Annotated in this window: 833 protein-coding genes, 15 tRNA genes, 1 other RNA gene and 1 pseudogene (1 of these 850 cut by a window edge); 438 read left to right on the top strand and 412 right to left on the bottom strand. The window is 33.8% G+C overall.

What is annotated here, in order from left to right; genetic code table 11:
• The first annotated feature begins 424 nt into the window (after positions 1-424).
• On the top strand, positions 425-1,603 hold the full coding sequence (locus M0D21_RS04515; protein WP_248327244.1) for a GlmU family protein: 1,179 nt from the start codon (positions 425-427) through the stop codon (positions 1,601-1,603).
• 58 nt (positions 1,604-1,661) lie between these two features.
• On the opposite strand, the gene M0D21_RS04510 is transcribed toward M0D21_RS04515, so the two are convergent.
• Positions 1,662-2,738, bottom strand: a complete 1,077-nt coding sequence (locus tag M0D21_RS04510) for a hypothetical protein (protein WP_248327243.1) — start codon at positions 2,736-2,738, stop codon at positions 1,662-1,664.
• Between the two features lie 121 nt (positions 2,739-2,859).
• Positions 2,860-4,485 carry an ABC transporter substrate-binding protein gene (locus tag M0D21_RS04505; RefSeq protein ID WP_248327242.1) on the bottom strand — a complete coding sequence of 542 codons (1,626 nt, stop codon included), beginning with the start codon at positions 4,483-4,485 and terminating at the stop codon, positions 2,860-2,862.
• A gap of 144 nt (positions 4,486-4,629) precedes the next feature.
• On the opposite strand from M0D21_RS04505, the gene mtaB reads away from it, so the two are divergent.
• A complete protein-coding gene (gene mtaB, locus M0D21_RS04500; protein ID WP_248327241.1) occupies positions 4,630-5,958 on the top strand; it encodes a tRNA (N(6)-L-threonylcarbamoyladenosine(37)-C(2))-methylthiotransferase MtaB in 1,329 nt (442 codons plus the stop codon).
• A 61-nt stretch (positions 5,959-6,019) separates the two neighbouring features.
• Here mtaB and M0D21_RS04495 read toward each other — a convergent pair whose 3' ends face one another.
• Positions 6,020-6,322 (bottom strand): GNAT family N-acetyltransferase, encoded by a 303-nt coding sequence (locus M0D21_RS04495; protein WP_248327240.1) that lies wholly within the window; start codon positions 6,320-6,322, stop codon positions 6,020-6,022.
• A 280-nt stretch (positions 6,323-6,602) separates the two neighbouring features.
• Between M0D21_RS04495 and M0D21_RS04490 the strand changes: the two genes are divergently transcribed.
• From M0D21_RS04490 to M0D21_RS04480, 3 genes are all read left to right on the top strand, one after another.
• Positions 6,603-7,274 carry an alpha/beta hydrolase gene (locus M0D21_RS04490; RefSeq protein ID WP_248327239.1) on the top strand — a complete coding sequence of 224 codons (672 nt, stop codon included), beginning with the start codon at positions 6,603-6,605 and terminating at the stop codon, positions 7,272-7,274.
• A 63-nt stretch (positions 7,275-7,337) separates the two neighbouring features.
• Positions 7,338-8,285, top strand: a complete 948-nt coding sequence (locus tag M0D21_RS04485; protein ID WP_248327238.1) for a lytic transglycosylase domain-containing protein — start codon at positions 7,338-7,340, stop codon at positions 8,283-8,285.
• A 73-nt stretch (positions 8,286-8,358) separates the two neighbouring features.
• Complete coding sequence (locus tag M0D21_RS04480) at positions 8,359-8,727, top strand: sulfite exporter TauE/SafE family protein (RefSeq protein WP_248327237.1); 369 nt, start codon at positions 8,359-8,361, stop codon at positions 8,725-8,727.
• A 54-nt stretch (positions 8,728-8,781) separates the two neighbouring features.
• Here M0D21_RS04480 and M0D21_RS04475 read toward each other — a convergent pair whose 3' ends face one another.
• Both M0D21_RS04475 and M0D21_RS04470 read right to left on the bottom strand, forming a co-directional pair.
• Positions 8,782-9,627, bottom strand: a complete 846-nt coding sequence (locus tag M0D21_RS04475) for a TlpA family protein disulfide reductase (protein WP_248327236.1) — start codon at positions 9,625-9,627, stop codon at positions 8,782-8,784.
• A gap of 147 nt (positions 9,628-9,774) precedes the next feature.
• On the bottom strand, positions 9,775-10,290 hold the full coding sequence (locus M0D21_RS04470; RefSeq protein WP_248327235.1) for a tetratricopeptide repeat protein: 516 nt from the start codon (positions 10,288-10,290) through the stop codon (positions 9,775-9,777).
• A 172-nt stretch (positions 10,291-10,462) separates the two neighbouring features.
• On the opposite strand from M0D21_RS04470, the gene rpmH reads away from it, so the two are divergent.
• The 9 genes from rpmH (at position 10,463) to M0D21_RS04425 (ending at position 27,075) form a co-directional block, all read left to right on the top strand.
• Complete coding sequence (rpmH, locus tag M0D21_RS04465) at positions 10,463-10,621, top strand: 50S ribosomal protein L34 (protein ID WP_073314535.1); 159 nt, start codon at positions 10,463-10,465, stop codon at positions 10,619-10,621.
• 105 nt (positions 10,622-10,726) lie between these two features.
• Complete coding sequence (gene carB / locus M0D21_RS04460; protein WP_248327234.1) at positions 10,727-13,579, top strand: carbamoyl-phosphate synthase large subunit; 2,853 nt, start codon at positions 10,727-10,729, stop codon at positions 13,577-13,579.
• Between the two features lie 181 nt (positions 13,580-13,760).
• Positions 13,761-16,037 (top strand): glycoside hydrolase family 3 N-terminal domain-containing protein, encoded by a 2,277-nt coding sequence (locus M0D21_RS04455; RefSeq protein ID WP_248327233.1) that lies wholly within the window; start codon positions 13,761-13,763, stop codon positions 16,035-16,037.
• 105 nt (positions 16,038-16,142) lie between these two features.
• A complete protein-coding gene (locus M0D21_RS04450) occupies positions 16,143-16,697 on the top strand; it encodes an RNA polymerase sigma factor (RefSeq protein WP_248327232.1) in 555 nt (184 codons plus the stop codon).
• 159 nt (positions 16,698-16,856) lie between these two features.
• A complete protein-coding gene (locus M0D21_RS04445) occupies positions 16,857-17,867 on the top strand; it encodes a FecR family protein (protein WP_248327231.1) in 1,011 nt (336 codons plus the stop codon).
• Between the two features lie 133 nt (positions 17,868-18,000).
• Positions 18,001-21,453 carry a TonB-dependent receptor gene (locus tag M0D21_RS04440; protein ID WP_248327230.1) on the top strand — a complete coding sequence of 1,151 codons (3,453 nt, stop codon included), beginning with the start codon at positions 18,001-18,003 and terminating at the stop codon, positions 21,451-21,453.
• An 11-nt stretch (positions 21,454-21,464) separates the two neighbouring features.
• Positions 21,465-23,231: a RagB/SusD family nutrient uptake outer membrane protein gene (locus M0D21_RS04435; protein ID WP_248327229.1), complete on the top strand. Its 1,767-nt coding sequence runs from the start codon at positions 21,465-21,467 to the stop codon at positions 23,229-23,231.
• 77 nt (positions 23,232-23,308) lie between these two features.
• Positions 23,309-26,608: a VCBS repeat-containing protein gene (locus M0D21_RS04430; protein ID WP_248327228.1), complete on the top strand. Its 3,300-nt coding sequence runs from the start codon at positions 23,309-23,311 to the stop codon at positions 26,606-26,608.
• A gap of 116 nt (positions 26,609-26,724) precedes the next feature.
• Positions 26,725-27,075 (top strand): T9SS type A sorting domain-containing protein, encoded by a 351-nt coding sequence (locus M0D21_RS04425; protein WP_248327227.1) that lies wholly within the window; start codon positions 26,725-26,727, stop codon positions 27,073-27,075.
• Between the two features lie 6 nt (positions 27,076-27,081).
• On the opposite strand, the gene M0D21_RS04420 is transcribed toward M0D21_RS04425, so the two are convergent.
• On the bottom strand, positions 27,082-27,462 hold the full coding sequence (locus M0D21_RS04420; RefSeq protein ID WP_248327226.1) for a hypothetical protein: 381 nt from the start codon (positions 27,460-27,462) through the stop codon (positions 27,082-27,084).
• Positions 27,463-28,003: 541 nt separating this feature from the next.
• Between M0D21_RS04420 and M0D21_RS04415 the strand changes: the two genes are divergently transcribed.
• The 4 genes from M0D21_RS04415 to M0D21_RS04400 all read left to right on the top strand — a co-directional run bounded on the left by M0D21_RS04415 (position 28,004) and on the right by M0D21_RS04400 (position 35,283).
• Positions 28,004-30,349, top strand: coding sequence for a TolC family protein (locus M0D21_RS04415; RefSeq protein ID WP_248327225.1), 2,346 nt, complete (start codon positions 28,004-28,006; stop codon positions 30,347-30,349).
• Positions 30,350-30,361: 12 nt separating this feature from the next.
• A complete protein-coding gene (locus tag M0D21_RS04410) occupies positions 30,362-31,468 on the top strand; it encodes an efflux RND transporter periplasmic adaptor subunit (protein WP_248327224.1) in 1,107 nt (368 codons plus the stop codon).
• Between the two features lie 18 nt (positions 31,469-31,486).
• Positions 31,487-34,603 carry an efflux RND transporter permease subunit gene (locus tag M0D21_RS04405; protein ID WP_248327223.1) on the top strand — a complete coding sequence of 1,039 codons (3,117 nt, stop codon included), beginning with the start codon at positions 31,487-31,489 and terminating at the stop codon, positions 34,601-34,603.
• A 371-nt stretch (positions 34,604-34,974) separates the two neighbouring features.
• Entirely contained in the window at positions 34,975-35,283 is a 309-nt protein-coding gene (locus M0D21_RS04400) for a potassium channel family protein (RefSeq protein WP_248327222.1), read from the top strand.
• A gap of 74 nt (positions 35,284-35,357) precedes the next feature.
• Here M0D21_RS04400 and M0D21_RS04395 read toward each other — a convergent pair whose 3' ends face one another.
• The 10 genes from M0D21_RS04395 to M0D21_RS04350 form a co-directional block, all read right to left on the bottom strand.
• Positions 35,358-35,900 carry an acyl-CoA thioesterase gene (locus tag M0D21_RS04395; RefSeq protein WP_248327221.1) on the bottom strand — a complete coding sequence of 181 codons (543 nt, stop codon included), beginning with the start codon at positions 35,898-35,900 and terminating at the stop codon, positions 35,358-35,360.
• A 10-nt stretch (positions 35,901-35,910) separates the two neighbouring features.
• Positions 35,911-36,279 (bottom strand): 6-phosphogluconate dehydrogenase, encoded by a 369-nt coding sequence (locus tag M0D21_RS04390; RefSeq protein ID WP_248327220.1) that lies wholly within the window; start codon positions 36,277-36,279, stop codon positions 35,911-35,913.
• Positions 36,276-37,418 (bottom strand): serine hydrolase domain-containing protein, encoded by a 1,143-nt coding sequence (locus M0D21_RS04385; protein ID WP_248327219.1) that lies wholly within the window; start codon positions 37,416-37,418, stop codon positions 36,276-36,278. The genes M0D21_RS04390 and M0D21_RS04385 overlap by 4 nt, the downstream gene beginning before the upstream one ends.
• Positions 37,408-37,755 (bottom strand): hypothetical protein, encoded by a 348-nt coding sequence (locus tag M0D21_RS04380; protein ID WP_248327218.1) that lies wholly within the window; start codon positions 37,753-37,755, stop codon positions 37,408-37,410. Before M0D21_RS04380 ends, M0D21_RS04385 begins: the two co-directional genes overlap by 11 nt.
• A gap of 16 nt (positions 37,756-37,771) precedes the next feature.
• Positions 37,772-39,115 (bottom strand): DNA recombination protein RmuC, encoded by a 1,344-nt coding sequence (locus M0D21_RS04375; protein ID WP_248327217.1) that lies wholly within the window; start codon positions 39,113-39,115, stop codon positions 37,772-37,774.
• Positions 39,116-39,182: 67 nt separating this feature from the next.
• Positions 39,183-39,935 carry a DUF2927 domain-containing protein gene (locus tag M0D21_RS04370; protein ID WP_248327216.1) on the bottom strand — a complete coding sequence of 251 codons (753 nt, stop codon included), beginning with the start codon at positions 39,933-39,935 and terminating at the stop codon, positions 39,183-39,185.
• Between the two features lie 49 nt (positions 39,936-39,984).
• Entirely contained in the window at positions 39,985-40,800 is an 816-nt protein-coding gene (locus M0D21_RS04365) for an ABC transporter ATP-binding protein (RefSeq protein WP_248327215.1), read from the bottom strand.
• 32 nt (positions 40,801-40,832) lie between these two features.
• Entirely contained in the window at positions 40,833-43,229 is a 2,397-nt protein-coding gene (gene gldG, locus M0D21_RS04360; protein WP_248327214.1) for a gliding motility-associated ABC transporter substrate-binding protein GldG, read from the bottom strand.
• A gap of 42 nt (positions 43,230-43,271) precedes the next feature.
• A complete protein-coding gene (locus M0D21_RS04355) occupies positions 43,272-43,568 on the bottom strand; it encodes a putative quinol monooxygenase (protein ID WP_248327213.1) in 297 nt (98 codons plus the stop codon).
• Positions 43,569-44,399, bottom strand: a complete 831-nt coding sequence (locus M0D21_RS04350; RefSeq protein WP_248327212.1) for an SAM hydrolase/SAM-dependent halogenase family protein — start codon at positions 44,397-44,399, stop codon at positions 43,569-43,571. It abuts the gene before it with no gap.
• Between the two features lie 251 nt (positions 44,400-44,650).
• Between M0D21_RS04350 and M0D21_RS04345 the strand changes: the two genes are divergently transcribed.
• Both M0D21_RS04345 and M0D21_RS04340 read left to right on the top strand, forming a co-directional pair.
• Positions 44,651-45,607, top strand: coding sequence for a PhoH family protein (locus M0D21_RS04345; protein WP_248327211.1), 957 nt, complete (start codon positions 44,651-44,653; stop codon positions 45,605-45,607).
• A 56-nt stretch (positions 45,608-45,663) separates the two neighbouring features.
• Positions 45,664-46,611, top strand: coding sequence for a phosphoribosylaminoimidazolesuccinocarboxamide synthase (locus tag M0D21_RS04340; RefSeq protein ID WP_248327210.1), 948 nt, complete (start codon positions 45,664-45,666; stop codon positions 46,609-46,611).
• A gap of 18 nt (positions 46,612-46,629) precedes the next feature.
• Here the strand turns inward: M0D21_RS04340 and M0D21_RS04335 are convergent, their stop codons facing one another.
• Complete coding sequence (locus tag M0D21_RS04335; protein WP_248327209.1) at positions 46,630-47,040, bottom strand: glyoxalase; 411 nt, start codon at positions 47,038-47,040, stop codon at positions 46,630-46,632.
• 303 nt (positions 47,041-47,343) lie between these two features.
• Between M0D21_RS04335 and M0D21_RS04330 the strand changes: the two genes are divergently transcribed.
• From M0D21_RS04330 to M0D21_RS04320, 3 genes are all read left to right on the top strand, one after another.
• On the top strand, positions 47,344-48,234 hold the full coding sequence (locus tag M0D21_RS04330) for a DUF72 domain-containing protein (protein ID WP_248327208.1): 891 nt from the start codon (positions 47,344-47,346) through the stop codon (positions 48,232-48,234).
• A 211-nt stretch (positions 48,235-48,445) separates the two neighbouring features.
• Entirely contained in the window at positions 48,446-48,829 is a 384-nt protein-coding gene (locus tag M0D21_RS04325) for a hypothetical protein (RefSeq protein ID WP_248327207.1), read from the top strand.
• A gap of 85 nt (positions 48,830-48,914) precedes the next feature.
• Positions 48,915-50,024: a DEAD/DEAH box helicase gene (locus M0D21_RS04320; protein WP_248327206.1), complete on the top strand. Its 1,110-nt coding sequence runs from the start codon at positions 48,915-48,917 to the stop codon at positions 50,022-50,024.
• A 17-nt stretch (positions 50,025-50,041) separates the two neighbouring features.
• On the opposite strand, the gene M0D21_RS04315 is transcribed toward M0D21_RS04320, so the two are convergent.
• Together M0D21_RS04315 and M0D21_RS04310 are read right to left on the bottom strand one after the other, a co-directional pair.
• The gene (locus M0D21_RS04315) at positions 50,042-50,410 is read right to left on the bottom strand and encodes a response regulator (RefSeq protein ID WP_248327205.1); all 369 of its coding nucleotides are present in this window, start codon (positions 50,408-50,410) and stop codon (positions 50,042-50,044) included.
• Entirely contained in the window at positions 50,407-52,605 is a 2,199-nt protein-coding gene (locus tag M0D21_RS04310; protein ID WP_248327204.1) for a PAS domain-containing sensor histidine kinase, read from the bottom strand. Before M0D21_RS04310 ends, M0D21_RS04315 begins: the two co-directional genes overlap by 4 nt.
• A gap of 215 nt (positions 52,606-52,820) precedes the next feature.
• Between M0D21_RS04310 and M0D21_RS04305 the strand changes: the two genes are divergently transcribed.
• From M0D21_RS04305 to M0D21_RS04275, 8 genes are all read left to right on the top strand, one after another.
• The gene (locus tag M0D21_RS04305) at positions 52,821-53,231 is read left to right on the top strand and encodes a hypothetical protein (RefSeq protein WP_248327203.1); all 411 of its coding nucleotides are present in this window, start codon (positions 52,821-52,823) and stop codon (positions 53,229-53,231) included.
• A 25-nt stretch (positions 53,232-53,256) separates the two neighbouring features.
• Entirely contained in the window at positions 53,257-54,312 is a 1,056-nt protein-coding gene (locus tag M0D21_RS04300) for a S1C family serine protease (RefSeq protein WP_248327202.1), read from the top strand.
• Between the two features lie 150 nt (positions 54,313-54,462).
• Positions 54,463-55,113, top strand: a complete 651-nt coding sequence (locus tag M0D21_RS04295; protein ID WP_248327201.1) for a DUF6515 family protein — start codon at positions 54,463-54,465, stop codon at positions 55,111-55,113.
• 17 nt (positions 55,114-55,130) lie between these two features.
• Entirely contained in the window at positions 55,131-55,871 is a 741-nt protein-coding gene (locus M0D21_RS04290; protein WP_248327200.1) for a hypothetical protein, read from the top strand.
• A 213-nt stretch (positions 55,872-56,084) separates the two neighbouring features.
• Positions 56,085-56,276 carry a hypothetical protein gene (locus M0D21_RS04285; protein WP_248327199.1) on the top strand — a complete coding sequence of 64 codons (192 nt, stop codon included), beginning with the start codon at positions 56,085-56,087 and terminating at the stop codon, positions 56,274-56,276.
• Between the two features lie 269 nt (positions 56,277-56,545).
• Positions 56,546-56,734 (top strand): hypothetical protein, encoded by a 189-nt coding sequence (locus tag M0D21_RS04280; protein WP_248327198.1) that lies wholly within the window; start codon positions 56,546-56,548, stop codon positions 56,732-56,734.
• Positions 56,735-56,750: 16 nt separating this feature from the next.
• Positions 56,751-56,876 (top strand): hypothetical protein, encoded by a 126-nt coding sequence (locus M0D21_RS22990; protein WP_262922056.1) that lies wholly within the window; start codon positions 56,751-56,753, stop codon positions 56,874-56,876.
• Positions 56,877-56,898: 22 nt separating this feature from the next.
• Entirely contained in the window at positions 56,899-57,552 is a 654-nt protein-coding gene (locus M0D21_RS04275) for a hypothetical protein (RefSeq protein ID WP_248327197.1), read from the top strand.
• Positions 57,553-57,618: 66 nt separating this feature from the next.
• Here the strand turns inward: M0D21_RS04275 and M0D21_RS04270 are convergent, their stop codons facing one another.
• Complete coding sequence (locus M0D21_RS04270; protein WP_248327196.1) at positions 57,619-58,614, bottom strand: DUF6588 family protein; 996 nt, start codon at positions 58,612-58,614, stop codon at positions 57,619-57,621.
• Between the two features lie 189 nt (positions 58,615-58,803).
• Between M0D21_RS04270 and M0D21_RS04265 the strand changes: the two genes are divergently transcribed.
• From M0D21_RS04265 to dsrP, 10 genes are all read left to right on the top strand, one after another.
• Complete coding sequence (locus tag M0D21_RS04265) at positions 58,804-59,106, top strand: hypothetical protein (protein ID WP_248327195.1); 303 nt, start codon at positions 58,804-58,806, stop codon at positions 59,104-59,106.
• A 47-nt stretch (positions 59,107-59,153) separates the two neighbouring features.
• Complete coding sequence (locus tag M0D21_RS04260; RefSeq protein ID WP_248327194.1) at positions 59,154-60,269, top strand: sensor histidine kinase; 1,116 nt, start codon at positions 59,154-59,156, stop codon at positions 60,267-60,269.
• Positions 60,266-61,027, top strand: coding sequence for a LytR/AlgR family response regulator transcription factor (locus tag M0D21_RS04255; RefSeq protein ID WP_248327193.1), 762 nt, complete (start codon positions 60,266-60,268; stop codon positions 61,025-61,027). Before M0D21_RS04260 ends, M0D21_RS04255 begins: the two co-directional genes overlap by 4 nt.
• Positions 61,028-61,139: 112 nt before the next feature.
• Entirely contained in the window at positions 61,140-61,556 is a 417-nt protein-coding gene (locus M0D21_RS04250) for a hypothetical protein (RefSeq protein WP_248327192.1), read from the top strand.
• 206 nt (positions 61,557-61,762) lie between these two features.
• Complete coding sequence (locus tag M0D21_RS04245; RefSeq protein ID WP_248327191.1) at positions 61,763-61,996, top strand: hypothetical protein; 234 nt, start codon at positions 61,763-61,765, stop codon at positions 61,994-61,996.
• A 6-nt stretch (positions 61,997-62,002) separates the two neighbouring features.
• Positions 62,003-64,333, top strand: a complete 2,331-nt coding sequence (locus tag M0D21_RS04240) for a molybdopterin-dependent oxidoreductase (protein WP_248327190.1) — start codon at positions 62,003-62,005, stop codon at positions 64,331-64,333.
• A 5-nt stretch (positions 64,334-64,338) separates the two neighbouring features.
• A complete protein-coding gene (locus tag M0D21_RS04235; RefSeq protein WP_248327189.1) occupies positions 64,339-65,031 on the top strand; it encodes a nitrate reductase cytochrome c-type subunit in 693 nt (230 codons plus the stop codon).
• 1 nt (position 65,032) lies between these two features.
• Entirely contained in the window at positions 65,033-65,659 is a 627-nt protein-coding gene (locus tag M0D21_RS04230) for a NapC/NirT family cytochrome c (protein WP_248327188.1), read from the top strand.
• A 30-nt stretch (positions 65,660-65,689) separates the two neighbouring features.
• Positions 65,690-66,775, top strand: a complete 1,086-nt coding sequence (locus M0D21_RS04225; RefSeq protein WP_248327187.1) for a 4Fe-4S dicluster domain-containing protein — start codon at positions 65,690-65,692, stop codon at positions 66,773-66,775.
• A 33-nt stretch (positions 66,776-66,808) separates the two neighbouring features.
• Positions 66,809-68,041: a sulfate reduction electron transfer complex DsrMKJOP subunit DsrP gene (gene dsrP / locus M0D21_RS04220; protein WP_248327186.1), complete on the top strand. Its 1,233-nt coding sequence runs from the start codon at positions 66,809-66,811 to the stop codon at positions 68,039-68,041.
• Between the two features lie 98 nt (positions 68,042-68,139).
• Here dsrP and M0D21_RS04215 read toward each other — a convergent pair.
• A tRNA-Ser gene (locus tag M0D21_RS04215) sits at positions 68,140-68,224 on the bottom strand.
• 143 nt (positions 68,225-68,367) lie between these two features.
• Between M0D21_RS04215 and M0D21_RS04210 the strand changes: the two genes are divergently transcribed.
• Positions 68,368-69,420 (top strand): M28 family metallopeptidase, encoded by a 1,053-nt coding sequence (locus tag M0D21_RS04210; RefSeq protein ID WP_248327185.1) that lies wholly within the window; start codon positions 68,368-68,370, stop codon positions 69,418-69,420.
• Positions 69,421-69,474: 54 nt separating this feature from the next.
• Here M0D21_RS04210 and M0D21_RS04205 read toward each other — a convergent pair.
• The 4 genes from M0D21_RS04205 to M0D21_RS04190 all read right to left on the bottom strand — a co-directional run bounded on the left by M0D21_RS04205 (position 69,475) and on the right by M0D21_RS04190 (position 73,851).
• Positions 69,475-69,550, bottom strand: a tRNA-His gene (locus tag M0D21_RS04205).
• Between the two features lie 59 nt (positions 69,551-69,609).
• A complete protein-coding gene (gene bshB1 / locus M0D21_RS04200) occupies positions 69,610-70,326 on the bottom strand; it encodes a bacillithiol biosynthesis deacetylase BshB1 (protein ID WP_248327184.1) in 717 nt (238 codons plus the stop codon).
• Positions 70,327-70,329: 3 nt separating this feature from the next.
• The gene (locus M0D21_RS04195) at positions 70,330-71,499 is read right to left on the bottom strand and encodes a trans-sulfuration enzyme family protein (RefSeq protein WP_248327256.1); all 1,170 of its coding nucleotides are present in this window, start codon (positions 71,497-71,499) and stop codon (positions 70,330-70,332) included.
• A gap of 117 nt (positions 71,500-71,616) precedes the next feature.
• Positions 71,617-73,851: a response regulator gene (locus M0D21_RS04190; protein ID WP_248327183.1), complete on the bottom strand. Its 2,235-nt coding sequence runs from the start codon at positions 73,849-73,851 to the stop codon at positions 71,617-71,619.
• Between the two features lie 275 nt (positions 73,852-74,126).
• Here M0D21_RS04190 and M0D21_RS04185 point away from each other — a divergent pair, with 275 nt between their 5' ends.
• The 5 genes from M0D21_RS04185 (at position 74,127) to M0D21_RS04165 (ending at position 76,376) form a co-directional block, all read left to right on the top strand.
• Positions 74,127-74,765, top strand: coding sequence for a peroxiredoxin (locus tag M0D21_RS04185; protein ID WP_248327182.1), 639 nt, complete (start codon positions 74,127-74,129; stop codon positions 74,763-74,765).
• A gap of 68 nt (positions 74,766-74,833) precedes the next feature.
• Entirely contained in the window at positions 74,834-75,148 is a 315-nt protein-coding gene (locus M0D21_RS04180) for a thioredoxin family protein (RefSeq protein ID WP_248327181.1), read from the top strand.
• Entirely contained in the window at positions 75,129-75,386 is a 258-nt protein-coding gene (locus M0D21_RS04175) for a DUF6952 family protein (RefSeq protein ID WP_248327180.1), read from the top strand. Before M0D21_RS04180 ends, M0D21_RS04175 begins: the two co-directional genes overlap by 20 nt.
• A 116-nt stretch (positions 75,387-75,502) precedes the next feature.
• Positions 75,503-76,003, top strand: coding sequence for a thiol peroxidase (gene tpx / locus M0D21_RS04170; RefSeq protein ID WP_248327179.1), 501 nt, complete (start codon positions 75,503-75,505; stop codon positions 76,001-76,003).
• 28 nt (positions 76,004-76,031) lie between these two features.
• A complete protein-coding gene (locus M0D21_RS04165) occupies positions 76,032-76,376 on the top strand; it encodes a diacylglycerol kinase family protein (RefSeq protein WP_248327178.1) in 345 nt (114 codons plus the stop codon).
• A gap of 60 nt (positions 76,377-76,436) precedes the next feature.
• Here M0D21_RS04165 and M0D21_RS04160 read toward each other — a convergent pair whose 3' ends face one another.
• Positions 76,437-77,510, bottom strand: coding sequence for a hypothetical protein (locus M0D21_RS04160; RefSeq protein ID WP_248327177.1), 1,074 nt, complete (start codon positions 77,508-77,510; stop codon positions 76,437-76,439).
• A gap of 336 nt (positions 77,511-77,846) precedes the next feature.
• Here M0D21_RS04160 and M0D21_RS04155 point away from each other — a divergent pair, with 336 nt between their 5' ends.
• The 4 genes from M0D21_RS04155 to ribB all read left to right on the top strand — a co-directional run bounded on the left by M0D21_RS04155 (position 77,847) and on the right by ribB (position 83,793).
• Positions 77,847-80,339, top strand: a complete 2,493-nt coding sequence (locus M0D21_RS04155) for an FtsK/SpoIIIE family DNA translocase (RefSeq protein ID WP_248327176.1) — start codon at positions 77,847-77,849, stop codon at positions 80,337-80,339.
• 53 nt (positions 80,340-80,392) lie between these two features.
• Positions 80,393-81,025, top strand: a complete 633-nt coding sequence (locus M0D21_RS04150) for a LolA family protein (protein WP_248327255.1) — start codon at positions 80,393-80,395, stop codon at positions 81,023-81,025.
• 109 nt (positions 81,026-81,134) lie between these two features.
• Positions 81,135-82,595 carry an LptF/LptG family permease gene (locus M0D21_RS04145; RefSeq protein ID WP_248327175.1) on the top strand — a complete coding sequence of 487 codons (1,461 nt, stop codon included), beginning with the start codon at positions 81,135-81,137 and terminating at the stop codon, positions 82,593-82,595.
• A gap of 46 nt (positions 82,596-82,641) precedes the next feature.
• A complete protein-coding gene (gene ribB, locus M0D21_RS04140) occupies positions 82,642-83,793 on the top strand; it encodes a 3,4-dihydroxy-2-butanone-4-phosphate synthase (RefSeq protein ID WP_248327174.1) in 1,152 nt (383 codons plus the stop codon).
• A gap of 9 nt (positions 83,794-83,802) precedes the next feature.
• On the opposite strand, the gene M0D21_RS04135 is transcribed toward ribB, so the two are convergent.
• Complete coding sequence (locus M0D21_RS04135; RefSeq protein ID WP_248327173.1) at positions 83,803-84,993, bottom strand: DegT/DnrJ/EryC1/StrS family aminotransferase; 1,191 nt, start codon at positions 84,991-84,993, stop codon at positions 83,803-83,805.
• A 114-nt stretch (positions 84,994-85,107) separates the two neighbouring features.
• Complete coding sequence (locus tag M0D21_RS04130) at positions 85,108-85,737, bottom strand: NAD(P)H-dependent oxidoreductase (protein WP_248327172.1); 630 nt, start codon at positions 85,735-85,737, stop codon at positions 85,108-85,110.
• A gap of 89 nt (positions 85,738-85,826) precedes the next feature.
• Here M0D21_RS04130 and M0D21_RS04125 point away from each other — a divergent pair, with 89 nt between their 5' ends.
• Positions 85,827-86,213, top strand: coding sequence for an acyl-CoA thioesterase (locus tag M0D21_RS04125; protein ID WP_248327171.1), 387 nt, complete (start codon positions 85,827-85,829; stop codon positions 86,211-86,213).
• A gap of 58 nt (positions 86,214-86,271) precedes the next feature.
• Here the strand turns inward: M0D21_RS04125 and nhaC are convergent, their stop codons facing one another.
• Complete coding sequence (nhaC, locus tag M0D21_RS04120) at positions 86,272-87,753, bottom strand: Na+/H+ antiporter NhaC (RefSeq protein WP_248327170.1); 1,482 nt, start codon at positions 87,751-87,753, stop codon at positions 86,272-86,274.
• A 490-nt stretch (positions 87,754-88,243) separates the two neighbouring features.
• Between nhaC and M0D21_RS04115 the strand changes: the two genes are divergently transcribed.
• Entirely contained in the window at positions 88,244-88,879 is a 636-nt protein-coding gene (locus M0D21_RS04115) for a CPBP family intramembrane glutamic endopeptidase (protein WP_248327169.1), read from the top strand.
• On the opposite strand, the gene M0D21_RS04110 is transcribed toward M0D21_RS04115, so the two are convergent.
• From M0D21_RS04110 to M0D21_RS04100, 3 genes are read right to left on the bottom strand one after another with little or no spacing between them, the layout of a single operon-like run.
• Positions 88,876-89,448, bottom strand: a complete 573-nt coding sequence (locus M0D21_RS04110) for a non-canonical purine NTP diphosphatase (protein ID WP_248327168.1) — start codon at positions 89,446-89,448, stop codon at positions 88,876-88,878. The two genes, M0D21_RS04115 and M0D21_RS04110, sit on opposite strands and share 4 nt — an antisense overlap.
• A 31-nt stretch (positions 89,449-89,479) precedes the next feature.
• Positions 89,480-90,004, bottom strand: coding sequence for a KdsC family phosphatase (locus M0D21_RS04105; RefSeq protein ID WP_248327167.1), 525 nt, complete (start codon positions 90,002-90,004; stop codon positions 89,480-89,482).
• Positions 89,988-90,752 (bottom strand): Rossmann-like and DUF2520 domain-containing protein, encoded by a 765-nt coding sequence (locus M0D21_RS04100; protein WP_248327166.1) that lies wholly within the window; start codon positions 90,750-90,752, stop codon positions 89,988-89,990. The genes M0D21_RS04105 and M0D21_RS04100 overlap by 17 nt, the downstream gene beginning before the upstream one ends.
• A 126-nt stretch (positions 90,753-90,878) precedes the next feature.
• Between M0D21_RS04100 and ccsA the strand changes: the two genes are divergently transcribed.
• The 4 genes from ccsA (at position 90,879) to corA (ending at position 98,212) form a co-directional block, all read left to right on the top strand.
• Entirely contained in the window at positions 90,879-94,061 is a 3,183-nt protein-coding gene (gene ccsA / locus M0D21_RS04095; protein WP_248327165.1) for a cytochrome c biogenesis protein CcsA, read from the top strand.
• A gap of 123 nt (positions 94,062-94,184) precedes the next feature.
• The gene (locus tag M0D21_RS04090) at positions 94,185-95,225 is read left to right on the top strand and encodes a helix-turn-helix domain-containing protein (RefSeq protein WP_248327164.1); all 1,041 of its coding nucleotides are present in this window, start codon (positions 94,185-94,187) and stop codon (positions 95,223-95,225) included.
• A gap of 97 nt (positions 95,226-95,322) precedes the next feature.
• A complete protein-coding gene (locus tag M0D21_RS04085) occupies positions 95,323-97,029 on the top strand; it encodes a serine hydrolase domain-containing protein (protein ID WP_248327163.1) in 1,707 nt (568 codons plus the stop codon).
• Between the two features lie 115 nt (positions 97,030-97,144).
• Positions 97,145-98,212: a magnesium/cobalt transporter CorA gene (gene corA, locus M0D21_RS04080; RefSeq protein ID WP_248327162.1), complete on the top strand. Its 1,068-nt coding sequence runs from the start codon at positions 97,145-97,147 to the stop codon at positions 98,210-98,212.
• Positions 98,213-98,233: 21 nt separating this feature from the next.
• On the opposite strand, the gene M0D21_RS04075 is transcribed toward corA, so the two are convergent.
• The 3 genes from M0D21_RS04075 to galK form a co-directional block, all read right to left on the bottom strand.
• Positions 98,234-98,824 (bottom strand): DUF6134 family protein, encoded by a 591-nt coding sequence (locus M0D21_RS04075; RefSeq protein WP_248327161.1) that lies wholly within the window; start codon positions 98,822-98,824, stop codon positions 98,234-98,236.
• A 94-nt stretch (positions 98,825-98,918) separates the two neighbouring features.
• Positions 98,919-99,959: a UDP-glucose--hexose-1-phosphate uridylyltransferase gene (locus M0D21_RS04070; RefSeq protein WP_248327160.1), complete on the bottom strand. Its 1,041-nt coding sequence runs from the start codon at positions 99,957-99,959 to the stop codon at positions 98,919-98,921.
• 1 nt (position 99,960) lies between these two features.
• A complete protein-coding gene (galK, locus tag M0D21_RS04065; RefSeq protein WP_248327158.1) occupies positions 99,961-101,109 on the bottom strand; it encodes a galactokinase in 1,149 nt (382 codons plus the stop codon).
• A gap of 72 nt (positions 101,110-101,181) precedes the next feature.
• Between galK and M0D21_RS04060 the strand changes: the two genes are divergently transcribed.
• Complete coding sequence (locus M0D21_RS04060) at positions 101,182-101,910, top strand: NUDIX hydrolase (protein WP_248327156.1); 729 nt, start codon at positions 101,182-101,184, stop codon at positions 101,908-101,910.
• Positions 101,911-101,979: 69 nt separating this feature from the next.
• On the opposite strand, the gene M0D21_RS04055 is transcribed toward M0D21_RS04060, so the two are convergent.
• The 3 genes from M0D21_RS04055 to M0D21_RS04045 all read right to left on the bottom strand — a co-directional run bounded on the left by M0D21_RS04055 (position 101,980) and on the right by M0D21_RS04045 (position 102,320).
• Positions 101,980-102,053, bottom strand: a tRNA-Arg gene (locus M0D21_RS04055).
• Between the two features lie 100 nt (positions 102,054-102,153).
• Positions 102,154-102,228: transfer RNA gene (locus tag M0D21_RS04050), tRNA-Pro, on the bottom strand.
• Between the two features lie 8 nt (positions 102,229-102,236).
• Positions 102,237-102,320, bottom strand: a tRNA-Ser gene (locus tag M0D21_RS04045).
• A gap of 232 nt (positions 102,321-102,552) precedes the next feature.
• Here M0D21_RS04045 and M0D21_RS04040 point away from each other — a divergent pair.
• Entirely contained in the window at positions 102,553-104,175 is a 1,623-nt protein-coding gene (locus tag M0D21_RS04040; RefSeq protein WP_248327154.1) for a hypothetical protein, read from the top strand.
• Positions 104,176-104,190: 15 nt separating this feature from the next.
• Entirely contained in the window at positions 104,191-104,667 is a 477-nt protein-coding gene (locus M0D21_RS04035) for a hypothetical protein (protein ID WP_248327152.1), read from the top strand.
• Here the strand turns inward: M0D21_RS04035 and M0D21_RS04030 are convergent.
• The 4 genes from M0D21_RS04030 to M0D21_RS04015 all read right to left on the bottom strand — a co-directional run bounded on the left by M0D21_RS04030 (position 104,664) and on the right by M0D21_RS04015 (position 108,208).
• Complete coding sequence (locus tag M0D21_RS04030) at positions 104,664-105,854, bottom strand: class I SAM-dependent methyltransferase (RefSeq protein ID WP_248327151.1); 1,191 nt, start codon at positions 105,852-105,854, stop codon at positions 104,664-104,666. The genes M0D21_RS04035 and M0D21_RS04030 overlap by 4 nt on opposite strands.
• Positions 105,855-105,885: 31 nt before the next feature.
• Positions 105,886-106,974, bottom strand: a complete 1,089-nt coding sequence (locus tag M0D21_RS04025; RefSeq protein ID WP_248327149.1) for an AI-2E family transporter — start codon at positions 106,972-106,974, stop codon at positions 105,886-105,888.
• A gap of 65 nt (positions 106,975-107,039) precedes the next feature.
• The gene (locus M0D21_RS04020; protein WP_248327147.1) at positions 107,040-107,564 is read right to left on the bottom strand and encodes a TrmH family RNA methyltransferase; all 525 of its coding nucleotides are present in this window, start codon (positions 107,562-107,564) and stop codon (positions 107,040-107,042) included.
• On the bottom strand, positions 107,564-108,208 hold the full coding sequence (locus tag M0D21_RS04015) for a DUF4159 domain-containing protein (RefSeq protein ID WP_248327145.1): 645 nt from the start codon (positions 108,206-108,208) through the stop codon (positions 107,564-107,566). The genes M0D21_RS04020 and M0D21_RS04015 overlap by 1 nt, the downstream gene beginning before the upstream one ends.
• A 44-nt stretch (positions 108,209-108,252) precedes the next feature.
• Here M0D21_RS04015 and M0D21_RS04010 point away from each other — a divergent pair, with 44 nt between their 5' ends.
• Both M0D21_RS04010 and M0D21_RS04005 read left to right on the top strand, forming a co-directional pair.
• Positions 108,253-108,972, top strand: a complete 720-nt coding sequence (locus M0D21_RS04010) for a DUF1223 domain-containing protein (RefSeq protein WP_248327143.1) — start codon at positions 108,253-108,255, stop codon at positions 108,970-108,972.
• A 103-nt stretch (positions 108,973-109,075) separates the two neighbouring features.
• Positions 109,076-109,987, top strand: a complete 912-nt coding sequence (locus M0D21_RS04005) for a TolB-like translocation protein (RefSeq protein WP_248327141.1) — start codon at positions 109,076-109,078, stop codon at positions 109,985-109,987.
• 10 nt (positions 109,988-109,997) lie between these two features.
• Here the strand turns inward: M0D21_RS04005 and M0D21_RS04000 are convergent, their stop codons facing one another.
• The 3 genes from M0D21_RS04000 to tsaD are packed head-to-tail and all read right to left on the bottom strand — an operon-like array spanning position 109,998 to position 112,926.
• Positions 109,998-111,152 (bottom strand): esterase-like activity of phytase family protein, encoded by a 1,155-nt coding sequence (locus tag M0D21_RS04000; protein ID WP_248327139.1) that lies wholly within the window; start codon positions 111,150-111,152, stop codon positions 109,998-110,000.
• Between the two features lie 47 nt (positions 111,153-111,199).
• Positions 111,200-111,904, bottom strand: coding sequence for a 16S rRNA (uracil(1498)-N(3))-methyltransferase (locus M0D21_RS03995; protein ID WP_248327137.1), 705 nt, complete (start codon positions 111,902-111,904; stop codon positions 111,200-111,202).
• Positions 111,904-112,926 carry a tRNA (adenosine(37)-N6)-threonylcarbamoyltransferase complex transferase subunit TsaD gene (gene tsaD / locus M0D21_RS03990; RefSeq protein WP_248327136.1) on the bottom strand — a complete coding sequence of 341 codons (1,023 nt, stop codon included), beginning with the start codon at positions 112,924-112,926 and terminating at the stop codon, positions 111,904-111,906. Before tsaD ends, M0D21_RS03995 begins: the two co-directional genes overlap by 1 nt.
• An 81-nt stretch (positions 112,927-113,007) precedes the next feature.
• Between tsaD and M0D21_RS03985 the strand changes: the two genes are divergently transcribed.
• The 4 genes from M0D21_RS03985 to M0D21_RS03970 are packed head-to-tail and all read left to right on the top strand — an operon-like array spanning position 113,008 to position 119,809.
• Positions 113,008-117,438 carry a translocation/assembly module TamB domain-containing protein gene (locus M0D21_RS03985; protein WP_248327134.1) on the top strand — a complete coding sequence of 1,477 codons (4,431 nt, stop codon included), beginning with the start codon at positions 113,008-113,010 and terminating at the stop codon, positions 117,436-117,438.
• Between the two features lie 25 nt (positions 117,439-117,463).
• Positions 117,464-118,450 (top strand): 6-phosphofructokinase, encoded by a 987-nt coding sequence (gene pfkA, locus M0D21_RS03980; protein ID WP_248327132.1) that lies wholly within the window; start codon positions 117,464-117,466, stop codon positions 118,448-118,450.
• A 17-nt stretch (positions 118,451-118,467) separates the two neighbouring features.
• Positions 118,468-118,830: a methylglyoxal synthase gene (locus M0D21_RS03975; RefSeq protein WP_248327129.1), complete on the top strand. Its 363-nt coding sequence runs from the start codon at positions 118,468-118,470 to the stop codon at positions 118,828-118,830.
• A gap of 7 nt (positions 118,831-118,837) precedes the next feature.
• Positions 118,838-119,809, top strand: a complete 972-nt coding sequence (locus M0D21_RS03970) for a hypothetical protein (protein WP_248327127.1) — start codon at positions 118,838-118,840, stop codon at positions 119,807-119,809.
• Positions 119,810-119,959: 150 nt separating this feature from the next.
• Here M0D21_RS03970 and M0D21_RS03965 read toward each other — a convergent pair whose 3' ends face one another.
• Entirely contained in the window at positions 119,960-120,517 is a 558-nt protein-coding gene (locus M0D21_RS03965) for a hypothetical protein (protein ID WP_248327126.1), read from the bottom strand.
• Between the two features lie 219 nt (positions 120,518-120,736).
• Between M0D21_RS03965 and M0D21_RS03960 the strand changes: the two genes are divergently transcribed.
• Positions 120,737-122,923: an alkaline phosphatase D family protein gene (locus M0D21_RS03960; protein ID WP_248327124.1), complete on the top strand. Its 2,187-nt coding sequence runs from the start codon at positions 120,737-120,739 to the stop codon at positions 122,921-122,923.
• Positions 122,924-122,982: 59 nt separating this feature from the next.
• Here M0D21_RS03960 and M0D21_RS03955 read toward each other — a convergent pair whose 3' ends face one another.
• Positions 122,983-123,363, bottom strand: a complete 381-nt coding sequence (locus tag M0D21_RS03955; RefSeq protein ID WP_248327122.1) for a RidA family protein — start codon at positions 123,361-123,363, stop codon at positions 122,983-122,985.
• 87 nt (positions 123,364-123,450) lie between these two features.
• Positions 123,451-126,231, bottom strand: coding sequence for a putative LPS assembly protein LptD (locus M0D21_RS03950; protein ID WP_248327120.1), 2,781 nt, complete (start codon positions 126,229-126,231; stop codon positions 123,451-123,453).
• A gap of 201 nt (positions 126,232-126,432) precedes the next feature.
• On the opposite strand from M0D21_RS03950, the gene M0D21_RS03945 reads away from it, so the two are divergent.
• From M0D21_RS03945 to M0D21_RS03905, 9 genes are all read left to right on the top strand, one after another.
• On the top strand, positions 126,433-127,560 hold the full coding sequence (locus M0D21_RS03945) for an N-acetylmuramoyl-L-alanine amidase family protein (protein ID WP_248327118.1): 1,128 nt from the start codon (positions 126,433-126,435) through the stop codon (positions 127,558-127,560).
• A gap of 86 nt (positions 127,561-127,646) precedes the next feature.
• Positions 127,647-128,597, top strand: coding sequence for an MlaD family protein (locus M0D21_RS03940; RefSeq protein WP_248327116.1), 951 nt, complete (start codon positions 127,647-127,649; stop codon positions 128,595-128,597).
• A 6-nt stretch (positions 128,598-128,603) separates the two neighbouring features.
• Positions 128,604-129,923, top strand: a complete 1,320-nt coding sequence (locus M0D21_RS03935) for a (Fe-S)-binding protein (RefSeq protein WP_248327115.1) — start codon at positions 128,604-128,606, stop codon at positions 129,921-129,923.
• 59 nt (positions 129,924-129,982) lie between these two features.
• Positions 129,983-130,429 (top strand): LNS2 domain-containing protein, encoded by a 447-nt coding sequence (locus M0D21_RS03930; RefSeq protein ID WP_248327114.1) that lies wholly within the window; start codon positions 129,983-129,985, stop codon positions 130,427-130,429.
• A gap of 58 nt (positions 130,430-130,487) precedes the next feature.
• A complete protein-coding gene (locus M0D21_RS03925) occupies positions 130,488-131,279 on the top strand; it encodes a (Fe-S)-binding protein (protein ID WP_248327112.1) in 792 nt (263 codons plus the stop codon).
• 111 nt (positions 131,280-131,390) lie between these two features.
• Positions 131,391-131,876, top strand: a complete 486-nt coding sequence (locus M0D21_RS03920) for an ABC transporter ATPase (protein ID WP_248327110.1) — start codon at positions 131,391-131,393, stop codon at positions 131,874-131,876.
• Positions 131,877-131,961: 85 nt separating this feature from the next.
• Positions 131,962-134,865, top strand: a complete 2,904-nt coding sequence (locus M0D21_RS03915; RefSeq protein ID WP_248327254.1) for a glycoside hydrolase family 3 N-terminal domain-containing protein — start codon at positions 131,962-131,964, stop codon at positions 134,863-134,865.
• A gap of 32 nt (positions 134,866-134,897) precedes the next feature.
• On the top strand, positions 134,898-135,800 hold the full coding sequence (locus M0D21_RS03910) for an aldo/keto reductase (protein ID WP_248327108.1): 903 nt from the start codon (positions 134,898-134,900) through the stop codon (positions 135,798-135,800).
• 203 nt (positions 135,801-136,003) lie between these two features.
• Entirely contained in the window at positions 136,004-136,471 is a 468-nt protein-coding gene (locus M0D21_RS03905) for a hypothetical protein (RefSeq protein WP_248327107.1), read from the top strand.
• 5 nt (positions 136,472-136,476) lie between these two features.
• Here the strand turns inward: M0D21_RS03905 and M0D21_RS03900 are convergent, their stop codons facing one another.
• From M0D21_RS03900 to M0D21_RS03890, 3 genes are read right to left on the bottom strand one after another with little or no spacing between them, the layout of a single operon-like run.
• Positions 136,477-137,013, bottom strand: a complete 537-nt coding sequence (locus tag M0D21_RS03900) for an RsmD family RNA methyltransferase (RefSeq protein WP_248327105.1) — start codon at positions 137,011-137,013, stop codon at positions 136,477-136,479.
• A gap of 1 nt (position 137,014) precedes the next feature.
• Positions 137,015-137,839, bottom strand: coding sequence for a DUF3822 family protein (locus tag M0D21_RS03895; protein ID WP_248327103.1), 825 nt, complete (start codon positions 137,837-137,839; stop codon positions 137,015-137,017).
• Positions 137,820-138,464, bottom strand: a complete 645-nt coding sequence (locus tag M0D21_RS03890) for a hypothetical protein (protein WP_248327101.1) — start codon at positions 138,462-138,464, stop codon at positions 137,820-137,822. The genes M0D21_RS03895 and M0D21_RS03890 overlap by 20 nt, the downstream gene beginning before the upstream one ends.
• A gap of 134 nt (positions 138,465-138,598) precedes the next feature.
• Between M0D21_RS03890 and M0D21_RS03885 the strand changes: the two genes are divergently transcribed.
• The 3 genes from M0D21_RS03885 (at position 138,599) to M0D21_RS03870 (ending at position 142,612) form a co-directional block, all read left to right on the top strand.
• Positions 138,599-140,026: an ATP-dependent DNA helicase gene (locus M0D21_RS03885; protein ID WP_248327099.1), complete on the top strand. Its 1,428-nt coding sequence runs from the start codon at positions 138,599-138,601 to the stop codon at positions 140,024-140,026.
• Between the two features lie 160 nt (positions 140,027-140,186).
• The gene (gene kdsB / locus M0D21_RS23095; RefSeq protein WP_394802433.1) at positions 140,187-142,034 is read left to right on the top strand and encodes a 3-deoxy-manno-octulosonate cytidylyltransferase; all 1,848 of its coding nucleotides are present in this window, start codon (positions 140,187-140,189) and stop codon (positions 142,032-142,034) included.
• A gap of 23 nt (positions 142,035-142,057) precedes the next feature.
• Positions 142,058-142,612 carry a 1-acyl-sn-glycerol-3-phosphate acyltransferase gene (locus tag M0D21_RS03870; RefSeq protein WP_248327097.1) on the top strand — a complete coding sequence of 185 codons (555 nt, stop codon included), beginning with the start codon at positions 142,058-142,060 and terminating at the stop codon, positions 142,610-142,612.
• Here the strand turns inward: M0D21_RS03870 and M0D21_RS03865 are convergent.
• Entirely contained in the window at positions 142,609-143,112 is a 504-nt protein-coding gene (locus M0D21_RS03865) for a hypothetical protein (protein WP_248327095.1), read from the bottom strand. The genes M0D21_RS03870 and M0D21_RS03865 overlap by 4 nt on opposite strands.
• Positions 143,113-143,263: 151 nt before the next feature.
• Positions 143,264-144,145 carry a helix-turn-helix domain-containing protein gene (locus M0D21_RS03860; protein WP_248327092.1) on the bottom strand — a complete coding sequence of 294 codons (882 nt, stop codon included), beginning with the start codon at positions 144,143-144,145 and terminating at the stop codon, positions 143,264-143,266.
• Between the two features lie 137 nt (positions 144,146-144,282).
• Between M0D21_RS03860 and M0D21_RS03855 the strand changes: the two genes are divergently transcribed.
• The 3 genes from M0D21_RS03855 to M0D21_RS03845 all read left to right on the top strand — a co-directional run bounded on the left by M0D21_RS03855 (position 144,283) and on the right by M0D21_RS03845 (position 146,493).
• Positions 144,283-144,669, top strand: a complete 387-nt coding sequence (locus M0D21_RS03855; protein WP_248327090.1) for a DUF983 domain-containing protein — start codon at positions 144,283-144,285, stop codon at positions 144,667-144,669.
• Positions 144,670-144,722: 53 nt separating this feature from the next.
• A complete protein-coding gene (locus M0D21_RS03850; protein WP_248327088.1) occupies positions 144,723-145,562 on the top strand; it encodes a helix-turn-helix domain-containing protein in 840 nt (279 codons plus the stop codon).
• Between the two features lie 202 nt (positions 145,563-145,764).
• Positions 145,765-146,493 (top strand): cysteine hydrolase, encoded by a 729-nt coding sequence (locus M0D21_RS03845; protein WP_248327086.1) that lies wholly within the window; start codon positions 145,765-145,767, stop codon positions 146,491-146,493.
• Between the two features lie 108 nt (positions 146,494-146,601).
• Here the strand turns inward: M0D21_RS03845 and M0D21_RS03840 are convergent, their stop codons facing one another.
• From M0D21_RS03840 to rlmH, 6 genes are all read right to left on the bottom strand, one after another.
• Positions 146,602-147,324 (bottom strand): YebC/PmpR family DNA-binding transcriptional regulator, encoded by a 723-nt coding sequence (locus tag M0D21_RS03840; RefSeq protein ID WP_248327084.1) that lies wholly within the window; start codon positions 147,322-147,324, stop codon positions 146,602-146,604.
• 109 nt (positions 147,325-147,433) lie between these two features.
• Positions 147,434-147,721 (bottom strand): 4a-hydroxytetrahydrobiopterin dehydratase, encoded by a 288-nt coding sequence (locus M0D21_RS03835; RefSeq protein ID WP_248327082.1) that lies wholly within the window; start codon positions 147,719-147,721, stop codon positions 147,434-147,436.
• Positions 147,722-147,750: 29 nt separating this feature from the next.
• Positions 147,751-148,683 carry a septum formation inhibitor Maf gene (locus tag M0D21_RS03830; protein WP_248327080.1) on the bottom strand — a complete coding sequence of 311 codons (933 nt, stop codon included), beginning with the start codon at positions 148,681-148,683 and terminating at the stop codon, positions 147,751-147,753.
• A 117-nt stretch (positions 148,684-148,800) separates the two neighbouring features.
• Positions 148,801-149,388: a Maf family nucleotide pyrophosphatase gene (locus tag M0D21_RS03825; protein WP_248327078.1), complete on the bottom strand. Its 588-nt coding sequence runs from the start codon at positions 149,386-149,388 to the stop codon at positions 148,801-148,803.
• A gap of 3 nt (positions 149,389-149,391) precedes the next feature.
• A complete protein-coding gene (locus tag M0D21_RS03820) occupies positions 149,392-150,300 on the bottom strand; it encodes a geranylgeranylglycerol-phosphate geranylgeranyltransferase (RefSeq protein WP_248327076.1) in 909 nt (302 codons plus the stop codon).
• Positions 150,301-150,360: 60 nt separating this feature from the next.
• On the bottom strand, positions 150,361-150,834 hold the full coding sequence (gene rlmH / locus M0D21_RS03815) for a 23S rRNA (pseudouridine(1915)-N(3))-methyltransferase RlmH (protein ID WP_248327074.1): 474 nt from the start codon (positions 150,832-150,834) through the stop codon (positions 150,361-150,363).
• A 49-nt stretch (positions 150,835-150,883) separates the two neighbouring features.
• On the opposite strand from rlmH, the gene nadC reads away from it, so the two are divergent.
• From nadC to priA, 7 genes are all read left to right on the top strand, one after another.
• A complete protein-coding gene (nadC, locus tag M0D21_RS03810) occupies positions 150,884-151,741 on the top strand; it encodes a carboxylating nicotinate-nucleotide diphosphorylase (protein WP_248327072.1) in 858 nt (285 codons plus the stop codon).
• A gap of 3 nt (positions 151,742-151,744) precedes the next feature.
• Entirely contained in the window at positions 151,745-152,662 is a 918-nt protein-coding gene (locus M0D21_RS03805) for a YihY/virulence factor BrkB family protein (RefSeq protein WP_248327070.1), read from the top strand.
• Between the two features lie 29 nt (positions 152,663-152,691).
• Complete coding sequence (locus M0D21_RS03800) at positions 152,692-153,252, top strand: chalcone isomerase family protein (protein WP_248327068.1); 561 nt, start codon at positions 152,692-152,694, stop codon at positions 153,250-153,252.
• Between the two features lie 148 nt (positions 153,253-153,400).
• The gene (locus tag M0D21_RS03795) at positions 153,401-153,964 is read left to right on the top strand and encodes a chalcone isomerase family protein (RefSeq protein WP_248327066.1); all 564 of its coding nucleotides are present in this window, start codon (positions 153,401-153,403) and stop codon (positions 153,962-153,964) included.
• 109 nt (positions 153,965-154,073) lie between these two features.
• Positions 154,074-154,502, top strand: coding sequence for a DUF2147 domain-containing protein (locus tag M0D21_RS03790; protein ID WP_248327064.1), 429 nt, complete (start codon positions 154,074-154,076; stop codon positions 154,500-154,502).
• Between the two features lie 115 nt (positions 154,503-154,617).
• The gene (locus M0D21_RS03785) at positions 154,618-155,184 is read left to right on the top strand and encodes a chalcone isomerase family protein (protein WP_248327062.1); all 567 of its coding nucleotides are present in this window, start codon (positions 154,618-154,620) and stop codon (positions 155,182-155,184) included.
• Between the two features lie 123 nt (positions 155,185-155,307).
• Positions 155,308-157,758, top strand: a complete 2,451-nt coding sequence (gene priA, locus M0D21_RS03780; RefSeq protein WP_248327061.1) for a replication restart helicase PriA — start codon at positions 155,308-155,310, stop codon at positions 157,756-157,758.
• Between the two features lie 52 nt (positions 157,759-157,810).
• Here the strand turns inward: priA and M0D21_RS03775 are convergent, their stop codons facing one another.
• Positions 157,811-158,524: a LytR/AlgR family response regulator transcription factor gene (locus M0D21_RS03775; protein ID WP_248327059.1), complete on the bottom strand. Its 714-nt coding sequence runs from the start codon at positions 158,522-158,524 to the stop codon at positions 157,811-157,813.
• A 165-nt stretch (positions 158,525-158,689) separates the two neighbouring features.
• Between M0D21_RS03775 and rpsF the strand changes: the two genes are divergently transcribed.
• The 4 genes from rpsF to M0D21_RS03755 all read left to right on the top strand — a co-directional run bounded on the left by rpsF (position 158,690) and on the right by M0D21_RS03755 (position 163,132).
• On the top strand, positions 158,690-159,028 hold the full coding sequence (rpsF, locus tag M0D21_RS03770; protein ID WP_248327057.1) for a 30S ribosomal protein S6: 339 nt from the start codon (positions 158,690-158,692) through the stop codon (positions 159,026-159,028).
• A complete protein-coding gene (gene rpsR, locus M0D21_RS03765) occupies positions 159,028-159,327 on the top strand; it encodes a 30S ribosomal protein S18 (protein WP_201918229.1) in 300 nt (99 codons plus the stop codon). The genes rpsF and rpsR overlap by 1 nt, the downstream gene beginning before the upstream one ends.
• Before the next feature lie 16 nt (positions 159,328-159,343).
• Positions 159,344-159,796, top strand: a complete 453-nt coding sequence (rplI, locus tag M0D21_RS03760; RefSeq protein WP_248327055.1) for a 50S ribosomal protein L9 — start codon at positions 159,344-159,346, stop codon at positions 159,794-159,796.
• A gap of 108 nt (positions 159,797-159,904) precedes the next feature.
• Complete coding sequence (locus M0D21_RS03755; protein WP_248327053.1) at positions 159,905-163,132, top strand: TonB-dependent receptor; 3,228 nt, start codon at positions 159,905-159,907, stop codon at positions 163,130-163,132.
• 56 nt (positions 163,133-163,188) lie between these two features.
• Here M0D21_RS03755 and M0D21_RS03750 read toward each other — a convergent pair whose 3' ends face one another.
• Positions 163,189-164,493 (bottom strand): M20/M25/M40 family metallo-hydrolase, encoded by a 1,305-nt coding sequence (locus M0D21_RS03750; RefSeq protein ID WP_248327051.1) that lies wholly within the window; start codon positions 164,491-164,493, stop codon positions 163,189-163,191.
• A 130-nt stretch (positions 164,494-164,623) separates the two neighbouring features.
• On the opposite strand from M0D21_RS03750, the gene M0D21_RS03745 reads away from it, so the two are divergent.
• Positions 164,624-165,103: a DUF6495 family protein gene (locus tag M0D21_RS03745; RefSeq protein ID WP_248327049.1), complete on the top strand. Its 480-nt coding sequence runs from the start codon at positions 164,624-164,626 to the stop codon at positions 165,101-165,103.
• Positions 165,104-165,105: 2 nt separating this feature from the next.
• Here the strand turns inward: M0D21_RS03745 and M0D21_RS03740 are convergent, their stop codons facing one another.
• On the bottom strand, positions 165,106-166,341 hold the full coding sequence (locus M0D21_RS03740) for an ABC transporter permease (protein WP_248327047.1): 1,236 nt from the start codon (positions 166,339-166,341) through the stop codon (positions 165,106-165,108).
• Positions 166,342-166,517: 176 nt separating this feature from the next.
• On the opposite strand from M0D21_RS03740, the gene hisS reads away from it, so the two are divergent.
• Entirely contained in the window at positions 166,518-167,888 is a 1,371-nt protein-coding gene (gene hisS / locus M0D21_RS03735) for a histidine--tRNA ligase (RefSeq protein WP_248327045.1), read from the top strand.
• An 88-nt stretch (positions 167,889-167,976) separates the two neighbouring features.
• Positions 167,977-168,453 (top strand): hypothetical protein, encoded by a 477-nt coding sequence (locus tag M0D21_RS03730; protein ID WP_248327043.1) that lies wholly within the window; start codon positions 167,977-167,979, stop codon positions 168,451-168,453.
• A gap of 36 nt (positions 168,454-168,489) precedes the next feature.
• On the opposite strand, the gene M0D21_RS03725 is transcribed toward M0D21_RS03730, so the two are convergent.
• From M0D21_RS03725 to M0D21_RS03700, 6 genes are all read right to left on the bottom strand, one after another.
• Positions 168,490-169,035 carry an AAA family ATPase gene (locus M0D21_RS03725; protein ID WP_248327041.1) on the bottom strand — a complete coding sequence of 182 codons (546 nt, stop codon included), beginning with the start codon at positions 169,033-169,035 and terminating at the stop codon, positions 168,490-168,492.
• A gap of 101 nt (positions 169,036-169,136) precedes the next feature.
• Positions 169,137-169,553: a hypothetical protein gene (locus M0D21_RS03720; protein ID WP_248327039.1), complete on the bottom strand. Its 417-nt coding sequence runs from the start codon at positions 169,551-169,553 to the stop codon at positions 169,137-169,139.
• Between the two features lie 120 nt (positions 169,554-169,673).
• A complete protein-coding gene (locus M0D21_RS03715) occupies positions 169,674-169,985 on the bottom strand; it encodes a hypothetical protein (protein ID WP_248327037.1) in 312 nt (103 codons plus the stop codon).
• Between the two features lie 26 nt (positions 169,986-170,011).
• On the bottom strand, positions 170,012-170,512 hold the full coding sequence (locus M0D21_RS03710; RefSeq protein ID WP_248327034.1) for a hypothetical protein: 501 nt from the start codon (positions 170,510-170,512) through the stop codon (positions 170,012-170,014).
• A gap of 130 nt (positions 170,513-170,642) precedes the next feature.
• The gene (locus tag M0D21_RS03705) at positions 170,643-171,608 is read right to left on the bottom strand and encodes a HEPN domain-containing protein (protein WP_248327032.1); all 966 of its coding nucleotides are present in this window, start codon (positions 171,606-171,608) and stop codon (positions 170,643-170,645) included.
• 378 nt (positions 171,609-171,986) lie between these two features.
• A tRNA-Met gene (locus M0D21_RS03700) sits at positions 171,987-172,060 on the bottom strand.
• A 200-nt stretch (positions 172,061-172,260) separates the two neighbouring features.
• Here M0D21_RS03700 and M0D21_RS03695 point away from each other — a divergent pair.
• Both M0D21_RS03695 and M0D21_RS03690 read left to right on the top strand, forming a co-directional pair.
• Positions 172,261-172,653, top strand: a complete 393-nt coding sequence (locus tag M0D21_RS03695; protein ID WP_248327030.1) for an START-like domain-containing protein — start codon at positions 172,261-172,263, stop codon at positions 172,651-172,653.
• Positions 172,654-172,715: 62 nt separating this feature from the next.
• The gene (locus M0D21_RS03690; RefSeq protein WP_248327028.1) at positions 172,716-173,564 is read left to right on the top strand and encodes an aminotransferase class IV; all 849 of its coding nucleotides are present in this window, start codon (positions 172,716-172,718) and stop codon (positions 173,562-173,564) included.
• Here the strand turns inward: M0D21_RS03690 and M0D21_RS03685 are convergent.
• The 5 genes from M0D21_RS03685 to M0D21_RS03665 form a co-directional block, all read right to left on the bottom strand.
• Positions 173,561-174,121, bottom strand: a complete 561-nt coding sequence (locus M0D21_RS03685; RefSeq protein ID WP_248327026.1) for a YqgE/AlgH family protein — start codon at positions 174,119-174,121, stop codon at positions 173,561-173,563. The two genes, M0D21_RS03690 and M0D21_RS03685, sit on opposite strands and share 4 nt — an antisense overlap.
• A 133-nt stretch (positions 174,122-174,254) precedes the next feature.
• Entirely contained in the window at positions 174,255-174,527 is a 273-nt protein-coding gene (locus M0D21_RS03680) for an HU family DNA-binding protein (protein WP_027413194.1), read from the bottom strand.
• A gap of 186 nt (positions 174,528-174,713) precedes the next feature.
• On the bottom strand, positions 174,714-175,661 hold the full coding sequence (fmt, locus tag M0D21_RS03675; RefSeq protein ID WP_248327024.1) for a methionyl-tRNA formyltransferase: 948 nt from the start codon (positions 175,659-175,661) through the stop codon (positions 174,714-174,716).
• 5 nt (positions 175,662-175,666) lie between these two features.
• The gene (locus tag M0D21_RS03670) at positions 175,667-177,568 is read right to left on the bottom strand and encodes a RecQ family ATP-dependent DNA helicase (protein ID WP_262922054.1); all 1,902 of its coding nucleotides are present in this window, start codon (positions 177,566-177,568) and stop codon (positions 175,667-175,669) included.
• Positions 177,565-178,128 (bottom strand): AAA family ATPase, encoded by a 564-nt coding sequence (locus M0D21_RS03665; RefSeq protein ID WP_248327022.1) that lies wholly within the window; start codon positions 178,126-178,128, stop codon positions 177,565-177,567. The genes M0D21_RS03670 and M0D21_RS03665 overlap by 4 nt, the downstream gene beginning before the upstream one ends.
• A 179-nt stretch (positions 178,129-178,307) precedes the next feature.
• Here M0D21_RS03665 and M0D21_RS03660 point away from each other — a divergent pair, with 179 nt between their 5' ends.
• From M0D21_RS03660 to murA, 7 genes are all read left to right on the top strand, one after another.
• On the top strand, positions 178,308-178,769 hold the full coding sequence (locus M0D21_RS03660) for a (2Fe-2S)-binding protein (protein ID WP_248327020.1): 462 nt from the start codon (positions 178,308-178,310) through the stop codon (positions 178,767-178,769).
• A 19-nt stretch (positions 178,770-178,788) separates the two neighbouring features.
• Positions 178,789-180,942: a xanthine dehydrogenase family protein molybdopterin-binding subunit gene (locus tag M0D21_RS03655; protein ID WP_248327018.1), complete on the top strand. Its 2,154-nt coding sequence runs from the start codon at positions 178,789-178,791 to the stop codon at positions 180,940-180,942.
• Positions 180,943-180,951: 9 nt separating this feature from the next.
• Complete coding sequence (locus M0D21_RS03650) at positions 180,952-182,001, top strand: XdhC family protein (RefSeq protein WP_248327016.1); 1,050 nt, start codon at positions 180,952-180,954, stop codon at positions 181,999-182,001.
• A complete protein-coding gene (locus M0D21_RS03645) occupies positions 181,967-182,611 on the top strand; it encodes a nucleotidyltransferase family protein (RefSeq protein WP_248327014.1) in 645 nt (214 codons plus the stop codon). Before M0D21_RS03650 ends, M0D21_RS03645 begins: the two co-directional genes overlap by 35 nt.
• A 74-nt stretch (positions 182,612-182,685) precedes the next feature.
• The gene (locus M0D21_RS03640) at positions 182,686-182,970 is read left to right on the top strand and encodes a DUF493 family protein (RefSeq protein WP_248327012.1); all 285 of its coding nucleotides are present in this window, start codon (positions 182,686-182,688) and stop codon (positions 182,968-182,970) included.
• 179 nt (positions 182,971-183,149) lie between these two features.
• The gene (locus M0D21_RS03635; RefSeq protein ID WP_248327010.1) at positions 183,150-183,788 is read left to right on the top strand and encodes a DUF4290 domain-containing protein; all 639 of its coding nucleotides are present in this window, start codon (positions 183,150-183,152) and stop codon (positions 183,786-183,788) included.
• 48 nt (positions 183,789-183,836) lie between these two features.
• Positions 183,837-185,150 (top strand): UDP-N-acetylglucosamine 1-carboxyvinyltransferase, encoded by a 1,314-nt coding sequence (gene murA / locus M0D21_RS03630; RefSeq protein ID WP_248327008.1) that lies wholly within the window; start codon positions 183,837-183,839, stop codon positions 185,148-185,150.
• Positions 185,151-185,207: 57 nt separating this feature from the next.
• Here murA and M0D21_RS03625 read toward each other — a convergent pair whose 3' ends face one another.
• Both M0D21_RS03625 and M0D21_RS03620 read right to left on the bottom strand, forming a co-directional pair.
• Positions 185,208-185,687 (bottom strand): SLATT domain-containing protein, encoded by a 480-nt coding sequence (locus M0D21_RS03625; protein ID WP_248327006.1) that lies wholly within the window; start codon positions 185,685-185,687, stop codon positions 185,208-185,210.
• 92 nt (positions 185,688-185,779) lie between these two features.
• A complete protein-coding gene (locus M0D21_RS03620) occupies positions 185,780-187,654 on the bottom strand; it encodes a PAS domain-containing sensor histidine kinase (protein WP_248327004.1) in 1,875 nt (624 codons plus the stop codon).
• 193 nt (positions 187,655-187,847) lie between these two features.
• Here M0D21_RS03620 and M0D21_RS03615 point away from each other — a divergent pair, with 193 nt between their 5' ends.
• From M0D21_RS03615 to M0D21_RS03560, 12 genes are all read left to right on the top strand, one after another.
• On the top strand, positions 187,848-188,489 hold the full coding sequence (locus M0D21_RS03615; protein WP_248327002.1) for a Crp/Fnr family transcriptional regulator: 642 nt from the start codon (positions 187,848-187,850) through the stop codon (positions 188,487-188,489).
• A 159-nt stretch (positions 188,490-188,648) separates the two neighbouring features.
• A complete protein-coding gene (locus M0D21_RS03610; protein WP_248327000.1) occupies positions 188,649-190,466 on the top strand; it encodes an acyl-CoA dehydrogenase in 1,818 nt (605 codons plus the stop codon).
• Between the two features lie 16 nt (positions 190,467-190,482).
• On the top strand, positions 190,483-191,256 hold the full coding sequence (locus M0D21_RS03605; protein WP_248326998.1) for an SDR family NAD(P)-dependent oxidoreductase: 774 nt from the start codon (positions 190,483-190,485) through the stop codon (positions 191,254-191,256).
• Positions 191,257-191,299: 43 nt separating this feature from the next.
• Complete coding sequence (locus tag M0D21_RS03600; protein WP_248326996.1) at positions 191,300-192,514, top strand: acyl-CoA dehydrogenase family protein; 1,215 nt, start codon at positions 191,300-191,302, stop codon at positions 192,512-192,514.
• A gap of 42 nt (positions 192,515-192,556) precedes the next feature.
• Positions 192,557-193,609, top strand: coding sequence for a phosphotransferase family protein (locus M0D21_RS03595; RefSeq protein WP_248326994.1), 1,053 nt, complete (start codon positions 192,557-192,559; stop codon positions 193,607-193,609).
• Positions 193,610-193,614: 5 nt separating this feature from the next.
• Positions 193,615-194,250, top strand: a complete 636-nt coding sequence (locus M0D21_RS03590; RefSeq protein WP_248326992.1) for a transglutaminase-like domain-containing protein — start codon at positions 193,615-193,617, stop codon at positions 194,248-194,250.
• A gap of 27 nt (positions 194,251-194,277) precedes the next feature.
• Entirely contained in the window at positions 194,278-194,661 is a 384-nt protein-coding gene (locus M0D21_RS03585; RefSeq protein WP_248326990.1) for a DUF1330 domain-containing protein, read from the top strand.
• A 12-nt stretch (positions 194,662-194,673) separates the two neighbouring features.
• A complete protein-coding gene (locus M0D21_RS03580) occupies positions 194,674-195,429 on the top strand; it encodes an SDR family NAD(P)-dependent oxidoreductase (RefSeq protein ID WP_248326988.1) in 756 nt (251 codons plus the stop codon).
• Between the two features lie 37 nt (positions 195,430-195,466).
• Positions 195,467-196,474, top strand: a complete 1,008-nt coding sequence (locus M0D21_RS03575) for an NADP-dependent oxidoreductase (RefSeq protein ID WP_248326986.1) — start codon at positions 195,467-195,469, stop codon at positions 196,472-196,474.
• A gap of 3 nt (positions 196,475-196,477) precedes the next feature.
• Positions 196,478-197,455: an NADPH:quinone oxidoreductase family protein gene (locus M0D21_RS03570; protein ID WP_248326985.1), complete on the top strand. Its 978-nt coding sequence runs from the start codon at positions 196,478-196,480 to the stop codon at positions 197,453-197,455.
• Positions 197,456-197,506: 51 nt separating this feature from the next.
• The gene (gene fabG / locus M0D21_RS03565) at positions 197,507-198,244 is read left to right on the top strand and encodes a 3-oxoacyl-ACP reductase FabG (RefSeq protein WP_248326983.1); all 738 of its coding nucleotides are present in this window, start codon (positions 197,507-197,509) and stop codon (positions 198,242-198,244) included.
• Positions 198,245-198,284: 40 nt separating this feature from the next.
• Complete coding sequence (locus M0D21_RS03560) at positions 198,285-198,752, top strand: MaoC family dehydratase (protein WP_248326981.1); 468 nt, start codon at positions 198,285-198,287, stop codon at positions 198,750-198,752.
• 39 nt (positions 198,753-198,791) lie between these two features.
• On the opposite strand, the gene M0D21_RS03555 is transcribed toward M0D21_RS03560, so the two are convergent.
• On the bottom strand, positions 198,792-199,157 hold the full coding sequence (locus M0D21_RS03555; protein ID WP_248326979.1) for a DUF2200 domain-containing protein: 366 nt from the start codon (positions 199,155-199,157) through the stop codon (positions 198,792-198,794).
• A gap of 162 nt (positions 199,158-199,319) precedes the next feature.
• On the opposite strand from M0D21_RS03555, the gene M0D21_RS03550 reads away from it, so the two are divergent.
• From M0D21_RS03550 to M0D21_RS03540, 3 genes are all read left to right on the top strand, one after another.
• Positions 199,320-200,144, top strand: a complete 825-nt coding sequence (locus tag M0D21_RS03550; RefSeq protein ID WP_248326978.1) for an alpha/beta hydrolase — start codon at positions 199,320-199,322, stop codon at positions 200,142-200,144.
• Positions 200,145-200,253: 109 nt separating this feature from the next.
• A complete protein-coding gene (locus tag M0D21_RS03545) occupies positions 200,254-200,571 on the top strand; it encodes a hypothetical protein (RefSeq protein ID WP_248326976.1) in 318 nt (105 codons plus the stop codon).
• Between the two features lie 86 nt (positions 200,572-200,657).
• Positions 200,658-201,164: a ferritin gene (locus tag M0D21_RS03540; RefSeq protein ID WP_248326974.1), complete on the top strand. Its 507-nt coding sequence runs from the start codon at positions 200,658-200,660 to the stop codon at positions 201,162-201,164.
• A gap of 19 nt (positions 201,165-201,183) precedes the next feature.
• On the opposite strand, the gene M0D21_RS03535 is transcribed toward M0D21_RS03540, so the two are convergent.
• The 5 genes from M0D21_RS03535 to hutH all read right to left on the bottom strand — a co-directional run bounded on the left by M0D21_RS03535 (position 201,184) and on the right by hutH (position 208,189).
• The gene (locus M0D21_RS03535) at positions 201,184-201,660 is read right to left on the bottom strand and encodes a hypothetical protein (RefSeq protein ID WP_248326972.1); all 477 of its coding nucleotides are present in this window, start codon (positions 201,658-201,660) and stop codon (positions 201,184-201,186) included.
• A 710-nt stretch (positions 201,661-202,370) separates the two neighbouring features.
• Positions 202,371-203,318: a formimidoylglutamase gene (hutG, locus tag M0D21_RS03530; RefSeq protein WP_248326970.1), complete on the bottom strand. Its 948-nt coding sequence runs from the start codon at positions 203,316-203,318 to the stop codon at positions 202,371-202,373.
• A 4-nt stretch (positions 203,319-203,322) separates the two neighbouring features.
• The gene (locus M0D21_RS03525; RefSeq protein ID WP_248326968.1) at positions 203,323-205,323 is read right to left on the bottom strand and encodes a urocanate hydratase; all 2,001 of its coding nucleotides are present in this window, start codon (positions 205,321-205,323) and stop codon (positions 203,323-203,325) included.
• A gap of 6 nt (positions 205,324-205,329) precedes the next feature.
• A complete protein-coding gene (gene hutI, locus M0D21_RS03520; RefSeq protein WP_248326966.1) occupies positions 205,330-206,583 on the bottom strand; it encodes an imidazolonepropionase in 1,254 nt (417 codons plus the stop codon).
• 28 nt (positions 206,584-206,611) lie between these two features.
• The gene (gene hutH / locus M0D21_RS03515; RefSeq protein WP_248326964.1) at positions 206,612-208,189 is read right to left on the bottom strand and encodes a histidine ammonia-lyase; all 1,578 of its coding nucleotides are present in this window, start codon (positions 208,187-208,189) and stop codon (positions 206,612-206,614) included.
• An 85-nt stretch (positions 208,190-208,274) separates the two neighbouring features.
• Here hutH and M0D21_RS03510 point away from each other — a divergent pair, with 85 nt between their 5' ends.
• Positions 208,275-209,153, top strand: coding sequence for a LysR family transcriptional regulator (locus M0D21_RS03510; protein ID WP_248326962.1), 879 nt, complete (start codon positions 208,275-208,277; stop codon positions 209,151-209,153).
• A gap of 151 nt (positions 209,154-209,304) precedes the next feature.
• A complete protein-coding gene (locus tag M0D21_RS03505) occupies positions 209,305-209,934 on the top strand; it encodes a porin family protein (protein ID WP_248326960.1) in 630 nt (209 codons plus the stop codon).
• 70 nt (positions 209,935-210,004) lie between these two features.
• On the opposite strand, the gene M0D21_RS03500 is transcribed toward M0D21_RS03505, so the two are convergent.
• The 6 genes from M0D21_RS03500 to M0D21_RS03475 form a co-directional block, all read right to left on the bottom strand.
• Positions 210,005-210,370, bottom strand: coding sequence for a nuclear transport factor 2 family protein (locus M0D21_RS03500; RefSeq protein WP_248326958.1), 366 nt, complete (start codon positions 210,368-210,370; stop codon positions 210,005-210,007).
• Positions 210,371-210,463: 93 nt separating this feature from the next.
• Positions 210,464-211,771 carry a cryptochrome/photolyase family protein gene (locus M0D21_RS03495; protein ID WP_248326957.1) on the bottom strand — a complete coding sequence of 436 codons (1,308 nt, stop codon included), beginning with the start codon at positions 211,769-211,771 and terminating at the stop codon, positions 210,464-210,466.
• A 4-nt stretch (positions 211,772-211,775) separates the two neighbouring features.
• Positions 211,776-212,474, bottom strand: a complete 699-nt coding sequence (locus M0D21_RS03490; RefSeq protein WP_248327251.1) for an SDR family NAD(P)-dependent oxidoreductase — start codon at positions 212,472-212,474, stop codon at positions 211,776-211,778.
• A 7-nt stretch (positions 212,475-212,481) separates the two neighbouring features.
• Positions 212,482-212,976 carry an SRPBCC family protein gene (locus M0D21_RS03485; protein ID WP_248326955.1) on the bottom strand — a complete coding sequence of 165 codons (495 nt, stop codon included), beginning with the start codon at positions 212,974-212,976 and terminating at the stop codon, positions 212,482-212,484.
• Between the two features lie 80 nt (positions 212,977-213,056).
• The gene (locus M0D21_RS03480) at positions 213,057-213,416 is read right to left on the bottom strand and encodes a hypothetical protein (protein ID WP_248326953.1); all 360 of its coding nucleotides are present in this window, start codon (positions 213,414-213,416) and stop codon (positions 213,057-213,059) included.
• Between the two features lie 86 nt (positions 213,417-213,502).
• On the bottom strand, positions 213,503-214,162 hold the full coding sequence (locus M0D21_RS03475) for an MIP/aquaporin family protein (protein WP_248326951.1): 660 nt from the start codon (positions 214,160-214,162) through the stop codon (positions 213,503-213,505).
• Between the two features lie 125 nt (positions 214,163-214,287).
• Here M0D21_RS03475 and M0D21_RS03470 point away from each other — a divergent pair, with 125 nt between their 5' ends.
• Positions 214,288-215,130 carry a DUF2911 domain-containing protein gene (locus M0D21_RS03470; RefSeq protein WP_248326949.1) on the top strand — a complete coding sequence of 281 codons (843 nt, stop codon included), beginning with the start codon at positions 214,288-214,290 and terminating at the stop codon, positions 215,128-215,130.
• Between the two features lie 57 nt (positions 215,131-215,187).
• On the opposite strand, the gene M0D21_RS03465 is transcribed toward M0D21_RS03470, so the two are convergent.
• The 3 genes from M0D21_RS03465 to M0D21_RS03455 all read right to left on the bottom strand — a co-directional run bounded on the left by M0D21_RS03465 (position 215,188) and on the right by M0D21_RS03455 (position 216,937).
• Positions 215,188-215,388, bottom strand: coding sequence for a helix-turn-helix transcriptional regulator (locus M0D21_RS03465; RefSeq protein WP_262922052.1), 201 nt, complete (start codon positions 215,386-215,388; stop codon positions 215,188-215,190).
• Positions 215,378-215,845: a hypothetical protein gene (locus M0D21_RS03460; protein WP_248326947.1), complete on the bottom strand. Its 468-nt coding sequence runs from the start codon at positions 215,843-215,845 to the stop codon at positions 215,378-215,380. The genes M0D21_RS03465 and M0D21_RS03460 overlap by 11 nt, the downstream gene beginning before the upstream one ends.
• Before the next feature lie 111 nt (positions 215,846-215,956).
• A complete protein-coding gene (locus M0D21_RS03455; protein WP_248326946.1) occupies positions 215,957-216,937 on the bottom strand; it encodes a Gfo/Idh/MocA family protein in 981 nt (326 codons plus the stop codon).
• Positions 216,938-217,146: 209 nt separating this feature from the next.
• Here M0D21_RS03455 and M0D21_RS03450 point away from each other — a divergent pair, with 209 nt between their 5' ends.
• A complete protein-coding gene (locus M0D21_RS03450) occupies positions 217,147-217,470 on the top strand; it encodes a hypothetical protein (RefSeq protein ID WP_248326944.1) in 324 nt (107 codons plus the stop codon).
• A gap of 29 nt (positions 217,471-217,499) precedes the next feature.
• On the opposite strand, the gene M0D21_RS03445 is transcribed toward M0D21_RS03450, so the two are convergent.
• The 3 genes from M0D21_RS03445 to M0D21_RS03435 form a co-directional block, all read right to left on the bottom strand.
• Positions 217,500-219,311: a sodium:solute symporter gene (locus M0D21_RS03445; RefSeq protein ID WP_248326942.1), complete on the bottom strand. Its 1,812-nt coding sequence runs from the start codon at positions 219,309-219,311 to the stop codon at positions 217,500-217,502.
• Between the two features lie 157 nt (positions 219,312-219,468).
• On the bottom strand, positions 219,469-221,967 hold the full coding sequence (locus M0D21_RS03440; RefSeq protein WP_248326940.1) for a PIG-L family deacetylase: 2,499 nt from the start codon (positions 221,965-221,967) through the stop codon (positions 219,469-219,471).
• Positions 221,968-222,081: 114 nt separating this feature from the next.
• Positions 222,082-224,256: an endonuclease MutS2 gene (locus M0D21_RS03435; protein ID WP_248326938.1), complete on the bottom strand. Its 2,175-nt coding sequence runs from the start codon at positions 224,254-224,256 to the stop codon at positions 222,082-222,084.
• Between the two features lie 85 nt (positions 224,257-224,341).
• Here M0D21_RS03435 and ung point away from each other — a divergent pair, with 85 nt between their 5' ends.
• Complete coding sequence (ung, locus tag M0D21_RS03430; RefSeq protein ID WP_248326936.1) at positions 224,342-225,007, top strand: uracil-DNA glycosylase; 666 nt, start codon at positions 224,342-224,344, stop codon at positions 225,005-225,007.
• Here ung and M0D21_RS03425 read toward each other — a convergent pair whose 3' ends face one another.
• The gene (locus M0D21_RS03425) at positions 225,008-225,187 is read right to left on the bottom strand and encodes a hypothetical protein (RefSeq protein WP_248326934.1); all 180 of its coding nucleotides are present in this window, start codon (positions 225,185-225,187) and stop codon (positions 225,008-225,010) included.
• Between the two features lie 283 nt (positions 225,188-225,470).
• Complete coding sequence (locus M0D21_RS03420; protein WP_248326932.1) at positions 225,471-226,322, bottom strand: substrate-binding domain-containing protein; 852 nt, start codon at positions 226,320-226,322, stop codon at positions 225,471-225,473.
• A gap of 150 nt (positions 226,323-226,472) precedes the next feature.
• Between M0D21_RS03420 and M0D21_RS03415 the strand changes: the two genes are divergently transcribed.
• Positions 226,473-226,619, top strand: coding sequence for a hypothetical protein (locus tag M0D21_RS03415; RefSeq protein WP_248326930.1), 147 nt, complete (start codon positions 226,473-226,475; stop codon positions 226,617-226,619).
• A gap of 99 nt (positions 226,620-226,718) precedes the next feature.
• Here the strand turns inward: M0D21_RS03415 and M0D21_RS03410 are convergent, their stop codons facing one another.
• Genes M0D21_RS03410 through M0D21_RS03395 form a run of 4 tightly spaced genes read right to left on the bottom strand, consistent with a single transcriptional unit; the run spans position 226,719 to position 229,848 of the window.
• Positions 226,719-227,600, bottom strand: a complete 882-nt coding sequence (locus tag M0D21_RS03410; RefSeq protein ID WP_248326929.1) for a nucleoside phosphorylase — start codon at positions 227,598-227,600, stop codon at positions 226,719-226,721.
• A 1-nt stretch (position 227,601) separates the two neighbouring features.
• Complete coding sequence (locus M0D21_RS03405; RefSeq protein ID WP_248326927.1) at positions 227,602-228,540, bottom strand: DUF1835 domain-containing protein; 939 nt, start codon at positions 228,538-228,540, stop codon at positions 227,602-227,604.
• A gap of 15 nt (positions 228,541-228,555) precedes the next feature.
• Positions 228,556-228,888, bottom strand: coding sequence for a translation initiation factor (locus M0D21_RS03400; RefSeq protein WP_248326925.1), 333 nt, complete (start codon positions 228,886-228,888; stop codon positions 228,556-228,558).
• 9 nt (positions 228,889-228,897) lie between these two features.
• Positions 228,898-229,848 (bottom strand): isopenicillin N synthase family dioxygenase, encoded by a 951-nt coding sequence (locus M0D21_RS03395; RefSeq protein WP_248326924.1) that lies wholly within the window; start codon positions 229,846-229,848, stop codon positions 228,898-228,900.
• Positions 229,849-230,103: 255 nt separating this feature from the next.
• Here M0D21_RS03395 and M0D21_RS03390 point away from each other — a divergent pair, with 255 nt between their 5' ends.
• From M0D21_RS03390 to M0D21_RS03270, 25 genes are all read left to right on the top strand, one after another.
• Complete coding sequence (locus M0D21_RS03390; RefSeq protein WP_248326922.1) at positions 230,104-232,110, top strand: alpha-ketoacid dehydrogenase subunit alpha/beta; 2,007 nt, start codon at positions 230,104-230,106, stop codon at positions 232,108-232,110.
• A 254-nt stretch (positions 232,111-232,364) separates the two neighbouring features.
• Complete coding sequence (locus tag M0D21_RS03385) at positions 232,365-233,363, top strand: SDR family oxidoreductase (protein ID WP_248326920.1); 999 nt, start codon at positions 232,365-232,367, stop codon at positions 233,361-233,363.
• A 37-nt stretch (positions 233,364-233,400) separates the two neighbouring features.
• Positions 233,401-234,684: a nucleotide sugar dehydrogenase gene (locus M0D21_RS03380; protein ID WP_262922051.1), complete on the top strand. Its 1,284-nt coding sequence runs from the start codon at positions 233,401-233,403 to the stop codon at positions 234,682-234,684.
• A 43-nt stretch (positions 234,685-234,727) separates the two neighbouring features.
• Entirely contained in the window at positions 234,728-236,266 is a 1,539-nt protein-coding gene (locus tag M0D21_RS03375; RefSeq protein ID WP_248326918.1) for an oligosaccharide flippase family protein, read from the top strand.
• Positions 236,267-236,276: 10 nt separating this feature from the next.
• Positions 236,277-237,557: a hypothetical protein gene (locus M0D21_RS03370; protein ID WP_248326915.1), complete on the top strand. Its 1,281-nt coding sequence runs from the start codon at positions 236,277-236,279 to the stop codon at positions 237,555-237,557.
• Positions 237,558-237,611: 54 nt separating this feature from the next.
• The gene (locus tag M0D21_RS03365; protein ID WP_248326913.1) at positions 237,612-238,583 is read left to right on the top strand and encodes a polysaccharide pyruvyl transferase family protein; all 972 of its coding nucleotides are present in this window, start codon (positions 237,612-237,614) and stop codon (positions 238,581-238,583) included.
• 9 nt (positions 238,584-238,592) lie between these two features.
• Entirely contained in the window at positions 238,593-239,702 is a 1,110-nt protein-coding gene (locus M0D21_RS03360) for a glycosyltransferase family 4 protein (protein ID WP_248326911.1), read from the top strand.
• A complete protein-coding gene (locus tag M0D21_RS03355; RefSeq protein WP_248326909.1) occupies positions 239,699-240,817 on the top strand; it encodes a glycosyltransferase family 4 protein in 1,119 nt (372 codons plus the stop codon). Before M0D21_RS03360 ends, M0D21_RS03355 begins: the two co-directional genes overlap by 4 nt.
• Before the next feature lie 80 nt (positions 240,818-240,897).
• Entirely contained in the window at positions 240,898-242,325 is a 1,428-nt protein-coding gene (locus M0D21_RS03350; RefSeq protein ID WP_248326907.1) for an MBOAT family O-acyltransferase, read from the top strand.
• 5 nt (positions 242,326-242,330) lie between these two features.
• Positions 242,331-243,257 carry an SGNH/GDSL hydrolase family protein gene (locus tag M0D21_RS03345; protein ID WP_248326905.1) on the top strand — a complete coding sequence of 309 codons (927 nt, stop codon included), beginning with the start codon at positions 242,331-242,333 and terminating at the stop codon, positions 243,255-243,257.
• A gap of 25 nt (positions 243,258-243,282) precedes the next feature.
• Positions 243,283-243,858, top strand: a complete 576-nt coding sequence (locus M0D21_RS23045) for an LbetaH domain-containing protein (protein WP_317249608.1) — start codon at positions 243,283-243,285, stop codon at positions 243,856-243,858.
• Positions 243,859-243,906: 48 nt separating this feature from the next.
• Positions 243,907-245,391, top strand: coding sequence for an amino acid adenylation domain-containing protein (locus M0D21_RS03335; RefSeq protein ID WP_248326904.1), 1,485 nt, complete (start codon positions 243,907-243,909; stop codon positions 245,389-245,391).
• Between the two features lie 13 nt (positions 245,392-245,404).
• Positions 245,405-245,644 (top strand): acyl carrier protein, encoded by a 240-nt coding sequence (locus tag M0D21_RS03330; RefSeq protein WP_248326903.1) that lies wholly within the window; start codon positions 245,405-245,407, stop codon positions 245,642-245,644.
• A gap of 112 nt (positions 245,645-245,756) precedes the next feature.
• Complete coding sequence (locus M0D21_RS03325; RefSeq protein WP_248326901.1) at positions 245,757-247,100, top strand: MBOAT family O-acyltransferase; 1,344 nt, start codon at positions 245,757-245,759, stop codon at positions 247,098-247,100.
• Between the two features lie 6 nt (positions 247,101-247,106).
• The gene (locus M0D21_RS03320) at positions 247,107-248,021 is read left to right on the top strand and encodes a hypothetical protein (RefSeq protein ID WP_248326898.1); all 915 of its coding nucleotides are present in this window, start codon (positions 247,107-247,109) and stop codon (positions 248,019-248,021) included.
• A gap of 57 nt (positions 248,022-248,078) precedes the next feature.
• A complete protein-coding gene (locus M0D21_RS03315) occupies positions 248,079-249,176 on the top strand; it encodes an EpsG family protein (protein WP_248326896.1) in 1,098 nt (365 codons plus the stop codon).
• 20 nt (positions 249,177-249,196) lie between these two features.
• The gene (locus tag M0D21_RS03310; protein ID WP_248326894.1) at positions 249,197-250,087 is read left to right on the top strand and encodes a glycosyltransferase family 2 protein; all 891 of its coding nucleotides are present in this window, start codon (positions 249,197-249,199) and stop codon (positions 250,085-250,087) included.
• Positions 250,088-251,230 carry a glycosyltransferase family 1 protein gene (locus tag M0D21_RS03305; protein ID WP_248326892.1) on the top strand — a complete coding sequence of 381 codons (1,143 nt, stop codon included), beginning with the start codon at positions 250,088-250,090 and terminating at the stop codon, positions 251,228-251,230.
• A 1-nt stretch (position 251,231) separates the two neighbouring features.
• A complete protein-coding gene (locus M0D21_RS03300; protein ID WP_248326891.1) occupies positions 251,232-252,620 on the top strand; it encodes a phenylacetate--CoA ligase family protein in 1,389 nt (462 codons plus the stop codon).
• A gap of 9 nt (positions 252,621-252,629) precedes the next feature.
• Entirely contained in the window at positions 252,630-254,042 is a 1,413-nt protein-coding gene (locus M0D21_RS03295; RefSeq protein ID WP_248326889.1) for an MBOAT family O-acyltransferase, read from the top strand.
• A gap of 3 nt (positions 254,043-254,045) precedes the next feature.
• Positions 254,046-254,987, top strand: coding sequence for an SGNH/GDSL hydrolase family protein (locus tag M0D21_RS03290; RefSeq protein WP_248326887.1), 942 nt, complete (start codon positions 254,046-254,048; stop codon positions 254,985-254,987).
• A 112-nt stretch (positions 254,988-255,099) separates the two neighbouring features.
• Positions 255,100-256,443, top strand: coding sequence for an MBOAT family O-acyltransferase (locus tag M0D21_RS03285; RefSeq protein WP_248326885.1), 1,344 nt, complete (start codon positions 255,100-255,102; stop codon positions 256,441-256,443).
• A 6-nt stretch (positions 256,444-256,449) separates the two neighbouring features.
• The gene (locus M0D21_RS03280; RefSeq protein ID WP_248326884.1) at positions 256,450-257,382 is read left to right on the top strand and encodes an SGNH/GDSL hydrolase family protein; all 933 of its coding nucleotides are present in this window, start codon (positions 256,450-256,452) and stop codon (positions 257,380-257,382) included.
• Between the two features lie 26 nt (positions 257,383-257,408).
• Positions 257,409-258,818: an MBOAT family O-acyltransferase gene (locus M0D21_RS03275; RefSeq protein WP_248326883.1), complete on the top strand. Its 1,410-nt coding sequence runs from the start codon at positions 257,409-257,411 to the stop codon at positions 258,816-258,818.
• A 2-nt stretch (positions 258,819-258,820) separates the two neighbouring features.
• Positions 258,821-259,786 (top strand): hypothetical protein, encoded by a 966-nt coding sequence (locus M0D21_RS03270; RefSeq protein WP_248326881.1) that lies wholly within the window; start codon positions 258,821-258,823, stop codon positions 259,784-259,786.
• An 80-nt stretch (positions 259,787-259,866) separates the two neighbouring features.
• Here M0D21_RS03270 and M0D21_RS03265 read toward each other — a convergent pair whose 3' ends face one another.
• Positions 259,867-261,876, bottom strand: coding sequence for a right-handed parallel beta-helix repeat-containing protein (locus tag M0D21_RS03265; protein WP_248326879.1), 2,010 nt, complete (start codon positions 261,874-261,876; stop codon positions 259,867-259,869).
• Positions 261,877-262,257: 381 nt separating this feature from the next.
• Here M0D21_RS03265 and M0D21_RS03260 point away from each other — a divergent pair, with 381 nt between their 5' ends.
• The 12 genes from M0D21_RS03260 to M0D21_RS03205 all read left to right on the top strand — a co-directional run bounded on the left by M0D21_RS03260 (position 262,258) and on the right by M0D21_RS03205 (position 275,484).
• Entirely contained in the window at positions 262,258-263,412 is a 1,155-nt protein-coding gene (locus M0D21_RS03260) for a glycosyltransferase family 4 protein (protein ID WP_248326877.1), read from the top strand.
• Positions 263,413-263,439: 27 nt separating this feature from the next.
• Positions 263,440-264,498: a sugar-transfer associated ATP-grasp domain-containing protein gene (locus M0D21_RS03255; protein WP_248326875.1), complete on the top strand. Its 1,059-nt coding sequence runs from the start codon at positions 263,440-263,442 to the stop codon at positions 264,496-264,498.
• Between the two features lie 7 nt (positions 264,499-264,505).
• Entirely contained in the window at positions 264,506-265,810 is a 1,305-nt protein-coding gene (locus M0D21_RS03250) for a phenylacetate--CoA ligase family protein (RefSeq protein WP_248326873.1), read from the top strand.
• Positions 265,811-265,828: 18 nt separating this feature from the next.
• A complete protein-coding gene (locus M0D21_RS03245) occupies positions 265,829-266,434 on the top strand; it encodes a sugar transferase (protein ID WP_248326871.1) in 606 nt (201 codons plus the stop codon).
• Between the two features lie 20 nt (positions 266,435-266,454).
• The gene (locus M0D21_RS03240; RefSeq protein WP_248326869.1) at positions 266,455-267,549 is read left to right on the top strand and encodes a hypothetical protein; all 1,095 of its coding nucleotides are present in this window, start codon (positions 266,455-266,457) and stop codon (positions 267,547-267,549) included.
• Positions 267,550-267,574: 25 nt separating this feature from the next.
• A complete protein-coding gene (locus tag M0D21_RS03235) occupies positions 267,575-269,071 on the top strand; it encodes an AMP-binding protein (protein WP_248326868.1) in 1,497 nt (498 codons plus the stop codon).
• Between the two features lie 9 nt (positions 269,072-269,080).
• Positions 269,081-269,320, top strand: a complete 240-nt coding sequence (locus tag M0D21_RS03230; protein WP_248326866.1) for an acyl carrier protein — start codon at positions 269,081-269,083, stop codon at positions 269,318-269,320.
• A gap of 165 nt (positions 269,321-269,485) precedes the next feature.
• Complete coding sequence (locus M0D21_RS03225) at positions 269,486-270,190, top strand: acetyltransferase (protein WP_248326864.1); 705 nt, start codon at positions 269,486-269,488, stop codon at positions 270,188-270,190.
• Between the two features lie 52 nt (positions 270,191-270,242).
• On the top strand, positions 270,243-270,848 hold the full coding sequence (locus M0D21_RS03220; RefSeq protein WP_248326862.1) for a sugar transferase: 606 nt from the start codon (positions 270,243-270,245) through the stop codon (positions 270,846-270,848).
• Positions 270,849-270,893: 45 nt separating this feature from the next.
• Positions 270,894-273,128, top strand: a complete 2,235-nt coding sequence (locus tag M0D21_RS03215; RefSeq protein ID WP_248326860.1) for a NeuD/PglB/VioB family sugar acetyltransferase — start codon at positions 270,894-270,896, stop codon at positions 273,126-273,128.
• Between the two features lie 46 nt (positions 273,129-273,174).
• The gene (locus M0D21_RS03210) at positions 273,175-274,263 is read left to right on the top strand and encodes a GNAT family N-acetyltransferase (RefSeq protein ID WP_248326858.1); all 1,089 of its coding nucleotides are present in this window, start codon (positions 273,175-273,177) and stop codon (positions 274,261-274,263) included.
• Positions 274,264-274,320: 57 nt separating this feature from the next.
• Positions 274,321-275,484, top strand: coding sequence for a GNAT family N-acetyltransferase (locus M0D21_RS03205; protein ID WP_248326856.1), 1,164 nt, complete (start codon positions 274,321-274,323; stop codon positions 275,482-275,484).
• Position 275,485: 1 nt separating this feature from the next.
• Here the strand turns inward: M0D21_RS03205 and M0D21_RS03200 are convergent, their stop codons facing one another.
• Both M0D21_RS03200 and M0D21_RS03195 read right to left on the bottom strand, forming a co-directional pair.
• The gene (locus M0D21_RS03200; RefSeq protein ID WP_248326854.1) at positions 275,486-276,451 is read right to left on the bottom strand and encodes a hypothetical protein; all 966 of its coding nucleotides are present in this window, start codon (positions 276,449-276,451) and stop codon (positions 275,486-275,488) included.
• Between the two features lie 4 nt (positions 276,452-276,455).
• Positions 276,456-277,907, bottom strand: coding sequence for an MBOAT family O-acyltransferase (locus M0D21_RS03195; RefSeq protein ID WP_248326852.1), 1,452 nt, complete (start codon positions 277,905-277,907; stop codon positions 276,456-276,458).
• Positions 277,908-278,722: 815 nt separating this feature from the next.
• Here M0D21_RS03195 and M0D21_RS03190 point away from each other — a divergent pair.
• The 4 genes from M0D21_RS03190 (at position 278,723) to M0D21_RS03175 (ending at position 285,051) form a co-directional block, all read left to right on the top strand.
• Positions 278,723-279,856: a DegT/DnrJ/EryC1/StrS family aminotransferase gene (locus M0D21_RS03190; RefSeq protein WP_248326850.1), complete on the top strand. Its 1,134-nt coding sequence runs from the start codon at positions 278,723-278,725 to the stop codon at positions 279,854-279,856.
• Positions 279,853-281,781 carry a polysaccharide biosynthesis protein gene (locus tag M0D21_RS03185; RefSeq protein ID WP_248326848.1) on the top strand — a complete coding sequence of 643 codons (1,929 nt, stop codon included), beginning with the start codon at positions 279,853-279,855 and terminating at the stop codon, positions 281,779-281,781. Before M0D21_RS03190 ends, M0D21_RS03185 begins: the two co-directional genes overlap by 4 nt.
• Before the next feature lie 120 nt (positions 281,782-281,901).
• Complete coding sequence (locus M0D21_RS03180) at positions 281,902-282,693, top strand: polysaccharide biosynthesis/export family protein (RefSeq protein ID WP_248326847.1); 792 nt, start codon at positions 281,902-281,904, stop codon at positions 282,691-282,693.
• 12 nt (positions 282,694-282,705) lie between these two features.
• Positions 282,706-285,051, top strand: coding sequence for a GumC family protein (locus M0D21_RS03175; protein ID WP_248326845.1), 2,346 nt, complete (start codon positions 282,706-282,708; stop codon positions 285,049-285,051).
• Here the strand turns inward: M0D21_RS03175 and M0D21_RS03170 are convergent, their stop codons facing one another.
• The 5 genes from M0D21_RS03170 to M0D21_RS03150 all read right to left on the bottom strand — a co-directional run bounded on the left by M0D21_RS03170 (position 285,052) and on the right by M0D21_RS03150 (position 288,884).
• On the bottom strand, positions 285,052-285,789 hold the full coding sequence (locus tag M0D21_RS03170; RefSeq protein ID WP_248326844.1) for a tyrosine-protein phosphatase: 738 nt from the start codon (positions 285,787-285,789) through the stop codon (positions 285,052-285,054).
• A gap of 152 nt (positions 285,790-285,941) precedes the next feature.
• The gene (locus tag M0D21_RS03165; protein WP_248326842.1) at positions 285,942-286,676 is read right to left on the bottom strand and encodes a head GIN domain-containing protein; all 735 of its coding nucleotides are present in this window, start codon (positions 286,674-286,676) and stop codon (positions 285,942-285,944) included.
• Positions 286,677-286,703: 27 nt separating this feature from the next.
• Entirely contained in the window at positions 286,704-287,795 is a 1,092-nt protein-coding gene (locus M0D21_RS03160; protein WP_248326840.1) for a DUF4097 family beta strand repeat-containing protein, read from the bottom strand.
• Complete coding sequence (locus tag M0D21_RS03155) at positions 287,776-288,339, bottom strand: hypothetical protein (RefSeq protein WP_248326839.1); 564 nt, start codon at positions 288,337-288,339, stop codon at positions 287,776-287,778. Before M0D21_RS03155 ends, M0D21_RS03160 begins: the two co-directional genes overlap by 20 nt.
• On the bottom strand, positions 288,336-288,884 hold the full coding sequence (locus M0D21_RS03150; protein WP_248326838.1) for an RNA polymerase sigma factor: 549 nt from the start codon (positions 288,882-288,884) through the stop codon (positions 288,336-288,338). Before M0D21_RS03150 ends, M0D21_RS03155 begins: the two co-directional genes overlap by 4 nt.
• A gap of 217 nt (positions 288,885-289,101) precedes the next feature.
• Here M0D21_RS03150 and lon point away from each other — a divergent pair, with 217 nt between their 5' ends.
• Positions 289,102-291,552, top strand: a complete 2,451-nt coding sequence (gene lon / locus M0D21_RS03145; RefSeq protein WP_248327248.1) for an endopeptidase La — start codon at positions 289,102-289,104, stop codon at positions 291,550-291,552.
• 55 nt (positions 291,553-291,607) lie between these two features.
• Here the strand turns inward: lon and mreB are convergent, their stop codons facing one another.
• A complete protein-coding gene (mreB, locus tag M0D21_RS03140) occupies positions 291,608-292,645 on the bottom strand; it encodes a rod shape-determining protein (protein ID WP_248326836.1) in 1,038 nt (345 codons plus the stop codon).
• 271 nt (positions 292,646-292,916) lie between these two features.
• Between mreB and cmk the strand changes: the two genes are divergently transcribed.
• On the top strand, positions 292,917-293,615 hold the full coding sequence (cmk, locus tag M0D21_RS03135; protein ID WP_248326834.1) for a (d)CMP kinase: 699 nt from the start codon (positions 292,917-292,919) through the stop codon (positions 293,613-293,615).
• A 4-nt stretch (positions 293,616-293,619) separates the two neighbouring features.
• Here cmk and M0D21_RS03130 read toward each other — a convergent pair whose 3' ends face one another.
• Positions 293,620-293,973, bottom strand: a complete 354-nt coding sequence (locus M0D21_RS03130) for a hypothetical protein (RefSeq protein WP_248326832.1) — start codon at positions 293,971-293,973, stop codon at positions 293,620-293,622.
• 190 nt (positions 293,974-294,163) lie between these two features.
• Complete coding sequence (locus M0D21_RS03125) at positions 294,164-294,541, bottom strand: LysM peptidoglycan-binding domain-containing protein (protein WP_248326830.1); 378 nt, start codon at positions 294,539-294,541, stop codon at positions 294,164-294,166.
• Positions 294,542-294,691: 150 nt separating this feature from the next.
• On the opposite strand from M0D21_RS03125, the gene M0D21_RS03120 reads away from it, so the two are divergent.
• Positions 294,692-295,477 carry a tRNA pseudouridine synthase A gene (locus M0D21_RS03120; RefSeq protein WP_248326828.1) on the top strand — a complete coding sequence of 262 codons (786 nt, stop codon included), beginning with the start codon at positions 294,692-294,694 and terminating at the stop codon, positions 295,475-295,477.
• A gap of 6 nt (positions 295,478-295,483) precedes the next feature.
• Positions 295,484-296,122 (top strand): MOSC domain-containing protein, encoded by a 639-nt coding sequence (locus tag M0D21_RS03115; RefSeq protein WP_248326826.1) that lies wholly within the window; start codon positions 295,484-295,486, stop codon positions 296,120-296,122.
• 4 nt (positions 296,123-296,126) lie between these two features.
• Here M0D21_RS03115 and M0D21_RS03110 read toward each other — a convergent pair whose 3' ends face one another.
• From M0D21_RS03110 to epsC, 4 genes are all read right to left on the bottom strand, one after another.
• Positions 296,127-297,185, bottom strand: coding sequence for a 2-dehydropantoate 2-reductase (locus M0D21_RS03110; protein ID WP_248326825.1), 1,059 nt, complete (start codon positions 297,183-297,185; stop codon positions 296,127-296,129).
• 8 nt (positions 297,186-297,193) lie between these two features.
• On the bottom strand, positions 297,194-299,308 hold the full coding sequence (recQ, locus tag M0D21_RS03105; protein ID WP_248326823.1) for a DNA helicase RecQ: 2,115 nt from the start codon (positions 299,306-299,308) through the stop codon (positions 297,194-297,196).
• A 95-nt stretch (positions 299,309-299,403) separates the two neighbouring features.
• Positions 299,404-300,288, bottom strand: coding sequence for a cysteine synthase CysM (gene cysM / locus M0D21_RS03100; RefSeq protein ID WP_248326821.1), 885 nt, complete (start codon positions 300,286-300,288; stop codon positions 299,404-299,406).
• Complete coding sequence (gene epsC / locus M0D21_RS03095; RefSeq protein WP_248326820.1) at positions 300,288-301,079, bottom strand: serine O-acetyltransferase EpsC; 792 nt, start codon at positions 301,077-301,079, stop codon at positions 300,288-300,290. The genes cysM and epsC overlap by 1 nt, the downstream gene beginning before the upstream one ends.
• A gap of 190 nt (positions 301,080-301,269) precedes the next feature.
• On the opposite strand from epsC, the gene M0D21_RS03090 reads away from it, so the two are divergent.
• On the top strand, positions 301,270-301,950 hold the full coding sequence (locus M0D21_RS03090; RefSeq protein WP_248326817.1) for a DUF2461 domain-containing protein: 681 nt from the start codon (positions 301,270-301,272) through the stop codon (positions 301,948-301,950).
• Between the two features lie 113 nt (positions 301,951-302,063).
• A complete protein-coding gene (gene gap / locus M0D21_RS03085) occupies positions 302,064-303,053 on the top strand; it encodes a type I glyceraldehyde-3-phosphate dehydrogenase (RefSeq protein ID WP_248326815.1) in 990 nt (329 codons plus the stop codon).
• Between the two features lie 58 nt (positions 303,054-303,111).
• On the opposite strand, the gene M0D21_RS03080 is transcribed toward gap, so the two are convergent.
• The 5 genes from M0D21_RS03080 to M0D21_RS03060 all read right to left on the bottom strand — a co-directional run bounded on the left by M0D21_RS03080 (position 303,112) and on the right by M0D21_RS03060 (position 307,071).
• Complete coding sequence (locus M0D21_RS03080; RefSeq protein ID WP_248326813.1) at positions 303,112-303,861, bottom strand: SDR family NAD(P)-dependent oxidoreductase; 750 nt, start codon at positions 303,859-303,861, stop codon at positions 303,112-303,114.
• A gap of 50 nt (positions 303,862-303,911) precedes the next feature.
• Entirely contained in the window at positions 303,912-304,493 is a 582-nt protein-coding gene (locus M0D21_RS03075) for a TetR/AcrR family transcriptional regulator (RefSeq protein ID WP_248326811.1), read from the bottom strand.
• Positions 304,494-304,574: 81 nt separating this feature from the next.
• A complete protein-coding gene (locus M0D21_RS03070) occupies positions 304,575-305,102 on the bottom strand; it encodes a GNAT family N-acetyltransferase (protein ID WP_248326810.1) in 528 nt (175 codons plus the stop codon).
• 8 nt (positions 305,103-305,110) lie between these two features.
• Positions 305,111-305,860 carry a C40 family peptidase gene (locus M0D21_RS03065; RefSeq protein WP_248326809.1) on the bottom strand — a complete coding sequence of 250 codons (750 nt, stop codon included), beginning with the start codon at positions 305,858-305,860 and terminating at the stop codon, positions 305,111-305,113.
• Between the two features lie 32 nt (positions 305,861-305,892).
• Positions 305,893-307,071, bottom strand: a complete 1,179-nt coding sequence (locus M0D21_RS03060; protein WP_248326807.1) for an acetyl-CoA C-acyltransferase — start codon at positions 307,069-307,071, stop codon at positions 305,893-305,895.
• A gap of 178 nt (positions 307,072-307,249) precedes the next feature.
• On the opposite strand from M0D21_RS03060, the gene M0D21_RS03055 reads away from it, so the two are divergent.
• Both M0D21_RS03055 and M0D21_RS03050 read left to right on the top strand, forming a co-directional pair.
• Positions 307,250-309,295 (top strand): HD family phosphohydrolase, encoded by a 2,046-nt coding sequence (locus tag M0D21_RS03055; protein ID WP_248326805.1) that lies wholly within the window; start codon positions 307,250-307,252, stop codon positions 309,293-309,295.
• 70 nt (positions 309,296-309,365) lie between these two features.
• On the top strand, positions 309,366-309,953 hold the full coding sequence (locus tag M0D21_RS03050; protein WP_248326803.1) for a hypothetical protein: 588 nt from the start codon (positions 309,366-309,368) through the stop codon (positions 309,951-309,953).
• Here the strand turns inward: M0D21_RS03050 and M0D21_RS03045 are convergent.
• From M0D21_RS03045 to M0D21_RS03030, 4 genes are all read right to left on the bottom strand, one after another.
• Complete coding sequence (locus tag M0D21_RS03045; protein ID WP_248326788.1) at positions 309,950-310,222, bottom strand: DUF3817 domain-containing protein; 273 nt, start codon at positions 310,220-310,222, stop codon at positions 309,950-309,952. The two genes, M0D21_RS03050 and M0D21_RS03045, sit on opposite strands and share 4 nt — an antisense overlap.
• Before the next feature lie 21 nt (positions 310,223-310,243).
• Entirely contained in the window at positions 310,244-311,482 is a 1,239-nt protein-coding gene (locus tag M0D21_RS03040; RefSeq protein ID WP_248326786.1) for a mechanosensitive ion channel family protein, read from the bottom strand.
• 154 nt (positions 311,483-311,636) lie between these two features.
• Complete coding sequence (locus M0D21_RS03035; RefSeq protein WP_248326784.1) at positions 311,637-314,258, bottom strand: TonB-dependent receptor; 2,622 nt, start codon at positions 314,256-314,258, stop codon at positions 311,637-311,639.
• A 146-nt stretch (positions 314,259-314,404) separates the two neighbouring features.
• Positions 314,405-314,923, bottom strand: a complete 519-nt coding sequence (locus tag M0D21_RS03030) for a hypothetical protein (protein ID WP_248326770.1) — start codon at positions 314,921-314,923, stop codon at positions 314,405-314,407.
• 203 nt (positions 314,924-315,126) lie between these two features.
• Between M0D21_RS03030 and ychF the strand changes: the two genes are divergently transcribed.
• The 3 genes from ychF to M0D21_RS03015 all read left to right on the top strand — a co-directional run bounded on the left by ychF (position 315,127) and on the right by M0D21_RS03015 (position 319,592).
• Positions 315,127-316,221, top strand: a complete 1,095-nt coding sequence (ychF, locus tag M0D21_RS03025) for a redox-regulated ATPase YchF (RefSeq protein ID WP_248326767.1) — start codon at positions 315,127-315,129, stop codon at positions 316,219-316,221.
• Between the two features lie 120 nt (positions 316,222-316,341).
• Positions 316,342-317,253, top strand: a complete 912-nt coding sequence (locus tag M0D21_RS03020) for a DMT family transporter (protein WP_248326750.1) — start codon at positions 316,342-316,344, stop codon at positions 317,251-317,253.
• Between the two features lie 155 nt (positions 317,254-317,408).
• The gene (locus tag M0D21_RS03015; RefSeq protein ID WP_248326749.1) at positions 317,409-319,592 is read left to right on the top strand and encodes a tetratricopeptide repeat-containing hybrid sensor histidine kinase/response regulator; all 2,184 of its coding nucleotides are present in this window, start codon (positions 317,409-317,411) and stop codon (positions 319,590-319,592) included.
• A 39-nt stretch (positions 319,593-319,631) separates the two neighbouring features.
• On the opposite strand, the gene M0D21_RS03010 is transcribed toward M0D21_RS03015, so the two are convergent.
• Positions 319,632-322,070, bottom strand: a complete 2,439-nt coding sequence (locus tag M0D21_RS03010) for an alpha/beta hydrolase family protein (RefSeq protein ID WP_248326748.1) — start codon at positions 322,068-322,070, stop codon at positions 319,632-319,634.
• A 104-nt stretch (positions 322,071-322,174) separates the two neighbouring features.
• Complete coding sequence (locus M0D21_RS03005) at positions 322,175-322,951, bottom strand: alpha/beta fold hydrolase (protein ID WP_248326736.1); 777 nt, start codon at positions 322,949-322,951, stop codon at positions 322,175-322,177.
• A 121-nt stretch (positions 322,952-323,072) separates the two neighbouring features.
• Between M0D21_RS03005 and M0D21_RS03000 the strand changes: the two genes are divergently transcribed.
• Positions 323,073-324,950 carry a M61 family metallopeptidase gene (locus M0D21_RS03000; protein ID WP_248326723.1) on the top strand — a complete coding sequence of 626 codons (1,878 nt, stop codon included), beginning with the start codon at positions 323,073-323,075 and terminating at the stop codon, positions 324,948-324,950.
• A gap of 82 nt (positions 324,951-325,032) precedes the next feature.
• On the opposite strand, the gene M0D21_RS02995 is transcribed toward M0D21_RS03000, so the two are convergent.
• The 5 genes from M0D21_RS02995 to M0D21_RS02975 all read right to left on the bottom strand — a co-directional run bounded on the left by M0D21_RS02995 (position 325,033) and on the right by M0D21_RS02975 (position 328,129).
• The gene (locus tag M0D21_RS02995; protein WP_248326721.1) at positions 325,033-325,443 is read right to left on the bottom strand and encodes a Dabb family protein; all 411 of its coding nucleotides are present in this window, start codon (positions 325,441-325,443) and stop codon (positions 325,033-325,035) included.
• 21 nt (positions 325,444-325,464) lie between these two features.
• Positions 325,465-326,265 carry a polyphosphate kinase 2 gene (ppk2, locus tag M0D21_RS02990; protein ID WP_248326719.1) on the bottom strand — a complete coding sequence of 267 codons (801 nt, stop codon included), beginning with the start codon at positions 326,263-326,265 and terminating at the stop codon, positions 325,465-325,467.
• A 1-nt stretch (position 326,266) separates the two neighbouring features.
• Positions 326,267-327,112: a polyphosphate kinase 2 gene (gene ppk2 / locus M0D21_RS02985; protein WP_248326709.1), complete on the bottom strand. Its 846-nt coding sequence runs from the start codon at positions 327,110-327,112 to the stop codon at positions 326,267-326,269.
• A gap of 169 nt (positions 327,113-327,281) precedes the next feature.
• Positions 327,282-327,725, bottom strand: a complete 444-nt coding sequence (locus M0D21_RS02980) for a GNAT family N-acetyltransferase (protein ID WP_248326707.1) — start codon at positions 327,723-327,725, stop codon at positions 327,282-327,284.
• A gap of 11 nt (positions 327,726-327,736) precedes the next feature.
• Positions 327,737-328,129: a rhodanese-like domain-containing protein gene (locus M0D21_RS02975; RefSeq protein WP_248326705.1), complete on the bottom strand. Its 393-nt coding sequence runs from the start codon at positions 328,127-328,129 to the stop codon at positions 327,737-327,739.
• Between the two features lie 131 nt (positions 328,130-328,260).
• Between M0D21_RS02975 and M0D21_RS02970 the strand changes: the two genes are divergently transcribed.
• On the top strand, positions 328,261-329,169 hold the full coding sequence (locus M0D21_RS02970; RefSeq protein ID WP_248326703.1) for a LysR family transcriptional regulator: 909 nt from the start codon (positions 328,261-328,263) through the stop codon (positions 329,167-329,169).
• Here the strand turns inward: M0D21_RS02970 and M0D21_RS02965 are convergent, their stop codons facing one another.
• From M0D21_RS02965 to M0D21_RS02895, 15 genes are all read right to left on the bottom strand, one after another.
• Positions 329,170-329,625, bottom strand: coding sequence for an SRPBCC family protein (locus tag M0D21_RS02965; RefSeq protein WP_248326693.1), 456 nt, complete (start codon positions 329,623-329,625; stop codon positions 329,170-329,172).
• A complete protein-coding gene (locus tag M0D21_RS02960; protein WP_248326669.1) occupies positions 329,618-329,953 on the bottom strand; it encodes an ArsR/SmtB family transcription factor in 336 nt (111 codons plus the stop codon). Before M0D21_RS02960 ends, M0D21_RS02965 begins: the two co-directional genes overlap by 8 nt.
• Before the next feature lie 80 nt (positions 329,954-330,033).
• The gene (locus M0D21_RS02955) at positions 330,034-330,567 is read right to left on the bottom strand and encodes a hypothetical protein (protein ID WP_248326651.1); all 534 of its coding nucleotides are present in this window, start codon (positions 330,565-330,567) and stop codon (positions 330,034-330,036) included.
• 2 nt (positions 330,568-330,569) lie between these two features.
• Positions 330,570-331,274, bottom strand: a complete 705-nt coding sequence (locus M0D21_RS02950; protein WP_248326648.1) for a cyclase family protein — start codon at positions 331,272-331,274, stop codon at positions 330,570-330,572.
• A 135-nt stretch (positions 331,275-331,409) separates the two neighbouring features.
• Positions 331,410-331,778, bottom strand: coding sequence for a nuclear transport factor 2 family protein (locus M0D21_RS02945; RefSeq protein ID WP_248326645.1), 369 nt, complete (start codon positions 331,776-331,778; stop codon positions 331,410-331,412).
• An 11-nt stretch (positions 331,779-331,789) separates the two neighbouring features.
• Positions 331,790-332,533, bottom strand: a complete 744-nt coding sequence (locus M0D21_RS02940; RefSeq protein ID WP_248326634.1) for an SDR family NAD(P)-dependent oxidoreductase — start codon at positions 332,531-332,533, stop codon at positions 331,790-331,792.
• A complete protein-coding gene (locus M0D21_RS02935) occupies positions 332,523-332,732 on the bottom strand; it encodes a tautomerase family protein (RefSeq protein WP_248326631.1) in 210 nt (69 codons plus the stop codon). The genes M0D21_RS02940 and M0D21_RS02935 overlap by 11 nt, the downstream gene beginning before the upstream one ends.
• Positions 332,733-332,742: 10 nt before the next feature.
• Positions 332,743-333,174, bottom strand: coding sequence for a DoxX family protein (locus tag M0D21_RS02930; RefSeq protein WP_248326628.1), 432 nt, complete (start codon positions 333,172-333,174; stop codon positions 332,743-332,745).
• A gap of 139 nt (positions 333,175-333,313) precedes the next feature.
• Positions 333,314-333,877 (bottom strand): Crp/Fnr family transcriptional regulator, encoded by a 564-nt coding sequence (locus tag M0D21_RS02925; RefSeq protein WP_248326625.1) that lies wholly within the window; start codon positions 333,875-333,877, stop codon positions 333,314-333,316.
• A 315-nt stretch (positions 333,878-334,192) separates the two neighbouring features.
• Positions 334,193-334,741: a YbhB/YbcL family Raf kinase inhibitor-like protein gene (locus M0D21_RS02920; protein WP_248326613.1), complete on the bottom strand. Its 549-nt coding sequence runs from the start codon at positions 334,739-334,741 to the stop codon at positions 334,193-334,195.
• A gap of 88 nt (positions 334,742-334,829) precedes the next feature.
• Positions 334,830-335,669 carry a helix-turn-helix domain-containing protein gene (locus M0D21_RS02915; RefSeq protein ID WP_248326610.1) on the bottom strand — a complete coding sequence of 280 codons (840 nt, stop codon included), beginning with the start codon at positions 335,667-335,669 and terminating at the stop codon, positions 334,830-334,832.
• Positions 335,670-335,782: 113 nt separating this feature from the next.
• On the bottom strand, positions 335,783-336,766 hold the full coding sequence (locus tag M0D21_RS02910; protein WP_248326597.1) for an alpha/beta fold hydrolase: 984 nt from the start codon (positions 336,764-336,766) through the stop codon (positions 335,783-335,785).
• Between the two features lie 11 nt (positions 336,767-336,777).
• A complete protein-coding gene (locus tag M0D21_RS02905) occupies positions 336,778-337,188 on the bottom strand; it encodes a nuclear transport factor 2 family protein (protein WP_248326594.1) in 411 nt (136 codons plus the stop codon).
• Positions 337,189-337,236: 48 nt separating this feature from the next.
• Entirely contained in the window at positions 337,237-337,800 is a 564-nt protein-coding gene (locus M0D21_RS02900) for a TetR/AcrR family transcriptional regulator (RefSeq protein WP_248326591.1), read from the bottom strand.
• An 88-nt stretch (positions 337,801-337,888) separates the two neighbouring features.
• Positions 337,889-338,764, bottom strand: coding sequence for a DUF4437 domain-containing protein (locus M0D21_RS02895; protein ID WP_248326578.1), 876 nt, complete (start codon positions 338,762-338,764; stop codon positions 337,889-337,891).
• Positions 338,765-338,898: 134 nt separating this feature from the next.
• Between M0D21_RS02895 and M0D21_RS02890 the strand changes: the two genes are divergently transcribed.
• Both M0D21_RS02890 and M0D21_RS02885 read left to right on the top strand, forming a co-directional pair.
• On the top strand, positions 338,899-339,237 hold the full coding sequence (locus tag M0D21_RS02890; protein ID WP_394802431.1) for a winged helix-turn-helix transcriptional regulator: 339 nt from the start codon (positions 338,899-338,901) through the stop codon (positions 339,235-339,237).
• 49 nt (positions 339,238-339,286) lie between these two features.
• Positions 339,287-340,249: an ecdysteroid 22-kinase family protein gene (locus M0D21_RS02885; RefSeq protein WP_248326564.1), complete on the top strand. Its 963-nt coding sequence runs from the start codon at positions 339,287-339,289 to the stop codon at positions 340,247-340,249.
• A 19-nt stretch (positions 340,250-340,268) separates the two neighbouring features.
• Here the strand turns inward: M0D21_RS02885 and M0D21_RS02880 are convergent, their stop codons facing one another.
• Complete coding sequence (locus tag M0D21_RS02880) at positions 340,269-341,177, bottom strand: NAD(P)/FAD-dependent oxidoreductase (protein ID WP_248326562.1); 909 nt, start codon at positions 341,175-341,177, stop codon at positions 340,269-340,271.
• 184 nt (positions 341,178-341,361) lie between these two features.
• On the opposite strand from M0D21_RS02880, the gene M0D21_RS02875 reads away from it, so the two are divergent.
• Positions 341,362-341,736: a Fur family transcriptional regulator gene (locus M0D21_RS02875; RefSeq protein WP_248326559.1), complete on the top strand. Its 375-nt coding sequence runs from the start codon at positions 341,362-341,364 to the stop codon at positions 341,734-341,736.
• Between the two features lie 4 nt (positions 341,737-341,740).
• On the opposite strand, the gene M0D21_RS02870 is transcribed toward M0D21_RS02875, so the two are convergent.
• The 58 genes from M0D21_RS02870 to M0D21_RS02585 form a co-directional block, all read right to left on the bottom strand.
• The gene (locus M0D21_RS02870) at positions 341,741-342,253 is read right to left on the bottom strand and encodes a GNAT family N-acetyltransferase (protein ID WP_248326557.1); all 513 of its coding nucleotides are present in this window, start codon (positions 342,251-342,253) and stop codon (positions 341,741-341,743) included.
• Positions 342,254-342,261: 8 nt separating this feature from the next.
• The gene (locus M0D21_RS02865) at positions 342,262-342,804 is read right to left on the bottom strand and encodes a hypothetical protein (RefSeq protein ID WP_248326555.1); all 543 of its coding nucleotides are present in this window, start codon (positions 342,802-342,804) and stop codon (positions 342,262-342,264) included.
• Between the two features lie 140 nt (positions 342,805-342,944).
• Entirely contained in the window at positions 342,945-343,367 is a 423-nt protein-coding gene (locus M0D21_RS02860) for a TlpA family protein disulfide reductase (RefSeq protein WP_317249680.1), read from the bottom strand.
• A gap of 126 nt (positions 343,368-343,493) precedes the next feature.
• Positions 343,494-344,297, bottom strand: a complete 804-nt coding sequence (locus M0D21_RS02855; protein ID WP_248326541.1) for an RNA polymerase sigma factor — start codon at positions 344,295-344,297, stop codon at positions 343,494-343,496.
• Positions 344,298-344,351: 54 nt separating this feature from the next.
• Positions 344,352-344,861: a YybH family protein gene (locus M0D21_RS02850; protein ID WP_248326532.1), complete on the bottom strand. Its 510-nt coding sequence runs from the start codon at positions 344,859-344,861 to the stop codon at positions 344,352-344,354.
• Positions 344,862-345,052: 191 nt separating this feature from the next.
• Positions 345,053-345,355, bottom strand: coding sequence for a DUF1330 domain-containing protein (locus tag M0D21_RS02845; RefSeq protein WP_248326530.1), 303 nt, complete (start codon positions 345,353-345,355; stop codon positions 345,053-345,055).
• Positions 345,356-345,375: 20 nt separating this feature from the next.
• The gene (locus tag M0D21_RS02840; protein WP_248326529.1) at positions 345,376-346,371 is read right to left on the bottom strand and encodes an SMP-30/gluconolactonase/LRE family protein; all 996 of its coding nucleotides are present in this window, start codon (positions 346,369-346,371) and stop codon (positions 345,376-345,378) included.
• A gap of 80 nt (positions 346,372-346,451) precedes the next feature.
• A complete protein-coding gene (locus M0D21_RS02835; RefSeq protein WP_248326520.1) occupies positions 346,452-347,312 on the bottom strand; it encodes a helix-turn-helix transcriptional regulator in 861 nt (286 codons plus the stop codon).
• 174 nt (positions 347,313-347,486) lie between these two features.
• The gene (locus M0D21_RS02830) at positions 347,487-348,260 is read right to left on the bottom strand and encodes a DUF1330 domain-containing protein (protein ID WP_248326518.1); all 774 of its coding nucleotides are present in this window, start codon (positions 348,258-348,260) and stop codon (positions 347,487-347,489) included.
• An 11-nt stretch (positions 348,261-348,271) separates the two neighbouring features.
• Complete coding sequence (locus tag M0D21_RS02825; protein ID WP_248326510.1) at positions 348,272-349,141, bottom strand: SDR family oxidoreductase; 870 nt, start codon at positions 349,139-349,141, stop codon at positions 348,272-348,274.
• A 63-nt stretch (positions 349,142-349,204) separates the two neighbouring features.
• Positions 349,205-350,080, bottom strand: coding sequence for a helix-turn-helix domain-containing protein (locus M0D21_RS02820; protein WP_248326508.1), 876 nt, complete (start codon positions 350,078-350,080; stop codon positions 349,205-349,207).
• 227 nt (positions 350,081-350,307) lie between these two features.
• Positions 350,308-351,894 (bottom strand): serine hydrolase domain-containing protein, encoded by a 1,587-nt coding sequence (locus M0D21_RS02815; protein WP_248326500.1) that lies wholly within the window; start codon positions 351,892-351,894, stop codon positions 350,308-350,310.
• Positions 351,895-352,088: 194 nt separating this feature from the next.
• A complete protein-coding gene (locus M0D21_RS02810) occupies positions 352,089-352,901 on the bottom strand; it encodes a helix-turn-helix domain-containing protein (protein WP_248326491.1) in 813 nt (270 codons plus the stop codon).
• Between the two features lie 151 nt (positions 352,902-353,052).
• Positions 353,053-353,262, bottom strand: coding sequence for a DUF7220 family protein (locus tag M0D21_RS02805; protein ID WP_248326489.1), 210 nt, complete (start codon positions 353,260-353,262; stop codon positions 353,053-353,055).
• On the bottom strand, positions 353,252-353,974 hold the full coding sequence (locus M0D21_RS02800; RefSeq protein WP_248326487.1) for a metallophosphoesterase family protein: 723 nt from the start codon (positions 353,972-353,974) through the stop codon (positions 353,252-353,254). Before M0D21_RS02800 ends, M0D21_RS02805 begins: the two co-directional genes overlap by 11 nt.
• Before the next feature lie 65 nt (positions 353,975-354,039).
• A complete protein-coding gene (locus M0D21_RS02795; RefSeq protein ID WP_248326485.1) occupies positions 354,040-354,894 on the bottom strand; it encodes an AraC family transcriptional regulator in 855 nt (284 codons plus the stop codon).
• 60 nt (positions 354,895-354,954) lie between these two features.
• Positions 354,955-355,515, bottom strand: a complete 561-nt coding sequence (locus M0D21_RS02790) for a nuclear transport factor 2 family protein (RefSeq protein ID WP_248326483.1) — start codon at positions 355,513-355,515, stop codon at positions 354,955-354,957.
• A 71-nt stretch (positions 355,516-355,586) separates the two neighbouring features.
• Entirely contained in the window at positions 355,587-356,186 is a 600-nt protein-coding gene (locus M0D21_RS02785) for a hypothetical protein (RefSeq protein WP_248326481.1), read from the bottom strand.
• 67 nt (positions 356,187-356,253) lie between these two features.
• Positions 356,254-357,126 carry a leucine-rich repeat domain-containing protein gene (locus tag M0D21_RS02780; RefSeq protein ID WP_248326479.1) on the bottom strand — a complete coding sequence of 291 codons (873 nt, stop codon included), beginning with the start codon at positions 357,124-357,126 and terminating at the stop codon, positions 356,254-356,256.
• Positions 357,127-357,237: 111 nt separating this feature from the next.
• Positions 357,238-357,684, bottom strand: a complete 447-nt coding sequence (locus tag M0D21_RS02775; protein ID WP_248326478.1) for a hypothetical protein — start codon at positions 357,682-357,684, stop codon at positions 357,238-357,240.
• Between the two features lie 125 nt (positions 357,685-357,809).
• On the bottom strand, positions 357,810-358,745 hold the full coding sequence (locus M0D21_RS02770) for a proline dehydrogenase family protein (protein WP_248326476.1): 936 nt from the start codon (positions 358,743-358,745) through the stop codon (positions 357,810-357,812).
• Between the two features lie 68 nt (positions 358,746-358,813).
• The gene (locus tag M0D21_RS02765) at positions 358,814-359,116 is read right to left on the bottom strand and encodes an ArsR/SmtB family transcription factor (RefSeq protein WP_248326474.1); all 303 of its coding nucleotides are present in this window, start codon (positions 359,114-359,116) and stop codon (positions 358,814-358,816) included.
• 128 nt (positions 359,117-359,244) lie between these two features.
• Positions 359,245-359,781: a GNAT family N-acetyltransferase gene (locus tag M0D21_RS02760; protein WP_248326472.1), complete on the bottom strand. Its 537-nt coding sequence runs from the start codon at positions 359,779-359,781 to the stop codon at positions 359,245-359,247.
• Between the two features lie 30 nt (positions 359,782-359,811).
• Positions 359,812-360,693: an alpha/beta hydrolase family protein gene (locus M0D21_RS02755; protein ID WP_248326467.1), complete on the bottom strand. Its 882-nt coding sequence runs from the start codon at positions 360,691-360,693 to the stop codon at positions 359,812-359,814.
• Between the two features lie 40 nt (positions 360,694-360,733).
• A complete protein-coding gene (locus M0D21_RS02750; RefSeq protein ID WP_248326465.1) occupies positions 360,734-361,237 on the bottom strand; it encodes a GNAT family N-acetyltransferase in 504 nt (167 codons plus the stop codon).
• Between the two features lie 130 nt (positions 361,238-361,367).
• Positions 361,368-361,634, bottom strand: a complete 267-nt coding sequence (locus M0D21_RS02745; RefSeq protein WP_248326463.1) for a hypothetical protein — start codon at positions 361,632-361,634, stop codon at positions 361,368-361,370.
• Between the two features lie 9 nt (positions 361,635-361,643).
• The gene (locus M0D21_RS02740; RefSeq protein ID WP_248326452.1) at positions 361,644-362,558 is read right to left on the bottom strand and encodes a GTP-binding protein; all 915 of its coding nucleotides are present in this window, start codon (positions 362,556-362,558) and stop codon (positions 361,644-361,646) included.
• A 58-nt stretch (positions 362,559-362,616) separates the two neighbouring features.
• Entirely contained in the window at positions 362,617-362,973 is a 357-nt protein-coding gene (locus tag M0D21_RS02735; RefSeq protein WP_248326443.1) for a hypothetical protein, read from the bottom strand.
• Complete coding sequence (locus M0D21_RS02730) at positions 362,966-365,389, bottom strand: penicillin acylase family protein (RefSeq protein ID WP_248326435.1); 2,424 nt, start codon at positions 365,387-365,389, stop codon at positions 362,966-362,968. Before M0D21_RS02730 ends, M0D21_RS02735 begins: the two co-directional genes overlap by 8 nt.
• Positions 365,390-365,508: 119 nt before the next feature.
• Positions 365,509-366,537, bottom strand: coding sequence for a hypothetical protein (locus M0D21_RS02725; RefSeq protein ID WP_248326433.1), 1,029 nt, complete (start codon positions 366,535-366,537; stop codon positions 365,509-365,511).
• Between the two features lie 84 nt (positions 366,538-366,621).
• Positions 366,622-369,813, bottom strand: a complete 3,192-nt coding sequence (locus M0D21_RS02720) for an AsmA family protein (protein WP_248326431.1) — start codon at positions 369,811-369,813, stop codon at positions 366,622-366,624.
• Between the two features lie 154 nt (positions 369,814-369,967).
• Entirely contained in the window at positions 369,968-371,236 is a 1,269-nt protein-coding gene (locus M0D21_RS02715) for a M1 family aminopeptidase (RefSeq protein ID WP_248326422.1), read from the bottom strand.
• Positions 371,237-371,299: 63 nt separating this feature from the next.
• Positions 371,300-371,743, bottom strand: coding sequence for a GNAT family N-acetyltransferase (locus tag M0D21_RS02710; RefSeq protein ID WP_248326413.1), 444 nt, complete (start codon positions 371,741-371,743; stop codon positions 371,300-371,302).
• A gap of 83 nt (positions 371,744-371,826) precedes the next feature.
• Positions 371,827-372,579 carry a DUF6882 domain-containing protein gene (locus M0D21_RS02705; protein WP_248326411.1) on the bottom strand — a complete coding sequence of 251 codons (753 nt, stop codon included), beginning with the start codon at positions 372,577-372,579 and terminating at the stop codon, positions 371,827-371,829.
• Between the two features lie 76 nt (positions 372,580-372,655).
• Positions 372,656-373,051 (bottom strand): VOC family protein, encoded by a 396-nt coding sequence (locus M0D21_RS02700; protein ID WP_248326409.1) that lies wholly within the window; start codon positions 373,049-373,051, stop codon positions 372,656-372,658.
• A 45-nt stretch (positions 373,052-373,096) separates the two neighbouring features.
• Positions 373,097-373,486, bottom strand: a complete 390-nt coding sequence (locus M0D21_RS02695) for a helix-turn-helix domain-containing protein (protein ID WP_248326407.1) — start codon at positions 373,484-373,486, stop codon at positions 373,097-373,099.
• A 150-nt stretch (positions 373,487-373,636) separates the two neighbouring features.
• Positions 373,637-374,389: a YARHG domain-containing protein gene (locus M0D21_RS02690; protein ID WP_248326405.1), complete on the bottom strand. Its 753-nt coding sequence runs from the start codon at positions 374,387-374,389 to the stop codon at positions 373,637-373,639.
• A gap of 1 nt (position 374,390) precedes the next feature.
• On the bottom strand, positions 374,391-374,891 hold the full coding sequence (locus M0D21_RS02685) for a hypothetical protein (protein ID WP_248326403.1): 501 nt from the start codon (positions 374,889-374,891) through the stop codon (positions 374,391-374,393).
• Between the two features lie 2 nt (positions 374,892-374,893).
• Entirely contained in the window at positions 374,894-375,805 is a 912-nt protein-coding gene (locus M0D21_RS02680; protein WP_248326394.1) for a helix-turn-helix domain-containing protein, read from the bottom strand.
• A gap of 9 nt (positions 375,806-375,814) precedes the next feature.
• Positions 375,815-376,765 carry an SDR family oxidoreductase gene (locus M0D21_RS02675; protein ID WP_248326393.1) on the bottom strand — a complete coding sequence of 317 codons (951 nt, stop codon included), beginning with the start codon at positions 376,763-376,765 and terminating at the stop codon, positions 375,815-375,817.
• 157 nt (positions 376,766-376,922) lie between these two features.
• Positions 376,923-378,665 (bottom strand): CocE/NonD family hydrolase, encoded by a 1,743-nt coding sequence (locus tag M0D21_RS02670; protein ID WP_248326380.1) that lies wholly within the window; start codon positions 378,663-378,665, stop codon positions 376,923-376,925.
• Positions 378,666-378,947: 282 nt separating this feature from the next.
• Complete coding sequence (locus M0D21_RS02665) at positions 378,948-380,087, bottom strand: DUF1624 domain-containing protein (protein ID WP_248326344.1); 1,140 nt, start codon at positions 380,085-380,087, stop codon at positions 378,948-378,950.
• Positions 380,088-380,404: 317 nt separating this feature from the next.
• Positions 380,405-381,118 (bottom strand): hypothetical protein, encoded by a 714-nt coding sequence (locus M0D21_RS02660; RefSeq protein ID WP_248326342.1) that lies wholly within the window; start codon positions 381,116-381,118, stop codon positions 380,405-380,407.
• A 336-nt stretch (positions 381,119-381,454) separates the two neighbouring features.
• On the bottom strand, positions 381,455-384,649 hold the full coding sequence (locus tag M0D21_RS02655; RefSeq protein WP_248326336.1) for a VPS10 domain-containing protein: 3,195 nt from the start codon (positions 384,647-384,649) through the stop codon (positions 381,455-381,457).
• A 178-nt stretch (positions 384,650-384,827) separates the two neighbouring features.
• The gene (locus tag M0D21_RS02650) at positions 384,828-385,313 is read right to left on the bottom strand and encodes a hypothetical protein (RefSeq protein WP_248326326.1); all 486 of its coding nucleotides are present in this window, start codon (positions 385,311-385,313) and stop codon (positions 384,828-384,830) included.
• Positions 385,314-385,398: 85 nt separating this feature from the next.
• Positions 385,399-386,490 (bottom strand): alpha/beta hydrolase family protein, encoded by a 1,092-nt coding sequence (locus tag M0D21_RS02645; RefSeq protein WP_248326324.1) that lies wholly within the window; start codon positions 386,488-386,490, stop codon positions 385,399-385,401.
• A gap of 119 nt (positions 386,491-386,609) precedes the next feature.
• Positions 386,610-387,440 (bottom strand): alpha/beta fold hydrolase, encoded by an 831-nt coding sequence (locus M0D21_RS02640; protein WP_248326314.1) that lies wholly within the window; start codon positions 387,438-387,440, stop codon positions 386,610-386,612.
• 57 nt (positions 387,441-387,497) lie between these two features.
• Positions 387,498-387,719 (bottom strand): phosphate ABC transporter substrate-binding protein, encoded by a 222-nt coding sequence (locus M0D21_RS02635; protein WP_248326304.1) that lies wholly within the window; start codon positions 387,717-387,719, stop codon positions 387,498-387,500.
• Between the two features lie 78 nt (positions 387,720-387,797).
• Entirely contained in the window at positions 387,798-388,454 is a 657-nt protein-coding gene (locus M0D21_RS02630; RefSeq protein WP_248326302.1) for a hypothetical protein, read from the bottom strand.
• A 113-nt stretch (positions 388,455-388,567) separates the two neighbouring features.
• Positions 388,568-389,128: a YIP1 family protein gene (locus M0D21_RS02625; RefSeq protein ID WP_248326294.1), complete on the bottom strand. Its 561-nt coding sequence runs from the start codon at positions 389,126-389,128 to the stop codon at positions 388,568-388,570.
• Positions 389,129-389,283: 155 nt separating this feature from the next.
• On the bottom strand, positions 389,284-389,832 hold the full coding sequence (locus tag M0D21_RS02620; protein ID WP_248326287.1) for a hypothetical protein: 549 nt from the start codon (positions 389,830-389,832) through the stop codon (positions 389,284-389,286).
• A gap of 131 nt (positions 389,833-389,963) precedes the next feature.
• On the bottom strand, positions 389,964-391,205 hold the full coding sequence (locus M0D21_RS02615; RefSeq protein WP_248326286.1) for a S41 family peptidase: 1,242 nt from the start codon (positions 391,203-391,205) through the stop codon (positions 389,964-389,966).
• A gap of 63 nt (positions 391,206-391,268) precedes the next feature.
• Complete coding sequence (locus M0D21_RS02610) at positions 391,269-392,732, bottom strand: protein adenylyltransferase SelO (protein WP_248326278.1); 1,464 nt, start codon at positions 392,730-392,732, stop codon at positions 391,269-391,271.
• Between the two features lie 88 nt (positions 392,733-392,820).
• A complete protein-coding gene (locus tag M0D21_RS02605; protein ID WP_248326276.1) occupies positions 392,821-393,594 on the bottom strand; it encodes a hypothetical protein in 774 nt (257 codons plus the stop codon).
• Positions 393,595-393,646: 52 nt separating this feature from the next.
• The gene (locus M0D21_RS02600) at positions 393,647-394,198 is read right to left on the bottom strand and encodes a hypothetical protein (protein ID WP_248326274.1); all 552 of its coding nucleotides are present in this window, start codon (positions 394,196-394,198) and stop codon (positions 393,647-393,649) included.
• Between the two features lie 126 nt (positions 394,199-394,324).
• Complete coding sequence (locus tag M0D21_RS02595; protein WP_248326272.1) at positions 394,325-394,765, bottom strand: SRPBCC domain-containing protein; 441 nt, start codon at positions 394,763-394,765, stop codon at positions 394,325-394,327.
• A gap of 58 nt (positions 394,766-394,823) precedes the next feature.
• Positions 394,824-395,393, bottom strand: coding sequence for a Crp/Fnr family transcriptional regulator (locus M0D21_RS02590; protein WP_248326258.1), 570 nt, complete (start codon positions 395,391-395,393; stop codon positions 394,824-394,826).
• 164 nt (positions 395,394-395,557) lie between these two features.
• Positions 395,558-396,550: a bifunctional helix-turn-helix transcriptional regulator/GNAT family N-acetyltransferase gene (locus tag M0D21_RS02585; protein ID WP_248326250.1), complete on the bottom strand. Its 993-nt coding sequence runs from the start codon at positions 396,548-396,550 to the stop codon at positions 395,558-395,560.
• 198 nt (positions 396,551-396,748) lie between these two features.
• Between M0D21_RS02585 and M0D21_RS02580 the strand changes: the two genes are divergently transcribed.
• Together M0D21_RS02580 and M0D21_RS02575 are read left to right on the top strand one after the other, a co-directional pair.
• Positions 396,749-397,426 (top strand): DUF4386 domain-containing protein, encoded by a 678-nt coding sequence (locus tag M0D21_RS02580; RefSeq protein WP_248326241.1) that lies wholly within the window; start codon positions 396,749-396,751, stop codon positions 397,424-397,426.
• Positions 397,423-397,863: an MBOAT family protein gene (locus M0D21_RS02575; RefSeq protein WP_248326240.1), complete on the top strand. Its 441-nt coding sequence runs from the start codon at positions 397,423-397,425 to the stop codon at positions 397,861-397,863. Before M0D21_RS02580 ends, M0D21_RS02575 begins: the two co-directional genes overlap by 4 nt.
• 8 nt (positions 397,864-397,871) lie before the next feature.
• On the opposite strand, the gene M0D21_RS02570 is transcribed toward M0D21_RS02575, so the two are convergent.
• The 10 genes from M0D21_RS02570 to M0D21_RS02525 all read right to left on the bottom strand — a co-directional run bounded on the left by M0D21_RS02570 (position 397,872) and on the right by M0D21_RS02525 (position 403,901).
• Positions 397,872-398,447 (bottom strand): Crp/Fnr family transcriptional regulator, encoded by a 576-nt coding sequence (locus M0D21_RS02570; protein ID WP_248326236.1) that lies wholly within the window; start codon positions 398,445-398,447, stop codon positions 397,872-397,874.
• A gap of 15 nt (positions 398,448-398,462) precedes the next feature.
• Positions 398,463-398,987 (bottom strand): DinB family protein, encoded by a 525-nt coding sequence (locus M0D21_RS02565; protein WP_248326228.1) that lies wholly within the window; start codon positions 398,985-398,987, stop codon positions 398,463-398,465.
• A 101-nt stretch (positions 398,988-399,088) separates the two neighbouring features.
• Positions 399,089-399,478: a hypothetical protein gene (locus M0D21_RS02560; protein ID WP_248326219.1), complete on the bottom strand. Its 390-nt coding sequence runs from the start codon at positions 399,476-399,478 to the stop codon at positions 399,089-399,091.
• Positions 399,479-399,491: 13 nt separating this feature from the next.
• Complete coding sequence (locus M0D21_RS02555) at positions 399,492-399,857, bottom strand: DoxX family protein (RefSeq protein ID WP_248326217.1); 366 nt, start codon at positions 399,855-399,857, stop codon at positions 399,492-399,494.
• 3 nt (positions 399,858-399,860) lie between these two features.
• Positions 399,861-400,523: a peroxiredoxin-like family protein gene (locus M0D21_RS02550; protein ID WP_248326208.1), complete on the bottom strand. Its 663-nt coding sequence runs from the start codon at positions 400,521-400,523 to the stop codon at positions 399,861-399,863.
• Between the two features lie 98 nt (positions 400,524-400,621).
• Positions 400,622-401,488 (bottom strand): helix-turn-helix domain-containing protein, encoded by an 867-nt coding sequence (locus M0D21_RS23040; RefSeq protein ID WP_248326207.1) that lies wholly within the window; start codon positions 401,486-401,488, stop codon positions 400,622-400,624.
• Positions 401,489-401,604: 116 nt separating this feature from the next.
• On the bottom strand, positions 401,605-402,141 hold the full coding sequence (locus tag M0D21_RS02540; RefSeq protein WP_248326203.1) for an NADPH-dependent FMN reductase: 537 nt from the start codon (positions 402,139-402,141) through the stop codon (positions 401,605-401,607).
• Position 402,142: 1 nt separating this feature from the next.
• Positions 402,143-402,598 (bottom strand): DoxX family protein, encoded by a 456-nt coding sequence (locus M0D21_RS02535; protein WP_248326201.1) that lies wholly within the window; start codon positions 402,596-402,598, stop codon positions 402,143-402,145.
• Positions 402,599-402,610: 12 nt separating this feature from the next.
• Positions 402,611-403,228 (bottom strand): hypothetical protein, encoded by a 618-nt coding sequence (locus tag M0D21_RS02530; protein WP_248326199.1) that lies wholly within the window; start codon positions 403,226-403,228, stop codon positions 402,611-402,613.
• 91 nt (positions 403,229-403,319) lie between these two features.
• Complete coding sequence (locus M0D21_RS02525) at positions 403,320-403,901, bottom strand: Crp/Fnr family transcriptional regulator (RefSeq protein WP_248326197.1); 582 nt, start codon at positions 403,899-403,901, stop codon at positions 403,320-403,322.
• A gap of 160 nt (positions 403,902-404,061) precedes the next feature.
• Here M0D21_RS02525 and M0D21_RS02520 point away from each other — a divergent pair, with 160 nt between their 5' ends.
• On the top strand, positions 404,062-404,811 hold the full coding sequence (locus M0D21_RS02520) for a CPBP family glutamic-type intramembrane protease (protein ID WP_248326195.1): 750 nt from the start codon (positions 404,062-404,064) through the stop codon (positions 404,809-404,811).
• A 184-nt stretch (positions 404,812-404,995) separates the two neighbouring features.
• Here the strand turns inward: M0D21_RS02520 and M0D21_RS02515 are convergent, their stop codons facing one another.
• The 25 genes from M0D21_RS02515 to M0D21_RS02395 form a co-directional block, all read right to left on the bottom strand.
• Positions 404,996-405,568 carry an RDD family protein gene (locus M0D21_RS02515; protein ID WP_248326181.1) on the bottom strand — a complete coding sequence of 191 codons (573 nt, stop codon included), beginning with the start codon at positions 405,566-405,568 and terminating at the stop codon, positions 404,996-404,998.
• Positions 405,569-405,652: 84 nt separating this feature from the next.
• Complete coding sequence (locus tag M0D21_RS02510; RefSeq protein ID WP_248326179.1) at positions 405,653-406,459, bottom strand: hypothetical protein; 807 nt, start codon at positions 406,457-406,459, stop codon at positions 405,653-405,655.
• 336 nt (positions 406,460-406,795) lie between these two features.
• The gene (locus M0D21_RS02505; RefSeq protein WP_248326177.1) at positions 406,796-407,356 is read right to left on the bottom strand and encodes a tetratricopeptide repeat protein; all 561 of its coding nucleotides are present in this window, start codon (positions 407,354-407,356) and stop codon (positions 406,796-406,798) included.
• Between the two features lie 106 nt (positions 407,357-407,462).
• Positions 407,463-408,140 (bottom strand): hypothetical protein, encoded by a 678-nt coding sequence (locus tag M0D21_RS02500; protein ID WP_248326175.1) that lies wholly within the window; start codon positions 408,138-408,140, stop codon positions 407,463-407,465.
• Between the two features lie 73 nt (positions 408,141-408,213).
• Positions 408,214-408,909: a hypothetical protein gene (locus tag M0D21_RS02495; RefSeq protein WP_248326164.1), complete on the bottom strand. Its 696-nt coding sequence runs from the start codon at positions 408,907-408,909 to the stop codon at positions 408,214-408,216.
• Positions 408,910-409,091: 182 nt separating this feature from the next.
• Entirely contained in the window at positions 409,092-409,658 is a 567-nt protein-coding gene (locus M0D21_RS02490) for a hypothetical protein (RefSeq protein ID WP_248326155.1), read from the bottom strand.
• A gap of 359 nt (positions 409,659-410,017) precedes the next feature.
• The gene (locus tag M0D21_RS02485) at positions 410,018-410,365 is read right to left on the bottom strand and encodes a hypothetical protein (protein WP_248326153.1); all 348 of its coding nucleotides are present in this window, start codon (positions 410,363-410,365) and stop codon (positions 410,018-410,020) included.
• A gap of 72 nt (positions 410,366-410,437) precedes the next feature.
• Entirely contained in the window at positions 410,438-411,220 is a 783-nt protein-coding gene (locus tag M0D21_RS02480; RefSeq protein ID WP_248326144.1) for a CPBP family intramembrane glutamic endopeptidase, read from the bottom strand.
• 312 nt (positions 411,221-411,532) lie between these two features.
• Entirely contained in the window at positions 411,533-412,363 is an 831-nt protein-coding gene (locus M0D21_RS02475) for a hypothetical protein (RefSeq protein WP_248326142.1), read from the bottom strand.
• Positions 412,364-412,408: 45 nt separating this feature from the next.
• Entirely contained in the window at positions 412,409-413,023 is a 615-nt protein-coding gene (locus tag M0D21_RS02470) for a hypothetical protein (RefSeq protein ID WP_248326140.1), read from the bottom strand.
• A 70-nt stretch (positions 413,024-413,093) separates the two neighbouring features.
• The gene (locus M0D21_RS02465) at positions 413,094-413,681 is read right to left on the bottom strand and encodes a hypothetical protein (protein WP_248326138.1); all 588 of its coding nucleotides are present in this window, start codon (positions 413,679-413,681) and stop codon (positions 413,094-413,096) included.
• 29 nt (positions 413,682-413,710) lie between these two features.
• Entirely contained in the window at positions 413,711-414,214 is a 504-nt protein-coding gene (locus M0D21_RS02460; RefSeq protein WP_248326136.1) for a hypothetical protein, read from the bottom strand.
• Between the two features lie 468 nt (positions 414,215-414,682).
• The gene (locus tag M0D21_RS02455) at positions 414,683-415,519 is read right to left on the bottom strand and encodes a VOC family protein (protein WP_248326134.1); all 837 of its coding nucleotides are present in this window, start codon (positions 415,517-415,519) and stop codon (positions 414,683-414,685) included.
• 78 nt (positions 415,520-415,597) lie between these two features.
• A complete protein-coding gene (locus M0D21_RS02450) occupies positions 415,598-416,074 on the bottom strand; it encodes a hypothetical protein (RefSeq protein ID WP_248326132.1) in 477 nt (158 codons plus the stop codon).
• 190 nt (positions 416,075-416,264) lie between these two features.
• Entirely contained in the window at positions 416,265-416,750 is a 486-nt protein-coding gene (locus M0D21_RS02445) for a hypothetical protein (protein ID WP_248326130.1), read from the bottom strand.
• 201 nt (positions 416,751-416,951) lie between these two features.
• Entirely contained in the window at positions 416,952-417,458 is a 507-nt protein-coding gene (locus M0D21_RS02440; protein WP_248326128.1) for a hypothetical protein, read from the bottom strand.
• Between the two features lie 193 nt (positions 417,459-417,651).
• On the bottom strand, positions 417,652-418,380 hold the full coding sequence (locus tag M0D21_RS02435; RefSeq protein ID WP_248326126.1) for a hypothetical protein: 729 nt from the start codon (positions 418,378-418,380) through the stop codon (positions 417,652-417,654).
• A gap of 313 nt (positions 418,381-418,693) precedes the next feature.
• Positions 418,694-418,984 carry a hypothetical protein gene (locus M0D21_RS02430; RefSeq protein WP_248326124.1) on the bottom strand — a complete coding sequence of 97 codons (291 nt, stop codon included), beginning with the start codon at positions 418,982-418,984 and terminating at the stop codon, positions 418,694-418,696.
• Positions 418,985-419,157: 173 nt separating this feature from the next.
• The gene (locus M0D21_RS02425) at positions 419,158-419,640 is read right to left on the bottom strand and encodes an ankyrin repeat domain-containing protein (protein ID WP_248326116.1); all 483 of its coding nucleotides are present in this window, start codon (positions 419,638-419,640) and stop codon (positions 419,158-419,160) included.
• A gap of 1 nt (position 419,641) precedes the next feature.
• Positions 419,642-419,986, bottom strand: a complete 345-nt coding sequence (locus M0D21_RS02420; RefSeq protein ID WP_248326114.1) for an SMI1/KNR4 family protein — start codon at positions 419,984-419,986, stop codon at positions 419,642-419,644.
• Between the two features lie 136 nt (positions 419,987-420,122).
• Positions 420,123-421,586 carry a ligand-binding sensor domain-containing protein gene (locus M0D21_RS02415; RefSeq protein WP_248326112.1) on the bottom strand — a complete coding sequence of 488 codons (1,464 nt, stop codon included), beginning with the start codon at positions 421,584-421,586 and terminating at the stop codon, positions 420,123-420,125.
• Positions 421,587-421,799: 213 nt separating this feature from the next.
• Entirely contained in the window at positions 421,800-422,087 is a 288-nt protein-coding gene (locus M0D21_RS02410) for a DUF3144 domain-containing protein (protein ID WP_248326110.1), read from the bottom strand.
• Between the two features lie 87 nt (positions 422,088-422,174).
• Positions 422,175-422,984, bottom strand: a complete 810-nt coding sequence (locus tag M0D21_RS02405; RefSeq protein WP_248326108.1) for a CPBP family intramembrane glutamic endopeptidase — start codon at positions 422,982-422,984, stop codon at positions 422,175-422,177.
• Positions 422,985-423,157: 173 nt separating this feature from the next.
• Positions 423,158-423,400 carry a hypothetical protein gene (locus M0D21_RS02400; protein WP_248326106.1) on the bottom strand — a complete coding sequence of 81 codons (243 nt, stop codon included), beginning with the start codon at positions 423,398-423,400 and terminating at the stop codon, positions 423,158-423,160.
• A gap of 280 nt (positions 423,401-423,680) precedes the next feature.
• Positions 423,681-424,166 (bottom strand): hypothetical protein, encoded by a 486-nt coding sequence (locus tag M0D21_RS02395; RefSeq protein WP_248326104.1) that lies wholly within the window; start codon positions 424,164-424,166, stop codon positions 423,681-423,683.
• A 365-nt stretch (positions 424,167-424,531) separates the two neighbouring features.
• On the opposite strand from M0D21_RS02395, the gene M0D21_RS02390 reads away from it, so the two are divergent.
• From M0D21_RS02390 to M0D21_RS02380, 3 genes are all read left to right on the top strand, one after another.
• Positions 424,532-426,391 carry a DNA topoisomerase IV subunit B gene (locus M0D21_RS02390; protein WP_248326101.1) on the top strand — a complete coding sequence of 620 codons (1,860 nt, stop codon included), beginning with the start codon at positions 424,532-424,534 and terminating at the stop codon, positions 426,389-426,391.
• A gap of 25 nt (positions 426,392-426,416) precedes the next feature.
• The gene (locus M0D21_RS02385) at positions 426,417-429,053 is read left to right on the top strand and encodes a DNA gyrase/topoisomerase IV subunit A (protein WP_248326099.1); all 2,637 of its coding nucleotides are present in this window, start codon (positions 426,417-426,419) and stop codon (positions 429,051-429,053) included.
• 66 nt (positions 429,054-429,119) lie between these two features.
• Positions 429,120-429,698, top strand: coding sequence for a M23 family metallopeptidase (locus tag M0D21_RS02380; protein ID WP_248326097.1), 579 nt, complete (start codon positions 429,120-429,122; stop codon positions 429,696-429,698).
• Here the strand turns inward: M0D21_RS02380 and M0D21_RS02375 are convergent, their stop codons facing one another.
• The 6 genes from M0D21_RS02375 to M0D21_RS02350 form a co-directional block, all read right to left on the bottom strand.
• Complete coding sequence (locus M0D21_RS02375) at positions 429,699-430,277, bottom strand: PhnA domain-containing protein (RefSeq protein WP_248326095.1); 579 nt, start codon at positions 430,275-430,277, stop codon at positions 429,699-429,701. It lies immediately after the preceding gene.
• A 90-nt stretch (positions 430,278-430,367) separates the two neighbouring features.
• Positions 430,368-430,808 carry an SRPBCC family protein gene (locus tag M0D21_RS02370; protein WP_248326093.1) on the bottom strand — a complete coding sequence of 147 codons (441 nt, stop codon included), beginning with the start codon at positions 430,806-430,808 and terminating at the stop codon, positions 430,368-430,370.
• A gap of 110 nt (positions 430,809-430,918) precedes the next feature.
• On the bottom strand, positions 430,919-431,365 hold the full coding sequence (locus M0D21_RS02365; RefSeq protein ID WP_248326091.1) for a hypothetical protein: 447 nt from the start codon (positions 431,363-431,365) through the stop codon (positions 430,919-430,921).
• A 372-nt stretch (positions 431,366-431,737) separates the two neighbouring features.
• Positions 431,738-432,550: a TerC family protein gene (locus M0D21_RS02360; RefSeq protein WP_248326081.1), complete on the bottom strand. Its 813-nt coding sequence runs from the start codon at positions 432,548-432,550 to the stop codon at positions 431,738-431,740.
• Position 432,551: 1 nt separating this feature from the next.
• The gene (locus M0D21_RS02355; protein ID WP_248326072.1) at positions 432,552-432,926 is read right to left on the bottom strand and encodes a DNA topoisomerase IV; all 375 of its coding nucleotides are present in this window, start codon (positions 432,924-432,926) and stop codon (positions 432,552-432,554) included.
• A 69-nt stretch (positions 432,927-432,995) separates the two neighbouring features.
• Positions 432,996-433,472, bottom strand: a complete 477-nt coding sequence (locus M0D21_RS02350) for a helix-turn-helix domain-containing protein (protein ID WP_248326070.1) — start codon at positions 433,470-433,472, stop codon at positions 432,996-432,998.
• A gap of 381 nt (positions 433,473-433,853) precedes the next feature.
• On the opposite strand from M0D21_RS02350, the gene M0D21_RS02345 reads away from it, so the two are divergent.
• The 5 genes from M0D21_RS02345 (at position 433,854) to M0D21_RS02325 (ending at position 439,266) form a co-directional block, all read left to right on the top strand.
• Positions 433,854-435,011 (top strand): M14 family zinc carboxypeptidase, encoded by a 1,158-nt coding sequence (locus M0D21_RS02345; protein ID WP_248326058.1) that lies wholly within the window; start codon positions 433,854-433,856, stop codon positions 435,009-435,011.
• A gap of 75 nt (positions 435,012-435,086) precedes the next feature.
• A complete protein-coding gene (locus tag M0D21_RS02340) occupies positions 435,087-435,566 on the top strand; it encodes an Lrp/AsnC family transcriptional regulator (RefSeq protein WP_073313016.1) in 480 nt (159 codons plus the stop codon).
• Positions 435,567-435,713: 147 nt separating this feature from the next.
• The gene (locus M0D21_RS02335) at positions 435,714-438,299 is read left to right on the top strand and encodes a phosphoenolpyruvate carboxylase (RefSeq protein ID WP_248326057.1); all 2,586 of its coding nucleotides are present in this window, start codon (positions 435,714-435,716) and stop codon (positions 438,297-438,299) included.
• Positions 438,300-438,376: 77 nt separating this feature from the next.
• The gene (locus M0D21_RS02330) at positions 438,377-438,889 is read left to right on the top strand and encodes a DinB family protein (protein ID WP_248326056.1); all 513 of its coding nucleotides are present in this window, start codon (positions 438,377-438,379) and stop codon (positions 438,887-438,889) included.
• Positions 438,886-439,266, top strand: a complete 381-nt coding sequence (locus M0D21_RS02325) for a nuclear transport factor 2 family protein (RefSeq protein ID WP_248326055.1) — start codon at positions 438,886-438,888, stop codon at positions 439,264-439,266. Before M0D21_RS02330 ends, M0D21_RS02325 begins: the two co-directional genes overlap by 4 nt.
• Before the next feature lie 24 nt (positions 439,267-439,290).
• On the opposite strand, the gene M0D21_RS02320 is transcribed toward M0D21_RS02325, so the two are convergent.
• The 3 genes from M0D21_RS02320 to M0D21_RS02310 all read right to left on the bottom strand — a co-directional run bounded on the left by M0D21_RS02320 (position 439,291) and on the right by M0D21_RS02310 (position 441,410).
• Positions 439,291-439,932, bottom strand: coding sequence for an alpha/beta hydrolase (locus M0D21_RS02320; protein ID WP_248326054.1), 642 nt, complete (start codon positions 439,930-439,932; stop codon positions 439,291-439,293).
• 61 nt (positions 439,933-439,993) lie between these two features.
• Complete coding sequence (locus tag M0D21_RS02315; protein ID WP_248326053.1) at positions 439,994-440,845, bottom strand: alpha/beta hydrolase family protein; 852 nt, start codon at positions 440,843-440,845, stop codon at positions 439,994-439,996.
• A gap of 1 nt (position 440,846) precedes the next feature.
• Positions 440,847-441,410 (bottom strand): TetR/AcrR family transcriptional regulator, encoded by a 564-nt coding sequence (locus tag M0D21_RS02310; RefSeq protein ID WP_248326052.1) that lies wholly within the window; start codon positions 441,408-441,410, stop codon positions 440,847-440,849.
• An 88-nt stretch (positions 441,411-441,498) separates the two neighbouring features.
• Here M0D21_RS02310 and M0D21_RS02305 point away from each other — a divergent pair, with 88 nt between their 5' ends.
• From M0D21_RS02305 to M0D21_RS02285, 5 genes are all read left to right on the top strand, one after another.
• On the top strand, positions 441,499-441,924 hold the full coding sequence (locus M0D21_RS02305; RefSeq protein ID WP_248326051.1) for a PaaI family thioesterase: 426 nt from the start codon (positions 441,499-441,501) through the stop codon (positions 441,922-441,924).
• A 1-nt stretch (position 441,925) separates the two neighbouring features.
• Positions 441,926-443,005 carry an isochorismate synthase gene (locus M0D21_RS02300; protein ID WP_248326050.1) on the top strand — a complete coding sequence of 360 codons (1,080 nt, stop codon included), beginning with the start codon at positions 441,926-441,928 and terminating at the stop codon, positions 443,003-443,005.
• A 55-nt stretch (positions 443,006-443,060) separates the two neighbouring features.
• Positions 443,061-444,785 (top strand): 2-succinyl-5-enolpyruvyl-6-hydroxy-3-cyclohexene-1-carboxylic-acid synthase, encoded by a 1,725-nt coding sequence (menD, locus tag M0D21_RS02295; RefSeq protein ID WP_248326049.1) that lies wholly within the window; start codon positions 443,061-443,063, stop codon positions 444,783-444,785.
• 101 nt (positions 444,786-444,886) lie between these two features.
• A complete protein-coding gene (locus M0D21_RS02290; protein ID WP_248326048.1) occupies positions 444,887-445,228 on the top strand; it encodes a DUF2853 family protein in 342 nt (113 codons plus the stop codon).
• A 111-nt stretch (positions 445,229-445,339) separates the two neighbouring features.
• Positions 445,340-446,173: a CvfB family protein gene (locus tag M0D21_RS02285; protein ID WP_248326047.1), complete on the top strand. Its 834-nt coding sequence runs from the start codon at positions 445,340-445,342 to the stop codon at positions 446,171-446,173.
• Between the two features lie 6 nt (positions 446,174-446,179).
• Here the strand turns inward: M0D21_RS02285 and M0D21_RS02280 are convergent, their stop codons facing one another.
• Entirely contained in the window at positions 446,180-446,590 is a 411-nt protein-coding gene (locus M0D21_RS02280; protein WP_248326046.1) for a hypothetical protein, read from the bottom strand.
• Positions 446,591-446,739: 149 nt separating this feature from the next.
• On the opposite strand from M0D21_RS02280, the gene M0D21_RS02275 reads away from it, so the two are divergent.
• From M0D21_RS02275 to M0D21_RS02265, 3 genes are read left to right on the top strand one after another with little or no spacing between them, the layout of a single operon-like run.
• Entirely contained in the window at positions 446,740-447,582 is an 843-nt protein-coding gene (locus M0D21_RS02275; RefSeq protein WP_248326045.1) for a 1,4-dihydroxy-2-naphthoyl-CoA synthase, read from the top strand.
• 44 nt (positions 447,583-447,626) lie between these two features.
• On the top strand, positions 447,627-448,409 hold the full coding sequence (locus tag M0D21_RS02270; RefSeq protein WP_248326044.1) for a hypothetical protein: 783 nt from the start codon (positions 447,627-447,629) through the stop codon (positions 448,407-448,409).
• A 48-nt stretch (positions 448,410-448,457) separates the two neighbouring features.
• A complete protein-coding gene (locus M0D21_RS02265; RefSeq protein ID WP_248326043.1) occupies positions 448,458-449,081 on the top strand; it encodes a hypothetical protein in 624 nt (207 codons plus the stop codon).
• A 16-nt stretch (positions 449,082-449,097) separates the two neighbouring features.
• Here M0D21_RS02265 and M0D21_RS02260 read toward each other — a convergent pair whose 3' ends face one another.
• The 4 genes from M0D21_RS02260 to uvrA form a co-directional block, all read right to left on the bottom strand.
• Positions 449,098-451,512, bottom strand: a complete 2,415-nt coding sequence (locus tag M0D21_RS02260) for an alpha-ketoacid dehydrogenase subunit alpha/beta (protein WP_248326042.1) — start codon at positions 451,510-451,512, stop codon at positions 449,098-449,100.
• A gap of 201 nt (positions 451,513-451,713) precedes the next feature.
• Complete coding sequence (locus tag M0D21_RS02255; RefSeq protein ID WP_248326041.1) at positions 451,714-454,545, bottom strand: gluzincin family metallopeptidase; 2,832 nt, start codon at positions 454,543-454,545, stop codon at positions 451,714-451,716.
• 103 nt (positions 454,546-454,648) lie between these two features.
• Entirely contained in the window at positions 454,649-455,338 is a 690-nt protein-coding gene (locus M0D21_RS02250) for an LOG family protein (RefSeq protein ID WP_248326040.1), read from the bottom strand.
• Between the two features lie 11 nt (positions 455,339-455,349).
• Positions 455,350-458,184: an excinuclease ABC subunit UvrA gene (gene uvrA / locus M0D21_RS02245; RefSeq protein ID WP_248326039.1), complete on the bottom strand. Its 2,835-nt coding sequence runs from the start codon at positions 458,182-458,184 to the stop codon at positions 455,350-455,352.
• A gap of 305 nt (positions 458,185-458,489) precedes the next feature.
• Here uvrA and M0D21_RS02240 point away from each other — a divergent pair, with 305 nt between their 5' ends.
• Complete coding sequence (locus M0D21_RS02240) at positions 458,490-459,011, top strand: hypothetical protein (RefSeq protein ID WP_248326038.1); 522 nt, start codon at positions 458,490-458,492, stop codon at positions 459,009-459,011.
• Between the two features lies 1 nt (position 459,012).
• Here M0D21_RS02240 and M0D21_RS02235 read toward each other — a convergent pair whose 3' ends face one another.
• Both M0D21_RS02235 and aroB read right to left on the bottom strand, forming a co-directional pair.
• Positions 459,013-459,729, bottom strand: a complete 717-nt coding sequence (locus M0D21_RS02235) for a hypothetical protein (RefSeq protein WP_248326037.1) — start codon at positions 459,727-459,729, stop codon at positions 459,013-459,015.
• Between the two features lie 50 nt (positions 459,730-459,779).
• Complete coding sequence (gene aroB / locus M0D21_RS02230) at positions 459,780-460,850, bottom strand: 3-dehydroquinate synthase (RefSeq protein WP_248326036.1); 1,071 nt, start codon at positions 460,848-460,850, stop codon at positions 459,780-459,782.
• Positions 460,851-461,018: 168 nt separating this feature from the next.
• On the opposite strand from aroB, the gene M0D21_RS02225 reads away from it, so the two are divergent.
• Genes M0D21_RS02225 through M0D21_RS02210 form a run of 4 tightly spaced genes read left to right on the top strand, consistent with a single transcriptional unit; the run spans position 461,019 to position 464,141 of the window.
• Positions 461,019-462,191 carry a proline dehydrogenase family protein gene (locus M0D21_RS02225; RefSeq protein ID WP_248326035.1) on the top strand — a complete coding sequence of 391 codons (1,173 nt, stop codon included), beginning with the start codon at positions 461,019-461,021 and terminating at the stop codon, positions 462,189-462,191.
• Entirely contained in the window at positions 462,191-462,571 is a 381-nt protein-coding gene (locus tag M0D21_RS02220; RefSeq protein WP_248326034.1) for a VOC family protein, read from the top strand. Before M0D21_RS02225 ends, M0D21_RS02220 begins: the two co-directional genes overlap by 1 nt.
• A 13-nt stretch (positions 462,572-462,584) precedes the next feature.
• Positions 462,585-463,154, top strand: a complete 570-nt coding sequence (locus M0D21_RS02215) for a pentapeptide repeat-containing protein (RefSeq protein ID WP_248326033.1) — start codon at positions 462,585-462,587, stop codon at positions 463,152-463,154.
• A 51-nt stretch (positions 463,155-463,205) separates the two neighbouring features.
• A complete protein-coding gene (locus M0D21_RS02210) occupies positions 463,206-464,141 on the top strand; it encodes an alpha/beta fold hydrolase (protein WP_248326032.1) in 936 nt (311 codons plus the stop codon).
• Between the two features lie 14 nt (positions 464,142-464,155).
• On the opposite strand, the gene pdxR is transcribed toward M0D21_RS02210, so the two are convergent.
• Positions 464,156-465,646: a MocR-like pyridoxine biosynthesis transcription factor PdxR gene (gene pdxR, locus M0D21_RS02205; protein ID WP_248326031.1), complete on the bottom strand. Its 1,491-nt coding sequence runs from the start codon at positions 465,644-465,646 to the stop codon at positions 464,156-464,158.
• 112 nt (positions 465,647-465,758) lie between these two features.
• Here pdxR and M0D21_RS02200 point away from each other — a divergent pair, with 112 nt between their 5' ends.
• From M0D21_RS02200 to M0D21_RS02190, 3 genes are read left to right on the top strand one after another with little or no spacing between them, the layout of a single operon-like run.
• Positions 465,759-466,418, top strand: a complete 660-nt coding sequence (locus M0D21_RS02200; protein ID WP_248326030.1) for a pyridoxamine 5'-phosphate oxidase family protein — start codon at positions 465,759-465,761, stop codon at positions 466,416-466,418.
• Between the two features lie 57 nt (positions 466,419-466,475).
• The gene (locus tag M0D21_RS02195; protein ID WP_248326029.1) at positions 466,476-467,060 is read left to right on the top strand and encodes a DJ-1/PfpI family protein; all 585 of its coding nucleotides are present in this window, start codon (positions 466,476-466,478) and stop codon (positions 467,058-467,060) included.
• Positions 467,061-467,064: 4 nt separating this feature from the next.
• Entirely contained in the window at positions 467,065-467,583 is a 519-nt protein-coding gene (locus tag M0D21_RS02190; RefSeq protein WP_248326028.1) for a GNAT family N-acetyltransferase, read from the top strand.
• On the opposite strand, the gene M0D21_RS02185 is transcribed toward M0D21_RS02190, so the two are convergent.
• The 4 genes from M0D21_RS02185 to porX form a co-directional block, all read right to left on the bottom strand.
• Complete coding sequence (locus M0D21_RS02185) at positions 467,584-467,958, bottom strand: DUF4258 domain-containing protein (RefSeq protein WP_248326027.1); 375 nt, start codon at positions 467,956-467,958, stop codon at positions 467,584-467,586.
• Between the two features lie 67 nt (positions 467,959-468,025).
• Positions 468,026-469,228 (bottom strand): alanine dehydrogenase, encoded by a 1,203-nt coding sequence (locus M0D21_RS02180; RefSeq protein ID WP_248326026.1) that lies wholly within the window; start codon positions 469,226-469,228, stop codon positions 468,026-468,028.
• A gap of 77 nt (positions 469,229-469,305) precedes the next feature.
• A complete protein-coding gene (gene tsaE / locus M0D21_RS02175; protein ID WP_248326025.1) occupies positions 469,306-469,719 on the bottom strand; it encodes a tRNA (adenosine(37)-N6)-threonylcarbamoyltransferase complex ATPase subunit type 1 TsaE in 414 nt (137 codons plus the stop codon).
• 23 nt (positions 469,720-469,742) lie between these two features.
• Positions 469,743-471,293 (bottom strand): T9SS response regulator signal transducer PorX, encoded by a 1,551-nt coding sequence (porX, locus tag M0D21_RS02170; RefSeq protein ID WP_248326024.1) that lies wholly within the window; start codon positions 471,291-471,293, stop codon positions 469,743-469,745.
• A gap of 142 nt (positions 471,294-471,435) precedes the next feature.
• Here porX and M0D21_RS02165 point away from each other — a divergent pair, with 142 nt between their 5' ends.
• From M0D21_RS02165 to M0D21_RS02105, 13 genes are all read left to right on the top strand, one after another.
• Entirely contained in the window at positions 471,436-472,665 is a 1,230-nt protein-coding gene (locus M0D21_RS02165; RefSeq protein ID WP_248326023.1) for an HD domain-containing protein, read from the top strand.
• A gap of 24 nt (positions 472,666-472,689) precedes the next feature.
• The gene (gene lpxD / locus M0D21_RS02160; RefSeq protein ID WP_248326022.1) at positions 472,690-473,718 is read left to right on the top strand and encodes a UDP-3-O-(3-hydroxymyristoyl)glucosamine N-acyltransferase; all 1,029 of its coding nucleotides are present in this window, start codon (positions 472,690-472,692) and stop codon (positions 473,716-473,718) included.
• The gene (locus M0D21_RS02155) at positions 473,711-475,114 is read left to right on the top strand and encodes a bifunctional UDP-3-O-[3-hydroxymyristoyl] N-acetylglucosamine deacetylase/3-hydroxyacyl-ACP dehydratase (RefSeq protein ID WP_248326021.1); all 1,404 of its coding nucleotides are present in this window, start codon (positions 473,711-473,713) and stop codon (positions 475,112-475,114) included. The genes lpxD and M0D21_RS02155 overlap by 8 nt, the downstream gene beginning before the upstream one ends.
• Before the next feature lie 72 nt (positions 475,115-475,186).
• Positions 475,187-475,969 (top strand): acyl-ACP--UDP-N-acetylglucosamine O-acyltransferase, encoded by a 783-nt coding sequence (gene lpxA / locus M0D21_RS02150; protein WP_248326020.1) that lies wholly within the window; start codon positions 475,187-475,189, stop codon positions 475,967-475,969.
• A gap of 30 nt (positions 475,970-475,999) precedes the next feature.
• Positions 476,000-476,566, top strand: a complete 567-nt coding sequence (efp, locus tag M0D21_RS02145) for an elongation factor P (protein WP_248326019.1) — start codon at positions 476,000-476,002, stop codon at positions 476,564-476,566.
• Between the two features lie 18 nt (positions 476,567-476,584).
• Positions 476,585-477,520, top strand: coding sequence for a UDP-3-O-(3-hydroxymyristoyl)glucosamine N-acyltransferase (locus M0D21_RS02140; RefSeq protein ID WP_248326018.1), 936 nt, complete (start codon positions 476,585-476,587; stop codon positions 477,518-477,520).
• The gene (locus tag M0D21_RS02135; protein WP_248326017.1) at positions 477,517-477,924 is read left to right on the top strand and encodes a nuclear transport factor 2 family protein; all 408 of its coding nucleotides are present in this window, start codon (positions 477,517-477,519) and stop codon (positions 477,922-477,924) included. Before M0D21_RS02140 ends, M0D21_RS02135 begins: the two co-directional genes overlap by 4 nt.
• 75 nt (positions 477,925-477,999) lie before the next feature.
• Entirely contained in the window at positions 478,000-478,872 is an 873-nt protein-coding gene (sucD, locus tag M0D21_RS02130) for a succinate--CoA ligase subunit alpha (RefSeq protein WP_248326016.1), read from the top strand.
• Positions 478,873-479,003: 131 nt separating this feature from the next.
• Complete coding sequence (locus tag M0D21_RS02125; RefSeq protein WP_248326015.1) at positions 479,004-481,985, top strand: M16 family metallopeptidase; 2,982 nt, start codon at positions 479,004-479,006, stop codon at positions 481,983-481,985.
• Between the two features lie 121 nt (positions 481,986-482,106).
• A complete protein-coding gene (gene fabG, locus M0D21_RS02120; RefSeq protein WP_248326014.1) occupies positions 482,107-482,853 on the top strand; it encodes a 3-oxoacyl-[acyl-carrier-protein] reductase in 747 nt (248 codons plus the stop codon).
• A gap of 69 nt (positions 482,854-482,922) precedes the next feature.
• Positions 482,923-484,956 carry a VWA domain-containing protein gene (locus M0D21_RS02115; protein ID WP_248326013.1) on the top strand — a complete coding sequence of 678 codons (2,034 nt, stop codon included), beginning with the start codon at positions 482,923-482,925 and terminating at the stop codon, positions 484,954-484,956.
• A gap of 20 nt (positions 484,957-484,976) precedes the next feature.
• Positions 484,977-485,795, top strand: a complete 819-nt coding sequence (locus M0D21_RS02110) for a prohibitin family protein (protein WP_248326012.1) — start codon at positions 484,977-484,979, stop codon at positions 485,793-485,795.
• Positions 485,796-485,982: 187 nt separating this feature from the next.
• Complete coding sequence (locus M0D21_RS02105; RefSeq protein ID WP_248326011.1) at positions 485,983-489,789, top strand: fibronectin type III domain-containing protein; 3,807 nt, start codon at positions 485,983-485,985, stop codon at positions 489,787-489,789.
• A 215-nt stretch (positions 489,790-490,004) separates the two neighbouring features.
• Here M0D21_RS02105 and M0D21_RS02100 read toward each other — a convergent pair whose 3' ends face one another.
• Together M0D21_RS02100 and M0D21_RS02095 are read right to left on the bottom strand one after the other, a co-directional pair.
• Positions 490,005-490,535 (bottom strand): hypothetical protein, encoded by a 531-nt coding sequence (locus tag M0D21_RS02100; protein WP_248326010.1) that lies wholly within the window; start codon positions 490,533-490,535, stop codon positions 490,005-490,007.
• 14 nt (positions 490,536-490,549) lie between these two features.
• Positions 490,550-491,479, bottom strand: coding sequence for an OmpA family protein (locus M0D21_RS02095; RefSeq protein WP_248326009.1), 930 nt, complete (start codon positions 491,477-491,479; stop codon positions 490,550-490,552).
• A gap of 342 nt (positions 491,480-491,821) precedes the next feature.
• On the opposite strand from M0D21_RS02095, the gene hisG reads away from it, so the two are divergent.
• From hisG to pdxH, 21 genes are all read left to right on the top strand, one after another.
• Entirely contained in the window at positions 491,822-492,679 is an 858-nt protein-coding gene (gene hisG, locus M0D21_RS02090) for an ATP phosphoribosyltransferase (protein WP_248326008.1), read from the top strand.
• A gap of 10 nt (positions 492,680-492,689) precedes the next feature.
• Positions 492,690-493,109 carry a GNAT family N-acetyltransferase gene (locus tag M0D21_RS02085; RefSeq protein ID WP_248326007.1) on the top strand — a complete coding sequence of 140 codons (420 nt, stop codon included), beginning with the start codon at positions 492,690-492,692 and terminating at the stop codon, positions 493,107-493,109.
• Positions 493,110-493,193: 84 nt separating this feature from the next.
• Positions 493,194-494,489 (top strand): histidinol dehydrogenase, encoded by a 1,296-nt coding sequence (gene hisD, locus M0D21_RS02080; RefSeq protein ID WP_248326006.1) that lies wholly within the window; start codon positions 493,194-493,196, stop codon positions 494,487-494,489.
• Between the two features lie 30 nt (positions 494,490-494,519).
• Positions 494,520-495,575 (top strand): histidinol-phosphate transaminase, encoded by a 1,056-nt coding sequence (gene hisC / locus M0D21_RS02075; protein WP_248326005.1) that lies wholly within the window; start codon positions 494,520-494,522, stop codon positions 495,573-495,575.
• 23 nt (positions 495,576-495,598) lie between these two features.
• Positions 495,599-496,534, top strand: a complete 936-nt coding sequence (locus tag M0D21_RS02070) for a DUF2167 domain-containing protein (RefSeq protein WP_248326004.1) — start codon at positions 495,599-495,601, stop codon at positions 496,532-496,534.
• Positions 496,535-496,561: 27 nt separating this feature from the next.
• Positions 496,562-497,695, top strand: coding sequence for a bifunctional histidinol-phosphatase/imidazoleglycerol-phosphate dehydratase HisB (gene hisB / locus M0D21_RS02065; protein ID WP_248326003.1), 1,134 nt, complete (start codon positions 496,562-496,564; stop codon positions 497,693-497,695).
• A gap of 39 nt (positions 497,696-497,734) precedes the next feature.
• The gene (gene hisH / locus M0D21_RS02060) at positions 497,735-498,316 is read left to right on the top strand and encodes an imidazole glycerol phosphate synthase subunit HisH (RefSeq protein WP_248326002.1); all 582 of its coding nucleotides are present in this window, start codon (positions 497,735-497,737) and stop codon (positions 498,314-498,316) included.
• On the top strand, positions 498,313-499,041 hold the full coding sequence (gene hisA / locus M0D21_RS02055; protein ID WP_248326001.1) for a 1-(5-phosphoribosyl)-5-[(5-phosphoribosylamino)methylideneamino]imidazole-4-carboxamide isomerase: 729 nt from the start codon (positions 498,313-498,315) through the stop codon (positions 499,039-499,041). Before hisH ends, hisA begins: the two co-directional genes overlap by 4 nt.
• 2 nt (positions 499,042-499,043) lie before the next feature.
• Complete coding sequence (locus M0D21_RS02050; RefSeq protein WP_248326000.1) at positions 499,044-499,559, top strand: DinB family protein; 516 nt, start codon at positions 499,044-499,046, stop codon at positions 499,557-499,559.
• A complete protein-coding gene (hisF, locus tag M0D21_RS02045; RefSeq protein ID WP_248325999.1) occupies positions 499,559-500,314 on the top strand; it encodes an imidazole glycerol phosphate synthase subunit HisF in 756 nt (251 codons plus the stop codon). Before M0D21_RS02050 ends, hisF begins: the two co-directional genes overlap by 1 nt.
• 7 nt (positions 500,315-500,321) lie before the next feature.
• Positions 500,322-500,918, top strand: coding sequence for a bifunctional phosphoribosyl-AMP cyclohydrolase/phosphoribosyl-ATP diphosphatase HisIE (gene hisIE / locus M0D21_RS02040; RefSeq protein ID WP_248325998.1), 597 nt, complete (start codon positions 500,322-500,324; stop codon positions 500,916-500,918).
• A 99-nt stretch (positions 500,919-501,017) separates the two neighbouring features.
• Positions 501,018-503,828 (top strand): T9SS type B sorting domain-containing protein, encoded by a 2,811-nt coding sequence (locus M0D21_RS02035; RefSeq protein WP_248325997.1) that lies wholly within the window; start codon positions 501,018-501,020, stop codon positions 503,826-503,828.
• Positions 503,829-503,834: 6 nt separating this feature from the next.
• Positions 503,835-504,752: a PorP/SprF family type IX secretion system membrane protein gene (locus M0D21_RS02030; RefSeq protein WP_248325996.1), complete on the top strand. Its 918-nt coding sequence runs from the start codon at positions 503,835-503,837 to the stop codon at positions 504,750-504,752.
• Position 504,753: 1 nt separating this feature from the next.
• On the top strand, positions 504,754-506,832 hold the full coding sequence (locus tag M0D21_RS02025) for an OmpA family protein (protein WP_248325995.1): 2,079 nt from the start codon (positions 504,754-504,756) through the stop codon (positions 506,830-506,832).
• Positions 506,833-507,064: 232 nt separating this feature from the next.
• On the top strand, positions 507,065-508,861 hold the full coding sequence (rpsA, locus tag M0D21_RS02020) for a 30S ribosomal protein S1 (protein WP_248325994.1): 1,797 nt from the start codon (positions 507,065-507,067) through the stop codon (positions 508,859-508,861).
• 153 nt (positions 508,862-509,014) lie between these two features.
• Positions 509,015-509,554, top strand: coding sequence for a bifunctional pyr operon transcriptional regulator/uracil phosphoribosyltransferase PyrR (gene pyrR / locus M0D21_RS02015; protein ID WP_248325993.1), 540 nt, complete (start codon positions 509,015-509,017; stop codon positions 509,552-509,554).
• 27 nt (positions 509,555-509,581) lie between these two features.
• Positions 509,582-510,511, top strand: a complete 930-nt coding sequence (locus M0D21_RS02010) for an aspartate carbamoyltransferase catalytic subunit (RefSeq protein WP_248325992.1) — start codon at positions 509,582-509,584, stop codon at positions 510,509-510,511.
• 3 nt (positions 510,512-510,514) lie between these two features.
• Positions 510,515-510,847 (top strand): ribonuclease Z, encoded by a 333-nt coding sequence (locus tag M0D21_RS02005; protein ID WP_248325991.1) that lies wholly within the window; start codon positions 510,515-510,517, stop codon positions 510,845-510,847.
• Positions 510,848-510,890: 43 nt separating this feature from the next.
• A complete protein-coding gene (locus M0D21_RS02000; protein WP_248325990.1) occupies positions 510,891-511,349 on the top strand; it encodes a thioredoxin family protein in 459 nt (152 codons plus the stop codon).
• 63 nt (positions 511,350-511,412) lie between these two features.
• On the top strand, positions 511,413-512,318 hold the full coding sequence (locus tag M0D21_RS01995; protein ID WP_248325989.1) for a ribonuclease Z: 906 nt from the start codon (positions 511,413-511,415) through the stop codon (positions 512,316-512,318).
• Positions 512,319-512,386: 68 nt separating this feature from the next.
• A complete protein-coding gene (pdxH, locus tag M0D21_RS01990) occupies positions 512,387-513,031 on the top strand; it encodes a pyridoxamine 5'-phosphate oxidase (protein ID WP_248325988.1) in 645 nt (214 codons plus the stop codon).
• Positions 513,032-513,043: 12 nt separating this feature from the next.
• Here the strand turns inward: pdxH and M0D21_RS23035 are convergent, their stop codons facing one another.
• Positions 513,044-515,248, bottom strand: coding sequence for an OmpA family protein (locus tag M0D21_RS23035; protein WP_248325987.1), 2,205 nt, complete (start codon positions 515,246-515,248; stop codon positions 513,044-513,046).
• Between the two features lie 387 nt (positions 515,249-515,635).
• On the opposite strand from M0D21_RS23035, the gene M0D21_RS01980 reads away from it, so the two are divergent.
• The 4 genes from M0D21_RS01980 (at position 515,636) to M0D21_RS01965 (ending at position 519,750) form a co-directional block, all read left to right on the top strand.
• Positions 515,636-516,121: a SixA phosphatase family protein gene (locus tag M0D21_RS01980; protein WP_248325986.1), complete on the top strand. Its 486-nt coding sequence runs from the start codon at positions 515,636-515,638 to the stop codon at positions 516,119-516,121.
• Entirely contained in the window at positions 516,121-518,226 is a 2,106-nt protein-coding gene (gene ppk1, locus M0D21_RS01975; RefSeq protein WP_248325985.1) for a polyphosphate kinase 1, read from the top strand. Before M0D21_RS01980 ends, ppk1 begins: the two co-directional genes overlap by 1 nt.
• Positions 518,227-518,231: 5 nt before the next feature.
• A complete protein-coding gene (locus M0D21_RS01970) occupies positions 518,232-519,131 on the top strand; it encodes a Ppx/GppA phosphatase family protein (RefSeq protein ID WP_248325984.1) in 900 nt (299 codons plus the stop codon).
• Between the two features lie 61 nt (positions 519,132-519,192).
• Positions 519,193-519,750, top strand: coding sequence for a porin family protein (locus M0D21_RS01965; protein WP_248325983.1), 558 nt, complete (start codon positions 519,193-519,195; stop codon positions 519,748-519,750).
• A 49-nt stretch (positions 519,751-519,799) separates the two neighbouring features.
• Here M0D21_RS01965 and M0D21_RS01960 read toward each other — a convergent pair whose 3' ends face one another.
• Positions 519,800-520,450, bottom strand: a complete 651-nt coding sequence (locus M0D21_RS01960; protein WP_248325982.1) for a Crp/Fnr family transcriptional regulator — start codon at positions 520,448-520,450, stop codon at positions 519,800-519,802.
• A 257-nt stretch (positions 520,451-520,707) separates the two neighbouring features.
• On the opposite strand from M0D21_RS01960, the gene M0D21_RS01955 reads away from it, so the two are divergent.
• The 6 genes from M0D21_RS01955 (at position 520,708) to M0D21_RS01930 (ending at position 526,246) form a co-directional block, all read left to right on the top strand.
• On the top strand, positions 520,708-521,253 hold the full coding sequence (locus tag M0D21_RS01955) for a YybH family protein (protein WP_248325981.1): 546 nt from the start codon (positions 520,708-520,710) through the stop codon (positions 521,251-521,253).
• 145 nt (positions 521,254-521,398) lie between these two features.
• Positions 521,399-522,670, top strand: a complete 1,272-nt coding sequence (locus M0D21_RS01950) for a type III PLP-dependent enzyme domain-containing protein (RefSeq protein ID WP_248325980.1) — start codon at positions 521,399-521,401, stop codon at positions 522,668-522,670.
• Between the two features lie 14 nt (positions 522,671-522,684).
• Positions 522,685-522,969, top strand: a complete 285-nt coding sequence (locus M0D21_RS01945; protein WP_248325979.1) for an acyl carrier protein — start codon at positions 522,685-522,687, stop codon at positions 522,967-522,969.
• A gap of 88 nt (positions 522,970-523,057) precedes the next feature.
• Positions 523,058-524,641 carry a class I adenylate-forming enzyme family protein gene (locus tag M0D21_RS01940; protein ID WP_248325978.1) on the top strand — a complete coding sequence of 528 codons (1,584 nt, stop codon included), beginning with the start codon at positions 523,058-523,060 and terminating at the stop codon, positions 524,639-524,641.
• Positions 524,642-524,643: 2 nt separating this feature from the next.
• Complete coding sequence (locus M0D21_RS01935) at positions 524,644-525,510, top strand: alpha/beta fold hydrolase (RefSeq protein WP_248325977.1); 867 nt, start codon at positions 524,644-524,646, stop codon at positions 525,508-525,510.
• Between the two features lie 10 nt (positions 525,511-525,520).
• Positions 525,521-526,246, top strand: a complete 726-nt coding sequence (locus M0D21_RS01930) for a DUF6733 family protein (RefSeq protein ID WP_248325976.1) — start codon at positions 525,521-525,523, stop codon at positions 526,244-526,246.
• 70 nt (positions 526,247-526,316) lie between these two features.
• On the opposite strand, the gene miaE is transcribed toward M0D21_RS01930, so the two are convergent.
• The 4 genes from miaE to M0D21_RS01910 all read right to left on the bottom strand — a co-directional run bounded on the left by miaE (position 526,317) and on the right by M0D21_RS01910 (position 530,225).
• Complete coding sequence (gene miaE, locus M0D21_RS01925) at positions 526,317-526,898, bottom strand: tRNA-(ms[2]io[6]A)-hydroxylase (protein ID WP_248325975.1); 582 nt, start codon at positions 526,896-526,898, stop codon at positions 526,317-526,319.
• Positions 526,899-527,293: 395 nt separating this feature from the next.
• On the bottom strand, positions 527,294-527,992 hold the full coding sequence (locus M0D21_RS01920) for a hypothetical protein (RefSeq protein WP_248325974.1): 699 nt from the start codon (positions 527,990-527,992) through the stop codon (positions 527,294-527,296).
• Positions 527,993-528,003: 11 nt separating this feature from the next.
• Positions 528,004-528,216, bottom strand: a complete 213-nt coding sequence (locus M0D21_RS01915) for a hypothetical protein (RefSeq protein WP_248325973.1) — start codon at positions 528,214-528,216, stop codon at positions 528,004-528,006.
• A 212-nt stretch (positions 528,217-528,428) separates the two neighbouring features.
• Positions 528,429-530,225, bottom strand: coding sequence for a DNA polymerase III subunit gamma/tau (locus tag M0D21_RS01910; RefSeq protein WP_248325972.1), 1,797 nt, complete (start codon positions 530,223-530,225; stop codon positions 528,429-528,431).
• Between the two features lie 125 nt (positions 530,226-530,350).
• Here M0D21_RS01910 and rnpB point away from each other — a divergent pair.
• Both rnpB and bshA read left to right on the top strand, forming a co-directional pair.
• Positions 530,351-530,653: RNase P RNA component class A (rnpB, locus tag M0D21_RS01905), an RNA gene on the top strand.
• 155 nt (positions 530,654-530,808) lie between these two features.
• Positions 530,809-531,936, top strand: a complete 1,128-nt coding sequence (bshA, locus tag M0D21_RS01900) for an N-acetyl-alpha-D-glucosaminyl L-malate synthase BshA (RefSeq protein ID WP_248325971.1) — start codon at positions 530,809-530,811, stop codon at positions 531,934-531,936.
• 25 nt (positions 531,937-531,961) lie between these two features.
• On the opposite strand, the gene M0D21_RS01895 is transcribed toward bshA, so the two are convergent.
• A complete protein-coding gene (locus M0D21_RS01895; RefSeq protein ID WP_248325970.1) occupies positions 531,962-532,450 on the bottom strand; it encodes a hypothetical protein in 489 nt (162 codons plus the stop codon).
• Positions 532,451-532,540: 90 nt separating this feature from the next.
• Complete coding sequence (locus M0D21_RS01890; RefSeq protein WP_248325969.1) at positions 532,541-533,353, bottom strand: DUF1338 domain-containing protein; 813 nt, start codon at positions 533,351-533,353, stop codon at positions 532,541-532,543.
• A 162-nt stretch (positions 533,354-533,515) separates the two neighbouring features.
• Between M0D21_RS01890 and M0D21_RS01885 the strand changes: the two genes are divergently transcribed.
• A complete protein-coding gene (locus tag M0D21_RS01885) occupies positions 533,516-534,001 on the top strand; it encodes an Lrp/AsnC family transcriptional regulator (protein WP_248325968.1) in 486 nt (161 codons plus the stop codon).
• The gene (locus M0D21_RS01880; RefSeq protein WP_248325967.1) at positions 533,991-536,912 is read left to right on the top strand and encodes an FAD-binding and (Fe-S)-binding domain-containing protein; all 2,922 of its coding nucleotides are present in this window, start codon (positions 533,991-533,993) and stop codon (positions 536,910-536,912) included. Before M0D21_RS01885 ends, M0D21_RS01880 begins: the two co-directional genes overlap by 11 nt.
• A gap of 67 nt (positions 536,913-536,979) precedes the next feature.
• Here M0D21_RS01880 and M0D21_RS01875 read toward each other — a convergent pair whose 3' ends face one another.
• Positions 536,980-537,834 (bottom strand): UDP-2,3-diacylglucosamine diphosphatase, encoded by an 855-nt coding sequence (locus M0D21_RS01875; protein ID WP_248325966.1) that lies wholly within the window; start codon positions 537,832-537,834, stop codon positions 536,980-536,982.
• 262 nt (positions 537,835-538,096) lie between these two features.
• Between M0D21_RS01875 and gndA the strand changes: the two genes are divergently transcribed.
• A complete protein-coding gene (gene gndA, locus M0D21_RS01870) occupies positions 538,097-540,007 on the top strand; it encodes an NADP-dependent phosphogluconate dehydrogenase (RefSeq protein WP_248325965.1) in 1,911 nt (636 codons plus the stop codon).
• Positions 540,008-540,010: 3 nt separating this feature from the next.
• Positions 540,011-541,354 carry a GntP family permease gene (locus M0D21_RS01865; RefSeq protein WP_248325964.1) on the top strand — a complete coding sequence of 448 codons (1,344 nt, stop codon included), beginning with the start codon at positions 540,011-540,013 and terminating at the stop codon, positions 541,352-541,354.
• Positions 541,355-541,370: 16 nt separating this feature from the next.
• Here M0D21_RS01865 and M0D21_RS01860 read toward each other — a convergent pair whose 3' ends face one another.
• Positions 541,371-542,474 (bottom strand): DNA alkylation repair protein, encoded by a 1,104-nt coding sequence (locus M0D21_RS01860; RefSeq protein ID WP_248325963.1) that lies wholly within the window; start codon positions 542,472-542,474, stop codon positions 541,371-541,373.
• A 247-nt stretch (positions 542,475-542,721) separates the two neighbouring features.
• On the opposite strand from M0D21_RS01860, the gene aroC reads away from it, so the two are divergent.
• Both aroC and M0D21_RS01850 read left to right on the top strand, forming a co-directional pair.
• On the top strand, positions 542,722-543,786 hold the full coding sequence (gene aroC / locus M0D21_RS01855; protein ID WP_248325962.1) for a chorismate synthase: 1,065 nt from the start codon (positions 542,722-542,724) through the stop codon (positions 543,784-543,786).
• Positions 543,787-543,882: 96 nt separating this feature from the next.
• Complete coding sequence (locus M0D21_RS01850) at positions 543,883-545,208, top strand: dicarboxylate/amino acid:cation symporter (protein ID WP_248325957.1); 1,326 nt, start codon at positions 543,883-543,885, stop codon at positions 545,206-545,208.
• A gap of 4 nt (positions 545,209-545,212) precedes the next feature.
• Here M0D21_RS01850 and M0D21_RS01845 read toward each other — a convergent pair whose 3' ends face one another.
• Positions 545,213-546,094 (bottom strand): LysR family transcriptional regulator, encoded by an 882-nt coding sequence (locus tag M0D21_RS01845; protein WP_248325955.1) that lies wholly within the window; start codon positions 546,092-546,094, stop codon positions 545,213-545,215.
• A 95-nt stretch (positions 546,095-546,189) separates the two neighbouring features.
• Between M0D21_RS01845 and M0D21_RS01840 the strand changes: the two genes are divergently transcribed.
• A complete protein-coding gene (locus tag M0D21_RS01840) occupies positions 546,190-547,641 on the top strand; it encodes a pyridoxal phosphate-dependent decarboxylase family protein (protein ID WP_248325953.1) in 1,452 nt (483 codons plus the stop codon).
• Positions 547,642-547,735: 94 nt separating this feature from the next.
• Entirely contained in the window at positions 547,736-548,146 is a 411-nt protein-coding gene (locus M0D21_RS01835) for a hypothetical protein (protein WP_248325951.1), read from the top strand.
• Here the strand turns inward: M0D21_RS01835 and M0D21_RS01830 are convergent.
• Positions 548,143-550,026 carry a DUF4139 domain-containing protein gene (locus M0D21_RS01830; protein WP_248325950.1) on the bottom strand — a complete coding sequence of 628 codons (1,884 nt, stop codon included), beginning with the start codon at positions 550,024-550,026 and terminating at the stop codon, positions 548,143-548,145. The two genes, M0D21_RS01835 and M0D21_RS01830, sit on opposite strands and share 4 nt — an antisense overlap.
• A gap of 237 nt (positions 550,027-550,263) precedes the next feature.
• Here M0D21_RS01830 and M0D21_RS01825 point away from each other — a divergent pair, with 237 nt between their 5' ends.
• Positions 550,264-550,452 carry a hypothetical protein gene (locus M0D21_RS01825; RefSeq protein ID WP_248325949.1) on the top strand — a complete coding sequence of 63 codons (189 nt, stop codon included), beginning with the start codon at positions 550,264-550,266 and terminating at the stop codon, positions 550,450-550,452.
• Positions 550,453-550,816: 364 nt separating this feature from the next.
• Here M0D21_RS01825 and M0D21_RS01820 read toward each other — a convergent pair whose 3' ends face one another.
• The 3 genes from M0D21_RS01820 to gcvT form a co-directional block, all read right to left on the bottom strand.
• The gene (locus tag M0D21_RS01820) at positions 550,817-551,239 is read right to left on the bottom strand and encodes a thiol-disulfide oxidoreductase DCC family protein (protein WP_248325948.1); all 423 of its coding nucleotides are present in this window, start codon (positions 551,237-551,239) and stop codon (positions 550,817-550,819) included.
• A gap of 57 nt (positions 551,240-551,296) precedes the next feature.
• The gene (locus M0D21_RS01815; protein ID WP_248325947.1) at positions 551,297-552,112 is read right to left on the bottom strand and encodes a sugar nucleotide-binding protein; all 816 of its coding nucleotides are present in this window, start codon (positions 552,110-552,112) and stop codon (positions 551,297-551,299) included.
• A 78-nt stretch (positions 552,113-552,190) separates the two neighbouring features.
• Positions 552,191-553,273, bottom strand: a complete 1,083-nt coding sequence (gcvT, locus tag M0D21_RS01810; protein WP_248325946.1) for a glycine cleavage system aminomethyltransferase GcvT — start codon at positions 553,271-553,273, stop codon at positions 552,191-552,193.
• Positions 553,274-553,489: 216 nt separating this feature from the next.
• Between gcvT and M0D21_RS01805 the strand changes: the two genes are divergently transcribed.
• The 3 genes from M0D21_RS01805 (at position 553,490) to M0D21_RS01795 (ending at position 555,024) form a co-directional block, all read left to right on the top strand.
• On the top strand, positions 553,490-553,903 hold the full coding sequence (locus M0D21_RS01805) for a DUF3052 domain-containing protein (RefSeq protein WP_248325945.1): 414 nt from the start codon (positions 553,490-553,492) through the stop codon (positions 553,901-553,903).
• 66 nt (positions 553,904-553,969) lie between these two features.
• Positions 553,970-554,368, top strand: coding sequence for a hypothetical protein (locus tag M0D21_RS01800; protein WP_248325944.1), 399 nt, complete (start codon positions 553,970-553,972; stop codon positions 554,366-554,368).
• An 86-nt stretch (positions 554,369-554,454) separates the two neighbouring features.
• A complete protein-coding gene (locus M0D21_RS01795; protein ID WP_248325941.1) occupies positions 554,455-555,024 on the top strand; it encodes an NUDIX domain-containing protein in 570 nt (189 codons plus the stop codon).
• 11 nt (positions 555,025-555,035) lie between these two features.
• On the opposite strand, the gene M0D21_RS01790 is transcribed toward M0D21_RS01795, so the two are convergent.
• The 4 genes from M0D21_RS01790 to M0D21_RS01775 form a co-directional block, all read right to left on the bottom strand.
• On the bottom strand, positions 555,036-556,193 hold the full coding sequence (locus M0D21_RS01790; protein ID WP_248325939.1) for a flavohemoglobin expression-modulating QEGLA motif protein: 1,158 nt from the start codon (positions 556,191-556,193) through the stop codon (positions 555,036-555,038).
• 76 nt (positions 556,194-556,269) lie between these two features.
• The gene (locus tag M0D21_RS01785; RefSeq protein ID WP_248325938.1) at positions 556,270-557,100 is read right to left on the bottom strand and encodes an N-formylglutamate amidohydrolase; all 831 of its coding nucleotides are present in this window, start codon (positions 557,098-557,100) and stop codon (positions 556,270-556,272) included.
• Positions 557,093-558,124, bottom strand: coding sequence for a glutathione synthase (gene gshB / locus M0D21_RS01780; RefSeq protein ID WP_248325937.1), 1,032 nt, complete (start codon positions 558,122-558,124; stop codon positions 557,093-557,095). The genes M0D21_RS01785 and gshB overlap by 8 nt, the downstream gene beginning before the upstream one ends.
• A 92-nt stretch (positions 558,125-558,216) precedes the next feature.
• A complete protein-coding gene (locus M0D21_RS01775; protein ID WP_248325935.1) occupies positions 558,217-558,792 on the bottom strand; it encodes a hypothetical protein in 576 nt (191 codons plus the stop codon).
• Positions 558,793-558,890: 98 nt separating this feature from the next.
• Here M0D21_RS01775 and M0D21_RS01770 point away from each other — a divergent pair, with 98 nt between their 5' ends.
• Positions 558,891-559,778, top strand: a complete 888-nt coding sequence (locus M0D21_RS01770) for a M28 family metallopeptidase (RefSeq protein ID WP_248325934.1) — start codon at positions 558,891-558,893, stop codon at positions 559,776-559,778.
• A gap of 34 nt (positions 559,779-559,812) precedes the next feature.
• Here M0D21_RS01770 and thrC read toward each other — a convergent pair whose 3' ends face one another.
• From thrC to thrA, 4 genes are read right to left on the bottom strand one after another with little or no spacing between them, the layout of a single operon-like run.
• Entirely contained in the window at positions 559,813-561,102 is a 1,290-nt protein-coding gene (gene thrC / locus M0D21_RS01765; RefSeq protein ID WP_248325933.1) for a threonine synthase, read from the bottom strand.
• Between the two features lie 17 nt (positions 561,103-561,119).
• On the bottom strand, positions 561,120-561,482 hold the full coding sequence (locus M0D21_RS01760; protein ID WP_248325932.1) for a RidA family protein: 363 nt from the start codon (positions 561,480-561,482) through the stop codon (positions 561,120-561,122).
• 3 nt (positions 561,483-561,485) lie between these two features.
• Complete coding sequence (locus M0D21_RS01755; protein ID WP_248325930.1) at positions 561,486-562,415, bottom strand: homoserine kinase; 930 nt, start codon at positions 562,413-562,415, stop codon at positions 561,486-561,488.
• 5 nt (positions 562,416-562,420) lie between these two features.
• Positions 562,421-564,865 (bottom strand): bifunctional aspartate kinase/homoserine dehydrogenase I, encoded by a 2,445-nt coding sequence (gene thrA / locus M0D21_RS01750; RefSeq protein WP_248325928.1) that lies wholly within the window; start codon positions 564,863-564,865, stop codon positions 562,421-562,423.
• Between the two features lie 357 nt (positions 564,866-565,222).
• On the opposite strand from thrA, the gene M0D21_RS01745 reads away from it, so the two are divergent.
• Both M0D21_RS01745 and M0D21_RS01740 read left to right on the top strand, forming a co-directional pair.
• A complete protein-coding gene (locus M0D21_RS01745; protein ID WP_248325926.1) occupies positions 565,223-566,764 on the top strand; it encodes an NAD(P)H-hydrate dehydratase in 1,542 nt (513 codons plus the stop codon).
• A gap of 97 nt (positions 566,765-566,861) precedes the next feature.
• A complete protein-coding gene (locus tag M0D21_RS01740; RefSeq protein WP_248325920.1) occupies positions 566,862-567,734 on the top strand; it encodes an anti-sigma factor in 873 nt (290 codons plus the stop codon).
• A 28-nt stretch (positions 567,735-567,762) separates the two neighbouring features.
• Here the strand turns inward: M0D21_RS01740 and M0D21_RS01735 are convergent, their stop codons facing one another.
• The 3 genes from M0D21_RS01735 to xerD are packed head-to-tail and all read right to left on the bottom strand — an operon-like array spanning position 567,763 to position 570,561.
• A complete protein-coding gene (locus M0D21_RS01735; RefSeq protein WP_248325918.1) occupies positions 567,763-568,716 on the bottom strand; it encodes a leucine-rich repeat domain-containing protein in 954 nt (317 codons plus the stop codon).
• Positions 568,709-569,662, bottom strand: a complete 954-nt coding sequence (locus M0D21_RS01730) for a hypothetical protein (protein ID WP_248325917.1) — start codon at positions 569,660-569,662, stop codon at positions 568,709-568,711. Before M0D21_RS01730 ends, M0D21_RS01735 begins: the two co-directional genes overlap by 8 nt.
• Positions 569,663-569,664: 2 nt before the next feature.
• Positions 569,665-570,561: a site-specific tyrosine recombinase XerD gene (gene xerD / locus M0D21_RS01725; RefSeq protein WP_248325915.1), complete on the bottom strand. Its 897-nt coding sequence runs from the start codon at positions 570,559-570,561 to the stop codon at positions 569,665-569,667.
• A gap of 300 nt (positions 570,562-570,861) precedes the next feature.
• Between xerD and M0D21_RS01720 the strand changes: the two genes are divergently transcribed.
• The 4 genes from M0D21_RS01720 to M0D21_RS01705 all read left to right on the top strand — a co-directional run bounded on the left by M0D21_RS01720 (position 570,862) and on the right by M0D21_RS01705 (position 573,338).
• Positions 570,862-571,446, top strand: a complete 585-nt coding sequence (locus M0D21_RS01720; protein WP_248325914.1) for a porin family protein — start codon at positions 570,862-570,864, stop codon at positions 571,444-571,446.
• 118 nt (positions 571,447-571,564) lie between these two features.
• Positions 571,565-572,194, top strand: coding sequence for a porin family protein (locus tag M0D21_RS01715; RefSeq protein ID WP_248325913.1), 630 nt, complete (start codon positions 571,565-571,567; stop codon positions 572,192-572,194).
• Positions 572,191-572,610, top strand: coding sequence for a type II 3-dehydroquinate dehydratase (gene aroQ / locus M0D21_RS01710; RefSeq protein ID WP_248325911.1), 420 nt, complete (start codon positions 572,191-572,193; stop codon positions 572,608-572,610). Before M0D21_RS01715 ends, aroQ begins: the two co-directional genes overlap by 4 nt.
• Complete coding sequence (locus tag M0D21_RS01705; protein ID WP_248325909.1) at positions 572,610-573,338, top strand: Dph6-related ATP pyrophosphatase; 729 nt, start codon at positions 572,610-572,612, stop codon at positions 573,336-573,338. Before aroQ ends, M0D21_RS01705 begins: the two co-directional genes overlap by 1 nt.
• Positions 573,339-573,395: 57 nt before the next feature.
• Here M0D21_RS01705 and lpdA read toward each other — a convergent pair whose 3' ends face one another.
• The 5 genes from lpdA to M0D21_RS01680 form a co-directional block, all read right to left on the bottom strand.
• Positions 573,396-574,787: a dihydrolipoyl dehydrogenase gene (gene lpdA, locus M0D21_RS01700; protein WP_248325907.1), complete on the bottom strand. Its 1,392-nt coding sequence runs from the start codon at positions 574,785-574,787 to the stop codon at positions 573,396-573,398.
• 194 nt (positions 574,788-574,981) lie between these two features.
• Complete coding sequence (locus tag M0D21_RS01695) at positions 574,982-575,482, bottom strand: hypothetical protein (RefSeq protein WP_248325906.1); 501 nt, start codon at positions 575,480-575,482, stop codon at positions 574,982-574,984.
• Positions 575,483-575,510: 28 nt separating this feature from the next.
• The gene (gene msrB, locus M0D21_RS01690) at positions 575,511-575,906 is read right to left on the bottom strand and encodes a peptide-methionine (R)-S-oxide reductase MsrB (protein WP_248325904.1); all 396 of its coding nucleotides are present in this window, start codon (positions 575,904-575,906) and stop codon (positions 575,511-575,513) included.
• Positions 575,903-576,391, bottom strand: a complete 489-nt coding sequence (gene msrB / locus M0D21_RS01685) for a peptide-methionine (R)-S-oxide reductase MsrB (RefSeq protein WP_248325900.1) — start codon at positions 576,389-576,391, stop codon at positions 575,903-575,905. Before msrB (M0D21_RS01685) ends, msrB (M0D21_RS01690) begins: the two co-directional genes overlap by 4 nt.
• A 71-nt stretch (positions 576,392-576,462) precedes the next feature.
• Positions 576,463-577,323, bottom strand: coding sequence for an alpha/beta hydrolase (locus tag M0D21_RS01680; RefSeq protein ID WP_248325897.1), 861 nt, complete (start codon positions 577,321-577,323; stop codon positions 576,463-576,465).
• 176 nt (positions 577,324-577,499) lie between these two features.
• On the opposite strand from M0D21_RS01680, the gene M0D21_RS01675 reads away from it, so the two are divergent.
• Positions 577,500-579,020 (top strand): DEAD/DEAH box helicase, encoded by a 1,521-nt coding sequence (locus M0D21_RS01675; RefSeq protein ID WP_248325895.1) that lies wholly within the window; start codon positions 577,500-577,502, stop codon positions 579,018-579,020.
• On the opposite strand, the gene M0D21_RS01670 is transcribed toward M0D21_RS01675, so the two are convergent.
• From M0D21_RS01670 to M0D21_RS01655, 4 genes are read right to left on the bottom strand one after another with little or no spacing between them, the layout of a single operon-like run.
• Positions 579,007-579,717: an aspartate/glutamate racemase family protein gene (locus tag M0D21_RS01670; RefSeq protein ID WP_248325894.1), complete on the bottom strand. Its 711-nt coding sequence runs from the start codon at positions 579,715-579,717 to the stop codon at positions 579,007-579,009. The genes M0D21_RS01675 and M0D21_RS01670 overlap by 14 nt on opposite strands.
• A 25-nt stretch (positions 579,718-579,742) precedes the next feature.
• Complete coding sequence (locus tag M0D21_RS01665) at positions 579,743-580,528, bottom strand: PhzF family phenazine biosynthesis protein (RefSeq protein WP_248325892.1); 786 nt, start codon at positions 580,526-580,528, stop codon at positions 579,743-579,745.
• A 2-nt stretch (positions 580,529-580,530) separates the two neighbouring features.
• A complete protein-coding gene (locus M0D21_RS01660) occupies positions 580,531-581,130 on the bottom strand; it encodes a short chain dehydrogenase (protein WP_248325891.1) in 600 nt (199 codons plus the stop codon).
• Positions 581,131-581,172: 42 nt separating this feature from the next.
• The gene (locus M0D21_RS01655) at positions 581,173-581,481 is read right to left on the bottom strand and encodes an ArsR/SmtB family transcription factor (protein ID WP_248325890.1); all 309 of its coding nucleotides are present in this window, start codon (positions 581,479-581,481) and stop codon (positions 581,173-581,175) included.
• A gap of 269 nt (positions 581,482-581,750) precedes the next feature.
• Between M0D21_RS01655 and M0D21_RS01650 the strand changes: the two genes are divergently transcribed.
• Positions 581,751-582,965: a class I SAM-dependent rRNA methyltransferase gene (locus tag M0D21_RS01650; RefSeq protein WP_248325888.1), complete on the top strand. Its 1,215-nt coding sequence runs from the start codon at positions 581,751-581,753 to the stop codon at positions 582,963-582,965.
• Between the two features lie 56 nt (positions 582,966-583,021).
• On the opposite strand, the gene M0D21_RS01645 is transcribed toward M0D21_RS01650, so the two are convergent.
• Both M0D21_RS01645 and M0D21_RS01640 read right to left on the bottom strand, forming a co-directional pair.
• Complete coding sequence (locus tag M0D21_RS01645; protein ID WP_248325887.1) at positions 583,022-583,384, bottom strand: DUF2541 family protein; 363 nt, start codon at positions 583,382-583,384, stop codon at positions 583,022-583,024.
• Positions 583,385-583,568: 184 nt separating this feature from the next.
• Positions 583,569-584,405 carry an OmpA/MotB family protein gene (locus M0D21_RS01640; protein ID WP_248325885.1) on the bottom strand — a complete coding sequence of 279 codons (837 nt, stop codon included), beginning with the start codon at positions 584,403-584,405 and terminating at the stop codon, positions 583,569-583,571.
• 417 nt (positions 584,406-584,822) lie between these two features.
• Here M0D21_RS01640 and M0D21_RS01635 point away from each other — a divergent pair, with 417 nt between their 5' ends.
• Positions 584,823-585,719 carry a M23 family metallopeptidase gene (locus tag M0D21_RS01635; RefSeq protein WP_248325884.1) on the top strand — a complete coding sequence of 299 codons (897 nt, stop codon included), beginning with the start codon at positions 584,823-584,825 and terminating at the stop codon, positions 585,717-585,719.
• A gap of 3 nt (positions 585,720-585,722) precedes the next feature.
• Here the strand turns inward: M0D21_RS01635 and M0D21_RS01630 are convergent, their stop codons facing one another.
• Positions 585,723-586,994, bottom strand: a complete 1,272-nt coding sequence (locus M0D21_RS01630) for a response regulator (RefSeq protein WP_248325883.1) — start codon at positions 586,992-586,994, stop codon at positions 585,723-585,725.
• 168 nt (positions 586,995-587,162) lie between these two features.
• Here M0D21_RS01630 and M0D21_RS01625 point away from each other — a divergent pair, with 168 nt between their 5' ends.
• The 3 genes from M0D21_RS01625 (at position 587,163) to M0D21_RS01615 (ending at position 589,125) form a co-directional block, all read left to right on the top strand.
• The gene (locus tag M0D21_RS01625; RefSeq protein ID WP_248325882.1) at positions 587,163-587,807 is read left to right on the top strand and encodes a hypothetical protein; all 645 of its coding nucleotides are present in this window, start codon (positions 587,163-587,165) and stop codon (positions 587,805-587,807) included.
• A gap of 209 nt (positions 587,808-588,016) precedes the next feature.
• Positions 588,017-588,502, top strand: coding sequence for an RNA polymerase sigma factor (locus M0D21_RS01620; RefSeq protein ID WP_248325881.1), 486 nt, complete (start codon positions 588,017-588,019; stop codon positions 588,500-588,502).
• An 8-nt stretch (positions 588,503-588,510) separates the two neighbouring features.
• Positions 588,511-589,125 (top strand): hypothetical protein, encoded by a 615-nt coding sequence (locus M0D21_RS01615; protein ID WP_248325880.1) that lies wholly within the window; start codon positions 588,511-588,513, stop codon positions 589,123-589,125.
• A gap of 75 nt (positions 589,126-589,200) precedes the next feature.
• On the opposite strand, the gene M0D21_RS01610 is transcribed toward M0D21_RS01615, so the two are convergent.
• Both M0D21_RS01610 and M0D21_RS01605 read right to left on the bottom strand, forming a co-directional pair.
• Positions 589,201-589,629, bottom strand: coding sequence for a hypothetical protein (locus tag M0D21_RS01610; protein WP_248325879.1), 429 nt, complete (start codon positions 589,627-589,629; stop codon positions 589,201-589,203).
• Positions 589,630-589,790: 161 nt separating this feature from the next.
• Positions 589,791-590,162, bottom strand: a complete 372-nt coding sequence (locus tag M0D21_RS01605; RefSeq protein WP_248325876.1) for a helix-turn-helix domain-containing protein — start codon at positions 590,160-590,162, stop codon at positions 589,791-589,793.
• Between the two features lie 182 nt (positions 590,163-590,344).
• Between M0D21_RS01605 and M0D21_RS01600 the strand changes: the two genes are divergently transcribed.
• The 8 genes from M0D21_RS01600 to M0D21_RS01565 all read left to right on the top strand — a co-directional run bounded on the left by M0D21_RS01600 (position 590,345) and on the right by M0D21_RS01565 (position 597,259).
• A complete protein-coding gene (locus M0D21_RS01600; RefSeq protein ID WP_248325875.1) occupies positions 590,345-591,058 on the top strand; it encodes a hypothetical protein in 714 nt (237 codons plus the stop codon).
• Between the two features lie 19 nt (positions 591,059-591,077).
• Entirely contained in the window at positions 591,078-591,257 is a 180-nt protein-coding gene (locus tag M0D21_RS01595; RefSeq protein ID WP_248325874.1) for a hypothetical protein, read from the top strand.
• Between the two features lie 118 nt (positions 591,258-591,375).
• Positions 591,376-592,587 (top strand): DUF2586 family protein, encoded by a 1,212-nt coding sequence (locus M0D21_RS01590; protein ID WP_248325873.1) that lies wholly within the window; start codon positions 591,376-591,378, stop codon positions 592,585-592,587.
• Positions 592,588-592,610: 23 nt separating this feature from the next.
• Entirely contained in the window at positions 592,611-593,036 is a 426-nt protein-coding gene (locus M0D21_RS01585) for a hypothetical protein (RefSeq protein ID WP_248325872.1), read from the top strand.
• 66 nt (positions 593,037-593,102) lie between these two features.
• Entirely contained in the window at positions 593,103-593,453 is a 351-nt protein-coding gene (locus M0D21_RS01580) for a hypothetical protein (protein WP_248325871.1), read from the top strand.
• Positions 593,454-593,657: 204 nt separating this feature from the next.
• Positions 593,658-595,151, top strand: a complete 1,494-nt coding sequence (locus tag M0D21_RS01575; protein WP_248325870.1) for a hypothetical protein — start codon at positions 593,658-593,660, stop codon at positions 595,149-595,151.
• An 11-nt stretch (positions 595,152-595,162) separates the two neighbouring features.
• Positions 595,163-595,933, top strand: a complete 771-nt coding sequence (locus tag M0D21_RS01570) for a DUF6046 domain-containing protein (protein WP_248325869.1) — start codon at positions 595,163-595,165, stop codon at positions 595,931-595,933.
• 9 nt (positions 595,934-595,942) lie between these two features.
• Positions 595,943-597,259 carry a hypothetical protein gene (locus M0D21_RS01565; RefSeq protein ID WP_248325868.1) on the top strand — a complete coding sequence of 439 codons (1,317 nt, stop codon included), beginning with the start codon at positions 595,943-595,945 and terminating at the stop codon, positions 597,257-597,259.
• Here M0D21_RS01565 and M0D21_RS01560 read toward each other — a convergent pair whose 3' ends face one another.
• On the bottom strand, positions 597,260-598,018 hold the full coding sequence (locus tag M0D21_RS01560; RefSeq protein WP_248325867.1) for a hypothetical protein: 759 nt from the start codon (positions 598,016-598,018) through the stop codon (positions 597,260-597,262). It abuts the gene before it with no gap.
• A gap of 184 nt (positions 598,019-598,202) precedes the next feature.
• Between M0D21_RS01560 and M0D21_RS01555 the strand changes: the two genes are divergently transcribed.
• The 14 genes from M0D21_RS01555 to M0D21_RS01490 all read left to right on the top strand — a co-directional run bounded on the left by M0D21_RS01555 (position 598,203) and on the right by M0D21_RS01490 (position 609,905).
• Positions 598,203-599,132, top strand: a complete 930-nt coding sequence (locus M0D21_RS01555; protein ID WP_248325866.1) for a hypothetical protein — start codon at positions 598,203-598,205, stop codon at positions 599,130-599,132.
• A 5-nt stretch (positions 599,133-599,137) separates the two neighbouring features.
• Complete coding sequence (locus M0D21_RS01550) at positions 599,138-599,452, top strand: DUF4280 domain-containing protein (RefSeq protein ID WP_248325865.1); 315 nt, start codon at positions 599,138-599,140, stop codon at positions 599,450-599,452.
• A gap of 99 nt (positions 599,453-599,551) precedes the next feature.
• Positions 599,552-599,839, top strand: coding sequence for a hypothetical protein (locus M0D21_RS01545; protein ID WP_248325854.1), 288 nt, complete (start codon positions 599,552-599,554; stop codon positions 599,837-599,839).
• Positions 599,826-600,161, top strand: coding sequence for a hypothetical protein (locus tag M0D21_RS01540; RefSeq protein ID WP_248325852.1), 336 nt, complete (start codon positions 599,826-599,828; stop codon positions 600,159-600,161). Before M0D21_RS01545 ends, M0D21_RS01540 begins: the two co-directional genes overlap by 14 nt.
• A 25-nt stretch (positions 600,162-600,186) precedes the next feature.
• Complete coding sequence (locus M0D21_RS01535; RefSeq protein WP_248325850.1) at positions 600,187-601,164, top strand: hypothetical protein; 978 nt, start codon at positions 600,187-600,189, stop codon at positions 601,162-601,164.
• Between the two features lie 5 nt (positions 601,165-601,169).
• Positions 601,170-601,919, top strand: coding sequence for a hypothetical protein (locus tag M0D21_RS01530; RefSeq protein ID WP_248325848.1), 750 nt, complete (start codon positions 601,170-601,172; stop codon positions 601,917-601,919).
• Entirely contained in the window at positions 601,916-603,406 is a 1,491-nt protein-coding gene (locus M0D21_RS01525; protein ID WP_248325846.1) for a hypothetical protein, read from the top strand. Before M0D21_RS01530 ends, M0D21_RS01525 begins: the two co-directional genes overlap by 4 nt.
• Positions 603,394-604,080 carry a PKD domain-containing protein gene (locus tag M0D21_RS01520; RefSeq protein ID WP_248325837.1) on the top strand — a complete coding sequence of 229 codons (687 nt, stop codon included), beginning with the start codon at positions 603,394-603,396 and terminating at the stop codon, positions 604,078-604,080. Before M0D21_RS01525 ends, M0D21_RS01520 begins: the two co-directional genes overlap by 13 nt.
• A 55-nt stretch (positions 604,081-604,135) precedes the next feature.
• Complete coding sequence (locus M0D21_RS01515; RefSeq protein ID WP_248325835.1) at positions 604,136-604,651, top strand: hypothetical protein; 516 nt, start codon at positions 604,136-604,138, stop codon at positions 604,649-604,651.
• Positions 604,648-606,360, top strand: coding sequence for a hypothetical protein (locus M0D21_RS01510; protein WP_248325826.1), 1,713 nt, complete (start codon positions 604,648-604,650; stop codon positions 606,358-606,360). The genes M0D21_RS01515 and M0D21_RS01510 overlap by 4 nt, the downstream gene beginning before the upstream one ends.
• 2 nt (positions 606,361-606,362) lie before the next feature.
• Positions 606,363-606,755 (top strand): hypothetical protein, encoded by a 393-nt coding sequence (locus M0D21_RS01505; protein ID WP_248325824.1) that lies wholly within the window; start codon positions 606,363-606,365, stop codon positions 606,753-606,755.
• A 2-nt stretch (positions 606,756-606,757) separates the two neighbouring features.
• Positions 606,758-607,417 carry a phage upper tail fiber protein gene (locus tag M0D21_RS01500; protein WP_248325822.1) on the top strand — a complete coding sequence of 220 codons (660 nt, stop codon included), beginning with the start codon at positions 606,758-606,760 and terminating at the stop codon, positions 607,415-607,417.
• On the top strand, positions 607,414-609,342 hold the full coding sequence (locus M0D21_RS01495) for a leucine-rich repeat domain-containing protein (protein ID WP_248325820.1): 1,929 nt from the start codon (positions 607,414-607,416) through the stop codon (positions 609,340-609,342). The genes M0D21_RS01500 and M0D21_RS01495 overlap by 4 nt, the downstream gene beginning before the upstream one ends.
• Before the next feature lie 164 nt (positions 609,343-609,506).
• On the top strand, positions 609,507-609,905 hold the full coding sequence (locus M0D21_RS01490) for a hypothetical protein (protein WP_248325818.1): 399 nt from the start codon (positions 609,507-609,509) through the stop codon (positions 609,903-609,905).
• On the opposite strand, the gene M0D21_RS01485 is transcribed toward M0D21_RS01490, so the two are convergent.
• Positions 609,902-610,225, bottom strand: a complete 324-nt coding sequence (locus M0D21_RS01485; RefSeq protein WP_248325816.1) for an ArsR/SmtB family transcription factor — start codon at positions 610,223-610,225, stop codon at positions 609,902-609,904. The genes M0D21_RS01490 and M0D21_RS01485 overlap by 4 nt on opposite strands.
• Positions 610,215-610,640 carry an SRPBCC family protein gene (locus tag M0D21_RS01480; protein WP_248325814.1) on the bottom strand — a complete coding sequence of 142 codons (426 nt, stop codon included), beginning with the start codon at positions 610,638-610,640 and terminating at the stop codon, positions 610,215-610,217. Before M0D21_RS01480 ends, M0D21_RS01485 begins: the two co-directional genes overlap by 11 nt.
• 154 nt (positions 610,641-610,794) lie before the next feature.
• Here M0D21_RS01480 and M0D21_RS01475 point away from each other — a divergent pair, with 154 nt between their 5' ends.
• Positions 610,795-611,646 (top strand): sterol desaturase family protein, encoded by an 852-nt coding sequence (locus M0D21_RS01475; RefSeq protein ID WP_248325812.1) that lies wholly within the window; start codon positions 610,795-610,797, stop codon positions 611,644-611,646.
• Positions 611,647-611,723: 77 nt separating this feature from the next.
• Here the strand turns inward: M0D21_RS01475 and M0D21_RS22975 are convergent, their stop codons facing one another.
• Positions 611,724-611,855 carry a hypothetical protein gene (locus M0D21_RS22975; protein ID WP_262922045.1) on the bottom strand — a complete coding sequence of 44 codons (132 nt, stop codon included), beginning with the start codon at positions 611,853-611,855 and terminating at the stop codon, positions 611,724-611,726.
• Positions 611,856-612,554: 699 nt separating this feature from the next.
• On the opposite strand from M0D21_RS22975, the gene M0D21_RS01470 reads away from it, so the two are divergent.
• Entirely contained in the window at positions 612,555-613,217 is a 663-nt protein-coding gene (locus M0D21_RS01470) for a class I SAM-dependent methyltransferase (RefSeq protein WP_248325810.1), read from the top strand.
• A 14-nt stretch (positions 613,218-613,231) separates the two neighbouring features.
• Here M0D21_RS01470 and M0D21_RS01465 read toward each other — a convergent pair whose 3' ends face one another.
• Positions 613,232-614,122 carry a winged helix-turn-helix domain-containing protein gene (locus tag M0D21_RS01465; RefSeq protein WP_248325808.1) on the bottom strand — a complete coding sequence of 297 codons (891 nt, stop codon included), beginning with the start codon at positions 614,120-614,122 and terminating at the stop codon, positions 613,232-613,234.
• A gap of 127 nt (positions 614,123-614,249) precedes the next feature.
• On the opposite strand from M0D21_RS01465, the gene M0D21_RS01460 reads away from it, so the two are divergent.
• Positions 614,250-615,215 carry a YceI family protein gene (locus tag M0D21_RS01460; protein WP_248325806.1) on the top strand — a complete coding sequence of 322 codons (966 nt, stop codon included), beginning with the start codon at positions 614,250-614,252 and terminating at the stop codon, positions 615,213-615,215.
• On the opposite strand, the gene M0D21_RS01455 is transcribed toward M0D21_RS01460, so the two are convergent.
• Together M0D21_RS01455 and M0D21_RS01450 are read right to left on the bottom strand one after the other, a co-directional pair.
• Positions 615,212-615,595 carry a DUF779 domain-containing protein gene (locus tag M0D21_RS01455; RefSeq protein WP_248325804.1) on the bottom strand — a complete coding sequence of 128 codons (384 nt, stop codon included), beginning with the start codon at positions 615,593-615,595 and terminating at the stop codon, positions 615,212-615,214. The two genes, M0D21_RS01460 and M0D21_RS01455, sit on opposite strands and share 4 nt — an antisense overlap.
• A gap of 11 nt (positions 615,596-615,606) precedes the next feature.
• Positions 615,607-617,130, bottom strand: coding sequence for an aldehyde dehydrogenase family protein (locus M0D21_RS01450; protein ID WP_248325802.1), 1,524 nt, complete (start codon positions 617,128-617,130; stop codon positions 615,607-615,609).
• 254 nt (positions 617,131-617,384) lie between these two features.
• Here M0D21_RS01450 and M0D21_RS01445 point away from each other — a divergent pair, with 254 nt between their 5' ends.
• From M0D21_RS01445 to M0D21_RS01435, 3 genes are all read left to right on the top strand, one after another.
• A complete protein-coding gene (locus M0D21_RS01445; protein ID WP_248325800.1) occupies positions 617,385-617,828 on the top strand; it encodes a MarR family winged helix-turn-helix transcriptional regulator in 444 nt (147 codons plus the stop codon).
• A 23-nt stretch (positions 617,829-617,851) separates the two neighbouring features.
• Positions 617,852-619,177 (top strand): S41 family peptidase, encoded by a 1,326-nt coding sequence (locus tag M0D21_RS01440; protein WP_248325798.1) that lies wholly within the window; start codon positions 617,852-617,854, stop codon positions 619,175-619,177.
• A gap of 114 nt (positions 619,178-619,291) precedes the next feature.
• Positions 619,292-620,056, top strand: coding sequence for an SDR family NAD(P)-dependent oxidoreductase (locus M0D21_RS01435; protein ID WP_248325796.1), 765 nt, complete (start codon positions 619,292-619,294; stop codon positions 620,054-620,056).
• Here the strand turns inward: M0D21_RS01435 and M0D21_RS01430 are convergent, their stop codons facing one another.
• Entirely contained in the window at positions 620,057-620,785 is a 729-nt protein-coding gene (locus tag M0D21_RS01430; protein ID WP_248325794.1) for a LytR/AlgR family response regulator transcription factor, read from the bottom strand.
• Positions 620,785-621,825 carry a sensor histidine kinase gene (locus M0D21_RS01425; protein ID WP_248325792.1) on the bottom strand — a complete coding sequence of 347 codons (1,041 nt, stop codon included), beginning with the start codon at positions 621,823-621,825 and terminating at the stop codon, positions 620,785-620,787. Before M0D21_RS01425 ends, M0D21_RS01430 begins: the two co-directional genes overlap by 1 nt.
• Positions 621,826-622,040: 215 nt before the next feature.
• Here M0D21_RS01425 and M0D21_RS01420 point away from each other — a divergent pair, with 215 nt between their 5' ends.
• Positions 622,041-622,901: a CPBP family intramembrane glutamic endopeptidase gene (locus M0D21_RS01420; RefSeq protein WP_248325790.1), complete on the top strand. Its 861-nt coding sequence runs from the start codon at positions 622,041-622,043 to the stop codon at positions 622,899-622,901.
• 89 nt (positions 622,902-622,990) lie between these two features.
• Here M0D21_RS01420 and M0D21_RS01415 read toward each other — a convergent pair whose 3' ends face one another.
• Complete coding sequence (locus M0D21_RS01415; RefSeq protein ID WP_248325788.1) at positions 622,991-623,872, bottom strand: hypothetical protein; 882 nt, start codon at positions 623,870-623,872, stop codon at positions 622,991-622,993.
• 317 nt (positions 623,873-624,189) lie between these two features.
• Between M0D21_RS01415 and M0D21_RS01410 the strand changes: the two genes are divergently transcribed.
• On the top strand, positions 624,190-627,423 hold the full coding sequence (locus M0D21_RS01410; protein ID WP_248325786.1) for a M14 family zinc carboxypeptidase: 3,234 nt from the start codon (positions 624,190-624,192) through the stop codon (positions 627,421-627,423).
• A gap of 65 nt (positions 627,424-627,488) precedes the next feature.
• Here the strand turns inward: M0D21_RS01410 and M0D21_RS01405 are convergent, their stop codons facing one another.
• The 6 genes from M0D21_RS01405 to M0D21_RS01380 all read right to left on the bottom strand — a co-directional run bounded on the left by M0D21_RS01405 (position 627,489) and on the right by M0D21_RS01380 (position 632,147).
• Positions 627,489-628,367, bottom strand: coding sequence for a sterol desaturase family protein (locus M0D21_RS01405; RefSeq protein ID WP_248325784.1), 879 nt, complete (start codon positions 628,365-628,367; stop codon positions 627,489-627,491).
• 1 nt (position 628,368) lies between these two features.
• Positions 628,369-628,851: a hypothetical protein gene (locus M0D21_RS01400; RefSeq protein ID WP_248325783.1), complete on the bottom strand. Its 483-nt coding sequence runs from the start codon at positions 628,849-628,851 to the stop codon at positions 628,369-628,371.
• Positions 628,852-628,948: 97 nt separating this feature from the next.
• Positions 628,949-629,512: a Crp/Fnr family transcriptional regulator gene (locus M0D21_RS01395; protein WP_248325781.1), complete on the bottom strand. Its 564-nt coding sequence runs from the start codon at positions 629,510-629,512 to the stop codon at positions 628,949-628,951.
• A 42-nt stretch (positions 629,513-629,554) separates the two neighbouring features.
• The gene (locus M0D21_RS01390; protein ID WP_248325779.1) at positions 629,555-630,577 is read right to left on the bottom strand and encodes a hypothetical protein; all 1,023 of its coding nucleotides are present in this window, start codon (positions 630,575-630,577) and stop codon (positions 629,555-629,557) included.
• A 70-nt stretch (positions 630,578-630,647) separates the two neighbouring features.
• The gene (locus M0D21_RS01385) at positions 630,648-631,760 is read right to left on the bottom strand and encodes a hypothetical protein (RefSeq protein WP_248325777.1); all 1,113 of its coding nucleotides are present in this window, start codon (positions 631,758-631,760) and stop codon (positions 630,648-630,650) included.
• Positions 631,761-631,964: 204 nt separating this feature from the next.
• Positions 631,965-632,147 carry a hypothetical protein gene (locus M0D21_RS01380; protein ID WP_248325776.1) on the bottom strand — a complete coding sequence of 61 codons (183 nt, stop codon included), beginning with the start codon at positions 632,145-632,147 and terminating at the stop codon, positions 631,965-631,967.
• A 131-nt stretch (positions 632,148-632,278) separates the two neighbouring features.
• Here M0D21_RS01380 and M0D21_RS01375 point away from each other — a divergent pair, with 131 nt between their 5' ends.
• The 3 genes from M0D21_RS01375 (at position 632,279) to M0D21_RS01365 (ending at position 633,847) form a co-directional block, all read left to right on the top strand.
• The gene (locus M0D21_RS01375) at positions 632,279-632,632 is read left to right on the top strand and encodes a hypothetical protein (RefSeq protein ID WP_248325774.1); all 354 of its coding nucleotides are present in this window, start codon (positions 632,279-632,281) and stop codon (positions 632,630-632,632) included.
• A 151-nt stretch (positions 632,633-632,783) separates the two neighbouring features.
• Entirely contained in the window at positions 632,784-633,026 is a 243-nt protein-coding gene (locus M0D21_RS01370) for a hypothetical protein (protein ID WP_248325773.1), read from the top strand.
• A 2-nt stretch (positions 633,027-633,028) separates the two neighbouring features.
• A complete protein-coding gene (locus M0D21_RS01365) occupies positions 633,029-633,847 on the top strand; it encodes a hypothetical protein (RefSeq protein ID WP_248325771.1) in 819 nt (272 codons plus the stop codon).
• Positions 633,848-633,849: 2 nt separating this feature from the next.
• Here the strand turns inward: M0D21_RS01365 and M0D21_RS01360 are convergent, their stop codons facing one another.
• Positions 633,850-634,284, bottom strand: coding sequence for a DUF4231 domain-containing protein (locus tag M0D21_RS01360; RefSeq protein WP_248325769.1), 435 nt, complete (start codon positions 634,282-634,284; stop codon positions 633,850-633,852).
• 175 nt (positions 634,285-634,459) lie between these two features.
• Between M0D21_RS01360 and M0D21_RS01355 the strand changes: the two genes are divergently transcribed.
• Positions 634,460-635,206 (top strand): toll/interleukin-1 receptor domain-containing protein, encoded by a 747-nt coding sequence (locus M0D21_RS01355; RefSeq protein WP_248325767.1) that lies wholly within the window; start codon positions 634,460-634,462, stop codon positions 635,204-635,206.
• Between the two features lie 816 nt (positions 635,207-636,022).
• On the opposite strand, the gene M0D21_RS01350 is transcribed toward M0D21_RS01355, so the two are convergent.
• The 7 genes from M0D21_RS01350 to M0D21_RS01320 form a co-directional block, all read right to left on the bottom strand.
• Positions 636,023-636,415: a thioesterase family protein gene (locus M0D21_RS01350; RefSeq protein ID WP_248325765.1), complete on the bottom strand. Its 393-nt coding sequence runs from the start codon at positions 636,413-636,415 to the stop codon at positions 636,023-636,025.
• Positions 636,416-636,424: 9 nt separating this feature from the next.
• Complete coding sequence (locus tag M0D21_RS01345) at positions 636,425-637,339, bottom strand: DUF5777 family beta-barrel protein (protein ID WP_248325763.1); 915 nt, start codon at positions 637,337-637,339, stop codon at positions 636,425-636,427.
• Between the two features lies 1 nt (position 637,340).
• Complete coding sequence (locus M0D21_RS01340; RefSeq protein WP_248325761.1) at positions 637,341-637,883, bottom strand: YceI family protein; 543 nt, start codon at positions 637,881-637,883, stop codon at positions 637,341-637,343.
• 15 nt (positions 637,884-637,898) lie between these two features.
• Positions 637,899-638,318: an OB-fold putative lipoprotein gene (locus M0D21_RS01335; RefSeq protein WP_248325759.1), complete on the bottom strand. Its 420-nt coding sequence runs from the start codon at positions 638,316-638,318 to the stop codon at positions 637,899-637,901.
• A gap of 13 nt (positions 638,319-638,331) precedes the next feature.
• Complete coding sequence (locus tag M0D21_RS01330; RefSeq protein WP_248325757.1) at positions 638,332-638,679, bottom strand: cytochrome c; 348 nt, start codon at positions 638,677-638,679, stop codon at positions 638,332-638,334.
• An 88-nt stretch (positions 638,680-638,767) separates the two neighbouring features.
• The gene (locus M0D21_RS01325; RefSeq protein ID WP_248325755.1) at positions 638,768-639,622 is read right to left on the bottom strand and encodes a hypothetical protein; all 855 of its coding nucleotides are present in this window, start codon (positions 639,620-639,622) and stop codon (positions 638,768-638,770) included.
• 206 nt (positions 639,623-639,828) lie between these two features.
• The gene (locus M0D21_RS01320; RefSeq protein WP_248325754.1) at positions 639,829-640,941 is read right to left on the bottom strand and encodes a LytR/AlgR family response regulator transcription factor; all 1,113 of its coding nucleotides are present in this window, start codon (positions 640,939-640,941) and stop codon (positions 639,829-639,831) included.
• Between the two features lie 374 nt (positions 640,942-641,315).
• Here M0D21_RS01320 and M0D21_RS01315 point away from each other — a divergent pair, with 374 nt between their 5' ends.
• From M0D21_RS01315 to M0D21_RS01290, 6 genes are all read left to right on the top strand, one after another.
• Positions 641,316-641,753 carry an OB-fold putative lipoprotein gene (locus M0D21_RS01315; RefSeq protein ID WP_248325752.1) on the top strand — a complete coding sequence of 146 codons (438 nt, stop codon included), beginning with the start codon at positions 641,316-641,318 and terminating at the stop codon, positions 641,751-641,753.
• Complete coding sequence (locus M0D21_RS01310) at positions 641,746-642,294, top strand: YceI family protein (protein WP_248325750.1); 549 nt, start codon at positions 641,746-641,748, stop codon at positions 642,292-642,294. The genes M0D21_RS01315 and M0D21_RS01310 overlap by 8 nt, the downstream gene beginning before the upstream one ends.
• Positions 642,284-643,192 (top strand): DUF5777 family beta-barrel protein, encoded by a 909-nt coding sequence (locus M0D21_RS01305; protein ID WP_248325747.1) that lies wholly within the window; start codon positions 642,284-642,286, stop codon positions 643,190-643,192. Before M0D21_RS01310 ends, M0D21_RS01305 begins: the two co-directional genes overlap by 11 nt.
• Positions 643,193-643,320: 128 nt before the next feature.
• Complete coding sequence (locus M0D21_RS01300) at positions 643,321-644,358, top strand: helix-turn-helix domain-containing protein (RefSeq protein WP_248325745.1); 1,038 nt, start codon at positions 643,321-643,323, stop codon at positions 644,356-644,358.
• Between the two features lie 117 nt (positions 644,359-644,475).
• Entirely contained in the window at positions 644,476-645,234 is a 759-nt protein-coding gene (locus tag M0D21_RS01295) for a type 1 glutamine amidotransferase domain-containing protein (protein ID WP_248325744.1), read from the top strand.
• Positions 645,235-645,249: 15 nt separating this feature from the next.
• A complete protein-coding gene (locus M0D21_RS01290) occupies positions 645,250-645,666 on the top strand; it encodes a nuclear transport factor 2 family protein (protein WP_248325742.1) in 417 nt (138 codons plus the stop codon).
• 68 nt (positions 645,667-645,734) lie between these two features.
• On the opposite strand, the gene M0D21_RS01285 is transcribed toward M0D21_RS01290, so the two are convergent.
• The gene (locus M0D21_RS01285) at positions 645,735-646,106 is read right to left on the bottom strand and encodes a winged helix-turn-helix transcriptional regulator (protein WP_248325741.1); all 372 of its coding nucleotides are present in this window, start codon (positions 646,104-646,106) and stop codon (positions 645,735-645,737) included.
• 212 nt (positions 646,107-646,318) lie between these two features.
• Between M0D21_RS01285 and M0D21_RS01280 the strand changes: the two genes are divergently transcribed.
• Genes M0D21_RS01280 through M0D21_RS01265 form a run of 4 tightly spaced genes read left to right on the top strand, consistent with a single transcriptional unit; the run spans position 646,319 to position 649,378 of the window.
• The gene (locus tag M0D21_RS01280) at positions 646,319-647,260 is read left to right on the top strand and encodes an NADP-dependent oxidoreductase (protein WP_248325739.1); all 942 of its coding nucleotides are present in this window, start codon (positions 646,319-646,321) and stop codon (positions 647,258-647,260) included.
• A gap of 41 nt (positions 647,261-647,301) precedes the next feature.
• Positions 647,302-647,604: a DUF1330 domain-containing protein gene (locus M0D21_RS01275; protein WP_248325737.1), complete on the top strand. Its 303-nt coding sequence runs from the start codon at positions 647,302-647,304 to the stop codon at positions 647,602-647,604.
• On the top strand, positions 647,601-648,578 hold the full coding sequence (locus M0D21_RS01270; RefSeq protein WP_248325736.1) for an LLM class oxidoreductase: 978 nt from the start codon (positions 647,601-647,603) through the stop codon (positions 648,576-648,578). The genes M0D21_RS01275 and M0D21_RS01270 overlap by 4 nt, the downstream gene beginning before the upstream one ends.
• Positions 648,575-649,378 (top strand): SDR family NAD(P)-dependent oxidoreductase, encoded by an 804-nt coding sequence (locus M0D21_RS01265; RefSeq protein ID WP_248325734.1) that lies wholly within the window; start codon positions 648,575-648,577, stop codon positions 649,376-649,378. Before M0D21_RS01270 ends, M0D21_RS01265 begins: the two co-directional genes overlap by 4 nt.
• Before the next feature lie 34 nt (positions 649,379-649,412).
• Here the strand turns inward: M0D21_RS01265 and M0D21_RS01260 are convergent, their stop codons facing one another.
• Entirely contained in the window at positions 649,413-650,111 is a 699-nt protein-coding gene (locus M0D21_RS01260) for a LytR/AlgR family response regulator transcription factor (RefSeq protein ID WP_248325732.1), read from the bottom strand.
• Positions 650,108-650,899: a sensor histidine kinase gene (locus M0D21_RS01255; RefSeq protein ID WP_248325730.1), complete on the bottom strand. Its 792-nt coding sequence runs from the start codon at positions 650,897-650,899 to the stop codon at positions 650,108-650,110. The genes M0D21_RS01260 and M0D21_RS01255 overlap by 4 nt, the downstream gene beginning before the upstream one ends.
• A gap of 205 nt (positions 650,900-651,104) precedes the next feature.
• Between M0D21_RS01255 and M0D21_RS01250 the strand changes: the two genes are divergently transcribed.
• Entirely contained in the window at positions 651,105-651,977 is an 873-nt protein-coding gene (locus M0D21_RS01250) for an ABC transporter ATP-binding protein (RefSeq protein ID WP_248325728.1), read from the top strand.
• Positions 651,978-651,983: 6 nt separating this feature from the next.
• A complete protein-coding gene (locus tag M0D21_RS01245; RefSeq protein WP_248325727.1) occupies positions 651,984-655,268 on the top strand; it encodes a M1 family aminopeptidase in 3,285 nt (1,094 codons plus the stop codon).
• Between the two features lie 74 nt (positions 655,269-655,342).
• Here the strand turns inward: M0D21_RS01245 and M0D21_RS01240 are convergent, their stop codons facing one another.
• Positions 655,343-655,753, bottom strand: a complete 411-nt coding sequence (locus M0D21_RS01240) for a hypothetical protein (RefSeq protein WP_248325725.1) — start codon at positions 655,751-655,753, stop codon at positions 655,343-655,345.
• 207 nt (positions 655,754-655,960) lie between these two features.
• Between M0D21_RS01240 and M0D21_RS01235 the strand changes: the two genes are divergently transcribed.
• The gene (locus tag M0D21_RS01235; RefSeq protein ID WP_248325723.1) at positions 655,961-657,064 is read left to right on the top strand and encodes a type 1 glutamine amidotransferase domain-containing protein; all 1,104 of its coding nucleotides are present in this window, start codon (positions 655,961-655,963) and stop codon (positions 657,062-657,064) included.
• Between the two features lie 47 nt (positions 657,065-657,111).
• A complete protein-coding gene (locus M0D21_RS23030; RefSeq protein ID WP_248325721.1) occupies positions 657,112-658,218 on the top strand; it encodes a helix-turn-helix domain-containing protein in 1,107 nt (368 codons plus the stop codon).
• Between the two features lie 11 nt (positions 658,219-658,229).
• On the opposite strand, the gene M0D21_RS01225 is transcribed toward M0D21_RS23030, so the two are convergent.
• Positions 658,230-659,258, bottom strand: coding sequence for a helix-turn-helix transcriptional regulator (locus M0D21_RS01225; protein WP_248325719.1), 1,029 nt, complete (start codon positions 659,256-659,258; stop codon positions 658,230-658,232).
• A gap of 139 nt (positions 659,259-659,397) precedes the next feature.
• Between M0D21_RS01225 and M0D21_RS01220 the strand changes: the two genes are divergently transcribed.
• The 12 genes from M0D21_RS01220 to M0D21_RS01165 all read left to right on the top strand — a co-directional run bounded on the left by M0D21_RS01220 (position 659,398) and on the right by M0D21_RS01165 (position 672,122).
• Positions 659,398-660,786 carry an RtcB family protein gene (locus M0D21_RS01220; RefSeq protein WP_248325717.1) on the top strand — a complete coding sequence of 463 codons (1,389 nt, stop codon included), beginning with the start codon at positions 659,398-659,400 and terminating at the stop codon, positions 660,784-660,786.
• A gap of 77 nt (positions 660,787-660,863) precedes the next feature.
• Complete coding sequence (locus tag M0D21_RS01215) at positions 660,864-661,733, top strand: aldose 1-epimerase family protein (RefSeq protein WP_248325716.1); 870 nt, start codon at positions 660,864-660,866, stop codon at positions 661,731-661,733.
• Positions 661,734-662,519: 786 nt separating this feature from the next.
• Positions 662,520-663,911 carry an RtcB family protein gene (locus M0D21_RS01210; RefSeq protein ID WP_248325714.1) on the top strand — a complete coding sequence of 464 codons (1,392 nt, stop codon included), beginning with the start codon at positions 662,520-662,522 and terminating at the stop codon, positions 663,909-663,911.
• Between the two features lie 7 nt (positions 663,912-663,918).
• Positions 663,919-664,614 carry a peptide chain release factor H gene (gene prfH / locus M0D21_RS01205; RefSeq protein WP_248325712.1) on the top strand — a complete coding sequence of 232 codons (696 nt, stop codon included), beginning with the start codon at positions 663,919-663,921 and terminating at the stop codon, positions 664,612-664,614.
• Positions 664,615-664,618: 4 nt separating this feature from the next.
• Positions 664,619-665,158: a tetratricopeptide repeat protein gene (locus M0D21_RS01200; RefSeq protein ID WP_248325710.1), complete on the top strand. Its 540-nt coding sequence runs from the start codon at positions 664,619-664,621 to the stop codon at positions 665,156-665,158.
• A gap of 3 nt (positions 665,159-665,161) precedes the next feature.
• Positions 665,162-665,710, top strand: a complete 549-nt coding sequence (locus M0D21_RS01195; protein WP_248325708.1) for a 3'-5' exonuclease — start codon at positions 665,162-665,164, stop codon at positions 665,708-665,710.
• A 733-nt stretch (positions 665,711-666,443) separates the two neighbouring features.
• Positions 666,444-666,683, top strand: a complete 240-nt coding sequence (locus M0D21_RS01190; RefSeq protein WP_248325706.1) for a hypothetical protein — start codon at positions 666,444-666,446, stop codon at positions 666,681-666,683.
• Between the two features lie 417 nt (positions 666,684-667,100).
• Positions 667,101-667,268 (top strand): hypothetical protein, encoded by a 168-nt coding sequence (locus M0D21_RS01185; RefSeq protein ID WP_248325704.1) that lies wholly within the window; start codon positions 667,101-667,103, stop codon positions 667,266-667,268.
• A 32-nt stretch (positions 667,269-667,300) separates the two neighbouring features.
• Positions 667,301-669,277, top strand: a complete 1,977-nt coding sequence (locus M0D21_RS01180; RefSeq protein ID WP_248325702.1) for a tetratricopeptide repeat-containing sensor histidine kinase — start codon at positions 667,301-667,303, stop codon at positions 669,275-669,277.
• A 14-nt stretch (positions 669,278-669,291) separates the two neighbouring features.
• Positions 669,292-669,960, top strand: a complete 669-nt coding sequence (locus M0D21_RS01175; protein WP_248325701.1) for a DNA-binding response regulator — start codon at positions 669,292-669,294, stop codon at positions 669,958-669,960.
• A gap of 198 nt (positions 669,961-670,158) precedes the next feature.
• Complete coding sequence (locus M0D21_RS01170; protein ID WP_248325699.1) at positions 670,159-670,728, top strand: RNA polymerase sigma factor; 570 nt, start codon at positions 670,159-670,161, stop codon at positions 670,726-670,728.
• Positions 670,729-670,949: 221 nt separating this feature from the next.
• Complete coding sequence (locus tag M0D21_RS01165; protein ID WP_248325697.1) at positions 670,950-672,122, top strand: response regulator; 1,173 nt, start codon at positions 670,950-670,952, stop codon at positions 672,120-672,122.
• 13 nt (positions 672,123-672,135) lie between these two features.
• Here M0D21_RS01165 and M0D21_RS01160 read toward each other — a convergent pair whose 3' ends face one another.
• Entirely contained in the window at positions 672,136-672,453 is a 318-nt protein-coding gene (locus tag M0D21_RS01160; protein WP_248325696.1) for an Hpt domain-containing protein, read from the bottom strand.
• 755 nt (positions 672,454-673,208) lie between these two features.
• Here M0D21_RS01160 and M0D21_RS01155 point away from each other — a divergent pair.
• The 12 genes from M0D21_RS01155 to M0D21_RS01100 all read left to right on the top strand — a co-directional run bounded on the left by M0D21_RS01155 (position 673,209) and on the right by M0D21_RS01100 (position 677,372).
• A tRNA-Lys gene (locus M0D21_RS01155) sits at positions 673,209-673,282 on the top strand.
• A 147-nt stretch (positions 673,283-673,429) separates the two neighbouring features.
• Positions 673,430-673,519: transfer RNA gene (locus tag M0D21_RS01150), tRNA-Ser, on the top strand.
• Between the two features lie 6 nt (positions 673,520-673,525).
• A tRNA-Asn gene (locus M0D21_RS01145) sits at positions 673,526-673,597 on the top strand.
• A gap of 4 nt (positions 673,598-673,601) precedes the next feature.
• Positions 673,602-673,674, top strand: a tRNA-Cys gene (locus M0D21_RS01140).
• A 99-nt stretch (positions 673,675-673,773) separates the two neighbouring features.
• Positions 673,774-673,858: transfer RNA gene (locus M0D21_RS01135), tRNA-Tyr, on the top strand.
• A gap of 30 nt (positions 673,859-673,888) precedes the next feature.
• A tRNA-Asp gene (locus M0D21_RS01130) sits at positions 673,889-673,961 on the top strand.
• Positions 673,962-673,971: 10 nt separating this feature from the next.
• Positions 673,972-674,043, top strand: a tRNA-Pro gene (locus M0D21_RS01125).
• Positions 674,044-674,049: 6 nt separating this feature from the next.
• Positions 674,050-674,122, top strand: a tRNA-Glu gene (locus tag M0D21_RS01120).
• 9 nt (positions 674,123-674,131) lie between these two features.
• Positions 674,132-674,203: transfer RNA gene (locus M0D21_RS01115), tRNA-Arg, on the top strand.
• Between the two features lie 41 nt (positions 674,204-674,244).
• Complete coding sequence (locus M0D21_RS01110) at positions 674,245-674,421, top strand: hypothetical protein (protein ID WP_248325694.1); 177 nt, start codon at positions 674,245-674,247, stop codon at positions 674,419-674,421.
• A 307-nt stretch (positions 674,422-674,728) separates the two neighbouring features.
• Complete coding sequence (locus M0D21_RS01105) at positions 674,729-675,748, top strand: helix-turn-helix domain-containing protein (protein ID WP_248325692.1); 1,020 nt, start codon at positions 674,729-674,731, stop codon at positions 675,746-675,748.
• A 94-nt stretch (positions 675,749-675,842) separates the two neighbouring features.
• A complete protein-coding gene (locus M0D21_RS01100) occupies positions 675,843-677,372 on the top strand; it encodes an amidohydrolase family protein (RefSeq protein WP_248325690.1) in 1,530 nt (509 codons plus the stop codon).
• 26 nt (positions 677,373-677,398) lie between these two features.
• Here the strand turns inward: M0D21_RS01100 and M0D21_RS01095 are convergent, their stop codons facing one another.
• Positions 677,399-677,800, bottom strand: coding sequence for a hypothetical protein (locus M0D21_RS01095; protein WP_248325688.1), 402 nt, complete (start codon positions 677,798-677,800; stop codon positions 677,399-677,401).
• Position 677,801: 1 nt separating this feature from the next.
• Positions 677,802-678,752 (bottom strand): M28 family metallopeptidase, encoded by a 951-nt coding sequence (locus M0D21_RS01090; protein WP_248325686.1) that lies wholly within the window; start codon positions 678,750-678,752, stop codon positions 677,802-677,804.
• A gap of 204 nt (positions 678,753-678,956) precedes the next feature.
• Between M0D21_RS01090 and M0D21_RS01085 the strand changes: the two genes are divergently transcribed.
• Together M0D21_RS01085 and M0D21_RS01080 are read left to right on the top strand one after the other, a co-directional pair.
• Entirely contained in the window at positions 678,957-679,757 is an 801-nt protein-coding gene (locus tag M0D21_RS01085; RefSeq protein WP_248325685.1) for a sensor histidine kinase, read from the top strand.
• On the top strand, positions 679,754-680,443 hold the full coding sequence (locus tag M0D21_RS01080) for a LytR/AlgR family response regulator transcription factor (RefSeq protein WP_248325683.1): 690 nt from the start codon (positions 679,754-679,756) through the stop codon (positions 680,441-680,443). Before M0D21_RS01085 ends, M0D21_RS01080 begins: the two co-directional genes overlap by 4 nt.
• 2 nt (positions 680,444-680,445) lie before the next feature.
• Here M0D21_RS01080 and M0D21_RS01075 read toward each other — a convergent pair whose 3' ends face one another.
• Genes M0D21_RS01075 through M0D21_RS01060 form a run of 4 tightly spaced genes read right to left on the bottom strand, consistent with a single transcriptional unit; the run spans position 680,446 to position 685,451 of the window.
• The gene (locus tag M0D21_RS01075; RefSeq protein WP_248325682.1) at positions 680,446-682,644 is read right to left on the bottom strand and encodes a PepSY domain-containing protein; all 2,199 of its coding nucleotides are present in this window, start codon (positions 682,642-682,644) and stop codon (positions 680,446-680,448) included.
• A 12-nt stretch (positions 682,645-682,656) separates the two neighbouring features.
• Complete coding sequence (locus M0D21_RS01070; RefSeq protein WP_248325680.1) at positions 682,657-683,151, bottom strand: DUF2271 domain-containing protein; 495 nt, start codon at positions 683,149-683,151, stop codon at positions 682,657-682,659.
• 1 nt (position 683,152) lies between these two features.
• Positions 683,153-684,544, bottom strand: coding sequence for an ankyrin repeat domain-containing protein (locus M0D21_RS01065; protein WP_248325678.1), 1,392 nt, complete (start codon positions 684,542-684,544; stop codon positions 683,153-683,155).
• 4 nt (positions 684,545-684,548) lie between these two features.
• Positions 684,549-685,451, bottom strand: a complete 903-nt coding sequence (locus M0D21_RS01060; protein WP_248325676.1) for a DUF6607 family protein — start codon at positions 685,449-685,451, stop codon at positions 684,549-684,551.
• A gap of 110 nt (positions 685,452-685,561) precedes the next feature.
• Here M0D21_RS01060 and M0D21_RS01055 point away from each other — a divergent pair, with 110 nt between their 5' ends.
• Entirely contained in the window at positions 685,562-687,643 is a 2,082-nt protein-coding gene (locus M0D21_RS01055; RefSeq protein ID WP_248325674.1) for a TonB-dependent receptor plug domain-containing protein, read from the top strand.
• A 16-nt stretch (positions 687,644-687,659) separates the two neighbouring features.
• A complete protein-coding gene (locus tag M0D21_RS01050) occupies positions 687,660-688,277 on the top strand; it encodes an HmuY family protein (protein ID WP_248325672.1) in 618 nt (205 codons plus the stop codon).
• Here M0D21_RS01050 and M0D21_RS01045 read toward each other — a convergent pair.
• The gene (locus tag M0D21_RS01045; protein ID WP_248325670.1) at positions 688,231-688,545 is read right to left on the bottom strand and encodes a hypothetical protein; all 315 of its coding nucleotides are present in this window, start codon (positions 688,543-688,545) and stop codon (positions 688,231-688,233) included. The two genes, M0D21_RS01050 and M0D21_RS01045, sit on opposite strands and share 47 nt — an antisense overlap.
• Before the next feature lie 228 nt (positions 688,546-688,773).
• Between M0D21_RS01045 and M0D21_RS01040 the strand changes: the two genes are divergently transcribed.
• The 13 genes from M0D21_RS01040 to M0D21_RS00980 all read left to right on the top strand — a co-directional run bounded on the left by M0D21_RS01040 (position 688,774) and on the right by M0D21_RS00980 (position 700,538).
• Positions 688,774-689,649: an alpha/beta hydrolase gene (locus M0D21_RS01040; protein WP_248325668.1), complete on the top strand. Its 876-nt coding sequence runs from the start codon at positions 688,774-688,776 to the stop codon at positions 689,647-689,649.
• A 42-nt stretch (positions 689,650-689,691) separates the two neighbouring features.
• Positions 689,692-689,892, top strand: coding sequence for a hexameric tyrosine-coordinated heme protein (locus M0D21_RS01035; protein ID WP_317249679.1), 201 nt, complete (start codon positions 689,692-689,694; stop codon positions 689,890-689,892).
• A 42-nt stretch (positions 689,893-689,934) separates the two neighbouring features.
• Positions 689,935-690,426, top strand: coding sequence for an SRPBCC domain-containing protein (locus M0D21_RS01030; protein WP_248325664.1), 492 nt, complete (start codon positions 689,935-689,937; stop codon positions 690,424-690,426).
• A 6-nt stretch (positions 690,427-690,432) separates the two neighbouring features.
• A complete protein-coding gene (locus M0D21_RS01025; RefSeq protein ID WP_248325662.1) occupies positions 690,433-691,341 on the top strand; it encodes a helix-turn-helix domain-containing protein in 909 nt (302 codons plus the stop codon).
• Positions 691,342-691,381: 40 nt separating this feature from the next.
• On the top strand, positions 691,382-692,416 hold the full coding sequence (locus tag M0D21_RS01020) for a bestrophin family protein (protein WP_248325661.1): 1,035 nt from the start codon (positions 691,382-691,384) through the stop codon (positions 692,414-692,416).
• 52 nt (positions 692,417-692,468) lie between these two features.
• Positions 692,469-693,383: a helix-turn-helix domain-containing protein gene (locus M0D21_RS01015; RefSeq protein WP_248325659.1), complete on the top strand. Its 915-nt coding sequence runs from the start codon at positions 692,469-692,471 to the stop codon at positions 693,381-693,383.
• Positions 693,384-693,464: 81 nt separating this feature from the next.
• On the top strand, positions 693,465-693,989 hold the full coding sequence (locus M0D21_RS01010; RefSeq protein WP_248325657.1) for a nuclear transport factor 2 family protein: 525 nt from the start codon (positions 693,465-693,467) through the stop codon (positions 693,987-693,989).
• A 1-nt stretch (position 693,990) separates the two neighbouring features.
• Positions 693,991-694,533, top strand: coding sequence for a nuclear transport factor 2 family protein (locus M0D21_RS01005; protein ID WP_248325656.1), 543 nt, complete (start codon positions 693,991-693,993; stop codon positions 694,531-694,533).
• Between the two features lie 4 nt (positions 694,534-694,537).
• A complete protein-coding gene (locus M0D21_RS01000; protein ID WP_317249430.1) occupies positions 694,538-695,560 on the top strand; it encodes an alpha/beta hydrolase in 1,023 nt (340 codons plus the stop codon).
• A gap of 216 nt (positions 695,561-695,776) precedes the next feature.
• Entirely contained in the window at positions 695,777-698,095 is a 2,319-nt protein-coding gene (locus M0D21_RS00995; protein ID WP_248325652.1) for an outer membrane beta-barrel family protein, read from the top strand.
• A gap of 20 nt (positions 698,096-698,115) precedes the next feature.
• Entirely contained in the window at positions 698,116-698,811 is a 696-nt protein-coding gene (locus M0D21_RS00990; RefSeq protein ID WP_248325650.1) for a family 16 glycoside hydrolase, read from the top strand.
• A 303-nt stretch (positions 698,812-699,114) separates the two neighbouring features.
• Positions 699,115-699,858 (top strand): sensor histidine kinase, encoded by a 744-nt coding sequence (locus tag M0D21_RS00985; RefSeq protein WP_248325648.1) that lies wholly within the window; start codon positions 699,115-699,117, stop codon positions 699,856-699,858.
• Entirely contained in the window at positions 699,855-700,538 is a 684-nt protein-coding gene (locus M0D21_RS00980; RefSeq protein ID WP_248325646.1) for a LytR/AlgR family response regulator transcription factor, read from the top strand. The genes M0D21_RS00985 and M0D21_RS00980 overlap by 4 nt, the downstream gene beginning before the upstream one ends.
• Positions 700,539-700,559: 21 nt before the next feature.
• Here the strand turns inward: M0D21_RS00980 and M0D21_RS00975 are convergent, their stop codons facing one another.
• Genes M0D21_RS00975 through M0D21_RS00960 form a run of 4 tightly spaced genes read right to left on the bottom strand, consistent with a single transcriptional unit; the run spans position 700,560 to position 705,651 of the window.
• Positions 700,560-701,321 carry a LytR/AlgR family response regulator transcription factor gene (locus M0D21_RS00975; protein ID WP_248325644.1) on the bottom strand — a complete coding sequence of 254 codons (762 nt, stop codon included), beginning with the start codon at positions 701,319-701,321 and terminating at the stop codon, positions 700,560-700,562.
• Positions 701,318-702,367, bottom strand: a complete 1,050-nt coding sequence (locus M0D21_RS00970; protein WP_248325642.1) for a sensor histidine kinase — start codon at positions 702,365-702,367, stop codon at positions 701,318-701,320. The genes M0D21_RS00975 and M0D21_RS00970 overlap by 4 nt, the downstream gene beginning before the upstream one ends.
• Before the next feature lie 21 nt (positions 702,368-702,388).
• Entirely contained in the window at positions 702,389-703,243 is an 855-nt protein-coding gene (locus M0D21_RS00965; protein WP_248325640.1) for a DUF4249 domain-containing protein, read from the bottom strand.
• Between the two features lie 23 nt (positions 703,244-703,266).
• Positions 703,267-705,651, bottom strand: coding sequence for a TonB-dependent receptor (locus M0D21_RS00960; protein ID WP_248325638.1), 2,385 nt, complete (start codon positions 705,649-705,651; stop codon positions 703,267-703,269).
• Between the two features lie 242 nt (positions 705,652-705,893).
• On the opposite strand from M0D21_RS00960, the gene M0D21_RS00955 reads away from it, so the two are divergent.
• Complete coding sequence (locus M0D21_RS00955; protein ID WP_248325636.1) at positions 705,894-707,201, top strand: hypothetical protein; 1,308 nt, start codon at positions 705,894-705,896, stop codon at positions 707,199-707,201.
• Positions 707,202-707,349: 148 nt separating this feature from the next.
• On the opposite strand, the gene M0D21_RS00950 is transcribed toward M0D21_RS00955, so the two are convergent.
• On the bottom strand, positions 707,350-708,006 hold the full coding sequence (locus tag M0D21_RS00950; RefSeq protein WP_317249429.1) for an arylesterase: 657 nt from the start codon (positions 708,004-708,006) through the stop codon (positions 707,350-707,352).
• Positions 708,007-708,117: 111 nt separating this feature from the next.
• Between M0D21_RS00950 and M0D21_RS00945 the strand changes: the two genes are divergently transcribed.
• The 11 genes from M0D21_RS00945 (at position 708,118) to ggt (ending at position 724,849) form a co-directional block, all read left to right on the top strand.
• Positions 708,118-708,807, top strand: a complete 690-nt coding sequence (locus tag M0D21_RS00945; RefSeq protein ID WP_248325632.1) for an ABC transporter ATP-binding protein — start codon at positions 708,118-708,120, stop codon at positions 708,805-708,807.
• 44 nt (positions 708,808-708,851) lie between these two features.
• On the top strand, positions 708,852-711,344 hold the full coding sequence (locus tag M0D21_RS00940) for an ABC transporter permease (protein ID WP_394802430.1): 2,493 nt from the start codon (positions 708,852-708,854) through the stop codon (positions 711,342-711,344).
• A 185-nt stretch (positions 711,345-711,529) separates the two neighbouring features.
• Positions 711,530-713,725: a T9SS type A sorting domain-containing protein gene (locus tag M0D21_RS00935; RefSeq protein ID WP_248325628.1), complete on the top strand. Its 2,196-nt coding sequence runs from the start codon at positions 711,530-711,532 to the stop codon at positions 713,723-713,725.
• A 229-nt stretch (positions 713,726-713,954) separates the two neighbouring features.
• Complete coding sequence (locus M0D21_RS00930) at positions 713,955-714,857, top strand: hypothetical protein (protein ID WP_248325627.1); 903 nt, start codon at positions 713,955-713,957, stop codon at positions 714,855-714,857.
• A 30-nt stretch (positions 714,858-714,887) separates the two neighbouring features.
• A complete protein-coding gene (locus M0D21_RS00925) occupies positions 714,888-715,997 on the top strand; it encodes a sensor histidine kinase (RefSeq protein WP_248325625.1) in 1,110 nt (369 codons plus the stop codon).
• Positions 715,994-716,758, top strand: coding sequence for a LytR/AlgR family response regulator transcription factor (locus M0D21_RS00920; protein WP_248325624.1), 765 nt, complete (start codon positions 715,994-715,996; stop codon positions 716,756-716,758). The genes M0D21_RS00925 and M0D21_RS00920 overlap by 4 nt, the downstream gene beginning before the upstream one ends.
• 163 nt (positions 716,759-716,921) lie before the next feature.
• Positions 716,922-717,800: a TolB family protein gene (locus M0D21_RS00915; protein WP_248325622.1), complete on the top strand. Its 879-nt coding sequence runs from the start codon at positions 716,922-716,924 to the stop codon at positions 717,798-717,800.
• 18 nt (positions 717,801-717,818) lie between these two features.
• Entirely contained in the window at positions 717,819-718,748 is a 930-nt protein-coding gene (locus M0D21_RS00910; RefSeq protein WP_248325620.1) for a TolB-like translocation protein, read from the top strand.
• 44 nt (positions 718,749-718,792) lie between these two features.
• Positions 718,793-719,689: a hypothetical protein gene (locus M0D21_RS00905; RefSeq protein ID WP_248325618.1), complete on the top strand. Its 897-nt coding sequence runs from the start codon at positions 718,793-718,795 to the stop codon at positions 719,687-719,689.
• Positions 719,690-719,812: 123 nt separating this feature from the next.
• Positions 719,813-723,103 carry a VPS10 domain-containing protein gene (locus M0D21_RS00900; RefSeq protein WP_248325616.1) on the top strand — a complete coding sequence of 1,097 codons (3,291 nt, stop codon included), beginning with the start codon at positions 719,813-719,815 and terminating at the stop codon, positions 723,101-723,103.
• 54 nt (positions 723,104-723,157) lie between these two features.
• Entirely contained in the window at positions 723,158-724,849 is a 1,692-nt protein-coding gene (gene ggt, locus M0D21_RS00895) for a gamma-glutamyltransferase (RefSeq protein WP_248325615.1), read from the top strand.
• 50 nt (positions 724,850-724,899) lie between these two features.
• On the opposite strand, the gene M0D21_RS00890 is transcribed toward ggt, so the two are convergent.
• On the bottom strand, positions 724,900-726,240 hold the full coding sequence (locus M0D21_RS00890; RefSeq protein ID WP_248325614.1) for an alkaline phosphatase D family protein: 1,341 nt from the start codon (positions 726,238-726,240) through the stop codon (positions 724,900-724,902).
• A gap of 829 nt (positions 726,241-727,069) precedes the next feature.
• Here M0D21_RS00890 and M0D21_RS00885 point away from each other — a divergent pair.
• Positions 727,070-727,501: a 6-pyruvoyl trahydropterin synthase family protein gene (locus M0D21_RS00885; protein WP_248325612.1), complete on the top strand. Its 432-nt coding sequence runs from the start codon at positions 727,070-727,072 to the stop codon at positions 727,499-727,501.
• Positions 727,502-727,510: 9 nt separating this feature from the next.
• Complete coding sequence (locus M0D21_RS00880; RefSeq protein ID WP_248325610.1) at positions 727,511-728,044, top strand: glutathione peroxidase; 534 nt, start codon at positions 727,511-727,513, stop codon at positions 728,042-728,044.
• A gap of 32 nt (positions 728,045-728,076) precedes the next feature.
• Here M0D21_RS00880 and M0D21_RS00875 read toward each other — a convergent pair whose 3' ends face one another.
• From M0D21_RS00875 to M0D21_RS00865, 3 genes are read right to left on the bottom strand one after another with little or no spacing between them, the layout of a single operon-like run.
• Positions 728,077-728,397 (bottom strand): DUF1330 domain-containing protein, encoded by a 321-nt coding sequence (locus M0D21_RS00875; protein ID WP_248325608.1) that lies wholly within the window; start codon positions 728,395-728,397, stop codon positions 728,077-728,079.
• 2 nt (positions 728,398-728,399) lie between these two features.
• Complete coding sequence (locus M0D21_RS00870; protein WP_248325606.1) at positions 728,400-729,446, bottom strand: Leu/Phe/Val dehydrogenase; 1,047 nt, start codon at positions 729,444-729,446, stop codon at positions 728,400-728,402.
• A 10-nt stretch (positions 729,447-729,456) separates the two neighbouring features.
• Positions 729,457-730,431 (bottom strand): quinone oxidoreductase family protein, encoded by a 975-nt coding sequence (locus M0D21_RS00865; protein ID WP_248325604.1) that lies wholly within the window; start codon positions 730,429-730,431, stop codon positions 729,457-729,459.
• A gap of 81 nt (positions 730,432-730,512) precedes the next feature.
• Here M0D21_RS00865 and M0D21_RS00860 point away from each other — a divergent pair, with 81 nt between their 5' ends.
• Positions 730,513-730,935, top strand: a complete 423-nt coding sequence (locus tag M0D21_RS00860) for a MarR family winged helix-turn-helix transcriptional regulator (protein ID WP_248325602.1) — start codon at positions 730,513-730,515, stop codon at positions 730,933-730,935.
• 4 nt (positions 730,936-730,939) lie between these two features.
• On the opposite strand, the gene M0D21_RS00855 is transcribed toward M0D21_RS00860, so the two are convergent.
• Both M0D21_RS00855 and M0D21_RS00850 read right to left on the bottom strand, forming a co-directional pair.
• Positions 730,940-731,986, bottom strand: a complete 1,047-nt coding sequence (locus tag M0D21_RS00855; RefSeq protein ID WP_248325600.1) for an alpha/beta fold hydrolase — start codon at positions 731,984-731,986, stop codon at positions 730,940-730,942.
• Positions 731,986-732,600 (bottom strand): hypothetical protein, encoded by a 615-nt coding sequence (locus M0D21_RS00850; RefSeq protein ID WP_248325598.1) that lies wholly within the window; start codon positions 732,598-732,600, stop codon positions 731,986-731,988. Before M0D21_RS00850 ends, M0D21_RS00855 begins: the two co-directional genes overlap by 1 nt.
• Before the next feature lie 90 nt (positions 732,601-732,690).
• Here M0D21_RS00850 and M0D21_RS00845 point away from each other — a divergent pair, with 90 nt between their 5' ends.
• The 6 genes from M0D21_RS00845 (at position 732,691) to M0D21_RS00820 (ending at position 739,364) form a co-directional block, all read left to right on the top strand.
• On the top strand, positions 732,691-733,758 hold the full coding sequence (locus tag M0D21_RS00845; protein ID WP_248325596.1) for a sensor histidine kinase: 1,068 nt from the start codon (positions 732,691-732,693) through the stop codon (positions 733,756-733,758).
• Positions 733,759-733,766: 8 nt separating this feature from the next.
• Positions 733,767-734,438, top strand: a complete 672-nt coding sequence (locus tag M0D21_RS00840) for a LytR/AlgR family response regulator transcription factor (RefSeq protein WP_248325594.1) — start codon at positions 733,767-733,769, stop codon at positions 734,436-734,438.
• A gap of 186 nt (positions 734,439-734,624) precedes the next feature.
• Complete coding sequence (locus M0D21_RS00835) at positions 734,625-735,551, top strand: helix-turn-helix domain-containing protein (protein ID WP_248325593.1); 927 nt, start codon at positions 734,625-734,627, stop codon at positions 735,549-735,551.
• 154 nt (positions 735,552-735,705) lie between these two features.
• Entirely contained in the window at positions 735,706-736,668 is a 963-nt protein-coding gene (locus tag M0D21_RS00830; protein WP_248325591.1) for an SDR family NAD(P)-dependent oxidoreductase, read from the top strand.
• Between the two features lie 33 nt (positions 736,669-736,701).
• Positions 736,702-737,523, top strand: a complete 822-nt coding sequence (locus M0D21_RS00825) for an SDR family oxidoreductase (RefSeq protein WP_248325590.1) — start codon at positions 736,702-736,704, stop codon at positions 737,521-737,523.
• Positions 737,524-737,768: 245 nt separating this feature from the next.
• On the top strand, positions 737,769-739,364 hold the full coding sequence (locus tag M0D21_RS00820; RefSeq protein ID WP_248325588.1) for an aldehyde dehydrogenase family protein: 1,596 nt from the start codon (positions 737,769-737,771) through the stop codon (positions 739,362-739,364).
• A gap of 73 nt (positions 739,365-739,437) precedes the next feature.
• Here the strand turns inward: M0D21_RS00820 and M0D21_RS00815 are convergent, their stop codons facing one another.
• The 3 genes from M0D21_RS00815 to M0D21_RS00805 all read right to left on the bottom strand — a co-directional run bounded on the left by M0D21_RS00815 (position 739,438) and on the right by M0D21_RS00805 (position 742,175).
• Positions 739,438-740,304 (bottom strand): tetratricopeptide repeat protein, encoded by an 867-nt coding sequence (locus tag M0D21_RS00815; protein ID WP_248325586.1) that lies wholly within the window; start codon positions 740,302-740,304, stop codon positions 739,438-739,440.
• A gap of 132 nt (positions 740,305-740,436) precedes the next feature.
• Positions 740,437-741,144: a LytR/AlgR family response regulator transcription factor gene (locus tag M0D21_RS00810; RefSeq protein ID WP_248325584.1), complete on the bottom strand. Its 708-nt coding sequence runs from the start codon at positions 741,142-741,144 to the stop codon at positions 740,437-740,439.
• Between the two features lie 2 nt (positions 741,145-741,146).
• Positions 741,147-742,175: a sensor histidine kinase gene (locus M0D21_RS00805; RefSeq protein ID WP_248325582.1), complete on the bottom strand. Its 1,029-nt coding sequence runs from the start codon at positions 742,173-742,175 to the stop codon at positions 741,147-741,149.
• Positions 742,176-742,383: 208 nt separating this feature from the next.
• Here M0D21_RS00805 and M0D21_RS00800 point away from each other — a divergent pair, with 208 nt between their 5' ends.
• The 3 genes from M0D21_RS00800 (at position 742,384) to M0D21_RS00790 (ending at position 744,608) form a co-directional block, all read left to right on the top strand.
• Entirely contained in the window at positions 742,384-743,130 is a 747-nt protein-coding gene (locus M0D21_RS00800) for a S1 family peptidase (protein WP_248325580.1), read from the top strand.
• 368 nt (positions 743,131-743,498) lie between these two features.
• The gene (locus M0D21_RS00795; protein ID WP_248325579.1) at positions 743,499-743,723 is read left to right on the top strand and encodes a hypothetical protein; all 225 of its coding nucleotides are present in this window, start codon (positions 743,499-743,501) and stop codon (positions 743,721-743,723) included.
• A 27-nt stretch (positions 743,724-743,750) separates the two neighbouring features.
• Complete coding sequence (locus tag M0D21_RS00790) at positions 743,751-744,608, top strand: hypothetical protein (RefSeq protein ID WP_248325577.1); 858 nt, start codon at positions 743,751-743,753, stop codon at positions 744,606-744,608.
• A gap of 38 nt (positions 744,609-744,646) precedes the next feature.
• On the opposite strand, the gene M0D21_RS00785 is transcribed toward M0D21_RS00790, so the two are convergent.
• Positions 744,647-745,564, bottom strand: a complete 918-nt coding sequence (locus tag M0D21_RS00785) for a LysR family transcriptional regulator (protein WP_248325575.1) — start codon at positions 745,562-745,564, stop codon at positions 744,647-744,649.
• A 121-nt stretch (positions 745,565-745,685) separates the two neighbouring features.
• Here M0D21_RS00785 and M0D21_RS00780 point away from each other — a divergent pair, with 121 nt between their 5' ends.
• Together M0D21_RS00780 and M0D21_RS00775 are read left to right on the top strand one after the other, a co-directional pair.
• Positions 745,686-746,378, top strand: a complete 693-nt coding sequence (locus M0D21_RS00780) for an aspartate/glutamate racemase family protein (RefSeq protein ID WP_248325573.1) — start codon at positions 745,686-745,688, stop codon at positions 746,376-746,378.
• Between the two features lie 199 nt (positions 746,379-746,577).
• Positions 746,578-747,432 (top strand): LamG domain-containing protein, encoded by an 855-nt coding sequence (locus M0D21_RS00775; RefSeq protein WP_248325571.1) that lies wholly within the window; start codon positions 746,578-746,580, stop codon positions 747,430-747,432.
• A gap of 33 nt (positions 747,433-747,465) precedes the next feature.
• Here the strand turns inward: M0D21_RS00775 and M0D21_RS00770 are convergent, their stop codons facing one another.
• Positions 747,466-747,978: a hypothetical protein gene (locus tag M0D21_RS00770; protein ID WP_248325569.1), complete on the bottom strand. Its 513-nt coding sequence runs from the start codon at positions 747,976-747,978 to the stop codon at positions 747,466-747,468.
• Positions 747,979-748,398: 420 nt separating this feature from the next.
• On the opposite strand from M0D21_RS00770, the gene M0D21_RS00765 reads away from it, so the two are divergent.
• Complete coding sequence (locus tag M0D21_RS00765; protein ID WP_248325567.1) at positions 748,399-750,060, top strand: hypothetical protein; 1,662 nt, start codon at positions 748,399-748,401, stop codon at positions 750,058-750,060.
• 5 nt (positions 750,061-750,065) lie between these two features.
• Entirely contained in the window at positions 750,066-751,034 is a 969-nt protein-coding gene (locus tag M0D21_RS00760; RefSeq protein WP_248325565.1) for a M12 family metallopeptidase, read from the top strand.
• A 108-nt stretch (positions 751,035-751,142) separates the two neighbouring features.
• Here the strand turns inward: M0D21_RS00760 and M0D21_RS00755 are convergent, their stop codons facing one another.
• Entirely contained in the window at positions 751,143-752,354 is a 1,212-nt protein-coding gene (locus M0D21_RS00755; protein WP_248325564.1) for an FG-GAP repeat domain-containing protein, read from the bottom strand.
• Between the two features lie 435 nt (positions 752,355-752,789).
• Between M0D21_RS00755 and M0D21_RS00750 the strand changes: the two genes are divergently transcribed.
• The 6 genes from M0D21_RS00750 to M0D21_RS00725 all read left to right on the top strand — a co-directional run bounded on the left by M0D21_RS00750 (position 752,790) and on the right by M0D21_RS00725 (position 761,073).
• On the top strand, positions 752,790-753,884 hold the full coding sequence (locus M0D21_RS00750) for a sensor histidine kinase (protein WP_248325562.1): 1,095 nt from the start codon (positions 752,790-752,792) through the stop codon (positions 753,882-753,884).
• The gene (locus tag M0D21_RS00745) at positions 753,865-754,620 is read left to right on the top strand and encodes a LytR/AlgR family response regulator transcription factor (RefSeq protein WP_248325560.1); all 756 of its coding nucleotides are present in this window, start codon (positions 753,865-753,867) and stop codon (positions 754,618-754,620) included. The genes M0D21_RS00750 and M0D21_RS00745 overlap by 20 nt, the downstream gene beginning before the upstream one ends.
• A 191-nt stretch (positions 754,621-754,811) precedes the next feature.
• Positions 754,812-756,401 (top strand): tetratricopeptide repeat protein, encoded by a 1,590-nt coding sequence (locus M0D21_RS00740; protein ID WP_248325558.1) that lies wholly within the window; start codon positions 754,812-754,814, stop codon positions 756,399-756,401.
• Positions 756,402-756,554: 153 nt separating this feature from the next.
• Complete coding sequence (locus M0D21_RS00735) at positions 756,555-757,958, top strand: YfcC family protein (RefSeq protein ID WP_248325556.1); 1,404 nt, start codon at positions 756,555-756,557, stop codon at positions 757,956-757,958.
• Positions 757,959-757,960: 2 nt separating this feature from the next.
• The gene (gene argE, locus M0D21_RS00730; RefSeq protein WP_248325554.1) at positions 757,961-759,127 is read left to right on the top strand and encodes an acetylornithine deacetylase; all 1,167 of its coding nucleotides are present in this window, start codon (positions 757,961-757,963) and stop codon (positions 759,125-759,127) included.
• A 254-nt stretch (positions 759,128-759,381) separates the two neighbouring features.
• Positions 759,382-761,073 carry a leucine-rich repeat domain-containing protein gene (locus tag M0D21_RS00725; protein ID WP_248325552.1) on the top strand — a complete coding sequence of 564 codons (1,692 nt, stop codon included), beginning with the start codon at positions 759,382-759,384 and terminating at the stop codon, positions 761,071-761,073.
• A gap of 68 nt (positions 761,074-761,141) precedes the next feature.
• On the opposite strand, the gene M0D21_RS00720 is transcribed toward M0D21_RS00725, so the two are convergent.
• Positions 761,142-763,574, bottom strand: a complete 2,433-nt coding sequence (locus M0D21_RS00720; protein ID WP_248325550.1) for a TonB-dependent receptor domain-containing protein — start codon at positions 763,572-763,574, stop codon at positions 761,142-761,144.
• A gap of 531 nt (positions 763,575-764,105) precedes the next feature.
• Between M0D21_RS00720 and M0D21_RS00715 the strand changes: the two genes are divergently transcribed.
• The 3 genes from M0D21_RS00715 to M0D21_RS00705 are packed head-to-tail and all read left to right on the top strand — an operon-like array spanning position 764,106 to position 768,200.
• Positions 764,106-765,344, top strand: coding sequence for an ABC-three component system protein (locus M0D21_RS00715; RefSeq protein ID WP_248325548.1), 1,239 nt, complete (start codon positions 764,106-764,108; stop codon positions 765,342-765,344).
• Positions 765,341-765,856: an ABC-three component system middle component 4 gene (locus M0D21_RS00710; RefSeq protein ID WP_248325546.1), complete on the top strand. Its 516-nt coding sequence runs from the start codon at positions 765,341-765,343 to the stop codon at positions 765,854-765,856. Before M0D21_RS00715 ends, M0D21_RS00710 begins: the two co-directional genes overlap by 4 nt.
• Positions 765,840-768,200 (top strand): AAA family ATPase, encoded by a 2,361-nt coding sequence (locus M0D21_RS00705; RefSeq protein ID WP_248325544.1) that lies wholly within the window; start codon positions 765,840-765,842, stop codon positions 768,198-768,200. The genes M0D21_RS00710 and M0D21_RS00705 overlap by 17 nt, the downstream gene beginning before the upstream one ends.
• A gap of 1,257 nt (positions 768,201-769,457) precedes the next feature.
• Here M0D21_RS00705 and M0D21_RS00700 read toward each other — a convergent pair.
• The 5 genes from M0D21_RS00700 to M0D21_RS00680 all read right to left on the bottom strand — a co-directional run bounded on the left by M0D21_RS00700 (position 769,458) and on the right by M0D21_RS00680 (position 771,881).
• Positions 769,458-769,661 (bottom strand): YgaP family membrane protein, encoded by a 204-nt coding sequence (locus M0D21_RS00700; RefSeq protein ID WP_248325542.1) that lies wholly within the window; start codon positions 769,659-769,661, stop codon positions 769,458-769,460.
• Between the two features lie 207 nt (positions 769,662-769,868).
• Positions 769,869-770,504: a Crp/Fnr family transcriptional regulator gene (locus M0D21_RS00695; protein ID WP_248325540.1), complete on the bottom strand. Its 636-nt coding sequence runs from the start codon at positions 770,502-770,504 to the stop codon at positions 769,869-769,871.
• Between the two features lie 43 nt (positions 770,505-770,547).
• Positions 770,548-771,078: a hypothetical protein gene (locus tag M0D21_RS00690; RefSeq protein ID WP_248325538.1), complete on the bottom strand. Its 531-nt coding sequence runs from the start codon at positions 771,076-771,078 to the stop codon at positions 770,548-770,550.
• Between the two features lie 58 nt (positions 771,079-771,136).
• The gene (locus M0D21_RS00685) at positions 771,137-771,706 is read right to left on the bottom strand and encodes a DUF4251 domain-containing protein (protein WP_248325536.1); all 570 of its coding nucleotides are present in this window, start codon (positions 771,704-771,706) and stop codon (positions 771,137-771,139) included.
• A gap of 1 nt (position 771,707) precedes the next feature.
• The gene (locus M0D21_RS00680; protein ID WP_248325535.1) at positions 771,708-771,881 is read right to left on the bottom strand and encodes a hypothetical protein; all 174 of its coding nucleotides are present in this window, start codon (positions 771,879-771,881) and stop codon (positions 771,708-771,710) included.
• Between the two features lie 299 nt (positions 771,882-772,180).
• On the opposite strand from M0D21_RS00680, the gene M0D21_RS00675 reads away from it, so the two are divergent.
• Complete coding sequence (locus M0D21_RS00675; protein ID WP_248325533.1) at positions 772,181-772,765, top strand: YceI family protein; 585 nt, start codon at positions 772,181-772,183, stop codon at positions 772,763-772,765.
• Positions 772,766-772,797: 32 nt separating this feature from the next.
• On the opposite strand, the gene tnpA is transcribed toward M0D21_RS00675, so the two are convergent.
• The 16 genes from tnpA to M0D21_RS00595 form a co-directional block, all read right to left on the bottom strand.
• On the bottom strand, positions 772,798-773,253 hold the full coding sequence (tnpA, locus tag M0D21_RS00670) for an IS200/IS605 family transposase (RefSeq protein WP_449500934.1): 456 nt from the start codon (positions 773,251-773,253) through the stop codon (positions 772,798-772,800).
• A gap of 116 nt (positions 773,254-773,369) precedes the next feature.
• Positions 773,370-776,219 (bottom strand): M16 family metallopeptidase, encoded by a 2,850-nt coding sequence (locus tag M0D21_RS00665; RefSeq protein WP_248325531.1) that lies wholly within the window; start codon positions 776,217-776,219, stop codon positions 773,370-773,372.
• A gap of 70 nt (positions 776,220-776,289) precedes the next feature.
• Positions 776,290-776,826, bottom strand: a complete 537-nt coding sequence (locus M0D21_RS00660) for a 4'-phosphopantetheinyl transferase family protein (protein WP_248325529.1) — start codon at positions 776,824-776,826, stop codon at positions 776,290-776,292.
• Positions 776,823-777,077 (bottom strand): acyl carrier protein, encoded by a 255-nt coding sequence (locus M0D21_RS00655; protein ID WP_248325528.1) that lies wholly within the window; start codon positions 777,075-777,077, stop codon positions 776,823-776,825. Before M0D21_RS00655 ends, M0D21_RS00660 begins: the two co-directional genes overlap by 4 nt.
• A gap of 7 nt (positions 777,078-777,084) precedes the next feature.
• The gene (locus tag M0D21_RS00650; protein WP_248325527.1) at positions 777,085-778,368 is read right to left on the bottom strand and encodes a beta-ketoacyl-[acyl-carrier-protein] synthase family protein; all 1,284 of its coding nucleotides are present in this window, start codon (positions 778,366-778,368) and stop codon (positions 777,085-777,087) included.
• A complete protein-coding gene (locus M0D21_RS00645) occupies positions 778,361-779,257 on the bottom strand; it encodes an alpha/beta hydrolase fold domain-containing protein (RefSeq protein ID WP_248325526.1) in 897 nt (298 codons plus the stop codon). The genes M0D21_RS00650 and M0D21_RS00645 overlap by 8 nt, the downstream gene beginning before the upstream one ends.
• A 3-nt stretch (positions 779,258-779,260) precedes the next feature.
• Positions 779,261-779,698: a 3-hydroxyacyl-ACP dehydratase FabZ family protein gene (locus M0D21_RS00640; protein ID WP_248325525.1), complete on the bottom strand. Its 438-nt coding sequence runs from the start codon at positions 779,696-779,698 to the stop codon at positions 779,261-779,263.
• Between the two features lie 12 nt (positions 779,699-779,710).
• Positions 779,711-780,193 carry a hypothetical protein gene (locus M0D21_RS00635; protein WP_248325524.1) on the bottom strand — a complete coding sequence of 161 codons (483 nt, stop codon included), beginning with the start codon at positions 780,191-780,193 and terminating at the stop codon, positions 779,711-779,713.
• Between the two features lie 118 nt (positions 780,194-780,311).
• On the bottom strand, positions 780,312-781,103 hold the full coding sequence (locus tag M0D21_RS00630) for an SDR family oxidoreductase (protein ID WP_248325523.1): 792 nt from the start codon (positions 781,101-781,103) through the stop codon (positions 780,312-780,314).
• A 12-nt stretch (positions 781,104-781,115) separates the two neighbouring features.
• Complete coding sequence (locus M0D21_RS00625) at positions 781,116-782,168, bottom strand: type III polyketide synthase (protein ID WP_248325522.1); 1,053 nt, start codon at positions 782,166-782,168, stop codon at positions 781,116-781,118.
• A gap of 13 nt (positions 782,169-782,181) precedes the next feature.
• On the bottom strand, positions 782,182-782,901 hold the full coding sequence (locus M0D21_RS00620) for a methyltransferase domain-containing protein (RefSeq protein ID WP_248325521.1): 720 nt from the start codon (positions 782,899-782,901) through the stop codon (positions 782,182-782,184).
• Complete coding sequence (locus M0D21_RS00615; RefSeq protein WP_248325520.1) at positions 782,895-784,019, bottom strand: NAD(P)/FAD-dependent oxidoreductase; 1,125 nt, start codon at positions 784,017-784,019, stop codon at positions 782,895-782,897. The genes M0D21_RS00620 and M0D21_RS00615 overlap by 7 nt, the downstream gene beginning before the upstream one ends.
• A 77-nt stretch (positions 784,020-784,096) precedes the next feature.
• Positions 784,097-784,789: an OmpA family protein gene (locus tag M0D21_RS00610; protein ID WP_248327246.1), complete on the bottom strand. Its 693-nt coding sequence runs from the start codon at positions 784,787-784,789 to the stop codon at positions 784,097-784,099.
• A 16-nt stretch (positions 784,790-784,805) separates the two neighbouring features.
• Positions 784,806-785,285, bottom strand: a complete 480-nt coding sequence (locus tag M0D21_RS00605) for a lipocalin family protein (protein ID WP_248325519.1) — start codon at positions 785,283-785,285, stop codon at positions 784,806-784,808.
• A gap of 177 nt (positions 785,286-785,462) precedes the next feature.
• Positions 785,463-786,782, bottom strand: coding sequence for an MFS transporter (locus tag M0D21_RS00600; protein ID WP_248325518.1), 1,320 nt, complete (start codon positions 786,780-786,782; stop codon positions 785,463-785,465).
• Between the two features lie 100 nt (positions 786,783-786,882).
• Complete coding sequence (locus M0D21_RS00595) at positions 786,883-787,701, bottom strand: M48 family metallopeptidase (protein WP_248325517.1); 819 nt, start codon at positions 787,699-787,701, stop codon at positions 786,883-786,885.
• A 422-nt stretch (positions 787,702-788,123) separates the two neighbouring features.
• Here M0D21_RS00595 and M0D21_RS00590 point away from each other — a divergent pair, with 422 nt between their 5' ends.
• The 4 genes from M0D21_RS00590 to M0D21_RS00575 are packed head-to-tail and all read left to right on the top strand — an operon-like array spanning position 788,124 to position 796,867.
• Positions 788,124-791,000 carry a caspase family protein gene (locus tag M0D21_RS00590; protein WP_248325516.1) on the top strand — a complete coding sequence of 959 codons (2,877 nt, stop codon included), beginning with the start codon at positions 788,124-788,126 and terminating at the stop codon, positions 790,998-791,000.
• Complete coding sequence (locus M0D21_RS00585) at positions 790,997-791,827, top strand: gasdermin (protein ID WP_248325514.1); 831 nt, start codon at positions 790,997-790,999, stop codon at positions 791,825-791,827. Before M0D21_RS00590 ends, M0D21_RS00585 begins: the two co-directional genes overlap by 4 nt.
• Before the next feature lie 20 nt (positions 791,828-791,847).
• Positions 791,848-793,635 (top strand): hypothetical protein, encoded by a 1,788-nt coding sequence (locus tag M0D21_RS00580; protein ID WP_248325512.1) that lies wholly within the window; start codon positions 791,848-791,850, stop codon positions 793,633-793,635.
• A gap of 1 nt (position 793,636) precedes the next feature.
• Positions 793,637-796,867, top strand: coding sequence for an AAA family ATPase (locus M0D21_RS00575; RefSeq protein WP_248325510.1), 3,231 nt, complete (start codon positions 793,637-793,639; stop codon positions 796,865-796,867).
• Here M0D21_RS00575 and M0D21_RS00570 read toward each other — a convergent pair.
• The 8 genes from M0D21_RS00570 to M0D21_RS00535 form a co-directional block, all read right to left on the bottom strand.
• Positions 796,857-799,259 carry a glycoside hydrolase family 31 protein gene (locus M0D21_RS00570; RefSeq protein WP_248325508.1) on the bottom strand — a complete coding sequence of 801 codons (2,403 nt, stop codon included), beginning with the start codon at positions 799,257-799,259 and terminating at the stop codon, positions 796,857-796,859. The genes M0D21_RS00575 and M0D21_RS00570 overlap by 11 nt on opposite strands.
• 160 nt (positions 799,260-799,419) lie before the next feature.
• Entirely contained in the window at positions 799,420-801,330 is a 1,911-nt protein-coding gene (glgB, locus tag M0D21_RS00565; RefSeq protein WP_248325506.1) for a 1,4-alpha-glucan branching protein GlgB, read from the bottom strand.
• A 46-nt stretch (positions 801,331-801,376) separates the two neighbouring features.
• Entirely contained in the window at positions 801,377-802,651 is a 1,275-nt protein-coding gene (locus M0D21_RS00560; RefSeq protein WP_248325504.1) for a glucose-1-phosphate adenylyltransferase, read from the bottom strand.
• Positions 802,648-804,063 (bottom strand): glycogen synthase, encoded by a 1,416-nt coding sequence (locus tag M0D21_RS00555; RefSeq protein ID WP_248325502.1) that lies wholly within the window; start codon positions 804,061-804,063, stop codon positions 802,648-802,650. Before M0D21_RS00555 ends, M0D21_RS00560 begins: the two co-directional genes overlap by 4 nt.
• Positions 804,064-804,266: 203 nt before the next feature.
• Positions 804,267-805,067, bottom strand: a complete 801-nt coding sequence (locus M0D21_RS00550; RefSeq protein WP_248325500.1) for a DNA alkylation repair protein — start codon at positions 805,065-805,067, stop codon at positions 804,267-804,269.
• Positions 805,068-805,141: 74 nt separating this feature from the next.
• Positions 805,142-805,456 carry a TroA family protein gene (locus M0D21_RS00545; RefSeq protein WP_248325498.1) on the bottom strand — a complete coding sequence of 105 codons (315 nt, stop codon included), beginning with the start codon at positions 805,454-805,456 and terminating at the stop codon, positions 805,142-805,144.
• A 137-nt stretch (positions 805,457-805,593) separates the two neighbouring features.
• Positions 805,594-806,298 (bottom strand): helix-turn-helix transcriptional regulator, encoded by a 705-nt coding sequence (locus tag M0D21_RS00540; RefSeq protein ID WP_248325496.1) that lies wholly within the window; start codon positions 806,296-806,298, stop codon positions 805,594-805,596.
• Positions 806,298-807,623 (bottom strand): cation:proton antiporter domain-containing protein, encoded by a 1,326-nt coding sequence (locus M0D21_RS00535; RefSeq protein WP_248325494.1) that lies wholly within the window; start codon positions 807,621-807,623, stop codon positions 806,298-806,300. Before M0D21_RS00535 ends, M0D21_RS00540 begins: the two co-directional genes overlap by 1 nt.
• A 264-nt stretch (positions 807,624-807,887) precedes the next feature.
• On the opposite strand from M0D21_RS00535, the gene M0D21_RS00530 reads away from it, so the two are divergent.
• Entirely contained in the window at positions 807,888-808,769 is an 882-nt protein-coding gene (locus M0D21_RS00530) for a pirin family protein (protein ID WP_248325492.1), read from the top strand.
• Here the strand turns inward: M0D21_RS00530 and M0D21_RS00525 are convergent.
• The 3 genes from M0D21_RS00525 to M0D21_RS00515 form a co-directional block, all read right to left on the bottom strand.
• Positions 808,766-809,341, bottom strand: a complete 576-nt coding sequence (locus M0D21_RS00525) for a hypothetical protein (RefSeq protein WP_248325491.1) — start codon at positions 809,339-809,341, stop codon at positions 808,766-808,768. The two genes, M0D21_RS00530 and M0D21_RS00525, sit on opposite strands and share 4 nt — an antisense overlap.
• A 274-nt stretch (positions 809,342-809,615) precedes the next feature.
• Positions 809,616-810,092: a hypothetical protein gene (locus M0D21_RS00520; RefSeq protein WP_248325490.1), complete on the bottom strand. Its 477-nt coding sequence runs from the start codon at positions 810,090-810,092 to the stop codon at positions 809,616-809,618.
• 72 nt (positions 810,093-810,164) lie between these two features.
• Complete coding sequence (locus tag M0D21_RS00515; protein ID WP_248325488.1) at positions 810,165-810,476, bottom strand: hypothetical protein; 312 nt, start codon at positions 810,474-810,476, stop codon at positions 810,165-810,167.
• Between the two features lie 318 nt (positions 810,477-810,794).
• Here M0D21_RS00515 and M0D21_RS00510 point away from each other — a divergent pair, with 318 nt between their 5' ends.
• Positions 810,795-814,100, top strand: a complete 3,306-nt coding sequence (locus M0D21_RS00510; RefSeq protein ID WP_248325486.1) for a P-loop NTPase fold protein — start codon at positions 810,795-810,797, stop codon at positions 814,098-814,100.
• A gap of 2 nt (positions 814,101-814,102) precedes the next feature.
• Here the strand turns inward: M0D21_RS00510 and M0D21_RS00505 are convergent, their stop codons facing one another.
• Positions 814,103-814,669: a carboxymuconolactone decarboxylase family protein gene (locus M0D21_RS00505; protein ID WP_248325484.1), complete on the bottom strand. Its 567-nt coding sequence runs from the start codon at positions 814,667-814,669 to the stop codon at positions 814,103-814,105.
• A gap of 155 nt (positions 814,670-814,824) precedes the next feature.
• Here M0D21_RS00505 and M0D21_RS00500 point away from each other — a divergent pair, with 155 nt between their 5' ends.
• From M0D21_RS00500 to M0D21_RS00485, 4 genes and pseudogenes are all read left to right on the top strand, one after another.
• Positions 814,825-815,706 (top strand): LamG domain-containing protein, encoded by an 882-nt coding sequence (locus M0D21_RS00500; protein ID WP_248325482.1) that lies wholly within the window; start codon positions 814,825-814,827, stop codon positions 815,704-815,706.
• A gap of 31 nt (positions 815,707-815,737) precedes the next feature.
• Complete coding sequence (locus tag M0D21_RS00495; RefSeq protein ID WP_248325480.1) at positions 815,738-816,820, top strand: adenylate/guanylate cyclase domain-containing protein; 1,083 nt, start codon at positions 815,738-815,740, stop codon at positions 816,818-816,820.
• A gap of 234 nt (positions 816,821-817,054) precedes the next feature.
• Positions 817,055-817,561 carry a hypothetical protein gene (locus M0D21_RS00490; protein WP_248325478.1) on the top strand — a complete coding sequence of 169 codons (507 nt, stop codon included), beginning with the start codon at positions 817,055-817,057 and terminating at the stop codon, positions 817,559-817,561.
• A 196-nt stretch (positions 817,562-817,757) separates the two neighbouring features.
• Positions 817,758-818,261, top strand: a pseudogene (locus M0D21_RS00485) (DUF4494 domain-containing protein); the annotation flags it as partial.
• Positions 818,262-818,486: 225 nt separating this feature from the next.
• On the opposite strand, the gene M0D21_RS00480 reads toward M0D21_RS00485, so the two are convergent.
• A complete protein-coding gene (locus tag M0D21_RS00480) occupies positions 818,487-818,651 on the bottom strand; it encodes a hypothetical protein (RefSeq protein ID WP_248325476.1) in 165 nt (54 codons plus the stop codon).
• Between the two features lie 143 nt (positions 818,652-818,794).
• On the opposite strand from M0D21_RS00480, the gene M0D21_RS00475 reads away from it, so the two are divergent.
• Positions 818,795-820,150: a glycoside hydrolase family 113 gene (locus tag M0D21_RS00475; protein ID WP_248325474.1), complete on the top strand. Its 1,356-nt coding sequence runs from the start codon at positions 818,795-818,797 to the stop codon at positions 820,148-820,150.
• A gap of 201 nt (positions 820,151-820,351) precedes the next feature.
• Here M0D21_RS00475 and M0D21_RS00470 read toward each other — a convergent pair whose 3' ends face one another.
• The 4 genes from M0D21_RS00470 to M0D21_RS00455 all read right to left on the bottom strand — a co-directional run bounded on the left by M0D21_RS00470 (position 820,352) and on the right by M0D21_RS00455 (position 824,583).
• Entirely contained in the window at positions 820,352-821,338 is a 987-nt protein-coding gene (locus M0D21_RS00470) for a hypothetical protein (RefSeq protein WP_248325472.1), read from the bottom strand.
• Positions 821,339-821,443: 105 nt separating this feature from the next.
• The gene (locus tag M0D21_RS00465) at positions 821,444-822,853 is read right to left on the bottom strand and encodes a glycosyltransferase family 2 protein (protein ID WP_248325470.1); all 1,410 of its coding nucleotides are present in this window, start codon (positions 822,851-822,853) and stop codon (positions 821,444-821,446) included.
• Between the two features lie 1,002 nt (positions 822,854-823,855).
• Complete coding sequence (locus M0D21_RS00460; RefSeq protein WP_248325468.1) at positions 823,856-824,119, bottom strand: Mut7-C RNAse domain-containing protein; 264 nt, start codon at positions 824,117-824,119, stop codon at positions 823,856-823,858.
• A 14-nt stretch (positions 824,120-824,133) separates the two neighbouring features.
• Positions 824,134-824,583, bottom strand: coding sequence for an Lrp/AsnC family transcriptional regulator (locus M0D21_RS00455; protein WP_248325466.1), 450 nt, complete (start codon positions 824,581-824,583; stop codon positions 824,134-824,136).
• Between the two features lie 128 nt (positions 824,584-824,711).
• On the opposite strand from M0D21_RS00455, the gene M0D21_RS00450 reads away from it, so the two are divergent.
• Both M0D21_RS00450 and M0D21_RS00445 read left to right on the top strand, forming a co-directional pair.
• The gene (locus M0D21_RS00450; protein ID WP_248325464.1) at positions 824,712-825,347 is read left to right on the top strand and encodes a LysE family translocator; all 636 of its coding nucleotides are present in this window, start codon (positions 824,712-824,714) and stop codon (positions 825,345-825,347) included.
• Positions 825,348-825,350: 3 nt separating this feature from the next.
• The gene (locus M0D21_RS00445) at positions 825,351-825,863 is read left to right on the top strand and encodes a GNAT family N-acetyltransferase (protein WP_248325462.1); all 513 of its coding nucleotides are present in this window, start codon (positions 825,351-825,353) and stop codon (positions 825,861-825,863) included.
• 78 nt (positions 825,864-825,941) lie between these two features.
• On the opposite strand, the gene M0D21_RS00440 is transcribed toward M0D21_RS00445, so the two are convergent.
• The gene (locus M0D21_RS00440; RefSeq protein ID WP_248325460.1) at positions 825,942-826,223 is read right to left on the bottom strand and encodes a GIY-YIG nuclease family protein; all 282 of its coding nucleotides are present in this window, start codon (positions 826,221-826,223) and stop codon (positions 825,942-825,944) included.
• A 251-nt stretch (positions 826,224-826,474) separates the two neighbouring features.
• Here M0D21_RS00440 and M0D21_RS00435 point away from each other — a divergent pair, with 251 nt between their 5' ends.
• A complete protein-coding gene (locus tag M0D21_RS00435; RefSeq protein WP_248325458.1) occupies positions 826,475-826,900 on the top strand; it encodes a hypothetical protein in 426 nt (141 codons plus the stop codon).
• Positions 826,901-827,189: 289 nt separating this feature from the next.
• On the top strand, positions 827,190-829,034 hold the full coding sequence (locus M0D21_RS00430; protein WP_248325457.1) for a PLP-dependent aminotransferase family protein: 1,845 nt from the start codon (positions 827,190-827,192) through the stop codon (positions 829,032-829,034).
• Positions 829,035-829,080: 46 nt separating this feature from the next.
• Here the strand turns inward: M0D21_RS00430 and M0D21_RS00425 are convergent, their stop codons facing one another.
• The gene (locus M0D21_RS00425; protein WP_248325455.1) at positions 829,081-829,527 is read right to left on the bottom strand and encodes a hypothetical protein; all 447 of its coding nucleotides are present in this window, start codon (positions 829,525-829,527) and stop codon (positions 829,081-829,083) included.
• A 431-nt stretch (positions 829,528-829,958) separates the two neighbouring features.
• On the opposite strand from M0D21_RS00425, the gene M0D21_RS00420 reads away from it, so the two are divergent.
• From M0D21_RS00420 to M0D21_RS00400, 5 genes are all read left to right on the top strand, one after another.
• The gene (locus M0D21_RS00420; protein WP_248325453.1) at positions 829,959-830,267 is read left to right on the top strand and encodes a hypothetical protein; all 309 of its coding nucleotides are present in this window, start codon (positions 829,959-829,961) and stop codon (positions 830,265-830,267) included.
• A gap of 247 nt (positions 830,268-830,514) precedes the next feature.
• The gene (locus M0D21_RS00415; RefSeq protein WP_248325451.1) at positions 830,515-830,832 is read left to right on the top strand and encodes a DUF6660 family protein; all 318 of its coding nucleotides are present in this window, start codon (positions 830,515-830,517) and stop codon (positions 830,830-830,832) included.
• 107 nt (positions 830,833-830,939) lie between these two features.
• Positions 830,940-833,093, top strand: coding sequence for a TonB-dependent receptor (locus M0D21_RS00410; RefSeq protein ID WP_248325449.1), 2,154 nt, complete (start codon positions 830,940-830,942; stop codon positions 833,091-833,093).
• Positions 833,094-833,227: 134 nt separating this feature from the next.
• Positions 833,228-833,629, top strand: a complete 402-nt coding sequence (locus M0D21_RS00405) for an ester cyclase (RefSeq protein WP_248325448.1) — start codon at positions 833,228-833,230, stop codon at positions 833,627-833,629.
• A 111-nt stretch (positions 833,630-833,740) separates the two neighbouring features.
• A complete protein-coding gene (locus tag M0D21_RS00400; RefSeq protein ID WP_248325446.1) occupies positions 833,741-834,883 on the top strand; it encodes a PQQ-dependent sugar dehydrogenase in 1,143 nt (380 codons plus the stop codon).
• A gap of 9 nt (positions 834,884-834,892) precedes the next feature.
• On the opposite strand, the gene M0D21_RS00395 is transcribed toward M0D21_RS00400, so the two are convergent.
• The 6 genes from M0D21_RS00395 to M0D21_RS00370 all read right to left on the bottom strand — a co-directional run bounded on the left by M0D21_RS00395 (position 834,893) and on the right by M0D21_RS00370 (position 840,810).
• On the bottom strand, positions 834,893-835,225 hold the full coding sequence (locus tag M0D21_RS00395; protein ID WP_248325444.1) for a hypothetical protein: 333 nt from the start codon (positions 835,223-835,225) through the stop codon (positions 834,893-834,895).
• 32 nt (positions 835,226-835,257) lie between these two features.
• Positions 835,258-835,833 carry an RNA polymerase sigma factor gene (locus tag M0D21_RS00390; RefSeq protein WP_248325442.1) on the bottom strand — a complete coding sequence of 192 codons (576 nt, stop codon included), beginning with the start codon at positions 835,831-835,833 and terminating at the stop codon, positions 835,258-835,260.
• Entirely contained in the window at positions 835,820-836,152 is a 333-nt protein-coding gene (locus M0D21_RS00385; protein ID WP_248325441.1) for a hypothetical protein, read from the bottom strand. Before M0D21_RS00385 ends, M0D21_RS00390 begins: the two co-directional genes overlap by 14 nt.
• 10 nt (positions 836,153-836,162) lie before the next feature.
• On the bottom strand, positions 836,163-837,290 hold the full coding sequence (locus M0D21_RS00380; protein WP_248325440.1) for a serine hydrolase domain-containing protein: 1,128 nt from the start codon (positions 837,288-837,290) through the stop codon (positions 836,163-836,165).
• 119 nt (positions 837,291-837,409) lie between these two features.
• A complete protein-coding gene (sthA, locus tag M0D21_RS00375) occupies positions 837,410-838,834 on the bottom strand; it encodes a Si-specific NAD(P)(+) transhydrogenase (protein WP_248325438.1) in 1,425 nt (474 codons plus the stop codon).
• A 5-nt stretch (positions 838,835-838,839) separates the two neighbouring features.
• The gene (locus tag M0D21_RS00370) at positions 838,840-840,810 is read right to left on the bottom strand and encodes an adenylate/guanylate cyclase domain-containing protein (RefSeq protein ID WP_248325436.1); all 1,971 of its coding nucleotides are present in this window, start codon (positions 840,808-840,810) and stop codon (positions 838,840-838,842) included.
• Between the two features lie 95 nt (positions 840,811-840,905).
• Between M0D21_RS00370 and M0D21_RS00365 the strand changes: the two genes are divergently transcribed.
• The 3 genes from M0D21_RS00365 (at position 840,906) to M0D21_RS00355 (ending at position 843,213) form a co-directional block, all read left to right on the top strand.
• On the top strand, positions 840,906-841,283 hold the full coding sequence (locus tag M0D21_RS00365; protein ID WP_248325434.1) for a DUF3307 domain-containing protein: 378 nt from the start codon (positions 840,906-840,908) through the stop codon (positions 841,281-841,283).
• Between the two features lie 257 nt (positions 841,284-841,540).
• Complete coding sequence (locus tag M0D21_RS00360; RefSeq protein WP_248325432.1) at positions 841,541-842,494, top strand: sensor histidine kinase; 954 nt, start codon at positions 841,541-841,543, stop codon at positions 842,492-842,494.
• Between the two features lie 2 nt (positions 842,495-842,496).
• Positions 842,497-843,213: a LytR/AlgR family response regulator transcription factor gene (locus tag M0D21_RS00355; RefSeq protein WP_248325430.1), complete on the top strand. Its 717-nt coding sequence runs from the start codon at positions 842,497-842,499 to the stop codon at positions 843,211-843,213.
• Position 843,214: 1 nt separating this feature from the next.
• On the opposite strand, the gene M0D21_RS00350 is transcribed toward M0D21_RS00355, so the two are convergent.
• Together M0D21_RS00350 and M0D21_RS00345 are read right to left on the bottom strand one after the other, a co-directional pair.
• Complete coding sequence (locus tag M0D21_RS00350) at positions 843,215-843,847, bottom strand: DUF6624 domain-containing protein (protein WP_248325428.1); 633 nt, start codon at positions 843,845-843,847, stop codon at positions 843,215-843,217.
• A gap of 14 nt (positions 843,848-843,861) precedes the next feature.
• Complete coding sequence (locus M0D21_RS00345; RefSeq protein WP_248325426.1) at positions 843,862-845,124, bottom strand: nuclear transport factor 2 family protein; 1,263 nt, start codon at positions 845,122-845,124, stop codon at positions 843,862-843,864.
• A 327-nt stretch (positions 845,125-845,451) separates the two neighbouring features.
• On the opposite strand from M0D21_RS00345, the gene M0D21_RS00340 reads away from it, so the two are divergent.
• The gene (locus M0D21_RS00340) at positions 845,452-845,703 is read left to right on the top strand and encodes a hypothetical protein (protein WP_248325424.1); all 252 of its coding nucleotides are present in this window, start codon (positions 845,452-845,454) and stop codon (positions 845,701-845,703) included.
• 10 nt (positions 845,704-845,713) lie between these two features.
• Here the strand turns inward: M0D21_RS00340 and M0D21_RS00335 are convergent, their stop codons facing one another.
• From M0D21_RS00335 to M0D21_RS00325, 3 genes are all read right to left on the bottom strand, one after another.
• Entirely contained in the window at positions 845,714-846,544 is an 831-nt protein-coding gene (locus M0D21_RS00335; protein WP_248325422.1) for a DMT family transporter, read from the bottom strand.
• A gap of 61 nt (positions 846,545-846,605) precedes the next feature.
• Complete coding sequence (locus tag M0D21_RS00330; RefSeq protein ID WP_248325420.1) at positions 846,606-847,892, bottom strand: type II toxin-antitoxin system HipA family toxin; 1,287 nt, start codon at positions 847,890-847,892, stop codon at positions 846,606-846,608.
• On the bottom strand, positions 847,886-848,215 hold the full coding sequence (locus M0D21_RS00325) for a helix-turn-helix transcriptional regulator (RefSeq protein WP_248325419.1): 330 nt from the start codon (positions 848,213-848,215) through the stop codon (positions 847,886-847,888). Before M0D21_RS00325 ends, M0D21_RS00330 begins: the two co-directional genes overlap by 7 nt.
• Positions 848,216-848,607: 392 nt before the next feature.
• On the opposite strand from M0D21_RS00325, the gene M0D21_RS00320 reads away from it, so the two are divergent.
• From M0D21_RS00320 to M0D21_RS00310, 3 genes are all read left to right on the top strand, one after another.
• Entirely contained in the window at positions 848,608-848,862 is a 255-nt protein-coding gene (locus M0D21_RS00320) for a Bor family protein (RefSeq protein WP_248325417.1), read from the top strand.
• A gap of 36 nt (positions 848,863-848,898) precedes the next feature.
• The gene (locus tag M0D21_RS00315; protein WP_248325415.1) at positions 848,899-850,512 is read left to right on the top strand and encodes an FAD-binding protein; all 1,614 of its coding nucleotides are present in this window, start codon (positions 848,899-848,901) and stop codon (positions 850,510-850,512) included.
• 158 nt (positions 850,513-850,670) lie between these two features.
• Positions 850,671-851,633, top strand: coding sequence for a carboxypeptidase-like regulatory domain-containing protein (locus M0D21_RS00310; protein ID WP_248325413.1), 963 nt, complete (start codon positions 850,671-850,673; stop codon positions 851,631-851,633).
• Here M0D21_RS00310 and M0D21_RS00305 read toward each other — a convergent pair.
• Complete coding sequence (locus tag M0D21_RS00305; RefSeq protein WP_248325411.1) at positions 851,630-853,360, bottom strand: SulP family inorganic anion transporter; 1,731 nt, start codon at positions 853,358-853,360, stop codon at positions 851,630-851,632. The genes M0D21_RS00310 and M0D21_RS00305 overlap by 4 nt on opposite strands.
• Before the next feature lie 161 nt (positions 853,361-853,521).
• Here M0D21_RS00305 and M0D21_RS00300 point away from each other — a divergent pair, with 161 nt between their 5' ends.
• The 3 genes from M0D21_RS00300 (at position 853,522) to M0D21_RS00290 (ending at position 855,823) form a co-directional block, all read left to right on the top strand.
• Entirely contained in the window at positions 853,522-854,277 is a 756-nt protein-coding gene (locus M0D21_RS00300) for a sulfite exporter TauE/SafE family protein (RefSeq protein WP_248325409.1), read from the top strand.
• Between the two features lie 103 nt (positions 854,278-854,380).
• Positions 854,381-855,184: an MBL fold metallo-hydrolase gene (locus tag M0D21_RS00295; protein ID WP_248325407.1), complete on the top strand. Its 804-nt coding sequence runs from the start codon at positions 854,381-854,383 to the stop codon at positions 855,182-855,184.
• 48 nt (positions 855,185-855,232) lie between these two features.
• On the top strand, positions 855,233-855,823 hold the full coding sequence (locus tag M0D21_RS00290; RefSeq protein ID WP_248325405.1) for a pseudouridine synthase: 591 nt from the start codon (positions 855,233-855,235) through the stop codon (positions 855,821-855,823).
• Positions 855,824-855,954: 131 nt separating this feature from the next.
• Here the strand turns inward: M0D21_RS00290 and M0D21_RS00285 are convergent, their stop codons facing one another.
• The 3 genes in view from M0D21_RS00285 to M0D21_RS00275 are tightly spaced (at most 6 nt apart) and all read right to left on the bottom strand, a layout consistent with a single transcriptional unit that may run on beyond the window.
• Positions 855,955-856,434 carry a hypothetical protein gene (locus tag M0D21_RS00285; protein WP_248325403.1) on the bottom strand — a complete coding sequence of 160 codons (480 nt, stop codon included), beginning with the start codon at positions 856,432-856,434 and terminating at the stop codon, positions 855,955-855,957.
• A 6-nt stretch (positions 856,435-856,440) separates the two neighbouring features.
• Positions 856,441-857,070 (bottom strand): chloramphenicol acetyltransferase, encoded by a 630-nt coding sequence (locus M0D21_RS00280; protein ID WP_248325401.1) that lies wholly within the window; start codon positions 857,068-857,070, stop codon positions 856,441-856,443.
• 2 nt (positions 857,071-857,072) lie between these two features.
• A protein-coding gene (locus M0D21_RS00275) for an HAD family hydrolase (protein ID WP_248325399.1) crosses the window boundary here: on the bottom strand, positions 857,073-857,178 show its final stretch. The gene runs 581 nt beyond the window's last position; 106 of the gene's 687 nt are visible here — the last part of the coding sequence; its start codon lies off the right edge, out of view; it ends in the stop codon at positions 857,073-857,075.

Below are 857,178 nucleotides of genomic sequence, written 5' to 3'. Positions count from 1 at the left end.
TGGTAATAAATTTAAATTTCATCTGATTTGCTTTAATTGAGCTTCCTTTCTTTTTTTCATCGCCAAAAAAGAAGTAAAAAAGTCTAGGCGTACAAAAGGAACTTAAGAAAATACGACGTCACCCGCAGCCACGGATGAAAAAAAAAACGTGCTATCACTCAAACAGTTTTTCATCCAAATCCCCTTACTGATGACTTGATTTTTAAAGTTCTTTTTGATAGATCATCACTTAAGTTCATTTTAATGGATAAAACGTCGGATAGAATTTTTATGGGATGTCTCAGGCCTAAAAGTGTGGATTTTTTGTTTTTAAAGATTATTTGCGAAAAACATACCAAAAAATTCACCTCTATTTATGTGAAGGTGATTATTTTTGTCTCTAGGAGAGGTATTCTCCTAACACAACAACATTATAATACACAACATGAATTACATTCTTTTTGATGGGCCGGCTCGAAAAGCGTTATTGCCGTTTACCTATACGCGACCTGTAGCCGATATACGCATAGGGATTATTACCATACGCGAAAAATGGGAAAAATATCTGGGGTATACTACCTCTACCGTTACCGAAGATTATTTGAGTGATAAATATCCTATGGTAGAGCTGGAAGATAACATAATGATCTGCGCCTCATACCTGCCTACAGAAAAGCTGGTAAAAGCAATTACTGGGCTCCAAGAAAATCAAGCGATTTTTATAAACGATGAGCCTGTAGCGTTTTATGTAAAAGAAGGTCAGGAGGTAGATTTTGATACCTACACCATACAGGAGTTTGAAGAGGAAGTGCTTACGGTACAACATACCTGGGATATTTTTTCTAAAAATGAACAGGCCATCAATGATGATTTTACATTGCTAACCCAAGGTAGAACCAGTGCACCTATACCTAAAAGTAACCAGGTGATCGCTCCAGAAAATGTATTTATCGAAGAAGGGGCAAAGCTGGAGTTTACTATCCTTAATGCTAGCAATGGACCTATTTATATCGGTAAAAATGCTGAAATTATGGAGGGGAGTATGATAAGAGGTGCGTTTGCGCTTTGTGATCATGCTACCATAAAAATGGGGGCTAAGATTTATAGTGGTACTACAGTGGGGCCATACTCCAAAGTAGGAGGAGAGGTTAATAATTCTGTGATTTTTGGGTATTCAAATAAAGGACATGATGGTTTTATTGGGAACTCAGTGTTAGGGGAGTGGTGTAACCTAGGAGCAGATACCAATACCTCAAATCTTAAAAATAACTATGCACCGGTACGATTGTGGAGTTATGAAACCGAAGGTTTTGCCAAAACAGGACTACAGTTTTGCGGTTTAATGATGGGGGACCACTCTAAATGTGGTATTAATACAATGTTTAATACGGGTACCGTGATTGGAGTGAATGCAAATGTTTTTGGTGGTGGTTTTCCTCGCAATTTTATACCGAGCTATAGCTGGGGAGGAAGTGGAGGTTTTACCACCTATATCACTAAAAAAGCTTTTGAGGTAGCCAAAGTAGTAATGAGCAGAAGAAACCAAGAGTTTAGCGAGGAAGATAAAAAAATCCTGGAGCAGGTATTTGAAGATACACAATCGTGGCGCAAAGGTTACGAATAGTACAAAACAAAAAACACGATCCATAGGATCGTGTTTTTTTATATTCCAATATGTTGTATTATTCTTTGTTTAAAAAGAACTCTACATTAATAACAATATCATCTTCATAAGAGAATTTTACGACCATCTCAGAACCATTGATTACTGCTTCACCATCAAAATCTACATATCCATCTTCTTCAGTACCTTCATAAACCTGGTCACCTGCAGCTTCAACATATTCAAACTCTACCAGAGTAAGTCTACCTTCTTCTTCATCATAGGCCCAGTTTCCTTTAGAGATATAGTATCCTGGTTCTTCAGGACCAAATACAGCTTCACAATTTTCTACACTAGCGTTATAATCAAAATTCTTGCTTGTATCGTCACTTCTGTATTCGTAAGTTCCGTCACTATTGATGGTTAATTTAAAAGCATCTAAAACATAGCAATAGGCATCGTCAACTACCAATTGTTGATTGTTTGCACATTCTAACTCAGCTTCTTCACAGTCACTTTCTTCTCCCGGAAGAATAGTCACCCCGTTTTCAATTTGTTTGGTGTAGTTCCAAACTCCTTCGATTGCTGGGTTTCCTCCCCATGCTTCTACTTCTACACATACTTGTACAGGTTCACTAATATTTCCTTGATCATCATAAATACATAAGAAATAACAGAATTTACCTGGAGGAATAGCATCTCCAAAATCAACATCTATAGAAGCTTCATTGTCGTTTAGCTTTCTAGATTTTGCCAAAATACTTTTACTGTTTTTTACACTTCTGGTAGAATTTGCAGGAATATCTAAATAGTCTGGAGCTACAGTTCCATCATTTTCAACAATTTGAAAATATGCCCCGGCGTAATTTGTTGGTACAGTAAAATCAATGTTGAAACCACTGTTTAAGAAACCAGATTGTTCGGTTTCGCTAACTGTAAATCCGGTAATGTTTCCTGTGGGTTGTGGAGCGTCTCCAGTGTTTCTGGTAGCGCCATCTACTGTAATTCCTTGAGAAACAGTACTTGCGTCGAGCTCTGTTTCTTCTACGGGGTTAGGATCTAGATTGTTTACATCGGTTCCTGAATCATCATCACTGCTACACGATACCACTCCTAAAAAAAGAGAAGCTAATAAAAGTAGGTTGATTTTTTTCATAAGATTTGGTTTAATTAATATGTTAAAATTTTAATTAATGAAGCACGAATATATGAAAATCAACCGATTAAATGCGTATTTAATCGATAAAATGTTAAAAAATACAAAAAGGTAATGTTTTTTAATCTTTCTTCTCTTTCCAAACTCTTTTTAAGATTAAGAAGTTTTGCGGGTTATTGGTAAGTCCTCTCACATCTTTTTGGGTGAAACGAACTACCTCGTCATAATATAGAGGAACGATGGGGGCGTGAGCTACTATAATAGAATCCATCTTTGCATAGTGTAGTTCACGTTTCGCATTATCGGTAATAAAGAAACTCTCTTCATAAAGACGATCAAAGGTTTCGTTTTTAAAATGGGTATAGTTGGGGCCGTTGGGAGTGTGGTTTTTGCTGTAATATGGAGATAAAAAGTTTTCAGCATCAGGGTAATCGGCAATCCAACTAGCTCTAAACGTATCTAGTTTACCCGCCCATTTCTTTTGTCGAATCGTTGACGCGGGCATCACATCTACCATAATAGTAATACCAATTTTTTCTAATTCTCTCTGTATGTATTCGCAAATACTTTGGTAGTTGGCATCCGTAGCAATGCGTACAACAGGTTCGTTATCTCCAGTTTGTTTTTTGTAGAGCTCTACAAGTTTTCGAGCTTTTTCAGGATTGTAGTCGTACCCTTTGATATTGTTAAAACCGGGAATCCCTTTGGGAATAAACCCATTTACAGCGGGTGTGCCAATGCCATTTTTAAGGTATGTAATCATCTTTTCTCTATCGAAACCATGATTCACAGCTTTTCTAAGAACCTCCGATTGAATTTCATCTTTTTCTGTATCCAGATAAAATCCTAAATATTCAGAGTTGAGATATGGGCCTTTGCTAATATTGATGCGTTTTTTGTATTTGTCGCGTAGCTTTCCGGTTGGCGTGAGCAATTCATCTTTGTAAGAAGCGTCAAGGCTATTTAGGAGATCAATCTTTCCTTTCGCAAATTGTAAAAATTCACTTTGTTTATCGGGTAAAAAAGTGATGGCTACTGCCTCTAAGTAGGGTAGAGAATTTCCTTTGGTGTCTCTCTCAAAATACAATTCATTTTTTCTGAAAACGAGTTTCACATTTTCTTCCCAAAGTTTGAATTTAAAAGGACCTGTACCAATGGGGTGAGCTCTAAAATTGCTACCATAAAATTCTACGATTTCTTTTGGGATCACAGAGCAATACCGCATACTCATAAGTCCTAAAAAGGCGGGGAACGATTTTTTTAACTGTATGCGAAAAGTAGTATCGTTTACTGCGGTATATTGTTCTACATGTTTTAATACCCAGTTTCCTGGTGAAGCCACTTTTGGGTCTACCAATCGATCAAAACTATAGGTAAAATCACTAGCGACGACTGTCCTGGTACTATCTTTTGTATTAAATTCTGGATGTTTATGAAATTTTACATCATTTCGTAAGAAAAACGTATACGTAAGTCCGTCTTCAGAAATTTCCCAACGTTTTGCGATATCGGGTACTATATGCAAAGAATCGTCTAATTGTACCAGGCTGTTATACAATTGATTTGTGGCCCAAATAATATCATAGTCTCTTGCAAAAGCTGGGTCTAATGAAGAAATATTGTTGTATGAATTATACCGAAACACCATATGATCTTTATCTTCAGAAGAAGTAGTACTGCAAGATGTGAGGAGAAGAAACAGGTAAACTGTTGTTAAATAATAAATTACAGGATTAAAGTGGTTCAATTTCAATTTTAGTAAACGAATTATTGTTGGTATATTTGCACCCTCAAAAAAATAGTAAAAAGATATTCTTTATAAATGGTGACTAATTTGTAAAGAAGTAAAGATAAAGAGATTTCTTTCTACAAGGAAGCGACAGGAAGTTTTATGAGAAAAAAAGTTGCATTTTATACGTTGGGTTGTAAGCTGAATTTTTCGGAAACCTCGACTATTGCTAGAAATTTCACAGATGAAGGTTTCGATCGTGTAGATTTTTCTGAGCAGGCAGATATTTATGTGATTAATACGTGTTCTGTTACGGAAAATGCAGATAAACGTTTTAAAACCATCGTAAAGCAAGCGCAAAAAGTAAATCCAGAGGCATTTGTAGCCGCTGTTGGATGTTATGCACAGTTGAAACCTGAAGAGCTGGCTGCGGTAGATGGAGTCGATCTGGTATTGGGAGCTACCGAAAAGTTTAAAATTACAGATTATATAAACGATCTTTCTAAAAATGATTTCGGAGAAGTACATTCTTGCGAAATAGAAGAAGCCGATTTTTATGTAGGAAGTTATTCTATTGGGGATAGAACGAGAGCATTTTTGAAAGTGCAGGATGGGTGTGATTATAAATGTACCTATTGTACGATCCCATTGGCGAGAGGTATATCGCGAAGTGATACCTTGTCGAATGTATTGAAAAATGCGAAAGAAATTTCGGAGCAGGGGATTAAAGAAATTGTACTTACCGGAGTGAATATTGGAGACTACGGAAAGGGAGAGTTTGGAAATAAAAAACACGAACATACCTTTTTTGAGTTAGTACAAGCACTTGATAAGGTTGAAGGTATTGAGAGATTGCGTATCTCATCGATAGAGCCTAATTTACTTAAAAACGAAACGATCGATTTTGTATCAGGATCGAGAACATTTGTTCCTCATTTTCATATTCCTTTGCAATCGGGTAGTGATGAGATTTTAAAACTTATGCGTCGTAGATATCTAAGTGATTTATACGTAGATCGAGTGAGTAGAATCAAAGAAGTGATGCCTCATGCTTGTATTGGAGTAGATGTAATTGTTGGTTTTCCTGGAGAGACCGATGACCATTTCTTAGATACCTATAACTTTTTGTCTCAATTGGATATCTCTTATCTTCATGTGTTTACTTATTCTGAAAGAGATAATACGCTGGCAGCAGAACTTGATGGAGTGGTTCCTATGAATGTAAGAAAGAAAAGAAGTAAGATGCTAAGGGGGTTGTCTGTGAAGAAAAGAAGAGCTTTTTATGAAAGTCAATTAGGAACAGAAAGAACAGTGTTGTTTGAGTCGGAAAATAAAGAAGGGTATATTCATGGTTTTACAGAGAACTATGTAAAAGTAAAAATGCCATGGAATCCCGCATATGTCAATACACTTCATAAAGTAGTGTTGACAGAGATTGATGAAGAAGGAATGGTCAGGTTTGACTTTGTAAAAGCAACAACTAAAATATAAGGTATAAAAAAACCGCATTTTTACGATGCGGTTTTTTTATGTTTATGATGTAGTATCACTACTAGATGTTGATTCCTACAGGTAATAAATTTTTATACTTTCTTCGATTCTTTCTCATAAACTTTGCAATGATAGGACTTGTTGGTACCAAGCGTATATTGCGCTCCTCAATTACATTAAATACTGCAACGATAAAATCTTCTCCAAATCCTTTTTCAAGATGTTCTTCACTCATGATAAGTTTGGTTAAGAAAATTTTTCTTTCTTGTAAAGCATATTCAATTTTTGCTTTTTGACCATCAATTGTTGTCTCGAATTGTCTTAGAAATTCATTGTCTATGATTTCTAATCCAACATCACTCATGTTCTCCATATTTTTTTTAAAATTATGAGGTGTTTACATTTAAAACAAAAAAAGAAATTTCACTAACCTGACTTCGGAAGTAAGCAACAAGAAAGAAAATCTAATTTCTATTCTTGCAAAATGTGTAATTATTTGCCTAACTAAGATTTGTTAGTTTAAATTTCCTTTATAAAAATTTAACCTAGTATTTCCTTTTATGTAATACAGGAAAACTATAATTTTGCGATGCAAAGATAAGAAAATTAGCCTTTTAAACGTAAGGTTCACTGTTAAAATACCTATGTCGCAAGAAGTTAGCCATGTTTATTTTGTTCCGGGAATGGCTGCAGACGTTTCTATTTTTGAAAACATAAGGCTTCCCGAGTCACAATTCAGGACATATACCATCCCTTGGAAAATCCCCGAGAAGAAAGAGTCTATAGGTGATTATGCCAAAAGAATGTGTTTAGAAATTAAACATGAAAATGCCGTACTTATAGGGGTTTCATTTGGAGGAGTGATCGTTCAGGAGATGAGCAAATACCTTACGCTTAAAAAGTTGATCATCGTATCTAGTGTAAAAAATAAGTTTGAATTGCCAAAGCGCATGAAAATTGCTCGCAAAACTAAGCTCTACAAACTCTTACCAACCTCTGTAGTTTCAAAAATTGATAATTGGGAAAAATTAGCTTTTGGTGATTTTGCAAAGAAAAGAGCGGCAATGTATCAAAGGTATTTGTCGGTTAATGATAAAACATATTTAGATTGGGCCATCGAAAAAATGGTATGTTGGGATCAGGAACAGTGTCCAGAAGGTTTAGTACATATTCATGGAGATAAAGATATTGTTTTTCCTGTGTCTAATATTGAAAATTGCATCATAGTGGATCAGGGAACGCATGTTATGATTGTAAACCGGGCAAGATGGTTTAATAAACATTTACCTGAAATTATCAATGATAACTTGCATTAATAGAACTTTTTACGTTATATTGTATTCTTAAAATTTTATTCCCCAATAAAATCTACTATTGAAATGAAGATGATTAGAAAAATTTTGGTTTTTTTAGGTGTACTATTTACATTTAGTATCCTAGTAAATGCGACTCAAGAAGCACCGCAAAAACCTGTAGCCCAAGAAAATTTAGAGACGAAATTAATAAACGATTACAACGTTTATGCAATCCCTATGCCTGATAACTTAAATTTTGCAGGTGAACTTGTACCAATCCAAAATCCAGATATTAGAGAACGAATGGATCGCGAGTTATTGGTAAATACCTATTGGCAGTCAAATGGTTTGCTATTATTTAAAAGAGCAAATAAGTATTTCCCTGTGATAGAACCAATACTTAGAGAACATGGTGTTCCAGAAGATTTCAAATATTTGGCAGTTATCGAAAGTAGCTTGACACAAGCGGTTTCTCCGGCAAGGGCAACTGGTTTTTGGCAAATACTTAAAGGTACGGCAAAAGAATATGGCTTAGAAGTAAATCAAAATGTTGATGAACGCTATCATATCGAAAAATCTACAGAGGTAGCGTGTAGATACTTAAAAAGTGCTAAAGAAAAACTCGGTTCCTGGACTTTAGCTGCGGCTGCTTATAATGCCGGTAGAGCAGGTATCCTTAGGCAATTGGATCGTCAAGATGCATCATCTTATTACGATTTATTGCTTGGAGAAGAAACGGGAAGATATGTATTTAGAATTGTAGCGGTTAAAGAGATTTTAAGCAATCCGAAGAAATATGGGTTTAACTTTAAAGACGAGGATCTTTACAAACATATTCCTACATTTAATGTATTGGTAGACGAGCCTATTACAGATTTTAATGAGTTTGTTAAAATACACGATATTAACTACAAAATTCTAAAATTACACAATCCTTGGTTACGAGAAACACATTTAAATAATACCTCTGGGAAGGAATATATTATTAAAATACCAAGAGAAGGTTACTACAACTTAGGTACCGGACAATAGTACTTTCTTTACTGTAGAATCAAAGAAGTTATTTCAAGTTTTTTAAGTAAGTTAGCTGCTTATATATATTATTATGAATATAAGTGTGCTTGTTTCTTTAGTTCTTATTGGGCTTTTAGCTGGTTTTTTTAGTGGAACCTTAGGTGTAGGAGGTAGTGTAGTAATGATCCCTCTTATGATTCTGTGGTTAAACTTTTCTCAACATGAGGCGCAGGGAACAAGTTTAGCAGTACTGGCAGTACCAGTTACTTTATTGGCAGCTTTTAATTATTACCGTGAAGGATATGTAAATTGGAAATATGCCGCAATTATCGCGGTGACCTTTATAATAGGAGGATATTTGGGAAGTAAGTTGGCAATATCGATCAATCAAAATTTAATAAAGAAAATATTTGGTGGAGTATTACTTTTAGTTGCTCTAAAAATGATATTAGGTAAATAAAAAAAGCCAGAACTACTGTTCTGACTTTTATTTATGTTTTTATGCTAAGGAAATCTAAAATCTCCTGTTATTTTTTTTAGCCTTCTTAAGAGAGTCTTTTTCCCGCTTGTATTTTTCATATTCTTCGTCGATTCTTCTTTCTTCAGCAGTACGACCATCTTCACCAACTTCATCATCGGCTTCTTTCTCTTTAAGAGCTTCAGTATCTGTATCCTCAGCAAGTAATCCCTTTCTGTCTAAGTCGGCAATAATTAATGAAACTCCTTTCGACAAAGAATTAAAATGAATGTTATAAGAATTGCTTAAAGTTTCACTAGAGTGATGGGTTTCAATTTTTTGAATGTTTAGTACCTTTTTTTCGTCATCTAAGAAATACATCATAGGGAATCCTAATGCATGTTTTAATTTGTTTACGATATAGGAATCTTGATTTGTTTTTTCATCAACGTAAACCAATTTAATATTTTTACTGTACTCATCACTTTTATCTTTTAGGTTTTCTTTTGTGTCCCAGAAAAGGACAAGAAAATCTATTTGGTCATGAAATCTATCTGCCAGATCATTAAGAGCAGGGATTTCACCAATACCAGGGACACACCATGCTGCATAGGTGATTAGAAACAATGGTTTTTCATATTCTTCAAACGTAATAGGATCTTCTTTTAAGGTATTTACTGTAAAGTTATCCATATAGGTGCCGTTCAGGTGATTGCTTACCAATGAATCAAATAAAAATTTGGCCCTTTCCAGATCACTGCGTCTGTAGGCTTCATCCATTTTTAGATTATACTTTACAATATGGGCAGAAATTGCAGTCGAAAAAGGTATTCGAACTTCTTCTTGAGCAAAAGTGCTGCCGAAAAAAGTGAAGAGTATTCCTAGAACTAATAATTTTCTCATTACAACATAATTACAATAGCTAATGTACTATAAAGTCTTTAAAAAAACCTTTTTTGTGATAAAAACTTGTTTCCATAACCAACATGGAACCACAGTACAAAAATCCAAACTTATAAGATAACGTAAGAATAGGATCAATTAGTGTGCCTAAATTTTCTTCATTTGCTGTTTCATCATGGTAATTTGATCTTTTAGCATACCATGTTTGTCTAATTTCTTAGCTTCGGTGAGTAAGGTTTGAGCTTCACGTTTTCTTCTTTTGGTCATCGCTATTCCGGCTAAGTTTAATTTAGCAACAGCTAAATCCTGATTCATCGATAAACCTAATTTTACAGCTTTTTTAAGATATTTCTCAGCTTGGGTGATATTGGTTTGTGATAGCATGATACCAAAAAGATAGTTGTAGTAACCTTGCTGTTTAATAGTTAGTGCGCTTTCTGGATTTTTGATTTTACTTAACCATTTTTTTGCTCCCTCAAAATCCTGTTTTCTTAGTCTTAAGAATGCGAGAAGAATTAATTCGTTTTTAAAGTATAAAAATACAAAGATTAAAGATAGCAAAATGAACATGATCCCATTACCTATATATCCTTCTATAATTTGCCATACAGCCACTCCTAAAACGGCTGCCGCTAAAACTAATTTTATATTTTTATTGTACATTGAATTGTTTAATTTTTTAAGTCGCGGCAAAGGTAATAAAAACAAATAAAAATATTTTGATATTTCCGTTTGTGAAAGTAAAAACTCTTCGTATATTTGCCCGCAGTTTTGAGATGAGGACTCAAAAAACATAAATAAGATATTTCAAGAGGATTTATAAAGATAGATAACAATGAAAAGAACGTTTCAACCATCGAAGAGAAAGAGAAAAAATAAACACGGTTTCAGAGAGCGTATGGCTTCTGTAAATGGTAGAAAGGTATTAGCTAGAAGAAGAGCTAAAGGAAGAAAGAAGTTATCTGTATCTTCAGAATTAAGACACAAGCACTAATGATAATGTGCGATTTAAAATATTAAAGGTGTTACTTTACGGGTAACGCCTTTTTTTATATCTGGTAGAAAAAGAAATATTTATACAACACACAATTTTAATTACATGCCAAAAAGAGAAGACCTTAAGAGTATATTGATTATTGGATCTGGACCTATTATTATAGGACAAGCTTGCGAATTTGATTATTCAGGATCACAAGCATTACGTTCGCTAAGAGAAGATGGAATTGAAACTATTTTGATCAATTCTAACCCTGCTACTATAATGACCGATCCTTCGATGGCAGATCATGTATATCTTAAACCTTTGAATACAAAATCTATTATTGAGATCTTAAAAGAACACCCACAAATAGATGCAGTACTTCCAACTATGGGAGGGCAAACGGCGTTAAACCTTTGTATTGAGGCAGATGAAAAAGGTATCTGGGAAGATTTTAATGTTGAAATTATCGGTGTTGATATTGATGCGATTAATATTACTGAAGATAGAGAGCAGTTTAGAGAGTTGATGCTTAAGATAGGTATTCCTATGGCGCCACAAGCAACTGCTAATTCTTATTTAAAAGGAAAAGAGATCGCTCAGGAATTTGGTTTTCCTTTGGTAATTAGAGCATCCTATACCTTAGGTGGAGCCGGTGCTTCCTTTGTATATAAAGAAGAAGATTTTGATAAGCTGTTAACCAGAGGTTTAGAGGTTTCTCCAATTCATGAGGTAATGATCGATAAGGCCTTAATCGGTTGGAAAGAATATGAATTAGAATTGCTTAGGGATAATAATGATAATGTAGTTATTATTTGTACCATCGAAAATATGGATCCGATGGGGATTCATACAGGAGATTCGATTACGGTTGCTCCTGCAATGACATTGAGTGACAAGACATTCCAGAGAATGAGAGATATGGCGATTCACATGATGCGCAGTATTGGGGAGTTTGCTGGGGGATGTAACGTACAGTTCGCAGTAAGTCCAGATGATAAAGAGGATATTATTGCGATAGAAATTAATCCGCGTGTATCTCGTTCGTCTGCTCTGGCATCTAAAGCTACGGGGTATCCGATTGCGAAAGTAGCTGCAAAGCTTGCAATAGGATATAACTTAGATGAATTAGATAACCAAATTACAAAATCTACCTCTGCGTTATTCGAGCCAACCTTAGACTATGTTATTGTTAAAATTCCACGTTGGAACTTTGATAAGTTCGAGGGGTCAGATAGAACTTTAGGCCTCCAAATGAAAGCTGTAGGAGAGGTTATGGCAATCGGAAGATCTTTTCAAGAAGCACTACACAAGGCGACACAATCTCTTGAAATTAAAAGAAATGGTCTGGGAGCAGATGGAAAAGGGCATAAAGATTACGACCAAATCATCGAGAAATTAACTTATGCTAGTTGGGATCGTGTCTTCGTAATTTATGATGCTATACAAATGGGAATTCCATTAAGTAGAATTCATGAGATTACTAAAATTGATATGTGGTTCTTAAAGCAATACGAAGAACTTCATAATTTAGAGAAAGAAATTTCTACATATTCTATACAATCACTTACCAAAGAATTAATCTTGGAAGCTAAACAAAAAGGATTTGCTGATAGACAAATCGCACACATGGTTGGTTGCTACGAAAGTGAAGTGTATAAGAAAAGAGAAGAGTTGGGAATAAAAAGAGTATATAAGCTGGTAGATACCTGTGCTGCTGAATTTAAAGCAGAAACTCCGTATTTCTATTCTACATTCGAAGCCGAAATAGAAACAGCCGACGGTACGGTGTCTGTTGCAAATGAAAGTGAGGTAACCGATAAAAAGAAAATTGTAGTATTAGGTTCCGGTCCAAATAGAATTGGTCAAGGAATCGAGTTTGATTATTGCTGTGTACATGGTGTATTGGCATCTGCAGAATGTGGTTATGAAACAATTATGATTAACTGTAATCCTGAAACAGTTTCAACAGACTTCGATACTGCAGACAAATTATATTTTGAACCTGTTTTCTGGGAGCATATTTATGATATTATTCAGCATGAAAAACCTGAAGGGGTGATTGTACAGCTTGGAGGGCAAACAGCTCTTAAGTTAGCTGAGAAGTTAGACCGATATGGAATCAAAATTATAGGAACCAGTTTCCAATCGTTAGATCTTGCAGAAGATAGAGGTAGTTTTTCTAAACTTCTAAAGGAAAATGGGATTCCTTATCCGGAGTTTGATACTGCTGAAACTGCAGATGAAGCTCTTGAAGTTGCAGATCGTTTAGATTTCCCGATACTTGTTAGGCCATCTTATGTACTTGGAGGACAGGGAATGAAAATCGTGATCAATAAGCAGGAGCTAGAAGAGCATGTTGTTGATTTACTGCGTAAAATACCAAATAACAAATTATTGCTAGATCATTATCTTGATGGAGCTATAGAGGCTGAAGCAGATGCAATTTGTGATGGAGAGAATGTATACATTATTGGAATAATGGAGCATATCGAACCTTGCGGAATTCACTCTGGAGATTCAAACGCAACATTACCTCCTTTCAATCTTGGAGAGTTTGTAATGCAGCAGATCAAAGATCATACTCGCAAAATTGCATTGGCTTTAAATACTGTAGGTTTAATCAATATACAGTTTGCAATAAAAGATGATATGGTATATATCATTGAAGCAAATCCTAGAGCGTCTAGAACTGTACCTTTTATAGCTAAAGCTTATGGAGAACCTTATGTGAATTATGCAACCAAAGTGATGCTAGGGGAGAAGAAGGTTACAGATTTCGACTTTAATCCTCATTTAGAAGGATATGCAATCAAACAACCTGTATTCTCTTTCAATAAATTCCCTAATGTGAATAAAAAATTAGGACCAGAAATGAAGAGTACTGGTGAGAGTATTTTGTTTATAGATGATCTTAAAGATGATCAGTTCTATGATTTATATGCAAGAAGAAAAATGTACTTGAGTAAGTAAGAAGTACTTCTAAACTCATAATACGAACCGGGTCATAATGCTATGATCCGGTTTTTTTGTGATTTTGTCAAAATGTTAGCTGTTTTTTTTAGGAGTTAAAAAAATATGCAATGTTTTTGTCTATGTTTCGCAAAGTTGATTCTCTTTCTTTAAAGTATCTGGAAAATAATTTTATATTGATATGAGAACCAATACATTGCTTGTTATGTTGTTAGGGGTGTTATTTTTTTCTTCTTGTTCCTTTAAAGAGAAAGAATCAAAAGCTTCCGATCCTATAGATGAAAAAGTAGCTGAATTATTGTCAAAAATGACCTTAGAAGAAAAAATAGGTCAAATGACTCAAATAACCGTAACAGCTTTAGAAAAAGAAGGTTCGCCAGGTGAATTTGATAAAGAAAAACTTAAAGAAGCAATTCATAAATACAAAATAGGTTCAATCTTAAATGTACCTAATCCAGGTGCGCCAACTCCTAAAAGGTGGAATGAAGTTTTAAACGAGATACTTCAGGAAACCAATGCTACCGATAAGAAAATTCCGATTATTTATGGTATAGATGCAATTCATGGCTCTAGTTATACTGATGGAGCTGTATTGTTTCCGCAACAAATAGGAATGGCGGCTACCTGGGACCCAGAATTAGTCGAAAAATGTACCGCAGTTTCTGCCTATGAAACGAGGGCATCCTCAATCCCCTGGGTTTTTTCTCCCGATCTTGACCTGCCGAGACATCCTGCATGGTCAAGATTATGGGAGTCTTTTGGAGAAGATACTTATTTGTCATCTCAAATGGGAGTGGCAATGGTAAACGGTTTTCAGGGAGAAGATATAGGTAAGTCTGATCGAGTGGCAGCTTGTATTAAGCACTACATAGGATATGGGAGCACAACTACAGGTAAAGATCGTACTCCAAGTATTATTCCGGAGAGAGTATTGAGACAATACGATCTGCCCATTTATCAAAAGAGTATAGAGGCCGGAGCAAAGAGTGTGATGATAAGTTCAGGCGAAGTTAACGGAACTCCTGTACATGCTAGTAAAAAATTGATAACCGATATCTTAAAAGATGAATTAAACTTTAAAGGTATTGTTGTTACCGATTGGCAGGATATTATTTATCTGCATACTCGCCATAAGGTAGCTTCGACAATGAGAGAAGCAGTTAAGAAATCTGTTTTGGCGGGGATAGATATGAGTATGGTGCCCGATAATTACACGTTTTTCGAAGAATTATTTTCTTTGGTGAGTGATGGAGAGGTTCCTATGTCTAGAATAGATGATGCAGTAAGCAGAATATTACGAGTAAAATTTGAGTTAGATCTTTTCAGAACACCAGTAACCAATCCTGAGGATTACCCGGATTTTGGTTCATCTTCTTCAGTAGCTTTATCTTATATAGCAGCATCAGAATCGATAACATTATTAAAGAATACAGATAATATTTTGCCACTATCTAAAGAAAAGAAGGTCTTGGTTACCGGACCTACGGCAAATAGTATGAAGTATCTTAACGGAGGATGGTCTTATACCTGGCAAGGAGAGAAGAGTGATGAGTATGCAAAAGATAAACTTACTATTTTGGAAGCTTTTGAAGCAAAAGTTGGAAAACAAAATGTTTTGTATTCACCTGGGGTTTCAATTTTTGAGGAAATTGACATTGCCAATGCTGTCTCCCAAGCTCGCAATGTAGATTATATTCTATTGTGTTTAGGTGAACATAACTATACAGAAACCCCAGGAGATATTAATAGTTTGATTTTAACCAAACCACAAATTAAGCTAGCAAAGGCTTTGAGTGAACTTAATAAGCCTATAGTCCTAATTTTAAATGAAGGTAGACCAAGAATTATTAGTGGTTTTGAAAAAAACATGAATGCTGTTGTACAGTGTTATTTACCTGGAAACGAAGGGGCAAGAGCTTTGGTCGATATTGTTTACGGAGATGTAAATCCAAGTGGAAAATTACCATACAATTACCCCAGATATGATAATTCTTTACAAAAGTATAATAGAAAATATACAGAAAGCTTAGGTGATGAAGAGCAGAATGATGATGCTGATTATCAAAGAAGTTACAGTCCTCAATACGAGTTTGGGTATGGATTATCCTATACTACTTTTGAATATAAAAATTTAAGTGTAGATAAGGTTTTTATAGATAGAGGAGACGAGGTTAACGTTAGTATTGATGTGCAAAATACAGGCGAAATAACGGGTAAAGAGGTGGTACAATTATATGTGAGAGATCTTTTTGCAAGTATTACTCCAGAGTATAAATCATTAAAAAGATTTAAGAAAATTGAACTTAAACCGGGTGAAGTGAAAACAATTTCATTTACGATTCAAGAGGAAGATCTAAAATTTGTGAATGAAAACAATGAATGGATTGCAGAGAGTGGGGAATTTGAAATAATGATTGGGGAATTGGTTAAAAAAATTGTCCTTGAAAAAGAATTGTAAAGTCGTTTTTAATTATATTTATAAACACAATACTGTTAAATTTATACAAGAACCTTTTTTCTAGGGTGTTTTTTTTAGGAATTTATGAATACACAAAATATTTAAATGCAATCCGTTAAAAATGTAGATGCTATACTATGGGCTAAGATAAAGCTTGGGGATTTAGATGCTTTTAATCAACTTTATGATAAGTATATAGACCCTCTTTATTCATTTGGAATACAATATACGACCGATAAAGATTATGTTATGGATTGTATACATGATCTGTTTTTGGATATTTATAAATACCGCAAAAAACTTTCTGATGTAGATAACGTAAAGTTTTATTTGTTTAAATCTCTTAAAAGAAAAATTAATAGGAAGTTTAAATCAAAGTTAAAATTCTTCTCTACTGAAGAAAAGAAAAATGAAATAAGATCTACACACAGTTCGGTAGAGGAATCTATTATTCAGATAGAAAGCTCCAGAGAAATAAGTGCAAAGCTGTCTAATGCGTTAACATCACTTTCAAATAAGCAACGAAGAGGGTTGTCGTTAAAGTTTGATGAAAAAAAATCCTACGAGGAAATTGCTGCAATTTTGGGTATTTCCATCGAATCTGTAAGAACCCTTATCTACCGCGCAGTAAAAAAACTTCGAAGCGAAATAGAAGTTTAAAATCTTTTTTCATAAAATCGCAATTTTTTGTCTATGTTTTTTTAGTACTTTCCTTTTATATAATGAACAAGATTGGTTTGTTTTTGTTTGGAATTCAGTTGATTAAGTCTTGTTTATTGCACGGAAAAGAAAATAATTAATGTCCTTAATATCCTTACGATGTTAACAAAAGAAGAAAAAGAAAATTTAAAATCAAGAATACATACCTCTATTCATGAATATGAAAAAATGAGGAAGAAGAAACGGCTCTATTATTTTTTGGGTGCCGCAGCAGCTGTAGTATCAGTGTTTTTTACGTCAATGTTTTATTATAATAATTATGATAACTCTTCTAAAATTAAAAATTATGTAGAAGTAAATCAAATTGATATTAGTAAAGAAGGAGATGTAAAGTTGGTGCTTAATGAAAATGAAGAAATTAAAATTAAGGAAAAGGTATCTAGTATTGAGTATTCAAGTTCTGGAAACAAAGTAGATATCAATAACGCTACAAAAGTTGACCAGTCTTCTAAGGATAATTTTAATACTATTATTGTACCTTATGGGAAACGTACAAAAATTACACTTTCAGAAGGAACCAAGGTATGGCTTAACTCTGGATCTAAACTTACATACCCAGTAGTATTTAATGAAGATAAACGGGAGGTGCATTTAGTGGGCGAAGCAATCTTTGATGTTCGTCATGATAAAGAAAAACCGTTTTTTGTGATCACCAATGATTATAATATTAAGGTGTTAGGAACAGTATTTAATGTAAGTTCTTATGAAGATGATTCTTTTACAAGTACAGCTCTGGAAAGAGGAAGTGTGGAGATTAAATATCCTTCAAATTCTATTTTTGGGAAATCTACTTTAAAAATTACACCTGGTACTTTGGCAGTATATAATAGTAGTAGCAAAATTATCAAAAGTAATAAGGTTGATGTTACGAAATACATGTCCTGGAGAGATGGGAAGTTCATTTTTAAGAAACAGCGTCTTAATGATATCGTCAAGAAGTTATCAAGATACTATAATGTTAATATTACAATAGAAAATACAGAACTTAAAGGAGAGACATTCTCTGGTCATTTAGATCTTAAGGATAGTATTGAAAAAGTACTTGAGGTGATTAAGGAAACTACAGATTTAAAATATAAAAAAGAAGCAGGTAAAATTGTAATTAATTAAAACACAAATCATATGAAGTAACAAAAAACCACCTTCTATTTATTCTATAAAAAAGTCAGAAAATGCGGCAACATTTTCTGACTCAAGTCATCGTATTGCATCGTGCAATACTTAACACGTAAAAAGCAAAATTATGAATAAAAAAGCTAACTGTCACTCTTTTTTATACAAAAAGAGGGCATACAATTTTTTATTAACCATTATGAGGGTTTTTATTTTATTCTTGTGTCTGGGGCTATCAAGTGCATATGCATATCATTCTTATTCACAAACAAAACTAGATATCAAAGTAGAAAATGGAACTTTAGAAGAGCTATTTGATCAGATTCACGCGCAAAGTGAATTCATCTTTTTCTATAAAGACGATATCCTTAATACCAATCGAAAGGTTAATCTAAATCTAAAACAATCTACAGTTAACGAGATTTTAGATATAGCTCTTATAAAAACAGATCTGACCTATAAGATTTTGGATAGACAAATTGTAATCTCGAAGTCTAAAAAGCAAAAACAACCACAGACAAAAGCGATATTGTTAAAACCAGTTCAAACTATTATTTCAGGAACGGTTTTAGCCTCAGATGGAGCTCCGTTGCCGGGTACAAGTGTTATTGTAAAAGGAACTTCAAGAGGTACTCAAACAGATTTCGATGGTAAATATTCTTTAGAGATTTCAGATGAAGAAACACTGGTGTTTTCTTATGTAGGATTCGTAAGTAAAGAGGTAGTATATTCTGGTCAGGATAAAATCGACATACAACTTATAGAGGATGCAAGTGAATTAAGTGAGGTAATAGTAACGGGATATACAACACAAAGTACCAGAAACATTACAGGCTCTGTAACCGTTGTTGAGTCTGACGCTATAGCGGCTACTACCCCGGCAAGTTTAGAACAAGCTTTACAGGGACAGGCTGCGGGAGTTACCGTAGGGGTTGAAGGTGGACCTGGAGGAAATTCTGCAGTGCGTATTCGTGGATACGGTACAATTAATGGTAATGACCCTTTATATGTTATTGATGGCGTACAAACAGGACAAGGGCTTAATGATCTCAATCCAAATGATATAAAGTCTATTCAAGTGCTTAAAGATGCAGCTGCGGCTTCTATCTATGGAATTGGAGCGGCAAATGGTGTTATCGTAATTACTACAAAAAACGGGAATAGAAATAACAAAGTATCTTTTAACTACAATGTACTAACTGGAATTGATTTTATACCAAAATCTGTATTTCCCGAATTTGCAACTCCGCAACAAATAGCAGATGCGAGATGGCAGGCGTTAACCAATGATGGGCTAGCTCTTGACCATCCGCAATATGGTTCTGGGGCTTCTCCTGTATTACCAGACTATATATTACCGCAGGGAGTATCAGGAACTATTGATGAAAGTGCATATAGTTTTCCGAATAATAGAATTACAAGAGCAAATAAAGCAGGAACAGATTGGTTCGATGCTTTTTTTGATGCTGCCTTTGTACAACAGCATAATATTTCTGTAAATGGAGGAGGCGAAAATTCTAAATTGTATATCGGCTTAGGACTTTTAGATCAGGAAGGTGTAGGAAGAGCAACTAGTTTTGAGAGATATAATCTTAGGGTAAATTCAGAGTTTGATGTAACTAGTAAATTTAGATTAGGAGAGTCTGTAAATGTTTCATACTCTGAGCGTATAGGAATTCTTGATCCTGTTGGGAGCTCTCGTAATCAGGATAATGAAGGGCAAATAGCTTCTCTTTTCAGAAGTAACCCATTGATTCCAGTTTTTGATATTCGTGGAAATTATGCAGGAACTGCAGGTATTGGTGGGGTTGGTAATGCATCAAATCCTATTGGTCAGGCAGACAGAAATGCCAATAACCCTACAGAGACAATACGTGCTTTGGGATCGGTGTATGCAGAAGTAGATATTACCGAAGATCTATCATTGCGATCAACATTTACTGCAGATATGACAAGCTCTAAGTTTAGGTTCTTTAGACCTGTAGATTTTGAAAATGCAGCAGCAAGACAGGTGAATTTGTTAAGAGAAACTTCTACAGATATTATCAATACAAACTGGTATAATATTCTTCAGTATAAAAAAGTATTTGGTGGAGTACATAATGTAGATGCTTTTGTAGGAACCGAATTTAAAAAGAATAGTTTTAAACAGTTTTTTGCTCAAATTACTGACTTTTTGCAGGATACTACCGATTTTACATTCTTAAGTGCAGGTACAGGAACCCAAACAGTAGGTAGTGGTCAGTCTAAATCTTCGAGTTTTTCGGTTTTTGGAAAAGTTGATTACGCCTACGACGATAAGTATTTGGTAAGCGCTACTGTTAGACAAGATCAATCTTCTTTATTTGAAGGAGGGAACCAAGATGCTATTTTTCCTGCATTTAGTGTGGGATGGAGATTATCTGGAGAGAGCTTTCTTGAAGATTCTGATATAGTAAATAACCTATTGTTTAAGTTTAGCTGGGGACAAGTTGGAAACAACTCTATTCCAGCATTTAGAGGGGTTACCTCGTTTGCTTCCAATTTGAATTTTTACAATTACAATGGAGAAACAGGGTTTTTCTTATCAAACATAGGTGATCCTAATTTAACATGGGAAACCACAACTACTACTAATTTTGGTGTTTCTGCTTCTTTGTTCAATAATGTATTAGGAGTTAATCTAGATGTATATAATGCAGAAACAAAGGATATGTTATTGGCTGTTCCAGTAGATCCTACCGTATTTGGAAATACAATTGGGTCTATATTCAGGAATTTTGGACAAATGACAAATAGAGGGTTCGATTTAGGACTTACCTATTCTAATAATACTGGAGGTGGTTTCGAATACTCGATAGGAGTTAACGTTTCTCATTATAAAAATGAAGTAGATTTCCTAGATGAAAATAATCTGGATCAGGTTATTGCAAATCCGACCCTTGGATCTCAAACGGTATTTGAAACCACCAATACCAGAGCAGGAGAACCCATATCTTCTTTCGTAGGTTTTACCTGGGAAGGAATCGACCCTAATACGGGAAGAGCCATAATTACAGGAGATGCGAGAGATATTATAGGAAATCCTCATCCAGATTTTACTTATGGGATAAATTTTGATGCATCATACAAGAATTTTGATGTTTCTATGCTATTTCAAGGATCTCAAGGAAATGACATCTATAATTTGACCAAGTTTTGGACAGATTTTTCAAATTTTGAAGGCGCTAGAAGTATAGACTATATAGAAAACTCATGGACACCTACCAATACCAATGGAACGCTTCCAGCCTTTACTTTGAGTGGTGATGAATCTGTAGGATCTTCATATTATATAGAAGATGGTTCTTATGTGAGACTAAAAAATATTGTTATCGGGTACACTCTGGGCGAAAAAATTAGTTCCAAGTTGAAACTAGATAAAGTAAGAATCTTTTTGCAAGGAAAAAACCTTTTAACGATTACCGATTATAGTGGTTTAGACCCTGAGATTAATCTATCAAATTACACCAATCAACAACAGGCAAACCTGGAAATAGGTGTAGATAGAGGTGCATACCCGGTTTCACGTTCTGTGAATATGGGAGTAAACGTTTCATTTTAAAAAAAATCGCAATGATCAACATATATAAATTTTTAAGAACCAAAAGGGTATCATTGATTTTTGGTTTTTTCATAATGGCTGGAGTACTATTTCAGTCGTGTAAAGATGAATTAGAAATCCCGTTACAAGGTCAGCTAAGTGAAGATGTTATTGTTTTTGATAGTAGTTGGGTAAGCTCTCAGTTAACCGCAGCCTATGGGATGTTAGATTTGAATGTATCTACATCAGATCCATGGAGATCTGACCCTTCTCATTGGATTTATGGAGAAGTGGCTTCAGATAATGCCTATAAAGGAAGTGACCCAGGAGACCAGGGAAGTATCGATAATGTTGAAATGTATGCTGCCTTAGCTACCGAAAATAGTTACTATGGATTTCTATGGAATGCTATTTTTGAGGGTGTAGCCCGAAGTAATGAGGCCATACGAGGAGCGCAAACTGGATTGGAGTCTGGAGATTTAACAGCTGCAGAAGCTGCTCAGTTTGAAGCGGAAGGTAGGTTTTTGAGAGCCCATTATCATTTTGAAGCAAAGAAGATTTGGGGTAAAATTCCGTATATAGATGAAACGATAACAGAATCACAAACCAATGAAGGAGTAGATTCCTGGAGTTTAATTGAGGCAGATTTTCAATATGCTATCGATAACCTTCCTGAAACGTCTAGGTTTGTGGGAGGAACAAACAGTTGGGTAGCAAAGGCATATTTGGCAAAGGCACATATGTATCAATTGGATTATGCTGCAGCAAGTCCAATTTTGGATGATGTGATTAATGGAGGACCTTATAGTCTTACCCCTAAATACTCTGATAATTTTAATGCAGCCACAAAGAATTCTAGCGAATCCATATTTGCGGTACAACATACAGTAGGTGATGGAGCTTCGCAAGATGATAATGGTAACTGGGGACAAGCGCTGAATTTTCCTCAGGGAGCACCGGTGGGAACAACTGGAGGCGCGTGTTGTGGGTTTTTTCAACCTTCACAAAATTTAGTAAATGCATATAAAACAGATGCTTCTGGGTTACCATTGTTAGATACGTTTAATGATGTAGATGTTACTAATGATGACGGTATTCCGGCAGAAGATCCTTTTACTCCATACACTGGCGAGCTAGACCCAAGATTAGATTGGAAAGTAGGTCGTAGAGGAATCGATTTCAATGGTTGGGGAATTATGCCAGGTCAGTCCTGGATTCGTAATCCGGCCAATGGAGGGCCATACCTGCAAAAGATTTCTGTTTTTAGAGAAAGTCAGTTTAATGATGCTGCAATCGACGCTCCTAGTGCCTGGGCTCCAGCAGTAAGTGCAATCAATACGAATATTATACGATTTGCAGAGATTCTTTTATGGAGAGCCGAAATTATGGCTGTGAATGGAGAAGGAGATTTAGGAGCTTCTCTGGTAGATCAAATAAGAACAAGAGCTTCAAACTCTGAAGATTTTGTGAGAGAACTCGACATGGATGGTGAGCCTACTGCTACACCAGCTGCAAATTATGTAATTGGTACTTATGGTACGTTTACTGGGCAAGACCAAGCAATAAAAGCAGTTGCTCATGAGTATAGAATTGAGACAGCTCTTGAAGGACACAGGTTTTTTGACTTGGTAAGAAGAGGAGAAGCTGTCAATGTATTAAACAATTATCTTACTGTAGAAGGAACCAAAAGAACACACTTGAGCGGAGTAACCTTTCCCCCAAGAAGCGTTGTTTACCCAATCGCTCAAAGTGTAATTGATGTCAGTGGTGGTATAATTAAACAAAACGACGGTTATTAAATTGTTTTAGTTTAAATTGTTTCTTAAAAACAGTATGTTTTACATACTGTTTTTTTGCTTTCTTAACTTTGTTCACAATGGTATATAAAATAACAACTTTTTTAATTATAGTTTCCCTTAGTATTAGTTGCTCTCAAAACAGGGAAGAATCTAAGCAGGAAAATATTTTTAAGGAGCTCTCTCATACAACAACAGGTATAGATTTTAAGAATATACTCACAGAAAATGATTCTCTTAATTATTTTACATATTCTTATTTATACATGGGAGGGGGAGTAGCTGTAGGAGATATCAATAATGATGGGCTTATAGATATTTACTTAACAGGAAACCAGGTGTCTAATAAGTTATATCTCAATAAAGGAGGTCTTACATTTGAAGATATTACCGAAAAAGCTGGTGTTTCAGGAGATAAACGTTGGTACACAGGAGTGACCATGGCAGATGTAAATGCAGATGGTTTTTTGGATATATATTGTTCGGTGGGGGGAAAGTTTGAACCCAAGCAAAATCAGTTGTTTATTAATAATGGGGATAACACCTTTACCGAAAAAGGTAAAGAGTTCGGTATTGATGATATTGGAAATAGCGTACAAGGAACTTTTTTCGATTATGATAAAGATGGAGATCTAGACTTATATGTGGCCAATTACCCTCCAACTAAATTTACAGCTCCTAATTTCTATTATACCTACAAGATGAATAATATTAAAAACCATGAAACCGATCATTTGTTTAAAAATGAAGGAGGAAAGTTCGTTGATGTAACAGAAAAGGCTGGAGTTAAAAGTTTTGGGCTAACACTTAGTGCAACGGTTGGAGATTTAAACAATGATACCTGGCCAGATATTTATATCTCAAATGATTTTAGTACTCCAGATTATTTATATATCAATAATAAGAATGGAACATTTACCGAGGTAGTAAAAAAGGCAACTTCGCATACTGCTTTTTTTGGAATGGGAGCAGATATTGCCGATTATAATAATGACGGATATCTAGACATATTTCAGGTGGATATGGATGCTCAATCCAATCGACGAAAAAAAGCGAATATGGCGAGTATGAACCCAAAACTATTTTGGAGTACAGTTAATTCTGGATTTCATTACCAATACATGCATAACTGTCTTCAAGAAAATTCAGGAATTGTTGAAAATGGAGTCCCTAAATTTTCTAATGTATCGAGAATAACTGGGACCTCTTCTACAGACTGGAGTTGGGGGCCTCTTTTTGCCGATTTCAATAACGATGGGTATAAAGATTTGTTTATATCAAATGGTACAAGAAGAGAAATAAATAACAATGACTATTTTAAGAAACTTGATATTGCAACCGATAGGAATGATAGTTTACTTCAAAAAAGCCTTAAAATACCATCAGAAAAGATTGATAATTTCATGTTTCGAAATGATGGAAATTATAATTTTCAAAAGGTAAATGAAGAATGGGGAATTCAATATCAAGGATTTTCAAACGGAGTGGTATACGCAGATCTGGATAATGATGGTGATTTGGAAATTATTACCAATAATATCGATGATTATGCCTCAATTTTTGAAAACAAGAGTTCCCAAAAAAACAATTTTGTCGCCTTTCAGTTCGAAGGAAGCACCAACAATAAATTCGGTTTGGGTAATAGGGTATATGTCAAGACCGAAAACCAGGAGCAAATGCAAGAGCTTACTCTGTCTAGAGGTTTTCAATCTTCGGTGGCACCAGAGTTACATTTTGGAGTAGGACCAACTCAAACCATTAAAGAAGTGAGAATTGTTTGGCCTGATCATAAATCACAGGTATTAACAAATGTAAAGGCAAACCAGAAATTGGTAATTAATTATGGTGATGCTATTTTGAAGGAAGAAGATGTAGAAATAGCAGAAAAACTATTTACCCCAGAAAATGACGCTCTTTTTCCTAAATATAAACATGATGAAAATCGATATAATGATTTCACAAAACAAGTTTTATTACCTCACAAAATGTCCTCTTTTGGACCATTTTTAGCAACCGGTGATATAAATAATGATCATCTAGATGATTATTTTGTTGGTGGAGCATCTGGACAACCGGGTGGTGTTTTTGTTCAAGATGAAAATGGTTTCAGCAAAATAACAGTTGATGTATTGGAGAACGATAAATCTTTTGAAGACGCTGGAGCTCTTTTTTTTGATGCAGATCAAGACGGGGATTTGGATCTGTATGTGGTGAGTGGAGGAAATGAATTTTCGCAAGATTCTGAAATGTTAAGAGATAGGTTATACATAAATACAGGTAATGGAGATTTTATTAATGCTCCAAAAAATACGCTACCAAGTGTGTTAAGTAGTGGTTCTAGAGTATATTCTCTCGATTTTAATCAAGACGGGAAACAAGATCTGCTAGTACTTGGGCGCCATGTGCCGTGGCAGTATCCCTTGCCTGCCAGTAGCTATATATTGATGAATGAAAGCGAAAAAGGTGTTCCAAGATTCTCCGATGTTACCAAAGATATTGCAGAGGAGTTTGTAAACCTGGGAATGGCAACTAGTGCTGTTATAACTGATTTTAATGCAGATGGGATGGAAGATATCATAGTTGTGGGAGAATGGATGTCAATACGAGTATTCAAGAACGTAAAGGGTGGTTTTGAAGAAGTTTCTGAAGACATGGGTCTTACAGATGGTACAACAGGTTGGTGGTGGAGCATTGCCCAGGGAGATTTTGACAATGATGGAGATACCGATTATTTAATTGGTAATAATGGGTTGAATTACAAATATCAAGCTTCAGAGGAAGAAACTTTTGATATCTATGCCAATGATTTTGATAATAACAATACCCAAGATATTGTATTGAGTTATTACAATGAAGGTAAACAATTTCCAGTGAGAGGGAGACAATGTTCATCTGAACAAATACCAGCTATTGAACGTAAGTTTAAAGATTACAAAAGCTTTTCTGAAGCGACATTGATAGATGTATATACAAGCACTTCATTATCATCTTCGTTACATTACCAAGTAAAATCTTTTGCCAGTGTTTATATGGAAAATAAAGGAGACAAATTTGAAATTCATAATTTACCTGCATCTGCTCAACTTTCTTCAATTAACCAGATCTTGGTAGAAGATTTCGATAGGGATGGTAATTTAGATGCCGTAATTGCTGGAAATTTATATGCTTCAGAAGTTGAGACACCTCGTAATGATGCATCTTATGGATTATTTTTAAAAGGGAGCGGAAGCAATAGTTTTGAACCTATACAAGCAATAGAAAGTGGCTTGTACCTGCCTGGTGATGTTAAAGATGTGAAGTCTATAAAAACAAAAAATGGCTCGTATATCATTTCTGCTCGTAATAATGAACTTCTACAATTTGTGAGAATAAGAGATTAACATAGCATCTTAGCTTTAAAAATTGTTTATTTTCATACTTAAACAATCTTTAAAAAAATGTATTTATAGTTTTGTTAACTATTTGTTTTTGAGATAATTAGTATCTTAATAAGAAAATGAAAAAATTTTTACTTTACTTTTTGTTAATAGGAGCAATTACTTTTACAAATGCCAATCACCCCATTTTATTTAAAACAAATAATACCGCTTCTTTTTCTTTTGAAATAAGTCCGCAAACTACTTCTGGAACAATTTCGATTAAGACCAATCTACCCAATAAAAATGTAATCCTGGTGAAGATCATCGATAAAGCTGGTTATATCAGAATTCAAAAGAAACTTCATCTTGAACGAGAAATAGATGTCTCTGCATTAAAGAAAGGACATTATCTGGTAAAAGTATACCATAGAAACAGTATGGCGATTAACCGGTTTTACAAAGGAAAAGACGCTATAAATAACAGATGATTCTTTTTACCTTTCTAAGAATCCATCAGCTTCCCAGTCTAAAATAATGTCTATGGTTTCTTGCGGAAGTCTTCCCGCAGGAGGCATTACATTGTTAATACTGTTAGAAGTTACCCTTAGTATCATATCTCTATCTACAGCAGTTAAGACTTCCTGATAATTTCTCATTGGGAACGGAGCTCCTTGCGCCAAAGGAATGGTATGGCATTCAATACACTCACGATCAACTATAGCTTTAACATCGGCTTCGTAGGTTGTAGTTTTATTAGGGTTTGGGTTTTGATCTGGATCGGGATCTGGTTCGCCACCACCATCATCGCTGCTACTACAGCCTATGCAGAAAAGTGCAATCATAAATATCCAACATATTTTTTGTAAATCTTTCATAGCATGTTTTTTAAAGAAGTACATTCTTTTAACGCCTTAATATACAAAAGGATTGTATAATATTATCATTTTATTTTGGAAGGATATATGTTCGCAGACCTTTTTGCCCCCGTTAGTAATAGTACATTAAACTTTAATAGTTATATGGTATTCTTCGACCAAAATCTTAAAATTATTGATAACATGGTAGTTAAGGGGGTGTAATAAGCACTTTTTAAATCTTCATGAGAAGAAATAGCAAAATCAAAGTCCTATCAATTATTATTTATAAATAATGATCAATTTGCAATATTTTGATCTAGTTTATGTCAGGAAAGAAATCAAAATTCATGTATAATTGAGTAGTTTGTCTGTAAAAATATTTCAGTCATCGAAAAAAAAAGGATTGACTTCGATTATTAGAAACTTAAAAATACCTTTAAAAGGAATATCCCATTTCGCTTAGTTTAAAAACTTGCTTCGATCATTCGCTAATAAATGTAATGAAATGCCAGTATCATGGAAATCATGATCGCAGGTATACAAATAAACTCACCACACAATGAAAAGATATATAGTAGTACTTTTACTTTTATCTATATTTAATGGACTTTCTCAAGAAAAAAACAACTACAATATTGGGGTTCTTATCGATAGTAGAACTACAGAAGTAGAACCATTATTACAAAAATTACAATCTGAAATCAAAGTTGTAGTTGGTGAAGATGCTGTTATTAGTTTTCCCGATAAAAGTATTTTGGTTAACAATTTTGATTTAGAAAAGGCTCAAGACAATTATGAACAATTGATCACTAATGATACCGACATTATTCTTGCTTTTGGTATTATTAATAATCAAATTATTAGTAAGCAGCAAACACATAAAAAGCCAACCATTCTTTTTGGAGCTGTAAATAGAGATTTGATAAAGGAAATTGATTTATCCAAAAAAGCCTCTGGTATTAAAAACTTCACTTATTTAATAGAGTCTCAATCGTATCAGGATGATTTTAAATTATTCAAGGAATTAACCGGTTTCAAAAAACTAGGTATAGCCATTGAAGCCCCTTTTACAGATATTCTTCCATTGAAAAGTACTTTTGATAAAGAAATGGCAGAATTGGAAGCAGATTATAAGTTAATTCCTTTTAATACTGTTTCTGATATTATCGGTAATCTTGATGATATCGATGCTATTTATATGGCGGGAGGTTTCTTTTTGTCTAAAAAGGATAATCAACAACTGGCCAAGACTTTTGTTCAAAAAAGACTTCCGTCTTTTACTGCCAACGGAACCGATGATGTAGAAATAGGAATGTTGGCTACTAACCAATCTGAAGAAAATATAGAGCAGTTTTTTAGAAGAATTGCTTTAACCATAGAGGCTTATATAAATGGGGATTCCCTATCTGAAATGCCTGTATCTATAGATTATACACCACGTTTAACTATCAATTTTAATACTGCCGAAGCTATTGGTGTTCCGATCAAGTATAGTTTAATTGCTAAAACGGATTTTGTAGGAGAATTCAAAAATGTACTTTCTCAAAAGCAATACAATTTATTAACCGCGATCAATGATGGGTTAGAAAATAACTTACAAATTCAAACCAGTCAAAAAAATGTTGAATTAAGTCAGCAAGATGTAAAATCGGCCAAAAGTAATTACCTGCCATCCTTGACAGCATCAGGAACCGCTACTTATGTAGATCCCGATGCGGCAGCGGTAAGTAATGGGCAAAACCCAGAATTTTCTACTTCGGGCAATGTGACTGTACAGCAAACTATATTTTCTGAAGCGGCAAACGCCAACATAACCATACAAAATAAGTTACAGAAAGCACAGGAAGCTTCCTTTAATGCAGATCAGTTGGATCTTATCTTTACCATTTCTAACCTTTATTTTAATGCATTAATTCTTAAAACTAATGTTCAGATACAAGCACAAAATTTAGATCTTACCAAAAAGAACTTACTCATTGCAGAACAGAATTTTGAAGCAGGAGCCTCGGGAAAATCAGATGTATTACGATTTCGAAGTCAATTGGCTCAAAACACACAATCTCTGGTGGAATCTATCAATCAGCTAGAACAGGGATTTATACAATTAAATCAGGCATTAAACAACCCGGTTAACTTCGAAATAGATATAGAGGAAGCTCTTCTTAATCAAGGGATTTTTAAGTCATACAATTATGATGAATTTGCAGATTTGTTAGATGATCCTTCATTGAGAGAGCCATTTATTGATTTCCTCATTGAAGAGGCAAAAAATAATGCACCCGAATTAGAATCACTTCAATATAATCTGGAAGCTACTACTAGATCTATAAAGTTAAATGGGCCTGGGAGATTTCTTCCAACGGTTGCATTGCAGGGCCAGTATAATAGAACTTTTAATCGAACTGGAGAAGGAAGTACAGCTCCCGTAGGGTTTGAGTTGGTAGATGATAATTACAACGTATCATTAAATGTATCGATTCCTATTTTTAATCAGAATTTAAACAACATCAATAGAGATACTGCTATTATACAAAAAGAGCAATTAGAACTCAATAAAGAAAATACAGAGCTAGGTATAGCCACCAATATTAGATCACAGGTATTGAATATGATCAACCAAATATCAAATATTCAATTATCTATAGTATCTGAAGAAACTGCAGAAGAATCTTTAGAACTTACTCAGACATCGTACTCCTCTGGATCTGTAAATATCGTTCAATTATTAGATGCGCAAAGTAACTTGTTAAACGCACGGTTAGCCAGTGCTAATGCCAACTATAATTACCTGATCAATTCACTACAGTTAGAACGATTTTTAGGATATTATTTTTTATTGAATGATGAGCAAGACAATATTGCTTTCAGACAACGATTTTTTGATTTTTTAAACGGAAGAAACTAACCCACATACATTATGAATACCAAAAGAACAACATATTTGGGAAAACTTGTTTTACTGATGAGCATTTCATTGGTATTGTTTTCTTGTTCGAAAGAAGAAAAAAAGGAAGAAAAGTTAATACGTCCTGTAAAATATCAACAAGTAGGATTCTTAGGTGGGCAAAAAGTAAGAACATTTAGCGGTACAGCCCAGACAGAAAAAATTATTAATCTGAGTTTCAGAAACTCAGGGATCATTACCACATTTGATATAAAATTAGGCCAAAAGGTAAGGAAAGGAGATTTATTGGCTAAATTAGATAATGTGGCCTCTCGTTTATCTTATGAGCAAACAGTAACTCAATTAAATAGTGCTGCTTCACAAATGAATACTGCGAAGTTGAGTTTAAATCGTGTTCGTTCTTTGTATGAAAAAGGAAGTTCTCCTTTAAGTGATTTTGAGGCCGCTAAAAATTCCTTTAAAACTGCTCAAGAAAGCTATGAATCTGCTAAACGAGGTGTAGAAATTCAACAAGAACAAATACAATATGGATATATCTATGCTCCAGAAGATGGAGTTATTGCTGCGGTAACAGCAGAAATAGACGAAAATGTATCTCCAGGTCAAACCGTTGCTACCCTCAATGCCGGATCTGATATGGAAATTAGTCTTGGTATTCCAGAAAGTGTGATCAACGGGGTGAGTGAAGATATGTCTGTAATGGTTAGTTTTAGTTCGCTACAAAACAAGGAGTTTCAAGGAATAGTTACCGAGGTAGCACCTGCTGTTGATGCCAATACATCAACCTATCCTGTACTGGTAACGGTTACAAACCCAAGTAATAAAATCAAAAGTGGTATGGCTGCAAACGTAACCTTCGAATTTGTAGATGGCAAAAAGAACACTAACAGCTCTACCATTGTTGTACCGGCCAATGCGGTAGGAGAGGATAGCAAAGGGAAGTTCGTTTTTTTAATTGACGAATCTGAAAATACAGCAAAGGTGAAAAAGCAACGAATAGATATAGGAAATTTGACAGGTGATGGTTTTGAGATAACAAATGGGCTTTCTGCCGGACAAAAAATCGCTACAGCGGGTTTACAAACGCTATTAGACGGACAAGAAGTAAAACTTCAGTAACTCCTAAACGTAAAAAAGATGAATTTAGCACAGTTTTCTATAGACAAGAATCGAATAACGTTTATGGTTTTAATTACCATTATCCTTATGGGACTTTTTATGTATTCGAGTCTGTCAAGAGATAGTATGCCTCCGTATACTGTTCGTGTAGCGTCTGTAGTTTCACAGTTTCCGGGAGCTAGTCCCGAACGTGTCGAGCAATTGGTTACAGATAAAATCGAAAAAGTAGCACAAGAATTACCGGAGTTAAAGGAGGTTAATAGTACTTCACGTTCAGGATTATCGATTGTGAATGTAACTCTTAAGGATGAGGTGCCTCCAGGAAAAATGCAATCAGTATGGGATCGCCTTCGGAGAAAACTGAATGCTTTGCAAGGGTTACCCGAAGGAGTGCAACCCTCGTTAAACGATGATGGTATTGGTGACGTTTATGGAATCGTAGTAGGACTTACTTCTGATGGTTTTACCTATACCGAAATGAAAGAGTATGCCGACGATATTAAGGATGCATTAATCAAACTACCCGATGCTGCCAAAGTTGAAATTGGTGGTGATCAAGATGAACGAATTTTTGTAGAATTTGATAATACTCGACTTAAAGAGTACGGTTTATCGGCTTCAAAATTACAGCAAACCATATCTGCTACCAATATTCTAAACTCTGGAGGACAAATTAATCTGGGCGATGAACGAATTATTTTAGAACCTACAGGAAACTTTAATTCTGTAGATGATATTAAAAACACTTTGATTGCTATTGGAAACAATAGTGCACAGTTGGTGAAACTGGGAGATATTACGAATATCTCCAAAGGGTATATTGACCCTCCTAGTCAAAAAGTGAGAATTAATGGTAAAAATGCAATTTCACTTCATGTCAACTTAAAGGAAAACGCAAATGTAATTGCGCTTGGAGAAGAAGTAGATAAAGTGGTGAACGAATGGCAGCAAAGACTCCCTATTGGATTAGAATTAACTAGAGTATCTTCCCTGGATAGTTACATAGATTTTAAAGTAAATGATTTCATTGTGAACCTTATGCAATCTATCGGTATTGTACTGGCGGTAATGCTAATTTTTCTTGGTATTAGAACTGGATTTGTAATTGCAAGTCTCATCCCAATTGTAACGATCATGACGTTAATGATTATGGGGGTTATCAATATGGGATTAAACCAGGTTACTTTGGCGGCACTTATTATGGCTCTGGGGATGCTTGTAGATAATGCTATTGTGGTTGCCGAAACTATTATGGTAAAACTGGAGCAGGGGGTAGAAAGAAAACGAGCAGCCGTTGAGGCTTTTAGTGAATTATGGATGCCTTTATTAATTTCTACCTTAACCACTTCAGCGGCATTTTTGGCATTTTATTTATCTCCAACAACAATGGGAGATATAGTAGGGCCAATATTTGTAGTGATTTCTATAGCGCTGTTGTCCTCCTGGATAATTGCGTTGACCGTAATTACTATGTTTTGTTATTTATTCTTAAAAATAACTCCAAAAGGAGAAAAGAAACCAAGTTTTATTGATAGAATAATCAATGCCTTAAAGAGGTATTACAAAAACTTAATCCTTTTTGCTTTGGGGAATAAATGGAAAGTAATTATTGGTATTTTCATAGCGTTTTTTATCTCACTTTATGGGTTTACCAAGATACCTTTCATTTTCTTCCCTGATAGTGATAGGAACATGATCACAATAGATATCAATCTGCCCGAAGGAAATAAGATAGAAAGAACTCAAGACGTTGTACAACAAATTGAAGATTATATAGCGCAAAACCTTCAAGTAAATAACTCTCGCACAACAGGTATAATAGATTGGTCTTCCTATATTGGTGAAGGTCCAGAATCTTATGATCTTGGATATTCGCCAGATGAGGCGAATTCTAATTATGCGCATATCTTGGTAAATACATCTTCATTTAATGAGAATGCAAAGATGATTGCGATCATAGATTCTTTTGGTTTTAATACGTTTCCAAATGCTGATATTAAAGTAGGTGCTTTAGGGTCTGGAGGAAGCGGGACACCAATAGAAATTAAAATATCAGGACCAGATCCCGATAGTTTATCTTCAATAGCAGAAACTGTAAAACTTAAATTATCTAGAATTGCTTATACCAAAAATGTAAAAGACGATTGGGGACCCAAGAGTAAAAAATTCTTGGTTGAAATTGATCAAAACAGAGCACAGTCTGCAGGAATTTCTAGTCAGGATATTGCTACTTCATTACGAACAGTGTTAGACGGTTTTCAAACGGGGGAGTATAGAGAAGATGATAAATCTATACCAATCCTAATGAGAAGTAATGAAAATCAACAGCAAACTTTGGCATCTTTGGAAACCTTGAATATATATGCGCAGAATAGTGGTAGAAGTGTACCTTTATTACAAGTTGCTAGTATTATACCAAAATGGCAGTACTCAAAAATCAAGCGTTTTGATCTTAAAAGAACTATTAATATCAGTTCAGAGTTAAGAGAAGGAGGAAATGCTTCTGCAATCACAGCTGAAATTACACCATGGTTAAATGAACAAAAAGCAAAATGGCCTTTGGGGTATGATTTTGAATTTGGAGGAGATGCAAAACAAACAGCCGAGAATATGGGGCCTATCATTGGGTATCTTCCTATTTCAGGTTTTATTATCGTGCTACTCTTGATTATACAATTTAACTCATTTCGAAAAATGGGAATGGTCGTACTCACGATACCTTTAGGAATTATTGGTGTGGTGATAGGACTATTAACTTTTGGGGAAGCTTTTGGTTTTATGCCGTTTTTGGGAGTGATATCATTGGCAGGAATTGTAATCAATAATGCTATAGTACTTATTGACAGAATGGAGATTGAACAAAGAGATTTAGGTCGCTCTGAGCAAGATGCCGTTATTGCAGCATGTTTACAAAGATTTAGGCCTATTTTATTAGCTACTTTTACTACAGTCTTGGGGTTAATACCGCTATATATCTCTGGAGGTGAAATGTGGGAAGGAATGGCTATAAGTATAATGGTTGGATTACTCTTCGGTACTATTATTACCTTACTGTTCATCCCTTCTTTATATAGTGCATTGTTTAAAGTAAGTTATAAAGATTATGAGTTTAATGATAAACTTCTAGATGAATAATCATGTATTCGCAGTCGTATCATTACAGGTTTGAAATATTTCTGGTTACTCAGTTATTAATACTATTCGGATCTTTATTTTTTCCTCAAGAGTTTTATGAATATGTGTTATTACCGATACTATATCTTTTTAGTATTCTGGCGGGTATTTTGATCATTTCGAAAAACAAGAAACTCTTGTTTTTGTGTGTAGCACTTTTTGTTATAGCTGCATTTATGTTTGGGTCAAGTATGATTTCCAGAAGAGATAACATGGATAATGTGATCATTCGCCTCTTAATCTATTTCATATTTCATTTTATAGTTTCGTGGAATATTATCCTTCAAGTATGGCGTTCATAATTTGTAAACAGAAGTGTTATTATAGGATTGATGAGTGGTTATATTTCTTTAGGGTTTCTTGCTTTCTTTTTGTTTATGACCATTGAATTACTACATCCAGGTTCATTTTCGGGCTCGTTACTAGCTACTAATAATGATGTTGAACGATTCGACAGTATCTTATATTATGCATATATCACTTTGTTAACCATTGGTTATGGAGAGATAGTTCCTGTTACTCCAGTGGCTCAAAAAGCGGCAATTTTGGTAGGACTAATTGGTCAATTCTATTTGGTAATTGTCACTGCAGTTATTGTGGAAAAATATATCGTACATTCAAGGAATCGATCAAAACCTTAAGGTCTTTCAAAATAGTATTCTTTATATTTTTCTATATGAGTATTCGCATGGTTACTGTCGAAATAACAATTGTTTTATAAATCGATTTGTACGTTATATTTTTTCAAAAGCTCTAGGTGAGATTCATATTCAAATTCTGAAGCTTTAAATCGATCTCTTCTTGCCACAGCATCTTCTTTACGAATGATACTTCGCACAAACCGTCGAACATCTGTTTTATTCCCTAATATGAGTCCGGGTACTGAAACACTTTCTCCTTTGTTGTTTTTTGCAACCATGGTAAAATAACTCGAGTTACAATGTTTTATATTACCTGTTTGTATGTTTTCAGATTCTACTCTAACCCCAACAACCATTGATGTATTACCAACATGGTTTACAGAGGCTTTCATGGTAACCAATTCGCCTACTTCTACTGGTTTAAGAAAGTCAACCTTATCGACACTAGCGGTTACACAGTAGGCTTCAGAATGTTTTGAAGCGCAAGCAAAAGCGATTTGATCCATTAATGATAAAATATATCCCCCATGAATTTTTCCACTGAAGTTTGAATGAGACGGTAACATTAATTCAGAAATGATGACTCGTGATTCTTTATTGGTTTTATATTTTTTCATAGCAGCTTTATTATTTATTTCTAAAATGAGGAGAAATTTCTTCAACTACATCGATAATGAAGTATTTTGTATCACCTAACCATGACACTTTTGCAAAACGTTCTTTATACTTCAACTTTACATATCTTCCTTGAAACTTTTCAAGTTTTTTTATGATATCCTTGTTTTTATCTTCGACCGAGAAGCTAAATATTTGTGCGCCAGATATTCCTTGGCTTATTTCACCTTCCCAGGTTTTAAAAACAACACCTTTATTACTAAATTTTATGAGTTCTCCACTTCTGGTTCCTTCACTATAGGTAGTATAATATACAAAGGCATACCAACCAGCGAATAAGGCAAGAATAATTATAATTATTATGGCAAGTACTTTTTTCATAATGCACTATATACTTTTGTCATAAATTCATCGATTTGGTTAGGCTCTAACCATCGGGTCACTACAACGAGATTTTCCTTTTGATCTACAACTATAAAATTACCTCCAAAACCTGCTGCGTAATATAAATGCTCCGGTAATCCTTCCCAATGACGAGCACCTTTCTTGTTTAACCACCACATAAAACCATAATTGGTATTTGCAGTAGAGGGTTTAATAGCTTCAGTGATCCAGGTTTCAGAAATTAATCTTTTACCGTTCCATATACCATTATTCAGAAATAACAGTCCGAAACGTGCATGATCCAAAGTGTTAATGAATAACCCACCACCAGAATGCCCACCTCCACTTACAGACTGCATTTGTAAACCGTCAATAGTGGTCCAGGAATTTTTATAGCCAAACCAACGCCAGGTAGTAGATGCTCCAATGGGATCCATAATTTTTTCTTTTAAAACCTGTGGTAGAGGTTTTCTCCATGTCTGTAATAAGGAGTAGGCCAGTACATTAACCCTTACATCATTATATTCAAACACGGTACCGGGTTCATTTAGTTTTCTAAATTTCCAGTCGTCTATATCTCCTTCACGAGGAGGTCTGTCTGCCCAATCATACCCACCCCATAATTGTCCGGACCAGTCTGAAGATTGGGTTAACAAATGTCTCCACGTTATTTTTTTATTATGTGCACCATCAAAGGTATTATCCCAAACATGTTTATATGAATAGTCGTCGATAGATGGGATGAGTTTAGCATCAAAAGCAAGTCCGGCAATGGTCGATAAATAACTTTTGGTTACGCTAAAAGTCATGTCTACGCGGTCAACATCTCCCCATTTTGCAATAATATATCCGTTTTTAATTACTAAACCCGCTGGTCCACCTCTTTTTTTGGTAGGACCAAGTATTTTATGATATGGTTCTCTTTCAAAACCTTTTAATATGGCTTGTCTTAAATCTTTTGAACCTGAATATTCATGTTCTTTTGCAAATTGAATGGCTTCTTCAAGTTTTTTAGAATCAATGCTGAAAGAAATAGGAGTTTTTTCTTCCCAGTTTCCTCTATCGGGGAAATATGATTCTTGAGCAATAACAGTACACCCAAGGAAAAAGAGAAGAATTAGAGATTTATATTGCATTTTTAGTGTTATTAAGTTTGACTGCTTTTTTTACCAAAAGATATAATCCTATAGCAAATAAAATTGACCCTATAAACGATAATATATTGGTGGCGTAGAGCACATAGGAATATGTTGTTGCTTCCATGTTCTGGTACACAATAAATTGAACGAAAAGAATTTTATTTATAATTATAGATAGAAGGATTACAATGTTTCCAATGAGAAAAAGTAAACCATCTGTTTTAGTTCCAACTTTGGAAATGTAAAAAAGACCTATTCCTATAAAGAATAGTGTTGGGATAGCAAATACTAATCCCATTAGTAATTGTATTATGATTTGTGAAGTGTCGCCCATAAATGTATGTTTAGTTTTATTCGTCTTCGATTGCCCTTTTAATGATAGCTTCCGGTAGAGATTTTTTAGCTTTGGCTCCCATTTTCTTTAGTTTTTCTACACTGGTAATAAGGTTTCCACGTCCTTCAACCAGTTTGTTCATGGCCGCAGAGTAATCTTTTTTAGCATCGTCGATCTTTTTTCCAACACCAGTGAGGTCTTTAACCAACCCCTCAAATTTATCATATAGTGCACCAGCTTGTCTTGCGATCTCTATGGCATTTCGTTGCTGTTTTTCATTGTTCCACATGGTGTCAATAGTTCGCAGTGTTGCCAATAGGGTAGAAGGAGTAACAATGACTATGTTTTTTTCAAAAGCCTGATTATAGAGCTTGTTGTCTTCATTAATAGCAATAGCGAAGGCAGGTTCTATAGGTACAAACATCAAAATAAAATCAGGAGAGTCTATACCGTGTAAATCCTGGTAGTTTTTTGAGGATAGTTGATCAACATGCCTTTTTAATGAAGAAATATGTTCTTTTAAATGGATATTTTTTTGTATTTCATCTTCTTCGTTAATAAACCTTTCATAGGCAGTAAGTGTTACTTTGGAGTCGATAACCATTTTCTTATTATCGGGTAAGTGAATAATCACATCGGGCAATACACGTTGCCCTTCTTCATTAGTAAAACTTTGTTGTACAAAATATTCACGATCTTTTTCTAATCCCGATTTTTCGAGAACTCTTTCTAAAACAAGCTCTCCCCAATTCCCTTGCATTTTACTATCGCCTTTTAGCGCTTTAGTGAGGTTGGTAGCCTCTTTACTCATTTGCTCATTAAGATCTTTAAGTCCTAAGATTTGTTGTCTTAAGGCCGCATGGTAATCGATACTTTCCTTATGAGTTTGTTCTACTTTTTTCTCAAATGTGTTGATTTTATCTTGAAGAGGGGTAAGAATATTTTTAATATTCTCTTTGTTTTGTTCAGTGAATTTATTCGATGTTGAATCCAGAATTTTATGAGCCAGGTTTTCAAAATCTTTGGTGAATTTTTCTTGCAACTTTTCTACTTCCTCTTTTTGTTCATTGTTTTTAAGCTGAAGTGCATCGAATTCTGTATTTCTTCGGGTTAGTTCTGTATTGAGAAAGTCTTTTTCTCGTCTAATTTCTTCGCGTTCTTTGGTTAGATTATCTATTTGATCTTCTGAAGTCTTTTTCAATTGATCATATTGGTTTTGAAGCAGATTTGCTTTTTCGGTAAGGGTACTTTGTTCACTTGTATTTTTGAGCGATGCTACATATTTACCAAGAAAAAAACCTACAATAACAGATAAAATAATAGCTCCTATGGCTATAAGGATCGGGATGTATTCAGACATGTAAACATTTATTTATCCAAAGATAAAAATAAGATGTTAGACACAGCATATTTAAGAAGTATATAACTTATTGATTGGTTAAGATATCTACTAAGACAGGTTCTACAGTAAAACGATTAAGTCCAGAAGTCATATCTGGGTGGTATAAAAGACGTATGAGCTCCTTATCAATCTCTGCATATGATGTTGTTCTGGTCCATGCGGCTTGAAAAATACTTTCCCTATATTTATTAGAGTCGACGGCTAAGCCAAGGGATTGTGTTAGTTCTTCTCGTAATAAATGCTTTTGTTCTACCGCATTAGCTCTTCGGGTGTCTACATACATATGCCCTCTGTTGAGCTGGTTGGCTTCATCCCAATACAATGAAAATAGGCCCCAATTACTCTCAACCAGATTTGCGATTCGTGGGTATAGAGCGGCATAGTTAGTTGAACTACCAAAGAATATGTGATAGTTCGATTCAGTGAAATTATCTACAAATTCTATAGAAAAATCATCTGTAGTGAGTTCATCTAGTTCGGCAATAATCTTATCTAATTCAGCAAGAAGTTCATCACTGGCATTTCCTTCAACATATATTTTCATTGTGACTTCCCATTTTCTGGTAATCCTACTGGCATTACCGAATTCAAACCCAAGAGCGACTTCTTTAAAATAATCTACCACATCTTGTTGATAAGCAGTGAGATTACTTTCTTCTTCTTCTGGAGTCATTATTTCTTCCTCGGGAGAAACCATACTATCATCACTAGAACAAGATGTAAGAGTTAAAAAAAAGATATAAAATAATACTAAGAGAAAGCGAAAAAAAGTTTTCATGATCAGTTTGTTAGTGCCTTAAAGATACTAAAACTTATTATTTATGACTTTAGTTCCGAACCTTATACCTCCCAGATTTGTCATCAAAAAGAATTAGGTCTTCTGGAAATAAACCTGAAAAAGCTCTTGCTTGTACAAGTTCCTTTGGTCTTCCAAACTCAAACCCATCGGTGTTCATAACAATCATTTTGTCGCACAGTTGTATGGCAAAGTCGATTTCGTGAGTTGAGAATAGAATTGTTTTCTTGGTCTCGAATGCAAGACGTTTGAGTAGTTTTAATATATATGCTTTATGATATATATCCAAATGAGTAGTAGGTTCATCTAGCATTATAAAAGGGGTGTCCTGGGCTATAGCTCTGGCAATTAGTACCTTTTGTAGCTGCCCATCACTGAGCTCAAAACATCTTTTTGATACTAAGTCGGAAATATGTGTTACGGCAATAGCTTTTTTTACTTTCTCTATATCTTCTTCTGCTAGTTTACCTACCCAATTGGTGTATGGTTGCCTTCCCAATGCAACTAGTTCCTGAACAGTAAGGTTCTTTGATGCAATTTGCTCTGTAAGAACAATACTTAGTTTTGATGCCAACTCCAAAGGTTTATATGTATGTAATTCTTTCTCGGCCAATGTAACTGTTCCGTGTAGTGAGGGTTGCACTCTAGATAGTGTTCTTAATAATGTAGATTTACCAATACCGTTGGCTCCAACCAGACCTATTAACTCTCCTTCATATAGCTTTAAATTAATGTCTGCCGCTACCACATTTAAATTATTTTTGGTACGGTAACCGATAGAAAGGTCTTCGGTTTTTAAAACAATATTTAGATTTTCCGGATCGATAAGATTTGGTTTTAAGAACAAAGTATGCTATTTCAAATATAGAAATTTGAAATTTAAGCTGCTCTTTTATATTTTTTCTTTCTTATAAACGAAAACGCGATTCCAAATAAAGTTAGTAGCGTCAATGGACCCGCAATTGTAATAAATTGCCATTTTGTTTTTTGTGCTACAACCTTTTCAATATTTAGGAACGGGATTTCTATGTTTTTTCCTCGAACTTCAATTAAACCAGAGTCGTCTAAAAGATAGTTTATACTATTTAATAAGAATTCTTTATTTCCATACTTTAAATTCATGTATGGGTCAAAACCAAGTTCTAGAGGTTGACCTTGTCTAGTTTTGTTTTTAATTAAATCTCCATCTCCAATTACAATCATTTTGGTGGGTTTACCCGTATCTTTATGTGATTGCAGTGTAGTGGGTTTAATTCTATCTTTATAGGTAGATTTAAATTTACCTTCTAATAATACAGCAAGGTTTTGAGCACCTTCAGTATAGCTCTCTAAGTCGGGTTTCTTCCTAATAATATCTAAACGAATTTCTTTGGGTACTCCTTCAAGTCTTGTTTTGTCAGAACTAGATAATAAAATAGTCTTTTTGATATCGTTTTTTAGAGTGTCAATTTGATTAGCAAACTCGAATTTTACCGACTCTGTGTTTTTGACTATTGGGTGATCGCTTTTACTTTTGGTAAGTGACTCATAGAACCATGGATATGGTGTGAATTGAGTATTGTTACCTTCTCCAGAGGCCAATACCAGAGGAGCAGAGTAGAGGTCATTTACCAAAACCGGATTCACCCTAACTCCATAAGAAAAAAGAGCATCTCCCAGTCTAAGGTCCTGCATTACAGCTACAGCCGAACCTTCAGGATTCATTAGACTATCGATCTCCATGGCTACAGATTCTAACAACCATAGAGACTTACCTCCATTCATGATATATTGATCTAATACATATTTTTCTTTTTCTGAAAAAGCCCGAGTTGGTTTTGCATTAATGATCATGTCAAATTTTTGAAGATCATCAAGAGTTTTTTGAGGGTTCCCAGATACAGAATCCAACGTAAAAGCTCCTACGAAGTAGTAATCTTGCAGGGTTTTAATAAAATCGGCAATTTTTACATCAGGAAGTTGGCCATTTCCTTTTAAAACTGCAATTTTCTGTTTTTTGGGATGCAACAATTTGGTAAATCCATCGGCAAATACATATTCTAGTTGTTGAATAGAATTGTTTACTCGTTCTTCGGTTGTGGCACCAATCGTATTTTTGATTAAAGGAATTTTAACGCTTCTATTTTGATAACTGGCTATCGCCCAAGGGACAACAGTTTCTATTTCGGTTTTACCGCTTTCTTGCACACTCACTTCCATAGGAGTGAGTCCAAAGTTTTGCAACTCAGAAATAGTTTCGTTTCGTAACGTTTCTTCCTCCAGGGGATTGGTGAAAATAAATTTGATGTTAGGGTTTAAAGCACTAAACTCTTCTAATAACTGTCTGGTCTCACTTTGCAAACGTCTAAATTCTGAAGGAAAATCTCCTTTTAACAGCACATCTATAAAGACAGGAGCATTGGCCTCGTACATAAGATTTTTTGTCGCTTTAGAAAGCGTGAAGCGTTGGTCTTGAGTAAGGTCAAATCTGCTATAGAACGAATGACTGATTACATTACCAATAACTACTGCTAAAATAGATACTGCAATCCACTTTATTTTTTGGATGTTGGCATGTTTTCTTATCCAAAAAATAGCAATAACAATAAAGAGTATAATAATTCCTAAAAAGTAACCAACATCTCTTGTATCTATAATCCCTTTACTTATTCGTTCATAATGCATTTGCATTCCCAATTGATCGATACTATAACTATCACTATTTAAAATGTTATAATCTGCCAGACCACTAAAACCAAAATACCAGATAAAACATAGGAATAGCGAAACTAGAAATGCTATAATCTGATTTTTGGTGATGGTAGATGAAAAAATACCAATGGCAGTATAGGCCGCACTTAATAACACTAGTGCAATATATGAGCCCATTGTACTCCCTATATCAATATTACCGACTGGGTTACCAAGCCGGGAAATAGCAATAATATATAAAATACTCGGTAGTAGGGTAATAAGAATAAGAGTGAGACTTCCTAAATATTTACCAAGTATAAGTTGCCAATAGGTTATAGGTTTGGTGATGAGTATCTCTAAAGTTCCTTGCCGTTTTTCTTCAGAAATACTTCGCATTGTAACTGCCGGTACTAGAAAAAGTAAAATCCATGGTGCAATCTGAAAAAATGGAGCAAGGTCTGCAAACCCACTATCTGGAATATTATATTGCCCTTTAAATACCCAAAGGAAAAGCCCGTTAAGAATAAAAAAGATACTAACAACTAAGTATCCTGCTGCTGAGGAAAAAAAAGTATTGATCTCTTTTCTTACTAATGCAAACATATAATTTTGATTTCAGGGGTTTATATTAGAGGTGATTTTGACCTAGGGCAATGTACAAATTTCTGTTACACTCCAAGCTTCAGGTTTTTGATTAAACTTATTCTTAGTGTTTGCCCAAACTCCTTTGAATAACGTAGAGTTTCTATAGTTATTGAGATGTTCTTCAGATTCCCAATGACTATAAGTGAAAAATTGGTTGGTTTGATGTATGTCTCGTATCAAACTTAAGTGTTTACAGCCTTCAAAGTTTCGGATTTTATCTTTATTCTGTTCAAAATTTTCTAAAAAGCCTTCTATTTGGTCTGGAATGAACCCTAATTTCACAATTCGTATGATCATCTATTCAAAATTAATACTAACGGTGTCGCGATAATTCAAGCCAAAAAGACTAGATGCTCCACCTACGGTTTTGGGATTACTCTTATAAATAGCCAATTCTAAATACCCCGAAGAGTTAAAAACTGCTAGTTTCTTACCATCTTCTTCTCGCTTACTCTTTTCGATATTAAAATTTATAGCATCGCTATATCTTTTGTATACTTGATCAAAAATTGCATTTCTGGCCGTTATTTTAAATGACCTCCCTTTGCCAACATCGTCAAACATTTTGCGAGTGATATTGGTGACCAAGTTTCCATAGTTGTCAATATAAATAATGCTACCAACTATTTGAGTATTGCCAACATTAACAATTGGAGTGATTCCTTTAATGGTTTTTATTTCTGAAATTGGCTTTCCTATAACCTCCAATGTTCCTCCTCGTGCAATGTGACATGCTACAGCTACAAATACATCTAAAACTGGGAAATTGGTGGCAATGGCATCATGAATATTAATCTCTACAATTTTTTCAGGATTGAATTCAGAAGTTATTAAACAGATTAATCCATTATTTGCGCATATAAAGTAATGATCATCAAGTTTTACTGCAATATGTTTGTTCTCAGGATTTAATTCGCTATCGATCCCCACAATATGAATGCTACCTTTTGGAAAGCTTTTATACGCATTTTGAATGATGTAGGCCGCTTCAGTAATATGAAAGGGAGATATTTCATGCGATATATCAACAACCCTGGCATCAGGTAACTCAGAATAAATTGCTCCTTTAACCGCAGATACAAAGTGATCTTTAATTCCAAAATCTGTAGTTAACGTAATAATCGGCATGAACAATAATTGTTAATATCTTTTAATTGTAAGCGCTTAAAAATATGTAAATTTGTTACAAGTTATTTAAGGATTTTCTGTGAACTTAAAAATGAAAGAAAATACCATAACTTTTTCAGAAGTAACGGTTTTAAGATCATATGTTTGTCTTGTAAGACTTTCAATTTTTATTTTTCCCCAGAACGATCTAAAATAACTTAGCAAACTTAGTCAATCCTAAAAACAATTCATACTAAAAATTCGTATAGCTTTTGAACGAACTTATTATTGAACTTACAGAGATTAATCCGAGAGAGTTTTTCGGACTTCAGAATAGCAATATTCAATTACTAAAGAAATACTTCCCGAAACTAAAAATCGTTGCACGAGGCAGTAAGATGAAGGTGTATGGCGACGAAGATATGTTGGAAGAATTCGATATGCGTCTTAATATGCTTCTGGAACACTTTGGTAAATACAACAAATTAGATGAGAATGTTATAGAACGAGTACTTACCAGCGAAAGTAAATCTGATTATGAAACTTCTGAAGGGAGTGGAGAAATTCTGTTGCATGGTGTAGGAGGAAGACTCATTAAAGCACAAACAGCCAACCAAAGAAAACTGGTAGAATGTTCTTACAAGAACGATATGGTATTTGCCATTGGTCCTGCAGGTACTGGTAAAACCTATACCGGAGTTGCGCTTGCTGTAAAAGCGCTTAAGGAGAAACAGGTAAGACGAATTATTCTTACTAGGCCAGCTGTAGAGGCGGGGGAGAACCTTGGTTTTTTGCCAGGAGATCTTAAAGAAAAATTAGACCCTTACATGCAACCTTTATATGACGCATTACGCGACATGATTCCAAGTGAAAAATTAGATAGTTTCATCGAGAAAGGGGTTATTCAGATTGCACCTATGGCATTTATGAGAGGTAGAACCTTAGATAATGCTTTTGTAATATTAGATGAGGCCCAAAATACTACACATGCCCAGATGAAAATGTTTTTAACTCGTATGGGTAAAAACGCAAAGTTTATCATAACTGGAGATCCGGGACAAATTGATTTACCTCGAAGAGTTACTTCTGGTCTTAAAGAAGCTTTATTGGTGTTAAAGAACATTCCGGGAATAGGAATTATTCATCTAGATGATAAAGATGTCATACGCCATAAATTAGTGAAGAAGGTAATTGCAGCCTACAAAGAAATCGAAAATAGAAATGGATAAGTAATTTCAGTTTTTACTGTACAATATGCTGAAATTATAAGCCTGAAATTCAAGAAATGAATACAATTACAGATACAAATTATAATTTTCCTAATCAAAAATCGGTATATAAAGGAAAGGTAAGAGAAGTTTACAATATTAACGACGAACTTTTGGTGATGATTGCCACCGATCGTCTATCGGCTTTTGATGTAGTAATGCCCAAAGGAATACCTTTTAAAGGACAAATTCTTAATCAAATAGCTACCCAAATGATGCATGACACCGAAGATTTGGTTCCTAATTGGTTAATTGCAACACCAGACCCAAATGTAGCTGTAGGCCACCTTTGTGCGCCTTTTAAAGTAGAAATGGTTATAAGAGGATATTTATCTGGTCATGCAGCTCGTGAATACAAAGCAGGAAAACGATTACTTTGTGGCGTACCTATGCCAGAAGGGATGAAGGAAAATGATAAATTTCCAGAACCTATTATTACACCTTCTACCAAAGCAGATAATGGTGAACATGATGAGGATATATCAAGAGAAGAAATTTTATCTAAAGGTATTGTTTCTGAAGAAGATTACTTAGTATTAGAAGATTATACTAGAAAGCTTTTTAAAAGAGGCACAGAGATAGCCAAAAAGCGAGGATTAATTCTTGTCGACACGAAGTATGAATTTGGAAAAACCAAAGATGGTAAAATTGTTTTAATAGATGAGATTCATACACCAGATTCTTCACGTTACTTTTACGCAGAGGGTTATAAGGAATTACAGGAGAAAGGAGAACCTCAAAAACAATTGTCAAAAGAATTTGTGCGACAATGGCTAATTAGTAATGGATTTCAGGGAAAAGAAGGTCAACAAATCCCAGAAATGACAGAAGAATATATAGGTTCTGTATCTGACAGATACATAGAACTTTTCGAAAACATTACCGGGACCTCATTCGAAAAGGCCGATGTATCTCAGATTTCAAATCGTATTCAGAATAATGTATTGGCGTATCTACAAAAATAAGTAGTTACTACAATAACCTTAATACACATAAGAGCGACTTTCGAGCAATTGTATATTATCTTGTAAGCGCTCTTTTACAATATTCATCATACGTTTGTTTAAAGCAGAAGAGTTTTGAATATAGGTTGAATATTCCTCAACGGTGAACTGACCAATGATCATTCCTTTTAAACTGTTTCTGAACTTCATATCTTTTTGAACCGCGTTCTCTATAAAAGCCATGCGTTTTTCAAGATTGAGTTCGTAAAAAGTATTTTTTCTTTTTTTTATGTAGTTCTTAAAAACTGCTATCAATAAATCTCCCTGCAGTTTAACAATTGGTCTTATAGTACCGTTCTGAAATTGTTCATCACTAGTCATGTTTTCTGACACTCTTGCATTAAGCAATTGAGGTCGCATTGCCAATAAATTTGATTCCCTGTTTTCCATAATAAAGAAGGTTTACTAAAGTTACTTAATTGTTTTATTCAAAAATCATGACCTTTATTTGAGTTTTAAACTACTTATAAACAATATTTGAAGCCCGGTGACATTAAAATCTAACAAACATATGTTTTTTGTTTTGAATCTGTATTAATTTAATTATAAGGTACTTAAAAGTAATTGTAAGGAGTTTCTGCACAGGTAAATAAAAGAGTGTTTCAAAAACATAAATTGAAGATGACGTAATAGTAAGCCGAGAAAACAATTAAATTTTATTTTTGTTTAACTATTCATCTTAAAAATAAGCATATGCAATTTGGTAAAGTAGAGCATCCTGAACTTATAGATTTTGAATTACCAAAAGATCATCCCGACACGTCTAAAATTCTTGATAAGAAAAAGACCAATAACTTATCAGTATACGTAGGTTGTGCAAAATGGAATCGACAAGATTTAAAAGGTTTTTACCCAAGAGGAACCAAAGATGAACTAGAATATTACTCAAGACAGTTTAATAGTATTGAATTGAATGCTACCTTTTATAGGATTTTTCCTGAAGATCAGTTCAAAAAATGGTATCACAAAACTCCTAAAGATTTTAAATTTTTCCCTAAGCTGGTTCAAAACATTTCTCATCTTAAAAGATTGAATGATGATGTACAACCCTATGTAGATGAATATCTGGCTAATGCAATGCACTTAAAAGAAAAATTAGGAACAATTTTTTTGCAAATGCATGGTAATTTTGCACCAAAAAACTTTGATAGAGTTGTGAGATTTATTGAAAAATGGCCCAAAGAAGTTCGATTGTCAGTAGAATTCAGACATACAGATTGGTTTAATGATAGTCAGGTTGCAGATGAATTATATCATCTTTTAGAAGAAAATAACATTGCAAATATTATTACTGATACAGCTGGAAGAAGAGATCTTTTGCATATGCGACTTACCAATGATGAAGCATTTATACGCTATGTGGGAGCCAATCATACTACCGATTATTCCAGGTTAGATGATTGGGTGAAGAGGTTAACAGCATGGAAAAAACAAGGTATTAATCATATACATTTCTTTGTTCATCAAAATATTGAAAAAGAATCACCGCTATTATCGACATATTTTATTCGTCAACTTAATGAAGCGTTAAACATAGAACTTCATCTTCCTGAACACCTTTCTAATGATGGAAAACTCTTCTAGTTAACGTAAATAGCATATTAAATTGTAAACGGTTCTGGTTATTTGCTTGTTAAAAGTGTTAAAAAACAAATTTATGTTGCATTTAAACGATAATATGTGTATTTTGCCGATGATTTTGAAAGTAAGACTGTAAGAAAAAGGTGTTTTTGCCTAGTTTCCTATACTTTCGAAAGGTATTAACGTAAAACTCAACCCCTAATTGCAGAACCGTATGACTAAACTTTTACACTACTCTATTTTACTGGCTGTTTTATCTTTCGCTACTATTGGAAACGCACAATCTCAACAGTTGCCTTCTAACTTTTCGATAGGTGAAGATGCTAAAGTTTTTGGATTACATACCAAGATTTCCAGATCAGATTTATTAAGTAAAAAGAAGGTTTTTTCTCACAATCTCCAATGTGATAGCGAAGAGGGACATGATCATGACCATAGTCATATAGAGAAATTATCTTTTATTGATATCATTTCGGCAGATCAAGAAGCGGACTTCAACTGTTCTGGTGGTTTTTGTATGAATACCAAGCACTACCATAAGAAAGGACTAACATTGAACAAACAATTATTTATTTACTTTTTAAGTATTTCGTGCTAATTCTTTAATTTGTTTTTATACTTCTATAAAGATTACACGAAGTAATTGATTAATTCAATTATTTTTGCACTCTAAATAGGCAACAATGACATTTTTAGAATTAGGAGTGCCCAAAGATTTAAATAAGGGCTTGAAAGAAATGGGGATTATGGTTCCCACAAAAATACAGGAACAAGCTATTCCCATACTGTTAAATGATTCTACAGATTTTATTGGTAAGGCGCAAACAGGAACAGGAAAAACAGCAGCTTTTGGCGTTCCATTGTTGTCGAAGATAGATCCAAATAAAAAACATGTTCAAGCATTAATTCTTGCTCCTACCAGAGAACTTGGACAACAAATTGCGAAACAACTTTTTAAGTTTACCAAGTATACAGATAAGATTTTTACCGAATCTGTCTATGGAGGAGAAAAAATAGAAAGACAGATTTCCAGACTCAAAAGACCAACACATATTATTGTTGCCACACCTGGTCGATTGGTAGATCTCATTAATAGAAAAGTAGTAGATATTTCTAAAATAAAAGTTTTGGTAATGGATGAGGCTGATGAAATGTTAAGTATGGGCTTCAAAAATGACTTACGAACAATTTTAGGAAAAACCAAAGGGCGCAGAAATGTGTGGCTTTTTTCTGCTACAATGCCTCATTCTTTGGATGATATTATTAAAGAATATGTACAGCCTAATGCAATACGAATTACTGTTGATAAGAAAGATGCTGTAAATACTTCCATAGAACACCAGTTTGTAGTAGGAGATGAATCGAGTAAACTAGATACACTTTCCTATTTCTTAAAATCGCAAAAGGATAAACGAGGAATAATTTTTACCAGAACCAAGGTAGCCGCAAGGACACTATCGAAACAATTATTAGCCAAAAATTATGAGGTAGGGTTGTTAGAAGGAGAGATGACACAAAAAGATAGGGATAAGGTGATGCGAGCTTTTAGAAAAGAAACTTTGCAATTATTGGTTTCTACAGATGTCGCCGCTAGAGGTATCGATGTTGCAGGATTAGCTTTTGTTATTCATTATCAACTTCCAGATCAAGTAGAATATTACACCCATCGAAGTGGTAGAACCGCTAGAGCGGGGAAAAAAGGATTGTCCTTGGCACTTATTACTAAACCAGAGATTAAAACCCTTAGAGAGCTAGAAAAACAGTTATCTATCAGATTTCATCAGATTAGATAAATAACAGGTAATAATACTTAGCTTACACCAATAGTAGAAATAGCAGATAATAATTTGTCAAAATTAACTGGTTTAGAAAAATATTTATCAAAACCTATTTTTATAAATCGCTGTTCATCACCAGGCATAGCATAGGCAGTTACCGCAAAAACAGGAATGTTTTCTAGGTAATCTAGCTTTTTGAATCGTTCTAGCAATTCGCAACCATCCATTTGATTTAGCCCTAGGTTGATATCTACTAGAATAAGATCAAGGTTTTTTTCTTTTACAACTTTTAGTGCTTGCGAACCGTTTTCAGCGATAAATACGTTAGAATTATTTTTGGATAACATTTTATCCATAACCATAGCATTTATTTTGTTGTCCTCTACGTAGAGAATATTCATAGGCGATTTGGAATTAAAATTTTGAATTCGGTGCCTTTACCCAATTCACTTTTTACCTTTATTTTGCCGCCCAGTATTTCGATATATCGTTTCGAAAGACTGAGCCCGATACCAGTACCTTCATATTTTCGGCTAAGACCAATACTTTCTTGCACGAAAGGGTCAAAGATTTTTTGAAAGCTTTTTTCATCGATTCCGATTCCGGTATCTATAACATAAATATAGATATTTTTTTTGGACCTTTTAATTTTTACTTGTACGCTGCCTTGATTTGTATATTTAATAGCATTATGTATAATGTTATCTAATGCTGTTTTGAATAAGTTCTTGTCTATGATAGCTTTAGGTATAGATTCATCTAAAACTAATGAGTAATCTAGGTTTTTTGTTGTTGCAATATGCCTATGTTCTCTAAACGATGTTTCTACCAGGTAATTAATGTCAATTAAAGCATAATCTAGGTTCTTTTGGATGCTTTCCAGTTCGCTAAAATTGGAAAGTGTGGTTAGGGTGTCTAATAGTCGATCTTGACTTTCTTGTAAGTAACCAATCAATTTCTCTCGTTCTTCAGGACTTTCTTCAAATTGAAGAAGTTTACTTATCGTCATGATTCCATTAAGCGGTGTTCTTATTTCATGGCTAAGGTTAGAAAGAATATTAGATTTTAAATCACTTAACTCTTGTTCTTTGATATGTGCTTGTCGTATAGCCAATTCGGCATGTTTTTCTTCGGTAATATCTAAAAACGTAATGAGTACAGAGTTTACTTTGGTACCCTCATCAAAAATAGGAATGTACTTGGTCTCAAGCCATTGGTTTGAACCTAGTTGCGTAATTCTTTCAAACTCCCTTTTCATGGTGTTTCCTTTTAATGCCTCATTAAAAGCATGAAGAAAAACTGGTTTAAAGTTCAAAGGGATTACATCTATAAATAAGGTAGTTTCACTGGTAGGATCTCTATCATAATCTTGTTTTATGGTTTCTACAGAAGCTTTGTCTGCCATGAGAATTTCTCCTTTGGTATTCAATAATATGGTGTGATCCATACCATTATTTACCATAGCACGAAGCCTCTTTTTGTTTTCTTGTATTGTTTTTTCGTTTAATTTTCTTTGATGCACATCGATAAGGTTCCCGATGAGTCTTACGGTTTCTCCCTTTTCATTTTTTATTCTAAAACCATGAACTTCATAATATCTGTAATTTCCTTTCTTATCTCGTAGACGATAATGATTATAATAATGTTGTTCCTTGTTTTTAAAATTATCTTCTTTTCTTTTTGTTGCAGCATCTAGGTCGTCTGGATGAATCATTGCTCTAAAGTCCTTTTTAGAAAGATATTCCTGGTCGCTTGGTAAACCAAGCATTCTTTTGTAATCTAAACTATAAAAAACTTTATTTTGCTCTATGTTATAGTCAAATAACCCAGACTGTATTCCCTTTAAAGCCAAGTGCTTTATTCTTTCATTATGTTTCAGTTTTTCAACATAGTTATGTCGTTCTGTTACGTCGGCAATAGTACCATTGACATATACTACTTCATTTCTGAATATTACAGGTTGCGCAACTACTTTTACCCATTTTTCATTTCCCTTATGAGTAATTATTTTTTCGGTATACTCATAGGGTTCTTTTTCTTTGATGAGTGTATTTAAATAATTCTCTACTCTGGCTCTTGATTCTTCCGGGTAAAAACTAGCACCTAAATCTCTTGTCATTGGAGTGTCAGGGTCAAGATCTTTGATCAAGTAACATCCTTTGGTCCAATACATTTCTTTGGTGATTGGGTTAAAATACCATGCGCCAGTTTTGGTAAGTTTTGATATGGTAACTAATGCTCTGTGCTCTTTATACTCTTCGGTAGTGTCTACTCCTGAAACATAAATGAGATCGTTGTGTAAGGTAAAATCAAACTTTAAAGATAAAACCCCCATTCTACTTAACGGAAAGGTAAAAGATTCATTCACAATAGGGTTTTGTTCTGACAATTCAGAAATAGTCCTAGTAAAAATATGTACATCTTCATCAATGATAAAATCTGTGATATATCTGCCTTTTATTTCTTGATTTTCGGATGGAAGTAAAATTTTACATCGTTTATTACTCTCAATGATCTGCCCATCTTTTGTCATGATGAAAAGAAAGAGTAACGTTTTTTCAGTCAAAATTCCGAATTGCTCGAGGGAAAAAGCCATATCTTCAGGGTAAATTTATTTTAAAGTTACAAAATGATTTAGAATATAAAATGAGGTTTACCATAAGATAATGTTTAAGTGATTTTTTATGATTAAACTTGAGTTATCACAGAATTTGGTAAAAAATAGGAGTCTATTTGTAAAATAGAATTCGATTAAAACCACTAACTTTAGTAAAGTTATAAATGAGTCACATATAAATCATCCAACTATAAATGTACTTCAAAGAATGTATAATTGTTTTGATATTATCTACAATCTGGATATCTGCTTTTGGACAAGAGGAACTAGATAAGAAAACCAGCAATTCAGTTATTGAAATCTTTCAAAAAGAAGAAATACATTACATTGAAAATTGGTTCAATGAAATAACCAATGATACTGTTTTGGAACAGAAAACTGTGGATAGGTTTAAAATTATTACATCGTATTATGGTCTAAAAATGAGACAGCTGGGAGAGAATTCAAAACTTACTAAAATTGAAATGATTGATCGATTTAAAGGTTTAGTAGAAAAACAGAACGAAGAATTGGAACAAGTCTTACCTGAAGTGCTGTTTAAAAAGTTTTCGCAGTTTTATGATCGACTTTATTGGTCTATAAGTAAGCGATTAAATCAATTATAAACTAGTAAATACAAACATCTATAATATGAAAATGCATCGATTCTTTTTTTTGAATAATCGAATACTTTATCTGTTGGTATTCTGTTTTTTGTTCAATGATTTATATAGTCAGAACTTGGCAGATCTTTACAAGCAGATCAATTCATCGGTGGTTGTCATAGATGTTGTGAGTATTGGTTCACAAGGCGAAGGTGTAAACCGAAAATTAGCCACTCAGTCTTCTCAAGGATCAGGGTTTTTAATTTCAAAAGAAGGTCTAATCTGGACTGCCGAGCATGTGATTAAGGCTGCAGAAGTAATAACTGTATCTTTTGTTGATGGTGATACATATGAAGCCGAAGTACTATCCTCAAACCCAAGTGCCGATGTTGCACTTTTGAAAATTAAAGAAGAGTTTGAAATCAAGAACAAAAAAATAGCTACTATTGGGAACTCAGATAACGTTCAGATAGGAGAGGATATATTCGTTTTAGGAGCTCCGCATGGTTTTAAACAATCACTTTCCAGAGGGATTTTAAGTGGCAGACATATTCCTGAAAATTTAAGCAATAACTTTGTGAAAGTAGAATTTCTACAAACAGATGCTGCTATCAATCCTGGTAATTCTGGAGGTCCCGTATTTAACATGAAAGGAGAAGTGGTAGGTATAGCTAGTAGGATTTATACGATCTCTGGAGGTTTTGATGGTATTGGCTTTGCGGTGTCGTCGAATGTAGCAAATAAACTATTGATGGAAGATCCAGATACCTGGACTGGTATGGAAGCTAAATTGGTATCGGGAACTTTAGCCAAGGTTTTAAATATTCCGCAAGATACGGGGTTACTGATCTTAAATACATCTACTCAAGGAACGGCAGGTAAACTTGGTCTTAAAGGAGGAAGGATTCCTGCGACTATAGACGGAGAAAAAATTATGTTAGGCGGAGACGTTATTTTGGAAATCGCCGGAATTAAGTTTGAAAATGAAAATTCTGGATATCTGGTAAAGGAAAAAGTCAAAAAAATGAACGTGGGAGATATTATTTCGGTAACTATATTACGAGAAGGCAAAATAGGAACAGTGAAGTTTCCTAAACAATAGTTTTTATAAGAACAGTTCACAAGTAAATAAGGTCGTTTCGATAACATGTGGAGACGCTTCGGTGAAGTTAAAGCGACATAAAATGGTGTTGGCTGGTACTTTTGAATAGAATTAATAGAGATTAATTATTCAAAATATATCTAAAACACTATGAGAACGATCGCCTTCCTAATAAAAGTAGTTTCGATACTTATTATTTTTACCAGTACAGAGTCTGCAGTGGCACAGCGAAAAGGTAATTCTAAAAGTAATAGAGTAGCTACCTCTCGCGACTATACTACTCAAAAAAGATTAAGCACAGAGCATTATAACAGCGGTAGATGTCATACGCAGCCCATACGTCGTAATCCGTATTACAGATATCCCAGACACCATAGAATAGTTAGTACCTTACCTATACACCATGTTAGAGTAGTATATAGAGGTTTACCATATTTCTATTGTGCAGGTATTTATTACACCAGCTACAATAATGGTTATGTGGTAGTGATACCTCCGGTAGGTTTTAGAATAACAGTTTTGCCAGTAGGGTATACGAGAATAGTAATTGGCCCATCCGTTTTCTACTATCACTCAGGAGTATATTATAAAGAAATGACCAATACCACTTCTAAGGAGGAAAAGTATGAAATTACAAAACCTCCTGTAGGTACCACTATTAAAGAAATTCATAAAGATGCTGAAGAAGTAGTTATCGACGGGAGGGTGTATTACCAATATAACGATATCGTCTACAAAAAAATATCGACCTATGATGGTAATACAGCTTTCGAAGTGGTATATCTAGAAAAAGAATCTTAAACGTAAACAAAACATATATGAACAATTTAAAGTATAAACTAATTGCGCTATTCCTGCTGATTGTATGTAGCAGTATGAGCGCACAAAATGTTAGAGAAGCTCTTCATAATTCCAGGCAGTTAGTAGAAGGAAAGAAAAATCTGGAAAGAGACAACAAAGAATTAAAAGATTTTAAGATTAAAATTGAAGCTTTTAACAAAGCCTTTGACAGCCGTAATGCAGAACTTGCCAATAGGTTAAAAACAGAAATGCTCTCCGATATGATTAGAGAGGTTAAACAGAGCGAAGTAAAAGCAAAACAAGCAAGAATAGAAATAGCGCAGAGTTCTGCTGAAATTAGATCAGACCGCAGGGAAATTCGAGATAATAGAGAAGACTCAGATAGAGGTAGATTTGATGGACGAGATGATCAAAGAGATATGGCTCGGGATCAAATTAATAAAAGGGATGATCTCAGAGATCGCAGAGATGATATTAGAGATTTTGAAGCTCAAATTTCAAGGGCAGAGCGACAAGCTAAAATTTTAAAATCTATAACACAGGTTAATTTTTCTTTCGATGCTTCTCAACTAGAAAAAGCGTTAGCTAATAAAACATTAATAAAAAACTTTGAACATACTCTAGTAGAAGATATACAAGCTACTCAAAGAGAATTGGTTGAAGATAATAGGGAACGTATAGAAGATAGAAGAGAGCGTCAAGATGATCGAAATGAGAGAAATGAATATGAATCTAGACATAATCGTCGAAGATGGTGATGAAGTATGGAATGATTACAGTCCGTAAAGACCTACATTTTGTAGGTTTTTTTTATGTACCGACATAGTAAGTTTATACGTCTAACTATTCACTTTAGATTAGATCCATTTTACATTCGATTTACGTTGCTTCACTTTGTTTTTGGTATTTTATAAATAGCTGTTGTAGTAGTTTTGTTTTGAAAATAAGGGTGTTAATTAAATAATAAACATATGAAAACTATAAGTGCATATATCGTAACCGGAATTGTGATGAGTTTCTTTTTGAAAGGGACATTGAAACAAAATGTAGAAGAATATCTAGAGTACAACGTAGAAATAATTGAACAGGTATTAAATGAAGATATTATTGAAATAGAAAAAGAGATCTCATATCACGGTCATACCGAAATAATCTTAGAGTAAACCATTGGTTTTCTTCAAAGAGAGAATTTAAAAACCAAGATAAAGCTTCTGGCAGAAATGTTAGAAGCTTTATTGTTTCTAAAAACTTTGGTATTAAGCTCTTGGTATATACCGAGTATTCTGTGGTTACAGTTCACTTTCAATTTTAGACGTTTCGCTTCTTGATTTGGTTGTTTGATATAGAAAATCAAGATGTTACAAGTGTTTCTGAAATACATTTGTACAAGAAATTAATAGAGAATCATATAGTAATTAAAACAATAGAACTTATGAAAACTAATAATCTAAGAGTAGTATATAATCATAGCACAGGATTTGAAATAAAAGAAGTAGAAACCCAAAAAACTTCAGTATTCCATAACATAGATGTAATTCAATATGTAAAACTTGGATTGACGAAATTTTACAAAGGACTTCAAGAGCTTGGGTCGGGTGCTGGATATTCACTGAGACATTAATTAAAAACGAAATACAATGAAAATGTTGAAATCAATAGTAGAAAATATCTGGAAAGGTATTGTAAGAAAACAAGGCTATAAAGACCATAAAGATTTTTTGAACAACTATAAAAATGATGAAGATACTTTCTTATTCATTTAAAACCATTAAAAACGTAGAAATCATGAAAACCATCATAAAATTAATAGGAGTAATCATAATCACTATAAGTTTTGGAAGCTGTTCTGCTGTAAAAATAACAGATTCCTGGAAAGACGAAAATACCACTAATATTAAAAACAAAAGTATCATGGTGGTTAGCAGAACAAATGATGACGTTATTAGAACTCGATTCGAAAAGGACTTAGTTTCAAACTTGAATGAGAAAGGATATAGATCGGTAGAAAGTTATACGTTGTTTCCTGATTCTGATCCCAATTGTGAGGTAGATAAAGAAGAGTTAAAACAGGTAAAACAGGAAATTCAGAACAATGGAATAGAAGTAATAGTAGTAACCAATCTTAGAGATACTGAAGAGTACACAGAAACTGTTACCAAAGGAACATCGTATTACGTAAATACATTTCCATATTACGGTAGAGGTTTTTACCGAGGGTACTACAGATATTACGGATCATTACATATGGTTTCTGACCCTGTTACACAGGTAACTTCGCATCACAAAAAGTACATTTTAGAAACCTTGGTTTATGATTTAACAAAACCTGAAGAAGAGCAATTGGTGTATGTCATCACCACTAGTGTGGAAAATCCAGAAACATTGGGTAGCGTTTCTAAAGACTATGCGAAGAGCGTAGTAAAAAAGTTACATACGTAGTTTTTTCATAATTGGTTAGTTGGTTGATTCCGCCTGGGAGAAATAAAATGATCCTTGGCGGAATTTTTATTTGATTTTGAAATTCAACCCTAACGAGAGGTTGTTAAAACCCTGTACAGTGTAGTCAAGATTTATCCCAAACCACTTTACCGTAACACTAGCTCCAATATTTGCTCTAAGACCTTCTACCGTATTTCTAACCTCAAATGGATCTGTAAATGATAGGGTTTCGGTATTAGTTTCAATAACATATGTTCCTTCCAATTGTACAGATGATTTCCCTAAAACATATCCTAAGCCACCGTAAATATTAAAAACAGGATTTTTTGTTGAGCCAATTAGTTCAAATAACCAAGAGTCTAGTTTAGCATCTATTTTTTGGTTATTTCCAGTAACGAACCCGTCTGTTACAAAATTGTATTCTCCTAATAAGGTGGTATAAGCAACCGCTCCTGAGATGGCTATTTTTGAATCTTGTAAAGGAGGTATCCAATCTGAGATTTGATGTTGAATTCCTAGACCCCAAATCTCCAAGCCAATATCGTCAATATTCAGTTTGGGGAAGTAACGAACTCCTAATTCTGTACTTTTAGGGAGTCCTATTTTAAGTTGTAAAAATGCATTAGGTAATAAATTGAGATCTATAAGTCCGATTCCTTCTGGAGCTGTAAATTCAAATTGCTCTCCGTCTCTTGTAGCGATGAATTGTAATTCGGTATCACCTCCAAGAATAGTGGGTATTTGCGCTATACCACTATCGTTTTGAGCAATATTTAGGTTAGGGATATCTCTTATATCAATAAGAAATGTTTCTTTTTCACTAGGCACAAAAGATCCATTGGAAACAATCGAAACACGTATGTCCCATGGTTCTAGAACTTTTGCTGAGTTGTACCATCCTCCAGTTAGCCCATATACAATACCCTCTGTCATAGGTTCGGTATATTTACTAGCAACTCGTTCTGTAAACTCTATCCCTACTAATAGAAAACTTCGAAGATTGTCTTGGGAAAACCCTGGAGAGAAAACACCAAAAAGAAGTAACCAAATTACATGTTTCATGGCTAAGAGAATTGTACTTAAAAGTACCATAATTATGTTAGAAAATTATAAAATGCTTAGGTAAATATGTTTGCCTCATATTCGTATTGGTACATTTTACTAATGCAATTTACCGGTTCAGTAAAAAACACAAAGTTTTGAGATGTGTTGAGAAATACATTTGTAGTATAAATTTTTAAAATATAAGTCATGAAGATTTCAAATGTAATTTTTAACATAACACTTTTCGGAAGTCTTATTCTCTTTACGGCAGCAGGATTAATAACTGTCGATCAAAATGGTAAAAAGGAAAATGGTATAATAAATACTTGTCACCAGTATACAAATTTGGAACATGAACTAGATGTTCTCGCTGCAGAGGAGTTAGAGGAACATGCTATTAATTTCGAGTCTGTTTTTGGAGAATGGATAGAGATAAAAATATACCCCGAAGATATTTCTGATGTATCAATGGATGATGAGAGTATTGAATACCCATCAAATAACTATTAGAATTTAGACTATGCCTTAGGTTTGAGAACAACGAAAAACGGTTCGTAATGAGAGAAGTAAAAATAGTTCCCAATATCGCTGTAAATTTGAGTACATTTATAACACGTATCAAACAAAAGATAGTATCCATAAGTATGCAACAAGTTAGATCTTTTATTGTTTTCAAAATTGCAGTACTTATAACGCTATTAATAAACCTGCCCAGAGCACTTTCTCTTTTTCATATTACAGATAAGTTAGTAGACTCGTTTAGCGAAGTCTCGATACATGATATTGTGATTAGAGTCATTTATATGTTTTTCTTTTCTCTTGTGGCGCTTTTATTAAATGCAAACTGGAAAGATCGGTATGCCTTTCTCAATATATATGTAAAAACTTCGATTACTGTTGTTTTAAACACAGGTTTGTATTTAGGTTTTGTCTATTTGTTTATCAACGGTTATACATTTTTTATAGGCAATGCATTTTCCGACTCAGAGGTGGGGCTTCAATACTTTGTGTATTTTGTAATACTTCTCATCTGCATTTTTGTAGCAAGTATTTTAAGATATCAAATTAAGCAACAGAAACAACTGTTGGAGAATGAACGATTGAAACAACAGAATTTACAAAAAGAATTAACCGCTTTAAAGAATCAAATTAACCCTCATTTTTTATTTAATTCTCTAAACTCTTTAAACGCTTTAATTAGAGGTAATAAAGAGGCGACAAAGTTTGTAAATAATCTATCTTTTTTATATCGATATATTCTGCAAAGTGGAGAAAGAGATTTAGTTACCGTAGAAGAGGAACTTAAGTTTTTACAGAGTTATATTTTGCTTATAAAAACCAGGTATCAAGATCGTTTTAATATCGATATAAATATCGATGAAAAACTAAGTGGAGAAGAAATCCCTCCTCTAGCTATGCAGTTGTTGGTAGAAAATGCGGTAAAGCACAATGAAATTTCTCAAGAAAACCCACTACATGTAAGGGTATATAGTCAAGATCAAGCATTATATGTTGAAAATATTATCAAGCCCAGAACCTCATTGGTACAAAGTACTGGTAACGGTTTAGCAAATCTGGATAAAAGATATTACCTCTTGAAGAAGGAACATATTTTAATTGATAAACGCAATGGTGTCTTTGTCGTGAAGTTACCACTAAATAGAAATATATGAAGGTTATTATAGTTGAAGATGAGCTAACAGCAAGTGAGAATTTGAAATATCTTCTTGATGAAGTAGACCCAACAATAGAGGTAGTACAGGTACTCGAATCTGTAAAACAATCTATAGACTATCTTTCGAATGATATTGATGCAGAGTTAATTTTTATGGATATTCATTTGGCAGATGGTATCTCTTTCGAAATTTTTGATCAGGTAACCATAAATACACCTGTAATTTTTACAACGGCTTATGATCAGTATGCTATAAAAGCGTTCAAAGTTAATAGTGTTGATTACTTGCTAAAACCTATTGATCCTGAAGAGTTATCAAAAGCAATTTCAAAGTTTAAGAACCAAAACTTAAATGCAGACCCTATTTCGAATCAGTTAACAGGGATGTTTCAATTACTGCAAAACAGCTCAAAATCATATAAAACCACATATCTGGTGCATCATAAAGATGAGTTAATACCTATTAAAACAGATGATATAGCTTATATTTTTATAGATACAGGAATGGTTAAGGCTATAACGCTAGAAAATAAAATGTATATCATTGATAAAAAAATGGAAGACATAGAGGTAGAGCTTGATCCAAAGGCCTTTTTTAGAGCGAATAGACAATTTATAGTGCAAAAAAAGGCTGTGACGAATATTAAGTATTATTTCAACGGGAAGTTAATAGTAAATACAAACCCAGTTCCTAAAGATAGAATCGTGGTTAGTAAAGCAAAAGCCACTGCATTTAAGAGTTGGATGGATGAATGATTTATTTAGAATCATTCTGATTTGAGTGAATTTGATATGTTCACAACATATGGCGTTTAAAAAAACGCTAAATTTAAAGGAACTAATCATCACACAATCAAATCTTCACATCATGAAAAAGTTTAGTATAGGGCTTTTTATGTTTTGTTGTTGTTTGGTTTCTGGTCAAACCCAAGACGAGAAATTACAGGAACGACAAAACAATAAGGTAGAAATTTTTACTTCTTCAGAAAAAGATAACCTACAGTCTTTTGTAGCAGAGCAAGTTCAGAAAATGAACCTCACCGAAGATTTGCAAGACGATTACTACATGATTATTGGTTACCATAGCAACAAGATGGCTAGGTTAAACGATAAAGACTCCAATCTTACCAAAGAACAAATAATCTCAAAATTTCACAATATGCTTGGCGATATGGATAAAGATGTACAAGAGATTTTATCTGCTGAGCAATTTAAAATTCATAAGCAAAGCTTCGATAAGATAATTACCAGTGTGTATAATAGAAGTGGTTGGGAAAAAGTCTAAAAGAGAGACCTTATACTGGTAAAGTTATACATGCTCTTAAATAAACAATAAAGGTTAATAACTCGTGAATTGACCTTGTAATTGTAATACAATTGATATTATAAAACATGTAGATGTTAGCATACAATTTGTCAAAAATGACATTGATCATTTTTTGCTATTTGTTAATGATGCATCTTTAGTATCAATACTTAAACCGTATTACCATGCCAATCAAAAGTTATCTTGCACATCCTCATTCTGGTATGAAAGAAGAGCTTGTTCTAGCTCTTTCACAGTTCTCTGAGTGCGATATTTTTCCATCAGAAAACAAAGATGTAGTTATTTTGATCACCGAAACAGCAACAACTGATGAAGATGATAAGCTAACCGAAAAAATTCAACGTATTTCTAGCTTAAAATTATTGGCAATGGTATCTGGTTTTAACTCTCCTAATTAATGTACTATGGATCATTTTAAAAACATAAACAGAAGGAAATTTGTAAAACAAATGGCTTTACTGTCAGCAATGAGTGCTGCGGCAACGATGTTTCCGGGGATTATTTTTGCCGAAGAACAAGAGAAAGGTATTCCTGCAGGAGCTAATTTAGATTGGAAAAAAGCCCCTTGTAGATTTTGTGGAGTAGGGTGTGGTGTGTTAATAGGTACCGAAAATGGAAAAGCAGTTGCTGTAAAAGGAGATCCAAAATCTCCTGTTAATAAAGGATTGTGCTGTGTAAAAGGATATCACTCGATTATGGCGCTATATGGTAAAGATCGATTGACCAAGCCTCTGGTAAAAAAGAATGGCACTTATGTGGAAACTTCTATGAAAGAGGCCTTGGATTTGGTTGCTTCAAAAATGAAGGAGACCATAAGTGAAAATGGTAAGGATTCTGTAGCAATTTATGGTTCAGGGCAATGGACCATACCCGATGGGTATGCTGCTTCTAAACTGTTTAAAGGATGTATAGGCACAAATAATGTAGAAGCCAATGCAAGACTGTGCATGGCTACGGCAGTGACTGGTTTTTTATCTTCATTCGGATTAGACGAACCCATGGGGTGTTATGAAGATATAGATTACGCAGATGTATTTGTTTTGTGGGGAAATAATATGGCAGAAATGCATCCAGTATTATTTTCTAGACTTTTAGATCAACGTTTAAAAAGAGGAGTTAAAATTATTGATTTCGCTACTCGTACGACCCGAACCAGCATGGCCTCAGATAAGTCTATTTTATTTAAACCTCAAACAGATTTGGCTGTAGCCAATGCAATTTGTTATGAGATTATTCATAATGGATGGATGAATAAAGCCTTTGTCGAAGAGCATTGTAATTTTAGCAAGGGGTTGACCAATATGGGGTATGGTTTAGAAGATAATTATGCATTTACCGATAAACCCGAAAAAATCTCTTTTGAGGATTACAAAACATTTCTCAATGATTATACACCGGAAAAAGCAGCACAAATTTCTGGAGTTTCGGTTAAAGATATAAAGCTTCTGGCGTCCTATTTTGGTGATCCAAATAAGAAAGTGATGTCATTATGGTGTATGGGGATGAACCAGCATTCTAGAGGGACATGGGTAAATAACCTGGTATACAATATTCATTTACTAACAGGTAAAATTTCTGAACCGGGTAACAGTCCATTTTCTTTAACAGGACAACCTAGTGCTTGTGGTACTGTACGAGAGGTAGGTACTTTAACACACAAATTACCGCATGGCGTAGTAGCCAATAAAAAACATAGGGAGTTTGCTGCCAAAATTTGGGATGTTCCAGTAGAAAATATATCTCCTAAGCCCACATATCATACTGTAGAAATGTTTAGAGCATTAGATCGCGGAGACATTCGTTTTATGTGGATTCAAGTTACCAACCCTTTTGTAAGTATGCCTAAACTGAATAGGTATCGAGCAGGAGCAGAAAAAGATGATCGTTTTATTGTTGTTTCTGATGTGTACCCAACACCAACCACAGATGTGGCCGATGTTATTTTGCCCTCGGCAATGTGGGTAGAAAGAGAAGGTATGTACGGCAATTCTGAAAGACGCACTCAGTATTTTGAACAGATGCTGGAACCGCCAGGAGAAGCAATGAGCGATACTATGCAGCTTATAGAAGTGGCAAAGCGAATGGGATTCGAAAAACAATTCTATTACAAAGACGAAACTCATATAGAAGAGATTTATAACGAATATCGTAAACACCATGAAGGCGATAAACATAATATGGCTCCTCTAGAGGTCTTAAAATCACAACCAGGAGCTTTGTGGCCTTATGTGAACGGAAAGTCTACCAAGTGGCGGTATAATGCAAAATATGACCCGGCTTGTTCCAATGGTAAAGACTTTCACTTTTATGGATTACCCGATGGTAAGGCGGTAATATGGCAACGCCCTTATGAACCAGCTGCCGAAGAACCTGATGAGGAATACCCGTTTTGGTTAGGTACAGGTAGAGTAGTAGAGCACTGGCATACGGGATCTATGACTCGCAGAATTCCAGTATTACATCAAGCAATGCCAAAGGCTTATGTAGAATTGCACCCAGATGATGCTAAAAGAATGCAAATAAAGAATGGAGATAATGTAAAACTTACCACCCGCAGAGGACAAATCATTTTACCTGCCGCGATAGATCAAAGAGGAATTCCTGCTCCAATGCAAGTGTTCGTTCCATTCTTTGATGAAAGTAAATTGATAAATGAACTTACTTTAGACTCATTTTGTCCAATTTCTAAAGAGCCAGATTATAAAAAGTGTGCTGTAAAAGTTGAAAAAGTGTAAATGTTATGAAAAAGAGATTGGGCATTATTATCATATTAACGCTTTTATTTGCCGGCTTTGTAGCAAATTGGGGATATAGTTACAAACAAGGGCTCAAAGAGGCATATACGCCTATAATTAAGGAACAAACTATTCCTACAATTTCTTCAGAGAAAAAGGTTTTTGAGCGATCCAGTTTTGGACTTAAATACTTAGATATGCCTATTGATTCCAATCATCAACGTTCCTTAAGTACTTATTATTCGAATCGGGCATATCCGGGAGCGCCACCATCGATACCACATGCGTTGGTAAAAGGAGAACGCGGAATGGGAGGAAAGGCTTGTTTACAATGTCATCTTAATGGAGGTTTTACCAAGAAGTTTAATGCGTATGCACCAGTAACTCCACACCCCGAAATGATCAATTGTAGGCAATGTCACGTGGCTCAAGTGGTTGGTACTACATTTAAAGAAACCAACTTTTATAAGATGGAAGCAGCGACAGCAGGCAATAATAACGCTTTACCAGAAAGCCCGCCCGTTATGCCACACCCGTTACAAATGAGAGAAAATTGTTTGTCTTGTCATGCTGGTCCGGCAGCTCCAAAAGAGATTAGAGTGACGCATCCAGAACGAATAAATTGTAGGCAATGTCATGTGTCAAATACTAGCGATATGGTTCAGACAGAAGTATTCACCAGAACAAATAACAACTAAGATGAAAAAGGCTACAGTTTATATCGTACTCACAGCAGTTTTATCTATGTTAATGACCATTTCATGTAATCAACATCATGAGGCAGAATACCATAGTTTAAAAGATAAAATAGAAGTGGAAAGCATCGATTTTAATGGGGTTTCTATTACATCAGAACAATACATTGGTGATATTACAACGGTAGAGGTTAAAGAGGGAGTGCATTCATTTTTAATCCCAGAAAGAAAAGGACAAATTACTTCTTTTCCTTGTGTCGAGTGTCATACAGAACCATTACAAGACTTACAGGAAGAAGGGAAAAAGAAAGCGCATTGGGATATTCAGTTAATACATGCAGATGAGGAGATAATGAATTGCGCAACTTGTCATAATGGTTCTAATATGAATTCGTTGCAAAGTTTAGCAAAAGGCGCAATAGATATTAATCATAGTTACAAACTATGTGCTCAATGCCATAGCGATCAATTTAAAGATTGGCAAGGAGGAGCACATGGAAAAAATATTGGAGGATGGACTGAGCCAAGAGTGGTAATGACATGTGTGAATTGCCATAACCCACATCAACCAAAAATTCAATCAAGATGGCCTTCTAGATTCAATACTCAGAAGGTAAAAGAAAGAGAGTAGTATTTTTTATAATGTTACAAAACTAGTTGTATGAATACTGAAAAAAAATGGTTTAAACTCGATTTAGGTGCAAAAAGTAACACAGGTGCTACTTGTGGATGCGGAAAATCATCTGGAGGGTGTAATTCTCACTCATATCAAAATCTACCTAGTACTATGGAAACTGAGGCAAAAGATGGTTTCGATCAGGTGTTTGATGTAAAAATGGATAGGAGAACTGCCTTTAGGAAATTAACTGCCAGTCTTATGATAGGTGCTGGGGCTGTGAGTTCATCATGTAGTCTTACGACCAGTGATGACTCAAAAGAAAAGGCGCAAATTGATTGGGAAGAGCAGTTCAAAGGGAATTATAAGTTAATGTCTGACGAAGAAAAAAAGGCAACCGTAGATCGTTTAGTAAGATCATATCAACTTCGAAAAGGTAAGAATATTAAGATGTCTTCTCAGAATGCATCTGAAGATGTACTATTTGGGTATGCCTTTAATATTTCTAAATGTCAGGGATATATGGATTGTGTAAATGCTTGTGTGCAAGAGAATAATCAAGATAGGAATTCTCAAATGCAATATATCAGGATTCATGAAATTGAAGAAGGCAAGGGATTTCAGTTTAATGAAGCAGATGACAACTATTATCATGAAGTACCGGCCGAAGGTCATTTTTATATGGGAACCCAATGTTTTCATTGTGATAATCCTCCTTGTGTTGAGGTTTGCCCAGTACAGGCTACCTGGCGGGAGGAAGATGGTTTGGTCGTTATAGACTATGACTGGTGCGTTGGGTGTAGATATTGTATGGCGGCTTGCCCGTATGATGGACGAAGATTTAACTGGAGTACCCCAGAGGTTCCGGAAAATGAAGTCAATAAAAATCAACATTATTTAGGAAATCGAATGCGTAAAAAAGGGGTTATGGAAAAGTGTACATTTTGTGTGCAACGCTCCCGATCTGGAAGAGATCCTGCTTGTGTTGAAGCTTGCCCTACTGGAGCTAGAATCTTTGGAAATCTATTAGATCCTAACAGCACGATACGATGGGTGTTGGAAAATAAAAAAGTATTTAGATTAAAAGAAGACTTGGGTACTGAACCAAAGTTTTGGTATTTCATGGATTAGAATCATGGCCATTGTTCCAAAATTTAAAAACATATGCAAACACTTAAAGTATTTAGAAGTTTAGTTTTAGACAGTCTTGATGTTTCTACAAAAGGTTCGTTTAGATATCTGCTATGGATGGCCTTTTTAACTATTGTAATGTTAGTGGGTATGTATTGTTACTCTATCCAATTAGAAGAAGGGTTAGTAGTAACTGGAATGACTGATAGAGTAAGTTGGGGGCTTTATATTTCTAATTTTACATTTCTCGTTGGCGTTGCTGCAGCCGCTGTTATGTTAGTAATGCCTACCTATGTATTACATGATATAGATTTTAAGCAAGCAGTTTTGATAGGCGAAGGTTTGGCGGTAGCTGCGTTAATTATGTGTTTGGCATTCGTGGTGGCAGACATGGGAGGGCCTTCTGTGTTATGGCACATGATACCAGGTATAGGAGTATTTAATTTCCCGAATTCTATGCTTACTTGGGATGTTATTGTACTTAATGGGTATCTGTTTATTAATATCACTATTCCATTATATATACTTTTTAAACACTACCAGGGAAAAGATGCTAATCCAAAGGTTTATGTGCCGGGCGCAATATTATCTGTGTTTTGGGCTGTAGGGATACATCTGGTTACAGCATTTTTATACCAAGGATTGCAAGCACGTCCGTTTTGGAATAATGCTTTATTGGGGCCTCGTTTTTTGGCTTCGGCGTTTGCTGCAGGTCCAGCACTTATTATTTTGGTGTTAGCTGTTATTCGAAAATTTACAGAGTTTAAAATTGAAGACAAGACCATAAAAAAAATAGCAACTATTGTTACCGTTGCGGCACAAATTAACTTAATCATGCTCATTTCTGAGCTTTTTAAAGAATTCTATTTTCCAACACACCATAGCGAAAGTGCATTTTATCTGTTTTTTGGTTTAGAAGGAAAAACAGCGCTCCTGCCCTGGATTTGGACGGCTATTACACTTAATATTGTTGCCACTGTATTACTTACGATAGGAAAGTTTAGAAATAACTTTGGGATGCTTTATATCTGTTGTTTTATGCTTTTTGTTGCTATTTGGATCGAAAAAGGATTTGGGTTGATAGTACCAGGTTTTATTCCTGGACCCTATGGTAAAATTGCCGAATACACTCCTACCGGAATCGAAATTGGAGTAACGTTAGGTATTTGGGCTCTGGGAGCTTTTGTATTTACCATATTAGCAAAAACAGCAATAGGTATTGAAACGGGAAAATTAAGGTTTAAAAAAAATCGTTTAGAAGAGTAAAAGGATATCAAATGTTTAAAACAAAACGATAAAATCATTCTCTTTTAAGTCAAGAAATAAAAAAAGCCTTGTAAACATATAGTTTTCAAGGCTTTTTGCGGAGAAAGAGGGATTCGAACCCCCGGAGGTGTGACCCTCAACAGTTTTCAAGACTGCCGCATTCGACCACTCTGCCATTTCTCCGTTGCGGGTGCAAATATAAAACCTTTTTTAAATCTAAAAAGAATTTTTTAAGAATTATTTTGAGCTTTTTTTGTTGTTTGAAAAGAATCTCATCGAATATGCCTTGAATTAACTATCTTGTGCATTCAAAATTAAATCATTGCATGAAAAACACTTTTATTTTATTAGGTTCATTTATTGTTTGTTGTTGCGGAACCTCTCAAAATTCTCCTGTTGCAGATAAGCAGGTAGATACCAATTTAAGTATTAAAGCAGATCCTATTGTTAGTACATATGCCGAAAGTATTACTGCTAATGAATTGAAAGACTACTTATACACTTTTGCAGGCGATGAATTCGAAGGAAGAGATACTGGAGAACCGGGGCAAAAAAAGGCAGCTGAGTATTTAAAAGAACAGTACAAAAGAATTGGAATTACTTCGCCCTTTGGAGAGGATGATTATTTTCAGGAGATTCCTAAAAGCTATTTCAGAGGAGGAATAAAGGCTTCAGAAAATGTTTTGGCGTTTATTGAAGGTGTAGAAAAACCAGAAGAGATTGTAGTGTTATCTGCGCATTATGACCACGTAGGGGTAGATGCTAGTGGAAATATATACAACGGTGCAGATGATGATGGTTCAGGAACTGTAGCATTGTTGGAGATAGCAGAAGCATTTGCAAAAGCCAAAAAAGATGGTAAAGGTCCTAAAAGATCAATTTTGTTTCTTCATGTAACAGGAGAAGAAAAAGGATTGTATGGTTCAAGATATTATACCGAAAATCCTGTTTTTCCATTAGAAAATACAGTAACCGATTTGAATATCGATATGATAGGTCGAATAGATAAGCATCATACAGAAAAAGAAAAAAATAATTATATTTATTTAATAGGAAGTAATCGCTTGAGTACAGAACTACACGATATTAGCGAAGCCGTAAATAGTACATATACAAAATTAGATTTAGATTATAAATATAATGCCAAGAACGATCCTAACCGTTTTTATTATAGAAGTGATCATTTTAATTTTGCAAAGCATAATATACCTATCATTTTTTATTTTAATGGGGTTCATGAAGACTATCATCAACCAACCGACACTCCAGATAAGATTGAATACGATCTTCTTGCAAAACGTACCCAACTTGTTTTTTACACTGCATGGGAAGTTGCAAACAGAGAAAAACGATTAGTATTAGATAAGGATAAAAAATAAGGAGAAACGATTAGAAAGAAAAAAGCCCTTTTACAAAAGGGCTTTTTTTATTAAGGGTGGAAGATCGGTCTCGAACCGACGACCTCCTGAACCACAATCAGGCGCTCTAACCAACTGAGCTACAACCACCATTTAATTTTGGTTTGCAAAAATAAAGTATTTCTGTATTTATGCAAACATTTTTTTGAATTAAATTAGATCAAAAATGGAATCAACTGCTACATAGCGTTCTACAGTGAAGCCTTCGGCATATTTTACACCAATAATTCTTCCTAAATCTGCCGCTCGATACTCAATACTGTCCAAAAAGTTCTTACTAGATATGGGAGTAGAGGGTTCTTTGCTGGTGGCATCAAAAAATTGAGAACCATATGCTTTTACACTATCCAGTTTTGGTTTCATATGATCACTAATGTCTACCACAAAGTCAGGTTCCAAGTTTTTCCATTGTATATAGTGATATACTTGTTTAGGTCTCCAGGCTTCCTGAGAACCTCCATTATCTACCGTTTCAATTTTCCTTAAACCAGATAAAAAACAAGCGTCACTGGTTAATTTACTCCCCTTACCATGATCAATATGCCTGTCATCAATAGCATTGCATAGCACGATATCGGGGCGGTACTTTCGTATAATCCTAATGATTTCCAGTTGGTGTTTCTCATCATTCACAAAAAAACCATCTCTAAATCCAAGGTTCTCTCTTATCGAAACTCCTAAAATTTCTGCTGCCTTTCTAGCTTCTGCATCTCTTATTTCTGGGGTTCCTCTGGTTCCTAATTCACCGCGTGTAAGATCTAGTATGCCAACTTTTTTTCCTTTGGAAATTTCTTTGGCTATAGTTCCTGAACAGCTTAGTTCGACATCATCTGGATGTGCTCCAATGGCGAGAATATCTAATTTCATATGTTAATCCTGTAGTGCTAACGCTTTGATTTTTTTCAATGCCTGTAAAATATCCTGCATTAAATCTTCTTTATCTTCAATACCAACGCTAAATCTTAATAGCCCGTCTCTAATTCCTTGCGCATTTCTTTCTTCTTCTGTTAATAAAGCATGAGAGGTAAGCGTAGGAGAAAGTATAGTGCTTTCAACACCCGCCAGGCTCATAGAACTTTTAATGAGTTTAAGCTCTTTCTGGAATAAACTAGCGTCTAAGTCTTCTTGTAATTCGAAAGACAGCATTCCTCCAAAACCATTCATTTGTTTCTTTGCTAGTTCATGATCGGGATGTGTTTTTAATCCAGGATAGTATACGGCAGCGATATCATCCATCTTCTCCAGCCATTTGGCAAGTTTTAAAGCATTCTTATTTTGTCTTTTAACTCTTAGACCTAAGGTTTTAATACTTCTTTCAAGCATCCATACGGTAAAATCACTTAGGCTACCTCCAAAGTTTTTGGCTACTTGAAATATTCTATCCATATGTTCTTTAGTAGAAATTACTGCTCCAGCAAGAATATCACTATGCCCACCAAGATATTTTGTGGCTGAATGAATAACTATATCAATTCCCATTTCGATTGGATTTTGATTTACAGGAGAAGCAAATGTATTATCGATCATTGTAATAATTCCTCTTTTTCTCGCCAAAGAAGCTATAGCTTCGATATCAGTAATGGTCAATAAAGGGTTCGATGGTGTTTCAATGTAGATTACTTTTGTATTGGATTTTATTTTTTCTTCAAAACCTTCTGCGGTTTGAGAGTCAACATAAGAATATTCAATGCCGTGTTTTCCAAACTCTTCGTTAACTAAGTTTGCCGTACCACCGTAAAGCGTTCGTTGCAATACAATATGATCTCCTTTCTGCAAAAAAGCAAAAAGAGAAGTGCTTATGGCTGCCATACCGCTTCCAAAAATTAAAGAAGATTCTCCTTTTTCAAGAGCTGCAATTTTTTTACATAAAGCTTCTTGATTTGGAGTATTAAAATATCTGGGATATCTTTTTATGTCTACATCTTCAAAAGCATATGAGGTAGACAAATAAATGGGAGATATAGCTCCTTTGAATTGTTGGTCTTCTATTTCTCCAATATGCGTGCAAATGGTATTAAAACCGCTTTTTTTTGAATCCATAATGGTAAAGGGATCTTGTAATTTTTGCATCTAAATTAAGATATTCAAGAGAAATTGAATAGCATTTAACAATTAAATACAAAATATTAAGAAGTGCCTGGGAGGTTGAATCGAGGGTTAGGCCATTTTAACTTTTGAGATATTTCTCATGATAGTTTGAAAGAACTGTTGCGTATCATAAGGCTTAACAATAACGTCATTCATACCCACAGATAGTGCTTGCTTTCTTATTTCTCCTTCTTCGACAGCGGTAAGGGCTATAATCGGAATACTTGGGTTAAATGTTCGTACAACCTTTGTAGCTTCAAGACCATTCATTTCTGGCATATTTATATCCATAAGTACAAGGTCAAATTGTTCTTCTTTAAGCATTTTGATTGCATCCATACCATTACTTGCAATATTACAAGTATATCCTTTTTTCTTAAGGATATTTTGAGTTACAATTTGATTTATCTTATTATCATCAACAATAAGGACATAGAAATTAGTGGTTCCAATGCTCAGATTCTCTCCAGACTGTAAAGCAGTTTCCCTTTGCTTAACCGCTTTTTCGTAAGATAAATCAAAGTAAAATTCAGATCCCTTTCCTTCCTGACTTTTGATTTTAATCTCACTATTATGTAGATGAATTAATTTTTTTACGATAGCCAATCCTAATCCAGTACCTTCATATTCCTGATTTTCATTTTTTACTTGCGCGAAGTTGTCAAAAATAGATTTTTGTTTACTCTTAGGAATTCCGATCCCGTCATCCTTAACCAAGAATCTAAGATGGTAACTATCATTTTTTTGTTCAAGACATTTAACATTAATCCAAATATTACCGTCTTTGGTAAATTTAAGAGCATTACCTATTAGGTTGATTAAGATTTGTGATAACCTCACTGAATCTCCTAATAATGTTGTGTTTATCTCCTTATCAATATCAATATGTACTGTGTTGTTATTACTTTTTTGTTTTGTGTGAAGAGAATTTACGATTCCTTCGATTAAACTTCTGATATCAAAAGAAACCTTTTCGAGCTTAACCTCATTAGTCTCTATTTTACTTAGTTGCAATACATCATTAATCAATGCCAGTAAGTAATCTCCAGAAAATTTTAAGGACTCTAGATATTCATTCTTTTTCTTTTCTTCAGGATTCTCCATTAACAGAGAGGTAAGCCCTATTACCCCATACAACGGTGTTCTAAGTTCGTGGCTTACTGTCGATATGAATTGTGACTTTAAGGTCGAAACTTGTTCTGCAGTTTCTTTGGCACTTATAAGTTCTTTATTTTTCTCAATTAGATCACTATTCAATCTTTTTTTCTGAATATTGTTTTTATATGAACTTATTAAGAATGCAAGTGATATCAGAATAAGTATAATGCCAAGAATAATACTAATTCGCCATTTCAATACTTCAGATTCACTTTCTTTTTTTTCAGATTCCGCTTTTTTAGCTCTTTTTTCTAAAAGATCCACTTCATATTCTGTAATTGCTTTTCTAAGCTCTTGCAGTTTTTTCTTGTCTTTGGATAAAAGAATATTTTGAAAATGTTTCTTTTGGTAGGTATATGCTCTTTGGTAATCATCCTGTTTTTTGTACAGTTCAGATTTTGTTTGGTAAGCCGATGCTAATTCCTCGTAATAGGTTGAAACTAATTGATCATTATTGTCTTTGTTTTTAGTTTCTCCTTTTGCATATGAAATTGCTTGGTCTATATAATCTTCTGCCTCCTCATATTTTCTGGTATTGAGAAAATACTTACCTAACAGGCCTGTGAGCTTTGTTTTAACAAGATTAGAAGAATTTGATTGAATTAATTCTTGAGCAGGTTCAAGATACTCAAAGGCACTATCAAAATCACTTCTCACGATGTAATATTCTCCCAGATTTAACAAGGGTCTTAACATTCGTGCAGTATCCTTTAAAGTGATAGCATATTCATACGATTTCTTGTAATAGGTAACTCCTTTGGCTCTGGTAAGGTTGTATTTGGTAAAGACTCTAGCCATACTATTATAAAGATCGGTTTCCAATACCCTACTTTTTGAACTTTTGGCATAGACAAGTGCTTTACGGTAATTACCCCGTGCTTTTATAAAATCTTCATTTATTTCATAATTCTTTGCAATAATATTGTAAATGTGACCAAGGCTCTTATCATCATTATTGTAAAGAGCAGTTTGTAGAGCTGCTTTTGCGATCTCCAAGGACTTTTCATACTTATATTCTTCCTGAAGTTTTTCGGCTTTTTCAATGTAGCTTTGAATACTATCTGAAACTATAGAAGTTTGAGATTGTACTAATGAAGTAAAACCTATTAGAAACAAAAGAGTTATATGTCGAATACCAATTTTCAATTGCTATAATATTCTGGGTGTATTTGGGAGACCAAAATACAAAAATAGATTTAACATAGTGTAATTCACCGTAAAAAAAGTGCAATTTATCCGTAATTTTTGTAAGTAAAATTATCTTTATGTAGGAATTTATGAATAAATTATAAGAAAAATAGATTTTAATTGGAAAAAACTATTTGCCTATAAAAATTTAAAATAAATGTCAGTTTATAGTTGTTTATCTAGATGTATATTTGCGCTGTCAAAAAATAATTAACAAATAAAAAAACACGAATATGACATTTGTAGGTAAAAAATTCCCAAGTTTAAACGTAGACGCTATGAACGATATGGGAGATACTTTTAAACTTAACGTTTTGGAAGAAGCACAAAACAATAACAAAAAAGTGCTTTTATTCTGGTATCCTAAAGATTTTACTTTTGTTTGTCCAACAGAATTACACGCGTTTCAAGAAGCTTTAGCCGAATTTGAGAAGCGTAATACAATTGTTATAGGAGCTTCTTGTGATACACCAGAAGTACATTTTGCATGGTTAAATACTTCTAAAGATAACGGAGGTATTGAAGGTGTTACTTACCCAATTTTGGCAGATTCTAATCGTAATTTAGCTGGTACTTTAGGTATTTTAGACATTACCAACGAAAAATACAATGAAGAAACTGGAGTAGTTACTGTTGAGGGAGATAATGTAACTTATAGAGCGACTTACCTTATCGATGAAGAAGGTACAGTATTTCATGAAGGAGTTAATCATATGCCGGTTGGAAGAAATGTTGCTGAGTTTTTGCGTTTAATAGATGCTTATGCACACGTACAGAAAAATGGTGAGGTTTGTCCTGCAAACTGGGAAGAAGGAAAAGATGCAATGAATGCAAATAGAGAAGGAGTGGCTTCTTATTTAGCTTCACACTAAATTATAAATAATACAATCCTTATTTTCCCTTTGTTTAAATAAGGATTGTATACTACAAAAAAAGAATTATGGTTAACGAATTATCTCAAGATAATCTTTCACAGATCGTAGAAGATAACACTACGGTTGTAGTGCAATATTCTGCTTCTTGGTGCGGAAACTGCAGAATTATGAAACCTAAGTTTAAAAAATTAGCTTCAGAAAAAAGTGATACTACTTTTATTGTAGTTGATGCAGAAAAATACCCTGAATCTAGAAAAATGGCAACGGTTGATAATTTGCCTACGTTTGCAACTTTTAAAAACGGAACGTTCCTTAATCAAGTGCAAACTAACAAATTTGAAGTACTTAAAGAACTAGTGGATGAAATTACCAATAATTAAGCACCTTACTGGTTTTATAGAAGAAAATGATGAAGACTTCGTTGTTGAAGCTATAGAAACCCTTGAAGCGCTTACAGAAGTACCTTCATTAAAAGATGAAGAGTTAGATGTAATAGGAGAACTTATTTCAAATATGTATGGCGCTCTCGAAGTTGATAAAATGATCAAAGAAGGTACCTCCAAAAAGGAAGCATTGAATAATTTCATGCAACGGGTACTTGGATCAATAGATACATGAAAAAGGAAAATAAAAACCTTCTTAATTTTAAGAAGGTTTTTTTATACAAAACTTTTAAATAATACCATTTAATCTTACTAATTTAGAGCTCTTAAAAACAACAAAAAACTATTACTATGGCTTCAATAACATTAAAAGGAACAGAAATTCACACCGTGGGTAATTTACCAGCAGTAGGACAAAAAGCTCCAGATTTTGAATTGGTTAATATTGACCTATCGACTTCTAAGTTGTCGGACTATCAAGGATCAAAGGTGGTGTTGAACATTTTTCCTTCTATAGATACTGGAATATGCGCAGCTTCGGTTAGAGAATTCAATAAAAAAGCATCAAATTTATCAAACACAAAAGTGCTTTGTGTATCTAGAGATTTACCTTTTGCGCAGGGACGTTTTTGCGGTGCCGAAGGGTTAGAAAATGTAATTAATCAATCAGATTTCAATACAGGGAAGTTTGGTAAGGACTATGGAGTTGAAATTATAGACGGACCAATGAAAGGTCTTCACTCAAGAGCAGTGGTTATTCTTGATGAAGAAGGAGTTGTCACCTATGCCGAGCAAGTACCTGAAATCGTACAAGAACCAAATTACGATGCGGCTATTAATGCCCTTTCCTAGATAAATGGGTAAGGTTACTAAGTTCATAATGGGTAGATTGCGTGGTTGTGGTTACGCTTTCAAAGGAGCAGTGTTATTATTAAAAACAGAGCCTAGTATACAAGTACAAACAGGAATAGCAATAGTGATGACTGTTCTTGGGTTCTATTTTGATATTTCTTCTACAGAATGGATGTTACAAATTTTCGCGATCGGACTGGTGATGAGCATAGAAGGATTAAATACCACTGCCGAGGCAATAGCAGATTTTATACATCCAGATTTTCATGATAAGATTGGCTTTATAAAAGATGTAGCCGCCGGTGCCGTCTTTATAGCTGCAATTACAGCAATTATTATTGGTGCAATTATTTATATACCTTATATTTTTTAGAAGAGTATAATCGGCTAAAAGAAACTTAAGTGCAGCGTTTTCTTTTAGCCGATATTTTATTTATCTAATATCTAAGTATTCCGTTTTGCATGTTTCTACCCTTATATTACCTCTTCCTAAAGTAGTATATTCTTCCTGGTTGTTTCCGATAGAGTTTTTGATTTTCACAAAGAAAGGATAATCACCTGCCTTTAAATTACTAAAGTATCCTTTGGATCCTTGAGGAATAGCAAGTTCTCTATAATCACTATAATATCCATCTTTTTGTTTTTTTTGGATACTTATTAAAACGTTATTGCGAGTTTTATTGGTAAAGTAAAAATTACCAAACCCTCTCGAGCAATCAAGGTCAGAAGACCTGTTTTTTATAGATCCATAACTGTCAACGTTTGTGAAAATATCTGGATTTGATATAGGTTTCACAGTTTGTGGCACAACCGGATTTAAATTGGTATTAGAAGCATAATAGTTGTTGCGAGATTGAGTTTGAGGAGTTTGAGAAGGGTATCCTTGAAGTTGACTATTATATGGTCTTTGAGATGAAGATTGGTATTGCTCATTTCCTTGATTTCTTGAGAACTGTGTATTTGGGTAATTATTACCCTGACGAATTTGGTTTGCAGTATTACTATATCCCGGAACTTGTCTAGATAATTGGTTTTGTGTGGGGCGCTGAGTTGCATAGTTATTTGTTTGAGGAATACCATTAGGATTATTATATGATGATGTAGCCTGAAGATTTTGTCTTGCCGCATTATTTACGGTATTTCCGGCAAAAGATTGAGAGTTACTAGCAGGAAAATTGTTTCCGTAATTAGGAGTTGTAGTAAAATTGTTTTGAGAAAAACCTTCCTGATTGGGTTGGGGAGTCGTTCTATTTTGTATACTACGATCGGGAGTCACCATTTTGTATTGCTTTTCAATGGGCTCTTTTTTAATATTTTTAACATCTCTTACGTTAAACACGAAGCCATAGCCATCTTTTGTTTGTATAGTTAGATTTTCATTGAAATTAAATTCCGTGATTTTTCCAACGATAACACTTCCATTGTTTAACGTTATGACATCATAAGAATCTTGTGATACCATAGAAAATGACCATGTGAATACCAGTATTAATAATAACTTTTTCATGATTTTTTTAGTTTGTTTTTGAAGAATTTTAATAAGCGATTACGAAATAATAAGGAACCATAGGTTTGGCCAATCTGTTATATTGTCAGACTAGCTAATAAAAGAGCGATGCTTTTGATTGGTAAGTTCGATTGAGCTAGAAATATGATCCTTGCAACGACTTTAAGATAGTGATTTTCAATGTATTAATTAGTTAATCCTTTATTAATAAAATGCAAAAATTTAAAAGGTTTATGCCAAACAATTTCTATGGCATGGGTATTGAATAGAAAATTTTTAAAGCATTTTTACGTTCCAATATAGATATTCGTATTTTTGCGATAAGACAACCAAATAATGGCTAAAAGAAAGGTAAGAACAAAAAGGAAAACAACAAAAAAGACAAAGACTTCTTTGAAGGAAAAATTTACATTATCAAGACAGCAGAAAGTTGTTTTGGGAAGTTTTTTATTTTTTCTAGGGATAGGTTTGTTTTTTGCTTTTATCTCGTTTTTCTTTAATTGGAAAATAGATCAGAGTGAAATTACCCAATTTTATGATAGAGCTTCTTCAACCAAAAATTGGTTGAGTAAGTTTGGAGCTTCAGTGAGTCACTTCTTTATTTTTAAAGGGTTTGGGATTTCGGCCTTAGTTTTACCTGTTTTAACTTCCTTGACAGGGATTTATCTCTTCTTCGATTTAAATAAAAGGAAACTTGCAGGATTCTGGTTTTGGGGAATGTTGGTGATGATATGGATTTCGGTTGTTTTGGGATTTGTAAAGAAGGAAAGTGGTTTATTGGCGGGTATAGTGGGGTATGAAACCAATGATTTTCTTCAAGATTATATTGGGTTTATAGGTACTGTGTTAGTATTGGCATTTTTTGCCATAGTTTATATTGTAGTGAGATTACGCTACACTCCAGAAAAATTAACAGAATCTCTGAAAAATACTCAAAAAGTTATTACCGAAGATTTTGAATCGAAACCAAAAGTAAATGGTAATTCGGTAACCTCTACAAGTACTACTTCTGAAGAAGAATCAAGTTCAAGTATAAAGGAAAGAATTGATGCTCTTATTTCAAAATCTAAGGGTGATTCTACTAAAACCGAGGATAAAAAAGAACCAGTTGTAAAGCAACCAGAATCTACCAACGAGGTTTCCTTAAACCCAACAATTAATGATTTCTATGGCGATCCTAAAAATCGAGATAATGATGTTCCAGAAAAATTAATTATCAAATCTGAAGATAACCCTGAAGATATTGCAATGGAGGTAGAAACCGCTGTAGAAGAAGAGGAAGAGGTTAAGAACTTGAGTGATAAATTGGTTAGAGACTTTGGAGAATTCGACCCTAAATTAGAACTAGGGAATTTTAAATTCCCAACAATAGATCTTTTGAAAGATTATACTGCTCAAACGGGAGGAATTACTATAGACCAGGGAGAACTAGAGGAAAATAAAAACCGTATTGTAGAGACCTTAAAGAATTACAAGATTGAGATTGCCCAGATTAAAGCAACCGTTGGTCCTACAGTAACATTATATGAAATCGTGCCCGAAGCAGGAATACGTATTTCAAAGATCAAAAACTTAGAAGACGATATTGCACTTTCTTTGGCTGCTTTAGGAATACGTATTATTGCTCCTATTCCTGGTAAAGGAACTATTGGTATAGAGGTGCCAAATAAAAAATCGACTATTGTTTCTATGAGATCTGCAATAGCCTCTCAAAAATTCCAAAATGCAGAGATGGAATTACCGCTTTCACTTGGTAAAACCATTTCAAACGAGACGTATGTAGTAGATTTAGCAAAAATGCCACACTTACTTATGGCAGGGGCAACAGGTCAAGGTAAATCGGTAGGACTTAATGCAATACTAACGTCTTTACTGTATAAAAAACATCCGGCAGAAGTCAAGTTTGTTTTGGTTGACCCTAAAAAGGTAGAACTTACATTGTTTAATAAAATAGAACGTCATTATTTAGCCAAACTACCTGATGCAGAAGAAGCGATTATCACAGATAATACAAAGGTGATTAACACGCTCAATTCTTTATGTATTGAAATGGATACACGCTACGATTTGCTTAAACAAGCAATGGTTCGAAATATTAAGGAGTATAATGCGAAGTTTAAAGCAAGAAAGTTAAATCCTGAAAACGGACATAAATTTTTACCCTATATTGTATTGGTGGTAGATGAATTTGCCGATCTTATAATGACTGCAGGAAAAGAGGTAGAGACTCCTATTGCAAGATTAGCGCAGCTGGCTAGAGCAATTGGAATTCACTTGATTATTGCTACACAACGTCCTTCGGTTAATGTAATTACTGGTATGATTAAAGCAAATTTCCCTGCTCGTATTGCTTTTAGAGTGACTTCAAAAATTGATTCTAGAACAATTTTGGATACAGGAGGTGCAGACCAGTTAATTGGTCGTGGAGATATGTTGTATACGCAAGGGAATGATATTATAAGAATACAGTGTGCTTTTGTAGATACTCCAGAGGTAGAAAGAATCACAGAGTATATTGGAAGTCAGAAAGCATATCCAGATGCTCACTTGTTACCAGAGTATGTGGGAGAAGAAAGTGGCACAAGTCTTGATATAGATAAAAGTGACAGAGATAAATTGTTTAAAGAAGCAGCCGAAGTTATTGTAACAGCACAGCAAGGTTCGGCGTCTTTATTACAAAGAAAATTAAAATTAGGGTATAACCGTGCCGGTAGACTTATCGATCAACTAGAAGCTGCAGGGGTGGTAGGACCATTTGAAGGAAGTAAAGCTAGACAGGTATTAGTAACCGATTTGGTAGCGCTCCAGCAATTGTTAGACAACGAATAATAATAGAGTGCAAACTCTAAAGACATTAAACATTAAAGAAGACATATAAAATGATTAAAAAGGTAATATTCTTATTATTTGTTTTAGGTATAACTAGCGTTAATGCCCAAAATGCTAAGACGTTATTAGATCAAGTATCTCAAAAAGTAAAAAGCTATAATAATATAGTACTTGGATTTAAATACGCAATTAACAATCCTGCAGAGAATGTTTCTCAGGAAACAAGAGGCGAAGTTACCTTGCAGGGTAATAAATACCTACTTAACTTAATGGGAACAGAGCAGATGTATGATGGTAAGAAGTTGTATGTCGTTATTCCTGAAGATGAAGAAATTAATATTTCTTCGCAGGATGAAGATGATGAAAATAGTATTACTCCTTCAAAAATGCTTACATTTTATGAAGATGGTTATTCTTATAAAATGGATATTGTACAGGATGTAAATGGTAGAAAAATACAATTTGTTAAGCTTACTCCTATAGATTCTAGAAGTGACTTAAAAGAGGTTTTGTTGGGTATAGACAAGCAAACAAAACATATCTATAAAATGATACAAAAGCAAAATAATGGTTCTAATGTTACTTTTACAGTAACAAGTTTTAAAACAAATCAGCCTCTTTCAGAAACATTATTTACTTTTGACGAATCAAAATATGATAATTATTACATTAATCGATTAGATTAATACTATAAAATATGTGCTAAAATGATTAAAGAACGTGTATTTGCTAATACTCGTTCTTTGATTTTTAATTAACTTATCTTCATTTAGATAATTAAGAAATACCAAATTTGTGAAGATTCTTGATCGATATATTCTAACCTCTTTCTTAAAGACGTTTTTTCCGTTGTTTTTTATTATCATGTTCATTCTGTTATTACAAACCATATGGTTGTTTATTTCAGAACTAGCGGGTAAAGATCTTGACTTCTCAGTAATTTTAAAGTTTTTAACCTTTGCGACGCCTAGGTTAATACCTATGGTATTGCCACTCACTATTTTATTGACTTCGATTATGATTTTCGGAAGTTTTGCCGAGAATTACGAATTCGCTGCCATGAAATCATCGGGGATATCCCTACAGCGTGCAATGCGTACGCTTTCGGTTTTTATATTTTTTGTGGGTATTGGAGCTTTTTTATTCTCCAACACAGTAATTCCTTCTTCTGAAAAAAGATTTATTAATCTGAGGAAAAATATTGTAAAGGTCAAACCTGCTATGGTAATTACTCCAAATCAATTTAATGATTTGGGCGATATTAACATAAAAGTAGCTGAAAAGCATGGCGATAATGATCAGTTCCTTAGGGATGTAATTATTCATAAAAAAGCTGCTAGACCAGGTAATTTTACAGTGATAAAAGCTGTAGAAGGAGAATTACGTGGAAGTGCGGATTCTGATTTAATTACTTTGATACTTAACGATGGTAACTACTACGATGAGATTCAACAAAGATCTCCTAAACGTAGAAATAAACTGCCATTTGCTAAAACTCATTTCGAGAAGTACATTTTAAATATCGATTTATCATCCTTGGGTGAAGTAGATATGGACGCTCAACAATTTAGTAAAGGGTATAATATGCTTAATGTAAATGAGCTAGGTGCTGAGATAGATACTTTGTCTGATAGGGTTACAGGAAACCTTAAATCGGTTAAAGAAGAGGTAGGGAGAAGAAATGGGTTAACTACAATTAACAAAAATCTAATGGCGATAAAGGAAAAGATAACCAAAGATAGTTTGGCTACTTTTAATGACTCTACCGATATCAAAAGTTATTTCGATACCAATCAGAAAATTCAAATTTATAAACTGGCTTCTTCAAATGTAGATGTGGTACTTAGAAAAATTAGTTCTACCAAATCGGGTAACGTAGGACTTCGTAGAGCATTAAATAAATATGAAATGTCTTTGCACGATAAGTATGCATTAGGTATTGCATGTATTTTGCTGTTTTTTGTAGGGGCACCATTAGGAGCAATTATTAGAAAAGGAGGTATGGGACTCCCTATTGTAATCGGTGTAGTATTATTTCTTACTTATCATTTTATAGGAATTTTTGCTAAAAACAGTGCAGAAGAAGGAGGAATTCCTCCAGTTATAGGGTCTTGGTTATCTACCTTTATTATTTTTCCGTTAAGTATTTTTCTTACACATAGAGCTACAACCGATCAAGGGATCTTCAATTTTGATACTTTTGTCCAGCCTATCCGAAATTTCTTTATGAAACGAGTCTCTAAACGCAAGAAATAGATTTCTTTTTAAATATCTTTGCAAAGCAATTTTTATTTAAGATACTATGTCAGATGTTACTCAAACTACAAAACACATAAAGTTGAATACTATTCAAGAAGCGATTGAAGATATTCGACAAGGTAAAGTGATTATTGTGGTTGATGATGAAGACCGTGAGAATGAAGGAGATTTTCTGGCTGCCGCCGAGAAGGTAACACCCGAAATGATAAATTTTATGGCTACCCACGGTAGAGGACTTATTTGTGCTCCTCTTACCGAGCATCGTTGTGATGATCTTAAGCTTAATATGATGGTGGGTAATAATACCGATCCTATGGAAACTGCTTTTACGATTTCTGTAGACCTAAAAGGTAAAGGAGTTACCACAGGAATATCTGCTAGTGATAGAGCTAAAACAATATTAGCATTAACCGATCCCGAAACTAAACCGCATGAATTGGCTCGTCCAGGACATATTTTTCCTTTGAAAGCCAAAGAAGGAGGGGTGTTAAGAAGAACCGGGCATACAGAAGCGGCGATTGATTTCGCAAGACTTGCTGGTTTAAAACCGGCAGGAGTGATTGTCGAAATTATGAATGAAGATGGTAGTATGGCGCGTCTTCCACAATTGGTAGAGGTAGCAAAGAAATTTGATCTTAAATTGGTTTCTATCGAAGATTTGGTGGCATATAGGATGCAACATGATTCTTTGATTCAGAAAAAAGAAGATTTTAATATTGTGACTCGTTTTGGAAAGTATAGATTAAGAGCATATAAGCAAACTACAAATAATCAAATCCATATTGCTCTTACCTTAGGAAGCTGGGATGATCAAGAACCAGTGCTTACAAGGGTAAATTCTACTTTATTTAATAATGATATTCTAGGGACGCTAACCAATAATGCAGATAAGCGTCTTGATGCTATGTTCCAGAGGATAAATACCGAAGGTAAAGGAGCGATAATATTTATCAATCAGGAAAGCCAATCATTAAACCTTTTAGGTCGATTAAGTGCACTTAAAGAAATCCAAAATGGAGAAGAAGTAATGAAAGCGCCTAAAATAGTTATGGATAGCAAGGATTTTGGAATCGGGGCGCAAATCCTACATGACCTTAATATCCATAAACTACGATTGGTATCCAATACCGTTCAACAAAAAAGAGTTGGTATGATCGGGTATGGTTTAGAAATAGTAGACTATGTAAATTACTAAGGCTTTGCTTTAGAGGATGCTTTTTATAGCTTCAGTCATTTTTGATGCTCTCTCATTTACCTCGCTTTCAGACCAGTTTAATTTGATAAGACAGGAAACGGTTCTGCTCATCCATGCGTCACTGGCTTCAAATGTCCTGTTGTTCTTTTGAAGCCCGGTTCTAATTTCCTCAGAGAATTTAGATAATGATTTAGCTTCAAGAAGGTGTTCCCATTTGCGGTAATAATGCCAATTGTTGTCAAACCAGTAGAAACATGCGTCAACACCATGATTTCCAAGAGCTTTGTGTGCTTTTCTGGCCAAATCTTCTGTAGGTAGAAAAATATTTAAAAAAGCATAACTCTCTACTCCAGTTTCTGGTACCTTTCTAAAGGTAACTTCAGGTATTTCAGAAAGCGCATTTCTTAAAATGGTATAATGTTTTTCCTGAACTTCAAGAATGTGATCAAGTTTTCTTAATTGTGCAATACCCACAGCGGCATTTAATTCAGAGATTCTAAAGTTGTATCCTAAAAAAGGATGGCTTTCTGCTCCTCTGTCATTTCCTACATGGTCATGCCCATGATCATGATACATATGTGCTCTATCTGCAAATTTTTCAGAGTTGGTAATAATTCCACCACCTTCTCCGCATGTTACCATTTTTACAAAATCGAAAGAGAAACAGCCTAGATCACCATAGCTACCCAAAGGTTTTCCGTCATAAGTACCACCAATGGCTTGACAAGCGTCTTCTAATAAAATAAGATTATGCTTTTGTGCAATAGCTTTTAATGCTGCAAGGTCTGCCATAGAACCACACATATGAACTGGCATAATTGCTTTGGTCTTGGGAGAAATAGCTTTTTCTACAGCTTCTGGATCCAGCGTTAGGGTATCGTCGATATCGCATAATACAGGAACTGCTCCTACAGATAATATCGCTTCAAAGCTTGCTACAAAAGTAAAAGTAGGCATAATCACTTCGTCTCCAGCTCCAATTTCTGCACATGCTAAAGCAACGGTGAGGGCAGAAGTACCACTAGAAACTACTTGAGCATATTGAGTATTCATACGTTTTGCCAAATTTTGCTCAAGTTCCAAGGCTTTATGATGCCCATTCCTCATTGGGTCAAAACCATATCGCATTAAAACTCCATTGTCTAATACATCCTGTACTTCTTTTCTTTCTTCGGCACCGAATAACTCAAATCCTGGCATAATCGCTATATTAAATTAAAACTCTTTTCGGCAAAAGTACCGAAAAGAGTCTTCATAATCCAGTTGCTATTTTATAATTTTTTAAGTATTACCTAATCAAAGAAGTATAGCTTGCTAAATGGTAATTACTGTATCTTCAATAGGTCTTCTTACCTTTTTAAAGTCAGAAAACATATCATCTTCTGCACGATAACCGACAGGTAAAACCAAGACAGAAGTAAGACCTTTTTCATTGAGCTTTAAGATTTCATCATATTTTTCAGGAATGAAACCTTCCATAGGACAGGCATCTATTTGCTCTAGCGCACAAACGGTAAGTAAATTTCCCATGGCCAGATAAGCTTGTTTTGCCGCCCAAATAGAAATTTCATCTTCAGGTTTGTTTTTGAAGGAATCTACCAATTGTTCTCTGAATGGTTTTAATACTGTATCAGGAGTGTTTCGTATTGCTTTAACTTGGTCAAAATACTTTACGATATAATCTTCACCAATAATATTTTCAATACAAAAAACAAGAACGTGAGAGGCTTCGGCTACTTGCTTTTGATTCCATGAATGTTCAGTAAGTTTTTGTTGCAATTTTTTATCCTTAATAACCAACAATTTTAGGGGCTGCAAGCCATAGGAGGTAGCTGTAAGGTTAAAAGCTTCAGTAAGAGTATTTATCTTTTCTTGTGGTAAAATTCTAGAATTATCAAATTTTTTGGTTGCATATCGCCATTGTAAACTTTCTATGATGTTCATGTCAACTTTTTTTTAATATATCACAAAGATACTGCGATAAGATTTACCTTTGATGTCTATTGCAATAAGAAAAAATTATATACAATTATATGAATACTATTGATGAACTAATAAGTAAATCTGAGACTCGGATTTTTAAAGCGGTTTTTCCCAATACCACAAATCATTACGAGACTCTTTTTGGAGGAACCGCGCTACAGCTCATGGATGAGGTTTCTTTTATATGTGCCACTCGTTTTAGTAGAAAAAAGGTAGTTACCATATCATCTGACAAAGTTGATTTTGAAAAACCAATTCCCGAAGGTACAATAATCGAGTTAATAGCAAAGGTTGTCGAAGTGGGAAGAACAAGTTGTACTGTGAAGGTTGATATTTTTAAAGAAGATATGTATAGTTTTCATCGGGAACTTGCGGTTACTGGGTCGTTTAAATTTGTAGCCATAGATAACAACAAAAAACCAATCCCGATCATTTAATAATAAGAAAAAAGGTGCGTCATAAAGCGCACCTTTTTTTATATTTTAAATATGTCTATTAATTGTTAGCCAACTGTTTTATTTTGATTCTGAATCCTGCAAAAATTAATGTCATAAAAGGGCTTAACCAATTAAAGATGGCGAATGCAAAATAATCTACTACAGGTACTCCTAATACTCCACTTTGATATGCCCCACAGGTATTCCATGGAATTAGCACCGATGTAACCGTTCCAGAATCTTCAAGGGTACGACTAAGGTTTTCTGGCGCCAACCCTTTATCTTTAAAAGCCTTTGCATACATTCTTCCTGGTACTACCAACGCCAAATATTGATCTGATGCAGTTACATTAAGTGCTAGACAGCTTACTACTGTACTGGCAAAAAGCCCAAAAACAGAATCAAAAAGGTTTAGCAGGGCTTTGCTTATTCGAGATAATGCCCCAATGGCATCCATAACCCCTCCAAAGACCATTGCACAAACGATTAACCAAATAGTGCCGAGCATACCAGCCATACCTCCAGAAGAAAATAAGTCATTTAATTGCGCATTTGTGGTTTCTACAGCGGTGTCTACCGTCATCGCTTTCATAACACCCATATATGCACTACCAAAAGTTAATTCTTTGCTTCCTGCAATATTCATTACTATTTCTGGTTGAGCAATTATAGCGGCTATTGCCCCAAGCAACGTTCCTGCTAATAAAGCAATCAAAGGAGGAGTTTTTTTAATAATTAAGGCAATCACAAGAATAGGAACAATGAATAACCAAGGTGAAATATTGAATGCATCATCGATTGCATTAAGTTGTTCTGTAATTTGAGGTGTTCCTGATGTGTCAATAGATAACCCTATAATTATAAACACAATAAGTGTAATGATAACTGTAGGCACTGTAGTATACGTCATATATTTAATATGAGAAAATAACTCTCCTCCAGCCATAGCGGGAGCAAGGTTGGTTGTATCTGATAAAGGAGACATTTTATCTCCAAAATACGCTCCAGAAATTACAGCTCCTGCGGTCATACCCAACGAAATCCCTAAAGTATCTCCAATTCCAATAAGTGCAATACCCACAGTAGCCGATGTAGTCCAGGAACTTCCTGTCGCAATTGAAATAATAGCACAGATAATAACACAAGCGGCTAAAAATATGGTTGGATTCAAAATTTGTAATCCGTAGTAAATCATAGTTGGAATAATCCCACTAACCAACCAGGTTCCAGCTAGTGAACCAACCATAAGTAATATTAACAATGCTCCGGTGGTAGACTTTACATTTTTGGCAACTTCTTCCATCATTTGCTTGTATGATACTTTATTATAAAAACCAACAATAGCTGCAACAGCTGCTCCTAGTAATAGAATAAACTGGTTGCTACCGCTCAAAGCATCATCTCCAAACATGTATACGTTATAAAATAACATACCTACCAAAATCACAACGGGTAACAGGGCTTCCCAAATGTTTAATTCTCTATTTTCTATGATTTCTTCATTTTGTGGGGGAGTTGGAGTGATGTTTTGACTTTCCATGCGATATATTCAAAATTTTATAGGTGTAATGTTACGATATTAATAAAATCTATGCAACGTCTATATCTGGTTTTAATTCCTATTGCGTTGGTTTGTAACAGCATTTTTTTACATGAAATCTCATAAAAATAGAATTAATTGTGTTTTTTAACGAATTTATTTGCTTTTTATCGATAAAAAGTGTTTTATTTGCACAGTATTTATTTATAAGAATAGATACACTTACTATTTTTGAAGTGTAAAAGAAGAAAAGTAAGAGAAAAAGAAAAATTAGAATTGTTTGTTTGATTGTTTTTAGACTTTTTTTGTCCCTGGAAAAAATAATTCCCCCGAATTATTTGCCCCTAAACCTTTTAAAAAGCCTCTTCCCCCAAGAGGCTTTTTTAATTCCTCATTTTTAAATTCTATTAAAGAATACTGTATTTTTATGTAACATCACTATATTGGTAGTAGTATTTCACTTTTTATCCAGAAATAAGTAAAAATCATAATGACAGATACAGCTGCATACCGAGGGGTCGAATTATTTGTATTATTTATTTTATTACCGTTGAGCTTTTTAATTGAGTATCCAATTTTGCTAAAAATGGGTATTACAATAATTGGCTTTGTATATATTTTAATTCTACTCAAGCGCAAAGGGTTGTTAAAACTAAGAACACCAAATAAAGTCTATTGGAAAACCTTTTGGAGGGAAACCCTCATAAAGCTCGCTATTATTATGGTGATTACTGGCTTGTATGTGTTTACCGTTGCCCCCGAAGAATTGTTTTCTGTTGTATTAAAGCGGCCTGGATTATGGGTATTTATATTATTTGTGTATACTTTTCTATCTGTCTGGCCCCAGGAAATAGTGTATAGAACCTTTTTTTATGATCGTTATGAACGGTTTATTAATAATAAATGGTTGTTTATTTTTATTAATGCTATCTTATTCTCGTTGGCTCATCTTTTTTTAAGAAGTTTTTTGGTACAGGTTCTCACATTTTTGGGAGGACTGTTATTTGCATTTACTTACAAAAAGACCAAATCAACAACATTGGTATCTATAGAGCACGCCATATATGGTAACTGGTTATTTACAGTAGGTATGGGAGAGATGTTAGCCTTTCCTACTGCAGATTAAGCATTTAAAAATTCAATTAGTTTTTGTACGGCCTTACCTCTATGTCCTATTTTGTTTTTTTCGGTTAAGGGAATTTCAGCAAATGTTTTGTCATAACCGTTGGGCATGAATATAGGATCATATCCAAAACCACCTTCTCCTTTTTTAGTATGCGTGATACTTCCTGTGCATAAGCCAGTAAAAGTTTCAAGTTTTCCGCCCATCTCAAGTGCAATTACAGTTTTGAACTGAGCATTTCTGTTTTGCTTATTATCTAATGCAGTAAGGAGTTTATCCATATTGGCATTTGCATCTTTTTTTTCGCCTGCATATCGCGCAGAGTATACACCAGGTTCACCATTTAATTCTTCTACCTCAAGTCCTGTATCATCAGCAAAACAATCGTAGCCATAGTGATTTTTAACATATTTAGCTTTTTGCATAGCATTCTCTTCTATAGTGGGTGAAGTTTCAGGAATATCTTCGGTACAGCCAATATCAGATAAGCTTAGTATTTCGATTTGAGAAGAAACCAGCGCCTGAACTTCTTTTAGTTTGTTGGAGTTATTGGTAGCAAATACGAGTTTCATTATACAGTAATTTTATGAAAAGATATTATACTTATGCCTCTGCATCAAAATCTGAAATCCATTTCCCTTGAACCTTTAATACTTGTTCTATAACATCTCTAACACAACCTTTTCCTCCTTTTTTATAAGAAACATATTTAGACGCTTCTTTTACTTCTGCTACTGCGTCTTGTGGGCAGGTGGGCAAACCAACCATTTCCATAACAGGTAAATCGGGAATATCGTCTCCCATATAAAGTACATTCTCAACTTTTATATCATAAATATCAAGATATTCATCAAGTTGTTCAACTTTATGATGAGCTCCGAGATAGATGTCTGTAATTCCTAAACCTCTAAGCCTTTTTCGTACTCCTTCGTTTTTACCTCCAGAAATAATACACACATTAAACCCTTGTTGAACTGCAGTTTTTAAGGCATAGCCATCCTTAATATTCATTGTTCTTAGTAATTGGCCATCGGTATTAATAATAACAGTGCCATCGGTTAATACTCCATCTACGTCAAAAATAAAAGTGGTGATATGTTGTAGATATTCTTTATAACTTTTTTCCATATTGTAATTGAATTGCTTCTGTTAGGATCTTATATATTTCTTTTTGTGAATTGTCTGTAATTAGATTCAAATGTCGTTCTATAGTTTGTTGATCATTTCTTAATGCAGGGCCAGTTTGTGCCTGGTTTGGGGGCATTTCTGTTATTTTCTTTACTGTCTCTTGAATCAATGGGTGTAAAATTTCAAAAGGAACCTTATGCTCTTCGCATATTTCGTTTCCAATCGTAAACAAATGATTGGTGAAATTATTTACAAATACTGCCGATACATGTAAAATATTACGTTGTTTAGATGATACTTCGTAGACTTTTTCAGAAAGTATACTTGCCAAATTTTTCAGTAGACTTAAGTGATTATTGTTTTCCGCTTCAATGCAAAAGGGTACTTCTTTAAAATCTACATCCTTATCTTTACTAAAGGTCTGTAGAGGGTAAAAAACACCTCTGTTATTTTTATCATCGATTTCTAGCATCGGGGTGCTACCCGAGGTGTGCACTACCAAACGATCTGAGAAAGGTAGTTTTTTGGAAACCTCGCTAATAGCATCGTCGCTAATAGCCATAATATAGACATCGGCATCTTTTAGATCGTCTAGATTTGTTGTAACTAAACCTTTATTTTGCTCTTTATCAAAAGATAACCCTTTACGATTGTAACACTGTACAATTTGAATATGCTCTTTTGTGCTAAATGCAGTATATAAGTGCTTTGCTACGTTTCCGTTTCCAAGAATTACTAGGCGAATCATGCCGCAAAAATAAGGAAGTTAGATCAAAAAATTGAACAAGATTAACACTTCTGTTAAAACGATTAAATCTACTCTCAATAATGATACTTAATCCTATCAAAAACATTAAATTTGCGCAGCTAAAAAATGAAAGTAATTATGCAGGATAAGCTCGCAAGCATTTTGTTCTCTACACGGTTAATGGCTGTTTTATTTATTGTTTTTGCAGTATCAATGGGAATAGGTACTTTTTTGGAAGACGCCCACGGTACAACAGCAGCCAGAATTTGGATTTATAATACATGGTGGTTTGAAGCAATTATGGTGTTTTTTGCCATTAATTTTTGTGGGAATATTGTGAGATATCGTTTATATGAAAAGGAAAAATGGGCTACGTTACTACTTCATTTATCCTTTATTTTAATAATTGTAGGAGCTTTTGTAACTCGATATATTAGTTATGAAGGAGTAATGCCTATACGCGAAGGAGAAACCACTTCTAAATTTCTTTCAGAGAAAACGTATTTAACAATATTTCTAGATGGTGAAATAGATGGAGAACCCAGACGTAGAATAATTCATGAGCCTGTAGAGCTAGCTGAAGCAACCAATAATGACTTCGTACTTGAGACAGATTATAATCAACAGCCCGTAATTATTTCATACAAAGATTATATCATGGGTGCAGAAATGGGATTGGTCGAGTCTAAGGACGGTGACAATTTCCTTAAGTTAGTAGAAGCGGGAGGTGGAAATCGCCATGATCATTTTCTAAAAGAAGGTGAGGTTGCAAATATTCATAACATTCTTATAGCATTCAATAAGCCCACCAATGGAGCCATCAATATCACTTATAAAAACGATGATTATTTTATAGAATCTCCTTTTGAAGGTTCTTTCTTAAGAATGGCAGATCAACATCAAGGGCTTGTGTTTAAAGATAGTGTACAACCTTTAATGCTACGATCTCTATATCAAACCGCTGGAATGCAATTTGTAATTCCGGATCCGGTAATGAGAGGGAAATATGATGTAACGCCTATCGAAGTAAAAGAAAAAGGACAACAAGATGCACTAATTTTTGATGTTACCTCTAATGGCGAAACTAAAGAAATGAAGCTGTTGGGTGGTAAAGGGTTTCTTAATGATATGCAACACATATCTTTAGGAGGCTTGGATATGTATTTTCAGTATGGATCTAAACAAATGGAATTACCCTTTTCGCTAAAATTGAATGATTTTATTGCCGAGAAGTATCCAGGGACTCAAAATGTTTACAAGTCGTTTATGAGTAAAGTAGATATTATTGAGGAGAACTCATCTGAACCTTATGAAATTTATATGAACCATATTCTGGATCACAAAGGATATAGGTTTTTTCAAGCTTCTTTTGATCCCGATGAAAAAGGAACGGTACTTTCTGTAAATCATGATCGCTGGGGAACTTTGATAACTTATGTAGGATATATGTTACTGTACTTAGGGTTGATGTTAATATTGTTTACTAGGGGATCTCGTTTTAAAGATTTAGAAAGTATGTTGAGTAAGGTGAAATCGAAAAAGAAACAACTTACACTGTTTTTAATATTAGGAATATCAACATTTTCATTTGCACAACAAGCCCCAAGCCATACAGATCATTTGCCAACTTTGCAACCAAGCAAAGCTCAGTTAGATTCTGTAATTAAAGCAAATGCGGTAAGTAAAGAACATGCCGCAAATTTTGGAAGCATTGTTATTCAGGATGAGAGAGGAAGAATGAAGCCTGTGAATACGTTTTCTTCTGAGTTGTTACGTAAGCTTAGTAAAAAAGATACTTATGAAGGATTAAACGCAGATCAGGTATTTGTATCTATGGTAGAGAATCCGTTTATATGGTATAGTGTTCCTATTATTGAAATTAAAAGAGAAAACGACAGTATTCGAAAAATTCTAGGAGTTCCTTCTTCTGAGAGGAGAGTTTCATTAATTGATCTGGTAGAGCCCGATGGTACCTATAAACTTGATCCGTATCTAGAACGTGCTAGTAGCACAAATACTCCAAGTAGTTTTGAGAAGGATTTCCTAAAAACTCATGAAAAATTTTACTTGTTAAACCAAGCGTTGGGCGGAGGAATTTTACGAATTTTCCCCGTTCAGGGAGACGAAGGTAATAAATGGGTGTCTATGCCAGAACTTAATGAGCATAAGTTCACTGGGATGGATTCTGTATATGCTCGACAAATTATTCCTATTTATCGTCAATCTTTGCAGGAAGCTAGACAATCTGGAGACTACAGTAAGCCAGATCAGTACGTAGAAAGTATTAAAAGTTACCAAAAAAAGTTTGGTAGCAAAGTATTACCTACCGATAAAAAAATTAAGGCCGAAATAGCACTAAATAAGTATGATATCTTCCGAAATCTATATAGATATTATGGTGTTATTGGAGTGCTACTTATGATTTTTGTCATCTTCAGGATTTTTAAAGAATCTAAAATTATACGTGGACTCATAAATGGAACTATAGGTCTGGTAATATTGCTTTTTATACTGCATACCGCTGGATTAATAATTCGTTGGTACGTTTCCGGGCATGCACCTTGGAGTGATGCCTACGAATCTATGATTTATGTCGCCTGGATGACTCTGGCTATTGGTTTGGCTTTTGGGAAAAGAAGTAATCTTACTATTGCAGCAACAACTTTTGTTGCAGCTATAATCCTATTTTTTGCCCATGAAAACTGGACAGATCCGGCTATAGCCAATCTTGTTCCGGTATTAGATTCTTATTGGGTACTTATTCACGTATCTATTATAGTAGGAAGTTATGGTCCATTTTTCGTAGGAGCCATTCTAGGTATATTGGCGCTAATACTAACCATTCTTACTACAGAATCTAATAAAAAAAGAATGGATATTAATATAAAGGAGATCACTATTATTAATGAAATGGCACTTACTATTGGTTTGGTAATGCTCACAATAGGTAATTTCTTAGGTGGTATGTGGGCCAATGAAAGTTGGGGTAGATATTGGGGTTGGGATCCTAAAGAAACGTGGGCTTTAATTAGTATCATGGTTTATGCATTTGTAATACATATGCGTTTGGTACCAGGCTTGAGAGGTAGATGGTGGTTCAACTTGATGTCTGTTATAGCGATCTATAGCGTTTTGATGACATATTTTGGTGTGAATTTTTACTTGAAAGGATTGCACTCTTATGCAAGTGGAGATAAAGTGATTACACCGAATTCGGTTTACTATTCTATTGCATTCATCGCCATTTTAGGAGGGGTTTCTTACTGGAGAAATAAAGTACACTACAAAAAGAAAAAAGTAGTTTCTTAAGAAAGAATTTATAAACATGTTAAGCCTTACATCTGTAAGGCTTTTTTTGTTTTTGTACTATATTCTGTCTCAAACAAATAAATGATATCTTTGGGTAGATACTTTTGGTTTTACCTTTGATAAATGGATTTTAGTAAGGAGCTCTTATTTTCTTTTAGTGCACTTGGAGTTTGTAACGGCCTGGTTTTGGCAATGTATTTTTTCTTTTTTGCCAGGCCAAAACATATATCTCATGTATTTTTGGGAGGATTACTTTTCTTTTTAAGTGTTAGAATAGGTAAATCGGTATTTTACTATTTTAATTATGAGTTAGCAGGAACTTTTGTGCAAATTGGCCTTACAGCATGTTGGTTACTTGGACCATTCTTATATTTTTATGTGAAATACGCTACTTCAAAAGTGACCCTTAAACAACCATTTTGGGTATACCATTTGGTAGGTTTAGCTTTAGTTGCACTATTAGTAAATATAAAGTACCCTTGGGAAGAATTTAGAATGCTATGGCAACACTATTTCATTTTTGCGATTCATATTCAATGGTTTTTATATTTAAGTATTTCGGGTCGTATTCTTTGGAATACATTTAAAGACCCAAATAACAATAGAAATGTGAGCTTTAAATTTTGGGTATTTAGTATTTATTCTGGTAATGTAATTATATGGTTAGCCTATAATTTGTCACCTTATACTTCGTATATCATTGGTGCTTTAACCTTTACCCTCATATTTTATCTTCTATTAGTGCTTATATTGCTTTCTAAAAAACGTAAATCGCTTTTACTATTATATCCTCCTAAATATGGTGATGTTCAAATAGAAGATATAGAGGCCAAAAGAATAATTGATGATTTTACCAACATACTTGAAAAGGATAAGTTTTTTAAAGATCCGACTATTTCGCTACAGTCGATAGCAAAAAAAATAGGGGTACAACCTAGTCGATTATCGCAAGTCTTGAATATGAATATGAATAAAAGTTTTCCCACAATATTGGGTGAGTATCGAATTGAAGAGGCTAAAAAAATGATTAAAAAAAATCCAGAATATTCTATAGAAAGCATAGGTTATGACTGTGGCTATAATTCTAAATCATCCTTCTACAGTGTCTTCAAAAAAAACACAGGTATCACCCCAGCTGGATATAAGAACTCTCTCAATAGATAGAGGTGTCAAGTCTAAAATAATTATTTAGTACTCCTAAAATATATTCTCTTACCTTTTTCTAAAACCGGTATACTATACTTGTTTTAAAATTAATAGTATGAAAAAAATAAAGACGCAATTAGGATTACTTTTCTTAATTTTTACACAAATTTCCATTAGTCAGGTAAATAGTACAAATGGGATTTCTAAATCTCAGGAGCGACAAATAGATAGTTTGTTTATAGGTTTTAACGATACTACCAAACCGGGAGTCGTTATGGCTATCATTCATGATAAAAAGGTAGTTTACAAAAAGTCATTTGGAGCAGCCAATATAACATATAAAACTCCTATAGGAAGTGATACAAAATTTCAAATAGCAGATATGGCGAGGCATTTTACGGCTTTTGGAATTTTACTTTTGGAAAAGCAAAAAAAACTCTCTCTTGAAGACGATGCAAGAAAATATATTTCACAATTGTCTCGGTATGTAAAACCTATAAAAATTGTTGATTTATTACGTAATTCTGATGGTTTATATGATGTCAATGCTTTAAAGACCGTCTCTGGGAGGTCCCACGATTTTGAAATTTCTAATGATCAGGTTTTGGGAATATTACCCAATATTACTTCTTCTAATTTTAGCCCAGGAACCAATTACCAGTATACCGATACTTCTATCATTTTATTGACAGAGATTATCAAAAAAGTGTCAGGGAGTACGTTTTCAGAATTTATGGATAAAGAGGTTTTTGAACCAGTGAGAATGACCAATACTACATTTGTAGAATCGGAGAACGTGGTGTTAACTAACCTTGCGACTCCGTATCGAAACAGAAATGATCAATTTGTTGATGGAGATACTTTTGATGAGGTTTTTGGTATATCAAATCTTTTTTCAACGATTGATGATTTAGTAAAATGGGAACTGAATGTGATGAACCCCAACCCCGAAAACAAATTGATATTTGAAAAATTAAATTCTTTAGTTACCCTGGATAATAAAAAAGAATATAGTACTTCTCTGGGGAAACTAACCTATGGGCAACAATTTACGCATTTAGAAAGAGGATTAAGTTCTACCTATCATACCGGCCAATATGGTGGCTTTGCAAGTTCAATGTTTAGATTTCCAGATCAGAATTATGCTGCAATCGTCTTAAGCAATAATGGTTTAGAATACAATGGCTATTTTGGAGTATTGGCGGCGCACATATTATTAAGAAATAAATTTCCTGAGCCACCTTCAATAGATATTGAATCTTTGGATACCCAACCAATTTCTAGAGGAGAATTACAAAAATATGAAGGAACCTATTGGGACCAGGAAGGAGGATTTTACAGAACGCTAAAAGTAGAAAATGACACCCTCAAATATGCAAGAACCAATGGGTTTGTGTCTCCTTTAATATATCTAGGAAAGGATAAATTTCAAATGGTTTTAGATTGGGATGATAAGATTTTTATCCATTTTGAGAAAGGCAAAAAAACGTTTCGTTTCATAAATGGTGAGGCTGATCCTATTTTGTTTCAAAGATTTATATTAAAAGAAAAGCTATCTCAAAAAGCCCAAGAATATGTAGGTACGTTTTATACCAAAGAATTACAAATAGGTTACGATATTAGGCTTCATGATGGCAAACTTGTGGTTAGTAATGTGTTTACAGAAGATGTGGAGCTGACTCCTATTATGGATGAGTTGTTTCATGGGAATCAATGGTTCATGAGAGCTATTCGATTTCAAAGAAACTCAAAAAATGAAATAACGGGTTTCTCTACGGCTATGAATGACATTATGGGATTATGGTTTGAAAAAATGAAATAATAAAAACCGTCTTCGCAGATCAAATGGGCCATTAGAATTTAAGATGATAGCAGGTATATTGTACTTGTAAGGAAGATACTAAAGTATTACATTGTAGATGAATTATATCTTATTTATGAAAGAGACATCGCATTCATCTATTACCAAAACCATAGGTTTGGTTCCCGGTTCTGTAGTTTATGTAGGTAAAAAAAAATCGACCGATTTATATATAGAAGTTTTTGACTATAACAAGACATTTTTAGAGGAGAAAGAATTAAATGATATTGAGGAAACCTACGCTTATATCGATTCGAAACCTATTACCTGGATTAATATTAATGGGCTTAATCATACTTCGGCAATTGAGAAAATAGGAAATTATTGTAACCTACATCCATTAATTCTGGAAGATATAGCCAATACTCATCAAAGACCAAAGATTGATGAGTATGAGGATTATCTCTTTGTAGTATTGAAGATGTTATATTTTGATCAAGATCAAAAATTAATTATCGAACATATAAGCTTTGTTTTGGGAGATGGGTTTGTATTAACGTTTCAAGAATCTAATGGAGATGTTTTTGATACGATTAGGAACCGTATAAGAAATGATAAAGGACGAATAAGATCTTTAGGAGCCGACTACTTGTTATATGCATTGATGGATGCTGTTGTGGATAATTATTTCAATTTAACAGAGGCTATGGCCGATAAGATAGAAGAGCTTGAAGATGATCTTTTTGAAGAAAAATCTAAGGATGATATTACGCATGATATTCAAAACTTAAAAAGAGAGATTTTAAAAATAAGGAGAGCTGTGTATCCTTTGCGTGAGGTGGTAAACCGATTAGAAAAAAGTGAGCATAAACTGATAAGTAAAAAAACTCAGTTTTATCTGAGAGATCTTTACGATCATATCATCCAAGTTTCAGAAAACGTCGAGATCTATCGCGATATGGTATGGGGATTAATGGATATGTATATGACCACGATTAGTAATAAAATGAACGAGGTTATGAAAGTGCTTACTATTATAGCAACAATATTTATTCCTCTAACATTTTTGGCAGGTATCTATGGGATGAATTTTGAAAATATCCCTGAGCTTAAATACAAATATGGTTACTATATATTTTGGGGAGCTCTTTTGATTATTTTTGCAGGGCTTGTAGCTTATTTTAAAAGAAAAAAGTGGTTATAGATAGACCTGTTTGTGAGATAGCTATTTTCTTAGTATCAAATCAAAATGGATTAAAGAATTATTGATAGTAGCCTTCTCAAGTATATTTTGATGATAATGATATTTATTTTTTTTACCATTGTGAAGAGTAAGTTCATAGCTGTTGGCATTAATTTTTTGAATGTTTCCAAATTGCCCGGTGTATTCAGAAAAGACCTTTTTAATCTCCCTAGGCTCATCAAAGAAAAGTCTAATACCACTATAATTAATTTTTTCTAATACTTTTTGCTGCTTTTTACTTTTTGAAGTAATAGAGTAGTAGGTGTCCTGCCAATTTATTTCATTGGAGTGATAAGGTTTCCCGTTAACCATATTTTGTACACTAGCAGAAAGTAAATACCCTGAAACATAGGTTGCTTTAATCATGTATTTCATGTGCACATTAATTAAAAGCTTCGCTGTCATGTCTACATTGTAATGATAATATGTAATATTTTCTTTGTTCGATTTAGATACCGTTACCATACCAAGAGTATCTTTTTTCGAGATAATATCATAAATCTGCGTTTGCGCAGAAATGGACACACTCAGAATTAAAGAAGTAAAAGTTGATGAAAATAGCCTCAAATTCATACATAAATCTAATGGGGTTAGTATATCTAAAATACAGAATAATGAGCTAAAGATTTAACTTCTTATAGTTTAATTTGAGTTTTGTCGTTAGAAACTACATTAGTGAATAGTGCTTTGTGGGCATGTTTCTTAAGGTGTCTGCAGCTTGTTCTGCTGTAATATCCCTTTGAGGATCTGCAAACATTTCATATCCTACCATGAACTTTTTTACAGTTGCCGATCGTAAAAGTGGAGGATAAAACGACATGTGAAAATGCCATTCATCATGAGAATTACCATCGGTAGGAGCTTGGTGTATTCCTGCAGAGTACGGGAAGCTGGTTTTGAATAAGTTATCGTATCTTGTAGTGACATCTTTAATCATAGCTGAAAAAGATGTTACTTCTTTTGTGGTAAGTTGATCTATACTTTGAATTTTTCTTTTGGGAAGTATCATGACTTCATATGGCCAAATAGCCCAGTAAGGGACAAGAGCAACAAAGGATGCGTTTTCGAAAATAACTCGTTCTTTATGATGTAGCTCTTGCTCAAGATAATCTGTCAGAAGACCTCTACCATTTTTTTGCCAATAGTCAAGTTGGTTTTGAGTCTTTTTGGTAACTTCCATAGGAATAGATTCTTGTGCCCATATTTGACCATGTGGATGAGGATTACTACACCCCATAATATCACCCTTATTCTCAAAAATCTGTATATGATTGATGTAGGGTATGCTGCCTAATTCTTTATACTCTTTGATCCATAGATTAACAACATCTTCGATACCTTTTACTGGCATGATGGGCAAGGTGAGGGAGTGATCTGGAGAAAAACACACTACTTTACAGATCCCTCTCTCTGATTTTGCGCGAAGTAGTCCTTCAGAATAATTTTCTTCAGGAACCGAAGATAATAAAGCTGAATAATCATTTACAAACGAAAATGGGTTAGTGTATTGAGGGTTTACACTTCCGTTGGCCCTTGTATTTCCTGGGCATAGGTAACAGTTTTCATCATAAAACTTTGATTCTTCGAGTTTGACCTGTTCTTGTTTACCTTGCCATGGTCTTTTAGTTCTATGTGGAGAGACTAAGATCCATTCTCCGGTCAAAATATTGTACCGTCTATGTGAGTTATCGTTTAAAACCGTATTCATTTTATTCTTTTTTTGCGTGAACTATTTCTTGGTGAGTACCTTGACTTGGAGTCACCAAAAAAGCATCTAGGGTGATATTGAATTTTGTGTGATATGCTTTGCTAATATCTTTAATGTATTGATCAACATGATCAGATTGAACTATGTTCACTGTACACCCTCCAAATCCTCCTCCCATCATTCTTGATCCGAGTACATATTCTTTATCTTTTGAAAAATCTACTAAATAATCTAATTCTGCACAGCTTATTTCATATTGATATCGTAATCCTTCATGACATTCATAAAGAAGCTTGCCGAAGTTGTTTAGGTCATCTTTTGCTAAAAATTGGGCTGCATTTTGAACCCGTTCGTTTTCCTGAATGATGTATAAACATCTTTGATAAATAAGTTCTGGCAGATCGTTTTTTACATTTTTTAGTGTTTTGAGGTCGACATCTCTCAACGAATTAACCTTTGGATATTTCTGTTTGATGATTTTAACTCCTTGTTCGCATTGTTCTCTTCTTTGATTATAATTACTTGTGGAAAGATTATGTTCTACGTTGGTATTGAGGATTAGAATTTTGTAATCATTTAGATTCATTGGTATAAGCTCGTATTCCAACGATTTACAATCTAGAAAGAGAACTTTATCTTTTTCTCCAAATACCGACGCATACTGATCCATTATACCACATTTGGTACCAACATATTCATGCTCTGCATCTCGGCTTAACTTGGCAATTTCTAGTTTTGAGATATTAAGTTGGAATAGTTCATTAATACCAAATGCAAATCCACATTCAAGTGCAGCAGATGAACTAAGTCCAGATCCAATAGCCAGTTCACTGGTAATTATGCAATCAAACCCCTTGATACGATCAGATCTTTTTAATAACTGGTGTAGAACTCCTAGAATGTAGTTTTCCCAGTTTTCTTTACTTGGTTTTACTTGTTTTAAGTTGACAACAAGAGATTTTCCATAATTCTTGCTGTATATATTACAAATATGATCTGTATTATTTTTACAAAACTCAAACTTAATTTTTTTATCTATAGCCGCGGGAAGAACAAATCCGTTGTTGTAATCTGTATGCCCACCAATAAAATTTATTCTACCTGGTGAAGCTACTATGATGTCAGGCGTAAAATTCCTTTCTTTGTTCATAATCAGTTTGTATTTGATAACAAAAATAATAAATGTATTTATTACATTTAATAAATTTAAAAGAATATTTATATGGAATTTGCCAAAAATCAACAAAACAGTTGGTATGAACATAAAGAAAAGATGTACGTAGCTGTGGATTGTATCATTTTTGGTTTTGATAATGAAACGCTCAAGTTGTTGGTTTTTAAGCGGGAAATAGATCCGTTAAAAGGTGATTGGTCTTTAATAGGCAGCTTTGTACGACCTGAGGAAAGTGCAAATCAAGCGGCGTTACGAACTTTAAAGGACGTCACTGGTCTCGAGAATATATTTTTAGATGAGTTAAAAACCTATACAGAGGTAAATAGAGATCCAGGAGCTAGATGTGTTTGTGTGGCACAATATGCCTTAATAAGAATTGATGATCATGATAAAGAATTGGTGAACAAACATGGTGCTTATTGGTTCTCCTTAGATGATTTACCTAAACTTGTTTTAGATCACGATCAAATGGTCAAAGATGCATTGGAAAAGCTTAGGGATAAAGCCAGGTTTTTTCCTATTGGTTTTGAGTTGCTTCCTGAGCATTTTACCATACCGCAGATGCAAACGTTATATGAACAGATTTTTCAAAAGAAGATTGATACCAGAAACTTCAGAAAGAAAGTGCTCTCTCTAGATTTTTTGAAGAATACAGAAATCAAAGACAAGTCATCTTCAAAAAAAGGAGCTTATTTGTACAAGTTTGATAAGAAAAAATATGATAGTTTGAAACAAACCGGTTTTAACCTTCCTATTATCAAAGAAACAAGATCGTAAGAAATTATTAATTATTAAAGTTCTAAAAGTATACAAAACAAAAAAGCCTTACATAAGTAAGGCTTTTTGTGATCGCGACAGGATTCGAACCTGTGACCGTCTGCTTAGAAGGCAGATGCTCTATCCAGCTGAGCTACGCGACCGAAAATATGTGTGTCGGGGTGGCAGGATTCGAACCTGTGACCGTCTGCTTAGAAGGCAGATGCTCTATCCAGCTGAGCTACGCGACCGAAAATATGTGTGTCGGGGTGGCAGGATTCGAACCAGCGACCTCCAGCTCCCAAAGCAGGCGCGATGACCGGGCTACGCTACACCCCGAAAAAATGCGGAGAGACGGGGACTCGAACCCCGGCAACACTTTCGCGTTGACAGATTAGCAATCTGCTGCATTACCACTCTGCCACCTCTCCTTTAATTTTTTTAAGAACTCCGCATTAGTATTTCAAATGCGGATGCAAATGTAGCTTTTATGTCCCTACAATGCAACATTTTTTTTGCATTATTTTCTTTTTAATTCAACCTTGTTTTTAAAAACTTGAAAATCAGTTTTTTCTTGAGTTTAATTTTGGTCTAAACTTTGTAGAATGCTATCAAAACAACCCTTTTTATATATTTGTAGTGTATAGACCCATATTTTATGTTATGAACGCCTTTAAAAACCTATCAAAAACAAAACTATTCTATCTATTGATATGTAGTTTTTTTATCAGTAACCTTGCCAATGCTCAAAAACCAATACTTCTAGAAGATTTTTCTTTTAAGACTGGTGAAAAGTATAAACGAATAAAGAACCTCAATACCTACTACGTAGCTGCTAATAATAGATTGGTTTCTATTAAAAAAGGACGTAATTCGATGACTATACAGCGATTCAACCTAGAAGATCTTAAGGAAGATATAAAACAACGACAAGTTATTGAGGACAAAGGTGATTTTCAAACGGTGATGAAGCTTAATGATAAAGCGGTGGTTTTTTATACTAAGAGCAATCGTGCTTATGGGCAAAAAGTATCTCTTACAGGAATAGTTGCAGAAAAACCCATTCAACTGGTAAATGATAAAGAAAGCGTAGCAAAAGACTTTGGGTTCAAAAGTACTTATGGTTACGACGCAGGAGGAAGAATAAATCAGTTTGTGTTTAAAAAATCTCCAAACGGAAGAAAATTATTGGTTTTGTTTAGAATAAAAACAGCCGATAATAAACCAGATAAGGTAGGGGTGACCGTTTTTAGTGATGGTCTTAACTTATTGTGGAGAAGGAAAGTAACAATGCCTCATCCTTCAAATCTTATGCAAGGTGAAGATTTTGCAATCGACGATAATGGTAACTTTTATATGACTGCATCTTTTTTTGATGAGGTTTCTGATGATAAAGATAAAATAGAAACATCTTACGTTACCGAGGTGTATAGAATTACTGAAAATAGTGGTCCTGTTGCGGCAAATAAACTAAGCATTTCAGGACATTCTATTACCGATGGGGTTATAGAATTTGACAATAGCGGAAAAGCTCGAGTTTCTGGATTTTATGCGAACAATGCCAATAAAGCAGAAATCTCAGGTGTGTTCTCTGCAACACTTGGAGATGATGGGGCTGTGAGCTCGATAACCAAAGGAGATATTTCTGGGCAAATCAATCAAAAATGGATACTAGAGCGTGAGGCTCGTATCAACGAAGGTACACAGAAGGAAGATGATATAAAAGATCTGGAAAACCTCCGAGTAAATGACGTGATACTCAATGCAGATGGTAGTACTACCATCCTTGGAGAACAACGATATGTAGAAACATTTACAACTTCTAGCTCTTCTGGTTCAAGAACGACTTATAGATATTATTATAGAGATATTTTTGCTTTTAAACTTAAAAGTGATAATTCTTTGGCTTGGGTTCATAAATTACCAAAGAATCAATTAGGAACTGTAAGTAAGCGAAGTATGTCTTATCTTAATTTTATGAACGGAGGTAAACACTACTTATTTTATATTGACGATTTCACCAACCTTAAACGATCTTTTGAGGAAGCACCAACGCGTTATTTTGATGGCAAAAAAGAATTTATTTATATGACTTCTTATGTGATTGATGATAGTACAGGAGAAGTGACCAAAGAGGCTATTTTAACAGGTAGCGATATTAGAAACTCCCGTTTAGATGTGTTAGAGCTTACCAAAGCAGCGACTTTGCCAAATAAGGATATGATTTTTGAGGCATATGATGGTAAAAAGAATAATTTATTACTTAAAGTATCGTTAGCCCAATAAGATTTAATTCGTTTTATGAAAATTGTAATTGCTCTATTTATTCTTTGTGGTTTTAAGCCGTTAACAGATGTTGTATCGGTAGAAGAAATACGAAATTCTTATAAACATTGTAATAGCTCAAAAGAAAAGGCGGATGAGTTCTATGAATTAACTCAAAAAGGACTCAGGAATAAGGGAGCAGTTTACAAAGGTTATCATGGGGCCGCACTGGCATTGAAGGCTTCTTTTGGTTGGAACCCTTTTTCTAAACTATCTCATTTCAACAAAGGAAAAAAAATGATAGAAGAAGCTATTCAAGCCGAGCCAGAAAATATAGAGCTTAGAATGATACGACTTAGTATTCAGGCCAATGCACCCAAAATTGTTGGGTATTATAAAAATATCGATGAGGATAAAGATTTTATGCTCAAAAATGTAGAGGCTATAAAAGAAATAGAGTTAAAGGAGTATATAGAAGGGTATATCGATAATGCACCCGAATTCTCTAACTAAACGATAGTAGCTTTTCTGCAATGTATTACGAGCTTATTCTCCTCCTTATCTGTGGTAAAAAACAAGTAATCATTGCCTCCATCCTTAATTTTAAGCTTTTTTCTTAAGCTAGACACCGTTTCAGGGAAGTTACGTGTAGTTATATTGGCTTTCGTAAACCCTGCTTTAGAGATGTTCTTTTTATGATAGGGCAGTACCGAAATAATTTCAAAACACCTGCCAGGGAAATTGAATAAATTATCTGAAGTGTATAAATGCGAATGTTGATGTAATTTTACTAACTCTAGTTGATGCGCTACACTTTGAAATCCTCCACTTTTTAGAATAGCTGCATTTGGTTCGTACAAAAACTTTTTTGGGAAACCATAATCTATAGAATGAATATGTTCTTCCTCTAAGTAAAAAGAGAACAATTGATCTCCTTTTTTACGGATATTGATAGTCTTAACCAAAATGTTTTTATGGGTTTTTCCATCTAGTAACCAAAGAAGTTCTTTTACTTCATTTTCTACAGCAACCACATGAATTTCTTTTACATATTGCAAAGAGTTTATTCCAGATTGAATATCTAAAAGGGGAGAGGTTTTAATAAGGATATTAGTACTTTTAGAAAATAAGAAATCTAATTGTGCGGGAACATTGGGTAAACAATCTTCTAAGAAAAAAACCTTTCCCTTGTGATCATGACGACGTGAAGGATCTATGTAAATCCAATCCACATGTTCCATATCTTCCAAAACCTTTAAACCGTCATTTGCTATCGTTTTGATATTTTCTGCTTGTAGGATAGCAAAGTTATGTGTTGCGATTTTACTTAATTCTGTATTCAACTCGCAATGGGTTATATGATTTACTTTTTTAGAGAAGAAATAATCATCGATTCCTAGTCCGCCAGTAACATCTATAAGTGTTTCGCCTGATACTAATTGTGATTTATAAATTGCTGTCGCTTCAGAAGAAGTTTGCTCTAAGTTTAGTGTTGGTGGGTAATATATCGATCTCTTAGTAAACCACGAGGGGATTTTGTTTTTGGCCGTTAAGCGCCCTTTAATTTGTTGGGCCAATTCTTTTATATTGATATGCTCAAAAGGACTTCCTTTTAGAATAAGCGCATTCAAATCGATAGGAGCATTTGATTTTTCTACTATAAACTCCTGAACTTCGGTATTTAAAATATCTGGATTCAATCTGTTGTGTTCCCTAGTTGAACTTCTGATCTTATAGGTCTTTGGTTAATGTTTTTACAATCTTATATTCAGATAAAAACTCTTTTGCTATTACTTTTATCGCTGTGTATGATGGTACGGCAACAATAAGACCTCCTATACCAAATAATAAACCAAAAATAAGTATGGCAAGAAATATCTCCAGCGGGTGGGATTTTACACTGGTTCCAAAAATCAATGGTTGATTTATAAAATTATCGATAAGTTGTATAATGAGATACCCAATGAGTATGTACAATAGTTTAGGAAGCATTACTGTTTGAAAATCATATCCAAGGTTACTAGTAGTGGCTAAAAAGATCATAAATATTCCACCAAATAAGGGGCCGATGTAAGGAATAAGATTTAGAATTGCCGCAATCAAGGCTACCGCTATGGCATTGTGTACTCCAAAAATTAATAAAAGAATGGTATATAGCACAAATAAGATAACGACTTGAAGCAACAATCCTACAAAGTATCTTGACAGTAAATCTTTGATTTTTGTAAAGGCCCTCATGAATTTATTTTCATCCTCTTTCTTTGCAAATACCAAAAGGCTATTCTCCAGTAGTAAACTGTCTTTGAGGAGAAAGAAAGAAATGAAAAGTACAGAGAATAAACCAATTAATACGGCTCCAAAACCACTTAAAAATGAATTAATCATATTAGGTACAGCTTTTAAATCAAAAAACTGCATGAGATCGGTTTGTTTAAACAGTTCTACAAAACTTAGCTTTTCAACATTAAAATAATCGCTTACCTCTTGATTTAATCTATCGAGATCATCACCAATTTGATTAATATTAATTTCTCCAATAAGCTGTCCCTGTTCTGTAATTATGGGTACAAACAGCATAAAAATGCTAAAGAATAAGCCTAAGGTGATAAATAGTGTAAAAACAACTGCCAGGGTATTGTTAAATTTCAGTTTTCTTTTCAAAAAAGATACCAATGGTCTCCCCATAAGTGAAATTACTGCAGCAAATGCAATGTAGATTAATACAGACCTAATTTGATATAGAAACCATAATAATCCTAATACACCAACTATAATAGCTACTGCTCTTAGTATCCCGTATGCGATTGTTTTTGAATTCATAGATTACAAAGTTTTGTAAAAATGAGTTTTAAAGTTACAAAGTTTCTCTTTGGTAGAAATATTTTTCAATTATCAGATGAATATTCTAGTTGTTTAACCATTTCATATAGAGCAATACCAGTAGCATTAGCTACATTCATGCTAGTGTTAATACCATACATCTCAATATGAAGGCAGCTATCACAGAGCACAATAATGTCTTCAGAAACGCCAAAATTTTCTTCACCAATAACAAGTACAAGCTTTTGATTAGTAGTAAAGGTATATTCATGTATAGGAATACTGTTTTTTGTGATTTCTAGTGCCAAAATGTGATGCCCCTCAGCCTTAAGTTTTTTAATAACATCTACTGAAGATTCAATTTCCTGGTAGGGGACTACATTATGGGTAGATCTGGATGTACGCTGCATTCGTTTACTTACCACATTAATATCTTCTCCTCCAAAATAAATTTGTGATACACCAAAACTATCAGCAATTCTAAAAATGCTCCCGATATTTGCAGGTGAATTTACTCGGTCACAAACCAGAATAATTGGAAATTGCTTCTTTGTAAATTTTGAATTGTAGTGATGAAGTTGATCTGCCATTAATTTTCAAAAGCATATTTAATGATATTGGCTCCCATTCTTAGAGCCTTAAGTCTCACCTCTTCGGGATCGTTATGCACTTCAGGGTTTTCCCATCCATCTCCCAGATCACTTTCAAAAGTAAATAGTAATACCAATCGATCTTCATGTATAATTCCTAGCGCTTGAGGTCGTTTACCGTCATGTTCATGAATTTTGGGTAACCCTTGAGGAAAATTAAATTTAGATGAAAAAATCGGATGTGAAACAGGTAATTCTATTAATTCTTTGTCAGGAAAAACTTTAAGAAGTTCTTTTTTTAAATAGGGCTCCATACCATAGTTATCATCGATGTGTAAAAAGCCGCCGCTTAGTAAATAATTTCTAAGATTTTCTGCATCCTCCTCAGTGAAAAACACATTACCGTGACCCGTCATATGTAAATAAGGATATTGGAAAATATCTACACTTTCGGGTTTTACCGTCTTTGGTTTGCTATTTATCGAGGTTTTGATATTACGATTACAAAAAGTAATTAAATTAGGTAAAGCGGTTGGATTACTATACCAATCACCTCCGCCTTTATACTGTAGAATGGCTATCTCCTGGCTATAAACTGTCAAGGAAACAAAAATAATAAAGATGAATACAGTAAGTTTTCGCATAAGTGGCGTCTAAATTAGAGTCTAAAAATACTAAAATTACCTCGATGATAAAGAAGCTTATACTTTCGTTAACGATAATTACTTCGTTTGGTCTGGTAGCTCAAGAAAATACCACTGGACCTATAGTGTTTGAATTGTTTACTTCACAAGGATGTAGTAGCTGTCCCGCTGCTGATGAACTTTTGGAACAGATTGATGAAAAATATAAAGATCAAAATGTATTCGTCTTGTCTTATCATGTAGATTATTGGAACCGTTTAGGATGGCGAGACCCTTTTAGCTCAGAATCTTTTAGTGACTATCAAAGGGAATATGCAATAAAATTTAATAGTAGGTCTATATATACACCCCAATTGGTAGTAAATGGTAATGAACACTTTACAGGTTCGAATAGGTATAAAGTAAATAATGCATTGGAAAAGTATGCTAAATCAAAAACAAAACAAACTATTGTTTTAGAAAATGTAAAGCGAGATAATACAGAGCTGCTTTTTTCATATGTGGTAGAAGGTCAAGAATTTAATACGGTAACACTAACATTGGTAGTTTCAGAGAGAATCACAAAAATAGCGAGGGGTGAGAATAGAAACCGAACTCTAAAGAATACAAATATTGTAGCCAATAGAGCAGTGAGTCGGGAAAAATCGGGAAATATAGTGCTTAAAATACCAGAATGGGTTTCTGAAAATGATGAGCTTTCGATTATTGCATATGTTCAAAATGCTTCACTTCAAACTATAGGAGCGACTAAAAAAGAGATTTAAAATAATCGCAATTGGGATAATCTTAACTTGAAAGATTTGATTTTTGATGTATTTTACTCCTGAAGATATTTCTAATTAGGAGAGTGAACCAAAATATGTCAAAATGAAAATAGTTGTAACCTTTGTACTTTTAGGTGTGTTAGTTATTTCATGTCAATCGAGACCTAAACCTCCAGTAACGGCGAGTATTTGGGGAGAAGGTGCGGTCTCTACAAGTGCTCCTGAGTTTGCTGCCACATTAAATTCTGATGAGACCGAAGTCTTTTTTAACCGTACTACGGCAGATCGTTCAAGTATGAAGCTAATGTATTCGGTATATGAAAATAAGAAATGGTCTGAAGCCAAAAACCTTTCATTTTCTACGGGAGAGTATCGAGATGTAGACCCTTTTCTCACTGCAGATGGTAACCGGTTATATTTTACTTCTACTAGGCCAGTTATTGCAAATGACAAAGGAGGAGTTTACAATACTTGGTATGTAGATAGACTAGAGGATAAATGGTCAGAACCCATTCATCTAGACTTTCCCTTTAATTCAGATTCGACAGATATTTTTATAACGATGTCAAAAAACGGAAATGCTTATTTTGTTTCGGAACGATTTCAGGGAAGAGATATTGTAGTTGTTAAGAACACTAAAGATGGATATAAACAAGCGGAAAAAATTGTGCTACAATTAAACGGAGAACCTATTTACGCAAGTAACCCGAGTATATCGTCAAACGAAGATTTTTTAATTGTAGCTGCAAGGGATCCAAAAGGGAAAGGAGATGCCGATTTATTTGTTTCCTGGAATGAGAACGGTGTTTGGACAGAGCTTGAGAATTTAGGTGCCGCAGTGAATTCAGAATATACAGAGTTTGCTCCAGGGCTAAGTAAAAATGATGAGGTGTTATACTTTACCTCGGAAAGACCTGGGGTTGTTGGTAAACGCCCAGAAGGAGAAAGACCACCTGGGGATATTTATTATGTAGATCTGAAATCTGTTTTGCAAAATCTTAAGCAATCAAAGTAAAACAGCACCTTCATGGGATTACTTTAAATAAAATTAATTGATTCTTTTGAGGGATAAAAGAGTTGAAATTATTGTCAGACACCACCACAATTGTTCTACTTCCATCTTCTAATGCAGGGCCAAAACTAATTCCTTCGATATTGTCGACAGAATTATTGATGAGTTGACTTCTGATAGTTTCAAAATCGAATAACAGTGTTTTTTGTGCTTTGGTATAAGAGGCACTGTTTAAAGACTCTGTTGATAGGGTGTTGGTGGCTTCAGTTGCATCAACTTTGTAAATTTTTACGTTGTTACCACCATCGATATATCCCGAAGAGAAGGAACGTTCTAGAGCTAAGAATTTATTTTGATCATATTCTAGAATCTCTACTAGTCCATTTACCTCAAAAGTTGTTCCTAAAGTTGCTGGTCGAGCCACAGGATCTAGTTCATATGTAAATTGTCGTTCTGCTAATCCTGTGTTTTTATTAAAGAAGGTGATTCGAACCGGAGAATCAGTATCAGTAAGAGTGGGTTCTGGTCCATCTTCGATAAGCGGTAGTTCTGTAGAAACCCAATATCCAGTGTTATCTATATTTAATGATAATCCTTCAAAAACCCCATTATGCCTCGGTCCTTTGGTATCATCATTAGCCTGAGCTTTAAAATAATCGGGTAAAGTGAATGTTCTTACCAGATTTCCCAAAGTAGATATTTCAAATAAAGCGGGGTCGATATCATTTACGATAGAACCTTCACTACTATACACCAAATTCTGTGTATTAGGATCAAATCGAATCGATTCAGGGTCAACTGTGCCAGCAGCTAATGCGGCGCCCATATTATCTTTTATTTCGGTCATAGTATTTACTGATACCTCGGTAAATCCAGTTGAAGTATATGATATAGAAGCGTTATAATACCGTATTGGTGGTTCTGAAGTATCACAAATCAGATACCACTTTCCGTCATAATAATCTATACCCGATAGTCCTCCGACAGGAACTCCTGCTAAGTCTTGAACCGGAATTACATATTCATCTATAAACTCAATCTTACTAATTGTATTTTGTGAGTCGGTGGGTGGAGAAACATCAGGATTAGAAGTATTATCATTATTGTTTGAAGAGCATCCCAAACAGCAAAAGATAAGGCAAATGATTATTTGATAAATACGAATCATTATGTGTTGATTTGTTTGATAAAGATATTGATTATAAGTGAGATAGGTTAGTGATTCATAAAAGCAACACTATGAGCGGCTACGATTGCAGCAGTTTCTGTTCTTAATCGGGTTTCACCTAGAGTCACAGGATGGTATCCAGAGGAAAGAGCTTTATGAATTTCATCAGGAGAAAAATCACCTTCTGGACCAATTAAAATAGTAGAGTTCGATTTTAGTTGAAGAATATCTTGTAGCGATTGTTTTTTAGTTTCTTCACAATGAGCAATTAATAATTGATCCTGATTTGGCTTTGCAATGAAATCAGAAAATGTAACTAGGGGGTTTAACTTAGGTAAGTAACATTGCAAAGATTGTTTCATAGCACTCTGAAGAATACGTTCGAATCTTTCCAACTTTATGACTTTACGTTCGCTGTGATCACATAAAATAGGTGTGATCTCATCAATACCTATTTCGGTAGCTTTTTCTAAAAACCATTCATATCGATCGTTCATTTTGGTAGGGGCTACAGCCAAATGTAATCGATAGGGTTTCTTTTTCTGAGTTTCAAACGAGTCAATTACAGCAATACATTGTGAAGGGTTAGAAAAGGTTATTTTAGCTTGAAAAAGATCACCTCTTCCATTGGTGATATGCAAAATATCATCTTCTTTCTTTCGTAGCACTTTGGCAATATGCTTACTTTCCTCGCGCGAGAATTTAATTTCGGTACTCGAGCTGCTTAATGTATCGTTATAAAATAGCTGCATTAGAATTTTATTCGGGCTTTAGCCACCACATTTAAGTCGGTAAAATCTTCTTTTAAAAACTTTAGATATCCTACAATGGCAATCATGGCTGCGTTATCTGTGGTATATTCAAATTTTGGGATAAAAGTCTTCCATCCAAATTTATATTCTCCATCCTTTAAAGCTTTACGAATTCCAGAATTAGCAGAAACGCCACCTCCAATTGCAATGCTTTTTATTCCTGTTTGCTTAGAAGCTTTTTTTAATTTATCTATCAATATGTTAATGATAGTATACTGTAGAGATGCGCAAATGTCGTGTAAGTTTTCCTGAATGAAATCTGGATTTTCTTTTACTTTTTTCTGTATAAAATATAATACTGAAGTTTTAAGTCCACTGAAACTGAAGTTTAAATCACTGACTTTTGGTTTAGGAAACGGAAAAGCCTTTGGATTTCCTAATTGCGCATATTTATCTATTAAAGGACCTCCAGGATAGGATAGCCCCAGGATTTTTGCACTTTTATCAAAAGCTTCACCAACGGCATCATCAATTGTTTCTCCAATTACTTCCATGTCGAAATGGTCGTTTACTCTTACAATCTGAGTATGACCGCCGCTTATAGTCATTGCTAAAAATGGAAATTCAGGTTGATCAAAGTCATCTTCTTCTATAAAGTGAGCAAGGATATGAGCCTGCATATGGTTTACATCGATGAGAGGAATGTCTAATGCCAGGGCTAATGATTTTGCAAAGGAAGTCCCTACTAATAAAGAACCCATTAATCCTGGTCCTCTAGTAAAGGCGATGGCGCTTAAATCTTTTTTAGCAATTCCGGCTTGCTTAATAGCTTGATCAATAACAGGAACAATGTTTTGTTGGTGAGCTCTAGAAGCTAATTCTGGAACAACACCGCCGTACTGTTCATGTATTTTTTGTGATGCCACAACATTTGACAAAACTTTTCCGTTGCATAATATAGCCGCAGACGTGTCATCACATGAAGATTCAATACCGAGAATGTATATTTTTTGTGGATTCATTATGAGGAAAAGGGCATAGAAATTGTTAATATTGTCAACAAAGTTAAAACAATAAAACGTATCAGAAAATTTAGGAAAATATTGTTAAGGGTATTTCTTACCCTTTTATCACTTTTTGCGTTTTTAGTGATCGTATTTTCTATACCTGCAGTTCAAACTTTTTTTGGAAAAAAAATTACTAAACGCTTAAACTCAGATTATGGTGTAGATATTCAAATTGGCAAGATTGGATTAACCTATGCCGGTAATGTGAATCTCAAAGAGGTTTTTGTAAAAGATCATCATCAGGATACATTACTTTATGCTGGGGGTATTGAAACCTCAGTAGGTAGTCTCAGTAAGATATCTAATGGCAATCCTGAGTTAGGAGAGGTCGTTATAAAGAATCTTAGATTTAAGATGAAAATCTATAAAGATGAAAATAGCGATAACTTAATGACTTTTGTAAGAAAGTTTGATAGTGGAAAACCACCTTCTGGTGAAAGGTTTCTGCTAACTACCAAAAATATTACCATTGAAAATGGTATTTATAGTTTTACCGATGAAAATTTAAAGAGTCCTGATGTAATATATTATAAGGATATTACTCTGGATGCAGAAAATCTAATGGTAGATGGTCCTGATGTATATCTAAATATTAATGCATTAGCATTTAATGAACCACAGGGATTACAAATTTCCAAATTGCAAACTTGCTTCGCTGTTAAGCCAAAAGAAATGAGTTTTCAAGAGTTGGTCATAGAAACTCCAGATTCTAATATAGAAGGTGAAGTATTATTTTCTTTTGAAGAAGGTGGACTTTCAGATTTTGAAAACAAAGTAAATATTACTGCAGACTTTAACAAGGCTTCTATTTCAACCAATGATTTGATCCCTTTTTATAAAGGATTCGGGAATAATCATGTTTTGAAATTGAGAAATACATTGGTGCAGGGAACTTTAAATGATTTTAAGGTGATCAATGCCAATATAACCGGATTAGATCGGTCAGTCATACGTGGAGATGTAAGGATTAAAAATGCGGTTTCTGATGCTACAAAATTTGAACTTACCGGTGATTTTACAGATCTAACGACCAATTATTATGATTTGGTAAATTTGATGCCTAGAGTTCTGGGAGAATCACTTCCTCGTCAGCTGTATCAATTTGGAAGCGTTACGGCCAAAGGTAATGCTACTGTAACTACAAAAGCTGTTGATATAGATATGAATCTTTTTTCTCAACTTGGGCAAATAAATGCTTTTGTGCTACTTGAGAAGCTTGATGATATCACCACTTCAACCTATAATGGAAATATTATATCCAATGACTTTAATGTAGGTCAATTATTAGGGGTAAATTCGGTAGGTAGCGCAGCTTTTAATATTAATGTTGATGGAAGTGGCTTTACACTAGAGAGTTTGAACACCAGAATAGAGGGAGATGTTAATAAATTGGTGTTTAATGGGTATAATTATTCGAATTTAAAAGCACTAGGAAACTTAAAAGATAGAGTTTTCGATGGAAATCTCATTTCTCAGGATCCTAATGTAAGATTTGAATTTAATGGAGTAGCAGATTTGTCTCAGGAGATTCATAACTACGATTTCGTTGCAAATGTTGATCATATTGACCTTAAAAGGCTAAATCTCTTTACTAGAGATAGTGAATCTATTTTTAACGGTGATGTATATATGAATATGAAAGGTACTGGTGTAAATGATGCTTTTGGAACCATTTCTTTTAAGAAAACCCTGTATACCAATCAAAATGCTAGCTATTATTTTGAGGATTTTGATATCACTTCTAGCTTTGATGAAAATAATGTAAGAACAATCAAGATCAATAGTCCCGATATTGTCGAAGGAGATGTGAAAGGGATTTTCAGGTTTGAAAATGTGTATGATCTTTTCAGGAATTCGATTGGGAGTTTATACACCAATTTTGAAGCTACAGAGATTACAGATAATGAATTTATGGAATTCAATTTCAGTATCTATAATAAAATTGTTGATGTCTTTTTCCCTGAAGTTCAATTTGCACCAAATACAATCATAAGAGGAAAAGTAGAAAGCAATGAGTCAGAATTTAAACTCACTTTTAAATCTCCTTCTATTAAGGCTTTTGATAATGTCATGCAAAATGTAGATGTTCAAGTAGATAATAAAAACCCATTATTTAATACTTATGTAGCAATTGATAGTATCGATTCTAAATACTATGATGTATCAGAATTTAGTTTGATTAATGTTACACTAAAAGACACGCTATTCATGCACTCCGAATTTAAAGGAGGAAAAAATAATGCAGATGATTTTAGTTTAGAGTTTTATCATACCATCAATGAAGAAAATAATTCCGAAGTTGGTTTCAGGAAGTCAGACCTTACTTATAAAGGATATACCTGGTATGTAAACCGAGATAAAAATAAAGATAACAACAAGATAATATTCGACAACGATTTTAAAAATATCGATATTCAATCACTTATATTTAACTACAAGGATGAAGAAATAAAGGTGGATGGCGTCGTAGAAGGAAAATATTATAAAGATATCAAGGCTACTTTTGAAAATGTTGATCTTAATAAAATCACACCCAGGATAGATAGCTTGAATTTTGCAGGAAAAGTAGACGGGAAGCTAGCAGTATTACAAGAGAACGGGGCCTACTATCCTAGCTCTACGATAAGTGTAAACGATTTAGGGATTAATGAAACATTGTTGGGAGATCTTACTATCGATGTGGTTGGAAATGATGATTTAACCGAATATAGTGTCGATACTAAACTTACTGATGAAGGAAACCATCAAAGCCTTACAGCTTTGGGAACTATTAATGTTTCTAAGAGCAATTCTAAGATGGACGTAGATCTTGAACTTGATCGATTTAATATTGAAGAGTTTAGTGCATTGGGAGGTATAGTAGTTTCTAATATAAGAGGGTATCTCTTTGGAAATGCAAAAATCTCAGGTAGTTTTAAAAAACCTTCAATAGACGGTGCTCTTAGTTTAAGTCAAGCGGGACTTACTGTACCTTACCTTAATGTGGATCTGGATTTTGAAGAAGGTTCAAGAGTTCTATTAGAAAAACAGCGATTTAATTTTGATAATATTGAGGTTACTGATACCAAGTATAATACCAAAGGAATTTTAGGAGGATATATAGCTCATCGTCAATTTTCGAAATGGGAAATGGGCTTAGATCTTATTGCTAATGATAGATTACTAGTTCTTGATACCGAAGAAGATGAAGAATCATTGTATTACGGAACCGCATTTATAAGCGGAGATGCTTCTATAAAAGGCCCTACAGACGAGTTAGTTATTAATGTAAATGCTACTACCGAAGAAGGTACGGTTTTTAAAATTCCACTTAATGAAACAGAGTCTATTGGAGACAATTCATATATTCACTTTTTGAGCCCCGATGAGAAACAAGCCCGTTTAGAAGGTAAAGAAATTGTGTTGGATGAGGTAAAAGGGTTAGAACTACAATTTGATCTGGATGTTAATAATAATGCCGAAGTTGAAATTGTAGTAGATAAACAAAATGGAAGCTCACTTAAAGGTCGCGGAGCTGGGACATTGCTTATCGAGATTAACACCAATGGGAAGTTCAATATGTGGGGAGATTTCGTGGCATATGAAGGAACATATAATTTTAGGTATTTGGTCGTTGAAAAGATATTTAATGTTCGGGACGGAGGTACGATTAATTGGGATGGAAGTCCAACCAGAGCTATTCTAGACCTAAGTGCGGTATATAAAACAGAAGCAAACCCAGCTATTTTATTAGATAATGCTTCGATAAACAGAAAAATACCCGTTGAGGTCGTTGTAGATTTACAAGGAGAATTAATACAACCTAACCTTAATTTTAGTCTGGAGTTTCCGAATCTAAGCTCAGTAGTAAAAAGTGAGTTAGATTATAAGTTAAGAGATCAGTCTAATAGTGAAATACAAGCTTTATCTCTGGTTTCTCAAGGCCAATTTTATAGTAGTGAAACGTTGGATCCAAACACCATTACGGGAGGGTTAGTAGCAGATAGAGCTTCTAGTCTTTTTGATGGATTGTTTTCTGATGAAGATGATAAGTTCCAGGTAGGACTTAATTACGTGCAGGGAGTGCGTACTTTGGATCAGGAAAATGCAGATCAATTTGGATTAACACTATCGACCCAAATTAACAATAAAATACTAATTAATGGTAGGGTTGGAGTTCCTCTGGGAGGAACAGATCAATCTACTGTAGTTGGAGATGTAGAAATAGAATATCTCTTTAATGAGGATGGGTCGCTTAGAGGTAAGGTGTTTAATCGACAAAATGATATTCAATTTATAGGGACTGAAAACCAAGGTTATGAGCAAGGTATTGGACTTTCATACTCGGTAGATTTTGATAATTTCAATGAGCTCGTACAAAAGGTTTTTAAAAACAAGAAAAAGAAAAAAGATTCAATAGCAAAACCGGTGGATACAACTAAGATAGAAGCCCCCGAATTTATTAACTTTACAGATAAAAATAATTAACCAATAACGAACTAAAAGATCTAGAATGGCAAGAGAAATCAGAACCATTGGAGTAATGACCTCAGGAGGAGATGCTCCGGGTATGAATGCAGCTATACGAGCAGTAGCAAGAGCATGCGCATATTATAATGTAGAATGCGTAGGGTTTTATAGGGGATATCAGGGAATGATCGAAGGGGACTATTGTGAAATGAATGCACGAAGTGTTCGAAATATAATTAGTAGCGGGGGGACGATTCTTAAATCTGCTAGATCTGAAGAGTTTAGAACACCTGAAGGAAGGAAAAAAGCAGCAGAGCATCTAAAAAAAATAGGAGTAGATGCCATGGTGCTCATTGGTGGTGATGGTACTTTTAGAGGGGGAGAGATATTTAGTAAAGAATATGATATTCCTGTGATAGGAGTACCAGGAACAATCGATAATGATATTGCTGGCACAAATTATACGATTGGTTATGACACTGCGCTTAATACCGTAATTGACGCAATTGATAAAATTCGAGATACCGCGAGTTCACACGATAGATTATTCTTTATAGAAGTGATGGGACGTGATGCTGGTTTTATTGCACTTAACAGTGGAGTAGGAGCAGGAGCAGAAGAAATTTTAATTCCCGAAGAAGACCTTGGTCTAGATCGTTTATTAGAATCTTTAAAACGTAGTAAGCGTTCTGGGAAATCCTCTAGTATTGTTGTGGTAAGTGAAGGAGATAAGATTGGTAAAAATGTGTATGAACTTGCCGATTATGTTACCGAAAATTTACCAGATTACGATGTAAGGGTGACCGTTTTGGGGCATATGCAACGAGGGGGATCACCTAGTTGTTTTGATAGGACTTTAGCAAGTAGATTATGCGTTAAAGCGGTTGAGTTGTTGTTGGATGGAGAAAAAAATGTAATGGTAGGATTAATTAACAATGAAGTAAAATCCACCAGTTTTGATGAGGGACTATCGGGGGATCATGAAATAAATAAAGAGTTGTTGCGTATCTCTGATATACTATCAACATAAATTTGTTATCAATAGTTATGACCATTGCAATAATAGCTCATGATGGAAAAAAAGCTGAAATGGTTCAGTTTCTTAATGAGCACAAAAGTATATTACTTTCGAAAAAAATAAATCTTGTTTCTACGGGAACGACTGGTCAAAAGGCAAAAAGAGCTGGTTTTGAGGTTGCTCCTTATCTTTCTGGACCATTAGGGGGAGATGCCCAAATTGCTTCAGATGTAGCCGAAGGTAAGATCGATATGGTTATTTTCTTTAGAGATCCATTGGCAAAACACCCTCATGAACCTGATATTTTTATGCTTATGCGCCTTTGTGATGTGTATAATGTTCCTTTAGCCACAAATCCAGCAACTGCCGAGTTGTTATTAAAAGGATTATAGATTAGATATGAAAATATGTAAAGTATTATTGTTGTGTTTAATGTATTGTTATGTTCAGGGACAAGAGCTGCAAAGTACGATTTCCAAGATTACACAGGAACATAAAATTATTCCGGGAACCAAGTTTAGTATAATTCCTCCAGAAGGATTTAGAATGGAACCTATCATTAAAGGTTTAATGATGAATGAAGGGGGAGCTAAAATTACCACAATGACTTTGTCAAAGACCATGTTTTCTAACGTTAAAAATACGATTAGTGAAGAAAAGTTCAACTCCTATGGTATATCTGGTACAAAAATTGAACGTTTCTTATTTAATAATAAAGAAGCAATTTGGGTTAGTTTTTCGGGCAAGGACACACCTAAAATAGAAATGAATAATCATCTACTGTATATTGAACTAGAGCAAGGAAAAGGAGCAGTAATCAATGCAAAATACCAAAGCACATTAAAAAACATTTTAGATAAAGACATTAGAAAATCAATGTTGAGCATTATCCATGATCCTAAACGTAAAATATCTGACTTAGATGAACTTGGAATTACTTTGGATCTGGGTAGTTATGGATTAAAAAAAGAAGGAGGTTTTTGGGGAGGAACCGTAAATTTTAGAGGAGACGGCACAGAAAGGCCATTGTCGAATAAAGACTTCTATTATACCATAACTCATGCTCCTACACGATACAATGTAGAAGATAAAAAACAATTTGTTATTAATTATAACTATAAAGAAACTCATAGTAAGTATGACCTCATTAAGCCTATTGCTATAGATGATTTGGAGGGATATGAACGTTATTTTTCTAGAAAAAATGACAAAGGGCAAATAACAAAATGCTATGCATTGATTCTACTCTTTGATGATCAAAATTATTATGCTTTGCAGGGGATAATAGATTCAAAAACAATTACAAAGCAAGAATTTGATGAAATCAAAAAGCAATTCAGAAATTTGGCCATTAGCTTAAAAAAAATGTAAAAACAGTGATCAAAAAATCGATCTCCTCAGGTAGCAAAAAGATCGATTTAGTAGAATTTTAAACACCAATAATGCTAGTAGGTTTGTGTATTTATAACGGTAAGTATTTGATATTATTGTAGTTAAGTTGTTTTTTTTAGTTCGGCCAAATTATAAAGACAAGTTTTTAATACACTGCTCGCGGATACTCCACACTTCTTCAAAAGTTAAATGGATCCTTTCTTTTACAATCCAGTTCTTGATATATTCTTTATGAAAATTTACCTTATAATCACCTACCTGATCGGGAGCGATAAGTGTTTCAGATAAAATAGTATCTGCAATACGATCAAAATTAGATTCTAACGAAGTAACATCTATAGTGCTGTTTACATGTCTTAGGTAGCAATGCGCTTCCGGAATATACTCCAGGTTATGCCTTGCTATTTCCTGACCAATCTTGGGAGTATTAACCTGGTTCATTTTATATATACCCATAATAAGATCAATCTCAATTTCATTGAGATCAGCTACGGTTTTTAATAAACCATGTTTAGAACTACAGGTGCCTTTATGTTCTGTAATCACCAATGAGACATCTGTTCTATTGGTATTTCTTCCATAGGGGATATGTCGAACAAAATTGGTTAAAGTGTTCCAATTACTAATGCCTTTGGATTTAATTAATTGTGTTAGGAGGTCACTTGATTTTAATGGATAGTCATACATCTTGTAAGAAATAGTGTAAATCTGTAAGTGTCAAATTTAAAATAATAATTGCTTATGAAACAGAGGTGAATTCATAGTTAATTTCTTCCTGTAGTGATAGAAAAAATAGTTAGGGAATTTAAGGATATATTAAATAGAAAGAAGTGGCTATAATTTGTTTTTACATTCCAATACTTTCGCAGAAATCGCCAATTATTAACTAACAAATTAAAACCTAACATGAAAACACAATTACCATTTTTGGTAGTGGCACTGTTTAGTATTCAATTTTTTTGTGCCCAAAATGTAGAAACTCAACTTACAAAAATTGAAAGATCTGTAAACAATAAAAGTATAGACAATTATTTTGACTCTAGTTTGGCTCCATTTTATCACGGAGTAGCTTCTGGTGATCCGTTGGAGGGTGCCATAATCATTTGGACCAGAATCACTACAAATAATACCTCTGCAGTTGTAAACTGGAAAGTAGCGACCGACTCCCAAATGGTCAATGTGGTTAAGCAAGGTCAGGTTGTTACCAATCAAGGTAAAGACTATACCGTGAAGGTAGATGTAACAGGTCTTAGCCCTTTTACCACGTATTTCTATCAGTTTGAATCTTTGGGTTCATTATCTATAATCGGAAAAACAAGAACTGCTCCTTCTCAAACAGAAATGGTAAATAACGTGAGGTTTGCAGTGGTTTCCTGTTCAAACTATCAAAATGGATATTTCAATGCATATAATCAAATTGCAGAGAGAAATGATCTTGATGCAGTAATTCACCTGGGAGATTATATTTATGAATATGAATCTGGAGGATATGGGTATAGCGATACTATTGGTAGAGGACATTTACCTGAAAGTGAAATTATCACTTTAGACGATTATCGAGTTCGTTATTCTTATTACAGCTTAGATCCAATGCTTCGCAATGTACATCAACAACACCCTTTTATTCATATTTGGGATGATCATGAATTTGCCAATGATGCTAATAAATTTGGTGCCGAAAATCATTCTCCAAATACCGAAGGAAGTTGGGAAACCAGAAAAGCAAATGCGCATAAAGCGTATTTTGAATGGATGCCTGTTCGAGCAAATTCTATGGAACAATATCGTTTGTATCGCAAGATTTCCTATGGGAAATTGTTAGATCTTATTATGTTAGATACCCGCATTGAAGGCAGGGATACTCAGGTTTCTACATCCAAAAATTTAATTAGCGCAGCGGGCTCAAACAAAAAGTTTAAGCAATATGCTAAAGAAGTAATAGCTAATAAAGATTTAAATAACCCTGAAAATGTAAAAGAAATTTTAAGAGTGGTTTTGCCTATGCTGTTAGAAGTGTCTGATGCTGAAAAAAAAGTAACTTCAGGATTAACCGCTACAGAATTTGATAGATTAATTGAGTTGTTTGCAAATACGGTGGCTCAAAACAAATCGTTGAATTCAGGAGAGGCTTCAATCAAAGAGTTAAAAAATTTACTTAAGAAAGGGGCAAAGTATTCTGAAAAGGTAAATAATAAAGAAAATAAAGCAATCTATACTTCCATTTTGGGAGAAGAACAATTTAACTGGCTTACCAATCAATTATCTTCTTCTTCAGCCCAATGGAGAGTGATAGGAAACCAGGTCATGATGATGCCTTGGAACGGAGTTCCATCAAATGACGCTTGGGATGGATATAGCGAAGAAAGAGATAGATTGCTAAGTTATGTAAGAGATAATGATATTAATAATATAGTGGTACTTACAGGAGATATTCATAGCACATTTGCTGGAGAAGTGCGATACCGCCGTAGTTGTGAAATGTGCGAGTTTGTTGTGCCCAGTGTGACTTCACAGAATCTTGACTTTGTTGGAGGTATAGCATCTGGAATAGGTGAGTTCTATATAAAATTACTAAACAGGCATATCAAAGATGTTGACTTGGATAATCACGGATACTTTGTTTTGGATGTCACTGAAAATAGAGCACAGGCTGATTGGTATGATATTTCTGATGTTACAAGGCCAGTAGCCGGCGAAAGGAGGTCTAGGGGTTGGTATGTGAATGCAGGAGACTGTAGAATTAGAGAAGCTTCGAATCCAGCAAGAGCCTTATCTAGAGGTATTCAGCTAGGGGATGAATATACCAAAAAGCCAACAGAAATTATGTCAAAAGATGATTTTACCATTATGGGAGTATATCCTAATCCAATGGAAGAAGAAGGGAATATTCATTATTTGGTACATAAAGAAAACAAGATTAAAGTCTCTTTATATGATTTAAATGGGAAGTTGGTGCAGGAACTTCAAAACCAAAATATAGGAAAGGGAATTTATAATTTATCTTTTCATTCAGGTAGCATGAAAAAAGGAAACTACATTGTAGTAATTGAATCAGGAACGACTAAAGTAACTAGAAAAATTATGATTAAGTAATAATATAAATAAAGCCGGAGCATGATCACTCCGGCTTTATTTTATGCTGTTATTGTTATTTACTTTACCGCAATAACTGATATTTCAACATTTACAAATTTTGGTAGTGCAGCTACAGCTACAGTTTCTCTTGCGGGAGCGGTGTCTTCATTAAAATAACTTCCGTAGACCTCATTGACTTGTGCAAAATTATTCATGTCACTTAAGAAAATGGTAGTTTTAATTACGTTTTCAAAAGTCATACCTACTTCGTCCAAAATTGCTTTAAGATTTTGCATTACTTGTTCAGCTTCAGTTTTGATGTCGTCTAAAATCAATTCGCCAGACTCAGGATTAATTGCTATTTGTCCAGAGGTATATAATGTGTTTCCATTCATGATGGCCTGATTATAGGGGCCAATAGGAGCGGGAGCCTTTGATGTAGTAATGATTTTTTTCATAATGCGAAGTTTATATTGTTTATGTGTGATTTAACTTGTATTGTAATTCCTTCTATTAGTAATTTATCATTACTCCATATAGCTGTTTTACAACTGTCTATCGGGCTCTCGACGTTTGTCCCACTTAATGTCACTAAGTACAGAAGATTTAATTCCGATAAAGAAGTTCCATGATGTCCTCTCGCTAAATGGAATCCAGTTAAAGCTCATTCTCCAACTTTCTAGGTCACGTTGAAACCTTAGGTTGGTAAAAGTAAATCCTGGGTTTTTTAAATCGTATCCTGAGGAAACGCCAACAGACCATCGGGGCGCAAGTTCTACATCGCCAGAAAACATTATCGAATGAGCCGATATTTCATTCTGCCTGGCATTATTACTATAATTTACATTGTACGACACCCGTAGGTTCCAAGGGATTTTATAGCCATAATTTTTGGTGTCCTTATCGGTATCTTTCTTTTTATCCTCAACATAAGATCTAGCTTCACCAAAATCTGTCACTCCACCGAATAAATTATCGGGTCGTCCTTCATTCCTGAAATTTTGATTAGTTAAAGGGTCTTCATTTACTTTCCCTTTTTCAAAATCCTGACTTGAGAACGAATATCCAAAGTTAGCACTTGCCCGGGTTAAACGAAACAAACTTCCGCCATTATCAATATTCCAGACGTCTATCTTTCGGTTATTATTGTCTAATGCATATGGGTCTAGTTGCGCATTGAAATTGATATCTAACTTGTTTTGTATAATAGGAACATTACCGCTAATTGATATTGGACTTAATTTTAAAGAATCTCCTGCAATATTATATGCAGTACTAATATTGAAGTTATTAAGAAGTATGACCTTTTTGGGTTCTGTAGCTGTGCTATCCTTACTTTTGACCTTCATCTCAATATTATTGCTTAAAGAAAAACCAATACTACTAGAAAAGACGTTACTCGGTGCACCAAAGAAACCGCCTTCAAACTTAGAGTATTGAACCACTTCTGTTTCATCTACATCTACCGTGTTTGGATTGTCCGTAATGGTATATTCATCATAAAACTGATCGAAAGCAGGATTGATATTATAACTTATTGAAGGTCTCATCGTATGGCGTATAGCTTGTATCTTTTTCCCTTTTTTAAAGTTAAAAGTACCGTAGATGGTGGTCCCCAAACTAGCCGAAAAATTATAAGTTCTAAAACTGTCAAAACCTGAAATAGTATCCCTTACTACGGCTCCTGCACCATCATTGGCATCGGGATCATAATCTTGTTTTATGGTTTCGAAAACCCAATTCTCTTGATAATTGGTCCCCATCGAAGCACTTATATAGTTAAAGATTTTGAAATTGGTGGTTAAAGGTATAGAATGCTGCATTCCCATTACTGCATCATCAAACATTCTGGCAGAGAATAAATCATCGTCTGTGGTCACAATTCTATTTTCTCCTCTAAAATTATATTGTGTATTTATATTCTGTATAATACCTTTTTTAATACCTACTTTAGGTGCAAATGGGAATACTCTTGAAACACTTGCATTTACATTTGGAAGCGATAAATTTACCGTCCCCGTATTGGTGTTGGAGTTATGTGTTGCAGCTACATTAATATTTACCTGTGGATCACCAGGGATGGTTTTTGAATAAGAAATATTCGAACTTATCTGGTTGTTTAAGAAATTACCCGTATTCAGTTGGTTTGTCGATTGTTGAAAGAAATTACTACTTCCAAAGTTTACCGATGCAGAAAATCTCGAATTCGGATTTGCTTTTGCATCCTGGCTATGTGTCCATTGAATATTATAGGTGGTAGTTTTCGAAAAATCTGGGAATCCACGTTCACTTTGTAGGTTGTTTTCGTACCTGAAGCGAAGATTACCTCTAAATTTATATCGCAATGCATAAGCCGATTCTACAGCAAACGTATAACTTCCATTTGTGTAATAGTCACCTAATAACGTTAGGTCTACATAATCACTTATAGCAAAATAATACCCACCATTTTGTAGAAAATAACCACGCCTTCTTTCTTCACCGGGATTTGGTATGATAAAACCAGAAGTTCTATCCTCTGTAAGCGGAAAATACCCAAACGGTAATCCCAGTGGAGTTGGTACATCTGCAATAAACATGTTCACCAGACCTGTAACAATTTTCTTTTTAGGAACAAACTTTATTCTTCGTGCATAAAAATAATATTCAGGGTCTTCAATATTCTCTGATGTTGTAAACTTTACATTTTTCATGTAAATCACCGAATCATTCTCACGTTTTGAAATCTCATTTTTGATTTTAAAACCATTTTGTTCAGTTCGAGAATTATATATAAGTGCTTTCTCTGTATCAAAATTGAAGCGAATAGAATCTGGTTCTACGATGTTTTGACCTTGTTTAAATATTGGTGTTTGAGTGTATTCACCCAGTGAATCTTTTATACCATAGGCATACACCTCATTTTTTTCATTATCAACAATAATATGGCCTGCATTTATTTGCATTTCACCATAAATGATTTCTGCCTGATTGTATAAGTACATTTTATTTTCTCTCCGACTTAGCCTCATATAATCAGTAGCCTTGTAATCTACCTTGTCAGTAAGAAATTGAGGTTCTGCTTGTAACGTGTCTTTTTTGACAGTGTCCTGAGCTTTTTCTGTAATGATTTCTTCGGGATTGAGTCTTATTTCCTTTTCGGGACCAGGAATTGAATCTTCCTTGGCCGGAATAGGTACCTCGGTAGTTTTATTGGTTTCCTGTGCTGTTATTTGACAAATACAAAACAGTGAAAAACTTAGTGAATAAAGTATGTGACGTACCGTTGTTTGCAATGGTTTAAATCCTATTTTTGTAAAACTATGGCTTAGTTTTTGAAGTGCCAAAATTACATATATTTTTTATCCTTAGATTGTAATTGGTAAAAAAATAAAAAATTATGTGATCGAGACATATCTAAAGCCATTTAAAACGAATGGAATAAAGATTAAATTGTACGATCATAATCTTTGTTTTTTTACGATATATATTAAATACGGAAACAAAAAGGGAATGTTTCAAAGTTAGAAGTAAAATTGTTTGATTTAATGAAAAAGGGAACAACATATCATATTTATCTTTTACTAATAGTGTTTGGGCTATTGGTTAATCAATGGTCTGTATCTGCACAGGAAAGCGATAAGTTTGTTGTGGTTTTAGATGCTGGGCATGGTGGACATGATCCGGGGAACAGAGGTAATGGATATAAAGAAAAAGAAATTGCGCTTAAGGTGGTGTTATCGGTAGGTGCTGTTCTTGAGAAAGATCCAAGGTTTAAAGTTGTATATACTCGTAAAACAGATAAGTTTATAGAACTTCATGAAAGGGGAAAAATAGCCAACAAAGCTAATGCAGATCTTTTTGTTTCTATACATTGTAATTCTCATAGATCGCAAGCCTTTGGTACAGAGACGTTTGTTTTGGGGTTACATGCTAATGATGAGAATTTTAGCGTAGCCAAAAATGAGAACTCAGTAATTCTTTTGGAGGACAATTATGAAGCTAATTATGATGGGTTCGATCCAAATTCTCCAGAGTCGATTATAGGCCTAACCTTAATGCAGGAGGAATATCTAGATCAGAGTTTAACCTTGGCAAGTTTTGTGCAAAACAGATTTAAAAAAGCATTGGATCGTAAAAGCAGAGGAGTAAAGCAAGCAGGGTTTGTGGTATTACATCAAACGTATATGCCTAGTGTTCTTATTGAACTAGGTTTTCTAACTAATATTAAAGAAGGAAAGTATCTAAATTCTAAGAAAGGGCAAGACGAAATGGCGAAGTCTATAACAACTTCTATTGTAGATTATAAAGAAAGTTTAGATGCCATTTATTATGTTCCGAAAACAGAAACGCCAAAAGAAGTAACAAGCGTAACGGCAGAGATGGAAGGAGATAAAATATACGATGGTATTACTTTTAAAGTGCAAATAGCCGCAGGTTCTACCGAAATAGAATTAGAACCTTTTAATTTTAATGGTTTAGATCAATTAACTAAAACTAAAGATGGTGATTTGTATAAATATTACTACGGAAGTACTTCAAACTACACACTTATTCAGGAACTTAAAGATATTGCTTTGGGAAAAGGATTCGATTCAAGTTTTGTCGTAGCATTTCGTAATAATGAACGAATTTCTTTAACAGAAGCGCTAAAACCTAACACTTCTTCTAACTAATCTGAATATTTACTGATAATTCATCAAAAAATAATCTACAAAAAAATATTTTTGTTCTAAATTTGTCACCTAAAATTTAATCTATTTTGAAATTTACTCGAGAAGTCAAGACGGGAATACTTGCGATTTGTGCAATTGCACTTCTTATTTTTGGATACAGTTTTTTAAAAGGGCAAAACCTTCTTGAAAATGACAGGACATTCTATGCGGTTTACAAAAATGTCGAAGGATTAATTCCTTCTTCTCCTGTGACCATAAATGGTTTGGTTGTAGGGCAGGTGGTTTCTATCGATTTTGCAGACACTAAAGGGAACTTGGTGGTAGAGTTTAACGTAGATAGTGATTTTTCGTTTTCAAAAAATAGTGAAGCCAAAGTATATGGGGGCGGACTTATAGGAGGAAAGTCCTTGGCTATTATACCAAAATACGAACAAGGATTAGATGCTGAAGATGGTGATACGTTAAAAGGAAGGATAGAAGCGGGCTTGTTAGAGTTGGTTAATGATAGATTAACTCCTTTGCAGGAGAAGTTGGAATCTGCAATTACTGATGCAGATACTTTACTAACTTCTGTCAATGGTATTTTAAATGTAGACAATCAGAATAATTTAAATTCAATTTTCAAGGACCTAAGTATTAGTGTAAAGCAATTTAAGAATACATCTATACGAATAAATAATTTATTGGCTCAGAATGAAGAGAAGTTAAATAAGACTTTTGATAATGCTGATAAAATCTCTTCTAAGCTGAATAAAGTTTCAGATTCTTTGTCACAAATCAATGTTAAGAAAATAGGAAAAGAACTGGAAGTGGTTCTGGCGAATTTTCAAAAAATTTCTAAAGACCTCAATGCAGGGAAAGGAAGTGCAGGTAAGCTGTTGAAAGACGATAAATTATACGACAATCTGGAAAAAACTAGTAAAGAGTTAGAGCTTTTACTGCAGGATTTAAGACTGAACCCAACCAGATACATCAATGTTTCTGTTTTTGGGAAAAAGAATAAACCATACAAAAAACCGACAGACTCAGTAAATTAATATAAAATGCAATATATACCTAACATCTTATTTGTAATTGCCTTGGTAGCAGGAATAGGATATTTTACAAAAAACATCCGAAAAGTAATCCGCAATATCCGATTGGGTAAAGATGTTGATCGATCAGATAATAAAGGAGCAAGATGGAAAAACATGGCTATGATTGCTTTAGGGCAATCTAAGATGGTTCGAAGACCGATAGCAGGAATACTGCATATTGTCGTTTATCTTGGTTTTATTATTATTAATCTTGAGGTCCTAGAAATTATTATTGATGGTATTTTTGGAACACATAGAGTATTTGCTCCTCTAGGAAGCTTTTATGATTTTCTTATAGGGTCTTTTGAAATATTAGCACTATTGGTCTTAGTAAGTGTTGTTCTTTTTTGGATACGAAGAAATGTTATCAATATCAGACGTTTTAAAACATTAAAAGGATGGCCAAAAAATGATGGTAATATTATCCTGTATTTTGAAGTTGTTTTAATGACGCTGTTTCTTACCATGAATGCGGCAGATCTACAACTACAGGCAATTGGAGCAGAGCATTACATCAAAGCAGGTGCATATCCGGTAAGTCAATATATTTCTCCTTTATTTGGAGGTGTGTCTGAAGGAAGCCTTATCATATTAGAACGTACAGCATGGTGGTTGCATATTTTAGGAATATTAGTGTTTTTGAATTACTTATACTTTTCTAAGCACTTACATATTCTTTTAGCATTTCCTAACACCTTTTTTGCAGACTTAAAACCTAAAGGTGAGTTTGATAATTTAGAAGCAGTGACCAAAGAGGTAATGCTTATGATGGATCCAAATGCAGATCCTTTTGCAGCTCCTGCAGAAGATGAAGAAGCAGGAGAACCCGAAAAATTTGGAGCCTCAGATGTAATGGATTTAAACTGGGCGCAATTACTCAATTCATACACTTGTACAGAGTGTGGGCGTTGTACTAGTGAATGTCCTGCAAACCAAACAGGTAAGAAGTTATCACCTCGTAAAATTATGATGGATACCAGAGATCGATTACAAGAGGTAGGGGCAAATATAGATAAAAATGGTAGTTTCGTTGATGACGGGAAGCAGCTGTTAAACGATTATATTACTGCCGAAGAACTTTGGGCATGTACAAGTTGTAACGCCTGCGTTGAAGCTTGTCCTGTAAGCATCAGTCCGTTGTCAATTATTATGGATATGAGGCGTTATTTGGTGATGGAACAAAGCGCGGCTCCTTCAGATCTGAATAATATGATGTCGAATATAGAAAATAATGGAGCTCCATGGCCTTTTAACCAAATGGACAGACTAAACTGGAGCAACGAATAAAAATTAATTAACCAAAAAAATTAACCAATTAACCTTAAAATTAAGAGAAAATAGAAGTTATGAAGAAGGAAGAAGTAGAAAAATTATTGCATGACAAGGTAGAGGCAGGGGAACATGTGAGTCCGGTATTGCCAGAAGGAATTAAGAACTACCTTATCGATATCGATGGAACTATTACAGAAGATGTTCCTAACGAAGAACCAGAGCGTATGGTTACTTGTGAACCTTTTCCGGATGCGCTTGAAACCTTAAATAAATGGTATGACGATGGTCATATGATTTGTTTTTTTACCTCAAGAACAGAAGATCACAGAGAGGTTACCGAACAATGGTTAGAGACTCATGGGTTTAAATACCATAGCCTTTTAATGGGTAAGCCTAGAGGAGGAAACTATCATTGGATAGATAATCACCTAGTTAAGGCGACTAGATATACCGGTAAGTTTACCGAATTGGTAGAGCGAGTGGTTACTATTGAGGTTTTTGATGATGGAAAACATGATTAGTAGTTTTCTATTCAAGAATTAATTGTTAAAAGAAAAGAAATTTAAGTAGTATTATAATATGAGTGAGACAGTAAAGGTGCCTACTATGGCAGAGTATATGGCAGAAGGAAAGCAACCCGAGGTATTGTTTTGGGTAGGCTGTGCCGGTAGCTTTGATGATAGAGCCAAGAAGATTACCAAAGCTTTTGTAAAATTGTTACATAATGCTAATGTAGACTTTGCTGTGTTAGGAACTGAAGAGAGCTGCACAGGAGACCCTGCAAAAAGAGCTGGAAATGAGTTTTTATTTCAAATGCAGGCTGTAACTAATATTGAAGTTATGAATGCCTATGAAATTAAGAAAGTCGTTACCGCATGTCCTCACTGTTTTAATACTATTAAAAATGAATATCCTTCTCTAGGAGGAGAATATGAGGTGATGCACCATACTCAATTTCTAAAATCGCTTTTAGATGAAGGTAGGTTAACCGTCGAAGGAGGTAAATTTAAAGGTAAGAGAATTACTTTTCACGACCCTTGTTATTTAGGTAGAGCCAATAATGTTTACGAAGCTCCTAGAGATCTGCTTAAAAAGTTGGAGGTTGAGCTTATAGAAATGAAACGTTGTAAGCGTAATGGGCTTTGTTGCGGAGCTGGAGGAGCACAGATGTTCAAAGAACCAGAACCAGGTAATAAAGATGTAAATATAGAAAGAACCGAAGATGCGTTAGAAACCAAGCCAGATATAATTGCTGCAGGTTGTCCTTTCTGTAATACCATGATGACAGATGGTGTGAAAAATAAAGAGAAAGAAGACAGTATTGAGGTGCTCGATGTTGCAGAACTTATTGCAAATGCTCAGGACCTATAATTCTTAGGATCTTAGATAATTTATTAAGGGTTAATATGTTTGTGCATATTAACTCTTTTTTATAACGGGAAATAGAAATAGTTTTTAGTACTTTAGTAAAAAAAATAGGCAATGTTGGTGGATTTTAATGAGCTTCCGGAAACATCAAGGGTGTGGATATATCAAGCAAACCGTTCATTTTCTCAAGATGAATTGGAAGAAATCAAACAAAAATTAGATGAATTCATAGCACAATGGACTGCTCATGGCGCAGACCTTAGAGCGGGCTATGATATTAAATATAAAAGATTTATTACCATTGGATTAGATCAAGGAATGAATGCGGCTACAGGTTGTTCAATAGATGCTTCTGTGCATTTTGTCCAGGAGTTAGAGAAAGATTACAAAGTAGATCTTATGGACAAAATGAACGTTTCTTTTAAACAAGGAGAATTTGTAGCATATAAATCATTGACAGATTTTAAGAAAATGGCTAAAAACAGATCGGTATCCCCAAATACTATCGTTTTCAATAACCTGGTAACCAACATAGCTGAGTATCGTACCAATTGGGAAGTGCCAGCAAAAGAGAGTTGGCATAACCGTTTTTTAAATTAAATTTTACGTGTGGCAAATCGTTAGAAAGTATTTTTATTCAATTTTCTTAATAAGCCTCGGTGTTACTGCACAACAATCTGAAGATGTGGTGATACAAGGCGTTCAGGATTCGACTTCTTTACAAGTTGATCAATATATTCATCCTTTAGTTGTAGCCGATGAATTGGAGCAAAAACAATGGGTAGATAGTGTGTATAATACTATGACCCTTAAGGAGAAAGTGGGCCAACTATTTATGGTAGATGTGTTTTCTTCTAAACCGAAAAAAGAAACCGATAAGATTAAGCAGCTCATTAAAGAATATCATATTGGTGGCGTTATATTTTCTAAAGGAGGTCCTGTAAGACAAGCAAAACTTAATAATGAATATCAGGAATTATCCGAAATTCCTTTGTTAATGGCTATGGATGCCGAATGGGGTTTGGCTATGCGGTTAGATTCTACACGGGCGTTTCCCTGGAATATGACATTAGGTGCAATTCAGGACGATAAACTGATTGAAGAAACTGGAAGACAAATCGCTAGACATTGCAAACGTTTAGGAGTACATATCAATTTTGCACCAGTAGTAGATATCAATACCAATCCTAAAAATCCTATAATCGGGAATCGTTCCTTTGGTGAAGATAGAGACTTAGTTACTCAAAAAGCTGCTGCATTTATGAAAGGAATGCAAAAAGAAGGAGTTTTGGCCAGTGCAAAACATTTTCCTGGTCATGGAGATACCGACAGTGATTCGCACAAAACATTACCTACTATTAATTTTGATAAAGAAAGAATAGATAGTGTAGAGCTGTATCCTTATAAAAAACTGATCAATGACGGGTTGTCTAGTGTGATGGTAGCCCATCTAAATATACCTAGTTTAGAACCGAGATCAAATTATCCATCTTCTATTTCTAAGAATGTAGTTACCGATTTACTTAAAGAGCATTTACATTTTAACGGGCTCATTTTTACTGATGCCTTAAATATGAAAGGAGCTTCAGACTTCAGTAGTCCAGGTGATATAGATTTGGCAGCTTTTTTAGCTGGGAACGATGTGCTATTGATTTCTGAAGATGTGCCATTGGCTTCACAAAAAATAGTATCGGCCTATTATTCAGGTTTAATAACAGAAGAACGACTAGCGCATTCGGTAAGAAAAATTCTGATGGCAAAATATAAAGTAGGTCTAAATAAATACAAACCAGTCGATTTATCTTTCATTTATGAGGAGTTAAATAGTGTGAAAAATGATGTGCTACATCATGAATTGGTTGAGAATTCTCTTACCATAGTAAAAAATGATAGAGCTACATTACCTATTAAAAATCTTGATCTCAAGAAAATTGCCTATGTGTCGTTGGGAGATGATTCTGGAGATGCTTTCTTTCAAGAACTTAATAAATATGCTCAGGTAGACCATGTAAAGGCTACTCAGTTGGGAGAAATGATAGAGAAACTGGGTGAGTATAATTATGTTATTGTTGGTTTTCATAAATCTAATGCCAATCCCTGGAAAGACTATAAGTTTAAGAATAAGGAGTTGGTTTGGTTGTATGAAATAGCAAGGCTTAATACCACGGTATTATCCATTTTTGCGAGGCCGTATGCTATGTTAGATATGCTAACTACTACGAACTTCGAAGGGGTTTTAATGGGGTATCAAAATAGTGAGATTGCTCAAGAAAAGGCTGCGCAATTGCTTTTTGGAGCGTTTGAATCCAAAGGAAAGTTGCCGGTAAGTTTAGGAGAGGACTTTCCAGTAGGAACGGGCCATGAAACCAGATCTTTAAAAAGGTTGTCTTATGGTTTGCCAGAAAGTGTGGGTATGAACTCATTTAGGTTAAGCAGAATAGATTCTGTTGTGCAAAGAACGCTTAAAGAAAAGATGGCTCCTGGGTTGCAATTAATTGTAGCTAGAAAAGGAAAAGTGATTTTTAATAAGAATTATGGCTATCATACATATAGTAAATTAAAGAAGGTTAAAGGATCTGATATTTATGATTTAGCATCGCTAACCAAGATACTAGCAACATTACCTCTAATTATTGAGTTAAAGGATAAAGGGGTTATTTCATTAGATTCTAAGATTGGTAGACTTTTGCCGTCTTTTGAAGATTCTAATAAAAAAGATATTACCATCCGTTCTATGCTTTCGCATTATGCCAGATTGAGAGCTTGGATTCCTTTCTACTTGAAAACATTAGATAGTGTAACACAAAAACCTGATAAAAAATATTATAGAAATAGTTATTCTGATGAATTTAATATTAAGGTGACGAATAATTTGTATTTCAGGAGTGATATGAAGGATTCTTTAATGCTTAGGATTAAGGACAGTGAGTTGAGAAAAAGGTTAAGTTATAAGTACAGCGATCTGCCGTATTACTTGCTTAAATCTTATCTTGAAGATCATTACGGAAATACACTTAATAAACTTACACAGCAACATTTTTATAAACCTTTAGGAGCTAACAATACTTCCTATTTACCTTTAACAAAATTCAAAAAGAGAAGAATAGTGCCAACCGAAAATGATCAAGCTTTTAGAAAAGAAGTTATTCATGGCTATGTGCATGATCAAGGAGCTGCTATGTTTGGGGGTATAGGAGGACATGCAGGATTGTTTGCAAACGCAAATGATGTTGCAAAGATTATGCAGATGTATCTTAATGGTGGGTATTATGGAGGAAAACAATATTTCAAGAGTCAGACTTTAGAAGAGTTTAATACCTGTCATTATTGTCATAAGAAAGTTAGAAGAGGAGTGGGGTTTGATAAACCACAACTTGGCGAAGTAGGACCTACTTGTGGGTGTATTTCAATGACTAGTTTTGGGCATAGCGGGTTTACAGGAACATTTACCTGGGCAGATCCAGAAGAAGAAATAGTGTACGTATTTTTAAGCAATCGCACTTTTCCTGATTCTAATAATCGAAAGTTAATTTCTAACGATATTAGATCGGAAATACAGCGAATTATTTACGAAGCGATTGATTATTAGCTTATAGAAAGTATATCGAAAGAAATTAAGATATGAATAAAGAGATTTCAAGAGGAGGGCCGTCGTTTTCAAGAATAGTGGCGGGATGCATGAATTGGGGAGAATGGGGAGTGAATTTATCTTCAAATGAAGCATTGCATTTGATAGAAGGTTGTTTAGAGCATGGTGTAACCACTTTTGATCATGCCGATATATACGGGCATTACACTACCGAAGCTTTATTTGGAAAAGCTATGCAGGGAAAATCTGAACTGCGAGAAAAAATACAGTTAATCACAAAATGTGGTATTAAACTAGTAACTCCTAACCGTCCGGGTAATAGCATTAAATCTTATGATACAAGCACATCCTATATTGTCAATTCGGTAGAACAATCTTTATTGAACTTAAATACAGATTACATAGATTTATTGCTTATTCACAGGCCAAGTCCTTTGATGTATCCTGAAGAAATTGCAGAAGCTTTTAGGAAATTACAGAAAAGTGGAAAAGTGAAGCATTTTGGGGTTTCTAATTTTACCGCTTCTCAATTTGAAATGTTAGATACCTTCTTTCCTTTGGTAACAAATCAAATAGAGATTTCTCCCTTGCATTTGAACCCATATATTGACGGGACATTGGATCAATGTTTAGCTAAGAAAATTGCCCCAATGGGATATTCTACCTTAGCAGGCGGAAGCTTTTTCTCGAAAGAACCTGATGCCAGGGTTAAAAGAATTCTTAGTGTTGTTAATAAGTTGGCAGATCAATATGATGTTACTGTAGATCAGGTTCTAACCTCATGGACCTTGAAACATCCTTCGGGTATTTTTCCGATCATTGGTTCGACAAAAATTAACAGGATTCAGTCGGCAGTAAAAGCTTTAGATGTTCAACTGACTGATGAAGAGTGGTTTATGGTGTGGGAAGCCTCTTTGGGTACAGAGGTGCCTTAAAAGATAGATAAGACTTATTTTTATTGTGGCTTTTCTGTATAATACCAGTGTTAAAATACTTGTAAAATGTATTGTGCATTGGTTTTTTACTTATATTTAGGCTGTCAGACTTAAAACGCAAACACAATTCTAATACATTGTTGAACCGTAAAAAAAACTAACATCCACACAAATATTTTCCCCCTAACCCTAACATCAACTCAATGAACAAGCATAGATTAACACTAATCGGATTGGTATTGTCTATTTTTATTTATTTCAGCTCTATTTTTCTTGAACTCAATCTTTTCGAACAGGTAATTAACTTTTTGTCCAGTTTAAAACAGGTCAAACTTGGTGAGGTAATTATTCCACTTCTAATTTTTGGTGTATTTGTGTTTCTTAATGCAAGACGAAACAGTAAAAATACAGAAATGGAAAAAGCGAAGCGTAACATTTATAAGGCTATGCTTTCTTCAAGTCATCATATTTTAAATAATTTCATCTATCAGATGGATATATTTAAAATAACAGCAGAAGATACCCCAGGTTTTGACGTCAAAGTATTAGCGTTTTATGAAGACATTATTCTTAATGCTTCTGAACAAATTAATTCTTTGAGCAATCTCTCTTCTATAGATGAGTTTTCAATAAGAACTTCTGTAATGAACGAGCAGCAGGAGGTGGTTTAGAACATCTATTTTTGATAAAAACTAAATACAGATCCGCCATATTTTCTTGACTTAATAAAATATGGTGAGTTTTCTATTTTTGTGTATTTAGAATGTTCAATAATTAATACGCCTTCTTCCTTAAGTAAATCCCTTTCAAATACAAGCTCTGGGATTTTTAGGAACTGTTTTTCCTCAAAATCGTATGGAGGGTCTGCAAAAATTATATCTGCCTTTAAATTAGTTTTTTCAAGAAAACTATATACATCACTCTTAATGGTTTCTATGGAAAAATCCAGTTCTTTAGCGATGTTTTTGATATAACCTAAGCAAGCATAATGAGCGTCTACAGCGGTAACCTCCTGGGTCCCACGGGAAGCAAATTCATAACTTATGTTTCCTGTTCCAGAAAAAAGATCTATAACAGAAATCATGGAAAAACTATAGGTGTTATTTAGAATGTTAAATAATCCCTCTTTTGCCATATCTGTCGTCGGGCGAACTGGTAGTTTTTTAGGAGCTGTAAGTCTTTTACCTTTATATTTTCCAGAAATAATTCTCATATCAAAAATGACTCAGTAATACGTAATGTTGATGTGGTGCTATATGTTCAAGTTCTTTAGGTAGCCCTAAATCTTTATTTCGTTTCCCAAAATGTATATTGCGAATATATTTATATGCAATATCGTAATAATCGCTTTGAGTCGAAATATCTCCTAGGAAAACCAATTGGAAATCCTCAGGATTTAAATTGAGTTGTTCGGTTGTGAACAATAGATAATATAAAAAATCCTCCTTAGTTTCATAAAAGTGGGTATTGGCCAATACTAGTTTTCCCTTATTTATTATTACGATATCAAAGAATTTGTGATTCATGTTTACAAATACAGAAACATTTTCATTGTGTTTTTCTTGAGATAATAGAGAATTTGTTAGTATAGTACTTGCGTGCTTGTAAGTGAATGACCCAAAAGAATCAAAGAAGAAATTATTGATGTTGGCATAAGGAATGTATACCGTAATTATATCATGCTGCTCTAATTCGTCATAGGCAATAAAATCATTCTCAAGAACTTTGATGTTGTATTTAAGGTATTCCTTGATTTGATCTGCGTCGAATAAAGGTTTTGGGACATGCGTATAGAGATTATTTAGATAGATAACCTCGACACTTTTAAAGTTCTCTTTTAATTCCAAATGGTGATCAAAAGAATACTTTATTTTATCTAGAACTTGTTCTGGAGATAATTGTATACCAAAATTGTCCTCTACTAATGAAGTTATTTGTTGATCCTGATTTACGGTGCAAAAAGAAAGTCCATTCAAGCTCACTTGAATGGACAATGTATGTAATGTATTATCTTCTGTATTATTGATCGTTTTCACCATAGGTTCTTGGCCAGTTACCAGAAGTATTAACTTCGGTCATGGATCCTACTAATAAATAAGGGCCATCAACACCATCAACAGAAACTACTTCTTTTTCTTGTGCAAGAAGATCCTTGTCTTGATCGTGTAATAGTACATCTTTAGATACTTTTGCTTCAAAAACAGCGATTCTAAGATCGTTTTTGTTGATATAACCAGCGTCTAATTCAAAATTCGCATCAACACCTTCAATCGGCACTTTCATCATTCTTTTGTGACCATCTGTCTTGAATAGTGAATCTCTTACAGATGCATATCCCAATGTGTCGATAACCACTGTATCTCTTGGTTCATCAATTTTAAGTATTTTATTGAAGGCAACATAACTAGAATCTCTTCGTTGAGTTAATGTAAACTTAGCAGTATCAATAAATGCTATTAGTTTTTCGGGATTCTTCTCAAACTTTCCAGTTATGGTTCTATATGCTAATTGAGCTGTGCGGATATCCCTTAGATTTTCAACTGCTTTAGCATATCTTGCTTTTTTTACCTTATTGAATTTCACAGGACCATTGATAGAATTGAATACGAGGTATCCCAAAAATCCTATCACTACCCACAGAACTAATTGAATAACAATTTTCATTTTATGATTTTAGCTTTAACATTAGTGTATACGCAAATCTACAATTTTTTTTTAATCGTAAAAGTTTATTGGGAAAAAATCATTCCTATCTTTGATTTATTAACTAAAGTAGAAAAAAAACAGATTAAAAATAGATGAGGGAAAAGGAGTTCTATGAGTTACTGAAAAAAGACTTTCCTTTTGAGCCAACATTAAAGCAAGATGTCGTTTTACAAAAATTATCACAATTTGTTTTAAAAGGATCAAAAGATTCATTGTTTCTTCTTAAGGGATACGCGGGAACAGGAAAAACGACTTTGATTGGTACTTTGGTGAAAAACCTTTGGAAAGCTAAAATGAGTTCTGTGCTATTAGCTCCAACAGGTAGAGCTGCAAAGGTAATTAGTAACTACTCGGGGCGACAGGCGCAAACTATACATCGAAATATTTATTATCCCAAAAAGGATAAATCTGGTGGGGTGGCCTTTCAGTTAAAACAAAATAAGAGCCGAAATACGATTTTTATTGTTGATGAAGCTTCTATGATTCCTGATACTCCTAGTGATAGTAAATTGTTCGAAAACGGATCATTGTTAGATGATTTAATGATGTACGTATACTCAGGTCACAATTGTAAAATACTTTTTATTGGTGATACGGCGCAATTGCCTCCCGTGAAACTTGAAGTAAGTCCGGCTTTGAATTTTGATAATCTTGAAATAGGATTTAACAAAGATGTAGTACAGGTAGAGCTGGATGAAGTAGTTCGTCAGGCAGAAAACAGTGGTATTTTGATGAATGCTACACAATTACGTGAACTCCTTAACGAGGGATTTTATGATGCTTTTCAGTTTGAAATTTCTGGATATGAGGATATAATAAGGTTTTATGATGGACATGAAATTATGGAAGCTCTTAATGATGCTTATGCTCATTCTGGTCATGAAGAATCAGTAATCATATTACGATCTAATAAAAGAGCAAATTTATACAATCAACAAATACGTTCCAGAATCCTTTTTCAGGAAGAAGAATTATCTTCAGGAGACTATTTGATGGTCGTTAAGAATAATTATTTTTGGTTAGATAATAAAAGCGAAGCGGGATTTATTGCCAACGGAGATATTGTAAAGGTGCTGGAAATTTATGCAATTAAAGAGTTGTATGGGTTTAAATTTGCCGAAGTAAAGGTCAGTATGGTTGATTACCCTAATCAAAAACCTTTTGAAACTGTCTTGCTTTTGGATACATTAACTTCAGAAACCCCTTCTTTGTCTTATGAAGAATCTAATAAATTGTATCAGGAAGTGATGAGAGATTTTGAAGGAGAAAAATCTAAGTATAAAAAGTTTTTAGGAGTTAAAAATAATAAGTACTTCAATAGCTTACAAGTCAAGTTTTCTTATGCAATTACTTGTCATAAATCTCAGGGTGGGCAATGGGATACTGTATTTATAGAACAACCATATTTGCCTGATGGAGTGACCAAAGACTATTTGAGATGGTTATATACGGCTATTACTAGAGCAAAGAAAAAACTATATCTTATAGGGTTTAAAAAAGACTTTTTTATAGAAAACTAGTATATTTAAGTGCTTTGTAATCTTGTATTTAAGATTAATTTAAGATTTCTTGAAGAAACTAAATAAACCTATAATTCAGAAAATTGATTAAAAAAAGTTATTTTTGCAACTTCAGAAAAGCAACAAAATTTTGAACAGAAATACTCTAAAAACTATCGCAATGATTCCTGCGCGGTATGCTGCTACCAGATTTCCTGGTAAGCTTATGCAGGATTTAGGCGGAAAAAGTGTGATACGGAGAACATATGAAGCCACTGTGAATTCAGGACTTTTTGAAGCAGTATATGTTGTTACCGATAGCGAGATAATCTTTAACGAAATATCTACTCATGGCGGTAAAGCTATTATGAGTAAAAAGGAGCATAGTTGTGGAAGTGATAGAATTGCTGAAGCCGTTGAAGACATGGATGTAGATATAGTGGTAAACGTACAAGGAGACGAACCATTTACTGATCGTGAGAGTTTAGAAAAAGTTCTAGACGTATTTTATGAGGACGATTCAGACAAGATTGATCTCGCGAGTTTAATGACTCCTATTGACGATTGGGATGATATTATGAATCCTAATAGTGTTAAGGTTATAGTCGATGAAAATAACTATGCTTTGTATTTTTCACGTGCACCTATACCATACCCTCGAGATAAAGAAATAAACTACACATACCATAAACATAAAGGTGTTTACGCCTTTAGAAAACAAGCCATTTTAGATTTTTATCGTCTACCCATGAAAAAGTTGGAAGCTTCTGAAAAAATAGAATGTATCCGATATTTAGAATATGGTAAAAATATTAAAATGGTTGAGACGCACCATGAAGGTGTCGAAATAGATACCCCTGAAGATTTAGAAAGAGCAAAGAAATTAATTAACAAAGAAGAGATTTTGAGTACTAAGTTTATGGCTGCTGCTTCCGAAGTGTATACTTCAAATCACAGGAACTTTCCAATGGTCCCAAAAGTGGTTTTTGGTAAGGGAGCGTTTAATCAAATAGGTGATATTATATCATGCGAAAGAAAAGGTGTTGCCCCCTTCATATATCTTATCGATGATGTTTTTGAAAGTAATACTGCTTTTATTGAAGAAAGAATACCTCTGGCATCTGCAGATGAAATTGTATATATATCGACCAAAGAAGAACCTAAAACCTCCCAAGTAGATAAGATTGTTGCAGATATAAAAAGTAAGTATGAATATGCCCCAAGTGGAATTATTGGTATTGGAGGTGGATCTATTCTAGATTTATCAAAGGCTGTGGCAATTATGTTTACCAACCCAGGTAGTGCAGAAGATTATCAAGGATGGGACTTGGTTAAAAATAAAGCATTGTTTCATGTTGGGGTTCCAACCATATCAGGTACTGGAGCTGAAGTTTCAAGGACTACTGTTTTAACAGGACCTGAACGTAAACTTGGAATCAATTCAGATTTTACTCCTTTTGATCAAGTAATTCTTGATCCCGAATTAATAAAGGATGTACCTAAAAACCAATGGTTTTATACAGGCATGGATTGTTATATTCACTGTATTGAATCTTTAAAAGGAACATACCTCAATGCTTTCAGTCAGAGTTATGGTGAAAAAGCATTAGATCTTTGTGAAGAAATATTTCTTAAGAATACGTTGAGTAAAGAGGAAGCAGATGCTAAGTTAATGATGGCCTCTTGGCATGGAGGGATGAGTATCGCTTACTCTCAAGTGGGGGTAGCCCATGCAATGAGTTATGGATTGGCGTATGTATTAGGTACTAAGCATGGTGTTGGAAACTGCATTGTTTTTGATAAATTAGGTGAATATTATCCAGATGGCGTCGCTGTATTCAAGAAAATGAAAGAATATCATAATATCGATCTACCTCAAGGTGTTTGTGCAAATGTTACAGAAGAACAACTAGATATAATGACTTCTGTGGCTTTGGGATTAGAGCCTTTATGGGAAAATGCTTTAGGTTCAGATTGGAAATCCAAAATTAATGCTGATAAATTAAAAGAGATTTATCGTTCATTATAGATATTTTTTCAATATCATTGAATATGAAACGTTTTTCTTCTTTTATTTATCATAAAATCTTAGGTTGGAAACTTATAGGAGATTTTAAGGGAGATACTATTAAAAAGTGCTTAATAGTTGTTGTACCACATACTAGTTGGCATGATTTTTATATTGGTCTTCTTATAAGACAATTGGCAAATCTAAAAATAAGTTTTTTGGGCAAAAAAGAGTTATTTAGATGGCCGCAGGGATGGTATTTGAAAAAAGTAGGAGGTATACCTTTAGATAGAACCCCAGGGCAGAATAAGGTAGAGGCAATAGCCGAACTTTTTAAAAAAAGAGATGAACTTCGAGTGGCTATCGCTCCAGAAGGAACCCGAAAAAAGGTAAAAGAATGGAAGACAGGGTTCTATCATATCGCCAAAGCGGCGCAAGTGCCTATTATTATGGTAACTTTTGACTTTGGAAAAAAACAAAATGTAATTTCAGAACCTTTCTATGTTACAGGTGATATAGAAAAAGATATGAAGTTTATGTACAATTTTTTTAAAGGTGTAAAAGGAAAAGTTCCAAAGTATAGTTTTAATGTAGATTAAAATTTGTGAATTTTTTGTTCTTCAATTTTTTCTTTTTGTTTTTCCTTTACATTTCCCCCACCAAAAATTAATTCTGTACTGCTAAAGGTGGTTCCAAATGTTCTTGCAGCAAAATAAACCTGAGTAATAGCATTTTCTAATTGCTCATTAGATAACTCTTTTAAAGGGTGTATGTAGGCTGACCAAAGAATTCCATTAGAGATGGCGTATTTTACATCTAAAGCAGAGTGGAAATTAGCGGTCATTGCATCTAATAATAGATCTTTATCAAGATTTTTTGATTCGGTAATAGGGGAAATAATTCTCATTCTGTTATTTGCCTCATCTGTAACGCACAGCATCGGAATTTCTTTATAAATAAATTTCCAATTACCAGGAATTCCTCCTATAGTATCTGCATTTTTTGTGATTAGCTCCCCAAGAGTTTGGTTATTCATGTTTTGAGAAAAAGAGCAATTCATTCCTGCTAAGATTAGGGCGAGAGTGAGTAATTTTTTCATATTGAAGGTTTTAATAGTAGTCGAATATCATGACTAAACATAACAAAAAATAAAAAATCATCTTAAGTAATTCTTATTTTAATTATAGGATGAGGTGTACAATAGGATAGTGGGTTATGTGTAAAATCTAACAATTTTGGGTAACCAAGTTTTAGTACTTTTTCCTAAAATCAAAAGGAGTACAGCCCGTATTTGCTTTAAAGATCTTTGAAAAATAAGAATACTCTTCAAATCCCAGAAGTTCAGAAATAGAGCTTAAGGAACTAGTACTGTGTACTAACATTCGTTTGGCTTCAAGTAAAACACGTTCTTTAATAACGTCGCTACTGGTTTTACTAATAGTTGTCTTGACAACTCTGTTTAGATGTTTAGAGGTGATATTCAATTTGTCTGAATAAAATTGAACAGATTTTTCCGTTTTAAAATGCTCTTCAACTGCAGTAAGAAAATTTTCTAAGATTTTTAAATATGTTTTTGATGTTTTTTTGATTATTGGTACAGAAGCGGTGTAATAACGCGTTAGATCTATATAAAGATGATCGATTAGACTAGTCAACTTCTGGTATTTATATATTTCATCTCTATGATGCTCTTGATTAATTTGTTGAAATAAATACTTAAAATGAGAAATCTTAGCATCACTAAGGTTTAAAATGGACGGATTTTCGATCGAAAAATAAAATGGGAATTGAGATAAGCTGGAATTGACAAAATTAAACTCGTAAAATTCTTGTGTGTGAAAAAAAATATAGCCTTTAGGAGAGGTGTTAAAATTCCAAAAATGAGTTTGACCAGGTTTTAAAAAAAACACGCTACCGGGTTGAATGTTGTAAGTGTTAAAATCTATCTCGTGCACACCACTACCTTCTATAAAGAATACACAAAGAAAAAAATTATGACTATGTGGTTTGTTGATAATACGACCATTTCTTTCTATATGATTTTCAAAGGTGTTGCTATAAAAATCATGAGTTGATATTTTATGATCGAATTGTTCGATTTTTAGTATAGGAACAGTCTGGTTGGCTTTCATAATGTCCTAAAAGTACAAATTCCTGAGTTAATACTATTATTTTAAAAAAACGATAAATGTTAATTTTATACTCAGATAAACCAACTGATATTCCATTGTTTTTTTGGCTTATGCGATGTTAATTATAAAAATAGAATATGAAAAACTTTTTAAAAGGAACAAAACTGAATAGTATTTTGGGAGGAAGTTGTCCTGTTTGTCAAAATGAAAGCATGTATAAGGAGGTAAATCCTTATGTAATTTCAAAGCTGTTCGAAATGAATGAGCGCTGTCAATCTTGTAATACGAAATACAAGATCGAACCTTCATTTTTTTATGGAGCTATGTATGTGAGTTATCCAGTTGGAATAATTTTTGCCGCAACAGCTTTTTTATTATCACATTTGGTTTTTGGTTTAGATCTTATCACAACTTATGTTATTATTGTGATCGTTATGGTTGTTTCTTTGCCTGTTATTATACGCTTGGCTAGGAATATTTGGATTAATTTTTTTATGAATTACAGAAAAAAAGAGTCTGTTTAATATGACTGCGAATTGCTATATAATCAACTAGGCATGAAAGAAAATTGGGTAGCATGAAGTTCACAGGTATTTCAGAAGAGTTCATTTATTTAGAGACTATAAATATTACCACTTGCGAAGTGCTAAAACAGGTTGAAAAAAGTGCACTTACCGTTCTTTGGTCAAAGTCTGATGAAAATATATTAAATATAGATGGACAAGAAGTGGCTTTCAAAAAAGATCAAATTGTTTTTTTAACAGAGTTTCATCATCTAAAACCTATCAAAATAGATAAGGTTAGAATGTTAAGATTTAATCGTTCTTTTTATTGCATTTTGGATAACGATAGTGATGTTGGCTGCAAAGGAGTTTTGTTTTTTGGAGCAACGCAATTACCTATAGTGTCGATCTCTAGAGAAGAACTTCATAAGTTTGATACGGTATGGGAAATGTTTGTTTTAGAAATTAACTCTAGAGACAAGCTGCAGAAGGAGTCACTTCAGGTAATGCTAAAACGTTTTCTAATCTTATGTGTGAGGTTGTACGCTCAAGAAAAACAGTATCCAAATGAGAAGCAAGAAATCAATTTGATACGTGAGTATAATTTTTTGATAGAACAACATTTTAGAAATAAGCATACTGTAAAAGAATATGCTAGTTTATTAAACAAATCTCCCAAGACCTTATCCAATATTTTTGCAAGATCTGGTTTTAAATCGCCATTATTTTATATACAACAACGAATTTTATTGGAAGCACGTCGACAATTGCTTAATACAGATAAATCTGTTAAGGAAATAGCTTACGAAACCGGTTATGAAGACCTGCAAACTTTTAGCAGGTTTTTTAAAAAGCATGAAGGAGTCTCTCCGTCAGAATATAAAAAAAACCTCCTGACTTCAGCCATAATCTAATATACTTTTGGTTTTGTGTTCTCTCTAAGCGTTGAGAAAAATTGCCAACTATTAGGGAATAGTTGCCTACCTCATCATACGAGCTACTTAGGATCTTTGTAGGGTAATCAATAAATGATTATCAAAATGTATTGCATTGTTTGATTAAATAATGCCGAATGAGAAAAAGTTTCTCTTCATAAAAAAATAAAAACATAGAACTATGAAAAAAATGATAATAATGACCATTATGGTCGTAAATGTATTTACAGCTTATGCACAGTTACCAGATCCTGGTTTTGAGGTTGATTCTAGAACAGCTATTGTGATAACGGATCCACAAAATGATTTTCTAAGTCCAGATGGGGTTACTTGGGGAGTGGTAGGCGAGAGTGTCACAGCTAATCATACGGTAGAGAATTTGGAAAAGCTATTTAAGGTAGCAAAAGAGAAAGGAATGATGGTATTTGTTTCTCCTCATTACTATTATAAGCATGATCATAATTGGAAAATAGAAGGAGCGCTAGAAGCTCTGATGCATAAAATAAATATGTTTGATAGAACCCATACCTTAAGAACAGATGGTTTTGAGGGTTCGGGAGCAGATTGGTTAGATAGATACAAAAAATATATTGAGGAAGATAATGTAATAATTACTAATCCCCATAAAGTATATGGTCCTGAGTCTAATGATCTTGCATTACAGTTACGTAAACATGGTGTTGAAAACATAATTCTTGCAGGAATGTCATCTAACCTGTGTACAGAATCTCATATGAGAGATTTAGTAGAATCTGGATTTAGGGTTGCCGTGGTAAAAGATGCTACCGCAGGAGCTATTTTACCTGGGTTAAATGCTTACGAAGCTTCGGTGGTTAATTTCAAAATGATAGCTAGTCACGTTTATGATACCAAAGAAATTGTAACCAAAATAAAAGCGCACAAAAAATAAGTCTCAAGAGTGATTTTTTGTGAGTATTGGTTGGTTTTTGTGATTAATAGAAAAGGAGCTATATGCAAAATAGCTCCTTTTTGTATTAAATAAAAAACACTGATTGTTTTATTCTGCAGAATCCTCTTGCATGGTATGATATACATTTTGTACATCATCATCTTCTTCAATTTTTTCTAATAGCTTTTCTACATCTGCCGCCTGTTCTGGAGTTAGTTTTTTTGTGACTTGGGGAATACGTTCAAACCCTGAAGATAATATTTCTATCTCACGACTTTCAAGTTCTTTCTGTATGGTTCCAAAACTTCCAAATGGCGCGTATATTAATATTCCATCGTCATCTTGAAAGACTTCTTCGGCTCCGAAATCTATAAATTCCAGTTCCAGTTCTTCGGGATCTATTCCCTCCCCGTTAATTCTAAAATTACAAGTGTGATCAAACATAAACTCTACCGAACCGGAGGTCCCAAGGTTTCCGTCACATTTGTTGAAATATGATCTAATATTGGCTACAGTACGATTGTTATTATCTGTTGCAGTTTCAACTAAAATAGCAATGCCATGAGGAGCATAACCTTCGAAAAGTACTTCTTTATAATCGCCCTGACTTTTGTCTGAAGCTCTTTTGATAGCTCTTTCGATATTATCCTTAGGCATATTAACAGATTTAGCATTCTGTATTACTGCCCTCAAACGAGAATTAGAATCTGGGTCAGGACCACCTTCCTTAACGGCCATGACAATGTCTTTACCTATTCTTGTAAACGCTTTGGCCATTGCAGACCAACGTTTCATTTTACGTGCTTTTCTAAATTCAAAAGCTCTTCCCATATGTAAATATTAAAATCTGTTGATTACAAACATAAGTAGAAACCAAGTTTTTGACAAATGTTTGTGCAATATCAATCTAATAAGTAGTGAATAAATTTGACCTATTTTTCTAATCTCCTTCGATAATTTGGTCAATAGTTTTGGCTAGCTTGAAATCGTTTTCCGTAATTCCACCTGCATCGTGAGTAGAAAGACTTATTTGTAGTTTATTATAGACATTGGACCAGTCTGGATGGTGTTGTTGTATCTCTGCCTCAAATGCAATACGAGTCATAACCGAAAACGCATCTTTAAAATCATTGAATTCGAATGTAGTATGAAGAGCATTCTCATGATATTCCCATCCATCGACAGTTTTTAGTTTTTCTTGTATTTCAGATTCTGAAAGTTTTTTCATGTTGGTTACTATATTGATTTTATAAATTTTTATAATCCGAGTTCTTCTCTAAGAATTTCGTCTTTATTACTGTTTTTACCCCAATAAGCAGATTTGATACTTTTTATTTTTGTTGCCTTGGTAGTCAATTCTTTTGCATTTGGTCCAAAACCGCTTTTAAATGTTTCGGTCCATTCCTCAATTTCATAAGGAAAACTAGTGTTAAAAATGATGCTAAGACTTCTGTTTAATGAAGGGTATGTAATTGTATAGGTGTTGAGATTATCTTTCTTTTCTAATGTCACTTTTGCGTTGTATGCTTTAATTTCCTTATGTCTTAATCTTGTGTATTCAAATGAAGGTATAATTTTAAGGTTCCCGGTAGGTAAATCTTCAGGATGGATCCTAATCTTGGTCCATAATTCGTTCTCGAGTATGTTTTTATCGATACTAAAATTTTGATCTGCTTCTCCCTGAAAATAAGAATGAGACATAATGTCAAAACTTTCCTTATTATTAAGCTGTGCATAAACATGACCACACCATTCCTGCATAGAACTAGAAACTTTGATAGCATGTTTATTGTCGCTTACAGGATAAAAAGTACTTTGCATGATCGAATAAGGGTAAATACCGGTATTAAATTTTTTGGTTGCATTTAACTTGAGTACCGGTATGTTTTTAGCAGATTGTTGATCTGCTTTTACTTGTATTTTAGGAAGGAAATCTTCTGTGACATAAATAAGTACCGCTGTTCCATTTCTCATTTCACCATATCGTGCTTGTTCAAGTTTGTATGAGGTGATTTCTGCTTCACCAGCGTACCAATATTTTTTAAATTCCTCTGTTAATGCTTTTGTTGGTGCATCAACAGTCATGTTTTGATTGGTTTCAGTGTTTGCTGAAGTATCGGTAGCAATATTACTACAAGCAATAATTACCAAAGCGATGAGTATTAAAAATGATACTATTGTTTTCTTCATCTTATCAAGTTTAAAATTATGATAGAATAGTCGTTATATAACCCAATTCTTACGTGGTTTGAAGAAGTGGTTATGAAAGGACTCTTTTGGCCTGTTTCTGTGCAAATTACAATAAAGCTAGGATGTGGCAAGTTCAATTAACGTTTCATAAACAAGATGTGTAGGTAGTCCCATTACGTTGAAGTAACTACCTTCAATATGTAATATTCCAATATGACCAATCCATTCCTGTATACCGTAAGCTCCAGCTTTATCCAAAGGCTTATAAGTGTGAACGTAGTGCTCAATTTCTGCAGTAGAAAGAGGTTTGAAAGTAACTTTGGTTGCATGGTGAACGACTTTAATAGTATCGATAGTTTTAAAGCAAACCGAGGTAATTACTTCATGAGTATCATCAGATAAAGAATGAATGATTTTGGAGGCTTCTTCTAAGTTTTTAGGTTTTCCCAGGGCCTTACCTTTATGCCAAACGATAGTATCGCTGGTAACTAAAATATCATAAGGAGATAGCTCAGTAAAAGCTTGAGCTTTTAACTTTGCCAAGTAATCTGAAATTTCTTCTGCCTTAAGATGTTCGGGATATATTTCTTCTACTTCTTTAAGTTGAATAACAAAATCGAGTTCTAAATCTTTGAAAAATTGTTGCCTTCTGGGTGAGCCAGAGGCTAGTATTAATCGATGTTTTTTAAGAAGATCTTTGAGCATGATTTACATCAAAATATATTGATAAACGAGTAGAGATAAAGAAGAAATTATCAAAACGATTTTTAAAATACCTTTCAATATCTTTAAATCTTTGTCGGTATCAAAAGTAAAACATTTGATGATGAAATAGATAAGAGGAGCTACAATTCCTGTAAGGAATAATAGTACTGCTGTACTGTTTGAGAATAGATAACTATAGATATAATACAAAACAAGTGCTATGGGAATTATAGTCAAAGCACCTACCAATTTAATGGTCCTGTCTTTTCCAAGGGTTATAGGAATCGTATTGATACTTAAATTATGATCTTTATCTATTCGTAAACAATCTTTGATAATTTCTCTTAGTATAATGATGGTAAAAGCAAAAATAGAGTAGTCAAAAATGATAGAAAAAATAACGGTTTGAGACGCTTTGTTTTTTTCGGTAATCGCAGGTAAAAGATCAAACAATCCAACTACCAATATACTCAAGGAAACAAGAAGCGCTATACTAAGATTTTTTACTACCAAAATTTCCTTCAAATACGTTGCGTAAATATAAAACATACCAGAAGTTATAATGAATAGCGCCACAAACCCTGGTCTTCCTATCATATTAGCCAAATAAAATCCAATAAGTACTCCAATACAATTAAAAAGGATAAACCAGATATTGGCTGACTTTTCAGAAATATGGTCATAAAGTAATCTTCCTTTTGTGCTAGAAGTGTCCTGATCGTAAATTTCTAATATGATATTCCCCGCCGCTGCTATTGAAACAGTTGCTAAGGTAAGTAAAGCGATACCTAGACCGTTTAAGGTAATTGCAATACCAAACGGCTCGAAAAGACCATATTTTACGCAAAGTTGGGCCAGAGCAATTACGATAAGATTGTCAAATTTTATAAGCTTCAGAAAGGATAGGATCATTGTAAATGGTTATTTGGTCAGCAAATGTAATAATTAATCCATTATAGTTTTCTGTCAATGTTATCGATGATGATATGGTTCGTTTTTCAAAATAGTGAACCCTCGATATAATTGTTCAACAAAGAACAAACGAATCATTTGGTGCGAAAAAGTCATTTTAGATAGAGATAGTTTACTATTAGATCTTTGATAGATTTCTTGACTAAAACCATACGGACCACCAATAATAAAGACTAATCTTTTAACACCACTATTCATTTGTTTTTGAAGTAATTCTGAAAACCCAACAGAGCTATATTGCTTTCCGTTTTCATCTAATAATATTACAAAATCTGTGGTCTGTAATTTATTGAGTATAAGCTTTCCTTCTTTGTCTTTTTGTTGAGTTTCACTCAGATTTTTAGCATTTTTTATGTCTACGATGATTTCAAAATCGAATTTTACATAATGTTTTAATCTGTTGATATAGATGTTTATAAGCTCGTTAAGTTGTTTGTTGTCAGTTTTGCCAACGGCAAGTAATTTTATGGTCATTTTACAATTATCATTTACTTTGCTACATTAGCAAAAATAACCATATAATATGATTAGCGAAGAGCAGTTCAATAAAGAAGTTGATTTAATAATCTCAAATGCTATTAGAGAAGATGTTGGGGACGGAGACCATAGTTCTTTGGCCTGTATACCCAAAACAGCAACAGGAAAAGCAAAACTATTAGTAAAAGATGAAGGTATTTTGGCTGGTGTGGATTTTGCAAAAAGAGTATTTGCTTATGTCGATCCCGAAATGGAGATTGATGTAAAAATTGAAGATGGTTCCAAAGTGAAGTATGGAGATGAAGCCTTCTATGTTTCCGGAAGCTCTCAATCTATTCTAAAGGCAGAGCGATTAGTGCTTAATGCAATGCAGCGAATGAGTGCAATAGCTACTAAAACCAATTACTTCGTAGAATTACTAGAAGGAACTGGTACACGAATTTTAGACACTCGTAAAACGACTCCGGGAATAAGAGCTTTAGAAAAATGGGCTGTAAAAATAGGAGGAGGAGAGAATCATCGTTTTGCATTATATGATATGGTAATGCTGAAAGATAATCATATTGATTTTGCTGGTGGTATCACCCAGGCAATAGAAATGACTAAAAAATACCTTGACGATCAGGGATTAGACCTTAAAATTATAGTTGAAGCCAGAGATTTGAATGAAATCGAAGAGATTCTTAAAACTCCTGGTGTTTACAGAATTTTGATTGATAACTTTAATTACGAAGATACCAAAAAAGCTGTTAGTCTTATTGGGAATACCTGCTTGACAGAATCTAGTGGAGGTATCAATGAAAAAACCGTTCGTAAATATGCAGAATGTGGTGTGGATTATATAAGTAGTGGGGCTTTGACACACTCGGTATATAATCTTGATTTGAGTTTGAAAGCAATGTAGAATATGTCTAAAAACATTGAAGATAAGCTTAATAAAATTCCTGTAATTAACCTATTGGTTAAATTTGGGAAAAAACTTGTTCTTCCTGGTTTTGAAGGTTTGTCTGTTTATGATTTAATAGAAATATATAGTATAGGGATTATAAAAGGAACTTTTTCGGCTAGGGCTAGTTCTATTTCATGGAGTTTTTTTCTTTCTCTATTTCCCTTTTTGTTATTTCTTTTAAACCTCATACCATATCTACCGATCAATCAAGAGAATTTTTTTGAGTTTATTAATGAAGCTTTGCCTAAACAGTCATCAGATTTTTTTAAAGTCATTTTTGATGATATCGCTTCAAATCCTAGAGGGGGGTTGCTATCTACTGTTTTTTTATTGTCTATTTTTTTGATGACTAATGGAATAAATGCTGTTTTTTCAGGATTTGAATATTCTTATCATGTGACCTTAAATCGCAACTTTATTAAACAATATGTGGTAGCCTTGGGGGTGTCAATAATTGTGGCATCGTTATTGTTAATCACCATTATAGGTACTATTTATTTTACATATTTGGTAGATAATTTGAATAAAATAGGAATGGTTGATGACACTGTTTTTTGGCTTACTGTGGGTAAATATGCATTATTTGTTTTTATGATATTTGTAATCATTGCAACATTGTTTTATTTTGGCACCTCAGAAGGAAAACAAAATAGGTTCTTTTCACCAGGAGCTTTTATGACCACCTTTTTGATCATAATTACTACGTATTTGTTTGGAATTTATATAGATAACTTTTCAAATTATAATCAATTATATGGATCAATAGGTGCCATGCTAATTTTAATGCTGTATATCTGGCTCAATGCTAATTTGTTGCTATTGGGCTTTGAATTGAATGCATCATTAATTCAATTGAAGAAAAATTTTAATACATAAATAATTAACACATAACTCAAATTAATAAAATGAAGAAATTTAGTCTATTGTTTTTAACCTTTTTACTTGTTTTATCGGCAAATGCCCAAATAAAAATAGGGGAATCTTCTCTTCCAGAAAAAGTAACATTTAATGGGGAAAGCCTAGTTTTTAATGGAGGAGGAATTAGAACGAAGTTCTTTTTTGATATCTATGCAGGAGCTTTATACCTTAAAAAGAAAAGCAATAAAGCAAGTGCGATTGCAAATGCAGACGAAACAATGGCAATAGAATTGCATATCGAGTCTAGCATGATGTCTAGAAGTAAAATGGCCGGTGCACTTAGAGATGGTTTTGATAAAGCTACCAATGGTAATGTTGGACCTATAAAAGATAGAGTAGAAAAGTTTATCGGCTTTATTAAAGATGAAATAGAAGTGGGACAGGTTTATGACATTGTCTACGAAAAAGGAAAAGGAAGTGTAATTTATAAGGATGGTAAAGAAAAAGGACATGTTACCGGTCTAGATTTTAAAAAAGCACTTTTTAATATCTGGTTAGGAGATAAACCAGCTGATAAGGGCTTGAAAAAAGGAATGTTAGGTAATTAAAAATCAACGAGATATTATTGTATTTTTTTAGTAATTTTAGGTAAACATTCGTCAAAATATTGTGCGTGCATAATAAATTGTTATATATTAGCCTGCTGGAACAAAGAGAGTTAAATATTAACACACCCCAAATAAACCTTAATTAAAAATGAAGAAAATTACCTTAATACTGGTAGCGTTGTGCTCTATGTCTTCTGCTTTTGCTCAAATAAAAGCAGGAAAGACCATTTTACCTATAGAACAAGAGTTTGGAGGAGTTACTTTGAAGATCAATGGCTATGGTACTAGACAAATGTTATGGGTAGATCTGTATGAAGGAGCTCTTTACTTACAAAAACGCAGCAATGATCCAAAAGAAGTTTTGGATGCTGATGAAACTATGGCTATTAAATTAGATATAGTTTCAGGTTTTGTGACGCAAAAGAAGATGATTAAAGCTGTAAAGGATGGTTTTAATAAAGCAACGTTCGGAAATACTAAAAGTCTCGATGATAGAATTACAAAATTTATCAAGTTTTTTTCAGAACCTATCGTAAAGAAAGACGTTTTTGACCTTGTTTATGTAAAAGGAGTAGGAGTTAAAGCCTACAAAAACAATAAAGAACTTGGTGTTATAGAAGGAAGAGATTTTAAATACGCTTTATTCAAAATATGGTTAGGAGAAGAACCTGCCAGTGAAGCGGTGAAGAAAGGAATGCTCGGTCTTCGATAATAGTAAATTATACTACATAAGATATATGTAAACAAAAAGCTATCTTCCTTAAAGGTAGCTTTTTGTTTACATTAGAATTTATAAATGAACTTAAAAAAAGAAATACACTATGCGGTTAACTAATTTTTTTATTGTTGTCCTAATATTAATATCAGGAACAATCTCTGCCCAAGAACAAATATTGGGTAAATGGAAAACCATTGATGATAATACAGGTAAAGAAAGGTCTATAGTCGAGATATATAAAAAGGGAGATAAGGTTTATGGTAAAATAGATCGAATACTTACCGAATCTGAAAGAGGAAATCTTTGTACAGAATGTAAAGGAGAGGATTATAATAAACCTATTGAAGGGTTGGTGATTATGAAAAACCTTAAAAAAGATGGTGATGAATATGAAGACGGAACCATTTTAGACCCAGAAAATGGAAAAGTATATCGTTGTAAAATTTGGGTTGATGAAGATGATCCAAAAGTTTTAAATGTAAGAGGATATATAGCATTTCTTTATAGAACCCAACAGTGGATACGCATATAGAGTGATCACTAATTAGTATCTTTTTTAGGACGTTTAGTAAAATTTAACATTTTACTTCTGTTAGTTTTTCGAAAATTATAGAACTAAACCTAGGTAATCTATAAATAACAAAACTATGAACAGAATAATTACCCTAACATTTTTGATTGCATTTAGCATATCTGCTATCGGACAAATAAGAATAGATGATATTGTTGTTCCTGAGAAATTAACCTTCGGAGAAGAAGAGTTAACCTTCAATGGTGGAGCAATGAGAAAAGTATTGTCTTTCAAAACATATGCGGGAGCTTTATATACCAAGCAAAAGTATAATGAGGATAAAAAGGTTTTAGATTCAGATGAAACTATGGCTATTAGACTTAATATTGCTTCAAAGAAAGTGACTAATGAAAGAATGATTAAAGTCTTCAGAAAAGGTTTTGATGATGCTATGTATGGTAATACTCAAAGTTTAGATGCAAGAATTGAAGATTTTTTAAAGCTTTTTGATTCTCCTATGAAAATTAATGACTACTATGATTTGGTATATTTAAAAGGAAAAGGAATTAAAACTTTTAAAAATGGTAAAGAGCTTGGTTTTATTAAAGGTAGAGATTTTAAATATGCTTTATTTAAAATCTGGTTAGGACATGAACCGGCTTGTCAAATCATTAAGGGAGGAATGCTAGGAATAAGCGAATAATTTTTACCCCATATATTAAAAGCCCAATACATCATGTATTGGGTTTTTTTATTAGATACTATGCAGTAAACTTGTATTTTTGTTTGATAAACGCAACTTTATAGCATTTCATTAGCAATATTAATGTCATATTTTATAGATGTAATCCTCCCAATCCCGCTCAGTAAAGAGTTTACGTATAGTATAACAGCTAATGAGGCAGGTTTTATAAAACCAGGAATGCGAGTTGCAGTTCAGTTTGGAAAATCTAAGGTATATGCGGCTTTGGTCACTAAAGTACATCAAAATCCACCTGCGGTTTATGAACCAAAAGAAATAGAGCACATTCTTGATGAAACTCCAATAGTAACTATACATCAACTAGAATTTTGGACATGGATTTCTAAATACTATATGTGTGCAAAAGGAGAGGTTATGCGTGCAGCGTTACCCAGTGCCTTTTTGCTAGAAAGTGAAACCATTATTAGTAGGAAAGATAATGTAGTTGTAGATGAAACTATGCTGAAGGATGATGATTTTTTGGTTTATGAAGCACTTCAATATCAAAGCATATTAAGAGTACAAGAGGTTATGAATATTGTGGGGAAGAAAAACGTACTCCCTATTATTAAACGATTAATCGAGAAAAATGTAATAAGTCTTCATGAAGAAATCTATGAGCAATACAAACCAAAGTTGGTGCGATATGTTAAGCTTCATACTTCTTATGCTGGAGAAGAAACGTTGAGAACACTTTTGGATAGTATGACCAGGGCACCAAAACAAAGAGAGGTGCTTATGCATTTATTTACTTTACAAGCTCAAAACACAAAACCTGTAAAGGTAAGTGAACTTGCAAATGCGTCTAATGTGTCTTCGGCTGTTATAAAGTCTTTAATAGGTAAGAATATTTTAGAAGAATATCATCTACAAATAGATCGTGTTAATTATGAAGGAGAAGGTAAAGACGTTAAACAGCTTAATGAATACCAACAAGAAGCTTTACATGGTATAGTAACTAGTTTTAAAGAAAAAGAAGTGTGTTTATTGCATGGCGTGACTTCTTCTGGAAAGACAGAGGTGTATACACAACTTATCAATAAAACACTTGATGAAGGAAAGCAAGTTTTGTATTTACTTCCTGAGATAGCACTTACGACACAACTTATAGGTAGACTGCAAATGTATTTTGGAGAGAAGCTTACAGTATATCACTCAAAATATTCTGTGCACGAGCGTGTAGAAGCCTGGAATAATATCAAGGAGAATAAGTCAAAAGCACAAATTGTAATTGGTGCTAGATCGGCTATTTTTCTTCCGTTTACAGATTTGGGACTAGTAATTGTTGATGAAGAACATGAAAGTAGCTTTAAACAATATGATCCAGCACCTAGATATCATGCAAGAGATGCAGCCATCGTTTTGGCCAGAATGTTCAAAGCAAAGGTCTTACTTGGTTCGGCTACTCCTTCTTTAGAAACCTATTATAATGCCATCCAAAATAAATATGGTTTGGTTAATCTTACCCGACGATATGGTAATGTGCTAATGCCAGAAATTAATCTGGTAGATATTAAGACCAAGTATAAAAAGAAGGAAATGACAGGGCATTTCAGTGATACACTCCTAGAAGCTATTCGAGATGCTTTAAAACAGGAAGAGCAGGTCATTCTTTTTCAAAATAGAAGAGGGTATTCTCCGGTGATAGAGTGTAATACCTGTGGTCATTCTCCCCAATGCCCAAACTGTGATGTGAGTTTGACCTTCCATAGTTATAGAAATCAACTACGTTGTCATTATTGTGGGTATCATATTGCGATGCCACAAAAGTGTATGGCTTGTGAAAGTACCGAACTGTCTACAAAAGGTTTTGGAACCGAACAAATCGAAAAAGAACTTATAGAGTTGTTCCCTGATCATCAAATAGCAAGAATGGATCAGGATACAACGCGTGGTAAGCATGGTTACGAAAAAATAATACATCGATTTGAACAAGGTGAGGTTGATATTATGGTAGGAACCCAAATGTTGTCCAAAGGGCTAGATTTCAGAAAAGTAAGTCTTGTTGGGGTTATGAATGCTGATAATTTGTTGAATTTCCCAGATTTTAGGGCACATGAACGTAGTTTTCAATTAATACAGCAGGTTGCTGGTCGTGCGGGAAGAACAAAAAAGAGAGGTAAAGTACTGGTGCAGACTTATAACCCTTTTCATCAAATCCTTCAACAGGTGTCGGTGAATGATTTTTCGGGAATGTTTAAGGATCAAATAGAAGAAAGGCATCAGTACAAATATCCACCATTTTATAGGTTGATTAAATTAACCGCAAAACATAAGGATTATAATAAGGTTAATAACGCTTCTGGGTGGCTGGCAAAATCTTTGAGGAATGTGTTTAAAGAACATGTTTTGGGGCCAGAGTTTCCGCCTATTTCAAGAATAAGAAACCAGTACCATAAGAATATTCTTATAAAGATCCCTCAAGGTCAATCATTGCAAAAGACAAAAGAAGTAATTCTTAAAATACATACTACTTTTAGTAGTATCAAAGAATTTTCGGGAGTACGAATCATTATCAATGTTGATAATTACTAAAAAATCCTGCGTTAAAGCAGGATTTTTAAAGTATATAGTATGTGTTCTTTTTTTAGCTGTTTAAGGCTTCAATAAGAGAATGCTTTTTATGACGACTAAGCGGGATTTTTTCATCTGCGATTTCAATATTTCTACTGTTGTATCGCTCAACCTTATCAAGATTTACAATATATGATTTATGAATTCTTAAGAATCGATCACTTGGTAATTGTGCTTCAAAAGATTTCATCGTAGCTAATACTACTATAGGATCACCTTCTTCCATGATTAATTTTACATAATCACCTAAGGCTTCAACATATTTTAGCTGATTCAAAAATATTTTACGCTTTTTAAGGTTACTCTTTACAAAAATGTAATCATCATCTTCCACAGCTGCATGTTCAGAATTAAGTCTTGACATGCTTAACGCTTTATCAACGGCGGCATTAAAACGATCTTTTTTGATTGGTTTTCTCAAGTAATCTACTGCATCATAATCGAATGCTTTGAAAGCATATTTGGTTTTACCGGTAACAAAGATGATATGAGGTTTGTTTTCTAAATCATCCAACAAGTCAAAACCGGTAAGAATTGGCATCTCAATATCCAGGAATAATAAATCCACAGGAGTGTCAAGCAAACCATTTTTGGTTTCAATAGCATTGTTCCATTCTGCCACTAGTTCTAGTGAAGAATGTTCGTCTATGAGTTTGACGATGGCTAGTCTTTGGAGGCGGGAATCATCTACTACCGCACATTTTAATTGTGATTGTTCCACTTGCATAGGTTATATATTCCAATACAATATTAATGAATATATATTATTTCCCCAAACATTTTACGCTTTTTATCGATAAAAACAGTGTTTCATCGAAGTGGTATTTTAGTTTGAAAATCGGAAAAATAGTCTTACTTTTGCAGCCAATTTTAATTTTTAACTTAGATTTTTATGAATCAATACGAAACTGTTTTCATCTTGAATCCCGTTTTATCTGATGATCAGATAAAGGAAACAGTTAAGAAATACGAAGACATTCTTGTTTCTAACGGTGCCAAGATGATATCAAAAGAGGATTGGGGGCTTAAGAAGCTTGCCTATGCAATCCAACACAAGAAAAGTGGTTTTTATCACTTATTTGAGTACCAGGTACCAGGTGAAGTAATCAACGCTTTAGAAGTTGAGTTTAGAAGAGACGAGCGAGTAATGCGTTATCTTACTGTAAAGCTAGATAAGCATGCAATTGCTTGGGCAGAGAAGAGAAGAAATAGAAACAAACAAAAAGCTTAATTATGTCATCTATAGAACAACAAGCTAAAGGAAAAAAAGATGGAGAGATCAGATATCTTACTCCACTTAATATAGATACTACAAAAAATAAGAAGTATTGTCGTTTCAAAAAGTCAGGTATCAAATATATCGATTATAAAGATCCTGATTTCTTAATGGCATTCGTAAATGAGCAAGGTAAATTATTACCTCGTCGTTTAACAGGAACTTCATTAAAATATCAACGTAAAGTAAGTGTTGCTGTAAAAAGAGCTAGACACTTAGCATTGATGCCATACGTTGGTGATTTATTAAAATAAAATTCGTCGTAACATCATGGAACTTATATTAAAGAAAGACGTTGAGAATCTAGGATTCGCAGACGATGTAGTAGAAGTGAAGAATGGTTACGGTCGTAACTATTTAATCCCTCAAGGATTAGCTGTTTTAGCAACTCCATCTGCAAAGAAGGTGCTTGCAGAAACTTTAAAGCAAAGATCTTTCAAAGAAAAGAAAGAAATTGAAGATGCTCAAAAATTAGCTAAACAACTTGGTGGTTTAGAAATCAAAATAGCTGCAAAAGTTGGAACTGGAGATAAATTATTCGGTTCTGTCTCTAATGCAGACGTTTCTGAGGCTTTTGCAAAAGAAGGAGTAGAGTTAGAAAAGAAATTTATCACTGTACCTGGAGGAACAATAAAGCGTTTAGGTCAGTATGAAGCTTCTGTTCGTCTTCACAGAGAAGTAATTACACCTGTTGCTTTTGAAATCGTAGCACAGCCTAAGTAATAGAAGTTAATAACTCTTTATAAGTATATAAAAGATCGCTCATTTGAGCGATCTTTTTATTTTAATTTTATGATAAATTAATCATCAATTAAAATTAGATAGCTTTCTATGAGAAAAACTCTATTACTTGTATTCATTGCGATAGTTGGATTTATAGGTAACGCACAGGTAACTACCTCCAATATATCGGGTGTTGTTTATGACAATGCCAATCAACTGTTACCTGGTGCAAACATAACAGCAGTTCATGGACCAACCGGAACTAGTTATGGAGGAGTTACAAATTTTGACGGTAGATTCGACTTGATTAACCTAAGAGTGGGAGGGCCGTACCGAATCACTATTAGTTATGTAGGGTTTAAAAAACAACTAATCGATAACGTGTTTTTACAGCTGGGACAAACCTACAATGCAGACATTGTTATGGTTGAAGATGATAATCAACTAGAAGAGGTAGTAATCACATCTAATAAAAGTAACACGTTTAGTAGTGAGCGAACAGGAGCAGAAACAAGTATTGGGAATAGAGAGTTAAAATCATTGCCAACAATCACGCGTTCTGCTGCAGATTTTTATAGGTTAGAACCAACTGCATCTAGTAACGGTTCTTTTGGGGGAAGAAATGATCAGTTTAATAATTTTAGTTTAGATGGTTCTATTTTTAATAACCCATTCGGATTGGATGCTGCTACACCAGGAGGTCAAACCAATGCTCAACCTATTTCTTTAGACGCAATTGATCAGATTCAAGTGTCTACAGCACCTTATGATGTAACTCAAGCAGGATTTACCGGTGCATCTGTTAATGCTGTAACCAAAAGTGGAACCAACCAATGGAAAGGTACAGTTTACGGTTTTTATCGTAATCAGGATATGACTGGAGATAAGGTAGGAGATGATGATATTATAGTTCCAGATCTTACTCAGGCGCAGTACGGGGTAAGCATTGGTGGGCCAATAATCAAGAATAAATTGTTCATTTTTGGAAATTTTGAAAAAGATGATCGTGAAGACTTGGGCTCAAATTTTTTAGCATCTAGACCAGGAGTGACTGGTGCTAATGTATCTCGTGTTACCGCAGAAGATCTTGATTTTGTTTCTCAGCAACTTGCCACATTAGGGTATCAAACGGGACCTTATGAAGGATATACGCACGATACAGAATCTACCAAAGGAATTTTAAAACTAGATTGGAATATTAATGATAAACATAGATTAGCATTAATTTATAACTTCTTAGATGCATCAAGAGATCTTCCTGCCAACCCAGAAGCTATTGGGCGAAGAGGGCCGGATTTAACAACGTTGCAGTTTAGAAATTCAGGGTATAGAATTAATAATAAAATTAGTTCCTTTTTGCTTGAATTGAACTCTAGTTTTGGATCTAATGGAAATATTTCCAATAAATTTCAAGCAGGGTATACCTTTTTTGATGATAGTAGAGATCCTTTTTCTGCACCAGCACCTCCAATCAATATTCAGCAAGAGGGAGTTCGATATATAGTAGCAGGTCATGAACCGTTTTCAATCAATAACCGTTTAGAGCAAAAGGTCTTTCAGGTTACCAATAATTTAAATATTGTAACTGGGGATCATACCCTTACTTTTGGAGGTACTTTTGAAAGATTTGAATTTGATAATTCTTTTAACCTGGGGGTCTATGATTTTCCTGGAGATACTGATAATGGTCTTGGACCAGTAAGTACATTTTTTGATGCATTCCAAAGTGTTCGTACTGATCCTTTAAACCCAGGAGCTAGTTTTGAAGAAGCTATAAATAATGGAACGATAGCAGCGGCACTTGCCAATGCTCAAAATGTATTTAATGCTAATAATGCTTCAGATAATTGGGCTTTGGCCGAAACAAACGTCGGACAGTTTGCTATATATGCCCAGGATAAGTGGAAAGTGAGTGATAAATTGACTCTTACTTACGGACTTAGAATCGATCAACCGCTATATTTTGATACCGAAGATAAAATTGCAGAAAATATAGAACGTGCTGCAGGAGGAACATTTCCAGATGGTAATTACCAGCCAGGAATAACTTATTTTGATGAAAATGGAACCCCTACCCAGTTAAATAGTTTAGACTTGCCTACAAGAAGACTTTTGGTGTCTCCTAGGTTTGGGTTTAATTATGATGTTAAAGGAGATAATTCGTTTCAGATTCGTGGAGGTACAGGAATTTTTACTGGTCGTCTTCCTTTTGTGTGGATTGGGAACCAGGTGGCTAATCCGAACTTCTTTTTCTATACAACTTCTGCTCCAGATTTTAGATTTCCACAAGTATGGAGAAATAGTTTAGGACTTGATTATCGATTTAAAAATGGAATCGTTGCTACAACTGATTTGATCTATACAGAAGATGTGAATGCGCAAATGGTAAGGAACTATGGTTTAGGTGTACCAACAGGCGCACTTAATGGTGTAGATAATAGACCTGTATATCAGCTTTCTGATAGAGCGTTAAATGAATTTGGTGGTCCTACCAACGCATATGTATTTACCAATACAAACGTTGGATATTCTTTTAACTGGTCATTTAAGCTACAGAAGAATTTTAACAATGGTCTGTTTGTTAGTATTGCTTATAATTTTCTTGAAGCCGAAGACGCAAGTTCTTTAGATGCAGAGATTTCTAGTGATGCTTTCGACAGAAACCCTGCATTGGGTAATGTAAATCAAGCAGTAAGTACAACAGCAAGATATGGTGATAAGCATAGAATTGTAGGGCAAATTAATAAGACGTTTAGTTACGGGCAGAATAAACAATGGAGGACTTCTATAGGTGCTTTTTATGAGTATGCTCAAGGCGGAAGGTTCTCATACACCTATTCTGGAGATATTAATGGAGATGGTTCACCGTTGAATGACTTAATTTATATTCCAACTACAGATGAGTTGGCTACCTACAACTTCACAGGAGCAGATTTCAATGCCAGAGAAGCACAAAGAACAGCACTCGAGGCATATATTCAGCAGGATGATTACTTACGAGAAAGAAGAGGGAGTTATGCTGAGAAATATGCCATACTGAGTCCATGGAGAGGAAGATGGGATGTGAAATTATTACAAGATTATGATATTCAAATAGGAGAGAGAACGAATACGATTCAATTAAGTCTTGATATTTTGAATTTTGGAAACCTATTGAATTCAGACTGGGGGGTTATAGAGATTCCTGTTAACGATCAGCCTATTGGAGTTAGTGTCGATAATACAGGAACACCAGTGTATACTTTTGACACCTCTCAAACCAGAACTTTTGCAAACGATTTCAGTTTAGAATCCAGATGGCAGGCTCAAGTTGGTTTAAGGTATATTTTCAATTAATTTTTATAAATAAGTGTTATGAAAAGGCTTTACTCAAGGTAAAGCCTTTTTTGTTTTTATTGATGAATAAGCCTATAGATTAATAAAGCTGTTCTTTTCGTAAGTGCTTCAAAAGTGGTTAAATCGAGAGACTCTTTTGTGGTATGAGCGCCATTTCCCATAGTTCCGAGTCCATCTAAACAATCGACATAATCTGCAACAAAGGAAGTGTCTGCGGCTCCTCGTTTTCCAGGGTCATAAGCTTCGACCTCCCCTTGTCCAAGGTCTCGACTAACTTCATTTAATAGTTCTAGTAATTTTAGATTACCTTGAGTAGGTTGCATAGCTGGGTAACTATCTGTAAAAGCTATTTTAGCCGAAGTATGAGGTAAGTTTTGAGAAACGATTTCTTTCATTTTTACCCATGCATTTTCTTTTTGTTCTTCTGAAATAAATCGTAATCCTCCTTTCACGAGAACTTCCTGTGCCACAACGTTGCTTTTTCCAAAGGCTTTACCTTCACTTTCCGCTTTGTCAAATTCGATATCTGTTCCGCCAAGTATTACTCCTGGATTAAATGTAAGGTACTGTTCACCTTTTACGTCTTCATAAAAAGAGTTTAAAATTCGAGATGTTTCAAAAATAGCTCCAGCACCTATTTGTTCATTAAAAATTCCTGAAGAATGTGCTCTTTTTCCAGTAACGCGCAGTTCCCAACCAGAAGAACCTCTTCTTGCTACAGTGGCATAGTTAAAGCCGGTAGAAGTTTCAAAGCCTAATCCAATCTCACTTTTTTTTGCCGCGTCAATAAGATCTTTTCGGCTTATACTCAAAGGTTTTCCTGTACTTTCTTCATCTCCAGTGAATGCAACTATAATTTGAGCATCTTCTAGCAGACCATTTTCATAAAGCGCTTTAAGTGCATATAAAACAATAACATTACCTCCTTTCATATCATTTACCCCCGGACCATACGCGATATTACCTTCGACGTTATATTGTTGAAAGGGACTATCCTCTTCAAATACGGTATCTAAATGACCGATGAGTAAAATTTTCTTTCCTTTTTGTCCTTGTTGTTCTGCAAATAGATGTCCGGCTCGATGCATCTCTTTGGGCATTTCAACCCACTTGGTGTCAAATTGGAGAGCTTCAAGCTGTTCTTTAAAAACCATTCCAACAGCTCTTACACCTTCTTGATTCATGGTCCCGCTATTCATATTAACTGTTTTTTCCAGAAACCGTAGTGCTTCCTGATGATTGTTAGTTACGGTTTGAATGATGCTTTGTTCTGTTTTTGATAGTTTTTGTGAACTCATGGTCTGTGGAATAATGAATAAGAATAAGAGAGCGTAAAGAGTAAGAATTAATGAGCTTTTCATAGGGTTAGACATTTGTGTAATGCCATAAAGATAATGACTTTATAGCGTTTTGATTTTTTGTGTAATAAGTAATCCTTCAATGATAATAAATCACCAATAATAGTTATTTTTGCAATCAATTTTTTGAGGCATGAAATACCAAAGACTAAGTAAAGAGCAATTAGAAGAGTTACATGTAGAATTTATCAATTTTTTGGCGACTCAATCTATAACTGCAGAAGAGTGGGGCGATATTAAAGCTAATAAACCTGAAGTGGCTGAAGAAGAAATAGATATTTTTAGTGATTTGGTATGGGAAAAGGTGTTGACCGGTGCACAGTATCTTGAACATTTCTCAAAAAATCAGATTCATTTGTTCGAATTACAAGAAGAGCATATGCGTCTAATAGCTATTAAAATTAATAATGATGCTATAGATGTTACTACTCCAGAAGGGTATAATTGGTTAAGAGAAAACTTATTAAACGATGAGGTGGTTTTTTATAATGCTACAAAAGCCTACGGAGATGATCACAACGTCGACAAATTCAAATTAATCCAACAAGGTTCAGCTATTACCAAAGGTGAATTGTTTCATTTTTTTAAACAATTAATAGAAGCCCAGGGTTAAACTTACTCATATCGGAGTGATTCTATTGGATCTTGATTTGCTGCTTTTACTGCTGGGTATAAGCCTGAAGCCACAGCTGTTAAGAAAGAAGTAATTACAGCCCAAGACATAGCAAGCCACGGTAAAGAAAACTGGAAATCTAATATTTTAGCTGCTATAGTTCCTACAAGAATTCCAAGAATAATACCTAGCACACCTCCAATTTGTCCTATAATTACGGTTTCTAAAAAGAACTGTCCTGAGATGGTGTGTTTTTTTGCTCCTAGGGCTTTTCTAACCCCAATTTCACGAGTACGTTCGGTAACAGATACCAGCATTATGTTCATTAAAGCAATAGAAGACCCAAAAATCGTGATAATACTTATGATTCCGGCAGCTACATATAAGTAGGAAGTAATATTCGAGATACGATTGATGAGATCATCGCTTCGTTCAAGTCCAAAGTTGTTTTCTTGTATTGGACTAAGACCTCTTATATTTCTAAAGGTAATGATAGCTTCATCTTGTGCGCCTTCCAAAAATTGTTTATCGGTTACTTTTACACTAATTCCGTAGTTAATATTAGGTAAGGTATACATAGATCTTGCTGTTTGTAGCGGAATTAATACGCGTAGATCCTGATTGTTTCTAAAAGTTGCTCCTTTACTTTCTAGCAAACCAATAACCTTAAATTTTACTCCTCTAATGCTAATGGTCTGTCCTATGGGGTCGGTGGTGTCAAATAGGTTTTTGGTAAAATCTGAACCTATAAGACAAACATGATTATTGTTTTCAATATCGAAATAAGTGAAATTTCGGCCCTTATCAATTTCGGTACCTGTATTATCAAGATAGTTTTCATTAACTCCCAAAACGGTAACTTCGGGATCTGTTTTTTCGTTTTCAAATTTTACTTCGGCACCACTGGTTCCTGTAAAATACACCGAAGTTTTTGCCCAGGGGTATTGAAATCGCTCTGTGAATTCTTTCACATTACGATAGGTGATTACCGGGTTTACTTTTTCGCGATCCCTGTTATTTCTGGTGTTAAATTCGTATCGTTGCAGGTTAAATGTATTGGCACCCATTGAAGCAAAATCGCCAGCTATTGTTTTTTCTAAAGCCCCAAGAAACGTAAGAATACCTACCAATGCGGTAATACCAATTGCAATAATTAATACCGTAAGCGTGGTCCTTAGAACTTGCCCCTTGATGGAGTCCATAGCAATGCGAACATTCTCTTTGAAAAGTGCAAACATAAAATGATTATTAACCAGGTTGCATTATAAGACTATAAAACCCACGGAAAGTTACTTAAAAAAAGTATTTTTTTATCGACAAGATAAAATGTATTTCTACTTTTTTAGATATTTGCAGCCTCAATGGGTCTAAATTTCCGCAGGGGAATTAAGATCTAAAACTATAAAAACGCATAATGGCACAAAGACCATCAATACCAAAAGGAACACGTGATTTTTCACCCGTAGAGGTTGCAAAGAGATCGTACATCATGGAGATTATCAAAAGACAATTTAAGCTATTTGGTTTTCAGCCTATAGAAACCCCAAGTTTTGAGAATAGCGAGACGTTAATGGGAAAGTATGGAGAAGAAGGAGATCGGTTAATATTTAAGATACTAAATAGTGGTGATTATTTACGCAAAGTAGATGATGCACTATATGAAAGTAAGGACAGTACAAAAATGACTTCTAAGATAAGTGAAAAAGCACTTCGTTATGATCTTACAGTTCCTTTTGCTCGTTATGTAGTACAACATCAAAATGAAATAGACTTTCCGTTCAAAAGATATCAGATACAACCAGTTTGGAGAGCAGATCGTCCTCAAAAAGGAAGGTTTAGGGAGTTTTATCAATGTGATGCCGATGTAGTAGGGAGTAAATCACTATGGCAAGAGGTAGACCTTATTAAACTATATGATCGAGTATTTACAGCTCTTAATTTGAAAGGAGTCACTATTAAATTAAATAACCGAAAGATTTTATCTGGTATCGCCGAGGTTATTGGAGCCAGTGATAAATTGATCGATTTTACAGTAGCCCTTGATAAGTTAGATAAAATTGGTGAAGATGGTGTAAAGAAGGAAATGAAAGAAAAAGGAATTTCTAATGACGCTATAGAAAAAGTAAAACCATTGTTTGATTTTACAGGTACAACTACCGAAAAAATTGATAAGCTTAAAGCACTTCTGTCATCTTCAAAAGAAGGAATGAAAGGAGTAGAAGAATTAGAGTTTATTACAACCACCATAAATGATGTAACTCTTGAAACTGCAGTTCTGGATTTAGATGTTACATTGGCGAGAGGATTGAACTATTATACAGGTGCTATTTTTGAAGTTGCAGCTCCCGAGACTGTAAAAATGGGATCTATTGGTGGTGGAGGTCGCTATGATGATCTTACCGGGATTTTTGGATTAAAAGATGTAAGTGGAGTTGGTATCTCTTTTGGTTTAGATAGAATCTATTTGGTACTTGAAGAATTAGGTTTGTTTCCAGAAACGGTAGCTTTAACTACTAAAGCATTATTTATCAATTTTGGAGAACAGGAAGCACTGTATTGTTTTAAAGCTATACATCAGCTTAGAAAATCTGGGGTGGTTGCAGAGCTATATCCAGATAGTGTCAAAATGAAAAAGCAAATGAACTATGCTAATAAGAGGAATATTCCTTTTGTGATTTTGGCAGGTACTTCAGAGGTAGAGAATAAAGTATTTACTGTAAAGAATATGGAGACAGGTACGCAGTCAGAAATGAACTTTGATGATCTAAATATCCTTTTGCAGTAATTTTTTTAGTAAATTCATAGACTATATCGAAAAGATTTTAGTTATTTAAAATATTCTTTAAACCAATTATTGTCCTAAACATAGTGTTATGAAAAAAAACTTTTTAACCGCTTTTATATGCGTATTGCTTATAGGTGTAACTTCTTGTAAAAAAGATCCAAAAACCGATAAGTTAGAAGTAGTAGAAGAGGTTCAAGATTCTACTCAGGTTGCGGTAGAAGAGGTAGTTGAAGAGAAAAAACCCGTAGTAAAGAAAAAGAAAGCTACTAAAAAGAAGAAAGATAATGTAGATAAACCACTTCGAATTCCAGGTACTTCTGAGAAAACCAATAATTCATATTCAAAAAAGTACATCAAAGACTACGAAAAATATGTAGCGAATTATAAAAAAGCTGTAGAGGCTCATGATATGGATTCGTTTTTAAAACTTAGTAGTGCGAGTAGTGATTTGTCTAGACAATATACCAGGCTTATGAGCATTTTACCGGGTGAAGAAATCGAAAAACTGAGTAAGTATATGGCGGTAAAATCTAAGCAAATAAATGCACTATCAGAACAAATGTAGTGCACAAACTATAACCTATACATTCAACACCAACTGCTATTGTTGGTGTTTTTTTATTTTGGTAATAATCTCATCTATTTTAAACGATAGTTTTGATGCTCCGTCAAGATGCAGTACTTCGCAATCTAGTAGTTTCATCCATTGTGTATGTATCTTAAGTGATCTACCGTCAAAATTAGGGTCTTCATATCGGTTCGCCCATTCTAAAAACGCCTTTGAACTTTGTTGAATGCTTTTATCTGTGGTAAGCAAATCCCCATAGCGTATAGTTTCTCTTTCTTTTAATCTATTCATTCTTAAGGAGTTGTTTAGTCGAATAAAAACGGCCAGATCAAATGCCGTTTTCCATTCTTCTCCCCAGCTTACCAAAGAACCACTTACAATTACATTTTTATGTACAGTAAAATCTTTTTTTAGAGTATGGTTTCTAGCTTTTAAAGCTATTTTTTCTTGATAAGGAGGTTGAGTTTTTTTCCAGTAGTAGTCATCTACATCGAGATGTATAAAACTAGTTTGTTTGGCAATTTCTTTACCCAAAGTGGTAGTTCCAGATCCTGATGCTCCAAATAGTAAGATTTTCATATGAGTATATACAAATGTAGCCCTAGCGATAAAGATAAGAAATCGCTTGAATTACGTTATCTATGATTGGGTAACTTCTAGATCAGGTATAAAGGCAATTACTATGCTTCTTGCGGAATTTCACTGGAGTCTGTGAGATTACCTTTTTTGATATTTTTTGGGTTAATATCTATAGGTTTTACCTGAAAAACAATGATATCTAGATTTGCTTGACCACTAAAAGGGCCTATATGGCAGTCTGAAAAATTGATGTTAAAGTGAGAATAGAATAGATTGTTTTTTTCTTTGACCTCTACAAGTAAAGTTTTAAGATAATACCATAGCTTGTTTTCCTTCACTTCGTAACGTAAAGGTTCGGTGTTATGAATTTTTGCCGTAAAAAGGGGGAATAACTCTACATAGAGAATATTGCCTATGTGTTCGGGGGTAATTGTTTTGGGGTCCGTCTCAGAAGGAAGATAGGCAATTCGATATTCAAATCGGGTTCCTTCGAGAGGTTTTCTCTCGGTGTAATACATTTTGACTTAGGTTTTAATTTAATGTCAAAATACCGAAATAACTATCTTTTATTTTTACGGGTACCCGTAACATTAATATTTAAATCAGAAGAAACTGCTTTAAGATCTGTTTTATCAACCTTAGTTCATCACTTTTACTATATCTAAAGCATTGGCAATAAATACATAGATAAATAAGGAAACAAATGTTACATTAATAATAAGCCCAACGACTTTTTTTAAATTGTTTTCGCTTTTTATTCCTTTTAAACTATGAATAAGCCCTATGATACTCAAAGCTCCAATGATAAATACCAATATTCCTATTAAAAGAGAAATGATCTCCAATTGGGTACAATGCATGACTACACTTAATAATACTATAACCGCCATAAGGGTTAAACTATTTATAGCGTAGCTAAACGCTTTTTGAGTATCGCTTTTATGCGTCATATTATTTAGAATTTTATCGGTAGTTCCTATTTAAAACAAGGAATACTACCATATGGATTTGCATGATGATCTATGGTATAGTTAAACTCTTTGTTGTCTTTTCCTCGCATGTAGGTAACGTAGTCCCAGTTTCCAGAATGAGTTAACTTATACTTGCCATTTACCTTGTTTTGGTATATTTCATCATAATATTTGATGATAGTAGGGTGGGCGCCACCTTCGATATATTCTTCGGTATTGTATTTTAGTGGTAACGATTCTTGTTGTCCTTCATATTTTAGTTCAATTGCCAGATTTTTTTCACTAAAACCTATCCAAATTCTTTTGGTTTTGTTTCTGTCATAAGTATAACATATATAGTGATGAGGTACGACCGAAAGATCTTTCAAAGTTTCTTTATTGATAACAGATGAAATTGTATCCACTTTTTCTTCTACGACTTGTTCTGTAGTAGCGTTTTGATTGGTTTTCTGATCTTTGCAAGAAAATATAATGAGTGCTGTAAGAGTTAATATTATTTTATTCATAGACATCGGGTTATGTATGGGCAATATACGAATTGTGAAATGAGTGAATTTCAATAACTGGTTTTTTTCAAAGTTATACCAAAGGATGTTGTTTAATCTAAAAGTCAATCATGTTTGCGTACTTCGGGGCTTAATCCAGCAACCTTAATAATGCTTTAGAATACACTTTATTGCTAAGTTTATACAGTGTATATCCTTCAGAAATAGTTTTACCGTATCCAAACCCTTTTGAGGTTAAAATAAAATTTAATTCATCCAGACTGGGAATATTATGGCTAATTACTTCAGTAATGATACGTGAAATGAGGCATCTGAGATATGGCAAATATTCTAATACTTTTTCCTCTTCATAACTGCCAGAATGTACAATTGCCGATCTTAGATTATAAATCTTACCAATATTATGATATATGTTCTCTGCAAATTCTACATTAGGGGCCAATAAAACCGCAATATTTCTTCGCATACGATACTTTAGTTCGCTACGGGCTTTTACTAAACTTTCGAGTCCTATACATAGGTCTAGATACTCCATAGTATGAAAGTTTTGAAAAAAACTACTCAAATAAGCATTTAGTGTTGGTTTTACATAGTTTATGGAGTCAAATCGCTCCATAAAAATGGTGATAAAGGCATTGATGCTTTTTATTTCATGATCATATATTGTAAGGTAGTTGTAATACTGATCTTCATAAACAATAGGTTTAATAGAGTAATCGGTTTGCATTTGTAACCTGATGTCTCCATCTTCTAAACTATATTTCTGAAGATAACTTAAAGTAACCCGAGAAGGAAACAGTAAACGCAACATATTTCTTACTTTAAAAAGGATATTCTCTGGTACCACTTTTCTAAAATCTATAGGCGCTAAAACCTGCAGACTATCGGGATTGCTATTATCATTATTTATTTGTTCTCTAAAATCTTCAAAATGTTCTGGGTTGCTAAGTGTATTATGAATAATCTCGGTGAATTCTGGTGAATTGAATTTGATAAACCTCAAATTAAGTTTTGAAAAATCTAATACCGAAACGTCTGACCAAATTCCTGTAAAAACTGCTAAATGTGTCAATTGAGTTCCCTCACTTTTTTTCATAAGTCGTAAAGCGAATAAAGTATATTAATGCGTTTATGTTGTGTCTAAAAATAGGTGTTAAACAGGGTATTTACCAAATAAAATGGGGGCATTTTTCTATCTGTATATTTTTGGAAGGAAAAGGCTTTATAGGGGTCCCTAAAGCCTTTAATTAAGCATGATTACAACGTGTGACTCTTTGTTGCGAGGCATGTATATAGCCTCGGGATTGTAGCTAAATCTTTGTAAACCAAAAAGTTCATAAAGCATAAACTACATTATAAATATACAACAATTTGGGGTACGACCATAGCCAACTTATATTCTTAACATAAAAAAGGCTTTAGAAGGGGTCCCTAAAGCCTTGATAGTTGCAGTTTGTACAATGTATATCGTATGTAGCGAGAGGGGGACTTGAACCCCCGGCCTCCGGGTTATGAATCCGACGCTCTAACCAGCTGAGCTACCTCGCCATTTTCAAAATGTAACGCTTAAAACATTTTGCCTAATCTAGTTTCTCATATCAGAAACTTAGACTAGCGATTCAAACGCGGGTGCAAATATAAAAACAAAATACATTGACGCAAACAATAATGAAGAATTAATTTTTTTTTCATTGTACTTTTAAAGTCGGCAATTAATCTATATATTGGCTTACCAACAATTAATGATTATGTCTGAAAAAACAAAATATGAACTTGAATTTGTGGTACAATCATCGCCGCAACTATTATATCAATATATATCAACCCCTTCTGGTCTTTCAGAATGGTTTGCCGATAATGTGAATTCACGAGGAGAATTATTTACTTTTATCTGGGACGACTCTGAGGAAGAAGCAAAGCTTTTAAGCAGAAAAAGTGGCGAACGTATAAAGTTTAGATGGGTTGAAGATGAAGAAGAAGGGAATGATTACTTTTTTGAAATGCGTATTCAGGTAGATGAAATTACCAAAGATGTATCACTTATGGTGACCGATTATTCTGAAGATGATGAACTAGATGAAAATAAGATGCTGTGGGATAATATGATTAGCAATCTAAAGCACGTATTAGGGTCGGCCTAAATTTTCTTTGTAAATAATAAATTTAATATACCCCATAACATTTGGTTTATGGGTCTTTTTTTATGGTGAATAGTAACGGAAGCCTCGTGACAGAAGAAAAAGCTGTACTGCAGATTACAAACAGAGGTTATGCTTATGGAGATGCTCTTTTTGAAACCATTCGTGTAAATTCTGGAAAAATTCTTTTTTGGGAAGATCATTATTTTAGATTAATGGCATCTATGCGAATATTGCGCATGCAAATACCTATGAAGTTTACCCCAGAAATTCTTGAACAGGAAATTCTTGAACTTATTGAAAGTAATAAGCTGTCGCAAGTATCTGCTCGTGTAAAAATAATGGTGTACAGAAACGCCGAAGGGCTTTACACTCCTCAATCAAATGAGGTAGGGTATCAGATTTTGGCCAGTGCACTTGATAATCCTTTTTATCGTATTGAAGATACTACTTATGAGGTAACACTTTTTAAAGATCATTATCTGGCGGCAGATCTTCTATCCACTTTAAAGTCGAATAACAAAATTATTAATGTTTTAGGAGGAGTTTTTGCAAAAGAAAATAATTTTGACAATTGTTTATTGCTCAATACCAATAAAATGGTAGTTGAGGCTTTAAACGGAAACTTGTTTTTAGTAAAAGGTACTACCATAAAAACACCACCAACTGATGATGGCTGTTTAAAAGGAATTATGAGAACGCAATTACTAAGAATTCTGGAGAAACTAGAAGATTATACCGTAGAAGAAGCATCGATCTCTCCTTTTGAACTGCAAAAGGCAGATGAGTTGTTTATTACCAATGTAATTACAGGGATTTTACCCATTACAAAATTTAGAAAAAAAGAATTTGGCAATACTACCAGTAAGCGACTACTGGGGATATTAAACTCAAGAATACGGTTAGGAAATTAATTGTAAGCGGGGTTTTCTGGTGCATTGGACCATAATACGTATTCGCCTCCTAATTCGATCATTTTTTCTTTCCAGAACGTGTCATACGATTTGCCAAAAATATTCTTTTTGTCATCATTTTTTACAATTACCCATGAATTGGCTTCTAGTTCCTGGTTGAGTTGTTGTGAATCCCATCCCGAATATCCCAGGAAGAATCGAATTTCATTAGAAGTGATATTGTTTTCAGCAATGAGTTCAGACACTACGGTAAAGTCACCACCCCAATAAATGCCTTCAGAAATTTCAACACTATTAGGTATTAAATCGGGTACTTTGTGAATAAAATAAAGGTTGTCTTGTTCTACTGGACCGCCATTATAAATTTTAAATTGTGCTTCAATTTCTGGTACGAGATCAGATAGGTGATAGTCTAGAGGTTTATTCATGATAAAACCAATCGATCCTTGATCACTGTGATCTGCAAGAAGCACGACAGAACGATTAAAAGAGACATCTCCAATGATAGAAGGTTCTGCAATTAATAGATGTCCTTTTGAGGGTTGAAGTGATATCATGCGATGGTTTTCTTTATCTTAAAGCTAGTTAATTATTTGTAATAATCAAAGAGAAGAGTGATTTTTTATGGATTCCCATAATAAAAAAGCTCCCAATTTTGGGAGCTTCTAAATAATATCGAAAACTAACTGATTAGTTTACTGAACTAGATAAGTCAGCACCAGCCTTAAACTTAACAACGTTTTTAGCAGCGATTTTGATAGTTTTTCCAGTTTGTGGATTTCTACCTTCTCTTGCAGCTCTTTTAGAAACTGACCAAGATCCGAATCCAACTAAAGAAACACGTCCTCCTTTTTTAAGAGTTCCTTCAACGTTTCCTAAGAAAGATTCTAAGGCTTTTTTTGCCGCTGCTTTAGTGATTCCAGCGTCAGCTGCCATTGCATCGATTAATTCTGTTTTGTTCATAATTCTGTTTTTAAATTAATTGTTGGTTAAACCAATCTTTATGTTAAACGCTTTACAAATTTAGACGGATTTATGATTCGTGCAAGGATTAGCCCAGTAAATACGGGGTTTTGTTGATAACTCAATGCGATTGTTAATAAACAGCCTTGTTTTTTAAATTTTTTCAACCCCAATAATACCAAGGCTTTACATCATTTTTGCATCCCTGTAGAAATTATAACCATTTAGGAGTGCTTTAGACTCCATTGCTTTTTTTCCTGGCAATTGAATTTTGTCTATTTGCATGTATCCATTTTCCACTGCTACTTTAATGGTGGCATCTTCGACGATAATCTTTCCAATTTCAAAATTATGAGGTTCTTCAATTGGATCTGCTAGGTAAATTTTAATAGTATCTGTCTTTCCGTTATTGTGTAGCTCGCACCAAGCTGCCGGATAAGGGCTTAGTCCTCGTATTAAGTTATGAATAGAACGCATATCCTTACTCCAATCTATTTTTGTATTCTCTTTATTTAATTTATAGGCGGTCTTAAATGTGTCGACTTTAGATTGTGGAGTTACTTCTATAGTATTATTTGCTATACCTTCGATAGTTTTACATACAAGATTAGCTCCTGCAATCATCAACTTGTCGTGTAAAATACCTGCGGTCTCATTTTTGTCAATATCAATTTCTTCCTGAAAGATAATATGACCAGTGTCTATTTTTTCATCTATAAAGAAGGTTGTGATTCCTGTTTTTTCTTCTCCATTAATAATAGCCCAGTTAATTGGGGCTGCACCTCTATAGTCTGGAAGAAGAGAAGCGTGTAGATTAAAGGTGCCGTATTCTGGCATATCCCATACAACTTTCGGAAGCATTCTAAACGCTACTACAATGTGAAGATTAGCATTTAGCGCTTTTAGTTCTTCAAGGAAACCCTCATTTTTCAAGTTGGTGGGTTGTAAAACGGGTAAATGTTTTGATAATGCATATTCTTTTACAGCCGAAGCTTTTAGTTTTCGACCACGTCCTGCAGGACGATCTGGAGCGGTAATCACTCCAACTACTTTATAGTTATGTTCTAATATAGTTTTTAGGGTTTCTACTGCAAAATCTGGAGTACCCATAAAAACAATTCGTAGCTCTCTCATTATTATTATGCTAGTTGATAGTTATTGCTATGATTAATTTTGATAATTTGATGTTTATTCATTTCTCTAAGGACTTCTAGTACGATATGCTCGGGATAATCCAGTTGTTCGATCAGACTTCTTGAAGATAACTGTTTTTCCTGTAAAAGCCTTACAATATTGGTTTGTATTTGGTGTAGGTCATATTTTTTTAAGGCATTCGTTTTTGTCAAACAGTAGCTACAGATGCCACAATCACCCGCATCTTGCTCTCCAAAATAAGAAAGTAGAAGTTTACTCTTGCAGCTGGTATCATTTTCGGTGTAAGAAATAATAGCTTCAACCTTTTTGACTTTGGAATTTTTTTGTTCCTTTAAATGATGTGTTATCCGATTTATTGTACGGTCATCTTCTCTAGGCACTAAAAATATAATCTCTGCATCAGAGTTTTTGTGTTGAAATTCTAATAAATCTGCTTCCATCAATTTTTGGAGTGTAGAAATAATCTCGCTTTCAGCTGTATTTATTTTTGAAGCTATTAAGGGGATGTTTATCGATACCTCTTCATCAAAAATACCACCATACATTCTTAATATGGCTTTAACCACAATTTCGTAGTTCTTGTTTTGATCCAGATAGGAGAGAAGATGATTTCCGGTAGTTGTGATATATAAACTGCTTTTCTTTTTATATTTCTGAATAAACCTAAGTACCCCACATCGATCCAAAAATTGAATGGCGTTATAGGTGACTAGGGTATTGAGTTCATAGGTTCTACAAAAGGTGTTAAAATCAAATTCATGTGAAGTTTGTTCTCCTTCTCCATATGATATCTGAAAATAATTACTCAATTTCCTATAAACAAGTTTTACCTGTTCTATATCTGGCAATACTTTGATAAATTGATTATGTAGTCGTAACGAGTCGTTGGTACTCCTTAGTAAGAAAGCATAGGATTTTTCCCCGTCTCTTCCTGCTCTTCCTGCTTCCTGAAAATAGCTTTCTATACTTTCGGGAATATCATAGTGAATAACAGTTCGCACATTGGGTTTGTCGATGCCCATTCCAAAAGCATTGGTAGCTACCATAACTCTTACCTCTTCATTGAGCCATTGATGAAACCGTTTTGTCTTTTGAGATGCATCTACACCACCATGATAAAAAGTAGAAAGTACATTTCGCTCATTTAAAAAACTGCTAAGCTCAACGGCAGACTTTCTATTACGAACATAGATTATTGAAGTTCCAGGATGTTTATCTAGAATCTGCTGTATGCTATAAATTTTATCTGTCGATTTTAGTACGTTATACGATAAATTAGTTCTGAAAAATGATTTTCTGAAAACTTTGGGCTGAAAAAGATCTAATTCACCTATGATATCTGTTACTACTTCTGGAGTGGCCGAAGCAGTAAGTGCAATAATAGGAACTGTAGGATGAATTTCTCTTAGAACCGCTATTCTTTTGTATGAAGGTCTAAAATCATTACCCCATTGTGAGATACAATGTGCTTCATCTACAGCGATTAAATTTACATTCATTTGTTTTAGTCGTTCCTGAACAATTTCCTGCTGCAAACGTTCTGGCGATATGTACAGAAACTTATAGTTACCGTACAAACAGTTGTCTAATAGCGTATCAAGTTCCGAATATTTAATACCGCTGGGTAAAGCAATAGCCTTGATTCCTTTCGATTGCAGGTTTTTTACTTGATCCTGCATTAAAGCAATAAGAGGTGATATGACTATACAAATCCCTTCTTTAATTAAAGCGGGTATTTGAAAACAAATCGATTTTCCTCCTCCTGTGGGTAATAAAGCAAAGGTGTCATCTCCAGCAAGAACGGCATCGATGATTTCTTTTTGGAGAGGTTTGAAACTCGAATGATTCCAATATTCTCGTAATATTTGAAGAGATGATTTTATCAATCTACTTTTATGGTATTAAGAATAAAATTGTTTCTTTCTTCTACAGTGCCAAAAGGAACAGAGGTACATTGGTATCCTAATCTGGTGTAAGTATTTAATAAATGGTGATGAAGCTCTTCTGCTTGTTCAAAACTTTCGTATCGCTCTTCATCAGATATATAAATCTCTTTCCAGGGTGGTAGAATAAAGACATGATCATACTTATGGTTTTTGCACTCATGTATAAAACTATCTTCATAGGGTTGATCAAAATAATCCATATAGGCTAGAACATCAGGAATACCTCTATCGTAGAAAAGAAGTCTATCCTCCTTTTCATTTGCATCTAGAAACTGTTTAATTCTTGCATTTAAAATGGTGGTGTTAAACTCGTAAGGATCAGATACAGAAATAATAGGATTCGAATTTATACTTAGTTCTCCGTTTGCTTTTTTTGCTTCTTGAGTCATTGCTCTAATCACTTCATGGAAACAAAAGAAATTAGATGCTTCAAGTTTAAGTATAACAGAAGTCTTGCCCGTTCCGGGAGCACCGGTGATTACAATTCTTTTCTTGGTCAACTGAATAATTTTACTACAAATTTCGGAATTATAATATGAAAATGAAAATAGTATTAATATTAGTATAAAGGTCTGTTAAAGTTAGATTTCTCCAGATTAATTTTTACTAACTTCAGTAGCAAATCGCTCTTGATTTGTTTATTTAGACTAGTTAAAAACAAATTCTAAAACTAAAATTCATGCCGGTTTACAATCTAAAAATAAATGGAAAGTCTCATACAGTAGAGGCAGATCAGGATACTCCTTTACTTTGGGTACTAAGAGATCACCTGGATATGGTGGGTACCAAATTTGGCTGTGGTATAGGTCAATGCGGAGCATGTACCATTCATATCGACGGATCAGCAACCAGAAGTTGCCTGCTACAGGTGTCTAATGTGGGAGATATGGAAATCACTACGATAGAAGGTGTCTCAGAAGATGCTTCGCATCCAATACAACAAGCCTGGAAAGAGGTAGATGTGCCGCAATGTGGGTATTGTCAAGCTGGACAAATTATGTCTGCTACTGCTTTTTTAAGCCAAAATTCGAATCCTACAAAGTCTGAAATTAGAGATGCGATGAGCGGTAATATTTGCAGATGTGCGTCTTATAATAGAATTGAAAGAGCTGTAGAGCTTGCAGCAAGTAAAATGAGCTAACTTACCTAAACTTATTAAAATGAAACAAATACAATCACCTTCATTTAGTAGAAGGTCCTTTATAAAAACTTCGGCATTGGCTGGGGGCGGTATGCTAATTAGTTTTAATCTGTTCCAAGCCTGTAAACCTGAAGCTGCTCCACCAGTTGATATTTCTCAATTAAACTTTAATGATTTTAATGCATTCATTAAAATAGCAGATAACGGTATGGTAACTATATTTTCTCCAAACCCAGAAATTGGACAAGGAGTAAAGACTTCTATGCCTATGCTTATTGCCGAAGAACTTGATGTAGCTTGGGATAACGTTCATGTGGTGCAAGGGGCATTAGATACCAAAAACTTTACCAGACAAGTGGCAGGAGGAAGTCAGTCACTGCGTCATGGTTGGGAGCCTCTTCGTCAAACCGGTGCTACTGCAAGACAAATGCTAATCAATGCCGCGGCAGCGAGATGGGGAGTAGATCCTTCTACCTGCACAACCAACAATGGTATTATTAGCAATGCCAACGGAGATAAATTAGGATATGGAGAAGTGGTGAAAGAAGCTGCAAATCTTGATGTTCCCGAAAATATAACTCTTAAAAACCCGAAAGACTTTAAAATTATTGGTTCAGATGCCAATAATGTAGATATCGATAAAATTATTACCGGGAAACCTCTTTTTGGTTTGGATTATAAAGAGGAAGGAATGGTTTATGCCGTCGTGATGAGGCCTCCGGCATTTGGAAATACTTTAAAAGATTTTGATGCTACAGAGGCAAAAGCAATACCTGGAGTTCATGATGTGATAAGATTTGGAGACAAGGTTGCTGTTTTGGCTAAAGATACATGGACTGCCATGAAAGGCAAAAAAGCTTTGAAAGCTAACTGGGAATCTGATGAAGCTTTAGAAAATACCGAAGGGCATGACAAAATACTCACCGATTTGTTAAACGGAACAGAGTTTAATACCATGCGGGCCGATGGAGATGTTAAAAAAGCATTTGCTGAAGCCGATGAAGTGGTGGAGCGCACTTATGAATCTCCGTTTTTACCACATAATTGTATGGAACCCATGAATTTCTTCGCAGATGTTACAGCAGAGAAAGTACGTTTAGTAGGGCCTATACAAACACCTGCTGGAACAGCAAGAAGAGTTGCAGAGTTGTTAGAAAGAGACCCAGAACAAGTATCTGTCGAAATGACAAGAATGGGAGGAGGTTTTGGAAGAAGACTGTATGGTGATTTTGCTTTAGAAGTAGCCGAAATTTCTAAGCTTGCTAAAAAGCCAGTAAAATTGGTGTACTCTCGAGAAGATGATATGGGAGCAGGTATTTATAGACCTTCTATAAAGTATAAAATAAGTGCTTCTATAAAAGATAAAAAGATTACAGGATACCATCTTAAAGAAGCTTCTGTTAATTCTAATATGTACGGATTGATTCCTAATTTTTTCCCGGCGGGAGCTATAGAAAATTATCAGGTAGACGTTGCAAATTATACCAGTAAGATTACTACTGGAGCCTGGAGAGCTCCATATACCAACTTTTTATCTTTTGCAGAGCAAAGTTTCTTCGATGAGTTAGCAGAAATACTCGAAGTAGATAGAATTAAACTTCGATTAGATTTACTACAAAAGGTAAAAGGAAACACAGACGAAAGAATTCAATACTCTCCCGAACGATTGGAGAAGGTTATTAATGTGGCTGTTGAAAAATCTGGATGGGGTAAGACAGAAGAAGGCGTATATCAAGGTTTCAGTGCCTATTATTGTCATAATACTCACGTTGCCGAAGTTGCCGATGTGGTATTGGAGAATGATGTTCCGGTTGTAAAAAAGGTGACATGTATAGTAGACTGCGGAATCGTGGTTAACCCATTGGGAGCAAAAAATCAAATAGAAGGTGGTGTTATCGATGGCATTGGACACGCCATGTATGGTGATTTTTCTTTTAAAAATGGAGAACCTCAGGATAAAAACTTTAATACGTATCGCCTAATACGTATTAACGAAACTCCTGTTGTAGAAACGCATTTTATAGAAAGTGACATAGCTCCTACGGGATTAGGTGAACCAACGTTACCTCCTGCTGGTGCTGCTGTTGCAAATGCCATAAAGGCTGCAAAAGGAATAAGATTATACAAACAGCCTTTTATTAAACATATGAAGGCCAAAGCTCCTTTAGGTTAAAGAAAATATATGACACACGAATTTAAGGAGATTATACAAACATACTGGGTGGCTAAGCAGCAGGGTATTCCTGCTGTAATGGCTACTGTAGTTGATGTAGAAGGGTCATCATATAGAAGACCAGGAGTAGGGATGTTAATTCTGGAAAATGGTAAAGCAGTAGGAGCTGTAAGTGGGGGGTGTGTTGAGAAAGAGGTTCTTAGACAAGCCCAATCTGTTTTTGAATCTGGAATACCAAAAATAATGACCTACGATGGGAAATATCGATTAGGTTGTGAGGGCTTATTATATATATTGATAGAGCGTTTAGATATTGAAAATGTAGTGATAGAACATATACAAGAACATCTCACCTGCAGAGTACCTTTTACCTTAACATCTTTCTATACAAAGAACTCCCAAAAGGATTGTAATATAGGTTCTTTGATTGTTTTTGAGAACGGACAGGAATTTACTTTTAACTATGCTACTGATCTAAAAATTAATGACGATGTGTTATTGAATTTTAGTAGAGAAATGAAACCATGTTTTAGATTGATAATTATTGGCTCAGAACATGATGCAACACAACTTTGTCGATTAGCTTCTTCAACAGGATGGGAGGTAGAGGTAGTATGTTCAGAGAAAAGCACAATGCAATTGGAAGATTTTCCTGGAGCAAATAAACTTATATCAAGTTCCCCTGAAGATCTACAGTTGCCTAATGTGGATGATCAAACCGCGGTTATATTAATGACGCATAATTTTGCTAGAGATTTACTATATCTTCAGTCTATAAGGAATCTTCAACCTATCTACATCGGATTATTAGGTCCGGCCAGAAGAAGAGAAAAGCTACTTTCAGCCTTTATAGAATATCATCCCGATGTAAATGATGAGTTTATAGATTGTATTCATGGTCCAGCAGGTTTAAACCTGGGAGCCGAAACCCCTCAAGAAATAGCTATCTCAATAATTGCAGAAATATTATCGGTGATCCGAAATCAGAATCCTATTCCTCTTCAAGATAAAAAAGGGGCAATTCATGATGATGTTAATAGGAAGAGTATTCATGTCTAACCAATCAACAAATACTATTGCTCATCTTATACTTGCAGCGGGTTCCTCTAGTCGAATGGAAGTTCCAAAGCAATTGCTGCCTTGGGGACAAACTACATTAATTGGCCATGCGATACAACAGTCTTTTTCTTGTAAAAGAGTAGATACTTTTGTTGTATTAGGGGCTAATTTCGATTTAATTTCCGAAGAGGTTAATAGTTTCTCTGTTTCCGTAATTCATAATACAGATTGGCAGAAAGGTATGGGTGGTTCTATAAGTTTGGGAGTAGAAAAGATTTCTGGGTATGATCCTTTGTATGAGGCAGTTCTTATTTCTTTGGTAGATCAACCATTACTAGATGCTTCTCATTTAAGTTTGATAATCGACAAATATTGTGATACCAAAGCGCCAATAGTAGTCTCTGGGTTCGAAGGAAAAAACGGAGTTCCTGCTATTTTTTCTAAGGTGATGTTTGATGAATTAAGAAGTTTACAAGATGATTATGGTGCTCGATATATCATAAAAAATAATCTTCCAAATATTGTTGCTGTTAATGCAGGGGATAAGGCAAAGGACATAGATACTAAGAAAGAATATGAAGAATTGATAAATAAAGAATTTCAAGAGTAAATAATTGTATTTCCCCTCTCGCTTTTGTAAATCAGAACTCTTATCTTTGGCCTAAATTTTGCTTGAATAAGAATATGAGTGAATCAGAAGAGTTTTATAAAAAATTAAGAGCACAATTAGCAGATACTGCACTTTGGCCAACAACTTATTTATATAAATTCATTGTTCCTACAGATCAATCTAAAATCGAACAAATCGAAAATATTTTTGATAATTTAGGGGCAGTAATTACCAAGAAACAGTCTAAAAATGGTAAATATACAAGTGTATCTATCAATGTTAGAATGAAAAATCCTGATCACGTCATCGAAAAATATCAGGAAGTAACAACAAAGGTTGAGGGAGTTATTTCTCTATAGAAATTAATAATATTTTTTTGAGTTTTACATCGATGTATCGCTTTAATTGTAGTTTATACTAAGCGATTTTATTTTACGTTTAAAATTAAGCATACTTATTTTATTTTAGTATTTTGCGAAACGAATTATTTTTTACTTCAAAAGAGAGGGAATAACTTCACTATTATTTTTTACATTTTATGGATATTAACAATTTAGAATATAACACCGAGCGTGAAAAGCTCATTATACCTGAATATGGTCGTCATCTTCAAAAGATGATTAATCATACAGTGACTATTGAAGACAGAGAAGAAAGAAATAAAGTTGCAAAGTCAATTATCGCAGTAATGGGTAATTTACAGCCTCATTTACGAGATGTGCCAGAGTTTCAGCATAAGCTTTGGGATCAACTATTTATAATGAGTGACTTTAAATTAGATGCAGACACGCCGTTTCCCGTACTTACAAAAGAAAAACTTCAGGAGCGACCAGAGCCTCTAGAATATCCACAAAATTTTCCGAAATACCGTTTTTATGGAAATAATATCAAACGAATGATTGATGTAGCCAACGGGTGGGAAGAAGGAGATCTTAAAACAGCACTTACGTATACGATTGCGAATCATATGAAAAAGTGCTATTTAAATTGGAACAAAGATACCGTGGAAGATAGTGTGATTTTTGATCATCTTTTTGAATTAAGTGATGGTAAAATAAACCTCAAAAATGGTTCAGAAGATCTTACAGATTCTTCAAATCTAATTAGAGGTAAGAAGAAAAAACACACCGGAGGTAGCAAAAAGAACTATCGAGGTAGAGGTAAAAAGCGTTACTAAAATTATACCAACCACAGCATTAACTAACCACAAACGATTAATAATTACATGGGTACTTTTCAAATAGAAGGGGGGCATCAGCTCAAAGGGGAAATAACCCCTCAAGGAGCCAAAAATGAAGCTCTTCAGATTCTTTGTGCGGTATTGTTAACACCTGAAAACGTTACAATTTCGAACATTCCTGATATTAGAGATGTAAATAAACTTATCGAAATTTTAAGAAATCTTGGAGTAAAAATCCAAAAGCTAGATAAAGGAACTTATTCTTTTAAAAGTGATGAATTAAACCTAGATTATTTAGAAAGCGAACAGTTTAAGAAGGAAGGAAGTGGTTTAAGAGGTTCCATCATGATTGTGGGGCCCTTATTGGCAAGATTCGGAAAAGGATATATTCCTCGCCCTGGAGGTGATAAAATTGGAAGAAGACGTTTAGATACACACTTCGAAGGTTTTATTAATCTTGGAGCTAAATTTAGATATAATAAAGAAGAAAGGTTTTACGGTGTTGAAGCTCCAGAAGGACTTACTGGAACTTATATGTTACTAGATGAGGCTTCGGTTACAGGAACGGCAAATATAGTTATGGCTGCAGTCCTGGCTAAAGGAACTACTACCATTTATAATGCGGCTTGTGAACCTTATTTACAGCAATTATGCAAGATGCTCAATTCTATGGGAGCGAAAATTGCGGGTGTAGGTTCTAATTTGTTAACAATCGAAGGTGTTGAATCTTTAGGTGGATGTGAACATAGAATTCTTCCTGATATGATTGAAATTGGTTCTTGGATTGGTTTAGCCGCGATGACCAAAAGTGAAATTACTATCAAAAATGTAAGTTGGGAAAATTTAGGGATTATACCGAATACTTTTAGGAAATTAGGAATTACTGTTGAGAAAAAGGGAGATGACATTTATATTCCAGCTCATACCAATGGTTATCAGATAGAAAGTTATATAGATGGCTCTTTTATGACAATTGCTGATGCGCCTTGGCCTGGATTTACACCAGACCTATTGAGTATTGTACTTGTTGTTGCTACTCAGGCAAGAGGTGAAGTAATGGTGCACCAAAAGATGTTTGAGAGTCGCTTGTTCTTTGTAGATAAACTTATTGATATGGGAGCAAAGATTATATTATGCGACCCTCATCGTGCTACGATTATTGGTCACGATTTTAAGTCTACTCTAAAAGCGACCACCATGGTTTCTCCTGATATTAGGGCTGGGATTTCATTGTTAATTGCAGCATTGAGCGCCAAAGGAACATCGACAATACATAATATAGAACAGATCGATAGAGGATATGAAGATATAGATGACCGCCTAAGGGCTATTGGAGCTAAAATTATAAGAACGGCGTAAGAAATCTATTTATATAAAAAATAAAAACCTCTCGTACTGGAGAGGTTTTTTTATGATCTAAGAATTCTTACTTTCTTTGTTGAATTTTTCTATGGTTTTAATAGAAATGGGAATAGAGTTTTTACGAATATCATCCCATTTAATTTTTAATCGTTTAATTTCATTTTCGACCTGTTTATTGTCATCGGTCTTGAATAATAACAAGAACTCAAGTTCTTTGCGAATAGCAGCATAATCATTGCCAGAATTATGGTATTGATTAGCAATTTCAGGAAGTTTTAAGAAAGCAAGAACACTGGTTAGAATAGTTGCGATAAGACTTATTAGTCCTGTTAACACTACCAATGTTCTGTCGGTGTTGTCTTGTCCCAAAGAGGCAAAAATACTGGATCCAACTATCGCCGATAAAACTGCTGATAATATACCAATATTTCTATGTTTTCTACGCGTAGACTCCGCCATAGATAAATGGCAAGTCAATAAAATTTGAGCATCTTCTATCCAATTTGTGATTAACTCTTCCTGTTCGTTGGTCATTAAATTTTATTATTTATTGTAGGTTTTAAAAGTAATCATTTTTGATCTTACCAAATATATCTTAATTGGATTAAAAATGGGTACTCAATTGGTTATTGAATATATGGCATTGTAAAATAGAAGGTAGATCCTTTGTCTTTTTTACTTTCTAGCCATATTTCACCCTGGAGCATTTCTACATAAGCCTTAGCTATAGATAAACCTATACCTGCACCTTCAAGGGCATATCGGTCTTCTAAATCTGCTTGAACAAACCTGTCAAATATCGCTTGTTGTCGGTTTTTAGGAATACCTATACCAGTATCTTTTACATAAAACTTAAGGAAGTCACCTTTCAATTTATACCCAAATTCAATTTTACCTTTATTGGTATATTTAATAGCATTTTTAACTAGGTTGGTAAGTACAGCATTAAATTTCTCTTTGTCAGTTTTAATAATGGCTTCAGAGTTTTTTAATCCGTTGTCCAAAATTAACTTGATATTTTTTTTATCGGTTTCTGGTTTGAAAAAATGTAATAGATATTCGGTTTCTTTATTTATGTCAACTTCATCTTCATAGACTTTAACTTGATTAGCTTCAATACGTGAAATGTCAATTATATCCTTAATTATATTCAACATTCTGGCTCCACTTTCTTTAATAAGATTTAAATATAGTTGTTGTTCATCTCCAGAAAGTTTGGGTTCCTTAAGAAGTTCTGCTAAACCTAGAATTCCATTCATAGGAGTTCGAATTTCGTGACTCATATTAGCCAAAAAGGCAGATTTTAACCGGTCGCTTTCTTCAGCCTTATCTTTAAGTTTATTGAGTTCAATTTCATACAACTTTATTTCAGTAATTTCGGTTATTGTTCCTACATAACCAATTACTTCTTGTTTGTCATTATATTCAGGTATTGCTTGTCCTAATACCCATGTGATCGAACCATCAGTTTTTTGAAATCTATACTCTGCATCAGAGCCTTCGCTGTTCCCTGAAGCGTCATACCACCCTTTTTTTAGTTTTTTTCTATCATCAGGATGCACTGCACTTAACCACCCGTCATTTAAGGCTTCTTCTTGAGATATACCAGATATACGACACCATTGAGGGTTTACAAATGTGGTTTTTCCATTGGCTTTAGTCATAAAAATTCCTACTGGAACCAGATTAGTTAGCGTGTGATATCTGCTTTCAGTAAGTTGGATAGCTTTTTCTGCAACTTCGAACTTTTGTTTATAGGTGAGCGAATGATATATGTCTTTAAAACTATGATGATTCGATTTGAAAGTTTCCTTTTCGAAATATTTTAGATAGATCGTAAAAATAATGGTGTAGAATATGCCCATGAATACCTTTGAAACTAAGCCCGAATACAAGATACGTTCTATATCCTCAAAGAACCAAAAAGATCCAATAGTAAAGAATATTGCATCAAAGCTTAGCACAATGGTCATGGTAATCAATATTCTAAAAAAAAGTTTGGAAATATGTTTCGAAATAAATTCGAAAATAAAAATGATAAGTATAGAATCAATAAACAAAATTCCTGTACCTACAAAAAGTACAAAAACATTAGTGTAAAAGAACTCTGTAGAAACATCGAAAGGATTATAACTATATGCCCCTTCTATATTTAGTCGAAAAGAAAGCAGCAGGAAACATAGAACAAGATTAGCAATTACAAGAGCATAAATTAATCTTCTGGTTGTTACAGCATCTTCTTTAATATAAGTTAGCAATACTGCAAAAAGGGTCCCTGCAAATAGTACCGACGATCCGGGGGATACTACCAAGGTTTCTGAAACTTCGAAGTACAATGTACTGGCAAAGAAAACCTGAATAAATTGGAAAAGCCCCATTGAGGCAAATAGCAACCCCATACCCATGGTTGTCCTAAGCCGAAATAGTAGTAGAATTAACGACGCTACTATAAGACCCTGCAACAGGAAAATTGATATTTGATAAAAGTTTATTGCATCCATAAAACCCAATATTAAATCGGATTGATTATTGGCTCTGTTTGATGAAGCATACACGTAATGTTTTATCTTTTTTTAAGCCCCTTAAAGCTACAAACAATAGTTAAATTATAATTACGGCAAAACCGTAATTATAGCATTACTCAAAAAAGTTGTTTATAAGAATAAGGTCAGATGTGTAAAATGATTATAATGAGTGGATAAGCGATTACTTTTTGTGATTTCCAAAATATTTTGTTCTTTCGTTGAAAACAGTAGTGTTCCTTTGGAAGAATTAAAAAAAACGATAAGATCTTATGCACATGTTAGCGACTCTGATATGGAGTTCGGCATGAAGTTTTATAAAAGGAAAACTTTTAAGAAAGGGGATTTTCTACTGAAACCCGGACAGTATATTGAGTATTTCTATTTTATGAAAAAAGGCTGTGTTTCTTACTACTCTATGGAAGAAGGGAAGGCCCAAGTAATGGAGTTCTTTACTGAAGGATCCTTTTTTACAGATTTATATGCTTACATACAAGAAATACCATCTGAGTCGTATATAGAAGCTCTAGAAGATATTACGGTATATGCTATTTCTAAAACAGATGTTCAAAAAGTGTTTGATCATTCTCACCAATTGGAACGTTTTGGAAGATTATCTATGCAAAGAACATTTGTAATTACTTTTCAGCGTATTAATCAATTAAGAAATCTTTCTAATCAGGAACGATACTTGGAACTACAAAAAAAAAGACCAGAACTGTTCCAACGAGTACCTCAATATCTTATTGCTTCATATTTAGGGTTAACTCCCGTAGGGCTGTCAAAAATACGTAAAAGACTAAGTAAGAGTTAGTTTTTGTAAAAATAGATGAGGGTGCTTTTTATCACTTTCTTTTCTAAAAGTTAAGAGAATCTAAAAAAATATATTTATTAAACTGGTTTAATGAGAATCTGTTAAATATTCACGAAATTTATTGTGTAATTCATACATAATATTGTAAAATAATACATTATGGCTTCACAATATATAGATTTCGATACGCTAAAATATTTTCTATACGACCTACACGAGTTAGACGAAGTAATTAAACAAGAACGTTTTACAGACCATGATAAAGAGTCTTTAGATATGTTCCTAAACTCGGTTAAAGAATTCTCAGATCGAGAGCTGTTTCCCTATTTTAAAGAAATGGATGAACAACCTGCCTATCATAAGGATGGAAAAGTCTTTGTGCATAAGCAGGTCGAAGTTATGATGAAAAAAGGAGGAGAAATGGGGCTGATTTCAGGAACTTTTGACTACGAAGCGGGAGGATTGCAGCTTCCAATGATGGTATATACGGCTTCAGCTTTTATTCAAGATGCGGCAAACAATCATTTACCTGGTTATGTAGGCTTAACTCTTGGTTCCGCAGAATTAATTATTCATTTCGGAAACAAAGAGCTTAACGATACATATGTACCTAATATGTTGTCTGGAGAGTGGGGAGGAACCATGTGTCTTACAGAACCGCAAGCGGGAAGTTCTTTGTCTGATGTAGTTACCAAAGCAGAACCAACCAATGATGGATATTATAAAATAACAGGACAAAAGATTTTTATTTCCGGAGGAGATCATCAGTATGCAGATAATTTTGTGCATCTGGTATTGGCTAGAATTGAGGGAGCTCCTGCAGGTACAAAAGGTATTTCACTATTCGTAGTTCCTAAAAAGAGATATAATGACAATGGTGAACTTATACCAAATGATGTAACTACCGTGGCCGATTTTCAAAAATTAGGACAACGTGGATATTGCACAACACACTTAGGGTTTGGGGATGCAGATGATTGTAGAGGATGGCTCGTAGGAGAAGCACATCAGGGTTTAAAATATATGTTTTTAATGATGAACGGAGCTAGAATAGCAGTAGGAAGAGGTGCTGCTGCAATAGCCACAGCGGCATATCATGCTTCGTTACAATATGCAAAAGAACGTCCACAGGGAAGAAAACTTACCAGTACCGGTAAGAAAGACCTAGATAAGAGCCAGACTTTAATTATTAATCATCCCGATGTACGAAGAATGCTACTTTTACAAAAAGTGGTTTCAGAAGGATCATTGAGTTTAGTACTTTTGGCATCTAAGTATTATGACCTTAAAGAAACGACAAAAGACCCAGCCGAGAAGGAAAAATATAGTCTTCTTTTAGAACTTATTATTCCTATGGTTAAGACATATCCTTCAGATGCAGGTGCATATTCAGTTTCAAATGGATTGCAAGTACTGGGAGGATATGGGTTCTGTGCAGATTATATACTCCAACAGTATTATCGGGATATTAGAATTTTTCCAATTTATGAAGGAACTACAGGAATTCAATCTTTAGATTTATTAGGTCGTAAAGTAGTCATGGAAAATGGAAAAGCTTTAGAATACTTGACCAATGAAGTGATGCAAACTATTCAAAACGCAACCAAATTTGATGATCTCAAGATATATGCAGGTAAATTGGGAGAAAAGCTAAAACTAGCACAAAAAGTTATTGTGTTTTTAACTGGTTTTGCACAAAAGGGCGATTTCGAAAAATTCCTAGCAGATGCTACACCGTTTATGGAGTTCTTGAGTAACATTACTATGGGCTGGATTTGGTTAGATATTGCAGTACATGCAAAGAACAGTTTAGTTACAGGACAGACAACCTACAGTGATACTTTTTACGAAAGTAAAATTCATGCGATGAAATTCTTCTTTAAGTATGAACTACCAAAAGTAAATGGTCTTGCTGAAATTTTATTGGACGAAGAATCCCTAACAACAGCCGGAGAAAAAGAAACATTTAATCTATAACATCAAAATATATTTCATGAGTATTAAACAATCGTTCAATCTTGAAGGAAAAGTTGCTATTGTCACTGGTTCAAGTAAGGGAATTGGTAAATCTATTGCTAAAGGACTTGCAGAACATGGTGCCACGGTGGTTATAAGTAGTAGAAGTCAGGAAGCTGTAGATGAAGTGGTTAAAGAATTTACCTCTGAAAATCTGAAAGCAATAGGTATCGCTTGTCATATTGGTAAAGCAGATCAAAGAGAACATTTAGTGCAGAAGACGATCGAAACCTTGGGAGGAATAGATATACTAATTAATAATGCAGCAATAAACCCCATTTACGGGCCACTTGAAGATGCAGAAGAGGCGGTTTTTGATAAAATTATGGATGTAAATGTAAAAGCCCCATGGATGTTGTCTAATGCGGTGTTGCCATCTATGAAAAATCGTGGAGGAGGAAGTATCATCAACATAGCTTCGGTAGAAGCATTACACCCGGGAGCTGGATTGGGTTTATATAGCACAAGTAAAGCAGCCTTGTTAATGTTGACAAAAAACCAAGCTAAAGAATGGGGGAAACATGGTATTCGTTCAAATGTTCTGTGTCCAGGATTGATTAAAACAAAGTTTAGCGCGGCTTTATGGCAAAATGAGCAGTTATTACAAAAAATTGAAAAAACACTGCCCTCTGCCCGCATGGGAATGCCAGATGAAATGGCAGGTATAGTTTGCTTATTAGCTTCAGATGCTGGTGCATATATGACCGGAGGAGTATATAATGCAGATGGAGGATATATGATTGCAGGATAATCTAATTTTTTTCCTGTAGAAAATTTTTAACAGATAATATATTATGAATTTCAATTACTCTGATAAAGTAATATCACTTCAAAGTAAGTTAAATGCTTTTTTTGAAGAACACATACTTCCTGTAGAAAAAGAGGTCACTTCTCATAATTATAACCCAGATAACCTATGGAAACGTTGGCCCGGTATGGAGGAGCTTAAAGAAAAAGCAAAGAATGCAGGCCTATGGAATTTGTTTTTGCCAAAGAGTTATGGAGATTTAAGTCCGGGACTTACCAATTTAGAATATGCCCCGTTAGCAGAAATTATGGGGAGAGTATTATGGTCGTCTGAGGTATTTAATTGCAACGCTCCCGATACAGGCAATATGGAGGTACTTGCAAAATATGGAACTCCTGAGCAGCAAAAACAATGGTTAGAACCTCTTATGAATGGGGATATTCGTTCTGCTTTTTTAATGACAGAACCTCAGGTAGCTTCTTCTGATGCTACTAATATCGAAACTTCGATTGTAAAAGATGGAGACGAATATGTGATAAATGGGCGTAAATGGTGGTCATCTGGAGGAATGGACCCTAATTGCAAAATCGCAATTGTTATGGGTAAAACCAATCCTGACGCATCGAGGTACCAACAGCAAAGTATGATTTTGGTACCTATGAATACTCCAGGTCTAAAAATCATTCGACCATTATCTGTTTTTGGGTTTTACGATTCACCAGAGGGACATGCAGAAATTGTATTGGATAATGTGCGTGTGCCTAAAGAAAATTTAATTCTAGGTGAAGGAAGAGGCTTCGAAATTGCCCAAGGTAGATTAGGCCCCGGGCGTATACATCATTGTATGCGTTTAATAGGCATGGCGCAACGATCTTTAGAGATAATGTCACAAAGGGCAGCAGAAAGAACAGCTTTCGGTAAAACATTTAAAGACTATAGTAGTATTAGACAAGAAATTGCAATATCGCAATGTGAAATAGAGCAGGCTAGACTACTTACTTTGTCAGCGGCCGATAAAATGGATAAAGAAGGGAATAAAACCTCAAAGGATCTTATCGCAATGATTAAGGTGGTGGCTCCAAATATGGCACTTAGAGTAATAGATAGAGCAATCCAAATTAACGGAGGAAAAGGTGTTGGGCCAGATACTCCCTTACCGCATTTCTTTGTAGCCGCAAGAATGCTTCGTTTGGCAGATGGCCCTGATGAGGTTCATATGTATCAACTTGGTAAGAGTACGATTGCCAAATATTCTAATTAAACTAGAACAGTAAGATAGCTCAAAATAAAATATACCTAAACAATGCAAAACGTTCGTAAAGGGGAAGAATTAGATGAAAAAAAATTAAAAGCCTTTCTTCAAAAAGAAGAGCTTATTGCAAATGCCCAAAGTGATTGGGAGGTAACTCAGTTTACCCATGGGTATTCTAATCTTACTTACCTCATACAAATAGAAAATAGAGAATATGTACTTCGACGCCCGCCTTTTGGTGCTATAAAACGCGGGCATGATATGGGACGCGAGTTTAAAGTGCAGTCTGCTATTCAAAAAGTTTTTCCAAAGGTTCCTATTATGTATGCTTATACAGAGGATCAAGATATTTTAGGATGTTCTTTTTATATTATGGAAAAAGTGAATGGAATAATTCTTAATGTAAAAGAGGCAAAAAGGAGAAATATACCAGCTCATGACTTTGAAACTATTGCAGATTCTTGGCTCGATACTTTTGTGGAACTTCATGACGTCAATTATACTGATGCAGGTTTAGCAGATTTGGGTAGGCCTCAAGGATATGTAGAACGACAGGTTTTAAATTGGGGGAAGCAATACCTAAAAGCTGCTACCGAAGATGTTCCAGCTGCAGAGAAAGTGATGAAATGGATGCAAGAACATCAACCTCAAGAATATAAGTACAGCCTGGTGCATAATGATTTTAAATACGATAATATTGTTTTTGAGGATGATAGTTGGAAAGAAGTAATTGCCGTGCTAGATTGGGAAATGTCTACTTTAGGAGATCCTTTAATGGACTTAGGAACGTCTTTAGGGTATTGGACCATGGCAAGTGATCATGCTTTTGTACAACAAGGAATACCCTCACCAACTATAATGGATGGTAATCCCGGCCGTAGCCGAATAGTGGAAATATATGCACAAAAAAGCGGACGAGAAATTAATCATATTGTGTTTTACTATGTTTTTGGTTTATTCAAGATCGCAGTTATTGCTCAACAGATTTATTATAGATATAACAAAGGATTAACTACAGACCCTCGTTTTGCACAATTGAATCAGGCGGCGGCTTTACTTTGCAATTTGGCCTTAAAAGCTATTCAAACCAATAAAATAGATTAACATAAATGAATTATATAACTACTACATATTTTTTAAACTATGACTCCCCTGAAATTCAGGAGTTGATAGAAGAATTCAAAACCAATAGCTTAACATTACAAGAAAAAGCTGTTGGATTGTATTATAAAGTGCGAGATCAATGGCGATATGATCCATATCAAATACATCTTACCAAAGAAGGATATAAAGCAAGTAACATTGCCAGAAAATCATTTGGCCATTGTGTAGATAAATCTATTCTTTTGATTGCTGGTCTTCGAGGGCTTGGTATACCGGCTAGAATACATTTGGCAAAAGTGAAAAATCACATTGCGGTAGAAAAACTTACAGAGAAATTTGGAACCAATGAGTTAACTCCTCATGGTATGGTGAATATTTATCTCAACGGAAAATGGGTAAAGGCTTCACCTGCTTTCAATAAAACTTTGTGCGAGAAATGTAATGTGGCTCCGTTAGAATTTGATGGAGAAGAAGATTCCATGTTTCAGGAATATGATAGTGCAGGGAATGTATTTATGGAATATCTCGAAGATTATGGGCATTTTGAAGATGTGCCATTTGATTTTATGATAGAGAATATGAAAACTCATTACCCAGAACTGGTAAGTATGTCTGAAGGATTAGATATAGTTAAAATATAATGAAAAGTATACTTTAAAAATCACAACATGAAAGAACAATTTATAGGGGTTACTCCAGAACAATTTCAGGATTTTAATCAATTGCCATTAGAAGGAACTTTCCAAATGGTGAACCTCCTAAAATTTAAAGTCCATGTTGAAGAAACCGGAACTTCTGGTGCAGAAGCATATACCGAATATATGAAAGCGGTTACTCCTTTTTTTCAAGAATCAAAAGCGAAAATTGTTTATATCGGGAAACCATTATTTACACTAATAGGCCCTCAAAATACTAAAGAATGGGATAAAATATTGATTGTTGAATATGCTAGTAAAGAAGCTTTCTTGAAAATGATTTCAAACCAAGGGTATCCCAAAGCGCTTAGAAGTAGAGCACTCGAAGATTCCAGATTAATTTTATGTACATCTTAAACCATCAAAAATATGCAAGTAGAAAATAAAATTGTTATAGTAACTGGGGCAGGCTCAGGAATTGGAGCGGCAACGGCTAAACATTTTGCCAAGCATAAAGCCAAAGTAGTTGTTTCTGATATTAAAGAAGAAAAAGCCCAGAAAACAGTGGATGAAATTGCCAAAGACGGGGGAGAAGCAATAGTTATTACAGCCAATGTTGCTAATTTTGAAGATGTTGAAAATTTAATATCACAAACGGTAGATAAGTTTGGTAGATTAGATGTTATTGTAAATAACGCCGGGATTGGCCCTAAGCATATGGCTCGAACAGGAGAATATACCCTCGAAGACTGGGACAGCGTGATTGCTGTAAATCAAACGGGAGTTTTTTACTGTATGAAAGTGGCACTTCAGCAAATGGAAAAACAAGGAGGCGGTAACATTGTTAATATTGCTTCTTTGGCCGGACTTAAAGCATCGTTGAATAATTTGTCATATTGTGCCAGTAAATTTGCTGTAGTTGGTATGACCAAATCTGCAGCCTTAGAGTATGCTACAAAGAATATTCGAATAAATGCAGTTTGTCCTGGGTATACAGAATCAGCATTACTAGATAAATTGTTATCTGTGAGGCCTGATATGGATAAACGATTGAAAAGTGTTATCCCTATGAAAAGATATGGGCAAGCAGAAGAAATTGCAGATGCTGTCGTGTGGTTGGCATCAGAAAACACAAAGTTTATTACCGGGCAAACAATCACCCTAGATGGAGGAACATCTCTTTAAAAAAACAAGATAAATACTACTTAAGATAAAAGCTGATATGAATAACAAACAAATTATATTTAAGAAAAGACCTGAAGGGCTTCCGGAAGCGGATACTTGGGAATTGCAATCTAACGAAATACCAGAACTTAAAGATGGGGAGGTTCTTATAGAGCAACAGTATATTTCTTTGGATCCTGCAATGCGTGGTTGGATGAATGAGGGGAAATCGTATATAGAACCTGTGCAAATCGATAATGTAATGAGAGCGGGTTCAGTGGGTAAAGTCATAAAATCCAATAATCATCCAAAGTATAAAGAAGGAGATTATCTTACTGGCTGGGGTGGAGTACAGCAATTTACCATTACAGATGGTAATAATTGGTATCAGGTAGACCCTAATTTGGCTCCGTTACCAATGTATATTGGAACATTGGGAATGCCGGGAATGACAGCCTATTTTGGAATTTTGGAAGTAGGAAAGATTAAAGAAGGAGATACAGTTCTCGTTTCTGGTGCAGCCGGTGCGGTTGGAAGTATCGTAGGGCAAATCGCTAAAATAAAAGGTTGTAAAGTTATAGGAATTGCAGGAGGAGCAGAAAAATGTAAATATATTGTTGAAGAGCTTGGTTTTGATGGAGCAATAGATTATAAATCTGAAACAATGAAAGATGCTTTAAAACGAGAATGCCCCAAAGGTATCGATGTGTACTTTGACAATGTTGGAGGTGCGATTCTTGATGCAGCTCTTTCCAGGTTAAGAATGCATGCTCGTATCGTAATTTGTGGTGCAATATCGCAGTACAATAATAAAAACGCAATAAAAGGTCCGAGCAATTATCTTTCTTTATTAGTAAATCGTGCCACTATGCAAGGTATGGTTGTGATGGATTATGCCAAAGATTACAGAAAAGCTGCTATGGAAATGGGTATGTGGATCGCTCAAGGGAAACTTAAAAGCAAAGAAGATATTTATGAAGGTATAGAGAATTTTCATGATACTTTTCTTCGATTATTTTCAGGAAACAAAATGGGTAAATTAGTATTAAAAGTTAGTGAGTCATAAGAAATGAAAGCAATAGTATGTAAACAATTTGGACCACCCTCATCCTTGTCCTTAGAAGATGTAGATAGTCCAAAACCAAATGAAAAGGAAGTAGTTGTAAGAGTAAAAGCTTGTGGCGTAAATTTTCCAGACACTCTTATTGTTCAAGGTCTGTATCAATTTAAACCCGAATTACCCTTTACACCTGGTAGTGATATCGCTGGAGTAGTAAAAGAGGTGGGTTCAAAAATTTCACATGTAAAACCGGGAGATGAAGTTTTTGGTTTTGTAATGCATGGAGGATATGCCGAAGAGGTGGTAGTGCCTGGTCATGCTTGTTTCCCAAAACCACCAGGGATGGAATTTCCCGTTGCAGCTTCTTTTATGATGGCCTATGGAACCTCATATCATGCCCTAAAAGATAGAGGACAACTTAAAGAAGGAGAAACATTATTGGTGCTTGGAGCTTCTGGTGGAGTAGGATTGGCAGCAGTAGAGTTGGGTAAGCTTATGGGAGCTACGGTTATTGCAGCAGCCTCTTCCGATGAGAAACTGGAATTATGTAAGCAGTATGGAGCCGATATGGTCATTAACTATACTGCCGAAAATCTTAAGGATAGAATAAAAGAACTTACCCATGGTAAAGGAGTAGATGTAGTGTATGACCCGGTAGGAGGAGACTATTCTGAACCTGCTATTCGGGGTATGGCTTGGGAAGGTAGATATCTTGTAGTAGGTTTTGCTGCGGGTAATATCCCTAAAATTCCCTTAAATCTGGCACTTCTCAAAGGATGTGCTATTGTTGGAGTGTTTTGGGGCAGTTTTGCGATGAAGACACCAGAGAAGAATTTACAAAATACCATGCAACTGATGCAGTGGTATGGAGCAGGTAAATTAAAACCGCATATTCATAAAATATATCCACTCAAATCGGCAAACGATGCCTTGGAAGATATAATGAATAGAAAGGTTAGAGGAAAAGCAGTTATAGATTGTTCCTAGTACCAGATATTAAAAAGATTATATGAACAAGATTACCTTTAATAACATTTTATGAGATTAGAAAATAAAATCGCGATAGTTACCGGAGGAGCAAGAGGAATTGGTAAGGCTATTTCTGAGCTCTTTGCACAAGAAGGTGCTTCTGTAATTATATGGGATCTACTCCCAGAAGGAGAAGAAACGGCAAAGAACATTGTTAATAATGGAGGCGTTGCCGAATTTGTTAAGATATCGGTAACCGATAAAAAAACTATAGAAGAAGCTGCAGAAAGAATTCGTTCAAAATATGGCAAAATTGATATTTTGATCAATAATGCGGGAATTACCAAAGATCGTACATTACATAAAATGAGTGAAGAAGAATGGGATGCTGTAATCGATGTAAACTTGAAAGGGGTATTTCTTTGTACTCAGGTGGTTTCCAAATATATGAAAGAAGCTGGTTATGGGCGAATAGTTTCTGCAGCTTCAAACGTAGGGTTAAGAGGTAATTTTGGGCAAACCAATTATTCTGCAACCAAAGCCGGAGTGATTGCCATGTCTAAGACTTGGACTATGGAATTGGGAAAATATGGCATTACAGCTAATGCACTAGCTCCAGGGTTTACGTTAACTGAAATGACAGAGCAGATCCCTAAAGAACATATAGATGGGATAAAATCTCAAATACCGTTAAGAAAAGCTGCTACACCCAAAGATATTGCATATGGTTATTTGTATCTGGCATCAGACGAAGCCTCTTACGTTTCAGGAATATGCTTGACCATAGATGGAGGAATCTCTAGATAGAATTTGATTTTATAAAATTGTAAACTAGCTATAACCACATATGAATCAGCTTATTTGTAAAGATTTTAGGGAGTTTAAAACTCATGAAGGAAAATCACTGCCAACTAGCGATTGGCTTGTGGTTACTCAAGATATGATAAATGCTTTTGCCGACGCAACAAAAGATTTTCAATGGATACATGTAGATGTAGAACGTGCAAAAAAGGAGTCCCCGTTTAAAAAGCCAATAGCACATGGCTTTATGTCTGTTTCTTTATTGTCAAAAATGCTTACAGATGTTATTGTTATTGAAAGTATGTCTATGGGTGTTAATTATGGCCTTAATAAAGTACGGTTTCCTCATCCAGTGCCTTCAGAAAGCCGATTGAGATTACATAGTACTTTAACTAAAATAGAAGAGTATACAGAAAAAGGATTAAAAGTCACATGTGAATGTAGTATAGAGATCGAAGGTATAGAAAAGCCAGCCTGCGTTGCAGAGTTTGTATCTCTTATGTTTGAAGTGTAAATCTAGATAGTGCCTTATCGAATTACAACGGTATTGCTATTATTCAACCCTTAGAATTTTTTCCATCTTTCTTCCTTTTGCAAGTTCATCTACCAATTTGTCTAGATATCGGGCTCGTTTTGTCAATGTATTATCGATTTCTTCTATACGATAACCACAAATCACACCTTTTATTAAATGCGCATTGGGATGAATCGTTGCTCTTTGAAAAAAAGTTTCAAAGGTTACTTTTTCCTCAATAAGCTCCTGTATTTTTTTCTCATCGAAACCGGTAAGCCATTCTATGACCTGAAATAATTCTTCTTTTGTTCTGCCTTTCTTTTCCACTTTATTTACATAATGAGGAAAAACCGAAGAAAATGTCATTTTTGCGATGCGTTCATTGTGTTCTGGAGTAGTTTTCATTGAGTAGTGTTTTAGGCATATGATACAAAAAGAATATATTTCCGAATAAACTTATTCACTAAGATAATTATATAACTTAAGTATTAGAATGAGAGTGTTAGGAAGATAGCTCTTTACATCAGACTATAAAAATAATCATTTTAAGTAGTATATTTATAATCTATGCAGCATAGGGAATTTTATTTAGAAACGGGAAAACATCAGATTTTTTATCAGTATTGGGTACCAAACGATTGTAAAGCCATGGTACTACTGGTGCATGGAATGGGAGAGCATTCATCAAGATATAAAGATTATGTTATACCAGAAATGCTTGCTAAGCATATAGGCGTACTTACTTATGATAACTATGGGCACGGGCAGAGTAGTGGTAAAAAAGGCCATTGCCCAAGTTATGAAGCACTTCTTGAGGTTATACATGAAATGCTAACGAAAACTAAAGAACTGTCTGAAGAAAGTCCTCTTTTTCTTTATGGGCATAGCATGGGGGGGAATCTTGTGTTGAATTATATACTTAAGAATAACCCAGAAATTGCTGGAGCAGTTTTAACAAGTCCGTTTTTGAGATTAGCGTTTGCGCCTCCTCGATGGAAAATGATAATGGGAAAACTTTTACAAAAAATAGTTCCTTCTGTTACTTTACCTTCTGGTTTAGATGTGAATGCCATTTCAAGACTTTCGGAGGAAGTCGAAAAATATAAAAATGATCCTTTGATTCATGATAAAATTAGTCCTAATTATTCTTTCCCAATTATAGATGCAGGGGCTTGGGCAATCGAAAATGCCTCAACCTTGAAAAAACCAATTCTGATAGTTCATGGTACCGAAGATAATATTATAGATTATAGAGGTTCTGAGGATTTTTCTAAAAACTCGTCTTTGACAGATTTAATTCTTGTAGAAGGAGGGTATCATGAATTACATAAAGATCTCGAAAAAGACAAAACGATACACCGTATAGTAAAATGGATACTTAATAAAACGTAGTTTGGATGGGCTTTGTTAGACTTTTGATTTAGTTGTTGATGAATAGTTGACAAAAATCCCAATTATATTTGGAATAAATCTAAATAAGAATTAGTTTCGCATCCGGAATATGGAATTGTTATACACCTCAAAATATTACGCTTCGTATCAATCTACTAAGGATAGATGTTTTTATATCGACTTTGGTCATAAAATGGTCAAGGTATCTTTTTGTCAGTTACTTAGTCTACGATATAAAGCAAAACAATTGTCTACTTCTCAGCATTTAGAGTATATGGTCAATCATAGCGATGTTACCTTATTAACTTTCTGTGATAAAGAGCATATGATTGTACTTGATACTTTACAGGTTTTAGATTTTACAGAATTAATTCAGGCCACATTTACCATGCTAGAATTAAATAATGTCCTGTCAACCGCCATATAGCTTAGATTTAGACTGGCTATAAATTACCCTTCACCTTCTTTTTACCGTTCTATTTTCCTTAATTTTATAGTAAATAAAAGATTACTATGGAAAATATTGCACGACAACAGATCAGTATCAATTTAGAAGTTATGGATATGCTAAATCAACAGATAGCTAAAGAGCAACATGCTTCTTCAGTGTATTTGGCAATGGCTTCCTGGTGTGATCAAAAAGGTTTAACAAGAAGTGCTTCCTTTTTCTACAATCAATCGGTTGAAGAAAGAGAACATATGATGAAAATTTTTAAATTTGTTAATGATAGTGGAGGTTCTGCATATTCTCCTGAAGTAGCAAATATTTCACATGAATATGCTTCATTAAAAGAGATTTTTCAATTAGCGCTTCAGCAAGAGATTTCGGTAACCCAATCAATATATAAGATCGTAGCAAAATGTCGGGCAGTAAATGATTTCGGCACAGAAAATTTTCTACAATGGTTCGTTGAAGAACAAATGGAAGAAGAACAAAGTATAAGAGATATTCTGGATATGATTGAGTTAATGGAAGACGCACCACTTAAATTAATAGACGAACGTATCCCAAAAGAGTAATCTTCTTCATCGTTAACTTCTATTGCATTAATGACTCTAATTCTTGGGTGTAGTCATATTGTAAATCTTCATGGAGTGTACTAAGTTTTTTCTGGATAGCTTTACATTCCCGTGACAATATAGTTTGTAAAACAGTATTTCTATTGATATACGGTTGAAAACCGGATAATTTTTGACAGAAGTGGAGTAGTAGCTCTACTTCTGTTTCTTTATTCTTTGAATAACGAATATACTTCTTAATACCTCGTAAAATTTTACGAACACTTTTCTTTATATAATGATACGATGAGGTGTTTATTTCTTCAAACTGCGCATCGACCTCGCTTTTTATACTCTCTATATAGGCTCCTTCATTTGCAGATTCGAATAGAAGGTAAGTTAATAGCTCTTTGTTCTCCTTCTTAAACCTGGAAAGTCGTAAACATAACTCTATAAGTTCTGTTGATGAGAGATGCCCTAATTCTATTTTAAGTTCTCTGGCCGTAGCTGTTTTCATGACTGCAATTTAGATAAAGAAACAGAAATCGTATACGACTCGTTAGTTTATATCTTAGGTTTTTATGGAAGAGGTACATGTGTTAACAATGTGAATTTGGTTATAACGTTTTGATTTTAAGTAGTTTTTCAATTCTTTTTTATGGTTTAAGAACATGAATTATTTTGATAAATAGAGTTATTAACATAGTTATCAACAACAAAAGTAGTATTTTTCGTACTTATATATAAAATTACTGTTGATAATATGAGTTATATCGTTATTATAATTGTTTTCAACAAATTATTAACAAATAATAAACAAATCATTTGGTATATTGTTAATAACTAGCTATTTTAGTATCAAATAACCTTAAATCACACGTCATGAATAATTTATTTTCCATTCTAGGGCTGAATTTTGTGAGCATTGTAAATTTTTTAAGAGAACTCCCTCAAGCTTCAAGCTATGCGATTCGTAAGTAATGATAGATTCCATAATATATGGGTTAGATATGTAATAAGCTTGTTTGCTGGAATTTGCAAGAACTATTAAAGTATTTTCCCCTTTTTGATTTTGCCCTAAAGCCCTTCATGCTCCCATTTGAAGGGTTGTTTTTTGTACAATACTGTAAAGGGTATACTAAGAGTTCATGGTGCGAAGAAGTATTGCCAATAGGGTATAATATAGTACCACATGATTTTGAGGTATGCCAAAGAAGTTAAGTCAATTTAACTTAAGCTATTTATGATATGGTACACAAGGCGTGCTGTAAGGCGTGCCGTACAATTATCAATATCATATGTTGGATTCATCTCTACCAGATCTACACTTACCAGTTTCTTAGACAAACATATTTTTTTTATGGTATCAAAAGCTATGTTTGCAGAAAAACCTAGAGGAGAGGGTGCGCTTACACCAGGAGCAATACTCGAAGTAAAACCATCAATATCTATGGTAAGGTAGATGAGATCTACTTTTTGGATAAAATTTAACACCATATCATAAACCTGTGTTTGATTCTCTTTTTCAAATTCATGGTTTTCAAGATAGGTCACATTAAAGGTTTCGGCAGTTTTGAATAGCTCTCTATTGTTAGACTCTTTTTGAATTCCCAGACATAAATAATTGATATCTCCATTCTCTTTAGCTATTTGGTAAAATGGAGTCCCAGAAGTCCCATTAGATGCTGGAGTTCTAAGGTCAAAATGAGCGTCGAGATTGATAATACCGATAGTTTGACCAGGAGAATAAGCTTTAATGCCATTGTAATGAGCATAGGCAAGATCATGACCACCTCCTAATACTATAGGGAAAAGACCCTGGTGCAATAATGTCGAGACACATTTTGAAGTGTCTTTTTGTGTTTCTTCTAGATTTCCATGTGGACAGGTTATATCACCAACATCATAAATCTTTATGGTGTTATCAAAATGATTAGAAAGTGGAGCAATCATCTTTCTAATGGCTTCAGGGCCTTTCGCGGTGCCTATTCTTCCTTGATTTCGTCTTACTCCTTCATCACAAGCATATCCCAGTAGTGCAAAATTAGTGTTCTCCTGATGTATTGAAAAACTATGGTTTAAATCAATGCATTGTATTTTTTCATGAAGATATAACTGCCGGTCTGATTTGCGACCTGCCCAAATAGTTGGGTTTGATTTATGATAATTTTTCATTTGTTTAAAAAATAGAATCAAGGATTGTATCTTCTACAAAATTGGGTAAAGTGACTTTTAGTTTTGGAGTACGCTCCATTTGTCTTTTGATGGCAAAAATAGCTTCTTTATTTCGTGCCCAACTTCTTCTGGAAATACCATTATTTACATCGTAGAATAACATGTTTTGTAGTTTTTCTGAAGCTTCAAAAGATCCATCGAGTAGCAATCCAAACCCACCATTAATGACTTCACCCCAGCCAACACCTCCTCCATTATGAATAGAAACCCAAGTTGCACCTCTAAAGCTATCACCAATTACATTATGAATAGCCATATCGGCGGTATATTTGCTTCCATCGTATATATTGCTGGTCTCTCTATATGGTGAGTCTGTGCCACTTACATCATGGTGATCCCTGCCTAATACAACGGGGGCAGATATTTTTCCAGATGCAATGGCTTCGTTAAATGCTTGCGCAATTTTAATTCTTCCTTCAGCATCTGCATAAAGAATCCTGGCTTGAGAACCCACAACAAGATTATTCTCTTGCGCATCTTTGATCCAGGAAATATTATCCTGCATTTGCTGTTCAATTTCCTTAGGAGCATCTTTTTTTATGGTTTCCATAATCTGTAAGGCAATCTGATCCGTGGTTTCAAGATCCTTTTTGTCTCCAGAGGTACAAACCCATCTGAAAGGGCCAAAACCATAATCAAAACACATAGGCCCTAAGATATCTTGTACATATGACGGATATTTAAAGTCAATATTATTTGAAGCTATAACATCTGCACCTGCTCTTGATGCTTCTAAAAGAAAAGCATTTCCGTAATCGAAGAAATACGTTCCTCGGGCGGTATGTTTGTTAATGATAGCAGCGTGTTTCCTAAGTGATTCTTGCACTTTGGTTTTGAACAAGTCAGGATTTTGGCTAAGCATGGTATTTGATTCTTCATAGCTTAAGCCTACAGGATAATACCCTCCCGACCACGGATTGTGTAGCGAGGTTTGATCTGAACCTAAAGTTACATGAATATTAGAGTCATAGAATTTTTCCCAAACATCAACAATGTTTCCTTCAAAGGCAATAGATACAACTTCTTTTTGGTCTATTGCTTTTTGCACTCTTAGGACAAGGTTCTCCAGGTTATCTAGTATTTCGTCTACCCATCCTTGTTCATGACGTTTACGAGCTGCATGTGGATTTACCTCGGCGCAAACTGTGATACATCCAGCGATATTTCCGGCTTTGGGTTGAGCACCACTCATGCCTCCCAAACCGGCAGTTAAAAATATCTTTCCTGCTGGAGATTCATCGGGTGGTAATGATTTACGAAATGCATTCATTACAGTGATCGTAGTGCCATGTACGATACCCTGCGGGCCAATATACATGTAACTACCGGCAGTCATTTGTCCATATTGAGTAACGCCCAAAGCATTGTATTTTTCCCAATCATTTGGTGTAGAATGATTAGGAATCATCATACCATTGGTAACGATTACTCTTGGAGCATCTTTAGACGAAGGAAATAGCCCCATAGGATGCCCAGAATACATATGCAATGTTTGTTCCTGGTTCATGGTTGCCAAGTACTGCATAGTAAGTAAATATTGCGCCCAATTTTGAAATACAGCTCCATTACCTCCATAGGTTATCAATTCATACGGATGCTGAGCAACTGAAGGGTCCAAATTGTTTTGAATCATTAGCATGATACCTGCGGCTTGCGTTGTAATGGCTGGATATTCCAGAATAGGTCTAGCATACATTTCATAATCTGGCATAAATCGGTACATATAAATTCTACCGTATTCCTCAAGTTCATGCAAAAATTCAATTGCAAGTTCTTTATGCCATTTTTTTGGGAAGTAACGTAAAGCATTTTTAATAGCTAGTTTCTTTTCTGCAGCAGATAGTATTTGTTTGCGTTTAGGAGCTCTACTGATTTCTGAATTTAGTTTTCTTTTTGCAGGTAGCTCTTTAGGTATTCCTTGTAATATGTTTTCTTGAAATGTCATGATCTTTTAGTTGTGGTCGGTATATACAATATCTCCTCGTTTCCATACTTGAGATGGAACTAATTTTCCTTGATGATAGAAGATTTCATTATAATGATCTGTTTGAAATAGGTTGAAATCTGCTAATGTTTCTGGGATTAACTTTCCTCTATCTTGTAAGTTCAAGGCTGCTGCAGCTCTTGAAGTAATTCCCGCTAAAACCTCGGCATTGCTCAATTTTTCGAATGTTCCTATAATAGTAGCTTGAGTGAGTAAATCTCCCATTGGAGCAGATCCTGGGTTCCAGTCACTAGCAATAGCAAGTGCTCCTCCGGCATCTAATATTTTTCTGGCAGGAGTAAAATCGCAACCAAGTCCAATAGAAGCACCAGGCAACGCAACAGCAATTACATTACTTTTTGCAAGCATTTCAATTTCATTGGCTGTGCTAGCTTCGAGATGATCGGCACTAATGGCACTAACCTGAACTGCAACTTCGCTACCACCAACGCTAAATTGATCGGCATGCACAGTGATGTCAAATCCCATTGCTTTAGCTTTGTTAAAATATGGGTATATATCTTCGGGTGTAAATGCACTCTTTTCTATAAAAGCATCAATTCTATTTGTAAGATTCTCTTCTTTCAAAATAGGAAAAAGTGTATAGCTTATATGATCCAGATACGTTTTATGATCTCCATCAAAATCTTTAGGGAGCATATGACCGGCCAGACATGTGGAAATTAAATCCGCTTCAGTCCTTGGATTAGCATTTTTTATAGCTCTCAGCATTTTTAATTCCTCTTGGACGGATAGACCGTATCCACTTTTAACTTCTATAGTGGTAATCCCTTGTCTAAGGAGTGTGTTAGCTCTTTTAATAACACCGTGGCAAAGCTCGTATTGTTCTGCTTTTCGAGTTTGAGTTACCGTGTCCCATATTCCGCCTCCAGCTTCGGCAATTTCCAAATAAGATCTTCCCGAATTTCTCATCGCATAATCTCTAGCTCTTGTTCCCGAAAAACATAGGTGAGTATGTGCATCAATAAAACCAGGTGTACCTATATAATTGCCTTGTAGTTCTATAATTTGGGCAGATAGTGCTTCAGCTTTTTCTTTTAAATCTGAAAAGCTTCCCACATCAAGTATTCTTTCGTTTTTAATAAGAATTCCCGCTTGCTCAATGATCAACAACTCGTCGTCTTTTATAGCTCCTTTTACCTTAGATTTTTCCATGGTAAGTAGTTGTTTTATAGGACCTATGAGTTTATATTTTTCCATTACATTTTTAATTTTATTCCTATTACTCTTAATATACTTCAAATTCTGCAGAAAACTCTGTGGTCAATGATACATTTTCCCTTTCGCTTGTAGTATTGGAAATTCTAATAATGGTTTGATTTTTAATGATTTCAATTCCTTTTTCAATGTCTTCTGAGAAAACACGATCTTTATCTGCAAAGGATACATATTTGCGTATTTCTTTATGAATTTCGTCAAGAATAATCCCAGATTTAAGAGGTTTTCTAAATTCAAAAGCCTGGGCAGCTGTTAATAATTCTATAGCTAGAATTTTTTCCAGATTTTTAATGACTTTAAGGGCCTTTCGGCCTCCAATAGATCCCATGCTTACGTGATCTTCTTGTCCCAACGAGGTTGGGATGCTATCTGCACTTGAAGGAAAACATAATCCTTTATTCTCGCTTGCAAGAGCTGCGGTGGTATATTGTAAGATCATATATCCAGAATTGATACCGGTATCCTCCATTAAAAGTTTTGGCACCCCGGGTGAATTTCCCTCAAGTGCTAAATAAATACGTCTGTCTGAAATGTTTCCTAACTCTGAAGCGGCAAGACAAGCATAATCAATTGCCATTGCAAGAGGTTGTCCATGAAAGCTGCCTCCACTTATTGTAAGTTTATCATCAATAATTATTGGGTTGTCGGTAACAGAATTGAGTTCTATTTCCAATAACTCTTTGAGATGTAACCAGGCATTTCTGGAAGCCCCATGCACTTGCGGGATACAACGCAACGAATACGGATCTTGAACCCGGTCACAATCAATATGGTCTTCCATGATTTCTGAACCTTTCAGTAATGATTTTACTTTACTAGCCACATGAATATTCCCTTTGAATGGCCTTAATTGATGTAATTCATTGTAAAATGGTTTTATTGAGCCTTGAAGTCCTTCTATCATCATGGCACCAATAATATCTGCTTGTGAAAGACAATTATAGAGTTTAGAGACAATTTGAACAGCATGTGCCGCGATAAATTGCGTTCCATTAATAAGGGCTAAGCCTTCTTTTGGACCTAAGGGTGTAGGTTGTTTATTTGTGATTTTAAATACCTCTTGAGTAGACATAACTTCTCCTTTATATTCAACCTTTCCTAAACCTATGAGCGGCAGGAATAGATGTGATAAAGGAGCCAGATCACCCGAAGCTCCAACAGAACCTTGACTAGGTACGACAGGTATGATATTATTATCGATATGCCATAATATTCTGTCTAAAGTACTTTCAGCAATGCCCGAGAACCCTTTAGATAAAGAATGAACTTTTAAAATTAGCATGAGTTTAGCAATTTCGGTATCAATAGGTTTTCCAACACCCACGCTATGACTCTGTAAGATATTGTCTTGAAGTATACTTGTTTCTTCTTTCGAAATTTTGGTAGTACATAGAGGGCCAAAACCTGTATTAATACCATATACTGGATGTCCTTTTTCGACAATTTTGCTGACAACTTGTTGACTGTTGCGGATATTTTCTCTTGCAGTTTTAGAAATTATCGCTTTTCTCTCCCCTTGAGCAATTTGTAATGAAATTCCTGCAGTGAGATGATCTTCTCCGTATAGAAAGTCTTTGTGTTTAGACATTGATTCATCATTATGATTTGTATTTACTAAAGTAATGGTTATCTTTAATAATTAGAAATACTATTTAAATTAATAATTAATAACTATGAGTTATCAATTAGAACTGAGACATTTTAACTATTTCCTTGCTGTTGCAGAAGAATTACACTTTAGAAAGGCAGCAGATAAGTTGTTTATTTCCCAACCCGGATTGAGTCGTCAAATAAAACAAATGGAAGAAATTATTGGAGCTAAACTTTTTTTGAGAGACAAGAGAAATGTGCAATTAACCACTGCAGGGATGTATCTGAAAAAAGAACTAGAGTTTATTTTCAATCATATTGATTTTACAGTCAAACATACTCGTTTGATCGACCAGGGAAGTAATGGAGAAGTAAGAATAGGGTTTTTAGGCTCTGCCATGCAGACAATTATTCCAGAGGTGCTAATAAAAGCAAATAAAAGGTATCCGAATATACAATTCAGTTTAGAAGAGATGTCTAACTACCTCCAAGTGGAGGCTATTGAGAAAGATCAACTTGATTTGGGGTTTGTTAGAATTGCACGAGTTCCAGAGGGATTAAACATGAAAACTATTGTGACAGACACATTTTCTTTGGTTTTGCCAGAGTCACATTTTTTGGATAAAAACTCTTTTAAGAATATCGCTCAGGTATCTAATGAGAGTTTTATCCTGTTTTCTTCAGACTATAGTTCATTATACTTCGATAAAATTATGAGTATTTGTGAAGACAAAGGGTTTACGCCAAAGGTTTCGCATAAGTCTGTTCATGCGCAAACCATTTTTAAATTGGTTGAAAGCGGTTTAGGAGTTGCTATTGTTCCTACTTCATTACAATATGGCTTTGATTTAGGCGTTAAATTTCTTGAAATCCCCAGAATACCTCAAAGAGCAGAACTTTCTGTTATTTATAAAAAAGATAATAGAAATCCTGCATTACAGCAAATTATTGAGCTAATATAAGTTTGTTTTTGGTTTGTAAAAAGGATTATTTTTTTATTTCTGGGCAGGGTTGTTTACATTTGAGGCTGTGATTTTAAGTTATTCTTAACTTTTTCTTTGTGAAAATATAGGATAATATATAAATGATGACTAGCTCCAAACATACTATACTATGACTAAAAAATTGTTTTTTATCGCGATTCTTATTGGATCGATTTCTCAAAAGATAGAAGCTCAGGTAGAATCTTTTGAAATAGGATTTAAATTTGGATTAAACGTTGCGGACATACTTGGTGATGAAACCGATGAGTTAGATCCACGAACCAGTGTGCATCTTGGACTGGTAGCAGAAATACCTATTATTGAAGTTTTGGCTATTCAGCCAGAGCTTTTTTACTCTTTCCAAGGGTATAAAGGAGAAAGTGCGGAACCAAATTTTGAAGATGAAAATCTTAAATTGGACTATATTTACTTGCCAGTAATGGTAAAATATTATCCGTTTTATACTGCGCCAGGTTTTAGCATAGAAGTTGGACCACAAGTGGGGTATTTAGTATCGGCCACTTTAGAGCGAAAAAATACTGCTAATGGAGGAACGGAGACTTCCGATTTAGATTTTAAGGAATTTATTTCTGATATAGATTATGGATTAAATGCTGGATTAGGGTATCAATTTGAATTTGGTACATTTGTTCAAGCGCGTTACTACTTTGGAATATCTGATATTGTAGATTTAGATATTGAAGATGCTTTTTCTAGACGTAATGGAGTATTTCAATTCTCTGCGGGCTATAAATTTTAACATTACAATAAAAACATAAAAAAGGGCATTAATTTTATAATTAATGCCCTTTTTACATAGTTCTTTGTTATTAAGAAGGCATGCTATAGAAGAACTGCTCTTCAGTTATTTTACCGTCATTCACTTGGTAAACACAAACTTCTTCAACTTGCATGCGTCCTTGACCTTTGAAAGTACAGTCCATTTTCATGGTACAGCTAAAATGATTTTCTGCAACCAAAGGATCAGAAATCTCTGCTCCATGAAATTCTTCAACGGTAGCAAACCATTCTTCACTTTTTTTGGTAACAGCTTCTTTTCCTTCTGTAACAGAATTAGGAACGCCAGGCATTTCTTTACTTACGATATTGGTGTCATACAGTTCTTTTAGTGCCTGCATGTTTTCTCCCATACGACAGAGTTCTACGAGTCGATTAGCAACTTGCTGTGTGTTCATTTTGGATTTTGTTTATAGATTATGCGAAAAATAATATGCTATAAATTACAAAAAACTTTGACCCGTTTTATTAAAGAAAATGTTATTTTTTAACTAACCTACTGCTTTTTTGTACACGTCTAGGCATCGTTCTCTAGCCATTTTATGCTCAACCATAGGTTTTGGATACGTAAATTCATTAAGATCTTCAACCCAAGTATTTATATATTCCAGGTTTTTGTCAAATTTTGTTATTTGAGTAGTAGGATTAAATATCCTGAAATATGGAGCGGCATCAACTCCAGAGCCCGAGGCCCATTGCCAGTTGCCAACATTTGCAGAAAGGTCAAAATCTAATAATTTTTCAGCAAAATAAGCTTCTCCCCATCTCCAGTCAATCAATAAATGTTTACACAAAAAACTTGCTACTACCATTCTCACTCGATTATGCATGTACCCCGTTTTATTTAATTCTCGCATGCCAGCATCTACCAAAGGATAACCAGTTTCTCCCTTTTTCCATTTTTCGAAATCCTCTTTATTATTCCTCCATTCTATACGATCATATTTAGGTTTAAATGCTCGGTTAACGGTATTTGGATAATGCCACAGAATTTGCATAAAAAATTCTCTCCAAATCAACTCAGACCAAAAAACCTCATTTTCCTCGGCAATGGCTTTTTTTATCATAGAGCGTATTCCAACGGTACCAAATCGAAGATGAGGTCCAAGTCTAGAAGTACCTTTTTCTTTTGCAGGAAAATTACGAGTAGCTTCATAATTTTGAATTAGAAAAGGAGATGCATCGAACTGCGGAACTTGTATGGGAGAAGTTGTAAATCCCATTTCCTGAAGCGAAATACTTGGTAGCTTTGAATCTTGAAGACAATTTGAAAGGTATTTTTCTGAAGGAAATATTTTTAACTTGTTAGGAGAGAAGGTTTCTTTCCATTTGTTTTTATACGGTGTATAAACTACATAAGGTGTTCCATCTTTTTTAATGATTTCGTTTTTTTCAAATATCACCTGATCCTTATATGTAATAAATTCTACCTTTTGTTTAGACAAGAGTTGTAAAATATTTTGGTCTCTTTCTTGCGCATAGGGTTCATAGTCATGATTTGCATAGACCTTTTTGAGTTGGTAAGTATTCAGAATTTCCTGAAATACTTTTTCGGGACTATCATGATACATTGCGATCGAACTTTGGTAGTTTTGCTCGAGTTGTAACGATAGCTTTGATAAGGTGTCATGTATAAAGTTTACCCTTGCATCATCCCTAGGTAAATGCTCTAAAATATTTTTGTCAAAAATAAAAATGGGAAGAACAGGATATATATCATTTAAAGCATGGTATAAACCAATGTTATCTTCGAATCTAAGATCTCTTCTAAACCAGAATACAGAAACTTCTTTACTCATAGAATTAATTAACGTTTAAGGTCGACATACCACCATCAACTCCAATAACCTGCCCGGTAATCCAGCTACTATCATCACTTAGAAGAAATTTTGCAATGTTGGCAATATCCTCGGCTTGACCAACGCGTTTCATAGGATGCCTATTATTCATCATTTCTTTCTTTTTTTCATTTCCAAGAAGTCTTTCTGCGAGAGGCGTATCTGTTAAGGAAGGAGCAATCACGTTAACTCTAAATTTTGGGGCATATTCTGCGGCAAGGGCTTTTGCAAACCCTTCAATTGCTCCCTTGGCCGCGGCAATACTGGTATGAAATGGCATTCCTACTTTAACAGCTACAGTGCTGAAGAAGATAAGACTTGCCTGATCAGAGTTTTTTAGTTTTGGTAGTAAGGCATGAATAATTTTTACTAAAAACATAAAATTAATTTGCATATCATCTTCAAAGGCCTTTGGATTTAACATTTTGAAAGGTTTGAGATTGATGCTACCGGGACAGTAAACAAAACCATCTATTCTTTCTGGTAAAATAGAAACATCAATTTCGTCTTTCGAGGCGTCGTAGGGGATATGGGTAACTTCTAGGTTACCTAAGTTTTCTGAGGTTCTGGAAGCAATATAAATATTGTGTTCATTATAAAGTTTTAATGCGATTTCAAATCCGATTCCGTGGCTTCCACCAATGAGTAAAATATTTTTCATAATATAGATCTTAAGCAAATAGCATTTGGTATTCCTTTTCTGTCTCGAATGTACCAAATAGTTCTTCTAGTTTTTCTTTTCTGTAATTAAAAATTTCGGTAAGTTTTGGTTTTACTAGAATGGGATGTAGCAGTTGTCCCAATATTCCGAAAGGAATTTTATAATCGATGATATCTTCCATTTCTACTCCTCCAGGAATTTCTTTCAGGAAATGTTTATGATGCCATAAAGAGTAGGGGCCAAATCGTTGTTCATCAACAAAATAATGTTTGTCGGCTACATGTGTTATTTCTGTAACCCATTTATTCTTAATTCCTGCTACAGGTGTTACGATGTATTGAATTATTTGTCCAGGATACATTTTGCGATCTGCTCCAGAAATAATTTCAAACCCCATATAATCTGGAGTAATCGTTTTAAGATTTTTAGGATCTGATAAGAAATCCCAGGCTTGTTCTAGGGAAATTGGAAGATTTTGCTTTACACTTAAGGTATATACTTTCATACTTCAACTTGATTTGAAGTAAAAATACAATCATTTTGTTTAACTTTTAAATGCTTAATGTTAAACAAAAAATAAATTTATTAATTAAAATATCCTTCAGCCCAAGAAATAGCCTCATCTATACATGTGAAAAAAACAAATGACCTCCCATAGAGTTGTTGTTCAATAAGAGCTTTGTCTCTTTCTTCTTTTTTATCAGAAACGACGGCCAAACCCTTCATGTTAGGTAATTGCCCTTGTTTGTAAACTTCTTCACTAACATTGTGATTAAATTTACGATAGCTTATCATTAAGAAATCTCTTGTTTGATAATGTTCTCGAAGTTTTTCCCTAATTACAGAAGCTTTATCTAGGGTAAAATTTACATTTTCGTTAATAACAAGTATTACGAATTGGTTGTAGAAATCGATTTTGCAAAATTCGTTAGAAAAATGCTGCATTGGGGGAATAGGTTTATTATCCGATAAATATATGCCAAAAAGGTTGAATTTTGCAAATTCTTAGGCAGAGAATTCTTACGTTGGTTTTAACATTCTTCGCAACAGTTATCAGACTTCACTATTTTACAAGTTAAAACTGCTAATAATGCTCCTAGAATCGGTGCTACAAAATATAGCCATTGGTGCTCCCAATGTCCGGAAACGAGCGCAGGCCCAAGTGATCTGGCAGGATTCATAGAAGCTTTGGTTATAGGTCCTGCAAACATTGCTTCTAAAAGCACAACTCCTCCAATAGCAATTCCCGCCATAGTCCCTATTTCTTTAGAACCAGTAGATACATTGATGATTACCAACATTAAAAAATAAGTAAGTAAAGTCTCTAGGATGAAAGCTCGTATACTATCGGTCGAAGGGATAGTACCTCCCAAAAATTCACTTTCCGGAAACAAGTATAATAAAAGGCTGCTGGCTAAAATGGCCCCAAAGCATTGTGCGAGAATATATTTTGGAACTTCTTTCCATTCGAACTTTTTTGCATAGGCAAACGCAATTGTAACCGCAGGGTTAAAATGTGCGCCAGAAATCTCTCCAAACGCGTAAATCATGGCCATAACAATTAACCCCCAAGTTATAGCTATTCCAACGTGGGTAACATCTCCACCGGTAACCTCATTAATGGTCATTGCCCCTGTTCCGCAAAAAATTAGGCTAAAAGTCCCTATACTTTCTGAAATATATGTTCTCATTCTTGATTTAAAATATGGCAAATATACTATTCCTTATTTTAAGTTTTTGTTAACTCATTATGCATGCGTAATCCTTATTTTCGCTACTACAATTCTAAAATTATTCACAAACTAAATTAAACACAATGAAAAAGATTGTCTTATTTATTTCTGCTGCGCTATTATCTTTTGGAATAGAAGCTCAGGTAAAAACCCCTCAGCCTAGCCCTTCTTCTAAGGTAGAACAGGTAATAGGATTGACAGATGTTTCTGTAGAATATTCTAGACCTAGCATGAGAGGAAGAACTATTTTTGGAAACTTGGTACCTTTTGACAAGCTTTGGAGAACAGGTGCAAATAAAAATACTCAAATTACTTTTAGTACCGATGTAAAAGTAGAAGGTAAGGAATTGAAAAAAGGTTCATATGCTATTTTTACTAAGCCGGGTAAAGAAAGTTGGGAAGTTATGTTCTACAGTGATACGAATAATTGGGGTACACCAAGAGAATGGGATGAGTCTAAAGTAGCTGCTAAGGTTTCTGTAAAGACTAACAAGCTTCCTTTCAAAGTAGAAACATTTACAGTGATGTTTAGTGATTTTACTATGGATTCTGCAGTATTTAGTATCTTCTGGGAAGAAACTGAGGCTTCTTTAAAAATTGAAGTACCTACCAATGAAATCGCTACAGCAAGTATCGAAAAGGTAATGGCAGGGCCATCTGCAAATGATCATTACCAAGCGGCAGTATTCTTTAAAGAAACTAGTAATTTTGATAAAGCTAAAGAGCATATTGATAAAGCAATTTCTTTAAGAAAAGAGCCTGCTTTCTGGTATCACAGACAACAATCTTTGATCTACGCAAAAAAAGGAGACAAGGATGGGGCAATAAAAGCAGCAAAAACATCGTTAGAGTTAGCAGAGAAGGCTGGAAATGCCGACTATGTAAAACTTAATAAAGATTCCCTAGCAGAGTGGGGAGCAAAATAATCACTCTTTTTCACACACAAATCAAAAAAGCGTTCCGATTACCTCGGAACGCTTTTTTTAATCATTCTCATCCAAAAAGAATAGTTCTTCTACGGGTTTTTTGAATAAGCGAGCAATTTTAAGCGCTAGTACTGTTGAAGGGACGTATTTGTTTTTTTCCATGGCGTTTATAGTTTGTCTGCTTACGCCAATTTTTTGCGCCAGATCAGCCTGTGTAAGATCATGAATGGCTCTTTCTACTTTTAACTTATTCTTCATGATCTGCTTTTTTGTAAATGAGATAATTGAAACGAATAATGAAGATAATTAGAGGAGTAAACATATTGTAAATCATTATGCTCATAAAATTGGTATGATATAAAAATATAGTTGAAAATAATAGAATCCCATAATTTAATAGAATTGCCCATTTAAGAGAACTTAACCGGACTTTCGAAATAAACTCATCTTCAATTTTCTCCTTAGAAAAACCAACTAACAATCCTCCCACAATAATTAGGACACTTGCTATTTCATCTGCGATACTGTTTTCAATAATACTAATCATATTATTGTTTTCGGTTACTATTATATCATTGTGAAATAATGAAATTACTTTTACGGTGATGAGATTAGATTCGTAATCATTAAAAGCAAGAAAAATTCCAAAAGCAATACCCAGGATGAAAAATATCCATCCTGGTTTTTTGCAACGGTTTGGTAATAGATAATTCATAATATTCGATTTTTGATTAATGAATATCAAATGTAGTGTAAATTTTACATAAAGTAAAGTTTATTTTACATTTTGTGATATGTTTTTGACTTTTCATCCTTTGTTATTCAATTATAAATTGTAAGAAAGATTGATTTTTGAACGTACTGCGTCTAGTAATTTAACCAGTTGTAAACTCTTGTTAAAGCTCATTACAGTACTTTCGGTGCGTTGTTGATATAACATTTCTTGTACGTGTATTGCTTCAAAATTATAACCAAAAGTAGTTGTTTTAAATTCTAAAAGTTCAGAGTATTCATTAGCCGTAATAGTTATCGACGAAGGTTCATGAAATCGACTATTAATAATAACCGTAGCTTTTTCTAATTCAACTACAGCTTGTGTTTTGGTTTTTTTTGTAATTGCACTAAAAAGTGACGCTGTTGCGCCTTCATATTGTAAATCTATGGTACAACTCTCATCAACACCGGTTTTGCCTATTTTGGCCTTGGCTGTAATTTCTTTGGGGTATCCTAATAGGGTTAAAGCAGCAAATAAAGGATAAATACCAACATCTAGTAGACTACCTCCTCCAAGTTCTTTGTTAAATAGCCTCCCATTTGGATCGAATTTGGCAGAAAATCCAAAGTCTGCTTTCAAATTTTTAATTTCTCCATATGCTTTGGATTCAATAATCTCTAAAACATGTCTATAATGTGGTAAAAAGTAGGTCCAAAGCGCTTCCATGAGAAAAACGTTGTTCTTTTGAGCAGTTTCGATCATCTTTTCTACTTGACGATGATTCATAGCAAAAGGTTTTTCGCATAGCACCGCTTTTTTGTTATTTAGACACATGATGGTATGTTCAAAATGAAACATATGCGGTGTAGCTACATAAATAACATCGATTTCTTTGTCTAGAGCTAACTCTTCGTAACTACCATAATAATTTGAGGCATGGTGTTGTTGTGAAAACTTTTTTGCTTTCTCAATCTGTCTGCTAGCTACAGCATATAAATTTGCATTGGGAACAGTTTGTAAATCTTCAGCAAATTTATGGGCAATTTTGCCACAACCTAAAATCCCCCAATTCATTTGTTTTGGTGCTTTCATTGTTTTGATTTGGTAATATATGGAACCGAATCTAAATATAGTTTTAATTATTAATTTTGACTTCGTATTGGTTCTTTTTTATAGATTCATAATAATTCTATTTGTTTTTTGAATTATGTGTAAATGTCTTGGTTATAAGGGGTTAATTTTTGAATGTTAAGACATATTTAGTTATATTTAAGATACTCACACATTAAAACCTAATCATTATGAACAACCAAAATACATTAGTTAGACAACCTGATTTTATGAGGTTAAGTCTAATGGAAAGGGAGCTCTCCAGCATGCTTTCAAAATTACATTCTTATAAATGTGAACCTTGTACTTCAGAAATGTACGATCAGTATATGGATTTGAATAGTAAAGGAAAGACGCTACAACACTCAATCCTTAAAACCAATCAAATCATGAATAGAAATTCTGCTAAGTTTTCTCAAGCTATTTCTGAAGAAATAGACAAAATCACTAAAATATATGATAACTTTCAGAAATCACTTTCTTCTTATTTTATGGAAGCGATAGCTCATCACTGATTCCAGTATTTAACAGAAAACATTAGGTACTATTCTATTTTTACCGTTTCGGGGGTATTTCCCATTATAGATTGAATAATTACAGCAGTGACCATTACCAATGCACATCCAAAAAGATTGAGCCATAGGTAAGGCATCCAATCAAAATACCAACCTATAATCACAATGATTTGGGTGATAATGGCCGCCATAAAAGTAGCGTTGCTGCGCACAAACTTTATAAAGAAAGCTAAAAGAAAAATTCCTAAAACATTTCCGTAAAAAATAGAACCGATAATATTTACCAATTGAATAAGGTTATCAAAGAGATCGGCAACACATGCAACTAGTATTGCTAAAATACCCCAGATGAGTGTGAAAAACTTAGAAGCATTTACGTAATGCTTATCGGTCTTTTCGGTTTTTACATTTCGTTTATAGAGGTCTATAGCTGTGGTAGAGGCAAGGGCATTTAATTCTGAAGCTGTTGAGGACATAGCTGCACATAAAATAACGGCAAGTAACAGTCCTATTAATCCACGTGGGAGGTTATTAAGAATGAAATGGATAAATACATAATCTTTATCATTGGTTTCTTTATCCTTTGCTGATTCTTTGTAGAGCTTTTTGAGCTCTTTTTGCTTAGATAAATACTCAGAAGAGTTTTGGTCTTTATCAAAATTCTTTAGCTCAAGAGCTAGCTGATCATATTTTGCTGCATACCCCGTATCAATAACTCTTTTTATGAGGTATTGAGTTTTTAAACGATTATTTCTGTCTATGCTATCTAAACTAGAGAGTTGTATTTTTAATTTTGAATTCCCAGTTTCGGCCAGTTTGGTACTGATATCCTTTTTGATTAGAAACAACGAATCGTTTTCTTTTTTAATCTCCTTGTAACTTTCTGCATATTCTGACGATAGTAGTTTATCGATAGAGTTTTCATTAAAATTTAAAGGAGAAGCGTTGAATTGATAAAAGACAAATACCATAACTCCTACCAATAAGATAAAGAATTGCATAGGAACTTTCATAAGTCCATTAAACAATAATCCTAATTGACTTTCTTTAACCGATTTCCCTGATAAGTAGCGTTGAACCTGGCTTTGATCTGTTCCAAAGTAGGAGAGTGCAAGAAAAGTACCTCCAATAATTCCGCTCCAGAAGGTGTAACGATTATCAAAATCGAAAGAAAAGTCTAATACATCCATTTTGCCACTAGCTCCAGCAATATCCAGAGCTTTGGAGAAGGTAACGTCTTCAGGGAGGTAGCTAATGATTAAAAAGAAAGCAATGAACATTCCTGTGAAAATCACAGCCATTTGATGCTTTTGTGTAACACTTACTGCTTTGGTTCCTCCAGAAACGGTGTAGAGAATTACCAGAATACCTATAATGATATTTAATATGATGAGATCCCATTCTAAAACAGCTGAGAGAATAATAGCGGGAGCAAAAATTGTAATTCCTGCAGCTAATCCTCTTTGTATTAAAAATAAAATTGCTGTAAGACTTCTTGTTTTTAGATCAAATCGGCTCTCTAGGTATTCATAAGCGGTAAAGACTTTTAATTTATGATACAAAGGGATAAAAACCATGCAAATTATGACCATTGCTATAGGTAGACCAAAGTAGAATTGTACAAATCCCATACCGCTATGAAAAGCTTGACCTGGAGTTGATAAAAAGGTAATTGCACTGGCTTGAGTAGCCATTACTGATAAACCAATGGTCCACCATTTGGCATCATTGCCTCCCTTTATGTATTCCTGTACATTTTTACTTCCTTTTGTTTGCCAAGCACCGTATAATACGATAAACAACAAAGTAATGCTAAGAACGATCCAATCTATGGTTTGCATGTGCGATAGTGATTGTTAATACTAGAATTTATAATTCAGAATTATGAATATAGCCAACTAATTAAATAGAACAATATGATATACACGGCATTTGCTATAAGAATTACTGAGTACCATTTTTTCCATGTAAAGTTTGACTTTTCCATATGAGCGTATATTATTTTCCTAAAGATATCATGTTAGCAAAGAGACGGTAAGCTCCAGAAACACCCGCTGGAAATTCTCTGAAAAAACTTAATCCTGTATAAACATAATATCCTTTACCGTATTTAGCTACCAAAAGAGAGCCTTTTTTTTGAGATTCTCCTACATCATTTGAAGCAAGAATAGCAGTATATTCCTGAGCCCACTCATTTGGGAAGTATAATCCACGTTCTTGTACCCAACCTTTAAAATCTTTTTGAGTAATTTTATTAGGAGAGTTTAATACCTGATGTTCTGGTGCTAAAAAGGTAATCTTAGCATTTTCATCGGTAACACGATCTCTTGATAATTTAATAGGGAAAGGACCTAGGTTTTCTTTTACCTTTAATCTATGGCTTGTATTATATTGAACTATTAGATTTCCACCATTTTTTACATATTCCAGAAGGTATTGCTGCTTGAATTTTAATTCTTCAAGTGTGTTGTAGGCTCTAATTCCAATAACAATAGCATCATAAGACGAAAGATTGGTGGGAGAGATAGCTTCGGGATTAATTAGAGTAACATTATAACCTATTTGCTGTAAACTCTCAGGCACAACATCTCCGGCACCTTCTATGTAGCCTATATTTTGTCCCTTTTTCTGAATGTCTAATTTTACGACCTTAGTTTCTGAGGGCAATACAACAGTTTGAAAAGGGATATGATCATAATCTATAGTGACTACTTCATTTGAAAATGATTCTCCATTTGCAAGAATATTTGGCGAGATATAACCTTCACTTTGATTTTGTGGAGCGGTAAGCTGGAAGGTTACCGTTTTTTCTTCTCCTTTTTGTGAAAGTTCGAAATCTATCTTTGCCGGTTCTACAGTCCAACCGTTTGGATGATTCAGACTAATACTACCTTTACTATTATTTTTCCAAGACTTTATCGTAACCGGAATTTGTTTGGTAGGACCGTTGGCATATATAATTACCTTATCTTTTATGCTTGCAGAAAGTGCCGGAATAATTTCAAAAGGTTTATATACTTCTCCTTTTACTGGATCATTGGTTTTGTAAACTACATCTTTTATGATGGGAATATCAACATCTTCAACAGTAACAATAAAGGTTGCTTTTATTTTATGATTGGTCTCCGGATCTCCGATTTGTGTTCTGTCCTGAACACTATACATTCCTAAAGTCCCTTTTTCATTAAGCCAATACGGGTTTGTAGGATCTATAGTTTTAGGAATGTTCCCTTTAAGTTCTATGTTTAAACGTTCGTTATTTTTTAGAGATTTTATTTGTTTATCCTCTAGACCTAATGCCTTTACTTGTAAAGACTTTAAAGATATTACAGCAGAACTCCTATTTATTGCCTCAATTTTTAGTTGTACTTGATCTCCCTTAGTACTAGTTGGTTCGGCAGTAACTGCTTCTAGATATAAACCAGTGGCTCCTTCAATAATCTCTTTTATTTCTTTGGATTTGATAGTTTTCCAATGAGTATCTTCTAACTGTTGTATTAATTGGTATGCTTCAACTAGTTTCGGAACACTTGAAGCAGGGTTTCTAAAGTCAAAATTTTCTTCAACTCCCTTTAGAATAGTGCCAATCTCTTTTCCTCCTTTTACTCGATTCCATGAGGTATCTATTCCAGCAAATAAATCTTTTTTGTCTTTGGGCAGATCCCCTTTTATGAGTTCAACATATTCATTTTGACTACCTCTTGTTCCAGTGCTTCCAAACCCCTGGGATTTATGCTTACTTCTACTTAATGAAGCAATTTCTGTATTAGAAAGCCCAGTAACGGGGTAATAAACACCACTGTTTACTTTTATAATATTGGTTTTGTCTGCTTTTTCAAAATTTTCACGACTTCCGTAGAACCACCATGAAGTGTTAAAGAATAAACGTTTAGGTTGCCATGGTTTTACATATTGAAGTTGATCTGGGTATATATCCTTATTGTCAGTCATATCAAAAGCTTCAACGCTAAGCATTGCCGATGTAGTATGGTGACCATGTGTGGTTCCAGGAGTTCTGTGATCAAATCTATTGATGATTACATCGGGTTTAAACTTTCGTATCGCCCAAACCACATCACTTAATACTTCCTTTTTATCCCAGATAGAAAGTGTTTCATTGGGATGTTTAGAAAACCCAAAATCATTGGCACGTGTAAACATTTGCATACCTCCATCTGTTCTTCTTGCGGCAAGTAATTCTTGTGTTCTGATTACACCTAGAAGTTCTCTGATTTCTGGACCAATGAGGTTTTGTCCACCATCTCCTCTGGTTAAAGATAGGTAAGCAGTTCTGGCTTTAACGTGGTTGGATAGGTAAGATATTAATCGAGTATTTTCGTCATCCGGATGTGCAGCAACATATAAAACAGATCCTAAGAAGTTTAGCTTTTTTATGGCTTCATGTATTTCTGAAGCATTAGGTTTTTTAGGTTGCTGAGCTTCTACGAATTGAGAAAATAAAAGGATAACTCCAATTACAAGGGTAAACTTTCGCATAACAGTTAAGTTCAATTTTTATAGTAATTGAGCCAAATATAAAAAGATAAAATTCTCAGAATTATGGTTTAAGGATACTTTAACAGGAGCCTAAGCACTAAATTAAACTTTGGATTACTTCTTTTTTCTCTCAACAAACTCCAATTGATCTAGATTTACATTGGTAGTAAAAATGCCGTAATTAACAACTGCCTTTCCTTTTTCTATTGAATCAATGGTTCCGGTAGATTTTCCGTCGATCATTCTAACTTTATCTCCTACTTTTAGAGTGACTTTTGGTTTTTGTTCAATGATCTTTTCTTCCTTCTTTTTTTCTTCTTTTTTCTTTTCGCGAATTACTTTTACTTTTTGCTCAACCTCTTTAACAACTTTCTGTTCTTTTGCTTTGGTTACTTTGCGTTGTTTTGCAGTTTGTTTTATCCTTTTAGAATTTTCTACTTCAATGATTTTCAAAAACTCATTTATAAGTTCGCGTTTTCTTTTATTATTGAAATATTTTTCACTTAAATCATCAATTTTTTGCCCAAGGTAAATCATACGTTGGTTACTATCGTATAATTCCTGATAACTTTCTAATTTACGCTGAACGCGATCGTTTATTTTTTCCAGTTTTTCCTTTTGTTCTGATGCTTTTTGTTCTTTTGTTTTTAATGAAGATGTTGTTTTTTGTAACTTAGATCTTTCTTTTTGAAGATTGGCAATACTTTTGTCGAATCTTATCTTGCCTCGTTCAACTTTTTTCTTCGCCTTGTTAATTATACTATATGGAATTCCATTTTTTTGAGCCACTTCAAAGGTAAAAGAGCTACCAGCTTCTCCTAGATAAAGTTTAAAAAGTGGTTCCAGAGTTTTTGAATCAAAGAGCATATTTGCATTGGTCATGTTTGGTAATTCATTAGCTAACATTTTAAGATTAGCATAATGCGTTGTTATTACTCCAAACGATTCTCTTTCATAAAATATCTCCAGGAAAGCTTCTGCCAGTGCTCCTCCCAATTCAGGGTCACTACCTGTTCCAAATTCGTCAATAAGGAAAAGAGTTCTATTATTACATTTTCGAAGAAAATAATTCATGTTCTTTAAGCGATAACTGTACGTGCTTAAATGGTTTTCTATAGATTGGTTATCACCTATATCGGTTAGAATTACATCAAACAGGCACATACGACTATATTCGTGAACGGGTATGAGCATACCACATTGCAACATAACCTGAAGTAGGCCTATTGTTTTTAAAGTAATACTTTTTCCACCGGCATTAGGCCCTGAGATAACAATAATTCTATTGTTTTGCTGTAGAGTAATGGTCTGGGGATGGGTTTTTTGACCTTTTTCCTGGTTATTTAGAAATAAAAGGGGGTGATAGGCCTCTTTTAGAGTTAATTCTCTTTCTGAGGTTATTTTTGGTAACACCGCATTCAGTTTGTGAGCATATTTTGATTTTGCTGCTACTACATCAACATCACTCAAATATTCTTGAAACTGTTTAAAGAGATCAATAAAAGGCCTTAGTTTATTAGTAAGTTCTTTAAGGATTTTTACTACTTCTTCTCGTTCCTCATATTTCAGATTACTTAGTTCCCTGCTAAATTGAAGCGTAGCTTCGGGTTCAATATATACAATACTTCCTGTTTTAGAATTACCCATTATCGCTCCTTTTACTTTTCTGCGATACATAGATTTAACAGCCAAAACTCGTCGGTTATCTACTACACTTTCTTTAATTTCATCTAGATATCCCAAATTGTTATAATGGGTAAGGTCTTTACCAAAGCTTCCATTTAATTTGCCTTGTATGACATTAATCTGTTTTCTTAAAACCAAAAGGGTAGAAGAAGCGTTGTCCTTTACTTCTCCGAACCTGTCTACAACATTGTTAATGAGATTAATAATTTCTTTGGTAAAAGGAATTTCTGAAGATTCTTTGAATAAGGTAGGGTATAATTCCTGATTACCTTTAAAGAACACTAATAAATCATTACATGTAGCGTTTATGGTAACAATTTTTTTTAGGTTAATGGCTTCAAGAAATGTGTTTTCTATTTGTAATAATTGAAGCTCCTTATTGATACTGTCAAATCCATGATTAGGAATACGAGAATCATTCAGATAGGAAGATTTATATTCGTATACCTGTTGCAATGCATGCAGCACCATTTCTTCTGAAGCAAAAGGAACAATTTGTAATGCTTTGGCTGTTCCATAGTCAGTATTACAAAGCTCAGAAATATGTTGAAGCACCGTATTTAATTCTAGGTCCTTTAGTGTTTTTTCAGAAATGCGAATCATACTTTTTTTACCCGTATTTTTGGGTTATATTCCGTGAAATTTTAGATCAACAAAAGTACATAATTACAGTTATAATTATTACCATATGAACGTAAATATTGAAACCAGCTGGAAAGAGCAATTAGAGGATGAATTCGAAAAGCCCTATTTTTCTAAACTGGTAGATTTTGTAAAAACAGAATACCAAAATAATACTTGTTATCCTCAAGGATCTGAGATTTTTGCCGCTTTTGATCATTGTAGTTTTACAGATGTAAAAGTTGTTATTATTGGTCAAGATCCATATCATGGTGTAGGGCAGGCGAATGGATTGTGTTTTTCAGTTAATGATCATATAGATATTCCTCCTTCTTTAATTAATATTTTTAAAGAAATAGAAACAGATCTGGGGGTGCCTTATCCAACCACTGGGAACTTACAACGATGGGCAGAGCAAGGTGTATTGCTTTTAAATGCTACATTAACAGTAAGGGCACATCAAGCAGGTTCACATCAAAAGAAGGGTTGGGAAGAATTTACGGATGCAGTAATTAAATGTATATCGGATAAAAAGGAGAATGTAGTCTTTTTATTATGGGGTGGTTTTGCTAAGAAGAAAGGGGCTAAAATCGACCGCAACAAACATTATGTTTTGACCAGTGGTCATCCTTCACCATTAAGTGCCAATAGAGGATACTGGTTTGGTAACCGTCATTTTAGTACGACAAATACATACCTTTCTAAGGTCGGTAAAAAGACTGTAGAGTGGTAATTAAGCTGCTGTCGGAATTTTGGAATCTTTAGACTTGTTTGAAGTATGATCGGCAATACGATTGATTTTCTTTCCTGTCTTTGCCTTTTTCTTCTTAGAATCAACAGACTGCATACTAAATTTTAGCAGCATAAAGTTGAAGGCGACAAGACCTAATAGTATAAGCAAAAAAGTAGTCATAATGGATTTGTTAGTTTAATTATTAGATGCATTAAAAACAATATGGTTGCTTCTGCGTTAATAATTAGTTCATTGGGGTAGGCACGGCAAATGTACAAAATATTTTAAAACTAGTGCCTAGTTCCTTAAGAATTAAACGTTTCTTAATATTTTGTTAGGTATAAAGCCCATATTGTTATTGTTCATCTTAATTTTTTAAATATCCTCTATATAAACAACGTTTGACTATTAAAATACCCTACTGTTTATATCCAAAAAAATAAAAAAAGTGAATGAACTTTAGTTATAACTTAAAGATTAGCTCTTTAGGATCGATGGTTTTATCTATAATGTTAAGTTCTAATAATTCTTTTTGAATAGAGTTTAAGGAATTTTCTTCTAATAGAGTTTGACTCCATTCTGTTAATGTTAACCATTTCCGTATGTCTTCAAGATTTTGATCATACCTTAAGGAAAGTGTTTTGTCTATGCTGGGAATACTCTTGAAATCTGAGGTAACAGTATTAATAACATCGACAATTGTCTTTATAGTATCTCCTTTAGAATTTAAAACTTCTTCTCTAACAGCAATTACAAAACAAGGCCATGGAGTGGGGTAATCTGCTACACGTCTAAAAGTGCCGTTGTCTACGAGTGGTTTTGTAGTAAAATGCTCCCACATAAAATAATCTGCAGTTCCATTGGTAAGTGCTTCAATAGCTCCATTAAGATTTTTCACAACTTCAAAATCTAAATTGGCCGTATCCCAATTTTGATTTCTTGCATTGAGATATGCCATTAATTCAGAACCAGAGCCATATCTGCTTATAGCAATTTTAGCATGTTGCAATTGAGATAACTTGGTAAATTTAGATTGTGCGCCTACATGTATACCCCAAATTAAAGGGGTTTGAATATAGTTTTGAACGATTTTGGTAGGGTTACCAGCAATAATATCCTTTATAATACCTTCGGTAAGTATTATTGCCATGTCTATTTCTTTATTTCTTAAGGCTTCACACATAGCTCCAGTGCCACCATAATAGTCTGTCCAATCTAATACTATATCATGTTTTAAAAAGCTATTATCTTCTATAGAAAGGTGCCAGGGTAAATTAAAATGTTCTGGAACACCACCTATTTTTATCGTCTGCATTTCTGTTTTTATTAAAAAATTGTGTATTTCATCGATTTTTTTTGTTTTTTAACGATGAATATAAATTCTTTTATCTATATTTGAGATATAATTCTTCCAAGGAATTATAAATTTGATAACAAGTTCAAACCCAAAATAAAAACAATTGCTATGAAAAAGAATTTTCTTAAAACCAAAAGCGCTTATGTAAAAGTTGCCAAGTTAAAAAATAATCCAATCGAAAATGGAATTGTAGTTTTTATTGGGGTTTTATTAGTAACGAACTTATTGATTAGTCTTAAAATATTATTTGGTTAACAGTTTTAAAAATTTTGCTAAGTATTTTTATAATGATTTAATGTTTGAAAAGGATGAATGTATTCATCCTTTTTTATTTATATCTATGTTTGTTCGGTTTCATCCTTCAAAACTTACAAGTTTGACCAGGGTGTGTTTAATTAATTTATCTACCGTTTGCTTTGGATTTTTGCTAAACTCTCCGGTTGCCCTATTTGCCAAAATAGCATTCATAGAAATAGCTCTATGTCCCAGCAGCTTTGCCATGGCATAAATTCCGGCAGTTTCCATTTCAAGGTTGGTTACTTTTAATTCATTATTGTATCTAAAAGATTCAAGTTTTTTATTCATCTTGTTATCTTGTAGAGGTAGTCTTAATATTCTTCCTTGTGGGCCATAAAACCCGACATTGGTGATCGTATTTCCCTTTATCGTAATTTCAGATTGAAGATGACTTGCAAGATCTTCATCGCAAGCGATACAATAAGGATTAGACTTATTGCGATCCCAATTAAGATGCTGCATTAGTGCTTGAGACAAATCATGTAATTGAATATCTTCATTTTTATAAAAATGGAGAAGACTATCGAAGCCAATCCCAATTTCAGAAATAACAAAGCTATCTATTGGAATATCTTCTTGTATTGCTCCGGAAGTTCCAACCCTTACTATAGTTAATGAAGTATGCTCCTTTTTAATATCTCTGTTTTCAAAATCAATATTTACCAAAGCATCTAATTCATTAAACACAATATCTATATTATCTGTACCAATCCCAGTTGAAATCACCGTCATCCTTTTGCCTTGATAATACCCTGTTTGTGTGTGAAACTCTCTTTTTCTAACCTTATGTTCAATACGGTCGAAATATTGAGTTACTTGCTCAACTCTGTCAGGATCTCCAACGGTGATAATCGTATTCGCAAGATGCTCAGGTTTGAGATTGAGATGATATATGCTACCATCCTCATTAAGGATAAGTTCAGATTCGGCTATTGCCATATTATAATTTTAATAAAGTGTGTGTTTCATCATTATAGAGGTAGTCATATTTTTTAACACCTCCGTAATACCAATCTAATATTTGAGTATTGTAAAAGTTTTTTTTCTGCTGTAGTGCGAGTTTTCCTCTTTCAGATAATTGCAATCTATCTTTTGTTTGATCCAGAAATTGAAAAAGCCTTGCGATTACTCGTTTCATTTGCATGTCTCCATATCCATAGTAACCTTGATATTCTAGAGTATACCCCATGAGTTGTCTTACGTTTTTAATTTCGTAATTGTCAATCATTTCAAGGATATTATGTTCCAAAACATTAAGTCCGGTTAGCATTTTAGGAAAACGTTGTAAATGAGCTCTCAAACAAATCGAAAGATATTCGAAAGCTGAGTTCTTTTTTATTTGCCCTGCTATTTTTTTAGGATTCGACTCACAATATAAAGTCCAAACATGAGAGGCAAGCTCAAGGTCATCTGTAGAGAGTGTTACTTTATTATTGAAGTGCTTTTTAAGTTGATTGTCTGATAACTCACATAGACCCATCAATTTTTTTGTATTTTCCACTCTTCCGCTGCAAACTAGATATATTGGGATATCTTTGACTTGCTTTCGTAATAATAGGCTTATTGCCGCAATCATATTAATATGGCAGAATAGGTCATATTCAAACCATAATATGATTTCGTCATACTCATTAAGGCGGTCTAATTTGGCAAGTTGCGAAACAAATTTTTCTTCATAATCGGAAGGATCAATACGATAGTATTTTTTTAGAAATAGTTTTCGTTTTTGGATAGAACTGTCTTCTTCTAATTTAACTTCAGTAGGCCCTTCACATAGCATTTCTCTCCAGGTAAAGAATTCACCACTAACCAGATTTAATTCCTTTAGTCTATTGGTTAAACTATCTCCATTTGTAATATGTAAAGTATTTGTCCCCAAAATGTAATAAATAATTTAACCGCCTACTCGTTTCACCTTAAAACCTTTTTCCTGTAGAATTTTCATGATTTGATCACGATAGTCACCTTGAATAATAATACTGTCGTTTTTAAAAGACCCTCCAACACTCAAACGTGTTTTTAGTTCCTTTGCCAGTTTTTTAAAATCTTCATCTGCCCCGGTATACCCTTCTAATATGGTAATAGGTTTTCCCTTCCGCTTTTCATATTTACAGAGTATAGGGGTGTCTTGCATCCATAATTGATCTTCAGTATTCTCGTTGGTTTTTTCTTCTTCTTTAAACTGATGATCAGGAAATAGATTTTTTAATTGATCTTGTAAATCCATGTGATCTCATTATTTTTTTATCAAACCGATTTCTACTAATCTTTGGTGCAAGAACTCTCCAGCAGTAATATCATCATAATGTTTCGGATTTTCGTCAGTTATGCATTCCTTTAAGCAATTTAATTTCATATCGCTTCTTGGATGCATGAAAAATGGTATTGAATACCTTGGTTTACCCCATTGTTCTTTAGGCGGATTAACAACACGGTGAATGGTAGAGCGAAGTTTATTATTTGTATGCCTTTCGAGCATATCTCCTACATTGATTACCAATTCATCTTCTTGAGGAATAGCATCAATCCACTCTCCATCTTTTCTTTGTACTTGCAATCCACCGGTAGAAGCTCCCATCAATAGTGTTATTAGATTGATGTCTCCATGTGCTCCCGCTCTAACAGCTCCTTTTGGCTCTTCGGTAATAGGTGGATAGTGAATAGGTCTTAAAATACTATTACCGTTACTAGCCCAATGATCAAAATAATGCTCTTCAAGACCTATGTATAAAGCTAGCGCTCTTAGTACATAAATCCCTGTTTTTTCTAACATTCTGTAAGCCTGCATTCCTGTTTGGTTAAAATGATCAAGCTCTTCTACATCTACATTGGGAGGATATTCTTCAGTTAAATTAGCATCTTTTTCTGGTTCTTGACCAAAGTGCCAAAATTCTTTAAGGTCTCCTTCCTTTTTACCTTTGGCATGTTCTTTACCGAATGACGTGTACCCCCTTTGGCCACCTAGTCCTTCTATTTCATATTTTTCTTTAGTCGCTACAGGAAGAGCAAAAAATGCTTTAACTTCCTTGTATAAATCTTCCACAAGTTCGTCATTTAGGAAATGGTTTTTTAAGGAAACAAAACCTATTTCTTCATACGCTCTTCCTATTTCATTAACAAATTTTTGCTTTCTTGATGGGTCGTCGGCTATAAAATCGGCCAAATCGACGCTGGGTATATTATTCATTGTTGTCTTTTCTTAAAATTGAAAAAATAAAATTAGGTGTATTTTGCTTAAAAACCGCAATTAGTATTCAAAAAAAATCAAAAGATAGTTTAAATATCAAATTGACTTCATATTTATAATTAATATTGATTTTAAAGTAAATTTAATTAATTCATAGATTTATATGAGTTAAATTAACAACTACTTAATAATATTGCGCCTTCGATGAGAATTCTGAGGTAAAATTGGTTACATTTACTTAACTAATTTGCTTTTATGGACTCTATTTCAAAAGAAAAATCTCAGCTTCAATTTGATAGAAAAACATTTGATAATGACCTTTTGTTAAGTCTCTATCTTAAAATGTTGAAGCCTAGGCTTATTGAAGAAAAGATGTTAATTCTACTAAGACAAGGAAAAATATCAAAATGGTTTAGTGGTATAGGTCAGGAAGCTATTGCGACAGGGGTGACAGCGGCTTTAGAACAAGACGAATATATACTTCCAATGCATCGTAATTTAGGGGTCTTTACAGGTAGAGATATACCTTTGTATAGATTATTTGCCCAATGGCAAGGTAAATCTAGTGGGTTTACTAAAGGTAGAGATCGTTCCTTTCATTTTGGTTCGCAAGAATATAAGATTATTGGGATGATATCTCATCTGGGACCCCAGATGGGAGTCGCCTGCGGAATAGCGTTGGGTAATCTTCTGAAAAATAATAACAAAGTTACTGCTGTTTTTACAGGAGAAGGAGGTACCAGTGAAGGAGATTTTCATGAGGCGTTGAATGTTGCCTCGGTTTGGAACTTACCCGTTTTGTTTTGCATAGAGAATAATGGATATGGATTGTCTACACCGACCAGTGAACAGTATAACTGTGATCATTTGGCCGAACGAGGAAAAGGTTATGGATTAGAATCCTATATACTTGATGGAAATAATATTTTAGAAGTTTATGGTAAAGTAAATGAACTGGCCAAAAGCATAAGAGAGAACCCAAGACCAATCCTTTTAGAATTTAAGACATTTAGGATGAGAGGACATGAAGAGGCTAGTGGTACCAAGTATGTGCCCGACGAGTTGATGGAACATTGGAAGCTGAAAGATCCAATAGAAAATTATAAGAGATATTTATTTGATCATGGAGTGTTTTCCCAAATAGAAGAGCAACAGCATAAGTCTATCATTAAAAATGAAATAGATGATCATTGGGAACGGGCAAATGAAGAGGCTTTGGTGACTGTGGAACTTAATCAAGAAATCGATGATGTTTATGCAAAATATCATTTTCAAAAAACAGATGAAATTAAGGAAAGTAATGAGATTAGGCTGATTGATGCTATTTCTGATGGTCTGCAGGAAGCGATGAAGCGATATGACGAATTGGTAATAATGGGGCAAGATATTGCGGAATATGGAGGTGTTTTTAAGATTACAGAGGGATTTGTAGAAGCTTTTGGGAAACAAAGAGTGCGAAACACTCCCATTTGTGAGTCTGTGATCGTGTCTACAGGATATGGTCTTTCTATTAATAACCATAAGGCCGTGGTTGAAATGCAATTTGCAGATTTTGTCTCTTCTGGGTTTAATCCAATAGTAAATTTATTGGCAAAGTCTCACTACCGTTGGGGGCAATCTTCAGATGTCGTTATTCGAATGCCTTGTGGAGCGGGAGTTGGAGCGGGTCCTTTTCATAGTCAAACGAATGAAGCATGGTTTACCAAAGTGCCTGGTTTAAAGGTTGTATATCCAGCATTCCCTTATGATGCAAAGGGGCTATTGATAACAGCAATAGAAGATAATAATCCTGTATTGTTTTTTGAGCATAAAGCTTTATACAGAAGTATTCGACAAGAAGTTCCTTCAGGGTATTACAATCTTCCTTTTGGTAAAGCCGCTTTATTGAAAGAAGGAAAAGATGTTACTATTATTAGTTATGGAGCAGGTATACATTGGGCGCTAGATGTATTAAAGACCAATAAAGAAGTCTCTGCAGATGTGATAGATTTAAGAACTTTACAACCTTTAGATGCTGAAACTATTTATTCTTCAGTTAAAAAAACAGGGAAAGCAATCATACTTCAAGAAGATACGTTATTTGGAGGAATAGCATCTGAAATTTCTTCTGGAATTATGGAGAATTGCTTCGAGTACTTAGATGCACCTGTAAAAAGAGTAGCAAGTATTGAAACACCGATTCCTTTTGATACTAATTTAGAAAATCAATATTTGTCTAAAAATAGATTCGAACAAGAATTGTTAGATTTATTAGCTTACTAATTCTTATTGTATATTAAGAAAACGTTATAGTTAATAAAAAAAGATGCAATATTTATATTGTTGATTTTCAGTTGTTTGGATTTGTTTTTTGGATCAACTGCATCTTTTTAACGATGTTTGTAATGAACGAATTCTAATTAGGGGTAAAATCCCCTTTAAGTTATGTTGTGAGTTCTATTAGTAAATGTTAATTTCGCGCTGTCTATAGAAAATGTAGGCTTTGGGACTAAAAAACAGGGGGTTAAAACATTATCATGAACACTAAACAGATAGAACAGTTACGTTCTTCAAGAATTCTTGTAACAGGTGCAGCAGGTTTTATAGGGTCTAATCTTTGTGAAGCACTTTTGCAATATGGGAGCGAAGTAGTAGGATTAGACAATTTTGCTACGGGACATAAAAAGAATCTTTCTTCTTTATTAGATAACAACAATTTTACTTTTATAGAAGGCGATATTAGAAATTTAAGCGATTGTCATACGGCGTGTGAAAATGTTGATTTTGTATTACATCAAGCAGCTTTAGGTTCTGTGCCAAGATCATTAAACGATCCAATAACCAGTAATGATGTAAATGTTGGAGGTTTTTTAAATATGCTCGTAGCAGCAAGAGATGCCGGGGTAAAACGATTTGTATATGCCGCAAGCTCTTCGACATATGGAGATTCTAAAGCGCTTCCTAAAATAGAAGAAAATATAGGGAAACCTTTATCACCATATGCTATTACCAAATATGTGAATGAGTTATATGCCGATAACTTTAAAAAATCATATGATCTAGATACCGTTGGATTACGTTATTTTAATGTATTTGGTAGAAAGCAAGACCCTAATGGTGCTTACGCTGCTGTGATTCCAAAATTTGTAATGCAATTTATGAAGCACGAATCTCCGGTTGTTAATGGAGATGGATCTTTTTCTAGAGATTTTACATATATAGACAATGTCATTCAAATGAATCTTTGTGCGATTACTTCTGAAAACGAAGCAGCATTAAATAATGTTTATAATACTGCTTTCGGGGAAAGAACGACCTTGAATGAACTCACAACCTTGTTAAAAGAATATTTATCCGAATTTGATAGCGAAATAGCAAATGTTGAAGTGAAATTTGGACCAGAACGTAAAGGTGATGTTCCTCATTCCTTAGCATCAATAGATAAAGCCAAGACACTTTTAAATTATGACCCGAAGTTCGATATGAAGTCAGGACTCAAGGAAGCGGTTAAGTGGTATTGGGAAAATCTGAAATAATTTTCTAGATTACACAGATATAATCAAAATTACAACAATGCAAGATATTAAAATAGCTGTTATAGGATTAGGATATGTCGGACTTCCGCTAGCGAGATTGTTTGCTACAAAGTTTCCTGTGGTTGGTTTCGATATTAATGAAAAGAGAATTACAGAATTACGTTCAGGAACCGACAGTACATTAGAAGTTGAAGACGATTTGTTACAATCTGTACTTAAAGATAAAGTTGATTTAAGTGAAAATGGGTTATTTTGTTCAAATCAGATAGATGATATTAAAGACTGTAATTACTATATTATTACGGTGCCTACACCAGTAGATAAAAACAATAGACCAGATTTAACTCCACTTTACAAGTCTAGTGAAACTGTAGGTAAAGTTTTGAAAAAAGATGATATCGTAATATATGAATCGACAGTATACCCTGGAGTGACTGAGGAAGAATGTATTCCGGTTTTAGAAAAGATTAGTGGATTAAAGTTCAATACTGATTTTTACGCAGGATATTCGCCAGAAAGAATTAACCCTGGAGATAAAAAACATACTGTAGAAAAGATATTAAAGGTTACCGCAGGATCTACTCCCGAAATAGGTAAAAAAGTAGATGGTCTATATGCATCTGTAATCGCTGCCGGTACACATTTAGCTCCAACGATAAAAGTGGCCGAAGCTGCAAAGGTAATTGAGAACTCACAACGAGATATCAATATTGCCTTTGTAAATGAACTTGCAAAAATATTCAACTTAATGGATATTGATACACATGACGTGTTAGCTGCAGCAGGTACAAAATGGAATTTCTTACCTTTCAAACCTGGGTTAGTAGGTGGTCACTGCATAGGAGTCGATCCTTATTATTTGGCGCAACGGGCACAAGAATTTGGTTACCATCCAGAAATTATTCTTGCCGGAAGAAGATTAAATGATAGTATGGGACAGTATGTTGCATCTGAAGTAATAAAGTTGATGGTGCAGCATGATGTTCATATAAAAGGAGCAAGTGTTTTGGTACTAGGAGTTACCTTCAAAGAAAACTGCCCAGATGTTCGTAATACCAGAGCTGTAGACGTGATCGAACATTTAAAAGATTTTGGAACAGATGTTACTATTTATGATCCTTGGGCAAGTCCTAAAGAGGTAAAACATGAATATAACCTGGAGACCACCAACGAATTACCTAGTGAGCAATTTGATGCTGTAGTTCTAACCGTAGCGCATAAGGAATTTTTGGATTTGGATATTCAAAATATACTAAAGCCAAACGGAGTTTTATATGATGTAAAGGGTATCTTAAAAGAAAAGGTACACGGTAGATTATAGTTGTCTGAAATAGCGTAACAACCTAACCACAAATTATATTGCTTTGAGCCAACTAAAAAAAGGAGCATTATTAACCTATCTTAAAATCTTTTTAACAAATGTTATTGGGATTGTAATTACCCCTTTGATAGTAAGTTATTTGGGGAAAGATGAGTATGGTATTTTTAATGCGATTGGAGCATTGATAGGTACCATAGCGCTTCTTGATTTTGGCTTAACCAATACAGTTGTACGATTTGTAGCAAAATATAGAGCCGAAAAAGATAGAAAAGGAGAAGAAAATTTTTTGGCTACAGTTGGTCTTATTTATTTGGTTATCTCGTTTTTGGTAATTGTACTAGGTGTTATTTTCTATTTCTTTATCGATTCTTATTTTACAAAATTCAATGCAGAAGAATTGAGAATTGCTAAGCTCATGTTTGTCATTCTCATTATAAATCTCGCAGTGCAGCTTCCAGGAATGATTTTTACTGGTATATGCAGAGGGTATGAAGCTTTTGTCTTTCCAGAATCGGTAGGGGTTATTAGGTATTTATTGAGGTCAATAACAGTGGTTGCTGTCCTGTTTTTAGGAGGACGGGCAATTTCATTAGTAATTGTAGATACCGTCTTTAACATGCTCACAATTTCTGTAACAGCATATTATGTCTTGAAAAAACTCAAGGTTAAATTCAAACTTCATGAATTATCAAAAAAATATATTAGACAAATTCTAAACTACTCTAGCTGGATTTTTGTGTTTTCAATAGTAGGAATGCTACAATGGAAATCTGGAAGTTGGGTTCTAGGAGCAACAAGTGTTGCAAAGGTTTTAGGGATTTATGGTTTAGGAATCGCCCTGGGTACGTATTATGGAGCTTTTTCAACCGCTATTTCAAGTGTGTTTTTACCTAGAGCTACGCAAATGTCTGTAGGAAATGCAACGGGAGAAGAGCTTACCAATATGATGATTAGATTAGGTAGACTATCATTTATGATTTTAATGTATGTCTTAGGAGCTTTTGTATTATATGGAGAACAATTTATTAATCTTTGGGTAGGAGGTGTAGCCGAAAATGACGGGAAATATACATCAAGTGAATGTAGAGAGATCTATATTATTGCCTTAATGATTATGGTTGCATATACATTACCTTTATTACAAGCTTTTGGAAACTCTATCTTGGAAGCAAAAAACAAACTGTCTTTTAAAGCAGTTCTATATCTTGTTTTTATGATTTTAGGAGCTGCATTGGGGGGATATTTGTCTTTGAACCATGGAGCGGTAGGAATGATCTCAGGACTTGTAGCTGGTTGGTTGATAGTTCAAAACGTAATGAATTTTTATTATCACAATACCATTGGCTTAAATATTCCAAGATTTTTTAAAGAGTTGTTGCATAAAACGTTATTAGTCCTCCTTGGAGTAATGGCTATAGGATATTTTATAAATTATATTCCTGGTAGTGGATGGTTCAATTTTATTGCAAAAGGTATTGCATATACCGGAGTGTTTGCAGTATCAATGTATACTCTGGGGACGTTAGAGTATGAAAAACAATTACTTACAAAACCTTTGGCTTCTGTATTAAAGCGAAAATAAAGAAAAATAAATGGTAAAACTTCAAAACATATCGTATTCAGAAGAAGGGAAAAAAATCAACTATGCGTATGACATTGATCCGCAAACGCAGAAATTCTTTGATAAAGATCAACCGTTTTATTCAAAATATGATATCGATGTAAGTGCTGTTCCTGAGAGCATAGCAGTAATTCCTTTTTTATCGAATGTGATGCCTATAGCGTGGTTTGCAGGCTTTACGGTTGAGGTAAATGAAATTGATGAAGATTTTTACAACGCTTTACAAGCTATTAAAACGATCTTTCAAGATCGAGATACTTCTTATGAATTAAAAGGAGACCTTAAAGCTAATAAGTTGGTAAAGAATGAAACTCCAGGAGATAAAACTTCAATGCTTTTTAGTGGAGGAGTAGATGCATATGCTACATATATTAGAGTTTATGAAAAAGTACCAGATCTTGTAACCATTCTTGGGGCAGATATCGAGATCGAAGATCAGAAGCAGTGGACAGAGTTTACCAATTTTTTGGAGAATGAACAATTACTTCAAAAAAACCGTAAAGACTATATAGAAACCAATTTGAGAACTTTTTACACCTATCAGGTAGAGTTACTACTCAAAGACCTTGGGTGGTGGGGGAAAGTACAACACGGCCTTGCCCTTATAGGTGCCTTGGCACCACTATCATTTGTGAATGGTTACAAAGAAATTTATATAGCTTCGTCTTATACCGATCACATTGATATCGATTGGGGATCTACTCCTGAAATGGATGAAAAAATTAGCTGGGCCGGGGTTTCAGTTTTTCACGATGGTTATGAAATGAAGAGACAGGATAAAGTGGATTTAATTACCCAGTTTGCTGCTCATACCGATACTAAATTCAAATTAAGAGTTTGTTATTCAGAATTAAGAACAGAATTTAATTGTAGTAATTGTGAAAAATGCTTCAGAACCATATTAGGGATTATTCTAAATGGCAAGAATCCTAATCATTATGGTTTTAAGGTTGATGAAGGAGTTTATGACAAAATTTATGCAGTTCTTAATCTAGGTGGAGCTAGTAAAGGAGTTCAATATTTCTGGTGGGAGCTCATGGAGAAAGCTAAAAAAGTAGACAACTTTTTTGTGTTTAATAATAAAGAAGCAGAAACAAAACAAATCGATAGAATACGAAAAGGTGAAATTCATGATCGATTACAACAGAAAATAAATAATCCGAATAAAGGGAAACATCGAATTCGGTTTATTATAAGAAATAAGTTTCCTTGGTTACGGGATTTATATAGAAAGATAAGATATAATAACTAAAGAGTAGGAAGTAGATTATTTAGTGCCATAAACCTTACAAAATAAAGTATAGAAATGAAATACGGGCTTTTAACTTACGATGAGAATAAGCGTTTTTTTAACGTTGGAGATAATATTCAGAGTTTAGCGGCTAAACAGTTTTTACCAAAGGTAGACACCTTTTTGAATAGAGAACGATTGGGAGAATACAATGGTGAACAAGTACAGCTCATCATGAATGGATGGTTTACTCATAATATCCATAACTGGGTGCCTTCAGAAAATATAGACCCCATTTTTGTGTCTTTTCACATGAATAATACTGCTGCTCCTTATATGTTAAGTGAAAAAGGTATAGCATATTTAAAGAAACATGCACCAATCGGGTGTAGAGATCAATTTACTGCAGACACTTTAAATGCCAAAGGGATTGATGCTTTTTTTACAGGATGTTTAACATTAACCTTAGATTCGTATAAAGTCGATGATGCTGAAAGAGGAGACGATATCTACATTGTAGACCCTTTATATAGCTATCCCAGACCAGAGAAGGTGTTTTATAATACCAAAATTACGATTAAGAATATCTTAAACGGTACAGCTTTTCAATTGGGCAAAAAAAACAAACATCTTAAGAACTTTATTAGTGAAGAAGTACTGAGTTCTGCAGAATTTATTAATCAGGAACCTCCTTCAAATCAATATACAGATGAAGAAAAGTTTGATATGGCAGAGAAACTTTTACATAAATATGCAAGAGCAAAACTGGTTATAACATCTAGAATTCACTGTGCATTACCTTGTTTAGCATTAGGAACACCCGTGATATTTGTGAATGGGTTCGATAGTTTTGTAGATTCTTGTCGTTTTGATGGAATTCTTGAACTTTTTAATAGAATTGATGTTAATAGTAAGACAGGTGATTTCACTGCCAATTTTCCTTTAGAAGGAAAAATTCAAAAAGATACTATGGTAAAAAACCTGGAAAAGCACCATGATTTGGCGAATGCACTTAAGGAAAAAGTAAAAAGTCAGTTAAAAGGGTAATTCTAAAACATGAAACTGGTCTATATTGTAAATAGGATAGATGGCCCTGGAGGTCTTGAAAGAGTCTTGTCTATTAAAGCTAGTCGTTTGGCAGATCATTATAATTATGATGTACATGTGATTACTTTAAATCAGACCGAAGGTGAACTCTTTTATGAGTTTAGTCCAAAATTACAATACCATAATATCAACGTATCTGGTAATCCGATATCTTATATTTACAGATATAGTTCTCAATTAAAACAGAAGATAAAAGAAATAAAGCCAGACGTTATTGCAGTTTGCGATGATGGTTTGAAAGGTTTATTACTCCCTTTTTTCATTGGCAAACCCTGCCCAATCATTTATGAACGCCATGTTTCTAAGAATGTTGAATTACAGCAGGAGAAAAGATCTCTAAAGAGTAGGTTGGTGACCAAAGTGAAATTCAAAATAATGAATTATGGAGGAGGTTTGTACGACAGATTTGTTGTATTAACAGAAGGGAATAAAAATGAATGGGATTTGAAAAACCTCATGGTCATTCCAAATCCATTATCTTTTTATCCTGACCAGCGCAGTACTTTACAAAACAAAAGAGTTTTGGCGGTGGGTAAGCATTGTTTTCAAAAAGGATTTGATAGACTGCTTCAAAGTTGGAAATCTATACATGAAAATCATCCTAATTGGAGATTAGATATCTACGGAACCATAGAGCCCAAAGAGAAATTGGCCGATTTAGCCGAGGAATTAGGAATTTCGGAATCAGTACATTTTTTTCCGCCAGTAAAAAATATAGCTGAGAAATATAAAGAATCTTCAATCTATGCTATGTCTTCTAGATACGAAGGTTTTGGTATGGTACTTACTGAAGCCATGGCATATGGAGTGCCTTGCGTTTCTTTTGATTGCCCTTATGGCCCTTCTGATATTATTACCCATAATAAAAATGGATTATTGGTAGAAAACCATGATATAGTATCTTTTGCAAAAGCAATATCTAAGCTTATTGCCGATAATGAAATGCGATCATCTATGGGAGAGGATGCTAAAGAAGCTGTGAAGCGATACTTACCAGAAAAAATTGCTTCAGAATGGAATGATTTGTTTACTAGTTTAACCAAATCGAAAGTAGGATGAGAATTGTTTTTATAATTGATCAAGTGTATCTTCATGGTGGAATAGAAAGAGTGCTGTCTATTAAAGCCAACTACTTTGCATCTCAAAAAGGTTATGAAGTTTTTATTCTCACCACCGAACAAAAAAACAAAGAGGCTTGCTATCATTTCGATCAAAATATAGTTTTTGAAGATCTTGATGTGAACTACAATAGGAGTAAAGCATATTTTCATCCCGTAAACCTATTAAAGCTACCAAGACATATTTCAAAAACTAAAAAGGCAATTAGAAAGATCAAACCCGATGTAGTGGTGGTATGTAGTCATAGTACAGATACCTATTTTGTTCCTTTTATTAATAAGAAAATACCGAAGGTTAAAGAATTTCATTATTCAAAATTTATTGAAGAGTATAAAAGAAAGAACCCAGGTAATCTATTTAAAAAGTTGTTTTTGAGGTTTGCAGATTATGTAGAAACAAAATATGATACTCTGGTAATTTTAAACAAAGATGAAGATGCCTATTATGAAAGTGATAATACAACTGTAATACCTAATCCACTTACGTTTTACCCAGATAATGTTTCTATACTCGAAAGTAAAAAAGTAATCTCAGCAGGTAGAATTGCACAAGTCAAGGGCTATGATTTGCTAGTTGATATTTGGGCGAAGCTGATGGAGAAAAATGATTCTTGGACTTTACATATTTATGGAAAAGGACTTCCTGAATATGAGAAACAGTTACAGAAGCAGATAAATGACGAAGGATTACAAAATAGTGTTTTCTTAGAAGGATCTACAGATGATATACAGGGAAAAATGAACTCTTCATCAATTTTTGCAATGACATCGCACAACGAGTGTTTTCCATTGGTATTACTCGAAGCTCAAGCTTGTGGTTTGCCAATAGTAGCGTTTGATTGTCCTCACGGACCAAGAAATATAATAGATTCGAGTAACGGAATTTTGGTACCACACTATGATAATGACGCTTTTGCAGAGCAATTGTCAGAGTTAATGGAAGACGATGACAGATTACAGCAAATGGGAGAGAATGCAAGGAAGAATGCAACAAAATATAGATTAGAACTTGTCATGAATCAATGGGAACAAATGTTTAAAAGTCTAATAAATTAAAACACACATAATGGGGAGACTTATAACTAACTATACTACTAGTAGTATTTTGAAAATTCATAAATAATAGGGGGTAAATTATGATTTTTAACTCGGTTATATTTTTGGTTTTCTTGCCAATTGCTTTTGCGATCTATTGGCTTATAGCAAAGAAATCTTTAAAAATTCAAAATACTTATCTTCTAGCAATAAGTTACTTTTTTTATGGTTGTTGGGATTGGCGTTTTCTGTTTTTGATCGCAACAAGTTCTCTTATAGATTTTTGGGTAGCACAACAAATTAAATCTTCAGAAAGTAAGAAAAGAAAAAAGTGGTTTGTTGGGCTAAGTCTCGCAATGAATTTGGGGCTTTTAGGCTTCTTTAAATATTTCAATTTCTTTGCAGATTCTTTGGTAGATCTTTTTAATGTAGTTGGTTTTCATGCAGACTACGTTACACTTAACATCATTTTACCCGTAGGGATTAGTTTCTATACATTTCAAACATTAAGTTATACTATAGACGTATATAGAGAAAAAATTGAACCTTCAAATTCGGTTATTCAGTTTTTTGCTTATGTAAGTTTCTTTCCCCAATTAGTGGCGGGGCCTATAGAACGTGCTACCAATTTATTACCTCAGTTTCAGAAGAAAAGAACATTCGATTATGATAAGGCTGCAGATGGGATGCGTCAAATGCTATGGGGATTCTTCAAAAAGGTAGTGGTTGCAGATAATTGTGCTGTATTTGTTGATAAGGCTTTTACAGATCCTTCTTTGAGCTCTTCGGGAGAACTTTTTGTAGCCATGATTTTCTTCGCGTTTCAATTATATGGTGATTTTGCAGGATATTCAGACATCGCTATTGGTAGTGCAAGACTTTTTGGTTTTGATCTAAAACAAAACTTTGCTTTTCCATATTTTGCTAGAGATATTGCAGAATTTTATAGGAGATGGCACATGTCATTGACAAATTGGTTTAAAGATTATGTCTATTTCCCGCTAGGAGGAAGTAGGGTGGGGTTAAACATGAAGATTAGAAATGTATTTATTATATATCTCATTAGTGGGTTTTGGCATGGAGCCAATTGGACCTTCATTTTTTGGGGATTCCTGAATGCACTGTATTATGTGCCTTTAATGTTGTTTAAAAGAAACCGAAAAAACCTTGAAATTGTTGCAGCCAATGGATTTTTACCCTCTTTTAGGGAAGGATACGCAATATTAGAAACATTTATAGTAACATGTTTTATTAGGGTGTTTTTTAGGGCCAATACTATAGAAGACGCCTTTTTATATATTAAAAGGATTTTTAGTTTTCAAGGCAATACCCTTGGGAATCTTGACAAAGTCTCCATAGCTGTTATATTGGTGTTACTGGTTGTAGAATGGATAAATAGAACTAAGCAGCATGGTTTGGCAATAGAAGATAGACCAACCTATGTAAGATGGGGAGCATATGTATCGATTTTTGTAATGATTCTGTTCTTCGGAAGGGCATCAGATTCATTTATTTACTTTCAATTTTAAGAAGGATGATAAAGTATTTAAAGAAAACCGCACTATTTTTAATTATTTGCTTTACCGTAATTACATGTATTATGGTAAAATTTGGAGGGAGTATAGACTATTTTTATGTGAAATTTACTACTCCAAAACCTAAATCGATGATTGTTGGTGATTCTAGAAGTATGCAAGGTATACAGCCTAGAGTAATGAATGCTAAGTTCAACGATTTAGGTATAGAATTACCTGTTTTTAATTATAGTTTTACTATTGCCCAAGCGCCAATTGGACCTTTATACAATAAGAGTATCATGAAAAAATTGGATACCTCTTCAGAAAATGGAGTTTTTGTAATCTCTATGACTCCGTGGATGCTAGCATCTGAAAAGGGAAATAACAATAAAAAAGGAGAGTTTAGAGAGGCCAAAGGGCCTCCTCATAATATGAATTTTGTTGACGTTAATCCAAATTATGAGTACCTATTCAAGAATTTGAACTATTTTCATTTTAAATCATTATTTAGACAAAGTTCAACAATGCACGAAGATGGTTGGTTAGAAGAGAATAATTTACCAGATAGTCCAGAGGTTTTTAAAAATTGGAAAAAAAATCAGGCAAAGCTTTTTGAAAAAATGATGCATGATTATACCATCTCCGATTTACGATTACAAAGCCTACACGATTTAATAAAAGATTTAAAGCAACATGGAGACGTTTTTTTGGTACGCATGCCTATAGATAAGGATTTTTTGGAGATGGAAAATACCTTCTATTCAGATTTTGATAAGGATATGAAAGAAGCTGCCGCAGCCAATGAAATACCATATTTAGATTTTAATACAGAGAAAAATTACAGAAATTTTAAAACCTACGATGGACATCATTTGGATAAAAAAGGAGGGTTAGATTTTACAAATAAACTTTGTGATTTAATCCTGGAGGATTATCCCAGATGATTTCGTAATTTGGAGCATATAATTGATGAGAGCAATAATCATAAATATCTATAAACTCTTTCTTTGGCCACACATTATCTTGTATTGGATAAGTAAAAACCAAAAAGAAACCGATAAAGACATTTTACGATGGGCAGAGGCAAGAGGTATGAAAGGAAGTAAAATTAGTTTGCTACTGAGTTTTTTGGCAGATTCATCAGACTTTAGGACTATTTTTTATTTTAGAAATAGAGGTGTGTTTGCTAGAATTTTAAACTTATATTGCAAGAGGGAAAAATACTTTCGAATAGATTTAACAACTAAGCTGGGAGGAGGCATTCTTACAGGGCATCCGTATAGTACCATCTTAAATGCAAATTCGATTGGAGAAAATTTTTATGTAAATCATCTAGTTACTGTAGGGGAAATTGATGGTAAACGACCTACTATAGGAAACAATGTCTCAATTTATACTGGGGCAATTATTATAGGAGATATTACTATTGGAGATAATGCAGTTGTTGGCGCAGGTTCTGTGGTGGTAAAAGATGTGCCCGAAAATTGTGTGGTCGTGGGAAACCCCGCAAGAATCGTTAAGAAAAATGGGCAAAAGGTTACGTAGTCATAACTATGACTATGAATATTAGAGTTATTATAGCATTAAGCAAAAGTGAATTTAGTTTTTGACATACAAAAGTCTTTGGAGAGGCATGCCAATTGCAATGCCTTCTTTATTGGTCAAAAATATTACAGCTATCAGGAATTAACTCAAGTCGTATCCGATATCAGAAATGAAATACGGTCTACTATCTCATCTAAAGAAATCAATATCGGTTTGATCACAAATGATGATATTTATACCTATGCTTCAATTTTGGCACTATGGTTAGAGGGAAAAGCATATGTGCCCTTAAACCCAGAGTTTCCTATTGAACGAAATCAAACAATACTTGATCTGGCAGATATAAATACTGTACTAGATTCTTCAAAAGAAAAGGTTTTTGATTCGTTTATTGTTATTAAAACAGACGATTTAACTACATCTGAAATTGACATCATACCAATTGAAGTATCAACAGATGATTTAGCATACATATTTTTTACTTCAGGAACTACAGGAACTCCCAAAGGAGTGCCGATCACATTTGGGAACTTATCAGCATTTTTAGATGCCTTTTGGTCTCTCGATTATACCTTAACCGAAGAAGATAGATGTCTGCAAATGTTTGAACTAACCTTTGACTTATCGGTGGTGTCTTATTTGGCACCTTTGCTTAGAGGGGCTTGTGTCTATACCATTCCTAAAGAAGAAATTAAGTATAGCTATATTTTCGAATTGATGGAAGATCATGAGCTTACCTTTGCGCTTATGGTACCATCTATATTACATTATTTGAGGCCATATTTTGATGAAATAGATTGTCCAGCCATGAAATTTAGTTTGTTTTGTGGCGAAGCACTTCCTCTAGACGTAACAAAAGAATGGAGTAACTGTATTCCAAATGCAACGATAGCTAATGTTTATGGGCCAACAGAATGCACAATTTTTTGTACAGATTATACCTATAAACGAGACGCAGCGAATAAAAATTATAATGGAGTGCTTACCATAGGTAAGGATATGAAAAATACCCAAACCATTATAGTTGATGAGAATGAAAATGAAGTGCAAGTTGGTGAACGAGGGGAGCTGTGTTTGAGTGGGTCTCAACTTACTCCAGGGTATTGGAAAAATGAAACAAAAAATAAAGAAACTTTTTTTTACAAAATATATAATGGAGAAAAGATAAGGTTCTATAGAACAGGAGATCTTTGTACTGTAGATGCAGATGGAGATATTCTATATGTAGGCCGAGTAGATTTTCAAGCCAAAATTCAAGGATTTAGGGTTGAACTATCAGAAATTGAATTTCACGCCAAAGAACAGTTAGACAAAATAAACGTCGTAGCTGTTGCTTTTACCAATACTATTCACAATACAGAAATAGGTTTAGCATTAGAGTCCCCAAAACTAGACACAAAACCTTTACTAGATCATCTAAAAGCAAAACTCCCCCCGTATATGATCCCCACACAGATCAGATATATTGATAATTTCCCACTTAATGTTAATGGCAAAACAGATAGGAAAAAATTAAAGGAATATTTTGATTAAATAAACGAGGAGAATGGAAGTAAGTTTTATTAAGGAGAAAATTGCAGGTGTACTTACATCAATACTAGAGCATGATAATTTTGAAATGCATGACGAGTTAACGGCGAAAGACGTAGATGGGTGGGATTCTTTATCTCATATGATGATCATAACTAAGATTGAAGAAGAATTTAGTATCCGTTTTAAATTAAGAGATTTAAATAAATTAAAAAATATGGGATCCCTGGTATCCGTAATTCAGGGGAAAATTTAATGACGAAAGCGTGGTATTTAACTCTTTTAACTTTGTAGTATTTATCATTCCAGTATTTTTGCTGTATTGGTTGGTATTTAAAAAGTCGGCAGTCTACCAAAATATATTGTTGTTGGGAGCTAGCTTGTTTTTTTATGCTTTCGCAGATTGGCGTTTTCTTATTTTACTGGTCACATGTATACTCATCAACTTTTTACTTGGATTAAGGATCAATAGTGAATCTAACGAAAGGAAACAGCAAGTTTATTTGTATTTAGGAGTAATATTCAATGTTGGGTTATTGCTCTACTATAAGTATTTCAACTTTTTTCTCGAGGGATTTTATGATATGCTCAATGCTTTTGGTGTTACTTCTAGTCATACAGCTCTGTCGATATTGTTACCTCTTGGGATAAGTTTTTTTACCTTTCAGAATTTAGGGTATTTACTAGATGTTTATAACGAAGAAATAGAACCAAACTCAAATGTGCTTGAGTTTTCTTTGTTTGTTGCCTTTTTTCCAAAAATTTTATCAGGACCCATAGAAAGAGCTTCTCAATTTATTCCGCAGATAAAAACTAAAAGAGATTTTTCTTACGATACTACGGTAGATGGGTTGCGTCAAATTCTTTGGGGATTATTTGCCAAAGTTGTCATAGCTGAAAACTGTGCTGCACTGGCAGATCCGATTTTTAATTCTTATCAAGAGCAATCTTCAAGTGCATTGGTGTTTGGAGCGTTTTTTTATGCAATACAGCTATATGCAGATTTTTCTGGATATTCAAATATGGCTATTGGAGTATCTAAACTATTCGGAATTCAATTGATGCGCAATTTTGCAACTCCTTTCTTCTCAACGAATATAGCAGATTTTTGGAGGAAATGGCATATATCACTCACAACCTGGATGATGGATTACGTCTTTACTCCATTGTCCTTTACCTTAAGAAGACAGCAAAAATTGGGTTTAATAGTGGCTATTGTGACTACTTTTGTATTGGTAGGGCTATGGCATGGTGCAAATTGGACGTTTATTGTCTATGGACTTTTTCATGGTATGTACTTTATACCTTTGGTATATTCGGGGAGTATGAATACCTCTAATGCTATAGCTCAAGGGGCATGGTTTCCTTCAATTAAAGAATCTGTGAAAATGGTAATGCTATTTATTCTTGTTATGTTTACGGATATACTGTTTAGAGCAGATAATTTGACAATGGCATTCGATTATTTACAGCGAGTTTTTTCATGGAGTTTATTCTCTATCCCATGGGAATTTTTAGGATCGACAACCTTGTTCACTAGCTTGTTTATTCTTTTTTTCTTTGGTGTCGAATGGATTAATCGAGAAAAGAAACATGATTTTGAAGTTAGAAATTATCCCCTCTTAATTCGATGGGGATTCTATATATTTTTGTTTGTATTGATATTGTTTTTCGGAAAAACCGCAGAGACGTTTATTTATTTTCAATTTTAGAGACAGATGAAATTATTATTTATAAAACTGGGAATTTTTACTGTGTTATGCTTGTCTGTTCTGTCTTTTGTGTTACTCAACTTTGGAGGTAACGTAGACTACTTTTATGAGAAGTTTACAACTCCAAAAGCTAAGTCTATGATTATTGGGGACTCTAGAAGTTTACAAGGGATACAACCTAGTGTTATGAATTCATATTTTGAAAATAAAAATTATGATTTGCCCGTATTCAATTACAGCTTTACGATTGCACAAGCATTAATAGGACCGTTGTATAACGAGAGTGTATTAAAAAAGTTAGACAATGCTTCTAGAAATGGAGTGTTTGTTATTTCTGTTACACCAGAAATGATTACCGCTAAGGAAGGTTTTGATAACACGAAGGGACAGTTTAGAGAAGAGGGACAACCCCCACATAATATGGATTTTGTGTCTGTGAACCCAAATTTTGAATATGTAATTAAAAACTACTCTTTTTTTCACTTTAAATCAGTATTCAGAAAGAACTCAACACTTCATAAAGATGGTTGGCTCGAAGAAAATAATCTTCCCAAAGATGAAGAAGTGTTTAAAAGTTGGAAAAAGAATCAGATTAACCTATTTTTGCACGATCGAACGGAATATGCTATTTCTGATGTAAGGATTAATAGCTTACATATTTTAATCGATTCCCTAAAAAAACACGGTAGTGTTTATTTGGTTCGAATGCCCATAAGTAAAGAATTTTTGGGATATGAACAACAATATTTCCCCCACTTTAATGATATAATGGATGAGGTATCCATAAAAAATGATGTACCATATTTTGACTTTAATAAGTTAGATAGGGAGTATACTACTTATGATGGGCATCATTTGGATAAGTATTCCGGAAAGGAATTTACATTGGAGTTATGTAGATTAATAGATAAAACATTATAATGTTAAACGTGATATGAATATAGTAGTAACAATGATAATACTAAATTTGAGGAAGTAATGAACACTATAGTACCGATAGAGTTATATTATCCTTTGTATTTAAATTTGTGCTTCTTTTTGGTACTATTTACGCTTTTGCATACTCGTATTCTAAATATGAATGAACCTAGAAATTTGTCATTCATAAATTATACGGGATACGTATTATTAGCTTTCTTAATATTTCATATAGGACAAAGACCACCTAGTCATCTGTTCGGGGACACAATAAATTACTACAGAACCTTTCAACATTATAATACTGGTGGAGAAATACTACAGGTAAACGATTATGGTTGGCACCTTTTTATGAAGGCCATTGCCAGTGTTTCTTCGGTACATACGTTTTTCACCATTTGTGCGATTATTTATGTCTTCCCGATGTATAGAATTTCTAAGGAGTTTTTTAAAGACTATTGGTACTACGCATTTATCATGTTTGTGGTTTCTTTTTCTTTTTGGACCTATGGAGTTAACGGAATGAGAAATGGAGCAGCTTGTTCTCTTTTCCTATGGGGAGTGAGTTATCATCGTAATAAAGTAGTAATGTCACTATTTTTTCTAGTTGCGATCTTCTTTCATAAGACCACATTGTTACCAATTTTTGCTTTTGTCATCACCTATTTTTATAATAATCCTAAAGTGTTTTTCAAAGGCTGGTTAGCGTGTATTCCTCTTTCTCTAGCTATGGGTGGGGTTTGGATCACACTTTTTGCCAGTCTGGGGTTTGGAGACGATGACAGGTTAGCGGGATATCTCACCAGTGAAGCTGCAGAAGGAACTTTCTCAAGTACAGGGTTTAGGTGGGATTTTTTATTTCATAGTTCATTTGCGGTATTTGCAGGATGGTATTTTGTAATCAAAAAGAAATTTGAAGACAAGCTATATTTTAAATTATTAAATACGTATTTAATATGTAATGGATTTTGGATTCTTGTAATAAAGGCGAATTACTCCAATAGGTTTGCCTACTTATCCTGGTTTATGATGGCGATCATTATAGCCTATCCATTTTTGAAAAAACAGTTTTTTAAAGACCAACATTTTTTATTAGGTAAAGTAATACTCGTCTATTTCTCTTTTACCTTTTTTATGTATTACCTTTTTTGGGGATAATAACAATAACTAATCAACCAATGAAAACAATTACAGTATTTACACCAACGTACAACCGGGCTTATTGTTTACACAAATGTTACGATAGTCTTGTTGCTCAATCTAATCAGGATTTTGTTTGGCTTATTATAGATGATGGTTCTTCAGATAATACCGAAGAACTGGTAAATTCATGGATTCAAGAAGGCAAGATCGATATTGTATATCATTATCAGGAAAATCAAGGAATGCATGGAGGACATAATGCCGCCTATAGATTGACCGAAACTACCCTAAACGTTTGTATTGATAGTGACGACTGTATGGCAAAAGATGCTATTCAAAAAATTCTAGATGCCTGGGAAACTATAAAAGATAAGCCGGAGTTTGCGGGTCTTGTAGGTTTAGATGCTGATACTGAGGGAAATTTAATAGGAACCAAGATTCCTGATCATGTAAAAGAAACAACATTGTACGATTTATATCATGTACATAAAGCAACAGGCGATAAAAAATTGGTATATCGAACCGATGTAGTAAAGCAATATCCTCCATATCCTATTTTTGAAGGTGAACGCTTTGTACCACTGGGGTATTTATATCAGCTTGTAGATCAGGATTATAAGCTGTTGGCGGTTAACGAAGTGTTTTGTGAGGTTGAATATATGACCGACGGTTCTAGTTTAAATATGCTTAAGCAATACAGAAGACACCCAAGAGGGTTTGCGTTTTCACGAAAAAGCAGAATGAAATTGGCTCAAAATTTCAAAGATAGATTCAAAAATGCAATTCACTATGTATCCAGTTCGATGTTTATCAAGAATGGAGCTTTTCTTAGTGAATCTCCGAAAAAACTGATTACCTTTTTGGCAATCCCTTTTGGAGTATTATTGAATATGTATATACGATTTAAAACCAGAAGTGGAATTTAAATGGGAGCAGTAAGAATTTTACAGGTCTTTACGATCATGAATCGAGGAGGGGCAGAGTCTATGATTATGAACTATTATCGAAAGATCGATAAGGATAAAGTTCAGTTCGACTTTTTGGTACACAGAAAAGAAAAGGCTGCTTTTGACGAAGAAATCGAAAGTCTGGGAGGTAAGATATATAGGTTTGATCCTATTAATCCTTTGTCTCCAGGAGCATATTACGAAAAATTAAGATCTTTTTTTAAGGAACATTCAGAGTATAAGGTAGTACACTCTCATTTGAATACTTTTAGTTGTTTTCCTTTAAAAATAGCTGAAGAGTTTAATATTCCCTGTAGAATTGCGCACGCGCATATAGCTATAGAAAAAGTAAAACTGACAGACCTTTTACCAGGGAATGAAGGTCCAAAAGAAACGATAAAGAAAGTTATTAAACTGTGGTTAAAACAAAGAGTGCTTAAACATGCTACACATAGTTTTTCTTGTGGTGAAAAAGCTGGGAAATGGTTGTTTGGAAGCGATAGAGATTTTACTATTATGAACAATGCTATTGATGCTAATGCCTTTCGCCCAGATAATCAGGTTAGGGAAGAGTATCAAAAGAAGTTTGCAATTGAGCAAAAACTTGTATTAGGACATGTTGGTAGGTTTACAAGTCAAAAAAATCACTCTTTTTTATTGAAAATTTTTAGTGAAGTATTAAAAAGTAAAGAGAATTCAGAATTAATTTTAATAGGAGATGGTCCTTTACGGGTAAAGTTAGTAGCGGAAGCTAAAGAATTGGGGATAGATAACCATGTTCAATTTTTAGGAGTACGAACAGATATTCCACAATTGTATCAAATGCTGGATGTATTTGTCTTTCCATCGTTTTATGAGGGATTGCCGGTTACTTTAATAGAAGCGCAATCTGCGGGACTCAAAGTTTTTGCATCTGATAGAATTACCAAGGAGGTAGATCTTACCGATGACATTGAGTTTCTTTCGATAAATGAATCTCCTAAGTTTTGGGCAGATACAATACTGGAAAAACATATAGGAGATAAATCAGATAATTTTGAAGTGATAAAAGAAAAGAAGTATGATATTCAGAAAAATACCGAAATATTTCAGGATTTTTATCTGAAGCAAATACATAATTGATATGGGAAATTTACAAGAGAAAATTTATTCAAAATCTCCCCATTTTATACAAAATTGGATTGTATCGATGTACAATGTTTTGGCCTACAAAAAAAGATACTCTGGTAAGTATAAGCAATTCCTAAAGCTATACGAAAAGAATAGAAGTTTGTCTTTGGAAGAATTACAAAATATTCAAAAACAAAGATTTCGAGAATTTGTAAGCTATGCTATCAATAATTCAAGCTATTATAAAGAAACCCTTGGGAGTATAGAAGGAGCCGAAGATTTAGATAATATTCGTAAACTTCCTATCATTAATAAGGAAACGCTAAGGAGCAATTACTCTGGATTTTACACCATTGAAAAAGGAGAAGGTATTATTTCTAAAACAGGAGGGACAACAGGCAAATCTCTAGAAGTATTATATACTCATGATGATGTTCAAGAGCGATTTGCTATATTAGATAATTTTCGTGGTGGTTTTGGATATAAACTGGGTAAGAAAACTGCATGGTTTAGTGGTAAAAACCTTTTAAGTGATAAGGATATAAAAAAGAGTCGATTTTGGAAAACCGATCATATTTATAAGGTTAGATATTATTCTACATTTCACATTCATGGTAAATACTTACAATACTATCTTGAGAATTTGATAAAGTTTAAACCAGAGTATATGGTAGGATTTCCCTCTACAATGTACGAAATAGCGAAGTATGGTTTGGCTAAGAATATCGATTTTCCTGCAAACACAATTAAAGCAATATTTCCAACGGCAGAGACTATAACGAGTGATATCAGAGATGTGCTGGAGAGTTTTTTTAAAACCAATTTATACAATCAGTACGCTTCTTCAGAAGGAGCTCCTTTTATTGTAGAATGTGAAAATAAAAAATTACACCTCGAACTTCAAAGTGGTGTTTTTGAGGTACTCGATGAAAATGATAATCCTAGCAATAAGGGACGACTAGTAGTGACTTCCTTTAATACACATGGAACTCCACTTATTCGATATGATATTGGTGATCAAATAGAGTTAGAAGATGGTGTTTGCGTCTGTGGAAATAATAACCCTCTTGTTAAAGAAGTCTTAGGACGTATTTCAGATTACATATACTCAGAAGAAATTGGAAAAATTAATTTAGGAAACATATCCAATTCACTAAAAGGAGTAAAAGGAATTGTAAAATTTCAGATTCAACAAGATACACTAAACCGACTCTTAGTAGTTATAGAAAAAGATGATGAAGACTACACCAAAAAAGATGAAGAAGTTTTTCTGAGAAATTTACGCGATAGAGTAGGCAGCGAAATAAGTATAGATCTTCACTATGTCGATGAAATTCCTGTAGAGAAAAGTGGAAAGTTCAGATTGATTAAAAACAATATAAAAGACCTTATCCCTAACTAGCTATCAGATATGCTTTTTAACTCATTCGAATATCTAGCTTTTTTACCTATAGTTTTTATACTATACTGGGTATTATCAAAGCAACCTATTAGGTATCAGAATATTGTTTTGTTACTTGCTAGTTATGTATTCTATGGTTGGTGGGATTGGCGGTTTTTATCACTTATAGCTTTGAGCACAATTACCGATTATGTTGTTGGTCTCAAAGTATATAATGCTAAAAGTAAAATTAGTAAGAAACGTTGGCTATGGTTGAGTATAATCTTTAATATAGGTTTACTTGGTTTTTTTAAGTATTTCAACTTTTTTATCAATTCTTGGGTTGACCTTTTGGCTGCAATGGGATATACCGGACAAAGTATATGGACATTGAACATCATTCTACCAGTGGGGATTTCTTTTTATACGTTTCAGACGATGTCTTATTCCATAGATATATATAGTGAAAAATTGAAGCCAACAAAAGATTTTATTGCCTTTGCAGCTTTTGTTTCTTTCTTTCCGCAGTTGGTAGCAGGACCTATTGAAAGAGCAACGAATTTAGTTCCTCAATTTCTTAAAAAACGAGTTTTTGCGTATCAAAATATGTCAACGGGTGTGAAACTCATGATTTGGGGATTTTTTATGAAACTGGTGGTGGCAGATAGAGCGGCGATTTATGTAAATGCAGTCTTTAATAATACAGAACATCATGAAGGGCTTACCTTTATTGCAGCAACAGTTTTGTTTGCTTTCCAGATATATGGGGATTTTGCAGGGTACTCTTTAATCGCTATCGGGACTGCAAAATTATTTGGGTTCGATTTAATGACGAATTTCAGGAGACCTTATTTTTCGGCATCGGTAAGCGAATTTTGGACTCGATGGCATATCTCTTTATCGACATGGTTCAGAGATTACTTATACATTCCTCTAGGTGGTAATCGTGTGGCGAAACCCAGATGGCTTTTTAATTTGTTTGTAACTTTTCTGGTGAGTGGTTTATGGCATGGAGCAAATTGGACATTTGTGGTTTGGGGAGCACTTAACGGGATATATTTAATTGTTGAAGCACTATTATTTAAAAAGAATAGGAAAGGGATTTTTAACGTACTCATAACCTTTTGTTTGATAAATTTTGCGTGGATATTTTTTAGAGCAAATTCTATAGAAAGTGCACTCTATATTGTGAAAACAATATGTACCAACCCAGGGAGATTGTATATAGGTAGTGGAGATGATATTGCAGCATCAATCTACGCTACGCTCGCTATTATAATGCTTGTATCTGTAGAGATGAAAAAAGAATATTTTGATAGCTTGTTTTCCATTTCTAAAAGCAGGTATGAAGGAGTGAGATTAACGGCATATGCTATTGTTTTGTTTACGATCTTCTATTTTGGAGTTTTTGGAAAGAGTCAGTTTATTTATTTTCAATTTTAAATAATGAATAGCGGTAATTTTAAAATATCAATATCAAAAATTGTAAAATTTGTAATCATAATTTTGGTTATAGATTTTGCATTGGGTTATGTTGCAAGACAACTGTTTTTTTCTCAAGAAACGGGAAAATACGCTAGATCTACTCATGCCATAGAACATACAGATGCCAAAGTTATTATTTTGGGGAGTTCTCATGCGCATCGTCATTATGTACCAGAAGTTTTTGAAAATGAGTTGAAAACTACCTGCTATAATGCTGGTGCAGAAGGTCAACAGCTCTTATATCATAGTGTAATGCAAAAAATGATTTTAAAGAGGACCAAACCAGATGTGTTGGTACTTAATATAGATGAAGATTTTTTGTATAGTTCTAAAGAAGCTTATGATCGATTGGGAGATTTACATCCATATTATGGAGATCATAAAGATGAACTTAGACCTGTACTCAAATTACAATCTAAACTTGTCGACGTTAAGATGTTTTTTAAGTCTTATCAAACAAATTCTACACTAGTGCACGTCTTTAGATACTATTTGTCACCTCAAGTAGATTATAAAGGGTACCGACCTTTGTTTGGAAAAGTAAATCCCGAAAAATTAAATGGTAGTAACGAGGAGCATAAATCAAAACAAGTGATTGATAGTAATTTTGTAAACGCTTTTAAAAGTTTTATAAAGACTGCTAAAGACAATAATGTGCGCCTTGTATTGGTTACATCACCTGCCTTACTTGAGGTGGATCATTCAAAAAATGAATCGTTCAATAAAATCAAGGAAATTGCAAACGATAAAAATGTAATGTTTGTAGACTTTTTTAACGATAAACAATTTGTGAATCAATATAAATTGTTTCACGATCCTTCTCATCTTAATGATGATGGGGCCAGATTATTTTCACGATTATTAAGTGAACGTATCAGACAAGAGAAATGGATTAAAAATTAATCTTTTGATGTAAAGACTTTAGTTATGAATAATAGAATTACTTTAACATATGCTTTTTAACTCATTAGAATTTCTTCTGTTTTTTCCTACAGTATTTATATTGTATTGGATATTGAAGAATCATAAACAGCAAAATATAGTATTACTTATATCGAGCTACATTTTTTATGCGTGGTGGGATTGGAGATTTTTATCTTTAATTCTATTTAGCTCCTTTGTAGATTATGTCTCAGGGTTAAAAATAGAAGCATCTAATACACAAACAGGAAAGAAAAGATGGCTTATTATAAGTCTTTGCTCAAATCTCGGATTACTAGCCATCTTCAAATATTATAATTTCTTTGCAAATTCATTTGCCGATCTTATGGGTACAGTTGGTTGGCAGGTCAATGATTTGACATTAAATATCATTTTACCTGTAGGGATAAGTTTTTACACATTTCAAACACTTAGCTATACTATTGATATTTATAGAGGGCAATTTAAACCAACAAAAGATGTTATCTCCTTTTTAACTTACATAAGCTTCTTCCCTCAATTGGTAGCGGGGCCCATAGAGAGAGCGTCAAATCTATTGCCGCAAATAGAGCGTAAGAGAACATTCAAGAAGCAATGGTTCAATGAAGGGGTATTTCAAATTCTTGTTGGACTATTTAGAAAAATTGTAATAGCCGATAATCTGGGAACCTATGTTGATGCCGTTTATTTTAATCCAGAGATTCATAATTCAAGCACACTTGTTTTGGCAACGTTTTTCTATGCGTTTCAGATTTACTACGATTTTTCTGGGTATTCTGATATCGCCATAGGAACCGCAAAATTATTAGGGTTCAAGTTTCATCAGAATTTCAATTTACCCTACTTCTCAAAGAGTATTACAGAGTTTTGGAGGAAATGGCATATGTCGTTGTCTTTTTGGTTGAGAGATTACCTATACATTTCTCTGGGAGGTAATAGAAAAGGAATTAAAATTACCTATAGAAATTTGATGCTCACCATGTTGCTAGGTGGTTTGTGGCATGGGAGTTCCTGGAATTTTGTGATTTGGGGAGGTATACACGGATTGGCACTCAGTTGTGAGAAGTTTATTTTTTCATTTAAGAAAAACAAAGATTTTGGGTTTTTAGGATACATCTACACCTTCATTGTTGTTTTGCTATCGTGGGTGTTTTTTAGAGCTCCCGATTTGGGTACTTCGGCGACAATCATAAAGAAAATTTTAAGTTTCGACTTTTTGATGCCTTTCATTGGAGATTTTAATAATGTGGCAATTTCTGTATTAATGCTATTACTTGGTATAGGTTTCGATTTTTATATACGTCTTAAAAAAGTACACCTAGAGGATCTTGGAGGGCAGTTAAGTACCGTTAAACTAGTAACGTTTGCTACAGCCATAATAATGCTGTTAAATCTATTTTATTCAACATCGAATAACTTTATTTATTTTCAATTCTAAGAAAACATGGATAAAATTAATTTAAAATCTACATTAAAACTTATCCTATACATTTTGGTGGTAACCTATGTGGTAGATAAGGTCATCTATTTTTCTTTAAACATGTTGAGCGATAAAATCTTATCGGGACAGGCAGTGGGAAAATTAAATCATTTTATTACCGTAAAAGATTCGGTAGATATAGTGACTTTTGGAAATTCGAGAACAAATCATCATATCAATCCGCAAAAGTTATCTGGGTCTGGATTTAATATGGGCGCAGATGCGCGCTCTATAGCCTTTTGTGCTACACTAATCAAACTGCTTCCAGAAAATAAGGAACAACTGGTTATAGTTAATGTAGACTCTAAAAATGTTTTTGATCCAAAGTATTCAGGTATTGACATAAGTCCGTTGCGAATACGATATCATAGAAGTAAAGTAATCAAAAGAGAAATTGATAGAGTATTTAGTTTTGACCCCATTCAAAATTTCTATTGGAGTAAGGGGTATAACGGAAAGGTATTAGGCTTATTTAAAAATTACTTTGTGCCTAAGTATGATCATACCACCTATTATGGATATGACCCCATTTATGTTAACGAAACACAACGTGAGATTTTCAGGAATTTTTTGAAAAACCCAAAGCGAGTAGAATGTAAAGAAGAATATGTGTTGAGTGATCTGTACAAATCTTATTTAGATGAGATTAAAGCGTTTTGTACCAAAAACAATAAAAAATTAGTACTTATTACGGCGCCGTTTTATGATGACGTATGCAAGAAGGATAACCAAAAAATGAAACAAGTTTTTGAAGAAATGCAGTTTGAGTATTATGACTTTTCTGACGTATTTAAGGAAAATAACAAGATAGAGTATTGGAAAGATGATGTACACCTGTCTGATGAAGGAGCTCAGCTTTTTTCTGAAATCTTAAACAAAACACTTGTAAAGAAGTGAAATTAAAAATCGATTAGATATACGATATGCTTTTTAACTCATTAGAATTTTTTCTGTTTTTACCTTTAGTCTTTTTGCTGTATTGGTTTGTAGTAAATAGAAATCTAAAGCTTCAAAATTTTCTGGTATTAGTAGCTAGTTATGTGTTCTATGGTTGGTGGGATTATCGATTTTTATCCCTCATAGCATTAAGTACCATAGTAGATTATTTTATAGGGCTTTCTATTCATCGGTCTGGTGAAAGAAAAGTTCGTAAAGGTTGGCTGCTTGTTAGTATGCTATTTAATCTAGGGTTATTAGGCTTTTTTAAGTATTATAATTTTTTCGTCGATTCTTGGGTTGATTTGATGGGGAGTATAGGTTATGAAATAGAGAACACCTGGACCTTGCAAGTAATTTTACCTGTTGGTATTTCTTTCTATACGTTTCAAACCATGTCTTATTCTATAGATATCTATAGAGATAAACTTAAACCTACTAAAGATTTTGTCGCTTTTGCGGCATTCGTATCATTTTTCCCACAGCTGGTAGCAGGTCCTATCGAAAGAGCTGCCAATTTACTGCCACAGATATTACAGAAAAGAACATTTAATAAAGAACAAGCGCTCAAGGGAATTGAGCTTATTGTTTGGGGAATGTTCAAAAAAGTGGTCATTGCCGATTCGTTTGCACCTATTGTAAACGATATCTTTACAAATTATACCGATTATTCAGGAGGTACTCTTATTATGGGAGCAGTATTTTTTGCTTTTCAGATTTATGGAGATTTTAGTGGATACTCTGATATAGCAATTGGTACGGCAAAGCTATTTGGTTTTGATCTTATGACTAATTTCAATTTTCCGTATTTCTCAAGGAGTATTGGTGAGTTTTGGAGAAAATGGCACATCTCGCTTTCTACATGGTTTAGAGATTACCTATATATACCATTAGGAGGGTCAAAAGTTGGAAAACTAAAAGGAATTAGAAATGTATTTGCGATATTTTTGGTGAGTGGATTTTGGCATGGAGCCAATTGGACCTTTATTGTTTGGGGAGGGATACATGCTTTATTATTTATACCCTCATTTGTGCTAGGTACCAATAGAAGACATTTAGAGGATAATGAAGCATATAAAGGTATAGTGGCATATATAAAAGATTTTGGCCAAGTCATATTTACTTTTTTCGTGGTTACCGTTGCTTGGGTGTTTTTTAGAGCAGATTCTATAACAGATGCAGTAGGTTACCTAAAAGGGATTAACTCATTTAAGATTGATGCATCTAGCTTTATCATGTATTTTGATATACTACTAATATTTACTTTAATCGCGCTAGATTTTATGAGGTATAAAAAGAAGAAAATTCATATTGCTATTTGGATTTTGATGGTCGTTGCTATCATAGGATCATTAAATAGGGAAGTACAAGCAGAGTTTATCTATTTTCAGTTTTAATTATGAAGTATATTAAAAAAATAATTGTTTTTGTGGTATTACTGGAGGTGCTACATTTAGTTATAGGACTATTTTTTAATGGAATGGATACATTTTTACCACTAACAGGCTTTAATGATCCTCCGCTTTATTATGATATGGATTCTTTGTGGGGTGTAACAAGACAAAAAAACACAAAGCAAATGATGAGTTATCCCTGGGGAGGAGTGGTAAATGAAATTAATTCATACGGATTTCGAGATGATGAATTTAATAAAGAAGGTATGTTGGTACTAGGAAACTCTTTTGTTGAAGGATACGGGATGAAAAATGAATCTCGCTTTTCTGAAGTATTAGAAGAAAAATTAGGAGTACCGATAAACAACGCAGGATCCGGTGGGGTTTGGACCCCAATTCAGGGAGTAGTTTTATTGGAGCATCTATTGAAGACCGAAAAGTTGAAATTTGATAAAATTGTATTTATAATGACTCCTGGAGAAGTTGTTAATATCGGGAAGAGAAATCCGAAAACAGACCCGTCCAGAAGTTTTCCATACCGAGAAGGTGACGACATTGTTTTTTATAAAGCAAAATACGCTAGCTTCGGAAACTCAATGTCCTTACCAAGTAAGGTAAAAAGGTTTAGTAAGAGCTTATTACTATTTAAGATCTATAATACCTTTAAATATTATGGTACAGCAAAAGGGAAAAAAGAAGATTTTGACTATGATAAACAAAAGCTAGATTGGCTTTTGTCAAAACTAGAGGAACTAGAACTTAAGCAAACCGTAGAAATTGTGGTAATTAATGATTTGGGAAAACTACACATTAATGATATTGCAGAGTATAAGAGTAATTCAGAGGGCATAAACTTTAATGTGGTGCAGTACCCGGCAGGTCTTAGTAATTATTTTGTTTCTAATGGTCATCTCAGCGAAAAAGGAAATGAAGTTTTAGCAGAATTACTGCTTCCAATTTTTAAGAAATAGATTATAACACACAATAACAAATAAAAAAACCATCTCATAAGCTATGAGATGGTTTTTTTATTATTGTTATCGCTTTAGCGTTACATACAGGTGTTATTCTGTAAGTTTACTTCGTTTTGGTTTGTTGTATTAGCGATGCTAATACACTCAAATCTTGTGTTTTCAGGGAAATCGATTGTGTTTTGTGATAGCGAAATATCGGTATTTACACCTGTTATCGAAACTCCATGACCATCAGTAGAACTAATTCTATTGTTAATAAGGTCCACTCCAGAAGCATTAATCACTTGGGCTTTACCTTCAGAAATATTATCTCTGAATGTCACCCCACTAGTCTTAGAGAATACCAATGATGCAGATGATAAGAAGTTATTATTTTCAATAGTAACCTGATTACTTGCTTGCCCCGAACCTTGATTTAGCTCAACACAATATAAATGATTTGTTACTACGTCTATATCATTATTGGTAATACTTAAGTTGTTAGCTTCAGTAAGTTGAAGACTAATTCCTCTACTAGAAGCTTGTGATGTTCTAATAGTATTATTGTAAACCTGAGTAGGTTCTGTTATTTTCTTAAGTTGTATACCACTTTTATTATCGATAATCTGATTATCAAAGATTTTTACATTACCAAAGTCGGCAGCAATTGCAATACCATATCCAGATATATTGTTCCCTGAGATCTCATTATCAAATACGGTTTCACCAATTCCTGCTGCAAAAATAGCTGGAGTACCCGAGGTTCTTTCGGAAGCTCTAAATGTATTGTTACGTATCTTAGATCCTGAAGTAGCAGAATACACAATCTTACTCTCCATATCATTTCCTTCAATGGTAACATTTTCACCAATAGAGATGGTAAATCCTCCAACTCTACTACCACGTTCTGTGTTATTTCTTATGGTAATATCACGAGCGATCTCATAAAAGATAAACTCATTAGTTACTTCATCACGTTTTCTAACCGCTTCAATATTGATCGCAAATCCTACGACACCACCATTAATATATGAAGAAGGTTGCCCAGCATTTAGATAAGTATTGTTTTCTATAAGAATATTGTATCCATCGGTGATCGATGTACTCATTCTTCTGTTATTATCGAAAGTACAGTTTTTTACAACAATGTCTCTAGAAGGAATATAGTCTGGTTGGAAAGTAAATCTTAAAGAGTTAATGTTTAATCCACCAAATGATCCATCTTTAATGGTAACACCATCTATTACAATATTGTCCGCTGCATGAATCATCAATAATAACTGGCCTTCTTCTGTTGTATCAAAACCATTACTGTATAAATGAGTGTCACGATCTCCTAAAAGAGTACCACCACTAACAGTAGAGTTAGAAACTTCTCTAAGTGCTAATAATACACCTCCTTTTGCCCAATCGGTAGGAAATACTCTTAAAACAGTATCATCAGACATTTTTAAATGGAAATCTCCTGGTACATTAATAGATTCTACAGAAGGATAAAAATTTTGATTCGTAGTTGTACTGGTAACTGTGGTTACATTAAAATAAGCATCAAATTTACCTACTACAAAAGTATCTGCTCCAAGTTCCTTAACTCTGAACATTAATTTTTCGAATTCAGTATTGTTTTTTAAGGCAACAGCAGAAGTAGTTTGACCTTGCACGATATTTTTCCATCGCGATGGGATGAAACCAAAGGTAGTTTCTTTAAGTCTTACATCTCCACTTAGATTAAGATCAGAATTTAAAAGTTTACCGTCGATATAACCGCCAGTAAAATTCAAAGTTCCATTTACGATTAATCCTCCGTCAAAATCAAAGTTTGCGTTTGCCGGAAGGTTAACAGTAGCTCCGTTTAAATCTAATAAACAATTAATAGTCGTCGTACTGTTGGCTTCTAATGTACTTAAATCGAAGTCACATGGAGTGGTAGATATTTCTTCGTCAACGTCTGGATCTGGATCTGGATCTGGGTCAGGATCGGGATCTGTGTCTGGATCCGGGTTTTCAATTTCTTCGCCGGTAATCTCTTCAAATGTCTCGTTACTACAGGAAACAAAAAATATTGTCAACAAAATAATGAGAAAATAGGGGGGCTTAATCCTCTTCATAATGCAATAATTTTGGTATTTAAATATTTAGTTTAAAGTAGTTATTTCACCATAGGCATTTAATCGGGTTTTAGGCAAATTAACGCAATTTCATCGGTAGTATTGTGTCATATATCGATAAAAAATGTTAAATTTTTCTTAAAAAAACGGTTTAATCCTCAGAAACATATGCAAGTACGGCGTAACCGTAAAAAAATACTCCCTTTTAGACGTATGCAAAATAGTAAACCTTTCAAATTTTATTCAAAAAAAAGTAAAAATTTATAATTTCGATTTTTCTGCATTAGAAAAGCCCCGATTAAACCTTAAAAAGAGGATGTTATATCTATATTTGCATTCGAAATAACAATAGAACAACAACCAGACCAATACATTAACTATATGGCCAAAATCATCCGTGTGACAACGGTGCCTATTTCATTGGGGAAATTATTGAAAGGGCAATTAAAGTTTATGTCTGACTATTATGAAATAGTTGGAATTTCTAGCAAAGGGGGAGATGCGTTAGATACAGTGGCTAAAGATGAAGGAGTGAGAGTTATTCCTGTCGAAATGACAAGAAAGATTACTCCTGTACAAGATTTGAAATCGGTGTATCAACTATATAAAATTTTTAAAAGAGAAAAACCTGATATCGTTCATAGTCACACTCCAAAAGCAGGAACGTCATCTATGCTTGCTGCTTGGTTAGCTGGGGTTCCTCATCGTTTACATACTATTGCCGGTTTACCATTACTTGAAGCCACAGGTGCCAAAAGAGTATTGTTAGATACTGTAGAAAAGATTACCTATGCTTGTGCAACTAAGATTTATCCAAATTCGTTAGGCCTAAATTCTATTATTATTGATAATAAATATACCAAACCCAAGAAGTTGCAGGTAATAGCTAAGGGAAGTTCTAATGGGATAGACACTTCTCACTTCGACCCTGGATTGTATAGCAATGAAGATAAAGAGTCTTTACGCAATGAATTAGGAATCCAAAGTTCTGATTTGGTTTTTGTGTATGTAGGTCGATTTGTGACCGATAAAGGCATTAATGAGTTAATTTCGGCATTCAAAAAATTAAATGTTGATCATACGAATATTAAATTACTTCTAGTAGGAACTTACGAGAAAGAGCTTGACCCATTATCGGAAGAATCTGAAAAGGAAATAGAAGAAAATAACAATATTATATGTGTAGGATGGCAAGATGATGTTAGACCTTATTTTGCAATTTCCGATGTTTTGACTTTTCCTAGTTATAGAGAAGGGTTCCCAAATGTAGTAATGCAAGCCGCTTCTATGGGATTGGCTTGTATAGTAACTGATATTAATGGATGTAATGAAATTGTAAGTGAAGGTGATAACGGTCTTATTATTCCAGTTAAAGATTCAAACGCGCTGTATGAGCGTATGAACACTATGATCGAAGATAATTCACTACGAATGACTATTGCTTCTAAAGCTAGAATTTCTATTACCTCACGATATGAACGTGAATATGTCTGGAAAGAATTACTACAAGAATATCAATCATTGTTGGATAATTGAACTCGGTTTTAAAAAGGTTTTCTGGAGATGAAAAGAAAATTAAAACAATTAAAAAAGAGGATTTCGGTTTTTTGGAAAGATGAGAACAGGAAAGGCATTTTCCAAATCATTTGGGAGGTGGTCATTTTTTGGTTTGTAAAGGGTGAGTTGCCATATTTCTATTTTGGGAAGTTTTTATACCGAAAAGATGTAATAAACTATAAAGATTACCTTAGTAGTAAAGAAGTAGATAGTATTACACTTTCTAAGAATTTGCATCATTATCAATACGCATCGTTGCTACGCAATAAATTGGCGTTCGCACTGTATATGGAGCGAAATCAACTGCCAGTTCCTAAACTTTTAGGATACAATTTTGGGAGTAGATTTTTTTTAGATGAAAATGTAATTCATGTGGCTGACAAAAATGATCTTGCCAAATACTTCAAAAATCTTTTTAATACCACTGGACAGGATAAGATTTTTGTAAAAGCCATTAAAGAAATGGGAGGAGAAGGCTGTTACTTAATATGTCTTTCTAGTCTTGCAAATGATGTAGAGAAGTATGGCAAGCATATATTATCTGCCGATTTTATTTGTCAAGAGGTAGTGCAACAACATGAACTTATCAATAAGATATATGAACATAGCGTGAATACCATCAGGTTTGATACGTATATAGATAAAAATAACCAAATTCACATTCTTTCTGCTTTTATGAGATTTGGTCGTGGCGGTAATGTGGTAGATAATGGTAGTGCTGGTGGTTTCTATCTTTCTATTAATTTGGAAGAAGGAACACTTAAAGGGTACAGTCACCAACTTATGAAATATGGAGGAGAACGTTTACAAGTACATCCAGATACAAATATTGTTTTCGACGGATATAAAATCCCCTATTTTGAAGAGTCCTGTGCTTTAATAAAGAAAGCTGTGAGTTATATTCCCGATCGTATTATAGGTTGGGATATTGCGATTGGTGAAAATGGACCAATTATAATAGAAGGAAATGATAATAATTCATTTATTACTCCAGATATAGCTTATGGAGGATATTTGGGTCATCCTTTATTTCAAGAGATTTTAGAAGAAGCCAAAACCATTTAAAAATATTATGACACCACTAGAAGGTTTAAGAAATAAAATATTTTGGTTTTTAGATAGTTTGAAAGGAGGCAACAAAAGAACGCATTACGATGCTATTAGGATTCACTTTGAAAACCCTAACGCTCCAGAAAATAAGGCTAAAAGGGAGCATGATCTTCAAAATATTTTAAATCATGCCATCTCGACCGTACCCTTCTACAACGAAATAAATAAAACATCGGTTTTACAAGATTTTCCTGTGGTTAATAAAAATTGCATTCGAGATCAATTTGATGATTTTCTATCTTCTGAATATATAGATAAGCCTACAACAAGTGTTAGTACAAGTGGATCGACAGGAACACCCTTTAAAATATTACAGGATAACAGAAAGAAATTAAGAAATACCGCAGATAATATTTTCTTTTCTGAATTGGCAGGATTCAAAGTAGGGTATAGACTCACTTATTTTAGATTATGGAATGCTTTTGAGAAAAAAGGAGTCTTAGAACGCCTATTGCAAAATATTCGGCCAATAGATGTTTTTGATTTAGGTAAAGATGGGGCAATAACAAAAGAAATTGAAATATTAAAGCAAAGCAAGGCTACCAATAGTTGGTTAGGGTATGCTTCGGCATATGAAGAAATTTGCAAATATTTAGACCAGAACAATGTAGATAAAATTTTAGGGAAACTACACTCTGCAATAGCAATTTCTGAACGATTGAATCCCTATACAAAACAAGCTGTAAGAAAATATTTTGATGTAGATGTGGTGTCAAGATATTCTAATGTCGAGAATGGAATTATCGCTCAACAACCCTTGGGAGATAACGCATATTTTTTGATTAACGAAGCAAGTTATATCGTAGAAATTCTTGATATAAATTCAGATAAAGCGGTTAAGGATGGTGAATCGGGACGGATAGTCGTCACAGATTTGTTCAATTATGCAACTCCCATGATTCGATACGACACCGGAGATATTGGGATTAAAACTACCATAAACTCGAGGTCAGTGCTTAGTAGGGTAGAAGGAAGGAAAATTGATGTGATATATAACACCAAAGGAGAAATTGTTCCTATTAACCTTGTGTTGATCGTAAATAAATATCATGAGTTGAAACAATCGCAGTTAATTCAAAAGGCAAAAGGAGTTTACCATCTTAAACTAAACTGCGATCAAGAATTTTTAAAAGAAAAAGAGTTTCTTAACGCATTTAAAGTGTATTTGGGCGAAGATGCCAAAATCACGATAGAATATGTTAATGAAATTCCTTTACTTGCATCGGGTAAGAGAAGAGTAATGGTAAACGAAATGATTAATTCTTAATAGATAATTTTAGAAACAGTGTATAGAAGTTTTTTTAAAAGAGTTTTTGATTTTTGTATCGCTTTATTCATTCTAATATGTGTATCTCCGTTTTTTATAGTTTTAATACTTTTTTTGGCTATTGCTAATGGAGGAAAACCCTTTTTCATTCAAAGGAGGCCAGGGAAAAATGAAAAAATTTTCAGCATTGTAAAATTCAAAACAATGAATGATAAAAAAGATGCCGAAGGAAACTTGCTTCCAGATAAGGATAGAATAACAAAAATAGGTACATTTGTACGCAAGACGTCACTAGATGAAATCCCCCAGTTGATAAACGTCTTGATAGGTGATATGTCTTTAATAGGACCACGCCCGTTGATTATAGAATATCTCCCCATCTATAACGACATTCAAAAAAAACGTCATGACGTAAGACCGGGTATTACCGGTTGGGCTCAGGTAAATGGAAGAAATTCTATTTCCTGGACAAAAAAATTTGAATACGATGTTTGGTATGTTGAAAATTGTAATTTTTTGCTAGACGCAAAAATTCTCGGATTAACATTTATGAAGGTCATTCAGAAAAAAGATGTAAACCTTTCAGCAGAACAAACATCAGAGTATTTTAACGGTACTAATTAGTTTTATTTTAGATAAAATAAATGAGCGCAAATCTTGAAGTAATAGGCTTAACAAAGAAAATGTTAAGTGAGGGGGTTAATAAAAATACATATTGGAAAGGTAAGTTAGCTCCTTTGCCTAAAAGTAAGGCACTGTGGTTATTGGCAAATACAAGAATTGCAGATGATGATTATTGTGGAGTTATAGCTCAGGAAGATGGTGAAATGGTTTCATTCATTTTTATGTTTCCTGATCTACTTAATGTGAAAGGTGAAGACCCAAGGAAGGTATATTGGATGATCTCGTGGTGGGTTCATCCTAAGTATAAAGATACAGTATTGGGAACCTATATTTATAATGAAGCAGTAAACTTAACAGGGAAACAAATTCTGATAAAATCGTATGCAGAAAATGTGACTACTTTTTACGAAAAACAACCGTTTCGGGTTATAGCCTCGAGGTTACGACATACGTTGTTTTTTAGTTTAGACGCTTCAATGTTAATAGGAAGATTTAGGTTTTTAAAGTCAGTTAAGTTTTTATTAAAACCTATTGATAGTTTAAGTTACTCGTTACTCAAGTTGATAAATGCCAAATGCAAGAAGAGAACCAAAGCACTTTTTTATGATTTTGTAACACAAATCGACGATGCTACTTGGGATTTTATAAAACCTCTTTGTAAAGAGGACCTTATCTATAAGAGTAAAGAGTATATCAATTGGCAGCTTAGTAATGTTCAGTATACGCAAACTCCTGTTTCGTCTAAATATCCGTATAAATCACTGCAAACGGGAATAAGTAATAATATACATATTCATAATCTTAAAATCTTAAAATCTGATGAACTTATTGGTTTTATTTCCTATGTCATTAATTTTAATGAGCTTAACGTAAAATACTTTTTAGTTGGAGATGATGCAAATTATGATATATGCGTAGATGCTTTGATGGAGAATTTTATAATTCATAAACGAACATTTATTTTCACAGATGACACTAAACTATCTGATGCCATAAATAGAAGATATAAAAGTATTTTTACGCATAAAGTAACCAAGAAAGGCCTCGCACATAACCAAACCAATCTCGAAGGAGCAGATTTTGAGATGTTAAATAGAGATGGGCATTTTTACTAAACCAATTACGTATTAACCAAAAAATATGAAATTTGTAACACAACTACAAGAATCAATCGAGAAGCATTTTAATGAAAATGTATTATGTATAAATGGAGTTTTTTATACGTATCAGGATTTTGCTACTGAGATATCGAAAATTAGATTTGCTATTACAAGCTCTATAGAAGAGTCTGAAAAACTTATAGGTTTAGTTACAAACGATGATTTACAGACCTATGCAAGTATTATAGCGCTATGGCTTGAAGGTAAGGCTTATGTGCCAGTAAATCCTTCTTCACCAATAGAAAGAAATACCAAGGTTTTTGAACTTACAGAGACAAAATATGTGATAGATTCATCAGAATCTTCAATATATCAAGATTACCAGGTAATTGCGACAAGAACTTTGAAGAATACAGATATTAACCTTGTTCCAAAGGAAACATCAGGCGATCAATTGGCTTATATCTTGTTTACATCTGGTACTACAGGTCTTCCAAAAGGAGTTCCTATTACATTTAATAATGTGCAAGGTTTAGTAAATGCAATAGATGCCGAACCTACATTTAACTTAGAATCGTCAGATCGATGTCTGCAAATGTTCGAACTAACTTTCGATTTTTCTGTAGTTACCTACCTTTTTCCATTGTTGGCAGGTGCTTGTATGTACACTATACCAAAAGGTGCAATTAAATATTTTTACATTTTCAAACTTATAAAAGAGCAAAGGTTAACGGTGCTTACCATGGTACCTTCTATTATTAATTATTTGCGACCTTATTTTTCAGAAATTAATGCGCCAGATGTAAGGTATTGTAGTTTTGGAGGAGGAGCCCTTCATCATGATATCGCAAAAGAATGGAGCGATTGTTTGCCTAACTGTAAGATATTTAACTATTATGGTCCTACAGAATTTACTGTATATAGCGGTTTTTATCCATACCATAAAGAGACGGCGACCAAAAACCATAATGGTATTATCGCTATAGGAACTCCGCAAAAAGATACCCGTTATTTGGTGGTAGATGAGAATAATGAAGAAGTGCAGCTGGAAGTAACAGGAGAATTATGTTTGGGAGGGCCACAAATTACTCCAGGGTACTGGAAGAATGATGAAAAAAATGCAAAGAGTTTTTTCACTAGAAAAGAAAACGGTGAAGAGATACGATACTATAAAACTGGAGATCTTTGTTTTAAAGATCAGGATGGAGACTTTTTGTATGTAGGTAGGGCCGATTTTCAAGTAAAAATAAGAGGGTATCGGGTAGAATTGGCTGAAATAGAATTTCATGCCAAGGCCAAATCAGATAAAAAAGTGAATATGGTAGCAATAGATGTCTACAACAAACTAGGAAATGCTGAGTTAGGTCTGGCTATAGAATCTGAAGAATTTGAAATTGATGAAGTCCTGGAGTATATGAAAACAAAAATGCCAGATTATATGATTCCAGCTCATGTACGATTTATACCAGAATTTCCACATAGTATCAACGGGAAAATAAATAGAAAAGAATTAAGAACACATTTTGACATAAATTAAATAAAACCAATGAATAGAGAAGAGATTTTATCTAAGGTAACAGAAGCTTTTGTATCGGTTCTGGAACATTCTAATTTTGAACTTAGTGATGAAACAACAGCAAATGATGTTGATGGATGGGAGTCTGTAACTCATATGATGATCATTTCGGAGGTAGAGAAAAAGTTTAATATCAAATTTAAACTTATGGATCTTATGAATATGAATAACGTAGGAGATCTATTAAAAACTATTGAATCTGAATTGTAATATATAAAATATATCCCAGGTGATTTTGTTAATCAAATCAACGGTTTTTGTAATTTTGGCATTGTAAATAATCATTACACACCAAATCATCAAATTTATAACCTATTGCGGTGTACCAAGGCACATAAAAACTGTAGTACACTGTTGATTTGCAAAAACACAAAAATGGATAAAATCCTGATTATAGGTGCATCTGGGCATGCTAAGGTAATTATTGAGACCATCGAATTAGGTGGAGACTATGAAATCTATGGATTGATAGATTCATTCAAACCTAAAGGGATGAATGTATTAGGATATGAGATTTTAGGAACAGAAGAAAATATTCAGGATTTAATTGATCAGGGAATAAGTAAAGGCATTATTGCTATCGGGGATAATTGGACCAGATTGCAGATGATGAATAAAATTCACAGTTTGACACCAGATTTTGAATTTGTAACTGTTATTCATCCCTCGGCGATCATAAGTCCAAGTGTACAAATAGGGAAAGGTACTATTATTATGGCTTCGGTTACGATCAATGCAGATGCAAAGGTGGGGTCACATTGTATATTAAATACTGGAGCTAGTTTTGGACATGATAGTGTTATAGAAGATTTTGCTAGTTTGGCTCCGGGGGTAACCATAGGAGGAAATGTATTTATAGATTATTGTACTGCAATATGCTTGGGAGCAAATATTATTCAAGCTATTAATATTGGTAAGTATAGTATTGTAGGTGCAGGCTCTATAGTGGTTAATGATATTGGGGATTATAAATTGGCCTATGGCCTTCCTGCCAAAGAGAAGAGAGATATTGAGAAAGGGGAGCAGTATTTGTCAGGTACATGGAAATCGAGTAAAGGAAAAAATAAAACAGATAAATAACGTTATACAAGATAATTGTTTGAATATAATTTTAATCTGTAATATTGAATAAATGTATCATCCATACATAAAACGTTTTTTAGATTTTATATTGTCATTAATAGGAGTGACATTGTTATCACCAATCATCTTGGTATTGATAGTTGTACTAGTTTTTGTAAATAAGGGTAAGCCCTTTTTTTTACAATCGAGACCAGGAAAAAATGGGAAGTTGTTTAAAATTATAAAGTTTAAGACGATGTCCGATCTTAAGCCTGAAGATGAAGGGAATATTCATAATGTCTCCAGAATTACTAAGGCAGGATCTTTTATTAGGAAATACTCTTTGGATGAACTTTTACAGTTAATTAATGTACTTAAGGGAGACATGAGTTTAATTGGGCCAAGGCCTTTATTGATAGAGTATTTACCCTTGTACAACGAGACCCAACGGAAGCGACATGATGTAAGACCTGGTATAACAGGGTGGGCCCAGGTGAAGGGAAGGAATGCGATTAGCTGGAACCAAAAATTTGAATACGATGTTTGGTATGTAGAAAACTTAAGTTTCATTTTAGATATAAAAATATTACTCCTTACCTTCAAAAAAGTCCTCATTAAAGAAGGTGTGAACATAGATCAAAATATGACTATGCCCGCCTGGAAGGGAAATGATTAACCACAATAAAACCAACAATCAACTTAAATACGTCAGTCAAGGAAAATGAAAGAAGCTGAAAAGAACAAAAAAATTAGAATATACGGGGCCGGAGGACATTCTCAGGTCATACGGGAGGTTCTTGAGAATAACGGATATGAGGTCACCGAAACTTTTGATGATAAACCTTCTGGTAGACACTATGCTTCAAAAAATGTTACTGCTGGAGCTAGGGAAAATCTAAGTGAATTCCCTCATGAAGGACATCCAGTAATAATAGCTGTGGGCATAAATGCAGAAAGAGCTGAAATTGCAGGATTTTTAAAATCAGATTTCGAAAAAGCCATTCATCATTCTGCCATTATAGCACCTAGTGCAAAAATTGGAGAAGGAACCGTAGTATTTGCAGGAGCTATTATACAACCTAATACCGTAATAGGAAAACATGCGATTATTAATACCGCAGCAAGTATCGATCACGATAATGTTATTGGAGACTATGCTCATGTTTCTCCAAAAGCCGCTTTATGTGGTCATGTTGAGGTGGGCGAAGGATCTCATGTAGGAGTAGGAGCAGTGGTCATTCCGAAAGTGAAAATAGGGAAATGGTGTACTATTGGTGCGGGAACTGTTGTGTTAAAGGATGTGCCTGACTATTGCACAGTTGTGGGTAATCCAGGAAAAATAATTAAAAGAAGAACTCCAGATGTTAAGGGGTACAATACCTCAAATTTTTCAAATTTAACTTTTGTGGGTTCAGGTATTTCTTCTTCCTTTTCTATACTTCATTTTTTAGATCAAATTGAAGGTGTTAATTCAAAGAGAAAAATAAAAATTAGTATCATAGATAAGTATCCAGAATTTCATACGGGAATTCCTTATGGATCAAGGTCTGGTTCTTCAGTTCATTTAATTACATCGCTCAAAAATTTCCTGCCGGAGCCAGAATTAAGTAAATTCCTTCCTTGGTTGAATAACAACAAAAATTGGCTATTAGATGAATTGAAAAAAGATGGCGGAGCTTTAGCCAAAGATTGGGTTACTACACATGCAGAGAAGATAAATAATAACGATTGGGAGAATTTATTTATCCCACGTCGCTTTTTTGGATGGTATATAGATGAAAAGGTGAAAACCCGATTAGAAGAGTTTAAGATAAATGGGCTTATAGATGTAGATTATATTACTTCTAATGTTGTGGATCTTAATAAAAAACAGGATGGTTATGAGCTAATGCTAGATAACAACCAAAGTATTTCTTCTGAAAAAGTGGTGTTGTCGGTAGGTTCTCTTCCAGTTAAACATTTATGGAAACAAGGGAGTCTAATCGAAAAGCCTAATTTACTGTTTATTAATAATCCTTATGAACCTAATCTCCAGAAGGTATTACAAAATATAGGAAGCTTTGTTGCAAATAAACCTGAGCGTAAAGTAAATGTACTTATTGTTGGTGCCAATGCTAGTGGGTTAGAAATGCTTTATAAGCTAAATGATATAGCAGACTTAAAATCACATGTTAATAAGTTTGTATTTCTTTCTACACAAGGTCTATTACCAGATGCAGTTATCGATAAAGAACGTAAAAAAGAGTATACCCCCTTTAATTTACAGGCATTGGGTGATGAAAATAAAATTACCGCCAAAATGATAGCAGATGCTACCTTTAAAGATCTCGATTATGCTGATGAAATTAGCCTGGGTGCTGCTTCTACCGTAGAAACTATTTCCAGAGCATTTGGTTCGCTACTAGGTAAATTGGATGAAGGAGAGCTAAAGAAGTTTGCTTGTGAATATGGTAACGAAATAGGGCGACGACAACGATGTGCAGGATTTCATTATTCAAAAAATATAGATGTTTTAAAAGAAGAGCATCGTTTTGATCACATTGCCGGAAGATTTAGTGATCTTAAATTAGATGAGAATGGAGAATACCGATTGGTATACCTCGATACAGCTTCAAAACAAGATAAAACTTATGATGAGCCCATTCACGTTGTGATCAATTGTATAGGAAGTACAAAACTTACCAATGACGATATACCCGAGTTATTGAAAAATATGATTGATAAAGAATATTGTAAACCTAACGATTCTAAAATAGGTTTTAAAGTAAATGAAGATTTAGAAGCCACAGAGAACCTTCATATTGTAGGGCCATTACTGGCAGGGAATATTTTTGATGGTAAAGCTGTATGGCATGTAGAGCATTGCGGAAGAATTATTTGGTTGTCGCAAATGTTATCACAAAAGATGAAAGAATATTTCTATGAAGATAGCGAGTTAAGAAAAACATCCCCATAAACAACAAGAACTTTTGATTTCTAACACTAATAAACCTTGTAAAAAATTGAAACAAAACTACAGACTACTTATACAAGACCTTGATGACGACTCAGAAGCCCTGAAATATAAAGAACTCTTGCAAAAAGAGTGGGGTAATAACGTGTATTATTCTGTAGAGCATTTGCGCCATTTTGCTAATGCTCCTGATCAGCTTAAGTGTTTTTTGCTAGAGAAAGAAGAGAAACCTGCTGTGCTTATGCCAGTGGTGTTTAGAAAAATATTTATAGATGGAGTAATACAGCCTTACTTCGATGTAATTAGCCCATATGGGTATAACGGCCCCTTATTTGAAGAGGATATTTCAGAAGAAGATTTAAGAGCGTTTTGGGAATTGGTAGACAATTGGTATTCAGAAAATAACGTTGTAGCAGAGTTTATTCGTTTCAGCTTAAACGATAATCATATTGGGTATTCTGGGAATCTAATTACAACACTATCAAATGTAAAAGGAAAGCTTTTTGATAATTTTGAAGATCAGTGGACAGCCTTTGTCTCCAAAGTGAGAAATAATTTCAGAAAAGCGGTAAACTATGATCTGGAATTTAAAATTTTTCAGAATCGCGAAGTTACCAAAGAGGTTGTCAAAATATTTAATGATATTTATGTGAGTACCATGAGTAGAAATAATGCTGATAGTATTTACTTTTTTTCTAGCGAATACTTTGAAAATCTCATTTTATCAAATCCAGATAATTTCTCTATCGCAATTGCATACTACCAAGATACTCCAGTTTCTGTAGAGCTTATAATTAACTATAAAGATACTGTATTTGCGTTCCTTGGAGGTACCGAGGCAGAGTATTTTAGTTATCGGCCAAATGATTTTTTAAGGGTTAAGGTTATAGAATGGGCAATTAAAACCAAAAGGAAGCATTATGTTTTGGGAGGGGGTATGAAAGATGGTGATGGACTTTATAAAAGTAAAAAAGCATTATTCCCAAAAGATGATGATGTTATTTTTTATACCGGAAGAAAAATAGTTAATCAGGAGATATATGATCAATTGTCTTTGTCTTCTAATGAAGATTATGCTACTATCGATAAAGAGAATCTTGCCGGATATTTTTTCCCTTTTTATAGATCGTCAAAATAAAATCGTCCTTAATAATTTAAGTAGCTCATAATATAGAAATCATTAAACCTTAAAAGTGTGAGAAAAGAAAATATTGATTATTTTTTTGAAGTTTTTGAAAAAAATAATATTCCAAAATTGTTTTCAAAGATTGATTCATTTGAAGAAGAGGGAGCTGTTATAGATAATCCTGATTATGATTCTAATCTCACATCAAATCCGAATACCGTTTATTCAGTATTTTTTATTCCAGATTATTTAAGGCCTATTCTAGATGCAAATAAGCTAAATGTCAAAAAAGTTGATCAATTTTTTAGAGGGTATGCTATTCTGTTGAAGGGATTTAACTCTGCCGATGAGTATATAAAGTCTCGCTTTAGAAGTAATGCCAAAGGTATTAGAAGAAGAATAAAAAGATTAGAGTCTTGTTTCGATATTTCATATAAAACATTTTATGGTAATTTAGAAAAAGAAGTGTATGACGATTTAATGAATCGTTTGGAGAAGATGCTGGTAAAACGATTTGAACAACGTAATGATGTTAGTCAAACCCTTACACAATGGGATCGCTATAAGAAAATGTATTTTTCATTGATCAATGAAAAAAGGGCTTCTCTTTTTGTAGTTTATCATGAAAATACTCCAATTGTAATATCACTTAACCATCATTTTCAAGGGAGACTTTTTAGTGCTATTTCTTCATATGATATCGATTTTGGGAAGTTTAGCTTAGGAAGTGTAGAAATCTATAAAAAACTCGATTGGTGTATTGCTAATCAGCACCAATCTTATGAAATGGGAATGGGAGATTTGAGTTATAAAAGAGAATGGTGTAATCATATCTATAATTTCGAACACCAAATCATTTACCCTAAAAGTTCTATGGTAGGTTGGTTAAAAGGAAATTTGGAATACTTAAAGGTTAGTGCTAAAGAATTGGTTTTTAAACTAGCATATGTTAAATACAAAGAATATAAAGCTAAAAGAAAGAAAATTAATATAGATCAGGTTTCACAATATAAGGCATTAAGTATAGAAGAAACGAAAGCTGAATATAATAATCTGTCTGAGGTAGATTATAACAGTGAAGATTTTAAATTTTTGAGAAAGTATGTTTTCGACTTTTTATATTCAAGTATTGAAAACGTGGCTAATGTTAAAGTTTGTGAGTTGGCACAAGAGGCTAATTCCTATGTAATTATAGGAACCTCCAAAACGCAGAAAATAGTTCAAGAAGCTTAAGCTATTGAGCTTTCTTTTTTTGGATATATGTTACTATTTCCTTGGCAATGAGTTCTCTTCCATGATTGTTCCAATGTCTATCATAAATTAATGTAGTAGAGCGATTAGAAGCTTTAAAAGGTTCAGAAAAATCTATATAAGTAAAATTATTCTCTTTTAGATAGTTCATGAATAATGGACTTGTCTTACCTGCATCTAAAAGTAATGTGAAACGATTTTTGTCATATCCATATTTTGAGATAAGACTCTCAAAGTTTTCAAGAAATTTATTTTCTTTTTCCTTCTTTGTTTTCTCAATTTCTGCTTCACTAAGCTTTTTCGGAGTGGTTTTTGGCCGAAGCAAATTCAATGTTTTATACATCAACTTTTGTGGAGGATCTAGAATCCCAATATTTTTACAATACACCAGTAATTTACTTTTTTTAAGCATCCTATTTGTGGTAGATTCTAAAGCCAAACGTCCAGCTACTACTTGATATTCATTTCGGGTTAGATCATTGGAAAACTTTATGCCAAGAATAACGTGATCGATAAGGTCAAACTGCTCTTTGTAAGAATGGATAAGGTGTAGTTGATCTGCGAAGTCATAACCTGCATACCCGTACTCATAAACTTCTATGTTAGGCAGCATATTTTCGATTTTTTTTCCAATAGAATTATAGTAATTCTGATGAAATCCTTCTATGAATGAATCACCTACCAAGGCAATTTCTTCGTTATCCTTGGTAGGAGTAAATTCTCGATAAGAGTTAAACCCAGAATTGTTGATTCTAAACTCAGAAAAATTCTGTCTTCTGTTTCCGGTTACCGAAAATCCATTTTGATTAGGAACCCATTTTTCGACCTTGTGTTCGTCTAGGAATCGAGTAGGAGTATCTTTTCCTAAATGAAATAGACGAACTAAGCCTTCTAATCCCAAGAGAATAAGAAAAACATATAAGCCACTTTTAAGAATTAGTTTTCGCATTTTTTTAGAATTGGAAGTAGATAAACGATCGATCTATATTATCATCATAAAACAACAGCATAGCTAAAATTACTAAAGTATATGCAGCAAAACGTACATACTTTGATTTAAATTTAAATGGAGCACGTTCATCTCTGCGTATTCTAAATTCGTAACAGGTGAAAGCTACCAGAAGGATAAAATAATCGATCATACGATATCCCATTGGGTGTTGGTAGGTCTCAAAAGTAAAATTTGAGAATATTTGCTGTAGAAATGCGAAGGCATCTGTGATAGATTCAGATCTAAAAAATACTCTAGAAAAAGTAACTAAAGAAAATGTGAGTGAAATTTGTAATATTTCGGTTAAAGAAGGGAACCATCTGTTTTCTGCTACCACATTATTCATGTAAATACGATTTCTTCCCATCAGGAAAACCGGAATATATAAAATAGCATGTAAAACTCCCCAAGCTATGAAAGTCCAGTTTGCACCATGCCAAAAACCGCTTACCAGAAATATAATTATAATGTTACGTACAGATTTTAGTTTACTTACCCTGCTTCCACCCAGAGGGATATACACATAATGTCTAAACCAGGTGGATAATGACACATGCCAGCGTTGCCAATATTCGGCTACATTTCTTGAAAAGGTAGGAAACTTGAAGTTAGACATAAGTTCTATGCCAAACATTTTGGCTGTTCCGATAGCAATGTCTGAATACCCACTGAAATCCCCATAAACTTGAAAACTGAATAGAGATACCCCCAAAATAAGTGTAGATGCAGGATAAGTGCTGTAGTTAGCAAAAATATCATCCACAATAGGAGCAATCGAATCTGCAATTACAACCTTTTTGAAGAGTCCCCATAAAATTAATTTCAGTCCATCTGTACATTGGGTATAGCTATATACTCGTTTGGAAGTAATTTGAGAAAGTAAATTTGATGCTCTTTCAATAGGTCCTGCTACCAATTGTGGAAAAAAGGACACAAAAGTAGCAAAGGATATAAAGTCTTTGGTAGGAGTGAGTCTTTTGTAGTAAATATCCAATGAATAAGACATGGTTTGAAATGTATAAAAAGATATCCCCACCGGCAATATGATTTGTAAAGTCCAGGTGCTTTGCAAGTCATAGCCCATTGCAGAAAGAAAATCTACCCATGAAGTAATAAAGAAGTTGTAATATTTAAAGAATCCTAAAAGACTTATATTAAAAATAACACTCACCCATAGCCATGTTTTTCTTTTTTTGTCTGATACGCTGCTATATATAACTTGACCAACAAAGAAGTCTACGAGTGTACTGGCTAAAATCAAAAATAAAAACCTCCAGTCCCATAAACCATAAAAAACATAGCTCGCTAAGAGTAAGAATAAATTTTGAATTTTAATTTTCTTGTAAAATGGAAACCAATAGAGAATAAATACTACAGGTAGAAATAAGAAAAACTCTAAAGAATTAAATAACATTTAGTGATCTATTATAAATTATAAAATTCGGGGAGTTTAAGAATGGGTTTTAAATAAGACCCTTTCATTTTTTGAAGCGGTAAATTTTATACAATTAATTAGATAAACCAAAATTTATATTGAAAAAAAATAAAATCTATGAAATTCAGCAGTTAAGTGGGGTTGATATTTATTGTTCCAGGGAAAAACCCCCTATCAGATTTAGGTTTTAAACTATATGAAATTATAGTACTACACAGTATTATTGTGCCAACAAAAGAAATGCAATTTAGGTTTATTGTAATGCATCTTGTGTAGGATAATTTAACTCTTAAGAAAAGTATATACAGATAAACGATATTTATTGCACTGTATCTAAAAAGTACTTTTTTGTTTAGGAATATGAAGTTAGTTATTGGTATATAAAGTATTATTACTTGTAATTAATTTAGAAATATGTATCGGGGGATATATAGTTTTAAGTAAACATAAAATGTAAGTTGAACAGATAATACAATGATAAAAGTTGTTCTTGGGATATAATTACTTGTGAAAAACAATAAAACTATCCTATTTTTCTTACGGGATTAACGTATTGTAAGTAAGCTAGTAAGGTAATGATTACCGTTAAACGAGTTTTTGGGTATTCTGTCTAAAAAACAACTTTTTAAGTTGAAAATTGATCTATCTAGACTATTTTAGCGTTGGAAAATAAATTTAGAAGGAAGTTCTACCCCCCTCTTCCAGCGTTTTTTAGATTGTCATGAAAAAGTTAAGGATTAAAGAGTTTTTCTTTAATCTTAGTAGAATTATTTGTTCATTATTAATGGGAGAATATGAATGTAATTGATTCAAAAAGAATATGGCTTTCTTCACCGCATATGGGTGGATCAGAGCAAAATTACGTCAAGGAGGCTTTTGAAACTAATTGGGTTGCACCTTTGGGACCCAACGTAGATGGTTTTGAAAAAGATCTCGAAGGATATTTAGGAGGCGAATCTCACGTTGCTGCCCTTGGTTCAGGTACTGCAGCATTACACTTAGGTTTAAAGTTATTAGGAGTTTCTCAAGGAGATGAAGTTTTATGTCAGAGTATGACTTTTGCGGCTTCAGCAAATCCAATTGTATATCTTGGTGCTAAGCCAGTTTTTATAGATAGTGAGAGAGAAACATGGAATCTCTGCCCGGAGCAATTAGAAATTGCAATTAAAGATAGAATTTCAAAAGGAATAAAGCCAAAAGCAATTGTAGCTGTACACTTATATGGTATGCCTTATAATGTGGAAGCAGTACATAGTATAGCTTCAGAATATAAAATACCAGTATTAGAAGATAGTGCAGAAGCCCTTGGAAGTTCTTATCATGGGGTTAAATGTGGAACATTTGGAGATATTTCCATTTTGTCTTTTAATGGGAATAAAATTATTACTACTTCAGGAGGAGGAGCTTTGGTAACCAAAAATAAGGACGTAAAGCAAAAAACTATTTTTCTTGCTACGCAAGCTAGGGATAATGCTCCTCATTATGAACATTCTGAAATTGGATACAATTATAGAATGAGTAACATAACAGCAGGTATAGGAAGAGGACAAATGGAAGTTTTAGATACTCATGTTGGCTATAGAAGAAGAAATTTTGATTTTTACAAAAATCACCTAGAATCTTCGTCGGAAATAAAGTTTTTAGAAGAACCGACGGGAATGTTTTCTAATCGATGGCTTAGTTGCATTGAAACAACGTCATATGAGTTACGAGAAGAGATTCGTTTGTCTCTTGCAGAAGTTAATATCGAATCAAGACCTCTTTGGAAACCAATGCACCAACAACCAGTTTTTGCTGATTGCGCTGCATACTTAAATGGAGTATCAGCAGATTTATTTGACCGCGGTCTTTGTTTACCAAGTGGTTCAAATTTGGAAGAAGATGATTTAAAAAAGGTAGTATCAATAATTAAAAATGTATTGCGATGATAAAAAATTACCTCATAAACAATTCACATAAGCACGCTTCCAGATGGCTGGTGTTAGGTATCGACGTGGCAATAACCATTTTTAATTTCTTTCTGGCTTATGTAATCAGATTTGGTATTACGCTTAATTTCGATATATCTAATATGTTGTATCAAATACCAATCGTAGCTGGATTGGCCACTTTAAGCTTTCTGCTTATAGGTTCTTATAAAGGAGTGGTACGACACACAGGAATGAGAGATGCTTATAACTTATTTTTGTCTGTTACTGTACTTATTGCTCTAACTGGGTTTTTGATGGTGTCTAGTAGACTTTCTTTAATGCCAGAGCTTCTGAATATTCCAGTTTCTATTATTTGCATACATTATCTTTTAAATATTATATCTCTTACTACAAGTCGTTTAATATTTAAATATTGCTTTTACTATGTGAAATCTAAAATAGGTGAGACCTCTAGAATTTTAATCTATGGAGCTGGAGACTCAGGTTTAATTACCTTGGCTGCGATTACCAATGATTCAAGTAGATCTCTTTCTGTAGTAGGGTTTGTAGATGATAACACCCAAAAAATAGGTAAAACTATTAATGGAATTAAAGTGATTTCATCGAAATCTTTAACGCAGAGTTTTATAAATAAGAACAACATTCAGGAAATAGTAGTATCTATTCCGCATATTAGTAAGAAGAGATTATCTGAGATATCTGATGAGTTACTGAAGCTATCTGTAAAAGTTAAGATTATTCCTGCGGTTAATGACTGGATAGATGGTAAGCTTAAGGTTTCTCAAATTAAAGAAATACAGATAGAAGATTTATTGGATAGAGCTCCAATAAATATGAATAATCAGAATATAAAAGAAGAACTTAAAGGAAAAGTAATAATGATTACCGGAGCCGCAGGTTCAATCGGTAGTGAGATTGTTCGACAGGCCTCATATTATGGTTATAAGAATTTAATACTGGTAGATCAAGCAGAATCTCCTTTGTATGATTTGCAGCAGGAACTTTTGAGTAAAGGAATAACTAAGTTTACTCCAATCGTTGCAGATATTAGAGATCACCAAAGAATGGAGATGATTTTCGAAAAACATAGACCTAATATGGTTTTTCATGCGGCAGCATATAAGCATGTTCCATTAATGGAATCGAACCCATGTGAGGCTATAAAGATTAATGTTTTGGGTACTAGGAAATTAGCAGATTTGTCTTCTGAATTTGGAGTTGACAAATTTGTATTTGTGTCAACAGATAAAGCAGTTAATCCAACAAATGTGATGGGGGCAACTAAACGTGTTGCAGAGATGTATATTAAATGTCTTCATAAGACTAGTAAAACTAAGTTTATTACAACAAGATTTGGGAATGTTCTTGGGTCTAACGGTTCTGTAATTCCTTTATTTAAGAAGCAGATTCAAAAAGGAGGACCATTAACGGTAACGCATAAAGATGTTACCAGATTCTTTATGACCATCCCTGAAGCATCTCAATTGGTAATAGAAGCTGGTACCATGGGTAACGGAGGAGAGATTTTTATTTTTGATATGGGAGAGTCTGTAAAAATATTTGATCTGGCTAAAAAGATGATACGATTATCAGGTCTGCAATATCCTAATGATATCGATATAAAAATTACTGGTTTGAGACCAGGAGAGAAGTTATACGAAGAATTATTGGCAGATACAGAAAATACGCTGCCAACGTATCATAAAAAAATTATGATCAGCAAATTTGACGATAGTGATTGTGGATTGGTGAAAGACAAAATTGATGATCTTTGTATTATGAATTTATTAAATCAGGACCATCAGATAGTAGGGAAACTAAAAGAAATTGTACCGGAATACATTTCAAATAATTCTACATTCGAAAGTATTGATAAGATAAACAAAGAAACATCAAAAAAGAAACAAAGTGTTTTAGCTTAGTTTCAATTTAGAAAACTTTATTTTGGCAATACTGTAATCATGTAGATTATGTATTGCCAAATTAAATAAAGTTTTATTTTTGTGTTTCACACCAAGACCTACTTTAAAAGAAGAATAGATATGCGATGTAGATTTTTGTTATTGCCCCTTTTAATTATTTCAATTTTTTCATGTAAAGCCCCAGAGGATGTAGTTTACTTTCAAAATTCTGCAAACCTAGAAAAAATAAACTCTAAGAGTTCATTTACACCGGTATTCAAAGTAGATGATATTGTAAGTATATTCGTTTCTGCTGGCGATATGGATGCTGCCAGACCCTTTAATTTGGGTCAAGGGTCTTCAATAAGTGCTATTGGGGGAGAGAATGGAGCTGGTACAGGAGGAGGAACAGGAGCAAGCGAGCCAACTTACCTTATAGATGAGACTGGAAACATAGATTTTCCTGTATTAGGGAAACTGAAGTTAGCGGGTCTTACCAGAATTCAGGTAAAAGAAATGATAAAGGAGAAACTTAAGGTATATATTAATGACCCTATCGTAAGTGTTCGACTCAAGAATTTTAAAATAACCGTGCTTGGTGAAGTGGTAAGTCCAGGTTCATATACTGTGCCCAATGAACGTGTGACCATTATTGAGGCTTTAGGTATGGCAGGAGATATGACTATTAAGGGAAAAAGAAAAAATGTGATGGTGATTCGAGAAAATGACGGAGTTAATACATATCACAGAGTAGATCTTACTTCTAAAGAAATTTTTGAGTCCCCAGTATATTATTTGGCCCAAAATGATGTTCTTTATATAGAACCAAATGATTCTAAAGTGAGAACATCTAAGACAAATAATAATACCCTAGGTATTATCCTAAGTGTATTTGGAGTTGCGTTATCTGCTGTTTCTTTGATACTACGATAATCCCCACACGCTATGATATCTAATAATACACCTACAGACAATACGTTTGATGTTACCAGCGGATTTGGTTTTAATCTTCGTGATCAAATTGTTAAGTATCTTAAAAAATGGTACTGGTTTGCGTTAAGTGTGATTCTATTTGTCGCAGGAGCTTACTTGAAAATACGATATACAATACCGCAATACAACGTTTCTTCGGCGATTATGATCTCCCAGGAAGAAAGTATTGGAGAATCTGAACTTGCAGCGTTTAAGGATCTTGGGTTAACACAAAGTTCTCAAAATAGTGTTGAGAATGAAATTCAAATAATGAGATCAAGAACTTTGATTACAAACGTAGTTAATAATCTCAAGCTCAATGTTCGATATTTTTCTGAGGGTAGAATTTTAGAAATAGAAAACTATCCAAAATCCCTGATAGAGATCAATTTTCTGGCAGACGATACTATTGTTCATTCAAAATCCAAGGTTTTTCATGTAAAAATTAATTCTGCGACCTCTTTTTCTTTTCTAGACGAAAAAGGAAATGTGCTGAGCGATCATGCTTTCGGGAATACAGTGAGTAGTACCATTGGAGATGTAGTGATCACACCTAGCGTAGATAATATCGAAACAAATAAAGGAAAGATCATAAAGATTCAAATAAGTCCTGTAAGATTTGTAACAGAAGCATACAGGAACAGAATCGCTATTGTACCAGTTAAGAATTCGTCCATTGTGAGATTAGCGCTTAATGATCCGGTTAAAGAAAAGGCGAAGGATATCATTAATAATCTCGTCGAAGAATATAACAAGGCGACGATAGAAAACAAAAAACAAATTTCGGCAAGAACTGCGAATTTTATTAATGAGAGACTCGATTTGATTTCTGGTGATCTATCTCAGGTAGATGATGAAGCAGCGGGGTATAAATCAAAGTTTGGTTTGACCAACGATGTAGAGGCACAAACTCAAAGGGTAGCAGATATCGACTCAAGAAATGTTCAGGAAATAGCACAGCTTAATACCGAATTAAGTTTAATAGAGTCGATGCGTAGATTTGTTCTTAGTCAAGAGGGGAGATATGATCTCATACCTGCTAATCTTGGTTTTAGTGACGCAACAATAACTACTACTGTTTCAAGATATAATGCTTTAATTCTTCAACGAAAGAGATTGTTAAAAACCTCTAGTGCTCAAAACCCTGTGGTGGTAAATATTGATCAGCAAATAGACGGTTTACGTCAGGTATTGATTGGGAGTTTAAATAGTTTAAGAAGCTCTATCAATATTAGATTAAAAAGTTTAAGAACTCAAGATCAATATTTTAGTGGTAAGTTGTATAACGCTCCAATTCGACAAAAAGATTTAAGAGTAATAGAAAGAGAGCAAACCATTAAGGAGCAGCTGTATTTATACTTATTACAAAAACGTGAAGAAGCAGAAATTACTAGTCATATTACACTTTCTAATGCAAGGGTAATCGATAAGGCTACGACTTTAAGTTCTTATCCTGTATCTCCAAACAAGAAAATGATTTATGCGGGAGCTTTGTTTTTAGGATTGGCGATTCCGTTTATGATTATTTACCTATCTGATCTATTAAACGTTAAGATTAATTCAAGAGAAGATCTTGAAAAGGCACTTTCAATGCCGATTATAGGTTCTATTCCTAAAGTAAAAGGAAAGAACAAATTAGTTATTTCTCAAAATGATAGATCTGGTATAGCCGAGGCATTTAGGATTCTGAGAACCAACTTAGATTTCTTAATGGCGGGTATTAATAAATCTACTGGTAAGGTGATTTTTGTAACCTCTACCATATCGGGAGAAGGTAAAACTATGATTTCTACAAATCTTGCCAAGGCGCTATCTATTTCAGGTAAGAAAGTGGTATATCTAGGTACAGATTTACGTGACCCTAAGTTTCATAAACTGGTAGAGCTTCCTAATGGAAAGGATACACGAGGATTGACCAATTTCATTATGAACGATGAATTGAAGCCTGAAGATGTGGTGTATACTCAAAAAGATGAAGCATCTTTTGATTATGTACCCTCTGGTGCTATTCCGCCAAACCCTGCAGAACTATTGATGCAAGACAAGGTGAGAGCAATGTTTGAGTATTTAGAATCTAATTATGATTATGTTATTGTAGATACTGCACCAGTTAGTCTGGTTGCTGATACACTTTTAATTAGTAAATTCTCAGACTTAAGTATTTATATTGTTAGAGAAAACTACTCAGATAAGAGGATATTACAAGTTCCGGAGAACTTCTATAGAGAAAAGAGATTACCAAATATTGCCGTATTGTTAAATGCAGCCGGTAGTCAGGCAGGGTATAATTATGGATACGGATACGGTAAAAAGAACTAATTAAGAAAAAACAGCATTGTTTTTCATTATTGCCTGCGCTTTTTGAGCAACCTTAGGAGAGAACCCTTTTTCCAAAACATTCAATTGTTGGTAATTATGAACGTCTGAACCTGTGAAGTCTATAAGGTTGTGATTGATCAGTTTTAATGAAAAACCTCGAATAGCTTCACCGTAGTACCCAGATAAGGATAAAAGATTAAGTTGAAATAAGAAACCTGATTCTTTTAATTCTTCATACTTTTTAAGATCATTTTTATAAAAAGTATATCGCTCGGGATGCGCCAAAATAGGAATGTATCCTGCTAATTTGATTTCAAATAAAATCTCTGTAAGATTCATTGGGGCACTAAAAGTCGACATTTCAACAAGGATATAATTGTCATGTAAAGCGATAATATCTTTTTCTTTTACCCTTTGATAAAAAAGGTCGTCCATCATATATTCAGCACTTGCTTTGAATTCGAGTTCGGTAATATCAAGAGTTTTAAGTACCGGCAGTAAATCTGAATGTATTCTGGTAATAGTATCTGTAGTGTTTGGCCAAACATCCTGCAAAACATGTGGAGTAGTGATTACTTTTTTAATACCAGATTTAGAGAATTGTTCAAGAATGTAAGCAGATTGATATACCGTTTGTACACCATCATCAATACCAGGTAGTAAATGAGAGTGGATATCTACATAGCCTTTAGGAACAATTTCCTTAAAAGGAACTTCTTTTTTTGATAAAAATAGCAATACAACGGTTATTTGGGGTGAATTTTTTTACTAAACCATTTATAACTAGATAAATAATTTGATGTAAAAATAAAGATTATTATACATTAAAAAAAACTGTTTAAGGTACGATATACTCTTAAACAGTTTTTGCAATTAGTGAATATGAAAGTTTATTGTCTCGAAATATCTCCAGATCCAGACACTTTTTTATCTTCAATTTCAGGGTTTCCTTTATAGTAAATATCTCCTGACCCTGTAACTCTTGCTTTTATAGAAGATGTTGCTGTTACTTGAAGATCGCCAGATCCTGTAACCGATGCATCAACTTCTTTGGCACTTAATCTATATGCTGAAAGATCACCAGATCCGGTAACACTACATTCAAAATTATTAGAAGAACCGCTTAAAACCAGATCTCCGCTTCCTGTTACATATCCTTCGGTACTTTGAGCATCTACTATCAGTTTAACATCTCCAGAACCCGATACACCTGTTTTAAAATTGGTAGCCTTAATGGTATCGTCGCTATACACATCTCCAGAACCAGCTAACGTTACTTTACTGATGTCTTTAAAAGGAACGGTAACTATCAATTTCTTTCCTCTCGACGGTTTAAGGTAATATCCTTTTTCTACATATATCTTTAAGGCATCTCCTTCAACTTCTGTTACAATATGATCAAGTAGATTACTTTCTCCTTCAAGCGATAACTTGCCTTCGGTTCCAGATATTAAAGAAACGTCTAAGCTTCCTTTTACCTTAATCTCATCATAATCTGACACGTTTCTCTCTTTTGTGGTCATGTTACCATTCCCATTCACTTTTTTTCCATTTCCCCACCATTGTGCTTGTAGTGAAGTAATACTGCACAATGCAATGCTTAAAATTATTGTTGCTGTTCTCATTTGATTGAATTTATAAAGATTAGTGTTTTAATTTTTTCTTAGTTTAACGCTACCATAGCTAGAATAGATATTTATTGTGTTTCCGCTATTAGGTTGCCCTACATGCCCCTGGTATTCTTTTTTAGAATCTTTTACGTACTTTTTCTGTATAGTAACTCCATCATCAACTTTGATTCCACCGTAGGAAGATTTGAATGTAAAATCAAAATTACATCCACTTGCGTACCCTAGAGAAATACCTGTATAATCGGTATCTATACTTACGCTTTTAACCGATGGTTGTAAAGATTCAACTACAATAGATCCATAATCAGATTCTATATTTAGTTCTCTATCTATCGAACCTATTTTTGTATCTACATAATCGGAGTTTCCAGAGACTTTTCCACCTCTTTCTATTCTAATACCTCCGTAATCACAGTTGTAGCTTAAACTTTTTACCGATTTAAATTTGGATTGCGTATAATCTGCATTTAGTTCAATACGATCGCTATCTCCAACTTCAAAATCAGAATAATCTGCATTTATTTTACCGGTTTTCATGTATCTTATAGAGCTATTGTTGGTATAATCTATATTAATGTAATTGCTACTACCCATAAGCTCTCCAATAATAATTTGCCCATAATCGCAATTAATTTTAGCGTCTCCTTCTATTTTATCCAAAGTAATACTTCCATAATCATTATTGAAGTCTACATTATTGGTTACGGGTACTTTTACTTTGTAATTAATTTTCATGTTCAGGTTATTTCCCCATCCGCTGGTCCATTTATCCCACCAGGATTTATCTCCTTTGTTAAATACCGTTTTTGCACTTACCATTTGGGATGAGGCATCGAATTCAACATCGATCGATTCTAGTTTTTTAATAACCTTTTCTTCGTTATTACCGCTTACTTTGATGGTGATTTCCATTACTACCCGGTTTTCGTTCCACGCGGTAATATCAAGGTTTCCGTAGTCATTGCTAATTTTTAAAAGGGCATTAGCATTTACTGAAAATTCTTTCTTTAGATTTTTTTCTTTGGTGTACTTTCCTTTAAGTTCTCCATTATTGGCAACAGCCAGTAAGGGAATAAAAATGAATAAAAGGATTTTAGAGTATAGAGCTTTCATTTTGAGATAATTTTAATTCGTTGATTTCATTAATTTTTTGCAAAACTTCTTCAAGTAAATTTGCACGTTTTTGAAAGTTTTTGATCATAGCGCTGATTACTCGTTTATCATTTCCACTACGAACAAGGTCTTTCTTCAGGTTTTCGTAATCCGATTCTAGCTTTTTTAAAAGTTCTAAAGCATCGTTTACTAACACGTCGGTTTCATGAGAAGAAACTTTATTAATTTCTTCCAGTTGTGATTGTATGGCCGAGGTGAAAAAGCCTTGTGTTTCTTCCATTTGTGGAGAAATACTTGCCAATTCTGCTGTTTCAGATTCTGTATTCAAGATTTTGGCTGTTGTTGCAATTCCTAAAAGGATAGCAACCGATGCCGCAATAGCCATAATTTTGGGCCACCTTCTTTTTCTTGATGAAATTTGAACAACACCATTTTGTCTCTGAAGCTTTTCTAAAAACTTAGCTTTATGATCCAGAGAAGGCTCTTGTATGTCCATCTTGCCTTTCATTCGTTCAAATAACTTTTCTATATTATCCTCATTCATACCGGTTGTAATTTTTTTCGTAAACTTTCTTTTGCGCGCGAAACAAGTGTACGACAATTTGAATATGATATATTCATAATTTGACAGATCTCTTCATAATCATAGCCTTCTATAAGATGTAATGATAATGCAGTGCTATAGCTGTCTTTTAGTTGTTTTAGTGTACTTAATACCGTGTTTGCTTTAATTGTTGTTAAATCATCTTCTACAATTCCTTCTTGGTCTGTAAGAGCATATTCAACTGTTTCCAAAGTAACTTCACGATGACTATCATTCTTTCTTGATGCCGAAATACTAGAATTAATCACTATTTTCTTTAACCACGGACCAAACATTCTGTCATCCTCCAGCATCGAGAGTTTTGTGAATGCTGTTAAAAAAGCTTCTTGCATAATATCTTCAGCCTCGGCCGTATCTTTAATGATTCTTAATGAAGCATTATACATAGCTTTGTAATAGCGATTGTAAATCTCAAGTTGCGCATTTTGATCCTGTTTACGACATCTTGCGATTAACTGTTCTGTATTTAGTTGGGTTAGTGACAATATTAAATTACTTTTACCTAAAGATAAGAATCGATACCCTTTGTTACAGTTTTAGAATATTTTTTTTAAAAGTTCTGGCATAACAATTGAAATATAAATAGTAGTAATCATGTAATATCCTTGTTTTATAGGGGTTTATGTGTTTTTTACAGTACTTTATATTAATTTTAAAAAAATGTTCTTTTGTCATAATGACAAAATGACTTTATATATAATTATGGCTAAAACCAAATTTACAACACTTGACAGTTTGTCATTTCAAGGCATAGATGAAGATGCCGAGTTAATACCGCTATTAACTCCAGAAGATGAAGAGGAAATAAATAATGAGGTGCTGCCTGATATTCTTCCAATTTTGCCGCTAAGAAATACAGTTTTGTTTCCGGGGGTTGTTATACCTATTACAGCGGGTAGAGACAAGTCTATTAAATTACTTAATGAAGCAAATAATGGAAATAAAACCATAGGTGTAGTTTCTCAAAAAGAAGAAGGTGTAGAAAACCCTTCTTTAAAAGATATAAATAGAGTAGGGGTTGTTGCCAGAATCTTGAGAGTATTGAAAATGCCTGATGGGAACACTACAGTAATTCTACAAGGCAAAAAGAGATTTAAGATTAAGGAAGTTGTAGAAGATGTTCCATATATAAAGGCAAAGGTACAGGAAGTTCCTGAGGCAAGGCCAGCACTCGAGAATAAAGAATTTAGCGCTATTATCGAATCTATAAAAGATTTGGCATTAGAAATTATTAAGGAAAGTCCAAATATTCCTTCAGAGGCTTCTTTTGCCATAAAAAATATAGAAAGTAGTTCTTTCCTAATCAACTTTGTTTCATCAAATCTAAATCTTCCGGTTGAAGAGAAGCAGAAATTACTTGAGATTAATGATCTTAAAGAAAGAGCGCTTGCTACCCTGCGTTTCATGAATGTTGAGTTTCAGAAATTGGAACTCAAAAATGTTATACAGAGTAAGGTACAGCATGATATGAGCCAACAACAACGTGAGTATTTCCTGCACCAACAAATGAAAACTATTCAGGAAGAGTTAGGTGGAGTTTCACATGAAGATGAGTTGGAAGATATGCGTATACGAAGCAAGGAAAAGAAATGGGATCAGAAAGTAAAAAAACATTTCGAAAAAGAACTTGCCAAAATGCAACGTATGAATCCTCAGGTTGCAGAATATTCGATTCAACGAAACTATTTGGATTTGTTTTTAGATTTGCCTTGGAATGAGTTTAGCGAAGATAAGTTTGATTTAAAAAGAGCAAAAAAAGTACTGGATAGAGACCATTATGGACTTGATGAAGTAAAACGACGTATCATAGAATATCTCGCAGTATTGAAGCTTAGAAATGATATGAAGTCTCCAATTTTGTGTCTATATGGACCTCCAGGAGTGGGGAAAACTTCTTTGGGTAAATCTGTTGCTGAAGCTCTGGGAAGAGAATATGTAAGAATTTCGTTGGGAGGTCTGCGTGATGAAGCTGAAATAAGAGGACATAGAAAGACGTATATAGGAGCTATGCCAGGAAGAATTATACAAAGCTTGAAAAAAGCAGGAACCAGTAATCCTGTATTTGTATTAGATGAGATCGATAAACTATCTGTAGGAAATCAAGGGGATCCTTCTTCAGCCTTATTAGAGGTTTTAGATCCAGAACAAAACTCTGAGTTTCATGATAATTTCTTAGAGATGGGATTTGACCTTTCTAAGGTGATGTTTATAGCGACTTCAAATAGCCTTGCTACAATACAACCTGCACTTAGAGATCGTATGGAGATCATTAATGTTACAGGATATACTATCGAAGAAAAGGTAGAAATAGCAAAACAGCATCTTTTACCTAAGCAACTAAAAGAGCATGGTCTTAACCAAACACATTTGAAATTAGGAAAAGTTCAGCTCGAAAAGATAATAGAAGGATATACTCGAGAATCTGGTGTTAGAGGACTGGAGAAACAACTGGCAAAAATGGTGCGCTATGCGGCCAAAAATATCGCCATGGAAGAAGAGTATAATGTCAAGATAAATAATGAAACTATTGTAGAAGTTTTGGGAGCTCCAAAGCTCGAACGCGATAAGTATGAAAGCAATGATGTCGCTGGAGTAGTTACGGGCCTTGCCTGGACCAGTGCAGGTGGAGATATTCTGTTTATTGAATCTATCTTATCCAAAGGAAAAGGTGGTCTTACCATTACCGGGAATTTGGGTAAAGTAATGAAGGAGTCTGCTACCATTGCTATGGAATATATCAAAGCCAATGCTGATATGCTGAATATTGATCCAGATATTTTTGGTAAATATAATGTTCATATACATGTTCCTGAAGGCGCCACTCCAAAAGATGGGCCAAGTGCTGGAGTTACTATGTTAACCTCTTTAGTATCACTGTTTACGCAACGTAAAGTCAAGAAAAGCCTTGCAATGACAGGAGAAATTACCTTAAGAGGTAAAGTACTTCCTGTTGGAGGAATTAAAGAGAAAATTTTAGCAGCTAAGAGAGCGCATATAAAAGAAATTTTACTTTGTGAAGACAATGAACGTGATATTAAAGAAATAAAAGAAGAATATCTTAAAGGCCTTACATTCCATTATGTAAAAAATATGGATGAAGTACTTGATATCGCAATTACTAAAACAAAAGTAAAGAACGCGAAAAAGCTTTAAAATAGATAATAGATATATACAAAGCAGAACTACTAGGTTCTGCTTTTTTTTGTGGTTATCTTCTTTTTTCGACTAAAACGTTGGTGTATCTATCTAAATTCTGTAGCACTATTTCACTTCCTTTAACTACCGTTTTAAGCGGTTGATCACCTAGGTGTACAGGTAATTCTGTTGCATGTGATAAACGGTCATCAAGACCACGCAGCATAGAGCCTCCACCGGTTAAATAGATCCCTGAATTATAAATGTCTGCAGAGATTTCTGGAGGAATTTCAGATAAAGTATCCATAATAGCATTTTCGATTTGGGAAATAGATTTATCCAAACTTCGTTCTATCTCTTTGAATGACAGGTATATTTGTTTGGGTTTTCCGGTTAGAAGATCTCTGCCTTCTACAGCCATATTTTGAGGAGGGTTTTTTAGTTGTGGAATTGCAGAACCAATTTCAATTTTTACCCTTTCGGCCATAAATTCACCTATATGTAGATTATGTGATTCTCGTACATAATTCATGATATCTTCGTTAAAAGTGTTTCCGGCAATTTTAACCGATTGTCCACTGATGATGCGTCCCATAGAAATAACCGCAATTTCTGTAGTTCCTCCACCAATATCAACAATCATGTTCCCTTTAGGTTCCAAAACATCAATTCCGCCTCCAATGGCAGCAGCAATTGGTTCATGGATAAGGAAAATGTTTTTGGCATTTAATCTCTTTGCTGATTCTTTCACTGCGCGCATTTCCACTTCAGTACTTCCACAGGGAATGGAGATAATCATATGATATGAAGTAGAAAAAATAGAGGTATTCAAAGTTGATAATCGCTTTATAAAAGTTTTTAGCATCTTTTCTGCGGCATCAAAATTGGAGATTACTCCATTTTTAAATGGATGAAGTGTCTTAATGTTTTTATTGATTTTACCTCTCATTGTGCCTGCTTCTTTGCCAACTGCAATAATCTTTCCTGTAATTCTGTTTACAGTGATAATAGAAGGATTGTCGATTGCTATTTTTCCTTTGTGTGTAATGAGGGTATTAGATGTGCCAAGATCTACGGCAATCTTTTCATTCAAAAAATTAAAGAAGCCCATGTAAATTAAGTTAGTTAACGATGTCGATTTAAGGTCTTAAGTAATTTACATTCATATATAGGATCTTTGTTCTAATAACTTTGATTACTTGTAATTATTGTGTTTTGTTGGATGTAAGACGGTAAAAAGGAACAATGTGTAGTAAATTGTGTATTCATCTATTTTGTAAATATATCGTTTAGAAAAATAATTTTCTTTACAATGAAGATAATTCTGTTTAGTTTCTTTTATTTTTGGCATACAACGAAATCATTTCAATAAAAATAAAGAGTTGGAAAACAAGAAAATAATTATAGCTATCGATGGGTACTCTTCTACCGGAAAAAGTACTGTGGCTAAACAATTGGCAAAAAGCTTGCAATATATATATGTAGATACAGGAGCAATGTATAGAGCTGTAACACTTTTTGCTATGAGAAAAGGATATATAGATGATAACCATTTTGATCCAGAAGCACTAGAGAATGAGCTTCCTTCGATACGTATTAGGTTTGAATTTAATCCTGAAAAAGGATTGGCAGATACATTATTGAATGATGAAAATGTTGAAAAGGAAATTAGAACTTTGTCAGTATCAAGATTTGTAAGTAAAGTTGCTGCTGTTTCTAAGGTACGTAAAAAACTTGTTGAGCAACAAAATGAAATGGGTAAAGCAAAGGGAATTGTTATGGATGGGAGAGATATAGGTACTGTAGTTTTTCCTAATGCTGAATTGAAACTATTCATGACTGCTACGGCTAAGGATAGGGCAGAAAGACGTTTTTTGGAACTTACTGAAAGAGGAGAAAAAGTAACTTATGAAGATGTATTGAAAAACGTAGTAAACCGGGATCATATCGATAGTACACGCAAAGATTCTCCCTTAAGAAAAGCGAGTGACGCTATTCAAATAGATAATTCTAACCTTACTTTGGAGCAACAATTTGAACAAATTTTGGGACTAGCCAAAAATGCGATAAAGAACGCTTAAAGTATTAATAATTAGTGTTTGAAATATAATTATCGATACTTTTAAAATTTATGATATCACGAGAAACATAAAATTTAAGACCTTCTTTAACCCATTCAATTACTTCTTTATACTCATCATCATTTTTGAGAACCAATACTCGGTTTAACATTAAAACATGTTCACCTTTGTCTAAGTATTTTTGTATTGATGTATCATTTACTTCGTAAAAAGGTTTTGTTACTAAAATCTGATATTGTCTACCATTGTTCATAACTACCTGATCTTTATGCTCGTATATGATACTGGTTTTTGATAATGACTGCGCATAATTTTGCAACCAAAGCATTAGAAAAAAGAATAGTAATAGTTTTTTCATACAGTCGATTTGAGCTATCAATTCGACTAAATTACGGTAAAACCGTAAAAAATACATAACATTTACATGGATATTTGCCTTTTTTTAGATAAAATGCGTAAAAAAGGGTTAAAAAAGGGAAGAAATTGAAGAATAAACGTAAAAAAGGAGCTTGTTTTAAGCTCCTTTCGTAATATTTTGGTTTTGTATTTTATAGATTTGGGATCACTAATTCCTGATCCGGATGGATGATATCTGGATTTTTAAGAATGTTGGTATTTGCTTCAAAAATTGCTTTATATTTCATAGGATCTCCATAGTAATGTTTAGCGATTTTACTTAAAGATTCTCCACTTTTTACAACATGTCTATGGAAAACAGATGTATCTTCAACTTTAATGTCTGCCATGATATCTGAAGGTGATTCACCACCAACCTCTTTTATTTTATCCCAAAGAACATTTTTTTCATATTGAGTTTTCGCAGTTCCTTTTATCTTTAAAACCCCATTTTCCTCAGCAACATCTCCATCTTTAATATTTAACTCCTGACCTAAGTCTAGAACAGATTGATATTTTGATTTAACCATAACTAAGTTGTTTTTTTATATTATTAATTAGATTCTCTCAAATATAGCAAATTAAGATGTTTTTTTTAAGAATACGTTAGATTAAAAAAGCGTAAATAATCGTTGAAATGCATAAATTATCTATATTCGAACACAATAAAACAAAAATAAATGTTTCGTAAACGTTTCTACTACCTTATAGAATTGCAGTATTTAGGGTTCAGATATCATGGTTGGCAAAAACAACCTAAAGTAAATACATTACAGCGCATGGTAGAACGAACTGTAAACTATGTGTTGGATCATAATGATTTTAAAGTTTTGGCTACCGGAAGAACGGATGCCAAGGTTTCTGCAAATCAAACTTATGTAGAATTGTTTGTTGATCATAACCCTCTTGATCTAGAGGAGTTTTTTCCTTTTTTTAATAGAAATCTTCCTCAGGATATTAAAGCGCTAAGTATTATAGAAACTGATGAGAAATTTAATATTATTCAGTCTCCAAAAATTAAGGAATACATATATATGTTTTCGTTTGGTGAGAAGTTTCATCCGTTTTGTGCTCCTTTTATGTATAATATATATGAAAATTTGGACATAGAACTTATGAAAAAAGCGGCCCCTTTATTTGTAGGAAGGCATAACTTCAGGTCGTATTGTCATAGGCCCACTGTGCATACGGTTCTTGAAGGAGAAATTACCTATTGTGAGATAGAAAAAAATAACATATATACTGCTAATTTTTTCCCTAAAGAAAGCTATCTTTTACGTGTAAAAGGAGAAGGTTTTAAAAGAAATCAAATAAGACTTATGATGGGGGCTTTGTTAGATTTAGGAAAAGGTAAAATCGATATAGAATTTATTAAAAATACTTTGAACCCTCAGGCAGAAGAAATTGTTTTAGAACATATTGTCCCCGGATCTGGATTAATATTAAATACAGTAGAATTTAAATAAAAGCATATGAGAGTTGTATCTACAAATATTGGAGAACCAGTTACTATTTCTTGGAGAGGAAAAGAAGTAAAGACAGGAATCTATAAGTATCCAGTAGAAAAACCGATATTTTTAGGTAAGGAAGATGTAGAAAATGATCATGTTGTTGATCGAAGGGTTCATGGCGGTGTGGATAAAGCATGCTACTTATACGGTGTAGAGAATTATTCGTATTGGAAAGAGAAATATCCTCAATTAGATTGGGATTTTGGGATGTTTGGAGAAAATCTAACCATAGAAGGGTTTAGTGAAAATCAAGTAAAAATTGGATCTATCTATAAACTAGGTACAGCTCTGGTACAGATTTCAAGACCAAGACAACCTTGCTATAAGCTTGGTGTACGTTTTGAAAATCCTACTATCATAAAACAATTTATAGATTCGAAACTTTCTGGAGTGTATGTAAGAGTTTTAGAACCAGGATTAGTGAGCACAAATGATACTATGATTCTTGAAAAAGAACATGTAAATGGGATAACCATAACAGAATTGAATACTTTGTTATTTCATTTTGATGAAAAATTACATACTGACCTATTAGAAAAAGCAATTCAGGATACTTTAGTATCAGATGATGATAAGAAGTATTTTGCAAAGAAAAAGTAATATACTAAGCTTTTGAAGCTTTAACCTTTTTATACAGCTCTTGAGAAGATATTCCTTTTCTCGGAATATTAAGTTCGTTATCTTTTTCTATCTGTTTGATTAGGTTAATAATAGTTGTGTTAACGGGAGATGCTGTGCCAATAGTTTTTCCTGAATTTACAATAGATCCATTTAGATAATCAATTTCAGTTTTTTTTCCTTGTGAAAGATCCCACCACATAGAAGTTCTTACCGTTGGATCTATGGCTAACATTTTATTTGCGACCAGATTAAAAAGAAAATTAGGTAAACTAAGTACAAAAGGGATATATTTTGCGGGTAACGCAGTAAGTTTTGGTAAGGTGATATGAAGGGAATTCGTAACTAGTAGAAGTTCTTTCATTAACGCAGCAATTACCAAACGATAATACCTTTGTTCAAGCATTTTTTTTACAGGAATATTAGCTAATGCATTTACACTATTCCCTAGATTAAGCTGTAGCTTTGCCCACAACAAGGCTCGCATTTCCATTGTAGTATCAACCGGCATCAATGGTGTATTCATGTTTGCGGCAAGAGTTTCGATTGCTAGGTTGTGTTTATCATCGATTTCTATGGTTAATTTCCCTTCAGATCCTCGATGTAAATGACCAGGATTGGGTTCTGCAACATTAAAAGGAACCATAACTCGTAACACTGGGTTTTCAGGAAATTTCTCTCGAATAATGGTATCTGATCCTAAACCATTCTGGCAGCATAGTAAAATAGTATCAGGTCCCACAAACGGTGTAATATCTTTGCTAGCTTGTTCTATTCCCGTGCATTTTACTGTGATCCATAAGAAATCACATTGTATGGCTTTCTGATTTTTATCTACTGCATCTTGGGGTTCAATAAAATCTATTGTATCCACTGTAGTTGCATTGCCTAAATAGTCTGTTAACTTTAATCCATTATTTAACTTTTTTTTGGTTGAAGGGCGGCATACCAATTTTGTTGTTATGTCTAGCGAAGTAAGGATTCCCCCTAAGAAACCACCTATAAGCCCGGCTCCAAAAATTATATGTGTATGGTGAGTGTTCAAATGATTATTTAGTTTTCTTTGTCTAAAATGGCTAGACCTACTTTAATTGTATTGTAATCAATAGCTCCTTCAAAATACTCAAAATATGCTTTTAAACCCTCAGGTGTATCAAGTTCTTCCTTAGCTTTTTTTATTGTAGAAATATCTTCTTTAGAAATTAATTGTTTAAGATCTATAGTTTCTCCTTCTTCATATAGTTTCATAATGTGAGAAAATATAGTAGATGATGCTAATTTCCTTTGTATAGCAATTTCTTCAATTGATAATCCTTCATGGTATAATTTCAGTGTTTCTTTATGAGTGTTTCCTTTTTTAGAACTCGTCTTCTTTTTCTTTTTTGTTTTCACTTCAGAGAATGCGATAATCTCCTTTATGAATTGATACCCATAATTCTGCATTTTTTGTCTACCTACACCATTTATTTGCATAAATTCCTCGTCGGTTGTAGGCTTATGTTTTTCCATTTCCTTTAGAGTAGCATCATTAAAAATTTGATAGGCAGGAATACCCGCTTCTTTTGCCAGATGCAATCGTAATTGTCTAAGTTTTTCAAATAAATCTTGAGTTACATCTATTTTGTCCTGAAGTTCTGGTTGTTTTACTTTTTCCAACTCTTTTAGATGTGCTAAACTCACTTTTTCTCCTTCAAACAATACTTTTTTGGATAGTGAGGTTAACTTTAACTTGTTGTTTTCATGAAATGCTATTTCAAGATACCCCAGATTTATTAGTTGTATGATGTATTGTTGCCAATCTCTCCATGGGATATCATTCCCAATTCCATAGGTTTTTAAGTTTTGATAATTTTTGTCATATACACCAGTGTTTTGGGCTCCACGTAAGACATCAATTATAATACCGATAGGTTCTTGTTCTTTAACTCTGGTTACGGTAGATAGTGCTTTTTGAGCAATAATGGTACCTTCTATAAATGTAGGAGGATTTTTGCAAACATCGCAGTTTCCACAATCTTTTTCGATGAGTTCGCCAAAATAGCTCAATAAAATTTTTCGTCTGCAACTCAAGGATTCGGCATATTGTTTCATGCGATCTAGCTTTGCCAATTGTACCTCTTTATTACCTGAAGTATCTGCAAATTTTTGTAATTGTACAACATCAGCATAACTATGAAAAAGTAGGGTAGAAGAGGGTAACCCATCTCTTCCGGCTCTTCCTATTTCCTGATAATACCCTTCTATGTTCTTAGGGAGGTTGTAGTGAATCACCCATCTTACATTTGATTTGTCAATTCCCATTCCAAAGGCAATTGTAGCACATACTATCTGGATGGTGTCATTAATAAAACCTTCTTGTGTTAATGCTCTTTGTTGATGATCTATGCCGGCGTGATACGCTTCTGCTTTATATCCTCTTTCAGCTAATTTTTCGGCAATAGCTACTGTTGTCTTTCGACTTAAGCAGTAAATAATTCCTGATTGATTAGGCTTATCGGCAAGAAAATTTAGGATTTGTTCTATTCTTTTGTTTCCCGGGCGAACTTCCAAACTTAAATTTTTCCTATCAAAAGAAGCTAAATGTTGTATCGCCTTCGAGATATTAAGCTGATCACAAATGTCTTTTCTGGTAGCTTTGTCAGCTGTAGCAGTAAGGGCAATGATCGGGGTATTTGGAAACTTGTTCTTTAGGTACCCTAATTGGGTGTATGCTGGTCTAAAATCATGACCCCATGCAGAGATGCAATGTGCTTCGTCTATAGCAATTAGACTAATTTGAATCTGGGATAAGACGTTTTCTAGAAAAGATAAACTCTCTGGGGCTACATATAACAATTTGATGTTATGGTCAAGAAGTTCTTGGTAAATAATACTTTGTTCACTTTCATTTTGGCTACTATTTACATATGCAGCCTTGATGCCATTTGCTTTCAAACCATCTACCTGATCTTTCATTAAGGCAATTAATGGGGAGATTACAAGTGTTATACCTGGCAATAGTAAAGCTGGTAATTGATAACAAATAGATTTTCCTCCTCCAGTAGGCATGATGACTAAATTGTCATTACCCTCGAAAATAGAATTTATAATTTCTTCTTGCAAAGGCCTAAACCTATCGTACCCGAAGTATTCTTTTAAGGTTTTTAGGATTTGTTGTTGTTCTGGCATATATGCAAAAGAACAAAATATGAAGATAAATTACATAGAAATATATGGTTAAAATTACCTTTATTAGGATAAAAAAAAGTCACCAATAAAAGATGTTACTCAAATAAATTAGAGCTCAAATATCGATCTCCTCGATCACAGATAATAGCTACAAGAACACCGCTTTCGAGGGTTTCTGCCAATTTAAGAGCTGCGGTAACAGAACCACCACTACTCATACCAGAAAAAATACCTTCTTCTTTGGCTAATCGTTTAGCCATAGCTGTTGCTTCTTCCTGACTTACCTCTATTACTTGATCAACTTTTGATGGATTAAATATTTTTGGTAAGTATTCCTTTGGCCATTTACGAATGCCTGGAATTCTGGACTCATCGGTGGGTTGTACCCCTACAATTTGAACTTCTGAAGATTGTTCCTTTAAGAATGTTGATGTCCCCATAATCGTTCCCGTAGTTCCCATAGAGGAAACAAAGTGGGTGATCTTTCCTTGTGTATCTCTCCAAATTTCTGGACCAGTGGTTTTATAATGAGCTTTCCAGTTATCATCATTGGCAAACTGATTAAGCATTACATACCCATCATTTGTAACTTTTGCTTCTGCATAGTCTCTAGCTCCTTCGATTCCAATATTTTCTGAGGTAAGGGTAACTTTTGCACCATAAGCCCGCATGGTTTGTACTCTTTCTTTAGTAGAATTTTCGGGCATTACCAATTCGATATCCAAGTCAAAAATACCCGCTATCATTGCCAACGCTATACCCGTATTGCCACTGGTAGCTTCGATAAGTTTTGTATTTGAAGTAATATCGCCTCGATCCAAGGCAGATTTAATCATATTATAAGCAGCTCTATCTTTAACACTACCTCCTGGGTTATGTCCTTCTAATTTAAGATAGAGTGTAATATTTGGGTTTTTAATAATAGAAGTAGCCTTAACCAAAGGCGTATTTCCGATAAGGTCTAAAATACTATGCGACATTAAACAACTTTTTTAATCTTTATTTCTGAAGTGTTCGAAATAATGGAGTTTTCAGGAACAGAAGAAGTTATCCAAGCATTTCCACCTATAGTACTATTTGCTCCTATTACTGTTCCTCCTCCCAAAATAGTTGCATTGGCATATATAGTTACATTATCCTCAACGGTAGGATGACGTTTTACATTGCGAAGTTTTCTATCTACATATAGACCTCCTAAGGTAACTCCTTGATATATCTTGACATTATCTTTGATAATTACTGTTTCTCCAATAACGATCCCTGTAGCGTGATCTATAAAAAAAGAATCTCCAATTTCTGCTCCTGGGTTTATATCGGTACCAGTAAGTCTATGCGCATACTCTGTCATTAATCTTGGTACCATAGGTAAACCAAATTTTAACAATTCATGACTCAATCGGTATATAGCTATTGCATAAAAACCAGGGTAAGCCATATAAATCTCTTCAATAGAGTTTGCGGCTGGATCACTTTTCATAAATGCTTGCGCATCACGATTTAGTTTTTCCAGAATCCCTGGCAATTTTTCGAGATAGGATTGCCAGAGTTTGCTACAAGGTTTTTCGGTTTCCCAACAGGCAAGATCTACAAGTTCTTCAAAAGTTTGTTCTAAAAGACCTATGTTCTTTGCTACCTCAGTGTCGGTATCGAACAATGTGTAGAATAGTAAATTGGTAAAATATTCTGTTCGTTCTTTTAGTTTTAGTTTAAGATTTGGATTTTTCTTTTGCTCCTGAATCTTTGCTATAATCTGGTCTAGTTGTTTACTCATCACCCTGTTATTTCAAAACTCTAGTAAATATATAGAATAAAAGGAATATTAGTCTTAATAAGTTGCAAATCCTTTCTTTTTTAGAATAAATATAACAACTCATCGCTAAAAATAAGAAGAATATATAATTTTAAGTTAAACTTAAGATTAAGAACCAGATTTTAGTAATTTTAGGAATAAAGTAAATTGTATGAGTACTATACCGAAATCGGCATTTGAATTTCTAAAAAAATTAAAAAAGAATAATCATAAGGATTGGATGCAGGAACACAAAAAGCAGTATCAATCTAATGAGAAAGTACTAAAGTCTTTTTATAGTTTAGTTGTTGAACGCCTTAATGAAAAAGATGAAATAGAGAAGACCAAAGTGTTCAGAATAAATAGGGATATTAGATTCAGTAAAGATAAAACGCCTTACAACGTTCATCGAAGTGTTAGTTTTAGTAGAGCAGGGGCTCATCGTAGAGGAGGGTATTACTTAAGATTAGAACCTGGTAATTCTATGGTTGCGGGAGGTTTTTTTGGTCCCCAGCCCGCAGATTTATTGCGGATACGAAAAGAATTTGAAATGGATGATCAAGAGATTAGGGAGATATTGGCAGACTCGAAGTTTAAAAAAGCTTTTGGTGGGTTTAATACAGAATATCAAGTAAAAACAGCTCCAAAAGGATTTAGTAAAGAGCATCCAGCGATAGATCTTATTAAAAACAAATCTTTTTTTGTAAGTCATAGTTTTACTGATGAAGAAGTATTTGCCGATGATTTCTTGGATAAAATAATATATCATTTTGAATTATTAAGACCATTTTTTGATTATATGAGTGATGTGCTAACTACCGATTTGAATGGAGTGTCTTTAATTGAGGATTGAGACCTAGTTTTTTAATGAGATATGGTAATTTAAGAGGTCTTTTTACGACATAATTAATGGAAATATGATAGGCATATTTCCATATTTTTTACCAACAAAAAACTTAAAACATTATGAAAAGAATAGCTATAAACGGATTCGGGAGAATCGGAAGAGCAGCTCTTAAAGTAATTATGGAAGAGCCAGATTTAGAGGTAATAGCCGTGAATGACCTCATGTCTATAGAAAATGCTCAGTACCTTTTGAAGTACGATAGCGTTTACGGAGTTTATGAAAAAAAGATAAATATAGAAGGAAGTCATCTCGTTATAGATGGTAAAAAAGTACTTTATCTTAACCAAAGAGATCCTGAACAGCTCCCTTGGAAAGAGAATAGTATTGATGTTGTAATCGAAAGTACTGGCTTTTTTACAAATCGTGAAGACGCTGAAAAGCATATAACTGCTGGTGCAACAAATGTTGTTATTTCTGGTCCAACGAAAAGTAAAGATACTCCAACCGTAGTGCATGGTGTAAATACAGAAGATGGGAAAACTTCAATATTTTCTTGTGCGAGTTGTACCACCAACAATATAAGTCCGGTAGTAGAAATATTGGGTAGGACTATTGGGGTTAAAAAAGCAATTCTAAATACAATACATGCCTATACTGCTTCTCAAACTTTGGTAGATGCTCCTTCCAAAAAGAATTTACGAATGGGTAGAGCAGGAGCTGTCAATTTAACTCCAACGACCACGGGTGCAGCTATTGCAACCACCAAAGCTCTGCCACAATATGAAGGCAAATTTGATGGTGTAGCTGTACGAACGCCAGTTCCTGTGGGGTCAATAAGTGATGTGACTTTTATTGCAGAAAGAACAACTACTCCCGAAGAGATCAATAAAATCCTGGAGGAAGAGGCTAAAACCAAAAGATATGCAGAGGTGTTGGATGTTACTTATGAGCCCATCGTATCTTCAGATATCCAACAAAACCCATATGCGGCTACAGTAGATGCTTCTATGACCAGAGTGGTAGATGGAGACTTGGTAAAGATTATGATTTGGTATGATAATGAATGGGGTTTTACCAACCAGATGATACGACAGATAAAGGAATTGTAAAAATAAAAAGGTGGAATATGATATTCCACCTTTTTATTTGTTATAGTTAGTTATAACGTTATACTTGGCTTAAACCTCCATCTATTTCTAGTTCAACACCGTTGATATAAGATGCATCTTCTGAAGCCAAAAATAAAGCAGATTTTGCTATTTCTTCTGAGGTTCCAAAACGACCTAGAGGTACTTGTTGGGCAAAACCTGCACCCATTTCTTCAACCGTTTCTTGCGGTAGTCCCATTTTACTATAAAGTGGTGTAGCGATTGGTCCTGGGGCTATAGAATTCACACGAATTCCTCTTGACTTAACCTCAGAAGTAAGTACTCTTTGATACGCTCTTAGAGCACCTTTGGTGGCAGAATAGACACTTAGTCCCTCAAATCCTTTTTGATGCACAATAGAATTGGTAAATAAAATTGTTCCACCATCATTAATATGTGGTAAGGCTGCCTTGGTTGCTAAAATAGGGCCTTTCACGTTGGTGTTAAATAAAGTATCATAGTGCTCCTCGGTAACGTCTACAGTAGGAGAAATTGGTGCAATCCCGGCATTTAAGAAAAGAATATCGATTTGACCATATTTTTTTGTGGCTTCATCGATTAGTCTTTGATTGTCCTCTGCTTTAGATACATCGGCGGTAACGGTGATAAATTCTCCATTTAATTCTTTTGCTACTTCGTCAAGAGCTTCTTGCCTTCTTCCGGAAAGAACAACTTTTGCTCCTTGCTCAAGGTAAAGTTTTGCTGTTGCTAAGCCTATTCCACTGTTAGCACCGGTAATTACGGCTACTTTGTTTTCTAGTTTTCTCATTTTATATTTGTTTTATTTGAAATGATCGTTTCAAATTAGGTTAAAAAAAATTAGTATAATACTTTCAATATAGTGTCAACTATATTCTTTAGTTCATCTTCGTTTGAATTAAGGATTCCTGTCATTCTCAGCCCTTGTATCGAAGAAAATAGATACAGCGCATATTGACCAGCGGTTTGGTCTTCATTAAACACCTTTTCCATTTGTCCACTATACACTATATCTTCCAACATCGCAAGCATTTGCTCTTGATTCTGTTCCATAAAAGATTTGATTAGAGGTTCTTGATTAGACATTTCAGATTTACAGTTTACGATCAAACAACCTTTTCGGTCATTGTCGTTTAGAATATCTTTTATATACCAATCAAAAAGTGACTTTATGGTATCAGCTGCATTATGCGTCTTTACGATTTCTTTTCCAATATTATTTTTGGTGTAAGTATGATAGTGAGAAAGAACTTCCATAAACATTCCTAATTTACTACCAAAAGAATTATAGATGCTAGATCTATTAAGAGAAGTGGCATCTACCAAATCTTGCATAGAAGTACCGTTGTATCCCTTTTGATGGAATACTAAAGTTGCATTTTGCAAAACTTCTTTTCTATTGAATGTTTCTACTTTTGGCATTTTAATTGAAATGTTCGTTTCAAAATTAAATATAATTGGAATACGTAACTGTTATTAAAATCATAAAGTTTTTAACTGCCCTTACAATTCAAGTTTCATCATTAGATCAGTTTGTAGATCTGTTCCCAGTAAAAACTGGTGTTTGTCGAATATCTTGAAACCAATTCTTTCGTAAAACTTAATAGCTCTTGAGTTTTGATCCCAAACTCCTAACCACATAAAATTTGCTGTATTCTTTTGTGCTACCTCTAATGCCTTCTTAAATAAAACCTGCCCAATCTGGTTTCCTTGGTATTCTTTTAAGACATAAATGCGTTCTATTTCTAATGCATTATTATGAACGACCTCTGTTTGAGCTTCGCTAAGGTTTAATTTAATATACCCAACAATTTGGTTTGCCATTGAAGCAAAATAAAATTCTGAATTTATATTTTGTAGCTCCGAGGTGATTTGTTCTAAAGTAAACTTTTTCTTTAGGTATTTTTGTATGTTTTCCTCGGTGTTTATTGGGGGACCGAAGGAGTCATAGAACGTTTTATATCCAATAGCCAATAACTTTTCTTTATCCTCAAGTCGTACGGGTATTATTTTTACTTCTTGCGGACTCATTTGGTGAATTAAATAATACGTTTTATTACTCTTAGATTATGGGTATGTGTTCTTTTTTCGGCATTATAAATACCCGTATGGTCGATTCGATCAACGCGTACTTTACCATGTGCATGTATAATATAATTATCTTTCATCATAATTCCTACATGGATGATATTTCCCTCTTCGTTATCAAAAAAAGCTAAATCTCCTGGCTCGCTTTCTTCAATAAAACTTAAAGGTTCTCCTTGTGTTGCTTGTTGAGAGGCATCTCGTAACAATTGATATCCATTTAACTTATATACCATTTGAGTAAAACCACTACAATCAATACCAAAAGTAGTTTTTCCGCCCCATAAATATGGAGCGTTTAAATACATAAAAGCTGTTTCTACCAAATGTTCTTTGGGTTGTTTTTGTTGAATTTTATGCCCCTCATACTGGTGATTTAAAAAATCAAGAGCTATCAAAGAAGAGCCTAACGGGATTGGCATCAGCTGGTTGTCTTCTATATTGACAAACTCAACCAGATCTCCAGATATGCACATATCTTGCAGATCAAAACCTTTGTATTGTTCCTCTGTAATTTCTAGATACTGCTTATTATCTATCCAACCTTCATATTTATCAAAAGCCAGACGTATTTTACTCCATTTCTTTCGTTTTTCGAGTACCTTAAAATGGTCTCCATATAATACTTGGGAGACCATTTCACTTGTATCTTTTGGTTCTAATCGAAGAGGAACAATACTTAAATTGCAAATTCCGTATTGCATGTAATTGTGTTAAGTGTTAGCAAAAAACTTTATTACACACGCTCGATTACCATTGCTGATGCACCACCACCACCATTACAAATAGCTGCAGCACCAACTTTGGCATTATTTTGTTCTAAAACATTCATAAGTGTGATTAGGATTCTTACACCAGAACAACCTAAAGGGTGTCCTAAGGATACCGCACCTCCATTTACATTGGTGTTTTCATCGCTTAAACCAAGTATTTTAAGATTAGCTAAACCTACTACAGAGAATGCTTCGTTAAACTCAAAAAAGTCTACATCATCCAAAGTAATTCCTGCCTTCTCTATAGCTTTTGGTAACGCCTTTGCAGGAGCAGTAGTAAACCATTTTGGTTCATGAGCTGCATCTGCATAACTTTTAATTTTCACCAATGGTGTTAATCCTAATTCTGCTGCTTTTTCTGCACTCATTACTACAACTGCACCAGCACCATCATTGATAGTAGAAGCATTTGCTGCAGTTACTGTACCTTCTTTGGTAAAAGCAGGACGTAAAGCAGGTATTTTTTCCATTTTTACGTTTTTGTATTCTTCGTCTTCAGTTACCATTACGGGTTCACCTCTTCGTTGAGGAACTGGCACCGGAACTACTTCATTTGAAAATTTACCTTCGCTCCATGCTTTTGCAGATCTTTCATAAGATTGAATTGCAAAGGCATCCTGATCTTCACGGCTAAACTCATATTCATTTGCACAAAGATCAGCACAAACTCCCATTGCGTTTCCATCGTATACATCAACTAAACCGTCTCTTTGCATACCATCTTCTAAGGTTTGCGGGCCAAATTTGTGTCCAGCTCTTAATCTTACATAATGAGGAATTAAACTCATATTTTCCATTCCTCCAGCTACTACAATGTCTGCATCTCCTAAAGCAATAGTTTGAGCAGCATGCATTACAGCTTTCATTCCACTTGCACAAACCTTATTAACAGTAGTACAAGGAACTGTATCATTAATTCCAGCAGCTAAAGCAGCTTGTCTGGCAGGAGCCTGACCATTTCCTGCTTGAACCACATTCCCCATAAATACCTCTTGTACCAAAGATGGGTCAAGGTTTATTTTATCTAATGCACCTTTAATCGCTATGGCTCCTAACTGAGTGGCAGGAACCGTTGATAAACTTCCTAAGAAACTCCCAATCGGTGTTCTTGCTGCAGATACAATTACTACTTCTTTACTCATTTATATCTAATTTAAATTGTGTGTATTGTTTGTGCGAATTTAGTGATTTTTGAAGTATAAAAAAGAAGTAAACGGTGAAGACTTGTAAAGGAAATGGGTATAATTCTTAATAATAGATCTTTACTTCGTACTTCTAACTTTGATTTACTACTTTTGAGTAATTTATAGTACGTAATTTGTGAAAAGATTTTTTAATAAATTATATAAAAAGCAATCCTCGATCTTTAGAGTATTTCTTTTTATCTGCACAACTGCACTTATCGTTTATTTGTTTCCAAAGGGAGGAATATTCAAATATGAATTTACCAAGGGGAAACCTTGGCAATATGAAAACCTATATGCTCCTTTCGATTTTGCAATTGCTAAAACCGAAGAGGAAATAGAAGTAGAGAAAAAACAAATTACCGATAATATTATTCCGTATTTTCAATATGATACCATAGTGGCAAATACTGCCAAAGAATCATATGATGATGCTTTTGGGAATTATCTGAAGGTTTTTAATCAAACCAGTGCTCGTGATCAGGCAAAATTATTTGGTAGGATTTTATTGAATGATATATACAGATATGGAGTGCTGCAAGAGAATTATGCATATACAGATAAAAGGCAGATTTTTCTGAATAAAGGGAATGAGGCAGAAGCCGTTACTTACGGACAAATGCTTACTTCAAATGAATTAACACAGCTCATAAATACTCGTTTGGACAAAAGTGAGTATGTGAAGTTTAAAAGTGATTTTGTTGCCTTGTTTTATGATTTGGTAAAACCAAATGTTGAACTAAATAATGATCTAACTCAAAGTACTCTTGAAAATGAACTGGCCAAAGTGCTCACTACTAGAGGCGGGGTGTCAAAAGGTAGTAGAATTATTGCCAAGGGAGAAGTAGTAGAAGGTGATACTTTACAAATTCTTAATTCTCTTAAAGCAGAATATGAGTCTCAGGTGTGGAGTGATAAAAATTTCTATTGGATTGTACTGGGATACTGTTTATTGGTTTCACTGGCACTAATGATGCTTCTTTTGTTTATAAGGAAATATAGACCAGATATTTATGAAAACAGCACCCAGGTTACCTTTATCTTTTTCAATATTTTATTTATGGTATTGGTTACTACTTTGGTTGTAAAGTATGCTTCAAACTATATTTATATTGTGCCTCTTTGTATCTTACCTTTAGTACTTAAGGCATTTTTCGATTCGAGATTAGGGCTCTTTACTCATGTCATCACTGTTCTCATTTTAGGATTTGTGGTACCCAACAGTTATGAGTATACATTTTTACAGATAATAGCGGGTATTGTCACTATTTTAACAACTTCAGAATCTTTCAAAAGAGCCAATCTATTTATATCTGTCGGACAAATCACATTGATTTATGTCGCCGCTTATATTGCTTTTCATATTATTCATGAAGGTAGTATTACGAATATAGATTGGACCACAGTTGTGTTATTTGTAATAAGTGGTTTTGCAACGCTTATGGTTCACCCATTGATTTACGCTTACGAAAAAGTATTTGGTTTAATATCGGATGTGTCATTGCTGGAATTGAGTGATACCAATTCTGTCTTGCTTAAGGAGTTGTCTAATAAGGCTCCAGGTACTTTTCATCATTCTCTTAATGTAGCAAATATTGCAGAAGCTGCTGCCAATGAAATTGGAGCAAATGCGATGCTCGTTAGAGTAGGGGCGCTATATCATGATATAGGTAAAATGGCAAACCCTACGTATTTTACAGAGAATCAATCTGCCTCTGGTAATCCGCATGATGTACTTTCTCCAAAAGAAAGTGCAAGAATTATAATTAATCATGTTATAAGAGGTATAGAAATTGCAAAAAAATATAAGCTTCCGGATCGTGTTATAGACTTTATTAGAACACATCATGGTACAAGTACGGTTTATTATTTTTATTCAAAAGAAAAAGAAAGTAATGAGAATGTGAATATAGAAGACTTTCAATACCCTGGACCAAAGCCTTTCTCTAAGGAAACTGCAATTTTAATGATGAGTGATAGTGTTGAGGCAGCTTCAAAGAGTCTCAAAAATCCGACTAGTAGTCTTATAGATTCGTTTGTAGAAAAGATTGTAAACAAGCAAATGGAAAATGAGCAATTTTTAAATGCAAACATTACTTTTAAAGAAATACAACAAGTAAAGAAGGTTTTTAAGCGTAAGCTTACTAATATATATCATCTTAGAATAGAATATCCCGAGTAACATTGGATCATAATAGATTGCGGCATATTGTTTGATGCAAGAAAAGCGGCAAGCATAAATCGCAATCATTATGAAAAATTATCAAATTGTTTTAGTAGCTATAGCTATGATAATGACCAATTCTATGTATTCTCAAATTAGAATTGGTGGGGGTATATCGATAGGGGTAAATATAGATCTTCCCATTCCCGATATTGTAGTAGTAGAAAGAAGAACCGATCTTCCTAGGCCAAGAAACCCAAGATGTGGAAGGGCAGTAATTCACACTTGCGATCATCGATGTAATCCTAATTTTGGTACTATTCAACATCAAAACGGGCCAAACGGCAGATATATCTTTGAGGTAGTTAATGTGTCATTGGCACCAATAAACAATGGTGAAGAAAAACTAATTTACAATTTGGATACTGGAGAAGAATTGGAAATTATTATTTCTACAATCAAAGGAAATGATTACAACTATCATTATTTAGATCGTAACTGCAATAATTGTCGACCCAATTCGAATGTGATTCTCGCTGTTTTTCTAAATGGAGAAGAGCTTCCCCTTCGCAGCGGGAGTCTTTCCTTACAACCTATGGGAAATGGCCGATTTCATAGCGTAGTCAACCTTCATAGTTTTTATGATGGTGATTTTAATGGAACCGTTAATTTTTAACGCAAATACTTTTTATCCATCCAAAAGGTGCCAAAAGGAATAATAGAACATAATAAAACGATTCCCAATGTTTTATTATTCCATTGTTTTTCTGGTTTAATTACGAAGGCAAATACAATATAGATTAGAAACAAAAAACCATGTGCCATTCCTATTACCTTGTTAGGTTCTGGAGAATCAAATAAATATTTTAACGGCATGGTAACAAATAGGATAAGTAGGTAAGAAACACCTTCTAAGTAGCTTATCCAACGAAAAATTGTGGTCATAAATGTAAGAATTCTTTAAAGTTAATGTTCAGAAGTATAATTTAATTCGTAAACTTCTAAATTGAAATAGGGGATAGCAGATAACAAATGATCAAAAATATCTGCCATTATTTTTTCATAGTTTTTCCAGACTTTGTCATTACTAAAAGCATAGATTTCTAAAGGAGTACCTTGAGCTGTAGGAGCAAGTTGACGACTCATGATAGTCATATTTTTGTTAATGTAGGGATGGTTTTCTAAATAGGTCTCTACATATACTCTAAAAACCCCCATGTTCGATAGATTTCGACCATTAATAAGTAGGTTTTTGTTTATCGATTGGTCTTTGTTGAAAGTAGTGATATCTTCCTGGATATTTTTAATGTATTCTGATATAAGTTGAATTTCCATCAGTTTTTCGATATCTTCATTAGATAGGAAGGAAATACTTGATGTTTTAATAAGAAGTGATCTTTTTATTCTTCGTCCGCCAGAATCCATCATGCCTCTCCAGTTTCTGAAAGATTCAGAAGTAAGATGATAAGTAGGTATTGTAGTTATAGTTTTATCAAAGTTTTGGACTTTTACTGAAGAGAGGTTAATTTCTATAACATCGCCGTCGGCTCCATATTTTTCCATAGTGATCCAATCTCCAATGCGTACAGTATCATTCACAGCTACCTGAATACTTGAAACAAACCCAAGGATTGTATCTTTAAAAATTAACAGAATAACAGCAGACATTGCTCCTAGAGCGGTCAAAAAACTCCAGATAGATTTTCCCGTAATACTTGAAAATATAAACACGGCTCCTATGAGCCATACAAAAATCATAAATACCTGCACATAGCTGTCTATAGGTTTGTCCTTAAAAGACTCTAGAGATTTAAGAAAATCTTTAAAAGTTCTTAGAATACTTCTTAAAATCCATATGGTCAAAACGATAACCATAATATCAAATAAAGCCTGAAGATATCTTTCTGCTCTAGGGAAATTGGTAAAAAGCTGTGGAACAATCCAAATGGTAATGGATAAAGGAATAATATGTGCCAGATAATCGAATGTTTTATTTTTTACCAAGTAATCATCAAAGGTATTTTTAGATTTCGAAGCATACATATTGAAAATTGCAATGAATACCTTTTTCATGATTATATAAATTACGAAAAGGGTAACAACAAGAATAGCAATTCCGATAGTTAAATTTAAATACTCTGCAGTGTTTTCAGAAAGTCCTTTGGCTTTAAAAAGGTTATAGAAATATCGTGTTATATCTTCCATGAAATTAGGAATACAAATTTTTGGCAAAATTACAGTTCTACGATAAGTAATTAAAAATTATCGACAAGATTTATGATAGATTTTAACGTATTGAATAAAAAAACGCCACATCATTACGATGTGACGTTACTTATTTGTATTGCTATTACTTGTTTTAGAAGTTAAAATCTAACCTCGCATAGTAATACGCTCCACTAAAGCCCATTTGAACAGCGTCCCAATATCCTCCGGCTTCAGTTTCTCCATCGTTTTGTTGGTCTGGGTATTCGTTAAAGATATTATTTCCTCCAACCGTAAGTTTAAGATTTTCGGTCAGTTTATACCCCAAGTTTAGATCTGCAGTTATTTTAGCATCGTATACATCTTCGGTATCTACAAAATCAATAAGTATGATCTCACTAAATCTAGTTAGTCCAATACCGGCATTAAATTTTTCAGTACTATAATTTGTATTTAATGAAAATTTACTGTCGGGAGCAGAAGCTAATAAAAAAGCTTTCTCTCTTTCTCCAAAGAAAGTACCTTCGTCAAGAGCACCATTTTTCACTTCTTTGATATACATATTATTAATATTACCTGCTAATGTTGCAGATAGATTTCCGAAGTCATAATTTCCTTTCCATGAAAGGATAATATCTAAACCTACCGTTTCTGTATCTACTCCATTTGCAAAGAACTGGGCTTCATTCACGTTAGGAATTTGCGGTGCAGCAAAAGTTCCTGTAAGTACAATTCTATCCTTAACATTAATAAAGTATCCATCAATTGTAGCTGTAAAGTTTCCAATACTGGCTGTAGCACCAACAGCTGCATTAATGGCCGTTTCTTCTTCTAATGATTCTATACCAAAAGAAGCGGTAACCGGACTGTTATTTGGAGATAATAGTGTTTCTGTGGCTACACCTCCTTGAAAATCTGTAAATCTAAGATTGTAATAGATTTGAGCCAAAGAAGGAGCTCTAAACCCTGTACTCACAGAACCTCTTATGTTTATATCTTCGGTAGCTTTTATTCTAAAAGCAAGTTTACCATTAATAGTACTGCCAAAGTCACTGTAATTTTCGAATCTTGCAGCTCCTCCTACTAAAAAGCTATCGGTAATGTCTAGTTCGGCATCTGCATATAATGAGAAGTTTGATCTTGATCTATCGACTTCATTTGCAGGGCTATACCCCGGAAATCCTTGTGAGCCTCCAGGTCTTAATTCTCCGCTATCTGGATCAACAGGTTGGGTTTGCGTAGCGGGATCTATGATCGGGAGACCATTGACATCATAGGTGGCATAAGATCCTTCTTCTCCAGCAAAAATGGTAAAATTCTCGGTTCTGTATTCAGATCCAAAAGCAAAGTTAAGTCCTTTTAAAATATTGGGATAATACTTAGAAAAATCTAAACTCGTAGTATTTTGACTTAAACTATGTCCTCCTGCATCAAAATCGGTTGGTGAAGATTCTTGTAAAGAAGCATTCAATGTCCCTTGAATGAAATAGTGGAAGTTATTTTTACCCCATGTATTGTTGACATCGATTTTCCAACCATTTTCGGTTTCAGTTCTAACCCCAGCAGATATCGAATTATCGATAATATTTGAGGTAATTCTAGGAGTAAAACCATTAGGAAAAATAGCCGTAACTACTCTTTCTCCTCCATTACGAGTAAAAGCAAAAGCATCGGTATCTCTATAATTACGTCCACCAAAAGCATAGATTTCTGTTTTTTTCGAAACGGGAATTGCAGCATTGGCAAAGAAATTAAAACCGTCTATTGCAGCTTCTCCAAACCCTCTTCTAAAATCGAATCCGGGGCGTAGTGTTTTGTTTTTGCTAAGATATTCAGTGGTAAAGTTAGCATATCCACCTTCTCCGATTTCTACCCCATAATTTGCAGTAACTTTTACCGAACCTCCATCAAAGTTTTGGTCATCACCAATACGGTTTCCATCATTGTCTGTATCGAGTCTGTTTCCATCGGTATTAGGAGTGCCATCGGGAAAATCTCCTTTGGCATTCGTATTATAAGCTCCATAACTAACGCTTCCCGAAATTTTGTTTACGTTATCCTTTAGAACGATATTAATTACACCTGCGATAGCATCAGAACCATATTGAGCGGCAGCACCATCACGTAAAACCTCAATTCTTTTAATGGCAGAAGCAGGAATCGCATTAAGGTCTGTTCCCGAATTTCCACGACCTCTGGTACCAAAAATGTTTATTAATGAGGAGGAGTGTCTTCTTTTACCATTAATGAGTACCAAAGTTTGATCAGGCCCAAGACCTCTAAGAGTGGCAGGATCTATGTGATCTGCACCATCAGATCCAGATTGTTTATTGGCATTGAATGATGGTGCGGTGTATTGTAAAAGTTCATTGATTTCAATTTTACCACTTTTAGTAATAATATCCTGCATATCAATAATATCTATTGCAACAGGAGTATCGGTCGCTGTTCGTTTCGGACTTCTTGAACCTACCACGATAATTGTACTTAGTGCTTCACCTTCTTGTAAGGTAACGTCAATCGTTCCTTGATCACCAACTTGAATCTCAAGGGTTTCGTAGCCAACATAGCTAAAGACCAGTGTAGCACCAGAATCTACAGCTATGGTATATTTACCATCTATATCGGTGGTAGTTCCTTTAGCAGAACCTTTTTCGACAATATTAACAAACGGAATAGGAGCGCCCGAGGGGTCTGTAACTGTTCCAGTAACGATTTGTTGGCCTAAACATATAGATGTGAATAAGCCAAACAAAATGAGTGTGAAATTTTTCATGTAAAATAGTTTATTTAAGATGATTGTTGCCTTAAATATATCCAAAACAGAAGTATTTTACATATATTCTGTTAAAATTTTACACGTAATCTGAAAAACAAAAAATAGAATAGGCTTTTTTAAAAATCCTTTAAATTATTAACTAATTAATTAGGTTTATAAATGGTAGTAATAACCTGATCTGAATTTGAATCGTAAGCTTCCAATATAAAGTTTTGATCTTTATCGAAATGACCTATGCAGTTATCTTTGGCTCCCATATTAACGATGTAGTATCCATTATTTAAAGGTCTTACTTTAGAAACTTTATTACCAGTTTTGGTAAGAAAAGTAATAACATATCCTTTACCATCGGTAATTTTGGTGTAGGAATCCATATCAGAGGAAGATTCAGATTTTTCAACCTGCACTTCTGCATCAGAATAGGAAGCAGATTGGTTCGTTTTGTCTTCGTCACCAGGGTTTAATTCTATCTTACTTTTTCTGGTAATAACCTCTTGTTTTTTGATGACTTTTTCTTCACCATTAGCACCCTTTATACGAATGATTTTGGTAACTGTTTCTTTAGAGGAGTTTTCTTTAGATTTTTCAGCTTCTTCTTGTGCGGATACTTTAGAAATAAAGCTTACTAAAAGTAGCGCGATTAATAGTTTTAGAGTTTTCATGTTAGTATTGATTGGGGTTTAAAATTACAAAAAATGTGAAAAACCATAAAAACTTAAGTAGAAGTTAAAAATCAAATAATTATAAATAAAGGACTAAACTTGAAATCAAGATTTGTTTACTTTCTTTGAATAGCATTATCTTTGCACTCTCAAAAAAGGAGTGATGCGTAAATTACTCTGTAAATATTATTAATGTAATTATCATGAAAGCAGGAATCGTAGGGTTACCAAATGTCGGAAAATCGACTTTATTTAATTGCTTATCTAATGCGAAAGCGCAAAGCGCGAATTTTCCGTTCTGTACAATAGAACCTAATATAGGTGTGGTTAATGTTCCAGATACTAGATTAGAAACTTTGGAAGAATTGGTTCAGCCAGAAAAGGTGATTCCGGCCACTGTAGAGATTGTGGATATTGCAGGTTTGGTGAAAGGGGCAAGTAAAGGAGAAGGACTTGGAAATCAGTTTTTAGGTAATATTCGAGAAACCGATGCTATTATACATGTACTTCGTTGCTTCGATAACGATAATGTAGTGCATGTTGATGGTTCTGTAGATCCAATAAGAGATAAAGAAACTATAGATATAGAGTTGCAGCTTAAAGACCTTGAAAGCATTGAAAAGAAGCTTGATAAAGTAAAGAGAGCCGCAAAAACAGGTAACAAAGAAGCACAAAAAGAAGAAGCCGCTTTATTGAAATTAAAAGAAGGATTAGAGTCTGGTATTTCGGTAAGAGCGGTTGAAATTTCTGAAGATGATCATATTGCCTATGTAAAACCACTTCAACTTATTACAGATAAGCCGGTATTGTATGTCTGTAATGTTGATGAAGAAGCCGCCGTAAAAGGGAATGCATATGTAGATAAAGTAAAAGAGGCTGTAGCTTCGGAAAATGCAGAGGTTATAGTGCTAGCTGTAGGAACTGAAGCTGATATTACTGAACTTGATGATTATGAAGAGCGTCAAATGTTTTTACAAGATATGGGACTAGAAGAACCGGGAGCTTCTGTATTGATACGAGCTGCATATAAACTCTTGAATCAACAAACCTATTTTACCGCAGGAGAAAAGGAAGTACGCGCGTGGACGGTTACCATAGGCGCTACAGCACCAGAAGCGGCCGGAGTTATACACACAGATTTCGAAAAAGGATTCATTAGAGCAGAAGTAATCAAATATGATGATTTTGTGAAATTTGGTAGTGAAGCTAAAGCGAGAGAAGCAGGAAAACTTGGAGTAGAAGGAAAAGCATATGTGGTGAATGACGGAGATGTAATGCATTTCTTATTTAATGTTTAAAAAAATATAATAGCAATAAAGAAAAAACCTTCTCGAATTTTGAGAAGGTTTTTTTGTTGGGTATCGTAAACTGAAGCTATAGTGATATTGTTTGAAAATGCATCCATATATTTTTGAAGAATGAAAGATCTAAAATTATCTTCTACAGGAATAGTTCTTGCCATTATTGGTGTAATCCTATTCTCTGCTAAAGCGGTATTGGTGAAACTGGCATATAATTATAATATAAGTTCTGAACATTTACTATTGTTTAGAATGTTGTTCTCATTACCCTTTTATCTTGGAATTGTATTTTTTAATACATCATCAAATCCTCAACAGGTTGGTGCAAAAGATTACTTATGGGTATTGTTTTTCGGGTTTGTAGGATATTACCTTGCGAGTTATTTTGATTTTTTAGGATTACAATACATAAAAGCGGGATTAGAAAGAATAATTCTCTTTTTGTACCCAACCCTAGTTATCATTATTTCCCGAGTCTTTTTTAAAAAATATATAAGTTCCAAACAACTACTTGCTATATTATTGACCTATATAGGGGTATTCATAACTTTTTGGGGAGAACTAAAGTTTGAAGGCAGTTCTAATGAACTTATTTTGGGTGTGTCTTTAGTTTTTCTAAGTGCTTTAACCTATGCTATCTATCTTGTCGGGAGTGGTTGGCTCATACCAAAATTTGGAGTTATACGATTTACGTCTTTAGCAATGATCGTTTCTTCACTATGTATTATTATTCAGTATTTGATTGTTGATCGTGGGAATATAATTGACTACCCTCTGGAACTATATCTGATTTGTATAGCTATGGCAATTTTCTCAACAATTATTCCGTCTTACTTAGTGTCAGCCGCTATAGAAAGATTAGGAGCCTCAAACTTTTCTATTATTGCAAGTTTAGGTCCTTTTTCTACGATAATTTTGGCATATTTTATTCTTTCTGAGAGGTTATCATTACTTCAGATAGTAGGAGCAGGTGTGGTAATTTTTGGGATTTATATTGTTTCGGGGAAGAATAAAAGAAATGGGAAATAAATAATAAATCATTATACACTCATTAAAGAATTAAGCATATTAATGTTTTTTTCACTAAATTAACATTATGAATTAGTATGTTTTTGATAGTGTGGGGACGCTACCATAGACAAAATTCTTAGTAGTAATAGGATCATACAAAAACAATAAAGAGTTTGAAAACTTTTTTACTTATAGTGCACCTAGTTGTTGTAGGAAGTATTTCCTATGGACAAATAGCTGTAAAACACAATCATATAGATAGTCTACATTCTTTAATTGATCAATCTAATAGCCTTACTTACGAATATAAAATAAAAGAATCGCTAGAATATGCCATAAAAGCAGCAAACTACGCTTATGAGGTTAACAATGATCATTACAAGGCGAAGGCTTATTATCTTATGGCATACAATTATGAAATACTGGTAGATTTTAAAAATGCCGAGGAATACTACAGGAAATCCCTAAAATTTTCAGAGGTATCAAATGATTCTTTATTGGTATTATGGAATAATAATGGTTTAGGGAATGTATATTCTGATGGATATAAAGACCTTAAAACTTCATTGGTTTTCTATAACAAAGCTAAAGAACTAGGGAAAAATTTTGAAGACTCTAGTGAATATATGACCCCAGTTATTAATCTAGCGTGGACCTATGTAGATATAGGTGAGTTCGATGATGCATTACCCTATATCGAAGAAGCTCAGAAACTAGTAGTAGAGCATAAGGATATAGAAGGATATTGCGAGGTGTATTATTTAAGAGGGAAATATGCTTTGCATAAAAAGAACTTTAAAGATGCTTTTAGATATTTTGAAGAGGCTATTGATATTGCCGAGGGGCATGATATGGTATTAGAACTTTCTTATATTTTAAAGGCAAGAGCAGCGTTACATGAAAAAGTTGGAGATACAATATCTGCATATAATGACATTAAGGAATATCAACAATACAAAGATAAACTGTATGATAAGGAAAAACTAAAGCAGATAGAAGTAGCTAGTATTAGTTTTGCTGTAGATGAATATAAACGCGAATTAGAAATAGCAAATAAAGAAAAGGATTATCAAGCAAGTATCGCTAAGAATAATAAAATCATTCTATTCATATCGGTTATAGGGTTGATTTTTATGTTAGGAACTGCGTTTTTCTTCTATTTAGGATATCGATCAAAGAAAAAATTAAGTGATATTTTAAAAGAGAAAAATACACAGCTAGAAGTAGCAAAAACAGAGGCAGAAAAACTTACAAACACCAAATCTCAGTTTATTTCTACCGTAAGTCACGAATTGCGAACTCCTCTCTATGGGGTTGTTGGTATTACCTCGCTATTGTTAGAAGATAAGGAAATGCCCTCAAAACATAAAAAGCTGCTTAATTCATTGAAGTTTTCTGGAGATTACCTTTTGGATTTGATCAATAAAGTTTTGAAGATCAGCAAAATCGAATCAAATAAAGAGAAACTCACCAAAACTCCAACAGATCTGTCGCAATTAGCTCAAAATCTACTTTATTCTTTTGAGTATCAGGCCAAAAATAAAAACAATCAATTGGTATTAGAATCTCAGAAAGAACTTCCTAAAATTCTAAGTGTCGACTCTCTTAAATTGTCAGAGATATTGATCAATCTTATAGGTAACTCGGTGAAATTTACAGAGAATGGTACGATTTGGCTGAGATTAAAGATTGTTTCAATTGATAAAGAAAAGGTAAAGGTGAAGTTTGAAGTTGAGGATAATGGCCTTGGTATTCCTGAAGATAAAAAGGAATTTGTATTTGAAAAATTTTCTCAATTAGGTAGAGAAATCAATAAATCTGAAGGAACCGGATTAGGGCTGTCAATTGTAAAGAATCTTTTGGAAATGATGGGTAGCCAAATTTATTTAGATAGTAAAGAAGGAAGAGGAACAAAGTTTTATTTCGATTTAGAGTTTGAAGTAATAAATGAAAAAGAAAGCAGTAGCCTTGATTTAAATAAAGAAGAGAGTCCACAAACCTTCAAAAAGATTTTGGTTGCCGAGGATAATAAGATTAATCAAATTGTCACCAAAAACCTGCTTGATATTATTGGGTACAATTCCACTATTGTAGAAAATGGATTAAACGCTTTACAAATGGTTAAGAAAGAGGAGTTTGATCTCATCCTAATGGATCTTAATATGCCTTATCTAGATGGGATAGAAGCGACAAAACGTATACGAGAATTTGATCAGGAAACTCCTATAATTGCACTTACGGCCTCTGAGTTAAGTGAAGTACAAGAAGAATGTTTGGCTATAGGTATGAATGATATTATTAATAAACCTCTTAATAAAGACGATCTAAGAGAGATTCTTAGTAAGAATTTAATATAATAAAAAAAAGCCCTTTACCTCGTAAAGGGCTTTTTTGCATTAGTTTGTACCTTCTCCTTCTGGTCTTTTATCTTTTTTGTTTTTTACGTATTTTTCGAGCCATTGATCTTGTTCCCATAAAAGATGCAATATAGACTCCTTAGCTCTGTATCCATGACTTTCTTTAGGAAGCATTACCAATCTAGTGGTTGCCCCTAAACCTTTTAAGGCATTAAAATATCTTTCACTTTGCAAAGGATAAGTTCCAGAATTATTATCGGCTTCACCATGAATTAAAAGCAAAGGAGTTTTCATTTTGTCTGCATGCATGAAAGGAGACATTGTATAATACACCTCTGGTGCTTCCCAATAACTTCGTTCTTCACTTTGAAAACCAAAAGGTGTAAGTGTTCTATTATAAGCACCACTTCTGGCAATACCAGCAGCAAAAAGGTTAGAATGAGAAAGTAAGTTAGCAGTCATAAAAGCTCCATAAGAGTGCCCTCCTACAGCAACTCTATCACGATCGATATAACCTAATTTGTCTACAGCATCAATTGCAGCTTTACCATTAGCAACTAATTGCTCTCTGAAAGAATCATTTGGTTCCTCAGTTCCTTCTCCAACAATAGGAAAAGAAGCATCATCTAATACTACATATCCCTTTGTAACCCAATATATCATTGAACCCCAAAATGGATATGTGAATTCATTAGGGTTAGAAGTGGTTTGTGCAGCATTACGTTTATCTTTAAATTCTCTCGGATATGCCCATAAAATCATAGGCATCTTTTCCTTTTTTGATTTATCATAACCTACAGGTAAGTAAAGAGTCCCGGAAAGGTCTAAACCATCTTCTCTTTTGTATTTTATCACCTCTTTATGCACGTTTTGAATACTTGCAAAAGGGTTTTTGAATGAAGTAATCTGCTGTAATTTGTTGTCGTTAATACTTCTTATGAAGTAGTTAGGATATTCTTTCTGTGATTCTATACGCACAAGAAACTTTCCTTTTTTAAGGTCGATTGCACTATAAATATTCTCAACTTTATCTTTATATTCAGATTGATATAATCTTTTGGTTTCCTTCGTTTTTAAATTGATTCTATCAATAAAAGGAAATTGACCATCTTTAGTATAACCATCTCCAAGTAAATACATTTGATTGTTTTCGATGTCTATTACAGAATTTCCATATTGATTTTTAACAGTTACGGGGTTTCCAGGATCACTATATCTATCCTGGTAGCTACGATCAAAAATGATCTTAGATTGTTCTGGCTTTTGCGGGTTGAAAACATAGCTTTTGGTATTTCTTGTATTCCACCAATAGTCATATGCTATTGCATAATTTTCATCGTTAGTCCAATCAATACCTCCAAATCTATTTATTGTTTTTAGAATTGATTTTGCAGAACTTGTAAATGGAGAATCGAGTTGAAAAATTTCATCACGAAACTCTACCTTTTCTTCAGGATCTCCTTTGTCTAATGCTTCAACCCAAATGAGTGAAGCTGGTTTGTCGGCTCTCCATGAGATCGAACGTTTACCAGTTCTGGTAGACATAAACCCCTTTGGTAATACTTCTGTGAGAGGAACTTTATTCAGTGTTTTTAACACTTCTCCATTGGTATTGTGTAATTTTGTTTCATTAGCAAAACGTCTATAAGGAACTATATATGAGAACGGTTTTTGAATCTCAGTAGCAATAACATATTGTCCATTTGGTGAAAATGAAAATCGAGTATACATAGCAACTGGAGCCCAATCTTTAATACTCCCAGTAAGCGAAACAGTTTTGATCTTAGACAGTGCTAATTGTTCAAAATTATATTCATCATTTGGGTTTTTTAATAAATCCTGATAAGTTCGATTTTGAGCTTTGGCACCATCACTAATGGTCACGGTTGGACCTGTTGGGATTGCCTCATTAGTATTAATCAGTGGTTTTCTTGATTCTGGAATAAATTTTACAAGCAGACCTGAATTATCCGGATACCATGTAAAAGGTGTGCCAGTGTTCGCGTTCAATATCGGTTCCGTTAATTTTGAAGCCTTTTTATCCTTAATATTTAAAACCCAAAGTTCTACACCATTTGAAGTTGTATTTGTAAAAGCAACCATGTTTTGATCTGGGGACCATTTCAGGTTTGTAATTCTCATGTTTTTTGATAAACCAGAGACGTGACTAGCTTCTTTATCATTGTTTTTTTTGACCTCAATATTATTGTAGTATCTTGCTCTACTAGAAATATTGGTTTTAGGGTTTATTCTTAAGCCTCCTAAACGCATTTCTTTTTCAGATAATTCAGCAATTGTTTTATAAACATCTCTATAAAGAAAAACAAGGTTTTCCCCTTTGTCGTCAATGATTACTGTTGGTGCTATAGGTACATCTATTAAATCTAATATTTCGTCAGAAGGTTTTTGGTACTCTAAATTTTCTTGAGAATAGCCTACAAAAATTAGTAAAAGAAAAAAATATTTAATGAATTTCATGATTGATGTGTTTTGAGTTTACTGTAGAGTAAGTGTTATTGTTTTTTTAAATAAGATTACAAGGTTTTAAATAATTAAAAAGAATAACAATTTTTGTGATTTCTTTAACTGTGATTCATAATCGAGAGTATGAAATCACTACTTTCTTCCAGTACCAGGGCAGTATTTTCTTTATGTGGAGTATGACCAATATCAGGAATTATCAATGCTTTTGATATCCCTGTTGTATTTTGAGTTATAGCATGTACCTGATCTAAACTACCGTACTCATCGTTTTCTCCTTGAATAATAAGAGAACGGCATTGTACATTTGGTAGATAGTGTTCAATATTCCAGGATTGATAATCTTCAGAAAGCCAGGTTTCCGTCCACATCCGAAATACATCATCGGTCTTGTCTCCATGATACTTGGTCAATTTTTCTTTTAGATTTGTATCCCGATAAGCGACCACAGCGTCTTGTATTCCTTTAACGGTTTCCTTTTCTACAAAAACATGAGCTCCTTCTGTAATAACACCAGCTATTTTATCTGGAAATAATGATGCAGTTAATAAAGCAATACTACCACCATCACTATGCCCAAAGAGAATTACCTGTTTTAGATCAAGTGTTTTAATGATTTCTCCTAAAATTTCGGCTTCTTCCTTTAGGTAATCATTACCACGTTTTTTATAGCTAAAAGAGGATGATTTTCCATACCCTAGTCTATCATAAGATATTACATTGCACCCGGTAAGTTCTCCAATTTTATTTGGGAATTTTCTCCAAAGTTCTATACACCCCAATGAGTCATGAAGAAAAATAATAACAGAAGTACTTCCTTTAATTAATTTGGGGTCAGTTGAAAATCGTAAACGCTGATCATTTATTGTTAAATCCAAACCTATGCTTTTCTATAAAAAGTGCTAAAAATAAGCTAAAGTCGGTACAAATTGCATATTTTGCGTCTTCAAAATTGTAATGCTAGTTCTTTTTCTAAGTCTAGATAATAAAAAAGAGTATATGAAAAGCTTAATCGCAACGTTTGCTATCGCTTTAGTAGTGGTAGGATGTGGTACAAAAAATCCTGCTAATGATGTAGCAACATCTGTTCCTATTTCTACAGCAATAGACTTAACCCAAATTGATGATGATAAAATACCTGTAACGATAAATCCTGGAAGGTTTGTACAGGATACAGTTAAATACTATTTGCCTAAGGTAGTTCAAGGAACCTATGCTGTAAGTGATTTTGGGAGTTTTGTAGAAGGGTTTAAGGCGTTTGATTATGCTGGGAATGAAATAGAAGTTAAGAAAACTGATAAAAACATCTGGCTGATTCCTAATGCATTACAGTTAGATAAAATAACTTATTTTGTCAATGATACTTACGATTTAGAAAATTCTGGTACAGCTACTCCGTTTTCACCTTCAGGTACGAATATAGAACCAGATAACTTTGTATTGAACTTACATGGGTTTATCGGATATTTTGATGTCCTTAAAAACAATCAATACGCTTTGGAGGTGAAGGCCCCTAAAGAAATGAAAAGAACTTCTGCTCTTCAAAATGTGGGTACAGAAACAAGTGAAGATGGTAGCATAGTCACAGATAAATATTTTGCATCCAGATATTTCGATATTACTGATAACCCAATGATGTACGGTAAACTTGATGTAGAAGAGTTTTTAGTCGGGGATATTAAAATTGTACTTAGTGTATATTCGCCGAACAAAGTGCATTCAGCGGCGAAAATAAAGGAGACTGTATTCAAAATGATGAAGGGCCAAAAGGCTTATTTGGGTGATATTAATAGTACTCCTAGATACGACATATACTTATATCTATCAGAAGGGAATGAGGAATCCCCAACAGGTTTTGGAGCATTGGAACACCATACATCAACGGTAGTTGTTTTACCAGAACAAATGCCAGATGACGCGTTAGCACAAGCCATGATCGATGTGGTGTCGCATGAGTTTTTTCATATAGTGACTCCTCTGTCAGTTCATTCAGAAGATGTTCATTATTTTGATTATCATGATCCAACATTTTCTAAACATTTATGGATGTATGAAGGTGTTACAGAGTACTTTGCAACCTTATTTCAAGTAAATCAGGATTTGGTAGAAGAAAGTGAGTTTTACGAAAAAATAATGGGTAAAATTAATAGTGCCAGCGGCTTCGATGATAGTATGAGTTTTACCAAAATGAGTGAGAATATTTTAGATCAACCCTACGCATCGAATTATGTAAATGTTTATGAAAAAGGAGCATTAATAGGTATGTGTATCGATATTTTAATGAGAGAAGAAAGTAATGGAACGCGAGGGATATTATCTTTAATGAAAGAACTGTCTTTGAAATATGGTAAAAACAAACCTTTTGAAGACGACAAAATCATTGATGAAATTATAGCAATGACTTACCCTTCAATTGGGGAGTTCCTGAATACTCATGTAGTAGGAACTACACCTATTAACTATAAAGATTTCTTCAATAAAGTAGGATTGGCTGTTCAACAAGAAAAGATAGAAACAAATTATATTCAAAATTCCGGAGCTTTAATTGTAGCTGGAGATCAGTCGAAAGGGACCATATTTTTTACAGACTTGGTTTCTGATAACAGCTTCTGGGCAGATAATGGGGTACAGCCCAACGATACTATTGTTGAGGTTAATGGAACCAAATTAACGCTTCAAAATGCCAATAGTGTGCTAGGAGGAACGCTACAATGGCAAGAAGGAGATGATGTTGAGGTAAAACTGGATAGAGCAGGAGAGGAAGTAGTTATAAAAACGAAAGTTAAAAAGTCGTATACACAAGGAGAAAAACTTTCGGTATCTACCAGTTCTTCAGAGGAGCAAACCGCACTTAGAAATGCTTGGATAAAAGGATAAAGAATTAATATAAAGTATGAAAAAGGCTACCAAAATTGAGTAGCCTTTTTTTATATCTTTAAAAACAATATTGTTATAACATTTATAAACTGGTGGTTGAATCATATACGAGGACTTTGCTCCATAGACCTTTGTTTTCATCTACAAATTTGGTATGAACGGGATCTATTTGGTAGTTATCATGTGCTTCTTTTGATGCAAATTTAATGACTACACAATAAGTGAATGAGTGATCTACAACTGGTCTTTTCTTAGTTCCCGCTGGCGTACCAAAATTACTAGAAGAAATAAATTTACATTCTTTAAGTAACGTTTTAACCCCTTTTTCAAATTTTTCTCTTTCTCCCTCATTATCTGGATTGTTAAGCCAAAAGAAAACAGTGTGAATTAGTTTTTCTTTGTTTGCGTCTGCTGATTCATTTGAAGCAGTTTCGTTTTGTGCCATTGCCGAAAGGCTAAAAAGACTAATAAGTATAATAAATAGTGGTTTCATTTGATATGATTTTTATGTGCTTTAATTTTCTTCCGTATAAGGTATGTTATCAAGGATGTAACGAATAGCCTCTACTCTTGCTTTGGTTTTACGATCTCCTTTTATAATGATCCAGGGTGAGAGTTTTGTATCTGTATGTTCAAACATTTTTACTTTATACTTCGTATATTCATCCCATAGCTCTTGTGCTCGTTCATCTACCGGAGTCATTTTCCATTTTTTTAAAGGGTTCGATTTGATATCTTTAAATCGACGTTCCTGTTCCTCTTTAGAAATTGAAAAATAGAATTTTATAAGGTATGTGTCAGATTCTAAGATCATTCTCTCGAATTCATTTACCTGTCCCATAAAAGTTTCATATTGTCGCGGGGTACAAAAACCATTTACGGGTTCAACTACAGCTCTATTGTACCAACTACGATCAAAAAGTACAATTTCTCCAGGCTTGGGTAGTTGATTCACATATCGTTGAAAATACCATTGTCCTTGTTCTTCTTCGGTAGGTTTTGGTAATGCTACAATTCTAAAGTATCTCGGATTAATATGTGCTGTAACTCGTCGTATAGCTCCGCCTTTTCCTGCTGCATCCCTACCTTCAAATAGAATTACAATCTTTTTTTCATTTTTGATTGCCCATCTCTGTAATTTCACCAATTCGGTTTGAAGCTCTTTTAACTCTAATTCGTATTGAGTCATACGTAAAGCCTTATCTACATCTACCTTTTTATCTGCAAATAGATGTCTTAAACCAATTGGGGAGTTTAAAATATTTAAATCTTCTTCTGTGAGATTATTGGGTATATTATCTTTTGGTAAGGACATGCTAAATATCTATTTGTTCTACGTATCTATGGTACCTAACGATTACATTTGGATCTGGAAACAGAGTAGTTTTTGCCTTTGTTTTTCCTGTATAATCAAATTTTGAAAGTACATATCGTATGCTTTCTAGGCGAGCAGTTTTTTTACTATTTGTTTTTACTATAACCCATGGGCTAAAGGTAGTATGCGTTTTAGAAAACATTTGCTCTTTGTAGTGCGTATATTTTTTCCATAGTTGTTGCCCTTTCATATCTACAGGACTAAATTTCCAAACTTTAAGAGGGTTTTCAAGTCTAGCATCAAAACGTTTTTTTTGTTCTTCTTTTGAAATCGAAAACCAAAACTTAATAACGATAACACCATCTTCATACAGCATGTGTTCAAACTCAGGTACTTGAACCATAAATTTATCATATTGTTTTTTGGTGCAAAATCCCATAACAGGTTCAACCACCGCACGGTTATACCAGCTACGATCAAAAAATACGATTTCTCCGGGGTTTGGTAATTCCTTTATATATCTTCTAAAATACCACTGTCCTTGCTCTTCTTCAGTGGGTTTAGAAAGTGCAACAATGCGCATAGATCTAGGATTAAGATGTTCTGTAAATCGTTTTATTGATCCTCCTTTTCCTGCGGCATCTCGACCCTCAAAGATAATCGCTACTCGCAGTTTCTTTTTGGCAATCCACTGTTGTAAATTCACTAATTCTGCTTGCAAAAGTCTAAGCTCTTGTTCATACCTGAGCCTACGCATTATTTTGGTTATATCTACGTTTTTTTGTTCTGCAAGAGTAATAAGTTGTTTGCGTTTTTTTACTTGATGTAGTTCTTCAAGTGTGAACATAGAATTTTGTATTTGTGTTTAAAGGTAAATATAAAATTATTGTTATGCCACCCTGATTTCTTTTCTATAGCGAGCTTTGGTTGATTATAATGATTTAATAATCTTTATTGTTTCAATATAAAAGTATTGTTTTTAGTTATTCTGAAAAAAGTAAACGTAGAAATAAGTTTTAGAAAGTCCAGTAAAACCGTTCTTTAGATTTAGATATAGCACCAAGATTTTTATAAAATCGAATAGCATTGGTATTAAAATTAGGTGTTTGCCATTGAACTGTAGAACAGCCTTCTTGTAGTGCATGTTGTCGTATATGATTCATTACTTTTTTTCCAATACCATGACCTCTAATTTCCTCTTTAAGATATAAACAGTCTATATAGGTGTAATATTCAACGTCCCAGGTGGAGAATTGTATAACATAGGTTGAATAGCCTACCAGTACATTGTTTTTTTCTACTACCAAACAGTGTATACCTGCTTTTTCGTCAAATAAATACTTGGCTAACAGGGTTGCTTTGTTTTTAATATCAAACGCTACCTTTTCATAGGTAGCGTGAGCTTGACATAAGATAATTAATTCATCGATATCCGTTCTTTTTACAAACCGTATATTCATTGTGTTTTTTGTTAGCATGCGCATTGAACCATTGATCCTTTTGTAGGATGAGATCCTTCTGTTGCGTAACCATCGAATTTCCACCATTCGATACCTCCCATTAATTCTTTCACGATAAAACCAAGACGCGTCATTTGTAAAGCACCCCTGGTAGAAGCATTACAACCAATCCCATCACAATAACAGACATAAGTTATGGATTTATCAAGGTGTTGTGTACTTTCTTTGGTCATTTCTCTATGAGGGAGATTCATTGCTGTGGGAATATGTTCTTTTGCATATCCAAAAGGTTGTCTGGTATCTACAACTACAAGGTTTTCTCCATTTTCTAAGGCTTCGAAAAGATCTGCAGGATCCATTTCATACGCTAACTTATTTTCGTAAAATTCAATTTGATCTTTCATAAATATATGTTTTTGTTAGACCAAAATTAAAATTGAAAGTAGGAATAGAGCTATGTTTTTGTTGAATGATTAGAAAGGTCAGTTGAAATATTTTCATACTCAAAATTGTAGCATTGTTGTAATTTTGTAACATGGATATAAAGTACTTAAGACTCGTAAAAACAATAACTGAAGAAGGAAATATGGCGAATTCTTCTCAGAAACTCTTTTTGACACAATCAGCCTTAAGTCATCAATTAAGGGAGCTCGAACAGCAATTGGGGTTTAAAGTTTTTATAAGATCCCGAAATAGGTGGAAACTAACCGAAGAAGGAGAGGAACTATATAAGATGGCCAAAGAAGTATTGCATACTATACAACATAGATTGTCATCAATAAAACAAATTCAAAGCGGGGCTAAAGGTGTGATAAAAGTGAGTACAGAGTGCTACTCTTTTTATCAAGGTTTACCAGGTTTTATTCAAAAAATGGGTTTGTTATATCCTGATATTGAGGTTGACCTGGTACTCGAAGCTACTCATCAACCCATTTCTAAATTATTGTCAGGAGCAATAGATATGGCTTTTGTTACTTCTAAACCTGAAAACGAACTATTGACAAATATTCCTCTTTTTGAAGATGAGATTTTTGCGCTGCTTCATAAGGAGCATGGTTATAATGGTAAGGAATACTTAGAAGCAAAAGATTTTAACGATGTACACCTCATTATTCATTCTTTTCCATTGGAAACCGTTTCTGTTTATGAACAATTTCTGAAAATTCACAAGATCAACCCAATAAAAATATCAGCAATACCGCTCACCGAGGTGGCATTAGATATGGTAAATGCAAATATGGGAATGGTATGCATGCCAAAATGGGCATTACGCTCATTTAAACTTTCAGAAGATATAATTTTTAAACGCATTGGCAGTAACGGTCTTAGAAGAGTGCATTATCTGGTAGTGAGGAAAGAAGATCGTCAAAAAAAATATATTCATGACTTTATATCTAATGTAGAGGAGGAGTTCATCAGTATAAAACCCTCCTCTACATTTTAGTTATACTGTTTTTTGAGAGAGATATTCATAGAGCCTCTCAAACGTTGATCCCCAACCATTGTAGAATCCCATTTTTTCTTGTTGCTTACAATACTCTTCGGTAGCATGAATAACATGAAAAGTGAAATGAGTTTTATCTCCGATTTTTTTTAGAAGTACCTGTAGTTCTACTCCTTCGGTCATAGGTTTAAAGTTTGCAGAGGTGCGTATTTTCTCTAATTCAACGATCTCCAGATAAACACCATCTGCTATAAAATCGCTACCATTGGGCATGGTCATTACGTATTTCCAATTTCCGCCAACAGTAAAGTCGTGTTCCAGTATTTTGGTTTCCATTCCTTTGGGGCCCCACCAATTTGCAATGTGTTCAGGTTGTGTCCAAGCTTCCCAAACCAATTCTATTGGAGCGTTAAATGTTTTTTCAATGGTTAAAGTACGGTTGTTAAGATCACTCATTTTTATTGTTTTTTCGTTTTGATTGTAATTCATTTAAATAGGCTTCGAAAGAATCTAGTTTATCTTCCCAAAGGTTTTGATATTGTTCTATCCATAAAAAGGCAGGAATTAAACTTTTAGGTCTAATGAGACAATAACGTTCACGCCCTTGTTGTTGAATATCTATGATGCCGCACTCTTCTAAAATCTTAAGATGTTTAGATATTGCGGGACGGCTTACTTCAAACTTTTGAGCTACTTCGTTTATAGGTAAAGCATTTTCTGCCAAAAGTTTAATAATATCTCTGCGAACAGGATCGGCGATGGCCTGAAATACGTCTCGTCTCATTTAATTATGTAACTATTCGGTTACTAATTTAAGTGTAACTAATCGGTTACGCAAATGTATTTCGTTTTTTAACACTTAGATTATTTTAAACTCTCGATGAACATTAGGGTATTAAACCGATTATAATCAAGTTCAAAATCATCTTCGTTAAGATACTTTAATGTAGTTTTTGCTATGATTACTGGTGTTATGCGATGTTGTTTTAGAGATTGCATTTCTTTGGTAAGTTCATAGAGTTTTGAATTCTTGTATTTTTCTGTTTGAAAGATTTTAGAATGACATTCCAAAAGATCTTGAGTATCATTTGGACTTCTTCTATTTAAAAAACTAATTTTTTCAGAAAAGTTAAATTCATTAGAAAAGTTGTGTTCTCCAGTTTCTGCGATTTTTTTATAGAAATTCAGATAGCTTTTAGGAGCAGAGGAGGCTAACACTTTGGTCGATATCAAATGTTTTTCAAAATCTATGATGATAGGTGCCAATTTGTTTTTTTCTTCCTCTGTTAATGAGTTCAATAAACAATTGTAGAGGTCATCTTCAACTCCATTTTTTTTATCATGGCAGGATGATAACATTATTAAGCTAAATATCAATAGATCAAGTATTCTTTTCATTACTAAAGTGTTTGATTTCCAAATACTGCTATAGCTCGTACCGGAGAGCCTGTACCACCTCTTATTTTTAATGGCAGTCCGATAAATCTAAACCTACCTCTTCCCAGTAATAAATGCAAGTTGATCATGTTTTCATAATGTGTAAATCCTAATTCGCCACATATATGATGTACTTCTTTATTAGATACTTTTGGGACTCCAGGTGACATTGTCTCAACACCAAAAGCAGATATACCTTTATTTCCCAAGTAACGAGCAGTTGAAGCAGAAACTCCTGGCCCGTTTGGCCATTCTTTGCTGTTAAAATGTTTTCGATAGTGATCGGTATGAATTAGGACTGTATCTCCTTTTTTTATTTCAATATTCGCCGTTTTACAAGCATTTTCTATGTCAAAGGGCTCTATAAGTTCCTTTAAGTTTTTATGAGAAAAATCTAGGCAAATTCCTTCTGTATAGAACATAGATAAAGGCATTTTGTCTATCGATTCACCTTCATACTGTTTTGCCATATGATTAATAGCATCTACATGGGTTCCGGTATGCTCACCTAGTTCTAATTTATGCACTGCTGGTGTCTTTTTCTTCGGATTTTCAATTCCTTCCCATTCTTCATGAGAATTGTGTACCTCCATTTTAACCTGAGGAAGATCTTTAAAGACCGGCATTCCTTCATAGATTTCCTGACTTAAATCGATGATTTCGATCATTACATTCTTGCTTTTTGATGATAAACAAATGTAAAAATAATAAGCAGGTTATATTGGTTTACTAGATAATTTAATAGCGATTTAAGATACATCTTAAACCGCTATTATCGCATTTATTAATAGTAAACAATGAATTTATGCTACATGTGTAAAAAGTTTATTTACAATTTTCCATTGTTGATTTACTTTTACAATTGATAAATAATCGTAATAATTGTAACCTAACATGGGAACATGCAATTTTACCATCGCAATTTTACCCATTACATCTATCCCAATAACTTTCATTTGTAAGGCTTCACCCAATTCTGATGGGCTTTTTCTGTTTTTTACACCATCCAAATATTCGTCAAGGTTTTTTACATAGTTTGCTCCTTCGATATCTCCATATAATATGGTGTCTTTATGAAAACAAGAACTAAGTTTAGAAATGTCTCCGTAAAAGATACCTTCAAAATAGTTAGCAATAACAGTTTCTATTTCGGTGATTTTTTGCGTATACATAATTCACTTTTTTAAAGGGCATGTCCTATGGTATGTCCACCAGCCACGTTAATAGTTTCTCCGGTAATAAACTCTGATGATGCCAAATAGTAAGCGGCTTCGGCAATTTCATGTGCTTCTCCGATCCTGTTCAAAAGGTGTAATCCCGCTAGGCTGTCGGCGTCTTCGATACCCATTTTACCTTGTAACGGACTTCTAATAATTCCTGGAGCAATGGTATTCACCTTAATATTGTTTTTACCGAATTCTGCAGCGAGTTGTCTCGTTAAAGAATGTATCGCTCCTTTGCTGCTTATTGGAGCGGTAGCCGGAAAACCACCTATAGCATGATCAACAAGAACAGTTCCAATGTTTATTATAGCACCGTTTTGTTGCTTGATCATTTCAGGAATAACTGCCTGAGTCGTAAAATAGGTACCTTTTAGGTTAATACTCCAGTAGCGATCTAAATCTTTTTCTTCAACATCGAGAAATGGTTTTGGAGCAAATACACCAGCGTTATTGATTAATACATCTACAGTATTGAATTTTTCTAAAGCTAGATTTACAAGCCTTTTTCCCGTTTCTGCTTTACTAATATCACCAGCTAGATACACAGCATTAGAGGGAGAACTAAGTTCTGCATATGCTTTTTTTAGGTTTTCTTCGTTTGAAGAGTTTAGTACAACGTTATTTTGTTTAGCAATAAAATATTTGGCAATTTCTTTTCCAATTCCTGTCGAAGCTCCGGTAATAATGATTGTTTTATTTTTCATTTGTTCTTTTTTTAGTTCCTAAATACTGTTTTCCATCTACACCCCAGTTTTCAATGGGAATTTCTTCAATTACTACATGTGTAGTTTTTGGGTTCTTGTTTAGAATATCAACCAATAATTGTGTTACACCTTCTATTAATTGACGTTTTTCGTTTCTGGTCACTTCTTCATCAGTGATTTTAATATTTACATATGGCATGTTTTATAATTTATGAGTTATACATTTTCTTTTCGTTAAAGACTTTTGATATAGCATATTCTCCAGCTCCAGTGAAGACCAGGGTGAGTGCGCCAAACAAATAGAGTGCTTGTAGTTCTATAGCCCAACCCCCATGCTGATTAAGAGAAAAAAGTTGAGAGCTGTGAGCAAGTATTATGGCTACCAAAAAGTTAAAAGCTATTATAAGACTGCTTAATCTTACTTTGAAACCTATGATAATAAAAATAGGAGCGATTATTTCTCCCATAAAAACTCCATATGCCAAAAAAGTTGGAATATGGTATCCTTCTAGTAATTCTTTAATGAAAGCATAATTAGAATTTAAATTGGCAATACCATGGAATAGTAGTAGCATCCCTAAGGTTAACCTAAGAATTAAAAATCCTAAATGAGTGCTTTGTCCTTTTTCTAATGCATTCATATCTTAATTTTTGTTTTAAATTATTTATGAAGCAAAGTTCTCGAATGAGGTTCGAGATGCACAGGACCTAAATCACAGTTTTGATGTGATCTATATCACTTTTATAGCAATATATCGTATAAAGCGAAGTAGGTTGCGTTTAAGAATTTAATCGACTTAATGTCTCTCGGGAAACTCCCAGATAGGAAGCGATCATTTTTTTAGGGACACGTTGAAAAAGCTTGGGATATTGTTCCAAAAGCATTTCATATTGTTCTTTGGTAGAACTTTTTAATAGTGCAAGAACCCTGTTTTGCAATGCTATTCTTCCCATTTTACTTTTTTTTGCCCAAAATCGTTCCATTTTGTGCATTTCTGAAGTTAATTTTTCTCTATTCTCATAGGTGATGTATAGTAACTCACTATCTTCTATACAGTCAATAGAAGTCTTAGATTGAATTTGTTTTACGAAAGATTCATAATCTGTTATCCACCAGTTTTCCATACCAAATTGAATGATATGCTCTTTCCCGTCTTCATCGAGAAAGTAACTTTTTAAACAGCCTTTAATAATCCAATATTCCTTATCCACAATTTCTCCCTCTTGTACAATATATTGATGTTTTCTTTTTTTTATATGTTGAAAATAACTTAAGATGACATCAAATTCCTCATCGGTAAGCGGTATAATTTCTTCAATATGTTCGCGAAGTGGATGTTTCATGAGAGCTTCAAAGAATTACACCCTAAAAGTAATGAAAGTTCTTATATAAAATCCCAGCCAGCAAGTTAAACCTTTAGTCTTGTACTTATATTTTTTGCTCTTATTACCTAATGTTTTGGTCAAAATAAGTCAGGGTTTCGGAAAAGGTACGGTTGAGTCTTGGTCCTTGGTAAATGCAACTCTTCAAAATATGACAAGATGGAAATAGATGTTTCTGTAGATTTTGCTACAGCAGATGTAAAAACCTAACAGGATTTTCCAAAACATAGAGAGCCCATTAGGTTTTGCCTTATTAGTTAGAAACTAATTTTTACGTTATCTTTTATAATAAGTTACAATACTTGCTTTGGCTATTGTATTGTTCCATAAATAGTATCCTACCACAGCAGGATTAGTGTTTTCATTTAATCCTAATTTATCTGTTTTTAATGCATAAACCGTAATGATGTACTGATGTAATCCATGACTTTCAGGGGGGCAAGGACCACCATATCCATTTGCGCCATAGTCGGTAATACTTTGTATGGCACCTTGGGGAGCTAAGTTAAGTTTTGTATTTCCTGCACCCGATACCAATTCATTAATATTCGATGGAATATCAAAAACTACCCAATGCCACCATCCACTACCTGTTGGAGCATCTGGGTCGTACATAGTGACCGCAAAGCTTTTAGTCCCTTCAGGAGCATTTTTCCAGGATAATTGAGGAGATAAGTTTTCTCCTGTACAGCCAAAACCATTAAATTCTTCTTTGTTGGTAGCTTCTCCACCTAAGTCAGAACTCAATAAAGTAAAAGTACCTTGGGCAAATAGGGGAGAAGAAAAGGTAACTATTGTAACTAAAATCAAAATTAAATTTCTCATGACATTTGTATTAAAATTATAGTACAAATGTATGGGTGGTAGTGTATGTCATTGTGTTTAGTTTAGCTCAAAAAGTATTGCTAAACGTTCATTTTGATTGATACTGTTTTGGAGTCATCCCAAATTTAGTTTTAAAAGCTTGAATGAAGTTAGATAAATTTTCATATCCAACTTCTTCAAAAATATCTGATGGTCTTTTAGATTTATTTTTCAGCAGATAAGCAGAGTGTTCTAATCTTTTATCTTGAAACCATTTACTTGGTGAGCTCTTGAAATGTTTTTCAAACTCTCTTTTAAAAGTTGAAACACTCATATTTGATAAAAAAGAAAGTTCTTTGATGGTCAATTTATTTAATCGATTGCTTTCAATAGTTTGAATAAATTTCTGGCTTTGGTCATTGGTATTTGCAATAAGTGAAAATAGAAAATCAACCCCTTTAAATTCTATAAGATAAAGCATGATTTCTTCAAATTTTGTCTTTAATAAGTGTTTTTGAGTTGATTTAGAAAGCTTAGCTATGTCTAAAATACTTTTTACGAATTGTTGTATAAATGTATCATAATGATAAGAATAGGTAGAATAGAATTTATTTTTGCTCGGGGTTTTCAGATCAAATTTTCGTATAAATTCTAATACCGCCTCATTGGGAAAGAAGAATAAGATACTCTTGTAATATTTTGCTTGACTTGATAGCTTTTCAGTCATTAAACAATGACCAGATTTCATTAATAAGAATTGGCTATTATCAATTGCGTATGAAGAATTATCAAAAAACACTTCTTTTGTTCCTTCCTGGAGAAAACTAAAGGTGTTTTTATTAAGTATGATTTGCTGTTTTGAAATTTCAGTTGTGCTTTGGTAATCATAAACTTCAATAGAAAAAGAAGTATTTAAGTCTAATTCATCGGGTAAAATAATTGTTTTCATTGAGCAAGGAAATCCCATTTAATAATATGCACTCTTTAAGTTAAAGGTACTAAAATAAAAAAAAGCACTAGTCTATTTACTAGTGCTTTTCTAAGCAGTTTAACATTGTGTTTTTATTGAGAAATAGTTTTCATGAACACTCTTATTTTTTCAATAATTTGATCACCATATTCTTCGAGTGCAAAATGCCCCGTATCATAAATATTATAATCGATGTTTTTTACATCTTTTTTAAACGCTTGCGCACCACTTTCGGGGAAGAAAGCATCATTTTTCCCCCAAACAATAAGCAATGGAGGTTGGTGATCCCTTAAATATTGTTGCCACTTTGGATATAACTTCACATTATTTCTGTAGTCATAAAACAGATCAATGTTAACGGCGTGGGCATTTGGTCGAGATAGTCTAAGAAAGTCCAAATTCCAATTATCTGGATTTACAAGTTCAGGATCTTTCGTCCCATGGGTATATTGCCATTTGAGGCCCTCTAAAGAGAATACAGGTAATAATTCTTTTTCAATGCTTTCAGTTCTATTTGCCCAGAGCGCTCTAATAGGTTTCCAGGCATCACCAAGACCTTCTTCATACGCATTTCCGTTTTGATTGATAATAGCTGTAACACGTTCTGGGTGTGCAGTAGCAATTCTAAAGCCTATTGGCGCCCCATAATCTTGAATCATAAGGGCGTATGAACTAATTCCTTTTAGCTCAAGAAAACTGTTAATAGTATTGGCGATATTATCAAAAGTATATTCATAGGCTGAGGCAGGAGGGAAGTCACTATTCCCAAAGCCTGGGTAATCGGGAGCAATGAGATGAAATTGATCAGATAATTGAGAAAGCACTTTTCTATACTGATGAGATGATGCAGGAAACCCGTGTAATAATACTATTGTGGGGTTATTTGTATTTCCTGCTTCACGATAAGCAATATTTACTCCATTTACTTCAAGAGCCTTATATTTTACAGGATTAGCTTTTTGTACTATTTCTTTACTAGCTAATTTTTCTTCTGTATTACTGGCAATGGTATCCTGGCATCCATATACCAGGACCAGAGCCAGAACAAACAAATAAATTAATTTTAAATTTTTCATGATATGATGTTTTATAATTTTCTGTCAGATTCGTTTATTTTTAAATCATTTATACTGGCATAGCGTTTTTGCATGTAGCCGTCCTCATCGAATTCCCAGTTTTCGTTACCATAAGCACGAAACCATTGTCCGTTTTTGTCTCTGTATTCATATTCAAAGCGCACAGCTATTCGGTTTTCTTGAAATGCCCATAGCTCTTTTTTTAACTTATAGTCCAATTCTTTTTTCCATTTATCAGAAAGAAAATCTTGTACTTCTTTTCTACCATTGATAAACTGATCTCTATTGCGCCATTCTGTTTGAAGGGAGTACGCTTTGGAAACCTTTATAGGGTCTTTGCTGTTCCAGGCATCTTCGGCCATTTGAACTTTTTGTACTGCTGTCTCCTTTGTAAAAGGAGGTAAGGGATGTTTTTGTTCCATAGTTTTATTTTGTTACCGAACATTCGGTAAAATATTAATTTAAATTTTTTAATTTTTCAGATAGCTGTTTTCGATGTTGTGTAGGGTGTTTTCAAAAATCGCAATATCATTTAAACCTCGAGCTACAATTAAACTTCCTTGTATATCTATTAGGGTTTGTAATGCTTTTTGGGTGGAATCTTTGGGAGAGATACCTAATGCTATACCAATTTTGGTAAATGTAAGTATCCATTCGTTCATACCACTTTCTATTTGTTCTCCAAATAATTCTAAACTTGCCTGCATAGATAATGCTCTAAAAATACAAGTTTCTTTCCCTCCCTCATATAACGTTGAGATATGAGATAATCCTTGTTTTAATCTTACTTCTGGGGATAGATCCTTGTTTAATAAGGCATGAAAGACATTCTCCTTAACCCATACATCGATATGATTAAAAACAGCTTCTGCCATTTCTTGCTTTCCATTAGGGAATCTATGGTACAAACTGGCTTTTTTAAGTCCGGTAGCATCTGCCAATTCTTTTAGACTAGCGCCTTCATAACCTTTTGAGCGAAACACCTTGGTCAAGCCTAATAAAATATCTTCATCTAATACTTTTTGTGGTCTCATAGTACAAATGTACACAAAATATTTTAATTACCAAACGATCGGTAAAAAACTTTATAAGTTTAATAAAATTAATACAGGTATAAGACTTTTAACGCTCTTTAATATAGATGTTTCCATTCGTTCTTAGGTACAATATAATCTCTTCTGTGTTTTTGTTTGCTAAGTCGTGATAGGTTTTACTGCTTGCTCCAAAATAACTTCCAGAGTCTAGGTTTTTGATTTCCTTAGTATCAGGCATTGTATAGCTCAATTGCCCAAGAATTATTACTGCATGCAAAACATCACCGTTACTCAGTAATTGTCCTTTAAACCCTTTAGGTAATTTTACAAAAAGCCCTTTATTTATGGCTTTGGTAGATGGGTTTTCCCAAAGAAAACTAATTTTTGCTTTACTATTGGGAGCTACCCAATTGGTTTGATTATGATCTAACCATACAATGTTTGAAACATCTATGTTTATAGGCCTTTCTCCATTGTCAAATGCCTCTTCTATTGGTTTTACCAGATACGGTCCTTTATCTATCTCTACTAGGGCTATATTTTCAGTTCCTTTGGCAGCGGTAATATGTGCTTCTCCTTGTGGTTGTGTCCAGAAACTTCCTGGTTTCATCCACATATTTTCGGCTTCAGGATCGTCATTGTGTATAGTACCTTTTATTACAACAGCTCTGTAAGTAACGTTATGTATATGGGGAGGAGAGGAAAAACCATCAACAAATTTAGCCAGGAACCCCGTTGGCACTTCGTTTTTACGATCTCCCCAGATAGTTCCAGCTAAGGGACTTTGATCTCCTCGAGCTGGATTTAGTTTTTTCCATACGATTTCAGAACTTAATATCACTCTGTTTGTAGGGTTTTCGGTATTCTCAGGACTCGTATTTTCTCCCTTTTTCTCTGTAGTCGTATTACAAGAGGTGATGAATATGAAACATATAAATGTTGTTAAAATTATTTTATAAACCATGTCTTAGGTATTTGGTTATACGATTTTAGTTAAATAGTATAGAGTAGCATAAAGACAAAATTAATTACAGTGTATTATCTTTGCAATAACGGTCAAAAACGATAGTTTAAAAAATGAAAGAGTCAACACCTAAAATGTTAAAATTTAAGGGTAAAGAATATCCTTGTTGTGCAAGCTTAACAATGGGGATCATTGGGGGTAAGTGGAAGACGGTAATTCTGTTTCATTTATTAAATGATACCCTTCGATACAATGAATTGCGTAAAGAAATGCCCACAGTGACCGAGCGTACGTTGAGTTTACAACTCAAGGCTTTGGAAGAGGATGGGTTAATTCGCCGGAAAGTTTATACTTCTAAACCTCCGTTAAAGGTGGAATATTCCTTAACAGATTTTGGAAAAACTTTAACACCGCTAATTCAATCTATTGCCAATTGGGGAGATTTTGTAATTGAGAATTATTCTGATAAATAGAAACAAGTTATAAGAATATCTTTTATTTTCAATTTGATTGTTAACTCATATGCATTTAAATTTTAAAAACTTCCTTTTACAACAAACTAAATCTGCAGATTGTGAAGAAATTGAAATTATTCAATCACTTTGGAGTGGCTACGGACGAATTTCTCGCTATCGCTTAGATAATTCTTTACTTGAAACTGTTGTGGTAAAATTTATCTCATTACAACAATCTGATAAACACCCTAGAGGTTGGAATACTTCATATTCTCATCAAAGAAAAGTAAAATCTTATGAAATAGAAACGAATTGGTATGAACAGTGGAGTCATTTCTGTAGCCTTGATAGCAGGGTTCCTAAAGTAGTAGGCACCTATTCTGAAGAATATAACAGATGGATTGTTTTAGAAGATCTGAATTCGAATTTTCCCATACGAAAAACACAGCTTAGTTTAAACGAAGTAAAAGTTTGTTTACGTTGGTTGGCTCATTTTCATGCTACTTTTTTGAATCATAAGCCCAAAGGACTATGGGAGGTAGGTACCTATTGGCATTTAAATACACGTCCTGATGAGTTTAATGAAATGGAAGATTCTGAGCTTAAATCAAAAGCTCATATTATTGATCAATTATTAAATGAATGTAATTATCAAACCATAGTTCATGGAGATGCAAAGCTTGCCAATTTTTGTTTTTCTGAAGATGGAAAACAAGTAGCTGCTGTAGACTTTCAATATGTAGGTGGAGGTGTTGGGGTAAAAGATGTCGCTTACTTTTTGGGCAGTTGTCTTTCTGGAGAAGAATGTGAGATTTATGAAGAAGAACTTTTAGATTGGTATTTCCTTCAATTAAAAAATTCATGCTCTGTTCCAGATTTGGAGTATAAAGAATTGGAGCAGGAGTGGAGGGCATTATATCCTATTGCCTATGCTGATTTTATGCGATTTTTATTGGGCTGGATGCCCTCCCACCAGAAAATAAATAACTACAATCGTAAGATAGTGGACGCTGTAGTATCAAGTTTATAAAAACTAACCTTACCAAGTATTAAAATTGCTCTTTTGCGAGTTCCATATTAACAACGGCTCCTGTTACATTACCTGCAGCAACTGCATTAGATACCGAACGTAATCTTGAAGTATTGTCGCCACAAGCAAATACCCCCTCTATATTTGTTTTATGCATCATATCTACTTCTATATAACCTTGTTCTGTAAAATTGCATCCAAGAGCTTCAGGAATATGAGAATGTTGTTCAAAAGGAATTGCAGCGTAGGTAGCTTCAAAATTTTCTTTGGTAGCGTCTCTAAAAATAACATTTTTAATGTACCCATTTGAGTGTTCTATTTCTACAATTTCTTTGTCAATGATTCTTACATTATTTTCCTTAAGTTTTGCTAATTGATCATTGTCAAAATCTACTTTCCCAGAAGTTAAGATAGTAACATCACTGGTTAAATTTTTAATCATAGGTGCTAAATGAAAAGCCCTTTCTCCATTCGCAATAATTCCTGTTTTTTTATTTCTAATTTCATAACCGTGACAATAAGGACAGTGCACTACAGTGATTCCCCAGCAATCGGAAAATCCCTTTATATTTGGCATGATATCTTTGATTCCTGTGGCGAAAATTAATTTCTTAGCTGTGTACTTCTTACCAGATTTAGTATTCACCATGAAGAGGTTATCATTTTTTGTACCTTCTATTACTAAATCTTGTTTAAATTCTACAGTTCTATAAGCCAAAACTTGGGATTTAGCGTTTTGTGAAATTTCACTTGGCGTTTTACCATCTTGAGTTATAAAGTTATGTGAATGCGGTGTTTGTCTGTTACAGGGTAAATTGCTATCTATTATTAATACTCGGCGTAAAGAACGACCAAGTGCCATCGCTGCCGATAATCCAGCATAACTACCTCCAATTATTATTACTTCGAAATTTGTATTTATATTCATGTTATCATGTTTTGTTTTGTTAGAATAGGGTATAGGCAAAAAAAGCGAAAGGGTAGCAATGCTTCCTTGCTTTATAGCATCTCTTCTATGTATTAATTTTAAATGCGACATTGTTGCGATAATGAGTTGCAAAAATAAAAATATTTTGTATTATTGCAACTTAGTTGCGTTATAATTTCCAACAGTGAAAAGAAGAAATACAATAACAAAAAAGGCTGTGCTGTCTGTTTTAAGTGAAGCCGGTAAGGCTATGAGTCAAGGTGCTATTCAAAAAAAAGTAGGAATAGGCATTAATAGAGCAACCATATATAGGGTATTAAATAGCTATTGTGAAGATGGTATTTTACATAGAATTGTAGCAGATGACGGTAAACAGTATTTTGCATTATGTATGAAATGTGAAAAGGAAGAACAACCAAAGCATCATTTTCATTTTCGTTGTACTAGCTGTGATACGATTGAGTGCTTGCCAATTCCAGTTAATTTTTCTTTATCTGATCATTATAAAGTTGAAACTGTAAACTGTGTGATATCAGGTACTTGTAAAGATTGTAGCTAATCTTTTATTTGAAGGTTTTATTCATAACAAAATTTTCGTAGGTATTAAATTCCATAGGAAAATCTACATTACCAATCGAAGTAAATCCATGTTTTTCATAAAAAGCTATTGCTCTTAGGTTTTTAACATAGACCTCTAGATAAAATTCTTTATAAGCTTGGGATTTGACTTTTTTTTCTACTTCAGTTAATAATCTAGATCCAATACCTTTCCCATAAAACCTTTGTAAAACATATAATTTACTTAACTCAGGAATAGTTATTTTTCTTATTGGGCAATTGCTGTCATAGATTATTTCTGCGACTCCAATGGGGTTTTCATTATGATAGGCAACTATAAGCCTATTAGGATTTTCTTTAATTATATTTTCTACATGCTCTGTAGAAAATCTTTTGGTTATAAAGTTTGAAAATTCAAAAGTTATGCCATCGACAGCATACGTTTGAATATATACCGTTTTTAGTAAAATAGATATTCTTAAAGAGTCAGATAATTTAGCTTTTCCAAATGAAATCATAGTTGTTTTTATTCATTTGTTGGAGTTTGCCAGAGAGGTTCATTTGCAGGTAAATCTGTAGAGACTTTTGCGTACCAACTTAGTCCGTGTCTGAAGGGTTTAGGAGGTTGCGCGATTGTAGTATCCTTTGCAAAATTAATGTTTACACTACTAATTGTACCATTTGTTCCCAAGATCCAATGCAATTTTGTGGGTAATAAATTCATACTTAGTGTATCACTTGTCAGATCTGGCCTTTGAGCGAAAAAAGGATCGATTTGTACAAATAATTCTTTCCCATTTGCTATGGTTAAGAAACCACCGTTTACCATATGTTCTACACTTTTGGTCGTATCATTTTTTCTTCGTGACGCCCAACCTACACGTATAGGGTTTCCTTTTCTTGCAATCGCTAGTAGTTCGTCTTTATTTCCAAAAATTGATTTCCCTTTATTATCAGTCCGGTATATCAACTTCCATTCTTGAGCGGGGTTATTGTTTTGTTCTATTTGTTTGTTGCAACTAATGATTGGTAAAGCTATGAGGGCAAATATGATACTAGAGAATTTCATTGGTTCTTTTACTTAGTGTTGATTCTTTTTCCATATATAAGACTGAAAAAAAAGTAATATGTTACCATTGACTAAGGCTCTGGTTTTATAAGTAAATCTAAACTTGAGTTTTAAGGTTGGAAAAACTTTAGCCTGAAGTTTTATATTTCTTTCTCTAGTAATGGAATCACTTTTTCTTTGATCATTGCTGTGGCTTCTTCTCCTATAGCTCCTCCACTAAAAGATTTAATAATTACACCTTCCTTATTTATGATATAAGTTGTGGGGTAACCCAATTGAATCTTGAAAATGTTTTGTACAATACCTTCTTCGTTTGAAATGTGTAAAAAATCCCATGGGTGTTTTTCCAAAAATTGTTCAATTTCAGTTTTTGAGTTTTTTCCTATAGAGATAAAATTCACCTTATCGGTACCGTATTTTGCGACAATTTCATTAAAACCGGGAATCTCTGCAACACATGGAGGGCATGTTGTAAACCAAAAATTAATAATACTCATTTTACCCTGTAACATTTTATTGGTAATGGTTTTTCCATCTATAGTCTGTACCTTAAAATCAGGGATAAATATATTAATTAGCTACATTGGTTTAAGTCATAAATGTAGTAAATAATACTGTTTAAATTCAGTTAAATGAGCTTTTCTGATTTGGAAAATTAATACAAGGCAAGGTGGTATTTGTCCAATTAATCATTCATTAGCATTAAAAATTTTTTTTGTAGCGATTGTCTTGTTTATTTGTTTTAGAAAATCAGATTTACTTTTAAAGTTTCCATGGTTTTTATAAATACCTGATATTGAATTTAATTCTTCCATTTCTTCGTTATAAGCCTCTAATGGGGCTGCAAAACTCAAGTTTTTTCTGTTTATTCGACCTATAGCAAGTGCAGGGGGTATTCTTTTATTACATCTGCAACGGTTTTTGGGGTTATAAACACCACAGTTTGCGGATAAAAAAGAGCCTATTAGTTTTCTCGATTTCTCAAGTCTTTTTCTGAAATTTTCTGGGGTAGTATTCACGATTTCGCAGGCTACATTACTTTTTAATTTTAGAATACTGCCCAGTATAAATGCCATACGTAAATCTCTGTTTAAGCATTGTAGCATTGCCAGGGTACATCCTGTTTTCATTTCTTTTTCCAACAAGTCTTTATCAGGCAAATCATAGTTAACAGGTTCTTTAATGGACTGTAGTTCCTTTGAAAAGGAATCAAATGATAAAGAAGATTTCTCGATAGCAGTTTGTTTTAAATTTATTAAATAATTCGTTGCTACTCTATATGCCCAAGTGCTTAATTTACTTCTATTGTTAAACTTAGTAAGGTTGGTAATAATTTTTATTAAGATTTCTTGAGTTGCATCTTCTGCATCCTCTCGAGTCCATAAAAACCTTAGAGATATATTGAATATCAGTGGTTGTATAGTAGAAATGAGTTCTTCAAAACTCTTTTTGTTGCCTGCAATACAGGATGCTATTAGCTCTTTTTCTGTCATGATTCATATATTAGAAAAGGGTTAAATTTAAATTTAACCCTTTTTTTCTTAGTATTATTTGTTTATTGAAAATTGTCCGTGAGGATTATCTTGTATCATTAGCCATTCCCCATTAGGCTGTTTTCTTAGGGTGGCTACTGATAATCCATTTTGTTCGATTTTAGTTCCGTCGGGCATACTACCAACCATATGCCACGGAGCAATATGGGTGGCGATGTTCTCTGCAATATAGACTTCGTGTTCACCAAATGTATATTTTGGATTCATCGAAACAAATTGCGTAAACAATGTTCTTAAGTTCTCTTTACCTTGAACAGGTTGTTGAGGTTCAAACATTACTATGGCATTGTCTTCATAGGTTTCCAGTACACCATCAATATCTTTTTTCTCAAAGGCAGCTACCATTTGTTGAATAGTACCAAATACTTTTTTTTGTTCTTCATTAAAATTGTTTTCCATGTTTTTACTTGTTTTTAAATGATTTTCTTTTTGCTTTACCTGTGCATTTCCGCTAGAGATGATTCCCAATAACAATGCAATAAATACTAGTGCTGTCTTTTGCATAATTTTTAGAGTTTAAGTAATCGATTTGTTTCGGTTACATTTGATTAGACCGTCACAAATGGAAACTGTGAATTTTTTATCTGGAAATTTTTTAAAAAACTTGGATTGGTGGAGATGAAATACCAAAAAGCGATGATAAAAACTACATGTTCCTATCATCGCTTGTTTATAATTGAACGTTTCTATTAAGCTTAAAGGGAGCTGATGTACACATCTAAATTTAAAAATGCTTTATCTCTTAACGGTAAGATGAATTTATAATCTTCACTTTCAAAAACTTTCAGTAAACTTTCTTTACTTGGAAACTCCATAATTGAGACTAGACTTGTGGGGTGACTACCTACTAATTGATCTTCAATTTTGTATTTGTTAATGGGGGTGCCTCCTGCAGCTTTAAACATAGGCCCAGCAGCTTCAAGGTAGCCATCTAATGCTTCTTTTTGGTTTGGATTAATTTGAGCACTAACGATCATAATGATTTTTTCGCTATTCATATTGTTATTGTTTTGAATGATTAAAAGTTTACTCTTACAATTGGGAAATCTGTTGCAGCAGGATTATTGCCAGCCACCAATGCTTGTATACGAGTGTATTGAACAAACAATACATCATCGACCATAGTAAATGTGGTAGGAAATGAATTTGTGCCAGCTTGAACGGTTTTTTCTATGGTGGCTGTGGCCCAATTATCGGTTGTTATCAACTGATAAAGAGCTTCTGTAATTGGGGCAGTACCTGTAAGATTGTTACTGGAAACTGCAAGCGTGTTATTATCGGTAAGTAGAATACCATCGATCGCAGGAATATTTCCATTGGTAATGGTTATTTCAGAAAAATTATTGGGATTAGATAGAGGTATTTTAAACAACTTTCCTTCATCATATTTAGATACGATTAAAAAATCATCATTGTGATATGTTAATCCATTCAAACCAAAATTCATGGGTTGAGGTTGAAATGCAGCATCCGTAATTAAGGCGGTTACGTTTCCATTGGTATCTATTTTATGTATACTTGGCGAGAAACTATCGCTGACATAAATATTTCCTGCTTTATCCAAGACAACATCATTAGCAAGATGTGGAGTACCATTGGTTAATTGAATAAAATCTGTTTGATTCCCGCTAGATAAATCATAGATGGCAATCGCTGCTAGCTGAGCCAAAGTGGTAGAATCACTTCTAGCCTGATTAAATCCCGGATCGGTAACACATACTAATAACCGATTGTTTGCTTTGTCAATTTCCATCCCCAATGTAGTAACCAAGTTAGGGCTGTCAGCAAAAGTTTCGATATTTCCCTCGAGGGTTACCTTGCTTATTTTTCCTTTGGCTATGGAACTTACATAAAACACATTTTCTTCAGCATCAAAAGCAACACCTTCTGGATATAAACCGTTTTCTTCTATAGAAATCTGGTCTGGGATAGAAATTCTAGGTCTTTCGTCATCTTTGTCACATCCAAATATGAGTATGCCGAAACAAAGAGATACTAATTTTACAACATTCATAATCTTTTTTTTAAAATTTATGTTGCAAAGATGAGGTGAGAAGTGCCCTCTATGATAGCTCGTTTAGTTCAAAAAATAGCTTATTTGGTCAACAGTTTTTTTGGAGTGACTCCATATTTCTTTTTAAAAATATGTATAAAATGAGAAGGGCTTTCAAAACCAACTTCGTAAGAAATATCAGCAATGCTTTTGTCAGTGGCATTAATCAAAACCTTTGCTCTTTTTAGTCTTTGTTCCCTCAACCAATGTGCGGGTGAATCCTGAAAGACTTCTTTGAATTTTCGCTTAAAACTTGATACACTTTGATTGGATAAAAAAGCTCTTTCTTCTATGGTGAGGTTTTTGAATATGCTATTCTCGATGGATTCTTTAAAAGATGTGTTAACAACCTTATCTAGTGATAGTAAATAGTTTTGAAGTTGATTTTTGGTGTCCGACAATAAAAGACTGAGTAGTAATTCTTCTAGTTTTATTTGTAAAAGAGGTCGTGCTGTCTTTTGAGGATGATCAAAATAAGGTAGAAGAGATTTGATATAAATATCCAAATTTTCGGATCGCTCTGCTTTAAATATTTTTGAGACGGGAGTGTTGATTACTTTTGTCAGGTAATTATGGTATTTTTTCTTAAAGCTATTCAGGAAATCTTCATGAATAAAAAATAGAAGAGAAGAAAATGCTCCATCTTCCAGTATTTTCTCTGAAGTTAAATACGTTCCCTTTTGCACAAAAAGCAATTCATTTTTTTCTGCAGTGATCTCCTGTTCTGTCGAGATCAGTACTTTTTTCCCTTTTAGAATTATAGTGATTACATGTTGTTCTAATTCTATAGGGCGTTTGGAGCATTCTTCCTTTTTGTGAAATTGTATAAAGTTTTGATTGTCAAACTTTAGAATAGCATCGGTTTGCTCTGGTTGAAATGGATTTGGGATGTTAAAACTCATTCCATAAAAATAGAGGTTATCAGCGTATAAAAATGTCGTATTTAGGTCATTTTTAAATAATTTAAGACTTTTAACAGGTTGTTATAGTATTCTTGGGGAGTATTTTTAACAATTAAAATCATTTAAAGCGGTTTGGGTTATATACCAAACCGCTTTACTCTTATTGCTTAAACATTACAGTACACGCTTTCCTATAAAAAATATTAGATCACTAAGAGATTCATCTCTTTGCGGGAACAATTTTTGCATTCTTTCATCTGTCCCCATTTGTTGCATGCCCTCTGGCGAATCAAAGTAGAAACGATGAATTTCTGTAGGCTTTTCTACTGTTCCTTTTGAATCGAATGGCGCTATGAAACGTTCAAAATGTGCTCCAAATTCCGGAATAATTTCACAAGCTTTATCATGGTAATTGTTGAACTGATCTTGATACTTTTTACCTTCTTTGATGTATACAAGGGCTACTCCAAAAGTTTTATTTAGATCACCTTCTTCTTTTTTGAATTCAAAATCTGTGTTCTTACTTGGGAAAATGGAAATACTTTTTATAGCTGGCATGGCATATTGCTCTCGTATTTTTATAAACTCTGGATCTTCATTAAATTTTTTAAATACTTCTATACTTGGATAACTCGCAAAATGAATCTCATCTGGTAGTTCGATATCTCCTTTTGCCAACATAGTTGGTTTAATAATTCGTTCTATTTTACCTCCATATTTTTCGAGAATGGCGCCTCCTTTTCTTTTATATTCTTCAAAGCGTTCTGTTTCTCCTTCTTTAAGGTATACCAATGCAACGTTTACTATTTCTTTATTTACTGTTTTCATTTTTTTTGTTTTTTCTGAAATTTTATCTGCCGTTTTTGGTTGTTGTGCCCGGGAGGTAGTGCAAGAAGCAACTACCATACATATATATGCTAAGGCAACAGTTTTCAATATTATTTTCATTTTTTTCCTGTTTAAATTAGATGAGCCATTTGTAATGAGTCTTTGATCAGACTTTCTTGAATAGGTGCGATTTTATGGTTTAAATCGTTTGTATTATAATCTATACCTACAGCTTGCCTTAAGGGTCTGTTTCCTCTTTCGATTTCAATAAGATTTAAAATTGCATCTGGAATCTCCTGTGGATCTGGAGAAGCATCACTCTTATAAAAATCTCCGAAGTTTTGAATCATAGTAGCAGGAACACTGCTCATCTCACCATAACTGTTCAAAATATCTGTATCATCTTCTTTTGGTCCGCTATGTAATAATCCTGAAGGGTATGGGCCTGGTTCAATTACTGAGACATCTATTCCTAATGGTTTTAATTCATATTTAAGCGCTTCAGAATATGCTTCTAGTGCAAATTTACTTGCGCAATAAATTCCGAAATACGGGAAAACCAACCTTCCTGCCAACGATGAGATATTTAGTATTAACCCGTCTGATGATTTTTTTAATAAAGGAAGGAAGGCTTTAGATGTTCTTACGATCCCGAAGAAATTAGTGTCAAACTGCTCTTTAACTTGTTCCAAACTATATGCCTCGGTAATACCTACATACATGACTCCAGCGTTGTTGATTAAAACATCAAGTCCGTTTGCCTCTTTGCGAATTCTGTCTAACAATGTGTTTGTAGAGGTATCACTGGTTACATCTAACTCAGCAACGGTAATTGCAATATTTTCTTCTATTGCGATAGCTTCGAGTTCCTCTTTTTTTGATTTGTTTTTACCGTTTGAGTCTCGCATTGTGGCCCAAACATTATACCCTTTTCTAGCTAGGGTTAATGCGGTTAGATAACCAAATCCATTGCTAGATCCTGTAATTAATATTGTTTTCATTTTCATCTATTTTACTGTTACTGATGCAAAGATGAAAACAACGAGAAGGATTGTATTTTATACTTAGTTCAATGATTTGCCGATATGGGTCATTTTGTAATTTGTGGGAGAAATACCAAATTTAGATTTAAACGTTTTGGAAAAATGAGAAACATCTGTAAAACCACAATCATAGGCGATATCTGTTGCTCTAAGGTTGGTGGAACTAAGTAATTCTATAGATTTTTCTAGTTTTTTCTCCCGTAAAAAAGTGGCAGGAGAAGATGTATATATTTTTTTGAAATCTCTCTTAAAGGTAGAAATACTTTTATTGGTTAACTGGGCTAACTCTTCTACGGTAATATTAGAATAAAAGTGAGCTTCAATGACCTCTCTGAAAGAGTAGGAGTAAGGATTGAACAGATTAGATAGTATCGATCGAATTGCCGGAGCATTTTTGGTCTGATTAAGAAGTAATATAATCTCTTTGAGTTTTAGAATCAATATTTCTTCGGTCACCAAATTCTGGTTTTCAAAATAAAATAAAATGCTATCGATATATTTTTCGATTAAAATATCACTTTTTAATCTGGTCATACCAGACTCTTGAGGACGTGTTTTCTTCAAAAATTCGGGCAATTTACTTTCATATATTTTTAATAGTACATCGGGGTGAAAATGAACGGCAAGAGCTTGATACTCGTTTAAAATAGGAGTAGTTAGTTCACATTGTGGAGGAAGCATGGTAGCGGTGTAATTACCACATTTCATTAGGACAGATTCATTTGCTTTTACACGAATTTTTTCAATCTCTGAAATAGAATCATATTCACCTTTGATAATATATAAAAAACAAGCCTCATTGGTCATGGGGTTAGGCTTTTTAAATGGTGGTTTGAGTGTTACCGTTTCAAAGAGCATTCTGCCAAAAAGATCTATGGTTTTGTAATCAAGTATCATTTGTTTTTTAAATGAAAGTATATATTAATATAGTTTACATTTTTTATAAAAGGTTCAAAATTTTGTCATTTTGGTTCAAATTATCTTGTGAATAATTCCTTGATGCCTTGACACATATCTAGATTATAAAAAATCCCAAGGTTTTTATTTGTTTTTAAAGATAACTAATGCAAATGATTTTAAATATAATTTCATTTGCATTAGCCTTTTAGCGGTATTGTGATCTCCTAGTTCAATATAGCAGGTATGATAAATTCTTTTAAAATATCTCTAGGTTGATTGCCTTTACGATTTCTAAAATTCCCTGAGGTGATAACCACTACTGACTCTAACTCAGGAAGTATAAAAATAAATTGTCCACCAGCTCCACGAGCTTCAATAGCCTCGATAGCTTTTCCATTAACAGTATAAGTGTCATGCCACCATAAATAACCATATTCATTTTTATCCCTGGTATCCTGCAGAGGCAGATGTTTTTGGAATGATTCTTTTACCCATTCTGATGAGATAATTTGTTTCCCTTTCCATTGACCATTGTTAAGGTATAATTGTCCAAATTTGAGTAAATCTCTGGGAGTTAATAGCATTCCCCCACCAAAGTATGGGTTGATTTGAGAATCATCGGTTTGGTTGATATAATTGGTTATTCCTAAAGGAGCAAATAACTTTTGGTCCATATATGTTTCAAGAGGGGTATTTAATCGCTCATTTAAACATACCCCTAATAAAAATGGATTGGCTGATCCATAATCGGCGTAGGTTCCCGGTTTTTTAACCATGGGAGCTTCCATAACTGTTTTTAACCAACTATTAGGATTGCTCGGGTCTTGGTAATAGTTTTCAGAAGCTAGATTATTTACATCTAGGCCCGAACTCATAGTGAGTAAATCTTTAATGGTGATTTTAGATTTTAATGAATCCTTGGTATCCTGATACTCTTTAGGGATAAAGTCATAAAGTTTTTGATTTACACTTTCGATAATCTTATCATCTATAGCAATACCAATCATTGCCGAAGATATACTCTTGGAGGCAGAACGTAAATCGTGAGGAATATTAACATTAAAACCATCAAAATAGGCTTCAAAAACTAAGGCATTTTTCTTAGTAATGAGAACGCTATGTGTATTTACCAATTTTTTCGCACGAATGCTTTCTATTAATTCTAATAGTTTGCTTTTATCAATTCCATAGTCTTTTACGTTTGCTGTATCCCAACCATCATTTAATTGGGCTGGAGTATCTGTGTTTTGAGATTGATCTACAGAATCTGAGGAATATTCCCAACCATCTTTAGCATGTGTCAAACTTACTTTAGTGATTAAGACATTGGTCAAATACATTTCTAGATCAATTGTATTTTCTAACAATAGTGCTCGAAAATTAAAACCTGTATTCCCATCTTTAAAGATAAAAGTGTTTCCTTCCTGTTTAAAATCCTCGGTCCAGGTGCCTCTAAATCGCTGATCTCCGAAAAAAAGGTAGGCAATAGCATCTTGTTCGTTTTGTTCTACGTATAGATTTACATCGTCAGATTGTAAACCAGTATCAACCATAAATGAATTCCAATTGCCAGTGTATTTATTGTTTCCTAGGTGCCGTAAATTAATGCGGTATAGGAACCTTCCAGTCTTGATAAACCCAATTAGAACTTCTTTGTTTTCTGAAAAGTTAAAATCGAAAAACAGTTGTTGATTTACATTGAGTCGAATATTTTCTGTACTTGATGATTCTAGTTTTTTGTCTATTACCGTGGTAGCATTAGAAACATTGAGGTGATATAGATTATGTTCCAATTTTTCTATAGTGACCACAAAGTTGAAGCTTTTTTTGTCTGACAGGTGACCTATCCATTCGCCTTGGTAATTTTTCCTTTGGTTTTGGGCACAACTTGTTAAGATTGAGAAACAAAGAAAAACTAAAATTGTTATGTATCTATGCATAGTTATTAAGATTTGAGAGACAAATGTAAATCATGACTATGATTAGAAATTGTATCAAATTAACATTACATATTTTTCTTTATTACTTTTCTAAAATGACTCGGATTCATATTAAACTGAGATTTAAATACACGGTTAAAGTGGCTTTGATCAGAAAATCCAGCTTCATAGGTAATGTTGGTAAGGGAATTTGAGGAGTCCAGCAAAAGCGGTAGTGCCTTTTTTAGTTTTTGTTGTCGAATATACTTTCCCAAACTCATAGAGAGATATTTAGGAGCAGCTCGTGATATATGTACAGGGTGAACATTTAACTCTTTCGATAAGTATTGTAAGCTTAATGTTGATGAATCATAGTGTAATAATTCTTTTAAATGATTTACCCAGTTTGGATGCGTGGCAGCACTCATTTCTTTTACATCGCTTAAGGCTTCGCAAACCTGAAGTAATAATACTTCTACAGAAACATTACTAAAACTATCAGATACCATAAATTCATGATAGATATGAGCAAAAAGGAAGTGAAGTTTAGGATTTTGGATAAGCTGACTCCCTTCCCATAAATTTAGTGAGACTCCGTTTTTTTGGAGCCAGTTTTTCTCAAACTCCAAATGAAATCCACTGGCATCATTAGAATGTTTAGACCCAAAATGAGGTTCTTGCCAGTTGTTAAACATAAGACTACCAGGCGGACAAAGAGTTTTGACTTTGGAGTTACAGTCTTTCATATCTCCGCTTAGGACATACATGAAATATGGATTTTCATGATAGTGCCAGTCTGTTCGCTCTGCAGTATAGCTATATTGCGAGATCAGAACTCCATTAAACGAACTTTCAGAATTTTGATTTCCGTAATATTCTCCTCGAGATAAGATTTTCATTTTTTGATATGCCTACGAGTATCGTAGTTTACTTGATTGATGAATGATTGAGCAGTTAAATTAGTAAATAAAAATCAAACGCAATTTAGCAGACATCATTATGTGATTCTTTTTCATGTATTTCAAATCGTAGTAGGATGATTTATGCGTATTATTCTTGTTTTCCATTGAAATAACGTCTTAAGATATAATTTCGTAAAATACTTAATATGGTTAAATAGATAGTGATAAGGATGTTTTTGCCTGAATGGTTTTCTATTCCTAACATCGGAAATATAATGTGTAATGAAATAATGGTAATTAAAAAACCCACGGTCACATTTGCCAAACTTTCTAGAAGGGATTGTTTTTTAGTTTGCATGATGTAGAAATTTAACTTTTGAGGTAACTTCAGTTTCGTTAATCTGAATGATTCTATAGCCCGATATATTGGTGTCTATTTCAATTTTGCCGATGTTTTTTTTGATTTGAAAAGCGATTGCCGGAGTAATAAATTGTTCTATGTTTTTATAAACCTGAAAGCTTTTCATATGATAATGCCCACAATAGATGCTGATTTTAGTGGTAGCACGTGTTAATATTTCGGTGACTTCTCTTCGGTTTTTAAGCTTTCCTATCTCATCAACTTTCAAATTTAGCCCAATAATAGGGTGGTGAACAAAAATGAGTATTGGTTTTGGTGATGAGATTTCTTTTTTTAACCAATCTAATTGTTCCTTATCTATTGCACCAGATGAAGAATCTAAATACATGAATTTAAAGAATTGAGTAGAATGACTCCAATATGTTTTTTTTGTATTATGGTTACCTTGTAGAGGATGGTAAGTGCAGATGTCAGAAAATTGATCATGATTACCAAGTGTAATCAAAAGTTTCTTTTTCTTAAGTTGTGTAAAGAAATATTCAATTCCATTATTTTCTCCAATATCTCCCGTGCAAATAATATGATTAATCTGCTCCTGTTCAATATCTTTTAGAACGGTATCAAATCGATTTCTTGCTGAGGTTTGGTTTCTGAAAGGAAACTCTTCATCAAGATGTAAATCTGTAATATGAGCAATTCTTTGTATCATCAATCTTATTCTTATATCAAAAATAAGATGTCATTATGAAGTCGATTTATAAAATCTTGCTGATTTTAAATTGCTTTTCTGAATTGAGAAGGAGAAAGACCAATATGCTTTTTAAACAGATTAGAAAAATAAGAAGTGTTATCGAAGCCGCATGAAATGGCAATATCAAGAATCGAGTTGTTAGAATATTGAAGTAGGTTTTTGGCCTTTTCGAGACGAATAGACGTCAAATACCCTAATGGAGTAATTCCATTGATTTCTGTGAAAAGTCTGTGGAGATAATATTTGCTAATTCCAATATCACTGCTAATGGTATTTAGAGAAATATGTTCTTGAAGATTATCATGCAAATAGGATTTAGCTTCTGTAATTAATTGATACAACTCCCTTTTTGTATTGTGGCGTTTTACTTTTAATTTATCAAAACCCTGATCCACCAGATTTTGCTGAAACACAATAAGCTCAGAAATCTTTATAAATGCATCATCTAATTGTTTTTGAGAATGTATGAGTTTATGCTCATATTGATATGCCATTGATTTCAGTAAACGATTGATGTTATGATCGGAAGTCTTTTGAGTGACTTCAAGAAACTCAACAGGAGAACTATTTCCCGTAAAAAAAAGTGATATTTCTTGAATTAATTCTGGAGATAAAAAAAATGATAATCCTTTTGTTCCTTTTTTTGCCTCTGTGGTTATTTGACTATCCTTATTTAAAATGACATATTGATTTTTACATACTTTGATGTCTTGTTGGTTGTAATTGTAGTGTTTTAAACCATCAATGACATATTTTATAGTATAGGTAGATTGGTAGGATACAGAAATATCTTTAGAATGGTTAGAATACAATATTTTGTTTTCTAATTGATTAGTGAACGTAGGGGGAGAGTTTATTTCTTCCAACTGTATCATCATACAAAGATATTGTTTATGAGTTACTTAATATGAATAAGGGAGGTGTAAAATCACGATTTTTTATTGCTGTTCTCTAAGTGTATACAATTCTATTGCTTTTAGATAGTTTATAGCACCGTTCATGGTTAAATCATTAATAAACCCATCAAGTTCTGGATGATGAATCTTAGTCCATTGTACCAAAGAGTCTCTTTCTTTTTCCCAAAGAGACCAATCTGCATTTATACAGTTTAGGTTTTCAAATTTGTTAAGTTTACCAGATTTGAAGGAGATTTGGTGTTTGCAAGTTAGTGGGTTGTTCTTTAGGAACTTAAAACGTAATGAGTGTACCTCTACAGTTGCTATAACTTTGTCATTTTTCTCAAGTAAGTCTATTATTTTATAAGAAGGTTGAAAAACAGAGTCCCATTTGAAATGTTCGTGAAAAGTTTCATGAGAGTATGGCATTACATAGTCCCCTTCGGTTATGACAATACTATCGGTAATAAGACTCTTGATTTGGTCATAGTTTGAAACATTAAAGGCGTTATAATATTGGTTTACCTTGTCTACATTAGTGTTAGAGGTATGACAACTTATTAGTGAGATGGAGATTAATAAAATTAGTGCCGTGATCTTCATGAATTTACCTTTTGTATTTACTATATGTAGAGTGTAAACAAAAAATGTTACTCTTTTTCGGCATATATGAGTTATTCTTCCAGGTTTCTTCTTCCTGCAATAGTAAAGCCAATAGACAGTCCAAAGTAACTATTATTAACTGTGCCTATAATCTCATCACTGGGTATTTCAATATCCGAACTGGGAATCAAATTATATTCCAACCCAAATCTAGTATTGCCCAATTCTAAACCTCCTCTTAATAAAAAACCTAGTTGGTTGTTAATATTTCCTTGCTGTATCTCAGACGTAATACTTAGATCAGAAACATCTATAGTACTCATAATATAATATCCTAGACCAAGACCAATATATGGACGATTAAAGTTTTCGGTAAAGTAATAGTCAAATGTTGGAGTAAAAGAAATTACGGCATTATCATTTTTATTATCTATGAAGAACCTGGCTGTATCATTAAAGTTAAACTTTTGAGAATTTACAGAGAGTCCAAATCGTAATCCGATTATGGTATTTTCTGAACTTTTAATTTTAGGTTCAATATTGAAAAGTAATCCTAGGTTATCAGAATCTGTACCCAAAAGAATTCCTGGTTCGATACGTAATTTTACCTGTGCATTTGCTTTGGTCAAACCAATCAGTAGTATTATACAAAATAGCAACTTTCTCTTCATTGAAGTTCAGAACTTTAATAGATCTTGTATAACGAAAGTTTTCCCTTATAATTGTTGATACACCTTTTTAAAATTGAATTTTACAGTTGGGTAATGCTTCTTGAATTCTACGTTTTTCTTCTAGACTTAATGGATTTCCTTGAAGTAAAAGTTTTTTTAAATTAGTTAGGTTACCAATAAATTCTGGTAGAGTAGTTAGTTGATTATTTTGAAGTGTTAACATTTCAAGTTTTTGTAGGTCACTCAGCTGATCAGGTAGTTTTACAATTTTATTACTACTTAATCCTAGTACTTTTAGTTTTTTTAGTTTAACTATAGAAATTGGAATAGAAGTGAGCTCATTACCGTTTAGCCATAAGCCTTTTAATTCTGATAATTCACCTATTGATTTTGGCAGCATTTGAAGTTGGTTATAAGCTAATTCAAGGGAATCAAGTTGTTTAAGTAGGCCAATAGACTCAGGAATACTGGTTATTTCATTAAAACTTAAGCTAAGACGTGTCAAGTTAGATAACTGTCCTACTTCTTTTGGGATATGTTTAATTCGATTTTGTCGAATATCTAGAAAGGTTAGTTTTTTTAGGTTCCCTATAGTATTTGGAATTCTGGTTAATTGGTTAGAGATTATAGAAAGTCTCTTTAATTTCGAAAGTTGATCCAATGAATCGGGAAGAATAAAAAGTTTGTTATATCCCAAATCTAACTGCTCCAGATTTATTAATTCGAGAACTCTTTTTGGCAATATATCTAAACGAAAATCTTTTAGTGGCAGCGAATTCGTAGTACCTAATTGTTGTATTGAAGAACCTTTATCTAGTGATAGGTGGTAAACATTCTCAGGGCTTTGCAAAGCCTCTTCTAGTGATACATAGGTTTTAACTTGTGATGAACCTTTAGAAGAGTATAATAGTACAATGAAAATGATAAGTTTTGTTTTCATTCAATAGTTCTTGTATTTGATCAAATATAAAATTTTTAATGCCAATATATTTGCCAATCCGAAGTACTGGAGAAAACTGTTTTTCACTGTCATAAAAAATAGAACAAAGAATTACTCAATAGATTCTAATTCTATTTTTCGAGTAGTGGCTGCGCTCGCACCAAAACCTTCTGCTTTTCCTTTAAGTTCACCGTTTCCTGAAAAATCGGGGTAAAATAGTACGGTTACTATGGATCTTGCTATAATACCGTCTACAGTATTTTCAACTTTTACAATTCTCATACTTCCCGATTCTACAGTCCAGGTAAACTTTGTGTGAATAGAATGGTCCCATCTGTAATAAAAAGCCGAAGCAAACTTTATGATTTCGTTAGGGGAGGCAACATCAGTTCCATCTGAACAGATCGCTATAAATGTATCTGGAGTAATATTTAAATCACATTTAGTAACATCTTTTATATTTCCTACTATCTCTTCAGGAATAACATCATCGTCTTTTGAGCATGATGTTAATAAAGTAATAGATACTAATAGGAGTACACAAATTGTTTGTTTCATGATATTTTGTTTTATTTAAAATAAGTTCTTTACACCCTAATAGTCTGTAAAATCTAAAAAGGTTGCTTTAATTTTAGATAAATTTGAAAACCATGATTTTATTTTTGTTTGGCCCTTCGGTTCTTTTAATTCACGATATCTGATAATGCTCTGAAGAGATTAAGAGGGTATTCTGCGATACGATTACATAAGTATAAATACCATTCTTCACCATAAACAAAATATAATTTGGTGTTATACCCTTCTTTTTTTAGAGTAGTTAATTGTTCCGTTTGAATTCCGTAGAGACTTTCAAATTCATACATCTCATGTGTTGGTTTATAATGATCAATTAGCTTTTTGGCTTCTTGTTGTATTACATCATGATGTGTGGCAATAGAACATTGATGATTTTTGGCCAGTAGTTGGTCTACATAATCTAGATATATGTCATCTAATTCTTTGCCTCGTGGGATGGATTGATTTTTTGGAGTTTCAAAAGCCCCTTTTACAATTCTGATTCTGCCTTTTTCTGCCAAAAGTTCTTTAAAATCATCTTTGCTTCTATACAAATAAGCCTGCATCGTTATCGACAGATTACCAAACTGTTTTGTAGCTTTTTTATAGGTATGAATAACATCATCGGTCCTATCTATTCCTTCTGCACTTATAGTTACTTCAATGTCTTCGGCTTCTTCGCAAATTTTGGATAAGTTTTCAAAACACAAATCTTTTGATATGGCTAAACCAACATGCGAAAGATCAAGAGAAATTGTAGCATCTAGTTTTTTATTTTTAATCTCTTTTGCAATTCGTATAAATTCTTGAGTCGCTTCACTGGCTTCTTGAACAGTATCAGTATTTTCACCCATATATTCTATGGAACACTTAAAATCATTTTCATTCTGTATAAGTACTTTAGAAATGGTTTCTACAAGATTTTCCCCACCAATATATCTATCGGCTGCTTTTTTGAGCACCCGGAATAGAGTAGGGTTGTTTAAGATGTAGTTTTTAGCATCATCATTCATTGCTGCTTTACGTAGTGCTTCCGATCCTACAGATAATAAATGGTGTTCCATAATATTTGTATTTTAATGATTAAATTTATTTATATATCGAGATTTATCGATGTATAAAATGAAAAAAATTATAAATTGTATTTGAGTAGGTTGATATAAGCACCTATAGTTTCTTCATTCCGTTTGTAGTAGGTCCATTTACCAATTCTTGTCGCTGTAACTAAATCTACTTTGTGCATCATAGTGAGGTAATGTGATACAGTAGATTGGGAAAGCCCTGTTTTATCTTGAATATGACACACGCAAACGCCATTATTAAAATCGGGTACATTGGTTTGAGGAGGGAAGTTAGCTTCCATATCTTTTAACCAATCCAAAATATTTACACGTATCTTATTAGATAAAACTTTACTAACTTCAACAATATCCATGAAACAAATATATAATTAAATATCGATATATTTCGATTTGTTAATTGAAATATTGACCTTCTACAGATTGTAGGTTAGGTTTTGTTAGCGATATGGAATCCTGGTACCTCTCATAAAAAGAGAGGAAACTATATGCCAGCTATTTTTGAGTAAATATCTAAACTGATAAACGCTCCATTTTTTATTTCACAGTCTCGCATCGTACCTTCTAAATTGAAATTTAGTTTTGCAAGTGCCCTTTTGCAATTAGCGTTTTCTGTTTCAACAAAACCTTCAATTCTGTGCAGTCCAATATGCTCAAATGCATATTTTAAGATTAGTGGAATGGTTTCTGTCATTAACCCCTTTCCCCAATGCTCTGGTAACAACCAAAAACCAAGTTCAGCTTTTCTATTTTCTTTATTAATATCATTTAATCCTCCTGCACCAAGAAACCTTCCATTATCTTTAGAACAAACTGCCCACCATATACCAGTTTCGTTCTTTTCCAAATCAGAAAACCAGGTCATCTGCTCTTTTGTTGCTTCTAGGCTATCAAAACTAATCCCATAGTATTTGATAATATCTGGGTGTGAAAGTCCTTTAAAAACATTTTCTAAATCTGATTCTTTAAATTGCCTTAGAACTACTCTTTCAGATTCTAGAATGGGAAATGTAGTATGCATGTTATAGTGTTTTTTAATGACTTGTATCGGTTATTGTTTTTTAACTTTTTGCTTTATCCATTCGATAGAAATATCAATTGGAATAGAGGTATTGGCAAATGCCGTATTGTGTCCTAATTTGGAAAACAAAGTATATTCAAATGGTTTACCTTGAACTTTAAGGGTATTAAGATGCGCTATACACAATCCTGCGGGTATTTGAATATCTTTTGCACCAAAAAGCCACAACCCCGGAATGGAAAGAGAGCGCAGTGCATCTTTGGGATCGGTATCGGTAAATTGATATCGATCAGGATCATTTCTAAGATGTTCCAGAGCATCTGCTTCGGTATGATTTTCCCAGAAATTGGTATTCCCATTGGTATAAAACTGAAACCTAAGTTGTTCGAGAGTTGTTATTGTTGGGCAACTAAATAATACCATAAATTCTACCAACGAATTTTGGTTTGCTGTTATAGGAATTATCCATCCTGCTTGACTAAATCCTACAAGCCCGACAGGTATTTTTTTATTTTGTTGATATAATAGGTTTACAGCAGCACTAGCATCTTTTGCCAATAGTGCTATATTGGTAGCATCAATATTGTTTGTCCCAACTTCTGGTCCAGCATAAATTCCTTCCGATTTCCCAACCCCACGTTTGTCATAAGTTAACACCGCAATATCATTTTGAGCCAAAATTTTAGCAAATTTATTCATTCGAGGCTGTTGACCAGAACCATGAACAATTACTACGGCTGCATTGTACTGTTGAGGTGTATAGATAGTACCTGCTAGATTCACCCCTTGACTTTTGAAAGTCACATTCTCAGTTTTTATTGTATTTACCGGTTGGGCATTTACATGAAACATTGGTATCAATAACATTGGTAAAAAAAGAGAAACTGTTAAACATGAGAGAAACTCTTTCATGTTCTTTCTCTTTTTAATGAAAATATGAGAATGATTGTTTTTAGTCTTGGTGTGTTTCATAGCCTTTTCTTCTCAATTCATATACATAACAAAAAACCTCATTAAATTTTCTTTCTTCAATAAACTCAAATCCGAGTCTCTTATAAAATTTATGTGCCTTGGTATTTGTTTTTAATGGGTCAATGAGTATTCCTTCAACTTTTGGGTTTTCAAAGCACCTTTGTATGGCTTGTTTCATCATTATAGAGCCGTATCCTTTGTTTAGGTTACTTTCTTCTCCTATCCAAATATCTATAGCTCTTTTGTTTTTCTCTACTTGCCCCCAATAATGCGTTTCTTCTAGATAAGGATCAATGATCTGCAAAAAACCTATAGGTTCTTTATTTAATTCTGCTACCAATTGTTCTCTCCACTTTGGTTGTCGAGAAAGTTCAATGTCCCAATTCCATTCATCATCTGGATCACAGTCAATTACATGTTGCTTTGTATCCCAATATTTGAGTAATTCAAGATCTTCTATTGTCGCGGGTCTTAATGTGATCATAGCAATGTCTTTATACTACCTTACGATAAAATTGATATAAACAAAAGGTACAAATAATGATGATATTATTAGCACGAGAATTCTTTTTATAAGTATCTTGTTTTGGGAAGAGTAAGATATCCAGGATCATTTACTTAATCTCTCGTTCTTTCAAAACTTGTTCTAGTTCTTTGTCTTGTTTAGAATTATTGATAAGTCTATAGATTAAAAAAATAGGAATTAGCATGGGTATTATACCTAATACATTCTTTTTGTAAATCGCAGCTGCAGCTCCAACAAAAAATATACCGGCAAGAAAACCAATTAATAGAGCGTTGACTATTTTCTTGTTTTTTAATTTCTTTTTTTCAATATGTAGTTCTTGATTTGTGAACTCTGAAAATTTATTTTTATTCATTTACTTTGTTTATAACACTTGGTTTTGTTGAATTAGACTAATTTCGATGGCTCTTTCAAGGGATTCAGGTGTACTTCCCGGACCTATAGCCAAAAGTTTTGATCCTGTAATAGGAACCCCGTTAAATGGTCTAATGAATACTTCACCATTTGGAGTTCTTTCAAAATAGGTGAATTTTTCTTCTGAACCTATTTGTGTGCAGCCTTTTATTCGAAGAATACTTTTCGGTAGTGCGTTACAAATATCATAAATGCAATTTGAACTTGGTAAATTGGGTAAATCGGTTGAGCATGAAGCCCAATGTGCTTTATGGTGCTCAAACTTTTGAGCCTTGTTTTCAGAAGGGGAGAGTTTAGGAATAAGAGAAACATCGACTTCTTTCATAGTCATAATTTCGGCAAAAGGGTTTAGCTTTTGTAGTTCTTCCATTACAAAATGTATTCTTTCTGAAGGCACATTTTCAATATGGGTTAAGACGGTCAACGAAGAAACCTGAATCTGATTGGCTTCTAGCTCATTATGGTCTTCTCTTTTTTGCCAATTTCTTACATCAACTACAGATATTTGAATAGGAGGTAGAAACCTGTCATTGAGACCAACACCAAGAAAACTCATAAGTGAACAGGCGTCAGAAGTACCATTGGCTTCGATAAGAGTAATTCCATTGGTGCGTTTAGGAATTCTATTCACAAAATTTCTAAGTTCATCTATGCCACTACAACAAATACAACTCCCACTGAGGGCTCTTACATGTTTTGCCTCTATTTGCTCAATAAATTGTTGGGCATCAAGATTTGCATTTTCATAATCGTTGAGTATAACAAATGGTTTCCAACTTTGCTCAATATAGCTGGTCATTAAATGTTTTAATAATGTTGTTTTTCCTGCTCCCAAAAAACCAACAACGGTAATAATAGCTTCCATACTCTCTTGAAAATGCTTTTATAGTGCTTTTTGTTTATACTTTTCAAATATTTCTAGATCATTTACTTCTACTAAATATGACGATCTGCTTTCCAAAAACTGCAATTACCCCTGCTGCCAACCCTCCTAAGATTCCCGTAAACAAAATAAGTATATAAGGGTTACCTCCAAGTTGTAATAATTGGGATATTTTTTTGGCCAGGGTAAAATCATTTGCACTACTTAACATGAAACAGTAGGTCGCCCAAAAAATCAATATTGAAAAAAACGGAACAAAAAATACCGCTACTTTTTTGAGAGGAATACATATAGATGTGGTTAAGGCAGCTGTCATCACTGACCACCAAGGTAAAAAGAGTGATAATAACGCAGCCAATAGTATGGTTACGATAAAGTTGATGATATTTTTAGTCATTACTTGCAGGTGTTAAGGTTTGTGTACCAATGACAGTATTGGTCACTTCATTAGAAGGTAAAAAATTAAGACTGTAGTATTTTCCAGCAGCCCAATCATTAATAAAATTATCATAATATTGACTCCCAGGGTTACCAGATTGACCTCCCGGATAAATACCCAAAGCTGTTGGAGGAGAGGTCATCTCAACAATCATCCTCCATGAAGGACCATGATCTTCTGAAGTGGCATTTACAATATTACGGTCACCACCAATAGGAATATCAAATCTTGAAAAAGCAGGTAACCCTTGTAATAAATGTCCTGCATAAGTGCCTTTATAATTTGACCAAGTATAGTTTCCTTCTTGTTCTTTTATTTCTTTTAAACTTTGACAAGCTTTTTTAAAGGCCAGTAGAAATAAATCTTTAGCTGTCTCCGTCTTACCTTTGGTCTCTACGATGTCCATAAATTCATGATTACCATGATTTTTTAGTAAGTAAATGGTTTGATAGGTATATGGAGAGGTTAGTGCCATATCTTGTGCTTCAAATTCATCCCATAACATACTATATAGTTTGCCATACCATTGCCTCCATATACTAGGTCCAACCTCATCTATATCATTGTTGAAACTCCAAGCTTGAATTTCCCTGTAGATCTCCTTTTCTTCGGTAGAAAGTGATGATGTATCCATATGTTGTAACATATATGGAACTAACTCTTTTGCTTTAAGATTTAAATTGTTGTTATGCAAATCTTTAAAATCTTGCACGCTAAATTTATCCTTAGAGTTAAAAAACTCATTAATCACACGATTTCTATAGGTTTCATAACCATCATTGAAGATATAATAGGGGTAATTTTCATCTACCGGATGTTGATTTGCCGAACTCACAAATCCACGATCTGGATTTTTGGTATGTGCATTAAATTTTTGTGGGATATAAGATTGCCAGTCGTTTTCGGGCTCACTACCATCCATTAAAAACTTTCCTTGACCTTCCCATTTATTGGCAAATTTCCCTTGTATCCATAGCGCAATATCTCCTTCTGTTGACGCAAATACGAAATTTTGCGCTGGAGCATTCCAATACTGTAAAGCACTTACATAGTCATTATAGTTTTTTGCTTTATTGAGTTGTATGAATGTTTTTTGATTGTTACCTCCATCATGAGCTATCCATCTCATGGCATATCCCGATTTTTGGTTTTCAGATTTGAAGTTCTTATCATATACCACCGGGCCATGATGTGTATACAAAACAGAATCCTTATAATTTTCTTGGCCTTTTATTTTTATATCCTCAACTCTAATAGAAACTTCTTTCCATTGGTTATCATATTTGTATTGTGTACGATTATCATTGAATTCTATTTTGTACCAATCTATAACATCTCTTGTAGCATTGGTTTCTCCCCAAGCAATATGTTGATTGAATCCTGAAATAACACCTAATGCACCAGGAATGGTGGCACCAAAAACATTATGATTAGGACTACTTAATTGCATTACAAACCAAATAGAAGGTAAATTAAGACTTAAATGCGGATCGTTTGCCAATATTGGGTTTCCAGTTACAGACTTTTCTCCAGAAACAGCCCAATTATTACTACCATTATCTGGATGTGGCTTTTCGATAGTTACAGATATGGTATCTAAAACTACTTGACTATCTGGTAATTTAGTTTGGGGAACATCAATAAAACTCCAGTCAGTATCCTTTGGGATTACAGGATCTGTGATATCAAAAAAGTCAGGAAAAAGTAAATCAAAATTTTCTTTTCCAACTAGTCGTAGAACATTTGTGTACTCAAGATCATCTTCGTAACCGGCCAGCATTTTTGTCATATACATCAATAGCAGGGCAGTTTTTTTGGGAGACCATGCTTCGGGCTTATAATCTAGAAGTTTATATTCTACTGGGTAATCGTCTGGGTTAAGTTGATCGATATATGCGTTTACTCCGTCGGCATAATCCTGAATAAAACTTAGGGTTTCAGGATCGTATTTTTTCATATAGGCAATGGCTTGTTCTGCTCCATATCCCATGCCTCGTCTTCGTTCTGTTCTATCATAATTTAAGGCTCTTTCTCCAAAAATTTCGGATAACCGCCCGGCAGCTGCGTATGTTTGAAATTCTAATTGCCACAAACGATGTTTTGCTGTTAAATAGCCCTGCGCCTTATATAAATCCTGTTCATTTTGCGCAAAAACGTGAGGAATCATGTACTCGTCATAATGTACAATTACTTTATCTGTTAATCCTGTTATAGAGATTTCTCCCGTGATCGACTCATCTGTTTCATTTTGCCAGATACCAGAGCTTGGATTTAAGAATTTGCCTAAAGGAGGAGCTTCACTTAGTTTTGTATTTAAAACATAAAAAATTCCAACGCTAAAGATAAAGGAGGTGAGAAGTTTAATGTATTTCATTAAGTGTGTTTATTGTGTGCATTTAAAAATACCAAATATTATTTTTAAATAAATGATATAGTGGTTTTTAAAACATGAAAAAATCAGTATTGATTTTATGAGTTCTACTTTTTTGGATACTAATTTTTCTTGTATTTAATTTCTCTTTCAATAACCTCTCTTTTTTCTCCTCTTCGATACTCAACTCTTTTGATCCAATTATTGTTGTTGTCATATGTATATTCATATTCGAGGTTATATACTTTTGAGCGTCCATTGGGGAAAGTATATTTTTGTTGGATCATACTATTGTGTTTGTCCAATTTGTATATGCTAATTGCTCTTTTTATGGTATCGTCTTCTGATGTTTTTTCTGTAATTTTTTCTATCAGATTGCCTTTTTCATCGTATTTATAATCATATGTTTCCAATAGTTTTCCCTTTTCTCCAAACCTTTTTACTTTACCTAGTAAATCTTTTCTATTAGTAAAGGCATTTCTACCATTTAATACATCAATATAAAACCTATTGGTTTGCAGCACACAAATATTTTCAAAAACATGATCGCTGGGAGAAGAACTCTCAATATTTGCATACTCATATTCAAAATGAGAATAATATAGATAAGCCTTTTGTTGCTTTACTTCCTTTACTAACAATCCCTGTTTATTAAAATGAAATTCTTGTTGGATGCCAGATTTAACATCAAAATATTTTGTAGTTATTTCATCATTTTCAATTTTCTTAGAGAATGAAATATTATTGTACAATGTATTTTGATTTGGTGCGGTGTAGAGGTAATAATTTATAAGTTCAATCTCATTTTTATCATCGTATATAATAGCTATTTTCTCATGTAGTTTGTTTTTCTCTCTAGATTTATAGATTGTTTTATAGTTGCCTTTTTTATCATAAATAACCGAATCTGAGGTAAATGAATAACTAGTTTCTTTACTGGAAAAGAAGATCCTTCCTAAGGAATCAAACCTGAATTTGGATTCGGATTGTTTGTTTAAAGTGTCTGATTTTATATTGTATTCCTGGATTCTTACACTGGAGATATTTTTTTGATCCATCAGATCAGCAATATATTCATCATAAGTAAATTGCCCGTAAGATTTATGGATAGATGTCACAAAAAATAATAAAATAAGTGCATTTAATTTCATTCCTAGTTTTAAATATGTATTCTTAATTGTCTTTCGGGAATTATGGTTTATGAAGGTAACTGTTGCAGTCCTAATTTAATACATCTATTCTTTTTTCTTACCTAGCGAGACCTTGTAATCATCGATATTTCCTTTAATTTTTAGGTTCAAGTACTTTATTTTTTTATTAGGATCTACTTCTACGATCTCTTCTTCTTGTTGCTCTGTACTAATAGAATCTTTCTTACTACCGAATAATTTTTGCCAGGCAGCTTTTCTTACTGTTTTCCATGGAATGCGTAAATAATAATCTATGTTTTGATTGTTATCATGAGTACCTGAAAGTTCTATATGCCCCAAAGTAGATTCGATTCTCATCGCAGGGATATTTATTTTTCCTTTTTGTATCGCTAGGTTATTTTGTAAGGTATCAAACCGGATGTTTTGTAGATTTTTGTCTCCCATATAATCTGAAAGTGCTAGCATGGGATCATAATTTTTTAACCTTCCATTTAATACTTTTACATCCATTTCTAGGGTAGATTGGTCCAGATCAGGTACCATATCTGGGTACACTCGTATTTTTCCTCGAATTCTGGAGGTAAGTTTCCCTTGTAGATTTTCTGATACCAAATGATCCTGTCCAAAATTTTCAAATTTGAATAGTAATTTATCCAAATCAACATTATTCATCACCAGATCGGGTTGCATATAGATATGTTTAGGATCGCTACCATTAAAATATCCATTCAATCGGATATTTCCTCCCGCTGCATCCATATTTAAGGTATCTATATAAATATAATGATTGGGTGTTGTGCGTAAATCTGCTATGATATTTTGTAGATCTATTCTATGGTAAATAAAGTGAGCAATATCTACCTTAAACTGCATATCGGTAAATGGTAATTCATATAAGTTGAAAGCGTCTGCATGTTCTTTTACATCTGCAGTTTTGGAAGCTACGGCCTCTGTGGGTTTTTGGGGATTTAAATCAAAATTGAAAAGTGCATCAAAATCGATGTAATTCGCCTTCAACTCAAAGTAATTGTCTCTTTTCTTTATTTGTGCATCTTTACCCAAGTAATAGTTTAGATCAAAATTAAAATTGGTAGTTCCAATTTCACCATGAAAATCTTTGATCACTAAGTGCTCATCTTCATAGTGAATCTTACCTCTAAAATCATGAAAACGAAGCGGGTGCAATTTCATTTTTGTGTCTAACTTATCTAAGGCAAGATCGATAGAATGTAACACAGAATCTTTATAATGCATGCTAGAGGCAAAATGCAATGCTAAATTATCAAAAGTTTCATGACGATATTCTTTAGGTACATAGTTTTCTCCTTTATACGAAAAGAGATCTTCGAGCCTTAATTTTTTCGAAGTAAGATTGATATCTAGATCTACATCTCCGTTAAGTTGGGGTTTCATCCAAAATGCATAATCATGTATAAGTCCATCAAAATGAAAATCACTATCATCGATATATCCTGTAAAATCTACTATTTTTAAGTCATTATCATCGATTAATACATCAGCATGAAAATCATGTAGTTTATGAGGATAATGCTTTAAATCAGCATATAAACTATCGATAAAAAACTCACCTTTTGGTAAATATTCAGATTCTGTAAAATCTTTTGCAGAGGCTTTAAAAGAAAGTCCTAAACTCAAGTCTTTTATTTGTTCATCAAAACCAGTTTGAATGGTATCTTGTTTGGTAAAACCGGTTAATTGAGCAATGTCAAGGGTTTTGGAGGAAATATCTAAATGCGCTTCAACAGGAATATTAGTATGATGTACGATAGCTGGTAAATTTGAGAGAAAACCACGTACAGATAAATCAGAATCTCCAATCAATAGTTCAAACTGATTCAGCGTAGCTTCTTTACCGTTCATGACTAAATTTACGTTCAAATCGTGTAGGGGAGCGGGTAGCTCTTTGGCTACCAGGCTTAGGTCTTTCACAATTAATTCGGTAAAGTAGGCTTGATTGAGTTTTTCTAAAGCTTTCTCGGGGTTATCGATATCAATAATATCATGGAAATTCATTTTCAATGAAACCTCTCCAGAAGCATCTTGTACTTGTTCCAGTTCGAAAAAGTCTGTAATGAAACCAAGGTTAAAATTTGATTGTATTTGCATATCAACTTCTGGGGATTCAAAGTTTTTTACAAAAATAGAACCTTGAAACTCGCCTTTTTCTAAAGAAGCCGTCATATCGGTAAGAGAAAACTCCATAGTACTGGCATCTCTGTTTTTTCCATTTGTAAAATGACCGTTGAAACCCATATTATCGATCTTTTTGGCTTTTTTGGTGTTTTCTAAATAGGCCTTTCCAGCTCCAAAATTTGCGTTGATAAAAGGTCTATTGCCTTTGTTAGCAGGCCCTTTAATATTTGCATTAAAATAAATTTCACCTGCATTTCTGTATTTCTCTAAAACCGGAATCACATCTGTAGGAGCAAAAGCAATCAACATATCGAAATTGGGTTTGGTTCCCTTTATAGAAAGATCCAGATCTACATCATTTTTGGTGTCTATAGATCCTTCTAGCTCAAAATCACCATTTTCCATCATAATGGTTGACGGGGAAATGTCTAGAATTCCGGTGTACTCATTAAAGATTACATCGGTATGCACTTCAAAATGCTTATTGTGAATAAAAGTAGTGTCACCATCTTTAATCACGTTTAATTCAAAATAAGTGTCAATATGCCCGGCGATGACACTGTCTTTTTGACTAAAACCACCAGTGCCGGCATACATGAACTTTTCTACATCTGTATTGGTAGCTTCGTCTAAAGTGTGAATATCTAGACTTTTAAATCGAATTTTTTTAAGATGAATATTGGTAGAAGGGGTTTCAGTCTCAGACGTACTGGCCAAAGAATTTTGAATATTGGTGGTATTGTTTTCATGAATAACAATATTAAAAACACCCTCTTCTATAATTAAAGATTGAATATCATAATTTCCCTTTACAATATCCCATAGATTAAATCCAACATAAATGTCTTTTACATCCATGATAATAGGGGCATTGTCTTCTTTGGTTTCTAGAATTTTTACATCATATACTTTTATAGAGATGTATGGGAAATTGCCAAAAAGTGATAATTCGCTTTCACCAACACTTATTAGGCCTTTGTGTTCTTGGTTTAACTTTGCGATTTCTCCTCTAATGATTTCAGATTGGTTGCTCTGAATATATAGCATTAGACCTCCTATTAGTAAAATAGGGACTAAGATTAGTACTAATAAAATTCGTTTCCAGAATTTTTTAATTTTCAAAGTAGACGTATTTAGGGTTAGAAAAGGAGTTAAGCATTAAAAGTAACGAATTCGCATGAAAAAACCTTGTTTTAAAGCACGATTTAGTCTAGAGTTTGTTGCTTTACTTGATCAAAATATAACTCCTTTTTAACCTAGTTTATTGCAGCTACAGCTATAGCGATAACTCACGCCTAAAATTTTCTGATATTTGAGTTCCAGAAATAGCTTCTAATTGTTTTAAAAAGTTTTCAGAATTTTTCTCTTTTACGTTAAACCATTCTTCTAAAAGTAAAAACATAGTTTGTTGACCGATCATTTGCTCTAGCTTGAATAATTTATACACTCCTTTTCTATACATCACAGCATGTTTAGGAATCTCATTATTACCTTTTATATATACAGGAGGAATCGTTACAGCCTCTTTTTCTGCATTATCAAGAAATTTTCTAAGATATTTTGTGTTAAATTTTTCTTCAATGTATTTCCAAGCAATATATTCTGCAATCGATTCGTCTAACCAACGATGAGGGCTCAAAGGGTTTGCTCCAGTGCTCCAAAAGTGAGCAAATTCGTGAGTAATATAATTTACAAAGTGAATGGTATCTTTTACAGATATATCATTACTCAACACAATTAGGTTTTTTCTGGCATATCCACTTTCTGTACGTGGTGTGATAACTAGTTTAGAAGACGGGAGTTTTTTTACTTTTCCAAATTTGTTATTGAGCCATTGATGACTATTGTTTCCTAATTGATGAATAAAATTATTTCTCTCAGTATTAATTTTACGTTCATAGATAGCGATGTTTCTGTCGATACTTTCCTCAAAATTTGAGCTCCCCAATAGTACAAGATCAATTTGAGGAACCACATTTGTAATTTGAAATGTATTTTTACCTAATTTTTTGGATGTTCCGCTAGATAGTATTTCAAATTTATTCTTTGATACTATGCTAATGGATGCATCTGCGCTAAATTGATTGTCATAAGTCGAAAGTATGGGTAGCCACCCCGAGTTTAAACTTAACTCTATCCAATCATTAGAAATTTTGTCAATACCCCAAGGGGCATCATCTTGTGTTAAGGTAAAATCATATTCGAAAGTGATGTTGACATTTTTTTCTATTTCATTTTCAAAATAGAGCACGATCTTTTTTGCTTTATTTCCACCTTGCTTTTCATGATAACGTATCAAACCGTTGGCGATACATTTTTTGATCATTATGTTTTCATGACCAATAAATGTTATGCTATCAGTCTTCTCATTGGCTTTGGGTATGTATGTTATATTAACCAGTGTCGATAATGACTGTTTTTCTGGGTTAATTGCTACGTTTACCTTGTAGTGAGATGTTTTTTTTGTTTTGTTGGTTTTTGAACAGCCCGTGAATAGGAGCATTAAGCAAAGAATAAAACCTATAAGATTGAATAGTGGTTGCATTGGTTCTGGTATCGTTAGTTATTATTGTATAGATAAGAACCAATAGTTTTTGTTACAGTAAGCTTATTTTTTCAATTCCATATGTAAGATGGGATAAGGTTTTCCTGTTGAGTCTAGTGCAGAACGACTTATTACTTCGAATCCACAGTGTTTGTAAAATCCAACGGCTTGCTCATTCTGTTCGTTCACATCAACTTTATTTACTTCCAGGAAGTTTATAGAATAATCAAGTAATGCTTTTCCGATCTTTTGTCCACGATATTCAGGGTCAATGAACAACATTTCTAAATTTTGTTCGGCTACCCCTAGAAAACCAACTATCTTTTCATCATTATTTTTGATACATCTTAACTCAACCGCATCAAAATAAGTATTCAATATCAAAGGTTTAAAATATTCGATATCTTCTTCTTTCAAGAAATGATGCGTTGCTCTTACCGAAGATTCCCATACATTTAGAAGTTCGGGGTATTCGGTTTTACTTACCTTATCTATTTTTTGTTTCATTTTCTAAATTGTTACCAACGTTTCGGTTAAGAATCGTGAGTTGGTATAGTTACTAAACTTTATATCCTAAATATGTAAAGGTTTTATATTTTTCCGTTAAGAGACTTTAATCTATTCTGGTTATCAAATTCTGCAGTTACAACCTTATCGTTTTTCATTCCTTCAACTTTATGTTCAGTTACGTTTATGTCTATGTTTCGATCGATTAAATAGCTTTTGAAAGCTTCTTTATGGTTTAGATCAACGCCACCAATTAGCTGGGGAAAAGAGGTTAAAACCTTCTCTAATCTATTGTAATCTATATCAGGAATTTTGTCAGATTTTAAAGTTAGTACCATGGTACCTTGTCCATAATTGGCGCAAAAATATGCGTCGGCTTTAAGTATTCCGGTGGCAACTAGTCCCATTTTATGTTCGAAACCTTCTTCGGCGGCAAAATGCCCTTTTGAGAATTCTTCAATTTGTTTTTTTTCTCCGATTTCCTTTAGTTGTAATGAACCACCTAATAGGTTTTCAGGAATTCCACTTTTTGCATTTGCCCAGCCCCACATCCAAGAATAATCATTAAACGATAGTGAACCCATGACTTCTATAGGAAAATCTAGATCTCTAAAAGATAGTGTTCCAGTATTTAGGTTAATATTCCAGGCCAAACCTCCGGTTACATCATTAAAATTTAGCTGTTTTTCGAAGGAAAGACCCGCGTTTTGATCAACTAAATCTTGAAAGTTTTGGAATTCAGTTTTGGAGGCAGAAGAAAAATCGGATGAATTAGTTTCGGAATTAGAACTTTCTTTCTCAGACGATTTTCCGAATAGTTTTTTAAATATGCTCATGGTTTGCGTATTCTTTCAATAGAGGAGCTTTTGATTAGCTTACTTTTTATTGTTAGGGAAAAATACTGCTTTTATTTTAAAGCGTTTCTACGATTTGAATATTGTTCCCGCAAGTATCGTCAAAAACTGCAAATTTTACGGTACCCATTTCGGTAGGGGGTATACTAAAATCAACATTGAGCTTTGTTAATCGGTCATATTCTTTATCGACATTTTCAACATCAAACTGAGTCCAGGGGATTCCAGCCTCTTTTAATGAGTCTTGAAAAACCTTACAGGGCTCAAAATGGTTGGGAGCAGGTTCTAATAACAGTTCTGGGCCATCTTGCCATTCGGGAGAAACAAGCGTCAACCATCGGTTACCGCCCTCTAAGGGAGCATCTTTTTTCACCAAAAAACCCAGTTTTTTGGTATAAAATTGTAAAGCTTTTTCTTGATCTCTTACCGGGATGCTAATAAGTGTTACTTTCATCTTTGATGTATTTTATTTAGTTCTCAAAGTTTATAAGTTTCAATCTCATTTGCTTCTCGAAACTTGCTCTTTTTGAAATTGACTTGGTGATTTTCCTGTTTTTGTTTTAAATAATTTGCTAAAAGACCCTAAACTTTCAAAACCAACAGCAAAACAAGTCTCAGTAACGGTCATCCCATTTATTAAATTTTCTTTTGATTTTTCAATGCGTTTGTTAATTAAGTACTGCCTGGGTGTTAGCCCGTAGTACCTCTTAAAAAGTCTTTGTAAATGGTATTTTGAGGTGAATTTGATATTGGATAAAAAGTCTAGTTTTAGATCTTTCTCAAAATTATTATCTATGAAATGACGAGTGGCTATAATCGTTTCAATCTGTTTATTATTTGAATAACAGCTATTTTTGATATGGCTTATTTTTTCTTCGTAGAATGTCATTTCTATATAAATCGATGTCACCCTTCAGGCTATTAGTTAATTAGGAATTAGTATATATGGAATATTTGGGTGCTTTCTACTGTTGTTAAATATACGTAATGTAAGTGAATTTGGGATGTAAGGGGATAGTGTAATTGTTTTGTATATGTTTTATTGCTTTTCTAAAGTTATTATTAGATTTACGTTATACTTTTCAATCTCGTTCAAATCAGGATTATTTGTTTTTGTGATTGTTTTATACCATTCTTTTGTAGAAAAATAGTTGTCCATCTTACCATCTTTTTTAAAAACATAGCCCTTTCTAGCGAATATTTCGTTTCTCATAATTTGTAATTCGTACTTGGTATACTCACCCAATTCTTCTTTGGTTAATTTTACGAAGCTGGCTTCAGGGTATTTTCCTATAGTTTTGATTTTTATACCTTCATTGAACTGAATGTAACGATACACTTTTCCATTTTCTGTTTCAGTAAATGAAAATCCAATACCTTTGGCTCCTTTTTTTAGAAATAAATTGGAGTTATCGACACACGTATATGCAAAATATTCGGTTGCATTCTCACCAAGTTTGATGACTTTTGTATTATCATTGTAGCTTACCTTGATCCTATCGGTTTTTCTTGCCCATGTTTCTTGTTCCCAAACGCCATATTCTTCTTTTGCAAACCACTTACCATGAGAAAAAATGATACTAAGATCAGATTCGGCTTCAGAAGAACCGAAATGATAATTTCCTTGAAATTCTTTTGCAGAGGATTCTTCAAGTTTTTCTAAGCTGTGATATTCAATTTCTTCACTTCGATCAGCCAAGTAAGCTCTATATATGGTATCATTTTTTTGTTGAGCACAACCTACTCTTGTAAAAGTCACTAGTAAAAGGATAATAATAAGTGTTAATTTCATTTTATTTATCTGCTAATTTCAATTCGTTATGATAGTTTTTAATCCTGGCATTTGCGTTACTGTCTACCAATAAAATGACGATCATCATTGCAATTGTTGTAATACAGATCGCTCTAGCATATGGTTTGTCAACAAAAATAATGAATAAGGCAGCAATAATGATTATACACGGAATGATTTTGAAAACTATGGTGCTATATTCTTTCATAGATTTTTCTGTGCGAACAATTTCCGATTTTATGAATTCAGATGGGTTAGCCGTATACGCGTTTTCAAAACTCGAAATTCTTGAGGTATTTGCGATTAATATACCAATACCAACAGCTAATAACAGCATACCCGCTACCAACGTTGGAAAAATATACGCTTTAGCTGTTTCGGATCTCCCAAGTTGCCAGAAACCTACACTTGCTATTAGTAATAAGATGGCAAAAAGGATGAAAAATTTTGAGGAAAAAACTTCAGCTTTTGCCCATTCTGTAGCTATTTTTAATATTTCCATTTTTAATTCATTTTATAATTTTCTCTATATGCAGAAGGGCTTATTCCTAGTTTCTTTTTAAATAGTCTCGAGAAATATGGAGGATATTCAAATCCTAGTTCATAAGCCACATCAGAGATGCTTTTGTTGGGTTGTAATAGCATATTTTTGGCTTCATCAATTAGGTGTAAGTGCAAATGCTCTGTAGTTGTTTTTCCTGTTTCTTTTTTAAGCGTATCACTTAGGTATCGTTGAGAAACCGCTAGTTTATCTGCTATTTGTTCTATACTGGGTATACCATTTTCTTGTAGTTGCCCTGTTTCAAAATATTCAGACAATTGCGCATTAAATTGCTCTAACAAGTCATGGGATAGGTCTTTTCTGTTTAGAAATTGTCTTTCGTAGAAACGATGGGCATATTTTAAAAGTGTGTCTAGTTGAGAGATAATAATTTCTTTACTGAACTTGTCTTGGTTGTTTTGGTATTCAGTTTCGATGTTGTTTACTATAGATTCTATCTGTTTTTCTTCTTTGGGAGAGAGGTGTAAGGCTTCATTGATGGAGTAGGAAAAGAAACCATATTTTTTTATCTGTTGAGCCAATGCTGTTCCTTTCAAAAAATCTTCATGAAAGTTGATCGAAAAACCTTTTCGTTCAAAAACAACGCTATTATCCCATTGTAACACTTGTCTTGGTGCAATAAAAATTAAAGCACCATTTGTAAAATCGTATTTTGTACGTCCATAATTTAGATTTCCTTTTACATACTTTTTCAAACTAATAGAATAGCAATCGTTAGTAATAGGAGGGGAGCTTTCTCTTGGACAAGGAAGGTTACCATTACCTTTTGCATTAAAAACACTCAACATAGGGTGCTCTGGCCTTGGAAGTTCTAGGTAATCTAGATACGATGATAATGTTTTAAAGTGTTGCATACTATAAATTTAAATATTCCAGTTGAAATTAGTTTCCAATTCTGATATTGCCCATAATTTAGAAGCTACAACTTTATCTTTTGCGTGTGGCTCTAACTTGCATATTCCTACTGGGCCTGTCCAATAATTTCTTCCTGTTGGGCCATAAAACTCATTTTGATCCAGATTTGGTTCGGTTGCACACATTAATTCTGGATAAGAGCCTTTTTCTGCAGATTGTACCAAAGGAGATAGTTTCATAAGTTGCCAAATAAAACGGGTCATCAAACTACCACTGGTTTTAATCAATGACGTTCGGGAAGCGCCTGGGTGACAAGCATACACGTTTACATCGGTTTTACCGGCTTTTTTTAATCTATCTTGCAATTCATAGACACTCATGATCTGTGCTAATTTACTCTGACTATAGGCATTGTTACCAGTATAGTTTTTATCCCAGTTCATGTCATCAAACTTGATGGTTTTTATACCCATTTTATATCCTTCACTGCCTACAACCACGATTCGACCATTAGATTTTTCAATTAAAGGGTAGAGCAGCCCTTGTAGTAAAAAATGACCATAGTGATTAACACCAAGCTGACTTTCATGACCATCAACAGTAAGTTCTTGTTTGGGTACCTGTGCTATTGCAGCATTACATATGAGTGCATCGATATGGGTAACCTTAGCAAGTATCTCTTGAGCTGCCTTGCGTACAGAAGCTTGTTCAGCTAAGTCCATTCGAATGGATAATACTTTTATATGATTGCCTAGCTCTTTTTTTAAAGTCACAATGACTTTTTCAGTTTTTTTGCTGTTACGATTTAGCATGACCACTTTTGCTCCCTTAGATAGCAGTATTCGTGATGCTTCAAACCCCGTACCGCTTGTAGTACCTGTAATGAGGTAGGTTTTACCTTCTTGATTATCTATTCTATCAGGAGTCCATCCTTTTTTACCAAATTGAAGTGTTTTCATTTGCCTGTTTTTAGTTTAAAGTAATAAGGCAAAGGTAGGGGTGAGGTAGGCTCAACTTCTTATACAGATTTTCGAATCTTGTATACTTTTTGGTTTACTTACTTTCAAGTCTTTGAATGTCTTCCGTTTTAGTTTTCAATACTACATTGTATAATAACTAATTTTTAGAACTGAAAGGTATTTTTAGGTAACTAGGATTTTCTAAAGAATGATGAATCTTAATTTCGGCTTTTAGGGCATCTTTTTTTGTTTCTAGTGAAACGTTCTTCCCAGAATTATAGTTTTTTTGAACATAGTCCAGGTCTACAGCATTGATTTTTAATATGAATCTACTGTCTTTTTTCAATTCAAGTCCTGTAATAAAGGGGGTATCGAATTTGCAAAAGAAAATTTTACCCGGTTTTACCAATTTTGGTTTGTCTAATCCCTCTCGATATCGCAACCGTAGCATATCAGATCCTATATATTGGGTTTCACCAGCTGCATCTACCGCATATAACGATACTTCCATATCGGTATCGGGAACATTAAGAGTTAGGTATAAACCTACTTCAAATCTTCCAAAGACCGTGGTGTTATTATCCAACTTGTTAGATACATAAAGTACTCTTCCTTTTTCTTCGATGGGTATAGGTGCGGTATAGTAATTTGATCCAGAATAACTTTCGGTTTCTTCTACATCTAATGGATCATAAATAATAGTATCAGTTTCGGCATTAGAAGATTTTTGTGTTGAAAGATGGCCAGGATCGATTAATAGTTTGGCATCAGAATCTGTACTAGATAGGTAGTAGGTAAGGGTATCATTGGCTATCCTGTTCATTTCATTTGCATACATCCATTTGTTATCATTCATCATATAGTAGTTTACTTGATCCTTTAAAAAATCTGGCTTTTTACCGTTTTTAAGTGTCCAATTGAACCATTCTAAATGAAGTTGCATCATATCGAGTTTAGAATCACTTCCAAAGGTTAGTCCTCCTAATTCTGTAACAGGCTTACGGGTACCAGCATGAGACCAAGGCCCCATAATTAAATAGTGGTTAGCTTTCCCGCCGGGATTACCGTATTTCATATGATCTTCATAATAGGTCATTGCTCCCGGTTGATCGGCATCAAAGTATCCTGTAATTGTGAGAATTGGGATGTCAAAAGAAGCATAGTCTTCTAGAGTAGGATAGAAGTTTTGCCAATATTCATCAAAATCGGGATGAGAAATCCATGTTTGAAAAACAGGGTTACGTTTATTAAGTGCTAGGAGATCCCAGTCTTTGAAAGGAACAAACTCTTTATATTTCTTTTTGTCTTTATTATTCCAAAACGTTGTATCCCCAAACAAATTACTGTTTTGGCTATTACCTCCGGTAAGATTCAACCATCGTAAGGTGTAGTTCCCAAATATTCCACCAAATTTTGGAAAGTCGATACCAGGGCCAACAGAAGCGGTAGGAACAATAGTTTTAAGAGCTGTTGGTTTGTTCTTTAACGTCATCCATTGTACCATACCTCGATATGACCCCCCCATCATTCCAATATTACCATTACACCAATCTTGTTGGCTTATCCAGTTGATCGCATCATAACCATCGATACCATCTTTTTCGAATGGTCTGTATTCTCCTTCCGAATTTCCTCTTCCTCTTAAATCCAGAGTAACGAATACAAAACCATTTTTGGCAAAAAACATTCCTCGTTTAACGCCTTCATCATTTACATAAGGCGTATATACTAGTATTACAGGGTGTGATTTCTCTAAACTATCGGGGAAATATATGTTTGCCGATAGTTTTATACCATCTCTCATAGGAATATTTTCGTAGAGTTTTATATCAATGTCCTGCGCGTGAACCGATAAACAGTGAATACAAGCCAGAATAATGATGATAAGAGTTTTTTGCATTTTGTAGATGATTTTGTGTGTTAGATGATATTTAATATATGTGTGATGGCAGACTAAAATGTTACTATATTTTTGGTTTTATTTTTTGCTCTTAGCTCAATATTTATTGTTATGATGACATATAAGTGCTTAGAGAAGTAGGGCAGAAGGCTTAAGTAGTTGTTTAGTATTGGTTTTCTTAGTTAAAAGATTGAATTGTTTAAGACTTTAATTACGATTTTATATGATGCACATAAGAGTTACTATAATCTTTAGTAATGATAAAATAAATTGAATGATAACCTAAAAATATTTAATAAGCTTTGATGTACTTCGACGATTATAATTAGAGAATTTTTTTGTGGGGAAGTATAATACTATAGATAATACAATTGAAATTAACCAGAGTTGGTACACATGATTCATTTTCACAACCTCTCCATTATTTATAGTATAGATCAAAACACCGTGTACTATGAGTAGAACGTAAAGATGAACTATATAAAAAAACATAGGAGCAGAACCATATACTTTTAATATTTCGAAAAATTTGTTGTTGAACTTTTCAAAATAAGACAGTAATAACAGACCAATGCCTAGGGTAAATAATAAAAAATGTAAGGATGGAGGATATTTGGTATAATTAAGAAACGACATTATTGTTTTTATCGCGGAGTTATGCTCCTCCCAAGGCAGAGTTTCCCCATAAATATTCAAACCTCTTAACACTAAAAGTAAAATGAGCATAGAAACACCTAATAACATAAGTATTTTTTGCCTTCTTATAGGTTTTACATGATAATGATAAAGGGGACCAGAAAAATAGCCCAATAAAATTACACCAATCCAAGGCAATACAGGATAAGAAACTCTGGTATTGATAAAATTATCAATGGCTAAATAGCCTCTATCATGCAGTATGGTCCAAAAATTATAACCTAACTCAGTGTTATCAAATGTAATTGGAGTTAATAAATTGTGACCAAAAATAATTGCGAATCCTAGTATTCCAATCCAAATTCTTGGTATTTTACTAAAAAACGCCAAGCAAATCATACTTAGTCCAATCGCCCATATAACCTGTAAATAAAGTGTGTTGTAGGAGGCAGACCAAGAAAAATTGATTAGTGTTACTTCTAGTAGGATTAAGAACAATCCTCTTTTTAACAAAAAGGAAGTAGCCGATCTTGAAGGTTTACCTTGCGGATTTGAATATAACCATGCCGATAATCCAGTTAAAAAGACAAAAATAGGAGCACATAAGTGTGCTAGTAATCTGGTGAAAAATAAACTACTATCCGTTTGCTGAATGATCATAGGGTCTGATACTTGATGATGAGTAAAAAAATGTTCTCTAACATGATCTACCAGCATTATTAACATCACAAAACCCCTTAATATATCGATAGCAGCAATTCTAATTGCTTTTTTTTTGTTTTGCATTCTCTAATTTTTAGCCATAAGCATAAAGGGTATTTTTATACCCTTTATGCAGTTCTATAGCCGATTTTGTTTAAGCCATTTTGTGGATTCAGAAAATCACTACATTTTTTATCCAAAGAATACTAAGGCTTAGAATATATCTTAGTTGATTCTTGTATAGAGTCGATAAGCTAATTACTTATTTCTATTCGTAATTCTTGATTGTTTTAATCATGCGGTTGCACCACTAAGATTATTCATTTACCCTGGCGAAATTGAATCTATCATTTGATTGTTATTCTTTCGGGAAAGAGAAAAAATAGCTATGGTACTCAATATTATAGGCTTTTTAAATCTATAACTTCAAAATTTCTTGCATCAAAATAATCATCCAATCCATAGTCGGTATTTATAATTATACCTCCCAATAGGGTTACTTTATCAACATGAAATTCATTCTTGCACGTTTTTAAGTACTCGTGAACTTTTTTGTCTATTATTTTATAAGTTGCTTCTGTAATAGCTTTTGATTGATTCTCACTTGCAAGTATTTCTTCTTTGTAGGGCATTAAACTTTCTTCCAACTTCATTTGCTGATAATCATCATCGTTCATAACAGGCGCATAATTATCGTCTTGAAGACGGCTTAAAGCAAGCATCAAAGCACCGCATGAATTACCAGTTTCTTCCATTCTTGGTCGATACATTTTACCTAATTCTCCATCTAAAGTAATTCCGATATGAGGCCCATAAAAAATAAAGGCACTTCCTTCATCGGGAATGTGATGTGCAAATGCTGTCATACCGGTTTGACCAACAAAAGGAATACCACCAAGTCCTCCCATAACAAATGGTCCAAAGAGAACATTGAAAAAAGTAGTAGACGGTACATTAATGTCGTCAGAACAAACAGAAGTCGCCATGAGTACTTTTGAAATATCTAGTTTATGTTCAATTTGCATTTTACCTAAATAATGAATTGAAGTGTCTTTTGCGTCCAAGGCGTTGGGAAACTCTTTTTTTACTACTTCGTCAAATTTTCGTTGTAACATATTTACATTGTTTTTTAATGGATCTTAAATTATTTACTATGTAAATTTAAATTAATTTTTACAAAAGCAACATAGTTGCATTAGTTAAGAAGTAATAACCGATGTTATTTAACTGGAAATTATGTAATAACCAGTGTTTTTTTAATATTTGTCACGAACTTTTTGTTCATTATGCCTTGATTGAGTAAAAAATAAACCTATGTAGTTTTCATTATTCGTTTAATTTTGAGAATAAATTTATTGCCAAGAATGATGATCCTCTTGGAAATATTCGTAAATAGCTATTACAAATTAGGTATGGTACCTATTTGCCGGTTAATACTCCTTACTAATTGACTACTTCTTTTCAATTATAAGAGCCGGAATATTTAATGATTTGTAAAGATCGTTATAGGCTTTCATCTCGGTATTGATAATCGCATCTCTTTCATTCTTATACACTTGCCAATCTTTCATAAGATCATCAAAACGTTCTTTGGCGCCTTGAGTCACTTTTGGATCGGCTTGATCGATGTAATTTAATAGTTGTATCAATTGTGCATTGAGTTTGTTATTAAAATTGATGACATCCTGAAATGTTTTCTGTTTCTCTTGTACCAAATTCTCTTCCCAATTATTGATGCGTTTCTCCAAATCTTCACCTTTTTCAAGTAATGTCTTTGCATCGTCATTTTCTTTTAAAAGTTTGGCATAATGGGTTAATTGTGCCTTTGCTGAACGCATTTGAATAACCGATTCGTGCATATCTTTTAAAGTATTTTCTATGTTCACAAGGATATTCTGTTGAACTGCAAAATCTTCGGGAGTAGATTGAATTGCAGGATTAGGACGAATAACGGCTTCGGTTTCTACCGTTTGGTCTTCTAGTGATAACCTTAAGGTGTATTTTCCAGGAGGAACACTAGATCCAGAAAGTCCACCAAATACGAATACCTTTTTAATAGCAGGGATAGCTTCTCGATTAAAATCCCAAGTAAATCTATTGTATCCTTTTTTTGAAGGTAAGATTTTAGGTTTAGCTGGTCCACCCGGCCAAGATTTAAAGTCTTTAGGTTTTTTATTGGTATAAGTTCTGATTACTTCTGCTCCTTGTAGTATCTCCAACTTTAAATCTAAAGTGTCTGCGTCTTTGTTCAAGTAGTAATCAAAGGTCACTCCACTTTTGGGATTGGCACCTTGTCCGACTGCTTTAGAGGTTCCACCAAAAATGCGATAACTGTCTTTTGGTTTAAATAATTGAACAGCCTGTTTTTCTGTGGTCATATTTTGAAGAACACCTAAATCATCTAAGATCCAAAATCCACGTCCTGAGGTTGCAGCGACCAAATCATTGTCTTGAATAGTTAGGTCATTAATAGCTACAACCGGCAAGTTTAAAGTAAGACGCTGCCAATAGGCACCATCATCATTAGATACATATAATCCTGTCTCGGTGCCAGCATATAGCAACCCTTTTCTTTTTTTATCTGCTCTGACTACTCTGGTAAATCCATTAGGGTCGTCCAATCCATTAACGATTTTTACCCACGTTTTACCATAATCACTTGTTTTAAAAATGTATGATTTTAGATCCAATGATTTGTATCGCATAATCACAACATAGGCAACAGCAGGATCATGTTGAGAGATATCTATGCTATTTATAATACCATCAGTAATACCTGGTGGAGTAACATTCTCCCAATTGGTACCGTCATTTTTAGTAATGTGTAATAAACCATCATCTGTCCCGGCATAAAGGAGGCCTTCTTGATGCTGTGATTCTACCAAAGCTGTGATGGTATTATAGTTTTCTCCTCCTGCGGCTTCGTTGGTATAGGGTCCTCCACCCGGGCCATGCTTGTCTTTTTCATTTTTTGTTAAGTCAGGGCTAATTGTAGTCCAGGTAATACCACCATCGGTTGTTTTAAACACGACATTTCCTGCATGGTAAATAGTGTTTCTGTTATGAGGAGATGAAATAATAGGAGCATTCCAGTTGTAACGATATTTAGAATCTTTTGGGGCTATACTCAATCCTAATTCAGGATATTCTTTAATTGCCTTTTGCTCTCTAGAGGATTTTGTCCACTTGCTAATATTACCCTGGTAGGTTCCACCATAAACGGTTTCAGGGTTATTTGGGTCAAATGCGATAAATGCACTTTCTCCTCCGGCTACAGAATACCAATCTTTCCAATCAATTCCCTGATCATTGGTACGACTAGCAATAGCAATTGCAGAGTTATCTTGTTGACCTCCATATACATTGTAAGGAACCAGGTTATCAGTAATCACACGATAAAACTGAGCTGTAGCTTGATTTTGTTGTGTGCTCCAACTTTTTCCACCATTGAAAGAAATATTAGCACCGCCATCATTAGAATTAATAAGATTATTGTTGTCATATGGATTAATCCAAAGATGGTGATTATCTCCATGGGGTACAGGGATGTTAGAAAAGCTTTTACCTCCGTCGATAGATTTCATCACCGGTGCATTTAGGACATAAACTACATTTTCATTCTGCGGATCGGCAAAAATCTCCATATAATACCATGAACGAGCTACATTTACACGGTTGCTATTTACTTGTTTCCATTTTTTTCCTGCATCATCAGAACGATATACACCTCCTTTTTTACCTTCAGCTTCAATTACTGAAAAGACCCGGTTTGGATTTGCTCTGGAAACCGATATTCCAGATTTTCCGAATTCTTCTGGCAGGCCTTCTTTTAACTTGGTCCAAGTATCTCCTCCATCTGTAGATTTATATAATCCAGAATACTCTCCTCCAGATTCCATAATCCAGGGATAGCGACGATGCTGCCACATAGAAGCATACAAGATTCGAGGATTAGTCATATCCATAGACAAGGAAGAAGCTCCAGTAGTAGTATTAACATATAATACCTGTTCCCAGGTGTTACCTCCATCGGTACTTCTGTAAATTCCTCGTTCTTTGGTTGGAGCATATTGCGCACCTTGCGCGGCTACATACATGATGTTCGGATTTGTAGGGTGAATAATTACATCAGAAATATGACGAGTGTTCTCCAGTCCCAGATGAGTCCATGTTTTTCCTGCATCCATAGATTTGTATATACCATCTCCCATCGAAGTCATAACGCCACGGGCAGGATGCTCTCCCATACCAACCACTACAATGTTAGTATCACTTTCGGAGACTGTAATGGCACCCACAGAACCTGTTTTAAAGAACTTATCTGAAATGTTTTTCCAGGTTATACCATCATCAGTAGTTTTGTATACGCCTCCACCTGTAGAGCCCATATAATACGTATGCGGTTGACCTATAACTCCCGTAGACGCAACACTTCTACCTCCTCTAAATGGTCCAATATTCCTCCATTGTAAACCATGAAATAAAGAGTCTGTAATTTTTAAGATAGGTTCCTGAACTTTCTTTTTTCTTTTTTGTGCATGATTGGTTATGGGCAATAGGAAAGCACAAATAAGAAGAAGTTTTAGGGTTTTGACGAAATGCTTGTTAATTGTTGAGTTAGATGAAAGTGAAAAAAAAATAGTCATTGTTTTTTTGGTTCATTATTATGAAATAGAACATTTTGCATAATAAGGGTAGGGCAGGTGATCAGCAAAACGTCATAATTTGGTACTAAGCCAAATATAGATATTTTGCTGCTACCATTTTTTTTCAAATTCTAAATTTCACAATTATTAACATTCTAAGGACGCTAAAACAAATTGGTTAGTAATTTTTTACTTTTTCAGTGTAGTACTGGTTTGATTCGAGTCCGAATAGTTCTGTGCTTTTAAGATCAGGATATTTTTCTATTTGTTGTATGAGTTCTTCAAACATTACTTCACCTAATTTTATATCATCCAAAGAGAAAAACCATTCAGAGAAGTAGAGCAATTCATCAATACTACATTTTGCAGAAACTTGTTTTAAAACGTTTCTTATCTCATTGGTTAATTCTTTATTTTTTTGATCTGCAAACTCAAACCACTTTGCAAAGAGTCTAGATGTTCCCGAAAACTGTATAAAATTAGGATGATCAAAGTATACTTTTATCTTTTCATGTTGAAAGATGAATTCAAAATATTCAATACTACTTTCCTTTTTTAATTTCCAATCCAGATTTTCAGAACTCAGTATTATAGCAATACGTTCTTTTTCTTTTTCAAATGAGTTCATCTTACGAATCCCTATGATTTGCATCCAAACTGCCATTTAGGTTAGGTTTTTATTATGATAGACGATACATCGGTTTTGTGCAAGATATGGGGATTATCATATAATACAACTATATTCAAATTTACTCCACAATTTTTTGTCTTTTCAACCACTCTTCCATAGTTTCATAATAGTTATCACAGGTTTGCCATTGTAAGGCCGATAAATCTTCTCGCCATCCACAAGTGATACACTTTTGTATGGTGTGATTACAGTTTTCAAATATCTTTACTGTTAAATTTGAGTTTGGATTTGTCCCTATGGTTTCTTCGTATAACTTTTTGGTTTTACGCCAATCAATCTGTGAATCATTGGCTCCAAATAAGGCTAAGACAGGGCAGTTTAATTTGAGCAATGTTTTGTCAAAATTATCAATATAGGACCACAGTCCAGTTTCTTGATCAAAGTGTCCTTTGTTTGTATATTGTAGCTGTTCTCGTATGTAATCTTTTTTCTCCTTTTCTTCATTTTCTTTGGGTTTAAGACTGTAGCCAAAAAGTTTTTGACACATAGGATCCTGTCGTAGCGGTAGCATTGCCTTTTCATACTCTTCATAGGTACCACCAGTACTAAAAATTTTATGACCCAACATCCATGATGTATACAATCTATCAGCTTCTTGCTTTTCTTTTCCTTCGATGATGAGGTTTGATTTAAGTAAATAACCAAAGTTTTCTTTGTCATTTGTACCGCTTACTGAAATCCAAAAGTCGATAGGGTACTGTTCATTGATTAATGGTACGATCCAACCTGCTCGACTTATTCCCCAAAGCCCTATCTTTTCAGACCCAGGAGTTTTTAATTTTTTAAGCTTCTGAATTGCAGCAATAGCCTCTTTGGCAGAGTTTTCAACTGGTTGCTGTGCATCGAATTCACCTTCACTTTTTCCACATCCCATTTTATCCCAAAAACATACGGTTAATCCGGATTGCGCCAGTTTTTTTCTTGTGTTAGAGTACCATCCTCCTTCAACAAAATTGGTCTTACCATATCCCGGAATAATAATAACCATAGCTTTGGGTGTTTGGTTATTTGGTTGTTCAATCAACCCTTTTAAGGTTTTGTTTTCAAACTGAAATTCAAAAGGTTTAGACGATATTTGGCTAGATGCCTTTTGAAATGGTAAGAGTAAGGTGATGGTTAGCATGGTGGCAAAAACTATTGTTTTTCTCATATGTTCTCTTATTAACGGACTATACAATTGGGTTACTTTGTAGTACAGATTATAAGAATTTCGAAATGTTACAGTTTTTGGTGAGTTTATAACAGATTTACTCTAAAATATCTACTTAATTAGTTATTAGTGATCAATGTTTTTTTGTAAAGTTCAATAATTTCCTTTGTTACAATTTTAGGATCTTTTTTCCAGACTTTATGCTCTGTATTTGTCGCCAAGACATATTTGTGATTTGTGAGGCTACCTAATTCTTTTAAACAATTGGTCATATGTATCATATCTTGTTCGGTTTCTCCAATTTCTTTTGTAGGTGTGCGAATATCAGCAGCAATTACTGTTAATGGAATAGAATGCGAAAGGAATCTTTTAGACATATATTCGGCTATCTGTGGAAACTTCTTTAAAACATAATATAATCCGGTTTTGTGTTGCTGTATTAATGCCCAGTTTTTTTCTGAAATAGACTGTTTAACCTTGGTAGCATATTCAACGGATAGGGCACAAGGTGTGGCTACATCGATGAAAACAGCTCCGGTTATTTTACCTTTATTTCGTTGGCTGAATTCTGAGGCGTAAAAGCTTCCGAATGAATGTGCTACCAGGAAATAGTTATTGGTGTAACCAAGTTTTTGTAGAGCTTTTTTTAAATTCTTGACTTCTTGTTTGAAGGAAACTTTGGTAGTATCGATACCACTCTTTCCCAAACCTGCTCGATCATAAGTTATTAAAGTTGCTCCTGTCTCTTTATGAATATCTTGCAAAAGAGGCTTCCAAACGGCACTATCATCACCGTTTCCCGATTCAAAGAGAATAGGAAAGCCGTTCCCTTGTAGTATTTTGAAATGTAGCTGATGACTACCAACATTTACAAGGGAATCTACAGTTTGTGATCGTGCATGAGAAAAATTCAGTATTAAAATAAATAGAAATAGAGGAAGTGTTTTCATGGTGTTTACATCTTTCTAGGAAGACGATTCAACCGGTATTTGGTTACACAAGCATTCTTATTTCCACTGTTTTTTGCGGTTCTTTTTCCAAGATCTGGTGTTCTTATAGATTGTAGCATTACTAGTTTCATAGCCATGAGGAAAGCAATAAGAACAACCTCCCATTTTCTTATAGTTGATAATTCTTGAGATTTTGATGTTAGATACTTTTTCTGGAAAGTCAATAAAACCGTATTGATTTGCACCAAAAGCTTTTTGTAACCTTTTATAGTTTTTCAATTTTCAATGTTTTAAGTTTTTAACTCAAAACACAGATCCCTTTAAAATTAAAATCAAATTATTCATTTTAAATTATTATTACAGTAAGTACAAAAACCTTATCAAAAAAAAGATAGGGAAAAATATAATTCCGATATAAAATAGATATTTACCATGTTTTCTATCTTTTTCTGAATATGAATACACTTTTTGTCCGTTGGGTAAGGTTTTTTTAGATGTCCATAAAAAGTATCCTATGATTAGCCCTAAAAAACCACCCATTATTGCAAATATATAGCCTACAACAATCCAGGGTTTTTGGTTTCCTTCTGGTTTAGCTAGTTGTTTTAACCTTTCGGTTTTTAAAGAATTTAATAATTCTTCATCAATAGATTTCCCTCGATCTTCTAATATTTTTTGAGCAAGCTTATAATCAAATTCATTCCATTCGTCTGCCTTTAACAGTATCTCATAAAGTTCTTCATTGGTAAATTCGAAGAGGTAATAATCTTTATCGATATCGTTTAATAAGTTTTCCGCTTGTTGCTCTAAAATTTCTTCTGCTTTTTTAAAATCACTTTGTTTAATACGAATTTCAATTTTATTATTTAAAGAGCTTGCGCCAAACATAGCATCTACGGATGGTACATTGTCAGCGATTATTGAATCTATTCCTTCTTTCGACAAAAGAGCTTCAACTTCTTTTACCTGTTCTAGGGTGCTGAATTTTCGAAAAATTGAGTATTCTTTGTCCATTACCTGTTAATTATTTCATTCTGTTGGTGTAACATTTTATCTAAGCTATCATAACAAATCTATTTACTGCTTAATAGCTTACGATGTATATTGTATTTAATGTTATTTTCTTTTTAGTTTAATAATGCTATTCCCCAAATCAAAACCCCAATTTTAAATAGAAGAATGGGGGATATATTTAATATAGCTTTTTTAATACTGTATTGATTAAACTTTATCATACCTTGTATTAGTATTTTTAATGAAAGAAGCCAGCTTATATAAAGAATAAAGTTTCTTAGATATGGAGTATTGTAGTCATGAACAAAAAAGATATTCTTTTTTAATACACCAACCATAATAAGTCCAATAATTATTGGGAGAAAAGTATATGCCCATAGAGAAAAAATTTCTACATAATTGGCTTTTCCGTCTAGCCATTGTCCTATTTTGAATAAAATATAGGATGACAACATTCCTACTCCTATGGATAGAAATATGGTTAGAACTAATTCGAAAAAATTAAAAATAAATCCGTTTACTTCTTTCTCTTGATCAAAATCGAACAAAAATTGAACAATTGCGTAAATCCCAAAAATTACTGCACTTTTTCGCCTTAAGTCATCCTCAAATTCATTGTCTAGAAGTTCGAGACCTCGTTTAGTGTTGAATAAAGTGAGAACTATAGATTTCATTTCTTGTACTTGGTGTTCATATAAGGGTTTATTATAAGTGTTTGAGTGAGTGGAAATGTTACCTTGATGTTTATTCTTGATGCAAATATTAAACAATGTAAAAACAGTCTAGTAATTTAATTTGTATTTCTTTTGTATCAATAGCGTTTACGTTATTATAAATATGTCTTTTCCTTTTTCAACTTCCCATCTGCAGTATAAAATTTCCAAATACCAGATTTTACACCATTAACCAAATCTCCTTCTTTTTTTAAATACCATTTGTTCATTTTAAATGAATAATCGTAGTATTTATACCGTTTTCTAACCATTAAGTGTTTCTCATGATCCAAAAACTCCTTAGGAGATTTTGCTTTGGTGTCAATTTTAATCACTTCGGTTTCAGATAAGAGAACTCCTTTTCTGTTGTATTGCTTTGCGGTTAATGTGGTCCCATATGAATCTAACACTCTTTTCACTTGTATCTCACCGTTATTGTGATAATATGTGAGTTCTCCAGCATATAATTCTAGCGATCTTGTTCCATATGCATAGTTAATTATGGTTCCTTTCTCTTTTAAGGTTCCATTTTTAAATTTCTTTTCTACATGTATGGTGTCTACAACAATAAGTTGGTTTGTGATTTCTTTATACGCTGATGTTTGTTGGCCAAATGTAATTCTGGTAATGCAAAATAGTATGGCCAGGGTTATTTTTATTTTCATTCTGAATGCGTAAAGCTTTTTTTATAAGGAGTTGGGGCGGGGTAGAGGTAAGTCTCTTTTTTGCGAACTCCTAACATTACTTTTATTTCATTAAATCTTTTTAATCAATATTATATGTGGATTTAAAACGACTATTTTTTCTTTATATCGTCAATTACCCATTTCATCATATTGTCTATCCCTTTAATGTAACTTTTCCAGTCGTATGCTATTGGTACATCGGGTTGTACTCCTTGGGTGACTTGTTCTTGAAATCTAAATAGTCTTTTTGAGTAGGTAACTGTTCTTCCAGAGTTTGGAAGCGTAAATTGCCCCATGTCTTGATAACCGGTGGGATTAGAACCAGTGGGTTCTCCAACAATTTTTGCATTTAGCATTTGTCTAAATTGGGAAGCATTACTTGTTCCCGCAGAAAAAGTTACTTTATCGGTCAACACATATACTCCAGATTTCCAATCGATGCTATTTGCCAGATTTAAATAGTAGGCCAAAAAAGTACCTATAAAAAAATCTCCTCCACCATTATTCCTAAGATCGATGACCACTTGTTTAACGTTATTCTCATTAATGAAATTCAAAACGGAACCTCCAAAGGTTTCCATTTCTTCAAAAGAAGGATAACTCTCAAATTTGATATAAACTCCCGAAGTGTTTTTAATGGGGCTAAACCAAAGGAAGTCATGCTTTAAATCTTTGGGTTTTTGTATTTCTGGAATGCTTATATCGAAGGCTTCAAACTCAGTTTTTGAATGGTAATCTTCATTAGCGATAGCTGTTAATGACTCTTTGATCCTTTTTCCTGAATCGTCTACAAAAGTAAAGTTAGCTTTAAGTTTATTCTTGGTGAGCTTAAGACCAAATAGTAGTTCAGATCTTATGAGATATTGTGACGTTCGAATGCTTTCTGACTGTTTGTTTTCGACATATTGTGCTACTTTGCTAACCTCGTTCACTACTTCTTCAATAGAGGTATCATCAATTTTTACTAAAGTCTTGCCCAGAAGACTTTTGTATTCTTTGGAGGTTTTAATCACTCTCCACTGATTATCGATAATATAAATTTCAATAGGATATACATGCATTTCTAATCCTCGTATTGAAAATGCGGTGTGTCCATCCCCAATTTTCCGAGTTAATCGCATAAGATCAATAACAACATCCAAATCCGTTTTGTTTTCAAGATTTGATTTTATGTCTTGTACTTCTTTTTCAAAGGCTGTTTTGTCGATGTTATGATAAAGATCGATATGATATTTCTCTAAATTGGTTTTGTAAGACTCAATATCTTCTTTCCAACTGGCAATATCTATAGATTGTGAATAGACATTGGAGGTCATTAAAAATGTAAGTGTAGCAATTAAAAATTTGATCATGGATTGTTTTTTGATTGTTTTTGAATGAATGATGAGATTTGAATGTTATTGTATGAAGATTCTTTAGGTTCCACAAAAGGTTTGATAACTTGTGTCAAAATCTTCAGGTACCTGCTGAAATTGCAGTTCGTCAGGATGATCGTGATACGGTTTCGAGAGTATACCAAGTAATTCATTAAAAGATTCCATATCTCCTTGTGCTGCTGTTTCAAGAGCATTTTCTACCCAATGGTTACGCGGAATAACTTTGGGGTTAGATGTATTCATAAGTGCTAAAATGAGTGTTTGGTTCTCATTTCTTGATTGTGCATTTTTCCAATGTTGTTTCCATTCTTTAAACGCTTCGGATCTAAAAAGAGAATTATCAAGCTCTTTATCTTGTTGCAATGCCAAAAACAGTTGTGTATAATCCATTTTATGACTCTCCATTGACTCAAGAAGCGTATTGATTAGTTCTTTATCATTTTCTTCTGGATGCAAAATACCAAGCTTGGCAAACATCATACGGTTCCATTTTTTAGTAAATGTATATTGAAACCCTTCTATGACCTGTTGCGCAAGATCTATCGCTTTTTTCTGATTTTCTGAAATAAGAGGTAATAATGCATTGGCAAAAGCTGTTAAGTTCCATTGCGCAATAAAAGGTTGATTACCGAAGGCATATCGGCCTCGAGTATCAATTGAACTAAAAACCGTATTTGGGCTGTAGGCATTCATAAAGGCGCAAGGGCCATAATCAATCGTTTCTCCTGCAATGCTCATGTTATCTGTATTCATCACCCCGTGAATAAAACCTACACGCATCCAATGTACAATCAGATCTATCTGTTTATGGATAACCTCTTTTAATAGTTCAAGGGCGGGATTATCTGCATCTTTTTTATCAGGATAATGTCTTTCTAAAGTATACAAGGTAAGGGCTTTTAAATCTTCAACCGAGCAAAAGTTACGGGCGTATTCAAAAGTACCTACACGAATGTGACTATCTGCAATACGCGTTAGTACGGAACCGTTGTGCATTTCTCCACGAAAAACCTTTTCTCCAGTAGATATTACAGATAAGCTTCTGGTAGTAGGTATACCCAAATGATGCATAGCTTCACTAATGATATATTCGCGTAGCATAGAATATAAGGTTGCCCTACCATCTCCACGTCTCGAATAAGGGGTTTGACCAGAACCTTTTAATTGAATATCGAATTTTTTACCAGTTGGGTCAATTTGTTCACCTAATAAAATCGCTCTGCCGTCTCCTAACATCGTAAAGTGTCCAAATTGATGTCCCGCATAAGCTTGTGCCAGAGGAGTAGCTCCACTAGGAATTACGTTTCCAGAGAAATAATCGACAATACGTTGTTTATCTTCATTTAAAAAACCGATTCCTAACTCATTAGCCAGTATCTGATTAAAACATACAATTTCAGGCTTTGCTACCGGTACAGGTTTATGCAGACTAAAAAAAACTTCTGGAAGCTTAGTATATGTATTTTCTAACAGCCAATTGTGTTTACTATCATTTGTGAGCATAGTTGTCGGTTGTATTATCGTTATTCAATTTGTCCTTGGTGTTATAACGTAAAAATAAGGTTTAATATAGAGTTATACTGTGTTATGCTTAGTTTTTATATCCGGTAGTAAATAGGTTTCTAGCACCCTTTATTCCGCATTTTTGATATTTATTATAGGCTTGAGCCGCTCTTTCATCGATTTGGGTACCATTTTCGTTGTTTATCCATCCATCAATTGCTGCTTTTAGGGTATATGCTTCGGGAGCCATTAGGTGCGTGGTCCATAAAATCGGATTGGCATTTGCTTTTCGTATTTCGGGAGAAAAATAACTTCGGCTAAAACAAGCTAATATAATCACATCTCTTTGTTTTTTATTTGTTTCTTTATAGGCAACGTTTACCTCAAAATCCATCAATCCATCATGACCAACATAAGCAATTAAATCAGCATTTCCCCCAAACTTGAGTGTTGTTTGATCTTCTTTTATGGTCAATGGGTTTTGCGAATTTGAAGCTTTTAAGAAATCTTCAGTACAAGCTTTTATTTTCTCTCCATCATAGGCATCAGCTAATAAATAAACATCTTGAGTTGCATGTTTAAATAGTACCCTATCTAAAATTATTGGGTTTTCAGATTTCAACTGTTTTACCAATTTCCAATCATTAGTTTTTAGTTTGAAGAAAGATTTAACTCCATATCCTGCTCCCCAATATAGATTAAGCCTTGGGTCTTTGCCGTTGCCAATTTGTTTGGGCACTGGTACGATACCCTGAAATTCATTGTCACATAATGCTACAAAAACATGAATAGTTTTGGTTTGAGCATAAGGTTTACTGTGTAAAGTAGTTAGTAATAAGAGTATAATTAAATTTCTTATCATACGATTATGGTATGTGGTTATAATTGATAAGGCAAAATGTTACTGTTTCTATTTATTGAGTTTTATAGTCATTATAAAGTTTTAGCAATTCCTGTTCAGAGTTAATAACATTGGCTAAGTGATAGATAAATTTCTCTTTTATTACAGCATCTTTTTTCTCAATGTTTTCATATAAAAAATCTAACATTCTGTTCATTTTAGTGTGCAGTGAATTCGTGTAATTCTCAATATCATTTAATCGTGATATTATGTCATATTCAACTAATTCGGCTTTGTTAGATATGAAGAATCGTAATCCAATATTTTTTACATCGGGTGATTGTATTCCTCCTATTCGGTTCATTAACTGCCCAAGTGATTCGTTATCGTTATGTATGGCAGCATGTATTGAATCAACAATCTGGAGGTGCTTTTTTGAGGTCTTTTCAACTTCAAGTTCACTCTGTTCAATTTCATTTTCAATGGCTGATAGGGTTTTGCTTACAAACTTCTCTTCTTCGTAGTTTTCCTTATAATTGTTTATTCCTACAGCGATTAATACACCAAGTACTACAATAATGATTTCTTTAAAAAAAGCTATAAATGACTTAATATTCAATTTCATTTAAGTATCAATTTTGTTTTATTATTATTAATCGATGCCAACATTTCTTCTATAATTTTACAAGTTGTATGAAGGTTTACCCAATAAAAAACTGATTACTGACTAAGGTAATGAATCTGCAATAATTTATACAATTTGTTCTGGTTCATATTGTTCTGCATATGATTTCAATTCTTGGTTCATTCTTTCAAAACCAGCTTTGGTATTCTTATCTAAACTCTTTGAGAATATACCCACTAAAATTCCTTTGAAATTCTCACTTTGCTCAAAATTCGTCGTTCCATCGCCATTATCGGTTAGTTTGAATATGTGTTCTCCATCAAAAATTCCACGAAACCAAAGATGTCCAAGCCATGTAAATTCAGAATTTTCTTGAAGAGTTAAAACAGTGGGTTTAAAAGTCATTCCTTGTAGTTTTACTCGAATTTGATAACCTACTTTTACAGTTCCAGATATAGATTCGATAAAGGAGTTCCACTTGTGGTAATTTTCAAAATCCATAAGAATTTGCCAAATGTGCTCCTTACTTGCTTGAATTGTAATTGATGTTTTAATTTGCTTTGTCATATACTTTTATTTATTTGACAAAGTTCTACTGAAATGACCTCCTTGCTCTTGACAAAAATCAAGAAATCTTCTTTTTTCGTATTCGGCTAAATGTTTCTGGAGACATTCCTAGCATTGAGGCAATGTACTGCAAGGGAACTTGATTAAAAAGTTCAGGAGTACTCTTAAAAAGTTGATCATAACGTTCTTGGGCAGTGAGAGATAAATGGCCAAAGACCCTATCTTCTAATTGAACAAAACAACTCGCAATAAATTGTTTTTCCATTGCCGTCCAATTTGGGACCAAATTTTTCAATAGAGAGTAGTTCTCCTTATCAATGGTATAAAGTTCGCAATTTGTTAAGGCTTGTATATTCCACCTTGCTCTTTGTTTGAAATTAAAGCTATACAGGTCGGTGATGAAATATCCTTTGGTAGCAATCCACTGTGTAACCTCTTTATCATTAAAGTTTGCAAAAACTCTGATGTATCCACTTTTTATAAAACTCAGTTTTTCACAATACTGACCAGATTTGGTAAAATATGCTCCCTTTTGAAGTTCAGATTCATTAAACAGGGACGTTATTTTGTCCATATTCTGATTGGTTATTCCGAAATAGGAAGTAATATAATTTTGTAGCTCTGTCAATTTTTTTGTTTTTAGAGGTTCTCTGGATCGATTATAAGAACATAGTTGTTAGTAGTTGAACTTTTTTGTTCTTACCCTTTGTAAATATACATCAAACTAATGGTCTATGTAGAATTTAAGGAGTAGAGGAGAGCTATAGTTTATTAATATACCCCGCGTAAACATTATGATTTCAATTTCAATCTAAATCCAAAGACAGGCAAATTTCCTTGCATAAAATCTAGATCATTGGCTCTTTTAAATCCTAATCGTTCATACATCTTCCAAGCTAATTTCATAGAGTTTGTAGTATGAATTACCATAGTTTCAGCATCACTTTTTTTTCCTTTGTCGATACAAAATTCTGTCAATTTTTTCCCTAGCCCAAATCCTCTTACTTTATTAGAAACACCTAGTAATCTAAAACCACAAGCGTTTTGTTCTTTTGTAGCAGTGCCACCGGATCCGTAGTCTTTCATATCATGAAAGTATACAACAGCACCACCAATTTTGTTTTGTTCTGAAACTGCAACAAATAACTCAATGCTCGGTTTTTCGGTTAAGCGCCCAACATTTTTGAGCATATCATAATATTCAGGTGATTCTTCGATACTTGGGAAACCGTGTAATGCAGAGTACACTTCAACCAGAAGCATGCCTATTTCCTCAAACTCTTCTTCTTTCGCATTTCGTATGGTATAGTTGTAATATTTTTTGAGCACTTCTTTTCCCATAGAATGGGTGTTTAGAGTACGATTAATTGTTTTCAATTGAGTTAAAAAGAGATCGTTTTCTTTTCCAAATATTGATTCTAAGTTGTCTTGAATGATAGTCCAAACGTGTTGAAGCTCCCTTGCAATACTTCTTCCTTTTTCTGTGAGCTGAATTAATTTCGATCGGCTATCTGTAGGATTGGGGATGATACGAACATATCCTATTTGCTCTAACTCCCGGACCACATTTTTTACAGTAATTCTACTGTAAGAAATATTTTCTGTTATTTCTGATACAGTTAATGCTCTATGAGTATGAAGGAGTAGGTAATATATGGGAAACCAACTTGATTTAAATGTAATGTTGATTCCTTTATATATGTTATCTCCCTCGAGCTGAAGCTTTTCGTAAATTCTTCTCATTTGAGATCCTACAGACAAGTACCCTAATTCTTCTAACTTCATAGTTAAATTTATATTTCACAAATATAAGAAAGTACTTTCTTATATTGTGTGTCGACTTTTGTTTTGAATTGTTTTACGATCTAATTTGTTCGTTGTTTAGATGTTTCTTTAGTCAATTTCTTGTCAGTTCTTAACCAAAGTCAATTTATAATATTCGTGATCTCAATAATTTTGCTTAAGCTTTTAAAACATTTGACTATGAAAACATTAGCAAAATTTTCGGGGATAGCATACTTGTTAATATTCATTTCTGGGTTTTATGCAAATTTTGCAATTTTGGGTTCTTTAATAGATCTAGGAAGCAGTGCCAAAACGACCATCAACATTATTGGTAATTCCATCCAATTCAGAAATGGCCTATTTGGTTTTTTAGCAATGTTAGTTGCTGATATATTCTTAATTTGGTCACTATTTGAATTCACAAAACCTGCTAATAAAAGGGTAGCATATGTAGCATCTTTACTTAGAGGATTTCATGCTTTGTTTTTCATTATCGCCTTGTTTAGGTTAATTGAGATTTATCACATTACATATAAAGCAACAAATTCTATTGAATTGCAAGCTACCGTAATTAATTTACTTTCCGAATTCGACATGTTTTGGACTATCGGTTTGTTATTCTTTGGTGCTCACTTAGTAACACTTAGTTTTTTGTGTTTAAAGTTTAAGAGTATACCCAAGCTTATAAGCTTGTTGTTGGTAATAGCAGCATTGGGTTATTTTGTAGATGGTTTGGCAAAATTATATTTTCAAGATTATCTAGATTATCAATTTTATTTCGAAGTCGTTGTTATTTTAACAGCCGTAATTGGAGAATTATCTTTTACAATATGGTTATTGATTCTAGGCTTTTCCAGACAAAATGAAAAAGTATGATTTCTTTAAGAGACTATATAAAACGAAGGAATGGTGTTTCTATGGGGCATTCAAAATCTTTGACAAATATGTTGAAAAGGTCTCTGGGCGCCACATCATTTGATATGTTTTGGGTGCACTGGAATCCCATATGGAATTATTACCTGAATAGGTATATCTGTAAACCCTTAAAAAATATTTTAAATCAATATGCTGCAATAATTTTAACTTTTGGAGTTTCTGGATTTATACATGATTTGGTAGGTCTTTTAATTAATAAAAAACTAACTCTTTTTTTCACATTGTGGTTTATGATCATGGGCGGGATAGTGGTGCTTTCTAAATATAAAAATCTCCAATATTCTAAAAGATATATTGTCGCTAGGTATGTAATTAATATTACTCTTATTCTAGGAAGTTTTTATTGTGCAAGATTTTTAATACGCTATGCTTATTAATTTAAATACTATCTTTTCATTACTCGTTTACGTATCCTACTTAAGGATTCTGGTTTTACACCTATATAACTTGCCAAATAATAGAGAGGAACTCTGTTCAAAAGTTTAGGTTTTTCGTTCAATAGATTTAAATAACGTTGTTCTGGAGAAGCTATAAGGTATGTAGCAAGTGAATCTTGTTGTTTTCCTAAATCTTTTTCAACAGAAGTTCTGCATAGTGTTTCATATTGAGGCACTTTTTTTATAAGTTCGATTTCTTTATCCACATGCAATACTGCCAGCCTGCTCTCTTCGATACATTCAAAATAATGTTTTGCGGGTATTTTTTGATGTAAGCTTGTAAAGGAGGCTATAGAAGTGCCTTCTTCATAAAAATTAGTCGTTATTTCATTACCATCAACGATATAGTATTTTCGTATTAATCCAGATAAATTTTGATAAGATTCTTTGGAGATTTGCCCTTCTCTTAGGAGTATAGTCCCCTTTTTAAAGATTTTAACAGGTATACAATCTTCAACTATTTTAGCTTCTTCATCTGAAATATCTATAGCTTTTCTAATAAGTTCTACAATTTCATTGTTCATCTAATTTTTTCAGCTTTATTTTTTTTTCAGCTCAAATTTATGAGGATTACCTAACGTTCTTTTTATACTTGCTATTTGTCCACAATGCCACATGGTATGTTTTATATTCCAATCAATGGCTTCGAACTTAGTTTTGGCTACAGGATGTTCTACTTTTCCCGGAACCAAATCACTTTTAAGTTCATCGGGAGTTAAGGTGTTGATTATTTCAATAGACTTTTTCTCGACAATTTCAAGATGATCTTTTAATTCTGTTATGTCCATTTTTCCTACAGAATCTTTGGGTGAAGAATTGAAAGTGTACAATTCGGCATACCGTTTTATAGGAAAATGTTTTAAAACATCTTCTTGATGTCCTTTAATAACAAGAATCGAATGGTAATAAATGCTAATTACCAAATGTCCAATTTGCCAGGAGATGTTTGACTCTATGATTTGAGGGGTTTCATCCCATTTTTCCACAGGAATCGAGTCTACCAGTTTATGAATCCATTGATACGTATCCTTGGTTTGTTTGCTTAAAATTTCAATTTCTGTCATTTTTATGCCTTTAATTTTTCTAAGATACTACAACTTTTAAGAATGGTATAGAAGAAGGATAAAATGACATTGTTATATTGAATTTTAAATAGCACTGGTCGTTAATTTTTTCTTTGAGTAAAAATTACTTCTCTGGTTACTTGCCAGCGATTTTCTTCCCAAATTAGATCAATACTTAAAACGATTTCTTTTTCAACACCAGTTAGGTTAACCTTTCTGGTTACTATGACCAGGCCTTTGTTTTCAGTTTGCTCTATATGATTAAACTCTGCCCAATCATTTAATGGAGCATCTCCGTTTTTTAATTTGGTTTGAAATAAAGCTTTAAAAGATTCTTTATTAGATAGTATTTTTTGTCCTTTCTCATCGATCATGATAACCTTTAGGTTTTGGTGATAAATCGATTCTAATTGTTTTAAATCGTAAGTAGTTCCAGCTTTAATCAAGTTTTCTACGGTTTGTTTTAAACCGTTTTCTGTTTTATTTCCCATTGGACTTATTTTTTTAGTTATTGTTTTTAAAGACTTTTCTATCATAGATCCATGATATGCTTGTAAATAGGATACCTAAAAAGGCTGGCATGTATTCACCATCTCTTACCATGACATGTGCTGCTAGGGCAAGTAGAACATCAAATAGAAAACCAGCATAAGCTAGTTCCTTTAAAAAGGTTGATTTTTTAGTTAATATCATTATCACTCCTAATATTTTTAGAATTGCCAAGGGGTAAATAAGCCAGGTAGGAAAACCTAGATTGTTAAAAAAACTACTGGCTCTTTCATGGGCAAACAAGTACATACTTGCCGAAAACATAAATAATAAGCACATAAGGCTTGTAGATATCCAATATATGGTTTTGGTTTTTTTCATGATTTAATTTTTTTGAATTAATATGTTGCTTTTGATATCATTAAATAGGGTTGTAGGCTCCAAGCGTGTCATATAATCTTCTTCAAAATGGGTATATATAATTTCCATATTCGTATTGATTACGTACACTGCCGGAACAGGTAATTCGAAATTTGAGTTACCATGAATTTGTATAAAATCCATTCCGAAGTTTTTATATTCATTTTTAGAAGCTTCATCTAATCGGAACACAATACCGATCTCTTTCATGAATTTGGCATCGATATCTACCAAAAGTGGAATGGTTAACTTATTCTTATTTGATGTTTGAATTGTTCTTTCCGGAATTTCTGCGCTAATTCCTATAATATCGGTATTAATCTGTAGGAAGTCTTTTCGCAGCCTCTCATATTCTCTCAGTTCCAAATTGCAATATGGGCACCATCCACCTCGGTAAAAGTTTAGGATAAGAAAATCTGTTTTGAGTAATTCACTAATAAAAGTATTGTTGTTATCTACAGTGGTAAGTGGTATATCTGGAACTTTGTCTCCAATCTTAAGAGCTTTTTCCTTTAGTTGATTTTTTCTTATCGCAACAATGCTATCTTTAAAAACCTGAGTTATAGATTGAGGCATACGCTGCATAGTAGCCTCCCTCATTGTCTTTAGCTGTTTTTCGAGTTTCATTTATATCAAATTTTGTTTGATACAAATTTCATACGAAATCGTTTTTAATCGATAATCTATCTAAGTTTATAAATAGTCAATATCGAACCGACGTGTAGTTATTTGTTTTTTTGTTGAAATTGAGAAGGTGTAAACCCTGTAAACTTTTTAAAGAAACGTATAAAGTTAGAATGTTCTTTAAACCCCATTTTAAAAGCGATCTGTTGCGAAGTATATTGGTTTTCTGAAATATTTCTTTGGATCTCCAGCAATAACCAACTATCTAAAAATGCTTTAGCAGTCTTATGTCCTATTTCTTTACAAATATCATTTAAGTATTTATACGAAACGGCTAACTTTTTTGCGTAGTCTTTGGCGTTATGGGTTTCATTATAATACTCTGTGATAAGCTGCTTGAATCGAATAAAATCTTTAAATCTTTGACTCTCAAAAGTTTTGTGTTGATAGATAGAAAGACGTTTAATTTGAAATAGTAGGGTCATAAAGGCGGAATTAACTACTTCAGATTTTAGGTTAGTATTGGTTTCCAGATGTACTTTTTCAAGTAGTTGTAAGAAAGGGGTGATAGTATTTAGGTTTTCTTGACCAATCTGTATAATTGGAGTATGGTAAATATGTAAAAAATGAAATATATTCTTATCACTAGTGTTTTGAGTTATAAAATTTTCTTCAAAAGAAATAATTACCCCTTTTACCTTAAGTTCTTTATTAAATGCATGTACTTGGCCTTTGGTTAAAGGTAAAATAACCCCTGGGGATAAAATTTCTTCTTTAAAATCAACACGATGAGTACTTTCTCCCTCAAATACAATAATAAGGGCATGAAAAGCGATACGATGTGGTATGGATAAATCGAATTTGCCCTCTGCACATCGCTTGTATAGTTCTTCGATAGTAATGAACTCAAAAGGAATAGATTGCTTTACAAATCTTGAGAATACAATATTTTCGATTTCATTTGACACAAATCATAGGTGTATATTGATTGTTTTTTCTATTTTGACTAGTTGTAAAAATAAAAAAGCGGTTTTGATTTAGCATCAAAGCCGCCGTTGTTTTTACGCATTGTTATTAATACTACTTATGCATTTAAATCTTGTTCAAAAAGTTGAATGTTTTTGTCGAGCTCCTCTCTAAGTTCGGTGTTAACAATTTCGTTTTCTGCAAAAGACTCGTAGAAATTGGGTAAAGAAAAATTTGCAATTACATTACCTCCCAGATAGGGAAAATATGCTTTGGCAGCTTCCAATATTGTTTTACCGCCTCTACCACCGGGAGAAGTGGCCAGTAATAATATGGGTTTATCTTTCCATACTTTCATATCGATTCTCGATAACCAATCTATAGTGTTTTTGAAAGAGGCCGTATACGAACCATTATGTTCTGCAAGCGAAATAACCAACCCATCAGATGATTCTATTACACGATTTAATTTCATGGCATTTTCAGGAACTCCATGTTCAGTTTCAAAATCAACCCCATAAAGAGGTAATTCATAATCATTTAAATCTACAACGGTTACATGTGCATTTTGTATTTCATGAGCTGTATACACCGCCAATATTTTGTTGATAGAATTTTTACTATTACTTCCTCCTAGTGCTATGATGTTTTTCATACTACAATTTGTTTAAAGTTTTTATAATTTGATTATCTATAGAAAATTTACCACTGCCATTGATAAAAGTAGATAAGGCCATACCAATAATTAATAGGGAATATTCGTAGCCTTCTCCTTTTTGGGCACCATACCAGTTCATAAAAAAGCCATGCTCAAGTTGTGCAGTAAAAATTATTCCTATGAATAGAAAAACGATAGCAAGAGCCCAAACCCTGCTGGCAAATCCTATTATTAAGAAAATAGACCCAAAAAATTCTGTTATAATTACCAAAAGTGCGATTAACCATGGCAGTTGTATTTGAGTGGTTAAAGCGTCTAAAGTTGCTGTAAATCCATATCCTCCAAAAGCGCCTAACATTTTTTGTGCTCCATGGGGGAATATGACTAGCCCTAGTGCGAAACGAACAATAAGTTGCCCCCAATTTTCATCTGTTTTAATAATTTTAAGTATCATTTTTATATGTATTTAAGGTGTGTTTTTGAATGTTTTTCTTATAAAAAAACCTATCGATGTTTTTGTATTTGGTGATTTGCCATATTGATCAAAGTCTATGGCAAAACCGAATTGAGTTGTTTTATAGGAGACTCCTGTTCTTAGTTGTTGAAAACTCCTTGAATGTGTCGAAAATTGATCCCAATGGCTAAGCAGTAGAGCGCTTAGTAAAACGTTCCACTGCTTGTTTAGAGGTTGAGTATATTGAATTTGAACAAATAATTCTCCGTTAATAAAATTCGTTGCCTCCATATGAGCAGCAGAAGAAATGGCAGCGAAGAAAAATCGTTTTGTTTTTGTAGAGAATAGCAAAGAAATTCTTTCAGAAAAACCAGAAATACTGTTGTAGTACAGAGAAGGTCCAATAGAAGCGAACTTGCTAAAATTCCAAAAGGCTGTGGTTTGCACTCCTAACTCATCAAAAATTACGTTTTCTTCTTCATGGTATTTCTGAAAAAAAGCTAAAGTTGAAATAGAAAATGTTTTCTTACCGTTAAGCGATAGCATTGAAAAAGAAGAAAAATCAGTCTTAGCAATTCCAGAAGCAAGTTCTAGTTGCGTCATTTGTGCTACAACCTTTTGACTAGACATCAAAAAATATAGACTTAAAATGATACCAATTTTCTTCATGGTACAAAGAACCAGCTCTTTGTATTAGAGAAAAATAATGTACATTAAGAAATTACAGTAATGTCATTTTTTTTCGAAGTAAACTTAAAAACTCTGGTGTGACGCCTAAATAGGCAGCAATATTTTTTTGAGATATTCGATTACGCAAAGAAGGGTATTTTTTAAGAAATTCGCGATACCGATCCTCTGCGTTTAATGAAATGTTTTGATCAGATCGTTGAATGTGAGAAACCAGTGATCTTTGATATAAGATTCTATAAAAGCGCTCAAACTTTGGAATTTTTTCAAAAAGAAGATCATAATTTTCTTTTGGCATTAGTAACACTTCAGAATCTTCTATTGCTTGTATAAAATATTTTGCGGGCTGTTGGGTGATAAAACTTGCCAAATCTCCAGACCACCAATCTTTAATCGCAAACATAGCGATATGTTCTGTACCATTTTCATCTATGGTATAGATTTTTAAGCACCCTTTGGTGGTGAAGTAATCGTACCGTGCGATTTCTCCAGGTCGAAGTAGGATTTCTTTTTTCTTAAGTGTCTTTTCTTTTAATAAAGAAATATATAGATCCTGTTCTTCCTGATTTAAATCTATAAAACGGCTAATATTTTTTAAAATTAACTCGTACTTCATTTTTTCCCTGGTTTAGCTAAAGTTAGTTAATTAGATTGAATTACTCATGAGTATATGCAACCTTGATTAAACTAAATATTTTTAGCTGCAGTTTTTTATTGAAATTATATCAAGAGTAACAAATGTAGGTATTGGTCGTCTCCCAATAAAACATTTACCTATGAACTACCCCTTGATTAAACCCAAATACTACTACTCGTTATGGAGAGAGGTTGTAAATTTTGTAAAAAAGCCAAACACCGTAAAGAATCTCGAAAAATCTACAAGAATCAAAATTTATGATACTATCGGGTTGTATATTTTGAAGCTAATTTTACTCATTCCTGTAGTTTTATTTTTTGCTTTGGTATACAATCCAGAGAATGTACAAAGTGTAAGCATGGCTGAGCGGTTTTCACCACCAATTTTATTATTGGTAGGAGGGATCATATTACCGTTTTTTGAAGAATTGACCTTTAGGCTTTCGCTAAGATTTAAGCCGACCTATTTTGTAGTATCATCAATTGTACTATCGTATTATATACTGACGAAATTTGTTTTTTTTACAAAAATAAGTGCTGTAGATGATAGTTTTATGATGCGTGTTGCGATATCAATTGCGATAGGACTTGTTCTTTTTCCGATAGTAAACATAAAACAGGTTAAAGACACGTTGGCTCAATTTTGGAGCACAAATTTTCGAGCGATTTATTACCTGTCCTGTGTGTTTTTTGCCTGGGCACATATCACAAAGTATGAAGTAAACTTAACCAATGTTCTATTGCTCCCCATTCTTACGTTACCTCAATTAATGAGTGCATTGCTATATGGATATCTTAGAATTTCTTTTGGATTCAAATACCCACTTCTTTTTCATATGTTTACCAATCTGTTGGCGCTAAGTTTATCACTATTACCGTTTGGGGACTAACTTATATATAATTTAGTAATTTACATAGGTAGAATAGGTGAACAGCTCTTCTCAATAGGGAGGAAACCAAGTGTGTGCAACGTATTTGTGTATGATTTTTTGCGGGAAAAGGTTGCGAGTGGTTTTCCGATGTTGTGGAAATTCAATCTTATTAATTATACACCGTGTTGGCAAATCGTTTTTTTTAATTCATTCCAGGCAATAATAAACTTAGTCCGTAAAAATACAATCCGCCAATTATTAAAATTCCGATAAAATTTATTTTCAACTTTATGTTTTTTAAATCAGTCCAAATTGATTTAATTTTTTCTTTTTCTGAAGTAACAACTTTGGTGTTTGCAAGAAAATCTCCAATCCGTCTTTCTGGATTTATTAACCCAACAATAACTTCTAATGGCCAAGCAATAGCTATTGTCAAATTTCGAATAAAGCATTGTAATTCAGTTGCTGGTTGTTCATTTTTTCTATTAATTACTTGATATCCTAATATTCGTTTTGCAGGACTTTTAGAATGAAAAAAATCTTTATTGAGATAAATAAACATCATGAAAAAGAAAAATATATAAAAAGCTCTGTTCTCAATTTCCAATATTCCGTTTGCTGCCAAAATTATTACAAGAATGATTGGAGGAACTATAACCATAATCATAATTATGTGGTCTAATAACATACTAGAAATCCGATGAAATCTTGGATTGATTCTGGCAAGGTTATTAACTTCTTTGTGTAAAATTCCTTTATATTCCGTTTCGTTCATTTTAATGTTTGCTAACGTCTCTTGTATGGTGCGTTTGCTTTCCAAAGGTAGCATATGCAATATACAAATTGTTATATGCAGTTTTTAATTTAGCGTTGTCAACTTAATTTCATTTTCATTTAATTCTAAAACTTTGAATACATATCCATAAACAAAATCTTTCCTCTCATTTTTATTTTCTCCATTTATATATAAAATTAAATCTTCATTTAGAATATCAAATCTGAAATCATATTTCGTTTTCGAATTCCTGAGGCAATAATAATCTACTAACTTTTGGTCTTTTTTAAATTTTAAAATACAATTTTCTTTGTATTTACTTTTTATTCTATTCAGTGTGTAAATTTTACCTTTTTCTATTTTATGAATAGAAAAATCATATTTCCACGATCCAATTAGAAGCTCATTTTTTTCAAGGTTTAATTGTTCTCGTTTTTTTTCCAATTCTCTCAAATAAGAACCAAAAATTTGTTCTTTAAGTTTGTTGTAATTCAAGTCCCCCCATTTGCAAAACTTAGTTATCTCAATTTCTTGTCCATCAATATTCAGAAAATAATATCTTACATATGAACTAGTCATTTCTTCAGCACAATTCTTTTCAAATTCGTAAGCTTTGCTCAGAAATTTATCTAATAAGGATATATTGCTTTTGGTTAGTTCAGTTTTTGAATTTTCAATTAAGTCGTGGTTTGGTCTTGTGATTATCGCGAGTACACGATTGTCTTTTTTTACGAATTTCATTTCCTCAACCGTATAATGTTCATCACCATATTGATGTCGAATCGTAAGTTCCTCAAATTCATTTTTGATATATAAAGTGTCACCTTCGATAAAAGCATATAATGAATTTAACTTTGAAATAAGTAGTAATAAGAATATTATTTTGTTCACTATCTTGGATTTAAATTCGTTTTCGCAAATTGCATATAACAAGTGTATATAGTTATCAAAAGTAACTATATTTCTTTTATATAATGTTGTAATTATTTGTAACTAATTGTAAGTGTTTGCAAATGACTAAATGTTACCCCCTAAAACACGCTAAAATGTCACCAGAAGGCAAAAGCTTGTTGCTACTAGAGGTTGTGTGCTAGGAGGTAGTATACTAAGGGTTTGCGAAATCCCTTTACCTAAGTGCCAAGAACTGTAAGGTATTATTAAATCATAAAAACCATTCGATTACTCACTTTGCTGCTATGACACATATATCGTGTTGGCAAATCGTTTTTATTCTAAATAAGTTTCTAATTTTTTCATTTCACAAACAATTCTATGATCTTTTGGTAAACAATCAATCAATTCAGATGGGATTACTCTGTCGCTCTCTGGAATCTTTTTATACCATTCTAAAACTTCTTGAAAGTATTTTTCTCCAATTTTTTCATTTCCAAGTTTATATTCACAATAACCAATTTGCTCGATCAATTTTATATATCTCCAGGTTGGTAATTCCTTTAGTTTTTCTCTATCGACTTTGTTGTAATTTTTTAGTGCTAAATCAAGCTGATTTAAGTCTTGATAGCAATGAGCTAAATACAATTGAGGAAAAACGTTATTTACGTCCAATTCAATTGCTTTTTTAAAATTCAGAATAGATTCTTTAATATTCACTTTCCAATCATCAGATTCGTAGTCTAGAAGTCCAAGTAAGTGGTAGCAATTAGAGTCTTTTTCATTGTAGTCAGCCAACATTGATTTAATTTCAATACGCAATTTATCTTTTTTAGCTTTCTGTTCGGCTAAAATGAATTCATCATATTTTTCAAATATTTTCTTTCTGATATCCACTTTTCTCTAATGTTTGCCAACGGTTGGGCTATGGTTTCGTTACGGAATGGTACGCGAGTATCATTCAGCCGTAATGAACTATAGCCGTTGTTGTGCGTAGTTTTTTTTAATACATTTCCTGTTCATTGTCTACTTTAAACAACACTAATTCCATTTTCTTTTTTATTTCCGATTCCATTTCTTTTTTACAACCTAACAACATTGGTGCGTCTTCTGCTGTTGTTAGACACCATTCCAAATTCTCCGAAAAAAGACACGTCTCTAATTGAAATCCAAACATTTCTTGAAGTTCAAAATACTTTCCTAAATCAATATCGATATATTCTTTTTCTAAATCAGTTTGGTAATTATATTCTTCAGAATCATAGATTAATAGATTTAGTTTTGTGTTTTCCGAAAGCCTTTTTAAAGAATCCTTTAGTTTGGATAAACTTAAATTATCCAAAAAAGAAGTTCCAGGTGTTTCGGGAATCAGATTTGTTGTTTTATGCGAATAAGGAACATTAAATCGGTCTGCCAATTTTTTTATTGATATTGGCTTATATAGTTTTTCATCTTTTAGTAAAACATTAAATTCTTGTTCAATTTTTACTCGTTTATTTATTTCCTCCAGAGTTTCGTTTTTCAAAGGATATTTGTCGAACGGAAAATTCTCGATTATTCCATAATCCCAATGCACTATAAATTTCGATTCAAAAAAATCAGGCACATAGTGTTTTGCAAAATTCCAATTTTCAGAATTTCGGCCATTATAAAACTGGATTAAGTCGTTAAAAATGTTCATTTTCAAATTACGCACAACGTTCCTTGTATATTGCGTTTGCCTGCCGAAAGCGGCATATGCAATATACAAATTGTTAGCTGTTTTTGTTTTTTCCGAATATCAATAGTATGTCAGCAATAGGGTAAGCCAAAGCGATAACTATTCCAAATATTCCTCGAATTAATTGTCCATTTTGTATTAATCCAACGATCGAAAAATAAATAATTACTAAACAAAAAGGATAAAGAAGAAGTCTTGTAATAATTTTAGCAAAAGTCCACTCTTTAACTTTCTCTCCATTAAATTTCTGTTTTGGTTTAGTTTCGATTTTAGGATTATTAGATCTTTCAATATTTTCTATAGTTTCTTTTAGTTCTTCTGTCAATAGAGATGTCTCATAATTTCTGACTTTAACCGTAAATAGATATAACAGTGTTCCTATTACAGCGATAACTATTAATCCAATGATAACTACCTTAAAATTGGTTGTAAATATTAAGCCTAAAATCAATAATATTATAAATCCGATTGTAACTTTATTCAGAAATTTATGATAAGGATTTTTCTCCGTTCTTATTCCACTTAGTTTTGCTTGTTGGTCGAATGTCAAATGATAAACTGGATAAACTGATCTCAAAAAACGAGATGATCTCCAAATTAGGATTTCATTTTGCTTTATTTCTCCACTATATTTAGTAGTATTATAAAAAAATGCATCGTTCCAATGATTTTTCAGATTACTTTTTTTATTCTGAATTATCAACTTCTCGATATCTTTTTTCCCCGCCATAAGGTTTGTTTGAATTACAGCTAACGTTTTATATATGTGTCGTAGCAGAGCAAAATGCTACCCTGCATTTTGATTTTTCTGCGCAGTCATTGCTAACTTTAACTTTTTGCAAGCATTGCGCCTTACCAAAATACAACAACCATTCGATACATCACTCAGCTGCTATGATCACATATATGGTGTTAGGCTTTTGTTTTATATTTTTTTATTATTTGATCATCCCAAACTTGAGCTTCTATATATTTATCATATTTAAACTTCTCCTCGGTTTGAGATTTTTCCTCATTGGGTAGTCCATACTCTTCAATAAGATCATTTATTTCATTTAATAAGAAAATTTGGCCGTTACAATTCTTTCGATAAGTTTTAAGTTTAGGTTCATCATTAAACTGATAGGAAACCATACTGTCAGGATACGTAAAACTTAAATTCTCAGTTTTAAAATCAGTTAGTGGGATTTTAATAACTCCTGGATTTAAATACCAAGATTTTGCAAACTCACATTCTCCTAAAGTAAAGTAAAAAGGATCCTTCCTGTTGGGTTTTCCTCCCTTTAAGATAAAATGATCTCTAATTCTTTTTTCTAAAGAGAATCTCAAGTCAAGATAGTTTTCAGGTCTTTTACTATTCCATCCTTCCGTAATTTTATCTTGAATATTTTCAGCTTTTTCATGACCATACTCCGTAATGTTGCGAAATGGTCCGTTTTCTAGTTCGTAATAATGAAATAAATATTTGGGTATGTTCATTTAGTTTAGTTAATAAAGCCTAACAAGTGTATATAGTTACCAAAAGTAACTATATTTCTTATATATAGTGTTGTAATTATTTGTAACTAATTGTAAGTGTTTGCAAATGGCTAAATGTTACCCTAAAACACATTAAAATGTCACCAGAAGGCAACATCTTGTTGCTACTAGAGGTTGTGTGCTAGGAGGTAGTATACTAAGGGTTTGTGAAAAGAATATGTTAAAACCAGAAAAAGTATAGGCATGTAATAATCTGCAAGGGTATTATTTCACTACGGTGTTACTTATTTGTCGTAGAGTAACGTTTTTTATTGTGTTTGTAGATTTAGTTTTTACGTCGTTTATTTTCGTTTTGCTTTTTAATTCAGTTTTATTTCTTTTTCCAATTCGTATTTTCTTTTTCTTAGTCTTTTTAGTTTTTTCTTGTCTTGGAATTTCCAAGTAACATGAGCAAGAAAGCAAAAAAAACTGTAGACAATGGCAGAAAGAATTACAAGTTCAAAATAGTTTAGTTCTGATACCTCTAACGCCGAGCGGGTCTCTCTTAGTTCATCACCTCCTGAATACATAGGTGCCCAGAGGGAAAATAACAGTCCAAAACCTATCACCTTCCAAAGGTTTTTAATGAAAAAACCCGAATCTTCGATGGTGGTTTTGATTTTACCTTCGAGAGCACTCAGTTCTTTTTCTTTGTAATATAATGACATAGTAAGGTTCTTAGATTACGGTCAACGCATATACCATAAGTGTCATCGAAGCGTAAAATGTTACCCCTAATATTACTCCTGTTTTTGAAACAAGAGTGTTTTTTTGTTCACTGTGAGTTTTATTCCTTTTCTTTTTTTGTAAAGTATGGTTGTATTAATAACCAGTGCAATAGTTAGAAGCCTAAATACGTTTGAGTAAATCCCACCAAGGGCATTGTCACTTACAGAGAATAGTTCCCAAGCCAGATTCATTAGCATATGTAAAAAAATAGGAACCCAGATATTAAAGTTCCATTCTGCATATACCCAAGCAAATAAGATGCCGCCTAAAAAGGTTATTAAGAATATTCCCAGAAGTTCATATAGTTCTGTACTTTGATATAAATGCAAGGAACCAAAGTAGAGCGCTCCGAATAATACTGAGAGTATAAATCCAAGTTTTGTTTTCCTAAAGGGTAATCCAAATAAAAATCCTCTGAAGTATAATTCTTCAAAAAAACCTGCAGCGACCACTCCAATCAAAATAGTATCTATCTTAATGGTTGTATTCAATTCAAAGACCACACCAAACCCGATGAACATAGGTAAGGTGCAGATAAGCGCAAATAAAAAACCTTTAAACAAAGACTTGTTAAGTCCTAGGTTTTGAAAAAAATCTGTTCTTTTTCCAATCAATAAGGTACCTAGAAACAAGGGAATTCCGGTAATCATATACGTTAGTAAGTGGCTAATACCAAGTTGATTTGTTTGAACCACAAACCACTTTCTTAGGTCTTTAAAATATAAATCATCGAAAATGAAATACAGTCCGAATGATAGGATGATAATTAGTAAGTTTTTAATCGTCGCATTCATTTTTATATCAAATTACGTTTCTAAAACTATAGACGCATTTTATTGATCTATAGTTGCCTGAACGTTATTCTACATACAGCCTGGATGGAAGGACAACCAACATCTATATTTGGTGTTAGTAGTAATAAAAATATAGTTGCTAATGGTATTAAGTATTTCAGTTGTAGTTTGTAGATAACGTTTTTTATACATGGCGTAACGGGTCAAAGTGTTACCATGTCTTTTTAGATGTTCCGGTGCAATTGGCATTTATTTTTTAAATTGTTTTATATTTTAAAGTATAAAAACAATTTGATATTCGAATATGTTGTTTTAAAAATTGTTGTTTTTCGGTTCCATCTTATCTTTAAACACTTTTGCTTCGTCAGTTTTTAAAAATTCAAGATCTTCGGTAATTATTGACTTATTTTTGATATGTCTATCCTTTTTTAAGTCTCTAATTTCTTTCAAATTCAAAGTCCACTTAGAAATTTTATTGGATACGCTTTGCAAAGTTCCATATTTCATACTACGTTCTTTGAAATTTGAATCCTCAAAATGGCTTTTGTTAAGATAATTTAGTTGATAAAGACTCTTTATGTAACCTTCTAGTATTCCTATTGAATGAAATGTCCATACATGATCGGTTTCATTTACTTCAACACTTGTTGAAAATAATCCTCTTTTTATTTTTCGTTCAGTTTCTGAATCATAGTTTTCGGGTAATTTGGTTATATATCCATATTCGAAATTAAAAGCATTAATTAAAGTTTCAGCTATATTTTCAACAGATTTTTGATCTATAAGTTCGCTTGATATTTGAATACATATCTGAAGTATTGAGTTTTGAGGTGGTTCGGTGTAATTAAGCATCGGGTTACTAATCGAAAAATATGTATTTGTGTTATTTGGTTCGAACCCTACAGAACTGTAGACAATTTCTTTTTGCTTTTTTAATATCTTTTTAAAACCATTTAGAGTCTTTCTTGAATCTTTATAATTTAAGTCAAAACAAGTAGCTTGTAAATCGGTTTTTTGATTTATGAAAGCTATTGTATTAAGAATACAACTTTCCATATCAAACTGTTTCGCACTTTGCAGGTCGGTTATCTTGAACAGTTTAATGATATGATTCTCTTTTTTACTCGCTTTAAATAAGTTCATCTGGTTTATACCTAAAAGTAAATAGTGCAAACTATCTAAATGTAGCTATGATTCATGCACCTTAATATCATTCGTCTTTATTTCAATTTTTTTATTGAGGTTATGATTAATAAAATCTGATATTTTAACGAAGTCAACCATCTTTAAATATAGATGATCAAGATTATACTTCTTTTGAGTTTGGTCAATAAAAATAATTCTATTTTGGAATAAATTTATCTCCTGTAGTTTTTTAATTTCTATACTATTTTTTTGATTCCCACTAACAGAAATCAATTCTTTGTCTTTTATCCAAATCATTCCATTTGGTATAAATAGAAACCCAGAAATGATTAGCAAAAGTCCGTTTAAAGTTATCAATAAAGAGAAAATCAAATACTCTTCTATGAAAATAATAGCGTAAGCCCCACCAATCACTAATAGTATTCCAATTATAAAGGGATAAATTCTATTATAAGTATCATTATCTGTTAAAAACCTTAACTCATTACTAATATTACCTCTTAGGTATTTTAGGCTCTTAAGTATTGATAAAGTAATGGTTAAAGTCCATAGTATTGGTAAATATTCCTTTATGGGATTTAGATAGTCTGTAAATAGGATTACTAGTAGAATACCAATAATAATGATCTGAGTTATGGTTGACTTTAATGGTTTCATTTAATCATTAATTATGGTTATAATATGTGTGTTAGTTAGGCAAGGTGTTTACTCAAATATAAAGGAAATCCTACAACGTGTTTTGTTCTTCCTTTAAATCAATGTTTTCTAATTCTAAGTAATAAGAGAAGAATTCTGCAAACCATTTTAGGTCGCCAATTACATATTTTTCATGTTCATCATCAAAACCAAGTAATGGGTATATGTTTTCTTGAGTATCCAACAGGAATAATGTTCCTTCATAAACATCATCTTCAAGATAATTGGTCGAATACCCAATAGCTTTAGTATTTCTTTTGTCGAAACTACCAGAGAAGTTTTTATGTTCAATTTTTAAAGATTTATTATAAAAGGTTTTGATGCTGTTGTTGACTTTTCTGTTCGATAGTAATCGTTGCGCATAGAATACTGAAAAACCGAGGGATGATAGTATAAGGAGGATTATTTTTATTGGCATCTTACTGAAAATATCGCTATTTTCAATTAAGACGTAATACGCGCACGCAATAAAAATTAAAAGAGGGAAAATAACAAAACCAATAAGAATTGGGTAATTTGTTTTTGCTACCCCAATTGTTATTTTATATCCATCAATTTGATGACTTATTTTATGCCTTTTGAATTTAGATTTTAAAACATTAATATCGGTTTGATTCATAAGTACCTCTTGTTGTCGTTTACTGTCTTTTATTCGTATCCGTGTTTCTTTTTCCAGTCAGATATTTCGATTTTATCTTCTGGAGAAAGTTTTAATCGTTTTTCTTCAGATTTTTTAAACCCATAAATAAACAAACCTGTCCAAAATAAAGTTCCAGTTATGAGTAATAGCAATCGCTGTTTAAATTTTAACGTAAAGTTTTCATTTCTAAGTTCAAAAAGATCTTTTCCAACAGACCAACTACCTGAAAGGATAAATGGTGCTACAGCAAAAATGTATAACATTCTAATCCTGGTATAACTTTCAAATTGATTTTGTTCTAAAGTATTTTCTAACTCGGTAAAATACTCATTTGCTTCTTTTTCCCACTTAGCAATTAACTTTTCTTGCTCTTTTTTCGAAACATTTCTTTTTTTAAGTTCCAGTTTTGATTGTCGAATAGCTTCTTCATTCCAATGATCTTTGCCTAAGTACACAATTTCGACTAGTTCTTGAGTCGTACGTTCAGATATTGGAGGGGAGAATTCAATCATTTGCAATATTGGGTAGCCTATGTTTACAATTACCAAAAGCACCTATATTTCTTATATATTCTTCTAGAATGGTCTCTAACTAAGAGTAAGTGTTTGCGAACGCTCAAATGTTACCCTAAAACACCCTGAAATGTCACTAGAGGCCCGTAGCGTATCACTACCAGAGGTTGTATGCCCTTAGAGAGTATAGTGAGAGGTTTAGAAAAGTAGGTGTTAAAACCAGAAAAGTATATATCACTAGTTTACTTTTCGCGTAGTTGCTATGACATCATATATCTTGTTATCAGCCGGTTCTTTTATATTTAGCTCTCCTTCTCATCTTTCCATTCCCAATGTCAATATAGAAAGTGACAGATTTCGAAGCACGAAACTTTCAGTTCTACTCAAACTTTGATACGAGCCAAAAACTTTGATTTCACTCCTGTTTCGCCTATTCTTTTCACATTGTTGCCATACGTTTTTTATTTGTCATATTTTTATAATTAGTGGTAATTCAGGTCGTAAGTCAAATATTTTTCCTTGAATATTATTGTCAAAAGTCAATTCCATTAAATGCTTTGCACCATTTTTGATGCTTAAGTTTTCAATTCCATTAATAGCTTTGATTGTTTGGGTTTCCATGTCCAATTCAGGCGATATAATCTTGATATTCGTTACTTTTTTAGCCCCATTTGGATGTTTATAGAACGTTCTTGCAAAAGCGTATTCTTCTGGTATATTTTTTAAGTCAGATAGTGTTTCAAACCTATCCGATTCTAATTCGGGATAAACTACAAAAACAGAAGGCTCTTTTAGGTTTGTTTTTGAATTAACAGCTGAATATATATTTTCATTATTATCCATCCATTCTTGATGATATTTCACTGTTTTGAATGGAATTTTTTCTATATCATAGTCTTTTACTTTTAAAGCAACGCTAAAAGGTGAAGCTCCATTTTTATCAAAATTTGCTCTCTCAGCAAAATCTAAATCTCTATTTACTCTATTATTTTCTTTGAATTCGGTTTGGTCGTACACAAAAATTAATTCGAGGTAGTTGTTTAAAAAGTAGAAATACCGTCCTGTTGTTCCTTGTCCTTTATGTATTGCCGAAAGTGAGTCGGGAACAGAGGTGAATCCAATATCTCTTAATTTCTTTTTTGCTGTTTTTGGATTTTTAACCCAAATGTTAAAATGGTCAACCTGTAAATCAGTTGAAATATTTAAAGCTGATCGGTCTGTTTTGGATTCAGTTTTTTTCTTGTTTACGCAAGAGTTAACTGTGAAGAATAAAACTAAAATTATGACGTAAGTGAGTTTGTTCATTCAAATGTGTGGTAACGGTTTTTGTATGATTAGTTGAGAAAAATCATAACTTATTTTCCCAACGTATTGGTAAGTTAATTATACACGTTGTTGTGGATTGCTTTTTATTTTTTCATTAGAAACATTCCCTTCTTGAAAATTGCAATCAATTTTAGGAATAATACCTTCAATTTCTTTTTTCAATTTAAGGTCATGAATATAAATCGGATTTGATGGAATGGAAATCAAGTCATAATGTTCTAATTTATCCTGCTTTTCTCGGTGAACGTCTTGAAAATCAAATGCGAAAAGTCCTTTTTTAGAGTATTCTAACCAATCAGATATATTTCTGTTATTCTTTGTAATTGGTTCTGCGTTGCCTTTTTCAGTTAATTGATTGATTATCAATTCTAGTTCAGAAAATAATGCATAGGATTTTCCAATGACTTTAGGGATTGGCGCTTCCATAATTGCGCTAAATATGGCTATCTGCCCCAAATTATCCTGAGCTATCCAATCCAACTCATGAGAGTAAGCCCCATTTTTAATTATTTCGTTCCAAGTTTCTTTATCCATTCTTTAAATGATCTACAACGATTAATGTATGTGTCGTAGCAAGGCAAAATATTACCTTGCTTTTTGGTTTTTCTGCGCATTGGTTGCTATCTTTTCCATTCTGCAAGCATTGTGTCTTCATAAATATACAAAGACAATCTGATTCATCACTTAGCTGCCATGATCACATATATGTTGTTGTAAACTGTTTTTAATCAAATTCAGTTTCGATTTTATTTAAACTTGCGATATCCTTGTTTAAGTATTTTATACTAATTTTTGGTGGTATAGAAATCTCAATGCAGGTTTCGCTAAAAATTAGATCCTCCGTTGAAATCTTGGATTGAAACTCGTTTGACATCAACAGCCCTTTTAGAATTAATTTGAACATTTTTTTGTTTGAATATTCGTCCATTAATTTTTTAATATGATGTTCGTCAAATTCAGTAACTCTGCTAAAATGGATTTCTACCGATGGAGGGATTGATATTCCAACAATTAATCTGTTCGTTCTAAATCCAGCTTTTTCAATTAAAGGTAAAATATCAAAAATATCTTTTACATAATTAACAAATTTATCTTTAGTATTGGTTCCGAGATCACCTATTTTGGATAAACCACTTTTTAATTGGTTTAATACATTGTCCATTTTATTATTGGATTTTGAAGAATCTGCTACAATTGATTTTTCTGCCATTAATTTGTCAATTTAGAATAGTTTAAGACGGTTTATATATGTGTCGTAGTAGCGTAAATTGTTACCTCTCTGTTAAGTTTTTCTACGCATTTTTTTTTCTTATTAAACCTATGAAAATCTCAGCCTTAGCAAAAAGGAAATGACCTCTTGATCTTGGACTAGATTGCTCTGATTTCATATATAATGTTAGAGGCTGGCTTTTCAACAAGAAGTCCAATAACCGAAACTAATTAGTTTTCCATTTTCAATTTCTAACGTTATTCCATCATCCATTTTTTCGTGCTGAACGGTGAATAAGCCATTTAACTGTCCCTTAGCTATTCGATCTTTAATTTGTTTTCCAAATATTTCTGAAAGCATATTCAATTCTGTTTCACAGTTTAGTTTATGCTTACCATAAATTAGTTCAATCGTATTATCATTCTTAAAGTTAATCTTCTCAATTAAATATTTTTCCTTTTCATTTCCAGTAAATTTCACATCTCTATATTCAAGAGTAAAATATTTAACACCTTGCCATTCCGCTGATAATCCGCCGCAATCATAGTTCGGTTCAAATTGTTTATTTGGGTCACCGAATTTTTTGATAATTTTTGATTTCGAAGAATAGAAGTTTAGTCCTTTGAATTCAAACTTTTCAAAGTCCAAGTTTTGTCCAAAACTTGTTTGAGTTGATATAAGAATTATAAATAGATAAAATATTTTCATAGATCGTTTTGCTTACCTGTAACGTTTTATATACGTGTCGTAGTAGAGTAAAATGTTACCTTGCTTTTTGATTTTTCTGGGTATTGATTGCCAACTTTCCTATTCTGCAAGCATTGCGCCTTCATAAATATACAACAACCAATCGATTGATCACTTTGCTGCTATGGCACATATATTTTGTTGGCGTGTCGTTTTAATTTTTTAACCACCAATTTTCTTTTTCCTTGTTTCTTGCTTTTTGCACTTCCGGTTTGCTTGAGTCATAAAACCAAGCTTGCTGATAATTTTCCCATCCGTAGTTGGCATATTTTAAAGCTGGTCCAAATTCTCCAGCTCCACCATCTAAGTCTCCACTGTCAGGAATTCGATAATCTCCCCAATTACATTTTTTGGACGACTTGCTTTTATAGCTAATCCATACTCCTTCGAATTGATTGTTTTCATATCCATCAGCGCTTGCCATCAAGTCATCGTATTTGAATTTACCGTTTTTGTCAATCATAAAGTCAGATAAGAATTTACCCTTTAAAGTTCCAGTTCCTTTCTGATCCGGGTCTTCAAAAAATTCATATTCTCCAATTACTGAACCTTGTTTGATATTAGGGACATCAGTTTCGTCATAAGTCATAGACTTATTTATTTTTATAGTACCTTGAAAGCTGCAAATATTATTTTTGACTCTTGTTTTTCCATAAACAAAATATTCAAGAGGGTCATTTGGATTTTTTATTACCGAAATAAAATGAATGAAAAATCGCTGATAATTTTCTCCAATATAGCCTAGAGGTTCAGGCGTGTTCAAAGTCCATAAATCAGAAACATCATAAGTTTTAATCTCTCTTAAAAAACCCGTTGTCTTTATTTCCTGACCGTAGATCAGAATTGATAAAAGAAATAGCAATAAAGTTAATTTGATTTTCATGTTTTTTTATTTTCCAATGCACGCCAACAAGTATACATAGTTACCAAAAGTACCCATATTTCTTACATCTGATTTTGTAATTATTTGTAACTAATTATAAGTGTTTGCGAACGCTTAAATGTTACCCCAAGACACATTAAAATATTACTAGACGGCAACAGCTTGTTGCTACTAGAGATTGTATTCCCTTTGGGAGTATAACATGGGTTTGTAAAAAGCTGATGTTAAAGTTCAAAAAACAGTATTAAAAGTAGAACACTCAATAGATTAATTACTTAGTCGCTATAAAGGTGTATATGATTTTGTAATACATTTAGTTTTTAATGATTTTATCATCTAATATTTCAAATATCAATTCTTTATTGTTAAGCGTTTTTATTAATATATTACTTTCTAGTTTACCACCCCAAAATCCATGAATTATAACTAAAGTAGAATCGGAAGTTTTTTTCCAGATTCCGTTATAATTTTTATATGTTATTGGTGGAGTTGCACATGATCCGGAATTTGTTCGTACGACTAAAATACCGTCTTTTTTAAACTCCATTCCGTCTTTGTTTTTATCAAGTTGTTCAACATTTTCCCAAACTGCTACTGTATTCATTTCAGAAAAATAGCTTCATTTTCCAAGTATTTTCTCCTCAAGATTCAAATCAGATATCGTATTGAAAGAAACCAAGAACAATACAATTCCAGACACAAATATTCTATTAATAATTTTCATTGTTCTAACATGTTTTATAACATTCTTTATATGGAGCATGCTTTGCCTGCACATTATACACCTTGTCGTGTGACGTTTTTTATTAGTTTTTTCAATTCGTAAGTTCCATAGCGCTCAACTAACCCCAAGGAACTTTCGGTTAAATATTTTGGATTTGCTCCATTATCGAGTAACCATCTAACTATCTCAATATTTTTGCTGTTTATACAAGTCATTATACTTGTATTTAGTAACATTCCATTTCGCACATTTATATCAACACCTTTTGCAATTGCATATTTAAGACCCTTTAACTCGTCATTATGTACTGCATAATAAACACCATCATAATCATAATTAGCAAAATCGGCCCCTAAAGAAAGTAGATATTCAGCTGTCGCTATTTGAGAATAGGCAATTGCATTACTAAGAGCTACATCTATCTCAAGTTTGGTATAGTTTTCTTTAAATAGCTCTTTTAGCTCATTCAGTTTTCCCTCTCCCGCAAGATCCTCTATTTTATAACTTCTGGAACTTTCTATTTCTTTATTTTGCATTTCAATATTTACTCAAAAAAGTTCTTAAATCGGTTAATCTATCTGGTTTTAGTCCCATTTCTCGATAAAAATAAACATCTGGATTTTCGGCACCATCGGCTTTGAAATACCAAAACATATAGCCCTGATGCATCATAAAAACAAAATCTTTATCAGATAAGAAGTTATTCGTATTATCTTCTTTTAATAATTCTAAAGCCCATTCTTTTAGCTCTTTTCTATCATTAAATAGGTCAGTGCCTACAATTTCTTTAGGAGTAGATTTTTTACATCTTTTATAGAACTTTTTATAAATTACCGGAAGAGTTAAATTTTGCTCTTTTTCCAGTTTACTTAATTCATCCATAATTTCATTTCAATACAATACCAAGGTAGTAAATCTGCAATAAATTTATTTATATCAAGCCCTTTGATATGCTTAGAAAAGGGTTGTGGAGTAAGTAATTCATCGGTAATGAGTTATACACCGCGTGCGTGTATATTTATTTTCTTTCAATTTTCACTAATCCTTGTCTAGTTGCTAAAAATAAATTCCCTTTATCATCAAATGCCATAGTCGAGATGTAAGAAGTCGGAATATCAGAATTTTCAGGATGATAATTTTCCCAACTACCATTTAAATCATACCTGACTAATCCAGCTCTGTCGGTTGAAATCCAAAGCACTTTTTCGATTTTGTCATATAACACGCAAGTTGTATGATTAAAAGGCATACCTGAATTTTGAGTCGTAAATTGTTTGAAATCCCCATTTACCTCCCGAATTGCTATTCCCTCATCATTATTGACTTGCTTTTTGTTCTTTCTATCGAATTCATACAAGGTAAAATATAGGTTGCCATTTTCATCTTCATCCATTGATGTAATACACTTACCTTTTAAAACTGTAGATGATTTTTCAAAATTTGTAACTTGATTATTTTCATCAATCATTGCTGAACCATCATAAGTTCCAATCCAAATTCTGTTTTTGGAATCTCTTTTAGCAAATGAAACTCTATCACCAGGTAAGTCTTTGTATAAGTTCGTATCAATTTTTGACCATTTATCATCTTTAAGTATTGTTATTCCATTTTTTGAACAGAAAAAGAGTTCACCTGTTTTTGAATTGTTCACAATATTATATGCAGAATTAATTCCAATTTGTGTTGAGTCATGTTTTACCCATTGATCATTGTCAAAACTGTATATGTTTTTTTTGGCATAAATCCATTTGACATTATTGTTATCTGTCGCTAATTCGTAATAGCCGAAGTATTTACCTTTTTTAGAAATGTTTTGTTCGGCATTTTTAAATTCTTTTCCGTCAAAAGTTACTAAACCTTGACTAACAGTAAGCCATATTAAACCATTTTTATCAATCGAAATATGGTCATTCCAATTATTAGGTAAATTTGAATTCTTCGAGTTCCAAACGGTCATTTTATAATTGCTTAAATTTTCGTTTTTGTAGACATAGGTGTCATTATAAATTTCAGGACTATTTGGTTTGTCAAAGGATTTTTTGAAAGCCTCTTTGTCTACTCTCACTATTTGTCCTGTGATTTTATTGCTATCTACTTTGAAAACAATATTGATTGAAGATTTTTCTTCTGTTTTACCATTTGTTACGGCAGGTTTCCAACTTTTGAATCGATTTAGCTCTTTAACTATTTTCTGTGTTATGAAGTTTTTTGTTTGATCTGTATGACTTAAAACACAAGCACGTCCATTTGAATTGACAAGAACTTGAAACATAACAGCACCTTTAATATCATTTAAGTTAAGTTCATTGTTTAATTTTTCCTGAAGTTTTGAAAATTCCTGTTCTACATAACCTGCTTTTGTATCTCCACAGTCAAGACAAAACCTTTCAGTTTTGCATTTGTCAACTTTTACAGGGAACAGATTTTGTGCATTTAGAGATAAAGTAGTTAGGATAAAAATAGGTAGGAAATATATTTTCATATGTAATTCTATTTTTCTGGTTCAGGTATGTTGCTGGTAACATTTAAGATATGTGTCGTGGCAGGGCAAAATGTTACCAGGCATTTTGATTTTTCTGTGCATTGGTTGCTAACTTTTCTATTCTGCAAGCATTGCGCCTTACCAAAAATACAAGAACCATTCGATTGATCACCTAGTTACTATGGATCACATATATGTTGTTGTGCTTTCGTTTTATTTTTTCGGTTCCATAAAATCGTCAAAGTTATGAATGTAGTCATCTAGATTTTCCTCCAACATTTTTCTATATTCCGTTACAAAATAGTCAAGAGTTTCTTCTCTTCTCGACCTCATTTCTTCTCCACTATTCCATCCACAGGCGCTTACCCAAGCATTAAATCTTGCAACACTGTACATCATTGACGCACTTACTTTTCCTCGAGTTTCCGTTTTCAGTTGATCGTTCGATAAATTAATATGCGCATCAACACGATCATAAAACTTTTTATCTACTTCGTTCATTAGATATTCTATTCAGATTAGGTGTTTTTTAACAAAGCACAGCGTTGCGTATAACAAGCGTTGCTTCTCGAAGGGATTTATGATTTGTTATACTTTATTAGCTACTGTTATTTTTTTTAACCCAAATATAACAAGTAATAATCCAAAACACACCACCACCCAATACATAAATCCAAATTCAAACCTGTATATCCAGCTATAATATTTTTCGCCAAAAATGATTAATATTAACCAACTTAAATTTCCGATAAAATGAAATGTTATAGTATAAATTATTCGTTTGGTTTTAATGTAGATTAGACAACAAATAATTCCGACAATAAATGTAGGCAACAGGTTTCTGTAGCTTGGTAGATGAATTAAGGCAAAGCAAAAACTAGAGATTAAAATTGATATGTTCAACGAATATTTTTGCGCTAATTTTGTAAACATATGTTTTCTAAAAATGATTTCTTCGAATATCGGAGCCACTATTAATGAAGAAATACTAAGATAAACGAGAGTGATATTTTCTCTTTCATAATGGGAGTATGGCTCAAGGGGAATATCGTGTATTTTATCCAAAATTAATTTAAAGTCAAAGAATGGTCTTTCCATTAATTCTAGTCCAGTGGCAATAATTATTAGATAAATTATGTGACTTGCTTTTATGGATTTAGTGCTGAATGTTTCCTTATTCCATATCGCAGTTATTTCAAATACTTTGATGACAATAAAATATGTAATCAAAGTAAACAGAATATTAATCAAGCTAATGGTTTGATATAAAGCTTCAAGAGTTTCTAAAGAATCATTAGATTCAAAATACAATTTGAGCAAATGGGCAATTCCATAGTCCAAGCCATAATCAAGTCCAATTATGATAGCAGTAAGTAAGAATGCTTTGTAGATATTCATTTATAATTGCAACTAACGCTTAATATATGTGTAGTGGCGAAGCAAATTGTTACCTAACCTTGGACAACTCTGCGCAGATTTTATTCCTTTTTCAGTTTTAAATCACTGCGCCTACATAAATATACACGAACCAATCGATTAATCCCAAATAAGCCATGATCACATAAATGGTGTTAGCATGCCGTTTTTTCGATTATAATATATAGCATTCCAATAGTAAAAATCGGAAGACTTATTAAATTGGTTGTATACCAAGTATAAAACAACCCTTTATTAGAATCTCCTTTATTCTTTTTCCATATTCCATCAGACAGTTTGCCCCATTGAACTTGGAATCCTTCTCTTTTGAGTACTGTTTTATAAAATTCTATAATTCCTTTAGAGATTAATACAGTCAGAAAAGGGGAGAATGTCATAAGCGTACAATTTAGGCTACAGAGATAATTCCAATTTAGTAACTCCATTATAATTCCAAGAAAACCTATTGAAAATGTAATTTTTAGATAGCGCTTGAAATATTGCTCGTCTTTTAGATCCTCAGTAAACGTCACAATTGCGCAACTGAGTAGCAAACAAATAATTATCACGATATAGAAATATACTTCAGAAAGGTTCATTTTAGAATGTATGCTAACGTTTTATATATGTGTTGTAGCAGGGCAAATTGTTACAAACTATTTTCTTTTCAATAATTTCTTATTGTTTTACAGGTATTGCCGTTCTGACGTATTTTGTTATATAATTTTTATGTCTAAAAATTAGTGAATCATTGGAATGTTTAATCAGTTTCGATTTCCAAATAGACCAGCCTCCTTGAACCGTATGGAAGTGATATTCTATATAGAACCCCTTTTCACTGTAATTATATCTTTGCATTCTTTTCAATTCAGATTCTCTGCTTTGCCAATCAGTTAATTTGTCAGTAAGCAATCTAACCATTTCTCCACTTTTCTTAAACCTTATGTAATTTATATATTCACGTTTATCTAAGTTCAATTTTGTATTGTAAGTTAAGTTAACAAGTTCCACTTCTTTATAGATACTTGTTGTGTCAATAATTCTAAAGGCTTCTAAATTGGAATTCGGTTTGATCGTAAACCTGCTAAAAATGAACATTGATTTATATGAATCACAACTGGTTAATAATATCAATGAAATAATAATAACCGTTTTTTTGGCCATTAATATAAGATTTGTTTGAATTGTTTGTAACATATGTATAATTACCAAAAGTAACTATATTTCTTATATATGCTATTGTACTAGTGTGTAACTAAGTATAAGTGTTTACAACTATCTAAATGTTACCCTAAAACGCACTAAAACGTACCAGAAGGCAACAGCTTGCCGCTACCAGAGGTTGTATACTCTTAGGGAGTATAACTAAGGGTTTGTAAAACCCCATTGCTAAAGACCAAAAAATCATAAATCGCTGTTTACCAAATAATCAACAAAATACGTGAACGATTTGTTAATTACTTTGTAGAGCGGCTGTTTTAATTTTGTAAGTGAAACCTTATATTAGCTGGCATTCTACCTGAAATTTTATGAGCAAGGAAACCAAATATACCGAAGATAATATACGATCCCTCGACTGGAAAGAGCATATACGTATGCGACCCGGGATGTATATTGGTAAGTTAGGCGATGGATCATCACCCGATGATGGAATTTACATTTTATTAAAAGAGGTACTCGACAATTCGATCGATGAATATGTTATGGGTGCCGGTAAAACGATAGAAATCTCTATTCAAGGAGATAAAGTGATCGTGCGAGATTATGGTCGTGGGATACCGCTGGGTAAAGTGGTAGACGTAGTCTCCAAAATGAATACTGGGGGTAAGTATGACTCCCGAGCTTTCAAAAAGTCGGTAGGGTTAAATGGGGTAGGTACCAAGGCGGTAAATGCACTATCTACCTATTTTCGGGTAGAGTCTACCCGTGATGGTAAATCGGCTTCTGCTGAGTTCGAAAAAGGGAATCTTACCAATCAGGATATACTAGATGAAACCTCGAGAAGACGAGGAACCAAAGTATCGTTTGTACCCGATGATAGTATTTTTAAGCATTACAAGTATCGTACAGAGTATGTGACCAAAATGCTTAAAAACTATGTATACCTTAACCCTGGGCTTACCATTATTTTTAATGGAGAGAAATTCGTTTCAGAAAATGGGTTAAAAGACCTGCTTTCAGATAATATAAATCAAGAAGATCGCTTGTATGATATTATCCACCTTAAGGGAGACGATATAGAAGTAGCCATTACACATAGTAAAACACAATATAGTGAAGAGTACCATTCTTTTGTAAACGGCCAGCATACCACGCAAGGAGGTACGCATCAAGCAGCCTTTAGAGAAGCCGTGGTAAAAACCGTGAGAGAGTTTTATGGTAAAAACTATGAAGCTAGTGATATTAGAAAGTCAATTGTTTCTGCCATAAGTATTAAGGTAATGGAGCCTGTTTTTGAGAGTCAGACCAAAACCAAATTGGGATCTACCGAAATGGGAGGTGGGCTACCTACCGTAAGAACCTATATCAATGACTTTGTAAAGACCAAACTCGATAATTTCCTACATAAAAATGCCACTACGGCAGAGAGCCTGCAGCGTAAAATTCTTCAAGCTGAGCGTGAGCGTAAAGATTTATCGGGTATTCGAAAACTCGCTCGTGAACGTGCAAAAAAAGCAAGTTTACATAACAAAAAGCTTCGCGATTGCCGTGTTCACCTTACCGATAGTAAAAAAGATCGTAATCTGGAGAGTACGCTGTTTATTACCGAGGGAGATTCGGCAAGTGGTTCGATTACAAAATCTCGAGATGTAAATACACAGGCAGTATTTAGTTTAAGGGGAAAGCCTTTAAACAGTTACAATATGAGTAAGAAGATTGTGTATGAAAATGAAGAATTTAATCTCTTACAAGCTGCTTTAAACATTGAAGAATCATTAGAAGATTTGCGATATAATAATATAGTAATCGCTACCGATGCCGATGTAGATGGTATGCACATTCGATTGTTGTTAATCACCTTCTTTCTACAATTTTTTCCTGAAGTGATTAAAGAGGGACATTTATACATCTTGCAAACACCCTTGTTTAGAGTACGAAACAAAAAGGAGACCATATATTGCTACTCAGAACAAGAAAAGAAAGATGCGATTCAAAAACTAACTGGTAAGCCAGAGATTACACGATTTAAGGGATTAGGAGAAATATCGCCAGACGAATTTGTGCACTTTATTGGTGATGATATGCGATTAGATCCCGTAATGTTAGACAAAGAAAAGCCTATCGATGAGCTGTTATCATTTTATATGGGAAAAAACACTCCACAGCGACAGGAGTTTATCATCGATAACCTAAAAGTAGAATTAGACGCTATAGAGGAAGAATTATAATTGTAAGCGCCCCCTAGGATAAAATATGGATTTGGAAAACGAAAACGAAGAATTACATCACGAATCAACTTCTGCAGATCATAACCCTCAAGAAGTGATTACCAAAGTCACAGGAATGTACAAGGACTGGTTTCTTGATTATGCTTCTTATGTGATTTTAGAACGTGCTGTACCTGCAATTGAGGATGGATTAAAGCCGGTGCAACGCCGTATTCTTCATTCTATGAAGGATTTAGACGATGGGCGCTATAATAAGGTAGCAAATATCGTAGGTCATACCATGCAGTATCACCCTCATGGTGATGCCAGTATCTCTGATGCCATGGTGCAGATTGGGCAAAAAGATCTTTTAATCGATATGCAAGGGAACTGGGGGAACATTCTCACCGGTGACCGTGCAGCGGCTTCAAGGTATATCGAGGCACGATTGTCTAAGTTTGCGCTCGATGTAGTTTATAATCCTAAGGTGACCGACTGGCAACAGTCGTACGACGGTCGTAAAAAAGAACCTATCAATCTACCGGTTAAATTTCCTTTACTATTGGCACAAGGGGCCGAAGGTATTGCAGTAGGATTAAGTACTAAAATATTACCTCATAACTTTATAGAGCTTATTGATGCATCAGTAAAGCATCTGCAAGGGAAACGCTTTACCTTGGTTCCCGATTTTCCAACAGCTGGTATTGCCGATTGTACCAATTATAACGATGGTAACCGAGGAGGGAAAGTACGCGTACGAGCCAAAATCTCTCAACTCGATAAAAATACATTGGTCATTACAGAAATACCGTTTTCTACAACCACTACAAGTTTGATAGACTCTATTCTGAAAGCTAATGACAAGGGGAAAATCAAAATCAAGAAAATAGAAGACAACACAGCGGCTGAAGTAGAGATATTGGTACACTTGCCTTCGGGAATTTCTCCAGATAAAACCATTGATGCGTTGTATGCGTTTACCAATTGTGAGGTATCTATATCACCTTTGGGTTGTGTGATCGAGGATAATAAGCCAAATTTTATAGGAGTTTCTGAAATGCTTCGCCGTTCTACCGATAATACGGTAGAGTTATTGAAACGTGAGCTCGAGATTCAGCTAGAGGAACTTCGGGAACAGTGGCATTTTGCTTCGCTAGAACGTATTTTTATTGAAAATCGTATCTATCGAGATATTGAAGAGGTAGAAACTTGGGAAGGAGTGATAGAAGCTATAGATAAAGGGCTGAAGCCTCATGTGAAGCATTTGAAAAGAGCGGTTACCGAAGAAGATATAGTGCGTCTAACTGAGATTCGTATCAAACGTATTTCAAAATTTGATATCGATAAAGCACAGCAAAAAATAGAAGCTTTAGAAGAAGAAATTGCGAAGGTAAAACATAACCTGGAGCACTTGATCGAGTTTGCAATCGACTATTTTAAAAGATTAAAGACGACCTACGGCAAAGGAAAAGAACGCAAAACCGAAATCAAGATTTTTGATGATATAGAAGCTACCAAAGTAGTCATTCGAAACACAAAACTATATGTGAATCGTGAAGAAGGTTTTGTGGGTACTTCGTTACGCAGAGATGAGTATGTAACCGATTGCTCAGACATCGATGATATTATTTGCTTTACTGCCGAAGGAAAAATGATGGTGACCAAAGTAGATTCTAAAACATTTATAGGTAAAAACATTATTCACGTTGCTGTATTCAAGAAAAAAGATAAGCGCACGATCTATAATATGATTTATCAAGATGGTAGAGGAGGAGCTTCTTTTGTAAAGAGATTTGCGGTTACCGCCGTAACAAGAGATAAAGAATACGACTTAACACAAGGAAAAAAGAGTTCTAAGGTGACTTATTTTTCTGCAAACCCAAATGGAGAGGCAGAACTGGTGACCATATTCTTGCGTCAGGCCGGAAGTATCAAAAAATTAAAATTCGACCTTGATTTTTCAGATTTACTCATCAAAGGGCGAGGGGTAAAAGGAAATATCGTTACCAAATATAATATCAAACGCATCGAACTCAAAGAGCAAGGGGTATCTACCTTAAAACCTCGTAAAATATGGTTCGATGATACCGTACAGCGATTAAATGTAGATGGTAGAGGTGAGCTTCTGGGAGAGTTTAGAGGTGAAGATCGTTTATTGGTAATCGATCAAAAAGGTATTGCCAAGACATTGATCCCAGAAATGACATTGCATTTCCCGTCTGATATGATTGTTTTGGAGAAATGGAAACCCAAAAAACCGGTTTCTGCAATTTACTGGGATGGAGAAAAAGAGCGATACTACGTAAAACGTTTTCTTATCGAAAATTCTGAAAGGGAGGATTCTTTTATCTCTGAGCATCCAAAATCATTCTTAGAGGTGGTTTCGACAGATTACAGACCCATTGCTGAGGTGGTTTTTACTAAAATAAGAGGTAAAGATCAACGACCAAATGAAGAAGTGAATTTGGAAGAGTTTATAGCCATAAAAGGAATAAAAGCCTTAGGAAATCAGCTTACTACCCATAAGGTAAAACAAATAAACCTTTTAGAGTCATTACCTTATGAAGAGCCAGAACCGCTTCCTACTGAAGAAATAGAAGTGGTAGAAGAAGAAAATGTATCTCCTGATGCCTCTGCAGAAGCACCAAAAGATGAGGATAACGATCAGCCTACATTGTTTTAAGAGGTAGTAGAAGGAGTAACCTTATAAATACCAGAGTATATTTGCTTTGGTTTCATTAGTTACACTATGATTACTGGTACTACAAAACGTTTCTGGGTTGTTTTATTGACCTCCCTTGGCTTCTTAATTAGAAACCGGGAGTTAAGAAAATGGTTTTGGATTCCTTTTCTCGTTATTGGGATAGGATTCGTAATCCCCCAGAATATGATTATTCCGGTTCAGGGAGCTACTACAAGTAATTGGGATGATAATTCATTTTGGGCATATCCCTGGGGAACTTCAATTACACATAAGGGGATAGATATTTTTGCCGATAGAGGAACTCCGGTAATAGCTGCAACCAAAGGTATTGTTGTGTATACGCACGAAGGTGGAAAAGGAGGGAAGTCGGTGATGGTTTTAGGGCCTAAATGGAGATTTCATTATTATGCGCATTTAGATGCTATAGAAACCTTTCCGCTTGCTCCAGTAAAAGCAGGATCTTTATTAGGCACTGTAGGGGATACCGGAAACGCCAAAGGGAAACCACCACATCTACATTATGCAATCACAACACCATTTCCGTATGTATCTTTAAAGGATGATAAAGCGGTTCAAGGTTGGAAAAAGATGTTTTATCTTGATCCCGATACCTGGTTACGATAACTATGATTTTTTTACGTATTTGGTAAGAATGACGATGTGCTGGCCGTTTACGCGACCTTCTATATGTTCTTCGTTGTCGTGTACCAAGGTAATATTTCGAACTGCAGTACCTCGTTTTGCGGTGAAATTGGCTCCTTTTACATTTAAATCTTTAATGAGTACCACATTATCTCCTGCTTGTAGAGTAGCACCATTGGCATCTATATGTTTGATTGCATTATCTTCATCTTGATCTTCACCTGTAGCTTTTGCCCATGCAAGTGTGTCTTCGTCGAGATATAACATATCTAATAAATCCTGTGGCCAACCTTCATTTTTCAGTCGGTTAAGCATTCTCCAGGCTACCACCTGCACGGCAGGCACTTCGCTCCACATGCTGTCGTTTAAACATCTCCAATGGTTAGGATCTACTTTTTCGGGGTTTTCGATTTGCTCTAAACAAGTAGCAGAAATCAAAATATTTGCATCTAAACCTGTTCCCGGTGATTTAGGAACCGTGTAGATATGAAGATTTTCTGTCGTGCTTGATAATTCACATTTCGATTGACTACGCTTGTGTAACTCTTTTTCCAAATTCATATATTGATCATGTAATTATGAGATACAAAAATGCAGTAAAATTTGTAATTATTCCAGCAGGCTATTTTTTATTTTTAAATAGATACTTTTTCATGACTGCTCTGCAAATGCCTTGAATTGATCCAGCCATTTTTGAGTATATTTTTTGGGCATATGTGGCATTAGAAAAGTTATTAACTTTGGTATGAATGCTTTGTATTTTATGTAATCTACGTGATACTCTAATCGTGTCTTTTGATCAGGAAGTTCAATAAAACTACATTTTACAACATTATCCATATGTTCATGTTCATAGATGCCGCTAAATTCATCAGGCAAGTTTTTTGCTGTGATCGTTTCGATAAGCTCCATTTCCCGTTTCCCATGTTTGTATTTTAGTAAAGATTTTGCTCCTACCTCGCCTGGCGTGCCACTAAGATGTTCGAAACTTATAAAACCATCTTGCCATTCTTTCAGGTTATTGGGATCATCAAATAAAGCGATGACCTTATCTATAGGGGCATTAATCTCGGTAGTACAAGTAAATTTCATAGGAAAAAGTGTTGGAGTGAGTTTACTAAAGATAACAAAACCTGATACAAAAAAACAGCGAAGCTTACTCAAAGTAAGCTTCGCTGTTTTAAAAACGTTTTTAAATTCAGTTAGAATCCGGCATATTGTGTAGCACTTTCTAATGTTTTAGAAAAGTCATAGTAATCACTTAGTGCCTTTACATCTACATGATCTATTAAAGAATAATTCCTTTTCATGTAAATAGTGGTAAAATCATCAATTCTGAAGTTAAGAAGTTTGGCTTCCATCACTTCTTTTTTCCAAGCGCGTTTTTGAGCCTTTGTCATCTTTCCGTTTTGGATTAGCCTATCATATTCCTGAAGTCTTTTAGTTAACTCCTTACATTCTGCTATCATTTCCTCATATTCTTCTATAGAGTATTTGATATGATTTACTCTCGATACGTTAGATTCTTCTACATTATGTACTTCGAGTACAACATTGGTTAATTCTGCATTTGAACCATGTGTTTCTTCCTGAGCATATAGCCCCGAAAACACAAACGAAATTAAAATAAATAGTGTGTGATTTTTCATATTTTGGGGTTGTTTGGTTAAAAATTAAAATAATCTACCCATATCTAAAATTAGGTTTAGGGGGTTTAAAAACCTTAGATACCGTACAGAATTTTAATTCACTTTCGGTTGAAATCCATTTTTCTTGGATGAAATGTATTTCAAATGAAAAACGCCAGGAGATTATATTTATTGTTAAAAAAATATGATTTGTAGGAAATTAGCTTATTTAGCTAACCGTTTTTTTCTTACATGAGTTAAAGGCTGTTAGCGTATATACAGATGTATTCTCTCAAAGAAAGCCTAAAAAACATCTTGATTTTAAGAGCGTTTTTTTCTATTGTGCTGGATTATGAAGGTATAAAAAAACCGTACGAAGCACGGTTTATATCTTTAAGCGGTTTCGGTTTCTTTTTTAACCTTATTCTTTTTCCTGAGTTTAAAGTTGAGAAACTCTACAAATAGTGAAAAAGCAATGGTAAAGTAAAGGTATCCCTTAGGTATTGTACCTACCTCTGTATCAAATATTTGGAAATGCGCTAAATGTGCCGCTTCGGCTATTAGCATAAAGCCTATTAAGATTAAAAATGAAAGTCCTAATATTTGTACAGAAGGGTGTTTGTTTACAAATCTTCCAACTGGGGCTGCAAATAACATCATGATAAGTACAGATACAATAACAGCAATAATCATAATAATTAAAGCATCATTAGGATCATTACTTAGTCCATTGGTCATACCTACCGCAGTAAGAATCGAATCGAATGAGAATACTACATTAATTAGGGTAATTTGTAAAATAGCATTTGATAGAGAAGAGGAGCTTTTGGCTTGAATTTCCTTTTCTTCTTCTCCTTTTTCATCCACCTTCTCGTGAATCTCATGTACACTTTTATACAATAGAAAGAGCCCTCCTGCAAATAAAATAAGTGCTTGCCCGCTTATACCAGCCTGCACCCATGGCAGGTTAATATGCCAGAAAGGAGCTTCCATAGCTACCAAGAGTGAAATACCAAATAAAAGAATAATACGCATTACCATGGCAAGGGCTAGACCTATGTTGGTAGCTTTCTTTTGTTGTTGCTGAGGTAGTTTGCTTGAAGCAAGAGATATAAAAATAATATTGTCTATACCCAATACAATTTCAAGGAACGTAAGTGTTAACAGGGCTACCCAAGCATCTGCAGATGCGAAAATTTCAAACATTTTATTTTATTTTTTTTGCGGTTCCACGTTGTTTATTGGTTGCACCTACCAATCCGTATTCGAATGTATAGATGTCATTGTCGGTAGTTAAAATCTTCATATGAATCGCTTTTTCTTCAGACATACTCTTTGGATTTACTTTTTGAACAATATATTCACAGTCGTTGATCCACCGAATACTAGCGGTATCGCTTTTTCCTTCGAAATAATCAATTTCTATAGAATCGTTTCTTACAAAGGTGGTTTTTACTAACTCTCCGTTTAGTAATGTCTCGAATTCAAAAGTTCCTACATGAAAATTTGAGCAATTCCTCTCCGGCTGGTAACAGCTGGCGAATAGTAAAGAGCAACAGAAGATAAAGGCTATCTGTTTCATAAAATAGTTTAACTAAAAGCGAAAATAAATTTATTTAGATAAAGTTTATAGAAAGCAATGAAAAAATTATCAAGATTTTTTCATTTGGTAGCTATTAAAAGTACCATCCTTATAAAAAATAACGATTCTATCGATATCACTTTCTGAAGAAAAAGTAGAAGTTGTTTTTTTATTGACCACTACATCGGGTTCTATTTTTTTTACTTCTTCTATTGGTTGAGAAAAAAGATCTTCCTCTGGTTCCAAAATTGGAGTAGAAGAAGGCTTAGATTTTACAGGTTCATTTTTTTCTTCTTTAATTTCTGAGATCGAATTTTCAGATTTAGGAAAACTCCCTTTGCCATATAACAACCATTGCATATCTACATCAGAATAGGCTTCGGTTATTTTCATAACAAAATCTAAACTAGGCTTATTCCTTCCGCTGAGGATATGAGAAATAGAAGAGCGTCCCACACCCATATAATCTGCAAAGGATGAAGCTGATACACCATAGAAATCCATGATTTTCTGGATTCTATTACCAAAATCTTTATTGTTTACCATTGTAAACCTTTTTTATAGAAATTATGTGTTACAAAGGTAAACAAATTCTTGTAAACACACAGTTTACTTTTGTAAACAAGTATTTGCAAGATGTAAAGTAATAGTTCATGTAATCATTGTTAAATACTTGATAAGCATTAATTTAAAACAATATAATTATATTATGTATAAAATCAAAAATTTAATATTATACATTTGGAAACAACACTCATAATGATGTTTACAGAGGTAAACAACCAATCAGTTTTGATGCGTTTACAATTGTAATTAGATGCTATTTACATTTGTAAAACACCGATTGGTTTACAGTTGTAAATAATATTTGTATTGTTATGAATCTTCAATAAACTATGGTAATTTCGTGCTCTTATCATACATATCATGAATCATAAAAAACTTGAAGATTGTTTTAAAAGGTACAAGGAAACGTCCTTGCATGGGCGTTATATTTGTTTAGATCATATTACTCCTCTACTAGATAAATTATCCTCTAAAATTGATATAAGACCAATTGGTAATTCTGAAAACAATGAACCTATTTACCTTATTAAAATAGGTACAGGTAGAAAAAAACTTCTTTTATGGTCTCAAATGCATGGTAACGAAAGTACCACCACAAAAGCGCTATTCGATCTTTTAAACTTTCTAACCGATTCCCAAAATTTAGAACTTAATAATCTTCTGGATTCCTGTACGATATATATCGTTCCCATTTTGAGCCCTGATGGAGCTAGGTTGTACACGCGATTAAATTATAATAAGGTTGATCTTAACAGGGACGCTCAGGATAAAACTCAAAAAGAGAGCAATGTTTTAAATAATCTTATCGTAGATATTCAACCTGATTTTGCATTTAACTTGCACGGGCAGCGTACAATTTTTAGCGCTGGAGAAACTAATTTATCTGCTACAGTGTCTTTTTTATCTCCTGCCGGTGATGCTGAAAGAACGATTACCCCTAGTCGTAAAAAATCGATGGAGGTAATTGCTAAAATGAATCAAGCGTTACAACAATTTATACCGAATCAGGTTGGGCGTTATGACGATGGTTTTAATATAAATTGTGTTGGTGATACTTTGGAGCATCAAGGCATACCAGCAATATTGTTTGAAGCTGGACATTTTGCACAGGATTACGATAGAGAGCAAACAAGAGAATACATTTTCTATGCGCTGGTCGCTTCAATAACTTATATCGCAAATACAACAGTTACTGGTGATGGGTATAAAGACTATTTTCTTATTCCCGAAAATGGAAAATGTTTTTTCGATATAATTATAAGAGATGTCATTTTAGATGGTAAAAATGTAGATATAGCAATTCAATTTAAGGAAGAATTGAGTGAAAATGCTGTGAAATTCGTACCAAAAATTGTTAAAATTGAGGATTTACGAAAATTTTATGGCCACCGCGAAATTTTAGGGAAAAAGAGGGTTATCTCTTCCGAAAACGTTAGAAATATGATAGTTCCGAATTCTGAGTTGTTAAAATTCTACCTAGATTCTGAATTATTCTCAATAGAATTGACAAAAAGGTGAAATAAAATGTGTGAAAACTTTATTTTTCTGTTATTTTTGCAATGTAAATAATCGGGAAAAATAACTTTAATTACTATGGCAAAATTTAAATTAGACGAAGTTGACCACCAAATTTTGGATATGCTGATAGAAAATACGCGTACTCCTTTTACAGATATCGCAAAGAAATTATTGATTTCTGCGGGTACTGTACACGTGCGTGTTAAAAAAATGGAAGAAGCTGGAATTATTGAAGGGTCTTCGCTAACATTAGACTATAAAAAGTTAGGATATTCTTTTATAGCCTATGTTGGAATTTATCTACAAAATACCTCGCAAACCAAATTCGTCTTAGAAAGAATTAATGAAATTCCTTATGTAACCGTTGCACACATTACAACAGGTAAATTTAATATCTTTTGTAAGGTAAGAGCTAAGGATACAAACCATGCAAAGGAGATCATTTTCAAATTAGATGATATCGACGGTGTTTACCGTACAGAGACTATGATTTCTTTAGAGGAGAGCATTAATGATAAGAAACGCTTAATGCATTCTATTTTTCAAGAATTGTAAAGGGTTCTTATAACAAAATATCAAAAAGCCCTTTAGGAAAACCTGAAAGGGCTTTTTTTTATGTTTAGTCACATTTTCTGAAATATAGCTTTATATAGAAGAAAATCTTTTTTTAACCACTAGAATAACCACAATTATCACCACACAATGGCTAGAAAACCTAAAATTGAACGTTTCAATGAAAATGTTCTTGCTAAGTATCAGATATACAATAGTATATTTATGACATTGCCTTTTGATACGATTACGAATACCGGAGTTTTATTACCGCTTTTTAAAGATGTATGCGAGAAAGGCTATAATAAGCATAAGAATCCCACCGAAATCGTAGAACGCTTTTTTAAACTTTATCAAGAAAATCCTTCCGAAAAAGAAAAGCATGATTTACTATTTAGATTTATACAGTATATAGAACGTCAAGTAGTATTGTTTGATGCGATTGAGGATGCAGCTTTTCCAACGGTAAATAATATGGATGGTCGTGGAACCTTGAGAAGTATCAAAGAAGAAGCACAGGCTAAGGGGCAGTTGGGAGAGTTGAAAGAATATTTAAAAAGATTTAAAATTCGACCAACGCTTACGGCGCATCCAACTCAATTTTATCCAGGTACAGTACTGGGAATAATTCATGATTTGGATACTGCAATACGCGCAAATGATCTTTCTAAAATTAAAAAACTATTGGCTCAGTTAGGGAAAACAGCTTTTTTTAAGAAAGAAAAGCCAACCCCTTATGATGAAGCGGTAAGTCTTATTTGGTACCTCGAAAATGTATTTTATCATTCGGCTAGTGCCATTTATAATTATGTGCACGAAAATATTTTTGAAGGCGAAGATTTTGATAACGATCTAATAAACCTTGGATTTTGGCCAGGAGGAGATAGAGATGGTAACCCATTTGTGACTACCGAAACGACTTTGAAGGTTGCTAAACGATTGCGCAAAACTGTTTTGATAAATTACTACAGAGATATGCGTAATCTTAAACGTCGAATCACTTTTGGGAATCTCCAGGATAAAATCGCGGTGTTAGAAACAGCGCTTTATGATAATTTTTATTATGCAAAAACTGCAGAGCCTCTTTCAGTAGATACATTAATGAATGGGCTATTAGAAATTAAGGAAGAGCTGATAGCAGAGCACCAATCTTTGTTTTTAGAAGAGCTGCAAGATATCATCAATAAAGTAAAGATCTTTGGTTTTCATTTTGCAACTCTCGATATTCGTCAGGATTCGAGAGTTCATCATAAAGTGTTAACCAATATTGTAGAAAAAACCAATGAACTTGGATTAAGGATCTTTCCTGAAAACTATTTGTCACTCTCTGAAGAGGAGCAAATTGATGTACTTACTAAGGTTGAAGGGAAACTGGATCCTTCTGTTTTTGATGAAGATATCACACGGGCAACGGTAGAATCTATATATGCGATTAAAACCATTCAGGCAAACAACGGAGAACGCGCAGCAAATAGATATATCATAAGTAACAATGGAAATGAGCTTAATGTGCTAGAGACCTTTGCAATGATCAGATTGTGTGATTGGAACATGCCAACTGTTGATGTAATTCCATTATTTGAAACGGTGCCAGATTTAAAAGTTGCAGATAAGGTTATGGAAACGTTGTATAGCAATCCTGTCTATATGGCACATTTGAAACGTAGGGGTATGAAGCAGACAATAATGCTTGGTTTTTCTGATGGTACCAAAGATGGTGGGTACTTAATGGCGAACTGGGGGATATTTAAAGCTAAAGAAGCGCTTACTGAAGTTTCGAGAAAATATGATGTGAAAGTAGTCTTTTTTGATGGTAGAGGCGGGCCACCAGCCAGAGGAGGAGGGAATACAAATCAATTTTATGCTTCTCTAGGACCTACAGTTGAAGATGAAGAAATTCAGTTGACGGTGCAAGGTCAAACCATTAGTTCAAACTTTGGGACCTTAGATTCATGTCAGTATAATCTGGAGCAATTGCTTGGAGCAGGAGTAGAAAATGAGTTAACCAATAATGAAGCCAATCTTTTTTCTGTAGAAAATAAACAAACGATGCAGGAACTGGCAGATATTAGTTATCAAACCTATGTTGATTTTAAGAATCACCCTAAATTTCTTTCGTACTTAGAGCATATGAGTACATTAAAGTATTATGGGAAGGCAAATATTGGTAGTAGACCTTCTAAACGGAATAAGAGTGCAACCCTAGATTTTGGGGATCTCAGAGCTATTCCTTTTGTAGGTAGCTGGAGTCAATTAAAGCAAAATGTACCTGGTTTTTATGGGGTAGGAACAGCTTTACAATCTTTTGAAGATAAAGGAGAGTTTGAAAAGGTGGTTACATTGTATAAGGAGTCACCATTTTTTAGAGCGTTAATTGCGAACAGTATGATGAGCCTTACGAAATCATTCTTTGAGTTAACAGCTTATATGAAAGAAGATTCTGAGTATGGGGCTTTTTGGGATGTTATTCATGATGAATACCTGCTTACAAAGCGATTATTGTTTAAGTTAACCGGGTATACAGAGCTTATGCAAAATGAGCCCGCTGGAAAAGCCTCTATTGATATCAGAGAGAATATTGTTCTTCCATTGCTTACGATACAGCAGTATGCGTTAAAGAAGATTCAAGACATTCATAGGTCAAAAGATACAGATGCTTCCAATCTTGAAATTTATGAGAAAATGGTTACCAGATCGTTATTTGGAAACATAAATGCAAGTCGTAATTCTGCATAATCTAATAAAGAACTGTTAAGAAGTATATCAAATGAGGCGGGAATTATTAAATTTCTGCCTCATTTTAATTTTATGCTATGCTTACTCAGGTTAAAGAAGGAGAATTTCATCCATATTACGCAACGTATATTGCAAAAGCTACACACGAGAATATTGTAGAAGGTCTGGAACAAGGGAAAAATGATTTTAAAAATTTTGTAAGTACTATTCCTGAAGAAAAATGGACGTTTGCTTACGATACCGGTAAATGGACGGTGGTAGAGGTTCTTCAGCACCTTATAGATTCTGAAAGAATATTTGCTTACAGGGCATTGCGTTTTGCGAGGAATGACAAAACACCTTTAATGGGATTTGAGCAAGATGATTATGTGCCCAACTCAAATGCAAATACCTATAGTATTTCAGAAGTACTGGCCGATTTTGAAGCAGTACGAAATAGTTCTATTACCCTATATAAGGGGTTTACTCCAGAGATGTTATCTAGAATAGGAGAGGCTAGTAATAGCCCTATGAGTGCTCGGGCATTGGGCTACATCTTAATGGGGCACCAAATTCATCATTTCGAAGTAATTAAAGAACGTTACTTATGAGAATGACCAAAGAAGACGTGGCCAAAAGTTACCTTAATTTTTTGGAAAACGATCAGGTAGAAGAAATTATGGCACTATTTGCTGAAGATGGTATTGTGGTTTCACCTTTGTATGGGACTATGCCGGCAAAATCTTTTTATAAAACGCTAGCGGCAGATACAGCAAATTCTGTACTGAATTTTGATGGTGTTTTTTACGAAGACAATACCAATCGTATTTCTCTGCTTTTTGATTATGATTGGGAATTAAAAACAGGTGAAAAAGTAAGTTTTAAAGTGGTAGATATTATAGAATTAAATGATGATCATAAAATAAACAAGTTAATTATTATCTATGATACTGTGCATAGTAGGCCAGCAATTCAGCAAAAAGGGTAGTTTGTCTGTCCAAATGTTTTTTGTCTAGAACAAAACATTTTCTATGCTTTTCAAATTGAGTTCGTGTCCTCCTTCATGAGTGCTGAATTCGATTTGAGGTAAAATTTGAGCTACTCTTTCTTTCTCGGCTTGTACTTTTTCAATTTCGAAGTAAGGGTCTTCATTACCAACAATATGGGCAACCTTGGTATTCGGGTCCATAAAATCAAAATCCTCTTTGGTTAGTTCTTTTGGGAACCCTCCAGAGACCATTACAAAAGCATCACAGTTTATTCTGCGCCTGGCAATCCAACGACTGGCAATACTAACCCCTTGAGAATAACCAAGAACAATGAAATTAACGTGATTAGGAATATCTTCGGCGTTAACTACAGCATCTACGTAGCGTAAAACATTACCGGTTTCAATTTTGGTGTTTTCTTTGGTGAGCCAACTAGAGCCTACTTTCCTGTAATCTAATCCTTTGTAGAATTTTGAAGGCGCTTGAGGTGCAATGATATAGTTCTCTTTTTTATCAAGGGGAGCAAATAAGTGCACGAAATATCGACTTAAGTATCCTATTCCGTGAAAAACCAACCATACGTTTTTTGTTTCAGGTGTTAAAGTGTTTAAAGTAGAGTAGGAGTTGGTTGTGTTGTAGGATACAGCTTTTTCTTGATTGCTCATAGTTTTATGTGAGGGTCTCTGGTTATTTTAATGAAATAGAATGGTTAGAACAGTGTTTTTTTTAGTTTAGTTCAAACCAATCATAAACAATAGGCCACAATATATCCTGATTTTTCTTCCTAAAAAAATCAAAATGCCCAATAGCTTTTAAACTGTAATCTGAAGGTATGAGATGTTTTCGAGCTACTGTAGCATTTTGATATACGGTGTCACCAAGAATATCTACAGATTTTCTGGGAGCAAATAAGTCGTCTTCTATGCTTACCAGGAGCATAGGGTCTTTAATATCATTGTAGAAGGTAGTGTTGTTACCTTTGGTGAAATGTAGCATAGAGTCTGGGTGTAATAGGAAAGTAGCCCAATCTTTTGCAACTTGTGTAGTTAAGGGGCTTCCTAGTCCAAACCAACCCGAAGGGTAGTATCCTAATATAGAGGTGGTGAAAGGAACAAAAAACCTAAAATTTAATTGAATTAGAACACGCATTTTGAATTTAAAATGTTTGTAAAATCCATATTGAGAGGCAATAGTTAAGTATTTATCATAAAATTGGTGAGCATCACTAAAACCAATGCTGTTGCCGCCATAACTATGCCCTATCATGTATTGTTTGTTGCCAGGGTATTCCTCTTTGGCATGTTTTGAAACCGCTTTGAAATCTTGTGCCCATGAAAAATATCCGTGTTTTTTTAAAGACTGTATACTTTTAGAAGTAGAGGAGCCTATACCACGATAATCAAACGTAAAAACGTTACAGCCTTTTTCTGCGAGTTGCTGCGCCAGATTGAAATAGAATTTTTGGGGTACGGCGACGGCTGGAGCAAAAACGATAGTTTTACCATTTGCAGATGTTGGTACAAATTCATGTACAGAAATAGGATATTGATCAAAGGATTTTACTGTGTATGCTTCCATTTTAATCTTTTAGAATTATTTTTTTCATCCGATTAATAGCGTTTAATAGGTACTTGGGGTCTTCATAGACTTGTGTCAACAAGATGCCTCCTTCTATATCTTGCACCATTTGTTCTGCCAATTCTAGGGTGTCCTCTTCAGCATATTTAGAGGAGAGTAATCGTTGTATACCAACAATAAAATCCTGAAAAAAAAGACGAATTTCTTTTTTGTAACTTGGATTAAGATGCATGGTTTCTAAAGCGGTATTAGCCATAATACATCCTCCATTAGAAACTCTGAATATCTTATCAAGTAGCACTTCCATTCTCATTAGTTTTTCTGAGGTACTTATAGTTTCATTATCGATAATTTTAAAAAGGTTGTGATTAAAATAGCTATGAACAGTAGCTAGCACTTCTTTTATTAATTCTTCTTTGTTATTGAAATAGTAATAAAAATGAGATTTCTGAATTTCACAAGCTTTGGATAATTCACTCATACTGCTGTTTTGAACACCTCTTTCTCTTAAAACAGGAATCACTCTTTTAAGAACCTCTTCTTTAGATGTTTTTATCTTAGGCATTTTATTGAACGTTCGTTAAAATAATAATCAAATATAGTTAGAATTATTTAAAGTCATTGTATATTTTTGCTTAGAACAATGTTAAAATATGAAATATACCGAAGCAGAAATACTTGCGCAGTGCGCAAAAATGTGTGAGAACACCTTAATGGAGACTCTAGAAATTTCATTTTGTGAAGTAGGAGAAGATTATCTAGTGGCTAAAATGCCTGTTACTCCTCGAGTGCACCAGCCTGATGGTGTGTTGCATGGTGGTGCCATGGTGGCCTTGGCAGAAAGTGTGGGGAGCGCAGCTACCTATATCTTTTTAGATACTCAAGATTTCTTTATACGCGGAATAGAGATCTCTGCAAACCATGTAAAAAGTGTTAAAGAAGGTTTTGTATATGCAAAAACTGAAATTGTACATAGAGGAAAGACCACTCAACTTTGGAATATTAAAATACGTGATGAAGAAGATAATCTGGTTTCTTCGGTAAAGTTAACGACAATTGCATTACCCAAATCACGATAGTATGGATAGCAACACTATGTATGCTAAAATTGAAGATCATATCAAGAAGCAAATGCCTTTTGTTGTTTATAATCATAAACATTCAGACGAACTTCAAGTTTTTTTTCAAAAGAACGATAAGCGATATGAGGTAAGTGATTATAGTGGTTCGGGTTTCGTTTTTGCTCCTTTTGATCATACTAGAAAAGCTGTGGTGATTCCAAGTGCGCAAAGTGAATATGGGGTTGTTAGACTTAATGACAAGGTGAATAATGTTGATCATATGGCAGGCGTTGTAAATGCTAAGGGTGCTATTGATAAGGATGTTCATCTGGAATTGGTAAGTAAGGGAGTGCAAGCCATCGAAAAAGGTATTTTTAAGAAAGTGGTGCTATCCCGAAAAGAAGAAGTTTTATATGACGAGGTTCTTGATCCGATATTGTTATTTCAACGATTGGTAAGTGCTTATCCCGGAGCTTTTGTTTATTTATGGTTTCATCCCAAAGTCGGGACTTGGTTGGGTGCCACTCCCGAAACACTATTCTCAAGTACTGGTAATGAGTTTTCTACGATGGCTTTGGCGGGTACACAGCCTTACAATTCAACTACCTCTGTAATTTGGGGCCCTAAAGAATTGGAAGAACAAGAAATGGTGACAGAATTTATCTTGAAGGAGCTTAAACCAATAGCTTCAGATATTGTTTCTTCCAAAACTTATACGCATAGGGCGGGCACCTTGTTGCATTTAAGAACAGATATCAAAGGGAGTTTGAATTTTAAGAAATCAGGAATAAAAGATATTGTGGAAATTTTACATCCAACACCCGCAGTATGTGGATTACCTAAGCTAGAAGCGAAGAATTTTATATCTGATCATGAGGGGTATGATAGAAAATATTATACTGGCTTTTTAGGAGAGCTTAATCTTGAAAAAGAAGAGAATTCAAATACGAACTTGTTTGTAAACCTTCGTTGTATGGAAATAGAGGGTAATCGAGCCGTTTTATATGTTGGAGGAGGTGTTACCAAAGATTCTATTCCTGAAAAGGAATGGGAAGAAACCGTTAGAAAGACAGAAACTATGAAAAAAGTATTGTTTTAAAATAGTTTCAAAACGTTGGCTTAAATTGTGATGATGTTGTAATTTAGCGCTTCGAATGAAGAAACGCTTATATTCTAAAATCCCTCTGGCGCAAACCGTAGTTGCTTTATGTGAAGCAAAAGGTATAAATCATGTAGTAATTTCTCCGGGATCTCGAAACGCACCGCTTACAATTGGTTTTAGTGAACATCCAGATATGCGTTGTTACAGTATTGTAGATGAGCGATGCGCAGCTTTTTTTGCTTTGGGTATTGCACAACAAATTCAAAAACCAGTTGCATTAATTTGTACTTCTGGGAGTGCTTTGTTAAATTATTATCCGGCAATTTCTGAAGCGTTTTACAGTGACATTCCATTGGTGGTGTTAAGTGCAGATCGCCCCATTGAAAGAATTGATATAGGTGATGGGCAAACTATAAGACAGAAAAACGTTTTTGAAAATCATATCCTTTACTCGGCAAATTTGTATTCTGAAGTGGTAGCAGAGACCGAAATCAAGGATCATAAAGTTAGACAGAAACAACGAGAGGCTCAAAAACACAATGAGCGAGAAATTAATCTAGCCCTTAATAAGGCAATCGAAAAAAGTGGCCCGGTACATATTAACATACCTTTTTATGAACCGCTTTATGACAAGATAAAAGAGGCGACAATAAACCCTAAAAATATTCCTGTAGAAGATCCACAGTATTATCTCGCAGAAGAAATAGAATCTGAGATGTTGGAACATTGGAATCGAGCAGAAAGAAAACTAATCTTAATTGGAGTTAATTTTCCGGGAATGCTAAAGCAACAGTGGATAGACTACTTTGCAAATGACCCATCGGTACTAGTACTTACAGAAACTACATCAAATATTCATCATGAGACGCATATCAATTGTATAGATCAATTAATTACTCCGTTAGATAAGGAAGAATTTCAAACCTTGCAACCTGAAATATTACTCACAGTAGGAGGTATGGTAGTTTCAAAACGTATCAAAGCTTTTTTACGAGAGTATCAACCAGAGGCTCATTGGCATATAGATGCAAAAAAAGCCTTCGATACTTATTTTTGTTTAACCGAGCATGTCAAACTAGAACCTAATATCTTTTTTGCTGAATTTCTGAAAAAAACCAGAATCAAAGAGAGTCGTTATAAAAAACATTGGGTTGCTATTCGTGAACAACGAAGAGTGCATCATAAGAAATATTTACATAAAGTTTCTTTTACAGATTTAAAAGCTTTTGAAATTATTTTTGATGGTGTTCCAAAAGATCAGATGATTCAGCTTAGTAATAGTTCAACCGTTCGATATGCACAGTTGTTTACATTACAACCTTCGTTTAAGGTGTTTTGCAATCGAGGTACTAGTGGCATAGATGGCAGTACTTCGACTGCTATTGGAGCGGCATTGGCATCTGATATTTCTACAACGCTTATTACAGGAGATCTTAGTTTCTTTTACGATAGCAATGGTTTGTGGAATGATTATATACCAGCGAACTTCAAAATTATAGTTATTAATAATAATGGAGGAGGTATATTTAGAATCTTGCCTGGTAAAGAAGAAAGTAGTAACTTTAGTACATATTTTGAAACAGCTCATAGTCTAACGGCTATACATTTGTGTAAGATGTTTGGATTTGAATATACATCTGCAGTAAACGAAGAAGAAACCGTAGCTGGAATTCAGAAGATATATAAGAATGATAGTCTACCTCAGTTATTGGAAATTTTTACCCCCAGAAAAGAAAATGATAGTACGTTGATCGATTATTTTAAACACTTAATCTAATTTTGGTGTTTTAATATACTTTAAAGAAGAATTATTCATTTATAATTCATCTATATTTGAGAACGAAGATAAATAACTAAAAACCTAAACATTATCATCTTATGAGTAAAAGAGACGAATTAATTACTAAGTATGCTTCTGATATCAAAGACAAAATTGGTCAGACTCCAGACATGGACTTGTTAACTAAAGTAACTATTGGATGCGGGCCTTCTATTTATAATGCAGATGCTGCTACTGTATCAGGTAGTGACCAGAGTGAATTAGATACGGTTAAGAAGAACTTTTTAATTAAAAAATTAGGGCTTGCTGATGGTCCAAAATTAGATGAGGCTATTGCTTCGGTAATTGAACAATACGGAAAGTCTAACCGTAACAAATACAGAGCTGTAGTATATTATCTTTTAACAAAGCATTTTGGAAAAGAGTCTATCTATAATTAAGATTTAATCTTTCAATTAAACAAAAAAAGACGCTCTGTAAAGGGTGTCTTTTTTTGTTTAAATCGGGTATAAGAACACTTAAAAAATTATCTTTGCGCAAAAATATTGAGAATGCTTGCATTAGGAGTTTATAATACACTTGAAATATTAAGAGATAGGGAGCCAGGGATTTTTCTTGGTGATGAACAAGGGAATGAGGTGTTATTGCCTAATAAGTACGTCCCGGAAGAATTTGAAATTGGGGATAAAATTAAGGTTTTTGTATACCTAGATAGTTCTGAACGTGTCGTAGCTACTACTTTAGAGCCTTATGCAACTGTAAATAGTTTTGCATATCTAAAGTGTACAAGTGTTTCTGAAATTGGAGCTTTTTTGGATTGGGGACTCGAAAAAGATCTTTTTGTTCCTTTTAAAGAACAAACTAATAAAATGAAGGTTGGGAATTGGTATCTCGTTTATGTGTATCTCGATGAAGAAACCAATAGATTGGCAGCTTCGAGTAAAACTAACAGGTTTTTAGATAATTCTTTGGTACTGTTATCATCCTATGATGAAGTAGACTTAATCGCTTCACACCCCTCTCCGCATGGGTGGAATATGATTGTGAATCAAAAACATCTTGGTCTCGTATATTCAGATGAGATTTTTCAGAAAATAACTTCAGGAGATCAGATTAAAGGATATGTAAAAAAAGTGCGTCCTGATGGCAAAATTGATCTTACTCTACAAAGACACGGGTATAGAGGTATTGAGCCTAATGCTCAACAAATTCTTAAAGAACTGGAGGCTAGTGGAGGTTTTATAGATTTGAATGACAAATCGGATCCAGATGATATTAAAGAAGTTTTTCAGTTAAGTAAAAAAAGTTTTAAAAGGGCTATAGGATCTCTCTACAAAGCCCGTAAAATTGATATCGAAAAAGATGGTATCCGTTTAATTTCCTAAAAGATTTTAATAGGCAAGTCCTGTTATAGGGCAGAATGCACCACTGTAAAACCCCGCATCTTTATATGCAATGTTTTTAATACCTCCATTGTTGGTAAAAGAACTGTTATTACCATTGCCTGATACTGTAAAGCGTAATGCCTGAGGTTGAGGAACAGCTACACTATATAAGGGTGCAATAAATTGCTCTTTTGGTAATTCTAAAGTGGGTGCGTTTTTTGATAAAGCCTGCTTTCTTAGGTCAACCGATAAGTCAATTGGCATAAGCTGATATTTTTCTGAACCTAGACTTTCCTGCTTAACCAAAAGGGGTGCTCCCAGTTGTTCTAATTCTATTTTGATGAATTGAATAGGTGTTTCTTGTCCAAAAGAAAGTGTGCACAAACCGCAAAACAATATAAGAAGTAATGATTTCATAAGTTTAAATATAAAAGCAATTTCTTGATTATCATCAAAAACTATGCTAAAATCAACAATAAATTATAAATAAAACTAAATTTTAAGGGTTTTACCTTGTTCTTGGTATATTATATTGTAGTATTTTTGAGGGACAAAAAAATACATAAATGAGTTCAATAAACTGGAAAACAGCAAAAGAATATAAAGATATTACCTATAAAAAGTGCGATGGTGTGGCGCGCATAGCGTTTAATAGACCTGATGTACGTAATGCGTTTAGACCCAATACAACAAGTGAGTTATATGATGCTTTTTATGATGCGCAAGAAGATACTTCGATAGGTGTTGTTTTATTATCTGCTGAGGGACCTTCGTCAAAAGATGGTGTATATTCTTTTTGTAGCGGTGGTGATCAAAAGGCTAGGGGGCATCAAGGTTATGTTGGTGAAGATGGAATGCATAGATTAAATATTCTTGAGGTGCAAAGGCTTATACGTTTTATGCCTAAAGTGGTGATTGCAGTTGTGCCGGGTTGGGCTGTCGGTGGTGGTCATAGTTTGCACGTTGTATGTGATCTAACACTTGCAAGTAAGGAACACGCGATTTTTAAACAAACTGATGCCGATGTTACTAGTTTTGATGGGGGATACGGATCTGCATATTTGGCTAAAATGGTTGGACAAAAAAAGGCTAGAGAAATTTTCTTCTTAGGTAGAAATTATTCTGCTCAGGATGCATACGAAATGGGAATGGTAAATGCTGTGATTCCTCATGATGAATTAGAAGATACTGCTTACCAGTGGGCTCAGGAAATTTTAGAAAAATCGCCTACTTCTATAAAAATGCTGAAATTTGCTATGAATCTTACCGATGATGGTATGGTAGGGCAACAGGTTTTTGCTGGAGAAGCAACCAGATTGGCGTATATGACAGAAGAAGCAAAAGAAGGGAGAAATGCTTTTCTGGAAAAACGTAAACCAGATTTTAAAAATATAAAATGGATTCCTTAGTCTTTTGAAAAGACAGTATTAGGGGCTAAAATTTTTTGGGGAAAATGGATAAGAAAGAGGAAGAGTTATTATCGATGCATTATCAGATCGAGAAAACTGATATTAAACAACAACAGTTAGAAGATCGTTTAGTTACGATTTCAGACGATTTACGAAAAAGCAAAGTGGTAAGAAACTTATACTTTGCTTTTATCGTGGTATTACTGTCTTTACTTGTAGTGGGTGGGGTGTATTTGCAAAAAAACACAGCATTCTTTTCTTTTGAAAGTGAAACAGCAATTGAAAATTCTGATGAGATAAAAAAGTTATTAGTTACTAATGATTCTTTGATGGATGAACTTAACAAGCTGAAGGTTGATATATCAGAATATAAAAAACAAGAACTTGATAGTGCTGGTATTGGTGGTATAACGGGTGATTCTTTAAACGGAAAACCTAAACTTAAATTTGAAAGAAATTACTGCTATGTAAATAGAGCCTATGAGAGCAACGGAACATTGTTTATTGAAGCAGATTTTATCGAATTTTATAAGGGGAAAAGGGCGGTAAAAAAAGCAAAAGAATTCGGTGAAGCAGAATATGATATCGACAAAAATGGGGACACGTTGTTTTATTTGTATAATAATTATTATATTCATAACCAGAATTCTAGCCCTAGAATTTTAGAACTTGACGATAAAGCGAGGGTGAAGATTGATAATATTAATCAAATTTCTAATGGTTTTCCGTTAAAGGCTTTTCAAAGAATAATAAAAGATAAGCCTGTTTTGATTTTAGAAACAAGTAATGGTATTGTCTACAGGATAATTCAGCAGAAACTCCCTTAAGCGTGGTAATTATATGTGTTATAATTTAAAACCTAAACTACCCCGGCCATGAAAGTTATTAAAGAAGAAGACCTCTTGTCGCTACATTATCAGATTGAAAAAGCAGAGGTTAAACAAAAAAAACTTGAAGTTTTATTAGACCAAGAAACTGATAAGTTACAAAAGAGTAAAAAATCGAATCGTTTATTTGGGTCATTTTCACTGATCCTACTATTGTTGGCTGTTTTTCTTGTTGCCAATGCGTTTTATTCCAAAAAAACAAGTTCAAAAGATTTGGCTTCTGAAAAGAGTGATTATCAAGAACTCCTAGCACTTCAAAATGAATTGAATTCTGTAAGAGACGAGCTAGATATTCTTAAACAAGAAAAGGTTGATCTTAAAGGGATACAAAACCTATATCTCTATAGAAGTCTTATCAAAAAAGATACTGTGTATTCTGTGCAGATTAAAGCGTTGGTAGATAAGCGTATTGCTTCCATTTCCGAAAAATTTACTAATACTTTAGTGTATAGCGATTCTTCCTTATACAAACTTAGTTTGGGGATTTTTGAAACGCTACCTGAAGCTCAAGAATTTCGAAAAACCCTAATTAAATCTGGTTTCTTTGATAAACGAATCTTTATTATTTCTTATAAAGAAGGAAAGAGGATTCGAATAGAAGATTTTCAATAAAGCTTATTATCTTATTTTATCTCAATTTAGGATATGTCGCAGGGTCTGCCTCATTCATAATTTCATACGTTTTCTCGAAAATATCTTCGGCAGAAGGCTTACTAAAATAATCTCCATCTGTACCAAATGCAGGTCGGTGCGGTTGTGCACTTAATGTTTGAGGCTTGCTATCTAAATACTGATAAACGTTTTGCTCGTCAATTAACTTATGCATCATGTATCCTGTTGCTCCTCCTGGTACATCTTCGTCAATTATCAATAACCTATTGGTTTTGGCTACACTCTTTACAATGTCATGATTTAAGTCAAACGGAATAAGAGATTGTGCATCGATAACCTCTGCGTTAATTCCTACTGAGAGTAGCTCTTTTGCAGCTTGCTCGACCAGTCGTAATGTTGATCCGTAAGAAACTAATGTTATATCGGTACCTTCTTTAATAGTTTCAACAACACCAACCGGAGTTCTTATCTCAGCTAGGTTAGCAGGCATTTTTTCTTTGAGACGATATCCATTTAAACATTCTACAACAACAGCTGGTTCATCACTATCTAATAACGTGTTATAGAAACCTGCCGCTTTGGTCATATTTCTAGGAACAAGAATGTGTATTCCTCTTAGTAAATGAATTAGACCTCCCATTTGAGATCCAGAATGCCAAATTCCTTCTAGTCTATGACCTCTCGTTCTAACAATTAATGGAGCCTTTTGCTTTGCAAAAGTTCTGTATCGCAACGTAGCAAGATCATCACTTAACCCTTGAATACAGTACATGATATAATCGAGATATTGAATCTCTGCAATAGGACGCAGTCCTCTCATTGCCATACCAATTCCTTGACCAATAATAGTTGCTTCTCTAATTCCTGCGTCAGAAACTCTGATTTGACCAAACTTTTCTTGTAACCCTTCAAGTCCTTGATTTACATCTCCAATTTTTCCACTATCTTCTCCAAAAATTAAGGCTTCAGGAACTCTGTTGAAGATATTTTCAAAATTATCTCTTAGAATGACCCGACCGTCTACCAATTCTGCATCTTGTTCATACTGTGGCTGAACTTCTTTGATGCTTATTACATTTGAATCGAACTCGTTATATAAATGATCACTGTATTTAGGTTGGACAGCATCTATATAGGTGTTGATCCAGTTTTGGAGAGACGTCTTTTCTTCGAAGTTTTCTTTGGTGATGTAACGCAAAGTCTTTCTCGTTGCTTCTAATATGTCTTTTCTTATTGGCTCTTCCTTAGAAGCAAGTGTATTTATTAATGGGCTAATAAAGTTTTTATTAGCACTTTTACTTTCTACCGCTTTGAGTATAGCTAACGCCTGCTCTTGTTCAGATTTGATTTCAGATAAATAAGCGTTCCAAGCAGTAGTTTTACCTTTTCTAACCTCTTTTTTGGCAGCTTTTTCTATATCTACTAATTCTTCTGCAGTGGCTATGTTGTGATCAATGATCCAATCCTTAAATTTCTTATTGCAATCATGTTCTCTTTCCCAATTTAAACGTTCTTCACTCTTATATCGTTCATGAGAACCTGAAGTAGAATGCCCCTGTGGTTGTGTTAATTCTTTAACATGAATGATAACAGGAATATGTTGTTCTCTAGCCAGGTCTTCTGCAGTTTGGTAGGCATCAATAAGGGCAGGGTAATCCCATCCATTTACCTTAATGATTTCATATCCTTCATGCTTTTCATCTCTACGAAACCCTTCTAATACTAAAGAGATATCTTCCTTGGTGGTTTGATGTTTGGCATGCACAGAAATACCATATTCATCATCCCAAATACTTATCACCATCGGTACTTGTAAAACTCCGGCTGCATTAATGGTTTCCCAGAAAAGTCCTTCACTAGTACTTGCGTTTCCTATAGTTCCCCATGCAACTTCGTTTCCTTTTATAGAGAATTGGTTAAAACCAGTAACACTTTTTTCGTTACGATATACTTTAGAAGCTTGTGCTAATCCCAATAATCTTGGCATTTGACCAGCGGTAGGAGAGATATCAGAACTTGAGTTCTTTTGCTCGGTAAGGTTTTTCCAGCTTCCATCTTCATTCAAACTATGTGTAGAAAAATGTCCTCCCATTTGTCTGCCCGCTGCAAAAGGTTCCTTTTCGATGTCTGTATGGGCATAAAGACCTGCAAAAAATTGTTCAATAGTATATTTTTCAATGGCCATCATGAACGTTTGATCACGGTAGTATCCCGATCTAAAGTCTCCATTACGAAATACTCTAGCCATTGCTAGCTGCGGTAATTCCTTTCCGCCACCAAAAATTCCAAACTTCGATTTTCCTGTTAGTACCTCCCGACGTCCTAGAAGGCTACATTCTCTACTTATGAGTGCTATTCTATAGTCCCTAAGTATTTGATTTCTATATTCTTCAAATGAAATATTAGATGTAGTAACAGTTTCAGATTGCATACGAACGACGTTTTTATGGATTGCAAATTTAGTTAAAATACAAGCCATTTGCAAGGTAGAAAGTCTTAAAGTTTTTGAATAAAATTTAACTAAAACTGTTTTTTATTGAAGAATTATTGTTTTTTGACCCAATTTTAAGGATCGGTTAACAAATATTCAAAATTTTCACATTTGAATTTTAAATCTATATTTTAGTAAAAATTAATACCATTCTCTAGTGAAAAGTCCTATTAAGGTTTCAGGACTTAAGGTAATTATAAATCGAATCTGTTGGTCATAATTAGGCTGCGCTATTTCCCATCCTTTATTTGATACAACGGGAAAGAAAACTTCAAAATAGTCTGCTACAAGACTTAATCGCACTCCACTGTCAAAAACAAACTTTGGTGAAATCCCTTTGTTTTTAACAAACCCCACATCTCCGTAGGCATAGATCCAATTCCAAATGTTGGTATTCGCGTTTAACGTTGTAATCCATTGATTGGCAAAAGGGTATTCGAGTTGTGACTTAAAACCTCCTTCGGCGATTATTATTTGCTGACTTACAAATCCAGTGTCTTCACTTCTTCCTAAGTAGTTAAAATCAAATAAATAATCTGTAGGGCGGTCTAGAGCAAAACTAAAGAAGTCCCCATCTTTTTCGGTATCATTAAAAAGAAAAGTTCCTGCAAATAATCTTAGATTTAATTGTCTGTTATTAAGGAATAGTTTTCTGTAATTTATGGTTGTAGATAGTTTGCTGAAGTTTTTGGATATTTGATAATCAATGGTGTATCCCAAGAAATCGGTAAGGTTAAAATCTGAATATCTATACCTGGCATTAAACACATTATAGTCTGGTGTTGCTACTGGGTTTTCTTCATTTCTTTGCCTGAATACATTTACATTACGCAGGGATAGTCTCTGTTTTTGATTTGATCTTAGGTCTTCGGGTCTGTATAGAAAGCTAACGGAAGAAGAAAAACGTCTAAACAAAAGATCTGGAGCATAGCTAAACATGCTTCCGTTTATTCCATACCGTATCTGATACAATCCACTTTCCGCAATCTGATTTCTAACAAAAAAAGAAGCAGAACCTAGCAGTTTGTTAGATTTTAGACCGTAAGCAGGAGAAATATTATACTCAAAATTTCTTCTAATAATGGTTTTGTTATAAAATTTTGAGGCTATGGTAAATCCATCATACACGTTAAATTCAAACTCTGGAATAAAAAACAATTGGCTGTATCTAGGGTCTTCAACATCTTCAAGAAACCTAAATTGAATTGGTTTGTTGAATATCCATTTTAAATTCCTGTAGTTGTTTCTCTGATTGACTTCAGGAATATTTTGATCATAATCTAGTGCAAGTTTGGTGAGATCTTCGTTTGCGATTTTTACTTTTTTGGTTCCTTTAAAACCAGGAACCCACGTTTTAGATACAATATCTTTTTTTCGCAAACCATATAAAGATATCGGCATGAGGTTGTCTTCCTTGTTTTTAAGAGTGACTTCAATCGAGTCTTTGCCTTTTTTAACCGATTTTATCTTATAGTCTATTTTTTTGTTGGTATTTACGTAATCTTCAAAAAACCATTCGACATCCTTGTTTGATAATGAGGTGAGTACATCCTTAAACTTAAGAGAGTTGGTTTGTGTTAATGCGTTTTCTTCGTAAAACTTTTTAATACTTTCAGCTACGATATTATCGTCTTCTAAGTAGTCTTCCAAATATTTAAGACCAACGCCAGCTTTATATGCGTTAGCAATATTGGTATTAAATTTTACCAATTGATCTTGAGGTGTTGACAGTGGTTGATCGAGAAATAATCTGGCCATATTCTTATACGCCAGGAAATATTGATCATTAAATTTTAGGTCTGCAATGTGAAACCATCGAACACCAATGACCTTACTAAGCTTACCGATGATTTTCATATCGGGATAATATTGCTCCGTATACGCCATCATGAGGTATATATGCATAGCATCTCTTAACCATACATCATGACGAGGATTAATAAGAACAGTTTTTTTAAGATAATTTTCGGTAATGGCTTTGAGTTGTTTTATCTCATACTGAAAACCATCTGGAAAAGGTCTTAATATGTCTGGTAATTGATTTAAACCATAAACCGGATTGTTCTTATAATCACTTTCCGATGCTACAAGTTTTTCGAAAGGGTAGGGACCAAGCTTTTTATTCAGGAAACTTATGATTCTGGTCGTAGCAACAGATTTCATCTGTGGCATAAGCTTATTGTCATCAATATTGCTTATAAACTGAACACCGTCTGCGGGAAAACTATAGAATTTACTAGTACCTTTTGATATATATAAATTTACTTCGGCTCTATTATTTCCTGTCAGGGTTAAGGTTTTACTTTGTTTTTCTCCTGAAGCATTTTCCCCGTTTTTGTTAAGGTCACTTATAATTTCGTATTCCTCGGGAAGAGTAAAGTTTATCTTGTAGTCTAATAATGGTGCATAAAGGTCATCTAAGTTCTTATGGCTATAGGTATTCCATTTTGTATCATACACCGCCGGAATCATGTACCAATATTTAAGAGCAAAATTACCTTCGGTATCATACCCGTATCTTGTAAATTTACTACTAGGTATTTTTATACTATATTTTAATAACAATGTAACAGTTTCTCCTGGTAACAGTGGTTTTGAGTTTTCTATCCAAAGTATATCTTGGGAGCCTTCCTCACGACCCCATTTTAGAGATTGTTGTGTGTTATCCTGAATTTTTTGAATTATCGTGCCTCCTCTTTCATAATCTTTCGCAAAATAGAACCTTTTGAGAAAATCTTCAGAAAATCGTTCTCCCAGAGGAGTAGTTTTACTTGAAAAAGCATTTGCCCAATCATTAAGGTAAATTTTGCGAAGTGCCTTATCAGAAGAATTGGTGTATGTAATTTCCTGTTCTATGGATACGATCTTTTTATCGGTATCCAAGTTAGCATTAATGAGAATACTATTTTGTGCTGTAGTTGTGTACAGTGTTAAAAAAACAATAATGGTATGCAGTATTCTCAGGATATTCAATTTTATGTGTGATTAAAATTTACATCAATTAGTACGCCGAACTATAAAAATCTTAAAAGTATTTCGAAAAAACTTAATTTTTTCAAAAAATACAGCTTTTTGATTAGAAATTTGGACTTAGATTATATTCAGCATAGAACTTATCTAAAATTTGTAATACTTCTTCTGGAGTATCAACAACATGGAACAAATCAAGGTCACCGGGGCTAATATTTCCAAATTTTTCAAGCAATGTTGATTTAATCCAGTCGATTAGTCCTCCCCAAAATTCAGTACTTACTAATATTATTGGAAATTTTGCAATTTTTTTGGTTTGTATAAGTGTCATTGCTTCAAAAAGTTCATCTAAAGTTCCGAACCCTCCTGGCATAACCACAAATCCTTGTGAATATTTTACAAACATTACTTTTCTTACAAAGAAGTAATCAAAATCAAGACTTTTATCATGATCAATATAAGGATTATCATGCTGTTCAAAAGGTAGGTCTATATTTAATCCTACCGAGGTACCTCCTCCTAAATGAGCACCTTTGTTTCCGGCTTCCATAATACCAGGACCCCCTCCGGTAATAACACCATATCCATGATCTACTATTTTTTTAGCTACATCTACGGCTAATTCATAATACTTATCGTCGGTTTTTGTTCTTGCAGATCCAAAAATCGAAACGCAAGGACCAATTTTACTCATTTTCTCGAATCCGTTTACGAATTCACCCATGATTTTGAAAATTGCCCAAGAATCATTAGTCTTTATTTCATTCCAACCTTTATGTCGTTGTTCTTTTCTCATATATTTTAATTTTATGCGTTAAGCTCCTTTTTCAGAAACTTCGCGGTATAACTTTTTTTATCTTTTATAATTTCTTCAGGAGTACCTTTTGCTACAATTTTACCACCGTTTTTACCTCCTTCATACCCAATGTCGATAATGTAGTCTGCCATCTTGATTACATCTAGATTATGTTCGATGATTAAAACTGTATTTCCTTTATCAACCAATTTATTTAGCACTTCCATTAATACCCGAATATCTTCAAAATGTAACCCGGTAGTAGGTTCATCAAGAATATAGAAGGTATTTCCTGTATCTCTTTTAGAAAGTTCTGTGGCTAATTTAATACGTTGGGCTTCTCCTCCAGAAAGTGTAGTAGATTGTTGTCCTAGGGTAATATACCCAAGGCCTACATTCTGAATGGTTTTTAGTTTTCTAAAAATTTTGGGGATATGTTCAAAAAATACACATGCTTCATTGATGGTCATTTCAAGAACATCAGAAATTGATTTTCCTTTGTACCGTATTTCTAAAGTTTCTCTGTTAAATCTTTTTCCTTGGCAGGTTTCGCATTCTACATAAACATCTGGTAAAAAGTTCATTTCGATAACTCTTAAACCACCTCCTTTACAAGTTTCGCATCTGCCTCCGGCAACATTAAAACTAAATCTACCTGGTTTATACCCTCGAATCATAGCCTCTGGTGTTTTGGCAAACAAACTTCTAATTTCCGAAAATACTCCTGTATACGTTGCGGGATTAGACCTAGGGGTTCTTCCAATAGGAGATTGGTTGATGTCAATTACCTTATCGCTATGTTCTAAACCTTTTATGCTTTTATAAGGCATAGGTTTTTTTACTCCATTAAAATAGTGTGCGTTAAGGATAGGATATAAGGTTTCATTAATCAAAGTAGATTTACCACTACCGGAAACCCCGGTTACGGCGATCATTTTTCCTAATGGAATATCTAAGGATACATTTTTAAGATTGTTACCTGTAGCTCCCTTTAGTGAAATTGTTTTACCGTTACCTTTTCTACGCTTTTTAGGGATTTCAATTTGTTTTTTACCACTTAAATAATCTGCGGTAAGGGTATTTTGTTGCTGAAGTTCATCTGGGGTACCTTCGCTAATAATTTCACCTCCATGTTTTCCTGCAAATGGTCCTATGTCGATCACATGATCGGCACGTTCAATCATGTCTTTATCATGTTCAACTACGATCACAGAGTTTCCAATATCTCGTAATTGCACTAAAGAATTGATTAGCTTTTCGTTGTCTCTTTGGTGTAATCCAATACTTGGTTCGTCAAGAATATAGAGCACCCCTACCAATTGTGAGCCAATTTGCGTTGCCAAACGAATACGCTGTGCTTCTCCACCCGAAAGTGATTTACTACTTCTGTTAAGAGATAGATAGGTGAGTCCTACATCTACCAAAAATTGAAGACGAGCATTTATTTCTTTTAGAATTTCACCAGAAATTTGCTTTTGCTTTTCACTAAGATGCTCAGGGAGTTCTTTGAACCACTCTGCCAATTCACTGATGTCCATTTGTGACAACTCGGCAATGTTTTTTCCATTTACCTTGAAGTATAAGGACTCTTTTCTTAATCTACTGCCTTCACATTCTGGGCATTCTATATTATCCATAAAATCCTTTGCCCATCTCCTTAAAGATGTAGAATCGTTATGGTTGTAGGTGTTTTCTATAAATGTCGCAACTCCTTCAAAGTCAATCTTGTATTCGCGGGTTACTCCCAAGGTTTTGCTATTTACGCTAAACTTTTCTTTTCCGCCATAGAGGATTACATCCATGGCTTCTTTAGGAATCTTTTTTATTGGATCACTAAGCTGAAAACCGTAACGCTGTGCAATTAATTCTAATTGCTTGAAAATCCAATTATTTTTTTGTGGTCCTTGTGGTACTAATCCACCGGCTTTTATCGATTTAGAATCGTCGGGGATTATTTTTTTGATATTTACTTCGTAAAGGTTTCCAATACCGTTACATTTTGGGCAAGCCCCTTTGGGTGAATTGAATGAAAAATTGTTGGGTTCAGGATTAGGATAAGAAATACCACTAGAAGGACACATTAAATTACGGCTAAAAAACCGAACTTCTTGTGATTCTTGCTCTATAACCATTAAAACATCTTCACCGTGATACATGGCGGTATTAATGGTCTCCATTAAACGCTTAGAATTCTCTTGATCTTCATTAACCAACAATCTATCGATGACAATTTCGATATCATGAGTTTTGTATCGATCAAGTTTCATTCCTTTCACGATATCTTTAATTTCTCCATCGGTGCGAACTTTAACAAATCCTTGTTTGGCTATTTGCTCAAATAATTCTCGATAATGTCCTTTACGGGAACGAACAATAGGAGCGAGTATGTTTATTCTTTTTCCGGAGAAATCTTTTAGAATAAGATCTTTGATTTGTTCATCGCTATAACTTACCATTTTTTCTCCAGTGTTATAGCTATATGCGTCACTCCCTCTTGAAAATAAAAGCCTTAAAAAGTCATAAATTTCGGTGATAGTACCTACAGTACTTCTTGGGCTTTTGCTGGTGGTCTTTTGTTCTATGGCAATAACAGGAGATAATCCATCAATCTTATCAACATCTGGGCGTTCAAGGCCTCCTAAGAACTGCCTAGCGTATGCCGAAAAAGTTTCGATATACCTGCGCTGTCCCTCTGCGTAAATGGTGTCAAAAGCTAAAGAAGATTTACCAGAACCAGATAAACCAGTAATAACAACCAACTTTTCTCTGGGAATAGTTACATCGATATTTTTTAAGTTATGAACTCTAGCCCCTAAAACTTCAATATTTTCTTCAGATTCTACCATAAAATTTAAACCAAGATTGCAAATGTAGTTATTTGATCGCTTTTAGTAAAATAGGTTTAGTTTCAGTTTTGTTAAATAGTTAATATGTTATGAGATTTATAGTAGTGTTCTTAAATGATTATAGGAGTTTCAGGGAATTTGGCTTTTTAGTTTTATTTTTTAATCGGTCGTGTACTAGGGGGGTGAAAAGCGAATAGGGAAAGTGTTTTACCTCTGTTTATGTTAGATATAACGCTCATCAAGTATTTATAGGTTTGCGATAGATTAAAAGGATACTTTTTATATTTTTACTAAAAAATTAAAGCATGATTTTAGGTATTGGCTCTAGAATAAAACATCCGGAATATGGATTAGGTGTAGTTACAAATGTAACTTCAAAAATGTATTGGGTAACTTTTATAGAAAATGGTTTGGAAACCATTAATACTGACGATGATTTTGAAATAATTGAGGGAGTTGAAGATGAAGTAGATACTGTTAGTTTTTATGAGGTAGAAAAAACGTTAAAGGATATATTGAAACGATATAGTGATATTTCGGAAATAGTTCCAATAGCTGATAAGTGGAAAGGTGGTACTATGATATTGCAACCTGAAGATCCCAATCTAGCCTCTAAAGAATTACCTATAGATACTTTTTTTCATAAAATAGTAATGGTACGAGATCGTATTCGTGTAATGGAGCAAAAGATAAATAGCTCCAATTTAGATGAGCAAGAAAAGATTGATCTTCAGCAATATATTACCAGAATGTATGGAAGTTTAACAACATTTAATGTGTTGTTCAAGAACAAGTCACAACAACTTGTAGGAAGCAGGAGTAAATAAGTTATTTCTTATTCCAGGCTTTTACATTGGTAATTGGGATTTCAAATCCTAATAATCTATGTTTTTGTGCTAAATAGGCGCCACTATCGGTAGTTATCCAACCGTCCCAGGTGGCTTCGATACCTCCAATAGGAATAATCGATACCCACATTTTGTAGCTTGTTGGTAAATACCCTTCATCTACCTTCCATAGATATGAATCACCCGGAGTTGTTCCACCAGACTTATAAGTAACTAATAGACTTCTGGTTCCATCTTTGGCGGTAACAAGTTTCCTTACAACACCTTTGTCAAACAATTTGTAAGGCGCTAGCAACCAAAAAGAATCATTATTAAAATATCCTAGTGCCTTTTCAACTATTTTTTGAGTATTTCCTTCTAGTTTAACATCTCCTTCGTAAACGGTACTTTTGTCAGGTCTTTTTAAATCTAAGAGAACCTTATAATTATCCCATTTTACCTCTACAGATTCATTGCTTTTGTCCCAAATATAATGGTGCTTGTTTCTGAAACTCCATTGTAAATAATCGGTGTTTTTAAAAGCAGAATGTTTAACTGCTTGTTGAATTTTTAAAGCAAAGAGATCAGCGCCGTATCCGGCTTTTCCTTCTGGAAGTTTTTCGTTTAAAGAAAAATATAGAATAGCAATTGTAAGTATTAAAATTGCTCCAATACTTAATAAGAAAATCTTAATTAGCTTAAAAAGTTTCTTTTTCAAGGTAGTATGTTTAAATAATTAATATTGGCGCCAAAATTATAAAAAAAGACTTAAAGAGACATATAGTAGTCAAACGACTTTAGGATTAGCTCATTAGCTACTTTACAATTGTATTTGGCCTCACCAAGGGTGTTTAATAATACGAAATAGATATTTCCCTTTTCATTTTTTTTATCATGAATTAGAAGATCCATTATAGGTTGATAGTCTTCTTTATCGATAGTAACCTTAGGAAACGTGGCTAAAATAACAGCAGTGATATGTTCTAAATCATCTTTGGTGAGCGAAAGTTCTTCAGAAGAAATGAACGCTTCCATAATCATTCCTATGGCAATAGCTTCGCCGTGAAGTAAAGTTGGTCTTTCAGGATGAGTTAGATAATATGACTCAATAGCATGTCCGAGGGTATGACCAAAATTCAGGTATTTTCTAATGTTTTGTTCGGTAGGGTCTTCAAAAACTATGTTGTTTTTAATTACTACAGAATCATAAATCATTTGATCCAGATCTTCTAATTCTAATTTAGACAAGTCGCTAATTTTTTCCCAGTATTGTCGATCTTGAATTAATCCATGTTTCAACATTTCTGCAAAACCGCTACACATTTGATTTGTAGGCAGTGTATTTAGGTATTCGGTATCTACCAATACCATTTCTGACTCGCTAATAACGCCAATCATATTTTTTAGATTCCCTAAATCTACTCCTGTTTTACCGCCAACGGAAGCATCAACCATAGCAAGTAATGATGTTGGGATATTTATATAGTTAATCCCTCTTTTATAGGTGCAAGCAATAAATCCCCCCATATCGGTAACAACACCGCCACCTAAGTTGATCATTAAACTTTTACGGTCTGCACCCAGTTCAGACAGTACATTCCATATCCCACTACAGGTTTCAATATTTTTGTGTATTTCTCCTGGTTCTATTTCAATTACTTCAATATCGTATTCCTTTTCAATCTTACTCATAAATAGTGACAGACAAAACTCATGAGTATTGCTATCTACGAGTATGAATATCTTAGAATGATTAGCCTTTTCTAGATAGGCATTGAGTGCAGTGTAGCATTCTTGACCAAAATAAACAACAGAGTCTTTTGAGATGATGGGTTTCATACTTCTTTATAAATTTTGAAGCAACGAAATTAAGCAGAATTTGCAATAAAATAAACTTGCAAGTTCTATATTTGCACATATCGTAAAATAAAGGATGATAAATCAATAAAATTGGTAATATTATCATCGATATAGATACAATCTTAAAGATTCTTAAATTCAAAATTAATGGCGCAAAACAACTTGTTTGATAATACTAAAACTGCTTTCGCTTTAAAAAGCGATTCAGAACTAGAAAGAGCATATTTTTTATTTAAAATGATCTCTAATGAACCTTTGGTTCGAATAGGTACTGCAGTAACTAACTTTGCGATAAAAGCACATTTACCAGTACAAGGTCTGATTCGCGCTACTGTATTTGACCATTTCTGCGGAGGGGTAAGCGAAGAAGATTGTTTACCGGTGGTGGATAAGATGTTTTCTAAAGGTGTTGGTTCTGTACTAGACTATTCTGTCGAAGGTAAAGAGGAAGAGGCGCAGTTTGATGCTGTTTTAGAAAAAACGTTGGAAATTCTAGATTTTGCAGATCAAAAAGAAGCGATGTCGTTTGGCGTATTTAAACCTACAGGTTTTGGACGTTTTTTGGTTTGGCAAAAAAAGACAGAAGGAGTTGCTTTGACCGCTGAGGAGGAGAAAGAATGGGAAAGAATTGAAGAACGCTTCGATATTGTTTGTAAAAAAGCATACGATTGTGATGTGGCGTTGCTTATTGATGGAGAAGAAAGTTGGATGCAAGGAGCTGCAGATGAATTGGTGGCCAAAATGATGCGTAAATACAACAAGAAAAAAGCAATTGTTTTTAATACGCTACAGCTATATAGGCATGATCGTTTGGCTTATTTACAGCAATTACATGAAGAAGCAAGGGTATACGATTTTAAGATTGGAGTTAAGATTGTAAGAGGAGCTTATATGGAAAAAGAGAATGAAAGAGCAGAAGAAAAAGGATATCCAACACCTATCTGTCGAGATAAAGCGCATACCGATCAGAATTTTGATAACACCATGAAATACATTTTGGAACACATAAATGATATTTCGGTTTTTATAGGTACTCATAATGAGCATAGTAGTTATCTGGCTATACAATTAATGAATAAGTTGGGTATTGCAAAAGATGATAATAGAGTTTGGTTCGGACAGTTATATGGAATGAGTGATCATATCAGTTTTAATTTAGCCGAAGAAGGATATAACGTGGCTAAATATCTCCCGTTTGGTCCAGTGAGAGATGTGATGCCCTATCTGATACGTAGAGCTGAGGAAAATACCTCAGTTGCCGGGCAAACTAGTAGAGAGTTAAATTTATTATCACAAGAAAAGAAACGTAGAAAATTATAATGAATCTCAATCAAGTAACCGTTCCTTCGCTAAATGTAGAAGTTTCAATTTCATTTTATGAAAAATTGGGACTTCGATTAATCGTTAAAGCATTACCTCATTATGCCCGTTTTGAATGCGTTGAAGGCGATGGGACATTCTCTGTTCATTTGACTGAAGAACTCCCAAAGGGAGATGGAGTATATGTGTATTTTGAAACCTCTAAGTTGGATCAGGAGGTAGAACGTTTACAAAAAGAGGGGGTTCATTTTGATCTGCTTCCAACCGATCAAACCTGGTTATGGCGCGAGGCTAGGCTAAAAGATCCTGATGGAAATCAGGTGATCCTCTATTTTGCTGGAGATAATAGAAAAAATCCACCTTGGCGTATCGAGGAATAAAACTACAATATCTATGAGTACTTCAATACTAGATCAAAGGTTTGAAAGAAAAAATTTATCGGGACAAAAGTTGTCAGCACAGGAATATGATAATTGCCTATTTGAAAGCTGTGATTTTACCGATTCTAATTTATCTGCGATTACTTTTTTGGAGTGTAGGTTTGAAAATTGTAATCTTGGGAACGTGATGTTGAAAGAAGCGTCATTTCAGGATGTGCAGTTTTCTGGTTGTAAATTTTTAGGAGTTGATTTTGGTAATTGCAATGACTTTATGTTTTCTGTAAATTTTGATGACTGTATTCTTGATTACACAAGCTTTTATGGATTTGATATGAAACATACAATATTTAAAACTTGTAGCTTGAAAGAAGCAGATTTTACCGAGGCCAACTTGCAAGATTCTGTATTTCAACACTGTAATCTTAGTAAGTCTGTTTTTGAAAATACAAATCTCGAGAAGGTTGATTTTAGTACTTCTGAGCATTATACCATTGATCCTGAAAAAAACCGACTAAAAAAAGCTAAATTTAGCGAGAAAGGATTACTTGGGTTACTAACTAAACATGATTTAATAATAAAGTAACCTCTTTAAAGGTGTTCTTATATTGAAGTAATTATTCTTCAACGAATGTATATGGCATTAAAAAAGACTAAGACCAGATTATTGCTTTCGCTAGTCCTGCTAGGTATATTTATTTTTGGTGTTTTTCTTGTGAACAAAGACATACCGCTAGAGCAGTTAAAAGTAAAGTATACGAATTCATCTTCAAAATTTATGTCTTTGCATGGTATGCAAGTTCATTATAGAGATGAAGGAAAAGGTACTCCGATAGTTCTGCTTCATGGTACTGGTTCTTCTTTACACACTTGGGATGCTTGGACCAATGAACTTTCTAAAAAATATAGGGTCATACGAATGGATCTACCTGGATTTGGGTTAACAGGTCCTAATTCTCAAGGAGAATATAGTATTAACACATATACTAATTTTGTAAAAGATTTTATTTATGAACTACAAATAGATAACTTTTATCTAGTCGGAAATTCTTTAGGAGGTAACATAGCATGGAATTTTACATCTGCATATCCCACAAAAATAAAAAAACTGATATTGATCGATGCTAGTGGTTACCCGGGTAGAAAGGAAACCCCATGGGTTTTTAAACTCGCTCGTACTCCGGTAATAAATTCTATAGTACGATATGTTACACCTAAAACGATAGTAAGAAAGAACCTAGAGCAGGTTTATTTTGATGATAGTAAGGTCACTTCAATCTTAATAGAAAGGTACTATGAATTAACGCTAAGAGAAGATAATAGACAAGCATTTATCGATAGAGCAAAAACATCTTTTATAAATAATACAGATAAGCTAAAAAATATACAAACGAAAACACTTGTGTTATGGGGTAATGAAGATTATTGGATTCCAAAAACTCATGCCTATAGTTTTGTAAACGACATGCCTAATGCAGAATTATTTATTATTAACAACGTAGGGCATGTTCCTATGGAAGAAAACCCAGACGAAAGTTTGAAACCTTTGCTACGGTTTTTGCAAAAAGATTAAATGGCATGTCTTAGTTAGGTTTCGTATAATACGTTCATGACTTTTTCTAGGCGTGCAATAAATTCATAAATTTCTGGCTCATTTAAAGAAGCAAACCCCATCCTAATCCCATTATGTTTCAAATTATGAGGATCATATCGCTTCCATTCAGGATTTAGCTCAATGCCTAGTAAAGATGATTCTTTTATAATATCATCCCAGCTATATTTTCGTTTTAGCATTACCCAAACCGCCATTCCACCATTTGGAATTTCAAAATCGAAATAGCTCCCAAGCTTATTTTTTAATAATGAACAAAACAAATCTCTTCTTGATCTATAAATCTTAAGCACTTTATTTGAATGTCTTTGAATATCTCCGTTTTTAATCATTCTAGCCATGGCTAGTTCAAGTACAGGGTCTCCTTGACGATCAATTATTCTCCTTAGATTGGCAGCCTCATCTATAAAATCTTTGGACGCAATAATGTACCCAACTCTAATTGCTGGGGCAATAATTTTTGAGAAACCTCCAATGTAAATTACGTTTCCATGAGTGTCATTACTGGCTAGTGGTAAGATTGGGGCATGGCTGTAATGAAAATCATAATCATAATCATCTTCTATAATTGCAAAATTGTATTGTTGAGCAAGCTGTAGCAAATGCATTCTTCGTTCTGCAGACAGCGTCACGGTAGTCGGGTGGTGGTGGTGAGAAGTTACATATAGGGCTTTAATCTTATTTTTTTGACAAAGAGCTTCGATTTTGGAGACGTTAATACCTTCATTGTCTACTGGAATTGTGATTATCTCTCCACCTGCTTCAGCAAAAGTGTAGTTTGCAGTTAAGTAATTGGTTTCTCCAACAAGAATTTTACCTTTTTCTTTAAACAATATTTGCCCAGATAGATAAATTCCCATTTGACTTCCTCTGGTGATTAAAATATTATCTTTAGTAATTTGTAAACCTCGAGTCTGGTTTAGAAATGTAACTAGAAATTCTCTTAAATCAAGATTTCCATAGGTAGAGCCGTAAGCAAACAGGTCATTATGGTAACTTTTATTGGCTATACTTCGGTAAGTTTTCGAAATTTCATCAACAGGAGCCAAACGATGATCGGGAGAGCCGTCATCTACTTTTAAGATAGGCGTGTTCTTTGGAGTTATTGTACTATAGACAAGATCCGGTCTTTTTGTAAATGTAAATCCACTATTGGTCGTTGCTGAGGACTGGATGTCAAGATTTTTTTGCTTAATGGGAGTGATGATTGGTAGTTTTTGGCTAATAAAAGTACCTCTTGCTTGTTGTGTTTCAATCCATCCTTGTGCCAACAATTCATCATAAGCAGCAATAACCGTTTTTCTATGTACAGAAAGATCTTCAGATAGTTTTCTTGATCCTGGAAGTCGAGTAGAGGGTTGAAGCTTGCCGTCCTTGATTAATTTTATAATCTGATCACATAGTTGTAAATAAAGATTTCTACCAGATGTTCTGTCTAAAATAATACTGCTTTTGAAAGGAAACATAACTGGACTATTAAATATGTTTAAACTGGGTTGCTTTTATAGTCCATAAAGCTATTACTTTTGAAATCTAAAAGAAAGAGATTGTAGTTATTAATTTTTAAAAAGTGTTGTAATGGCAGAATATTCAATTACAAAATTAAATAAAGTTGTTAGAGGTCCTAAAAGAGCAATCTATGATATAGATACTATTAATAGTATACTAGATGATGCGTTCTTGTGTCATGTTGGTTATATATGGGACAATAAATCCATTGTAATTCCTACAGCTTATGGTAGAGATAACGATAAGATTTATATTCACGGATCCCTCAAAAATAGAATGATGCTTAGTTTATTAGAAGCTGGGGAGGCTTGCGTTTCGGTAACACACTTAGATGGGTTGGTATTGGCAAGATCTGCTTTTCATCACTCAGCAAATTATCGCTCGGTAAATGTGTTTGGAAAGGTTACAAAAGTAGATGATCCAGAACTTAAAATGAATGCTTTGGCGTGTATTCTAAATCATATGGTAGAAGGGCATTGGGATAATGTAAGACAGCCAAATAACAAGGAGTTTAATGCAACGCTGGTATTGGAAATTTCTATGGATAGTGCCTCTGCAAAAGTACGAGCAGAAGGAGTAAATGATGAACCAGAAGATCTTAATCGACCAATATGGGCGGGAGTAGTTCCTGTTCGGCAAGTGGCATCAAAACCCGAATCGGATAGAGGTTTGCAGGAAGGTGTTAGAGTTCCAGAGGCTGTTTTGAGTTATGTTGAACAGAATAAATAGTATTAAATGTTGGAAAATATTAGACATGCTTAAAAATAAAACTGAAAATTAATGAATATGAAAAGAAATGTAGGTATCTTAATTTTTGACAATGCAGAAGTTTTGGATTTTGCTGGACCCTTTGAAGTGTTTGCTGTAACATCTGAACTAAATAATTTTGAATTATTCAATGTTTTTACCGTTTCAGAAAAACTTGATCCAATTTCGGCGGTAAATGGGTTATCTGTAAATCCCACCTATAGTTACAAAGATTGCCCGCATATTGATATTTTAATAATATCTGGAGGTTTTGGGGCCCGTAAACAGGTTCATAATAAAAATACTTTGAGTTGGATTCAGAATGCTCATCAACAAACAGAGTACACCATTAGTATTTGTTCGGGAGCTATGCTGTTGGGTACACTTGGGCTATTGGATAATAAACCTTATTGTACACATCATGAAGTATATGAAGATATGATCAAAATGGTTCCTACTGGAATTCCGAAAAAACAAGAAAGGTTTTTTGGGACTGACAAAATGTATACCTCTGGAGGGATTTCGGCTGGAATAGATTTGTCTTTTCATATCGTAGAAAAGCTACATGGCAATAAAATAGCTCAAAAAACAGCCAAATACATGGAGTATAATCGAACACCGTAAGTACATGATTACTATTAGAAAAGCAACCATACAAGATGCGAAACATATCTCAAGTCTGGGAAAGAAAACCTTTGATCAGTCTTTTGGACATTTATTCAAAAATCGGGGAGACTTGGTCACATATTTAGATGAAACATTTTCTGAAGAAAAGATAGTGCATAGCTTGAATAAAGCTCATAATAAATATTGGTTGGTTCTTGAAGGTGAGTTTGCTATTGGATATGCAAAATTGCAATTACAGAGCGCTTCAGAGTTTATTGATAGTGATAAGGTTTGTAAATTACAGAGGATTTACTTTCTAAAAAACTATGTGTCAAAAGGTATTGGTAGTAAGTTGCATGATGCTGTGTTTGCTGAAGGATCTGAAAATGAAAGTGAATATATTTGGCTATCTGTACTAAAGGAGAATAAAAAGGCGATAACTTTTTATGAAAGATATAACTATACAATAATAGGAGAGCATCCTTTTACTATAGGAAGTCAAAAGTTTGATTTTTGGGTGATGGCAAGAAAGTTAAAGTAATTATTGGTTACTTTCTATACCATATACTTTGGCAATAGAATCGCAGTTTTCAATCTGTAACATAATAGTGCGATCGTTAACGATGCCTTCTACATGATATATTTTACAGGAGTCAAGTTTTGTGTTGCTTTTAGAGAAATTTACTTCTCCTTGCTTTAAAATTGAGGAAATATCTGCCGTATCGATACTAAAGTTTTGCATAGTTTGTAATACATCTTCAGAAAAAGCTCTTTCCTTTATTCTTATGTTCTTAAGAACCCTTGAATTAGGGCTATAATCACAAGAGGTTTTCTTTCCCCCTAGAAAAAAAAACAATAATATAAGTCCGATCGCAAACCCTCCAAGGTAATAAAACAAACGTTGCGCTAGTTTCATAAACAAATTAAATTGAAAAGGTTCAAAAGTAAGTAAAATTTACTACTTAAAAAGCAATTCTTTGGTACTAGATGATAAGTAAATTTATATCTCGGTAGGAAAGGTCAAACCAATCGGCAATTGGCTTGCTGGTTAAAATCCCATGATAAAAATAAAGTCCACTTTTTAGACCTCGATCAAACCGTACTGCATTTTCAATCCCTCCTTCATCTCCAATTTGTAATAGATAAGGAGTGAAGATGTTACTTATAGAAAGCGATGATGTTCTGGCATATCTTGAAGGTATATTGGGTACGCAATAATGAACGACACCATGCTTTTCAAAAGTTGGATGGTCGTGAGAAGTAACTTCACTGGTTTCAAAACATCCGCCCATATCGATACTAACATCGATAATCACAGCTCCGGTTTTCATACGCTCGACCATAGTTTCGGTCACTATTACTGGCGCTCTGTTTTTCCCTCTTACCGCTCCAATTACTACATCGCATCTTCTTAGTGCTTTTAGCAGATTTTTTGGTTGTATGGTTGAGGTAAAAAGAGGACGACCGATATTGGTTTGTATGCAACGTAGTTTGGTGATAGAATTATCAAATACTTTTACATTGGCTCCTAATCCTATTGCCGATCGTGCAGCAAACTCTCCAACCGTACCAGCACCTACTATAACTACTTCTACGGGAGGAACGCCACTAATGTTTCCCATCATGAGTCCAGATCCTGAATTGGTAACACTGTTCATAAGCTCAGATGCAATAAGTACCGCTGCGGTGCCCGCAATTTCACTTAATGCTCTTACTGCAGGGTAGGCGCCGTCTGCATCGCGAATAAATTCAAAACCTAATGCTGTAATTCTTTTTTTTGCTAAGCTCTGAAAGTATTCTTTAGACTGTGTTTTTAATTGTAGTGCAGAAATTAAAACGGTCTGCGGATTGATATGCTCTAATTCTTCAATAGAAGGCGGTTCTACCTTAAGAATTATAGGACATCCAAAAACTTTTGCTTTGTCATTGGTAATTTCGGCACCTGCTTCACTATAGTCTCTATCTGTAAAACTTGCTCCAATTCCGGCATTGGTTTCCAACAAAACCCTATGCCCATGAGATGTTAAGGCAGCAACGGCATCAGGAGTAAGACATACTCGTTTTTCTTGATAACTGGTCTCTTTTGGGATTCCTATAAAGAGTTTTCCTTTTTGGCGGGCTACTTCTATCATTTCCTCCTGTGGTAGCAACTGCTCTTTGGTAAAAGGAGATTGTGGTTTACTCATTTGTGCGAAATTCTTTAACTCAAATTACGAATAAAAAAGCCAAGAAAACAAATAGAATTATGTATTGTTGGTAGATCTTAGCTACTTTTTTCGATAGAAATCACTCTTTGATCTCCGTTTGCATGATTAATTTTAAGGAGTGTTACATGTTCTGGTAACAATGAGGAAACCTTATCGGGCCACTCAATAAAAACCCAGTGTCCCGAATCAAGATATTCTTCAAAACCAATGTGATAGGCCTCTTCTTCGTCTTCAATTCTATAGAAATCGAAATGGTAAATAAGAGTGTTATCTCCTTCGTATTCATTTACTAGCGAAAAAGTAGGACTAGATATGATATCGTTTACACCCAATTGTTTACAAATTTCTTTGATTAGAGTGGTTTTACCCACGCCCATTGGGCCATCGAACAATAAAATTTTACCATTAACGTTTTCAATGATCTTCTTCGCTACTTCGGGAAGGTCATCAAGTTTGTATTCCACTGTCATGTTTGGTGATATGTATGCTATTCTTACCTCGGATTAAGTATTACAAAAGGAATAATCATCTCTTCTAGTGAAACACCACCATGTTGGTATGTATTTCGATAATAACTTACATAATGATTGTAGTTATTTGGATAAGCGAAGAAATAATCTCCTTTGGCAAAAATAAAAGAACTACTCATATTTATTGAAGGAAGATGTATTTCTTTTGGATTAGTAGCCTCTAATACTTCTTTTTCTTCATAGGTAAGACTCTTCCCAGTTTTGTACCTTAAATTAAGGCTTGTGTTTTTATCTCCTATTACTTTTGAAGGGTTTTTTACGTTAATAGTACCATGATCAGTAGTAATAAGTAGTTTAAAACCTAATTGCTGTGCCTGTTGTATCATTTCGAGCAAAGGAGAATTTTTGAACCAGCTTTGCGTTAATGATCGGTAAGATTTATCATTTGAAGCCAACTCTTTTATTACTTCCATTTCTGTCTTACTATGAGAAAGCATATCTACAAAGTTGTATACAACAACGGTGAGATCATTATCTTTTAATCCCTTAAAATTAGCGGCAAGGGTTTTACCTGATCTTTCATTGGTAATTTTGTAATACTCATGTTTGATATCTAGCCCTAATCGCTGTAATTGTGCAGTTAGGAATTCATTTTCATTCATGTTTTTACCTCCTTCATCTGTGTCATCAAGCCAAAGATCGGGATGCATCTTTTTCATTTCTGACGGCATAAGTCCTGAGAAAATAGCATTTCTGGCGTACTGCGTAGCTGTTGGTAAAATACTGAAATAAGAGACTTCCTGATTTTTCTTGTAATAATTGTTAACTATTGGTTCAAAAGCTTTCCATTGATCGTATCTTAAGTTATCAATTACTACCAGTAGTGTTGGTTGATCTTTGCTTAATTCAGGAACTACTTTTTCTTTAAATAAAGTATGAGACATAATAGGTGCATCTTGAGAACCATCGAACCAGTCTCGGTAATTTTTATCAATAAATTTAAAGAACTGAGAATTCGCTTCTACCTTTTGAGATTCTAAAATCTCAAACATTCCGGTATCTTCGATGTCTTCAAGTTGTATTTCCCAATAGATTAATCTCTGATATAGTTCAGCCCATTCTTCGAAAGAATTGACCATAGCCATATCCATCGCAATTTTTCTAAATTCCTGTTGGTAGTTGGCAGTAGTTTTTTCTGATACTAGTCTTGAATTATCCAAATTCTTTTTAAGACTAAGCAGAATTTGGTTTGGGTTAACAGGTTTAATGAGATAGTCAGCTATCTTACTCCCAATAGCTTCTTCCATAATATATTCTTCTTCACTTTTTGTGATCATTACTACAGGAAGACTGTCTTTCTTTTCTTTAATTTCAGATAACGTTTCTATTCCCGACAATCCAGGCATGTTTTCATCAAGAAAAACGATGTCAAAATTATCATCATCAAGAATATCCAAAGCTTCCGTTCCACTTTGACATTTGGTTACTTCGTAGTTTTTTTGTTCCAGGAATAATATATGCGGTTTAAGTAAATCAATTTCATCATCCACCCACAAGATCTTTATTTTACTCATTAATTTTGATTTTATAATTTTTAAGATTGTTAATATAGCGTATTTACTCTTTATTTAAACTTAAGTATTGCTTAAAATTTTCATGATATGCAGTATATGAATACCATATATGTATATTTGCCTCAGTAAAATTAAAGTAAACTTGAAAACAAGAAATAAGCTCAAGATATTAAACGATCCAATTTACGGTTTTATTACCATTCCTAATGAACTAATTTTTGATCTTATAGAGCATAAATATTTTCAGCGATTACGTAGAATTTCTCAGATGGGGCTTTCTTATTTAGTTTATCCAGGTGCTCATCATACTCGTTTTCATCATGCCTTGGGTTGTATGCATCTTATGCAAAAAGCAGTGAGAGTTCTTCGTTTTAAAGGAGTTACTATTTCTGATAACGAAGAAAAAGCATTGTATGCAGCTATTTTGTTACATGATATTGGGCATGGTCCATTCTCACATGCCATGGAACACAGTATTGTTAATGAAATAAATCATGAGTCTATTTCATTGATGTTTATGGAGGAAATTAATCAAGAATTTAACGGGAGTTTAACGCTTGCTATTCAAATTTTCAAAGGAGAGTATCACCGAAATTTTTTACATCAGTTAATATCTAGCCAGTTAGATATGGATAGGCTGGACTATTTAAAGAGAGATAGTTTTTATACCGGAGTAGCAGAAGGTAACATTAATAGTGAACGATTAATAACAATGCTTACGGTTGTAAATGATGAACTTGTAATCGAGGAAAAAGGGATTTATTCTGTAGAAAAGTTTTTGCTTGCCAGGAGGTTGATGTATTGGCAGGTGTATCTTCATAAAACCAGCTTGGTCGCCGAAAGTTTGTTGATTCGTGTATTGAAAAGAGCAAAAGAGTTGGTAGACAATGGTAAGGATTTACCGGCAAGTGCTGCTCTGTCATTTTTTCTAAAGCATAAAATTTCGGAAGGTGACTTTACCACAGAAGTATTAGAAACTTTTTCTCGATTAGACGATTATGATATTGTATCTGCTATGAAAGAATGGATGAACTGTGATGATTTTGTGTTAAGCAAGTTGTCTACTATGCTTATAAATCGAGATTTGCTTAAAATTAAGATTAAGAAAAAGCCCTTCGATAGCTCAAAAAAAGAAAAACAGATTGAAAAGTTTACATCGAAATATAAAATTTCTGAAGATGAAGCACGTTATTTCATTTTTGAGGGAACCATTTCTAATCAGGCATATCATCAAAACAAACAGAATATTAATATCTTGTTTAAATCAAAGAAAATCGTTGATATTGTGAAAGCTACAGACGAATACAATCTAGAAGCTTTGTCAAAACCCGTAACTAAATATTTTATGTGCTCCCCAAAGTACAAACATTAACACATTTTTTATACTTTTGCTAGAATGATTTTTACAGCCACACAAATTGCGGGTATACTTAACGGAGAAATCGAAGGAGACGAATCTGTTGAGGTATCCAAACTAGCTAAAATAGAGGAGGGAACTGAAGGGTCTTTGACTTTTTTGTCTAATCCTAAATATACCCAATATATCTATTCTACTGATGCATCTATTACCATTGTAGATAAAAGTTTTGAAGCAGAATCTGAAATTAAAACAACTTTGATTAGAGTTGATGATGCGTATAAAGCTTTTTCACAATTGTTGGAATATTATAACATGGTAAAAATGAATAAAACAGGGGTTGAACAACCTAGTTTTATATCAACAACTGCCACTTACGGAGAAAATATATACTTTGGAGCATTTTCGTATATGGGCGAGAATGTGGTTATAGGAGGAAATGCAAAAATTTTTCCCAACGTTTATATAGGTGATAATGTTACCATTGGAGATAATGTAGTAGTTTTTGCAGGTGCAAAAATATATTCGGAAACCATTATAGGTAACGATTGCGTAATTCACAGTGGAGCTATAGTTGGAGCAGACGGTTTTGGTTTTACTCCGAACGAAAAGGGAGAATACAGTAAAGTGCCTCAAACCGGTAATGTAGTAATAGGAGATAATGTTGATGTTGGAGCGGGCACTACTATTGACCGAGCAACTTTAGGATCTACTATAATACGCAATGGTGTTAAGTTAGATAACCAAATTCAGATTGCACATAATGTAGAAATTGGCGAACATACTGCTATCGCTGCGCAAACTGGTATTGCAGGGTCGACCAAAATCGGGAAGCATTGTTTAATAGGCGGGCAAGTTGGGATTGCAGGCCATCTTACCATAGGTAATAAAGTTAGAATACAAGCCCAGTCTGGAATTGGAAGAAATATAAAAGACGGAGAAGCTATTCAAGGATCTCCAGCTCTCGGATATTCAGACTATAATAAGTCGTACGTGCATTTTAAAAATCTACCCAAGATTGTTGATAGAGTTTACAAACTAGAGAAAAAGATAGATAATAATGAGTGATATTGTTGCTAGTAAACAAAGAACCATTAAGGAAGAAGTAAAGCTTACAGGAGTAGGTTTACATACTGGAAAAAATGTTACTTTAACTTTTAAACCGGCGCCAGAAGATCATGGTTATGCTTTTTGTAGAATTGACCTGGAAGGGAATCCAATTATCGAAGCAGATGCTAATTATGTGGTGAATACACAAAGGGGTACGAACCTTGAGAAAAATGGGGTTAGTATTCAAACTTCAGAACATGTTTTAGCTGCATGTGTTGGACTTGAAATTGATAACCTTCTCATAGAGCTAGATGCTTCAGAACCTCCAATTATGGATGGTTCTAGTAAGTTTTTTATAGAAGCTTTAGAAGAGGCCGGTATAGTTGAGCAAGAAAAAGATAGAGAAGAATACATTGTAAAAGATGTTATTTCGTATACCGATGAAGATTCTGGAAGTGAGATTATAGTGATGCCTTCAGAAGAATATCAAATCACCACAATGGTAGATTTTGGCACCAAGGTACTAGGTACTCAAAATGCTTCCTTGAAGCATTTATCAGACTTCAAGCAGGAAATAGCAGATGCTAGAACGTTCAGTTTTCTTCATGAATTAGAAATGCTATTAGAGCATGGTTTAATAAAAGGGGGAGACCTTAATAATGCTATTGTTTATGTCGATAAGGAATTGAGTCCTGATACTATGGAGAAGTTAAAAGTAGCTTTTGGTAAGGATTCGATTGCAATTAAACCTAATGGAATTTTAGATAACCTTACACTGCATTACCCTAATGAGGCGGCAAGACATAAATTATTAGATGTTGTTGGAGATTTAGCACTTATTGGTACCAGAATAAGAGGGAAGGTTATTGCAAATAAGCCTGGACACTTTGTAAATACTCAATTTGCAAAGAAACTCTCTAAAATTATTAAAATAGAGAAACGAAATAAGGTTCCTCATTTTGATTTGTCTAAAGAGCCTTTTATGGATATTAATAAGATTATGGATATGCTTCCGCATAGACCACCTTTCTTGTTGATAGATAGGATTTTAGAGATGTCTGATAAGCATGTGGTAGGCTTAAAAAATGTTACGATGAATGAACCTTTTTTTGTAGGTCATTTTCCAGGAGCTCCGGTAATGCCTGGAGTACTTCAGGTTGAAGCCATGGCTCAAACTGGAGGTATTTTAGCTTTAAGTACGGTTCCTGATCCAGAAAATTATCTTACTTATTTTATGAAAATAGATAAGGTAAAGTTTAAACAACAAGTATTACCTGGTGATACATTAATATTTAAACTCGAGCTCATTACTCCAATTCGAAGAGGAATCTGTCATATGCAGGCTTTTGCCTATGCCAATGGCAAGTTGGTAACCGAAGCAGAGTTGATGGCTCAAATTGTAAAATCAAAATAAATTAAAATTCTTTGAATATTTGATTAGGTGTGTAAAGCACGAATTAAATGTCAACACAAATAAAAGAAACAGATGAATCAACCTTTAGCCTATGTTCATCCCGGTGCTAAAATTGCAAAAAATGTTGTAATTGAGCCCTTTACTACAATACACAATAATGTTGTAATTGGTGAGGGAACCTGGATAGGTTCGAATGTTACGATAATGGAAGGTGCGAGAATAGGAAAAAATTGCAGTATTTTTCCTGGAGCGGTGATTTCGGCAATTCCTCAGGACAAGAAGTTTAATGATGAAGACACAATAACTGAAATTGGAGATAATACTACCATACGAGAATGTGTGACTATCAATAGAGGTACTACAGATAGAATGAAAACCAAAATTGGTAATAACTGTTGGATAATGGCATATTGTCATATTGCGCATGATTGTATAGTAGGCGATAATTGTATTTTTTCAAACAATAGTACTTTGGCAGGTCATATTAATGTTGGCGACCATGTAGTTTTAGCTGGTATGGCTGCGGTTCAACAGTTTTGTAGTATAGGAAATCATGCGTTTGTTACCGGAGGTTCTCTAGTAAGAAAAGATGTCCCTCCTTTTGTAAAAGCAGCAAGAGAACCTTTGTCATATGTGGGGATAAACTCGATTGGGTTGAGAAGGAGAGGATTCTCTACCGAAAAAATTAGAGAAATACAGAATATCTATAGAATTTTGTATCAACAAAACTATAATAACTCTCAAGCAGTAGCGATCATCGAAGCAGAAATGGAAGCTACTCCTGAGCGTGATGAAGTTCTTGAATTTATAAAGAATTCTCAACGAGGTATCATGAAAGGGTACTTTTCAAATTAAAAAGACTAAGAAATAATTAAAGAATAGACAATGGCAACTACTAGCGATATAAGAAATGGTTTGTGTATTAAATACAATCACGATATTTATAAAATCATAGAGTTTTTACATGTAAAACCTGGTAAAGGCCCTGCATTTGTAAGAACAAAACTTAAAAGTGTTACAACAGGGAAAGTAATCGATAATACATTTTCTGCTGGGCATAAAATCGAAGATGTGCGTGTTGAGACTCATAAATTTCAATATTTATATGCAGAGGGAGATACATATCATTTTATGAATACCGAAGATTATAATCAGATTACGCTTGAAAAGTCTTCATTAGACGCTCCAGGTTTATTAAAAGAGGGAGAAGTAGTAACGGTTATCATTAATTCTGAAGATCAGATGCCGCTATCTGTTGAAATGCCTGCTAGTGTTATTCTTGAAGTTACAGCTACTGAACCTGGTGTAAAAGGGAATACAGCAACCAATGCTACAAAACCAGCAACTGTCGAAACAGGAGCAGAGGTTATGGTGCCACTTTTTATTAATGAAGGTGATAAAATCAAGATTGAAACAGAAAAAGGTACATATAAAGAAAGAATCAAAGAATAAACATTCTTATCATTCCTAATGAAATTTCCTCAAGCACACACATTAGAACAAATTGCTACCATCATATCTTCTGAATTTGTAGGAAACCCAGACTTTCCTGTTCTTGGGATGAACGAAATTCATGGTGTTACTCCAGGAGATATTGTTTTTGTAGATCATCCAAAGTATTACGATAAAGCTTTAGAAAGTGCAGCTACAGTAGTGCTGATCAATAAGAAGGTTGAATGCCCAGAAGGCAAAGCATTATTGATATCAGATGATCCATTTAGAGATTTTAATAAGCTTACCAGATATTTTAAGCCTTTTCAAAAGGCAGAGGCTATTATCTCACCATCAGCCAAAATCGGTAAAGAAACGATTATACAACCAGGAGCATTTATTGGTAATAATGTTATAATTGGTGACCATTGTGTAATTCATGCCAATGTATGTATTTATGATGATGCAGTAATAGGAAATAATGTTACGATACATTCTGGGTCAGTTTTGGGAGCAGACGCTTTTTATTATAAAAATAGACCAGAAGGTTTTGATAAATTAATTTCTGGGGGTAGAGTGGTTATCGAAGATAATGTTGATTTGGGAGCTTTGTGTACAATTGATAGAGGGGTAACAGGTGATACTACGATAAAGGAAGGAGCAAAATTAGACAATCAAGTTCACATTGGGCATGATACGGTAGTCGGAAAAAAATGTCTTATTGCTTCACAAGTAGGGATTGCCGGGTGTGTAGTCGTCGAAGATGAAGTTACCATTTGGGGTCAAGTAGGAATTACCAGTGCAATTACTATTGGAACCAAAGCAGTTATTTCTGCGCAATCTGGAGTAAGTAAATCATTAGAGGGGAATAAAAGCTATTTCGGTACGCCTGCAGATGATTTTAGAAAAAAATACAAAGAAATTGCAGCCATAAGACAAGTGCCGGAATTAATTGAAAAATTGAAGAATAAATGAATACAACGCCGAAGGATATTGTAAGATCATTTTATGAAACAGATCTTATACATGACGCAGATGCTTTTTCTAAATATCTGCATCCCGAAATAGAACTTTATTGGAACAGTAGTTTTGGTTTTAGCAAGAAAGGCTTTGATGATATCAAAACAATGTTTAATGAGATGGCTCTATCGTTTGAGACATTTAGATGTGAGATTAGTCATTTAATTGCAGAGGAAAATCAGGTAACTATTCGATACACCTATTTTGCAAAAACTATTGAAGCTCCAGAGAAAGAAGAGGCAATTGCTCATTTTATTACAATCTGGGAAATCAAAGACAGTAAATTATACAAAGGATATCAAATAAGTCAACAAGGAGATACTACTCCAGAGAGTATGAAATCTTTTCTTTCAAAATAATTGAATTTTCATTTTAACAGTAGTGATCAAAAGCTTACTTTTGGAACTGCAAAAAAGAAATAAAAAAATAGCGCAATGAGTGTTTTAGTAAATAAAGATTCAAAAATTATAGTTCAAGGGTTTACAGGTAGTGAAGGAACTTTTCACGCTGGTCAAATGATTGAATACGGAACAAATATAGTAGGAGGTGTAACTCCAGGTAAAGGAGGTCAAGTACATCTTGACAAACCAGTATTTAATACTGTAGAAGATGCAGTAAAAGAAGTTGGTGCAGATACTACGATTATTTTTGTGCCGCCAGCATTTGCTGCAGATGCTATTATGGAGGCTGCAGATGCTGGAATAAAAGTGATTATTACTATTACTGAAGGTATTCCTGTTGCAGATATGATTACTGCATTTAACTATATCAAAGATAAAGAATGTAGGCTCATAGGTCCTAATTGTCCTGGGGTGATCACACCGGGAGAAGCTAAAGTTGGGATTATGCCTGGTTTTGTATTTAAGCAAGGAAATGTAGGTATTGTTTCTAAGTCTGGAACGCTTACTTATGAAGCTGCAGATCAGGTGGTGAAACAAGGGTTAGGAATCACGACAGCTATTGGTATTGGAGGAGATCCTATTATTGGTACAACTACTAAAGAAGCTGTTGAGTTATTAGTAAATGATCCAGCAACTGAATGTGTAGTAATGATTGGTGAAATCGGAGGACAGTTGGAAGCTGATGCTGCAAAATGGATTAAAGAGAGTGGAACTAATAAGCCAATCGTTGGTTTTATTGCAGGTGAAACTGCTCCTGCCGGAAGAACTATGGGACATGCTGGTGCAATCGTAGGTGGAAGCGAAGATACAGCAGCTGCAAAAAAAGCGATTATGAGAGAATGTGGAATTCACGTTGTTGATTCTCCTGCAGAAATCGGGAAAAAAGTAGCCGAAGTTTTAGGCTAAAAAATATAAAATTATCTTAAAAAACCTCTTGATCAATGATCAAGAGGTTTTTTAATTTGAATAAGTCAAGGTATTGCAACAGATTTATGTATTTTACGTCTGTTATAGAAATTTAAACTAAAAATCAATCTATGAAGATTATCAAATCGATTTTATTATTGCTATTGATAACTACACTCAGCAATTGTAAAAATTCATCATCAGAAACCAAATCATCCAATGAAATTAAAATTGAAAAGCATACAGATGCAGCAGGTTTTAATTATGAAACGATCACCAATGATCCTACAGGACTTAGGTTATATACACTTGATAATGGTCTTAAGGTATATTTAGGTAAGAACGAGGAAGAACCTAAAATACAAACGCTTATCGCTGTTAGAGCCGGTTCTACATATGACCCTGCAGATAATACTGGTCTTGCACACTATTTGGAACATATGGTCTTTAAAGGAACAGATGAGATTGGTACATTAGATTTTGAAAAAGAAAAGGAAATCATTAAGCAAATATCGGATCTATATGAAGAGCATAAGGCTGCAACGGATGAAGAGAAGAAAAAAGAAATCTACAAAAAAATAGACGAAGTTTCTCAAGAAGCTTCGAAGCTTTCTATTGCCAATGAATACGATAAGATGGTAAATTCTTTGGGAGCAGAAGGAACAAACGCTTTTACTTCAAATGAGCAGACTGTATATGTTAATAAAATCCCGTCTAATGAATTAGACAAGTGGTTAAAAGTAGAAAGTGAAAGATTTAGCCAATTAGTACTTAGGTTATTTCATACAGAGTTAGAGGCAGTTTATGAAGAGTTTAATAGGGGGCAAGATAGTGATGGTCGTAAACAATATTATGCGCTATTAGAAGGGTTATTCCCAACTCATCCATATGGTACTCAGACGACAATTGGTAAGTCTGAACATTTAAAAAATCCATCAATGGAAGCTATTCATGCGTATTTTGATAAATATTATGTACCTAATAATATGGCAGTAATATTAGTTGGTGATATTGATTTTGATAACACTATCAAAAAAGTTGATGATGCTTTTGGAAAGTATGAATCAAAAGAAGTATCGCATCCTAAATTTCCCGAAGAAACTGCAATTACCACACCAATTAAAAAAGAAGTGTTTGGACCTACAGCAGAATCTATCTATGTTGGTTTTAGAACTGGAGGATATGGTACCGAAGAGGAAACTATGATAACACTTATCGATTATATGCTTGCTAATTCACAAGCAGGGTTGATTGATTTGAATCTTAACCAAAAGCAATTGGTACAAAACGCATCTTCATTTACTACTTTTAATAATGATTATGGGATGCATATCTTATTTGGTATGCCAAAAGCAGACCAAACACTTGATGATGTTAAAAAACTGCTGCTTAGTGAAATTGAAAAAATTAAGAAGGGTGAATTTGATGATTGGCTGATCGATGCGGTTGTTAACGATTTAAAGCTCTCTAGAATTACTCAATTTGAAAACGCTAGTTCTACTGCATATGCATATTTAGGAGCTTTTGTGCATTTTGCAGATTGGAAAGATAGGTTAGCAATGCTTGATGATATGAAGAAAATTACCAAGCAAGACGTAATCGATTTTGCAAAGAAGCATTATGGTAATAACTACGTCGAAGTACACAAAATAAAAGGGGAAGATAAAAATATAGTAAAAGTAGAAAACCCTGGTATTACTCCTGTAGAACTAAACAGAGACAAAGAATCAACATTTATTCAGGAATTTAAAAAACTTGAGACACCAAGCTTACAACCAAAGTTTATTGACTTCAAAACCGCAATAAAATCAGCAAAAACTAATAGTGGCTTATCGGTTTCATATATCGAAAATGAAAATAATGATCTATTTGACCTGAGTATTATTTTTGACATGGGACAAGATCATGACAAACAAATTCCTATCGCAGCAGGATATTTTGATTACTTAGGTACCGATAAATACTCACCAGAAGATCTTAAAAAAGAGTTTTATAAATTGGGGATTAGTTATTCTGTAAATACAGGAGCAGATAGAACTTATGTTAGTATTTCAGGATTAAAAGAAAATTTAGATGCAGGATTAGCTTTGTTTGAAGATCTATGGAAAAATGCAGTACCCGATCAGGAGGCATATAATAAATTTATAGATAAGATTGCAAAAGGTCGACAAGATGGTAAAACACAGAAAGGAAATATTCTGTGGAACGGACTGTTTAATTATGGTAAATATGGGGATAATTCAAGATTGAGAAATATTTTCACAATTGCAGAACTAAAAGCTATGAACCCTCAGGATTTGGTAGACAAAATCAAAGGTTTGTACGATTATAAACAAAGAATTTTCTATTATGGTAAAGATGTCAATAATGCCATTACTGCCCTTGACAAAAACCATATCGTTGGTTCAGATTTAAAAGAGTATCCTGAGAAAACGAAATATGTAGAGAAGGAAACGGGAGGTAATGTATACTTTGTAGATTATGATATGGTACAAAGTGAAATGATCTTTTTGGCTAAGGGATCAGAGTTTGATCCTGGCAAAATGGCTGCTTCCAGTTTGTTTAATACCTATTTTGGTAGTGGCTTATCTTCTATTGTTTTTCAGGAGATAAGAGAATCTAAATCTTTAGCGTACTCTGCTTTTTCTGCTTATAGTAATGCTTCTGAAAAAGGAGATTCAAATTATGTTTATGCCTATATAGGGACACAGGCTAACAAAATGCCAGAAGCCGTTGATGCTATGATGGATCTGATGACAAATATGCCAGAAGCAGAAAAACAATTTAATCAGGCAAAAGAGGCTACACTGAAGAAAATAGCCGCACAACGTATTACAAAATCTAATATATTTTGGACATATGAGGGCCTAAAAAAGAGAGGTATAGATAACGATAATCGTGAAGCAATGTATAATGCGATTAAAGATATGTCCCTGGCAGATCTTAAAACATTCTTTAATGAGAATATTAAAGGAGAAACATATAATGTTTTGGTGATTGGAAATAAAAAAGATGTAGATATGAAAGCACTCTCTAAATTAGGAGAAGTGCAGGAAATGGATATTGATTTTCTTTTCAATTATGAAAAGAAAAACGAAGATATTAAGTTATAAAAAAACTGTTAGTAGCTAGTAATTAAACCCTGTGAGAAATCGCGGGGTTTATTGTTGGCTACCTAGTAGTTATTCTTATATTTGATATTACAAAATATAAACAACAAAATTAATAGAGCTAATGAATCTCTTACAAGGTAAAACTGCCATCATTACTGGGGCTACCCGTGGTATCGGAAAAGGAATAGCCGAAGTTTTTGCTCAAAATGGAGCAAATGTGGCATTCACTTACAGTTCTTCTGTAGATGCAGCTAAAGTTTTAGAAAAAGAATTAAACGATTTAGGTATTCAAGCAAAAGGATACCAAAGTAATGCAGCAGATTTTGATCAGGCACAAGAACTGGTAAAAGATGTTTTAGAAACTTTTGGGAGTATAGATATCCTGGTCAATAATGCTGGAATCACAAAAGATAATTTGTTAATGCGCATGGGAGAAGAAGACTTCGATAAGGTAATTGAAGTAAATCTAAAAAGTGTTTTTAACATGACCAAAGCAGTACAGCGCACAATGCTTAAACAACGTAAAGGGAGCATTATTAATATGAGTTCTGTTGTTGGAGTAAAAGGTAATGCCGGACAAGCAAATTATGCAGCCTCGAAGGCGGGAATCATTGGGTTTTCAAAATCGGTGGCGTTAGAATTAGGATCAAGAAATATTAGAAGTAATGTGGTGGCTCCTGGTTTTATTGAAACGGAAATGACAGAAAAATTAGACGAAAAAGTAGTAGAAGGCTGGAGAAATGCTATTCCTTTAAAAAGAGGAGGAACTCCCGAGGATATTGCAAATATGTGTTTATTTCTTGCAAGCGATCTGAGTGCCTACGTTACTGGGCAAGTGTTGAATGTTGATGGTGGAATGTTAACATAATTAAAATGAGGATGTAGGTTTACGACACAACATGTAGTTTTGAAACAAAGTCGTAGATTGTAATGTAATATGATGCAAATAGAAACTATTTTATTGATTATAGCAGCTTTTATAGTCGCATTGATTGTATCGTTATATCAATATTTATATAAAGCAAAGCGCAGAGGAAAGAGAAATCTGCTCTTTGCTTTTTTACGTTTCTTAAGCGTTTTTTCTATACTACTATTACTTATAAATCCTTCTTTCAAGAAAAAAACATTTTATACCCAAAAACCAAAGTTGGTTATAGCAGCAGATAATTCTAATTCTATTGCACATTTAGAAAAAGATAATGAGGTAAAAGAGTTTGTCAAAAATTTAAAAGAAGACGAAAATCTTAGTGATCGTTTTGATATCCAGTATTACTCCTTTTCAGATGAATTAAAAGATTCACTTAGCCTCTCATTTGATCAAAAGCAAACGAATATTTCTAAAACCCTAGAGGATCTAAATCAGGTTTACAAAAATTCAACGGCACCTACTATCTTAATTACCGATGGTAATCAAACCTACGGTAGAGATTATCAGTATAACAGCGAGCAGTACAAGCAGTCAGTCTATCCGATTATTGCAGGTGATACTATTGACGTAATAGACACTAAAATCCAGCAACTCAATGTGAATCGATATGCTTACTTAAAAAATAAATTCCCAGTTGAAGTAATACTTACATATTCAGGGTTAGAAAACGTCAATACTACTTTTCAAGTGACTTCTGGAAACGCTTCTGTGTATACTCAAGAAGTGTCTTTTTCAAAAGAAAAAAATTCTACAGTTATTAATTTCACCTTGCCGGCAAATACTGCGGGTATTGCTAAATATATGGCTAGATTACTACCGTTGTCTAATGAGAAAAATAAAATAAATAACCGCAAGTCCTTTGCGGTCGAAGTCATTGATCAAAAAACAAATGTTTTAATCATTAGTGACATAGTGCACCCTGATTTGGGAGCGATGAAAAAAAGTATAGAAAGCAACGAGAGGAGAAGTGTGACCATAGTTAGGCCAGAAGAAGTAAATAACTTGGATGAATATCAAATGATAATTTTATACCAGCCAAATACTAGGTTTAGGGCGGCTTACGAAAAAATATCATCACAAAGAAAAAACTATTTAACCGTAACCGGAGCAAAAACTGATTGGGTGTTTTTAAATCGTGTACAAAATAAGTATACCCAGGAGATTACCCGGCAAACCGAATACTATATTCCAAGATACAATAGTAACTATGGGGCGTTTTTGTTTGATGATATTGGTTTTGCAGGCTATCCTCCTTTAATAGGAGTTTTTGGTGAGGTCAATGTAAACTCCAATTATGATCTATTGTTGTATCGTTCTGTGAATAATATTGAAACAGAAGAACCTCTTTTAGTTTCTATGGAACAGGGAGGGGTTAGGGAGGCTGTTCTCTTTGGAGAAGGGCTTTGGCGTTGGAGAGCACACTCATATTTGGATAATCAAAATTTCGAAAATTTCGATGAGTTTTTTGGAAAACTAGTTCAGTATCTTACATCAACAAAACGAAAAAGTCGATTAAACACGATTTCTGATCCTTTTTATTATGGGAATGCCAATATTAAAATTCGAGCAGAGTATTTTACTAAAAATTATGAATTTGATAGAAGGGGGAATTTGAGAATTGCTGTTAAAAATAAAGATACGGAGGCAACTCAGACCATTCCAATGCTATTAAGAAATAATTCGTATGAAGTTGATTTAAGTAATTTAAATGCTGGAAATTATGATTATACAGTTACTGTTGTAGGAGAAAACATATCACGCTCAGGTAGTTTTACGGTTTTAGAATACGATGTAGAACAACAATTTTTAAATGCAGATGTAACAAAACTAAAACAATTAGCTACTAATACTAAAGGTAAAACATTCACTTTAGATCAAAATCAGATATTAGTTGAGGGTTTAATCCAGGATTCTAGGTATCAACCCATACAAAAGAGCAAAGAAAATGTGGTATCTTTAATAGACTGGAAATATCTCCTAATGATTATAATCATATTATTAGGGATAGAATGGTTTGCACGAAAATATAACGGACTTATTTAAAATTAAAATTTACAATTATTATGGAAAAATTACCTAAAATAGGCTTACCAGTACTTATTTTAATAATATTGGGAGTTGTATTTGTCTCTAAATCGTCAGTAAATATTGACTATGGTGAAGCAGGTGTGTTGTTTAGGACCTTCGGAGGAGGAGTCGTAACCGAAAAACCTCCTTTAGGAGAAGGTTTTCATATTATAGCTCCGTGGAACAAGGTATATAAATATAATACTAAGCAACAAGAAGTGTTTGAAAAGAAGATGCAGGTTTTGTCTTCAAACGGACTAGAAATTTCGTTAGATGTTTCGGTGTTATATCAACCAAAAATAGAGGAGTTGGGTCTATTACACCAGACAAAAGGACTCGATTATCTGAATATTGTTTTGGTTCCCGAAATTAGGGCAGTTGCCAGAAGTGTAGTAGGTCGTTATACACCCGAGCAATTGTACTCCACTAAAAGAGATGCTATTCAGAATGAGATTTTTGAAGAGACAAAGAAAAAGGTAGAGCCACAACATGTACAGTTAAATGCGGTTTTGGTTAGAGATGTTACCCTTCCGATTACTATTAAAGAAGCGATAGAAAGAAAACTAAAACAAGAGCAAGAGGCTTTGGAGTACGAATTCAGATTGGAGAAAGCTAGAAAAGAAGCAGAACGACAAAAAATTGATGCTGAAGGTAAAGCTACGGCGAATAGAATTCTTAATGAGTCATTGACTGATAAGATTTTAAGAGAAAAAGGAATTCAAGCTACTTTAGAATTATCAAAATCTTCTAATGCAAAAGTTGTAGTTGTTGGTTCTGGAAAAGATGGTATGCCTATCATTTTAGGGAATCAATAAGCATCAAAAAGAAAATCTGTTTTTTGTGATTATCAAACAGATTTTCTTTTTTTAAAAGATTCGTATTTCACTTCAGCAATTTTATTAAATTCGCAATTCGTATGTTAAGAAATGGGCTTTTGGGTGTTAAAATTTGCTTAATTACCGCATAAATTTTACATTTATCCCATAAACTCAACTTATACATATGAAAAGAAATTCGTTTCGCCCCATGGCGCTGGGCTTAGGCTTGGTCGCTCTTTCGGTTTATTTTTTAAACCCTTCTACGAAAGAAAAATCACAACAACAACAACAACAAAATGATGAAATTGTAAACCTGCGAAAACAACATGCAGAGTTTATGGCAGATAGTCCTTATAAGGATTATTTAAAATTGTCAAAAAAAGAAAGAAAAGCACAAGGGCTTCCTCCAAATGCATATTTTGCGCAAATGTGGGAGCTAACCGTAAGTCCTACAGATGGGAATACACACCCAGAAAACATTTTTAAACTTCAGGAACAATTAAAAGCTAAATTCGCAAAAAGAGCTCCAGGAGATGATCCTAACAATCCTTGGATTGAAAGAGGACCAAACGATATTGGTGGTCGTACCAGAGCTATTATGTTTGATCCAAATGATTCTTCAAATAGAAGAGTATATGCCGGAGGAGTTAGCGGTGGTCTTTGGGTAAATAATGATATTACTTCTTCTACTTCACAGTGGAGCAGAGTACAAAATGTTCCTGGAAACCTTTCTGTGACCTCTATTACTGTTGATCCAAGAAATTCTAACATTTGGTACGTAGGTACAGGAGAGCAGTACACTGCTGGTGATGTAGTTGGTAATGGAGTTTATAGATCTACAGATGGAGGTTCTAGTTGGCAGGCGCTAAGCATCCCTGCTGCCGGAGCTGCAACGTTTAGTTTTAATACAAATAACTTATTCCTTTCGGGATTATTTTATGTAAATGATGTAGTAGCTTGGAATAATACGGCACAAAATAGAACAGAATTATTTGTTGGTGTAGGTGCTCACGTTTATGGTGATGCTTCTAGTCCATCAAATTGGCTAGGTTTACAAACTGCTGGATTATACAGGTCTGTAGATGGAGGAAGTACTTGGAGTAGATTAGAGTCTTCCAACTTAGCATTCGATTTTCAAGGAACAAACTATTATATGATTCCTAATGATTTTGAGGTAGGAGCAGATAATACATTATGGATGGGAACTATCACGACACCCGGAATTGGTGGAGGTGGAGGTGGAAGAGTCTTCAGTACTACCAATGGAGGTACTTGGACAGAAGCTGCAGCTTCGCCCTTGGCAGATTCGAATCGTGTAGAGATTGAAACGTCGGCTACAGACGCAAATAAATTATACGCACTTACACAAGGGGTTTCTAGTCCTGTACATATTTATAGAACAACAAATAAGTTTGGATCGGTAACAGAAACAGCCTTACCTAATGATGCAGATGGAGGAATTCCAGCCAACGACTTTACCAGAGGCCAGTCTTTCTACGATTTAATGATTGAAGCAGACCCAAATAATGATGATATCGTTTATGTTGGAGGTATCGACCTTTTTAGATCTACCAATAGCGGTAATTCATGGGCTCAGATTTCTAAATGGTCTAATAATTCAGGTTTAGCAGGATTAAGTGTTTCGTTTGTACATGCGGATCAACATGCAATGACATTTAGGCCAGGAAACTCTAATCAAGCAATTTTTGGAAACGATGGAGGTGTATATTATGCTTCAGATCTTTCAAGGGCATCCAACTCAAATGTTTTTGGAGCTAGAAATAGTAATTATAACGTTACGCAGTATGTGAAAGCTGGAATTGGTCCAAATGGAAGAAATGATGTGGTTGGAATATTTACTGCGGGAGCTCAAGATAATGGATCGCAAGCTTTTAGAAATGCATCTGCAGGTATTAATGGATCAGAAGAGTTATCTGATGGAGATGGTTTTTATACGTTTGTAGATAAAGATGGTCAGTATATGACAGCTACTTTTACCAATAATGTAATTTATAGATTTAACCTTCCTTGGGATGGTCGAGGTAGAAGACAAGGTGGAGCAACTACTTTATTAAGTGAAAGAAATACAGGAGATTTTGTGAACCAAATGGGATATGATAGTGATGCTAATTTCTTATTGTCTAATGCATCTTCTGGAAGTAATTTCTCTATCAAAACGATAGACGTTGCAAACAATAGAAACAATAATATTACTAATGCAGCATTAACTTCTAAACCTACAGCTTTTATAGCATCACCATTTGCTAATAACACTTGGTATGTAGGTACCGCTGGAGGAGGATTATTGCGTCTAACCAATGTAGGTGTAGGTTCAGCAAACTGGACAGAAATTAACACTCCATTTGTAGGGTCTGTTTCTTCTGTTAGATTGGGTGCTACTGCAAACGATATTATGGTTTCTATTCATAACTATGGCGTGACAAGTGTTTGGTTTTCTAACGACGGAGGAGCAAATTGGTTAAACAAAGAAGGAAATCTACCAGATATCCCGGTAAGAGATATTTTACAAAATCCATTAGATAGAAATGAGGTAATTCTTGCAACGCAATTAGGTGTATGGGTGACTACTAATTTTAGTGATGCTAACCCAAATTGGGAGCAGGCTTATAATGGTATGAGTGATGCTAGTGTTACGTCATTTGATTATTGGGCAAAAAATGGAAACGATAATGATAATATTATCATTGCTTCTACTTATGGAAGAGGAGTATTTACGGGATCATTTACATCCAATAGTGTTTCAGATACACAAGCGCCTTCTGCACCAACAGGTTTATCGGCTTCTAATGTTGCAGAGACCACACTAACATTGAGTTGGAACACTGCTACAGATAATGTGGGAGTTGTTGGGTATGATATTTACCAAGGAAACAGTAATTTAGGAAGTGTTACAGGAACAACAGCAAATATTACAGGTCTTACAGCAAATACTGCATATCAATTTAGAGTAAGAGCTAAAGATGCTGCAGGTAACGAATCTGCTTTTAGTAATACAGTTAATGTAACAACTACAGGTGGTTCAACAGGTGGTGGTTCTGGGTGTCAATCTGGAATTACATCATTCCCTTATAATGAAGGATTTGAATCAGGACTAGGAGCATGGACACAAGGGTCTGGCGATGATTTTGATTGGATTCGTCAATCTGGAAGAACGCCTTCAAATAATACAGGTCCTTCTGGAGCAATAGAAGGTAGTTTCTATGTATACGTAGAAACGTCTAACCCTAATAATCCAAATAGAACAACCATCTTAAATTCTCCATGTTTTGATTTAAGTGGTGAAACGTCTGCAAGTTTTACATTCAGATACCAAATGACAGGAAATGCCGTAGGAGAATTAAAGCTCGAGGCTAGTGCAAATAATGGAGGTTCTTGGACAGAGGTTTGGAGTAGATCTGGTAATCAAGGTGCGGCTTGGGCTAGTGCAAATGTTGACTTAACAAGTTATACAGGAGATTCTGTTCAATTGCGTTTTGTAGGAACTTCAGGAACTTCTTGGCAAGGTGATATGGCTGTAGATAATATTTCTCTTTCTGCTGGGGGAGGAACAACTACACCTCCTACAGATATTTGTGCTGGAGTTGCAGAATATGATAGTTCACGGGGATATAGTGCTGGTGACAGAGTTACCTTTAGAGGATCGTTATATGAAAGAACTACTACAGGATGGATTAACCTTGGTACTTGCGGTACTGCAGCAACTGCTGTAGCAGGAGCAGGTTCTTTAGAAGACTTAAATGACTTCGTAGCATCGTCTTTAGATTTCCAGGTGTATCCTAATCCGGTATTAGATGGGAACCTATTCGTGGTAAGCTCTGTTTCTGGTCAAAAATCATATAGAATATTCAATATGCTTGGGCAATTGGTGGATAGAGGGAACACAGATAATAGAATTAATGTTTCTCAATTGCAAAAAGGAGTATATACTTTAGTAATGAATGGACAGACTCAACGTTTTATCGTAAGATAAAATAGTACTACATATATTTAAAAACCCCGTAAACTGATGTTTACGGGGTTTTTGTTAAACAATGTATCTTCCCAAGTTCTAGTTGTCATTAAAAGAGAGGTAGAGGTACAATCATATAGAAAGTTTGGTTTTTTTGGTAAAAGCGACGGATATATAGAAAGCCTTCATAATTTTAACTATGAAGGCTTTACAAAATAGTAAATGGTTAGTGATTACTACTTATTTTTTAATTTCTCTGCTTGATCTTTCCAATTATCGCGCTCTATACGGCCTGGGAAGAATTGAATAAGTTCGGTAACAGTTTCTATATCTTCTCTAGTGAATTTGCTGATTTGATCAAAAGTAAAGATACCTATTCCGTTTAACTTTTCCTCAATAAATGGACCAATACCACTAATTAGCTTTAAATCATCTTTTTCTGAAGCATCTGCTTTTCCAAAACTAGCAAAATTTAACTTTGGTTTTTCCCCAGTCTCTCCATCATTGTTTACAGCAATTCCTCCAGCATCTCTTGTTTTTATTGCTCTAATTTCATTTTCAGCGGGAACTACAGGTGTTGAAAATGTAGATTTTGCCTTGGCATAACCAGCATTTTTTAGCTTAGAGTTTTCTCTTTGACAATCTTCTAATTCTGCTTTATATTTATTTTTAAGTGCCCATCTAGATAATAGCCATCCCAATAGAAACGCCAGGAATAACAATAATAATAAGCACCACCAATTTACTTCGTTTAAAAAATCTAACATAGTTGTGTTGTTATTTAGTTTACAATAATTTCAATTCTTCTGTTTTGCGCCCGGTTTTCATCATTGGTATTAGGCACTATTGGGTTTGATTCTCCTTTAGATAGCGCTTTTAATTTGCTAGAGGCAATTCCCTGTGAAATCAGGTAGTTTTTTACATTTTTAGCGCGTTCTTTTCCATACCATAGGTTAGCTTCGGCACTTCCAATGTCATCGGTATGTCCAACGATTTGAACAGATTTATTTGGGTACTTATTTAGATAGTTTTTTAGTTCTAATGCATAGTTCGACAGCGTAGCATCAGCTTTGAAAGTTTTTTCTCCAAAATTCGAATATAGTGTTCTGTTGGCTACACTTTTCTCAACCTCGGCTAGACGAGATTCTGATAACGTATTAAATGTAAGAGAGATTCCATCGTAATATTTACCGTTGTATTCATAAGAATACTCTTTTTCTTTTCCTTCTGTTAAAATGCGATCGCCATTAATACCAGCATTAACCAAAAGATTTTTAATATAATTTGCTCTGGAAAACCCCAAGTTTGTACCTGCATTCTTTTCTTTTGGAGTTTCAAAACCATCAATAATAAGTTCTTCGTCCTGGTTATTCCCAAGGTAGTCTGCAATTTGCTCTTCAAAACCATTGTATGTTGAAGGGATAAAAACTTTGCCATCCTGATTATTGGTTTGAAGCCTATTGGTAAAAGTGAGAACATCCTGGTCTTTATCATCCTTAATAGAATAAGTTGATGATTCTAGATTTGCGACCTTTATACTGTCCTCATAGGCTTTTTTGGTTAGAGCTTCGGCATCAGAATTCACTTTTTCGTTGTTCACTACCGAAGGATTTTGATTATTATTGGTTGTACACCAATCACATGAGTAATACCACCACATGGCCAACCATGCAAAGAGTAAAAAAATAAGAAACGAGATGAAGTTTTTCATAAGCTGTTGATTAGTATTGTCTTTTAAAGTTATAAAAATGTTTATTATCAGCCTATTATGAATAATAAATAATAAATAAACTAGGCGAAAAAAGATCAATTGCAAAAAAATAAGTTGAAATGCGTTTTGATAAAAAAATATTTTTCATAAATTCGCAGGGTATTTGAAAAAAGACATGAAAAATTTATTTGTACATCATCATCATTCTTACATTTTCGCTCAGGCGTGGTAAGTGTGGTATGTGCATAAAACAACTATATATCAAAACCCGTTTGAGACATTCAAACGGGTTTTTTTATTTTAAAAAATCGCTTGAATTCATCAAACACAACAACAGCAAAAATGACAAAAATTAAAATCGCTATTCAAAAAAGTGGCCGACTTAATGAAGATTCGGTTAAGATTTTAAAAGATTGCGGTATTTCAATCGACAACGGAAAAGACCAACTAAAAGCACAAACTCGTAATTTTCCTATGGAGGTAATGTTTCTTCGTAATGGAGATATTCCTCAATATTTACGAGATGGGGTGGTAGATATCGCCATTATTGGGGAGAATGTGCTTATCGAAAAAGGGAAAGACATTTCTATTGCCGAGAGATTAAATTTTTCAAAGTGTAAGGTTTCCTTGGCGGTACCTAAAGATTTTGAATATAATTCTATCCAAGACCTTAATGGTAAAAGAATTGCTACCTCTTATCCAAATACAGTAAATGAATATCTTGAGCAAAAAGGAATTTCTGCCGAGTTACACCAAATTTCAGGTTCTGTAGAAATTGCCCCTAATATTGGACTGGCAGATGCAATATGTGATATTGTTTCAAGTGGAAGCACCTTATTCAAAAATAATTTGAAAGAGGTAGAAGTTATGCTGACTTCTGAGGCAGTATTAGCGGTGTCACCAAAAATTTCTGAAGAAAATAAACAAATTTTAAGCAAATTACAATTTAGAATTCAAGCGGTTTTAAAGGCTAGAAATTCTAAATATGTATTGCTTAATGCACCCAACGAAAAAATTGAAGATATCGTAAAGATACTTCCAGGAATGCGGAGCCCTACAGTACTCCCTCTTGCTGAAAAAGGATGGAGCTCTATTCATACGGTAGTAGAGAAAAATAAGTTCTGGGATATTTTAGATGAATTAAGGTCAGAAGGAGCAGAGGGTATTTTGGTTTGTCCAATAGAAAAAATGGTATTGTAAACGTATAAAAATGTATACTATAAAGCTTATTAATAGAAATAAAGTACAAATTATTATACCATTACTAAAAAAATTGAACCCAACAATTCCTGCAAAAACTCTGAGTAATCGATTGCAAGATATGTTGAAAATGAATTATGAATGTGTTGGAGTCTATGATGGTGAAAAATTAATTGGTATTTCTGGAATGTGGTTTTTGACAAAGTATTATATAGGAAAGCACGTTGAGCCTGATAATGTATTTGTTTTGCCAGAATATCAAGGCAAAGGAATCGGTAAGCTTTTAATAGAATGGATTTTAGATTACGCAAGATCAAAAGGTTGTGAAGCTTCAGAACTAAATTGTTATCTAGGTAACGAAGAAGGACATAAGTTCTGGAAAAGTCAGGGATATGAACTTATAGCTTATCATTATCAGAAGAAAATATAAAATAAACGATTGCCATTAAGTGGATATCAAGCAGAAATGATTATATGGTAACTCCATTTGATCATAAAAAATAAGCATAAAAAGATGAAAAAGATATATAATCCTAATAGAGAAGACTGGTCTGAGATTTTAAAAAGACCTACACAAACTGTAGCCGATATTGAAGACATTGTCCTTGAAGTGTTTAATGAAGTGAAGACGAATAGAGATGAAGCAGTACTGAGATATAGCAAAAAATTTGATAAGGTCGATTTACAGGACTTTTTGGTGACAGCTTCAGAAATTGAAGATGCTACTAAGATGCTAGATACAAATCTTAAAGAAGCAATACAGCTAGCAAAGTCCAATATCGAGAAGTTTCATGAAGAGCAAAGAACAGGAAGGGTGTATAGAGAAACTGCAGAAGGAGTTGAATGTTGGCAGGAAAAACGTCCTATTCAAAAAGTAGGGTTGTATATTCCTGGGGGAACTGCACCTTTGTTCTCTACAATACTAATGTTAGCTGTTCCTGCAAATTTAGCAGGGTGTGAGGAGATTGTACTTTGTACTCCTCCAGATAGTAACGGGAACGTGAATCCCGCTATTTTGTATACTGCTGGTCTATGTGGAGTAACCAAAATTTGTAAAGTCGGAGGTATTCAAGCAATTGCAGGAATGTCTTTTGGAACGCAGACCATACCTAAGGTATATAAAATTTTTGGACCAGGAAATCAATTTGTAACTGTGGCTAAGCAATTGGCTACTAAGTTTGATGTAGCAATAGATATGCCGGCTGGTCCTAGTGAATTATTGGTGGTAGCAGATTCAAGTGCAAATCCTGCTTTTGTAGCTTCAGATTTGTTAAGCCAAGCAGAACACGGAAAAGATAGTCAGGTTATTTTGGTGACGACCTCAAAAGAAATTGTTAATGAGGTAGAAGATGAGATTAGCAAACAATTAGAAGAGTTACCAAGAAAGGAAATTGCAAGGGAGGCTATCAATAATTCAAAACTTATATATGTCGAGGATGATAAAGTGGCACTTAAGTTGATAAATGAGTACGGGCCAGAACATTTTATCATTTGCGTAGAGGATGAAGATTTTTATGTCAATAATATCGCAAATGCAGGGTCGGTTTTTATAGGGAATTATACTCCAGAAAGTGCAGGAGATTATGCATCAGGAACTAATCATACCCTTCCAACTAATGGATATGCAAAACAATATAGTGGGGTTAATTTAGATAGCTTCATGAAGTCGATGACTTTTCAAAAGATATCATCAAAAGGAATTCAGGTAATTGGGAATGCTATCGAACTTATGGCGGAAGCAGAAGGTTTGCAAGCTCATAAAAATGCGGTAACCCTACGATTAGAAAGTCTAACTAAAGCACAACGGTAAGGGGTGTAGATCCTTTGAAAGAACAGAATAATGGAAAATATAAAATTTGATATAAAACAAATAGTTAGACCAAATGTTTTAGGCTTAAGTCCCTATTCCTCAGCGAGAGATGAATATGTAAGTGATGGTTCAACTATGATTTTTTTGGATGCCAATGAAAACCCTTTTGAAAATGGAGTAAATAGGTATCCAGATCCCCAACAGCGAAGTTTGAAAGCCGAATTGGCAAAGTTAAAAGGCGTTTCTGAAACCAATATTTTGCTAGGTAATGGTAGTGATGAAGTTTTAGACCTTATTTTTAGAGCTTTCTGCGAACCATCTGTAGACAATATTATAACATTACCACCTACATATGGAATGTATAAAGTATTAGCAGATATTAATACCATTGATAATAGAAAAGTACTACTGCAAACAGGTTTTCAGCCAGATGTTACCAAGATATTGGAAACGGTAGACGAGTATACCAAGGTGATTTTTCTTTGTTCGCCAAACAACCCAACTGGTAATTCATTTTCTGAAGAAAGTATCATAAGTATTTTGGAAGATTTTAATGGATTGGTGGTTATCGATGAGGCATACATAGATTTTTCTAGCAAAAATAGCTGGTTGCAAAAGATAGAATACTATCCAAATCTAGTGATAACACAAACATTGTCTAAGGCATATGGTTTGGCTGGGATACGATTGGGATTGTGTTATGCTTCCGAAGAAATAATAAACATCTTGAATAAAATAAAACCACCATATAATGTTAACGAATTAACCCAGCAGCGTGCACTTGAACGCGTTATAAATTACGATAAGGTAACATTTGAGGTATCTAAGATACTAAAGGAGAGAGAAGCTTTAATAAAAGCTTTATCTAAGATCTCCTTTGTAGAAAAAATATATGAAAGCGATGCAAATTTTGTATTGGTGAAAATAGATGATGCAAATAAACGATACCAACAATTATTAGAATTGGGGATCGTAGTTCGCAATCGTAGTACACAGCCATTATGCAAAAACACGCTTAGATTTACTGTTGGTACAGAGGAGGAGAATCACAAGTTGATTGATGAAATGATTAAAATTGATAACTAACAATAACTAAATCTAAATGTAAAATGAGAAAAATTGTATCAAATGTATTAACCGTTGCTCTAGTACTATGTCAAGGAATACAAAGTTGGGCACAAGAAGAAGTAAGCCAGGAGAATGATACTACTCAGGAAGAAGTAGTGAATGCAGAAGAGCTTATGATGGCCTTCCAGAAATACAGCGATAGTATAGAACAAACTTTTAATTACCAATATGGGAGTGTTTCGTTAGGTAACGAATTGGCACTTTTGCAAGTCCCAGCAGGATATAAGTTTTTGGATAAAAAACAGGCAAATTATGTACTTACAGATTTATGGGGAAACCCAGAAGATCAAGATTCTGGGTTATTAGGAATGTTGGTAAAAGAAGAGGAATCTCCGGTAGATGTAAGTTACGCTGTCGAAATTTCATATTCTGAAGAAGGGTATATCGAAGATGATGATGCCGATGATATTGACTACGATGAACTATTGGAAACCATGCAGCAAGATACAAAAAGTGTAAACCCAGAACGAATTAAGCAAGGGTACCCTTCGGTAGAGCTTATAGGTTGGGCATCTGCTCCATTTTATGATCAGGAAAATAAAAAATTACATTGGGCCAAAGAACTTAAGTTTGGTGATTATGAAGAAAATACATTAAACTACAATATTAGGGTTCTGGGGCGTAAAGGGTTTATTAACCTAAATGTGATTGGAGATATGAATGACCTTGAAGATGTAAAAGGAAATCTAGACCCTATCCTTGCAAGTGTTGAATTTAAAACAGGAAGCAGATATGATGATTTTAACCCTGATATTGATGAAGTAGCAGCTTACGGTATCGGAGGATTGATAGCAGGTAAAATACTTGCAAAAACTGGAGTTTTAGCCATAATACTTAAGTTCTGGAAATTTATTGCACTTGGTATAGGAGGTGCATTTATGGCATTTAAAAAGCGTCTTTTTGGCGCCAAAGAATAATTTAATTTTAGGAAGATATAACAACAAATGAAACGTGTACTATTCATTGATCGTGACGGAACGATTATTAAAGAAACAGCAGATGAGCAAATAGATGCATTCGAAAAGATGATCTTTTACCCAAAAGCATTCACCTATTTGGGCAAAATTGCTAAAGAACTAGATTATGAGCTGGTAATGATTACAAATCAAGATGGTTTAGGAACCGATGTGTTTCCTGAAGATACTTTCTGGCCAGTGCATAATTTTATTTTAAAATCTTTTGAAAACGAAGGGGTAGTATTCGATAAAGTGTTTTTAGATAGAACCTTTCCTCATGAGAATGCCAATACTAGAAAACCTGGTACAGGTTTGCTTACAGAATACTTCTCCGAACCATATGATCTAGAAAACTCTTTTGTAATTGGAGATCGCTTAACCGATATGGAATTGGCCAAAAATCTAGGTGCAAAAGGTATTTTTATTAATGATAACACCAATCTAGGTACTGGAGAAATTACAATCAAACAGGAAGAGCTAAATACTCATATTGCACTTGAGAGTAATGATTGGGAACAGATATATGAGTTTTTAAAATTAAAGGATAGGGTTGCTGAAATCTCAAGAAAAACAAACGAGACAGATATTTATATTAAACTTAACCTAGACGGAACAGGGAAAAGTAATATTAGTACTGGTCTTGAGTTCTTTGATCATATGTTGGATCAAATCGCACGTCACGGACAAATGGATCTTGAAATTAATGTAAAAGGCGATCTTGAAGTCGATGAACATCATACTATTGAGGATACGGCTATTGCACTTGGAGAAGTTTTTTCTAGTGCTTTGGGAGATAAACTTGGAATAGAAAGATATGGATTTTGTCTTCCTATGGATGATTGTTTGGCTCAGGTTGCTATAGATTTTGGTGGACGTAACTGGTTGGTGTGGGAAGCTGATTTTAATAGAGAAATGATAGGTAAAATGCCTACCGAAATGTTCTTTCACTTTTTTAAGTCCTTTACCGATGGTGCCAAGGCCAATCTTAATGTGAAGGCAGAAGGAACAAATGAACACCATAAGATTGAAGCAATTTTCAAGGCATTTGCAAAAGCTATTAAGGTAGCGGTCAAAAGAGATCCTGAAAAAATGATTTTACCCAGCACAAAAGGAATGTTATAATATGAAACTAGTGTCAATTAATTATCAAATTTTAAACGTGTGAATATAGTCATTGTAAATTATGGGGCCGGCAATATACAATCCATAAAATTTGCTATACAACGATTGGGCTTTAAAGCGGTTTTAAGCAATGATCCAGAGGAAATTAAAGCTGCAGATAAAGTTATTTTTCCTGGAGTGGGAGAAGCTAGTAGTGCTATGAAAAAACTCAAAGAGTCTGGTCTTGATACACTTATACCAACATTAAAACAACCCGTTTTAGGAATATGCTTAGGAATGCAATTAATGTGTAACTCTACAGAGGAAGGCGAGACACAAGGCTTAGGTATTTTTGATGTCGATGTACTTCGTTTTAATAGCGACGTTAAGGTGCCTCAGATAGGTTGGAATCAAATAGAGTCTTTACAATCTGAGTTGTTTAACGATGTGAGAGAAAGTGATTATATCTATTTGGTACATAGCTACTACGCGCCCGTAACTGCAGATACGGTAGCAACAACAAATTATGGAGTAACGTACAGTACAGCGTTACATAAAAACAATTTTTACGGAACACAGTTTCATCCTGAAAAAAGTAGCGAAGTGGGTGAACAAATACTAAAGAATTTCTTAGCATTATGAGAATTATACCAGCAATAGATATTATAGACGGTAAATGTGTCAGGCTTTCAAAAGGGGATTATGATACCAAAAAGATATACAATGAAAACCCTTTGGAAGTGGCTAAAGAGTTCGAAGATCACGGCATTCAATATCTGCATTTGGTAGATCTTGATGGAGCAAAGTCTAAGCATATTGTAAATCACAAAGTTCTTGAGCAAATTGCCTCTAAAACTAGCTTAAAAATTGATTTTGGAGGAGGGTTAAAATCCAATGAAGACCTTCGAATCGCCTTCGAAAGCGGAGCAAATCAAATTACAGGAGGAAGTATTGCAGTAAAAGATGCAAATACTTTTACTTCTTGGTTAAAAACATATGGAGCCGACAAAATTATTTTAGGAGCCGATGCTCAAAATGAAAAAATAGCCGTGAGCGGATGGCTAGAAGAGAGTGATAAAGAGCTAATACCATTTATTTCAAATTATCAACAGGAAGGAGTGGAATATGTTATTTGTACTGATATTAGTAAGGATGGAATGCTTCAGGGACCTTCGTTCGATTTGTACCGCAGAATTTTGGAAGAAACCAAAAATGTGAAATTAATTGCTTCTGGAGGTATATCTACTTTTGAAGAACTACCAAAATTGGCAGAAATAGGATGTGAAGGAACTATAATTGGCAAAGCTATTTACGAAAATAAGATTAGTCTTAAAGAATTAGAAAACTATATACTTTCAAATGCATAGTTATGAATGACCAAGTAGCCAAAGAATTTGTTGATCAGATTATATATCGACTTGAAGAAAGTACACGCATGATCACACTAAGTTTTGATCAACTTTCTGAAGATGATATTTGGAAACGACCCAATAAAAATTCTAATAGTGTAGGGAATTTAATTTTGCATCTATGTGGGAATATTACCCAATACGGAATTTCTTCTCTTGGCAAAAAAGAAGATCATAGGGATCGAGATAAAGAGTTTGCTGCCCAAGATGGTTTAAGAAAAGCAGAACTTTTAAATATGCTGGTTGATGTAGTTGATGAAGCAAAAAATGTTTTAAAAAATCTACCTCAGGATGAATTACTTAGAAAAAGAGAGGTCCAAGGATTTACTTTTTCGGGAATTGGTATTGCTGTACATATTACTGAGCACTATTCGTATCACACCGGACAAATAGCATTTTGGACCAAACAGTTGAAAGATAAAAGAAGTTTAGGATTCTATGATGGATTCGATTTAAATATAAAAAATAACGACTAATGCTGACAAAAAGGATAATCCCTTGTTTAGACATAAAAAATGGGAGAACCGTAAAGGGAGTGAACTTTGTAGACTTACGTGATGCCGGAGATCCAGTAGAATTGGCAGATATATATTCAAAAGCTGGAGCCGACGAACTGGTTTTTCTTGATATTTCAGCTACCGAAGAACGAAGAAAGACGTTGGCCAATCTTGTATTACGTGTTGCTGAGAAGGTGAATATCCCATTCACAGTGGGTGGTGGTATATCTTCTGTTGAAGATGTGGATATTCTGTTACAAAATGGGGCCGATAAAATCTCAGTGAATTCCTCTGCGGTTAAGAATCCGCAGTTAATAAATGACTTGGCTTCAAAATTCGGTAGTCAATGCATTACTGTAGCTATAGACGCTAAACAGATTGATGGAGCATGGAAAGTACACCTGGTAGGAGGTAAGGTGCCTACAGAATTAGATTTGTTTGAATGGGCAAAAGAAGTTGAGCAACGAGGCGCTGGTGAAATCTTGTTTACCTCTATGGATCACGATGGGACAAAAGACGGTTTTGCTAATGAAGCTTTAGCAAAATTATCTACGGAGTTAAACATTCCTATAATTGCTTCAGGCGGAGCAGGTAACAAAACGCACTTTGTAGACACTTTTATAGAAGGTAAAGCAGATGCCGCTCTGGCTGCAAGTGTTTTTCACTTTAAAGAAATAGAAATTAAAGAGCTTAAAAAAGAACTAAAAGATCATAAAATACCAGTGCGGTTATAATCATATTATGGAAATAGATTTTAATAAAAATGGAGATGGACTTGTGCCAGCAATTATTCAAGATGCAACTACAAAAAATGTACTAATGCTTGGGTATATGAATTTGGAAGCTTATGAAAAGACCATGGCTACTAAAAAAGTAACCTTTTATAGCCGATCTAAGAAAAGACTATGGACCAAAGGCGAAGAAAGTGGTAATTTTTTAAACCTTGTTGATATCAAGAACGATTGTGATTCAGATACATTGCTTGTTTTTGTAAACCCTGTAGGGCCTACATGTCATACAGGAACAGATACCTGTTGGGCTGGTAAGAATACGCAATCTTTCGGGTTTTTATCTGAACTGGAGTCGATTATAGAGAGTAGAAAAGAAAATCAAAATGATGAAAAATCATATGTAGCATCATTGTTTAGAAAAGGAATCAATAAAGTAGCACAAAAGGTCGGAGAAGAAGCTGTAGAGGTAGTAATTGAAGCTAAAGATGATAATGAAGAGTTGTTCTTAAACGAAAGTGCCGATTTATTATTTCATTACCTAATTCTTCTGCAAGCCAAGGGGTATAAGTTAAGTGATGTGGTAAATGTTTTGAAGTCAAGAAGTTAAATAACTTTAATTAAATTATCGATTAAAGGCGAAATTTATCGATAAAAACTTGTTTTGTTAACAAAAAATTATAATTTCGCTTACTTAAACTAACTAATTTTGAAACATATAGAGAATAAATTACCATTTGTTCCAGCAAAATTTTTCACCAAAACACTACTATTTGGGTTTATCTTCCTCTGTGACTTTTTATATGCTCAGTGTGTAGATCCAGGTACTATTACTATTAACGTATGTAGTATGGAGACGATTGATTTTGATATAAATGGTGATCCAGATGGGATTGTTAATATCTACAATGAAACAGGAACAACTCCCGCAGATGGTACTTGGAGCATAGACCCAAGATTTAGTGTTGCCTTTGACGAAGCCACCGGAAATTTATCTACTTGGGATTTACAATTTTCCACCACTGCAGTTACTTTTAGTGATTATTTCTTTGAATTACGCAGTGTTGCATGTGGAGATGTTCCTATACGGTCTGCACGAGTAGTATTAGGACCATATTCTGGAAAGGCCTTAGCACCGTTTGGAACTCTAAATGTAAATGTAGAGGCCTGTGACGAGGATGCTTTTGATCTTTTTAATGCTCTTACTTCAGATGTTTTAAATCCGCCACCTCACTTAAATGGAGAATGGGTGTATAATGGAACTAGCCCAAATTTTTTGGGAATTGTTGGTTCTGAGTTCTCGGCGCGTATACCTTATCAACCTGGATTACCTTTGGTAGATCAGGAGGTTTTTGAGTTTACATATAGAGTAGAAGGACTTTCTCCTTGTGATCCTTTTGATGAAACAACTGTTCGTATTTCGATGATTAGACAGGTAGATCCTGGTGCGGGACAGGAAATAGATATATGTGAGTCTGAAATACTTGCAGGTGCCTACGATACCGATATCAATTTAAGAGATGATACATATTTATTGGGAGAAGATTTTGAGGGTATTTGGACTACTCCAGAACCAACCGGTCAAATTTCTAATGAGTTAGATGCTATGGTAAACATACGAGCAGTATATGATCAAATTACCGCTGGAGGAACAAACTTAAGATTCGGTTGTGAATCTTTTAGCTACCAATATAATGTGGCACAGCGTTCTGGAGTATGTGAAGATCAAAATACATCGGTCATTTTTACTGTATATGAAGAATTGCGTCCCTTTAATCAAATTACACCAACACCAGAATTATGTAGAAATACTTCTGGAACTATAAATCTTTTTGATTTACTGGAGTTTACCAATCAGGGTGGTTTTGATTTTATTTATGATAATAGTTATTATGTGAATTGGAGATTGGTTTCTGGTCCTAGTTCGTTAGGATTGGTGGAGCAACCTAACACGATAGAAACTTTTGATACATCTGTAGATTATTATTTAGGAACGGTAAATCTGGCTTTAGCTCCGGCGGGAACCTATGTTTTTGAGTATGGAGTGACTCCTGATATTAATTGTACGAATCCCGATGAGATATGTGATCCTTTTGTTACTGACCCTTTAGATCCTACTTTTTCAGATAATCCTTGCGATATACTTACTGCAACTGTAACCATAGAAATCCTAGAATTTGATTATGCTGGTGAAGATACCGATGATATAGACCTTTGTGAAGGCGATGTACAGGTAGATCTAAGAAGTTTACTAGATACCAATGGAACAGATACAATTGTAGATACGGGTATTTGGACAGATGGGGCTGGAACTGTGTTTGACAATGACTTTGTGTTTCCATCGATTTCTGCTCCTCAAGATTATGTGCTAACCTATACGACAACTACAAGCAGAGGTTGTGTAGAAAATGCGCAATTAAGCTTTACTTTACATCCAACACCAGATGCAGGAGTAGGTAGTGATTTTGCTGTGTGTTCAAATGATTTAACGGTTACGTTATTCGATTTGCTTACCGGAACTCCGGACACTACAGGAACCTGGACAGGTCCATTTGGGTATATGTCTACCGATCATTTAGGACGTTTCGATATGGATGATGAGACTTTGCCAATACTTGGACCAGGAAATTATACCTATACGGTCCCAAGTAACGATGGCTGTCCTAACCCAGATACTGCAATAGTTAGAATTACAGTGGTCGAGCCTGTTACCATTGGAACCGATAGGGCAGATACTTTCTGTAAGATAGATGGTAGGGTTAATTTATTCACTCTTCTTGATAGAGATACGCCAAGAACTGGGGTGTTTGAAGATACCGATGGAACAGGAGTTCTTACTCCTGAAGGAGTACTAGAATTTGAAACATTGACCAATGAAGTTTATAATTTTAGATATGTAGTTACCAATGCAGAACCTTGTGATGAATCTTCTTTAAATGTAGCAGTACAGATTGTTGATCTACCAGAGCCAGAAGTTCCTAATCAGGAGTTTTGTATTCTCGATGCTGCAAGACTTGAAGATATCGAAGTTGATGTTCTTAATTTTAATTGGTATACTACATTAGAAAGCGAAATTCCAATTGTAGATAATCCCATACTTTTAGATAATCAAGTGTATTACATTGCAAATGTTGATGTTGATAATTGTGAGTCTGAGCGAGTAGCGGTAGAGATAAATATCTTAAATACCGGAGAGCGATCTTCCACAGGAGAATTATGTACGTTAGATTTTCAAGATGGAGTATCACCAAATGGAGATAATCAAAATGATACTTTCGATTTATTTATAGAAGATGTTTACAACCTTCCGGAGGCATTCCCAGAATTTGATCTTAAGATTTATAACCGTTACGGAACCTTGGTTTATGAAGGTAGACGAGATATTCAAGAATTCAGAGGAGAAAGTAATACTTCAGTTAGATTAGGAGATGATCTTCCTTCGGGGACATATTTTTACATATTCAGCCCTAATTTCGAGAATAATTTACCCATACAAGGGAGTTTTTACCTAAGCAGATAGACAATTATGAAATTTAGATTAATAAGTATAATTACCATAGTGTTCTGCTCAGTAACCTTCGCACAGCAAGAACCTCAGTACTCACAATATATGTATAATATGAGTACGGTTAATCCAGCATATGTAACCAATCAAAATGGGTTAATTTCTACTGGGTTATTATTTAGAAAGCAATGGACAGGCATCGAAGGAAGCCCTCAAACGGCAAATGTCTTTGCAAATATCCCTATGAGTGAAAAAATAGAGCTTAGTGTCAACTATGTGAATGATAGGATTGGTGATGCTATTCCAGTAGATAATAACTATGTGAATGTAGATTTTGCATATATCACTAGAATTTCTGACCAGGCAAAATTATCATATGGTTTAAAAGCGGGTATAAACAATTTTCAAATAGACCCTTCAGGGTCTGATGTGGCCAATGATCCAGCTTTTGCAGATAACACATCCACCACTCAAATTAATATTGGAGCGGGTATATTTTTGTTCACTCATAATTTTTATGCTGGTATTTCTTCACCAAACTTACTACCGAGTGATGTAGATATAGATGGAATTGGAGTTGCAGAGACAAAGACCCACCTGTATGGGGTAGCAGGATATGTGTTTGATTTTGTTGATGAGGTAAAACTAAAACCGTCATTTGTGATTAAACAGGTAATAGATGCTCCTATGACTTTTGACCTTTCTTTAAATTCATTGATTTATGAGAAGTTTGAATTAGGAGTGTCATATAGATATACCGATTCCTTTATTGCTTTGGCTGGGTTTAATATTAACCAAAGCCTAAAAATAGGATATTCATATGATTTTAGTGTAAGTGACCTAAGTGGTTATAACAATGGAAGTCATGAAATTGTACTCCTGTATAATTTTGATCTTCTAAGATTCGGAAATAAACATACTTCTCCAAGATTTTTCTAAGATGGCAAAAACAAGATTACTACTCATTATAGCTTTAATAGCACAGTTTGCATTTTCTCAGAAGAAAAGCCGAGCAGATCGTTTTTTCGAACAGGGAGATTTCTTAAATGCAGCAGAGCAATATGAACAACAATTAAATCAAGAAGGGTATACTAAGCATATTCTGTATCATATTAGTACTTCGTACTATAATACCTTTCAGTTTAGAAAAGCGTATCGCTATCTTAAAATTTTGACTTCTGGAAAATTTTATGATCGTGATAAGTCATATGATAATAAGTATAATTTTATGATGTATCAGGTACTCTCGGCCTTGGGAGAATATGATAAATCTATTGTTTTTTTAGCCAAGTATACCGCTGATGATACCGATAAAGAGTTTGATAAAACTTCAGCGATCTCAACTATAGAGAATTTTAAACTAAAAGATGACGATTATAAGGTAAAGTCTGCTTCTTTTAATTCTGATGCTTCCGAATTTGGCGCGATAAAAAAGGATAGTACAGTCTACTTTACTACCGATAGAAGACCATACAGTCCTCTTGATAAGAACTATAAATGGACACATAGGCCTTTCTTAGATATCTACAAAGTAAAAGTAGACAAGAAAAACCAACCGGTTTCAGATATCGAGATCATTTCCAAAGAGATTAATTCGAAACTTCATGAGGGTAATTTCTGTTTTTCGAATGATGGGAACACTATTTATATTTCCAAAAGTAATTCTGAAAAAGGGAAGAAAAAGTACGATAGTATAAGAAATAATTCTATTCATTTATATAAGGCTACTAAAGTTGAAGGAGAATGGGGTAAACCAGAAAAATTAGACTTCAATGATGTTAATTATTCTATAGAGCACCCTTCATTATCTGCCGATGGTGAAAAGCTATATTTTGCTTCGAATATGCCAGGAGGTTACGGTGATTTTGATATTTATTATGTTGATGTAAACCTTGACGGAACCTTTGGGGAACCAGTAAATTTGGGAGAGGTTATCAATACGAAAAACAGAGAACAGTTTCCATTTATTTCAGAAAAAGGGCATTTGTTTTTTGCTTCCAACGGTCATTTAGGATTGGGGATGCTAGATAATTTTGTTTCCGAATTTAAGAATGGAGAACTTACTAAGCCTATTAATTTGGGAGCACCGATAAATTCTAGTTATGATGATTTTTCTTTAGCATATTATAACGAAACAGATGGCTTCTTTGCTTCTAATCGTAAAAAAGTAGGGGATGATATTTATTCTTTTACTCAGATAGGAGAAATTTTTCCTAAAGAATATATTGCTCGTTTCGAAGTTAGAGATTTTGCTTCTGATAGCTATATTTCAAAATCTGAAGTTGTCTTGTATGATGAAGATAATGAAGTGGTGTATGAGAGTCAACTAGACTCTATAGCCGGTTTCGATATAAAATTGTTCTCAGGTAAATATAATTTTAAAGCTTCTGCTTTTGGATATAAAACAAAAACCAGAGCGGTTTTAGTGAAAGAAAAAGAGAATGAAACGTACATTGTCTATCTTGATAAAGATAGGAGGAAAGATGATTCTGTAAATGAAGATAGAATTCGAATTAAAGATAGTTTAAACATTAAGGAAGGTACTTCAATTACCAACACAAGTTCTAATAGAAAAAGGGAAGAAGAAATATCTAAAGCCAGATTACGTGAAATGCTAATGGCAGATACAGAGGGGCCTCCGGTAATAGAAAAAAATGGAAAACTATACTTTGAAATGCCTCCGATTTATTTCGACTATGACAAATGGAATATTCGAGCAGATTCTAAAAAAGTATTAGATAAACTAGCACTTAAATTAGAAAAATATAAAACGGTATATATCAAGATTAGCTCACATACCGATAGTAGAGGGACCAGTTCGTATAACCAATTATTGTCTGAACGAAGAGCAGAGTCTACACGAAATTATCTAGCATTAATAGGGTATGTAAATGCCAGAAGAATGCAGTTTGTTGGTTTTGGAGAGTCTGAGCCGTTAATAGATTGTGAAAATAAGGTGTGTACCGAAGAGGAACATCAAACAAATAGACGAAGTGAGTTTGAAATTATTGAATACTAGTCTAGGAATTATAAGTTTTATTAGATGCAAAAATGAACTTTAGTTTCGAAAGAGTTTTTAAAGACAGACTCATAAACTAAATAATTGTTTTCTAATAAATTAAATTGTACTTTTGCACTCCTTTTTAGCGAGTAAGAGAGTAGAAAAGGATTATTTAGTATAATTTAAAAACGCTTCTGTGTAGTTATCGCCTTGACTTTCAATAATACACAGGATACAAATTTTATCTTCAATGTCTGAAGAAACAAAAAACACAGATGTTCAGGAAGTATCTGCTCAACAAGCAAATCCTGAGCAATTTCTAAAAGATTTTAACTGGCACAATTACGAAGAAGGAATCGATCCTATCGCAGATTCTAAATTAGAAGAATTTGAGAAGTTGGTTGCTGAAAATTTCGTAGACACTCTAAATGATGAGGTAGTAATGGGAACAGTAATTAATATTACTGATCGTGATGCTATTATCGACATTAATGCTAAGAGTGAAGGGGTTATCTCACTAAACGAATTTCGTTACAACCCAGATCTTAAAGTAGGTGATAAAGTAGAAGTATTGATCGATGTTCGTGAGGATGCTACAGGTCAGTTAATCTTATCACACCGTAAAGCTCGTGTAATTAAAGCATGGGATAGAGTAAATGCTGCACACGACTCTGGTGAAATCGTAAATGGTTTTGTAAAGTGTAGAACTAAAGGAGGTATGATCGTAGACGTTTTCGGAATCGAAGCTTTCTTACCAGGTTCTCAAATTGATGTAAAACCAATTAGAGATTATGATGCATATGTAGGGAAAACAATGGAATTCAAAGTGGTGAAAATTAATCACGAATTCAAAAACGTTGTAGTTTCACATAAAGCGCTTATCGAAGCAGATATCGAAGAGCAGAAAAAAGAGATTATTGGTCAATTAGAAAAAGGTCAAGTATTAGAAGGTACTGTTAAGAATGTTACTTCTTACGGTGTATTCGTTGATCTTGGAGGAGTTGACGGACTTATCCATATCACAGACCTTTCTTGGTCAAGAATTAACCACCCGAATGAGATCGTTGAACTTGATCAGAAATTGAATGTTGTAATCTTAGACTTTGATGAGGCTAAGACGCGTATCCAGTTAGGTCTTAAGCAATTGAAACCTCACCCATGGGAAGCTCTTGATAAAGAACTTAAAGTTGGTGACAAAGTAAAAGGTAAGGTAGTTGTAATCGCAGATTACGGTGCGTTTATCGAAGTAGAAGAAGGAGTAGAAGGATTGATCCACGTTTCAGAAATGTCTTGGTCAACTCACTTACGTTCTGCACAGGACTTCGTGAAAGTTGGAGATGAAGTTGAAGCAGTAATTCTTACTTTAGATAGAGAAGAGCGTAAAATGTCCCTAGGTATTAAGCAATTAACACCAGACCCATGGACAGATATTACTTCTAAATACCCTGTAGGTTCTAAGCACTCTGGTATCGTGCGTAACTTCACTAATTTCGGAGTTTTCGTTGAGCTAGAAGAAGGAATCGACGGATTAATTTATATCTCTGACCTTTCATGGACTAAGAAAATCAAGCACCCATCAGACTTTACTAATGTTGGTGATACTCTAGATGTAATTGTTCTTGAATTAGATGTAGAAGGACGTAAATTAAGTTTAGGTCACAAACAAACTGAGGAGAATCCTTGGGATAAGTATGAGACTGAGTTTGGTTTAGGTACTAAGCACACTGCAGCTATCTCTGAAATAGTTGATAAAGGAGCAACTATCGAATTCAACGAAGATATCGTTGCGTTTGTACCTTCTCGTCACCTTGAAAAAGAAGATGGAAGCAAATTGAAAAAAGGAGAAGAGGCAGAATTCCAAATCATTGAGTTCAGTAAAGAATTCAAGAGAGTGGTTGCATCTCACACTGCTTTATTCAAAGAAGAAGAAGCTAAAATCGTTAAGCAAGCTGCTAAGAAAGCTGCAAGTTCAGCAGAAAAGACAACGCTTGGTGATATCGATGCATTAGCAGATCTTAAAGCAAAAATGGAAAAAGGAGGAAACTAGTTTCTAACTTTTTGATATACAAAAGCCACTCAGTAGAGTGGCTTTTTTTGTTTAGGGTAGAAAATTAAGTTTGAGTAAAACTTCTGAATTATAGCTTAGGAATTAATTCTAAAATTTCACTACTTTTGTATTCCAGATATCCATTTGGAGAATATGAGTCAAAAATTACTACTTAGTGCAAAAGAGATAGATATTATTCTGCACCGTTTGGCTTGTCAATTAATCGAAAATCATACACATTTTAAGAATACAGTTTTAATAGGTGTTCAGCCTAGAGGAACATATCTTGCAGATCGAATTAAAGAAATTTTGATAACAGATTATCAGGTTGCCGAAGTTAATTTGGGGTATTTAGATATTACCTTTTATCGTGATGATTTTAGAAGAGGAGAGAAGCCTTTAGAAGCCAATAAAACAGATATAAATTTTGTGGTAGAAGACAAAAGAGTTGTTTTTATTGATGATGTTTTATATACGGGTAGAAGTGTACGAGCTGCGTTAACTGCGGTACAATCTTTCGGGAGGCCCTCAGAAATAGAACTGTTAACTTTGATTGATAGGCGTTTTAGTAGACATTTACCTATACAGCCAAATTATAGAGGTCGTCAGGTAGATGCTATAAATCAGGAAAAGGTTAAGGTAAACTGGAAAGAGAATGAAGGAGAAGATGCAGTGTATTTAATAGAGAAATAAAGACTTAAAAGAAATTAAAGTTTTAAGATGAGCGAATTAAGTGTAGATCACTTACTGGGAATAAAATATTTGAATAAGGAAGATATTGACTTAATCTTCGAGACTGCTGATCATTTTAAGGAAGTCATAAACAGACCTATAAAGAAAGTTCCTTCATTACGTGATATTACGGTAGCGAATCTTTTTTTTGAGAATAGTACGAGGACAAGATTATCCTTTGAACTAGCAGAAAAACGTTTGTCTGCAGATGTAATAAACTTTTCTGCAGCATCTTCATCTGTAAAGAAAGGAGAAACCCTTATTGATACGGTTAACAATATTCTTTCTATGAAAGTGGATATGGTAGTTATGAGACATCCAAATCCAGGAGCTGGTGTGTTTTTATCAAAACATGTAAATGCAAGTATTGTAAATGCTGGAGATGGAGCGCATGAACATCCTACTCAAGCCCTATTAGATTCTTACTCTATTAGAGAACGATTAGGCGAGGTGGAAGGAAAAAAAGTGGTGATAGTAGGAGATATTTTACACTCAAGAGTTGCACTTTCTAATATTTTTGCTCTAAATTTACAAGGAGCCGAGGTAAAAGTCTGTGGGCCTAAGACATTAATACCTAAATATATAGAGAAGTTAGGTGTGCAGGTAGAAACAGATTTAAGAAAGGCTTTAGAATGGTGCGACATTGCTAATATGCTCAGAGTTCAAAATGAGAGAATGGAAATTAGTTACTTTCCATCTACCAGAGAATATACCCAGCAATTTGGAGTAACCAAAGAATTACTTGATAGTTTAGATAAGGAAATAGTAATAATGCATCCGGGACCCATTAATCGTGGAGTTGAAATAACGAGCGATGTAGCTGATTCAGACCAAGCCATTATTTTGGATCAGGTTCAAAATGGAGTTGCAGTGAGAATGGCAGTGATATATCTTTTGGCTTCTAAAATTAAACGATAATTTATGATTTTTAATAAAGATGGTTCTACAACTATCATCACACAGGAAAAGACTACCATTGTAGAATTTGTTAAACGTTTAGAAGATGCTTACGATTCTTTGAAAAATGATAATATCATCATTAACTTGTTTTCTTTGAAGGATATTTCAATAGACGATATTAATGAGTTTTTGAGAGTTTCTAACAAGCATAGAGCTTCTAATCATTCTTTTGTAATTGTTACTGAAAGAATTTCTTATGACGAGGCACCAGATGAAATCACTATCGTACCTACATTACAAGAGGCGTATGATTTAGTAGAAATGGAAGAAATAGAGCGTGATCTGGAATTTTAAGTTTTTTTTGTAAACTTTAAGATTTAGTTACGTCTTAATGGGTATGAGTAAACTAGCCCCAAAAATTACTGTATTATTTTTATTGTTTTTCGGTTTTTCTGCAATCGCACAGGACTGGAAATATGATCTGGAAGAATCTTTGTCGCTGGCTAAAGAAAAAGATCAAAAAATTGTTCTTTTCTTTACTGGGTCAGATTGGTGCCCTCCCTGTATTAAGTTGGAAAAATATGTGTTGTCAAGTGAGAAGTTTAAATCCTTTGCTAAACAGAAGTATGTCTGGTTAAAGGCAGATTTTCCCAGACGTAAAAAGAATAAAATTTCTAAAGAACAAAAGCAAAAGAATAAGAAACTTGCCAGTAGATATAATAAGAAATTGATTTTTCCTGCAATTCTTATATTAAATAAAGAGGGCTTAGTGTTGGGAACTACAGGTTTTAGAAGTGATTTAGATGTTGATGGTTATATTTCTCTTCTAACTTCTTTTGATTCTTTTGATCAATAGATTGATAAATATCTAGGATTAAATTATCTTCACACTTTGATAAATTAAGAAGTAAAATAAATTTTGAAACTTACTATTTTAGGCTGTTATTCGGCAACTCCAAGAACATTTACGAATCCAACTTCGCAAGTTCTTGAGATTAATAATCATGTTTTTCTTGTAGATTGTGGTGAAGGTACACAAGTAGAGTTAAGGAGGAATAAAATTAAATTTTCGCGAATAAAACATATTTTTATTTCACACCTTCATGGAGATCATTTTTTTGGTTTAATAGGTCTCGTATCTACTTTTAGACTCCTTACCAGAGAAACACCTCTCCATATTCATGGGCCCAAAGGGTTGAAAGAAATTATTACACTTCAGTTAAAACTATCAAATTCGTGGACCAACTTTCCTTTACATTTTCATGAACTTACCGGTACATCATCTGAGGTTGTTTTTGAAGATGAAAATGTAATCGTACAAACTATACCTTTACAGCATAGAGTATATTGTAATGGTTTTTTGTTTAAAGAAAAACCAGGAGATCGTAAACTTTTAATGAGTAAAGTTTTGAATTATGATATTGATCAAGCGTACTATCGCGCTATAAAAAAAGGGAAAGATGTGGTTTTAGATTCGGGAAAAGTAATCCCAAATAAAGAGTTGACTGATGACCCAAGACCTATTAAAAGCTATGCTTATTGTAGTGATACTAAATATCATGAAGATAAAATTGAGATTATAAAGAATGCTACCGTGTTGTACCATGAATCTACTTTTTTAGAAAGTCATAGTCATCTTTGTGAACATACCGGGCATAGTTCTGCGATTCAGGCGGCTACCATTGCTAAAAAATCTAATGTGCAAACATTAATTTTGGGGCATTATTCTACCAGATACGAAAATATTGAGCTATTTCGTGATGAAGCAAAAACAGTTTTTGAAAATGTTGAAATAGCAGATGATGGGAAAGTGTTTGAATTCTAAAACGAAATAAAATTTTTAAGAATATCCGAACAGGAAAATAATTAAATTGCAATACTTATACTGCTATTATGAATAAAGATTTAACCAACTACAGAAAGTCTTATGAAAAAAGCGAATTAAATGAAGAATATCTTCCAGATTCACCTTTTTCACTTTTTTCAAATTGGTTTAATGAAGTTGAAGAAGCCGGAGGAGTAGATGAAGCCAATGCTATGACTCTTACAACTTTGGGGGTAGATGGTTTTCCCAAGGCCCGTATTGTTTTATTAAAGCATTATGATACAGAAGGTTTCGTGTTTTATACAAACTATAATTCTGAAAAGGGCAACGCCATAGATAATAATAACAATGTATGCTTATCTTTTTTCTGGCCAAATTTGGAAAGACAGGTGATCATCAAAGGAAAAGCTCTTAAAATTGATGAAAAAAGCAGTACTTCATATTTTAAGTCTAGGCCTAGAGGAAGTCAACTAGGAGCTTGGGCATCAAATCAAAGTGAGCATATAGATTCAAGAGAAATCCTTGAGCAAAAACTAAAGTCTTTAGAAGAACAGTATCAAAATACAGATATTCCAAAACCTCCATTCTGGGGTGGGTACTGTGTTTCGCCTGTCGAATTTGAATTTTGGCAAGGTAGACCAAACCGTCTACATGATAGAATTCGATTTAAATTAGAAAATAATAGTTGGAGTATAGATCGTCTTTCTCCCTGATAACAGAAACATTTATTCCATTATCACAAAATTAGATCTTCTGTTTTTTCGGTACTCTTCTTCATCACAATCTTGACCATCAAGGCAGTCGTTTACAGGTCGGGTTTCCCCGAATCCAACATAGGATAAGATTCTGTATTTAGAAACACTTTTGCTTACTAGATATTTATAGATGGATTCTGCTCGTTTTTGAGAGAGATCTAAGTTGTAATCATGATTACCTCTACTATCAGAATGTGTCTCAATTTTTATGATCATATCTGGATAATCCTCGGTCATTAATTCGACAATTCTGTTTAATTCAGTTTCTGCTCTTGGTGTAATGTCCCATTTATCAAAATCAAAATAGATTTCATTCAGATTTATTAAATCATTAATCGTTCTATTAAGTTTCATATCAGACTCCAAGCCTGTTTTAGGAGGGGTATTACTCTGTACAATATCTCCGGGTGTTATTCCGCCACTTTTTGTATTGTTAGATTTTTTTGTATTGTCAAAATCGCTAGGATCAACGTGGGCTAAATCGTGACCAAACTTCTTTTTTGCAATAGCTGCTAATTTGCTTGCATTAGGGCAATTAAGCTCGCTAATATCTATTGCAAGTTTGAATTGATAAAAATCTGGCAAATCACATTTGTTAATATGATTGTACCCTTTAGAATATTTTACAGTTTCGTTTAAAGAACCATTAAATTCTGCAGTTACCGGTTGGTCAACGACCAAGATGTCATCTATAGTTTCAATAGAATCACAACCGGTATCTACAATAACCTTGTAACTAATTTGAAAAGGTTCACTGTCTTGTTTTACCATTTTGTTAGGTACACTAAAAGATAGCGTGCGTGTATTTTCATCGTATTTAGATTTGATTTTACGTGAAGGTAAAATCAAAGATTTTTCGGAAAAAACCACATTCCTTGGTAAAACATCTTTTATAATAGTGTTTTTTGCATCGTCATTCCCATCATTATATATAGTAAGTTGATAGGTAATTTCTTGTTTAGGTGCTAAAATATCTTGAGGATGTATAAACTTGTCGTTGTCTGCGTATTTTGATCTTTTAATAATATGTATTGCCGGCTCATAAATATCTACACTAAAAGCAACTGCCATCACAGAATAACCGTCATTGTCGGTCATTAATCTGAATTTAGCTTCGGTTTGATTATTACCAATAATACTATTTCTAATGTTTTTAATATCAAATAAATCAGCATCATATCCCAAAGTATTTGTACTAGCAGGTACTCGGGAAGTAATGTTTCTTCCGTTTTCGGTAATATTTGCATTAAAGAAGTTATTCATCGGGTTTGTACCGTCAACAAGACTCTTGTATTTATGCGTTTCATTTGACATCACTTGAAAGCGATCTCCTCTAATTCCTTTGTCACCTTCATATGCTATCACTCCGATTTTTCCGTGTACCGCACCATTAGGTATGGTTTGAAAATTGTCAAAAGAAAAAGCAACTGGTTTAGCTTTTGAGTCGATGTTGACAAATCCATCATACACGTAGAAACGTTTCCTTGGTTTAGTTTGATCTTCATAAATTACCACCATGGTCCAACCTCCTGCAAGTCCATTACCTAAAGTTGCATCATCATTTATTTCAGAAGTAGTCGCAGGTATATTTGCAAGTGTATACGTTCCAAGTGGGTTTTTCAAACTAAGAACTTCTTCAGTAATATCTTTATAACATGAATATTGTTTAAACAAAGCATCTTTATCATTATAATAGTCATGAATAATTTGGGCATCTGTAATGGTTGAGTACACTTTTTGACCAGGATACTTTATTTTAATAGAAGTAATATCATGTTTTCTATTTTCATCTGCATATGAAGCTGTCCAATATAAACCAACATGTTTTATAGTGCTACATTCTGAATCAATATGTAAATCTGCACTACTAGAGTTGAAAGTTGTAGGGTCATTATCGATATCGATAAAGCCCATTCTGAATTGATTATTTAGGCCACCATCGTTGTAGCTTTTATTAGGGTCAAAAACTCCAGAGCCATCATCGTTACTAACTTTTCCTAAAACTGTATTAGATACAAACTGGAAATCCCCTTTAAAAGTAAACTCGGTGCGTTTCTTAAGGGGTACCTCTACTTGACTAAAAGCTAATGTTGAGCAAAAGCTGAATAGAATAATAAGTAGGCTCGTGTCGTGAAATCTATTACGATTTCTTTTCTTCATAATCTCTTTTTCCACTTTTTCTGTTTTTAAAACCCTTTTTTATTATGATGATCTGTGATCATAATGCTTCGGGGGGGAGAAAACATTGTGATTTAAGGGAAAACCGTATGTAAATTTAGATTTTAACATTTAAAATTATAAGAAAAAAAGCATCTTTTCGATGTAAATACATTTTTTATCGATTAAAACCATCTTCATATAACCTTCATTTTCATATAATTAGCGATTTATTAGCATTGCTTCCTATATAATATAGTCTCAATTTTTGGTTTTGACATTTGTGACTTGAGTGGCGCTAAAACAGTTCTATATATTTTTTTATGTTATCAATAAGAAAATTTTAAATGCTTATTCTTAAACTTGTATTATATAACTCGAATAAATAGAAAATAGTATCAGTTCATGAAAACATTATATATGATAAGGCATGCAAAATCCTCTTGGGAGTATGATGTGCCAGACGATCAACGTCCTCTTAATAAAAGAGGATTAAGAGATGCAGAATTGGTAGGAGAACACTTGAAAACATTAATAAAACCAATAGATTTGGTGTTGTCTAGTCCTGCGAAAAGAGCATTTGATACTGCCAAAATTATTCTAAGCAAATTAGATATTTCAGGAGATATATTTAAAGTAGAGAGAGAGCTGTATGATTTTGGTGGAAATCAGGTCATAGAAACAATTAAAAACTGTGATAATAAAATTAATACTTTAATGATTTTTGGGCATAATCATGCGTTTACATCGCTTGTTAATCTTTTTGGGAGTGAGACTATAGATAACTTACCTACAGCAGGAGTAGTAGGAATAGAATTTGAAGAGGATAGTTGGAAAAGTATATCTGTAGGAAAAAACTTATTAAAAATATTTCCAAAATCATTGAGATAATGCTTGAAAACGCTAATAATCAATATATTAATAGAGAATTAAGTTGGTTGCAATTTAATGCAAGAGTGCTTCAGGAGGCTGCAGATGATACTGTTCCTTTGGTGGAAAGGTTACGTTTTATAGGTATTTTCTCTAATAATCTAGACGAATTTTTTAAAGTACGATACGCAACGATCAAAAGAATTGATCTCGCAGGAAAGGATGGTAAAAATGTACTTAAAGGAATTTCTGCAAATGCACTTTTAGAAAAAATTACCAAAATCGTAATTAAACAACAAACTGAAAGTTTAAAGACTATTGATACGATACGTGAAAAGCTCGAGGATCATAATATTTTTATCATAGACGAAACTCAAGTTACAGAAGATCAGGATCAATTTATTAGGAATTACTTTGTAACCAAAGTAAGCCCAGCCTTGGTTACCTTTATTCTTAATGATCTAGATGAAGTGCCGCATCTTAAAGATAGTGTTGCTTACTTAGCGGTTAAACTGGTTTTGAAAGATAAAATCCCAAAAGAAGGAAGAATATCCAAAATATTAAATCAGACCACCAAGGAAAAGATTTACGCGCTTATAGAAATCCCTAAAAATACAGATAGGTTCGTTGTGCTTCCTGAAAAAGATGGAAAGCAATACATTATTATTTTAGATGATCTGATTAGGTATTGTATGCATATTAACTTTAGTATTTTCGATTATGCCAGTGCTTCTGCACACATGATCAAAATTACTAGAGATGCACAATTAGATTTTGATAATGACCTTAGTAAGAGTTTTATTCAAAAAATCTCCAGCAGTGTTAAATCAAGAAGAGATGGAGAGCCTGTACGATTTGTATACGACAAAACCATTGAAAAAGATACCCTAGAATTTTTGATGAATAAAATGGGAATTGATAATACCGATAGTATTATTCCTGGGGGGAAATATCATAATCGAAGAGATTATATGAATTTCCCAGATTTGGGTAATTCAGATTTGATATATCAACCTATTCAACCCCTTACTATTGCCGGTTTAAGTCTTCAGGGGAGTTTGCTGGATAAGATAGCAAAAAAGGACTTTCTGCAGTACACACCATATCATACTTTTTCCTATACGGTAAAGTTTTTGAGAGAATCAGCGATTGACCCTAAAGTAAAGAGTATTAAAATTACCATTTATAGGTTGGCAAGTATTTCACATATTGCAAGCTCTTTGGTAAACGCAGCCAAAAATGGAAAGAAAGTTACAGTACAAATAGAATTACAAGCTCGTTTTGATGAGGCTGCCAATATACGTTATGCAGAGCAAATGCAGCGAGAAGGTGTTAATCTCATTTTTGGAGTAACTGGTTTAAAGGTACATTGTAAAGCTTGTGTTATAGAGAGAGAAGAGAAAGGCAAGTTAAAAAGGTATGGTTTTATAAGTACTGGAAATTTTAATGAATCTACCGCTAAGATATATACCGATTATACTCTTTTTACAACTAGAGAGTCTATACTAAAAGAGACGAATAAAGTGTTTAAATTTTTCGAAATAAACTATAAAATTAATAGATATAAACACCTGTTAGTTTCTCCTCATTATACAAGATCTTCTTTGGTGAAATTAATTGAAAAAGAAATAAAAAACAGTAAAGAAGGTATCCCTGCTAGAATTCGTTTAAAACTCAATAGCCTTAGTGATTATGATATGATCGATAAATTATATGAAGCGAGTAGAGCGGGGGTAAAGATTGATTTAATCATAAGAGGTATATGTTGTTTAATTCCAGGAATAGAAGGAATGAGTGAGAATATCAAAGTTATTAGTGTGATCGATAAATTTTTGGAACATCCAAGACTATTTATATTTGAAAATGGAGGAGATCCCAAAGTATATATATCTTCTGCCGATTGGATGACTCGTAATTTAGATCGAAGAGTGGAAATATCATGTCCAATCTATGATGAAGAGATTAAGTTAGAGCTTATGGAAACCTTCGATATAAGCTGGAATGATAATGTTAAAGCCAGGTTGCTTTCCAAAGACGGGGATAATGCGTACATTCGAAACGAGAATACAAAAATAAGATCTCAGGTAGCAACCTATGATTATTATTTACAAAAACTAGGAAATTAATTATTTTGTTAACGATAGAAAAATACGCGGCTATTGATATTGGTTCGAATGCTGTAAGATTATTAATTAGTAGTATCCACGAAGAAGAAGGAAAAACACCACGATTTAAAAAAACAAGTTTGGTAAGGGTTCCTATTCGTCTAGGAGCAGATGTGTTTAAAGATAGAAAGGTATCTGAAGAGAACATAATAAGAATGATCGATGCCATGCAGGCATATCAATTATTAATGAAAACCCATAAAGTTGTACGATATAAAGCATGTGCAACCTCGGCAATGCGTGAAGCCGAAAACGGAAAAGAAGTAGTTCAATTAATCAAGGAAAAGACCGGAATTCAAATTGATATTATTGATGGTAAAGATGAAGCTGCTATTATAGCGATGACCGATCTGAATGAATTAATTAATACTGATGCAACATACTTATACGTGGATGTAGGAGGAGGAAGTACAGAATTCACACTTTTTCATAATGGAAAAACTATTGTATCGAAATCTTTCAAATTAGGGACCGTAAGGTTATTAAATGATCTGGTTCCTGATCATACCTGGACAGAAGTAGAGCAATGGATAAGAGTTCATGTAAAAGACTATTCCAGAATTTCTCTTATCGGTTCAGGTGGAAATATTAATAATATTTTCAAAAATAGTGGGAAGAGTACTGGTAAACCGCTATCATTTTTATATTTAAGTTCCTATTATAAATTATTAAATTCTCTTACATATGAGGAGCGAATTTGGCAATTAAATTTGAATCAAGATAGGGCAGATGTTATTATTCCCGCTGCTCGTATATACCTGTCAGCCATGAAATGGAGCGGAGCCAAAGATATTTACGTACCTAAAATTGGATTATCAGATGGAATTATAAAGTCTCTGTATAATGAAAAATTAAAAAACAACTAATTTCATAAAATCTGTATATTTGCTATAAGAAGTACCCCAACTATTAACTTAATTTTAAACTATGAAAAAAACATTACTGTGCGTAACTTTCTTATTTTTAACGTTTTATTGGGGTGAGGCCCAGGAAAGTACCTATGGAATTCGATTAGGAGCAAACCTGAGTTCAATTAGTTCAGATGACATTCCCGAAAATTTGGAAGATAACCGTTTTGGTATCGTTGTTGGTTTTTTAGCAGAATTTCCAATTAAAGAAAAGTTAAGTCTTCAGCCTGAATTTCAGTACTCTTCTAAAGGTAATGACGACGAAACACTTCGAGTAGATTACTTACAATTACCCATTTTCTTGAAATATAATTTTTCTAATTTGGTTAATGTACATATTGGTCCTCAAGTTGGGCTTAAGATTTGGGAGTGGGAAGATAATGCTGGTATAGATGCTAATTTTAATACGTTTGATTTTAGTGCAGTGGCAGGTGTAGGTGTGAATATTACAGAAAACTTCTTTGCAGACCTTAGATATGATTTTGGACTATCAAATATCGTAGATGATGAAGGAATTCCAGGTGGTGCTGAAGGAAATAATAGAACAATTCAATTATCCTTTGGATATAAATTATAAGGATTGAGTTTTTCAATCTAGGCTAATTCAAAAAGGCTTTTTTGATCAGTTACCAACACGGGTAGGCATCAAAAAAGCTTTTATTTATTATTATGCTATTGTGTTGGCACTCAATTAAAAGTTCCTTTCTTAAATCATTGATCACTTTGTTAGTTATGACTCTTGAAGCTCTAATGTAATTTGAGAATTCCTCCTGCGTCATAGGAATAAACAATTGTATTTTACTTGGTGTAACTTGATGGTAATTTCTTTCTTTAAATTCTAATAAGGTTTCTATAACCCGTTGTTTTACAAATTGTCTTTGCAGTAATTTTATCCTTTTTTCGAGCATAATGTACTCCATCCCAATTAGTGCGCATAATTTTTCATGTAAATTATTATCGTTTTGGATATAAGATTTTACCGTTAGAATCTTAAATTCATAAATCAATGTTTCTGGATGTATAGTTTCATAGTTATAATCATAATGGCATTCATTAAAAACTTGTATAGATCCAAAAAATTGATTTTCACTCAATAAAATAGGAATTGTTTCTTCTCCATCTTCTCTTGAATAACTTAGTTTTAGGAAACCTCTTTTTACAAAGTATATTTTCTTATGGTGAGCATTATGTTGATGCTTAATAATTTCATTTTGTTTATATGAATGACTCTCATACAAACCTTCGTTTATCAATAAATCAAATAATGAAAATGGCATATACCGATAGACAACTTATTTTAAAAATATTTACGACTGACTATCGATTTTTGTTAAATAATTAGACTATTAACATTGTATTAGAGTTTTTATTATCATTTTGACATATTTTTTTTAAGTTAAACACATAAAAATAGATGGTTGATACTAAATAATAAAGAATTTTAGTGTTAGAATTTTTATATCGAACGAGCTTAGGTTGAAATAATTTCGAATTCTAATTTCTTGATTATTAACTCTTAAAACCAAAACTCAAAATGAAGACAATTAGTTACAAACAAACAGTACTTTCTATAGTACTTTTAATTGGAGTGATAGTATTCGTTTCATTCGTAAAAATTCCAATTTCAGATACGATAACGATCGATTACAAAAATTCTGTTGTAAGCTACTATGGAAAGGAAAAAATCACAAAAAAAGAACTCCTGATTCAAGCACACCTTATCGATAAGGCAGATCGAAGGTTTGAAGCAAAATGGAAGAATAAGGATCCTAAAGGTATTTCGGAGGAGTATACCAGCAAAAATGCTGTCTTTATGAAACCTGGTAAAAAGCCAAGAATTGGCAGGTTAGAAATAGAGAAAGAATTTTCTTTAAGCGTAAAAGATGTAGATCGGGTGGAATTTTTTCAAGATGAATTGCAGTTTTTCGGAAATATGGATGTTGCTTTTCAAAGATGTCATATGTTGGGCTATGTTAACTCATCTCCATCTCCAATTTTTGAAGGCTCTTATGTAATTCTCTGGAAAAAAGAGAATGGTACATGGCTTATAGAATATGATATGTTCAATGCAGATAAATAGAGTTATTGGGTATACTACTAACCCAATTTAGCTTTATTTCTCTTTTTAATTTAAAACTAGGTATGACAAATAAGTTGTACCCATTTATCTCACAAATTATCAATAGTTAAAGTAGGATTAAACTACTTTTTCAAATCCAATTAGAATGAATAAATCTGATATATTTTCAGCCGTAGAAAAATACGGAACTCCTTCTTATATATATGATGGAGAACAGTTAATCAATAATTATAAAACTCTTAAAAACGCATTGCCAGATTGTGTAGATGTATTCTATGCGTTAAAGGTAAACCCAAATATCTCGCTGGTAAAATTACTGAGATCTTCTGGCGCATGCACCGAAGTTTGTTCGGTAACTGAAATGGAAATAGCTCTTAAAGCAGGAGTTTCTCCATCAGATATTATTTATCTGGGGCCGTGCAAAAAAGATTATGAACTTAAAAAAGCGATTTCTTTAAACATTTTTGCAATAGTGGTAGAATCTGAAATTGAACTACAAAGAGTATCAAATTTTGCGAAAAAGATTGGGGTAACTGCCAATGTTGCAATAAGGATTAATCCAGATTTTTCTGCAGAAGGATCTCCTTGGAAAATGGGAGGGAGGCCAACTCATTTCGGAATAGAAGAACAGCGTGCAATAAAGAATTTTGGCAATTATATAGACATGCCAAACGTTTTGGTAAAAGGAATTCATGTGTATAATGGCACGAACATATTAGATGCAGCTTCAGTATATGAAAATACAAAGTATATTTTAAAGCTTTATGAACAGGTATCTCAAAAATACAATTACGATTTTTCTATGGTTGATGTAGGTGGTGGAATGGGAATACCATATTTCTCAAATCAAACCGAATTAGATATAGAAACATTTACGAGCCTTATGAAACCATTATTTCTTCAATTTAATGATAAATACCCCAATACTAGAATTATAATGGAATCTGGAAGATTTATTATAGGGACTGCCGGCTCAATGGTAGTTCAGGTCAATAATTTAAAATCTAATCACGGTAAAATATTTGCTGTAACCGATGGCGGCACCAATTGCCATTCTGCAGCGGCAGGATCAGGACGAGTAGTGAAGCGTAATTTTCCTATGGAGAACATATCCGCTGCAATTGAAGCTACAAATAAAGAGTATCAAGTGTCTGGACCTTTATGCAGTCCAGATGACATTATCGGGCGTAATATTTTACTTAAAGAGGTCGCTGTTAATGATATTCTATCTATAAAAATGTCTGGAGCATATGGTCCTACTTCGTCACCAGTACTTTTTCATAGTCATGGGTATCCTTCCGAGATTCTCGTTTTTAAAGGTAAAACTCATCTTATACGAGAAAGAGATACAACAAGTGATATTATAAATAAGCAAATTGAAATTAATGTACATCAAAATGAGCTTCTTATCAATTAACTAAACTTAACATCATGAATACTCTTAAAATACTAGACACTATAAAAGAAGGTTTGCTAGATAGCATACCAAATATAACCAAAGAACAAATTCAGTTAGACTCACACCTTAAAAATGACTTAGGAATAGATTCACTTTCTTCTATGTTTTTTCTAACCTATCTCGAAGATAACATCAATGGTTTCGTAGTAAATGCTGATACCATAGAGGCAAGACATTTTAACACATTACAAACCATATACGATTATGTGCTTTTTGAGATGAATTTGAAAGCGTCAGTTTCAGTCTCATCAAGTTAGAAGGGCCGGGTATATTAAATTTAGAGGTAATTCACATTTTTGAAGCACATATGCTGCTTCTTATTTTAACTTATTAAATACAATAGTAATGATACCAAAAATGCAAAATTTCTTGGAAGAGTCAGCACGTCTGTATTCCAAAAAAATAGCAGTATCTTTTTTAGAAAAATCTGTTACATTTTCAGAACTACACTCATTGTCAAACAACCTTGCAATCAGTCTTCAACAGCAAGGTGTAAAACGAGGAGATCGGGTAATACTTCTCTTGGGAAATACCATAGAAACTATAGTTTCTTTTTGGGCTGTATTAAAAACAGGAGCAATAGTGGTTCCTGTTGGAACCGAGATAAAGCCCAATAAATTATCATATATCATTGAAGATTCTGGTGCGACGATACTAATCACAGATTTTGAGATTGTAGAACAACATCAAAAACTTCTTATCGATTCGAAACTTACATCGGTTATAGTTGTAAATCAAAACTCAAATCTAGATCAAAACTTTTTTAAAAAATATGAAATAGCCATAAGAGAACAGAAGGATATATTATGCTCCTTCGGATTGATAAGTATTGATTTGGCAGCAATTCTATATACATCAGGTTCAACTGGAGAACCAAAAGGAGTAATGTTGTCTCATGAAAATATGATTGCTGCAACGAGCGCTCTTAATACCTATCTGAACTATCAAAAACAGGACAAAGTATTATGTGCTTTGCCCTTATCATTTGACTATGGACTCTATCAAATGATTATGTGTATATCTCAAGGAGCTACACTTGTATTAGAAAAGGAATTTACCTGGCCAATATTTTTATTGAAAAGAATTATTAAGGAAAAAGTAACCATTTTACCCGCAGTGCCAACAATGATTATGTTGTTATATGAGCAAAATATAAAGCATCAATTAGAATTATCTAGTGTTCGAATGGTCACCAATACTGGGGCAGCACTTACCAAGGATAATATTGATATGATCAAAAAATTATTCCCCGATGCTAATATCTTTTCTATGTATGGTTTAACTGAATGTAAAAGATGTACGTATTTACCTCCTGCGGAGATAGATAATAAACCCAATAGCGTTGGTATTCCTATCCCAAATACAGAACTATGGTTAGTAGATCAAAATAACCATCGGATTACATCACCTAATACGGTTGGACAATTGGTGATAAGAGGAGCGAATGTGATGCAAGGATATTGGAACAAACCCGAGAAGACAGCCCAAAAGCTAAAAGAGGGAATGTATCCAGGGGAGAAAGTACTGTATACGGGTGATTTCTGTACCCTCGATGAAGATGGGTACTTATATTTCAAAGGAAGAATGGATCACATGATCAATTCTCGAGGGATAAAAGTGAGCCCTAAGGAGGTTGAAGATTTTATTACCAATATACCAGGGGTGCATTCTACGGTAATCACAGGTGTTCCGCATGAAGATTATGGAGAAGCACTGTTTGCCTTTGTAGTGTTGGAAAATGAAGAAACAATATCTAAGAAAGAAATACTAGTTTCTTGTCACAAGCATTTAGAACATTATAAAATACCCGAATACATTCATTTATTAAGTACTATTCCTAAAACGCCAAATGGCAAATTTGATATAGTTTCTCTCAAGAAAAAAGCCTTAGAAATGATGGTGACAAATGTGGCTTCAATATCGGTTTGATTATGGAATTAACATTAGATATTGATGCATTCCAGATAAAGGCTAGAACTTGGGGAAATAATAAAACCAAAACGGTTCTTGGGATTCATGGCTGGCTAGACAATGCCAATAGTTTCGAGAAAATTGCTTCAATCTTTTCTGAGGACATTTATTTTGTTGCAATAGATTTAGCCGGCCATGGTCATTCTGATCATCGAAGCTTACAACAATCTTACTACCTATGGGATTACGCTCTTGATATTATTAAAGTTATAGAAACGCTACAATTGTCGCGAGTTAGTATAGTCGCTCACTCAATGGGTACAGGAATAGCATCTATTGTCGCTGGAACTATGCCAGAATTGGTAGAAAAGATGGTGTTTCTGGACGGATTAGGAGCTCCTTTCGTTATAAAGGAAGATGATATAGTTTCTCATTTTAGTAAATCTGTGAAGCAACTTAAAATGGCAAAAAAAACACAACTATATGGTTTCTTGCCTTCTCACGAATATCAGTTTGCTTCTAAAAGTGATGCCATACACGATCGTATGAAGAACAGTGTTGGGGTAATTTCTTCAGATGCGTCTACATGTTTGGTAGATAGATCGATCATTCAGGTTCAAGAAGGCTATCGTTGGTGTCATGATCCCCGCATTACCCTTCCTGAATGTTTTAGAATGACAGAGCGCCAGGCTCAATCTTTTATAAGTGCTATATCTTGCAAGGTTCTTGTGATACTTGGCAAACAAGGGCTATTTACAGAAGGTGTGCATAACTCCAGGCTCGATAAGTTTCAAAACGCAGAACTTCATTGGATTGATGGAGGACACCATTTACATCTAGAAGAGCGGTATAAAGAAATAGCAGAATTAATTAATGAATTTTTATAAGAAAACAATAATGAAAAAAATAAATAGTATAGTATTCACTTTTTTAATGGTTGGTTGGAGTGTTTTTTCTCAAGACGCCGATCCTCCTAAAAAAGCAACATTTGCAACTAAAATTATTCACAATAGCGTAGCAGGGTTTTATCCCATTTTCTTCGGTAATTTTGAGACCAACAAAAGTTTTGATATCACCTTTTATACCATTTTTTGGACGAATCCGGCTTTTGGTAATTTACCATCGGGGAGTGACTTGTTGCTAGAAACTTCTGTTGGGTTAGGATTTAAATTCTTAGATAATTCATTGTTTGTGAATCCTTCATTTGGAATTACTAGTGGTAAATTTTCTTCTAATAGCACAGGAACCAAAATTGCCGAAGGAATTGTTCCAAGTTTATACATAAACTATCAAAAAGGACTTGTAGATTTTGAGGGATATCTCGCATATTATAAATCGGTTCGTGAAGATGATAATATTATTACCAAAGATTACCTGTTAAACTGGATGGCTCCAGGGATAAATGTAGGGAATAGGTTAGTTCTTGGAGCTTTTTACGAATCTTTTGGGATCACTAGACAGGAAGATGGAGATCCTTTGCTAATATATCAATGGCTGGGAGGGTCTGTAAAACTAAAATTTGATAAAGGTATCGCATTTAGAATATCTGCTGGGGCAACTCTAAATACAGATGCGAATACATCTGATGAGTTTTATAAAGTTTCAGCATTTATTCCATTGTAAAGGAAGAAACTTATTCGTGACACGTAAGACGCTATTCTCAAAATCTTACGTGTCATGTAATAGTGATTTCCTATCCATGTATGGTTTCATTGGTACCCAAGCCTTCCATAATTTCAGCTTCGTATACCAGAAGTTCTTGCCATTTAAGATCAACTTCTTTTCGATCTCCATATTGTCTTGCAAAATTTAGAAACATAGTGTAATGATTGGCTTCGCTTACCATTAGATCTCTATAAAACTTTGCTAACTCTTGATCCTCGAGCTCTTCAGACAAAAGTTTAAATCGTTCACAGCTTCTAGCTTCAATTAGTGCGGCGTATAGTAATCTGTGTACCAGTTGCGTGGTTCTACTTCCTCCTTTTGGGAAAAAAGTTAATAATTGAATTACATAGTCGTCTTTTCGATCACGTCCAAGAACCCATCCTCGTTGAAGAATTTTATCATGTACCATTTTAAAATGGCTTATTTCCTCTTTCACCAGTTTAATCATTTCCTGCACGAGTTCTGTATATTCAGGAAAACTTACCATCAAAGAAATTGCTGTTGAAGCAGCTTTTTGCTCGCAATATGCATGATCGGTAAGAATCTCCTCTATGTTTTTCTCGACGATATTTACCCATCTAGGGTCAGTAGGAAGTTTTAGGCCTAGCATGTTTTTATATTTGCATTACGACGCAAAATTAGGCAAAACTAATGGCAACTCAGGACATAAAGGGTGTTAAATAATAATGTCTAGTAATATCTGTAGAATACTTTTATGAAATAAAATTATTCTGTAAGTTTTCAGAAGGTTATACTACTTAATCATCAAATTGAATTTAAATGGGATTATTTGACTATCTAACCGGCAGAGGAGGAATAATGATTTTAGCGTTATTTGCTTTCGCTGTTTTAATATACAATAAGATAAAGACAAGAATGTATTTTAGAAAACCTTCTAAGAAAAAGAAGAATTAGAATAGTAAACTGCTTTAAGAAGAGTTTAATCATGAAAAAGTGAAAAAGCTTGAAGCAATACTACTCCAAGCTTAGTACATTATAATGAGATTAATCGTCATCTACTTCTTTTTCTTTTTTTGAATCAAGTTTGATTAATTTTTCTTCTCCTTTTGCAATACCAGATTTTACTTTGCTAACCCTTTCTTCATGCTTCTTAAGCTTCTCTTCAATTTTAGCAACTTTTGCCATTTTCTCGGTGTATTGTTCTTCAGTGATTTCTCCAGCTTCTTTTTGGGCTAGTAAACGATCTTTGGTTTTTTGAATTTTAGCTGTGCCTTTGCTGTTTCGTTCTTCTAAGAAAGTTAATCTTTCCTTTTTGTTTTCTATTCTATTTTGAACGGCATTGACTTTTTCATTTTTAAATTCAATTCTTTTGGCCTTTAATTCGTCTCTTTTTTCTTTTGTTGATTCTTTAAAAGCACTTAGTTTTTCTTTTAATTCAGGATTTTCTTTTAGGTAAGCTTTTCTTTCTTCTGGAGACATTCCTTTCATTTTTTCTTTATGTTCTCCCAGAATAGCATCCTTTTCTTCTTTAAGCTCTTTTTTTGCCTCTTTAATTTCGGCTTTTTTGGCTTTCATCTCCTCCTTCTTTTCTTTCATTTCTGCACGTTTCGCCTTTATCTCTTCTTTCTTCTGTTTAGCAGCTTCCTTTCGTTCTTTAACAGCTTTTTCTGATTTTTGTGCCTGAACAGTCCCTGCGAAACCTATCATTAACATTACGACACATATATATTTCAACATTTTCATGGTTATGTTTTTTAAAGGTTGTCTAATTCGTTTAATGCCTCATTGATTTCTTCGGATTCTTTCTCCAAAGATTCAAAATCTTCATTGAGCTCTTGCTCAACGGCTTCAACTTGCTTGTTTAATTCTGCTTCTGCTGCTTTTTTCTTTTCTTCTTCTGCTTTTTTATCGACACAAGCTAAAGAAATAAAACTTACCCCTAAAAGGACTAAAAATAATTTTTTCATGATACTAGTAGTATAGGTTATTACTTTCTAAATATACTCAAATTTTCATTTGGAATTATAGGTAAATCCCTTGTTTTTAGTACGATGAGGAAATGAAGGAAGCTCTTTGCGTTTTTGCCATAATAGAATGGTTTATAATTAAATAAGGGTGTTTTATTGCTAAAAACTGAATGTAACCAAAAAGAAGAAATAGAGAGAATTATTGGGATGGTTTAGATATCTAAATCAAAGCTAGAGCGTAATTTATCGATAAGTGGGTTCTTTTCTTTTAGTTTCTCATATTTATCCTGGGGAGTAAACGCATATTTTTTAGAAATCTCCTCGTTTACATGAATTACCAGCTCTACGCTGTAGTTATTAAGGACTTTGTATATATATTGAAAAAAACCGGGAAGCGCATTTTCTAAATCTACTTTCATAGATTGGTTAGGAAGCTCAACATGAATTTTACCATCTTTTAATGTAGGAACATTCATTGCAAACATAGACCCAATGATACGTTCTCCTTTTTTATCCTGAAGCTTACCATACTCTACCCATCCCGATTGCATTTGCGACTCTGTAAAATCTTCTTTTGGAAGGTTCTTTGGGTCCACAACATTATCTACCTTTTTTTCTTCGTGTTCTTTTTTCTTTTTAATACTACTAAGAGATAGACCAGATGTTTTTCTAGCGCTCTTGATAGGTAAAGGTTTTTTTTCCTTGACTTTAGTTTCAGTAGTAGTTTGGCTCGGATTATTTATAGTTTGAATGGGCTCACTTTTAACTATTTCAGTTTCTAAAGGCGGTTGTGTTTCTTTTTCTGGAACTACTGAAGCAGGAGATGAAACCTCTTGTGTATCGAGTATTGTCTTTTCCTTAGGTTCGGGAGACACCTTAACTGGAGTAATACCTTTCTCCCTAAAGTAACTTGGGGGAATTATGTATGGTCTGCTATTTTTTTTTTCTCCATCCTGGGTAAGGATAGAGGCTAGTTGCATGAGGCAAAGTTCAACCAAAAGTCTTTGGTTACGACTGGTTTTGTATTTTAAGTCGCAATCATTTGACAATTCGATACCTCGTATAAGAAATTGATGTGGTGCTTTTTGAGATTGTTCGAGATATTTTGCCTTGGTCTGCTCTCCAACTTCAAGGAGATTAATAGTTGCCTGATTTTTACAAACCAATAGATCTCTAAAATGAGAAGCGAGACCAGCAATAAAATGATGACCATCGAATCCTTGAGATAAAATATCATTAAAGGCAATCAATAATTGCGGAATGTTATTTTCAAGAATAAGATCTGTAGTTTTGAAATAAGTTTCATAATCGAGAACATTCAAATTCTCGGTTACTGCTTGACGTGTTAGATTTTTACCACTAAAACTTACCACCCGGTCAAAAATTGACAATGCATCACGCATAGCACCATCTGCTTTTTGCGCAATAATCTGTAAAGCATCTTCATCTGCCGTGATTCCTTCTTGCTGAGCGACCTGCATCAGATGATTTTTGGCATCTGTTACAGTAATTCGTTTAAAATCAAAAATTTGACAGCGTGATAAAATCGTAGGAATAATTTTATGTTTTTCCGTAGTTGCTAATATAAAAATAGCATGTTTAGGAGGTTCTTCTAATGTTTTCAGAAAAGCATTAAAAGCAGCTTGAGATAACATATGTACCTCATCTATGATATACACTTTATATTTTCCCACCTGAGGCGGTATTCTTACTTGATCAATAAGGTTACGAATATCATCTACAGAGTTGTTAGAAGCAGCATCAAGCTCAAAGATATTAAAAGCAAAGTCTTCATCAGGATGCTCATTCCCATCTTGATTTATGGTTTTTGCTAAAATTCTGGCACAAGAAGTTTTACCTACTCCACGTGGGCCAGTAAACAACAAAGCCTGAGCAAGGTGATTGTTATCGATAGCATTAAGCAAGGTATTGGTAATAGCCTGTTGTCCCACAACATCTTTAAATGTTTGGGGTCTGTATTTTCTTGCTGATACTATAAAGTGCTCCATCGCTACAAAGTTAAAAATTGCAACCAAATATTATATTGTAGCTTTCTCTTTTTATTTATAGTTATTAACAGAAAAAATAATACAATAATCTTCTTGGATGTTTTAGAATTATAATAATTTTGTAGCAAGCAGATCACCTTATCGCGGCATTTGTCGAGGAAAGTCCGGACACCAAAGCGTAGTATAGCGGGTAACGCCCGTCCATCGTAAGATGAGGACAAGTGCAACAGAAAGAATGTACAGGTAATGCTGTAGTGAAATCAGGTAAACTCTATACGGTGCAACGCCATGTATACCAACTTTTGAGGATTACGCGTCCAATGTTGGAGGGTAGGCGGTTAGAGCCAATGAGTAATTGTTGGCCCAGATAAATGATAAGGGTCTTGATGTTTCAAGGAACAGAATCCGGCTTATGATCTGCTTTTCTTTTTTCTGATGTACAATTATTATATCCTTGGTAATTAGAATAGAAACTCTACAAAACTTGTTTATATCATTATGTTACCCCTTTTTTACAACTACTTTAACAATAGACAATACCAAATTTCTTGTACCTTGTGCCTCAAAGAAAAGTTAATAATACATGAAAATTGCTATTGTTTGTTATCCTACCTTTGGAGGTAGTGGAGTTGTTGCAACTGAGTTAGGTATTGCTCTTGCTAAACTAAATCATGAAGTACACTTTATTACATACAAACAACCGGTTCGGTTAAATTTATTAAATCCAAATATTCATTTTCATGAAGTAAATGTTCCTAACTATCCGTTATTTCATTATCAACCTTACGAATTGGCTCTGTCAAGCAAACTGGTAGGGACTATCAAAAAATATAATATCGACCTTTTACATGTTCACTATGCCATTCCGCATGCTTATGCTGGTTATATGGCTAAAAAGATGTTAGAAGAAGAAGGTATTTTTATTCCTATGGTTACCACATTGCATGGTACAGATATTACTCTAGTAGGAAATCATCCGTATTACAAACCAGCTGTGACTTTTAGTATTAATAATAGTGATATTGTTACTTCTGTTTCTCAAAGTCTTAAGGAAGACACAATGCGATTATTCGATATTAAAAAGGATATACAAGTTGTTCCAAATTTTATTGATGTAAGTCAACAGAAAACAAGTTTTACAGATTGTCAGCGTGATGTAATGGCCTTACCTGAGGAGCGTATAGTAACTCATATCAGTAATTTTAGACCTGTAAAGCGTATTTCAGATATTATAGATATATTTTACAATATTCAGCAAAAAATACCGTCAAAATTACTTATGGTAGGAGATGGACCCGAAAGAAAGCCTGCTGAGCAAAAATGTAAAGAATTAGGAATTAAGGAAAAGGTAATCTTTTTAGGAAACAGTAATGAAATTGACAAAATCTTATGCTTTTCAGATTTATTTTTATTACCGTCGGAGAGAGAAAGTTTCGGATTGGCGGCTTTAGAAGCCATGATGAACAAAGTACCTGTGATTTCAAGTAATGCAGGAGGAATTCCTGAAGTGAATTCTCATGGCATTTCTGGGTATTTGAGTGATGTGGGAGATGTGATAGATATGTCAGAAAATGCGATTAAGATCCTTGAGGATGATACAACTTTAGAGAGGTTTAAAGAAAATGCGTTTAGGGAAGCAAATAAATTTGATGTAAATGAAATCGTTCCTAAATATGTCGCTTTATACGAAGGCGCATTAGCAACTACTTAGGAACGATTAAAAGAAGTTTTTATTTTTAGAATTGATATCTGATACCAACTCCGATATCTAAATCTAGATCATCATTATAATCTCCAAAACCTATTTCTGGTCTTAAATCTAGAGAAATAAGAATAGGAATATCAAAATTATATTCTATACCAATATCACCAGCTAAGAAAAAGTAACTATCACTACTGTCATTTCCGGGGAAATCGTCGTCGAAGTCTATAATTCCAACTCCTCCTCCTGGTCCTACATACCAGTTAAATCCCTTGTCAAGATTAAATACCCATTGATACAAAGCTGCTATTTTGATAGCATTACCTGCGTCAAAGTCTCTCCAACCAAGATCAAATTCAAGACGATTACCATTGTTTAATCCTCTTTGATATGAAACTTCGGCTCCAAAGCCATCATTATCTCCAAGACGTACACCTAGGGCATTTTTAGAAATTTCTTGGGCCTGAATTGTACATACAGCTCCGAAAAAGAAAGCTGCAATAATTAAAATACGTTTAGTCATTATAAATAGGTTTTATGTTCAATACTCGAATATAACGTGACAAACGTAGTTATGTGCAAGTCGAAACCTTAAATTTTTGTTAATATTGGATTAATTGGTTTGCATTTGCATGTCAGTGCTTTCAAATATTTTGTCTGCTGAATTTGCTATAAACCCTGTAAAAATCATACCATCAGGCTTTTTGTATCGGTAAGAAAATTCGTAATAACAAGTTGTTATTTTTTGATAACCTTCTGCAAATTCAACTTCTTGTGTATCTGCCAAAATACTAGATTGTTCAAGTAATAGTGCTGGAGTGCCTTTTATTTCACCTCCGGCAGCATTAAGTTTGAATCCATTTTCCTTCAAAAAAGTGTTAACCTCTACCAAATTTTCGAAAGTTTCCAACTTGTTTACATCTACGGTAAAGTGATTTGAACAGAACCCATTTACATACATCCAGGCAGCATATTCAGATTCTTCCAAAAGACTTAAATAGGTTTGAAATGATGGAGTTTCCCAAACTCTTCCTTTTAGTATTAGATCTTCTTCTTTAAATACGTCTTGATCTACATGATCTAAAGTTTTCTTTATAGTTTGTTGTAACTCAGTTGAGCATTGTTCCAACAGCAACTCACTTATGAATATTTTTGGAGCATTGGGATCGTTTTCATGTTCAAAATGTTTTGCATATAGCTTTTTTGCCTCGAAATGATATTCACCTTTTGCAATGTATCCCATTTTTAAAAATGCTGTGGAAAGGACATCAATGTTAATTCTTGAATCATTAAAGGTTCTTATCGCGATATGGTCATTAAAAACAGTATTGCCCTTTAGTTCAAATAATAACTTAACTTTTTGAGCAGACGGAGTTTTTGCCGAATATTGTTTCCAGAGTTCTTCAAAATAATACGTAGAATTCATAGCGTTTTGAGTTTATTTTTATACAAATTTATTATTTTTGACTGTGTTTATTTGGTTTTACAGATAAATTAACTACGTTATTTTTATTTTTATGTCAAATTGATCATGTTGCTTTAATGTGATATGGTTTTTGATAAGTGATAATTTAATTTTTTGATTATTATGCATCATTTTGATTATATAGATCAGCAAATCTTGCTACAGATTCGTAAAGATGCGAGAAAACCTTTCTCTCAAATAGCTGAGGAGTTAAAGATTTCTAATTCTTTGGTTCATCAACGTATTCGAAAATTGCGAGATCAAGGAGTTATACAAAAAGCAGAGTTTGTTGTAAATGAAAAACGAATTGGTTTTAGAACAAAATCATATGTCGGAATTCGTCTTAGAGAAGCTCGTTATGCCGAACAAGTAGTTGAAGGTCTTAAGCAAATACCTGAAATTTTGGAATGTAATTATGTTTCAGGAAACTATGCCATTTTCATCCTTATTTTTGCTTATGATAACCATCACCTTCGTAAAATACTTTATGAAAAAGTACATCATATAGATGGTGTAGCGGGAACAGATAGTTTTATTTGTTTTGATACCAATTTTAAAAGACCAGTATCTCTAGATATTTTAGTAAAGAAAGATATTTATGATCAATAAAGAAATATTAGATTCACTTCAGACAAATTTGGAAGGTGAACTTTATTTTGATAAGCTTACAAAGGCGTTGTATGCAACCGATGCTTCGGTATATAGAAAAATACCTTTAGCAGTAGTGTTTCCAAAGTCTAAAGAAGATTTGAAAGAAATTATTGCTTTTTCGCGAAGACATAAAATAGGTATAATTCCAAGGACCGCAGGAACTTCATTAGCAGGCCAATGTGTTGGAGATGGAATTGTAGTTGATGTGTCTAAACACTTCACTAAAATAATTTCAATCGATGAAAAAAATAAAACCGCAACGGTAGAACCTGGTGTTATTCGTGATGACTTAAATCGAGTTTTGAAACCTTTAGGCTTGTTTTTTGGGCCTAACACATCTACATCAAATAGATGTATGATAGGAGGGATGGTAGGAAATAATAGTAGTGGTACTACTTCAATTCAATATGGTGTTACACGAGATAAAACTGTGGCTCTTGAAACTATTTTAGCAGATGGTTCTGAAGCGGTCTTTTCTGATATCTCTGAAAAGGAATTTAGGGAGAAATGTAAGCTGGATACACTGGAAGGTAAGGTATACAAAAATATCTATGATGAGTTATCACCTGAAGCAATTCAACAACAAATACATAATAACTTCCCTAAGGCAGAAATACATAGGCGTAATACCGGATATGCCATAGATGAATTAATACATTCAGAGGTATTCTCAGATTCTCAGATACCATTTAATATGTGTAAATTGTTATCGGGTAGTGAGGGAACATTGGCAATTACCACAAGTATTACTGTACAATTAGATGATTTGCCTCCAAGGGAATCAGTTATGATTGCAGCCCATTTTCGTACAATAGATGATTGTTTAAAAGCAGTTGTACCTGTTATGAATCACAAGTTATTTACCTGTGAAATGATGGATAAAACTATTCTTGATTGTACCAAAAACAATATAGAGCAGTTAAAAAATCGCTTTTTTATTGTAGATGATCCAGAAGCAATTTTAATGCTTGAGTTACGTAGTAATACGATTGAGAATTTAAAAGTACTACAGGAAGATTTGTTGCAAGAGCTGATTGATTCAGGGTTAAGCTATGCAAATTCTATATTACGCGGATCAGAAATTAATCAAGCTTTAGAACTACGTAAAGCAGGATTAGGATTACTAGGAAACATTGTTGGCGATAAAAAGGCGGTAGCTTGTATTGAAGATACAGCTGTGGCCATTCCTGATTTGGGAGATTATATTTCAGAATTTACGCAGATTATGAAATCCTATAATCAACAGGCGGTATATTATGCTCATGCAGGAGCAGGTGAATTGCATTTACGTCCAATTCTTGATCTTAAGAAAAGCGAAGATGTGCAGCTTTTCAAGAAAATAACCGACGATGTGGCTGCACTGGTCAAAAAATATAAAGGCTCTATGAGCGGTGAGCACGGTGATGGTATCGTTAGAGCTGGTTATATTCCGTTTATGATAGGAGAGGAAAATTATCAAATTATAAAAAGGGTTAAACAAACTTTTGATCCCGAAGGTATCTTGAATCCGGGTAAAATTGTAGATGCCTATCCTATGGATCAAAATCTGCGTTATGAAATAGATCGAGAAGAGCCAGAAATACAAACCTTACTTGATTTTTCAGATTCATTGGGGATTCTTAGAGCAGCCGAAAAATGTAATGGTAGTGGTGACTGTCGTAAGTCTTCAGAAGCAGGTGGAACCATGTGCCCTAGTTATAGAGCTACAAAAAATGAAAAAGATACTACTAGAGGAAGAGCAAATGCTCTCAGAGAATTTTTAACTACCAATGAAAAATTAAACAAGTTTGATAGTACAGAGCTTAAAGAGGTATTCAATTTATGTTTAAGTTGTAAGGGCTGTGCAAGTGAATGCCCTTCAAATGTAGATGTAGCAGCCTTAAAAGCAGAATTCGAGTATCAATATCAAAAAGAAAATGGAATTTCGCTTAGAACCAAGCTTTTTGCCTACAATAATCGGTTAAATGAGTTAGGAAGAATGACTACAGGTTTGACTAACTTTTTTTTCAAAAACAGGATTACTTCGGGAATATTAAAATCTAGTTTAGGGATTGCCGAAGAGAGGCAACTACCGCAGCTAAGTAAAATTTCACTTAGAAAATGGTGTATTAAGAATCTAGATAAAATACAGCCAGTACACCCTATAAAATCGGTATATTTCTTTATCGATGAATTTACAAATCATTTAGATGCATCGATAGGAATAGAGGCTATAGAATTGTTAACTCAGCTGAATTATGAGGTAATGATAGTAGAACATAAAGAAAGTGGCCGGTCATTTATCTCAAAAGGATTATTAGAACAAGCTAAGAAACTTGCAAATCATAATCTTGAAGTATTTAATCCCTTAGTTAATAATGATCTACCATTAATTGGATTAGAACCGTCTGCAATTTTGACCTTTAGAGACGAATATCTTAAATTATGTGACGATAAAGAAAAGGCTAAATTATTGGCCTCTCATACTTTTTTGATAGATGAGTTTTTGGCTTCTGAAATTAAATTGGGCAATATAAGTAGTGCACAGTTTACCAAAGAAAATAAAACAATTAAGTTACATGGTCATTGCCATCAAAAAGCATTGTCTGGGATTCAACATACATTTACGGCATTAAACTTACCTGAAAACTTTAAGGTTACCATAATTCCTTCAGGGTGTTGTGGAATGGCAGGCTCTTTTGGGTATGAAAAAGAGCATTTTGAGGTAAGTATGAAAATAGGAGAACAAACATTGTTTCCATCAATAAGAAAGACTCCAAAAGAAACTATTATTGCCGCAGTGGGTACTAGTTGTCGACATCAAATACAAGATGGGACACAACGTAAATCGTTGCATCCTATCTCGATATTAAGAAGAGCGTTGAATTGAGACTTGCTAAAATTGTTGTAGTTGAATATAGAAAATCTTCATATATAGTTTTAGGCTAGCTTAATTTTTATTGAATTTCTTTGTCAAGCAAAGGGTTTATAAAAAAAGTAGGTTGTAAACCTTTAAGATCTAGCTCTATATTTTCTAATTCATCATTAGATTCGCTATCAGTTTCATATTGTTCTTGTTGATAATAGACTAATTTCCATTCCTCATCATGATATTCTAGAGATGTAAGGTTTTCGATCCAATCTCCGGAGTTGAGATAGATACAAGAACCATTTTTATCTTTATATTCTCGCATTTGTGGTTGATGAATATGTCCACAAACAACAAATTCATAGCTATTTTTTACCGCGAGTTCGGCTGCAACATCTTCGAAGTCATTAATGTATTTTACAGCTTTTTTTACACTGTTCTTTATTTTTTTTGATAATGAGAATTTTTCTTTACCCAGTTTTACCAAAAACCAATTAATAAACTGATTCAATAAGATGAGCATATCATATCCCCAGCCGCCAAGTTTGGCTAACCATTTTGCATTTTGAATAGAGGTGTCAAAAATATCACCATGAAAAAACCAAGCTTTTTTTCCGTCGAGTTCCAAAACCAATTTGTCTACCAATTTAAAATTACCCATTTCGGTATCACTAAATTTGCGCAGCATCTCATCATGGTTCCCTGTGATGTATACAACTTCGGTGCCTTTGGATGCAAAGGAGATTATTTTCTTGATCACCTTAAGATGCGGCTTGGGGAAGTAACGTTTCCTAAATTGCCAAATATCAATAATATCTCCATTAAGAATAAGCGTTTTGGGCTTAATACTGTTTAAATAGTTTAGAAGTTCTTTGGCATGACATCCATAAGTGCCAAGATGCACATCAGAAATAACAACAAGATCGACAGTACGTTTTTTCATAAAACAGGACTTATTCCTGCAAATAAAACATTCTCGAGTTAAAGTATAATTAACTAATTATAAGCAGATTGTTATGTGTGATTAAAGATTTTTACTCAGTATTACCAAAACATTATGCAAAAATTATTATCAAAAAGTTTTGAACATTATCGAGATACAATTTAATTTTAGGAAATACGTCTATATTCTTGGTATCTAGACCTCTTAATTAGAGAGTAATTGGATATATAAGTAAGAATAATACACTACTTTAGAATAGCAAATGAGTTCAAAACCAGTTTATGTAGTATTTGGAGTTTCAGGAAGTGGAAAGTCTACCGTTGGAAAAGCTCTATCTGAGAAACTGGAGATCCCTTTTTATGATGCCGATGATTTTCATCCCAGATCCAATGTTGAAAAAATGGCAAATGGAATGGCGCTTAATGATGAAGATAGAGAGCCTTGGTTACAGAATTTATCTAAGAATATAGAACAATGGAGTAAAGATGGAGGAGGAGTATTGGCATGCTCTGCGTTAAAAGTTGTCTATAGGAAAAAATTGGAGTCTTCGTTGTACGGAGGCGTAGAATGGATTTTTTTGGAAGGAAGCTATGATTTGATTTTTAATCGATTAACCTCTAGAGAAGCACATTTTTTTCCAAAAGAGTTGTTAGATTCTCAATTCGAAACGTTGGAAACATGGGAAAGAGGAATCACTATAGGTATTGATCAAGGAATATCTAATATTATTAATGAAATTGAATTAAAACTAAAAATGCAAAAATCTCAAATTGGAGTTGTTGGTTTAGGAGTAATGGGTAAAAGTTTAGCGAAGAATATGCTATCTAAAAAGTTCTCTGTCTCAGTTTATAATAGACATGTAGAAGGAAAGGAAGTAGATATTGCAAAAAAATTTGCTACCAATAATTCATATGTACCTAAAGGGTTTGATGATATGAGCTTATTTGTAAACTCTCTTCAGACGCCTAAAGTAATTTTGCTTATGGTTAATGCAGGAAAAGCGGTTGATTTGGTGATTGAAGAGTTGTTACCCCTTTTGGAAAAAGGCGATTGCATTATTGATGGTGGAAATTCGCATTTTAAAGACACTATCCGAAGAGAGAAACAATTAACTGATAAAGGAATTTCTTTTATTGGAGCAGGAGTATCTGGAGGAGAGGAAGGGGCCTTATTAGGTCCTTCAATCATGCCAGGAGGAACTGAAGAAGGATACCAAAATTGTAAAGAATTTCTTGAAGCTATTGCTGCCAAAGATAATTCTGGAAATGCTTGTTGTAATTATATAGGCCCAAATGGATCTGGACATTTTGTCAAAATGATCCATAATGGTATTGAGTATGCCGAAATGCAGTTAATAGCAGAAATTTACCATATGTTGAGATACTACATTGGAAAGACTCCCGATGAGATTTCAGAAATTTTTAATGTATGGCGAAAACAACAAAAAGATAGCTATCTTTTAGAGATTACCGCGAATATTCTTTTGAAAAAAGAAGGGGATCAGTATTTGATCGATAAGGTGTTAGATAAAGCTGGTCAAAAAGGTACAGGTGGCTGGTCTACGGTGGCAGCTCTAGAATTAGGAACACCGCTTTCTACTATTTCTGAAGCGGTAATGGCGAGATGCCTATCGGCAAAAAAAGACGAACGTGTAGAGGCTTCAAAAGTCTATCAAATTACTTCTTCAAATACGATTAACGATGATCTTTTTTTAGAAGAGTTAGAAAAAGCATTTTATTTCGGCAGTATCGTCAATCATGCTATTGGATTCGATGTTTTAAAACAAGCATCTTCTGATTATAACTGGAATCTTAATTTTTCTGAAGTAGCTAGAGTCTGGACCAAAGGATGCATCATACGAAGTGATCTAATGGAAAAAATAGTGACACTTTTTGGAAATAGAAATGATAAACCTTTACTAATGTTTTCAGAAATCGTACAGATTCTTAATAATGACTTAGATGCTTTAGTAAACGTGGTATCTAAATCACTAAAGATGAAATGCCCACTACCAATATTATCTGCTTCTACGAATTATTTTTTGAACTATACTTCTGCACAAATGTCGGCCAATATTATTCAGGCTCAACGTGATTACTTTGGTGCACATACGTATCAAAGAAATGATAAAGCGTTTGGAGAACATTTTCATACAGACTGGAAAAAACTATAATTTATGGATTATCAATTACTCGTTGCGGTTGTTATTGGGGTCTCTGCTCTATTGTTTATGATTCTACAGTTAAGAATGCAAGCATTTATTGCACTATTAATTGTTTGCATTTTGGTTGGAGTATTAGTAGGATTATCTCCAGATATTATATTTAATAGTATTAAAAAGGGGATGGGAAATACCCTTGGTTTTGTAGCCACCGTAATAGGTCTGGGGGCTCTTTTTGGAGGAATATTAGAAAATTCCGGCGGAGCCCATGGTTTAGCTACCTATCTTTTAAAATTATTCGGAGAAAAAAATGCTTCATGGGCACTTATGGCTACTGGTTTTATTGTAGCGATTCCGGTTTTTTTTGATGTTGCATTTATCATTTTGATTCCTTTGGTATATGCTATTGCCAGAAGAACTGGTAAGTCATTGTTACTATATGCTATTCCATTATTGGCAGGATTAGCAATTACGCATAGTTTTATTCCGCCTACTCCTGGACCAATAGCTGTAGCAGATATATTAGGTGCAAATCTAGGTTGGGTGATTATTTTTGGATTTATCGTTGGTATTCCTTCGGCTATAATTGGCGGGCCATTGTTTGCGAAATATATTGCAAACAAAATAGAAGTATCTATTCCCGAAATTGTAGAGGAAGGAAGAGAGGTTAGTCAACCTCCAAACCCTATTACAATTCTCGCAATTATTGCTCTACCCATTTTTCTTATCGTTGTAAAAACAGTGTTATTTGGTAAATGGTTTAGTGATTTAACACTTCCAAAGGGACTGGTGTACACTATTTCTTTGCTAGGACATCCTTTTACTGCACTTATCATTGCTAATCTTATTGCTTGGTATGTATTAGGGATTCAAAGAGGAGTTAGTCGAGATGATCTTTTAAAACTGTCTACAAAGTCGTTTAAACCCGCTGGAGCCATCATTCTATTAACAGGTGCAGGAGGTGCTTTTAAACAAATATTGGTAGATACAAAAGTAGGAGAATTATTGGCTTCAACTTTACAAGATGCTGCTATCCACCCTTTACTATTTGCGTTTATCATAGCTGCTTTGATAAGAGTATTACAAGGTTCTGCAACCACTGCTATGATAGCAAGTGCGGGAATAATGTCCCCAGTCATTCTTTCTGGAAATTTTGGAGCACCTCAAATTGCATTAATGGTAATTGCTATAGCCTCTGGTTCAACCATTCTTTCTCATGTTAACGATAGTGGATTTTGGTTAGTGGGTCAATATTTGGGTTTGACTGAAAAACAGACATTTCGATCATGGACTGTGATGACCACACTTATTGCTCTTATCGGAATAATTACTTCGTTGGTATTGTGGTATGTTTTCTAGAATGATATTTTATCTTCTAGGATATCAACTCAAAATCGAGTTTATCGAACTCTTTCCCATTGATGATTAGAGATACCTGATGGCGACCAGTGTGCAGTTTACGAGTGGTTATTATTTTGAAAGGTTGTTTTCTCCGGATCTCTGTAGTAGAGTTACCATTATATACTTTTTCACTTATTTTAAAAACTTTGCGAGATAAACTCTTATTGGCTTTCATAAAATAGATTCCATACTCCAGCCTAACTTTGATATCCTTTGGAGACGTGTTGGTTATGCTGAAACCAAAATCTAAGGAACTTCCGATTTTTACCTTTGGTGTGTGAATGTGAAAATCTGATAATTTAATAGCTTTGATTGAACCAAAACCAAATAATTTCATTATTTCAAGATTTCCTTCTTTTAAAAGGGTTCTGCTGGCATGACGAACAAGCCAGTCGGTTTCTTTAGATATTCCTTTCCATTTTTTAATAAGTGTTATTGCAATATTAGGATGATCTTTGGAAATATCATTTACATGATTTGCAACACTTCTTCTTACAATTTCTGAGCTGTCTTTCTTTAAGTTTTCTAGAATAGGAAGTAATACACTAGGATCTTTTTTTAAATACGGAACACCCATGGCCCAGGGCAATCTTGGTCTTGTGCCTTCAGAAGCAAGACGACGAACCATAAGATGAGGATGTGTAGACCATTGCAGTAATTGTGAAAGCATTTTGTCTGGGTATTTCAAAAGAAACGGACGAACAGCAAATTCGCAACTTGTGAATTTTGTAATCTCTTCCATGGCTTTGATTGAGATTTCGTACTGATCCAATCCATTCTTTTCAATATAATCGGGTAGAAACATATATTCAAAAGACATGCTTTCTTCTGAGTGTTTAAGTCGGTTAGCCAGTTTTACCAGAATACCTGTAGCAGTTTGATAATCTTTAGGTAAATGGATATATAGTATTTGAGCGATATGGTACATTCGTTCTTTTAGCTCTTTGTCATTCCATGTATTGGCATATATGTCTGCTATAAATTGAGAAGAATTTAAAGAGGGATATACAGCTCTTAAATGCTTCGTAAAACTTTCAAAGAAAGAAGCGTTATATACATTTTTTAATGGTTCTGGCATGAGGTGGTTTTTTATTTTATTTCAAAATTAAATTAGGAGTATGACAACCATATGTCAGGAGTGATTTTTAACAGAAGAAAAAAGTGAAAAATTTATTGACAGATCTTCAAAAATTATGTTTGTGTAAAAAAAACACTTTGATATTTTGTATTGATTCAATTTTCTATGAATAAATTGTCTTTTTTATGTCATATTACTAGTACGTTTTTAGAGATTAACAATTACATTTGTTGAAAATTTTAAGTGTATGGCAGGAAATACATTCGGAAACCTTTTTAAACTTACCACTTTTGGAGAATCTCATGGTGTAGCTATAGGAGGAATCATTGATGGTTGCCCTTCTGGAGTTGAATTGGATCTAGAGGCTATTCAACAGGAATTAGATCGAAGAAAACCAGGACAATCTGCAATTGTAACACAACGTAAAGAGCCTGATACTGTGGAGTTTTATTCGGGTATTTTTGAAGGGGTTACTACAGGAACTCCGATCGGATTTGTAATTAAAAATGCCAATCAAAAGTCTAAAGATTATTCTCATATTAAGGACTCTTATCGACCTTCGCATGCAGACTATACCTATGATCAAAAGTATGGAATAAGAGATTATAGAGGAGGAGGACGATCTTCTGCAAGAGAAACAGCAAGCAGAGTAGTGGCCGGTGCCATTGCTAAACAAGTTCTCCCTGGCATAAAAATTAATGCTTATGTAAGTGGAGTTGGAACTCTTAAGTTAGAAAAAAGCCATACCGAATTAGACCTTTCTCTTACCGAGAGTAATATTGTTCGATGCCCAGATCCTGAAATGGCAAATGAGATGGAGCAATATATAAAGCAAATACGAAAAGAAGGTGATACTGTTGGAGGTATTGTAAGTTGTGCTATATCTGGTATGCCTGTTGGACTTGGAGAACCTGTATTTGATAAATTACATGCAGAATTGGGTAAAGCTATGCTTTCCATAAATGCGGTAAAAGGTTTTGAATACGGAAGTGGTTTTGATGGAGCTACCAGAAAAGGAAGTGAACATAATGATTTGTTTAATACCGATGGTACCACCAAAACAAATCTATCTGGAGGAATTCAAGGAGGAATCTCTAACGGAATGGATGTTTATTTTAATGTTGCATTTAAACCGGTTGCAACAATTATGCAGGATCAGGAAACTATCGATAAAGAAGGTAAGATTGTGACCATGCAGGGAAAAGGAAGACATGACCCTTGTGTAGTGCCCAGAGCTGTTCCTATAGTTGAAGCCATGGCAGCCTTAGTATTGGTTGATTATTGGTTACTAAACAGAACAATAAAAAAATAAATAATAAACATAGATTTTAATTACGGTAATCTTAATAAGGTTACCGTTTTTTTGTATTTAATTCATATATTCGACGCTCTTTTACAAATTACTCTTATGAAAAAACTTGCGCTGCACTGGAAGATTATGATTGGGATGCTACTAGGGATAGTATTCGGTTTCATAATGACCACCGTATCATGGGGAAAAGGATTCACCGGAGACTGGATTGCTCCTTTGGGAACTATATTTGTGAATCTCCTAAAGTTGATTGCGGTTCCACTTATTTTAGCATCATTAATTAAAGGAATTTCAGATCTAAAAGATATTTCTAAGTTTAAAACGATTGGAGGGAGGACTATAGTGATCTATATAATTACCACTGTGGTTGCGATTACGATAGGGTTACTAATTGTTAATGTTGCAAAACCTGGAGAGGGTATTACAGCAGAGACGATTGAAAAATTAACTACAGAATATGCTGGGAATTCGAAAATTTCTGAACGTATAGCCGAAGCCGGTAGACAAAAAGAAAGTGGTCCTTTACAATTTATTATTGATATGGTTCCACAAAATGCTGTGGCAGCCATGAGCAACAATAAGTTAATGCTTCAGGTTATTTTCTTTGCAATTTTTCTGGGAATAAGTATGTTATTGGTAAAAGAAGAACAATCAGATCCTTTGAAGAAATTTTTTGATAGTTTAAATGAGGTCGTTTTAAAAATGGTTGATCTCATTATGCTTTCTGCTCCGTATGCAGTTTTTGCATTATTGGCAAATGTAGTGGTCACATCAGATGATCCTGATATTTTGTTAGCATTATTAAAGTATGCTGGGGTAGTACTTTTCGGTTTACTATTAATGATAATTTTCTACTGTATTTTAGTGTCTATCATAACTAAAAAATCTCCCTTTTGGTTTTTGAAACAAATAAGCCCGGCACAATTGTTAGCTTTTTCAACCAGTTCTAGTGCTGCAACATTACCAGTTACTATGGAAAGGGTAGAAGAACACATTGGCGTTGATAAAGAAGTATCAAGTTTTGTTCTTCCCGTTGGTGCAACTATAAATATGGATGGTACTAGTTTGTACCAAGCTGTAGCTTCCGTCTTTATTATGCAGGTGTTATGGCCAGAAGGACTCACGTTTAGCAATCAGATTACTATTGTACTTACGGCATTATTAGCATCTATTGGTTCTGCTGCTGTACCTGGTGCAGGAATGGTAATGTTAGTGATTGTTTTGGAGGCTATCGGTTTCCCTTCAGATAAACTACCAATTGGGTTAGCATTAATTTTTGCGGTCGACAGACCTTTGGATATGTTGAGAACTACTATAAACGTAACAGGAGATGCTACAGTGTCTATGATCGTTGCTAAATCTGTAGGAAAACTTGGAGAGCCCCATGTAAAAGATTGGGACGATAATTATCAAGCAGAGTAGGTAATTATTTTATTTTCCAGTTTTTTAGCAATTCAAACAATACAGGGTATTCAGGTTCTCGTTCAGGATTCCAGATCATAGTAAGTTGTGCTTTTTGTTTAATATTATGAAGCTCGATGCTCTTTATAGGAAATTCATGACCGTGCAATGAAGATATCGGTTCTATTGAAATTCCTAATCCGGCTTCGACCAATCTAAAACTTGTACTTGCAGAATCGGTTTCATGCACGACCTTGGGGTTAAAACCTGCTTCTATACAAATAGATTCTAATAGATGTACATAATTTGGACCATCAGAGACAGAAGGAAAAATAAATTCGTCTTTAGAAAATATTGAAAAATCTGTATAGTTATCTATGTCGACAGGGTGCTTCTCTGGAAGTAAAACCACAAAATTATCTACGTGTAATACTTTGCTATTCAAACTAAACGGGACTATGGGATTAGTAGCAAAACCAATATCTAATTCGTTTTGTTGGAGGGCCATATACTGGTCTCGGTTATTCATCTCTCTTAGAATAGTTTTAATCCCTGGAATTTGATAATTAATACTTTTTAAAATATCTGGTAATATCGTTTGCATGATAGAATGTGTAAAGCCTATTCTTATCTCTCCAACATCTCCATTATGAATATGGGCGGTTTGTGTTATCATTCTTTCAGCCTGAGCTATGAGTTTTTTCGACTCCTTTACAAAATGGTCTCCAGCAGCTGTAAGTTGAACATTACGCTTATCTCTTTTAAAAAGAGTAGCTCCAATCTGTTCTTCTAGCTGTTTTATTTGTCTACTTAACGCAGGCTGGACAATATTTAATTCTTCTGAAGCACGGGTGAAGTTCAGTTTTTCGGAGAGAACAATAAGATTCTTTAAAGTTTGAATATTCATTAATGCTTTTTTGTTATTAATTTATTAAAAATAAGTATTTTTTATTATAATTAATACTGTTTAGATTTGTAGTGAATAATTGATGTATACTATAGATGAAAGAGTCAACAGTGAATAAAAATGTACTAAAAAGTGCCTATGATCCTTCTAGTTTTAGAGAAATTGGGCATGCGCTAGTAGATTTACTTTCTGATCATTTGGAAAATGTACAGGAGGATAGAAGCCAGGTAGTATTACCATATAAAAAGCCAGAAGATGTATTAGCATTTTGGAAGAATGACTACACATCTTCTCAAACTGGAGTGATAGAAACGTTTAAAGCTATTTTGGAACAATCTATACATGTACATCACCCAAGATATATTGGGCATCAGGTCGCTGTACCTGCTCCAATAGCGGGTTTAGCAGGACTTATGTCAGATTTCTTAAGCAACGGAACTGGAGTATATGAAATGGGAATGGCAGCCAATGCCATTGAAAAAATTGTAACCGATCTAGTGTGTAAAAGGATTGGATATTCGAATAAAGAAAGTTCTGGAATATTAACTTCAGGAGGAAGTCTGGCAAACTTAACGGCACTATTGTCTGCCCGAAAGGCAAAAGCTCCAACTTCGGTTTGGGATCATGGGCATCAGGAAAAATTGGCTGTAATGGTTTCAGAAGAGGCACATTACTGTATAGATCGAGCAGCAAGAGTACTGGGATTAGGAAATGAAGGAATCATAAAAGTTCCTGCCAATGAAAACTTTGCTATAGATATTAATTCCTTGAATACTTCACTTGATAAAGCAAAAGCTAAAGGATATCATGTCATTGCAATAATTGGTTGTGCATGCTCTACAGCAACAGGTAGCTATGATGATCTTAATGCGCTTGCAGATTTTGCTGAACAAAATAAGCTATGGTTTCATGTAGATGGAGCTCATGGTGGCGCAGTCATATTTTCAGAAAAATACAAGCATTTGGTAGATGGTATATCAAGAGCAGATTCGGTGGTGATCGATTTTCATAAAATGTTAATGACACCCGCATTAACCACAGGGTTATTTTTTAAGAGATCAGAAGACTCCTATAAAACATTTGAACAAAAAGCACAATATTTGTGGGATACGCAACATACAAAAGAATGGTATAACTCCGGAAAAAGAACTTTTGAATGTACTAAGTTGATGATGTCTATCAAAGTCTATAGTATTCTTAAAACATACGGCGAAGAAATATTTGAACAAAATGTAAATACATTATATGACCTGGCAACTGTTTTTTCTAAAATGATAGCAGATAGAAACAATTTTGAGTTATTACAGGATCCAGAGGCCAATATCGTGAACTTCAGGTATCTCTCAAATCAAGAAACAGATAGTAGTAGACTTAATGGATTGATTAGGCAAAAGTTAATAGAATCTGGTAAGTTTTACATCGTACAGACTACCATTGCTGGGAAAAAATATCTAAGAACTACAATAATGAATCAGCTAACCACAAAAGAGGATTTAGAAGTTTTGTTAGATGAGATAGAAGAGCTAGGAACACTTTTACTCGATTAAGTCTCAGTTTTTAACAATTTTTAACGCAACGAACACTAAAAGTGCTTCATCTACAGTTATATAGGTATAACCAATAGACCAAAAATATATAACAATGAAACGCTTTACTTTTATAATACTTTTGTTAATGGTTGCAGTAGGGTGCAGTGGGGATGACGATACCAGTGATGATAACGAAACCACCTTATTAGGACTTGATGGAAAATGGAATATGAGCAATGTATCAGGAGGGTTTCTTGGTGTAGATCATGATTTTCAAGATGGATTGATAACTTGGGAGTTTAATGAATCTGCCAAAAAAGTAATTATTGTCAATAGCAATACAGACACCACTATCGAAGACTCCTTACCATCAGACACTTATGATTATACTGTGGTTGAGTTTTTAAGTAATCTAGAGATTACTATTGGCAATAAAAACTTAGGAAACCTTGAAATCACTTCTAATAGTTTCACTATAAGTGAACCTTTTAAAGATGGTTTTCAGTTTACATTTACTCGCTAGAGATTAATTCTCTTGTTTTTTGGATATCTCACTTGGTACGAAAACTGTTTTTCGGTTTTTTGATTCGCTAATAGCTCTATATTCCAGGTCATAATACCAGTTTTTTGATCGTACTTAGCATCCTTTGTGTCAATATTATCTAGTTTTATCTCTTTGTTTTGTGAAACAGGGATCCTGTCTTTTAGCGTTATAGAAACTGGATTTTGTTTATTGTTCTTAAGACTTATTTTATATTCACGATTACTAATTCTATTACTGCCGGTAAAAGATTTACTTTTATAGTTATTAAGTTGTTCTCTTTCGACAATGATATTCGGATCTATACCCAGAGAAATAGTAAGACTATCAGTAGTAGAGAGAGGATCTATATTTGTTTTACCGGCATAACTTCCTTCGAAATATATATTGGCTTCTCCAGCTAGTAAATTAAACTTCTCCCAATTTCCCAGCTTTGCCGTGAGAAATACATTTTCATTCAGTTCTGGAGCTACATAATGTTTGTATTGGGCATCTAGTTCAAAATTATCGATTTCAATGCTGGTGACGTCTGCATTAGATTTTATCGTGTATTTCTTTTTAATTCTGAATTTCGTATTCGTGATGCCTTCTTCTTTATTTTCTACCACCTGGTTATATTCTTTTCTCTCTTTTTTTCTAGAAGAATAGGAGGGTGGGCTATTTTTGAAACGTGAAGAAGAAGAAGAACCATACCCAACAACTACTACCTCCTCTAAAGAAGAACTGGCTGGTTCCATATTAATATTCATTACTGAAGAATATATAGGAAGTGATTCAGATGTGAATCCGATGTATGAAAACGATAGTGCATTACCATTAGTAATGGCCAAATTGTATCGCCCGTCGAAATCGGTTTGTGTACCGTTAGAAGTACCTGTTTCTATAATATTTACTCCAGGTAAAGGTTGACCATTTTGGTCATTTACAATTCCAGAAACTACTTGTACAGTAGGGTTATATTTATAAGAATATCGGTTCACTGCTGTACTAGGATTATAATTCCTGTAGGTGAAGTTGAGATACTTTGTATTTAAAACCGGTTTAATAGTATTTACTGTGGGATCACCAGTAGATAGAATAATATTAGCATCTGTCCAATCGGTTCCTGTTTGTTGATATACATTGGCTTTGTAAGCTATAGCAATGGGCTTTTGTGTGTTTTGTGATTTAATATCGTATAAAGGAAACCATCCTGCTTTGGTGACATTATACTTAATCTCAAGAACTAGGTTCGTAGCCAATGCTGAATCAAGTTTTAAACTAATCACTCCTCTTTCTTCTTTAGTGTCATCATCTAATTTGTCAATTTCCTTAGAAACATTTGTGATCTGTTCTGTAATGTTATCTATTTCTACCGTGAGGGTATACGTTCTGTCTTGTATTTGGGTAGCTCTTTCTCTGTAATACGTAGAAATTTGTTTTATTCTCTCTAAGGATAATGATTCTGTGTTGCTAGAAATACGCTGATTGTTATCTAAAAGCTTCTTTTCTTGCCCTAAACCCGATAAAATGTTTTCCAATTTGTTTTTTTGAAATAGTAGAGAGTCTAGTCTATGATGAAGTATTTCTAAATCTTTGGATTGTTTTTTCTTATCAAGATAATCGATGTTAAAGTTGATTGAAAGGATAGAGGTCTTTTTTAGTCCAGATATCTGAATACTGTTTTTCTCTATATTCGGAGATAAGTGAGATAAGACAATCTCATTTGTTCCCGGTTTTAAATTTACCCGTGCAGATCTTTTTATTTGCGCCCCGCTTAGATAAATAGTTACTTCGTCAATAGTGCTATCGATCTTTTTTTCAGAATCGGCATATCCCAAAAAAGAAATCAGAATGAGGAATGCTAAAGTATATGTTTTCATAGGATTTTGGTTTTGTTATACCTCTAATGTACATATGGGTAAGACTATGAAAAACCGCTATTGAGTAAAGTACGCTGTTGGGTGAGTAAACAGGTGTTTTGATTTAAAAAGAGTGATATCTGTAAAAAAGGGGGGATTTTCCCCTGGTCATTTCTAGGCAATGTCCCCTTACGTGGTATACATACAAATCCTACTTTTGAACCATCACTTTTATCACACTAATAAACAAAAACACTCATGAAAAGGCTTTTACTACCCTTAGCGCTCATTTCATTTTCGGTAATAAGTTTAAGTATTGTCCATATTGATAACATTAACAAGCTGGATACACATTCTAATGAACTTCGAAAGAAAGTAGACACCGAATTAAACACAAATAGTACTATAGAAAGAAGAACTACCTTAAGTGCTCCAGAAACCAAGTGAACAGAAGTTAGAGATTCAATATCAACAGTAAATTGATACATTTTAATAGGTTGAAACAATTTGAGAAGTTGCTTATACGAATTCTAGTTCAATAGCTACGAATTCTAAAACAGTTCTGAAAGACAAGAAGATAACACTACTTTTATCCCGTAAAAAAAGTAAGGTCTTTTTTTGTTCCAAATCGTTTTAAAGCCCAAAATAAAATGAAAAGGTTACTATTACCGATAACACTTATATGTTTTACTGTTCTATGTCTATTGTTTATTCATATTGATAATATAGGCAAACTAGATCAGGAAAAGATAGCATTAGATAAGCAGAATACTAAAAACTACACAGAAAAGGTACAGTAGGTTATTTTAGATCAGCGTACCTCCTGATCAATAAATAGTGCCTTCAGTTTTGGGGTAGGTATCATACAACTCTCGGTTTTCCCAAACCATCGATATCTATTTCTTGCGATAATATCGTAAACCCAATCTCTAATAAGTTTAGGAAATACAAGAAACACCGCAAAAGCAGGATATACCCCTGTAAGATGCTTTGCTATTTTAAGAGCGGCTGTAGATTTGTGATAATAGGCAACACCGGGATCGATAAGTAAAATAGAATCGATTTTGGAGGTATCAATGTTTCTTTCCTCTATTAATTTTCTACCAACATCACTTTGTAGAGAAGCATATCTAAATATATCATTCTTATCATGCTTAATGATAAAATTTATAGCCCCGTTACAAAGATTACAAACCCCATCAAACAAAATGATTTTTTTCCCTTTCTCAATCATATTACAAAGATACAACTAAAAAAATACAAGGTTTTAGTTTTAATATGGCTTTAAGAATTACTTTACAATTACCGAATCCACAACTTGTTGAGTGGTGATTTGTAAGTTTTTGGGTAATTTATTGTCTTTAGGGAGTACTGCTAGATAGCGGTCATTATTAGAATCGTATACTTGTTTAAAAATAGGATCTTCTAGTTGAAGTATTTCACAGATTTCTTTGATAAGATCAAAATGATAAGATAAATCATTACTCCCTAAGTGAAATACACCTTTTTTGCTTCTATTGATAATATAATGTATCTGTTGTGAAAGCTTAGATATGGTAGTGGCGTTAATAATTACATTAGGAAATACTTCAATGGGAGCTTTCAAGTCATGCAACGTCTTTATTTCTTGTACCCGCGGAGTGGTTGCTCCAAATATCATAGGTACTCTTGCAATTACATACTTATGTGTAGGAAGACGTAATAAAGCGTTTTCAATTTTTATTTTAAACCTTCCATATACGCTATAACTAAGAGTTTTATCATACTCATAGGAAGGGTAGTTGCTAAATGAATCGAATACATTAGCGCTAGACATAAAAATTAATTTACACTTATGGGTTTTGATCCAATTGATAATTCGTTGATGAGCATCGAGCTGAGAATTGAAATTCCCTCGAATGGCAGATATAATGATTGTGGGTTTGAGATTATCTAATAATATAGAAATATCTTCTAATTCCATATCATACTGAAAGAACTTCTGATTCTTCTCAAAAAAAGCATTATCGGTACAATAAGTGCCATAGGTATCATAATAGGAATTTAACTCCCTGTAAAGGGCGTTTCCTATAAAACCACTAGCTCCTATGATGAGAATCTTTTTCAAATCTTTCCTATAAAAAATAAGTTTCAAACATTACAGATGTAATCTTGAAACTTAATTAGTCTATTTTTTATTGTAAAACTATCCTTTATAAAAAGGTAATTTTACTACCGTAGCCGGAATAGCCTTTTTTCTAACCTGGATATGAATCTTACTACCAGGAGTAGAAAATACTTGAGGAACATATCCTAATCCGATTCCCTTATTCAAAGAAGGAGACATGGTTCCAGAAGTTACGATTCCTATTTTATGCCCGTTTCCATCAACAATATCATAATCATGTCTTGGTATACCTCTATCATCAAGTTCGAAACCAACTAATTTACGTTCAGCCCCTTTTTCTTTCTCCTTAGCCAAGGCTTCTGCATTAACAAAATCCTTAGAGAATTTTGTGATCCAACCTAAACCAGCTTCTATTGGGGAGGTAGTGTCATTAATATCATTTCCGTATAGGCAATACCCCATTTCTAAACGTAAGGTATCTCTAGCAGCCAGTCCAATCGGTTTGATTCCGAAATCCTCTCCAGCTTCTAACACTTTATCCCAAACCTGTTTTACTTCAGAGTTTTTACAATAAATCTCGAACCCACCACTTCCGGTATATCCTGTAGCAGAAATTATTACATGTTCAATACCTGCAAAATCTGCAACTTCAAAAGTATAAAACTTCATGGCCTCAAGATCAACAGAGGTAAGAGATTGCATTGCTTTTGCCGCTTTTGGTCCTTGAATTGCTAATAATGAATACTCCTCAGATAAATCTTTCATTTCGGCATTCATAGTATTATGACTGCTAATCCACTCCCAATCTTTTTCAATATTCGAAGCGTTTACTACAAGTAAGTACTTTTCATCAGCAATCTTGTATACGATTAAATCATCTACTATACCTCCTTTATCGTTTGGGAGGCAGCTGTATTGCGCTTTGCCATCTACTAGTTTTGATGCATCGTTTGAGGTTACTTTTTGTATAAGGTCAAGAGCATTTGGACCAGTAATCAAAAATTCACCCATATGCGAAACATCAAAAACACCAACATCGTTTCGAACGGTTTCATGTTCAATATTTACACCTTCATAAGATACCGGCATATTATATCCTGCAAAAGGAACCATTTTTGCTCCCAATGCCACGTGAGTTTCTGTCAAAGCAGTGTTTTTCATTGTGCAAGTTGTTATTTAATTGAGGCCGAAAGTAAAAAACTTTATGCTGGTACACAATGCTTTTTTGTTATAATCTTGATAATTTATTAATAAAAACTGCTGTATTCTTAATTTAATTGTAGCATCAATAATTTGGCGAGAAAGTTTTGAGAAATAATGCAATAAGAGAAACTTTTGGTAACTTTAATAAGAATTATTTTATCTTAATTTTTGATTATGCCAGCAGGTTATTCAGGTACGCCACTTGCCAAAAAGCTAGGAATTAAAGAAGGGTATTCATTGTTATTGCATAATGCCCCAGACCATTATTTTGATCTGTTTGCAGATATGCCGGAAGGCATTAAAGAAATTAAGAATTTTAAAAAAGGAGAGATCGATTTTATACATGTTTTTTATACTACGATAGATGAACTAGAGAGTAGTGTAACAGATTATATTCCTGCACTCAAAAAAAACGGTATGCTTTGGGTGAGTTGGCCCAAAGGGGCTTCAAAAATATCTACAGACCTCAAAAGAGACCCTATTAGAAATTATATTCTAAGTTTAGGACTGGTTGATGTAAAAGTAGCTGCGATTGATGAAGATTGGAGCGGTTTAAAGTTTGTCTATCGTTTAAAAGATAGAAAATAGTTTATGCTACTACTATCAGGCAACCTTTTTACATCATCTGAATCTTTATAGTAAAGATAATTAGTCATGAAAAAAATTAGTATTTATCTCTTACTGACCCTTGTTTTGATTTCTTGTAATTCTGATGATGATGCTGGAAATGATAATGTAATTGGGAAATGGAAATTGATAGGGCAATTGGTAGACCCTGGTGACGGAAGTGGTGTTTTTCAGCCGGTTTTTAGCAATTTAACCTTACATTTCCTGCAAACTGGAAATGTTACAGCCACAAATGGCTCTTTTTGTTCTATTTATACTCAACCTGAAGGGTCAAGATCTGGAACATTTTCTTTAGACACTAATACTATCGAAACAGAATGCACAAATGGAAAGATTACTATTTCTTTCGAAATTAAGGATGGGAATTTAATATTGTATTTTCCCTGTATAGAAGGATGCGCCCAAAAGTACTCCAGAACGTTTTAATTTTGTTTACTACATCAGTGTACTTTATAATATTTTTATAATCTTAGTATGGTCTGATTACATAGAATTATGTATACTTTTAGGATATGAAATATACTGTCTTAGAAGAAACATACGTGTATGAAGGGTATTTGCGTATAAAAAAGGGCACGATCTCACATGACCGTTTTGACGATAATAGCCCTGTGATTTATGATCGTGAGATTTTGGACAAGAGTGGTTTTGCAACAGTACTGCTTTACGAAGAAAACACAGAGCAAATTATATTAATCAAACAATTTCGATATCCTACAATAGAGTTAGATGGTGGGTGGATACTTGAGATTCCTGCTGGAGGAATAGAAAATGGAGAAGACCCAAAAGAATGTGCTATTCGTGAAGTCTATGAAGAAACAGGATATGTTGTGGAACATCTTGAGCTAATCAATAGTTCATATACCTCTCCCGGGATTTCTAATGAACGTATGTATTTATATTTTGCAGAGGTTCATGAAGAACAAAAGAAAGGAAAAGGAGGAGGGAACCTTTTAGAAGACGAGGACATAGAAATCTATAAATTACATATATCAGAAATCAGAAAGGAACTTCAATCTGGAATCATTAAAGATGCCAAGACTATAATAGCTCTACAGTGGTTTTTGTTATGCAAACTATAACAAACAAAGTTCTATTTTAAATTAGTTAAAATAAAATCCAGTTTTTTATTGGTATTAAGATTTTGCGCAAAAGAATCCGTCATATGTTTGCTGCGGTGTGATAAACCTAAATCTTGAAGACGTAAAATACTCTCTTTATTTTCTAGGGTTACCTTGCCTGTGAGTAAAGCATTCATATCTTCTCCAGAGTGGTAATAACTATATACTTTTTTAAGCCCGGTTAAATAAAGGTAATCCTTTGTAAACCCACCACCTCTATGTACTCGCAAGGTAATTTGCCAAGCTGTTTCACGATCTAATTTATATTGGCTGTACAACAAGTCGAAGGTACCTTTAAAGTCATATCCTTTTATTAAACTATCGGCAGCTATAACCCGATATGCTAATTCTTTCATTCTTTTCAGAGTAAGAGAACCAGACATATACTCGCTAAAAACAGCTAACCCTTCCTGAGTTTCTGTGTTGTTAACAAAACCATTTGAGAATATTTTTAAAGGTTGACTTTTGCCGTTAAAGGTGGTAACCATATGTACTCCAATCTCATGATTAGCCAATACCTTTAATTCATTATCGCTGAAATTGTAATTCTTTTTCAGAACAAGTGTTTCGGAGGCATTAAGAACCATCGCTGATGCAGAAATATGTGTAGATTTTTTTATGTTAAAATCGAAAGCATATCTTTTTGCAAATTCTCTAAAATAGGCTTCAGCTTCTATAGCCGAGTATTTTTTAATACCGTTATCAGGAATTTGTTCATCATCAAAATGAAGTATAAAACGTGCATTTTCAACATCTCGTTCTTTTGGAGTTCCAAATACCTTTAAAGAATTGTAATAAAAGTTTTTACCAGATCCAATTGTTTCAATACATTGTATTAAACCAGAATATTCGTAAATAATATCCTGGTATAATTTTCTAATTTGATCATCCTCAATGCGCTCTAATCTTTGGTTAAAGAACAGCCTTTGCATTTTATAAGGATTGAATTTAATTTTTCGATATTTAAATTTTGGGTTTTTTCTATATTTTGAAGCAAAAAATACTTTTTTCTCTTGTTCTATATTTAAAGGATTAAGAAAATTGAGAAGTTCTATATTTTTAACCAATCTGTCCAGATTTTGATCTATTTCAAAAAGGTCACTATATGTGGCAACTACATCTTCACTCATTGTACTAATTCGGTTTCTTAACGTTTCCAATACCGCAAACTAACATCAAAAAACCCAAATTAACAAATAGAAGTATCTAAGCTATAAAATGATTATAAAAGGATTTGGCGTGCTTTGGGATTTTAATTAGAAGGTTTTTCTCTATAGCACTTACAACTTCTGGAAAAAGCACATAGTTTTCTTCATCACAATATATCTTAGAAAATTCGGTAGCTAAAACGAGTGTGTTAGAAAAGTTTGTTGTAATATATTTTAAAAAATAACCATTCCCTTGAAAGGTATCATTAATACCTGCAGTTGTATTAATCCCGTTTGGTAACTCAATTTCTAATAATGATTGATACCAGGAATTAACACAATGTCGATATTTAGAATTATCAATATTTTTAGTACCTAAATTAATTACTGGTACTTCACGATCCCAACGTTTCCAATTGTAAGAATGCATGTCATAAACAATTGCAGCACCATGCTTAGATTCTAATTTTGCAAGTAAAGCATGCACAACTTTGTAGAAATTTTGGTGTTTTTGTAAAGAACGATTCTTTAGATCAGTAGATAGAGGTTTTTGCCATAGTTGTTTTCCCCAAGCATCTTCATATATAGCATTTTCGGGAGCACGGTTTAAATCGTATTCGAACCTAGAATCACATCCTGCAATAACTATTGGATGATCTTGAATCATTTGTCGGGTTGCAGGATCTTCTTCATACCATCTTTCATACTCAGAGTGTAAGCAATTGTCCCATAACTCTTTTCTAAACTGATGCCCATCATGCACAGCGGCACAGACATAATAGGTATAAGAATCAATTTTTAACGTAAATGAATAATCTTCGGCTACCGCAAAAAAGGTTTTTTCTGCGTTTATGGCAGCGATAATTTCTTCTATAGATAGCTTAAGCATTATCTACCGTTTTTCTCAATTCTGCTTTTCTGTCAAACCTGTTTACACGTTGTACCACTTTATCTTCTATAAAATCAATCACTTTTTCTTGCAATCTAACTTTATATTTTTTGTTGATATATGTTATTCCTCCTGGACTCATAACATTAACTTCTACCAACATTCCATTAATAACATCAATACCTACAAAGTATAACCCGTCCTTTACAAGTTTAGGTCCTATTTTTCGGCATAGTTCTTTTTCTTGTTTGGTAAGAGAGTGTTTAACTACTGAACCACCTGCAGTAACATTTGATCTATGATCATCTTCTCCAGGAATTCTTCTCATAGCACCAATCGGTTTACCATTGAGGATAAGTATACGCACATCTCCTTGGTCTGCACCTTCTATATAGTCCTGAAGAATCACATAATTGGTAGAGCCATCTTTATTGTCGATATAAAAATCTAACAATGAACGAATACTTGTCATCGCACGTTTTTCGATTAAAATAACTCCAGAACCACCAAAACCATTTAATGGTTTTAGAATCATTTTGTCATTTGGTGCTTCCTTGATCATTTTTATGAGATACTCTTTGTTTTTAGTAACATGAGTTCTGGGTATAAAATGTGTTTCCAGATCATCAAAAGCAGCTGTATACAATTTATTGTTTGATCTTCGTATACCATCAATATCATTCATGATAAAGACATCATCTTTTACTGAGTCCAGAAAATTAAGCATAATCATGTCCAAGGGAGGATTACTTCGTAAAATAAGAACATCGAATCCTGCCAATGGTAGCATCTCATCTCTAAATGTAGTTTTGGTATAAAAAGACTTCATTGAAGAAGAGATTTTTTCTGACCTGTTTATGACCTTACAAAATGAATATGTTACACTATCTCTAATGGTTAGATTAGAAGGAGTGGCCAATGCCACACCATGCCCACGTTTCGCACATTCATGAATTAGAGTAAGAGAAGTATCATTTTCTGGTTCTATCTCTTCCCACGGATACATTAAAAAACAAACATTCATTCTCAATGATTTTAGAAAGTAAAAATGTACGTTTTTTATATGAAAATCAAGAAAAAACTTATGATAAAGTTTGTACTTTGAAAAGCAAGGAGTTAAAGGCAGTTTTCATCAATAGTAACTTGCTTCAGTTTTTTCCATACCGGATGCTTAGGTAGTTGAGGAGATACATCAAATCGAACAATGTGTTTCTTAGTCTTTTCACAATAGCTTTTTGCGATAATCATATTAAGACTTAATGGAGTGTTAGTTGTAAATGCATCGAAGGTAATGACCTTTCCTATATATAAGGAATCATTTACTTTTTCAAAAAAGGCCTTAGAATCTGGTATTTGATCTGGTGTTTCAGAGACTTCTTTCATTAATCCATCAAAATAGACTTGCATTTCATGTTCTAATTTTTTCGAGGAGAGATTAGGGTTATCATTTATTTCCCATAATAATACGTAAGAAAAATAATCTTCTGCATCTTTTGTTCCCCATCCTGGCGCAAATTGTATATATTCCGCTCCAGAATATTTTAATGAATTTGCAAATTCCAGAGGGAAATTAAGAATTTCTCCTCTCCAGCTTTCAGGTGCTGACAGCTTGTTTTTATTGGTGTTTTCTGAATTACACTGAATAAATATGAATAAAATTAAAAAAAAAGGTATGGTTTTTGCCGAATTCATTTTTGAAGTATTATTTTAGTAATAAAAGTACTAAATTGTATTATATTATAATTTTCCTAAATTTGTGTTAAAGTAAAATGGAATACAAAACCTACAAAATGAATTATTATAGAACATTTTTACTATTATTCTTTTTCATAGTTCAAATAGCCCCAGCTCAAGATGAACAGGAAAGAAGAGAGGCAGAGATTATTAATGTCCAAAGGACAATCGTTGCCAAATTGACAGGACATGAACCTATAAAAGGTAAGAAAGTATTGACTAGCCGCGCTAGTAAGTCAGAGCGAAAGTTGGCGGCAGATTATTTGTTGACTTCCCTGAATGAAGCCGGTCTTGAAGGGGAAAAGCATACCTATAATGTAGCCGACAAAAAAGGTAATCAGTATAACGGTGTTAATGTTTATGCAGAAATCCCAGCTACTAATGGTAGTGATGAATGGGTGATTATCTGCGCACATTATGATACTGTTGATAAAAGCCCTGGTGCTGTGCATAATGCTACAGGGGTAGCTATTGCCTTTTACGTAGCCAAGAAACTAGGTGAACTAGAAGAGAGAAATAAAAATTTCATGGTAGTCTTTTTCGATCATTGGAAAAGTAATATGATCGGAATGAGAAGATTTATTACCACCAAGCTGCAAAAAGACAGCTACAATGTACACTCTATGCATAGATCAGATTACATGGGGTGGGATAATGACGAAGATAGAGCTATTGAGTTATTAGCGTCTAGTTTAAGTCTAGAATCTTTGTATCGTTTGGAATCACCAGTGCCTATTTATAAGAGAACAGTGGCTACTCCAGAGAGTCGATTCTTTTCTAATTTTGGTTACGAAACAGTAACACTTACTGCCGAACTTAAGAATGCAGATAATTCACCATTCGTTCGTCAAAGTGAAGATAAGTATACCACAGTTAACTTTAAGTATTTGGCGTCAACCACTGAAATTACTTATAGTGTGATGAAGGCTTTAGCGAAAGAATAAGATATATACAATATCAATATAGCTAAAGGAGTTCTTATTTTAATAAGAACTCCTTTAATTTTTCGTAACTATTAATAGGGATACTTTGTTTCTCTTTATGCAATATCTCTTGTATTTGTGCTGGAATTTCAACTTTTACGGCAAGCGTTTCCTCCACTGTATCAAGAAATTTTACGGGATGAGCGGTTTCAAGAAATATTCCGTAATCAGAATCTTGTAATTCAATTTCTTTCAATCCTAGGTATCCCACTGCTCCATGCGGATCTGCAATATAGCCAGCATCAGAATATACTTTTTTCATAGCTTGCTTAGTTTGATTATCATCAAAACTAAATGCAGAGAAAGCATTTTTTAAACCATCGAAATCATTGTTAAACAATTTTTGTATTCGAATAAAGTTACTCGGATTCCCCACATCCATCGCGTTAGATATGGTAGCTTTAGACGGTTTGGGTTCATAATTTGATGTTTTTAGGTAGCGTACCACAGTATCATTAACATTGGTAGAAGCTACAAAATGCTTTACCGGAAGTCCTAGTTTTTGAGCGACTACACCAGCACAGATATTTCCAAAATTACCACTTGGAACAGAAAAGATAATATCTTTCTTTTTATACTTTACTTGTTTATAAGCAAATATGAAGTATAGTAATTGAGGCAACCAACGAGCCACATTAATAGAGTTGGCAGAAGTAAGTTGTTTGTGATCTGTAATAGCATTATCTAGAAAAGCTGTTTTTACCATATCTTGGCAATCATCAAATACACCATCTACTTCTAGTGCGGTAATGTTTTGACCAAGTGTTGTTAATTGCTTTTCCTGAATATCACTTACCTTTCCTTTTGGGTATAGAATTACCACATCAACTCCCTTAACGCCTAAAAAACCATTGGCAACAGCTCCGCCAGTATCTCCAGAAGTGGCTACCAAAACTGTTACTTGATGTTCATTATTTCTATTGAAATACCCCAGGCAGCGAGCCATGAATCTGGCTCCTACATCTTTAAAAGCCATGGTTGGTCCATGAAATAGCTCTAATGTACCAATATTATTTTCGACGTCTACAACCGGGAAATCAAAGTTCAATACATCTTTTAATATATCTCTTAATTCTACCTCCGGAACTTCATCTCCAACAAATTGTTTAATTGCTTGATATGCAATTTCAACATTATCGATATCTTCTATTGTATCAAAAAATGAAGGGGGCAAAGGAGTTATTTTTTCAGGAAAATATAGTCCTCTGTCAGGTGCTAAACCTTTAATAACTGCTTCAGAAAAAGATACGTTAGGTGCATTATGGTTTAAACTGTAATATTGCATTTTTTACATATTCAAGGTTATACTACTGCCGAAAACTCTATTTCTACCAGAATTTCAGGATTAATAAGTTTTGATACTTCTACCATGGTGGCAACAGGTCTAATTTCACTAAAGAACTCTCCGTGTGCCTTACCAATTTTTTCCCATTTCGAAATATCTGTACAGTACATTCTTGTACGAACTACATTACTAAGATCAGCTCCGAGTTCTTGTAGTGCTTTTTCTGCTATTTTAATAATGTTTATCGTTTGTTCATATTCATCTGCTCCCGGAGCCGTGGTGCCAGATACTTCTATAATATCTCCTATTTTAATTGCTCTTGAGTATCCTACAATTTCTTCCCAGGGTGCACCAGAAGAAACTTTTTTAATATCTTTCATTTCTTAACTTTCAATTAGTTTGATTCCTTTTTTATTAATTTTCGATACATGAATATCAAAATCTAACCCTGTTTTTTGGTAGACCTCTTTAATACTTTCTGCAACGTTATTGGCAGTTTCGATTCCTTTGCTGAGAGCAAAAATAGATGGTCCTGAGCCAGATATTCCACAACCGAGTGCTCCTTTTTGAATAGCAGCTTCTTTTACATTATTAAATTCAGGTATTAGAATAGATCGTAAGGGTTCTATAATGACATCTTCAAGACTTCTACCAATAAGTTGATAATCTTCGGTAAACAATCCTGCAACTAGACCACCTACATTTCCCCATTGCTGAATAGCTTTTTTCAAATCCACATTTTGTTTAATAACCGAACGGGCATCAGCTGTTTTTACCTCTATTTGAGGGTGAATTACTGTCATTACCAAATCTTCTGGTGCATGTAGTTTGATTACATCAAGAGGAGTATAACTTCTTACCAATGTAAATCCACCTAAAAGGGCAGGGGCTACATTATCGGCATGAGCATTTCCACTTGCAAGTTTTTCTCCTTCCATGGCAAAGGCTACTAATTCCTGAGGAGTAAAAGGGGAGTTTAGTAAATGATTCACAGCCCATACAGCTCCAGCGCTACTGGCAGCACTACTTCCTATACCGCTACCGGCTTTAATTTTTTTATAGATTTCAATGTTGATACCTATATCTTTTTTGTACTCCTTTAAAAGCGCTTCTACGGCAACACCAGCAACATTTTTATGAGTTTCTAACGGTAAATCGGCACCATCAATTTTGGTAATCCTTACCCCAGGCTCAGAAGAAAGGGATACAATCATCTCGTCTCCAACATTATCTAAGCAACATCCTAATACATCAAATCCGCAGGATAGATTTGCGACAGTGGCAGGAGCAAATATTTTAACATGTTTATTCATTCTCCTTATTTTTTACCAATTCTTATGATGTCCGCAAAAATTCCAGAAGCCGTAACGTCTGCTCCAGCGCCAGCCCCTTTCACAATAAGAGGTTGTTTAGGATATCGATCTGTATAAAAAAGAACAATATTATCACTACCTTCAAGATTATAGAAAGGATGATCTGCTGGAATCAGTTGTAGTCCGACTTTTGCTTGTTCGTTTTCATATTGTGCAACATATTTTAATCGACAATCTTTAGCCATTGCATTGTCCAAAATTTGTTTAAAATGCTCTTCATTATCCTTTAAAGAACTAAAGAAATCATCAACGTTTGTGGTAGCTAAACTTTTTTTAGGCAAGAAAGCATCATTTTCTATATTACTTAGCTCCATTATCTTTCCACTTTCTCTTGCAAGAATTAGAATTTTACGGGCAACATCGACACCACTAAGATCAATTTTAGGATCTGGTTCTGTATACCCTTGTTCTTGTGCTTGTTTTACAATATCGTGAAAAGTGGTTCCCTCTTTATAGTTATTAAAGACAAAATTCAAACTACCTGATAATACAGCTTGTATTTTGTGAATGTTGTCTCCAGAGGCAATAAGATTGTTAAGTGTATCTATAATAGGTAGACCTGCCCCTACATTGGTTTCGTATAAAAATGAAGCATTATATTTTCGGGATAAGTCCTGAAGTTCTTCATAATTAGAATATTCATCAGCACAGGCTATTTTGTTGCAGGTTACTACAGCCATACTCTCCCGAAGATAGTATTTGTAGATTTTAGCAATATCAGGATTTGCAGTATTATCTACAAAGATAGAGTTACGAAGATTCATATTTTTCGCTATTTCGAAAAACTCAGTTGCATTAGCCTGTTGTCCTTGTGACAAAGTATTCTGCCAATTGTCTAAGTCAATGCCAGATTCATCAAAAACCATTGTTCGGGAGTTCGATAATCCAACTACTCTTATTTTTAATCGTAATTTATCTTTTAAATATTTCTTTTGTTGATCAAGCTGTTCTATTAATTTTCCTCCTACATTTCCAACACCAGTAATGAATAAGTTTAACTGCTTGGTTTTTACTTCAAAAAACCTTTCATGTAGAGTGTTAAGTGCTTTTTTGATATCTTTTTTTGCAATAACCACAGAAATGTTTTTTTCTGAGGCACCTTGTGCTATTGCTCTAATATTTACGTTGTTCTTACCCAAAGTGCTAAACATTTTACCACTCAATCCCTGATGTTGATACATATTATCACCAACCAATGCAACGATAGCAACGTCGTTTTCTATTTTTACTGGTTCTAGTTTATATTTTGAAATTTCAAATTCAAAAGTTTGATTAAGTACTGTTTTTGCCTTTTCGGCCTCTGTAGCTTCAATAGCCAAGCAGATAGAGTGTTCTGAAGAAGCTTGTGTAATCAGAATTACGTTAATATTTGCTAGATAAAGAGATTCGAATAATCGTTTTGAAAACCCTGGAATACCTACCATACCACTACCTTCGAGAGATATAATTGATAGGCTCTCTATATGGCTAATACCGGTAACTGCATTTTGTCGATTTGTTACTTCTCGAGTAATTAAAGTTCCTTTATCATTAGGACCAAAAGTATTTTTTATGATAATCGGAATATTTTGATCCAGTACTGGGTGAATTGTTGGGGGGTAAATTACTTTGGCGCCAAAATGCGACAATTCCATAGCCTCCTGATATGATATATGAGGCACCGGCTTAGATTGCTTTACTAATTTGGGATTTGCAGTAAACATTCCACTAACATCGGTCCAGATCTGAAGCTCATCAGCCTTTACTGCAGCTGCTAAGATAGCCGCTGTAAAGTCGGAACCTCCTCTACCTAATGTTGTAGGGTCTCCATTTTGAGTTCGAGCCACAAAACCTGGAAAAAGACTTATACGATGTGTATTACTTTCAGCGAACTCTTTTATTCGCGAATTCGTTGCTTTATAATCTACTGAAGCCTTCGAATTCACATGTTTTATGATGATTTCTCGAGAATCTTTTAATACAAGATCAAGTCCTTTTACCTTCGCGGCTTCACTTATGATATAAGAAGAAAGCATTTCTCCATAACTGCTAATAAGAGCTGCGGTTTTTTCAGATAATTCACTTAATAAGTAAACTCCTTCGAACAGAGATTCTAAGTCATTAAGTTCTGATTTTACTTTGCTTATTACAGCACTTTGAGAAACTACAGGAATGAGTTTTTTTACGACATCTAAGTGCCTGTCCTCAATTTCCGAAAGTAATTGTTTATAATTTTTATTGTTTGTTGCAGCTTCCCGTCCAGCTTGAAGTAACAAGTCAGTTACACCTCCAAAAGCAGAAACGACAACGTATAAAGGTTTTTGTTTAGATTGATTGTTTATGATGTCCAATACATTTTCTATAGTTGATGCATTTGCGACAGAAGAACCTCCAAATTTTAGAACGTTCATAATATTTTTTTTAATGATTGAAATGAAATGTAATAGTTGGTTTTCGGTAGTTCAGTATTAATTTCGGTATATGAACTACGTACTATTCTGGTGGTAATATGCATTGAACTAACCCCTAAGGGTAATAATAGTACCTGTAATAAAGGTACGCTCGGAAACAAACATTGTTCCGAAAATTGTAAATAAAGCCGATATGTAAATGGTAGAAAACATTAGTTTGCTTTATATTGTCACTTCAAATGTATAATTTTTTACTTTTAGAGAAAATAAAATTAAATCGATTCTTAAACTTTTGATAATTCAATAATCAAGATGTAGTTTCGTTACTAAATTCTTAAAAAATATCAACTTTTATATATGAAAATATTCTCAGCGCAACAAATGCGATTGGCAGATCAGGTTACTATGCAATCTGAAAATATTAATTCCTTGCAATTAATGGAAAGGGCAGCATCTCAAATTTTTAACCTATTACATAATCGATTACAGGGAGCGCCAATTCCTATTCATGTGTTTTGCGGACTAGGAAATAATGGGGGAGACGGATTGGTAATTTCCCGATTGTTGCTAGAACATGGGTATCATGTGAGAACATATATAGTAAACTTCAGTGAAAATAGATCTAAAGAGTTCTTGGTGAATTATGATCGATTAAAAGAAATAGCTAAAGAATGGCCTATTCAACTTAAATCTGAAGAAGATTTTCCAGAAATTCAATATCAGGATATGGTGATAGATGCAATTTTTGGTATTGGATTAAATAGACCGATCACACCATGGGTGATCTCTTTGATAAAACATATAAATAATGCGAGAAGCTTTACACTTTCTGTAGATATTCCTTCCGGATTATACGATTATAAGGCTCCAGATGATCCTGAAGGTGTCGTGTTTGCAGATGTTACAGTTACGTTTCAGTTACCCAAGTTGATTTTCTTTTTACCACAAACAGGAGGATATAGCAAAGATGTAGAAGTGATAGATATTGGAATTAATAGAGCGTTTCTACAACAAACACCTGGTATAGCTGATTTAATTGGGAAAAATGAAGTAGGGCCTTTATATCGTCCCAGACCTAAATATAGCCATAAGGGAACTTTTGGACATAGTGCAATTATTGGTGGTAGTTATGGAAAAATAGGTAGTGTTGTTCTTGCCACCAAAGCCGCGTTACGTACAGGAGCTGGTTTGATTACTACCTACGTGCCGGAATGTGGGTATGAAATTGTACAAACTACAGTTCCAGAGGCTATGGTAATTTCAGATGACGATGACGAATTAGCTGAAATAGAACTAAATTTTGAACCTGCTGCAGTAGGGATTGGAATGGGACTAGGTACCAGTGAAAAAACAAGTAAAGCCTTTGGAGCATTTTTAAAAGAAAATAAAGCACCATTGGTAGTTGATGCTGATGGTATTAATATATTGTCTAAACACCCAGAGTTTCTGGAGACTATTCCTGAGCAAACTATTCTGACACCACACCCCAAAGAACTGGAAAGGCTCCTTGGGAAATGGGAAGATGATTTTGATAAAATTAAAAAAGCTAAAGAATTCTCAAAAAAACATAATACGATTATCCTTATTAAGGGTGCTAATTCTATAATCGTATATCAGGATTATTTATATGTAAATAACTCTGGAAATCCTGGAATGGCTACTGCAGGTAGTGGAGATGTTCTCACAGGAATTATTACCGGATTGTTATCGCAGGGCTATGATCCTATTGGAGCTACCATTTTTGGAACATATTTACATGGTAGTGCGGGAGATATAGCTTCACAACAAACAGGTTTTGAAGCCGTAATAGCAAGTGATATCGTTGTTAACATAGGTCAAGCATATTTGGAGCTTTTTAGAAAGCCAGAAGTAAATCAGCCACAGCAGGGAGCACAATAAGATAGTATATTTTACTTCTTAGAGCACAATTTTGTGATCTTTTTTAAGTTATTTTTTGTAACGATATTATGTATATTCTTATAACTTAAAAAAGCAAATGATGACAAGAAAATTTTTAGTTTTGGCACTCGTAGTGTTAAGCTTTTTGGGGCTGTCTTGTTCAAGTGATGATGGACCACCAACCGCAAGCTTGCAGTTAGAAACTATTGGTCTAAAAGCGTTAACCGGAGGCTCTACATACCAAGGTTGGCTTATTGTGAACGGGGAAGCTATTCCTACTGCAAAGTTTACTGACCCTACTATTACTTTAAATCTGGAGGTTTTAGCTTCAGATTTAGAAGATGCTACACAATTTGTGTTAACTATTGAACCGGTTGGAGATTTGGATAATATACCTTCCGCAGCTAAAATTCTAACCGGAAACTTTAATGGTAACTCTGCATCCTTGAATTTTGAATCTGTAGTTGCTGATCTTTCTAGCACTTCAGGACAATTTTTTCTGGCAACTCCAACCGATGATGTTGCTGATAATGATGAGTTTGGAGTTTGGTTCATGAATGGGAGCGATGCTCCTGGTTTGGTACTGCCCGATCTCGAAACAGGTTGGAAATATGAAGGATGGGTAGATTTTGGAAGTAAAGTACTGTCAACAGGAACATTTTCGAAAGTAGATGTTACAGATGATGGTAACTTTTTTAAGGGTTCGGGAGGAACAGTGCCCGATTTCCCTGGTGAAGATTTTTTAGTTATTCCAAGTCAGATACCTCTTACAGGTATTACCTTACCAGCGGCGGTAACCAGCAAGAGAGTCTTTATAACGGTAGAGCCATACCAAGATAATGATCCGGCACCGTTTTTTATCGAACCGCTTAGCGCGACAGCTGGAATAACCACTGGATCTGCTAATCCGGTGATGATGATTTCAAATACTGCGGTTCCTTCAGGACGAGCTACCAGAGCTAATATGTAAAATATAGTACACATAAAAACCCTGTTTATCAGGGTTTTTTTTGTTCAAAAGAGAGTAGAAAGAAATCTTTAAATAGTTTTTTTGCTTTACTTTTCTCTACCTCAGAAAGCGTATTATTATCTAGTATTAAACCGGCAAGAGGGTATTTCTCTGTTTCGTATGATTCGGGGATTTGCTGTATGTCATTATTGTTTATATGTACCATCAACAAAGAAGGCATTTGAGTGAATACAGAAGGGAGCTCAACAAAATCATTATATCCTGCATGTATCACCCATAGTTTTTTCATATTTGACATGCTACTAGGAAGCTTTTGTAGGTTATTATGATCTATGTATAAAAATCTAATCTGTTTTAGCCCTTCAATAGTGTTTGGAATAGTGGCTAAGTGATTATGGTCCAACCAAAGCGAATAGAGGTTCGGAAGCTTTTCTAACAACTTAAAATTTTTATTTCCTGTTAGGGTGTTATAAGATAAATTAAGGTCTTTAAGCGATTTCAATGTAACAATGTTCTGCGGTAGTTCTGAAATTTGATTGCCTTTAAGATTTAAAAATTCTAAAGGTAAATGATCAATATTTTTAATAACATTAACCAAGTTTAAATCTGGATTAGAGGCAAGAGATAACTGTTTGAGATGCTGTAGTTTTTCTATTTCCTTGGGAATTTCTTTTAGCTGTAAACTATCTAATATGAGTACTTCAAGGTGGTTAAGCGTACTTATTTTTTCAAAAGCATTTTCAAGGTTAATATCGACATTCCCCGTTAAGTCTAGCATTCTTAAGTCTTCTAGATCTTGTACAGATCCAGGAAGGGAATCTAAATTTTGATGACTGAGATCGAGACGATACATAGTTGTTTTGTTTGCTGTCTCTGGAATTGCTGTTAAAGTTTCACCATAAAAAGTCGTATACGTATTGCAGCTACTATAGCAAATAGCAAATATGATAAAAACTATATATGAGATTTTGTTTTTAATCATCAAACACTTCTTTATGTAAAACATTACCGCCTACCTCAATATAGATTTTATCAGGAACTTCTACATTCCAAGGAAATCTTGGGTTTAGGCCTATACCGTCGTGCAAGGTATTTTGAATATAGGCTCCGGTTTTTTGGCTATTCATTCCTAGTTTAGAAAATACAGCAAAATGTTTTTCTTGGTAAAGGCCATAAGCATATAAATTTCCATAGAATAAATTTTTATATGGAGGAAGAGTATACCAAACATTTTTGCGTCCATCATCAGAATTGGTCGTATTTCTTGGGGATTGACTATAATCTGGTCTAGGGGTAAATAAATCAATCCCGAATCCTGCCTGGTAAATCGTTTCTAAGCTCGTTATCTTCGTAAATCCTACTTGTAGTGATCCTGTGACACCATAGTCGGTTCCAGCTCCATTAAACCAACCAATTTTGAAATCATTCATAAATGCCAAATGTATGTTATGATTCGCATTGCTAAACCTCATGAGAAAAGCACCTCTTCTGAGACCATAAGATTTTAATTTTTTTGGTAGATAATCTTTACTAAACCCAAAACCAAGGCCATTAAATCCACCTTCACCTAGGGGATCAAAGATGATAGCTGTATTTATTTGAGATAAAGAAGAGCCTAATAGGTTACTATTCTTTCCGATTCCTCCTAGGGCAAAAAAGTCATAAGCATATGCCAGTCCGTTGGTTTTTAAAGTATGTCTTTTCCGAAATTGATAGATCGACAATGAAAGACCGCTTTCTATAGATATGTCCCCATAATTGAGGATTCCAAACCCTTGAGCTCCTAACTTTAACCATTGATTTTGATTACCTAATGTAATTTCGGCTCTTAATAGAACTCCTCCATTGGCATTTAATTTTTGGGCGTAGATAAAATGATTAAGAAAAATGAATACTGGTAATATAATTTTTACACAATTTGTTCTCATATTTATCTTCTAGGGTGAAAAGTATTCATTACCTCGCTTAAATGACTTTTATCTATATGCATATATATTTCTGTAGTCGTAATACTTTCATGACCTAACATAAGTTGTATTGCCCTCAAATCGGCACCATTTTCTAGGAGGTGGGTAGCAAAAGAATGTCTAAAGGTGTGCGGACTGATATTTTTATGTATCCCAGCTTTTTCGACCAATCTTTTTATTATGGTAAAAATCATGGCTCTGGTTAACTGTTTTCCTCTTCGGTTTAAAAACAAGGTATCTTCATGCCCTTTTTGAATATTGATATGATTGCGAATTTCGTTTTTATATAGAGTAATATATTTTTGGGTGGTTTCTCCAATAGGAACAAAACGTTGTTTGTCCCCTTTACCAATGACACTTATATACCCTTCATCAAAAAACAGATGTGATAGTTTAAGTTCTATGAGTTCGGTAACCCGTAAACCACAACCGTACAAAGTTTCGATAATAGCTCTGTTTCGTTCTCCCTCTGGTTTACTGAGATCAATTTGTGCGATAATTAAATCGATTTCTTCAAGAGATAAGGTATCTGGAAGTTTTCTACCAATTTTGGGAGATTCGATCAACTCCATAGGGTTCGTCTCTCTATAATCCTCAAATACCAGGTAATTGAAAAAGCTCTTTAATCCCGAAATCACTCTTGCTTGTGATCTTGCGTTTACCAATTTTGCAGTTTCATAAACAAACTGTTGTAGTATTTCTTTTTCTATTGTTAAGGGAGAGGTCTCGATATTTGCATTTTCTAAAAAAGAAAGGAGACGTTTGAGGTCAAGAACATAATTAATGATAGAATTTTCAGAAAGCCCTCTTTCAATTCGCAAATAATGTTCGTAATCTTTAATAGCATGTTTCCATTTCATTTTACCCTATACTTGCTTTAATATTTTAATAAAATCAATATCTCTTGTTCAGAAAACACTAATATAAAAAGAAAAACACTTCGATAAAGAGTGTTTTGATGATAGAAATTATCTAGTATTTAAATGTATAAATCAAACATAGTGTAACTGTTTGATTGTTTGTTGTTTGCATGTGTTTTGTTGTTGGGTTTTCTTACGAGTAATTGCTGAGAATTGACGGTTGTAAAGGTGTTGAATACTAAAACTGGCATGACCTTTGTTTAGCTACTTCCTCGAAAAAAACTATTAAACAAATCGATTATGAAAAAAATTTTAGTATTCGCTGTATTAGCATCATTTAGCTTTTTTGGTAACGCTCAGGAAGAATCTATTCGTTTTGGAGCAAAAGCAGGTTTAAACCTTGGAAATGTAAAAGGTGATAATGAAAACACAGATATGAGAACAAGTTTTCATGTAGGTGCGCTAGCAGAAATACCTATTTCGGAGAAATTCGCTTTTCAACCAGAATTATTGTATTCTTCTCAAGGAAACAAGGTAGATGAGTCTGACTTCGAATCAACGACCAAGTTAGATTATTTACAAGTTCCATTAATGGGTAAATTTTATGTTGCCGAAGGATTGAGTTTACAAGCAGGTCCGCAAGTGGGGTTTTTATTGGCTGCTAACTCAGAAGGAGAAGACAATGGAGTAGATTTTGATGAAGATGTGAAAGATCAATTAAAGACTATTGACTTTGGCTTGAATCTGGGAGCGGGATATCAACTTGATATGGGGGTTTTCTTCGACGCTCGTTATAATCTTGGATTATCCAATATTCTTGATGACAGCGGAGATCTTAGTGTTCAGAATTCTGTATTCCAATTTTCGGTAGGATACAAGTTTTAATGACCTATATCTAAAATAGATAAAGCACCTGGAGTATATCTCGAGGTGCTTTTTTCATTTAATAGAACATGGTTTTGAAAAAATAAAACTACTTTTGAGTGTACCATTATATTATTTTATGAAAAAAATAGCTTTTCTTTTTCTGATATTTTTTGGTTTTCTGAGTGCTGTTTATGCTCAGGATGATACCCCATTATATACCAGAGCTGGTTTTAAAACCGGTCTTAATTATGCAAATATCACTGGAGATGCCGAAGGGACAGATGCCAGAATACGTATGCATTTGGGAGCGGTGATTGAATTTCCTATTTCTCAACAGATTTATATACAGACAGAGGTTTTGTATTCTGCGCAAGGGTATACCATAGATCAAAATGGAACCGAAAATAAGATAAGTTTAAATTATTTGACCTTACCTGTGATAGGTAAATTCTATTTTGGAGATCATTTTAGTTTAGAAACGGGGCCAAGATTTGCTACGTTGGCTAATGCTACAGAATCGGCTGATGATACCACAGATGAATTTTTTGATTCGTTCAACAATTTTGATTTTGGTTGGGTAGTAGGAGCAGGGTATAAGTTTGAAAGTGGTTTGTTTTTTCAGCTTCACTACAATATTGGACTAAGTAATATAAATGATATAGATGGATTAGATATTACCAACAATACTGCTTTAGGGCAACTATCTGTTGGATACCTATTCAAAACAAAAAATAATAGAAGACAAGAACCTGCTGTAGATCAATGAAACTAATTATTATAAACGGTCCTAACCTAAATATGTTGGGTAAAAGGGAACCTGGAATATATGGGAATCAAAGTTTTGAAGAGTATTTTTCTGATTTACAATCTAGATTTCCAGACATAGAACTTTCTTACTATCAGTCTAATATTGAAGGAGAAATCATCACCAAAATTCAAGAGACGGATGATCATTTTGACGGTGCTATTCTCAATGCTGGAGCTTATACACATACATCTATAGGAATTGGAGATGTTATAAAAGCAATTTCTAAACCCGTTATAGAAGTACATATATCCAATACATTTGGTAGAGAAGAGTTTCGACATCAATCCTATATCTCGCCAAATGCTAAAGGAGTAATCTTAGGGTTTGGTTTACAGAGTTATGATTTAGCCATATATAGTTTCTTGAAAAAGTAATGCATAAAACTTATTTTAATTGGAGTAGTGGTAAAGATTCATCTTTGGCCCTCTATTATATCCTTCAGCAAAAAGAATATAACATTTCAAAGTTGTTGACTACTGTGAATAAAGATTATGGTAGGGTGTCTATGCATGGTCTTAGAGAGGAGCTACTAGATGAGCAGGCTGTAAGTATTGGGATTCCTATTAAGAAAATAAAACTTCCTGCAAGGGTGTCTATGGAAACCTATAATGAAGCTATGAAAAATGCTACTGCTTCCTTACAGAGTGATGGATATACGCATACTGTTTTTGGAGATATCTTTTTAGAAGACCTAAGAGCTTATAGAGAACAACAACTAGAATCTGCCGGTTTACAAACAGTTTTTCCACTTTGGAAGCGTGATACTACAGAATTGCTAAAGGAATTTATAGATCTTGGTTTTAAGGCTATTACTGTTTGCGTAAATGCAAAATTTCTAGATGATACTTTTTGCGGAAGAGTAATTGATCATGATTTTTTGAAAGAATTACCGTCAAATGTAGACCCTTGTGGAGAAAACGGAGAGTTCCATACTTTTGTTTTTGATGGACCTATTTTTAAAAAACCTATTGATTTTACCATAGGAGAGAAGGTGAAAAGGAATTACGAACCTTCAGATAATGATGATGACAATTGCTTTACCGATGAAGATAAAAAAAACTGGGATACTTCCTTTTGGTATTGCGATTTGATCCCTGTATAATGATATTAAAAAATCCCAAAGTATAATCTTCGGGATTTTTTAATCTATTATTATTTTTTACAAATGAATTACTTCATCGTAGGCATCTGCTACAGCTTCCATAACTGCTTCACTCATCGTTGGGTGAGGGTGTATTGCTTTTAGAACTTCGTGACCGGTAGTTTCAAGCTTTCTTCCTAAAACGGCTTCGGCAATCATATCGGTAACACCAGCTCCAATCATATGACAACCTAACCATTCTCCGTATTTTGCATCAAAGATTACTTTTACAAAACCGTCTTTTGTTCCTGCAGCGCTTGCTTTACCAGATGCTGAGAAAGGAAATTTACCAATTTTTAGCTCATATCCAGCTTCTTTAGCTTGTTTTTCTGTCATACCTACACTGGCAATTTCTGGAGATGCATAAGTACAACCAGGGATATTACCATAATCTATTGGTTCTACGTGCATACCAGAAATTTTCTCAACACAGGTAATTGCCTCTGCAGTTGCTACGTGCGCCAGAGCAGGGCCAGGCACTACATCACCAATAGCATAGATACCAGGAACATTTGTTTGGTACCAATCGTTAACAACAATCTTATCTCTGTCGGTTGCGATTCCTAATTCTTCAAGGCCTATGTTTTCTATATTGGTTTTAATACCGACAGCAGATAATACAATATCGGCTTCAAGGATTTCTTCTCCTTTTTTGGTTTTTACAGTTGCTTTAACTCCATCACCACTAGTATCAACGCTTTCAACAGAAGAGTTCGTCATAACTTTAATACCAGCTTTTTTGAAGTTACGTTCAAACTGCTTTGAAACTTCTTCATCTTCAAGAGGAACCAAGTTTGGTAAGAACTCTACTATAGTTACCTCTGTACCCATAGCGTTGTAAAAATGAGCAAATTCAACTCCAATGGCACCAGAACCTACTACAATCATTTTCTTAGGTTGTGATTCTAGAGACATTGCTTCTCTGTATCCAATTACTTTTTTACCATCTTGTGGTAAATTTGGAAGTTCACGAGATCTCGCTCCGGTAGCAACTATAATATGTTTAGCTTGGTAATCTGTAGCTTTACCATCTTTGTCTGTTACTGTAAGAGTGTTATTAGATTTTAATTTTCCAAATCCTTCAATAACATCAATCTTATTTTTTTTCATTAGGAATTGTACTCCTTTACTCATTCCTTCAGCTACGCCACGGCTACGATTAACAACAGCACCAAAATCTTTATCGAATTTCTCAACAGTTAATCCGTAATCAGAAGCGTGTTTTAGATATTCAAAAACTTGTGCACTTTTTAATAATGCTTTTGTTGGAATACAACCCCAGTTTAGACAAACTCCTCCTAAACTTTCTTTTTCTACAATTGCAGTTTTAAACCCAAGTTGTGAAGCTCTAATTGCCGCCGGATAACCTCCAGGACCACTTCCTAATACGATGATATCATATGTGCTCATAAATGTCGATTTTTTCAAGTCACGAATTTAAGCATAATTCGTCTAACCAAAAAGGGATTTAGGGATTCCCTTAACATATGTTTTTTATCGAATTGTAGATAAAAAAAACACTATCGCAATGATAGTGTTAATTTTTTATTGGGTTTCTGGTTCGATCTCAGAAAACCTTATAATAATCTCAAATATTGAGAGGCTTAATATTCAAGCTTTAATGCTTTTTGTACAGCATTGAAATCTTTTAAATCAACTTTGGCATCTTCTGCAAAAGAAGAAGGTACAATTACAATTCTAAAATCTTGATTATCTGTAATATCTGGAGCTAATGCGGCAAGGTCATCGCTTTCTAAGAAGATATCGATACTAGCGATATTTTGCTGAGCATCAAAAATAAAGTTGAATTGAAATTGCGCAAATCCGCCACCATCAAAAAAGAATGTTCTTGGTAGAGGTTCCCATACATCTGCTTGTGCTGCGTTTGATTGTATTGGGTCTAACACATATACTAAGGCAACATCAGAGTCGAATACATCGATATTATTTGGAACCACTGCTTCTATTCGATAGTCATTTCCTGCATTAAAAGTGGCAGTGATTTCAAAAGTACTACCAATGGTGTCAAAATCTGTATCATCGTCATTAGAGCAAGAAGTGAATAGTATGCTTGTCATAAAAAGTAGTGCAAAAATCTTTTTCATAAATTCTAAATGTTTATTTGTTGTAATTTTATTTTTGATCAAAGTTTATACTCACCGAATTAACGCAATAACGTTGTCCTGTTTCTGTAGGTCCATCATTAAAAACATGACCTAAGTGGCTTCCACAGTTAGCACAAAGAATTTCTGTTCTAATCATACCATGAGAAGTATCTCTCACATATTCTATGCTACCTTCGATAGATTCGTCAAAACTTGGCCACCCGCAACCCGAATCGAATTTTGAAGCACTCTCAAATAATGAAGTTTTACAGGCCATACATTTATATGTTCCATCTTCATAATGTAGATTATATTTACCAGTAAAAGGCCTTTCAGTTCCTTTTTGGCGTAATATTCTATACTCTTCTTCGGTAAGCTGAGCTTTCCATTCTTCTTCTGATTTCTCTACCGGGTATTTTTTCATATTTTTTCTTTTGGTACAAATATTAATGCATCTCCGTTAATACAATGTCTCATTCCTGTTGTTTCTCTTGGACCATCATTAAAAGAGTGTCCCAGGTGTCCACCACAAGTTCCACATAATAACTCAGTACGAGCATAGCCTAATTTATAGTCGACATCTTTGTCGACATTACCTTTTACCGCTCTGTCAAAACTTGGCCAACCGGTACCGCTATCAAATTTATGCTCACTCTCGTATAGAGCTGTATTACAAGCTGCACAATGAAATGTTCCTGAAGCATACAATTTGTTTAGCGGACTGGAAAAAGGTCTTTCTGTTCCCGCTTGCCTCAAAATATAATACTGCTCAGAAGTCAAAATCTTTTTCCATTCAGCATTGGTTTTAGAAACCTCATACTGTTTGGGTTCTTTTTTAACTTTCTTTTGTGCTGTTCCTGTACAACTTATCACTAAAGCTCCAATACATAATAAAATTAATCGTCTCATGTTTTTAGATAAAATTAAATAAAGTTTTAGATATAAGTCGTACAAACTTCCTTTCAATAACGTATCAACAACTATTCCAAAATAAAATCTACAATTGTTGAAATTACTTTTTTGTCGCCTAATATCTTTCTGTGCCCTAAATTTTCGGTAAGTACAAGCTTTCCCTTTTCAAGTTCTTTTACAATTTCATGTGCCGAGCTGTAATGTACATCTACGTCGTTTTTATCATGAATTACCATAGTGGGTATTTTTATTCCCTTCGCAGATACTGCGCCAGAGTAGTGGTCCAAATCTTCTCCATATCTATTATCAAAATAAGATTTTAAAAGCCTCGCCACTTTTTGACTTAACTGTAAATTTTTGGCAAAGTTCTTTGTAACCGCAGTTATACTGTTTGCTGTTCCTACGATGACTAGCTTTTTTATATTAAGTCCAAATTTGGTTGTTCTTAATAATGACATTCCTCCCAAAGAATGTCCTATTGCAGCTTCAAAAGGGCCATGAGTTTTCTCTAAATGATGAATAGTTTCTATAAAATGAGGTAAAATAGTTCTTTTGCCCGGAGATTTGCCATGGGCTGGAGCATCAAAACTCACGGTACTATATCCATTCTCTAGTAATTTATCAGCAATTTTAGATAATTGCGTACCTGTTCCCGACCAACCATGAACAAGGAGAATTTTCTTTTCTGAGTTTCCGTAAGAGTAGACCATAATCTCACGGTTTATACTATCTATTTTGATTAATTCTTTCTTACTGTGTTCGTACATCTCTTTTTCACGATCAGGCATATCATATTTAAACGGAGTTAAAAACATTCTTGCTGCAAACCTTGAGGCGAGAAAAGGTGATAGAAAATTGAGAAGTTTTCCTGTATATAAAATAGGCTTAGGAAGTAGTAAAGCCTGAATTGGTATTTTATCTTTATTCACGTTGTTATTGCTAGTTTTATTTGAATTTTCAAATTAAATCATCAGAGGCTTTTGAATCAAAGAATTATGATTAATTAACATTTTCAAAAATTACCGTGAACAAATATATTTTAAGAATTGTTTCGTATAACTTGATAAAGTGCTTAATTTTGTAGCTTATTTTTAACAAGAAATTCATGGGATTACCCCCCACAGAAATACATAAAAAGGAGCAGAAGGTACTGTATGACTACCAGAAACGAGATATTGATAAAATATTTAGTCGCCTGGAAGAGTTTCCTGAAAGGTTTAATCTTTTATACCAATTACCAACTGGAGGGGGGAAAACGGTTATTTTTTCTGAAATCGTTAGACGATACATTGAAACGACAAAGAAAAAAGTAGTGGTGTTAACACATCGTATTGAACTTTGTGGTCAAACTTCAAATATGTTGTCTGAGTTTCATGTGAAAAATAAGATCATTAATAGTGCTGTAAAGCAGTTGCATGATCAAGACGAATTCATGTGTTTTGTTGCTATGGTCGAAACCTTGAATAACAGACTCAATGATGACCAATTGGAGTTGAATGATATTGGGATGGTGATTATTGATGAAGCTCATTATAACTCTTTCAGAAAATTATTTAGATTTTTTAAGAACTGCTTCATTTTAGGAGTAACAGCTACACCGCTCAGCTCTAATATGAAACTCCCTATGAAGGATAATTATAATGAACTTATCGTTGGTGATACTATAGGATCATTAATAAATAAAGGCTTTTTGGCAAAGCCAGTTACCTATACATATGATGTAGGTTTGGGGTCCTTAAAAATTGGTATGAATGGGGATTACACCGTAAAATCTTCAGAAGAATTATATACCAATATGATGATGCAGGACAAATTACTGCATGCTTATGAAGAACGTTGTAAAGGGAAGAAGACCCTAATTTTTAACAACGGGATTAATACGTCGGTTTATGTTTATGATACTTTTAAAAGAGCCGGGTATCCTATTCGACACCTTGATAATACCAACAGTAAACAGGAACGCGAAGATATTTTGGCTTGGTTTAAAGCAACCGAAGATGCTATTTTAACCTCTGTAAGTATTTTAACGACAGGTTTTGATGAGCCTACGGTAGAAACTATCATACTAAACAGAGCAACAAAATCTTTAACCCTGTATTTTCAAATGATAGGTAGAGGATCGAGGATTTTACCAACAAAACCCGAGTTTTCTATTATTGATTTAGGAAATAATACCGCTAGATTTGGATTATGGAACTCAGACGTAGATTGGCAATCTATTTTTAGATCTCCAGATTTCTATTATGATAACCTCATTGGTGATGAAGAAATAGAAAGGAACTTTAAATATGTAATGCCAGAGGAAGTAAGAAAGGAATTTGCAAATTCTGAAAATGTTGAGTTTGATATTGAAGAGGAATATGCCAAGACCAAAAAGTATAATTTACGAAGCCTTACGGTACTTGAAAAATCTATAGAACAACATGCCCAAATGTGTGCAGAAAATAGTGAAGATGTTTTTGACGCACGAATTTTGAGCAGACTATTGAAAGAAGATATAGAATATAGAGTAAGAAGGTACTCTTACTGTATTAGTAAAAGTACCAAGAACTATAGAGATTGGCTCGAAGAAGATTATAAACGCAAACTCAGATCACAGATCAATCAGCTGTTTATGAATCAATAATTACTTCTTTTAAAGCCATTTCTACTGCACTTTTTGCGTGAATCTCTGTGGTGTTGAAAACAGGTATATCTACATCATTTTCAGTTATGAGTAACGGTAGTTCTGTACACCCTAAAATTGTACCTTGAACTCCTTTGTGTTGTAAATCTTTTATTATTTGTTTCATTACTAGTTTAGACTCTTCTCGTATTTCACCGAGCACCAGTTCATCATAAATAATGCGATGAATACGATTTCTATCAGTTTCGTTTGGAATTATTACTTTAATACCAAAATCTTCTTGTAAAATCTTTTTGTAGAAATCTTTTTCCATTGTAAACTTTGTCCCAAGTAATGCAACTTGATCTAGTTTCTTTGATTTGATGTTTTTACCGGTGGCAGTTGCAATGTGTAAAAAGGGAATAGAAGTGTTTTTTATAATTTCTTCACTACACAAGTGCATGGTATTTGTACCTAAAATGAGGAGATCTGCACCTGCATTCTCTAGTTGTTGTGCTGCCTCAATCATTTTTTGATTTAATTTATTCCAATCTCCCTGACGTTGCAAGAATTCTATTTCAGCAAAGTTTACAGAGTTTAGGATACATTTTGCAGAATTAAAACCGCCTAAAATTTGTTTAACTTCTTTATTAATTAAATCATAATATATCGCTGAAGACTCCCAGCTCATACCTCCAATTAATCCTATGGTTTTCATATTGTATTATGGTTTAGTGTACTAATTATATTTCTATTTCTCCAACAAGATAGGGGACAGCATACCCGCTTAAGAAAACACGATTTCCATCAAGTACACAATCTAATTCCCCTCCTCGTTTTGATAATTGAAAAGCTTTCAATTTGTTTTTATTCAACTTATTTGCCCAATAAGGAACTAGTAAAGTATGCGCAGAACCTGTAACGGGATCTTCCATCGGAATTTCAGGATTTGCATCAAAAACACGTGAAACAAAGTCTGCAGATTCACCTTTTGCAGTAATAATAGTGCACAAATATGGAAGTCCTTTTAATGCATTTAAATTTGGAGTTTCTTTTATAATTTCTTCTTCAGTAGCTACTTCTATTATCAAATCTCTACCTGCATAGGTTTCAATAGGTTTTGCTTTAAAGGCTTTGTAAACTTCTTCTGGGATATCAATTTTTTCAGGTGGTCGGCTAGGAAAATCTAAAGTAATAGCTCCTGTTTTTTCTTTCTTTGCTTTTAAGTCTCCACTTTTAGAGGAAAAAGTAACTTCTTCGAGAGTGGAGTCTAAGTAATTAAAGATAACGTATGCTGCAGCTAGTGTAGCATGCCCGCATAAATCAATTTCGGCATAAGGCATGAACCATCGTATTTCATACGATTCACCCGTTTTTACAAAATACCCAGTTTCTGCCAAATTATTCTCTATGGCTATATTTAAAAGTGTTTCATCGTCTAACCAATAGGGTAAATGGCAAATTGCAGCCGGATTACCACCAAAAAGGGTATTGGTAAATGCGTCTATTTGGTACATAGAAATTTTCATGACTAATATAATTTTAAGATTTGACCTGTGATTTTTGTTTGTATTGCTTTTTGATATAAAGGAACAACGTCTTCAATATTAACTGGATAATGCCCTGCAAATTTTTTATCTTCAGGGAACCCCCCAACGATTGCTCCTGGAGCGACAACATTTATTCGTATGCCTCTTTGCATTTCGTTAGCAGCGGCATTTACAAAACTATGAATTGCACCATTTACTAGTGATAAGGCCGCTGTATTAGGTTCGTAATGTTCTGCCAAAATACCTGTTGTTAAGGTAATGGAACCGTTGTCGTTAAGGTAATTTGTAGCGATATGGGAGAGATTTACTTGTCCCATGAGTTTGCTTTTAATACCTAGGTAATAATCCTCTTCTGAAAGTTCATTGAAGTTTTTCCATGCAGCTGTCCCTGAAGCATTGATAATAGCATCTAGTTTGGGTAGTTTTTCAAATGTGTTTTTTATAGAAGCTTTATCTGTGATATCTATAGGATAGGTTTTGCTATTTCTATGAGCGCCATATACTTCTGTATGATGTTTTGATAATGTATTGTATATTTCTTTTCCAATAGTTCCAGTTGCTCCGATAACTAATATTTTCATAATTATATATTTAATTTTATAAATATGTTAGGGTAAATTTTTTTATAATTGTCTTAGTTTATTTAAGTATTCTTCTATTACTTTTTCATTTCGTTTGAAATACGTCCATTTTCCATGTCGAGTAGTAACTAATAAACCTGCTTTATGCATTCCTGAGAGATAGTGGGAAATTGTTGGTTGTGATAGTCCAGATTTATTTTGAATATGTTGACCACAAACCCCATCATTAAAATGTCCTAATTCTTTATGAGGAGGGAAATTTGATTCAGGGTCTTTTAGCCATCTCAATATTTCCAAACGTGTGGCATTTGATAAAGCTTTATTGATTTGTAATATCTCATGATCTGTCATAAAACAAATATATATATTTAATTTTATAAATATGTTCTTGTTCTTAAATAAGAATAAAAAATTAACGCACATGTAACAAAATTTGTATTTGCTCGTCTAGTAAGTAAAAGCTATAATAAAATTGTAATCAACTGAATACAAAATAGTTTTAACGATACAACTTAGAGCGCCTATCTTGATACTTCTTGGGATAGGTGCTTTTTATTTTCTATAAATAAATAGAGGGTTCTTATATGAAAGGATAAAAAATATTCTTAATCTTGCCGATAATGAATGGTATTCCAATAATAGAGACAAAGAGGGTGGCTGTAAAGCTAAGGCCTTCTGCAGAAAAAAAAATTAAACAAGGACATCCCTGGGTTTTTAGTGATAGTATTGTAAAGCAGAATATAGAGGCAAACGCAGGAGATTTAGCTATTATTTACGATGCCAAAAAAAACAAATTCTTGGCTTGCGGTTTATATGATCCCTATTCGCCTATTAGAATTAAATTAATACAGTTTCTGAAGCCTGCCCAGATCGATGAACAGTGGTTTGCAGGAAAAATAAAAGAAGCATATAGCCAAAGGGTTTCATTGTTACAAACAGATACCAATAGCTATCGCTTAATTTTTGGGGAAAATGATCATCTTCCGGGCTTTATTGCAGATGTTTATGATAACGTTTTGGTCATCAAGTTATATTCACATATTTGGTTGCCTTACCTTCATACAATGCTTCCTGTATTGATAGAAACGTCTGTTTGTAAAACTGTAGTGCTAAGACTAAGCAGACAATTACAAACGAGCGGAAAAACCTATGATCTTAAAGATGGGCAAGTGTTATATGGTGAACTTGAAGATGAAGTCATTATTTTTAGGGAACACGGGGTGTTGTTTTCCGCTAACGTAATAAAAGGTCATAAAACCGGATATTTTTTGGATCATCGTCACAATAGAAAAAGAGTGGGGGAACTTGCTAATGGAAAAACAGTATTAGATGTGTTTTCATATGCTGGAGGTTTTTCTGTACATGCTTTGAAAAATGGTGCAAAAAGCGTGACCAGTTTAGATATTAGTGCCCCTGCTTTGGAGGTGGCTGTTAAGAATGCAAAACTAAACTCTTTTAAGGGTAAGCATGAGATTATGGTGGCTGATGCTTTTGATGGGTTACAAAGCCTAATTGATGAAAATATACGTTTCGATATTGTGGTGATTGATCCTCCTTCTTTTGCTAAAAGAGAAAGTGAAATAGGAAAAGCTCTTAAAAGTTATATGAAACTGGCTCAACTAGGGTGTCAACTTGTAGCGAATAAAGGTATTTTAGTATTGGCTTCATGTTCTTCAAGAGTAGTAGCAGAGGAGTTTTTTAAGGTATCAGAAGAGGAAATATATTCTTCTGGAAGAGATTTTGATATTTTAGAAAAGACAGAGCACGATATCGATCACCCTATTGGTTTTGCTGAAGGTGCCTATTTAAAATGTGGATACTACAAATTGTATTAAAAAGAATCCGGTAATCCTTGCTAGGATGTACCGGAGACATATTAAATTTTTTAGTTTCAATGTTTTCCAAAAACATGAACTTTTGCTCTTTTTTTTGAAAGGTTTTTGGTATCATAAAAAAAGGTAATATCTCTTATAACTCTTTTACCTCCTTCCGGATCAATTAATCGGGTAGCACTTCGTTTTGAGAAATTGTGACGTAAAGAAATGATGTCTTTTTTGCCATTACCATATTGCACTACCATTTTGTGCATGTTTATAGAACCGCCGGTTACTTTAACTTTTAATTTTGTGAAACCACCTTCTCTAGCAGTAACTTTAATAACATCTCTGTCAAGTTTGTAATTTACTGTTCGAGAACCTAGGTGCTCCCAAGAGTTAATTGCTGTAAAACTACTTCCTATTACAAGTAGCACCATTAAAGATAAAATTGTCGAACTTTTGCGCATTAAATTTTTCATAGTCTATAAATTCTTTGGGTTTACTATTCTTTTTGACTATGAAATTGAGGGAAGGTTTAATCGGGAACGATTTTTTCAAAAAAAGGGGATAAATCTTCTCAAGATCTATCCCCTTTTTTAAGAGTGTGTTTTATGTGTTTTCTTAGTTCGAAGCTGTTAACAACGCAAAGAATTTATCCATATTTGGAAGTAGTACAATTCTAGTACGTCTGTTAATAGCCATATTTTCTTGAGTATCATTTTCGACTAATGGCTTATAACTACTTCTTCCAGAAGCGATAAGTTTTGCAGGGTCTACTTCATATGAATTTTGCAATTTTCTTACAATTGAAGTAGCTCTTTTTACACTTAAGTCCCAGTTATCCTGAAGTACAGCAGTATTTATTGTTCTTGGATCGGTGTGACCCTCTACCATTACTTCTAAACTAGGTTCAGAATTGATAACATCGGCTAATTTCTTAAGAATGTCATCCGCTTTATTACTTACTCTATAGCTTCCACTATTGAATAACATCTTATCTGAAATAGAAATCATTACTACAGTATTATCTATATCGATAGAAATGTCTTCGTCTTCTTTTAAGTTATCTGCCAAAGAACTTTTTAAGTTATGAGAAACCGCTAAATTCATGGAGTCCTTTAAAGATGTAGCTCCTTGAAGTTTTTGAGCATCGACTTTACTCAAAGTTTCTTTCATCTTTTCTTTTGTAACGTTAGAAATCATAGCAATATCATCTACCATCACCATTTTTTCGTCGTTTGACTCTCTTAAAGAGTTAATTTTTGAGTTATAGTCTGCAACTCTAGCTTCAATTTTTGCAAACTTCTCTTCCAACTCTTCTTTTTCAACGGCAGTCTTTTGTAAAGTACTACGTGTATCTTGAAGTTCCTGTTCTAAAGCCACATACTTTTTCTTTGATACACAAGAGGTCATTACTATTGCTCCCGATAAAACGATTAATTTGAATGATTTTTTCATGGTTATTTAATTAATATTTTATGCTATTTTAACTTTCCTTAACCCCATTTATTGCTTCTGAGATTACTAATTTTTTCACATCAATTTCTTAAAATATGTTAATAAAAAATCTTTTAGTTTGTTTGCCGTAAGGTGCTTACGGGAACTCTATATGAAGTTTAGTTTTAATCTTTTGATTTTCAGAAAACTAATAAAACGAGGTTAATTTATGACTGCGGCGAACAAAAAATAATTTATTTGTTATATTGCAACAACATATTATTTTTACGGTCATAATAGTAAAAAAAAGAACTTGCCCAGATCTACATTTTTAAATTTTAAAGTTTTAGAGTACACATGTTTTCAATAAAAGGAAGGGGTCTATCTGGGAGTTTAGTTTTTTTATTTTTTTCGTGCTTGTTTTCTACACAAGCAATATTGGGTCAACAAGAAGAGCTACAGGCTGTTGATCAATTACCACTAGAGATAGATGGTACCGTCGTTTACTTACCAATAGTTGCAGAAAATAAACTAACCGTTTATAAAATTGCTGCAGAAGATAATAGTATAAAGACTGAAGAAGAATTTAATGTGAAATGGGATACTGTAAGGTTTAATCCTTATAGAGGAGAATCAGTTAGTTTTCCGATAGCACTTACTTTTAATACGGAAGATTTTGCTTCTCCAGTTGAACGAAAAATGGTAGTAACTTCACGCTATGGATGGAGAAGAGGTCGCCCTCACCAAGGTATAGATATAGATCTAGTAGTTGGAGAGAGTGTGAAATCTATCTTAGAAGGAAAAGTACGCTATGTTGGATATCATGGTGGACATGGTAAAACCGTAGTGATTCGTCACCCAAATGGTTTAGAAACTGTTTATGCACATTTGTCAAAATATTCGGTAAAAGAAAATGAAGTGGTCAAAAAAGGACAGGTGATAGGAAAAGGAGGAGTTACTGGTAATTCTAGAGGTAGTCATTTGCATTTAGAGGTGAGATATCACGGAAAATCAATAAACCCAGAATATTTATTCGAATTTTCTACAAAAGAACCTAAAGTTAGATCAGATATGGTATTTGTGACTCGAAGATGGGTAACACCAAGATATCATCGATCGACCAGAAAGAGTAATATCGTACTTTGTACAAGTATGGAAGATATCGAAAGAATTAAAGAAGAACGGGAGAAAGTATATACGGTTAAAAAAGGAGATACGCTGTATAGAATTGCCAACAGATACGGTCTGCACATATCAGAGCTTTGTAAAATTAATTCAATAAAACGAAGTTCGGTGTTGAAAGTTGGGCAACAGATTATCGTTATGAATCCCTAATCCTTAGTTTATCGCAGGATCATTCAAATGTTTATTAATTATTTCCAGCAGGTTATTTTTATTGTACGGTTTTAAGATATAATCATTAAGTCCTGCATGAATTATTTGTCTATTTAGTTGCGTGACATCTACAGCTGTTAATGCAATAATAGGAGTTTTAGGGTCAAATTCACGAATTTTCTTGGTCGTTCCAATACCATTTAGTTTTGGCATATTTATATCCATTAAAATGATATCGTAATGATTTTCCTTAGCCAAGTCTATGGCATCAAATCCATTATCTATAGTTGTACAGATAAAATTTTCCTTAGAGAGCATTTTATCGGCAACCAATAAATTTAGTTTATTATCGTCTACAATTAAGGCTTTTAGTTTCCCATCCTGTTCAACGCTTGCATTAGTTGTTTTCGGGGTATCTCCAATTTCAGTGATTTGCTTTACAGTATTATGGATTTTAAAATCAATTACAAATGCATATTCTGAACCAGATTTAGTATTGTTTTCTATGATAATTTCACCTCCCAATACCTTAGCAAGTTTTTTTACAATTCTTGAGTTAAGACCAGTGCCTAAATAAGATGCCTTTGCCTGATCGATATTTATAAATTCTTGATAAATAGATTTTTGGTCTTCTTGAGAAACTTCATACCCATTATGACTAACCTTAAAAGATATGGTAAATGTGTTTTCTTTTTTCTTAATTAGATTGATAGAGAATTGAACATTCCCATTTTTGGTAAAACGTAGAGCATTACTAAGTAGATTAATAAGTATCTGAGAAACCAAAGCTGGGTCACCAACAACCTTTTGGTCAATTTCTTCATCAAAATCGTATTCAAGAATATTGTCACTATTCTCGGTAGCATAGCTGAAAGAATTCGTTAAGTTTTGAGTAACTTCTTTGAGATCAAAAACAATATTTTGAACATTTACCTCTTCAGAATCTAGATAATTAACATGAAGGACATTATTAATAAGTGTAAGCAAATAATCTCCAGTAAATTTTAGAGATTTAAGTTTTTTGTTCTCTTTTATTTCAGGATGCTCTTCGGCAATAAGAGTAGTAAGTCCCATAATACCGTATAACGGAATTCTTAGTTCTTGACTTAAAAGAGAAATATAGTCTTGTTGTGCCTTAAATTGACCTTCTGTTTTTTGTTGTAAAGATTGTAATTCAGAATTTTTAAGATTCAGCGCTTTTTTAATCGATCTACATCGCATCCAGAAAAACAGAATCGTAATAAATAATAAACCGCCAAGAATATAGTAAGTCATTGCAATATTTTATAGGATAACAAATTAATATATATAAGTATAATCTTACAAATTTAGATTCAGGTTTTTTTTGATAATCTGTAAAAACTGAAAGTTTTGCAGTGAATTAACAGTCATAAAATTTAGATTATCTATCTTTATCACTGGAAATCACAAGTATTGAAGCATATGAGGTTTAGGTTTTTTCTTGTTTTCTTAATAGGTGTATTTGGTTTTGTGTACGGGCAAGTAGAAAAGCCTTCAGGTCTTCGTATTGATAAAAGTGATCTTAAAACAGATAAATACAAACTCTCTGGTGGTATAGTAGATCCTAATCTAGAGAATAGATTCTCTCTTTCGCGTGCACCAGAAGATGGTAGTGACTATAGAAAAGATAAGCAACCTTTTAGTATGAAGGATGAGAATAGTTTATTACAACCAGAGGCAAAATCAACCCCAAAATGGTTTGAAAAAGATCGCGAAATAAAAGATGAATATAAAAGTGATCAATATCTGGGTGATTTCAAAAATAATGGAAAATTTGTTAGTCTGGTATATCGTGATCATGAGTATGTAGATGGTGATATTGTTCGTATTCTGGTTAATGACGATATTATCGGTGCCCGAGTTTTTTTAACCGCAAATTACCAGGGAATACGTATCAACTTGGTTAAAGGATTTAATAAAATTGATATTCTCGCACTTAATCAAGGAGAATCTGGTCCTAATACTGCAGAGTTTCAACTATATGATGAGTTGGGTAATCTGATTACAGGTAACGAATGGAACCTGACCACTGGAGTAAAAGCAACCCTTATAGTCGTAAAAGAATAACCGATAAGCCTTCAGGCATTGTTTAAGTCTCCTATTGAATATTAGTACTTTCCCTTGGAGTTTATGATAGTATTTGTTGATTTTAGATTCCATTTTCTAAATACTACATTGTATTCCTTTTATCGTTTCAGAATATATTTCAATAATTTTTTAGATTTTTTGTGATTTTTTTTGTGTTGAGAACACTAATTAAGAAAAGAACAATGTATATGAGTAAAGAACAAGAATTTACTCGAATCATCAAGGATAATCAAGGGGTGATCTTCAAAATAACTGCTATTTATACAAATAGCAGGGAAGATCAGGAAGACCTTTATCAAGAAGTCGTGTATCAATTGTGGAGAGCCTTCGATAGTTTTAGAGGAGATTCCAAAATAAGTACGTGGATGTATCGGGTGGCTTTAAATACTGCTATTTCCAGACTTAAAAAAGAAAAACGAAGGGGTAACCAAATAGGGATAGACAAAATTATCACCTTTCAATCAGAACAGTACGATACCCAATTTGAAGATCGTCTTAAAATAGTATATGCTCATATCAAAAAGCTTAATGAAATAGAAAAAGGACTAATGCTTTTATTGCTTGAAGGAAAAAAATATGAAGAGATCGCTACAATTACAGGGTTATCCCCAAGTAACGTAGGAACACGAATCTCGAGGATTAAACAAAAGCTAAAAAAACAGATCATTAAATAATTAGGAGTATGGAATTAGAGGAAATGCAATCGATTTGGTCTGAATTAAGTGACCAATTGGAAAAACAAAAAAAGTTAACAGATAAAATGATTATTATGATGACACAAGAAAAATATCGTAAGAAAATAAATAAAGTAGCCTATCCTGAAACTATAGGAGCCATCATTTGTTATTCAGCAGTAGCTGTAATATTATTTAATATTCAGAAATTAGATACATGGTATAACCTTTTGGCTGGAGTTTTATGTGTTTTGATATTAATAATACTCCCAATGGTTTCACTCAAGTTTTTATATGGTATACGAAATATAGATATTGCAAATAATAGTTTTAAGGAAACCTTATTGAATTATGCTAAAAGAAAAAAAAGGTTTCAAAAATCTATGAAATGGAGCTATTATTTAGGGTTTATTCTAATGTTTGCTATAATGCCCGTTACCGCTAAAATTGTCAATGATAAGGATATTTTTCTGGGGGTAAACTCTACTTGGACTTTGGTTACAGCAATTCCTTTAGCAATACTATTTTTTATTGTGTTTTCGAAGTGGACTATGAAGTGGTATAGTAAGAATGTTAATTCTGCGGAATCACTTATAAAAGATCTTGAGGAATCTGGGTTGTAATACGGCCAATATAGACGATTATTTAAAAGCTTGAGGATATATCACTCAAGCTTTATGCTATGTTATTATTTTGTCTTAAGATATCCAACCTTTCTTTTGTGAGTAGTTAGAAAACCAGATTAAAAAAATGCCAATAACAATAATCATAATAGGCATGATTATGCGTACTCCAGATAGTTCTACATAATCTTGTATAAATAGGTTATAAGTCGTTTGACCGATAACACCAATTATAGATATGATAAAAAGAGAATACGCCCATTTTTTTCTAAAGATTAAAGCTATACAACCTAAAGTGCCACTAAATACTGCTATTGCGAAGGCTGCAGTAACCCAAGCTGGCATATTGTTATAAAAGTCTTGTTCGTTTTGAGGTAAGACTGCAAGAGCTTCAGCGGGCATATAGGCTTGACCTAAATACGCCATAACTCCCATAATATTCCAAACTAGGGTTAGTACAGCTATTACCCAAAACCAAATTGGAAGTTTGTTTGTGATTGTCATATCATATTGATATTAAATTGTTTACAGTTACAATGTAAACAGATCAACCATAATATGCAAACAGAAGATATCTTACTATGTCAATGCAGGTTTTTTTTATGTATAACCATAGCATTAAAATTAAGTATTATAAGTAGGTAAATCACAAAAGATGGTTATTTCTAAAGATCTGTTTCAGAGGACCTATACGGGACAGGATCACCAACCGATTTGCTTTCTAATTTGGCTAAACGTTTTTTGATAAGGTCAAGGTCTGTTGTTAAAGCAGAAAGATCAATATTTTCCAATTCTTTGTTTCGAAACATTTGTTGGCTCATTTCAAATAAATAATAAGGGTTTATCTCAAAAATATCAATGATGTTCTTAAGAACATCGTAACCAGGCTTTGTTCTTTTTCTGCTTCCATCGGGTTGAAGTCTACCAGCTGTTATGCTATCAATAGTAGTGCTTGTAACGCCAATCTTGGCAGCAAAAGAATTGTTCGATAAATTTAATTCCTCAATTATTTCCTTTACTCTTTCGTGAATATCCATTTTACTAATCTTAATAATAATTTAACAGAAAAATTCTGTAAAATGTTGCTATATTCCGTAATATGTTGGTATCTTTATGGGGTAATATCTTGGTTTAAAATTATCTAAAATAAATGGAATATCAAGTTTATTTCTAGTTAAAAAACTGAAAAGAAAGAAATTAAATACAAATAAGATACGATATGGTACTTCAACAATATTACGAGCAAAAAAAACAGAAGATTCATGAAATTATCAATCCATCTCAATCTGTAAATAATACGGTTAGACTTTTTAATGATAGTGTGTTTACAAATGACTCTTTAACGTTTCCTCTTGTTCTTTTTAAGTATAATAATGTGAAGTGGAATACGTCTTCAGAAAAGGAATATAAAGCCGATGTAGATTTTAGCGTTTTTATTATTCTGGAAGCTTCTTTTCAAGATGATTATTTGGAGTGTTTTGACTTAGCACAAAAAATAGATAAGGCTATTTTGCTACATCCAGATAGATCTGAACTTAGACAAAATCAACAAGATATTGCAGATGGTGTTACAAATGTTGAGCTTATTACTAATGCCTCATTAAAGGTTAGAGAAGGACAGTATGTAGTCGAAGACGAATATTGGGAGAAAAACAACTTTTACATCTGGGAAATTAATTATAGTACTACGCTTATAGAAAAAGAATATAAGAAAAGATATACCATGATATCGAATGAATTTTTTGATCAAACCGATATTGATGGTGGTGAGCGTGAAGCCGCTCTGAGAAGAGATTTACGCGCATTGGGGTTTGACTTGGATGATTATCATCAAGTACAATATAATGGAAAAGACTTATTGGTATACAAAAATATCGATGAACAATTAATCTTAAACGCTACAGAAGTTGAATTAACAAACAATAACTCTTAAAATCAGATACATTTAAATTATGAAAAGAAAAAATAATCTACTAGAAAAAAGAAGAATCTTTGTCCAGGATTATGTTTTAAAAAATCAGCACAAGCAAATGAAATTGATTGTTGCAGAACTTTCTGAACGATTGTTTTTATCTGAGCGCACTATTTACAATATACTCAATCAAAATCCCATTCTTAGCGAGGTAGCATAAATTACTGAAACTACTGTATTTGAACAGGCGTTTTTTAGTTTTTTTTGGTAAGCAAAATTAATTTTATGGAAAATAGCGTTTTTGCTTATCGAAAAATATATAACTAAAAGATACTATTATGGGTGTTTTATTTAATGACGTTGTCATTACCAAATTATCGGGAGGTCTGGGAAGAAGGACTCCAGATCAGGATATGATTTCGGGCTTATTATTTGATGGTCCTGACACTTTTGTAAAAGATGATGATGGAAATGACACAACAGAGGTGTTATTAGAAGATGATCAATTATATAGATTAGCATCTGTAGATGATGCAGAGGGTCTAGGAATTACATCGGCATATGATACAGGAGGGGTTTCGGCGTATTACCAAATAAATCAGTTTTTTAGACTGAACCCATCAGGTGATCTTTATATCATGAAATCTGATAAAAGTACTTACGCAACACTCGTAGACGAAGCAGAATCTATGTTGTTAAAAGCAGATGGACAAATAAGACAATTGGCAGTTATACATAGCGATACAGTTACTTTTGAGGCTACCAAAACGGCAATAGGAAAGGCTCAGGTAGTAGCATCTGCCGCCTTTGCTAATCACAGGCCGGTAGAAATATTTCTTGAAGGTAAAGGATTTAGTGCGTCGTCAACTAGTTTTGATGACTTATCAGAGCAGAATGCAGAAAATGTATCGGTAGTCATTGCTATGGATACCGAAAAGGCAAAAGAGTCTACATATAGCAATACTGCTGCCGTTGGAGTATTGTTAGGAGCAGTATCTAAGGCTAAAGTTTCTGAAAATATTGCTTGGATAGAAAAATTTAACCTTACAGGAGATGGATTTAGGTCTGTAGGTTTTGTAGGAGGTGAAGAGCTTAATTCTGAAGGAGCACAAAAAACATTAGACGAGTCTAAATATATTTTCACTAGAACTCATATAGGTATCGGAGGAATATATTTTAATGATAGTCATACGTGTACAGAGCCTACTTCAGATTTTACTTTTATAGAATCGAATAGAACAATTCATAAAGCGGCTCGTCTTTCACGTGCAGCTTTACTTCCCAAAGTAAACGCACCCGTATTAGTTGATCCAGAAACAGGAACATTACCTCCTTCTGTAGTAAAGGGATATGAAACTTTATGCAGATCTGCATTAGAGCGTATGGTGGCCAATGGAGAGGCCTCTGAAATAGATGTTTTTGTAGACCCATTACAAAATATTCTTGCAGATTCTATCTTGAAAGTACAAATAGAAATAGTGCCTACAGGTACAGCAAGAAGAATAGAGGTGAGTTTAGGATTCAAGAACCCGTTCGGATTAACTGAGTAATAAAAAATTAAATTCGTTAAAAAATGACACAAGTACCATTAATAAACGGACAGCGACATAGTTGGTCATCAATAGAGGTAAATGTTTTAGACAGGATCGTTACAGGAATAACTGCAATAAGTTATGATGATGCTCAGGTCAAAGAAAACCATTATGGAGCTGGAGATATGCCAGTTTTTAGAGGACGAGGCAAATATGAGGCAAAAGCATCACTAACTTTATATAACTACGAAGTAGAAGCAATTCAGCAAGCATTACCAAAAGGTAAAAGACTTCAGGATGTGCCAATTTTTGATGTAAAAGTTAGCTTTTTAGATGAGACTAACGATGTAATTACCCATGTGATTCGCAATTGCGAATTCAAAACCAACAAAAGAGATATGAAACAAGGAGATACCAAAATAGAGGTTCAACTTGATCTTATTGTATCTCATATAGAATGGAATTAACAAAAGGATTTTTTAAACCTCAATAGCCTTTATTGAGGTTTAAAATTCCAAAAAAAAAATAGAATTATGGAACCCACAATAGAATTAAACAATACGGCAAAAGTCATTGATGGTAATATTACAGAATCACAATTACATGCCTGGAAAAGTAAGTTTGGAAAGTTAATTAAGGTCGAGGTAGAGAACGATGAGGGAGAAATGCGTTTTGCATATTTCAGAAAACCAACCATGTCTACCAGAGCGGCAGTATTACAGACTTCAAAGACCGATGAGTTTAAAGCTCTGGAGGTATTGTTTAAAAATTGTTATTTAGGTGGCGATGAGGAAATCGTACAAGATGATGATTTAAAACTTTCTGTAATAACAGCTTTTGCTGATTTAACTCAACCAAAAGAGGCTAAGGCAAAAAAGATTTAGATCCTTTCCTTATTTCTGATGAAGAGGGAAAGGACGAACTTTTAAAAGCAGCAGCTCTTATACGCTATTACTTCAAGATAGATCCGTATCAACTTTCAGATGAAGAGTTTTATCGTCATTTGGGAGAAGTGATGTGGTTACAAGAGTATTTAGATAAAAAACAAGAATATAATATGGCAAACGCCATAGCAAAGGTTTTCGGTAATGACCAATGATTCTATAAGTAAAGCACTAAATGCACTAAACTTTTTCAATAAACAAGCCGATATTGCTTCAAATGCAATTGACAAAACGATTTCGGCTGTTGCTAGTGCAACGAATAGTGTTGTACAAAATGTTTCTGTGCAAACGACTACAAATCAGGTGGTCAATTTAAACAATACCTATAGTGTAGATGTGGTAAACCAACTTTTTACACATCAGAGTATTGTGGCTTCAAAACTCAATGAAATAGCCACTTCAATTTCTGTAGAGTTTAGTTTGGTTATTGAAAAGCTTAATGTAACCTTCGAAGCCTTTAAAATTTCAATTGAAAATCTAAGTTTAACACTCAAAGGCTTTTCACTTAATTTCAAAAAAAATATTAACGTTTTTGGAGCTACGTTAATGGCGTTTTATGCCAAAATGCAATCTGTGCTTCTAACTACGTTCGGGTTAATGAGCGGAAGCTCAATTAAACTAAAAATACCGCTACCGTTACCGGTTACTTTGGTAGAGGCAACAGCTCCTGATGCCGAAGATACTGGAAAGACTGGTAAGGGAATACCCAAATGGCTCAAACCTTTATATCAAACGATTTTTGCATATAAAAAACCAAAAGTCTCCCCAAAATTTAATGCAGGTACAAAAGGTCTAAAGCCATTACAATGGATATTAACTAAGGTAGCATCTTTTGTTGGGCGAATGTTTAAATTTTTGCGACCTCTTATAGGGCTTCTTGGTGGAGTAGGAAGAATTTTGGCTTTTATAGGGAGCAAAGCATTATATATGGTTCCAGGTCTTAATATTATTGTAGCTATAATCGATGCAATATTATTGGTAACCACAGTATTTAAGATTTTATGGAAACATATCGATTCTTTCCGTGGTTTCATAGCTGTTATTGTAGATATAGGAAGACAAATCTTTGAAAACATAGTTAGTTATTTCAAAGATATTGGAGAGATAATTATGGGATTCATAAAGAAATGGATTATTGGTCCAGTGTTATGGGTTTGGAATGGTATTAAGGATGTTCTCGGCAACTTTTTCTCCTGGTTAACTGATATCGTGATTAAAATAGCAGACTGGATTCCTGGTATCGATACGGCAAGGTTAGAAAGGGTAAGAAGAGAAGCCGAGAATAATAAAGATATGACTGTTGGAGAATTGTTCGGAAAGAAAAAGGAACAAGAATTGCCAACTGTGGTAACACCTCCTAAAGCAATAGAGTTAGATGTTTCTTCTGGTTTTTCTTTTACTGGTACTCAATTATCAGCAAGTAGTGTCAACATGAAAGGATTTGTTGGTCCTGCAGGTGCTGGAGGAGGAATGGGACTTGGCGGTGGAGGAAAATCTGTAACGATTAATACATTGGTAGAGCAAATTAATATTAATGTTACGAATCTTAAAGAATCTTCTTCAGAGGTTAAAGATACAATCAAAAGAATATTGTTGGAAGCACTTAGGGATACGCAACTACCTGATGCAATAAATTAAATACAAACTTTATGAGTTTCAATTATAACATTCCGAATTTATTAAATTCCTTAAGACTAAGTCAAAGCAGAAGTGTAGTACGAAATGTAACAAATATTTTAGCTTCTAGCAGTGAAGGGGATTATTTGGATGGTTTACGAAATCTTACCGAAGAGTATTTTTTTGAACCCTTAAAAGATTTGACTGATGTCGATGAGTTTATCATGGCTGGAGGATCTTTTAGCCTGCCTGTTTTCGCTCCATTGGTAATCGAAATTCCGGAGGATAAAGTAATTAACACCGGTTCTGAATTAGGCATAAACAGGGACTTTTTTGGAAACAATGAGTTTGTCACCGAATTGGCAGGAGCGGCATTTGGATTTAGGTTAGACGGTGTTTCTATTTCTGTAAGCCGGAGTAAAAACATTGTTACAACAGCAATACAAGGTCGAGATTATACCGTAAAGGAATTTATCTCTAATGGAGACCATAGCATTACCGTAAATGGCGTTCTGGCAACTTCAGGAAGAGGATACCCAACCGCTAGGGTGGTTCAGTTAAGAAAAATTTTGGAAGCAGAACAAACCTTAAAAGTTACCAATCCTATTTTTAGAAAAATGGGTGTGTTCGAGATTGTGGTAACCAATTATGAATTTCCTAGCAATCAAGGAATGAAAAACATACAGCCATTTAGCTTTAGTGCATTATCAGAGGTGCCTTTAGAAATAAAGCAACAGCAGCAAGATGCTTCTTTAAAAGGCATTGGTAAGTCGGTTTTAAAGGATTTAGCATCAAGGTTTTAATATAAGAATATGGTTCGATTAGCTTGTTTGATAAAGATTTATGATGGTGATGCAGATCCACTTCAGATAACTTTTGTGAATACAATCAAGATAGAAAGTTCATGGCGAGAATTTACAGATAAAGCTACGGTGATTTTACCACGTTTTATTGATATTGAAACAGGCATTAATTCTGATAAAGAATTCAGGAATAGAATGCTGGAATGGTCTAAAAATCACCCTGTTATTGAGATTTTTCTAGGCTATGAAACTCCCAGTCATCTTGCATTTAAAGGAATTATAAGAGATGTAAAAGGAAGAGTGCCTGTAGAATTAGTTTGCGAAGATCATATGTATTTTCTGAAATCAGGTCTTATTAGCGTAGCGTATCCTAAAAAAGAAGGTGATGAGTTAAAAGGCATTAAAGTTTCAGAATTTATCAAAGAATATTTTAAGGTAGCACAAAAAGCCACGGATATAGAATACGAAGCCGAAAACATCAAAGATTTTGATTTAGGTGCCTTTAAGTTAGAGAATAAAACCCCCGTAAAGTTTTTGGAAATGCTTCGTGACGACTATGGGGTATATAGTTTTATTCGATATAAGAAAAAAGGTGATGTGTATTTGCCATACTTACATGTTGGAACAGAATATCCAGAAAGAGTTCCTAAAAAAGGTTTTTTTAGATTCTATGATAATATTATTGACGATGATTTGATTTATCGAGAATATGAAGATATAAATATACAGGTACGGTATGTGTTACAAGGGAAAAAAGAAGAGGACGTATTAACTGTAGTGGTACCATCAAATGATAAGGTGAGTGAAAAATCTCAAGATGTAGAAGAACTTGAGTTTAAATATTTTGATCCAACCTATAAAAGTAATAATGACGAATTTTCTGCCGATGAATTGGATAATTCAGATATTAAAAAGAAATTATTGGATTTGGCTGTTAATAAATTATATCAATTAAAATATACTGGTTTCCGGGGTAGTTTTACCACTTTTGGGGATACTTTGTATATCACTAGTGATCAAAACAAAGTAGGAGATTTTATTCGCCATGGGGATGTTATTTTATTGCGAGAACAATCTAAGCAGGGCACGATTGTTGACTTTAAAAGAGAGGATCAGCTCTATTTTGTAGATGCTGTTAATTATAGCTACGGTTTAGAAGGATTTCGACAGGAAATCCATCTAGGAATTAGTGCAGAAGAAGGAACTAGACCAAATTTATCAAAAGTAAGTTCTACATTTATTGGCCAAAGTAATGGTACTTCTATAAAGGTAAATATTGTTAACGAAGTATCCGTAAGTCAGTCTATTTCTGTTCCAGGTAATTAATTAATTTTGTTCAATTAATACCTTTTTTCCTTTACCCGTAGAATTATTCAATGTAATACCATATTTCGTTAATTCTGCTTCCAACTGTTTTTCGTATTCAGGAATTTTATCATAGTCCATAATAATTTTTTCCCATCCTTCGTAGAACTCTGAGGGAAACCCTTGGTTCATGAACTTTTCTTTAGTTTCTTTTCCTTCTGAATCTATAGTAGTAATCCACCCATGAGTTTTACCATTGTATTCATAAGAAATATATTGTATTCCTTTATCGTAAGTAATTTTTTTTCTTAGATTTCCATTTGAATCGAATATCCGTTTACTGTAACCTCCATTTACAAGGTCAAATATAATTTCAAACCGTTGTTTTCCCTCTGGGGAATAAAAATAGGTAGATTCTATATTTTTGAATTGATCATAAAAAATCTTCAATTTAATTTTTTTATTACTGTGGTAATAAGAATGTTCTTTTATCGATCCTGAATCCGAGTAAAATTTTAAATACTCTTTTTTTATTCCTTTATCCAAACTATAAATAGAATATATTTTTCCATCTTCAGAAAAATTGGCTACGCTTACAAATTCATTATTGTTGTTGTAATAGTAGACACGCTTTTTTTCTCCATTATCAAATTTTGTTTTGATTTCGCTTCGTAAATCATCAAGGGAGTTTAGAATGCTATCTCTTTTTGTTCCAATATTTTGAGCAAATACTGAACTGCAGATTAAAAGGGTTATGAGTAGTAGGTATAATCGATTCATGGTTTTAAGTTTCTTTAAAGAATTCAAATTTAATGCCAAAAATGTGAACTAAAAAAACATTTAGGAAAAATGAATCACTTTAAAAGTATTGAAGCTATTGCATTAGCTATATGAGATGCTTTGATTCCTATTTCAATTATCGTTATTTAGTAACTATTAGTTTAAATATTGCAAAAAACGGTATATGAGTGAAATTGGCGAAATCATAAAGGAAATAGCAATACAAGGTGATAAAACGTCTACTTTCCCGGCTATCGTTTCCCAAAATACTCCGGTAGAAGCAGATGGTAAAAAAGAATATGTTATTTCTGTAAGGGTTTTACTTTCCTCAAATTTATATGATGACGTAATTAATGAAATTTCGGGTAAAACAACGAATAAAAATAACTTAGGTGCTAACGGAGCAAAAGTCGAATTGCATAATGTGCGTTTACGAGCCAATGTTAATGGGGCAGAGGAAGGTGTTATTGTTATCCCTAGAGTAGGGAGTTGGGTTTTGGTGTCTATCATAGATAATAACGACGCAAAGACCTATGTGTCTAAATTTTCAGAAATAGACCGAGTAATTTTGAGAATTAGGAAACCTCAAGATAACAATGGGCAGAGTGGAAACCAGGAACCAGAATATTTCGAAGTAGACTTTAATGCCAATACTTTTGATATGAAATTTGGTGATCTTTTTGAAACTCATATCAATAAAGAGCAACTCAATATTAAATTCTTGCAACCAAAAGAGAATGATGAGAGTTCACCTCAAAAGATACTTTCGGAAGTGAATTACGTGAAAGATAATCTTGATATTACTTTTTTGGATGATGATGAAAAACCAAGAGCTACGGTACACGCAGATCATGAAAATCTAAATGTAAGTTTTCTAGAGAACGAAGAAGAAACTCTGTCTACGAAACTTAATAAAGACAAAGTCACCATCGAAGTTACTGATGGTTGTACAGCAGTAATTGAAAAAGATAAAGCCTCTATCAGTACCGATGGTAGTGCAGATGAAATAAGTATTGATAAAAATGCAGGAGTAACTTTAAAAAGTGGGTCTAATATCAATATAGACGCAACAGGATCAGTTAATATTTCTGGTAGTAGTGTAAATATAAATTAAAAACTATGACAGCATCAACAGAATATTTGAGAGGTGGAGATCAACTTGAATGCAATCAAGGAAGTGCACCGGCAAATTTAACCACTACGAATGGAAAACAAGTTAATATAGAAAGTCAATCTTGTGCCAACGAAACCGATAAGAATGTAGGTGCTAATATCCCAACTTTTGGAACATGTAATGTTCTTAGCGGTCCGTGTGCTCCGGTGGTAACAAATTGGCTAGCCACTAAACCTGATGTTAATATAGGAGGATCGAAGGCTCTTTTGAAGTCATCAACTATTCCTTGCACTGTTGGAGGCATTGTAAAACCAAAGTAACCTTTTGTAAATCTACTGCAAACACAGGAAGGCCTTGGTAAAAATCTTGATATCTCTTGCACTTTCAAATATTTTTATAAAGAATTTAAATGTTTAGCAATGGATGATTTTATCATAAATAATGATATAGAGATAGAGGACGGGGACTTTAAAATTGGAGAGTCGAGTCAACAAAGTGTTGAACATATATTACTGTCTCATAAAGGAGCCTATAAAGAATTTCCTCTTTTGGGAGTGGGTATTGCAGATTACCTTAAAGGTAATACCACAGTGAATAGATTAAGGCTTGAATCTGAAATAGAAAAACAACTTATTCATGATAACTTCAATGTGAAGATCATTGATGTATCCAATATAGAGAATATTGTTATCGATGGCAACTATTAAACCACAAGAAAATCAGACCATTTTTGATATGTCCTTACAGGAGTACGGAGGTATAGAAGGTATATTTAGCCTATTAGCCGATAATGACTTTCACCGAGTAGATAGAGATATATCTGTTTATGAAGATTTAGAAATTAACAGTGCTCCGGTTAGAAGAGATATTAAGGCTTTTTATTTGTCGCGAAATATACGTCCGGCAAATGGTATTTCTAGAGAAGATCTAAAATTACTTGAAGTTGAGGATCAACCTGATGGTATCGGGTATATGGTCATTGATGATGACTTCATTGTATGTCCAGAATCTAATCAAGAAGAAGAGTAGTAATTCTAAAGTATAAAATTATAGTATGGCTCGTACAATAGCAGAAATACAACAGGTCATTTTTACAGAAAAGGAAAAATATTTTGAGCTTGACGCTCTAAATAGCACGTCCAAATCAGCCATATGGAGGTTATGGGTATTTGTTGTTTCTACAGCAATTTGGTTACACGAAAATATTGTAGAACGCAATGCTTTATTGTCTAGACCTCACACCTTAAACTGGTATCGCGAGCAAGCCTTTAGCTATATTCCTGGTGCAGATTTGATCTGGGAAGATGGTTATTTTCGTTTCAATACAGACGGCATAGCAGATGTAGAAGCGGCAAAACTGATTAAATATTGCGCTATATCAGAACGATTGTTTAGTGATGTGTTTTCTGGAGATGATGATGTAACTCAAAATACCGAAGAATTAATTAAAGAATATTATTACAATCAAGTAGGAATTGTAACTATAAAGGTTGCCAAAGAAGTAGGCGGAGTTCCTTCGCAATTGACCACAGGTGAGAAACTACCATTTATTGCCTTTATGAATGAAATAAAAGATGCAGGGACCCAACTCCGTATCATATCTACAGCAGGAGATAAAATACGTATTGTAATGGAGGTATACGTAGATCCCTTGGTGATCTATACCGAAGGTGTGAATGCTGGCGCATTAATAAGTAATTCTTCGATTAAACCAGTAGAAGATATTATTAGAGATTACTTAAGGAATCTTGAGTTCAATGGTGCATTTGTACCCACTTTTTTGATAGACAGAGTTCAAAACGTAGAGGGTGTTCAATTACCTATTTTAAGACAGGTTAAAATAGCTGCGTTTAATCAAGACTTTTCGACCGGTAATACAGTTTATGATGATACTGATATGAGAAAGGAGACCTCTTTTTTTGTGCCAACTTCTGGATATTTCAATACAAATTTTGATACCAGTAATGATGAAGGGATTTATGTAACTTATTATCCCTACAATTTACAAACTGATCCAAGCTTTAATCTGTAATCTTTATGGAAAATCCATATCCAAAATATACAACCATTGATTGGAAGCGTACCTTACTCATGTTACTTCCTCCAATATTAAAAAGGAGGAAACATGCATTGTGGTTGCAAGTGCTTCTTAAACCCTTAAGCGATTCTTATGACGATACTTTGTATAAGATGCAGCACAATGGGCAGGTTATTTATATGGAAAAGGTCTTAAACGAACTTTTTAATAAAGGTAGAGAATATAAGAGATATCCTTTTACGAGTCAAAAAGCTCAAAACGGACTCATTTTTATAGATGATGCAGATCGCCCTACAGTACAGTATTTGTATACCAATAGCGAAATAGAAGCAGGATATGATCCTATTTTAATTTACACCAATAATCCAGATGATAATCAGAGAGAATTTAACTACTTCCTTTATTTATCCAGCGATTTAGATTTAAGCAGTACAGAGTATTTCAATTTTAGAATTAATATTCCTTCAGACATCTTAGAATCAAAAGATTCCATTTTAAATGAGATAAAATCATTAAGTGATGCTGTGGTACAACCTAGTAAGAAAAACTTGATGTTGCAGAATATAGATAACAAATTAAGTTTTGAATTGGGACATCCGTATACCACTCATCCAGATGCTGTTAAAATACTTACTCCAAGATTTCACAAGGTGGTTAATTTTTACAAATTAGTTGCCAAAAGTTATGAAACAAGAAGATATATGTACACAAATACAGAAGCACCCTTAGTTAAAACCGAAGAAGAATGAAAAGAGTCAATTTTGGACATAAAGGAGGATTTCCTCTTGAACAGGAAACCTTGATTCACTTGCAAAGAGCATATGCTGATGATATGCTGGAAGCTTTATTAGGTCAGTGGGGTATCGATCCAAACCAAAACTATTTGGTTAAAGAGGCTAGTAATAGCGAAGATGGTTGGATAGTTACAACAATTCCAAGAGAAGAAATAAATGCACAAACAGGTAATGCATTTACCGTTACTAAACCAGAACTACTTCGGTTAAAATTTAATGGAGCCAAGAGACCCAATGTAGAAATCTTGGATTTACGAAAGAATACTGGTAGCTTAGAGTATGCAGATGGTCAACCCAAAAGAGTATACGAAGAGTGGGTTGGTCAATATGTTACTACTCCTTCAGATCCAACTAATACTGTTATTACGGGATTGGTTACTCTTAAAACGATTATTGCACTATCTACAGATATAGCAAATATAAATGCTGAGATTAATGATGTAAAGCAAGATTATCTTCCAAGAAACGGGTCAAGACCCATGACCGGTAATTTAGTTTTAGGAGAAAATCAACCAACTTTGGTTCCCGGGCAGGAAGGGAACAGGTTATATTTCAGAGGAACATTTTCGAATACTGATGAAGTCTACATGAGTAAATTTACGCCTGCATCAGATGTAACAGAGCTTAGATTAAAAGTTGGTGATAATGCCCAGTTTAGTTCCAGAGATGCGTTTACTATTGGAGGTTCGGTATCAGGAGGTGCTTCATGGCTAGAAAGGTTTAGAGTGCAGACCGATGGTCGTGTTGGAATTGGAGTAACATCACCAGCAAGAAATCTAGATGTAGACGCGGCGAACAGTTTTTTACGTTTTAGAAATTTACCTCAGGTTACAGTTAATCAGGAAAGGGCACTAGTTATTAATACTTCTGGCGATGTAGGTATGTCTAGAGATAGTATTTTGACCCCAAATGCCACAGAGACGGTACGAGGAAAGGCAGAAATTGCTACACAGACTGAGACCAACGGCTCTACAGATAATACACGTTTTATCACTCCCAGAAAGCTACATAATAGAACCGCTACTACCGCGAGAAGAGGTATCGCAGAATTGGCAGACTTTAATGAGGCCATAGCGGGTACTGATAATACCAAGATTATGACAGCACGTAGGGTGCGGGATTTTATGAATAGTAATTATCGATTTGCATCTGGCAGTGCTACAGTTAGATTTTCAAGTGGTGGTCCTGCAAATACAATAGCTATAGATTATACTAAAAATTTGGTTGAAGTAAGACCTCCTACAGGTTATACAATTTTTAATTTAGTGGCATTCTTACCATCTATACAAACTATTGATTTTGCTGGAGATGTTGATGGAAATGATAGTTTCTTTTGTAGATGGAGAAGAAATTATACTAAAGGATTAGTGGAAGTTATATGTAATAATACAGAAAATAGAGCTCCGGCTAGAATAAATTATTTAGGGATATGGAAAAAGTAGAAGTTTTTCTTGAGGTCGAAAATGGTATAATAATAGGTTTCCAAGATTATGAAATCGATACTTCAACATTACCTAAGGGGACTAAAATTGTTAAAGCAAAAGTGGAACAGCCCGACTTACTTTTGGGACTTGAAGAAAAGTACATTTCTTCAAAACCTTCTACAGTAGAGAAATTGCTAACACAAAAGATACAAAATCTAACCCTACAATCGAAGAAGGCTGATGAACCTTTGAATGATTTTCAATTGAAGTCAAAATTGAAATCTCTACTAATCGATATACAACTTGCCGATGAATTAGATGAAGATGTATCTGATCTTAAAAGAGAATTTGAAAAATTAAAAAAAGCCTATAAAGCTCTCAAAAAAGATTCGATTACCAAGGTAGATGCAGGTAGAGCTAGAACAATTACACTACCTAGTAATAAAACGAATCTAAATGGAGATGTTTACCCAACAAAAGGAGAGATAAAATCAGTTAGCTGGTCCAAAGTTAAAGGTAGCGGAGGGAGAATTACAAATCCTAATAGCTTAACCACAACTGCTACTGGTTTAAAGAAAGGGTATTACGAGTTCAAGTTATCTGTCACTAATGATCAAGGAAAAGTTATTTCAGACATTGTAAAAGTAACTGTACTAGGAAAAGAAAAAAGAAAAGACGAAGATGAGGATTAGAACTAAAAGATAACAGCATTTAAAATGTCAACTTCTTTTTAAATTTTATAAATCTATGAAACAGCCTAAAGAAACGCTTAAATCTTATTTTGAAACTGGTGACAAGCCTACAGAGCAAGAATTTTGTGACTTGATAGATAGTTATCATCATCAAGATAGTGGGGCAGTGGTCACCAATGTTAGTGTCAATGATAATGGAGATCAGCAAATAACGTTTTCAGATGGTACTACGGTAAGTATAGATAGTCCAAGTGTCATAAATCAAAATAATAAGATTAAAGTTGTCGATCTTGGGGTTTTAAGGTTTGGTGGAGGTGTTGGAGTTGAAGCAATAAGCAGGCTTGAAAGAGCAGATGCAATAAACATTGAGAAAGATATAGCATTACCTGTTCGGGGAAACTTGCAAAGGATAAGTTTTGTAGAAACATTGTTAGTGACTGCCATAAATAATTTAAATCCACCGCTGATCATCAAGGAAGATGAGAATGTTATTTTCGAATTTGATATCGAGTCAGATATAGTTTTTCCAGGACCAATTTTAGGTGATGTTTCACAAAGCGCACAAGCATGAGATCAAATAGTTATTTTTTTAAAGGAGGAAAAGGAACTTATGGTTCGGGACATACTCAAGTTACTATAGATGATTTGTACATAAATCATCAAACACCCAATTTTGACCCTTTTCAAGTACTAATACGAGAAAATAATATTTTAAGAAGAAAAATAGAAAACTTGCAACAAACAGTTTTCTATAACCGGGTTTTTATTACGTATAATTTATTAGAAGATTTTTCAAACAGCGCTTCCTACAATACGTTTCCCATATATTACAATCAGATAAATGGTGTAGGTCGTTTACTTGTAGACGAAACCAAGATAAAAATTGATTTTAGAAACACGACTATTTTTATAAAAGATTCATCAGAAGGAGATTCTTTAAGGTCTGGTAATCGAAGATTTATAGTTCTAGGGGACCCACAACCGGCATATGGTAATTATGTATGGTATAATTGTGAGTATACACCAGTTGTGCCTTATGCTTACGATAACCTAAATAGCTTTATGCCAAACAATGCAGTTTGGTTTTTGGCATATCAAAAGGAAGTAAGCACTGAAAATAATGCAAATCAAGTAGTAGGATTAGATGATTTGAGCGATGCCCAGGCTCCTGATCAAAATGTTTTTATTGGTACTCGTGAAACCCCAGATTCTACGGGAGAAACACGTGGAAATAGAAATGTGGTTATAGGAAAAGATGCTATTGTAGATGGTATCGGGAATGATAATGTTGTATTAGGAAACCAGGCTTTTGGCGGATTAGGCAATAATGGTAATAACAATTCAACCAATAACGTAATTATTGGCTCAAAAGCTGCTACAGACAGAGTTCAGGGAATGAACAATGTGATCGTAGGAGGTAATGCCGTGCAAGGAGATGGTAGTGGTAGCAATAATATTGTTCTAGGGGCAAATGTGGATATTGGCGGTTACAATATTAATAATACGCTTAATATTGGTAATGCCATAAAAGGAAATTTATCTTCCAAAGAAATCGAAATAGAGAAATTAAAACTAACCGCATTAAATGGTGGAAGTTTTAATGATCAAGTATTAATGATAAGCCCTAATAATGAAATACAACAGCTTTCTTTACAGGAGTTGGTTAATATCAAAGTATATAACTTTGGAGGGATTTCTCAGATAAATATAACTTCAGATACAAATGACACGAATGAGGTGAGTTTTAGAAATACGGTAGCCGGAGCTTTTAATAATAGAGGGTTGTCGCGAATTACAATTATAGGAGACTATATCAATTTTGTAGCATCAGGAAATACTGGAAGTGTAGCACCGTCTTCATATAAAACTGAATACTTCTTGGATATTCAAAACGGTTTTTTTACATCTGATACCGCTGGAGGAAATCCAACCAAAACATCGTTGTTAGGAGCTATAGAAGATACCTCCTTAACTGGTATAAAAGATTTTACCACGGTAATTGAAACCTTAAGTCAATTAACTACAGAGCCCCAAAACGGTTGGAACACGCTCACCTTTGAACAGAAAGTAACAAAAAACGGAATTGTTGAAACTTCAAAAGGAGGAGGGGTACTTCGGAATGCAGACAATACAGGGACCCTTATTCCAGCAGAAGCAGTTCTAACACCACGAATAAAGTTAACCTTGAGTTACGAAGATGCAACAAACGCTAATGGAGAGAATCAAAGTTTACTTTTCAGAAGAAACAACTTTGCCACCTACATAGAACGAATTAGATAAGTATGAAGCAGCCAAAAGAAACATTAAAATCTTATTTCGAGACAGGTGATAAACCTACTGAACAAGAGTTTTGCGACTTTATAGATAGCTATCATCATTTGGATAGCGGAACAATTATCACTGAAGTTTTGCAGGATGAAGATGGAAACCAAACAGTATCATTGTCTGATAGCACTTCATTTAACATTCAGAATCCTGAAAATTATGTCGATCAAAACAATACCATTAGAGTTATTGACTTAGGTAATGTAAGGGTTTTCGGGGGAGATTCTGAAATTGCTATACAGCAGGCAGTAGCACAAAGATTTAATGGACTCGATGAAAATATAAGAACGGTTTCTGAAACAGAAAATATTATTATTAAGGCAGATATACAACTAGTAGTAGAATCCTAAGCATGGCGATACATAAATTCATATTAAAACCAGGAAAAGGAATCAGAACCATTTCTGCTTCTGATTTAGAACTTATTCATCAAGATACTTCTGAAGATTATTTTGATCTACGCAATCGTATACAGAATGTAAATGAAAATGTTCAAAATAGATTAAATAGGAATGTTCTAATAAATTCAGACTCATTATTAACCGTTTTTAACCAAACTACAACCAATAATGTAGTTAGTTATAAATTGGGATATGGTGCCAATGATCAAAATGCTGAGTTTAGATTTAATTCTGTGCAAGGAGTACTTAATACGGTTAAGCATTTATTCATAAACTCAGATACCAACAATACTATAAACTTTACTGCGGGTCAACCTGCTATACAAATTATTGTCCCTCAAGGAAAATTGCCCTCTGTAACAGGAAAAGGTAAAACCGTGCATGCTCAAACCTTACGTACAGCTCAATCTCAAAACCTAGTGTATTTAACTGGTGATTTAGATGAAGTGAGTTCTGGAGATATTGTAAATCCTATAACTTTAGAAGAGGGAAGCCCAAATCCAATTGCAAAGGTTTGGAGTGGAACACAATCGCAATATAACGCTATTGCTACTAAAAAAGAAGACGTGTTGTATTTTATTGTTGAAGAACAAGCAGCTGCGGGACGATGAGTATAGAAATTGGAGCCATATCTATACAAGATCCTAGATTGGGAAATACTCCAGTAAATAGAGTATATTTAGGAGAGCACCTGGTTTATGATCGAGTTCGTGTTATTGAACTTTTAAAAACGTCTAGTACATCATCAAATTTCCAGATACGATATAGTAATTCGAGTATTGAAACCAATATTTCTTTAGTTAATGAAGGAAATACTGTTGCTAACCAACACATTTCTCCAAATATTGGAACCCCGTTTATTACATTTGATCTAACTGAAAATAAGGGAGAAGCTGTAGCGTTAATAAAGGATGAGAAAAACTGTAGAAGAATTTCTTTTTTTTCGATCCGTAATCATCAATTGAAAGATCTTAATCTGAACGATTTTTGGAATATCTCTCAACTTCAGTTGTATAGCAATGTTTTGGCAAGTTTAGATATAGAAAATAACTTAAAACTTATTCATGTTACTTGTTATAATAACAATTTAACCAGCCTTTCCACCTCGTCGAATTCCGTTCTTGCGCATTTGAATATTCAGCGTAATAGAATTGAAACTCTTGATCTAACAAAAAATTTGCAATTAGTTAGTTTATACGCAGACTCTAACCAAATTACGGCTATCAATATAGATATAAACCTTCTTTTACAAAATTTGTATTTATCGTCTAACAGATTAGAAGGAATCGCCATTTCTAAAAATAAAGCTTTAAGAAATTTAAATATTAGTAACAATCGAATCAACACGGTCGATGTATCAAGTAACCTAGAATTACAGACATTTAGTTGTGGTCAAAATCAATTCACAGAAATAGATGTTACCAAAAACGTCAATTTAAGATCGCTTAATTTTTACCAAAATCAGGTATCTACAATTGACCTTTCGAGAAATGTTGAACTAACTCATTTAAATTGTTATAGAAATCTATTTGAAGAAATAGATCTTACCATGAACACTAAGTTACAGAGTTTATATATTTATGATAATAAACTCAAATCATTGGATATCGCTGTGAATACTGAGTTGATTACTCTGCATACTAGTAATAACCCAGCTGGTAATTATGATATTAGTACTAATTTAAAACTTAGAACCTGGTATTGTGCCAACAATAATAGAACAGAACTAGATGTTTCTAAACATTTAGATTTAGATAATTTTCATTGTGGGGTCAATGACCTTAAAGTGCTAGATATTTCTAAAAATGAAAAACTAAGGTATTTATATTGTAACAGTACCCAACTTACCGAACTTGACATAAGTAATAATTTAGAATTGGCAGGTTTGACTTTTAGTTCGAATCAAATTTCTAATATAGATGTAACTAAACATATTAAATTAAGAACATTATACAGCAATGGTAATCCTCTAGGAGCCATAGATGTTACCAATAATACAGAATTGGTTACTTTTAATTGTGCTGCTAATCAATTAACACAATTAGATGTTACAAATTGCGAAAAGCTATTATATTTCTATTGTCATGCGAATGAAATAGCAGAACTTGATGTAAGTAACAATACAAAGCTGCGCCACTTTTATTGTAGCTCAAACAGAGTTAAAACACTTAATTTAAATGCAATGAAGGATTTAGATAGATTGTACTGTGACAATAATCTATTTACGGTGTTAGATATTTCTGGTAATGAAAAACTTATTTATTTTACTTGTTCTGTAAATCAATTGGAGACGTTAGATATTTCCAAAAATAAACAATTGCTAACCCTCAATGTTTTCAGTAATAATATCAGTTCGGAGGCTATTGATAAAATTCTGATTGATTTAGATGCTCACGGAAGATCAAATGGAAACTTGAATTACTCTCGCAATGCCGATCCTACTTCAGTAAGTTTTGAGGCATACAACAATTTGAAAAATAAAGGCTGGGTGCTAACAGGTAATCCACCAACCAATACTTCAACTTCGGTATTGTAAATACAAAACTATTTATAAAATAAGGTTTTTAACATAGGCGTATAGGAATTTACAGAATTTGCTAAATAAATGTTATTTATATTATAAAAAAATGCATTGCATTGCTATTTAAAGTACATTCGCGACTTCTTTTTTTGACAACGTTAAACATAAGAAACCGGAGTATGAGTAAAGAAGAGGTAATCAAGGAGTATATTCTTGGTTTTGGTAAGGTGGTTTTTTATAAAAATTATCTGATAATCGAGGTAGCAGAAGGAGCTTCATTTAATCATGAGAAAGGCAAAGAATTATCGGTTTTAACCAATCGTCACTTTGGAAATCGGCCGTTTGGATATATTTCTAATCGGGTAAATTCTTATTCTTTAGAGCCAGCAGATTATATTAGAATAAAAGAAGTATTTCCTAATCTGAAAGCATTTGCGGTAGTGGTTCACAATAAACTACAGGAAGAATGCGTAACGATAGAAAATATGTTCTTTCACCAGGAAATAATTACGTTTTCTAAGTTAGAAAATGCAAAATCCTGGATGAAAGAATATTTAAGTAGTTTAGACTGTTCTTAGTTGCTTTGGTCTAAGTAATCGTCTAAACGATTAATAGAGTCATCCCAGAACTTCTCATAAAAACCTAGCCATTTATTTATTTCTTTTAGCGGTGTAACATCTGCATAGCAAAAACGTTCTCGACCTTTGGTCTGTATTTGTATTAGTCCAGCATGCTCAAGAGCTTTTATATGTTTAGTAACGCCCTGTCGACTAATCTCGAATTGATTTGAAATTTGTGTAATGGGTAGTGCTGTGGCAGCTACCACCAAAGCGTGAAAAATTTCACGCCTTGTTGGGTCCGATACTGCTTTAAATATTTTGGTTATCTTATCCTGCATGTACCTCTTGTATTAAGTATTCACCAAGTTTGCTTACACAATTGTTCCATCCACCATTAAAGCTGTTAAACATTGTTACAGCAGTATCACCGGGGTATTTTGCAATGCCAGAGTGTTCTAAATATAGTTTTGTACCATTTTCTATAGTTTCTAGTTTCCAGGTCACCAAAGTTTCTACATTGGTATCTTGAACAACCCAGGTGTATACCAAAGTATATGGATGAGCTTTCTTTACAGTACCGGTGATAGGAACACAATCTTCTTCACTAGAAGTAAAGGTATATTCGTAACCTTCTTCAGCCTTAAAATCTGCCTTAATAAACCATGTAGAGATTTCTTTTTCCTTAGTAATAGCATTCCATACTTTGTCTATAGAATGGTTAAAAACATGTTCTTTTACAATTTGATCTTTCATATTGGTAAGGTTTTAAATTAAAATGCAACTTTATGGTTGCAAATATAAATATGTTTTTTTAATTAGCAACTTTTTGGTTGCGTTTTTTTGATTTAAAATTTGAATCCACAAAAAAACAGTTGTTTAATTATGAAAAATAGAATATTTTGTACCTATGGAAGAGATACTTACTTATTTTGAAACGATACCTTCGTCGCATCGAAGCCTTATATTGGTTGGCGGAATTACTTTTTTTTGGTTGATAGAATATGCAGCGCCACTTTTTAAATTTAACTATAGAAAATTTAAACATGCCTGGCCCAATATTTTCTTTACGCTTACAACTATAGTAGTTAACTTTTTTCTAGCATTTATATTATTAAAGACCAGTGATTGGACTGTTGAAAATAAGTTTGGAATTATACAATGGTTAGAGCTTCCCCTTTGGGCAACTATTTTATTAGGCGTAGCGTTGTTGGACTTAATAGGGGCATGGTTGGCGCATTATGTACAACATATGATTAAACCTTTATGGATGTTTCATCTTATACATCATACAGATAATCATGTCGATACAACCACAGCAAATCGACATCACCCGGGAGAGAGTTTAATTCGCTTTATTTTTACTACCATAGGAGTTTTTATTGTTGGAGCACCAATAGGAATCATAATGCTATACCAGTCACTTTCGGTAGTGTTGTCTCAATTTAACCACGCAAATATTTCATTACCTAAAAAAGTAGATTATATTATAAGTTGGTTAATTGTGTCACCAGATATGCATAAAGTGCATCATCATTATGTTTTGCCCTATACCGATACAAATTATGGTAATATATTTTCTATTTGGGATAGATTGTTTGGTACGTTTGCCAAAATACGAAATGAAGATTTGGTATACGGAGTAGATACATATCCAGATGTTGATTCAAACGCTAAGATAGGAAAACTACTCAAGCTCCCTTTTGATGGGTATCGCGCACCGGTAGGAGCAAAGTTTAAAGTAGAAGAGTCTAAAAAATAACAACCGTAACCTTAGTTATATAATAAAGCCGAATAGTGCTATATGCTATTCGGCTTTTCCTACTGCGATTGGTTATCTTAATAAGCATAATACTTAATACGTTTATGTAGAATTTCATTATTGTAAATGCTTAGCGTGTAATCTAATACTGCATTTGGTCTTTGTACTACAGCACTTACTTTTTTTCTGATATTTCCTAAAGTTTTCATGATTGTCGTTTTTTTGATTGATGAATAGTCTGAACTACCTATACCTTCTTTTTGAATTCCAGATATATCCTTTTGTTGTTGCTAATTTTTCACTTATTTGATTACTATTTAATGTTCTCATGATATTTTTTTGATTGATGAATTAATGATTGATGATTGATTGATGAATTGTGAATTATCTATATCTTCTTTTTGAGTTCCAGATATATCCTTTTGTTGTTGCTAATTTTTCGCTTACTTGATTGCTATTTAATGTTCTCATGATATTTTGTTTTTTGATTGATGATTGATGATTGATGATTGATGATTGATGAATTGATTGAATTATCTGTACCTTCTTTTCGAGTTCCAGATATATCCTTTTGTTGATGGTAATTTCTTGCTGATTTGATTGTTGTCTAAAGTTCTCATGTTATTGTTTTTTATGATTGATTTATACTTACTAGACGTCGATATTTTAATTTTGTTACAGTACTATGTATAAAAAGGTACTATTTTAACAATTATTAACATTTTTAGGAGTTTTTGCTAACTTAAAAATAGGAGAGAGGTAACCTCAAAATACTTGCTATTGCTAAGGAAATCATAAAAAAGAGCTATAAACTCAACTGTGAACACAAATTTTTCATAAAAGGTGTATGTAACCATTAATTATCGATTATTTTCATAGGTGTAGTCAATCAATTAAAGAGAAATGTTATGAATCATAATCGCAAACTGTTATGTTTTTTGTTTCTTCTATTTGTAGTTTTAAGTGTAAAAGCTCAGTATAAAGAATACGATTGGGAAGAAAGAGATGGTTGGATGGATGTCCCTGAGATTTTTAACCTGGCCGATATAGGCGAAGGGAGTGTAGTTGCAGATATAGGTTGTCATGAAGGGTATTTAACTATACATATGTCTAGAAAGGTTGGAGTAAAGGGAAAAGTTTATGCCGTAGATGTAAGAAAAGACAGGTTAGAAAAATTAGACGAACATCTAAAGAGTAGAAAACTAAATAATGTAAAAACCGTACTGGGAGATTATGACAACCCTAAGTTACCTACTCAACAACTAGATGTTGTGGTTATTATGGATACCTATCATGAGATGGATGATTATATGGTTATACTGGAGCATGTAATGAAAGCATTAAAGCCCAATGGGCGTATAGTAGTAATTGAAAAACTGAAAAATCATATGCGTAACAAATCTCGTAAAGAACAAACAGATGCTCATACATTATCATCAAAATATGTAAGAAAAGAATTAAAGGATGCAGGTTTTTTGATTACTAATGAAATTAAAGATTTTGGGAACTGGGAAAATGAATCTGCAAAAAAGATATGGGTTTTGGTAGGCGTAAAAGGATCTAAATCGTAATATTTGAATTTGATTTATACTTCAATTTTATATCCTACGCCATGTATATTTATGATTTTCAAAGAGGTATCGTTACCTATCTTTTTTCGAAGTTTAGAGATAAACATATCTAAACTTCGCCCAACAAAAACGCCATTGTCTTCCCAAACGGTTTTAATTAATTCTTCTCTAGTGATAATTTGATTAGGACTTTGAATTAATAGTTTTAAGATTTCAGATTCTTTGGTGGTAAATTTAATAATCTCTTTTCCTTGTTTTGCTAGTTGTTGATCTGTATAGAATACATAGTTTCCGAGTCTCACACCATTCTCTACGGGTTGTGAAAGTGTTGTTTTCTTTACAATTTTAAGGTTTGAGAACTTAAAAAATAATATAGTTAGAAGCAAAAGAAGTCCCATGCCTCCTAATATAACAGGTATTATAGTTTGGGCAGTGTTAGGTTTTTCAGATAAAAACACTACTCTTATTTCGTAACAATTTTTTGGAATTTGGCGCCCTGCACAGGGAACAATATCTTTCCCTCTATGTCCTTTGATTTGATAACTATATACCACTTCTTTAATACTACAATCAAGTACTTCAACAATATATTCATTATCTATTTCACTATTTCGGAAAGACGTTTGAGTAGCATCAACCAATACTTCCGGGTCTATAGATATGTTTGATTCTAAGGTTAATAAATACTCGTCTGAGTTTATTCTTAGAACTGGCATTACTCGAGTGATAGAATCTTGATTTGATAGGAGTAGAGTGTTACCAATTTCACGCAACGCTATTTTTACTTTTTCTTCTTGATACTGAAAATTGTCTTGACTAAATATGATTTGTGAAAAGGTCATATATAGAAGAAAGCTTGCTATAGCTTTTATTTTCAGTATTCTATGTGTCTTGTAAAGTTTCAAAGATTACAATTTTACAGTTTGGTTACACTTTTTTACAATTCAGAGTAACGGTTTAGTTGTATTCGCTTCTACATTTAGCGTATTCGAATTTAAAACCAAGTATAATATAAAAAGAAACAAAACCAAAATGAATCAATTTAAATCACTTTCAATACTACTTTTAATAATTACAGCATCATGTTCTCAATACGCAAATGATAAACGTACTTCTTTAATTACAACAGATTCGGGTCTTCAATATAGCATACTTAAAGAAGGAAAAGGAAAACCGGTTATAGAAGGACAAGAGGTTCTTATTCATGAAATCACTACCTACAGAAATAACGAAGAGGTATATTCTTCAAGAAAATCAGATCAACCAATAAAAGTGTTGATTGGAGGAAATCATGTAATCAACGGTGTAGACGAAGGTTTACGAGGTATGAAAAAAGGAGAAGTGAGAAAGCTTATCGTGCCGCCAGCATTAAGTAAAAGAACGGGCAATATTACATTTCCTCATCCAGATTCCATTTTGGTTTATGAGATAGAGCTTTTAGATGTGTTACAAAAAGATAATATCATAAAGAAAAATCCAAAGGAGGCTATTAGTGTGAATATCGATAAAAGTGAAATTATTTGGACAGGGTCCAATCTCATAGGAATCAACAAACATTATGGAACAGTTAAGTTAAATAAAGGCGAATGGTTTGTAAATGCGGGAATCATAGACGGAGGGAAATTTGAAATCGATATGAATTCTATTCGAAATACTGACGGAAAGTATAATGAAATACTGGTAGATCATCTGAAGAATGAAGACTTTTTTGAAACCAATGTATACCCCGTTTCAACACTTGAAATTACCAAAATAGATAATACCATGTTCCCCAAAGTAGCAATAGAAGCTTTGCTCACCATTAAGGGAATACGGAAACCTATACATTTTCAAGGTGAATTTGAAAATGAGAAAGGAAGTACGGTGTTTACATCACAATTTGCGATAGATAGAACACGATGGGAAGTAACCTATGAATCAAAAAGTATACTAAGAACCATTGGAGAAAATACACTGTCTGATGATATTGAATTTGAAGTCACTTTGGTATCGAATTAGGCTATAGAGCTTTCACCTTTATGAATAGGCGAGAGATTATTGACTTCATCTTCTGTATACATTCGGGATTTGATAACAAATCGTACTCCCATGGGAATCTCAAGAGAAAAACTAGCTCCACGCCCCTGTGTGACATCTACGGTAATCTGAGTATGTTTCCAGTACTCAAATTGGTCGTTAGACATGTAAAAATCACATCCATGAATTGTACCTAGCCAAATATCGGTTTCGTTAATCATTAACTCACCCTTTTCAAAGCACATCGGGGAGGAGCCATCACAGCATCCTCCACTTTGATGAAACATCAACTCCCCGTGTTCTTTTTTAAGGGTTTCGACAACGGCCTTTGCCGCATCGGTAATTATTACCCTTGGTATCATAATATCTGTTTTTAGAAGAAGCCTAATGCCTTTTTATCGTATGAGATCAACATATTTTTAGTTTGGCGATAATGATTAAGCATCATTTTATGGTTTTCTCGTCCGATACCGGATTTTTTATACCCTCCAAATGGAGCATGAGCAGGGTAGTTGTGATAACAGTTTACCCAAACTCTTCCGGCCTGAACTGCTCTAGATATTTGGTACGCCTGATGCATATCACGTGTCCATACACCTGCACCTAAACCATAAAGAGTATCGTTGGCAATTTCTATAGCTTCAGCTTCATTTTTAAAAGTAGTTACGCAAGCTACCGGACCAAAAATTTCTTCTTGGAACACTCGCATTTTATTGTTGCCTTTCAGTAAAGTAGGCTTGATATAAAACCCTTTTTCAAGTCCTTCAATATAACCTTCTTCACCACCAGTTAACACTTCGCAACCTTCATCCTTACCAATATTGATATAGTTGAGTATCTTCTCAAATTGATCATTAGATGCTTGAGCACCCATCATGGTTTGTGGGTCCAGAGGATGCCCCAGTTTTATCGCTTCAGTTCTTTCAATAACTCGTTGAATAAACTGATCATAAATATTTTCTTGAATTAGAATTCTAGAGGGGCATGTGCATACTTCACCTTGGTTCAAAGCAAACATTACGGCTCCTTCTATAGCTTTATCAAAGAAATCATCATCTGCATCCATAATGCTTTCAAAGAAAATATTTGGAGATTTACCTCCCAGTTCAAGGGTTACAGGAGTAATGTTTTTAGACGCATATTGCATGATAAGTTGTCCTGTAGTAGTTTCACCAGTAAAAGCAACTTTATTTATTCTTGGGCTAGAGGCCAAAGGTTTTCCTGCCTCGGGACCAAAACCGTTTACTACATTAAGAACACCATCGGGTAAAATACCTTCGATTAGTTCCATTAGAATCATAATACCAACTGGTGTTTGTTCTGCTGGTTTAAGAACGATACAATTTCCTGCCGCAAGAGCTGGAGCAATTTTCCAGGTGGCCATCAATAAAGGAAAGTTCCAGGGTATAATTTGTCCAACAACACCTAGGGGTTCCTGAAGATTTAAGGACACGGTTTCTGCATCCAACTCGCTTACAGAACCTTCTTCGGCACGAATTACACCAGCAAAGTATCTAAAGTGATCTACCGCCAGAGGTAAGTCTGCAGCAAGAGTTTCACGTACCGCCTTACCATTATCCCAGGTTTCAGCTCTTGCTAGATCTTCTAAGTTTTCTTCTATTTTATCTGCAATTTTTAGTAGGCAGTTGCTTCTGAAAGTTGCTGAAGCATTATTCCATTCTGGAGCTGCATTCCACGCAGCATCTATTGCTAACTCAATGTCTTCAGAAGTTGATCGCGCTACTTTGGTAAAACTGTTTCCATCTACAGGAGAAATGTTGTCAAAATATTGTCCTTTAACAGGGGTTGTCCATTTTCCTCCAATATAGTTTTCATATTGGGATTTAAAGTTGGGTTTTTGAATGCTACTTTTGGGAGAAGCCTGAGAAATACTCATAGTTTTGGAATTAAAAGTTAAGTAAAAAATGAATTGTGTGTTTTGTCTAAATGGTAAAATATCGACAAGAAAGGATCTACCTTAAATATAAGGTTTTTTAAAGAGATTGCTCTTAGAACAGATGTTAATATTATGTGTTTTTTAGGTTGCCTTATAGCATATACATAAGGGTTTAGGAATATAAATGTTAAAATAATCTTATCAGTAATGTTTTTAATTGATATATCAAATATATTTGTATCAAATAAATATCCATGAGTATTGAAATTCCTACGCAGGTAGTTTTTTATAAAGTAGAAAGAGCGATAAAAGAATATAGAAAGTATGCTCAAAAAAAGATATCAGAGAAAGTACAAGATATTACCGTAGACCAAGGGTTAATATTGTTGTTTCTGAAACATTATCCTGAGCTTTCACAAAAAGAAATTGCTGCATTGGTGTTTAAAGATAATGCCTCTATGACTCGAATGATAGATCTTATGGTGAAGAAAGAATATCTGGTAAGATCTACCAATGAAGAGGATAGAAGACGATACAATATAGAAATAACAGATAAGGGGAAAACAGTTTTAGAAAAGTTGCCTCCTGTTATTTTGGAGAATCGAAAAAAGGCTTTAGCCGGAATATCTATCGATGAAATTGAGCAGGTAGAAAAAGTTTTAGATAAAATTATCATCAATTGTACAACGAATCAATAGTATTAACTTAAAACAATAGTATTATGCAAAGAATCCTTGCGCTTGCAAAATTGATTTCACTTTTAATAGCGCTTTTACATCAATCAATCAGTTACGGACAGTCACCATATAATCAAACAGTAGAAAAGGTTCAAAAACTACTGGAGACAAACTATATCTTTTTGGATAAAGCAAAAGAAACAAATACACATCTTGATAAACTAATGAAAGAAGGGAGTTTTGAAGGAAAATCGCCTGGTGATTTTGCAGAGTTCCTTACTCAAGAAATGAGAAGTATTACAAAAGATAAACATCTTCGATTTAGATGGAACAAGCAAACTAGTAAGTCTAGTAAGAAAGAAAGTACTTTTAAAGATAATTTTAGTAGATATAATGCTCCTATGTTACGAGGTTTTACACTTATGGAAGGGAATATTGGGTATATAGATCTGGCCTATTTTGGCGGTACTCCCATTCATACTTCTAAAATAGACTTGGTCATGAATGAAATGCAAGTTGCTGATGCTATCATTATAGATATGAGAAGAAATGGAGGAGGAAGCCCAATAACGGTAAACTATTTATCGAGTTATTTTTTTGAAGAAAAATTGTTACTGAATACCATTCATTCAAGAGCAGATAATCATTCTGAAGAAATGTGGGTAGTAAAAACCATAGGACCCAAACGTCCTAAGGTTCCGGTATATATATTGACCAGTAAAAAAACTTTTTCGGGAGCTGAAGACTTTTCGTATACCATGCAAAGTAGAAAAAGGGCTGTTGTTATAGGAGAAGTAACCGGAGGGGGAGCACATCCTACCAGATATCATAGTATAGATGGAACAGATTTTGGAATTAGTATTCCCTTTGCCAGAACGGTAAATACAGTAACAAAGACCAATTGGGAAGGAACGGGAGTTACCCCAGATATTAAAATTAAAGCAAGTGATGCTTTAGCGAAGGCCAAAGAACTAGCCAAATTAGAAGCGGCAAAGTATAATGATGTTCTTTTTAAGCCTTTGGAAAATGCAATCAATGAATTAAAGAATGATAATACAGAAATTATCAAACAATTGGAATATTTAGTTACCTCTGGGATCCTAGACGAGCCTGAGATAAATGGTTTAGGGTATTCTTATTTGCAAAGAGGCCAAAAAGAGGCTGCATTAGCTATATTCAATGCAAATACAACACTATTTCCTAAATCGGCAAATGTTTATGATAGTTATGCCGAAGCACTCGCTACAAATAATCAAAAAGATTTGGCTTTAATTAATTATCAAAGGGCAGTAAAAACTGCTACAGAAAACAAAGATGAACAATTAGAATTATTTCAAAACAACTTAAAAGCTTTTCAGGAAAAAAAGTAATTTGTTTAAGTGTACCTCCTATTGAACTTCAAAAGCTAGATTTATCATTAAATCTGGCTTTTGTTTTATGACAAAATTGCTATTTCATTAGTATATTTATAGCAAATATATCTCATGATAAACATTGATCTCAGTCAAAAAGTAATATTAGTTACCGGAGCGTCAAAAGGAATAGGAAATGCTATTGCAGAATTCTTAATGAGAATGGGAGCCAAGGTCGCCTTGCATTATAATTCTGATCAAAAGGCAGTAGCGTCGTTACTCACTAAATATAAAGACTCAGAATCTCGACCTTTTCAGGCAAATCTTTCAAATGAAGAAGAGGTGTTTTCGCTTTTTGCAGAAGTAGAAGAAGCTTTTGGTCATGTAGATACTATAATTCTTAATGCAGGTGTATTTATTCCTCATTCTACAGATACAGAATCCAAAGAGTGGTTTGCTGTTTGGAAAAAAACAATCGATATTAATCTTCATTCTGTAGGATTATTGACCAAATTGGGAATAGATCATTTTATGAAAAAAGGAAAAGGTAAATTTATTTATATAGGTAGTCGTGCAGTTTTTAGAGGGGAAACTGAAGAATACCTTGCCTATGCTGCCTCCAAAGGAGGTTTAGTTTCCCTTGCAAGAAGTGTTGCTCGTTCATTTGGAAAACATAATATCGTTTCTTTCATTCTTTCTCCTGGGTTTACACGTACACAAATGGCAGAGAGCTTTATTAATACGTATGGAGCACAAAAGGTATTAGATGAAATAGCGCTGAACGAGCTTACCAAACCAGAAGATCTTACATCTTTGGTTGGTTTAATGTGCAGTGGCCTTATGGATCATGCGACAGGAGCGACTATTGATATAAATGCCGGGAGTCATATTCGATAATTATTTTAGGATACTATCGAGGTTATGTTTGTACACCGTTCCAATAGGTAATTCTTTTCCAGATACTTTTATTCGGTTTCCTTCTATGGTTTGTATCTTTTTTATAGGAACAATATAGGATTTATGAATTCTAACAAATTGACTTTTTGGAAGTAGGTTTTCATAATTTTTTAACCTATCTAGGGTGATGATAACTTCATCATTTACATGAATTTTGATGTAACTCCCATAGCTTTCTAAAAACAAAATATCGTCAAAATTTACCTGATGAGTTTTTTTATCTCCCTTAATGAAAATACTTTCTTTAGTAGAATCATTTCTCACAATATTCGTAGGAGGGGTTTTGTACGATGTACTTTCTTGAGATTCGGCACGTAATTTTTGTTGGGTTTGAGCTTTGTTTATCGATTTAATAAAGCGCTCAAAACTAAAAGGTTTCAGCAAATAATCAATCACATCTAATTCATAACTCTCTAAGGCATATTCTTGATATGCAGAGGTGATAATAACCATGGGAGGATGCTGTAGTGTTCTTAAAAAATCTAATCCTTTAAGTTTAGGCATATTAATATCAAGAAAAATAAGATCAATATCATTTTCATTGAGATAACCAATAGCCTCAATTGCAGAGTGAAAAGAATCAACAATTCTTAAAAAAGTAAGAGAGTCACAGTACTTCTTAATTACCTTATGAGCCAAAGGCTCATCATCAATGATAATACAATTCATTATAGATTTAGTTTTAAATCAGCGGTATATACAGCATCGTAATCATGAATATCCAATGTATGTTGGTTGGGATAGAGTAAAGTTAAGCGTCTTTTTACGTTTTCTAGCCCCAGACCGTTACCTTTTTTTCTTTCATAAGGATCATAATTGTTTGTCACCTTAAATGACAGTTGGTCTTCAGAAGATATTAAATCAATTGTTATAAAACCATTGTGTTCCATATGTTCAAAGCCATGTTTAAAAGCATTTTCGATAAATACGATTAAAATCATTGGCGAAATTTGAACAGAACTATTTTGTATTTCTTTGGTAAAAGTTATGTTTCCTTGTTCCAGATATCTTATTTTTTGAAGGGCAATATAGTTTTCGATATATGTGATCTCTTTACTAATAGATACTTTGGGTTCTTTACATTCATAAATCGTATAACGCATCATTTCTGAAAGCTTTAGAATAACTTCGGGTGTTTTTTCAGAATTTTCGAGGGCGAGAGCGTATAGATTATTTAATGTGTTGAAGAAAAAATGGGGTTTTATTTGATTTTTCAATAACGATAACTCATAAGTAAGGCGTTCATTTTCAATTTCTTTGATTTTGGTTTGTTGTATAAACCACCGGTAGGATAAATGCAAAAAGGTAGATATGGCTATAATAAAAATCATAGGAAGAAATCCCTTTTCCATACTAACTCCCTCATAAGGCTGATTAAACCAGTAGTGATCTGTCCAGGGTTCAAAATATCCTATAAAATATCCCCAAATTACAATAAGTAATGATATACCAACAAAGTATAGCGCATACTTTTTAGTTACTAAAAATTTGGGAATTAACCAATAGATATTAAGATAGACTGGAGGAGAGATAAATAGAAGTATTCCGGTAGCAGCTTGTAAAAAGAAAAATATAAATGAAGTATAGGTATACTCTTCTGAAGTTGTTATTACTTGAATACAGGATACCAATAGAACAAGACTCAATAAAACAGAGAGATGAAGCTGAATTTTTTTCTTAAAGGTTGTATTGATAGCTTTTTTCTTCATTTGCATAGGTTAAGGCTAAAATAGTAAAAGCAAAGGAACATTCTTTCTCAATTTAATGAACATAATGTTTTTATCAATGAACTATAGATATGCTTCAATGAACAGAGTATATCTTGATGTATACATTTGTTGTGCTGACTTTCAGGCTGTTCATTAAAATAAATAGCACCATAGTGATGGGAGTAGTTCTTTTGGGGTATCAAAACTTTATCACTATGGAATATCAAAACAAAAACAATTTAGCGGTACGCATATTACACTTTCCTATCGTAAAAATTATTATCGGAATTTTCACCTGTATTTTATCTACTTTTTTGGTTAAGCAGTTCATTACGAAACCCTTATTCTCGTCTATAATATCTTCAGATACTATGGTCATGGTTATTGTTACCTTACTAGGTACACTCGTAATGACAGCCACATATTATTATCTATTTAAATATTATGAAAAAAGAACAATTACAGAGTTATCATTTAAGCCGGCCATAAAAGAATTATTGGGAGGGTTTGGCCTAGGTCTTGTAGTTATAGCACTTGAATTTTTAATATTATACCTTTTTGGATTTTATAAAATAACAAGTTTTGAAGGACTTCAATTATTCTTAGCACCACTAGGATTTCTTATAGGAGCAGCAATGCTCGAAGAAATAATGTTTAGGGGTGTACTATATAGAATCATGGAGAATTGGCAAGGAACAATTGTGGCATTACTAGTCTCGGCTGTACTGTTTGAGCTTCCACATTTAATGAATCCTAATGGGTCAGTTTTAGGGTCTATAACTGGAGTAATTTTTGGTTTGGTTACAGGAATTATGTATACCTATACCAAAAGGCTATGGTTACCTTTTTCATTTCACTTAGGATGGAATCTTGCACAACCTATTTTTGGAAGTAATATAACAGGTGTCGATCGATTTGGAGTGGTATTCAATGCAGAGCTGAAAGGAGATGTATTATTAACCGGCACAGCAATGGGCATTGAAGATTCAATTCTTTCGGTATTTACTTTAATAATATTATTTGTAATCTTCTATAGAGGATCAATACGAAACAAAAATTTCCAAAAAAGAGTTTAATTAGTTATTTACCAATAAGAAATCCCACTATTATGCTAATACCATAATAGTGGGATTTTATTTATAAACAATGTTTTAATGATCAAAAATTACCACCAGTTTTTTCTAAAAATTGATTTACGATTACCCCAAATACTTCGATTTTGCATTCTTATGAATTCAGGAGAGTAGTCTTCAATTTTAAGAAGTTCTATTCCAAATTGCGAAAACTCAGGAATCAACAAAGGATTAGCTTGAAAATGCCACCATTCTGAACTTAAATATTGTTTGTTGGTAGATCTAAGATATCCTCTTCGAGGTGAAATAGGATGAAAACCATATTTCTCTGCGGTTGCGGTAAAATCTATAAATCGATCTTTGATTTTAATCTTTTTATCTTTTCCAGATCCCCAGCTATCCCAATATGTCGCTTCAATTTCGATAAGTTCTCCTCCTTGCGCACGACAATATACCTGCCAATAGCTCTTGGGATTGGTTCCTTTGTTTTTAACCATTACAAAGGGATCTGTTTTGGGAGAAAAAAATCCTGAGTTTATAGATAAATCTAATGCGAGTCCGGCATAGTGCATAGATTTTGCCGATCTATGGTTATTCACTCCTGCGGTCAAAGATCTTTTCCCGCCACTACTTGTTATTTTACCTCCACGATCTCGTATTTCCTGTTTTAATAAATTGTACTGTCGCGCAGCATCTTCTCTCAAGATGAAATTATCAAATCCTTCAATGCCATTAATTTTATCTGCTTCGCATCGTACCCAATTCATTTTTTCGGTACTCATTACATATGGAAATTGAATCTCCCATAGCGTTTCTGGCCCAATAATCCCGTCAGTATAAATACCTGCCTTGTCTTGAAAATCAATGATATTATTTTTCAAGTTGCGATTAGTAATATCATCTCCAGGTTCTATGATTTTGTGAAATAAAAGATGTTTTTGAATTGCGTTTAGAAATTGATCGGTATAAGCCATAAGAGATGTTTTTTAAGTTGATTAATCTATACAAGATCTATTGCTTAAATGAAATTGTGAATTTTTGCGCTTCAGTATATACTATGTGGGATAAAGCAGTTTCTAAGATAGGTATTTTTGATGGATAACACCTTTGTAATTTTAATTTTATTTAAACCTTCAGAACAATTGAAAACTATAGAATTGGTATAGTATTCATAATCAATAATGTTAAGGGTTATTTTTAATTCCGCTTAATTCCGTGTACCTTTAGAATAACTAAATATTTACACAATTAATCTTATTTATTAACTCAATTTTAATTTACTCTTAAAACCATGAAAAGAAGTACAATTATGATGCTTTTGGTGTTATGCACCATGAGCGTTCCCATTCTCGCACAACAAAACGACAAAGAACTAGCCAATGCATACCTTAACCTAAAAGGTGAGGTAATTTTTGACTTTGTAGTAATTAGTAAATCAGAGCTGTCTTCAGTAACCAAAGAAATATCTATTGTTCACTACGATGAAGCTACTCGAACAGTAAAGGCAATGGCTAATGCCACCCAGTTTTCCAACTTTTTGAACAAACAGATTCCTTTTCGGGTGTATCCAGAAGATAATATTACCGGAGAGCGAACAATGACTTCAGACTTGGCAGTTAAAGCCGCTACGTTTCCTCTTACTGCATATCCCACATATGATGACTATGTAAGTATGATGAATGACTTCGCAACCAATAATCCAACGTTATGTAAACTAGAAAATATTGGTGCTACTACAGAAGGAGATAAGGATATATTGTTTGTAAAACTGTCTGACAATGTTAACAGTAATGAGCAGGAACCAAGGGTGATGTACACATCTACAATGCATGGTGATGAAATCGCAGGGTATCCTATGATGCTTAATCTCATAGATCTTTTGTTAACGGCTTATCAGGATACTAGTCACCCGAGGCATGCAGAAATCAAAAACCTTTTGGACAATAGTGAGGTATGGATTAACCCACTGGCAAACCCTGACGGAACGTATAGAAACAGTCCTAATAATACATCTATTGCTAATGCCACAAGAGGAAATGCGAATAACGTAGATTTAAATAGGAATTATCCCGATCCTGATGATGGTGCAAATCCAGATGGGAATGCATATCAAACCGAAACCCTTGCTTTTATGAATTTTGCAGATACTAAGCATTTTGTGTTATCTGCCAATTTTCACGGAGGAATAGAACTAATAAACTATCCCTGGGATACCTTTGCAGGAGCACATCCTGATGAAGATTACTTTATCCATATTTCTGAAGAATATCGGGATTTTTGTCAGGCCAATAGTCCTGCAGGGTATTTTGATGCACTGAATAATGGGATCACGAATGGGTATGCTTGGTATGAGGTGCAGGGAGGTAGACAAGATTACCAAATCTATTTTAAAAAAGGTAGAGAGGTAACGGTAGAATTATCTAATGATAAAACTCCTCCAGCAAGTCAGTTGGTTAATTTTTGGAATTATAATGTCGATGCCCTTATAGCCTTCTTAAAACAAGTAAATTATGGAATACGCGGGGTGGTTACAGATGCCGTTACCAATGAACCAATTGCAGCAAAAGTTACCGTAGTGGGTAAGGAAAATTTTGAGACTTGGGTTCCCACAGAATTGCCAGAAGGAGATTACTATAGACCTATAAAAGCAGGTACCTATAGTTTGGAATTTGAAGCAGAATGTTATGAGTCTCTAACGATCACTGGTATTACCATTGCCGATTATGCGACAGTAGTACAAGATGTTCAACTAACTCCAATTGGAGGAATAACGCCTACGGGGCTTTCGGCTTCAAATGTGCAGGCTTCAACGGTAACTTTAAATTGGAATGATAGTTCAGGAGCTACCTATGATATTCGTTATCGAGAAATAGGAAACGCCAATTGGATCGTAGCACCAATAGGAACAAATACATTTACGATTACAGGGTTGAGTGCCAATACTAGTTATGAAGCTCAGGTAAGAAGCAAATGTGCTGGAGGAGCAAGTTCTTCTTATAGTGACTCTGTCAATTTCACAACTACAGATATTCCTGCTTGTGCAGGTATTAATAGTTTTCCGTATACTGAAAGCTTTGAATCTGGTTTTGGTAGTTGGACTAATGCTTCAGGTGATGATATAGAATGGACCCGTGATTCTGGAGGTACTCCATCGCAAACTACTGGTCCGTCTACGGGTCAGCAGGGGGCATTTTATTTGTTTACAGAGGCATCTAGAAGTGCAAATGGAAGTCCTAGTAAAACTGCAATATTAGATAGTCCTTGTATTGATTTATCGGCGTTGTCTGGTGCTAGTTTAGAATTCGGATACCATATGTATGGAGCCACTATGGGTAGTATGGAGTTATTAATTAGCACTGATGATGGTGCAAATTATACTTCGATATGGTCTCAAAATGGAGATTTAGGAGATGTGTGGAATCAAGCCTCTTTAGACCTTTCGGCATATGCAGGTGGTGTAATCAAGTTACAGTTTAAAGGAATTACCGGCTCTAGCTGGAGAAGTGATATGGCGATAGATAACATTACTATTTTCTCATCTACTCCTGATACCGAAGCTCCAACGGCGCCTACCAACGTTGTTTCGTCCAACATAACATCTGTAGGGGTAACCTTATCTTGGGAGGCTTCTGCAGATAATATAGGAGTAACTGGTTATGAAATTTATCAAGACTCGTCTTTGCTAACAACAGTTTCCAGTTTAGTATACGTAGTGTCTGGTCTAAACCCAAATACATCCTATAGTTTTTCGGTACGCGCCAAAGATGCTGCAGGAAACGAATCTCCATCGAGTAATGTGGTAAGTGTAACCACCGCAGAAGGAGATATTACCTACTGTAGTTCGCAAGGAAATAATGTTAATTTTGAATATATTGATTTTGTAGGTCTTACAGGCATAAATAATGCTACCAGTGCAAATGGGGGATATGCTGATTTTACCAGTTTGGTTGCAGATATTCCATATGGAGCAAATACAATTACCTTAAGTGTTGGTTTTGCCAGTACTTCTTATACAGAGTTTTGGGGGGTGTGGATAGACTACAACAAGAATGGCACGTTTGAATCTTCTGAACAAATAGTCAGCGAGTCTACCACTAGTAGTGCAAATCAATCCTATAATTTTACTGTTCCTTCATCGGCTTTGTCGGGTAATACTAGAATGCGAGTGTCTATGAAATACAACGCTGCACCGAGCCCATGTGAAACTTTTACCTATGGTGAAGTGGAGGATTATACCATAAATATTGGTGGAGTAGTATCGGCAAAGGAACAAGATGTTGTTGATGCAAATATTTCTGAAGCATTACGAATATACCCTAATCCTTTAAAAGAAGGGAAACTGTTTATAAAAGGGTTACAAAAGGAAATACAAGATTATAAAATCTTAAACTATTCGGGGCAAATAGTAATGAAAGGTAAAATAGTAACTGATAATATAGATGTTTCTAATTTATCCAATGGGCTATATCTTCTTGAGCTATATCACGACGATAAGAAGTGGTCTCAAAAATTTGTAAAGAGGTAATTTGATCACAACATAATCTAAGAAAAATCCCGAATGTAAAAGTTCGGGATTTTTTAATGAAAAAATTATTTTGGCTCCCAATCGGGAGGTTTTATTAATATTAATATTTTGTTTTTGGCTCCTTGAGTTTTTTTAAGTTTAGAGTAAAGTCTTGAAATACCATGAAAGAAAACCTTGATAGGGTTTGTAGAGTTTAGAGGCTCAGAAATTCCGTAAATCACTTTTTCTTCTTCCGGTTCAAAAGTTCCGAGTAACCTGTCCCAAATAATTAGTATTCCACCATAGTTCTTATCCCAATATTGTTTGTTTGATCCATGATGCACTCGATGGTGAGACGGGGTATTGAATATGTACTCAACAGGTTTGGTAAGTTTTCCAATAATTTCGGTATGTAATAGGGTTTGAAAAACCTGAACAAAGACTTCCGATAATAATACTAGTATAGGATCAAACCCTAGCATTACAATAGGTAAGGAAAAAACTATTGGTAAAATAGCGTCTAACGGGCCAAATCGATAAGCCACAGACATATTAAAATGCGGAGAACTATGGTGTACTGTATGAGTAGCCCATCCTAATCCTATTCTGTGCATTAAGCGATGTTCCCAGTAGTATGCAAAATCAGCTAGTAGAATAGCACAAAAAATAGTTGTCCAATTCAGTTCCAGATGAGGTAAACTAAAGTTGTTGTAAATCCAAAAATAGACTTTGGTAATTGCCAGTATTCCCAGAAATACTTCAGTGATTAAAAAAGCACCAAAAGTGATTATGTTGGCTATGGAATCTAAAATTAAATCCCTATTTAATCGTTTTAAGTAAGCATAACGAATTAGTTCCAGTATAAAAAAAGGTAAAATGAGGTATAGCAAACTTAAATCGTTAAATATATAGAACCAATATTCTACGTCTATCCAATTTAATTGTTTTGATAAGAACTCTATCATATTAAAGCTTTTTCCATGTTTCAACATCACTATAGCCATAATAATCATAGCTCATAGTAAAGGAGTTTTCATCTATCATATCAATTGTACATTTTATCTCATACTTTTGTTCCTGATAGGTAACGGTATATTTTCCGGTTCCTTTATAACCGTCAAATTTATCAATGGTTAATATCTTTGTGCCTTCACCTTTTTGATTATTTCCATTTTCATCTACATATTCGTAAATATATGCGCTAAAAACTTGGCCTTCTTTTTTAAATTCATAAATAATATTCCCTGTAAATTCTTTTGATTGGTGTGATACACTCCATTTACCAATAATATAATCGGTTTCAGAATTGTCTATGGGTACATTGTTCGCTTTGTAGGTTGTTCCTTTTGGGACATCTGTATTGGTAGAAGTAAATGATACCAAATGGGCTACACCTGCAATTACTATGAGTATTGCGATACTTCTGAATAATAAAGTAGATGATTTCATATTTATTTTTTTACAAAAGTATTCTCCAAATTTGACATAAATTTTGACTTAAGTCAAAAAATAGAAGCACATTAAAAAAGATTGAAGTATAAATTGATTATAGCTTTTTTCTAATTCTACTCAGTGTTTCTTGTGATATCCCCAGCATAGAAGCAATATGCCCAAGATTGGTTCGTTGTGTGATACTAGGAAAACTTCGTACTAGCAGTTCATATTTTTCTTTGGCAGATAATAAATAATATCCTTTATAAAAATCATCCAATAGAGCCATTTGTTCTTCAATCATCAATCTTCCAAACCGTTCTAATTGAGGATGTTTTTCATACAGTTCCTGCCATTCGATATAATTTATAGATAAAACTGTAGCGTTTTCAGTAGCTTCGATATATTCTAAAGAAGGTTTTCTAAGAATATAGCTATGCCACGAAGTAACCATCATGTTTTCAGGGTAAATCCAATAAGTGATATCCTTACCATTTTGATAAAAATATGTTCTGAGGGTCCCTTCAATTATAAAATATATCCGATTGCATATACTACCTTCTTCTAGAAAAACATGCCCTTTAGATACGTTCTCTTTCAATAATATGCTAAGGATCTCTTTTTCAGTTATTTCTGAGATAGTAACATATTGTTTGATATATTTTATAAACGGATTCATTTTATAAAAATATCAAAATAATTATTGAGATGGAATTCGATTTTAATTAACGGTAAAATGTATTTGAAAGGTAGATTGAGGTGATTGGTTGTTCTTTTTTATGTCTTGATCAAACAATCGTTCCAGATTATTACCTGCGGTATCTTCAAGTTGTGGATTGATGATAATTTTATATGTTCCTGATTCCCAAGATTGATTAGGAGAGAATACCAATGAGCTATCTTGGTTTTTGAGTTCCCATTGCCCTTCAATTCTTGAATTACGATTATTTAAGATACTGAAACTGTGCGTTGCACTTCCGTAATCTAAGATTTCATTAGTTTGAATTTCCAGATGAAATCTCGTATTCTTTTTCGGGGGTAGTAACTTCCACTTTTTGATATTTGGTTTTGTTCTATCAGCTTCGGAGATCATAAAAATATTCTGAAAGCTTTTATTCATAGTAATACCAGATCCGTCTTTTATGGTTTTAGATATCGCTAGAGTATATTCTTTTTCGGGTACAAATACAGGACCTAATTTTTGGTTTGGTTTCAATGCGCGTTTTTGCCGACCTGGTTCTACCCAAATGGTTAAAAGTTTACCCTGTTCACTGATCAATGGATTTTTCAAAAATAATGTAGCGTTAGATAATGTATCTCCTTTTTTAGTGATGAAATGAAGGTGATCGTAAATTGAAGCTTCATTTACGGGTTTAGAAAATCTAACATACCACTTTAAAATATTGGCAGGGACTAGTTTCGAAGAAGGGTAAACAGAGATTACCTTAAGATGTTTATAATCAGAAGGGAGCTCAATTGTAAAATGTTCAATTGTTGAGTTATAAATTACTGTATACGCTTGATTCCAATTAAATGGTACTATAGGGGTGAACCTTGTTTCTTTATCGGTTATTTTTGTTTTACCAATAATAGGAATAGCTTGGGATAACTGCTCTTTAGATAAGTAGTCTTTATAAACTCTTATACTTTTTGTAGCATCTCGTGATTTTATCGCAATAAAGTTCTTATTTGTGATAAAATCACTTACTTCTTGAGCATATCCTATACATATGCAAATCTGCAAAAGAAAAAAGTTAACAAAAAACTTCATGTATTTTATCGTAAGATGGCTAAATACTAAAACGGGAGGCCGGTTATTTCTGTATCCACCAGTTTCTACCTTGTTTTAAAGCTAGGTTTCCAGAGGATTCTCTCTGTATTAAAACATACCCATTGGCTCCATATGCATCTAACTGTTGTACATTCACAAAAGGCATATTTACATAATTTACTCCTTCTGCGGCTCCCTTGATTGTAACTGGATTTGTAAGTGATCCTTTATAAGCTTCAAGATCTTTAAAGTCTAATCGCATTAAAGGGCGGTTATTGTTGGCTATTAGTAAGTATCGGGTATCATCACTTTTTACTTCAACGATATCTAAAGGTGAGTTTCCACTTCCAAGTTCTGCCACAGTTCTACCTTTATGATGTTTACCAGATTTCACCTCGTCTAAAGGAAATACTACTAGCGGTGTACATGTGTAGGCAGCAACAATATAGGACGTATCGCCCATCGTAGTTGGTAAGAATGTTTTAATAGGAGCATGTGTCTCAAACTTGCCATGGGCTGCATGGTATATTTCTAAAGAACCATATTCCTGTTTATCGGTAAAGGGAAAATCGATAGTTCTGAAGGTAGATGCAAATTCTTTATTGCTCAAGCCCGAAAGTAATATTTTTCCTTTAGTATATTTTATATCAGCCACTGCCCATTTTCTTAACTCTCGACCTCGGCGATCTTTGCTTTCTTTTGAAATAGGGTCTACCAAACTAATTTTACTGAAAGAAACATCATCTAGCGAAATTTGTTTAAGAGCATTGTTTTCTACTCTAAAAAGTATTGGAGTCCCAGAACTATGAGTAACAGAGATATAGATGTTGTTGTTTTCTTGATTGACCACCATATCGGTTATTTGTATTTGGTCTATTTGTGTTCCCAGCATGTCTGCAATGGTTTTGTCTAGCTGGTCTATTTTCACTTTTGAATTATCAACTTTAGTGTGAGCACTTAAATCTACGGCAACTATTTGTGCAGATTTACTGTCTCCTATAAACAATATGCTTTCTGGACCAAAAGTCATAGCATTTATAGAAGTAATTTCAGGATTACCGGTCACAAAATCTACTTTTAAAGCAGCATCAGAGTTAGCAATAATAGAAGAGAAGGAGAGGATCAAAAAAATAATGAACGCAATTAAAGATTTCATAATGTAGAATTTATAGAGATTGATCAAATGTTTCTAAATGTAGGTAAAAACATACAGCACCATAGTTAAAGAAATATCAAAATCGATCTTACGGGTGTATTAAAAATCTCTTAAAAAGTATTTGCCGTTAAAAATAGAATATAATCATTAACCTTATTGCAAAGAGTGTTGCAATAACGTCAGATAGGCATATATGGGTAAGTATTAATCTATAATTTCTCTTATGTCGACTTCCATGTAGTCGGCGATCTTTTTAATTCTGGCAAAGTCTTTTGCCAAATCTTTACGCTTTACTACATAATCACCAGCCTGAGGACTCACACCAAGAACCTTAGATATACCGTATACCGTTTTTGCTCCTTTACTTTTCTTGAGGAGCTTTTTCAACTTTCGATTTGTCATAAAAACAAACATACAAACAAAATTTGATTAATCAAATAAAATTTTATTAAAAAAATATTTGTATATTAAAATAATGTTTGTATATTCGTGACATACTAATTCAAATCATCTATACTATGAAACTCTTACTCGCAACGGCTTTTTTATGTGTTACTTTAGGGAATGCAACCCCGCTAAATACGGAACCAACTTCTTCAGAAAAAAAGAATAAAGCTGAGCGTAAAAAAAATGGTAATGAGGATTCTTATAGGAATAAAAATCTGCATTCTATTAAGAAATGGAAGATCACTATAGAGTATACGAATGGAACTAAAATTTCTAAAACTATCGTAGTCGATAAAACATCAGATTTAAGTGCTTTAGAAACAGCTTTTCAAGAAGCAGATAGGCATATCAAAGATTTTAAAAATGTAAAAGATTATACAGTCTCTCCAATAGGTAGTTCTTTTGTTCTACTTGCCGGAGATTAAAAATATTATATCAATACCCTGAACTTACCTGCATAAAAGGAAAATGGCGTTTTGTTGTTTTCCTTTTTTATTGTCTCTTCAGTATTATCTGGAGTTTACTGTATTTTTGGCTTGGAACAATTACTTAATTTAGCTTAACTAAATAGAAAATATGATGACCACTGAGAAAGGAGTAAAAGAGGTTATTGCGCAAAACAGTAGATTTACGTTCGATGAAATTGAGTTAACAGACCCAATAGATAAGTTCATTTCTTCTTTTATGGCAGATCGTTTAGCCAGAGAGTTGAAACGTAAATTCCCTAGAGTAAATACTACAGAGCTTACCAATGTTTTGTTTTCAAGACTTAGAACTATAGCCGATATAATAGCTAAAGTTGATTCTTATACAGAATAATTATGAAAAAGATTTTATTAGGAGTTGTGTTTTTTATTATCACTAGTTCTTGTTTTGCGCAGCAAAGACTTTTCTCAATAGGATATGGTAAAACTTTTGTGTCCAATGATTCAACTACGGTGAGCTTAACATTAGATTTGAATAGAATTCCGGGGCAAAGCGAAAGAGCAGGAGGGTATTATTTTGTTAATGAAGTTTTAGGAGAAAAAGGTTGGGGGTATTATATCAAACCAACTGTAGATATTAATATAGGAAGCAGTGTAGCAAGTTCGCCAAATAATATCTTTTTAGGAGTACCCATTGGTTTGGTGTATGATTTTGAGAAAACCCCGTTAGGTATCTTTTCTTTATATATTGAAGGTTCACCCGAAATGAATGCGGATAAAACATTTAAAAATAATCTTCATTATTTTACGATCAATACGTATCTCAAATATGAATTTCTCACAGAATCTATGTTGATGAATGTTTTTACGGGAATTTCAAATGCAAATGGTGTGCGAAACCAGGTAGATATAGAAACCGATTCATATGGGCGACTTACAGTTCCCGTATTTTTAAAACTTAATTTTTGGAATGCATTATCACCAAAGGAAAGGAAATTTAGGAGAGTAAATTGGACCAGCTCTTTAAAATTTAATTATGTGTATGCAGATAATGATATCATTAATGAGGATGATAGTTATATATATTTTAATAGCAGGTTAGATTTTTACATTACCCCGAATATTGGAATAAATGCTATGTATTTTAACGGTCAAGAAGAGCCCTTGTTTAGAGAGAATCATGCAATAAGTTTTGGAATAACACTAGCTAGATAGTATTATTCTTCATCGGTATTCATAATATCGCTCCACATGGTGTTTTCCATAGTAATGATATTCTCTACTCTTGTTACTAATATGTGAAAAGGATCTTTTTTATCTTTATAAGCTCCAGAACCAGTAAGATATAGGAATTTTTCATGACGTAACGCTTCAGAGGTCGTTCTATACTTGACCCATTTTTCTTGATATTTTAGCAAACTTGATACTCCCGTTAAAATTGCTACAAGCATACCAAGTACACCTATAACATAATTTAAGTACCATAAATTTTTATTGGCTTCTACAAAACCTGCGGCAAAAGGAATTAGTGCAGAAAAAACGATGACTAGGCTTTTGGTCCAAAGGTGTAGGCTCTTATTTATTTTACTTTTTCTATTATACCAGGTCATCTGGTATTCGATTCTTTCCTTAAGATATTGTTCTTCGTTCATGTAGTATGTGTTGGTTAAACAAATATATTACGATTTCAAATCTAAATGTATAACTCTTTGTGTAATTGTTTTATTTTTGAAATAAATCTAAGTAAATTTAATAGGCCTAGCTATTCATAGTATTTGTTATTCCGTGTTTCATTCTTAAAAATATATAGTATACTAAAAAATTGGTATGAGTAAAAGACAAGGTGTTTTTATTAGTTATAGTAAAAAAGATGTAAAATGGTTAGATTATTTAAGAACGCATCTTAGCTATTTGGAAAGAGAATACGAGTTTACTATTTGGGAAGATTCAAAAATTGAAGTAGGAGCAGACTGGAGGGACGAAATTAACAAGGCAATTAGCACCACCAAAATAGCGATACTCATGGTTAGCCCTAATTTTATTTCTTCAGAATTCATAAATAATGAAGAATTGCCAGCACTGCTTACGGCTGCTAGGGATGAAGGAGCTTTTATATTTCCTATAATCGTTAGCCATTGTATGTTTTCAGACATTGATGCAATTTCAAAATTTCAAACAGTTAATCCTCCCACCGAGCCTTTGGTGATCATGGATCAAGGTCAGAGAGATGCACTTTTTGTTAAAGTAACAAAAGAGATAAAAAAAGTTTTATCTGCTCATAATAGTGAACAAGAGAGATCATCTGTTAATCAAGATGCTATAACTTCTATAAAAACATCATTTGTTAGGGTAATAGTGATGCGTATCTTTTTTGAAAATTTATCAACAAAAGGGTTGTCGATAAAAGAAGTACATCAATTATCAAAAATCGAAAAACGCAAAGATGTGGTAAGTGTAATTCATGAATTGGAAGCCATGAATTTCGTAGATAAAACTAAGGTCGAGCTAGTGAACTACTACAGACTTAATGAGTCCGGAACTCGGCTTGTAGCAGAATATTCTTTTAAAGATTAAAGTTTTATATGCTTGATCGGCTCGCCTTAATACTCCTGTTTTACGTCCTGAGCGAGACGCTATAAAGCAAACCTTTCAAAAACGAATTCAATTGGCTACCAATGGTCATCAAACTTTCCGTTCCATGATCTGTTAAACTGATGGTGTTCCAGTCTACAGATCTGTTGTCTTTGTTCTTGAAACAGACAACAGCAGGGGTAAGTTCAATCAAAGATCCATTCACTGCCAGTGGCCTGAACAAGGCACTAAATCGTAAATTTGTATTTGGTTTGAACATGATTTAAAAGTTTTAAATTTAAAAATTAACATATTAATTTACATCAAAAAATATACCATAAATTGTTTTTTAATTAAATAAATAGATCGATCCCAAAAGTGGCTATTGAATTGTAAAAACAATGTCACTACGATTTTTTGGTGGTTAGCCTGCTGAGATTTTTAGTCTCTAATACATATACTAGTGAAAGTCCAAGCCTTAAAAAGGCTTATTTATTAGGCCTTTTGAAGAATTTTGAACAAATCAATTAGAACATTTGAATCTATCATACTCCTTTAATTTGTTTGATGCAAAATTACAATTTTATGAAGAGTTAAGCAAAAGGTAAAACCGCAGACTTTTTGTTTTTATTCCTTATTTAATTCTTAAATAAATGTTAAAAAAAGTTTTGAATGATCGGAAACAAGATATGAATTGGTAAGATAACGTTTATAATTATAAAAAGCCTCGATATTTTCGAGGCTTTTTGGTTCAGTACGAATATTAGACATCATTATGAATGTATTCGTACAGGCAATGGGGCAAACAAACCCTTACTTTTAAAATCCCCCAAAAATGCCTTTAGGTGGTGCAATTATTTTTTTTGAAGTGTAATCAAACCAATACAGCTCGGTATTTGAGATTGCGCATAGTTCATTATTAGAGTTGAAAAAACGACTTTTGATATTGGTTTTAGGGATGTCTTCTTCAACATTTAAGAATTCAATGTTCAGAAAAAAATCTTGAGTAAACATGAGTTGTTTTTGATAGGTGAACTCTTCTTTGCATTGTTGCAGACCTATTTTTAGATGGCCTAGTTTCTTTTTGGTGTATCCTTTTTCAAATAGAAAACTATCCAAAATGCTGTATATATAGGTTTGATAGGCGCTAGTGCGCATTACCATAAAATCGTCTACATCGTTCCCTTTTACTTTGTATTTTTTTCTGAACATGATATACGTTTATAGGTGTGACTCTTTTATTTTTTGTTGTTTCCTTTTCTTTTTTTGTCCGAATTGGAAAGCTCTTGAAATATTGAACCCTAGATGCACATCTCCCTCAAAAAAATCATCGGTAGATTCTGTAATGAAACTTTTTTCAATCATGGTGATAGAATTTGATAGAATGATTTGAAATACATGACCTCCAGTTTCAATATCGATTCCAAACGCAAGCGAATTTGTGGTATTAATTGATTCCAAAGGGTTTAACGTGTAATGATATTCCCCATTTACCGATATTCTCTTGGTTAATTTGATTCTACCTCCAATTCCTAAAGCAAAAATATCATGCGGGTCCTCTTCGATAGCCACTGAGTTTCGGTGTATGTAACTTGGCATTATTTGTAATGAAAACCCTGGACTGAATTTTCTGGCCAGCAGAAGTTGTGTGGTGTAGAACAGTCGATCACTTTCACTAGGTTCATTTCCAGGCTCAAAATCGTCTACACTTCTGTAAACGGTGCTTCCGAATAAGGATACAGAGATGGGGAATGATTTTTTACCGATTCCTTGTTTTAAAAGTTTGTATTTAAAAAAAGCATCATAAGCTTTTTCAAAACTACTTCTTCCAACTCCTATCATAAGGTTATCTGTTAAACCATACTCAAAAGCAAAACGAATATTTGATTGATCGAGACCAAACAATTCATCTGCCCCTAGATTAACTCTGCCAAAGCGATGAGATATTACAAATTCTAAAATTCCTTTTTTTCTGTTTTCAATAGAATGGCCATTAAGTATTCGAGTACCTTTAAAGGTTGCCGTAGCATATTCTTTTGTTTGTGGAGTTTCTTCGTCGAGTATTTCAAATAGGTCCTGTGCTGTAACAACGTTACCTATACTTAGAATGGTAAGTAAGATGATAAACTTTTTCATATTATTTGGTATACGGTTTATGATCAAAATTGAAGGATACTTTAATGGTTTTGGCGATGTTGTTTACCACAACGGAAGGGATTTCAATATTGAAATCAGCCACTTTAACAGGAAAACTACCTTCCAAAAAAATGTGATCTTCTGTCTTTTTAATTTTAGCTTTAGTTTCTAAACTTTTGGTAACACCATGAATGGTTAAATTTCCTTTTATGATTACTTCTGAAGTGTTTTCGAGCGTAACAAAATCTAAAATCTCGCCTTTAAAAGTGGCTTTAGGATATTTATCAGATTCTACATAGTTTTCATTAAAATGTTCCTGCATCAGCGCTTTTTCAAACATGAAAGATTTCATTAAAATTGAAATTGCGATTTTACCGGTTTTGGTATCGATGATGCTAAGTACTTGGTTGTTGTCGGCCTCGATATCTTCAATTGGAGAGCTAGAAAAGAAAGATGTATGCCCGTTTTTAGTGAGATACTTTTCTTGGGCATAGCTCATGCTTGAAAATAGAAGACATAGTATGATTGTTATTATTGGTTTCATTTTAGTTATTCGTGTTTAATTAATAATTACACTTTTTACAAGGATGACATCCATTAGAAATCCGGTGCAAACCCCTTTGATGTTTATAGATTGCCCTTTATGTAAAAGTGATATTTTGTGGGTTTCAGTGCTGTCTAAATGGCAAAGTACATTGCCTAATTCATCATCACTGGTAAGTGCAATAACACCTTTGTTTTTATCGATGTTTATGTCTACGATAGTACCTTTTACTTGAATTATTTGCTCCAAGTATTTGGTATTCGCTTCTGTTTCATCGTTTTGGAAGTCTTCGAATAATTTATTAGAACTAATGACTATTTGTGCATTTTCGGCACTTATATCCAAATGAGATTTGTTTAAAAGTGATGCAGAAATGATAATACCTATAGCAATTAAAGAAATTACCAATCCTAATAGAATTTTTCCCTTATTCATGATGATCATGGTATTAGTTATTTAATGCTCCACCATCGATCCAACATCTGATGATTTCTATCTGTTCACTACTCAGTGAACTACCTTGTGGCATTCGTCTGCTTACAACTGCAGATCTTATTTGTGCGGCACTGGCACTAATGCTTTGGATATTTCGTAAATCTGGAAATCTGTTACCATTATGACATTCAACACATCGGTTGTCTATTATTGGTTTTACTTGTGCCGAGAAAGACACCTCGGAGTTACATTCAATAATTTCTGCGCTGGTTTCTTCTTCTACATTATTGTCACAGGAAATTTGTATAAGGCTTGTTAACACTGCGATAAACAGTATTTTGATATTTAAATAATTTTTCATGATAAAGATTTTTAGAAAAAGGGGAAGAAAAAGAATTTCTTCCCCTTGCTAATCAACTAACTACTAAACTAAATATGAATATGAACACTTAATTTGCTGCTGGTGCAGTTGGTGTATCTGTATTTGCGATCGGCCATACCCCTGGAGCAGGAAAGTTGATTCCAAAATTATCCCCCCTGGTCAAATCCTGCCCAAAGTAGTATAGTGGCCATCCTTTATATGTTATTTGTTGTGAACCATAAACTTCTATTACTCCAAAATCGGTGGCATCAAGAATACTTGGTATTTTATCTACTTCTATACTCACAATTGGCCATATATCGTTGTTAGAGAAATCCTCTGCAGTAAAGTTGTTTATACCATTTTTGTCATTGATAAATGTATATATTGTTCTACCTGAAGAATTGGTTAAATAAAATGTAAGCTCGTCTCCTGGAGTATAGTCACTTTTAAAGTTAATAGGATTTCCCTGGTCGTCTTTTCCTACTAACTGAGCTTCGGCATACATTAGCGAATAATCTGGTTTGGCGATATACCAGTTGTTACCAACTTTATCTCCATTGGTGTCTCCCTCAACATTGTCATTGGCAAAGTAATATAATGGCCACCCTTTGAAGGTTGTTTGTTTTTCACCATCGGCTCTTGTGATTTCACCAAAGTCTGAACTTTCAAGACCGTTATCGAGAGTTAAATTTTCTGCATAGAATATTGGCCATGCCGCTTTACAACCATCAGAACATGCTGACTCTCCTTTTGTATCTCTGGAGAAGAAATATAAAGACATTCCTTCTGCATCGGTAAGTATATTACCAAAGGTTGCATTCGAAGCTAGTCTAACGGCGTTTTGTTGTGTGTCTGGATTTGGTTGTTCATCATAATCATCACTACTACAACTAAACAATATCGGTAGAGATGCGAACAATACTAAAATACGATTTTTCATTTTTCGAGTTATTAAAGATTTGTTCAGCAAAGTACCGTAAACAAAGACCTTGTAATCAAAATAATATATGCGAAAGGGAAAATTTGGCGTTGAAAAGGAAAAAAAAGGATTGAATAAAATGTCGAATTTTTGACTAATTCACCCAACAAAGATATCTCTAGAGATAGGAGCAGTTTAAAAGAGGAAAAAAAGCGTTTGAAATATGATTATATATTTAACCATTGTCTAAACTCTGCCGCTTTATTTTTACTAATAATGATTTCGACATCTGCATCTCGCACTAAAATCTTGAGCTGACTATTACCGTACTTAATGATTTTTTCTATTGCTGCAATGCTAATAATAAATTGTCTATTTGCTCTAAAAAATAGTGATGCATCTAAACTGGTAAACATATCATCTAAACTTGTATTGCTTGTAGACTTTTTTCCGTCGAAACAAACCACATATGTAATCGTATTTTCGGTGTATATATATGCGATCTCATTAATAGAAGTGGGTATAAGTTCATTTCTTATATAGGTCAATATTCGTTTTTTACCGGTCTCAAAAGCAGATTCCTGAGTTTCTGGACCATCGTTTTCTTCCATTTTCTGCTGATACGCCACCAAATCAGTATTCAACTTTGATAAATTAATGAGTTCACTTTCAAGGGATGTATTTTTCTCTTCTAGCTGTTTCTCATAATAACTCCCGATAATTCTTACGGCAAAAAAAGAGGATAGAATAATTAAACCACCCATAAGTGCAAAAATGGTGTAGAAACTGGTTTTTAGTTTTGATATTTGTGTTGATATTTCGTTTAGGTTTACGTGAGCTGCGACAATTAAATCAGATTCTGTTACCGGAGAAATGTATACAATTTCCGATTTAAAACCATCTCGTTCATCATCGTTATCTTCAGTTTTATTCTTTACATTAAGAAGCAAATCATATAGTTTATCTGAACTATTTTCTTCATTTAATGAATTGAGTAGAGATTGATCTGAATTTACTTTTTGACCAACTTTTGTTTTATCGGGGTTACAAACTTCTTTTCCAGACCAATTGAATACACATATAAAAGAGGCTTCGTTATGCGTGTTCTCTATTGTATTTTGTACATTATCTATGACAACTTTTCTGTCGATACCACCGGCAAGTTGGTAATTGATAAGTTTAGCAAATTCATTCGCCTCCCGTTTACTAGATTCGAGTTGTACTTCGATTAACTGATTTGCACTTACCTTAATAAAGTACTTAATACTTAATGAGGCAATAATCAAGAAAATGACCGATATAGAAATAAAGGTTAAAAAATATAATTTGTCTTTTCTCATGTGTCAGGTTTGCAAATCAGGGGTAGTATCCTAACGATTTATTCTACTATTTTATTTATGAAACTAAAATAGTATAATTTTTTAGGTGTTTTTTCTAATTATGAAATAATTCTAATTCATTCAGCTACTTTTTTTCCTCTTCACAACCCATTTTTCTTCTTCGGGAAGGTTTATTATCATACTTTATAAATAAGGATGTTCCTTTACCCTCAATAAATGACATAACAGCAAAAGAAAAACTAAACGCATTTATAATACAGCAATATGAAATTAAATAGTATACCCAAAGCCATCCTTAATTTATATCTTTCCAAATTATATTTTGTAAGCGCAATATTGTAATTTTACTTGTAGAATAAGCCTTTTATCTTGCAATGCATAAAAAAGCCAATATCATATTTTTTACTCTTGGACTTCTTATATTGATTGGAGTATATCTTGTTTTTAGATATTCTGGTGATTCTTATATGAACATGAATACCGTTTCTACCGATGTAGAAATAAGCTCAGGAGAACTCATCTCTTCTTTTATTGTTGACGAAGATGCTGCAAACTTAATGTACAGAGGGAAAATAATAGAAGTAGAGGGCATTATAAAAGATATTACCTTCCTAAATAACAGGAACACTATTTTTTTATATGGGAAAAATAAATATTCCAGCGTTATTTGTGATATGTATCCAAATCAGGAGGGAGAGATCAAAGATTTGAAGAAAGGCCAAAAAATAAAAATAAAGGGAGTTTGTAAAGGATTTCTAAAAGATGCTATATTGCTTAATTGTATGCTGATTAACACTACCATCAATGAATAAATTTATTGTTCTGATATTCTTTTTTATCAATTTTACGGACTTTGATGCTAAGTCGGATCAATTTATAACGCGTCAGGGTCAGGTTTCATTTTTTTCTTATACATCTGTTGAGGATATTGAAGCCAAAAACAACCAAGTACTAAGCATAATTGATATTTCTAAAAAAGAAATAGCAGTGAGTATGCTTATGAATGCCTTTGTGTTCAAAAAATCATTAATGCATGAGCATTTTAATGAGAGTTATATAGAATCAGATTTATATCCTAAAGCGACTTTTGGAGGGAAAATTATTGATTTTGACCCTTCAGATGCCTCTATGCAAACAAGGATGGTAAAGGGAAATCTAACCATTCATGGTATTACAAAAGCAGTAGAAATAAAAACAACCATAGAGCAAATAGATGGTTCTTATATTATAACTGGTGATTTTGAAGTTCCTGTTAAGGATTTTGATATTAAAATTCCACCAATATTGGCTCCGAATATTGCTAAGATTATATCCATAAAATTCAGATTTGAATATCAACATTATGAAAAATAATATCCTTTTTTTGATACACCTAGGTATCCTGATGGGTATACATATATCGATCCAGGCGCAGGATTTATTGGATAAACTAGATCAAGAATATCCAGATGATCCTCAATATCAGTTGGCGACCTTTAAAGCTAGTCGAATTTCTATTGGCCACTCTGTTGAGACTAGAAAAAAAGGAGTATTAGAATTTCAGGGGTTTACTAGGTACTGGAATATTCCGAATTCTAGAGGGCAGAGTTTTGTAGCTGATAGAATGGGGGCTAGAATAGGATTGGAGTATGGTATTTCTGATCGATTAACTTGGGGTGGAGGATGGAGTACCTTAGATGGTATTTTTGATAGCTTTTTTAAATATAAGCTAATTAGACAACGTAGTGATGGTAAAGGAGCACCTGTAAGTCTTACATTATTTCAGAATATCGCATATCGAAGTGAACGCAATCCACCTCTTCCCGATATAAACCGTTTCGATACATTTCAGGATCAGTTAAGTTTTACTACCCAGCTGTTACTTGCCCGAAAGTTTACACCACAGTTTTCTGCCCAAATTTCACCTACTTATATTCATAGAAGTTCTTCAGCTTTTGCCGAGGATCCTAATAATCAATTTGCAATTGGAATAGGAGGTCGATACAAAGTAGGAGGTCATGTTTCTATTGTGTCAGAATATTACTATGTAATCAACCCTCTAGAGTCTTTTACTACATACGATGCCTTTGCTTTGGGGGTTAATTGGGAATTGAGTGATGTGATGCTTCAGTTTAAACTCACCAATACCTGGTTCTTCTCAGAAGAAGCGTTTATTACACAAACACCAAATAATTTCAATTTTAATGATGGAAATTTAACGTTTGGGTTTAATGCTATTTTTGTTTTACATACAAATCAAAAAGAAAAATAAAGGTATATCAATTTTTATAAACTGATAAATCGTTTCTAGTAGAATTTGTTTGTAATTTAAGGAAATGACCAGTATTGATCTCTTCATTTTATAAAGAGGTTTTTTATATTTACTGTTTAAAGCGATGTATGGATATAGAACGTCAATTATTATTTCTTCTAAGTGCGATTGGGGCTTTTAATGGTTTCTTTCTTAGTATCTATTTTGCTTTTTTTTCAAAACTTAAACAAGTTTCAAATTATTTTCTTTCTGCACTAATTTTGGTCTTAAGCATACGGATTATAAAGTCAGTGTTTTTATATTTTAATGGAGATTTAGCTCAGATTTACATACAAATAGGTATTGCTGCCTGTGCGCTTATTGGTCCATTTTTATTTTTATATATAAATACCGTGAGTACCAAAAAATTACCAAAGTGGTGGATATCTCATATATTCCCTATTGTGGTTGTTATAACGGTATTAGCAATTATTTATCCTTATTGGTCATATAGGAAACTTTGGTCAAGATGGATTCTTAAGGGTATCTATTTGCAATGGCTATTGTACATACTTTTTACTGGCTATGCTATTAGAGATACACTCAAAAAGTTATTCTCCAGAAGTATGAAGCTTACTAGACCTGAGATTTGGGTGTTAAGTATTTTTGTGGGTGTCGCACTAATATGGCTGGGGTATAATATCGGATCATATACTTCTTATATAGTTGGAGCTTTTTCTTCATCGTTTGTGTTTTACTTAATCATTTTGTTTTGGGTATTCAAACGAGATAAGAAAGCGATGTTTTTTGAAGAACAAACCAAGTACGCCAATAAAAAAATTGAATCGCAAGAGGCAAAAAGCATCAGAGTAAATCTTGAAGAAATTATCACTTCTAAAGAGCTATTTAAAAACCCAAATCTTAAATTAAACGAGGTTGCTTCTCAATTAAATGTTTTACCACATTATTTATCTCAATTCCTGAATGACAATTTGGGTAAGAGTTTTTCACTATACATCAATGAATATCGTATTGAAGAAGCCAAGCGCTTATTAAAAACCGAAAATAATTACACCACAGAAGCTATAGGATACGAATGTGGTTTTAATTCAAAATCAACTTTTTTTACAACTTTCAAGAAAATTACGGGAGTCACTCCGTCAAAATATAAATTGAGTCATTCCTAGTAAATACAATAGTTTAGTCATGTTTTTCGGTTCATTTTTATAAATCAGTACTTCTATTTTATAACTTATTAATGATTTTGCAGTGTATTCTAGCAACTTGCCAGAAAAACATTCATCATGTTAAAATCAAAAATAGTCATTAACATGCTATTTCTCTGTATGGGGAGTCTATTGTTCTCTCAAAATGAGAATCGTAGTATTTTAATAGTAACATCGAATCAACATACCTATGGAAGTACTACACTCAATGCAGCCAATCATTTTGCGGAAATAGTATTGGCATATGACGAGTTTGTAAAAGCGGGTTATCAAGTAGATTTTGTAAGTCCAAATGGAGGTGCTATACCTATAGGTTATTTATCAACTTCAGATCCTGTACAGAAGCAGTATTTGTATGATTCAAAGTTCATGGATTTACTTAAAAATACACGTGGTCCAGAACATATAAACCCCAAGAAGTATCAAGCTATCTACTATAGTGGAGGAGGAGCAGCAATGTTTGGCGTTCCAGAAAATAAAAAAATCCAAGACATAGCTATGCAGATATATGAAAACAACGGTATAATTTCGGCTGTTTGTCATGGAACGGCAGGTCTTGTAAACTTAAAGACCAAAGAAGGTTCTTATGTATACGCAGAAAAAAAAGTAAATGGATACCCTGATAAGTTCGAAAGAAAAGAAGCAGAGTATTATAAGGCATTTCCCTTTTCGATTGAAAACGCCATCACTAACAATGGAGGCAATTTTGTCTATTCAGAAAAAGGATGGGATAAATATTTTGTAATCGACGGTAGATTAATTACTGGCCAAGATCCAACCGCAACCAGAATAGTTGCCCAAAAGGTGTTAGAAGCTATTCAAAATCTTAAACATTAATCAAAAAACAAAAACATGAAAAAAACAATTATTCTAATGTGTGTTTTATTCGGAATGATAAGCGCATATGCACAAAACGAAAAAGATCAAATTAAAAAAACTTTGTTAGATTATATCGAAGGTACTGCAAACGGAGAACCCGAAAGATTAAAACAAGCATTTCATCCTGATTTAAATTTATATGCAGTAGGAGAAGATGGTGAAATAAAAGCTAGATCTGGACAAAAGTATATTGAAATTTTTACCGATGGAAAGAAGAGAAACCGAATAGGTAAAATTGTATCTATAGATTATGAAAATAATGCAGCGATAGCGAAAATAGAAGTCGATATGCCTGGTATGAAAAGAATGTATACCGATTATTTATTACTTCTTAAGTCTAAAGATGGATGGAAAATCGTACATAAAAGCTATACCTTCAGAAGTTACTAATATCGCTTCAAAATCCTATTTAGAACAGTTTTACCTATATCCCGAATTATTTCGGGTTTTTTTATATGCTATTCACTTAAAAATTCACCTTTTTCGTTGGCTACTCCCATTCCCCAGTTTGCTATAGAGGTGAGAATAGGGATTAGACTTTCTCCAAATGGAGTAAGTTGATAAGAGACTTTTAAAGGAGGTTTCTTAGTATATACTTTTCTAGAAATTAATCCGTCTTTCTCTAGTTGCTTCAATTGTAAACTCAATGTCCGTTCTGTTATCATTGAAATCAATTTTCGTAACTCGTTATACCGTTTTTCTCCATCAATTAGATACACGAGAATAACACTTTTCCACTTACCTCCAATAAGTTCCATAGCTATACTGGTAGTGCAGGAAAATAATTTGTCGTTATATTTTATAAGTCTTCGTTCATGTTTTTGAGGCATAATCTTCGCATTTTAATGCAAAGGTATCATACTATACTAAATTATACAACTATATTTTTTATAGTGTATTTTTTGTATTTTAAAATATTGTTATTCAGTGGTTTATTATTTGTTTTGTATACTATCATTTTTGACCGTTATTGCACAATCACGTAATGCTTTATATTTTTGTGCTATACTTTTTATAGTTTAAAAGAAATACATTACAAAATATGAAAGCGATAGTTTTAGAAAAGGCGGGAGGAGTAGAAAATCTCCTATATAAAAATGTTAATCAGCCTCAAATAAAGGAAAAAGAAGTATTAATAGAAGTAAAGGCAATAGGGGTTAACCCGGTCGATTATAAAGTAAGAAGGAACGACCAGGTTTTATCGGCCATTTATGGCGAGGATCGTCCCGCAATTTTAGGATGGGATATTGCAGGTACAGTAACATCTGTTGGTAGTGAAGTTAGAGATTTTAAAATTGGGGACCGTGTGTTTGGTATGATCAACTTTGTTGGGAAAGGTAATGCTTATGCAGAATATGTAGCTGCTCCGCAAGATCAACTTGCCATCATACCTGATAATATATCTTTTGACCACGCTGCAGCTTCGACTTTAGCAGCGTTAACAGCTTTACAAGTACTTCAGCCTAATATCAAAAAAGGGGACAGAGTTCTAATTCATGCCGGTTCTGGTGGTGTTGGACATTTTGCCATTCAGATAGCAAAGTCTTTGGGAGCATATGTAATTACTACAAGTTCAGGTACGAACAAAGATTTTGTAATGTCTTTAGGTGCAGATGAACATATCGATTATAGAACACAAGTTTTTCAAGATATTCTAAAGGATATAGATTTTGTTTTCGATGTTTTTAATGGAGATATTTTACTAAATTCTATTAAAGTTGTAAAAGAAGGAGGAAGTATTGTTTCTATTCCTACCCCAGATTTTTCTGATGAAATCTTAACCTTCGCTAAGGAACGTAATGTTCAATTATCTTTTCATATGGTTCAATCTAGCGGAAAAGATATGAATACTTTAAAAGAACTCTTAGAAAACAGAAATGTTACTCCACATATTTCTAAAACATTCACTTTTGATGAGATGTCAAAAGCGCATCAGCAATTAGAAAGCGGAAGAACAGTAGGAAAGGTAATTGTTACTGTATAAAACATTATAAATCAAATAATAAATAATTTAATAATAATATTATGGCATATTATTCAGTTTTAGATGTAACTCCAAAAACAGAAGATTGGATAGCAGACTATGTAGCTGTTTCAGGAAAAATAGCACAAAAACATGGTGGTAAATATCTTGCAAGAACAGCTAATCATGAGCAAATTGAAGGAGAGGACCAACCTGCCGCATTACGTATAATTTTGGAGTGGCCTTCTAGGGAAGCGGCGCTTAATTTTATGAACGATCCCGAGTATGTACCACATCTCGAAGCACGTGCACAAGGAGCGGTAAGCCATCATTATTTAATTGAAAAGAAAGACGATCTTTCATGAGTTCATTCGAGAACATAAATAGTGGGTATAATTCTGTTTTTAAACCTAATCGTTTAAGTATTGGTGTGGTGGTGCCTATTGAAAACTATGGACAAAACGCTGTGCCTAGCATGATGCATCATGTTAAACGAGTACAGTTAATAGAAAAATTAGGTTTTAAAGCTTTATGGGTAAGGGATGTGCCTTTTCATGTCCCTTCCTTTGGAGATGCAGGACAAACGTATGATCCTTTTACTTATTTAGGTTATTTAGCAGGGCAAACTCAAAAAATAGCTTTAGGCGTAGCAAGTATTGCACTACCTCTTCATCATCCTGTACATGTGGTGAAATCTGCAACGACTATCGATCAATTATCAAACGGTAGAGTAATTCTGGGGGTAGCTTCTGGCGATCGTTATGATGAGTACCCAGCCATGAGTATTAAGCATGAGGATAGAGGATCGTTGTTTCGTGAGGCATTTGAGTATATAAGATCATCGCAGGATAGTTTTCCAAATCTATCAAATAATCATTTTGGAGAATTACCGGGGTATATCGATGTTTTACCTAAAGCCACCTCACATAAAATCCCTATGATGATCACTGGGTATAGCCAACAATCGCTAGAATGGAATGCAGAACATGGCGATGGCTGGATGTACTATCCGCGTAACTTATTACAACAACAGCATATGATTAAACAATGGCGTGAACTGATTCAAGGTTTTGGCAAATTTGATAAACCCTTCTTACAGCCTTTGTATGTTGATTTACATAAGAATAAAGATTATAAACCTCAACCTATCCATTTAGGATTTAGAATTGGGGTAAATTACCTGATAGATTATTTTCAACAATTACAAGAGGTCGGTGTAAATCACGTAGCAATCAATTTACGTTTTAATACGAATGCTGTAGAAGATACATTAATAGAACTGGCAGATAACATTTTACCTTATTTTCATTCTAACCAAAAAGAACAAATTAACACATGAAAACTATACTTATTACAGGGAGCACTGATGGTATCGGTAAATTGGTTGCAACAAGATTTGCAACCGAAGGACACCAGGTTTATATACACGGGCGAAATTCTGAAAAATTGGCTAAAGTTATTTCAGAAATTAAGCAAATCTCAAATAGTAAAAATGTTGACGGGTTTGTCGCTGATTTTTCTGATTTACAAGCAGTTCGTTTAATGGCTGCTGAAATTAGAACAAAACTCTCAACACTAGATGTATTAATTAATAATGCAGGGATTTTTAAAAGTCCTGTAGATCGAGTGCATTCAGGAGATATACGTTTCGTAGTAAATTATTTAGCGCCGTATCTTTTGACTCAAGAAATACTTCCGATTCTTGATGCTACCAAAAATTCAAGAATTATAAATTTAAGCTCTGCAGCGCAAAGTGAAGTTTCTATAAGTGCCCTAGAAGGAAATGCTCATTTATCTGTGAATGAATCTTATGCCCAGAGTAAACTGGCGCTTACCATGTGGAGTTTTTGTTTGGCTAAAGAACATAAGGACATTACCGTAATTGCTGTAAACCCCGGTTCTTTATTGAATACACGAATGGCAAACGAAGCTTATGGTCAACATTGGTCGCCAGCAGAAAAAGGCGGAGATATTTTGTACGACTTGGCACTGTCTGAAGCCTATTCTAATGACTCGGGTAAATATTTTGATAATGACAAAGGACAAGTGAAAGGTAATTTTGGACCAGCACACCCAGATGCATATAATGAAATCAAAATAAAAGAACTAATCAACAAAACCAATGAGATTTTGTCTTAATCATAACAAACTTTTTCAATATAATATTGTAAGATTAAGATAATAAGCTATCAATATTAGCTTTATATGATTTTCCAATGGGAATTGTAGTGCTACCAATCAGGATTCTATTGCCTTCAATGCTAGAAATATGTTTGGTAGCCACTGCAAAAGACTTATGTACCTGTAAAAATTCATCGTTTGATAAGGTTTCTATAAGATCAGATATCTTTTCTCTAACGATGATATGTTCTTGTTGAGTAATTACCTTAGTATAATTACCCGCGGCTTCTATATAAAGAATAGTTGCCGTAGTAACTTGAATATATTTTTTGTTTGAGCGTAAAAAAATACGTTTGTCTTCATCCTTGAGATTTGGTTCACTTGGAGAAGTGGTTTTTACCGAAGAATTAGTAACCTTATTTACCGCCTTCAGAAAACGATCAAATCCGAACGGTTTTAAAAGATAGTCTACGACATTGAGCTCATATCCTTCCAGAGCAAATTCAGAATATGCCGTTGTTACAATTACTTTAGGAGGATGAGTAAGTGTTTTTAAAAAATCGAACCCTTTAAGTTTTGGCATGTTTAGATCTAGAAAGATAAGATCTACATTGTTTTCATTTAGATACGTAATAGCTTCTATAGCATCATAACAGTGCTTCATAAGTTGCATGTTTGGCAATAGGTCACAATATCCCTTTATAATATCATGCGCTATATGTTCGTCATCTATTATGAGGTATCTAATCATGTCTTTAAGATTAGTTTTGCTTTAAAAATATTGTTAGATTCATTAAATGATAATTCATGCTTTTTAGGATATTGAATTTCCAATCTACGTCTCAGGTTCTTTAGTCCAATTCCAGTACTAGTATCTGATTTTTGTGAATCATCAAAATTATTAGTGATTTCAAAATAAATGTTTCCATTACCATTCGAAATATGAATAGAAACGAAAGCACCTTCTCTTAACTCTTCAACCCCATGCTTAAAAGCATTTTCTACCAATATAATGAATAGCAAAGGCATTATAGTATATCCGGACTCTTGTACCTCAACATCAAGTTTGATATCAATTTGCTTATGATAGCGCATTTCATGAAGTTCGATATAGTTTTGTATGTAAGCCACTTCTTCTTCCAAAGTTACTTTTTCTTTTTGTCCGTCATAGACACTATATCTCATCATATCAGATAACTTCAAAATAAGTTCTTGAGCTTTTTTAGAATCTTTTTCTACCCAACCGTAAAGATTATTGAGCATATTAAAGAAAAAATGAGGGTTTACTTGACTCTTAAGATGAAGTAATTCTGTTTTTTTCTTTTCATTTTTAAGCTGAATTATAGATTTAATTTGTTTAAAAGTCCATCGTATTATAACAAAAAAGAAGAAGATAAAATAAACAAAAGCAAACATTACAAAAGGCTCACTCTCTCCAAAAGCGTCATTAAAAATGATGATAATCAACCCTGTAAAAAACATTGTTGACCAAAACAGCCATTTAGGAATTCTTTTTTTGAGTGCTTTTATAAATTTCATGTTCAATGATAAGTAATAAAAAACCGTCAAACAAATTAGTTGACAAACGTATGATATCCTGTGATGAAATTTAATATTTCTGGTATATATCCCTTTTTAACCATTATGTAGTGTTGTGCCCCAAAAAGAGGTATGTTTATCACATAAGTTTTAGAACTTAAAATTCTGCTGTTAGGTTTGCCATATCAATTAAAAAACGAACAGTATGGAACTAACTATCGACAACCTATCTAAAACGTATTCAAATGGGATTAATGCTCTGCAAGATGTATCCTTAACTATTGAAAAAGGAATGTTTGGTTTGCTCGGTCCTAATGGAGCAGGGAAATCGACTCTTATGAGAACACTAGCTACCTTACAGGAAGCAGACCATGGGGCGGTTACACTAGGAAATATAGATGTACTTAACGAGAAAAATGAGGTGAGAAAAATTTTAGGGTATTTACCTCAACAATTTGGAGTGTACCCTAAAATTTCTGCAGAGGTTTTACTAAATCATCTGGCCGTTCTTAAAGGGATTACCAATAAAGGGGAGCGTAAAGAAATTGTTCATGTTCTACTGCATAAAACAAACCTATATCACGCAAGAAAACAAAATTTAAAAGGATATTCTGGAGGGATGAAACAACGGTTTGGGATTGCTCAAGCCTTACTGAATAATCCAAAACTACTCATTGTTGACGAACCAACCGCCGGTTTAGATCCTTCGGAAAGAAATCGATTTTATAATCTATTAAGTGAAATAGGAGAAAATACCATTGTGATTTTGTCAACTCATATTGTAGAAGATGTAAAAGAATTATGCGAGCATATGGCAATTATAAATCAAGGGCAAGTAGTACTTAAAGGAAAACCATTGGAGCTTATTGACCAAATCGAAGGTAAAATTTACCAAAAAACCATTCATAAGAATGAGTTGGATGTATATAAAAGGGAATATAGGGTAATACACGAAAAATTGTTTTTAGGAAAACCTGTAATACAGGTAATGAGCGATATAGAACTAGACAATGGTTTTACATCGGTTAAAGCAGGATTAGAAGATGTTTATTTCACTCAGATTAATAACCTAAACTAAAAAATTATGTGGTACGAAATATTAAAGTTTGAACTTAAGTATAGAATAAAACGCCCAGAGACCTATATATTTTTTATGTTTCTATTCTTATTCTCGATCGTAGGAGTAGATTTTGTGTTTCAAGGAGTAGAAATAGGGCTAGTAAAGAAAAATGCCCCTATCGTTATAGCTAAAACAATGGGAGCTATTACAGGTATTTTTATGATCATGGTATCTATGATTATGGGAGTCCCTGTACTTAGGGATTTTCAATATGATATGGAGTCATTATTATTTGTTAATCCAATAAAAAAGCGAGACTATATACTTGGCAGATTTCTAGGATCTTTTATCATTTTGACAGGGATTTTTAGTGGAGTAGTACTAGGTATGATACTGGGGGCACAAATGCCATGGCATGATCCGATAAATATGCTAGATTTTAATATAATGACGTATTTACAGTCATTTATGGTGGTGGTATTTCCTCTTTTGTTTTTTGGAGCTTGTTTGTTTTTTGTGAGCGGTATGCTAAGTAGAAAACTACTGGTAGTGTACACTCAAGGAATATTTCTATTTGTAGTGTTCTTACTCACCAAAGCCATAAAAAATGAATATTTACAAGCAATTTTAGACCCTTTTTCTTTGACTACACTTACACAATTTACCAAAGATTGGTCTGTTGTAGAGCGAAATTCATTGGGAATTACAATGACCGACGTTTTGTTGCATAACAAATTGTTTTGGTTTGCATTTGGGGTAGTCATCTTGTTTTTTGGATATAAAAGATTTTCTTTTAGTTTATTACGAAAAAAAGTCAAGAATAAAAATAGGCTAGGAGCCGAATCTACTGAGGTTTCTGAAGAAAAGATTATTGTCCCAAAAGTTAATATTCATAGTAATTTCAAAACACATTGGAATCAATTCATCGGGCTTTCAAAGTTTTATACCTATTCTTTATTTAAAGAAACGTCCTTTTGGGCAATTGTAATCTGTGGAATGATTATTATTTTAATCAATTCTGTGAACTTAGGAACCGTTTATGGTGTAAATAGTTATCCAACCACTTATTTGATTGTTGAGGAGCTTCAAGAAATGTCGTTGTACTTTTTTATGATCATTTTACTGTTTTATTCTGGAGAGCTCATCTGGAAAGAACGTACCTCCAAAATACAATTACTTTGTGATTCGACTTCTGTTTTAAACGTTACCGTTTTATGTAGTAAATTCTTTGCTCTTGTTTGTATTTATGTAGTATTGATGTTAAGCCTTATTGCAAGTGGAATAGCTTTTCAAATAGCAAAGGGATATTATCAATTTGAGCTAGATGTCTATTTCTTCGGTTTTTTTCTGGAAATACTGCCTTTTCTTGTATTGTATACATTCATTACCTTTTTCTTTCAGGTGCTAAGTAATAATAAGTTCGTTGGTATTTTTTTAGCAATCATATTCTTCATGATAAATATAGGAGCCGAAGCACTTGGCTTTCAACATAACCTATACAAGTTTGCCGGTAATCCGTTGCAGAGGTATTCAGAAATGAATGGTTATGGTCATTTCCTGAGCTCATTTTTATGGGTTAAGACCTATTGGTTAACCTTCGGGATTCTATTATTGCTAATGTCTTCGATATGGATGTTACGCGGTACAGAAGCTAATTTATTTCAAAGATGGAAAATAGGAAGGACTCAGGTATCTAAACTACAAATAAATATAATGTTTGGTCTGGTTACAGTATTCATGGGTATAGGAGCTTTCATATTTTATAACACCAATATGGTGAATGAATATTGGAGTAATACTACCGAGATGGCTTTTAGAGCACAATATGAAAAGAAGCTAAAGCCGTTTGAGTATATTTTACAACCCAAAATTACCGAAGTAAACCTCAATGTAGAGCTATACCCTAAGGAGAGAGCTTACGAAGCTAAAGGGTTTTATATATTAAAAAACATGCATAATACACCCATAAAAGAAGTTCATATTCAAAAATCGATCGCTTCTCATTTACAGCTAGATTCGATTAATTTTGAAGGTGGAGCTCATAAGAATAGTGATTATCAAGAATTTGATTATACCATATATCAATTATCTAAACCTCTTAGAGCTGGGGATTCTATTAAGATGAGCTTTAAACAATCGTATGTTCCAAAAGGATTTGAAAACCATGGTGAGAATACTGAAGTTCTGGAAAATGGAACTTTTATGAATAATCAGGTATTTCCTACTATTGGTTATAATAAAAAGTATGAATTGCGAGATACAGATAGCCGCAACACGTATGGATTAAAACCAAGAATTGATAAAGCTGATCAAGAAGATGAAAAAGAACTAGGAAATGTAATTTCTGGTGGCGATTCAGACGGAATAAATTATGAGATTGTTATTGGTACAGAGAGTAATCAATTAGCAATTTCTTCTGGAGCGCTATTGAAAGAATGGAAAGTTAATGACCGCAGTTATTTTCATTATAAGATGAATCAACCTATGTTGAATTTCTACGCGATTGTTTCTGGAGAATATCGAGTAGAAAGAGATGTTTGGCAATCTTCCTCAACTTTATCTGCTCCGGTTGATCTCGAAATTTATCATCATCCCGGTCATAGCTATAATCTAGATAGAATGATGGCTGCTATGAAATCATCTTTGGAGTATTACAGTGATAATTTCAGTCCATATCAATATCAACAATTGAGAATTATGGAGTTTCCCAGATATGAAGAATATGCACAATCGTTCCCAAATGCGATTCCTTTTTCTGAAGCTATGGGATTTGTATTAGATATCGATGATGAGAAAGATGTAGACATGGTATTTTTTATTACAGCCCATGAAGTAGCACATCAATGGTTTGGTATGCAAGTGGGGGCAGCAAATGTAAAAGGAAGACATTTGGTTTTAGAAACGTTATCACAGTATGCAGCTTTAATGGTACTAAAAAATAAGTATTCTGAAGAGAAGGTAGATCAGTTTTTAGAATTTCAAAAGGAAACATATGCTAGGGAGCAAAAGAAATCTAAAACTGAAGAACCTGCTTTGATTAAAGTAGAGAATCAAGATTATGTATATTATAACAAAGGAGCTTTAGCCATGTATGCTTTACAACAGCATATAGGAGAAGATAAGATTAATCTTGCCCTTCGACGTTTTATAGATGACTGGAACATGTATAATGGTACTATAAAGAAACAAACCCAGCGATATGCTACATCAAAGGATCTTTTATCATATTTTCGACAAGTTACTCCAAAAGAATTGCAGTATGTAGTTACCGATTTATTTGAAAAGGCAGAAAGCACCAAAATTCCATAAAAAGCAATAACAATCACGGTAAGAAAGAAGAGAACGAAAACTAAATATTAGCTTTCGTTCTTTTTTTAATGTGTTTATTTGAATGCTGATTCTTTTAATTCTAAAAAGGAAGAAATACTTCTCTTTTGTTCATCAGTAATGGTATTTTTATTCTGAGTACGATTGGCAATTCCATCTAGATGCTCTTCTTTTAAAGTAATATGCCATTTGTTTCCCCGGTCCAAATCGAAAATTTTTATAGCACCAACTTTATGAGAATCCAAAGTGCTTTGATGACAACTTCCGCAATGGGTAATGAGCACTCCTCGAGTAGTTTTAGAGTGTTCTTCAAATTTGTTTTCAGTAAGGTTAACGTTTTCTTTTTCTTCAGTGGAAACTGGTATTGTTGCAGCTTCTGAAACTTGTGTGTTTTCCTTTACACAAGTTCTCAAAGAAAGTACTGTTAAAGCAAAACCTATTAATGATATTTTAACATGATTAATCATAAATAATTGTTGAACAGTAAATTACAATATTCTATCTTAAACTCTTCTTAATTAACAACTATTTGGGGCCTTACTAAAAACTAGTTAAAATTTAACTTAAAAATGATGGTAGTAAAAACATCATTTCATCTGACGAAATGATCATTCCGACAGTTTTTATGGTTGCTTTCAGCTTATTTCGTGGTATAATTTTAAAAATAAAATATCATGTTAAAAAAATATCCAATTATTAAGTGGTCCCTTATTGTTTTCACAAGCCTTATACTATTATTATTTGGTTTTGGGTGGTGGTTTATTAATTTATTACCTTCAAAAGAAGACAGAGCTCAAATTAAGCATGTGCAAACCGAAGATTTACCCTACTTGTCAAAAAATGTGATTGCAAATCGAGGAAAAGTCTTGGTTGTTGTTACCAGTACCGATGTTATGGGCAAGACCGATAAAAAAACAGGTTATGAGTTAACCGAGTTATCGAGAGCTTACTATGTTTTTCAAGCAAATGGGTTTGACGTAGATATCGCCAGTCCAAAAGGAGGGGAGCCTCCAATGGTTATCGATAAAGAAGATATGGGGAGATATGATTACGCATTTCTCAATGACACACGAGCACAACATAAAGTAAAAAATACAATACCTGTAAAAGATATTGATCCAGAAATGTATGAAGCGGTATATTTTGCTGGAGGAAAAGGGGCCATGTTCGATTTTCCAAATAACAAGAACATTCAACAAATTGTTCGTCATCTATATCAAAATGATAAAGTGATTGGAGCAGTCTGTCATGGGCCATCAGCCTTGGTAAATGTGACTTTGGATAACGGGAACCACCTATTGAAAAATAAAAAAGTGAGTGGGTTCACTAATAACGAAGAGTTACTGTTAATTCCGGATGCAGAAGAGATTTTTCCTTTCCTATTGCAAGATAAACTAACCGCGCAAGGTGCAACTTTTAATGAAGGAGCTATGTATCTTCAGCAAATAAGCCATGACAATAATTTGGTCACTGGTCAAAACCCATGGTCAACTTGGTTATTGGCAGAAACCATGATTTCAGAATTAGGATATACTCCTAAACAAAGGGAATTAACAGGAGAAGAAAACGCGATGAAAATTTTGATGGCCTATGATTCTTATGGTTCCGAAAAAGCAAAATCATTGATGAAACAACTGGGTGAAAAACAAAATAAACCAATTGCAAGGCAATTATTGGCGGCACATAGCATGATATCTGCTATGCAAGGGAATTTAGGCCGATTTTTTAATCTTCTTGGGTTGGCCTCGTATGCAAAAAGTATAGATAATAATGCATAATACAAATAGAGTAGTAATAGAATAGTAAAGCGAACAAACCTTTTACTGTGGTACACTTTCTTGAAATATTAAATATCGCTACATTTGAGAAAAATCGTCTTTTGAATTTTTCAGATATTTTATTAGTAATTCTTAGTAGTGCCGGTCTTTTGCATGGAGTGCTAATTGCATACTATCTAATATTTTTTAAAAAGAAAAAGACCCTAACCAACTTTGTGTTAGGGTTAATTCTTGTGTTTATGGCATTTAGAATTGGTAAATCTGTAATGCTCAATTTTGGAGATGATTTAGAGCCTGTTTTTATTTTCATTGGGTTAGCTTTTTTATTATTAATCGGTCCCTGCCTTCGTTGGTATACTTTAGGAATGATCACTCCTAATTTTAAGTTGCCTAGATTTTATACTGTTGAACTGATTCCCTTCGTTTTAGTATTTGTTTCTAGTCTTTTTGTAACCAGAGAATGGTATGAAGAGGGGAAATGGGTAATTATCATTTTTGGTAGTGGACTTATTTTTATTTATCTCCATATGGCCACATACATTGCATTATCATGGCAAGTAATTAAAAAAGTAAAATCGAAATATCAATCAAATTTGCGTACTAAATCTCAAAAATCCGTTTTAGATTGGCTGCATGTTCTCATGATAGGTTTTATACTTATCTGGATATCATATGTGCTAAATATTTTAGATGGAGCTGTACCTTATGTCGTTGGTCCTATAGTTTATTCTGTAGTTATTTATTATTTGAGTTATAAAGCCATTCAAACAAAAATAACCGATGTAAACGGAGATGTATTTAAGGTTAACGATAATCATAAGCTATATGATAGTATAGTTCAAATCTTGGTCGATGATAAGTTATACCTAGAGTCAAATATTTCTCTGGGAAAAATTAGCAAGATCATAGGGAAAAGTACACAGTTGACCTCTGCCGTGATTAATGAATTTGCTAAACGTAATTTTAACGATTTTATAAATTATTATAGAATTCAGGATGCGAAAAGACTACTAGCGAGTACAGAGAAAGATAAGTTTACCATATCTTCTATAGCTTTTGATACCGGGTTTAGTAGTTTATCTTCGTTCAATAGTGCATTCAAGAAATTTGAGGGGGTAACTCCTTCTGCGTTTAGAAAAGGAAATATAAAGTAAATAGAACTAGACTATTCTTCAACCTTCCCATATAATTCATTCGCTCGCCGTAGCTTTTTGCGTATTCTTTTTCTTAGTTTTTCGGGTCCTATTACTTCGATAGTTTCTCCAAAACCTAGTATTAAACGTTCTAGCTCTAAATTAAGATGCACATAGAGTTTAATGACTACACTACCATCTTCTTCTTTGTCAATAATTTCTTGAGAATGATGAAAAGGTTTAGTGATTACATAAGGGCTATTACTACTATCTATTCTTAAATATACTTCCTGCAGTTGCTTATCATTTAATACGGTAACCCCAATGGTGTTTCTGTAATACTCATCTCCGTTAAAATTTTCACTTGTAAAAGGAACAGAAGTGTCAAAATCTATTGAATTGATACGATCTAGGGCCAAAGTTTGAATACTTTGCGTTTTTTTATCATTTGGTTTTCCTACCAGAAACCATCGGTTATTAAATTCTTTTAAAATAAATGGGTGAAAAGGAAAAGTTCTAGGATTTCTGGCGGTAAAAGATTGATAGGTTACATTTAAAACAATCTTTTTTAATATAGCCTGATACAGAATATCTAAATGTTCCAGACCTTTAAGTTTTTCATTTTTATCCAAATGTATAATGGGAGATTGCCTTGTTTTCTCTGTATATACTTTGTCTTCAAGTCGTTGTATAATACCACCTAATTCTGAAAACAGAGAGAAATCTTTAAACTGTTTGAGCATTTCGACAGTTTCAGAAAGTACATTCATATCATTCTCGGTAATGGGAATATCGGTGATAGAATAATCGGGGTCAGCATACCGATAATATTTTTTATCATACACTTCAATAGGAGCATTATACCCCAGTTTATCACTTCGCATCATTTGTATATCTAGCTGCACAGTGCGCTTACTTACATTAATATCTCTACCTTCATATTCGTATAAAGCATCAGAACAAGCTTCGATAAGAAGGTCCAAAGTCCAATGTCGGTTATTGTTTTGTAAACATTTATCAATAGTTTTATAGCGAATTAGTGCATTTTTATTCTGAGCCATGTGATAATATTTATGGAAAAATAGAGTTTTTTTTGTACTACGCAAAATAGATGCGTAGTAAATAAAAACATTTGCTTCAGAATTACAGTTCATGCATGCTTCACAGATAAGTACTATTGAACTCAAAGAAGAATGAATAATGAAAGAAAAAACATGTATTACCGGAAAAACATTAGTTGATTTAGGATTTAGATCCGGGAAATGGTTTCCTCATGCTATAGAACATATCAATAGAAATGGATTAGAAGGAGAAGCTATGCATAAGTATTTAGAACAGTTTAAATCACCTCCGGTACAGGGTTTACATACAAAACCGGCTCCTTTTTCTGTTAATATTGAAGCAGAAAATGAGTTAGAAGAAACCAATGTACACTCTGTAGTTACTTCTATGGATACTTTGATGAAGACCCCTACATTAGTAAATGGGGCAATTATGCCAGATGCTTGTCCTACGGGGCCAAATGGTACCATACCAGTTGGGGGAGTAGCAGTCGCAAAAAATGCGATTCACCCTGGTATGCATAGTGCTGATGTTTGCTGTTCTGTAATGCTTACCAATTTTGGTAAGATGGATCCTAAAAAAGTATTAGACGCCGCCCATCAGCATACTCATTTTGGCCCTGGAGGTAGAGATCGAAATACGCAATATAGATTCCCAGATGAGTTATTGAAAGATTTTGAAAGAAATTATATGTTGAATAATGAAAAAATGATCCTAGCTGCAAGAGCGCATTTGGGTACTCAGGGAGACGGGAATCATTTTTTGTTTGTCGGAACCTCCAAAAAAACTGGAGATACGATGATGATTACACATCATGGATCGAGGGGAGTAGGAGCTAATCTGTACAAAAGCGGAATGAAAATAGCCGAACGCTACAGAAAAGAATTATCTCCAAAAACATTAAAACAAAATGCATGGATCCCTTTTGATACTGAAGAAGGACAAATGTACTGGGAAGCATTGCAAATTGTAAGAAAATGGACCAAGACCAATCATGAGGTCATTCATAATGCTACATTACAGTCATTAAAAGTTGAAGGAAGTGATAGATATTGGAACGAACATAATTTTGTTTTTAAAGATGAAGACTTGTTCTACCATGCCAAAGGAGCAACACCACTCGATGATAAGTTTATACCAGATATTACAGGCCCTAGGTTAATCCCTTTAAATATGTCTGAGCCTGTATTAATCGTAAATGGGGAAACTACACAAAATAATCTTGGTTTTGCACCACATGGTGCAGGGCGAAATATAAGTAGAACCCAGCATAGAAGAGCCAAAGAAGGAAAAAGTTCTGAAGAAGTGTTTCATGAAGAAACCCAAGGGCTTGATGTTCGTTTTTATACCAAGGAGATCGATATTACAGAGCTGCCTAGCGCATATAAAAATGCGCAAACGGTGAGGAATCAGATGGATCAATTTGGCTTAGGAGCTGTAGAGGATGAAGTGATGCCCTATGGATGTATTATGGCAGGTGACTGGCAAAAGAATGCACCTTGGAGACGCAAGAAAAAGAGAAGATAGTTTATTATGGTTAAACGCTTGGTGTAAATTGAGAATATTTAAATCTCTACTATTGCCAATAACTCTTAAAACACCTTATGTATACTTTAGAAAACGAAATTTTACATGTAAAATTAAATCCGGCGGGAGCAGAGCTCTCAAGTGTTATAAAAAAATCTACTCAACAAGAGTATATGTGGCAAGGCGACCCCGAGATTTGGGGTAGCCAAGCCCCAGTATTGTTTCCTATTGTTGGAGGTTTAAAAGATGACACCTATTTTTATGAAAATAAAGCATATCAATTACCCAAGCACGGATTTATTAGATATAATAAGGACTTAGTTTTTAAGAAAGATTCAGATACCAAAATATCTCTTTCTCTGGGAAGTTCAGAGAAAACACTTGCGATGTATCCGTTTGAGTTCTTTTTTGAAATTTCTTTTGAACTTATTGAAAACAAAATTGAGATTTCACACCGGATAGAAAATATTGGCACCAAGACCATGTATTTTAATGTTGGGGGCCACCCTGCTTTTAATTGTCCTTTGGAAGATACAGAACTATATAATGAGTATTATATTACTTTGAAAGATGAAGCTGAGCATGAAAGTTATGCTTTAGCACCAAACGGACTTATACAAGAAGGTACCTTTCCTGTATTTAATGATAAGAAATTGCCACTTACACAAAATTTATTTGATAATGATGCCCTAATTTTTAAAAATATTAAAGCCAAGGAGGCGACATTATACCACAAAACCAAAGGAGCTATCGTGGGACTTACATTTGAAGATTTTCCAGATTTAGGTATTTGGGCAAAACCAAAAGCCCCATTTGTATGTATAGAACCTTGGTTAGGGTATGCAGATGTTGAGCATAGCAATCAGATATTGGAAGATAAAGAAGGTATAAAACGATTGAACCCTGGAGAATTGCATAGGAGTTCATATGCCATCACCATTTACTAATACTCTTGAATCATTCTAAATATGTTGATTTCAGAACAAAAAGGGAATGGTTTATTTTCAAATACAACAATTAATAGCATATTTGCAGTATTAATACGAACAAAAAACAAGTTTTATATCTATGATGTTATTTGGTACACATAAAAAGAGCGCTAAAAAGTGGTTTGCAAAACCGGTCGATAGGTAAAAAAACTGTAAAATGATAATATATAAAGAGCGCTCAAGAAATTGGGCGCTTTTTTTATAAAAAATTTTAGAGCATGTTTTGTAAATCTAAAATAAGATAGCTTGAACGATAAGTCTAAGACCTTCAAAGACTTGTGAAAATTATCAATATCTGTTATATAACGGACAGGAATCCTTATGATTTAATTTTAATTTAAGTAATTGATAATCAATAAAATAAATTTAAATTTTATTTGTATAATTCAAAAACTCATTTCATATTTGCATCGCAAAACAAATGATAAACAACGTTGTCACTTTAGGCTTATCAAAGTGATACAACAGAAGTAAATTAAAAGAATTAATAATCTATAAAACCGAAGTAAAATGATTGTACAAAAATCACACACTATAGCTCCAGAAGGATCAGATTTTTTCTTGAGCTTGCTTCGGGACTTCACAAACAAATAACTATGTGTTAGAAACATGAATGAAGTCCGAAGCCTAAAAGTTTCGGATTTTTTGTTTCTAGATATGGTTTATTCCAATAGTATAAAAATACCATAGTAAGAACATTCTCTTTCCGAAGCTAATGTAAAAGTATTAGTTATTCATAATAATATGGGAAAGAAATTAAGCGGAAAAGACCTAATCAAAATAGGCTTTCCAAAGAACAATAGTATTAATGTGACCTTGGGTCATATTAATAGATATCACAAAAGAGTAAAGAAAGAACAGATACTCATTGAGGCCAAAAAAGTTCTAATTAATCCGGAGCATTATGTTGGTGACGGGGTATGGGGAAAAATAGCAGAGAGTTTATTGAACCCTGTAGAAGTGAAAAGGCAAGAGCTAAAAACAGTGCGATCACCCTTTCAAATTTTTGGAGAAAATGAGATTGAAGATCAGGCAAAGTATCAACTGTATGATGCATTAAAATTACCAATTGCGGTTAAAGGGGCCTTAATGCCAGATGCACATGCGGGATATGGGTTACCAATTGGTGGAGTATTAGCAACAAAAAATGCAATTATCCCTTATGGAGTAGGAGTCGATATAGGTTGTAGAATGTGTTTAACCATATACCCTATACCTGTTTCTTATTTAAAAGGAAAGAAAGATCAACTAGAGAACATACTTTCAGAACACACCAAATTCGGAATGTATGAAACTCACAAAGTAAAACATGATCACGAAATCTTTGAACGGGATGAATTTAAAACCATTCCTTTTGTAAAAAGGCTTAAAGATAAAGCGTATAAACAATTGGGGACCTCTGGAGGAGGTAATCACTTTGTAGAATTCGGAGTAGTTTCTATCACTGAAAATGATAACGATTGGAAACTTCCGGTAGGAGAATATATCGGACTATTATCGCATAGCGGATCAAGAGGAATGGGGGCTAATATTGCAAAACATTATACCTATTTGGCAACCAAACAATGTCCGTTGCCAAAACATGTACAGCAACTGGCCTGGCTTGACTTGAATACTCATGACGGACAAGAATATTGGTTAGCCATGAACCTTGCTGGGGATTATGCACAGGCTTGTCACGATGATATTCATGCCAGAATAGGGAGACTGTTAGGTAGTAAACCATTGGTAAAAATAGAGAACCATCACAATTTTGCCTGGAAACAGACGGTCGATGGTGAAGAATGTATTGTGCACAGAAAGGGAGCTACTCCTGCAGCCAAAGGTGAGTTGGGTATTATTCCTGGTTCCATGACTGCTCCTGGTTTTATTGTGAAAGGATTAGGAAATGAAGATAGTTTAGCATCTGCCTCGCATGGAGCAGGACGATTATTATCGCGAAGAAAATGTAAAGAAACACTCACCAAAAGTGAGGTGAAGAAGCAATTAAAAGCTCATGATGTTACAGTAATTGGCGGTGGAATCGATGAGGCACCAATGGCCTATAAGGATATTCACAAAGTAATGGCCAATCAAAAAGAATTGGTACAGGTACTGGGAACTTTTACTCCTAAAATTGTGAGAATGGATAAATAAAATAAAAATGAATCAAAAAATAATACAAATAACCGCTGGTAGAGGCCCGGCAGAATGTTGCTGGGTCGTTGCCAAGGTATTAAAAACAGTCTTAGAAGAGGCGAGGAGTATAGGGTTGGAGTATATGATTTTGCAAAAAATACCGGGGAATGAAAATAGAACAGTTCAATCGGTAACACTAACAATAGCTGGAGATGAAGTAGATCCTTTTTTAAAATCGTGGATAGGCACCGTACAATGGATTGGCACTTCCGAATTTAGAAAACATCATAAGCGCAAAAACTGGTTTATAGCGATTAATGAACTAGAGAATGTGCAACAAGAGGAAATTTCTGAAAAAGATATTGTTTTTAAAACCATGAGAAGTTCAGGACCCGGTGGGCAACATGCTAACAAAGTTAGCTCGGCGGTAAGAGCAATTCATGTACCAACCAGAACTGCTGTTGTTGTGATGGATAGTCGTTCTCAACATCAAAATAAGAAGATTGCAATTTGCAGACTAAAAGAAAAAATGGTTGATATAGCACTATCAAAGACAAAGCAGGCAGCACAAATGCAATGGGAACAGCATTTAGAAATAGAAAGGGGAAATCCGATTAGAGTTTTTAAAGGAGTAGATTTTAAAAATGAAAATAAGGTGCAAACCTTTAAAAAAATGAGAAATCAATTAAAAAAGGATCTCAGAAATCGATTAAACGAATAAAACGATGAACAATATATTAGACAAATACTTATTTCAGGCATTAGACGCGTATCCGTACAACTTAGAAGAGACGGTAGAATGTTTAAATTATGCATTGTCTTATGATGAAAATAATGCTGTGGCCTTAGGGCTGATGGGACAAATTCATGCTGAGCAGCTTAAAGATTTTGAAACTGCAAAAGAATATTTTCAGCAAGCTTTGGCTCAGGATATACATGCGGTAGCAATTTATCCTAAGTATATCAATGTGTTATTATGGAACGAAGATTACGAAGAAGCTCAAAAATTAATAGACTTTGCGTTAACCGTAAAAGGAACCGATAAAGCAGTGTTATATCTAAAGAAGGCTATACTTTTTGAACATACCAAAGCGTATAAAAAAGCTTTGAAAAATTTGAAAATAGCCAAAGAATACGCGTATAACAATCATTTTATAAATGAAGTAAAAGAAGAAAGAAATAGAATCTTAGGTAAAATGCCGAAAAAGAAAAATACGAGTAAGCAGAAAACTAAGGATTCTTCTAAAAAGAATAAAAAGAAATAAATAATGGAAACTACAAATACAATTATAATCATTGATCTTGAAGCGACTTGTTGGAAAGGTACAATACCCGAAGGGCAAGTAAGCGAGATTATAGAAATAGGGATATGCTTATTAGATAGAGAACTTGGAACTATTTCAAAAAACATGGGGATTTTAATAAAACCTGAAAGGTCAACTGTAAGTAAGTTTTGTACAGAACTTACAACAATAACTCAGGATATGCTTGATAAAGATGGTATAACGTTTAGTGAAGCTTGTGAATTTATCCGAACAGAGTATAATGGCCATCAAAACACTTGGGCAAGTTATGGGCAGTATGACTTAAACATGCTTACAAAACAAAGTAAATATAGAGGAATAGAATATCCATTAGGGAAACAACATATAAATGTGAAGACACTTTTTTCTGAAACCAAAGGTTTACGAAAGAAAGTCGGTATGAAAGGAGCTTTAGGTATTTTAGGAATTCCATTAGAAGGCACTCATCATAGAGGAGTTGATGATGCTAGGAATATAGCTAAAATTTTAGATTGGACTTTACAAAATAAATAGTCTACTAGTCATTCCAGCGTAGGCTGGAATCTGACAATCAACATTAAAGGTTTTGTAAATAATGAAAAGGGTAAAGTATGAAGTTCTGGGTAACACCTAAAATTAGGAAAATATTGTAAAATTTAGTATATTAAATACTTCATGAAACAACATAGCATACATATCGAACTTAAATTATTGTTAAGTGAATGTGATGGTCGATGGATTATCACTTCACCCATGCAAAGAGGGACTACTGTAGGCTATATTGATTCTTTTAGGTACTAAAAGATATATACTAAATATACGATAGAGCGTCCTAGGAATAGGACGCTTTTTTTAATGATGTAAATCGTCATAATGATAAGAAAAAAAAAATGTTACAAAAAATTATAGAGATAGAGACAGTGAATTTAAAACTTAATACAAAATGAAGCATAATTTTTCATCAAAAGGAATAATAGTTGATGCATATATAATGATGCTTTTAGAAAGTAAGTGTCTCACATTTAGCTGATTCCAAAAAGGTAAAGCATCTGTTGAAAAACGGACAGGAAGAGAACTGTCTTAATTTGAATATAACTAATTGATAATCAATAAAATAAACGTTAAAATATTTGTAAATAATCCAAAAAATTTTAACCTTTGTATAACAATAATAACCAATAAAACAATAAAATTTTCTCACTGCGCAAAATGATTGCGTAGTACTAACTGAGATTTGTATAACAAAACCACTAAAAAAGTAAAAACAATGAAGTATCATCTAATAAACAACAAGGATCAGGAGACGAGAAGTCATCTGTTGGCCGATGCATTCGGAAGCATCCTTGGGATGGGTTTATATACTTCGGTTGTAAACCATCTTCTAGGAGTGATGTCTGAAGCAAAAGGTATCAAAAAACCGAGAAGAGCACTTTTTGTGATATGCAAAAACTTGAGTGAAGTACTAATTAGAGAAAATTATACTTCTCGCAAAGCTTTGATTTCGTAAGCTTTAAAAATCATATCAAGAAAGTTCTCTACCTCAAAGAGAGCATAGCCAGGCGCTTTTGGTAACTAACTATCCTCTTGGGGTTAAGGATTACCTTGAATGATTCAAATGTATCGGTTCATGTTTTTATAAAGATTGGCATGCTGTAGACGTATACATGCACATAGTTTGACTTTCGGGGGAAGGTTACGCTATGAAAATCTAAACAGAAACAAGATTCTCGGTCCACCTCATATTCCAAATACAGTTGACTACTGCCCATAGGGGAAAGTAGGGTAGTATCACTGTGCAGGAACCCTCTTTCCCAAAATGTAATGACCATTTCCCATAGGAATCAGGTATGAACACATGCCAAACTTGGGGGTAGATACCTATGGGCATACCCTAACAATTGGAAAACAAAAACAACTAACAACAATGAAAACCTTAAAATACATTTTACTAGCTATACTATTAGGAATTAACCTTGTTTCTTGCGACCCACCTTCAATAAGCGAAGAAGTAGGTATCGAAGAAGTAGACGTTCACGCAACCAAAGGTGATAATGGAGGATTAGGGGGTGATGAAGACGAAGGAGACGATTAATCCTAATCATAATTATTTCTTACTTTTGAGGGATGAAACGAGTTTTAGTTTTATCCCTCTTCTACCTCAATATTGTCATATCATTTGTATTTTTTTCTTGTGATAACAATAAGCCTTTGGAAACTGATATGCAATCAGGAAATGAAAAGATTGATTCCATATACAACTTTTATAGTATTGCAAAAAAAGATTCTGAGCCTGGTGAGAGTCGATTAATAGCCATTGAAAAATTTATTAATGGGGTTAAAGAATTAGATAATGATTCTTTAACAATTAGAGGTTTATATTATCAGGCTAGACTACTTAATAAATATTTTGGACCTAAAAGAGCACTAGAAAAATCTCATGAACTTTTGGAATTTGCAAAGGAGATCGAGGATAGTTTATATATAGGTAGAGCTTTATATAGAATAGGTTTTTACAATAATAAATTAGAAAACTATTTGGAATCCTTTAAATACTACAATGAAGCTTTTAAAGTAAGAAGAGATTTAAGGGATAGCATTAGTGCTGGTAAAACCTTGACGGTAATGTCAGATACCCAAAGAATATTGGGTGATTATAATGCTAGTAAAACAACTGCTACCGATGGATTAAAATATCTTGAGAATTCAACAGAGTATAGAAATATAGCTGGATTATATCACAATATCGCTATCGCCTTCATAGAATTAGGAAATCCTAATGAAGCTTTAGTTTGGAATAATAAATTGATGACACTAACTAAGGACTCAATTGCTCTTAAAAAAATTGGAATCAATAAAATTCCAATTATCACAAATACACGTGCTTACATATTTGCAAAACAGGAAAAGTATGACGAAAGTATAGCCATTTTGAAATCTTTACTAGATAAAGGAGATGAATTACCTGAAGAGACCAATTTTTCTATGGTGTTAAGCAACTTAGGTTATATTAAATTTTTACAAAACCCGGATAACGAAGAAAGTGAAAAACTGTTATTAAAAGCACTTCAAATACGACAAAGAGAAGATAATATCGTTGGGCAATTTTCTAGTAATATTCATCTTACTAAATATTATAAAGACAAAGACTTAGAAAAAGCAAGATATCATGCAGATCAGGCGTATCTTAACATTAAAGACTTTGGCGATTATGAAGCCTTATTAGAAGTGCTAACCCTAATTACTGAGTTAAAGCCGGATTCTCTGGAAGATCACCAACAGTTTAAAGAGACGAGTCTTAAACTTATGGAGCTTAGAAAAAAGACCAGAGAGATTTATGCGCCTACACGATTTGAAAATGAAAACCTACTAAAAGAAACCGAAGAAAAAGAACAACAAATTATCAAAGTTCGTAACCAGAATACGATATATTTACTAGGTATGATGCTATTGTTAACAGCCATAGCCTTTGCCGTATTTTTCTTTAGGCAACGTACCAAATATTTGGCACAACAAAACCAGATGGTGCAGTTTCAGGCAAGTTATGAAACCGAAACACGTATTTCAAAACGCTTGCATGATGATCTGGGGAATGATATTTTTCAGGTGATGCTACAGTATCAAAATAATCCAGAAGACCCTAAGATTCTTAGTAAACTCAATACTGCCTATGCCAAAGCCAGAGATATCTCGAGGGAGAATAATGAGTTCGAAACCGATGAAGAATATCCAGAAGAACTCAGTAATATGCTTCAGAATTACACCAATAATGGGATTCAGTTAATGGCTAGAGGTTTAGATACTATCGATTGGACTACCTTTGAGACACCAGTAAAAATTACAGTCTATAGAGTACTACAGGAATTGATGACCAATATGCAAAAACATAGTAGTGCTAGTTTGGTGGTACTCAAGTTTGTAAATGGTAATGATTCCTTAGATATTTCATATTCAGATAACGGTGTTGGCATGGCTAAAGACCAGTTGCATTCAAAAAATGGACTGCGAAATACAGAAAAGCGTATTCAAGCTATTGGAGGAACTCTTATCTTTGACTCCCAAAAGGAAAAAGGCTTTAAGGCCAATATTCGAATTCCGAATTAAAAGTTTTTTTGAGAATGTTTACTAAAGTACTGGTGGCAGAAGATTATGAGATTGCCAATCAAGGAATTATAAAAGTATTGAATGAGGAGTTAGGTATTCAGGACCTACATGAATCTAAATACTGTGACGATGCATATCTAAAATTTAGAAAAGCATATCAGGATAATAATCCGTTTCAACTACTCATCACCGATCTTTCCTTCAAAGAAGACCATAAAATTCAAGTAAGAACTTCAGGTATCGATCTTATTAAAGATGTTAAAAGTATTCAGTCTAATATTAAAGTAATAGTTTACTCACAAGAAGATAGGCCAGATAAAATCAACATGTTATTTGAAAAATTAAGCATAAATGGTTATGTGTGTAAAGGGCAAAATGCAATCAAAGAACTGTTGGCTTGTTTACATGGAGTTTTTCAGGATCAAATAGTGTTTCCTCCTGTGTTAACTCAACAATCAGAGTCGGGCGGTATGGTACATCTTGATGATCTCGATATGATGTTGCTTGAAGAATTGGCCAAAGGATACACCAAAAAAGAAATACGACTTAAACTGATACAGCTCAATATTACTCCCAATGGGGAAAGTTCTATAGATAAAAGGGTAAGTCGACTCTTTGATAGTTTTCAAGCAAAAAACACTACTCATTTAATTGCCATAGTAAAAGATTTGGGGTTACTTTAACCTTAATCTGTTTTACCATTATCAATATTTTACTAAAATAATATCTTGCAGAGCGCATTTTTTTCATAAAAAAGCATCAGAATACAGAAATCTGTATTGACATTTACTTTCATCGATATAAGTTTGTATTGCATTAGCAAAATAGGGGAATTGCTTATATGTAATGGGTCTAAACGCAACACAAACTAACTAGCACTAATGAAAAGTAATGATCAAAGAATTATCACCGGAATCATTAATGGGGATGACAAGGTTTTAAATCAATTTTACCGTGAGAATATACGATATATTCAAGGGTACATACTTAGAAATTATGGAAATGAACAAGATGTAGAAGACGTTTTTCAGGATGCAATGGTAGTATTGTATCAGAAATTAAGATCTGGGGTTTTAGAAATAAGTGTACCTATAACAACATATTTCTACGGAATTTGTAAAAACATTTGGCGAAATAGACTACGTAAAAATAAACGGCTTATCATAGGGGAAGAGTTTGAAGTTTATGAAAAGACATCGTACGATATTTCTGTTGGAGAAACCGAACATAAAGAAAAAGAACATTTGTATCGAAAACACTTTCAGAATCTAAGTGCAGATCATAGAAAAATTCTACACCTTTTCTTCGAAGGAAAATCTATGAAAGAAATCTCTTTAATTATTGGTTGCACAGAAGGATATACTCGTAAGAAAAAGTTTATGGCCAAAAAGAAACTTATTAAAATGATTGAAGGCGATCCATGTTACGGAGAACTGATGGCAGTCTGCTAAATTCGTTGCCTTACTTTTTTTAGGTTTAATTTTTAAAAGGACACTTTTTTGCTTCTGGAGATGCAGTAAAACCATAAGGATTCTGTATAAATTCTATTATTATTCAAAATTTTTCTTATTTTTAGGAGGTAATGAATATTACTTGTGTAAAATTCATTCATTTTTTTCAAACAGGTCGTCAAAATAAATTACCCCATAATTAGAATTTAAACCTACGCCCTATGAAAAAGATTTTAGCTATTGACGATCAACAACTTATTTTACTTTCCTTAGAAAAACACCTAACCGATTTAGGCTTCACGATTCAATGTGCCGATGATGGTCACAAAGGCCTTAAGCTTTTTGATACTTTTCAGCCAGACATGGTTATTGTCGATATTAATATGAACGGTATGTCCGGTTTGGAGGTAATACAAAACATTAGACATGAGAAAAAATCAGATGTGAAAATTCTTGTGCTTTCGGGAAATACAAACGAAGATACGATTATAGATGGTTTCGATTTAGGAATCGATGATTACATGAAAAAACCCTTGTCTCTCAATGAAATGTCGGCCAGAATTTCAAGAATACTCGGGATTAAACTTCAGAAAAAACAAGATACAACAAGTAGTAAAGGTAAAATGCTGCAAAGACGTTGTGTGGGTGTTGTGATTCCTTGCTATAATGAAGAAACTCGTTTATTGAGTAAAGAATTCACCGATTTTGTACACAGTAATCTGGGGTACCATTTGTGTTTTGTAAATGATGGAAGTACCGATAATACTTTGGAAGTTTTAAAGAAGTTAGCCGAAGGAAGAGAAGATCATATTAGTGTTTATAATTGTGAAAAAAATGGAGGTAAAGGAGAAGCGGTAAGACAGGGCGTTTTACATCTTTCTCGAGATACCCAATTGGATTATATAGGATACTTGGATGCCGATCTTTCTACAGATTTTCAGGATTTTGATGACCTGGTAAAAACGATAGAAACTTCAGATTTTAAAATTGTAAGCGGTTCTCGAATGAGTAGGATGGGAGCAAATATTACCAAAGAATCTGCGCGTAAAATTATTAGTAAAACTATCAACTTAATTATTCGTAATATTCTAGGAATGTCTTTTAATGATACTCAATGTGGTGCCAAAATTATGGATCGTGAAATTGCCAACGAAATGTTCAAAGATAAATTTATTACCAAATGGCTTTTTGACGTAGAGATTTTTATGAAGATGAGAAAGTACTATGGTAAAGAAAAAGCAATTTCTTATATCTGTGAGCAACCTTTGAAGCGTTGGATTCACGCAGATGGTTCTAAGCTATCTATGAAAGATTCTGTGAAGATAGTAGGGCAACTAGGGCAAATAGCCTATTATTATAATTTTAGGACTAATCCCACAGTAGTCACAGCTTAAGGAACAATTTTTATTAGATGGTTTGCAGATATTCGGTAATAGCCGTTAATATGTTCTCAAATTTGTCTTTGAGTTCATGATTATTTTCTTTTAAGTTGTTTTCATAATCGGTAGCTACTACATAACCCTGTTCAAGACCTAAAAAACCAATTTTATGTTTGAGTTTATGCACGTCTTCGGCAGCTTTTGTATTATTTCCAGATGCTAAGTTTACAAAGTAATTTTCCTTTTCTACAGGGAACTCTTTTTTTATAACACTAAAAATTTTCTCTTCGAATACGGGATCACCACCAGATAGTTTTCTTATTTCGGTTAAATTTGGTCGTTCCATGTATTAGGTTTTAATACTACTAAAAATACAATTAAAAATAAGATAGATTGACATAATACACTATATTTGTAAAACGAATGACAAAAAATAACATACATATAGCACCAAAATCACTGTTTACTCAGTGTGATTATCGTTGGATTAATGAATTATCCATACGAAACAGGGCGTTGTGTAGTTATTTTTAGACATTTTTTGAAGTGAATTAAGATAAAAACTAGATATAATGATAAGCGTCCGAGAAATTGGACGCTTTTTTTATGAATTTTTTTTAGCAAAATGTATAGAAGTTAATTAATACATAAAAATTAGTATTTGGAAAGTAAGCATCAGGGAGACAGACTATTGCGATAATATCCATAATCCGTTGAAAAACGGACAGGGATACCTATATTCAAAAACAAGCATAACTAATTGATAATCAGTAAAATAAATTAAAAAAATGTTTGAAGATTAAGAAAAAGTTTTAATCTTTGCATCGCAATCGAAACAAGAAGTATAATCTAGATTGCTTTAAAAAAGAATAATTTAAAAAGTATAACAATGATACCGAATAGTTCGCAACATAATGTAAACCGTCTCTTCAACAAACAAGAAGAATACTGTTCTGATGTGAACATAGTTGGTGTCTATTTTATAGAAAAAATGATGATTAAAGTATAGCTCATATAAGCATCACAATATATAGAAGACGCCCGAACAAGGCGTCTTTTTTTATGCATATAGTTCATTGACATTTTGGAAACCAAACACATTGACGTGTAGCTTAATTGGATAAAGCACTCGGCTTTTAACCGAGGTGATGTAGGTTCAAACCCTACTACGTCAACATCATGGAAGGGCAAGCCAATAGGTGGTGACCGCAGTCTTGAAATAAGCTTGCGATTCAACGACACCAAAAGGTAGTAGAAAACAGGAGTTAAAACTGTTAGGAGATAATGACTCGTGTGGGTTCGATTCCCAATCCTTCCGCTTTGGAGAGTAGGTAAATACCGGTTTGTTACGCTCGCCTGCTAAGCGAGTTCACGTCTAGTACGTGATGAAGGTTCGATTCCTTTGCTCTCCGCAATAAGATACTGTAGCTTAATGGTAGAGCTGGGAGCTGTTAACTCTCAAAGTGTAGGTTCGAGTCCTACCAGTATCGCAAAGACAATGTGGCTGAAAGGTTAAGGCTACAGACTGCAAATCTGTTATTTATGAGTTCGAATCTCATCCTTGTCTCAATGATTAAAATAGTGTCAAACTTGTTTGAGTACTATGAAAATCCACTTTGTGACTTGATGAGAAAGCGTAGCAATCTCATCCATGTCTCGATAATAATGGAAGTATTGAGCAATTGGTTGGCTCGCCGGACTGTAAATTCGGTCTCTTCGGAGCTTGTAGGTTCGAGTCCTTTAACTCCCAAGATAATAAAAAGATGCCATTTCAATATAATAGTACCGTAGCACAATGGCTAGTGCACCCGACTGTCTCTCGGAATGTTGCGGGTTCGAATCCCGTCGGTACTGCAATGCTTATCTGGGGGTATAACAATGGTAGTTTACCCGCCTTGGACGCGGGAGGTTATAGGTTCGAGTCCTGTTCTCCAGACAAATTGCTCCATTAGCATAGTGGTTTAGTGCATCCGGCTTTCTACCGGAAGACAAGGGTTCGATTCCCTTATGGAGTACACTCAAAAAGGAATATAGTTCCATCGGAAGCATATTGGAGTACGATCCCAAAGATATGAGTTCGAATCTTACTATTCCTATAATTTTTTAAAACAATGTTTAATCAATTCATCTAATTCTTATGGAAACTAACTTTACCATTAAAAAAACGAAAAGAAGTAGTGGAAAACTATCTATTAGTAAAGCTTTACTACGATGGGGCGGTAGATATATATGTGCCATGAGTAAGGCATTGTATCCTCCAGAAACCAGAGGTGTACAAAGTAAAAATGACAGACATCGTATTTTTTATAAATGATGTTTTTGTCTACGTAAAAAGATTGCGTAGTAAAATTTCATCTTTGTTTTGTCATTAGATTAACCTTCATATTTAATGGGGTATAATGAGGGTTTTTCGTGGTGCCCTGCTGCAATATTGGGAGGTAGCAGGGCTTTGATAAAGAATTATCATAGTATATCTAATATTTACAGTTTATATTTGAAGCTAAAAGTTAGAAGTGAAGCTACTGTACGATTTTCTTTTTATCACAGGAATACTTGTTTCATGTACCTATATTTATATTATCTATAAATCCAATGTTGGCAGGTTATCCAAGTTTGTTTTAATGGGATTTTTCGCTGTATTGGTTTTTGTTCTTTTAGACTCATATGCTTTTATTCATAAGTTAAAATTTGTACGATATCTTAGCTTTTTTCCTGCACATGGTTCTAAGTTATTGCTAGGGCCATTGATGATGATGTATGTACAATCATTATTCTTCGATGACAAAAGAGTAATAACAAATGCTAAACTATATTTTTTACCTTTTCTAATGTTTTTTTTAGGAGTTTCTATTCCTTATTTATTTGAGAATTTTACAGAACAGCTATTTCCTGGTTATGTAGATTTTCTGAAAAATAGAAATTTTGTTATACGAATACTATTGGATATCACTTTCCTCTTGTTTTTAGTAAAAAGTTTTCAGTTGTTCTTTAAGTTTAAAATCCTTTTAAAATGTAATTATTCCCATATTGAGTATAACAATTTCATTTGGGTAAGATATTTATTGGTAGCACCAACTCTGGTTATTTTGTTAGATATTGCCTTCGGGCTATACCAATTATACTTTGGACCATTTTTATGGAGATCACAAAATATAGTAATGGTAGGAGTGGTGATTTCTTTAATGTATGCAGCCTATTTTGGGATTAATCAATCTAAAGTTTTAGTTCCATACTTTTTGTTGATAGATAAAGGAGATGAGAGTACACAGAAAAAAGAAATCAACATCACACAATTAGAAGCCTTTGAAGAACTTGAGAAACTTTTGGTGCATTGTATGCAACATGAAAAACCGTATCTCGATGAGGAGCTCACCCTTAATAAACTAGCAAGCGCAATAGGTACTACCGACAAGAAATTATCTATGTTGCTTAATCAACATATCGAAAACTCCTTTTACAATTTTGTAAATCTCTATCGAATACAAGAATTTAAAACATTAGCGGCTTCTCCTTTGTATGATGACTATACCATAGAAGGTATAGCCTATGAATGCGGTTTTAAATCAAAGGCTAGTTTTTACAGATTATTTAAAAAAGAAACAGGTCTTTCTCCTTCAGAATATATCAAAAACCATAGATAATACCTGTTTTTTGTCTCTTTAGAAGCAGTGAGACTTTGAGTTGATGGTAATGTGATTGTTTTGTAAGCTTTAATAATCAATCTATAATAAGCGTATGAAACGTAAATCAATCAAAAAATGGGTATTAGGACTAGTAATGGTATTAATTACAATAAGCATAGGTTCCTGTATCGGAGTAAAATCTCAAATCAAACAACATAGTGGTGGTAAAACAGATCTTGTAGATATTACTAAATTCAAAACTGATTTTCCCACTGCATTGGCGATTACTAATGTAAATGTATTGTCTACAGACTGCAGTAAAATGAAAGATAGCCTTACCGTTCTTATTAATGTCGGAAAAATTGTAGCAGTGGGTAAGGAGGTTCCTATCACCAATGAATATACCCAGATAGATGGTACAGGACAATATCTTATTCCTGGTCTTGTAGACTCCCATGTACACCTAAAAGACAGTAAGAATGATCTGTTATTGTATCTGGCAAATGGCATAACATACGTATGCGAGATGACTGGGAGTCAAAGACATTTAGATTGGCGTGAAGAAGCCAAAAAAGGGATGCTTAGCCCTAAAATATATGTCGCTAGCAGAAAGGTAGGGAGTCAAAAAGGTTTTATTAGAAAAATAAAGGGGCTTTTCTTTGACCAACCTTTGAATTACACTTCGGAAAAAACAGCTAGAACTGCAGTAAGAAAATTCAAAAAGCAAGGTTTTGATGCTATTAAGCTAAATGGGACACTAAATGAAGAAATTTATCATGCTATAAATGATGAGGCCCAAAAACAAGATATCCCAACAGTTGGGCACTTAAGTTTTGAAGTAGGGTTGGATGGGTTTTATTCATCTGGTCAATCCCAATTGTCTCATGTGGAAGAAATCACTAAAAACACGATGCATACCTTTGATGGTGTTTGGTATAAAAACACAAAAGAGTATTTAAAATACCTAAAAGAAAATGCAGATGCTATTGCTGTAAAACTGAAGGAAAATAATATTGTAATTTCTTCTACAATCTCTATTGTTGAAAGTATTCCTGAACAAAATTTTAATTTAGAAAATTTTCTTAAGTCTATTGAACTAGAATATCAAAACCCTGGTCTTATTGAAGGATCAAAGTTATCCAAAGGCTGGTTACCTGGAAACAATAGTTATGAGAATATAGCTATCAAAGCTAACCCAAAACTAGCTAGTAGAACCAAGCTATTTTGGAAGACTTATGTAGACGCCTATTATATTATGACCAATGCTTTAATTAAAAATGGCGTTACTGTAACTGCAGGAACAGACGCCAATGTTACCGGTGCTGTCCCAGGTTTTTCTTTGCATAATGAATTAAAGTCATTAGAAAAATGTGGTATGTCTAATGCTGAAATTCTTTATGCTGCAACAATTGCACCTGCAAATTGGATGCAAAGTACCACTGGAAAAGTAGAGAATGGTTATGATGCAGATTTGGTACTGTTAGGGGAGAATCCTTTGGAAAATATTGATAATACAAAAACTATTAATGCAGTGATTACCAATGGTAAGTTTTTGAATAGGACAATGTTGAATCAAATGCTGTTAATGGTTAAAGAAACTAATAACCAGAGTCGAAAAATAAGTATAAATCAATATTTATAATATAGATTGTGATTATCATCTCCCAATTAGTCAGAAAAATTGGGAGGTGATAGTTTTCTCGATTTCCTGAATATATATATCCCGAAACATAAAATCAAAATACTAGATAGTAACCCTACTATTCCAAATTGGTGATAAATATGGCTGTTTGATAACTCATCTAAAAATGACATAGCTACAAATAGCAACAGTTTTATTAATGCCCATAGTATTAGAAAAACACTCCATATTTTGATGGCTAGTCTAATTCCTTTGAGCAAATATATACTTACCCATATAAATAGTGCTAGTGCAATGATCACAAGCAATGGTATGTAACTGTCTAACAGTGCATATTGAATACCTTTCCTGAAAAAGAAGAGTAGGGTAGCGGTAAGAGCTATATATAGGTATTTATTTGTTTTTATGAAATGTAATTGTTGTTTCATGCTACGGTGTTGTTATCAGTTTTTTCAAAATTTTTTCGATGAAATTGGTAACGGACAATAGATACCTAAAGTCTACCGTCTCAAACGTATCTTTATAGGTGTCTTTATATGGACTGCTATCTTTATGATAGTAACATTCTCCTGCACCAATAACATTATATCCTGCTCTTACGAATTCATCGAAGTCTGTTGAGCTATTGGTATATCCAACGGGGTTTATTTTTAAGTTGAATATTTTCTTATTTAGTTGGGTACCTATATCCAGATATAGTTTTTCCAATTGATCTGAAGGTGTATATATTTCAATGGCATTATCGTGATTGCCATCCCAGCCCACCATATCAAAACAATGTACCGATGATATTTTCCAATCCGTTTTTTGAAGATGTTTAATGAAAGCTCTACTACCTATATTTTCTTCTTCCTCCTGATCGAAAAATACCATAATTATGTTCTGATTTCGTTCTGGCAGTTTTTGCATTGCTTTCACCACAGCATAAATGAGTGCTATGCCGGTAGCGTTATCAATTGCGCCGGGAGCATTTCTTCTACCAGTATCATAATGGGCACCAAGTATAATGTATTGATTGGTGGGTGTCGTAGCAGGAAGAATAGTATATAGATTAGCACCAGTATAGGGTTCGATAAGCAAATCGACCCCAAAATTTGAATTGGCAAAACGATATTTGTGTTCTATAGCTTTCAATCCTAACTGTTCTATGATTTCCTGTAAATAGAACCGGGTAATTGCGCGTTGTTCAGGAGTCCATCTACTAGTAAGATGGGTAGTATCTCCTATAGGGGTTTGTCCAGATAGTTGCGCAACGATTTGTTGCTGCATGTCCAATCGTTTATTAGGGATAGGCTTAATTTCAAATGTTGATTCTTTTTGAATATGTGTACAGGAAACAAACCCCAAAGAGAGTATTAAAAAAAGTATCGTATTTCTCATAAATATTGTAGTTGTTGAAGTCAAACTTATGTTGTAATTTATGATATGCGAATTTTGTATGTCAAACCTCTTACATTACTATTTGAGCTGATTTGTATTCATGATAACTAAGACTTATCCTTAATATTCGGGTGTTTACCCTTTATTAGATAATGAACATCAATATTGAATTATGAAAAACGATAATTTTTCTATTTTTAGAATATGATAATACTTACTCGAAAGCATATATCGATACTAGTGGGTTTCGTTTTACTCGTTGTTTCTGTTATTGGTATGCTCATCATAAAAGAAAAACTTGAGTATCGAGAATCTTCCTTACTGGAGTTGTATTTTTCTCTTTTCAGGATATTGTTTGTCGGGATATTGGCTTTTTTTACTTTAGAACGGGGATTTAAACGGTGGAAAGAATATCAACAATTAAAAAATGAAAAAGCTATTGCAGAACTCAGTAATCTAAAGAAACAAGTAAGTCCTCATTTCTTTTTCAATACATTAAATAACCTCTATGCGCTAATTAAAAAAGATTCTGACGCTGCCAGGGAATTTGTTCTCAAATTATCCGATTTGATGAGATATTCTATTTATGGTACCGATAGAGAAACAGTACCGCTTAAGGAGGAAGTATCATATATAGATAATTTTATCTCTTTGCAAGAAATGCGTCGTTTCTCAAGTGTGAATATTAATTTTCAAAAAGATATTCATGATGAAAATGTATCTATTTCTCCTTTGCTGCTCATTATACTGGTTGAGAATGCTTTTAAGCATGGTGCTGAAAAGTTAATCGAAGATGCGTTTATAACATTGATATTAAAAACTACTACAGACAAATTGTTGTTCTCAGTAGAGAATAATTTTGAGAAAGATCATTCAAATACTAATGAAGGTCTTGGTTTAAGGAACTTACAAAAGCGTTTACAACTACAATATCCTAATAAACATAGTTTTACCATACATAGCGATGATACTATCTTTAAGGCTGTATTAGAACTTGTATTATGACAACCTATATAATTATAGATGATGAACCTTTGGCACACGATATTATAGAAGAATATGCCGAAAATCTTGAGAATTTAACCCTCAAGAAAAATTGTTATAATGTTTTTGAAGCCATTGAATACTTGAACGAGAATACAGTAGATCTTATTTTTTTAGATATTCACATGCCCAAAGTAAATGGCTTTGAGTTTTTAAGGGGTTTAATTCATCCTGCTAAAATAATTGTGACCACTGCCTACAAGGAATATGCTATCGAAGGGTATGAACTAGATATAGTAGATTATCTTTTAAAACCATTTGGTCTTAATCGGTTTTTAAAGGCTATTTATAAGGCTACCAAAAAAGAGCAGCCAATCTACGAAAGCCTAACAAAAAAAAATAAAACTATCTTTTTGAAAGATGGTAAGACCTATCATCAGGTTTCGATACACGATATTTTGTTTATTCAGGCCATGGGGAATTATACTAAGGTGTTTACCCACGATCAAGTAATTATCACTTTAGAAAAATTATCAGTTTACCTTTCACTCTTATCTGAAACGAATTGTATTCAAATTCATAAGTCTTATATCGTGATGATTCCCAAAATTGAACAGATTAAGGAAAATAAAGTAGTGATAGGAGAACATATCTTACCTGTTGGGCAAACCTATCGACAGAATGTTGATAGTATACTCAAACGATAAAATTAATAGCAATCCATTTTTATCTGGTTATTCTGTTGAAAATTAGAAAGAGGTACACTCAATTTAGTTTCAGACAGCGTTTCGAGAACGGCAATAACATCCTTTTGCATTGCTATGGAACCACAAATCATAATGGTACCTTGATTAACTAACACTCTGGAGATAAGTTCAACTTCTTTTTTTACCAGATCTTGTACATAGGTCTTTTCTTCTCCTTCTTGTGAGTAGGCAAGATGGAGGCTGAGAATTTTTTGGTCCAAAATACCCTTGGTTAGTATAGAATCATATAATTCTAATGAAGTTTTGGTGCGACCTCCCCAAAATAAATGGGTTTTTGCAATATTCTTATCTGTTAACATCATACCAAGAAATGGGCCTATACCGGTTCCGTTAGAAATTAAGATAACCTCTTTTTCTGAAGATGGGAAATGAAAATCTGAATTCGGTTGTATTGAAGCGTCAATAACATCTCCAATTTCTAATGTGCTAAAATAATTTGAGCATATCCCAAATTCATGCTTCTTGATCGCCAACAAAATATCTCCGTCGATTTTGGCTATAGAATATAATCGTTCGACCTTATCTTCTTTTGGATAAAACGATAACAAATCACCCGATTCAAAATTAGCTGTACGTTTGGGTCTCAGTTGTAAAAGAAAAGTATCATCGATGTTTATAGCTGATCTGTTTACAACGGTGAATGGATGTTCCTTTGGTTTTTTGCTAACTATTGGAGTTTTAATTTTGAGATCAATCCCTGTTTTTTTACTCCAAAGTGATATCCAATCTTTGAATGCCGTGAATGATTGGTTATTAATTTTATATGGTTCAAGAAGCCTTTCTAATTTAGAATTTGTTTCAAGCAGTCTATCGATATCTAAAGCATATTGGCAAAAATCAGGATACGCTAGTGAACCAAAACCTACTATGGCATATTGTAATGGGTTTGTGGGTGCACTCTTTGAGAATAAGCTTTCAAATTTTTTGGCATTCGTAGGGGGTTCTCCAACTCCATACGTAGCAGAGAATATAATGAGATGTTGTGCTTTTGAGTATTGTTCATACATGTTTAATTCTGAAACAAATACTTTTTTTCCTATAGACGACAAGGCATTGGCAAAAAGGTTGGCAAATTTGAATGTGCTTCCAGATTCTGAGCCCACTAGGACAATAAATTCGGCTTCATCTTTGTCATAATAAGAGGTTTTACTGCTCAGACTTTTACGTCTCTTGAGGGTTATTGTAAAACCGGAATACATAAAGAATACTATCGAACAACTGCTAATAAGCAAAACCAATGACCAGAATATACTTCCTTTGCCTGTATGAAGGGTAGAACTCCACATAGAAGCGAAAGCAATAAACGGATATTGCTGTTCACTAATTACAGCTCCGTTAAATTGATTTATAATAAGTTCCTTATCAGATAATTTTAAAAGAAAATAATCTTCGACATCATCAGAAAAGGGAAACTCAACAGATCTAACATCTTTTAGTTGTATTGCCTTAAATACCTCAAAATTTGCAAAATCTATTTTGGGGTCAGATTCAAAGCTTTTGTCATCAAATTGATGTGAAATTTTCACCTTCGGTAACAGTGAAAACCTTTCTAACGAAAGATAAACTCCCGTAACCGCTACAATTAGAATTGGGATCAAAAATAACCGTCCCAAAATGACATGATAATATTGGGTAAAATATTCTTTTTCAATTTTAGCAAAAAAGCGTTTGATGCCACCTTGTCTTTTAGCTATTAGAACGATTCCTGTAATTGCTATGATGATTAATAGAAAAGAGATAAATCCAACAAAAAACCTTCCTGTACTCTTCAAGAATAAAGAACGGTGTAGGTTAGTAGCAAATTTAAAAATAGCTGCTTTTTCTCTCGGAACACCTAATTTTTCACCTGTAATAGGATCAATATAAATGGTTTCGCTATCACCTGCTTTGGTAATTACAGAACCTAGTAATGCGCCATTAGGATCTATTTCAAAATCTATTACTTCGACGTAACGGTCTGTTAAGGTATCTATGGTTTCAGCAAGGGATAAATGTGTATTGTCTTTTGATGCATGGGAATAAATAGCCTCCGAAATAGGTTCAAATGCTAAAATTATTCCAGTAATAGCAGCAATACAAAGAAAAAGAGAAGAAGATATAGCCAAGGCTAGATGGCTATATCTCCAAATTGAAATGGTCATTTACTCTAATAATTACTGTGGGAGCATACGAACATAGCGTATGAATCCTTTTCCTTCAACTTTATTTTTGATAGTTTGAGATGTTAACTCAAATTCTAGATCATCCTTATAATATTCCTGATCTTCGACAGCAGTTTCAAATCGAATTTTATACCCTGTGTCAACTTTGTCATTTTCAATTTCGATAACGCTTATTGCTCTTTCACCACCACTAATCGTAGCTCCGGTGATAGCATCAATATCTGGACGTCTTTTCCCATAAAAACTCCACCATTCTGGAATATCATGATACCATTCTTCATCTTCTCCCTGCACATATAGGGTTTTTTCATAGTTTCCCTCTGCATCGAGTAGAGAAATAATTACATAAGCGCCTTCTCCAGTATAGTTGGTCATTTGTATTAAACACTTATACTTCGTACTCTCGGTAGTTGTGGTAAAACTTAAGAATGAAAAAATCACCAAAGTTAAAATAGGTAAGAGACCCAAAAGAAGCTTTTTCTTCATATTATTTTAAAAAATTTAATGCAGTATTGTTTTCTTTTAATAATTCATTTTCGAGAGCTAAATCTAAAGCAGACTCATCAAAATCTGTCTTTAAGGTTTTATCTGCTCCAATCGAGATAAGATATTTTAGAATCTTTTCATCTTTTGAAGTCATCGCTGCTTTATGAAGCGCAGTAATTCCTTCTTTATTTTTGGCGTTTACATCGATTCCTAACTCATGAACTTTTTTCAATAAACCCAGATCCTTTTTGTCAAGAGCTAGATGAAATAAAGTATTTCCATTACCTTGAGGTTGAGTAATATTCAGCCCTTTTTCGGTTAAGTAGTTTAGTTTATTATTAAATTCCTTAGAATTTTTGCTGCTGTAAGAGTTGATCAAATAATGAGTTAAGTGATTACACTTTTTATCATTTATAAGTACATTTGCGCCATTTTCGACTAAAAATCGGACAATATCAAAAGAATTCCTCTCCACTGCATTAGTTAATGCTGTTTTACCTTTATCATCTTTTTGATTAATGTCAATTCCTTTTTTGATAAAGTATGTTAAGACATCAGAATCTTTACTTTTTGAAGCTAAAATATGTAAGGGAGTTAGTCCGTTTTTAGTGACAACATTAGGAGCTATACCCAGTTTTTCAAGGAAAGTAAAGGTTTCTAGGGGGTTGGCATGCCCTCGGGTAGCCTGGCTGGCGAAAATCATTGCATTTCCACCTTCTTGGTTCAAACTTTTGTATGAAACTCCTTTTTTGATGAGGTAATTCATTAGTTCTATATTTCCCTTTTTTGAGGCATAATTAAAGATCCCATTACCTGCATCATCTTTACTTTCTAAATCCAATCCTTTAGCAACAAAGTACTCTATAAGAGAATAATCTTCAATAAACGGAGCAACCAATAATAACGCATTAGCTCCATCGTGATTTTTTTCTTCTTTAATCTTTGCTCCGTGTGCAATGCAAAAATCATAAAGTTTAGTGTTCTGTTGACCTGTTGCAGCAGCAAAACCGGTTACAGTATACCCATGACTATCAATAATATCAGTTTTAGCACCTTTATCAACCAAAAATTGCATCATTTCTAAATTGTCACGATAAGCAGCCCAAAAGATGTAGGTTCTTCCATCATGAGTTAATTTATTTACACCATTTCCTTTTTTGGTAAGCAAGTGCTTAATAGTTGTATTATCCACTTTTTCAAGTAAAGCATAGGATACAGCATCAAAGTAATGTCTGTTAAGCTCAGAAACGTCATTACCTTCTTTTATTTTTTGTTCTATATCTTCGATGCTAGGATTTGCTTTCCAATATGTGCGATCTAGAAAAATATTTTCTTTTTGAGCAACAGCAATAGCGGTAAGTAAGAATACCCAAGTACAAAATAATATTCTCATTTTTTTATTTCTTTACAAATGACTCGATTACTTTAGCAATATCATTTTCTTGAGTATAATCTTCAGAAAACAAATGTTTGTATAGTGTTTTATTGTCTACTTTAGCTTCTAAAGACAAATCAGCATTTCTAGCAAATATTTCATCCCACTTACCACGAACTAAAGCCCATTTTTCTTGATTCGTTTTCCACCAGTCTGCTGCGGCTTTACATCTACTATCATCAACTTTAACGTAGGTGTTATATCCTTTTTCTTTCGCCAATAGAAAATCTTCTTTTCCAGCTTCACGTACAATTTTCTCATTGTCCTGATCGTGTACCCAGCCAGCATTGGTAATTTCGTGTCTGTTACCACGTATCATAAGGTTGTAATCACTTCTTGTGGTTTTTTCGCGTCTTGGAAGAGGAGCAGGGGTAGTATTTTCCCAAAAACTTTTACCATCTACGTGTACCCATGTTGAAGATCCTTCGTACCTGGGGCTATCATCAACCTGATATACCTTTTGGGTCCATTGTCCTTTTACACTAGTATCTGGTAGATTTTGAAATACCCATTTGTTATTACTGTTGAACATGTAGAAGTCTGTATTTTCATATAACCAATCTTGCCTCCAATGTTTAACGATATGGGGTTTTGTGGGATTCCCAACTTGTAGAATGTGTTGAATAGAAACCTTATCTTTTTCATCTACTACTAGCTCGGCCCACTCAAGACCTTTATCGGTTTTAGATTTTGAACCTTTATAAAGAGAGTCTTTGCTGTATTGAAAGGTTTCTGCAAAGTTAAAGGTCACTTCAAAACAACCACACATACTTTTAATAGCACTAATGTCCCTGTCTTTTTTGTTTTGTGCATTTAGAGTGCATGTAAGTATAAGTCCAAATGCAATAGAGGTTATTGTTTTCATTCGATGATTTTGTTTGTTTAAATTTTCTACAAAAATATTAATTTTATTTAGAATAAATAAAAATAAGAAATATATTTGCGCTCTATTAAGAATGGTTATAAATAATAATTATGCGCAAAACATTGTTAATTAACACTTTATTTTTTTTGGTAGCTGCAAAAATATTTTCACAAGAAAAATTTGTTGATACTACAAAGGTTACAGAAATAGATGAGGTAGTACTTACAGCTACCCGTACTGCGCGTCAACTTTCATCGCTACCATTACCAGTTACCCTGGTTAGCAAAGAGAATATTATAAAGTCAGGAACCATTCGATTAGATGAAATTCTAAATGAACAAACGGGCATCATTACTGTTGCCGATGAAAGTGGTTTTGAGGGAGTACAAATTCAAGGAATAGCTTCCGATTATATACTGGTTTTAATTGATGGTGTCCCTTTGGTCGGACGTAGCGCTGGTAACTTTGACATTAGTCGGCTCACCGTTGGAAATATAAAACAGATTGAAGTAGTAAAAGGGCCGTCAAGTAGTTTATACGGTTCTGAAGCTTTGGGAGGTGTGATTAATATTATAACTGAAAAACCAAAAACTGAGACCATATCGGGGAGTGCTTCTTACAGAATAGGTAGCTTTACTCAACAGGATATCAACTTGGATCTCAAGCAGCGTATAAACAATTTTGGATATGGTCTTTTTGCAAATCGATTTTCTAGTGAAGGGTATGATCTTAATCCAGATGTTGAAGGGCAGACGGTAAACCCTTTTGAAAATTATACATTCAATGCTAGGGTATATAACGATTTCTCAGATAAATTATCTGTATTTGCTTCCGGTAGATATTATAATCAAAATCAGGATGCTGGTTTCACAGTAAATGAAACTAGTTTTGAAGGAGATAGTAAAGAAGAGGAATGGAATGCCCATTTGAGATTTGATCATGCATTCAACTCAAAATTAGCCCTTGAGTATGAATTCTACTATACAAACTACAATGCTACGGAAAAATTAGTTGATCCCATATCTGATGATGTCTTGAGTGATAGTAATTTTGATCAACGTTTACTTAGGCCTGAGATCAGAGGAACTTATACTTTTGAAAATAATAGTAAACTAACTTCAGGATTCGGATATCAGTATGATGAGTTAGATCGCACGTTTTTCGATGAGAAAGTAGACTTTACTTCACAATATGCATATATACAATATGATGTAGACCTGTTTGAAAAACTTAATATCATTGCCGGAGCACGTTTTGATAATCATTCAGAATATAGTAATCAATTAAGCCCGAAACTGGCGATAAGGTACAAAATCACAGATCATATTGCTGCAAAAGCTTCTGTGGGTTATGGATTTAAGGCTCCCGATTTTAGACAGTTGTATTTTGATTTTACTAATTCTGCTGTGGGGTATACGGTTCTTGGATACAATGTAGCTATAGATAAGTTACGAGAACTACAGGATCAAGGACAAATACTCGATATTGTGGTGCCCGAGAGTGATTTGCAAGATCCTTTGGAGGCCGAAAGTTCTATAGGATATAATATAGGGCTTACATACAAAAAGAAGAATTGGAATTCTGAAATAAACTTTTTCAGGAATGACTTTCAAAACTTGATCGACACTCAAATTATAGCTAGAAAAACTAATGGTCAAAATGTATTTAGCTATTTTAATTTCGACGAAATCTATACTACAGGTCTAGAAGCCAATTTTGGATATAAGCTCAACAATCATTTTACTATTAATGCCGGCTATCAATTACTATATGCTTTTGATAAAACCAAAGAAGATCAAGTAAAAAGGGGTGAGGTATTTGCTCGTGATCCAGAAACCAATGAAACCATAGCAGTAGAAAAATCTGAATATTTCGGATTGGTAAATCGCTCTAGACATAATGCCAATTTTAAAATATTTTATGAAATCTCAGCTATCGATGCGAATATAAACCTAAGACTAATCTATCGTAGTAAATATGCATTATTCGATACTAATGGTAATGGTCTTATTGATGATTATGATACCAGTTTTATAGATGGTTTTGTAACCACAAATATTGCAGCAACCAAAACATTATTCAAAAACTTCAATCTACAAATAGGAGCCAATAATCTGTTTGATTATACAGACTCTGGAGTACCTACTTTACCCGGAATACAGTTGTATTCAAGGCTTAACTACAATTTTTAATTTAAACACAATCAAAATGAAAAAAGGAATTTTATTACTTACAATTTTTAGCTTTTTATTTGTCGCATGTAGTGACGATGATGATAATGGACTAAATCCAGAGCCCATTCAATCTGAGCAAGTAGCGAATTTATCTGCTCCGCAAACTGGTGGACAGGGTACAGGACAGGATATTGGTGGCCCATTTACTAAATTTGATTTTGCTTCAGGAGAAGTTACTACTAGCGATACCGACTGGGATATTGCGTTTAGAGGAACAACAATTGCTATAAATGGAGGAGCGGTTACAGGAACTGCAGACGAACCTTCTCGTAACGGTGAAGCGGGAGCAGCAATAGCTACAGGAACCTTTGCCAGTGTGACCTCTGCAGAAGGTCTTACGTTTGCACAAGATGGGAGTACTGCTTTTGCTATCCCTACTGGAAGCGATAATGGATGGTATAACTATAACTTTATGACCAATATCATTTCTCCTATTCCTGGTAAGGTATTGGTATTTAGAACCAGAAATGGGAATTATGCTAAAGTTGAGATTTTGAGCTATTATAAAGATCAAGATACTTCTCAAGATGCTAGATATTATACGTTTAACTACGTGTATAATCCAAATACCGGAGAGACATCTTTTGAATAAGGTAAACTATATAAAGATTTTCTAAAACAAAAACGCGTTGATTCAATGTATCAACGCGTTTGTTTTTATATGATTTAAAAACGGATTGCATTAATTGCACTCCACTGAAAATTTTGGTTCCGCTTGGTAATCCTAATATGTTACGAACCACTTGACCTGCTTGTAGACCAGATACAATGACTCCTTCATAGTACCCAACATTTACACCAAAGTTAATCCAGTCTCTAGTTATGATAAGGCTATCGAATCCATGAAAGGTAAAATTCATTGTGAAAGCGAGTTGGGTAAAGGAACCAAATTTATCATCTCTTTTGAATCTAAAGATGAATTAGAAAAAATAAGATCTTAGATTTTGGGGTAAAATTCGTTTTCAATTTTATTCAAATTAGATCATTTTTATTTACTAGAAGTAAAACGGTTTACTTATCAAGTAAAATGGTTTATTGAACTCAACATCTGATAATTAAATTTGTGTAAAATTTAAAAATCAGCAATTATGTTCGGTAAAATGATATCAGATATGATGGTTAAACCTGGTAAGTCTCCGGTGTTTGAAACTCCAGATAAATACAATTTAAGTTATGAAAATGTAACCTTTGAAACCTCTGATGGAGTCAAGTTATCAGGTTGGTTAATTAAAGGTGGGACCGACAAAATTATTATTCAGTCACATTTTGGTGTACAATGCTCCAGATGTGGATTTACACAAGAAGGTAAAGGAATGATGAAAAACGTATTGTGGACAGACGATATTCATTTTTTGGATCAAGCCAAATACTTGGTTGAAGCCGGATATTCGATATTAATGTATGATATGCGTAATCATGGAAATAGCGAACAGCATGGTTGGGTAACCTGGGGACTAGAGGAACGTAAAGATGTTGTAGCCGCTTTACAATTTGTGTCTAGTCATAATGATTATCAAAACGCTAACATAGGATTGTTATCGATTTGTATGGGACAAGGAGCCAGTACTTTTGCATTTGGTATGGAAGACATGAAACAATTTACAAACTTGAAAACTATGATTTCAATACAACCCTTGACTTATGATTACTTTGTAAAAGCTATGGGGTTACCAAATTTTCTAATAAATGCAGGAAATAAATACAACAAAAGTAAGCGTAATATAGCTCTAGATGGGGATTCCTTTTTACCGTATGTAAAAGATATTTCGGTACCGACATTGGTGATACAAAATAGTAATGATCCTATGACCAATATGGGAATGGTACAGCAATATTATGAAGATTTAACTGTCGAGAAAGAGCTACTCATGATAGATTTAGAAAAAAAACGTGGCGCGGCTTACGCATGGCTGGGTAAAAACCCTAAAAAAATTGTCCAATGGTTTGATAAATATCTTAATTAAGATAAAGAAATGAAAAATGACCATTTATAGCTCCCTTCATAGATCATAAATAACCCTCAAAAAGGTTTTGAGCTTGTGGTTAAATTGTCTCAAATGAGATTAGAAGCAAGTCAATCTAGAGGGAAGCTTTTTAATAAAACAAAATTAAAATATGCCTCAGAAGTTGTTGATATGACTATTTCTTCTCAATTGATAGCACTTAATTTTCATACAATTGCTACTGCAAACAATTACTGGAAGTAGTTAAAGGGATATAGAAAATTTTAATAACCAAAAAATGAATATATGTTTAACTCTAAAATTATTATAGTAATTCTAGTTCTGATCGTAATTCTAGTCATTCTATATTTCACAGGAAAAAAATCTGTGCATCATGAAGTTGTGATTGATGCATCATCAGAAAAGGTTTGGATGGTTTTAATAGATACAAATAGCTATAAAGAATGGAATCCTGTTATGAAATTGATTGCAGGAGAGGTAAGAGAAGGTAATGAAGTAACATATCAATTTACACAAGATGTAAACAACCAAAGTGAAATACCAGCCACAGTTATTAAAATAGAACCTAATGTATTATTAAATCAGGCAGGAGGGATTCCTATGGTATTAACCTATAACCATAAATATTCCTTAGTACCTTTAGAAAACCAAACAATGGTAGTGATTCATGAAGATTATAAAGGGATTGGAGTCAATTTTTGGAACCCTAAACCTGTTGAAGAGGCTTATGCAAAATTGAATAATGCATTAAAAACTCGTGTAGAATCTTTAAATTAGTTATTAATGAAAAACATCATAAACATAGAAACTATAAGTCAGGTGCATGATTTTTTACAATTCCCTAAACCAAAGCATCCGTTAGTGTCTGTTTTACCAATTACAGATAAGATGACTAATTATGATTATGGAGATCATTCTTATGTTTTTAGTTTTTATCAGATTAGTCTAAAATTGGGAATCTCGGGTTCATTAAATTATGGTCGGAATTCATATGACTTTCAAGAGGGAACCATGGTGTTTATGAAGCCTAATCAAACTATTAAAATAGAAAATCGTCCCGAATACAAAGGATCTTCAGGTTGGACATTATTATTTCACCCAGATTTAATTCATAAATCAGAACTAGGTAAAATAATTAAAGACTATTCTTTTTTTAACTATGAAACTAATGAAGCTTTACATTTATCTGATGAAGAAAAAAGCTCATTGACAGATCTTGTGAAAAAGATCGAAAAAGAGTATAATCAAAATATCGATAAACACAGCCAGGAGTTGATTATAACCAATATAGATTTACTTCTTAAATATTGTAAACGTTATTATGATCGTCAGTTTTTTACGAGAACCAACCTAAATAAAGATCTTGTCACGAAATTCCAAGAAATTATGTCTGAGTATTTTGATTCTGAAAAATATAAAGATCTTGGAGTGTTAACGGTAAGTTATTGTGCAAATAAGCTAAATATGTCTGCAAACTATTTAGGTGACTTACTTAAAAACGAAACCGGAATTAGTGCGAAGGAGCATATTAATAGTTTTTTGATAGATCAGGCAAAAACAAAAATGTTGACTACATCAAAATCAATAAGTGAAATTGCTTATGATTTTGGATTTGAGTACCCCCAGAGTTTTAATAAGTTATTTAAATCCAAAACAGGATTAACTCCAACACAATACAGAAGTTCAAATTAGTTTATATTTAGGACACGATAATCCTAATAAAATTTGACAAATGATTGTAAATAAAGGAATAAGTTTATTTAAAGTATTAACATGGAGTGCTCATCATATTATATGGTTAACTGCATTTATGAGCGCTATCTCTGCTCTATATTATTTTAATATCATTGAATTTAGTATTCCTTGGTTACCTGTTTCTGTTATAGGTACAGCAGTAGCATTTTATGTAGGTTTTAAAAACAATCAGGCGTATGATCGTATGTGGGAAGCACGTAAAATATGGGGAGGTATTGTAAATGACAGTCGTACTTGGGGGACTATGATAGATAACTATATATCAGATTTCTTCGTTGATGAAAAACCAGATGAAAAGGAAATCAATAAAATAAAAAAACGACTTATCTATAGGCATGTTGCATGGTTGTATGCACATAGAAGCCAATTGTTAGTGGCTACACCATGGGAACATATCAGTCAGGGAGGTTTTACGGCAAGAACCGCCAGAAAGTACCAAAAGAAATTCGGAATAGGTTTGGTAGATGACGAAGTTACCAAAACCGAATTGAAAAACTACTTACCAAAAGACGAACATGATAGGTTGGTTAATTATACCAATACAGCTACTCAAATTATTAATGAACAGTCTCGAGATTTAAAAGAACTTAGAGAAAAAGGATTAATAGATGACTTTAGGCATATGGAAATGGTAAATATTCTAAAGAGCTTTTACACACTTCAAGGTAAAAATGAAAGAATTAAGAAGTTTCCATTACCTCGTCAATATGCAAATATGAGTTGGTATTTTGTTGCCATTTTTATCATATTGCTACCATTCAGTATGATACCAGAGTTATCTAAAATAGGAGAGTGGGGAACAGGACTGGCTATTGCTATTACCGTATTAATTGGTTGGGTTTACGTAATGATGGAAGTAATTGGTGATTATTCAGAAAACCCTTTTCAAGGAATGGCCAACGATATTCCTATGTTGTCCTTATGTCGTATCATAGAAATAGATTTAATGGAAATGCTTGGTGAAACAGATTTACCTCCTGCTATAGCACCTGTAAATGGAATATTAATGTAATTCTACTCTCAAGATATTTCTACAGTTTATCTAAGAACAGTATTTTTGATATATGCAGCATTTCAAAACTATTGATTCTTATTGTCGCGCGATACAAATTCCTTCTCCGAAACAATCCTATTTCGACATTAGAAGTTTTGAAGAGAATATGCCAACGGTAATTGCTAAAATGCCTCCTTTTAAGCACGAATTCTATGCTATCGCCATAAAAGTAGAGGGTTCTGGAAAAGCTATTTCTGGTCATCATACCAATTTCCCTGAAGGTGCAACAGTTTTTTTTAACTCACCATTTCAAATAATTTCCTGGGATATTGTTGCCGACTGGAAAGGGTATTACTTGATGTTTTCTAAAGAGTTTATCACAAAATCTAAGCATTTACAAGAGTTATTGACCGATTTTCCGTTTTTAAAAATAGATAAATCTATTCCATTTACAGTGCAGCCTGATGAAGTATCAAAGTTATTATCGATTTATGAATCTATTTATGAAGAACAACAATTACTTAAAGAAGATTCTCTTCAGATCATTGAAGCTCAGGTATTGGTACTACTAAATTTTGTAAAACGTTTTTTTAACTTACAAGTGGCAAAAGAAGAGGCTATAAAAGAATTTAGAAAAGCAGATATAAACCTGTTGTCTAGATTTCAGACTCAAATAGAGACAAGCTTTTACGATAACAGATTAGGAAGCAAAAAAACACATTCTACAGGTTATTATGCCAATTTATTGGCTGTGCATCCAAATCATTTAAACGCTACAGTAAAAAGTATTACAGGGCACACAGCAAAACAACATATTAATGAACATATATTGCGATTAGCGAAATCTAGATTACTACAAACACAAATGAGCGTTAAAGAAATCGCTTATTCTCTATATTTTGATTCCCCAAACAATTTCAGTAGTTTTTTCAAAAAACTAACCAATCAAACACCAAATACCTTTAGAAAAACAGGAAATCTTTGATTTTTATACTTCTTGATTTGATTTTATAATTCTTCCAAAAAGTGATGTCTTCATCTTTGTACTATCAAAAAACAAAGAACTATGAAGACTACATTTATTTTGCTATTTGCTTTATGCTTCGGGGTTCAAAATCCTCAAAAACAAACAATAAAAATGGAAGATGTAAACAAAATTCAGGAAACAATTACCAAACTTTTTGTAAATACCGATACCAGAAACTGGAGTAAGGTAGAGTCACAATTTTCTCCAAAAGTACTTCTAGATTATTCCTCCATGAGTGGTAATCCTGCTACCGAAGTTACTCCAAATGAAATTACTACAGCTTGGAAAGGGGTTTTACCCGGTTTTACCTATACACATCATCAAATTGGAAATTTTATTACTGAGATAAATGAGGACAAGGCTCATTCTTTTTGCTATGGCACAGCAACACATTATCTAGAAGATGAAAATGGAAATGTATGGACAGTGGTCGGGAGTTATGATTTTGATCTGGAACGAAATAAAGATACTTGGAAAATCACAAAAATGAAATTCAACTATAAATACCAAGATGGTAACTCAAAACTCATCGAGAAAGCCATAAATAGTAGTAAAACAAATTAGTATGAGACTTTCAATACTTCTTATAGTAATTGTATTGCTTGGTTCTTGCAAAAAATCAGATCAAGTACGGCAATTACAATTAGAGATCGGTGCTTTAAAACAAAATCACAACATGAAAATAGAAATCGCAACAAAAAACAAAGTCACGGTGAAAGCTTTTTTCAGAGCTCTGGAAGAAGAAAATGTAGATGCCCTTGTAGATTTATTTGCAAATGAGGGAAAGCACATTAACCCATATGATTCTGGATTATTTCCAAAAGGAGCCAATGGTCAGGAGGAAATAAGGGCATACTGGACTCCAGTATTTCCCAACTTCGATGGCATGAGTTTTCCAATAGAAGAAATATACGCCATGGAAGACCCAAGAATGGTATTTGTAAAGTATACCGGTAACATCAAATTGAAAAATAGTGAATCTGTTTATAGTAATAACTACTATTCAACATTCAAATTTAATGATCACGGAAAAATCACTGAATATGTCGAAATTTTTAACCCCATTGTAGCTGCAAAAGGGTTTGGATTAATTGACCAAATACAATAATACTATGAGAACACAAATCACTTTTTTGCTGGCAATGATTATGGTCGTCTTGTCCTGCAAGCAAACTACGAAAACTCAAAACATTCAAGAAACAAAAACTATAAAAACGTATCAAAAAATGAAAACAATACAATTTAAAAGTGGAGGTCTAAATCTAGTAGGAAATCTATATTATCCTCCCAATTTTGAAGAAGGTAATGCATATCCTACAATAGTGTGTTCTGGTAGCTGGACCACGGTAAAAGAACAAATGGCGGGATTGTATGCAAAACAATTTGCTAAAAATGGTTTTATTATGCTGTCTTTCGATTTTAGAAACTATGGCGAAAGTGAAGGTGTACCAAGATCTTGGGAGAATCCAGAAATGAAAATTGAAGATATTCATAATGCTGTAGCATATCTAAAAATGTTACCAGAAGTAGACAATACCAAAATAGGAGCATTTGGGGTTTGTGCCGGTTCTATGTATACCTTGATGGCAGCTGCAGAAGACAAGGATATTAAAGCTGTAGCAACCACAGCTTCATGGTTACACGATGCAGAGGCGGTAAAACTTTTTTACGGAGGAGAAGAAGGAGTGCAAGCGAAAATTAAAGCAGCACAAGATGCCAAGAAGAAATATGCCGAAACAGGAGAGTTTACGTATATAAAAGCCATTTCTACAACCGATCCAGATGCTGCAATGTTTGGTGAGTTTGATTATTATCTAAACCCAGAACGCGGAGCAATTCCCCAATGGAGTGCAGACCAATTTGCAGTGGCAACGTGGGAAGATTGGTTAACTCTTGACCCCTTTCCTTCGGCTTCAAAACTGGATAAACCTTTATTTATGATTCATTCTGATGGGTGTGTATTACCCGAGTACACCAAGAAATATTATGAAACTGTCCCCTCCAAAAACAAGGAACTGGTTTGGATAGAAACAGAATTAGCATCTCCAATGCATCAATTTGCTTTTTATGACCAAGAAAAGGAAGTAAGCCTTGCTGTTGAAAAAACAAGTGACTTTTTTCATATAAACCTTTAAAATAGAACCATAGCAAAACAGGAAGAGCGAAGGTGGATATCCATCTTCGCTTTATTTATTGGTTTATCAAGAGGTTTTACGAATCGTTTTTTATTCCCAATGTATACGTTAACAGATGAATACGGTATGTTAACAGATTAAAATTAAAATTGTAGAGACAAAAGATCACATTTGAGGCGTATTACCATTTTATGTAAATGGTGCAAAATTAATATAATGCGATTAACTCTGTTCATAGTATTTATAATAGTTTCTAACAGTTTGAGCTTTTCTCAAAGCAAAAAGAACATATATCGAGGAGTAGTAAAGGATGCTAATACGTTCGAAGTAATTCCATTTGCAACCGTAGCAGAATACAATGATAAAACGTTGATAAATGGTGTTTCAACCAATGAGGATGGAGAATTTGAACTAGAATCAAGAAAAAAATCTACTCATATAGAGATCAGTTTTATCGGATATCAAACAGTTAGTTTGGATATTACTGCAATAGAACAACCCCAGAGTGTTCAAATTAACTTAGAGCCGATTTACGATGTGTTAGATGAAGTGGTCATAGCATCAGAAAAGACAACTACACAGTTAAAAATAGATAGAAAAATTATCAATCTGGGCGCAGATTTACAGCAATCTGGGACTTCAGCTTTAGAAGCATTTGATCAACTTCCTGAAATACAAACTGATTTGGGAACAGGTTCCATTTCACTGCGTGGAGCTGGAAACGTTCGGATTTTGGTAAACGGAAAACCATCGCCTCTCAACACTGCAGAATTACTAGAGCAAATACCATCATCATATATAGATAGAATAGAGATCATCACATCACCTTCTGCTAGAAACGATGCTAATGGTTTATCAGGAATTATTAATATTCTTCTAAAAAAAAATATAGACCAGGGGTTTAATTTAAGCCTTAATTCTTCTGTGGGTACTAAACGATATCTCTATGGGTTAGATACTAATTACAATTTGTCGAACATAAATATAAGGCTTAATGCCTCAGATGGCCAGAGAAATATGGATAGTGAGCAATGGATCAATCAGAGATATACCAATGGCAATACCAGAGATTTTTATGCTCCACATGATTTTAATGGAAGAGTGTCAAGGATTTCGTCTGGGTTAGATTTTTTTTTAAATGATAGTCAGGTATTATCTTTCCAAATAGATCATACCCATGATTTTCATAGTTTTTATAACAACACCTTTTATAGTAATGTAACTAATACTCCTGATTTTGTATATACCCGAAATTCTTCACATACCCATAAAACAACCGATTATAATGTAAACTACAGAGCAAATTTTGCTAAAGAAGGGCATTTCCTAGAAGTCGACTACAATCTCACCAATAATAAGAATATTTTACCCGCCGAAGATTTCGAAGAAAGTGTATTTATTTCCAGAGAGGAACAAACAAATATCAATAATTTACATGCGTTTGCTCTTGATTACCAGTTGCCATTAAATGATTTTAGCGTGGAAGGAGGTTTGTCTGGAAACTATAGAGCTCTTAACAGCTCAAGAGAATTAGAGTTGAGTGGATCTAGTACTACCAATGACTTTTTTGAATATGATGAATACATAGTTGGGTTATATATTCAGACAAAATTCACCTATAGAAAGTGGAACTGGCAAACAGGACTTCGCTATGAATATTTTAATTCTAAAAGTATAAACTCAGTTACCAATCAGGAATTAAACCTTGATTTCTCCAACTTATTTCCAACCATCCATCTATCATATGTATTGAATGATCACAATACCTTTGCTTCCGGTTACAGTAAAAGAATATCTCGTCCTAATTTTAGGAATATTAACCCTTTTCAAATTGGGAATCAATATTTTCAATGGAACGCTAACCCAGGTTTGAAACCTGAATTTTCAGATAATATTGAGTTAAATTATCAATACAACCAAAATAAGTTAAAAGCCTTTTTATCAGTTTTTTATAGACATAGAAAAGATGTAATACAATGGGTGGATAATATTGATGAAAACGGGGTGCGAAATGTTAGTTTTGAAAATTTAGGCAGTCGAAATTCTTATGGGATTGAAAGTACAATGCAATACAATATGTCCAATTTTTGGAACGCACAATTATCTGCTAATTATTACTATACGGATGCTAATCAACCTAATGTCACATGGGATAACTTATATAGTTCTAATATCATTTTTAAAAATACATTTAAACTTTCTAAAACAATAAGTAGTGATATTACCTATCGCTATACTCCTAAAAATCAGAGTATTTTTCACTTCACAGCGCCAAGAAATCGTTTGGATTTAGCGGTTAGAACAAAATTCTTGGATAACAAGCTTGTGGTTAACCTAAGAATAATTGATGTATTTGATCAAAACTTGCGTGATAGAACTTTGGTACTGTCTAATATTACCGAAAAAGAAACATGGAGGTTTCAATCACAAACTTTCGGTTGGCTATTTGGGCTTACTTATAGAATTTTTCAGAATTCTGAAAAAACAAGAAACAGAAAAAAGCGGAACTATTCTCACGATGGTTCTACAGATTAAAACAATATAAATAAACAATTATGAAAACAATTTTTTTGCTCATACTGATATCTTTTGGTCTTGTATTAGGATTACTTAGTTGTAATAATAACTCACTTGTTAGCGATGCAATTACTCCAAAAGAACTTAGTGCCTGGAAAACCCTGGATAAAGGAAAAACTACAATTCAAGATGATCAATTGATTCTGGAAGAAGTAGAGGGGTCTGATGGTTTTTTCCTTATTAGCCCACAAAGTTTTCAAGGAGATTTACAATTGAATTATAAAGTAAAAGCAATGTCTGATTCCTCTGTTCTTATTGTACTTTTTTCAGCGTCAGATAAAGGAGTTACAGAAAGGTTAACTCTACCACCACTAGAGACAAAGGGAAGCGAATTTTGGACATGGCGAACACATTTGGAGCATTACAATCTTACTTTTAATAATAGGTCACATGGAAATACACCTTTTTTCTTTAAGAATGAGTCTCCTAATAAAAGAGGGTTTTATCAAAACACAAAAGAGAATATTATGGAAGTAGGGAAGTGGTATGATGTGGAAATAGGGAAAAGAGGGCATAAATTATGGTTTAAGCTAAATGATAAGCTTATTTTTGAACAAGAAGATTGTAAACCACTACCTAACGGTCATCTTATGTTTCGTATTAGTGGTACTACCGGTGAAAATGTCATCTTTGCCAAAGCTGCAATTAAAGATTTAGTAATTTCTCATGAATAAAATTGTAATTTGTCAGTATTGAAAGAGATTAAAAATGCATATCAACGATTTGTAAAGGTAGAGCCATTCTTGCATATTTTTATTTGGTGTATGGTTCTTGCATACCCTTATATAAAATATGCAGGAAGAGAAGGGGGATATATGATGTCTTTTTTACACGAATTGAATGCTTTATTTTTTAAAATGACTATCTCATATGTTCTATATTTTTGGTATTTCCCCAAAAAAAATAAACTAAAAAATATGCCATTAGTGCTAGTTTTTCTCATACTGAATATAATGTTATATGAATATTTCGATATTATGTTTCACGAACATAAAAGTGGTTTTCTAGTCCACTTTCTCACCAATTTACTAACTTATATAAGTTTTGGAGTTGTTTTTTATACGATTTACGCTATTAAAACTAATTATAAGAAACAAGTAGCGTTTGAGAATCTTCTTAAAGAAAAGCAGCAGGCAGAACTAAACGCTCTCAAGGCACAGGTAAATCCGCATTTTTTATTCAATACACTAAATACGATCTATGCAAATGCACTTCGAAAAGATGATAATACACCAGAATTACTCTTAAAACTGTCTGATAGTTTCCGGTATGTACTTGATAAAAGTCAAAACGATCTAGTTGCTATTAAGGATGAAATACAGCACATACGAGATTATATCCATCTACAACAGGAACGTCTTTCTGAAAAGGTAAACGTTAGCTTTTCTTCAGAGATAGATCATGAAAAACAGGAAATAGCTCCACTATTACTTATAGGGTTTATAGAAAATGCATTTAAATATACGAGTATACTAAAGGGAACGGGGCATAATATAAATATTGATATTAAACTAAATAATAACAATTTGTATTTTACCTGTGAAAATCCATACAGCGACAGTGATAAAACAGTATTGGGTCTTGACGAAACATGGAAAAAAAGTGGGGTTGGTATGAAAAGTACTCAAAAGCGTCTACAATTGTTGTATCCTGAAACACACGAGTTAATTATCAAACAAGAAGGACAAAAGTTTATTGTACTATTGAAAATTGAACTATGATACAATGCCTAATTATAGAAGATGAGTTAGCTGCGCAAGAGATACTACAAAGTTATATTCTCAAAACTCCTTTTATCAAATGTTTAGGAGTCTATGAAAGTGGTTTAGATATTCCTTTAGAGATATTAAGTAGTATAGATATTTTGTTCTTAGATATTCAATTACCAGAACTAAACGGAATTTCATTTTTAAGAACGTTGCAAAACCCTCCGAAGGTAATTGTGACCACTGCTTTTTCTAATTATGCAGTAGAAGCTTTCGAAGAAGCCGTACTCGATTATTTGGTTAAGCCTTTTTCTTACGAGCGTTTTTTTAAAGCCATAACGCGTTTTAGGGATCAATATATGATACCACAAAAAGAACTAGATTCCCAACTTTTTTTGTATGCCGATAAGACCATCTATAACATTAATGTATATGATATTTTGTACATCAAAGCAGAAGTAGATTATGTCAAAATTATCACCTCTGAGCAACAGATTATGATTTTGGATAGTTTACGAAATTGGGTTGAAAAATTAGCTAATTTCAACTTTTTACAAATACATAGGTCATATATTATCAACCTGAACAAGTTTACAAAAGTATATGGCAACTCGGTATATATTGAAGACTTTGCTCTCCCAATAGGAAAAACCTATAAAAATAGGTTTTTAAGTATTATCAAGAACGATCAATAGTCGTGTTATAAAGGGAAAACATTAGATCTCGCCACCTAACCACTTTTTAAATTTACCAACCTTTTCTATAGCAACTGCAATTTGAGAATCTTCTGGCTTTGGAGTAAGATGAAGAATAATTTTAGACTTCGATGAATAATACATTTTTGAGATAGAAGTGGTGTGTACTAGATATTTTCTGTTGATCCTATAAAAATTCTTTGGATCAATCATGTTTTCAATATTCTTCAAAGAAGACTCTATAGGTAGCCTCTCAGAATTTTTCAGTTTTATAAAAGTTACCTTGTCTTCAGAATAGAAATATGCAATTTCTTCGATGTTGATGGTCCTTAATTGATTTCCATTTTTTACTAGAAAGCGCTTTTTATAAGAATCTTCCATATTTCCTAAAAGCTTGGTATAGTCTAAATGATGTTCATATTGCTTTTCAAATTGTTTTAGTTTATCCAAACTGCGTTGTAATTTCTCTTTTGCAATTGGTTTTAGTAAATAATCTATACTATTTTGCTCAAAAGCTTTAATAGCATATTCGGAGTACGCGGTGGTAAAAATTATTTTAGAGGTAATGTTTTCAATTTGATTGAATATTTCAAAAGAATTATCGTCAGATAGATTAATATCCAAAAAAATGAGATCCGGAGAATTTTCTTTAAGATAATTTACAGATTCCTTTACGGAAGGTAAAATACGAGTAATGAGAATTTCAGAATCTAATTCATGAACCATATTTTGTAGTTTAATTGCAGCTATTTCTTCATCTTCTATAATTATTGCTTGTATCATAAATTTGGGGTTATTAAAGGGATTTTAGCAATATATTTTTGATTTTCTATGGTAAAACTGGGAGATTCTTTGTGTATAAGATCATATTGATTTTTTAAGTTCTTTAATCCTATTCCCAAAGAAGATTCTTTTCCAATAGGTGTTTTTCTTGGTTGAAAATTGTTTTCAGCTATGATGTAATCATCTTCGGTAACGATATTGATTATTAAAGGTTTTTCTATTGTAATGCTATTATGCTTAATGGCATTTTCTACAAGTAGTTCCAACGTCATGGGAGGTATAAGGTAATTCATCTTGGGGGCATCAATATGATAATTGATGACAATCCCTTCCTTAAAGCGAATTCGCTGTAACTCCATATAAGATTTCATGAAAATCAGTTCTTTCTCAACAGGAACTACGAGTTCTTCACTGTAGTCCAGATTATATCGATATACATTCGATAATTCTTGTAAAAAAGTATCAGCTTTTTGAGCATCTGTGTGAATGAGAGCTGATAGACTATTAAAACTATTGAATAGAAAATGAGGGTTTAACTGTTTCTTTAATGATAGGTATTTCGATATAATTTTTTCACTTTCATGTTTCGACAACTCCATCTTCATTTTATGTCTATTCTCAATGACCGTAAGGTAATTTTCAAAGAAATAAACAAAGAGTGTAACGATGAGAACACTTACCATAACAACCAAAAAAAGAGCGCTTTCTGAAAGACCAGAATCAACATCGTCGTCTTCTTCAAAAAAGTAAAATGTAATTAACTCCCATAAAACACTAATAACTAATGTTTTGGAAGCAATCATTGTGATTACACCAATTTTGTTAAGAGGATCTATCATTCTTTTTTTAAACAAGGCGTTTTCTGTGGTCAAAAGTTCCCTTACTTTATAGATGATCCATATAAACAAAAAAGTGGTAGGAAAAATCACTATAGTTTCCTGTATCGCTTCTTGTAAAGTGGTGTGCTCTAATTCATAAATGAAATTGAAAAACACAATTAATAGAACGAATGTCCCGTATATATATACTCTCCCGCCTTTTAACATGTAATCATATCATTTGTTTAATTATTCTGTAATAATTAAAGATGCTTCCTCAACATCAGCTGCATAAAAATAACCTAAAACTCGATTACTTGGAGTATCTAAATTAAAAACATTACTTCGAATAGATGCTGGTGGTGGATTTCCGATAAAGGAAAGCCCTTGATTTCCTGTTTGAGTAAAGAGTTGTATTAAATAATCATAATAGGCTTCAGAAATTCCTAACTGCTGTATGGTAGCCGAATCTCCTAATTCAAAAATCACTTCTTCATTCGGGTTTACCTCAATACGTTGTAGGCCATCAAAGAACTCATCACTTTCAGCTAGTGTTCTGCTGTTTCCCGGATCTGGTACAATTACAAATTCTCCATTTCTAAATACACGATAATAATAGAAATTAGCAATGTTTGGCGGGTCGGTACTATCAAATTTTATAAAGTAGCCTTCATCAGTGAATAGGGTTTCTTCTTCAAAAACAGCGTACACGTCATCAAAATTTGTTACCCCATTAAGGGTATCACTACCTTGATAAGTCTCTCCTTGCCATTCTATCGTAATGGTATACCGTGTATTAATATTTCCCTCAATTTCAGCATTGGTGTATATCCCATCGGCAGTATGAGAAAACACAAAGTTTTGGTTGCCATCACTTACCGATACAATTGCATTGGTAACAGGTATGGGGTCGCTATCTTCCAAAAAACCGGTTGTAGTGGTTAATCGAATACGTTGTTCGGTTAGCGGAGTAGTAGTGTTTCTTTCGATACCACCGTTAATCACTAATCTTGGAGAGCTACCAGATAGCGTAATATCATTCGTAACATCGGTTTCACAACTATATAGTATAATAAGTATGCATATTAAAATTAGTTTTTTCATAATAACTGTTTTTTTGAGAGAGTTTAAAATTTGAACTGGTAGGTAACACTTGGAACAATTCCAAAGAAAGAGAGTTTGGTGGCTTGGGTTTCACCAGTGGCAATATCGACATCATTAACCTCACTTATTTCTCTGAAAAAAATAGAAGAGGCATTTTGTCTATTGTATAGATTGGCAATGCTAAATATCCAACTGCCACGCTTTCCCTTTTTTGGGTTTAAGGTTGCCGATACATCAAGTCTGTGATAAGCAGGTAGCCGATCACCATTTCTGTTTTGATAATCTGCGACTACAAGTCCGTTTTGTTCATACTGTCCTGTAGGATAAGTAACTGGTTTTCCAGATCCAAAAATAAAATTAGCCCCAAAATCCCATCGATCGTTTAGTTTGTAGAGTCCTACCAGGTTTAACTCATGGAGTTGATCATTATTGGCAGGGTAGTAGGAGTTATTATTTATTCCCAAAACCTTTCTTTCGGTTCGTGCGAGAGTATAGCTTAACCAACCGGTTAGTTTTCCTTTGTTTTTATTTACCTGTAACTCTAATCCATATGCTCTACCATCTCCCTGCGCGACCTGTGTTTCTATATTTTCGGTGAATAGTAAATCTGCTCCGTCAATAAAATCGGTTACGTCATATAAGTTTTTATAATAGGTTTCTACATTGAAATCATATGCACCATCGGCAAAAGATCTAAAATATCCCAATGCAAACTGATCTGAATATTGAGGTTTTAAGAAAGGGCCGCTAGGAGCCCACACATCTAATGGTGTTGCCGAAGTAGTATTTGAGATTAAATGCAGGTACTGATAGTTCCTATTATAACTAAATTTTAAAGAGTTATTATCATCTATTAAATAACGAGCAGATAATCTAGGTTCTAAACCGTAAAAATTCTCAATACTTTTTCCAGAACTAAATGTGGTCTCCCCAATAACATCATTCTCTTCATAAATATCTTGATTGGCATTGTACGTAAGAGGATTGCCTGTTTCATATTGTAGAATTACATCTTTTCCGATACGATTAAAATTAGATAATCGTAAACCATATTGTAGACTCAATTTATTTGAAATTGTTTGTTCTATATCTATATATGCAGCCGACTCCAATGCAAACTTCTCACGAAATTTTTCTGGATTTACCGAAGATCCTTTTAAAGGCTCAATTTCCCCTGGTTGGAAGTTATAATAGGTAAAATCTAAACCAGTGCGTAGTGTATTTTTATTATTGATATACCAGGTTAATCGAGGTTTGATATTGTAATTCAGGATATTAGAATTCCATCTAAATTCAGTTCCAGAACGTAAGTTATCCAGATTATAATCATAATTACTAAAAATAGCCGATGTTTGCAGGAACAGCTTATCATTAAGCTCACTTGTCCATCTCAACGTTCCTGAAGCATTACCCCAAACGGTACCAACCAAACTCCCAAGTTCAAAAACATCTCTACCAAAATATCCCGATAGAAAGAGTCTGTTTTTATCGTTTATAGTATAGTTCGTTTTTAGGTTAATATCATAAAATGAGAGTTTGGTATCATCAAATTCATCACCTCCCAAGGGAGCAAATAAATCGATATAAGATCTTCTTCCGGCCAACATAAAACTTCCTTTTCCTTCGTCTGATTTTCCTTTACCTATGGGACCTTCGATCAAAGCTTTACTGGCGATAAGTCCTAATCCTAGTGTACCTCCAAATTTCTTACTATTTCCTTCTTTTTGCTTTACGTCTAATACAGAAGATAAACGACCTCCATATATCGAAGGAATGCCACCTTTATACAGTTTTAAATCTTTTACTGCATCCGTATTAAAAACCGAGAAAAAACCAAAAAGGTGAGAGGCATTATAAATAGTAGCATCATCTAGTAAAACCAAATTTTGATCTGCAGAACCACCTCGCACATTAAACCCTGATGAAGCGTCATTTACACTAGAAACTCCTGGCAATAATTGAATAGAGCGTAAAATATCGGGTTCACCCAAGACAACAGGTAACTTCTTTATAGTTTTTGAAGAAAGTTTTATAACACTCATTTCTGTAGATTTTACAGATGCCGTTCGCTTGGCAGAAGAGGAGGTAATTGTAACTTCACTCAAAGAGGTAATATCTTCTTCAAGCTCAAAATCAAGTTTTACATCCTTATCAATATAGATTTCTTTCTGTTGAGTTTTATACCCCATAAGAGAAAACTCAACGGTATAAGTACCTTCCAGTAAGGTAATGGAGTAAAATCCATAATCGTTGGTCACTGTTCCTTGATTTGGGCCAGTAATGATATTTACTGCCCAAAGACGCTCTCCCGAAGAAGCATCTTTTACATAACCGCTCAATGTATGTTTTTCCTGGGCCTGTAATGTAAAGAGAAAGAATCCTAAGATTACATTCACGATAATTTTCATAAGCTTTTGGTTTTATGATTATGAAACCAAAACTATGAGTGAAGTTCCCTGAGATAATTCAAAAAAAGATAAAACTGGATTTTTGGTGAAGAATCTGGAAAAATCGATATTGAAAGATATTTACTCATAAAGAGTTTACCTAATTGAACAAAAAATCAAATATTTCCCCTGTATTGGGTATTGATTAAAGAATGATTTACAAATTACTTTGAACCAAAATAAGTAAAGTAAATTATAAGATTATGACTAGTAAAATTACCAATTCCACTTTCAGTAAAAAGAAATATTCAATCTTAATAGCATTATTGCTATTTGAAATGACTTTGGTTGCACAAATAAACCATGTAACTTTTGAAATCCCCAAACAAAACAAAAACGTATCTCTCTATGCTAACAACTGTGATTCTTGTAATGCTGCACTTAATCCGGAGTTAAAGGAAAAGATACAATTCTATAAAGAGAGTAATTTAAGAGACTGGCTATACCAGTACTTTAAATCAAATGAAGAGCAACGAAGAATAATGAAAAGGGAAGCCTCGAGTAACCTAAATCTTAATGCAGTCGTAAAATCTATTCCAATAAAATTTGGATATAATTCAAACCAATCCAGTAATTATAATTATTGGAATAAAAAGTATATCGAATGGACAAATACACGATTAATTTCTATAGACGATGTTGTATATCTATTTAAAGAAAACTCTCAGGACCAGTTACAAGCATGGTTAGAATGTAAAAAAGTATCTTGCTCATTTTCTGCTGCTGTTTATGCTGATAAAAGCATTTTTCTTGATATAAAGAAAATTAGAAATGATACCTATGACATTACATTAACCAATTTGAGCCTTGCCAATATCAAGATAACAGAAATTCAAGTAGATGAAACTCTAGAAAAAATATCTGGAAGAAAGTTTAAGATCAATGGTAAAGTAAGTAATAAAGGAGGAAGTGTAAACGCATCATACAAATCGAAATCTACGTTAGATGTGAATTTTTCTATTGCTGTATCATACGATATTTTAGGAACTAACGATGAGGACACCACTATTGCTTCATATATCGTAAAACCAGAACTTCCAGAGGTACCAGTTGGAACGGTTATAGCCAGTGTGATGTCATATGAACAGTTTTTGAGAATCAATCAGATTGAAAACTTATCATCTTCAGAGCAAATTTGGTTACCATGTGATGGAAGAAGCGTTCCAAATGCTATTTTTATTTCGAAAACTCCAGACTTAAGAGGTGTCTTTATTCGTGGGGCGAATATCATGGACAAAAATCAAAGCCTCCACACCGATTTAGTGCAAGATCAACAAAAAAACCCCGATAATGTAGCTATCGGAGAATTACAATTAGATAGTTTTAAGAAACACTCACATAATTATAGTAGAGATCTTTATAGCCACAGAGCAGGAACAGGAAGAAATAACAATAATGTACCAAGAAGTCAAGATGGGGAGAACCAGTCTAATAGAATAACTACCGAAACCGGAGGAAGTGAAACCAGACCCAAAAATATAACCGTGATATACCTAATAAAAGTGCGCTAGAACAGAATAACCAACAGTTTTAGTAATAAGAAATAAATATGAGTTAGAATCAATTTCTATTATTATCATATGCTGTAAGGTCAAAGGATCCATTCTAAGAGGAAATGATATGGGTGTAATACTATAATATTGTAGCGCTAATTAGCCGCTATTTTATCACATTTTTTAAAATAGCCCACACATTGTTGGCCACAATCTTTTGACCTTCAGCTGTAGGGTGGATACCATCTGCCTGATTGAGCTCTGGGATACCTCCAACATCTTCTAATAGAAAAGGAATTAGAGATATTCTATTCTTTTGAGCTAAATCTGGAAAAATAGCTTTAAATTCATTAATATAGTCGGGCCCCATATTTGGAGGTAATTGCATTCCTGCCAATATGATCTTGGTATCTGGTTTTTTATTTCGTACGGCATCAATAATCGCTTGAAGATTCTCACGAGTTTCAGATAATGCGATACCGCGCAACCCATCATTGGCTCCTAATTCCAAAATGAAAACATCTACATCTTGTTTAAGAACCCAACCGATACGACTTCTTCCTCCGGCAGTGGTTTCTCCACTCAATCCTGAGTTAATTACTGTGTATGGCAACGCAAGAGAATCTAATTTGTTTTGCAGTATTGCCGGGTAAGCTTCATTAATATCATCAAGTCCATAACCTGCGGTTAAACTATCTCCAAAACACAGGATGGTTTTAGCAGACCCTTCTACAGTGGTAGCACTGTTTTCAACCATATTATTTTCAGTATTAGTTTCTTTTTTAGAAGTATCCGGCCCGCAGGAAAACAGCAAAACTGCCATAAAAAAATAACAAAAATTTAAGGAAAACGATGTGTCGTGAAGATATAAGTTTGAAATCATTTGCTTACTTTTCCTGTTTAGCATTTCCTATAAAATTAATTGAAAGTCAATATGCCAAAGATATTAAAGATTCATGAGTTGGAGAAAAGTTATAGTAGTGGTTCAAAAAAGCTAAAAGTTTTGCATAGTATCTCTTTTGAGGTTGAAGAGGGAGCAACTTTTTCTATAGTAGGACCATCAGGAAGTGGTAAAACCACATTGCTAGGGCTTTGTGCAGGCTTAGATAAACAAGATTCAGGTACAATAGAGCTTTGCGGTCAGAATCTTGGTGAATTAAATGAAGATGAACGTGCTCAACTACGTAATAGGGAAGTTGGATTTATATTTCAAAATTTTCAATTGTTACCCACATTAACCGCACTAGAGAATGTCATTGTGCCTTTAGAACTGCAAGGCGTAAAAAATGCTACCAAAACAGGAAAGGATCTCCTGGAAAAAGTGGGCTTGGGTGATCGTTTTCATCACTATCCTTCGCAATTATCTGGAGGAGAGCAACAACGTGTTGCGTTGGCAAGAGCGTTTTCCAATTCGCCAAAAATACTATTTGCCGATGAGCCTACTGGTAATTTAGATGAAGAAACAGGTGAAAAAGTGATACAACTCCTTTTCGAATTAAATAAAGAAGCCGGAACAACACTAGTGATTATTTCTCATGATTTGGAGTTAGCCAATAAAACACAGCATATTCTAAGACTTAAAGGCGGTAAAATTATTAGTAACGAGCCAACTCTGGTACAATAATGAAAGGTAATCGTAGTAAAGCAGGGATTTTATGGCTGTTTAATATGGCTTGGCGTGATGGAAGAGCTAGTATATCACGCTTACTGTTGTTTATAGCATCTATCATTCTTGGTATAGCTGCTGTAGTGTCGATCCAATTATTCAGCGAAAATGTAAAACAAAATATACAAAGCCAATCTAAGGCACTTATTGGCGCCGATTTTATTATTGATAGCAGACAGCTTCCTAATGAAAAAGTTCAGGCAATCATCGATTCGTTGGGTGCAGATGCATATGAGGTTAACTTTCCGTCTATGGCTGCTTTTCCAAAAAATGGAGCCGCCAAATTGGTTCAAGTACGTGGTATGGAAGGAAACTTTCCGTTTTACGGTACCTTAGAAACCAACCCTACCATAGCTGCAAGCGAATATCAACAAAAAGGAGGAGCACTAGTAGATGCTACGTTAATGTTACAATACAACATTAAACCTGGAGATTCAATCAAATTAGGAGTTGTTACACTTCCCATTTTAGGAACGATTCAAGGTATGCCAGGACGGTCGGGGTTTTCATCAAGTGTAGCACCAACGGTACTCATTCCATTTAGATTTGTTGAGCAAACAGAGCTCCTTCAACAGGGAAGTAGAAAAGAATATCAGTACTTTTTTGTTGCTCCAGATATGGATATGGATTTACTAGATGAAACATTGGACCCGATCTTAGATGATGAAAATGCAGATTTAGACACCCATACCGATACCAGTAGACAGATAGGACGCAGTTATGATAATATGGGAAAGTTTTTAAATCTTGCCGCATTTATTGCACTCTTATTGGGCTGTATTGGCATTGCTAGTTCGGTTCATATTTATATCAAAGAAAAACTAACCGATGTAGCAGTTTTAAAATGCATTGGCGCTAGTAGAAAACAAACTTTTTTAATCTATCTCATACAGATTGCTGTTATGGGGCTTATAGGTGGTGTTTTAGGAACATTACTAGGGATTGGTATACAACAGGCACTTCCCTTGCTGTTACAGGAATTTTTACCTTTTGATATTGAAGTGTCATTAACCATACAACCTATGCTTATGGGGGTATTACTGGGTTTGATAATGTCAGTATTGTTTGCATTATTACCATTGTTAGGTACTTGGTATGTTTCCCCTTTAGAAGTATTAAGAGTTTCAGAAAATGCAACTGTAAAGTCTAGAAAAATTAAAATAATCAATTTTGGTGCAATTATTTTATTCATTTTATTGTTTTCTATTTGGATCTTTAAGGATATCTTGTTTGCAATTGCCTTTGTACTTGGCGTGTTTATCACCTTTGCTATCCTCACAGGAATTTCTGCTTTGTTTATTAGAGCTATCAAAAGTTATTTTCCAACAGCATGGGGGTTTACAGCTCGTACCAGCTTGTTAAATCTTTTTAGACCAAATAACCAAACGTTGGTACTAGTTTTAGCTATAGGGCTTGGTACGTTTTTAATTAGCACTTTATATTTTACCAAAGACATTTTGTTGGCTAAAACTTCTTTAGACAATACTTCAGAAAATGCGAATATAATTTTGGTAGATGTACAACCAGAGCAGCGTGCAGATGTAGAGGCAAGTATTACTCCATCAGGGTTAAGTGTAATAGATAATCTATCGATTGTTACGATGCGCATGCATAGCATCAATGGAAAATTCACGAATGATATTAGAAAAGATACCACTACGACGATTAAAAACTGGGTGCTAAATCATGAGTTTAGAACTACGTTTCGTGATTCGCTAATTCCTTCGGAAACTATAACTCAAGGGGCATGGGTGAAAGAAGTCAAACCAGGAGAACCTGTTAAGATTTCTATTTCGGAAAGTCTTGCCGAAGATGCCAAAATAGCAATAGGAGATCCCATAGTTTTTAATATTCAAGGAGTAATGATGGAAACTACAGTGGGAAGCATTAGAAAAATAGATTGGGCGAGATTACAACTAAACTTTATGATTGTTTTTCCAGGAGGTGTACTGGAAGAAGCACCACAATTTCATGTACTCACTACCTTTGTACCCGATAATGCAACATCGGCATCTCTACAGCAGGAATTGGTTCGTAAGTTTCCAAATGTTACGGTCTTTGATCTTAGACAGATTTATACGGTTATTGAAGATATTTTAGGAAAAATATCCTGGGTGATTAATTTTATGGCATTTTTTAGTATTCTCACAGGTATCATTGTGTTAATAGGTTCTGTACGTAATACCAAATATCAACGTATTAGAGAAAGTGTACTATTGCGAACCCTTGGTGCCAAAGGCAAACAAATTCTTCATATTACGGCATTAGAATATCTGTTTTTAGGAATACTGGGTAGTCTAGCAGGTATATTACTATCTCTTTTAAGTAGTCAATTGTTGGCAACGGTATTATTTGAAGAACCCTTTGTACCCTCAGTAGTTCCATTTCTTATATTTTTACCCGCTATTGTATTACTAGTACTGATTATTGGTTTGAGTAATATTAGAAGTGTTTTACAAAGCCCACCTTTAGAAATTCTTAGAAAAGTAGGATAGTTGTTTTTGGTTAAAATATGATTTAATGGTATTTTTTTATGATTTTATTTGAGAATATTGTAATTATTTATGTTTTAAATTGATTTATTGTTAATTCAATACTTATATTTGCATGTCATTTTTTTATTATTCACGCATAATAAATTAAGGATATAACACAAACAAATTAATCTTAAAACCTTACAATGAAAACTCAATTTAGCTTTCTCAAGAAGCCATTGTGGCTCTTGACCTTATTACTATTTACTAATAGTTTTACGTTTGCCCAACAAGTTATTAACGCAACCATACAAAATGATGGTAGAACAAGGCAGTACCGTTTATATGTTCCTGCAAGTTATGATGCTAGTAAGCCAGCTCCTCTCATTTTAAATTTTCATGGTTTTACAAATAACATTGACATTCAATATAATCAAAGTGACTTTAGACAACTCGCAGAAGACAATCAATTTATATTTGTTACACCTCAAGGATTAGGAGGTTTTTTCTCTGGATGGGCTATAAACAACAATTTCGGCGGTAACGAAGATGACCTTGGGTTTTCTGATGCATTAATTAATAAAATTCAGGAAGATTATAACATTAATGAAAAACGTATTTATGCTACTGGGTTTTCTAATGGAGGTTTTTTTAGTTATCGACTAGCTTGTGAATTAAGTCCAAGAATTGCAGCTGTGGCCTCTGTTGCAGGAAGTATGACTAGAATTTGGATAGATAACAATCAGTGTCAGCCTCAACATCCTACAGCAGTGCTACAGATAACAGGTACCAATGATAATGTTATTTCTATAAATGGTAATAGTAATAATGAACCTATTATAGATGTTATGGAGTATTGGTCTGCTGTGAATAATGGAGACCCAACACCAGAAATTATTCAATTGGGAGGTGGATCTACACGCTCAATTTGGGACAACGGTGATAATGGAGTTACAGCCGAATTTATAAGGGTTCAAGGGAAAGGGCATAGCTGGAACGGTGGTAATGTTAATACTTCACAAGAAATATGGAATTTCTTTTCTAGATTTGATATCGATGGTGTTATAGACCCATCTAACCCGCCATCTGGTGAAATTTGTTCTGGTAATGTAACTTCTTTTCCATATAATGAGAGTTTTGAGAGTAATTTTGGGTTATGGTCTCAGTCTATTAATGATGATTTAAACTGGATCCGTGACTCTGGAGGAACACCTTCAAGTAATACTGGACCTTCTACAGGTACAGATGGTAGTTTTTATTTATATGTAGAAGCTTCCGGGAATGGGACTGGTTACCCCAATAAAAAAGCCATACTAAATTCTCCGTGTTTTAATTTTACTAGCGTTAATAATCCCAGACTTGATTTTGACTATCATATGTTTGGTAGTGCGATAAATAATTTAACAGTTGAAGCAAGGATAAATAATCAAGGTAATTGGGGCAGTGTGTTTAGTAGAGATGGCTCTCAAGGGAATAATTGGAATTCGGCAAGTATAGATTTAACAGCCTATGCAGGTGAAACCAGTGTTCAATTACGATTTAGTGCTACAACTGGAAATGGAAACAATGGTTGGCAAAGTGATATTGCTATCGATAAAGTTTCAATTCAAGATGCTATCGTAGATCCTAGCCCTGACTGTGATACTATTAATTTTAATAATGTTACGATTACATCTTTTTCTAATCAGGATAGCTCTGGTGATTTCACTATTGAAAGCAACGGGGAGACATTGTCATTATCTAATAATACATGGAAATACATTAATTTTGATTACGAAGTAACTCCTAATACAATTATAGAATTTGATTTTAGCAGTATATCACAGGGAGAAATACATGCCGTGGGGTTCGAAAATAACAATACATTAACGTCTTCGAGGTATTTCAAGGTATATGGAACACAAAACTATGCCGTTACCAATTTTGATAACTATAGCTCTGGTGTAACAAAGTATACAATTCCCGTAGGGAATTTTTATACAGGGGCTATGGATAGATTGGTTTTTATTAACGATAATGATAGTGGTTCTGGAAATAATTCAAATTTCAGCAACGTAAGAGTATATGAAGGATCATGTAGTGGCGCGTCTGCTCAACAAATAATTGCGCAATTAAGCAACAAGCAATCTATAATAGGTATTGAAGATGAAGGTTTAGATGTTCTTAAAATGACTCCTAACCCTACCAAAGATATCTTCTCTCTGGTGATGGACCCCAAAATTAAGAATGAAACTTGGATAACCATATACAGTAGCTTAGGTCAGATAAAACATCAAGCAAGATTACTCCCTGGAACGAACAATTTTTCAGCTAAAAATTTAAGACTCACCTCGGGAATGTACATCTTAAAAATTCAATCTGAAGGTAATTCAGGCATGGTCAAAAAATTGATGATTAATTAAGAGAATAAAGAATTAATTGGAAAGATGCTTTAGTTTGTGGACTAAAGCGTCTTTTGTTTGTGGTAGTATAGCAGTCGTCAATGAATGTCATAAGAATATATACTATACAAACTCATTAGTCTATACGAGAGTTAAAATCTTCATAAATGAACCAAATCGCATCACAAATTGTTGATATTTATTGTTTTTAAAGCATCCTTGTTTTTTACATATGGAAAAAGTAAATTTTATGACGGTACTGTTACTTTTATTAGTGTTAAGTGCTTGCCAAAACTCAAAAAAAGAACCTAAACTTGATGGCTTTTCTATCATTGAAAAATCTTATTTTGGGCAAAAACCTCCTGGCACTAAAGCCGAGTTATTTGCTCCAGGTACTGTTTCTATAAATGGTCGTTATGAATATGCTGTTTCATTTACTCCAGAGATAGATGAGCTATATTTTTCTGGAGAAGGTGAAGACGAAATTCAGCATGTGTATTTTTCCAAACTCAAGAACAATAAATGGACTAAACCCGCTGTTGCAAATTTTACTAAGGGTCTAAAAAAGAATGAATTCGAAGCGTTTGTTAGTCCCTTGGGAGATAAGATATTCTTTGCTGCTTATGATTCAATTTTTTCAGATGAGAGTATTTGGTATGTAGACCGTTTAGAAGGTTCTTGGAGTGATGCCAAAAAGTTGGATGCTTCTTTTAATGAAGACATCGTTTTTTATCCAACCATAGCAGAAAATGAAGATCTTTTTTACACTAGTATTTCTCAGGGAAAAATGTTTTATGCACCGAGTGAAAATGGAATATACTCCACAGCAAAAGAAATGGAAATTGCATATGGGATTCATGGTTTTATATCACCAAAGCAAGATTTTATACTCATCGATGCCAAAAAAGAAAATGACAAAAACAAAGATCGTGATATTCATGTTTGTTTTAAGAAAAAAGATGGTACATGGTCGCAACCAATTAACCTTGGAAAAGAGGTGAATTCAGATTTCACAGAAACCTGTCCAAGTCTTACACCAGATGGTAAGTATCTATTTTTTAGTAGATATAATGAAGAAGGAGGAATGTCAAATATTTATTGGGTAAGTGCAGAAGTAATTCATAAATTGAACCCAGAACAAGTCAGTAAATAAACTAAGGATATTCATTAGTATTTGGTAAAGATGAAAAGAGAATCCTTCTTACAACTGAAATTTATTACAACTCCATTTAAATATTGGTGGTTGTTTCTATGTTTTTTTGTCGTAGTAGGTTTCTTTTTGGGATTAAACAATAAGATATACTTTTCATATATAGATAAAGATGTCTCACTATTCGAGCTCATTTGGCCCGAAGTAGTAGAGTGGTCTATATGGGGGTTTTTAAGCCCATTTATTATAATACTTGCCAGAAAACACCCTAAAAGCTCTTCAAATTGGCTTTCAAAAGTAAAGTTTCATGTTCCTTTGGCTATCATTTTTTCACTAGTATATTCAGCCATATATGCTTGTTTAAGATATCTTATTGGGGATATGTTGGGTGAGGAAAATATGTGGTCTATTTCAAGAAATTTCATGCATAGACTTTATAATTTTCAGCTTCCATTAATATTATATTCTAGTATTGTTGGTATAACCTATGCGGTGAGTTATTACAAGCAATTTAAAGATGAAGCGTTAAAAACGGCTAAAATCCAACAAAAATTGGCTCAAGCAGAATTGCTGGTGCTCAAAAAACAATTACAACCGCATTTTCTTTTTAACACCTTGCACGCTATTTCTTCTTTAATGCATAAAGACATTGACGCGGCAGATAAAATGATTACACGGCTTAGTAACTTGTTGAGGGCTACTCTTGAAAACACTGGAGTTCAAGAAGTTTCTTTAAAACAAGAAATAGAAATACTACAAATTTACCTTGAAATTGAACAAATTAGATTTCAGGATAGATTGGAAGTTCTAATAGAAGTAGATTCTGAAATTTATGATAAAAAAGTGCCAAATCTTATCCTTCAACCAATAGTAGAAAATGCTATTCGATATGGAGTAGCTCCGTTCACAAAAAAAGGAAAAATAGTGGTGGCTGCGCATCAGGTTAATGGTCATATAGAGTTAATAGTCTCTGATAACGGAAAAGGAATATCCAGTATTAAAGAGAATGATATTAAAGAAGGAATAGGGCTAAAAAATACTCGAATGAGACTAAAACAACTATATGGTGATAAAGGGAAGTTAATATTAACCAATTTAAATCAAAATGAAGGTCTTGAGGTAAAAATATTGATTCCAGTATGAACAAAATTAAAACCCTTATAGTTGATGATGAAGTGCTTGCAAGAGATAAACTGACTCTCTTTCTACAAAATGAAAAAGACTTCGAAATAGTTGAACAATGCTCTAATGGAATTGAAGCATTAAAATCCATTAAAACATCATACCCTGATTTATTGTTTCTAGACATTCAAATGCCCGAAATGGATGGGATGGAACTTCTGAGAAATATAGATGTTCAAAAAATACCCTGTATTATTTTGGTAACTGCGTATGATGATTATGCGATTAAAGCCTTTGAGTATCATGCACTCGATTATTTATTAAAACCTTTTGACAGAGAACGCTTTCTTGTAACTATTAGCAGAGTTAGAGAACAAATGGAACTGCATAGCAGTGGAGATTACAACCGTCAGTTATTAAACTACCTTAGGGATACGAATGATAGTAAAAAGCATATTCAAAAAGTAGTAGTAAAAGATGGAGGTAAAATCTTCTTTGTGAAAACAAAAGATATTGAGTGGGTAGAATCTGCTGGGAATTATTTAAAACTTCATGTAGGTAAGTCTTCTCATTTAATACGAGAAACCATGAATGCTTTTGAACAAAAATTAAATCCATCAGAATTTATCAGAATTCACCGTTCTTCTTTGGTAAATATTGATACTATTCACAATCTTGAAAGCTGGGGAAACACAGAGTTTATTTTTACGCTAAATTCCGGACACAAAGTTCAATCAGGAAGAAGTTACTATACTTTAATTCGTCAAAAACTTCAGTTGTAGTACTTCGAAAATACTTTCACTTTTCTGAGGTTAAAACATACATCACTTTTTTCTTTCTATTGATAACATAATCACTACTACTTATCACTTTAGTATTGCTAAAGTTTTATAGGGCCAATACATTGTACAAAAAACAGCCATTGTTATCATTCAAAACAAACGTATGAGAAAAGTAAAAATCATATTACTACTGACTTTTTTAATATGCTTTAATTTATCAAGTCAAGAAAATGAAAAAACTGCATTATATAGTATTGCTTATACATCATTGCCTTCAGGTATTTTAGAAATTTATCAAACTACGAGAGAAAGTTCATCAAATGTTGAAAGTATAAAGACTAAGGGAGGTTACGTTGCCTGTTCTCCAGACGGAAAACACTTTGCTTTTTATGCTAAATATGATGAAAAAAAGACTTGGTCTATCCATACGGTAAATAGAGATGGAACCAATTGGAAACGATTAACGTATGACAAAAACATGTGGGACAATTCACCAACATGGTCACCAGATGGAAAAAAAATAGTTTTTTCAAGGTCTTACAAAGATGCTAAAGGTATTTGGCAAGAAGAAATATGGAGGATGAATGCCGATGGAAGTGAGCAGCAGCAAATCAAGAATATTAATGGAGGAGGGCCATGTTTTACTCCAGATGGACGAATTGTGTACCATTCTAAAAGCAATACAAGTGAAATTTGCATTGCTGATATAGATGGTTCTAATATCCGTAAACTTACAAACAACTCTACCGAAGATTGGCATCCTGAAGTTTCTCCAGATGGCAAGCAAATTGCATTCATGTCTAATAGAGATGGGAATCATGAAATTTATGTGATGAATATAGATGGTTCCAACCAAAAGAGATTAACCCATAATGATATAGATTATTGGTATCCGTCATGGTCCCCAGATGGTTCTCAACTTATTTTTTCTGCAGCAACTGGGAAAAGGAGAGAAGACAGAACTATTTATATTATGAATAATGATGGCTCTTCAATTAGCCCCATTATTGTAGGAGGTTCTCAAGCAGCTTGGTTAAAGTAATACTAATACCCATCCCAAATGGAAAAACTACAATCAATTGTAACATCAGTAATGGTACTACATTTTATGTTAATAGTTACAGGAATATTGTTTCTAAATGCCTGTAATTCTGAATCTAAACAATCAAAAAATGATAAATCGTTTATGAATACGATAGAAAACCCTTATCTGGGGCAAAAGCCACCAGGTTTAATTGCAGAACCTTTTGCACCAGGGTTAGTTTCTACACAGAATTGGGAGGTATGCGGTACGTTCACTCCTGATATGAGATCATTTTATTTTATCAAAGATAATGGACCAAATACCAAAATGGAATTTGTTGTTTTTGAGTATAAAAATAAATTATGGCAAAAACGAGTAGTATCAAAAAGAGCAGGGCAGCCTTTTATATCTCCCGATGGTAATACAATGCACTTAGGAAGACGATATAAGCAACGTACAGAAACTGGTGAATGGTCAGAGATAAAAAAGCTAGATTCAGCCTTTCAGAATATCCAGATTATGCGCCTTACATCCTCATCAAAAGGAACTTATGTATTTGATGAAATAGGAATGCCAGATGGAGATGGAGTTATTAGATATTCTCGATTGATTAATGGGAAACGAGAAGCACCTAAAGATTTTGGTAAAGAAATAAATACAGGAAAAATGAATGCACATCCTTTTATCGCACCCGATGAATCTTATCTCATCTGGGATAGTGAAAGAGATATTGGGCATGGTGATTCTGATATCTATATTAGTTTTAAACAAAAAGATGGTACTTGGGGAAAAGCAATTAATATGGGAGAAAATGTCAATACAACGGCTTGGGAAGCAGGAGCCAGCGTTACTCCTGATGGTAAATACCTCATTTTTAATAGGAATATGGGTTCAGATAAATATGAAAACGTAGATGTTTTCTGGGTAGATGCCCAAATCATTGAAAAACTTAGACCTAAAAATTAAAACAATACAGTTTACTGGATATTAATCAAAAAAGACAATTGTACATGAGGGATTATTTAAAGTTATTTTTTACTCTAGCCTTAATATTATTTTTTAATTCCTGCGATAAAGAGGAAACAAAATCGGAAGATAGTAAATCATCATCATCAACAGAAAATCTATACTTTGGGTATAAACCTCCAGGATTAATCCCCGAGATTTTTGTTCCTAGAAAAGAGACTTCAAAAGAATGGAAACTGGGAAATGCCAACGCTGTAGATATGAAGGAGTTCTATTTTACATATACCGGTGATAATCCCTTTGAGGATCCTGTAGTAGTTTATCGTAATGAAGGAAATTATTATCGAGTAAACAAGTATAGCTTTAAACATAATCCGAGCGATAATAACATCTTGTACTCAAGATGGAATTATATTGAACGTACAGATACTGGTTGGTCTAAAATTAAAAGCCTAGGCCCTATGTTTGATCGAGAGGATTGGGGTATCATGGTGATGTCAGTTTCTTCTAAAGGCACGTTTGTTTTTGATGATTATAAAAGCAATGATGTAATTAGAATGTCAAGAATTGTAAACGGTAAACGCGAAGAACCGAAATTACTTGGCGATCATATTAATACGGGTAAATGGACAGCCCACCCTTTTATAGCTCCAGATGAATCTTTCTTAATATGGGGAAGTGAGAGGGAAGAAGGCTATGGAATGTCAGACAATTATATTAGTTTCCGGCAGGAAGATGGTTCATGGGGGCCAGCTATAAATATGGGGGATAAGATAAATTCAGAGTTAGTAGAAAATGGAGCAAGTTTAACTCTCGATGGAAAATATTTACATTTCGGGAGGTCAGAGGAGAAAGTAAAAGAGGATGGCAGTACTTATTGGGAAACCACAAAGTATTGGGTCGATGCTAAAATTATTGAAACCCTAAAACCAGGAGACTAAAGAGAGGTTATATTTAGTTCATTTGTTACATTAGAACAACTGTTATAATATTCGTAATGCGTAATTAAAACCATAGAATGTTTTGTATGTTTGGCTATTCAACAAGTCATCTAAATAAAACCAATGAAAAAATCCCTTGTCCTAGTGCTTGGCTTAATACTTAGTTTTAGTCAAGTTTGTGATGCCCAAAAAAAATCTAAAAATAAAAAAGAAGAAAAAACACCTTTAGAATCCTTAAGTATCTCTGGGCTTTCCTGGAGAAATGTGGGACCGGCATTAACCTCAGGTCGTATTTCAGACTTTGCATTTAATCCTAATAATCCTTTTGAGTATTATGTCGCTACTGCTGCAGGGGGCGTATGGAAAACTGTGAATTCTGGTGTAACGTATCAACCAATTTTTGATGTACAAGGTTCTTATTCTATCGGTTGTGTCACCATAGATCCAAATAATTCTAATGTAATTTGGGTTGGGACAGGAGAAAATAATAATCAGCGTTCTGTGGCTTATGGAGACGGTGTTTATAAATCAAAGGACGGAGGAAAATCTTGGGAGAATGTAGGTCTTAAGAATTCAGAACATATTGGAAAAATAATCGTTCATCCGGAAAATTCTGATATCGTCTACGTAGCTGCTATTGGTCCTTTATGGAATAAAGGAGGAGATCGAGGGTTATACAAAACCGAAGATGGAGGAAAGACCTGGAACGCTCTGCTTACAGTAGATGAGCATACAGGTGTAAATGATGTAGTTATGGACCCAAGAAACCCTAACGTGCTATACGCTTCTACTTTACAGAGAAGACGACATGTATACACCTATGTAGGGGGAGGTCCTGGTTCTGGTATGCATAAAAGTGTTGATGGAGGAGTTACTTGGTCAAAAATCAATAAAGGTTTACCTAGTGAAGAGTTAGGACGAATCGGATTAGCGATTTCGCCTGCTAATCCTGAAATCATTTATGCAATAGTTGAAGCTGCCAATGGCAAAGGAGGTTTCTTTGCGTCTACCAATAGAGGAGCTAGTTGGGAAAAAAGAGGCTCACATGTTACTAGTGGAAATTACTATCAAGAAATTATAGCAGATCCTATAGATGAAAATACGGTATATTCGATGGATACCTGGATGTCTGTAACTCATAATGGGGGTAAAAGTTTCGAACTGGTAGGAGAAGATACCAAACATGTAGATAATCATGCGATGTGGATTAACCCAAACAACAATAAACATTGGGTTGTAGGATGTGATGGAGGAATTTATGAAACGTTCGACGCAGCAAAAACATGGGATTTTAAAAAGAATTTACCAGTAACTCAGTTTTATAAAGTAGCATTAGACAATGACGCTCCATTTTATAACATTTATGGAGGAACTCAAGATAATTTTAGTATAGGTGGTCCTTCCAGAGTGTTAACAGAACACGGTATTCGTAATTCTGAATGGTTTATTACCAACGGTGGTGATGGGTTTGAATCTCAGGTAGACCCTAATAATCCAAATATTGTGTATGCCCAATCACAGTATGGAGGTTTAGTACGATTTGATAAAAAAAGTGGAGAAAAAGTAGGAATAAAACCAAAAGCTAGAAAAGGAGAAAATGCTTACCGATACAATTGGGATGCTCCTTTGGTAGTAAGTAAACACAAAGCAGGAAGATTATATTTTTCTGCAAACAAGGTGTTTAGGTCAGATGATTATGGTAATAGCTGGGAGGTGCTTAGTGATGATTTATCACGACAAATAGATCGAAATACCTTAAAAGTATATGACCGTGTGGTAAGCATAGATGCGGTTGCTAAGAATGTATCAACATCACCTTATGGAAGTATCGTTGCTTTTTCTGAATCTCCTCGCAATAAGAATTTACTAGCTGCAGGAACAGATGATGGTCTTGTACATATTTCAGAAGATGGAGGACAAACCTGGAGAAAAGTTTCAAATATTTCGGAAGCTCCAAATCAATCTTATGTAAATAGTGTTTATTTATCGAGACATGATGAAAATGTAATGTATGTAGCTTTTAATCATCATAAATATGGAGATTTTAAGCCGTATCTTTTTAAATCTACTAATAAAGGAGTAAGCTGGACTGCTATTCAAACTAATTTACCAAAACGTGGTAGTATTTATGCAATTGAAGAAGATCATATCAACAATAACTTACTCTTTGTAGGAACAGAATTTGGTGCATTCTTTTCTCCAAACCAAGGACAGCATTGGAAACAGTTGAAAAATGGGCTTCCTACCATTGCAGTAAGAGATATAGCCATTCAAGAGCGTGAGAATGACTTGGTTCTAGGAACTTTTGGACGTGGTTTTTATGTAATGGATGATTATTCAGTGTTGAGAAGTGTTCAAAATGCAAAACCCACCGAAGAAGCAAAAATTTACCCTATAAGAACAGCTTTAATTTGGGAACAAAGCAGTCCGTTGGGGTTGCCTGGTAAATCTTTTCAGGGTGATAATTTTTATACCGCACCTAACCTAGGACCGGAAGCCATGATTACCTATTACTACAATACAGATTATAAATCGATTAAGGATAAACGTCAGAAAAAAGAAAAAGAATTAGTTAAATCTGGGAATAATACACCATATCCTAACTATGATGCCTTAAAAGCTGAAACCGATGAGATTAAAGAAGAATTGGTTTTTTCTATTAAAGATGGTAACGGTAATGTTGTTAAGAAAGAATTCAGACCTGCCAAAAAAGGAATACAACGATTTCATTGGAACCTGCGATACACGTTACAAAACCCGATCAATTTAAATAAACCTGCATTTTATAATCCTTTCGGAGGTAGAGATGAAGGTACTTTAGTAGCTCCAGGAAATTATACGGTAGAAATGGGTGTTTTAAAAGGTGGGGAATTAAAATCACTTACGGGCCCGGTTGCTTTTGAAGTAAAAGCGTTGAAAAATGTTGAGATGCCAGCCGAAAATAGAGCAGCCAAAGTAGCGTTCCAAAAAGATTTGGCTAAACTTCAAGCAGATATGGGTATTGCCCAAAAATTGATGTCCGAATCAAGAAATAAGGTTAAATATATCAAAGCCGCTATTAAGCGGGCAGAACAACCTTTAGGAAATTTATATAAGGAATTATTAACTATCGAAGATCAATTAGACGCTGTTCGAATCTCGATGTATGGTGACCCTGTAAAACGTAGATTAGATATTGATCAACCTTTACCTCCGGCATTCCGTTTGGGAAGCATAGGCTATGAACAAAAATATTCTACCGCTACACCTACAAAAACTCATAAGGATAGCTATGTCATAGCAAAGGAAGAGGTGAAGGTAATTAAAGCTAAAATGGAAGAGATTTATAACAAAGATCTGAAGGATTTAGAGCAGAAGCTAATTAATGCGGGTGCACCTTATACACCTGGTCGTGGATATGAAAATAAAAATTAATACTACCTAAGCATCATTTAGTATAAAATATTGAATTTGAAAAACTATAGAATCATGAAAAATTGCTATCTACTTTGTTTATTGCTTCTTACGCAATGTTTGTTGGCTCAAGACAGAATTACTGGAGAATCTTTTGCCACCCGTTCTGAGGTATTGGGTCAAAATGGAATGGTAGCCACCAGTCATCCTTTAGCTACTCAGGTTGGACTTGATGTTCTTAAGAAGGGTGGTAACGCCATTGATGCTGCTATAGCGGCAAACGCTGCTTTGGGACTTATGGAGCCTACGGGATGTGGTATTGGAGGTGATCTTTTTGCTATAGTATGGGATGGGAAAACCAAAAAACTATACGGGCTTAATGCCAGTGGTCGCTCTCCTCAGAAACTTTCTTTAGAATACTTTAATAAACAAGGGATGAAAAAGATTCCGTCTCATGGTCCTTTACCAGTAAGTGTTCCAGGTGCAGTTGATGGGTGGTTCGAACTTCATAAAAAATTTGGATCAAAACCTATGTCAGAGATTTTAGCTCCAGCTATAGACTATGCCGAAAAAGGATTTCCTTTAACAGAACTCATAGCATGGTATTTACAGAGAAGTATCCCATTCTATGAATCAAAAGGTTTTCCTAATATAGCCGATACCTACAAAAATCAAAATGGAGGAATATTACCAAATGAAGGTGAAATTTATAAAAATCCTTATTTGGCAAATACCTACAAAAAAATTGCAGAAGGAGGTAGGGATGCATTTTATAAAGGAGATATCGCTAAAACTATTGGAACGTTCATTTCAGAACAAGGCGGTTTCCTTTCAGCAAAAGATCTTGCTGATCATAAGTCAGAATGGGTAGAACCTGTATCGGTGAATTATAGAGGTTATGATGTTTGGGAATTACCTCCTAATGGACAAGGTATTGCAGCATTGCAAATGCTACAAATATTGAAAGGTTATGATTTTTCTAATATCGAATTTGGAAGTACAGAGCACTTGCATCTTTTCACTGAAGCAAAAAAATTAGCCTTTGAAGACAGGGCAAAATACTACGCAGACATGAACTTTTTTGATGTTCCTGTTTCCCAGTTGTTATCTGATGATTATGCTAAAAACCGAAGAGCTCAAATAGGGAAACGGGCAGGGAAATATAATGCTGGAGAGATTTCAGCAGGGGAGACCATATATATGACCGTAGCAGATAAAGAAGGGACAATGATATCGCTTATACAAAGTAATTATAGAGGTATGGGTTCTGGAATGGTGCCTCCTAAATTAGGGTTTATGTTACAGGATCGTGGTGAGTTATTCAGCTTAACCCCTGGACAAGCAAATACTTTCGAACCAGGTAAACGCCCTTTTCACACCATTATCCCTGCCTTCATAACAAAAGATGGAAAGCCTTTTGTAAGCTTTGGTGTAATGGGTGGAGACTTTCAGCCGATGGGGCATACGCAAATCGTAATGAATTTGGTAGATTTTGGAATGAATTTGCAAGAGGCTGGTGATGCCCCAAGATGGGATCATACGGGAGGAGCAAGTCCAATGGGACAAACTACAACAAACACTGGCACGGTACGTACAGAATCAGGGATTCCTTATACAACTATTCGTGGTTTGATGGATAAAGGGCATAGAATAGGTACCGCAAGAGGTATTTATGGTGGTTATCAGGCTATTTTATGGGATGATGATAACAAAGTATATCATGGGGCTTCAGAAAGCCGTAAGGATGGACAAGCTGCGGGATATTAAATAACATACAAGCTTTGGAGTAGTCTTTTTACTCCAAAGCTTGTATTTTTTTACCTTCTTGATTTATATTTTAGATCTTCAGCCTTAATGTCTTTACTCCATAATTCATTCCCTTCCTTATCAAATATCTTGATGTTTAATACACGTTCTTTACGAGGACCACTGACATTTAAAATTCCATAGTTATGCTGCCCAACCAACGTTTCTTCCAGTTTATAGACATTTAATTTTTCTCTATTATTGTTTGATCCAGCAGTTAAAGAAGAACAGGTTAAGTCGTAAAGTGGGTATACGCTATTACTCTCCCACATGCGACTCAGGCCCGTGTGGTGTCTGTCTCCGTCTAGAAAAATAACACCTTCAATTTTCGCCTCACGTATCTTATCAAGTAAGTATTGTCGCTCTTCAGGATAAGTTGCATAGTTCTCGTACATCGCTTCAGAATTTAATACTTGCCCTCCCACAGCAATGAATTTGAAGGGCGCTCTACTCGACGCCAAAGCATTGATAAGCCAATCTATTTGAGCTTTACCCAGCATTTCACGCTTCCCAGTAAAATTATTATTTGACGTTCTGAAATAACGATTGTCCAACAAGAAAAAATCTAAATCGGCCCATTGAAAATATCCTGTTATTCCTCCCTTATTTATAATATCGTAGTTAGGATTACCCCAAAAAAGTTTAAATATTTCTGAAGCAGTATCTTTTAGCCAATAACTACTATCGGCATTGTTAGGGCCATAGTCATGATCATCCCATATAGCATAATGATGGGTAGATGCAAGTAATGGCTGAAGCTCTGGTAATGAACGAGTATGCGTATACCGGTGTAAAAAACCTGTACGAGAGTTCCAATCTACTTCTCTTAGATATGTATTATCACCTAACCACAACATAAAGTCTGGATTTTTTTTGTGAATAGAGCTAAAAATATCATGATCACTTCCGTAAGGTTTGCCTGGTCTATCAAATTGTTCTTCGTTTACATAATTACAACTACCAATAGCAAAATTTACTTCGGGAGGATCGGTTCTCCATTGCCAAAGTGTTTGCGATTGAAATTCCATAGGATAGTTTCTTTCAACTTTTTTGCCATCAATATATAGTTCATAGCTATATGTTTTTCCAGGTAAAACTTTATTAGCTACTAATTTTGCTACATGTCCATTGTTTGCTGCGGTAAGATGTTTTTCAGTTTGGTATCGTTGTTTAGGTTGTTCTTTCTCATAATATTCGAAATGAACTTGAGCAGTTTTGGTAGTTTGCACCCAAAGTAAGACTTCGCGCATAGTAGAGTAACCAACCATAGGTCCCGACTGTACCAAATCTTGTGCTAGAGCTAAACTACCGGTCATAAGTACTAGAACAATAAAAAAGAGTTTCTTTTTCATAAAAGAGTGTAAAGATTAATAGTATTTGTAAATATACAAGTAGTATTCTAGTTAGTGTTTAGAAATGCTGAAGAAAGTATTATGAATTGTTTACTAAACTAGACATATATATAAGTAAAAGAAATAAGCTATAGAATAGTTAAGCAGCTTAGCCAGAATAGACACTAAAATTTGATATTTTCATTAATAACCTGCATCTACAGGCTAAAAGAAGCTTTCTAATACTAGTTGATGTGGCTCAAATGTTATAGTACTATTGTACAGCAAAACGAATTAAAATGTATTAAAAATGGTTGGATACAATAAAGGTTATCGAAAGCATTAATCCTTTTTTTGATTATAATTTTTATTGTAGGCTCTTATCACAAAAATCATCCATACCAAAAAAATTGTCGTTACAACAACTGAATATATAATAACTAGGTCATCCATTATGAATTATTTTTAAAATAATTAAGGAATCCAAGGATAGTAGGTGCCCATAGACCAATAAATATGGCCTCAAGATGCCTACCCTTGCTAAAAGAGTAGTGGGATAAAATAATTACTACAATTACTGTTAATAGCATTATAATATTCATTACACCAACACTTTTAATAAAGTTTTTTATCATCTTAAATTGCTCTAAATTTTTAATTTTGTTTAATCTATTGTTAAAAATGTTAAACAAATATACAATCTACACTATCTTTATAAAAATTTTTTAGCAATAAAACGCAAAGCAAGTTTACTCAATAGAGGTTAATAACGGTATTATGTAATTCTAAAACCTGTAACTAAAAATTGTAAACTTTCTTAAGCAATTCAATCAATATCAAATATTTAATTATGGCGGAAAGAGATTCTTCGCAAAGAAAAACAGCTATTATTAGAAGAGAACATTTTAATGCGGCGCATAGACTTCATAACCCAAGCTGGAGTGAAGAAAAGAATGAAAAGGTTTTTGGTAAATGTAACAATGTATATTACCATGGCCATAACTACGAATTGGAAGTTAAAGTAATCGGGTATATTAATCCGGAGACTGGTTATGTAATGGATGCTAAGGTATTATCGGATGTAATTAAAGAAAAAGTTACAGATCGTTTTGATCACAAAAACTTGAATATCGAGGTTGATGATTTTAAAAATTTGAACCCAACCGCAGAAAATATAGTATTTGTGACTTATAATATTTTGCGTGAAGCCATTTCTGAAGAACTGGATCTTCAAATACGACTATATGAAACTCCACGAAATTATGTAGAATATCCTTATTAACATGCTACTATGAGACTTGTAAATACAATAAAAACATCTTCAAGAAAGACTGCCAACAAAGTTGCAGCTAAAACATCAATTTATGATATAGCCATAAATGACATTGAAGGGAATCCTATTAAATTATCCAATCTTAAAGGTAAAAAACTACTCTTTGTAAATGTTGCCTCTAAATGCGGATTCACGGGGCAATATGCTTCTTTACAAGAATTGTATAATAAATATCAGGAAAAGCTAATGATCATAGCCTGTCCGTGCAATCAATATGGTAAACAAGAGTCGGGTGACGCTTCTCAAATCCAATCTTTTTGTGAACGCAATTATGGCGTAACTTTTCTAGTTACTGAAAAAATAAACGTTAGAGGTAGTAACCAACATCCTTTGTATCAATGGCTAACAAACAAGGAAAAAAATGGAATTAAAAACTCCAGTGTAAAATGGAATTTTCAAAAATACTTGGTTGATGAACAAGGTGAATATATTGATTTTTATTTTTCAACAACCAAACCCACAAGCTCTTCAATTGTTAGACACCTTAGATAGATAAGATATCTCGCTTATTTATGATTTTAACCCTAAAGCTTCGGATTTGGGTTTAACGTATTTTCACCACCTTCCTGTAGTAATAGCATATGCATAGTTGAGGATGCATGTCGAAATTTCATAGCTTCTTTATATTCTGGATCAGAAAACCAATTTTCAACGCTTTTCTTATCAGGAAACTCCAAAATAACCATCCTGTCCTCATATGGAGTTCCTTCAATAGTTGTTACTTGTTCTCCTCGCGTTAAAAACTTACCTCCATACTTAGAGACTAGAGTAGGGGTTAATGCTGTGTAATTACTATACATTTTTGCATCATGAATAGACATCATTGCGATTACATATGCTGGCATAATTATATATTTTTAAAGATTATTTCTTGAGCCATTTTATCTACCACTAAAGCAGTAGGTTGTTGATCGTTTGCAGATTTTTCTAGAACATTAAATATAATATCATACAATTTTAATACACTTTGTTTAGATTCTTCTACAGTTGGGTTGGAAAATATTCTTGAACCAGCACCAATCATACCCCCAGAGTTTACTAAAAAATCAGGAACGTATATAATACCATTATCCGCAAGAATCTCTCCATGTTTAGGTGAAGCTAATTGGTTGTTGGCCAATCCGCATATAGCTTTAAACCTAAATTTTGATATGGTTTGATCATTAATAATAGCCCCCATAGCACATGGTGCAAAAATATCAGCTTCAACTGAATATATCTTGCCACTGTCTATTGCTACTGCATCATACTGATCTACTACAAATTTTAATGCAGCCTGATTTATATCGGATACCATTAGTTTTGCTCCAGCTTGAAATAACAATCTTGATAATTCTCTTCCGGTGGCACCTAACCCTTGTATTGCAACAGTAATATCTTGTAAATCATCTTTTCCAAATATATGTTTAACTGTAGCTCTAATACCATAAAAACCACCCAATGCTGTAAATTGAGATGGATTGAACCCTTCTGGATATTCACTTGATCTGGCAAAAACATAGTCACAATGTTCGGCTAATATATCAGCATCTTTTGGACCTACACCAACATCTATTGCTGTCCAGTATTTTCCGTGCAAATCCTGAACATGTTTAGAAAAAGCCTGTAACAATTTGGATTTATTAGGCTCGTTTGGGTCAGCAATGATAACACATTTACCACCACCTAGTGGCAAACCTGCTATCGCATTTTTGTAACTCATCCCTTTAGATAGTCTTAAAACATCGGTTAAAGCATCATTAAATGTATCATAAGGAAACATGCGACATCCTCCGGCTGCAGGTCCCAAGTTTGTATTGTGAATGGCAATTATTGCATGAAGTCCCACAGAGGTGTCGTGACAAAATAAAACTTTTTCATGGTTATCGAATTCCGGATTTAAAAATACAGACATAATATTAGGTTTATGGAATAAGTACTACCGGTTGCATAAGTTTGCGAGAAGCCATAAGTTCATGCGCTTTTGCGGCTTCGCTTAAAGGAAATGTCAATGGTGCCGCCAGTGTAATTTTTCCACGGATTACTTTATCAAAAAAAGACGAACTCATATTTAGTAATTCTTCTCTATTGTTGGTGTAATGAAAAAGCATAGGTCTAGATAATGTTGAAGATTTTTTTGCCAACATCGGAATTTCAAAACCTTCAATAGGACCTGAAGATTGCCCAAAATTAACCAAATGACCGGCAATATCTAAAGAAGCTAAGGAACCATGAAAAGTACTTTTGCCAACGCTATCATATACTATTTTGACTCCTCTGCCTTGGGTAAATTCCATCACCTTTTCTACAACATCTTCTTCTTGATATAAGATAATGTAATCACAACCATTGGCCTTGGCAATCTCAGCTTTTTCTGTAGACCCTACTGTCCCAATAACAAGAGCTCCTCGATTTTTGGCAGCTTGTACCAACAATCGTCCAACGCCACCAGAGGCGGCATGAATTAAAACCCAATTATTTGGTTTTAACTGTGCTACTTTGTTGATTAACATCTCTACAGTTAATCCTTTGAGTAATGCTGCAGCAGCAGCAATATCATCAATCTCTTCGGGTATTGAAACAACCAAATCTGCGGAAATAACTTGTTCACTAGCATATCCACCATAGGTAGATGTAATGTAACCTACTTTATCTCCAATAGAAAAATCTTTTACGTTTTTACCTATTTGTATTACAGTTCCTATACCTTCAATACCCGGAGTGCCAGGAAGAGAAAGGGTATTATATAATCCTGATCTTACATATATATCATGAAAGTTAACACCGATAGCAGTTTGTTTAATAACCAGCTCATGTGCGTGTGGAGTCCTTGTATCTACTTCCTCTAGTCTCAAAACATTGTGATCTCCGTATTCTCGTATAACTATCGCTTGTGGCATATTGCTGATTATAATTAGTTGCTTGAAGCAAATATATTTTATTTACTTGCTAAAAGCAAGTATTTTGACTAATTTTGCCATATGGAGGATCAAATTATATATAGAATACGTAGCTTTAATAGATTTTATGTTAGACAAATAGGGCTATTACAAAACTCTGTATTAAACACCGGATATTCTTTAACCGAAGCACATATACTTAATGAGTTAAGACACAACCCTAACGTTACCGCGACTTCCATTAATGAAGTATTACAAATTGATGAAGGTTACTTAAGTAGGGTAATTAAAAAGCTTATCAACCTGTCATTGATTACAAAAAAACAATCAACAGAGGATAAGCGTAAATATTATCTAAATTTAACTAATAAAGGTATAGAAGAACATCAAATACTGGATGATTTGTCTTCTAAATCGGTACGGGAACAAATAGAAAATTTAAGTAAACCACAACAACTAGAACTTGTTGACTTTATGACAAGTATCACGAAACTTTTAAAGTGATTGTTTATTTATAAGTATCCATAAACAACAGTATTTCATCTACAAATGCATCGGCTTCACTAAGCATAGGAGCATGACCTGAGCGTTCAAAAATAACTAGTTTTTTCTCGGCAGAACCTAGGTTGTCATAAGCCTCTTTTGCAAAAGTAGCTGGTAGTATCATATCGTATTTACCCCAAAGTACTAGAGAGGGAACTTCAATTTCTTGAAGTCGATCGGTATATGATACATTTTCCCAAAACCCTTGATTGGTAATGATGCCTATAATATTTCTGTTGTTCCATAATGCAGTGATAAGATTATATTCAAAAAAAGTGTTGTTTCCATTTATTTGTTCATTTATAATATTATTGTCTACTAATCTTCTTTCGGCTCTAAAAGCTTCGTTATTTAAATCAAAAAAGTACTTTTCACGGTATGTTGGAGGAACGCTATTGACCAGGTTTATGATACTTTCCCAATACGTGATATTATTTTCCAATTCGATTTGCTCGTTGGCAACACGGTTAAAATTGGCAATATATTCAGGATACATTCCTTTGGGGTTATGAGCTCCATCAACTTCAATCCATCCTAAAAAATCATCTTGATCTTTTAATAAGGTAAGAGTACCCAAAGCACCACCCCAGCTATGTCCCATTAAAAAAAAGCGAGCATCATTTCCATATTTGTGTTTTAAGACCTTAACAAGTGCAAGAACATCTTCAGCCATTATATCAATATTTAACTCATTTTCAGAAAAACTACCTTGTGACATCCCCGAACCACGTTGATCAAAATATACCACAGCATATTCTTTTTCGATTCGGTTTTTAAAAGCATCAACTCTTAAATCTAAGCCCAAGCCTCCAGGACCACCATGTAATGTGATTAAAAATACTTTTTCAGAGGCATTACCATGAATATAGGCAGGCATATCGGCATTTTTATGTCGTACAAAGATCGTATCATTAAGGTCTGACAGGTCATCATCATTTGAGCAAGATATTACTGTTAACATCATCATTGACAAAACCAGGATCTTGTAATTTTTGAATATTCGTGCTTGCATTATTTCTTCTTTTTAAAATTAAATCGATAACCATATTGTAAACCTATAGATGGTAGTGTTCCTGCATTATACGGAGTTCTAAGCATAAGGTTCATATTAAGATACCAAGCATTAAGTTTTTTATCTTTTCGTTGCTTACCAATTCCGACCGATAGAGAAGGAGCATAATACCCCCGACCGGGTAGAAACACTTTTTTTACGCTTTCTCCCTGTACTTCATAAGTTTCCGGTAAAAATGAGCGGTAGTACCCTAGCGGATTAAATTCTATACTTATTTGTTTTCCTTTGGGATTGGTTCTTCTCCATGTAAGTCCGTAATTGGTAAAAATCCCTGTATCTGTTTTGGTAGAAAAGTTTGTTGTAATCCCTAAATTACCATTGAATAAAAATTGATGAGACACATTCTTTTGTCTACCTTTTTTCTCTTTTGTTTTTAATATCTCTTTCCACTTATATTCTGCTCCAAAATTCAATCCGTTATTCCAGAGAATGTTTCCCGAATACCCAATTTTAAATGCTGTACGATCCAAAAAAGACATCTTTGTCTTGATAGAATCCTGCGCAAGTCCAGACAAGGTACAGCCCAGTAAAAAGATAAAAGTATATTTCACCATGATTAATTTTCAGACAAAACAATAGAAAAAGAAGTCTCTGGCTCTGCTAATTTGATAAGCGTAGCATATATTGTGATCATCGTATAAAAAATGATGCATACAAATAAATTATATGTTCCTTTGCAGATCATGATCAAAACCAAGACATATAAAATACCATTGATAGTAGGGCATTTATTGTTCTGGACGCTGAACTATTGGTTTGTTGTAATAGCATCAGATTTTGAGTGGAATGGCTTTAGCTATGTTAATGGTAGTTTGGCGTTTGCCTATGCGTATGGATTATTTTTTAATGCTTTACTGTTTTATATTCAGGTGTTTTGGTTGTTCCCAAAAATTTATGTTCCACGTAAACGATTACAGTTTTATGTATTATCGATTACAGTGATTACTGTTATTTCGTTATTAGAGACTTTTATCGATTATATCATGTTTGGGATTTATGATATCGAAACCGATCTATTGGTAGGGAGTCTTATCAATAACTTTATATTTCATATTATCTATTCTATTGCAGGGTTTTATTACATTTTGAAATTTGAATATTTAAAATCTGAAAAGATAAAACAACAGCTTCAGGAAGAAAACTTTAAGTCTGAGCTTAAGTATCTAAGAGCCCAATTGAATCCTCACTTTTTGTTTAATGGTATAAATAGCGTGTATCATTTAATTGGTAAAGACAATGTATTGGCCAAAGATACTTTACATCAATTTTCGGGCTTACTGCGATACCAACTGTATGAAACTAATAGTCATATTACGCTCGAAAAAGAGCTAGACTATGTGTCACAATATATAAAAATTGAAGAAACCAGAAAGGGTAGAGATATCCGACTCCGATATACTATTTCTTATAAAAATGGTACAAAGAAAATAGCTCCTTTACTATTGATTTCTTTTATTGAAAATGCTTTTAAACATTGCAGTAATCACGAAGAGGGGCATTTAAATACCATTTCCATAGATATCATAGAGGTATCAGGTAGGATTACTTTGAAAGTGTGCAATAGTTTTGATGCAAATGTTGCAACAATTACTGGAGGAATAGGTCTTACTAATGTACAAAGAAGGTTGGATTTGTTATATAAAGATGATTACACACTAGATATAACACAAGAAAAGTCCATATTCAAGGTACATTTAGTTATTAACTTGTAAACTTCAGAATGCGACCATTGCAATGTTTAATCATCGATGATGAACCTATTGCCCGAGAGGGAATAGCAGAATATTGTAGTAAGATTTCTTTTTTGCAGGTAATCGCAATTTGCAAAAATGCTTTACAAGCCAATTGCTATTTGGAAACCCACCAAATCGATATTATTTTTTTAGATATCAATATGCCTTTGGTTTCAGGTTTAGATTGGTTAAAAAACTTAAAAAACTCTCCTTCAATTATTATGACTACTGCATATGACAACTATGCATTAGAAAGTTTTCAATATAATGTATTGGACTATTTGGTAAAGCCTATTGCTTTTGACCGATTTTTACAGGCAGTGAATAAGGTGTATACCTATCATGATCAATCTATAGAGAAGGAAGTATTGTTTATTAAGAGTGAAAAACAGCTCAAAAAGGTAAAAATAGCAGATATTTTATTCGCAGAGGCTATGCAAAATTACATTAAGGTAATTACTCTTACTGAAGCGATAATTACCCATATGTCTTTACGGAATTTTAAATCACAATTACCCGATTATTTTATACAAACACATAAATCTTATGTGATATCCAAATATAAAGTCGATACCATCCTTGGTAATGAAATTATAATAGGAACACATAAAGTTCCTATTAGTGTACGTATGAAAAAGAAAGTGCTAAGCAGTTTCTAAGGTGATAGAAGCCTTAGGATCAATGCTAATGTACTCTGATGCATGTCTGATATTAAACTACAGTAAATGCATTTGACCTCTTAAAATTAATAGTGATATAGTGTTCTACAATCTGTAAATAGTGTTATTTGATAGATATATTAGCGATTACTTTTGTAATTCTAATAATTCTGAAAGTAACATACAATGTCAAAAAAGGGTATTATTGAGATTAAATCTATTTCGCAGTTTTTTAATGCTTTGGGGTGGAAAAAACCAAACCATCCATTAATAGGAGTAATTGATGTTACTAGATTAGAACAGCTATCTGAAGAAAAAAAGAAAGCTTTTGAAGGTGTTAAAATGACCTCTGATCTGTACAGTATTATTTTAAAAGATGGTGATTGTGGTATGCAATATGGTAGAAACAAATATGATTTTGAAGAGGGGGTTTTACGATTTATTGGTCCAAATCAAATTGTATCCTCAACAACACATACACCTAGTTCATATGGGTTTATGCTGGTTTTTCATCCAGATTTACTTCGTAATTTTAATTTAGGCAATATGATTAATAGTTATGGTTTTTTTAATTACTCGGTTCATGAGGCCCTGCATTTATCGAAAAAAGAGGAAGACACTTTGACCGAAATAGCTCATAATATTAAAACGGAACTAGATTCCAATATTGATAATCATACACAAGAAGTTATTGTTACTAATCTAGAATTACTATTAAATTATTCTAAGAGATTTTATAATAGACAATTTATAACACGAACCAACAGTAGTCCTGATGTAATTACCAAAGTTGAAACTTTAATCAAAGAGTACTATCAAAAAAATCTCCAGGTAGAGTATGGAACACCAACTCCAGAATATTTTGCAAAAAAAGTAAACTTTTCTACAAATTATTTAAGTGATTTACTGAAGAAGGATACAGGAAAAAGTACCAAAGATTTGGTAGATGATCATATTGTTGATTTGGCTAAAACGCAATTATTAAATTCAGAATTCACCATCAATGAAATTGCTTATAACCTAGGATTTAATTACCCTCATTATTTTAGTAGAATGTTTAAGAAAAAAGTTGGAGAGTCTCCCCGAGAATTTCGTTCAAAGACGTTTAATTAATACGTTGTATTTGTTTGTAATTCAGCCTCTTTCATTTGTTTGGAAGAGGTTTTTTTATGATCCGAATATAGTGTTATGAATTCTGAATATTGTGTTCGATATCTACTCAAAACTGATATTACTTTGTAGTATAAATAATAAAAGACATGATAAAATGAGTCATAAGCATATGATATGGTGTGATGCCCGAACACTATCAAAAAATATAACAGGAAAAGTATATATTGTTACCGGTGCAAATTCAGGAGTTGGGCTAGAAACGACCAGACAATTAATAAAACAGGGAGGACATGTTGTTATGGCCTGCCGTAGGATAGAGGCTGCACAAAAAGAGGCCAAGTCATTTATACATTTAGAAGGGAGTTATGAGATTATGAAATGTGATCTGGCAAATTTAGAATCTGTAAGAGAGTTTGCATTGTCATTTTTACAAAAATACAATCGCTTAGACGGATTGATGTGTAATGCAGGAATGGTTGTAATGGATAACAAACAGAAATTTACAGACGATGGGTTTGAATTAACCTTTGGGGTGAATTTCTTAGGACATTTCTTTCTTACAGAATTGTTGTTAGAGTGTCTAAAACAAACTGAAGGTGCCAGAATGGGAATCTTATCTTCTGTCGTTCATGCTGGAAGTACAAAAAATAGATATAAAGTACATTTAGACGATTTAAACTTTGAACGTAGAAAATATAGCAACTTTGCTGCTTATGGTGAAGCCAAGGTAGCTTCTGTATTATATGCAAAAGAGCTGTCAGAACGGCTACAAAACTACGATGTTTTTACAGCATCAATTCACCCTGGATGGGCTAGATCGAACTTTGGTAGTGGAGGTAATTTCTTTATGCGAGCCTTAATGACAATCGCAAAACCGTTCACAAGAGGAATTTCGAATAGTAATTGGGAATCGGCTCAAACCTCACTACACGTGCTTCTGTCTGATAATGCTATACATCATTCGGGAGATTATTTTAGCCAGCATAGTGTTTTATACAGCGATAAAGAATGTAAAAAGGGAGGATGGCCCATGAAATCACCAAATCCAAATGCCAACGATATGGTTGAAGCCTGGAAATTGGTTGAAAAAAGTTACGAATTGGTAGGTTTGAAATAACAAAAATATTTTACACATATAAATCTAAAAGAAATGAAAAAAACAATTTTAATTACAGGTAGCAGTACAGGAATAGGACGTGCATCGGTAATAAAGTTTCAATCAGAGGGGTGGAACGTAATTGCAACAATGCGAACTCCTGAAAAAGAAGAAGAGCTAATAAACTTAGAGAATGTTTTAGTGAACAAATTAGATGTTCAGGATTTGGACAGCATCAACACATCCATAACACAAGGAATCGAGAAGTTTGGTAAGATAGATGTTGTGTTGAATAATGCAGGATATGGATTGATGGGTACGTTTGAATCTGCCAGTAGAGAAAGTATAAAAAGACAATTCGACGTAAACGTTTTCGGTTTATTTGATGTTACCAAAGCTGTACTTCCACATTTTAGAGTCAATAAAAGTGGACTATATATTAATATCTCGTCTATCGGAGGAAAAATGACATTTCCGCTTCTATCGTTGTATCACTCTACCAAGTTTGCTGTAGAAGGTTTTAGTGAATCTTTAAACTATGAATTACAACCTCTTGGTATAGGAGTTAAAATAGTAGAGCCAGGAGGTGTAGCTACAGATTTTGGAGGAAGATCTATGGATTATCAACATAATGAAGAACTAATAGATTATAATGAATTTGTAACACATGTAAATGAGGCATTTGGCAATAGTTTTGATCCAGAAACGATGAGTACTTCAGAGTATATTGCAGAGGTGATTTTTACTGCGGCTACTGATGACGCAAATACCTTGAGATATAGAGCGGGGAAAGATGCAGAACAATTACTAACCGCAAGAAAAAATTTAAATGATGATGAGTTTTTTGGCATGTTGAAAAAACAATTGTCTTTATAATCAGTTTTAGTATGTGAAAGGAATAATAACTTATGTATCTATCATTTATAAGTTATCGACAGTCAGAATGTAAATTGATAAGAAAACGATTCAGTAATTGAATCGTTTTTTTCTGTATAAATCTCAGGTGTGTGATATAAAATCAGTAAAAAGTGTTTTGTTTTCAGAAGTAAGTGTTAATAATCTATATATGAAGAGTTTAAATTTGAATATAATTCAAGACAAATCATTAAAACTTATATGGTATGACAGCACAACAAGCATTCGATATTTTGAATCCGCAGCAATGGATCAATGTGTCAACAGTAGAACGATTAGCACTCTTGGAGCAGATTCAAAATAATCTAAAGCATTATGCAAAAGACCTAGGTAAGATAGATGCTGAAATGAAAAATAATTTGATAGGAGAAAACATAACATCTGTGGCCGAAGGTATGGGAACTACAGTAATGCCAATGGCGGGAACCCTTATGGGAATTCAGTATTTATATGAATCTCTGATAAAAGGAGAAATGCCAAAACCCTTACATACCGAAAAAATAGGGGATAATCTACATGAAGTTTTAGTATTTCCAATACATACGAAAGATAAGTTAGCTGCAGCTAAACAAAAAGGATATTTACATATTGAGGGAGTGCCCAAACAAGTAAACCCTATGGATAAGCCAGCAGGTGTAATTGCAGTTTCAGGAGCGGGTAACTATAGCTCATCCATAGAAATGGCAATGGCTTTGTTTCTAGAAAATAAGGTTGTTATTCATAAACCGCATCAACTTAACGAAGCTACGGATGTAGTCTGGGAAAAGATCTTCAAACCTTTAATTGATATTAATGCAGTAGCGTTTTGTGATGCCGATCAAGGAAAGCAATTATCTACCTTAGAAGGATTACATGCTCTTTACTTTACTGGCTCAACCGGAGTCGCTCATGCTATCCAAAATCAAGCATCGGCACCGTTAGTATCTGAATGTGGAGGAAACAATCCATGTATTATTGTACCTGGAAAATGGACAGATAAAGATCTTAAACGTCAGGCAATTCAATTGGCTTCTGTAGGAAAACTTAATGGAGGTGCTGTTTGTGGTAGACCACAAACTATTATCACTTCCAAAAACTGGGAACAACGTGAGCAGTTTTTGGATGAATTACGTAGGGCTATCACTGAAGAAACTTTTGCATGTGGATCTCATTACCCCGGTGTTGATAAAACCAAAGAAGCATTTCTCGAACATCAATCTACAGCAGAAGTATTACATCCTGAAAAAGGGAAACATCTAAAAAGTGATTTTGTATTCATTCCAAACATAGCAGAAGAAGATTTTGCCATTACAAATGAAGCATTTTGTCAAGTTTATAGTGAAATTCCATTGGATGTTTCAATAGATACGGGTGAATTTTTGACCAAAGTCACAGGTTTCTGCAACCAAAAACTTTTAGGCTCACTAGGTTGTATGATTTTGATAGATAATGAAACTATGGAAGCTAATGAAGATCAATTAAACAAGGCTATTCGAGAACTAAACTATGGTGGAATTGCTGTGAATGATGTGCCTCCAAATATCTGGTTAAATGCTTACTTAACTTGGGGCGGTTGTGGAGAAACAACAGAAAATTTTGTGTCTGGCGTTGGGAACTTCGGAAACGCCTTGAATTTTGAAAATATCAAAAAATCTGTGATTAAGAACGATTTTAATGCCACTAGTTTTGAGTTAACGAATAGAAAACGAGTTGAACACTTATTAGAAAACGTATCGTATTATGCTATTAATCAAAGTTGGGGCGATTTTGCAAAATTGGCTGGTCAAATGATGATTGACAATTTTAAAGGAAAAGACTTTTGACCAATTAAAGAACATTAGAATCAACAACCCCCAAAGTAAAATTGGTTTGAGAGTTGTTGATTCTAATCTTAATTTATGATTTCAATAATTGAATTGAATCTAGTTTTGCTTTTGCAGCATTATAAGTTTTTTTGAGACTTTCACTGTTTTTAAAGTACTTACCATACGTTTGCGCTTTTTTAATAGATCTCATAGTTTTGTCATAGAAACCATTTTTGTAATATACTATATGCTCATATTCGGCATAATAAATATCATTTTTGGTTGTTGCCCCATATTTTTTTGCTAATTCTAGATATTCTAAAGCCTTTTTATATTGTTTCTTTTGATAATACATGACTGACATAAATTCGTAACCTTTTGGTAAATTCGGGATCAACTCGGTACTTTTTTTATAACATGCCATAGCTTTATCATATTCATCATTATAGTAATATGCCATACCTAATGACCAAATAGCCGCGGCGCTATCGGGGTACATGTCCACTACTTTTTGGAAGTATTTTTGTGCTTTAAGGTAGTCTTCTTCTACCAATAAGGAATATTCTGCCTGCATAATTAACCTTTCAGATTTCATTTCGGATTTTTTGGATAAATTATAGGCCTTGGTTACCATTTCTTTGTACTCATCTGGATCTTGCACATAAAACCCGCTCATCAAAATTCCACTAGGATAATTAGGGTCCAGCTCAATAACTCTTGCTGCTTTTTTTTCAAACTCTTCTTTGTCTCCATAAAAATAGAAGTTAGCTTCTAAATCATTAAAGAGTTGATGTACTTCGGGTACTTTAGAATCAACAGCCAATGTAAAACCGTGAGTATTTAAATTAGCGGGCGCATATTTTTTTACAAATTCATCTTCTAGTTCCCGATCTGTTTTTTGAGCTTGACAGGATAAAAAGGTAACTACTATTAGCGAGGCACTTAAACGTTTCAACATCTTATCTTTTTTAAAATTATTTGATGATAAAAGTATTGATGATGCCAACATCAATATTAAAAAATAGAAGATGTTATGGTAACTGATGCTGGAAGCTATATAAACGTATAAGTTATCGTATTAAAACTTAGATCAGGAGGAGGTTAGTAATGAAGATACAGTATTGGTGTAACTAGACCCAATAGGGATTTCTAGATCACCTATTTCTAAATCTTTTTGTGTGTAAGCGGTTATTTTTTGTATTGCTACAATATATGATCGATGTGTTCTAAGAAATAAGCTTTCAGGAAGTTGTTTTTCTATTTTTCCAATATTACTTTTTACCACTATTCTTTGATTTTCTGTATGAATTCTAACATAATCCTTTAAGCTTTCTATGTAAAGTATTTCATCAAAAACAACCTTAATATGTTTCTTATTTACGTTAACGTAAAAAAAGGTATCATTCTGTTCTTTTTGTATCACCGAAGAGGGATTAGGCACTGCTGGGATTCTTTCATAAAACCGATCAATGGCTTTTACAAACCGATCAAAAGAAATGGGTTTCAGCAAATAATCGACAATATCAAGATCGTAACCTTCTATAGCATATTCTCTATATGCAGTGGTAATAATTACCTTGGGAGGGTTTTGTAATGTCTTTAGAAAATCTAAACCTTTTAGAACGGGCATTTCTATATCCAGAAAAAGTAAGTCAACTTTCTTCTTTTTTAGAACTTCAAAAGCTTCGACGGCACTGTAACAACTATCTACAATTTCTAAATTAGTCAGCAATTTGATATGACTTTTTAATAAATCTATTGCTGGGGATTCATCATCAACAAGTAAACATTGTATCATAGTTAATTTAGATTTAGAGTCAATTTTAGATTAAAAAAACGATCAGATTCATCAATTTCAAAAGTGTATTTCTCAGGATATATCAAATCTAATTGTCTCTGAATATTGATAAGACCTATTCCTTTATGATCAATCTCTTTATCATTGTTGAGTTGTGTTATAGGTTTTGTATTCCAAACTGTAAATACTATTTGTGTGTCTAATTGCAATAACTCAATTTTAATTTTTGGTTTGGTGATATGATCTCTAACCCCATGTTTAAAAGCATTTTCAACTATAGACAATAGGAGCAATGGAGTTATAGACAATGCTTTTTGCAACAGTTTTTTTTCAAAAACAACCTCCAATCTATTACCATACTTAATTTGCTCTAAAGCTATATAATTATCTATAGTATGAACCTCTTCTGCTAAAAGGACTGATTGTTGTTGACTTTTATATAAAATATAATCTAATATCTCTGAAAGTTGTAGCACCATATCGGGCGCCTTTGGAGATTTTGTAATTACATAAGAATATAAATTATTTAAAGTATTGAATAAAAAGTGCGGATTTAATTGTGACTTTAAATATTTAAGCTCTGTAGCTATTTTTTCTTTTTCTAATTGATGTATTTTCTCTCTTTCATATTCCTTTTCCTTGATCGTTTTAAAAAAATACATGATTAAAGCTGGAAAATGAAATGAAAACATATAGAAAGGAAAATCTACCAAGCTTATTAATGGGTAAGGACCTTCAGAACAATATTTATCTAAATGATAGTACCCCATTAAGCGGAATAGAAATACTAATAGAATTATCATAACCATCATAGAAAGTGCAAAAAGCGCATACTTCTTTTTATTTAAAAAAGAAGGAACTTGCCAGTTATTAAAGGCATAGGCAGCTATAATCAACAACGGAAACTTTAATATTGTAGTTTCTAAGGACTGTTCAAACAACTCAGAACTGGTAGAAGCAAATACATAGAAAAGAAAAATTATTACCCAAAAAACGATATGTTCCAGGATAATTTTTTTAGTCATATTCATAAGCCATAAATATAAAGAAATTGCCTACTGAACATCATAAAAGTAGATGTTTATTTAGTTATTGCATACAAATAGGGTATATCTGTATAAGAAGTTAGATATCACAATTTGACTACCATTTGTAGTCGTTTAATACAGATTCCTCTATTTTTTCCTTGGAGACATTCATCGTTTTATACATTGCTCTCATTAAAAATTAAACACTACTATGCAAAGATTAAAATCAATTATAATAACCTTAAGTCTAGTTGTTCTAATACTAGGCTGTTCGTCTGTAGAAAAACTAAAAAATACTCCTATAGGATTAATAAACAATGTATCATACAACGATGCTTCATTTAATAACCCTAATGCTTCCAATGGATTTTTGTTACAGTATAAGAACAATACATATGCTATTACTGCCAAACATATTCTTATTATGGCCAAAACAGATAAGATGCAGTTTGTAGATTTTGAAGGAGAACTAGAACAATGGAAATTACACCCTAAAAATGATGACAAACATTACGTACTATTAGATAAACTATTAAACACCAACAAAAAGGACTCCCTTACCTGGAGTTTTATGGATAGAAATTGGGATACCTATAATGATTGGTTAGTTTTTTCTGTAAAAGAAAACAACACGAATCATAAGCCTCTAAAATTCAGAGAAAAACCACTTGCTAAGAATGAAGACGTATTTGTAATTGGTTGGTCTTACAAAGATACTATTGGAGCACAACGTATATACTCCTATAAATTTGATGCCATAGAAGGGAATTACTATAACTTAAAACAAGTTGAAGGACCTAAAAGTTTAGGAGGCTTAAGTGGCTCTCCTGTGGTAGACAAAAAGGGGAGGGTAGTAGGTTTGGTAAGTTCTGGTTGGGAAGATGATAAAACCAACGAAGTGTTCATACAAGCAACTAGTATAGAAAACGCTGTTCAATTTATCTCTAAGTTAGACTAACTTGTTGGGTTTTAAGAGGATTCCAGGTCGCTAGAGCCTCAAATGTCAATCCTAATGTATTTTGACAATAATATAATAGTATACTAAAGCCTTAGTAAAAAGTAGGAGTAAAGTTTATCTTGAGCCTAATCTCTTTGTATTTAAGATGAACTTTACTTATAAATATTTTACAGAAGTAAGGATTCCCGTAACCAATGTGTGCTAAACCCTTCGTATATTTATATGGCTTTTAATAGTAAATACCTGTTTTATAAGCTACATACCCTCCCGTCGTCACTGTACGCCCCTTATTTTTTAAATATTAAAATGGTGCATAGCAATATGCATGTTAAAATAATTTTTAAATAATAATCAAACACACAAGTATTATGGGATCATACGAACAATGGGGCGATAAAGCCTCCGATTTTGAAGAGGAGAATAACAGGTTTAACTCTGATATTTCTTCTAGTACCAACTACAGCAGAAACAGATCAATACGATCAAACAGATCGTATCGAAGTAAAAAGAAATCTGGTGGTTTTATAGATTTAGTTCTTAGAACTATATTTTTTCTTTTTGTCATTTGGTTCATTTTGAGCATTCTTAAATAAGTTTTTTCATAATAAACGAAGTTGATAATGGATTATGATTTAAACTTTTACAGTCTGCTGTTTGGTTTTGTTGGTGTAGTTGGATTAATTGTTGGGTTGGTCAATTACTCTAGAAGAATAAAATCAAAATACAAACAAGAAATCTACGAGAAATATATTGGTATTCAAATCGATAAGGAAAATATTGATGAGCTTATAAAGAAAAAATTAGATTTAGAACAACAAGTACATCAGAATATACCAAAACTTGGAAAAAGCATAGTACTAAATGAAGAAATAAAGTATCATCAGGATAAACTTTATGAGAGTTATCATAGAATTCAAGATTTGAGCACTAAACTGGGAGAATTAGAGGTTTATGAATTAATTCAAGTTAATAATCCCGAAATTATTAACTATATAAAAGAAAAATTGTATCCTGAATATTCTAAAAAAAGAATTTCGGAAGAGTCAATGGCCAAAATATTATCTTTCCTAGCCATTATTATTACGATTCAGATCATCGTTCCTATTGAATTTGAACTACTGTTTTTAATTCCTTTTGGTTTCTTTTTGACACTTGAAACATTATTTTATCTCTTTTTACAGTCTAATGGCGGTTATGAGATTGAAACATTATTCAAAAATGTTAGAAGATTAATTATGTGGATTTCTGTTTCGTTTTTAATTTATGGTATTTATAATCTCTATGAGGAAGTTTTACTTAGTTTTAGTGATCTTTTTGACTTAGATTCTCTATTGTACCTATTTGAAGATGAAGATTTTCTAATTTATTCGCTACCGCCATTAACCATTGGATTATTACTACTGGCTTTTAGAAGAAAAATAAGTAATCATCTAAAGAGAAGAATTATGCGAAGAATCGACGGGAAATTTGAAGTTTAAATTAGTATTAGCTGGTGAAATGATAGTATCAGACATTATCACAGCTCCAAAAAATATTCTTCAAAGTTGGAGATAAAATCATGAATGTATTTTTGATGTCGTTGTTCTTTTTTTATGACCAAGTAGTGTTTTCGTTTGAGTCCATTTTTTCCTATGCGTTTAAAAACTAGCTGTTCAGATAATTTAAATGCTTCTAACTGCCATTTGGGAGCACACATCATACCCATATTGGCTTCTATCATCGATAACGTAATTTCGGTAAACGGAATTGCAGAAATCTTCTTGGGATGTATTTTATTAGGTTTTAAAAAATGTTCATACACGGCTACACCTTCTAATGGGAAAGAATTAATGAGCAAATGTACATTAGCAAAATGACTAGCATCTAAATATTCAAGATTATTTAATGGATGTTCTTCATGCATAATGGCGAAAATTTCATCCTTATATACCAGAGTGCTCGAAAGCTCATCAGACTCTGGTTTTGAGGTAACAATGGCAACATCTATTTCGTTTGATAACACCTGCGAAATGGTTTGATGCGTAGCTCCTAGGGTTACATCTATATCAATTTCAGGATAAAGGATACCCATTTTTTGGATAAACGATGGAATAGAATGAAAAAACGACTGGCATTCGGCACTTAATTTAATAGTTCCTTTCGAGCCTTCTGTAATGTGTTTTATAGCTTTAAAACCTTGGTCTATAGAACTAAATAGAGTATTCGCCAATTTGTACAATTCGTTACCTTCTGGAGTTAACTCCCATTTATTTCTAGACCTATAAAACACCTTAAATCCTAGTCGTTCTTCAAGCTCACGTAATTGATGACTTAAAGCTGATTGTGTTAAGAAAATCCGTTCAGAAGCATTGGCAATACTACCTTCTTCGGCTATTGTTTTTATTAACCTGAAATATTTGAGTTCCATAACCACAAAGATAAAGGACTTCGTCATATAGTGTAGCTGAAATAATTTCAGCTATGATGTTATTTAACTCAGCTTCAAAACTATGTAAACCTAAGTCTTCATTCTAGTTTTGTTTAAACAAAAATGTATAGCTAAAACGAATAGACGCATGAAAACAATAGGATTGATAGGAGGGATGGGATGGCAATCTTCAAAACTCTATTACGAGCGTATTAATAAAAGGGTAAATGAAAAAGTTGGGGGATCACATTCTGCCAAAATTATCCTGGTATCGGTAGATTTTGCTGAAATAGAACAACGAACTTTCAACAATGATTGGATAGGTATTGGTAGTATTATGGCCAAAAGTGCTAAACAACTCGAAAAAGCAGGTGCCGACATAGTGCTTTTATGCACCAACTTGATTCATATTGCTAGCCAGGCGATTATAGAAAACACATCACTTCCGTTTTTACACATAGCCGATACTACTGGAGTTGCAATACAAGAAATGCAACTCAAAAAAATACTCCTCTTAGGTACCAAAGATACTATGGAAAAAGACTTTTATACCAAAATTCTTCATGAAAACTATGGTTTAGAAGTGATCATACCGAATGAAACTGACCGAAAGGAGTTACACGATATGATATATTCAGAATTATTGAAAGGAATCTTTACAGACGTTTCTAAACAAAAGGTTATTGCTCTTATTACCAAAGCACGATCTCAAGGTGCAGAAGGAGTAATCTTAGGGTGTACTGAACTGGGAATACTGCTTTCTGATCAGGAGATTGGTATTCCTGCATTCGATACAGGTGATATTCATGTAAACCAGGCCGTTACTATGGCCATAAATTAAAAATACTATGAAAAATATATGCACACCAGTAACATGCTCCAACAAAAGATATCTTCTGCAATATCCTATGGTTAAACATAGATGGCTAAAATCTATGATGTGCTCGGTATTTCGCAATCGATGTTACACCATGACAGACATAGAACATTTGGGCAGAATGCTTCATAAATAAAATTAACCACACGAAATCAAAAAGATCATGAAAATAATAATGTCATATAATATACTTTGTGTAAGCATCTTGCTTATTTCTATTACTTCTTTTTCACAAAGCAAAATCTTAAAAGACGACATCATTTTTTATAGTTCCTTCAATGGGAAAACAATGGCAGATATTGCTATTGGGGATGCCAAGATATATACCGCCGAGAATTACAAAAAAGGGGTTCAGGCAATAGCCGGTTTGAACGATCCTAATATTAGTCTAGCCAAAAATAAAGGAGTGAGTGGTGATGCACTTCATTTTAGTAGAGCTAAAACTTCGGCGGTATTTTACAAAGCTGATAAAAATGTGGGGTATAATACCCAATCATGGAGCGGAACGATATCATTTTGGTTACAATTAGACGCTAATAGAGATTTAGCACCAGGATATTGTGACCCTATTTGTGTTACAGATGTAAGATATAATGATGCTGCTATATGGGTAGATTTTACCGATCACAATCCGAGAAAATTTAGATTGGGAGCTTTAGGAGATTTAAATGTATGGAATCCTGAAAACAAAGACGATCCTTCAAAATGGGAAAAACGAACGGTTACAGTAAATCTGCCACCTTTTGAAAAGGGAATCTGGACACATGTTGCCATTACTTTTTCTGAAGTTAATACAAATAGATCTGTATTTAAATTATATCTCAATGGCAAATTACAAGGAGATGTCAAAAATATAAATGACCCTTTTACCTGGGAAGAAGAGCACGGAAAAATCATGTTAGGTCTTGGGTATATCGGTTTGATGGATGAGCTTACCGTTTTTAACAAACCTCTGAATTCCGAAGAAATACTTTCGGTTTATGAATTAAAAAATGGAATACATACATTGCTCGATTAAGCAAAATTGTTTTGGGAAAAATAATATTAAAACTTACAGGACTGCTTTACCTAGAGTAATACTATATCGTATACCAAGAATAACAATGCAAGAACCAATAATAAATTCTATCCACCATAAGAAATCGTTGTGTTTAAAAATAAGTACCAGTACTCTTATGAGTACATACCCCATTAAAACATAATTGACTACAGTCTTATTCTTTTCTTGTATTGCAAAATAAATCAAGTTACCAAGCAGTACAACTGTACTTATGATAATGGTTTCTGTATTATAGGGCCAACGCATTACACGTATAGCAATTGCGATTATTAATACAGCACTAAGTATCCAACTCAAAATCCCAGGATATTGTTTTTTGATAAATGTACTTTCCATAAAACTGATCAACACCAATACCAACATTTTTAGATTGTTTTTGGGGATCATGGTAAAGTTTATGGGATCTGTGTCTAAAACACTGAACAGTATGGTATTGATCAAATGTGGTATGTAGACCAAACTAAACAGTAAAGTGATAACCAATATATAGGTGTTTCTAGACAATGTTAAGCTTTTATGGTTTAAATATAACAATATAATGGTGTCAATTACATTGTTTTTGTACATCAAAACTTGCCAGAGCTCACTATAAGCTTTCTACCGGAGGATATATAGACTATAGTATTATAATATGTCTCCTATCTAAAATTAACCTAGGTAAAAAACACAACAGTAAGGAATCCCGTAACTTTTGTGTGCTTAAACCTTTTACTTTTATTTCGTTGAGATAGTAAGGGATCATAATATACTCCCCAGAAACTCCTTACTACTTTTTTAACAACTTCCCATATCTATACCATAAATAATACCCTGTATTGGGGATTGCGATAACTTGATTCTATAACTATGTTTGGTATGATTAAAGATTATTTGAAAATTTTTAATCAATACGACAACATCTAATCAAACTAAAAATTTATATGTATGAAAAGAATTATTTTTTATTTAGCGTTAATTGTATCTGTACATTCAAGTTATTCACAAGAAAACTCAGTCTTTAATCGTTTACATGGAATAAATGTGCAATCAGAATTACATCTGAGCTATGATGGTAGTAATTTTTTCTACAACACCGATATTTTAACAATAAGCAAATCTTCACCTAATTTATTTGAGAAAAACACAACAAAAAATTTTCAAGTAGGAAATAGTCAGGAAAATAATTTTAAGTTGTTTGTGGCATTCTACAATCCACTAAAATGCAAAATCTCTTCTGAACTAAGTGAGTTAAGTGACCCTAATTACCAAGCTATTACCGATTTTATAAATAATTTGCCCCAAGATATATCTTCTATTGCTACAGAAAGTGCAAGTATAGTTCCTGCTTCCTATACTTCACCAGACAAAAGACAAGGCAAAACTTTAAATATTAAAGAAAAATCTTCAATACAAGATGAATTGAATAAATTAAATTCTAAAATCAACAAAATTAACTCTGAATCTGCATTTATGTTTGATTGGATTCAGATGTTTAAAACTTCACTAGATCTAAACAAAATGCTTAATGATGAGAATAAAGTTGACCCAACTTTTTCAGATATCATAGATAATATTAGACCAATAATTAATGATATTCAGGTAATTGAAAAATATTTGTATTCCGAATTATCTATACGAATAGATGGCAAATCTGAATCTAACAAATTAAATTCTTGGATAAAGAAGGCAAATGAGAAAATGCAAAAATCAAAAGTTGATGATTACTATGAATTTAAATCTCATCTCAAAAAATCCATAACTATACAAGCAAAACTAGCTGAAAAACAAAAAGAGGCAGAATTAAAACTAAAAAAATTAAAAGATCTTCTTAAAGAAAATTTTGTAGTAATTAATAATTTATTAGATCAAAAAAAAGATAATGTAGCAAATGGAACATTTAAAAGTCTAACACAAAGTAAATTAATTTTGATCGATGCTGTTATTACCGAGAAGATGAATAACCATGCTGAATCAATTTCTAAATTAGCTCTATTAAATATTAAGTTAAATGAGCATATACAACAGTTTTCAAATGAAAATTACAATACTAGATATAAAAGGATTAGGGAAGATACATTTGATTGGGAATTTGAAAAGGCAAGACAATATAAAGTTATTGCTATGAATTTAAATCAAGATGGAACCGAGGATAAAAAATCCAAAAATGCAATAACAATTAATGTCTTCAAAAGTCAAGGTAGATTGGCCGTGTTTCCATCTGCTGGTTTGTTTTATACACCTTTCGAATATAAAAATTATGGTATATCAGATGATAATACAATTTCCGAAACACAAGGGGATCCGGTTTATTTTCGACCTGCAGCATATTTAAATTTCATTTATAAACCCAAAAGAGGAGATATACTATACCCTCTTTTACAAATTGGAATAACACAAGGATTGAAAACGCCTTTATTTCCAATAGGAGGCGGATTTTCGATTAGAAATAAATTTTCCCTAACCGCTGGCCCTTTACTGGCATTTCAAAATGAATTAGACAAGCTATCTATTGGAGATATTTCGGACGATGTTAAGTTGAAAGATGATTTACAATCACGAATAAGAGTAAGTTGGTATATATCATTAAATTATAAAATAGGTAAATAATTGTTATGAAATTCAAATTTGTTCTTAGGGTATTTTTACTTTTGATATTGATAACAGAAGTAACATCTTGTAAATCTGATTCCAGACAAGAAAATTGCAAGGAAGAAGATTTAAATGATAAGGTTTTGAATAGTGAATCAAAAGAATTAAGTACACAAGGAGTATGTACGCAAATTATGCCTTTTACTTTAATGAATTTAGGTGTTTTTGTAATGGAAATGGGAGGATATAGAGAACAAACTACTATTTCTAATTTTTACAAATCAAATAATAATTATGAGCAACTATTCGAAAGTGAAAAACATATCGATTCTCTATCACGCTGGTTAGCTGAAGATTCCGAAAACAAAAGAAACCTTTTAAGAGCAGAAGGCGCTATTTTAGGTGATCTAATTTGGGAATACAATGAGTTACATATTAAATTTTTAGATGGTAATCAAGATATCCAGAATCGTGTTATTAATTATGCAAAGGAATGGGAAAAATGGTGTTCAGTTAGATTTGTTTTTAATAATTCTGATAGACCGGATGTAACAATTACATTTGAAGATAAAGGTTACTGGTCTTATATTGGGAGTGAATCACTAAATAAAGTGCCCTCTATGAGTCTATCTAATATAGAAGATGAAAATCCCGAAGATTTTAGAGGAGTAGTTTTACATGAGTTTGGCCATGTTCTAGGCTTAATTCATGAACATCAAAGTCCAAATTTCGATTTTGAATGGAACGAGCAGGAAGTAATTAATTATTATGATGAGAAATATGGTTGGGATGAGGAAAAAACCAAACTCAACATAATTTATCAATATAGTTTTGATCAAATAAATGATAAAGATGCCACTTCTTTTGATCCAGAATCGATAATGATTTATCATATACCAAAACGTTTTATTAGAAAAAGTACTACCTCCTATGAACGTAATAATAATTTGTCTGAAACAGATAAGTCATTAATAGTAAAGAAATATTATTAGTAATAAAATGTAGTTATACTTCTTCTACTTATATACAAGTTTTTCTTTGAATAGCAGTAATTAAAATCAGTACTATTCATTACAAGATAAAATTCGTTATAATTCTATTCACCCCTTCTTCCCTAAAAGAAGAAAATCTTGAGAACCTCGATTGCTTAGGAACAAGTCTTTGATGCCATCGCCATTTACATCGATGAAGTCTATATCGAATCCTTTGCCGGTTATAGTAGAGGGCATAAAGGTTCCGGTGGCATCAGAAAATGCACCTTTACCATTATTAACATATACACTAAAAGGGCTATCGCCATCAAATTTGGCTCCACTAGTATTTCCGGTCATGATATCGACATCTCCATCACGGTCAATATCTAAAAAAGCCACCCCAAAGCAACGATGATCATCTTTAGGAAGATGAGTATCTGTGATATCTGAGAAAAATCCTTTTCCGTCATTGAGTAGTAATCGATTCTGCCGAAGAGCATTAGGCACAAAGGCTTGTACATTTCCGTATAAAATATCTAAGTCACCATCACCATCAATATCAGCAGTAACCACTTCTCGAGTCTCTTCGGGTTCGTTGCGATAGGGGAGTCTATTTGCAGACTGGTCTTCAAAAAAACCTTTACCATTATTGACTAGTATTCGATTAGCATCTTCGTTACCTACCAATATGTCCTGATCCCCATCATTATCGATGTCACTTAGTGTAAGATCTTGTGTTACGTCTATAAATTCACCAAATCGTTCTACAGTCTCATCGGTAAAGAACCCTTTGCCATCATTGATCAATACATGGTTCTGACCATTGTTACCAATAAGTACATCTGGAGCACCATCATTATTTACATCATATACTACCACAGAATTGGAGGTCCCAGTAACCGGAATCCTATTACCACCATCGGTAAAGGTACCATCGCCATTGTTAAGATATAATTCGTTGGTTTTATCGTCTTCGCTAACCACAATAATATCTGGATCTCCATCAAGGTCAAAGTCGGCAATCCCAATATCTTCACTATCGTGAGGAACTTGAGGGATACGCGTACCACTTTCATTGGTAAATGCTCCTTTACCATTGTTAATAAGTAAAATATTAGGTCGGTGTTCATTGGCAATTAAAATATCAGGATCTCCGTCTTGATCCAGATCTGCAATTGCCGCATCCATAGAAAGAGCTTGTAAATCTTGATATGGTAAATGAGTGAGAGTAACATCTGTATATAACGAAGTAGCAGCTTTAGGGTTCTCCTTCTTTTCCTGGCTATACCCAGCAAACATGGTTGCACATAGGAACAGTGTTATATACTTCTTTTTCATGATTTTTTGTGATTTTTGCTAATGTAAGATATTTTAAAAGAGATAAATTGTGATGTCCCTTACATTAACATGACATTAGCAAACAACCTCTGGAAAAGCTTGTTTTTATGGTTTACACTTTCACAGAGCTCTTGCTATGCATTCTACGGCACGATACCTGGGTTGTGATATTATACTACATTTGAGTAGATAAGTGCTAACCCTGATAGTATCAAATAATATTACTGTTTTACATTTCAACAAGTGTAAACGACAATTCGGCAAAAAGAGGTATGATATCACTATAGAGAAGTACATCTTTGGGTATGATTCATTATAAGTTACCTATTCAATGTGGAAATATCTGTCATGCATTGTGGTTTGTATGGCTTATAAATAATGCCGTTATTAGCATTACGGTACAACAAAAACAGAGAAGCAACAAGTAAATGCATTATGAAGCTATTTAATAAAGAGGAGCGTTCACAATATCTGGGGTTTGATGATTTATGGTTTAGTATACGTGGTATTCTGATTGTGAGCTCTATAACTAGTTTTCTTTTTAATGATATGTCTCTAAATAATCCTACGGTGATTTTGATCGTACGATGGACATCTTGTTTGTTCTTTGTCACCATAGATTGGTTAATCATAAGGTATGTTTTGATTTTACTAAGAAAAAAGTTTCCAGACTTCAAGGATGACTATAAGCGTATTACCAGTCTGTTTGTTGCTATCATTATCGTACTCTTGGCAGTTGATTTCTTTGGTGGGAAGTTTCTAACGATGTTTTTTGCTTTTTTGGGGATAAAATCGAACTACGGAATGAGTCTTAAAGTGTTTCTGGCAGTCCTTATTATTTTTGTAATGGGAATGGCAATTTATGAAGCGATTTACTACCATGTAAGGCTTAAAAAATCGATTATACAAGAAGAACAGGCAAAACAAGTAATGATACAAGCACAGTTAGACACCTTAACTAATCAAGCAAAACCTCATTTCCTGTTCAATAGTTTAAACACATTACGCGATATTATTGATGAAGAGGCAAAAGAAGATGCCAAACAGTTTGTAGATAATCTCTCTAATGTATATCGTTTTATTACAGAGTCTGGGAACTCAGGACTAATTTCTCTTGAAAAAGAACTAAAATTTGTAAGAGCCTATATCGATATTCAAACAGAAAGATTTGGAGATAATCTGATTGTTAATTTGAATATCTCAAAAGATCAATTGGCAAAAGGAGTGATCCCAATGAGCTTACAACTATTAATAGAAAATGCTATAAAGCATAACGTAGTTTCAAAAGCTAAACCTTTGGTTGTTGATGTGGAAGTCATAAATGAATTTCTTATGGTGAGTAATACCATTGAAACAAAATCTACACAAATACCATCAACAAAAATTGGACTTAAGAATATTCAAAAGAGGTATGAGCTAATTTCCGATAAAACCATAACTATTAAAAATGATGGAGAACAGTTTATCGTTTTACTTCCGTTATTAAATAGTTCTGAACAAAAGAAAACCAATGCAAGTATTAATCATTGAAGACGAACCAAGAGCTGCTAGACAATTGCAAAACTTACTAAGCAAATGTAAGTTTGATTTTCAGTTGTTAAACATTATCGATACCGTTGAAGATGCAGTACTATGGTTTGAACAAAATGCTTCTCCAGATTTAGTATTTATGGATATTCAATTGGCAGACGGACTGAGTTTTGAAATATTTCAGAAAATAGAAGTAAATGCACCCATTATTTTCACTACCGCATTTGATCAATATGCGATACAGGCGTTTAAGGTAAATAGTATTGATTATTTGTTAAAGCCTATTCAACAAAATGAACTGGAGGTTGCTCTTGCTAAATTCAAAAGTTCGACGCAATCAAATACTATTGCACCTTCGATTTTAAAAGAACTTCTTAACTCCATGCAAACTTCTCAAAAGCGATCTGGTATTTTGGTAAAAGAGGGGAGTGGTTTTGTACAAATTAGAATCTCAGAGCTACTATATGTGTATTCACAAGATAGTATCACTTTTGGAATTACAAACAAGAACAAAAGGTATATCATTAACGAAACTATAGATCAGTTATTCAGTTCTCTGGATTCAACCAAATTTTATAGAATAAATAGGGGGCAGATTGTAGCCAAATTCTCTGTTCAAAAAATAGAACCATACTTTAACCATAGATTAAAATTATCCTTAGAAAACTCAAGAGATCAAGAGTTTATAGTAAGTAGACAAAAAGCAGGTGATTTTAAAGAATGGATGAATATGTAGATCTGTTTCCTTCAGCACTTATATCTTATAAACTACTACGTTACATTTCAAGTACCAAATACTACGTTTCAACAGAAACCACTACTTCTGGGTTCATAATAGTGCCATCTTTGTTGTGTAAATAAGAACTCATTATAGTTCACAATCAAAAAACAACAAAGCTTTTACAGCATTTAAAAAAACAAAATATCATGAAATACAGATTTATCATAGTAAGCATGCTATTTTTTCTTCATCTAACCGCTCAGGAAAAAATAAGTAAAACAGAATGGCAAAAGGATTTACGCTATTTACAGCAAGAAGTACACGATAATCACTCTTTTCTGTTTAAGAAGATACAACAAACAGAATGGGATGCGGAAGTAGAAAAATTGTATCAACAAATTCCAAATCTACAAGAACACGAAATAAAGGTAGGATTAACTCGTATGGTGTCGTTGTTCAAATATGGACACACTCAAATTCCATTTAGCACGATTACCGAGCATGGTGTGCTCCCGGTAAATTTGTATCATTTTAAAGATGGAATCTATATCGAAGGTGTTCAGAAAGCACATCAAAAAACTCTGGGAGCTAAGGTTTTAAAAGTTGCGGGTGTAGACATTGAAGATGCACTTTCTAAAATTCGCCCTGTAGTTCCAGCAGAAAATGATCAGTATTTTAAAGCATATGGATTGCGATTTCTAACGGTTCCGGCGGTACTTCACGCACAAGGTGTAATTGCTAAACTTGACAATGAAATTACTTTAACCTTAGAAAAAGATGGTAATGTGTTTAACTATACTTTTCCTTCTATTCCTTTAGAAGATATGTCTAGAGGCTTTGACTTTACCAAGGTTAACGATACCTGGCTAAGTGCTAGAAGTCAAGACAAAACACCTTTGTATCTTAAATTTTTGAATGAGAAATTTTATTTCTTCGAATATTTACCTGATTCTAAAACAGTTTATGCGCGACAAAGTTCTGTTTTTAATCATGAATCAGAGACTTTGGAGCAGTTTTACAACCGTCTTTTTCAGTTTATTGATAGTAACGATGTAGAAAAACTAGTTTATGATGTACGTCTTAATGGTGGAGGAAACAATTACAATAATAAACCTCTCATTCAAGGCCTACTAGCAAGACCAAATATCAACAAAAAAGGACATTTATTTTATATTACAGGTCGTTTTACCTATTCTGCTTGTCAAAATCTAACTAATGAAATTGAAAATTATACTGAAGCTATTATTGTTGGAGAAGGTACAGCCGAGAATAAAAACTTTTATGGAGATGCCCTAAAAGTAACATTACCCAATTCTAAAATCAATGCATATCTGTCCTTTGCATGGTGGCAAGATATGGCACCATGGGAAAACAAAGAGTCAACCGTACCTAATTTTTATAAAGAAATGACCTTTAAGGAGTATATTACCAATGAAGACCCAGTATTAGACCTTGCTATGAATATTGATGTTACCGATGTGATCGTTGACCCTATGGACCATTTTGTACAACTATTTTTAAAAGGTGATCTTGAACAACTACAAGCAGATGTCCCAGGTATCCTAAAAAACCCATTGTATAATCATATTTCGTTCGACAAAGAGTTTGATGGTATAGGGAAGCTATTATTAAAACAAAGGCAGTATCGCGGCGCATTATATATATACAAAATGAATACTCATTACTATCCCAATTCTCCTGTGATGTGGGAAGGTTTAGGAAAAGCGCTTAAAGCATCTGGCGAAATTGAAAAGGCTAATGCAGCTTTTCAAAAGGCTGAACAATTAGTAAAATGAAATTGATCCCAAAAAAGGCTGTCAAAAAGGACAGCCTTTTTTTATTACCGTTAGCATAATTTCCACCAAAACACATACTTAAAAAAATACTTCATCATAAAACCTAAATCTGCTAACATTTTTTAGTTATTTTTATGACCATTAATCATATAAATGACTACTACATCGAAGTCTAAACGATCCTTTTTTAACCGTATTCCCCATGCCATAAGCATGTTATTTGGTATCATCGTTTTTGTTACCCTTTTAACATATATACTTCCTGCCGGAATGTATGAACGCATACAAATCAATGGTAGAAGTGCTGTGGTTCCTAATTCATATAAAGTTATTACGTCAACACCAATAGGGTTGTTGGATATGTTTAAAGCCATTCCATTAGGATTTAAGGCAGCGGTAGAAATTATTTTTATCGTACTGGCCGGAGGTATTATGTTTGGTTTTATGGATAAAACGAAAGCTGTAGAAAATGGAGTAGGAACTCTCGTGAAAAAGCTCGGACAGAAAAACAAAGTCCTTATCATTATTATTATGACCTTCATCTACGGCTTGCTTGGTGTTGCTATAGGATATGAAAATAATATTGCCATGGTGCCCATCGCCGCAGTATTAAGTTTGGCATTGGGTGGTGATTTAATTTTGGCAGCAGGTATTTCGGTAGGAGCGATGACCATTGGTTTTGGACTATCACCCATTAATGCTTACACCGTAGGAACGGGGCATAAACTGGCAGAGTTACCCATGTTCTCTGGAGCATTGCTACGTAGCGTACTTTGCTTTGTAGCATTAAGTATTATGGCATTTTATAATGTACGATATTTTAAAAAAATCACTCTAAATCCAGATAAAAGCCTTGGTAAGGGTCTTGATTTAAGCGAATTGTCATTATCAAAACCGATTAGTGAATATCGTTTAAGTATTAATAATATGCTGGTTATTGCCATTTTTGGTATTGGACTTATGGTAATTTTATATGGTGTATTCAATCTAAACTGGTACATCAACGAACTATCGGCCGTTTTCTTAATGATCGCACTCCTTTGTGGATTGGTATCTAAAATGAGTGCTACAAAAATGAGCGAAACCGTATTAAAATCGGTAAGCATTGCGGCTCCAGGAGCTTTTATGGTAGGGTTTGCAACATCTATCAAGGTATTGATGGAAATGGGAAATATTGGTGATACCATTTCGTATGAGCTCTCCAATATTTTGCAAGGATTACCCTTACATATTGCAGCAATTTGCATGACCATTTCGCAATCGGTGATTAACTTTTTTATTCCATCAGGGAGTGGACAGGCATTAGCGACATTACCAGTAATGTTACCTTTGGGAGAATCTCTTGGTCTTACCAAACAAATTACTATTTTGGCGTTTCAAATGGGAGATGGGCTTTCAAATCTTATCAATCCAACTTTAGGAGGATTAATAGCCATGTTAAGCATGTGTCGCGTACCTATAGATCGATGGATCCGGTTTATATTTCCAGTATTAATCATCTTAATAGGTATTGCTTTTTTAACATTAATTATAGCAGTAGCAACAAATTATAGCTAATTATGAATGCAGAAGAAATTCTATCAAAACTCGTATCATTTCCAGTACTTGGCGGTGAAAGCAACTTAAGTATAATTGATTGGATACAGGAATATATTGAATCGTATGATATTGAGGTGCATTTAGTACCCAATGAAGAAGGAAATAAAGCGTCGTTGCATTGTAGAATAGGTCCTGCGGTTGATGGAGGTGTAATTCTCTCTGGTCATACCGATGTAGTTCCTGTGGCTGGACAAAAGTGGGATACCGACCCATTTGTATTAACAGATAAAGGAGATGGAAAGTTATACGGAAGAGGCTCATGTGATATGAAAGGTTTTATAGCGTGTTGCCTAGCTGTGTTGCCAGAAATGGCCAAAGCCGATTTAAAAAAACCTATTTATTTTGCCTTTTCGTATGATGAGGAAATAGGATGTTTGGCAGGGCCAGAACTCGCACGTGCTATCAACGATTTTTATACCGAAACTCCAAAATATGCCATTATTGGAGAACCGTCTTTAATGGAACCTATCGTGGGTCAAAAAGGAATTTACATTCTAGAAACCTATGTAAATGGTTCTGAGGGTCACAGTAGTCGTATAAAACAAGAAGTAAGCGCTATACACGAATCTATGCGTCTTATTCTTTGGTTAGAGAATAAAATGAATCAGTTGATTGAGAATAAACAATTCGACGATCGTTTTCATCCGCCGCACTCCACCATTCACATTGGATTGGTAAACGGAGGAATCGCTCCCAACATCATTGCAGATAAAGCTCACTTTTATTGGGATTTACGTACCATCCCGATGGATGATGTAACTACCATCATAGCGGAGTTTGAAGCCTATTGCCAGGAAAGAGTAGCCGAATTACAAAAGGTATTTCCTGATTTTTCCATAAAATCTGTTGAAAACCACCCTGCCGTACCTCATTTGGATACCAAAGATGATGCAGATGTTGTGCAGTTGGTACAGAAAATCTCGGGTAAATCAGAGTTAAATACCGTAGCCTATGCTTCAGAGGCCGGGCAATTTGCCGATGAAGGATTTCAGTCTATTATCTGCGGACCAGGATCTATTGCCCAAGCCCATAGAGCCAATGAATTTATCGCCAAAGAACAATTAGAAAAAGGAGTAGAGATGATCGATAAACTTATTGAAGAATTATCGTTAGCTACCTTTGCTTAGCGATTAGTGTCTTGTCGTTTCAATAGCAAAGATCGTCTTTTTAGGCGTTGTACCTTCCCAGAGCTATCAGTAGCTATGCTAGTTGATGATATATTGACTGTGGTAGCAAAGTACCATACATTATAAATTGCACCTTAAACCGAAACTCCTCAAAATTATTTTAAAATAAATACGAAATAGGAGGTAACAACTTGCCAACATACTACACTTATAAGCAACATTGTTATTTTAAAAGATTATTTAAAACCTATTTCATGAAAAACACACTCTTTTTACTTCTATTTTCTATTCTTTTTGTTTCCTGCTCTTCTGATGATAAGGACATGCCAGGACAAGGAGATGACGACATAATAGTAATAACCGAAGGGCAACAAACCTTTAGTATTGATTTTAAAGAAATTATAGCCAAAAACGTAGTCGATAAAACTACCGACTTAATGCCCAGTTATGCCCTTATTAGTGTTGTAAATAGTGATGGAAACGAAGTGTTAACCAGAGAAAAGGTTTCAATTAATGAAGAAAATGAAAAATTTGTAACCGAAGAAATCACGCTGGATGCCGGGATATATAGTTTAACTGAATTTATTGTGGTAGATGCCAATGATGTAGTTATCTCTTTGGCTCCAAAGGTAAACTCTACACTATCTCAATTTATTGAGAATACGATACCCTTAGGTTTTATAATAGAACCCGATGAATCTAGCGCTGCCACGGTAGAAAATATTGATGCAGCAGGATATGTAGCTTTCGATTTTGGGTATGAAGCTTTAGATGTTACGATTCCACAAGCTACAGATACATTCAGTATTACTATTGATGAATCTGCAACCTTTACACCTAAAACTTTGGTTTTAAAATCACTCACAGGATCGAGCTATATGGTCGATTGGGGAGATGGTATTGTTGAAGAGTATGTGTCAACAACAAGAAATACGGCTGAAGAAAATAAATTGACACATGAATATACCGAAGCTGCCATCTATGAAGTTACGATAACTGGTGCCGTAGAAGTGATCGAAGAATTTGAATTCTATAGTAATGATGAGGATGGTAATCCTTTGCAAAGCAATATTACCGAAGCAGATATCACAAAGTTAACGCTATTAGCAACATGTTCTATTTATAGCGGTAAGCTTGCTACACTCGATACTACTAACAATATAGCTTTAGAAATATTGGAGTTGGGCTATAATGAAATTACCAATCTTGATTTTACCAAAAATAAAAATTTAGGAACAGTATGGTTAAGATACAATCAACTCACAGATCTTGATGTTTCTCAAAACTCACTATTAGTATTTTTGTGGGTAGATGGAAATCAAATTTCAAATCTTGATCTATCTAATAATCCTAATTTACGCAAAGTATTAGCAAGAGATAATGGATTAACCACTTTTGATGTATCTAATAGTGCCGATTTATTGACTATTGATGTTAGTGGAAACTCTATCACTAGTATAGACCTTTCAAAGAACACCGAGTTAACCGAGATTAACGTAGGTGCAAACGAACTCACGAGTATTGACCTTTCAAAAAATGTAGACTTAACGCGTATTGATCTATACGACAATCAAATCAGTAGTATTGACCTTTCTATGAACACCAACTTAGAGAGTATTTACATCAATGGTAACCTGCTTACGACTATAGATGTATCTAATAACCCTAAACTAGAGCGGTTGATTGTAGAGAATAATGCAATGAGCACTTTAGACCTTACCAATAATCCTAAAATTATCGATTTAGAGATAGGAGGGAACCAGTTTGCAGGAATGCAGATCGATGAAATGATAGGGTATATTTATGATCAAGCGGTTTTAAATTCGATAATGAATGGGTATATCGATTTTAAAAACAATCCCGGATTTAATGATATAGCGCAGACGACTACCGATAAAATAAACGAGCTACAAGCCACTTATATGTGGAGTTTTAATAATAACTAAACTTCGTAGCATTGTAAATACTTCAGTAGATGTGCTATGTTGAAACAATGTAGTACATCTACTGTAAATTATAATCTTGATTTCTCGGTATCTGCCGAAGTTTTACCTTTGGTTTCTTTTACTTTTTTGTTTCCGAAGGGATAGGTATAACTCAATCTAAAAATACGCGAAAAGCCAGATTCTGGACTGAAGTTTCCATTAAACACATCACCAAACACCTCTCGAGTTAATGTTCCTATCCTAAAATTAATATCGAAACTCTCAAAAATATCAGATACTGCAAATTGTAAACTACTCCCATTTTTAAACTCTTTTTTTACTCCTGCATTCAGAATTCCAAACCCTTCATTTCGGGTACTTCCATTAAAATGTCGTGAGTTGTACCAGCCAGACAGTTCTATTGAAAAATCTCCGGGCAACTGCATGGTTTGCGTTCCGTTGAAATTAAAATGTACATAGTCTTTGGTGATCTTGTCATCTGTATGTAGAAGTTTAAACGATCTTACGCCCACGGTACCATTCACGTTTACGTTCCACCAATGTGAAATGCGAATAGGAATATTGAGCTGCATATCGATATTACGCAGGTATTCCATATTTACAGGAGCTATAACCGCCACATTACTTTGCTCATTTCGGGTAATCTGATATCGAGCAATGGGCTTATCTTCATTAGACGCCAATACCGAAATGCTAAACGACTTATTGTTATAGGTAAGACTAATATTATCGGTTATGGCAGGTAATAACTGCGGATTACCACTGAATACCGAAGTAGGACCGTTATATATCAAAAAGGAAGCTAAATCGGCGTAGTTGGGTCGTGTAATGCGCTTGTTATAGGTAAAATTAAGCGCCGTAGTATCTGACAATGAATAGGTAACAAAAAATGAAGGAAACAATTTTCCAAAACTTCGATCTAAGACGCTGTCATCAAAATCCTGATCCCAATATTCATAGCGTAAACCGAGCTGTGCTTTTAGTTTTTGAGTAAGGTGATAATCACTCAGCGCATAGGCTGCTCCTATGGTTTCTTTGTTTTCTATTTTGCTAATGAATCTGTCATCTGGCACAAATACATCTCCTTCTAAAATTTCGATACGGGCATCATTAATGGTATTTGACAATGACCCTTTAATACCGCCCTCTATAGATACCTTTTCATTTACCGTATGTTTATAATCAAGATTAAGCACACCCACGGTAATATCGGTATCATTAAAACCACGGTTACCATTATTATAAATCTCACTTTCGGGCTGAAAAGGATCACCATTTTCATCAAAATAGCGGCTATTTACAGTGTTAGGTGTTTTACTGTTGTAGTTAATATAATCTCCTGTGATCGAAAAGCTATGCTGTTCCCCCGTTTTTTCATAGTAGATAGAAGTAGTTAGGTTCTTTAGATTCCCATCTCCATTGAGGTGTATTTGAGCTTCGAGAAAAGGATCGGCTGCAAAATCGTATAAGCCTAGATTACGAGTTTCTACCAACGGTCGGGATTGATTAAACAATGCACTAGCTCCCAATGAGGAAGTTTTAGAGAGTTTGTATTCATACCCCAGATTAAGGTTATGGTTGCGATTTATTTGTTGGGTTCTACTGGTAAAGTCTACAGTGGTACTCCCGCCCAAAGCCGGCAGTTCGGTAACTCCAAGCGCCTGAAAACCATAATAGGTATCGTCATAGGAGAAGGTATAGCTGCCAAATAGGGTAGAGCGTGTACTGCCGTAGTTGAGTGAAAAACCGCTTGCTTGTTTGACACCTTCGCCATACCCGGTACTAAGGTTCACCGTACCTCGAATGCCTAAAGTTTCATCTTTACTCATGACAATATTAATGATCCCTGCATTGCCATCTACATCATATCGCGCCGATGGATTGGTTAATAGTTCTATTTTTTCAATATTATCTGCACTCATCCCATTAAGCATGGCGATTAGATCTGCAGTAGGAATGCGCTGCGCCTTACCGTTGATCATCACCAGTGTGCCACTTTTACCATTGAGGGAAAAGGTATTGTTGTATTGATCGAGAATCACACCCGGTGAGCGTTCTAATAGTTGCAGGGCGGTACTCCCTTGTGTCATAACACTCGCTTGCACATTAATCACACTACCTTCTTGAGTGCGTTGTATCAATTTACGTTGTGATCTTATCACTACATCATCGAGTTCTGTCATATCTTCTTGTAACGTGATGGGAGTAAACTGGTATTGATAGGGGAGTGTAGTTACCGTAAATTGGGGAGATACCCAAGTTTTATACGATAGTAGGCTGATTTGTAGTGTAAACTCACCAGGGTTTGGAACGTTGAGTTCAAATTTACCCGATGTACTGCTAATCACCCCAGTGCGCAGCTGTGTACTATCTTTTGGGTGTAAGGTAACATTGGCAAACTCGATACCCACACCATTTTGATCTACAACGGTTCCTGTGATTTGTGACGATGCTTGTGCTATAGCAATAACTATAAATACAATACTAAATACTACCCTCATATGACTGATTTTAGCTGCAAGTAGCCGTAATCTTATGAGCAATAAAAAAGAGATTGATAAACGGTGGTATTCTGTTTATCAATGTGAATTGGGTTGGTTATAGCATATATATCTACGTAAAATCAAGGAAACCTTACCTGTTATCGCGTAAAAGTTGCGGGATATCAAGGGTTTTGGGTATAAAACCCTCCCAGAGCTCACTATATGAATGCTACGAGGTGATAGGTGAGGTATGGTATTATACTACAGTGGGTTAACGATCTTGTGTTAGATTATGTACTTGCGTTATGTCACTTTGCTTTGGTAAAAGCAAAGTTTATTTCCTCTACAGCTTATTTTAAAAGTTTTCTAACGAAAATATCCTTTAAAAAAGGTAATGGAATACTTATTACCCGTTCGACGATAGGAAGTAGGGGAATGTGTGTGGAATGGGAATATTTCCCTCAAATTTTATTCATTATTGAGGGATTCCCGTAAATATTAATTGGATGGATTCTTTATATTTGAGGCTAGCCATATTGTAAAAATAATATGATAAAAATATTACACGAAAACTCTAATAAAGTTAACACTATAGTCGTTTTCATCCACGGATTTATAGGAAGTGAGGAAACTTGGATAAAAAATGATAAAACCAAACCTTTAATAGACCCTATACTTGAAGAAAAACTTATTTATGATAATATGGATATTGGCATATTTGTATATCATACTAAATTATTAGAGCTTTTCCCTAAATTAAATAGATTAGCTAGGATAATAGATAATAAAAAAGCTAGAAAAATTTTACCTATAGAAAGTATCGCCGAACTGCTTTCAACACAACTGAAATATAGATGCGAGAGTTATGAGAATATTGTTCTTATTGGTCATAGTATGGGAGGTTTAGTTGCGAAGAGATTTGTTCTTGACGACATAAATAAAAATTCAACATCAAAAGTAAAATTATATATTTCTTTAGCTACACCTCACTCTGGATCTGATTTAGCTACATATGGGAAAAAGATTATACCAAATTGTCAAGTTAAAGATTTAGCTCCTTTGAGTGAAAATATAAATAAGCTAAATACAGAATGGGTACAATGCAAAAACCTTCCTGAAAGATACTATATGCAAGGATTAAGCGATGATATTGTTCCAAAAATATCAGGAATTTCGTTGGATCGTGATAATTTAGAACCTATTTATTCAGATGATGATCATTTTAGTATAATAAAACCTGATAATAAAGATGACATTATTTTACACGCTTTGAGAACAGAGTTAACGAGTTTTATTACTAGAAATAAGATTGATGAAATTGAGAACAAAGAAAAGTTCATTGATGATGGACAGTATGATGAAGAAAAATTTGTTCTTAAATTACTTATGGCTGATGTTCATACAACACTTGTTAACCAATCAAAACAAGCTTTTTACAACGCAGAGTTTACCGTTAGGAAATTAAATAGGCTTGGAATAGATTTAAAAGAATTAGTTTCTCTTTATGATAAAATAAAAGAATTGTTTGTTTTAGAATTTGGAGATTTATTAAGTGGTGTACACAAAAATTCAAATGCCCTGGTTACGGCTATACATAAGAAAATTTTGTCGGAAGATAAAAATTATTTAAAATCACTTTATCCTCCATTACAAGGATTACAAAAGTTTGGAATGCTGCAACAACTAGCTTCGATAGATGATGATATATGGTGGGCTCAAGAAAATAATATTACAACACTTAATGAATTCAAAAATAAAATAGTATCTAAAAACAACGAAAAGAGTTGAGCAAATTACCTATATACATACCTGATTCCGAAGTTTATTTGAAACTTGGTAAAATGATATTATTATTAAATAATTTGTCCAGAAATTCTAAAAAAGAACCTATACTAACTTTAGAAAAAATTGCTGCTTTTGAATTTTTAACAAAACACCCTGTAATTTTAAATAGAATTTTATATTTAAAAAACAAAGAATTAATTAATCTAAGTAATACTGAAAAATACTCAATTGAAGCCTTATTTCCTGATCGAGGATCCTTATTTAATTTTTCCGATATAAAAACATTATTAAACCTTTTAATAGCATATAAGATGGTAGATGTTAAAATCAAAAAGGATTTTGAGGTGAATTACTTTATAACAGAAATAGGATTGGATTATGCCAAAACTTTAAATTCTAAATATTTTATTAGGTTAGATAACATATACAAAAAGCTAAATAGTCTAAAGTCTTTGAGCTATTCGAATATTAACAAGTTTATAGAACCTTACATAAGATATGGGATTAAAGATTAGAACACCAAAATTAGTAATTAATCATTTAGTACTTGTTGGGCATAGAAAGAACTATAAGGTTACTTTTGATAGTGGTTTCAATTTGATCTATGGGGATTCAGATACGGGTAAATCTAGTATTCTTAATTTAATAGATTATTGCTTAGGTGCGAGTTCAGTAGATCTATATGATGAGATTGAAATGGCAGGTAGATATTGTTTACTTGAGGTACTTCTTGCTGGTGAAGTATATACAATAAAGAGAGATATATTTAATTCTAAAAAAGAAATAGAGGTTTATCGTTGTGAATATAATCAACTTGAAGACTTTTTTCCTAAATATTACTCCCCTAATTATAATCAATCTAGTGAAGATGGTTTTTTTTCAGAATTTCTATTGTCTTCTATGAATATTCCTTTAACTAAATTAAAGCAATCACCAACAAAGGAGGATTCAAAAATGGTGACTTTAAGTTTTAGGGATATTTTTAAATTTAATTATCTAAATCAAGATAAAGTCGGAAGTAAAAAATTATTAGGAGAAAACTATGCATATCTAGCAAAGCTTAGAGAAGCTTTTAAGCTAATGTACAATGCTCTTGACACACAAATTACTCAACTTGAAAATATAATATCTGAACTTGTTAATGAACGTAACGATTTAAATAAAAGAAATTTGTCAGTATCATCTTTTCTCAGAGAAACTGAAATTGATTCCTTAAAAGTTTTAGAAGAGAAAAAGCAGGAAAAAGAAAACGAATTAGATTCCTTAAATACAACTCTAGAAGAAATTGATAAAAACTTATTATCAGATACAAGTGAACTTGATGAATTAAGAAAAAATATATCTGACTTAGAAGAAAAAATAACTTCTTATAATGAGCAAAAGTTAATAAATGATCAAGCTATCAAACAAAATTTTGCTTTAAGACAGGAATATACAAATGATATTAGGAAGATTATAGCAACTATAGAAGTTTTAAATAAGTTCCCCAATATAGAAGATAAAAATACAGAATGTCCTGTATGTGATCAAAATATTAAGGTTAGCGTTCTAAAAGAACAATTTGCTAATACGGATGCTGACACCATAAAATCAGAGCTTAATGGTTTAAGAAGAAGGCAAAAGGAACTTGTTAAAATCCATAATCGATTACGTGATAAAATAGAAAAGATTGATTTTTCAATAAAAAAAGAGTCTGAAACTTTAAATGAATTAAAATTACAGTTCGATACTCAAACCAAAAAGATGGTAACGCCTTATATAAGTCAAAGGGACAGTATATCTTCTAAAATGGGAAGTTTAAGAAGTGATTTAAAAAACTTACAACATATTTATAAAATTCGAAGGCAGCAGATGACAATAGATTCTGAAATTCTAAGTTTAGAAGCTAGAATTTCAGAATTTAGAGAAGATTTAAAAGCTTTTAAAGATTCTGCTCCAAGTTTGGATAGGATATTTTTGAAACTAGGTGAAGGGCTTCAAAATTTCCTTGAATACGTTGGTATGAAAAACGTTAATAACATATCCGTTTCTGCTAAAACATTTTTACCCATAATCCGTAATAGAGATTATGAAAAAATTACTTCTGGAGGTGTAAGAACTTTAAGTTCGGTTGGGTTTTATATTAGTATGCTAGAATATGCAATGGAAGAAAGTGTAAATTATCCATCTTTTTTAATGATTGATACCATTGCTAAGTACATTGGAAAAACAAAAGATCTAGATTTAAAAGAAACAAATCTTAAGGAAGACATAGCAGAAGGAATGAATGATTCAAGTAAATACGAAAATATTTATAACTATTTAATTAATCTAAGTCAAAAATCTTCTGATAGTTTTCAAATAATCGTAGTTGACAATGATGTTCCTTTAAATTTAGAGGATAAACTAAAACCATATATAGCAAAACACTATACGGCTAACCCTAAAGATGATAGGGATGAGATTGGATTTATCGATGATGTAAATGATTTGTCGGGCAAGCAAGATTTGGATGATGATTACCCATATGATCTGGAAATCGATTATGATGAAATGGATTTTGAGTTATGGGAGTTAGAAGCAATAAAATGGATATCATCATTAATCGATTCAGGAATTGTTGATCTTGATAATAATATATTAATTTTTGAAGGTGATTTTGACAATGGAGTGGAGGGATATACAGCTGATAGTATAGAATCGTTATTTGAATATTTAGAAGAACAAGCAACTAATAAAGCTATCAATTATATGCCTAATGATAAAGACATCAGAGAATTTGCTATTTCAAGTTTAGATTCTTCAAAATTAGTTGAGATTGTAATTTCTAGTAAAGAAGAAAAGCTTTCACAGTTAGGTTGGACAAATCTTGAATTTTGATAATATAATAATACTTAAGACTGATTTTTTATTCCTTTTTAATATTATGTAAAATAGAACTTAAAAGCCCGAAACCGGCTTCAGAAAACTTTGGCATAAACAATAGGTAAAGGAGCGTCAATATTTTAGACGAGTTTATAAAATTGATTGGCAGAATCAATTTTATAAACCTGCGAGATGATGCGGCTGGATAATTGTAGTACTATTGATTAAACAAAACGTTATAAATCGCCAACACGCCAGCTCGCTCACAAAATCAAAAGTCTACTAGACTTTCAATTTTATGCCGTCTAAAATATAGTGACTGCGCCGGACATTGTTCCAAAGTTTTGTGCGGCCTTGATACTTCGGCAAGCTCAGCACAGGTTTTTTTGTTCTTTTGTCATTTACCCTGAGTTTATCGAAGGGTCAAGACAAAAAGATATGCAAACCCTTAGTATGTTTAATCTGTATTCTGCAGATAGCATGTGCATAGAAATTATCTCGTTAGAGTAATTTTATGCTTATGAGGGAACCTTCACGAGAATCGCGTAAAAACTTTTATCACGTACGTTTTATCAAATACGCGATTTATAAACTACCTAAAAGTTTTGCTTTTTAAATCTCGCTCAAAATTTCAAAGATTCTCAATCTTTAAAATTATACCGTACATAACGGCAACTGCGAAGCAATCACGAACTCCAAAATTTAAAATAAAATTCTTGTGAGTAAATTATAGTTACAAATGTTGATCGCTGAGAATCGAGTATTTGAAAATTTCTGAGCATAATTATGAAGGGTAATCACTGCATAATTTGCTTTTACAGAATAAAGATTAATTATAACGGAGTTTGGCGTGTCGCAAATTGGCTTTTACAAGAGTTTAATAAATTGATTCACAGGATCAATTTATTAAATCTGCGAGAAGATGCGGCTGGGAATCGATATAAAACACTGGCGTGTTGTTATATCTGTAATTATGTAAAATGCAAGCATCCGTCAATTTGCTTTTGCCAACGCGCCAACTCGCAAGTAATATCGAAAGTCCACCGGACTTTCTGGATATCACTTCGTGTACTATAATTTATATTATGTAAAATAGAATATTTTAGGAACTACTCTATATTGATGTTTACTACAATAAAAAATCAACCCATCATTATAACAGGTTGATTTTCTAGCGCAATTTAGACATATGTATATCGATAACTAACTTCTAACCGTATTTGTTACTTTATGCTGAAGTTATATCTGATATGATCGTTGGTTAATGTATCGTTAATCTACTTTACATGTGTTAAGCCCGACAATTGAGTACAACGGACAAAAACTAATAATACTCGTTACTAAAAATACTCCAGATGCTGCTAATAGTACATATCCTAAAACTCCAGTGATAACACCTGTATAAAATAATATACCTACAGCTATGGCTACAGCCAATCGTATCACACGGTCTAATGATCCCATATTCTTTTTCATGATATTGTTCGTTTACGTTATAAATTGAAAAAATAATACAAGTGCAGTAATCACTGTGATGCAAATGACACACACGATAAGCAGTTTAACAGCTTTATTTTTCATGACACTACGCTTCTACTCTGTTTGTTATATACAAAGCTAGCTCATGAAACTGCTAAAAGCAGTGACATTTGTTACAAGTGGTTATAAAAACTGGAAAATATATTATAAAAGTTCTACAATGCCTTGTTGCAGTCGTAACACGCCCTGGTGTTCAAGTTTTTTTAATAATCGAGAGATCACTTCTCGCGAAGATCCTAAATCATAGGCAATATGCTGGTGTGTAGTATGTAATACATTACTTTTTTTGAGTAATGCTTCTTTCTTTAGATACTCAATAAGTCGTGTTTCCTTCTTTGAAAAAGTTAAAATCTCGATAACATTGAGTAATTCTTCAAATTTCAGATTAAATAAATCATACATAAACTCATTCCATTGCGGGTATGCTTTTACGATATTCATGATCTTATCTGCAGGAATAATGACGATTTCGGCTTCTTCTTCTACAATAGCCTTTACGCTACTGGTTTCATTGCGAATTAATGTGGTAACAGACATCACACAGCTTTCCCCGGGTTTTATATAGTATAACAAGACCTCATTACCCTGTTCGGGTTCTACTTTAAATACTTTGGCTAAACCTGATATCACCAACGGAATTGCTTTTACATAGGCTCCTTCGTTAAGTATTACGGTTCCCGGTGCAAAGGTTTGTAGGCTACAAATAGCTAATAAATCTTCTTTTAGTTGAGGCATTTCTGCCAGTTTGGGGAAATAGGTATCTAGCGCTTGTGAGATCAATGTGTTTACTTTTATGCTAAAGGTATCAAAAATCTAAACGATTTTAGAAGGTAAACTTTCCGCGTATCAAAAATTCATTTTGATTGCTAAATCCACCAAAGTTTCTTTTCAGATTGATGGCATTTTCTACCTCTATAGAAAAATTCTTGTTTATATCATACCCTACTCCGTTGATGGCATTTAACCGCGATAATATAGTTAATGGTTCTTCTCCAGGAGAAAGTCCACCAGTTAATTCGGCATGAATTCCAGAATATAGATATAATCGTTTGCTAAGGTATTGCCTGGAAAAAAAAGAACCTCCAAACACATCTTGTGCTACGTATTTATCTCTATATCCCCGTATTGCAAAAAATAGATTTGACGTAACCTTATAATTTACTTCAAAATTAGCATGTATTTCGGGATTAAAATCATCGGTATATCCAGCTCCACTGGTGGTTACACTTGGTGTAGCTTCTTCTTGAATATTGGTTTCCTGAGCAACAATAGTGTTGGATTGCACATATATTAAAACGATCATTCCAAATATAAAAGCATGCTTATTCTCAGAAGAAATTGTATATATAGCCATTATTGTATTGATTGGTGAATCGTATAAAAGACTATAAACTAAAAGAGACGTTACAAGGCTACTCTAGGGCCGAAAGTTGTTCTTGGGTAAAGGCTGAAACTTCTCCACGATATGTAATAGGTGTGCGATGACTACTGGTAACACTCACATTTGCCACCAGATTAGGAAATAATGTAATCACCATTCTATTGGCCTCTCTACCTTCATTTAAGAAAAAGGTATACATATAACTCTGTTTTTTTTCGTTTTTGGTTAACTTTACTCTTGTGGGTACACCATTAAACTCGATTCCACCACGATTAGAATTATATTCTGCTGCCAGCTGTCGCTCGCCAAAGTAAGGAAGGTATACCGATAAGCTATCCCCTTTCATTTTGATGTAGTTGGGGTTCCCGATTAAACTGATGTTGTTCAAGGTACTTCCCAAAGGTGCCAATCGGGTATTGGCAAAGTTATTAAGTGCAATACTAGCAGAGGGATATGCCCAATCTAAACTAATCTCGAAGGCTTGTTGTTCTACCCATTGATCTAGCATACTATTGGGAGCCACTTGTTTTGCTACTCGATTCGTACTCGAGCACCCCAATAAAACACTACTTACTAGTATTGTAAAAACTACTATTCTCATATTATGCAGCATTGTCATCTCCTTCTTTCTCCTTTTTAGGAACCTGTAATTCTCCGTCACCTGCTAGGGCAAAACGATCTCTTTTGGACCCATAACCAAAGTTTGAAGATCTACGATATTTGTTCTGAAAGTCAGCGAAGCGCCTTTTTTTTGAAGTTTTGTTGTTGTCGCTCATAACTGTATACATTTATGTTAATGACCCATTTTTCTATCTATTTTCTACCTAATTTATTACTTTTTTTACTTATAATGGGTTAATTTGTAACACTTTATATTTATTTTATGAAAAGTAATATCAATCTTACTCGTTATTTATAACCTATAAAAACAATGTTGCAAACACTATTGAAATCCAGCAACATCGCTTTAAATTGAAGTATTTAAACCTTTTTTTAAGAGCATGGTAATTATAAAACCCTTGGAATGATTGTTGTTTCTTTTTATATTTTGAAAAAATAAAAATGCATCGTCGCTATGAAAAATGTTTTAAAAACAGTGATTTTTTGTTTGACCGTTTATGGTTACAGTCAGGCGGTTCCCAATAACATTAATGTAAATACAAGTCCGAACTCAGACTATACCTTAATAAATGATTTTAAGGGATTAGACTTTGATAAAGAAAAGGCGCGTATCTCTTTTGATTTTGTAGAAGAAAATACCTCTGGTACTATAAAAGGCCTTGATTTTAAAATAAATTTTAATCCGAATGATACAGAAAATGCTTCTTTTGAAGGAACTGCAAAGGTAAATACCATCGATACCGATAATTTTTTACGTGATGGCCACTTGATGTGGGAAAAGTTCTTTCACAAAAGAAAATACCCGGTGATAAGCTTTAAAAGCAAGCAGGTAGTGGCGTTTGAGACCAATACCTATAAGGTTATTGGTGATCTCACCATAAAAGGAACAAAAAAAGAAGTGATTATCACTTTTACTCTAGATGATCATAAGTTGTTGGGTAAAACGACTATACACACCAGTGATTATGGTGTAAATATTCATGAAGAACGAGAAAAGAACAAATTAAACATCAGGTTTTATTTCCCGATGGTGAAGTAAATAATCCTCGGGGCAAGCCCCGAGGCATTAGATTAGAATAGATTTAACTGATCTGTTTTATGTAATACTTCATATTCTTTTTCCTTGCCTTGATTTTTTACATATTGAGCAATGATTTTCTCATTACCGTGACGCCCAACTGTATTAATATAAAATCCACTACCCCAAAAAGCCCCTCCCCAAAGTGCACGTTTAACTCCTGGTGCTTGGGAAAATATTTCTCTTGCCGTAATACTTTTTATTGTACGAACAATTTTAGTTGGACTATAACTCGGTACACTTTGTAATAGAAAATGTATATGATCCTTATCTGAACCTATCTCAAGAAAATGAATCTCATATCTATCTTCAATATCTAAACAAGTCCTTTTTAAAATCCTATCAACTTTTGGGCTTAAAACAAAGCGACGATATTTGGTAGAGCAAACCAAATGATATAACAACAAGGAAACATTGTGACTTTTATGAATATCGGTGCTTGAGCTCACGCTCAAGATTACTATTTTTTTTCGTGCGAGGCAAGCCTCGGGGTATTAAACCCTCCTAGAATAAAAAAAAGGGTAGTACAAACGTACTACCCTTTTTTATAATCGCTTTATACGACTTAGATTTTATTACCATGAATATCTAGTTCGGTAATTACTTTATTAAGTTTTTTAACCTCTTCGAACTGCGTGGCCTTATCTCCTACCACCACATATATCATTTCATTTTCCTTGATATATTTATCCAACACAGCTTTGAAGTCTACTTCACTCATTCCCACCAATTCTTTTTGATCATCCTCAATAAAAGAAGCCGGTTTATCATACTTACTCATGGCTCTTAAAATATTGAGTTTATCATTAAGTCCTTCATAATCACGAGTACTTCCTTTTAATAGCTTGGTTTTAGTCGTTTCTGCATCTTCTTCGTCGAAACTCTCACTATATGTGCTAATCATCTCCTCAATAATTTTAAGAGATTGCAACGTGGCATTCGCTCTTACACTGGTTACCAAAGAAAAAGGAGCAATATTTTTAGAACTACGTATTCCAGAATATGCACCATAAGTGTATCCTTTTTCAATTCTTAAGGTTTGAAATAGTCTACCGCTTGATCCACCTCCTAAAATTTCGTTGGCGTAGTCTAAGTTATTAAATTCTGGATCTGCGGCCGATAGTGCCAACTGACCAATATAAATAACCGATTGCTTTGCTCCTGGAACGTCTATGAAATATAATTGATCAGGAGTTTTATTGGCTTCTACATCTAGAACAGGCATTGGTGTTGCTTCGGTATTCCATTTGGTAGCCAAAGAAGATAAGGCTCCTTCTACTCTATCTTTGGTAATATTACCAGCGATATGAAATTTTGCATTCTTAGGTGATAATTTACCGTAATGATTTTTAATATCCTCAAGAGATATCTGCTCTACGGTTTCTAACGTACCAGAGCTTGGTAATCCCAAAATATGATCATCTCCATAAATCAGTTTATTAAAATTCATTGCAGCAATGGCTCTTGGGCTCGCTTCTCTTCCTTTGAGCCTGGTTTGTAGTGCTTGTTTTAGTCTGGTATATTCTTTTTCATCCCATCGTGGTTCCAGAATAATTTCTTCTACCAAGGCCAAGGTGTTTTCGAAATTCTTCGCCAAGCAAGATCCTGTGATGCGTATTTCTTCTAATCCGCTGGATATTCTAATGGTAGCTCCTAACAACCCGATTGCTTCTTCTAATTCTGCTGAAGTTTTGTTTGCTGTACCTTCCATCATCATGCTTGTCATAAAGTCTGAAACTCCAGATTTTTCAACCGGATCAAGAAGATGTCCTCCAGGAATAGTAATATCAAAACTTACCAAAGGAAGTTCGTTATTTTCTATACCATACAGTTTTATTCCGTTTGCCACTTCGCTAGTCCAAACTTCAGGAGATTTGATTAATGGTAGTTCACCAAATTCGGGTTCGCTCCTATCATGTTTTGATGGTGTCTTATCGTATACTGCCTCTTCTCCCTGGCTCACTTCTTCACTAGCCACATTTTGTTTTACTTCTTCAATCCAGACCGAAGCCAGTTCAGAACCAGAAACAGCTAGATCTAGCTGTGTTTTAGGAACCACACTGGTCATCACAAAATTCTTATCTTTTATATACTTGTTATAGACTCTCATCACATCTTCCCGAGTAACCGCATTGGTTAATTTGGCGGCTTGGGTAATGTATCCTGGGTCTCCATTAAATTCATTGTCCTGCACCAATTGAAAAGCTTTGCTCAATACAGTACTAAATCCTTGATATAATTGAGTTTCTAATTCAGCTTTTATTCGTTTTAGCTCATTATCTGAAAAACCATCTTTTTCAAAACGAGCCAATCCCTCATCAATGGCAGATTTTACACTATCTAAATCTTTAGAGGCGTTGGCTCTCACAATGAACTGAAACTCCCCTGTAAGTTCCATAGAGCGCTGAAAACTTCTTGCTCTAGGTGCCAATTTCTTCTCTTCAACCAACACTTTATACAAGGGAGATTTTTTACTCCCACTTAGTAATTGTCCTAAAATATCTAAAGCATAGGTATCTTCATGATAACTCTCTACGGTTGGAAAAACCATTCTCAATTCTGGAAGTTTTGCAAAGTTATCTTCAAAATGCAATGACTTACTACTTTCCAGAACTACTGGTATTGGGTTAAGAGCAGGTACTTCGGGTCCTTTTCTTATTTCTCCAAACCATTTTTTTACTAGTTCTTTGGTTTCAGCAATATCAATATCTCCTGCAATAACCAGTGATCCATTATTAGCTCCATAATACGCTTCATAAAATTCTTTTACATCATCAAGAGTAGCAGATTGTAAATCTGGAAGCGAACCTATTACCGTCCAACTATAAGGGTGTCCTTCTGGATACAGGTTTTTACGTATAATTTCATCGGTATACCCATACGGAGCATTATCTACTCGTTGTCGTTTTTCATTTTTCACTACCTGTTTTTCTCTTTCCAAAGCAGCTTCAGTAACTGTATTAATCATATACCCAAAGCGGTCAGAATCTATCCATAGAATTTTTTCAAATGCATCTTTGGGAACCACTTCATAGTATACCGTTCCGTCGGTCCAGGTGCCACCATTACGTTGACCTCCCCATTCGGGAATAAGTTTTCTATTTGCTCCTACCGGAGTGTTTTCAGAATCGTTAAAAGACATATGTTCGAAAAAGTGGGCAAACCCTGTTTTGCCAGGTTTTTCTCTACTTGACCCCACGTGCATCATAGTAGCCACGGCAACAATAGGATCACTATGATCTTCATGAAGAATTACCTCCAGACCATTCTCTAAAGTAAACTTTTCATAATCGATTTTAAATTCTGGTGTGTTTTCTGAGCTCTGTTTTGTTTGATTTTGCTCGCTTTTGGAACAGGAAGACAATATCATACTCCCAATAGCAACGACTGCTATAGAATTTTTTAAAAATGACATGTGTATTAAAATTAATTTAATTGATTGTATGCTGGTTAAAATCAAATGTATGAAAACAATTTTTCAATTATCATAAATCAATACTAAAAGCGGAGAAATCTCCATGATGGGTAATTGAAAAATTAGAGAATTCACTTCCATTTTCCGTCCTAAGAAGAGGTATTCTATTCAAATTTTTGACTATTGAACATGAGGATTCCGGAATGGATAAAAAATCAGAAAACCAAAGTTTTAGCTCATCTCTTACTCGATTATGGTCAAAAACCTTAGAAATTGGATTTTTTGATGACGAAGTAGCTATAGAGTACACCCAATCATCTGTAAGTTGTGTTTCGCAATTATATACTGAGTCATCTATTTGTACTAGATGATCGACACATTCTAAACTCTTGGGGTTATATTTTGGTTGAAGATTAAATCGGCGTTGGTGTACTTTGTAAGCCGCTTCTTTCCTACTCCATAGTTTCCAAACTTCTAATTCTGGTTGTTTTGCCAGTTGTATTTGTTCCTGCTCCCTTAGCGTGAATATTTTTTGCAACCATCCCTTTCGCTGCCAATTACTTTGTTTTTGAGCAAGTTTCAGGTCTACAATATCATTCCCTATCATTTTGCTGCTAATTTGCTTTCTATGACCGCTATAGACGATTTTACATCGATCATTTTTTCCATAGCTTCGTTATCAATCTCTATGTCAAATTCATCTTCAACATCGAGTACTACATCGACAAGGTTGGCAGAGTTGATCTCCAAATCCTTGATGAAATCGGTATTTTCATTTAGCGCATTTAATCCTTCGGTATTCTGAACATAAGGTGTCACGATCGTTTTTAACTTAGAAAGCAATTCTTCTTTTGTCATATACTATTTAACTAGGTTTATATTTTTTAAAGATAATACAAGCATTGACATCTCCAAACCCAAAACTAGCTTTGGCAATAATATTGGGGGTATATGCTATGGTTTTGGTAGGTACTTTTTCCCGATCTATTAACGCAGCGATTTCGGGATGTAAATCTTCACAATTTACATTGCCGAAGATGAAATTATTGTCTAATTGCAGTATGGTAGCAACGCTTTCAATACTTCCAGAGGCAGCCAGGCAGTGCCCTACCATACTTTTTAATGAATTAATATACGGAAAGTCTTTTCCTCTTCTATTGAGGGCTTCGCACCAGTTATGTATCTCTGTACTATCTTTTGTTGTAGCTGTAAGATGCCCATTAATCGCATCGATGTCTGAAACATTAATCCCTGCATGATCTACTGCTTTAGAAATACATCGTTGCACAGCTTCATTGTTTGGTGCAGTCATACTACCTCCATTGCGTTGTCCTCCACTGTTCACATGCCCACCAAGAATCTCTGCATAAATCTTTGCTCCTCTTTTTTGGGCACTATCAAGGCTTTCTACCACTACTGCTCCTGCTCCGCTCCCAGGTACAAAACCACAAGCGGTAGCACTCATAGGCCGAGAAGCTTTTGTAGGATCTTGATTATATTGATATGGTAAAATTCTCATGGTATCGAAACCTCCCCATACATATGGACCACTATCATTGGTGCTGCCGGCTAGTATAATCTCCGCATTACCACTAGAAATGCGGTTATATGCCATGATTATAGCTTCGGTTCCTGTACTGCAGGCAGACGAATTTGTCGTAACCACATTTCCACAACCCAACATTCCTCCTAGATAGGCACTGATTCCGCTAGCCATGGTTTGAGTAACCACTGTACTTCCTAATCGTCTTACGTTACCTTCGTCGACTTTGTATATGGCTTCACGAAATTTATCTACTCCTAAGATTCCTGTGCCAAAAATAACACCTGCATCCCAATTAGGAGTATCTGATTCATTAACAGATAAGCCAGCATCGTTCCACGCATCAACACCAGAAATTACACCATATTCTAAACCAGAAGCGTTAAGTTTGTGAAGCTGATTAGACTTAAAGTAATTATTTAAATAATCTTTATTATATAATGGTTTTCCAGATATTTGACATGAGAATTTTAGGTTATTTAATTCTTCCGAATAGCGAATACCGCTATTTCCACTCTTTATCGCTTGTTTAAAATCTGAAACGTTCGTTCCATTTGAAGAAACCACCCCTAAACCGGTAACTACCACTCTCCTTTTATTAGCCATTTACCACTTCATTTACTATTGTAACTATTTTATTAGTTCCTTCTTTTGCTTCCTTCATAACTGGTAAAATTGGCCAAACGTGCGGTAACCCCTTCCCTTCAATAACATGAATAGGATTACCATGATTCTTCATTTTTTCAATAAAAATAAGCTGATCTGGCGTTAAAATATCATCTGTAGCTGTGAATAAATATGTTGGAGGCAACTTATCTAATGATCCATACAAAGGCGAAATTAAAGGATCTTTTAAGGATAGTTCTTTTACACACATTTTATTAGCAGAAAGAACTCCATTCAAACTTAAGATTGGATCTATCTTATCTACAGCGGGTATATCTGGATTAGAAACGCTTGCATCTACAATGGGTGTAATTGGTATTATCCTACCGGGTAATGGTTTATTTTCTTTGACTAGTCTTTGACATAGGGTGATGATTAAACTTCCTCCGGCAGAGTCTCCTATAAGTATGATTTTGGAGGCATCGTATTCTTTTAATGCATCGCTATATACTTGATAAACACTCTCTGCAATGGCGTCTATTCGATACTCCGGAGCCTTTGGATAATCCATCATCCAGGCTTTTGAACCAGTTTGCTTCACCAGTTTCACTAGAAACTTCCAGTTTTCTTCGGTTGGACCATATACAAAAGCACCTCCATGACAATAGATTAATAAAACATCTGAGGTATTGGTTTTAGGAGCAATTTTGGTAATGGTACCACCATGTATTGGTTGTGATTGAAAAGGTAATCCAGATAACAATCTCTTTTTAGGATTATGGATATCTTTTTTTCTTTTTGCTTTATAATCGATGGGATCCTGAGACCAGGATTTTTTTTCTCCAGTTAATTTCAAAAAAAGTTTTACCAATTGATATCCTATACTCATTGTTTATTTTTTAAATGATACACCTGCAATAACTCCTTTGGCTATCTTCTTGTTATCTTCATCAAACATAGCCACATTGCATTTTAGTTTTCCAAACCTGAAATATATTTTTTCTGAGGTTACGAATACTTTTTCACCAGGATATACTGGTTTATAGTAATTCATCTCATCGCTCGTCATGGCTACCCCTATTTCATCTCTATTCCAATTATCTCCCAATAGGTATATCCCAAAACAAGCCATGCCTATTTGAGCCATGCATTCGGTTAAAATAACTCCCGGAGTTACTGGATTATCTTTAAAATGCCCCGCATAGAAAAACTCGTCCTTTTTGAATCTATAACTACCCTTAATATGATCTTCATCTATCGCTAATATTTCATCGACAAACAGAAAAGGTCTGCTATAAGGTAATTCTTGTATGATATCTTGTCTAATCAAGGTAAAATTGTTTTAAAATGCACAACCCGAAGGAAGCGGTTCTGTTTCTTCTAAGGCAATAGCAAAATCTTTATCTAAAGTACTTTCCTGAAAACCATTTTCTACACTCCCTTTGAACACTTTGGAACCATATTTACTGGTATTCATATGAGCTCTTACATATACAATCTGATCTTTTTTGATAGCAACTGGACCTCCAGATCTAACAAATGGTTGTTCATTCACATGGCTATGCGCCAAAATTCGGCGATATATCAATGTGCCATCTTCAGCAACTATTTCCCACCAGTCGGCATATTGGTTACAACCCTTATCTGGGCTTTTAATTCCTACACTAAAGGTATATGCATTCTCATCTCCAGAGAAGCTTACACTTACAATATCAGCTTCAGCGGTAGTATCTACATCGATCATTTCATCTGTACCATCATTATCTTCTTTACAAGAAGTACTATATAAAATGAGGGGAATACAAAATATAAGTATATTTTTCATTTGCCTACATTTTAGCTGATTTGTACATCAATTATCAAAAATCTTCTCATATCAGGTTTTCTCACTATGCAAATAATTAAATTTATTGAAGTATTCATCATAGCGTTTCGTTAAATAATTAATTTAAATGCTCTCCTCCATTAACAGGGATTATACATCCATTAATCCATGAGGCTTCATCTTTACATAGTAAATAGACTACATTGGCTACATCTTCAGGGATAGTTATTCGGTTAAAAGGGTTGCGCTGTATACTGTGTGATATAATCTCTTCGTGCCCAGGTATTTTCCGAAGAGACTGTGTATCAACCGCTCCTGGCTGTAAGCAATTAGCTCTAATACCATATTTAGCAAATTCGTAGGCTATACCGCGAGTAATTGCCTCTAACGTAACTTTGGCTGCAGAAACTGCTGCATAATTTTTCCAGGCCTTCGTATTTCCTTCGCTGGTAAAAGAAATAATACGGGTGTCAGCAGCAAAAAGGCCTGCATCGAAACAAGACTTCACCCAATCGTACAAACTCACAGCCATAGCATCTATGGTTAAATGAAAATCATCATTTTTTAATACATGATCTGCATCGGTCATTGGTTTTAAGTTCCCTTTTGCTATGCTATGAATAAGGGCTTTGATAGTTCCTTTACCAACGGCAGATGCTATTTCTGAAATAATTTGAGTTCGTTTTTCAGCCTTTAAAAGATCTTGATTAAAGGTTAATAATTCTACTCCTAACCCTTTTATTTGCTCAAAATCACTTTCTATTTCTGGTAATTCACTTTTTCGATTACGGTGTACAATAATAATATTCATCCCGTGTGCAGCCAGTTTTTTGGCAGTAGCCAACCCTAATCCTGTACTTCCTCCAAGTAGTATCGCCCAGAGATTTTTATTTTCAAAATCTTTACTCATAATGTTTTCTAATTACCATTCTAGTAAAATTCGTTGTGCAGAAAAGCCTGGCCCAAAACTTAACATGAGTCCTTTTTCGCCTTTATTAGGATTCTGATCCATAAATCGTTCTAAAACATACAATACAGTAGCACTACTCATGTTTCCGTACTCTTTTAAAACCGCTTTAGTATCTTCGATATTCTTCCCCAGATGACCAAAAAGTTCTTCTACTGTTTGTACAATCTTTTTACCTCCCGGATGAAAAATAAGGTGATCTACATCTTGTATTTTGGTATGATGTTTTGCCAAAAAAGGATGAATAATTTCTGGAAAATGATTTGCTATTTTTGCAGGTACTTCAGGATCCAAAATCATTTGTAAACCTCCATTGGAGAGTTTAAACCCCATCATTTGAGTAGCATCATAAAAATGATACATTTCATCACCAATAATGCTAGGGCCACTAGCCCCATCTTCTGAAGATAATAACGCACAAGCAGCGCCATCTCCAAAAATAGCAGCACTTACCATATTGGTCATACTTAAATCATCTAATTGAAATGTTGCGGTTGGAGATTCTACAGCGATTACAGCCGCTCGTTTTCCTGGATTAGCTTCCAGAAAATTTCTGGCATATATAATTCCTGATACCCCAGCAGCACAACCCATTTCTGTAACCGGAAGTCTTACTATGTCTTGTCTTAACCCAAGATCATTAATAATATACGCATCTAGCGAAGGAATCATTATTCCTGTGCAGCTTACGGTTATGATATAATCGATACTCTTAGGATCCCAATCTGTTTTATTAAGCGCTTTTTGTAATACATCAGTTCCTAGTTTTTTGACTTCTCGAACATAGATATCATTTTTTTCTTCAAAAGAAGTTGCTGTAAACACATCTTCAATACTCATGATACCATAGCGTTTATCAACTGCAGCATTTTCAAAGATTTTTAAGATTTTACGTCTAAATCTATCTTCTTCACCCGAAAGCCAATTAGAAACAAAAGGTAAAATCTCTTTTGTTTCTCTTACATACTCAGGTAACTGCTTCGTAATGGTCGTTATTTTTACTCCCAATTTTTATTCTTTTTTATTTGTTTTCATTTATGAGCACCCACTTATATCGAAAAGCCCATTTCCAATCAATATTATAGTTTTTCATGGAAAGCTCTCTAGAAAATTGTTCCAATTCTTTTTTAACGAACCCTCTTTTAATAGAAACCAAGCCATCATTTTTGGCAATGTGCCCCTTTATAAAAAAGAAACTAAACACCTTGAAAAGATAATAAGCAATAGTACTTCTTTGTAGGTCATTAATGATTACTCCCATTGCCGCAAGACCTGTCATTTTTTGAAGTAATACCTTAATTTCATTGTCCTTTAAATGATGTAAGGTCAATGTAGATATGATAATATCACAATGAAACTCATTTTCATCGAGCATCAAGATATTTTGATTACAATAGGTGATTTCTGGAAATGAAGTACTTAGTTGTCTAGCATGTTCTAAGCATTTTTCGTTCAGATCTATCCCTACAAACTTAGCTTGAATCTTATTCTTTTTAAATCGCACAGCCAGTTTTCGTAACATTTCACCATCTCCACACCCTAAATCTAAAATAGTATACTCTTTTTGCTTTTCTTCTGTTTTTATAAGCTCTAGTACCCCATTAATAGTAATATCATTACCTCCCAATAGTCTGTTGACTCGAGAAATATCGAGTAATGCGATTTTGAGTGCCGTAGCATCTACATTGGGATCATCCATAAGCTCTTGCTCATTGCTTCTCTGTGCTAAATCTACTAACATACCAATAGTTCTCCGTGGGTTTGTTTAATAATCTTAGGAACTATTGACGGAATAAGCTTTGCCAATTGATATGAAGCTCTTTGCATATCATGATTCAACAATACTTTTTGTAGTACTCTACCTGCATATAATCGCTTCCCAAATGCTTTTTTCCATTCTTTTTCATACTGTTGCTCTAGAACAGATCGTGAAAAACCTGTCTTTCCCTTATAATTTTTGATTAATAATTGACTTAGTATTTGGGCGCTTTGTATTGCCATAGCCATTCCATTACCACATAATGGATGTATCAATCCTGCTGCATCTCCAACCATAAAAACATGTTGATCTATCGCTTTCTTTTTCTGAAAGTTCACTTGACTTATCGTTAATGGTTTATCAAAAGCGGGTATTGCCGATTGAAAAAAAGCTTTTAAATGAGGGTTGCCAAATAATACTTCATTTTGAAATGACTCAAGGTTCCTAAACCTCTTAAAACTATCATAGTGCACCAAATAACAAGCATTAACCAAATTGTTTTCTACGACTGATAATCCGCAATATCCTCCTTCAAAATTATGCAATGCTACTTCTTGCGAATTAAACTTAGCTTCATAATGCATTTTTACGGCTAACCATGGAGATTTATCAGCTGCTCTATGTAGTGTTTTGTCAATCGAAGAACGTTTTCCATGCGCTCCTATAACATAATCACAAATAAACGTTTGGGTATTTGATGTCCCGATTACAAATTTTTCTTGTGAGTATGATACTGATGTGACCTGATCATTGATTAAGTTTACCCCTAACCTATCTGCCATTTGCCACAAATGATAATCAAGCGTATATCTACTAATACCAAAACCTCCTAATGGTAAAGAAGCCTGAATTACATCTCCTTTTTGAGTACTAATATTAAGTTTGGAGATATTTACAGCTTGAAGCTGATCTATTTGAATACCCAAATACTCAAAATATGGTAATACTTCATTAGAAATATATTCTCCACACACCTTATGTCTTGGGTAGGTATCTTTCTCAATAAGAGTAACTTCAATTCCTGATTTAGCCAAATGAATTGCACTACACAAACCGGCTAAGCCGCCTCCTATGACAAGAATGTGAGAATGATTGTTCATTAAATGAAGATACATAAATTTTGAGCATAAAAAAACCCCGACTGTTTAGTCGGGGTGATCTATAATTTATTTCAAAATTATTGCTTTACCTGCTCTTGAGCGTCTTTCTTCATTTTTTCATTTGCTACAATTCCAAGCTCAACTCTTCTGTTTTTAGCTCTTCCTTCTGCAGTAGAATTGTCATATTTTGGTAATGTTTCTCCATGAGCATATGTAGTTAAACGGCTTTTACTAATTCCTTGAGAAACTAAGTAATTGGTAACCGCATCAGCTCTGTTTTTTGATAAGGTCATATTGTACTTATCGTCACCTGTACTATCAGTATGCCCTTCAACAATAATATTGGTATCTGGGTACTCCTTAAAGATTCCTGCTAATTTATTTAAGTTCGCTTTAGACTTCTCATTAAGGTTATATTTGTTGGTCGCAAAATACACTCCACTATTTTCATCGAAAACTACATCGATACCTTCACCAACACGGGTTACTTCGGCTCCAGGAATTTCAGATTCAATTTTCTGAGCTTGCTTATCCATTTGCTTTCCGATAACTCCTCCAGCTACACCACCAACAACACCACCGATTACAGCTCCTAGCGCAGAATTTTTCTTTTTTACGTTATTACCAATAATTCCACCTAATACAGCACCTGCAGCAGTACCTATCACGGCTCCTTTTTGAGTATTGTTAGCATTTTGCACTGCTTCACAACTTGTTAGAATCGCAGCTGCAGTTAATACTATCCCTATTTTTTTAAATATTGAATTCATCATTTAAAGATTTGAGTTATTGAAGTTTATTAAAGTTCATGGTAATCACAAAAGGTTTCCCTTCTAGGCTTACCGTCATTGCCCATGTCATTGTGGTATCATCCAAATGTTGTAATGCCATTCTATACCCGGCATTATTATTTGTACTTTTCTTTTTTGCGTTAATTGGTTTAAATAAGAAATAGTAAACCCCATCTGCTTCTGGTTTTGGAATGGTAAATCTAAAATTTCTCGCTCCAGTAGATGTACAACTACTTTGGTTTACATCATACATTCCGGTATTGTTATTTGGAATAAATTTCCAGGTACTACCCGTAAAACATTCTGCCGAAGCATCGTTATAAAGGTTTACTTCAAAAATACCATCTCGGTCATAAGAGATCTTATCAAGAGACCATTCACCCTTTAGCGTCTTTTTTGCAGCAATAACTGTTTGTTGCGTAGTGTTGCATGAGGCAAGTAGTACAACCCCTAGTAATAAGATAAGTTTTTTCATTGTGTTAGATTTTATTAATATAAAAGTAGGTATAAACGATAACGTTTCCAATATTATTATATTTCAAAATTAGAATCCTTAAAGCATAAAGAATTTATATTGAAATTTAGATGAAACGTCAAAAAACAGGATAAAAGTACTACACCATTATCCTAATTAAAAATACTTAATATTTCTTTAAGATTCTGTTCTTGGCACTCGAAATAACAGTAAAAGCCCGACTACAAAAAACAATATTAAGAACAGTATTGAATATCTGATACTTCCGGTTAATTGTGCTATTAAACCATACGAAAACATTCCGATTACAATTCCTATTTTTTCTGAAACGTCATAAAAACTGAAATATGAAGCAGTATCGACAGCATCTTCTGGTAAGAACTTAGAATAGGTAGATCTGGATAGTGCCTGTATACCCCCCATAACCATCCCAACGATAGCAGCAGCCACATAAAATTGTACCGGTGTTGTAATGGTATAAGCATAAATACAAAGTGCTATCCAAACAAAGTTGATTACTATCAATGTTTTTATATTTCCAAATTTTGAAGATGCTTTTGAAGTAAGATAAGCTCCTAAAACCGCAACCAACTGTATAAGCAGAATGCTTATAATAAGTCCTGTAGTGGCATCTTGTTCTCCCCAATCTAATTCTTCTATACCAAAATATGTGGCAATAAGCATAATAGTTTGTACCGCCATGCTATAAACAAAGAATGCGCTAAGATAACGACGTAATCGTAGATTATTCTTCAACGCTTTCCAAATCATTTTTAACTCCTTGAAACCATTAAATAATACCGATTTGGTAAGTTCCTCCTTTTTATTCCCTTTGGGCAAATAATAATACGTGTACTGGCTAAAAACGATCCACCATACTCCTACCATGACGAAAGACAATCTAGTAGGTACTCCTGCTCCTTCAAAGCCAAACCATTCAAATTTCATGATCATCACAAGATTGATAATCAAAAGAATAACACTACCTATATATCCTAAAGAATACCCTTTGGCGCTTATCGCATCTTGTTGCTCTGGGAATGCGATATCTGGCAGATAAGAGTTATAGAATACCAAACTTGCCCAAAAACCAATTAAAGCCAGGAAATAACACAATAAACCAAACCATAATTGTTCAAGTGAAAACCAATATAACCCAATACATGATAGTGCTCCTAAGTAACAAAAGAACTTTAGGAAATTCTTCTTGTTCCCAACATAATCTGCAATACCCGAAAGTAAAGGACTAATAATAGATACTACCAAGAATGCTAATGCGGTTACATAGCTTATTAATGAATCGTTATTAAATTCTATGCCCATAAATTGGACCGTATCACTTATGATATTATCCTGATCATCTCTAACTATAGTAAGTGCTCCCCAAAATATAGGAAATATTGCAGAAGATATCGTTAGGTTATATACGGAATTGGCCCAATCATAAAAAGCCCAGGCATTTAGTAATTTTTTATGCCCCTTAGGTAGTGGTTGCATATGCGTTGGAATAGGTTTATTATATAAAAAAAGCTGTATTGAAATACTCAATACAGCTCCTAAAATAGGTATTATCTTTTTAAGTCTACCGAATTTACAATTATTTAAAGGTTGTTACCCCAAATTTCTTAGCCTCTGCTTTCGCTGCTGGTGCCCATGCAGTAAGATTTGCAATTCGGGTATCACTAGAAGGATGCGTACTCATGAACTCTGGAGGAGCCTGTCCTCCACTATTTGCTTTCATACGTCTCCATAAGTTTGCTGCTTCGTCAGGATTGTATCCCGCTATAGCCATTAGTTGTAGTCCGATTCGATCGGCTTCTGTTTCATGACTTCTGCTAAAAGGTAACATGACCCCAAACTGGCTTCCCAGCCCAAAAGCAGTTCCCACAATTTGCTGAGTCTTCTGGTCTTTTCCGCTCACTGCTACTGCAGTTGCGGCTCCTGCCACTTGTTGTATTTGCGCGGCACTCATACGTTGCTGCCCATGATTTGCCAGCGCATGTGCTACCTCATGACCCATTACGGCTGCAATACCAGTTTCACTTTGCGCAATTGGAAGAATCCCTGTGTAAAAAACAATTTTACCACCTGGCATACACCAAGCATTAACTGTTTCGTCTTGAACCAGGTTATATTCCCATTGGTAGTCTTTTAAATATCCGGCATGACCGTTAGCATTTAACCAACGTTCTGAGGCTTTTGCTATTTTTTGTCCCACTCTCTTAATCATTTCAGCATCAGAAGTACCTTTCACCACTTTGTTTTCTCCAAGAAACTGATTGTATTGCTGAAATGCCATTGGCAATATTTGAGAATTTGGCACCAAAGCAAGGGTTTGCTTACCAGTAAAAGGGTTTGTAGCACATGATATAAAGAGGAACGCTGCCCCCCAGACTAAAAATCGTCTAATTTTCATAATTAAATAACTAAATAATTTGGTACGATAAAAATACTAAAAAATGATAGGAGTTAAAATAAATACTCATGTAAACTGATATTGTTTTATCGATAAACTCACCAATTTATCGATCATCTGCCTAATTATTACTGTTTCATAAATATTCCTTCCAGGTATATTACAAAACCATTCTAAGAAAAGGGGTGTTTACCCTGATTTTTTAGGGGTTAATTCTGTTTCTTAAAGGAAAAAATATATGTAATTTTAACTCAACTAATAACCACTAAATCAATTCATTATCATGGGTTTTTGATCTTGTAATTGATAAAAGAAAAAGTTATATTTATATACCCCTGATTTCTCATTCAAATAGAACATATCGTATTCATGATTAATTAGTTTTTGGAAACTGTTATTAACACAACCAATACTCACTAAATATGAAACTTTTTGCTGTACTGATTGGTATTAATGCATACGAACTTAGTCCGCTTCAACAGTGTGTGAATGACGTTACTAAGTTTGAGAACTATCTATTGTCATTAGGTAATCATTTTGACAAAATAGAGCTTACAAAACTCATCGATGAAAATGCCACCAAAGAGAACATTATTACAACCATTCAAAATACATTTCAACAAGCAACTAATAATGATGTCACTTTACTCTATTATAGTGGTCATGGTGCCGTAGAACATGCTAAAAACAGATTTTCTGATGCACACAGCAATACTATAGAATGTATGGTATGCTATGACAAAAAATCTTCAGACTTTTTACTTGCTGATAAAGAGTTACGATACATTTTTTCAAAGTTAAAACATGATCCGCATTTAATAACTGTATTCGACTGCTGTCATTCTGGAGATATCGTTAGAAATATTTCTACTGAAACCAATAACCATGCAAGAGCCAAAAGAATAACAGAAGTTTTCCCTGCCCGTGATTACGAGAAGTTTATTTTTTCTAAAGAAATTGAAGAAGAAAAAATTGTGAGTTCTAAGCTTGCAGCAATAATCCCGTTTAAAAACTCTATACACATCGCAGCCTGTTTAGCTTCAGAGTCTTCATGGGAAGATGCTAAAGGAGGTGTTTTTACACGTTATTTGTTACAACTTTTGTCTTCTACATCAAATCGTATTAGTTATCTCGACATAGTAAAATCAAGTAGAATTAGTCTTAAAAATATAACTCAGAAAAAACAAACGCCTACCCTCTCATTGCAAGGAAACGGTAAATTAAGCCACTACGATGGATGGTTAAGTCTTTATGGGGCTGAAATGCTACAGGAAAGAGGACAAATCATGTATAATACTAAAAAGGGATGGTATTATAACAAAGGTCTAATACATGGTGTAAAAATTGGGACCAAAGTACAGATACCCTCAGAAAGTGATAGCACCGAATTCATAGCGAAGGTTACAAAAGTGAATCTTGAGGATTCATTGATTCAAGACCCTTTTGAAATGGGCGTTTCACTTAATTTTAAAAAGGCATACCCTGTTATTTCTGAGAACACCCATTCAATTTTAGACCTATATATTTATAATTTGGATAACGATCTGGTTATCGAAAAACAAATTAATGATGTACTCTATAAAAATTCTGCAATACAACTGGTAGACTCTCAAACCGCATCATTCTTCATTGTTATTTTTAATCAAACACTCTATCTCAGTTTACCAAACGCTGTTTATCAGCCTATAGCTACTCAAATTGACCTTATAGACAATACAGATGAAGATATTACAAAACGATTGAACTATCAGCTTCAAAAGCTAATCAAATGGAACCATTATCATACGTTAGAAAACCCTGATAACCCATTCCATCAAACACCTATAAAAGTCGAAATACGAATCGATGACAAAGGCAAATGGAAAGACATTACCAGTCTACAGCATGATCTTTCCGTTTTACCAAATCAACTAACAAAGAATGGAGAGCATTTTCAGAAATATCAATGCAAAGTCACAAATACCTCACAACAAAAGTTGTTTGTCTCTGTTCTCTTATTAAGCTCTGATATAAGCATATCTTCTGCTCCTTTTGATCATAGCACTAAAGAACTACAACCGGGACATGAAGTGTTGTTTTATGAACATCAAACACTACCCTATTCTGGTTGGTCTTTTGACAGTTACAAAGAAATTTACAACTGGAAATATGATTGGGTATATTACAAATTTATAGTTACAATGCAGGATGATATTACCTCGTCGTTACCCGATATGAATCAATCTGCATTAACCCCTCCTATTTCTCACTTAGGGAATATGATGGGGCATACTGCTTTATCAGATTTATTACCTGAAGAAGGAAAATGGGATATCTATACCAGCACTTTACATTTGCATAATCCTAATGTTAATCAAATAACTCCAAAATTAAAGCAAAACTGGAATTGGTATGTTAATCATGACATTCTTGCTCCTTTTATGAGAGCTTTATATATGATTCCAACTGAAACCGGATTCATCACCAATACACAAATAAAAAATGAATTATTGATTACTACGGAAAGCGAAAAAGGCATTGACAATCTCAAAATCAGAATTGGAAACCATTTAGAAGATAAACGAAGGTACCGAAGGTTTAAAAAAGCGAAGAAATTATTTCCCGAATTACCTGTTGTCGTTGCAGAAGGAGATTCTTGGTTTATGTTTCCATTCTTAGTAAAAGACACTTTGGATTATGTAATGGAACATTATCCATTGCGGAGTATTGCGGCAGCTGGAGATGAAATACAGAATTATAGAAAAAGTGGTCAACTTATTAAAGAAATTCAAAAAGAAAAACCAAAGTACGTACTAATAAGTGGCGGCGGTAATGATATTATAGGCCCTGCTATCGTTGATATTCTTAAAAGCGATTTGCCTTCTGGACTTGCTCCAGCTGAATACCTTAACGATACCTATGATAAGAAAATGGATGAAATTCGTGGTACCTACAATTACTTCTTTAATCGAATACATGAATTCACATGGGTAAAACAAGTGTTTATTCATGGTTATGACTATGTAAGAGCAGATATCAATGAAAAACTCATAAAAAACGGTTGGGTTAATAGGTATTTAATTGAAAAAGGAATTACAGCTATAGAAGATAGAACCAATGTAATTCGACTTTTAATAAATAATTTCAATGAACTTCTTCAGTCTGTAGCCTCTCAACATAAAAACACTACATATTTGGATATGAGAACTTTGGTAAACAATAACGAATGGTATGATGAGATTCATCCTAATGATGAGGGGTTTGCCAAAATTGGAACTAAATTTTTAAATGCTATTAATCAATTAGAATATACAACATGAGAATTTGTAAAAACAAGATTACCGATGAGATAAGAGATTTGTTTGATGCGAACCCTCTTAAGATACCCGAAGCGAGAATTCAGCCTATGTGCATGCTGGAAATAAATGATCATAAACCAAAATACTTGGGAGAATTTAAGTTTTTGGTTAAAGATGGTTTTAAGCATGTAATTACCATTCATACTTCACCTGTCGCAGAAGTGTCTAATGTAAAAACAAAAAAAATAGACTTCAAGATAGGATTTGATATTTTGGGGAACTTCATCAAAGCTCTTGGTCTTGACCCCGCGGTTATTGGAGCTTCAGTAAAAGGTTCTTCGAAAATGTCTTTTTCTTTCGGAAATGTAATACGTAAATACATAGACCCACTAGAACTAGGTCATATTTTAGTTTCTAATGATATAAAAGGGGATCCAGACAACATGTTTATAGAAGACATCATACACAAAAAAAATGTAAAACTGGCATTAATCACAGATGTGCTTACTAGCACAGATTTCTCATTAGCAACTTATAAAGATAATACGACTGGAGCAGAGATTAACATCCCACTTATACAGGAATACCTTTCCAATATAGACACCAAATTATCTATAGAAAAAGTCTCAGAAAACGAGGTGAAATTTACTGGGGATACTGCTCTAACTTATGCATTTACATGTGTAGAAATTACCATTGATTCTATAACCGGTAAGTTTTCAAGAGGTGAATGGTTAGATAATATAAGAGCTGCCGCGGCTGGACCTGTCGATACTTTGCCAGTTGTAACAATTCCAAAACTATTATTGGATGAAAATCAGGCAAATCCTTTATTAATTGAATTTTAGAATGACTTAAACATAAACCAATGAAGGAGATATTTGTAGGAATATTTGAAAATGACCAAGATAATCCACTAAACTATTTGGATCAGGAACGTGATAAAATCAACGATCTTTTCCTGAACCATATCGATACTTTTAATGCTCCTTTACTTAAAGATGCTGGAATCAAGGGGTTTATGGGTAACTTAGAAAAACTCACCAATGAAATGACCATATTTCATTTTAGTGGACACCATAATGACAAAGCGCAGACGCTAAAACTGAGTGATGATATATTTCGCAACCAAGGACTTATAAAGATCTTAAACGCTTCTCCCAAATTAAAAATGGTTTTTATTAATGGGTGTTCTACTGGTGAAATAGTCGATGCCCTACATAACGTACCCATTGTAATTGGTACCAAAACACCCGTGTACGATTCATTTGCACAGCAATTTTCTGTTAGACTATACAATTTATTATTAGCCAATAAAGAAAACTTAACCAATAGTGATTTCATTAAAAGCATATATCATCAAACCATAGGGTTTTTTGAAGGATATTTTGAGGACCCAGATGATACAGAACGAGGTGTTATGTCTTTGGAAGAACTTACTAAAAAAACGAACAACTATATTATTAAAATCAATAAGGATACAGCGGCTAATTTTGATCAAAGAGTAACCTATAATTCTAATCCTGGTAATTATCCTTTGAAAAGTAAATTCAAGGAATTGGTCAATGAAATTAAAGAAAATGAAAAGTTAACCGAAGATTTATATAAATACTACCCTTATTTCTTATGTATTCATTTAGAAATTTTATCTGAATTCAACGATATCAATAACAGTGTTTATCAAGAACTTAGTAAAGAACGATATTGGGTAATCAGGAGTTTGTTTAAAGAGTTTTTAAATTTTTTGAAATTTTCGGCGTACTCTATCATCTGGTCCATATCTAAAGAGCACGGTAATGAATTCACCATTAAATTAAGTAACCAACTCAAGGAAATATTAAGAGAAAACCTTGAGATCGCATGGGAATCGCATGTACAAGATAAAATTTCTGAAGATCTTGCATTTATCTACTCCAATATACCAGATGATTATATAACAAAAAACGAACTATGGATTGATTTAAAGCATTGTGTTTTGGAACATCGAAATATCTTTAAAGAAATATCAGATTTTTTCTCTGCTCATGAAAATAACGATATCGATGTGCATGACTATATGCGAACTGAACTTTATCTTCATGAATTTATACGAAAATTCAAATTTTTAAGATCGCTTGGTATAGAATCTATATATGATGTTTTTTATAATCAATTTCGATATAACGAGCAGCGATCTTATGTGATTAATAGATCATATTATCCTGTTTCAAACAGACCCATAGCTTTAGACGAACAAAAGAGTGTTGTTTATAATATTAATGACAATGAGCCAGGTTTTGACATTGATATTCACTCGGTATATCTATGTACTGTAGCCAACGACAATGGCGCTTTAAAAAGAGAATTGAACCTATCCCCTTTTTATCTCGATGTAAACTCTACCTCTGTGGCAAAAGATAAAATCAAACTATATTATTTAGATCGATACTCTGAAGCTACAGAAAAACTTATCTACAAAGAAGTCGTAAATGCCAAAGTGTACAGACAAAACAACGGTGTTCAAAAAGACCTTGGTGAAGAAATAGAAGTTCCTTTAGAGGAATCTATGATTTGGGCACTTTACAAAGATGGTAAAGAGAATATCATTCAGATTGAGGAAAAAAAGAAAATACGAGATCATTTTGGGTATATCAAAAACTTAATCGCCAGCTCATAGTATGCCACATAGAACAATAACATCTCCCTTCAAGTTTCTGGATTCTTACAAAAAAGATGATGTAAACACCTATTTTGGAAGAGACAAAGAGACTTCAAGTCTTTATGAGCTCTATAAAGACTCCACAATCATGATTTTACATGGTCCTTCGGGATCTGGAAAAACCAGTCTGATTTATTGTGGATTACTAAACAGAATTAAAAAAGAAAAAAGAGTCATTAGCATTCGACGTAATCAAAATCTGATTACATCGATAAAACATAAGATTTTTGGACGTAATGAAGAAAACATCGGAGCACAATTGTTAGATAATTTCTTTTCGTTTCATTCAGAGCTAAATAAAATTTTAATCGATATCTCAGAAACAGAAAGACTAATTCTGGAAATTGAAGATGATATTATAGGTATTAAACAGAAAAAAAGAAAAACTTCCTTCATAGCACAAGATACCACTACATACCAACAAACAGAAACCCTAGATACCTCGACACTAATTTCAAAATTAAAGGAACGCTTAGGTCATTATGCCGATCAAAGAAAAAATCAACTTTTTGAATTAAAGGAGATTCATTTAAAAATTGATAAAACTTCTAAAAGCTTATACACCCATTTAATAAACACTTGCATCCAAAAAGGAGCTAACAATAGTGCTCCTCTTGTTATTTTTGATCAGTTTGAAGAACTGTTCGTGTATGGGAGCCCTCAAGAAATTGATCGTCTGGGGTTATTTTTAAAACTCGTTTTTGATCATAAAGTACCTTTCAATATCATTATATCATTGCGTGAAGAGTATTTTGGGTATTTAGACCAACTACAATCCTATGTGCCACAGATATTCTATAAAAAACTAAGACTTACTCATCCTGATAGATCTACCGTAAAACAGATCATAAAAAAATCATTTGTAGAATTTAACATAAACCAGGTCGCCGATAAAACTAAAGATGTAATACCTAGCGAAGTTCAAGACAAGCGCATAGAATATATCCTAGATAAGGTTAAAATTCAGGAAAATGAAACCGAATCATATCATTTTCCTTTCCTTCAAGTGTACTTAGATCGGTTATACAAGATCGATTATTATAACACCTATGGGAGACAAGAAAAATCTTCAACAAGAGAATATTTACCCTTAGAACTCGAAGAGAATGAAATCAAAGATTTTGGAACTATTGAAAAAGTATTGCAAGAATATATTAAGGAAATCAACAACACCATAATACAAAACCCTAATAACAAACTTAATAATTATAGCGAGCATAAAGATTGTGTTATAAAGTTTTTAAAACACTTCAAAACCAAGGATGATCTTAAAAAGAGAATTCCTTTAACCATTCAAAACGATAACTACTACATCATAAGCGATACCACCGTTGCACATAAAATTCAAAATCATATCTGGGGTGAGGTAAATGAAGAAGCTTATAACGACACCCTTTCAGAAATTATTGAAGAACTAAGCGACAAAGGTATCTTAAAACTCAATACCGATCAGAATACCGAAAAAGAATATGCTGAACTGAGTCATGATATTATTGCAAAAGTAATAAGTAACTTCCACTCTACTGAAGATGATTATAAGCAGCTCATCAAAGATGATTTTGTATCTTCCTTTAGCTTATTTGATGAAGGCGGACAGGATAAAACCACGTTACTCTCTACGCAACAAATAGAACGTATGAAACCGTATATGGATTTTATCATGATAGATGAAGACAAAGAACGGTTGCAACGAAAAAAACTTTTTTTTGAAGAGAGTAAAAAGGAAAGTTTAAAGGAAGAAAGAGAACGTCTGCGCTTTAAAAGAAGAAGAAAAAAGATAATTTTCTATTCTTTGGCCATTACTTGTCTTGCTCTCACTTCAGGAATCTTATCTATATTATTATGGGATTCTGAGAAAGAAAATGAAACTGCTGAGTTGCTCGGACATGCTATAGAAATAAATCGATACGACAAGACCAAATCGTTTAACTATGTATTACTTGCAGATTCTACTCTTAAGACAAAAATTATTCAAGATCAGGAAAACACCCTAGTCAATAATTTCAAAAATAACCTTTACAAAGAATTCCTTAGCACTCCTTTTTATCATAACAGCATTGCTCTAGAAGAAGGATTCGAACTTAAAACTACCAAAACTCGAAGAGTAGACGATTCTCTATACATTTTCACTTTAAGTAAAAATAATAGTTTTAGTGTATTTACTTTGTCTTATAGAGAAAAGAATGGTGCTATTATCAATCGCTACAAAGAAGACAACATATTGGCTTTTGAACCTTTTACTCTTACCCCAAACGACACCTATTTAAGAACTCTTGTATTAAGTAAACATTCTGATACCGGAGAAATAAAACTTCAGCTGATGGATCATCTTGCGAATGAAGTTTTTGTTTTAAAAGGTGAATCTATTAGCAAAGGAGAAATAATACAAATTGAGCACCTTAGTGGAGCTTCTTTTCTTTTCAGTATTGACAAAAAACTATATAAGGTTATCATTGATATTTGGTCTGGACAATATGAATTACAATTGGAAACTTCATTACCAGGGGTTATTGAAAAGATAAAAACAGTTGCTCACAAAGACTACCTTGTTTTGGATAAAAACAATCACTTTTATACAAATGATAGCACTAATATAAAGACCAACGTGTTTAATCATTATTTACAAAAAACACATCAACCTTCAAAGAAAAGACGTCGACAAATAGAGCATTTCAAGGTAAGTACATTTAGTATTGATGAAAATACCGACAGATTGTTTGTTGGCTTACAAGGGAAAATTATGGTATTCGATTTGTACGACAATGAAAATATTCATGAACATTGGGTACACGACAAAGAATTAAAAACCATTGCTCTGGATCCAAAAGGAAATATGCTCATAGGAAGCCGAGATAATGGAGCTAATTTATTTAACGAAAGTAATGTACTTATCAAGCAATTTATTGCACATGAAAAGCCACTCATAAATGTATCTTTTGTAGATAGCGATGAGAATTTCATTATAACCAGTAGCGAAGATAACACCATAAAATTATGGAATATTACCACAGATACTAGATTACAAAAAGACATAGAAGCTATAAACCCTATGGAAAAAACGAAAGATTATGGATATATAGAAGATCAATTAGAAAAAAGAGCGATGAACCTAAATACCAAACTTGAACAAATCAACAAAGGTGATTTAACCAAAGTGGTAACATGGTTTGCAAGACTCTTTAAGCAGTGACATGAAGCTCGGTAAATCCTTTCGGGATTACCATACTTCCGTTTTCTTTATCATAGTTAATACTATCTAGAGATACCACAACATTGTCTATTTCTACTTCTTTTATGGTAAAAGGAAGGCCTATAAAATCAATTTTGATAGTTTCATATTCAGTTACAAACGTACCATCTTTATGTTGTTGTATGATAACTTCATTCTCTTTACCAGTAAATGAAAAACTTCGTAAACTGAATCTTCCTTTCATATAATCATAACCATCCTGAGCATCTTCATACACCTTAGAAACTTCTTTGTTTCCTAATTTGTAGTATACCTCTAAACAAAGTTGATCTATTGTTTTTTCTCCAACATATTGTTGTACAGGATATTTAGGGATTATGGCTCCTTCCTTTACAAATAGAGGAATAATATCAAGATCTGCATCTACCCATTGTTCCATACCTCCTTTTACATATTCTCTTGTCCAGTAATTGTACCAGTTACCTCTTGGAATATACATACGTCTACCTTTGGAATTTGGTTCTTGTACCGGGCACACTAAAATCTGGTTTCCGAAAATAAACTCATCAGTCCTATAATGTGTTTGAGGATCAAGCTGATCAAACAACACCAAAGGTTTTAGCATAGGAATACCTTGCTCTGCATACTCCCAGAACATAGTATACAGGTATGGCAGTAGTTGATAACGTAATTCTACAAATTTACGAGTGACATCTACTACTTCTTCACCAAATGTCCATGGTTCTTGGTTACCATGATCACCAGAAGAGTGCGTACGACAAAACGGGTGAAATACGCCCAATTGAATCCATCTTGCATAGAGTTCACCTGTTGGATGCTCGGCGAACCCACCAATATCACTACCAGTGAATGACATACCACTCATACTCATTCGTTGAGCCTGGATATTGGCAATCCATAAATGTTCCCAAGTGGCAACATTATCTCCGGTCCATGATGATGTATATCGTTGTGCTCCAGAGTACGCTGATCTTGTAATAATAAAAGGTCGTTTAGGATAGGCAAACTTCTTCACACCTTCATAGGTAGCCCTGGCCATTTGGGTACCATAGATATTATGTGCTTTTCTATGACTACAGGGGTTACCATCATAGTTATGACGTACATCATTAGGGAATGTTTTTCCTGGAACCTCCATAACTGCTGGCTCATTCATATCATTCCACACCCCTTTTACTCCAATTTCATCAATAATCTCCTTAAACAATCCAGACCACCATTCTCTTACCTTTGGATTTGTAAAATCTGGAAAATAACATTCTCCTGGCCATACTTTGCCTCTCATATAAGGACCATCTGCTCGTTTACAGAAATAATCATTATCCATAGCCTCCTTATACACCCAATAGTCATCATCAATCTTAATTCCTGGGTCTATAATTACTACTGTTTTATATCCGTCTTCGGCAAGTTCTGCTACCATTCGTTTCGGATCAGGAAAATACTCTTTACTCCAGGTAAAACATCTAAAACCTTCCATATAATCTATATCTAGATAAATAGCATCACATGGGATTTTTAGCTCTCTAAATTTATTGGTGATTTCTTTTACTTTACTTTCAGGATAATAACTCCATTTACATTGGTGATATCCCAAAGACCATAATGGAGGTAGTTCTGGTTTACCTGTAAGATCTGTATAACGTGTAATTACATCTTGCATATTAGGACCATAGAAGAAATAGTAATTCATTTCTCCTCCTTGTGCCCAAAAACTAGTCACGTTACGTCGTTCTTGACAAAAATCGAAAAACGTCCTAAATGTATTATCGAAGAATATACCATAAGCTCTTTCCTCATACAATCCTGTATAAAAAGGTACACTTTTATACAATGGATCCTGATCTTTCCCAAAAGCATATTGGTCTGTTGCCCAGTTTTCTATTCGTTTTCCCTTAAGATTAAGATGCATTGGCTTGTCACCCAAACCATAATAACATTCACCTTGAGGCGCAGATTTACTCATTTTTACAATATTTCCTCCATATTCATAGCTCTGCTCCCAATGAAATCCCCAATCATCTTTACAAATTACATTTCCCTCCAGGTCATAAATAGCCGTTTTAAGATCTGCTTTATGTATAGTTAATTTTATTCTTGAGGTAATAATAGCATAATGATCATCATGTTCTTCTACATCTAGTTTGCTATACCCCCTTGCCCCATCTTCACTTATAGCATAAGAAAAATCATTTTCAAAATTGTTGTCGGTAGCATACCTAAAACGAATAACACTACCCCTTAAAATAGTAACCTGAAGAATGACTCCATTTTCGGTGGTGAAGTTTATTTTATCTACATCTTGAGAAAAGGAAGCTATTTTACCTGGAAATAAATTTCCTTTATGCTCTAATTCAGTATTTACAATCATAAAATATTCTTTTTCGTTGGACTTGGGATTATAAAAGAACGATATCTAATTCAATTTAAAAATCATTTCTATGACTATTTATTAAGAAAAATTTACGAAAACGTTTGAAAAACATAAGAATTAACAATCGTTTAATTTTAAGCTGTTTTAGTCATATAAATTAAGCGTCTATTTTGAAAACTACAGTACTTAACGGTGGAATACTAATTGCTGCTGAATAAGGTTTGTTATGCCACTCTTTTTGTTCTATTTTTATATCAGTTTCATTAGAAAATCCACTCCCGCCATACTTTTTTGAATCACTATTAAGCACTTCTTTCAATTTTCCTTTCTTTGGTAAACCTATACGATAATCGGTACGAGGAACTGGGGTGAAATTACATACTGCAATTAATATAGCATCCTCATGATATCCTTTTCTGATGTAAGCGATGATGGAGTTTTCATGATCATCATAGCTAATCCATTCAAAACCTTCATGCGTAAACTGTTGTTCATACAAAGCCGGAGAGGTTTTATATAAACTATTAAGATCAATAATCAATTGTTGAACACCCTTGTGGTAGTCATATTGTAACAAATGCCAATCCAAGCTTTCTTGAAAATTCCATTCTGCTCTCTGTCCAAATTCTGCTCCCATAAAAAGCAGATTTGTTCCAGGATGAGTGAACATATAACTATACAGTAACCTTAAGTTTGCAAATTGTTGCCATTCATCTCCAGGCATTCTACCTATGATGCTATTTTTACCATAAACCACTTCATCATGCGATAGTGGTAGCAAGAAATTCTCGGTAAATGCATAAGTCATGCTAAAGGTTAAATCATTTTGATGATGTTTCCTGTACACAGGCTCTTTGGCGATATATTGCAATGTATCATGCATCCAACCCATCATCCATTTCATTCCAAAACCTAATCCTCCAACAAAGGTTGGTTTAGATACCATCGGAAAAGAGGTAGATTCTTCGGCGATCGTTTGCACATCAGGAAAACTTGCATAAACTTCTGTATTCAAGTCTTTCATAAAGGTTATCGCTTCCAGGTTTTCTCTTCCGCCATAAATATTGGGTTCCCATTCACCATCATTACGAGAGTAATCAAGAAATAACATTGATGCCACTGCGTCTACCCGAAGCCCATCTGCATGAAACTGATCCAGCCAAAAAATCGCATTACTAATGAGAAAACTTTTTACTTCATTTCTTCCATAGTTAAAGATTAGGCTTTTCCAATCTGGATGATATCCCTTTCTTCTATCGGGATGCTCATATAAACATGTACCATCAAAAAAACCTAGGCCATGGGCATCTTCGGGAAAGTGAGAAGGTACCCAATCGAGAATGATTCCAATATCGTTTTGATGCAATTTATCTACCAATAACTTAAATTCCTCTGGATACCCAAAACGTGCCGTGGGCGCGAAATATCCTGTGAGTTGATATCCCCAAGAAGGATCATACGGGTATTCCATTATAGGCATAAGCTCTACATGCGTAAATTGCATTTTTTTTACATACGCAACCAGTTCATCGGCCAGTTCGGTATAGGATAACGATCGATTTTCTTCTATTCTTTTCTTCCAGGAACCTAAATGTACTTCATAAACGGAAAATGGTGCATCTATGGCGTTGTATTTTTTCCTGTTTTGCATCCAATCTGAATCCTTCCATTCATACACAGAATCCCAGACTACTGATGCCGTTTTGGGAGGATGCTCACAACGACGTGCATATGGATCAGCTTTTTCGGTCTGAATACCATTATGATGAGAATGGATTTTATATTTATATAGATTTCCTTTACCTACACCGGGAATAAACCCTTCCCATATTCCAGATTCATCCCAGCGCACATTGAGTTGATGTTTTCCATCTACCCAAAAATTAAAATCTCCTATTACAGAAACTGACTTTGCAGAAGGCGCCCATACGGCAAAATAGGTGCCTTCTACCCCATTAACCGTTGTTATATGAGAGCCAAATTTATCATACAATCGATAATGCTTTCCGGCTTTAAATAGATTAATGTCAAAATCTGAAAATAGGCTATGTACAATTACGTTATTCACGAATACTTAATTAAGAGAGTAGTTATTTTAAAGAGTAGTTATGTTGTTATTTGAGCACAAATCCGTTAGGAATTACAGATCTGCTTTTGATCACTACTACTCCGTCTTTAATAACATAATTCTCTTCTTCGGTATCTTCTAGATGAGATCCTCCTTCAATATGTACATTATTACCAATAGCAACATCTTTGTCGATTATCGTATTTGATATGTAACATTCGTCTCCGACTCCAATAGATGGAATATTGTTTTCATGATTATGATTGAGCGTGTCGATATCCTGATATGAGTTACTACCAATCATATAGGTGTTTTTTATAACCGTTTCTTTGCCTATTCTTGATCGTATTCCTATAACCGATCTTTCAATCTCCTTAGCATTAATAATACAACCTTCTGCTATCATCGATTTCTTTAATAGTGTTCCCGAAATTTTGGATGGAGGCAATATTCTTGGTCTGGTTAACACAACATTGGCGCTATCGAATAAATCAAACTCAGGAACATCATTGGTTAAATTGATGTTGGCTTCAAAGAAAGCGCCTACATTTCCTATATCGGTCCAATATCCTTCATACTGATAAGCAAGGACTTTATTTTCTGTAATCGATTTTGGAATAATTTCTTTACCAAAATCTACGGTATCGGGGTTTGAAAGTATATCAATTAATAAATCTTTATTAAAAATATAGATTCCCATTGAAGCAAGATAATGTCGATCTTCTTGTTTCATCTCTTCACTTACTTCTGACTCCCAACCCTTTAATTTTTCGAGACTTGGTTTTTCTGTAAATGACGAGATAAAACTTTCATCATCTGTCTTTAATATTCCAAATTCTGTAGCTTCCTTAGCCTTTACAGGAAGTGTAGCTATAGATATTTCTGCTCCTTTATCGATGTGTTCCTTAAGCATTGCATTAAAATCCATTTTATACAGCTGATCTCCCGATAAGATCAAGGCGTATTCAAATTCATGATTAAGTAAATGATGCATAGATTGTCTTACCGCATCTGCGGTACCTTGATACCAAGTTTTATTATCTGGAGTTTGCTCTGCAGCCAAAATATCAACAAAAGCATTGCTAAAAGAACTAAAGACATAAGTGTTTTTAATATGTCTATTCAAGGAGGCTGAGTTGAACTGAGTAAGTACAAACATTCTTTTAATATCACAGTGAATACAGTTTGATATAGGAATATCTACTAACCTATATTTTCCTGCAATAGATACTGCGGGTTTTGAACGTTTTTCTGTAAGCGGAAATAATCGGGTTCCTTGGCCTCCTCCAAGGATAATAGCGAGTACTTTTTTGTTGATCATTTTTGTGTAATTAGGGTTGAATAAATATTAATGTATTGTTTAGCCGAAGATGCCCATGAATGATCGATCTTCATAATTTGTTTTTGTATTCCCTTAAACCTTTTTTGATCATCATATAGGTCTGTTGCTCTTTTTATAGAATAACACACGTCCCAAACCATGGCGTTATCATGACAAAAACCAAAACCATTATCTCCAATATCGATCACGGTATCTTTTAATCCTCCTGTTCGTCTTACGATAGGAATAGTTCCATATCGTAGGGCATACATTTGGTTAAGACCACATGGCTCTACTCGTGAAGGCATCAAAAGAAAGTCTGAACCTGCATATATCTTATGCGATAGCTCTTCGTTATAACCTATATATGTATTGTATTTTCCTTTATATTTTTCCTTAAGTATTTCCAGTTCATGTTCTACTCTAGGATCACCAGATCCCAAAATGAGTATATTCACCTCATATCTATCTAAAGTCTCACCTATAATTTCTGGTAGCAGATCTGCTCCTTTTTCTCCAACCAATCTACCTATAAAACTAAATAATGGTAAATCTGGGTTAAGATCAAATTCTTCGCATAACCACTTTTTGTTCTCCTTTTTGCCTGATATATAACTTGTTTCCGTATAATTTTTGATCAGCATACTATCTGAATCTGGATCCCAAGTTTCTACATCGATACCATTTAGAACTCCAATACATTTCTTTTGTTCATGAGACAGAAGGCTTTCTAAGCCATTTGCATTTTTTTGAAGCTCTTGCATATAGTTTGGTGATACAGTTGTCACTTGCCACGCACATTTTATTCCTGTTGCAAGTGGATTGATCTGATTATCCCAATCGATTAGACCTATTTTGCTTTTATCGAAATCTGGTAAATAATGTAGTTTGTCATAAGAAATATGACCTTGATATTGCGCATTATGAATGGTGAAAATTGTAACAATATCTTTTAACCTGGTATATGGAGATGCATGCGATATCAAAAAGGGGATTAAACCTGTATGGTGATCATGGCAATGAATAATATCTGGCACTTCTTCTTGTACATTCAACCAATTAAGTACCGAAAGTTGAAAAGCCAAAAAGCGCTCTGTATCATCAAAATGGTTGTATACCTCTTCTCTATCCAATAATCCCTCAATATAAACCGTATAGATATCAAAGCCTACATCTGGTTTGTCTAATTGTAAAATAGAAAATTGATAAGTGGTATCTCCTATTTGAACATTACCATTTCCTATTTCCTTAAATTCAGCACTCTGGCGAAATTTGTTTTCATAGTAAGGTAATATCACACTAGACTTATGATCTAGTTTCTGTTGATATTTTGGCAAAGCACCAACTACATCTGCCAATCCACCAACTTTGGCAATGGGATAACACTCAAAACTTATGTGAAGAATATGCATTAAGATCGTTATGTTTTTTACACTTATTAACTTTTACGATATATCGATTAAAGCTATGAAAAACCTAACAGAAACATGATGCTATTCTCATAAAAAGAAAGGGTATTAATGATTAATTAATAAAAAAATAACAAGAAAATTATACTTTTCATATTAAGGATGTAAAATCTTCTGTTTAAGTAATAATGTACAAGTACATAAATTTACTTGTTTATGGATCTAAGTGCCTTTTTTAGAACATATTTGGTTTCTTTGGTCTGTGATTTTGCCTCCCATGATGTGCATATTTGCTCTACCCATTTGGGTTGACTTTTGCTAGCGTCATTTAACCAATTTCCAACAGAATCCCTTAAATATTTAGATGGATCTGCTTTTAGAGGTTCCAGGATTGGAATTCCCAGTTCTGGTTGTTCTTTTAGGGTATCTATTTTCTTAGTCCAAACACCAATAGGTCTTGTCGCTTCTGCAGCATATCTTCTTACATTTTCATCTGGATCCATTGTCCAACCTGAGAGTATAGCGATAGCTTCATCCAGATTATCAATAATTCCCTCTTTAGAAGCGAAAATAGCGACTTCCCGAACTCCGAAATGAGAATCTGCTGCGAATGGTTTGATAACCTCCAAACGTTTATGAATGTCTGTTTCACGTATCCCTGCCCAATAGGTGGCCCAACATCTTGGAACATCTGAAGTATGTGTGGCTAGATAGTCCAAGATCCCCTGATCATTGGTAAGTTCTAAAAAAGTAGTGCCAATAACCTTTGTATTAGAATTTGCAGAAGGTTTTTTTTGAGAAGAAACTGCTTCATAAAAACTATCATACCAATCTGTTTTTCCTAAATGCTTCAATATTTCTTTTAAAAGGAGTAGCTGATCAACCGCTAACCACTCCATTAAATTAGCAGTTTCAATTTGTCCTTTATTTAAGTAATTTAATACTTCCTGATCTAAGTCTTTTAAACTTCTTGGCCCCTTTCGATTAAGAATATGTTCTGGTATCATAAAAAATAATAATGGTGTGATGCTATCAAATCTACTAAAAATGATAGCATCAATACACATGTGAAAACTAAAATTTATTCTTCAAATCGGTTAAAAGTATCGAAGTGATACATTTGTACAGATGAAGGTTTAACAACTTCAAAAGCTTTGGCAGCTTTATCGTTTTTCATAACGTCTTCTGCCGCACTTTTTGCAGAGTCCATGTCCGTCCAATACACGATATCAATGTACTTCCCTTCTCCATTACTAGCAGTAGTTCTTTCAATAAAACCATAATAAAGTTTTACTACGTCATTTAAAGAGGTAAGAGCCTGCTCGATATCACTAATAGAATATCCCGGATTAGCTTCAAACATTACAACTTCGATTACTTTTGGTTCGCTTTTCATTGACATAAAATTTTGTTCAGCTTTTGTATTAGAATTAAACAATAGATTTACCATGATGATGAGAATTAACTTGTTCATGAAAATTAATAATAATCAAAGGTAAATTGAGTGAATGACAACCCTATGTCAGTAGTATTTTATGAAGATGTAATATTTGATCTGTAAGAAGCTAATCGGCGATTATAATAGTCCTCTAAAGTAAAGCGTTGAGAAGGAAAAGAATGTTGTGTTTCTATAAGATTTACGATACGATCGGTTCTAAATTCACGATAATCTTTTCGCAGTTGGCAATAGGCGATCATAATCCATGTATTATTTGTAAAATATACACCCAAAGGCTCTACCAAGCGTTTACTAGGTTCGTTGTTTACATTAGTATATTGTATTTCTAGCACTCTTAGATCTGTAATAGCCTGTTGAATAACTGATAATGAATTACTGGGGTGAACCGCTTTTCTGTTATAGGTAAATACTCGTTGATCTAATATTTCCAGTTTCTTTTTTTGAGTGGTTTTTAATACGGCTATAACTTTATCAATAGCTTCTTGATATTCATCAATTAATGATTGATCATTGTTTGTTTGTACAATTTTAAAAGCTGTAAGTAAAGCATTAGCTTCTTTTTCGGTAAATGTTACTGGTGGTAACGAATATCCGTCTACCAAAAAGTAACCTGTCCCTGCCTCTGCACCGATAGGTACGCCAGCATCCATAAGCGCCTGCATATCCCTATATATTGTACGCAAACTCACTTCGAATTTATCAGACAATTCTGAAGCTAAAACTATTTTTTTAGACTGGAGTTTTACAAGTATCGCGGTAAGTCGATGTAACCTTTTCATTACTCATTCATATTTTGATCTGAAGCAGTATCAGAATCTTGAGGATTTATATCACTCAAATCAGTTGTGTTATTAATAAAATACTCTGTTTCTTCTACTTCTTCTAATTCATTTTCATTAACAGTTTCTATAGGCTTAGGATTCATCTTTTTATCTCGAATCATACCCCATGTCATAATTAAACTCGTACCTATAATTACAAATAATAACACACCCGGCTCAAAACCTTCTACCATGGCTTCTGCAGGGATAGCATAAAACAGAAGCACTGTTATTAAACCACGTGGTGCAATAAATAATTGAGGGAAAATATCTTTTCCTAAAAACAGACGCAATAACCCAAATCTAATAGCATATATAGAAACCAAAATCAACAAACTAATTAACGTCACCTTCAAACTTAGAAGTGAGGATAACACGATGGTAATACCAAAAATCACAAAGAATAATGTTCTTACTACAAAAGCAGTTTCAGCAGTTATTACATGCAATTCATGGTAGATATGTTTCGCTTTTTCTACATCGAGATACTGTCGTAATTGTCCTTGAAAAAACAATTTCATATTGGCGATCACCAAACCAAAAATTAAAATAATAATTAGTGATGATAAATGCATCTTTTTACCTAATGCATATAGCAAGAGTAGAACAGCAATAAGAAGGAATAATTTGACTTGACTTTTAATCTTTTGAAAAATAAGAATAATCGCATAACTGGCGATCAAAGAAATTACAATGGTAAGTATAAGATTTAAAAAAAAGCCTCCTACTCCAGAATCCTCGGCTGGGTTTAGTCTTCCTGTAAGAAAATAAAAGAGCATAATACCCAATATATCTGAAAATGTACTTTCGTAAATATGAAATTCCTTCTTAGCTTCAGATAGCCCTGAAACACTAGGAATGATAATAGCACTAGATAATATGGATAAAGGTGTAGCATACAACCATGCAGACTGCATACTCATGTCTTTTACCAATGCTTTTAGAATTACCGCCGCAATAAATGTAGAGGCAACTAAACCTATTAATGCTATAGCCAAAGATTTGAGTATTGGCATTAACTTATCTCGTTTGAGTTCAAGTTCAAGAGCCGCTTCTAAAACAATCATAATTAAACCTACGATCCCCAAAACTTCTAACATAGGGAAGAAATCTATAGAATCTCCACCAAAAGCCTTTAGAATATACTGCAAAATAATTCCGAGTATAATAAGCATTAATACTGCAGGAACATTTGTTCTTTTGGCAATACCATTAAAAATAAAAGACAAAATTATAGTAAGGGATATTCCAATGATTACATTGTATGATGAAAAAATTTCCATGAGTAGGTTTTAGGTTGCTAATGTTAGTTGTTCAATTAACGATCGAAAAGATAGTAAATTATTTTGTAGTTATCATCGGTTGTTTTTACCGATAAGAACCACAAGAAAAATTGTATTTGTTAGCTACGTAATTTTATTGTTTCAAATACAATATTTTACACCATAAATGAACTAAGACCATTGCTATTACATTAATCTTTATTTAACGTAATTGTTTTTAAAAAACTTTACTTTTAATCTTATTAGCATTTAAAAAACATTTGCATGTCTAACGAAGGGTTAATTATTCCTGAAAGAAGCAGAGATATAGGAGATTTTTTAGTTGGTCGTCTCATTCCGTTTAGAAAAAAGAGAATGGTTGGTCCTTTTATTTTTATAGATCATATGGGGCCAACTACAATCAAAAAGGGTCATTATATGGATGTAGACCAGCATCCTCATATTGGACTCTCTACCCTCACCTACATGCTAGAAGGAGAGTTAATGCATAGAGATAGTATAGGAACCGAGCAACGTATATCGCCAGGATCTGTAAACTGGATGGTTGCGGGTAGTGGTGTGACTCATACCGAGAGAACACCCAACGATCTTAGAGATGATGTTGAGTTCACTGCACATGGTTATCAAATTTGGGTGGCATTACCAAAACATTTAGAAGATATAGAACCGGAGTTTCATCATATTGATTTCGAACAAATACCGCAATGGACAGATAGGAATGCTACATTTAAACTTATAGCTGGTAAAGGTTATGGAAGAGTATCTCCGGTACCTGTACATTCTGATTTGTTTATGATAGATATTACCAGCCAAGAACAATATGAATTACATATCTCTGGCGAGCTGGAAGGAGAAATCGGGATTTGTATTGTAAAAGGTAGTATCACAGCATGTGATGATAGTATTGAGCAAGGAAATATGTTAATATCAAAAACTGAAGATGCTTGTAAAATTACTTTACAACCCAACACCCATGTGCTATTGTTTGGAGGTAAACCCTTTCCTGAAGAACGTTATATTCATTGGAATTTTGTTTCTTCAAGTAAAGAGAAACTTGAAATAGCAAAAACTAAGTGGAACAACAAAGAGTTTCCCAAAGTTCCTGGAGACAACACTTATGTCCCACTACCTGTGCCCCGATTCTAATAGGTTTCAGCTAGTTCTTTTCGAAGTTCATTTAACGAAATCGTGCTGTTTATTAAACGAGTTACCACTTCTTCCCTAAATTCATCTAGATCATCATAATCGTAGTATTTGGCCCACTTATGATCATCTAACAAGTTTTTGATTTGTTTGATAAGTTTTCTGGTAGCATCTGCAGATCGCAATACTGCCACCTGATCATAATTGGGATTATCCTTATGCATATAACTTACCTTTTTGAGCTCAAAATCAACAGCAATATAGTATGCATCTACTTCTGGATCAAGATTTTCCCTAAAATCTTCCCACTCAGCAAATCCTAAACGTAAATCATCTATATCTGTCGCAATATCTGACACTAAGCGCCATTGGCACTTCGCAATTCTCCCCCAGTGATTCGATAGTCGATATACACCATGCTTGGTATAATAATACGTACTTCCCGATTCACTGCGGTAATTAGGTTTTCTTCTAGTAATTTCTCGAAGAGGTACACCTTTAAAAACACAATAAGTCTTATTAAAAAAATTGTGCCTGGTGTAGGTCTTTTTTTGTTCTTTTTCTTTTGTTTCCAATGCTATAATTTTCCCGGCGCAAAGAAATTATATTTTTATCAATATTGAAAAGTAAGTTTTTAACAAAGTATTAGTAACCATGCAAAGTACTTAAAACACCTATTCAAAAAACAGGTGTTTACCTGTTTAATTTCAGTGCTTTACCCAATGCAAACAATTAAATACTACTGTATATTTGAAAATATATTCTTAGTTTAATTTAGTATTTGAATTAGTTAATTAGTTAGTTAAAAAAACACTTTCAACATTGTTGGAGGTGTTTTTTTAACGCGCTTTATTTCAAACTAAAACGATATACGGCTCCAAAGCGTAAAAACAAATTCCCGGTCATTTCAGGATTCAGTAGATTACGATCATCTCCAAATTCAAATGCAGAAACTCGTATAGGTAGTGTATCTCCTTCCTCAAATACCTCATAAGAAGCAGTAGAATAACCCGCTTGCAATCGTAACAAAATACTTTCGTTTGCTAGACCATATTGAATATATGGACCAATTTCGATGTTAGACATTTGGATATATAGTTCTGGTTGAGTTGCTTCTCGATCTAAACTAAAAGTTCGAACAAAGGCTTGAAAAGCCACTCCTGTGACCCAATCATCAGACACATGATAATTAATATCTGCATTAATAGGTAAACTTGCCGAAATCTCCCAACGTTTATCCTCACTTTGATAATACATTCCTAAAATTGGGGTTAAAAACGTACCAAATCCTTCGCTACTTGCATATGTACCAAAACGATATTGCATAAGCTCACTTTTTTGATATTTTAATAAGGCCAATCCACCTAAAAAAAGATGATCTCCATCGGTATGTAAGTCTTAACTAGCTATTTTGGGCAAAAAGACATATGTCCCAGACCATTTCTCATTGTGTTTTATATTCACTCCAGCTTTGAGTGTAATGGTATTTAGGTTAATATTATCTCCGTTGGGCACCACTTCTACTCCGTGTTGCACATAATCAATACCACTGATAATGGCAAAGCGCTCATTCACTTTTAGGGGATAGGTAAGACTTGCATCCAGAATATTAATATTGGTGGTTGCATCAGAATTTTCATATCCTGCGTTAAGAATAGAGGCATAATTGACTTTAAATATGTCGATATAATCTTGAGCGTTTGTAGTCATCGTAAAAAAAGTAACGATACAGATAAAGATTAAATTTCTAAATTTCATACAGGTAAATGGGATTTCAATGAGCAAACAAGTATACAATATTCTTTTCGAATAATACTTTCAAATTAGAGCAATGACTTTTGTTTCATACAAAACTTAAAAAAGGGTAAAAACCTATTTGTTTGCAATGGTAATAGTTTTATCTTTAGCTATCATTATACCCCTTTTAAGACGTTTTCTTTTATCATTTTGTATTTCCCAATCTAATTAATTGTCCATTACACCGTAGTAGTAAATGCGGTGGTGATCAAAGTTTAAAATATTTCTATTATGCAACAACCGGTATCACAGTTACCTTACGAAATAATTTTAAATGCTTCTCCTAATGAAGCAGACATGGCCATTGCCTCAGTAGATATTTATGGCAATGTTGGTAAACTCAATTTATCGGTACTTACTGCATATGGCTATAATCAAAGTGCACTCAAAACACTAAGCTTAGAAAAAGGGTTTGATTTGCTCGAACAAAAGGGTAAAAAACCAATACTATTTATAGTTACTTATAACACAGGACAGACTAGTGAAAATTCATTACGAACAAATTTTACAAATGCTGTAAAACAGTTTCTCAATCAACTTTCTTCAAAAACTATTTGGATTCCTTTGTTAGGAACAGGGCAATCCGGAATTCCTATGCCTACAAGTTTACGTATCATTAGGTTTATGATTGAAGGGTTTTCATCAGATTTTTCAGAGATGAACACTCATTTTATTATCTCCGTACCCGACAGTCATAGAGGACGTAAGACATTTGAAGAAATTAATTCTAATGTTGAAAGCAGTACACCAAAAGCTCCCGCAAAAAAACAACAATCTAAGAATGTAAAATCTCAAAAATCAACAGATAGAAAAGGAAAATCGATTGCGGTAAATAGATTTTTGAAAGATTTTAAAGGAAAATTTTATCTAGCAGGCTCTTATTGGGAAAGAGGTACAAAAGATCAAACTTCAAACTTTATTGATCAAAACAAATGGCAACAAGGATTAAAAGAAAAAACATATGTAGATATCATAAATGAAATAGAACCTGGAGATATTTTAATTTTAAAATCAACTTACGGTAAAGATCGAATAGCTTACTTAAAAATAAAAGGATTTGGAATTGTAAGTCACAACCCTCAAAATGGTTCAGAACTCAAGGTTGACTGGGTTATTAGCGATTTGGACATTCATATAGAAAACCTTGGCACCTACAGAGGTGCAATAATTAAACCTACACTAGCTGATACAGAAACCATTCTAAGTCATATCGATTCTGGTATATTAAACAATCTCATTACTGTTTCAAAAAACAAGAAAACCATCACTACGGTTACTAAGATCACCACCCTAGCTGGGTTAGTAAGTGATGCAGATTCTGGCACAGATCATCTTAACATCAACAAAGATGTATCTGCATTTGCACGGGTTATAGCAGCAAAAAGTTTTACTCCTCCTCTAGCTATTGCACTTTTTGGTAAATGGGGATCGGGTAAGAGTTTTTTTATGAGAAAACTGAAACAGCGTATTCATTTACTATCTGAAAACAACCCCGAAAAAGGCTTTTGTGAAGGAATAGCTCATGTACATTTTAATGCGTGGTCCTATATGGATGCGAATCTATGGGCAGGAATTATAACCAAAATCTTTGATGGACTCAATCAATATATTCAAGATTATTCTGCTAGTGATATTTATAAACAGGAAATTGAAAAGGTACTAACTCATGAATTAAACATCACCAATACAGAATTAGAAGAGTTAGAACGTAAAAAAGATGTAATCGATGCGCAATTAGATAGTCTGAAAAACGAAAGAACCACTTTTGAACAACGTTTAAAGAATAAAATTCGCGAAATAAAAAAGACCAGTATTATTGAAGTACTTGAGAATGTCGATAAGAAATTTAAAGTACAGGATACAGTAGAAAATGCAATCACTACCAATTTAACAATCATCAAAAACAAAGAGCAGTTTTCTGAAATTGTACCTAAAGAATATTGGAAAACTCCAGAAGAATTGCATAATCAAACTACATCTATACTTACTTTTTTAAAAGTATTTTTTAAAGCTGGCAAATGGAAAAGTAATCTCATATTTGTCATTGCTATATTAGCTATTGTATTAGCAGTACCACCTTTATTAAATTACATAGCCAATACCGTGCAATGGACTAATTTTGAATTCCCAAACAATATATGGTATGTGTTAACTATTGCTGGTACTTTCTACACCAGAGGAATAAAAACATATAAGCAATTACAGCCTTTGGTAGCATCTTTTTGGAAAATAAAAGAAGACTATGAACTTCAAAAAGAAGATGCTCTGTTTCAAAATCAACAAAGGGAAAAGGCGCTTACTCTTGAGATAGAACAGCTCAAAGTTGAAATTATTGATATCAACCATCAAATTCATCAAACTACAGAACAAAAAGCCGAAATTGAATTTAGGCTGAATAATACATTATCTACCGAAGCATTGCACGCCTTTATTGAAAAACGTTCATCTAGCAAAGAATATGAAAAACACCTAGGGTTAATTTCCATTATACGTAAGGATTTTGAAATTTTAAGTAATCTCTTTACCGATCATCATGAGGAACTAAAGAACCTCACAAATAATGAAGATACACAAAGTTTTAGAGATAAATTTAGCCGACCCCTAGAACGCATTATTCTTTATATCGATGATTTAGATCGTTGTCCCGAAGAACGTGTAGTTGAGGTACTTGAAGCGGTAAATTTACTCATGGCCTATCCTCTATTTGTAGTGGTGGTTGGCGTAGATCCCAGATGGATCAAAAATGCTCTGATCAAGAAGCATCAAATGCAATTTGTGGCCAGCAAGCAGACTACAGATATGGAAATGATCGATCCGGCAAGTTATTTAGAAAAGATTTTTCAAGTCCCTTTTAATCTTAAATCAGCAGAAGACGAAAGTGTAAAATACATGCTTAAAACCTTGGCTCAAACAAAATCTGAACTTGAAGAAATCCCTATAGAAGAATCAACCCTCTCATCAGACGACATCACTTCAAACGCGAATACAAAAGGAAACAGTTCTTCGGGTAAAAATACACCAAAAACTGACCCAAAGAGTATCGACGAAGAACAAAATAAAGAAGAGGAGCCTAAAGAAGTCGAAATTATCGAAACAAAAGAAACTATCGAGTCTTTACGTCTTTCAGAATTAGAAATAGAACTTCTACAAGAAATGTCAGATGTAATAGGAACAAGTCCTAGGGCAATAAAGCGATTCGTTAATATCTATAGAATTGTAAAAGCTCATGAAGATTTTACCTATAAAGATGAAAATAATCGCAGTGAAATTATGGCCGTACTGTTATTGTTGGCGATACCTATTGGAAAGTTCAAAAAGTTATATGATTCTTTTGAAACATTTATGGAGCATTATTCGGCAAGAAAAACGTTATCAGGATATTTTGAAAACAACAGTGAATTGAAGGATGATGAAATAGAATTGAGTAAAGAGTTAAAAGATGTCTTATCTCACAAAGAAGGAACACTTGCACACAGTATAACTCATTTTAAACATCATCATCCATTCATTATTAGATTTGCATTTAATGGAGATTAAATCTAGTTAGAAATAGTTGCTTTAAAACCAGAATCGACATTTACCTTAGTAGCATCTGCTAAGTGGTTGTAGAATACAGCCATACCAGACATAGCAATGATCTCCAGTATTTCAGTTTGAGAATACCCGAGGGATTTTAATTGTACTATATCTTCTTCGCTTGATGAATTGGGATCTTTAGCCAACTGCACTGCAAAATCTATTGCAACTTTATCTTTTATATCGTGCTCCTCAGGTAATGAATGCGTGTTTAATAGGGATTCAATATCTTCGGGAATTACACCCATCATTTTACAAAATGCACTATGAGCAGCTTCACAATAATTGCAATCTTTCATCGATGAGATAGCAATCATTATCATTTCTTTTAACCTTCTATCCAGTTCTCCACTGCCTAAAATATATTTCATGGCGGGCAATATTCCCTGTAAAGCGACCGGAGCATCACTCCAGACTTTAAAAAAATTCGGAACAAAAGGAGCCCCAAGTTCTTCTTTTATCGTTTGAAAAGAATTTTCTAATTCGGGTATATTCTCCGAATCAACGATGATTGTACTTATAGTTTTCATTTTATGTATATTTAAATTGGTTTGGTTAATTTACAAATTGCACCATCAATATTAAGTTAACAAAAGACAAAAACTGGAAATCTTAAATTTTAGTGAATCTCTATAAAAGAAAATTAATATACCCCTATATTTAAAGCATTAAATCACACTATATCATGTCACACATCCATAAATCTTCCCTAGCAACAATTCTTAGTCTTATCATTATAGTCACTTTTAGTTCCTGCAAAAAAGATAGTACTGTAACAGATCTTAAGCAGGCATTAACTTTTTACGCTTCTTTTGATCAAGGTCTTGAAGCCGATTTTGCTTTAGGAGATAAGAGAATATATACTGTACCCAATCGAAAAGCTACAGACTCTTCTGAAGTTGGATTACATTATAAACCAGACATCAGAATTGATGAAGGTAATGGCCATTTTGGCAATGCTTTGCTATTCACCGAGCGCAGTAAAGGATATGTCTACTACCCTAGTAAAAACAATATCTCTTATAATACAAAGGATTGGAAAGGGGCTATTTCATTTTGGTTAAAGCTAGACCCTTCCTTAGACCTAAAACCGGGATACTGCGATCCGATACAAATCACAGATGTTAGCTATAATGATGCCTCTATATGGGTAGATTTCACCAAAGAAAATCCAAGAGATTTTAGATTAGGAGTAATTGGAGATAGAGCAGTTTGGAACCCAAATCCGGAAGGTCCAGATAACGAAAACCCTATATTTATCAAAAAACTTACCGGTGTCAAAAACCCTCCTTTTAGTCGAGAACAATGGACACACATCTTTATAAATTTTTCAGGATTAAATACCAAAACTGGAACTGCTAGTTTATATATAAATGGAGAGCACAAAGGAACCAGACCCAACATAGATACCCCCTTTACCTGGGAACTTGACAAGTCCAATATTTACTTGGGACTTGGATATATTGGTCTATTTGATGAATTATCTATCTACAATCGACCGTTAACTGATAACGAGATAAAAACACTATACACTCTTAAAAATACCGATGAGATTCTGACGCAATAACCGTATATTGTTGCATACTATTAAAAGTATTATGAATCGTCTCTTAAAACAGTATATAAAAGACTTATGGATGTCTATAGCCTTTTGGGCTGTAGCTATGGGTCTATTTTCTATTTTTAGGTATTATGGAATAGACGAAGAAGAGGGATTTACTGTAATTAGACAATACAGCGGTATAACAGGTACGCTTAGAGCGCTATTCGGTTTTATGACCATAGGAGTTTTAATTGGGATTCTTTATGCTACCGTAGATTTTGTGTACGAAAAAATCACAAAGAATCGGTTATTAATGGTCTATGATGTACTCATCACTTCTTTTTTATATTTCATTATTAGTATTGGGGTATTTACCATAGTAATGGTTTGGTTTTCTGAGATGTACGATCTCAATCTTAATACTGAAAGAGGTTGGTGGAAAAGTAATAAATCTTTTTGGGCAACCATGCTCTACATGATCTTTGTCTCGTTTGTCTTTTCATTTATAAAAATTGCCCGGGAAAAATTTGGTAAAGGGGTATTTCTAAAAATGTTAATGGGGAAATACAAAAACCCTAAAGAAGAAAAACGCATTTTTATGTTTCTCGACCTAAAAGACTCTACCACAATAGCAGAAAACCTGGGGCATTTCAAATACAGTCAATTTATACAAGATTGTTTTTATGATCTCAACGAAGTAGTTCCTAAATATGATGCTGAAATCTATCAGTATGTCGGTGATGAAGCTGTACTTAGCTGGCCCTACCAAAAAGGATTAGCCAATAATAATTGTGTAGACTTATTTTTCGCTTTTCAGCAGAAAAAACAAAGTAAAGCTCAATATTATTTAGATAAGTATGGTGTGATACCTGAATTTAAAGCTGGTGTACATGGTGGAGTACTTATGGTTACAGAAGTTGGTGTCGTGAAAAAAGAAATTGCATATCATGGTGATGTTATTAATACCTCTGCCCGTATACAGGCCGAATGCAACAAACACAAAGTATTACTTCTTATTTCTGAAAAATTACTAAAAGACCTTGAGGGAAAAGCACGTTTATCTTCAAAGTTCCTGGGTAGTGTATTATTAAAAGGTAAGCAAGAAGAAATTAATATTCACGCAATAGACACCAAATAACACAAGGTTCTGATATACAAATTATTAAAAATTCGAATTCGTCGTATCCTTTAAAATACTAGCCCTTGCTAAATTGTATTAAGCATGGGTTAATTAATTCTTTCATAGACATAAAATTTTCACAGATTTAGCTCCTAATTATTTACGTATTCTTAAAATCATTTGGGTGATTCTTTTCATGGTTGTTATCTAATTTTAATACCAATTATTAACCTAATTAAATATCAATTTAAAATGAAATTACACGTTAAATCATTCCTGGGAGCATTACTATTATCATTGCTAATAGTATCATGTAATGAAGATTCAGAACTTAATGAATCAGTAAATTCAAACCCATACCTAGAACTAGTTGGTACTGAAGAAGTACGCAACGCCACTGCTGAAGAACTTGGTAAGTTATCACCGGTTCAACCAAAAGCCAATTGCACTCTAAGTGGTGATGAAGGATGCTCAGACAATGCACAATCTGAGTTCGAACGTTATGTACGCGAGTGTACTACGTATACTAGAAACTGGCCACCATCAGGAGTAGTAAATACTTACTATAGAAGTATGGTATATTATGTAGATGGTGATAGCGATATTAACCTAGACCACTATCAAGATGATTTACAGGCACAAGTAAGCCAGATTGTTGGGTCAAACGGAGCCGCTTTTGTAAGTGCAGATATCATTTATTGGGAATGTAAAGATAGACAAGACAACTCTTGTGTGATCAAGTATGACGTTTATAGATAGTAAATTTCTGAATGTAAGAAATTCAAACAGGCCTTTTAGGGCCTGTTTGTTTTATATAGATCATACATTACAAAGTAAATTACTGATTTTTAAACATCTAATCTTCGTATTAAAAAATTGTGAATATCTAATTCAATCCTATAGTTAATATGCTTCATACATCATTTATATTTGGCGCCCAATAAAACAAGAAAATATGAGTGCAACCTGGTACGAGTGCAAAGTAAAATATAGAAAAACCGATGACACTGGAGCACAACGCATGGCTACAGAACCTTATCTAGTAGATGCTATCTCCTATACCGAGGCAGAAGCTAGAATCAATGAAGAAATGTCAGCATATATAAGTGATGAGTTTAAAATTACTAATATTAAAGTTGCTAATTATGCAGAGATTCACCCTTTCGAGAATTCAGATCGTTGGTTCAAATCAAAAGTCTCTTTAATCGCTTATGATGAAGAAAGTGGAAAAGAGAGAAAATCGAATATGTACCTTTTAATACAGGCCAATGATGTTAGGGAAGCTTTTGACAATACCAATGAAGCCATGAAAAATACAATGGGAGATTATACGATACCAGCCATTGCTGAGTCTCCTATTATGGATGTATTCCCCTATTTTTCTGGTGAAGAAGGTGATTTACAAAAGGTAGAACGTTTTAATACTTTAAAAAACTCAATTCCAGAACCAGAAGAAGAACCAGAAACAGAAGTAAAGGAAACTTCAGATTATTCTGTTGTGGAAGAAGTTAGTAAAGAGATTGAAACTAATGACGAAATAGATCAGGAACCTATGATTATAAATGATGACGAAGAAAGTGAATTTGTTCCAGTAGCATTTGATGAAGAAGAATAAAGCATTTACTTTTATTACATAGAAAAGAGGGCTGTTTAGCCCTCTTTTTATTTTTATATACTTTCTTTCTTATTTTACGGTGCCACTTCGTCTATCGATCATTCCATCTTCGATATTCTTTCTCCATTTCCAAAGATCATCTGTGGCGGTGAAACCTCCCCTAACCTTTATCCCTGCGGAGTTCTTTAAAGCATATTTCTCAAACGAATTCAGATTATTAGTTTTGTGCTTCATCAATGATAATTTTAGATTAAAATTGCGCTTTACATCAGACGTAATATACAAAAAGTTTTACAGAACAAGCCCTTCAATACTAAAACAACGTATTAAAGTGTAACATTTTGACACTTTGTTCTTCTAATCTTTAAAATAGATACATGTTTAGAAAAAAAGAATTCTATACAGCATTAAAAATCTATGCCATTACTTTTTTGGGTATTCTTATCCTTATTCTGGGATTATTACTTAGACAACAAAGTTTCGATTCTTCTTTACGCTCTCTAAGTGATCTCATAACAAACACCCGTTTCTTAATTAGCGTGCATGTTATATTTTTAGTTGTCTATGGTCTATTTCTTCTTACCAGATATATTGTTAGGGTGTATAGAAAACATGGATTAAAAACAATGAGTAAACGCTTATCTGTGTATGTGATACTCCCAATGCTTATTCTTCTTGGTTCGTTTAAAACCATTGTTCATATTAACGGTAATGAAGCATTTGATTATCAATGGGATCATAGTATAGAGAATACAACAGGAATCATAAAAGATCATTATAATACCGACGGAAAGCATCGAGGAATGAGTGTTTTTGGTTGGAAAAACAATAATGAATCTGCTATTACCACACTGGTTCAAAACAATATAGAATGGGTAGCGGTAATCCCTTTTATGTATCAAAAGGATGAAAGTTCACCAGAAGTATCTTCTCCCGAGATGGTAGGTAAATGGTCGAAAAGGGATTCTATATTTATAAGTACTATCAGTGAATTAAAAGCAAAAGATGTGCATGTACATCTCAAGCCACATATATGGACCGGTGAAGGATGGCGCTCAAATATAAAGCACGAATCAAAAGCTCAATGGGATACATGGTTTACATCCTATCGCAAAAGCATGTTGCATTATGCACATTTAGCCCAAAAAACAGGTGCAGAATTATTTTGCATTGGGACAGAGCTTCGTACTTCTATAAAAGCACAACCCAACAAGTGGAAACAACTAATACAAGAAATTAAAACCATTTATAACGGTAAACTTACCTATGCTGCCAATTGGGATGGCGAATATGAAATGGTTAAGTTTTGGGATGAACTAGATTATATTGGAATTCAAGCCTATTTTCCTCTTACCAATAGAGCAAATCCTGATCTGGAAACTATAAAAAAAGGTTGGGATCCACGTATTGAAACATTAGAGTCTTTATCAAAAACCCATAAAAAGCCAATATTATTTACCGAAATTGGATACAAAAATGATACTAAAGCCACTATTAAACCTTGGCAATGGGAATCCTTTTTTGGAATATTATATCGTAAGAAATCCAATCGCACCCAACAGTTAGCATATCAGGCTTTATTTGAAAAACTGTGGAACTATGACTGGTTTGCTGGTATGTATATTTGGGAATGGAATACAAGGTCCACTCCTTCTGGAACCGAAAACAGTTTAGATTTTTCACCGAGATTCAAACCTGCGCAAAATACAATTGCCAAGGGGTACTCTAAATAAAACAAACTACAGTGATTTAATCACACTACGGAAAAACCTTTGCTATTCCCCAAATACCCCCCTTTGATGACAGGGGATAAAAACGTGAAAATTGGGTTTTATCACTCTTATATAGCCTCTATATTAACCATACATTCGTAATGAATATTGGAATTTTTTCTTTCTTGCCGGCGGAAAGAATTTGCAATATCTCAGCTATATTTAGTTTTGGTCTTTGGCTTGTTTCTTTGGTAATAAACTGTGAGTATACAGCGTGAATAAACCCGCAAAAACAATAAGTAGAGACGGAATTATAGACATTTGCATATTTCTATGAAAAACGCATAGAACTATATATAAGATTGCAAAACCCACTAATCCTAAAACAACCCATTTAAACTTTTTAAGGTTGATGTTTACCAGCATTGCTGTTGCAAAACTACCAAAGTATAGTATTCTTAATCCTATCGATAAAATTTGATCGAGAGTAGACAATTCTGGCATTTGAGAGAATGATAAAAGACCTCCTGAACTACCTGACTCAATAGGTCTCGATATATCTATGCTCGAACTTAGTAATACTATAAACGCCAGGAATAAGAAAACAAATAATGTAGAACCATTCCATGATTTTATAGACATGGTTTTTAAAATATCAGATTTAAACGCAGGTGAGCTTTTTATGGTATTTACAACAAGTTCTCCTTCAGAAACCTGTGCTCTTTTTTTTATTCGAAGAGTACTAAATAGAACAATACCAATAGCGCCAAATAATAATGATATGGGTGTATTGGACCCCATTGAACTAATAATAAACAAAACGAAGATGACAATCATAGTCATTTTTAACCTTTTGTTGAAGAAACCGCGATTAATCAAGATATTAACCCCAGTAGCCAGTAATACTAAACTCAATAAAGGTTTTAGAACCCATTCGTTTAATCTTAGAAAATCACCGGTTGAATCTAACTCGTACCTAAAGCTACCCAGCGTCGAAGTAATACTAATTCCTATACAAATCGCCAGGCAAATCATTAAGATTCCGATTAGAGCATTGCCATTCCACACGGGTTTAAATGAGTAATCGTTATATGCATCTATTACTTTCTTTTCATCATACCCTTTCTTCAAGAGTTCTTCTACCATTTCGAATCTATCTTTCGTCACATATTCAAAATGTTTAAGATCTTTTTGTAGTTGTTCGTTCATGTTCTAAGATTTTAGGCAACCTAAAATATAAAAAATAACATAAACTAAGGATACAAGAAATTTTAGGTATTAAACCATAGCGTTTCTTATCAGCTGTAAAAGGACTTAAGATGTAACTGCAATGACTTGCTGTTCTTTTACTTCTTTCTCTTTAGGTAACTCTCGGGTTAACCATCCGCTTCGACCTGCAGTAGCAATAGCATACGGAGTAATCCAAAACAAGGTGAAAGCATAAAAAACACTATATGGATATGCCCATAACGCTTCTAGCCTATCGTGTTTTTTAGCATAAAACAATGCTTGAATACTAGAGAATACCAAAATACTCACCATAGTCGAACTAAGAAATAACAATGGATAAGTAAACATGAAATACAACATTAAGATAGTTGCAGGATAAGCCATTACAATTTTTAACCATTGATTAAGTAGTAATATTCTTGGACCAACTTTGGATCCTTCTCTAAAATTGGTGAAAGCAAATCTACTCATTGCGATATTCTCACGTATATTACTTCTTTCCCAACGAATAAACATCTTATATAGGTTTCTGTAGCGTTCTGGAGTATTGGTAAGTACATAGGCATTACGCTGAAAGAAAACTTTATATCCTTGCTTTAATATCATATTGGTCATGGCTCTGTCCTCCCCTATTTTAGATACTTGACCTAAAAAGGTTTGGTTAATCCAATCATGAAGACAACTAAACACGGCATCTCTTCGATATGCAGATAAAGCTCCAGGAGTACATAAAACAGAGCCCAAAGTGCTTTGAGCAGAACGTATAAATTCGAAACTAAAGGCAAAGCTTACATTAAGCATTCGAGGAATTAATGCTTTTTCTTTATTTAAGACACGAACATTTCCGGCTACAGCACCACAAGCTGGGTTCACTACAAAAGGAGATGTCATGTTCCTTAGGGTATCTTTCTTTACAATAGAATCACTATCTACGGTTACAAACACTTCACCACTTCCCAAAGTAAACCCACGATATAGTGCATGTCTTTTACCTTTATTTTGGGGCTGTTGATATATTTCAACGCGATCTCCTAATTCTAACTTCGCTTTGTTCATCCATTGCCAAGTATCATCTTTACTTCCATCATCTATTGAGATAATTTGCAATTTTTCTATAGGATAATCACTCTCCGCCAAACTATGAAGGGTTTTATATACCAACTCACCTTCATTATAGGCAGGCACGATTACAGTGCATAAAGGTAACTCATGATCGTTTACAGAATCAATAGTTTTGTAGCGTAGGTACAAACGTAAAATATAAAGTAAGAAACCTATTTTTAGAGCAAGTAAAGTAAATCCTGTGATCATTAAAGAAATTCCCCATGTGGTATTCATGCGCTCTAAATGAATTTCTTCAAAATAAGGCTGTAGAAAATAGAATAATGAAACCGCACTAAATAATAGTACAAAGGTTCCAATTAAGACGAGTGTTGAAGAAGAATTTAAAATGTTTTTCTTGGTAGCAACAATAGTAGATTCTGATTTATTCATGAGTGTTTTCTTATATACGCACTCTGAAATACCAATATTGATACCATTTTATAAAGATCGCTGAAAAACAGTAGTTTGGGGCATATTCCCCATTTGCAAAGTGTAGAGATATTACACACATGTGTGTATATACCGCATCATTTTATTGGGTAATTACCGACGCATAGCATATCTAGAGGCTCCTTGCAGTTCGATAAGAAAGTTCATTATATTAGTAAAAACGGAGTAAAAATTTTTCATGACGATTGTTTTTTAAATTAGACTTTTTTAAAGGGTACATTGTTCGTACTATTTTCTCATAGCATATCTAGATGCTCCTGGTAGTTCGATAAGAAAGTTCATTATGTTAGTAAAAATGGAGTAAAAATTTTTCATGACGATTGTTTTTTAAATTAGACTTTTTTAAAGGGTACATTGTTCGTACTATTTTCTCATAGCATATCTAGATGCTCCTGGTAGTTCGATAAGAAAGTTCATTATGTTAGTAAAAATGGAGTAAAAATTTTTCATGACGATTGTTTTTTAAATTAGACTTTTTTAAAGGGTACATTGTTCGTACTATTTTCTCATAGCATATCTAGATGCTCCTGGTAGTTCGATAAGAAAGTTCATTATGTTAGTAAAAATGGAGTAAAAATTTTTCATGACGATTGTTTTTTAAATTAGACTTTTTTAAGGGGTATTTTTTATCTATGGCTTGGATATCCTGATCCAGAAGGCAATACATTAATGAGTCTTAGAATACTTACTATACTTAATTGGTAGAAGGGGATTAAATTTTTCATAACACATATTTTTTTGATTTCCTTATTATAAAGTTACGACCACACTACAGTGTTTTTTGCGATTTTTCGATAAATGGTAGAATCGGAAAGACGAATTGTACATGTTTTAGGTTAAGCTTATATGTGGAAATGTGTTTTAAGACCTGAAGATCGAAAAGTCTTTTATTATTCGGTGTATTAGTTATAAAGGTGACGTGAATATTGTAATATTTAAGGATTAATCATCAGTATCAATTCTATAAGAACCGCCAATGCTCCATGTGTGATCACAATTTTTGCATTGATACGATTTACGATAATGACCTCTTTCGTCTTTTTTTATGTCTTGCCCCAATCGCTCATGGCTCAAAAGCTTTACATTGAATAAAGTAGCATTACACTTTGGGCACCTTCGGAGATCCTTCCATAAAATAAACCAGTCGTATGCTGCTATTCCCAACAACAATGCAGAAATAACGATAATGAAAATGGTTTCTATCATATAGCTATATCATATTATAATGGACTTGCCGGAGCAATCGATACGTTTTTTTTAAGTTCATTTAAAATCAATAATGTGGTAGGCTCACCATGTAACGCCAGTTTATTAATGGTTTCTTCAAGGTGCTGACTATCCTTAAGATAAAACTTCATAATTAAACAGTCTTTTCCTGTTACACGAGTGCATGATACCATTTCAGGGTAGTCATCTAAAGATTCGGTAAAAGATTGAAAGTGAATTCTGTTTACACTCATCATAATAATGGCTGCCAAAGACCACCCCATCTTTTTCGGGTTTACTTGTGCTGCGTACCCCGTAATGACTTCGGTATCTTCCAGTCGCTGCACACGCTCTCCAACGGCAGAAGGTGAAAGTCCCACTTCCCTACCAATTTGAGCAAATGATAATCGAGCATTTTCCTGTAATAATTTCAAAATATGGTAATCTAAATCATCTTTTAGCATAATCAATGGTATTTGTCAAAATTTACAATTGATTCCACTAAGATATATGTATTCTGCCAATAAATCAATTTAGTGTCCGCTAATATTCACGTTACTTTTGAACACATAAATCAATTAAAACCACGATTATGTTTGGAATTATGAACTTTTGGGGCTTTTTAATAGCCGGAATTATCTTAAACATTACACCCGGTGCAGATACTATGTATATTTTAGGCAGAAGTATCGCTCAAGGGAAACGCTCAGGAATCATATCGGCACTAGGTATTGCCTCTGGGGCTCTTTTACATTGCATATTTGCAGCTTTGGGACTTTCTATTATTTTGGCCAAGTCTACATTGGCTTTTGACATTATCAAATATACAGGTGCTGCATATCTTTTGTATTTGGGTGTTGGTGCTTTATTAGCCAAAAAACAAACTGCTATTCAATTACATAATGAAGGTTCACATAGCAAACAGTTCTCAAAAATTTATGTTTCAGGAATGCTAACCAATGTACTTAACCCAAAGGTTTCCTTATTCTTTTTGGCATTTCTCCCTCAATTTATACAACCAGAATATATGAATAGTTACATCCCTTTTCTCATTCTGGGTTTGACTTTTGTATGTACTGGTACACTATGGTGTCTGCTTTTGGCCTTGTTTTCAGCAAAATTTGCAAATTCTTTACGCAGAAATCCGAAAATCAAGTTTACTTTAGACAAAATTACCGGAATCATTTTCATTATACTAGCCGTACAACTAGCTTTAATTCAACAATAAACCATGACTATAGAAAGCTCTACGCAACAAGACATACAAACTATTCTAAAATTATATGATTATGCTACCGCATATCAACAAAAGATGAAAGCAATTCTTTGGCCTAGTTTTACTGAAGATCAAATTGAGCAAGAGATCATCAACTCGCAGCAGTGGAAAATATGTATCGATGGGGACATTGCATGTGTTTGGATGACTACTTTTGATGATCCATTTATTTGGGAAGAACGTAATAAAGACCCTTCGGTATATATACATCGCATTGCCACTAACCCTAATTATAGAGGTCGAAATTTTGTGAAACATATTGTAGACTGGGCTAAAACGTATGCAAAACAGCATCATAAACAGTATATACGATTAGATACTGCAGGCAACAATGAAAAACTTATTGCCTATTATACCAGCTGTGGATTTAACTTTCTTGGGGCAAATCCCTTGAAAGAAACTAGCAATTTGCCGAAGCATTATCATAACACTCCCGTTTGTCTTTTTGAGATGGAAGTTGAATCGTAAATAGATTGGGCTTCGAGAGCCTCAGCCCTCATGTCCGAACCCTGAGGCTCTCGAAGGGTGAGCTTGTTGAAGTGCTCTCTAAGTACCCTTGTCACGATACGCCATAGAAAGTCCCGGTAATGCTTCCAACTCACCACGTAGTAAAGCTTCCTTTTTGGCTCTACTCCATCCCTGTACTTGTTTTTCTCGATAAAAGGCAGTATCAATACGATCATACAATTCATAATACACCAAAGTAACTGGTAGCCATTTCTTGGTGTGATTAGCTCCTTTACCTTCTTGATGTTGTTGTAATCGACGTTCTAAGTTTTTAGTGCTACCCGTATAATAACTTCCATCACAGCATTGTAAAATATACATGTACCCTATCATAGTTTTTAGAAATTGAACTACAATACTACCCTATTTGAATTTTATTTTTTGAAACTCATTATTGTAACAGTATTAGTACACTGATTATATGTGACTTAGTAATTAAAGGCAAAAGTACAAACTCGTTTACCCCCTGAAAACAGGGGATAAATTTCACGGAATATAGGGTTTACATGACATGGGTGAATCCTGCATCTTTGTACCTGTAAAGTAATTAACAACATACTAAAGAACATATTATGAAACGAACCTTTTTACATTTTGCACTTATTCTTATTTTAAGTCTTTCTTTTGCTTGTAAAGACAATAATGCTAAAGCTGAAGAAACTGCAACAGAAGAAACTACAGAGGCTACCTCTGAAACAAAAACTGAAGAGACAAAAGCTGAAACTACATCATCAGACAGTGGAACACCTTCATTTAGTGATTCCAAAGTACAAGAATATGTAGATGCATACGAAGCTTATATCGAAGAATATAGAAAAGCTGTAGAAAGTAAAGATATGACTGCCTTTGCAGCCTTAGGACAAAAGGGTCAGGAACTAGGAACCAAAGCACAAGAGGTATCTAACGGTTTATCTGCTGGGGACGCTGAAAAATTAAATGCATACATGTTGAAGAAAAGTGAGGAGATTCAAGAGTTATCGAAGAAACTAATGCAGTAATTTTTAGATAAATATAGTTAGTTAGGTTCATTGTATTAGTGACCCTGAAACACCTTATGTATTGAGGGCATAAGGTGTTTTTTTGTTATATAATTGAAAACCATCCTTCCACCTTTCCGAGGGCTTAAGTGTCGTACTGAGCTTGTCGAAGTGCTCTCGAAGCCCAACACTCAGGATTCGAACAATAGCCACTATTAAACCTTTCTTAAGAATTTCTAAAAACATCTGGTAACATTTTTAAAATACACCGAATTAATGTATACTAGCGGCCTATCAAAAGGTACTCGTAATGGAAGACAATAAAATGCTCAAGTATATTGACAATGTATTAAAAAATATGCCTAGTGACTGGTTGAATCTAACCACCCATAGACTAGATATTTATGATGAAAAATTGGCGAAAGTTCAATTCTTAGAGCAGTTTGAAAACTTATTTCACAACAATACTACTGAGTCATCGGCACTACATGAATTACCCACAGCTTTTGACTATATTCGATTAGGGCATCCATTATCTTGTGTACTAGAATGGGTAATTGCTTATTCAAACAACCTACAACCAGATAATGTGATCAGTTTTGGGTCTAAAACGGTTCCTATCCTGGCAGTTTTACGAAAAAATTTATTTAACCATAAAAATACTCAGATCGTTTATACGGGTGAATTACCAGATTCTTTTGATGCTGAAACGCTAAGAAACGTTTACGGGTATACATTTGAACTGAGACGTGTTGAAGAAGTATCTTCGGTTTCAGCGTTTGACGGAAGTACCATTTTTGTTTCACAACAAGATGAGATTGATACTATTGATCTCTACCCAAATATCGATTTTTATATCAATACTTATGAGGGTCTAGGGAGTGTTATATTGGTGAATGGCGAACAAAACGAAGGCTATATTTCAGAGATTCAACATGTTCGAAGAAGAGAGACAGTTGCAATGACGCCTGCCAATTGTTTTACCGCCTTAAAGCTTTTGATAGACAAGTCGTATGCCGAACCTCATAAGAGCGATGTAGACACCAACAAAACAAAGGTTTTGGATGCAATTGCGACGGTTACGGGCACAAATACAAAGGCATTAGTGGGTTCTAGTGGGCTATCGATACAATATGCCATTTTAATGGGACTCGTAGACTATGCACTAGAACACTATACCGGAAAAGATATCAAAATCATAGTACCTCCTAATTGTTATGGAGGAACAAATGACCAGGCAAGACGCGTTACTGCCTGTATTGATAATGTTGAAATCGTAGATTTACCCGTAGATAGTGGTAACGATATGGTAGAAAGTATTGATACGGTTTTGGCAAAAATTGCCGATCAAGATGCAGTACCGTATATCATTGCTGAAATCCCAACCAACCCGAGAGTTGAAGTCCCTGATCTTCTAAAATTAAAAGAGGTATTAAGTGCAGTTCGAACAACTGCAAGTGGTGCTACTGCTGTAGATCCGGTTTTTCTTTTAGATCAAACCTTTTGTCCTAACGTGCAATTTTTAGGCGAAGGTAAAATACTATCAACCGTGAGAACTATTTCTTTTTCTAGCGGTTCGAAATTCCCGAGTGGTGGATTATGTACTGCCGGATATTGTGTAGGAAATACAAAAACAGACGCTTTGATGCATAAGATAGATATGCATTTAGGACTTTGTGATAACGAGGCTACACCTCTTCAATATGAAATATTGGCAAAACAATTGCCTTCTATGAATCAACGCATTCATGATGCCTATAAAAATACGCGTGAATTTGTAAACTTTATTCATGATACCTTACCCGAAGCAAAAATCAATTTTGTTTCAGAAGCATTGGCTAGTCAAGGTTTTACGCCCTCTGTTTTTTCATTAGATCTTCCCACCAAAGGAACTACTGATGAAGAAAAGGAAACGTATAAAAGAGCACTTAATCATAAATTAATTAATTTGATGATTACCGAAATCCCTAACGAAAGCAAGTACTGTGTGAGTTATGGACAGTTAAAGGGATGCTACTGGACCATTCCCGCTACATCAACCCAAGGGACCACCAAAGAAGGCGACAAAGATTATATTGCTCGTGTAGCCCTTTCTCCTAATATGAACCTTAAACGTCATAAAGAGGTGTTTGCGAGTTTTGTGGAGGGTATTTGATTATTCTTCGACCTCATACGAGGGTTGAGGCTCTCGAAGCCCGGATTCAAGCACTTTTATCCTTAGCGTTTTCCTCAGGATGTTGTGTTAACATTTTTGCCCAGGCAACAGCATCTTCAAGGCTTTCAAAACTTTTAAATGTGTTGCGCATAAACAGTTTTTCGACTAGAGAAGCAATAAGCCCTTTTCGGGTGTAGCTTACAATTGCATATCCTCTTAACTTATAGTCGCTTTTAAAAAACTTGATCCAATCGCTAGGTTTAACTGAGTATGAGTGCACACGATTAGATATAAGCACTAAGTTCTCCCCGTTTTGATCATACAACTCGCTTAGTTCTGCTACGATAGGTGCTGCGTGATCATCCCAGGTATATACAATACCCTCATCAATCTCGGCAACAATAAAGGTGTCAAACAAATAATACGTAGCGTAGTCATAGCGCATCACTTGTATTGCATCATTATAAAAAATAGAATCTTTTACATATCCCATAGCTAAAACACTAAACATCAACCAAACATCGTCAGGGGTGTAGTACTACTATATGCATTGGTGATTGTGAACATATAAAATAAGCATAAATTACTAGGTTTACCAATATCTTGAATAATTTTTAATCATTATATATAAGGCAAAATCACAATTCTCACCATATACGTTATTATTTACGAAACAAATAGAAGCTTTTAACTATATTTGTGCACTCTTAAAGCACTTTTCATCTTATGGTATATTTTATTTGGTCACTACTCAATATTTCAATACTTATTTTATTTGCATACGTATGTATACGCTGTATTTTTCAACCCAAACAGCTTTTTAGGTCAAGATTTAGAGGTATTTTCACTATTGTTTTGGTCTTGGGAGTATTACATATTATTTCAGGCTATAGGACTAAAAGAGAGCCCACAAAAAAGGTAGTATTGGCAACTTTTGAGGAAGGATCCCTCCCTACCGCTACAAAATACATCTCTCTAGATCAAAATGCATTAATGGACATAGGTATGTCTATCACTTTCACCAAGAATAATGAGCAACAAATCCCTTTGTACGGTGTAGCTTCGCAAAGTGGTTTTATAAGTGGTTTTGAATGGCGTTTGACATCAATGAATATTACTGAAAATAAAGACGATAATCTTCGGCAGTATGCTGTTTCAGGTCTTCTAAAATGGAATTTATTTGGAATAAATCTTTACACGCAGTCTAAGCATTTCAATGGTATTCTCGAGTAAATTTATGTTCATTTAGAACAATTTTCAATTATGGAAGCCTTCAAATATCTATTCGTATTTCTTATAGCTCTCATATTTGTGATGTATGGTGGTTATGTAGTGATTCGTAGTATACGCGCAAAAGATAATAGTACCATGTTGCTGGGTCTTTCCTGTATCATTATCCCTCCCGCTATATTGTTTTTATATCTTTTAAGAACTTCATAAATTACACTTCATACTCTTTCTATATTACTATCTTTGTACTATGAAAATCTTTGTTGTTATATTCTCTTTTTATTTCCTGGCGCTAAACCTGGTGCCCTGTGAAGATAATGAGCTGTTATGTAATGAAGACACCACAGAGATTTCAAAAGATTGCGAAGCAGATCATGAACATCATGAAACAGAACATTGCTCACCCTTATGTTTGTGTCATTGTTGTCATATACATGTGATACAAATTGACACCAATGTGTATCAGACGCTAGCAGTAACTACTACTTCACGACTATTTTCATATACCGACCCTATTGGTAAAGATATTAAAGATACTCTACTGCAACCTCCTCAATTGATAAGCTAAATTCTATCACGCCTACACAGGCTTATCAAAAAAAATCTTAACCAAAAATTCATTACTATATGAATCTATCATATATGAGCAAATGGCTCATAGTATGCTGTTTATTCATGTCAAAATTTATAACAGCACAGCAGGAACAGCACTATGCTGTAACTGTAAAGGTATTTAATCAAGAAGATAATACTCCCTTGCCTGGGGCAACAGTATATATACCATCATTAGAAAAAGGAGTAATAACCGATATGGATGGGATCTCAGCATTAGAAAACATCCCAGAAGGCACATATCAACTTGAGGTATCATTTATTGGTTTTCAATCGCAAACCGTTACACTCCAAATTCCAGAGCAAAAGGAATTGTTGTTGTATTTACAAGAAAGTGATCATGAACTCGATGAAGTTGTAGTGCAATCTACCCGAAGTACAAGAACCATTAAACGCATTCCTACACGAATAGAGTTTATTGGTCCCGAAGAACTAGGCGAGAAAAATGCTATGAATGCCACCAATATCTCTATGGTCCTTAGAGAAAGTACAGGTATACAAATGCAACAAACCTCTCTTAGCAGTGGGAACGCTAATATTAGAATACAAGGGCTCGATGGTCGATATACCCAGCTTCTTAGAGATGGGTTCCCCCTATATGGAGGTTTTTCAAGTGGATTGAGCATTATGCAGATTCCGCCTATTGATTTAAAACAATTCGAAATTATAAAAGGGAGTTCATCTACCTTATATGGTGGTGGTGCCATTGCAGGTTTGGTGAACCTTATATCTAAAACCCCAGACGAAGAACCTGATATGGATATTATGGTCACACAAACCCACGCCTTGGGAACTACTGCCAACGTGTTCTATGCAAGCAGAAATGAAAAATGGGGAGTAACCTTATATGGATCGGGTAATTATCAAAAAGCCTATGATCCCGAAGATGATGGTTTTAGTAATTTGCCTCAGACCTATTCTGTTGCTTTTAACCCTAAATTGTTTTATTACCCTAATGAAAATACTACCTTTTGGATTGGCCTTAACGGAAGTTATGACGATCGTAAAGGTGGAGATATCGAAAGAATTGAAAATGGGCAAAACGGAATTCACCAATACGTTGAAGAGAACCTGTCTAAGCGTATAAGCAGTCAGGCTGTTCTAAAGACGCAATGGAATGAAAACAAGACATTGACACTTAAAAACAGTGTTTCGTTTTTTGATAGAGATTTAGAAATCCCGGATCTTGTGTTTAAAGGAAAACAATGGAACACCTTTTCTGAAGCAACGTACCAGAAACGTGGTGATATAGCAGATTGGACCTTTGGTGCTAACCTCTACGCTACCAATTTTGATGAAGATGAAGGAGCTCTGGAGCGAGATCAAGAAGATTTCACGGCGGGTGTTTTTGTAAATAATATCTACGATATTACAGATTCATGGATTGTAGAAACGGGATTTCGCCTAGATTATGCTCAAGATTGGGGATGGTTTCCTCTACCCAGAGTATCACTACTGTATAAAATGGGTAATGGATTTTCAAGTAGACTTGGAGGAGGTCTGGGGTATAAAATACCTGATATATTTACTGAAGAGGCAGAATTTATCAACTTTGAAAACATACAACCTATCGATAAAGACAATCTGGATGCAGAACGTTCTTATGGTATCAACTTTGATGTGAATTATCAAACCCTAATTACAGAAGACCTAAGTTTTTCTGTAAATCAGTTGTTTTATGTTACCGCCATAGACAATGGATTGTTACTTAACGGTTCTGATACTACTTCTTTTCAATATATGAATGCAGACGATAGTATTTTGAGTAAAGGAGCTGAGACCAATATTAAGTTTAGCTATAAAGATTTTAGATGGTTTTTGAATTATGCCTTTATCGATACCCAGCTGAATTATCTTCCTAGGAATCCTCAAAAACCGCTAACAGCAAGACATAATGCTGGAAGCGTGGTAATGTATGAAAATGAGACCTGGCGTCTTGGTTTTGAAACCTACTATACAGGAACTCAACTATTATCTGATGGCACCAAAACCACAGATTATATTACTATGGGGCTGTTAGGAATTAGAAATTTTGATTGGGGAAGTGTTTTTATGAATTTCGAAAACTTTACCGATCGAAGGCAAAGTCGATTTTCACCTTTGGTACTACCGCCCCATGAAAATCCTAATTTCCCAGAAATTTATGCCCCTACCGATGGTTTCATCTTTAGTTTGGGAGTGATTCTAAAACCTTTCGGAAACAAACATCATCACTAGATAGTTAATATGCTATCTAGTGCAGTACACCTCTAATTTACTAGCCCAAATTAGGGGTGTTTCTATTTTTGTTCTACATGCTAAAATCATTATTTTTATAAGGTATTACGTTGCTAATAAAATAGATAAGCGCTATGAATAGTTTAACCGAAAAAGCTAAAAATATCATTGATGTCTGGAACCAAAAAGATATCACTAAGTTGAATGAATTATATGGAGAGGAAACCACCTTTTATGATCCATTGCTAGATGGTACTATTAAAGGGAAGACACTTTTAGGGTATGCTAAAGGAATATACGCTGCTTTTCCAGATTTAGAATTTGTGATACAAGGCATAACTGTTTCTGATAACCTGGCGATGGTAGAATGGGTACAAAAAGGCACAAATACTGGTGAAATCATGGGGAAACCTGCCACAGGAAGATATGTGGAGATTCCAGCAGTGAGCGTAATTCGTTTTGATGGTAGTTCTTTTGTATCACAACGTGATTACTGGGACATGAAAAAATTGTATTCTGATTTGTTCAAGAATTAGCCTTTGTTTCTTTCATCTTTTAGTGTTTATGTCAAAATATCTTCAGTTTTTATAAAATAAAACTCAAAAGTATTGGTTATCAATACAAAAGAGCTCTAAAACTAAGATGTTATGAACAAAAGAATCATAAAGTACTCTGGACTACTAGTAGCGCTAGTAGTATTATGGCATTGTTCTAGTGATAACAACAACGACCCAGACCCTGATCCCAACCCAGACCCTAATCCTACTGAAGCAACTTCTACAGTAATAAGCACTCTTAGTGTACCTTGGGAAATTCTATGGGGACCTGATAACTTTCTTTGGGTAGCAGAAAGAAATGGAAGAATAAGCCGAATTAATCCTGATTCTGGTGCTCAACAAGAGCTTATAAATATTAATGCTGTAGAACAAGTACAGGAAAGTGGACTTTTAGGAATGGTGTTACATCCGCAGTTTACCAACAATCCTTATGTCTATGCAGTATATACCTATAGTGGCGGAAGCGGTTTACTAGAGCGTTTGGTGCGTTTTACCTATGAAAACAATTCTCTAACCAATGAAACCACGCTTTTAGAAAATATTCCTGCTGCTTCAATTCATAATGGGTCTCGCCTACTTATTACCCCAGATTTACATCTATTTATGACCACTGGTGATGCTGGTAATACGAGTCTATCTCAAAACACAAATTCTTTGGCTGGAAAGATACTACGCCTTAATCTGGATGGTAGCATTCCTAATGACAATCCATTTACAGGAAGCTATATTTACAGTATTGGACATAGAAATCCACAAGGGTTGGTATTGCACCCAAATGGGAATATATATAGCTCTGAGCATGGCCCTACCAATGATGATGAAATTAATAAAATCGTATCTGGAGCAAATTATGGATGGCCCAATGTAATGGGAGTTATTGATAATTCAAATGAAGAAGCTTTTGCTTCGACCACAGCGGTAACTGAGTCTATATTTAACTGGACACCCACTATTGCACCATCAGATATGGTATATTATACCGGTGATGCCATTCCTGAATGGACCAATAAGTTCTTAATGGCAGTTTTGAAAGACAAAAAGGTGGTAGCCCTTACCTTAAGTGGTGATGGAAACAGCATTACTGAAGAAGCTTCATTCTTAGAAGATGAATTTGGGCGTATAAGAGATATCGCTATTTCTCCAGAAGGTAGAATTTTTATTGCCACCAACGGAGAATCTTATGGCGATACCAGTGCTACGCATCGTATTATTGAAATACATAGATTACCCTAAGAATTTATGCTATTGAGATACGCTATTTTGGTTTTCTGATACTCGAATAAGATGATTTAGTAAGCATAGTAATAGTACGGTTACTAGAATAAACACCGGTGTTTTAGGAATGCCTCCAATATTTAGTATTTCCATTCCCATTGTAGAGAATCTAAATACTCCTAAAGTAATAATCATGGTTAATAGTGAACAAAGGATTAGTATTGTTCTAAATGACCACCATACTGAAGTAGGTTTTACCTTTTCTTCAGCTTCTATACGTTGCATCAGGGTATTGATAAAATCATCTGAAGTCTCTACAGTACTCTTCTGAATAATCTTTTTGATTTGATCTTCTTTCATATTCAATTTCTAATGTTTTAATACTCCTATTTTTATAATAATTGATCTATATCTTCTCCTAAGAGTTGTCTTAAATGAAAACTCAAGTTTTCACGACCGCGGTGTAATCCCACTTTAATCTTTGATTGCTTAAAAGAAGTAATCCCCTCTATTTCCTTTATACTCAATTCACATAAATAAAATAACCGCAATATCAATGCTTCGTCTTCGTTCAGCTTCAGTAACGCCAGATCGATATATTTTTTCTGATCCTGCATACCCAACCTATCTCCTGCTTCTATAGATAATGAAAAAGTGTGCTCTTCTATATGATCAATGCGAACATGATCTTTTCTCTTTTTTAATTCATTATAGCTCGTATTCACAACAATTCGGTACAACCAAGTAGAAAAAGAGGATTTAAACTTAAAGGTATGTAGCTTATGGTACACCTTTATAAATACCTCCTGCAAAACATCTTCGGCAATTACTTTATCTTTAATAATAGAAAGCACAAGCGAAAGTGATACATCTTTATGCTTATAGACCAATTGCCTAAAAGCGGAAGTATCACCCTCACCGCACCTACGAATTAGCTCGTAATCTTCTGTATATTTATTGCTCTTCAAGTTTCTTGCGTATGAAATGTGCAACCACTAGTCCTGCAGCTCCAAAAATGAGGATGGTTCCCCAGACCAACAAATCCATAGTATCTTCAGACATTTGCATTACAGTAAAAACTGATGAAACCAATAGTCCTACTCCCAGTCCAAAAACAATACATCCTATATCTAGATATTTAAATCTATTTGTCTTTTGATCTACGTATACCCCTTTCTCTATCATAGATTTTTTAATAAGGTACGTATATCTGGCAATGATAAATATGATAAGTACAAATGAGATACTTATAATTGCCATCCCGAATAATTCATTAAATTCTTTCATATCTGTTATTCTAAAAGTGTTCTCCGATTAATTTTTCAATTCTTTGTAGTAAAGGAAATAAATTGTTTGAATTAGCAAAAATTACAAATCCATATTTCTGCTTTGGAATAAACATAGTATATGCCTGAAAATCCTTGTTATTTCCTGTGTGTAAATGCATTAAACCATATGGTGTAGGTTTTTGAGCAAACCCTAATCCCCATCCTGTTTGTCCTGTTTCTTTGACTAATTTATTGTCTTTCTTAAAGTGGTTATGCTCTTTGAGCATCTCATCTCTAGTAGCTTCATTTATATTATTTGGAACCATCATTTCAATTAAAAAAAGCGCATAGTCTTGAGCATCAGATTGCAAGCTATAGCCTGGACCTACCTTTTTATCTCTATGAATTTCGGGATTTCTTTTTCCGTCAATATGCCCCGTAGCCGCATGCTGTTCTAATACATCGTTCCAGGTATAAAAAGACCGATCCATACCAATAGGATGTGCTACTTTTTTCAGAAACAGCGTATCTAACTTACTTCCCCAACCGATCCCTAATTTTGTTCCTAATGCTGCTCCAAGATGTTGGTACGCTTCCCCTGAATATGAAAAATCTGTGCCCGGTTCGAAAGCAATCGTTATAGGTTTACCTTTTACCCAGTTATCTATACCGCTACCATGAGATAAAATAATTCGTGGGGTTAATTTTGTATAACGTTCATAAGAATCGGGTGCTACCACTTGCTTAATTTTCTCCTTACCCATAACACTTTCAAGATATGGCAAAATAGGTTTATCTAATTCGAATTCACCACTTTCTACCATTTTCATGACAAAATAAGCGAATAAAGGCTTGGATAACGAAGCACCCTCAAAAATGGTCTCCAATGACACTTTTTCTTTGGTTTTTATGTTCTTAACACCAAAAACTTCATGGTAAGCAATTTTATGATCATTTATTATCGCTACAGAAACTCCCGGAATATTTAAGGAGTCCATAGTATGTTGAATTAGATTGCTAAATGATTTGGAAGAAATTTTATTTCCGTTAAGAACATGAAAATCATCTTGCTTTTTTTGACCTAAGCTGGTATTAATTGTGCACAGCATGATGAGTGCTATACACAGGGTTTTCATTGTGTTTTTTAATTGATTCATTTTGTAAAATTTTATGTGATTGAAACTAAGTTTTGAGCGCTCACATTAATTTGACAAAATGAATTTCAAAAAGGTTACAAATTTCTAAAAAAAGCAATTAAACACAGATTATCAATACCTTATATTACCTCTCCAGCTTTCTTTATTTTCTTTCCGGCTAGATTTCCTAAACCGTCATAGCTGGCATATTTATATAAATCATGAAGGGTGGGATAATTAAAAACAGTACCAATAAGGTTATCTAAAGTTTTTTCTTCCCTAACGAGTTCCATGCCATAGTGAATAAGTTCTGTGGCGATATACCCAATAATATGCACTCCTAAAATGACTTTTGTAGTTCTATCGAATATTAATTTTAGATATCCATTATCTGTATCTCCCATAATCATTCCCCTAGCGGTATCTCTGAAATAGCTATATCCCACTCCGTATTCAATTTTATCGGCAATAGCTTGTTCTTCGGTAATACCAACCATAGATACTTCGGGTACGGTATAAATTCCGTAAGGAAAAATATCGGCCAATGATTCTAAATCACCAGTATCGAACATATGGGTAATTGCAATTCGACCTTGCTCCATACTGGTACTGGCAAGTGCCGGAAACCCAATCACATCGCCAACGGCATAAATATTGGGAATATTGGTTTGAAACTTATCATTAACCAAAACCGTCTCCCTTTTTCCGGTTTCTAATCCGATGGCATCACAATTTAACCCCTTAATTCTCCCGCTGCGACCCGCGGCAAATAGGAACATATCTACATTGAGTATTTCTCCCGACTCCAGAGTTAAACGTAGAGGCCTATCCTCTACCTCGGGCAGTTCGTAACTGGTAATGGAATTATTAAATAAAATTTTAATATCATTTTTCTTCATTTGATCTACCAAAGCTTTGGAGACTTCTGCATCTAAAAAACCCAGAATCTTATCTCTGTCGTTTACTACGAAGGTTTTTACGCCCATAGCAGCAAAAATGGTAGCATACTCACAACCAATAACACCTGCTCCCAACACGCATATAGATTTAGGAAAGTGTTTGATATTTAAAATAGTATCTGAATCTAATATTTTTTTGTTGTCGAATGGGATGTTTGGAGGGTGATAAGGATACGAACCTGTCGCTATAAGAATATATTTACCGTAGATTACCTCTTCAATTGCCCCTGATATCTTAATTTGATTTTGATCTATAAAACTTGCAAAGCCTTCAAAAACCTCAATACCGTGTTTGTTGAGGTTATATTTTACAATTTTATGCATATGGCTAGTAACCAAATTCTTGCGATATAAAAAATCATGCACTCCAGTCTCACGGCCTATCTCTTTATCAACACCGAAGACTCCTTTTTGGTAAATTCCTGACAAATACAAAGCAGTTTCTTTAAGTGTTTTTGAAGGTAACGTTCCGGTTTGTACTCCCGCTCCGCCATATTTTGCCTCTTTTTCTACTAAAGCTACCTTGTATCCAAAATATGCTGCTTTTGCGGCTGCTTTTTCTCCAGCTGGTCCAGAACCGATAACGATAAGATCAAACTTTTTCATGCCTTTTATTTAGTAATCATATTGGTGATTTCATCCCATGATGAGGTATCGTGATTCAAGTAATTTGTACATTTTTCAAAAACTATACTCACAGCCTTATCGTTAGGATGTTTTTTATGTATCGCTGCAAAGAGCTCACTTGCTTCTAAAACCTTTTTGTCTTTGATGTACGATACTGCCTTGTTATACTCATCGAGATAAGATAATTTCTCCTTTTCTTTCGCAGATAAAAACTCATATACAGAAAGTGTCTTACTCCTACCCTTTACACGTACTTGGTCTAAAAACCTATATTTAAAATTGTCTTTGTTTTTGAGTCTTGATATCGTTGCTTCGGTTCCTATGATTTTGGCTTGATAATGCTTGGTAAGTCCTTCTACACGTGAAGCGGTATTCACAGCATCAGAAATTACAGTAGTTTCTAATCTATGATCGTGACCTATGGTTCCTAATATCAGATTACCCGTATGTATTCCAGTACCTATTTGAATGACAGGCCTATTTTTCTTTTGTAACTTATCATTAAACTCTAATAAGAAGTCTTCAAACTCATATACTGTTTGTAGTGCCTGATCTGCATCTTTCGGAAATAACGCCATCACAGAATCGCCTATAAACTTATCGATAAACCCTCCATTTCTTCGAATTATGGGCACAATACCACTTAAATACGCATTTATGAAATCGAAGTTTTCTTGTGGACTCAAGCTTTCCGACATTTTTGTAAACTCTCTAATATCAGAAAAAACAATGGTCATCTCACGTTCAACCTGATCTCCCAACTCTACCTCCTCGATACTATTTCTACCTAGGTTATTTAGAAATTCTTTGGGCACAAAACGGCTATTAGCTTCACTTAGTCTAAGTAATTTTTTATTGGCATTTGCCAACTCTGCAGTGCGCTCATCGACCTTTTGTTTAAAGAACCTAAGGCGTGATATGACTTCATCCTTAAGAAAGGAGAAATTACGGGTGAGTCTTCCTATTTCATCTTCGGTTCGTATTACAGGGTGTTCAGATTCTAAAGTAAATTTACTATCTACGAAGCGTGTAATATGTGTGGTAAGTTCGGTAAGAGGAATCGTGATTTTTCTGGAAATATAAGTGCTTACCCATACGCTTCCACCTATTAAAGCCAGTGTTATTAGTATAAAATATAACGTTAGACGATCAAATGCTTCTTTCTCCCATTGTTTAGTTTGTTGCACAATATCACTGAAACCAGCCTCTGATGCAGTAATCGTATAATCTAATTCGGCTTTTAGGCCAGAATTATCTTTAATACCTATTAATTCATCCAATTCTACCAGTTGCATGAACTTATTTTTATAACCATCTAAATAGTAGAGTATCTTTTTCTTCCGCTTCTTGTCTTTGCTCCTATTTTTTACTACATCATCCCGTATATTCGCCATTAGTTTTGAAAATCGAGATACATACTCTCGTTCATTTCTAATGATATAATCCTTTTCATGTCTTCTAAGAGATAGAATACTTTTGGCCGGAATTTCCCCGCTATTTTCTAACCAATGTGCATCTTTACGCATCGATCCTTCTAGGTTATAATTTTTGAATCCCCTTGCTTGAATTTGAATGATGAGAGAAAGAAAGACAGAATCTATTTCGGTAATTCCTGATTTTAGCTCATTGATAGAAGCTTCAAGTTCTGGTTCTTTAGAAAAATCTACTTTAGAAATCAAGTATCTCGTACTATCTAATAATTTAAGATAATGATCCAGATATTGACTATCACCAGTTCTAAAAAATCTTTGATTCTTGGTTTCAAAAGATAAAAAATCTTGCTGTGCCTTTACGCTCTTCAGCAATAACACATAGGACTGCTCAATTTTTTCTGCTTTTGTTTTTATTCGTGCTCTTTTATTGAGGTAGGTAAAAGAAAGCACAATAATGAGCATGCTTGAAGCTATAAAAACCAAGAACCAGAATAATAAACGATGTCTAAAGGTTCGAAACATGTGAAACGATCAAAATATTGTGATAAAATCTAATTTTTCTTTTTATCAAATAGGTTATTACTATATAAAATTTTGATTATCAATTAGGTTATACGATGTCTTATTGGTATATTATGTTTATGATTTTTAGTTTAGTATTAATAGCACATTGGACAGGGGACTATGCATTTCAGACCTCTAAAATGGCTCTGGGCAAAAGTCAACATCTAAAATGGTTAGGCTTACATGTATTAGCTTATACCTTTACCCTTTTTTTGTTTAGTATCTTTCTTTTTTCCTTTAAAACAGCTGTTTTTTATACCCTCCTGAATGGATTTCTACATGGAGTTACTGATTTTTTCACCAGTAAATTAGCTGCAAAATATAATGAAACACCTCGTATATTCTTTCCGATCCTTGGGTTAGATCAACTCATACATACAGTAACTTTGTATCTTACTTTTGAGAATATCGATTTTTTGTCGTCGATTTAGGCTTATTTCCTATATAAATCTAATGAATAATCTGCCCTTTAGCAAACTTTACAACACTATATCTCATTGGGTTATTTCATCGAGCGGTAGATGTTGTTGAGAGAAAATTATAGTGTGATTGTTAAAATTTAACGATATTTCCTGTTTGGTTGAACAATGCAATTGAATGCTTCTTAATGGAAACAAACATGTTTTTAAAGAACAGGGTTCTTAAACATATACTATTTTGGGTAGTGTACCTTCTTATATGGATATTGATGGATACCCTATACGGCATTTCTTTTGAGAGAGCAACCTATAACTACTTAGGTTGCCTGATAGAAATTCCGTTCTACTATGTACACATGTATTATTTGTGGCCTAAGTTTATTGGCCGCAAACAGTACTTGTATTACTTCATCACTTTTGCTCCTCTGCTTTTGCTAAGCTCTTTTCTGGTATTATTATTTAGGTATTATTTTGTTTTTCCTTTTTTGATCGAAATGCCTGAATTACCTAAGGATTTTTTAACCTTTCCAAGAGTTTTAAGTTTAGCAAGATCTATTTTACTATGGTTTGGCCCTCCTACTGCGATCAAAATATTACAAGACTACTATACCAACAAAATTAATCTGGAACGCATACAAAAAGAGCAGAGAACCAGTGAACTTAATTTTTTAAGATCACAAATGAATCCGCATTTTCTCTTTAACACCCTAAATAATCTATACTCCCTTGCTTTAAAAGGATCAAAAAAAACTCCAGATGCATTATTGCAACTCTCTAATTTACTTTCTTATATGCTGTATGAAACCAGTGAAGAAAAAATCTCTTTAGAAAAAGAAATATTACATCTCAATGATTATATCGAACTAGAAAAACTTCGTTTTGGTGATCGTCTTAATTTAAAACTCGAAATGAATGGTGACCTAAGAAATACCCAGATCACTCCTTTAATCATCATCCCACTGGCAGAAAATGCTTTTAAGCACTGCTCTCTTAATGAGAGAGGAACTGTTGATATTGAAATACATATTAGTGCAGTTGACAATTATTTACACATACAAACTATTAATACCGTGGCAAACACGGAAAAAAGTGATCAAAAACATGGTATAGGTGTTCAAAATTTATCGAAAAGATTACAGATTTTATACCCGCAAAAACATACCTTTAGATTAGAACAAAAAGACAAAAAGTATTATGTCGATCTACGCATTCAAATTGAATAACAATGAGTAAAGTAACCTGTATAATTGTTGATGACGAACCCTTGGCTCAAGAAGTAATCTCAGATTACATTGGGAGAATCGATTTTTTAGATGAAATAGGAGTATTCAATGATGCTTTGGAGGCAATAGACTTTCTTAATACCCAAGAAGTAGATGTAATATTTTTAGATATTCAAATGCCAATGCTCGATGGAATAAATTTATTAAAAGCAATTTCTTCTCCTCCCAAAGTGATTTTTACTACTGCTCATAGACACTATGCCGTAGATGGTTTTGAGTTAAATGCTATTGATTACCTAGTCAAACCTATACCCTTTTATCGATTTGTTCAAGCTGTAGAAAAAATCAAAAAATCTCAGGTAGGTAAAGTGCAAAAACAACCTAGTGAGCCCGAAGCGGCCTTCTTTAAAGTTGACAACAAAAAGATTAAAGTGAACTATTCTGATATTGTATATATAGAAAGCTTAAAAGACTACATTAAGATTATTCTTAAAGACAGGTCTTTTGTTACCTATCAAACATTATCCGGGATATTAGCTATACTACCACCGGCTCAATTTGTTCAGATTCATAAATCATATATTGTTAACTTTCATTATGTAAAGGCTATAGAAGGAAATACTTTAGAAATTAAAGAACATTCTATTCCGATAGGAAGAAGTTATCGAGATCACGCTTTAAAACAAATATATGGCACTGGCGAAAAAGGATGGCGGTAATTTATAATTTACTTGTTTTTTGAGTAATGGTCCAGTTAAGCCCATATTTCTTTGCAAATTCTTGAATACCTATAAGCCCTAATTCATTCCTTCTTTGATTGATAAACTCTGGTTCTTCAACAGGAAAAAAAGTACCTTTTCCTGCAGAGTCATATTCAAATTGAGTCCCGTATAACTGGGGTTTTCCTGAGTTAATTAACATCCTGTCTACTAAGCGAGCATAATGCACAGGTTGCGATTCTTTTTTTAGAACAGAGGCTTTCAATAACGGTGCATATTTCTCTTTTGTAGCTACAGAACCATGTTGTAACACAGCCCAAATAGTCGTATTTGCTAATCTACCTACCTGAGATATTCCTAACCAACCATATTTTTCTAGTATAGCAACTATTTCTTTCTCTAATACTTTATCTTGTTGCTCTACCACCTCCCAAAAGTATGCTACTTCTTTAGATTCCGAGCCATACTTTTCTTCAACATCCTTATGCATCCTCCTAAAAATTTGATCTTTCATAAAAACAGTCTCTAGCCTTTCTTTTAGAGCCTTTCGTTCTTCTTCATTGGGTTTTATAGCCTGTCCATATCCTGGAAATACACAGACAAACAGAATGATTAACGATGTGATATAGTTCATATCTAAATTTTAATTTAATTCGTATATCTTTTAACATTTCTATATTGCCAAAGAAGGTTAATAATACTCCATTCTCCATTTGACTTCATAAGTTGTAGGTATTCTACCCAATTATCCGAAACGAGTTTAACCGTAGCGATATGATCATAAATATCTAAGATTATCGCTTTGTTCATAGGTTTTGGAGGGAATTTATTACCCGATTGGTTCCATGAATTCGCAAATTCTATCATTTGCTCATAGGTAGTTTCTCTTGCTATTTGTTGTTTGGTCTCTCGATCATAACCTATGGTTCTTTTTGCCAGCTTTGGGTGAAATACCTCACTCATCAAATCTGGTTTTAATTCCTGTAGTGCAATGAGGTATCCCAGGGATTTTTTTCTAATTTCAAGAGAATCTTGACTACTCGCAGGAAGTGCTATTTCTACTTTCCCAACAGGTGGAAACTTACTTTTACCGACTAATTTTTTATTTTCATCAAGTCTTTCGATACGGCTTATGTAACCATTTTTATCAAACATTTGATTTGCCACTGCATAATCCCATGAATTGTTGGTTAACTCTCCTTTAGCATCATAATATGAAAATTGTATGTGGTTACCCTGTTCATCATAAGTATCACGATAAGAAGCTATACCTAGGGTATTATCTTTTATTTTTAGGTTCTCCCCTAGGTTAAAATGTTCTTGTGGTATGCCATCTTTTTTATACTTGATACCGGTGATCCCAAATTCAAAATAAGGAGAGACAGGCATAAGGTTATTTCTAAGATCATGCCTTTTTTCAATTACTAGATTGCCCTTTCGTGACCATCTATAGTTGGTAATATTCCAATTAGATTCCATCAAATTATCATTCTCATCATAAAAATCTAAAGCATATTTAAATCCCTTTTTATTATATGTATATACTTCTTTATACACATCACGATCATTGGTCATTCTTTTTCCGTTGATATCAAAAAAAATACGTGTTTCTGTATTCGTATCATAAGTAATTGAAGTTCTATGAGCACCGATTGTACCTAGTGGATGTCTTTTATAGGGATAATAATTGTGATTAATAATTTCAACTAACCGCTTTTTAGAATCATAAATAAACTTATAATGGGCTGTTGCTTGCGCTTCGTCTTCTGTGATTTCGTATGTCCCTCTTATCTCAACATGAGGTGAAACATGATTATACATTAAGTGTCGATAGTATTTTTTAGTGGTGTTTTCTTGTGCACAGATAGGTGTCACCAGCAAAAACAGAAGTACAAAGCTTACTATTCTCATATGTATTCGTTTGTTTATGAATTGATTTCCTCTAAAGTAAATCAATCAAACAAGCACATTAAATATTTTTGCCAAACTACATGTGTGTCAATACAAATTATTAAATTCTCTAGACATCCTGTTATTGATATAAATTCTCCTGTTTGTCGAGACAGTGATGTCGTTTGAAGAAAATAGGGAAAGTTAAAACACTGAATAATTATGTTTTCAACGAACCCTTAATCACTGTTTATCTGATTCTTACGAATAAACCACTCCAAAAAAACATTTGGAATAATTACGGAAAAACCGTAAATTGGTAATCCCTTAATCAAAAAAAACCTGCTTATGCGCAAAACTACTCTTGAGCTTGAGTTCAATGCTCGACATTTAGACCGTAAATACAAAGATATCTGGGAGAGAGGTATTCATCTCTTTACCATCAATGATCAAAATCGTGATTTTTACTACAGTATTTTTTATGTAGACCTTCTGTTTGTAGAAGTGGTTTACAATAAACTTACCGATGAGATAATTACCATTAAAAGTTTTTCAGACAAAGGAAAAATGATGTTTTATCTAAGAGAAGATTTTTCTTAGAAGATTGGTATTATTTATTTCTGTACCAAATATTGAGTATCAAACCAGCTATTACCAGCAGGGTTCCCAGTATACTAAATATTGGATAGCTATCACTAAACCAGAACACCCCAGCAACCATTGTAAATAGTACTTCTACGTACTTTAAAGATACAATTTTGTTGGTGGCCTGGGACTGGAATGCCTTGGTCATAAATAATTGACCAAAATAACCAAATACCCCTAAACTGAGTAATAAAACCCACTCTATTCCTTGAGGAGTCTTCCAATTAAATAGGGATAATATACCCCCTACAAACAAAGAAATCCACATAAAATAGTTCACAATAACTACAGGATGATCCTTGGTTCCAATTTTATTGATCAACACATAAACCAAGCCGCTAAATACTGCTGAACCAAGAATTAGTAAAAATCCGAAAGTATTAATATTGGAATCAAAACCTTTTATCATCAGCACCCCTCCAAAGGCCATCGCAAAAAATAACCACTGAATAGGTTTGACATACTCTTTCAGAAAAACCACAGCTAGAATGGTAGCAAATATTGGTGACAAATAACGTAAGGACACGGCAGAGCCAATTGGAAGATAATTAACCGACATGAAAAACAATCCCATTGAAGTTACACCAACTAAACCTCTTGAAATCAATAAAGTCTTCTGATTTCCTAATATCGGAATCTTGTGCCAGAGCAAGTAACTCATAGTAAAAAACAAAGATCCAAAAGCCCTAAAGAGTACTAATTGCCCCCCTCCAAAGTGGGCGAGATACTTAACAAATAAATTCATTACTGTAAAACATACAGCACTGAGAAGCATGAAGTAAATGGCTTTTTTCATAAAGGCACCAAAAATACGTTTTCATAAGTAATTCAGCATTGCTTTTTGCATTTGATTAGCATTACCATTGAAGTCTGAATGCTTTTTGAAGCCGATCTGCTTGAGTATCTGGAATTCCTGAGGCACGCGCATAAGATTTCCAGTTAGATACCACGTCTAGCACCTGTTGTATAGCTTCTTTACCGCTTTTATAACTTATTTTATCAGCAACAGCTTTTAAATCATCTATGACAAAGTCATTTCGTTTTCCGTTGATTGACATTTGATGCATACTAGTCCAAATACCTGTTGGGTTATAGGAATAAGTAACATCGTAGGCTGGAGAAAGTCTCCACTCCCCTTTTTTGTTCATTAGAAAAGAAATATTTTTGGTATGATCATCTTGATTACGCGCAATAACATTGAGCAGCATTCGCTTATACAGTTTTATAGCATCACTATGCGGTAATCTCAATTGTCTCATGACCTGAAAAGCATTCTCATAAGAATACGCACCAGGAGATTTGTAATCAAAATGTGCAAGAGAACATAGCGTCTGCATATGTATTTTTTCATCATTTCTTAGGCGATCAAATCGTCTGGTCATAAAATGTGCACGGCCATGCTCCTCAAAAAGAATGGAGTTTTCCATTTCGATACCACAATCTTTAGCCATAAGATAATACGCATACTCTATTCTTCCATATCCTTGAGGATCACCCAGTGTACTTTCATTTACGCCATCAAATTTGAAGATATAATGTTCAAAATCGTTGGGTACAGAAGCTTGCCCAGATCTTATTTCATTAGTTTTTGCATTATAGGCTATGATAGCTTTGGCTCTTTGACCACCAGCAGAAGTTCCTACTTTAATCAACTCATTGAGATGCTCGGTTTCTGAAATATTTAAGTGTAGTTTTTCTCGTGTATTTAATACCTTATCTGCTAATTCGGCAAGTTTGTCTACCTCTAGTGTTATTGCTTTATTTTTATCAAGACTTCTTGCAGGTTGAAATTCTAAAGCTCCCATCCCTCTAGTCCCGATATAACATAAACGATCAAGAGGAGTAAAATCTGATTTGGAAATATTATTTAAAACCAACCACTGATCTATTAATCGATTTCCAAAATCATCGGGTAATACATCTGAAAGCATTCCGGGTAAACCCTTATAGGTATCCTGATTAAGATTAGGGAAACTGTAAATCTTGTTTTTAGAAGATGATATGGGCATATGTATTGGTGATACATTAAGATTTTTACTCAAAAAAGATGGGAAAAACTCGAATGAAGCAAAATTTCTTGTTTTGTCCCAACTTAGTGCTCCAAGCTCTTCACCCCACAACATAATTTTTATTACGTCTACCATGATGACTCTTCACTTTTATCATTAGTACTACGAGAGGCCCGTTCACGTTCTTTCCCTTTGAGTTTAAGTAATTCTACAGGACTTATGCCAGGATCAGGAAATAAGGAATCTAACGCTCCAATATCACCGAAAGCCCTGATGATTTGGACAAACGTTAATAACGTAGTTGTTTTACCAGATTCAAAATTTTTAATAGTTTGTACATGAACTCCTGCCCTTTTTGAGAGTTCTTCCTGGGTAATGTTTAGGTTGAGACGCCTTTGCTTTACTCTTTGAGTAAGCTCCAATATAATTTGTTCGTCTGAGAGGTTATTTAAGCTCATGATCAAAATAAGGTATAAAATGATATACTTTTGCAACTATAAACGCTAATTAAGTATAACTTATTGTATTTTAATACTATCAAATATAAAAAATATATTACGTATATAAAAGTATACTTTAAAATAGAAATTAACAATACAAAGTATAAAAGTATGTACTTTAAAAAATAAAAATGTTTTTAGCAAAAAAACAGGTAAAATCCCCTTTTAACCAAAAGCTAATATCCTTAAATTGAAAACCTTAACGTAACCCACCCTTTTTATCGTCTGATTGTTATAAATCATGATCAAATACAATTGATCTATTAAAACAATACACACAGATGACTTATTCTATTCAATTACGACGTCTCTCTTTTATCCTTGCATTATTACTTTTAAGTTCGAGTTGCATGTCTACACGTGTAGTAAGCTTATATGACAATGACTCGGTAGTTAAACACTCTAAAACTACCTGGAGCTTTGCTTGGGGCCTAGTAGCTCCAAAAGACATCAATCCAAATTGCGATTCTAAATACTTAAGCGCTTCTACTCACAAAACCAATTTAGGTTTCATTCTATTATCAGCAGTAACACTAGGAATTGTAGTGCCACAAACTGTCGAGTGGGAATGCGCACCAGAAGATCCTGACATAGAAGAATTATAAACAAAAAAGTAAACTACATATCACAAAAACATCATTATGGCATTACCAAAAGGCATAGAAATACTCCCAATTAGGAAATGGGAAAACAGACATCAAAACTTTACTCAAAAACTTACTCCAGGAGCATCTTTTAAAGTAAAGAACGACCCCTCAATTCCAAAAGGTACCGATAGGTACTTAGCTACTACAAAAAATTTACAATGGCTCATTGGACATGCAATAGATAATGATATTAGACTACGCGCAATGGGAAGTGGGTGGTCTTTTTCCAAAGTTGCCGTATCTGAAGGCGGTATATTGGATACCAAATCGTTACGTCTCAATTTTTCGGTAAGCAAATCTAATGTACACCAAAAATACATAGATAAAGGAGGGTCTCCCGATAATCTGTTTTTTGCGCAGTGTGGTGTTTCTATGCTTCAACTTAATTCTAAATTAGAAAAAGAGAAAAGACCCAACAGGTCCATAAAAGCCTCTGGTGCCAGTAATGGTCAAACTGTAGCAGGTGCTTTATCTACAGGAACTCATGGATCTGCATTTAATGTAGGATCTATTCAAGATTTTGTCACAGGAATACATTTAATTGTAGGTAAAGATCGGCATGTATGGCTCGAAAAAGAATCTAATCCAATCGTGTCTGATGGTTTTATAAAATGGTTAGGAGCAGAACTTATAAGAGACGATATTATGTTTAATTCTGCGTTGGTAAGCTTTGGGAGTTTTGGTTTTATACATGGTATTATGATTGAAACAGAGCCTAAATTTTTGTTGGAAGAACATCGCATCGATGAAATTGCGTATACCAGTGCATTAAAAAACACGATGAATACGCTCAACTTTTCAGGCATTAACTCGATTCTACCCTTTCCGCAACATTCTCCTGATCGTGAACTCTATCACTTTGAAGTCCTCATTAATCCATATGAATTTGAAGCCAATAACAAGGATAAAGGAGTTTTTCTGAAAGCCATATATAAAAGAAAATATAGAAACGATTACACAAGAAGAACTCAGGACGATAGAGGACTTACCTATGGTGATGACCTGTTAGGCCTTATTCAAACAGTAATGGATAGCCTTGGCGGATTATCTGTACTGCTCGTTCCAAAACTAGTAAGTATCTTATTTCCATTAGCTTACAAAGAAGTCCCACCAGTAGAAGGTACTATTGGAGAAACCTTTAGCAACACTAAGTTTAGAGGAAAAGTAGCAAGTGCAGCTCTGGGAATTGATATTAAAGATAGTACAAAAGTGGTTGAAGAAATTCTAAAAGTTATTGAAGATGGAGACCCTTTTCCTGGAGGTATATCATTGCGATATGTAAAAGGAACAGAAGCTTTGTTAGGTTTTACAAAATTCCCTAAAACATGTGTTCTAGAACTAGATGGTGTAGACGCTAAAGTAACCAGAAAGTTTTATGAGAAAATATGGAATAGATTAGAAGCTGCCGGTATTAAATACACATTACATTGGGGTAAAATAAACTTTAATCTTAACTTCAATCGAGTGCAGCATATGTATGGTGCTGCTACTGTTCAACATTGGATAGATAGCAGAAATGCATTACTAACACCTGAAGCCATGAAAGTGTTTACCAACAAGTTTATTGAAAAATGTGGATTAGATAAAACAGTTGGAGCTATAGTTTAGCTGAAATTACTTATTTTACTGTAAATTAAATAATTAATCGATGAAAATAGTTATTCTTTCGTACTATAATTTTGGATAATTAAAGCTGTTTGGCATGATCATAGTGATAGAATACATATAATTTTATTACTTTAGATTAAAATCCCCCAATCAATATCATGAAAAAGCTGTTTCCCCTACTACTGCTTTTTTTAGCACAATTCGTCTGTTCACAGACTTATACTGTACGTGATTCTGTGCAGAATAACCCTATTTCTTATGCAACCATTTCTTTTGGTAATGGAAATGGAACTTTCGCAGATGCCGACGGCAACTTTCAATTCTCAAAAAGATGGTATCCAGATATAGATACAATTTATGTATCTGCTATAGGTTTCAAAGAACTAGCATTGGCAACCAAATCTATTCCTAAAAAGATATTCTTAACTCAAGATGTATCTGAACTTAAAGAGGTGATCGTAACCGCTGAAAAGAAAAGGAAATACAAGACTAAAAAACTACCATCAGAGGTACATAACGATTATTTCAAATGTTGGCTACCTACTGTAGAGTCTGAAATCGCGGTATTCTTCCCAAAGGATCCCGAGAAATCAACAAAAATAGCTTCAGTATATCTTCCGGTTAAAGTAGAATCGTCTAATCGTAATGCAAGAGGACAAACGTTTTCTACATTGTTTAAAATGCAGTTTTACAGGAACAACAAAGGATTTCCAGGTGCACGACTCCCCTATGAAGACATCATCTTTATGATTTCTGATAAGGATAAATCTAATTTTGAACTGAACGTTTCAGAATGTAAAGTATACATCCCAAAAGATGGAATTTTCGTCTCTATTCAAGTATTAGGTTATGCCGATAAAAATGGAAAACTGCAACAGACTAAGAAATATCATGAGGTTGAGACTCGAAAAGGAATTGTAAAGGTTTCTACAACCTTTAGACCTTTGCTCCCATTTACAGATAAGATAGCTAAGAACAAGACATTTACAAGAAGAATTTTCTTCAGAAATAGAACATGGCAATTATTTGATGCAAACTATAGTGATTCAAACAACCTAATAAAAAACAACAATACCAACTACGGTATGGGGTTAAAATTGCATCTTTTTGAAGATGATTAATCCAAAAACGACCTTCTTTTCTCATTAAACTGTACGGCTACTTCATGTACTTTTTCATGTAGCTCTCTATTTTCTGCATAATCGACGGCATCAGATATATTCAAATAATAGTGATCTGTACCCAATTTATCTGTAAAACCTGATCGTTTTAAAAAATCACGTACAGGTCCAATAGTACCACTTAATAGAAGTTGAATACCTAATCCTTCTAAGTACCCATGAATATCTTCCAAAATATGCAATCCAGTACTGTCTATATCATGCATATTAGTGGTATCTAAAATTAGAAAATTAGGCTTTTGTTCTCTACCAGTAACATATTCCTGAATAGCTTCTTTGAAGAAACTAGCATTTCCAAAATACAATTGATTATCAAATCTAATAATCAAGTATATTTCTGATTGCACTGCTTCTGGGAATCTTTTGATGTTTCTAAAATACTTCGTCCCTGGAATATTCACTAATTCTGCTATGTGCGGTCGAGAACTGTAATACTGAAGAAAAACAAAGGAGAGAATCACCCCAATAAAAATCCCATTCTCTACACCAAACACCAAAGTTCCAACAAAAGTGATAATCATCACTATAAAATCCCTTCGTCTTAAACGAAACAGATATTTAGCTTCACTAAAATTGATTAACCCAAAAACAGACACCAATATAATTGCTGCCAAAGTAGATTTAGGAATGTAATAAAAGAATGAAGTAAGAAACAATAGTGATATTACTACCATTACAGCGGCAATCATAGAGGAAATTGTGGTCTTACCCCCTGCTTCATCATTTATTGCTGTTCTACTATAACTCCCCGAAGAAGGTACGGCTAGAAAAAAGACACCAATTATTTTGGCAATACCCAATGCTAACAATTCCTGATTAGGCCTTACTATATGATCCCGATTCTTCATCTCTAAGGATTTTGCAATCCCTATGCTACCTACATACCCTATAAATGTCACGGTAAGCACCGTAGGAATAAGACTTACCATATTTTCATAATTCATTTCAGGAAAAGAAAACGAAGGCAACCCACTGGGAACATCTTTAATTATAGCTACTCCTTTATCTTGTAAATTAAAGAAATAGGTAACCAATGTTGTGATTACTAAAATAGTTAAAGCACCAGGGAATGATCTTTTCCATTTTTTAAGCAAATTAATACTTACAATAGCAAACAAACATATTCCAAAAGTAATCCAGTTCGTATCAAAAAAATGACTTATCGCGTACCATATGGTTTCATGAGTATATGTAAAATCAGGTATCGCCAACCCAAGACTTTCTTCCAACTGCGAGACTATAATGATAATTGCTGCTGCAGAAATAAATCCCGATATCACAGGCTGTGAAATAAGATTAACCAAAAACCCCATTCGCAACATACTCATGATTACCTGCACAATCCCAATTAAAAACCCTGAAAAGAGTACTAACTGAGTAAATTCTTCAGAAAATGGTGTTGCCAATTGACTTACACCACTCATAATCAAAATAGCGGTTACCGCTACAGGACCAATACTAAGTTGCCTTGAGGTTCCTAACAAGGCATACACTATTAACGGCACCAAACATGCATACAACCCATAAATAGGAGGTACACCCATCAGCAAAGCATATGCGATTGCCTGCGGTATTAGAATTACTCCTACCGTAATACCGGCAATACTATCGGCCTTAAAAATCGAAGCATTATAGCCGCCATTCTTAAAATTTTGAATGAACGGCACTATTTTATGTAGTGTTTTAACTTCCTTCTGTTTTTGGTTAGCATCGTAAATCTACAACAGTTGAGAATTTATGCCAAATGAATTTTAAAAATAAGAATTCATAATCAGGATTTAGCTACTTTTGAACAAAACGAAGCATCAATAAACATTCCTAAATCAATATGAACGAAACATTACTCTTGGTTCTTTTAGCAGTCGTGGGTTTTATCGCTGGCGTTATAAACACCATTGCTGGCGGCGGATCTTTACTCACCCTCCCCATGTTGATTTTTATGGGGTTACCTCCTGCCATGGCTAATGGAACGAATAGAATAGGTGTTTTTATACAATGCATCACCTCTATAGCCGGATTTAAAAGCAAAGGCATAAAACCCTCGTCCTTTGGTTTATACCTTGGTATTTCGGCTCTAATTGGCTCTATACTAGGAGCTCAAATTGCCATTGATATCAAAGGAGAAACTTTTAACCGTATTTTGGCTATAGTAATGGTAGTTGTGGTCGGATTTATGGTCTTTAAACCTAAATTAAATACTCAAAACATTATTGAAAGAGTAAGCGGGAAACACCTTTGGATATCGATAGTTGTATTTTTCTTTATTGGTATTTATGGGGGCTTTATTCAAGCTGGTGTAGGTATATTTATTTTACTGGCTCTTTCTTCTATCAACCACTTTTCACTGGTAAAATCTAACGCGATAAAAGTATTGATCGTTTTTATTTACACGCTAGGAGCACTTGCCGTATTTATCTATAACCAACAAATGCATTTTTTATACGGTTTTATACTGGCTATTGGGAATGCTACTGGTGGATGGATAGCTAGTCGATGGTCTGTAAAAAAAGGAGATGGTCTGGTAAAAATATTTCTTATAATCATGGTAATCGCAATGTCTGTTAAGCTTTGGTTAGACAATTAATTCTCTCACATAATCCTAAAATTATTCAGGCATTGATAAGGTTAACATTGTTTTGTAAATGATTATACGTACCTTTTTGTCCTTAAACATAAATCGTCTTATCATGAAAGTTAATGCATTTCAAATTATTGTGATTTGTATGCTGTTGGTTATGGGCTGTAAATCCCATAAAAATGAAGATTCTGAACAAATTATCGATGAATCTATCGAAGAAACCCCTACCAAGCCTGTTACACCTAAAGTAGAAAGTGATATTTCTATAGATCCTATAGGGCATGCCACTGCTATCCTTGAATGGAAAGACAAAGTGATTTACATCGATCCTAATGGAGGCCCAAAGTTATTTGAAGAAAAAAAACTAGCCGATATTGTACTTATTACCGACATTCATGGTGACCATATGAATATCGACACACTAGATAGCTTAGACTTATCAAAAGCGGAAATTGTTGTTCCGCAGTCTGTAGCCGAAAAGCTCCCCGCAAATTATACAGAACAAATACTTATTATTAATAATGGTGAAACCAAAGAAGTACAAGGAATACCTATAGAGGCAATCCCTATGTACAACATAAGAGAAGAGGCTTTGAAGTTTCACAAAAAAGGAAGAGGCAACGGATACCTTATTACACTAGGTAAAGAACGCATATATTTTTCTGGAGATACCGAAGATATACCTGAAATGAGAGCCTTGCAATATATCGATAAGGCTTTTGTTACTATGAATTTACCCTACACGATGACTGTAGAAAGTGCTGCTGATGCCGTTCTAGAGTTCAAACCCAAACAAGTGTATCCCTACCACTACAGAGGAGCCGATGGTTTTAGCGATGTAAATAAATTCAAGGAACTGGTAGCCAAAAACCCAGATATAGAGGTTGTACAATTGGATTGGTACCCTGAATAAAACAAATTCTGTAAATTGCGGCATTTTTGAAGTCAATCTAAAACACTAATGCAGCAAAAGGATACCATAGCGTTTCATAAACATTTTGCCCTATATAAACCATATGGGTTCCTTAGTCAGTTTATAAACAATGGACAAAAACAGAATAGTAAAAGATTGCTAGGAGAATTGTACGATTTTCCAAACGGTACAATGGCGATTGGTCGACTTGATGAAAAGTCTGAAGGCCTGCTTTTATTAACTACCGACGGGAAAACGAGTAACCATATTTGCAGCGGAAACATTGAGAAAGAGTATTATGCTCAGGTAAATGGCAAAATCACCACCGAAGCCATTTCAAGATTGTGTAATGGTGTTGAAATTGGATTCAACGGTAAAAAATACACAACTTCACCTTGCAAAGCCTCTATTCTAGACCAAATCCCAGAGTTTCCTGAAAGGTCAAAAAAAATACGAGACGATAGACACGGTCCCACAAGTTGGGTTTCTATTACCTTAACCGAAGGGAAGTTTAGACAAGTACGAAAAATGACATCGGCAGTTGGGTTTCCAACATTAAGACTAGTAAGAGTGCGTATTGGCTCTATTCATTTGAATAACATGCAAGTCGCAGAAGTAATAGAACTAGATCACATATAGCAAAAAATCCCAGTATAGTTACTCGCATTTATCAATTCACAAATAAAATCATATTTATTTTTCCCTTTTCACCTTATCTTTATCACTATTAGAAGTTGTTCTATCAATGAGTTAAAAATTCAATAGATAAGTTATAAGATTTTAAGTATTTCGTCTCGGATTAAATGAAGCTGAGATCTTAATATCATCCGATTTACAACAAAAGACAAGGTTACCTTAGCAAACGACTTGGTAAAGAAACAAAAACTAATAAAAGCTTTAGCATTATTAGTCTTAGCAAACCAGCTTTCAGCATTATGACCATCTAAAATATTATCCTCATCACCCTTTTCGTCTTCAATTATAACCCCATGAACATGACTCGCATCTGATTCATAGGAAACTATTGGGATATTATATTTTAAAATGTATTCAGATATCATAGTTTCGAGCATAGGAAGCGTTTTATTTAGCTTTTGTTCAAACGGCTTATTTGCTTCCTTAAAATAGTCTGAAATATAATGTGGATTTTCTTCTTCGTTCGGAGGTGTAGCCACACTCACTGTCATTCCTGAAGAGTAGAAGATCTGAAAGTATTGGGATGTTGCTCCCGCGCCGGCCTCTCCACTCATAGGTAGTTACAAATTCAATAAACGTTGAAATTCTTCGAGATATGCTCCAATGTGATAACCGTCCATCAAACCATGATGTACATAGATGGCTATTGGCAATTGTAACGCCTTACCTTCTTTGGTATATTTTCCAAAAGAAATCTTAGGTATACTATCTTTATATTGAAAATGCCTTGCATGAGTAAGCCCTGTAAAACTATACCAAGGTATTGAAGAATAATGAACAGTGTCAATTCGTTTAGCATTATCATTATTTCGTAAACCTGTACTACTCTTTACTTCATTGATTTCTTGTTGCCCTTTATCTACAAAGGATGTAAAATCTTCATCGAATTCAATAAACGAAAAACCAAACGTATGATCTTCACGACCAATAGTAGGTGATGCATGAATTTTATCATACAAATACACCTGATCGTTTTCTATACGATATCGAAAGGGCTCTATAGTATTTGCTGCCAGCAATGACTTATGTAAATAAAACAAAAAATAAGGATACCCTAAGTCCTGTATCTTCTGATATCCCTTAGAAAAATCTACGGTTGTTGTAATTCCAAAAAACGGCTCATCAAAACCTCCAAAGAACTCAAAATGTTCTTTTCTATTCCAGTTTTCTAGGTCTATTGCCGTTCTCATAATTACAATATGGTTAGTAACTCACTTGCTCTGCTAAAACTTTTAAAATTTGGATGAGAAACTTCTTCATCTACCATCTCATGTACCCAAGTCGTATGAAAAGGAATA

This window comes from Aquimarina acroporae (assembly GCF_023195925.1).
In the GTDB taxonomy this organism is placed as follows: domain Bacteria; phylum Bacteroidota; class Bacteroidia; order Flavobacteriales; family Flavobacteriaceae; genus Aquimarina; species Aquimarina acroporae.
The sequence above is the reverse complement of the archived record's forward strand: the minus strand, read 5'-3'. Positions and strand labels throughout refer to the sequence as shown.

Coding starts and splice junctions, on each gene's coding strand:
- M0D21_RS04515 (WP_248327244.1), top strand. CDS start 425: ATGAATTACATTCTTTTTGATGGGCCGGCTCGAAAAGCGTTATTGCCG.
- M0D21_RS04510 (WP_248327243.1), bottom strand. CDS start 2,738: ATGAAAAAAATCAACCTACTTTTATTAGCTTCTCTTTTTTTAGGAGTG.
- mtaB (WP_248327241.1), top strand. CDS start 4,630: ATGAGAAAAAAAGTTGCATTTTATACGTTGGGTTGTAAGCTGAATTTT.
- M0D21_RS04495 (WP_248327240.1), bottom strand. CDS start 6,322: ATGAGTGATGTTGGATTAGAAATCATAGACAATGAATTTCTAAGACAA.
- M0D21_RS04490 (WP_248327239.1), top strand. CDS start 6,603: ATGTCGCAAGAAGTTAGCCATGTTTATTTTGTTCCGGGAATGGCTGCA.
- M0D21_RS04485 (WP_248327238.1), top strand. CDS start 7,338: ATGAAGATGATTAGAAAAATTTTGGTTTTTTTAGGTGTACTATTTACA.
- M0D21_RS04480 (WP_248327237.1), top strand. CDS start 8,359: ATGAATATAAGTGTGCTTGTTTCTTTAGTTCTTATTGGGCTTTTAGCT.
- M0D21_RS04475 (WP_248327236.1), bottom strand. CDS start 9,627: ATGAGAAAATTATTAGTTCTAGGAATACTCTTCACTTTTTTCGGCAGC.
- M0D21_RS04470 (WP_248327235.1), bottom strand. CDS start 10,290: ATGTACAATAAAAATATAAAATTAGTTTTAGCGGCAGCCGTTTTAGGA.
- rpmH (WP_073314535.1), top strand. CDS start 10,463: ATGAAAAGAACGTTTCAACCATCGAAGAGAAAGAGAAAAAATAAACAC.
- carB (WP_248327234.1), top strand. CDS start 10,727: ATGCCAAAAAGAGAAGACCTTAAGAGTATATTGATTATTGGATCTGGA.
- M0D21_RS04455 (WP_248327233.1), top strand. CDS start 13,761: ATGAGAACCAATACATTGCTTGTTATGTTGTTAGGGGTGTTATTTTTT.
- M0D21_RS04450 (WP_248327232.1), top strand. CDS start 16,143: ATGCAATCCGTTAAAAATGTAGATGCTATACTATGGGCTAAGATAAAG.
- M0D21_RS04445 (WP_248327231.1), top strand. CDS start 16,857: ATGTTAACAAAAGAAGAAAAAGAAAATTTAAAATCAAGAATACATACC.
- M0D21_RS04440 (WP_248327230.1), top strand. CDS start 18,001: ATGAATAAAAAAGCTAACTGTCACTCTTTTTTATACAAAAAGAGGGCA.
- M0D21_RS04435 (WP_248327229.1), top strand. CDS start 21,465: ATGATCAACATATATAAATTTTTAAGAACCAAAAGGGTATCATTGATT.
- M0D21_RS04430 (WP_248327228.1), top strand. CDS start 23,309: ATGGTATATAAAATAACAACTTTTTTAATTATAGTTTCCCTTAGTATT.
- M0D21_RS04425 (WP_248327227.1), top strand. CDS start 26,725: ATGAAAAAATTTTTACTTTACTTTTTGTTAATAGGAGCAATTACTTTT.
- M0D21_RS04420 (WP_248327226.1), bottom strand. CDS start 27,462: ATGAAAGATTTACAAAAAATATGTTGGATATTTATGATTGCACTTTTC.
- M0D21_RS04415 (WP_248327225.1), top strand. CDS start 28,004: ATGAAAAGATATATAGTAGTACTTTTACTTTTATCTATATTTAATGGA.
- M0D21_RS04410 (WP_248327224.1), top strand. CDS start 30,362: ATGAATACCAAAAGAACAACATATTTGGGAAAACTTGTTTTACTGATG.
- M0D21_RS04405 (WP_248327223.1), top strand. CDS start 31,487: ATGAATTTAGCACAGTTTTCTATAGACAAGAATCGAATAACGTTTATG.
- M0D21_RS04400 (WP_248327222.1), top strand. CDS start 34,975: ATGAGTGGTTATATTTCTTTAGGGTTTCTTGCTTTCTTTTTGTTTATG.
- M0D21_RS04395 (WP_248327221.1), bottom strand. CDS start 35,900: ATGAAAAAATATAAAACCAATAAAGAATCACGAGTCATCATTTCTGAA.
- M0D21_RS04390 (WP_248327220.1), bottom strand. CDS start 36,279: ATGAAAAAAGTACTTGCCATAATAATTATAATTATTCTTGCCTTATTC.
- M0D21_RS04385 (WP_248327219.1), bottom strand. CDS start 37,418: ATGCAATATAAATCTCTAATTCTTCTCTTTTTCCTTGGGTGTACTGTT.
- M0D21_RS04380 (WP_248327218.1), bottom strand. CDS start 37,755: ATGGGCGACACTTCACAAATCATAATACAATTACTAATGGGATTAGTA.
- M0D21_RS04375 (WP_248327217.1), bottom strand. CDS start 39,115: ATGTCTGAATACATCCCGATCCTTATAGCCATAGGAGCTATTATTTTA.
- M0D21_RS04370 (WP_248327216.1), bottom strand. CDS start 39,935: ATGAAAACTTTTTTTCGCTTTCTCTTAGTATTATTTTATATCTTTTTT.
- gldG (WP_248327214.1), bottom strand. CDS start 43,229: ATGTTTGCATTAGTAAGAAAAGAGATCAATACTTTTTTTTCCTCAGCA.
- M0D21_RS04355 (WP_248327213.1), bottom strand. CDS start 43,568: ATGATCATACGAATTGTGAAATTAGGGTTCATTCCAGACCAAATAGAA.
- M0D21_RS04350 (WP_248327212.1), bottom strand. CDS start 44,399: ATGCCGATTATTACGTTAACTACAGATTTTGGAATTAAAGATCACTTT.
- M0D21_RS04340 (WP_248327210.1), top strand. CDS start 45,664: ATGAATACAATTACAGATACAAATTATAATTTTCCTAATCAAAAATCG.
- M0D21_RS04335 (WP_248327209.1), bottom strand. CDS start 47,040: ATGGAAAACAGGGAATCAAATTTATTGGCAATGCGACCTCAATTGCTT.
- M0D21_RS04330 (WP_248327208.1), top strand. CDS start 47,344: ATGCAATTTGGTAAAGTAGAGCATCCTGAACTTATAGATTTTGAATTA.
- M0D21_RS04325 (WP_248327207.1), top strand. CDS start 48,446: ATGACTAAACTTTTACACTACTCTATTTTACTGGCTGTTTTATCTTTC.
- M0D21_RS04320 (WP_248327206.1), top strand. CDS start 48,915: ATGACATTTTTAGAATTAGGAGTGCCCAAAGATTTAAATAAGGGCTTG.
- M0D21_RS04315 (WP_248327205.1), bottom strand. CDS start 50,410: ATGAATATTCTCTACGTAGAGGACAACAAAATAAATGCTATGGTTATG.
- M0D21_RS04310 (WP_248327204.1), bottom strand. CDS start 52,605: ATGGCTTTTTCCCTCGAGCAATTCGGAATTTTGACTGAAAAAACGTTA.
- M0D21_RS04305 (WP_248327203.1), top strand. CDS start 52,821: ATGTACTTCAAAGAATGTATAATTGTTTTGATATTATCTACAATCTGG.
- M0D21_RS04300 (WP_248327202.1), top strand. CDS start 53,257: ATGAAAATGCATCGATTCTTTTTTTTGAATAATCGAATACTTTATCTG.
- M0D21_RS04295 (WP_248327201.1), top strand. CDS start 54,463: ATGAGAACGATCGCCTTCCTAATAAAAGTAGTTTCGATACTTATTATT.
- M0D21_RS04290 (WP_248327200.1), top strand. CDS start 55,131: ATGAACAATTTAAAGTATAAACTAATTGCGCTATTCCTGCTGATTGTA.
- M0D21_RS04285 (WP_248327199.1), top strand. CDS start 56,085: ATGAAAACTATAAGTGCATATATCGTAACCGGAATTGTGATGAGTTTC.
- M0D21_RS04280 (WP_248327198.1), top strand. CDS start 56,546: ATGAAAACTAATAATCTAAGAGTAGTATATAATCATAGCACAGGATTT.
- M0D21_RS22990 (WP_262922056.1), top strand. CDS start 56,751: ATGAAAATGTTGAAATCAATAGTAGAAAATATCTGGAAAGGTATTGTA.
- M0D21_RS04275 (WP_248327197.1), top strand. CDS start 56,899: ATGAAAACCATCATAAAATTAATAGGAGTAATCATAATCACTATAAGT.
- M0D21_RS04270 (WP_248327196.1), bottom strand. CDS start 58,614: ATGAAACATGTAATTTGGTTACTTCTTTTTGGTGTTTTCTCTCCAGGG.
- M0D21_RS04265 (WP_248327195.1), top strand. CDS start 58,804: ATGAAGATTTCAAATGTAATTTTTAACATAACACTTTTCGGAAGTCTT.
- M0D21_RS04260 (WP_248327194.1), top strand. CDS start 59,154: ATGAGAGAAGTAAAAATAGTTCCCAATATCGCTGTAAATTTGAGTACA.
- M0D21_RS04255 (WP_248327193.1), top strand. CDS start 60,266: ATGAAGGTTATTATAGTTGAAGATGAGCTAACAGCAAGTGAGAATTTG.
- M0D21_RS04250 (WP_248327192.1), top strand. CDS start 61,140: ATGAAAAAGTTTAGTATAGGGCTTTTTATGTTTTGTTGTTGTTTGGTT.
- M0D21_RS04245 (WP_248327191.1), top strand. CDS start 61,763: ATGCCAATCAAAAGTTATCTTGCACATCCTCATTCTGGTATGAAAGAA.
- M0D21_RS04240 (WP_248327190.1), top strand. CDS start 62,003: ATGGATCATTTTAAAAACATAAACAGAAGGAAATTTGTAAAACAAATG.
- M0D21_RS04235 (WP_248327189.1), top strand. CDS start 64,339: ATGAAAAAGAGATTGGGCATTATTATCATATTAACGCTTTTATTTGCC.
- M0D21_RS04230 (WP_248327188.1), top strand. CDS start 65,033: ATGAAAAAGGCTACAGTTTATATCGTACTCACAGCAGTTTTATCTATG.
- M0D21_RS04225 (WP_248327187.1), top strand. CDS start 65,690: ATGAATACTGAAAAAAAATGGTTTAAACTCGATTTAGGTGCAAAAAGT.
- dsrP (WP_248327186.1), top strand. CDS start 66,809: ATGCAAACACTTAAAGTATTTAGAAGTTTAGTTTTAGACAGTCTTGAT.
- M0D21_RS04210 (WP_248327185.1), top strand. CDS start 68,368: ATGAAAAACACTTTTATTTTATTAGGTTCATTTATTGTTTGTTGTTGC.
- bshB1 (WP_248327184.1), bottom strand. CDS start 70,326: ATGAAATTAGATATTCTCGCCATTGGAGCACATCCAGATGATGTCGAA.
- M0D21_RS04195 (WP_248327256.1), bottom strand. CDS start 71,499: ATGGATTCAAAAAAAAGCGGTTTTAATACCATTTGCACGCATATTGGA.
- M0D21_RS04185 (WP_248327182.1), top strand. CDS start 74,127: ATGACATTTGTAGGTAAAAAATTCCCAAGTTTAAACGTAGACGCTATG.
- M0D21_RS04180 (WP_248327181.1), top strand. CDS start 74,834: ATGGTTAACGAATTATCTCAAGATAATCTTTCACAGATCGTAGAAGAT.
- M0D21_RS04175 (WP_248327180.1), top strand. CDS start 75,129: ATGAAATTACCAATAATTAAGCACCTTACTGGTTTTATAGAAGAAAAT.
- tpx (WP_248327179.1), top strand. CDS start 75,503: ATGGCTTCAATAACATTAAAAGGAACAGAAATTCACACCGTGGGTAAT.
- M0D21_RS04165 (WP_248327178.1), top strand. CDS start 76,032: ATGGGTAGATTGCGTGGTTGTGGTTACGCTTTCAAAGGAGCAGTGTTA.
- M0D21_RS04160 (WP_248327177.1), bottom strand. CDS start 77,510: ATGAAAAAGTTATTATTAATACTGGTATTCACATGGTCATTTTCTATG.
- M0D21_RS04155 (WP_248327176.1), top strand. CDS start 77,847: ATGGCTAAAAGAAAGGTAAGAACAAAAAGGAAAACAACAAAAAAGACA.
- ribB (WP_248327174.1), top strand. CDS start 82,642: ATGTCAGATGTTACTCAAACTACAAAACACATAAAGTTGAATACTATT.
- M0D21_RS04135 (WP_248327173.1), bottom strand. CDS start 84,993: ATGCCAGGATTTGAGTTATTCGGTGCCGAAGAAAGAAAAGAAGTACAG.
- M0D21_RS04130 (WP_248327172.1), bottom strand. CDS start 85,737: ATGAACATCATAGAAAGTTTACAATGGCGATATGCAACCAAAAAATTT.
- M0D21_RS04125 (WP_248327171.1), top strand. CDS start 85,827: ATGAATACTATTGATGAACTAATAAGTAAATCTGAGACTCGGATTTTT.
- nhaC (WP_248327170.1), bottom strand. CDS start 87,753: ATGGAAAGTCAAAACATCACTCCAACTCCCCCACAAAATGAAGAAATC.
- M0D21_RS04115 (WP_248327169.1), top strand. CDS start 88,244: ATGACAGATACAGCTGCATACCGAGGGGTCGAATTATTTGTATTATTT.
- M0D21_RS04110 (WP_248327168.1), bottom strand. CDS start 89,448: ATGAAACTCGTATTTGCTACCAATAACTCCAACAAACTAAAAGAAGTT.
- M0D21_RS04105 (WP_248327167.1), bottom strand. CDS start 90,004: ATGGAAAAAAGTTATAAAGAATATCTACAACATATCACCACTTTTATT.
- M0D21_RS04100 (WP_248327166.1), bottom strand. CDS start 90,752: ATGATTCGCCTAGTAATTCTTGGAAACGGAAACGTAGCAAAGCACTTA.
- ccsA (WP_248327165.1), top strand. CDS start 90,879: ATGAAAGTAATTATGCAGGATAAGCTCGCAAGCATTTTGTTCTCTACA.
- M0D21_RS04090 (WP_248327164.1), top strand. CDS start 94,185: ATGGATTTTAGTAAGGAGCTCTTATTTTCTTTTAGTGCACTTGGAGTT.
- M0D21_RS04085 (WP_248327163.1), top strand. CDS start 95,323: ATGAAAAAAATAAAGACGCAATTAGGATTACTTTTCTTAATTTTTACA.
- corA (WP_248327162.1), top strand. CDS start 97,145: ATGAAAGAGACATCGCATTCATCTATTACCAAAACCATAGGTTTGGTT.
- M0D21_RS04075 (WP_248327161.1), bottom strand. CDS start 98,824: ATGAATTTGAGGCTATTTTCATCAACTTTTACTTCTTTAATTCTGAGT.
- M0D21_RS04070 (WP_248327160.1), bottom strand. CDS start 99,959: ATGAATACGGTTTTAAACGATAACTCACATAGACGGTACAATATTTTG.
- galK (WP_248327158.1), bottom strand. CDS start 101,109: ATGAACAAAGAAAGGAATTTTACGCCTGACATCATAGTAGCTTCACCA.
- M0D21_RS04060 (WP_248327156.1), top strand. CDS start 101,182: ATGGAATTTGCCAAAAATCAACAAAACAGTTGGTATGAACATAAAGAA.
- M0D21_RS04040 (WP_248327154.1), top strand. CDS start 102,553: ATGAACGCCTTTAAAAACCTATCAAAAACAAAACTATTCTATCTATTG.
- M0D21_RS04035 (WP_248327152.1), top strand. CDS start 104,191: ATGAAAATTGTAATTGCTCTATTTATTCTTTGTGGTTTTAAGCCGTTA.
- M0D21_RS04025 (WP_248327149.1), bottom strand. CDS start 106,974: ATGAATTCAAAAACAATCGCATACGGGATACTAAGAGCAGTAGCTATT.
- M0D21_RS04020 (WP_248327147.1), bottom strand. CDS start 107,564: ATGGCAGATCAACTTCATCACTACAATTCAAAATTTACAAAGAAGCAA.
- M0D21_RS04015 (WP_248327145.1), bottom strand. CDS start 108,208: ATGCGAAAACTTACTGTATTCATCTTTATTATTTTTGTTTCCTTGACA.
- M0D21_RS04010 (WP_248327143.1), top strand. CDS start 108,253: ATGATAAAGAAGCTTATACTTTCGTTAACGATAATTACTTCGTTTGGT.
- M0D21_RS04005 (WP_248327141.1), top strand. CDS start 109,076: ATGAAAATAGTTGTAACCTTTGTACTTTTAGGTGTGTTAGTTATTTCA.
- M0D21_RS04000 (WP_248327139.1), bottom strand. CDS start 111,152: ATGATTCGTATTTATCAAATAATCATTTGCCTTATCTTTTGCTGTTTG.
- M0D21_RS03995 (WP_248327137.1), bottom strand. CDS start 111,904: ATGCAGCTATTTTATAACGATACATTAAGCAGCTCGAGTACCGAAATT.
- tsaD (WP_248327136.1), bottom strand. CDS start 112,926: ATGAATCCACAAAAAATATACATTCTCGGTATTGAATCTTCATGTGAT.
- pfkA (WP_248327132.1), top strand. CDS start 117,464: ATGGCAAGAGAAATCAGAACCATTGGAGTAATGACCTCAGGAGGAGAT.
- M0D21_RS03975 (WP_248327129.1), top strand. CDS start 118,468: ATGACCATTGCAATAATAGCTCATGATGGAAAAAAAGCTGAAATGGTT.
- M0D21_RS03970 (WP_248327127.1), top strand. CDS start 118,838: ATGAAAATATGTAAAGTATTATTGTTGTGTTTAATGTATTGTTATGTT.
- M0D21_RS03965 (WP_248327126.1), bottom strand. CDS start 120,517: ATGTATGACTATCCATTAAAATCAAGTGACCTCCTAACACAATTAATT.
- M0D21_RS03960 (WP_248327124.1), top strand. CDS start 120,737: ATGAAAACACAATTACCATTTTTGGTAGTGGCACTGTTTAGTATTCAA.
- M0D21_RS03955 (WP_248327122.1), bottom strand. CDS start 123,363: ATGAAAAAAATCATTACTACATCAAAGGCTCCCGCTCCTATTGGCCCC.
- M0D21_RS03945 (WP_248327118.1), top strand. CDS start 126,433: ATGAAAAAGGGAACAACATATCATATTTATCTTTTACTAATAGTGTTT.
- M0D21_RS03935 (WP_248327115.1), top strand. CDS start 128,604: ATGCAATATATACCTAACATCTTATTTGTAATTGCCTTGGTAGCAGGA.
- M0D21_RS03930 (WP_248327114.1), top strand. CDS start 129,983: ATGAAGAAGGAAGAAGTAGAAAAATTATTGCATGACAAGGTAGAGGCA.
- M0D21_RS03925 (WP_248327112.1), top strand. CDS start 130,488: ATGAGTGAGACAGTAAAGGTGCCTACTATGGCAGAGTATATGGCAGAA.
- M0D21_RS03920 (WP_248327110.1), top strand. CDS start 131,391: ATGTTGGTGGATTTTAATGAGCTTCCGGAAACATCAAGGGTGTGGATA.
- M0D21_RS03910 (WP_248327108.1), top strand. CDS start 134,898: ATGAATAAAGAGATTTCAAGAGGAGGGCCGTCGTTTTCAAGAATAGTG.
- M0D21_RS03905 (WP_248327107.1), top strand. CDS start 136,004: ATGAACAAGCATAGATTAACACTAATCGGATTGGTATTGTCTATTTTT.
- M0D21_RS03900 (WP_248327105.1), bottom strand. CDS start 137,013: ATGAGAATTATTTCTGGAAAATATAAAGGTAAAAGACTTACAGCTCCT.
- M0D21_RS03895 (WP_248327103.1), bottom strand. CDS start 137,839: ATGGTGAAAACGATCAATAATACAGAAGATAATACATTACATACATTG.
- M0D21_RS03890 (WP_248327101.1), bottom strand. CDS start 138,464: ATGAAAATTGTTATTCAATTAGTTCTGTGGGTAGTGATAGGATTTTTG.
- M0D21_RS03885 (WP_248327099.1), top strand. CDS start 138,599: ATGAGGGAAAAGGAGTTCTATGAGTTACTGAAAAAAGACTTTCCTTTT.
- kdsB (WP_394802433.1), top strand. CDS start 140,187: ATGATTCCTGCGCGGTATGCTGCTACCAGATTTCCTGGTAAGCTTATG.
- M0D21_RS03870 (WP_248327097.1), top strand. CDS start 142,058: ATGAAACGTTTTTCTTCTTTTATTTATCATAAAATCTTAGGTTGGAAA.
- M0D21_RS03865 (WP_248327095.1), bottom strand. CDS start 143,112: ATGAAAAAATTACTCACTCTCGCCCTAATCTTAGCAGGAATGAATTGC.
- M0D21_RS03860 (WP_248327092.1), bottom strand. CDS start 144,145: ATGAAAGCCAACCAGACTGTTCCTATACTAAAAATCGAACAATTCGAT.
- M0D21_RS03855 (WP_248327090.1), top strand. CDS start 144,283: ATGAAAAACTTTTTAAAAGGAACAAAACTGAATAGTATTTTGGGAGGA.
- M0D21_RS03850 (WP_248327088.1), top strand. CDS start 144,723: ATGAAGTTCACAGGTATTTCAGAAGAGTTCATTTATTTAGAGACTATA.
- M0D21_RS03845 (WP_248327086.1), top strand. CDS start 145,765: ATGAAAAAAATGATAATAATGACCATTATGGTCGTAAATGTATTTACA.
- M0D21_RS03840 (WP_248327084.1), bottom strand. CDS start 147,324: ATGGGAAGAGCTTTTGAATTTAGAAAAGCACGTAAAATGAAACGTTGG.
- M0D21_RS03835 (WP_248327082.1), bottom strand. CDS start 147,721: ATGAAAAAACTTTCAGAATCTGAAATACAAGAAAAACTAAAAACTGTC.
- M0D21_RS03830 (WP_248327080.1), bottom strand. CDS start 148,683: ATGAAGAAAACAATAGTATCATTTTTAATACTCATCGCTTTGGTAATT.
- M0D21_RS03825 (WP_248327078.1), bottom strand. CDS start 149,388: ATGCTCAAAGATCTTCTTAAAAAACATCGATTAATACTAGCCTCTGGC.
- M0D21_RS03820 (WP_248327076.1), bottom strand. CDS start 150,300: ATGATCCTATCCTTTCTGAAGCTTATAAAATTTGACAATCTTATCGTA.
- rlmH (WP_248327074.1), bottom strand. CDS start 150,834: ATGACCATAAAATTACTTGCCGTTGGCAAAACTGACAACAAACAACTT.
- nadC (WP_248327072.1), top strand. CDS start 150,884: ATGATTAGCGAAGAGCAGTTCAATAAAGAAGTTGATTTAATAATCTCA.
- M0D21_RS03805 (WP_248327070.1), top strand. CDS start 151,745: ATGTCTAAAAACATTGAAGATAAGCTTAATAAAATTCCTGTAATTAAC.
- M0D21_RS03800 (WP_248327068.1), top strand. CDS start 152,692: ATGAAGAAATTTAGTCTATTGTTTTTAACCTTTTTACTTGTTTTATCG.
- M0D21_RS03795 (WP_248327066.1), top strand. CDS start 153,401: ATGAAGAAAATTACCTTAATACTGGTAGCGTTGTGCTCTATGTCTTCT.
- M0D21_RS03790 (WP_248327064.1), top strand. CDS start 154,074: ATGCGGTTAACTAATTTTTTTATTGTTGTCCTAATATTAATATCAGGA.
- M0D21_RS03785 (WP_248327062.1), top strand. CDS start 154,618: ATGAACAGAATAATTACCCTAACATTTTTGATTGCATTTAGCATATCT.
- priA (WP_248327061.1), top strand. CDS start 155,308: ATGTCATATTTTATAGATGTAATCCTCCCAATCCCGCTCAGTAAAGAG.
- M0D21_RS03775 (WP_248327059.1), bottom strand. CDS start 158,524: ATGCAAGTGGAACAATCACAATTAAAATGTGCGGTAGTAGATGATTCC.
- rpsF (WP_248327057.1), top strand. CDS start 158,690: ATGAATCAATACGAAACTGTTTTCATCTTGAATCCCGTTTTATCTGAT.
- rplI (WP_248327055.1), top strand. CDS start 159,344: ATGGAACTTATATTAAAGAAAGACGTTGAGAATCTAGGATTCGCAGAC.
- M0D21_RS03755 (WP_248327053.1), top strand. CDS start 159,905: ATGAGAAAAACTCTATTACTTGTATTCATTGCGATAGTTGGATTTATA.
- M0D21_RS03750 (WP_248327051.1), bottom strand. CDS start 164,493: ATGAAAAGCTCATTAATTCTTACTCTTTACGCTCTCTTATTCTTATTC.
- M0D21_RS03745 (WP_248327049.1), top strand. CDS start 164,624: ATGAAATACCAAAGACTAAGTAAAGAGCAATTAGAAGAGTTACATGTA.
- M0D21_RS03740 (WP_248327047.1), bottom strand. CDS start 166,341: ATGTTTGCACTTTTCAAAGAGAATGTTCGCATTGCTATGGACTCCATC.
- hisS (WP_248327045.1), top strand. CDS start 166,518: ATGGCACAAAGACCATCAATACCAAAAGGAACACGTGATTTTTCACCC.
- M0D21_RS03730 (WP_248327043.1), top strand. CDS start 167,977: ATGAAAAAAAACTTTTTAACCGCTTTTATATGCGTATTGCTTATAGGT.
- M0D21_RS03725 (WP_248327041.1), bottom strand. CDS start 169,035: ATGAAAATCTTACTATTTGGAGCATCAGGATCTGGAACTACCACTTTG.
- M0D21_RS03720 (WP_248327039.1), bottom strand. CDS start 169,553: ATGTATTACACCGAGAGAAAACCTCTCGAAGGAACCCGATTTGAATAT.
- M0D21_RS03715 (WP_248327037.1), bottom strand. CDS start 169,985: ATGACGCATAAAAGCGATACTCAAAAAGCGTTTAGCTACGCTATAAAT.
- M0D21_RS03710 (WP_248327034.1), bottom strand. CDS start 170,512: ATGAATAAAATAATATTAACTCTTACAGCACTCATTATATTTTCTTGC.
- M0D21_RS03705 (WP_248327032.1), bottom strand. CDS start 171,608: ATGAAAAAAAGTGAGGGAACTCAATTGACACATTTAGCAGTTTTTACA.
- M0D21_RS03695 (WP_248327030.1), top strand. CDS start 172,261: ATGTCTGAAAAAACAAAATATGAACTTGAATTTGTGGTACAATCATCG.
- M0D21_RS03690 (WP_248327028.1), top strand. CDS start 172,716: ATGGTGAATAGTAACGGAAGCCTCGTGACAGAAGAAAAAGCTGTACTG.
- M0D21_RS03685 (WP_248327026.1), bottom strand. CDS start 174,121: ATGATATCACTTCAACCCTCAAAAGGACATCTATTAATTGCAGAACCT.
- M0D21_RS03680 (WP_027413194.1), bottom strand. CDS start 174,527: ATGAACAAAACAGAATTAATCGATGCAATGGCAGCTGACGCTGGAATC.
- fmt (WP_248327024.1), bottom strand. CDS start 175,661: ATGAGAGAGCTACGAATTGTTTTTATGGGTACTCCAGATTTTGCAGTA.
- M0D21_RS03660 (WP_248327020.1), top strand. CDS start 178,308: ATGCCGGTTTACAATCTAAAAATAAATGGAAAGTCTCATACAGTAGAG.
- M0D21_RS03655 (WP_248327018.1), top strand. CDS start 178,789: ATGAAACAAATACAATCACCTTCATTTAGTAGAAGGTCCTTTATAAAA.
- M0D21_RS03650 (WP_248327016.1), top strand. CDS start 180,952: ATGACACACGAATTTAAGGAGATTATACAAACATACTGGGTGGCTAAG.
- M0D21_RS03645 (WP_248327014.1), top strand. CDS start 181,967: ATGATGATGTTAATAGGAAGAGTATTCATGTCTAACCAATCAACAAAT.
- M0D21_RS03640 (WP_248327012.1), top strand. CDS start 182,686: ATGAGTGAATCAGAAGAGTTTTATAAAAAATTAAGAGCACAATTAGCA.
- M0D21_RS03635 (WP_248327010.1), top strand. CDS start 183,150: ATGGATATTAACAATTTAGAATATAACACCGAGCGTGAAAAGCTCATT.
- murA (WP_248327008.1), top strand. CDS start 183,837: ATGGGTACTTTTCAAATAGAAGGGGGGCATCAGCTCAAAGGGGAAATA.
- M0D21_RS03625 (WP_248327006.1), bottom strand. CDS start 185,687: ATGACCAACGAACAGGAAGAGTTAATCACAAATTGGATAGAAGATGCT.
- M0D21_RS03620 (WP_248327004.1), bottom strand. CDS start 187,654: ATGGATGCAATAAACTTTTATCAAATATCAATTTTCCTGTTGCAGGGT.
- M0D21_RS03610 (WP_248327000.1), top strand. CDS start 188,649: ATGGCTTCACAATATATAGATTTCGATACGCTAAAATATTTTCTATAC.
- M0D21_RS03605 (WP_248326998.1), top strand. CDS start 190,483: ATGAGTATTAAACAATCGTTCAATCTTGAAGGAAAAGTTGCTATTGTC.
- M0D21_RS03600 (WP_248326996.1), top strand. CDS start 191,300: ATGAATTTCAATTACTCTGATAAAGTAATATCACTTCAAAGTAAGTTA.
- M0D21_RS03595 (WP_248326994.1), top strand. CDS start 192,557: ATGCAAAACGTTCGTAAAGGGGAAGAATTAGATGAAAAAAAATTAAAA.
- M0D21_RS03590 (WP_248326992.1), top strand. CDS start 193,615: ATGAATTATATAACTACTACATATTTTTTAAACTATGACTCCCCTGAA.
- M0D21_RS03585 (WP_248326990.1), top strand. CDS start 194,278: ATGAAAGAACAATTTATAGGGGTTACTCCAGAACAATTTCAGGATTTT.
- M0D21_RS03580 (WP_248326988.1), top strand. CDS start 194,674: ATGCAAGTAGAAAATAAAATTGTTATAGTAACTGGGGCAGGCTCAGGA.
- M0D21_RS03575 (WP_248326986.1), top strand. CDS start 195,467: ATGAATAACAAACAAATTATATTTAAGAAAAGACCTGAAGGGCTTCCG.
- M0D21_RS03570 (WP_248326985.1), top strand. CDS start 196,478: ATGAAAGCAATAGTATGTAAACAATTTGGACCACCCTCATCCTTGTCC.
- fabG (WP_248326983.1), top strand. CDS start 197,507: ATGAGATTAGAAAATAAAATCGCGATAGTTACCGGAGGAGCAAGAGGA.
- M0D21_RS03560 (WP_248326981.1), top strand. CDS start 198,285: ATGAATCAGCTTATTTGTAAAGATTTTAGGGAGTTTAAAACTCATGAA.
- M0D21_RS03555 (WP_248326979.1), bottom strand. CDS start 199,157: ATGAAAACTACTCCAGAACACAATGAACGCATCGCAAAAATGACATTT.
- M0D21_RS03550 (WP_248326978.1), top strand. CDS start 199,320: ATGCAGCATAGGGAATTTTATTTAGAAACGGGAAAACATCAGATTTTT.
- M0D21_RS03545 (WP_248326976.1), top strand. CDS start 200,254: ATGGAATTGTTATACACCTCAAAATATTACGCTTCGTATCAATCTACT.
- M0D21_RS03540 (WP_248326974.1), top strand. CDS start 200,658: ATGGAAAATATTGCACGACAACAGATCAGTATCAATTTAGAAGTTATG.
- M0D21_RS03535 (WP_248326972.1), bottom strand. CDS start 201,660: ATGAAAACAGCTACGGCCAGAGAACTTAAAATAGAATTAGGGCATCTC.
- hutG (WP_248326970.1), bottom strand. CDS start 203,318: ATGAAAAATTATCATAAATCAAACCCAACTATTTGGGCAGGTCGCAAA.
- M0D21_RS03525 (WP_248326968.1), bottom strand. CDS start 205,323: ATGACATTTCAAGAAAACATATTACAAGGAATACCTAAAGAGCTACCT.
- hutI (WP_248326966.1), bottom strand. CDS start 206,583: ATGGAAAAATATAAACTCATAGGTCCTATAAAACAACTACTTACCATG.
- hutH (WP_248326964.1), bottom strand. CDS start 208,189: ATGTCTAAACACAAAGACTTTCTATACGGAGAAGATCATCTCACTGCA.
- M0D21_RS03510 (WP_248326962.1), top strand. CDS start 208,275: ATGAGTTATCAATTAGAACTGAGACATTTTAACTATTTCCTTGCTGTT.
- M0D21_RS03505 (WP_248326960.1), top strand. CDS start 209,305: ATGACTAAAAAATTGTTTTTTATCGCGATTCTTATTGGATCGATTTCT.
- M0D21_RS03500 (WP_248326958.1), bottom strand. CDS start 210,370: ATGAACACACAGCAAGTTGCTAATCGACTCGTAGAACTCTGTCGTATG.
- M0D21_RS03495 (WP_248326957.1), bottom strand. CDS start 211,771: ATGAGTAAAGAAGTTTCTGTATTCTGGTTTAGAAGAGATCTTAGATTC.
- M0D21_RS03485 (WP_248326955.1), bottom strand. CDS start 212,976: ATGAAAGTATATACCTTAAGTGTAAAGCAAAATCTTCCAATTTCCCTA.
- M0D21_RS03480 (WP_248326953.1), bottom strand. CDS start 213,416: ATGCAGCATTTTTCTAACGAATTTTGCAAAATCGATTTCTACAACCAA.
- M0D21_RS03475 (WP_248326951.1), bottom strand. CDS start 214,162: ATGAGAACATATATTTCAGAAAGTATAGGGACTTTTAGCCTAATTTTT.
- M0D21_RS03470 (WP_248326949.1), top strand. CDS start 214,288: ATGAAAAAGATTGTCTTATTTATTTCTGCTGCGCTATTATCTTTTGGA.
- M0D21_RS03465 (WP_262922052.1), bottom strand. CDS start 215,388: ATGAAGAATAAGTTAAAAGTAGAAAGAGCCATTCATGATCTTACACAG.
- M0D21_RS03460 (WP_248326947.1), bottom strand. CDS start 215,845: ATGAATTATCTATTACCAAACCGTTGCAAAAAACCAGGATGGATATTT.
- M0D21_RS03455 (WP_248326946.1), bottom strand. CDS start 216,937: ATGAAAGCACCAAAACAAATGAATTGGGGGATTTTAGGTTGTGGCAAA.
- M0D21_RS03450 (WP_248326944.1), top strand. CDS start 217,147: ATGAACAACCAAAATACATTAGTTAGACAACCTGATTTTATGAGGTTA.
- M0D21_RS03445 (WP_248326942.1), bottom strand. CDS start 219,311: ATGCAAACCATAGATTGGATCGTTCTTAGCATTACTTTGTTGTTTATC.
- M0D21_RS03440 (WP_248326940.1), bottom strand. CDS start 221,967: ATGCGAAAGTTTACCCTTGTAATTGGAGTTATCCTTTTATTTTCTCAA.
- M0D21_RS03435 (WP_248326938.1), bottom strand. CDS start 224,256: ATGATTCGCATTTCTGAAAAAACACTAAAGGACCTAGAATTAAATACG.
- ung (WP_248326936.1), top strand. CDS start 224,342: ATGAACGTAAATATTGAAACCAGCTGGAAAGAGCAATTAGAGGATGAA.
- M0D21_RS03425 (WP_248326934.1), bottom strand. CDS start 225,187: ATGACTACTTTTTTGCTTATACTATTAGGTCTTGTCGCCTTCAACTTT.
- M0D21_RS03420 (WP_248326932.1), bottom strand. CDS start 226,322: ATGCAGACGATAAAAATAGGTGGTGTTCCAGAACATTTTAATTTACCC.
- M0D21_RS03415 (WP_248326930.1), top strand. CDS start 226,473: ATGAAAAAGAATTTTCTTAAAACCAAAAGCGCTTATGTAAAAGTTGCC.
- M0D21_RS03410 (WP_248326929.1), bottom strand. CDS start 227,600: ATGGCAATAGCCGAATCTGAACTTATCCTTAATGAGGATGGTAGCATA.
- M0D21_RS03400 (WP_248326925.1), bottom strand. CDS start 228,888: ATGGATTTACAAGATCAATTAAAAAATCTATTTCCTGATCATCAGTTT.
- M0D21_RS03395 (WP_248326924.1), bottom strand. CDS start 229,848: ATGAATAATATACCCAGCGTCGATTTGGCCGATTTTATAGCCGACGAC.
- M0D21_RS03390 (WP_248326922.1), top strand. CDS start 230,104: ATGGACTCTATTTCAAAAGAAAAATCTCAGCTTCAATTTGATAGAAAA.
- M0D21_RS03385 (WP_248326920.1), top strand. CDS start 232,365: ATGAACACTAAACAGATAGAACAGTTACGTTCTTCAAGAATTCTTGTA.
- M0D21_RS03380 (WP_262922051.1), top strand. CDS start 233,401: ATGCAAGATATTAAAATAGCTGTTATAGGATTAGGATATGTCGGACTT.
- M0D21_RS03370 (WP_248326915.1), top strand. CDS start 236,277: ATGGTAAAACTTCAAAACATATCGTATTCAGAAGAAGGGAAAAAAATC.
- M0D21_RS03365 (WP_248326913.1), top strand. CDS start 237,612: ATGAAATACGGGCTTTTAACTTACGATGAGAATAAGCGTTTTTTTAAC.
- M0D21_RS03360 (WP_248326911.1), top strand. CDS start 238,593: ATGAAACTGGTCTATATTGTAAATAGGATAGATGGCCCTGGAGGTCTT.
- M0D21_RS03355 (WP_248326909.1), top strand. CDS start 239,699: ATGAGAATTGTTTTTATAATTGATCAAGTGTATCTTCATGGTGGAATA.
- M0D21_RS03350 (WP_248326907.1), top strand. CDS start 240,898: ATGATTTTTAACTCGGTTATATTTTTGGTTTTCTTGCCAATTGCTTTT.
- M0D21_RS03345 (WP_248326905.1), top strand. CDS start 242,331: ATGATAAAGTATTTAAAGAAAACCGCACTATTTTTAATTATTTGCTTT.
- M0D21_RS23045 (WP_317249608.1), top strand. CDS start 243,283: ATGAGAGCAATAATCATAAATATCTATAAACTCTTTCTTTGGCCACAC.
- M0D21_RS03330 (WP_248326903.1), top strand. CDS start 245,405: ATGGAAGTAAGTTTTATTAAGGAGAAAATTGCAGGTGTACTTACATCA.
- M0D21_RS03320 (WP_248326898.1), top strand. CDS start 247,107: ATGAAATTATTATTTATAAAACTGGGAATTTTTACTGTGTTATGCTTG.
- M0D21_RS03315 (WP_248326896.1), top strand. CDS start 248,079: ATGAACACTATAGTACCGATAGAGTTATATTATCCTTTGTATTTAAAT.
- M0D21_RS03310 (WP_248326894.1), top strand. CDS start 249,197: ATGAAAACAATTACAGTATTTACACCAACGTACAACCGGGCTTATTGT.
- M0D21_RS03305 (WP_248326892.1), top strand. CDS start 250,088: ATGGGAGCAGTAAGAATTTTACAGGTCTTTACGATCATGAATCGAGGA.
- M0D21_RS03300 (WP_248326891.1), top strand. CDS start 251,232: ATGGGAAATTTACAAGAGAAAATTTATTCAAAATCTCCCCATTTTATA.
- M0D21_RS03295 (WP_248326889.1), top strand. CDS start 252,630: ATGCTTTTTAACTCATTCGAATATCTAGCTTTTTTACCTATAGTTTTT.
- M0D21_RS03290 (WP_248326887.1), top strand. CDS start 254,046: ATGAATAGCGGTAATTTTAAAATATCAATATCAAAAATTGTAAAATTT.
- M0D21_RS03280 (WP_248326884.1), top strand. CDS start 256,450: ATGGATAAAATTAATTTAAAATCTACATTAAAACTTATCCTATACATT.
- M0D21_RS03275 (WP_248326883.1), top strand. CDS start 257,409: ATGCTTTTTAACTCATTAGAATTTTTTCTGTTTTTACCTTTAGTCTTT.
- M0D21_RS03270 (WP_248326881.1), top strand. CDS start 258,821: ATGAAGTATATTAAAAAAATAATTGTTTTTGTGGTATTACTGGAGGTG.
- M0D21_RS03265 (WP_248326879.1), bottom strand. CDS start 261,876: ATGAAGAGGATTAAGCCCCCCTATTTTCTCATTATTTTGTTGACAATA.
- M0D21_RS03260 (WP_248326877.1), top strand. CDS start 262,258: ATGGCCAAAATCATCCGTGTGACAACGGTGCCTATTTCATTGGGGAAA.
- M0D21_RS03255 (WP_248326875.1), top strand. CDS start 263,440: ATGAAAAGAAAATTAAAACAATTAAAAAAGAGGATTTCGGTTTTTTGG.
- M0D21_RS03250 (WP_248326873.1), top strand. CDS start 264,506: ATGACACCACTAGAAGGTTTAAGAAATAAAATATTTTGGTTTTTAGAT.
- M0D21_RS03240 (WP_248326869.1), top strand. CDS start 266,455: ATGAGCGCAAATCTTGAAGTAATAGGCTTAACAAAGAAAATGTTAAGT.
- M0D21_RS03235 (WP_248326868.1), top strand. CDS start 267,575: ATGAAATTTGTAACACAACTACAAGAATCAATCGAGAAGCATTTTAAT.
- M0D21_RS03230 (WP_248326866.1), top strand. CDS start 269,081: ATGAATAGAGAAGAGATTTTATCTAAGGTAACAGAAGCTTTTGTATCG.
- M0D21_RS03225 (WP_248326864.1), top strand. CDS start 269,486: ATGGATAAAATCCTGATTATAGGTGCATCTGGGCATGCTAAGGTAATT.
- M0D21_RS03220 (WP_248326862.1), top strand. CDS start 270,243: ATGTATCATCCATACATAAAACGTTTTTTAGATTTTATATTGTCATTA.
- M0D21_RS03215 (WP_248326860.1), top strand. CDS start 270,894: ATGAAAGAAGCTGAAAAGAACAAAAAAATTAGAATATACGGGGCCGGA.
- M0D21_RS03200 (WP_248326854.1), bottom strand. CDS start 276,451: ATGCGAAAACTAATTCTTAAAAGTGGCTTATATGTTTTTCTTATTCTC.
- M0D21_RS03195 (WP_248326852.1), bottom strand. CDS start 277,907: ATGTTATTTAATTCTTTAGAGTTTTTCTTATTTCTACCTGTAGTATTT.
- M0D21_RS03190 (WP_248326850.1), top strand. CDS start 278,723: ATGAATGTAATTGATTCAAAAAGAATATGGCTTTCTTCACCGCATATG.
- M0D21_RS03185 (WP_248326848.1), top strand. CDS start 279,853: ATGATAAAAAATTACCTCATAAACAATTCACATAAGCACGCTTCCAGA.
- M0D21_RS03180 (WP_248326847.1), top strand. CDS start 281,902: ATGCGATGTAGATTTTTGTTATTGCCCCTTTTAATTATTTCAATTTTT.
- M0D21_RS03175 (WP_248326845.1), top strand. CDS start 282,706: ATGATATCTAATAATACACCTACAGACAATACGTTTGATGTTACCAGC.
- M0D21_RS03165 (WP_248326842.1), bottom strand. CDS start 286,676: ATGAGAACAGCAACAATAATTTTAAGCATTGCATTGTGCAGTATTACT.
- M0D21_RS03160 (WP_248326840.1), bottom strand. CDS start 287,795: ATGAAAGCTCTATACTCTAAAATCCTTTTATTCATTTTTATTCCCTTA.
- M0D21_RS03155 (WP_248326839.1), bottom strand. CDS start 288,339: ATGAATGAGGATAATATAGAAAAGTTATTTGAACGAATGAAAGGCAAG.
- lon (WP_248327248.1), top strand. CDS start 289,102: ATGGCTAAAACCAAATTTACAACACTTGACAGTTTGTCATTTCAAGGC.
- mreB (WP_248326836.1), bottom strand. CDS start 292,645: ATGGGCTTCTTTAATTTTTTGAATGAAAAGATTGCCGTAGATCTTGGC.
- M0D21_RS03130 (WP_248326832.1), bottom strand. CDS start 293,973: ATGAAAAAACTATTACTATTCTTTTTTCTAATGCTTTGGTTGCAAAAT.
- M0D21_RS03125 (WP_248326830.1), bottom strand. CDS start 294,541: ATGGTTAAATCAAAATATCAATCTGTTCTAGACTTAGGTCAGGAGTTA.
- M0D21_RS03120 (WP_248326828.1), top strand. CDS start 294,692: ATGTTTCGTAAACGTTTCTACTACCTTATAGAATTGCAGTATTTAGGG.
- M0D21_RS03115 (WP_248326826.1), top strand. CDS start 295,484: ATGAGAGTTGTATCTACAAATATTGGAGAACCAGTTACTATTTCTTGG.
- recQ (WP_248326823.1), bottom strand. CDS start 299,308: ATGCCAGAACAACAACAAATCCTAAAAACCTTAAAAGAATACTTCGGG.
- cysM (WP_248326821.1), bottom strand. CDS start 300,288: ATGTCGCATAGTATTTTAGACCTTATCGGAAATACGCCTTTGGTTAAG.
- epsC (WP_248326820.1), bottom strand. CDS start 301,079: ATGAGTAAACAACTAGACCAGATTATAGCAAAGATTCAGGAGCAAAAG.
- M0D21_RS03090 (WP_248326817.1), top strand. CDS start 301,270: ATGAGTACTATACCGAAATCGGCATTTGAATTTCTAAAAAAATTAAAA.
- gap (WP_248326815.1), top strand. CDS start 302,064: ATGAAAAGAATAGCTATAAACGGATTCGGGAGAATCGGAAGAGCAGCT.
- M0D21_RS03080 (WP_248326813.1), bottom strand. CDS start 303,861: ATGAGAAAACTAGAAAACAAAGTAGCCGTAATTACCGGTGCTAACAGT.
- M0D21_RS03075 (WP_248326811.1), bottom strand. CDS start 304,493: ATGCCAAAAGTAGAAACATTCAATAGAAAAGAAGTTTTGCAAAATGCA.
- M0D21_RS03070 (WP_248326810.1), bottom strand. CDS start 305,102: ATGAGTCCGCAAGAAGTAAAAATAATACCCGTACGACTTGAGGATAAA.
- M0D21_RS03065 (WP_248326809.1), bottom strand. CDS start 305,860: ATGCAATACGGAATTTGCAATTTAAGTATTGTTCCTCTTCGATTAGAA.
- M0D21_RS03060 (WP_248326807.1), bottom strand. CDS start 307,071: ATGAGTAAAGAAGTAGTAATTGTATCTGCAGCAAGAACACCGATTGGG.
- M0D21_RS03050 (WP_248326803.1), top strand. CDS start 309,366: ATGAAAAATTATCAAATTGTTTTAGTAGCTATAGCTATGATAATGACC.
- M0D21_RS03045 (WP_248326788.1), bottom strand. CDS start 310,222: ATGACCACAATTTTTCGTTGGATAAGCTACTTAGAAGGTGTTTCTTAC.
- M0D21_RS03040 (WP_248326786.1), bottom strand. CDS start 311,482: ATGGAAGATATAACACGATATTTCTATAACCTTTTTAAAGCCAAAGGA.
- M0D21_RS03035 (WP_248326784.1), bottom strand. CDS start 314,258: ATGAAAAATTTCACACTCATTTTGTTTGGCTTATTCACATCTATATGT.
- M0D21_RS03030 (WP_248326770.1), bottom strand. CDS start 314,923: ATGAAAACTCTAAAACTATTAATCGCGCTACTTTTAGTAAGCTTTATT.
- ychF (WP_248326767.1), top strand. CDS start 315,127: ATGAAAGCAGGAATCGTAGGGTTACCAAATGTCGGAAAATCGACTTTA.
- M0D21_RS03020 (WP_248326750.1), top strand. CDS start 316,342: ATGAAAGATCTAAAATTATCTTCTACAGGAATAGTTCTTGCCATTATT.
- M0D21_RS03010 (WP_248326748.1), bottom strand. CDS start 322,070: ATGAAATTCATTAAATATTTTTTTCTTTTACTAATTTTTGTAGGCTAT.
- M0D21_RS03000 (WP_248326723.1), top strand. CDS start 323,073: ATGAAAAGCTTAATCGCAACGTTTGCTATCGCTTTAGTAGTGGTAGGA.
- M0D21_RS02995 (WP_248326721.1), bottom strand. CDS start 325,443: ATGAAACCACTATTTATTATACTTATTAGTCTTTTTAGCCTTTCGGCA.
- ppk2 (WP_248326719.1), bottom strand. CDS start 326,265: ATGTCCTTACCAAAAGATAATATACCCAATAATCTCACAGAAGAAGAT.
- ppk2 (WP_248326709.1), bottom strand. CDS start 327,112: ATGTTCACACTTGAAGAACTACATCAAGTAAAAAAACGCAAACAACTT.
- M0D21_RS02980 (WP_248326707.1), bottom strand. CDS start 327,725: ATGAATATACGGTTTGTAAAAAGAACGGATATCGATGAATTAATTATC.
- M0D21_RS02975 (WP_248326705.1), bottom strand. CDS start 328,129: ATGAAAGATCAAATTGAATTTTACGAAAATAAGTTAGCGTATGAAATG.
- M0D21_RS02970 (WP_248326703.1), top strand. CDS start 328,261: ATGGATATAAAGTACTTAAGACTCGTAAAAACAATAACTGAAGAAGGA.
- M0D21_RS02965 (WP_248326693.1), bottom strand. CDS start 329,625: ATGAGTGATCTTAACAACCGTACTTTAACCATTGAAAAAACATTTAAC.
- M0D21_RS02960 (WP_248326669.1), bottom strand. CDS start 329,953: ATGAGACGAGACGTATTTCAGGCCATCGCCGATCCTGTTCGCAGAGAT.
- M0D21_RS02955 (WP_248326651.1), bottom strand. CDS start 330,567: ATGAAAAGAATACTTGATCTATTGATATTTAGCTTAATAATGTTATCA.
- M0D21_RS02950 (WP_248326648.1), bottom strand. CDS start 331,274: ATGATCGAAATCATCGATTTAAGTCAGGAAATCTATGAAGGAATGCCG.
- M0D21_RS02945 (WP_248326645.1), bottom strand. CDS start 331,778: ATGTATACGCAAAAAATCACCGAAATAGAAACTGTTATTGCTAACTAT.
- M0D21_RS02940 (WP_248326634.1), bottom strand. CDS start 332,533: ATGAAAAATAAAACAATCATTATTACCGGAGCTTCGACAGGAATTGGA.
- M0D21_RS02935 (WP_248326631.1), bottom strand. CDS start 332,732: ATGCCATATGTAAATATTAAAATCACTGATGAAGAAGTGACCAGAAAC.
- M0D21_RS02930 (WP_248326628.1), bottom strand. CDS start 333,174: ATGAATGCATTAGAAAAAGGACAAAGCACTCATTTAGGATTTTTAATT.
- M0D21_RS02925 (WP_248326625.1), bottom strand. CDS start 333,877: ATGAAACATCCACTTCGCGAACATATTGAAGAAATTATACCGCTTACC.
- M0D21_RS02920 (WP_248326613.1), bottom strand. CDS start 334,741: ATGAGAAATTTAATTTTGATTTTAGTTACAATAGTTACCTTTTCTTCT.
- M0D21_RS02915 (WP_248326610.1), bottom strand. CDS start 335,669: ATGAAAACAATTATTTTACCCGATGAATTAGACTTAAATACTTCTTTT.
- M0D21_RS02910 (WP_248326597.1), bottom strand. CDS start 336,766: ATGAAAAATTTAAAATTAATTTATTTGTTTGTTCTGGCTCTGGTCCTG.
- M0D21_RS02905 (WP_248326594.1), bottom strand. CDS start 337,188: ATGGAACAAAAACATCCCTTACCTCCTTTTACAAAGGAGACAGCAGTA.
- M0D21_RS02900 (WP_248326591.1), bottom strand. CDS start 337,800: ATGAGACCACAAAAAGTATTAGATGAAGATATTTTATTAGGCTTGACC.
- M0D21_RS02895 (WP_248326578.1), bottom strand. CDS start 338,764: ATGGTTTATAAAATAATTTTAACAACATTTATATGTTTCATATTCATC.
- M0D21_RS02890 (WP_394802431.1), top strand. CDS start 338,899: ATGTTAAAATTTAAGGGTAAAGAATATCCTTGTTGTGCAAGCTTAACA.
- M0D21_RS02885 (WP_248326564.1), top strand. CDS start 339,287: ATGCATTTAAATTTTAAAAACTTCCTTTTACAACAAACTAAATCTGCA.
- M0D21_RS02880 (WP_248326562.1), bottom strand. CDS start 341,177: ATGAATATAAATACAAATTTCGAAGTAATAATAATTGGAGGTAGTTAT.
- M0D21_RS02870 (WP_248326557.1), bottom strand. CDS start 342,253: ATGATTTCATTTGGAAAAGCTAAATTATCTGACTCTTTAAGAATATCT.
- M0D21_RS02865 (WP_248326555.1), bottom strand. CDS start 342,804: ATGAAATTCTCTAGTATCATATTTGCCCTCATAGCTTTACCAATCATT.
- M0D21_RS02855 (WP_248326541.1), bottom strand. CDS start 344,297: ATGACAGAAAAAGAGCTAATAGCATCCTGTATTGCAGGCAACAAAAAG.
- M0D21_RS02850 (WP_248326532.1), bottom strand. CDS start 344,861: ATGCAAAAGACAGCACTAGTATTTATTGCATTGTTATTGGGAATCATC.
- M0D21_RS02845 (WP_248326530.1), bottom strand. CDS start 345,355: ATGAATAGCGAAAAAATCATTATGATCGTTAGTGCTCAAATTAATCCA.
- M0D21_RS02840 (WP_248326529.1), bottom strand. CDS start 346,371: ATGAATGTTGTAAAATTAGTATCTCTTTGTTTCGGCATACTCATATTT.
- M0D21_RS02835 (WP_248326520.1), bottom strand. CDS start 347,312: ATGAGTTTTAACATCCCAAATCCATTTCAACCAGAGCAAACCGATGCT.
- M0D21_RS02830 (WP_248326518.1), bottom strand. CDS start 348,260: ATGAAAATAATATTGAAAACTGTTGCCTTAGCATATATATGTATGGTA.
- M0D21_RS02825 (WP_248326510.1), bottom strand. CDS start 349,141: ATGAAAACAATATTAATTACAGGATCTAGCAATGGATTTGGTTATCTA.
- M0D21_RS02820 (WP_248326508.1), bottom strand. CDS start 350,080: ATGATACTTGATTACAAAACCATAGATCTTTTTGGCAGAATGCTCTTT.
- M0D21_RS02810 (WP_248326491.1), bottom strand. CDS start 352,901: ATGAAAATCTTATCTCGAGGAGAATATTACGGAAATCAAAATTCTGAA.
- M0D21_RS02805 (WP_248326489.1), bottom strand. CDS start 353,262: ATGCAAACTAAAAAACAATCCCTTCTAGAAAGTTTGGCAAATGTGACC.
- M0D21_RS02800 (WP_248326487.1), bottom strand. CDS start 353,974: ATGATACAAAGAATTGCTCATATTACAGATTTACATCTTGATGAAGAG.
- M0D21_RS02795 (WP_248326485.1), bottom strand. CDS start 354,894: ATGATGATACAGTTGGAAGAAATAAACTCTCCCCCTACGTTCACTAAT.
- M0D21_RS02790 (WP_248326483.1), bottom strand. CDS start 355,515: ATGAAGATCACGGCACTAATTTTATTAATCTCCATCTCACTAATAAGT.
- M0D21_RS02785 (WP_248326481.1), bottom strand. CDS start 356,186: ATGAAGAGAAAGTTGCTATTTTGTATAATACTACTGATTGGTTTGACC.
- M0D21_RS02780 (WP_248326479.1), bottom strand. CDS start 357,126: ATGAAAACAAAACTTATCATTTTCATTGTACTATTATACTCTTCTAAA.
- M0D21_RS02775 (WP_248326478.1), bottom strand. CDS start 357,684: ATGAAACAAACAATTTGTGTACTCCTATTAGTATCTATTACTTTATTA.
- M0D21_RS02770 (WP_248326476.1), bottom strand. CDS start 358,745: ATGGAACACCATTTATTATCTGTAGGATCGGAAGCACTACGTAAAGCA.
- M0D21_RS02765 (WP_248326474.1), bottom strand. CDS start 359,116: ATGGATATTGTTGAAGTTAGTAAAGTTTTATCTAATAAGATACGTGTA.
- M0D21_RS02760 (WP_248326472.1), bottom strand. CDS start 359,781: ATGCATACTACATTTCCCATTCTAGAATCTGAAAGAGTAGTTCTAAGG.
- M0D21_RS02755 (WP_248326467.1), bottom strand. CDS start 360,693: ATGAAAGAGTTTCTCTCATGTTTAACAGTTTCTCTTTTTTTACCAATG.
- M0D21_RS02750 (WP_248326465.1), bottom strand. CDS start 361,237: ATGATCACATTAAGACCCGCGACAATAGAAGATCTTGAATTACTCAAA.
- M0D21_RS02745 (WP_248326463.1), bottom strand. CDS start 361,634: ATGAATAAAAATAAATTTTCAGAGTTCACAAATCAAGAACTACATATT.
- M0D21_RS02740 (WP_248326452.1), bottom strand. CDS start 362,558: ATGGAAGCTATTATTACCGTTGTTGGTTTTTTGGGAGCAGGAAAAACA.
- M0D21_RS02735 (WP_248326443.1), bottom strand. CDS start 362,973: ATGACTAAAAATATCATCAACTTTATCGTAACCATACTATTGGCTGCG.
- M0D21_RS02730 (WP_248326435.1), bottom strand. CDS start 365,389: ATGAAATACATTAAACTTCTCACCTCCTTTATCTTTAGCGTTGGAATT.
- M0D21_RS02725 (WP_248326433.1), bottom strand. CDS start 366,537: ATGAAATTAAATGCACTTATTTTATTATTTTTTGTGACATCTATCCAT.
- M0D21_RS02715 (WP_248326422.1), bottom strand. CDS start 371,236: ATGCAACCACTATTCAATCTTATAGGTTTTATTCTTTGCTTAATGCTC.
- M0D21_RS02710 (WP_248326413.1), bottom strand. CDS start 371,743: ATGAAACAAAAAATAGATAAGGTAAGTAAAACCGAATACCCCGAACTT.
- M0D21_RS02705 (WP_248326411.1), bottom strand. CDS start 372,579: ATGAGCATATTTAAAAAACTATTCGGAAAATCGTCTGAGAAAGAAAGT.
- M0D21_RS02700 (WP_248326409.1), bottom strand. CDS start 373,051: ATGAAAGTAACACTTATTAGCATCCCGGTAAGAGATCAAGAAAAAGCT.
- M0D21_RS02695 (WP_248326407.1), bottom strand. CDS start 373,486: ATGACATTCTACGAAGAAAAAATAAGCCATATCAAAAATAGCTGTTAT.
- M0D21_RS02690 (WP_248326405.1), bottom strand. CDS start 374,389: ATGAAATTAACACTTATTATTATCCTTTTACTAGTGACTTTTACAAGA.
- M0D21_RS02685 (WP_248326403.1), bottom strand. CDS start 374,891: ATGGAAATATTAAAAATAGCTACAGAATGGGCAAAAGCTGAAGTTTTT.
- M0D21_RS02680 (WP_248326394.1), bottom strand. CDS start 375,805: ATGCAACACTTTAAAACATTATCATCGTATCTAGATTACCTAGAACTT.
- M0D21_RS02675 (WP_248326393.1), bottom strand. CDS start 376,765: ATGAAAACACTTCAATTTGGTAAAAAAGGATGGACTCCTGATAGAATA.
- M0D21_RS02670 (WP_248326380.1), bottom strand. CDS start 378,665: ATGCAAAAAACTCTTATCATCATTATTCTGGCTTGTATTCACTGTTTA.
- M0D21_RS02665 (WP_248326344.1), bottom strand. CDS start 380,087: ATGCAAAACAAAAAAAAAGCAATTAGAATTGCTGCTATCGATATATTA.
- M0D21_RS02660 (WP_248326342.1), bottom strand. CDS start 381,118: ATGTTACAACGAAAATTTGACGAAGTAGTAAAAAAAGAGTTTCCCAAC.
- M0D21_RS02655 (WP_248326336.1), bottom strand. CDS start 384,649: ATGACTATTTTTTTTTCACTTTCATCTAACTCAACAATTAACAAGCAT.
- M0D21_RS02650 (WP_248326326.1), bottom strand. CDS start 385,313: ATGGCAGTTTGGATGCAAATCATAGGGATTCGTAAGATGAACTCATTT.
- M0D21_RS02645 (WP_248326324.1), bottom strand. CDS start 386,490: ATGAGAAAAACAATAGTTTTTGCCACCATGCTAACCATCACCTTACTC.
- M0D21_RS02640 (WP_248326314.1), bottom strand. CDS start 387,440: ATGAAAACACTTCCTCTATTTCTATTTATTTTAATACTGAATTTTTCT.
- M0D21_RS02630 (WP_248326302.1), bottom strand. CDS start 388,454: ATGGACAAAGAATACTCAATTTTTCGAAAATTCAGCACCCTAGAACAG.
- M0D21_RS02625 (WP_248326294.1), bottom strand. CDS start 389,128: ATGAAATCTATAGTTCTCACTTTATTCAACACTAAACGAGGTCTCGAA.
- M0D21_RS02620 (WP_248326287.1), bottom strand. CDS start 389,832: ATGAAAATAAAAATAACCCTGGCCATACTATTTTGCATTACCAGAATT.
- M0D21_RS02615 (WP_248326286.1), bottom strand. CDS start 391,205: ATGATCAAATTTTTAATTGCTACACTTACATTTTTAATGACCTCCAAT.
- M0D21_RS02610 (WP_248326278.1), bottom strand. CDS start 392,732: ATGCTCACAAATGATAGTAAACACAATTGGCTGTTAGAAAATACATAT.
- M0D21_RS02605 (WP_248326276.1), bottom strand. CDS start 393,594: ATGATAAGAAATTTAATTATACTCTTATTACTAACTACTTTACACAGT.
- M0D21_RS02600 (WP_248326274.1), bottom strand. CDS start 394,198: ATGAAATTGAATATTAAGTCATTTATAGCTTTTTTTAAAGAAATCATT.
- M0D21_RS02595 (WP_248326272.1), bottom strand. CDS start 394,765: ATGACAAAGCAAATTAAAACATCAATTACAATTCAAGCAAGTAAGGAG.
- M0D21_RS02585 (WP_248326250.1), bottom strand. CDS start 396,550: ATGAAGTTAGAAGAATTAGGGTACTTGTCTGTAGGATCTCAAATGAGA.
- M0D21_RS02580 (WP_248326241.1), top strand. CDS start 396,749: ATGAAAACATTAGCAAAATTTTCGGGGATAGCATACTTGTTAATATTC.
- M0D21_RS02575 (WP_248326240.1), top strand. CDS start 397,423: ATGATTTCTTTAAGAGACTATATAAAACGAAGGAATGGTGTTTCTATG.
- M0D21_RS02570 (WP_248326236.1), bottom strand. CDS start 398,447: ATGAACAATGAAATTGTAGAACTTATTAGAAAAGCTATAGATATTTCA.
- M0D21_RS02565 (WP_248326228.1), bottom strand. CDS start 398,987: ATGACAGAAATTGAAATTTTAAGCAAACAAACCAAGGATACGTATCAA.
- M0D21_RS02560 (WP_248326219.1), bottom strand. CDS start 399,478: ATGGGAAATAAAACAGAAAACGGTTTAAAACAAACCGTAGAAAACTTG.
- M0D21_RS02555 (WP_248326217.1), bottom strand. CDS start 399,857: ATGAAAAAAACCAAAACCATATATTGGATATCTACAAGCCTTATGTGC.
- M0D21_RS02550 (WP_248326208.1), bottom strand. CDS start 400,523: ATGAAACTCGAAAAACAGCTAAAGACAATGAGGGAGGCTACTATGCAG.
- M0D21_RS02540 (WP_248326203.1), bottom strand. CDS start 402,141: ATGAAAAACATCATAGCACTAGGAGGAAGTAATAGTAAAAATTCTATC.
- M0D21_RS02535 (WP_248326201.1), bottom strand. CDS start 402,598: ATGATACTTAAAATTATTAAAACAGATGAAAATTGGGGGCAACTTATT.
- M0D21_RS02530 (WP_248326199.1), bottom strand. CDS start 403,228: ATGTCTAGTCAAAAGGTTGTAGCACAAATGACGCAACTAGAACTTGCT.
- M0D21_RS02525 (WP_248326197.1), bottom strand. CDS start 403,901: ATGAAGTACGAGTTAATTTTAAAAAATATTAGCCGTTTTATAGATTTA.
- M0D21_RS02520 (WP_248326195.1), top strand. CDS start 404,062: ATGAACTACCCCTTGATTAAACCCAAATACTACTACTCGTTATGGAGA.
- M0D21_RS02515 (WP_248326181.1), bottom strand. CDS start 405,568: ATGAACGAAACGGAATATAAAGGAATTTTACACAAAGAAGTTAATAAC.
- M0D21_RS02500 (WP_248326175.1), bottom strand. CDS start 408,140: ATGAACATTTTTAACGACTTAATCCAGTTTTATAATGGCCGAAATTCT.
- M0D21_RS02495 (WP_248326164.1), bottom strand. CDS start 408,909: ATGGCGGGGAAAAAAGATATCGAGAAGTTGATAATTCAGAATAAAAAA.
- M0D21_RS02490 (WP_248326155.1), bottom strand. CDS start 409,658: ATGAACATACCCAAATATTTATTTCATTATTACGAACTAGAAAACGGA.
- M0D21_RS02485 (WP_248326153.1), bottom strand. CDS start 410,365: ATGTCATTATATTACAAAGAAAAAGAACTGAGTGCTCTCGAAGGTAAA.
- M0D21_RS02480 (WP_248326144.1), bottom strand. CDS start 411,220: ATGAATGCGACGATTAAAAACTTACTAATTATCATCCTATCATTCGGA.
- M0D21_RS02475 (WP_248326142.1), bottom strand. CDS start 412,363: ATGAACTTATTTAAAGCGAGTAAAAAAGAGAATCATATCATTAAACTG.
- M0D21_RS02470 (WP_248326140.1), bottom strand. CDS start 413,023: ATGAAACCATTAAAGTCAACCATAACTCAGATCATTATTATTGGTATT.
- M0D21_RS02465 (WP_248326138.1), bottom strand. CDS start 413,681: ATGAATCAAACCGATATTAATGTTTTAAAATCTAAATTCAAAAGGCAT.
- M0D21_RS02460 (WP_248326136.1), bottom strand. CDS start 414,214: ATGATTGAATTCTCCCCTCCAATATCTGAACGTACGACTCAAGAACTA.
- M0D21_RS02455 (WP_248326134.1), bottom strand. CDS start 415,519: ATGAACAAACTCACTTACGTCATAATTTTAGTTTTATTCTTCACAGTT.
- M0D21_RS02450 (WP_248326132.1), bottom strand. CDS start 416,074: ATGGATAAAGAAACTTGGAACGAAATAATTAAAAATGGGGCTTACTCT.
- M0D21_RS02445 (WP_248326130.1), bottom strand. CDS start 416,750: ATGGCAGAAAAATCAATTGTAGCAGATTCTTCAAAATCCAATAATAAA.
- M0D21_RS02440 (WP_248326128.1), bottom strand. CDS start 417,458: ATGAAAATATTTTATCTATTTATAATTCTTATATCAACTCAAACAAGT.
- M0D21_RS02435 (WP_248326126.1), bottom strand. CDS start 418,380: ATGAAAATCAAATTAACTTTATTGCTATTTCTTTTATCAATTCTGATC.
- M0D21_RS02430 (WP_248326124.1), bottom strand. CDS start 418,984: ATGAATACAGTAGCAGTTTGGGAAAATGTTGAACAACTTGATAAAAAC.
- M0D21_RS02425 (WP_248326116.1), bottom strand. CDS start 419,640: ATGCAAAATAAAGAAATAGAAAGTTCCAGAAGTTATAAAATAGAGGAT.
- M0D21_RS02420 (WP_248326114.1), bottom strand. CDS start 419,986: ATGGATGAATTAAGTAAACTGGAAAAAGAGCAAAATTTAACTCTTCCG.
- M0D21_RS02415 (WP_248326112.1), bottom strand. CDS start 421,586: ATGAAAATATATTTCCTACCTATTTTTATCCTAACTACTTTATCTCTA.
- M0D21_RS02410 (WP_248326110.1), bottom strand. CDS start 422,087: ATGAACGAAGTAGATAAAAAGTTTTATGATCGTGTTGATGCGCATATT.
- M0D21_RS02405 (WP_248326108.1), bottom strand. CDS start 422,984: ATGAATATCTACAAAGCATTCTTACTTACTGCTATCATAATTGGACTT.
- M0D21_RS02400 (WP_248326106.1), bottom strand. CDS start 423,400: ATGACATTCTCCCCTTTTCTGACTGTATTAATCTCTAAAGGAATTATA.
- M0D21_RS02395 (WP_248326104.1), bottom strand. CDS start 424,166: ATGGCCAAAAAAACGGTTATTATTATTTCATTGATATTATTAACCAGT.
- M0D21_RS02390 (WP_248326101.1), top strand. CDS start 424,532: ATGAGCAAGGAAACCAAATATACCGAAGATAATATACGATCCCTCGAC.
- M0D21_RS02385 (WP_248326099.1), top strand. CDS start 426,417: ATGGATTTGGAAAACGAAAACGAAGAATTACATCACGAATCAACTTCT.
- M0D21_RS02380 (WP_248326097.1), top strand. CDS start 429,120: ATGATTACTGGTACTACAAAACGTTTCTGGGTTGTTTTATTGACCTCC.
- M0D21_RS02375 (WP_248326095.1), bottom strand. CDS start 430,277: ATGAATTTGGAAAAAGAGTTACACAAGCGTAGTCAATCGAAATGTGAA.
- M0D21_RS02370 (WP_248326093.1), bottom strand. CDS start 430,808: ATGAAATTTACTTGTACTACCGAGATTAATGCCCCTATAGATAAGGTC.
- M0D21_RS02365 (WP_248326091.1), bottom strand. CDS start 431,365: ATGAAAAATCACACACTATTTATTTTAATTTCGTTTGTGTTTTCGGGG.
- M0D21_RS02360 (WP_248326081.1), bottom strand. CDS start 432,550: ATGTTTGAAATTTTCGCATCTGCAGATGCTTGGGTAGCCCTGTTAACA.
- M0D21_RS02355 (WP_248326072.1), bottom strand. CDS start 432,926: ATGAAACAGATAGCCTTTATCTTCTGTTGCTCTTTACTATTCGCCAGC.
- M0D21_RS02350 (WP_248326070.1), bottom strand. CDS start 433,472: ATGGTAAACAATAAAGATTTTGGTAATAGAATCCAGAAAATCATGGAT.
- M0D21_RS02345 (WP_248326058.1), top strand. CDS start 433,854: ATGAATCATAAAAAACTTGAAGATTGTTTTAAAAGGTACAAGGAAACG.
- M0D21_RS02340 (WP_073313016.1), top strand. CDS start 435,087: ATGGCAAAATTTAAATTAGACGAAGTTGACCACCAAATTTTGGATATG.
- M0D21_RS02335 (WP_248326057.1), top strand. CDS start 435,714: ATGGCTAGAAAACCTAAAATTGAACGTTTCAATGAAAATGTTCTTGCT.
- M0D21_RS02330 (WP_248326056.1), top strand. CDS start 438,377: ATGCTTACTCAGGTTAAAGAAGGAGAATTTCATCCATATTACGCAACG.
- M0D21_RS02325 (WP_248326055.1), top strand. CDS start 438,886: ATGAGAATGACCAAAGAAGACGTGGCCAAAAGTTACCTTAATTTTTTG.
- M0D21_RS02320 (WP_248326054.1), bottom strand. CDS start 439,932: ATGAGCAATCAAGAAAAAGCTGTATCCTACAACACAACCAACTCCTAC.
- M0D21_RS02315 (WP_248326053.1), bottom strand. CDS start 440,845: ATGGAAGCATACACAGTAAAATCCTTTGATCAATATCCTATTTCTGTA.
- M0D21_RS02310 (WP_248326052.1), bottom strand. CDS start 441,410: ATGCCTAAGATAAAAACATCTAAAGAAGAGGTTCTTAAAAGAGTGATT.
- M0D21_RS02305 (WP_248326051.1), top strand. CDS start 441,499: ATGAAATATACCGAAGCAGAAATACTTGCGCAGTGCGCAAAAATGTGT.
- M0D21_RS02300 (WP_248326050.1), top strand. CDS start 441,926: ATGGATAGCAACACTATGTATGCTAAAATTGAAGATCATATCAAGAAG.
- menD (WP_248326049.1), top strand. CDS start 443,061: ATGAAGAAACGCTTATATTCTAAAATCCCTCTGGCGCAAACCGTAGTT.
- M0D21_RS02290 (WP_248326048.1), top strand. CDS start 444,887: ATGAGTAAAAGAGACGAATTAATTACTAAGTATGCTTCTGATATCAAA.
- M0D21_RS02285 (WP_248326047.1), top strand. CDS start 445,340: ATGCTTGCATTAGGAGTTTATAATACACTTGAAATATTAAGAGATAGG.
- M0D21_RS02280 (WP_248326046.1), bottom strand. CDS start 446,590: ATGAAATCATTACTTCTTATATTGTTTTGCGGTTTGTGCACACTTTCT.
- M0D21_RS02275 (WP_248326045.1), top strand. CDS start 446,740: ATGAGTTCAATAAACTGGAAAACAGCAAAAGAATATAAAGATATTACC.
- M0D21_RS02270 (WP_248326044.1), top strand. CDS start 447,627: ATGGATAAGAAAGAGGAAGAGTTATTATCGATGCATTATCAGATCGAG.
- M0D21_RS02265 (WP_248326043.1), top strand. CDS start 448,458: ATGAAAGTTATTAAAGAAGAAGACCTCTTGTCGCTACATTATCAGATT.
- M0D21_RS02260 (WP_248326042.1), bottom strand. CDS start 451,512: ATGCAATCTGAAACTGTTACTACATCTAATATTTCATTTGAAGAATAT.
- M0D21_RS02250 (WP_248326040.1), bottom strand. CDS start 455,338: ATGAGAAAAGAACAACGACATAAAGGTTGGAATGAAATAAAGACTAAT.
- uvrA (WP_248326039.1), bottom strand. CDS start 458,184: ATGGTAGAATCTGAAGAAAATATTGAAGTTTTAGGGGCTAGAGTTCAT.
- M0D21_RS02240 (WP_248326038.1), top strand. CDS start 458,490: ATGATTTTAGGTATTGGCTCTAGAATAAAACATCCGGAATATGGATTA.
- aroB (WP_248326036.1), bottom strand. CDS start 460,850: ATGAAACCCATCATCTCAAAAGACTCTGTTGTTTATTTTGGTCAAGAA.
- M0D21_RS02225 (WP_248326035.1), top strand. CDS start 461,019: ATGGCGCAAAACAACTTGTTTGATAATACTAAAACTGCTTTCGCTTTA.
- M0D21_RS02220 (WP_248326034.1), top strand. CDS start 462,191: ATGAATCTCAATCAAGTAACCGTTCCTTCGCTAAATGTAGAAGTTTCA.
- M0D21_RS02215 (WP_248326033.1), top strand. CDS start 462,585: ATGAGTACTTCAATACTAGATCAAAGGTTTGAAAGAAAAAATTTATCG.
- M0D21_RS02210 (WP_248326032.1), top strand. CDS start 463,206: ATGGCATTAAAAAAGACTAAGACCAGATTATTGCTTTCGCTAGTCCTG.
- pdxR (WP_248326031.1), bottom strand. CDS start 465,646: ATGTTTCCTTTCAAAAGCAGTATTATTTTAGACAGAACATCTGGTAGA.
- M0D21_RS02200 (WP_248326030.1), top strand. CDS start 465,759: ATGGCAGAATATTCAATTACAAAATTAAATAAAGTTGTTAGAGGTCCT.
- M0D21_RS02195 (WP_248326029.1), top strand. CDS start 466,476: ATGAAAAGAAATGTAGGTATCTTAATTTTTGACAATGCAGAAGTTTTG.
- M0D21_RS02190 (WP_248326028.1), top strand. CDS start 467,065: ATGATTACTATTAGAAAAGCAACCATACAAGATGCGAAACATATCTCA.
- M0D21_RS02185 (WP_248326027.1), bottom strand. CDS start 467,958: ATGAAACTAGCGCAACGTTTGTTTTATTACCTTGGAGGGTTTGCGATC.
- M0D21_RS02180 (WP_248326026.1), bottom strand. CDS start 469,228: ATGAGTAAACCACAATCTCCTTTTACCAAAGAGCAGTTGCTACCACAG.
- tsaE (WP_248326025.1), bottom strand. CDS start 469,719: ATGACAGTGGAATACAAACTTGATGACCTTCCCGAAGTAGCGAAGAAG.
- porX (WP_248326024.1), bottom strand. CDS start 471,293: ATGAGTAAAATAAAGATCTTGTGGGTGGATGATGAAATTGATTTACTT.
- lpxD (WP_248326022.1), top strand. CDS start 472,690: ATGATTTTTACAGCCACACAAATTGCGGGTATACTTAACGGAGAAATC.
- M0D21_RS02155 (WP_248326021.1), top strand. CDS start 473,711: ATGAGTGATATTGTTGCTAGTAAACAAAGAACCATTAAGGAAGAAGTA.
- lpxA (WP_248326020.1), top strand. CDS start 475,187: ATGAATCAACCTTTAGCCTATGTTCATCCCGGTGCTAAAATTGCAAAA.
- efp (WP_248326019.1), top strand. CDS start 476,000: ATGGCAACTACTAGCGATATAAGAAATGGTTTGTGTATTAAATACAAT.
- M0D21_RS02140 (WP_248326018.1), top strand. CDS start 476,585: ATGAAATTTCCTCAAGCACACACATTAGAACAAATTGCTACCATCATA.
- M0D21_RS02135 (WP_248326017.1), top strand. CDS start 477,517: ATGAATACAACGCCGAAGGATATTGTAAGATCATTTTATGAAACAGAT.
- sucD (WP_248326016.1), top strand. CDS start 478,000: ATGAGTGTTTTAGTAAATAAAGATTCAAAAATTATAGTTCAAGGGTTT.
- M0D21_RS02125 (WP_248326015.1), top strand. CDS start 479,004: ATGAAGATTATCAAATCGATTTTATTATTGCTATTGATAACTACACTC.
- fabG (WP_248326014.1), top strand. CDS start 482,107: ATGAATCTCTTACAAGGTAAAACTGCCATCATTACTGGGGCTACCCGT.
- M0D21_RS02115 (WP_248326013.1), top strand. CDS start 482,923: ATGATGCAAATAGAAACTATTTTATTGATTATAGCAGCTTTTATAGTC.
- M0D21_RS02110 (WP_248326012.1), top strand. CDS start 484,977: ATGGAAAAATTACCTAAAATAGGCTTACCAGTACTTATTTTAATAATA.
- M0D21_RS02105 (WP_248326011.1), top strand. CDS start 485,983: ATGAAAAGAAATTCGTTTCGCCCCATGGCGCTGGGCTTAGGCTTGGTC.
- M0D21_RS02100 (WP_248326010.1), bottom strand. CDS start 490,535: ATGTTAGATTTTTTAAACGAAGTAAATTGGTGGTGCTTATTATTATTG.
- M0D21_RS02095 (WP_248326009.1), bottom strand. CDS start 491,479: ATGAAAAACTTCATCTCGTTTCTTATTTTTTTACTCTTTGCATGGTTG.
- hisG (WP_248326008.1), top strand. CDS start 491,822: ATGACAAAAATTAAAATCGCTATTCAAAAAAGTGGCCGACTTAATGAA.
- M0D21_RS02085 (WP_248326007.1), top strand. CDS start 492,690: ATGTATACTATAAAGCTTATTAATAGAAATAAAGTACAAATTATTATA.
- hisD (WP_248326006.1), top strand. CDS start 493,194: ATGAAAAAGATATATAATCCTAATAGAGAAGACTGGTCTGAGATTTTA.
- hisC (WP_248326005.1), top strand. CDS start 494,520: ATGGAAAATATAAAATTTGATATAAAACAAATAGTTAGACCAAATGTT.
- M0D21_RS02070 (WP_248326004.1), top strand. CDS start 495,599: ATGAGAAAAATTGTATCAAATGTATTAACCGTTGCTCTAGTACTATGT.
- hisB (WP_248326003.1), top strand. CDS start 496,562: ATGAAACGTGTACTATTCATTGATCGTGACGGAACGATTATTAAAGAA.
- hisA (WP_248326001.1), top strand. CDS start 498,313: ATGAGAATTATACCAGCAATAGATATTATAGACGGTAAATGTGTCAGG.
- M0D21_RS02050 (WP_248326000.1), top strand. CDS start 499,044: ATGAATGACCAAGTAGCCAAAGAATTTGTTGATCAGATTATATATCGA.
- hisF (WP_248325999.1), top strand. CDS start 499,559: ATGCTGACAAAAAGGATAATCCCTTGTTTAGACATAAAAAATGGGAGA.
- hisIE (WP_248325998.1), top strand. CDS start 500,322: ATGGAAATAGATTTTAATAAAAATGGAGATGGACTTGTGCCAGCAATT.
- M0D21_RS02030 (WP_248325996.1), top strand. CDS start 503,835: ATGAAATTTAGATTAATAAGTATAATTACCATAGTGTTCTGCTCAGTA.
- M0D21_RS02025 (WP_248325995.1), top strand. CDS start 504,754: ATGGCAAAAACAAGATTACTACTCATTATAGCTTTAATAGCACAGTTT.
- rpsA (WP_248325994.1), top strand. CDS start 507,065: ATGTCTGAAGAAACAAAAAACACAGATGTTCAGGAAGTATCTGCTCAA.
- pyrR (WP_248325993.1), top strand. CDS start 509,015: ATGAGTCAAAAATTACTACTTAGTGCAAAAGAGATAGATATTATTCTG.
- M0D21_RS02010 (WP_248325992.1), top strand. CDS start 509,582: ATGAGCGAATTAAGTGTAGATCACTTACTGGGAATAAAATATTTGAAT.
- M0D21_RS02005 (WP_248325991.1), top strand. CDS start 510,515: ATGATTTTTAATAAAGATGGTTCTACAACTATCATCACACAGGAAAAG.
- M0D21_RS02000 (WP_248325990.1), top strand. CDS start 510,891: ATGAGTAAACTAGCCCCAAAAATTACTGTATTATTTTTATTGTTTTTC.
- pdxH (WP_248325988.1), top strand. CDS start 512,387: ATGAATAAAGATTTAACCAACTACAGAAAGTCTTATGAAAAAAGCGAA.
- M0D21_RS01980 (WP_248325986.1), top strand. CDS start 515,636: ATGAAAACATTATATATGATAAGGCATGCAAAATCCTCTTGGGAGTAT.
- ppk1 (WP_248325985.1), top strand. CDS start 516,121: ATGCTTGAAAACGCTAATAATCAATATATTAATAGAGAATTAAGTTGG.
- M0D21_RS01965 (WP_248325983.1), top strand. CDS start 519,193: ATGAAAAAAACATTACTGTGCGTAACTTTCTTATTTTTAACGTTTTAT.
- M0D21_RS01960 (WP_248325982.1), bottom strand. CDS start 520,450: ATGCCATTTTCATTATTTGATTTATTGATAAACGAAGGTTTGTATGAG.
- M0D21_RS01955 (WP_248325981.1), top strand. CDS start 520,708: ATGAAGACAATTAGTTACAAACAAACAGTACTTTCTATAGTACTTTTA.
- M0D21_RS01950 (WP_248325980.1), top strand. CDS start 521,399: ATGAATAAATCTGATATATTTTCAGCCGTAGAAAAATACGGAACTCCT.
- M0D21_RS01945 (WP_248325979.1), top strand. CDS start 522,685: ATGAATACTCTTAAAATACTAGACACTATAAAAGAAGGTTTGCTAGAT.
- M0D21_RS01940 (WP_248325978.1), top strand. CDS start 523,058: ATGATACCAAAAATGCAAAATTTCTTGGAAGAGTCAGCACGTCTGTAT.
- M0D21_RS01935 (WP_248325977.1), top strand. CDS start 524,644: ATGGAATTAACATTAGATATTGATGCATTCCAGATAAAGGCTAGAACT.
- M0D21_RS01930 (WP_248325976.1), top strand. CDS start 525,521: ATGAAAAAAATAAATAGTATAGTATTCACTTTTTTAATGGTTGGTTGG.
- miaE (WP_248325975.1), bottom strand. CDS start 526,898: ATGCTAGGCCTAAAACTTCCTACTGACCCTAGATGGGTAAATATCGTC.
- M0D21_RS01920 (WP_248325974.1), bottom strand. CDS start 527,992: ATGAAAATGTTGAAATATATATGTGTCGTAATGTTAATGATAGGTTTC.
- M0D21_RS01915 (WP_248325973.1), bottom strand. CDS start 528,216: ATGAAAAAATTATTTTTAGTCCTTTTAGGGGTAAGTTTTATTTCTTTA.
- M0D21_RS01910 (WP_248325972.1), bottom strand. CDS start 530,225: ATGGAGCACTTTATAGTATCAGCAAGAAAATACAGACCCCAAACATTT.
- bshA (WP_248325971.1), top strand. CDS start 530,809: ATGAAAATTGCTATTGTTTGTTATCCTACCTTTGGAGGTAGTGGAGTT.
- M0D21_RS01895 (WP_248325970.1), bottom strand. CDS start 532,450: ATGACTAAACGTATTTTAATTATTGCAGCTTTCTTTTTCGGAGCTGTA.
- M0D21_RS01890 (WP_248325969.1), bottom strand. CDS start 533,353: ATGAATTCTACGTATTATTTTGAAGAACTCTGGAAACAATATTCGGCA.
- M0D21_RS01885 (WP_248325968.1), top strand. CDS start 533,516: ATGCATCATTTTGATTATATAGATCAGCAAATCTTGCTACAGATTCGT.
- M0D21_RS01880 (WP_248325967.1), top strand. CDS start 533,991: ATGATCAATAAAGAAATATTAGATTCACTTCAGACAAATTTGGAAGGT.
- M0D21_RS01875 (WP_248325966.1), bottom strand. CDS start 537,834: ATGAAAAAACGTACTGTCGATCTTGTTGTTATTTCTGATGTGCATCTT.
- gndA (WP_248325965.1), top strand. CDS start 538,097: ATGAGTTCAAAACCAGTTTATGTAGTATTTGGAGTTTCAGGAAGTGGA.
- M0D21_RS01865 (WP_248325964.1), top strand. CDS start 540,011: ATGGATTATCAATTACTCGTTGCGGTTGTTATTGGGGTCTCTGCTCTA.
- M0D21_RS01860 (WP_248325963.1), bottom strand. CDS start 542,474: ATGCCAGAACCATTAAAAAATGTATATAACGCTTCTTTCTTTGAAAGT.
- aroC (WP_248325962.1), top strand. CDS start 542,722: ATGGCAGGAAATACATTCGGAAACCTTTTTAAACTTACCACTTTTGGA.
- M0D21_RS01850 (WP_248325957.1), top strand. CDS start 543,883: ATGAAAAAACTTGCGCTGCACTGGAAGATTATGATTGGGATGCTACTA.
- M0D21_RS01845 (WP_248325955.1), bottom strand. CDS start 546,094: ATGAATATTCAAACTTTAAAGAATCTTATTGTTCTCTCCGAAAAACTG.
- M0D21_RS01840 (WP_248325953.1), top strand. CDS start 546,190: ATGAAAGAGTCAACAGTGAATAAAAATGTACTAAAAAGTGCCTATGAT.
- M0D21_RS01835 (WP_248325951.1), top strand. CDS start 547,736: ATGAAACGCTTTACTTTTATAATACTTTTGTTAATGGTTGCAGTAGGG.
- M0D21_RS01830 (WP_248325950.1), bottom strand. CDS start 550,026: ATGAAAACATATACTTTAGCATTCCTCATTCTGATTTCTTTTTTGGGA.
- M0D21_RS01825 (WP_248325949.1), top strand. CDS start 550,264: ATGAAAAGGCTTTTACTACCCTTAGCGCTCATTTCATTTTCGGTAATA.
- M0D21_RS01820 (WP_248325948.1), bottom strand. CDS start 551,239: ATGATTGAGAAAGGGAAAAAAATCATTTTGTTTGATGGGGTTTGTAAT.
- gcvT (WP_248325946.1), bottom strand. CDS start 553,273: ATGAAAAACACTGCTTTGACAGAAACTCACGTGGCATTGGGAGCAAAA.
- M0D21_RS01805 (WP_248325945.1), top strand. CDS start 553,490: ATGCCAGCAGGTTATTCAGGTACGCCACTTGCCAAAAAGCTAGGAATT.
- M0D21_RS01800 (WP_248325944.1), top strand. CDS start 553,970: ATGAAAAAAATTAGTATTTATCTCTTACTGACCCTTGTTTTGATTTCT.
- M0D21_RS01795 (WP_248325941.1), top strand. CDS start 554,455: ATGAAATATACTGTCTTAGAAGAAACATACGTGTATGAAGGGTATTTG.
- M0D21_RS01790 (WP_248325939.1), bottom strand. CDS start 556,193: ATGAGTGAAGATGTAGTTGCCACATATAGTGACCTTTTTGAAATAGAT.
- M0D21_RS01785 (WP_248325938.1), bottom strand. CDS start 557,100: ATGCTTAAGCTATCTATAGAAGAAATTATCGCTGCCATAAACGCAGAA.
- gshB (WP_248325937.1), bottom strand. CDS start 558,124: ATGAATGTTTGTTTTTTAATGTATCCGTGGGAAGAGATAGAACCAGAA.
- M0D21_RS01775 (WP_248325935.1), bottom strand. CDS start 558,792: ATGAATTCGGCAAAAACCATACCTTTTTTTTTAATTTTATTCATATTT.
- M0D21_RS01770 (WP_248325934.1), top strand. CDS start 558,891: ATGAATTATTATAGAACATTTTTACTATTATTCTTTTTCATAGTTCAA.
- thrC (WP_248325933.1), bottom strand. CDS start 561,102: ATGCAATATTACAGTTTAAACCATAATGCACCTAACGTATCTTTTTCT.
- M0D21_RS01760 (WP_248325932.1), bottom strand. CDS start 561,482: ATGAAAGATATTAAAAAAGTTTCTTCTGGTGCACCCTGGGAAGAAATT.
- M0D21_RS01755 (WP_248325930.1), bottom strand. CDS start 562,415: ATGAATAAACATGTTAAAATATTTGCTCCTGCCACTGTCGCAAATCTA.
- thrA (WP_248325928.1), bottom strand. CDS start 564,865: ATGAACGTTCTAAAATTTGGAGGTTCTTCTGTCGCAAATGCATCAACT.
- M0D21_RS01745 (WP_248325926.1), top strand. CDS start 565,223: ATGAAAATATTCTCAGCGCAACAAATGCGATTGGCAGATCAGGTTACT.
- M0D21_RS01740 (WP_248325920.1), top strand. CDS start 566,862: ATGATGACAAGAAAATTTTTAGTTTTGGCACTCGTAGTGTTAAGCTTT.
- M0D21_RS01735 (WP_248325918.1), bottom strand. CDS start 568,716: ATGATTAAAAACAAAATCTCATATATAGTTTTTATCATATTTGCTATT.
- M0D21_RS01730 (WP_248325917.1), bottom strand. CDS start 569,662: ATGAGAACAAATTGTGTAAAAATTATATTACCAGTATTCATTTTTCTT.
- xerD (WP_248325915.1), bottom strand. CDS start 570,561: ATGAAATGGAAACATGCTATTAAAGATTACGAACATTATTTGCGAATT.
- M0D21_RS01720 (WP_248325914.1), top strand. CDS start 570,862: ATGAAAAAAATTTTAGTATTCGCTGTATTAGCATCATTTAGCTTTTTT.
- M0D21_RS01715 (WP_248325913.1), top strand. CDS start 571,565: ATGAAAAAAATAGCTTTTCTTTTTCTGATATTTTTTGGTTTTCTGAGT.
- aroQ (WP_248325911.1), top strand. CDS start 572,191: ATGAAACTAATTATTATAAACGGTCCTAACCTAAATATGTTGGGTAAA.
- M0D21_RS01705 (WP_248325909.1), top strand. CDS start 572,610: ATGCATAAAACTTATTTTAATTGGAGTAGTGGTAAAGATTCATCTTTG.
- lpdA (WP_248325907.1), bottom strand. CDS start 574,787: ATGAGCACATATGATATCATCGTATTAGGAAGTGGTCCTGGAGGTTAT.
- M0D21_RS01695 (WP_248325906.1), bottom strand. CDS start 575,482: ATGAAAAAGATTTTTGCACTACTTTTTATGACAAGCATACTATTCACT.
- msrB (WP_248325904.1), bottom strand. CDS start 575,906: ATGAAAAAATACCCGGTAGAGAAATCAGAAGAAGAATGGAAAGCTCAG.
- msrB (WP_248325900.1), bottom strand. CDS start 576,391: ATGAGACGATTAATTTTATTATGTATTGGAGCTTTAGTGATAAGTTGT.
- M0D21_RS01675 (WP_248325895.1), top strand. CDS start 577,500: ATGGGATTACCCCCCACAGAAATACATAAAAAGGAGCAGAAGGTACTG.
- M0D21_RS01670 (WP_248325894.1), bottom strand. CDS start 579,717: ATGAAAACCATAGGATTAATTGGAGGTATGAGCTGGGAGTCTTCAGCG.
- M0D21_RS01665 (WP_248325892.1), bottom strand. CDS start 580,528: ATGAAAATTTCTATGTACCAAATAGACGCATTTACCAATACCCTTTTT.
- M0D21_RS01660 (WP_248325891.1), bottom strand. CDS start 581,130: ATGAAAATATTAGTTATCGGAGCAACTGGAACTATTGGAAAAGAAATA.
- M0D21_RS01655 (WP_248325890.1), bottom strand. CDS start 581,481: ATGACAGATCATGAGATATTACAAATCAATAAAGCTTTATCAAATGCC.
- M0D21_RS01650 (WP_248325888.1), top strand. CDS start 581,751: ATGAATGGTATTCCAATAATAGAGACAAAGAGGGTGGCTGTAAAGCTA.
- M0D21_RS01645 (WP_248325887.1), bottom strand. CDS start 583,384: ATGGTGCTACTTGTAATAGGAAGTAGTTTTACAGCAATTAACTCTTGG.
- M0D21_RS01640 (WP_248325885.1), bottom strand. CDS start 584,405: ATGAAAAAATCATTCAAATTAATCGTTTTATCGGGAGCAATAGTAATG.
- M0D21_RS01630 (WP_248325883.1), bottom strand. CDS start 586,994: ATGACTTACTATATTCTTGGCGGTTTATTATTTATTACGATTCTGTTT.
- M0D21_RS01625 (WP_248325882.1), top strand. CDS start 587,163: ATGAGGTTTAGGTTTTTTCTTGTTTTCTTAATAGGTGTATTTGGTTTT.
- M0D21_RS01620 (WP_248325881.1), top strand. CDS start 588,017: ATGAGTAAAGAACAAGAATTTACTCGAATCATCAAGGATAATCAAGGG.
- M0D21_RS01615 (WP_248325880.1), top strand. CDS start 588,511: ATGGAATTAGAGGAAATGCAATCGATTTGGTCTGAATTAAGTGACCAA.
- M0D21_RS01610 (WP_248325879.1), bottom strand. CDS start 589,629: ATGACAATCACAAACAAACTTCCAATTTGGTTTTGGGTAATAGCTGTA.
- M0D21_RS01605 (WP_248325876.1), bottom strand. CDS start 590,162: ATGGATATTCACGAAAGAGTAAAGGAAATAATTGAGGAATTAAATTTA.
- M0D21_RS01600 (WP_248325875.1), top strand. CDS start 590,345: ATGGTACTTCAACAATATTACGAGCAAAAAAAACAGAAGATTCATGAA.
- M0D21_RS01595 (WP_248325874.1), top strand. CDS start 591,078: ATGAAAAGAAAAAATAATCTACTAGAAAAAAGAAGAATCTTTGTCCAG.
- M0D21_RS01590 (WP_248325873.1), top strand. CDS start 591,376: ATGGGTGTTTTATTTAATGACGTTGTCATTACCAAATTATCGGGAGGT.
- M0D21_RS01585 (WP_248325872.1), top strand. CDS start 592,611: ATGACACAAGTACCATTAATAAACGGACAGCGACATAGTTGGTCATCA.
- M0D21_RS01580 (WP_248325871.1), top strand. CDS start 593,103: ATGGAACCCACAATAGAATTAAACAATACGGCAAAAGTCATTGATGGT.
- M0D21_RS01575 (WP_248325870.1), top strand. CDS start 593,658: ATGACCAATGATTCTATAAGTAAAGCACTAAATGCACTAAACTTTTTC.
- M0D21_RS01570 (WP_248325869.1), top strand. CDS start 595,163: ATGAGTTTCAATTATAACATTCCGAATTTATTAAATTCCTTAAGACTA.
- M0D21_RS01565 (WP_248325868.1), top strand. CDS start 595,943: ATGGTTCGATTAGCTTGTTTGATAAAGATTTATGATGGTGATGCAGAT.
- M0D21_RS01560 (WP_248325867.1), bottom strand. CDS start 598,018: ATGAATCGATTATACCTACTACTCATAACCCTTTTAATCTGCAGTTCA.
- M0D21_RS01555 (WP_248325866.1), top strand. CDS start 598,203: ATGAGTGAAATTGGCGAAATCATAAAGGAAATAGCAATACAAGGTGAT.
- M0D21_RS01550 (WP_248325865.1), top strand. CDS start 599,138: ATGACAGCATCAACAGAATATTTGAGAGGTGGAGATCAACTTGAATGC.
- M0D21_RS01545 (WP_248325854.1), top strand. CDS start 599,552: ATGGATGATTTTATCATAAATAATGATATAGAGATAGAGGACGGGGAC.
- M0D21_RS01540 (WP_248325852.1), top strand. CDS start 599,826: ATGGCAACTATTAAACCACAAGAAAATCAGACCATTTTTGATATGTCC.
- M0D21_RS01535 (WP_248325850.1), top strand. CDS start 600,187: ATGGCTCGTACAATAGCAGAAATACAACAGGTCATTTTTACAGAAAAG.
- M0D21_RS01530 (WP_248325848.1), top strand. CDS start 601,170: ATGGAAAATCCATATCCAAAATATACAACCATTGATTGGAAGCGTACC.
- M0D21_RS01525 (WP_248325846.1), top strand. CDS start 601,916: ATGAAAAGAGTCAATTTTGGACATAAAGGAGGATTTCCTCTTGAACAG.
- M0D21_RS01520 (WP_248325837.1), top strand. CDS start 603,394: ATGGAAAAAGTAGAAGTTTTTCTTGAGGTCGAAAATGGTATAATAATA.
- M0D21_RS01515 (WP_248325835.1), top strand. CDS start 604,136: ATGAAACAGCCTAAAGAAACGCTTAAATCTTATTTTGAAACTGGTGAC.
- M0D21_RS01510 (WP_248325826.1), top strand. CDS start 604,648: ATGAGATCAAATAGTTATTTTTTTAAAGGAGGAAAAGGAACTTATGGT.
- M0D21_RS01505 (WP_248325824.1), top strand. CDS start 606,363: ATGAAGCAGCCAAAAGAAACATTAAAATCTTATTTCGAGACAGGTGAT.
- M0D21_RS01500 (WP_248325822.1), top strand. CDS start 606,758: ATGGCGATACATAAATTCATATTAAAACCAGGAAAAGGAATCAGAACC.
- M0D21_RS01495 (WP_248325820.1), top strand. CDS start 607,414: ATGAGTATAGAAATTGGAGCCATATCTATACAAGATCCTAGATTGGGA.
- M0D21_RS01490 (WP_248325818.1), top strand. CDS start 609,507: ATGAGTAAAGAAGAGGTAATCAAGGAGTATATTCTTGGTTTTGGTAAG.
- M0D21_RS01485 (WP_248325816.1), bottom strand. CDS start 610,225: ATGCAGGATAAGATAACCAAAATATTTAAAGCAGTATCGGACCCAACA.
- M0D21_RS01480 (WP_248325814.1), bottom strand. CDS start 610,640: ATGAAAGATCAAATTGTAAAAGAACATGTTTTTAACCATTCTATAGAC.
- M0D21_RS01475 (WP_248325812.1), top strand. CDS start 610,795: ATGGAAGAGATACTTACTTATTTTGAAACGATACCTTCGTCGCATCGA.
- M0D21_RS22975 (WP_262922045.1), bottom strand. CDS start 611,855: ATGAAAACTTTAGGAAATATCAGAAAAAAAGTAAGTGCTGTAGTACAA.
- M0D21_RS01470 (WP_248325810.1), top strand. CDS start 612,555: ATGAATCATAATCGCAAACTGTTATGTTTTTTGTTTCTTCTATTTGTA.
- M0D21_RS01460 (WP_248325806.1), top strand. CDS start 614,250: ATGAATCAATTTAAATCACTTTCAATACTACTTTTAATAATTACAGCA.
- M0D21_RS01455 (WP_248325804.1), bottom strand. CDS start 615,595: ATGATACCAAGGGTAATAATTACCGATGCGGCAAAGGCCGTTGTCGAA.
- M0D21_RS01450 (WP_248325802.1), bottom strand. CDS start 617,130: ATGAGTATTTCTCAGGCTTCTCCCAAAAGTAGCATTCAAAAACCCAAC.
- M0D21_RS01445 (WP_248325800.1), top strand. CDS start 617,385: ATGAGTATTGAAATTCCTACGCAGGTAGTTTTTTATAAAGTAGAAAGA.
- M0D21_RS01440 (WP_248325798.1), top strand. CDS start 617,852: ATGCAAAGAATCCTTGCGCTTGCAAAATTGATTTCACTTTTAATAGCG.
- M0D21_RS01435 (WP_248325796.1), top strand. CDS start 619,292: ATGATAAACATTGATCTCAGTCAAAAAGTAATATTAGTTACCGGAGCG.
- M0D21_RS01430 (WP_248325794.1), bottom strand. CDS start 620,785: ATGAATTGTATTATCATTGATGATGAGCCTTTGGCTCATAAGGTAATT.
- M0D21_RS01425 (WP_248325792.1), bottom strand. CDS start 621,825: ATGAAGAAAAAAGCTATCAATACAACCTTTAAGAAAAAAATTCAGCTT.
- M0D21_RS01420 (WP_248325790.1), top strand. CDS start 622,041: ATGGAATATCAAAACAAAAACAATTTAGCGGTACGCATATTACACTTT.
- M0D21_RS01415 (WP_248325788.1), bottom strand. CDS start 623,872: ATGGCTTATACCGATCAATTTCTAAACGCAATTCAAAAACATCTTTTA.
- M0D21_RS01410 (WP_248325786.1), top strand. CDS start 624,190: ATGAAAAGAAGTACAATTATGATGCTTTTGGTGTTATGCACCATGAGC.
- M0D21_RS01405 (WP_248325784.1), bottom strand. CDS start 628,367: ATGATAGAGTTCTTATCAAAACAATTAAATTGGATAGACGTAGAATAT.
- M0D21_RS01400 (WP_248325783.1), bottom strand. CDS start 628,851: ATGAAATCATCTACTTTATTATTCAGAAGTATCGCAATACTCATAGTA.
- M0D21_RS01395 (WP_248325781.1), bottom strand. CDS start 629,512: ATGAATCCGTTTATAAAATATATCAAACAATATGTTACTATCTCAGAA.
- M0D21_RS01385 (WP_248325777.1), bottom strand. CDS start 631,760: ATGAAATCTTTAATTGCGTTCATTATTTTTTTGATCCTCTCCTTCTCT.
- M0D21_RS01375 (WP_248325774.1), top strand. CDS start 632,279: ATGAAACTCTTACTCGCAACGGCTTTTTTATGTGTTACTTTAGGGAAT.
- M0D21_RS01370 (WP_248325773.1), top strand. CDS start 632,784: ATGATGACCACTGAGAAAGGAGTAAAAGAGGTTATTGCGCAAAACAGT.
- M0D21_RS01365 (WP_248325771.1), top strand. CDS start 633,029: ATGAAAAAGATTTTATTAGGAGTTGTGTTTTTTATTATCACTAGTTCT.
- M0D21_RS01360 (WP_248325769.1), bottom strand. CDS start 634,284: ATGAACGAAGAACAATATCTTAAGGAAAGAATCGAATACCAGATGACC.
- M0D21_RS01355 (WP_248325767.1), top strand. CDS start 634,460: ATGAGTAAAAGACAAGGTGTTTTTATTAGTTATAGTAAAAAAGATGTA.
- M0D21_RS01350 (WP_248325765.1), bottom strand. CDS start 636,415: ATGTTCAGAAAAAAATACAAAGTAAAAGGGAACGATGTAGACGATTTT.
- M0D21_RS01345 (WP_248325763.1), bottom strand. CDS start 637,339: ATGAAAAAGTTTATCATCTTACTTACCATTCTAAGTATAGGTAACGTT.
- M0D21_RS01340 (WP_248325761.1), bottom strand. CDS start 637,883: ATGAAACCAATAATAACAATCATACTATGTCTTCTATTTTCAAGCATG.
- M0D21_RS01335 (WP_248325759.1), bottom strand. CDS start 638,318: ATGAATAAGGGAAAAATTCTATTAGGATTGGTAATTTCTTTAATTGCT.
- M0D21_RS01330 (WP_248325757.1), bottom strand. CDS start 638,679: ATGAAAAATTATTTAAATATCAAAATACTGTTTATCGCAGTGTTAACA.
- M0D21_RS01325 (WP_248325755.1), bottom strand. CDS start 639,622: ATGAAAAATCGTATTTTAGTATTGTTCGCATCTCTACCGATATTGTTT.
- M0D21_RS01320 (WP_248325754.1), bottom strand. CDS start 640,941: ATGAGAAAAGACAAATTATATTTTTTAACCTTTATTTCTATATCGGTC.
- M0D21_RS01315 (WP_248325752.1), top strand. CDS start 641,316: ATGCATAAAAAAGCCAATATCATATTTTTTACTCTTGGACTTCTTATA.
- M0D21_RS01310 (WP_248325750.1), top strand. CDS start 641,746: ATGAATAAATTTATTGTTCTGATATTCTTTTTTATCAATTTTACGGAC.
- M0D21_RS01305 (WP_248325747.1), top strand. CDS start 642,284: ATGAAAAATAATATCCTTTTTTTGATACACCTAGGTATCCTGATGGGT.
- M0D21_RS01300 (WP_248325745.1), top strand. CDS start 643,321: ATGGATATAGAACGTCAATTATTATTTCTTCTAAGTGCGATTGGGGCT.
- M0D21_RS01295 (WP_248325744.1), top strand. CDS start 644,476: ATGTTAAAATCAAAAATAGTCATTAACATGCTATTTCTCTGTATGGGG.
- M0D21_RS01290 (WP_248325742.1), top strand. CDS start 645,250: ATGAAAAAAACAATTATTCTAATGTGTGTTTTATTCGGAATGATAAGC.
- M0D21_RS01285 (WP_248325741.1), bottom strand. CDS start 646,106: ATGCCTCAAAAACATGAACGAAGACTTATAAAATATAACGACAAATTA.
- M0D21_RS01280 (WP_248325739.1), top strand. CDS start 646,319: ATGAAAGCGATAGTTTTAGAAAAGGCGGGAGGAGTAGAAAATCTCCTA.
- M0D21_RS01275 (WP_248325737.1), top strand. CDS start 647,302: ATGGCATATTATTCAGTTTTAGATGTAACTCCAAAAACAGAAGATTGG.
- M0D21_RS01270 (WP_248325736.1), top strand. CDS start 647,601: ATGAGTTCATTCGAGAACATAAATAGTGGGTATAATTCTGTTTTTAAA.
- M0D21_RS01265 (WP_248325734.1), top strand. CDS start 648,575: ATGAAAACTATACTTATTACAGGGAGCACTGATGGTATCGGTAAATTG.
- M0D21_RS01260 (WP_248325732.1), bottom strand. CDS start 650,111: ATGATTAGATACCTCATAATAGATGACGAACATATAGCGCATGATATT.
- M0D21_RS01255 (WP_248325730.1), bottom strand. CDS start 650,899: ATGAAATTTATAAAAGCACTCAAAAAAAGAATTCCTAAATGGCTGTTT.
- M0D21_RS01250 (WP_248325728.1), top strand. CDS start 651,105: ATGGAACTAACTATCGACAACCTATCTAAAACGTATTCAAATGGGATT.
- M0D21_RS01245 (WP_248325727.1), top strand. CDS start 651,984: ATGTGGTACGAAATATTAAAGTTTGAACTTAAGTATAGAATAAAACGC.
- M0D21_RS01240 (WP_248325725.1), bottom strand. CDS start 655,753: ATGATTAATCATGTTAAAATATCATTAATAGGTTTTGCTTTAACAGTA.
- M0D21_RS01235 (WP_248325723.1), top strand. CDS start 655,961: ATGTTAAAAAAATATCCAATTATTAAGTGGTCCCTTATTGTTTTCACA.
- M0D21_RS01225 (WP_248325719.1), bottom strand. CDS start 659,258: ATGGCTCAGAATAAAAATGCACTAATTCGCTATAAAACTATTGATAAA.
- M0D21_RS01220 (WP_248325717.1), top strand. CDS start 659,398: ATGAAAGAAAAAACATGTATTACCGGAAAAACATTAGTTGATTTAGGA.
- M0D21_RS01215 (WP_248325716.1), top strand. CDS start 660,864: ATGTATACTTTAGAAAACGAAATTTTACATGTAAAATTAAATCCGGCG.
- M0D21_RS01210 (WP_248325714.1), top strand. CDS start 662,520: ATGGGAAAGAAATTAAGCGGAAAAGACCTAATCAAAATAGGCTTTCCA.
- prfH (WP_248325712.1), top strand. CDS start 663,919: ATGAATCAAAAAATAATACAAATAACCGCTGGTAGAGGCCCGGCAGAA.
- M0D21_RS01200 (WP_248325710.1), top strand. CDS start 664,619: ATGAACAATATATTAGACAAATACTTATTTCAGGCATTAGACGCGTAT.
- M0D21_RS01195 (WP_248325708.1), top strand. CDS start 665,162: ATGGAAACTACAAATACAATTATAATCATTGATCTTGAAGCGACTTGT.
- M0D21_RS01190 (WP_248325706.1), top strand. CDS start 666,444: ATGAAGTATCATCTAATAAACAACAAGGATCAGGAGACGAGAAGTCAT.
- M0D21_RS01185 (WP_248325704.1), top strand. CDS start 667,101: ATGAAAACCTTAAAATACATTTTACTAGCTATACTATTAGGAATTAAC.
- M0D21_RS01180 (WP_248325702.1), top strand. CDS start 667,301: ATGAAACGAGTTTTAGTTTTATCCCTCTTCTACCTCAATATTGTCATA.
- M0D21_RS01175 (WP_248325701.1), top strand. CDS start 669,292: ATGTTTACTAAAGTACTGGTGGCAGAAGATTATGAGATTGCCAATCAA.
- M0D21_RS01170 (WP_248325699.1), top strand. CDS start 670,159: ATGAAAAGTAATGATCAAAGAATTATCACCGGAATCATTAATGGGGAT.
- M0D21_RS01165 (WP_248325697.1), top strand. CDS start 670,950: ATGAAAAAGATTTTAGCTATTGACGATCAACAACTTATTTTACTTTCC.
- M0D21_RS01160 (WP_248325696.1), bottom strand. CDS start 672,453: ATGGAACGACCAAATTTAACCGAAATAAGAAAACTATCTGGTGGTGAT.
- M0D21_RS01110 (WP_248325694.1), top strand. CDS start 674,245: ATGGAAACTAACTTTACCATTAAAAAAACGAAAAGAAGTAGTGGAAAA.
- M0D21_RS01105 (WP_248325692.1), top strand. CDS start 674,729: ATGGGATTTTTCGCTGTATTGGTTTTTGTTCTTTTAGACTCATATGCT.
- M0D21_RS01100 (WP_248325690.1), top strand. CDS start 675,843: ATGAAACGTAAATCAATCAAAAAATGGGTATTAGGACTAGTAATGGTA.
- M0D21_RS01095 (WP_248325688.1), bottom strand. CDS start 677,800: ATGAAACAACAATTACATTTCATAAAAACAAATAAATACCTATATATA.
- M0D21_RS01090 (WP_248325686.1), bottom strand. CDS start 678,752: ATGAGAAATACGATACTTTTTTTAATACTCTCTTTGGGGTTTGTTTCC.
- M0D21_RS01085 (WP_248325685.1), top strand. CDS start 678,957: ATGATAATACTTACTCGAAAGCATATATCGATACTAGTGGGTTTCGTT.
- M0D21_RS01080 (WP_248325683.1), top strand. CDS start 679,754: ATGACAACCTATATAATTATAGATGATGAACCTTTGGCACACGATATT.
- M0D21_RS01075 (WP_248325682.1), bottom strand. CDS start 682,644: ATGACCATTTCAATTTGGAGATATAGCCATCTAGCCTTGGCTATATCT.
- M0D21_RS01070 (WP_248325680.1), bottom strand. CDS start 683,151: ATGAAGAAAAAGCTTCTTTTGGGTCTCTTACCTATTTTAACTTTGGTG.
- M0D21_RS01065 (WP_248325678.1), bottom strand. CDS start 684,544: ATGAGAATATTATTTTGTACTTGGGTATTCTTACTTACCGCTATTGCT.
- M0D21_RS01060 (WP_248325676.1), bottom strand. CDS start 685,451: ATGAAAACAATAACCTCTATTGCATTTGGACTTATACTTACATGCACT.
- M0D21_RS01055 (WP_248325674.1), top strand. CDS start 685,562: ATGCGCAAAACATTGTTAATTAACACTTTATTTTTTTTGGTAGCTGCA.
- M0D21_RS01050 (WP_248325672.1), top strand. CDS start 687,660: ATGAAAAAAGGAATTTTATTACTTACAATTTTTAGCTTTTTATTTGTC.
- M0D21_RS01045 (WP_248325670.1), bottom strand. CDS start 688,545: ATGAATTTTACCTTTCATGGATTCGATAGCCTTATCATAACTAGAGAC.
- M0D21_RS01040 (WP_248325668.1), top strand. CDS start 688,774: ATGTTCGGTAAAATGATATCAGATATGATGGTTAAACCTGGTAAGTCT.
- M0D21_RS01030 (WP_248325664.1), top strand. CDS start 689,935: ATGTTTAACTCTAAAATTATTATAGTAATTCTAGTTCTGATCGTAATT.
- M0D21_RS01025 (WP_248325662.1), top strand. CDS start 690,433: ATGAAAAACATCATAAACATAGAAACTATAAGTCAGGTGCATGATTTT.
- M0D21_RS01020 (WP_248325661.1), top strand. CDS start 691,382: ATGATTGTAAATAAAGGAATAAGTTTATTTAAAGTATTAACATGGAGT.
- M0D21_RS01015 (WP_248325659.1), top strand. CDS start 692,469: ATGCAGCATTTCAAAACTATTGATTCTTATTGTCGCGCGATACAAATT.
- M0D21_RS01010 (WP_248325657.1), top strand. CDS start 693,465: ATGAAGACTACATTTATTTTGCTATTTGCTTTATGCTTCGGGGTTCAA.
- M0D21_RS01005 (WP_248325656.1), top strand. CDS start 693,991: ATGAGACTTTCAATACTTCTTATAGTAATTGTATTGCTTGGTTCTTGC.
- M0D21_RS01000 (WP_317249430.1), top strand. CDS start 694,538: ATGAGAACACAAATCACTTTTTTGCTGGCAATGATTATGGTCGTCTTG.
- M0D21_RS00995 (WP_248325652.1), top strand. CDS start 695,777: ATGCGATTAACTCTGTTCATAGTATTTATAATAGTTTCTAACAGTTTG.
- M0D21_RS00990 (WP_248325650.1), top strand. CDS start 698,116: ATGAAAACAATTTTTTTGCTCATACTGATATCTTTTGGTCTTGTATTA.
- M0D21_RS00985 (WP_248325648.1), top strand. CDS start 699,115: ATGTTTCACGAACATAAAAGTGGTTTTCTAGTCCACTTTCTCACCAAT.
- M0D21_RS00980 (WP_248325646.1), top strand. CDS start 699,855: ATGATACAATGCCTAATTATAGAAGATGAGTTAGCTGCGCAAGAGATA.
- M0D21_RS00975 (WP_248325644.1), bottom strand. CDS start 701,321: ATGATACAAGCAATAATTATAGAAGATGAAGAAATAGCTGCAATTAAA.
- M0D21_RS00970 (WP_248325642.1), bottom strand. CDS start 702,367: ATGTTAAAAGGCGGGAGAGTATATATATACGGGACATTCGTTCTATTA.
- M0D21_RS00965 (WP_248325640.1), bottom strand. CDS start 703,243: ATGAAAAAACTAATTTTAATATGCATACTTATTATACTATATAGTTGT.
- M0D21_RS00960 (WP_248325638.1), bottom strand. CDS start 705,651: ATGAAAATTATCGTGAATGTAATCTTAGGATTCTTTCTCTTTACATTA.
- M0D21_RS00955 (WP_248325636.1), top strand. CDS start 705,894: ATGACTAGTAAAATTACCAATTCCACTTTCAGTAAAAAGAAATATTCA.
- M0D21_RS00950 (WP_317249429.1), bottom strand. CDS start 708,006: ATGGCAGTTTTGCTGTTTTCCTGCGGGCCGGATACTTCTAAAAAAGAA.
- M0D21_RS00945 (WP_248325632.1), top strand. CDS start 708,118: ATGCCAAAGATATTAAAGATTCATGAGTTGGAGAAAAGTTATAGTAGT.
- M0D21_RS00940 (WP_394802430.1), top strand. CDS start 708,852: ATGGCTTGGCGTGATGGAAGAGCTAGTATATCACGCTTACTGTTGTTT.
- M0D21_RS00935 (WP_248325628.1), top strand. CDS start 711,530: ATGAAAACTCAATTTAGCTTTCTCAAGAAGCCATTGTGGCTCTTGACC.
- M0D21_RS00930 (WP_248325627.1), top strand. CDS start 713,955: ATGACGGTACTGTTACTTTTATTAGTGTTAAGTGCTTGCCAAAACTCA.
- M0D21_RS00925 (WP_248325625.1), top strand. CDS start 714,888: ATGAAAAGAGAATCCTTCTTACAACTGAAATTTATTACAACTCCATTT.
- M0D21_RS00920 (WP_248325624.1), top strand. CDS start 715,994: ATGAACAAAATTAAAACCCTTATAGTTGATGATGAAGTGCTTGCAAGA.
- M0D21_RS00915 (WP_248325622.1), top strand. CDS start 716,922: ATGAGAAAAGTAAAAATCATATTACTACTGACTTTTTTAATATGCTTT.
- M0D21_RS00910 (WP_248325620.1), top strand. CDS start 717,819: ATGGAAAAACTACAATCAATTGTAACATCAGTAATGGTACTACATTTT.
- M0D21_RS00905 (WP_248325618.1), top strand. CDS start 718,793: ATGAGGGATTATTTAAAGTTATTTTTTACTCTAGCCTTAATATTATTT.
- M0D21_RS00900 (WP_248325616.1), top strand. CDS start 719,813: ATGAAAAAATCCCTTGTCCTAGTGCTTGGCTTAATACTTAGTTTTAGT.
- ggt (WP_248325615.1), top strand. CDS start 723,158: ATGAAAAATTGCTATCTACTTTGTTTATTGCTTCTTACGCAATGTTTG.
- M0D21_RS00890 (WP_248325614.1), bottom strand. CDS start 726,240: ATGAAAAAGAAACTCTTTTTTATTGTTCTAGTACTTATGACCGGTAGT.
- M0D21_RS00885 (WP_248325612.1), top strand. CDS start 727,070: ATGGCGGAAAGAGATTCTTCGCAAAGAAAAACAGCTATTATTAGAAGA.
- M0D21_RS00880 (WP_248325610.1), top strand. CDS start 727,511: ATGAGACTTGTAAATACAATAAAAACATCTTCAAGAAAGACTGCCAAC.
- M0D21_RS00875 (WP_248325608.1), bottom strand. CDS start 728,397: ATGCCAGCATATGTAATCGCAATGATGTCTATTCATGATGCAAAAATG.
- M0D21_RS00870 (WP_248325606.1), bottom strand. CDS start 729,446: ATGTCTGTATTTTTAAATCCGGAATTCGATAACCATGAAAAAGTTTTA.
- M0D21_RS00865 (WP_248325604.1), bottom strand. CDS start 730,431: ATGCCACAAGCGATAGTTATACGAGAATACGGAGATCACAATGTTTTG.
- M0D21_RS00860 (WP_248325602.1), top strand. CDS start 730,513: ATGGAGGATCAAATTATATATAGAATACGTAGCTTTAATAGATTTTAT.
- M0D21_RS00855 (WP_248325600.1), bottom strand. CDS start 731,986: ATGCAAGCACGAATATTCAAAAATTACAAGATCCTGGTTTTGTCAATG.
- M0D21_RS00850 (WP_248325598.1), bottom strand. CDS start 732,600: ATGGTGAAATATACTTTTATCTTTTTACTGGGCTGTACCTTGTCTGGA.
- M0D21_RS00845 (WP_248325596.1), top strand. CDS start 732,691: ATGATGCATACAAATAAATTATATGTTCCTTTGCAGATCATGATCAAA.
- M0D21_RS00840 (WP_248325594.1), top strand. CDS start 733,767: ATGCGACCATTGCAATGTTTAATCATCGATGATGAACCTATTGCCCGA.
- M0D21_RS00835 (WP_248325593.1), top strand. CDS start 734,625: ATGTCAAAAAAGGGTATTATTGAGATTAAATCTATTTCGCAGTTTTTT.
- M0D21_RS00830 (WP_248325591.1), top strand. CDS start 735,706: ATGAGTCATAAGCATATGATATGGTGTGATGCCCGAACACTATCAAAA.
- M0D21_RS00825 (WP_248325590.1), top strand. CDS start 736,702: ATGAAAAAAACAATTTTAATTACAGGTAGCAGTACAGGAATAGGACGT.
- M0D21_RS00820 (WP_248325588.1), top strand. CDS start 737,769: ATGACAGCACAACAAGCATTCGATATTTTGAATCCGCAGCAATGGATC.
- M0D21_RS00815 (WP_248325586.1), bottom strand. CDS start 740,304: ATGTTGAAACGTTTAAGTGCCTCGCTAATAGTAGTTACCTTTTTATCC.
- M0D21_RS00810 (WP_248325584.1), bottom strand. CDS start 741,144: ATGATACAATGTTTACTTGTTGATGATGAATCCCCAGCAATAGATTTA.
- M0D21_RS00805 (WP_248325582.1), bottom strand. CDS start 742,175: ATGAATATGACTAAAAAAATTATCCTGGAACATATCGTTTTTTGGGTA.
- M0D21_RS00800 (WP_248325580.1), top strand. CDS start 742,384: ATGCAAAGATTAAAATCAATTATAATAACCTTAAGTCTAGTTGTTCTA.
- M0D21_RS00795 (WP_248325579.1), top strand. CDS start 743,499: ATGGGATCATACGAACAATGGGGCGATAAAGCCTCCGATTTTGAAGAG.
- M0D21_RS00790 (WP_248325577.1), top strand. CDS start 743,751: ATGGATTATGATTTAAACTTTTACAGTCTGCTGTTTGGTTTTGTTGGT.
- M0D21_RS00785 (WP_248325575.1), bottom strand. CDS start 745,564: ATGACGAAGTCCTTTATCTTTGTGGTTATGGAACTCAAATATTTCAGG.
- M0D21_RS00780 (WP_248325573.1), top strand. CDS start 745,686: ATGAAAACAATAGGATTGATAGGAGGGATGGGATGGCAATCTTCAAAA.
- M0D21_RS00775 (WP_248325571.1), top strand. CDS start 746,578: ATGAAAATAATAATGTCATATAATATACTTTGTGTAAGCATCTTGCTT.
- M0D21_RS00765 (WP_248325567.1), top strand. CDS start 748,399: ATGAAAAGAATTATTTTTTATTTAGCGTTAATTGTATCTGTACATTCA.
- M0D21_RS00760 (WP_248325565.1), top strand. CDS start 750,066: ATGAAATTCAAATTTGTTCTTAGGGTATTTTTACTTTTGATATTGATA.
- M0D21_RS00755 (WP_248325564.1), bottom strand. CDS start 752,354: ATGAAAAAGAAGTATATAACACTGTTCCTATGTGCAACCATGTTTGCT.
- M0D21_RS00750 (WP_248325562.1), top strand. CDS start 752,790: ATGAAGCTATTTAATAAAGAGGAGCGTTCACAATATCTGGGGTTTGAT.
- M0D21_RS00745 (WP_248325560.1), top strand. CDS start 753,865: ATGCAAGTATTAATCATTGAAGACGAACCAAGAGCTGCTAGACAATTG.
- M0D21_RS00740 (WP_248325558.1), top strand. CDS start 754,812: ATGAAATACAGATTTATCATAGTAAGCATGCTATTTTTTCTTCATCTA.
- M0D21_RS00735 (WP_248325556.1), top strand. CDS start 756,555: ATGACTACTACATCGAAGTCTAAACGATCCTTTTTTAACCGTATTCCC.
- argE (WP_248325554.1), top strand. CDS start 757,961: ATGAATGCAGAAGAAATTCTATCAAAACTCGTATCATTTCCAGTACTT.
- M0D21_RS00725 (WP_248325552.1), top strand. CDS start 759,382: ATGAAAAACACACTCTTTTTACTTCTATTTTCTATTCTTTTTGTTTCC.
- M0D21_RS00720 (WP_248325550.1), bottom strand. CDS start 763,574: ATGAGGGTAGTATTTAGTATTGTATTTATAGTTATTGCTATAGCACAA.
- M0D21_RS00715 (WP_248325548.1), top strand. CDS start 764,106: ATGATAAAAATATTACACGAAAACTCTAATAAAGTTAACACTATAGTC.
- M0D21_RS00705 (WP_248325544.1), top strand. CDS start 765,840: ATGGGATTAAAGATTAGAACACCAAAATTAGTAATTAATCATTTAGTA.
- M0D21_RS00700 (WP_248325542.1), bottom strand. CDS start 769,661: ATGAAAAAGAATATGGGATCATTAGACCGTGTGATACGATTGGCTGTA.
- M0D21_RS00690 (WP_248325538.1), bottom strand. CDS start 771,078: ATGGCTATATATACAATTTCTTCTGAGAATAAGCATGCTTTTATATTT.
- M0D21_RS00685 (WP_248325536.1), bottom strand. CDS start 771,706: ATGAGAATAGTAGTTTTTACAATACTAGTAAGTAGTGTTTTATTGGGG.
- M0D21_RS00680 (WP_248325535.1), bottom strand. CDS start 771,881: ATGAGCGACAACAACAAAACTTCAAAAAAAAGGCGCTTCGCTGACTTT.
- M0D21_RS00675 (WP_248325533.1), top strand. CDS start 772,181: ATGAAAAATGTTTTAAAAACAGTGATTTTTTGTTTGACCGTTTATGGT.
- M0D21_RS00665 (WP_248325531.1), bottom strand. CDS start 776,219: ATGTCATTTTTAAAAAATTCTATAGCAGTCGTTGCTATTGGGAGTATG.
- M0D21_RS00660 (WP_248325529.1), bottom strand. CDS start 776,826: ATGATAGGGAATGATATTGTAGACCTGAAACTTGCTCAAAAACAAAGT.
- M0D21_RS00655 (WP_248325528.1), bottom strand. CDS start 777,077: ATGACAAAAGAAGAATTGCTTTCTAAGTTAAAAACGATCGTGACACCT.
- M0D21_RS00650 (WP_248325527.1), bottom strand. CDS start 778,368: ATGGCTAATAAAAGGAGAGTGGTAGTTACCGGTTTAGGGGTGGTTTCT.
- M0D21_RS00645 (WP_248325526.1), bottom strand. CDS start 779,257: ATGAGTATAGGATATCAATTGGTAAAACTTTTTTTGAAATTAACTGGA.
- M0D21_RS00635 (WP_248325524.1), bottom strand. CDS start 780,193: ATGAAAAATATACTTATATTTTGTATTCCCCTCATTTTATATAGTACT.
- M0D21_RS00630 (WP_248325523.1), bottom strand. CDS start 781,103: ATGAGTAAAGATTTTGAAAATAAAAATCTCTGGGCGATACTACTTGGA.
- M0D21_RS00620 (WP_248325521.1), bottom strand. CDS start 782,901: ATGTTAGTAGATTTAGCACAGAGAAGCAATGAGCAAGAGCTTATGGAT.
- M0D21_RS00615 (WP_248325520.1), bottom strand. CDS start 784,019: ATGAACAATCATTCTCACATTCTTGTCATAGGAGGCGGCTTAGCCGGT.
- M0D21_RS00610 (WP_248327246.1), bottom strand. CDS start 784,789: ATGAATTCAATATTTAAAAAAATAGGGATAGTATTAACTGCAGCTGCG.
- M0D21_RS00605 (WP_248325519.1), bottom strand. CDS start 785,285: ATGAAAAAACTTATCTTATTACTAGGGGTTGTACTACTTGCCTCATGC.
- M0D21_RS00600 (WP_248325518.1), bottom strand. CDS start 786,782: ATGCAACCACTACCTAAGGGGCATAAAAAATTACTAAATGCCTGGGCT.
- M0D21_RS00595 (WP_248325517.1), bottom strand. CDS start 787,701: ATGAAAATTAGACGATTTTTAGTCTGGGGGGCAGCGTTCCTCTTTATA.
- M0D21_RS00590 (WP_248325516.1), top strand. CDS start 788,124: ATGAAACTTTTTGCTGTACTGATTGGTATTAATGCATACGAACTTAGT.
- M0D21_RS00585 (WP_248325514.1), top strand. CDS start 790,997: ATGAGAATTTGTAAAAACAAGATTACCGATGAGATAAGAGATTTGTTT.
- M0D21_RS00580 (WP_248325512.1), top strand. CDS start 791,848: ATGAAGGAGATATTTGTAGGAATATTTGAAAATGACCAAGATAATCCA.
- M0D21_RS00575 (WP_248325510.1), top strand. CDS start 793,637: ATGCCACATAGAACAATAACATCTCCCTTCAAGTTTCTGGATTCTTAC.
- M0D21_RS00570 (WP_248325508.1), bottom strand. CDS start 799,259: ATGATTGTAAATACTGAATTAGAGCATAAAGGAAATTTATTTCCAGGT.
- M0D21_RS00560 (WP_248325504.1), bottom strand. CDS start 802,651: ATGATCAACAAAAAAGTACTCGCTATTATCCTTGGAGGAGGCCAAGGA.
- M0D21_RS00555 (WP_248325502.1), bottom strand. CDS start 804,063: ATGCATATTCTTCACATAAGTTTTGAGTGTTATCCCATTGCCAAAGTT.
- M0D21_RS00550 (WP_248325500.1), bottom strand. CDS start 805,067: ATGATACCAGAACATATTCTTAATCGAAAGGGGCCAAGAAGTTTAAAA.
- M0D21_RS00545 (WP_248325498.1), bottom strand. CDS start 805,456: ATGAAAAGCGAACCAAAAGTAATCGAAGTTGTAATGTTTGAAGCTAAT.
- M0D21_RS00540 (WP_248325496.1), bottom strand. CDS start 806,298: ATGAAAAGGTTACATCGACTTACCGCGATACTTGTAAAACTCCAGTCT.
- M0D21_RS00535 (WP_248325494.1), bottom strand. CDS start 807,623: ATGGAAATTTTTTCATCATACAATGTAATCATTGGAATATCCCTTACT.
- M0D21_RS00530 (WP_248325492.1), top strand. CDS start 807,888: ATGTCTAACGAAGGGTTAATTATTCCTGAAAGAAGCAGAGATATAGGA.
- M0D21_RS00520 (WP_248325490.1), bottom strand. CDS start 810,092: ATGCAATATCGTTTTGGTACATATGCAAGTAGCGAAGGATTTGGTACG.
- M0D21_RS00515 (WP_248325488.1), bottom strand. CDS start 810,476: ATGACTACAAACGCTCAAGATTATATCGACATATTTAAAGTCAATTAT.
- M0D21_RS00510 (WP_248325486.1), top strand. CDS start 810,795: ATGCAACAACCGGTATCACAGTTACCTTACGAAATAATTTTAAATGCT.
- M0D21_RS00505 (WP_248325484.1), bottom strand. CDS start 814,669: ATGAAAACTATAAGTACAATCATCGTTGATTCGGAGAATATACCCGAA.
- M0D21_RS00500 (WP_248325482.1), top strand. CDS start 814,825: ATGTCACACATCCATAAATCTTCCCTAGCAACAATTCTTAGTCTTATC.
- M0D21_RS00495 (WP_248325480.1), top strand. CDS start 815,738: ATGAATCGTCTCTTAAAACAGTATATAAAAGACTTATGGATGTCTATA.
- M0D21_RS00490 (WP_248325478.1), top strand. CDS start 817,055: ATGAAATTACACGTTAAATCATTCCTGGGAGCATTACTATTATCATTG.
- M0D21_RS00480 (WP_248325476.1), bottom strand. CDS start 818,651: ATGAAGCACAAAACTAATAATCTGAATTCGTTTGAGAAATATGCTTTA.
- M0D21_RS00475 (WP_248325474.1), top strand. CDS start 818,795: ATGTTTAGAAAAAAAGAATTCTATACAGCATTAAAAATCTATGCCATT.
- M0D21_RS00470 (WP_248325472.1), bottom strand. CDS start 821,338: ATGAACGAACAACTACAAAAAGATCTTAAACATTTTGAATATGTGACG.
- M0D21_RS00465 (WP_248325470.1), bottom strand. CDS start 822,853: ATGAATAAATCAGAATCTACTATTGTTGCTACCAAGAAAAACATTTTA.
- M0D21_RS00460 (WP_248325468.1), bottom strand. CDS start 824,119: ATGATAGAAACCATTTTCATTATCGTTATTTCTGCATTGTTGTTGGGA.
- M0D21_RS00455 (WP_248325466.1), bottom strand. CDS start 824,583: ATGCTAAAAGATGATTTAGATTACCATATTTTGAAATTATTACAGGAA.
- M0D21_RS00450 (WP_248325464.1), top strand. CDS start 824,712: ATGTTTGGAATTATGAACTTTTGGGGCTTTTTAATAGCCGGAATTATC.
- M0D21_RS00445 (WP_248325462.1), top strand. CDS start 825,351: ATGACTATAGAAAGCTCTACGCAACAAGACATACAAACTATTCTAAAA.
- M0D21_RS00440 (WP_248325460.1), bottom strand. CDS start 826,223: ATGTATATTTTACAATGCTGTGATGGAAGTTATTATACGGGTAGCACT.
- M0D21_RS00435 (WP_248325458.1), top strand. CDS start 826,475: ATGAAACGAACCTTTTTACATTTTGCACTTATTCTTATTTTAAGTCTT.
- M0D21_RS00430 (WP_248325457.1), top strand. CDS start 827,190: ATGGAAGACAATAAAATGCTCAAGTATATTGACAATGTATTAAAAAAT.
- M0D21_RS00425 (WP_248325455.1), bottom strand. CDS start 829,527: ATGGGATATGTAAAAGATTCTATTTTTTATAATGATGCAATACAAGTG.
- M0D21_RS00415 (WP_248325451.1), top strand. CDS start 830,515: ATGAAAATCTTTGTTGTTATATTCTCTTTTTATTTCCTGGCGCTAAAC.
- M0D21_RS00410 (WP_248325449.1), top strand. CDS start 830,940: ATGTCAAAATTTATAACAGCACAGCAGGAACAGCACTATGCTGTAACT.
- M0D21_RS00405 (WP_248325448.1), top strand. CDS start 833,228: ATGAATAGTTTAACCGAAAAAGCTAAAAATATCATTGATGTCTGGAAC.
- M0D21_RS00400 (WP_248325446.1), top strand. CDS start 833,741: ATGAACAAAAGAATCATAAAGTACTCTGGACTACTAGTAGCGCTAGTA.
- M0D21_RS00395 (WP_248325444.1), bottom strand. CDS start 835,225: ATGAAAGAAGATCAAATCAAAAAGATTATTCAGAAGAGTACTGTAGAG.
- M0D21_RS00385 (WP_248325441.1), bottom strand. CDS start 836,152: ATGAAAGAATTTAATGAATTATTCGGGATGGCAATTATAAGTATCTCA.
- M0D21_RS00380 (WP_248325440.1), bottom strand. CDS start 837,290: ATGAATCAATTAAAAAACACAATGAAAACCCTGTGTATAGCACTCATC.
- sthA (WP_248325438.1), bottom strand. CDS start 838,834: ATGAAAAAGTTTGATCTTATCGTTATCGGTTCTGGACCAGCTGGAGAA.
- M0D21_RS00370 (WP_248325436.1), bottom strand. CDS start 840,810: ATGTTTCGAACCTTTAGACATCGTTTATTATTCTGGTTCTTGGTTTTT.
- M0D21_RS00365 (WP_248325434.1), top strand. CDS start 840,906: ATGTCTTATTGGTATATTATGTTTATGATTTTTAGTTTAGTATTAATA.
- M0D21_RS00360 (WP_248325432.1), top strand. CDS start 841,541: ATGGATACCCTATACGGCATTTCTTTTGAGAGAGCAACCTATAACTAC.
- M0D21_RS00355 (WP_248325430.1), top strand. CDS start 842,497: ATGAGTAAAGTAACCTGTATAATTGTTGATGACGAACCCTTGGCTCAA.
- M0D21_RS00350 (WP_248325428.1), bottom strand. CDS start 843,847: ATGAACTATATCACATCGTTAATCATTCTGTTTGTCTGTGTATTTCCA.
- M0D21_RS00345 (WP_248325426.1), bottom strand. CDS start 845,124: ATGAGAATAGTAAGCTTTGTACTTCTGTTTTTGCTGGTGACACCTATC.
- M0D21_RS00340 (WP_248325424.1), top strand. CDS start 845,452: ATGCGCAAAACTACTCTTGAGCTTGAGTTCAATGCTCGACATTTAGAC.
- M0D21_RS00335 (WP_248325422.1), bottom strand. CDS start 846,544: ATGAAAAAAGCCATTTACTTCATGCTTCTCAGTGCTGTATGTTTTACA.
- M0D21_RS00330 (WP_248325420.1), bottom strand. CDS start 847,892: ATGGTAGACGTAATAAAAATTATGTTGTGGGGTGAAGAGCTTGGAGCA.
- M0D21_RS00325 (WP_248325419.1), bottom strand. CDS start 848,215: ATGAGCTTAAATAACCTCTCAGACGAACAAATTATATTGGAGCTTACT.
- M0D21_RS00320 (WP_248325417.1), top strand. CDS start 848,608: ATGTCTACACGTGTAGTAAGCTTATATGACAATGACTCGGTAGTTAAA.
- M0D21_RS00315 (WP_248325415.1), top strand. CDS start 848,899: ATGGCATTACCAAAAGGCATAGAAATACTCCCAATTAGGAAATGGGAA.
- M0D21_RS00310 (WP_248325413.1), top strand. CDS start 850,671: ATGAAAAAGCTGTTTCCCCTACTACTGCTTTTTTTAGCACAATTCGTC.
- M0D21_RS00300 (WP_248325409.1), top strand. CDS start 853,522: ATGAACGAAACATTACTCTTGGTTCTTTTAGCAGTCGTGGGTTTTATC.
- M0D21_RS00295 (WP_248325407.1), top strand. CDS start 854,381: ATGAAAGTTAATGCATTTCAAATTATTGTGATTTGTATGCTGTTGGTT.
- M0D21_RS00290 (WP_248325405.1), top strand. CDS start 855,233: ATGCAGCAAAAGGATACCATAGCGTTTCATAAACATTTTGCCCTATAT.
- M0D21_RS00285 (WP_248325403.1), bottom strand. CDS start 856,434: ATGAGTGGAGAGGCCGGCGCGGGAGCAACATCCCAATACTTTCAGATC.
- M0D21_RS00280 (WP_248325401.1), bottom strand. CDS start 857,070: ATGAGAACGGCAATAGACCTAGAAAACTGGAATAGAAAAGAACATTTT.